Consider the following 922,746-nt stretch of genomic DNA (forward strand, 5'->3'; position numbering starts at 1 on the left):
GTTTTGGAAGTGGTTTAGCGCATCTTGGCTGTTGGCAGCGGGCACTCTACTTACGGCTGAACTCATATATTACTCCCGGTAATTTTGGTGATTCTTCAGGTTTCCAAGTGGCGATAGTGTCCCTTTTTGGTTGCTTCCGGGCGATCTACCTCTAAGCCAGATAGCATTAATTTTGCGCCAATTCTGCGTGCAAACTTGTGGGCCGGTTTTGGCTAGTGGGGTGCGGCTTTACTTATTTGAGGATGATGGTGATTTACCGATTAAATAATGCTTCAAAGGTTGAGGGTTTTATTCCCGGCATTGCTTTCAATAACTGCTCAACTGGGTATGCTGGGTTGGATTTATTCGTTAACCTAATTTAATTAACTGCTGAGGGTTAGGGGTACCTATGTCGACGTTGGCACAAAAGCCTAATAAGAGCCAGAAAGTGGCTGTTCTCGCCCACCGGCAGGTCTCACTCTTCGAACTCGGTTGCGCTACCGAACTCTTTTGCCTACCCCGCCCTGAACTTAGCGAGCTCTACACCGGTGAAATTGTGACTTTCGCTGAGGAAAACCCTCTGGCGACCGGCGGTCTGGCTCTGGCTTGTCGGCGGGTAGAGAGTTTGATGGATTATGATCTGCTGGTGATTCCCTGTTGGTCGACTAATGCACAACCACAAGATGCTTATTTGGAGCGCGTACATAGGGCGGTGGCTGAGTTTGCCGCTGACAGCCGCCAGATTCTTACTTTTTGCTCCGGTGCTTTTCTGCCTGCGGAGTTGGGACTATTTGATGGTCGGCAGGCGACCACCCATTGGTTGTTTGCAGAGCGTTTTCGTGAGCGCTTCCCTGCGGTGGAGTATGTGGGAGATGTTCTCTACGTGTGGGAGGACGCACTGGCTTGCGCTGCGGGCAGTAGTGCGGCCATCGATCTGGGGATTGAGTTTTTGCGGCGCAACCATGGTTATGAATTGGCCAATTCGGTGGCTCGTCGGTTGGTGATGGCACCCCATAGGCAGGGTGGCCAGGCCCAATATGTGGAGATGCCCGTTGCCAAACGGCCGGATCACTTTTCCGCCGCGCTGGATTGGGCGATAGGCAACTTGGATGGCGCTATCAAAATTGATGATATGGCGCAGCGCGCTCATTTATCCCGCCGTAGTTTTGACCGAAAGTTTCGCCAGTCGATGGGAATTGCTCCCAAGGAGTGGCTGATCCAGCAGCGCTTGCGGGCTGCGCAGAAGGCGCTGGAGTCCGGTAAGGAGTCTGTAGATCGGGCAGCCCAACTGGCTGGCTTTGAGAGTAGTGCGACCTTGCGTCACCATTTCCGTCGGGCGTTTGGGATTTCACCCAGTGAATATCAGCGCCAATTCCAGGGTTCCGCCAAAGTGGCGGTTGAGGCTTAACGTTGGCCGCGTGTTGGTACGGCTATGGGGAGTCGGTACCTTTGGTTGATACACCCCCGGGCACTAAAGGGGTATGATTCGGTCTCTATTGCCTGATGACAGTACAGACTACGAAGGAATTATGACGAAACAGCGCGTATTAACCGGTATTACAACAACCGGTACTCCACACCTGGGGAACTATGTGGGTGCAATCCGTCCGGCGATCGCCGCGAGTCAGGATGAAAACAACCAATCGTTCTACTTTCTGGCCGATTACCATGCACTGATTAAGTGCCAGGACCCGGCCCAGGTCCATCAGTCCACCCTGGAGATCGCTGCAACCTGGCTGGCCTTGGGCCTGAATACCGACAATGTGGTGTTCTACCGTCAGTCCGACGTCCATGAAATTCCTGAACTAACCTGGCTGCTCACCTGCATGACAGGCAAGGGCCTGATGAACCGTGCCCACGCTTATAAAGCGGCGGTAGATGCCAACCGCGCCGATGGCGAAGATTCCGATTTTGGCGTCACCATGGGGCTGTATAGCTACCCGATCCTGATGGCCGCCGACATTCTGATGTTCAACGCCAATAAGGTGCCGGTGGGTAAAGACCAGGTACAGCATATCGAAATGGCTCGGGATATTGCCCAGCGCTTCAACCACCACTACGGTGAGCACTTCGCTTTACCAGAAGCGGTAGTTGACGACCACGTAGCTGTGTTGCAAGGCCTGGATGGTCGCAAAATGAGTAAGAGTTACGGCAACACTATTCCGCTGTTCCTTCCTGAGAAGAAGCTGAAAAAGCACATTAATAAGATCAAAACCAACCTGCTGGAGCCGGGTGAGCCAAAAGATCCGGATACTTCCACTGTATTCCAGGTTTGGCAGGCATTTGCCAGCGAAGAACAGACAGCTGAAATGCGTAAAGCTTTTGAAGAGGGCATTGCCTGGGGTGAGGCCAAGAAGCAGTTGTTTGAGCTGGTGAACGGCCAGATCGGTGAGGCTCGCGAGCGCTACAATGAGCTGCTGGCTAACCCAGACCAAATTGAAACGGAGCTGGAGAAGGGGGCTATTAAGGCTCGCGCTTACTCTGCTCCGTTTATCGAGAAGTTGCGTCACGCGGTTGGTATCCGCAAGATAGGTTAGAGCTTTTCCTGAAAAAGCAGGAGGCCATGGAGTATCGGCCTCCTTTTTAATAAAAAATAATAAATGTACAGGGTACAAACATGGAAAACGTTCAGGCAAATCCTGATGCCGGCAATAGTGCCGATAATAAAAATGGCTGGATTAATCGAGCGCTCAATTTTATTGAGGTTGTCGGTAATAAATTACCCGATCCCGCTGTTCTGTTTTTGATCTTGATGGTGGGGATCTGGGTGCTCTCCTGGCTTCTCTCCGGTGTTAACTTCGAAGCCTTACACCCCGCTACCGGCGAGGCGATACAGGTAACCAACCTGCTTTCCAGTAGTGAAATGGCTCGCTTCCTATCTGGTATGGTAACTACGTTTACTAGTTTTGCGCCCCTGGGGGTGGTGTTGGTAGCCATGCTGGGGGTCGGTGTGGCTGAGCAGAGTGGCTTTATCAATGCGGTATTGAAAAAGCTGCTGGCGGTAACGCCGCAGATGCTGTTGACACCTATGTTGATTTTGGTAGCCATCGTCAGTCACACCGCTGTAGACGCGGGGTATGTGTTAGTAATTCCACTCGGAGGTGTGATTTTCTACGCGGCGGGGCGCCATCCTTTGGCAGGTATCGCGGCAGCATTTGCCGGTGTCTCTGGTGGCTTCTCTGCCAATTTTGTTCCCTCGGCTATCGATCCTCTATTGCAAGGCTTTACCCAGACGGCTGCTCAGATTGCCGATCCGGATATGCAGGTTAACCCCCTCAACAACTGGTTCTTTACTTCAGCTTCTTGCTTATTGGTGACACTGCTGGGCTGGTGGCTGACTGATAAAGTGATCGAGCCACGCTTGAAGAGCGTGAAGGTTGATGGCGATGAAGCGGATATGCCAGTAATGCAGGAGCTGGGCGCCCGCGAGAAAAAAGCCATGTACCTGGCGGTAACTGTGATGGTGGCGGGTATCGTGGGGCTTGTGGCCTGGATGCTGCCGGAAACCTCAGCTTTGCGCGATGCAGAAGGGCAATTAGCCTCCTTCACAGCGCCGATTATGAAGTCGATTGTGCCGCTGATCTTCCTGCTGTTTGTGATTCCCGGTGTGGTGTTTGGCTATGCGGCCGGTACCTTCCGTCAGAGTAAGGATGTTATTGATGCGATGTCCAAAACCATGGGCTCCATGGCTTATTACATCGTGATGGCTTTTTTCTGTGCGTTGTTTATCTCTGAGTTTGCCCGCTCCGGCTTGGGCACGCTGCTTTCGGTAGAGGGAGGGAGCTTGCTCGCGGCGATGGAGCTGCCGGGCCCGATTACCCTGATGGGCATTATTGTACTGGTAGCCTTTATCAACTTATTTGTGGGATCTGCCTCTGCCAAGTGGGCGCTGCTGTCCCCCATCTTTGTGCCTATGTTGATGCAGATCGGTTTCTCCCCTGATCTCACCCAGGCAGCTTACCGGGTAGGTGATTCCTCCACGAATATTATTACCCCGCTGATGCCTTACTTCCCCTTGGTGGTTGTGTACTGCCAGCGCTATGTGAAGGGAACGGGTATTGGGACACTTGTATCCATCATGTTGCCGTACTCCATTGTGTTCCTGATTTGCTGGTCGCTGTTCCTGGTGGCTTACTGGACACTGGGGATGCCTTTGGGAGTGCAGGCTAGTTATACCTACCCCTAGGAAGTAGGGGATCTTTGTCTGGAACTCCCTAAATCAAGTCCCGATATATACAATCTCAATCTGAGTGGTTGCTGCTGAGCAGCCACTTAGTCTTTTTCCTGCCTTAGAATCTGCTTTTACTCATTCCATCAAGTCATTCTGATGGTACGAAAGTGCAGCTTGGAGGCTGCAATGCTGTCCTTTAATGCCGTATTTCTTGTCCCTAATCATGTCATCGCTCTTTTTAGCAAAAAAATGTTCCAATAATGTTGTAGATGATAACGATTCCTATTAGGATTCGCGCCCAGTTACCTGGGTCACAGTTTGACTGTGACCCATCCAAATTCAGTTGGCGTTGAGGGATCTCCATGAGTACCGCTCGAATTAAAAGTATGCAAAAAGCTTCTCCTGTAATTTCTGGAATCAGCCGCTCTTTATTGGCGCTGGCTATTGCTGCGGGCGGTTCTTCTGTGGCGTTCGCTGCGGATAACACAGGTGAGCGTATTGAAGAGGTTAATGTCGTTGGTGAGTTGAACCTCTCCCGCCAGACCTCCATTGGTAAGCTGGATATCCCAGTTGATGAGACCCCATTCTCGATTTCCTTGCGCGACAAAGACTTTCTTGATTCGATTGGCGCCAAGTCTGTACAAGATGCTTTGCAGTATGTCGCTGGCGTTAATGGCGGGACTTATGGTGTGGATGCGCGCGGTGACTGGTCGACAGTACGTGGCGTAGATCCAGTAATGTTTATCGATGGCTTGCAGTCTATCTTTGGTAGCTACACCAGCTCACGCGCCAATGCATATGCTTTCGAACGCGTTGAAATCCTGAAAGGCCCATCTTCTGTTCTTTATGGGCAGGGTTCTACCGGTGGTATTGTCAACTTGGTCTCTAAGCGCCCTAAGAGTGAGTTTGGCGGCGAAGTTATGGTCCAGGCTGGCGACTATGATCGTATGGTTGTAGCTGGCGATGTGACCGGAGCAATAGATAGTTCCGACCAATGGTTATACCGAGTAGTTGGTTATGATAGAGATGCAGATGCTCAAGTTGATCACGTGGATGATAACAGCACTCTGTTTATGCCTTCAGTTTCCTGGCGTCCAAGTGCGAATACTGAAATTACCTTCCTGACCACGTATCAAAAGGATGAGTCTGGTACCACTACCGCGTTTCTACCTTGGGGCGGAACCCGGATTGATAATGTAAATGGTGATATCCCTACCGATACCTTCTTGAGTGAGCCGGGCTGGGATAAATATGATACCGAGCAAACTTCTTATAGTGTTTGGGTTGATCACCGCTTCAGTGATAGCTGGGCATTAAATGCCGGATTGCGCTACTCCGAAGGGGATGTTGATTACAACTCCATGTGGGCCACATTTGATGGCACACGCAGCAATCCAGATATCAGTGAAGTGGTACGCACGATCTATATGAGTGATGCCTCTAGTGATTTACTCATCTTTGATCTGCGTATGTCTGGTGAATTCACTACAGGTTTATTCGAGCACCAGGTTTCATTTGGTTTAGACAGTCAGGATGCGACAACCACAAAAGATAATCTGTATTTGTATGGTTTCGGTGGAACGATTGACATCTTTGATCCTGTTTACGGATATGTGCCTACCGGTCTGAGCAGTCTGAATGACTTGGAGAGCTTGACTGATTACTGGTATGGCTCTGAAACAGATACTGAGCAGTTAGGTTTCTACTTCCAGGATCAAATATCTTTCCAGAACTGGATTATAACCACTGGAATTCGTCGCGATAATGCAAAGTCTGAAGCTGGTGACACTTCATTTGATGATGATGCTACAACTATGCGTTTCGGTGTAATGTATGCCTTCGATAGCGGTGTTACACCCTACATCAGTTACTCTGAATCTTTCGAGCCAGTGAATGATTCCGATGAAAACGGAACTCCTTACAAGCCGGTTGAGGGTGAGCAGATTGAGGCTGGTATTAAATACCAGCCCGAAGGGACGAACCTACTGGTTACAGCCTCTGCTTTTGAAATCAAGCAGAAGAACTTGTTAGTAGACTCCGATACTGTGGGGTACCAGACTCAGGTTGGTGAGGCTAAGCTGGATGGCTTTGAACTGGAAGCCGCAGGTAAACTTGGTGATTTAAGCTTGGTTGCCAACTACAGCAGCCTCAATATCGATGAGGATATCGAAGCTGTCCCTGAAGAACAGTTTTCTGTTTGGGGTAATTATGACTTTAGCAGTCTACTACCCGGCTTGAATGCTGGTATTGGTGTTCGATATGTTGGTGAGAGTTCAACAGGTATCAATGATTCAACCGGAACCTTCCCATCCTATAACCCGTCATACACTTTATATGATGCAGCTATCGGATATACCCTGGAAAGCTGGAAGTTCCAGTTAAATGCAAAGAACCTAACTGACGAGGTTCACACTACTGCATGCCTGAGTCGTGGTGACTGCTTCTACGGTGAGCGTCGCTATGTAACTGCAGAAGCACGCTACATTTTTTAAGTTAGTGTAGACTGGGAGCCTGTCCGCAGGGGGAGTCTGTGGGCGGGCTCCCTTTTTTACGTTTAAGCAACCAGACGAGAGGCGAGTCTCTCGCAGTTATGGTTATGCCAATGTCTTTTTATATGATTGCAGGAGCTTCCAGCGCCTTTGCTTTGGCCGGGATTTTGCTCCTTTATTCCGCCTGGTCCCGCAGAGGGGCAGAGCCCGTGCGCCGCTGGAGTGGTTGGGGAGCCATGGTGTTGTCGGCTTTTGGGTGGAGCTCAATTGTTGGGGTGGAATATGGAATCAGTATTGCCACTTTAATAGTGATGCTCGGAGCCTTTGCTTTATTGGCTCTTAAGGGAGACTGGCCCAGTGGCCCCAGGCCCGTTGAAAAACAGCGCTCGGGAACACCCGAATCTCAAGCCCTGCTTCCATTGTGGTTGCGGGGCTTCTTGCGTTTTATGGCTGCCTTTCTTTTGCCCGCGGCCAGTGGTTTGATCGCCGGTCTGCTTTTCTTTGGTTTTACCGGATTTTCTGAAACTGTCCGCTTGGTCGGCGGAGCCTTCCTGTCGGTGATAATCTGGACCCTGGCGATGGTTTGGTGCTGTGCCGATAAAAAGCTTCTGCGCCCTTCGGCTGCCATGTTGGTTTTCTCGGTGGTCAGCGGCTTGTTGCTGACCTTTGCGCTTCCCGCTTCGGCAGCATAGATCAACGGACTTGAGTAGGAATTTAACGTGAAATTTTCCTTTAAACCGACCCCTGGCTTTGTCCGTGATATAACCGATGGACACTCAGTTCTCGGCCTGGCGGTATCCACTCTTTTATATATTGTTTGCGTCAGCGGAACACTGGCGGTTTTTTACAATGAGTTCGAACGCTGGGAGCAGGCCTCCGAGTTGGAGAACCTCAATGTTGAAGCCTCTGTGTATCGGACGGCTACAGAAAATGCTATTGCGTTAGCTAAGCAGGAAAAAGAGGATCTCGATTCAATTACCTTCACCATCCCTAATCAGGATAAGCCCAGATTGATGGTTGAAGTCGGCGATATGGAGCGATATGTCGCTGAAGATGGTTCCCTTTTGGGCAAGGTGGAGCATGAGTGGACCCACTTCCTGGCCTACCTGCACTACGCGCTCAACCTTCCTGTTGGTTATGGGGTCATCCTGGTTGGTTTGATCGGGATGGTGATGTCCGCTCTGATCGTCTCCGGTTTGCTGGCCCATCCCAAAATTATTAAAGACGCTTTCTCTTTCCGTCTTTCTGGCTCTAAGCGTCTTCAGCAAGTGGATTTGCACAATCGCCTGGGGGTTTGGGCCTCTCCCTTTCATCTTGCCATAGCCATTACCGGGGCTTTTATCGGGTTGTCCCAGGTAGCCGCTTTTGCAATTGCCGGCGTATTCTTTGAGGGTGATACGGAAAAGGTAGAGCACATGCTTTACGCGGATCATCCGGTGATGGAGGAAAACGCCCCTGAAGTTGATTATCCGGATTATGCTGCAATTCTGGCAACAATGGATCGTATCGCACCGGAAGAAGAGCGCACTCGTTTAGAAGTGGCATTCCCTGGACGTGAAGGCCAGGTTGTTGAGGTGTGGACCCGGGTTCCAGAGCGATTGGTCTGGGGTGAGCGTTACCACTTTAATCCCGATGGCAGCCTGATTGAAAAAGAAGGTTGGTCTGAGGGAGACGCGGCTAAGCAGGTTTACCTTTCTACGTACCGTTTACACTTTGGCCACTTTTCCGGTTTCCCTGTGAAAATTGCTTACTTCCTGCTGGGGGTGGGGATGTGTTTGCTGGTGGTATCCGGCATCAATATCTGGTTTGTTCGCAAGCGTCAGCGCGGCAATCCCGCCGTACGTTTGGAGCGAGTCTGGATGGCTCAGGTATGGGGTGTACCATTTGCGATTGCTCTGAGTGCGGTGACTTATCTGGCGTTTAAGCTAAATGCTGCGCAGGTGTTCTGGCTGGTGACCTTGGCGTTAAGCGTTGCGGCTGCCTTCATGGGGACAGTGGCCAAGTGGTCTATGTCTCTGCGTATTGCAACAATTATCGCCTGCGTCGGTGCAGTTGTAGTGCACGTTGCTCAGTTTGGTGAGGATTCCTTTGTGAGAGCATCACTGGTCGTTAATGTTGTGTGGTTGCTAATTGCTGCTGGAATCGCGGCCTCTTGCCTTTATAGCAGGGTGCGCCAGCCGGATAGTGAGCCTGTACCTGCCGGTGCCAATCCACTGGGTAGCAACTAGATTTTTTTGGGGGGCTCGCAGTGCCTCTGCAGGGCCCCCAAAACTTCCATCGGACCTATAAGATCCCTTTTAATTAATTGGCAGGGCGTAACATCTCGATATGCGGGATGCCGTCTTCCTGATATGGCTCAGACACCTGCTCAAAGCCAAACTCCCCGTAAAATCTATCCAAATGTTGTTGAGCTGAAATGCGAATACCAGTGTTGGGGTATTCTTCGCATGTGTGCATTACGGCTCGGCGAATCAGCTCCTTGCCCAGGCCTGTTCCGCGACTGGCTTCTGCGGTTAATACTCTTCCTATCGAAGGTTCCCGGTATTTAAGGCCAGGGAAAACAACTCGCAGGTAAGCCATTACCTGCGGATTGCTTTCGTCTCCCTCCCAGCAGATCAGGTGCCAGGAGTGTTGGTCTTTGCCATCGGCATCCTGATAGGGGCAGTCTTGTTCTACCGTAAAAACTTCCTGCCTTACTCGCAAAACTTCGTAAAGTTGACTGAGCGTAAGCTCTTTAAAGCTGCACCATTGCCACTGCATAAAGGTGAATTCCAAATTATTGTCACTAATTTTGTATTGTGATTGGAGTTAAAAGGTATAGATTATTTATAAGATCGATTAATTTTAATTGGATACCTGATTGCCGGCTCTATGAAAGAATCCATGCTTGAGGTAATGGATAACTTGCGAGATAACTTTTTTATCTTTCATCATAAACACATGGGTCACTGGCATTTGCAGATGATCATTCATGCCATCCAGTTTTGTGCTGGATACGGAGACTTTACCATCATCGGTTTCTGGGATAAGGCGGGATAGAATCAGGTTGATGCTGCGAGTACCGGCAATAATACCTACATCAAAATCTGCACTACCGAGCTTGTTGGGGACGCTCATCTCGCCGGTACCTAGCTGTAGCCCAGCATCCCCAAACATAAACTTGAAACCGGGGAATGTTCCCAGTTTATCAACTACTTCACTGCCTTTATTGGGTGGGCCCAACATGACAACGCGATTCAGGTTTTTGATTTCAGCTGAATGTAGATATTGCCTTACCAGAATACCGCCCATGGAGTGAGTGACAAAATTGATTTCTTGCGCGTTACCGCACTCCTCGACAGCAGGCGCTATGGCCATGCTGGCCAAGGTTTCAATGGAGTGCTTGGTCGAAGGGTAATCAATATTGACTGTTTGGAAACCTTCGGCATCTATGGCCTTTGCCAGTTTCTCCATTGAGCTATCTGATTTGGCTAATCCATGCAATAAAATCACACAGGCGGAGTGAGCACTTGCTGATAGCAGCGTAAATGCGGCGGCAATTATAAAAGCGAATTTTTTCATCGGTTTGAACTTCCTGTCGACTTCTTGTGCCTATTCGTGTGGCGTTGTTGTCGGAGCAATTAATTTGGATTGGGTTGAAGTTGGCAGTGTTGGCGGAGAATGTCCGCTGCCCGCTCCGGCTTATCGGGGGTGATCACGATAGTTTGTGTAGCCAGGCGCAGTACGACAGATTTTTGCTGGTCGGTAGCAAATGCACGATAGCGCCCCAACTTTTGGTTTTGAAACAGGCCTATATAGCCAAATAAGCCGGAATTGCCAAAGATGCGGACTGATCCTTGCATGGCGGTTGAGTCGGGGAATGCTTCAGATAGCCCCTCCAAGGAGATGGTGGTTTTCCAACCCGGGCGCAATATCAAGAGGTTGCCATTTTTGATGGCGTAACCACGGATGGCAAAGAAGGCGCTGAGAGCCAGTATTGCAGGCGGAAGTGCTATGGCAATGCTATAGAGGGTAGATGGAGCAGCTGGTGCTCTCGATGCCAGAAAGAGCGGCAGTCCCAGTAGGAGTAATGTGCATATGGCACTGATAATTTGGAGCTGGCGGCTCCACGGCGCTTTAAACGCGATTGTTGGCATACTTGGTTTAACTCAACGGATTACCTGAATGCCTCAATCATAGTGCTATTGGAATCTGCTTGGCAAAGGTAGAGATGGTTTGGTTTTAACGGTTGCTCGCTATGGAAGACTGTATTTTGATTAACGAGAATTCCCAGTCAGCCCTTGTGGTCGAAGGGGGCGCTATGCGGGGGATTTTCGCTGCAGGCGTATTGGATGCATTTTTGGAGGCGGGCTATCGGCCATTTGATTTTGCGATCGGTGTATCCGCAGGCTCCACCAACTTGATTGGTTATCTGGCGGGAAATCATGGGCGAAGTCGGCAAATACTAATGGACCATGCCCGGCGGGCAGACTTCATCGACTGGCGCCGCTATCTCCGAGGCGGTCATTTTTGTGATATTGGCTGGTTGTGGCATGCGTCATATCAGGATATTCCGCTCAGTGTTGATAGTTATGTTGAGAATGGAATACCGCTTTATGCCGTGACTACCAGTATCAACACGGGGGAGGCTAGATACCTGAAAGTAACTCCAGAAAATATGCACGAGGTTTTCCCGGCCTCTTGTGCCATTCCGGTTGCTTACCGGGGGTTTCCTGAAGTGGATGGGGAGCCTATGACCGATGGCGGTCTGGCTGATTCGATACCGATTATTCAGGCCTATCAGCAGGGGGCTAGGAATATAACCGTTATTCTTTCGCGCCCTCTGGGGTATCGGAAAATTAAGGGGCCTGCTCCAAAATTTATCAAACAGTTTTTCCGTGATCATGCCCGGCTATTTGAGGCCGTGCTGGAGAGGGGGGAGAAATATAATCGGGCTCTGGAGTTTATCGAGGTGCCTCCAGAGGGATGCCAGGTTTCGGTTATTGCGCCTCCAGACAATTTCCCGGTTAAGCGTTTTACTCAAGAAGCAGAGTTGCTTGAGGAAGGTTATGAGAGCGGCAGGACCCGGGGTTGGGAATTTCTTCGTGAGCTTCCCGGTCAGCGGGACTCTTTGCCGTCAATTGAATAGTGGTGCCGGTAAAGTGGGTTGATTGAGCTTAATCAGAATGTGAATGGTGAGGTAATCGACTGGTGGAAATACGTTTGCTCGGAGTGACAGATGCGCCCGCCATATCTGCTTTTTATCTATCTAATGAAGAGCACCTGAAGCGCTGGGAGCCCATTCGCGAGCCCGGTTTTCACAGTTCCGGGTCCTGGATTCGACGCATAAGCTCTGGAGGAATTTTAAAGTTTGCTGCATTAGAGTCCGGGTGTGATCAGTTACTGGGTGTTTGCTCCTTGACGAATATCATCCGAGGCCCATTTCAGGCCTGTAATATGGGATATGCAGTTGACCAGTCCCACGAGGGGCGGGGCTTAATGGGGAGCTTGTGTCGACATGTCGTTGATTATGCTTTTGACACCCTAAATTTGAATAGGGTGATGGCTAACTACATGCCTGGTAACGATAGGTCGGCAGCTCTGCTGGAGGCATTGGGCTTCGTTGTCGAGGGTAGGGCGGCAAAATACCTGAAGATCAATGGATGTTGGGAGGATCATATCCTCACGGCGAAGCTAAACCCCAGATCCTTGGATATTTAATGATGTTCGTTGAATGAGGCGCCAAATGGCATTTACTTCACTGTGTGTCTATAGGAGTCTTGGGTAGGACTGAGATATTGTTGCTAACCTATTGCGATTTCATGGACGACTTCGAATAACAGTTTTGCGGAAGGAGAAAGGGATGAATGGGAAGTGCCTATGCGGTGGGGTTGAGTTCCAACTGGAAGAGCCAATTCCAAACCTTTACCAATGCCATTGCTCGCTCTGCCGCAAATTGAGTGGTTCCGCCTCGGATACTGCCATGTTTATTAGCCGGGATCAGTTTCGCTGGGTGCGGGGCTTAGACAGAATCTCTTCATTCCGGACTCCTACGGGCTATCGATCTGACTTTTGCGGTGGATGCGGAAGTACAGTTCCTCACTTAATGAGTAATACAACGCACTTCTGGGTGCCTGCTGGATTGCTGGAGGGGGATATCGATGGGAAGGTCGTGGCCCATCTTTGCACTGAATCCAAAGCATCCTGGGATGAAATTTCTGGTGAGGCGGAGTGCTTTAACGAAATGCCGGAGCTGGAGCGATTGATGCATCTATTGCATGGCGGCGAAGAAGCAGTGGATGGGGAATGGGAGGAGAGCCAGGCGGCTTCAGCTGAAGTTTAAAAAACCAAACTCTTTTCTAATTAGCGCATACAAAAAAGCCCCGCTCTTGCGAGCAGGGCTTTTTTGTATATGGCGGACCGGACGGGACTCGAACCCGCGACCTCCGGCGTGACAGGCCGGCATTCTAACCAACTGAACTACCGGTCCGCATTCCTGCTTCTCTTGGTTGCTCTTGCCGGGCAAGAGTAAGAGAAGTGGTGGGTGGTACAGGGGTCGAACCTGTGACCTACGGCTTGTAAGGCCGTCGCTCTCCCAACTGAGCTAACCACCCCGTGTCAGGAGCTGCGTATCATAATGATTTTTTTACTTAGGTCAACAACTTAGGGAAGTTTTTCTAAAAAAGTTTGCGCCTGGCTTTAAGTCTGAGAAGCGGGGATGTATTTGAAAAAATTGCTGCTCGTCTATTGGCAATATTTGGTAATAAAACAGGGTGCTACTTTCATTGCCCCGGTTTTCTATTAATTTTGTTAGTCGGTCTGCATAGTTTGTGGCGGGGAGCGGGGAGCGGGGAGCGGGGAGCGGGGAGCGGGGAGCGGGGAGCGGGGAGCGGGGAGCGGGGAGGTGGTTGTGTATTGAAAAGTGGTTTTGAGTTTTTCATATACAAAAAAGCCCCGCTCTTGCGAGCAGGGCTTTTTTGTATATGGCGGACCGGACGGGACTCGAACCCGCGACCTCCGGCGTGACAGGCCGGCATTCTAACCAACTGAACTACCGGTCCGCATTCCTGCTTCTCTTTGGTTGCTCTTGCCGGGCAAGAGTAAGAGAAGTGGTGGGTGGTACAGGGGTCGAACCTGTGACCTACGGCTTGTAAGGCCGTCGCTCTCCCAACTGAGCTAACCACCCCGTGTCAGGAGTTGCGTATCTTAATGATATTTTTTTTGCGGTCAACAATTTTGTTGGGAGATTTTTAAAAATTTTTTTAAGAATAAAAAACATCCAAAAATTGTTTAAAAATTAATTAATTAGAGGATTTTTTGAGGGTTCTTTAAGCTGTTTTTATCGATCAAAATCAGCTGCGTAGAAATTCAGAAAATAAAAATTCAGGCTAGAGAAAATTGTTGCAGAAAAATTTTGCCAGCACGGGGCTCGCACTATTTTTTTACGCTGAGATTTGGTTATTTTTTTGTGGCTCTTTCAAATTTCCAGCGTAAGCAACTGAAAATAAAATATGAGAAAAATGAAAAGATATGAGGCACAAACAAAAAAGCCCCGCTCTTGCGAGCAGGGCTTTTTTGTATATGGCGGACCGGACGGGACTCGAACCCGCGACCTCCGGCGTGACAGGCCGGCATTCTAACCAACTGAACTACCGGTCCGCATTCCTGCTTCTCTTGGTTGCTCTTGCCGGGCAAGAGTAAGAGAAGTGGTGGGTGGTACAGGGGTCGAACCTGTGACCTACGGCTTGTAAGGCCGTCGCTCTCCCAACTGAGCTAACCACCCCGTGTCAGGAGCTGCGTATCTTAATGATATTCTTCGTGGCGTCAACGCCTTTTTTGATTTTTTTTTTGTCTTTCAATGAGTTAACGCGCTTTTGTGTGAATTCGTGGGCGTGTCCGCCGGGGGGTGACACTGTTATAATCGCCCCAATTCCCGTTAGTTAGAGCGTGAGAAAAGCTGTGACACAGAAGACCTGGCTGGCCCAACTTGTACTGGTATTCGGTATTTTTTGCCTGTCCATCGCTGCACATGCGGTAGTTGAGACACAAAAATTGTCCTCTCCCGAGCTGGATGCAAGGTATCGCGTGCTTATTGAAGAGATGCGATGCCCCAAATGTCAAAACCAGAACCTGGCAGACTCCGATGCGTCTATTTCCTCGGACTTGCGCCGTGAAATTCGCCGTTTGCTGGAGGAGGGATTTACGGACCAGGAAATCGTTGACTACATGGTGGCCCGCTATGGGGATTTTGTGCTCTACCGCCCACCTGTTCAGAAAAATACTTTGATCCTGTGGTTGGCTCCGGGAGTCTTTGCCGTTTTCGGGCTTCTGGCCTTGATTGTGATCGTGATGCGCTCAAAAAGTGGTACCGGGGCTCGCCAAGATGACGGCAGAGGGGAACTCACTGATGATGAGCGGCGTCGATTAAAGCAGTTGTTGGGAGAAGGAGCTGTAGATGAAGGTGATAGCGGGAAGGAAGGTAAATGATTGATATCTGGTTTGGTGTAGCCCTACTGCTACTGTTGGTAGCTTTTGTATTTCTGATTCCTGCTTTGAGAGCTGCAGGCAGACGTCGCAGCGGTAGTAGCAAGCGAGAGGCTATGGCAGCGCTCTATCGGGAGCGCAGTAAAGAACTTCGCGCTGCGGTGCAGAGCGGTGCGATGGATGAAAAGCAGTTTGCCCAGCTGGAGGCAGATCTCGCGCGGGAACTGCTGGCGGCTCAGCAGGAAAGTCAATCTGGTGAAGCCAGGCAGGGTGGCGGCCGATTGCTAATCGGGCTGGCGGTTTTGGTGCCTGCAATTGCAGCAGCTGCCTACGGGTTTTCCGACCGACCGTCCGAAGTAGCTTTGTATCGCGATATGGTGGCGAGCCAAGGTGGGCACACCTCTTCGGAGGAAGAGGCAAAAATCACCCGTCAGTTGCAGGAGCGGGCTAAAACTCATCCAGATGATCTTAGCAGTCGCTATATATTGGCACAGCGGCTACTGGTGAGTGGCGATTTGGCTGGGGCGGTAGATTCCTATCGCTATGTTGTGGCTCGCGAGCCCCAGGCGGCCAATGTTAAAGCTGAGCTGGCGCAAGCGCTGTTTTTTGCAGGCGGTTCCAAGATTACCGATGAAATCCGCTCCTTGATTGAGCAGGTGTTACAGGTGCAGCCATCCAATGGCACTGTGCTGGGCTTGGCGGGTATTGCCGCTTTTGAAGGTGGGGACTACCGCAAGGCTCGCCAACACTGGCAGCTAGCGCTTAGCCAGCTTCCCCCAGGATCTGCAGCAGCAGAGGCGCTTCAGGCTGGCGTTGCCAGGGCCGAAAGCGCTTTGGCAGACAGCGGTGAGGCTGTAGCGGTGCGGGCAAAGGTAGAAACGAAAGAGAAAGGCCCGCAGATTCGAGTTCAGGTCAGTTTGGGGGAGGGGGTTGAAGCCCCAGAATCTACCCCGGTATTTATCTATGCACGCAGTGCTGCGAGCCCGATGCCTCTGGCTATCGTGCGCCTCACGGCTGGACAGTTACCGGCAGAGGTTGTGCTGGATGAGTCCCGAGCAATGATGCCTGGAAGTTCCATCGCCACTGTCGACTCTGTGCAGTTGGTAGCGCGACTGGCCATTAAGGGAGATGCGCGTCCGGCCCCGGGGGATTGGCAGGGAATGATTAGTGAGTTGCCTAAATCCCGCTGGAGTGAAACTCAGTCAATAGCCATCGATAGTCAGCTGTAACTGGCTGTGACTGTCGAAAATGAGGTCACAGTGTAAGCTGTGGCCTCATTTTTATTTGCGGCAGGATGGCATTCTTGCGTCTAATTGGCCTCAAGCTCACATTGCCCAGATATTGATGAGTTCTATTGGGGCAAGTTGGCATTTGGTAGCGATCGTCATGTTTGACTTGACCGCTGCTTGGTCGGATTGATAATCCCGACTGAACATTACTGTGAAGAATAGCGCTGAATGCTCTGGCGACACCAAGTAAGATTGAAGGTTTGGTGTCCCGCCCGGCAGAGAAAATATCGAGTTTATAAATACATGCGTCTGAAGTGCATCAAGCTAGCGGGCTTCAAGTCTTTTGTTGACCCTACCACTGTCTATTTTCCGACGAACCTCAACTCGGTGGTGGGTCCCAATGGCTGTGGTAAATCCAACACCATCGATGCGGTGCGCTGGGTAATGGGGGAATCCTCCGCAAAGAACCTGCGCGGCGATTCGATGACGGACGTTATCTTTAACGGCTCCAGTGGCCGCAAGCCCGTGGGGCAGGCCTCGATTGAGTTGGTATTTGATAACTCTGAGGGCAAGCTTTCTGGAGCCTATGCCTCTTTCTCGGAGATTTCCGTAAAGCGCAAGGTAACCCGGGAAGCACAGAACACCTATTACCTGAATGGTGAGAAGTGCCGCCGCCGCGATGTAACCGATCTCTTCTTGGGTACTGGTCTGGGCCCGCGCAGCTACGCCATTATTGAGCAGGGCATGATCTCCAAGTTGATCGAGGCCAAGCCCGAAGAGCTGCGCGTCTATATCGAAGAGGCCGCCGGTATCTCCAAATACAAGGAGCGCCGCCGGGACACCGAAAACCGGATGAGGCGGACTTCGGAAAACCTTGAGCGCCTCACGGATATCCGCGATGAGCTGGATCGCCAGTTGTCCCGACTGGAGCGACAGTCCGCAGCAGCGGAAAAATACAGCCGATTTAAAGAGGAAGAGCGCAGCCACAAGGCTAACTTACAGGCGCTCAAATACCGCGAACTGGATGACCAATCCAAGGCCAAGCAGCAACAAATAGGTGAGCTTGAACTCACCGTTGAAGAGCTGGTTACCCGCCAGGTCACCTGTGACACAGGCATTGAGCAAAAGCGCGTGGGGTACCACGAGCTGTCTGACAGCTTTAACGAAGTCCAAGGGCGCTTCTACGCCGTCGGTGGAGATATCGCCCGCTTGGAGCAGAGCATTGCCCACGCTCGTGAGCGCTCTACTCGCCTGCATTCCGATTTGGCGCAAACCGAACAAGAATATCGCGAGGCGGAGACCAACCTCGAAGTGGATCGCGAAAAAGCGGCCCAGTTTGAGGAGGAGCTTGAGATTATTCTGCCGGACCTGGAGATGGTCTTGGCAGCAGAAGAGGAGTCTGCTGCGGCACTGCTCGAATCTGAAGAACAGATGCGCAATTGGCAGAGCGAGTGGGACCAGTTTAACCAGGGTGCCTCTGGCTCCCGTCAGAAAGCTGAGGTGCAGCAATCCCGCATTCAGCACTTGGAAACTTCTGGCCAGCGGCTGCTGGAGCGGGTCAACAAGCTATTGGCGGAGCAGTCCGGCCTCCAGGTCTCTGACGACGATGAAGAGACGCTGCAGTTGAACGAGCAGATGGCCGAGCTGGAAATGCAGGCTGAAGAGCGCCGCGAGGAAGCGGCAGAGCGTCGCGAGTCTCTGGACAGTCTCCGTGTGCAGGAGCGGGAGCTGGCTACCGAACTCGATCAGTTACGCTTGCAGCTGCAAACCGGGCGAGGCCGTCAGGCGTCTCTGGAAGCCTTGCAGCAAGCTGCTTTAGGGCAGGGCAAGGCAGTTGAGAATTGGCTGCAGCAGCAAGCCCTGGCTGACAAGCCCCGGCTCGCCGATCAGATTAAAGCCCAGCCCGGCTGGGAAACCGCAGTTGAAACTATCCTCGGCCCCCAGTTACAAGCGGTATGTGTTGAGCAGCTTGAGTCCGTGGCTGAAGGATTGGCGGCACTGGAAAGCGGTCAAGCGGTTCTGATCGATAACAGTGCTGTAAATTGCAGTGCGAAGGGAGTACTTCCTTCGCTGCAGGATATGGTTCAGGGGCCAGCCTCTCTCTCCGGCATCTTGGCGGGAATTTATACCTCAGAGGATTTGACTGAGGCGCTGTCCAGGCGAGCGAGTTTGCAAGCTCATGAGTCTATTGTGACTCGCGATGGGCTCTGGCTCGGCCCTAACTGGTTGCGAGTGAATCGCGCCAGTGATGCAGAGGCCGGGGTCCTGGCGCGCAAGCAGGATCTTGAAACCCTGGGGCATGAGTTGGCCCTGTGTGAGGAGCAGATAGAGAGTATTGCCGAGCGACGCGAGTCCCTGCGCACGCAAACGGTCGATCTCGAGCGCTCCATCGAACAAGCTCGCAATGAGTCCGACCAGCTCGGGCGTCGCGAGGCAGAGCTGCGCAGCCAGTTGTCCGCCCGACGGGCGCGTGCGGAGCAGATGAATGAGCGCCGTATCCGAATTGAGCAGGAAATCGATGAGGTGCGTGAGCAGCAGGAGTTGGAAGGGGAGTCCCTGTCGGAAGCTCGTCTAATGCTGCAGGAAGCTGTCGAGGCGATGAGTGATGATACCGATCGTCGCGAAACGCTAATGGCACGCCGGGAGGAATTGCGCGAAGCTTTGGATGCCGTGCGCCAGCGTGCGCGGGAGGACAAGGATCGCGCCCATGAACTGGCTATGCGCGAGCAGTCAGTGCGCACCCAGATGGTGTCTCTCGAGCGCACTTTGCAGGTGATGAGCGAGCAGCTGGAAAGGTTGCGCAGTCGTCGTCAGCAATTGCAGGAGCAAATGGAGGAGACCCAGGACCCCTCCCAGGATTTTCAGGCTGAGTTGGAAGAAAAACTCGGCGAGCGTATTGAGGTGGAAACGGAACTCGCCGATGCGCGCAAAAAGCTGGAAGAGGTTGAGACCGGCCTGCGTGAGCAGGAACAGGAGCGCCACAAAGTGGAGGCGGCTCTTCAGGGGGTGCGCGCCCAGCTTGAGCAGGAGCGTCTCGCTGCGCAGACACTAGAAGTGCAGCGAAACGGATTGGTAGAGCAGCTGCGCGAGAGCGAGCACGATATCGATCAGCTGCTCGAGCAGTTACCTGGCGATCTGACGATTAAACAGGTACAGGAAGATTTGGAATTGGTAGCTGCGCGTATCTCGCGTCTCGGGCCGATTAACCTCGCCGCTATCGATGAGTACAAGCAGGAGTCTGAGCGCAAGAACTACCTGGATCGCCAGCATGGGGATCTGATGGAAGCGCTTGAGACCCTGGAAAATGCAATTAAGAAAATCGACAAGGAAACGAGAACCCGCTTCAAGGAAACTTTTGATCAGGTAAATGCGGGCCTGCAGGAACTCTTCCCGAAAGTTTTCGGTGGTGGTAATGCCTATCTGGAACTTACCGGTGAAGATCTGCTCGATACTGGTATCGCGATCATGGCCCGCCCGCCGGGCAAGCGCAACAGCACAATCCATCTGCTCTCGGGTGGAGAAAAAGCGCTGACGGCGATCGCATTGGTATTCTCGATTTTCCGTCTGAATCCAGCACCTTTCTGTATGTTGGATGAGGTGGATGCTCCCCTTGACGATGCTAACGTTGGTCGTTACGCACGAATGGTTAAAGAAATGTCAGAACACGTTCAGTTCATCTATATTACCCACAACAAGATCGCAATGGAGATGGCGGATCAGTTGCTGGGGGTTACCATGCACGAGCCGGGTGTATCCCGACTGGTGTCGGTGAATGTGGAAGAAGCAGCCGAGCTGGCTTCTGCATAAGGGCGTAAAGGGAGAGGCGCTAAAAAATGGATAACTGGCTGGTTACAATCCTGGTTGTCGTTCTGCTGGTCGTTGTGGTCGATGGCATACGCCGGGCGATCTTGCGACAGCGCGCGGCAGTTAAGGTCTCCCGCAATCTGTCGCGGGCCATGCAATCTGAAGTAAAAAATGAAGCTGATCCGGTCTCAGAGAAGGCTGAAGAAGAGTCCCCGGTCCGCAAACCCCTGGAGACGCGAGAGTCCAAGCCCGCAAACAGCGAATTGCCTGGGCAGGCTCGCGTTGTTCAGCGCCGTCCGCTAGAGGATGCGCTACACGTGAATCGCCAGGTGCAGGAGAGCTTTATTTCCTCGCGCAAACCGCTCGCTGGCAGCAATCCCCAGAGGAGTCCGGAAGAGCAGGGTATCCTCGATTTGGAAGAGCAAGTCCCCACCCTGATGGAGTCGGTCGGTGAAGAGCAACGCTATGAGCCTGCATTAGATGAGGCTGAAAGCCTAAATGCGATGGATAGCGCTCACAGTCCTGAGCATGAAGCGGTGCATGAGGATTCTCAACCCGAACGATCTTCGCAGTCTCCAAGCTCTGGCAGTGTTGGTGAAGGTGCTCCCACCCGTGAGGTGCTGGTGATTAATGTAATGGCGCCAGAAGGGGATTACTTCGAGGGTAATGACTTACTTCGGGTAATGGTTGCCTGTGGCATGCGCTTTGGTGAAATGAATATTTTTCACTACCATGAGCACGGCGGTGCAGATGGGGCCATTATCTTTAGTCTCGCCAATATTGTTGTGCCCGGCGTTTTCGACCTGGCCCAGATGGAAGAATTTGCCACGCCGGGTGTTAGCCTGTTCCTGACACTACCTGTGGAAGGCGAGGCGATTAAAGCTTTCGATCAGCTGCTTTCCACCTCATACAAAATTGCCGAGCTGCTCGGTGGCGAATTGAAGGATGAGAATCGCAGTGTATTTACCGCGCAAACGGCGGAGCATTATCGTCAGCGGGTTGTGGAGTACCAGCGTCGCAGGACTTTAGCGATGGCGCAAAGCTAGCTCGCAATCTCTAAATAATTGTTGCCATTTTTAATGCGGCCCGGGATGCCGGCTGATTTTCATTTTGGAAATTAGCCGTAAGCTCGGGCCGTATTTGCATGTAAAATCGAAATAATTTTCTAACTATTATTTTTATTCACTCGAATTGCCGATGACTCATCAAACTATTTCCCCTCAAGTGCGCGAACGTGTTCAGGAATTACATGAAATCCTTCAGCGTGCGAATCACCAATACTATGTGCTTGATGATCCCGAGTTGCCGGATATTGAGTACGACCGGCGCCTGCGCGAGTTGCAGGACTTGGAAAGTGAATATCCTCAGCTGCTAACTCCGGATTCTCCCACCCAGCGGGTCGGCGCAGAGCCGCTTTCCTCTTTTCAGGAAGTTCGCCATGAGGTGGCGATGTTGTCTTTGGATAACGCCTTTAATGATGAAGAGTTGCTGGAGTTTGACCGCCGGGTGTGTGAGCGCCTCAACAGTAAAGGGCCGGTGGAATACGCCTGTGAACCCAAGTTAGACGGTATCGCTATCAGCCTTTTGTATCGCGACGGCGTACTTGAGCGAGCGGCAACGCGAGGGGATGGCACCACCGGTGAGGATATCACCCAGAATGTACGCACCGTGGGATCTGTACCTCTGCGTTTGCGTCAAGCAGATGGTATTGAAAAGTATCCGGGTGTATTGGAGGTGCGCGGTGAAATCTATATGCCGAAAGCGGGCTTTGCCGAATTGAATCGCAAAGCGGCTGCGGCGGGTGAGAAGCTTTTCGTAAATCCTCGAAATGCCGCTGCCGGTAGTTTGCGTCAATTGGACTCCCGCATAACAGCGCAGAGACCGCTGGAATTGTGTGTTTATGGCACTGGCCTTGTAGAGGGCGGTGAACTGCCGGACGAGCACGTTGAGACTTTGCAGCTGCTGGGGCATTGGGGCTTCCGTACAAACCGGGAGATGCGTGTCGCTAAGGATATTCAGGGCTGTATCGATTACTACCGGGAAATCGGCGAGAAGCGCGAGGACCTCGCTTACGATATTGACGGTATTGTTTTTAAGGTCAACAGTATTCCCCTGCAGCGCCGCCTCGGTTTTGTTGCCCGCGCACCCCGTTGGGCCATGGCCTACAAGTTTCCCGCTCAGGAGGAAATGACTGAATTATTGGATGTTGAATTCCAGGTAGGGCGCACCGGCGCGGTCACCCCGGTTGCTCGCCTGCAGCCGGTGTTTGTCGGCGGGGTTACCGTTTCCAATGCAACTCTGCACAATCGAGATGAGATCGAGCGCCTCGGCGTACAGGTGGGTGATACCGTCATTATTCGCCGTGCCGGAGATGTTATCCCGCAGGTGGTTTCTGTAGTGGAGAGCAAGCGCAAGCCGGGTGGCCACGCTATTGATTTCCCTACGCATTGCCCGGTATGCGGCTCGCCGGTGGAATCCACGCCCGGTGAGGCGGTGGTCCGCTGTAGCGGCGGCCTGATTTGTAGTGCCCAGCGCAAGCAGGCCATCAAGCATTTCGCTTCGCGCAAAGCGATGGACATTGATGGGCTGGGAGACAAGCTGGTAGAGCAGCTGGTAGATGAGGACTTGTTACATTCGGTGTCCGGGCTCTACCACCTCACCTTGGAGCAGGTGGCGGGACTTGAGCGAATGGGGCAAAAGTCTGCCCAGAACCTCCTCGATGCACTGGAGCGCAGTAAAGAGACCACGCTGCCTAAATTCCTCTATGCCCTGGGTATCCGGGAAGTGGGTGAGGCTACAGCGCGCAATTTGGCGCGGCACTTTAGCGAATTGAATCCGCTAATGTCGGCAGATGTCGAGGCTTTGCAGGAAGTTGAAGATGTGGGCCCAGTGGTCGCTCATTTTGTTGATGAGTTTTTTCAGCAGCCTCATGCCCAAGAAGAGGTGGAGGCACTGCAGCAGGCGGGTGTGCATTGGCAAGCGGAAGAGAGTGACGAGCAGGATCAGCCCCTGGCAGGGGAAACCTGGGTGCTTACCGGCAAACTGGAAACCCTGTCCCGCAGTGAAGCAAAAGATTACTTACAGAGGCTGGGTGCGAAAGTCGCAGGAAGTGTTTCCGCCAAGACCGGCACTCTGGTTGCCGGGCCAGGCGCTGGCTCAAAATTGACCAAAGCACAGGAACTGGGTATCACAGTTATGGATGAAGAGGCGCTTCTGGATATGTTGCGCGAAAGGGGCTTTGAGGTTTAGTCCTGGTATTTTAGGCGGGGCACCATTAGTAACTGAATAGCCGAACTTTTGAGCACTTTGCAGGTTCGTGTTTTGTTTTGTGGCTTTCTGGTCGCTTCGCCGTTAAAGTTGATGCCTTAGATCTGTTTTGCCCTGGGTACCTGATGTCCAGTGGCACTGTGGTAAGGAATGGAATTAATGCTTCAGGGCGATCAGGAATCCATCGTTTACGGATGTATCAAAGACAGCAATAGCCTCGCTGGCGGCAGCGATCGGCGCAGGGTGAACCGCAACGCTGTGCTCGCCCTGCCCAGTGCTGATGAATGGCCATTCCTGTGCCGGGATATGTTTGCTATTCCCACCATTAAAGTGAAGCAATCCCAGTATCAAACCGATGTTATCCACTTTGGCGCTTCCTATCGGGCGGTAGAGTACGAGTGGGATTTGTGGATACAGAAGTTTGAAGAGCTGCTGAAGAGTATGTATTGGGTTTCGGCAACTGTGCATTTGGAAACTGAGCTTTCCGGCGTTCACTCTTTCAGCTGGGAATCCGCTGGCCTCTATCACGAGCCGGGCAGCGGCGATATGCAGGTTCGCTGCGAGTGGACCCAAGAGGGTCGGGTGAGTATCTGATTTTTCTGGCCCGGTTGGCCCGGGCCTTCTCTTGCCTAATTGCCGCAAAGCAGATTTAAATAAGCAGCCCTGTCACAAATCCTATCTCTCTTTTTCTTTCCGCAACTATATTCCCTGATAGTCTCTGGAACTGAAACTTTGGTCTGTTAAAGTGTCTTTGCCGAACGGTACCAAGGTGCCGCGGCCGAGAAGCTGTAAAGCCAGATTATAAGAATTGGCGCGATCTGGGCGCCCTATCAGGAAGGAATACACATGATTAAATCCAGTTCTCTGCTGTTTGCCAGCGCACTGATGCTATCGCCGCTGTTACATGCGTCCGAGCACGAAAGCAAAATGGATATGAGCAGTAAGGCCCCAGCAGATGCCAAGGTCTATATTATCTCGCCGAAGGATGGAGAGAAGGTGCCCCAGACATTTACGGTGAAGTTTGGTTTGTCTGGTATGGGTGTGGCACCGGCGGGTACCAATCAAGAGAATACCGGCCACCATCATCTGCTGATTGATGTGGATGATATGCCGGATATGAGCAAGCCTTTGCCGGCGAGTAAGAACATCATTCACTTTGGCGGCGGGCAAACCGAGACTCAAGTTACCTTGCCGCCCGGCAAGCATACGCTACAACTGGTTCTGGGCAACTATATGCATGTGCCACATAAAGAGCCTGTGATGTCCAAGAAAATTACCGTCGTGGTCGAGTAGGGCTGCAGCGGCTAAATAACCTTCTGTCGATGCATTAAGCGCATCTGGGGAGAGTGAAATGGGTGGCGAATTCCGCACTGAAAAGGACAGCCTGGGTGAAGTTCAGGTGCCGACTGAGGCGATGTATGGCGCGCAAACCCAGCGCGCCGTGGAGAATTTTCCTGTCAGTGGTCACGGCTTGCCGGCAGAGTTTATCCGCGCCATTGTGCTGATAAAGAAATCTGCCGCGGAGGCCAACCGGGACTTGGGGTTGTTGGATAAAGCGCAGGCTGAGGCCATTATCAATGCCTGCGACAGTCTCGGTGATGAGGAGTATGCCACTCATTTTCCCGTCGATATTTACCAGACAGGTTCTGGTACCAGCTCAAATATGAATGTTAATGAGGTGCTCGCTCACCTCGCAGAAAAGCACAGTGATCAAACCATCAGTCCCAATGATCACGTGAATATGAGTCAGAGCAGTAATGACGTGGTTCCCACCGCAATCCATGTGTCAGCCCTGCTTGCAGTGCGAGACACCCTGCTGCCTGCGTTGCGCCATTTGCACACTGGCTTGTGCGACAAGTCCACGGAACTTGAAAGTATTGTAAAAACCGGCCGCACCCATCTGATGGATGCAGTGCCTATGACAATGGCGCAGGAAGTTGGAGGTTGGGCTGCACAAATAGAAGCGTGCCGGGAGAGAATTCGCGCGGTAATGCCTCGGCTTGCCCAGCTGGCTCAAGGCGGTACGGCGATTGGCACCGGGCTCAATGCTCACCCGGATTTTGCCGAGCTGTTCGCGCAAAAAATCAGCGCCCACACATCTCATCAGTTTCGCCCGGCAGAGAACTTTTTTACCGCAATTTCCAGTCAGGATACGTCGGTGGAGTTGTCCGGGCAGCTCAAGGTGTTGGCAGTTTCCCTGATGAAAATTGCCAACGACTTGCGTTGGATGAACAGCGGTCCCCTTGCTGGCCTCTCCGAAATCGCCCTGGAGGCCTTGCAGCCAGGGAGCAGTATTATGCCGGGCAAAGTGAACCCGGTTATTGCCGAATCAGTTACTATGGTTTGTGCCCGGGTGATGGGTAATGACACCACAGTGACCGTGGCGGGACAGAGTGGCAATTTTCAATTGAATGTTATGTTGCCTTTAGTAGGCAGTACGCTGCTGGAAAGTATTAACCTGCTCGCGAATGCATCGACCCTATTGGCTGATCGAGCCGTTGCCAGTTTCGCGGTGAATCGGGCGCATATTGAGGGAACCCTGGGCCGCAACCCCATTTTAGTGACCTCCCTTAACCCAGTGATTGGCTACCTGAAAGCGGCGGAGATTGCCAAGGCCGCCTATGCCAGCTGTAGGCCAGTGCTGGATGTTGCTGTTGAAATGACGGACCTGGATAGAGAAACGCTTGAGGAATTGTTAGACCCCGCCCATTTGGCTAAGGGTGGGTTGATTAGCTAGGGGCAAAAAAGGCGATTCCCAACAGTATTAAGGATATAATGGCGGTCAGGCACATAAGCCAGTGCAAAAGCCTTAAAAGCGTGGCTCGATCCTCTGGTTCCAGCATTCTTCTGCTCATTGGTGCCTCCTGCGGCGTTGACAGGAACCGGCCAATCCCTCACGATTCGACGCCGCGTCGGTACTGGGTGCCGACAATACAATGGTAGCGCCACAAAATGTGGCAGTCTCACCTGTTTTGAAAATCAATGTATCCAGATCGTCATGGCTAAAAGAAGTCGCCGCTCCTTTATTACCAGTGTCCTCGCCTGTGTCGCCTTTGTAGTGGCGGCAGTCTACAGCTGGGACCTGCCTGTTAAGGATGTTGTCACCTATTTCATTCTTCTGTTGGTGATATTGCTTGTCATCATTGCTCTGGCGTTTGGGTGCGGGGCTTTATTGAATTGGTTGCGCAGGCGTAAATAATAGATGGCGTCAACGGAAGAGGATATTCGCATCCCTATCGCCTACCTCGAGCGACTGCTCGAAGAGGCGACCAAGCATGGGTGTGATCGCAAGGAGCTTTTAGCTTCTGTCGATATCGATGAGTCTGAATTGCAGGGCGTATCCGCATTTTCAGCAGTAAAGTACGGCCGCTTATACCAGCGCGTGATGTGGCTGGCGCAAAATGAGTGGTTTGGCATGCTGAGTGGTGGAAGGGTCCGTTCCGGGTCTTTTCGCTTGTTGTGTCTGGCGGTGGTGAACTGTGCAACCCTCCGCCAGGCGATTACGCTCTGTGCCGAATTTATGGAAATCTGCCGAGGTTTTAAGGTGAAGCCGGTACTCGGAGAAGGTGGCCATGGGCGCGAGCGGGTTGAAATTTGCGGGATCAGTTCGCTGGGCAAGGGCGAATTTGAGCAGCTGCTGAATAACACGAGCCCCAGTGTGGTGCGTACAACTCTAGCGGTTTGGCACAGGTTTTATTGCTGGCTGGCAGGGCGGGAGATTCCGCTGGCCAGGTTGCACTTCTCATTTGCTTGCCCGGAAGAGTTTCGCAGTCTCGCGCAAAGCGAGGCCAATGAGTTGTTATTTGAGCAGCCGTTTAATGCGCTCGAATATGATACCCGCTACCTGGAATACCCTGTGGTGCAAAGCCCGCAGATGGTTGAGGACTTTATTCGCACCGCTCCTTATCACCTGGTGATCAGCGACGGCAGTGCCAATAGTATCAAAACCAAAGTAAAAACCATTTTGAACCGGGATGTGAGTGAGTCCATGCCTGCCGCAGAGGCGGTGGCGGAGAGGCTCAATATGTCGGTCACCACGTTGCGTCGTCGCCTGCAACAGGAGGGCACCTCCTACCAGAAGCTCAAAGACGAATGTCGGATGGAAGCGGCTTTCCACTACCTGAGCTGCCCGGATCTTTCCAATGGGCAGATCGCAGAGATGCTTGGGTTCGATGAATCCAGTGCTTTCTTCCGCGCCTTCAAAAAGTGGACGGGAATTACGCCAGGCGAGTATCGCCGGGGTGGTCGCGCTGCAGCTGGCCTGGATATTTGACTAGGCCAGTCACCTTTTTTCATCCTCTCGCCTCGATTTGTCACCGCTTTGGACGGGTTTGGCCATAGAGGGGGCTGCTCGCTTACTACTATGATGAACCAATCTTAGAAATTAGTCATAAATATGACTGGATGGTTTTGCCTCCGGTCCCAAACATAAGCGAATTGAGGTTATCAGGATGACCGATATCAAAATGCCACTGCGTGATTTGCGTTTCGTAATGCGCGAGATGCTGGACTCAGAAAAGCATTATGAGTCACTTGGATATGAGGAGGCTACTCCTGATGTCGTGGATGCCATCCTGGAAGAGGGTGCAAAGTTTTGTGAAAACGTTATTGCACCGCTGAACCAAATTGGCGACCAGCAAGGTTGCACCTGGAAAGACGGTGAAGTTACTACCCCGGAAGGCTTTAAAGAAGCCTACCAGCAGTTTGTAGAGGGTGGCTGGGCTGCGCTGCCTCACGATCCTGAGTACGGTGGCCAGGGCCTGCCGCCCTCGCTCGGCACTATCATGAGCGAGATGGTTGGCACCGCCAACTGGTCCTGGGGCATGTACCCCGGCTTGTCCCACGGTGCCATGAACACCCTGGAAGAGCACGGTACTGAAGAGCAGAAGCAGGTTTACCTGACCAAGCTGGTTGAAGGTAGCTGGACTGGCACTATGTGTCTGACCGAGCCTCACTGCGGTACCGATCTGGGTATTTTGCGCACTAAGGCCGAGCCGAATGACGATGGCTCCTACGCGATTTCCGGCACTAAGATCTTTATCTCCGCCGGTGAGCACGACATGACTGACAATATTGTTCATATCGTACTCGCCCGCCTGCCAGACGCACCTGCTGGCACCAAGGGTATCTCCCTGTTTATCGTACCCAAGTTCCTGCCGAACGCTGACGGCTCTGCCGGTGAGCGCAACGGTGTGGTATGTGGTTCCCTCGAGCACAAAATGGGTATTCACGGCAACGCCACTGCAGTGCTGAACTTTGATGGTGCTAAAGGCTTCCTGATCGGCGAGCAGAATAAAGGCCTGAGCTATATGTTCACCTTTATGAACACTGCGCGCCTGGGCACTGCTCTGCAAGGCCTGGCTCACTCCGAGATCGGTTTCCAGAAGTCCCTGGCTTACGCAAAAGATCGCCTGCAAATGCGTTCTCTGTCCGGCGTGAAAAACCCGGAAGGCCCGGCTGACCCGATTATTGTTCACCCTGACGTGCGCCGCATGCTGATGACCCAGAAAGCCTTCTCCGAAGGTGGTCGTATGCTGGTTGTTAAGTGTGCACAGCTGGTTGATATCACTCACAAAGGCGATGCTGATGCGAAGAAAGCCGCTGACGATATGCTGGCGTTCCTGACGCCGATTGCAAAAGCATTTTTAACGGAAGCTGGTTTCGAATCTGCCAACCTGGGTATGCAGTGTTTCGGTGGTCACGGCTATATTGCCGAGTGGGGCGTGGAGCAGAACGTACGTGATTCGCGTATCTCCACTATCTATGAAGGCACCACTGGTATTCAGGCTCTGGACTTGTTGGGCCGTAAGGTTCTGATGACCCAGGGCGAATTGCTGCGCGGTTTCACCAAGCAGGTTCACAAATTCTGCCAGGCGGAAATTGATAACGAAGCACTGGCGCCTTTCGTTGCTAAGTTGCAAGAGCTGAACAAGCAGTGGGGAGACCTGACCTTGCACGTTGGCGGCAAAGCTATGGAAAACCCAGATGAAGTAGGTGCTGCTTCTGTAGATTACCTGATGTTCTCCGGTTACACCGTGCTGGCCTTCCTGTGGGCGCAGGCGGCTAAAGTTGCCAATGAAAAACTGGCGGCGGGCACTGGAGAAGAAGATTTCTACAAGGCGAAAATTACTACCGCGCGTTTCTTCTTCGAGCGTATCCTTCCTCGCACTTCCAGCCACGCAACGTCCATGTTGAGTGGAGCAGGCAACTTGATGGAATTGGATGCCGAGCATTTTGCATTCTGATCCCGCTCTGAAATTAAAACCGCCGGCAAATGCCGGCGGTTTTTTTGTGAGTAACAAAGCGGCTTAAACGGAGAATTTCCGATGCAATTGCCGGATTCAGTTCAAGAGCGCCTGTATCACTTAGCTTGTTCGTACCCGCTGGCTCGGGTACAGTTCCGGCTGCCAGATGCCTGTGACTTCTATGTTTATGTCACCGAAGTATCTAAAAATTACAAAGTGATTTCCGAATTTGGTCAGACTGATAATCCAGAACTAACATTGGAAATGGAAAACAGCACTCTCAGTGCTATATTGGACGGTCAATTAAGTGGGCGTCATGCCTTCCTTTTGGGGGATGTTCAATATTCTGGAAATCGCGAATTGGCCGCAGCGTTGGCAGGTTTATTTCCTGCGAATAGTGAAGAGGGAGGTCGGTAAAGAGAGGTTTTAAACCCTTCTTTTTCACCGTCTCAAAGATACTACAAACAATAAATAAATTCTCGCTCGCCAAGAGATATGGCAGCTTTCGCCTATGGAGACGGAAGGTGTGGGCAAGCGACGACAACAATCAGGAATGGGAGAAGAGAGTTGGACATTGATCGCAGCATACTTGATGTCTTTAAAGGCGCTTGCGCCAAATTCGGTGACCGGCCGGCTTTCACATGCCTGGGGCGTACACTTTCAATCAATGATATTGACACGCTAAGTGGAAAATTCGCCTCTTATTTACAAAATCATACCGACTTGAAGCCCGGCGATCGCATCGCTGTCCAGCTGCCCAACGTGCTGCAGTACCCGGTAGTTGTTTTTGGTGCACTGCGCGCAGGTTTGGTTGTAGTAAATACCAATCCGCTGTACACGCAGCGCGAGCTTAAGCACCAGCTGAATGATTCAGGGGCCAAGGCTCTGGTAGTACTGGCGAATATTGCCGATACCGCTGCTGCGGTGGTTGCTGAAACTGATGTAAAACAAGTTATTGTTACCGAAATTGCGGATCTGCACAGCCCGCTGAAACGTACCTTGATCAACAGTGTGGCGAAGTACGTTAAGAAAATGGTGCCTGAATTTTCTTTTGCCAATGAAGTTCGTTTCCGCGATGCCATGGCAAAAGGTGCTGAGCGTCCACATAAGGATGTTGAGCGCACTAAAGAAGATATTGCGGTTTTACAATATACCGGCGGTACCACTGGAGTTGCCAAGGGTGCAATGCTGACTAATGGCAACCTAGTTGCCAACATGGAGCAGGTGCGTATTGCCTTTGCCAATGGCATGAAAGAGGGCGAGGAGTTCTATATTGCACCTTTGCCGCTTTATCATATCTACGCATTTACCATCCACTGTATGTGCCTTTTCTCCACGGGTAACCATTCGCTATTAGTACCCAACCCGCGCGATATCCCGGGTTTTGTGAAGATGTTGAAAGGCCTGCGTTTCACAGGATTTGTTGGGCTCAACACCCTATTTAATGGGTTGATGCGCAACAAGGATTTTGCTGAGCTGGACTTTAGTAAATTGCACTCGACAGCTTCTGGTGGTATGGCGTTAACTCGAGATACCGCTAAGCGTTGGGAAGAAATGACCGGCTGCATTGTTATGGAAGGTTACGGTATGACCGAGACTTCCCCGGTTGTTTCATTTAACCCGGCTGATGGTGTGCAACTGGGTACAGTGGGCGTTCCGGTTCCCGGTACCGAGGTTAAGGTTGTCGATGAAAATGGCAATGACCTGCCGAATAACTCCCCTGGTGAGTTGTGTGTACGTGGGCCGCAGGTGATGAAAGGTTATTGGCAGCGCCCGGAAGCGACTGCGGATACTATCGATAGTGAAGGTTGGTTGAATACCGGTGATATGGCCGTTATTCAGGATGACGGTTACATCAAAATTGTGGATCGCAAGAAGGACATGATTATTGTGTCCGGCTTCAATGTATATCCCAATGAAATTGAAGATGTGATCAGCGCGCATTCGAAGGTCACTGAAGCTGCCGCTATCGGTATCCCGGATGAGAAAAGTGGTGAGCAGGTGAAGCTCTTCCTGGTGAAGGCTGATCCATCTTTGACTGAAGATGAAGTTGTTGCCTACTGCCGTGAGCATATGACGGCTTATAAAGTGCCGAAGCATGTGGAGTTCCGTGAGGACTTACCCAAAACTAATGTGGGTAAAATCTTGCGCCGTGAACTTCGCGATGAAGAGTTGAAAAAGCTTGAGGCTACTAGCGCTGCTTAAGTCGCTATTTAGCTAAAGAGTTAATTCGCTTAAAAGGCCCTGCTGGAGACAGTGGGGCTTTTTTATTGGTTTCGATTCAGGGAGATGCACCTGCAGCTAATGCAGGGTTGATGTTTGGGGGGGAGGTTGGTGGCACCGAGGAGGTACCACCAAGGAAAAACGGGATATTTATCCTGCTTAGTTATTTGCGGCTTTCGGCACTGGCGTCGCGAATAGCGCGGAACTCATTGCCTTCATACCAGTTGGGCCAGTCGCGGCTGTTTGCCAGCTTCAGGCCCAATTGCAGGCCCAGCTGCAAATTCATAGCGGCGCCTTTCAGGTTCCAGTTGGGGTCGTACTCATCTCCCGGCTTGTGGTAGTGCTGGCTGAGATATTCCTTGTCCTTGGATTGTGCCCACTCCCGGCCGTGCTCATGGTTTTCGCTACCGGAATCAAAATACAGCATTGGCACGCCTTCTTTTGCCAGGCTGAAATGATCTGAGCGATAGAAGTAGCCGCGTTCCGGGTGCTCTTCAGCAGCCAGATAGCGGCCCTGCTTTTTGGCGGCTGCTTCTAAGAGATTTTCCAGCTCGCTGCTGCCGAAGCCTACGACGGTGATGTCTTTGGTGGGGCCCAAGACATTCATGGCGTCGAAGTTAAAGCCGGCAACCGTCTTTTCCAGAGGTTCAACTGGGTTGGCGGCATAGTATTTGGAGCCGAGTAAACCGGACTCTTCAGCAGTTACTGCAACGAATACCAGGGAGCGATCAGCTTGATCCTCTTTTACTGCTTGGGCTGCAAGAGCAAGTAGTCCAGCGGTGCCGGTGGCATTGTCCACTGCGCCATTGAAGATATGGTCTTCGCCAGAAGCGTTTCGGTTGACCCCTAAGTGGTCCCAGTGGGCAGTGTAAACAATGGTTTCATCTGCGTACTTTTTGCCGGGTAACTTAGCAATAACATTGCGAGAGTTGGACTTCTCAAGGCTGTTGCTGAGTTCGATGCTGGCTTTGAGTTCCAGTGACTTAGGCTTGAATCCCGACGCTTTTGCCGCTGCCATTTCTTCGGCCAAATCGAGACCCGCTGCCTGGAACAGATCCTTCGCTGCCTGGTTAGTGATCCAGGCCTCAATCGCCACGCGATCGATATTCTTGTTTTCTGCTTCAAGGCTTACCTGGGCGCCAGACCAGGAGCCGCTCACTACTTCCCAAGGGTAACCGGCAGCGCCATTCTCATGGATAATAATGGCCCCTGCGGCGCCCTGACGGGCAGCTTCTTCAAACTTGTAGCTCCAGCGACCGTAGTAGGTCATGGCATTGCCATTAAATAGAGCCTCATCTTGGGTAGCATAGCCAGGGTCATTCACCAGAATGACTGCGGTTTTGCCTTCCATATCCAGACCTGCGTAGTCATTCCAGTTGTTTTCTGGAGCTACGATGCCGTAACCGACAAAAACCAATTCGCTTTCATTAAGGCTGGATGCGCTGGTTTGCCGCTGGGTAAACGCGACCATGTCGTCAATAGGTTTTAGAACCTGGCCTACACCTTCGCCCTGAATAGTAAGGGGGGTGGATTGAATATCCATCTCTACAATGGGGACTTCCTGGAACCAGCTGGGGTTACCGTCGGAATCTACGGCGCCAGGGGTAAGTCCGAGCGCCTTAAATTGCTCTGCCAGATAGTTTACCGTCAGCTCCTCACCTTTACTGGCGGGAGCGCGGCCTTCGAATTCATCGGAGGCCAATACGGCGACATGCTTGTGCAGGTCGGCGGCGACAATATCAATTTGAGCCTTCTCAGCGGCTTCTTGATTGAGCTTTTCGGTGCTGTGTTCGGTATGTTCTTTATGGGAGTGCGCTTGTGAGCTGACTTCTTCGTTGCCCTTGCTACAACCGCTGATAACACCGCCGATGGCTATAGCCAAGCCAAGGCGGCGCCAGGTGGTAGGAATTCGCATAATTTTGTCCTGACAGTCTTGTTAGGAGGCAGATTATGCCTGATCTTGTCTTAACTAACGACATATCAGCGATCAGTTGAGAGTAGAGTGTGGCTGGGCCCAGAGCTATATTCCCGTTTTGGTAATTTAGTTGAATATGGTGACAGGGTTTGTGTTTGAGAGGTTTCAATAAAACTCGCCTTGGATAGGAGGCTCGGGCTTAGCCTCCTATCCAGCCTAAATCCTCAAGTCGAGATTTTTGAGGTTAATTGTGCTGCCACTGGCCCTCAGTTATCTGGTCCTGATAGTTAATCCATACCTTGTCATAGCCAGTGGTTTCCTTGGCGCTTTTAAGGGCTTGGTTGTCCTGGCTATTGGTGGGGGCGGAAAACAAGTAGTCATTGCCCAGTGCCTGGCACACCCCGGCACCATAAGAGAATGGGCCTGTTGAGGCGCTGACCAGCCAGCTACCTTCAGCCGTGTTCTTACATGCGAAGCTATATTGGTTGCTGCAGTTGGCATCATTCCAGCGCCCGTTGCCCCACTGCATAGCGCAATCCTCATTGTTCAAGTTATTTGGCTCATTCTGATCCCATGACCAAATAGCTGCAGCGATGCGACCATCGGTCGTATTCATATTATCGAGGTTGATTATGTTGTGGCCTATAGCAAAGCCATTGCGCACATCGTCGGCTGTGATTCGTTCAATACCACCGCTAAAAATTTCTCCTATAGTGCCAATAGTGGTGCTGTCTTCCCACACTCGACCGATTTCCCCTAATCCGGTGAAGGCCATGTTCTTCATGTCACCATTTCCAGAGCAGCCGCTATCTTTCCACACGACGACTTGTTTCCCTGCAGCAAGCACATCATTTTTTGTAAGGCTGCTGGGAATACTCTGGCAGCCGCCACTGTAGAAAATCTTATCCCCGAATCGATCGGTTATTTGGTTGTAGAGATCTTGATGGCGCCCATCAGAGTGGTCCTCGATATATAAAATGATGACTTCGTCCTGATTGGCGCTGTCATTTAGCCAGTCCTTTATTTCGTTAAATCCTTCAGTCGCATACTTATCATTGATACTGCAGAGCCCATGGCACAGAAGTAATCTTTTTGGGTAGGAAAAAAGGCTCTCCATTTTCGTTGTCCAATGGACATCCAGCTCTATAAAGCGAGCTCCCATGCGCAATTGATCTTTTATGGAATGCTCCTGTTGAGGGTCCAGGTAGCGGCATCCCACTGAGAAGTTACAGGCGCGATACACTTCTGAGTTGTAAGAATTGTGTGTCCCCAAAATATTGTTTTCACTCATGGGAGTGTGGTTGTCTATTTGACGCTGTAGATCCAAGGCTGTGCCTGTCCAGCTGTTTTGGAAATCAGAAATGCTATCGGCCCAAAGGGGGGGAGAGGCGAAGGAAAGTACAAATAGAATCGATAGGATCATTTGTCTGATAGTGTGTTTCATTATTTTTCTCCGGACTGAGTAGATACGCTACTTTTGCAGTAGACGCTAGTGAATATTTTTTAATTTTTATTGGTGTGTGGTGCCTTAAGGTACCGTTTTTATTATTTTTGCTTTTTACTACGAATTGGACTTTTTTGTCTATGTGAAGAGGGTTGGTTTCTTGTTGTTTTCTGGTGGCATCATAATTCTATTGATAATGGATGGGTTGTGTAGCTCTCTCAGCATTAAATGCCGATAAATTATTCAGGGTCTTTCCTTGCTTTAATTAACAAGCTGCATAAGGGGAATTATGCGACTAATGAATAAGTGGGTTGTTTTGCTTGGCTCCTTTCCAGCCACCTTTATTTTGGGGTTGGACTACACCATTGTCAGTATTGCGCTGCCGACAATCCAGCAGAGTTTAGGTGCATCCTTTATTCAAACCCAGTGGGTTATGAATATATTTATGTTGATGCTATGTATCCTGATGGCCAGTATGGGGAGATTGGGGGATATTGTGGGCTCCCTGAAGATGCTCAATATTGGATGGGTATTACTTGCAGTTAGCTCCCTTTTCGCGGGATTGGCTGAGGACCCACTTTGGTTAATTGTCTGGCGGGCCTTTCAAGGTGTCTCCATTGCTATAATCGTGCCGAATAATATTGCTTTGCTGTCCCACACTTTTGTAGAAAAAGAAGCCGGATTTGCAATGGGATGGTGGATGTCGGTATTGGCTGTCGGCTTTGCTCTTGGTCCGGTATTGGGTGGGGTCCTATGTGAGTATTTGTCTTGGAGGTCGATCTTTTTTATTAATATCCCCTTTGTGTTGGTTAGTATGGTGCTTGGTCTTTTTGTGATGCGGAGCCCGCAAAATTTAGATAAAGAAAAAAGTTATATTGACTGGTGTGGAATGATACTTCTTGCGCTTAGTGTGGGTTCGCTAGTGGTGTTAGTAGTTGAAGGGGCGCAAGTGGGTTGGTTGAGCTGGCCGATACTGTTGTTACTGGTTATTTCTATATTGAGTTTTATTGCCCTTTTTCGTGTTGAGCGAAAACTGGAGCAGCCGTTGATCCATTTTGCCTATTTTAAGAATTCGCTATTTTCCGCTTGTGTTTTAACCAATTTTAGTTTGTTGATATTTCTCATTTCTGCTTTCTTTTTATTACCATTTTATTTGCATATTGTGCGTCAGGATACAACGGTAATGTCCGGCTTGATTTTGCTCCCTATTACCTTGGTAATGGCTTTGGTATCTCCTGTGGCGGGCAGAATGGCGGCTAATTCCGCACCTGCGGCTCCAATCTTAATTGGTGTCATATGTATTTTGATTGCGGCAATCGTAATGACACAATTCTCAGTGGATACCAATTTTTCAACACTTTTGCTGGCTTTTATACCTTTCGGTGTAGCTTGGGGATTTGTATTTAGTGCGACAGCTCCAATCGCTATTGGCGCTTTGCCGCCGAATAGTGCAGGCATAGCAACCGGAATGTTGTGGGGCATACAAAATATAGGCGCAGCACTTGGTTTGGCTGTAGTGGGTACTGTATTCCGGATAATGGAAAAACAGAGTTTGCTAAATCAATTGCAGGAAAGTGGGGTGCAGATTACCAGTGCACTGGAAAAATATATCGATGCATTGCTGATTAATCCTGAAAGGATAGAGCGTGGCGCAATGGGGGTGTCTGCTGCTTTGCACGGTCGCATCGCTAACATGTTTAATGAGGCTTTTGCCCAGGCTTTTCAGTCGGTGATGTGGGGGTTGGTTGTATTTACTTTTCTTTTGTTGGTTACTGTAGCTGTATTATTGAAAAAATCACAGCGTAAGAAGGAAAGTTAGAAATGTTATTTTAATGGTCTCTGCAAGCTTTGAAATATAGAGGCTGTCCTGTGATTTTTGGCTCAAAAATATACGCCTACTCGGTTTTTATAAATCAATAATTACAATAAGAAAAGTCTCTCTAAAACTGGGCTGCCGTTTGAAACAGCCCAGCTCAAATTAATTTCTCTTGTTGGTAACGGTAATTTGGTTCACCGTATAGAGATTATTTGAGTGTTTTTAACACTTCGCGAATTGGGAAAAGAATATCGCGAGCGAGTTGTTGGCTTCGCGCCGGGGACCAACCTTCGATCAAGTCGGGCAGGTCATCATTGTCTTTAAACGGCATCTCCAATGTTAGAGCCAGGGTGCGGAATTGATGTCCAGCCCAGGCGGTACCAATTGTCAGATTTGCTTCGCCGGGTTTATCCAGCTCATATCCATGCTCCGTTTGGAAGTCGGGGCTGATGGCCTCATAAGCTTGCTTAAATGTCTCTTCCAACTTGGCGTGGCGCTCGTCATAGCCGGGAATACCTTCACAAGCCGCAACAAAGTTATAGGGCAGGGCTTCATCACCATGAATATCCAGGAAGATATCTCCGCCCAGCTCCAGCATCTTCTCCCTGACCAAAAAGACCTCCGGGCTTCGCTCCATTGTGGGGTTGAGCCACTCACGGTTCAGGTTGGCTCCCGCAGCGTTAGTGCGCAGATGCCCGCGAACGCTGCCGTCGGGGTTCATATTGGGTACTACATAAAATACGGTATCTGCCAGCAAGCTTTGCGCAGTAGGATTGGCATGGTCGAGCAAGGTTTCCAGGAAGCCCTCGACAAACCATTCTGCCATGGTCTCTCCTGGGTGTTGGCGGGCAATCATCCAAACACGATGTTTTGCGGTGTCGGCGTTGCCAACCGTGAGCATGGTCATATCGCGCTCATCAAGGGTTTTACCGAGAGTTTGCAGTTTGACCAGGTCGTGGCTCTGCGCCCAAGCGAGCAGGTCCAGGTGGCGTTCCCAGGAGTAGGGGGCGAAATAGGCGAGATAGATGCTGGGTTCATCCAGGGTTACAGTGAAGTCCAGAGTATTGCCGTCGTAGTTGGCGCCAATTCTGAACCAATTTTGACGATCGTAAGAGGCACAGATGCGGTAGTTTTCCCAGCCTTCCGGGTAGGCGGATTTGCCGGCATTAACGATGCGCAAGGGATAGCTGGTGCCAATATCGCCTTCCAGACGAAAGTGAAACCATTGGTAGAAGTCAGAATTGTTGTCCTGACGGATTGCTAGCTCAATTGGATTGCTGTCGGTATTGATAACTTCGATATTGCCGCTGTCAAAGGCGCTGCTGATATACATGTAGAGAGCTCCACTCTTGTTCTTGGGCGCAGGATACAGCGGTAGGGGGAATTTTCCAGGAAGAAAGGTAGGGGATCTCGCCAATTTTGGGTGCGATAGGACGAAATCTCCTTTATTTAGTGAAATAGAAAAGCACGGCATCGATAAGGATACCGTGCTTTAGCCAATCCCTGGCGGCACCTGCTACGACTACTGCTCCCTGAAATTTCCGGTGTCGGACCCCAGGCGACTGCTTACTGCCCGGTCAGATCACAAGTGCGTCACTCCACACTGTCAGAAATTAGTAAATCTCCTTAACATCCCGCAGCAAGTGCTGGTTAAAGTTTAGGCAATCGAGCCTGCTTGATGTTGTACGAACGTTTCGATCGGCGTAAATTTGATGATCTTTTTGTCTCAGGGCTATCTGGCGTGAATTTGTACAGATAGAGAATAGGTCCCATAGCATTAGTGGGAATAGAAAGAACAAGTAATAGCTCCGCATAGGGGGCTTTCGTGAGAGGTGACACCATGAATAGAGTGATTAAACGAAGTGTCGTGGCATCCGCTGCGCTTGTAACAGTGATGAATCTGAGCGCCTGTGGCTATTTCCTGTACCCGGAGCGCAAAGGGCAGGCGGGTGGGCGAGTTGATCCTGCGGTCGTAATCTTGGACGGCGCAGGCCTGCTATTTGGCCTGCTGCCGGGCATAGTGGCCTTCGCTGTCGATATTACCAATGGCACTATTTATTTGCCGCCAGGTCATAGCTCTGTGTTTGATCGCCATTTAAGCAGTACTGACCAGGGGGCACCTGCGGAGGTTACAGACGAAGAGGGGCAGGTCTGGATCCGACTTCCGGTGGAGGGCGTCGATGAGAATACCCGACTAGAAGTACTCAGTGATCAGTTATCAGGGATAACAGGGCAGCAAGTAGAGGCTGAAGATATTGTTTGGTTACAGGACTCAGCCGAGCTTCGTGCAGTAAGCCGTTTCCAGGCTGCGTCTCGCTAGTTTTTCCTAGCTCTGAGCGCCTCGGGAGCTAGGCTCCCGAGCTTAAGCTGTTGAAGAGACCTTTCAGGTGGCTGCGCCAAAGGGGGTAAGCCCCTCGAGGGCCAAGGGGATAACGCTTGCAGCAAGCAACAATCCCATAGCAATGTTAAAGCTTCGCAAGTAGCGTGGTTCAGTCAGGAACCGTTTTAGCCCAACGCCAAAGAATAGCCAGATGGCAACACAAGGCCCGCCAATGGTGATAAATGCCAGTGCAACCTTAACAACTCCCGACCATATTTCTGTGCCGGGACTGGTGAAAGCAGCCAGCGCTCCAGTGGCCATAATCCAGCCTTTAGGATTGATCCACTGAAAAGCCATCGCCTGGGTAAAGCTCAGGGGTTGGTTTGAATTTCCAGAACCCATTTCCCGGGTCGAACCAATTATCCATGCCAGGTAGAGTAAATAGGCAATGCCTGCCCAGCGAATAACTTCATGCAGAAAAGGGAAGTGATTGAAGGCGGTTCCCAGTCCCAAGCCAATGGCAACCACCATGGCGGGAAATCCCAGCCAAATTCCCAGTAGGTGAGGTGTTGAACTGTAGATGCCGTGATTGAGTCCTGAGGACATAATCATCAGGTTATTAGGGCCCGGTGTAATACTGGCTGAGAAAGCAAAAAGGGCGATCGGCAAAAGAGATTCAATCACAGGTGTACCAGAGGAAAAGGCGACTTCATGCTAATATGCGCGCGAATAATGGGTATCACAAGTGAAATTTATAGACAGTCATTGCCACTTTGATTTTGAGGTTTTTTCTCTGGACCGGGAGCAGGTGTGGCAAAGATGTCTCAATGCCGGAATAGATAGGGTCATTATCCCCGGCGTTTGCGAGGCTCAGTGGCAGTCGTTGGGCGCTCTGGTATCGGAACAGCCCGGTTGGATGATGGCTGCTGGTGTTCACCCTTGGTGGGTGAAGAAAATCCCGCAAGATTCCCGTTGGCGGGAAAACCTGATGGAGTTGGGAGTACGGCTTAGTGAGAGCCTTGAGAAATACTCATGTGTCGCTGTTGGAGAGTGTGGCTTGGATGCCTCTATCGGCACTGACTTGAATAAGCAGGAAGATATTCTCAAGCTTCATTTGGAGATTGCTAGTAACCATGAACTGCCGATTATTCTGCATGTTCACCGGGCCCACAATGAACTCCTGAGGCTGTTAAAGCAATTCAAGCTCCCGCGGGGAGGTGTGATCCACGCTTTCAGTGGCAGTGAGCAAATGGCGCAAGAGTACTGGAAGCGCGGCTTCTATCTGGGTATCGGTGGAACAATTACTTACCCACGGGCAGCGAAAACCCGACGGGCTGTGTCACGTGCGCCGCTGGAGAGTTTGCTGCTTGAGTCGGACGCCCCGGATATGCCTCTTTCAGGTCAGCAGGGTATGCGTAATAGCCCTGAAAACCTTTCTAAAATTGCACAAGCACTGGCTGATTTACGGGGAGTTTCCGTGCGGGAAATCGCCAATGCTACCTGTCGAAATACTGAGAAGTTATTTTCCCTATGAGTTTTTCCGCTGAATCATTCAGGCAGTCATTTCCCCTCTTTGCTCAAGAGGAGAATAAGGAGTTGGTATACCTGGATAATGCTGCAACGACGCAGAAACCAGAGACAGTGATTAATGCTGTACGCGATTACTATGTGCACAGCAATGCCAATACGCACCGCTCCAGTCACCGTCTAGCCCGTAAGGCTACAGAGATGGTGGAGCGAGTGCGTCGCCAAGCGGCACAATTTGTTAATGCTGCCAGCACAAGGGAAATTGTATTTTGTCGCGGTGCTACTGAGGCACTGAATTTGTTGGCGCACAGCCTGTGCAGTGAGTTGCAGGCTGGGGATGAAATTGTCATCTCAACAGCGGAGCATCATGCAAATATTATCCCTTGGCAGATGGCGGCCAAGCGATTCAATTTGAGTTTACGCTATGTACCCCATGTAGCGGGTGTCCCGGAATTTGATCGCCTGGGAGAAGTGCTGAATGAGCGCACAAGAATTGTATCCCTGACCGGCGGTTCCAACGCACTCGGATTGCGTCCGGACCTGGCTGCAGTGAGGCAATTGCTGCGCAGAAAGCACTTGATGTGGATTGTTGATGGCGCCCAGTTGGCAGCCCATGAAGTGATTGATGTGCAGAAAATTGGCTGTGATTTTTTTGTTTCCTCCGCACATAAGTTTTACGGCCCGTCAGGAATTGGTTTCTTATACGGTAGGGAAACACTTTTGGAATCTATGCCACCATGGCTGGGTGGTGGAGAAATGATCTCCGACGTTGAACTTGAAACGAGTCATTATGCAGGCTTGCCGCACAAATTTGAGGCAGGCACTTCTCCGCTGGCGGCAATAGCGGGTCTTGGAGCGGCACTGGAATTTCTTGAGCAGCAAGATAGGGTCGCTATAGCGGCGCATGAGCAGAAATTGGTGCGATGGATACATCGCGAACTGATAGCGTCCCCCAATTTTAGGGTTATCAGCCAAGTGCGCCACAATCTGGGTATTGTCTCTTTTGTGCCTATTCATGGTAGCGCTGCCGATTTGATGCACTGGCTGGACGAGCGCGATATTGCAGTGAGAGTAGGCCATCACTGTGCACAATTGTTAGGTAAAGAGAGCGGTGATTTGGTGACGGTCCGAGCATCAGTCGCAGCCTACAATACTGATAGTGATATTCAGGCTTTTTTGCAGGCCCTGAAAGAGTACTGTGAGATCCAGAAGTCAATTGAACAGGGGGATAGTATTCAGAGTGATGAATGGGCCAGGGATGATTTTTCCTCGTTATTGCTAGAGAGTTTGGTTTCCCAGCGCAACTGGCAGGGACGTTATAGAGAATTAATGCTGTGGAGTAAAACTATTGCCCGAAAGCCCGAGATACGTACCGAAGAAAACCTGGTGCGGGGTTGTGAGTCTGCAGCTTGGTTAGCGCACCGGACAGAGGGTGGTAGGCACTATTTTGGATTGGAAAGCGACAGCCGGGTTGTAAAAGGCCTGGGTGCGTTATTACTTTCACAAATTGATGGCCGCACGGCTACTGAGATTCGAGAGAGAGATCTTTCTCTGTTATTTGCTGAGCTAGGACTCGGTAAGCACTTAAGTGAATCGCGCAGCAATGGTTTTTACGCATTGCTGCAACGTGCTTTGAATCTGGTGGAGCAGACCTCCCATTAACTTAACTGGAGCGGGGTATGGGGGCCTCCACCGCAATAGGCCTTATATTGGAAATAGGCTTTAAACCAAACAGCGGCCGTAAAACTGGATTTCTTCGGATGATAAATTCATATGAAGCCCAGCAGCCGAAAATAGTGATTAATAATACTAGCAAGGGCTCCAGGATGGGCCCCAGAGCGAGTTGCCCCAATTGATACACAGCGATTACGGTAATGGTTTGATGGAGGATATACCAGGGATAAACCGCTTCAGTGGCATAGGGTAACCAACGGAATTGCTTATTGAGAAATCGATAAGCGCAGGCTAAAACAGCCAGGAGCCATACCCATCGATTTGTATAGATAACAATAAAAAGCAGTATTTTCTGCGCGGGAATACTGTTATCAGGTAGTACTCGATCAAATAATAGATATAGGGCGAAAGTGAGGGGCGCTGCAATAATCAAGCGATTGCGCAGCCTTGCCAGTATTTCCCAGGGAGCGTTACTGCTGACCAGCAAGTAGCCGCAGAAGAAATAAGTAAAAAATCTGGCATGGGTGTACCAGTCGTCGACGACGGCATAGTTTATTCCACCAAAGCGCGGAAATAGGACCAGGCCGTACACCATCATAGGCACAAGCGGTAGAATTAGCAGTTGCCAAGATTTAATATTCTCCATGAATCGGCCCAGCCACCGTTGGTGTTTAAACCACAGGGCTAGAGGAATAAGGGCCAGGGTGTAGCATGCCAGATAGGGTAGATACCACAGGTGGTTCCAGGTCAGGCCAAACTCACTTCCAGCAAAGGCATTTTCTGGCCAGGGGCTGAACGAGAAGTACTTCAGCAGGAAAGATAAGTATCCAGGCTCAATAATGCCGTTGCTTAGCGCTTCATAGTAGGCCTGGGGTGGAACCACCACCAGCATTCCAAATGCCAGCGGAATCAATAGCTGCTTCATTCTTCTCAGTAAGTAACCCCCAGTGCCCAGCTTGTGGAAGAGAAAATAGCTGGCTGCACCTGAAATCAGGAACAACAACGGCATCCGCCACTGGTTAACCGCTAGCATTACCAGTTGTAGTGGCTCGCTTTGGTAGCTGCTTTTTACATGCCACCCCCATTCCGCGACATAGGCCATTCCCAGGTGGTAGAGAATAAGTAGGCCAAAGGCTAGTACACGAAGGGCGTCAATATCGTGGCGTCTCTGTGTTATTGAATGCATAGGTTTCGTCGTTCGAGGCTGTTTTAGTCGCTTGCTATGCTCCCGTTAGTATTTGCCATTAGCTATCCCAAAGTGCCGATTTGTAGGGTATTAGGGGCCAGTGGTGGTTTTTGGGGGTGAATCGGGGGTAGACTGCCGATGAATTTTTATACTGGTTCAGGAGCAATGACGGTTCAGCAGTATTTGACGCACCGGCGACAGTTTGAGGTGGGGTTCTGGGTGTTGTTTTTTGTCGGCCAGTGGCTTGTTCAGTTCGCTTTGGCATACTTTGATCACCGCCGCTGGGGTTCTATTTTTCAGCCATGGGAATTTCTGGTGTGGGAGGGAACCAGTATCCTAATGATCGCAATCTTATTTCCGTTGATATTGCTTCTTGATCATTATTTTCCCCTGCGCAAGGGGATAGTTCGGCAGAACTTGGCCATACATTTATTTTTCACTTTGCCTTGGTCCTTGGTCCACGTTTCCGGCATGGTGTTTATGAGGACGGTCATTTACCACCTTAATGACGGTTCCTATAACTTTGGTAACTGGCCTGTAGAATTTTTCTATGAATATCTCAAAGATATTCAAACCTATGCCGCTCTTTTAAGCTCTGTTTATTTGTACCGCTTCTTATTGGTACGTTTACAGGGTGAGGCGCGCTTACTAGAAGAGCCAGATGAGGGAGATGCTGCTGAGCCAGTAGAAAGGCCGGAGCGTCTTCTGGTGAAAAAGCTGGGAAAAGAATTTCTGGTTAATGTGCAGGATATCGAATGGGTGGAAGCTGCTGGCAACTATGTCAATCTGCACCTGGGCGATAGAATTTACCCCCTGAGAGAGACTATGACCAAGTTACTGGAGCGTTTGGATCCAGGGTCATTCGCTCGCATCCACCGCTCCTATATTGTGCGCTTGGACTCTATTGCGGAGATTGAACCCCTGGAGAGCGGTGATGCGCGTATTCACTTGGTTGGCGGCCAGCTGATCCCGGTGAGCAGGCGCTACCGCGATCAGCTGAGGGCTCAATTAACCCCGGCTTAGTTTTTTGCCTGGAGAAGTCGCTCGATGGCCCGGTTGGCGGCCAAAAACCCAAAGGTGCCGGTAATCATAGTTGCCGCACCAAAGCCGCCACTGCAGTCTAATTTAACACCGTCCTGCATAGCGCTCTTCTGCTGGCATACTTGCCCATCTGGCTGCGGGTATACCATTGCTTCAGTGGAAAAGATCGCATCGATGCCAAACTGGCGCTTGCGACTCTTCTGGAAGTTGTGAAAGCGGTATAGATGTTGGCGGACTTTTGCCAGCATCGGATCATTAATTGTACGGCCGAGATCGGCGCACTCAATGCGATCGGGGGAGCGCTTACCTCCTGCGGAACCAACCGTTATCAAGCGTATTTTTCGGGCTTTACAGTAAGCGATCAGGGCGGCTTTTACCCGTGCGGAGTCTATTGCATCAATCACCACATCGATAGGGTGTATATCAGGATTGATCAGCTCTGAGAAATTGTCATTAGCGATAAAGTCCTCTTCCGTATGAACTGTAATCTCCGGGTTAATCTGCCGTAGGCGCTCTGCCATCACCTCGACCTTGATATGGCCTACAGTATCGGCGAGTGCGTGGCTCTGACGATTGGTATTGGTGATGCAGACGTCATCCAAGTCTATTAGCGTCAACTGGCCAATGCCGCTTCGCGCCAAGGCCTCTGCGGTCCAGCTCCCTACGCCACCAATACCGATCACCAATATGTGAGCAGAGGATAAAATTTCGAGGGCCTTATCGCCATACAGGCGAGCAATGCCGCCAAATCGCTGTAAATACTGGTCAGACAAGCTCATCTGGGGTCTCTTCAGGTACATCTTCCAAAAACCGCTGTTTGTCAGCGTCACACGGCAATAGGCAACTTTCCCGTTGACCAAACCAGCGATAGCGGTTTCGAGCAACCAAGTCGTAGAGCCAATCCCTTGCCGGGCGGGGAATGTAGCGCAAAATGGCCAATAAACGCCAGGGTTGTGGTAGGCGGCTGGCAATTCTCAGTGCCGCTTCACTTTTGTAAAAGGATTGGTAAGTGCCACCATGTCGTTCCAGCAAAATCATGGTCTGGTAAGTGTCCAGCGGCAGGTTCAGCTGTTTAAGGAAGTGCTGGCCTGCATTGGACTGCACTCGGCACAGGGTAAGGCGCTGCTCTCTGTCGCGCTTGAGTATTAGTTGACTCCAGCTATTGCACAGGTTGCAGATGCTATCAAACAGGATGATGTTGTTTGGCAATGACATTGGGGAAGGGGGAAACGCCGCGCGGCTGGCGGCGTTTCATATCATGGGATCAGTGCACGTGGCCGTGATCAACTTCTTCGGCAGTCGCTTCGCGTACAGAAACAACTTCAATTTCGAAGTGCAGCTCAACGCCGGCGAGGGGGTGGTTGCCATTGATAGTGACTTCGTCGCCGTCGATGTCGATAATTTCGACTTCAATCGGGTGACCTTCGGTGCTCTCTGCACGGAATGCCATTCCTACAGATAACTCTTCAACACCACCAAAGGCACTGCGCGGCATGGTTTGGATCAGCTCCGGGTTTTGCTCGCCGTAACCGTCTTCTGGTGCGATTACCGCAGTAAATTTATCACCGGGTGCCTTTTCCAGCATCTCGCGCTCAAGCCCAGGAATGATATTACCAACCCCTTGCAGATATTTGAGCGGCTCTCCATTGGCTGAGGAGTCAATGACTGTTCCGTCAGCATCTTTCAGGGTGTAGTGGATCTCCACAACTGTGTGGTTGGCAATCTTCATGAATAATCTCTGATATAAAAGAGTATGTGAATGAGCGCTTACCGCTGCGCAATAAAACGGGGGGTAAAGGCTGTGAAGCGCAATTGTATTGACAGGGCGGGCGCGCCGCAACTTGTGCGTGCGCGCCGCTGATAAAGATTAGCAAGCGATTGACAGGTCCTGCTCACAACCTCCATAGAGATTGGTTACGATCGCAACCAGTTGTGTGCTGAAGTCAGGGCGATAGCCCAACTCCAATAGGCGACCCTCGAAATACTCCAGCATTGAATCGAATAGCTCTGGGTTTAACCCCCTGGCTAAAAAACGGGCGCGACTACTCCGGTCTGGTTCCGGTGTAGATGACAACGCATGGCTCAAAAACTGAGCTTGACGACTTAATTGTTTGCGGAAATCACAAGTTTCGTAGGCTGAAAGGTGGTGGCTGAGAGCACCGTAAAATTCACTGACTGTACGGTTGACAAATTTAGCACCACCGACCTGATCCAACAGGCTTTCCATATCTCTCCCCCCGGTGAGCAGTTGGCACTGATTTAAAGTTTATCCGCAGAGCCGAAAAAGTATTTTGGTAACGAGAAGCACAATGTGCATTGGCTCAATGGCGGTACAACATTAATTGGTGACGAGCCTAAGACATATTCTTTCAGTATGCCAACTTGGTTTAAGAAAATTGTCATTCTGTTCGACAGGTTGTCACATATTGGGGGCTTATTTCGCCAAAGAAGAAAATCTATGTTTGCGCAAGTATTTTCTAAGCCTTTACACTTTATTTTTTCTTCTTGGTGTTAGACTGCACGTTTGCACCAAATAATAAATTTCAACCTTTTGAGATAATTTATGGCAAGTATTTTTACTCAGATAATTAATGGCGATTTACCTGGCAATTTTATTTGGAGAGATGAAAAGGTCGTAGCTATTTTGACCATTTCACCCATTAAGGCTGGTCATTGTTTGGTCATCCCTGTTGAGGAAATTAATCATTGGGATGATGTTCCGGAGGAGCTGGCGAGTCATCTAATGCTGGTTGCGCAAAAGGTGGCGAAAGGGCTGAAAGCAACTTACTCACCGAAGCGAGTGGGCGTGATGATCGCTGGGATTGAAGTGCCACATACCCATATCCACCTGATACCCGTAGATGAATTGTCAGACTTTGACTTCTCTAAGCAAAAGCCTGCTTCTTCAGAGCAGTTGGCACATGAGGCGGAAAAGATTCGACAATCCCTAAAGGAGCTGGGCTTTAGCGAGGCGGAGTGCGGCTAGGTCGTTAAGATTGATTTTTTAGACTGCATGGTCATATGGTGTCCCCAAAATATTTGTGGGACACTGCATCCAAGTCCCCCGCTTACTGAGTCACATAGGTATGAACTGGTAATAACGATGAGATTCCTCTAATGATGATTTTGAAGAAGACACTCTTTGCCCCGCTGGTAGTAGTCCTCGCCACAGTCGCTGCGTTTTGCACTAATGCCCAGGCAGAAGAAATGGAAACTAAGCGTTTCGATATGGAAGGGTTCACTCAGGTGTCTCTCAAGGGAAGTTCTCACTTGAAGTTGATTCAGGGGGACAGTTTTGAAGTTGTCGCTGTCGGCCCTATCAGCACAATGCCCTACGTCAAAGTTGAGGTGAAAGGGGAAAGGTTGGAGTTATCCGTTGAGGAAAACACCCAGAACCTTTTTGGATTTGTCACCATATCCCGAGGGCAGGGAGATGAAGTTAACTTCACCGTGACGATGCCTAAAATTGAGGCTCTTAAGGTGACTGGCTCTGGTGAGGCTAGATCTTCAAGTGTTGAGAGTGAAGGCCTAACTTTGGGGGTGACGGGCTCAGGAATGATCAATATCGACAAGGTCGCCGCAGAATCCTTGAAAGCGTATGTTACTGGTTCCGGTGATTTGTTCCTCAACATGGCATTGACTGTCAAAGGGGAAGTAGCGGTGACAGGCTCTGGCGACATGAAGATAAGTACTATTACCGGTGAGAGTTTACTAGCGGAGATACAAGGTTCCGGCGATATGTTGGTTGGCGGGCGAGTCGCCGATGTGAACGTTCGCCTCATGGGTTCAGGAGATTTTATTGGCCGCAGTCTGCGCGCCGATACTGCCAGCGGTTCAATAATGGGATCGGGTGATATTGTCTTGAAACGGCCGGGAACTGACTCCTTCTCAGTGATGGGGTCGGGAGACGTAGCGCTGGTCGACTAAGTGGCGGCTCCTGAGCCCCCTTGCATCTAAGGCGTTCGGCCAGAGGGCTGTGCGCCTATTTCTTTTTGGGGGTATTCTTGAGCCTCCATCATCCTCTCTATCCCCATTTCTGGAAGTCAGCTTTATATGGAGCCCAAAGTGACAGAGTGTGTGTCGCTGGACCGCGAAGATTCTATGTCTCGCGAGAGTCAATCTCGCCCACATTTAAAAGAAAAACTACGGCGCTGGAGCCGAGAGGCCCAGGATAAATCCCACTGGGCCGCCGAGCGCTTGTTGGACCGACGCATCTGTATCGGTATCACTGGGCTCAGTGGTGCTGGCAAGTCCACGTTTCTCACCAGTCTGATATACCAACTCTGCAATCCGGAGAAGTCTCAATTACCTGGTTTTGCCCCTGCGCTCAATGGCGATCTGTTGGGGGCAGAGTTGAAGCCAGCGCTGGACTCTGGTTTGGCGCCATTTGACTATCAGACCTGCCTGTCGGCACTGATGGCTGAGCCACCTAGTTGGCCACAGAGTACTAGAGATGCTTCGGCTATGGAGTTACACATCCATTTACGCAGCCGGCGCCGTTTTCGGGGTAATGGTAGAAAGACGTTGGTAGTGGAGTTGCGTGACTACCCCGGGGAATGGTTGATGGACTTGCCGCTATTGCGTATGGATTACGCAGAGTGGTGTCGTCATCAAGCACACCTATTTTCTACAGATGCGCGATCAATGCTGGCCCCCCGGTTGATAGCTCAGCTGGCAGCACTGTCCCCCCAGGCGAATGCCAGTGAAGTAAATTTGGACGAATTATGGGGGGAATACCGAGCTTATCTTCTGAGTTGCCGAACCAAGTTGAATCTCAGTTATTTACAGCCTGGTAGAGCGCTGCTAGACGAGGAGGCGTACGGGGTAGTCCCACTCCTGGATTTGCGTGGTTTAGATGCTGGGCAGTTAGCTGCTTTGTCTGAGAGTAGTGTTTTTAAGGTTTTGCAGGCGCGTTACGAACGCTATGTGCGGGCGCAGGTAAAACCCTTTGTAGATAGCCATTTTCGACATATCGATCGACAACTGGTACTGGTAGATATGATTGGCACTCTATTTGCTGGTGAACAGTCCCTGGAAGATATGCGTCTGGCATTTGCTCATATTGCCGATACATTCCGCTATGGCGAATCGGGGTTTTTAAGCAAGCTATGGCGCCCAAAGGTTAATCGACTCCTTTTTGCTGCGACTAAAGTCGATCAGGTACTTGCTGCCGACCACGATGCTTTGAGGCAGCTTCTAGGCCAGCAGTTACAACAGACTTTCTCCGATGCCCGTCACCGGGGTTTGCCGGTATTTAGTGAGGCGATTGCCGCGGTTCGCTGCTCTAGAGAGGGGCAGAAGAATGGACGGAGAATGCTGATGGGTTATGACCTCGAAGGGCAGTATTTGGGTTTTGAGAATGCGGAAATTTTTGCCCAGGCGCCCTATGAAGAGCAGGGGTGGAGCCACTATGCGGGAGCTGCACCACCACAGCTGCGGCCTCCAGTGGGAATGCAGGAAGGACATATTCCACATATACGGGTGGATGCTCTTTTGAACCTTCTGTTGGGAGATAAGGTTTGATTAACAGTGATAAAAATACTGAGTACCGTCGCGAAACACGTATCGAGTCGCTAGATGAGCCTGGACAGGAGGTCCCGCACAGAGATGCGACGCGGGTGGAACCGCTTGCGGATGAGTCAGTGGAGATTCCTAGGTCAATAACCACTGGAGAGTCTCTTCCTGATCGGATTGCTTTCTCCGAGTTGCGCCTACCCACTTTCCGGTTTAAGTGGCTAAAGTCAGCAGTGCTCTCTGCGCTTGCAGTAGTGGTGGTCGTGGTCGGATGGGAGTTTTATGGACTTTATCAATGGGCGGTCGATAAACACTGGGGATTGGGACTTTTTGTGGCTGTTTTGATGGCGGGCTTCAGTGCAATCATTGGTAGTTCCGTGTGGGAGTTTTTCCGAGCGGGGCGCCCACTGAACAAGCTTGAAAAAACTCAGGCAATGGCTGCCGAGGCCCGAGACTGCCGCAGTCACCAAGAGGCGCAAGTATTCAGGCGCAATTTGCAGGAGCATTTTGCCGGTAAGCCCCAAGGTGTACTGCTCAATCGAGTTCTAGATGAGGCAGCTGACTATTACGATAGCAGTGAGTTGTTAGAGCATTTAGAGGTTACCTTCTTAAATGCCCTTGACCAAGAGGCTCTAAGGAGAGTCGTGCGCCACTCAACGAGCACTGGTGCACTGGTTGGGCTGAGCCCTTTTGCCAGTATCGATATTCTGGTTGCCCTGAGGCAGTCACTGCGAATGATTGATGATGTGGCGCAGATTTATGGTGTGCAGCCGTCTCTTGTGGTGCGATGGCGCTTGTTCAAGAGGGTTTTGTCTTTGGTCGCCTACACTGGCGCGAGTGAGTATGCGATCAGTGAAATGTGGCCGGAACTTGTTGGCGATAGCATGCTGAGCACAGTATCTGTGCGTTTGGGGCAGGGGGTCGGAGCCAGTCTGTTTGTTGCGCGTATCGGCTTGGCGACAATGCAAAGCTGTCGGCCAATCCCTTTTACTGAAAAGCAGCGCCCTCGCCTGAGATCAGTTATGGCCCGTATTGGTGGTGGCCTTAAAGAGAGGATGCCCGAGTTGTTTTCTATGGTTGGGCTTAGCTCGCGAAAGGAAGCAAAGGTTCGGAAGGCGGGTACCGAGTAGCTACTGGGATCGTAAGTCAATCTCTTGGGCTGACTATTTGATGTAAGGGGGCGAAAATCTGCCCCCTTTGTCAGCAACTTATTGAAACTGTTTTTTCATCAACATGCGGGTGTGATGTCGATCAACCAGCTGGGCCAGGGCTTCATAGCGGCGCTGTATGAAGGGGGCGGGGTTGTTATTTCCCGATTCATCCCGATATTCAACTCCAGACCGGACGTGTTGGAGCTCCTTGGCTAACTCTCTGATGGCGGTGAAGATCTTTTGTGTGTCGTCTTTGCTGTGAAATACTGAGCTTTTTGTGGTGTCTGTCAGGTAATCATCGCACTCGCTCAGCCAGTCCAACCTCTGTTCAAGAAACTGTATTGTATTGCGAATTCCCCCGGTGTATTCGGGGTTGAAGTTATGGTTGATATACTTGTCGAGGCTACGCATGCCCGAGCCGACAAATTGTTCAACCACATCGCCACAGTATTTTTCTGACAGATAGGATGGATGAGACTTTGCGCTGCTTAAATTGCTGATGAGCAGTAGAGAGGTAAGCAATAGGGCGCGCTGCATCACTGCATTTGGGTATTTCATATTATTGCCCATAGGTTTTGCTCTTATTAATGACTGTTATTTTATCCGCCTCAGGTTTTTTTGTTGTGCAATTTCCTCTGGCGGGCTGATATCTGTGACAGCAGTCACATGAATATCCAAAGCGAAGTCAAGTGTCAACGGTTATTAAGTAAGAATTGTCAGCTTGAGATGGTTGTTCACAGAAAACTTATTGTCGGGCTGTTTAAAAATTATTCGAAGCATAGCTGAGTGGGAGTTTATTTTGGCTGAGTATGATTTTGATCTGTTTGTTATTGGTGCCGGCTCTGGTGGCGTGCGTGCAAGTAGGATGGCTGCTGCACAAGGAATGAAGGTCGCTGTGGCTGAAGACCGCTATATGGGGGGGACCTGTGTAAATGTAGGTTGTGTTCCCAAAAAATTATTTGTTTATGCGAGTGGCTATTCCGCAGGCTTTTCTGATGCTCGAGCCTATGGCTGGAATAGCGCGGGAGCTGAGTTTGACTGGCCAACACTGCGGGATAACAACGCAAAAGAAGTTGCTCGACTCAATGGGATTTATCGCAATTTGCTGGATAACTCTGGGGTGGAAACCCTAAATGGCAGAGCCAGCATCAAAGGTCCTCACTGTGTTGTTGTTAACGGCAAAGAAATTACTGCAGAGCGTATTTTGGTGGCGACAGGCGGATGGCCATTTATTCCGAATATTCCGGGACGGGAATTTGCGCTGACTTCCAATGAAGTTTTCTCAATGGAAAACTTTCCCAAGCGAGTTTTGGTTGTTGGTGGGGGTTATATTGCCGTTGAATTTGCAGGCATCTTTGCTGGACTCGGCGCAAACGTGCACCTCTCTTATCGAAGAGATTTATTTTTGCGAGGATTCGATCGAGATATTCGCACTTTTGTTCGCGATGAGATGCAGAAGAAAAATATCGATCTAAAGTTTAACCACAACGTTGTTTCTATTGAGAAGCTTCAGGATGGTAGCTTGCTCGCTCATGCCGATGATGGTTCCAGTATTAATGTGGATATGGTGCTTTACGCTACTGGGCGCGTAGCAAATGTTGAAGGGTTGGGGCTAGAGGAGCAGGGTGTTGTCTTGCACAAAGATGGCACAATCTCTGTGGACGATAATTTTAGAACTAGTGTGCAGTCAATATATGCACTGGGAGATGTAACGGGTGAGCCTCAGCTTACTCCTGTTGCCTTGGCGGAGGCTATGGCCTTGGTTAAGCATTGGCGCACGGGAGAGACGGCTGAAATTGACTATAACAACATTCCTACAGCAGTTTTCTGTCAACCGAATATCGGAACTGTGGGGTTGTCTGAAGAAGAGGCACGGGACTCTGGACTCAACGTCACTATTTATAAGTCGGAATTCAGGCCAATGCGTCACACTGTGAGTGGGAATACAGAGCGGACATTGATGAAGCTGGTTGTAGATGCGTCCAACGACAAGGTGATTGGCGTGCATATGGTTGGCGATGACGCAGGGGAGATTATTCAGGGGATGGCCGTAGCGCTTAAGGCAGGAGCTACCAAAAGCACCTTTGATTCAACGATTGGAATTCACCCCACTGCTGCTGAGGAGTTTGTAACTATGAGAACTCCAGTTGCAGGTTAGGTTCTGTTGTTACGCTGTAGATATATGTTGCAGTTGTGAATAATGAAAAAGGCGGCATTTTGCCGCCTTTTTTGTGACTCTCAGTTTTTAGCTGGGCTCTTCTACAACCTCTTGTAGGGCTTGGTGCCGCCGTGTTTTCTTGCGTTCGCTACGCTCTTTCAGACAGCGCTCGGCGGAGGCGAATGTGTCGTTTACCGCTCGGTGTATGGATTCGTTCTCACTACTAATAGTCACGGGATTGCCACTAATCGCAAGCTCTAGTGATGCCTTGAAGTGTCTGCCTTTAGTTTTGTGTTGATGAGGAGCTTCGAGGACTACGCGACTATGTATGATGTCGCCACAATAACGTTCCAGCTTGTTTAACTTCTTGGATACGGTAGTCGCCAGGGCGGCTGACTTGTCAATGTCGCGGAACACAATGTTATCGTTAGGCGCTGATTTCATGGGCACATACCTCCGGTTAAAAGAAACCATGCAGGCCGCTGTTGCGGTTTGCTGTAAAGAAGGTAGGGCGCCCTAGTGGGAGGGTTCGAGGCTGCAGTTGAAGCGCCGAGCTGCCGGAATCGCAACGATTGTTTGCTGACAAAGCAGCTTAGGGTGTTTTACGTCCGGGTCGGGTTTCCGCTGAGTCCAGCGATCTTCTCCCTGGTATCCATAATGCTTCCGCCAAAAAAAAAATCAAGCGCTATCGCAGAAAAATTTCATATAAATTTTGGAGTGGTGTCACTGTGGTGACTCAATATTGTGGATTTGAAGGTTTATTGATCAGCTGGTTGGCTCAGGTGAACGCAAGGTCATTGCTCATAGCTTGCTCCCTGCGTAAAATTGACCATATTGCGCAGTAGCTTCACTCTGTCGTAGATTCAGAGTCGCTGCGCTTCCAAAACACGAAACACATCAATTCGAGAAATGGGTTCACGACGATGGCGGTAAAGCGGTGTTGCTCGCTCCTTTTGGCGGGCTTAGTAGTTATGGGTGGGGCAGTGGCACAAGCGCAGACGCCCCTCACGGCGGAGAAGAACCGTCTTGCGCGATTGGAACAGTCTCTTGAAAATCGGAGTGTTGGGCTCGAGGATGTCGAAAATGAGCTGCTCTCCTATGAATATAAGCTTGAGCAGGCCCAGAAATCTCTCGATGACCTGCGCCTGGAATACGAGGCGAGTCGCCAGGAGCTCAATCAAGCGACCCGGGCTCATGAGTCAACCCCCAACTCAGATACTGAGCGTCGCCTGAAGAAGGCTAAGCATGCCTTCGCTATGGCGGAGAGAGGTGTCGATAGCCGTTCACGTCGTCTCGAGTTTATTAAAGAAAATCATCAGCAGCTTCAACAAAAACTGGCTGAAGAGAAGCAGGCAATTGCTGATGCCAAAGCTAAGATTTCTGCCCAGCAGGATAAAATTAGCAAGATGGTTGAGGATATGCTGGCAAAGGCTGAAGCATCCGAGAGAAGGGCAGCTATGGCGCGAGCTGCTGCTACTAATGAGAAACCAAAGCCCCCGCAAATTAAAGCTCAGGTCGAGCCGCCAAAGCGCGAGGAGCCCGCTAAAGTGGAAGCTGTTGCTAAGCGTGAGATCGATGCCGACTTATTGGATTATGTAAGGCGGGAAACAGCACGCCTAAGTGATCTCCTGGCTGACGAAGAAGGTAACGATAGAAAAACGTTCCGGGATCTTGAGTTGCGGCCAACTGGGGGGGAAAGAGTGCCCTTTGAGTTTTTGGGGGAAAATCAATATCGCTTGGTGACTACCGTTGAGTCAGGTCGCCAAACTTATAAAATTAACACTTGGAAATTCCGCCGTACAATTCCGGCTGAGGATGATGGGGCTCGCTATGTCTTTATTTTTGATGCGCGTCGCCTGTCTCGACCAAGATTGGTTATGTACCCAGAGTATGTGCTGTCAGAATTGAATTAATTGTTCAGTGAAAAAGCAAAAAAGCGAGCCTAAGGCTCGCTTTTTTGCTTTTGGGGTTCCAGAAAATAGATTTTACCAGTGGGGAGGAGTTTTACCGCGACTGTAGAATAGTTGTGAGTAGGGGGGTGTAAAGGCTTCCTGTCGGGCTTGGTTGACTTTGGTAGAGAGTAATATTGTTAATTGTTATTGGGTGTTCTAGGTCGACTGGAGAAAATCCGTGAAATTGTTTCCTGTTTCTGCATAGGGTGATGTGTGGGCGATAGCGCCGGTTTTCTGTCGGTATGGATAGGCTCTCTGCGAGGCATTTGACAGACATATGCAAGGTCGCCAATTGTTTGGTGGCTGTGATTTCTGCGGCGATCAGGTGAGCTTCATTGCCCGGGAAGGTATCAAGTTTAAATAGGCGGGTTTTCGTCTCAGTTGTGTTTCGAGCGATTGAGGTCAACCCGGTTTTTAGTGACGGTATTGTTTTAATTGGAACCTGGCCTAAAAAACAAAGGGTGATATGACGATTCTTATAGGCGATCCAACGGGTGCTGGCTAAGGATGAGGCGCTTTGTTTTTCCGTGATGAGGTTTGTTAAATAATTTAAAAATTCTTGTGTTGTTTTATCGAGCTGGATGCCGATAAAGATTCGACAAGCGGGCTCTAAAGGTTTTTTGTAATTTTTTGGCATAAAATTTATCTGTCACCCTTGAATTAGAAACCTCTGCCCATATCTTTGTTGTACAGGTGGTAGCTTCAATGAAAAGTGCCCCTGAATAGAGTCCGGTCATTTGACGGACGTAGTTTTAAATATTGCTCTGAATTGAGGATATGATAATGCGTAATTTTGATTTCTCTCCACTTTATCGCTCTGCAATTGGTTTTGACCGTATGGCCAGCCTGCTCGATGCAATGACCACAAGCGAGCAAAAACAGCCTTCCTACCCCCCTTACGATATAGAGTTGACCGGCGAGGATAGCTACCGAATTTCCATGGCTGTCGCTGGTTTTGAGCAGTCTGAACTCGATATTCAGGTGGAGCAAAATCGTTTAGTGGTTAGCGGCACTAAGCCAGAAAGTAATAGCCAGGGAAATTATTTACACAGGGGTATCGCCGCAAGAAATTTTGAGCGGCGTTTTCAGCTTGCCGATCACGTGAAAGTGACCGATGCAAAACTGGCTAATGGGTTGTTACATATAGAATTGGTACGCGAAATACCTGAAGCGATGAAGCCACGAAAAATTTCGATTACAGAAGGTAATGTGCTGCAGCACAAAGAAAGTGAGACTAAGTCCACTGCTGCAGTAGCGTAAGTTGTCGCTTCATTGCCCGCTGTGCCGCCAAAGTGCGGTACAGTTTTACCATCAGGATAAATTCCGCAGTTATCATCAGTGTGATAACTGCGCGCTCGTTTTTGTGCCGCCGCAATACCATCTGACACCTGAAAAAGAGAGAGCTTATTACGACCTCCATGAGAATTCGATGGAGGATGACGGTTACCATCAATTTCTCAGTCGTTGCGCGCAGCCGTTACTGAAAGAGTTGAGTGGAGCCTGCCATGGCCTGGACTTTGGTTGTGGCCCGGCGCCTTTATTGGCCAGAATTTTGGCGGAGAGTGGACATCGGGTGGACCTGTATGATCACTTTTACATGCCGGCCAGGAAGGCGCTGCATAGGAGCTACGACTTTATTGTTGCTACAGAAGTGATAGAACATCTTGTGAGGCCAGGAGAGGAACTTGAAAACCTTTGGCAAAGGCTTCGTACAGGGGGGGTTATGGCCCTGATGACGAAACTGGTTATTTCTGCAGAGCGCTTCGCCAATTGGCACTATATCAGAGACCCTACACATATTTGCTTCTTTAGCGTGAAGACATTTGAATGGTTGGCTCGGTCACTCGGTGCCGAGCTCCAGTTTGTCCACAGTGATGTTATTTTTCTAAGAAAATTAAGTGTTGACCCTGAATAGCTTGGCTCGCACCGTGGTGCGATATTCACTTGGAGTTGTTGCCAGAAATTTTTTAAATAGCGCTGTGAAATGCCCCATATCCTGGTAACCAACTTTTTCAGCAATTTCATTGACCGATAAATTGCTTGATTGTAAAAGCTCGCGCGCCATGTCAACCCTGACATTTTGCAAATACTGCAATGGTGTCTGTCCTGTAGCAAGTTTGAACCGGCGATTGAACGATCGCACACTCATATCGAAAAGTTGCGCCACTTCGCTAAGGCGTACCTCGGTATTGCAATGTTCTTTGAGCCAGGCCTGGGCTTGAACGATATCTTCATCTGGGTGTAAGTGAACAGATCCTTCTGAGTAGGCTATCTCTTCAAATGGGCGGCGAATTTCGTGAGAGAAATTGCGCTCCACATGACTGGCGATGGCCGGCCCATACAGTTGACGGATCATATGAACCGTTACGTCGGCGAGGGCATTGACGCTGGCCGCACAGAAAAGTTTGTCTGCCTGGGTAATAAAATACTGACGTTTTAACTTTACCTCTGGATAGTCTGAGCTAAATTGATCAAAATAATGCCAGTGGGTGGTTGCAGGTTTTCCGTTAAGGAGGCCCGCTTCGGCCAAAAAGCAAACTCCGGTACCCACAGCACTAATTGCAGCTCCTTGTTTTTCCTGTTGGCGCAGCCATTCCAATATTTTTCCGCCTCGCTTAAGGGCGGGGCGGGGGTTGCGCCACATGGTCGGGATGTAGATTAGGTCGCTATCTGGTGCATCGCTAAGAGCGACGTCCGGTTGAAGGGTAAACCCGCAGCGGGTATTTACTGGTGCCCCATCCAAACTGGCGGTCACCAGTTTTAGGCTGCCCTTGATGCCCTCAACCCTGGCGCGACTCTCCGCACCGCGGAGCATCTCAAGTGGGAGAACGGTACCGGTTGCCAGCATCTGGTCGATAAGTAGAAAAGTTACTGTTCGCATTACACATCTATGCGCACTTGCGCTATTGGCCAAAACACTCAATTTTGCTGGCCAGTATGCCCATAACTGGACAGAATCGCCACCCCCTACACTCGCATCTCTTATTTTTATAGTGTTTAGTGCTTGGCTGGAGGTCAGGATGCAGCGCCTTCCCGTAATCACCGCATTCGGTGGATTCAACCCTGCTGGACGTAGTTCTTTCCATAGGGGGTACTCTCGCCTCGTGCTGGATAAACTGGGTAAGGAAGAGAGGGATAGCACTCTTTCCGACCTGGCTGCCCTGATGGGCTTGCGTACCGGAGACAACGCTGAAGGCATTTTGGACCCTGCCCTTGAGCAGCAGGTGTTGGATGGTACTTTGGTACGCGAACTAGAGAGTCGCTATTACGACTACCGCAAGTGCCATTTCCATCAGTCTGCCCAGCTCGCAAACCCCCAGGGCCTGACATTTGAAATTTCCACCCGGCAGCTTCCGCAGCCTGTGCCAGCTCATTGGCACTTGGAGCATATCCAGGGCGGCAGGGTTCGGGTCACCACAGCTGAGCTGTCAGTTTTGTTGGATAGCCACCGTGAGATAAGTGTGGCTGCTGCCGGCCAGCTCCCAACTGGATTTGAACCGGGCACTAAATATAACTCTCGATTTCACCCGAGGGGATTGCAGTTGGCCCTCTTGGGCGCATCAGATGCTGTGCAGTCTTTGGGGGTTGATTGGGATACCGTTGTATCTGCGGCTGGGCCGGGAAATATTTCACTCTATGCCGCCTCGGCAATGAGTCAACTGGACCCATTTGGCAACGGTGGTCTATTGCAGTCCCGCCTGCGAGGTGGTCGCGTAAGCTCTAAACAGTTAGCGCTTGGTCTAAATAGTATGCCAGCGGATTTTGTTAACGCTTATGTGCTCGGAAATGTCGGTTCTACTGGCGCTGTTGCCGGTGCTTGCGCAACCTTCCTGTACAACCTTCGCGCTGGCGTTGAAGATATTCGCTCGGGTAGGGCGCGGGTCGCTGTAATTGGTGCGGCTGAGGCGCCCCTTGTGCCTGAAGTTGTCGATGGCTATTCAACGATGGGTGCTCTTGCCACTACCGAGAATTTACGCAAGCTTTTCCCTGGTGAAATTGATTATCGACGCACCAGTCGCCCGTTCGGTGAGAACTGTGGTTTTACCTTGGGTGAGGGTACCCAGTGGGTCATCTTAATGGATGATGCTCTGGCGCTTGAGTTGGGTGCTTCCGTATATGGTTCGGTTGCTGGTGTGTTTACCAATGCCGACGGTACAAAAAAATCGATTTCTGCGCCGGGTCCCGGGAATTACCTGACGATGGCCAGGGCAATGGCGGAGGCGCGGGCAATTGTGGGTGAGGATAGTTTGCGGCGTCGCAGCTTTGTGCAAGCCCATGGCTCCAGCACGCCGCAAAATCGGGTTACTGAGTCCGCCATTTTTGATCGTTTGGCCGGCGCATTTGGTATTGCCGAGTGGCCGATTTGTGCGGTCAAGGCCTTTTTGGGGCATACCGTTGCTTCAGCCAGTGGAGATCAGTTAGTTACAGCGTTAGGTGTATTTGATCGCGGCATACTCCCGGGAGTAACCACCGTTGATCACATCGCCGATGATGTTCATTGTAAGCATCTGGATATTTCCCTTGAGCATACCGATAGGGGTAGGGGTGCGCTTGATTTAGCGTTCTTAAACTCGAAAGGTTTTGGCGGAAATAATGCGACGGCAACAATTTTGTCCCCGCAGATCACAAAATCAATGATGGAAAAGCGTCATGGCAAATCGGCCATTGTGACGTCTCAAGCGTTGAACGAGAAGGTTGTAGAGCAGAGCGAAAAGTACAACACCAAGGCTTCTCGTGGTGAGCTTGATGTTATTTATCGATTTGGTGAGGGCATGATCAATGAAAGTGAGATCACTATCTCAGAAGAAGAAATTTGTTTACCCGGAATGCCGCCGGTGAAGTTGCCAAATGGAAATCCCTTTGAAGATATGGTGTGATTGGCTTTTACATAATACCTCAATTACGGTGATTTTTACCTGAGGGGAGATTGCACAAAAGGAGCTAATGGGGAGCATGGATGATCCTGAAGAGGATGTTGGCGCCCGCTTGAAAATGGTGCGCCACATTTACGGTATCTCACAGAGGGAGTTGGCGAGACGGGCTGGGGTAACCAACGCAACAATTTCTTTTATTGAATTGGGAAAGGTTAGCCCTTCCGTAAGCTCCTTAAAAAAAATATTGGGCGCCATTCCTATGTCGCTAACCGATTTTTTTTCCTTGGAAATATCGGGCGCAAAGCAAATTTTTTTTCGCGGAAATGAAGTGCCTGAGATCGGTCATGGCTCTGTGTCCTGCCGTTTGTTTGGAGGGGCAAAGGCAAACTGCGGCATGTCGCTATTGTGGAAAGTATTTCCGGCTGGGGATGATACCGGCTTTTCTCTCGAGTCTACTGAGGGGGAGATTGGTGGAGTGGTTGTCAGTGGTGACCTGGAGGTTACGGTTGGCTCCGATTTTGCCCTGCTGAGTACCGGTGATGGGTATTATTTTGATGCTCAGCGTCCGCACCGCTTTCGAAATATAGGTCGCTGTGACTGTGTAGTTGTCAGCGCAATGATGCCGGCTTATGGGCATCCCGACCTTCAAGAGCCCAATTCCTGAAAGGTGGTTTAGAAAAGAGGGAGTTCGTGCCAAGTGGCTGATAAGGCGGCACGATCCGAGATAGACTAGCCCTGCTTTAATTTCATTCCGTTCGCAAACTGGCGAATTTCTGTACTTTGGCACTCCTGGTGCCACTCCATTTGTAAGAAATAGTATTCAAACAATCGTTTGAATCTGGCTATACTACGGCTGACCAAATTGGGCCTAAGTGTCACCGCGCTGTGCGGGGCGGCCCTTGGTTGCACAAAAATTCCGACCCCGGGCCCAGGATCGCGGCCCAGAATAAAAGAGGTCAATCAATGTTATTTAGTGGCAAAGCGCTCACGGTACAGATGCTGGACAACGGCATCGCCGAGCTCAAATTCGACCTGCAAGGCGAATCCGTCAATAAATTTAACCGTCAGACGGTTTCTGAATTCTCCCAAGCGCTGGATGCTATCGAAGCAGCGGATGGTGTTAAAGGTGTACTGCTGACCAGCGGTAAAGGCGTCTTCATTGTTGGTGCTGATATCACTGAGTTTGGTGGTGCCTTCTCTGCAGGTGCAGAGGGCGTTGCTGATCTGATGAATCAGAACAACGAAAATATCAACCGCCTGGAAGACCTTCCGGTACCGACTGCGGTAGCAATTAATGGCTACGCGCTTGGCGGTGGTTTTGAGGTGTGTCTTGGCTGTGACTTCCGCCTGATGGGCGAAGAGGCCAAAGTTGGCCTTCCGGAAGTTAAGCTGGGTCTGATTCCGGGCTGGGGTGGCACTGTTCGCCTGCCGCGTGTAGTGGGTGTTGATGTTGCTGCTGAGTGGATTGCAGCGGGTAAAGAGCAGAAGCCTGCCGCCGCTCTGGAAGCTCACGCTGTCGATGCGGTGATCCCCACTGCCAAGCTCAAAGATGCAGCGGTCAAGCTGCTTGAGCGCGCTATTAATGGCGAGCTGGACTACAAAGCCATTCGCGAGCTGAAGAAATCTCCAATCCCCTTGAATGATACTGAAGCGCTAATGGCCTTCTTTACCACCAAGGCATTTGTGGGTCAGCAGGCGGGTAAAAACTACCCCTCTCCCGTAGCTGCGGTTGAGTCAATCGAGCAGGGTTACAAGTTGACCCGTGATGAAGCGCTGAAAATTGAACAGGAGAAGTTCATTTTCTGCGCGCAGACCGGCACTGCGAAGTCTCTGGTAGGGCTGTTCCTGGCTGACCAGGCAATTGGTAAAGTTGCCAAAGGTTGGGAGAAGAAAGCCGATAAGCCGATTGAGCGTGCGGCAGTATTGGGTGCTGGCATTATGGGTGGCGGTATCGCTTACCAGTCTGCCTACAAAGGCACTCCGATCAAGATGAAGGATATCGACCAGAAGGGTATCGATCTTGGTCTAAATGAGGCGAACAAGCTGCTGTCCAAGTTGGTTGATCGCAAGCGCCTGACCCCCGTTAAAATGGGTGAAGTGCTCAACCGTATCGAGCCTACCTTGAGCTACGACGGCTTCAACGATATCGATGTTGTTGTGGAAGCGGTGGTTGAAAATCCCAAGGTGAAGCATGCAGTATTGAAAGAAGTGGAAACCAAAGTAAGCGAAGACACTGTAATCGCTTCTAACACCTCCACTATTTCTATTAACCAGCTGGCTGAGCCGCTCTCTCGTCCGGAGAACTTCCTCGGTATGCACTTCTTCAACCCAGTGCACAAAATGCCGCTGGTTGAGGTGATTCGCGGAGAGAAAACTTCCGACACAGCTGTAGCTCGCGTTGTTGCCTACGCAAATAAGATGGGCAAGAAAGCTATTGTTGTACGCGACTGTCCTGGATTCCTGGTTAACCGCGTTCTCTTCCCTTACTTTGCCGGTTTCTCCATGCTGGTGCGCGATGGCGCTGACTTCCAGGCCGTTGATAAGGTGATGGAGCGTTGGGGTTGGCCGATGGGCCCCGCTTACCTGATGGACGTTGTCGGTATCGATACCGGTGTTCACGCAGAAAGCGTAATGGCTGAAGGCTTCCCCGATCGCATGGGTAAAACCTTTACCGCTGCTTCCGACGTTATGTATGAAGCGGGTCGTTACGGCCAGAAGAACAACAAAGGCTTCTACAACTACGAGCAGGACAAAAAAGGTCGCCCGAAGAAAGTGGCTACTGAAGAGTCCTACGAGCTGCTTAAGCCGCACGTTGCTGAACGTCGCGAGTTTGAAAAAGACGAAATTATCGAGCGCATGATGGTGCCTATGGCAACCGAACTGGCTCGCTGCCTGGAAGAGGGTATCGTGGATTCCCCAGCTGAAGCTGATATGGCGCTGATCTACGGCATTGGCTTCCCTCCGTTCCGCGGTGGAATCTTCGCGTGGCTGGACAGCATTGGTCTGGATGAATTCGTGAAGATTGCCGATAAGTACGCCGATCTGGGTGAGCTGTACAAGCCGACCGATCGCATGCGTGAAATGGCCGCAAGTGGCAAAACCTACTACGGCGACAAGTAAGGAGAATAGCGATGAGTTTAAATCCTAGAGATGCCGTAATCGTCGACTACGCGCGTACGGCCATGGGTCGCTCGAAGAATGGCGTATATCGCCATGTTCGCGCCGATGATATGTCCGCTGAGCTGCTGAAAAAGTTCATGCAGCGCAATGACAAGCTCGATCCCGCCGAGATCGATGACCTGATCTGGGGCTGTGTTATGCAGCGCGATGAGCAGGGCTTTAACGTAGCTCGCTTTATTCTGCTGCGCGCTGGTCTGCCACACACTATCCCGGCGCAAACCGTCAACCGCCTGTGCGGCTCCTCTATGTCCTCCCTGCATACTGCAGCTGCCAACATCCAGGCTGGCGTTGGCGATGTGTACGTTGTGGGTGGTGTTGAGCACATGGGTCACCTGAACATGATGGAGCATGTTAGCCCCAACCCAATGCTGGGTCGCTATATGGCTAAAGCTGCCGGCTCCATGGGTATGACTGCTGAATACCTGGCGATGATGCACGGTATCCAGCGTCAGCAGATGGATGAGTTCGGTGCACGCTCTCACCATCGCGCCGCTGAAGCTACCAAGGCTGGCAAATTCAATCGCGAAATTATCGCTATTGAAGGTCATGACGATGACGGCGTACCTTTCCTGGTTGAGGCGGACCAAACCATCCGTCCGGACACCACCGTGGAAGGTCTGGCTCAGCTGAAGCCAGCATTCGATCCGAAGCACGGTCAGGTAACAGCCGGCACCTCCTCTCAGATCACCGACGGTGCCTCTGTGATGCTGGTAATGTCCGCTGAGCGCGCTCAGGCTTTGGGTATGACTCCTATTGCTCGCGTGAAAGAAATGGCGCTGGCTGGTGTTGATCCGTCCATTATGGGTTATGGCCCGGTGCCCTCTACCAAGAAGGCGCTCAAGAGAGCGGGTCTAACTGTTGGCGATATCGACAAGTTTGAGCTGAATGAGGCATTTGCCGCGCAGGCGCTGCCGGTGCTGAAAGACCTGGATCTGCTCGAGCAGATGGATGAGAAGGTCAACCTGTACGGTGGCGCTATTGCCCTGGGTCACCCCTTCGGTTGCTCTGGCGTGCGCATTACTGGCACCCTGCTGAGCGTTATGCAGAATGAGGGCGGCAACCTGGGTGTGTCTACCATGTGTATCGGTCTGGGGCAGGGTATTACCACTGTTGTAGAGCGAGTCTAAGGAAATTAGACCCCGAAAAAAGGCGCCTTTGAGGCGCCTTTTTTTATTTTATGAGAAAAGTGTTCAGTAAAGTGTTGAAGACCCCAAAATGCTGTGGCACAATCTGCACCCCTTGTCGCGATGGGCTCTAAAAAAGTAGCGAAAGCGCTTAAATATCAAAGAGTTAGCGGCAGGTTCGATTTGGGGACGTGGTGAAATTGGTAGACACGCCAGATTTAGGTTCTGGTGCCGAAAGGTGTGGGAGTTCGAGTCTCCCCGTCCCCACCAAATTAAAAGCCTTGAAGTCCGTGTGACTTGCCCTGGAGGGGTAGGTGCGGGCTTCTTGTGTATTTGGCGGCAGCACAAAAGTATTGTTTTGGTGCTGGGCCTACGAGGTTACTGACTAAGTCTCGGTGACCCGGTATTCGTTGGCGCTGCGGCGCGATTACAGAGATAGTCTCACGAGGATAAACATGCAGGTTTCCATCGAAACTACTTCCGGTCTGGAGCGTCGTTTAACGGTCAACTTGCCGGCAGAAATTGTCGACAAAGAAGTGGATAAGCGCCTCCAGCAGGCTGCTAAGACTGTTCGCATCAATGGCTTCCGCAAAGGCAAGGTGCCGATGAAGGTTGTTCGTCAGCGCTTTGGTGCCGGCGTTCGTCAGGAAGTTCTGGGTGAGGTAATGAGCCGTTCTTTCTACGAAGCGGTACAGAAGGAAGAGGTTAAACCTGCCGGCCAGCCTAGCATCGAAGCTAAGCAGACTGCTGCTGGCGAAAACCTGGAGTACGTTGCTACTTTCGAGGTTTACCCTGAAGTTGAACTCGCTGATCTGGCTGAGATCGCTGTAGAGCGTCCTGTTGCAGAAGTTACTGATGCTGACGTGAAGAACATGATCGATGTTCTGCGTAAGCAACAGTCTTCCTGGAAAGATACCAAGCGCAAAGCTCAAAAGGGCGATCGTGTTGTTATCAACTTTGTTGGTCGCAAAGACGGCGAAGAGTTTGAAGGTGGCAAGGCCGAAGGTCACCAGTTGGTACTGGGTTCCGGCCAGATGATCCCTGGCTTCGAAGAAGGCATTCTGGGCATGAAGCCCGGTGAAGAGAAAGACATTGATCTGACCTTCCCGGAAGATTACCAGGCAGAAGAGCTTCGCGGTGCTGCTGTTACCTTTAATATCAAGGTGACTTCTTCCGAGAAGCCTGAACTTCCCGAGCTGAACGAAGAGTTCTTCAAAGCTTACGGTGTTCAGGAAGGTGGCGAAGAGAAGTTCCGTGAGGAAGTTCGCAACAACATGCAGCGTGAGCTGAAAAATGCCGCTCTGAACAAAGTTAAGACCCAGATCATGGATCAGCTGTTCGAGAAGCATCCAGTTGAGCTGCCGTCCGCTCTGGTTGCCAGTGAAGTAACCACCCTGCGTGGTCAAATGGTTCAGCAGTTTGGTGGTCAGATCAAGGCTGAAGATGCCGAGCGCATGTTGCCTGATACTATGTTCGAAGAGCAGGCAAAACGCCGTGTAGTTCTCGGTCTGGTAGTCGGTGAGATTGTTAAGCAGAATGAACTTTCTGTTGATGCCGATCGCGTAAAGGCGAAAGTTGAAGAGCTGGCTTCTACCTACCAGCAGCCGCAAGAAGTGGTTGACTATTACTACAGCAACCGTGAGCTGCTGTCTGGTGTTGAGTCTGTTGTACTGGAAGACCAGGTTGTTGATCACGTACTGGCTTCAGCTAAAGTATCTGAAGTTGACAGCAGCTACGACGAAGTGATTAAGCCGCAAAAACAAGGCTAATCTCTCACTTCATTCAGGTGTAAGGTGGCGTCCGCTCAAGCGTGACGCCCCTACATCTCCTTCCTTTTTACCGGCTGGCTTTCTCTCGCCTGACCGGTTAAGCTCTGAAAACCAAATTTTTCAGCATGGGCATACGATGCCTATTCGCTGGCCTGCCGAATACGCCACAAAAGGAAGCAATGGTACCTATGGCACGAATTGATTTTCCAAAAGCTTCGATAGAGCCCTCAGCATCAGGTTTAGTTCCCATGGTGGTAGAACAAACCGCCAGAGGGGAGCGCTCATTTGATATTTATTCTCGCCTGTTAAAAGAGCGTGTGATCTTCCTGGTCGGGCCTGTAGAAGACCACATGGCCAATCTGGTTGTTGCGCAGCTGCTTTTCCTCGAGGCAGAAAATCCGGATAAGGATATTCACCTCTACATTAATTCACCGGGCGGCTCGGTAACTGCCGGCATGTCTATCTATGACACCATGCAGTTCATTAAGCCTGATGTCAGCACTATGTGCATTGGGCAGGCCTGTAGTATGGGCGCCTTCTTGTTGACTGCCGGTGCTGAAGGCAAACGCTTCGTAACACCAAACTCCCGTGTGATGATTCACCAGCCCAGCGGTGGGGCCCAAGGGCAGGCGAGCGATATCCACATTCACGCCCAGGAAATTCTCAAGATTCGTCATCGTTTGAATGAGCTCATGGCGCATCACTCTGGACGTCCAGTCAGTGATATTGAGAGGGATACAGAGCGCGACAACTTTATGAGCGCCGATGAAGCCAAGGAATATGGCTTGGTCGATGATGTATTGTCTCGCCGACAGGCATTCGATAAGTAGATTTTTCTACATTAAAAGTTTGCCGGAGGCGGATTTCAGCGAAAGTTGGTTTTTTTGACAGGCTGGCTTTCGTTGGGACTTGAAAATCACGCCAAAAGGCAGCATCTTGCTGGGTAAGCTGAATTTAGGGCCCTGGCCGGCCAGTGACGACGGAGTATTTTGATGACCGACAAAAGCAGCGGAGAAGACAGCGGAAAATTGCTGTACTGCTCTTTCTGTGGCAAAAGCCAACAGGAAGTGCGGAAGTTAATCGCTGGGCCGTCAGTCTTTATCTGCGATGAATGTGTCGAGCTGTGTACCGACATTATTCGTGAAGAAGTACAAGAGACTGCGGAGGGGCCTGAAGGGCGCCTGCCGACACCCCGTGAGATTACTGAAATCCTCGATCAGTATGTGATTGGGCAGGAGAGAGCCAAGCGTGTGCTGGCTGTCGCCGTATACAATCACTACAAGCGTCTGCGCACCAAGTCTGGTGTTAAAAGTAAGGATGAAGTAGAGCTCAGCAAGTCTAATATTTTGCTGGTAGGCCCAACCGGTAGTGGTAAAACCCTTCTTGCCGAGACCCTGGCTCGCCTGCTCAATGTTCCTTTCACTATTGCCGATGCAACCACCCTGACCGAAGCTGGTTATGTGGGTGAGGATGTTGAGAATATCATCCAGAAGCTTTTGCAGAAGTGTGATTACGATGTAGAAAAAGCCCAGCAGGGTATCGTCTATATCGATGAGATCGACAAAATTTCGCGCAAGTCAGACAACCCTTCAATTACCCGTGATGTGTCCGGTGAAGGTGTGCAGCAAGCACTACTGAAGTTGATTGAAGGCACTGTGGCGTCTGTGCCGCCGCAGGGTGGACGCAAGCATCCGCAGCAGGAATTCTTGCAGGTCGACACCTCCAATATCCTGTTTATTTGTGGCGGCGCTTTTGCGGGGCTGGATAAGGTTATCCGCGATCGCTCGGAGAAGGGTGGAATTGGTTTCAGTGCAGAGGTTAAATCGAAGGATGGCACCAGTAATTTTGGTGAGATCCTGCGCGACCTGGAGCCTGAAGATCTGGTTCGTTACGGACTGATCCCGGAGTTTGTTGGACGCCTACCGGTGACCGCAACTTTGGAAGAGTTGGACCGTGAGGCTCTGGTGCAGATTCTCACCGAGCCACGCAACGCTTTGACCAAACAGTACGCAAAACTGTTTGAGATGGAAGATGTAGAACTGGATTTCCGCCCCGATGCGTTGGATGCAGTTGCCACCAAGGCAATGGAACGGAAAACAGGCGCCCGTGGCCTGCGCTCTATCATGGAGTCTGTATTGTTGGAGACCATGTATGACATCCCGTCCACAGATAATGTGGTGAAAGTTGTGATTGACGAGGCGGTCATTAAAGGCGAATCAGCCCCGCTGCTGGTTTATGAGAGTGAGTCCCAGCCGCAGAAGGCGGCGCCGGAAGAGTAGCTCAAATCCCACCTCAAAAAGCCCCAATATTGGGGCTTTTTTTATAATTTTTTCTGATTACCCGGGTATCTAACTACCTGTCTGGGTATTCCTGGCTCGAATAGCACTCTTAGCTCGGCACAAATTGGTCGCGAGATTAGACTTGTATTTCGGGCCCTTCCCCCCCATTACTAGCATCTGAAGGGCGGTGGCCCAGGTTAAGCTGTCAATTCCAACAGCAGCATGATGCCGCGCCAAATACCCAGTGATAGGGCCGAGAGGAGTTCTATGGATCAGTCATCCGACACCACACTTGAATATCCGTTGTTGCCATTGCGCGATGTTGTTGTTTACCCCCATATGGTGATCCCGCTTTTTGTCGGCAGGGAAAAGTCCATAGAGGCCCTGGAAGAGGCCATGCGCAGGGATAAGCAGGTATTGCTTGTGGCGCAGCGAAAGGCATCTGAGGATGACCCAGGTGCAGACGATATCTATCGCGTGGGCACTATTGCCAGTGTCTTGCAGTTACTCAAACTCCCCGATGGCACTGTGAAGGTGCTGGTAGAAGGGGGGGAGCGCGTAAATATCCACGAAGTGATGGAGAGGGAGAACCATTTCGAGGCGACCGTTTCGCCGATGGAAACGCAGGAGTTGCCGGAAGGCGAAGCAGATGCCCTTGTGCGCTCTGTGATGTCTCAGTTTGAACAGTACGTTTCTGTAAGTAAGAAAGTCCCCAATGAGGTTATTACCTCTCTGTCGGGAATTGATGAACCTGGCCGCTTGGCAGATACCATTTCTGCGCATATGTCCCTTGAGTTGGCTCAGAAGCAAGAGCTTCTGGAGACTCTCAGTGTTAAAGAGCGTTTGGAGCATTTGCTGGGTCTTATGGATGCTGAAATCGACCTGATCCAGGTGGAAAAACGCATTCGTGGGCGTGTGAAAAAGCAGATGGAGAAAAGCCAACGCGAGTACTATCTCAATGAGCAGATGAAGGCGATTCAAAAAGAATTGGGCGAGATCACCGAAGAGCCCAATGAAATTGAAGAGCTGGAAAACAAAATTGCCGAATCCGGCATGAGTGCGGAGGCAGAGAAGAAAACCCGCGCTGAGCTGGCTAAATTGAAAATGATGTCGCCTATGTCTGCGGAAGCTTCGGTTTTACGCAGTTATATCGACTGGATGTTGAGCCTGCCCTGGAAAAAAGCCAGCCGGGTGAGACACGATTTGGTTAAAGCCGAGGAAATTCTCGAGAAAGAACACTACGGCTTGGAAGAGGTTAAAGAGCGGATTCTGGAATACCTCGCGGTACAAAAGCGAGTGAAGAAAGTGAAAGGGCCGATCTTATGTTTGGTTGGTCCTCCCGGGGTGGGTAAAACCTCCCTCGGTCAATCTATTGCCCGAGCAACAAATCGTCAGTATGTGCGTATGGCCCTGGGCGGCGTTCGCGATGAAGCCGAGATTCGCGGGCATCGACGCACTTATATTGGCTCACTGCCGGGCAAGCTGATTCAGAAAATTTCGAAAGTTGGAGTGAAAAATCCCCTGTTCCTGCTCGATGAGGTTGACAAAATGGGGATGGATCAGCGCGGCGATCCCGCCTCAGCGCTTCTTGAGGTTTTGGATCCAGAGCAGAATAAAACCTTCAATGATCACTATTTGGAAGTGGATTACGACCTTTCCGATGTGATGTTTGTCTGCACCTCTAACTCAATGAATATTCCAGGCCCGTTGCTGGATCGTATGGAAGTTATTCGAATCCCCGGTTATACCGAGGACGAAAAACTGAATATTGCTCAGCGTTATCTTGTGCCGAAGCAGCGCAAGGCCAACGGCCTTAAAGATGATGAGCTGGATCTCTCTGATGACAGTATCCGAGATATTGTCCGCTACTACACCCGTGAAGCAGGTGTGCGTGGCCTGGACCGGGAGATTGCCAAGATCTGCCGCAAGGTAGTAACGGAGCACGTTCGCAATCCTTCAGAGAAGAAGGCTGTAATACAGCCAGAGCAACTTGAAGAGCTTCTCGGTGTTCGCAAGTTTGATTTTGGCCGCGCAGAAGAAGAGGACAAAATCGGAATTGTTACCGGTCTCGCCTGGACCGAGGTGGGTGGTGAGCTTCTTAACATTGAGGCTTCAGCTGTGCCGGGCAAAGGGCGCATGATCAAAACCGGCTCCCTTGGCGATGTTATGCAGGAGTCTATCCAGGCGGCCTTGACGGTTGTGCGTTCGCGCTCCCAGGCACTGGGAATAGGTCCGGACTTCCACGAGACTCGCGATATTCATATCCACGTGCCTGAAGGTGCCACCCCCAAAGATGGCCCTTCGGCGGGTATTGCCATGTGCACCGCTTTGGTGTCTGTACTGACGGATATTCCCGTTCGCTCAGATGTGGCGATGACTGGAGAAATTACTCTGCGTGGAGAAGTTTTAAGAATTGGTGGTCTTAAAGAAAAGTTATTGGCGGCGCATCGGGGCGGTATAAAAACTGTACTGATTCCTGCTGATAACGAGCGAGACCTGAAGGATATTCCCGATAATATTCTCCAGGACTTGGTAGTTAGGCCCGTTAAGTGGATCGATCAGGTACTTGAGCTGGCGCTCGAACACAAGCCTGAATCCCTGTCTGATGAAGAGTATTCCGCCTTACAGAAAAAGGCAGAGGAGCGCTCGCAGCGAGGAATCCAAACTCACTGACTCTTGTAAAGGGGTGACTTTTGTCGCCCCTTTACAACTTGCAAGGCCAAAACTTCGCCAATCAGGCTATCTACGCTGCTTGAAAAGTGTGCATCTGCCCGGAAACCCGCATGGTTCCTTGACCCGCTTCTGGGCAGTTGGTATAAAACGGGGCTTATTGCCCGGCGCGTAAATTGCCGAAGGCTAAAAAATTTAAAGTATGGGTGTCTTTTGTAGACCACCCGAAGCATATTTAAAAAGAACAGAGGGATTAAGCGTGAATAAGTCCGAACTGATTGAAGCAATTGCCGCATCTGCAGATATTCCAAAAGCAGCAGCTGGCCGTGCTTTGGACGCAATGGTTGATAGCATCACTGATGCCCTAAAAAAAGGTGATCAAGTTGCCCTCGTTGGCTTTGGTACCTTTGCTGTGAAAGAGCGTGCAGCTCGTACTGGTCGCAATCCTCGCACTGGCGATCCCATTGAAATCGCTGCGGCAAAAATTCCTAACTTCAAGGCCGGTAAAGCCCTGAAAGACGCTGTAAACTAAGTTTTCAGCAGGCTTTGAGACTTTGTAAAAGAGTCTGAATGTCAAAGAGGCGTGTCAGTTGGGATACGCCTTTTTTGTATCTGATAGTAGTTAAAAACAATTAATTTTCGGAGCTGAGCATGCTTCAGTCCATGCGTGACAACCTGAAAGGGACAGCCGCGATTATTGTCGCAGCCTTTTTCGGTTTTATTATGGTCATTGGGGGAATTGATTTCTTCACCGGTGCCAGTGGAGGTGCTGCCGATGCGGTAGCCGAGGTTAATGGCGAAAAAATTACAAACTTGGATTTGCAACGCGCAATTCAAAATCGCCGCAATATGATCATTAGTCAGTACGGCGAAGATGTGCCCGCTGATTTAATCAGCGATGAGCAGTTGCGTGAGCCAGTTTTACGCCAGTTGGTTTCCAGTGCTGTGATGCGCCAAGCTGCTCAGGACAGTGGTATGGTGATGAGCTCTGCGGCGGTCGACAGAGCGATCGTGGGAATTCCGGCTTTTCAGGTGAACGGCAGTTTTGATCCGCAAATGTACCGCGATGCTTTGCGTCGTATGGGGTATAGCCCTGCAGGCTTCCGCCAGATTATGGAAAATGATATGGCGCTGGAGCAGTACGCAAACAGTGTTGTTGAAAGTGCTTTTACTACCCAGGCGGATGCAGAGCAGATTGTTGCGGCCTCTATGGAAGAGCGTGATTTTGATTACGTGGTGATGCCAGTTGAAGGCCTGCTAGCAGAGACTCAGGTTTCGGATGCTGAAGTAGAACAGTACTACCAGGAGAATCAAGGGCAATACCAGCGTCCAGAGCAGGTGGCGGTTGAGTATATTGAGCTAACTCCTGAAGTATTTGCCGGTAACATTGATATTTCTGAAAGCGATGTTCGCGCTCAGTACGAGCAAGAGTTGAAAGGTTTCGCATCGGAACTTCGCCGTCGTGCTGCACATATTTTGCTTGAAGAAGCTGACGCAGAAAAAATTGCTGAGATTCAGAGCAAACTGGATGCCGGCGAAGATTTCGCCGAGTTGGCAAAGACTTACTCCCAAGACGTAGGCTCTGCGGAGGAAGGCGGTGAGTTGGGTTACACCACAGGTGATGTATTCCCAGAGGCATTCGAGCAGGCCTTGGCCGCGCTGGAAGTCGGTCAGGTTTCTGCTCCAGTGACCACCGATAGTGGAACTCACTTTATCAAGTTGTTGGAAGTAGAGCAGAGTGAACCGCCGAGCTTCGAAGAGCAAAAAGTGGCGATCGAAAAGCGACTGCGTGCGTCCGTTGCCGAGCGCGAGTTTGTTGATGCCTTGTCCCGTCTTGCCGATCTGGCATACAACGCGGACAACCTGGCTGAGCCCGCTGAAGAGTTGGGTGTTCCCCTGAAGACTGCCGATCTGTTTTCGCGTGAGAGCGCATCTGGCGTACTTTCTAACGGGCAGGTTATCGAGGCTGCCTTCTCTGTGGAAGTGAAGGAGGATGGCAATACTTCAGATGTGATCAACCTGAACAATGAGCACTCTGTTGTTTTGCGGGTCACCGACTCTAAGCCCGCGGGTACCTACCCTCTGGAAGAGGTTCGCCAGCAAATTGTTGACCGTTTGAAGCGTGATAAGGCCAGTGAGCAATTGGCTAAGCAAGCGGAAGAGCTAAAAGAGAAACTCGCTACTGGTACTAGTTTTGCGGAACTGGCGGAAGCGCAAGGTTTAACCCTGGAGACCAGTGATAAAACTCGTCGCGGTGGTTTTGCTCAGCGCGGTGAGATTAATGCCAAGGCATTTGCATTGCCTGCACCATCTGCTGGCAAAGATGAAGTGACCAGCTTCGCTACAAATAATGGTGATCTGGTAGTTCTCGATCTGCGCAGCGTGCGCCCGGGCGAACTGTCCAAGCAGAGCAAAGAGCAGCGTCAGGCACTGATGCAGCAATTGGCCTCTGTAAATGGTGGGGCCGAGTTAGCAGCTATCCAACGCTACTTGTCCGATCAGGCAAAAATCGATCTGGCCTCTTCTGCCGAGTAACGGTTGTTATTGAGTCATAAAAAAACCCGGCAATTGCCGGGTTTTTTTATGACTAACTCCCTGTAGGGTAGTGGGCGCTTTAAGTGTTGCTGGCACTATCCACAAATAAGGTTAAGCGCTGTCCGGGTTGTAAATACTTGGACTTGTTTATCTTATTCCAGCGGAGAATATCATCGATTTCGATACTGAATTTATTGGCTATCCGATATAGAGAGTCGCCGCTGCGTACCCGGTAAGAAACCTTGCGGGTAGTGCGGTTGTTCTCTGATACTGCGGGGGAGCCGTTGTAAGCCACCAGGGTGCGTCCAGGGCGCAGGGTGTCTCCCGGTGCCATGCTGTTCCAGCTGGCCAGTTGCTTTACGGTCACATCCAGCTTGCGTGAAATCCCCCAAAGGCTGTCGCCAGGGCGTACAGTGTAATTAACTTTCTGGCCCTTGCCAGAAGACTGCTTGCGTTTAACTCGCTGATCGAGTGCGTAGGCATACTGTCCCGCGGGGCCCGATGCGCTGGGGATTAACAGTGTTTTACCGGCGCGAATATTATTGCTGCGTAGTTTGTTTGTTTCGCGTATCGCTCCGACGGTGGTCTGGTAGCGTCGAGCGATAGTGGAAAGGGTGTCGCCTCGGGCAATGGTGTAGCGCTGCCAGCTTACCCTCTCTTCCTTGGGAAGTTGTGCCAGGGCGCTCTCAAACTTTTCCTGGGTCTCTATTGGAATCAGTAGTTGGTGGTTTCCGTTGGGGTCGGTTGCCCAGCGGTTATAGCCTGGGTTCAGTAGGTACAGCTCTTCTATCTCAATTTCTGCAAGTTCCGCAGCTTGGGCCAGATCGATCTGACTGCCTACATCGACACGGGCGTAGTAGGGCTCATTGGAGACATCATGCAGTGGGATTTTGTAATGGTCCGGGCGGGATATAACCTCCGCCAGAGCCAGCAGCTGGGGTACATAGCGCTTGGTTTCCCGCGGCAGTTTGAGATCCCAATAACTGGTGCCAAGCCCGTTGCGACGATTGCGCTCTACGGCTCTGCGAACCGTTCCCTCACCGGCGTTGTAAGCAGCGAGTGCCAGCTCCCAGTCCCCATCAAAGCGATCGTGTAGGTAGTTGAAGTACTTTGCCGCAGCCTGGGTGGATTCATGGACATCGCGGCGTCCGTCATACCACCAGTTTTGCTCGAGCCCGAAAGAGCGCCCGGTGGCCGGGATAAACTGCCACATACCGGAAGCCCGGGCGTGGGAGTAGGCGAAGGGGTCGTATGCACTCTCGACAATGGGGAGCAGCGCTAATTCAAGTGGGAGATTTGCCTGTTCCAGCTGTTCTGCAACATGGAAAATATAGCGACGAGAGCGCTCCGTTACCCGAGCCATATAGCCCTCGTTGCGGGCGAAGTAAGCAATATATTCCTTAACCTTGGGGTCGCTGGTGTGGTGATCCAGGGCGAACCCCTGACGAAGTCTTGCCCAGATGTCTACGGGGGGAGGGACCGCTTCAGAGGGTTCGTGTTTTTTAACAGCTCGGTCACTCGCGACAGAGGTTTCCTCTGCAGGGATATTTTCAGTTTCAGGCGCAGAGGCCTGTTCCGGTAATTGCGAGCAGGCCCCTACCGTAGCGGCTAGTAATGCTACGGCAAAATTCTTGTGAACCATGTGTGATATCCGCGAGTCTTTCTTGTAATTCATCCTGACGCATTTCAGAACAATTATTGGTAAAGCGCCAGGCATTTGGTCAATTACTTTCGATTCTAATTAGGCAAATTAGTTTCGGTCAATATTGATGGTTAAAAAGTATGCGAATTGCTAGTTTATCACCCAGCCTGAGAAGAGTTTAGGTGAAGTTGGGCGTTTAGAAGTTGTCCTTCCAGCCGCGCAAGCTCGCAAAAATATCTACGTTATCGCTTCCGTCATTTAACTCCGGTCTCGAATTGATAGCTGTCTGCCTAACTTCCGGATACTGACAGCGAAGAAATGGGTTGGTGTCTAGCTCAAGGGCGATAGTTGAAGGCAAAGTTGGCTTGTTTTCTACTCTCAAGGCTTTGCACTGAGCAACCCTTGCCTCAATGGCTTGATTGTTAGGCTCTACCGCTTGGGCAAACTTCAGGTTGGCGAGTGTGTACTCGTGTGCAGGATAAACAAAAGTTGCGGCGGGTAATTTACTGAGCTTTTGCAGAGAATGGTACATCTGCTCTGGAGTGCCTTCGAACAACCTGCCGCAGCCAGCGGAAAAAAGAGTGTCACCACAAAAAAGGTGTAATTGTTCACCGCCTGCTGCTGTGGTTTCATTCAAAACCAAAGCTAAGTGGTCTAGAGTGTGCCCCGGAACAGCGTGTACCTGGAAGGGCATGCCAAGGACCTGTAAGGAATCTCCACCGGCAATGGGGTGAGTGACACCAGGTATGTGCTCGGGGCCATAGACAGGGCACTGGTACTGGTGGCAAAGCGTTTCGATGCCACCGGTATGGTCATAGTGGTGATGAGTAATGAGAATACCGCTGAGCCTGGTCCCCTCTAGGGCCTTTTCTACTGGCACAGCATCACCAGGGTCGACTACCCAGTGCTGGCCATCTTTTTGCAGGTGCCAGATATAGTTGTCATTAAAGGCGGGGATTGGCGTGATGGATAGCATAATCGAATCGTCTTTTCGCTGAATAGCAGAACAATATCATGGAAGGCGTGAGACGGTGTGAATTGTTACCTGAGGACTGGTTTACTTAGAGTAAGGCCCTGGAAACATCGCCCGAGTGTAGAATTGAATAGCTGTTAGATTGATCAATGGAGATATGATGACCGGAAAGAGCAGGCCTGGTAATGATGAGGAGCAATCCCCTCTTGGCAAGGTCTGCCCAGCGCTATCCCATTGGTTTTCCAGTTCGCTGGGAGAGGAGATTCTCTCGCAACAGCTGGCGTTGGCCCAACCCTTAGTGGAGGGCTTTTTCGGTTACCACTTTCTACAGGCCAGTGTGACCCAGTCCGTTGACTTTGGCGCCTCCAGCCGTATCAATCATCGTTTTCGATTGGGGGCAACTTCTGAGCAGGGCGGGGCTGCGATAGTGGAGTTCGAGCAACTGCCCCTCCCCGCCGATTCAATCGATGTAGTACTGCTGCATCACCTTTTGGACTTTTCCAGTCATCCCCACCAAGTATTGAGAGAGGCGGCCAGGGTTTTGATACCCGGTGGTCATATGCTGCTAATCGGGTTTAACCCGTTTTCCTTGCTCGGCTTGTCCCGCCTGCTATTTTCCAGGGGGGCTTACCAGCGCGGAAATCAACTGCGTGCTGCTCGAATTGCCGACTGGATGAATCTGTTGGACTTGCAGGCTGAGAGGGTAGATCGCGGCTTCTTCCGCTTGCCATTACAGCAAAAGGAATTGCTTTCCAAGACGGCTTGGATGGAGCGCCTTGGCTCCCGCTTGCACTTGCCATGGGGGGGCTTTTACATCATAGTCGCCCGCAAAGAAGTGGCACGTGTTCGCACTATTAAAATCAATTGGCGGGCCGAGAGAAAGCCCGCTTTGGTTGCCACCCCGTCGAGCCCTCGCGTTGCAGCACGCGGGAAGCATCAAAAGCGCTGATTTCGCTGAAAATCGGCCCCATATCTAATTTTGGCGTAAGTTTTGAAACAAATTACTATCTATACAGATGGCGCTTGTCGTGGTAATCCTGGTCCCGGCGGTTGGGGTGCCCTGTTGGTGTACGGTGAGCGGGAGAAAGAGTTGTTTGGTGGGGAGGCGCATACCACCAATAATCGTATGGAATTGTTAGCTGCAATCAAAGCTCTGGAGGCTCTTAAACAGCCGTGCAAAGTTGATTTACATACTGACTCACAGTACCTGCGCCAGGGCATTACCGGCTGGATTAACAACTGGAAAAAGAACGGTTGGAAAACGGCGAGTAAGAAGCCTGTCAAAAATGCAGACCTATGGCGGCAGTTGGATGAGAGCGTCTCCCAGCATGATGTGGAGTGGCACTGGGTTAAAGGTCATGCCGGCCACCCAGGCAATGAGCGGGCCGATCAGTTGGCAAATCGCGGCGTCGATGAGCTGGAGTCCTGAGGGGAATATTGCATATGCGTCAAGTGGTTCTCGATACAGAGACAACAGGTCTCGATCCCAAAAGCGGCCATCGTATTATTGAAATTGGTTGCGTAGAGCTGGTTAACCGGAAGTTGACTGGCCGTCACTATCACCAGTACATCAACCCGCAGCGACAAGTGGAAGATGGGGCTATTGAGGTCCATGGAATTACTAATGAATTCCTGGCGGACAAACCCGTATTCGCTCAGGTCGCCGATGAATTTATGACCTTCTGTGAAGGTGCAGAGCTGGTTATTCACAACGCGCCCTTCGATGTCGGTTTTATTGATGCTGAGCTGAGGCTGCTGGGTAATCCGCGCTGGCGCAATGTCAATGCGCATTGTGGGGTTTTGGATACCCTGACAATGGCCCGGGAAAAGCACCCTGGGCAGAAAAACAATCTGGACGCCCTTTGTAAGCGCTACTTTGTCGATAACTCCCAGCGGGATTTGCACGGCGCATTACTGGATGCGGAGATTCTTGCCGACGTCTACCTGATGATGACCGGTGGCCAAACCGATTTGGTGTTGGCACAGGGTGATTCCTCGGAAGGGGAGGAAGGTAAGAAGGCGGAAAATGATGTGGCGGGTGAAGCCATTCGTCGCCTATCGGCAGATCGCGCGCCCCTGCTAGTAGCGCGTGCTACGCCACAGGAAGCTGAAGCGCATCAATCGATGCTAGGTTTGCTGGAGAAATCAGCGGGTAAACACTTCTGGTAGCACATCAATGAAGAGGTGTTCTCTTTAACCTTGATGTTTATTGTGCTTTTCTTTTTCTGAGTGGGTGGGAATTATCAATCCCCACCCATCCAGATAGTCTCTAATACAAGCTCTCTTTAGATCGCGTAGACCACGCAAATCAAAGCAACAATACTCAGTACGATGGTGTAGGGCAGAGCCATGATCACCATGCGGCCATAAGATAGGCGTATGAGAGGTGCCAGGGCCGATGTCAGCAGGAACAAAAATGCAGCTTGTCCATTGGGAGTGGCAACGCTGGGTAGGTTGGTTCCGGTATTGATGGCAATGGCCAGCTTGTCAAAATGTTCTCGGGTAATGTCGCCTGCAGTGAGGGCAGCTTTAACTTCGTTAATATAAACCGTTGCCACAAAAACATTGTCGCTAATCATCGACAAGATACCGTTTGCCATGAATAGCAATCCTGGTTGCTGTTCGGGCTTTTGTGCGAGAACGAAGTTGGTTACAGGCTCGAATAGGTGTTGCTGGTGAATCACTGCAACAATTGCAAAGAAAACCACGAGCAGTGCAGTAAATGGCAGTGCCTCTTCAAACGCGTGGCCGATTCTAGCTTCTTGAACAACGCCGTTAAACGAGGTCAGAAGTACAATAATCATCAGGCCAATGATACCGACTTCGGCAACATGAAATGCCAGGGCAAAAACCAGAACCACAGCGACAATGCCCTGAATCCACAGCTCGGCAACCTGAGCCGAGGTGCGCTTCTTTTCTTCCTCTTTGGAAAAATTAACCAGTACCTCACGTACGGCGCTAGGGAGCTGGGCTCCATAGCCAAACATTTTAATTTTCTCTAAAAAGAAACAAGTAACTAGGCCGGCAAAGAATGTTGGAATGGTTACTGGGGCCATCTGCAGGAAAAACTGTACAAATTCCCACCCGGCTTTCTCAGCGATCAGTAGGTTTTGCGGTTCTCCAACCAAGGTGCAAACACCACCGAGAGCAGTGCCTACGGCGCCATGCATGATCAGGCTGCGAAGGTAGGCTCGAAACTGGTCCAAGTCTTCGCGGTGATACTCCACGACATGCTCATCGTTGGAGTGGTCGTGGTCGTTGTGGTGGTGTGGCTGCTGGGAGGCGACCCGGTGATAGACTGAGTAAAAGCCTACGGCAACCGCAATCAGAACAGCAGTTACGGTCAAGGCATCTAAGAATGCTGACAGTACTGCAGATACAGCACAGAAAAGTAGTGACAGCAGAGATTTTGAATTCACATTAATCAAAATTTTAGTGAATACAAATAGAAGCAGGCTCTTCATGAAGTAAATGCCGGCCACCATAAACATTAGCAGCAGAATAACTTCGATATTCTCAACTACCTCGTGGTAGACGGCATCGGTGCTTGTCATACCCATCAATACGGCTTCAATTGCGAGTAGTCCGCCGGGTTGAAGTGGGTAACACTTCAGGGCCATCGCCAGGGTAAAAATGAATTCACCAATAAGGACCCAGCCTGTTACAAAAGGCCCCGATACATACAGTATTAATGGGTTGAGAAGCAAAAAGGCGGCTATGGTCAATTTGTACCAGTCAGGCGCTTCGCCGAGAAAATTTTCGGCAAAGGCGCGACCAAATCCGCCGCCGGATGCCGCAATGGTGTTGTTGTAAGTGTTCATCATTTACTTCCTTGGTTAACCCATTGGTGTGGGTCAAAATGGAATCTTTGGGAATCGGCGGTGTATGCGAAATAGATACCTGAGCTCAATTATCGCTGCGTGCTTCCCCGGGTTTATTGTGCACAGATTGATTGGTTTTTGTTCTTTAACACAAAAAAACGTACAGCTTTAAACTTGAAAGTAGCAAACGCTACTGGGTTTTCTGGAAAATTCAAGTAATTTAGGGGCTTCAGCCCCGCCGCTAGGTTATTTGTCGATTATTCGGTGGAAATTGTTTGGCGAAAGGTGGACTCTTTTATTTATTGGGGTAAATTGCCCTTAATGAGGCCAGAATCATCCTGATCTGGTTGTTTTTTGTTCGATTATAGGAAGAATGCAGCGGTGCAGCCAAAGACTGAATTGCGCAAGATCAATATCACTTCTGTCAATGTAGTGAAGGATGAGCTGGTAGCTACCATCGATAATGCCGCCTCACACTTGGATAAATTTGCCGCGGATACTTCCCAAAAGCAGGCTCTTGAACAGAGTTTGGCTGCACTCAGGCAGGTCAGTGGAGTATTGCAGATGGTGCAGCTCCAGGCAGCTGAGCTCCTCGCCCAAGAGAAAATCAAAGCGCTTACAGAGGTATTAGAGGAGAGACAGAGCGCCTCAGAAGAACTGATGGAAGCGCTGGGTACAGGTTTTTACGTAATGGGACGCTACTTGGAATTTGTTCAAAGTCGTGCCATTGCCCGTCCAGAATTGCTGATCCCCTATATCAATAATTTGCGCGCGGCCCGGTCCCAGCCCCCTGTGCCGGAAAGTCATTTTTTCCGTTGTAACTTGGAGGGAGCTGTGCCTGGTGCAGGGGCTTCTGCGGTTATGTCGGAAGACTTGAATAGTTTTGTTCGCCGATTCCGTCATATGTACCAGGTTGGTTTGTTGGCTCTGTTGCGAGGTAAACCTCGGGGCCCAGCGTACACGATGATGTCTCGTGCCCTTGAGAGAATCGCAAGCATCACCATGGGGCGCCCAAACGGGCGTTTATGGGTGGTAGCAGGGGCGGCACTTGCAGGCATGGCCTCCCAAGAAATGCGCATCAGTCGATCCCGGGTGATGGTTTTCAGTATGTTTGATCGCTGGCTGCGAGCATTACAAAAAGAGTGCGACACAGCTTTAGATCAGCCTGCGCCACCAATTTTGCTGAAAGAGTGCCTCTATTGGCTGACTCTTTCCAAGCCCGAGGGCTTTGGTGGCAAGTTGCTGGAGGCTTTCTCCGCAGAGCCTCTTGATTACAGTGAAGAGGAATTAGAGCGGGAGCGAGCCACCCTTGGAGGCCCCGGCGCCACGGCAATTACCGCAGTTGCTAACGCCTTAGAGGAGGAGTTGTCCGGTGTGCGCCGAATGTTGGATGACGCTGAGTTAATTGGTACTACTTCCTTGGATGCAGAAGATGGCCTCGCTTCTTCTCTACAGAGAGTGGCCGGTACCTTGCAGATGCTCAACTTTAAGCGGGTTGGAGAGAGTCTGCGCAGCGCGGTTGCGGAATACCAGAGTGCCTCCGGCGCGGGCGGATCCATAGCGGACAGCGCACTGCAGAAACTGACAGGCCAGGTGTTGATGGTCGATAGCACGGTAAGAGCGCTCAAGCAGAGTACTTCTATTGATCTGGATGAATACGGTCATGCGGATATTGCCTTTGAGCACAGCCAACTGGCGGAAGCGGAAGTGGCTGTACTTAAAGAGGCTGAAGCCGGTTTGGCGTTGATTAAGCGAGCGCTGGCGGCCTATGCAGAGTCCGACTTTGATCATGGCCATATTCGCAATGTTTCCACTACTTTGAACTCAGTGCGCGGAGGCTTGATTGTTCTCAACTTAAGTAGAGCGGCGGCCGTAGTTGAAGGCTTGCTGAACTTTGTTGAGACTGTTATCGACCGCCATGATGCCGGTCCTGAAGTAGAGCAATCTTTGCATATTTTTGCCGATGCGATTATCAGCCTTGAGTACTATCTGGGAGAGGTAAAGCTGCATAGGCAAGCAGATATTCAATCCCTCAGTCTCGCTATCGAAAGCTTGACTGCTCTGGGTTATCCCGTTGAGGCCGTATAATTAAGGAGGTCTCCTTGGTAGATAAGTTTGTCCCAGCGGGTAATGTGTGGGCAGTTCCGGAATTTTCCCAGCATATCCTGATTGCTGATGGACTGATTCTCTGCCGAGGAGATTTTTTCCTCCACGACGCCCAGGTGTTGGTAGCGGAGGCTGTTCAATCCAGCCACTACTTGGGAGAGTTAAGTGGGCGGGCGTGTGGTGTCCACGTTTTGTCTCGCCAGGTTGAAATTGCCGGCTATGAATGGCGAAACCTACGCAGCCTGCTGACTTTGGTTGAGGAGCCGATGTTTGCATTGGCTGGGCGGGCGCTACAGATTTCCCATTGGGATAGCCAACATCGATTTTGCGGTCGTTGTGGCACTCCCACCATCTATCACTCTAATGATCGCGCTCGCACCTGCCCGGCTTGTGATCTTACTGTCTACCCCAGAATCTCCCCCTGTGTAATTATGCTTGTTACCCGAGGAGATGAGTGTCTCTTAGCTCGTCACGCCGCGCGTCGAAATGCAACTTATACGGCCCTCGCTGGGTTTATAGAGCCCGGTGAGAGTGCTGAGCAAGCGCTGGTGCGTGAAGTCTATGAGGAAGTGGGGCTCAAAGTGGGTGCCCTGGAGTATGTGGGGAGCCAGTCCTGGCCTTTTCCCGGGCAGTTGATGATCGGGTATTTGGCGGAGTGGCAAGGTGGGGGATTGTGCTTGGACCCCAATGAGATAGAAGAGGCAGACTGGTTCCACTACAGCTCATTGCCAGCTATACCGCCCATACAAACCCTGTCCGGCCGCTTGATCCACACTTTTGTCGAAAAGGCTGCAGCGAAGAACCGCCCGTAAGGTTGGTTTAAAGATGTTGCGCAGTATCAGGGAGTAGAAATCATAATGTATATAGCGATTACCTTTATTATTGCCATCCTGGCGTTGTTGTTTGTGTTTTGGGGGGCGCGAGTCCTGCTATCGGGAAATTGGTTCCTGGGGTTTATACGTGGTTCCGCCGGTCTTTTTCTTTTTGCAACTGCTCTTTGGATTGTTCTGATTGCTGCAGATGTTTACAGCTATAGAAACCTGGCTGAAGAGCATAGTGTTGGCATTGTTTCGTTTCGAAAAATTGCCGAGCAGCAATTTGAAGTCAAGTTTTCTGATTCGGATGGTATAGCGCAAAAGTTTGAATTGCTTGGGGATCAGTGGCAGTTGGATGCCCGAATGCTCAAGTGGCAGGGTCCATTAGCCCGCTGGGGAATTAAGCCCGCTTATCGTCTAGATAGGTTGAGTGGTCGCTATCTCACGCTACAGGATGAGCGAGCTCGCGAGCGTTCTGTCCATGAAATAGAGGGGGCGAACTATGGCGTGGATGTTTGGCAGTTTGTACGCGGTGTTGATCGCAAGTTGCCCTTTGTTGATGCGGTATATGGCAGTGCCACATTTCTACCTATGGAGGACGGTGCGGTTTACGAGGTGCGTATTAGCCACAGCGGTTTGTTGGCTCGCCCCCTTAATCAGCGAGCAACTTCCGCCCTGGAAGGTTGGCAGTAAAATACTGAAGCTAAATAAAAATTAGTTAAGACGGAAAATGGAGTCTAAGTGGAATTTTTAATTGAATACGGCCTTTTTCTAGCCAAAATTGTTACGGTTGTCGTGGCCTTAATGGTGTTGATAGGTTTTATTTTTGCAAATCGAGAGCAGCTGAAAGAGCGTGTTCAGGGTCATATCACAGTTACACATTTGAATGATCGCTATGAGCAGTTTAAAGAAACACTGCTTGAAGCTGTGATGGATAAGCACGAATTCGCCCGTCGTAAAAAGCAAATGGCGAAAGAGAAGAAAACTCAGGAAAAAGCCCTAGCTAAAAAACATAAAGCTGAGAGCAAAAAGCAGCCGGAGAAAAGTGCTGCTACTTCTTCCGACGTTGCTAAAGAGGAAGGAGAGCATGAGTCCAAGAGTATAAAAGGGGAGTTGGTCTCCGAGCGCAAGCGTGTCTTTGTTATGCAATTTAATGGGGATATCAAAGCGAGTGCTCTTTCCCATTTGCGTGAAGAGGTGACGGCCATTCTTCAAGTGGCAGAGTCCGGAGATGAAGTTCTCCTTTGTCTTGAAAGCCCTGGGGGCATGGTGGCGAACTATGGTTTGGCCGCCAGCCAGTTAACCAGGATTCGCAGTGCAGGTATTCATTTGACTATTGCTGTCGATAAAGTGGCTGCCAGCGGAGGCTACATGATGGCCTGTGTTGCAGATCGTATCCTGGCTGCACCCTTTGCGATGTTGGGCTCTATTGGTGTTTTAGCTCAGATGCCGAATTTTAACCGCCTGCTGAAGCGCAATGATATCGATTACGAACTGTTTACTGCGGGCCAGTACAAGCGCACTGTAACCATGTTTGGTGAAAATACTGAGGAAGGTAAACAGAAGTTCCAAGAAGATTTAGATGAGATCCATATTCTGTTTCAGCACTTTGTCGGGGAGTACCGTCAAAAACTCGACGTCGACAAAGTTGCCACGGGCGAGGTTTGGTTCGGGCAAAAAGCCCTATCCTTGGGACTGGTCGATGAGCTGAAAACATCAGATGAGTACTTGACCAGTTGCGCTAAGGACTGCGACTTATATCAGGTGGAATTCAAAGAACGGAAAAATATAGCTAAGAAAATAGGGCTGGCGGCAGAAGCAGGTGTGGAATCGGCGGTCACTCGTCTCTTTTCAAGGCTGGCAGCTCTGCGTCATCAGGCTCAATAGTTGTAACGTTACAGGTTGATAGTGCTGCGGGATATACCCCATGGAAATAGAAAAGGATGAGAGATTTCGGGCAATTCAGGTTGCTGAAGTAGCTGCGGGAAAGTTTGACCAGTCTGTTGTTGAGCGTCAACTTTCTGAGCTTCCCGATAACCCCTTGCTGTTGGCCGTAAGTTATTCATCCTTGAATTTCAAAGATTCTTTATCTGCGTTTGGCAATCGTGGGATTACTAATACCTACCCCCATACTCCGGGCATTGATGCGGTGGGCAAAGTGCTGTTCGATCGGAGCAAGACGTTTCAACCGGGTGCTGAATTATTGGTCAATGGCTACGATTTGGGCATGAATACTTCTGGTGGACTTGCAGAGCGTATTGCCGTTCCTCCGCAATGGGCCTTGCCAGTCCCCGAAGGCCTAACAGCTTGGGAGTCTATGGCACTGGGTACGGCGGGTTTTACCGCCGCGCTTTGTGTTGAAAAGCTCCTGGAGTCCGGCGCATCTCCTGAGGATGGAGAGATTCTGGTAACAGGTTCAACGGGGGGCGTCGGCTCTGTTGCCGTCGCCTTGCTGGCGAAGCTAGGCTTTCGTGTCGCAGCAGTGACGGGAAAGTTGGAGTCTGCTGATTATTTGGCGAGATTGGGCGCATGGAAGGTTCTCGACCGGGATACACTGGCCCCTTTTGCCAATAAAGCGATGGCCAAGCCATTGTGGGCTTGGGCTGTAGATACTGTGGGCGGGGAAACGCTTTTTAATGTCATTAAATCCCTGCGCTACGGCGGCGGAGTGGCTGCTTGTGGTATGGCTTCAGGTGCTCAATTTCACGCCAATGTATTTCCATTTATCTTGCGCGGTATTAGTTTGTTGGGTGTGGATAGCGCTGTTTTACCAATAGAAAAGAAGGCAGAAGTATGGAAGCGGTTGGCCAGTGAGTGGTATATCGGCGATAAGCTCGACAGTATTGCGGAGAATATTAGCCTTGATCAGGCTCCAGAGTTTCTTGCGCGCTTAAATAGAGGGCATGGAATAGGTCGTTACGTTGTAGATATGGCTCTCTAATAGATCTATCGATTTAGAATAATAAGTACACTTAAAAGATTCTATTTATCTTACCAAATATCCCCGACAACTCTGAATCTGAGTTGTATATGGGCTTTTTTCTCAATAGCCTTTAAGCGGACTCTGTTGTTTGCGGGCTTGTTGTATTGGAAGAAAACTTTGTCGACAAGTAACAGTGAAAGTAACAAACCTGGCCAGCGTAACGCTCTGGTTCTTTCTGGGGGAGGTGCGCGTGCTGCCTATCAAGCGGGCGTTTTAAGGGCGCTTGCGGAACTGGTTCCAGAAGATAATCCTCGGCCCTTTCAAATAATCTGCGGCACCTCTGCAGGAGCTATGAACGCGATGCTTCTCGCCTCTCATACAGGTACCTTTAAAGAAGCTGTCGACAGAATGTGCTCTGTTTGGTTGCAGCTTAGTGTTGAGCAGGTTTATCGCACCAGTTGGCGTAGTTTACTTGGGAACCTGTTTTCTATCAGTCGTTCGCTCTTGAACCAAGGTGTGGGTAGACAAAAACCTTTGGCACTCCTGGATAACAGTCCGCTGCGCAGCTTGGTTGAGCGCGAGATAAACTTTGACAATATTCAAAAAAATATTTCGGCTGGGCATTTGCATGCCACAAGTGTTAATGCACTTTCTTATAGTGAAGGGCAGTCCGTCAGCTTTTTTCAGGGAGCGGAGAATGTTAAAGGATGGCAGCGGTTTCGTCGCTTTGGAGTACCCACTCAATTAACCTCGGACCATCTATTGGCGTCAGCAGCAATTCCTGCCATTTTCCCGGCGGTCAAATTGGATGGAGTTTATTTTTGCGATGGTGCTATTCGTCTGATGGCCCCGATTAGTCCGGCACTGCATCTTGGTGCCAAGCGTGTCTTTGTGGTGGGTGTGTCGGACAACCGTTCTCCAGCCCATTGGGGGAGTCGCAACAGTCCTGCGCAGATGGAGTCCCCTTCGATGGCACAAATAGCTGCTCAGTTATTCAATGCCGCATTTATCGATAGCTTGGAGGCAGACTTGGAGCATCTGGATCGAGTAAATATGTTACTTGACTATGTGGATCCAATAGATCACACGGATTTGAAATTGTTGCGTTCGGTAGAGTCGGTTGTTATTGAGCCCTCGCAGAGTTTAGGGCGTCTTAGTGGAAGAAAACTTGGTCACCTCCCCTCGGCGCTACGCTGGTTGTTCCGCTCAACGGGTGCGACCAATCCCGGTGGCGGTGTTTCCGCAGCCAGTTATCTATTATTTGAAAGGCCATATATCGAGGAACTTATCGATCTCGGCTATCAGGATGCCATGTGGGAAAAAGATAAATTGCGTAGTTTCCTACAGCCGGAGCCAGAAGGTAAAACTGAGCGCAAGGGGCTATTTGGGATTCGCAGTAAATCTCAAGAAGAGGCTTCTCACGGTAACCCTGAACACTAATTTTAGTTTCTACTTCCCTTATTGGCGTGACTACCGCCTTTCATCTCAGTGAATATTTTTGCATCAAGTTTCTAAAGGGCGTTAAACGCCCTTAAATCCAATATTGTTCCGCCAAGACGGCGGAATCCTTTAGCATTTATTTTCGCGCTTTCTTATGATTTTCTCGGGCTATGTGTGCCCTCACTTATCCGAACAAGTAGCTTCTATATTTAATAGTGATGTCAATGCTGTCGGGTATTATTCAAGATGTTATCCGTGTTTTTACTCGTGACTCTTTTTTCATTTAGTACAGGTAATCAGGATTTCGCCCAGATGATCGGTAGGGTTGATCGGGTTGAATATTTGGGGGGAGGCTTGGTTGTTTCTGGGTGGGCGTGTCAGAAAGGAGTATTCAAGTCAGTTTCTGTTGGTCTTTATCTAGGTGGAGACAGTAGAAGCGGGTTTCCATTAAAAGTTTCCAGAGCTGATCAGAAGTCGTCAAAGGGAATTGCCAATATATGTGATACCCAGGGCGTTCCCCATGGATTCAAGTTTTATTTGAATTATGAGGAAATGAAAAAGTTTGTAAGAAAGAAGATCTATGTACATGGGTTCTCATCAAATCAAGGCAGATTCAGAGCAATTTCAAATTCTGGTAGATATCGGGTTGGGATTCCCTATATGAAATATACCGATATTACCTTGTTGCGAAGAACTTTTGATTTACAACCACTGGCTACGTTTGATGATCAGCATTTAAATTTAATTCCAATGCCCGGTGATGGCTATGCTCTGGAAGCTCAGTATATTCCTTATGAAAAGGGTTCGGAGAGAATTAGTACATCAACCCAATTAGCCAAATCTGTTTCATCGGCAACTCTCGCTTACGATGTGAAGTTTCATCGGAACTTCGAATTTGTTAAGGGCGGTAAGCTACACGGCCTTGCTGGTGGGGGACAGGCTTCAGGATGCGTACCTATTGATCCGAAGAGTTGGAGTGTGCGGGTTAAGTTTGGTGCGGAGGGTAGGGTTGGGCTCTATACCTATCATCAGGATAGAGTCGCTCGGTGTGGAGATGGGTATCAAGGGAATGACAGTTTTAGATTTGAGCGGGATACCTGGTATCGGATTGAGTTGTTTGTGCAATTAAATAGCAGCGCAAATAATGCTGACGGATATATCGAGCTATTTATAAATGGCAAAAAAATTGTAGAGGAACAAGGGTTGCGGCTGACGGGTAGTGATAGGGTGGCTATTGATAAATTTCAGTTCAGTACTTTTCATGGCGGTAGTTCAGCTTTGTGGTCACCCTCCAAAAAAGTCTATGCCTACTTTGACAATATTTCAGTGAAACAAGGGAGAAAGATATATGGCCTTAAGGGGGCTGTATGCGAAAATGAGAAAGCTGGAATATACAATGGGTCGGGAGCTTGCTGTTCCAGCTCGTGTGGGGCCTGTGGCGGCTCCGGATGTGGCCAATTAAATGGCGGAAGCTCAGCCTGTTGCACATCGGAAATTATTAATTCAGCGCCATTGTGCTCTTATCCTGGGCAAACCGCCCCGTGCACTATGTAAGGCTTGGCTTGAGGGGTTCTGAGTAAATCAGGAGCTTTATAATTTAAAGTTGCCATTTAAATCGCTGAATTAATTGCAAGAAACTTCCCTGTATTTCGCATTGTATTTTCAGCTGAGAACCGCTCACCGGATGTTCTAGCTTGAGTTCAGATGCATGCAAAAGCAGTCGAGAGCACTCGAGCCTGCTGGCAAAGAAACGATTATGGGTTGACTTTCCATATTTCGGGCAGCCAATTAGAGGGTGGTGGAGATGCTTGAAATGCCTTCTTATTTGATGGCGTCGCCCTGTTTTTAATTGGATTTCTACTAGGGAATACCGGCTGGTTGGGTAGCGATCAACCTCATAAGGTAACTCAATAGTCTCCAAGCGTCGGTACAGTGTAACAGCCTGCTGACGTGGCAGATCCGTTTTAGGTCGCTTCCTCTGGTGTTTGAAGTCGGCAACGGGGGGGAGGGCATAGTCAACGACACCTTCTTCTGGGCTATATCCTCTACATACAGCAATATATTTTTTTGATGATAAATCACTTTCCAGCTGCTGCTGTACCTGCGCAGCAATCTCGCTGCTTTTGGCAAAAATAATAACACCGGAGGTAGGCTTATCCAGTCGATGTACTGGATAAAGAAAGCTGCCACATAGGTTCCTCAAATATTGCAAAAGTACACGCTTTTCATGGCGGTCTATTTCTGACCTGTGAACAAGCCACCCCTCTGGTTTATAAGCGGCAAGTAAGTAGTCGTCTTCAAAGAGAATGGTAGGTTCTTGAGTGGTCATTTTGGGGGTGTGGCGACTGGACTGTAATTTCGGTAACACGATTTTATGGCATAGCGAGCCCTCAAGCTATGTTGAAAAGTAAAAGTTGGTTAGTGAATTCAGGGTAGAATTTTTATCGATAGACAAAAAACAGGCTTGACATGGTACCAAATGAGAATAAACTGCACCTAAATTCCATTGCTGATCTAGTTTCAAGGTTGGCATTCTAATTGGCAGTATTTTTGAAGTGGATCGCACCACTAAGGAGCCGTGAAATGCGAAATGTAGATATTAAGAGTTTATTTGTTTAATCGCTTTTCATGCGCTTGAGCTTGGAAAGTGATATTGCTTTCCAAGCCAGACCTTCCAAAAGCCCTGGCAAATGCCGGGGCTTTTTTGTTTTAGCTTGGATTGCCGTTTCAGTTAAGTGGATTAATCCAGGGATAAAATATGCCTGTAAAAACAGTGTTAAATCGAAATGCAGCGCCTGGCACGGTACCGGTAAAAATCTATACCGATGATATTGAGCCCCAGGCAATGCAACAGTTAAAGAATATTGCCCAGCTTCCTATTGTGCACTCCCATGTTGCTGCTATGCCTGATGTGCATTTGGGAAAGGGGGCAACGGTAGGATCGGTGATCCCAACGGTAAGTGCGATAATTCCGGCTGCCGTTGGGGTGGATATTGGTTGTGGAATGAATGCGGTGCGAACTTCGCTACAAGCCCATCAGCTGCCAGACAATCTGAAAGCACTGCGGGACGCCATTGAGGTGAAAGTGCCGGTTGGTCAGGGACGACATAAACTGATCAGCGCCAGGGAATCTGCCTGCAAACTTTTAGCTCCCGGTGTGGATAGATTGTTTTCAAAGTATCCAGGGCTACTGAAGAAACTGCATCAGCCACAAAAAACCTGGGTGACCCAAATGGGTACATTAGGGGGTGGCAATCACTTTATCGAAGTTTGTATTGATGAGAGTGGTGCTGTCTGGGTGATGTTGCATTCAGGGAGTCGAGGGATTGGCAATGCTATTGGTCAGCATTTTATCCAGTTGGCCCGACGGGATATGGCTGGGCATATGCACAATCTTCCGGATAAGGATCTGGCCTATTTCTCAGAAGGCTGCCAGAATTTTGACGATTATATTGAGGCGGTTAATTGGGCGCAGGAATATGCGCGCTGGAACAGGCAGGAAATGATGAAGCTTGTGCTTGGATGCCTGAAGGTAAGCTTGCCAAAGTTTACTTTGACCACAGAGGCAATTAACTGTCACCACAATTATGTTGTTCGCGAGCGCCATTTTGATAGAGATGTATTCGTGACTCGCAAAGGGGCTATTAGTGCTCAGAGAGATCAGTTGGGAATTATTCCCGGCTCTATGGGGGCTAAGTCATTTATCGTGCGTGGGCTTGGCAATAAGGAATCTTTTTGTTCCTGTGCACACGGAGCTGGTCGAAAAATGAGTCGTACAGCGGCTCGCCAGCGTTTTACCAGAAAGGACTTGGAAGATCAGACCCGAGGTGTGCAATGCCGTAAAGATAAGGGTGTTCTGGATGAGATTCCTGCTGCTTATAAGGATATTGACCAGGTGATGGAGAACCAGTCCGATCTTGTGGAAGTGGTGCACACGCTACGCCAGGTAATTTGTATCAAGGGGTAAATAAGGAGGTATCAATACAAGTTTTGAGTGAGAAGATATTTGGAAGAGTGGATCTACTAAAAGTAAAAGGTGAAGTTTTATGAAAAAGAAAGAAAAAATTCGTAGTTACGTTGCGCGTAATCCGCTGATGAGAAAGGGCGGTGCCCACGTAAAGGCAAAATCTTCGGGTCGTTTCGCTAGCAAGCAGAAGCTGCGTAAAGAGGTGCGGGAGTGCGACTCCCGCCCCCAGGCTTTTGCTGCTATTTTTTCGTTGATATCGCCTCTTTAGTTAGCCGTGTTCTCTGCTAGCCTATTTCCCATCAGGCCAGTTGGGTAGAGCTTCCAAATATACCCAGCGCTTCTTAAATAACTTAAATAGTGAAATTTCGTGAATCAGGTGTTCTTGGTCATTTTCTGTATACCAAGCCTTAAATTCCACAATCGACTTTTTTAGTCCCGCCTTACTCTTAATAACTTCCAATCGTGTCCACTGGGTTTCAATATCCTCAGCTTGCAGTTCTGGGCAGGTGTCGGGATGCCAGGTTTTTTTCAGGTACCGAAAATTTCCGGTTGCAAAGGCCGTATAGCGACTGCGCATAACCGCTTCTGCATTATTGGGGTAAGCCTTTCCCGACAAATAGAGTCCGCAGCAGTTATCAAGGGGCTTGCCCGATCCACAGGGGCAGTACCGATCCGTCATAAATCATCTCTCCAGCGTGAACTTAACGCTCTCGTAACACTTTTTAACCATGTTTTCTGGTGAGGGAGCGTAGCATAGCTTGACCTTTGAAATGTTGCCGCTAAGATACCGACCAACCGGTTGGTTTTGATTGATGATGCCCAGGAGGTCATGTGTCGAGAGTCGACAAAGCTGCCATTGTCCGAGCAGCAGAAGAAGTAGTCCGGGATCGCGGGGCGCGCAAGTTGACCCTGGATGCGGTGGCTGCACAGTGCGGGCTCAGCAAGGGCGGTTTGATTCATCATTTTCGAACTAAGCAGTCACTCCTGAAGGCGATGCTGGAGGCGGCAATTTCTCGTGAAGATGACAGTGTTGCCACTTTTGTGTCCTCCGGGGACAGCTTGTTGGTGTCGCGCTTGAAGAGCATTTTTGAATTGATGGAGGACGACAAGGGGCTGCCTCGCTCACTGATCGCCGCCGTGGCCGAAGACCCCATGTTGCTGGGGCCGGTAAAAGACAAAGAGGAGCAGCAGCGTCGCGATATCTGCGATGCGTATCGTGACCCGGAAATGGCGGAACTGCTAATCCTGGCGGCCCAGGGCATGTTCCTGGGTCGCGTACTCGGTGTGGTTGAGTCTGAAGATCCGATTATTGAACGTTTACAGGGACGTCTGCTGGCGCTCTCTGCCGACCTGAACTAAAGGTCAGCCCCAGTTAATACAGTTTGTGGATGATGAATATGAATATATCGCCAAGATCGCGTTTCTCATTGGCCGTTTTGATCGCAGCAGTTGCAGTTCTGGCAGGATGCTCCGAATCGAAGACGGAGCAGGCGCAAGCAGAGCACGTCTGGCCCGTGAAAGTAGCTACCGTTGCCAGTAATAACCAGGTCAAAGATCGACAGTTTGCCGGTCGTGTTAAGGCAGTGCAGAGTGTCGACCTATCTTTCCAGGTCGGTGGGAAGCTGGACAAGCTCACAATTCGCGAAGGTGAAATTATTCCAAAGGGAACCCTGATCGCAGAACTTGATCAGCGGGATTACCTGCGCAGGGTAAAAGAAGCACGATTAAATGTAGAGTTACTGGAAAAAACCCTCAATCGTCAACGCTCTCTGGCAGGGTCAAAAGTTATTTCACAGCAGCAGCTGGATGAAACGAAAAGTAACTTTGACTTGGCTAAAGTTACCCTGGAACGTGCTGAGCAGGACCTGGCATATACCCAGCTAAGGGTTCCATTCGATGCTTTGGCGACCCGCCAGCTGGTAGAGAATTACACCAATGTCCAGGCCGGCCAGGCAATTGTCCGTTTGCAGAATATTTCTGAAGTTCGAATTCAAATCTCCGTGCCTGAAAAGCTGTTGGCCACGGTTAATGAAGAGCAAGTCAACTCCATGACCGCCGAATTTGAATTTTTGCCGGGCAAGGAGTTCCCACTTACTTACCGTGAGCACCAGGCTGAGGCAGACAGCGTTACCCAGACTTACGTTGTCGAGTTTGGAATGCCCCGCCCCGAAAATGTACAGATCCTTCCCGGCATGACCGCTCGCGTTAGTGTGAAGTTGAATAAAGCGAGTGGTGATCTGTGGGTTCCCCTTTCAGCAGTGCAGACTGGCCCGGAAGGTAAGCCCTATGTTTGGCAAATTAATGCAGACCAATCTGTTTCCAAGGCTTCCGTGACCCTGGGGCGTACTGATGGTGAGTCGGTGCAGATTAAAGATGGCATTAGCCCTTCTATGAAACTGGTTGCTACCGGCGGCCAGCACCTTTATGACGGTGCAAAAGTACGCAATTACGCACAGCACTAATTAGTGTGTTAGCTCTGGCCCTGTTAACAGTAGGGAAAATGTTGTGAAGATTTCTGACATATTTATAGAAAAGCCAGTTTATAGCTGGCTGTTGATGCTGATTTGCTTAATCGGTGGTCTTTGGGGGCTTTCAGATATTGGTCGCCTCGAAGATCCTGCGTTTACGATCAAGGAAGCCCGTGTTTACACCTTCTACCCAGGCGCCAGCGCCCAGCGTGTAGAGGAGGAGGTCACCGAAAAGCTTGAGGTAGCCATCCAGCAAATGGGACAGCTGGACAAGGTCTCTTCCACTTCAAGTCCGGGAATGTCTGAAATTCGGGTGGAAATCAAAGATCAGTATGCCTCGCAGGAACTTGCCCAGGTTTGGGATGAATTGCGGCGCAAGGTTAATGATGCTCAAAGTGACCTGCCCAGCGGTGCTTTACCCTCCATTGTGAATGATGACTTTGGTGAGGTTTACGGTATTTATTATGCGATTACCGGAGAAGGGTTTTCGCTGACTGAAATGCGTGAAATTACCAAAGCGATTCGCCGGGAGTTACTGGGAGTTGAGGGGGTTGCCAAGGTTTCCCGCTCAGGCATTATCGACGAAGTGGCTTACCTGGATATTGATGAATCCCGCCTGGCCCAGTTTGGTTTTTCCCTGGATGACTTAGCGCAGGTACTGCAATCTGAAAGTTCGACCCAGAAAGTCGGCGAGATTGGAGGTCAGGATTTACGTACCCGCATACTGGTTGATAATCCTGCAAGTGACCTGGAATCCATTCGTAATATTCTCGTCGGCGTGCCCGGTTCTACTGCGATGCTGGCCGTCCGTGATATCGCCGATATTTCTCTCGGTTACGATGAGAGCCCCAGCTTTATTGCCCGATTTGATGGTAAGCAGGCCATTCTGCTGGGTGTGGCCGGTGCGGAAAATACCAATATCGTGAACGTTGGCAAGGCGGTAGAGGCCAGGCTGGAGCTGATTAAACAGGCATTGCCCCTGGGTGTAGAAATCCATCCTATTTACGAACAGCACCAGGTAGTAGAGGAGAGTGTTGACGGTTTCCTCTTTAACCTGGTTTCCTCTGTCGTGATCGTTACTCTAGTACTTTGTGTATTTATGGGCTGGCGATCCGGTGTTGTGGTTGGCACTGTCCTCGGTTTGACCGTTTTGGGCACCGTGTTAATCATGAACCTGTTTGGCTTGAATTTGCAGCGGATCTCTCTCGGTGCCCTGATTATCGCCATGGGTATGTTGGTTGATAATGCCATTGTGGTTGCCGAAGGGATGCTGATGGGGGTTCAGAGAAAAGAAGAGCCTAAGAGTGCTGCCAGGCGCGTAGTCCGCCAGACTTTCTGGCCACTGCTGGGTGCGACCATTATCGGTATTATGGCGTTCTCCGGTATCGGTCTGTCCGATGATGCTACTGGCGAATTCCTTTTCTCCCTGTTTGCGGTAATTGGTATCTCCCTGCTACTCAGCTGGATACTGGCAATTACTATTACTCCTTACTTGGGCTATCACCTGTTTAAGCCGGGTAAGCAAGCCGACTCAGATGATCCGTACGATGGCCGCTTCTACAACATGTATTCCGGTGCTTTATCAGGAGCGTTGAAGCGCAGGGGCCTGACCATTGCAGTACTTATTGTGGTGACCCTGGCCAGCTACTTTGCTTTCGGGTTTGTGAAGCAGGGGTTCTTCCCCAATTCAAATGCTCCTCTTTTTTATGTTAACTACTTCATGCCTCAGGGCAGTGATATTAACCGTACAGACAGGGCGCTTCAGGAAGCGACTGCATTCTTCCAGGAACAGGATGAAGTTGTCTCCGTAACGGCGGTAGCTGGTCGCGGGGCTGATCGCTTTATGCTGACCTATGCTCCCGAGCCACCCAATGCGTCTTATGGCCAGTTGATTGTTCGCACTGAAAACCGGGAGCAAATCCCCCAGTTGATTGAGAGTGCCAAGGCGAAGTTGCGTGTAGCGCAGCCGGAAGCATTGATTACTTTCAAGCGCCTGGTGTTTGGTCCCGGTGGCGGATCGGATGTTGAAGTGCGTATTTCAGGTCCGGATTACCAGACACTGCGTACCTTGGCGGTCAGTGTAGAACAGCAGTTCCGTGAAAAAGGACTGGAAGATATTCGTCACAACTGGCGCAGCAGAGAGCCTACTCTGCACGCACATCTGGATGATGAGCGGGCGCGAGTTGCCGGGGTTACCAATGCTGATGTCAGCCGTATGATTCAGTTTGCCACTGCAGGTTACACCGTTGGCGACTTTGAAAGCGGTGACCGTATTATCCCTATTGTTGCCCGTATGCCAGAGGGAGATCGCAATCAAGTGGGTTCACTGGAAGACCGCTTGGTGTGGAGCCCCAATGAGCAGGGATATATTCCGGCAGGACAGTTGATTACTGATTTCGAGTTAACCGCTGATGAAGGATTGATCCAAAGACGCAACAGGGTGCCGACTATTACCATCAGTGCGGATGCGCCTGAAGGTGTTACGGCAATGGCAGCCTTTGGTCGCATACGTCCCTGGGTTGAAGAGATGAAGTTGCCACCAGGCTTCAAGGTTGAATTCGGTGGTGAGTACGAAAGTTCTACCGATGCGCAGAAGTCGTTAGGTAAAGGTTTACCCTTGGGCTTCCTGATTATGATCCTGGTGTCGATACTGCTGTTCGGTACTGTTCGGGAGCCAGTGATTATCTGGCTGGTTGTTCCTATGTGTCTCGTCGGTGTTGTTGTCGGGTTGTTGGCGACGGGATTACCATTTGGATTTATGTCTCTTCTCGGTGTCCTCAGCTTGTCTGGTATGTTGATTAAAAATGCCGTGGTATTGGTGGATGAGATTGAGGTTCAGACCCACGCGGGCCTACCGAGATTGACAGCTATCCAACGGGCCAGCGTTAGCCGTTTGCGTCCGGTATTCCTTGCCGCTGTCACTACTATTTTGGGAATGTCCCCGCTTCTGTTCGACGCTTTCTTTGCGGATATGGCGGTGACAATTATGGGTGGGCTTGGATTTGCTACGGTGTTGACACTGATTGCAATCCCTGTGTTCTATGCGGTATTCCACAAAGTGAGACCCAACGAAGTAATCGGCGGGGAAACTGAAACCAAGGAGCAACGCAAAGAGGCGGCTATTAGCGAACCTGTATCCGTTTAAAACATGTTTGCCCTAATTTGGGGCTGATCTAAGAGTCCCGTACCAAGTTACTATTCACTTGGTACGGGATTTTTTTTGTCTTCGTTTTTTATCCATAAATTATAGGGTTGTTTTCTGATAGGGAGATTTTCATTGAAATATATGAAGACCTTTGTGCAGAAAATTAAATTTATTGAACTAAATTATTCTTCGTCTGTAATCAAACCTTATTAAGTCTGTCATTTAGCACAACTACTCTATGCCGCCTTTATAACTGGAACCGCCTTCGGGTGGGGAATCAACGCATTGGAGTGGCAATGAAAAATCATAAATTTTTCAAAAGAGCAGCGTTAGCTATCACTATACCGGCAATTTTGGCTGGTTGTAGTGACGATAATGATGATCCGGTAGTGGTAACTCCAGATCCGGAAGTGCCAGAGGAAGTCAGTCTATTTGAATCAGTTGCTGGTTCTGAGGCTGCTGCGCATATTGGTCCTTCAACAATGCAGGTACCACATGTTGTCGCCACGGCTGAAAACGTCAAGGTAATTAATCTGCTCAGCAATGGTTATCTCCCCACCGATTACTCCAGTGAAAATGTTCCCCAACAGGATATGCTTCCTATATTCGAGGAGCACCCAAGTCTCGATGCTGCGGATACAGATGGCCTTTATGTATTGTCTGGAGAACCCGATGGTTTGGGGTATCTGGATAATGACGACGATACATTTACCCTGTTTATGAACCAGGAACACTACAACTTTGTTGGCGGTGATGGGGTGGTGCTGGAGAACTCAAATCGCAGTCTCCGATCGACAGGCACCTTCATTTCAAAGTGGGTAATCAATAAAACCACCGGGGAAATTGAGGGTGGTGAGGACCTGATTAAAGGTGTTTATGCCTGGCGGCGTACCCTGTATGACACGGATGGTGAGGTTGCTGAATATCCAGGATATACCTACGTAACACAAATGAAACCCTATTTTGATGCGGATGGGGACCTTGTGAATACGGGAGCATTCGAACGTTTCTGCTCCGCAACTCTGCCAGCTGAAACTGCTTTCTATAATGCGGAAAGCGGCAAAGGTACCCAGGTGCGGATGTTCTTGACCGGCGAAGAGAGTGACGGTGGCGAGAGCCTCAAAACTTATTATGATGGTTTGGTTGAGAAGCGTGGTTATGAAGGCCTTCGATTTGATGCTTTTGGTAGCATCAGTGGTGAGGCGAAAGCCAAGAGTGAGATCGAGTCTGTCTACGAGTACGACAAATCGGAAATTTATATCGGTCGCGGTATCGCTGTTTTGACAACCGGAGACAATGCTGGTGATGCTTATGAATTGCCACTACTCGGTAAATCTCGCTTTGAGAATATCGTACCCAACTATAAAGCACAGGATAAAACCATACTGCTGTCTGTCGATGATGAACGGCCTCGGGGTGATGAAGATGATGCTTATCGCAATGGAGGTTTTCTCACAGTCTATGTTGGTGAAAAAACCAATGAAGGCAGTGAAGTTGATAAGGCTGGCTTGACCAATGGTGAGCTGTATGCGGTTCGGGTTCTGGATAGCGATGGCGCGCCGGTGGTTGATTTTAGTGATAGTAACAATCGAGCGCTGTTTGACGATAACGAATTGATGTTTGAGTTGGTACAACTCTCCAGCCAGGATACCGACGGAGATGGGAAGCCAGAAGATATTCGCGATATGAGCCAGCAGGCCTTCCGCATTCATACCACTGGAATGGATGTCTCCCAGTGGCGTTCCCCGGAAGATGGTGATTGGGACCCATTAGATCCCAATAGCTTTTATTTTGGAGCCAAGTACGGTGTATACCAGCTTGAGTTTGCGGATATCACCAATCCAACAGATGGTGGAATCATCAAGAGAGTAGTGAGTAGCAAATCCGATGGCGATATAACTGACAACTATGAGAATTTCGACAATATGGCAGCGGTTGCTGGTGTCGATAATAAGACTCGCTTGGTGTTGCAATTTGATAAATCTAATTATTACTCACCAATCTACGTTCTCGACCCTGAAACCGGAGAGATGATTCGTGTTGCCGAATTTAACCCGGAAATTATCGGCGATAGTGAAGACGAGCTCGATCTGAAGATCGAGAAACAGCTGGCAAGTGGAGAATTGGAAGCTGAGCCTACTGACGAAGAATACCAAATGCTGTTGGAAGAGCATGTGGAGAGTAAGCCCTACCGTCAATACTACTCACAATCCTCCAAGGTTCGCAGTGGGCTGGATGATACCGGGATAGAGGCTGCGCTCTCTACCGATGCTGAAGCATCCGGGGTTATTTATGTGGGCGATATTCTGGGTGATGGTTGGTTCTTGAGTTCAACCCAGTTTCACTATGATTTTGAAGGTCGAGTGGATAGTTACCTGAATTCCTTTAATGTGCGTGACCAAAAAAATGGTCCCTCTACACAATTGATTCAGGAAATGATGGCCGGAGGACAGTTGCACGCAATCTATATCCCTCAAGCGGTAGGGCTGGACAAGTAGCAAAACTTATCGTTGATATATTATGCCCTGTCAAGCGTTAATCAGGCAGGGCATTTTTATCAGGTGTAAAAAAATTGATCGAAATATCCTGCTCTTCATTACCCTTGCTATAGCCCTATTTTTTCATTTGGGGTGTTTTGTATAACGTTTGAACCATTTCTTATTGATTTGAACCGCCGCATACAATTGGTACACACTTTCTTGTAACCTAGCGCTCTGGTTTGATTGGTAGTTGATGTATGAGCGTTCGGTCAGTTTCTAAGCTTTTTTCCATTGCTGTAGTTTTCTCTTTCAGTTTTTCCGCTTTTGCAGCGTCCTATGATCGGGCGGAGTGGCTGCCTAAGTGGTCTGATTCCGATCGGGATTGTCAGGATACCCGCCATGAGTTGTTAATTCGCTATTCACTATCCCCGGTAACCTATACCCGCACCAATCACTGCAAAGTAGACACCGGTTTGTGGCTGGATCCCTACACGGGAGGCTTCTTTGTAAAAGCTTCAGATCTTGATGTGGAACATATTGTGCCGCTGAAGTGGGCACACGATCACGGGGGAGCCGATTGGACGCGCAAGCGAAAGCAGCGGTTTGCTGAGGACATTGAGAATTTATGGCTGGTTGATGACGGTCGCAACCAAAGTAAAGGCCACAAAGGGCCGGACAAGTGGATGCCGCCCTATGGACCGGTCAAGCAAGTTTACCTTAAGCGGTTTTTGGCAATCGTAGATAAGTATGGCCTTCAGCTGAGTGCGGGCGAGCGCCGCAAATATCAATCGCTAATGACGGATGGCTGAGGACAAGCAATCTCTGGGGGGTATAACAAGGTTCCGGCATCCGTTAGAATTTTGTTGTCCCCCAGGAGTTATTTGAAATGCAGCACAACCCCAAGAAGTTAATCGAATACTTTCGACGCTGCTATCAAGCTGACAGTTACGACCTCTCCCTCAACAATATTCTAAATCTCAAATCGAATCGGCGTCTGTTCTTAGATGAGCGGGACTATTTGGGGGCTGATGAGTTACCACGTGTACCTGTCTCCGCTACGGCGGGAGCAAAACTGCTGGAACAAGTGGATGCTTACCGAAAGGAGCGGCGGCTGATTTATGGTTGCCTGTTTATTTGTGGTAACTACGCTCTCCAATCTGGACTAAGTGCAAAGCGCAAGCTCTGTGCACCACTACTTTATTTTCCCGCCAAGCTACATTTTGATGAGGATTGTTTTGTAGAGATCAACTCTGCAAACATTCACGTTAATCTCCCTGTTTTACGTCAACTGCTTAAACCTGATGTTGAGTCCTCCATAACAGATAGTTTCCCAGTGCTTGCCTCGCCGCTGTCCTCGACACAGCTGGCTGACGTCGGTCGCTGGCTAACCCATTACACCATTTTGGAAAATGTGGAGGAATTGGGGCGCTGGCCTAACCTGAGTGGTAAGGCAGCTGTTGAAAGTGTATCGAAGGGTGCTCAGTTGTCCCTGGTCTCGGCGGGTGCGGTAATTCTTGCGGATAGATCGAGGGGCTCTCGTGGAGTACTGCACGAATTACAACTTTTAGGCAGGGAAAAAAGATTATCTCCTCCGTTACAGGCATTGCTGGGAGAGTGCCACTGGGAAACGGCACAGAAAGTGTGTGAGCCGGATATGCTGCCAGGTCTGTTGAGTGGGGCTCAGGAGGGGGCACTGGAAAATGCGACTCGCTTTCCTCTTAGCCTTGTTTCAGGTCCGCCCGGTACGGGAAAGAGCTTTACAATCGCCGCTATGGTTCTCGATCGAGTGCTGCATGGTGAAAGTGTTTTGGTGGTGTCGAAGAACCAGCAAGCATTAGACGTGGTGCGGGATAAGTTGCGAGATGAGTACGGGCTGACTCAGGGGTATGTACATCGAGAGGAGCGGGGTTTTATCCCCAGCTTAAAAGCTCATCTGGATAGGCTGCTGAAAGAGGGGGTGGAACTTCCAGAGAGAAAGCCTGCCCAGGTGAAGAGGGAACTGAAGAGGGCTTATCGAGCCTTGAGGGGCCTGGAGAAGCGCCTCTCCAAAGAGCTGGGATTGGCGCGCTCTGTTAGTGTAGGTCGGTTTGCTCAGTGGGTAGCGCGACATGCCTGGAGCTTCTTTGCAAATCGATTGAGTGTTAAAAATCTGTGGCAATCACAAGGTGCGATTGATGATTGTCGGCGCAACTTTGAAAGCCTGGCAAGTCAGTATTTGAATACTTATCGCCGCGATACATTGCACAGACTGCTGGAAAAGAATCGAGGTACCCTGAGCCAATTCAATCAAGCCTTGCGATCTCGAACTTCAAAAGTACAGGCGGAGCGCTTTGCCCAAACTGATATGCGGGTGGTAATGCAGGCGTTCCCCATATGGCTGGTGGAGGCAGATGAACTCAATGAAGTGCTGCCGTTATCGCCCGCCATGTTCGATTTGGTGGTCTTTGATGAGGCAACCCAGTGTGATATTGCGAGTTCACTGCCGGCTCTGTTTCGAGCTGAGCGGGCAGTGATTGTCGGTGACAGCAAACAACTGCGTCATGTTTCATTTCTTTCCCGCAAACGGCAGCAAAGTATCTGGCAGGGAGTGATAAAAGATGCCGGGGTGCCGCCAAAACTGAGCTATAGGGATCAATCACTTTTGGATTTGGCGTCAGACGTGATCCCCACTCAACAAGCTATTGTGATGCTGGATGAGCACTTTCGCAGCCATCCAGAGCTGATCGCATTCAGTAACCATGCTTTTTACTCCGGCCGCTTGAAAGTTATGAGGGCCAGGCCCAAACCATTACCAGAGTCGGCGCTAGAATTTTATCAACTGCCAGGGCGCCGGAGAAAAAATGGGAGAAACACTGTAGAGCGCGACTGGGTTATTGCGCAATTGAAAGCGCATTTCGAGCGCTATGCCGATGCTGCAATTCGGCCGTCGGTCGGTGTTTTGTCTCCCTATCGGGATCAGGCTGATTATTTGGAAGGGGAGTTGATTAAGGTCTTCTCCTTGCAGAAGTTACAGAGTTTTTCTGTACGCGTTGCCACGCCCTATGGTTTTCAAGGAGAGGAGCGAGATTTAATGCTTATCTCCATGGCTATTGATAGTCAATCGTTGCGGGCAGCCAGCTACTTAAACCGGGCGGATGTGTTTAATGTTGCAATTACCAGGGCAAAAGAAAAGCAGTTGGTTGCGTTGTCGATTGAGCCCCAAACTCTCCCTTCGGATCATCTCTTGCGTCAATATGTTGAGTTTCCACACTCCGTTGGCAGTCATTTGCAGGGTGATGAAATCGTATGTCGTTTTGCGAGTGAAGTTAGCCATTTATTAACCCAGCACGAAATTCCCCATTGGGTAGGCTTTCCTGTGGCTGGGCAGATTGTAGATGTGGTTTGTGCTGTGAGCGGGCGTTTTATCGGTATTGACCTGATTGGGTATCCCGGCGACTACGAGTCTTACTTTAGTGTAAAGGTCTACAAGGCATTGTATCGGGCGGGCATTCCGGTTTTTCCCCTGCCGTATATTAACTGGCTAAAAGACCGGCAGGGCTGCATCGAGCAGTTATTGACGATTCTTAAGCAGGAAAAAGTGCCTATATCTGAAGCTGCTATTCCTGAAGGTTAGTGCTGCTGCTTAGGGTTCAGAGATGAAAGTTACGCCGCAGCTGCTAGTCTTCAAGGAGGTTTGAGCAAAATTCCAGAGTAGATCTATGAAATCCTGGTTGCTGATTCTCTCCCTCTCTGTGGTTGCAATTGCCGGAGTGCAAGTTTCTTTGGCTGATCCCCAGCAGGTTCAAGGGGTGCGAAGTCCCACTTTAAGTTTCTGCCAGGCGCGGTTCTATGAGGAAGAGGACGGACGCCTCTACTGTAACTGGGCAGTCAATTTCAGGTATGCCTGCTTTGTTTGGTGGCCAACGAATAAGATTATTCCTGCAGGGGCCAAGCTTTCAGAGCCTGAGGTTGTTGGAAAGTGCGGTAATGGTGAGCCAGTCGTCAAATTGCATCACTACTAACTCACCTGTAAAGGAGCTGTGCAGGTGAGTCGTGGATACCCCGGTTTTTCAGCGGGTAAGCTTGATTACTGACGACGGAGTCAAAGTGTGATCGCGTGTACTGGTGTCCAAGGAGATGGCGTGTTAGCTTTTCTCCTGCTCGGCATAGAGTCCTCGATCTTGCAGCTCACGGGCCTGTTTGAGGATTTCAAGCATGGCGCTGTCCTCCACCGACATGGCATCGATGATGGCTGCCAGCAGATCTGCTGAAAACATGCACTTGCTGACTTTGCTGCGCAGGTTTTCCGGTGTCATTGAAATTCCTCTCTCGGCCAGTGCTTGGGCGAGATCTCCGTAACGCATGCCCTTTAGCGCCATTGATGCGCGCACATAGCGAGCAATTGCCTGCTTGTAAGGGGTCAATGCTTGCTGGTTGCTCAAGCTTTGTTTGTGGTCCATGGGCTCTACTCCGTCCTATTCACTATCACCAATGTGGTAAATATTATCTTTGTGTGTATTATTTGCAACATTAGTTTGTAATAAGTTATTGACCGCAGATTTTTTGGTGCTATATTTGTGACCAATATTCCACAGCGAGGGAGTTGAGATGACCTGGAACAATGAGAACCTGCGCCAATTGGCGGAAAACCACTCCGGATGGGTGGTCGAATCTGAGGGGGATTGCCTCAGTATTTCCAACGATGAAGGCGTCGATGCGTTTGTCTATGTTGGCGAGAAACAGATAGTTGTAGAGAGCATTCTGTTTCCCGTGAGCCAGGTAGATGATGTGGCAGCGCTCAATGAAATGGTTCTGCAAACACATCAGCTGGTGCCCCTGACAGCCATTGCGATTAAGAATATTGGTGGTGAGAACTACTACGTCGCTTTCGGTGCTCTGTCGGTGTCCAGCAAGGACGAAGTTGTTATCGAGGAGGTTGAGACCCTGTTTTCCAATGTGGGTGACTTCCTGGATTTATTTGCCGATCATTTTGAAACGGAGGGTGTAGCATGAGCCTTAAGAGAATTTGGACTGCTTTGAAAGGCGCAGTTAACGAAGGAACAGAAGCAGTAGCGGATAGCCAATCGATTCGTATTCTTGATCAAGAATTACGCGAGGCGAAGGAAGAATTGAAAGCTTGCGATGAAAACCTGACCAAAATCATGGCGAAGCGCAAACTTACTGAGAGTAAGGTCCAAGCGCTGCAAGCCGACGTTGAAACCTATAGCACTCACGCAATCAACGCGAGTGAAAAGGGCGATAACGAACTCGCTCTTGAGTGTGCAGAGCGTGTTACTGAGCTGGAAAGCCAGCTGGAAACTGAGCGCAGCATCCTGGATGGATTCCTGAGTTCAGAGAGCACCCTGAAAGGTAATATTACCCAGGCAAAAACCAATGTGCGCCGTATGGAGCAGCAGATTGACCAGATCAAAGCGACTGAGTCTGTTCAAAAAGCACAGGTAGCGGTTTCTTCCCGCCACATGGGTGCGAACAGCAAGATCAAAACAGCGCTGGACAGCCTGGATCGCATCAAAAACAAGCAGGAGCAGCGTGCCGCTGAGCTTGAAGCTGCGGAAGAGCTGGCTTCAGAGGAAACCGGTTCCAGCCTGGATGCCAAGCTGAAAGCGGCAGGCATCAAGCCCGGCGGCCAGAAAAGTGGCAGCGATAAGTTGGCTCAACTGTTAGCGGGCCGCGAAAAGGCTTAACACAGTGCTGCTTTATCGAGTGCGACGCCTTCTGGCGTCGCTTTTCATTCGGGCCAATGTAACCACCATTCTCATAGCTGTAGGCAGCTATGTTTTCATCTCCTATTGGCTGCTCAAAATTGCCGGTGAAGCTGATATTGTCGCGGGCGAGAATTTCTTTTACTGGTTGGTCGTTACCGCATCGACAGTAGGTTACGGCGATTTCTCCCCGGTAACCCCTGAGGGTAAAGTCGTAGTTGCCGCTTGGGTGATCCCAGTGGGCCTCAGCCTGTTTGCCATGGTGGTCACAAGAATTGGCTTTGCGGTTTCAGAATTTGTGCATCGCGGCAAGAAGGGCTTGCGTATGACAAACCATATTGATCACACAGTAATTATCGGCTGGAACGGTACCAGAACGCTCCGCTTGATTGAGTTGCTACTCTCCAAAACAAACGGTAGCGCAGCAGAGATTGTCCTCTGTGTTGAAGCCGATATCGAAAATCCGATGCCGGGTAAGATTGATTTTGTCCGGGTGGAATCGTTTTCCCACGGGGAAGGTATGCAGAGGGCAGGGTTGGCCGATGCCGCTCGAATTATTATCGACAACCCCCTGGATGATGTAACCCTTACAACCGCCTTATTCTGCGACAAGCTCAGCCCGAACAGCCATAAAACGGCTTATTTCCAAGATGAAAATGTGGGTGAATTGCTCCGTGCCCACTGTCCCAATATCGAATGTATTCCCTCTGTCGCTGTAGAGATGTTGGCAAAATCCTCGCTTGACCCCGGTTCCGCAAGGTTGCACCGACAGTTGCTCGATAGCACATACGGCATGACCCAATACAGCGTTGAATATCGGGGTGAGAAGCCTCTTCCTGTCGGTGAATTATTTGACCATTTTAAGCGGGATCTCTCCGCGACCTTAATTGCGGTACGTAGAAAGGGCGTGGTTAAAATTGATGTGAACCCGGGGCTTACCGATCAGGTCACCGAGGGCGACATGCTGTATTATATCTCTGCAAAGCGGCTCGATGAAAAAAGCTGTTTCGATATAAAAAGTAATGAAGAAGGTGTTGGTACATGTTTACCAAACTGATAAATAAAATAAAGGGAAAGGATGCTCCAAAGGTCAAGACTCCAGAAATTATGGGCTTGCGAATGGGGGCGAGTTTTGAGTTGGACCCTTTGGCCATTCGTCTGATACTCGATGAACTGACCATTGAATCCTGTTCACCGACCCAGATCATTAAAGCGGCCGGTGTTGTCGAACTAGATGGTACCTGGATTTATCGCTTTTACACTGATGATGATGCCTGGCTACAAGTGATTGCTGAGGGCGGTCAGCGGGATGAGCATGTGGTCGATGTAAAGCTGTTCCATTTTTACGACACTCTGGATGTTGGTTCGGAGCAGGCTTGGAATAAATTGTTAAAGAGTGATATTGGCGCACCCAGTTATCACCTGCAGGACCGCTCTTATAGCCGTGTATGGACCGCAGCAGGGGACTACCACAACCCAGTGCATATGGCCGAGAAGACTTACGATGAAGATGGTGATTATTCAGTAACGGATCAATTCACCATGCTTTTTGAGCGCGAATTGTCTGATCAGCAAACCGAATCCCTTTTTCTCTCAGCTGAAGAGAAAGAAGAGGATGCAGGCTACTTGAGCCGCAGCTTGGTGATTAGCACCGGCATTACTCTGACCCCCTCACAAATAACAATACACGGATAATAAGGAGATATTTAATGGACCAGCCTTATGATTTACTGACTGGTATCTTGCATTTTGCGGCCTACTTTGGCCTGTCGCTGGTACTTTTGATCGCGTTTAAATTTTTATACGCACTGGTGACCCCTCACGATGAGTGGAAGTTGATCCGCGAAGATAAGAATACGGCTGCCGCCATAGGTTTTGGTGGCGCTGTTTTGGGTTTTGCAATTGCCGTAGGTGGTGCTGCCAGTAACTCTATTTCTATTGTCGATTTCGCCATCTGGGCCCTGGTTGCATTGATCGCCCAGTTAATTGCTTTTGCCATTATCCGCTTTGGATTTATGCCGCGTATTGTTGAGCGCATCGAAGATGGAGAGGTGAGTGCCGGTGTTATGTTGGCTGCAACTACAATCGCTGTTGGCGTATTGAATGCGGCTTGCATGAGCTACTAATTGGGGGTGGTAATGAAGCGTACCAAGAATATTAACCTGGCAAGGATGCGCAAGGGCAGTGGCTCCAATTTTTTACTGCGCCCACTTGCCTTAGGTGTAGCGGCTGCCCTGGTCGGTTGCTCCTCAGATGAGGAAGTTAAAGTCGTCTCTTCAGTAGATGACTGTGTGGCCAATACCCAGCTGGACGAAGCTCAATGTGAAGCAGCTTATCAGCGCGCGGTTGAGGAAGCGGAGCGCACCGGGCCCAAGTATTCCCGTCTCTCTCAGTGTGAGGCTGAGTTCGGTAGTTGCCAAGAGACCAGTAGCGGCGTCTGGATGCCTCTGATGGCGGGCTTTATGGTTGGCTCCATGCTCAATGACAGGGATCGCCACTACAACTATGGCTACTACAACCCGGTCTACCGCTATTCAGGCTCCCGTTACCGCGACAAGCTGATGACAGCTGACGGCGGTATTATTGGCGACTATGGCCGTTCATCTTATAAGGTGGATAAAAGCGCTACGGCGCCTAAGCCTAAAGTTACCAAAACGGTTTCCCGTGGAGGCTTTGGTGCAGTGGCATCGGCCAAATCCAACTGGGGAGGGGGTCGCTCCAGCAGTGGTGGTTCGCGCGGCTGGGGAGGTTGATTTGTGCTGAGGTTGCCGATTGGTGAGCGCCCGCGTTGGCAAGAGCGAGCGCAGGAGTTTGGGTTTCACTTCCATACCATGTATGGCGAACCCTACTGGGATGAAAGCGCCTACTATCAATTCTCTTTGGAGCAGATAGAAAAGCACATTGAAGATCCCACTGAAGAAATTCACCAGATGTGCCTGGATGTCGTTGCCCGTGTACTTGAGGATGAGGAGTTGCTGAGGCGGTTCTGTATACCCGAGCAGCACTGGGACTTTGTGCGAGCGTCCTGGCGTAACGGCGACCCCAGTCTCTATTCTCGCCTGGACTTTGCCTATTCCGGACAGGGGCCGGCAAAGCTCTATGAGAACAATGCTGATACTCCCACTTCTCTGTATGAAACCGGCTTCTGGCAGTGGTTGTGGCTACAGGACAATGTTGATCGCAGGTCTCTGCCGCTACAGTCTGATCAGTTCAATAGCCTGCAGGAAAAGCTGGTTAACCGCTTCCATGATTTACAGTTCCTGACCCCGGGGCGGGAGTTGCATTTCGCCTGCTGTAAAGATACGGAAGAGGACCGGGGCACGGTTCAATATTTACAGGATTGTGCCTCCGAAGCGGGGATCAATAATCATTTTGTCTTTATCGAAGATATTGGCCGGGATGAAGCGGGTCAGTTTACCGATTTGAATGATCAGGTAATTACCTGGATGTTTAAGCTGTACCCGTGGGAATTTATGCTCCGAGAGGAGTTCGGGACCCTGTTGGCAGGAAGCAATGTCCGTTGGTTGGAACCGCCCTGGAAGGCGATTATTTCCAATAAGGCGCTTCTGCCAATGTTGTGGAAGCTTTTTCCAGAGCACCCGAATCTGCTTCCCTCTTTTTTTGAGGATGAGCTGGATAAGGCTGCGGATTTCCCGGAATTAGTTAAGAAGCCAATCTTTTCACGAGAAGGGGCGAATATTTCGGTAGTAAAAGGGGCGGATACCACTTTGCTGTCCGATGGCCCCTATGGGCAAGAAGGATTTATCTATCAGGCTCTGCATCCTCTCCCCAAGTTTGGAAAGAACCATACTCTGGTGGGAAGCTGGCTCGTTGATGACCTGGCAGCGGGAATGTCCATCCGGGAAGATTCAAACCTGATTACCCAGGATATGAGCCGTTATCTGCCACATATCATCCTCTAGGGCCCGCCAACGACTGCAGGCGCTGACATCAAGCCGGCGCCTGCTCAATCCTCTTGTTTAAAAGTTATAGTGCAGCCGCAGCTCAAAAAAATTCACTCCGGAATTTTCAGAACAGGTTCCTGCATTTGAGTAGTGCAGTGCGTAAGTTGTGACTCCCCAGCGGCGCTCACTCCCAAAGTCAGAGCCCAATCCAATTCGATCCTCAAATTGGAAATGACATCCCAGAGTTGTGTGATTTGTGTTTTTACTCACAATATTGGACTCAGTAATGTAACTGGCCCCCACGGAAAACTCGAAGTAGGGAAAGATAGGCTTGTCCCACTGGGGTAGGTACTCAAGCCTCCATACCGGACTCACTGACATACCGTGAACTAAATCCTCTCCCCGTTTGGAGACGTCTGGATCGCCATCGTCCAGGCTGGATCGCCATTCAAAGTAACTGGTCTCCAGTCGCGTTTTGAGCGTCCATTTCTCAGCAAGGGACCACTGCCAGGGCAGGTCCTTGGATATGGCAAGGCGATATTGGGTGAGCTCATTGCGACGATTGGAAAATCCCGGGCCGGCTCCTACAATTGCAGCCCACCGTTTATCCGGGTTTGTTGCCGTTTCAGCCAAAGACCAGGCTGGAAGCAAAAGAGAAGAACATAACAGACACAGGCCGAGCCTGCGGATAATCAAGTACAACATCATCCCTGATCCTACCTTTCCTACTACGAATGGTGACTACAAGAAAATGATTGGTTAGGGAAACTCAAAATCATCCGGGTTCTTTTCCAGTGTAGACAGAGGTGAGCGAATATAGGTCTTTTATCCCAGTGGTAATTTACTAATGGGAATAATTTACTAGGCTGCAGTTGTATTTGTTGCCAGGAAAACACTTGCAGTGACAGTTTAAAAAAAGCGGTGACAGTGATAGTTCTCTGATTTGAAAAGAGGTTTTTTTCTCAGGATGAAATACGTGTTCGTAGGTTGGGGTAGCTGCCAATTTCCGCCCTGCTGGCAACTTTTGAGGGTAGGTAATATCGAGAGATTTATGGTTTTAAGGCAGTCAGGCTTATCTATTTTGAATTGTAATAGGGGGTTGTTCGTGAGAGAGGGGTGTCATCTATTGATAATTAATGAGTGTGGGAACTTGTATTAAGTTAAAAATCGTCTGGAAATTTCTCATCCTGTTAAAGGTTTGCCTGTTCTCTATTTTAGGGGTCGTTGTAGTTTTTTCGTCCTATTTTTTAATTGATTATTTTTCCTTGAAAAAAAATACCCTTTAATATTATTTTTAAGGGAAAATGGTGCGCTGGTGATCTTCTGAGGTTTGTAAATTTATATCAATAATTGTCAGGAACCGTGCTGTTAAGTAGCGGTCCATAATTCTGTCGCCAACATTACACATCGAATATGTGTATTCAGGATAAGGACCTGGTTCAGCTGGGGAAGGAGGTTGGACGAAATTGAATAACAGGCATAGATATGATTTTACGAAAAACCAAACTAGCATCTGCAATTAAACTACCCGTATTAAATAGCGCCCTGATGGCAATAGCACTGGCCGGTATGAGTTCAAATGCACTTAGCCACGGCTATGTAGAGGCCGCTGATGGTGGTGTTGCATCCGCTCGTGGAACCTTGTGTAAATATGCTCTCGATACGGGAGAGATGAATGTTGACTGCGGTGCTGTTCAATGGGAACCGCAAAGTATAGAAGGGAATGAAGGTTTCCCTGAAAGTGGTCCTGCTGATGGGCAGATAGCCAGTGCAGGAGATAGCTCCTGGTCAGAATTAAATGAGCAATCCTCAGATCGCTGGGTTAAGAATTATATTAGCTCCGGTTGGCAAACTTTTAAATGGCGCTTCACAGCCAATCATGTAACCCGGGACTGGAAATATTACATTACCAAAGAAGGTTGGAATCCAAATGCGGTTTTGACCCGCGATCAATTTGATTTAGATCCATTCTGTGAGGTTGATGGCAACTATGAGCAGCCTGCGGTAAATACGACACATGAGTGTCAGGTGCCAGAACGTGAAGGCTACCACGTAATTCTTGCAGTTTGGGATGTGGGTGATACGGTTAATGCCTTCTATAATGTTATCGATGTCGAGTTTGATGGTGATAATGTTGTCAATACTGACTGGAGTGTTGCAGGCACTATTAATCCAACTCAAGATTTGAATGTGGGCGATAAAGTTTATACTCGTGTATTTGATAGCTCCGGTGAAAACTCCTCATATTCTACTGTCCTGGAAATTGCTTCAGATGAGCAGGGTATCGCTGAAAACTGGTCTCACGATCTGGCTGAGCTGATTAACCAGGAACAGAGCAGCATCCGCGCCGGTGATTACGATGGAAGCAGTAGTTTTGAGCCTCTATATGGCATCAACAGTATCTACTTGTTAGAAGGTAGCAGTTTAGAGAGTGTTGAAATTGGATACGAGCTTATCCAAGATCAGGATGATGACTCTACCGATGACGACAATAATTCCGGTGACGATAATTCGGATAATAGTGGAGACAATGGCGACTCTGGAAATTCCGGAAACTCTAGCTGTGAAGCGTTTGTGCAGCAGTATGGTGGTGATCCAGGCTACTCGATTGGCGACGTAGTTGTTTATGACAATGTTGCTTATGAATCTACACATGAGCCAAACTGGTGGTCGCCGAGTGCTGCACCGCAATTCTGGAATGAAACTACCTGCGATGGCTCCGATAGTGGTTCAGACGATAGCTCTGATAACGGCTCCGATGATAGCTCTGATAGCAATGGTGGAGATGATAGCTCTGCGGTTTCCTGTCCTGAGTTCCAGCAGCCCTACGCCGGTGATAGTGCTTACCAAGTTGGAGATCGGGTAACTTTCAGTGGTCAGGTCTACATTTCAACCTACGGGCCAAACTGGTGGTCCCCATCGGCCGCACCTCAGTATTGGGAAGAGAGTTCCTGCCAATGATGAGTACACTCTGCCTCCTATCTTTTGGTAGTTGATTGAGCTCAGTCCGACCAAAGGGCGCAGCTCCCTTAGGTCGGACGCATTTGTTAAGCTATCAGGTGTGTTGCTCTTTGTGATACACCAATCTTACTTCCCGCCAGTATTTATTCCTTTAACTTTCCTGTTGATACATTCAAATGTGAAGGGCTTCTGAATACAGCGCAAAGCGTCACCTGACAATGACTTCCTGAATCTTACTGTCAACTCTGTAACTCTAGAAGGGAATTGCTTTCCCCTCTGGGTCAATACTGTCCAGAACAGTGATCAATTCCTAGCTGCCTCTTTGCGGTATCATTCGATCCAGATACGCAAAGTCCACCCTATTGAACAACTTCCTATAGTCAGATATCGCGCTGTTCGGCGCCTGTAATATTAACGGGGCTGTTATTTTTTATTTCAAATCGGGTCTCAGCGTGTGTGCAGATTTTATTAGTGAATTAATTTTTTGGCCTGATAAATTTATTTAATTATGAGGGGCGGAAATTGGCAGGTACAGTTTGAAGTAACTGTATCTTGTTTGCTGCTGAGGTAGGGCATAGTGCCTTTGTGTAAAGATATGATGCCATATAGCTCAGCGGGCTCTCGTGTAGTGTTGTGTTCGTTTTTTTGGTGGTAAAAATGAACCGTTGATTTTGAGGTTTGATTTATTTGAGGTTCCTTCGACATTATGGTTGATGTAATCAAAAAGGTGCTTATCCGGCAGGTCGCGAAGTTAACGAGGTAAATCGACGTTTCAGTTTGATTGCGGAGGCGCTGTTATTCTAATGGTGGCTCTGGGCGAGCCTCAGTAGGGTGGGGGAGTGTTTTTCCGATCAAAATTGCCTGGGCTGGTGTCAAATTATTTTCCCAAGTCTGAGCATCATTAAAAGGGTCTGTTTATATGTTGAGTCAATAAGGCAGAATCCCTTTTCCTGTGAAGCTCCGGAATTCCTTATTTCTTTAGTGCCTGTTGGTGATTTGATTGTTTTAAGTGTTTAGAAATTTACCTTGTTAGCTGTTTTTTGTTCTATACATTTTTGGTTGCAGATTTCAGCGATTTTATTTTTTGGGGTTTAAGCTTTGAAGGTAATTGTCAGGAACTGTGAAGCCAGGTGGTGGTCTACAACTTTACAATAAATATTATGTTTGAGGTTGATCTCGACAGGATAATAACCTGATTAGTCTGGGGGAGGGAGTTGGACAAACTCGAATAATAGGCATAGGTATGATTTCACAAAAAACCAACCTAGCATTTGTATTTAATCAAGTCGCATTAAATCACACGATTATTGCTATTGTCTCAACTAGAGCCAGATCTAGTGCAACTGACCATGTTTACCTAGAGGCTGGTGATGGAGTTATCACATCTGCAAATGAAGCTCTATGTAAATCTGCTCTCGATCCTGGAGGAATCGATGTTGACTGCGATACAGATCATAGAGAGCCAAAAAGTACTGAGGGCTTCCTCGGAATTGAACTTGGGGATGGGAAAATAGCCAGCGCCCGATAAAAGTCTGACTGCTGGAAAAGAAAACCGTTTTAGCATCTACTCATTTTTTGCTATCGACACGAAATGCATTTGGAATTAAGTCGTTGAGGGATTGAAGTGCTAGGGATCACAAGTGTAATAGATGAAGAGACATTCTACTGAAGTCCAGTTTAAGGTCTAGCTGAATCGGTGTATCGACAGGTTGGTACGGCCTCCACAACCCAGTGCGGTCAACAACAGCCAATTTGAAAACAAACTTACGGCCCACTGATAGATTTACTGATTCAGCGCGCCCTTCAATATCAAAGGACGTAATACAATGAACCACATTTTGTTAAAAACATCGGCCTGCTTCCTGGCAGCAGGCTTAATATTGACATCGGGTGCTGTGCAGGCCCAGAAGGCAAAAGGTAAGCAGCCCAAGGGTCAAACCAGTGCTTATCTAGGAGAAACCAGCAGATCAACGCTCTCCAAAGGTGTACTTGATCGGCTTGAGCGGACATCGGGGAAGTCTGGCGAGCTTAATAGACCTAGAGATCGTGTTGTATTTTGGTTTAACACAATGCTCGACTCATCGGCTATCGATCATACCCCTGACCCTGATACCGGTGAAGTGGATTTCTACCAGGGGGGGCCTACCCGGTCCAGTCGCGCATTCGCCATTGTACAAACTGCTGTGTTTGACGCTCTGAACGCCTTTGACGGTAAATACCAACCTTATAATGATCTCGGTGTGCTCGACACCAGAGATGCATCCAAAGATGCAGCTATCGCTTACGCCGCTTACGAAACCTTGCGCGCACTCTACCCCGATCAGGCAGAGCGATTGCAGGAATTACTGCAATCCGACCTCGACCAGTCAAGAGATAGTGCCGAAAGAATTGCCAAGGGCCAAGTGATCGGCGAAGCCGCCGCTGCGGCCATGCTCGCTGTGCGAAGCAACGATAAGGCCGACCACTTGGAGCCCGCTTATGGTGAGGGCGGCGCTGTCGCGGATGGGGATGACACCTATCACTCTACATCGGTCAACACGGGTGCTACGGTACCGGGAGAATGGCAGCCTGATCCCGTGGATCCTGTTGGCCACGATTCCGTGGCTCTCGGAGCCTATTGGGGCAGTGTGACACCTTTTTCACTAAGTTCAGGTGATCAATTCCGCAGTCCGATTCCGCCTACAATTACGTCTGAGGAATATGCCGAAGCCTATGAGGAAGTGGCGGCCCTCGGCGGGTCCCCAGCCAATACTATTACCCCATCGACATCCACAGCAGAGACACGATTTATCGGGAATTACTGGGGATATGACGGTGTACCGTTATTGGGCATTCCCCCGAGACTATATAACCTTATCGCCCTGCAGGCAGCACTGGATAACAAAGTCGAGAATGAGCTGGATCTGGCCCGGTATTTTGCTTTGATCAATGTGGGGCTGGCGGATTCTGGTATCGCTGCGTGGGACAGTAAATACTATTACAATTACTGGAGACCGGTTACCGGTATTCGCATCGATGACGACAACCCATCGACCTTGCAGGATGAGCAATGGTTGCCGGTAGGGGTGTCAGTCATCAATACCACCATTGCGATTAGGCCAACACCGCCGTTCCCCTCCTACCCATCGGGTCATGCTACCTTCGGTGCTTCCACCTTCGAGATTATGCGCAGTATGTTTGGAGATCAGCCCTTTACTTTTGTATCGGAAGAATACAATGGGGAAGGCTTCGACCCTTTCACGCCGGACACACCGAGGCCTTTGGTACCTGTCCGTTTTGAATCCTATACCGCCGCTCAACAGGAAAATGGCCTCAGCCGCATTTATAACGGAGTGCACTGGGACTTTGACAATATTGCAGGCCAAGTCATGGGCGAGCAGATCGCGCAGAATTTAATGAACAACGTCGAAGCATTTAGCCTGATTAGTAGATCAAGGACTCGCAGGTAAACTATTTTTACGCTATGAGCTAAATTCTCGCTCTCTATCAGGTGCCGCTCCGCAAGGGGCGGCCAAACCAAAGGTAACTCACCGTATGAATAGCAAACGATATATTGCAGTGGCAGTGTTCGGAATAATCGCTTTTGGGTTTATAGCTACGCACACACTCAAAGAGCCAGTCGAAAACGAGAAGGTCTGGGTAAGTAAACAGGAGTCGGTACCGGATGTTGAAAGCGTTATCCACCCTGCAAAAACACCCGCTTCAGTGGCACTGGCTAGCAACGACATTAAGGCTGCATTCGAGCGGGATACAGTTATCAAGTTGAACAGTATTGTTCGCCGTTCCCTGGCTACTATTCGTAAGTACGATGCTGAGATAAAGGCCGTTCGAGCAGAGAGTCTTGCGGCGACTCAAGACGGAGTGAATGAACAGCAAGTGGCATCTGCCAGGGCAAGTCTCGCCAAGCTGAAGGAGTGGGACCTAGAAGCATCCCGGGCTCTCAAGGATATGAACGCAGCCGTTGAGGAGCTAGAGGCAAGTGAAGAGCACTATAACGCAGCGATTTTAGCGGGCATGGTGCGTTTCGTGGAGACCGTGTCCACAGAAATAGGAGACGAGAACATCAAGCTGACAACATTGGTGGGGAAGGGGGCCGTAGCAGCAAAATTGTGATGTACGACTAAGATAGTATCGGCTTGAAAATTATCGAGATTATACTGAACAGGAAAATGATGACATATCGATTGACTTTGGTTTGGGGGAGTCTGCAAGCACTAAAATAATGGGGAATTCCGCTTGAGCTGCTTTTGTATAGCCTTATCCTGGTTACTTTATCACTTCACTTTTTACAGCCGGTTATCATAGAGGTCATTCCATAAGCCAACCTGTTTGTAGCTGAACTCTGTGACGTAGCTGTCAGCTAGGCCGGCTGCGGCGATTTAGGTAGAATTATTTTGTTACCTGGGTAAAGTTATTTTTCCGCTGGCAATCATCTCTTCGATCTTTTTACTGAGATGCTCAAATGTAAATGGTTTCTGGATGCAATCCAGTACCCCGTCAGAAATTACTTCCTGAACTTTACTATCCACGCTGTAACCGGTGGAGAGAATAGCCTTCACTTCGGGGTTAATCCGTTTTAGAAAAGCGAATAATTCTTGCCCATCCATGCCGGGCATAATCATGTCCAGCAGGACCAAATCTACTTCATCACTATATTTTCGGTAGTAAGTTATTGCCTGCTCTGCCGTCGCAAAGGTAACGACGCTATGGCCGTTCATTTCGAACAGGGCTTTAGAGTAGGTGCGGACAATTGCCTCATCGTCGACAACCATAATGCGCAATTTGCGCTCGCGAGCCAGTTTCTTGGCCTGGTAAGTTCTCTTTTTGATTGGGGGCTTGGAAATTGGCAGGTATAGCTTAAAGCTGCTGCCAATTCCCTCACGGCTCTGACATTGTATAGCGCCCTTATGTAAATGAATGGTGCCGTGCACTGCGGCAAGGCCCAGTCCAGCACCACGTCCACTTTCTTTGGTAGTGAAAAATGGTTCAAAAATACGGCGTCGCACTTCGTCAGACATGCCAGTGCCATTATCGGTAATCGTTATTAAAAGGTATTGGCCAGGCTGAATCTCAAAATCGGCGATAGAAGCCGATTTTTCTATGGTGATATTGGCTGTGACAAAGCTCAGGGAGCCACCAGAGGGCATAGCATCCTTGGCATTGATTCCGATATTTAGCAAAGCGCTCTTGAGTTGAGCAGGGTCGCCCACAATATGTGGACGATTTGCATCTAATTGCTGATCAATCTCGATTCTGCGATCAATAGTGCGGGTTAGCATTGCACAAACGTCGCGAATGATTTCGTGGGTATTGCAGCTCTTAAGTTGATAATTTCCCTTGCGGGCAAAAGTGAGTAGCTGTTTGGTCAGCTCTGCGGCATGGCGGGCAGTAGTCAGTATATGGTTGGTATACTCGTTGATTCTGGCATCGGTGGAAATTTGTCGAATAACTTCAGCATAGCCATTGATTCCATGAATCATATTGTTGAAGTCGTGGGCGATACCGCCGGCAAGCTCACCGATAGCTTGCATTTTTTGAGCTTGCCGAAGCTCTTCCTCCAGCAACCGCTGTTTAGTAATATCCGAGCCAATACTGAGAATTCCCGCAGGATTTCCGTTTTCATCTGAAATGATTTTATTGGTCCAGGCGATCCATACTCGTTTCCCGCACTTTGTAATGTTTTCATTAATATTGTAACGGTGTTCCTCTGGGGACTGGCAAATATGGTCTATCAATTGCCGCAGGTCTCGGCCGCTCGTTTCGCTGGCGGGAACAATCGTACCAATTAAATGCCTGCCAATTATCTCGGCTTCGGTATATCCAAATAATTGTTGAGCGTACTCATTAAAAGATGTGATACGGCCGTATTGATCGCATCGCATTATGATTGAGTTCGCATGCTCCACCAGTTCCCGATAGCGCTCTTCACTTTTGCGTAAGGCCTCATAGACCTGGGTCGAGTCTTGATTAGAGGTGGTAGCAGTAGACGGTGAGAGGGGAAAAATGGGCATATTGCTTTCCTTGATCACCTATTTCTCCTCCTGAGTGCGGCTGCCTGTTTTTCCGCCAGAAATTCCACCATGAAGACGTACAAAAGTATATAGCCGGGGCGGCGTATTTTGACCGTGTAGACATTCTTTGCTGACTGGCTGTTATTTTTAGTTCGTATTGTTATCAAGTGTGCTTTGAGGATACTGCGGTAACTCTCAGGCTCAATTATGACCTCTTGGATTGGGAGATGTATATCTCTAAACAGTCGTTTGTGACAATTTGGATAGTGGCGCTGTCAGCACAAACTGGTAGCATTCACCGCCATATTCAAAACGATTGGATGAATGACTATGCAGCTGCAACCCCGATTTCTCGGGCGCAGTATCGCGGCTCTGTTAAGTGCCTCGCTACTGCTGTCCGCATGCGGTGAGAAGCGTGTTGACAGTGAGCCGAGATCTCTCGACTTCGCTCGTGTGGACGCCTTCCCTTCCACTTATTCTGTAACCCAGTCCCGCCCTGTGTTGATTCAGGGAGCTACCCTGCTAACCGGTACAGGGGAGCAGCAAGAAAATGCGGACCTGTTGTTTGAAAATGGCAAGATCAAGGAGATCGGTAAGGGGTTACTGGCCCCTGAAGGGGCCTTGATTGTCGATGGCAAAGGTAAGTGGGTCACTCCTGGCATTATCGATGTGCATTCTCATCTGGGTGATTATCCAGCTCCGGGGATTGAATCTGCCCAGGATGGCAATGAGATGACCTCGCCAAACACTGCCCAGGTTTGGTCGGAGCACTCTGTCTGGACCCAAGACCCCCAGTTTCCCTTAGCTCTTGCCGGAGGTGTAACAACCCTGCAAATCCTGCCGGGTTCGGCCAACTTGTTTGGCGGCCGCAGTGTCACCCTGAAAAATGTACCCGGCCGCAGTGTTCAGGATATGAAATTCCCCGGTGCTCCCTACGGCTTGAAAATGGCCTGTGGTGAAAACCCCAAGCGGGTTTACGGTGGTAAAGGTAGCTCTCCCTCAACTCGAATGGGTAACGTCGCCGGTTATCGCGATGCTTGGATTAAGGCGAGTGCCTACAAGCAGGAGTGGGCGGATTACGTTGAGAACGGAGGGGATGAGCCCAAGCGCGACCTGCAGATGGAAACTCTGGCGGGCGTACTCAATGGAGATATTCTCGTTCATAATCATTGCTACCGCGGTGAGGAAATGGCGGTAATGATGGACGTTGCCAAGGAGTTTGATTTCAAAATTTCCACTTTCCACCACGCAGTGGAAGCTTACAAGGTTGCTGACCTGCTGGCTGAAAACAATGTTTGTGCGGCAATGTGGGCTGATTGGTGGGGCTTTAAGCATGAGGCCTACGATATGACCGAGGCCAATATCGCCATTGTGGATCAAGCCAAAGCCTGCGCAATGATTCACTCGGACTCCGGTGTTGGCGTACAGCATTTGCACGAGGAGACCGCGAAGGCAATGACTGCAGGACAGCGTGCGGGCTTCGATATTCAGCCAAAGGATGCAGTGGTTTGGATGACCTTGAACCCCGCCAAGGCTCTGGGTATTGCCGATCAAACTGGCAGCCTTGAGAGCGGCAAGATGGCGGATATCGTTGTTTGGTCCGGCAGCCCCTTCAGTGTTTACACCCATGTAGATCAAGTTTTCATCGATGGGGAATTGATGTTCGATCGCGCGGACAAGAAACGTCAGCCACGCACCGATTTCGAGTTGGGTATTCTCGATGCAGAGGGAGAGCGACTGTGAGAAAAGTAGCTGTTTATTGTGCGCTGGCCCTGGGGTTGATGTCAGCCGCTGGCCAGGCAGAGACCATCCTGATCAAGGGTGGCAAGGTACACACCTTGGCGGGGCAGGGCAGCCTGGAGTCCGCAGATATTCTGGTTGTGGATGGCAAGGTCCAGCAGGTAGCCCCCTCACTGGAGGTGAATGCAGATCAGGTAATTGATGCGCGCAACAAGGTGGTGACGCCCGGTGTGATAGCGCCCATTTCTGAACTGGGGTTGGTCGAGATCAGTGCGGCCAGCGCCACCAATGATCACCAGGTGACCGGTGACAGTATCGGTAGTGCCTTCAATCCGGTACCTGCTTACAACCCTAAGTCCACCCTGATCCCATTCAACCGGGCGGGTGGAGTCACCAGTGCCGTTGTTTCACCGGGAATCAGCACTTGGGACAGCGGTGCAATCGATGCTCAGCAGATATTTGCAGGGCAAAGTTTTGCCATCAAGTTGAATGGTGAATTTGATAGCGTCGAAGCAAAGAATGTTGCGCAAAAAGCTTATCTGGGAGAGTCCGGTGGCGAGCTGGCCGGTGGCAGCCGTGCCAACGCTTATGCCAAGGTGGAGAGTGCTCTGCGTGAAGCTCAGGAGTATCGTGATAATCGCGCAGCGATTCACCGTGGAGAGTGGCGAGAGCTGGATTACGATCTGGCAGATCTGCAAGCTCTGCAGCCTGTGATCGATGGCAAGGAGCCTTTGATGGTAACTGCCAAACGGGCCAGTGATATCCTCGCGGTATTAGAACTGGGTGAAGCCTTCAAGGTGAAGCTCATTATAATCGGTGCAGCTGAGGGCTGGATGGTTGCCGATAAACTGGCGCAAGCACAAGTGCCTGTTGTGATCGATGCAATCAACAACATTCCAGCATCATTCTCAAGTTTGGGCGCACGCCTGGATAATGCTGCACTTCTGGCCAAGGCTGGGGTGACGGTAGCTATCAGTGGCCCAGATATGGTGGCTAGCCACAACGTTTACCTCTCGCGCCAATCGGCGGGCAACGCTGTAGCCCATGGTATGCCTTATGAGGAAGCGCTAAAGGCAATCAGTAGCAATGTTGCTGAGATTTTTAACCTTGAGGGCGGTACGTTGGAGAAGGGCGCGGTTGCGGATATTGTGATCTGGAGCGGTGATCCCCTGGAAGTTACCAGCTACGCTGAGCAGATCCTGATTGAGGGTGAGAATCAATCCCTGGTGAATCGCTCAACGCGCCTCAGAGATCGACACCTCAAGCCCGCAAAGGGCCATGAATTTGGTTACAAGCACTAGTATGCAAAGAGCGGGCTTCTAGCCCGCTTTTCTTTTTCCGCCTATTGATCTGAAAGGTCCATTGGCTTGTACAGGATTTGTGTGGCGGAATACTTGCTTTCGGGGATATATTCCCTGGCCAGATTGATAAGAACAAGGAAAAAACATGGCGAATATCACAGCACTCTACACCGGCCTCTGTGCGCTTCTGATTATTTACTTGGCATTCAGGGTAGTCGAGTTTCGTCGCACAAAGAAAGTGGGAATTGGAACCGGAGATGATCGTTTCAATGAGATTAGGGTGCGAGTTCACGCTAATGCGATTGAGTACACTCCGATAGCGTTGCTTCTGTTGCTGGCTGCAGAGTTGGGCGGTTTGCCTGCACTGTGGTTACACCTCTTCGGGGCGCTCTTTTTTATCTCACGGGTATTTCATGCCTATGGACTGACCAAGGGCAAAGGCGGGCTGCACTTTGGGCGCTTCTGGGGAACTTTAATCAGCTGGGTCGTTATCGTTGTGTTAGCGGTCATTAACATTGCTAATGCCGTAATTAATCTTTGAAGTTTATTGGTGAGGCTCAGTATGAGCCCCACGCAAAAAAGCCCGGTAGAACCGGGCAGAGTACAGGGATGAATCTATAAGCGTTTACTGATTGGCGGCGAGCGGAGTTACGCGATCATCTTCGCTCTCCTGCACCATGTTTTCGTCTTCTTCGAGTAGTACTTCAGGCTTCCCTTTACAGGCTTTAGCCAGGGCATCGCGGCGTTTGGCCAACAGCAGGCCGATCTCTTCGCCCACTTGCTCATCAATGCTGTCGATGTGGCGCTCAATCAGCGACGTGATATTAGCTGCGAGCTCCAGCATCTTATCGTGTTCTTCAGCGTCTTTTTTGTTGTCGAACATTGCTCCGTCTCTATCGCATTTCCAAACAGCTACTACGGCCATCGTGTGCCTCCCAATCGTCTATTAGACTGTCCACTTAGTTTGTATGCCGCTACCCTAACTGTATAAATATTCAGTGTCAACGATGCGGTGAAGAAAGGGCTCTATGCGGTCAAAAGACCAGCAGGTGCGATGATTGGTCCGCCATTAAGCGTGAACACTGTCATAATGTGCATACAGCCAGACGCATTCCCCCCGGGGCGACTGGCTGTCTTCACATCATTTAACAGGCCCGCTTGCGGGCCTGTTTTTTATTTGGGTGTGGTGAAACTGAGGTAGTGAAGGTTTCTGCAGGCCTGTGGCTTTAGATGCTAAGGATCAGCCGGGCAGCCAGTCCTATCAGTAAGATCCCGAAAACCTGTTGGATGCGATGGCCAATATGCTTGCTGACCAGCTGGCGTTTACGGCTGGCGTGAACCGCCAGGGCAACGATGCAGTACCAAATTGCATCCACTCCTGAAACCAGCGCCGCCATGCCCAGCTTGGTGCTCAGGGCTTGCTGTTCTGACACAAACTGGCTGAATAGGGCGGTGAAAAATACAGCGATCTTGGGGTTGAAGAAGGCAACACCAAAACCTTGAGCGATAGAGCGCTTCAGGCTCTGGTGAGGAGGTTGTACGGTTGCAGTACTGGTACCCGGTGCGGGTGCACTGAGGGCTTTCCAGCCCAGGTAGACCAGCATTGCTGCACCGGCCCACTGCAGAATGTTAAATAGAAGAGGAGAGCTAGTAATCAGCACCGCCAGGCCAAATGCGGTAAGAATTGCGTATATAGCGACCCCGGCTCCGTGAGCAATAGCACTGGCCAGGCCTTGCTGTAGGCCTGAGGAGGCGCTGCGTAAGACGATAAGAAGACTCGGTCCCGGAGACATAGCGCCGAGGGCACAGATCCCCGCGAGAGATAACCAACTGAGTAAATCCATTATTTAAAGCCGCCCCCTTGAGCCAGCCATTCTTTTTCTGCTTGAGTGGAAGTGCGACCCAAAGCCGCATTGCGGTGAGGGAAGCGCCCAAATCGCTCGATGACCTCTTGATGGGCAAGGGCGTATCGATAATGAGTGTCGAGATAGGGCGAGGCAATTTTGTCTTCTGCGAAGGTTTGCTGCAACTGTCGAAAGTAGTCTACCGAGTGTTGCTGGGTCACGAGGTCTTCGCTGTGCTCTAGCGGCATGCCCAAGAATACCTGCTGGTAGAGTCCAAGATTCGGGGCTTCTTCGCGCTGAATCAGTGACATCGTAATTGCCAGTGCCAGGGAATCTGCAGCGAATGCCTGGCGGGTGCCCCGGTAAATGTTTCTGGATAATTGGTCACAAACCAGTAGCAAGGCGAGTTCGCCTTCCAAAGTTTGCCGCCAACGGTCCAGCTCTCCACGCTGCGCTGACTCGGTAATAGCTCCAAATCTTGCCTTGATGTCGGCGTCCACTTCCGGAGTAGCGGCAAACCATAAACTCTGCTTCTCCGCAGCAGTAGAGTTGCCACGAATATCAGTGCTGCCAAACCAAAAAACCAGGACATCATCAGGGGTTGTCATATCAAAGTTCTCATTCCGTGTTGTGTTCCGAGTTTATCCGATCGTTCCAGCCAAGTGACGACCAGTAGAAGGTGGTTCCAAGTGTTGGCGTAAAAAAAATTATACAGCTGCATCCAAGTGCCCCCCCCGAATCGTCATAGTGGCGTACAAGGGAAAATCGGGAGATCACAATGTTTACTGCGAGATCAACTAAAAAGGTACAATTTTGCGTCGCGCTAACTCTGGTAGTTGCGGCTTTGCAAGTGGGCCAGGTTAATGCCTCTGAGCTGACGCTTTCCCAGGATGGGATTCACCGAGAGCTCACCCAGAAAATTGATCAGCAAGTGCTTAAGAAGCTTGGCGAGTGCACTGATAAGAGTGAAAAGGTTAACCGGCTAGCTCCTGTGCGTATTGCTGAGGAAAAGGAGCCCCGAGGAGGAATGGCTTACCCCTACTCCAAGGCTCGAATGATGGTGATGTAGGTCACCCCCCCCCCCAATGACGGTTCACACCACTGATAACGAAAATGATTAGAGAGTAAGTAATGAGAGCGAGAAATAAACAATCATTCCAGGCAGTCATCTGCTGTTGGGTGGCCATTGCGGCATCCAGCATAAGCATGGGCAGCTGGGCCCAGGAGGAGGACTCATTTGTCCCAGAGCCCCCGCCGCCGCCAGGTGTGGAGGCCTCCGAATCTGAAACCCGCGTCCGTATATTGCGTGAAGATGGTGTTCTCACGATCAAATCCGAAGGCGAGAATGGTGAGAAAAGTGAGGTTCGGGTTGACTTGGGGCAGGACTTTGGTGGCCCCCTAAGCCAGGAAATTATTGAACGGCTGAAAAGCAAGGGCATTCTGGATGTAGACGGCAAGGTTACTGAAGATACCCTGAATAGCGTACCGGACAATGTCAGAATCAGGTTATCGGAGAGTCGTGACTACCGGGGCCGGGACAGGCACTGGGATCACCATGATTCACACCATTCAGGAAGTGACGACTCATCTGTAATCCCAGTTGTAGCGCTGCTCTGTATATTTGGTATGCCGGTATTTATTGTCTGGTTGGTTACGCGCAGCAGCTATCGCAAGAAACAACTGGTTATGAGCAATATCAACCAGATGGTTGCTGACGGTCGGGATGTGCCCCCGGAGCTAATTGATCTTTTAGATGAGAGAGAGCCAAATAGCTCCAGTGATCGCGGTATCACTCTGATTGCAATAGGCGCTGCAGTATTCCTCTCCCTCTCAGCTCTTGCAGGTATTGGAGTAGGCAGTCTTGGCTTGATCCCTCTGTTTATCGGTGTGGCTCGCTATGTGAACTGGAAGCTTGATAACAAGCAGGTGTAGGAAAGGCGAGTATGGACCTCAATGACGAGGAATTAATCAGACGGGCCGTCAAAGACGGGGACCAGCGGGCATACGCCCAGCTGGTTCGTCGCTATCAATCTCAGCTGCGATACTCGCTCCGACAGCTGTGTGATGGTGACCAGGGTCTGGCAGACGATATGGCGCAGGAGGCCTTTATTAAGGCCTATAAGGCGTTGCCGGCGTTCAGGGGGGATGCCCGCTTCAGCACTTGGCTGTACCGTATCGCCTATAATCTTGTCATGAGCCACAAGCGTAAGAATATGCCCGATGTGGATCAAGAGGCAGTGGATAGGGCTCAGGCCGATGAGACTATTGAAGAATCTCGGCAGTTAGGGATGGCTAGGGACCTCACTGCCGCGATGGATACCCTGAGTGGCCCGCAGCGGCAAGCAATCCATCTGTGTATGCACAGGGGCTTTTCTCACGAGGAGGCGGCAAGTATTATGAAATTGCCGCTTGGTACGGTAAAATCCCATGTCAACCGTGCTCGGGCCAAGCTGCGTAGCTTGCTACAGCCCTGGCGTGAGGAGGTGGTAAATGGTTAACTTTGAACAGCGCAACACGAAAGGTAACGCCTTGAGTGAAATGGCTTTAGAGGGCAACGACCGGGAGTTTGACGCCTGGCTAAGTGAACAGCTCCAGTTCAATGAGCCCCATTTGGATAACGATGGTTTTTGTGACCGCGTGATGGCCGCGCTCCCTGCGCAGCCTAAACGCTCAAAGCGTCGTTCCAGTTACTCTCAGTACATCGCGGTAGCAGCTGCCTTAGGGATTATTGCCTGGCAGTTCCCTTTCAGTGAGGTAGTTGCCGAGATGGCCAAGCAATCCATTAGCTTGTATAGCTTGGTAGGTGTTGGACTTTTATCTTCTTTAGCGGTAATGACCGGTGGCATTTTCGCCGCACGCCGCTAACGAGAGCCTGCCTTTATGGAAGCCCGTGCCTAAATCATGATAGGGCGGGCAGCTTCCTTTTTTACTTTACAAACTTTCCGATAAGTTTTAGTGGACTCGCTTCACATTAAGAGTGTGTCTGGCCTTCGAGTAGATTTTGTCAGCCTTTGCAGCGAGCGTGCTCTTCAGCCTGGTTGCACATCTCTTTCAATATGGTTTTCCCCGCCTCTTCATAGCCATTGTTCAGCAGATATTCTGCTGTCTCAACTGTGGCATGGATCCCGCTCGAAACTTCTTTGATGGTATATGCGATATGGAGTTTTAATTCGCTAGCTGCGTTTTCAGAGTCGGAAATGGCATGGTGGGCCATCAAGCGCTGCAGGGTATTGGTGGGAATAACTACTTTGAAGCCAAATTTATCTGATAAATTACGGTAGTGATTTGTCAGTCCATCAAACCCACTTACTTTAAGTTCGTAAGTTGGCTCCCATCCAGCAAAGGTGTGTTGTAGTGCAAATTGCATAGAGTGATGTTTAGTCGTTCTGTGGGATTGCTTTGGGAATTTCTGGAAAGTAAAGGATGCGCCCTGTACATTTGCGAGAGTTTGGCTCAACTCGTCAAATGGGACTTGCATATGCTCCCCCTCGTTAGCGATGGTCACGGTCAGCGGGGAAAGCTCTTTGAGTTGTTTGGGTGCTAAATTGGAAACTCGCCCGGTTATATATTTATCCTCTAATGATGGGCTAAAAGCAAAGTACTGTGAAAATGGTGCTTTGTCGTTTAGCCAGTAGTCGAGTACGAAGCGGCCAGAGTTGGAGTGCCCAGACAAAATACTAAAATCTGCGGTTCGATAGTTTTTATTGACATAAGGCACAACTTCGTTCGCTAAGAACCGAGAAAATGCTGTCGATTTACTTTGATCTGGGCGCAACTCCTTGCCCATTCCCTCTACACCAATCACGATAAAATTGGGCACTTGGCCTTCAAGTAAATCGACAGTAGACAAAGTAGAAAGCATGTCCCACTGAGCATGTAATACGTAGAGCACAGGATATTCTTTGTTATTATCCTTATATTGTTCGGGAAGTTTCACCAAGATGGTTCGGTTTTCACCAAGAAAATCTGATTTGATTTCCGTCTTTTGTGCGAGAATAAAATCTGAAGCATTTGCTATCAGCGAACAAACACTTATCAAGGCTAAAAATAGAACTCTCATTTTCCACTCTCCATGTAGGTATTATTTTAGGGTGTAATACTAAAGTTCGGGTTAAATTAACCAGCTAAAACTGGTTGAAGAAAGCTGCTTTTGCCTGCTTGTCAGGTATTTTCAGTAGAGGGTACTCGTGTCGACGTGCGCCGATGTTTGTGCCGGAAGAAGTTGCCAATTTATTGTTATATGACTTAAATCTATTTATTGACCCTTTAGATGTCAAGTGCCTTGACTAGGAGATATGCCTTGTTGAGCGGGGGTAAGTCGAAGAAGTAGGGCCTGCAGACTTAAAGCTTAGGACAGGCTGAAGTCGGTCTGCCCTAAGTTTAACAAAATAGTAAATGCTACTTAGTTTCTATATTCTCCAGAAATTGATCGACCACTGCATTGAATTCATCGGGTCTCTCCCAAAACATCATATGCTTTCCCATATAAGCGGTAGTGGCGGAAGGGGTATTAGCTTTGATCCATTTTTCAGCCACTTCCTTAACTTCATTTCGCACCACATATAGCATAGGGATCTTCCCTTCAAGGCCGATAAGGTCTTTGCTGTAGTCGAGGTAAAAACCAGTAGCGTTGGTAATTGCGGCGACGCTGCTAGAGGTTTGATGGGCGATATTAGATATCCAGGCAATATTTTCTGTAGTGGGATTCTCAAGCATCCATTTGGCGAACTCTGCAATCACATTTTCGCGGTCCTCAATAACCCCCTCAGTGAATGAGCGCGAGTATCCGTCTGAATCATCATTCAGATACCAGACCCACTCGTCCCGGCTGGCCCCAGAAATATCCGGGCCAGTGTCGATCATAATCATGGCTTTTATCTTGTCAGTGCCGAACTGGTTGAGATAGGCCAGTTGCTCGGTCACTCCGTAGGACCAACCCGCGAGAATCACGCTATTAAGCCCCAGCTTGTCAATCAGTGCAGCTAAGTCTCGAGCGTGTTGCTGATAAGTATGGCCCTCAACAGGCTTGGATGACATGCCCTGGCCGCGGGGATCATAAGCTAGTGCGCGATACTTGGTGGAGTCCTTGAAATGGGCAAGTTGATGCTCGAAAACCTTTGTAGACATCATCCAGCCGGGAATAAAGATGATTGTCGTATCGCCGTTACCCGCTTGTTCGTAGTGGATAGTGAGAGAGTTGTCGATCTTGATTCTCTCTGCTGCCACATAAGTAGAAAAAATAGACAGGATGCTAAATAAAAATACCAGATGAAGAGTCTTCATGACGCAAATTAACCCAATAAAATTTGTATAACGTTATCAGAGGAAGTTCGTAGGCGAAGTGGCTTCGGCTACCAATATTCGCTTAGGTCCACATTGTACCGTGGAATTACTGCTATTAGTTGCTGCTGCAATATTGCCGACCATATAAATTGCACAAACGTCCGTTTTATAGGATTGATTGCTTAAAGCCAAAGTAGGTGGGAGCTTAGGGTAGTTGGTTATGATTTTTCCCATTTGGATTGGTATAAAAATCTATATTGGGTGTGACTGCTCGGTATTTATCCAGAATTATCATAATGAAGAATAAAGGAATAAGTGACAGTACAGAGAAGTGTAGTGCAATGAATTTGGTCTCCTCTTGTGTGGGCGCGCTGGAAAATATAATTATTTCGATAATAAGTAAGAAAATAAATAAAAAACACTTATTGAAATCTGACACTGAGTCAAATATTTTGGGACCCAATATCCAATGCTTCCAGGATTTGTGCGCAATAGCATCTAGTAAGTAATAGAGACCGCAGGTAAAGCTAACCAATGTCGTAAGCAGTAGTTCAAATACCCAGGCGGGAGGTTTGCCTGGAGCCGGAGGCCAAGCATTCGTAACTCCAAATTCTGTAAAAGAGAGAATGGCAAAGAGACCGGTCGTCAGCAGTACAACTGGAAATCGAAATACTAAAATCACCATACAAATTGCAGCAAAGGTCTCGAATATTCTCTGGATTGGCATAAAGATCTCGGCGTGGTCCGCTACCCAGGACAAGGCTCCCCGATACCAATACGGTGTATTCCCGTATTCGACATAGGAGTTAATGAGACCTCGGTACCCTTCTACAGTAAACCAATTTAATAGCCCATCCTCAAAAACCTGAAAGACTAACATTACCCCGATGGTGAGGGTAAATAGATCAATCCAGCGCCCTACTATCGGAGTTGAATCCTGCTTGGGGGGAGTATTTCGATACTTGTCTAAATACTTTGAAGCTATTGATAAAACGGCAATGGTAATACTGGATAGGGCGCTTACAGTGAATACGTAATCGCCACCATTGCGTGACATAGCAAAGACCCCAAATAAGAGAGCTGATGCTACAACAATCGAACAACTCCAGGTTAATAGGCTTACTCTCGGTGCTATCACCGCGCCTAAAAGCCGAGAACGAAAATTGTATTGAGATTCTTTATGGAGCTTGTAAATGCTAACTGCCAAGATTAAGGCAAATAGCGCAGGTGACAAAAACTCGAAGTACCAGCTGTTTTCTCCCATGTAAGTCAATCCCCACAGCAAGATAAAACCAAAAAACATGAGTGTCGCGCCCAAAACAATAAAAACACGCAATATCAAGAGGGTTCCAGCAAGCAATAGTGCCAGGTGGAGTGTATAGGTTACAAAAACTGAGTAGGGGATAAGGTAGCTGACCAGTGATTTGACAAGTGAAGGTGTGCCCTTAGTCTGTACAAGCTGATGTAACAAGCTTGCGAAGACATCCGGTGCCATTTGCCCATTAAAAAAGCGCGTGATAACTAACTGAATACAGGCTGCGCCTAAGAAGAGGCTGATAATGGCTAGCCAAGTAGTTTGAGATGTGGCGCTTCTTGCTTGCTCAGTACTCAAGTGCAGGCTGGATATAAGCATGTATCTTATCCGAGGCCCTTTAAGATTGATTGCCTTATTGGTGATTATGGCAAATTAGGTAAATAACTTACAAATTTTCGCCGTGTTGATGCTGTTGTAACTACAAGGCTGGCTACAGCCAACCTTGTAATCGATGAGTTGATAAGAAAGTTCCAAAGCGACATTTGGCGACAGCTTTAATTATGGGTTTCTCCACTCTGCAGCCAGGTCAATTGCTTGCTGTAAGATTGGCCATTCCAAAAGACTTTGCTGGTATTTGGTAGCTTTCTCGCTTAATGAGATATTATAAACAAATAGTCTATAAGCGAGTATTGCGTAAAATGCGTCTACAGCCCCAGCAGAGCCGAACATGAAGGGCAGTTTTGCTTTCGAGAAAATATCTTCAATCCTTTTTAACTCAGCCTGAATTCCAGGGTTCATATCCGGGGAGGAGTTGCTTTTATCTAGAGTGAAAGGGCAGTTGCTTCTTAAGGCGATGAAACCGGAGTGAAGTTCAGCACATAGGCTTCTTGATTGTGCTCGCTCAATATTTGATGAAGGGTACAAGATGCCTTTGGAGAGCTCATTAAAATACTCAGCGATTGCCAGTGAATCATGAATATAAGTATCTTCAAGCAACAACACAGGTACAAGTCCAGCTTGGGAATATTTAAGTACTTCGTTTTTGTAGTTAGGGCTGGAGAGGTCTATGGCTTTGATCTCAATGTCAAGGCCTGCGATTTGGGCGCATATCCAGACTCTTAAGGACCAGGTGGAATCAGTGCCTGTGATTAATTTCAAAACATGTACTCCTTTTTGGTGTTGCTGAAGAAAGTGGCAGGGTATTCAAGAGTATCCGAGAAGCTATATGTTACCTCCCTTCGCGATATTTAGAATAGAGTATACAGAATCTAGTGTTTAAATATTATACCGAGACTTTCATGCTGACTGAAAATTTAAGGGTGAATTTAGAGGTAGCATTAATTAGTCAGATAGCTTTTTCAGTAGTTCAATAATATTAGGTTTTTCATCTGTTTTTCTCATAAAATACTGAAGGTATACCTTGTTTAAGTTTGGACCTCTCAGCAGAAAGATAAATTCTTCGCCTAATGATGACTCTTGAATATTGCCGAGTTGATAGTGCCACATTTCCCAAAGTTCTACGTAAAAATCCGGGGGGCATGATCAAGGTTGCTTTTAATTACACCATTTGGCATCAATTTAACATGGAGTCTAATCTTATTTCCTGCGAAAGGACTGGTTCTCTCATCTGGGTTGAAGGTGATTTCTCCGCTTGAGGTGGCCATGTCTACCTTTTGAACCAGAACCTGCAGAACGTGATCGGTGCTTTCTAGAAGCTGTTCTAGTGTTGCAGGCTCTATAGATGTTCCATTTGCATAGCTAGAAAATAGTAGAAAGAAAATCAGCTTTTTCATGAGTATTATCTATTTTTGTAGGTTATACCAGGCGCAATATTGATTGCCTAGGGTAGAGCTTTTTAATAGCTGTTTTCGTCAGTAATGTTAGTATTTTTGTCTGGTTTCGATGGTTTTTCTATTCTAGTCAGAATATAGAGAGTCAATTCACAGGCCGCTACTTACTTGTGCCTTATTACTCAGCGGTAGTTCAATAATGGCCAATCACACCATTGTTTACAAGGAGGTATCTCTATATTTTGGTGTTAAATCCTTTTTGAATCGAATTTCGGTGTTTGCTAAATTTAAGCTGGTCCACTAGTTGTTAATAGGATCTTACTATGTGTCCGTATGGGTTGATAATTATGCTGGCTTATTCTGTTTAAGGATCTGAGGTGTGGTTTTTAAAATTAATTTTCAGAATTGTTTATTTTAATATATTTAAAGGTGGGCGACTTTCTTTAATGCGGCTGCTATTTTTCACAAAATATGGACGTCTATAGGAGGAGAGAGTGAGAAACTGCTGCGGACCTGAATAATCAAGCCCGCTTGCTCCAATGGATCACTTAAATGGTTTCAAACGTTTTGTAAGGTGCTTGCGGATATCTTTCATCGACTTTTCCGCAGTCTTGTGCCCTGCATTTATAGCAATTAGAAAAATTATGTCATGCTTGGGCATGATGCGCACATCAGTAAACCAATATCCATTACTGCCAGTATGCGCAAGAAGTGATAACTCAGAGTCGTACACTGCGCCCCACCCGAGAGCGTAATTGCCTGTCACCGGTGAATGTAACTTACGATAGGTTTCAGTCTTTAGCAATTTACCGCGACCATGTACGCCATTGAGTTGATCTTCTAAAAAAAGAGTCCAATCCTGGAGTGATATATTGATAGTTCCTGCGGGACCCATTACTTGTGGGTTATCACTATTTTTGTCGGCAGGATCTAGCGGGGTGAGCTTGCCCAGCCAGGATTTTTTATGGCCACGTGGTTGATCTAATGTGGTCGAAGAGCCGGGAGCTGCAAAACCCGCATTCTTGATACCAAGTGGAGCAAAGATCTGCTCCTTGATGAGATCTTCCCAGGTCTTGTCTGTTCGAGCTTCGGCGATAGCCCCAGCAATGATAAAGCCGAGATTGGAATATTCAGCTGAGCCAGCCTCGGAGCTGGGAGGTACAGTGAGGTAATGGCGTGCGACTGCCATGCGTTGCGCTCGAATACTGTGTTCCGGCTCGATTACTTTCATTAATGTAGGAAGCTCATACCAGCTGGATAAAGGGGGTAGGCCGGCAGTGTGACTGAGCAATTGTGTGATCGTAATATTACGGTAAGCGGGGTCTATATCTTTTGCAAAAGAGGGAAATGAGTCAGCTAGTGTATCCTCAAATTGTAATATGCCCTGCTCGACTAAGCGCGCTACCATTGTTGCTGTAATCGCTTTGGTGTTAGAACCTATGTGCCAGCGGTCATTGATAGTTACTATTTCATTATGGCCCTGTGCGCGAACTCCGTCTACCGCCATGGCAGCGATGTCGCCATCGATTTGAACTAGTACACCGACTGCTGGAAGGTTGTTGCTATCTCGGGCATTAGTAAGTATTTGTTCGAGAAACTCTTGTAACGAATCGTCGGCATGTGCGATAAAGGGTGACGTTAGAAGCGTGACTGCCAGGAGAATCCTTGGTAAAGTTTTATTATATCCTATATGCATTTTAATAAGCCCGAATGAATTTTAAAGGCAAGTGCTGGATCTGTGTTTATACAGAGATTTTATGTCGATTGGTATACTCTGAGGCTTCGATGCAATGAAGGGTTTTGGTACATTGTTGCCAAATGATTGTTTTAAATATTGTTCGTAATTATTTTCAGGTAAGTGCTAGAGAAGGGTGTTTTTTGAGGTCTTTCTGCTCGAAGAATTATAGGTTATAACAGCTACCTGATAATCGTATTGATCTGAACATCCTTTGTTTAATTTCAAGTCGACTTTGATATCCCTTAGTAATGATCTTTCCTTACTTTAGGGTGTTGACTGGAATATATGCTAACAGTATTTTTTCGATAATCTTTCTTTTGGAAGTTGATTCTTTAATGTATGCGACCTAGGAAGGTTATACTTATAATCTATTAGAAATGGTGTCATTGTGAGAGAGGCCCGTCAGCAATTCGTGTAGGTGGTGATTGCTGACGGAAAATGAAAATTTGGATCATGGCTGAGTTTATCATCTGGGATCAGATGCTTGTTAAGCATTACAAAAGCAAGAGCTTTTGGGGGTTCTAGATGGCAAGATTTCGAGCTCGAAAGATTCTGTCGCGAGGAACAAACTGAATGTGGAGGTCTCGAGAAACATTCGGTGCACTGATATGGGAATAATCTCCGGTAGCTGTGAATTTATACATTTGTAAGTTCCGTCCGGCAATATACCTTCCCAATCCCCAGTAACCCTGATAGTTAATGGCTTGATCATCGGGGATTTGGTTTGAAAGAGTGCTTATAGTACGAGCAACACGTCGGCTTCCAATCATGTTTCTTCCCATTCTTAACCCTGTGACATGCGCAGAACCTATAGGGATTATTCCGCCTGGACGTCCGCCTATATTAAAGTGGTGAATAATTCTTCTTGCTATTCCCTTTTGACGTTTTTCTGAAGATTTCCACTCTCCATTTCCTCTCCATGAATCCACACAGGCTATATCCCAACTTTTCCGAGAAGCTATATTGATTAATAGCGCTGATGTTTCAGTATCAGTTACGCCACCCGCGAAATAGTCTTTTATCCTATTGGGGTAAGCGGAGAGAGTTCCTGCAGCTTTTATTTCATGCGGTGCTTCGACGAACAATGAGTGAGGCTGATCGCTATTATCAGCTATCGCTTCAGCTGCAAAGGAGAAACCGTGAGGTACATCATTGTGCGGCTCTTGGACAATCACTAGCCCTCCGGCTTGCAATGTGGCGCGAACACGAGCCTTTGCGTCTTGCAGGGTTATATTGTTTACTGGCATTTTATATCTCCATCTTGCTATAGAACGACTGGTTTAGCGTCGAATGTGCTCGGTGTATTTCTCGTCGAGTAGAACCTTTTTATTTGGCTTGGACACAACTGCAAAAGCAGGAGTTATCATATTTCAGTTTTTGTAATGCATGTATTGCTAATCAAGTTACTCTTCATGAAAGTTAGGTTCAAGAAATAAATGCAACACCTTTCCAAATTTTGTCTTAGTTTGTGAGTTATTTCTTTCGGGGGTGTTTATTGCCCAGGGGTTTGTGTCCTTTGTGAGGTAGGTTCCCTTTTAATGTCCTGTAGTGTAGTTTTTATTAATATTGGCAATCTTGGAGATGGTCGTATCGAGTATGATTTCTAGGATAGATTTTTTGGTCTTTTAAGTCGGTTCTCCTGTGATAGATATTTTGGGCTAATTGTATTTTTTCTGGTTTTCTATTGGTTATTTTCTATAGGGATAGCTTTTGTAAAAAAAGTAATCTACAGTAGAAAATCTTCTACATGTGTAAAGAATGAAGGGGTAGTGTGATCACATTATCTAATACTGCATCCCCTTACGGCATTCCGAGCTTAAAAGTTTAATTTTTTTGTGACTTATTTGTAACCACATTTTTGGTCAAAAGTCTTGAAGTTCTTGAAATGGCTTTGTTGGATCTATAAATTGAGGAGGTGCTAACTCTCGGTGGGGTAGAAGAGAATAGATTTTAATCTGGGTTGATCTAGTGATGTAGAGAGCTACAAGATGAAATAGAGTTGCCAGTTTGGCCGATAAGTAACAAAAATAAGCTGCCCGGAGGCAGCACATTAATATATCTAGTTGCAAAGTCCTAATTCCCGCTCAATCTGAGCCTTTCTCCAAACTGAGTAACTGGCTGGTATCTTTGCCTCTTTGGTGCCATCGGCAAGGATGGCGCGGCCGAGGTTTGGCCAGCATAGTACGGCCAATACCCTGGGCGCGATTACTTGGAAGACTTTGGGTGGCCCCATTAGGGATTTGAGTCTCTGTATTAATGGTAGCCAGGATGCGGGGACTACCTGTTCTGCGATCATCCATGAGGCCTGAGGATCACTACCCAGTTGCTTTGCCAGGGATTCGTAGCGCAATGTAGCGGCTCTTAGTGAGGCTTGGGGTGGTGCGAGTATAACGGCACGGGCCCTTCTCTCTGCACAGAGTAGGCAAATCTCTTTGGGGAGACCGCTACTTTCTGCAAGCTCTTGGTTGAGTGCCCATCCACCGGCTTTGATATCGCATTGGCAGATAGAGCAGTTATATTTCGGGTTTTCAGGGGTGAATACAGAACTAACTTTTTGGGGGCGTTCGCCATTTTTCCAGATGAGAGAGTGTCTTTTAAAAATATTGCTGGCAAAGTATCGGGTATAGGTCAGCCAGTCGATATTGGTTACATTGCCGAAACGGTCTTTGTGTACAACATCGGGAATATTGTGGCTGTAAAGGTGTCGTAAGCAGTGAGGGCATGGCTTTAGTTGATCCTGGGGAAATGCCTTTCGCGCTTCGCTATAGTCACTGCTTATCCAAACCGGACCCTTATAGTTATTCACTATTGGGCACTTGGGGTAAATATGAACTTGACCAAAAGAGTCCGGGTTTTGTTCCAGGCCAAATAAAAAAACCGGTATACCCCGGTAGCGCCAAGCCACAGGTACGCTGTCCAGATCACTTGAATCGAGTTGCATTCCAGTACGGATGGCTTTGGCTAAGCTGTTTCGATCAGGCATTTCAGACAAGCGCTGTGCTAACGGACGTTTGCCGGCTGAGAATGAATCACCATCGTTAATGACATAAGGTACTGATAGTGCTCGTGTGGCGCTTGGGAATGCTGTGATAGCCTGACGGTTTTGAATGGGTTGAAATTTTGTGAGGTTCACAGAGCTTCCTCAAGGATTTGCAGGATATGGCTCTCAGAGTCTCTAACTACCCTGAATGCTACCCGGCGAGAACGATCTGGATCTTCTACCCCATTTTTATCCAAGACTGGGCGAGCTGAGGAGTAACCGACAGCTGCTACCTTGGCCCGTACCAGGACGGCTTGCTGCGAAGGCAGTAATGAATGGGCATATTGCATTACGGCTCGGGAGCGCTGTTGGGAAAGTCGCAGGTTGTGGAAATAACCAGCTTCCGGTGCGGATTGATCTCCCCATTCAGAACTTGTGTGCCCTTCGATTTGGATTGCGGCAATGGAATCCATATAGGGCGTGAGCGCTTCGATGTAGCGAGGTACAAAGGAGGACATAATCTCGCGGGCATTGTCGCTCAGGGTAAAATCACCGGTTTTAAATAAGGCATCACTGTTATTAAAGGAGATGGCCAGGGTTTGCTTATCCAGAGACGCTCCCCAACGAGTTAAGTCGTGGGCAAATTCCTGTTGCAGAGTTTGATAGATGGCCAACTGGGTGTCCCGGTAAGACTCTGCGAGTTCGCGGATCTTGGCGCGTTCGTCGATAAGGGAACGCATTACAAAGACGGCAATACAGAGAAATACCATCATCAGGCCAGCCATCATGTCCGATAGGCTAATCCATTGACTATCGCTGGACTCACTACTGGCTTGCGTGCTTTCAAACATGCGCCTCTCCAGTGACTCTCTGAGCTTGCGCATCGATTCTCTTCATTTGCTGGATGAGCTGACGGAAGTCTCTGGAGAATTCACCGCTTAAAGTGCCAAGGGCATCGCCCATCGCTGCCATAACACTCTCTACTTCATCGCGCAGACGTTCATCCAGAAGTTCATATTGACGCTTGATACTGACATCGGCATTACTAAGATCGCGAGTAATCACTTGTGACAATTCGGTAATCATCTGGTTGTGAGTTTTGGCGATCAGCTGAGCTAGCTCGGCCATGGATTCCCGGTGACTGGTAGCCTGCTCGTGAATTGCTTTAGAGAAGTGGTTGGGGTCCATACTGGTAACCACATCGGCCAGGGCTACGACCTTACTGGTTCTTTGGTTGAATACTTCCGCCTGGGTCCTACTCAGGGAGATCAGGTTGGAAACCTGGGCCCCAAGTTGCTGTTGAGCTTGGTCAATTCCTCGGGTGAGCGCTTCAAACTTGGGCGCAATATCGGGGATCGATTGCTGTAGAACTTCAATAGAAGCTTGTTGCTCATTCAGCATGATTGATATCTGCTCTGCGTGATTGCGCTGCTGCTCTACCAGGGTGGGAATCACGTTGAAAATTTCTGGCAGCTCAGTAATACGCTGGTGTAACATTAGAAGGTTTTCCTGAGCACCATTAATTTCATTGAGAAGAGTTGCAGTTTGGTCGCGGTAAATAGTTGCGAGTTCTGCGTGCTGCTGATGCTGATCTATTAGGGCTTGCAGAGCAGGGGATACGGCCTCCAATTGCTGGGTAAACTGCTGTAGGTTCTCACCCATCTGGGCATTCAGGCCGCTATTAAACTTTTCTACAACCGCAGTGAGTGACTGTAGGACTTCATCACTAATCTGTCGCTGGAATTTTGCCAGATCTTCGCGCTGACCATTAATAGCCTGCAATATGTCATCTGCTGTCGCTTTAGGGGCTTGTTCTTTAGTGAATATTTGAAAAATAGTTCGCAATATCAGGGATAGGAAGAGTCCCAAGATACTGGTCATAAAGGCGGTTTCCAGACCTTGCATCAGTTCTGAAATTGAGGTGTCAATATCGTTTAGATCAAATCCATAGATACCGATAATGATACCGATAAAAGTACCTAAAATACCGAGGGCAGTCAGTAGTGACGGCGTTTCCTTTACAAAGCGGGGAAACTTGCCTAAAGGGTAGAGGATTATGGCTATAGCACCAATGGCAAGCATGACCATAAGAAAGGTGTCGGTAACCTGTTCCGCAGACAACTTGGTTAACCAGTGATAGAAAAACTGGGTCATTATTTATCCTTTACAACTTTTTGCATTGTTATTTCGTGATAAAAAGGTCCGTTGGGTATTCGCCCGGTTCCCTGGCTGAGTACTTTCATCTCTGGTAGAGATTTCACAACATCGGTGATAGTGCGGAGCTGGGGCTGCTTACTACCCGAAGCGTGAATATAGGTTCCAACCTGGCCCGACTTTTGAATTTCAAATACACCACAGTTGACGGGAAGCTTGTTTTGCTTGAACAGCAAAAAGTGCATCACGCCACCATCACTGAGATATTGATGCAGGGCTTTAGTGATCAATTGTATTTGCTCGGTGGAAAAGAAATTGAGAAGGTCCCAGAGGAGGATGCAATTGAGATCCTTTGGTAGGGTTGCCTGTCGCAACGCGGCCTGAACGGCTTCTTCAAATGGCACTTTTCTGCTGATTTGCCAAGCGAGCGATGAGTAAAAATCAGAAATAAACAGTTCGCCCACCTCCCTTTGGAGGTGTTCCATATTTCTCCCAGCCTTTTGCCCAATATCCAGAACTTTGCTGACCGGTGAGCGCTTGACGTGAGTCAGGGCGGTGTCGAGAGCGGTTAGCGAAATATTAGTAAGGCGGTTTTTTTGGAAAGCGGATACCGCTGCTGATGATCCACTGGCCATCACTGAAGTTGGCGATTTTACATTGCCATACTCAAACATTAATTCGATAAGGTCTTTACGCATCCCCTCTCTTTGTAGCAGGGAAGAGCGCAGGGAGAAGTTGCCCATAGTCTTCATTAAATTCAGGGATGAGTACCTATAGGTGGGCAGTGGTTCTTCCAGGTGGAGCGGTTCTGTATTGAAGGTAAAGCCAGAAAGGCGTTTAAAATCCGCGGGCCCCTTGGGCATAGTGCCGGTGTACAGCATTGTATGGAAAATGGTACGCGGCTTTAAGTGGGGTCGGATTTCCTCAATGAGCTTGGTAATAAGCTCAGGCTCCATAAAGTTGAATAGATCCCAGCAGAGCACCACATCAAGCTTGATTCGTTGGGGCTTTTTGGTGAGATATTCAGAAAGCTTAACGGCCCTGACTTCTTTATCGAGGGCAGAAGTATCCAATAGCAGACTGCGTAAATCTTCGATAAATGTCTGGCAGGAGCGCTCCAATAAAGGCTGTGTGGTGCCAAACGAAAGGCATCCCAAATCTAAAACTTTACTACCTGGTTGAATGACTTCATCCACCAAAGCAGCAATACCAAATGAATGATGCTGCAACATATTTCCCACACCAAAACTAAAGCCCCGGCATTAGCCGGGGCCCATATTGAGGATTAACTAAGAAGGTTTCCTAGCTTTCCTCAGCTTCTTCTTCGGTCTCTTTAGTGCCGAAGAGGTAGTCGCTGGTGTCGGACAGGCGAGAGGAATCGCTCGTGCTTGTGGTGCTGGAGGAGTAGGTAGAGCTGCCGCGAGTACGGGCTGCGGGCTTCTCTTCTGCTGCGGGCAGGTCTGGGTGTACCAGACGATCAGAGAACTCCTTGTGGCGCTCTTTCATTTCGGAATCGGTATCAACCATATCCATGGAGCCACGGAATTTACCGCCGTCGTCCAGCTTGATTCTCGGTGCAATCAGATTGCCATTAACTTGTGCGGTGTTGCGGATTTCGATCAACTCATCGGCAAGGGCATCGCCATCCAAGGTGCCTTCTACAACAATATTTTTTGCGTGGATATTGGCAGTAACTGCACCGCCAGTGCCAACAGAAAGATTGTGACCAACCATGATCACGGTACCATCAACAGTACCTTCCACGTGCAGATCTTCGGTGCCGATCAGCTCGCCACGAAAGTTAATACCTTCACCCAGCACTGACTTGGAGCCTGAGCCCGAAAGAGATGATTGCTGCTCAACAGCGCTCATGCCTGCTAAAAATGGTGTGGAGTCATTGCTTTTGTCAGTGCTCATAGAAATAAGTCTCTCTGTTTAGAAAAGTCAGCTGTTGCGTCGATTGCACCGATAACCGTGGTTACAGGGTTGTCGATACGTTGGGTTTTTGTCAAATCGGAAAATCAAAATTTTCAAAAGTGATAAGGCACTTTTTAATGGCGGGTACGGATTATTTTGATACTGAATAAAACCTATCAAAACAAACGGCCCTACATTTATGTCAAATTTTTTTCTTTGCTGTGAGTGTTTTACTAAAAAAGAAAATTAGACTATCAGTGCTTTTGGTCACCTAAAATATCCCTGTCTCTGCCTTTTCCCTATTGTGCACATACCTTAAGAACGACTTCCTTTGTCCTTTTACAGTTTTCGTCTCTCTCGTAAAGTTGCAATGCCCGTTTTCTCGTGCTTGCATCAAGGTGAAGAAGAGGCTCTTCTGACCTTAAGCTACGATCGATTTTTGCGATTGCTGTTGATATCGCTATATTCTCGCTATTTACTTCAGGCTCGACCTGTAAGTAAATATTTACTTCCTTTTGTGGAGGGCATACTTCTAATTGTCTGCTGATGGGTATCGAGCCTATTGGCACAAAACAATATATGATTGGAATACTACCTACAGCGAGCTTACCAGCGTTTTCGGTCTGGCAATCAATCAAGCTGACCTCGACTTGAATGCGCTGAATTTAGCACGGATTGCATGCTAAAAGTGTGACTTGTAGCACCTTTTGGTCGTGATGATCGTCGTTTCCTGTTTTTTAATCCGCTAATGATTTGTGGATTAAAATATTGTTGCAATATGCGATGTATTCCTATGTAAAGAATTGTTTATGTTGGCATTTGGATTAATGTCTGAGCCTCGCATTCTTGCGCTTTCAAAATTCTATCCTAAATGTAAGTGTGCACTTATTTGCAATGACTATTGGGTGTCTTCAGGAAGGCTGTTTTCACAGGGTGGAGCTGCAGGCAGTTTTTGCTAGGATATATATCACTCACTGCATACCTCTCAGTCCCACCCACAAAAAGGTAGGCCCAAGAGATATTTTTGGTGGCGTTGGCAGGGGTGCCAGCCTTGCTGGGCTGGCTAAATTTCAGGGGTAATTTGGATTTTAAACGGAGTTCCGTTTGAAGTTTTAAACTCTACCTCTGCAGCTTGGTTGAACCCTGTCACCAGAATGGGACGTGCTATCTGCTTATAACCACTAGAAGCCCCAAATTCATATATTTTTGTCTGCAATCGAATTTGGTTTTCAGAAACTTGTTCGGCAGATACCTCGAACCTAAGTGTGTTTTCGATTTGGATTTCGCTTTCATCTCCTTCGTTATTGAGGAGGCGGACGGAGGCCAGGTTCTCGTTTCTGGTGCTAGCATCTACCTTAAGCATTATTGGAGAAGCTGACGATAAGGAGGTATACAAGAGTAAAGTCGTACCCAGGGCCAATATTGCGGTGAGATATTTTCTGCCCTGCTTGGCCATTGATATTTTTGGGTTTTCCTGAAGGATTATATCTATGGGCTTCAGTGAAAATGCTGAAGATATTGCTTTTATTGAATCTTGAGAGGCATTTCCACTTTTTTCTATCCGTTGAATGGTTCTAAGGCTTAATGATGCAACATCGGCTAGTTGTTGTTGACTCCAAGCCCTAGTTGTTCTCAGTTTAATAATTTTCTTTGAGTTAACTTTCACTTCCATACTTCTGTCCTCTGAAACTTGAGCTCCATTTTCAGGGGGGCAGTCCTTATTGGTTACGATATTCTTGCGACACCTGTCTGACAGCTATATGACTTTGTCCAAATAATAGGCTATCTGTGCAAATTGCGGTCAATGGTGGGCGTGTTTGAAGGTTAGGTGATTCACTGATGTACTACAAGGGGCGCACAATCTTTAACTATTGCCCTGAATTCATATTCTGGGTCGGGAAGACATCTATAGGCTCTAAGTTCTCACTTTGAGATAAGTAAAAAGCTAGGGAGTTGAGTCAGGTTGTAACTGGAGGTTCGGATAGTAGCTTTTCTGTTTTCTTGGGGGGGAAGGTTACCACTAAGCAGAGCTGAAGAGCTTTCAATGAGAACACGTAGCAAGATGACTTATGGAGCTTCTGAACAATTCCGTAATATCTCTGTGAGCCAGAAGCATCACGGATTTATTTAGAGGCTCCTTATATAAATTTAACTCTCCAAGCCATTAAATCTTAATACTACCGTGAAGATAATCTATAGCGCCTCCCTTGAGAGAGACTCTGTTACTATGCAGTTCGCAGTGAATTAGTCCAGTCCGCTTGGAGAGTTGCTTAGCTAAAAGTACATCCTTTTTAAATTGTTGGCTCCAATATGGTGCCAGTTGACAGTGCGCTGACCCTGTCACAGGATCTTCGTTTACCCTTAATTTTGGATAGAAGCATCGGCTAACGAAATCAACATCGTTACTTGCCCCAGGAGCGGTAATGACAACTCCTCGTTTATCCAGCTGGGAGAGTTTTATAAAATTTGGATTTACAGATTTTAGATCGGTTTCGCTACCCAACACAGCTATATAATCATATGCGGACAGAACTTCTTGCGGAGTGATGCCGAGGCCATCAATAAGAGCATCAGGTGCTTCTGTGGATACCGGAATGCTAGCCGGAAAGTCCATGCTATAGACAACTCCCGATCTCTGGACTAACAGTGGGCCGCTTTTTGTATCAAACTGGATGGTTTGGCCTGAGTATCTTAAATGAGTAAATAGAACGTGGGCAGCTGCGAGTGTGGCGTGGCCACATAAATCTACTTCTGCCTCAGGAGTAAACCATCTCAGAGAAAAGGAATCTTCATTCTTAACAAAGAATGCGGTTTCAGAGAGATTGTTTTCCTCAGCTATCTTTTGCAGCGTATCATCCGCAAGCCAGTTATCAAGAGGGCATACAGCAGCGGGATTACCCTCAAATACCTCGGAGGCAAAGGCATCTACTTGATAAATTGCTAGTTCCATTAGTTTTTTCCTTGAGTAATAGATGCTATTTTGGGGCAGTATAAAATTATTGTGATAGTTGGCTTGTTTGTGCCAGTTTGTTTTTTGGTATACAAACTATCTAACGGCTGAGGGAAGCCAGGATGCTCATACCATCAGTGCTCCATGGGACGGGTCTTCAAAGTCTACAGAAATATAGCGAACTATTTACAGGCTCTCTAGTTGCGCAAAGCGACGTTCGAAATAAATCAAGCCGTTGGATATGCGCATAATCTCAAGAAGGTCTCCAGAAGAAAATCCAACAACAATCTTAATAGGTGCTTCTTCACTGTATTGGAGAAGCTGTTCGTTTTTGCAGAGTTCTCGCGCTAAGAGGGATGTATAGCATAAGCTGAAACCAATGTATCCGTCTCTATTTAGGTGTTTCGGCTTGTTAGCTCCTTTACACAAGGCTGCAATATTTCTCAAATATCTCGAGCCCAAATCAGATTTTGAATATACCCAATCCTCTCTGCTTTTAAATAGTTGAGGAAGTAGAGTTAAGCTGATATCCGGGAATTCCCGGCCGATACTATCTCTGAATTCACGCAGCTCGAAATATAGGACTGAAGGAGGAAGCGAGTCCCCAGCAGCTACCAGTTCTGTATCGAACCATGTTTGGGCTAGGTCAAGTTCATCCGTTCCTAGCATAGTGGGCAGCTTTAGCCATGCCAAATTGGGGGTTCGGCCATCAGCCCAAAAAGAAAGGTTTTCAAGGCCGTCTTGGATGGATTCGTTTTTTTCCAGCGTATCGAAAATCACTTCATAGTATTCAGCTATAGACAAACCCCGAACTCCTGTCATATCTCATTTTTGCTTAGTATATCGATCAAGCAAGCCAGTGGGGACGTTTTTGGCTTTTCCTTCTGATTCAGCAGTATGTGCGCGGGGGCGCAATCTAAAACAACCATCCCGTTCGAAATGAAATTCCAACAAAAGCAAAGAGAACGGACAGTACTGTAACTGGGATAATATGGTATGCCAGTGCAGTGAGATTTTTTTCAGAAAGATTTGGAATGATTCGCAGCCTTGCGTCAATTGCCAGTAAGAAAGTGCATGCCAAAAGAATCAGTTTGAAGGATATCAGGCGAGAAATTGGATTGGAGAAGTTGAACCACTGCGATAAGTCAGGCAGTAGGGTATATGAGAGATATAGCCCGGAGAGTATTTGAATGAGCAGGGCGGGGATGCCAATCTTTTCGTAGCTGCTTTCAAACTGGGAAAGAAAAGCTACATACTTATCCCGTAAAACTTTGGGTAGTATTGTGCAGGCAAGTATCAGATGCCCACCGGTCCAAATTGTCGCACCTAGAAGGTGAAAAAAAAGTACTACGTTGTACATCCTGTCCCCCAGACAAATCCTTGTTGGGGGACTATAGCGCTAAAATCTACGGGTGTCTGCTGCCAAATAGGGGTAGAAAGTAGCGTTGTCTACTCCCTGGGTTCCGGCCGGGACCAAATCCAGTAGGCGCCGCAGCTGATGCCGCCAATGGTAAAGCAAAGAAGGTAAATATTACTGATATGAAGGATGGCAAAAGCTAGGGATATAGCCATTGTCAGGCTGGCCAGTAACTTGGTTCTGCGGCTTACATAACCACTGCGCCAAGTCCGCAATAGATGCCCAAAGAGATGGTGTTCTTCGATCCATTGGTGCAGGCGCTGGGAGCTGCGTGATGCGGCCCAGGCACCGAGGACAATAAATACAGCCGACGGCAGGCCGGGAAGAATGGCTCCGATAATGCCAAGGGCGATAAAAAAGCAAGCAGCGGCGCCCCACAGCCAGCGCATCCAGCCCTTTGCCAACGGCGGGGTGTAGGACATTACGCTGTCTTCAGTGGATTCTTTCATTCGGTACCTCTACCCTCTAGCTTATTGCAGTAGTTGTGCATCAAAAGTAACAATATTTGTCCGCTTGGTCTGCTTGCTCATAAGCAGTTTGCCCAGCACCTAGTCAATAGAGTCAGCAGGCCGATAGGTCGCTAGTGCAGGGTAACGGATTATGTGGATGATTTCCTCTGTCCAGGGAGGTGACTTTCTGGTTTATGTGAAACCAGGCCTCCCAGTTCTGAGAAAGCAATTTATTTTGGTTAACGAATAAAAAATTCGACCGGAACGGCCATTGTCAGAGGATCACCGGGTACCTCTTCTGGTGGTCTAGGCAGTGGTTCTGCCCTGCGCACCAAGGCCACGACTTCTCGGTCGAGAGACGATATGCCACTGGCTCGGTGCAGCTCAACCTTTAGTACTTTGCCTTTTCTGTCCATCGTGAATTGTACCCAGGGAATACCTTGTTGACGCCGTATTTGGGCGCTTCGGGGGTAGCGTTTTCTTCGCTCAAGGTGAGCCTGTAATTGGTTCTGCCAGGTTAATCTGGCTTGTGATTCCCTCTGGTTCAAGGCGCCCACTTCCGGTGCCGCAGCTTGCTCTGCTTCTGCTACATCTGCCGCGAGAGGGGCTGATGTTTCTTCAACAACAGTTTCTCCAGTAGCCTCTCCACTGGAGTCTTGTTGCTGTGCGATTTCCTTCTCTTCCACTGGCTCAGGGGGCTCTTCCTTTTCCTCCGTGGGGGGCTCCTCTTCGGGCTTCTCAATGGCAATTTCCGAGGGGGCTTCTGGCAAAATAACAGGCTCTGACTGCGCAGAGGTTTTTTGTGGCTCGTTGCTCTGCTGGTTTGCGGGAGAGGATTCCTGTTGTTGAGGACCTACCGGTAGCGACGTGGGTGGTGCCACTGGAGCGGCTACCATACTGACTTCAAATACCTGTGGTGCTGCAGCAGGCGGCAGCGCCAGTTCGGATTTGGGCTGCCATAAAAAATAGACGGCAATAAGTCCGTGAAGGGCTAGGGCGCAGCAAAAGGCGCAGAGCGATAGAAAAAATCGCGGACGCCTTGCAGATTTTACCTTCGGTCCGGCCAAGAGGCTCATTGGTTTACGGTCGCCGGTTTATCCAGACCTACCAGAGCGATTTTCTGGTATCCGGCACTGGCAAGGCGGTTCATCAGGTCCATCAAATCCCCATATTCCACTTTGCTGTCGGCACGCAGCAGGATTTGCTGTTCTGTGCCAATTTCACTTGCCTGGAGTTCAGCAGCCAAGTTTTCCCGCACAATAACTTTGTCCTCACCGAGAGTCAGGGTGAGGTCCTTTTGCAGGGTGAGATATTTCGGATCTTCTGCCTGGGGTTGTTGTGGAGCTGTCGCCGAGGGTAGATTGACGGGCACGCTTACAGTGGCCAACGGAGCCGCAACCATAAAAATAATTAGCAATACCAGCATCACATCGATAAAAGGTGTGACATTGATATCGTGCTGTTCTGGCAGTTCTTCGCTATTGCTGCTGTTGAGATTGAATGCCATTAGTTGACGCCCTGAACCTGCGGTACTGCGCGCTTTTTGTTCGCGCTAACCAGTTCGGCGAGCGGGCGCGCATTTGGATGGTGGCGATCCAGGTCCCGACTAATCAGTACCATTAAGGCGGTGACATTATCGGCCAATACCGCGCGATAATTTCCGATAGCCCGGGAAAAGTAGTTGTAGATCACTACCGCCGGAATCGCAGCAACCAGGCCGATCGCAGTTGCCAGCAGGGCTTCCGCAATACCTGGAGCCACTACGGCCAGGTTTGTGGTTTGGGTTTTTGCGATACCGATGAAGCTGTTCATGATCCCCCATACCGTACCGAATAGACCGACAAAGGGGGCGACGGAACCGATGGTTGCCAGAATTCCGGTGCCACGGTTCATGTCGGTAGCGAGAGAGGCCTGGACTCTTTCCAGGCGAGCCAGAACACGTTCTTTTAAGCCGTCATCTGACACTGGGCCACCTGAAGATAAGTCGAGTTCGTGGCGACTCGCTTCTACCAATAACAGGGCACCGCCGGTTTGGCCTGAAAGCTTTGATTCGGCATTGGCGAACGTCTTGCTTTGGATCAGGGTTGCCAATAATTGTTTGGCCTTGCGACGTGTTATTACCAGCTGCACGGTTTTAAAAAGCCAAATCGCCCAGGTTAAAACAGAGGCCAAGAGTAGGCCGATCATTACGCTTTTAACGACGATATCCGCGGCGTGATACATTCCCATGGGAGATAAATCGTGTGCGCTGAAAGCGGTATCTCCAATGTTGGAGGTTGCGGTCGAGGTAGAGTTGTCTTGATTTTCTTGCAACCCCACGGAGGTTTCCACATCTCCCTCGAGAACTATTTCTGTATTGCTTTGTTCGCTTGAGTTGGAATTATTTTCCTGCGCTAAAGCCGGCAATGGGCCCAATGTGCTGCCTAGCAGGCACAATAAAATTACAGTCCAGATTTTCATTACCGACTCCTGGCTTCAGGTGAAAAATAAATTAGGGTGTAGCGGGCGCTAATAATTGTTCGACATTTTGTCGTGCAAAAGCAAAGGCTTGTTTGGCCCCATTGAGGGCTATTTCTTTTTGCTCTTGGTTGAGTGCAAGAGCATCTAACGCAGTTTTGAATTGGCGCCAGTGTAACCCGCGACCGTCTTCATGTCCTGCCAAGTGGCGTGCGCCGAACTCTTCTGATAAATCCAGATGTTTGCGCGCGTACTTGAGAAGGAATGCCGCTCCTAAGTTGGAGCCTTCAACTACGTAGAGCCAGCCCAGTGCAGAGTGGAAATCAGTAATTGTGACTTCTGCTGCGGCTTGTTGATCAGCTTTTAAATCGCTCTCGGGCATTTCGAAATCAGCACAGTCCTGGAGGACTGCTTCAGAGCGGTCTCTCTCTTTCAGGCCGGGCAAAAAATTATTTAATTCGTCACTTTGAAACCAATCAGACACCGCTTGATGCAGTCGCGACTGCGTGCGAACAAACAGTGCATATCGCTCGCGATTGGAAAATGGTGACAGGGACATAATGCGTTTATCTAGACTCTCGTGGGTCGTATTAGTGCCTTCTTTCAGCCAAGCGGAAAAGGTGGGCTCTGTCGGTTCAACGGATTGGCATTCTGCTGGATTGCTCACGGGATTTTTCCAAAACAAATTAAACAATAACCGCCCGGTTATTCCGGTGGCTTTGTAATGGGTGACGGACCAAATTCAAATTAACCCATCCCGTTGATCAATATTTTTTGAAAAATTCACCGGGTTATTCCAAATTGATATAACATTCTCAGCTCAGCTACTTTAAATGAGAATAGATATCATTTACAGTCCCCGCCCTCAAAAGATTACAGCGCAAGGTCTGAGTTTTGGCCCCGGAAACCCCTTCAACCCCAGGATTTGATGAGCTTTACCAAGAGCACCACGAGTGGCTTGTCCGTTGGATAGCGCGCCGAACTTCCGGTGTTGATAATGCCCAGGATTTAGCTCAGGACACTTTTATTCGTCTGCTGGATAGGCCGAGCCTGCCTGCGGGAATTCGAAGTCCGAGGGCCTGGTTAACCAAAGTGGCCGGGAACCTGCTGATCGACCAAGCCCGTCGCCAAGTGCTGGAGAAAAATTATTTAGCGCTGCTGGAAAATTTGCCGGAACCGGAATGTCCCTCCCCAGAAGATAAGTGGGAGCTATTGGGGCTTTTGGAGCAAATTGATCAATTGCTCAGTGGTCTGCGCCCGATAGAGAAAACGGTATTTCTAATGGCGAGGCTAGACGGCTTAACATACCGCCAGGTGGCTGAGCAGCAGGGGCTGAGCCTTTCCTCAGTAGAGAAATATATCGCAAAAGCCATGCTCAAGTGCTATGCCGCCGCGTACGATAACGAATAATTTTCTATGGACTTGGAACTTGCTTGCCGATGTCAAACGCCCCAGAAAAAAATAGAGAAAAAATTCCTGAAGCAGTACTGTTGCAAGCCGTTAGCTGGCGCGTTCGCCTGGGTTCCGGCGAGGCGCTTGACTCAGAGCGCGATGCTTGCAGTCAATGGCGTTCGGCGGACCCTCTGCATGAACTGGCGTGGCAGCGTTTTGAGCGGATGGAGTCGCCTCTAGATACGGTGGCTCGCCGAGCGCCGCGTTTGGCCCATTCCACCCTAAATCAAACCGATGCAGAAATTCGCCGTTTAAATCGCAGGGCTGCTCTTAAAAGCATGGGTGGTGGTGTCCTTGGGGCTTTTGCCGTTGGCCTGGTGGGATATGACACCGGTTTGCTGAAGTATATGTCCGCTGACTATTCCTCTGGTTCTAAGCCGGCCCAATATACTCTGGATGATAAGAGCCAAGTCTGGCTAAACACCGGTAGTGCCATTGAGTGGGAGTCGGGCACAGCAATCCGTTCCCTTGTGCTGACTAAAGGTGAAATGCACTTGACCAGTGCCGCTGACCCGAGGCCAATGCAGGTATCGGTGCCTCAGGGGCAGCTGATTTCCCGTGACTCGCGCTTTTTTGTGCGCAAGGGCGATGACCACACGATTTTGCAGGTTGTGGAAGGTGGGGTGCAGGTTCAACCGAGTGCGGATATAGAGCCCTTTGCAGTTAAGGCGGGTGAGGCTTATCGCCTTACTGGCGCCGATTCATTCGCTCTGAACAGCAAGATGTTTGATTACAGCGGATGGATTGACGGGGTACTTTCAGCTCGGAGTATGCCATTAGGAGCGCTGCTTGAAGAGTTGTCTCGCTATCGTGTTGGTTTTTTACGCTGTGATCCTGCATTAAGAGATCACCAGGTTTCCGGGGTTTTCCAGCTTCACGATATCGATACCATCCTAAAAATATTGGCGCGTTCGGCGGGAGCTGAACTGAGCTATACCACGCGTTGGTGGGCAACGATTCAATTGCCGGGCTGATAGTAAGTCGCATCGCTCCCTGCCTTCCCCTGTTCGTCCGGGCCGACGGTTTTTTCGGAACGGGCAACCTTTAATTCCTGCTCTTATTGCCAGATGACCACAAAAAAGTTATCCGAAGGTGTCATTTTTTATTTTTGATGACGCCTTTGATTGCTAGTTTTCCCTCCGAAGCAAAAAAAACAAAATAATTCTCATTTAGATTACGGGTTTTTGATTTTCGTTCGGCTTCCTAGTTATACACCTGAGAATAGGAAGCCGCTTAAATGCAGTCCCGCGCCCCAAAACATATTTTGCCCACCTTGTTGGCACTGTTGTTGGCCGTAGTTCCCGTATCGAGTTTTGCGCAAGCCCAGCAGGGCAACACAGCGTTGATCGAATTCAGTTTGCCTGCGGGCAATCTGGGAGATGTGCTCAACCTCTACTCGCGTCAGGCTGGGGTAACGCTCTCTTTCGACGAGAACCTGGTGGAAACTATTTCTGTTCCAGCACTATTTGGCAGCTATCGTGCAGAAGAAGCTCTGTTGAGCTTGTTGCGCGGTACCAACCTGCAAGCGGTTCCCGTTGGTAGTGGTGCCTGGCTGATCCAGTCCGCTGGCGAGCAGGATCTGATGGTGCTGGACAGCATTCAGGTTGAGACTCGTGATGGCGGTGAGAAAGACCAAGCATTTCGCGAATCCGCCTCTGTAAATATCCTCACCCAGGAAAATATTGAGCGCTTTCGCGGTACCAGTGTTGGCGATATTTTCCAGGGCACTCCCGGTGTACTTATCAGTGAAAACCGCAATTCCGGTGGTCTGGATGTCAATATTCGCGGTATGCAAGGGCAGGGCAGGGTTCCTGTCTTAATCGATGGCAGTCGTCAGGAAACAACGATTTATCGCGGTTATGCCGGGGTTTCCAGTCGCAGTTATATTGACCCAGATCTGATTGGGTCCGTGCGTATTGATAAAGGCCCCGTAATGGGTGCCGAGGGCACTGGCGCTACCGGTGGCATTGTCAGTGTAAATACCCTGCGAGCAGAAGATGTCGTAAAACCCGGCGAATTGTCGGGTTTCCGTGTTCGTGTCAGTGGTATCGGAAACAATAGCGAGGCTCCAGAGGCTGGTACTTACGCTGGTTACCACTTGCCTCGCCCTGTTTATCGCTCCGATTGCCGTTTTGCAAGTGATTGCACCGCTGACTATACAATGCCGGACAGCTTTGCGCCGGACCATGGAATGGATAGGCCCAGCCTGTTGGATTTTGAGGGTTACGCGGCGAGCTTTGCGGGCGCCCAGCGTTTTGAGTGGGGTGATCTGGTATTGGCTCACGCCCAGCGCGAACAGGGAAATTACTATGCGGGTACTGATGGCCCCGCGCCGGAAGTGGTTATTGGTGAGCCTCAAGAAATGGCTTGGTATACCGAGACTAAGGTTGAACTGGAGAGTGAACTGGGAGAAAGCATCCCTTACCGCGCCGGGGAGCGGATTCCGAATACTAGTTTTTCTAGCGATTCCTGGTTGTTAAAAAGCAGTCTCCATTTGCCAAAAGACCAAAGTCTTGAGCTGGGCTATATCCGCTATAACAGTATCTTTGGTGAGATGATGCCCTCGCAGGTTCTTTCAAATTTCGGTCAGGCGCGCGAGTGGCTCGATAGTGAAGTGCTTAACCAAACCTACACTGCACGCTATCGTTGGCAGCCGGTGGAATATGATTGGGCCGACTTGCGTGTCAATTTTTGGCACACCGATGCGGTCACTGATCTGAACACACCGAATATATTCTCTATCGAGCTGGAGGATAATATTGCGCGAAATGATGATTATCAGCGCTTTGGCCTTGATATCACCAATAGTATGCGCTTCTACCCCATGGGTGAATTGCGCTGGGATTATGGTGTTTCTGCACAGTGGGAAGACTTGGATAGCGATACCCAGACCGCTGAAGGTATTTATGCCGGTTCCCGCAGTGGTGGGCGCGATGAGTACAGCTTGTTCACCGGTATTGAATGGCAACCGTGGCCGGAGTGGACGCTGGAGTCTGGAGTTCGTTATACCCATTTCTCTTCAAAAGACAATAATCCCCTCCCGTTGAGCATTGATTCCGATTTTTGTGTAGATAATGGGGAAGGGGGCTGTGAGGACGTTTACTACAGCAATAGTCGCTCCGGCACTGCACCTATTGTGGTTTTGACATGGGAGCCGATCAAGGGTTTGCAATTCTATGCCCGCCATGCGCAGGCTTTGCGTATGCCGAGCCTGTTTGAAGGTACCACTGGTTTCTCATCGAGCCCCGCACTGGATATCACCCTTAAGCCTGAGCATGCAAAAAATAATGAGGTTGGGATTAATTATCTTAACGGCCAGTTATTTGAAACTCATCATCAACTCCGAGCGAAAGTTGCTTACTTCGAAAACCATGTTGACGACTATTTGACTCGCACCGGGGTCAACGCCGATGAAGAAAAGCAAGGTAGCGGTATCTCCGATTTATTCCGTATGCGAAATATCGATAGCCTCGACCTTGAAGGTTTTGAGTTCAACCTTGGATACGATGCCCTCTGGTGGTTAGTTGAGCTGAGTGCTACCAAATACAGCCACATTGAAGTCTGTGATGTTGCCAGCTATGTGCGTACTTACTGCACGGATTGGGGTATAGAAAACAGTTATTTCAATAATATGGTCCCACCTAACTGGCATGCCAGTGCGCATATTGGCTTGCGTTTATTCCAGGAAAAATTGGAATTCGGGCTGCGCGGTACTTTTATGGGGGAGCGAAACCCTGTTCCTTATTACGGCGATCAAGCTGGATTTACTGAGCCGGTGCTGTGGCAGAGCTACGAACTGTTAGATTTTTATACCAGCTTCCAATTTAACGATAGTTTTTCGGTGGATTTCACCGTCGACAACGTAACCGATCAATATTACATCGATGCTTTGAGTCTCGGCTTGGTGCCTGCACCGGGACGTACGGCAAGACTCAGTCTCACTTATCAATATTAAACATTTGGAGTTCCACAGATGAAAAGAGCAGCAGCCCTTATCGGCATGCTATGTTTGTCTCTCGTGCTGGCCGCCTGTGGTGGCGGTGGTTCGGGCGACGGCTCAAATAATAAACCTACCGCCAGTATCAGTTTGTTGTCCCCTGTAGACACAACTTTCTCCTTGGCTGGCGGTGATGTCACTGTTCAATTGAGCGGTACTGACAGTAGCAGCTCGCGAGATGCAAGCCTGACTTATCGTTGGGAGCTGATTGAGTGGCCTGAGCTTAGCCTGGTAGAGTTGGCCAGTACTGAGGATGCCTACACAGAGTTTACTGCTGATCTCCCGGGCGACTATGTTGTGAGCCTGATTGTGGATGACGGTACTGAAACCAGTGAAGCATCCCGTATAACGTTGACCGCAACCAGCCCGAATCCAGTGGCAATTACTGAGCCGGTGCACAGTGTTATCCTGGGTACTCAGACCCTGGGCCTTGATGGCAGCTTGAGTACTCCGCCAACGGGTGAGACTGGAGATCTGGAATATTTATGGACCCTGATTGAAAAGCCTCTCGACAGTGCTGCGTACCTGACTAACAGTGACTCTAGCCAAGCTACATTGCACTTGGATATCGAAGGTGACTACAAGCTTGAATTAGTTGTTACTTATAATGGAGTTGCCAGTGAGCCTGCGGAAGTTCTGGTAACTGTTTCCGCCGGTGATGCTCCACCTGTTGCAGTAACAGAAGACCAGACGATTACTCTTGGTGAAGAAGTTGTACTGGATGCGAGCGAGAGTTATGACCCTGAAGGTAACTCTCTGCAATACCGCTGGAAGTGGGCTTATAGTCCGGTGGAAACTGATGGTATTCCGGTTCCCGAGTTAGAGGGAGAGACAACCTCTACCGTTAAATTTACTCCTATTGCGGCAGATACTTACAATTTAATTTTGTTTGTTTTTGATGGCGCAAGAAAGAGTGAGGAGCGTGAAGTTACTATCGTAGTTGAAGCCGATTCCGAAGCGGAAGTCAATGAAGCTCCGATTGGTGAGATAGAAGCTACTGGTTACTACCCATCCTACAGTATTGGTGAGCAAGAGCTGGGGCTTCGCGCTGAATTTAATTTTGTTGGCTATGACCCTGAGGGTGATGCTCTGCAAATTATTGAAGCGGAGCTAATTGAAAAACCTGAAGGTAGTGTTGCCGAACTGGTTGATATTGGTTCTTGGAAACCGCTGGGTAAGAAAATCCAAGAGCTGGATGTGGTAGGTACCTATCGCGTAAGCATGACCGTATCTGACGGAACCAACCAGATAGACCTAGAAGCCACTATGGAAGCCAAGATTGGCAAGGTAAATGGTTATCCTTCTACCCGTAGTGTCGAAGCTCAGTCCAAGTCTGTGCTCGTTGGCGATGCTTTGGTGTTTGATGCCTCCAGTAGCGACCCTAATAATGATGAAATGACCTTCCACTGGGAGCTGGTTGACCGGCCCGATGGGAGTGATGCGGTAATTAAACCGGTTACCGAACCGGAGAGTGGAGAGCTTCGCCGTGCTCAGGTAGTTACCGATGTACCGGGTTCCTATACCGCTCGCCTGATCGTCAGTGATGATCGTGGTCTATATGCCAAAACCTACTCTGAAGACGATGGTCTTGCCAAAGTTTCCAACACGGCACCAGAAATCCGCTCTGTAGTTTGGGCGCGCAACTGGGGTAGCTTATCCACCGGTGAAGATTATTACCAAATCCTGCCCTGTATGTCCCTGCTGCATCGCCCTGTGGTGGTAGATGCTGACGGTGATGAAGTATTCACTTATGAAGAGCTGATCAGCGCGCCGGAAGGTGGTGAATTTACCAGCTATCCAGATAGTGAAGATTGTGAAAATACAACTGGTACCGTATTTTCGAAAGCGGGCACCTACGTATTCCGCTACTACGCCACAGATTTGATTGATGATGCGCCGGAATACGATTTTGTTGTAGAAGTTGAGCCCATGAGCGAAGCCAAAGGTGTGCGTCTGCGTAATATCAACTCCTGGGAAGAGAGCCTTTGGCTGCCCATGCCGTATGAAAATATTCCAAGCTACGGTACTCCGTCAGATTTACGGTGGGATACATCCCCTACCGAAGATGAATACCTACAATGGTCTCTGACTGCAGTTGATGCCGATTACACTATTGAGAATGTACAGGTGAAGCATATCAATGGCGATTTGGCTAGCCTTACACCATGGTTTGAGGGTGTTGCAGAGGGACAGGTTATTAACGAGGGAGAGTCTCTGGACTTCAAGACATGGGTACCCTCTGTTCCCTGTATGCGCACAGATGAAAAAATAGAAGGCTTCCATTTCTCATTTAATATTAAAGAAATCCCGGAGTTGACCTTCACCTACGAAACCTGGGTAGCCATCGATGATGGTATCTTTAGCGAGGGGTGGAGGCAGTGTGAAGCAGGGGAGTTAAATTAATCTTTCAAAGCTTACTTCTGCAATAATACATATTATTGCTGAGGTTCTATAACATTGTGACCTCTTTGAGAAAGGGCGCCTACTAAGGCGCCCTTTTTTAATCGTAATCAAACCTTAAAAGCTATTCTGCGCCCAATCATTGACTGCTTCTAAAACAAACTGCTGGCTCTTATCATTCTTATCACATTTGTAAATTTGAAGGCGCTCACCCTCTTCGGTTGAACTACCCGGTGCGTCTATACAGTAGGTCCAGTTCTTATCGCGATTCTGAATAATTCCACTTTTCTGGATTTGCCATTTTTCCGAATTGCCACCGTCACAATCCCACAGGTGCATTTTATCGCCGTTATCAGCAGATCCAGTGTTGAAGTCAACACAGTATTTATTATTACCCTTGGGACGGAGTTGGCCTTCAGCAGTATAAACAAACTGCTGTTCATTGCTGGAGCCACAGTTGTTGATATTTAGGTTTGAGCCATTGCTATAGCCCTGGGAGACGGTCATGCACAAGTCAGCATTTGACGCAGAACGGATTCTCAAATAGCCGGGAAGACTTCTCCTTACTCCGACAAAAGGAACTGCCATGCCGGTATAATTGGGGGTGGTTGCGACTGTATCAGGATCCATCCCGATTGCAGTGGCACCATGTGCGATTGCTGCAAATATATAGCCGTAGTCGGTATTGCTAAAATCGCCAGAACTATCCCATAGGTGCATCAGCTGTTTGGTTTCAGCGGCTGCGTTGGCTGTTATCTGGTAATGATCGCCAGCCTGGACATTGCCGCAAAATATTCTTTGCGAACTACTGCTGCCTATTGAATCAATGGAGCTGGTAAATTCTTCTGGATCTGCGGTATCTATATCAGGACATAAAAATGCGCTCATCGCGTAGGAGTCTAATGCGGATTCCATTCGATTATTGACGTTGCCTGACTGTCCTCCGGTAAAAATAACGATTACTTTTTTGCCGTTATTTAATAAGTTGCCAACGCTAGGCCATCCCGTACTTGTAAGCGTGGTACGGTAATTTTCTGAGGAAGAAATTTGTTGTAAATATGTAAGCATATCCTGGTAGCTGTACTGGAGGTCGCCCAGCTCTTGTTGGATATACTGGTCAAGTAAATAAATTTCATCTGCATACCAGGCGTTAAACCAATCTAAATTGGTTTTCATATCGATATACAGCATTATTGGCGCTTCAATAGTGTTAACGGAGAGCCAGGATTTGATATCGTCCAGACAGTGTTCCAGACGATCATCGTCTCCGTTGCTATTGCACATGTGATTACCGATGTCGTTTTGTCCATGAGCAACATAGGGCCCATGGCTGCTACCTTGCCAGGCACCGTGATCTACGACATCGATTTCCAGTGATCGAAAGCCTTTGTCGAGCCAGTCAGTCAGTGTTTCACCGTCTTCTAGCCGCTCATAGCTGTTATGGGGCTGTAAGTAATAAAGCTCATCAATACGATGCTCACTGGTGGCCGCTTCTGCTTGGTAATCGGGCCAGTGAAAAGTGTCAGCTTTACTGATGCTGGGTATAGATATCCAAAGTGATAGACATAGAGCGCCTGTAGAGAATTTGAGGAAGGACATTGGGGTTCCTGTTATCGTTTTAATAGTATATTTATTATTTGTTATATAAAAAGTGTGTTAATACTTTGTTACCAGAGCTCGATAATTTAAGCCTGTTAATTAACTGTTTTTTTCAAACGGCTTGGGATGCGTAGATTTTTATTTAGATTACAGGTAATTGTTCGTAAGTAGGCAAGTGTTTGGAATTTTTGCGTTGACAGTGAGAGGCTAGGAGAAGAGTACTTTAAGGAAAGTACTCTAACATCTAAAGCATATGCTTGTATTTGGCGATGCTCCATCGCGCACGATTTATTGCTATTTACGCCCCATTCTCTTATCTATCTGCTTTCTCTCCCAATCTTCACCAAAGAAATTAAATAAATTGAAGGTGCTAATTGCATGGGAGGCGAGCCCTATACCCCAGCCAAATGCCGCCCAGAGTGACCATAAGTATCCGGGGGCGAGTATTAAGTTGGCAATTACTAGTCCCGAGATAACTAATAAATAGGTGATTAGGTGTTGGTAAAAGCTCTTCAGCTTCTTGACATGCTTAATGACTTCTTTTTCTTTGGGGGAGATCTGGTCTTGGGAGTTCATACTGATGACCTCGGCTGATTAGCTACAGCAGTGGGGAATATTATTATTCGAGTTATTTTCAAGTTTGGACAGGGATATTAACCACAGCCAATGACATGTGGCAAGTAGTGAAATTTTCGAGTGTATGAAGGATGCCCGATGAGACCAGGCATCCATAAAAGAGTACTACACAATACAGTCGGGTTGTTCTGAGGGGTGGGCTTTAATAAAGGCCGGCAGTTCATTGCAAGCGTCTGTGATTTTCTGGATTTTGGGGTACTGGGTCATATCCAGGCCAAAGCGTTCCGCACTGTATACTTGCGGGAGTAAGCAACACTCGAACAACCCTGGATTGTCTCCAGCGGCGAAAGGCGAGGGTCTTAATTGCTTCTCCAGCGCCGAGAAGCCCAGGTGTATCCAGTGCTGAATCCATTGAGTTTTTTGCTCATCACTGACTTTGAGTTCAGCCTGAAGGTACTGCAGAACCCTGAGGTTCTGTATAGGTTGAATATCGCTGGCAATACTTTGCGCGAGCGCGCGGATATGTGCGCGGGCCTCAGGGGCTTTTGGAAGTAGCGCTGGTTCTGGATGGGTTTCATCCAGCCATTCCAAAATGGCGAGGGATTGGGTGAGACTGGTTTCGCCATTATTCAGGGTTGGCAGTAGCCCGTGTGGATTCAACGTGCGGTAGTCGTCTCCGTGCTGGTCTCCCTTGAGCAGGTTTACCGGGTGATACTCGTATTCCAGGCCTTTCAAGTTGAGCCCGATACGCACTCGGTAGCTGGCGGATGAGCGAAAGTATCCGTAAAGGTCCATTCTCTTTCCTTTTCTTTGTTTTGGCGTTTGGCTGTTTGAATGTCAGCCTTTTTGGTGTTGTCTGGATGCGCCGTATTCATTTTGGCTTCCAGGAGTTTACATAATCTGTTAGCTCCACGGCATGGGCATCCGGGAGAATATCCCAGGGGGTGCGGCTGTCGATCATTACAGCAACTTCATCGGTTTCCTTGCGTGCATGCCGGGCTCCGGTAGCAAATGCCTTGGGGTGGGGGCCGTGGGTAAATCCCATGGGGTGGAGGGTAAGCATCCCCGGATGAATATTGTCGCGGCTAAAGAAGTCACCACGGTGATAGAAGATGAGTTCATCAAAGTCATCATTGTTGTGAAAAAAGGGGACTTTGAGTGCGCCCGGGTCACTCTCAATCGGGCGAGGCACAAAAGTCGCTACAACAAAACCTTGTGCGACAAAGGTGGTATGAGCCGAAGGGGGTAGGTGGTAGCGGTGGCTCATCAGCGGGCGTATATCGCGCCAGTTGATGCGAACGGCCAGGTTGTCCCCAGTCCAACCACAGGCGTCCAGTGGGTTGAAGGGGTAGGTAATGGTCGACAGCTGTTGCCGGGCTTTAACCACAACCCGCCACTCATCATCGCCCTGTTGATCGAGAAAGGCTTGATCTATACGAGGCACATCCAGCATCGCCTGGTCAAAAATTGCATTGGGGCCAAGGATGCCTTTTTCGGGGAGCTGAAAATGGCTACCTATCGCCTCTACCATTAATAGTTCCAGCGGCTCATCCTCCGTCGGCGTCAGGCGCCATAAGGTGCCGCGGGGCAGCAGGATATAGTCGCCATCGCGAATAGATAGGTGGCCGAAATCACAGAACAAGTCGCCGCTCCCATTGTGTATAAACAGGAGTTGGTCGCCGTCAGCGTTGCGCACCAGATGATCCATAGGCTCCCGGCAGGTCCAGAGGGCGACCTGGCTATCCTGGTTTCGCAGGATCGGCTTTTGATCCCAGGGGCTTGTTCCCTTGTGCTTCATTTGCGTGGCATCAAAAGCGTGGGGACGCAGTGGACCTTCGAACTGACTCCAGCCGGTGGGGGGATGACGATGGTAGAAGTGGGTGCAGGGCCCAAAAAAACCCTCTTTGCCCATTTCCCTTTCAAAGCTGTTGGGAGGGAAATCTGCATGGGCTTGGCGGCTTGTATTTCCTTCCGTTCGCGGAAAGCTGATCCACTGTTTCATGGCGTGGCCTCGCTTCTGTGCGGATGGTTCGAAGGTGTGGCGAAAAATTGAGCATCTCAGCGCCACTTACACGCAAATTTCTTGCGCCATAGATCCAATTAGTTCGCAAATATGGCGCAAAAAAACCTATACTGTCCGGCCATTTTTTCGTATGGCCCGGTAACTTTTCCAGAAAGTATTTGTGCCGATAGTGGTTACAATTGAAACCAATGTTAGTTAAATTGAGTATCAGGTACAACCGGGACACCCGAGCAGGCAGGTTTGAGGGCAGCTATGACAATCGAACAAAACACGCGACCCACCGTTGTTGAGAACGACGAGCTGCGCCTCGAAAAGTTCTTACCCTACCGCCTCTCGGTACTTTCCAACCGAGTGAGTAATGCTATTGCGCAAGCTTATGGTGCGCGCTTCCACCTCACCATTCCCGCTTGGCGGGTTATGGCAATTCTGGGTCGTTTTCCCGATTTATCCGCCGCCGAGCTGGTTGAGCAGACGGCGATGGACAAGGTCGCAATCAGTCGGGCCGTCTCCTCCCTGTTAAAGAATGACTACATTACACGCAGTGAAGATCCCGGTGACCGGCGCCGGCAAGTGCTGAACCTGTCGGAGCTGGGGCGTGATATTTATGCTCGCATAGTGCCGCTGGCCCATCAGTACGAGAATGACTTGATGGCATCCCTATCCACTGAGGAGCGGGAACAACTGGATTGCATTATTGATAAGTTAATGGTGCGCGCGAAGGAATGGTCTGAGCGCGGCCTCGTTGATGAATAAATGAGATAACTAAGAGGAGTTTTCAGATGTTTGAGCATTTAAACAGCCTTCCGCCAGATCCGATTTTGGGCCTTTTGGCCAGCTACCGCGCGGATGAAAACCCCAGCAAAATTGATCTCGGTGTGGGCGTCTACAAAGATGAGGCAGGCCATACCGCTGTCTTGCAAGCCGTCAAGGAAGCCGAAACCCGCTTATTACAGGGTGAGGAAACCAAGGCCTATATCGGCCCGGCCGGAACTCCAGGTTTCAACACAGCCATGCAGGAGCTGGTACTGGGTGCCGGGCACCCCGCGTTGGCGGGCGGTCGCGTTCGCTCAGCTCAAACTCCCGGTGGATGTGGTGCTTTAAGAGTTCTGGCGGAATTGATTAATCGCGCCAAAGCTGGGGCAACCGTGTGGGTGAGTGACCCCACTTGGGCTAACCATGTGCCGCTTCTGGGTAATGCGGGCTTGCAAATCAAGAGCTACCCCTACTACGACCGTGCTACCAGTAGTTTGCAGTTCGACAAAATGGTCGAGACTCTGAAGGATGTGGGTGAGGGCGATGTTGTTCTTTTCCACGCCTGCTGTCATAACCCCTGTGGCGCGGACCTGTCCCGTGAGCAGTGGAAAGTGTTGGCAGAAATGGCGCAAAAGCAGGGCTTCACGCCGTTTATCGATATGGCCTATCAGGGCTTTGGCGAGAGCCTGGAAGATGATGCCTACGGCCTGCGCTTGATGGCTGAATCTGTTCCAGAAATGCTGGTCGCGGCTTCCTGCTCGAAAAATTTTGGCCTCTATCGCGAACGTGTCGGCCTGGCTATGGTGATTTATGCGAATGGTGAAGCCGCCGATAAAGGCCATAGCCAGTTGCTGAGCGCTATTCGTGGCAACTATTCCATGCCACCTTCCCACGGTGCTGCCATTGTAGAATCTATTCTTACTGATGCGGGACTGAAAGCGAACTGGGAAGCTGAGCTGACCGAAATGCGCGAGCGTATTAACGGTTTGCGTGCTGGATTGGTAGAAGGGCTTGCCGCAGCGGGTGCTGCCGGTGAGTTTGGTTTTATCCGCCAGCAGAAAGGGATGTTCTCATTCCTGGGTATCAATCCCGAACAGGTACAACAGCTGCAAAAGGACTATTCCATTTATATGGTGGACTCGAGTCGCATCAGTATTGCCGGCCTGAGTTCCAATAATATGGAATACTTCTGTAAGGCTGTTGCCAGCGTGCTGTAAATTCGGCACATTTGGGGGTGAGCAATATGCTCACCCTTAAGATTTATCCTTTAGAAGTAAGAGTGAAAGATGGAAGTTGAGCTAGGAGTCCCAGTGCCCGAATCCCCCACCCAAATTTGGACCCCCCAGAGCTGGCGAAACTTCACCGCACATCAACAGCCCCAATACACGTCTGCCGAAGATGTTGCCCAGGTGGCTAAACAGCTCTCTGGTCATCCGCCCCTGGTTTTTGCGGCAGAGGCTCGCGAGCTGCGCCGTCAGCTGGCTCAGGTTGCCGAGGGGAAAGCCTTCCTTTTGCAGGGCGGTGATTGTGCTGAATCTTTTGCCGATTTTAACGCAAACCGCATTCGCGATACTTTCAAGGTATTGTTGCAGATGGCTGTCGTGCTCACCTTTGCCGGTAACCTGCCGGTGGTGAAAGTTGCGAGAATGGCCGGCCAATATGCCAAACCCCGTTCAGCAAATACCGAGACGGTGAACGGAGTAGAACTGCCCAGCTACCGTGGCGATATTATCAACGGCATTGATTTTACCGCTGAAGCGCGCATACCTGATCCACAGCGGATGGTAACTGCTTATAATCAATCGGCTGCCACCCTGAACCTGCTGCGAGCTTTCGCCCAGGGGGGATTGGCCGATCTGCATCAGGTGCACAAATGGAATCTCAGCTTCCTGAAGAATAATCCTCAGCGGGAAAAATATGCCCAGCTGGCGGAACGCCTTCAGGAAGCTTTAGAGTTTATGGCGGTATGTGGTGTTACCTCAGAGAACTCTCCCGCAATTCGTGAGACTTCACTCTATACCTCTCATGAGGCGCTATTACTTGAATACGAGCAAGCGCTGACAAGAACCGATAGCCTTACTGGCAAATGGTATGACTGCTCCGCACATATGCTGTGGATTGGTGAACGCACTCGGCAACTGGATGGCGCTCATGTGGAGTTTCTCTCCGGTGTTTGTAACCCGATTGGGGTGAAAGTTGGTCCAAAGATGCAACCGGATGAGCTGCTGCGTTTGATCGATAAGCTCAACCCCGAGAACGATGCAGGTCGCCTTACACTGATTACCCGTATGGGCGCCGATACTTTGGGAGAAAAATTGCCTGCATTGGTGCGCGCCATTCAAGCGGAGGGGCGCTCGGTGGTATGGAGCACTGATCCCATGCATGGCAATACCGTTAAAGCGGGTAACGGCTATAAAACTCGCGATTTTGAAAAAATCCTGCGGGAAATTCGCGACTTTTTCTCGGTACACTGGGCCGAGGGAAGCCATCCCGGCGGTATCCATCTGGAAATGACCGGACAGCATGTCACTGAGTGCACCGGTGGAGCTTGGAAAATTTCTGAAGCAGACCTGGCCAGTTGCTACCGCACCCAATGCGATCCGCGACTAAATGCCGATCAGGTGTTAGAACTGGCGTTTTGTGTTTCTGAATGGTTGCGCGCTGGTCGAATCGCTTAATTGGCTGTTCTCTTTAATTAAGAAATTCTGAATGTAAAACCTCTTATCTTGAGCCTTTGGCTCGAATAAGAGGTTTTCATTTCTCTCAACTGAAACTCCCTCTAAATCAGTATTCTATATTTGTCAGCCTGTATGTGAGGAGCTGCTCCTGTTGCAGTTAAGACATTCAAGCTGAATATTCTCCAGGTTTTACTTCGACTGACAGTATTTAAGTATCAATTAAAGTCACCTTATTTATTAGATTAGGGGATGGATATCCCTTATCCGACATTATTGATAATATTTGATAGTTTGTTCTGTCAATTTTTGTAAAAGTAAATTGTAGGGTGGGGCAATGGTGCGAACTATAGAGTTTTTGTTGGGTTTATGTCTTGTTGGCCTTGGTATTTACCGGGGGATCACTGTTGAAATCGATGTTTACGCGATAATGCTAGTCGTATTTGGTATAGGTTTGATGGCACGATGGTTCGGTTCCTCCAGTAGCGATGAGGATAATGGTTGGTACGATAGTGATTCTGGCAGTAGTTCGAGTGGCAGTTCTTGCAGCAGCGATGACTAGTTTTTCTGTCTGACAAACTGTTATTGGAGATTGCTTACATTGGCTAGTTTACTGACTTTGATTCCTTATGCTGGATTAATTGTTGCTATTTACCTGGGAATTAAGGGGCGCGAACTCGCCTGGAAAAATAAGCAATGGGAAAGCCTTGAGCATTTTAATTCTGTTCAGAAAAAGTGGTCTGTTTGGGGTGTTTGTTTGTTGATAATTCCTATTTTGGGTATTCTTGCTGCAGTAGCGATACCTGCCTATGTAGACTACCAGAATGCGGTAGGAGCTCAGTAGATCGGGTTCTTTATCGACAAAGGGTTTGGCTTCCTGCCATTCCCTTTCTGATTAATTCCCTGACTTTTCATTCCTCTCTCTATAACTAGTATGACTGTATTTTCAATGTAATTAAGTCATGTTCAAATTCCAAGAAGGGCGCTACAAGCTTATTGAAGAGTGTGGTGTTTAAGTTTTGATCGATTATGCCAGGATAGGTTTAGAAATAAGGTGTAATCGATTTCGGTCTTTAAATCTGTATCATGTACCATTTTGCGCTGGCTTGAAGCTTAAGTGACTTGTCAGCAGTGCTAGCTAACCAGCTTGACGCTGGTTGTATAGGGATAAAGCAAAATGACAGATATGGTAAAGGGACATTACTCAGTTAGTCGCAGGAAGTTTTTTGCTGCAAAAATATTGGGCGTATTGTCGGCATTAGTAGCAGTGTTATGGGCACTTACCCAGTATCTATTTCCTGAGCCCATGATTTACCTATACGGCATATGGCGCCCTGAGTATTTTGTAGCCTTTATGGCCATTGTGATTGTGTGCACTTCGCTATCTCTATGTATTTGGAGCTACTTAAAAAATCGCTACCTATTTGGTGTGGTTGTGGTTTTGGCTTATTCGATCTCCTGTTTTTCATTTTTTATTCTGGGGAAGGAGTATCACAGTCCGGATTTTGTTGCAGGTCTTCCAAAAACGACTTCTGAAGGTGGTGCTGTTTACCTGCAAGGGGTCGAGATTCATCACAATAATTGTGTAAGGCAGGGCGGTACAGTGCAGTGCCGTATGACCGTGACTAATCGGAGAAGTCGGCAAAAAGTAAGGCTTTCCTCCTGGCGCCTGATTATGAAAGATGGCGCTGTCTTCAAGGAGTATGAGGTATTTAGGGGTGGGCAGGAAGTGAGGGGAATGGTATATCTGGAGCTTCCCCGCGGTTCTGAGGCCGAGCTGGAAATCGTGTTTTTTGAAGTCCCTGAGAACTATACTGAAATCTTGAATCTCGGCTTTAAGGCCGGGAGTAAAGAGTTTGGATTTAAAAACATAAATGTCAGATAATTTTTTCTAAAAATAGAAAGGTATTGGAATCGGTAGGCTTGAAGCCACAGAAATTTTCCACTTAGGTGTTGTTTGCAGTGTTATCAAGTGTGGATTTGAAACGATATATTCGTGAGTTCTGGTTGTTTGGCTTGAGGCAGGCTTATGCCTGTATTTTCGGTGGCTTCTTGCTGGGAATTATGATTGTCACCAACTATTGGTACCCACTGGAATCGATTCACCGGTATGACTTTATCTTTCTGGCTGCTATAGCCTTTCAGGTCTTTCTTCTAGCTACAAAACTGGAAACATTCAGGGAGTCAATAGTTATTGTCGTATTTCATGTCGTTGCGACCGTCATGGAGATATTTAAGACATCTGATGCTATTGGCTCTTGGAGTTACCCGGAAGAGTACTTCTTTGGGATTGGTAATGTGCCACTGTTTACAGGGTTCATGTATAGCGCGGTGGGCAGTTACATTGCTCGAGTGTGGCGAATTTTTGAATTTGAATATTCTCACTATCCATCGAAATTGCTGACAGTTGTTCTGGTTGTGTTTATCTATGCCAACTTCTTTACACATCACTATATCTGGGATTTCCGCTGGGCGTTACTAGCGGGAACAGTGTTATTATTTTATCGAACCAATATTTACTTTAAGGTCGTTGAAAAGCATCGCTCTATGCCGCTTCTTTTGGGGTGGTTGCTGGTAGCACTGTTTATTTGGTTTGCTGAAAATATTGCTACTTTTGCAAATATATGGATTTACCCTAATCAATCCCATGAATGGCAAATGGTATCTCTGGCGAAGCTCAGTTCATGGTATCTACTGATGCTGCTGAGTTTTGTACTGGTCTCACTGATTAATAACGTGAAGATCCGCTCCGAGACTGCTGGTGCTCCGAGTACGGAAAGCAGGTCGCCCGCTTAAGGCGACCTAGCTGCTTGCTCCTTAAAGGTTAGGGCATTGTGGGGTAATCGGTATATCCGTTTGCGCCACCGGTATAGAAGGTGTTTGGGTCTGCTTCATTTAAGCTCGCATTGGCTTTAAAACGCTTTAGCAGGTCCGGGTTCGCCAGGAATGGAACGCCGAAGGCAACCGCATCTACTTGCTGCTGCCCAATGGCTGTATTGGCCTCATCTCGCCCGTACCCCATATTGCCAATCAGATTGCCCTGATACAGTTCCCTTGCTGGAGTCAATACATCTCCGAGTTGCTCGCCGAGGAAGTCGGCTCGCATCAAGTGCCAGTAGGCCAAATTATATTCATTCAATTTTGATGCAAACCAGCGAGTGTGTCCCTCAGGATCGCTATCGCGCATGCTGTTGAATCCGTTTAGGGGAGAAGTTCGCAATCCAACTTTGCCGGAGCCCCAAACTTCGATAACGGCCTCCAGAACTTCAAACAGCAAGCGTGCACGATTCTCTAAAGACCCACCGTACTCGTCTGTTCTAAGGTTTGAGCCATCCCGCAAAAAACTGTCCAAGAGATAGCCGTTTGCACCATGAACCTCAACTCCATCGAAGCCAGCATCTCTAGCATTGATTGCTCCCTGTTTAAAAGCCGCGATAATTCCTGGGATCTCCACAGTTTCAAGGGATCTTGGGGTGGTGTAAGGTTTTTTTCCGTTCGGTGTGTGAACCGTATCGTCAATGGCGATTGGGCTGGCTGCAACCGGCGTTGTGCCATTATTCAAATCGGGGTGACTGGCTCGCCCACCGTGCCAAAGTTGCAGGAATATCTTGCCGCCTCTCTCGTGAATGGCGTCAGTCACTTGTCTCCAGCCTTCGATCTGTTCCTGGGAGTAGATACCTGGCTCAGAAATAAAGGCTGAAGTTCCCTCTGCCACCATAGTTGCCTCGGCAATAATCAGGCCGGCGCCAGCCCTCTGTGCATAGTACTCAGCCATCAAAGGGGTAGGTACGTGATTTTCAGCTCTTGCGCGGGTCAGGGGGGCCATCACCGCACGGTTGGCAAGCTTCACATCACCTAATTGAATACCTGTAAACAGATCCTGTGTCGCAGTCATCTTGTGTGCCTCAATGTTGTCACGAAAAGCAGTTGTCTATCGATGGCGCACAGACTAAGCTCACAGCTTATTGGAAACAATAAGGTGTTTGGAAATTGATTGTTCGCGATTTGGAAACTATAGACTTTCGAACTTTATCGATCTTTGTGACCACTTGCAGACTGCTGAGTCTCACCCAGTGTGCCGAGGAGCTGGGGCTGCCCAAATCTACAGTGAGCAAAGCCATTTCGAAGCTGGAAGAGCAACTGCAAGCCAAGCTGCTGGAGCGCTCTACACGGAAAATTGAGATTACTGATGCGGGTAGGGTTACCCTTCGCCGGGCCTCTTTACTGGTGGAGGAGTTTAAATCCTTGCGCGAGGATGTGCGGGAGATAGAGCAGCAAGTACAGGGGTTGCTGCGTGTATCGGCCCCCCCGGCCATGGGGAGCTACCTGGCCCAGTATATTTTCCCTCCATTTCTCCAGCAGTGGCCGAAAGCCCAAATCTCGCTGGAGCTATCCAACACTTTTGATGACCTGTTTATTCAGGGTATAGACCTGGCAATTCGTGTCGGGCAGATCGCCGATGACCGTTTGGTGGCGAAAGAAATCGGGTATACGACTCAGGTTCTGGTAGCCAGTCCGGACTATTTAAGGGAATACGGAATACCTGAGTCACCCCAGGAGCTCAGGCAGCACAATTGTATTACAGCCGGGACTGCCCCTGAGTCTGCTTTTTGGACTCTGGTATCCGAAAACAAAACGGAATCTATCGAAGTGCGAAGTAACTTCCATTGTGGCAATCCAGAAACGGCAAAAAGGGCTGCTGCTGGCGGGGTGGGAATAGCTCAAATTCCGGTTAACAGCATGATCTGCGAGTTGGAGAAGCAGGAGTTAATACGAATATTTCCCGAATGGCACGCGATATTTATGCCAATTTATGTAGTCTATCGGCCCGGAGTCAATAAGCCCAAGAGAGTCTCGGCACTGTTGGAGTATTTAAATGAAATTAAAGGCCGGTTTGAGTTCGGTCCTGATCACCAGTTGTGCCAATATGAGACTTGCCCGTTGACTACTGGGAATTTGTAGATTTTAGGTAGGGGCAATTATCTGTAGGTGTCGTTCTCACTAAATAGAGACCTGATCACAGATTGAAAACTTTGAAATACAGTAGTTGCTTTAGCAGGTAGACCATAAAATCTTAGATTTTACTTTCCCAATAGGGTGCTTTACGACATGATTTCTCATATAACATTAGGTACAAATAACTTGCCCAGGGCGGGGCTGTTTTATTGCAAGATTTTTGCCCCTATTGCTGCAGAGGAAGTTTATCACTCTGATACAGTTATTTTCTGGCAGTTTAAAGGCTCCTCCACAAAACTTGCTGTTACTGCTCCCTATGATGAAAAGCCGGCGAGTATTGGAAACGGTACAATGTTAGCCCTTAATGTTGGCAGTATTGATAAAGTCGATAAGATTTTTTCTATAGCGCTTGGACTTGGAGGGACATCTGAAGGTGGTCCAGGCTATAGGAATTCGGAATCTTTTTATAGGGCCTATTTTAGGGATTTGGATGGAAATAAAATAGCCGTATTTACTCGTTAGAAGGAGTTAAAGTGAGAAAATTGATAAGCTCCGGTTCATACCTTGAGAATCCCATAGGGTTTTCAAGAGCCTGTAGGATCGGGGGGCAAATCGCTATATCGGGGACCGCTCCTATATCGGAGGGCAAAACTGCCTTTATCGGTGATGTTTATGGCCAGACCAAACTCTGCTTGGATATTGCTGTCGCTGCTCTTAAGGAGGCTGGTGGACATCTGCCTGACGTTATAAGAACCCGGATTATGTTAGTTGATATAAAGCGCTGGGAAGATGCGGCCAGGGCACATGGGGAACTATTTTCAGATATTCGCCCTGCCTGTACTTTTGTGGAGGTTAAGGGGTTTATTGACTCTAATTGGTTAGTGGAGATTGAGATGGATGCCGTTGTCTCTGAAAGTTAATTTGAAAAGGGGGTAATGCCGACCTGAAATAGTAGCATTGGCAGTAAGGGGGGGCGGGGTTATTGCCTTAGTTTAAAGGCTAATAACCCCGGCAGACGTAACTTAGGGTTTATTCAAGGCAGCTCGGCTCAGCTGATGAGAAGGTGTTGCCTGACCAAAGGTTATTGTTAACGCTACAATCCTCACTCTCAAAAAGATCTTCAAGGTCGAATAAGCCGTTTCCTGTGGCAGTGTTAAAGACAATGTTATTGCCAATGGCGTTAACACCGGTAACTAATATACCGTAAGCTCCATTGTCACTACTGGTATTTTGACTGATGCCATTGTTGGATGCGGAAAATTCTAATGAAATTCCAGAAGATCCATTTTCTGTTGTTGTGTTATTTGAAACGGTGCATGAGCTTCCTTCAATTTCAATACCTGTATTGTCATTGTCTTGTACAATGTTTGAAACAAAGACAGAAAAATCTCCATCTAATTCGACCCCATCACTGTCGGACCCAGTAATAGTATTGCCGATTATTGTATTGGAAGTACCGTCAACTTCCATACCCTCGTCACCGGATAACTCAATAATGTTTTGGGAAATAAAATTAAGGTTACCATTGATATCGATTCCATCATCTGAGTCATTCCCGTCACCAAGTGCATAATTGCCTGTGACGATATTGCTATCACTGCTTACAACAATGGCATCGTCCAGTGGAAGCAATGCATTTATGCCATATACAGTGTGCCCACCCGCCTCTAAGAGTAAAACTGCATCATTGCAACCATTTACTGTTCCGGTGGATAATTCAGCTGATGTGCCTATAAGCACGATTCCATTGCCTGCATCTGATCCTAAGCAAGTCAAGGAATGTCCATTCATATACAGACTTCCAGTTGGCCCCTGAATTGTTAAGGCAGGAGCATCCGTAAACTCACAAACTAGATCCTCGGTTAGGGTGGCGGGTTCGGTAATTACATCTCCGCAATCTACGGCATTGACCGTTAATGATAGGGAGACTCCTAAAGTAAATAGAGTTGTGGAAAGGGTTTTAGGGTATTGGATAGGGTAGAACATGGGTAACTCCTTTTAACAGCTATAAGAAGTGTAGATATTAATACGGTGATGTACTTTAATGGGGTAGTATTAGCTGTCTATATCTTTTATAGCGCTACGGAGTTTTTGGTGGTTTTTGCGTGCATCTGGGGCCTGTGTGTAATTATCAGAAAATTATATAAAGCTCCTCATTTTTCTGGTTTACATAATCAAGACAGTAGGAGTTAGATATTGTGAATATATTGTTTTCCATGATTTGTTTGAAGTGAAAACTGGATTATCTACACTGAAATATAACCCGTTAATACTACCATTGGTTAGTTGAGCGCCCCTATTATCTCTATTTCTATACCGAGTTCGCTAGTGTTGTACATGGGGTTGTAGATATTAATATATAAATCTTATGCCAGAATAAGATCTGCGGGCTCACTATGCTAGATCCTGATCGAAAGTGGTAGGTAGGGTTATCCGTTGTTGTCTGAGTTAATTAACATGTAGAGGATTGCGGTATATTTTCCTAGTTGATATTGTCGTGTGTTTAATGGCGACCCTCTTTTTGAAATTAAAAGAGGGTCGTTTGTACATTTAAATTCTCATTTAATGATTTTTTTTGCTGGCCATATGCCTATATGGTCTTAAATTATCAATTCAATCTAGGCAGCCCGGGTCAGAAGTGGTGAATGTATTGTTTATCCAGGTATTGCTGCTTATGCAAGCAAAGTTTTCTGGATCATATAAGTCGTAGGTATGGCCCTCGGAGAAGTTACCAGAAATCGTATTGTCGGTAGGCATACTGTCCGCAATATATATTCCATAAGTGCCATTATCAACAACGTTATTGTTGGCAATATTATTGAATTCGCCCTGTAGTAGCTGGATTCCTGCAAAATCATTATCTGTAATCTTATTTTGCGCGATAGTGCCGTAGCTACCAGCAACTGAAATACCTTGGTAACCATTGAAGTTGGATATGTTGTGGGTTACACGTGAAAAAATACCGCCAGCTACAATTCCATCGGTTGCACAAAAATAGACCTCGTTAAAGTAAACATGATTGTAGGCTCCTGTAATTTCGATGCCAGGATTGTCAGTATTTCCAACAAAATTGTTGTTGACGAGATTGTTGTTACCCTGGATTAGGATACCTTCATCGACAACCCCACTACCTCCAGTGATTGTCATATTGCTGACTACATTGAAATTGCTTTTGACATAAACAGCATTATTACCAGAATCAGTGATAGTGACACCTGTAACATAATGGCCACCATCACCTACAACAGTCACAGCGTCGCCGCAACCGATTACGCTTCCCCCGCTAAGCCGGGCACCACTTTCCAGTAAAATAATACCTGTGCCAAATTTATTGGTGGAACAGGTCAAACTGTAATCTCCCATTGAAAGGCTGCCAGATGGCCCTTCAATTGCTATTGCGACAGAAAATTCATCATCAATAGTGCAGACTAAATCACTATCGAGGGTGGTCGGAGTGGTTATTACGTCACCACAGCTAACCGCCTGAGCTTGTGAGCCTGTGGCGACACCCATTGATAAAACCGCAACAGCTGCGCCAAGTGGTAAAATGGATTTCTTTTGCATGAGTCTATCCCTACCTTTAATCAGTTAAGTGAATGTATGAATAAAATAAAAAAGCCAGGTTTTCTGGGTTGATATTTGTGTCTAAAAAAGAGTGCTGCTTTTTGTTTAAATATTGCCCGATTTGTCTTGATTAGATAAATATTGTTTTGAAGTTTTAATAGTGTTTTTTAATGGAGATAATTATGAAAAGTCGTATAAGTTAAGCGCGGTTGCTTGGCGTCTATAGCTTTATTTCCGAAATGCATTGATACGCGTATGGTAACTATTCTGGTGTTTTTATCGGTTGTCGTTAATTACACTTTTCTGCTGGAAAATGTTTCCGGTAGTCAAGGGTTCTATATTGAGGCGGATATTTTCAATAGGGGAAAATTTCATCTGCGGCCGACAGCCATATCCATTGAGTGTCATGCACCGTATCCATTGCATGCAGCTATTTTACAATCTCAGTGATCCCGCTATGGAGGGTGCACTGTATGAAATTGAATCCATGCGTATATTGCTGGATTGGCTTTGAGTGGCCCAATTTTCGATGAAACAACGATTCTTAACTTTCGCCACTTACTGGAACTCAATCAGCTAGGTGCAGCTCTTTTTGATGAAATCAACAAACATCTTGCTGAGAAAGGCATGGTACTGCGTGAAGGCACGATTGTAGATGCCACTATTATCTCCGCGCCAACTTCAACTAAGAATAAAAAGAAAGTGATCCAGAAATGCATCAAACAAAGAAAGGCAATCAGTGGAATTTTGGAATGAAAATGCATATCGGGGTTGATGATGTGCTTGGAGTAATACATAACATAGATACAACAGCAGCGAATTCGCATGATGTCACAACCACAGAGCGAGTTCTCCACGGGGAGGAGAAAAGAATCTGAGGAGACTCTGGGTTCATTGGTGCGGAGAAATGTGAAGAGTTGAAAGAGTGGGAGGCGGATTGGTACATGGCAATGAAGCCGAGCAAGCTAAAACCTCTTCCAGGGCGTGATGCACTCCGTAAGGCGGAAAAGATTAAGGCGCAGATAAGAGCGAAGGTCGAGCACTCCTTTCGCTACATCAAACGGGTATTTGTTTATGACAAGGCCCGCTATCAGGGACTGGTAAAAATACTGAGAGGCTGTGCTTGCTGGCAGGCTTTACCAACTTATTAATAGGGAGAAAATACTTGGCTACCTAGGAGGGGCGCCTGAAACCCGCCTATTTAGGGTTTCAGATGAAAAATTAGGGGACTATTACGCGAAAATTATGCGTTTGGTCGTAATAAAGTGGATTTTTCAAACAGTTCATCTTAACTCTAGAAAAATGCTTCGTTGATCAGAGGGCCCTTAATAAGTGTAGATATCTTTTTATTGAGAATATTTAGCGGAGTGATTTAGGGTGTCTGTATCTTTTAATCTGTCGGATATGGTCTCTTATTGTTGAGGCGGGTTTAAGTGTCTGCTAATGTCGACAGTAAAACTATTTATTAATGGTTGTGGGTGCGCAACATTTTAATTGAATAGCGATTCTCTTTTTGGGAAAGAGAATCGCCTTAAGGTTTAAAGTGGGTTGACAAGGAGTTTGGCTATTTATAAGTTCTTGAATTGCTTGCTTGTAAATTCCCTCAAGTATTTAATCTAAACAAGAGGGATCAGATGTGGTAAATGTATTGTTTTGCCAGGTATTACTGCCTGTGCAATCAAAGTCAACTGCATCAAATAAGTCGTAGGTTTGGCCCTCAGAGAAATTACCAGAAATCGTATTGTTGGTAGGTTCATCGTCCGAAATAAATATTCCATAAGTGCCATTATCAACAACGTTGTTATTGACAATACTATTGCTATCGCCTTGATCTAGGTCGATTCCCCCTTCCTCGTTATCAGTAACATTATTTAGAGAGATAGTGCCGTTGTCACTATCAATTTCAATACCGCTGCTACCATTGAAGGCGGATATGTTATTGGTGATATTTGCAAAAATACCGTCAATTTCAATGCCATCGTTTCCTGAAAAATAGACCTCGTTAAAGGTAACCGTATTGTAGTCTCCTGCAACTTCAATACCTTCGTCACCAGCATTTTCAACTAGATTGTTGTTGACTAGATTGTTATTACCCTGGATATCGATACCTTCATCGGAATCCCACCCATCTCCAGTGATTGTCATGTTGCTGACCACATTGAAATCGCTTTCGACATATACAGCATCATCACCAAAATCAGTGATAGTGACACCTGTAACAAAATGGTTACCATCCCCTCCAACAGTCACAGCATCGCCGCAACCGATTACGCTACCCCCGCTAAGCCGGGCGCCACTTTCCAGTAAAATAATACCTGTGCCAAATTCATTGGTGGAACAGGTCAAACTGTAATCTCCCATTGAAAGGCTGCCAGATGGCCCCTCAATTGCTATTGCGACAGAAAATTCATCAGCAATAGTGCAGACTAAATCACTGTCGAGGGTGGTCGGAGAGGTTATTACGTCACCACAGCTAACCGCCTGAGCTTGTGAGCCTGAGGCAATACCCATTGATAAGACTGCTATAACTGCGCTAAGTGGTAAAATGGATTTCTTTTGCATGAGTCTATCCCTAACTTTTAATCAGTTGAGCGAATGTATAAATAAAATAAAAAGCCAGATTTCCGGATTTGTTATTTGTGCCTGAAAAAGAGCACCTGCTTTTCGTTTAAATATTGCCCGATCTGTCTTGATTAGATAAATATTGTTTTGAAGTTTTAATAGTATTTTTTAATGGAAATAATTATAAAAAATTGCATAAGGTGGTTGAGTTTATTGAGCGCCCTTAGCTTTATTTCCGAATTTCATTGATATATGTGGTAAATATTCTGATAATTTTACGGATTGTCGCTAATTGCATTTTCTTATGGGGAAATATTTCCAGTAATCGTGACTTTTATGTTGGAGAGGATTTTGTGAGTAGAAGAAAAGTTCCCACCTAATTATGAATGGGAATAGGTTTTTCTAAATATATTTAAATGTGTTTGTTTGTGTTGAGTTTAAGTGCGGCTTTATAGGTCGTTTACTGTTGTAAGTGAAATTTTGATTGCTGTTCCAAAACTCCTCTGATTTAAAGGCTCAGTTTTAGCTGCAAGACAGCGCACTTTTATTTTCAAAAGGTAAGCAAAGGTGTGGAGTTGTATTAGCTGGCTGCTGAAGGCTTTATTTATGTTGAGTTTTAAGTGAGATTCCAGCGGTGACGGAAATAAGCTGATTTTGACCGGGTAGGGGGTTCGGGTCGAATTTACTGATTTGGTTACTTCAGAGGGGATCGTTGAGTAGGAGAGGTGTGGGTGCTGGGACGCCTAGACCATATGGTCAAAGCTGAAGGAAGTCGTCGTGTATTTCCTTCACTCTGTCGCAGCCTTGGCTGAGAATGGCGGTAGTATTGGCGGGCATAGGCCAACTGGGGTTAAACTCCCGCTCTTAAAACTATTACAAAGCTCTATCCTAGAGGAGATACCGATGCGTCAAACAATGATCGCACTATCCGTGGCCGCAGCTCTTGCGGTAGTGGGCGGTTGTGGTGAAAAGACACAACAGGCTGAGGTGGTCAAAGATACCGTGAATGCCGAGAAGTCCATGGCTGTTAGTCCGGAGCACGCCAGCAACATGCTATTGGCGGAGTGGACAGGTCCTTTTGGTGGTGTTCCTGCGTTTGACAAGATGAATCTTGAAGATCTCAAGCCCGCAATTGAGAAGGGTATTGAGATGAATCTGGCGGAGCTGGACGCCATCGCCGCCGATCCTGCCAAGCCTACTTTCGCCAACACTTTCGTTCCGATGGAGCGCAGTGGTGCAGAGTTGGGGCGTGCATCTTCTTATTATGGGATCTGGGCCGGCAATATGTCCTCCCCGGAATTCCGTGAGGTTCAGCGCGAACTGGCACCTCTGTGGGCTGACTACGAGTCCAAGATTTACCAGAACAAGGCCCTCTTTAAGCGTATCAAGTCTATCTATGATCAGCGTGAATCGATGGACCTGGACGCTGAGCAGAAGCGTGTAGTCGAGCTGGTATATACCCAGTTCGCAACCAATGGCGCCACCCTTGAAGGGGAAAAGAAAGAGCGCTATGCAGAAATCAATAAGCGCTTGGCGGAACTCTATACAAAGTTCTCCAATAATGTACTGGCTGATGAGGAAGGCTACGACATCTTCCTGACTAAAGATCAGCTGGGTGGCCTGCCGGATTCCTTTGTCGCTGCTGCGGCGGCCCTGGCGGAAGAGAAGGGCGAAAAAGGTAAGTACGCTATTACCAATACCCGCTCCTCCATGGATCCCTTCCTGACTTACTCTGACAATCGCGAGCTGCGTAAGCAGATTTGGACCAATTACTACAGCCGTGGCGACAATGGTGATGAGCACGATAACAACGCTATCATCGCTGAAATCCTGAAGCTGCGCGACGAACGTGTTGGCCTGCAAGGTTTCGACAACTACGCTCAGTGGCGCCTGCGCGATCGTATGGCGAAATCGCCTGAGCGCGCCATGGAGTTGATGGAAGCGGTATGGCCGGCGGCAGTTGGTCGCGTGAAGGAAGAAGTGGCTGATATGCAGGCTGTGGCTGATGCCGAGAAAGCCAATATCACTATTGAGCCCTGGGACTACCGCTACTACGCAGAAAAAGTTCGCAAGGCCAAGTACGACCTGAACTCCGATGAAGTTAAACAGTACTTGCAGCTGGATAACCTGCGTGAAGCCATGTTCTATGTGGCTGGAGAGCTGTTCAATTTTGAGTTCACTCCAGTGAAGGAAGGCTCAGTACCGGTATTCCATGAAGATGTTAAGGTCTGGGAGGTTACCGATAAGACGAGTGGCGATCATATCGGCCTCTGGTACCTGGACCCATTTGCTCGTGCAGGTAAGCGTTCTGGAGCCTGGGCAACCATGTACCGCGATCACTCCACTTTCGATGGTAAGAAGAACGTTCTCTCTTCCAACAACTCTAACTTTATCAAGGGCGCTCCCGGTGAGCCTGTACTGGTAAGTTGGGATGATGCAGAGACTTTCTTCCACGAGTTTGGCCATGCGCTGCACTTCCTCGCGTCCAACGTTACTTATCCGACCTTAAATGGCGGTGTGCGTGACTACACCGAGTTCCAGTCTCAGCTGCTGGAGCGCTGGTTGTCTACCGATGCGGTTATCGACAATTATCTGGTGCACTACAAAACTGGTGAGCCGATTCCTGCGGATCTGGTGAAGAAGATCAAGAAGGCGGCTAAGTTCAATTCAGGTTTTGCCACTACTGAGTACCTGGCATCTGCACTGGTGGATATGAAATTCCACACTGCTGATCCTGAAGGTATCGATCCAGACAAGTTTGAACGTGAAACTTTGAAGAAGCTGGGTATGCCGGATGAACTGGTGATGCGCCACCGTTCTCCTCATTTTGGTCATATCTTCTCCGGTGAAGGCTATGCGGCCAGCTACTACGGCTACATGTGGGCCGATGTGCTGACCTCCGATGCCTCTGAGGCTTTCGCCGAGTCCAAAGGCGGCTTCTACGATAGGGAAGTAGCTGCGAGACTGGTGAAATACTTGTTCGCTCCTCGCAATGCGTTGGACCCGGCAGACGCATACCGCTCTTTCCGTGGTCGCGATGCCAATATCGAAGCATTAATGCGCGATCGTGGCTTCCCGATCCCTGAAAAGAAAGCGAGCACGGTAGCTGTTAAGGACTAATTTGCAATAGTCCCCGTGACAAAAAAGCCGCATCCTTCGATGCGGCTTTTTTTATTGATTTAACTTGGTCTGTGAGTATTTCAGCTGGTTTCTGATCTCACCCTCTGTGAAGTTCTTTTACTTGTTTAGCCGCAGGCGCTAATTAACTTAGCTGGAAACATAAACACCTTGAATATAATCCCGGTGTATAACTTAATAAATGGCTTTCAGAATTGGAGGGTTTCTTGATAAGAGTTAGTGTATAGCTGGTACTAAAATAGGGTTTGGGATACTGGGGGGATCTGATGATAAAAGTTGGCTGTGGGGGTCAAAATAAGCCATTATTTAGCTAACCCGAAACCTTAATACGGTTTTCAATTTTTCCGGTGCAACTTTTCTTGTGTCTGAAAGATAAATTTCCTTGTGTACCTTGGATAGGCGATTTAAGCCCTGATCTTTAGCAAAGGCTTCCATTTTCTCAAAGCTGATAGGCTCATCCTCAAATCTCCCTAAGTGGAGCATTTGTACACACTTCCCCTCTAAAATAGTCTCAAAGTTAACTTGATTCAGTAGTGGATTTGGTTTTTTGTTCTTAACGTAGTTAAGTATTTCCTTGAAAAAGGGTAGCTCGACAAAATCAGGCTGACGTATCATCAGCTTATAGATTAAATCTTCTTTTTTGATCTTCCCAGAATAACTCTCTTTGGCTTTTTCATTGATGTCCCAGACTCCCTCTAATGGATAGACTGTAAAATCAAAGTACCCCCTCGGCTTCTCATCCGTTTTTTTGGGAAGCATCTTGATAGCATAAGCCAAGGAATATAGAGCGCCGATACAGTTTGTGAATGCCTCCTCGGCAGGGCTGCCCTCTCCATGAATAGTAATGTAATTGAGTTTGGGGATATCGATAACTTCAGGTAGAGTTTTAGGGAGATAGAGAGATTTTTCTTTTTTTCGCCATTCATGTTTTACTGGCATAGTATTCCCTTGGTGCTTTCTAGGTCGCTTTAAGTATACTGTTTATAAATACAGTGTTCAAGATGGGTGGTTTAATGTTGATGTTTGGCAGGTCAAGTTAGATTAGGCGAAAGGAAATTTTCACTTATAACTGAATGGCTTTACGACGACTTTGATCCCGGCGCGTTGGGTGATGATTGAGCGATGATTAATAGGTATAAGCCTGCCATTTTGGGTAGGCACTATGCCGCAGACAGTTTTATTGTCGTCTAATTGTAAGATCTAGTGAAAGTCGCAACATATCTTTGTGTTGCACTCCGTCTTCAACAATGGGTTGATCATAGTTGTGTAAAAAATAATCTTTAACAACAGATTCAACCCTGAACCCATGGCGTTGATAAAAGGTTAGTTGGTAACCGAATGTGCCAGTGCCCAGCTCTATTCGGTGAATTCCTTTGGTGGTGAGCTCTGAAAGAGAGAACTTTAACAGCTTTGATCCAATCCCTTGCTGCCGCACCTCAGGAGAAACTGAGATATTGAAAATCTCAGCGATTGCGGTATCAATTTCTTTTACTACGCATATACCTTCCACAGCGCCAGCATCAATTGCTGCGAAGCACCAGGATTCAGGTAAATAGCTGTCTATTTTCCTCTTAGAGGGATCTGCTTCGAGTAGAAGATATAAAGGTGCATCGCTTACGGGTATTTGGATGTATTTCATAGCGCGGTCTACTTGGTATCTATTTGAGGCGTTAACCTATATGCGCTTTATCAATAAAGTTTTCTCGTATCCACAAAAAGTAGTATAGCAATAGCGCAATACAAGGCTCTTAGTGAATTATGGGGCAGTCGTTGTTTCTGCGAATACCGGCTTTCGCCGGTATTCGCAGATTTGAAGTGCGGGAAAAAATGAAGGTCAGTGATTGGCTACAGGGGTTTACGGTATACCTGTTCTCCTTCAACCCAGGTCTCCAGAACTTGTACTTTCCAGATCTCCTGGGGAGCCATCGTAAAAATATCCTTATCCAGCAAAATAAAATCGGCGAACTTCCCGGCTTCAAGGTTGCCGATGACTTTCTCTTGATGGCTGGCATAGGCTGCATCCAGGGTAAAGGCGCGCAGGGCTTGCTCCAGAGTCATAGCTTCTTCAGTGCGCCAGCCTTTACTGGGATCTCCCTGGCGGTCGCGGCGGGTAACTGCGGCGTGTAGACCGAAAAGCGGGTTTGCAGGTTCTACAGGGAAGTCGGAACCTGCGGCGATGGGAGTGCCTTGCTCCAGCAGTGTCTGCCATGCGTAGGCGCCGATCAGGCGCTCATTCCCCAGGCGGTCGCCGGCCATGTTCTTATCGCTGGTAGCGTGAGTGGGCTGCATAGAGGCAATCAAGTTGAGCCGGGCGAAGCGCGGAATATCTTCCATCTCAATAACCTGGGCGTGCTCCACGCGATGACGATAGCTAGCCTGGCTCTCTGCCTTGTTTAGGGTTTCCAAATGGTTCAATATGATATGGTTAGCCCTGTCGCCGATTGCATGTACGTTAACCTGGAAGTTATTGTCGGTAGCCAGCTTGAGCAAAGCCAACATTTTGTCTTCCGGGTAGAGCAGCAGCCCCTTTTCCTGAGGACGGTCGTGGTAGGGCTCCAGCAGGGCAGCGCCTCGGCTTCCCAAGGCGCCATCGGCGGAAAGTTTAATGCTGCGCATATACAGCCGGTCCGAAGGCTCTCCAATATGCCCCGCCTGAAGTAACTGGGCATAGTTGTGGCTATCTACTGAAAGCATGGGGTAAATACGCAACGGGATGGCTTTCTTATTTGCCAGGTCTCGGTAGGCGTTCAGGGTCTGTTCGCTGATACCCGCATCATGCACACTGGTTAATCCCAGTGAGAGAGCGGTGGTAAATGCATTTTGTAGACTCTTTTTCTCCTGGGCTAAAGTAGGTGCGGGTATCGCCTTGTACATCAGGCTCATGGCGTTATCGATCAGGATGCCTGTCGGGTTGCCGTTTTCATCCCGTAGAATCTCACCGCCATCTGGTGATTGGGTTTCCTTGTCGATCCCCGCTAATTGCAGGGCCCTGGAATTGGCCCAACCTGCGTGGCCATCGACCCGGCGCAACCAAATTGGCTGCTCTATTTCCAATTTATCCAGTTGTTTACGGGTTGGGAAAGCTTTGTTGGGCCAGGTAACCTGGTTCCAGCCACGGCCCGATAGCCATTCGTCGGGCCCCAGATCCCGGGCGTACTTCTTGATGGCTGAGAGTGCTTGTGCAAGGGAGTGATCGCGTAAGTCCAATTCCCCGGTAAGTTGGCCCAGGCCCAGCATATGGCCGTGGGCATCAATTAGGCCTGGAAGTAGGGTTTTACCCTGCGCATCAATTCTATCGGCTGTAGGAAATTGCTTTTCCAGCTGTTGATAGCTTCCAGTTGCCAGTACCTTGCCTTGATCAAAGGCTAAAGCATCGAACGTGAGTAGTTGATCATCAGTAGTTTGGTAGCCGGAAACATTGTGAATCAGAGTGGTGGACTGAACACACAGTGAGGTGGCCATAAGTAGAGTGGCGGTAAGGGGGCGGAAAAAACGCATAGATAGCTTGCCTTATAGGGCGACTTTTGAACCTCGCCCCAACTAGTCGAATATCTTGAAATTCGAGTTATTGTTTTGCTGGATCTATGCGCAGTAAACGGCCTTTGGGGCCATCGGTCAATATGTAAAGACTGCCATCCTGGCCAACTTCTGCGTCGCGTACGCGCTCCCCAATAGGTATCCTTAGCTCGCCAATGGCAGCGCCATCTTTTATCTGAATGATCCTTAAATCTTCGCTAACTAACCCGGCGGAAATAAGCCGTCCTTTCCATTCGGGGAAGGCATTGCCGGTGTAGAAGGCCAGTCCCCCAGGGGCATGGGTATCGAGCCAGGCCAGTGCGGGCGAGGTAAATTCTGGACCCTCGATTTTGAAGGCTATATTGGAGCCATCCCGGTAGTCCCGACCAAAAGTGACCCTTGGCCAGCCATAGTTACTGCCAGCTTTGAGGCGGTTCAATTCATCGCCTCCTGCGGGGCCGTGTTCGGAGGACCAGATCTCCCCACTTTGTTGATCGATCACCAATCCTTGGGGATTGCGGTGGCCAAAGCTCCAGATTTGCGGCAGGGCATCTGCTTGGTTTTTGAATGGGTTGTCGTCGGGAATTGAACCGTCCCCATTAATACGAATAATAGAGCCGAAGTGGGTTTGTAGGTTTTGGGCCTGTTCCCGGGCAAAAATATCGAGGAATTCTTGTGGGGGATTACCGCCATCGCCAATGGTAGCCAGCAACGTTTTATCGGGTAGGAAGGCGAGCCGGGAACCGAAGTGTGCGCCGTTATTTTTACCCTGCGCGGACTTGAATATCTCTTCAAAGTTTTCCAACTTGCCGTTATTCCATTTAGCCCGACCAATGGCAAGTCGGTTGTTGTCCATATTGCCAATGGCATAACTGAAGTAGAGCATCTGGTCTTGAGGGAAGGTGGGGCTCACAGCGATATCCAGTAGGCCCCCTTGGCCAAGAAACAAGATTTCTGCTGGAAACCCGATAGGGTCCGCCAATAATTTTCCATCTTTTACAATTCTGAGTTGTCCGCTGCGCTGGGTGATAAGAAAACTTCCATCGGGCAGGCTGGTTATACCCCAAGGGTATTCAAGTGGGCCGGCGACTGAAGTAAGGGTAACCTCTTCGGCGAGCGGGATAGTGCCTCGGGAAATCAAAGGATTATTCTGGCTATTGGCAGCAGTGCTAAAAAAGATGCAGATTGTGACAACTACACTAAGGAGGTATTTCACCACATGGCCTCTATCGATTTGTCTCGGGATTGAGCATAGATAGAGTAGTCACTGGGGAATGTCCAGGCAGTACGCCAGGGTAATTGTCAGGGCATTAAATCACTCTGTAGGGAGGTGAATAGATGTCCCGCTGGTTGATTATCGCAGGAATAATTTTAGTGTTGGCTGGGGTGCTATTGCACTTTTCCCCAGGGTTATTCAGCTGGTTCGGGCGCTTGCCGGGAGATATTCGTGTGGAGTCGGGGCGCACCCGTTTTTACTTTCCAATTGTATCGATGATTATCGTTAGTTTGGTATTGAGTTTACTGGTGAATTTATTTCGACGTTAATAAAAAACCGCCAGGGCAACTATCTCCTGGCGGTGAGAGGGAGTTTATGGAGTGTAGCGGAAGCGCATCAGCTTGTAGGGTGGCTTGGCATTACCAAGGCCAGAACTGAAAGCAGGATGCTGGTGAAGCTGATCCTGGGTGATATATACCCAGCCATTGCTAATAGCGAGGCTGTCAGGCCAAGAGAGCTGTTTGTCCTGTAACAGGATTTGGTAATTGCCCTGGGTGGTCAGTCCAATGGCGTTATTCTGCAGGTCGGTAACCAGCACGCCACCTTCCGGTGCCATTGCAATGCCATCACTGGGGTTTTTGGGGCCAAATTCTTCAACTTGTGCGGTTAGTTTACTCTCGGAAATATCGGCGTCCGCCAACTGTGCCGCAGGAAGGCGGAAGATTTTATCGCCGCTGAGGCTGCCAAAGTAGAGCCATTCAGACTTGTCGTCCAGGGCAATGGGATTGAGACCAAAGTGCAGGCTTTTATTCGTATCACCTTCAGTTTTAGCCGCTAGCAAAACTCCACCGATGATGAGATCCTGCTTTGGCGGCATAAATTCATTAGCGCTTTCCAGTACACGCCGAGAGCGTCCGGTTTTCAGGTCGACGACAATAATTGCCGGTTTGGTCGCGCCGTTAAAATTACCGAAGGACATATCGGCGATGTAGATTTTTTGGCGCTTTTCATCCAGGGCAAAATCCTGCGGAAATAGATTTTCTACTAATGCTGACTTGGAAATTTCAATCTGTTGGTGCAGTTTATTATTGACGCTGTCCCAGGCGACAAGTTGGACGGGTGTATTTTCACCGCCCATATCCAAGATCCAGACGATGCCTTTGCTGTCAGAGTGAATGCCAATTACTGATCCAAAGCCCACTTCACCCTGTTCAGGCCCATCCGCCCAATCTCGATTGGGAAAGGGTTGCTTGGAGCCGTTGGCCATTACCTCGAGTACTTTTAGTTTTGGCGCATCCAGTGGGTGCATGCTGACCAGTACCCGGCCATTGGGGGTGATAGTGACACCGGCAGCGCGGGATTCGCTGAATTCAGTGACTGTTTGCAGGGACTCCGCTTCAGCTGCGTGAGTGACACTGGTGGCTAAGCTGCCAACACCTGCAAGAGCCAGAGCGGCAAATAGTATTTTTGGGGACTTCATTGCGACTTCCTTAAATTTTACTGTGTCTCAGTTTTTGGCTTGTTTGCGCAGCGCATCTTCCAAGGCGCTGAGCTTTTTGTTGCCGATATAAAGCTGGGACAGGGCAGCCAGGGCGGCGCTGCCAATTTTCTGTTTGGCATCTTTGCGCACGATGAGCGTTGCTTTATCTTGAGTGCCGAGAAGCCCTTTGGGCTCTTTTAGTGCGCGGATGGTGTAGCGGTTGTGGAGAAATTGCGGGTGCCACAAGGGAATCACTACCCAGCGCTCCTGCGCTACGGCGTCTTCAAAACGGTTGAAGCAGTCTGCTTCTGTTCCCGGTCGGAATTCGTAACCTGCCTTATCAAGACCATAGGCATGAATCATTTCAGTGGAAAAGCGGCTAATACCGGCACCGGGATTAATTCCCTGGATCAGGCGATCCATACGGGTGAGAGCGGGTTCGCTGAGTAGGTCATCAACACTGGCAATTGCTTTTTCGGGCACATAATCCGGCACACCCCAGATACAGTAGGGCTCATACAGCACGGTCACTTTTTCGACCTGGTCCAGCAGGGGATTCAGGTAGACCTCGTGGCTGGAGGGCAGCCAGGCCGAAGTTAAAAGGTCGATTTCCCCGTTTTTTAACAGCTCGAAGGCCGCCTCATGGGGGGCGGACTTGAAGCTGGTTTGGTGGCCGTGAGCCTCAAGAACCTTGGCGACTTCCCGGGCGCTGGCCTCGTGGAAAGAGAGCGCAATGTGTCCGATGCGAATACTGTTATCCATACCGAAACTCCCTGGTGTAAGTTTGTGACTGTGCAGTAGTGGCTGCGATAGGGATATTGTGGTTGCTTTGATTTACCGGATAAACTGCAATTAATAGAAATTAATATTCGATATTTCCGATCAATGCTGATAGATAATCTCAAGTTGTTCCTGCAAATTGTTGATAAAGGTAGTCTGGTCGCCGCAGCGCGGGACTCGGGCCTATCTTCCAGCAGGGTTTCCGAGCGCCTTGCGGCATTGGAGTCGCACTTCGGTGTGGTGTTATTGAATCGAACAACCCGGGCAATTAGCCTGACAGAGGAAGGGCGTACCCTGATTGAGGGTGCTAAACAGATTCTGGGTGAAGTGGATGACCTTGAAAGCCGTATTCGATTAGGAGCACAGACCCTGTCCGGTGGCATTCGCGTAAGTGCCCCCTGCGACTTGGGGCGTGCGATTGTGGCCCCGGAAATTGACCGCTTCTTACTGGATCACCCGACTATTTCTATTGAATTGCTGTTATCGGATGGTTATGTGGACATTGTCGGTCAGGGTATTGATATTGCCTTGCGTTTCGGCGCAATCACCGACAGTTCACTTCGGGTCAGGACCTTGAGCCAAAAGCAGCGCATCCTCTGCGCTTCTCCCAGATATTTACAAGAGCGAGGTACTCCACAAAAGCCCGGGGACCTGAAGGGTCACAACTGTCTGGTAATGCGTTTCGGTGAAAATCTGGATAACCACTGGCGCTTTCTCGGCGGCTGCGATGGATCGGGAAGTGAGCAAACTGTGGTGGTGCGCGGTGACCGGGTGACCAATGACGGGGAACTGGCTCGTCAGTGGTGCCTGAAGGGAAGTGGCATTATTTTAAAATCGGAACTGGATGTAGGGCCGGATATTCAGGCGGGCAGGCTGGTTCGCCTGTTAGAAAAGTACACTCCACCGCCGGTACCACTTCAAATGTTGTTCCCTCCAAGCCGGGCCCAGCCGCGCCGGGTGACGGTATTTACAGACCGATTGGCCATGAAGTTTATGTCCACTTCTGCGAGGATTTAATCGCCCCTCTCAAGTTGATTGTTATCTTTATTTATTTTGAATTCAGGCCGTAAAGCTATGGCATTTTTTTATTCTTCTATAATTAGGCTTGTGACTTTCTAGTTCATTTATATCAGTGCCGGTATTAAGTTTTTTAGTGGTGGAGGCAGTTGATGATACTAGACATCATATATGCGGTAATTATTCTGTATGTGTTGATTTGCCTGGTGCTGTATTTTAAAGACAAGTCCTACTTCTACAAAAATGCGGCCATTATACAAGCCCCACCCGAAGCCTTGTTTGATTATGTGGTAGACCTACGAAATTGGGAAAGCAAATATCCGAACACTTTATTTGCGGAATACAATCTGGGGGGCGATAAGTCCACTGTAGGTAGCGTAGCGATCGAAAAATATTGGGGGATTACTGGCTACCACGTAATGAAGCATCAATTAATAAATTATGAGCGGCCCAATAAGATTTCCTGGGAGGGGAAGACGATTTACGGTGGTGCGCTGGTTCTATTATTTTTACCAATTACTAAACACATCACGGGCCATTTCAGTTACACCATTACCGAAATGAAGGGTGGGGCAAGTCACTGGGAGAGACAGTGTTATTTCAAAATGCACTCTGCGAACCCAATATATCAGCTAGTGTACTTGCTTTATATGCCGCTATTCAGGCTTGAGCTGTTAAAGGCATTGCGACTATACCAGGCGGAAGTGAAAGAAATGATGGAGAAGATTTACACGGATTAATTGTATTTTTTTGACGCCAAAAAAAAAGGCCGCATGGGAGTACGGCCATCAAGGGACTTATTTGCGAGATAGGAGAGTGTAAAACTCGTTAATTAAAAATCGTATCTGATTGACGCAGAGAAAGTACGTCCCGGCGCCGCATTGACAGAAAGATCGCTACCTTCATCCCAGCCTGCAACATTCAGGTAGGGAACGTAGTATTTATCCATCAGGTTGTTAACCGCCAAGTTCACAGACATGGAGTCCATTACCTGATAACCCAGGGTCCAGTCTACAGTGCCATAACCGGCAGTTTCAGTAGCGCCGTCGTTCACTTTTTCCATACGGTCTGCCCAGCGCACCAGTACCTGGCTGGAGAGTTTGGCTCCGCTGTAGCTTGCACCGACCACGCCAGAAAGTGGGCTGATGCTGGTAAGGTATTCACCGGTGGTGTCGTTTTCGCCGCGCTGGTAGCTGGCATTTGCAAACAACTCGATTGTTGGAGACAGGTACCAGCTGGCGCTCGCCTCTATACCTTTGATGGTGACAGATTCGATGTTCTGGTACTGGTACTGTTCAAATACATGGGAGAAACTGCCGTCATCACCATTTACAAATTCTTGGTGAATTAAAGTGGTTTCCAGGAAATCATCGTATTCGGTATAAAACGCTGCAGTACTGAAAGCTACCGGGCCCAGGTGCCCGCGCAGGCCGAGCTCGAAGGTGTCACTGGTTTCCGGTGACAGATCGTCGGCGGGAAGTACCTCATAGATGTAACTGGAGGTCGGCTGCAGGTAGTGCTCAATATAAGCTAAATCGTAGGCCGGTACTTTAAAGCCCTGCCCATATTGGGCAAAGGCAGATAACTTTGAATTGATTCGATACAGAGTGCCCAGGTTGAAGGAAACATTGCTTTCTTCAATGGTGGCAAATGGGGTGCCGTCAGTCTTCAATGCGCCGTTCGGGTCCATTTCGTACCAGTCGTAGCGCAGGCCCGGGGTAACGGTCAGCTGGCCATTGGCGAATAACATTTCGTCATTGATAAACAGGCCGGCGCGCGCCACTTCGTTTTCTGGGAATTTCTCGGTGGTGGAGTCCAGAGTGGAGCTACCCGCAACTTCACGGTATTGGTGAACGGTACGCTCGCTCTCGGTTTGCTCCAGGTCCAGGCCGTAACCCAGGGTGTGGGTCTCATTCAGGGTTTTGCTGGCGTTGGACAGCAGGCCGATAGTGTCCTGGCGGTAGAGGCCGGTTTCCCACATATCGCGGATTTCGATCACACCGAACATGGGGGCGTTGATGTCCAGTTGGCCGTACTGCTCGTCTTCCTGTTCAGACTTGTTGTTGTACAAGCTGATATTTACCTGATCGTAAATCGCAGTTGGAGTCTCGCTGTGGTAGCGGAGCTGGTATGCAGTGGTCTCTTTGTCGGAAACAGATTGTTCAGCGACGATGTTGTAGCCGTAGTCGGCCAGTCCGCGGAAGTAATACAACAGGCCATCGGCACTGTCGCCGACAGTTTCCTGGTTCCAGTGGTCAATGCTGAAACTGATAAAGTCTTCGCCACCCAAGTTGTACTTGCCTTTGTACAGGATGCTCTTCGATTCAATCTCGAAGGGGTCCTGGGTTTCGTCGTAGTTCTGTTGTTCTTCACCATCGCGGAAGGTGGTGTGCAGCAGTTGCTCAAAATTGCCGGTGCGCAGGGCGAGGGTAGGGGAAACATTGTGTTGGCTGGTGATGCCGTTGTAGCCGGTCTTGATAGATCCGCCAAACTGCTCGCCATCCTCCAGGTAGTCGGAAGCATCTTTGGTGGTGAATACTACGATACCGGCAAGGGCGTCTGAACCGTACAGGGAGGAGGCTGCGCCTTTGGCAACTTCAACCTGCTTTAGGGTGTCCACTTCAATAAAGCCGCGACCAATAATGTCGTTTTGGCCATTGGCGCCATAACCCTCGTTCACCCGCATACCGTCTTTGATAATCAGTACACGGTCACCGCCCATGCCGCGCACCAGAATATTCTGTGCGCCGCCAGCCTCACCAGTTACTTCAACGCCAGGTTCGTATTGGAACAGCTGGTTCATGTCATTGAGCTGAAGCTGCTCAATTTCTTCATTGGTCACCACGGAAACGCTGCCCGCAACGTCTTTCAGGGGTTTTTCTGCGCGCCCGCTGACGACGATCAGCTCGAGTTCATTGCTGGACGGAGAGGTCGGGGTCTCTGCGTACAGGTTTGAGGCGGAGGCTAAGCCCAAAATGGCTGCTGCTAGTGGGCGACGTTTCATGGTGAATTCCTTGATGTCGTTGATTCGGTCTGCTCGTTAAGGGTCTCTGGTTGCCCTTTCGCTTGGTCTTGTCGACCAGTTCGGAGCGAGATTATATGGATACTTATTAAAATGTAAAGGTAAATGCGAATCAATATCAATTAGATTAAATTTGACCTTAAAAGTTTCTTTGGGTACTTTCCGCTCAAATTTGTGAACGGCATCAATAGTGGGGCTTGGGAGGCTTGCAGTGAATATTCAATCAATTGAGACCTTAATGGCGGATGTGGCCGACCTGTTTATGGCCCCAGTATTACTGGCGATCCTGGTACTTTTTATCTACTCGCTTTATGCCGCTGGGCGCTTTATTTCACTGTGGATGCTTCGCCGCAAAAATGCCGGAGCCTATCGGTTGGCATTGAAGCAAGGTCGGGTTGAGCGCCTGCCGGGCTACCAAGTACACAACTTTTACGTGAATAATCCTTTGGCATGTGACGACGAATTGGAAGTTTTTGCGTTGAGAAAACTGGAACTTCTTCGCATGGCTACCCGGATCGCGCCCATGTTGGGTTTGATTGCCACCATGATTCCCATGGGGCCGGCACTTCGCGCGCTGGCCGATGGCAATATCCAGGGAATCAGTGAAAACCTGATTATTGCTTTCGCCGCTGTGATCTGGGGCTTGGTGATCTCCACGATTACCTTTTGGCCTGCCTCAGTGAAAAAACGCTGGTTTGCCTCTGAGCTTATTAATATCCGCAAGCTGAAGGAGGCCGACTGATGCGCTTCCTCGACGAAGATGAAGAACTGAATCCTATTCTGAGCGCGGTGAACCTGATCGATGTGTTTTTGGTCATTATTGCCGCGCTGCTGATTGCCATTGCGCAAAACCCCTTGAACGTTTTTTCCAATGAAAAGGTCACGGTGATTAAAAATGCCGGCGAACCCAATATGGAAGTGATCGTCAAGGACGGTAAGGAAATCAAACAATACAAATCCACCGGGGAAATTGGCTCAGGGGAGGGCACCCGTGCGGGAGTGGCTTACCAGATGGCCGATGGCAGCCTGGTTTATGTACCGGAAGGGGAAGGTAAAGAAGCTCCCGCCGGTGAAAAAGCTTCGGGGGGGAATTAGTGGTGCGTAATAAACTATGGGCACAGTTTGTGTGCCTATTGATGAGCTTGGCTTTTGCAACCTTTGCCCAGGCCAGTGATAAACCCAAAGTACTCTTGATGATGTCGAGCCACACGGCCAAGGCAAAAGGTACATTGCTGACTGATCTCTCTGCAGACCAACCCTTTGAGCTGGAGATCTTTAACAGCAAAGGTAAAAGCGATGAGGAAATCGACCTGGCCTGGTCTTCCGCTGAACTGATAATGCTGGATGGCATCAACCCGGCGCTTTCTGCTTTCATGTTTGGCAAGTTCCAGCCAATGCTGGCCAAGCATCCGCAAGTTCCGGTGATTTCCCTGGGGGATGCAGATAATAAGTCCATGAACCAGGGGTTGGCAGAGTCCGAGCATCGGGCGATTGCCGCTTATTTTAATAATGCGGGCCGTAAAAACTACCGGCATATGATGCAATTTTTGTCGGCAGAGGTATTTGACCTTTCCAGTGGCTCAGTACCGGCACCGATAATCGTACCCAAGGTGGGTTTTTATCATCCCCGCCTGGAGCAGCTTGTCACCGACAAAGAGGAATTTTTCTTTGACTGGTTAAAGCCTGCTGAGAAGCAGCCAGTGATTGCCGTGGCTATCCATCGCTCCGTGGTGGATTACGAGCAGCAGCAGGTCGTCGACACCCTGTTGAATGGTCTTGAGGCTAAAGGTGCCAAGGCTTTCGCCTTCTTCTTTGAAGGCGAAGACTTGCCGCTTTCCTATCCAGACTTATTGCAAACCGAAAGCGGCAATACCCGTGTTGACTTGATGATTAATTACCGCTCCCTGCACTATGTCAGCAAGCGCCGCGCTGAATTTGAGAAGTTGGGAGTGCCGGTTATTCATGCACTCAATTACACCGAGGGCAGCGAAGAAGAATATTTTGCTGATAACAGCGGTGTATCTCCATCCCTGACACCATTCTTCCTGGTAATGCCTGAAGATACTGGCAGTATCGATCCGGTGATTATCGCTGCTAGTAAAGACGGCAATAAAGTAGTGATGGATGTACAGATGCAGGCCTTGATAGAGCGCGCCTGGAATCACGCCTCCCTCGCTTATCAAAGCAACACCAATAAAAAGGTGGCAACGTTTATTTGGAACTACCCGCCCGGGGAAAAAAATATCGGTGCGGCTTTCCTGGATGTACCCAGCTCGATTGAGTCGATTGCCCAGGCAATGCGCGAAAGAGGCTATGAGGTACATATCAGGGATTCAAAAACCCTTATCGATTGGGCCGGGCAGTTGTTGCGCCCCTATTATCGTCGCGAAGACAGCGCAGCCTTGATCGATAAAGGGCTGGCTGATTGGATGCCACTGACCACCTATCAAGCCTGGTTTGACCAACTGCCTGCAACTGTACGGGATCCTATTGTAGAGCGTTGGGGCAAGCCGGAAGACAATACCATGTTGGCCGAACATAACGGCGAGCCTGCATTTGTTATTCCCCGGATGACCCTTGGCAATTTGATTGTGTTGCCGCAAGGCGTTCGCGCGGACAATGCCAAGGATCACTCTTCCCTCTACCACGATATGAAAACCCCGGTGAACCACGCCTACCTGGCGGTTTACCTCTATGCGCGGGAAACCTTTGGTGCCGATGCCTATATTCACCTGGGAACCCATGGCTCTCAGGAGTGGCTCAGTGGCAAAGAGCGGGGCCTGTCGGTTTACGATGCACCTAGTTTGGCCCTGGGAAATATCCCGGTGTTCTACCCCTACATTATCGATAATGTGGGAGAGGCTATGCAGGCCAAGCGCCGCGGCCGTGCCACCATGATCAGCCACTTGACCCCAGGCTTTGCGAAAGCAGGCCTATATGCGGAAGTGGCTGAGTTGTCCGAGTTAATTGGCAATTACCTGGTATTGTCTGAGGGGCAGACCCGGGCCAATACTCAAGAGCGTATTATCGGTCTGGCCGAAGAGCTCAATATGCTCAAGGATCTGGAAATCAGTGCTGAAGCCTTAAGTGCGGATTTTGATGGCCAACTGAGCCGCTTGCAGGATCATTTGGGTCAATTGGCAGAGATGAGCCAGCCGCTGGGCATCCATCGTTTTGGTCAGTTGCCAAAGACCGAACACCTCACCAGCACCATGCTTCAAATGTTGGGTGAAGGGTTTATCACCGCAGCGGATGAATATGAGGCGGAGCACGGGTTGCGTTTGCCGGAAGAGCAAACCCGGGACGAGCGCAATGTTGTGGCTTTGGAAGCGCAGGCGGGGTTCCAGTTGCTGGATACCTTCCTGGAGGGCGGTGAGCTGGAGCAGGTTCCTGAGCCCTTGCAGGCCCAGTTGGATCAGGCCCGGGAATACTCCGATAACTTTGCCAAAATTGCCGAGCTGGAAAACCTGATGTCGGCACTCGATGGTAACTATATTCCTGTAAGCCATGGGGGTGACCCGATTCGCAACCCGCAGGCGGTGCCCACCGGCCGCAACCTGATTGGCTTTAACCCGGCTAAGGTGCCGTCGAAGGAAGCCTATGAAGCTGGTGTACAGCTGATGGACCAGACCATTGCTGACTACCATGCAAAGCACGGCCGCTTCCCGGACAAGTTGGCATTCTCCCTGTGGTCCCTTGAAACCATGCGCCACCAGGGAGCCCTGGAAGCCCAGATCCTGCACGCCCTGGGCCTAAAACCAAAGTGGAACCAGCAGGGCAATGTTACCGGTACAGAAGTTATTCCCTATTCGGAATTAAAGCGCCCGCGTATTGATGTCGTAATCTCTGCGACAGGCCTTTATCGGGATGCTTTCCCCAACGTGATGCTGTGGTTGGCAGAAGCCATCGATAAAGTGGCGCAGATGAAAGAAGACAATAACTTTGTCTACCGCCACAGCCAGGCATTGCAACAGCAACTGTTGGAAGACGGCAACAGTGAAGAGGATGCTCGCTATTTGTCATCGGTGCGTATCTTCTCCAATGAAAGCGGCAACTATGGAACGGGCCTTGCCGCCGCCAGCCTGGCCTCTGACAGTTGGGAGGGGGATGACAAGCTCGCTGACCTCTATATGCGCCGTATGGGCTTTGCCTATGGCAAAGATGAATCCCGCTGGAGCGAGGATCAGCGCAGTGTTGAGCTGTACGGCAAGGTGCTGTCTGGCACTGATGGGGTAATTTTTTCCCGCTCCACCAACCTCTACGCCATGATGACCAATGACGATCCCTTCCAATACTTTGGCGGTATCGGTCTGGCGGTTCGCAATCTGGATGGCGCAACGCCGGAAATGTATGTGTCCAATTTGCGTCGCAAAGATAACGTAAAAGCGCAAACCCTTGCGGAGTTCGTTAACCAGGAAATGCGCAGCCGTTACTTCCACCCCCGCTGGATTGAGGCGATGCAGGACTCCGGCTACGCAGGTGCTACCGCTATCCTGGATCGCGTCAACAATATGTGGGGCTGGGAAGTAATGACCCCGGAAACTATTCGCGACGACCAATGGCAGGAAATGTTTGAAGTCTACGTGGATGACAAATATGAAATGGACATGCGCGAATTCTTCGAAGAGCACAATGCCGAGGCCCTGGCCCAGATGTTGGAGCGAATGCTGGAAGCGGTGCGCAAGGGGTATTGGGATGCGAAGCCTGAAACCCTGGAGAAAATGGTAGAGACCTACACCGAGCTGGCAAATCAGTTTGATGTGGCTACCGACAATGACAAGTTCAAGGAATTCGTCAATCAGCAGGCACTAGGGTTCGGCCTTGCGGCCCTGGCCAATGCCCAGGTATTGGATAACCCTCAGGTTAGCAGCGCCAATGCTGCGCAACAGGTCAGTGGCCAGAAGCTGGAGCAGGTTGCAGAGCCGACTCCCAGTGATAAGCCGGAAAAGCTGATATGGCTACTGTTGATGGCTATAGTGTTGGCTGGCTTTGTCAGCGGTTTCTTTGATCATAAGTGGGTGCGAACCAAGCCCGCTTAATGCCCTTCTTTAACGGCACCCGATCTGCTTAAGGCCGGGTGCCGTTAACCCCCCTCTGTTTTACCCCTTTCGTGTAAATAATCTTAAAGCTGCCTCGGCTACTGGGTTAAGAATTGTTGACCCCGGCAACTATTACTCTCTTACTGTGTTAGCTTTCTATATAGAAGGTGAAAAGTGCATTTTGATTACTTTGTAAATCATTAAGCTTGCAGCTTGTCAGATTAATAGGGCTACAGCTTGGTGAGCTTCTGACTAAAGCTGTCTCTTGAAAGGAGGTTGGAACGATGGGAAAACGATATCAGGCGGCCTTCCTGGGCCTTATATCGATTACGGCAAATGCCTGGTCTCTGGAAAACCCTTACTCGAGCAATGGGGCGGTGGCTGGGGGTTCTGCCAAAGTAGAAACGGAGAACCTGTTTTCCTGTGCTTCCGGTCGCTCCCGGTTGTCGCCAATGGGGGTGAAGCAGGTAGAGGGCAAAGCCTTTACCGTTCCGGCTGAAGTGAATTACAGCAAGCGGTACTTTGCTGCGGATCTCTATAACCAGTGCTCTGGGGTCACTCCATCCTCATTGGATGATATTGATCTTACAAAGGTACCGGTGGTCGATATCGACAAAGAAGGTGAGGTGGTTACCGGTTATATCTTTGCTGACAATTATTTTGAGCTATATATCAATGGCAAGTTAGTTGCTGTTGATCCGGTTCCATTTACGCCGTTTAACTCCAGTGTGGTTAAGTTCAGGGTGAAGAGACCCTACGATATCGCTGTAAAAGCGGTTGACTGGGAGGAGAACTTAGGGGAAGGCACAGAGAGTAACAGAGGTGTCCGCACCCATGCCGGTGACGGTGGCTTTATTGCAAGCTTTTCAGATGGTACCAAGACGAATTCAAAGTGGCATGCACAAACTTTTTATACAGCACCTATTTATGATTTGGGGTGCTTGAAAGAGCGGGGAGAAGAGCGAACCTCCTCGGACTGTGCTGAGAGGCCCCCAAAACCAGGTGCACAAGTCTATTCTCTGCACTGGGATATTCCGAAAAATTGGAAAGTCGACGATCGCTATCTTTCTTGGCCTTATGCGACAGAGTACTCGGAGCAGCAGATAGGTGTGGACAATAAAAACGCGTATATGAATTTTCGGGAACAGTTTTATGGCAGTGGAGCTAAATTTATCTGGTCAAAAAACATAGTCCTGGATAATTTGGTGTTGTTGCGCTATCGAGTTGAGTAACAGTGTCGTCATTGGCCAATTAATTGCTGTGCGTTGAAGTCACTGCGCACAGCTTTATCTCTACCCAGCCAAGAATAAATAGATTGTCTGAATTGCCTGCCTAGTTACGATTTTCCAGTTTGTCCTTATATTCACTTTTTCTCACAGAAAATTCCATTCCAAAATGGAATAGAAATTTGAGCTTCAACTTTTTTCTTCTATTGCCTTTCGTACACTGAAATTATTAATTCTGCTTAAAAATCTACCAAATTTGTTTCTTGTGAAACTTATTTTTTGGTTTTTTGTAGGTGACTCCTGATCGTATTTGGGGGAATCTCGCCACTGGTATTTGGCTTGAACTAATTTGGTGTAAAAAGGGTTTTCGTGAAATATGTCTGCTTTAATTCCGACGTTCCCCACAGTTTTGAAAAATAATTTAGATTCTGTTCAATTTTTATGAAAATTATGTGAAAAATTTCCCAAAAAAAAGCTGCGTGATAATTAGGATCGATCGTCTCAACTAAATATCGAATGTTAAGAATCGTAAAGATGCCAACATGAGGTAGGGCTGGTTAAGCTGTCGATAGGACGTGCTTTGCCGTTGCACGTAGCATTATTTTGAGAGAAAAGCTTGTGAGAAAAATAATTCCTCTCGTCGCCATTGCAGTGGCAGCAGGGTATTTCGTTTGGGCCAAAAGCCAATCTGAAGGTCAAAAACCAGTCGCTGAGCTAGAAAAGCCCAAGCCAGCTATCAGTAAATCTGCTCAAAAAGCAGAGCCGCTTAAACCTGAGGAGGTTCAGGTGGGTGAAGAGGAGCTCCTCGAAAGTGATGAAGAAAAAGCACTTTGGGTTGAGTCAGAGCTGGCCAGGGAAGCTCTTCATGAAAATGGTCGCCTACCCGTAGATCTCAATGGTGAAACCTATCTCGAGCTGGATATTGATATGCTCCGGAATCTCACTGTTGGTGATTACGTCGACATTGACTTGCCAGGTATTGAAGGTGATTACGATGCTCAGGTTGGCAGTATCGAAGAGCATGCCAGCGGCAACAAAAGCCTACAATTAAATTTTCCGGGGATGACTCGCCTGCATGGCGCAACTTTTACGCTCGGAGCAAATTCTGTTTATGCACAACTAAACTTACCTTCCGGATCATATACTATGGAAGCTCAGGGTAGTTATGCGTGGATAGCGCCTAATGGTGCATTAATTAAAAACCACGTAGAGAAACACGATAAGGATATGTCCTCGGAAGCACCTCGTGAAAAGACCTGGTCGGATGACGATGTTCCGCTAAACGACTTCAAATAAGAAGAAATTGATTCAAGGTAATTATGCTTTGAGTTAATAGTCAGGCAAAGGAAGGCCCAAGAAAATCCTGCAGATACCGGGGGCTCGTCTCCTCAGGCGGTTAAAAGGCTAGGGATAGCTTTTTGATCGAGTCAGGGTATTAAAAGCGTATTGTTACTCCTTTGGGCAGCAATTTTATTTAATTGCTGGGGGAGGAGTGTGCACTACTTATTATAATAAAAGGAGTCTTATAATGAACCTGAAGAAAAGCCTGGCTGCTGCTATTGCAGCACTGACCGTTTCTGGCGCTGCGAGTGCCGATACTGTCGATATCGCTATTATGTACACTGCACCAGCTGCGGAGTATACCGGTGATATCTCAGCCAAAATCGATAACTATATCAGCTATGCCAACAATTCCTTTTCAAGGAATGGTGTTGATATCCAGTTGAACCTGGTAGACACCTGGCAAGCTTCCAGTTCAGATTTTCGTGTAAACGAAGAGACCCTGGACCTGATTACCTTCCACAACACTGTGAATAACTGGCGATCCTCTGAAAAGGCGGATATGGTGGTTTTCCTGGGTAAAGCTGAAGAAACCGTAATCGACGGCAATACTTACATTACCTGTGGTATTGCCTGGGTTGGACAGGGTAGCAATGGCACCATGTACTCCAGCGCAAAAGAGCGTGCTTACAGCGTAACTGGCGTTGACTGTGGTTATAACACCTTCGTTCACGAGCTGGGCCACAATATGGGTCTGGTTCACTCAACCAAGCAGGGTGATACCTCTGGTGGCGTTTACTCTTACGGTATGGGTCACGGTGTAGACAACAAGTTCTCTACCATCATGGCTTACCCTTGGAGATACGGCGAAAACGTTACCCAGTACGATTGGTTCTCTGATCCTGACTGGTACGAGTGTGGTGGCTTGGCCTGTGGTGAGCGCTCAAACGGCGTAGACGTTTCAAACGCTTACCGTGCTCTCGGTCCTATCACTGATGATCTCTCTGGTTACTACTAATCGGCACTAATTTGCTGAAAGTAATTGTAGAGATTACTGGCTTATAGCCAAGGGAAATCGGGAGGTGCTCTCCCGATTTTCCATCTGAAAAGAACGGTTAATTAATTAACCAAAAAACCGAATACTGAGTGGGTAGCGCCAGAATAGGCCTTCATTGGCCCGGATTGCACCAATCACAATAAATATAACATTGATTATTGCTAATGCAATCAGCCCCAAAATACCGATAACAAAAAATATCATTATGACGGAAATTATAGAATAGATAAGCAGGCTTAACATCCAGTTAAATATCATCTTGCCGTGTTTATCGATTTCTTGAGAGCGGTCCCTTGTTGTTGCCCACATAATAATGGGTAAAACAAAACCAGCACCAGGAATTACGATCCAAGCCAATTGACTTAGATGAAGCAGCATTATGAAGGTATTTAGTTCCATATCCCAAGGGCGATAATCTTCCATTTAGCGACTTTCCTTTTGATCCAATGTCCTGTGTAAGCTGACTTACCTAGCTGGCTCTTCCGGTTGACAGATAAAAACCCCAGTCATCTCTCCCTTGCGCAATAGCAGCTCGGGCAGCTTTATCTGTGTCATAACTTACCTTAAAAAATTCTGCGCTCCAGGCTCCATTTTTGCTTCTCTCTATCAGGGCGTAACTCGCATGGGGGCTAAAGGTTTCCATAATATGGGGTTGCGGTTCACTGTCAGTATAAGCAGGTAGCCCAGCGCTGCCTGGATTTAAGACCAGCTGGCCACTACTGACAGAGATACAGCGTGGTTGATGTGTATGCCCACATAGAATGACTTTTGAGGAAATCTTTCCAAGGAGGTTGAGGATTTCATGGTTGGAACGTATCTGGGGGCGGCCGCTGCTGGTATCTTCCAGCAGATATATGAGGTCACTACTGGGTGTTCCATGGCAAAGAAAGACTTCATCGGTGATTTGTAAGCTGGGTGGTAACTGCTTCATCCATAATAGTGGTTTAACACCAAGGTCTTTCAGAATAAATTGCAGGGTTGGGTTGCTTTCTATTTCGGTAGATGTGGCTTCATATATTTGCCGGTCCTGATTACCGCGAATTGTCGTGTAACCTTGCTCCATTAAGCGTTCATAGGTGAGTCGTGGCGCAATAGGGCCATATAAAATATCACCCAGGTTCACCGTTAGATCGGCGCCTCTCTTTTTTAGATCAGCAACAATGGCATCGAGGGCATAAACATTGCTATGGATGTCAGACAGGACCGCTATTCGCATTGAGCTCTCCGCTGGACTGCTGAAAGTACTTTGACTGCCGCTATATTTTCACAGAAAGCTTCCTGTCGTCCATAAAACTATAAAAAATCAGCGGTCAAAAGCCAGGCGAGAGGCCAAGCCGAGGAAAATAACTCCAAGAAAACCATCCAGGTGCCGCTGAATATTGGCCTGTGTAGCAAGAGATTTTCCCAGCTTGCTAAACGATAGGGATACCAGGGTGTTAAAAGCCAGCGCTGTAATGCTTAAGAGTACGCCCAATACAAGGATTTGGGGCGTGATTGCTTGGGATGATACGGTAAATTGAGGCAGGAAAAGGCTAAAGAAAAGTAGGGCTTTGGGGTTCATTAGGTTGTTGAGTAAGCCCCGGGCGATCAGCTGTGTTGCCGGCAGAACCACGGTATCTGGTTGGTTATTTTGTGTCACTCTATTTGAGCGCCAGTTGCGAAGGAGTGACAATCCAAGCCAAATTAAATATACGGCGCCTACCAGTTTTACTACCAGTGCTACCAGAGGCATCGTCTGCATGATATGTCCGAGTCCGAGAGCAACTAGCGCCGTTTGCACCATCCCGGCAGTAAAAATGCCCAATGAGATCATTGCTCCTGCAGTAAATCCGCGAGCCGAAGAGTAAGCAGATATTAACAGTAGGTCAGGACCAGGGGAGGCCGCTAGAACAACCGCTACGATCAAGAAGGCGGGTAAAATACTGAGGTCGATCATATGAGGGGTGCCCTGAAATTGCGATTTTATCACAGCAGGTGAGTTTACTTCTATGATGGCCATGCCTTGCTTTTTCCCAGGCTTCTACAATAAAAGTGAGTTCTACGACAGGGTGCAATGGTACCAGTGAGCCATATAGACCGGGTGTTAGTGGTTGGTGCGGGTCCAACGGGGTTGGCGGCAGCTTGTGCTTTGTCATTCTATGGAATCAAATGCCGAATAGTTGAACGCCGTACCAAGCCCAGTGAACTCTCTCGGGCAGTCGGTATTTTTCCCTGCACCATCAGGCGCCTTCTTAAGGTGGGCGTTTCAGATAACTTGGTCTCTGAGGCGATGCGACTCTGCAAAGTTCAATATCTTCAAGCGGGTAGGCCGCTGTTGTTTTTGGATAACCGGGGCGATGCGTATAAAGAGTATGTGGGCTTTGGGCTGCCGCAATATCGCACTGAGGAGATCTTGAAGGACGCTCTGCTCACGCAGGGTGTTGTAGTTGAATACGGTATTGCCGCTACTGAGGTGGACTCTAGCGAGCGCAGAGTGGAAGTCACCCTGTCTGACGGTAGTGTCGAATGCTTTGACTGGTTAATTGCTGCTGACGGAGTTCATTCAACTATTCGTGAAAAGCTGGGCATTCCCTTTCCGGGTATAGATTTGCCACAACCTTGGGGGGTTGCTGATGTGGACACAGAGGGGGAGTGTGACCCTGACTTGATTAGTGTAGATATTCAGAAGCCCGGCAATCAATTTACTATTGTTTTGCCCATGGGGAAGCAGCGATTAAGAGTAGTTGCTACCCAGCCAGATGCATTAGCAGCCTTACATCAACCGTTAAACATCAGTAATATCCGCCGCTCCGGTAGTTTTCAAATTTCCATTCGCCAGGCGAAAAGTTATCGCTCCCAGCGCGTACTTTTAGTGGGAGATGCCGCTCACTGCCATTCTCCGGTAGGTGGTAAAGGTATGAACCTGGGTATTGCCGATGCGATAGCTGCGGTTGATGCCATTATAAACGGCACAGTAGATAGTTATTCTGATGAGAGGCATAAAATAGGCGCGGCGACTATCCGGAAGACAGAAATTATTAGACGAATTATTAGTTCAAATGCCTGGGTGAATATAGAGTTGGTTCGTATTCTGGCAAAGCTTATTGTAACTTTCCCTGTAGTGCGACATGCCTATATCCAAAACCTGACAAAGCTCTAAGAGGTTGGTTATTCCTTAAGGATTTTGTTGTAGCCATAGGTATCATTGCCGTAGACCTGGAAAGTGCTGACGTCGGGAATATCATATTCAATTAAACCCTCGTCAGTTGAATACATGTCCTTGCCATAAGGGGCTACTTTTACGTGGTTAGCAGTGCATCTTGCTACAAAGGAAAATCGCCCTTGAGTCTTACTGCTGTTTGGGTATGAGGCATGCATGTTTAATGATGAGAAAATCAAGCACTCTCCAGCCTTCATCTTAATATCCTTTACTTCGAACTGGTCAAAGAAATCTTCTCCAATCAACTTAAGAGCAGTAAATAGGACAAGAGCACTTTTGTTAAACGTCCTTCCATAAAAAGCGACCTTTACTGCGTGGTATAGATAAACTGGCGACAGGGGTAGTAAGGATAAGTAGAATATCTTGTTATTGGGCGTAAAATTATAAAGATAGTCGATCCTGGCGTCGGTAAAGGAGCCTGCCAGTATCCGCAAACATCCATTTTCGGGGGTGGAATCTGTGAGAGCAACCCAAGCATTTAGTTGGATTATTGCTGGAGAAGTTTCTTGAGTAGGTTGTAACTTCGCATATTTCCCGGCCTCTCTAAAAGTTGCATTTTGGTGCCAAGGGGTTTCGTCGGTTCCTGGTAATTTATGAAAGAACTGGCTGCGCCAACACAAAACTTCATGTCCGAGAAGGCTGGCGAGACGTTGGGATATTTGGGGCTTTCGGATCAACTCCCGAAATGGCTTAAGTCGCAGTGCTTGGTACAATCCCGCATAGTCTATTGACCAGCGTCCATGTTTCTTCTCTATTTGGGGAATATGCTGCCCCAAATAACAAGTACCCTGGAAATCACTGTCGTACTCCTCTAGGGCCAGTACCTTCAGTTGTTCGGCCCCCTTTTTGTCAATTGCTTGGAAAGGGGGGAGATATCCATTCTGCTCAAAAAACGAGAGGTCTCCATCGCTGAGAAAAAAGTTGTCATCTCCCCCTGCATTTGACCATTTTCTTGGTAGGTTTATCTTTAAGTCTTTTAGCTGATCAAGTGTTTCTAATAGCTTTTGTTTTTTAGTTTTCTGCCAGGGTAGGATGAATACTCGATAAAGTAGTATTGTTGTGACTCCAGCTAATATTTTGAGGTGCTGAATATTTGAGATTGGAAAATTAGCAGTGTCCGCCAGGTTGCTCATTCCTCTGAACATTTTTTTTAGTGTATCGCTCACCGATTTATTCCTGCGATTAAGAGGTTGTCAGGCAAAATTTGGGGTCAATATTGAATCTGTCATGAACCTGTTTTAGGTGTCATTATTCGTTCATTAATACTAGGCAATTACTGAACCGCCTGTTGGCGCAATAGTTTGGAGTGTATCCTAGGTCGAGGAAGACGACATGATCTATGGGAGAAAGGGGGGTATTATTGGCCCAGGTCTTGGTAATCAATTGCTAGGATTATTGATTGCCAAATTTAGGACCTGTTGGGGCATTCTGTGTTACTAGCAGCAGTTTGATGCTGCTGATTCTTTAGCGCAAACACGGTTTTCATTTTTCTGGCAGATACTGGTGTCATCCCCAAGAAAATTCAACTCCAGCCTGCGAGCAGCTTGATAATTTCCTGCCAGCTCATCTGCAATAGAGCGAACCTGCTCATATCCCGTCAGCATTAGGAAAGTAGGTGCCCGACCATAGGATTTAATACCAGCAATATAAAATCCCTTATTATGATGGGATAGTTCCTCAGCGCCATGTGCTTTCATCGAGCTACATGAGTGGTGGTTTGGTTCTATCATTAGAGCAAGGACCTTAGGCGCCTCTACAATATGATCTATATCATGTAACGAATAGCCATAATAGGTTTTGTTAATGTATTTTCATCCGCTTTGAAGTGTGATTTATGGTGCCAAGAGATCCTTTTACGGAATGCTTGTGATGTTGTCATGCGATATTGAATATCAGTGAATCTAAAACGCCCTTGCCACTATGCACGCCACCCTCCATTTCCTGAGAGGATTTACTTCGAACTAAGTAGCCGGCAAAACCTTGTTCTGAAGTAGCTGGTTGACCATTGAAATGAACCGTAAACATACCTATTTCACTGATTAAATCGCCTACTAAATATAATTCAGAGTCTCTGACTACCAGGGCGGGGTTGCTTCTAGGGGGCGGGCTCAAGCGTGGCATTAGTGCCCAGGCAGGGTATTCGTCTACTGAGAGCTGTTTGAGTTTCAGCTTGATATCCTGGCCAAAGACACAGTGCCCGCCGCCTTCTCCCTGATTTTTGAGCACCCACTTAGAGGCGTTCTGCTGACCGAACCATTCTATCGTTTCTGATGAAATTGGTTGCATGTCGCCAAGTAATGACTTGATTAAAACCGCTTCATCCTGGGATACATTGAACCCGGTTAGCATTTCTACTGACATGGACGAAAGGATCATTTGTACACGCTTGCTGGTAGCCAGTTGTTGGCTTACGGTTGCATTAATTGCGATCCGATGGCTCTCAAGCAAAATTCGCGATTGCATCAGTGTTTCACAGCAGCGCTCGCTATCCAGGTCTTTGGCGACATAATCACAGTAGTTGTAGCCGGCTCGTAAATACACGCAATCTACAGGGCCTACTCCTTGCAGCAAGAGCCTATTGTTGGGGCCTGTTACCAGGCCCGCTTTGAGTTCACGAAAGGTCTTTCGTACCGTACGAATGCCTTTTTCAGCTAAGGCATATTCAAGAAGGTGTTGGTCGAAGACATTGTCTTCATGCTCCTGTATCACCATTAGAAATGTTGGGCTGCCACCATCTCCAAACTCGCTTTTGATGGCTCTTGTCGCATCGGCAAGGCCTTGGGAGAGTCGCTCAATTGCTGGGTTCTCTATAGGTTGGCCGTTCGAAGTATTGGACCAATCGGAATAGGTCTCAGGACTTTGCGAGCGGATGAATTGGTGCAACTCGTAAATACGCTGCCCAAAGGGCCCCATTCCTGCTGCGATTCCATTGAACTCAATGAGCTTTGGTCCCTGGCTCTCATCGTCCATAAAGTCACTTCTCATAATCAGGAGGGGGAGGCGGGGCGCATTTTTTATTTGACCATGCATGGCGAGTAAGGCACCGAAAAACGGGTCTCCATGTGCAACAGGCCTGATAGCTTCGTGAAGAAATTGGTGATCTTCTGAGACTTGATGGATCAGCTTTCCCAATAGGGGTACTGCTTTCTTTAACGTCTCAAACCGTTCCAGGGCGATAGTACTTGGGGTAAGGCTAAAAGGAACATGGCTCGCTGAGCCACGACTAGATTTGAAAGCCAGGCCATGGGCAAGCCCCCACTCTACCGCTTCATTGGCTGCCTGAATGGCGTTTGGATGGCTCTTTTTCATGGTTTCCACTGGCCTTTGTATGCTGGGGGGCACAACTCAGATTATATGATATTTCTAGAATAATGGAAATATAAGTGTTAAGTAAAGGTGTGTGTTCGAGTTATTTCCGAGGTATCCAAGAAAGGTATCAAGGGAAGGGAGCCAACTAAAGCTGGCTATTTCTGTAAATGGTCATTCTAGCGGTGCTTGAAGCAGAATTTAGGGCCTAAATGTATCCATCGGGGTGAAGAGAAGAAAGTTCGGACGCTCCATCGATAGGGGGCGCCCGAAGCAAGAGCGACATTGTTCAGTGCTGATCCGGTACCGCACACTTGATATCAGGACACTTTATCGGTGTATTGAAATCATCGTGGCAGCATTCATCTTGTAAAAACTGAATAACCTCAGTCAAGTGCTGATATTCGGCTACGCAGTAGAGGGTGCGGCTCTCGCGTCGCTGGAAAATTAATCCTGCCGAAATCAGACTGGAAATATGGTGGGAGAGGGTTGATCCGGGGATATCTAATTGCTCCTGGATGTTGCCTACAGGAATACCCGGTAGTCCGGCTTTGACTACTTTTTTGTAGATCAACAAGCGGGTTGGGTGTCCCAGCTCTTTGAGCGATTTGGCTACTTCTTCGATTTCCATCATGATTTGGTCATAAGTTCTATATTTGTCGAAATATATACAGTTTAGTGCTAAAGATAAAGTGTCGTGTGGACGACTGCTCAAGCTAGTGCTGCTACTAGTTGTTTAGGGTATTGAGAGGAAGCTGCATTACTTATATTTCTTTAAACTATATTACCAAACTTACCGAAATAATGATTTCCTGCTAATTGCCCCATAGCAGAGGGGGAATAGCTATTCTGAAGTAGACTCATCATCTTCATCATCATCCAGGATTTCATTGTAGTCGTAAGAATCTTTGCCAAACACCTGAAAATTGCAATGTGAATTCCAGCAAGTCCTCCATAGTTGAAATGTTGTCTTTGCCATAAGGAGCAACTTTTACGTGATTAGCTGTATACCTCCTGGCAAACGAAAATCGAGATTTATCTTGTGATGTGTTTGCAAAGGATGTGTGCATATTTAGGGGTGAGAAAATAAGGCATTTGCCGGCTTTCACTTCCAGGTCTTTTACCTCCAGATCACCAAAGAGAACTTCCTCAATAATGCCCCTTGTGTTGATCAAAAGGATGGCCGCTTTTTGAAAGAACTCACCAAAAAGGAATTGCTTGGCAACTCCTTCTCGTCTTCAGCACTAGAAAACAGGTTGGCCAATGTACTTTTCTTTCTCTTCGTGGGGCTTTCATTTAGGTTGCCCAGAGATTTTTATTTCAAGAGTTTGTAATGCAAAAGTCTTTAGTGTTAATGAATTGATCTGAGGCTCAACTTCGAAGAAGTTTATTTAATGGCATAGGCATAGATAGCGGCTAAAACGTGATCTGCACATGAAAGGGCGCCGTCAGTAGAAATAAAATCTCAGCTTATGTGATCGGCGCCCAGATAACTTTGGATTGCTATAAAGCTTGGCCTCGCCAAGTTTTGGCTAGCAGGCTTACTGATGTTTAGCTAGCTCGACAGGCCCATGGTCATCACAGTGATCACCATGAACATGGTGAAGTCGCCCGTTAACCAGGTAGTCAACATGATCTCCGTGGGGAACCTGCTCATGGCCACAGTTTTTGCCATGGACATGGGAGCTGTCGTAGCCCCCTTTAACAGGGTGGCAGCCCTCCGGGTTTTGGGTGCTTATTTCCAAGGCGTGTTCGTCGTAGTGGTCTTTGTGGGGATGGTGTAGGTGGCCGTCATGGAGGTAGCAGATATGGTCCCTGTGGCGAATGGCTGTGTGGCCACAGTGGCTATTATGGGTATGTGAGTGATGCTTCGCCTGTTGGCACTTGCCTTTTTCCACGATAACTCTCCTGGCCGCTTGGCACTTACATGGAACCACTCGTCGTCGAATGCTTCTAGAATCAATAATTTGGCGCCACATTTGGACAGCCCTACATACTAAATCTAAGAGCATCCGGGTGTAGTTTCCAAATATGATCTTCTATCAATGGCAGAAAATCTGCCCCTACCCCTCAAATCTTGATCTGCGATGGCCTTACGGATGACTAGTCACTCAAATCTATCCATCAATTCAATTTGCAATCGATTGCATTTGCACATTATAGTTAAAGCACGGTGCATCAAGTAGCGTTTAGCAACTCTTTATGCAATCGATTGCATAAAGCTTTATAAAAATAGCACCGAAGTATCAGAACAGATAAGAATGACGACGAGAGGGAAGAGTTGATGAGCAAGAAACCATTGGCGCAGGCCGTATCCATGGCCGCGCTCTCCGTTGGTCTTTGCGGCTATGCCGCAGCCCAAGAAATTAGCCCTGAAAACGATATGGTGATGGAGGAAGTCATCACAACAGGCACCCCTGGCGGTGCAGGCATGCGTAAGCTGGATGCCAGCTTTTCTATCACAACTTTAAGTGATGATGAGATTAGCAAAGCCTCTCCTTCAAGTACTGCAGACCTGTTGAAGTCCGTTCCAGGCCTGTGGGTTGAGAGCTCTGGCGGTGTTTCTGGGGCAAATATCGATGTTCGCGGTTTCCCTGGCGGTAGTGATGCACCCTTTGTCACGGTATCCATGAACGGATTGCCTCTGTATCCAGCGCCAACACTCTCATTTTTAGAAAACTCTTCTCTATTTCGTGTCGATGAAACTATTCAGCGAGTGGAAGCTCTGCGCGGTGGACCCAATCCGGTTTTCTCCAATGGCCAGCCAGGTCTGACTACCAACTTTATCTTAAAAGAAGGTACTGAAGAGACTGAGGGGCGATTTAAGTACACTTTATCTGACTATGATCTGCAGCGGACCGATGCCGTGATGACCGGTAAGGTTTCGGATGATGTGTACTACATGGTTGGAGGCTACGTATCTTCCTCCCCTGGCATTCGTGATGCGGGTTTTGATGCGGAAGAAGGGCATCAATTTACCCTGCACATCACCAAAGAGATGGATAACGGCAAAGCGGGTTTTTACATCCGGGATACAAAAGATACTGGTACCTGGTATTTGCCCAATGCTGCATTTCTGGAAACAGATTACACCCAGGTAGGCCCCAGTAATCGCAAGGTTTCTGTACCTATCACTCAGGCTGACGGTAATGGCGGCTCAGAAACTACCTGGGAAACTTTCGATATGGGCGAAGGGCGCGGGTGGAATGGTAATGTAGCCGGTGCTTATCTGGAGCTAGACCTAGGCGATGGCTGGAGTCTCACCGAACGCTTTGGACTTACCGCAGGTAACGCTGATACTTTGGGTTTTGTTCCTAATGGTGCGCCCGTATCGCTAAATTCTCTTACTGACCAAGCAGTAGTAACCGCCTCTGGAAACGAACTTAGTGGCGATACTGTGGTACAGCAGTTTGGTGCCTGGGTAGTACGCAAAGATATCGAGGCTACGACAAATGACATTAGCCTGGCAAAAGAGTGGGATAACTTTAAGGTAACTGCCGGTTATTACACCTCTAGCTGGGAAGTTGATGAATGGTGGTCCCTGGGTAACCAGAAATACTATGTATTGGGTCAAGATGGGGAGCTGATCACAGGAGCTGCAGATGGCTCTGAGCTCACAGGAGACCTTGCCTGTAATACATCCGCCGATATCTCAACTTGTGACTGGAAATATGATGTGGATGCTGTGGGTGATGCCCGTGAAAACGCGCTTTACCTTGCCGGCGAGTTTTACTTAGGAGATTTCACTTTCGATCTGGGAGTGCGTTCCGCAAACCGGAAAACCAATTACTCCGTGGATCATGGCGAACGTGACGGTAATTTTACCACCTATAAAGCAGACGAAAATGGTACTGCCTACACTGCGGCAGTGGACTGGGCATTTGCCGAAAATATGGGCACATTCTTCCGTATAAACTCCGGTTATAAATTCGCAGACTTTGACAACTATCGAGAGTTTGGTGACAGCTTCATTGCTGGGTCTGATCTTGTGATCGACATTGAGCAATACGAACTGGGTTATAAATTACAGGAGCAAGATTACTCCCTCTTTGCGACGCTGTTCTACAACGAAACCCAGGGTATGCCTGACTGTATCATCGGCAGCAGTACCTGTACTCGTTTGGAGACAGAGGCGCTTGGTCTCGAATTGGACGGTAAAGTTCACTGGGGAGATTTCACCTTTGGGTTAAATACTACCCTGCAAAAGCCAGAAATCACGAGTGGTGAATATGAAGGCAACCAGGTTATGCGTCAGCCTGAATACCAGGTGCGCCTGAGCCAGAATTATGATTTCACACTGAATGACATTGATATGGCTGTGTATACCGATATCAGTCGGGTGGGTGATCGCTTTAATGGAAGCAACAATGAAGTAACTTTGCCAGCCTATACAAAAGTTGACCTGGGTGCGGTGGCTTATATCAATGATATTACTGTCCAGTTGGCTGTGGACAACTTAACTGATGAAGATGGTATCACCGAAGGTGATCCCCGCGATCCGCTAGCGTCTAATGTCCGCTACATCTTACCGCGCAATATCAAGCTTAGCTTCGCGTACGATTTTTAACCTCATGCCTCTCCCATAGGCTTCCAAGCTTTGCCGCACACTTCTCCAGCGTGCGGCTTTTTTATTGCCTGAAAAATTTAACTACAATCCATTTTCAAATCCATACAAATAATGAAGCTTCGATCTTTGTGGTCTAACCCAAATCCTTCCGGAGGCTCCCCAATAAAGTATGTGGTTAAACTGCTTTCATGAAGCGAAATTAGAGTCGAGGTGGAGAGCCCTAAGGTCATTGCAGGTGTGAAACCTTAACGTTCATATACAAATTTAAATTGGCAGTGGGAGATAGTTCTACTAGGTTGTGAGTAGTTACTCCAATTCCTATTGCTAGCTGTATGTTGACGTTCGGACTAAAAAGTGGCATTAAAGTGGCGTAAGGGTTTGTTAGCTGTACTCTTTTCCCCTACTTTTTATTAGTTTAGTAATGTTTCATAGGTATAGGTGATTTTGGGTTGGTACATTTTTGGTAATATGAAAAAATTTATTGGCTTTCTTGTTATTGTTTTGGCAATACCACTGCTCGTCTATTTTTCTACCTATAAGGGGGAGAGAAGTTTTACCAATCATCATGGCCTTCCAAATGTTAATTTGGTTGTCGATAATGCATATTCTCTTTGGTTTACGCCTTATGATCCACTGATGGGGATGTATAATAATATAGGAGGGAAACTTGGATTTATTGTCTGTAGTGATGTACCTAATATCGCTTACGGAATGGCTGGATATTCATTTCAGGTCTTATTGAGAGATAGTTTTGTAAAAAATCCAAATTTTTATGATGCTCGAAATGGTAATAACCCAGAGAACCCATTTTTCCATCGCCGTGCAAGAAATCTATATTCCTATTTCCAGTCTATTCAATCTTTGAAGCCAGCATCTTATAAGCCGAAGTTGGGGGATCTGGCTTTTTATAGAAAGACTGAAAAAGGATATATTGCCCATGTTGCTTTAGTCACTTATGTTGATGATGGGGGATATAAAATCATGGAGTCAGCACCCAAAACCCTGTTCGCGAGGGAGGTGGAAATGGATTCTCCAGTGAAAAGGGGCTGGATCTTGGCGGGCTTTGGTAAAGTGTATTGAGGTGTTGTCCATGATTCATAGTCATGAAAGATATTGTTCTTCTAGTGATATATGCCTCCCGGTGATTTTTGTAGCCTAATTTTTCCTAGGCTCCAATTCCAGTTCACTGATAATTGAGATGTATTGCTGGTAGACAGCTTACATCCAGATGGGTATCTCAATACATCTAATATGTTTTTAATGGTAAGAAGTTTGATTAATCGGCTTTGACAGGGTCGGTTGTACTTAGCTCAATGGTTTCAGACTTGCCAAATTGGCATTATGAGGTAATTTAAGTGATCTGGCGCCTAATAAGGTTTCTAAATGTAAAAATTAGAGATCATGCCATGTTTTAGGAGCATATTTATCCTTATTATCTAGTAGGATAATAGGTATTTTTCTACAGTTACCTTTTCAGATTTGAAGCACCGATAAAAGCGCCACAATGGATGATCTCTGGATTCCCACTGATCTAGCTTTTCAGAAGCAAGGCGCTAACTTAACTTTCAACTAAAAGAGGGTTGCCGATGTCTATTGAACGATTGAGAACTCCTGAGGAGCGCTTTTCTTTACTACCGGGTTTTCCGTATACTCCCCACTATATTGATAGCCTGGAAGGCTATGATTCTATGCGTATGGCGTATATCGATGAGGGGGAGCAGGATTCGGATACTACCTTTCTTTGTCTCCATGGGGAGCCCAGTTGGGGTTACTTATATAGAAAAATGATCCCAGTTTTTGCTGAGGCAGGACACCGGGTAATTGCTCCAGATTTGTTTGGGTTTGGCCGCTCAGATAAGCCCGTCAATGAAGATGTGTACACTTTTAACTTCCATCGTAACAGCCTGATGCGTTTGATTGAGCATTTGGATCTTAAGAATATTACGCTGGTTTGCCAGGATTGGGGTGGACTTCTGGGATTGACACTCCCAATGGATATGCCGGATAGATTTACCCGATTACTGGTAATGAATACAGCTATCGCAGCAGGGGATGGTGCATCAGAGGGGTTCTACCACTGGCGGAACTTCTCTGTCAATGTACCTGAAATCCCTGTGGGAGGGCTCATTGCCAATGATGCTCAATCTGAGGTCAATTTATTCGATATAGTAGCCTATGATGCGCCTTTTCCAGACAACCGCTATAAGGCTGGCGTTCGTCGATTCCCGTCAATTGTACCGGTTGATCCAGATATGGAGGGAGCAGAGCTAGGGGTAAGGGCTCGAAAATTCTGGTCTAGGAGCTGGGGTGGTGAGAGCTTTATGGCGATTGGAATGAGGGACTTTGTACTTGGTGAGAAAGTGATGGAGTTGCTGAGGGGAACCATCAAAAACTGCCCAGAGCCTCTCAAACTAGCGGAGGCGGGCCACTTTGTGCAGGAATATGGTAAAGAAATTGCTGAAAAGGCGCTCAGTCACTTCAAGCTTTCCTCTACAGTAACTGAAAATTAAGGGCGTACTAGTGCCGGGATAAGTTATATTCCGGCTTCTATTCTCAGGTAGCCCAAGGCATTCAGACTGCTCTTACATTTCATAACTAATTTATAATCGGTGGCTCTGTTTATAGAATCTGTAGTCTTTATTAGAGAGTTTAAAGTGAAGTTTAAAGACAGTCGTGGAATTATTCTGACTATTTTGGCAATGCTCTGTTTGGCTGGTATGGATGCAACAGGTAAGCTACTCGTTCAGAACTATTCTATCGTTCAAATAATGGCGATTCGTTTCGCGATATTTTTCTTCATCGTTATAAGCTTGGCAAGACTCAAAGGGAGCTTGGATATAGTGCGAAGTGAAATATTTGGCACTCAATTAGCTCGCTCTATTGTTCTCGCTCTTGAGGTGTCAGTATTTATTTTTGCTTTTAGTATGATGTCTTTGGCTGATGTGCATGCTATAGCTGCGACCGCTCCATTATTCGCAATATTAATGGCTGGATGGTTTTTAGGGGAGAGGATAGATACAAGGAGCTGGGTAAGTGTTACGGCTGGATTTATAGGTGCCCTTATTATCATTAGGCCTGGAATGGGAATGATGGGTTGGCAAACCTTGATCCCCATCTTGGGAGCTATCCTATGGGCCGCATATCAAGTGCTTTCACGCCGTGTTTCACACTTTGATAGTGCCGATACAACCGTTTTCTATACCGCGACCATGGGTCTTATTATTTTTGGAAGCTTAGCACCATTTTATTGGGTAGAGCCGACAGTATCAGGGTGGCAATTGTTGATTTTAAATGGGCTCTTAGGTGCAATGGGCCACTATTTACTGATTAAGGCACTGGCACTTACTCCAGCTTCTATTTTGCAGCCCTTTAGTTACGCTTTACTATTTTGGGCTATTGTTATTGGCTTTGTAATCTTCGGAGATCTGCCTGATGGAATTACATTATTTGGCGCCTTCGTAATATTGGCTGCGGGATTTTATGCTTCAGACCTAGGCCGCGCATTGATTGGTGATTCACAGATTAAGGCCAAAAAGGGGAAGGATGATGCTGAATCAGAGTCAAAGTTAATGAGTTAAAAAACCAATTTGATAAAGGGCGCTCTAATGATGGTAGTTGAGCCCCATTAATATATCGGTGGCGAAATTGTTTAACGCCACCTTGAATTCAGTTAGTGATTAGGTATCTGTTCTTAGAATATTTAAAAACTCATGCGTCACGATGCTCAAGGAAGCCGCCATCTACCCAATTGATTATCAAGTCAACATACTCTTGTCCAGCATCTTCCGATGAGAAGTGAGATGCGTTATCAAATATAACTAGCTTACTATTGGGGATATGCTTGGATAAGGCAGTCGCATTATCCACTAAAACAAATGGATCTCTCTTGCCCCAAGTGATCAATGTCGGAACATTAATACCATTTAGTTTTCTCTCAATCCATGGAAGCTCTTTCGAATAGCTTCCAAAGAAACTGATGGCGCACTTGTGACTATCACTATTAAAGGCTATGTCATAGTACTCTTGGATAGCTCGTTTGCTGGGTTTGTAGTTGTGATAGCCGTCTTTGACGGCAGTCAGGAAGTTGGTTTTCATTACTGACTTCTTGTTTAAGCCTTTTGCTATCCAGCGAACCATTCGAGATCTGACAACGGCCATAAGAATAGGAGAGAGTTTTGGAGGGAAGGTGCCTGGGCCGTCAAAGATATTGAGACTCAAGAATCGTTGAGGGTGGTTAATAACGGCCGCTAAAGCAATAGGCACACCCACATCCGGCCCTACCAGGTGGGCCTGCTTGATGCCAAAATGGTTCATTATTTGAACAAGGGCTTCGCTCAGGCTGCTTGGAGACATATCTCCTTCCTCTGCTTTTGATAAGCCAAATCCTGGGATATCAAAGGCTAGCACATCAAACTTTTCACTAAATGCTTCAATGGATGACTCCCACATGCGAATACTTTGGGGTAGACCATTCAGCAGTAGTAGGCTGGGAGCCTGAGGTTTTTCCTTGCGAAGAAAGCGAATGTTAAATTTCCCTACAGAGACAAACTGCGGTGTAAATATATCGTCAGCGGTTGAGGGTCTATTGGAGGCGTATTGGGTGAGGGCCTTGTTTAAGAGAGCTTGGGTCATAACAGGGTATATATCTATATGGGTCTATAGGTGATTTCGGGTTAAGTTACTTATTTATACTAGGTTACTCACTTGAGAGTTGGTTGCCAATAAGGCACTATTAAGTGGTTAAGTTACTTTTTGATAACCTATGGAGTGGAAGGGTGGGGAAGCAGAATAAAAATAGTGAGAGACGCGTGTTTGTGAATGATGATGAATGTCCCGTTCGCAATGTGGTAGCTCAAATTGGTGACAAGTGGTCCATCCTGATATTGTTTGCCCTTGTTGATGGTCCAGATCGATTCAACTCCCTGAAGTCGCGCATTGAAGGGATTTCACAGCGAATGTTGACGCAAACCCTGCGCGACTTAGAGCGCGATGGTTTTGTACTCCGTACTGTCTTTGCGCAGGTTCCAGTTAAAGTGGAGTATGAATTAACTGACCTGGGAAGGGGGTTATCTGCAGCTGTGTGGAAGTTAGTCTCTTGGGCAGATGAACATCATCCCGAGATTCGTAAAGCGCGCCTAAGATATGATGAGGATAATCAATCGTAGATTAAGGATTCTATCTTCTATTGTCCCCATTTAGAGCTTTTCTCAAAGATTCTTAGCCTGCTTTATAGTAAATCATGATTTGTACTTGCAATTTAGTTCAATAGAGCCTTTTGTAGCTGAAGCATTACTGTAAATATATAGTTAGAATGATTGGCAATCTTAGTTTTCTTGAACTTGAGGCATAACGGAATAGGACTTACAAGTAAATTTAAATTTCTTACCCTTGATAATTAAATAGAATCGATAAATATAAGTAATTAGAAGGTGAGTCATGGATTTTTTTGAAATTAACCGACACTCCTGGGATAGCCGCACCCGTATTCATGTGAAGTCTGAATTTTATAATATTGATGGGTTTCTAAGCGGAAAATCTACTTTAAATGAAGTCGAGCTTTCAGATATAGGTAGTGTGTCTGGAAAAAGTTTACTCCACTTACAGTGCCATTTTGGATTGGATACTTTATCTTGGGCTCGATTGGGGGCGAAGGTGACGGGAGTTGATATTTCTTCTGTAGCCATTACTGAAGCACAGGCTCTTTCTGACCGTTCAGGTTTACATGGAGAGTTTATCTGCAATGATATCTACAGTTTTGGAGAGTCAAATAATAAAGAATTTGATATCGTCTTTACTTCCTACGGTGCACTCTGTTGGTTGCCGGATATCGAGCGGTGGGCATCAGTTGTTGCTCAATGCTTAAAGCCGGGGGGGACTTTCTACATCGCAGAATTTCATCCATTTTATGATATTTTCTCTGGTTATACATATTTTCATCGAGCCGATCCAGATATTGAAGAGCAGGGTACCTATACAGAGAATGATCGGGGTGACAAGTCTACCCTAGCCACCTGGTCGCATCCGATTAGCGATGTTGTGAGTGCATTATTAAAATATGGTATTCAAATCACTCAACTAAAAGAATACCCGTATAGTCCTTACAACTGTTTTGATGGCATGGTGGAACGTGAGAAGGGGAAATACTACCTGTCTTTTAAAGGGCATGAGATTCCGCTGATTTATACTATTAAAGGTGTCAAAGCTGCTTGAGATAAAGTGCAATAATAGTAATGAGGCTGGCGGTAGATTTGTGCAGAGTCCTTTATGGGGAAGGATAAAGGCGGATAATTCGTGCCAATCCCTTAATTGCGCCATGTATAGGTTCGCTGGCTCCATATCTAACACTGCTTTCTAGCATTTTAGGTAAGTGGCACAGATAGCCACTATTTCTCATTAATAGATATGTATACGCCACACTTAGTGGCCATTTCTTTAAGAGAAATTTCTTATAGCCCTTTTAGCAAGCTGGATCACACTCTGTTCAGGAGAAGGTCATTATTAACTGATTTTATAGAGGGTAGTAAGATGGCTATATGGCAATTACAAGGTATGAAGTGTGCTTTATCTATATTTGCAGGTGCTTTTTGCTTGCTAATATCCGGGCTTGCATCGGCGGTTGATTGTGGTGATACCATTAACACCCGAGAAGTTTTGGATGATGATTTGGTATGTACAGATAATATCGCGATAACCATTGTTGGCCCAACTGGTGGCCTGGATATGAATGGTCATACCATTTCTTGTGACAATAATTCTGCAATAGGCATAGATGTTGTCGGTCTTGTGGGGTATTTGGAGGGCGCAGGTACTATATCATTCTGCCAGACGGGCGTTAGATTGGCTGGTGATGGATTTCATAATGTCACAAATATTTCTGCTAACAATAATGACTTTGTAGGGTTGGCGGTATCGAGCGACTTCAATCTAATTACTAATTCAAGTGCTAATGGTAATGGTAATACTGGCATATTAGTTACGGGGCTAAGAAATACCTTGATCTCAAATATTATCGAAAGTAACTTACTAGATGGGATTCAGTTGGATGGTGATGCTCCAAGTTTAGCCCAAAATTATATATATGATAATAATCGATATGGGATCTATATTGCTGATTCCAACTTTGGGAATTATAGCCAGAACACCTCTGAGATGAATGGTTCAGTGGGTATCTATATGGAAGCAGCTAATCAGTTTTTTAACTTTATTCTCAACAACACATCCAAGGGAAATACTGATTTTGACTTGGAGGATCTAAATGCAAATGCATGTAGTAATATTAATGTCTGGCGTGGAAACACTTTTACTACTGCTAATCCCAGTTGTTTAAATTAAGGCTTTTTGCAAGGCTCACCTTAAAGTAAACTGGGTGAGCCTGTGTTCAATTCGTATCCGCTCAACTATTTGCTTGTTGTCTATAAGGATTAAATTTCACTGATACATTATGTGGTAATGTAGTATCAGACATGTTTCTAATTCTGATTACAAGGTGCTGATTAATCCATGAAGCCTGATAACTTAATTGATCATCCTGAAGGCGGGAAATTTCTTCAGGTGTTTAAGTCGAGCTCAATAGTAACAAGGGAGGATGGGCAGAAGCGAAGCGCATTGACGCATATTTACTTTTCCTTACAGAAAGATGAAGTATCTAGGTTTCACCGGGTCGAATCTGATGAGGTTTGGAATTTATATAGGGGGGAAGGCTTATATCTCTATATTTGGACTGAGGGGGATAGCTGTTTGCAAAGGACTGAGATTTCCGCAAAGAATAATATATTTTGTCATGTTGTTCCTGCTGGTGCCTGGCAGGCTGCTGAGCCAATTGGGAGTTCTGTTTTGGTCGGATGTTCGGTAGGCCCGGGGTTTGAATTTTCGGATTTCAATTTAATCAAGGTTGATGATCCTGTAGCAAAACAACTGTGTGAGATAGATAGTTGTTTGAGTCGCTTCATTCGTTAAGCCTAAAGTTTAAGCTGTAGTTACGCTTTACTATTGATGGATATTTTGGCGTAAATTTTATGGAGTCTATTTTAAGCTTTTCACTTCACGTCTATGCACGAGTTTTGATTATTTTACTTGCCCAAGATTCTCTATGCCATTACCTTTTACTTGCCAGAGCTATTGAGAATATTTTCCTATGGATATTTCACTCTTTGGGCTCAAAATGTATCCCAATATTCTTTTTTCTTTTTTCTTTTTTCTTTTTTCTGATTTCAAGGATTTTTATTGCCTGGGCATAATGGTTATGACTAAAAATTGTTATTGGGTCTACTTCAGCTCTTTCGGATAATGTAAATGCCGATGATGTGTACGCTGATACCATTGCGAGTACAGAAGTAATAAGTAAGGATCTCAATTGTAATTTGATTGGGTTAACAGTTGCTGGGCTGACCGGTAGCTCGGGTTTAAGTGGCAATTAGCTGTGGTGGTGAGTAGTAATCAATAGCTAAACAGTTTTATTAGGGGGGTACAATATTATTTTAGGACTTCATTATGAATATTTGGCAGGAAGGAACGCAGTCTAAACTATATTCTTATCTATTTTTCGGTAGTGCGTTAGTAATCTCTGGAAGTGTAAATGCAGACATAGTGTGTGGCGGTACTATTACAACTCCAGAGGTGTTAACTGGGAACTTTTCTTGTGATGCCGGTGTAGAAATAACTGGCCCTACAGGAAGCCTGAATTTGAATGGATTTACGTTTGATTGTGTGGGGGGAACAGGTGTCATTCTTGAAGGTACAGGAGCTGTATTATCTGGCGGCGCCTCTGGAGGTACATTGGATGAATGTAGTACAGGAGTCATTGCAACAGGTTCCGGTGGCCACACAATTACGGGTATAACGTTAAGTGATGTTACAGGAGATGGGGTTTTCTTCGATTCGGACAACAATACGTTGTCTGGTTCGTTAATTAATGTACCATTTGGTGGTATTGGTGTGTTTATTAGAGGCAGTAACTCAACGGTGATAGATAACGAGATTGTTAGTTCAGATGGATTTGCGGATACTGGTATCTTTCTTGATCTTGGGGCAGATAATTCAACCATGATATCTAATAGGATAGCTGGATTTAATAGCTATGGTATGGAAATTTGTAGCGATGGTAATTTCATTGCTCAAAATACGGTTGAACTCACTGGTTTTATAAACCCTATTCCCGGCACTTCGGTAGGTATATCGTTGGCTAAGTTCGCCATTCCCATCTGCTTTTTTTTTGATACGGATAGCCAATTCGGAAATGTAATTGTTGGCAATATGGCAACTGATAACAATTCTACCGATCTTGAGGATACTAATCCCTTACCTTGCCTTAATACCTGGTTTGGCAATACGGCTGATAATATAGAAGGCGCCTGTATTGATCAATGAGCCGTAAAATTATTCCCTAGAAGGCTAGCGAAATCTTATTCTTTTGACTGATGTTTGGTGAAAGGGTGCGCGGATATTAATATAAGCCTTGGCCGATTACTAAAATATCACACCGGGATTATCCGGTGTGATATAGACGTGATTAGCTCATTTAGAGGTTCGTTATATATTGGAGTCTTGCTGCTTGCATGGTAGAGCCATAGGGTTCTAATCTATTTTTTCGTTGGGTCGTTTATAGATATTCATATTTTGACGAATGCCGGACTCTGCTAGTACAGATAAGAAAAAGTCATTTGGTGTAAATTCCAATAGGGTTGCCAGGGTGTAGTCAGCATCTTTAAGGACATCTGGGCTGCCTATGCCTACAGCCGTCATACCATCAGCGGACTTAATTGCACTGACTCCTGCGGGCGCATCCTCAAAAGCAATGCAAAACTCTGGATCAACTCCGAGGCCTTTGGCGGCGGCTAGGAATATATCTGGTGCAGGTTTAGGTGCAGATTTTTCTGGGTCTGCAATAACAGAAAAGCAACGGGATATTCCCAGGGCTTCCAGTACCGCCGGCGCGTTTTTACTCGCTGAGGCGAGGCCAACCGGAATATGCTGAGAATTTAACCATGCGAGCAGTTCACCGGCGCCCGGTAACAAGTCTGCGGGAGAGAGGCTGCGAATTAATTCCTGGTAGCGGCTGTTTTTTCTAGCAGCCAGTGCGATTTTTGCTTCTTCAGTGTAATTGCTGCTTTTTTCCCCGAGAATCACCTCAAGGGAAGCCATTCTTTCCAGGCCCTTTAAGCGCTCTTCAGTATCCGCTGTCCAGGGAAGGTTGAGCCCTTCAGCCAGCTGTTGCCATGCGATCAGGTGGAGACGTGCGGTGTCTGCAATAACGCCGTCGAGATCAAAGATTGCTGCACGATAGATCATCAGGATACCTCCTCCATCGGTGCTATTTGAATGGTTTCTGTTTGCCCTGGTGTCTCCAGGAATAGAATTTTCTTGCCGTGATGAAGACTGAGCGCTTCACCTTTCACTAAGGTGTACCTGGCGCTGTAAGAATCGACATCGACTGCGATCGTGCGGCCACGGAATTGCAACCGGAAACGATAGCCGTCCATTCCATTGGGCAGATATGGATTGAAGTTGAGCTCATTGCCGTGCAGGCGCATTCCTGCAAATCCCTGGACCATACACATCCAGGTGCCCCCCATGCAGGCAGTGTGTATGCCGTGCTGGGTATTGTTGTGGTGGTTATCCAGATCCATTCGCGCAACTTGCTGAAAATAGTTCAGCGCTTTTTCTGGATACCCAACTTCACTGGCAATAATGCTGTGAATACAAGCGGACAAAGTGGAGTCGTGTGTGGTGAGCGGTTCATAGAAGTCGAAATCCCGACGCTTTTGCTCAATTGAAAATTCTGAACTTTCCAGTAGCAGGCCAAGAACGACATCCGCCTGCTTACAAACTTGGTGTCGATAGATCACCAGAGGGTGATAGTGAAGTAACAGCGGGAATTGATCAGCAGGCGTTTCGGCAATATTCCAGCGGGGTTTGTTTAGAAAACTATCGTCTTGAGAATGTATACCCTGCTTTTCATCGTAGGGCAGATACATGCTTTCTGCGGCCTTGGCCCAGTTATCAATTTCCTGTATGTCGAGTTGAATACGCTGGGTTAACTCATCGCATGCTGCAGGATCGAATGATTTTAACCACTGTAATACTTCAACAGCATATTCAAGATGGGCCTTGGCCATCAGGTTTGTGTAGAAATTATTGTCAACCAGGGCAGTGTACTCGTCTGGTCCGGTAACCTCATTAATGCAGAACTGGTTGTCGCGAAGTGCGTTGAAGTGGCCAATCTCCAACCACATACGCGCGCCCTCTATCACGACTTCTGCGCCCTTGTTGCGCAGAAAATCGACATCACCGGTAACCCGGCAGTAATGTCGCACGGCGTAGGCAATATCCGCATTGATATGGTATTGCGCAGTGCCTGCCGGGTAATAGGCTGAGCACTCCTCACCGCCGATGGTGCGCCAGGGAAACAGTGCTCCCTTTTGAATCGACATTTCCCTCGCCCTTTTTCGTGCGGCATCGAGGATTGAGTAGCGGTATTCCAGTAGACCGCGCGCTAATTCGGGTTGGGTGTAGAGGAAAAACGGTAGTACATAGATTTCTGTATCCCAGAAATAGTGACCGTCATAGCCGTCACCGGAAAGTCCTTTGGCTGCAATATTGGTATTGCCATCCCGACCTAGGGATTGGAACAAGTGGTACTGGTTGAAACGTATTCCCTGCTGCAGGGCATCATTTCCACTGACCTGAATATCGGACTCAAGCCAGAAGTTGTCCATTTGGGCACGCTGGGTTTCGATATGGTCCGCAAAACTTTTAGCCGCACAGCGCTCCAGGTAATCATGCAATTCGCCAGCTGATATCGGCTCAGCATTTTGCTGTGCAAAGTAAGCGACGTACTTGGTTAGGCGAATAGGGGTGTTGCGGCGGGCAGCAAAGCGATAGTCAACCGAGACGCAGTCTTCACTGCGGAGGTTATTGGACGTGTAATCGCTGTCACTCTCACAAAGGTGCAGGGCTGCGCATCGTATAGAGAAGCCACTGCTCTTAACGGATAGAGGCAGGGCCAAATAACCATCTTCAGCTGTATTTTCCAGCCATTCGATATCTCCCCGATCAATAGGGGAGGCTAGGCGTGGGTCCTCACTGCGTTCTGCTTGGGCAAGGTCACCATCAAGGCAGGATTGCAGGTGTACCTCTCCGTCAAAATCGATGGGAGTGAGTTCCAGTTGCAGAGCTAATAGGTTTTTCTCACTGAGGGAAACCAGGCGCTGCACTTTGAGTTCAATGGTTTTTCCTTTTGGGGAGCGCCAAGTGAGTTTTCTCTCGCTGATCCCTGCGGCCATGTCCAGGCGACGCTCGTAGTTGAGCAGCTCGCCTTGGGCGAGATTAAAGCGTTCTCCATCCAAGCTGATATAAATGGTCTTACCGTCGGGAACCGTCAACATCCTCTGGTTGTTGCGCGCGTAGCCATAAGCAGACTCACCATAGGTGATAGGTTCGCTGGCGTAGACTCCATTCAGGTAACAACCATCTGTAAAGGGTTCTGGATCGAAACCCTCCTCAAAGGTACCGCGCAAGCCGATATAGCCATTACCGAGGGAGAATAGGGTGGCGTTGAGGCTGTAATCTTCAGGCTGGAAGGTGTCCTCCACCAAGTCCCAGGGGTGGATCTTGTGTTTGATTTGTTGTTTTTGCTTCATACCACTTTCACTGGATTGGAGATTGGGTTCTAGGGCCGGGTCGGCTGGGCCTCCGACTACTGTCATTCAGTCTATCCGTAGTTGATGTCTTTTTGCAATCGATTGCAAAATTGAGATTAAGCCTGGCTGTTACTAGAAGATAGACCTGATTTTCATCTCCGAAAAGTCTGTAAGCTATTGAAAAATATATGTTATTTTCTTTTCCTGGGTCAATTGCCAGTTGTTTTGTGACTGATCGGCATAAGGCATTCCCAAATTTTCATTGGTTTTTATGCAAACGATTGCAAATTTTTGTCTGACTGATACATACTGGGTTCCTTCAGGCATTGGGGCGAAGTCGCCTTTCTCCACAAAGTCTGGGTAAAAAATGTACAATAACAGGTTGGTACGGCTGACTGCCTAAACCACAGAGCCAGATAGAATCCACTATGAAGAATCAGCGCATACTCTTATCTCTATTCGCTATCTACTTTGTCTTTGCCATTTTGTTGAACAGCGTAGGCACGGTGATCCTGCAGGTAATCAATACCTATGGGGTAAGTAAATCTGCTGCGAGTGTGCTGGAGGGGTTCAAGGATATCCCCATCGGTATAGTGTCTTTCCTGATTGCTTCCCAGCTTCCCCGACTGGGGTTTAAGCGGGCGATGCTGACGGGATTGGCAATCGTCACCCTGGCTTGTACAGCTATGCCCCTGTTACCCGGGTTTTGGACGGCGAAGTTACTGTTCTTGTCCGTGGGTGTTGCGTTCGCATTGGTAAAGGTTGCCGCATACTCCACCGTGGGATTGTTAGCGCAGGGCCGCAGCGCACATGCGAGCCTTCTAAACACCCTGGAGGGGGTGTTTATGGTGGGAGTTCTCAGTGGCTATTGGCTGTTTAGCGCTTTTATTGATTCATCGAACCAAGGGTCTACTGCCTGGCTCAATGTGTATTGGGTGCTGGCGGTGGTCTGTGTGATTGCATTTGTATTGCTCTGGTGCACAGAGCTGGATGAATCCGGGGCGCGAATCGAAGAGGCTAGCCCGAAACAGGACTTTATCGCGATGATAAAGTTGATGGCCAAACCCCTGGTATACATCTACGTGATCTCCGTATTTTTCTATGTATTGATTGAGCAGGGGATAGGAAGTTGGTTGCCGACCTTTAATAATGAAATTCTTAAGCTGCCCGCTGCGATGAGTGTTCAGGCTGCAAGTATCTTTGCCGCAGGGCTGGCGTTGGGGCGACTTGGTGCCGGTGTGATGATGCGTAAAGTACACTGGTACCCGATGCTGAATGTGTGCTTAGTTGCGATGGGAGTACTGGTGGTCGTTAGCTTGCCCCTGGCGAGTAATATTGTGGCGAATCCCGATGTAAACTGGCTTAGTGCCCCAGTTGCGGCTTTTGTTTTACCGCTGATTGGCTTGTTTATGGCACCAGTGTATCCAGCTATCAACTCTGTGATGCTCAGTTCATTGCCCACCCACCAGCACTCTGCAATGACAGGTTTACTGGTGATTTTTTCTGCGCTGGGCGGTACAACGGGCTCCCTGATTACCGGGTCGGTTTTCGAGGCTTTTGATGGCCAGGTGGCTTTCTACTTATCCCTGGTACCCATCACAGTGATTCTGATTACTCTGTTCTTTTTCCGTCGCGCCGTAGAGCGGGGGGATGAGACGCTTGAGGCCTCAGCCCCCCTGGCTGGGTAGCGGGGTGGTTTTACAAACTTGGGCGACGGGCCTAAGATGGCATTTTTCCCGCGAACAAGGTGAAGTACGCCATGCCCAAGGGGTCCTCCTCTCCCGTTTCCATGTCCGATATTGCTCGGTTGGCGGGAGTTTCTGAATCTACTGTTTCGCGAGCGCTGAACGATAATCCATTGATTAACGAAAAGACTCGCGAGCGTATTCAAAAAATCGCGAGCTCCATGAATTACAAAATCAATGAGAGCGCGCGAAACTTACGCCTGCAACGCAGCCATACAATTTCGGTTGTGATTAATACGGGGCGCAGTGGCGGCCAGACATTTTCTGATCCATTTATGATCGATATGATTGGTTCAATTGCTGATCGCCTTGCGGTGCATAAATACGATTTACTGTTTTCCAGCAGTATCGCCAGCCGCTCGGATTGGCATTCTTATCTGATGAGCTCCAGGCGGGCTGATGGCGTTATTGTGATTGGCCAGGGGGTGGACGATACCCCACTTCGTGATCTGCAGCAGCAGGGGGACCCTCTTGTTGTCTGGGGAGGGACCTCAAGGCAGGGGGCCGAATATTGCATCGTCAGTAGTGACAATCAAATGGGTGGGCGTCAGGCCACAGAGCACTTAATGAATTTGGGGCGGCGGCGAATTCTCTTTCTCGGCGACACAGCTCACCCGGAGGTCAATGGGCGCTTTGAAGGTTACTGTGCCGCGCTCAATGAAGCTGATCTGTCTGGCACGACCAGGCAGTTGACCGCCGGTTTCTCTAGTGAAAGTGGTTATCAATCCATTATCGACCTGGTTGCGCAGGAAGGGCTTAGTTTTGATGGCATTTTCGCCGCCAGTGACAGTATCGCTATGGGGGCGATAAAAGCGCTACAGGCCCGTGGCTATAAGGTGCCAGAAGATGTCGGCATAGTGGGTTTTGACGATATCCCAATCGCGCCGTTTTTTACCCCTCCTCTGACAACCGTTCGCCAGAACATCCACCGAGGTGGTGAATTGATGGTGGAGAAAATGATGGAACTTCTCTCTGGAAAATCGGCGATGCCAGATGTACTACCTACCGAGCTGGTAGTGCGGGGTTCTTGTGGTGCCAATCCGGATTACCAGCCTGTAGAGGAGTTCTTTCAAGACACTTCAGGTGAGCGTTAGTCGCAGGCTCTCACCATTTTGTTTGCCAGCAGGGGCGTAGTTAGTGTCCCTGCCGTTTCCCGAGTTTGAGCCACACTTGTAAAACCGAACTCTGTGGCTGGACTCGAAACATGGCAGATGAGAAAACTAAACTGACCAGAATCCAGGTACTGGGACTGTTTGCCCTAAGCTTGGCAATTTTTCTGATCGGAAATGATCTCACTGCGTTTTCCGTAGCAATTCCAGCCATCGAAAAAGACTTCAACTCCAATATCACCACCACCCAATGGATTATCAACGGCTATACATTGGCTTTTGGGATACTGCTGATCTCGGGCGGGCGTTTGGCGGATATGTTTGGCCGGCGCAAAATCTTTTTCATCGGCATGGCCTCCTTTGCATTTTTCTCCCTCCTCGGTGGCATAGCTACCAATATTCCAATGCTACTGGCGGCGCGGGGATTGATGGGGATCGGCAGTGCCCTTATGTGGCCGGCAATCCTGGGGCTGATCTACGGGATGTTACCGGAGGACCGCTCGGGCTTTGCCGGGGGCTTGGTGATGGGCATGTGTGCCGCTGCGAATGCAATTGGTCCGGTATTGGGGGGCATTCTTACAGACTTATTGAGCTGGCGCTGGATTTTCTTTATCAACTTGCCGGTGGCTGCATTGGCATTTTGGGTCTGCTGGAAGGTTATCCCGGATGACACACCGGAAAATGTCACCGAGCGCATTGATTACGGTGGTGTAATCACCCTGACCACATCGCTGTTTTGCCTTCTGCTGGCGCTGGATTTAGTCGTGGATATCGGCTTTAAGAGCCCGGTGATTATTGTCTTGGCACTAGCCACCTTGCTGTTTATGGGGGCGTTTATACTGGTTGAGCGCCATGTGGGCAGAGATGCGTTAATTCCCGTAGATGTAGCAACGAATCACGGTTTCTTTGCCGCAGGTATAGCTACCTTGTTGCTGTCTGTGGTGTTCTTTGCTGCCCTTGTATACGTTCCCCAATACTTGAGTAAGGTCCATAATCACTCGGCGATGTATTCGGGAATGGGGCTACTTCCTATGATGATCTCATTTGGTTTGGTGTCTTTTATTGCCGGTGGGCTCTACGAAACGCTCGGTGCAAAAACGATTGTCTCAGCGGGCACCATTGCCATGTGTATCGGTATGTTTATGCTTTCTCATTTACATAAGGAAACAACTTTTTTGCAAATGGTACCAGGACTGGTGGTTCTTGGGGCGGGTATTGGCCTGTTTTATTCTGCTATTACTACTGCCGCAATTACGGTTGTAGCGCCGGAGCGAGCGAGCTTGGCGGGAGCAATTCTCTATATGTTCCAGATTGGTGGGGGAGCAATAGGCTTGGGTATGAATACCACAATTGTCGCAATGGCTCCCGATATCTCTACGGGGATTGATCGCGCTTTTACGGTTAATGCCTACTTGGCGATGGTGGGGCTGGTAGTGTGCCTTTTGTTTGTTTCAGGGAAGCCAGCAGATAAGGCTCCCCGGTCTGAGAAATGATTTATTGCTCGCTTAAATTTCTATTGCCTAATTCTGCAAAATTTACGTTCGTGATGATGCCATCAGTATTGTAACTGAGAATCAATACTTTTTGATAAGAGGCCGGTTGGAAAATAGCCTTATTGGTTTGGCTATACATATATACTTTGGCTTTCTCGGATTTATTGCTAATCAGTGGGTACTGATATTCGCCGGAGGGTTTGCCCAATAAATCCAGAGCTTCGAGAATACTGGTTTGGCCTTCGCTGATAAGTGGTACTTTTGACTCATCAAAATCGGTGGAATCTTCAGCGAGAGAGCTGACAAAATCCTGCCCAACCAATTTATCGTTATAAAAGTAGAAACCCTGGTTACGGGTACCGCTAATATTTTCGCTAACCGCCTTTTTGCCAGTAGTGGGGTAAGCATAAGCGAGTGTTAAAATTTGTTGGTTGTTTTTTACAAACATGCCTTTTTCATAAGGCTTACCGAGTTTCTCTTTAATGGATTGCTCAGTATCTACGCCTAACGCTACCTCTTTTTCTCCCAGGGGTTTTGTGCCAATGCCGGTACATCCGGATAGCACAAATAGGGAAAAAATAACCGTTACCAGTCCTTTCACTACAACCTCCTGCACTGTATCTTCCAGGTTCCCTGTGGCCTGAAATATTCGGCGCATCCTACAATTCGCATGTTTTAATTGCCAGTGATTTATAAAGATGATCGATGACCCGAGATTACACTGCTGTAGCATGAATTGAGTGGGTATAGAGAAGTGCACGAATTTAGGCATATCGTGCGCTTTTAGAAAATACAGCGTAGTGAATGACAGCAGAAGAAGAACTCAGTTCCTGATACTGCCCCCTCATTCCATTATTTTTTTAAATAAAATTGATAGGCATTTTTTACCAGGACATTTTCTGCTTGTGCTTCATCAAGGGTGTCGCGAATTAACAAAATATCTTCAGGTTTGAAGGGGCGCGGTGCCCTGGTAGAGGGAAGATCGGAGCCAAACATCAGGCAATGTGGGTTGGCCTGATAGAGGTCGACAATTGCCGCTGCGGGGTCGAAATCCAGGCGGCCAAAGCCGCTCGCTTTTACCTTTACCCCTTTTTCTGCCAGTTTGAGCAAGATGGGAAAACCCTGCTTAGTGATTCCCATGTGATCGATAGAGGCGGCTGGTAACGCGATCAATTTATTATAGAGAGGGGTCAATGCAGAGGCTTCAACGTATAGTTCGACATGCCAGCCTGCCAAGTCAAAAACTCGCCGGGCAAGAGTATCGATAAAATCGATCTGCTCCGAGCCGCCCCGTACCAAATTAAAGCGCAGGGCTCTGACTCCATGCTTGTGGAGTGACAAAATGGTGGTGTCGGGAGTATTGGCGGATAGCTGTGTAACCCCAACATAGCTTTTGCCCAGCTTTTCCAGGGCATCAATAAGGTAGGTTTGATCCAGCTTCTGGAATGAGCCGGAAACTACAGCGCCTCCCACTAGCTGGTAGTTTTGTAACTTGAGTTGATAGTCGTCCACGGTAAATGTTGGAGGCAAATAGCCGTGATTTGGGAATAGGGGGAACTTGGGATTTATGATGTGGAAGTGACTATCAAAAAGTCTCTGTTTTTGCTGTTCCATAGTCAGGTGCACCGTGCTCGCTTAGATTTCCTGGATGACTCTCACTCGATCTGCAAGAGCGCGCTGTGAGACGGGAATATCCGGGGCGAATAGCTCCCAGGAGTGAATTACGCCAGGTCGAACGTGGAGCTCCGTGCTAACACCGGCATCGGTGAGTAATTGGGCGTATTGCATATCCTCATCGCGAAAAATATCTAGTTCGCCAACATCGATAAATGCTGGCGGTAGACCCTTGGCATCTTGCAGGCGGGCAGGGGCAGCATGAGGACTGACCGCAGGGCTGCCCACTTGATTACCCAGGTAAGCGGTCCAGCCGGTGAGATTATCTTCATAGGTCCAGATAATAAATGGCAATAACTCGGGATCGGGAGTAACCGTCCTGTCGTCCAGCATTGGGTATAACAATATCTGCCTTGCCAGGGACGGGCCTTTTTTGTCGCGAGCGACAATTGTCAGGGCTGCAGCCAGACCCCCTCCGGCACTATCTCCCATGATGCCAATTCGCGTGGGGTCAATGGAGAGCTCCTGTGAGTGCTGTACCAGCCAAATGAATGCCCGATAGCAATCATCAATCGGTATAGGGTAGGGGAACTCCGGAGCCTTTCGGTAATTTACTGATAAAAATGGCACGCCGCTGGCAGCTACATATTTGGCGATGACCAAGTCGTACCGTGAGATATCGTGGCAGATGAGCCCACCGCCATGAATGTAGAGAATAGCGGAGCCTGGCTTGCTATTCTCCTTTTGGTACCAGCGTAACTGGATCTCCTCTTGGTCTGAACTCTTTAGGGTAAAGTCCCGAAAAGAAACATCTGATGGAAAACTGCGACCCTGAAATAGTGCTTGAGTGACCACGGCTCCATTCTTACGGCGAGTATCCACATCCCCAATAGGCGCTTCTGCCAAGGTATCCAGCAAGTCGCCAAACTTGCCAAGGGCACGTGAAAATTCCGGGTCCAGGGAAAAGCTCATTGACGAGATCCTTATCGGAGTTCCTATCAGCTAGTGGTCCATAGCTAGATATGGACCTTTGCTAAATGTGGACCTTCGGCAGCGAAATGCCAGTACTTTTAGCTGGGTTCTGCGACACCGCTTTCAGCCACCAAGGTCTGAATAGATGTTGTCGAAGCTGACTGCACCTCTGATTTGTTCTCGCTGTACCGCTCGGTCAGATAGTTACCCTGGCCACGCAACAAAATGGTGGTTTTTACCAGCTCTTCCAGAACGTCAATCACCCGGTCCCGGAATGGGGAATCCTTGAGGTGCCCTTGTTCATCGAATTCCTGCCAGGCCTTGGCAATAGAGGATTGGTTGGGAATCGTAAACATGCGCATCCAGCGGCCGAGAACCCTCAAATTGTTGACAGTATTGAATGACTGCGAGCCACCGGAAATCTGCATGACCGCTAGGGTTTTTCCCTGGGTTGCCCGGCTTGCAGATTGGTCCAGTGGTAGCCAGTCGATCTGATTCTTGAAAACGGCCGAGACATTTCCATGTATTTCCGGGCTAATCCACACTTGACCCTGGCTCCAGGCAGACCACTCGCGCAATTGCTGCACCTTGGGGTGATCCTGGCTGGTGCCGTCGTAAAGAGGGAGGTCGACAGGGTCAAACAAGCGAACCTCGGCACCAAAATGCTGCAATATTTCAACAACCTGGTTGGCCAATAGACGCGAAAAGGAGTTGGGTCTCAGGGATCCGTACAACACCAGAATCCTGGTAGGGTCGCCATTGGGAGGGGAGTCCACCAGGCGATTAAGAATATTGATGGGGGTGTGGTTTGGTAGCATCATGAGTTACCTCCAAATTTCTATATTTCCATAATAATCGAAATATGAGGCAAAGCAAAGGTGCATCAGTCTCAGTCGGGCCTTTCTGAATCTGCTTGGAACCGGCTAGTCGAATAACGGGTTCACAGGGAGTCAAAATACTGAGCCAGCATCGAGACTTAGGCTTCCTTTAGTTTCTCCAACACTGGAGGAGATAGGGCAAACGGAAAGAGAGTCCAGTAGAGGTTACTCCCAATTATTAGAGGGAGTGGGTACGTTTAAATGCCTCCCAGATGGACTACTTCAATATTGAATCCCTCTGATTGGCAAGGTTCTTCAAAGTACTTATTAACTTGTTTGAAGGTCTCAGGGGTATCAAAGGCGGCTCGTTCCGGATGTGATTTTTGCCTTTGGGCAATTTGCTGTAAACATAATTTATCATCGGCTTTAAGATAGATTAATTGATGGGGAAAGAGGTTATCCAGAAATATCTCTTTGAACCAAGATCTTTGTTTTCTTGTATTGCCGGGAAAATCCAGTACTACCGAGATGCCACTCCTTAAGATATCCTGAGTATGTGACTTGATCATTGGTTTTAATCTTGCAGAATACTCTATGTAAGTGGAGAGTGAGGAGATCTCATGGGGATATAAATTAGACAGCCACTCATCTTCGGAAATAAGAATAGCTCCTGTAGTTTGTGCTATCTCCGCAGCTTTTGTACTTTTTCCTACGCCCATCTTTCCACAAAATAAAAAGAGCATTCCGTTTTCTTTCACAGTTCTTCCCGTTAATCCGATTAGAGAAAATTTCGACTATGGGAAAATAATGCCTGAAACTTTATGCTTGGTAAATAGTGGCAAAGGGAGCTCATGAAGTGGCGATTTAGCTAAGCATCAGGGAAATACCAGACTTGCGGTGGCCGAATATGCTTGAGGGCATCTAGATGGCTAGTATTTAAGACGTGGGAATCTTTACTGCCTTAGGTACTTATATTCAGCCCAAAGGTGAGCCTGATATAGGTATTTCGTCTCTATGCAACAAGATACCGATTAACTGCGGCATTTGACAAAAACCATTGAGTTTAACCAGCTTTGATCGGCATCAAAATCTTTTATCAGGGGGGCTTCAGTAACGCCTGTAAATTTTCTTAACCCATGAGAAATCATATAGCTTGGTATATAGGATGGCGGCTTTGCGGCTGTCAAATAGTTACAAACTTCCAGCTTCCTTGCGCCGCCCTGATCAAGAGAGTTAATGCTGGCGAATAGTTTTTTTCGATCTCCCTCTGGCATCGAATTAAATTTTTTATTGAAAATCACTCTTAATACATTGTGCCCGGTTTTGTCGCTAACCCTCTGTGTGTCGAAATAAGCAAAGGCACTGGCAACCATTAACAACTCAGCTGCCTCATCAAATTTGGATTGTTCGGTACATGTTTTGGCGGCAGCAGTAATATCTGTCGGTGTATGGGTAGATAGTACTGATGTGGCACTGATACATCCGAGAGGCGAAGTGGCTTGACTATCCTTACTGACATAGTTGTTGGCTTGCGCGCCTAAAACAAATGCGGCGAGCAGAAGAGCAAGAATTGGAGGCAGGATTTTGCTCATGATTCGAATTTCCTTTCCTTAGTGCCTCCTTAATCATAGACGCCGAAGTGCCAGTATTATCTCAACCACCTGAGAAATTTATTCACCAGTTGGAGTGGGTTTTAGTGAGATTTGTTTAAAAATCTGAATTGGAGATGTCTAGGGCTAATCTCCTGCCAATGGGGGAAGAAGTGTGCTTTCATGCCGTTGAAGTACAGGAGACTTCAGTTAAAGCGTGCCGCTTGCAATTCTCTGGTGCTAAGCGGCACCTAGTAGCCATCAGCTCTTACAGAGTCGGATTTGTCGCAATTGCTATTAAGTTAGTTGAGAAATTACTCTGTGTTAGGTTGTGATTCTTGAGAAGCTTGGAATAGTGATTTTATCAGATTCTTGGTGATTTCTTTTTGGTGTTCAGCTCTCAGGTTCTTCATGTACGCAGACTCGTCGGGAACAACTATTTCAGGCAGTATTTCTTTCACTGCTGAGTCGCCATTCCATTCTACGGTCGCTCTGCTGTCGAAGCTGGTTCTGAACTTTATATATTTATCCTTATCGACAAATACATAGCTATTTGAGAAGTATTCAGCATCGTTTCTGTTGGTAAGTGTGAAAGATGACTTTTTTCCAGAATATAGCTTTTCACCGATTTTAAAACTGAAGTTTTCAATAGTCTCTGGTGATCTTGACTTGTAATGCCCTTGCTCTATAGCAAAGTCAACTTCATCTATAATATCGCCCATTTCAATGGAGATGATTTCATCTGTATTTTCCCATGTGATGCTATCGATAGGGTATACATAGACATTGATAATATCGGTAGGATACTGCTTATTATCGTACTTTAGGGCAATTCCCAGCATGGGTTCATCGAAGGTGCTGCTTTCGGTGAGTACAAAGTTATCTGTTTCTTCTGGGGTGATCAGGTCTTGCTGATAATTGCTTGCATTTTGCGGTCGCATAGATCCACATGAGGCGATAAGAATACTACTCAGTATGATGATAAGTGCCTTGCTTTTCATTCTCTCTCCTTGATAAGGCTGCTTTCCTGGGATGGAAATTATAAGTTTCTATTTGTTCTATGAATGTAATATTTCAATAAGCCTACCACTCCTTGGGTGCTCAATTCATTGTTTGGTAAGTATAAATATCTAAGTTGTACTCTTCTTATATCCTGAATCCGGCTTAGCTTTAAATCAACTCTACGCCTTAAGGAGAAGATGTCTTGTCGTCTATTTTTTTATCGATGTTAGCTGAAGAGTGTGATGCCGACTCTTTTAAGGTTTGTCCCAATTATATTTTGAAACTATCAATAATCTAAAAAGATGAATTAGATGCCCAAACTCTGCTCCTAAACCAGAAGATTTAACGTGCGTGATATCACTTCCAAGGTTGTGATTGAACCCTAAATACTGGAGGGACATTTGGTCTGTCATTTATGTTGGCCCTGTTACAAATGGCAGAAGTTTACATAACTACCTTAAGCTCGTAACTGATTGGTCATGCTCTGTAGCTACTATTTTGCGCCCCCCGCTAGCGGATAGTTTTATGAATGTTTAATTCGGAGATGGATGTTTGTCAGTACTGAAAAGTGCGCAAATTATGAAAATGTAAAGTAGGGTAAATGACTAAAATTGACCAGTCAGTACTGTTGTAATTTAGCGGTTCACGACAGGTGTGTACGCTTGTTCCAATTGGTCAATTCAACTGAGGGGAAATACTTACTGGGATTTTTATTTTAGCGGTAACTATCAGGATACTTATCAGGAAAAGAATAATGCATAAAACAATTGGTTTGGTATCAAGTTTGCTTTTGAGTTTTTCGATGTCTGTTGTCGGCGAAATTGATGCTAGCGATGATAAAGTGAAGCGCCTGGATTTACAGGGGCAGATTGATACAAAGGCTCCCTTATCAAAGACCTTGTGGGCGGGAGCGCATAATGCCTATGCATCCTATCAGTGGGATCAGGGTGTATATACCGATGTAAACCAGTGGTACGCGCCGGAGAAATTATTCAGTCGGGGAATACGTCTGGTCGAATATGATACTTACCCTGCTTCCAGTTTCAGCTCAACACCGCACCTGTGTCATATGGGCCTGGAAGAGGCCACTATGTGTATTTATATGTTTGGTACAGCTGCAACGCTGGGGGATGGGCTGGATGAGATTAAGGATTTTCTTGAAGATAATAACGATGAAGTCATATTCCTAAAGTTTGAGGCTTACGATTCTGATTACCACCAGAACTTCCGCAATAAGATTGGTGAGAAAATTGAAAGCAGGTTGGGGGATCTGGTATTTAAGCCTACCGACTGGGGCTATACAGAAGATGATTGCGCCTCCCTACCGGCGCAAACACTGACTAAACAGGATGTGTTGGATGCGGGACGCAACGTTATCCTATTTATTCAGGTGCCCAGAGAGTATCCGCACACTGGTGATAACAATCTGTGTGATTACCATGACGAGTCAAACACATCGAAATTCAGACGCAATGTCTGGATCGGTGTGGATGAGATGGATGCATCTGGAAACCTCACTTCCAATGAGCCACTTGCACAAAATTCCAGCCAGTTAACAGCAGATATCGACGGTAATGCCAGCGCAACCAGCCACTACAACAATGGGAATTTAAGTGTCGCCTTGGATGCAACAACCGAATATAGCAAGGATGACATCAAGTATTCCGGCAGTGAGATCCTGGAGAAAGCAGTATCTGGGTATAACATGCTTGAGTTGGCGCTGGTGGAGGCCAATGCGACCACTATAGGTGCTTCTAAAGCTCCCCAGATTGAAGATTTTACGTGGTCTTGGCGGAATGACTCTCCCAGTGGCAGCAATAGTTGCGCCTGGTTAAGTAATGACGGAGAAATTCGCGACTATAGCTGTAGTACGGAGCGAGTGTTTGCCTGTGTGGACGACGAGCGAAACTGGCACATTAGCAGTACATCGGGAACCTGGAGTGAAGGTTACTCCGTCTGTGAAGCCGATGGCTATCGCTATGGAATGCCTTATAACGCTTTGGAAAATGCCGCTCTCTATGCCAAGAGGAATTCGGAAGGTGTAACTACCTCGGTGTGGGTGAATTACTACGAACCATTTGATGGGTTCTGGATCGCCAACCAAGACAGCTACTCGGATTTTGGTTATATCAAAAAAGATGTTGTGGGTGGTACCGGAGGTGATGCGTTTGATTCAATCGACCTGGTAAAACGTAAGCTACTCGGCAGCGGTACTATGAATCTGAAATCTGTCCAGATTCGTTCCGGTGGTCGAATTGACGGTTTTAAAGCTTGCTATGAATTTAAGCAATCCCTAAGCCATGCCACAGCCAGTGATCATGAATACTGTATTGAATACGGTGATGGAGACGGTGGCTCGATGGGGAGTGTGCTGAGTTTTAACTCCGCCAGCAGCGAGTATCTGGATGACGTTAAAATTTGTGTCGACGATGAAAAGCATGAAACAGGTAGTGTTTACTACCTTAAATTGACTTCGAGCAATGGCTCATCTATTTCCGGGGGGACTCAGCAGGGGACTTGTACAACTTATTCTTCCACTTCATCCCAGCAAATTTTTGCTTTCCACGGGCGCCACGGTGATGAAATCAATGCTTTGGGCGTGCACAAGTTGTCCAACAGCTTGGTAAATCCAGGGTACTACGCAACCGAGTGGCTGGACCTGGATGATCCCTCCTCAGGTGGCATTGATTATGAGAGCTTTAACGAACACAAGTCAGCGGGAAATATAAGCAATAGCTGTGCTGTCAGTGATGTTGCTGGTATTGAGGCAAGGGTTGTTGATACGAAGTTGGATTATTCCTTAACCGGCGAAAGCATGCATATAGGCGATATCGGCACTAATTACCGCTTCTTTTGTGCAACAGAGGATTGTAGTGACTACGAAGTAAAGTATTTCTTCACTAACGCAGCCTGCCTACCTTAACGACTCACAATATCCCGGCGGTGAATATGCTGCCGGGATTCCTCTTACTACTCGCTCACTAAAGGAAGCTCTCTCGGCTGAATACGGGGATATCGCCTATAGTCGAACTCAAGCAATGTGCGGTATCAATCGGCAGAGCGAAGCCCATGAAATATGACGAGATACATGAGGATCATGCTGATCCCCTGATCAACCAATTACATCGAGCAATAAAATATGCCGTTAAATTTCTCGCCATTCTTATGGTGTTGGTCATATTCTGGACCATTGCGGATGTCGTCTATGTACTTTATGAAAGGCTAATGGAGACGCCATTCCTACTGCTGGATATGGAAGATATCCTCGAGACTTTTGGGGCCTTTCTCGCCGTTCTTATTGCCATTGAAATTTTCACTAATATCCGACTCTACCTGGGTACAAATGTGATACCGGTGCAATTGGTATTGGCTACAGCCTTAATGGCTGTAGCTCGGAAGGTTATTGTGCTCGACTTAAAATTTGTTAATGCGGAGCAAATAGTCGGTATTGCCCTGGTGACTATCGCCCTGGGAGTTTCCTACTGGCTGGTGAGGGAAAAAAGTAATAAACCTGGTTAGTACTTGTGATTTTTTGTCCTTGATAATGCTCACTTTATGATTTTATTTTTTGTATTTATACAGTTGACCAAAATAGAATCATATCGTTAACTGCATTAATAGCTACTTACAATAGTTAGCCCGAACTAAGAGAGCCGGGCATTTGGCTGAGTGCCAAATCCACGATAAACCTTATTAATGAATAGGTCTTTCTGCTTCAATCGCACGAGGTGGTTGCAGGTTGTTACTACGAAAGGTAGCTGCACTAATCCTTGCTTCTGGCCAATGGGAACTAGTGCCATTAGTGGGTTTCGTTTATAGCTTTTGGTACTTTTTCCTTTTCTATTTCTGGCGATGGCCTTTGCCAGGTATTCACCTTGCTGAGAGGCGAGGTAGCCCAGTTTGGCCTCACCAATATCTGCAATGTCTCCGAGTGCATACAAGCTCGGTTCGTCAATAACTTGAAGTCTGTTATCGACTTTCACAAATCCCCGCTCATTAAGGATATGCGCTAAGTGCGGTTTAAGGTAATCATTGTTGGGTAGCACACCAGTCGCTTCAAAAACCAGGTCTGCATCGCTGGCTTGGCCGCTGTTGAGATCGATATAGCAGCCATTCTGATATTGGTAGCGGCTGTTAAACTGAATTTCTACACCTAAATTCTCTAATTGTTTCTGGGCTTTGATCTGTGCTTTAGGCTTGAAGTTGTCCAATAAGACCTCTTTATTGTGTGCCAGAATTACTTGAGTTCTCGGCATAGCGTGTGCGATCTCTCCCGCCAATTCGACTCCAACGACCCCTCCACCTATCACCATGACTTTCCTTGCTTGTTTCAGTCGCTGATGCTCGTTCAACAGTTCTTGGTTTCTGGATTGAATATCCATTGCGCAAAGGGATTTGGCCATTGGCATACTCGGATATCGGGTGCCGGAGGCGAGTATGGCACTGTTGAAATGTAACTCTGTTCCATCTGCCAAACGCGCTGATTTCGCAGACATTTCCATTACATCTCCCTGAATGAAGCGGCCATAGAAAAAGTCCCTGTAGTACTTGCGCGCTTGATTCCCGGTACTGGATGGATCGGTTACATTGCGCAAGGTGGCAAAAGTGACTTCAAAATAATCTTTTTTGTCTACCAGAATGGTATGGAGCCCATGTCTTTCCAGTGCATGCGCGACAGACACACCGGCGAAACCACCGCCTACTATCAATACTTCCGCTTTAATTACCATATTTTTCAACCATTAGAGGGTGTACAGGTCATTTGAATCCATTTTATGGTGTAGCGAATATGCTGTGAATGTGTGATTATGAGACTCTGATGTGCATATTTGCACATGCTGAGCATTGGGGGCTTGAGGCAAATAATGGATAAATGGACTGAGTTAAGGACCGCTTATAAGCTGGCCAAGCTGGGCACTCTGAGTGCAACGGCCCAGGAGATTGGTATTCATAGGTCCACCGTGATGCGCCATATTAATGTACTGGAGGAGAGCCTTGGGGTTGTACTATTTCAGCGCAATGACAAAGGATATATTCCAACGGAGGCGGGGCTGGAGGTTATGCGACTGGGAGCGGTGACGGACAGCCATTTTTCTCAGTTGTCCTCGCGGTTACAAAGCAAAGAGCAGAATTTGCAAGGCAACCTCACCATCACCTCTGTCGGCGAAATGGTAGACCTGTTGATGCCGCTCATTAGACAGTACCAGACCCAGCACCCAGGTATGCTTGTCAATTTAATCGGGGATCTGCGCAATTTTAACCTGGAGTACGGTGAAGCTGATATTGCGATTCGTGTCGGTGAGAAACCAACGACACCTGATAATATCGTGTTGCCGTTTTTTACTACAGAATTCGTTTTCTATGCACACAAATCCTATATTGAAGACTATGGGCTTCCCGATAAAAGTAATCTTCAAGGGCACAGGTTTCTGGTTTTAGGTGATCGCCCGTTACACTTTGACTGGAATGAATGGATTTATAATCATATTCCCGATCAAAATATTGTGCTGACTGCTTCCAGTCAGCAAATTCTTAACCAGGCAATGCTTTCTGGCTGCGGTATTGGCGCCATGCCGAGAATCCTGGCTAAAAAATTTGAAGACATTATTGAGATTCCTACGCCTGAAAGCTGGCAAATCTCAACTTGGATACTTGTTCATCGCGATATGTTTAACATGCCAAAAATCCGTGAGTTTCTTAGCATCTTAAAGCTCTGGCGAAAATGAACAATACCAAGTGCCAGCCCAGAGAAAATCATAATAGCGGCCATTAATTTTTCTGAACCAATCGATTCGCCAGTTAATAACCAACTGAAAAAGAGTCCAAAAACGGGGCAGAGTAAACCTAAAGGCGCAACAGTAGACAGCGGGTACTTAACGATTAACCGGTTCCAGAACCAGTATCCCAGCAGAGTGGTTGGGTAGGCCTGAAACAATATGGAGAAAATCAACTTTCCACTAAGGTTGTTATGAATTTCATAAAATATATCCGCACCATTTTGAATATAGGTAGCAGCGAACAATGGTAACGGTGCAAAAAATAGCCCCCAGACAATAAAGCTAAATACTTCCTGTGTGCCGCTGGCTTTTACAATGAGCCCACTGATGCTCCAGCTGGTAGCCGCTATTAAGATAAGTGCAATACTGATAAGGGGCACAGTGCCATCTTCAACCATCAAACTTAGCAACAGCCCTCCCAAGGCAAGTAGAGCCCCAAGAGCTTTCTGCGGGATAATCTTTTCTTTCAGGAATGCCCAGCCGAATAGTAAGCTAATCGCAACATTTACTTGTAAAAGAAGTGAGGCCATTCCCGCAGAGAGTCCACTAGAGATTGCCCAGGTGGCCATCCCCCAAACCCCACAGCCAAAAGTCAGGCTGTAGGCCAGAACGTACTTCCAGCTGACTGTCGGTCTGGAAATGAAAAGCACTGCCGGAAAGGCGGCCAAAGAAAAGCGTAAAGCCACCAGAAGGAGTGGGTCCAGATCTTCCGTTCCCATCTGAATAACAATGAAGTTGAATCCCCACATTGCCATTAGTAGCACACCAAGTAATAAATCCGAGTACCGCATCAGCCCCTCCAATTTGTCTCGGGGCTAACTATCCAAGAAATGAAAAAAGGTATACAGATGCAATTTTTGTATAAAATAGGTATACAGTTTGGGCGGAGACGGAATCGGAGAGGGGATAGGTGCGGTATAAAGAGCTTGCCGAACGCTGTATTGAGGATATTCAGTCAGGGAGAATACCAAGCGGTCATAAACTACCGTCCCTCAGGCGGTTCGCTGCACAAAACGAAGTGAGCCTGACAACAGCCCAAAGCACCTACTACTTGCTGGAGGAACTCGGCTGGGCGAAGGTTCGACCGCAATCTGGATTCTTTGCCTCAGTTCCTCCCAGCAGTAACCCGCCTCCCATAATGCCTGCATTTACCTGCCGAACAACAGATCCAGTAAGTCACGAATACTATTTCCGTGGGTTGGGAACAGGGCCATTGGGTGTTGCGTCTTTATCTCCAGAGCTATTGCCGTTAGATTCCCTGGAGCGCAGTATGCGGCGGGCAACCCGAGAGGCTGGCGCCAGTATGCATGGCTATCCGGTTTCCTCAGGGGAGCCGCTTTTGCGCAGTGCGCTTAGTGCACACTTTGCCAGCTATGATTTGCATTTCTCTGCCAATGAATTAGTAGTGACGAATGGTTGTATGGATGCCGTCCGCACAGCGATTGCCATTACGACTAAGCCCGGTGATGCGGTTGCGATCAGTTCTCCTTGTTACAACGGTCTTCTTAATCTGTTGGCGTTGATGGGACGAAAAGTCGTTGAGATACCGACTGTTGAAAACGGCTTAGACCTCGCACAGCTAGAGCGCTATATGCAGCAGGGATTGGTCCAAGCGGGTCTTTTTAGTAGCAGTCATATGAATCCTACGGGCGTGTCCCTGAGTTCGGAGCAGAAAGAGAACCTGGCCGCACTGGCTGGTAAATATCGGGTTCCAATTGTCGAGGATGATGTGTATTTGGAACTCGGATTTCAAAGAAGTCTGCCCATGCCCGTGCGCTACTGGGACCGGAGCGGGTATGTGCTTTGGTGTGGCTCTATCTCCAAGACACTGAGCGCAGGCTATCGACTGGGGTGGTGCTTACCAGGAAGGTATCGAAAACAATATGAACGCTATCGATTTACCGAAAGTTTCGGTGTGAACTTGCCCGTCCAATTAGCGGTAGCTGATTTCATCGGTACCAACCAATACTCCCGTCATGTGCAGGGGCTCAGGCAAAAAATTTCCTTCCAGGTCGCATCCTATCGCAACTACTTAAGTTCATCCTTGCCCGATGAATCGCGTATCAGTGACCCCCATGGAGGAATGGTGATTTGGTTGCAGATCCCAGGGTTGGACAGCCGGAGTCTTTGCCGTATGGCTTCCGAAGAAAATATAGCCTTGTTGGGCGGTGCAGATTTCAGCACGCTTGATCTCTACGGTGATTGTGTGCGGGTGAATTGTGGTTGGCCGCTTGAAAGTAAAGATGGAGGGAAGACTGAGGCCGGATTTCAGCTGGAACGTTTTATCGAGTTAACTCACGGATGCCGATAATTAATATTATTCAGATATTCACAACCTTGGAAGAAGGTACCTGAACTTTCATATCGTTACACTGCTTTTGATAGTTATTTTTCCTCTGCTAGAATCCGCGTCCCTTTTAGGATGATTGTTCACGGAGGACATCTAATGAAAACTCTTGCCACTTTTACAGCAGCGATTGCTATTGCCGGTGCGGTTCCCGCTCAAGCAGAACAGACTTTTGAACTGCCTAAGTTTAGTCAGTGTTCTGTAGCAGCTTCTGCAAGCAATACTAATGATCGCGAGGTTTATCGCATCTTTTCAGATTTCTATTATGAAATAGAAGACTCTCGAGAGTATGCAGTTAAGGCTGTGCAATACTGGGCTGAAAGCTTTGCAGAAGACTGTGCTGGCGAGACAAGTCAAGTCAGCCTGGATATGGTTCAGTGTGATAATTTTATTGGCGGTGCGCCGGTTTGCAGAATAGAAAGTGATGAAGGTGACTACGTCATTGTGAAAGACTATGTTGATTCAACCAACGTAGTACTCTCTCAACATGACCAACAGAATTGGCCAGGAATACACTCTTCGAATGATCAGGAAACGCTGTGGATGGCCAGGCCTGAACTTTGCTATAGCGAGCTTCTGGAAGGCGGCGGTGACTCTCAAGCATATTACTTGGACACCTACAGCTATCGCTACTTTGGTGATTACCGCTATGTATTGGCAAGGGGCAGCCGAGACTTGGTGCAAACTCTTGAAAGCCAATACAGTCAGTGTGAATACGACACTTCGGGAATCGAAGCCTATAAAATGCAGTGTTCTGAGACTTCCCAGGGGACGAAGGTGTGCGCAACTGCACATACTGGCGCCGGCTATTTCGTATTCGTGAGTGACGATCATCACGGCATGCACGTTATTTTCAACCGCTGGGACTGATTACACTATTAGTCCACTTATACAGCGCCTCCCTGTAAGGGGAGGCTCCTGATTGCGAACCCTAATTAGCTTGCTCTATACAGTGCGCAGAGCTTATTGCCAGCAGGGTCTCGTAAGTAGGCGAGGTAGATTGGGCCTACGGCGCTATCCCGTACGCCTGGGGGCTCTTCGCAGCTGGTACCACCGTTGGCAATACCTGCAGCATGCCAGGCATCAACCTCTTCAGAACTGTTTACTGTAAAGCCAATAGTGCTGCCGTTGCCATGGCTTGCGGGCTCCCCATTGATGGGTTTGGTGATGGCAAAAATACCGTTGTCATTAAAATAGAAGCAGCGGCCACGATCATCAATAGTGCCGGGTTTGTAACCCAATATTCCGAAAGTGGAATCGTAAAATACCTTTGATTCCTCGATATCGTTGGCCCCGACCATAATATGACTAAACATTGATGTCACCTTAAATTAATTTTAGGGTAGTTGTGCGTGAAAGATTGTATACCAATACTATTAAACATCAATGAATAATCATTCACTCATTGCCTGATAGAATTGTTCGTATATCCGTTACCTCCAGGCTGTACCTCCAGGCTGTACCTCTCAGGGTGTGTGGACTGGTGCAGCTTTCTATCTATTGCGGTTTATATATGAGATGCCTCACAGATATATTAAATATTGTGCGATTCAATGATCATTAATATTTATTTTAAATTCTGTTGTTGATAATAATGTGGTGGCTAATTCGGGTGATATCGGATTTCTTATCGATATTTTTTTGCTTGACTGACTGGTGTTTGTTTTTTGTTCTGCTTGATAGATTGTATTTTCTGGTTTGGTTTATTTTTATTGTGGTATATAGGTTGATAGTGTGAATTTTAAGGGGTTAAAATTCTGGAGGTTTGATTTGATAAAAAATAATAAATGGTTTTCGCTTAAAGGTTTACTTTGGGTGTAAATTGCGCCAATTATTTCATTAAAAAATTTAATTTTATGGTCAGGTTAAGCTGTCGGCCGTATTTTTTAGGGATAAAAAATGAAGCGTCGAGATCTATTAAAGGCTGCAGGTGTAATGTCTGCATCACCGCTTATGGGAGTGGCATCAGCTAAGGCTGGAACAAGTAATGCTTTGGATGGCTCTAGTTTCCCAGAGTCAATAATGGTTGGTGATCTATCAGATTCCTCCGGAGTGCTCAGTGTAATACAGGGAATCTTACCCGATGATGTTATTGGCCATCTTCTTATGGCTGAGGGTATTCCACTGGCGTCCAACCATCTTACACCTAATGGAAAGGGAGCTTTGACCCGGCTCGACTTTACTGGGCGGAGCAATAACAGTGAAGTTCCCTATACCCGAAAAATGATACGTACCGCGTCTGCGATAATGCAGGAGCAGGATTTAACAGGCTTTGATAAATTCAATTTGTTAGGTGGGACAATATACTCAAGCCCGAATCTGGGATTTATGAACTACTGCAATACGGCCCCCAACTATATGGGAGATAACCGTTTTGCAATGAGTTATGAAGGGGGTATGCCCTATGAGTTTGATGCTACAACTCTAGAGATGGTAACCCCTATTGGAGAAGTGAATGAATGGAAGTCGAGCTTACCTCCGCTGCTTGAAAATCTAACCCCAGAAAAGTGGCTATTTCCCCAGGTTCGGACCACCGGTCACCCTTTCTTTGATCTGGAAACAGGTAACTGTATCACCATCAACTATGGTGGAAATATTGGTGATTCTGGTAGCTCAGGATTTATTCGATTAATTCGCTGGGATCGAGAGGGTGCATTTGAAAGTTGGAAAATTCGGGATCGCCAGGGTAACAACGCCTATATTGCTGCAAGCTCACACTCTCTTGGAGTAACGCGAAATCATATCATTGTCTTTGAAACTGCAGCGAGAGTTGAATCTACCCGAATTATTGGAACACGAATTGTTCTGCCTCAAGAACACCGGACCCGGTGTTGGGTTATTCGGAAGGCCGATATGGTGCCGGGTGCTGATACTATTATCGCAGATTACCTGGAGCTCGGCTTTGATACTTCGGACATTGTCTGCAACTACGATGACAATGCGGGTGAGATTACCCTGTATGGCCAATATATGGGGGCAATGGATAAATCTGAGCAGTTATTCCGCTTTGAAATCCTGCAGAAGGGAGGTTTGGTACCCAAGTGGTTGTCCGGATACCCTGCAGCACCGCTGGATGTTGGAGGTTTGGTACGTGCCCGGATTCGAGTTAACTCAAATTCAGCTATTGAGATAAAAGAAGATTACCGGGTTATTCGGGATGATGCGCTTTCCTGGGATATGAATGATCCGGCTTACCGTGGGCACTTCCAGTTCCCTGAAACCTTTGAGCACCTTTATTGGGCTGCTGTGGGTTACAGGCCTGACCATATATCTATGCGGGTTTCCTGGGCATATCGCGATTATCCTGAGCGCCACTACGGCTATTGGAATATGCCTGAAGAAAGTCGTCCCTCTGCCTTGATTCATATGGACTGCGTCAATATGAAAATTGCGGATGCCTTTCAGTTCCCAGAAGATTGCGTAATGCGTACACCGCAATTTATGGCCCGCCCGGGCTCCACGGCCCAGAACGACGGTTATGTGATTGCAGCAGTTGTACGCAAATATCCAACGACATCCGATTCCAATGGTAAAGAGTTTTGGATTTTTGATGCGGCACGTCTCAGCGGTGGGCCAATTTGTATCCTAGCTAACCGATCACTGGAATTTGCAACCACGAATCATGCACTGTGGGTGCCATCCATTGGTCGTCGCCCTTTATCGGCCTACCGGTCAAATTACGCTGATTTTCTTCGCAGTAAGGCGCCTGATCACAGCAGTAATGTTCGGGACATCATCGATGGGGAGCTACTTCCCCGTTTTGGTTGATTTATCCAGTCTAAGTTAATGCAATAAAGGGAATTTAGGTATGTGTGCAGAAATAATAACCAAATCCAAACATTTATTGAGGTGGTGTAAAAAAGCTCTTTGTGTAGCAGGCGTTTTCATGGCTGCTACAAGTGTTGCAGAACAGCTACCGCCGCCAATTGAAGTGCCTGAGGTATTAAAAAACTACCAGGATACTCAGGATTGTTTCCCTGGTGTTATCCATGATCCGACCAGTATTGATGAGGTTCAGCAGATAGTACGTGATGCAGCGGATCAAGGCCGTAAAGTGATGACAGGGAGTCGCCGATTCAATAGTCAGATTGATGCGGCCTGTGCAGGAAATGGAGAGGTGCAAATCACTCTGGAAAATATGGATCAGGTCGTTAGCCTGGACAAAGATAACCTGTTGGTTACTGTTCAGGCCGGTATGAGATTCCGGGATTTGACCGCCTATCTTCGAGAGCATGAACTAAGTGTGCCGATGGTGACAGAGCTGGCCATATTCACGATAGGCGGTATGCTGGGAAGCGGTACTCACGGTTCAACTTTTACACAAAAAAGCAGCATGATCTCTGATTATGTCACCGAATTGAAGTTGGTTGATGGCAATGGGGACTTACGAGTAATCAGTGGTGAGATGCTCAATGCCGCCAGGGTAAACCTAGGTGTTTTAGGCGTAGTTGTTGAGGTGACCATAGAGGTTGAACCTGGCTATAAGGTACAAGCAAAAGTAAAGGGGTATCACAGCGATGATGAGCTGGAGGAGGTTGTTCTTGATTTGGCTCGAAATAATCATTCAGCAAATGTTGCCTGGTTCCCGGGATTAGGGCGCTATACCGTAACAACTTACAACAAGGTACCTTTGTCGACTAAGGGTAATGCCTACAATGCCCAGGCAGATGTATCGGACTTCTCCGAATATTTATTTGGACTGATATTTGATAGCCTTCATGAAGCCGATAGTGCCGCATTGCAGTGTTTTGCAGCTTCTCTTCGCCATACTGCTCGCTCCAGTTCCTATTTCAGGGATGTTGATTCAGGCTTGAAGAAGTTTATTAAGCCCACTGGACACGCGGACTTGATGCAACATTTCGTATGTAAAGAGCCAGACAAATGTGTCTGGGATAACCTTCCAATTGCACTTCAGGAAGTCGCGATTCCATTTGAAGAATTGCCCAACTGGATTGCGGATGTCCGCCAGATTATTGCAAATAGTGAAAAAACCTGTTTTCCGCTGAATGGTATTTATTTCCGTTTTGGCAAGGCTTCCGATAGCTATTTAGGAATGACAGCAGGCCGTGACACAGCGTTTGTAGGGATTGAATATACCCTTCGTCAACGAGGTGAAGCTGTGCCAAAGAACTACTTTGTCAATTTGGAAATTGAGCAAATGTCTCTCCGGAAGTATGGAGCCAGACCTCATTGGGGTAAGAATTCAGTCGCTATTTTTGAGGACATGGCTGAGCGTTTCCCCAAGTGGTCCCAGTTTATGGATGTTAAAGAAGAGTTGGACCCAAACAATATATTTTCCAACCCCTTTTGGAATCGAGTAAGTGGGGCTGATCCTTTGGAAAACTATTTAACTCCTGGCTGCAATCCCGATGGTCAGTGCTATTGTCAAATAGATGAACACTGTGAGGAGGGTGCTAGCTGCCAAGCGGGAGTTTGGTATTCAGGCGCAAGGATTTGTAAAGCTGACTAGAGCACTTTGGGGGGTGATATTTCCACCCCCTGCGTTTAATTGGTAGTGAATAGCAATAAGAGGCTTCTAACTGCTAAGCGGGAAAGAATGCTCGAGAGACTAAGCCTACAATCGGTTTTCATGCCTTATAGGTATTCTTTCCCTGCTCTTTATTATTAAGTTACAGGTTGCTGGTCACAGCAATTAGCAATGCTTTCTCTCACAAGTTGGCAGAAGTGTGCAGGATCTTCCAGAGGCAGCATATGATTTGCTGAGCTTATCTCTTGTGGATGAGCATCTGGAATCAATGTACCCGCCGCAAGCGATACAGTTCTAAATAGCTGGCGAGTATTGCTGCCGTAGGCCACGGAAACTGGAATAGATATGCCTGAAAGACTAGTTGGGTTCAGTGCGGGTTGTTCAGTTTGATTAAGCTGCAGAGGTAGGGTGTAGGCATTATCCAGCTGCTGTACACGATATTTAAGGGGCTGCTGAGAGAAGTAGCCTGCTTGATTCCCAGAGCCGTCGATTAGTAGCTTAACCGCAGTATCTAGCTCACCTTCAGCCGTTGTTTTGAAAATTTCTGCAAACATAGTTTCAGCATCTCGGCGATACTCTTCCATGTCATTGTTTTCAATGTATCCCGGATATCCAGGCTCATAAAGGTACAGACTTTTGATTAGTTTAGGAGCCTTTATAGCAGCATTTAAGCTCACATCCGCACCATAGGACCATCCTACTAGGTGGACAGGGCCTATATCTAGGGCCTCAATCAGCCCTGCTAGGTCTGCTGCATGGGTATCAATTCCAAAGGGGCCTTCCAAAGGATTACCCGGATTACCGAAATGCCTTTGGGTGAATGAAATCGCTCTAAATTCATTTGATAGAATTTTGCAGTGTTCTTGCCACATACGAGCATCGGCCAGTGCACCATGTACAAAAACAATGGGTTCTCCCTGTCCCTCCTGGAAATAAGAGATAGAGTGGTTGTTTACAGAGATAGAGTCTTTTGGATTTTCGTCCATGGGGCTAGCTTCCTGGGAGCCATTTTTTAGCGCTTATCATAGTCTATTAGAGGTTTATGTTTAACATTTCCTAGTCCAGTTGTTAGGAGAGAGAGACAGCTGCCCAAATGTCTCTCTTATGAGAGTAAACCGATAGGTCTCCTAAGAGTAATCAACGAGCTTTTCGGGTATAGTTGATTTGTTTTGACGTAGCAGGTGGATGTATATGGAATCGCTGATAAAGGACCGTCTGAAATCACTGGAAGTAGAGCGAGATATTGAAATTATCTATGCCTGTGAGTCAGGAAGCCGCGCATGGGGATTTGAATCCCCTGATAGTGACTGGGATGTAAGGTTTATCTACAAACGTAATATTCAGCAATATCTCACTATAGGTACTCCCAGAGATGTTGTTGAGGTTCCATTTGATAAAAAACTTGGTGATGAACTGGACTTGGTCGGCTGGGATATCAAGAAGACTTTAACTTTAATGAGGGCAAGTAACCCCACTTTAATCGAGTGGCTATTTTCTCCAAAGGTCTATTTTAGAAATGAAGATATTTTGGAGTCATTGCAAGATTTGGCTTTAAAATGTTGGCAGCCGCGAGCTCTAGCTCATCACTATGTCAGTATGGGATTTAATACTTATTCCAGATTTATTCAGGAGGGTGATAGAGGCTTTAAAGAGATTAAGGTCAAGAAGTTACTTTATGTTCTGCGTTCACTGCTTAATGCCCTGTATATAAAAGAGTTTACAAAAATTCCTCCTGTGGACTTTAGTCATATGTATAACGAGTTGTTGCCTTCCTCAGGAAGTGAGTGGCTTCTGGATATTCTTTCCAGTTTGATTTTGAAAAAGAAGGAGCTTGAAGAGGGCGATTTGATAGCCGTTGATGGCAAACTGGATGGCTGGATACAGGAAAATCTGGATAGATCTGGTGCCAATTCTATAGAGGAAAGGCCAAAATTGGATCTTCCAGAGTTTGACAGGCTTTTTCGTAAAGTGGTTGGTGTATAGTCTTTTAAATCAGGCGGATAGGGCGTCACTTAACACGCGAGTAGACAGCCCAAAAAGCGCTGAGTGACTTGTAATACTTTCCAGTGAATAAACTCAAAGCTGTATAGACGCCTGCAAGAATGCAGGCGTCAAAAAAGGCTCAGCTTTGGTTTTCCAACAACTGATCCAGCGGCAACTCAGTGCGGTAACGCACCTGCTTCAAAGAGAAGCTGCTTTTAATATGATCGATGCCAGGGAGTTCAGTGAGTTTTTTATCCAGGAATTCCTGGTAAGCCTGCAAATTGGGTACAACAACGCGCAGCAGGTAGTCGAAATCACCGGTCATCAGGTAGCACTCCATCACTTCCGGCCATTGGCCGATAACCGATTCGAAGTCCTGCAACTCTTTTTTCACTTGGTGGTTAAGAGTAACCTGGATAAATACACTTACCGGCAACCCAACCTTTTCCGGTTCAAGCAGGGTAACTGCGCGTTTTATAAATCCTTGCTCGTTTAGATTTTTAACCCGCCGTGAACAGGGGGAGGGTGAGAGGCAGACTTTTTCTGCAAGCTCAATATTTGGAATGGTGGCATCCTGTTGAAGGATTTCCAGAATTTTCTTGTCGATGGCATCCAGTAAATAGGCCATGGTTATATTCCGTATCTCATCTCTCTGAACGTACGCCGGTACCGCCGGCTGCTAATCATCAACCTGCCAGTGAATCTTTGCTTCCCAGCGTTCTCCGGTAAATTGTGTGCATTGCGTACATGGTTTTTTTTGGTTTGTTATGGCAGTAGCTTCCTATACTGCGCATCTTTTGTGAGACCTTCTCGTTTTTTATTAATTTCCCGCTAATGGGTACGTTGCCCAACCGGTTGATACTGGTTAGCTGTAAACGGGCGGAAACTGATATCCCCTGATCAGTTCCAGGCTATGCCTCTCAAAAAGCTGAACCTTTGGCGCTTATTTAGTCACACAGAGTGTGAAGGCCAGAGGCGAGCACCATAAGAGGGCATCTCCTTTCCGTTGTATCCCCCAAAATACTTCATTTTGAGTGATTTGTTGCCAGTAGCTGGTCATCTTTAGCGAGTTATGGCGGCATTATGCCTGAGTTGGGCCAATTTTGGTATGACCTGCTCTGCCGGGCAGTGTTAATTTTAGCGCTATTAAACAGCTCTGGTCTGTTCTGCTGTAACTCGGGAGATGCCGCGAATATTTTCGCGACATGTTACTGGCGTCGAGAACCGGAGTGATGAAAGCAATAAAGATAAAATAGGTGGTACCCATGGCAATGGTCGAAGGCGATCAGGAATTGGGCTTTGATAGCGAGTATTCGCTGAAAGCGGCTTTTACCCGTGAATCCGGCCGTGTATTTCTGACCGGAATTGACGCCCTGGTTCGTTTGCCCTTAATGCAAAAGCGCATGGATGAGCTGGCGGGCCTCAATACAGCTGGCTTTGTTTCCGGCTATCGCGGCTCCCCATTGGGCGGTTACGACCAGGCCCTGTGGCGGCACAAGAAGTTGTTGGCCGAGCGGGAAATCCATTTTGAGCCGGGCATTAATGAAGACCTGGGGGCGACCAATATTTGGGGTACCCAGTTGCTGGATCACTATCGCCAGCAGGCAACGAAAGACGGCGTCTTTTCTATTTGGTATGGCAAGGGCCACGGTGTAGATCGCACCGCAGATGTTTTCCGCCAAGCCAATATCCAGGGTACCTCAAAACTGGGTGGTGTTTTGGCGCTGTGTGGGGATGACCACACTGCGGAATCCTCCATGTTTTCCCACAATACCGACCAGATTTTTGAGTCGGTAATGATGCCGTTGATATTTCCGTCCTCCATTGATGAGTACCTGACCCTGGGCCTCGCGGGCATTGCCTTATCCCGTTTTTCGGGCTTGTGGGTGGGTTTTAAGGCAATTACTGAAACTGTAGAGGCCGGTGCTTCCTTGATTGTGCCGGAGTTGCCCCAGTTTACAATTCCAGCTAACTTCCCAATCCCGCCACACGGCCTGAACTACGATCCCCACCTGAATTGGCCTGCGGAGCGCCTCGAATATGAGCGCCGTATGCTGGAGGAGCGTTTGCCTGCAGCCAAGGCATTCGCCTATGCCAACCGCCTGGATAAAACCACCCACAGTGCGGAGCAAAAACGCTTCGGCATTGTAACGGTGGGTAAGGCCCACGGTGATTTGCTTGAAGCCTTGAAACTGCTCAACTTATCAGAGGCAGATCTGAACTCAGCAGGCATCTCCATCTATAAAGTGGCGATGTCCTGGCCGCTGGAGCCTAGGGGCATCAGCGAGTTCGCCAAGGGCATGGAGCGCTTGCTGGTAGTCGAGGAGAAGCGTCCCCTGGTGGAGGATCAGCTGAAAAACCTGCTCTACGGTTGGGAAGATAGTTATCGTCCGAAGGTAGTCGGCAAGAAAGACCTGGATGGCAAGGACCTGTTGCCAGCAGTGTGGGGCTTTGGTCCTGATCAGGTGGCCAAAGCCATTGCCCGCTGGCTGGTGGATACTGAACTGGCGGCACAGCTGATTCCCCTGGCAGAAAAACTGGGGGGCAATGTCGCTGCAAAGGCTCAGGGCTTGTTGGCTCGTGAACCCATTTTCTGTGCAGGTTGTCCTCATAACACTTCTACCAAATTGCCAGAAGGCAGTTTGGGGAGTGCCGGTATTGGCTGTCATATTATGGCTTTGGGTAAAGGCCTGCGCACCGATACCTATTCCCATATGGGAGGCGAGGGCGCCCAATGGGTAGGGCTGCACCGTTTCTCCAGCGCCGAGCATATTTTCCAGAATATGGGCGATGGAACCTACAACCACTCCGGGCTATTGGCCATTCGCCAGGCTGTGGCGAGCCAGGTGAATATCACCTACAAAATTCTTCTGAACGATGCGGTGGCCATGACCGGTGGCCAACCCGCCGATGGCGAAGTTAATGCTCCGTCCCTGGCTGCACAGTTGCTGGCCGAGGGAGTTGGTACCGTTATTCTTTTGACGGAGAACCCTGACCACTGGCGTGAACACCGCGGCCAACTGCCCACTGCCGTAGAAGTTCTTCCCCGCTCTGAGCTGGACGCCGTGCAGCGTCGCCTGCGGGAAACTGCCGGTGTGACGGCGATTATTTATGAGCAGGTCTGTGCGGCCGAGAAACGCCGCCGCCGCAAGAAAAAACAGATGGTCGATCCATCCCAGCGATTGCTGATTAACCACCGGGTCTGCGAAGGCTGTGGCGATTGCAGTGTGCAGTCCAGCTGTATTGCCGTGGAGCCGCTGGAAACCCCGTTGGGGCGCAAGCGTCAGATCAATCAGTCCAGCTGCAACAAGGATATGCGCTGTGCCGATGGTTTCTGCCCGAGCTTTGTCACTGTGGAAGGGGGAGAACTGAAAAAGCCCCCGGTGCAATCCCTGGCGGATGCCTTGGACGTGGCTATTGCCGGATTACCTTCTGCGCCGGTCGCGACTCTGGCCCAGCCGCTCAGTATCTTGGTGGCCGGCATTGGTGGCAGTGGCGTACTTACCGTGGCGGCACTGCTGGGCATGGCGGCGCACCTGGAAGAGAAGGGCAGTACAACTTTGTACTTTACCGGTCTCTCACAAAAAAATGGTGCCGTGGTGGCTCATGTAAAAGTGGGAGAAAACCCGGAGGCGATTACCACCGCTCGTATTCGCGATGGCGCGGCCCAGTTATTACTGGGCTGCGATATGGTCACCGCCGCTGGCCAGCGGACCAAATTTGCCACCGGCGAAATGCGTGCCCTGGTAAATACTGCTGAAGTACCGGTAGCGGCCTTTGTTCGCGACAACGAGCTGGCATTCCCCGCCGATGCGACCCAACAGAGTATTGAGTCCCTGTGTGTGGAGTATTTTGCCTTTGATGCGAATAAATATGCCCAGGCACTGTTTGGAGATACCGTAGCCAGTAACTTGATGATTATGGGTTTTGCCTGCCAGAAAGGACTGCTGCCAATCGGTGAAGCGGCCCTGGAGCGGGCCATCGAACTCAATGGCGTGGCGGTAGAGAACAACCTGCGCGCTTTCCGCGCTGGCCGTTTGCTGGCGGAGAACCCTAAAGCGATCGAGCAATTGGCAGTGCCGGCCAAGCCGGTGAAATTGGTGGAGCCTGAGGAGTCGGTGGAGCAGTTGCTGGAGCGATTGGCAGCAGAGCTTCGCGACTATCAAAGCCCGGCCTATGCGGCAGAATTCCTTCGCCATATAGAGGCGCTGCGCAAAGCAGAATCCTCACTGCCAGCTGCTCGGGGCGATCTTACCCGTATGGGTGCGCGCAGCCTTTATAAAGCGATGGCTTATAAAGATGAGTACGAAGTGGCGCGCCTCTACACCGGTGAAGATTTCAAGCGACAGCTACGTGAGACATTCAGCGGCGACTACACCCTGAAATTCCATATGGCGCCGCCGCTTCTTGCTCGCCCCGATAGCAGTGGTCGCGTGCGCAAAATGCAGTTTGGCCCCTGGATGGGCAAGCTGATGCCGCTGTTGGCTAAGGGCAAAGTTCTTCGCGGTACTGCACTGGATGTCTTCGGTTACACCCAGGAGCGCCGTGCTGAACGGCGCTGGGCCCAACAGGTGGCCAAAGCAGTTGATAGCGTAGCCGCGCATCTGTCCGGCGAAAACCTGTCAGAGGCACAAGAGCTGCTCGAAATCCCCCTTCAAGTGCGTGGCTATGGCCATGTGCGCGAGGAAAAATTCGCGGCGGTCAGCGATCGTTGGGATGAGCTTTCTGCAGTATTTGTGGACGGGGAGCAAGAGCCGACTTCTCTGGCGGCGTCCTAGACGCCGCAGCTCTTTTAATCGGTGTCAGCCCGGACGAAACGGGATAAGGCGGTTTAGCAACCAGCCGCTGACACCGGTAATCGCCACCGGTGCCTGTACTGCAGAGAAGCACAGGCACTCTTGATCTTCTGTGACCGTCGGGCGGTGCACGTCGCCGGGTTCCCGCAACAGAAAGTCCCCTGGACTATAAACACCATCGCTATCAGAGAAGCTGCCGTACAGAACCAGGGTGAGTTCGTAGCCCCGGTGATCGTGCTCTGCAACTTTGCCGCCACAACTCAGGCGATGAAAGCTCACTTCATATTGATCCTGCCCGGTTTTTAGTCGACACATTTTTAAGGCGGGCGCGATAGTTTTCCATTTGATCGGGGGATTTTTTTCCAGCAGCTTGTGCACGACTGGCGGCGCATCCGCCAGCATGGGCTCTGTGGATTTGGATCTCTCGGGAGCCACTTGTTGCGCCGGTTTAGCTGCCTGATCAATACGTCCCATCAGGCGTTGGAAAGCCTCATCGTTTACGGCCTGTGGTGCACAGGACTCCAGAATGGAGCCACCCAGGGTGTTCATGGTTCGATATTGAGCGCGACACTCGGCACACATTTGTATATGGGCGGAAACGACCAGGCTGGCGCCTTTGGGCAGGCTGCCGGAAGCGTATTCAAGGAGTAAATTTTTATCGGGGTGGTGGCGAATCATACTAAACCTACTTGGCCAACCTCGCTTGTAACTTCTTTAGGGCCAGTCGCACGCGGGACTTTACCGTGCCCAATGGTAATTCCAGCTCCTTGGATATCTCACTGTGGGATTTTCCCTCCATATAAGCCTTTTCCAAGACGTGGCTCTGTTCTGCTGGCAGGCTGTGCAGGCCTTCCGCAACTTCCTTTTCGTTGCGTCTTCTCTGTAGAAATATCAACGGTTGGTGTTCGGGGGTTTCATCCCAAACATCCATGGCTTCAATAATCTCGGCGTTTTGATGACGCCCGTTGCGGCGCAACATGTCGATACGAGTGTTGCGCATAATGGTGAATATCCAGGTGCTGGCAGAAGCCTTACTGGCATCGAAGCTGGGGGCCTTGCGCCAGACTTTAAACAGGGTTTCCTGAACTAGCTCATCGGCGGCTTCAGCGCTAATTGCCTGGGTGGTGCGGCTGTGATGGAAACCCTTAATTAGTGGGGCAAAGTGGTGAAAAAGCTGCTCAAAGGACTGGCGATCACGCTCCGCACCGACTCGCGTCAGCAGGGCACTCCAGTCCTGGTCCTCTCTTTGTGGCAGTTTCACCGGGCGTATTTCACTTTTTGCTTGGGGGCTATGCGCCATGTTAACGGTCTTTCTGTCGTTGTCGATACTCACGCAATCAAGCATGTCTGGAAATTAGTGTTGAGACCTGTTGTGGTACATCCGTGTACCACATTCTGCAGCAGGCTCTCAGGGGGAGACTTCCAAGTTGTCCGCTAACTACTTACGCAAGCCGAGCATAACTGGATCTCTCTGTCCTACCTTTTATTAAGAGGTGATCCACCCGAAGGGTAGTGGCGTATTTATCCGCAGATAGAACAGTAAGGAATCCGATGATGAGCGTGTTGATTGAGGAGCTAGAGGAGTACTACAAAGATTTCCTGATGCAGGAAACTGGCAGCCTTGGATCACTTTATAGCGACGATGTCATCTTCTGTGACCCATTGCATCGGATAGAGGGGTTGCCTGCTTTAAAGAGTTACTTTGCGGGAATGAGCAGGGGGCTTACCCAGTGCCGCTTCCAATTTGATGATCTGCCGGTGGTGGGCGAGGGCAGCGCCTGCCTTTCGTGGATCATGCACTACCGACACCAATCACTCAAAGGTGGACGCCCATTACAACTTCGTGGCTGTAGCCTGTTGCGTTACACCGATAAGATTCACTACCACGAGGACTTTTACGATATGGGTGCCATGGTCTACGAGCAGGTGCCGGTATTGGGCTCCTGCATTGGTTTTATCAAGTCGCGAATGGAGCGCAACTAAGTGTCCCAGGGGATTCGCGATAAAACCATCTGGGTCACAGGTGCTAGCTCGGGTATAGGACGCGCGCTTACATTGCGCCTGGTGGAACAGAATAATTTTGTGATTGCCAGCAGTCGCAGGCTGGATGCGCTGACGGAGTTACAGAACATAGCCCCCAGTCGCCTCAGGGTTCTGGACTGTGACCTCAGTGATGATGCGGTGATGCCGGGTGTTGCTCGGCGATTAGCGGACTTCACAGATCATCTGGATATGGTGATTGCTTGCGCTGGTACCTGTGAATATGACGACGACCTTCAATTGGATGTCACCATGTACCGACGGGTATTTGATGGCAATTTCTTTGCCTTGGTGAATACCTTAAAGTGCGCGCAGCCACTGTTAGCCGCAAGCCGGTCTCCGGTATTTGCCGCGCTCGGCAGTCTCTCGTCAGTGGTACCTTTTCCCCGCGCCGAAGCGTATGGCAGTTCCAAAGCGGCGGTGGCTTATTTTCTGGAGTCGGTGCGCGCCGATACCAGCCTTACTCCACTTCGAGTGGTCCACATTCGCCCGGGGTTTGTCGACACCCGCCTTACCCAGCGCAATGACTTTGACATGCCTTTTTTAATGACTCCAGAGCAGGCTGCCGAGCGTATTGAACAGGGGCTCTGTGGCGTTGGGCACACAGTCGATTTTCCCAAACGGCTCAGTTGGTCTCTGCGGTTTCTGGGTTTTTTCAGCTCAATCTGGTTCCGTTTTTGCGTACCCAAAATGACAAGAATCCGCACACTAAGGAAGAATTGATGCGAATCGCTATTGTTGGCAGCGGCATTGCCGGTCTTACTGCCGCTTATCTATTGAATCGAAAGTACGATGTCACCCTGTTTGAAGCACAGGCGCGCCTGGGAGGGCATACCGCTACGGTTGATATTGACGAGGGGGGACGCCGGTTAGCAGTGGATACCGGCTTTATTGTATACAACGACTGGACCTATCCGAATTTTATTCGCTTGCTTAAAGAGCTGGGAGTTCAATCCCAACCCACCTCCATGGGCTTTAGTGTGCGCTGCGATCAGGAGGGGTTTGAATATGCGGGTAACAATCTCAACAGCCTGTTTGCACAGCGCTCGAACATCGTCAGCGCTGGGCACTGGCGTATGCTCTGGGACATAGTGCGCTTTAACCGCAATGCCCTCCGCGACTGGCAGGAGGGGAGGCTGAGCGAGACATTGACCCTGGGTGAGTATCTACCTGCGAACGGTTACTCCGCGGAATTCGCCAATCGTTATTTGGTACCTATGGGCTCTGCTATCTGGTCTGCCAGTGTGGCGCAAATGCTGGAGTTTTCTGTCAGTTTCTTTGTCCGCTTCTTTGTCAATCACGGCCTGCTCAACCTGGTGCGCCGCCCGCAGTGGCGAGTGATCAAGGGCGGGTCGCGTGAATATATTGATCCGTTAATACAATCTTTCGCAGATAAAATTCGCTTATCTACGCCCATTGAGGCGGTGCAGCGTTGCAGGGAAGGTGTGAATGTTCGCACCGCAGCAGGGGAAAATTTGGAGTTTGATGCCGTTGTTTTCGCTTGCCACTCCGATCAGGCCCTTCAATGTTTGACCGACCCCAGCGGCAGTGAGCAAAAAATCCTGGGGGCTATACCCTATGCAAAAAATGCCGTGGTCCTGCATACAGACAGCACCTTGCTACCCCGTCACCGTCGCAGTTGGTCGAGTTGGAATTACCAATTGCGCAGTGAACAGGATGCACTGCCTGTTTTGACATACAACATGAATATACTTCAGGGCTTGAATACCGAGAAAACCTATTGTGTCACCCTGAATGCCGAAGAGCTTATCGATCCCAAGTCTGTGCTCGGTCGTTTTGAATACTCCCATCCCCAGTTCTCTGTGGCCGGAACACGAGCGCAACAGCAGTGGGATAGTATTAATGGTGTTAACCGCACCTGGTTCTGCGGTGCTTATTGGGCAAATGGATTTCATGAAGACGGTGTAACGAGTGCGTTGCGAGTGGCTCGGGGGTTGGGTGTTGACTGGTAAGGAGGCCGGTATCATGGAAAGTGCGATTTATACCGGGTGGTTGGAGCACCGGCGCTTTGCGCCCAGAGCTCATCAGTTTCGCTACCAGGTTTTTATGATGTACGTCGATCTGGCAGAGGTGGAAGCCATTTGTCAGCTCTCACCTCTTTGGTCCTCCCAGCGGCGCGCACCTGCGAGATTTTGTCGCAGTGATTTTTTTGGCGATGAATCCCTCAGCCTTGATAAGGCGGTTCGACAGCGGGTGGAGGAGGAAGTGGGAGAGCAGCCTTCCGGACCTATTCGCTTGCTGGCCAATTGGCGCTACTTTGGCTACAACATGAATCCACTCAGTGTTTACTATTGTTTCGATGCTGAGGGACAGAATGTGGATTGGCTGCTCCTGGATGTGCACAACACTCCCTGGAAAGAGTGTCACAGCTATGTTTTGGATTGCCGTAATAATACCAAGTTGCAAAAAGCGACCTTCGCAAAAACATTTCATGTCTCGCCTTTTATGCCCATGGCCCAAGGGTATCGATGGAGGGGGACAAAACCTGGGGAAAAGCTGACAGCTTACCTGCAAAATTTTGATGCGAGTGCCGATGATACAGAAGATGGCACTCGCCCAATGTTTGATGCAACCCTGAGTTTACAGCGCTGCGAAATTAGCGGCCGATCGCTTAATTCAATATTGATCCAGTACCCCTTGATGACCGTAAAAGTTATAGCCGCCATTTATTGGCAGGCACTGAAATTATGGGTCAAGCGTATCCCGGTATTTTCGCACCCTCGCGACGACGCCGAGGTTCAGGCAGGAGATAAATAACTATGAGAGCAGTTCAGGAAGTTGATCAGGCTTCGTCGTCAAAATCAGAAGTATCGGCACAGTCCTGGCTCGTTCGCCTGGCGCGCAAGCTGGTGTTGGAAAAACTCAAGGGTATTGATCGTGGCCACTTGCTAATCGAAGAGGGGGAGCAATGTTACCACTTTGGCCAGAGACCAGAAGAGGCAGAGATCTCGGCACATATTTGCGTACATGATCCATCCAGCTATATACAGGTGCTATTAAACGGAACCATTGGTTCTGGAGAAGCCTTTATGCAGGGCGCCTGGACCTCAACCAATACCGTGGACCTGATTCGCCTGATGGTGGACAACATGGAACTGGTGGAAGGTATCGATAGTCGTTGGAGCTATTTACCCCGATTAGGCCTGCGCTGGTTACATCAGTTGAATGCGAATAACCGCAATGGCTCACGCAAGAATATTTCTGCACACTATGACCTGGGCAATGAATTTTTTCGGTTGTTTTTGGACAGGACCATGCTGTATTCATCTGCGGTCTACCCGTCTGAAAATGCAACCCTGTTTGAAGCCTCTAATCACAAACTGGAACTGATCTGCCGAAAGCTAAAGTTAAAACCCTCCGATCACCTCCTTGAGATTGGTACTGGGTGGGGGGGGATGGCCATTCATGCTGCCAAGTACTATGGCTGTAAAGTAACAACTACTACAATTTCCCAAGAGCAATATGACTATGCCCGTCAATGGGTGAAGCATGAGGGGTTAGAGGATCAGATAACTCTTTTATTACAAGACTATCGGGACCTGCGAGGTAAGTACGATAAAATTGTATCGATTGAAATGGTGGAGGCAGTAGGGCACGAATTTCACAAGACCTTCTTCGCTGGTTGTAGCGAATTACTCAAAGAAGATGGCTTGATGGTGATGCAGGCAATCACCATTCGCGACCAGCGCTACCACGAGTATCGTAAAGAGGTCGACTTTATCCAGCGATATATCTTCCCTGGTGGCTGCCTGCCGTCTAATCAGGTTATTGCGAACCATATTAGCAACTCAACAGATATGCAGATTGTGGGACTAGAAGATATCACGGCCCATTACGCCCGCACTTTAAATGACTGGCGCAAAGCATTTTTTGAACGAATATCCAAAGTTCGTGAGTTGGGTTTTGATGAGCGCTTTATCCGTATGTGGGAATTCTACTTATGCTACTGCGAAGGAGGATTTCTGCAGCGAGTGATTGGTACTGCCCAGTTTGTGTTTGCCAAACCGCGATATCTGGGAAACTTCTAGAGTCTCTCCGGTTAATCTTGTGATGTGTTTGATTTTCAGAATGGCTCAGGATCAAGGCGTGATTTCAGGGAATTGTTTAAACCTTTTAAGAGTTTGCAATCCAAGGATATTACGGAATCAACCAGAGGCTCTCCTGCATGTGGCGTTTTGTCGCTAATGCCTTACTTTTCGATATCGCCTGGCCACTGTGCGTCATAGTGGCCAAGGTGTGGTTGGTGGTTCCCTTTACTCTGGTGAACCTCTTTGTACATTTACGCTATATCGCCAATTTGCCCAGGGAACCGCTTTGGTTGGCGGGGGTGTTTATCTTTGGAGTGTCTATAGACTCGATCTTGTTTCATTTGGGGGTGATGCGAAATGACAGCGGCTCCTCCTGGCCTCCCTTATGGCTGATCTGCCTGTGGTTGAACTTTGCCATGACCTTACGATACAGTTTGGTCTTCTTACAGAAAAATCTATGGCTGGCGGTAATCCTGGGTGGTTTTTTTGGACCGTTTAGTTACTTTACCGGTGCATTCCTAAATGGCACTGTGGAATTGCACAGGCCCTTGTGGCAATCCCTGGGAACACTAAGTGTAATTTGGGCCTGCATCCTGCCGTTGTTTGCCTATTTGGCAAGAAAGATTTGTCAAAAAGAGGTGAGCAATGCTTGAATTTATTGCGATGTCGGCTATTGCCGGAAATAACTGTCACTATGAAGGGCCTTTCCTGGTCAAAGGTTTGGCCTATGATCCGGATAATCAACAGTTGCAGTACTGCGAATATTATACTTCGCAAGATAATGGCGAAATAACTGTTTTCTACTATGCACCCCAGGGTGATTTGATAGCAGAGAAAACTCTTCGAGAGCGAAGTGGCCCCGCAGCTGGTCGCAGTGCCTTACCTAGCGTCACTCAAATAGATCGGAGGCACGGCGAAGTCCGTGAAGTCCTTTGGGATGACGGCCAGTGGATGATGCGCTATAGAGCCAACGAGGACGAAGCCTGGAAAGTAAGTTTGCGAGAGGCACGAAGTGTTGATGTAGTTGATGCAGGCTTTGATACTTATGTGCGTGACCACTGGGACTTATTGTCTTCAGGAAAAACTCTTAAATTCAATTTTGCTTCGCCACTGCATGGTCGATCGATAATGCTGCGCGCTAGGGCAGTATCCTGTAATCAAGCGGCAGGTGAAAATACTTGTATACGAGTAGATGTTTCCCAGCCTCTTATCCGCCTTTTCGTAGAGGACTTAAATCTCACTTACGATACGGAGAGTCGGCGATTAAAGAGTTTTAAGGGCATAGTAAATATCCTCGATCCACAAGCGAAATCTCAAGAATTAGAAGTGTTTTACCAATATTCAATTCTGCCTACAGGAACCCAACCTGCAGATCCATAGATAAAAGGCGCCCTCCACTAATAGCTACAACACTATTTACGCCTGTTGGATTTGTTGCCCAGCGGGTCATTCATTTTTAGGCGCCAGACTGGCGTCAAGTTCTACCAGCAGCTAAACCTAAAGAAGAAAAGCGTGACAAGCTCACTATCCTGTGGCGAAAGCGATATGGGGTGTTTGATGAAGACTGCTATTTCTGTAACTGCTGGAATTATGATGTCGCTGCTTTACGGTTGTGCGAATCAGCCAGAGCAGGTTCCCGGTGCCGGTGGAATCGTTATCGATACCTGGGGCGTTAACATGAATCAGTATCAAGCGGACCTTGCAGAGTGTAAGGGAATCGCTTACTCCACGTACAGTGACCAAGGGCGCAGAACAGCTGCCGGTGCTGCGGGTGGTGCTGTAGTAGGTGGTGCGCTCGGTGCAATAGTCGGTGACAGCGGGCGTGCTGCGGTAGCCGGAGCCGGTGCCGGCGCGCTTGTTGGGGGCTTGTCAGGGGCGGGTAGTGCGAGCTCTGAGGCAACCTACATCATCAAGAATTGCCTGGTTGGTCGCGGATATCGAGTGTTGAATTGATCTTCTGCGTAAAACTGCGGTCCAATTTCTCATCAGTCCTCTGCTATTCAGCAACCTCACAGGACTTGGCACTGGCCGGGGGAAGTACCCCCGGCCTTTTTTCTGTTTTACAGCTTTAATTTCAATCTTTTACTTTCTCCCGGTTAACACTTTTAATTTCTGTGCTAGGGAGCCTCTGAATAATTCCGTAATGCCTCTGCGGGTCTTGAAGGCTGCAGATGTTAGGCGCAGCTCGCCGCGAATGGCCGTAGCCCTTCGGGGCATGCAGAGCGATTCACACTCCGCGTTGCAACTTCTTGAAAGGTCTAGACATTCCTGCGAAGTCGCGCCTTGATTGTGAACCGCTCTGCATGCCAGAGGCATCACGGAATTATTCAGAGGCTCCCTGGATAGTAGGGCCACTAGTTTCTAGAAAATAAAATTGTAAGGGTGCAATAAAGTCTACAGCTGAATGGCGTCTAAACTTTTAAGGTCATTTGTGATTTCCTTTTCTTCAAGGAGCCCGCCATGTCTACTGCATCAACTATTAATGCCTATGCAGTCTTAGAGGCCGGCGGTCCATTTAAGACCTACCAAATTGCAGCAGGAGATTTGGGCGCAACAGAAGTTGAACTGGAAATCATGTACTGTGGCATCTGTCATAGTGACTTGAGCATGATTGAAAATGAATGGGGTATTGGACAGTACCCTATGGTTGCCGGTCACGAAGTCATCGGCCGTGTAACCGCGATGGGGGAGCAAGTAGCTCATCTTAAAAAGGGTACGGTGGTTGGATTGGGGTGGAATTCAGGCTACTGTGAGACATGCCATACTTGCCGAATTGGTGACCTCAACTTATGTAGAGAGGCAAAGTTCACCATACTCACCAATGGAGGCTTTGCCGATAAAACCAGGGCGGATATGAGTAGCCTGGTTGTTATCCCTGATGGTGTGGATTATGCATCGGCCGGCCCCATTTTATGTGCGGGTATTACCGTATTCAATCCATTGGTCCAATTTGGTATCAAACCCACTGACAAAGTGGCTGTGATTGGTATTGGTGGGTTGGGCCATCTTGCCTTGAAGTTTTTCCATGCCTGGGGATGTGAAGTTACCGCGTTTACTTCCAGCGAGGAAAAACGCAAAGAAGCCTTAGCTCTCGGTGCTCATAAAACACTGAACTCCCGCGACCCCGCAGAGATTCAAGCGGCGGCAATGAGCTTTGATTTTATTCTGTCGACTGTGAATGTCAGTCTTGATTGGGATCTGTATATCCAGGCTCTGAAACCTAAAGGGCGTTTACACTTTGTTGGAGCTGTAACTAACCCAATACAATTTACTCTATTTCCCTTGTTATATGGGCAACGCTCAATTTCAGCATCTCCTGTCGGCAGCCCTGGTACCATCGAAACCATGCTTGAGTTTGTGGCGCATCATAAGATCAAACCTGAGATAGAGATTTTCCCAATGAGCCAGATAGAAGCGGCATTTGAGCATTTGAAATCTGGTAAGGCTAAGTATCGGATTGTGTTGTCGCAGGAAGGGTAGGGATATTTAACTGGATCAGCTTCTGGGTGAGGAGAGCGCAAAGTCACACTACAAAGGAGCTTAAGTTAAAAGTATGGGGTTGGGATTTAGGCAGAAGCAATTCAATAGAAAACGATAAAGTCAGTTAGTTTTTTTCATAGTGAAGAACATGCGGCCATCCATTCCTTTTCTCTCCATAAGTCCTAGAATATGATCCTCATCGACTTTTCGCATCATATCATGCATAGGTATCGTGTCATAAATCATGGTGGCACTTGATTTCCCTCTGTGTTCCAAGATGCGCAGGCGGGCTTGGGCTTTTGCGGTTATATGTAGTTGTTGGGTGCGGAAGAACAAAGGGGCATCGTAAGCGTTGATAGATTTGAAGTCTGAATCCCAGCATAGTAAAGGATAGACCGTTTCAGAATCAATAAACTCTTTGCCGTACCAGCGTTTTCCTGCATCCATTTCATGCTGTAAAGGATGTTGTGTGTTAAATCCTTGCGCTTCCCATCGGCCGATAAGAGAGTTTATTGATATAGGTGAGAGATTATCGTAAAACTCAAGCAGTTCTTGTGGATCTACCTGATCCAATTTTTTAAGTTTTTCTAATGTGGTTAAGAAGTGCATGAGCTTGATTTAGTAGGGTATGTTTCTGGAGCATGTAATTGGAGAATAGCTTTCCAACATAACTAATACTGAGTATAGAAGTAGGAATATTTTTAATCAATTATTCTTGCTGTGCTTGGCCGCTGATTTCAATGATGGTTACCCCTCCGGCAGAGAGCCTAGAAACACTGGTCTTCGGTACAATATTCTTTGAGGAATTGGGTAAAACTAATACCTTCCTGGAACTGCACCTAATTACGAGCCATGATCTTTACCACTGTGAATCAAGTAAATGGCCGTGTCTATGTAGAGTTCATTGTGACCTTGCAGGGTGGTAATTAGGGGGCTCATGTATATTTCAGAAGCCAAGAATAGAAAATATCAAAGAACTACTCAGGTGCTAGGGAAGTCAAATTCTTATACCCTTTCAGGAAGCAGTGAGGGTATCTGGTCATATAGCCTGTCTGGGAGGGGTGGATCAGGTGCCCACTGCTGCTGAATGTAATACAAGTTGACCATTTGTATTTTTGTACTGCTCAACTGGAATCATCCGGTGCTCGTGAAATTTCTGCTAGAGACTCTGATATCTTCCAAATTTTTACAGAGGTTGGGCATTTTTTATCTTTAGCGGGTGGGAGTAATTTTCTTGCACCAATAATATCCACCTGGGCATTATACAGAGCTATAGGAGCACCAGGCCCATAAAGCTGCTGTGTCCATTGTTGGTTTCTACACCTTATAGTTTCTGTTGCATGATCATTGAAGCTATGAGCTGCAGGCAGGTCCATACATAGGGTTGCACCCTTAGCCCCCTTGTGGAGGATTAATTTCAATATGTACATTTATCATCCAGTCGTTGTAGCTGGGCCGTTTAATCATCAACAAAAGATGACAAATGTCATATATATTTGATGACAGAAATGACTTACCCAATTTCCGCTGTTGCCTGATATTACATATAAATATTATTTCTGCACCGGTGTTACGGTGTTTGTGGAGGCTTACATTGATCAAGAAAGTTTCTTTAATCGTTGGCGCGATAGTATTCTTTTTGGTGATAGTCTGTACTATTTGGGTCCTTACAACGCCCCCGCTACCCAAGGATATCCAGAAACAGCTAAATCTGAGTCTTGAGAAACCACTACCCGAACTGATCTCAGGTCTGAGCGGATATGTTCGCTCAGGGAGCCTTAAAATTTGGTATCAGCTTAAAAGCCCAGAGGAGATACCTGTTCGTGGCACTGTGTTACTGATAAACGGTATGGGCTCTTCTTCTCTGTATTGGCCATCTGAAGTCTATGAGCCACTCTTAGCTGCTGGCTATCAAGTACTACTCACCGATCATCGTGGCTGCGGCGCCTCGAGTTGGGTTACCAACTGGACTAAGGAGACTGCTTACGACCTTTCCGACATGATGCGCGATAACCTTGCGGTTATGGACTCCCTGGGGATAAAGCAAGTTCATGTTATGGGCGCCTCAATGGGAGGGATGATTGCGCAAGAAATGGCCCTGCAATTCCCCAATCGCTTGAAAAGCCTTACTTCAATCATGTCCTCAGGTTTTCTCGACGACCCCGAGTTACCCCAGGGAAAAACCTTCAGATACAATATGCTTCGGCTATTTCTTCGCTATGGACTCAGTGGCTCCGATGAGGGTATGGCTAAGTTGATGGTAAGTACTTATCACAGTCTTCAGGGGCAGGGAGGCTTTGATGTTGAGCATATTGCACACACTACTCTCTACGAACTACGTCATAGGCAAGGATTTGATCATAATCTGCCAGTTCAGCAATTTACAGCAATCTCTCTTTCTGGCTCGCGATTAGAGCGATTGGAGGACTTAGAGGTCCCCACTATGGTTATCCACGGTGATAGAGATCCCCTGTTAAGTATTGCTCAAGCCAAAAAGTATGCAGCTCGCATTCCTGGTGCTAAAACATTGTGGGTAGAAGGTATGGGCCATGCCATGGCACCTGTATATGTGAAAGAATGGATGGAGCATGAAGTACAATTTTTGGAAGCTAATAACTAATGTCGGCATATCACTATCTACAAAGGTTCTATAGTTTCCCCGAGAATCTGAGAGGTGCTCTGAACTTAGTACCTTATTTTCAGATCCTTATATACTTGCCCTTTATTTTTCATACTTTTAGTGAAATTGCTTTTGGGGTGGTAGTGATTTGCCACTTGCTTCTCTTTCCCTTGTTCTTCCTCGTATTTTGGTGTAAAGGAACCAAAGTTACTGCTATTGTCCTGGTGTTAAACCTCTTAGGTGTTATCACTTCTTTCTATTCACTTGCCGGTATCGGTTTCTTTGCCTTTGCAGCTGCAGCTTGCTCAGCGTACAGGAAACTCTACGCATCCCTTGTTTTACTGTGTGTTGTTACTTTTTCCTATTTGAGTACTGCCTACTTAACTGGACAATCACTATATGTTGTTTTGACGGGACTATTTTTTACAGCTATCAACGGCCTGAACTTTCTATTTCAATTGAGAAAGTACTTATCTAATCTGGTTATTAAACAAAGCCAAAAGGAAATTTCCTCTATGGCAAAGACATCCGAGCGTGAACGTATTGCACAAGACTTGCACGATTCGCTCGGTCAGAGTCTCACGAGTATCACTTTAAAGGCGGAGCTTGCCGAACGGCTTCTAGAAGTTGATCCAGCAACGGCACTGCAGCATATTCTTGATATTAAAAAAATATCTAGAACAGCTATAACCGGGATTCGAGAAACGGTATCGAATTATAAAATCAGTACACTGGCGAATGAGCTGGCGAGTTCAAAGTTTGCGCTGGAATCAGTGAATATTACCTGTATACATCATATCGAGGCCACAGAAATACCCCCTCAGGTTGACAATACATTGGCAATGACTATTCGCGAAGCCACCACGAATATTCTACGTCACAGCCAAGCGAGCATGTGTGAAGTTTCGCTGTGGCTTGATAAGCAACTACTTTCTCTACATGTTTGTGATAATGGAAAGGTTGTGGGAAAGGTATCTATGGGCCATGGCCTCAGTGGTATGAGCGATCGCTGGAGCCAGCTTGGAGGAAGTTTGAAAATAGAATTCCAGGGTGGTTGTCATATCTACGCCACAATTCCCCTCAAATAAGTAGTTGTATTAAATGATGATTAAAGTGCTTTTAGTTGAAGATCAAGCGATGGTGCTCGGTGCATTGAGAGCACTACTTGACTTGGAGAAAGATATTCGGGTCGTCGCAACTGCGAGTAATGGGCGAGAGGCCCTTGAGATTTTCGATAATTGCAGCCCGGATTTGGTAGTTAGTGATATAGAAATGCCTGGGATGACAGGTCTTGAACTCGCAGAACAATTACAGGGCCTTATAAATCCTCCCAAGGTTGTGATGTTGACAACTTTCTCAAGGAGTGGCTATATTCGTCGAGCACTCAATGCAGGGGTAAGCGGCTATCTTCTTAAGGATGCTCCTCCGAGCCAGCTCGCTAACTGTATTCGTCAAGTTTCAGCAGGTAAAACTGTGGTTGCTCCTGAATTAGTGCAGCAAGCACTCAATTGTGGGGACAATCCGCTCTCCACTAAAGAGCAGAAGATTCTTCAGCTCGCTTATACTGGGAAAACCACTGAGGATATTGCACGAGAAGTTTCACTCTCCCCAGGTACCATTCGAAATTATATCCACAGTAGCTGCCAGAAATTGAATGTCAGTAATAGAGTTGAAGCGGCACGCTTGGCTCAAAACTATGGTTGGATAGAGCCACTGAATAACTAAAAATCGATTGTTCCAATAGTATAAAATGGGGGAGCTGGTAAGCGCGTGGGTTGGTTTTCTTGTATTTTTTTACGTTTTTTCTAGATCGTATATATGTTTAAGATACTCATATAAGCAGAGTTAGCTTTTAGCTATAAATTGATAAATGGCCGCACATATTCCCTGCGGGTTATACAGCCATTTGCCAAGCGATTTTTTTATCTAGATTTAAAAATCAGAATTCGATGATTGCCAGAATCAGTAACAAATAAGTTGTCTTTATAGCCAAAAATTCCTGTTGGCTCTTTTAAAGTCGAAGCTGTAGGTGATTCAGGTTCATCAGGGTAGCTAATACCATTTTGGTTGGCATCATTTGGCTTGAAGCTTACAAAGTCAGCCTGTCCTAGCACGGTGTCTGCTGGAGCGAAATTACTGGTTGGCCAATTATTCCAAACCAAAACTCTATTGTTCTTCGCATCGGCAACAAAAAGTTGAATGCCATTTGACCAGATGCCAGTTTCTGGGCGATTTAGAGTCTTACTATTTACAGGCCATTCAGTACCGTCTACATCGGGTAGCTCAATATTTCTTTCGCTGAATGAGGGTTGTCCGAGAACAATATCAGCAGGCGCAAAACTGCTGGTAGGAAAATTATTCCAAAGAAGAATTCGGTTATTCCCACTGTCAATAATGGCCAGCTTTTCTCCATCACTCCAAACATCTGTTGGGTCGTATAGGGTGCTTGCTGATAGTTGATATGATATGCCACTTTGGTCTGCATCGTTTGGATCACAGTTTTCTAACCCTGACTGACCAATAAGGAGATCCGGGGAGGCATAACTATTTTCAGGAATTTGGCTCCATATTAACACCCTGGAATTGGCTGCATCAGTAACCATTATTTTGCTATCAGCAACGGTGGCTCCCCAGTTTATCCAAAGTGCCAGGCTTTTACAGGGGGAGATGTCATAATCTCCAATATTTAAAGTCAGTGCAGGCGCTGCTCCTGCTCCGGATACCACACTATCGTAAATAGAAATATGCCTTTCCCGGTATTGAGAAATTAGCAGGTGCTCTCCATCAAAACTAATGTCCGAGGGACCGAATAATTCCTGTTCCGGGTTTGATAAGGCCAGAGTGTCCAGTCCGTCCTTGCCTATTACTGTATTTGCAGGTGAGCCATTTGTAATAGGAATTGAATTGAAAACTAAGACGCGATTGGACGAAGTATCTGATATAAATAGTTTCCCCTCATCATCGATACTGACATCACCGGATGGCTGAAAAGCAAAATTTTTAGCATTTATTCCCAAATCTGTGCTGGAGAAGCTATCTTGCCCTATAACGACCTGTGCGGGATCAAAATTCTCAAAGTAAAAGGGAACAGTAAAGCTATTCTCATAAGTGATCATTGGAATCCCTACAAGATCGTCTATATCAATCTGAATGCTACGATCTTGAGCTGATTTCCAGCCATCTACTGGACTAATCGTTAAGGTATCATTGGGTATATTTGTTTTTGACCAGTTGATTGTATAGTCATCTTCTACGAGAGTACCAGATAGGGCAAGACTCTCGATATCCATGGTCTCAGAGAAGAGGACATTGATCGTGTCATCTTTCTCCAGGCGAGTGATATCTGGCTCGAAGCTAGTAATGGAAGGGGAGAGCGTATCAATATAGTAGGTGGCAGTTAGCGCTTCGATATCATAGCCGGAATCATCTGTGGCGTTAACTGTTAGGGAGTAGTTTGAAGAGCTGGTCCAGTCTCCCCTGGGATGTAATATAAGCGTATCTTCATCGAGTTGAGAAAGCTCACCGGCCTCTCCCATGCTCCCAGATATGACAATGTTGTCGATCAGAATGGCTTCACTAAAATCTAAATAGATTTCCTTATCTTTACCAATAGTACTGCCGCTTAAAGGTGTAAAGCTAACTGTGAAGCGCGAGGTGCCAGTATCGGGGTCTTCTGTTGGAGGTGTAGTGGTTTCTCCATCTCCATCTCCAGATCCGTTCCCGGAACCATTTCCTGTCCCGTTTCCGGAGCCACTCCCGCCTCCACTTACTGGTCCGCTTCCAGAGTTGCTTTCAGGATTAGTGTTCGCTGACTTGTCACTTCCAGAACCACCTCCGCACCCAGAGAGCAGAGCAGTAACTGCAAGGCACATAATTAAATTTTGAGAATTCACTTTCATACATACTTCCCCATTAACAACAAAGGTTAACCTTCTAGCATTTAAATTAATGTTTTTGCTAAAAAAGTGATTTTAAATTTTCTATGTGAATATTGCCTGAATGAGAAGGTTATGGTTTTTCTAAAAAACACATAGAGATATTTAAAATATTTTACCGAGAGTTCTGGTTTGTGTGTAAGAAATAATAGGAATGGGTAGTCATTACCATTTTTCATCTTGCCTGGAAATAAGCAGAAAAGTGATTTGGCAGAAAACAAGACTTACTTGTCTCTGTTAGAGGTTGCTGAAAATTATACTTGTCACTTTTTCAACAGATAATGCTCTCGATCATTACTAAGTTAAGTCGCAGGGATTCTGGTAGGCCACCAGCAGCTTTAGGTCTAGCATATATTGCTATATCTAGGAAATCTGGAAAGGACGGCGGTAATCGCCTGAAGGCGTTCACAATGTTTATGAGCTGCTCTGTTTGATGATGACCGGAATTCATCGACAGAATTTATACTTCGAATAATGTTGAAGGTGATAATGTTAGGTACTTTTCGACGTCTAGCTTATGAAATCAGAAGCCGTGATAGCTTCATTGATTGTTAGTGTTATGTATTTCAGTAGACCTGAAAAGGCAAGTGATTTGCTAGAGGAGTACTATTAATTTATCACTCTGGTATATCGTTAGACTCCTGTCGCCAAAAAATAACGACTCCTAAAATTAGATGCGATGTATTGAAAGGCACTTTGGAAGAAAACGGTGATTGTGTTAGATGAGGGCCGCCAAAAGGGTCTAGGCGAGATCATTGATAACGATTTCAATTTGAAAAATTGAAGTTTAGTTGGTTGTAATAGTTAGCTACTCAATCCATAAAGGTTTTTTGCCTTATTTCCACACCCAAAGCCAAAGCTCTTCTCCAAAATGGGTTTCAGCTTCTTATCCGGGATATAACCCCTTAGCCAGCTGAGCGGCTCTCCGCTGGAGGTTATAAGGAAGCTAAATGGAGTGCCGGGAGTTTCGCCCAGTACTTTTTGAAGCTGTGTGCTTGCTTGAAGCATGGGGAATTCCGGGCGTAGCTTTCGATATTCAGTCAGTAGGGCTTTTCGGGAGCCATTGATACCCAGGGCGATGGGCTGAAACTGTTGGGAGCACTTGCTAGCAAGCCGGTTGAGTGTTCGAACCTGGCGAAAGCACCAGGGGCAGTTCGGTTCAACCAGTACTATCAAGCTGGGTTTCCCTTTGAATTGCTGCAGGTTGATACGCTCGGGGCCGGCGAGGCTGCGCAGTTCAAAATCGTAAAGGGAAATGGCAGCTTCTGTCGCGCCAGTAGGCGCGAACAGAAGTGTGATTAGTGCGAGCCAGGTTCGCATTACAGGTTCCAGTCGAAGCCCAGGTAATATTCACGCCCTCGTAGCGGGCCGTAGATATAGGCTACGTCGTAGGCACCACTGGCATCCCAGAATAGAGGACTCTCACCTTCCTCAACCTGGGTGTAATCTGTCAGGTTGTTTCCGCCCAGATACAGGCTCAGATTTTCAGTGACGTCAAAGGTTAATTTAAGATCTACTGTCCAATAGGCGTCTGCGCTTGTGCTTTTTAACGTGGAGTCGCCCAACTGATTGAAACCTTCGTAGCCAAATTCATCCAAGTCCCGGGAGCCTACCCAGGTAGCGCTGGCGTATAGCATCCAGTAATCCGCTTTGTAATCCAGATTGAATAGTGCACGTTGCTCTACTGGAGCAATGGCAAAAGATTCCCGGAAAACATCGTCGTAGTCATAGGTCTCCAGTGTGCCACCGATAGTCAAATTTTCGGTGAGCGCATAGCCGAGAGTGATATCGGCAGCACCTACGGAGGCGCTTTCCTGCATCTGGGTAAGCAGTGGTACTCCATCCTCGGTTTCGCTTAGTGCTGCGAGGTTATCTACCTCGGTAAATGCCAGTGACAGGGTGCTGTTGAGGCGTTCTCCCTCGAAGCTCAATGCATAAGTTGCGGATAGAGATTTTTCAAGGTTTTCGATCTCGATGGCAAAGCCATCACCGGCATCAAGAATGCCGTGATCTGTTTCGAAAAAGGATAGGGGGGCTCGGTATCCTCGTCCCAGCGCTACCCGGGAGGTCCACTGATCGTCGTGCAGATAGCGAAGGTCTATACGCGGGGCCACCACCGTTTCATCGATCTCGGTACCGGGTTTTTGCTCGGCGACAAAGTCGGCTTTGGCGTTGTCTACGCGTATGGCCAGTGCCACTTCAAGATCCGGTGAAACGGTCCAGGTGTCCTGTATGTAGAGGCCGGTAGTTTGGTAGTCGAAACTGTCTTCGATGTAATTATCGCTTTCTTCCCCTGCGACAGAGTCGGAACGCATGGATTCATCGCGAAGATCGACACCAAATGTGAGCATGTGCTGATCGTTAAGGATCAAATTGTTGCGCAGGTCGAAGTAGTTGAGTGTGTCTGTAGCGGTGTAATCGAAGCCTTCGTAGAAGGAGTCCTGCTTGTGCTCAGACCAGGCGACAGTAAACAGCGTGTTATAGGTTTCGCTGAATTCGTGGAGCCAACTTGAGGAAATTTCACTGCGAGTGGTGGAGATCCATTCGGTGGTTTCCCAGGGTTTGCCAATGTATTGCTGCCGTACATCGTCGTCGACAAACAAGTGGTCAGATTCCACACCATCGTAGCCTTGCAGGACGGAACCAATGCTGTATCCCTGGGGGCCGCCAAAAATACTGGAGTCGGTATAGGCTGTGCGCAGTACCACGTTGTCCCGCTCACCCAGGTCATGGGAGAGGCGAACTACATAACTGGTGTTCTCTTGCAGCGGTGCTTCGCTAACACCGTTGTCATCATTGTCCATCTGGTGGTGCTTATCATCCTGAATGACCAGCGATGTACGGGTGCGTTCATCATCGCTTACATAGCCGCCCATCATGCCTAGGAAATAGCTGTCGTTGTCCTCCATAGAGGCATTGATGTTGAGGCCGGTTTCCTCGACTTCCTTGGAGATGACATTGATGGTTCCTCCGATCGCTTCGGGTGCGAGCAGCGATGCTCCCGCACCTCGGGCCACTTCGATACGAGAGACACCCGTTGTGGCCAGTGCATCCACTGCGTAATAGCCAGCCATCATGGTGTGAAGAGGAACGCCGTCGGTGAGGATGGTGGAATGCTCACCGCGCATACCGTTCAGCATTATTCGTTTAACCCCGCACATGGAGCACTCATTGGAAACCCGAACACCGGGGGACTTTTCAATAGCGTCAGTGAGGTTAACTGCCTGTAGGGATTTGATCAGGCTTTCATCAACAACCTCAGTTTTCTGGATTGCATCCAGCAAGGCTCCGCGCTCATAGAGGCGCTGGCGCACACCGATTACTACGGTTTCCTCCATTACAGTGGGCTGATCTGAAGGAGTTTCATTGGCAAGGGAGGCGGGTACTGCGGCTGCGAGAGCGGTAGCTAGCAGGGTTTTGCGAAACATGAGAGGACTTCCAGCAAGTAAACTGCTGAGTATGATAATGATTCGCATTTGCGGGTCAAGTGGGCAAAGGTGGTAGTTTTAGTGGCTTTGGATTTAGCGGGCCAGGATGTAAGGGCGCTAACTTAGATGGGATACTCAAGGAGTCTATGGATTTCTTTTGGGCTGGCTTAGTGAGTTGCTCTTTGTGGAAGAGTTGGAAAGCCTTGGCCGATAGAGCGAGGTTGAGGCCCGCTGTGGGCCCTCATTTAAGGGGAAGTTGATTCTCAGCGTTTTTTGTTGCTGAGTTTCTGCTCCCTTTGAATACGAATATAAATTTCTTCGCGGTGAACTGCTAGGGATTTGGGGGCATGGATCCCGATCTTTACTTGGTTGCCCTTAACCTCCAGTACTTTGAGTGAGATGTCTGTTCCAATTCTTAGGTTTTCACCAGTCCGACGCTTCAAGATCAACATATTTTTTCCTACTGAATTTCAAGCTATTTTTTTGGCTCCGAAACCGGAAGGCTTAGAAAGTCGTGATTGCAGGAAGGGCAGGGGGAGCGCGAGAACGGTAAGCATGAAAGAAGAAAAGGCGGGCGCTACGCTCCCAGAGCTTGGGCAATCGCTCCAAGCTACTGGATCTTCTCGACTTTATTGAAGACGAGCGGGTTTCTAGCGTACTATGCATACAGCCATCTTGATAGGTGATTTATCAATTTGGTTAGCTGGCCCCTGGTGTTGGCGCACCTTGGGTCAGCGCCTTTTACTTACTTTTACGTCACGCTACTGTTCTCCTCTGAGAAATGAGTCTTGGATTTGTTTGAATCAACAATCCTTAAAAAACTGCTTAGTAAGGCTCTAATTCCGATAAATATTCATCAATTTTACGCAGCTTTGACACTAAAACAAACTTAATAAAATCCAATAAGATCATTTTAGTGCCTATATTTTTTGTGTTTGTTTGAAAAGTCTACAGCGAGTTGTTGTATTTCCAGGGGAAAGGGTAACGCTGTTTGTCATTCTCTATATTGGTTTTTAAACTAATACCATTAGTTCAATTGAGCCCCATTTGCTGACCAAAATTTTCATCGCACTTTTCGATTTTTGGATGTGTCACAAGGGTTTAACGCTGGTATTGGCCGTGCAGGTTTACATTTCCAATTTTTCTTTTAATGAAACACTTAAGGGATATTCAGCCTCTGAGGGAAGAAGATTCTCCGCTTGCTCAAATTCTCCCGCTTTGACTAGTTGGTGAATTCTGTGGGCGCTTTCAGTTACATCAGTAATTTTCTGAATCCATTCGTTAACGTAAAGCATTACAGCTTTATTCGATAGCCCAATCTGAATAGCTCTGTGAGGAAGGGGTTCCAGATCTAGATTTCGTTCAGGGTCCCATTGAATACGGACAGGTGTAGCTCTTTTAGCTCCCAACCATGCTTCTTTCGTTGGGTATTGATCGGTTTGGTGGCTAAGCAGGCTATTCTGTAAGGCCCATTCAAATCCTTCTCTAGTGATATCTATCGCCAGAATGCGGTTTTGTCCGCTGTCTTTTTCTCCCCAACCCGAACGATACATCATCCATAGGAAAGAGGGTTTAATCCAAGTCATACGTTCCATTTTGAATGGTGGGCATACAAAAGTTCCGTTTTCTAGGGCGGAATTTGCAATGGCTGTGTTGTATGCTTGGTAGACGCGAATGGTGTGATTATTAAAGCTAGCGCGGATCTGGCGCGTTGGGATAGTCATTTCTTAACCTCTAAATACATACTGTAATGTTACAAGTGGTTAAGTTTTTAGTAAAATTCTATGCAAATTTACTCCTCAAGAGGAGTAGTAGAGTCCGATGATATAACGAAGCTCTACTACCAAATTATTAGTTAATTATTCATGCTTCAATAATCAGCACTAATCCAAACATTTTCAAAGTCGGTATAACCATAGATGGTAATATACCAAGTGCCCGATTGAGGAGCGTTCAAATCTATGGATTCATAGTTGCCCCAGTTTTCAGAAGCGTAGTCGGCATTTGATTCAGTGGCGGGTTCACCGTGCTTGATGTAGAGATCTGCATCACCAACGGAGTTGAATAGAGCTGCGCCCGTAGCTACAGAAAGCTGGGTCGCTCCTTCAGGAACTTCAATCTTAAACTCTAATTGATCTCCTGCATGGCCATTCAGGTCAGAGATAACCTCGCCGGGGATTAAAAATTCATCAGTAGATGATTCAGTAAAAGAGCCGACCAGGGATACTTGATCGAAGTCTGTATAGCCGTGGAGCATGACATGCCAGATTCCGGGAGTTGGGTTTGCTATAGCAACGGACTCCTCATTGCCACCTAAATAGGGCCGATAATCATAGACCGATTCAGTTGGTCTGCTAGCAAAACGAATATAGAGATCCGCATCGCCACTACCACCGGTTATCTCAAATGAAAGGTCGCTGGCATTTTCCGGTACTGTGATGATGTAGAACAACGATTCTCCTGCACTGGCATTAAGACCGCTGACAGGTTTCTGATTAACCAGAATATTGTCGGACTGATCAGCCAGGGTTACCGTTGCCGTTAAATCTACACCCTCGAAGGAGCGTTCGATAGGAGACAGTAATATGTACCAGCGGCCGGTTTCCGGCGAAGTGATCTCAATATCTTCAATATTACCGCTATTTTCAGAACTGAAGTCAAAATCGGCTGGGGTAGGTTGGCGATTATAGGCCACGTACATATTCATTTCACCGCCCAGTTCATCGCCTGAATTGTCAGTAATAACTGTCAGGGTTTGAGCATTTTCGGGCACGTCAATATGGAATACTTTTTCGCCTTTGCTACTTAAGTTCTCTCGCGTTTTTGATGGGAGGAGAGTTAGCTCTGCCTCCTCATCACAAACTAATGAAATACCGCCTTTAGCGGGGCTGAAGCTAATGCTCCCTTCATTAAGATAAGAATCAATTAATTCAAGCGCTTCGCAGGAGTAGACATCGAGGAGATTGTCCGTAACATCAATATCAGTTAAGAAATGTCGATCCATTACCCACTCGAATTGCGCAGTATCCAAGTAGTTGCCGGCAATATTTAACGTTTCTAGACGTTTAGGTAATTCGGGTAACTCTGTGAGGTTTTCATTAACAGCGGTTAAGTGCTTTAAGTATCGGAATACGTGAATACCTTGCAGTGACTGGATTTCCCCGTTGCCAGGAGTGCGAATTTCTTCAATGCTTGCTGCTTCCAGGCTGTCAATTTCACCATCGTTGTTTGTGTCGAAATAGGACGTCAAATATGACTTGAATGCAGGGTCAGGAATATTAATATTGATCGTGCCATAGTGCGATGCTGCTGCAACCTGATCACCGCCGCCCAAGTCGATACGCTGGGCCATTATACGGCTGAAGTGCTCATAACCCGATTTAGGGATAATAGTCTCTTGCCCATTAACCGAAAATGCACGTGATGGATAGTGCATTACAGACAGGAAGTCATAGTTACTGTAGTTGTGGGTTTGCCGTATATCAAAATTGTGGACATACTCGGGTTTAATATTATCCTCAATGATTTCGACATATTCATCACGATCAGATCGCTGATGTTCATGCCTCATACCAATAACATGACCCAATTCATGGACAATAATGTACTTGGTATCCCAGTTGTTCATGCTGAAGAATTGCCCGCCGCCAGTCTTTCCAACCATGGAGCGGTTTTCAGTTCCGTTTCTTACGTGAACGTAGTCAGATTGATCAGTGCGTCTTAAAAATTGTAAGTCTGCAATTTCTTCCCAGACTTTGGTGGCGTCGATAAAACGCTGTTGATTTTCTTCAGTGACACTATCGTAAAAGTCGTAATATATGATTCCATCAGGCCACTTATTCGCTGATATTTCAACAGCGGACATAATGCTAACTTGACCGGAATCCTCTTGAACTGGCTCCAGCATATCTCCGGTCAGCTGGTATAGCTTGCCATCAATAATGACTTGGCTCGATTTGGGTTGCTCTTCCAATTGAGCAAACTCATTGCCGGTGTAGCTTGGTATCGTTATATCTACAGCCTGGCTGTATGCCATTGCAGACTGAAAAGTTAAAGTTAGGGTTGCTGAAATTCCCAGTGTGGTACTGGTAAATAGTTTCATTTTCATGTTCCTGCTTTGAAAATGTTTTTAAAGTTTTGCCAAACTTTTATCCATAAATAGTCGAGTAGTAGGCATGTCTGATTAACTCTGGCAACAAGTTAAATCAGGATGAATATGCCGCCGCGCGGGAGAATACCGATGTTTGGATTTGAGGTCGATAGGTGGTTTTAAGTTGATTCAGAATGCGAGATTTGATTCGTGGCATTTCTGGAAGGGCGAACTCACGAACGAGATAAAATGTAGAGGATGACTATCAATTTTCGAATGTATATCTTGGTGTTATTAGCAATACTTGTGTTCTGAATATTAGAGATCACCCAGGTGCTTTGTTAGCTGGGTAAATAGTGCCAGATCCAAATCCACTTGCTCTAAACTACGAATATCTTCGAGACAATTTCATATGAATGAGTGGGGTCGCATCCAGTTTGGGGATATAGGGCCACGTCAACCCGTCGTACAAACCCCTCAAATTGAACAACAAATAGCCTGGAAGGCAGTAGGGTACCCTGTTAGCCTCTCCTGCAAGCTAGATAGGAAGGAGCGGGCCTATGCAGGAGTCGGATGTTGCCAATCGGCTTATCGATGCGGCGCGAGAGTGCTTTTTGAACGATGAGTACCAACGGGTCACAACTCGCCAGATTGCTGCTAAGGCTGGAGTGGCGGTATCGATGATTCGATATTACTTCGGTAGCAAGGATGGCCTCTATGAAGATATGATCCGCCAAACCCTTCTGCCATTGATCGAGGCCGTAGAGCAACTCAGCCTTGATGGCGATTGGGATTTTGGAGATTTCTTTGCCCTTTACTACTCCACCATGCAAGAGAATCCCAAGTTTCCGGCTCTGATCCTGAAAGTCATGGCCCTTAATCAAGGGCCGGGGAAAAATGTGATCCGTCAGCTCCTGGAGCGGGGGCGTCAAAGGGGGTCTCGGCGGTTAGCTGAAATTAAGGGTGAAGAAGCTGAACCTGAAGACCCCAAGTATGATTTACTCAGGATTTCATTTGTCAGTTTGGCTATGTTGCCGATGTTGGCCAAACCCGTCCTGGAAGAGCAAATGGGGCACGTTATGGACCCCGATTTCTTAAAACAGCTTGCAGAGTTTAATGGCCGACTTCTGAAGTCAGGTTTGCAAAGCTTATAGCGATAAGGCCTCAGCAAGTTGAGGCCGGTCTCTTATATCTATTTTTAATCAGATGTTATTTCTGAGGAGTTCTTATGCCCCAGTCAATGCAAAGAAATAGAGCCGTAAATTGGGTCTTTCAGCGCGCTTCTAATATGATTAATAGTATTTGTAATATTCCTAATGCTCTGATGCCGCCGCCATTTCGGATAATGCAAATTGGATCATTATTTTGGCAGTCTAGATGTCTGTATACGGCTGTCCGATTAAATATAGCTGATCATATTAACAGTGAAGTCGTTCCAGTAGAAAAACTGGCAAATGATTGTAATGCAGATAAAGAGCATCTATATCGATTGATGAGGATGTTGTGTGCAATGGGGATTTTTAAGGAGGTAAAAGCAAGGCACTTTTCGCACAATCGAAACTCTGAAGTGTTGCGCAGTGATGCCAGTAACAGCGTAAGAAGTATGGTGCTCATGCATAACTCCCCAGAATTCAGCAAGCCCTGGTTTAATGGGTTTGAAGACCATATTAAAGATGGGAGTGTGCCTTTTGAAGGTGTTTATGATCAGGAAATGTTTGATTATATGAATGATCATCAATCTGTTAGCACGCTGTTTTCGGACGCTATGGATACCGTTGATAATCTTACCGGGCTACAGTATTTACAAGATTTTGATTGGAGCAGGTTTGATAGAATTATTGACTTGGGTGGGGCAAAAGGCAGCAAAAGTGCGAGTGTCCTCTCTTCATATAAAAACATAACGGCGATGGTGGTCGACAGGAATAATGTTGAGGGGACGGCAAGAGAGTACTGGAAAAACTCACTGAGTGATACAGTTGAAGAGCGATTGGACTTCTTCCCAGCAGATATTATTAACGATAGACTGCCGGTAGCTAATAGTGATAAGGATATCTACTTGTGTACGGCCGTTTTTCACTTGCTGAATGACAGTAAGGCAAAGCGACTCCTCAATAATATTTACTCTGCCATGCAAGGGCAAAATGCTACGCTCGCCATTGTTGACGCAGTATTACCTGAGAAGGGCGCAGACCTTAATTTGGCTGCCATGGACATGCAGATGTTGATGGGAACTCGTGGGCGGGAGCGAACTTTGAGTGAATGGAACCAACTCTTTAGTGATAGTCCTTTCTACTTGGTGGAGACAGTCTCCGTGCGTACCTTTGCAAAACTGATGGTGTTAAAAAAGAGAAAGGGTTAGGTGCTAAGCAGTAAGTGGGTGTCAACAAGCGCAATGTTACTAATCGTGAAAATGAAAGAACAATGCGCTTATTGTATTGGTGGCACGAATAGTCCGCTTATCAACTATAGATACGCCAGCAAGCCAATATCCGTAGTAGCTTAAAGTGCAGTATCACCTGTATTGGTTTTATATACGCCTATATTTACCTATAGCCTCTTTCTGCTAGTCGACTAAGGTTTCGGCCTTTGGTGTCTCAGTGGATATTACAGAATTACTTAGGGGGCTCTGAGACAATATATTTGAAATTACTGGATCTTAGCTATGTATCTAGTGTCCCGTCTAATAGGCAGCTTGCTAGTTTTATCGGTTATTTATGTGGGGTATGTTTGGGCTGATCTTGAGGATCGAGAGCTAGTTGCTGGGGTTACTTATGATATTCCAGGGTTGGCGTATAGAGAACCCTCTTCTGGCGCTATAGAAGGCTTTGAGCCTGACCTGGTCAGGGCAATTGGGGAGAAGTTATTTGGCGGCCCTGGCTATATAAGGCTAACCCGTGTGCTGGATGAGGATCGTATAAAGGCACTTGAAGACGGAAGAGTGGATATGGTGGTATCCCAGTTTACCATCACTCCAGAGCGCGAGGAAAAAGTGGACTTTTCGATTCCTTATTACGTCACTGGGGAGGGTTTACTGGTCCATAAAGATAGCGATATTGAAAGCTTTATCGATCTGGAAGGTAAGATAATTGCTGTTACTAAAGGCTCACTTTCCCTGAAAAGAATGCGTGCTGTCCTACCGTCATTGGAGGGGGCAAGATTGGTTGTAGCGCCCACAAGCTCAGCGACCTTAGAGGCTGTTCAAAGTGGAAATGCTGATGCTGCCTCCAATGACATTATCAACCTGGTACTTTTGCGTAAAGCATCAGCTTATCCGACTTTATATCGTCTGGTGAATATTAGTGGAGACTTCCCGCCAAAGCCCTTTGGTATCGGTGTTAAGAAAGGGAATAAGGAACTGCTCGAGCGACTAAATGCTGCTCTAGAAAGCCTAAAGGAGAGTGGGGAGATCAATAGAATGCTGGATAAGGCCGTTTCCAGTGTGGGTTCAGAGAATGACCCTGATGATACCTTCAGCGGCTCACAGTAGAGTAGTCGCAGAACTATCCGTACAGATAAAGTCTAATTAGGGGCGATATGACTACTAAATCCCCCAGTGTCTTCTTTTCTTTGCTTTTCAGCTCAGTCCTTTTCTTGGCTATTACTTACAGCAATTATCTACTGGGGAATTCCCCGATGCAGGCTACCCATTCGATCTTGGTGGAAACGGATGCACATGAGGGGCTTGTTTATGTACCCTCCCAGAAACGTCTCTACTTCACCAGTGTTCCAGATTTAGAGATTGAGAATCCACAGATAGCGATCCGTTACTACGACTTTATTACTGGCGAAGTTGTAACCTGGAAGCACCGAAGCAATATGGCAAACAGCATGTGGCTTAGCAATGACGGTGAATATTTATTGGTTGCAGAGCAGGGGAAAGGAGCAACCCCGGGCGCTATCAGCCGCATAAGCCTTTCAGACGGTCAACGAGAAGTGCTTGTAGATGCCTATAAAGGTAAGCCATTTAATTCACCCAATAAAGTTGTACAGTCACCCTCTGGCTGGATCTACTTCACCGATCCAGATTACGGCTACAACCAAGGCTTCAAGCCTGAGCCAATGTTAACGCCAGCTGTCTACGCTTTTGATCCTTCAACAAAAAAGTTAATTCGCTTGTCAGCGGAGTACATGATGCCTCATGGGTTGGCAATCTCCCCAATAGGCAACCAAATCTATATTGGTGATACTGCAGCTATCGATGGAAAGAATCCTTACAACCCCAAAAAAACAAAAGACATTTATGTAAGCGCTTTGCCATCCCCGGAAAAATTGGAGGAGAAGCAGTGGGTGTTGTCGGTACCAGTAGGGATTCCTGATGGTTTTATTGTTACTGGCCCCAAAAATAATCTGTGGGTGGCGGCAGGTGACGGACTGCGACACTATCGAGAGAACGGCTCTCTGGTTAATCTTTACCCTGTTCCCGGCGGCGTGTATAGCGTAGCAACTGACGGTAAAGCAATTTACTCATCAAGTAATACCGCTATATGGAAGACAATGCCCTGAGGGGAAGAGGGGGGATAGTTCCTCTTACTTTTGGAGTGTTATTGCCTGTTCGATCTGTCTAGCTACGGCAAGTAGTGCCAAATCCGCTCCGGGTAACCCATCTATCTCCAGGCCCACCGGTAATCCATTGGTACTTGGCCCGATGGGGATGCTGATGCTCGGGGCACCGGTAACTGGTGCGGAGACATTGTTGTATATCAGTGTGTCCAGGGTGGGGAGTGTCTGTCCATTTAGCTCCAGTTGATATGAGGATGTTTCCAGGGGTTGCGCTTCGATAGGAGCAGTTGGAAATACGATCGCGTCCAGTTGATGCTGCTGGATGATCTTCGAATAGCTCTCGTGCACAGCAGGCAATTTCTTTAAGGCCGCTTGATAAGCTGAGTCTGGCGGCGCCTTAGGGCCGAGCACTGATTCCTGATAGACCTCTTTCACATCCTCACTTTTGATCATTGCTACCAAACCCTCTAGTTGAGTTTGTGGTTGATAATTCGCCAGAAAATGCCCCATGGCAGTCCGCATCTGATGAAACCCGACGGGAAATCCGATTTCGAGAGCGGCGCTGACTATTGGTGAAAGGTCTACTTCTACCAGGTCTACTCCGGCATCAATAAGGGTACTGATTAGAGCCCTGAAAGACTGGCTTACTCCAGGTGAGAGGTTGTCAAATAGAGGATGGGCAAGCCCCAAGCGCAACTGATTGATTGGCTTGCATTGGGGTACGGAGACTCCTGTCATCACTTCAAACAGATAGATGGTATCTTCGACACTAACAGCCATAGGGCCGATCGTGTCAAATGCTGGCACAGAGGGTACGACTCCTTGGCAGCTAAGGCTGCCAGTTGAAGGGCGAAAGCCAACAATACCAGTTAACGCCGCCGGTAATCTGACGGAGCCGGCGGTATCGGTGCCGAGGCCAGCGGGCACAATCCCCGCGGCTACAGCAACAGCGGTGCCCCCCGATGAACCGCCGGGGAAGCAAGCGATGTCCCACGGATTCCTTACGGCACCAAATGCAGCGTTATTGGAGGTTACGCCAAAGGCGAGCTCATGTAGATTGGTCTTCCCAACCACTATGGCCCCACATCCCTCTAGCCGCTCAACCACTGGGGCAGAGGACTTCGGCAGAAAGTTCATGCCAAGGGTCCCAGCAGTGGTATGCATACCCTTTACATTGATATTGTCTTTAACAGCGATGGGGATACCGGCAAGGGGCCTACGGTGGCTACCGGAGGCCAATTCCCTGTCAATGCATTTGGCTTTTTGAAGGGCGCCATGCCGATCGAGGCAGATAAAAGCATTGAGTTCGGAATGAGCAACTGCATTGTCACAAGCTTCTTCAATCAGTGATACTGCGCTAATCTTTCTTGCGAGCACCATCTCCACAAGCTCATGAAGGGAAGTCGTCATAGTTTGCTTACTAGCTTCTGATTGTACTTGGGATCTTAGATCATAGTGAGAAAGAAAGTAGGACGATAAGAATGATATTGGCTAATTTGATAGCACTAGCCTTGATCTCTCCGAGGCGTATCTGATGGTGAAGAGTGAGCAGCGCGTTTCTGGCCATTGAAAATATGAGGGTTATGGGTTTTGAAAATTGATGTATTACTGTTTGATCTCGGCGGCGTACTAATAGAGCTAAAAGGCCGTCCATTACCAACCGGTAAAGCGCCTGTGACTGATGTCATTATCTCCGGTCCGGTAAGGCAGTTTGAGAGAGGAGAAATCACCACGGAAGAATTTGCAAACGCTTTAAAATCTCAATTGGAAATAGAGGAATCGATAGAGACTATTATCGATCATTTCACAAACTGGCCTGCTGGATTCTATCCAGGAGCAATTGAATTACTCAGTTCTCTAGAGAAAAACTACAAAGTGGCCGCATTGACAAATACCAATGAACTTCACTGGCCACGCATCACTCATGAATTTAATGCACATAACTATTTGGGCAGAATATTCGCTTCCCACCTTATAGGTATGGCAAAGCCCGATGAAGCATTTTTCAAGCATGCGCTTGAGCAGCTGGAAGTCGAAGCCAGTAGTGTTGTGTATATGGATGATATCTCTAGAAACGTAGAGGTGGCGAATAAGGTGGGTATGACTGCGTTTCATACCAAGGGTTTTGATTCGGTGTTGGAAGTGATAGAACGTTTAAATATTCAAAAATAGATTTTTGGCAGTAAGAAAGGTTAGAGGTATAACAGATTATTGTGTAGAGGTAGTTTCTTGGCCTTTAAAATCTACTTAAGCCATCCAGACATGCCTGCCCTCAACTTGCTCCCTCTTTCTGAATATTAATTTTCAGGAGCTTGCTCACGGTTAAGCTCATTTGAATGTTGGTCAGATTATAATTTACGCCAGTTGGTAAGTGCCAGCTTGGAGAAATATGATCATGATGAGTGTTATTTCTGGGTTCGGCTGAAAGTTTGTGGAAAACACTTAAAAATTATGGGGTTACGTGAGTAGGGTGAAATTGAGATAGTAGTCATGGTGATCGTTTTTGTAGTTTGTTTAATCGTGCCATTTTAGTGTAACTAGCTGATTTCTAATGAGAAACTGTAGTGGCGGCGGTAGATTGATTATGAGATAGTAGTCAATACAATAGTGGTCAGAGTGATTACTATATAAATGTTATAGAGCAGCAGGGTTCGAGTAATGGAAGTACCTATATCCCAAGAATTCATAAAAATCTGTAAGCAAATTAAAGCCAAGTCGTATTCAATCTCCCAGTGGTCCGAAATAGAATCCGATGATATGTTTCACTCAGGTTCTTTTCGTGGTGGCTTTGATGCAGATGAACAGGAGTTCTGCTTTAGCTTTTATGACCAAGCTGGAGATGAGTATTGGTTTCAAGTAAGTCTTTCTTCAATCATAGAAATAGCTAGTGGTATACAGCTTAAAATTGTAGGTAGGGCTGCAGAGTGAAGGCCTATAACAAGGTGCTCAAACACCGTTCCGGCCGAAAGCGGCCTCCACTGGACGCGCAAAAAGCGCGCGCCGTTTAGCACGGCGTTAGTGCGTCAAGCTAAGCTTGATGCTTCTTGCAGGGTGGAAGTCCCTGTCGGGTAAGGCCTAACCAGCCACCCGTATCGAGTGTTGCGCGTAGGGCGGAGCAGAAGGAAAAAAAAATATACTCATTTTTTTCTCACTGTGAACAAACTATGTGAAGCGTACACAGAGAATTCTATAGGCCATAGGGGTTATCGTGATCCTGAAGTGCTGGTATCGCTCCGATAATAAAGTGAGCTCCGATCGACGAGATGTGTAACGCCATCGAAGTCCAGGCAAAGCAACCGCATTGGTGAGGTTGTGGCGGATCGGCGGGGTTATCAAGCCATGGCATGTAGAAAGAGAGGTATTGAGAACTTGAGAGATCCGAGCAGGTTCCTGAAGGAGCAGGTAGGGAAGTTAAGCCTAATGGTGAAACCAACGAAGACCACTCGGAAGTCGGATCAGCTCATAGTAGTCCGAGAGCGGGAAAGCCGCTTACATGGCGAAGGGGCTGACAGTAATATCGGTGTGCAACAGAAACATAGTCCGGACAAAGTAGGGCTGGATACACTATGACAACCGCCTTGCACGCCATCGCATTTAAAGCACAGAGCCACCCCACGCACAGGTTTCAGAATTTATACGGACTGCTAAATTCCAACCTGCTGTATCAAAGCTGGGGCCAGCTCAACAAGCAGGCCCGCTGCGGTATTGATGGAGTAACAACCGAAGTTTACCGGCAAGGTCTGCCGCAAAATATCCAATGCCTACATCAACGGCTGTGTGACAAACGCTACCGTACCCAGGCGATTAAGCGGGTATTGATTCCCAAAGGCAACGGCAAGCAGCGCCCACTGGGGCTGCCTACGGTGGAAGACAAACTGGTGCAGCAGAGCGTAGCGCAGCTACTGCAAAGTATCTGGGAGCAGGATTTTCTGCCCTTTAGCTACGGCTACCGCCCCAGGAAAAGCGCCCACCAAGCCGTACATAGCCTTGGCTTAAACCTGCAATTCAAAGGCTACGGCTACATCGTTGAAGCCGATATTAAAGGCTTCTTTGATCAGCTGGATCACGACTGGTTACTGCGCATGCTAGCCCTTCGTATCGACGACAAAGCCCTGCTGACACTGATTAAACAGTGGCTTAAGGTGCGCGTGCAAACTCCAGATGGTAAGTTCAGTAAAGCGGCAGCAGGCACCCCGCAAGGTGGCGTGATCAGTCCGGTACTGGCGAACATCTATCTGCACTACGTCCTGGATTTGTGGTTCGAGAAGAAGGTTAAGCCGCGTATGCGTGGCAGAGCCATGCTAATCCGGTACGCCGATGATTATGTAGCGGCTTTCCAATTGAAAACGGATGCAGAGCGCTTTTACCGGGTACTACCGCAACGGCTGAACAAGTTTGGCCTGCAGTTAACCCCCGAGAAAACGCACCTGAAGCGCTTTAGCCGCTTCCATCCGGGCCGAAAACGGCAGTTCCAGTTTCTGGGTTTTGAGTTCTACTGGAGCTTGGACGTCAACAAACGTCCCAGGCTCAGGCGCCGGACTGCCGCAAAGAAACAGAAGGGCACAATGGAAGCGCTCTACCACTGGATCAAAGCCAAGCGCAGTGAGCGTCTGAGAGAATGGCTGCCCACACTGAAGCGCAAGCTACAAGGCTTCCAGAACTACTTCGGTCTGCCAGACAACAGTCGAAGCTTGTCCCGTTTGTACAGCTATGTTCTACACAGCATACACAAATGGCTCAATCGACGGAGTCAGCGCAAGAGTTATAACTGGAATAGTCTAAAGGAAATGCTGGGATATTTTGGGCTAAAGCCACCGCGAGTATACAAACGCAGTATACTTGTGGACTGGTATTAGGGTTCGTGCTTTACACGAGCGAATATATTACTGAAGAGCCGGATGCGGTAGTTCCGCACGTCCGGATCTGCGTGGGGGCAGTTAGGGTAACCGGCTGTCCTACCACTACTACGTAAGTCGAGACCGAGCGATGGAATTAAAGGAATTCCCCATGAGTGAAAATATGAAGCAGTGCCCGTGCTGTGATTATTATTCACTAGCGGAGCGAGGCAAATGCCTAGTATGCCCAGTCTGCTTCTGGGAAGACGACTGTCTTGATCCAGAAAACCCAGATTGGGATGCGGCATCTGATTTAAACGATGATATGAGTCTTCGTCAAGCGAGAAGCAATTTCGTAAAGTTCGGAGCCTGGAAGGCTGAGTTTAACAACGTGGTAATAAGCGCAAAAGAAAGACGTACATTACATGTTACAAAGCGCAACGTATAACAAGCGGCTGTAGTCGCCATGCTTCGCATGGCTGGGACGGCTTTTCCGCAGCTTCGCCGCTACAAATCCGCCCTTAAGCCGGGCGTTGTACAAACCCGCTGCGCGGGAGTGGTGCCGCTTTTAAATTATAAGAGGCATTTTAGAAAATGCATAACCGGGTATTGCAAAATATATTTTCTGCGTACAGTGGTTATTTATCTAAAACTGCGCAACCACTAAAAAATTTAAAGGCTATCTCCTCGATACAAGAATGCCGTACAAAATCGATGGGAAGCAGTTATTATCGTTGTAAGCACAACCATGTCACTGAGCAGCATCATTCTTGTAGGCATAGAAGTTGCCCCCTTTGCTCAGGCAGAAAACAGCTCCAGTGGGTTGATCAGCAGCGTCGTAAATTATTTGATACAGAACATTTTCATGTGGTCTTTACTATACCTCATGAGTATCTGCCGATATGGCAATACAACGAGGAGAAGCTTACAGATATACTCTTTTTGTCGAGTAAAGAAACGCTATTTGAATTGATGGCAAGTAAGGACTATCACGGCGTAACCCCCGGGATGCTTATGGCTCTGCATACTTGGGGAAGACAGTTAACTTTACATCCACATATACACTGCCTGATCACCGCTGGCGGTTTGACTTTAAGAGAAAACTGGAAAGAAACAGGTGAGTATTTATTACCTGTGCGAGTGGTTAAGAGTCTTTATAGGGGAAAGTTTCAAGCGCTGTTACTAGAGCAGTATCGTGCTGGGCTAATCAAGCTGCCTCCCAGTTGGCCCATTGGCCAGTTTGATATTCTCTTTAAAGCTTGCTATCGCAAAGAATGGTCAGTTCGTATTCAGGATCGATATGAGCATGGACAAGGAGTGCTTCTGTATTTTTCACGATATATCAAAGGTGGCCCGCTGAAGCCAAAGCAGATATTAAACGTGGATCATAAGGAGCTGGAATTTCGTTATTTTGATCACCGTGACCAGCGACGCAAGCGACTAAGATTAAAGCCTCAGGAGTTCTTAAGACGTGTCTTGCAGCACATACCTCCAATAGGAAAACACATGGTACGGAGTTATGGGTTATATGCTGGGTGCAATAAGAAAAAGCAAGATCTATGTAGTAATCAAGTGGGTTTAATGAAAGATCAACGACTCCCAGCTGGATTGCAAATCCAAGATCTGGTGGTAGAGTGTGGGCAGTGCCATGAATCTACAAAGTTGACTGGCAGAGTGTGGTCTAAGGCGAAAAAAGGAATTTCCTTTATAAAGAGGGCGGCTCGGCAAGATAGTGCCGGCGGGAATGTACAACATGGCGATGAACCAGACACTGCAGGAATGGGCCTCTTTAGTTCGGCCTAAATTCAATGCCAAGTCATTTTTTTACCGCCTGCAGTGCAGGTTATCTAAGCGTTAAGTTACGGATATGAAAAAGCAATTAATTACATTTCTGGTAATGCTCTGTTGTTCGTTGTCCGCAAGTGGAGTAGAGAAATTGGATTGGCCATTTGATCAAGCAAAGAATGTTGCCGCGATAACGACCAAGCAGGTCGTTAAGGATTCACTTCCAGTATTAATGGTAGTGCACTACGCGGATGATGATTCATGGGCGTTCACTTGCGGTACCACTAATAAATCAGAAGACCTAATGATTGTGGGTATGGGCGAGATCATATCGCTTGATCCTACTTTGTATTCAATCGCAGATTTACCTCCTGGCTGGAGCGCCACAAGAACGTCAATGAAGTCTCAGTGGGTTCGTACTAGAGAGGAGTGAACTTAACAAGTGACTATGGTTGTTCGTCAAGTTATTAAGCCATACTTTCATCCCAGTAGGTGTTATTTTTTACCATCGTATTCAGGATCGTAATCTGCTTTCTCATGCAGGCAATCAGAGCGACCTTTTTAGGTTTGCCAGCGTCGACTAATCGCTTATACATCGGCTTTAGTTTGGGATGATGTTGTATGGCCGACATGATGGAAACAAATAGAACCGTACGTACACGATGCCTTCCGCCTCGAATATATCTCTTTCCCTGGAAGCTGCCGCTATCACGGTTCATCGGGGCGACACCTACAAGTGCAGCGATCTCTTTACGGTTCAATTTTCCGAGCTCAGGAAGTTCACTCATCAGCGTATAAGCCAATACATTTCCGACTCCTTTAGCGCTCAACAATAGGTCGCGCCTTTGCCGCCACTCAGACACACTGTTAACCAGTTTATCCAGTTTTTTGTCGATACCTTGTAACTCTTTTTTAATGGTGCTTAAAATGGTCTGGATAGGTTTGTGTACTGATTTAGGCATCCGCTGAAGCCGATTTTTTTGCATTGTGCTCATCTCTAAGCACTGGCTTCTTACAGTAAGTAAGTCACTGACCTCCCTAAGTTTTTCTGGTTTTAGCGTCGACAGCCTTGGTTTCATGGCCTCACCAAAATGTGCAATATCCATTGCATCTAGCTTGTCAGTTTTGGCGAGGCGACCTGCGGATTTAGCGAAGCTTCTTATCTGCGAAGGATTGCAAACAACAATAGGTAATCCTGCTTTGCCGGCGGCGCAAACAAACTGTAACTCGAGTCTTCCCGTAGACTCTATTAATACTCTTTGAGGTTTAAGAGGTTGTAGTTGTTTAATGGCATCCTTAATGCCATTTTTATCATTGGCAACACTAAAAAACTGGCCAGTAGGTCTCACATAAATATCGAGTTGTTTACTGCTGGTATCGATACCGACATTGATCTCTTGAGGTTCCATAAGATAAGCTATCTCCGCCTTGCTATTCGGGCTCGAGGCCCACATGACTATTCGAGTTATGCCTAGTGAGTGTCTGTCACGTTCCTACTTGTTAACGGTCTTTATAAACCGGCGCAGCAACGAACTGTGACAAACAAGGCCTTCGGTGGCCGCCGAAGGTGGGTCTCAATTTACCCGTTAACGAAAAGGATTTTCAACATCAGAATCGATCAAGAACAACCATACAAGGGGCAGCAGTGGACTACCAAACCTGTCACTTTTTGTACCGGCACAGAAAAACCGTCAGATTTGTCAGCCGCTGTAGCCCGCGTTAGCTATGTCAAAAGACGATTAAATAATGGAAGAGCTGCTAAATAGTTTGGATAAGTTGGTGGTGGAGCATAATCTTGAGTCTCGAGCCTTTAAGGGAGCTAAAGAGTGGTCTTCATCCGCAGACTTTGATATTGACGCTTCAATAACTAGTAAATTTAAATACAATTTTCATGCTCATAAACTTTGTTTTAAGCATGAATTTAGGTCAAATCCATGCATAGAGACTTACCTTGATATCACTCTCGATGAAGAGGAAGTTGGTTATTACTGTTGGATTTCTGATTTAAATGGTGAAGTTCTAGATGATATGTTAGTTATAACTGATAATGAGTTAAAGTATAACTAACTAGATGCTTAAAGGTTGGACACTAAATCCTGGCTTGTGCTCGTGCCTGGCAAGTTATAGCCAATAAATTTGTGCACTTAAGAGAGCGGAAAAACCTAGAGTAAAGACGGCTGCTGTGGCATGAGAGCTAGGCGTCAGCGCACAGAAGATCTACAGCTGGCGCCGTCAATTTAATCGACTGTCTGATAAACAGTTCAATAGTTTAGACGGTGTCGACTATTCCAAACAGGGAAGCGCTGAAGTTCGCAAGCTCAAGAAGGAACTGCATGAAGCTCGTCAGGAGGTTGAGTTTCTAAAAAGGCAGTTGCGTACTTTGAGAACCACCAAGAGTAAAGTACGCATTGATACAAGAGCATGTAGGGTCATTCCCGGTTAGCTTGATGTGTCGGAGTTTAGAAGTCTCAAGATCGGGATATTATCGATGGCGGGTGAGGTTGCCAGCTCCACGCACGATTAGAAAGATACGAACAATCGAGAAAATCCGAGAGACGTTTACTGCGTTTAAAGGTTGTTATGGCGCGCCTAGAATCGCTTGCGAGCTTCAAGAGTTAGGTGAGCCATGCTCACGGAACTACGTCGCTAAGCTTATGCAACAGGAGCATATTAAAGCGAGAAACGTCAAAGGCTTTCGATATAGTCAGCCCGTAGAGGGGAGCATTAACGTCTCCGCCAACTTGCTTAAGCGTTGCTTTGATGTGGATCGACCAAATTGTCGCTGGACCAGTGACATTACGTATATCTGGGTTCTGGAGCGGTGCTTGTACCTCGCGGTAGCTATGGATCTGTACTCTCGACGTATTGTAGGTTGGGCATTTGACTCGCAGATGACCGATGAATTGACATGTCGAGCATTGAAAATGGCCCTAGAGCGAAGACCAATAAAGCCTGGACTGCTAGTTCACTCTGACAGGGATGTGCAATATCGATCGCAGAAATACCAGGATCTTTTGTCCGAAAGCAAGTGCAAGCCGAGTATGAGTCGTCAGGCTACCTGTTGGGATAATACGGCAATGGAATCATTCTTTAGCAGGCTAAAATTCGAGCTGGTCTATGCCAGAATATTCGAAGGCGAAGAGCAAGTATAATCTAAGGTGTTTGAATACATTGAGATTTTGTACAATAAGGTTGATGTGTATTCTGCATTGGGCTATGTAAGTCCGGCAGAGTATGAGCGTAAATATACATAGTTAGAGTGTCTACTTTTTGTAGGTAAGACCAACGTCGGTAATCATTTGAGGTTTAGCATGAAATCAGAACTAATAATAATTCACGCATATTTTTGGCCTAAACTGTGTGGATATTTATATTTAGCTTATTTTCACATTAGAAATATAGAGCATCGAACATGGTTTGATAGTTTAGAGTTTTTTGCGATGATTCCTCTTTATATTCTCTGTGCGCTTTTCATATTTGGGTTTAGCATTAAGCGTACTTTAATTCCCAAAATTTGGCTTATCTTAGTGGCCGCGAATGCTGCATTTCACCAGTTTCTATACTATGAAGACTTATATGATTTGCTAAGAAATTTGGCGTTATTCTGGCCTATTTATGTAATCACATTTGTATATTTGTTCATAAATAAAGGAAAGGGAGCAAACGTATAAAGAACCTTGAAGGTGGGCAGTCACAAGCTGTACTCAAAAGCATATCACAGCTTGCGACTGCCGCCTAACGGGGCGTTAATTTTATTATGAATGTTGATAGCTTTGCCGAATTCGGAATAAGAACACAGAACAACAGAATGGGTTTTTGTTCCTCGAAATAAAAAAGTGAGCGGACGAATTTATAAATGATGAAACTATGTACCCATGGTATAGCTTACTGTTGTCCCAAAAGGGGATGTTCGCGAGTGAGTGAATTCGATTGAATTATTCCGATATCTTTGAGCAGTATGGAACGCAATGGAAGGGCACGTGGTTAACAAGGAAAGAAGAGTTTTATGAATTTGATGTAATAACAGGTCGAGCCAATAAAGGTCATTGAAAATTGATGGTTGGTCTAGGTTTTACCCTGAAGTGTCAGGGGTATTGGGAAAACGCCTACTTTTATAGCTCTGTAGCTGCTATCGGAATATGGTCAAAGATAACAAGTAACTATGGTCGCTCGTCAATTTTTTAAGTCATACTATTCACCCCAATAGGTGTTATTTTTCACCATCGTATTTAGGATCATAATCTGCTTTCTCATGCAGTCAATCAGAGCGACCTTTTTAGGTTTACCAGCGTCGGCTAATTGCTTACACATCGACTTTAGTTTGGGATGATGCTGCATGGCTGGCATGGCTGGCATGGCTGCATGCTTGGCAACAAGCAGAACCGTGCGTACACGATGTCTTCGGGTCCGAATATATCTCTTTCACTGGAGGCTATTTCTTTGATGATTAAACTTTCCTGATTCAGGAGGTTTACACATCAGCGTATAAGCCAATACATTTCCGACGCCTTTGGTACTTAAGAATAGGTCGCATCTTTACCGCCATTCAGGCCCACCGTTAACTAGTTTATAAGGTTGTTTGCCTATACCTTGTAGCTCTCTCTTGATTGTGTTTAGAATGGTCTGGGTAGGTTTTACACTGATTTTGGCATCCTCTGAAGCCGATTATTTTGCATTTATTCATTTCTAAACACTGGCTTCATACGGCCAGCAAGCTACTGGTCTTCCTAATTTTTTCTGGCTTTATCACAGGTAGTCTAGGTTTCAAAGTTTCACCAAAACGTGCAATGTCAATAGCGCCTAGTTTGTCAGTCTCGACGAGTCGTCCGAGGGACTATGTAAAGTTTCATATCTACGAAGGGTTGCAGGCAGCAATAAGCAACTCCGCTCTGTCTGTGGCACAAATGAGCTCTATGTTAAGTCTCCCGGTAGACTCTGTAAATGCTCTTCGAGGCTTAATAGGTTGTAATTGCTTAATGGTATTTTTATCATTGTCAACACTAAAGTATTGGCCAGTAGGTCTCACGTAAATATTGAGTTCTCTACTGCTGGTATTGATGCCGACATTGATCTCTTGAGGTCCCATAAGATAAGCTATCTCCGACTTGCTATTCGGGCTCGAGGCCCACATGGCTTTTCGAGTTATGCCTAGTGGTTGCTTATCATATTCATACATGTTGTCGATCTTTTATGAGTAGGTTAGACAGCGAACTGTGATAAACAAGGCTTTCGGTGGCCGCTGAAGGTGGGACTCAATTTATCCGTCACTGAAAAGGACTTTCAACATCAGAATTGGGGAAGAACAACCATACAAGATAAATCTCATAAGGAAGTATAGACCTATCACTTTGCTTGCAAAAATACTCGAGTAAACTGCTAGCTTTACACTACTCGTATTTAGGACGTTAGCCTATCGACAGTTGTTTCGGAGTAAATGTTGGAATGAAGGATATGAAAAATATAAAACCATACTTTTTCTCGCTCATACTTACAGTATCTTTTGCGGCCAATGCCATAGTCATTCGTCATGATATTGAAGATAATAAATATCAAATTCCCGTATCTACCTTCCCAGCGCTTGTTGACTTTCCAGGTGAAGGGCACGGTGTATTAATTTACCCTCAATGGGTTGTTACAGCTGCACATGTAGCTTGTATGCAGCATTGTATTGAGGAGATAATGATTAGCGGCCTATCGCGTAAGGTAGAGACAGTAATTGTACATCCAGGATACAAGGAACCACCTTCAACTCTTGTTGAAAATGCATTAGCCTCGGGTGATGGATCAAATTTGAGAGAGTTTTTGGCATTGTCCGATGATATTGCGCTTATTAAGCTTAAAGAACCAATTGCCGATGTTGAACCGGTCTCTCTTTTTCTTGGTAGTGATGAGAAAGGCAAGACTGTCCAAATAATCGGCAAGGGGGCGACGGGCAATGGCTATGATGGAGTGGAGCCTCAAAGTCCCCATCGAACCACTTTACGCCGAGCTTATAATGTCATTTCTAATGTAGATGTACGTTGGATTTCCTACAAATTCGATTCGCCAAAATCTGCTATTCCACTCGAGGGTGTGTCGGGTAGTGGCGATAGTGGAAGCCCCGTCCTCATTAAGGAAAATGAGAAATGGTATCTTGCTGGTCTTGCTTCGTGGGCCTCTAGTGAAAAAGATCTTCGTACATATCGTGGCCCACTTTACGGTGATCTCGGAAATAGCGTTCGTATTTCTCATTATATAGTATGGATCGAAAGCACCATATCTGCCGAGGAATAAAAATAGTGATCCACGCTGACGGGAAGCTAGCGAAGCGTTGATCGGCATGAGAAATAAGACTTACCTACGTTCAGTAGGCGCTCTGTATGGTTAAGATTAGGCCTAACAAGGGGCGTATCATGGGTAAGAAAGAATTCAGGCGTATACGAAGGGGTTTGCAGAGAGGCAGTTTAGAGGGCGGCCAAGTCAGGGGCAACAATTGACCTGTAGCACGAAAACTCAGCGCCAGTTAACAGCAGATTTGTGGATTTAAACTGTTGCCTGATAAGCACCAAGAGTTAGGTGAGTCGTGCTCACGGATCTACATCGCTTAGCTTATACAACAGGAGCATAGACTAATAGTTCGCTCTGATAGGGCTGTGTAATATCGTTCGAAGAAATGCCAGGATCTCTTGTCCGAAAGCAAGTTCAAGCGGAGTATGAGTCGCCAAGCTGACTGTTAGGACAATGCCGCAATGGAATCATTCTTTAGCAGGCTAAAAGTCGAGTTAGTCTATGCCGGAACACCCGAAAGCGAAGAGCAAGCAAAATCTGAGGTGTTTGAATATATTGAGGTTTCCTACTATGGAGTTCGTAGGCACTCTGCATTAGGCTATATGGGTCCAGTTGAGTATGTGAGCAAATGCACATAGTTAGAGCGTCTACTTTTTGTGGGAAAGTCCAAAGCCAATGGAAGGTTCGGGTTAAATGAAAGAAAGAAGATATTCAGAATTAGACTGGCTAAGAGTTTTTCTAATCTTGGCCGTATTCTTACATCATGTGTTCATGCCGTTTAATGGGGATGGTTGGCATGTGATGAATGGAAAATCAAGTAAGTTACTTGATGATATCATGGTGTATTTTGAGCAGCTAAGATTGCATACTCTCTTTTTTATCGCTGGAGTGGGTAGCCTGCTTTTGCTAAAAAAGATTAATACGAGAACATTTATCGTCAATAAGTTCTATCGGCTCTTTGTCCCACTAATTGTTGGCATGGTACTCATAGTGCCACCTCAAAATTACTTCGAAAACATAAATGACTACAAAAGTATAATTGATGCGTATCAGCATCTATCTCTGACATTTGAATCTAATCATCTTTGGTTTATCGAGTTCCTTATTGTGTTTATGCTACTTGCCGTGCCTTTTAAGTCAGGGCTCGACAGCCAAGTGGGTAAAGCCTTTATTATCAGACTTGAGCGGCTAGCGCTATTTAAGCATGGATTGTTTTCACTTGTCCTTGTGGTTCTATTGTTGAGGTGCGGCCTTAAACTTCTAATGCCTGCTCAAGATAACAGTATTGATAACTTATCTGTATCGTTGTTTTTCTTGCTGTTCTTCATGGCTGGTATGTGTTTCATGAGTAGTCCTAAAATATGGCAGTCTGTGACTAACAACCGGTCAGTCAATTTAAAATGGTTCATATTCAGCACTGTTCTATTTTATGGTTACTACTTCAAACCTGATATTAGCGAATATGTACCACTAGCGGTACGTTGGCAGCTTTGGTGGTTAGTTTGTACACTTGTTTCTTGGTCTGGGCTGTTGGTATTAGTGGGGTATGCAAGTGCGTTCTTCAAGCAAACACCCAAATGGCTACATACCGCAAATGAATTGATTTATCCATTCTATATATTGCACCAAACAGTTATCGTTGCGCTTGCCTTTTATATAGTGCAATGGGATGCAAGTATTGCGGTAAAGTCAATGAGCTTATTACTTGGTGCGTCCCTTGTATGTATTTTGCTATGTTATTTTGTCGTAAAGCCTATAGGTATTTTTCGTTATCTGTTTGGTTTAAAGTCAAAGCGTGTAGTTTATAAGAGTTTAAGTCAGCAGGGCGCTGCAAGCGATGCCTCAGTTTGAGGTGGTCATTTTTTAGATGGTTTGTAGTTGCAAGCACCACTGAACACACATTTCAGAGAGTTTTTCTGGAAGCTAGCATAGCCGTTTCGTTCGAGTGCCTACATTTTGAGCTAACAAGCTCCACAAGTTATCAGCGTTATTTGTCATGGGCTGTCAGGTAGTTAACTGAGAAGCAAAGTATGTTATTTTCCCTGTAAATCTGTCTGACAGCGGTTAGCCAAAGGCGGTTGGCAGAGTATGTAGGTCGTTCAAAGGTCGTCAGCTGTAACCGAGCCAGGCAAGATTTCCCGGCCGGAGACTAGGTTGGGCAGCCTACGTTCCTCTTTGACTGCTCTTTATTGCAACGTTATGTTATATGCATGGGCAGTAAAATTGAAAAAGCGTTCTTAATCCCATTCATATTAAGCATTTCTTACTACATTTCCTGGAGTATATTCAGAGCTGCTAATTTGCACTGGGATAATGGCTACAATATCCCTGGATTTCTGATACTAATACTTTCATACCCTTGGACCTTAATTACCATTTATCAGCCACTAATATTTTTTATGGATAATTTGGTTGATTTTTACCTAAGAGTATTAATTTTAGGTATTATTGCCAGTTTGGGTTTTAGTTCAATTTTTTACCAGTAGTTTACCTAGGTAGATTATGTGTTCGTAAAGCATATAATATGCTAGCGCATTTGAAAGCGAAGAGTAAGTCAAATCTGAAGTGTTTGAATATATTTAAAATTATACAATAAGATTGATGGGCAATTTTGCATTGGGCTATGTAAGTCCATCAGGGCATGAGCGTAAATATACATAGTTAGAATGTCTACTTTTTGTGGGCATGACTAATGTCTTTCTAGTTAGGAGTAGATTTTGGAGATTAGAAAGCTTAATACATTGCGGGGATTAGCAGCTCTAATTGTTTTTGTTACCCATTTTAGCGACATTACGAATTGGCTTGATGGCGTATTGGGTGGCGGTTCTGGTGCATATGGTGTAATGCTGTTTTTCTTGCTCAGTGGCTTTTTGATGTCATATCTCTATTTAGAGAAAGACTTCACAAAAGCCAACGTCACATATTATTTTTTAGCGAGAATGGGAAGAGTTTTACCTTTATACTTGGTTGTGGTAGTTGGATCTTATTTACTGTCAATTTCAGGTAACAATACTCTTTACAGCATACCTGATCTTAATGCGCTATTAGGTCATTTGCTGTTCTTGTATGGAGAGAGTATTCTATGGTCAATTCCACCAGAAATACAGTTTTATCTCATTTTTATAATTTTCTGGGCATGTGCTAAGAATCGGTCTGGTTATATTTATCTATCTATTTTCACTTTAATGATTTTACTGTTTTTCTCCAATTTCCCGAGAGTATACGGTGAAGTTTATGGTATTCCATACAATGAGTTTAATGTGCTTAGGAGTTTGCCGTTTTTCTTTGTCGGTGTTATGTGCGGGATGAACTATAAATCTCTCAAAGTTCCGCGGTATCTTAGAAAGCACTGGTTTATGTTGGCGCTTTGTTTAATTCCTCTGATGTATCCTGATTTAACAATGATTACCTCTGATGCAAAACAGAAAATGTGGCTAAGTTACGAAGTGTTACTGGTAATGAGTTGTGTTTTCTTTTGTGTAGTGTTTTTAGTTCCGAATAATAATATTCTACTGGTAAATAGGTTTGGCGATTTTTTCGGGAAGATTTCATATTCTTTGTACATGCTGCATATGCCAATTATTGTGCAGGTAAATAAATTAGATTTATCCGTTGAGTTAAAGTTGATACTATCTTTCTCTTTAAGTGTGCTGGCTGCATATATTTCTTTTCATTTTTTTGAGAAGCCTATTGCTAAGAAAATACGAAGCATGTCATCTAACAAGTCAAACCAAAGGGCGAAACAAGGCTGCGCCTCTGCTAAAGGAAGTTGAAATCTCTCCTTTTCGAGTAGATGCTTGCCTTTTGAATAGGGTAGAAGAGTGCGCCTAAAATAGTAAGTGAAAAACGCGTTATTGGGTACGCATCAGAGCTCAAAGTTGGAGTTGTAGCTCCAGCTGAAGATCTTCAAGTCGATATGGTTACTATTGCCAAATTAATGAGAGTGTATCCAGTGGTGATATTTACGAGACGACAAATAACTTAAGTTATCGATACTGCCCAAATCCTAAACATGGATAGGCAAATAAGGTTTGGCTTTCAGTTGGTAAATATTTAATCAGATGACTTGCTGAATGTTAGCTAACAGTTCTTGCAAAAGCTCTCAGTGCAGTTAGGTGGATTTATTTATAGCTTGTGTTGCAAATAGAATCATAGAAATATAGATGGAAACTGACAAGGGCGCTCAGTGCTTTATCTCTGCCGCCCTTGCCACTAGCAATAACTCATGCAATTAAGTTGTACTCTAATTTTTAACTGCATACCACAATGAACTCGATGTATTGTTGGAGTTGTTAATTTTGTTAGTCCTCAGGGGGTGGCGGTGGTGGTGGAGGGGGCGGCGGTGGTTCGCTAGGGCTGTGCGGTGCGAGGGCAATTAGTAGAGTAACAACGCAGATTGCCTTCATTGTGAGGCCGCCAAGCAAACAAAAAATTAAAGCAAGAGAGTCGTCGTGAAGGTAGGTTAAGACGGGAAACAGCTGTGGTCTTTCCGGTGGTCGACCTTCCTGAATAGCCTCAACTAGGCGCTTTCCTTCTTCGCTAATTTCTATTCTGCTTAAAAGTGCTTGTCGAAGAGTTAAGAGCCATTTCTCCGTAGTGCCATACTTTTTTAAACCTTCTTTAAGCGCTGTCGCCAATGTTTCATCGACCTCTGTATTGGCGCGTATCTGTATTAAAAGTGAATCCGCATCAAGCCTTAGAATTTCTGAAAGACTATCCTTGAGTTGATCAAGAGATTCAAGTGCAACCTGAGACGCTTCAATCATGCATTCAAGTGATTGAAGCATATACAACGACCAGACATTTAATGCCCCGGAGGAAGTTAGCAACTCATCGTAGTATTTTGAATCTACCGCAAGACCATCTTCAATCCTTGTTGCTGCAAGGATTTTGGTGCGAAATGATCGATAAGACTTAAAGTCCCTGGCTGTCGTATCTGTTGCAGCAATCTTTGTTGCTACCGAAAGTTCCATTATATCTTCCATTGTCCATTTCCATTGTCCAATACGATTTAATAATGCGGTGTGGACAGTAAATATTTTATGTGAGCCAATCAAGCCGTTGTAAGGTTTTGTAATTTTCGATGTTGACGGCTAGAAGAACTATTACGTATTTGTTGTTTGGTGCGTAATATCAATAAATAGTAATAGGTTTGATTTGTGCGTGTTGTCTATTTCTATTGTGAGTAAATTGAGGGTTTTTAAGTTGGATTTAATATATGGTTGGCTTAGGTTGTGATTCTGCGGTTATAGGTTTTATGCGTGGTTTATAGCAGGTTGGCTTTTAGGGCGGAGTGAGGTGGGGTGGTGAGTAATCTTATTATGTGCCGAGATTATCTTAATCACTGCAGAGGCTGTTTTAGAGGCTCTTGTAAATTAATCTATCTAAGAAGTTTCCTGCAGAACTTTGCATTCTGTGTGTCATGATTTTCAATTTGGTTGAACAGTTATTGAATGCTGATGCAGGTTTGAAATAGACGAATGGGTAGTTAGTTTGGCAGATGGGTTCACGTGCTATGCGGGGCACATTCTATCAATGGGTAGTATGACTTTCTTGGGTAGGGAGAATTTAGCCTTGTAAACATACAGAGCCCAAAAGGCTCTGTATTGTTTGGGTTGGTATGGGTCAGATATCTGCTGTTATCAGGCGTATTACAGTTTGTGGTTAGTTAGAATTTTACACGCTGGGCGCTTAACTTCTTCAAGGTGTTACAAGGCTAAAATTACGATCAAATTTATCAAATAACCGCCCAAATTTTATTAGTGCCAAAGGATTTCCGCTCACCTTGAGTCTACCATCTTTGATTAGAGTAGGGGCGCCTACTAACCCGCTAAACATCATACGTAAGTCGGTACTGTTCAGAGCGAGGCTGGCAGAGGGCTCGCTACTGTGTCGGCCTGGGTAGCCGTGCAGCACCCCATTTTGTACTACGACTAAGTACTTTTCTCCAGTGTCAGTCATATCGATATTTAAGCGGATATCTGCATCTGCCGCTTTCTCACCATTAAGGCGCACCGCCATCGCGTCGAAAAGCAGCTGGAGAGGGACTCGCGCTACTATTTCTTCATCGGGCAGTATTTCTTCACGGTATTCAATACCATGGCGTAATTCCTTGGCTCCGGAGAGATAAAAGTTGCGCCAGATACCAGATTCTGCCTGGTAGCCGAGTTGCTCCAAGCTATCAGCCAATAGGTAACGAGCTTGCTCGTTCTCAGGTTCAGCGAAAACCAAGTGCTTTAGCACCATGGCTACCCAGCGATAATTGCCCTGGGCAAAATCCTGTCGGGCCCGAGCCATAATGGCTTCTCCCCCGCCCATGTAGTCGATGTAGTGCTCTGCAGCTTCTTCCTGAGGAATAGGGTGGAGGTTTGCTGGGTTGCCATCGAAATAACCCAGATAGCGATTGTAAACTGCCTTGGCTCCAACATTGACAGTGCCGTAGTATCCTCGATTGGCCCAAGCCTGAGAGAGGTTCTCGGGCAGCTCAAGGCGCTCTGCGACTTCGACCATATCGTAACCGTGGTTAGCTAGGCGCAGGGTTTGGTCGTGGATGTACTTATAAAGATCCCTCTGCTTAGCCAGGTAATCCATTGCTTCATCTTTGCCCCAGGTGGGCCAGTGGTGGCTGCTGAAAACCACCTCGGTCTTATCGCCAAATTTCTCCATGGCGTACTCAATATAGCGACTCCAGGCCTTGGCATCGCGGGTTTTCGCACCACGCAGAGTGTAAATATTATGCAGTGTATGGTTGGCGATCTCACTCATGCAGAGTGCGTTAAATTGAGGGAAGAAAAACACAATCTCTGCGGGTGCTTCGGCCCCGGGCGTGTTAATGAAGACGATGTCCACTCCATCAACTGTCATCTCTGCACCGGTTTCAGTAATCTCTATTGTTGGCGTAGCTATTCCGTGCTCACCATCTGATACTCGGTTGCCTAAGCCGGAAGAGACAAAACCCTCCGGACTGGAGGGCAGTAAATTTCCAAATTGGTATAACGCACGGCGTTGCATCACGTTTCCGGTGCGCACATTCTCGCTAATCGCCTCCTCAGCAAAACCCTCTGGTGCAATAATGTCGATAGAACCGCTCGCGAGCTGTTCTTTAGTTAGAACTCCAGTTATTCCGGCGAAATGGTCTGCGTGGCTATGGGTAAAGATAACTGCACTTACCGGTTGCTCTCCTAGTGCCTTGTTGGCCAGTGCAAGTGCTGCGGCTGCAGTCTCCACAGAAGTGAGAGGGTCGATAACAATCCAGCCGTTTTCTCCCTGCACCAGAGTCATATTGGCCAGATCCAGCGAGCGCACCTGATAGATACCATCTACCACTTTGAACAGGCCGTTATTCAGGACGTTGAGCTGGGCCTGACGCCAAAGGCTGGGGTTGACGGTATCAGGAGGGGTACCTTGTAAAAATTGCATCTGGGATAGCCCATAGACTTCCCGACCTTCGGTATTTTTCACTTGGGCGCCGGGAATAGATTCAATAAAGCCTCGTTTAGCCAGCAGAAAATCAGTTTCATCGCCGAAGGGGAGTTGTTTTGCCAGGGATCTATTGTGGGAAATAGTTGCCTTGGAGGCGGGTTTGATCTCGGTATTTAAATTTTCTGTGTGAGTTTTCGGTTCACTACCACAGGCAATCAAAAAGAAGGACAGCAACCACATCAGTATCAGCGAGCGCATTGAGACTCCCCAAAATCGGTGTACATGAAACTTCATTTTTATACTGGGACAGGGTTTTTATTGCCCAGAGTGGCCTTAGCTTCTCCCACCTGCGGTGGCGCGTCAAGACAAGAATTGTCCCTTTGGCGGCGTAAAAGTCTTTCTGCAAGGGAAGCAGTTTCATGTTACCCACTGGTTAACCAGTTTTGTCATTGGGCTTTGTATTTTCTACCAATACAGTCACGATTGTCGGCATTGTGATGTGTGAAGAGTTTGTGGTTCCTGAATCGAAGACGCTGGATTGTCGTAGCTGATAGTTTAATCTGGTCTGTTTTTATATGCCCTTAGGGATTTTATATTTAACAGGTTTAGGAAGGTTTCTATGATAGTAGATGGTCGTAAAGGTAAGTTTATTTTTAGCTTTTTTCTGTTGGTGCTAGTACCAAGCTAGCCATTCAAAACAGGGTGTCTTATTTATCAAATTCTATTTTAAAAATAAGACACCATCTGGCTGGAATTTGAACAGGTCGCCGATCAAAAATTCTTTAACTTCTATTAATCTTAACTCGAGAGGTAATTAAGCGGCAGGTGATATATTTGCGCTCTTCTTAGAGAGCGTTGCGCTTAAGAATGCGCAAAATGCCAGAGCTACGATATGAGGCAGGTAAAGTGTGTATTCACTGGTGTGGAAAAAATACAGAGTGGCTTCGCAGGCAATAATGGCAATTGCTGCAGTTGCCCATGGATGCAGTTTTATCAGCCTAGATGCTAAGAAAATGAGTGTGAAAACAATTAGTCCATATCCTAGTAAATGGACAACAAAAATTTCCCAAAGGACAGCCCCTCCATCTGAAAGGAGTGCTCTGAAAGCTTCGGGTATAGCGATGGCCGCAGAATATTCTGTAATTAATGGGCCTAAGTATCCGGCGACTAAGCCTATTATTATTCCAGCTATTGTATTTTTCATTGAATCCATTCTATTTTTATAGAGTTGGCCAACTATACCTTATGTGGGGCTGTTAAAGAAAATACATGGCTTGTTGCTGCAAAAGGCTGCGGTTGAAATTGAAGTAATTGCTTTGATTCATCCGATTAATTTACAGGGGCTGAAAAATTTACGGGAAAGGGAAGTTTGGAGTTGGTACTTTGTGGGTGGTTAGCGAAATAATTCTCCACAAAAAAGCGGGCTAAAAGCCCGCTCTCTCATTGTTTTATCGAAGCTTATTGCCCCAATGTAAACAGTGTAGTGTTACCGCCAGTGGCAACAGTGTTAATAGTTTTGGTTTTTTCGCTGGCGAAACGGAATAGGTAATGCGGGCCACCGGCTTTGGGGCCGGTGCCGGATAGGCCGTGGCCGCCGAAGGGGTTAACACCTACTACTGCGCCAACCATATCGCGGTTTACATAGCAGTTGCCGACGTTGATACGCTTGAATACCGCGTGGGCGCGGCCTTCGATGCGGGAGTGCAGTCCGAAGGTGAGGCCGTAGCCGGTGGCATTAATGCGGCGGATTACGTCTTCCAGCTCGTCTGCCTTGAAGCGAACTACATGTAGGAAGGGTCCGAAAGTCTCGCGCCTGAGCACGGAGAAGTCTTCAATCTCTACTACCTGCGGGCCGAAGAAGGTGCCTTCGCTGGGCTTCTTCGCTTCCTCAAATGCAAATAGCGGCTTGGCTTCTTTCGCCATGCGCTCGCGGTGGGATTCCAGCATGCCGAGGGCTTTTTCGTCGATAACCGGACCGATATCGGTATCCAGTTTACCGGGATCGCCGAGGGTCAGTTCTTCACACGCGCCTTTCAGCATATTCAGCAGGTTATCGGCGATGACATCCTGTACACACAGGATACGCAGAGCGGAACAGCGCTGACCGGCACTGAGGAAGGCAGACTGAATTACATCGTCTACCACCTGCTCGGGCAGGGCAGTGGAGTCTACGACCATGACATTCTGGCCGCCGGTTTCGGCGATCAGCGGTACAATCGGACCTTCTTTCGCTGCCAGCTGCTGGTTGATCAGGCGTGCGGTTTCGGTTGAGCCGGTGAAGGCTACACCGCCAAGGCGGGGATCTTCGATCAGCAGTTTGCCCACTGCGGCACCGGTACCTGTGATCAAGTGCAGTACTTTTGGCGGCACGCCGGCATCGAGCATCAAGCGCACGGCGTGTGCAGCGATGATGGGGGTTTGCTCTGCGGGCTTGGCCAGTACGGCATTACCGGCGGCGAGTGCAGCAACTACCTGACCAGTAAAGATTGCCAGGGGGAAGTTCCAAGGGCTGATGCACACGAAGGTGCCACGGCCACTCAAATACAGCTGATTTTGTTCACCGGTAGGGCCTGGTAGTTCGGTGGGCTCACTGAAATGCTGGCGTGCGCCGTTGGCGTAGTAGCGGCAGAAGTCGATAGCTTCGCGCACTTCACTAATGCCATCATTTAGGGTGCGGCCCGCTTCAATGCAAATAATTGCAGCCAGTTCATTGGCTTTATCTTCGTAGAGATCAGCAATTCTGTCGAGAATATCCGCGCGGTGTTTTCCACCCTGGCGATCCCAGTCGATCTGCGCTTCAGTGGCAGAGGCATAGGCCTGCTCAATCAGGTGCTTATCAGTATTCGCGGTGTGTCCAATTTTTTCGCCGGTTGCCGGGTTGTAAACCGGTTCTTCCGCTTCGCCCATGGTGCCGTTGACGATAGGGCCACCGAGGAAGTGCTTTTCGCGTTGCTGCTCAAGTTCTTTCAGCAGGGGATCAACGGAGAGAGGGTCAGTCAGTTCGATGCCGTGTGAGTTTTTCCGTGGCAAGGCTTCTGCGCCCATATAAATATTCTCCGGGACAGGAATTTGCGGGTGACGGTAGGGGTTGCAGGCTTCGCTTTGTTCCAGGGTGTCCTGGACCAGGGCTTCAACCGGCGTTGCCTCGTCCATAAAGCGGTTAACAAAGGAGCTATTAGCTCCGTTTTCCAGCAGGCGACGAACCAGGTAGGGCAGTAAGTCACGATGTGCCCCCACGGGTGCGTAGACGCGCACGGGCACACGCTTGCCGTGTACCGCTTCAATTTGTGCGTACAGCAAGTGGCCCATGCCGTGCAGGCGCTGGAATTCAAAGTCGGTGCGGCCATTGGCCAGCTCAAGAATCAGCCCGACGGTGTAGGCGTTGTGGGTGGCAAATTGCGGATAGATTGCATCGCCAGCTTCCAACAGTTTTTTCGCACAGACCTGGTATGACAGATCGGTGTGGCATTTACGCGTGTATACCGGGTAGTCCGGCAGGCCCATTTGCTGGGAGTGTTTGATTTCACTATCCCAGTAAGCGCCTTTAACCAGGCGCACCATCAGCTTGCGGCCGGTATCGCGGCCTAGGGCAATCAGCCAGTCGGCGACATGGGGGGCGCGCTTTTGGTAGGCCTGGAGTACAAAGCCCAATCCTTGCCAGTCTTTAATGTCGGGGTCGCGGGCGAGCGCCTCGAAGATATCCAGAGAGATATCCAGGCGGTCTGCCTCTTCTGCGTCGATATTAAGGCCCATATCGTATTGGGCTGCGGCGACACAAAGTCGCTTCACCTGGGGCAGCAATTCGTCCATTACGCGATCCCGCTGCAGCACACTGTAGCGGGGGTGCAGGGCGGAAAGCTTGATGGAAATACCGTTGGCCTCAACCACATCCCGCTGAGTGTTGTCTTTGCCGATCTCTTCGATAGCCATCATATAGGCATCGAAGTAGCGGTGGGCGTCGGCCATAGTGCGGGCGCCTTCGCCCAGCATGTCGAAGGAAAAGCGGGTGCCTGGGAGGTTTTCTTTGGGGCCGCGTTTCAGGGCTTCCTTGATGGTGCGGCCGAGTACGTACTGGCCACCCATAATTTTCATGGCCTGCATCATGGAGGTGCGCACCATGGGCTCGCCGATACGGCTAACCAGGCGTTTCATCCAGTGGGAGGGACGCTCGGTGATATCCGGGTCCAGCTCCACCACGCTGCCGGTGAGCATCAGGCCCCAGGTTGAGGCGTTCACAAACAGGGAGTCGGACTGGCCACGATGGCTGGACCAGTTGCCGGAATGCACTTTCTCGGCGATTAGTTTGTCGGCAGTATCGGCGTCTGGTACCCGGAGCAGGGACTCTGCCAGGCACATCAATGCAACCCCTTCCTTATTGGAAAGGCCGAATTGCTGAAGGAAAGCGTCCAGCGTTCCGCGCTTGCTGCGCTGCTGTCGCGAATGGTGAACCAGTGCGCGCGAGGTGTTCAGAATTTTCTTGCGCATCTCGTCGCTGGGGCGTGGCGCAGCCAGCAGCTCGCTCACGCAGAGGTTTTCGTCGGCGTGCAAATACTCGCGTGCCCGGTCTCGGGCATTCTGGAGGTCTCCGGCGAAGTTTGTCGACATATCGTCTCCCAAGCTCTATATCTAGGGTCAGAATAAAAAACCGGATTATGTGCGAAAATCGTTAGAATTAATCGCCATAATGTTGCGAGTTGTGGTTAAATATCACGCCTAATTGCGTGATTACCAGTAGGGTATTTTGTAATGTCTCGACAGTTGGAAGATCTTGATCGTATTGATCGCCAAATACTGCGAATTCTGCAACGTCACGGCCGCTTGCCGAACGTGGAATTGGCGCGCCGGGTTAACCTTAGTCCCACCCCATGCCTGGAGCGAGTCAAGCGGCTCGAAAGGGAAGGATTTATTCGCGACTATGTAGCGCTACTCGACCCGCTCAAAGTTCATGCGGGCCTGGTGGTCTACATCCAAGTGACCCTGAACAATACAGCGACTGAGGCATTGGAAGCCTTTAATGAGCATGTGGCTGGACTGGAGGAGGTCCAGGAGTGCCATATGGTTGCCGGTGGTTTTGACTACCTGGTGAAAATTCGTATTAAGGATATGCTGGGTTATCGTCGCTTCCTCGGTGAAAAGCTGGCATCCGTACCGGGAGTACGGGAAACCCACACTTATGTGGTGATGGAGGAAGTGAAGACTGATACCGCTGTAGCGGTACCGGACCCAGAACCCAGTGTGAAAGGTTCGCGGCGCTAATTGAGCGCAGTCAAATATCCTGTGCGGAGTGAGAGAACTGTAGCGATTTTGCTGGTTGGCTTTTTTATGAACCTGGGTAGGAATCTGAATTCTCTCCTCAGGCCTCAATCATAGGGATTGATTGCTGATTTCATGGATGAACAGATGGAATTGGCAACCATTGTCGGCGCGGTTTTTATTATGCTCGGCATAGCGATGCGGTACCAAGGTGGGTGCCGTGTGATTTGTCCGTAATAACTATAAGTAGGTACTGTATGGATTTTTCACTGAGCGAAGAACAGCAGATGATTCAGGATGCGGCAAAGCAATTTGCTGACAGTGAACTGAAACCCATTGCTGCCGAACTCGACAAGACCGGTAATCGAGAGCTCTTGTTGGAAAAGCTCAAGCAATTGGCAGAGCTGGGCTTTATGGGAATCAATATTGATCCCAATTACGGCGGTACTGGTGCTGGTACTGTCGCATTCTCCCTGGCGATCGCCGAGCTGGCGCGGGGCTGTGCCTCTGTTGCAACGACCACCTCCGTAACCAACATGGTGGCAGAGGTTATTCAGGCGGTAGGTTCGGAAGAGCAGCGCCAAAAATACCTCCCCAAAATCTGTAGTGGAGAATACCCCGCAGGTTCTTTCTGTCTCACCGAGCCCGGTTCCGGTTCGGATGCGGCCTCTATGCGCACCCGTGCAGAGAAGCAGGGTGATGAGTACGTTCTTAACGGCAGCAAGCTCTTTATTAGTAGCGCCGAATTTGCTGGTATTTTTGTTGTTTGGGCGGTGACAGATTCTTCCGCGCCTAAAGGCAAAGGTATTTCCTGCTTCCTGGTTGAAGCCGGCACACCGGGCCTGGTGATTGGCAAGGCCGAAGAGAAAATGGGACAGAAAGCCTCTGTTACCAATGAGGTTTCTTTCGACAATTGCCGTATTCCTGCCTCCCATCTTTTGGGTGAAGAAAATCGCGGCTTTCGCATTGCTGCAGGCGAGCTCGCTGGAGGCCGAATCGGTATTGGCTCCCTGGCGCTGGGTATCGGCTTTGAAGCTTTGGATTGTGCCCGGGCTTATCTGCATGAGCGGGAGCAGTTTGGTAAAAAACTGGCGGAGTTCCAGGGGCTGCAATGGCAGCTTGCCGATAAATATACTGAGATGGAAGGTGCGCGACTCCTATTGCTGCAAGCCGCTTGGCAGAAAGATGCCGGAATGCCGTTTGGCCCTGCCGCTTCAATGGGCAAACTGTTCGCCAGTGAGAAGGCTAACGAGGCATGTTATTTAGCTCTGCAAATGCACGGTGGTGTGGGCTATACCCGTGAATATCCACTCGAACGTATGAGTCGGGATGTGAGAATCACTACAATCTACGAAGGTACCAGTGAGATCCAGCGCCTGATTATTGCCAGGCATTTACTGGATGTCAGATAATATTTAATGACAAAAAAGCCGGCGCTCTTCGCCGGCTTTTTTGTTTCTTTCCCCCTAAATTTGTCAGTTATTCTCCTGATGCCGGCATAAATACCCGTCCGCTTAATAGTTTCCTACCTATCCTCTACAAGGGACTCTGCCGCATCACTTTGCGAATCATGGAAAGGAAACAACTGATGAACGTTAACAAGCTGCCGCTGTTTTCGCTATTTCTAGTATTCCTTGCCTGTTCGCTAACGACCGTAAGTATCATGGCGCAAGAACCCAATCCCGCCAGTGTCGTCACAATGAAATCAAACCAGGCTGTACTGAAAGAGCTCCCCTTTGCAAATCGGAAGGACTTTGAGGATGTAAAGCGGGGGTTTATTGCTCCTCTACCAAATAATGGTGTTATTAAAAACAGCAAAGGCGATACGGTATGGAACTTGGAGCAATTTCAATTTGCTCGCGATAAAGAGGCTCCTGACAGTGCCAACCCCAGTCTGTGGCGGCAACTGCAATTAATTTCGGAGGGCGGTCTCTATGAGGTGATACCGCGAATCTACCAGGTTCGCAGTGCGGACCTCTCCAATATAACTTTTATTGAGGGCGATACCGGGGTCATTGTTATGGACCCGCTGATTTCTGCCGAGACGGCTGAAGCAGCGTTAAACCTCTATCGGCAGCATCGCGGAAACAAGCCTGTCGTTGCTGTGATCTACACCCACAGTCACGTTGACCACTATGGGGGGGTTCGCGGTGTTATCGATGAAGAAGATGTAAAATCAGGCAAGGTTAAGGTAATAGCCCCGCAAGATTTCCTGATTGAAGCTGTTAGTGAAAATGTCTTTGCAGGAAATCATATGGCGCGTCGTGCCAGTTTTATGTACGGGAACCTGATCCCTAAAGATCCCAAAGGTACCTTAGGGGCTGGCCTCGGTCTTGAAACCTCCACTGGCACCATCACACTGATAGAACCGACAGACTCCATTGTTGAGACCGGGCAAACTTTGGAGCTGGATGGGCTTATCTTTGAATTTTTGTTGGCTCCGGGCTCTGAAGCGCCGGCAGAAATGCACTTCTATATTCCTCAACTGAAAGCCGTAACCGCTGCTGAGAACTCAACCCACACGCTGCATAATCTCTACACTCTGCGGGGAGCAAAGGTCCGAAATGCTCGTGACTGGTCTCGCTACCTCAATGAAACCGTGCAGCGCTGGGGTGGAAAAGCCGAAGTCCTGTTTGCACCCCATCACTGGCCAACCTGGGGACCAGAGAATGTGGTGAATCACCTGAAAAAGCAGCGAGACCTATACAAGTACCTCAACGATCAAACCCTGCGATTAGCCAATCACGGGTACAACATGGTTCAAACGGCTGAGCTGATGGAGTTGCCCCCAGAGCTCTCACAATATTGGGCCAATCGCGGCTATTACGGCAGTGTAAATCACGATACCCGTGCGGTATGGAATTATTATTTAGGGTTTTTTGATGGCAATCCCGCTCGCCTGTATCCAATGCCACCGACGGCCGCGGGAATAAAGTACGTCGAGTATATGGGCGGGGCCGCCAATATTATCAAGCAAGCAAAGAAAGACTATGAGGCAGGAGAGTACCGCTGGGTTGCGGAGGTGCTCGATAAATTGGTTTCCGCAGAGCCTAATAATCGTGCAGCAAGAGACCTATTGGCAGATGCGTTAGAGCAATTGGGTTATCAGCAGGAGAATGGCACCTGGAGAAATTTTTTCTTAAGTGGTGCCAGGGAGTTGCGGGATGGTATCCAGAGATACCCTGTCCCTCTGACTGCGAGCCCGGACACTATTCGCAGTATGCCGGCTGGTTTGATTTTTGATTATCTGGGAATTCGACTCAACGGCCCAAAAGCGACTGGCAAAAAGCTCTCCATCAATATCAATATGCCGGACGTAAAAGAAAAGTATGCGCTTGTGCTTGAGAATGCGGTACTGAACTACGGGCCTCCTGTTAAGAATCCCGGCAGTAGCGTGCAGATAAACCGCTCAGACCTCAATGACATCATCTTGGGGAGTGCATCTATTCAGGAGAAGATTGAGGACGGGAAAATCAAAATTGAGGGCGATGCGGGAGAGTTGAAGACATTACTTTCTTTAATGGACCGGTTTGATTTCTGGTGGAACCTGGTTACGCCTGAGCCTATGGATAAGATGGTACCGAAAGATTTTTGAACTTGGGCTAACTTTGCGATAAATGGATACCTTCAAATGTATTGCGAGGTTGAATCAAGGAGGCAGGAATGGCAGAGAAAGGAAAAACGTTTTCTGAGATGTTAAAAGGAATCGGTACACTGGAACAAAGTGCCGATTTTTATGTTTCCTGGTTTCGAGTATTACATATTTGTTCTGCTATTGCTGTATTTATTGCTTATCGGTTTTTGATTGCGCCATGGAAAGGTCGGAAAAAGAAAGCATTCTATGCAGAATTGGAGTCACTGAAGAACTTGCCGCTTCGGTTACCTGATCCAATATCAGGGGATAACTCCGAAACCCAGTATTTCCTAAATGAGAATGAGTTAAGCTTTTTCAAAAAGAACGGTTATCTGTCCCCGTTTTCCGTGATTTCAAAACAGGAGGCTGCTGAGTTACAAGACCTGGCTTTGGAGGAGTATGATAAAGATTTCCATGGAATCAGTTTTCTTGGGGATAAAGTTCGTGATATTGAACTTAAATATGGCAATTGGCCGATAGAGGATGCTGGAACTTATCAGGCTTTACGACTGGCTCCATTCAGAGAGCTTTTAAGGAAACCGAAAATAGCACATCGCCTGGCTAGTTTACTGGGAGATGAAGTGATTTGCTGGAGGACACAGTTTTTTCATAAACTGCCAGATACTGGACCGACAGTTTGGCATCAAAATGCCACGTTTAGGGAGTCTGGGAAGTTTGCCAAACTTCAGCCGACCCTGGACACAGATCCAGCGATGATTCAGTTGAATGCATGGATAGCGCTTTCTGATTCTACTCATGAGAATGGCTGCTTGCGATTGCTTCCTGGATCGTGTTCTGATGCCCGAATTAGTTTTTTATATGAATATATACAGAGTAACAGATATTTCTATCTGTCATTGCTCCCATTTTCAATTTCTAATTTATATGCCATAGCAAAAATTGGCTTTTACGGCTCTATCTTTGCAAAGAGTGCATTGGTGTTTTTTACTGCGGTGAAGATTTTGGGGGAGGATTTCTTTGATAAATTTGAGGTTCTTGACGTTGAGATGAAAGCGGGGGAGTGCCTAATTTTTTCTGCCTTAAATATGCATGCCTCTTATCCGAATATAACAAAAAATGACTGCCGATTCTCTTTTCTTGGGCGATGCACCACAACTCATGTAAGGGTTTCGCCTTCTGGTAAAGATAGATTCCCTAGTGCTGAGGGATTGGTTGAGTATGAATTGCCTGAGGTTAGTTCGTTTCAAATATATGGCGATGATTCTTATGGGTATAACAAAATAATGCGAGACTAATAGGTGGTAGTGTCAAGTGTTTAAAAGAGGTGAAAGCAGATGGCGAATGGAGATAGTACCTTTTCAGAAATGTTGAAGGGATTTGGTTCTATGGGAGATGCCGCAGATTTTGCCATCTCTAAAATACAGGTCGTACAAATTTTTTTAATGATTATGGTTGTTGTACTGTATAAGCTGTTAATTCTCCCATGGCGCGGTGCAAAAAAGAAACAGTTGTTTGATGAATTGGTTAGGCTCAGAGATCTTACAGTGACAATCCCAAGGGATAATGTCTCCAAAGATGCTGGTGAAGATGGTTTTTTAACAGAAAAAGAGATATGTTTTTTCGAAAAAAATGGTTATCTACCTCCATTCCAATTGGTCTCAGAGGAGCAAGCTAAGAGTTTACGTAGAGAGGCAGAGGAAGCGTTTGCCGATGACTTTGAGGGGGTAAGTTATATTGGCAGCAAAATAAGGGAGATAGAAAAGCGGCACGGACAATGGCAGATTGAAAGTGCGGGGCTTTACCAGGCCCTTAGAATGAGGCCTTTTAGGGAGTTGCTAAGGAATCCAAAACTGTCACATAAGCTTGCCAGTTTGTTGGGGGAAGAAGTGATGTGCTGGAGGTCGCAGTTTTTTGATAAGTTCCCGGGTGCTGAGGGTACTATATGGCATCAAAATGCAACTTTTAGAGAAACTGGAAAATATGCAAAACTGCAACCTACAAAGGATACTGACCCTGCGGTTATCCAGCTTACTGCCTGGGTTGCCTTATCAGAATCTACTGTTGAAAATGGCTGCTTAAGATTTTTGCCTGGATCTTTTGGCGATGCAAGAATGGACTTTCTGTACAGTTTTGCTCAAGACAACAAATTGTTCTATATTGCACAACTTCCCTTTTCGTTCACATATTTTTTTAATGTTTTTAAAATAATTCTCTTTGGGCAAATTTTCACCAAAGTTATGTTAATTTTTCTCACTGCGGCAAAAATTTTGGGAGAGGATTTCTTTGATAAGTTTAAAGTCAAAGATTTGGAAATGAAACCTGGAGAGTGTGTTGTATTTTCGTCGCTAAATATGCATGCATCATATCCAAATACATGTAAAAGTAATTCTCGGTTTTCCTTTGTGGGAAGGTGCACAGCCAATCATGTGCGGGTTGCACCTGGGGGGAAGGATATATACTCGACAGCAGAGGGAATGGTGGAGTATGAGCTTCCAGAGGTAGGTAACTTCCAAGTATATGGTAAGGATTCTTTTGGTTATAACAAGATATTGGAGGACTAGCCTTACTGTGCTCTATGTAGGTTACTATTATTAAAATGGTAATTATACTTGGGAGTAAATTTTAATATCCTGTCCATTAGGAGCAAACCCTCGATTACCACTTTTGTCATCTAATGAGTATTCAATTTGTACTGTTCTGTCGAATCGATTTTTCTTCAACGAAAGTGCTTCAAGACTGTTTGATGTGTTGGCTCCACGAAAGTCAGGTGGGTGGCTGATGCTGCACGGTGTTTTCAGCTGCATCTTTCTTTAGGTCTGGTTTTTTTGTCTTATTTTGTGGGTTTGTTAGTTTAAAATTCTGTGGGCACAGATGTGCAAGGGGCTTCCTTTTGAATAATGTCTATCTAGCTTTCCCCAACCAGCCCGCTATATCGTATTAAGGCTATAGTCAGTGTTGGACTTCTCATTTTTTGATCTTCCCTATTTTGTTCACATTTTATTAAGTTACGCACAGAATAAAATTCTGTCCCCGCTAAAATTCCGCCCACTTTTGCATTTCATGACTGTCCGGAACTTATATTTTGGACAGTACCTAACTCCAAAATAAAAAACACGGCACTTAAGGCGATTATGGAAAAGTTATTCGGGCAGAAATTATTGGTACTTGCACTAACTGCGGCACTCGCAGCTTGTGGTGGGGGGGAGGTTCGTCAGATTCTGACTCCGATTCACCACCTGTGAGCGACGGTGGAGATGATAGTAGTGGGGGTAATCAAGATGGAGGAAGTGGTTCAGGTGGAAGCGGGTCAGGTAGTAGTGGGGATGGCTCCTCATTGCCTGATAATGATCCATCGACTGTAACCGTTGGAGATGTGTCAACAGCTGAACTCGGGTTTGCGACAATTACCGCTACAGATATCACCTTGCCTAATGCAATGGTAAATGCTCAGGAGGTTTACCAGCTGGCCCACTATATTGGCCGTACGGATAGTGAACAGGATGAGGAAAATATTGATATTCCTATCCGTAGCTATACGGCCTCCTGTGCAACGGATACTGACCAGCCAAAAATGTATGTATCTACTACTTTGTCAGAGGGGAATAGTGCCTCTGATACAACCTATGGGTCAGTTTACGAGCTTCAATATAACCCTGATACCATGAGCTTTGAGCAGACTGGTAACGCCACCATTCTGAATCAGTGCTATGAGTCACATGGTATTACGGCCAGTTCGGATTGCTCCAGAGTCGCTGTTTTATGTAATACCGAGTATAAGGCCAGTGAGCGATATGATATCGAGAAAGATCTGGTAGAAGAGTACGGTACAACCTGGATGAAGATTGAAGATAATCTTGACAGTGTTGCAGGTACCGATAATGAGGAGAAGTATAATGACCAGATCTGGCTAATGGAATGGGATAACAAGCCTATCACTGAAACTCCAGATGCTTATGTTGTCAATAAAATGCATGGCGGCACTCATTTGGGGACTCAGGAGTTATTGTATGTAGAGGATGATAGCCAGGGGCGTACAAGTTATGCATTTTCCGTAACTGCTCGTGTTCTTGTTAGCGGTTCGCATTATTCGGCAGGGTTGACGATTATCAATCGAGATGACTGGTCAATGTCCTTCTCCGGGGATGATCACCGGGGTTGGTACTGGGCGTGTGGCCATGGCCATGTTCTGAATATTCGAGCTTTTTATAATCCAGGGAATGAGATGTACGGGGCTCTGTGTACCAGCGACGGAAATAAATATTATCCATCCCCGGGCCTGAATGCGATCGCTATTAAAATGGAGGACAGTGGATCTTCTGTTTATGAAGGCACCTATAATCATTTAGTTCCCTCGACAAGTGCAATGATATCCAACGGCGGTGGCCATACGGTTGTTCCTGTTGATGCCGATACAAACCTCTCAGTTATTGTATCCCCGAAGTATATTGAAGATGCGAACATGGATATGTTCTTACAGGATGAGCTGGGCATCGATATTAGTGGTGATGGGCCCTTCGATGAGCAATGTGCTGATAACGGCATTCGTAATTGCTTCTTCTCATATATCGACAGTGGTGAATATCCCGTAATTTCCAGACAGGGCCTCTATTCAGGAGATGCCTTGGATACTACTTCCCTGACACGTGTAGGTATTGCAAAAGTTGATGGGGAAGGCAGTATTGAAGGCAATGGTATTGAATGGCTGGCAACGGATTCCGACTGCCAAATTAGTGATCCCCAGCTGGTTGATCTGAAAAATGGCCGTTATCTATTTGGTTACGCGCAGTTCCAGTGTATCTCCGACAACCTCTCGTACAATCGCAGTTACAATAAGGGTGGTGATGCCATGCGTATGCTGGTGCCAAAAGCCTACTATGTAATGGAGATTGATGCAGACTTAAATGTCCTTGAAGGGCCGGTAAAATTGACTGACTACGGTTGGGGAGGTTTGGATGAGCCTATGTACTTGGGCAATGGTAAAGTTGCCTGGAGCTATATTAAGAGTCCTACCCTGGATAATTATTTAGGTGGTCAACAAAATGTTTGGCAGGCAATTGTTTATCATTCTGACAGTGTAAATTAATTGTGCTGATTTGGGGTAAGCTTAGGCTTGCCCTAAATTAAATTATACCTGTATATCTTTAGTAATTTATCCCCCTCTCTTCAAGTTGTTTCCGTAACTCATGTATACGTGCCATTACAATAGGGTGCATCATTTTTATTGTGCGCCTGTGTAACCCATTTCCTGATTTCCCCTCAGTATAATCGCGCGGCTTTCCTGTTCTGGAAAATAAGTTTTGTCGGCAGTGGTAGCGGAAGTTGCGACTCCTTGGGTGGCGGAGACTGCGTTTGGAAATGACAGAGTATTTCTAGTGAATTTTATTTTACTTTGAGCTGGCAGCAAAGGAATGTTGCATGGCTGGTTTGTAATCAATAAAGAGTGAGCTATGCAGCTATATTGCCTTAGCCCATAAGAATCAAATTGAGCAACCGATCCGCTTCCAGGGGCAGTACTTTGATGGAGAGGCAGAGCTGCACTATAACCGGTTTAGATACTATGATCCGCAGATAGGGAAGTTTACCCAGCAGGACCCGATTGGTTTGCTGGGAGGAGCGAATAATTATCGGTATGTACCTAACTCATTGAGTTGGATAGATCCATTAGGGTTGCATGCTGATAGCTATGACAGTGTAAACATAAGTGGAAATGATTCTTGAGTAAGGCCAAATCCTTCAAGTCATGTTCATCCAAACTTACCTTCTATGAAAAATGTAGACCCTACAAGAGGAATCTTGGACATTAATGGTGCAGAATACCAACTAAAAAGTGGCAGACCATTTCCAACTGGAGTATATGATTATGGCGAAGTTGATTTGTCAGAAGACGTACAAATTGCTTTGAAACATGTTGAAGGACATGCCGCCTCAATCATGCAAGAAAACAATATTAGTGTGGCTCATGTATATATCAATTATATTGGAGGTCCTTGTCAATTTTGTAGGGGGCAGGGAATGGATACGAGTGAGCAAGAGTTGTTAGGGGAGGGGTAGATGCTTTTCGTAACTTACCCATTACCCATGGGAAATATTGGACATAGAGGTTTTGTCACTTTATTGCCTGAGTTTTGAATGGAGGTAAAGTTAGTGAAAATTAAATGTATATCTTATTTTAATAAAGAGAATGTGTCTGTTAAAAATCTTTTCAGTTCGATGAGTGATATTGAGTCTGGAAAAGTTGAGCATTCTGAGATTGAAGTGCAGTTAAAAGGAGCTGTGTTAGGTGGTGAGTTCCTTGTTCAAGCATTATTTCAGAGTGGGGAGAGTAAAGTTAAAGGTTGGTTTGTAACTGCCTATGATAAAGTAAATAAGGAGAATATGGTTTTATGTTTAGGTGATGATGGTATCTATGAGGAGGTGTTGATCTCTGGATGCCCATCACTTATATCTTTGCAGGCAATCTTGACGGAATATGAAGTGATAGAGTTGATGAAAAGGCTTTGTGAGGGCGTAGATATTTCCCCTTTCCCCTTTCGTATTGAGGGGGATGTTGGATATTGTTGAATATTAAAGGTCTACTAAATCTGGATGATAATACATATTGTGAAATTTCCATCTGATATAGAGGTGTTCAATAAATAATTTATCCTAATTACCACCTATGCTAAGCTAATTTTCAGTAACCTTTCTGGCATCGGTGGTGTCCGAAGTGAGACAAAGGCAAGTCGGGGAATAAGTGCTGACAAATCAAATCTCCGATTAAATCGATATTGGAACTCAGCCAAATACCGCTGTGCATACTTCGGCCTAATTGCATGGTAGGTGCTACGTAGAGCACTCTTTAAATTACCGAGAACCGTATTCACCCAATAAAATTCAGGCTCCTCAACGGAACTCCGACCGCCACCACAAACGATCTTGTCATGTGCACATCCGGCAGCTGTAACGGCATTGAAGCACGCAAGACCATCAGAGATCACTGTACTGCCGTTGCAGAGGTGGTTTTTGCTCCAGGCAGAAATTTCACTGCTCCTGAATCCCTTGACAATAGAGAGCTTGATACGTGTTGGCCGTCCTTCCTTGGTGGTTTCGACCGCAGCCACAAAAGGCGTTTTGCCCTTAGCCCCACGCCCGGGTTTGCATCCTGTACGCTCTCCCCCGAGATAGGCATCATCCAGCTCAATGAAACCAGATAGCTTGTATTGGAGGTCTCGCTCCATCATCACCTGCATTAGTTTGTGCTTCATTCGCCAAGTTGCGTTGTATGAGATACCCAAATGACGTGATAACTCCATACAAGAGATGCCTTTCTTATCCTGGGTGATGAGAAAAATCCCAAGGAACCAAGTAGTTAGGGGCAACTTGGTGGAATCGAAGATCGTACGGGAAGTGATCGATGTCTGGCGCCGACATCGATTACATTGTTTGAGCTTTCGGTGAGATAGATGACAATACTTGTCATAACCACAGTGAGGACAAGAAAATCCGTTTGGCCAACGCCATTGGCAGAGAGCCTCGAAACACTGCTCTTCGGTACCATATTCTTTGAGGAACTGGGTCAAACTAATACCTTTCTGGAACTGCACCTTATTACGAGCCATGATCTATTCCCTTATGAATCAGCCGATTAACTGTATTTAAATACAGTTAACCGTGACTTAGCAAGGGTGGTAATTAGGTAATTTATTGAGACGGTCGTCGCCATGTAAATGGCAGAAGGTTTGGATTGCCGGCCTCAGATTACTTGGCGAATACGTTGTTAGATCTAGATGTAATCTGATTCTTGTGATGATTTTTTTATGGCTGCATGGGGGTGAGGCCGGCATAGGGTGCTTGAGAGGAAAGGATTTTTTTACCTGGTAAGACTTGAAGCGGCTTTCTCAAAATCGCCTGGTTTGGTTTTTTATTGACACTCTAGCTTGTAGATTTAGTTAGGCGTTTCTTTAACCCAGTGTTGACTTTGGATATCGCGGCCTTGCTGAGAAGAAATCTAATGCAATAGAAAGTATACAAAAATAGCCAGTATCTAATTTGAATATCATCACTAACAAAGTATTTGTTACATCTAACCGCCGATGTCTGAATTTGTCGACTTTATGTCATTTGTGACCAAATTCACTAGCTTACAATTCTAACTGTACTCCCTAGAAATACCTTATTTATATGTTTGGGCTTTGCGTGAGGTATCCGATAAGCGCTTAAGCATATATCTGTACTCACCAAAGATAAAAAGGAAATAGCCATGCGATCTTTAATCTGGGCTACCCTATACTCGCTACTTTTAAGCAATATGGTTTGGGCTCACTCCACGTCTAAAGATGCCTTTCATATTGGAATATTGTTGTACGATGGTGCACAAACCATTGATTATGCTGGACCTTATGAGGTTTTTGGGCAAGCTAATTATCGTTTGACAACGGTTTCGGAAGATGGTGGAACCATTACTTCAGCCATGGGGCTTAAGGTGGCTCCAGATACCAGCTTTGATCAGGATAATCAATTTGATGCAGTAATTATCCCAGGGGGCAGTATTAATGAAGCAATGGAGAGCCCGGAAGTTTTGCAGTGGATTAAAGAGCAGTCCAAACAGGCTCAGTATGTTCTATCGGTATGTAACGGTGCTTTTATTTTGGCGAGTACCGGACTCCTGGATGGTAAGAAAGCAACCACCATTCGCGGAGCATTTGATTCTTTCGAGAAGAACTTCTCAGATGTTGAATTGGTAAAGAATAAAAAGTTTGTTGATAACGGCAAGTTTATTACTACAGCTGGCCTTTCATCTGGTATAGACGGCGCTTTATATCTGGTAAGCAAGGTTGATACGATTGAAAAAGCCAAAAGTGTCGCAGCGAAGATTGAGTACCTGTGGATACCAGAGGGGGGCTATATCCGGGGGATGATGGCGGATAAAATCATGCCAAACCTTGGTGACTTGCCTGAGTCAATTCAGTTTGTTTCTAAGGAGTATAGCTATGGTAGCCGGGAAGAATGGTACACCTCGTTTCAGCTTTCTGGTGATGTGAAAACTGTAAAAGCCTGGTTAAGTGAGCAAATGAAAGAAAATCCCGAGTGGAGGAAGGGTAAGTCTATTGACAATAAATGGGTGTATCAGTTTTCTGATAATCGTACTGTATTGCAAGTTGACTTTGTTGCTCCCTCTGATATTAATCCTTGGGTGATTAAGTTCAGTATATTAGATCAAGCGTCATAATTTGGTAGCTTTGATTAAAGGTGTGCGAATTTTTTAACCAATTCCCACTTTAAGGTTTGTTTTGTGCAGTTGTAGCGCGGGCGATATCTGGTTGTCGTGTGGCTAGGCGAAACTTTTAAAGGTAAAGGTGGAGACGATAAAACCTAGAATATAGGAAAAGTATTTGCTTTCTGGTCTTCAGATTGAACATACCGTTTGCACCGCCACATCGTCATTTTTGAATGACATCGGGAAGGTTCTTCATTCCGGCGATAGCATATTTGATAGGGCTTGGAAATTGACCAGCCTCTTTTAATGTTATTAAAAGTTTGGAAATTTGTGAACGACGGGTTTTTTCCGCCGGTAACTTGAATTTGACAAATTCTGTCCCAGTTTTCTAGTTGTATACTTACAGAAGACGCCATTGAAGCTATTGATAGCGAGGACAAAATTAAAAAAATACTCACAGCTCTCACAATAAGCCATCCTGTCTGGTGACCTAATATTCGGATTTGCTACCCCAAGATTATATGGTTTCGTGAAGCCCGTAACGAATTCCTAGAAGGCATCGGTGACGGATTAATTAGAAGTGTTTGTTACTTTTTTGTGAGGCGCGACTGTTAGGTCAAATAATGTTGATCGCGGTTGTTCACTTTGGGGTTTTAGTCTGGGCTTGGAGCTAGGAATTTTTGCAGTATCTATATCCGTCATACCTAATGAAAGGTAAAATAGAAGCGAGCCGAGGCTCGCATTCTTAATGCTGCCTGAAATTTAAATACTGCTTACTTCGATAGAGGATGTGTTGTTTTTATCTTGTGTCTTTTGAGTTTTCTCTGTGTCAAATTGATAGGGCAAAAAAGTTAAAAATTCATCCTCAATCGCTGAATCAAGGAGTATCTTACAGTCCTCCTCATAGTTATTTAACAGGCGCCATGGATAGCGCTTACCTTGTCTGGGAAGTTCTCCATTTGCCCGTTTTACATAGCCAGAGTCCAGGCTGCTCATCACCGAACCTTGCTCAGCACTGCCTTCGCTATCTATCGCTGTACACACCTGAAAGTTATGTGCGTCCATGTATTTTAATAGGCGGCAAATATAGCGAGCAGTAATGTCGGCTTTAAGAGTCCAGGGGGCGTTGGTATAGCCGAATACCCATGAGATGTTAGGAACCCCCTCCATTAGTACTGCTTTGTAAGTCAGCTTTTGATTGACTGCTACCGGTGCACCATCAATACAGAGCTTGATACCTCCTAGAACTTGTAACTTTAATCCGGTCGCACTGATAACAATGTCTGCGTCTAATTGTTGCCCTGACTTAAGCAGGATACCTTTATCTGAGAAGGTTTCTATTTCACCGGTGGAAACAGAAGCTTTTCCTGAGCAGATTGAGGAGAACAGATCCCCATCGGGTACAACGCAGAGACGTTGATCCCAGGGGTTGTAACTGGGATCGAAGTGACTGAGATCGTAATTAGCTGGAAGGCTTTTTCTTACATCTTTTAATAGTAACTTTCTAATAAAGTTAGGCCAGCGCTTAGCAGCTTTAAAAATCCAGCGCTGCAATTTGATATTGCGCCAGCGTCCTAGTCTGTGGACCCAGGGTGCTGGCAGAAATTTTGATAGTACACGAGAGATTTTATCGATAGATGGAACTGAAATGATATAGCTTGGGGAGCGTTGCAACATGGTGACATGTTGGGCGGTGGTTGCGAGCGAGGGGACCAGGGTAACAGCGGTAGCGCCGCTGCCGATCACGATAATACGCTTGCCGCGGTAGTTCAGATTTTCTGGCCACTGTTGGGGATGAATCAGTTTTCCTTGATAGTTTTCTATACCTGGATATTGCGGCAAGTAGCCCTCTTTATGGTCGTAATACCCAGTACAGGCAATCAGAAAACTACAGGTATATCTCACTGGGCTGCCAGATTCGGTGTTGTGACCTTCCAGAGTCCAAGCTCGGTCTGTACTGGACCAGTTTGCCGTAGTTAAATTTATTCCAAAGTGAATTCTCTTTTTAACGTCATATTGCTCTGCGGTGGTTTCAATATATTTTTGGATAGATGGGCCATCCGCGAGTATTTTCTCGCCGGACCAGGGTTGGAAGTCATAGCCGAAGCTGTACATATCGGAATCAGATCGAATGCCCGGGTATTTAAAGAGGTCCCAGGTACCGCCGACTTGTGCCCGCCGCTCGATAATGGCGAAGCTGCGCCTGGGACATTCGCGACTCAAATGACAAGCCATTCCTACGCCTGAGAGTCCCGCGCCGATAATTAATACATCGAAATGAGTCGATTTCACAATCCCTATCCCTGCAAATTTCTATGCCTTATAGACTGGGTAGATGTGCCCATGATTTATTGTTAGATTGCGACAAATAATTGTCTTTCCGCGCCACAAAGATGGGGAGCAAGTTATGGGTAGCCTTGTACGAGTCAGTGTTCTTTCCGGTTTCAGTGAATTCGTGGAGCAGCTTGGGGGCGGGGGGGAAGCCTTCTTGGCCGAGTTCGGTATGCCTTGTGATATCAGCCCGGCGGATTCCCGCTTGGTATCATTTGTTGAGGTCGCGCGCCTGCTGGAAACTGCAGCACGCCGGTTAGATCGCCCCGATTTGGGGCTGTGCCTCGCATCGCGACAAGGGGTGGACCGCTTGGGTGGGATAGGTGTAGTTGCATGCAACGCGGCCACTCCACGGCAAGCCTTGCTATCCGTTAGGCGCTTTCTTTCTCTTCATAGTTCATCCCTCAGTATGCAACTGGAACCATTAAGTGAGGGAGAAGTACTACGTATTGTTTTTGATTGGCAGGACCCAGCTCTCAATAGCTATCGCCAGATCCGGGAGCAGGTGCTGGGAAATACGCTGACGATGATACGGATGTTGGTAGAGACTGAGTGTTGCCCGCAAAACGTACTGCTGCCTCATGGCCCTCAAATGGCAGAGGGTGACTACTGCAATTTCTTTGGGTGTGAGGTTCTGTTTAGCTCGGGCTATTGTGCGATGGACTTCCCAGCTGCATTTCTGGATACACCACTGAAGTCTGCCGATCCAGTGGTTGAGCGATTGGCCATTCACCATTTGGAGCAGCAGAGTGCGACGCTGCCCGTTCCTCTAACTGTAGAAATTCGACAGTTACTCAGTGAAATACTGCCCAGCGGCAGATCTCAGCTTGGTAATGTGGCAGGGGCGCTCAAGCTCCACCCCAGAACTTTACAGCGCCGCCTGGCTGCGGAAGGGCTTAGGTTCGAAGAGCTATTGGATAACGTGCGGCGGGATCTGGCGACTCGATACTTATCCGATCCGAATCTGGCCTTGGGGCAGATTACGGGTTTGTTGGGGTACTCCGAGCAGAGTACATTTCAGCGAGCTTGTCGACGTTGGTTTGCGGAGACTCCCCGGAATCACCGCTTACGCCTTGCTGGCAGCGCAATTGTGGGGCGGCCAGAATCTCCGTAAAAGCCTGTAGGGGGCGGTTCTTTCAATATTCAGTAGGCTCCACTTCCCCAGGGCGCCAGGTTTTCTCCAGCCATGGCCCCAAGGGCCCATACAGTCTCAAGATTACGAAGAAACCTTTGTTGGGTAGGGTCTCCAGCCAGTTTTTCTCAAACCCTTTTGGCGCCTTGGGTCCAAAATAAACGTCATAAGAACCATCGGAATTTTGTCTTATCCCTTTCGACTGGCTGCTTACTGCGGGAAAGGGCTGGCTGGTTTTTAACATCGAGCGCGTTTGGCTGTCGTAGATATTCACTGCCCAAAAGGCATTGACCGGTACATCGGGGGGCAAGTGCAATTTGTATTTTCTAGAGCCGTCAAAGGGTTCTTTATTTTCATCGACAAAGGCAATGGCGTAATCAGAACCTTTGCCAGGTTCAATTGCAGTCATTGCTGGGCTGACACCGGTATAGGGGTAGAAGTAGCTGACTCGAGCGTCACTATTAATGGTTTTGCCATCGGGGCCATTGAAGAAGATGTTCTTGCCGGGAAACGCCATTACCCAGGCGCTATCTGTGCCTGGGTAGATTTTGATATCGGAGAGGGATTTGTCTGTCCGTGGGTACCAAACAATTGAGCGGGCTATACCATTACCAATTGCAACTGCGTCCGTAAGAATTTTGGTCATTCTTTTATCTGGACTGAAGGCTTTTCCTTTTTCAATGCCTATTGAGGCAAAGAGGCCGCGAGTTTCTGGGTTAAGCATCCCAACCCACTCGTATTGAACTACTTCATTAAGGTGCTTATAGAATTGATAGTCATTGGGGTGGATGGTGTTGAAAGCCTTTCCAGACGCACTGATAAAGACCATCCTTGGCGGGTTACCTTTTTGAGCCAGGGGGTAGATTCTCAAGTTGTCTTTGATGTTTTGCACGGCCTCCGGCAAAGGCTGGTTACTTGGCGAGCGCATAAACACCCACAGTCGGAAGGAGCGAGGGTAGATGGGAATGTAGCCGAAGGGAATATTGCCTTTATAATCTGGTGGCAGTAACAGAAACTTTCCCCCGCGCCCCTTATCCGGGCCAGAGGAGCCGATATCTTCAACAAAGCGGAACCAGGCATCATTAAACGCGCCCATAACGTCGGGCGGCGAGTGAAACACAGTTGGTCCGTCTCGTTTTAGATCTAAAAAAGCCAGCGTATAGATAGTCGAAGTATTGCCTGTGAGAAAAAGAGACTCAGAGTTCATTAATCGATCGAAAATTAAGACTTCATTGGCAGACTTAGCGCCAAGCTCTTTTCCCCCTTTCATCAGAGCATGTACTGATGCTCCCTGAATTCCCTTGAGGAAACTATCCACAGCACGCATATGATCCAAATAGTCGTAGAGCTTTTCTGCGGTCTGGGGGTAGGGAGCGCCATCGCGGAATTCGAGAGTGCCAATACTACTGTCCACCTTATCTGGCGTACTGATTGATTTCAGAGTCTCTGGATGTAAATCGGCGCAAAGCGGCAGAGAGCTGGTTAACAGAAGAAAAATTCCGACAGACCCAAATGCGTACTGAAGTAATCGAATCAAAATAGCTACCTCTATATGCAAGGCGTGCGTGATACGTAAGTGTGTGGTATTGCTTCCTCTATTGGGGTTATTTCGTGCCAATTTTTTGTGTTAACTGCCGGATTATAAAGATGGCTATCTCCAGGCGTAACTTGGGTATCTTTAGCGATAAGTTTGGCTTAATTTTGATCTGGTGAGGCCGGTGATTTAAAAGGTCAATCTTATTGTAATTATTGGTCTGTCACATTTAGGCTGGCGCCCGTGTTTTGTCTGGCAGACCTGGATTTAAAGGTTTACTTGAAGTCAGTAATTTCACGCCGCTACTGATTTGGCCCCTGTAATCGAAATTATTGCATTAACTTGCATTCAAATATTTATCTGGCTTTCAGCGCCGGTAGCCGATCACTTGTAAAAGGAACCTCTCAAGGTTTCATGGTTCTCAAAAACCACCTTCAGAAAATAAGTTTGATTAATTTTTAATATTTGCCCGTCCTATTTTGTGACCATTCGGTTCAAATCTTTGGGGCTTTATAGGGTTTTACTACCAAAAAAATTATTTTCTTTTTTTTGGTAATTTAGTGGAATTAAATCCTGAATAAATTGGTTTTTCATTGCCTATTTTTTTACTTGGTAGTGGTGCGAGATCGGAAAAAGGGTTTATTAACTTCTTGATTTATTTGTCTTTTGGAATGTTTGTAATGTTTAGTCAGATCGAATAATTTCTAACAGGATGAAACTTTTCATGGATTGATAAAGAGGTTGTCATAAGCTTTACAGAAAATGCTTGTCATTATTGGGTCATCCGATTTATAAAATGATCGTCCCATGTAGCCGGTTTGAATAGTTTTTTTTAGGCTTATTCGGACTAGATCAAAAATCTTAGAATAATAAATGGACTAAAAATGTTTTCTCTTGCCAGCCTGTTCGAGAAAGTTGTGGGAAAATGTTGGCAAGGTCGTCTGGAAAATCTGGATGGCGAGGTTTTGACCGCGGCTCACTGTGAGGATGCGTGGCTCTCACTTACAAATCAAGAAGTTTGTTTCAGTGCTGGCGACCGCATTTTAGTGTGTACTCAGTCTGAAATAGAGGCGGTCGCCATTATGTTGGTGGCGTGGAAGATGGGGTTGGTGGTTGTACCTGCAAAGGGGGATCTGAGCCATTCTTCAATTAAAATGATCGCTTCAGACTGTAATGCCAAGGCGATATGGCGTGCTGGAAAAATTGAGGACTTGCCCGATTATCAGCAGGAATGCTCAGAGTTTGAAGTGTCTTCTATTCCAGTGGTCACAGGCGTAGATCTGGCTCTGGTGATCTATACCTCAGGAAGTACTGGTAAGCCAAAAGGCATTATGCTTACCCATCAAAATATTCTGACCTCCTTGGCCTCAATATCCCAATATTTGGGCCTGACAGCACAGGACAGAATTTTGTGCTTATCCCCTTTATCATTTGACTACGGTCTTTATCAGGTACTATTTGCGCTATATAGCAACTGTACAACTATCCTCTACGACAAACCATTTAACCCCATACAAGCCCTTAAAACGATTTCAGAGCGGGATATATCTGTTCTTCCGATAGTGCCAGCAATGGGGGCTGCCCTGGTCAAGCTGGTGGGTTTGGTTAAACCTGATCTCAGCAATCTGCGCAGTATCACCAATACTGGGGGCCATTTATCTGAGTACATGATTCGCGCCTGGAAAGAGTACTGCCCAAGTCTAAATGTTTTCTCTATGTATGGTTTGACTGAGTGCAAGCGAGCCTTGTACTTGGAGCCAGAGCTTTGGGAAGAAAAGATGGGTTCAGTTGGCAAGCCGATCCCTGGCCTGGATGCACGTATATTTATACCTCACTCAGAGGTCAGTAAATTTAGAGAAGCAAAAGCTGATGAGGTAGGTGAGCTTTATGTTCGTGGGACGGCAGTGATGCAAGGCTACTATAACCCGGCGGCTCAAGGTGGTGCAGAAATCTTTTCGGGCAGATATAGGGACGACAATTGGTTGGCGACGGGAGACCTTTTTACCCGTGATCAGGATGGCTTTTTCTATTTTAAAGGGCGTTCAAAAGACTTAATAAAACAAGGTGGATTTTGCCTGTTTCCAAAGGACTTGGAAAATCATATTGATATGTGCCCATTGGTGCACATCAATGCAGTCATTGGCACTAAAGATAAGCTCGAGAATGAAGTGGCTACTTGTATTGTGGAGCTTCATGAGAATACCGCTGACAATCAGAAGCAGTTTCGCACTTGGCTGAAAGCGAACATAGATACTGACTACATGCCTAGAGATATCAGGTTTGTTGATGGAATTCAATTAACCGCTAATAGCAAGGTCGATAGGAAGCGCTTAGAACAGGATTTACAAGTCCATGCCTAATGATCTGAGTATATTTAGGCGGGATCCCGCCTAAAACATAAAACGCTAACTTAATAAAAATATAAACGATACGTTTAACCCTTGGGGGAGTTATGGGTGCACTGTCAGATGCGTTGGTTCAACAGTTGGGCCAAAACAAGAAACAGCTATCTACACCTTGTTATATTTATTCCGTTAAAACTGCTCACGATAACTACAAGCAGCTGAAGGAAGCGCTGGGCACGGGATTGATATACTCTCTAAAAGCCAATAGTTGCCTTGATTTAATACTTCGTTGTGGGCACATCTTTGAAGACGGTATTGAGATTGCATCTATAGGCGAACTAAATCTACTTCCCAAAGGGAATAGTCCCCGATTTGTCAATAACCCATCGGCAGATAAGGCCTTTATACGCGCTGCCATTGCGAGTAAGTGCCATTTAATTATCGACAATCTGAATCAATTAGCTTTGGTTGAGGAGTTGAAGGCAAGGCGGCCAGTAAACCCTGTCGTTTTAAGGCTTAATCCCTCAATCTTGAGCCACTTTGATAGGAATCAAAAGGGATTAAGAAAAGATCATTTTGGTTTCGACTGGAATGGCTGCCTTGAGGCTTTGGATTTTTGCAAGAAACATGAGATTCCAGTTTTAGGTTTTCATTTGTTCAGGGGCTCATACTCCTTTAATAAAGGTGCTTTCGATACTGCCAAAGTGGCCTTACAAGTTGTTTATGAGTTTGAGGAAATACTGGGATACCCTCTGTCATTAGCCAATCTAGGTGGTGGGTTTGACCCCAATTGGCGAGAGCAGGAGTTTGATTTTGAGCAATATAGAAATTTGATTGCTGAATTTCCAGATCATATCAAGGTAGTTCACGAGAGTGGTCGAGCAATTATGGGCTCAGCCGGTTATTTCGTCACGGAAGTTCGCTATAAAAAGTCCATTAACGGTGACAAGTACGCCGTTTGTGATGGGGGAATGGCCCAAAATTTTCTGTTGGCGAAAACGGAAAGTACCTTTAAACGATTCCAGCAACCTCATGTTTTGCGTAATGGGACTCCTCTAAAAGGGAATGATGAGGGGCAGAAAGTCCTTTTAGTGGGCACTTCTTGCAATAAGGAAGATGTGATTGGGGAAGTCAACAATATTGACCTTCGAGAAGGGGACTTAGTCATATTTGATGGATGTGGTGCCTATAACGCAAGTTATACCGTAGCACCTTTCCTCAAGTTGCCGGCTCCGAACTCTTATCTGGTGGAGTAGATCATGGAAATGCAATCGGTTGTAGGTGGTTTTGTTCTCAATCAATTATCCAGTATTTCACCAGTGCCCAGCACATTGAAATCGCTGTTAGAAAATTCTTGTGCTCGGCTATTCGATGCATCAATGATTATCGAAGATCCTTTGACAGAGCTTGTACCACTTAGGGATGCTTCGGTTCAGCAGCCATTAGAGCAGTTTGAGCAGACCTTTGTTATTGATCAAATTATTGACACTGTCCGGGATGAAGGACTGGATAATCACTTTCACAATATGATCGGGCTATTTGGCTCGATTATGTTGAGCCTGACTGCTACAGATGATCAGCTTGCCCAGGTCAATAAATGGGTGGAGCATGGGATTTTCGGCCACTTCCTTATGACAGATCCCGGCGGCCCGAGCCTTATGGGTTGGAAGACAGAGCTGATTGAAGCTGATAGCGACATGCTGCTGAATGTCGACAAGGTCCACGGCATTGAAGCACATAAGCTTGGCTTTGCCATGGTAGTTACCAAGCAACCGGGAAGGCCTTTTCCCCTGACAGTGATGTTGCCGCCAGAACTCTGTAACCAACTACGGCAGAGTACTGTAGGAGAGCCGTTTTTAAATGGCACCTTACAGCTGGGAAATTGCAAGGGTAAAGTATCAATTACCAAAGATATGTTATTGAGCAAAGGTGGGTTGGGTAGCGTCAATCGATTTTTAACACTGGTTCGCCCGCGCTTTGTCAAATCACTAATGCACTTTGTGCTTTGGCTACATGACTGTAAAGAAGCTCATTTAACCAGCGAAGATCAGGCTCATATAGAGTATCTAATTCATTTGTGTAATGAGCAGGTAGCTGCAACCACTTTCTCTATGCACAGTGTAAACCGTGTACTGGCAACGAAATTTACCAGCAATGAGATTTTGCTGAACCTGGTCTTGTCAGGAAAGATCAAATCCGTGAATCGACAGCGCGATCTGTTGGCTTTCACAAAAATGGAAGGCAGTTCATATCGGTGCTTCTTTGAGATATATAGCAAATTTAAGGGGCTGCGGGTATGAGCCTGTATTTACGATCTGCAGCTTTTATCCCTATAGAAGGTATCACTGTCTCATCCAGTAGTGATGTATCAACTGCCTTTGGTGATATTGCCAGGATTATCCGAAGACAGACAGATAGTATATTAGATGCTGCTCCAGAGATAAAAGGTTCGAAAATAGATCGCCATTTTTTATGCTCTACCATGATTGAACTTCCTTTGAGTTCATCGGCGATTAGTGAGCAGGACTTCAATTACGGTGATAATGCAAGAGCGCCAGTTACCAGTTTTGTTAATACCTATGAATGTGCATCTTGGGGTTATAGCCTTCGACATTACCTGACACAAAATCCGGAATCGCGCTACTTACTGGTTAGTATTCTTGACGCCAATGTTTTAGATCTAACGTTTTGGCGAGAAAATGAAAATTGGGGCGATAGTGGTTTTGGTCTCTGTACACTGTTGTTTGAAGTGCGGGATCTTGACAGTGTAAACCTTAATGCATCCTGCACGATTACTTATAATACAACTCCGGAATTTGCAACTGTCATTCGAAAAATGGCTGTTGGACGAGATGACCTGACTTTATCTTTGCCGTTCTTTCCAGAAAATATTCGCCAAATTTTCTCCAAATTGTTGTCGGCCAATCAAAAGTTACCAGACTTGCATGATCGATGGGGGCATTGTTTTGGTAGTGATCCCTGGCTGAATATTATTTGCCAAGGCGCTGAAAAAGGCTTTGACAAGCAAGAAAATTTTCTGGCCTGTTCGATTGCATTGAATGGCTATTATTGCACTGTAGAAGTTACCGTTGATGAACAAAGTCACTTCTATCTAATGGAGGCCGCGTGATGAAGACTGTTGAGCTATCAACGTGTCTCGAACGTAACCCCTATCCGGACACATTGAAATCCTGCTTAGCACAAATGCTGCCGTTGAGTACTGAGCAGGACTATCTTGCATTATCCAGCCTGCCAGTTAATTCCAGTCCGGTGCTATTGAATCATTCAGAGCACTATCAATTACTGCTGGATATTCTGCGATACTTTGAAGATTCTGAACTGGATATAGACTTAATCTTGATAAAAATGCAGATGCCCGCTGGTGGGCGTATGCCAAGTGCTCTATTACAAAACACCGTTTTAATGCTTCATGATCTGGCTGGTGAAGAAGCAATATTGGTTAGAGAAGGAAAACGATATATAGCTATTGAAGATAGCTTGGTTCGCCACCCATTTGAAGCGGGAACAAACCAGCTGAAAATCAGGTTGGCAGTGGATGTTGATCGCCATGATCTCTTAATTGAGGGGCTTTCTAAATTACTTATCGAGTGCGGTTTCGGTGATATAACAATAAACACCATGGACGGGACAGCATAAAGATGTTTATTAAAAACCTATGGGTAGACAGTGGCGGGCAGGTTGATCGATTACTTGATGCCTTGAGAGGACACCTGGATCAATATGATTTGTTACCAGAACTTATCTATGTGGTTTCTGCGGGAGAGGCTAATGTTCTACAGGATAGTCGGATTGTAGAGTTTATAGCAGACCTTGAAGATGCTGGGCATAATATTCGATTTGTGGGTAGCGCCTGCACCAGCTTCCATGCTGCAGTATTGAGTTTTTCAAAGTGTAGTGAAGCCGAAGCTTTGATCTTAAATCTCGAACTGGGCAAAGAGCGGCAACAAGAGTGCCTGGATTCATTGGGAATTGGAGTTGGACCTGATCAAGATGGCTTAGATGTTCTTGTAGGTGTGGCGGCTACCTGGGTTTGTCGAGAGTATTGTGAAACACATCTCTGTCAAATATCCAGCTGCGATATTCTCTCTCAAGCGCCATCTTTATCTGGCGCACCAGATTTAGTAAAGAGTATTAAGCAGGTAATCTCAACCAACTCTAGTGATGATACTCGAGTAGTTTCCTTTGATATCCGCTCGAAATGGGCCAAGGGGCTTCTGAAAGGGTTTTCGCACAGCGATAAGGCCTCATGGTTACCCAGTATCGAAGAGGACGGCTGGCACTATTTGAGTATTAAACCTCTATCTGAATTGATCAGCTATTACATTGAGGAAACGGTGACTGATTTATGGCTGTTAACTCTAGGGGGTGGCGGCAGGGTAGGTTGCCTGAAAATAGACATTCCTTCGCCCAATTTTCAGGGCTTTCTTTCAAGATTGGTAAATGTTGAGAAATTGGTGTTGGAAGACGCCTATATAGATTTTAGTTCCGCCCAGCATCTGGGTGACACTTTAGGCCAGGATTACCTTTCGCATATTCGTGAGGCATTAAGGTATCCCAAGAGGATTTACCGGGGAAGACACAACCAGATATTTGACTGGGTATTAGGTGCAGGTAGTTGGCGTACGCTGTTGGAATATCAAGGAGCAAGACATGGATAATAATATTTATAAAACTGATATAAGAGAATTTAAATTCCTTATTGAAGAACAGTTCCATGAAGCTAAAACTCTATTCGGCGACCAGATGTTTAAAGGGTGCTCACCAGAGATTCTCCATGAAATTTTAGTTCGGGCTAAAAAATTCTCTTATGAGGTTCTCGGGCCGGGATACCAGGATTCAGATCGAGAGGGATGCCAGTTAGAGAATGGGAGAGTGAAGCTCCCGAGCGCATTCCCTGAGATGTGGCAGAGGTTTAAGGATGACTGGGGGAATATCTCCTCATTTGAGGGCGAACAAAATACAACTATTCCGCCCTTTGTAATGCAAATGCTCCTGGAAATGTTTATGGGGGCAAATCCAAGTTTTATGACTTATGGTGGTTTTTGCCTGCCGTCCTCCACCTTGGTGGAAAAATATGGAACCGATCTGCAAAAAGACCTGTTTAGGGACAAATTAGCCACCTCAGAGTGGACATCTTGTCTCTGCCTCACTGAACCCCAGGCGGGAAGTGATGTATCCCTTGTAGAGACTCGCGCTGCGAAACAGGAAGACGGCACTTATTTGTTAACGGGCGAAAAATACCTGATCAGTGCCGGTATGCACGACCTGACAGAAAACACCATTTATTTCGTTATGGGTCGTGGCGAAAAAAGCGGCTCGGGCACCTACGGTTTGTCCTGCTTTATTGTGCCTAAGTACTGGGTTGAAGAGGATGGGAGTCTCGGCGAGTTTAATAATATCGAATGCATTTCTCTAGCTGAGAAAATGGGCTTTAAAGGGTGTGCAAACACTCACCTTCGGTTTGGTGACAATGGCCCCTGTAGAGCTTACCTGCTGGGGAATCGTGAGAATGTAGGCTTGTTGCAGTTTCTTACTTTGATGAATCAGGCACGAATCAGCACAGGTGTTTACGCCTTGGGTATGGCTTCCTCAGCCTACTACAATGCACTTTCCTATTCGACAAAGCGCTTACAGGGCAAGAGATTTCACGAGAGCTTTAGCTCTACCGCAAGCCGGGTCAATATCGTTGAGCATACCGATGTCCAGCGTATGTTGTTGGAAATGAAATCCAAGGTAGAGGGCTGTAGAGCACTGATTGCTAAACTGACTTTGTCAGAGAGCTTAGTCAAAATCTACCAGGGGCAGGAAGACAAAAAGGATCGAATTGCTCACTACCAAGGTTTAATGAACCTGCTAACTCCAGTTGTTAAAGCCTATATCAGTGACCAGGCTTGGCGTATCTGTGAATTGGCGATCCAAACCTGTGGTGGTCAGGGTTATCTTAAGGATTTGGGTATAGAGCAATATGCCCGGGATATTAAAGTGCTGGCAATCTGGGAGGGAACGAATTATATCCAGAGCCAGGACTTGATCCGGGATAAGTTAGGATTGGGTAACTCCAGTAAGCTATTCCAATTCTACCAGGCAGAAATTGACAATTTCCTCGATCGGGCCACGGACTACCCTCAGTTTGAGATTGAATTTGAGCGCTTAAAGACCTCGTTTGGACATTTCGAGGCAGCACTGAAAGCTGTGCAGGTATGGGTAAAAACAAAAGAAATGTTCAAAATCCCTGCCTATAGCACACGTATTCTACATATGCTTGGTGATATAACCTTGGCCTGGCTTTTATTGGAGGCTGCATGTGCGTCATCAGATAAGTTGAGTCAGGACCTGAATGATACTGATGAGGAATTCTATCGCTCGAAAATAGTCAGTGCTAAATTCTATATTCGCAATGAGTTACCCCGCACCAAGCTGGTGCTGGATATCCTTCAGGATCAGGATTCTTTTTGTGAAATGGACGCTTCCTCCTGGAATTCATTATTGTCAAATGTGGAGGCTGTCTCATGAACAAGCTTGATCAGCTGGAATCCAATTACGATGTAGTGATTATCGGTGGTGGATGGGCTGGCTTAACCCTGGCCCGTCAACTTAAGCTCAATGATGGTGCTTTAACCATATTGGTTGTTGAGGCAAATACTGAGTTTAAGGCCAAAGTTGGTGAAGCGACAGTGGAGATGACCGGCCACTACTTTATGAAGCAGTTGGGTTTGGTGAATTATCTCTATAGGAATCACTTGCCTAAAAATGGTCTGCGTTTTTTCTACGATAACCCTGAGCATACACTGTCATTAACAGAGATGAGTGAGCACGGAACCACCAGCATTCCGCCTCATCCAGCTTTTCAAATTGACCGGGCCAGATTGGAATCCGACCTTGTCGATATGAATAGGGCGAATGGCATAGAGGTTATTCAGGGCGTAAAAGCAAAAAATCTCAACATACAGCCAGGTGATGAACTCCATTCTATAGAGCTTATGGAAGATGGCGCTAGCGGAGTGGTTAACGCCCGCTGGTTAGTAGATTGCAGTGGTCGAAATCGGGTTGCTAAGAAGCATAAGAAGCTTACCCGTGTTGAGAATGTCCCTAAACACTTCTCTGCCTGGGGTCGGTTTAAGAACATACAGGATATCGACTCCATGGGAGATATGAATTGGAGAAAGAAGGCCTTTGGACGCTTTCTTTCAACGAATCATTTTTCTGGAGATGGTTACTGGGTTTGGTTTATACCCTTAAGTGGTGGCTATACCAGTGTAGGTATCGTTGGCGAGAATAGTAAATTCGACAAGCCGCCCACAAAGAAGCAGGATTTCCTAGATTTTCTGTTGGCTTATAGAGCTATTTCGGAGCTTCTGGAAGGCGCCGAGCTTATTGATTTTGAGGCTTGGGGACAGCTTGCCTATAGAGCGGATGAGTTTATCTTTGAGGACCGCTGGGCTACCTCCGGATTTTCCTCGATGTTCCTTGATCCTCTGTTTAGTGGTGGGGGCGATATGATAGCCCTGTTTAATGACCATATTTGTAAGTATATTGTTGCCGATATCTCAGACAATAATCGTGATGAAGCTCAGCAGCGGCTTGCAAAAGAATTGCCGATCGCGAATCAGGTGGTCACAGAATTTTACCAGGGCCTCTATGCCCATGTAGCAAATGTATACCCGGTTATTGATTCTGCTGAATTGTGTTCCCCACTGCTGGCCTACAATACCGCTGCTTATTTCCTGGAGAGTGCCTGGGATTATATGTCAGGTAATTATCTGGATCAGGAGTACTGGCTACGCAAGAGTTACCTGCGCCGTGGATATATGGCCCTTGAGTTAATCCTGCAACGCCTGTTAGTTGAAACGGCAAAAGAACTTAAAGCTCAGAATCGATATTTTCGCAGAAATAGTGAAGGTTTCTTTGAGTCCGGTGCCGATCACTATAAGTACTTTGTATATTTAATGGGAACCCAGGGCCGGGACGGTTGGCGAATCGATCTGCGAGTCAAACTTTGGGTTGAAGTTTTCCTGAGTGTTGTCCAGGCGCGACTCGACCTCCCTAAACTGGCAAACCGGATGGTTGTTCAGCAGGCTATTACCCTGCCTGATCTTTTACAAAAGCCAAATATGAATGGGGCTGACCTCAACTGGTTGCTTGAGAAGTTATCTATCAAGCTTACAGATCTAGTCAATGAGGATATGGCAGATCCAGTGAGTGTTATTGTATCGGAAGAGTCTTTCCACACAGATACGATTGAAGTTATGGATCTTGCGGGTAGCTACTCCAATAAAGAACTTGCTGAGGTTAACAAGAAAGCAAAATCTATCTGGGTGCAGACTCAGGAGTATATTGCGATTCCCAGTATGGTTCCTGTATTTCTTGCTTTTGCACGCAGTCAGCCGGATAGCATAATGGATTCGGTTATTGACCAGCGTGAAGCTATGCGCACAACTGAATTAGACTCTGCCCATGCGGATTCGGAGGTCGTGTGATTCAGGAGTTCTTTCAGGCGCGGGATGGAAAAAACCTTTCCTTTCGCTGGTTGCCGTGCGATGAATCTGACTTGGTGCTTGTCTGCATGCACGGGAGCACGTTCAGTAGCCAGTGGTATCTGATGTTTGGACGGATGGTACATCGTAACGGTATTAGTGTGTGTCTGCCGGACTGGCGAGGCCATGGCAAGAGCGAAGGTGTTCCGGGGGATCTCGATTATTCCGACCAACTGCAAGACGATCTTGCCGACCTATTAAAACACCTCAAAAAAAGAGGGGCTAAAGCCTTTGTACTTGGGGGGCACAGCGCGGGATCATTGGTTGCACTTAAATATTTGCACCTATATGGCAGTAAAGATATTGCAGGTTTTTTTGCGATAGCACCGCCTCTGACTCAGTCAGAGGAAACAAGAAAGTACGATATTCCCGCATCTGGCTTTGAGTATTACATTCGTTACGGAAGGAAGCGTCACTATACGCGGCCTAGGGCATCGGCTGGTGATCAGAATCTGCCAAAAATAAAAATGCTGAAATATTGGCTGGCACTTTTGTTCCCCCCATTGAGGAAGTTATCAGTGCTGAGCTTTCCCCCGGTGGGATCAGCAGCGGGGAATCAGGGGAGAGTTCTGGACTGCACGTTTAACTTACTCAGCGCCTATAACGTAAAGAGATACGCAGATCTCTTTGCAAGTTTAAATGTACCCTGCCACTTTTTTGTTGGAGAGAAGGACGAAGTGCTTGATACCCACGTGCTCCACACCGTATTGAGCTGGTATCTCTCTCCCAATATTAGGGCTGGACTCACCGAGTTGCCCAGAGCTACTCATATGTCAGCTATTTCTGCTTCGGCGAAACCTATCTCCAGCTGGTTGACAACTTTGATGCGGCAACCTGAGGGGGCTGTTGCATGAGACATAGCAAAGGCAAAACTCCCCTGATGCGAGAAAAAGTGTTGCCCGTCGGTGCAGAAGTTTCACTGAGTTCATTTTTAAGTGATACCGATTGGGGAGCAGGCCATGGCGAAGATTGGACATCTTTAGGAACTATAAAGAGAAGTGATAAAAACACTTTTCACTTGCAAGTTGGCAAGGCGTTTCGATTTCCCCTTTATTATTACCTGAAGGACGATCGTCTATTTGTTGGCCAGGATTTATCACTATTTCCTGCTGTTGGTGCCGATACGGTAGATTGCCACTACTTAATTGAAATAGAGTATTTTGGTTTCTCCATAGAAAGAAAGAGCCTTTTGCAGAATGTTAAAATGCTCTTTCCTGAAGATGATGTTGTTATATCAGCCAGAGAGCTTATTTGGCTCTCTGCTGAACATCATCAACCTGGGTCATTTGATGCAGCCCTGGTGACTCCTGAAGAAGCTACCGATAAACTCTTCAACAGTTTACCTGAGGTAACCTCTAAGCTTTTCTCGCCTGTTGATACCACTTTTTATGCTCATGTTGCCAATCGTTTGGCGGAGTCAAGCGGCACCAAATTAAAAGTGGGTAGACATAGCCTGCCTTTAACGGTTGGCTATCAGGAGAAGCGGGCAAAGATCTTTAATACGGCTCATAAAAATAGAGTCGTAGAAGGGATCGATCTACAAAGTTACACCGATATGGTACAGGAAGAGTTGGATCGAGCCTGGCAGTACTCAGAATCAAGTATCGATAGGGAACATTATATCTTCCAGACATTCTATCTGCCTTTTGCCCAGTTTTTACTCAATATACTGGCAATGAATACCAGCAAGATGGTGGAGATTGTTGGTGGTTCGGGAGATGAGGGTGTAATACCCCCGGCACTTTCAATAAGTGATAAACCTATCTGTAATGTTTACGAATCTTTTCAGCGGGTGTTTTTTTATGGACACCATTGGCTTGCAAAAGTCTGGTTCTATATACCGCCCATGATCAGTTCTGCTGCCATAAAACAGCAGCAAAAATACTCAGAACGAGAGCAGCATGTTTGTGTTTTTACTTTAACGTTGGACTACTTGCTGCGATTTAATAACTTAAAAATAGGAAATGTTACCGGAGAGTAAATATGTCTACAGCAGTTGTAGAAAGCAATGTACAAGAGCTATGTGAGCAAATAGCTCTTATGCTGAATGTTGATGCTGTCGATGCAGATACACCCATTGCAGAACTCGGGGTGGATTCCCTGAATATTGTCGAGGTGATTCTAATTTGCGAGCAGTTATACCCGGGGGTGATGAGCCCTGAAAATCTTGTTTTCGACGAACATACCACCCTAAGGGAAATGGATGGTCAACTACTTGAAAACTCGGAAGAAGTCTAGCGTACTTCGGGAGCAGTCAATGTTTAAAAAAGTACTTACCATTCTTATCAGTAGTTTTTTTATTGGAAATGTTGTTGCCTGGTTTTCAGGTGCTGCTCCCATCGAGTTTGGCAAGATTGCCTATTCAGAAGGCGAGATGGAGCAGGTGGAGTTTCTCCAGCAGGAGATTGGTGAAAATAGTACAGACCCCGACTTGATGTTGGAGCTTGGGCAGTTATTTAGTCACCATAACGAGCTTGAAAAGGCTGCACACTTGCTGGAAGCCGCGTATCAACAGCGTCCAGACGACATGTTGATACGTGCAGCGTATTACTCTAATGAGGGCAAGCGCGCAGGTGCAATGTTTGATCCTGCGATGGGTCTTTACAAGCTCTACCGTCTACGCCATGCGATGGATGAGGTGGATCAGGCGGGTCTCAGTGCCGATTCAGACTTTAATGTGCGCTTGATACGGCTGATTACTTTTTCTTATGTAGGAGAAGTAAGCGGCCACTTTGAGCGGGTGTTCGAAGATGAAGCCTGGTTTAAGAATCTGATGGATTCAGAGCCCGATCTATTGCCGGCTGCTATGCAGCAGGTGGTGTATTTGTCTTTGGCTAATGCCTACTGGGTGAAAGCTGGAGAGGGCACTGAGGATTTGGCAGTGGCCAGGGATTACTACCAAAAAGCAATAGCAATGGCTCCTTGTCCTGCCACGATGCAAACCTCTTGTGAGCAACTGGGGCAAATGGCAGTCACCCTGGGTAAAAGTTAATGTTGGTTGAGCTTAAGCGTGTTTCAAAGCGCTATCGATTGGGCGATCTCTGGGTCGACGCCTTGCGGGATATAGATCTTGCTATCGATCGAGGTGAGTTTCTGGCTGTAAAAGGGCCCAGCGGTAGTGGTAAGAGCACATTATTGAATCTTCTATCCGCATTGGATCAGTGTGATTCCGGATCAGTTCATATTGATGGCGTTAATCTTGGGAGTTTGGGAGAGCATCAGCGCTCCCTGTTCCGAGGTCGTCATATTGGGATTGTTTTCCAGTCTTTTAACCTGATTCCCGTGCTTACAGCACTTGAGAATGTGATGTACCCGCTGACACTGCGGGGGGCTAACAATGCCAGGCAACTAGCGTTAGACGCTCTGGAAGCAGTAGGGCTTGCCAAGTTGGTTAATCAGCGTCCTACCCAGCTTTCGGGGGGGCAGATGCAGCGAGTGGCGATTGCCAGGGCAATTGTCAGTAAGCCGGATCTGGTGCTTGCGGACGAACCCACAGCCAATCTGGATTCGCGCACGTCGGAGAGCATTATGAGCCTTATGAAGCAGCTCAACCGGGAGCAGGGTGTCACTTTTATCGTAGCCACCCATGATGATTATGTAACCAGCTTGGCATCCCGTGTTATCACGGTGCGAGATGGTCATTTGGTAGAGGATACAGCTTCGCCTCAAGGTATTGTTCAGGAGGCTTTTGCATGACAGCAATCATAAAAATGTTGCTGGCTAGGGGCCCGCTAACTAGAGCGGCTTTGGCTATTTCAGTTGCATTCTTAATTTCTGCACCGGCTTTGGCTGAAGACTTCGTCTTTCCAACTCCGATTCCATTCACCAATAGTGAAAGGGAAGCGCTGTTTGCTGCTGTTAATGGAGAAACGACCAGTGAGCAGAGAAAGCAGGCCTACCTGGCTCAGCTTGCGCGCCTTACGTCGATGGAAGATGCAGAGTTGCAGGATGTTGAGAAGTTAGAGGCTCTGATGCAGTCACTGTTGGAGAGTCTCCCGGATGACCCGGAACTCAATGCTGCATTGGGATCGACAACTTCCTTTAAATCCAGCTTCTACCTTGATCGATTGGCAAAACTATCGCTGTTCTCCAGACGAGGCAATCGCATGATGGATCGGGCTGTTAAACAATCTCCATTCAATCTGGGCGCCCGCCTTCAGCGGGGAATCAGCTGTGCCAATATGCCGGCCTTTCTAAAAAGAGCGCGCTACGCTGTTGAAGACCTGGAGCTGGTTAGGGAACAGGTGGGCAATCGGTTCGGTAAAGAATTTCTCGGCTTTGTAGAGTTCTACCTTGCCCAGGCTTACGAGCGCAACAAACAGCCCGATGATGCCCGGGTTCTTTGGGGAAAGGTGGCCGAGTCGGATACCGACTGGTCCGCTAAAGCCAAGCTGGCGCTTCGGAGTATTTAGTCATGGGCTTGGGTTGGAAAGTTGCACTGCTGAATATTATGCGTAACGGGCGCCGCAGCCTGATTACCTTGGCCGCGATCGTTTTCGGTTGTACCAGCCTGATTATTTTTGGCGGTTTTGTACAGTCGATGTATGAGGGGATGCGGGAGAGTATGATCCGCTCGCAGCTTGGTCATATACAAATCTATGCCAAAGGCTACAACCAGTTTGGCAAAGCGGAACCCGAAAAATACCTGATTGCTGATGGGGACCTTCAAAAGATTTCCGAGCTGGTAGAAAATGAAACCGATACGTTGGTGGTAACGCCTCGCCTTAATTTCAATGGCCTGCTTAGTGATGGCAAGCAATCGATAGCCATCACTGGAATTGGTATTGATGCGGAGAAAGAAGTGATGCTTTCCTCTGCAATTCAGATTGTTCAAGGGGACGATCTATTTCCAGAGGATATTTCTGCTGCTCACCTTGGAGAAGGATTGTTCAATGCTCTGGATGTTCAGATTGGGGACTACTTGACCCTGTTGGCAAGCACCCAGGATGGAGCAATCAATGCTGTCGATGTACAGGTGATGGGGGTAATCACAACCGGTGTTAAGGAACTGGATGATCGTTTGCTCAGGGTGAATTTGCCTCTGGCTCAGGAACTGCTCTATACGTCAGATATTACACGGCTAGTGGTTTTATTGGAGGAGACCGAACTTACATCTACCTCAATTGCGACTCTGGCCAGTGTATTTGAGCAGAACAATCTGAACCTAGAAATAAAAAGTTGGGAAGAACTGGCGGGTTATTATCATCAGGTTGTTGGCCTGTTTAACGGGGTTTTTGGTTTTATTACCGTCATTGTGTTGGTAATCGTCGCGTTGAGTATTTCCAATACCATGTTGATGGCAGTAATGGAGCGTACCCGTGAGCTGGGTACTATCCGGGCAATGGGCGGCACTCCTCGCCAGGTTGTAAACCTGATTTTACTGGAGTCGGTATTTCTCGGTTTAATCGGAAGTTTGCTGGGGCTACTGATTGGTGCACTGGCAGCCAAGGGAATTACCTATGCAGAATGGATGATGCCTCGGCCACCGGGCAGTACCCAGGACTATCCTATCCGTGTGTTTGTCGTGCCGGATATCTTATTGAAAACATTCCTGTTGGGTTTTTGTATTTCACTTGTTTCCAGCCTTTATCCAGCGATAAAAGCATCCCGGCTGCCGGTAGTAAAAGCACTTAGGTTTACTTGATTTGGGTCTTCTATGTGTAAGTTGAATTTTTTTTATGGGTGGGTGTTGGCGATAGCCTGCATGCTGTTTAGCTACTCAAGTTATGCATCGGTTTCGGCTGAGTCACTGGTTAATAAGCTGGATGACTTTCGGGGATTCAGGGATCAGGGCTTTAGCTTTGATATCACCAATATCAGCTATAAAAAGGACAAGGAGCCCCGCACCAATAAGCTCAGTGTCAAAGTATTTAATGAGCAATCACTGATCCAGTTTTTGGCACCCGCCCGGGAAAAGGGCAGGGCAATGCTAAAAGAGAGCGCCAATATGTGGCTCTATATTCCCGGCACGCGCAGGGTTATCCGGATTGCACCCTCACAGCGATTAATTGGTGAGACCAGTAACGGTGATGTAGTGGGGGCAAATTTCTCCCGGGATTACACCGCAGAGCTGCAAGGGCAGGAAACTGTTGATGGGGAAGATTACTGGGTGCTGTATTTATCGGCAAAATCCTCTGGTGTTGCCTATGATAAAGTAAAAATATGGATGGCACAGGCTGAGGGAAACCTGCCTTTAAAGGGGGAGTTTTATACCCGCTCCGGGCGCCTCCTTAAAACAGCGCACTATAAAGAGTTCAAGCAGTTTGAAGGCGAGCTGAAACTGCATAAATTACTCTTGGTGGATGCACTCATTGACGAGAGTTATACCTGGATGAAGTTCGATGACTATCGTCTTGAGAGCCTGGACCCGGCAATTTTCCAAAAAGGCTCCCTTGGCAGGCTGAATTGAGGTGAGTCGGTAATGGTTATCAGAATCAGGAAAATTCTCCCATTTATACTCCTTCCTCTCGCTTTTGCTGAAAAAGTTGCCAGTGCCGAAGACTATCAAGATCCTTTCGAGACCAACTCGGAACTCTTCGATGAAGTGAGCACTGAGGGAGGGGTTTCTCGAGTTGTTTGGGATATTGATGCTTCGCTACTCGGGTATCACCAGCAGAATGAAGTTCGGGATGATCCCTATTTCGATCCGGGTCTGTTTGTCTTTGATGAACAAGAGTCTTTGCTTGCTCTGGATTTCAGTGGCCAGTTTTCCCTGGGAGCACACTTCTCAGTTTACTCGCGGTTTGCGGCGATAGAGCACTATCGGTCTAATGAGGCTGGAACATCTGAAAAAGAGACAGAATCCCATCTGCTAGAGGGGTATTTCTCTTCTTACACTGACAACCGAAGGTTTGGTATTAACGTCGGTCGGATAAAACCTCAGTGGAGCAACGGTTACAACTGGTCTCCGGCAAATCTTTTAAAAGCCACTTTTGATCGCCCCAATCTGGATGCCGATGAACTTACCCAGCAACTGGGCTGGGATATGGCCCATTTCGATTTCCGCTATGGTCGCTGGAACACTGGCATTTATATGGCTCAGGTTGAGGACGATCTGGATGGTCACTTTGGCACTAGCGTAAATGACCATGAGTTTCAGTACGCACTCGTGGTGAATCGTGAAGGTGACTTGGATACCCGCTTGGTATTGCATCAGATAGAGGGGGAGGCAACCAATGTCGCTCTCGGGTTGAGTACTTTGGCTGGAGACAGTGCCACACTCAGGTTGGAGGGGGCTTGGGAACATCAGCGGGAGTTACCGCAGCCGGGCGAACTCTCCTATTTTCCAGCAGAGGACGATGGTTATTTGAAGCTGGTGCTTGGTACTCAGCTCAGCTTCAACCAGGGATGGGATGTTACTGCGGAGTATCTGTATAACCAGCATGGATTCGATGATGACGAGTGGGGTTTGGTTCAAACGCAGGTAGATAGTGCAAAGAAAGGATTGAACAGCGCGCAGGTTTATGAGGCGATTGCTTTTCTGTCCGATAGTTTTAACCTTTTATCTACCGGACAACTACGGCAAGAGTATTTGTTCTTGATGTGGGGTAACACCCGGCTGGATAAGAAGTTTCAATATCGTCAGAGTGTGCAATACAACCTGGATGACAAGAGCCAGTACCACAACCTGGAATTGATTCAGAACTGGACTGAGCATTTTAGTACTCGACTGCAAGCCCAGTTTTTCCGGGGCTGTGAGTCCTGTGAATTTGGTCTGCTGCCTACTGAAAGGCTTCTTAGGTTAAGTCTCTATTATGATTTTTAGCGCTTGCTGGCTAAAAGTGCTTCATATTTTTGTGTAATTTTCCGCTTGCCGGATTCCCTACTAATAGAAATTAATGCGCGCAAAATATCCAGGTCCTGCGGAAACTGGTGATAGCCGTCTTCTAGAATATCCAGGGCGAGTTCGCTGTTGCCTTCCGAGTGAACGGCTATGGCATATACGTAGAGATAGCGACTCTGGGTTTGCTCATGCTCAGCCGCCGCCTTTAGAAAACCCATTGCCTCCTGGTGACGGTTCTGACGAACCAGGGAAAGGCCTAAGGCATGCTGGATTACGGTGTTTTCCTCACTCTTCGAAAGTGCCCCTCTAAGTAATAATTCCGCGTCGGTTTCACGTCCACTTGCCCGGTAAAGGTCGGCCAAGTTGATATAGGCGGGTGTGTAGTAGGAGGCCTTGGTTATTGCCCGGCGATAGAAGGCTTCCGCTTGTTGCGTGTTTCCTCTCCGGAAATGGAGGTTGCCCAGGTTTACCAGGGATTCCGGCCGGTCGCTGTTGAATAATTCTGAGGTGGTATAGGTTTTAAGGGCCTTTGAGTATTGCTGCTGTACTTGCGCGGGCATAGTCCCGTTCTGAGCATCGGTAACGCCATTGGCAGCCAGCGACCTGGTCACGGCCATTTTACTGAAAAGCAGCGGTACACCGATCATCAGTCGCAATTGCTCCGGTAGTTTATCCAGAGACTGCGCAAGGGCCAGGTTTAATAATGGTTCTTCGCTCTGGGCAATTTGTTGGAGTAACTGAGCGGAATTTATCGTCAGGTAGCGCGATAACAAACGGATTGCGCTGGCCCGAACAATCTCCGGTTGACTGTCGTCCTGAATAAGGTTCATTAACATCTTATCGGCCTCGCTATCCCCGCGCATAGCTGCGTGCAATGTCTGCCCGTAGTGAGGGGGAGGTGAGCCGTATTTGTCTTCCAATATCTTCGCCGCCCACTGGCTCGATTTATCTTGATGGCAGCTGTTGCAAGTATTGGGGGTGCCCAGCGCCTCGGAAAGGTCAGGCCGGGGAATGCGGAAACTGTGATCCCGGCGTCCATCCACCTGCATGAAATTTTTCTTCGGCATATGGCAGTTTGTGCAGCGGGCACCGGGGCTTTGAGTTGGGTGCAGATGGTGATCAGTACGGGCAAATCGCTCCGGCATATGGCACTGGGCACAAACTGCATCACCAGCTGCTCTCAGTTGTAGGCTGTGGGGGTTATGACAGTGGCTACAGGTAACACCTGCTGCGTACATTTTGCTTTGCAGAAATGATCCGTACACAAATACCTCGCCATCGGCCTGGCCATCTGCGTGGTAGAGAGGCTCTTGCAGAAGTGTGAGGTTGAAATGATCCAGTAATTCGCTGTTAGCCTTCGCTCCCGGTAAATGGGTACTCCGCCGAGAATGGCACTGGGCGCAAGTTGTTATTTCACGCTGGATGGCTGCCGATGGCGCAAGCTTGGCAATCCCCGTTTGCAGATCCATTCCCCGGAGCTGTTGGGTTGGGTCAATAAGATGGGGATCAAGCCCTTTATTCTGCAATGTCTCATTTTGTGTTTTTGCCCACTGAATGTGCCTTGATCCCGGGCCATGACAGGATTCGCAACCGACACTGATCTCTGACCAGGATGTCTGGTAGCTATCGGTTTGTAGGTTATAGGCCTTTTGCAGATTGGTGGAATGGCAGTCGGAACACATAAAGTTCCAATTCTGGTTTATGCCGGTCCAGTGCAGGGGATGTTGATGGTCTAACGCTTGATCGGGATAGAGATGGAACCAGCGCTGGCCACCAGCAGATTTGTCCCGGCTGTCCCAAGCAATACTCAGTGCCTGAAAATGTCCGCCTCCCAAATCAATCAAGTATTGCTGTAAAGGGTGGACACCAAATGTATAGGCAAGGGGATAGTCCTGGAGGTCTCCATTGGGCCCATCAGTGCGTACGTAATAGCGCCCTTCCTTTTGATAGAAGTGAGATTTCTGCCCCAGATATTCAAATGCCACCCCGGAGAAATCACCTAGAACGCTGTCGCTATTGGCGGCCTGCATTGCTAGCTGGTGGTGGGAACCTTGCCAGGTACCGGCCTCATCTTTGTGGCATAGGGCGCATTGCGCGGAGCCCACGAAAGTGGCTTCTGAGCTGATTGCTTCATCCTGGCGCTTGAGAGGTTGGGTATCAACCGGCTCTTCGTCACTACAGGCCACCAGTACGAAACAGATAAGGCTGATTTTGAGGAGGCTAGTGCCAGCTATATTTATCACGGTTTTTTTATTGTGATGAGTTCTTATCTTAGGGAGTTATTCAGAGGCCCCCTAGGCCAAAAGATTAGTTCATGTGCCGTAAATGTCATTTTGTGAGAGGGCCAGAATGCTGGATTGGAAATTTAGGGTTGCCCTGAGCCGAGGGTGTCTGCTGCTGGTTTTGGCAATCAGCTTACCGGCACTCAGTTCTCCCTTGCCATCCTGGCAAGATGGCGTTAAAGCCCAAATTATGGCCTTTGTTGACAAGGTTACCCGTAAGGACAGCGTCGACTTTATACCTGTCGGTGAACGTATCGCGGTATTTGATAATGATGGCACCCTCTGGTCTGAGAAGCCCGTGTACTTCCAGCTTCTCTATGCCGCTGATGAGGTTAATAGGCTAGCGCCCCAACACCCAGAGTGGAAAACGCAAGAGCCCTTCGCTTCGATTCTAAAGGGCAATTTATCAAACCTGTTGGGGCAAGGCAGGGAAGGTTTGGAAGTAATGCTTACTGCGACTCATGCGGGATTGAGTACGGATGCCTTCCAGCACTCTGTTGCCCAATGGCTCAAGAGCGCTAAGAACCCGGAAACTGGCAAGCACTACAGTGCGATGGTGTTCCAGCCCATGCTGGAGTTGCTGGACTACTTAAGAGCAAATGGTTTTAAAACCTACATCGTTTCGGGGGGCGGCACTGACTTTATTCGAGTGTTTTCCCAGGAGTTATATGGAATCCCCCCAGAGCAGGTTATCGGCAGTCGCCTAAAGTCGCGCTATGAAAATGGGGGTGGGCATCCCTATATCGTGAAATTAGATGAACTGGCCTTCCTCACCGATAAACAGGGGAAGCCTATCGCAATCAATGACGTGATTGGCCGGAGGCCAGTTTTTGCCGCAGGCAATTCCGATGGTGATTTACAAATGCTGGAATGGACCACCGCCGCTAAGGGGCCGCGTTTTGCCATGCTGATTCATCATACCGATGCCAAAAGAGAATGGGCATACGATAAGAACTCCTCAGTGGGGCGCCTGGACAAAGCGCTACAAGCCGCTAAGGCAAATGGCTGGTTGGTGGTAGATATGGCGAAGGACTGGCGGACGGTGTTTCCGCCAGAAGCGAAGGATCAGTCAAGCCTGGGGCCGGTGATTCCTCAAGTTCCTGCCTACCGGGACTAGTCTTAAAGCGGTGTATTGAGCCTGCCAATATCGAGGTGTGTAATGCTCCTGATCTCCCGATCCCGTCTCCGACAGTTCCTTTTGGTTGTACTGGCTGCTGTATTCCTTTCCCCTGGTAGCCTATTCGCGCAGACCAAACCCAATATTTTGGTGATTTGGGGAGATGATATTGGCATCTGGAATATCAGCTTCAACAGTCGCGGTATGATGGGCTACACCACGCCCAATATTGACCGGCTGGCGGTAGAAGGCCTTTCTTTTACCGACTACTACGGCCAGCAATCGTGCACAGCAGGCCGCGCGGCGTTTTTAGCGGGTAATGTCCCAGTGCGCACCGGCATGACTAAGGTGGGGCTTCCAGGTGCCAAAGAGGGGTGGCAGAAGAGTGATGCCACTATCGCCACGGTAATGAAAAGCCTGGGTTATGCCACCGGCCAGTTTGGTAAAAACCACCAAGGGGATAGGGACGAACACCTGCCCATCAACCATGGCTTTGACGAATTCTTTGGCAACCTCTATCACCTGAATGCGGAGGAAGAGCCGGAGAACAGGGACTATCCCAAAGACCCTGAATTCCGCAAGAAGTTTGGCCCCAGAGGAGTGATTAAGGCCAAGGCCGGCGGACCAATCGAAGATACCGGCCCCCTCACCAAGAAACGGATGGAAACGATCGATGATGAAACCCTAGCGGCAGCTATCGACTTTATCGAACGCGCACACGCGGCTAAGACCCCATTCTTTGTCTGGTGGAACGCCACCCGGATGCACTTTCGCACCCATGTCAGAGAGGAGCACACAAACCTTGCGGGCCCCAACAGCAATGAGTATATGGATGGCATGGTTGAGCATGACATTCTGGTAGGAAAGCTGCTAAGTGTGCTCGATCGCCTGGATATCACTGACAATACCATTGTGTTTTACTCCACGGATAACGGTCCCCACTTCAACACCTGGCCTGATGCTGCAACTACGCCATTTCGGAGTGAGAAAAATTCCAATTGGGAAGGAGCTTATAGGGTGCCAGCCTTTGTACGCTGGCCGGGCAAATTTCCAGCGGGTACTACACTGACAGGTATTGTCTCCCATGAGGACTGGCTGCCGACCCTCGCTGCGGCCGGGGGGAATCCGAATATCAAGGAACAGCTCAAGGACGGGGTCGAGCTCAATGGGCGCGAGTACAGAAATTATGTTGATGGCTACAACATGATGGATTACTTCACCGGCAAAGCAAAACTTTCACCAAGAAAAGAATTTATCTACGTAAATGATGACGGCCAAATTGTAGCTATGCGCTACGAACCCTGGAAAGCTATTTTCCTGGAAAATCGCGGGCGGGGTTTTGAAGTCTGGCGAGAGCCCTTTACTGAATTACGAGTGCCACTATTGTTCAATTTGAGGCAAGATCCTTTCGAAAAAGCCCAACACAACTCGAATACCTATAACGACTGGTTTATAGACAGGGCTTTTGTCCTGGTTCCCATGCAGCAACTCGCATCAAAATTTTTGCAAACTATGAAAGAATATCCACCCAGCCAGGTACCCGGATCTTTTAATTTGGATAAGGTTCAGAAGCAGCTGGAAGCTGGGGCGAGTGGTAGTAATTAAAAAATATAGATATCAACACAAGTATCAATAAAGGTAGGGCCCATGGATAAAATTCATATCGCACTGTCGACTAATCAGATAGAAGAGTCAGTTGCCGACTACAGTAGAAGATTAAATACTGCTCCCTGCGTGCATGTGCCCAATGAATATGCTTTATGGCGAACTGCCACTGTTAACTTATCGATTCGCCATGATCCAAATTGTGAAAGCGGCACGCTAAGGCATCTAGGGTGGGAATCGGATGGTGCCGATACATTTACCGCAGAAACTGACATTAATGGCATTACCTGGGAACACTTTAATGCTGAGCTTCAGGCAGATGAAATCAACAAGGCTTGGCCCAAAGCCAGCTACCACCCAAAGGCATAGCTGCCGGGGACCGAAATCAGTCAAGAGGGCTGGTAACACCGCGCTCATGTACGCCTATAACATGGGTGTAAATCATGGTTGTACTGATATCGCTGTGGCCAAGCAGCTCCTGAATATTTCGTATATCAGTACCAGCACGTAAGAGGTTGGTAGCAAAAGAGTGGCGAAATGTATGGCAACTCGCCTTCTTACGAATATTAAGGGTCGAAACGGCCTTGGAAACCGCCCGTCTTACTTGTTGCTCACCAATATGGTGCCGTCGCATCATATCGCTGCGAGGGTCTTGCGATAGAAATCGAGCAGGGAACACATATTGCCAAGCGGCACTTGCAGCCGCGTGTGGGTACTTTTTTGACAGTGCGAAAGGTAAATAGACATACCCATAGCCTTCTGCCAAATCCTGCTGATGTAGAGAGAGTGCATGTGCAATCTGCACCTTGAGGGGCTTAATCAGAGACCGAGGCAGCAGTGTTCTTCGCCACTTCTCCCCCTTGGATTCCCGTACTATCAAGCATTGATCACTAAAATCAATGTCCTGCACCCTGAGCCGCACAGCTTCCATAACTCTAAGGCCTGAGCCATACATTAATGAAGCGGCAAGCTTATATGGGCCACTAAGGTACTCTAATACTGAAGTTGCCTCTTCATGGCTAAAGGTAACAGGCAACCGCTTAGGCCGATGGCTTTGTTCGAACTGTAGTTGCCCTAACTCAATATCCAGAAACTGTTTATAGAGAAAGACAACCGCATTCAAAGCTGTTCTCTGAGTGTTTGTTGATACATTGCGATTAGCGGCAAGGTGACTTAACCACTGATCTATTTCAGACTTTCCAAGGTCCTGCGGATGTTGCATCCCATGAAAGCGTATAAAGTCCTTCACCCAGAAACAGTATGTCTTCTCTGTTTTGTATGCCAAATAGCGAGATCGTATAAAAGCCCTAAAACGGTCCATAAAGCGGGATGGTCGCTGGGGTAGCGGAATAGGGATGTCGTCCATTTTTACAGTCCGGATACTGTATGGATTAACAGTTTACTGAACATTTGGCTGGGAGTCAGCAGGATTTTCGATCAGTTTGACTGTTATTTTTGGCTAGAGGTAAAAATGATTGAAAACCTGATGTATCACAATAGGTTAGAGAGATCGTATAAAATGGGGATAGTAGGTAAAGTGATCGTTTTTACATTTGGTACAGCGGTTCTGAAAGATGTGTAACATATTGATTTTGCTTGGGTTTTGTGTGTTTTTTCGTTAGATTGATTCCAGGATAGTAATCAGGATAATAGTGATCAGAATGATTACTATATAACTGTTATGTGTCAATGAGTAGGAAATATGATTGATGTCATTGATGGATTTAAAGCAGGTGGTTGCGGTAAAATTTTTATCAGACACTTACTGAAGCTTATTTTTACACTGTGTGTCTCGATAGTTCTTGTAGGGTTGATTCGCTTCTTACTTGGGAAAGATGAGATAATACCTCTTGGTGCTGAATCCATAGGCGTTTTAATAGCTTTGGTATTAATGCACCTAGTTGATTTCATGCGTGCGGTAATTAAAAATGGCGAGCATTCTGATATACCCCCAGCCACATAACCAGGCCAAGCAGGCTCGCCCAGCCCCTGTGGGGCTAGGCTGGACAGCCTACGCAGCGCGCTTCGCACGCAAACGCTCCGGTTGCCCCTGTTGGCAACGTTATGATTAAGAAAGTTTCTAGATTCACGCTCTTAACTTACTTGGATTTCGGGGGGCTAATTGATTACATTTTTATACGTTATACTAATTATCATCCTGACTGTCGGTCTTGAGATGGTCTATGAAAAAATGAGTAGAGTTGATCGAATATATAAAGCCGATGATACAATGGAGGCTATGGCTAATAGCGGTGTTAAAACTTCTCTCAGGCTAATTGGCTTTGGTTTGTTATCCATTATGATTGTTGCTGGCCTTACCCAAAGGTTTAACTAAGTGCAAAACATAACAAATACAAGCAGGTTGCTGCGGGCCTTTGGCCCTTCGCGGGACGGCCTACGCTACGCTCCAGCCGCCCCTGTTGTAGTCGTTATATTTCAGAGAAATCATGATAGATAGCAAGGAAAATCCAGTTGAATGGAGTCAATTAATGAGTGAGCTAGAAGATGCACAGGAGCATCTAGGTGATCTCATTAAAGAAATGGGATCTAAGGGGAGCGTCGATATTGAGGGCTATTCGATAGATATAGCCCATATATATGCGCACTTAAATCGAGCATGGAATTCCCGTGATTTCAAAGGTGAAATGAGTGAATCTCAATGGGAGGAGTTTCGTTCTTTTCCCTCTGATTTGGAGCCAATCGCGTAATGAAATATAACCAGCGGCGGCACAATCGGCCTTCGGCCTGGACTCAGCACTGCGTGCTTCGCCTGTGCGCCGGACGTTATGTGAGCAGGAAATAGAGCATATGGACATCGCGATACAAATGATTGATCAAGCTTGGCAATTACTTGTGCGTATTCCATTTTGGTTGTTGTTGTCCACACCATTGATAATCGCTCTCTACTTTTATGCAAAGAAAATCAGAAGCGTGCAGTGGAATATGGCAATAAAACTGTTGCTTTTTGTTCCACTTTCGGCCGTCTTACTTGCTCCAATGCCGGTTGGCATGTTCATAGCACTCGTGCCTAATGGTTTTTTGCTCTTTAGTGGCCTTGAGTACTACAGTAGGGTTTTTGCCTGGTGTGTTTCATCCATACTCATATCAATGATAGTTTGTTACTTCGTAGGCAAGAAATACCTGAGACCCACATAACAAGGTGCGGCAGCTGACATCTTACTTTGTGCACGGCGTTAGAAATATATGAAATTTATACCAATAACACTAATTCTAGTTCTCCTAAGTGATGCGGTATTTTCTGTAGATCTATCAGCTCTTGTAACACCTATATCTGTCAAGTCTTCGAACTATTCTGAAGGTGAGACATGCGCCCCGGAAGATGAGTGTATGCAAATGGGTTGGTGGAGAGAGTATGAGGTTACAAACATTAAGCCAATCTATGGCTCTATAGATGAAAAGACCATTTCGGTATTACTATTTAGCCACTCAAATTGGTATTACGAAGAAAAAGATCAAATGCAGTGGTATGTAGAGCTGGAACGTATGCCGGAAGCAAAAAACAAATTTATAGTGATAAATTGGTCTATCGAGCAGTCTATCATCTGCGTGGGTCATAAGATCGACAATTACGATGTTGTTGCGCTTTCTAGTTCGGAAGGTACGCAGTTTTGCTACGATACTTACGATTTTGGTGGAGAATAGAATTTCTAACAAAGCCATCAAAAATCGCGCTTTCAGCGCTGGACTCGCAACAAGTTGCTCGCCTTTTATGGCGACGTTAGGCTTCCCAGTCCGCACCATGAGAAGGAAATTTTGACTATGTTATTAAAACCTAAATTTTGTAAATCCATTATTGTTATTGCTGCTGCTTCTGTGCTATCTGCTTGCGATAATTCTTCATCATCTTTAAATGGCGTGTCGAAAACGGATGTTTGCAAAGCTGCCATCCAATACCTTTCCTCAATGAATGGTGATCGTAATGAGGCCATAGAGCAAGGCGGCATGGTAAGAATTAACCAAACAAGAGCAAGTGACGGAATGCGTTTCTATTACGACTGCAAAATAAGCGGTAATAGAATTTCTTGGCGAATGAATCAAGCCGATGGAAGCATGGGGAGATGGAGAGACGGTGAATATGACCCCAAAGTTACACTTTCTGTGTCTAGTGGCCGTATTTCCATTCGTGAAAATTAAAAAAGCCTAACAAGTGACTATGGTTACTCGTCAAGTTTTTAAGCCATACTTTCATCCCAGTAGGTGTTGTTTTTCACCATCGTATTCAGAATCGTAATCTGCTTTCTCATGCAGGTAATCAGAGCGACCTTTTTAGGTTTGCCAGCGTCGACTAATCGCTTATACATCGGCTTTAATTTGGGATGATGTTGTATGGCAGACATAATGGAAACAAATAGAACCGACGTACACGATGCCTTCCACCCCGAATATATCTCTTTCCCTGGAAGCTGCCGCTATCACGGTTCATCGGGGCGATACCGACAATTGCAGCGATTTCTTTACGGTTCAATTTTCCTAGCTCGGGAAGTTCACTCATTAACGTATAAGCCAATACATTTCCAACCCCTTTAGCACTCAACAATAAGTCGTGCCTTTGCCGCCACTCAGACACACTGTTAACCAGTTTATCCAGTTGCTTGTCGATACCTTGTAGCTCTTTCTTGATGGTATTTAGAATGGTCCGTATAGGTTTGTGTACTGATTTCGGCATTCTCTGAAGCCGATTCTTTTGCATTGTACTCATCTCTAAACACTGACTCCTTACCGCCAGTAAGTCACTGATATCCCTGAGTTTTTCTGGCTTTAGCTCCGATAGTCTTGGCTTCATAGCCTCACCAAAATGTGTAATATCCATTGCATCTAGCTTGTCAGTTTTGGCGAGGCGCCCTGCGGATTTAGCGAAGCTTCTTATCTGTGAAGGGTTGCAAACAACAACAGGTAATCCTGCTTTGTCGGCGGCGCAAACAAACTCTAATTCGAGTCTTCCTGTAGACTCTATTAGTACTCTTTGAGGTTTAAGAGGTTGTAATTGTTTAATGGCATCCTTAATGCCATTTTTATCATTGGCAACACTAAAGAATTGGCCTGTAGGTCTCACATAAATATCGAGTTGTTTACTGCTGGTATCGATACCGACATTGATCTCTTGAGGTTCCATAAGATAAGCTATCTCCGCCTTGCTATTCGGGCTCGAGGCCCACATGACTATCCGAGTTATGCCTAGTGAGTGCTTATCACGTTCATACTTGTTATCGGTCTTTTACGAACCGGCCAGGCAGCGAACTGTGATAAACAAGGCCTTCGGTGGCCGCCGAAGGTGGGTCTCAATTTACCCGTTAACGAAAAGGATTTTCAGAATCAGACAAGAGCAATCATAGAAGGCCAGGCAGCATGGGCTCCGGGCCTGCGGCCCTCTGCGGGACAGCTTACCTTGTGAACGTTTTGCGCTGGTCGCTGCGCTTGCATTTTTGCGCAAAACGCGCACAAGGTAAGCTGCCCCTGCTGGCGGCGTTCAGGCTGTAGAAAAACTAATTTATGTCTTTGCTTTCTTAGATGTGATCAAATATTAACCATAAATGGTGATTCTACGTGAATTCTGATCTAGCTTTCACTGATGAGTAGGCTATTTTTCACGTAGAAGCACAATACGAAAAGAGGGCTGAGTTTTTCTACACCCTCGTTAAGTATCACTATATGAAAAAACAATTTCTTTATATCTGGTGTGGAATAGCTACATGGTATGTTGCACAAGGTTTGCTTTCTTTTATTGCTTTCGAACTCCAGATCGATAAATACCCCGGATTAACTTATGGAGTATTGGCGCTAATTAATGGCTTTATTGGGGGTAGCGTTGTGTTGGCTTTATCTAAGGAAAATAATGTTCTGATCCAGTCAATACCCCTAATAGTTTTATCTCTCGCTTGGATTGTCTTGTCTCCAGCACCACATTGGCGTAATTTCTTCACCTGGAATTGGCCTATTTGGGGAGTGGTATCAATGTTATTAACAATTTATTTTGGGCAAAAATACTTAACAAAAAGCTCAAGCAAGGACGCCGCAAGCGGCGCCGCTTAGCTTGGCGTGTGTGCCAGGCATGGCATTTAACTAGAGAGGTGGAAGTCCTCTTACCAGGTATTCGTGGAGCCGAAGGTTAGCGAAAGGGCAAGGTCAATATCGCGAGGTATTGGCTGGAGGAAGCCCAACGCAAATTCACGGGGTGATGAACAAGAACTGGATATGAGGTGTGACGCAGGTGGAGCCAGTGGGCACGTGACCATAAAGCTCTCCATCCACAACTGGCCTGCGTTTTATAAATCCAGCATCTACGTGAAGAAAGTTAAATGTCTTACCCTGGGAGGTCTATGGGTTGTTAATGGAATAACTGAAAACTGAGAGATTGGTTTTGACCGGCCTATAGAAGTCAGCAGAAGGCATAGTAGGTAGATTTCGTGTTACTGAAGGCCTGAACAATTCTGGACAGTATTATTAACGCAGAGCTTGATGACTGCATCTGACAAGTAACTTAGTTACCAGCGAAAAAAAATTTTTTTTCTGGGTGAACATCAAACTGGAAACTTAATCATACATTGTCCAATTTCTCATCTCTTTTAATACAGCGAATTCTAGATAGGAATAATCTGTTTCGAGCATTACAACAAGTTTCTCGTAACCAGGGTGCACCAGGTCTCGATGGTATGACGGTAAAACAGTTGCCGGAACATCTTAAGCAGACCTGGATTGCTACCCGACAAAAGGTGCTAAGTGGTAGCTATCGCCCTCAACCGGTGAAACGCGTCTTTATACCAAAAGGCAATGGAGGCCTGCGTCCATTGGGTATACCAACGGTGCAAGATAGATTGATCCAGCAAGCTATCGCACAGATACTCAGTGAGCAATGGGAGCTGAAGTTTCATGCTCTTAGTTTTGGTTTTAGACCAAATCGATCGGCACACCAGGCGATTAGACAGGTCCAAAACTTTGTTCGGCAAGGAAAGCGCTGGACGATCGATATGGACTTGAAATCCTTCTTTGATGAAGTGAATCATGACAAGCTCATGCTAACACTGAAGCAAAGCGGAATACCGGCTGATGTGCTGGGGTTGATAAACCGATACCTAAAAGCGCCAACGGTAGTCGATGGCAAGGTAATAACTACAACAAAAGGCGTCCCGCAAGGTGGGCCGTTATCTCCGCTTCTAGCGAACATTGTGCTTAATGAACTGGACTGGGAGCTGCACAAGCGGCAACTCAGTTTTGTACGATATGCCGATGATTTTCAAATTCTGGTGGGAAGTCGTCGGTCTGCAGAGCGGATAAAAGTAAGCCTTACGCACTTCATCAAATGTAAGCTGAAGCTCACAGTAAATACTGAGAAGAGTGCAGAGGATCACTTCTGGAAGCGGAGCTTTCTAGGATTTAGATTGCTGAAGAAGGATGCCCGGATAAAGGTATCAGAATCATCGATTAATAAATTGAAGGCAAAGATCAGAATGGTCACCCGCCGAACACGAGGCCGCAAGTTTACTCAGATCATAGAAGAGTTAAAGAAGTCCCTGCTTGGTTGGAAAGCGTACTTTGACATCAGTGAAGTACTGAGCCCTCTGAAAGATCTGGACAAGTGGATAAGGCGGAAGTTGCGATGTTATTTATGGAAGCAATGGGGACGTAGTGGTTACCGCAGATTAAGAAGGCTGGGTGTTGATCGCTTTTTAGCGTGGAACACGGCCAAATCAGCGCATGGACCATGGAGGCTAAGCAAAAGTCCTGCCCTTTACAGAGCATTGCCAAATAGATACTTTAGGAACTTGGGGCTGCCCGAATTGGCAGATAGGAAGGGGAATAGAATTGAACCGCCATGGTACGTGATCCGTATGCCTGGTGGTGTGGGAGGAGAGGCATCGTGAGGTGCCTCCCTATCCCGATTAGTGCGACAAGCGAAGCTTGTTGCATCTTGCTGGGTGAAAGTCCCAGCCTGGTATGAGTTAGCCACTCACCAGTATCGAGTCTTGCGCGTTGTGCGGAGCTTTAAATTAGGGGTATTTGAGAGGCAGGATGCACGAGCGAACAATCAACGTGAAGCGTAGACAGAGAAATATGTAGGCCATAGGGAGTGCGCGCTCCTGAAGTGCTGGTATCGCTTCGAAATGCAAATTCTAGGTGACGAGGCTTGTAACGTGGTCGAAGTCCATACAAAGCAATCAACTCAGGAGTGAATTTGTTTTCGCTACCTGAATGGCAAGATTGTGGAGACCTAGCGGAGTTCTTAAGTCGTGGCATGCGTACAGAGATGGAATGAGAACTTGTGAGACCCAAGGTAACTCCCAAAGGAATGGGTAGGGCGGTGTAGCTGAATAAGCGAGCCGAACGATGGTGTCTTGGGAGTCGGACCAGCTCATAGTAGTCGGAGGGCGGGAAAGCCGTCTACAGGGCGAAGGGGCTGGCAGTTATATTGAGCTTGCAGTCGATACATACACCGGACATGTAGGACTGGATATTGTATGAAAACAAAAGTGCAAGCATTACATTCAGTTGAATCTAAGTTTATGCACTTCAGTCATTGGGTGAAAAGGCGAAGATGGGTAGAGTGAATAGCTTTGATAGGATTTAGCTGCGCGGTAAATAATATAACGGAGGATCCGGATACGGTAATTCCGCACGTCCGGATCTGCGTGGGGGCTGTCGGGTAACCGGCTGTCCTACCACTACGGCATTTATAAGGAACTTAGGCATTGAAACTATTTTCAGCATTTTTTGTATTTTTAGTTTGTACCGGTTGTTCAACCCTTAGTAAGACTAAAAACTTTGAAATTGAGCCTTCTCCAAAGTACCAGAGAACCTATGTTTACGATTGGTGTGAAGAAAACCAAGCTGTATTAGGTATTTTGGGCGAGCACTGTTCTGGGATTTACAAGCCGCCTCTTTACTCGGTGCCTATCGATGATGGTTTTCTTGTTATCTACCCATTACTTTTGAGTCATGAAGAGCTTTCAGTGGGCCCTATGGGCTTGCCTATTATCCCTTTGAGTGGTAATAAAGTTTCCATGAGTGAGGAGCAAAATATATATTTTCGGTTTAGAACCTACTCTAAGACAGGGAACTTTAATATTGCTCCAGTAAGAGTTTCGATTTTAAATGCTAATAGAGGTTCTTGCGACGTAATCGAACGCTCAGAGGATGAAATTGGAAAAGTTTATAACTGTGTGGTTGGTCTTAAAGTTAATAAACTTCAAAAACTAATTATTAACCTGGAGCTAGATGACAATTCCGCTTTAGATATTTCCTATATTTTGTCAGAGTTTACTAGTTACCGTCCTATTGTTGCACCAAATGGACCTGCTAGGGATATTAAGCCGTTCATTACAATAGCTGATCCCGATGTCTAACAAGGTAATCATGTAAGGTGCCCATAATATCGGCGGTACTGGAGAAGCCTTAGGGCTTGCAGGTATTGGCAATGAAAAGTCAATTTTAGGGTAAGGGCATCAATTGACTTCAAATTTCGGAGGGTCAATTTGGAAAATGATGTCTGAAAAGCTCAATATTGATAAGAATAGAAAGTCGGCATCACAGATCATAGTTGTCGGACAAAATTTACGCAGAGCACGGCGCTATCAAAAATATAAAGTCTCCTTATTAGTACTCTGACCAGTTAGTAACTTATTTCTACTGATTTCACCTTCATTTCACCTTTCCTTCTTTAAAGTGCTACTCAACCAGTTATTTAAAGAAACTAACTATGTCGAGTAGCATTCACTTAAAGCAAATTGACCATTATTTTACTTTGGATAAACAACAGGTCAGCCTGTTTGAGGGTTTAAATATTGAACTGCACAGTGGCCATTCTTACGCCATTGTGGGGCCCTCTGGAGTAGGTAAATCAAGTTTATTGCTGTTAATGGCGGGCCTTGAACGTCCGGTTTCTGGCGAGGTGCAATTTCAGAAAAACGGTGAGCCACAATTATTAAAGAACCTACGTCAAAACTCAGGTTTTATTTTTCAGCAGTTTCATTTGTTACCCGAACTTGATGCCTTAAATAACGTCGCTCTGCCTTTAAAACTAAAAGGTGACAAACACGCATTATCCACAGCTGAATTATGGCTCGACAAGGTAGGGTTATCTGAGCGAATGTATCATAAACCACAGCAACTCAGTGGTGGTGAGCAACAACGGGTGGCCATTGCCCGTGCTTTTGTAATGCAGCCGCAATTTATTTTTGCTGATGAGCCTACGGGCAACCTAGATGAGAATACCGCGCAGCATGTCGCGCAATTGATGTTTGATTGCTGTCAGCAAAACGGCGTAGGGCTGGTACTGGTCACTCACTCGATGGAATTAGCGCAGCAGGCCGATACTTTACTGCAATTGAGCCAAGGCAAATTATCGGTCAAGGCGTGCAACAAAGCTGCAGCTATGGCGGGCCCAGTATGCTGATTTTATTAGTGTGGCAATTATTCCGCCAGCAATATTACCAAGCGGATGTGCGCTTAATTCGCTGGACCCAAGCAACTTTGATGTTTTTCATTTTAACGCTCAGCTTAACCAGCAGTTCCATTCAAACTTATTTAGCCAATAATTTGCAGCAAATGCTCGGTAGCGATTTGGTGATTTCTCAGAATCAAGCGCTAACCGATGCACAACTAAGCAAGTTGCACCAGTATGCGCAGCAGTTGAGCGTGAGCCAGCTGGTGAATGTAACCTTGACCAATGATCACCATTGGCAAGCGGTTCAATTAAAAGCAGTGGATGATCTTTATCCAGTGCAAGGCACAGTGCAAGTGGCATTTGAGACGGATGGACAAGGGCAATCCCTGAGCCATGGGCCTAAATCCGGTGAAATCTGGGTCGATAGCCGATTGTTTGCTTCGCTGCAGCTCACCCTTGGCCAATCCTTAGATATCGGACACGGACAATTGAAGCTCACAGGTTTGGTACAACACGAACCCGACCGTCTACTCGAAGGCCATTCCGTAGCGATGCGTGCATTGGTGCACCTGGATGATCTTTCACTGATACAAGCAGACAATGCCCGCTTTCGCTATTTACTTACGGGGGATGAAAGCGAACTGAATACCCTCAAACAGTGGGCCACTACTGAGCTAGTGACAGCACAGTTTTATGATAAACACAGTGGCCATCCGCTGGCGATGTTTTGGCAACGGGTTGAGAATTTTGTGGGTTTAGCATTGGTACTGTTGTTTTTGATGGCTGCCATTGCTATCGACCAAGCTGGTCGACGTCAGTTGTTATCCCAGCAGCGCTTTGCTGCGGTGTGTTTAGCCATGGGCAGCAATAAACCCCAAGTGTTTGCTTTATCATTTGGTCAATGGCTACTAACAGTCATTGCAGGGCTAATTCCGGCAACCGCCTTGGCATGGGGGGCGGAATACCTAATTTTGCAGCAAATGCAGATACAGTTTACGGACCTATCCGCCACCCGGATATGGACGGATTTATTCAACAGTTACATGCTGTTATTAGCCCTATTGGCGATTTTCCAAATTCCCAATTGGCTAGTGATGGCCAAAGTAACCCCGGCGCAGTTGATTCGCCAAATGGCGAGTCCGAATCACCTATTGCCACGATATGGATTTGCGTTAATCGGTGTGGCTGTGGTGGCCTTTGTTTACTCCGATAACGGTCTGCTCACGGCCATGACTCTATCCGCTATGGCGGCCACCTTGATGTTGATGGTGGTATTGACTTGGTTGGTATTGAGGTTGGGCTATACGGTGACGAGCCGTACAACGGGCATCATGGCTTTTGGTTTTTATATGATGAAACAGCGTTTGCTCAGCAAATCCATTCAAATTCTGGGCGTTGGCATGTGTGCCACTTTGTTGCTGTTCACCTTAAGTTTGATGAAAGACATTGGTCAAACCATGGAAGGCTATACCCGCGAGCACGATGGTAATCTGATGATCACCCAGGCCAATGAACAACAGGTGCAAGACATTCGCCAATGGAGTGCGCAAACTGGCAGTGAGATTCGCCAATTAAAGCCATTTTGGTACGGGCAGTTAAGCCATATCAATGGTCAGTCCTTGGTGGAATTCACCACCGGCCCCAGCGAAAGTTTGGCTAGCTTACAAAAGCCTATCCGCTTGCATTTCAGTATTAAGCAAGCAAACAACAACCAAACCGTGATTGGCCAACGCTGGCAAGATCGGGATGCTGACTGGCAACAAATATCAGTGGAGCAAGAAGTTATGACCGATATGGGGTTGAAGCTCGGCGATCAATTGCGGTTTGAAGTTGCGGGGCAATCTTTGAACTTTGAAATCAAAGCCAGTCATAAATATGTACCAGGCAAAGGTTCCATCACCTATTGGTTTAATGTGCCACAAAGCACCATGGACCAGCTTCAAATACCGCCTCTTTATATGGGTAGCCTTGAGCTTGCCGACACTGCTTGGGGGCAGTTGGCAGAGCTTTGGCTGCGTCATCCAACTTTGCGGTTAATCTCGGTTCGCGAATTAACGCAACGCTTTGATGATACTTTGTCGATGGTCATTAAGCTGGTATCTGGATTTAGTTTGATGATTATTTTGCTGGCACTGTTGGTGATCAGTGCATCGGTCAAAGGCTATGAAGCTGATGAGCGTAAAAAGAACGCTTTACTGATCAGCTTTGGTCAATCACGCCTTGCATGCTGTAAACTAAGCCTGTTTGAGTGGTTGTTGACTTCTTTAATTGCTAGCGTGGGGGCCATTTTAGGTACTCACCTTACGGCTCAATTGATCTATCAGTCTCAATTTGGCATCAATTACAAGCCTGATTGGTTATGGATCATTGCTACTTTACTCGTCAGTGCATTGGTGGTGTGCAGCGCTGGTATGATTGCCAATCGCAGCAGTTTAAAGTTTTCCGTTGGGACCTTGTTAAGGAGCGCAGGGTGAATAACATTTCAATTTGGTGGTGGAAGACCAACAGGATTTGGCCATTAATATCACAGAATATTTTGAGCCAAAAGGTCCGTCGGTAGATCGCGCTAACTGTCTCAGGGGAAGACATGAACTTTGATCATCCGGGGGGCAGCATGGTCTTCTGAACAATACAGGCGAAGATATAGAGTTGCTTAACGATGGAGGTTGCATATTAATGGTGTGTAAATTGTAAAAATGTGTGTTGCGATACCTATAAAGAGTGTTCCATGCCTCTGGGCGCACTGTGTTCGGCATAGTGTGCATCGCCGTTTACGGTGATATTAGCGAGCAAAAAGTGTGAAGATAATTATCGGTATAGTTAAATCTGCACATGATTTTAGTATTTACTAAGAGAAATATCCATGAAAAAAAGCCTTGATCAGCTAATAGATAATAGAGAAGACTGGCGAACAATAGCATTTGCTTTTTACTCCCTGGTTCACAATGACCCAAGTGATTGGGATAAGCTTTCAGACGAATTGAAAAATAGTGAAATAGGCAATATTTGTCAGAAATATATAGATACTAAAGATGCTCAGTACCTAATGGAGGCAGGTAAGATGCTTGCAGGTAAAAATTGGTACACAGCTCTTGGAAGAGCATTTTAAATGTTTGTTATTTTAAGTTGGTATAAAAGTTGTGGTGTGTCGAAAAGATGTTAAGTATTGTAAATTAGAGTGAAATTATTTTTCCTAGATTTAACGCTGCTCGCACTCGAAAGATAATATTTCTTGATAAAGCTGAATCCAATCCACTGTTGGTTGGCTTATTTCTGGAAATTGCTATAAGCGATTATTCCAGAGCCTTTCAGATGTGTATGCAGTTTATGGCTTCGTTTAACAGTACATTGTGCTGCCAGGGATGGCACTAAAGTATGAGGCTGTCGTTCATAAAGCTCTTCTCGCTAATTATCTTTACTCCCTTTGAGGGGATGGTTTGTTGTTCAGATCGACTTAGTGTACTTGTTCAAGAAATGTCAGGTAAGTGCCTGTAATTTCCTAGTGAATACAATTCTAGTAGAATAAAATCAAATAGCTGGTGCTGTTATATATGGCAATGATGGCAGTTCCACGCTATCCGTATTTGGGTTAAGTGGGCTTTAATTATTTGGGTGCTCATAAAACAAGACAAATAAATCCGATATTAGCAGAAGGTGTAATTTAGGTAATTGAATGGAAATGTGTTGGATTTATAGTATTAAGTACTGCCGCATTAGTACTTTTATCACTATCTGTGTTGGGCTAGCTCGTGTTTATAGAAAATATATGCTGGGATGACGCCCCTTTTAATCCAAAAAATATTCGCTAAAGTGTAACTTTTTTGACTTTGCAGTTTGTTAAAAGAAAAAATGGATTGTTGTCTTTTTAAAAGTGCTCGCCAATAATTTGAATCTCAAAAAATTACTGTTTCTGTGAGCTGGTATCTTTACAAGTAATTACTTTGCAAGTAATTTCATTGGCTTGCCTTAATTGTTGGTTTTGAATTTTAGGTTCTGATAATACAAGTGCTGTCGGCACTAAAAGAATGTCAGGAATTATGGTTATTTACAATTGAAATGGGGGGGCGAGTAGTCTGTTTTAAAGTGTTTTTAGGTGTTTATCATTAAAAAGTGATCGGTAGTTAGGATGCTACATTGGTCACATGGATATAGCAAAAAGGAAAATCCAATGCTAAAAGATGTAACTTATAAAAAAGCTTTAAAAAGTATTATAGGATTAGTGTTTGTGTCAGCAAGTTGGCAAGTGCAGGCCATCAGTTGTCCTCAGTTAGAGGACGTTTCATTGCCTCCAAAATGTAGCTCTGAAGAGCTAGGGACTTGTAATGTTGCGGTACAAAATATAATCCCAGCTGCAGCCTGTGCAATCTTTGAAGTGTCTCCGGCTGCAAATGATGCGACGTTGGTACTCCGTTTTACAACGCTTATCACTAACTCCTGGTTTGATGCAACAGCACCTTATCATCCGACAGCAAAGGGCGTTTACTCAGATATTAGTCGAATGACAGAGCCGACAGATAATACTGAGTTAAATATTGCATTGACCTATGCTTCCCACAAAGTACTAAGTGGTTTATTTCCCCATTTGGTATCTGAATGGGATGACATGCTAATTGAGCTAGGGCTAGATCCTGAAAATATTTCAGAAGATACGACGACACCAATTGGTATAGGAAATTATGCTGGTAGAAAAGTTCTGGAAGGACGTGTCAATGATGGGATGAATCAGTTAGGTAATGAAGGTAACCAGCTTTATCATCGCTTGCCTTATGCCGACTATACTGACTTTAAACCTGCTAATTCTGCCTACAAGCTGCGTTTTCCATCAAAATGGCAGCCGGCAGTTTTAATGGAGCGACCAGGCGTATTTCGGGTTCAGCAGTTCGTAACTCCTCAAATTGCCTTGACTACGCCCTACAGCTACGAATCTCCTGATGAGTTCACTTCACCGATACCAATTAAATCCAAAATTTGGAACTACCCCAGTTACGTAGCGCAAGTAAATGATGTATTGGCTACATCAGCGAATTTAACTGATGAGCAGAAGATGAAAGCTGAGCTATTTGACATGAAGATATTCAGCTTAGGCTTCGCTGCCGTTTTTGCATCTGAATCTCAAGGTTTATCCCTGATGGATTTCATACACTATGACTTCCTGACTAATATGGCAGCTTTTGATACTGCAATTGCCATCTGGAAGGAAAAGCGTCGCCATAACTCAGTAAGACCTTTTTCTGCTGTTCGGTATATCTACAAGGATGAACCTGTAACGGCTTGGGGGGGCGCTGGAAAGGGAACTGTAAATGATTTGCCCGCCAGTCAGTGGACTAGCTATCTGCCTGTAGCTGATCATCCTGAGTATCCCTCCGCATCAGCTAGCTTTTGTGCTGCGCATGCCGAGACAAGCCGCTTGTTTTTACCTCAAGGCGATACTTTGGGATATTCTGTAACTGCGCTGTCTGGCAGCTCTCAGATTGAACCTGGTGTAACACCACAAACTGACTTGAATCTATATTTCCCTACCTGGACTTCATTTGAAGAGGACTGTGGTAACAGTCGTGTATGGGGAGGTGTACACTTTGAGCCTTCAGTACCTGCAGGGCAGGCGATAGGTCATCAAGTGGCACATCGTGCTTTTCAGTTTTACCTCTCAAAATTAGAAGGTAACTAAGAGAGATGACGTGGGGCAGAAGAATCACTAATTGATAAGCTCGGATCCAATTAGTATCTTCTGCCTCATTTATAAGTTAGATGTTTCTATTCTGGGACCTCTGTTCATCAATGTTTAAAATTTGAGCTAAGTTGTCATTAGATAATTTTTAATCTCGTTACTTGGAAAGTCCAGAGTGGCTTCCGGTCACAAGAAATGTGAACCTAAGAACCTGATAATAAGTTCACTCAAGTGACTGAAAAAGCCATATAGATAATGCAGCCTATTGTACCATAAGTTAAGAAGTGAAATACTTGACAATCATTTTTGACAGAGGAGCCTGAATCTCAGTAGGGAACAATATCCCGTTGATGTATTTCTGCAGTTTTTAGATGTTTTACAGGGCTTAACTTTAATTAAAATATAATTCGGTCCTGTTTCTCTTATGCTAATTACTTTACTTATAATAATTGGATTGTTATTGCCTGCAGTATGGCAGGTATTGTTAGGATAATTGTGATGAAGCGAATCCCTGAACCCTTCCGTATAAAAATGGTTGAGCCGATCAAGATGACAACCTATAAAGATAGGGAGGTTGCACTCAATAAGGCTGGATTAAATCCGTTTTTACTGCGCAGTGATGATGTCTATATTGACCTATTGACAGATTCAGGTACTGGTGCAATGAGTGATAATCAATGGGCGGGTTTGATGCTTGGTGATGAGTCCTATGCCGGTAGCCGAAACTACTACAATTTGTGCAATGCAGTAGAGCATTTTTTCGGGTATAAATTGGTTGTTCCTACACATCAGGGGCGTGGAGCAGAACAAATTTTGTTTCCTGCTCTGATTGAGCGTATGCGTCAAGTGCGTGGAGGGACGGAGCCTGTATTTATTTCAAATTATCATTTTGATACTACTGCAGGGCATATAGAGTTAAATGGCGGAAAAGCAATTAATGTGGTGGATAAACGTGCTTTTGATACCACGACAGCATACGACTGGAAAGGTAACTTTGATTTACAACGCCTTGTTGCCACTATTGAGGAGCACGGAAGCCACAATGTCTGTGCGATTATAACTACTGTGACCTGTAACAGTTCTGGTGGTCAGCCTGTGTCCATGAAAAATATGCAGGCAGTTTATGAAATTGCTACTAAGTATGATATCCCAGTGGTAATTGATTCGGCTCGATATTGCGAGAATGCTTACTTTATAAAGCAAAGGGAAGAGGGGTATCAAGAGAAATCGATTTTAGAAATTATTCGCGAGATGTATCAATATGGGGACATGTTGACAATGTCCGCAAAAAAAGACCCTATGGTAAATATTGGTGGCCTTTGCTGTATTCGAAACAATGAGGAACTGTTTCAAGCCGTACAAACCCGCTGCGTCCCTATGGAGGGTTTTGTGACCTACGGAGGGATGGCTGGTCGCGATATGGAAGCGCTGGCCCGGGGGCTCTATGAGGCTGCCGATGAGAGCTATTTGAACTACCGAATTGGCCAAGTGGCCTATCTGGGAGAGCGATTGAGATCTGCTGGAGTACCCATTCAATATCCCACAGGTGGGCATGCGGTTTTTGTAGATGCATCGAAGATTCTTCCCCATATTCCATCAGAGCAGTTTCCGGCACAGGTGTTAACCAATGCGCTGTATCTAGAAGCGGGAATCAGGGCTGTGGAAATTGGCTCTTTACTTCTTGGGCGGGACCCGAATACCGGTGAACAAAAGAAAGCAGATCTAGAATTAATGCGGCTTACTATTCCACGTAGAGTCTATACAAATGATCATATGGATTATGTAGCAGATGCGATTATCGAACTTAGCTCGCGGGCCAATGAATTGCGGGGGTTAGCTTTCGAGTATGAGCCACAAGTTCTACGACATTTTACTGCTAGATTTACAGAGATTTGAGCTATAAATAACTATTTTTTCTATTATAGCAAAACCATTCTTTAGTATATTTTACAACTAAAATAAGGTGGATACATTGGATGTTTGTATCCACCTTATTTTTTCTAGAAATTATCTTGTTGTCTTACCTGGTTCCAGCTGGCCCCTAAGTCGGTCGATTCGTAGAAATCACCATTGGCACCATCGCAGGAAACTAATAAACGATCGGCAACAAGAGGAACTATAGAGGTACAATAGTCTGTAGGTGGTTTATTGTCTGTAGATATCCAACTTTTTCCGCCATCCGTTGTTGTTAAGATTCTGGTTTCTGTTTCACGATTCCTACCGGAAAAGTTACTTTGTGAAAAACCAACAATCGCAACGGCTTCATTGTCAGTTGAGAACCAGGGAACGGATCGAAATGTGAAATTTCTATTTATACAGCGATTTCTGGAAGATTTACTCTCTTTACATTCTTTAATATACGTAGTTATTTTATCCTGGTTGCCATTTTTATCAATTTTGTAATAGGTTGGCTTTCCTGTCCAGGACCAGAAGCCAGCTTCCTCGACACCTAACTGAACTGCGCCTGCGTCAATAATTGCATTTAGGTCAAAATCATCTACTGTTTTTTCGATCATCCAACTTTCAGGATCATAGATGAAGATTTCGCTATTGATTGGCGAAAATATAATACTTCCATACGTTGATTGCTCACGGACAGTTATGTAATTCTGGCCGTTGAATTCAAAAATAGTTGTATTGTATATATGTTGGTCACTCTTGGTGTGGGCTTTCATTTCCCCTATTTTTACTTCCGCAATATGCTTCCATCCTTGACCTGATCTTGAGGAGTATTGATTCAAAAGTTTCCACTTTACTTGTGAATTTGCTACTACTCCCCTATAAATATTCACTTCAAAGTCGCGAGTAACTAGAAGTTCTATCTCTCCTGTATCTAGAAGTCTCAGGTTTTCAATGTGAGTATTATGCTCCAATGATATGTCTAGCCAATTCCCTTTAGCAGAGCGCCAGAATAGGGCGCCTTCACTCCCCCCGACTACTAGATCACCATGATTGTTTTGTGCGATAGCCGTTAATTCATGATTGGTGTCAACAGCATCAAGCTCCCAGTCCCCGTCGGGAGTACGTTTCATAAATACGCCGACCTTTCCAAGAAAGTAGATGGAATTATCAGGAGAAATATACTCTTCGCTGTATGTCAGAGGATTCTGTGCAATGGATATATAAGCTGACTCTCGCTCTTCATCATTTTCATCGATATGCCACCCGTTGATTGATTGAGGATCGTATTTTATGAATGGAAAGTGCTTTGCAATTACCTCTCCTTCTTTTGATTCAGGCGCGCGAATCAAAAGGTCAAGGTATCTGTCACCTTGTGGCTTTGGATAATAGATCAAAGTACCAAGATCAGTGACCTCACCCTGCGTAACTGAAAAGGTCCCCAGCTTCTCATCTGCACTTACGAAACGGCTGTACCATCCATTACCGTTTGAATAGAACGCCCGAATGCTACTAATAGAGTAATTCCCTGGTTTGACAGAAGAGGCAAATACCGTTGTACCATTTAGCTTTGGTCGATCCGCAAGGAGACGTTCGGGTTTTATAGATTTAGACTCGTTCAAGTTTTCAGGGTTAATTGTGAGTTGATTAAACGGCAGGGCAACTCCAGAGGCGTTAATGATTCGAGCGACAACAATTCCATCTTGTTCGCTAATAGGGACGTCTTCTTTCAATGTTGGTAGCATATTAACTTGCCCCGCACAACCTTGTAGAAATAATAAACAGACCGCTAAAAGAAGTGGGCAAGACTTAACGTACCTGAGAGGGTTCATCCCTGACATATTATTCTCCATAATTTGGATCAAAGCTTGCCAATTGTATTGCATTTGGCTCTGAGATAGTATTCAAAACGTTGTCACTCATTTATAAATAAACATATGGAAGTGTTATTTTGACACTAAATTTTAGAAGCGTGATGCCGGTAGGCTATCAGGTAAGTGGAGTAGATACTCTTCTTAAAGGCATAATATTTGCGGCAATCCTTGTGTCTGAATCAGTAATTGCTCGGACACTGTCATTGGTACCCTATGATAGTCCACCTGAGTTAGAGGGCGGGCGTGGGTATGTTTTGGTTAAGCTAGATGTAGGGGGTACTGCGCCCTCAATTGAGTTTGCTAAGATGTATGCTAATGGAAATAAATACCTGCTGAGTGGGCAAAAATATAAACTGCGAAAGAAAGGTCGTTATAAAGTCAGCCTCAAGGATAAGTCCGAAGGTTTTTACCTGATGACAGTCCCAGCTGGCCTGTACCAAATTACCCAAATAAATGCACCTTACTTCAATCTCCCCTACAAACTAGATACTGCTAAGCAGCGTACTTGGCGTTTTCATGTGGAAGCTAAAAAAACAAATTATATTGGTAGCTTGTTTATAGGTAAGGAAAGAAAGTCAGATACGGTAGAAGTCTATTTCAAAAATCGAATAGCAACAGATTTAGATGGAATTCAAGAAGCTATAAATTCATTAACTGAGTTGTATCCTCTGGTATCTGGTGCGGGAGTGCAAGATGAATTCTTGCAAAGTTGGTTAAGTCCTTTGGAGATAAACCAATGATTGTTTTTTTTCGAGGGACTTTATTGGTTTTGTTGTGCATTCTGGTGAAAATTGGTCCAGCAGTAGCAATGCCAGCAGAAAGCTACTTTAAATCGATTGATACTATAACAGCACAAGTCAGTCCAGATGGGAGATTGGTAGCGTCCATTAAGCAGAGTGATGCTAGTCAAAAGTTAGATATTTGGAGTCGTGAAGATGGGTCTAGTCATACCCTGATTGATCTCGAAACATTGACATCCAGGGACGCATCAATTCAATTTATCCGTTGGGTTGGCCCAAAATATCTTGTTGCCCAGTTTAAGGAAGTCAAGAAGGGTGTTAAAAATTTACTAGATACCAAGCCAGCATATCGACTGCTAGTGCTTGATGTCTCAGGCTCCGAAGGCCAGCCTCCAGAAATATTTGAGGTAAAAACGCCGGGTTGGTTGGTCCATGCGCTGCCAAACAGGCCGGGCCATTTTCTGTATGCAAAAAGTGGGATTTACTCCAAGGTATACAGTATTGACGTATCTAAGCTTAACCGATTTAAACAGAAGGCAAGTAAACTTTTACGAAAAGATGGAGGCCAGTTTACAGTTCAGAATGAAGTGGCTTCAGTTGAAGGGTATGCGATACGCTGGTTTTTTGATCCATCAGGGCAGCCAAAGTCAGTTTTGTTTTTCAATGACAGCAAGCTTCATTTGAGTAAAGTTGTTGATGGACACTCTACCGCCCCAATAAAGAGTTGGACTGAAGAAGAGTTGGAAGAGGAGCCCGCCCCCGGAGCAGAGCATGGAATCCTTATACCGGTGTCTATAAGTCCAGAGTCTGGAACTTACTTTTGCTTAGATGCTAATTCGGAGAAAGATCGGATAGTTTACCGCTGCAATTTCACTAGTGGAGAACAGAGCATAGCTTATCGATCTGATAGCTACGATATTATCGATCTGGTAATAGAGCAATCGACAGGGGAGTTAATTGGTGTAAAGGTCGTTCATAATGGGCGGTTAGAATATCAATATATTGATGAGGGTAGACAAGAAAAAAATGGCATGGCGAGTCTACTAAAAACGACAGTAGGAAGAAACCTCGATAGTACTATAGAGCTTTACTATAGCGAGAGCCACGGCCAACCAGGACGTTATTTCATTAGCAGGAAAAACCAGAAAATTGACCAGCTAGTGGCCTCAAAATTCCCACATCTAGATGGCCAGCTTGAGAGTCGCCAATACCACGAGCAGGTTAAAGTGGAGGGATTGAATATTCCTTATATATTGACCATGCCAAAAGGTAACGGGCCATTCCCTCTTATAGTTATGCCGCATGGTGGTCCTCTTGGCGTTTTTGACCATCAGTATTTTGACTACTATACACAGTTCTTTGTGGCGAATAACTATGCCGTTTTAAGGGTGAATTATCGAGGATCGAGCGGTTATTCAACTGAGCTGGAGGAAGCGGGTGTTCAGCAGTGGGGTAACTTAATGCTTGAAGATATATATCAAGCAACAAGAGTAGTAAGTGACCGAAGCGATATTTTGTCTTCGGAAATTTGTTCTGTTGGAATGAGTTATGGTGGATATGCTGCACTAATGATGGCTATCAAACACCAGCAATTGTTCCGCTGTGCAGTCAGTGTGGCCGGTGTCACAGATGTTAACCTCTACCTGAACTCACCCTATGCAACTGAGGCTCAAAGTAAGTGGTTGCTGGAGAATGTTGGAGATACTGTTAAAGACTATGGCAAACTGAAGGACATTTCACCGGTATATCTGGCACAAAACCTTCAAAGGCCTGTATTTATTATTCATGGTGAGAAGGATGAAACTGTTGATGTTGAACATATGTACCGCATGAATATGATGTTAAGTAAGTTTGATAAGGACTATGAGTGGAAACTATATCCAGAAATGGCTCATGGTCCTACTGATAGTGAGCACCATAGAGCTATTTTTGGGTCGATCATCAGCTTCCTTGAAAAGAACATGTAGGTTTCTGGGATTATGGAGGCTCGAAGTAATTTCATAGCTGTATTTGTGGGATTACTTAGAGTCATCTATTACCCAATTAGAGAGCTAGCTGAGACTTTAATACTCTCCTTTAAGATGGATAGAAAACTGCGAGATACTGGGATAAGTGTATCTGTTCCGGAAAGCCGGACAAAATGGCGTCGTGACTGTAACTTTAATTCAAGGATTCTATGACTGTTAATGATGTAGCTTCGATGTAATCGGTAAAAAGTTTCCTTAGGTAGCTGCTCACTGAAACTGTCAAGTGTCATATCTGAAATAATGGTATTTGTATTGTGGGATTTAACTCCTGTCTCGGTAAGGTGGATGCGACGATAACGACCGATACTGTCGATATAGTTAATTTGGTCATATTCAAATATCTTCATTTGATTGTAATCACTCAAAACCAATCGGTTTCCGCTTGTCGAAGACGTCTGTTGCCCTAAGGCATACATCTCTTGCCGTAATATCTTGCGAATGCTTTTCTTTATTAATTCTGGATGAGCAGGCTTTGTCAAATAGTCGATTGCATTTGTGTCGAACGCACGCAGGGCATAGTGCTGATAGGCTGTTAGAAAGACAAGTTGATAGTTTATATGTTGAGTTGCATTGGCCACATCAAAGCCATTCACCTCTGGCATTTCAATATCAAGGAAAACGATATCAGGGCTTTTGGTTACGATCTGCATTATTGCTGACTTTCCATCAGTTACTTGCGCCACAACTTTCAATTCATCGAAGGTGTTAATTACTTCTATTAGATTGGATCTTGCTGCAGGTTCATCATCGACAATAATTACTTTTTTAGTATTCATTTTCGCCATTTTCAATCTACGGGGTTATGGATGAATTTACTTGTGGGAAGCGAATTTTCAAACTTGCTCCTTCACCGCTTGAATTTAACTTGAGGGCGTGGTTGTCACTGAAGTTGACTCTTAATGTTTGAGTTAGAATACGTAATCCTTCACCATAGGTAATGTTCTTGTCATCAAAGCATGCCCCTGTATCCTGAACTTCCACTTCTATGTAGCTATTATTTAGTTCGACATTTACACTCACATGACCACTTTTAGCGTAGGGTGCAATACCGTACTTTATGGCATTTTCCACAGCTGGCATTAGTAGTAATGACGGTATATTCATTCCATTCAAATTTTGTGGGCAGTCAATATCAAAGGTGAATCGATCCTCAAAGCGCTTTTGCTGCAGCAAGAGGTATAACTCGATTAATCTTAGTTCTTCCTCAATAGTTATCCATTGGGTTTTGGTTAAGTTGATTGTGTCGCGCAATAAATCGGAAAGGCTGTAAATGAGCTCTTTAGCTTTTGATGGGTGCTGAATGACTTCTGATGCAATCAAATTTAGGGTGTTAAATAGAAAGTGAGGATTAGATTGCATTTTAAGTATTTGTAGCTCTGCCTGTTGTGCATGAAGCTGCGAGCGATAGAAGAAACTTTGCTGTTGAAATATATATATGGCAAAAATATAAACTGTGGATTCAAGTAGTATTATCGCCAACGGTAATATTTTAATGTCAGGTACTTTAAAAGTTAATGGGGGTTCTACGATCGGTGCAATGCTTATAAATAGAAAAATGACTACAATTGGTCTAAGTAAGTAGGTATGTTTTTCTTTTAATAATCGTAGAGGGCTGTTGGGAAGATTTTCAATAAAAATGAAAAGAAGGTGACAAAAAATAAATGTTCCCCATATTTTAGCTGTAGCCAACAGGAAGAGGTGGGGGGTTAGTGACTCAAGTGAATAAAGTGTAGCAGAGACGATAAAGATATTCACCCATGGCCAAATTAGAAGAAATATCCATGCTTGGATCTTATTTATTTTGCGAAATTCAAACAAGGTTCCTTGCCTATATTGCATTCAATATCGATTTTATATATCAGAATATCAACAGTGAATGATATAGGTAATCTTATATGAAAGAAACTTGCCATTTGCTCCATTGAGCTTGAAATATGCACCGTTCATACAAAACATTCTCGATTGCAAGCAAATTTTTAAGTATCTAAGCATAAGTTTATGTATCTCAGGTTCTTAAATTGGCGGAGGTTAGTCATGTGCTTTTTTATTGAGTTTTCCCTGTTTAATTAATGATAAAACTTCCAACAGTTCTGGTCGTGCGGAGATTTTCACCATCCGCACAATTCTGTTATAGGTGGATGATCTGATGGTGATATGAATATCCTCTCCAGTTAAAGGAATTTATATTTAATGTAAAAGGAAGGTTTATATTATGAATTATTCTTTTGTCTCTATATCTATAACTCCCCAATATATCTCTCTATTCCGGTGCCTGTTCGGTATCTGCTTTTTGGGTTCCCTATTGGTTGCTTGTGACTCGGATGACTCTGAAGATGTCTCAGGGACAGAGATTCCCTTAGTTACAGGTCCAAATAGCGATGCTTGTAAATTGTCTGAAAGTGAAATATATGCAACCGCTACGGGTTTGGAATATATTGTTACTCCCGATGCCTGTTTTGACTCCCTTTCAGGATATGAATTTGAGCCAAGTTATGTAGAAATTGACGGCTTAAATATGCATTACGTGGATGTTGGGCCTGATAATGGCGAAGTTATATTGTTACTACATGGCCAACCCAGCTGGTCCTATTTATACCGAAAAATGATCCCGATCCTTGCTGATGCCGGTTACCGAGTGATTGCACCAGATAATATTGGAATGGGAAGGTCAGACAAGCCGATCGACGTCACAGTTCATCAATATGAACAACATGTTGCTTGGACTAAGGCGTTTATTGATAAGTTAAATTTAACTGATATTAATCTATTTGTACAAGATTGGGGAAGTGTTATTGGTCTTCGTATTGCAGGTGATATGCCACAAGTTATCGGAAGGCTAGTTGTCGCGAATGGTGACCTTCCGGTGATTCCATTGGGGGGAAATCCTTATATATACCCGACTTTTGAGATTGATGAATCACTGGGTGATGCAGAAACATTCTTTACTTCAAAATCGACTGATAGGGTGGAGGGATTCCAACAATGGATTAACTATGCCTCTAGTGTACCGGAATTAATTGCTGGAGATGTGGTACAAACATTGACTATTAACCTGCTAAGTGATGAGGAAGTACTTGCGTATAACGCCCCCTACCCAAATATTGAGTATAAAGCGGCAATACGAGCATTTCCTGCGATGATGGTAGGCATTGAAATGCAGAATTTTTCTGCCTGGAAAACACTTGGAGCTTTTCACAACCCATTTATGTTTAATGCCGGTGAGTATGATATCAACTTGGGGAGTATTGAAACGCAACAGAAGTGGGTGGAGCATGTACCAGGTTCGGATGATGGTGATCATAGGCGCTTTGCTGCAGGCCACTTTATTCAAGACGATGTAGGCGAGGAATTGGCCATACACTTTTTAGATTTCTTGCGAAATACTACGGTTGAGGAACCATTGCAAGCTGGCGGTCCACTCTTTAATTTTCGCTATTGTGAGATATTACTGTCTTATCTAGACGGAGCTGAGGAGTCAACAGAGATTTGGGGTACCCCGGGTGTTAATTTTTGTCCCCAAAGTCAGTGGGATGCTATCAACTTCAACGATATAGAAATTGAGTATGGTGCGCTTTTTGCAATCCCTAATGGGCCGCGTTTTTTTGTGGTGGATGAAATTTTAGGTGGCGATATTGTCTCACCCAGTCCGGATGATGAATACCGTTTTTTTGGTGACTTAGAAATGCGCTTATTGACTACCATGAATTATAGTTCTGATCTCGGAGAGAGTGTTTCCTATATTCCTGGACAAGTACTAAGGAATAATACTTGGTTGTTTTATGAAGGTCGCCGTGTTTATGAGCTAACTGATATCAATGGGCAGGTGTATATTATGCAATCATTTAGTCGTATTGAGGTCTCTGATCTTCAGTTTGACGATTTAAAAGACCTGGGAAGTCGCCTCAATCTGCCAGAAGGCTGGACATTTAGAAGTCGCATTCTAAGTGAGCCATTAGAAGTCTCCGCCATCAATGGTATTGCTGAGGTTGTACAAGACGACTTAGGTAATAGCTACCAGTTAGTGCCGTAATATAAATGAAGTAACATTCATCGGTGTTATAAGGAATTACTGTTCTTTAAGAAGCCCATTTTTATTAAAGTGGGCTTCTTATGCATCGCCATACCCTTCAAGTGCATAGGTTAATGTAGGCTTAGGTGGTCTCTATGTCAAGTTGCTAGCGCTTGTTACTTGTGACTCTGCCAATTAAACGAGTTTCACGCTCTATCCCTGGGATTTATCTATAAATATCCTCGCTTCGCCGATATTCCGCATTTGAGGTGTTGAAACTCATTTTGTTACAGTGCCTACTATAAAATAGGAAATTGAAGTTTTCTTTATAGAAACCTTTTTAATGAGTTTTATGTTGCGGTCTTATAAGAATGATTAATGTAAAAAGAGCGGGTTTAGGTGTATTGGTAGTTTCATCGGTCCTAATGTGGTGCTCAGTTACTGATAACCAAACTGATGTGGCCGGTAGGGAAGCTATTGACAACTCGGCGCTACTCCATGATCTAGCGGATCAATATGCTGAAGCTTATTTAGAAAACTTCCAGCCGTACGCTTACTTCTCAGATATGGAGCTGGACAGGCACAACCTTTTTTTAAGTAACTCCCCCAGTAACGCTGCCTCTCTAGCGGCATCTGAGGACAGAATACTCAATAAATTGGCAGAGATAGATCTTAATGGTCTAAAAAGTGATCAAGAGAAGGTATTCTACTTCAAACTAAAAGAGCGATTAGAGTCCAATGTTGGCCTAAGGGTGTGTAAGACTGAACTCTGGTCTGTTGATCATATGTTTGGGCCTCATATCATTCTTGGCTTTTTGACCGAGGTTCAGCCGGTTGAAACAGCCCAAGAAAAGGCAGATGCGATTGAACGTTGGCTTGACGCGGCTCGTTACTATGAGCAAGAAATAGCCAATCTCCGCCGGGGGTTAGAGCAAGGTTACTCCGCACCTCAGAGTGTGGTTAAGCGAGTCATTCAGCAAGTTGATGGCTTGACCCAAGTACCTATCGATGAGCACCCGTTCTTGGGGTTAGCGAAGAAAGCTGGGGACCCTGAGTTTGAAGCTGCATTCAAGCAAGTGCTTTCAGATCACGTTATCCCCTCAATGGAGAATTACAAGAATTTTCTAGAGTCTGCCTATTTACCTGAAGCCAGAGCGGAGCTTGGTATCCATGCGATTCCTAATGGCCGTGAATGTTATATGGCTCAGTATCGTTCTTATACGACTTTGCAGAGAACACCTGAAGAAGTTTTTGAGTTGGGTTTAAGGGCTGTTAACTCAAACAAGAGCGAAGTGGTTCGCTTAGGCAAGGAGTTCTATCAAGTAGATTCCTATTCTGAGGCAGTGGCAAGGGCCAGTGAGGATAAAACTCAGAAATTTAATAGCGCTGATGAAATGCATCAGTTTTATGAGAGCCTGGTAGATAAGTCTAGAGATTTAACCGTTGACTTCTTCCATGAAATGCCTTTGATTGAAATGGAAGTAAAAGCTATCCCTGAGCATGAACAGGGCTCAGGTCGCAGCGCACACTATATTCCGGGCACTAAGGAGCGCAAGGCGAGATTTGGATATGATCCGACAACTTACAAGGATGAGTCTTACGCCTCTGCAGAGAAGGTTACTATCCACGAAGGGTACCCGGGCCATCATATGCAAATTGCTCTCGTACAAGAGCAAGAAAAGTTTCACAAAATAGAAGATGCTTTGTCTAACTCTGCTTTTGCTGAAGGTTGGGGTAGGTACTCTGAACATCTAGCGGAAGAAGCGGGAATGTATCAGTATGGGTCAACCAAGATCCTAAGGAGAGCATGGCCTGCGCGAGGTATGGTAGCGGACACCGCAATGCATGTACTCGGTTGGAGTGATGAAAAGGTTGCGGAGTTTTTGCAGGATTCTGGCGCTTCATTTGCAAAAGGCCCGAGGACTCTGATGGACCGAATGGCGGTTATGCCTGCGCAGCTTACCTCTTATGATTCTGGTGCCCTCGAGATTTTCGCCTTGCGAGAACTGATGCAAAATGAACTTGGTGAAGACTTCGATATTAAGGACTTCCATGAAATCATTCTGAGAAATGGCAATGTTCCTATGGCCGTACTAAGTGAGCAGGTAAGGGATTTCATTCAGGATAAGAAGCAAGGGTAGCTGCGTTTAAGTCTGATCTCGGGCTCGTGTTATTGCGAGCCTGAGCTACACAGTTGGGTGCCAATTAATTTTTGACTAAGTGTCAGCGCTATATAAGTTGGGTTCCCGAATTGGGCTATGTTTAATTTTTTTACTATAGTGGTTTTTTCCTTCCCAGTTACGATTTTAATCAGTCACCTAAAGTTATCTGATCTGATTAAGTACCAATTTGAGAGGTACCATGAAAAATGGCTTAGGGATGGAAGTCCGATGGCTTTGTTTTTCAAACCGAGGGGTTCTTCCTCGTATGCCTTTCATGCTGTATGTAACAGGTTGGCTCGAGGGGAGAGGCCGGATTGGATCTTTGGTGATCCTTATGCAGAAATACTCTTTGGGAAAGTGAATTTTTGGGATGAATTTTCTAAATATCACACAATTCTCTTCGCTATCTCTATATTTTTATTCCTCTGGTAGTTATTAAGGTGGTTATAAAGTGGGTAGTTAATTGTTCTCTTAAGAAGTTGCTGCTGCCTGAGTCAAAGTAACTACCCCAAATAAAGCTTCGTAATTATTAATATGAATGTTTTCAGGGGGCCTTACACTTACTAAATCCCCATTTGCCTGGAAGCCAGATCCCGCATAATTTCTTCAGATCCGCCACCAATCGCATTCACCCGCACTTCACGATAGATACGCTCAATACGGCTGCCGCGCATATAGCCTGCGCCGCCCAACACCTGCATAGCCTCCCGAGCGCAGAACTCAAGGGTTTCTGTGGCTTGGACTTTGAGTAGTGCGATATCCGCTACTTTGAGCTGATGTTGTTGCTCTGCCCAGGCACAGAGGTCCAGATAGGCTTGGGTGGCATTGATGCGTTGAAGCATCTGGGCAAATTTGTGTCGAATCACCTGGTGATTGGCGAGACGCTTTCCGAAAGTTTGGCGCTCCTGGGCCCACTCAATGGCATCCTGCAAGCAGACCCGGCTGAATTCTACACAGGAAGCGGCAATGCCCAGGCGCTCGCGATTGAAGTTGTGCACTATGGGTAAGAAACCTTGGTTCTCACCGCCAATTAGATTGCTCGCAGGGACGCGCACCTGCTCAAAAAAGATACTGGCCGTATCGGAGCACCACCAGCCCTGCTTTTTATCGAGCAGCTGCCGGCTAACGCCTTCGGCATCCGCAGGGATTAAGAGCAGGGAGATACCGCCGAAGCCTTCCTCGCCAGTGCGCACGGCAGTAGTAAACCAGTTAGCGCGCATACCGCCGGTGATATAGGTCTTTTCGCCGGTAACGATATAGTCACCCCCATCACGCTCTGCGCGGCACTGAAGATTGGCTACATCGGAGCCTGCGCCTGGCTCGGTAACAGCCAGGGAAATATGCTTTTCGCCACGTAATACCGAGGGAATAACCTGATCTTTTAGGGCCTCACTGCCATAGTGCAATAATGGGGGAAGGGCAATGCCGTGGACCATTAGGCTGGCGTAGAGGCCACCAGCGCCGGGGCGGGCTAACTCCTCTGCGGCAACAATCATATGGAAGACATCGGTTTCGATGCCGCCGTAGTTTTCCGGATAACTCATCTGCAGAAGGCCAACTTCTGCGGCTTTTTTCCAAAGCTCGGCGGGAAGCTGGCCGTCTTCGTCCCATTCAGTAATGTAGGGAGTAATCTCGCGGTCGACAAAGCGACGCAACTGGGTGCGCCATTCCTGATGGCCTTCGTCATAGAAGGGGCTTGCCATACGGGAGGCATCAATATCGTACATGCTGATCTCCTTTAGGAAGTAGCGTCGCTGGGGATTTTGGCGGTTTCCGTGGGAGCGGCTTCGATCTGAACTAACAGCTGGCCACCGCGTACCTGGTCTCCTTCACAGGCGCCCAGTTTAATTACGGTACCGTCGCGGTCTGCGCGCAGGGCGTGCTCCATTTTCATGGCTTCCATTAAGGCGATAGTGTCTCCCCGCTGAACTCTTTGATTGGGCTCAACCAATACCTGCACCAGGCAACCGTCCATAGGAGCCGTGATGCGGCCACTGCCTTCGTTAAGGCTCGATTTGGCGGGGGCGTGGGTGATATCGACAAAATGAAATTGCCTGCCGTCTAACAGGAGGTGCAGATTGCTTTGGTTGGCTAGAAACAGTCTCTTTTGGCTAACGCCATCCAGCAGAAGTTCAGCGCTATAAACTCCAGTTTCTTTTTGTGATTTCTCAAAATGGACCCACTGAATCAGGAACTGCTGGTCGCCTACTGAGATTTGATAAGAATTATCTACTAACGCCAGCAGCTCACAGTTTAGGGTTTGTCCTGCAATTTCCAGTCGGTAGTTGATCGGCACGCTGTTGTCGCCACTGCGCCAGTCACTGCGGCCGCTACGCTGATCCTGAGGGTTGGCTTGGTGCAAGTGATTAAGTAATGTGGCTTGGGCTGCAATTACTGCTGGAACTGGTTCTGCAGATGTCAGCGTGCTGTTTTGGTCGAGAAAACTGGTATCGGCATCGCCAGCGATAAACTGTGATTCGGCCAGGATCTTCTGCAGGAAATGGATATTGTTTTTGGGGCCGATAAATTCCAGCCGGGTCAGGGCCTGAGTTAGCTTGCGCCGAGCTTCTTCTCGATCCTGCCCCCAAGCAATTAATTTGCCGAGCATGGGGTCGTAAAATGGCGTAATTTCGCAACCACTTTTCAAGGCGTGGTCGATACGGATTCCTTGCCCCTTTGGCGCCTTCCAGTGGAGTACTTTTCCGGCCTGGGGTAGGAATTGTTGTTCCGGGTCTTCGGCATACAGGCGGACTTCCATGGCGTGGCCATGCTGGGTGACTTGCTGCTGGGAAACGCATAGAGCTTCGCCGCGTGCTACTGCCAGTTGCCAGGCTACCAGGTCAAAACCGGTTACCATTTCTGTTACCGGGTGCTCGACTTGCAAGCGGGTGTTCATTTCCAGGAAATAGAATTCGCCGTTGGGGCAGAGTAAAAACTCTACGGTGCCCGCGCCTAGATAACCGCAGGCTCGCGCGGCGTCGACTGCGGCTTGCCCCATTCTTTCCCGCAGCTGGGTGTCGACCGCTGGGGAAGGGCACTCTTCGACCACTTTTTGATGGCGTCGTTGTACGGAGCAATCCCGCTCCCCCAGGTGAATACAGTTGCCATGACGATCCGCAAATACCTGGATTTCGATATGGCGAGCGTTGACCAGTGCCTTTTCCAGAATCAACTCGTCGCTACCGAATGCACTCATGGATTCACTGCGGGCGGCGCGCAACTGGGAGGCCAGCTCGTTGTTTTCGTGAGCCAGGCGCATGCCGCGTCCACCACCGCCTGCGGCGGCTTTGATCATTAACGGGAATCCAATGCGCCTCGCCTCGGTGATCAGGGTGTCGTCGTCCTGGGCACCCTGGAAGCCGGGAATACAGGGTACGCCGGCAGCGGCAACAAACTCCTTGGCTTTGCGTTTGTTGCCCATCAATTCTATGACTTCGGCACTCGGGCCAACAAAACTCAGTCCATTCTCTTCGCAAGCGCTGGCAAATTCCGCATTCTCAGCGAGAAAGCCGTAGCCAGGGTGGACGGCAGTGGCTCCGGATTTTTTAGCTGCGGCGAGAATTTTTTGGATATCCAGATAGGACTCCGCCGAAGTCTGCCCGCCAATGGCTACGGCGATATCGGCAGTCTGTGCGTGAAGTGCATCGCAGTCCGCATCGCTGTAGACGGCGACTGTGCGATAGCCTTCCGCCCGGGCAGTTCGCATAATTCGCAGTGCGATCTCGCCTCGATTGGCGATTAACAGGGTCTCTGTTGTCGACATCAGTGCTGCCACTCCGGTGATCGTTTTTCCAGAAATGCACGGGCGCCTTCGCGCCCTTCATGGCCTTGAATTGCACGGGAAAACTGCTGCGCAGCGCCGTCGAGCAGTTGGCCGAGGGCAGTCTCATCGCTTACCCGTGCAGCATCCAGCAAGATCTGCTTGGTCGTTGCCAGGGCGCCGGGAGCGCAGGCATTGATAGCGCCCAGGTGTTCCTGCAGCGCGCCTTCGAGGGCTTCGGAATTATCGAGCAGCTGGTGGATTAACCCAATTTCCAAAGCCTGCTGAGCATTGACTTTTGCTCCGCTCAGGGCCAGGCGCCGGGCCTGGGAGAGGCCGACCCGTGCCACGACAAAGGGAGCAATTTGTGCAGGCGGTAAACCCAGGCGGGTTTCCGGAAGGGCGAAGCGGCAACTGCGATCGGCAATGGCAATATCGGCACTGCAAGCGAGCCCGAAACCACCGCCCATTACGGCACCTTCCAGTACGGCAATGACTATTAAAGGGGTGCGATTAAATCGCTCCATCAATTCACCGAAACGACGGTTTAGGTGAAAAAACATATCACTATTTCCATCGCTCGCGCCCTGCTGAGCATTGAGCATATCGGCAATATCGCCACCGGCGCAGAAGTTGTGTTCTGCACCCCGCAGTACCAACGCTCGCACCTGCGGATCTTCTTCCGCTTCTGCGAGTTTTTGCAGAAGCTCATCTACCATTTGCAAACTGATGGCGTTGCGCTGTTGCGGGCGATTTAGCGTGAGATGGCGGGCGATGCCGATGGTTTCATCAATAATTGTCTCCATGGCCTGACCTCACGCGGTGGGTTTGCGTTTGCTGGGCAGTATGCCCATCAGCTTACAGATAATGCCGAGCATTACTTCATCTGCACCGCCGCCGATAGCGGTGAGACGGCTATCCCGGTAAGCGCGGTTGATGACAGTCTCCTCGATATAGCCCATGCCACCCCAGAACTGCAGGCACTGATCGGGAATAGAGCGGGACAGGCGACCAGCCTTGAGCTTGGCCATTGAAGCAAGGGTAGTGACATCTTCACCGGCTACATAAGCTTCCACCGCGCGCCAGGTTAGAGAGCGCAGGCATTCCACTTCGGTCTGCATTTCTGCGAGGGCAAAGTGGATAGTTTGATTGTCGATCAATGGCGCTTTAAAGGCATGGCGTTCGCGCACATAGTCGATGGTGCTGGTTACACAGTGCTCCAGGCCTTTTAAGTTCAGCGCGGCGCCGGCGAGGCGTTCTTCCTGGAACTGAAGCATCTGCAATAGGAATCCGGCACCTTCATCGCCGATACGGAAATGTTTGGGCACCCGTACATTGTCAAAAAAGATGGGAGCGGTTTCCGATGAGCGCATGCCTAATTTGTCGAGTTTTTCGCCGATGCGTACACCAGGCGTTTTCGCCGGAATAATGACCAGGGATTTGTTGCTATGGGCTTTGCCCTCACTGGTATTGACCAGGGTGCAGAAAAAATCGGCGCAGGGGGCGTTGGTGATCCACATCTTGCTGCCGTTAATCACATAGTCGTCGCCATCGCTCTTGGCGGTGGTCTTAATCGAAGCAACATCGGAACCGGCGCCGGGTTCGGAAACGGCAATTGCACCGATCATCTCGCCACTCACAGCGGGAATCAGGAACTGCTCTTTCAAATCCTGGCTGCCAAAATTAGCCAGAGCCGGGGTGCACATGGAGGTTTGCACTGAAATTGACAGGGGTACACCGCCACAGTGAGCGCTGCCCAGCTCTTCCAGGAAAACGGTTTCGTAACTGAAGTCGAGGCCCAGACCACCGAAGTCCGTGGACTTGCTGATGCCCAGCAGGCCCAGGTTGGCCAGTTGTTGGAAAATTTCGTGGATAGGAAAGCGGCCGGCCTTTTCCCATTCCGCCACATTGGGATTGATTTCCTGCTGTACAAAGTTTTGTACAGTGCGCTGCAGTTCCCGGTGTTGATCGCTAAATATCATTATTGTTTTCCCTGCCTTGAAGTGTGAACCCGGTGATTGTGTTAATGGGCAACCGCACTTCCTTGTTGCCCCGGTTTTTCGTTAGAACCTAGCTACGCCAAAGGTATTTTTATTGAGTTTTCTCTGCTCGGCCTCATTGCAAATTTCTAGCAACATGCCTAAAAGATTGCGTGTATCGCGGGGATCGATAATGCCGTCATCCCAGAGGCGTGCACTGCAGGCGAGAGCATCGGAATTGCCATGCATAAATGCGCTGGTGTCATTTTCCAATTTGTCCAATACAGTCTCATCCACATTGCCACTGCGTTGCATTTTTTGTTGTGTGACGATGCGCATTACCTTGCCGGCCTGGGCTGCGCCCATAACTGCGGTGCGGGAATTGGGCCAGGCAAAAATAAAGCGGGGATCGAATCCGCGACCGCACATGGCGTAGTTGCCGGCCCCATAGGAACCGCCCACGACAATACTGAGTTTTGGTACGCTAGCATTGGCCACGGCCTGAATCATTTTGGCCCCGTGCTTGATAATGCCGTTGCGCTCCACCTCGGTACCCACCATAAAGCCGGTGGTGTTATGTAAAAACAGCAGTGGCGTGCCACTCTGCTCGCACAACTGAATAAACTGCGCGGCCTTGTTAGCCCCCTTGGGGGTGATCGGGCCATTATTCCCAATAATTCCCACAGGGAAGCCTTCGATACGAATATGACCACATACGGTTTGTCGATCGAATTCCGGCTTGAAATCCAACATGGCAGAGCCGTCGGCTAGACGAGCGAGAATTTCGCGCACGTCGTAGGGCTTTTTACTATCTGCTGGAATCAGACCGAGCAGGTCGTCGATAGGGTGCAATGGGTCTCGGTAGTCTTTTTGTACTGAGCTTTTAATGGGGGAGGGTAGGGCGGCAATAATTTCCCTTGCTATGCGGATACCATCGGCGTCGTTCTCAGCTAAGTAATCGCCACTGCCGGATTCGGTACAGTGCATTTCCGCTCCGCCGAGGCTTTCCGCATCGGCAATTTCACCGGTGGCTGCTTTCAGTAGCGGCGGCCCAGCCAGATACATACCGGTTTGCCCGCGTACCATGACCACATAATCTGACAGGCCTGGTTGGTAAGCACCGCCAGCAGTAGCGCCGCCATGTACCACGGTTACTTGCGGAATACCGGCAGCGGACATTCGAGCCTGGTTAGCAAATCCGCGTCCACCGGGAGCGAAAGTGTCGCTGGCATACATCAGGTTGGCACCACCACTTTGTGCCAGGGCGACAATCGGCAAATGATTCTCCAGAGCGATCCTCTGCATTCGCAGGGCTTTATCCATCCCGGCTGGTGAGATGGTGCCACCTTTTACGGCATAGTTATCCACCCGAACCATGCAACGTTGTCCGCTGACCTGGCCAATGCCACAAATGGCTCCGCCACCCGCACCGGTACCATCCTGGTCGTCAAAAAGTTTATAGCCGGCAAGGGAGCACAACTCTACAAAAGGCGCGCCGGGGTCGAGCAATAAATTAAGGCGCTCCCTTGGCAGCAGCCAGCCCCTGTCACGATAGCGCGCAGCCTTACTTTTCTCTGCCTGTACCGGACGTTGCTCAGCTTCACGAAAATGGCTGATCTGCTCCAGCATGGCAGCTTGGTTGTCATTGAACTCTGCCGAGCGGTTGTCGAGCTGGGAATCAATCGGCTGCATTAGAGCTTGCCCTCCGCTTCCAATTCTTCCACTACCTGCGGCCGGCGTTTGCGATGGAATCCGTTGAAGCGCTTAGAGTTACAGGCCGCCTGTGGCTGCCAAAGGGGAGAGTGATGTTTGAGACTCGAGCCACCATCGATACGCAGCGTTTGTCCGGTGATATAGCTGGCGGCATCGGAAAGCAGGAAGCACACGGCCCCACTAATTTCCGCTTCCTCTCCCAATCGATAGAGGGGAATACTGTCTCGGAAGCCCGGTAATAGCTCGCGCAGGAATTTGGGGTCGTAAGTATCAAAGCCGCTGGAGAGAATATAGCCTGGCGCTACAGCATTAACTCGAACCCCAAAAGGTGCCCACTCTAAGGCGGAGGTTTCGGTAATATTTTCCATGCCTGCTCGAGCGGCACCGGAATGGCCCATCATTGGCATACCGCCGGCGTTATCTGCGGTGATATTTACGATACTGCCGCCGTGCTGTTTCATAGATTGAACAAAAACTTCTCGGGACATTAAAAAGCCACCGAGCAGGTTACTGCGTACAACAGCATCGAACCCTTTTGTGTTGATCTGCTCAAGGGGTGAGGGGAACTGGCCACCGGCATTGTTCACTAATCCGTGAACTTGGCCCCGGGCCTGGACTATTTGCCCCACTGTCTCCTGCACTCCTTCTTCATCGCGGATGTCCAGGCTGAATAAGCTGCACTCGCCAGCATCGTTGTGGATCTCGCCGGCAACCCTTTCCAGCTTGTCCAGTTTGCGCCCGATCAATACTACATGGGCGCCGAGGCTGGCCAATTCGTGGGCAATGCAGCGTCCAATACCGCTGCCGCCACCGGTGACGATATAGGTTTGCTCGCTAAAGCTGCCGGAGCGCAGCTGGCTTTGATAGCGCATGAAAGTTTCCTTTTTTACGGCCTTACGGCTTATTCAGTTTTTATTGTTCTTGTCGGCGCTTGCGCCTGCGTGTGGGAAAACGCAGAATGGCTTAACGCTACCAAGCAAGCGCTTGGTATTCAATGCTTGGCGCCTATTTGATTAAAAATTCTCAGGGCCGTTAAGATGTTTGACTCAAATTGACCAATATGGGGAGTGGTTCGTGATTGAAAGTGGGCAGGATTTTGTGAGAGTTCCCGAAGAGTTATCGCCGCAGCAGCTGGTAGGTGCTTTGGTGGCAGAGGGAGTGCTAACAGATCCTGAATCTGCCCGTGGACGTTTGCTGAATGCTGCAGCGCGGTTGTTTGAGCAAAAAGGGTTCGCCCGGACAACAGTGCGGGATCTCGCTGCTGAAGTGGGTATTTTGTCTGGCAGTATTTTTCATCATTTCTCCAGTAAGGAGCAGATTCTCTGTGAAGTAATGCGGGAGGTGACGATATTTGCTGGTGCGCGAATGCGAACCGCGGCGGAACAGAGTCGAACACCGCAAGAGAGGCTTCAGGCCTGTATTCAGTGTGAATTAGAGGCTATTCATGGGTTGGCAGTACCGGGCTTTTCTATCCTGGTGGTGGAATGGAGAAGCCTATCCGAAGAGAGTCAGCAGGAGGTTTTACGCCTAAGGGAGGAGTATGAGCAGATATGGCTGGATGCTATTGAGGCCGCCGACTGCCCTGGTGGTGATCCCGCTCTGGTAAGGCGTTTGCTGGTTGGTGCCTTGAGTCACACATACAGTTGGTATAAGCCGAGAGATAAGGGGTTGTCTATTCCAGATCTGGCGGCGCGTGTTCTAGCAATATTCACTCCCTGATTTCTTCCTAAATTGGCAAAGCGTGCCAGAAAAACTGTGAACTTTGCCTTCTTTCCTGCCATTTTTGTTTTTGAACTGGCTTGGTGAGAACTGGTGCGCAACTGATTTTCTCTGAATCTTTTACTCTCCGCGCAAGATGTAATAAATGTGACAATTTGCGTCACTTGGTGACAGGAGAGGGAGATGGCGGGCCAGGATTTGTACCAGGTGGTTTCCACGGGAAGGACGCTTCACGCCAAAGAACCGGGTCCGGTTATCCGGGATGTGGCGAAGTTGTTCTCTATCTCGGAGCCCCAGGCGCGCAGGCTGCTACTAAAAGGCTGGGTAATTAAAGATCGGTTGGTTTCTGACCAGGCGCTGGAGTTTTGCACCAGTCTGCAGAAAATTGGCCTGCGAGTGGAGGTTTGTCCGGCGGGACGATTTGATAACCGCGAGCTGATTGCAAAGATAAAAGTCGCCCAGCGGCGCAAGGCCCAGGTCAATGCTGCATCGGTGGATGCGCCGGATAAGTCGCGCGCTGGTACTGACCCTTTTGTTCCTGTTAGCCAGAAAACTCTCGAAGCAGACGAGCCCCAGAAAGTCGTTTCATCCACTCCTGCCGCAGGCAATCCAGTAATAAAGCCGGAAGGCTCCCGGGATTCGGTTGAGAGGTATTTATCTGATGCAGGCCGATTACAGGCTGACAGTGTCACGAGTCAGGGAAAGGCAGTTTGGGGAGTGGTCAAAGCAGTAATCGTGCCTTCAATATTCTGGTTGGTACTGTTCGCTTGTGTTTTCTCCAGTGGATATGCTCTATGGCAAATCCCTATGGCTGTTTGGCAGGGAGAACTTACTTGGGTGGGGGTGTCGCTGAGTATTTTAACCGTACTTCTCGCCCTGCTTGTTGGTCTGCTGTTTGTCTGGCCATTTTTCTGCTTATCCTCCCGTTTGCGAGATTCATCGGAGCCCCGTCAGCTGTTGCCCTCTGAAGGTAAGGAGGCCTTGAAGTTAATTAATTCATTGGTCGATAAGCTAGGGCTGCCAAAGATCAGCCAGGTCTTTGTAAGTGCAGACTCCCATATTCTGTCCCAGCCGGGATTTTTCCAGGTTTTTAGGCAGAATTTACCACTTACGGTAGGGCTTGCCAGCGTCGCCTCATTGAACGGAAAGGAGGTCCTGGCACTCGTGGGCCGGGGGCTCGCCTTTTATCGCGGCCGTTTGCTCGGCGCACTTGGTTGGTTGACTTACGGCACCGTGCAGCGATTGGAACTGATGCAGTGGGCTTTTGAAAATGAGCGCAGTGTTGTTAGCCCGGATAATGCTCCGGGAGCATTGGCCGCGCCATTTCACCGTATGCTAGTGACAGGTGGATATATTTTGCTCCCTATCTTGCAGCGCCTGGAGGCACTGCATTGCCGCTTAACCGCAGGCAGTGCCGTAATGCTACAGGAGAGGGCTGACGGTATTGCGGCACAGATAATAGGTAGTGATGCGTTGGCAGACTTCGCCAGAAAGTGGCACCGGTTAGTGCACGCAGATCTCTTGGTGACAGAAATTAATCGTGAAGCCCAGGCGCTGGGACGCAGTTGTGCAAATATTCCCGATGCCGTTCGCTGGATGCAGGAGAACCTGGATGTTGATACCTGCGATGTGGTTGAGGCTGCTATGACGCAGGCCAGGGACCCCTGGGATATTCAGCAGGCGATCGACAGTGAATGTGTAGCGGTGTTGATTGAGCGGGAATTTGTGGGGCAGGTTAGATCTGCGATACCCCTGCAATCCATGTTTGTGGACTTTGCCGGGCTGGCAACCGCTGTGACCTCTGAAGTTGCTGGCAAAGACTGTGAGATGATCGAAAACCGACTTTTACTGAGTTCAAGTAAGGAGTCAGAGGAGTCTGCTGAGGTACTGGACGAGTATTTCAATCGCCTGGCACCCTTGGCCCTGATGCCTCTGCGCAGGCCATCCTCTGCGGAAATGCAGGCGCTGGATCTGCAGGGCACTATCGATTGGCTGCGCAGTAAACTGGTGGAGTTGCGTGATTTGCGTGGACGCCGGGAGGACTTGCAGATCAGGGTTTTTACAATGCAGCTGGGAGCGGCGCTGATACGCGGCAAAATCCCTTTTACCGCTGAAGACTTTTGCTTGAAGGGGGCCAGCCTTGCAGGAGCTCAAGAGCAGATCGCTGTTAAGCGCGCTGAACTGGAGGAGTCACACAAGCAATTACAGCAGATTTATGGTGTTTTCTATCAGCGCCTGTGTCTATCCCTGGTAACTATGCCCACGGATCAGCGTCAGACAGCCAGGAATCAGCTGCGCCATTTGGCCGCCTACGATAGCTTGGCACCGCATCTGGATCGGCTCGCCGGTTATAGCCACTCGCTGGCAATATTTGCCCAGCACCTATCACCAGAATTGAATGAAAGGGAGCTGCTGCAAAAATATACAGCGCTGTCTTTGCGAGAGATAGATGCCATAGTAGCGGCAGTGGAAAGTTCGGCTCTATTAAAAGAGCAAGGGGTGGCTGCGGCAATAAATTTGAAAGCTCAGGAGGAGCCTTTCAGGCAGCTGCCACAAGGGAGACAGGAAGTGCTGGATTCTCTGCAGGTTATGGAATCGCGTTGCAAACACATTCGCGCTGCGATTCTGGAGCACTATCATATCCAGCTAGCCGCCTTGCTGAGTCAGTGTTTGGAGCGGGAAAAGCAGTTGCAGTTAAAGCCACTGCGACTGCTTAAAGCCGGCTAACCGCCGGCCAGCTTTACCGTGTGGTTGCGAGATTCAAGGAATGTTTTGATCTCAGTACGCTTGTCACCCTGAATCTCAATCACCCCATCTTTGAGGGCGCCACCGCAGCCACAGCGCTTCTTGAGCTCTGCCAGGAGCAGCTTGAGTTCGCTGTCAGTGCCTGGCAGCCCGCGCACGCAAGTCACCCCTTTTCCTTTGCGGCCCTTGGTTTCCCTTTGGATTCGAACTATGCCATCTCCATCATGGCGCTTCTCTGTCCTGGATTCCTCTTTAATTCGACCGAGGTCAGTTGAATAGACGAGACGATTCTCCTTAGCCATGGCTGGGAATACTCCGTTGGTATTTGCTGAAAATGCCGGGAATTGTGCCCGAGGTGCGCAGGATGTCAAAGCCGCTGTAAACGATGTTGAAAATGGGGCGACCCCTGAAGCCTGAGAGGTTAGAATTTTGCCGCAATATGAAACAGCAGCGTAGTTGAGGTGATAGATGGCGTTGACGGGACGTCGCAAACTGCTCAATGAGGTAATTTTCGGAACCGAGACCCGGGCAGGGCGGAATTTTGATGTTTTTTTGATCTGGGCGATCCTGATCAGCGTGGGTTTGGTGCTCCTGACCTCCATAGGTACGGTGCGCGACCGCTATGAGCACTTACTCATCGGCCTGGAATGGGTATTTACTGGCCTCTTCACCATTGAGTATATCGCCCGGATATATTGCACGGTGAATCGCCGCAAATATATTTTCAGTTTCTATGGGATTGTGGATCTGCTCGCAATTCTCCCCAGTTACTTGGCGCTTCTCTATACTGGCGCCACCTATCTTTTGGTGATTCGCCTGTTGCGGGTGCTGCGGATCTTCCGAATCCTGAAGCTGGTTCGCTACTTACGTGATGCCAACGTCTTGTTGCGAGCCCTCGGGCTGGCCCGGCGCAAAATCCTGGTGTTTTACTCCAGTGTTTTGGTTATGTGCATTATTTTTGGTTCCCTGATGTTTGTGGTGGAGGGGCCAGGCCACGGATTTACCAGTATTCCCACGAGTGTTTATTGGGCCATTGTGACCATCACAACCGTTGGTTATGGCGATATCTCTCCGCAAACGCCTTTGGGGCAGGGCATTGCTGCAATGACCATGCTGATTGGTTACTCAATTATTGCAGTGCCTACCGGCATTCTAACGGCGGAATTGGCTGGAGAAATGCATCGGGAGCGAGTGCAACAGCGCTGTGATAACTGCAGCCGTAGTGCCCATGACCCAGATGCGGAATACTGCAAATTCTGTGGCCATCGCCTGGAGGATATGGAAGAGAGCGAAGCGCTGTAAGTTATTCGCACTTTGTCACTGCCGGCCAACACAGGGCCGGCAGCCATTTATCAGCTTATGGTTTTACCATTCATCAGGGACGCGGACTGCTATGACTTCTGCCTTGGCGCAAAGGCGTCCATTGCTGGTGAGATTGCAGTGCAGAACAGTTTTCTTGGAGGAGCGCTGAACAATAGTGGCTTCGAGAATGACCGGTTTATCGATGGCAGCCGGTGCCAGATAGCTAATATCCAGTTTGCCGGTGGCATACCAGATCTTGTCACCAGTGCCGACAGCTCGTCCGGCTTGCAGGTAACCATCGGCGATGGCTGTGCATACGGTATGGCAGTCGATAACCGTAGCGATAATTCCACCGTTTAAATATTGAGCAGGTCCAGCATTGTGATGGGAGCTGGGAAGGAACTCGCAGCGGGTTTGATCCTTCTCTGTCCAGTAGCTTTTAATACGCAGGCCCTGGTCATTGTCTGGGCCACAGCCGAAGCAATGATTGCCCTGGATCTGATCTTGAATTGCGCTTTCCTGAGTCATATTTATCCCTCGCTATGAGCGCGCAATACTACCGATTTGCGCCGCAGAGTGGAAGAAACTACCCTTGCGGGCTTGCAACAGAGTTATCCGAATTATCTGGACGTAAATACATGGACATATACGGCTTTTGTGCCCCTGGTTTAGAGGCTCTTTACGATGCTTTTGCCAGAAATTTTCGCGAGTGCGGTGATACAGGAGCGGCCTTTGCCGTGCGCCAGCATGGAGAATTAATCTGTTCCTTATGGGCGGGAAGTGCGGATCGGGGTGCAGAGAGGCCATTTACTGAAGACACATTGGCCAATGTCTTCTCATCTTCCAAAGGCGTTCTTGCAGTTTTGGCGATGCAGCAAGTTGCCGCAGGCAAACTGGATTTGGATCGCCCGGTAGCGGATTACTGGCCTGAATTTGCCCCAGGCAAAGAAACTGTCACCGCACGCCAATTGCTGTGCCACCGCAGCGGACTTGTCGCTTTCCGTGAGCGGGTAAAAGACAGTTTGATTTACGATTGGCAGGCGGCTTGCGACCAGGTGGCTGGCAGCGAGCCTTGGTGGAAGCCCGGAAGTGCACAGGGTTACGCCCCATTTTTATACGGCTGGAGCTTGGGTGGATTAATTGAAAGGGTTGCCGAAAAACCCTTGTTGGAACTTTATCGGGAATTGCTAGCCAAACCCCTCAATCTTGATGGGGGCTTTGGGGCAAATGGACATCGTTCGCAGAGAATTGCCGATGTCAGCCCGCTGAAACAACCCTTACCAGAGCTTCGGGAAAATGCCATTGGCCGCGCCATAAAAGAAGACCGCAAAGGGCCTGTTGCGATGGCATTTAGCAACCCGGTGAGCTTGATGATGGGTACCAATAGCTCCGAGTGGCGCGGTGCTTTAATTCCTGCAGCCAATGGCCACTTCAGTGCGAGAGACCTGGCAGCGGTTTACGGTGAACTCACCTGTGACGAGCCGACTATTTTGCCCAAGCGGTTGATAGATGAAGCGGCAAAGGAGCAGAGTCATGGCCACGATAAAGTATTGCAGGCTGAGGTGAGTTTTGGTTGTGGCTTTATTCGCAGCAGTTCCGCGGCGGACTTGCGCTTTGGGGGTAGCCAGGGCTTTGGCCATCCGGGAGCGGGTGGTAGTGTCGGCTTTGCTGATCCGGAAAGAGGGCTGGGCTTCGGATACGTGACAACTCGTTTGGGGCAGAGCTTATTTATGGATCGTCGAGCGGTCGGTCTGGTAGATGTTCTTTACGGGTTGTTGTGATGACTGAAGAAATAAAGGCTCTGGTAGAGCGGGTCGATGAACTGGAGAGCCGTTTGGCTTTCCAGGAAGACACTATAAGCCAATTAAATGATGTGATTACTCGTCAGGATACGGATATTCGCACTCTACTCGCACATATGCGCGAGTTGGGCGAAAAGTATCGGACGATTGCTTTTGAGATGCAGGGGGCCGGCAAGCCGCTGGATGAAAAACCTCCGCATTACTAATTCAGTGGTTACAAAAGGGTTTTTATAGAAGTCCACAGGGGCTGGCACGAATTTTTTTTTGTTACTAAGTGACAGACATAGAGGTATTCGCTGCCTCTTGGGGGTGACTTTAAAAACAAAAGCGTCTAAAAGAATTGCCTCAGTGGAGCGTGAGGCTATTGACAAACTTTTCCACATACGCAGTTGGTAAAATTTGCCCTCAAACAAGAAGATATCCACCGCTATTTGACGTCAAGGCAGATTTCTAACTTGTTGTTTTTAAAAGGAAAACTGAAGAGTTTAAAAAATGTGCAAAACGCTGTAGGCGAGAGTTTACGCCGGCTGGCGCCATGGATAGCTTATTAGTGCACAGTTTTATCCACAGATTTTGTGGAAGACCGGAAAGCTGATCACTTCTTGCTCGCTACTTTGTCCGTCATTGGTACGTAGTTATGAATAGTTAGTACGTAATGGGGACTAGTCAGTAGAACTGACAATAAATTCGCTTTAGTCTATGGAAAATTTCATTGGGTTGGTTCAGCCGCCAGTCAGATAGTGTGTTGAACAATACAGAGATTGCACAAGACATGTGTAGCTCAATACCCGTTACTTAAAAATGCGTTAGGAGAGCCAATAATGAAATATTGGGTAGCAGCCCTGGCACTGGGTTCGATGGTTGGTTGTTCCACATTGGACCCTTACACAGGTGAAAGTAAGACCAGTAATGCCGCCAAGGGGGCTGGAATTGGAGCTGTAACTGGAGCGATCGTTGGTGTCGCTACTGCCAGTAAGAAAGACCGTGGTAAGGGAGCCTTGACTGGTGCCCTGGGTGGCGCGGCGATCGGTGGTGGCATTGGTTACTATATGGATCGTCAGGAAATGTTGTTGCGTCAGCGCCTGGAAGGTACCGGCGTACGTGTTGAGCGTGAAGGTGATAATATTCGCCTGATCATGCCTGGTAACATTACCTTCGGTACTAACCGCGCAGATATTCGTACAGACTTCTATGACACTCTGGAATCGGTCACTGTTGTATTGCAGGAGTTTGATAAAACTGCAATTCGAGTCAGCGGCCATACCGATAGCACTGGTTCAGATGTGTACAACCAGAGCTTGAGCGAACAGCGTGCTAATTCCGTTGCTGGCTTCTTCAGCGGTCAGGGCGTTTCTGCAGGTCGTGTACAGGCTGTAGGTTACGGTGAGCGTTATCCTATTGCCAGTAATGACTCTGAAGCTGGGCGTCAGGCCAATCGCCGAGTTGAGTTGGAACTACTGCCTTTATAACGATCAGGTCAGATAATTTCTACCTTTAGTCGTTCTTTTGTTGATAGTGCCCAGATTGTTCGGTTTGGGCACTACACCCCTTCATAAATTCCCTTTATTATTCTGCTCAATTTCTTAACTATTCCCTTAATCCGCAATTTGTTTGTCCCTGCAAAGAGTTTCCGGCTTTGATCCCTGGTTACTCAGAGGATGACGTATTGAGAGAAAGCTTTCTCACTTATCCTCTTGCCATCTTCAGAATCTTTTCCGAACTGTTTTTGTAGTTGCCGCTCAAACCATTCTATTTAGATCAAGGCTCATCTTTGGATTTCCGTGTTGTCTTGTTTTCAGACTTATATAAATCTAGCGACCCTAAGATTTAGCATTAGTTTGATTTCAGTAAATTTTTAGAGAATGTTTTGTGAGCCAAACGAGAGTGGTTATCAGTTCTTTGATGTCTCAGTTTGTTCGACTGCTAAAAATTAGACGTGCCAACATTTTTATAGAGATCATTTGCCAATCATATTTTCTACCTATGAATAATTGATTTTGTGGCCATGTATGCAGAGATAGATTTGCTTGCTTTTTGATTTTTAGAGCATTGGCCGTCAAGTAAGCAGGAAAGTCCGAAAATTAAGTTGTCTAGGGTTGGGTTGGCGCTAATAATAATTTCTTAGTTTTATTATTTTCTGGATTTGTACTTTATGTGATTTATATTTTTGACCAGCTTTTTATGTTGGTACACCTGTGCAAGTTGAGGTGGTGTGAGTCGTAAGTTTTTATTGTTTTTTCTGTCGCGGATATTTTTAGGTGTTTAGTTGGTGGAATCAGTTTTGATTAGTACCCCCAGGCAAAGGATCGCATAAATACTTCTAATTCGAAGGGTGTAGCGCCAGATTTTAGGGTTGTGTTAATAGTGGAGGTTGTTCCTTCCCTCTTTCGCCACTTCGATTGGTAATTTAGTTGTTGGATGGATGGATGGATGGATGGATGGATGGATGTTTGTGTCTGTCTCGTCGGAGAATTAATTCGACACATTGAGGTGGGTAAAGAATTCCATAAGTATTGTTTTTCATGGTTTCACTGCTGTAAATGGCTGATCTATACGCTGCAGAAATATAATAATGGTGATTGTGAACCTGGCTGGTTTTAAGAGACGATAAAGTAAAATTTTGCAGGAAGCTTGTCCTTTTGGTTGGAAATGATGAGTCTTAAGATGTGGGCCTGTGATGATCGTCAAGCTTCATTACTTAAATGTTTTGTGAGATTCATATTGGGGCTGAGGGCTTCAAGCTCTTTTCATGAAGGTCTATGTCATTTACAGTTCTTCACTAAAAGATTTTATCCATAAGATGGAAAGGCTATCTCGATAACTTTTGGTTGGTAATTAATAAGGGGTAGCGGTGATCTTGGCAGAAGGTGTTGGCTAAAAGTAGGTTCTGAGAAGAGTACACAATGAGTTCTTAACTTAAAGCCTTGACTCTCCTCTTAAGGGAAGAGTTTAGAATTTTAGTGGCTCAGGTAAAGATAGGGGTCTCACTTAACATGCGGTAGATGTAGTAGCTGCGCCTAATTGCTGAATCGATCGTAAAGCTATTGATTGAGTGGTTGGATGTTAGAGTTGGTAAATAGTTCTTGGCTTTAGTGTTTTATTGCAATTTTATTACATTTAAATTTTTATAGTAGGTTTTTGTTCTTTTTTTGTTTGTGATTTGGGGTTTTTTTAATTTTGGGTGATTGTTTTACACCCAGGCCCGGTCTGTGGGGCGGGGTGGAAAAATTGAGGCAGTGTTGTGGGTCCTTAATTGGCATTTTATTTAGATGTGTCAAAAAAACAGTCTTCAATCATTTGCTGGTGTGCGTGCAAAAGGCGCCAAAATTTTTAGGGTGGAAAATACTATTTATCGTTGTATAAGCGAAATAATTATTGGTTCATCTGTACCAATTGAGGTTGTTAGTTTTACTGGTACAGCTTGTAAGTACAAGTGGGATGAAATTTGATCAGTTAAAAGGCCCCAAAATTTGGGTGACTGGTTATTCTTTAAGGTAATATCAATATTACTTTACAGAATATGCAAGGTTAGTACATCCTAACGCAAAGTCACTTAATTCCATCGAGTTATTTTGCCTTTTTACGCCAAGTTAGATTTGCGAGAAAACATAAAGAACCCTTCTGGGTTGATAAGTTAGTTGTAGGTGTTTGCCGTGAAAAGTAGTCTTCTATCGCCATACCAGGGCCTTAAAGAAAGTAAAAAGAGAACGATATCGATCATTATTTGTTCCGGTGCCCAGTGCCTGGATATCACAGGTCCAGCTGAGGTGTTTACGTTTGCTAATAAACAAATGGCCGATTTTGGGTATGGCGAAGATCAACTGTATAAAATTGAATTTTTGGCTGCAAGCAAGGAGCCGAGGCAAGTAACTACTGGCCTGAAAGTACATCCAGATAAATGTTTCTACGAGGCTGATTCCATCCATACTCTTTTAGTTGGTGGTGGTACTGCGAAAAGTTGCCTTGACTTAACGGATGACAGTCAGTTTCTTGAATGGTTGAAAATTAAGGCAAAGGAAGTTGAGAGGATAGGGGTTAGCGGAAGTGGTACATTGGTACTTGCCAAGGCTGGAGTTTTATCAGGGCATCGGGCTACAACCCATGAAAAATACATCGGTGATCTAAAAAAATATAAAGATATTGAAGTAGATGACAAAGCGATTTTTGTGAGAGATAAGAAAATCTACAGTTCTGTAGGGCGAAGTGCAGGGATAGACTTGGCCTTAGCTATGGTTGAGGAGGACTTCGGTCGAAAACTGGCCCTTTTAGTTGCTCGGGAAATGATTTTGTACCTGAAGCGTGATGGTGATCAGAGTCAGTACAGTAGTTATTTACAGGCACAATTAAAAAATAATAGATTCTCCCCGTTGTTGGAATGGATAAACCTAAACTTAGAGCAGTCTCTCAGTGTTGATTTTTTGGCCAAAAAACAAGCAATGAGCCCCCGAAATTTTTCTCGCTGCTTCACAAGCGAGATAGGTGTAACTCCGGCTCGGTATTTGGAGCAGGTTAGAGTTGAGAAGGCCTGTCAGTTAATCTTGGAGGCAGGGATTAGTCAGGATGTAGTGGCAACCCAGTGTGGCTTTTCGTCGCAGGAACAAATGAGAAGGGCGTTTCTCCGGCAGAAAGGTATTCTTCCCAGTAAATACCGCAAACAGTTCGCTTGAAAATGCTGGATTTCGTTGATTTTCGGCTTATCTTCGATATGGGAGGCGGCTTTTCAGTGTTTAAGCATGAATGCTCATGTATGCCTGAACCTCTGAGTTGATCAACATCTTCACTTTTAGTTAATATTTATATTTTGCAAGAATATAAATATGAAATACTTACTTTTGGCCAGTTTGTTATTTGCAGCTTCTGCAAGTGCTGAGATAGACCTTGATTACCTCAAGGTACCCGAGGGCTTTAAGCTCAGCTACTTTGCAGAAGATGTTGAGACGGCTCGTCAATTGGCACGTTCTGAGTCGGGTACAGTATTTTCTGGTTCTTTCAGCGCGAAAAAAGTTTATGCTTTCAAGGACACAGATAATGATGGTGTAGCTGATCGGCGTTGGCTATTGATGGATGATTTAAAAGCGCCGACAGGTATTGCCTATAAAAATGGCGATTTATATGTGGCTGATGTCAATAAGATTATTCGCTTCCCCCAGATTGATAAAAATCTTGACAAACCGAAGTCTGAGGTTATTTACGATCAGTTTCCAGCGGACAGGCATCATGGTTGGAAATTTTTGCGTTTTGATAGTGAAGGGCAGCTAATAGTGCCTGTCGGCGCACCTTGTAATATCTGTGATGCCAACGAAAATTACTCAAAAATATTTTCGCTGGACTTGCAATCTAAGAAAACAAAAGTGATTGCAAATGGGGTGAGAAACTCCGTTGGCTTTGATTTTCATCCGCAAACCAATGAATTGTGGTTTTCAGACAATGGTCGGGACATGATGGGTGATGATATCCCACCCTGTGAAATTAATAAGGTAAGCTTTGCAGGAGAGCATTTTGGCTATCCTTATTTCCATGGTGACGATATTGCTGATCCGGAATTTGGTCAGGGTAAGAAGGCCGCTGATTATTCCAAGCCGGTATTAAATTTAGATGCCCATGTGGCGCCTCTCGGAATTCACTTTTATCGAGGTGGGCAGTTTCCCAAGGAATACCAACAGAACTTGTTGGTTGCTGAGCACGGGTCCTGGAATCGAAGCAAAAAATCAGGTTACCGAGTAATGATGGCGACAGTTAAAGATGGTGAGGTCACGGATTACAAGCCGCTGGTCACTGGTTTTATGCGGGATGAAACCACCTATGGGCGCCCTGTTGCATTTTTAGAAATGCCTGATGGTAGCGTGCTAATTTCTGACGATTTTGCCCATAAAATCTATCGCTTAACCTATACCGGTATTTAAATGGCAGATTTTATAGCTATCAGGGCTGCTCACTGAGCAGCCCGCTTGGTTATCCACTGTATTGATTTTCACGCTAGAGGAATTTCTGCCAAATTACCTCACCTCTTGGCTATCCTTCAGACTCTGTAAAAAAGAGTAAGCCGATCCTAATTACTTGTGCTATGTCTACTGCGATAAGAGCATAAGTAAGGAGAGGGTTGTGACGCAAAAAATATCTTGTGAGACATTTTCCAAAATCGTGAGTGTTATTTTATATCTCCTAGTGAGTAGCACAACGCATGCGGCAGAGGACATAGCTTCGGCATCTACTGCTCATTTGGAATTACGTTTTGCCCAAGCTGAGGTTGTGGCGCAAGTAGAAATTATTGATGTTCACAGGGATGTGGATAGCGCACTGTCTGAGGAGGGAATTACAGCCATATCAGGCTATATCTACTCTGCCGTTCCCAGCCAGGTTTGGAAAGGGCCAATGGGTGGAGAGATCACCTTCCGCCTGGGATTTGAATCCTGCGATTTAAAGCTGGAGCAAGGTGAAAACTATCTGATTTTTGCGAATTTGGATAGCTACGGAAGGTTACACCTGAGGAGTTGTGAGGCGGTTATTGCTGAGTCAGACGCCACCGCGATACTTGCCCAACTTAATAAGTTTATTAAACAGGGCTAATAAGTTGCTTTCTTGCAGACCTGTTAGAACTATCAGTTGTAACTGGTTCTTTCTTTACAGCAATCCAACCTGCTACGAAGTGGCTCTCCCCCTTGAAGAACCCCAAAGGAGGGTTATTCTTATCAGTATTGGCGCGACCTTCTTTTACAGGCGCTGCATCTCATTAAGTTGCGCACCGTTGTAAACAGGCTGGAGTGTCAGGGTTTGGGATTGTTATCGAGAAAGTACACCGACCAGCACTGTGTAACCGGCTCGATTTTAATGATTAATGTCTTCTTTTGAGTTTGCCTGGGGTCGAGAGGTCCAGATATGAAGAAGTTACTGATTCCCCTGATCATTTTATTACTGATCATCGGTTATTTTATGTCGCGCAGCGGCGAGCATAAGGCTAAAGAAGCCTATAACTCGATGGAGCAGGAGCAGAAGAGTGAACAGATGAGGGGATCCTCTACCCCCTCTAGTGGAGGAAGTAGCGGTGGCTCAATGGCCCCAGCAGATACCTCGGATTCCCCTGATGGTATGGGCAATCCCGATTCCCAAATGCCCCAGGACTCTGACTCAACCGATCCCGCTCCTCCGGGGTCTTCAGATAACGGGAGCTCACCTGACGCTACTATGTCTGGGTCAGACAATATGGGTGCAGATGGCAACATGAGCCCGGATGCTAATGATTCTAGCGCCATGCCAGACGCGAGCAATAACTCGGGTGGCGACCTAAATCAGCAAGCGGATAAGGTCGTAGATGATGCTACGAAGGAAGCCAATGATGCTGTAGAGGGCGCGACTAACGATATGGATGCCTCTGCCGATGGCACTGAAACAGATACAGAGGCAGATACCGGTCAGGATGAGGGAATGGAAAGTAATGATAACTGACCAATAGTAATGACTCAGCTACATCGAGCTAAGCGAAAAGCAGGGCTGCACAGAAGTGTGGCCCTGCCGCATTCTCAAAATATGATTGAGCATATCTGGCATCAGGGTGATCGAATACTCGAAGTTAGACCAGTTGGGAAGTTAACCGTTGAGGACTTCCAGTTGCTAGCCGCGCAAGTTGATCCGATCATCAGCAAGCGGGGACGTATAGAAGGGTTGCTAGTCAATGCGGGGGATTTCGCTGGCTGGGAGAGCTTCGTCGCAATGATCTCTCATTTCCGCTTTATTCGAGAGCATCAACGGCATATCCGCCGGATAGCCGTGGTTACCGATAATCCTATCCTCCGCTTTATGCCCAACCTTGCCTGTCACTTCATCAGTGCTGAGGTGCGTCCCTTTCCCGAAGAGGAGTCCGCTCAAGCTCTGGAATGGTTACAAAAACCGGGTTAGCATCGCCTCCCTTTTTCAATGTTACCTGGAGGGCAGGTGAGTCCATCGTTGGCTATTGTCGCTGCGGCGCCAGAATATGTTTCCGCAGCGGAAGAACTATCCGCTCAGTTAGATTACCCCCTCCTTGGAGCTATTTCTCCTGCTGATGTGGTCGACTTTCCCCAAGTGTTGTGTCTCGGAGAGCAACTGCAGTTATGTGCGACAGGGCGTAAAGCAGCCGGGCCAGTATGGGTGGATTTTGTTGCTGGAACACTTGCTCATCGCCGCAAGTATGGCGGCGGTAAAGCCCAACCAGTAGCAAAAGCTATTGGTCTGCGTTCTGGCTTCCATCCCAAAGTCCTCGATGCCACCGCTGGTTTGGGTAGAGATGCCTTTGTTCTGGCGGCGTTGGGATGTGAGGTGCAGATGCTGGAGCGCAACCCGGTTGTTTTCCAATTACTGAAAGATGGAATACGCCGGCTGCGACAGGCGTCTATCGGGGATGCTGAGTTGGCTGCAATTTCTGAGCGAATGAGTTTGGTGGATTGCTGTACGGCGGCGTCAGAGTGGCTCGCGCTGCAATCAGAGGAATCCATCCCTGTTATTTATCTGGACCCGATGTTCCCTGCGCGGGGGAAAGCTGCCAAGGTCAAAAAGGAAATGGCTGCCTTCCATCATTTGGTTGGGACTGATGAGGATGCGGATAGCTTATTGAGCCCTGCCTTGGCGGCCTGCTACTACCGCACAGTAGTTAAGCGCCCTAAGCTTGCCCCCTATTTGGCTGATATGAAGCCCAACCTTTCCTTGGAGGGGAAATCCGGCCGCTTCGATATCTACACCAAACATGGGGTTCCAGGCTAACTGCCACATACCGCTGCCCTAGCCGATTTCTCCTTGGGTGAAAGATGGTGTGGGCACCGACTTGCTATGAATTCTATGTTTCCATAAGTCCGTTGCTAAAAGGGCGGCTTATGCCTTGGTAGCGGCACCTCTGTTATCCCATCTATCCCGCAGTCCCCCACGATAGGCTTTGCTTCTTTGTACTGCCGCAAAAATATTGCACTCCAGGGAGGTCCCATCAGTGCGACCAAAAGGGAGCAGTGCATCGAGCACCCCGGATATTGCCAACAGAAAGATGTTTTCTGTGGCTGCTCTCGGGCTCCTAACTGCCGCAACGGTCGTTACCAGCTTGCGTACCCTGCCGATGATGGCGCAAGAAGAACTGACGATGTTTTTCTATATCGGCTTTGCGGCATTGCTGTTCTTGATTCCTGCAGGGCTCGTGTCGGCAGAACTTGGCAGTGCCTTTTCAGAGCGCACTGGGGGTGTCTATACCTGGGTTGGTGAAGCTTTTACCCCGAAGGTGGGTTTTGTCGCTATATGGTTGCAATGGATCGAGTGCATTGTTTGGTATCCCACGGAGTTGGGTTTTGCCGCTGCGGCGGTGGCTTATGCGGTGGGCGATAATACCATCGCCCAGAATACCTACTATATCGGTGGGTTTTGTATTCTTGCCTATTTGCTAGCGACATTGATTGCCCTTACCGGAACCCGCTTTCTGGTAAAAGTGGCACAGTTTGGATTTCTGGTGGGTATCGTATTTCCCTGTTTGATTTTGATTGTCCTGGCTGTTTGGTGGGTGGTGAGTGGTAATCCTATTGGCTGGGAGACCTTGACCGACCCGGAAGTAGCAGTGCGTCGGGATGGTTATGATCACCCGCGCTGGTTTCCCCATATTAACGGTTTGGGGGCTATTGCTTTTCTCGGGGGTATATTACTTGCCTTTGCTGGTGTGGAAGCACAGGCCACGCATGTGTCGGAACTACGTGATACCCGTCGAGGATATCCAGCTGTAATTGCCATCGCCGCCGTTATTTCCATCCTGGTGTTCACCCTCGGCGCTCTCTCTATTGCTGCAATTTTGCCCTATAAAGAGATATCTGTAGAAACTGGCTTATTTACAGCTTACGAAAGAGCTTTTGGGCAGCTACTTGGGATTCAATGGCCCGTGCAAGCACTTTCCTGGCTAATTGGCTATGGTGCACTAAGTGGTGCCTTGGCATGGTTGGCTGGCCCCAGTCGAGGGCTACTGGCTACGGCCCAGGATGGGATGTTGCCGCCCTGGTTTCAGCGAGAAAACCGGGTGGGTGTACAAAAAAATATTCTCCTTGCACAGTTTGTAGTGGTAGCGGCAATCTCGTCCATTTATATCTTAATGGATAATGTATCTACAGCTTTTGTTTTGATTTCAGTGATGGCTATTAGCTTATATATCATTATGTACATAATGATGTTTGCTGCGGTTATTCGGTTACGGATCACGCAACCAGACTTACCCAGAAGTTTTCGTATCCCGGGAGGGCTGCCAGGGGTTTGTATTGTTGCCGGAATAGGCTTAATTTCCGTTGTTTTTGCCTTGGTAGTTTCATTTTTCCCGCCAGAACAGCTCACGATAAAAAATCCTGTAACTTATGTTGCTCTCAATCTGGGTGGAATTGCTATAGCGATCACCGTTCCCTTGTTAATTTTCTATTTTCACAATCCCTCCTGGCGGGGGGAGGGTGGCCATCAACAGCAGTCATTTTCTGATATTGATGAGTGAGCCGGAGGTAGGTAGTGAAAGAGCAATCTCCATTTGATAGGTTCTTTGACGAATACAATGAAGATATCCCAGAAAAGCACTTTCCCCGGTGTAGTATTTCAGCAGAGGCTGCCGAGGCTATCGTAACCAGTGAAACCTGGGCTGACGCAAAGCCTGCGATGAACTTATCTTCGTTTGTCACAACTTTTACTGAGTCAGAAGCATTTGAGGTCGCTAAGAAACATTATCTGAAGAACTATATTGATCACGACATGTATCCACAGCTGTTTGCGATGGAAGCGCGAATGGTTCGCTGGTTACACAACCTCTGGAATGGACCTAAGGGAGTAGAGCCATACGGCGCAGCGACCATAGGCTCGTCAGAGGCCTGCATGTTGGCTGGTTTGGCGCATAAGTGGAATTGGCGTAAGAAGAGGCAGCAAGCCGGCAAAGACGGCTCAAAACCTAACCTGGTTACCGGAGCCAATGTGCAGATCGTTTGGGACAAATTTATGCGCTACTTTGATGTGGAGCCGCGCATAGCACCGTTAAAGCCTGGTCATTACCGCTTTACCAGTGAACATCTGGATGAATTGGTCGATGAGAATACCATCGCTGTTGTCGCTATCGCCGGGCAAACCTTTACCGGTGAGGATGATGCATTTAGGGCGATTCAAAACTGGTTGGATAAGTATGAAGAGAGAACAGGAAACGATATCCCTATGCATATTGATGGGGCGTCGGGAGGATTTGTTAATCCATTTCTCTACCCGAATTATAAATGGGATTTTCGTTTGCCAAGAGTGAAATCTATCAATGCCTCCGGGCACAAGTTTGGCTTGGTGCCGCCGGGATTGGGGTGGATAATTTTTCGTGAAAAAGCAGTTTTTGATGAAGACTTGATGTTCTATGTGAATTACCTGGGTGGGGAGATGCCTACAGCCACATTGAACTTCAGCCGAAATGCATCGCCGGTTGCCTACCAGTATTACAACTTTATACGTCTAGGCTATGAGGGGTACAGGCAGATTATGCAGCACACCTTGGAAAATGCGCAGACTCTTCGTCAACTTCTGGTGGCCAGTGGGTACTTTGAAATAATGAATAAAACCCAGAGAATCCCAGTTGTTGCCATGACCCTGAATAAAAAATATAAGAATTTTAATGAATATGATATATCCAATAAAGTACGTGAGCGGGGATGGGTTCTTTCTGCCTATTCGATGCCGCCAAACGCTCAGTCTGTAAACTCTCTGAGAATTGTTGTTCGCCCTCATCTCAATCAGAATGCCATCAGTGGCCTTGCAAAGGATATTATCCATGCTTGCGATTGGTTGAGTAAGCATTGCGGTAATGCAACTCCGCCCAAGTTACATGACCCGCAAAAAGTGGCCCCCAGTAAGTGTTAATTCTTAAGGGACTTTAACGATCCTTGCATTCAATGACTGGATAGATAAGTGGGCTATTTTGGAATCTCAGAGGCATCTTTGACAACTCTAACATGCTGCATCATGCCCCCATCCTCATGATAAAGTAAGTGGCAATGCAGAGGATACTTTCCGGTAAAATCCTTGAAACGAGTACGGAATTTGACATGTCCATGGGGCGGTACTTGAAAGGTGTCGCACCAAAACGGTAGTTTGAGTGTGTGGTGCATGGGGTCTTCCCCAACCACCTCGATAACATAATACGGATTAACATGAATATGGATTGGGTGGGGGAATTCACTCTCATTAACCAAGGTCCACTCCTCTACTGCATCAAGCTCTACGTAATGATTAACCACTTCACATCCTTCGAATGGTGAATGATCAATACTGACATTCAGCCCGCGATAATATTTTTTAGGGTCATCAAGCGTGTTGGCCTGGAAAGTGAGTCGACGTGTATTGGTGATCTCATCATCTGTAATAGGTTTCAGTAAGTCCACTTTAAAACTGCTGGGGAAGGGTGGGGGTGCACATCGGGCGGGTGGTTTGCTGGGAGCATAGATTGCCGTTCCGATTTCCTCTCCCTGGGCAATAGCGATAACAAAAAGAGGACTGTTGTTATGGTACTTATAATGCGGCATTTGTTGGAACTCAATCGCATTATTGTAAATGTAAAAATGAGCTCCCGGAGTGGCGGCTTCACTGATTTTTAAGAAAAGGGAAGCTCGATTAGCGGGGCCCAGGCTTACTCCGTCTTGTAGGCGGTAGTCATCAGTAGGGTTTCCATCAAACCCGTAGATGTACATTTGCGCGAACCAAGGGCAATCGATATCTATCGATGTCCTGGTGGTAGCATTGAGAAGTCTCAGATTGAGAAGCTCACCCACCGTTGCATGAATGATAGGGCAGTATTGTCCGTTAACGGTAATACAGTATTCACTATCTGGGAACTTAGCGACCTGGTGTTGATCCTCTACTTTTCCGTGCTCATCTACGGCAATATTCTGGAAGACAAGAATATGTTCCTTAACTCCCATTGCCTCAAGTTCATCGTCAAATTCATCCCTTACGATTAGGGCACCTGCCATCCCGCTGCCGACTTGTATAGCGACAGAGCCGTGCTTATGGGGGTGGTACCAGTAGAGCCCTGGGGGTTGGTCCTTTGGGATGTCGTATTCGTAGGTATAACTTTCCCCTGGTTTGATCTTCATGCAGACATTGTCGGCCGGAGATTCCGGGGAGACGTGGAGCCCGTGAGTATGTAAGTTGTAGGTATTGAACTCATGGGGGAAGTTTATTGTAGCGGGTGTATTGAGGGGGTCTTCCTCTGGCAGCAGGTTGTTTGTCTGGATAGTAAGGTGGCTATCAGCGCGAATTTCAATGGTAGGGCCTGTCAGTGTGAAACCTGCTTCTTGAGTGATTGATGATGAAAATACACGGGTCCAGGTTGGTGTGTCATGGGTTTTGTAAAAACTGAAAATGTTATTCTTTTCGTACTGTACATCAAGTTTAAGTTCTAATTTTCTATTTTCTTTATCCATTGAGTAAGCGGGCGGATTTTTTATGGGTTCTAGAAAGGAAATATGCTCTCTATTGCTCACTGTTAACTCCGAGAATTTTGTGGGAAGCAAGATTGGTAAGGGGTATTTTATGAACGAATATCAGTTTAGATTCTAAGGCTGGATTATTTGTGGAGTTGCTCGCCATATGACCTTTCATTGAGAGACAAGTTAGGGTAGTAGCAATCCTTCTGAAAAATTCATAATAATTCTCGCGACTTTGTTGGGGTATGTCTGAGCAATAAAGTGCCCACCAGGAATATCAATGACATTGAGGTTGATGTATATCGCAGATATATCGGTGACAGCTTTTTTACTTACAAGTCGATCTCTATCCGGGCGGATATAGACGGCAGGGATTTCCAATTTTTGGGATGGTTTGGAGATAGAGGCGATATTACGAAGCCTTTGCTTTAGTTTGCCTCTGTTGGTATTTAGTAGGGCGTTGTAGGTGCTGTCAATGAGTATGTCACTGCCTTTGCCATTGAAACCAAAGAAATTTAGTGTGATTTTGGTTAAAGATGGGCAGTCTATAAGCGAGATTGGAGCTAGTTGTGCCGCCTTGGATAGCAGCGAAGGAGAGGTTATAAAGCTAGCTATAAAGGTAATGCCTAAAATTTTTTCGGGAGCTAAAAGGGATAGCTCATATGCAACTCTTCCTGAATAGGATTCAGCAATAATGTAAGTCTTCTCATTGAGATAGCTCTTGGCGATTGATTGAGCTTGAGCCGGGTAAGTATCTCCTGGAAGTTCAGAAAGGCAGATGGTTTCACTTGTCCACTGTTTTGGTAGTGCCTTAATTAAATCTGAAAATAGTGCTCCTGTTCCATCGAGTCCTGGTAGTAGTAAAACCCTCAAATCTAAAATTCCTATTTTAGTAGTCTTGCACATTACATATTAACATGAGCTTCTAAAAATTCCTTTTTGTTCAGGCTTCTATAAGCGAACATCTTATGAAGTGTTCATGCCGGCTACGTATAGTATGGCAATACTTAAAAGTTTGTTTTGCGATGCTCTGGTAAGAAGCAAGTCTCAAGGCTCCACAGGCGAACCGGGAATGAAAGGGGCCCCTTGGGCTACAAACTGGTGTGTTCCATTAAAATTTTAGTACCTATGGCTAAAGTTAAGGTCGTTTATGCCTACAAAGACCGTGAAGTAGGTCGGAGTTTATGATATGAAGGTTAGCGATAACGAGTGAATCAGGTTTTCGACTATGTCTGTGTTTCAAAAATTGAAAGTATCAATAGGTATCGGCGCTGCAAAAGTAGATACTATTTTACAGAACCCTGAGCAAGTTCAGGGTGGGGTAATTGAAGGGGCTATCCATATCATTGGGGGGGATGTCGACCAGCAGGTGGATGCTATAAGTTTGAAACTCTGCACTGAGATCAAGGTGGAGACCGATGAAGGGGTAAGTTATGAGCGTTTTGTATTGAGCGAGATGCACGTACAAGACCCATTTGTTATCGGCGCTGGCGACAGCCAGGAAGTTCCATTCGAGATGGAACTGCATGAAGAGACGCCAGTTACTGTTTTAAACACCCATAGAAATAAAAGCTATGTGTGGCTGGAAACTTCCCTGGATATTGATTTTGCGCTGGATCCGAAAGACAGGGATCCCTTGCGGATAAGACCTTTACCCGTTGTAGAGAAGGTACTTTCCATGATCGAGGAAAGTGGCTTTAAAATGGTAAAAGCGGATGTTGAAAAGGGGCATTTGCGTGGAAGCAATTTTGTTTCCCGGTCTGGTTGCTACCAGGAGATAGAGTTTAAGAGTGGTGGCTTATTGACTTCAAAAGAGATTGAACTCTCCTTTATCGTTGATGGTGAACAGGTGCACTGTTTGGCTGAAATTGATCGCAGATTTGGTCTGCGGGGCGATGAATATCATTCGTTTTCATTAGCGCATGATGCGAGTGATAATGAGATTGTCGCAGCGGTTCAATCTATTTTGTCTCTATAGTTGAGCTGATCCATAGAGTCTGGCGGCATTGAGCTGCCGGGCCCTTAGGGGCAAAAGTGTTCCAGTAAAACAGTATACTCTTAGTATCAACTGCCGCCAGGTTCGTTAGTGATTCAGGAGGGTTTCTTAATGAGATTGGGGGGGAGCATAACAGGCAGAGTCAATATCATAAGCTTCTGGCCATTTATGGAGAGCAATTTCGGAGTAAAAATGCATAAAAGTTGCTGTTATTGCTAAGTTTTCAGCTTAGCTTGGTCCTGCGGAATTGTTGCGCTTCTGGCTCCGAATCAAAGGGTTAGGTTTCCATAAACCACTTCGGGGGAATCCATGAGCCTTCAAAATATGTATTTCCCCATTTGGCGATTGCCTGAAGAATCGGTAAGACATCCTTGCCTTTCTGTGTTAGCAGGTACTTATATCGCTTAGGCTTTGATTGATATTGTTCCCTCACCAACATTCCCTCTGCTTCTAGCATTTTTAATCTTTCTGCGAGTCTGTTGGTTGGTATTTTCTCTGGTGAGTCAGCTAGCTCGCTATAGGTCTCCTTACCACACAGTAAGTCTCTTAGAATAACTAATGTCCATTTATCGCCGAATACGTCCAGTCCGTTCACGATAGGGCATCCCGAACGCATAAATTGATTATCAGGACTCATGCTCACACTCTTACTGCCAGAAAATGAAATACTAGCCTAGTTACTTGCGAAGTTGAAGTTATTGATTTAGGCTAAGGTTACTTCAATTTCGTAAGTAATAGGAGAAATTTATGTCCAAAATATCTGGAGAATACCTGTGCGGTTATATTAGTTATTCTTGCTCTGAAGAGCCGGTAATGGCGGGTCATTGCCAATGTACAGATTGTCAGAAAATTAGTGGGGCTGGACACATCGCTAACATTGCTATTCCTCGCGGAAGCTTAACTATTAATGGCGATCTTGCATTTCATGAGAAGCAGACAGATAGCGGCAATACAGTAAGGAGAGGTTTTTGCCCTCGCTGCGGTTCGCATATTTATGCGGAAAATAGCGGTATGCCGCAGTTTGAATTTATCCGCGCTGGAAGTCTTCATGACCTGGAGCAATTCAACCCGACAATGGTGGTATATGCTGGTAGTGGTGCATCTTGGGACTATATGGACCCGGAATTACAAAAATTTGAAAAAATGCCAGAAATGTGACCTTAACAATCAAAAGTAGGGGATGCAGCGCATAGCTGTTTTTGGGTTAAGGAAACTTCTGAAAATCACATTTCTCTCAATTTATCTCCCTGCAATCCCCATGACTCGCTACTTACGGGCACAAAAAGGTAACTCATAAGGGTGCCCTTAAGAGCAGTGGTTTGGTGACTTCTAAAGAGATTGCCCCCTCCTTTACCCTTGATGGTTAGCAGGTGCATTGTTTGGCAGAATTATTCGTAGATTTGATTTGCGCGGCGATTAATATTATTCGTTTTCGCTAGCGCATGATGCGAGTGATAATGAGACTGCCCCATCGGTTCAGTCCATTTTGTCGCGATAGTTGGCCTGCCTCTAAGAACCCAGCGGCATCTAGGCTGCAAAGCTCTTGGGTTTTGGCTTTTACAGAGTGTCTATTAGGCCTTGAGGGATTCCTCCCAGTTATTAGCCCATTCCCTCAGCGGATCAAGGGTTTCCATTAACGAAACTCCCAGATCTGTCAGTTGATATCCATTCGTACACTTATTAATCAATTTAGCTTCGCTCAACTGTTTGATTCTTGTATTTAGTACCGAAGGGGACATGGCATCACACTGGGCTTGGAGCTCCCTGAAGCTCCGGGGTGTGTTCCTCAGTTCCCACAGTATTCTCATATTCCATTTTCGCCCGAGCAGATCGAATACAGCCATAATGGCTATGCCGCTAGTCGAGCCTCTGACAGTTTTTTTCGGTAGAGGAGTTGTCATGGTTCTTGCGCTTCTAAATTAGTAGCGTTACAGTTGCTACGAAATCAGTAGCAATCTTATAGTGTTTTTAGAGAAGAGGGAATGGGTATGTTTTTAGTGGATATGCATTTTAAGGATATGAAAAAGCTAACCCCAGAGCTGACTGCGAAGCATAGGCTTTATCTGGAAGGGGAGTACAAGTCTGGAAGTTTACTCTTTGGAGGAAGGAAAAATCCCAGGACTGGAGGGGTTATTGTTTCTCGCCACAACAGTGAAGAAGCATTGCGGAGAGTGCTTGATGAGGACCCTTTTATAAAAAGTGGAGTGGCAGTTTATTCGCTAACTGAATTTGAGCCTGTTATGGCCTCTGAACAGTTTTTACACCTTCTAAAAATGAGTTCGCATTAACAGTCTTAAGAGTGAGCTCAAAGAGGGAGTGCCATCGCATTAATCCCCAAATGTTTTGAGGGGAGTTTGGTATGTGGCTTTGAGGGGGACACCATAGCCTGGAAGGCAGATGAAGCTCTTCAGGCCACATGTAACTTGATTAATCTGAAGTATCGTCTAATTAGGGAGCCTCTGAATAACTCCGTGATACCTCTGGCATGCAGAGCGGTTCACAATCAAGGCGCGGCTTCGCAGGAATGTCTAGACCTTTCAAGAAGTCGCAACGCGGAGTGTGAATCGCTCTGCAAGCCCCGAAGGGCGGGCCTTGAAGGCCACAGCTGCTGCGTTGCAGCTCTTGCAAAGGACTGAGCCATTCGCGGCGAGCTGCGCCTAACATCTGCAGCCTTCAAGGCCCGCAGAGGTATTACGGAGTTATTCAGAGGCTCCTTAGCACTATTGCCTAAAGAAAGGTACTTGATGGCACCATTAAATTAAATGATGCCCGATCATCAATCTCCGATGGTTTCCATTTAAACTACTGCTTGGGGATTATCCTCTATCGCCAAGGTGGAAAGATTTGCTATCTATTAGATTGGTGGAGGCTATTTCTGCAAGCTTAAAGTGGTTTAAAGAGTTGATATATAGCCCCTAAGGAGGGGGGAGACGTTATGTTCTTAGTGAACTTGAATTTCCCGGATATTAAAAAACTAACCCCAGAGTTAATGGCGGAGCATGTGAGCTACCTGGAGGGACACTATAAATCGGGAGACCTGCTTTTTGGCGGGGCGAAAGAGCCTAGAACTGGCGCGATAATTATTTCACGTCATCCCTCTGAGGAAGTGCTGCGAAAGGTTCTGGAAGAAGACCCTTTCACAAAACATGGGGCGTCGACTTTTACGATCACTGAGTTTGTACCCGTTATGGCTTCAGAGGAATTTTCCAGCCTCTTGAAAGAACCCTAGATCGGGTTCCTTCGAGGCTTGTGTTACTTCTTACTCAGACAATCTTCGGCCGTGTTATTCGCTAAGGTCTGCGGTGATCACCGAATCAGAGAAGCTCTGATAAGCGGCTTCAAAAGTCTGCGACATGGCATCCGGGAAGAGGTGAAAATCCCCATGTTTTAGCGCGCCAACAATTTCCTCAGCCACTGCACTGGGGGATTCTCCGTCCTCCAGCCCAGCCTGTTTGGCCATATCTGTTTTGATGGGGCCGGGGTGAACACTCAATACTTGTACGCCTCGCTCCTGAAGCGTTTCTCGAAGTGCCTGGGTAATTGCGTAGCTGGCGGCTTTGGATGCGGAATAGGTGCTAACGTGTGGGAAGGTACGCAAGGATACTACCGAATTCATTTGTACCAGAGCGCCTTTGCTCTTTTCCAAATGGGGGGTGAATGCCTTGGCTACACGGACAAGCCCAAAGGTATTCACTTCCAGTTCCTGCTTAAGTGAGTCTTCCGCATGGTCGCTAAGCGGGTCTGCGGGCGCAAGTACCCCGGCATTGTTCACCAGAATATCCAATTCCTGAATCGCCTTTGCCGCCGCCCCTACACTTTGGGCTTTTGCCACATCGAGTTCCAATGTGATTACTTTGTCGCCATATTTTTCTGTCAGCTCTGTCGTTGTCTCTGGGTTGCGCACGGCCAGATAGACTTTTTTTGCGCCACTGTCGAGAAAGCGCTCGACAATTGCCTTGCCAATTCCGCGGTTTGCTCCAGTGACAAGGGCAGTTTTTCCTTCGATTGAAATGCTCAATTCTGTTCTCCTGTGAAGGGTTGACCAATATTGTACCGATCGGTAAGGTTTGAGCTAAGTCTTACCGATCGGTACAATTTTGTCAAAACAATTTTTGGGAGATTGCCAATGGCGGGACGCAAGCCGGAGTTTGATAAGGCGCATGCGTTGGAATCAGCAACGAAAGTCTTTTGGAAAAAGGGCTATGTGGGTGCCTCAATGGCCGACCTGACCAAGGCTATGGGGATTAACAAGTCAAGTCTGTATTCTTCCTTTGGCAATAAAGAGAAACTGTTTGTTCTTTCATTGGGGCAATACCTAGATAGATATGCCAAAGATCGTATGCAGTTCCTGATGGAAGAGGGAGTGCCGTTACGGCAGCGATTGCATAGTTATTTGCTGGCTACCGTTAAAGGGCAGGCCGGGGAGGGAACCCCGAGGGGTTGTTATCTGGCGTTTGGATTATCGGAAACTGCCGGTGATGCTTTGCCCTCTGATGCCATTGGCGCTTTAAAAGCTGCTGACGCAGAAGCGGTAAAGCAACTGGTTGACTTGTTTCGCTTTGATAAAGAGTCCCAGGCTATAGGGCTGGATCGGCGTGCCGAGGAGTGCGCTATGTACCTGATTACCCTGTTGCATGGCACAGCATCGGTATTGCGATCCGGGCGAGAACTCAAGGAGGTGGAACCCTTTTTGGAGTTTGCGCTCAATGGATTGGGGTTGGAGGTGTGATGGAAGTGGAAATTTAGACCTCTGAGTATTCAGAGGTCTAAATTGAGCTTTAGAAGCGGCGACGGAACATGGGCAGCGGTTGGTCTACCCCTGTTTGGTAGCTATCGCCAAAATCGCTCATCGAGTCTTTAAGGCTAGCCAGAGGCTGCTCGCCTTCAAATGCGTAGGCATTGAAGCCGCAGCGTTGTAAATAGGTCAGCTGGTCTCGCATAAACCCGCCTACTGCGCGTAACTCTCCGGTAAAGCTGTAGCGCTCGCGCAGCATACGGCCTGCGGTAAAGCCCCGACCATCGGCAAATGCCGGGAAATGCACGGCAATTACCGGCAATTTGGGAGCTTCTTCCGCAATTTGCTCGGCACCTTCTTCACTGTCCAGCCAAACACCGACTTCGTCACTGCGGGATGACAGCGCATCGCGATGCGCCAGCCACTGTCGCAGTGGCAGGATAATTTTGCCGGAGGGCAGGGTGCTTGGGTCCAACTCCTCTCCCGCTTCCAGTTGGGGTACCAGCTGCCATTCGTTGGTCTTTACTTCACCATCGATGATCAGTTCTGCGGGGTTGCCCGGCTGTGGGCCCAGTTTAGCTGGCTTTGGCATAAACTCTCTCCTTGAAGGGCTGAAGGCCGATGCGGTTGTAGGTGTCGATAAAGGGCTCTTCCGTTTGGCGCTGCTCGACATAGAGGTCGAGGATTTTGCTGATCACGTCTGGCACTTCAGCGCGGGAGAAACTGGGGCCCAATACTTTGGCCAGGCTGGCCTCGTTGGATGCACTGCCGCCCAGCTGAATCTGGTAGAACTCTTCGCCTTTTTTGTCGACGCCGAGGATGCCGATATGTCCCACGTGGTGGTGGCCACAGGCATTCATACAGCCAGAGATATTGAGGTTGAGGTCACCCAGGTCGTACAGGTAGTCCATGTCGTCAAAGCGACGCTGGATGGCTTCGGCTACTGGGATGGACTTGGCGTTAGCAAGTGAGCAGTAGTCACCGCCGGGGCAGCAAATCATATCGGTCAGGGTGCCGATATTCGGTGTGGCGAAACCGTGCTTGCGGGCCTGTTGCCAGAGTTCAAACAGTTTGTCCTGTTCGACGTCTGCGAGTACCACATTCTGGTCGTGAGTTACCCGAGCTTCACCAAAGCTAAAAGTATCGGCTAGATCGGCAATAGCCTCCAGTTGGGCATCGGTTACATCACCCGGGGGTACACCAGTGGGTTTGGTGGACAACTTAATCGCGCGATAACCGGGTACCCGGTGAGGGTAGGTGTTGCGTTCAAGCCAGCGGGCAAAGGCTTTGTCGCTGTCAGCTTGTTGTTGCAGTGCAGCTTCAGCAACTGATCCGTCAAACTCGCGATATTCCGGGGCTGTGAAGAAGGATTTAGCCCAATCCAATGCTTCCTGGGTTAACTTTTCAGCGCCGTCTTTAATGTGTTGCCACTCTTCTTCCACGCGGCGGCCGAACTCTTCCGGGCCGAGGGCCTTGACCAGAATTTTAATGCGCGCTTTGTACTTGTTGTCGCGACGACCCAGCTGGTTGTAAACGCGGACAATCGCTTCAAGGTAAGAGAGCAGGTCTTCCTCCGGCAGGAAGTCGCGGATGGTCTCGGCAATAACCGGTGTGCGGCCCTGACCGCCACCTACCAAAACCTGGAAGCCAATTTCTTCATCGCGCTTGACGATCTGTACACCGATATCGTGTACACGGATGGCCGCGCGGTCCTGTTCTGAACCACTGACGGCGATCTTGAACTTGCGCGGCAAGAAAGCGAATTCCGGGTGGAATGTAGACCATTGGCGAATCAGCTCGCAGTAGGGGCGCGGGTCCGCAATCTCGTCGAGCGCAATGCCGGCGTAGGGGTCCGAGGTGGTATTTCGGATACAGTTGCCGCTGGTTTGTACCGCGTGCATTTCCACTTCCGCCAGCTCATCGAGAATAGCGGGTACATCTTCCAGCTGCGGCCAGTTGTACTGGAGGTTCTGGCGCGTAGTGAAGTGGGCGTAGCCTTTATCGTAGTCGCGGCTTACGCGGGCGAGACGGCGTAACTGGGCACTGTTGAGCAGGCCGTAGGGAACGGCAATACGCAACATGGGGGCCAGTCGCTGAATATAGAGGCCATTTTGCAGGCGCAGCGGCAGGAATTGCTCCTCGCTCAACTCGCCGGCAAGGTAACGTTCCGTTTGGCCGCGGAACTGGGCTACGCGATCGTTGATGATGGCGCGGTCCCGGTCGTCGTATCGATACATAACAGCTTGATTCCATTGCCTTTGTGCGCTGATGGTGGAGAAAGGGGCAGGCCCCGGACGATTCTCCGCTGGCGCATAACATACCAGCGCTCTTATGCAATAAATAACAATATTTTCCGCTATATCTGTAACCAATAGTTATAAGGGGTACTTTCTGTGGCGCGGGTTTGTGGTGTCGGGTGTTTAGAGGTGGCCACCTTTTGCTCAATTTAATTTTGATCACAGGTCTGTATGTTGACTATAGCGGCTTTGTTTTTCGGTGCTGTGAGTTGTGATCCCTTAGTTTGTCTTGGCAACTGTTGAGATGTACTCGTAGCGATGAGTTGACTAAGGTTCTCATCTGAGAGCTTACTGATGGTGTTTATATACTAACAACTGGGGTCTCTGGCGTAGGCAAAAGTGATTTCTCTGAGCTGGGCATCACTTACATCGCAATTTTAGTTGCTTAGTCTTCATGCTCTTCGTGACTTGGCCCAAAACTTGTGGGCTTTGTGTCTTTCTTTGATAAGTCACATGAGTGACTATGAAGCCTACTTAACTCTTGATGGAAATAGGACCTGGCTAGAACCAGATGCCCGTTTCAATATTATGGAGAAGCGCCGTAATTAGGGGCTGAATTAACTGCTACCTCCGATGATGAGCCTCAATTAAAAAAGAATAGTTTTATTCAGATGATTAAGAACCACGCTGCTTTCGACAACGTAAGGTTGACTCTTTGCTAATTGCTGATGCTATGGTGCTTTACAAGCCTGTTGGGTCCTACATCGCTAAGCTAGATTTTTATTTGAGCAAATGGAAGCTTGTCAAAATATTTGCTGTTATTTTTGCTCTTTGTTGCCACTGTCCTCTTGCGAGAGAAAACGCCACTTGCCCATAGAAATTTATTGCCTATTGAAATCCCTATTTCAATTATATGTCGCACTTTAACATTTCCTTTGGTCGTTTTAAGTGATTATGCCTGCCAGCACAAAAGTTTGTAATGCTCTACTCTCGCTACGAGTTATCATTGAAATTTAGATGAATCTTCTAGTTTTTAATTGATTCCCTCTCTTTAAGCGTAAAACTTCGCTGTCAAACCTGTGGGCAATTGATTTCCTGTGTATTAGGTGCTGTAATTTGATCTTTGTGTGAATATAAATGATAGTCATCTGAGGGTGTCAACTTTAAGTATATTTACCCATGGCTAGGGCTAATAGGTGCATATCCCATGTGCGCTTGAAAATATGAGCAGTATTTTTGCAAGGATTAAACTGTGGAAGAAGTGCTTACAATGGAGGCTGGTTTGCAGTGATTGGTTTCTTACTTCGGTCAAAATTAGGCGCTTAAGTGGTGCTGATGTGCTAGTTGCTTTCCGTGTTAGTTGTTTGCAAAGCTTGGTCTTGGAACGTTATATTAAAAAAGAGTTCTTAGGTGATCTCAATGTGTTTTTGGGTTTCAAAATTGAGAAAGGCGGTTGTCTCAAAAAATCGTCGTATAGATATTGTTATTGTGGTTGTTTGAATGATATATAAGAAAAAATTATTAATTTTGCTGTGTTTTCTTGTGCCGTCTATGGGGTTGGCTAGTGGAGATGGCGAGAAATTTAATAATGGATACGTGGTTAATAACCTGGCGGATGATTTTTACGATTTATACAATTCATCAGAAGGGATGGATGGTGAAGCTAGAGCATTTTTAATTGCTAAAGAACTGAGCGATCGATTTCCTGAGTACTATAAAGATGGTGGTGAGATAGAGGAGGGGGGTAAATACTCTCTTAAAAATAGAGTTTTTAGTGCAGTTTCAAATTTTCCAGACATCGAAAGGAAGTATCTTTCAAAGGAGAGATCCCTAAATATAAGTCTGGAGGATAACTTGAAATCTTTCTCCAATACCTTTTCAGATATGGCTATGGATGTTCCTATCTATATGCTTCATTCTTTTGGGGAATTTAATGGTACTTATCGCAAGCTGGATGGGCAGGGATATTTAATGTTCGGGCTGGATATGATGGCTGAGTATCATTCGTGGGAGGTGGATTCCTCCTTTTTTCATCATGAGTTGTTCCATGTTTACCATGAAAAATATTTTTCGGGTTGTGAGCAGTTATGGTGCGATATTTGGGCTGAAGGATTGGCTACTTATATTTCTCACGAGCTTAATCCAAGTGCTGATTATAATGAGCTAATGCTTAACATACCTGCAGGCATGGTGCCTGATATAAATGCCCGATTGCTGTTTGCATTGAATGATCTAAAAGTAAAGTTTCACTCTGAAGACCCTGCAATAAAATCTTCATTTAATAACTTCGCAGCTGATGATACAGGTTTGCCTGTTCGGAGGGGTTATTATTTGGGTTATATTTTGTCCAAAAGTCTGGCGAAAAAATACTCATATGTTGAGCTGGCTAGGATGAGTAATGGTCAGGTTGAGAGACTTTTACTGTCTGAGCTAAATAAGTTGATACAGGCCTACAGCTCTTAAATATTAGAAAATTACTATTGATCTGATGGTGCCGCTCCTCCACTGGCTGTTCTATCAGATCAACTTCAGTTTCATTATCTCTTAGTATTGCATAGTTACAGTACTTCTCACTATGTCGGACGTGAGTGCATTGCGATAAGATGTTGGCCAAGTGTAAAAGTCACTTTCTGTTATCGCGGTTTATGACGCAGGATAGGATGTAACCCTAGTTGAATTTATTCGTATGCTCGGGATCTGTGACAGCGGAGCAGTGGTGTATTGCAAAAAAGACTTGGTCGCTAACTCTACCGCCGTTTTAGAGCCAGTCTTGCAACTGCGGGCTCAATTTGCTCTACTTGAGTGGCCGTTTATGACGGCCCAACTACTTTAAATAACAATAAAGAACAATCGGAGAGATTCGATGAATGATGAAGTAGCTGTAGTTTCTGAAGACGATAATGTAGTGGATGCAATTGCTGCTGTAGCACTGGTCGCAATTTTCGTAGCCACCTGTATTTTTTGGGTGGCCACGCGCTAGCCCGCCGCTGGCCCGGAGTTGTGTAGTCCCGGGCATTAGCGATAGACATTTCGCTCGGCTTATTTGTGTAGCTGCTAGTTGATGAAAAGCACTTTGCGATCTTAGCCCATATTGCCGAGTACTATTTTCACAATAAGAGCCAATCCGATTACAAATACGGCGGTAAAAACAACGCCGGCAATAACGTACGTCATAATACTGCCGCCTTGAAAATCCCTTTCGCGGTTTTTATCACTCTGCACGCCAATTGCGGCGGCCAGGGTACTGACTACCACCTGGCCGAAATTGGGCTTTTTCGCTTTCTTATTATTATCTTCCACAGGCTCACTCCTCGAGGTTGGGACGTAGCCAGCGCTCCAATTCCGGTTCGCTGACCCCTTTTCGTTTAGCCAGGCTTTGCAGCTGATCCCTGCCGATCTTGCCCACATTGAAGTACTTTGCCTGGGGGTGGGCGAAGTACCAACCGCTCACCGCAGCTGCGGGCATCATGGCAAAGTGCTCGGTAAGGCTGACGCCTGCATTTTGCTCCGCTTGTAGCAATTTGAACAGGGTAGCTTTTTCCGAATGATCGGGGCAGGCGGGATAGCCCGGGGCTGGGCGGATGCCCTGGTAGGCTTCCTTGATCAGCTCCTCATTGCTCAGAGTTTCGTCTTCGGCATAGCCCCAATATTCTTTTCGCACCAAACGGTGCAGTGTTTCAGCAAAGGACTCTGCCATACGGTCTGCCAGGGCCTTTACCATAATGGCGTTGTAATCGTCGTGCTTGGCTTCGTAGGTGTCTGCTAACTCGTCTGCGCCGATGCCAGTGGTAACCGCGAAGCCGCCCACATAGTCTATTTGGCCGGACTCAAGCGGCGCGACGAAATCTGCCAGGGAGCGGCAAAGGCCATCACCACCGCGTTTCTGTACCTGCTGGCGCATATGGTGAAGGCGAGCCAGCTCCTCACTGCGGCTTTCATCCTTGTAGACGATGATATCGTCGCCGACGCTATTGGCTGGCCATAGGCCGAATACGGCCCGTGCGCGCAATAGCTTTTTATCGATAATCTCTTTCAACATGCGCTGGGCGTTGTCGTAGAGATCGGTTGCGGCTTCTCCCACAATTTCGTCTTCAAGGATTGCCGGGAATTTACCCGCCAAATCCCAGGAAATAAAGAAAGGCGTCCAGTCCATAGTGTCGAGCAGTTTCTCCAGAGGGAAATCGTCGATCACGGTGAGGCCCAGCTTGTTGGGTCGTGCTGGCTGGTAGTTTTTCCAATCAAATTCCGGAGCGGTATCCCGCGCTTCCTCGTAGGTTAAGCGGGTGTCATTGCGCTTGCGGTTGGCGGTGCGGGTGCGCACCTTTTCATACTCGGCCTGGATTTTTTCCACAAAGGCTGGGCGCAGCTCATTGGAAATCAGGCTGCTGGCCACGCCTACGGCGCGGGATGCATCGGCTACATACACCACCTGGTTGCGATGGAATTGGGGATCAATTTTTACGGCGGTATGGGCTTTGGAGGTGGTGGCTCCGCCGATCAATAATGGGATATCAAACCCCTGGCGCTCCATCTCGGCGGCTACGTGAACCATTTCATCCAGGGATGGGGTGATCAGGCCGGACAGGCCGATAATGTCACACTCCTTTTCCTTTGCTGTTTGCAGAATAGTTTCCGCTGGCACCATCACGCCGAGGTCGATCACTTCATAGTTGTTGCAGGCCAGCACCACGCCCACGATATTTTTGCCAATATCGTGCACATCCCCTTTAACAGTGGCCATCAGGATACGGCCGTTGGAGCGGCTGTCTTCGGTTTTTTCCGCTTCAATATAGGGTTGCAGGTAGGCTACCGCCTGTTTCATAACCCGGGCGGATTTCACTACCTGGGGCAAGAACATTTTCCCTTCGCCAAACAGGTCGCCAACGATATTCATACCGTCCATCAGTGGACCTTCGATCACATCCAGTGGGCGTGAGGAACTTGCGCGGGCCTCTTCAGTATCTTCCTCGATATAGTTGTTAATGCCTTTCACAAGGGAGTGTGCCAAGCGTTCCTTCACGGGCAATTTGCGCCAGCTCAGGTCCTCTTTGCGCGCGGCCCCACCGCCATCCCCTTGGTATTTGGGGGCAATGTCCAATAGGGCTTCAGTGGCATCCGGGCTGCGGTTGAGGATCACATCCTCAACTTTTTCCCGCAGCTCCTCTGGGAGTTCGTCGTAGACCGCCAGCTGCCCGGCGTTCACGATACCCATATTCAGGCCGGCTTTAATAGCGTGAAACAGGAATACTGAATGAATGGCTTCACGTACTGGATTGTTGCCCCGGAAAGAGAAGGAAACATTGGAGACGCCGCCACTGATCTGGGCACCGGGCAGGTTTGCGCGAATCCAGCGGCACGCCTCGATAAAGTCCACCGCGTAATTATTGTGTTCCTCAATACCGGTGGCGACAGCAAAAATATTCGGGTCGAAAATAATATCGGTGGGATCGAAGCCGACTTCATCGACCAGCACATCGTAGCTGCGCTTGCAGATCTCAATTTTGCGCTCGAAAGTATCCGCCTGGCCATCTTCATCAAAAGCCATTACCACTACAGCCGCACCGTAGCGCAGGCACAGTTGGGCCTTTTCGATAAACTCCTCTTTGCCTTCCTTGAGGCTGATGGAGTTCACAATGGGCTTGCCCTGGATGCATTGCAGGCCGGCCTCGATCACCTCCCACTTGGAGGAGTCCACCATAAATGGCACCTTGGCGATATCCGGTTCGGTAGCGGCAAGGTTGAGGAAGCGGCGCATAGCGGCGAGTGCATCCAGCATCGCCTCATCCATATTGAAGTCGATTACCTGCGCCCCATCCTCTACCTGGGCGGCAGCCACTTGCAGGGCGGTGTCGTAGTCCTCTTCAAGGATCAGGCGCTTAAATCGGGCGGAGCCAGTGACGTTGCAACGCTCGCCCACATTGACGAATAAGGCGTTTTCATCGGCGACAAATGGCTCCAGTCCGGACAGGCGCAGAGCAGGTTTTATTTCCGGCTGCTGTCGTGGGGGTATATCGGCCACTGCGTCGGCAATTGCACGAATATGATCGGGGGTGGTGCCACAACAGCCACCGAGGATATTAATAAATCCGCTGCGGGCAAATTCCGCTACGATTGCGGCGGTCTGCTCAGGGGTTTCGTCGTATTCGCCAAACTCATTGGGCAACCCCGCATTGGGGTGGGCGGAGACATTAGAGGTACAGGCGCCCGATAAGGCTTCCACATAAGGGCGCAATTCGGTGGCGCCCAGGGCACAGTTGAGCCCCACAGAAATTGGCTTTGCGTGGGCAACGGAATAGTAAAAAGCTTCGGTCGTTTGGCCGGAAAGGGTGCGGCCGGAGGCATCGGTAATGGTGCCGGAAATCATAATTGGCAGTTCGAAACCCTGCTCCTCAAAGAGCTGCTGCATGGCATAGATAGCGGCCTTGGCATTGAGGGTGTCAAAAATGGTCTCGATTAAGATCAGGTCGCTGCCGCCTTCGACCAAAGCGCGGCCCGCTTCTACATAGTTTTCTACCAGTTCATCGAAAGTGACATTGCGTGCCCCTGGGTCATTGACGTCTGGTGAAATACTGGCGGTGCGGGAAGTGGGGCCGATGACCCCGGCTACCCAGCGCGGGCGCTCTGGGGTAGAGAGTGCATCTGCTGCACGGCGCGCGATCTCTGCGGAGGCCCGGTTGATCTCTACCACCAGGTGTTCCATATCGTAATCAGATTGGGACAGCTGGGTCGCGTTAAAAGTATTGGTTTCGATAATGTCCGCGCCCGCCTCAAGGTACTCCCGGTGAATCTTTTCGATTAGCTCCGGGCGGGTCAGGCTGAGCAGGTCGTTATTGCCTTTCAAATCGCGTGGGAAGTCGGCGAAGCGCTCACCCCGGTAATCGGCCTCTTCCAGCTTCTCCCTCTGGATCATCGTCCCCATAGCGCCATCCAGGATCAGGATACGCTGCGCAAGCGCGGCATTAATTTGCTCGAGACGTTGGTCGCGGGACTGCTGGGACATTTACCAATCCTTATGTTGTCGATCTTTTGCCGATGGTGGGAATGGCGCCAATCTTAGCACAGTCACGCCCACTCACTGGCTGCGACTTACGCCTTTTTGGTTGATCCACCACAATAACAGAGCAGTTTTGATTAAAGTTGAGCAATTTATAGATACTTCACAGCGCCTAATCACTATAAATCCCTAGACGACCGGTCTAGTTTTGCGTAGAGTGCTAGGCATGAAAAGCAGCTATGAAGATACTCGCCAACATTTGTTGGATACCGGTTATACCGTGATGGCCGTAAAAGGTTTCTCCGGTGTGGGTTTGAGTGAAATTCTCAAAACCGCCGGTGTGCCAAAGGGATCCTTTTATCACTACTTTAAGTCCAAGGAGCAATTTGGCGAGGCTCTGCTGGAAGATTATTTTCGCAGCTACCTGGAACAGATGGACGTTGGCTTTTCCTCCCGGGATCAATCTGCCGCCGATAATTTATTGGCCTATTTTGATGCTTGGCAGAAGAGTAGTGGGGAGCGTTACGATGCACACCGCTGCCTGGTGGTTAAGCTTAGCGCTGAGGTGGCAGACCTGTCTGAATCGATGCGGATTATCCTCAGAGATGGGACTGAGCATATTATTCAGAAGCTCCAGAATTGTATCGAGTTGGCAGGGGAAGACGGTTCTCTGCCTAGCACCCTCAATGCCCGTGCCACCGCAGCTTCCTTGTACCAGCTGTGGCTGGGAGCTAGCCTGTTGGCCAAGTTAAACCGCAACGATACGCCAATGGCAGAGGCGATGCTGGCGACCCAGGAGATACTGGGAAAACACTGAGTTTTTTACTGAGCCCGCGAGGGGAAAACCGTTGCGGGTATTTTTATGGCGCCTTTCTAGACGACCGGTCTAATTTGGCGACTTTGACTTCCGTTTTATGAAGTTATGGAGAATAGAGAATGCAATCGAGCGATATAAACCGCCGCCTGGTATTGGCATCCCGCCCTGAAGGTGCCCCGACAAAAGATAACTTCCGCCTGGAGCATGCCCCTGTGGTCAAGCCGGAGGTCGGCGAGGTGCTGTTGCGCACAGTATTCCTATCGCTCGATCCCTATATGAGAGGGCGAATGAGTGATGCGAAGTCCTACGCAGAGCCTGTTTCACTGGGAGAGACCATGGTTGGAGGGACGGTGAGCCGTGTGGTTGAGTCCCGATTGAATGGCTTCGAGGAGGGGGATTGGATACTCGGTTATAGCGGCTGGCAGGACTACGCCATTTCTGATGGTACCGGGTTGATTAATTTGGGTAAAAATCCGGATTACCCCTCCTTCTCCCTGGGAGTGCTGGGTATGCCGGGAATCACCGCCTACTTTGGTTTGCTAGAAATTGGGGAGCCAAAAGAAGGGGAGACTCTGGTAGTTGCAGCTGCTACCGGTCCTGTGGGGGCAACAGTTGGACAAATCGGCAAGTTGCAAGGGTGCCGGGTAATCGGTGTTGCTGGAGGTGAGGAAAAGTGTCGCTATGCGGTAGAGGAGTTGGGCTTCGACCTGTGCCTGGATCACCGCGCCGAAGATTTTGTCGATCAATTGGCTGCGGCTTGCCCTGACGGTATCGATATCTATTTTGAAAGTGTTGGTGGCAAGGTCTTTGATGCGGTGCAACCGCTATTAAATGATTTTGCGCGGATTCCTGTATGTGGGCTTATCTCTCAGTACAACGCAACCTCATTGCCGCAAGGCCCGGATCGGACCAGTTTGTTAATGCGGGATGTGCTGACCAAACGCTTGAAAATCCAAGGCTTTATTATTTTCGATTACTACGAACGTTTTCATGAAGCGGTACGTACATTAAGTCAGTGGGTTGCGGAAGGCAGTATTAAATATCTTGAGGATATGGTCGAAGGGTTGGAAGAAACACCCAATGCATTTATCGGGCTTCTGGAAGGAAAGAACTTCGGCAAGTTAGTTGTGCGCATAGGAAATGATGATTGAAGCAAAGCTGACAAAGTTTATAAGGACAGAAATATGAAAATACTGATGGTTTTGACTTCCCACGATGAACTGGGGAATACCGGCAAGAAAACGGGGTTTTGGCTGGAGGAGTTTGCCGCACCTTACTACATCTTCAAGGACGCCGGTGCTGAAGTGACCCTGGCCTCTCCAAAAGGCGGGCAGCCGCCTCTCGATCCCAAGAGTGATGAGCCAGATTTTCAGACGGAGGCGACTCATCGCTTTCAGGCTGACGCCGATGCTCAGCAGGTTCTGGCCAATACCCACAAATTGGCTGATATGAATGAGTCTGATTTTGATGCAGTCTTTTATCCCGGTGGCCATGGTCCCTTGTGGGATCTTGCGGAAGATCCGGTCTCAATTGCACTGATTGAGAACTTTTTTGCCGCAGACAAGCCGATCGGTGCTGTGTGCCATGCTCCGGGCATTTTCCGTCATACACGCCGCCAGGATGGCGCTTACCTGGTGTCGGGAAAAGGTGTGACCGGGTTTGCCAACTCGGAAGAGGCTGCGGTTGAACTGGTGGATGTCGTGCCTTTCCTGGTTGAGGATATGCTCAAGGGAAATGGTGGAAACTACTCCAAAAGTGGTGATTGGGCACCCTACGTAGTGGTAGACGGCAAACTGGTAACTGGTCAAAATCCGGCCTCTTCAGAGGAAACCGCCCAGACTCTTATGGGATTTATCCCCACCTAGGAGAGTGGTGAGGCTGGTCGGTCGAAAGGGTTCCAACTGACCGGTTTCCCTTGAGTCTTTCTGAGAGTAGAATACCCGACAAAGAAGCTTGGTTATTTGAGAGCCTATATGTCTGATTTGAATGTCACTATTACTGAACCCGCTCAGGAATACCTGAAAGAGCTGTTGGCCAAACAGGACTGTGAGGGAATTGCCATTCGCATGTTTGTTTCCAGTCCCGGCACGCCTAACGCCGAGACTTGTATCGCCTACTGCCGCCCGGGAGAGGAGGAAGAAGGTGATGTGATGTTGGAAATGAACGGTCTCAAAGCTTACTTCGAAGGGCGCAGCGTTCCCTATCTGGATGATGCTCGGGTCGATTACTCTTCGGACAAGATGGGCGGGCAGTTGACGATTCGCGCGCCCAACTCCCGTATGCCGAAAATTACTGACGACAGCCCTATCCAGGATCGTATTAACTATGTTTTGTACAACGAGGTTAATCCGGGCCTGGCAGCTCACGGTGGCCAGGTAAGCCTGGTAGAAGTGACCGAGGATATGTTTGCTGTGTTGAAGTTTGGTGGCGGCTGTCAGGGTTGTGGCATGGTTGATATGACCTTAAAGGAAGGCGTGGAAAAGACTCTCAAAGAGAAAATCCCCGAATTAGCAGGCGTGAAAGATATTACTGACCACACCGACAAGTCCCAGGCTTACTACTGAGTTCCTGAGACCATTCTGAGTCGGCCAAGTGGCTCAAAAGAAAAAGGCGAACCTTGTGTTCGCCTTTTTTATTGCAGTGAACCTCTCAGGTTAGATCCCGCGTAAGCCTCCCTACGAACTACTCCCACACTGTATATATTTGAAATATTCCTCGGTGCTTTTGAGGCGCTGGGGCAATGTAAAGTGCCGGTGCAGCGATCCAGTGATTGGTCATGCTTGTGATTGCTTGTGCGCCAACTCCAGGGAAGAACAATCTATGTTTGACCAAGTGGTGTTTGCCGGTGGCGGCGTGCGCTGTACCTGGCAGATCGGCTTTTGGGAGTCGGTTGCAAAGGAAATTGATCTGGCACCTCGGGTGGTCAGTGCAGTATCCGCTGGCTCCCTGGTTGCCAGCCTGGTTCTGATGGACAGGTCACTCGACGGGGTGGATTACTTCGTTTCGGCATTTAAGTCCAATGGGAAAAATATCCATTGGGGCAATATGTTTCGCAAGGACCCAGTATTCCCGCACTATACAATTTATCGGCGAGCATTAAGCGACTTATTTTCTGGAGGCTTTGATCAACTTAGGGAAGCCGCAGACCTACGTATAGGAGTCAGTACTTCGCCGAAATGGCTGCCTGGTCCAATCGCATTAATGATTGGAGCTGCGATTGATTACTCTGATACTTATATTTTCCCGAACCTTCACCCCACTACTGCACTTAAATTGGGCTTCCGCCAATCTTTTTATAAAGTTCGTCACTGTTCAGATCCGTCCCAGTTAGAGAAGCTGGTTATTACTTCATCCTGCACGCCACCTCTGACACCGCGTCTGAAGCAGGGCGGTGCAGAGGTATTGGATGGAGGGGTTGTAGATAGTGTGCCTATTGGTGGGCTGGATACTGGTGAAGGACGGGTGCTTATTTTGCTAACCCGACGTTTCCCGCAGCTGCCGGACCGTTTTACGGTACAAAAATTTAACCAGGAATGGACATATGTTCAGCCCTCTGGACATGTTCCACTTAACGTTTGGGATTTTGCCAGTCCGGAAGAGGTGAAAGATACTTTCCGTATGGGGATTGCAGATGGCCGTGCATTTTTAGCGGCACTGAGCGGCGAAGGGCGGTTAATTGAGAGTCCTCCCTGATGTGACTGGGGATATCTTGAATTACTGATTGGAAGGTTACGATCTTAAAGTTACTCATAGGTTTGCACTGAGTGTTGAGATAAAGACACCTTTAGTCTCAATGCCTAGTTGGTTTGAAAAGTGAAGCCTTTTTTATATCTATTTGTATCAAGGTGGTTGGCAGGTTTGCTGATTGTGATGCGTAATAGTTGGGAGAGAGCCATTAACTGTGATCTCGCTTTAACGCTTGGTGGCGATAGAGACAAAAACTCCTGCCTAAAATTAAAATCAAAAATACCCGTATCTATTTCGATAGCCTTTTTTAGAGGGTGTCGTCATGTTTGATCAAATGGTTTTTGGTGGCGGTGGAAGCCGTTGCACTTGGCAGCTTGGTTTTTTGTTATCCCTAAGTCGCGAATTACCGATCCGGCCGAAAGTTGTTTGTGCTGCATCCGGAGGCAGCATGGTAGCGGCACTCATGCTTACGGATCGCTGCCGTGAGGGTGTTAATTACTTTCACTCTGTTTGCAAAAAAAATGAAAGGAATTTCTACTGGAATAATTCATTCCGCAAAGAACCAATTTTTCCGCACTTTGAGATCTATCGCAAAGGGGTACATGAATTTTTTCACGATAGTCTTGAGTCTCTGCGTCAATCTGCCGACCTCAGAATTGCAGTGACTTATCCCCCGGAATGGTTGCCTGTGCCTCTCGCTCTAACGCTGGGGCTGGCAATTTTCTACTCTAACAAACACATCTTTCACGACTTGCATCCAAATACAGCGTTACATCTTGGGTTCCGCCAAATGTTTCACCCCGTGAGTAAATGCAAAGATGGGACAGATCTTGAGCAGCTTATTTTGAGTTCCTGCTGTGCCCCCCCCATATCCCCAAGGTTGTTGCTTGATGGTGCAGAGGTGCTGGATGGAGCTCTGGTAGGTAATGCTCCGGTCGCCGGCTTGGATGCTAGCAAAGGGCGGGTTCTGATTTTGGATACAGGGAGCTTTCCACACCTACCGAACAGTTTCAGTGTGCAAAGGGGGGATCAGGTGTGGACTTATGTTCAGCCTTCCAGTCCGTTGCCCATCGGGATGTGGAATTTTGCTGACCCCAGTGCGATGAGGCACACCTTGAAAATTGGGGTTGCAGACGGTTATGCCTTTCTTGATGCGCTTGTGTCCGGTAAGGAACGCCTGGTGGAAATTTGAGTATTCAGTGAGTTCAGGATCAAGACGATCAGTTGCACAATGCTTGTGATTCGATTAGCTTATGCAATTAGTTGCATATTGTTGTCGTCATCAATATGTCATCATGAAGGCTGAAACTAATTGGTCAAAAGTGTTGGCGGTAACGCAAAGAGCGGCCTGAAACTGCACTTGAGAGGATGTAAAACACAGAATGGACTCAGGAAGTTCCAGTCGGAAGGCTGCTGCAGGGAAGCGCGATCATGTTTGACCAAGTTGTTTTTGCCGGTGGTGGTGGGCGGTGTACCTGGCAGATTGGCTTTTGGGAGTCCATAGCCAACGAAATTAGTCTTTCTCCGAAGGTGGTTACTGCGGTTTCGGCAGGGGGCCTAATGTCGAGCCTGGTGCTGATGGGTAAGACGGAGGAGGCTCGAGAGCATTTCTGGACTGCGTTCGAGACTAATGAAAAAAATGCTTATTGGGGAAACCTTTTTGGTAAAGAACCTGTGTTCCCCCAATATGGAATCTACCGCAATGCGATGTTAGAGCTGTTTCGCGATGGACTGGAGACCCTTCAGCAGGGCGCAGAGTTGCGAATTGCGGTTGTTCACCCACCAAAAGGCCTATCTGGGGGGTTGGCTTTTGGAGTGGGGGCCATGGCCTACTATGCCGATAAGCATTTTTTACGCAGCCTTCACCCCAAGATCGCCCAGCGCTTAGGTTTTAAGCAGCAATTTTATCGAGCCCGGGATTGTTCCAGTATTGAGGAGTTGGTGGACCTGATTTTGTGCTCCTCCTGTACGCCGCCATTCACCCCAAGACTTAAGTTGCGGGGGCGAACAGCACTCGATGGTGGGGTGGTAGATAACATCCCTGTGGCAGGGCTGGATAATGGAAAGGGAAGGGTGCTGGTGTTGTTGACCCGTCGTTACGATCAGTTCCCGGACATATTTACACAGCGCAAAGGCGATCAGGATTGGACTTATGTCCAGCCCTCGAAACCGCCATTCATCAGTGTTTGGGATTACACAAATCCTGAGCTAGCCCAAAAAACTTACGAGTTGGGGTGTGCTGATGGGAGAGAATTTTTACAAAAACAAGTGAGTGAAGAGGAAGTCTCCAATGAACAATTCCAATAATAAAATAGCGGAATCTATTGCCCTATGGCACGAGATGGTCGCTGCGCGAGATCTGAGTCGCTTACCAGCGATCGTTGCAGAAGATGCTGTTTTTCGTTCACCGGCATTTTTTAAGCCCTACCACAGCTCCGCTGCTGTGTGCCTGATTCTCAATACGGTGATGCAGGTTTTTGAGAGTTTTGAATACGACCGTGAATTTACTACCGAATCGGGACACGATCTGGCTCTTGAATTCGCAGCCTCCATCGGTGATAAGAGCCTGAAGGGATTGGATATTATCCGCTTTAATGATGAAGGTAAGATTATTGAGTTTGAGGTGATGATACGCCCGCTCAATGCCCTGCAAAAACTGGCAGAGGAAATGTCCGGGCGACTTTCCCAGTATGTGACTCAATATAAGGAAACTCAGCAGGCCTGATGCCTGCTGAGTGAAAGCGTTGGGGCCTAATGATTACTCATCGTCGGAATCGAAGTATTCAAATGCATCGATCCCATCCATATAGGCCCCATCGAATCCTGCATCAACGATCATATAAATATAAGAATCATCGTTGCCGAAGATAATTTTCTGCCAGCCCTCCTGCCAGTACTTCACATAGTAATTGCCTGACTCACCGGGTACTTCTCCCAATAGCCATTCGGGAGGAGTGTTGTACCAATAGGATTTCCAGTAATAACGATCGTCTTGTGCTTCGCCGACATTGACATAGGCCAGCACTAAGCGGCGCCCACCATTTTCTTTTACCCTGAGCTGCTCAATTTGTTCTTCTGTGTAAGGTTCACCGTCAAAGAAAAAGTCGATTATCAATATGTCGTAATCGGTTTCACTCAGTTTATCGATGAAATCTTGAGGCGTAGAGTAGTTGCTGGTATTGGCGATATTGATAAAGTTTTTGGCTTCCTCAAGGTCATCAATGTCCAGAGAGTTAACATTGAAGGGCTCATCGGGATATAGCGGTACATCGTTCAGGAGTTCGCTATCTGCGGCAAAAGAAATATACCCAGCTTCTTCGTTATTCTCATATGACTCTTGAATATCCCGCTCAATATTGGTGAAGTCCGTGATTAGAATTGTATCCCCTTCATCTTTCGCCAAGTCCAGGTAAGTTTGGAGGCGCTTGGTTTCTGACTCGCTGGTGGGCTCGTTGACAACACCATTTGCGCCAAAGAAGAGGGCCTCCTGTGCAATGCCGTCTGTGGCATCCAGGTAGGCTTCATCGACTGGACCAGTGGTAGTGGTTGTCGTAGTAATCAACTCAACCCCATTCTGGGGTACGATGAGAAAGTGACGGTTGATGCCCTTGGCGTAGGCGCTGATATCCTCTACCAGGTAACGCATTTCCTTATCGTACTTGATAGTTGACTGATTCAAATCATCGGGAAGATCATCGAGGCTACAGCCAAATATCAGTAATGGGCTGAGAGCTGCTAAGAGTATTCGGCGCAAAATACATCTCCATTGCTACGAGTTAGAGTTTGTTCTGGTTTTGGGGCGTCGCTGCGGGCCAAAATAATTCAGACTATCTCTATTGGCGCGAGTTCCTATCCCTTGCGGCAGCTTATGCTATCCGGTTGTTGCTGAATGTTAACTTAACCGCCGCCCAGAAAGTAATTTTGCTGCCTCAGAGGCAGTGAATCTAAAAAAAGAACTACCGTCCCATATCCATTCTCTTCTTCGTTTTAGTAGTAGCCTCAGCCGTCAGGGGATCATCGGGCCAATAGTGTTTCTGGTATTTGATACGCAGCTCCTTCTTTACCTCTTGGTAAGTATTGGCCCAGAAATTCACCAGGTCACGGGTAATTTGAACGGGGCGCCGTGCCGGAGAGAGCAAATGAATCATCAATGGATAGCGGTTTTTTAGAATTGTTGGAGTTTGTGCCAATCCAAATAGCTCCTGCAGGCGCACAGCCAAAACAGGTGGGGTTTCTCCGTAGTCGATTCTTATCCGGGAGCCACTGGGAACCAGGTAGTGACTGGGGGCCAAGTCATCGAGTTTTTGTTGCAGGTCCCACTCAAGCTGTCCGCGCAAGATGCTTTGCAAGTCAAGCTGCCCTAGCTGCTCAAGTTTGCTGAACCCCTGCAAATGAGGTAACAGCCAATCCTCCATGGTCTCCAATAGAGCCTCATCACTCCAGTTTGGTACTCGAGTGTCGCCGAGAAAATCCCCGGACACTTCACTTTGGCGCAAAAATTCCACTCGAAAACGTAACTGGTTAGCTTCTGTGTTCCAGGGGAGGGAGGAGAGACCTTTCTTTCGTACGGCTTCTAATAATGCGCGACTGAGGGTCTCCTGTGGAATATCTGCTGCAGGCCGCTGGTGTAAAACCAGCGCCCCCAATTGCGTTTGCTGTAGGGCGACAGCGCGGCCGGTAGTCTCGTCCCAGCGAACTGAAATCTCTTCTTTGATCTGGGCGGCGAAATGCGACTTCAAAGCGGGCAGGGAAATCTCTGCTGCCAGCTGGATACTTGCATCTCGGCCCTGGCCATCCAGTTCGGCAATGACCAGGTATTCGCTTAAAGCTAGGGCGTCATCATGGGAGAAATGTGCGCCTCGGCCACTGGAGAGTAGAAACCGGCGGCCGGTATCACTGCGCGATTTCGCAATACGGTCTGGGTAGGCGAGTCCAAGCAGGGCACCAGTTTCATCGGAGTGATCGATACTCTGTGGTGCAGGACTTGAACTTGACTCAAATTTCTTTAATTGAGAGAGCCAGGTTTTAGACTGCTGGCGTACTCTGTGAGCAGTACCGCGATCTACCCGCCGATCGTTGCCTTGGGACTGCAGAGCCTGAATCCGTTTGCTAATGTCCCTATCCCATCGGGCTTCGCGACGAAAAATATCCCGTTCAGATAGTAGCGCTGCTAGCAGGCAGGCCTGTTCCTGCAATCCCCAGCTGACACTGGCAACTAACATATGTGCGAGGCGAGGGTGGGCGCCAAAAGCCAGCATGGTATTCCCGTGAGGGGTAATACGCAGTTTGTCATCCAGTGCCCCCAGTTGCTGCAAGAGCTGTTGGGCCTGGGCCATAGGTCCTGGGGGTGGTGTGTCGAGCCAGTTGAGCTCGCTGACATCGGTAACCCCCCATTTGGCTAATTCAAGTGCCAGGGGAGCCAGGTCACTGCGGGTGATTTCCGCTGTATTTTTGGCGCTCAATGACCCCTGCCGGCCCTCACTCCAGAGTCGCAGACAGTAGCCGGCGCTGAGGCGCCCGGCGCGCCCTGTACGCTGGGTAGCGGAGGCCTGGGAAATCGAGCTTGTCACCAAACGATTCATGCCGCAGTTGGGATTAAATCGCGATTCGCGCATTAATCCTGAATCGATAACTATTCGGATGCCCTCAATCGTCAGGCTCGTCTCGGCCACATTTGTAGCCAGTACGATTTTTCTCGTGCCTGGTGCCGCTGGTGCTATCGCCTGATCCTGCTGCTCACGGCTCAGATCCCCAAAAAGCGGTGCAATAATAATGCGGCCCTTTTCGGTTTCCTCAGATAGTCGCTCCTCCAATAAGCTCTCAACCTGTTTGATTTCGGCGACACCAGGAAGGAAGGCGAGAACACTACCTTCTTGTTTACCTAAGGATGCGACAACTTTATTTGCCATCAAAGCCGGGATTTGTCGTTTGTCCTCGGGCTCTTCTCGTTGGTTCAAGTACTCAATATCGACGGGATAGCTGCGTCCTTCACTGGATATGATGGGTGCGTTATTTAGTAGTGAGGAGATGCCGCTGGTATCCAGGGTGGCAGACATCACCAGAATCTTGAGGTCCTCGCGAAGATATTCCTGGGACTGAAGACATAAGGCGAGGGAGAGGTCGGCTTGCAGACTGCGCTCATGAAATTCATCGAATATGACCAGAGCGCAGGATGCCAATTCAGGGTCAGCCTGTAAGAGGCGCGTGAGAATTCCCTCGGTTACAACCAGGATGCGGGTCTTCTTGCTTGACTTCCGTTCGCCCCGGACCTGAAATCCAACGGTATCACCAACTTTCTCACCCAGCTGGTTGGCCATGCGCGCCGCTGCCGTTCTAGCGGCCAAACGTCGCGGCTCCAGCATAATAATATTCTTTCCGCTCAACCAAGGCTCATCTATTAATGCCAGTGGTACGGAGGTTGTTTTACCCGCTCCGGGGGGCGCCTGGAGCACGACATTACTATGCCCTCTCAAGGCCTGGAGCAGTTCGGGGAGGATGCTGTTAATAGGTAACTCAGACATGGGCGCGATTATAGTGATTTCGCAACATCGGTGATACCAGCACTGTCCGGTAAGCTGGCTAGCTGCTGGCTGAACTATATTCTCCCGTAACTAGATGGTTGCTTCCCAGGAGAAAGGAGAGTGCGATGAGTGTGAATGTCCGGCGAGTTGTTACAGGGCACGACCCAGAGGGAAAGCCAGTAGTGCTCATAGATGATCAGGGTTTGCATACCAGTAGTTGGCGGCCTCATATGGTTCAGCAGCAGTTATGGACTACTCAGGACTTGCCCGTAGAGCTTTGTGAAGATGGTAGAGACAACGGCGGGAGAAAATTTGATGGAACTACGATTCCGGGAGGCTCGGTTTTTAAGGTCGTAGAATTTGGGCCAGGAGTTACGCCACGATCTCACCAAACTGACAGCATTGATTATGCGGTGGTGATGTCTGGGAATATTGAGATGGAAATGGGAGATGAGGTTGTTGTGAAGCTGTCTGCGGGAGATGCACTCGTCCAGCGGGGGACAGTTCATAACTGGGTCAACCGAGGTGAAGAACCTTGCGTGATAGCTTTTGTGCTAATTAGCTCTACGGGCAATACGGCATTTGGTTAGTTGTCTTTAATAATGGTCACTTCGCAAGTACTTTCGACTTCAACCCTATCCAAAACTCAGGACTAATGAAGGTTATTAACTTCTTTTTTACGTGCAGTTTTCCGGGTAGAGGCTGGGGGGGCGTTAAAGTGAAAACCAGTTGCGTAGCTAATATTCCAGTCCGGCATTCGATAGGTTGTGTAGTGGCAGCGGAGCATGATTGATGCGTATCGGTATAGTCTACGACCTTCGTGATGATTATCTCGGGATGGGGTTTAGTGAAGAGGACGTCGCTGAACTTGATCACCTGGAGACGATAGATGCGATTCACGATGCGCTTACCAGCGCTGGCCACCATATCGAACGGGTCGGCAATATTCACAGGTTGGCGCAGCAACTGGTTGAAGGTAACACCTGGGATCTGGTGTTCAATATTGCTGAGGGCATATACGGAACCGGGCGCGAAGCACAGGTTCCCGCTTTGTTGGACGCCTGGAAGATACCGTACACATTTTCTGATCCATTTGCCAACACAGTGACCCTTAATAAGGAGATGACCAAACGCATATTGCGGGATATGGGTATTCCAACGGCACAGTTTGCAGTTGTTCGAAGTGTTACAGATGTCAATCGAGTAGAGCTTGAATACCCTTTGATGACAAAGCCACTTAGGGAGGGAACCAGTAAGGGGGTATCGCCTGAATCCAAAGTTATCGACAAGGCAGCTTTGAAAAACCGCTGTGAATACCTTTTGAGTCGGTTTAATCAGCCAGTACTGGTTGAAACATTCTTACCTGGCCGAGAGTTTACTGTGGGCTTTTTGGGGACGGGTGCAACTGCCGAGTGCATTGGCGTGATGGAAAAGTTATTGGGCGATGAACCTGTGTATTACAAGTATGATGGAGCTTTCCCCGGCCGGCTTGTTGACGATGATCAGGCGCTAAAGGTCCGAGCAATTGCGCAGAAGACTTGGGGAGTACTTGAGTGTCGTGATGGTGGTCGAGTTGATATTCGCTATGATGCACAGGGGGCCCCCATGGTTATGGAGGTCAATGTCCTACCCGGTTTGCGGCCTGAAGTTTCTGAACTGCCCGTGATGTGTGAATTGGCGGGTATTCAGTATGGAGCCATGATCAACCGTATTGTGGAATCAGCTATAAGCAGTCATCTATAGATATCCTGGGTTCTGAAAAATTCTGCGATATATTGCGGTGCATACTACCGTTGCCAAACACTTGGTATTTTGGATATCTCAGGAACATCCAAAAAGGCATCAGCGCAATAAATTTTTGACTTATGATTACCTTCTCTGGTAGTTAGCACTTTGTTACTCCAGATATATACCCGTTTGCCCTCTGAAATTTCGAATGTGCCATTCGCCTTCGATATCGCCTTGTTTTACATATTCGTAGGGCATGACCGGGTTTTTGCCCAGCTCAGTAGTAAGTACATATTGAGGGACCGCAAAACCCGTGATGTGCCCCTGCAATGACTCATAAATCGCCTGTCCTTCCTTCAGGCTTGTCATAAAGTGAGAGACACCGACCACATTATCGCAGTGATAGAGGTAGTAGGGTCTGACTCGTATTTTTACCAGAGCGAGCATCAATTGTCGCATAACATCCGGTGAATTATTTACGCCTTTTAAAAGCACTGTTTGATTTCCTACCGGAACGCCCGCTCTCAGCAAGCGGTCGCATGCAGCGGCGGCTTCTTCTGTGACTTCTTTGGGGTGATTAAAGTGCGTGTTCAGCCACACCGGATGAAATGATGCGAGCATTTCGCACAATTCGTCGGTGATACGTTGGGGGGCCAGTACGGGAAAGCGTGAGCCAATACGAATAATTTCCACATGATTTATTGCTCTCAGCTTCTCCAATAGTTTGGCCAAGCGGTCGTTGGAATACATCAGTGGGTCGCCGCCGGTGAGTAATACATCGCGAATCTGTGGATGTGATTCTATGTAAGCAATATCCTCATCCCAGCTGGTTGCTTCGCCTTGTTCGAAATAACTTTCCGGGCCCACCGTTGTGGTATGAAATTTCCTTGTGCAATGACGGCAATAAACAGGGCAAACAGACGTTACCAGAAAGATGACGCGATCCGGGTACTTATGTACGACGCGGTTGGTTTTACGAAAGTACTGATCACCTACAGGGTCAACGTCTGCACTGTCGGGTACGATGGTTTCCTCTAGTGAGGGAACTGCCTGCAATCTAATTGGACAATTAGGGTCGTCAGGGTCCATTAAAGAGGCGTAGTAGGGTGTAATACTCCACCGATAGATTCCTTTTAGCTTTTGGATAGCGTCAGATTCAGAAGTAGAAACATTGATCCATCGCTTTAGGCCATCCAATGTGCTGATGCGATTGCGCATTTGCCAGCGCCAATCAGACCAGGCCTCGTCAGAGTTTCCCGTTACGGAACGGACTATAATGTTGCGCATAAGTATCGCCGCTTTGCTGTGCATTCATTTGTTGCTGATGGTCTGCCTCGATATCCGAGATTGCCTGTAAGGGGCTTGAACATGGATTGCCTGGATCCAGTAACTTGAAGCAATCATTATGTGTAATGAAATCTGTGGAAGGATTTGATGTTCGTAATGCTTCAAATCTCTGTAGGACTTTCTGCGATATTTTGGGCAGCCAACTTCTGAGCAACCAATTCCAGTGCATTTTGAGACCATACTACTTAGTTTCTTCAATACCCTTGTGAAGTAGGGGGGCTGTGTTTTATCTGCCGCCTTTCTAATAAAAAAAGAAGATGCGATTTTCAGCTGGTAGGTACGAAGAATACTGTTCTGTCGATAGCTTGGGAGAGAAGTGTTTTGCGCTCTAAACGCTAAATCGAGAAATTTGTAATCATCGCGATTGTATGCCTGTAGTAACACAGGTCTAAAAAGGGGTACGTCATTGGCGATATAGGGTGTAACCACACAAATTATACCAAGTATCGGTTTCACGATATTTCAATCCTATATCCCAAATATCGTTTAGTTGTTGCTCTATGCAACTTGCCTGCTACGTGAGGTAGATGTTATTTGGTCCGCACTCCTCTGTTTAATAAATATTTGCACACATTGAGTATTTTTCAACAAGTCAGTAATCGCTGGTATGGGGCCAATATGAGTGTAAAATTAGTCACGATTGTTTCTGGAGGAGTATAAAAAACAGCTGTAATACTACAATTAGATCTATTGGTATCGATAGGCTAGGTAGTTGTCGGGGCTGAAATCTAGCTCTTCTTTTATTGCTGATTTGTCAATGGGAAGACATTAGTTATCTTGGGTAGCCAGAGGGCTGACTGCTGACTGTAAAGTCCAGCATTGTATTTCGTACAGCCGCATAGTAAATAGCAGAATCCCCGCTATTTTCCAATAGCGCTATTCGTCATAAATTTGATAGTATCTAGCTGATCAAGTGATTTGACTACAATAAATTCTAATGGAGTAGAACTTGACCTATTTGTTTTTATTTTTTGCAATCATTACCGAAGTTACAGCTACCCTACTACTTAAGGCTTCCAACGGTTGGGAAAAGTGGTGGCTGGGAATGGCCTCTATCTTTTTTTATTCTCTGGCGAGTCTATTTCTTGCGTTTGTACTAAAAAATATGAATGTGGGAATGACTTATGCCATCTGGTCAGGCGTCGGTATTGCTCTTGTTTGTGCAGCTTCTGTGGTTATTTGGCAGCAAAAGTTTGACGTATACGCTGTGAGTGGTATTACTTTGATATTTATGGGTACGGCTCTAATTACTATAAAATCCACTGTGTTTGAGCAGTAGCTTTTTCCTACAGCTTTTATAGGGCGGCTTTACTCAGAGAAAGGCCGGTGAGATTGGATTTACGGTGTAAATGCATCAATGAATTGCTGGCCTCCTCCGAAGAATAGGTTTGGGGCATTCTTTGAAGTGCCTCTTTTGTCATTTAGGTAAACCTGGTTTACCGCAATAATATATATGGTGTTGCGAATTAGGCAATTTTTGCGGTTCAACGGGGTGGGCTTGGCCTATTATTATAGATGACTGTAAACCCTTTTATGATATCTCTTAAAAAGGAAGGTATGGCTGTGGTTGAGTTGTGTGTTAAGGAAGTGTTATATGAAGCAGAGCACGCACGAAAGCTATGAGACTGCAGCTGATTTACAGTTGGCCTTGATTCGAATTTATATCGGGCTCAATTTTACCCATCATTTTGCTGAGAAGTTTGGTCTGCTGGGCGCAGACGCTTACAATTTTGTTGTTCATTATTTTGAGGGGATTGGATATTCATCCTCTATGGTGATTATCTCTGGTATTTGTGCGTTCTCTGCATTTGTTGGATTTACTTTCGGTTTGTTTACGCGGTTTGCCGCTGTTGGGACTGCTCTTTATTTGATGATTGCATTATTTGAAGGGCGGCATTATCTCGCAGGTTTTTCATGGGCAAGTCATGTCAGTGGTATAGATATTAGTGGAAATATACAAACCGTTTATGGTGGGTGGGAATACCCTCTTTTTTGGGCTTTTATTTGCTTATCTTTCGTGTTAACTGGTGGCAGAAAGTGGTCTGTAGATCAATATTTGAGGAAGACAAATTCTTCGGTGTTACAGTTTCTAAGTAGGTGATCTGGATTGTCTGAAACTAGGGTAACCTATGGATAATTAGTGATTTATCGATGAGGCAATTTTTAGCTTTTGCTGATGAGGTGAGATACTCGTAGTGCAAGAAGAAATCGTTCGCCAAGATTTTTATCATCTTTGGTATGATAAAAGAGGAAGGTCAAGAACCACTGTAGGACATTTTTCAGATTTTGAATTGATTCAATACTCCAATCCTGTGCCCGAATATCACTATCGTGATTTGCCTAAAGTTATTCGAAGTGAGTTTGCAATTTTGCCTCCTTGGTGGAAAAGCGATTTTCACTCTACTCCGAACCCTCAATGGGTTATTACATTATCTGGCTGTTGGCGTACGACAACTCGGGACGGTGTTGAGGTGACATATAGGCCTGGAGATGTTCATTTTGGGGGAGATACGCCTGTTAATGGTATAGCTATTGACCAGCAGGGGCATTGTACGATTAATCCCTCCAAAACAGATCCCGCGAAATTACTTATATTAACTGTCGACTCTTTGCTTCCTGCTCCTGAAGAGTGAGTATCTGATAGTTTGCCTAATAGACTCCGGATCATATTTCCTGTAGCTATTGAAAGCTATTTTTGATTAAAAAAATCGCATATTTTAAACATTTACTTTGGCTGTTGGGTGGAATACGATTTTTCTCGAGATAATTCTATTTGTTAACTTAGGCTTTGAAAGCTGGGGAGGGTTTATGCCTGCAAAGGAGTTTTTCAGTAATGTCAAAAGTGCTTTAAAGGATTATTTTGGTAATAAGGCAACAGCGCTTTGGCATACCTTTGATGATTCTGAAGTGGCGGTGGCAGGGAACTATCAGTGTATAGATCTTGATGGTCGTGCTTGGTTGTGGACTCCTCGTGGAATGACAACGAACCGGTTAATTGTAACTGCTCACGGGTATCGCAGAACTACATCCAGTTTCAAAATAGAGCACAATGTTAACCTGCATTTTTACTCGCGTGATAAATTCAGTGTGAATGATCCTGGACTTGGGAGGTTTTATGATCGGGGGGCCAATTCTGTTGAAGATTTAGGTTTAAATGATACTTGTTTTAACTACATCCTGACGAAGTATACCAGTAGCGATACTAATAGACACAATACTAACAATGAAACTTATACTTCGATTAATGCGATTATGTCTCACAATGATAGTGATAGTCGAAGACGCAGAATTCAGAATGCTAATAATATCGGAATGGTTGCCAAGGCAAATAGCATTCAGTCCTTTCAGCCGCCCAGTATTCTAACCATAAGAAATAGACAGTTTATGGCAGCTGTAAACCTGAAGTGGGTTTTGGATACCTTGGCGAAAAGGGGCATCACTTTAATGACATTGATTGTCTCTTCTGTAGAAATACTCTTTGGACGGGCACAGTAGCTGTGATGTCGGGTCTGTCCGGAGGAGATAAATATAGTGATGATGTTGCTATAAATTAGTAGTAGAAGGGGTTGTTTTATATTGTCTATATGGCCTTTTTTTGTGCGGTAAGAGCATTTATTGATCTACTTGGTACTTTGAGATATCTCGTTGATATTTCCTTCTTTTCTGGATCTGCAGGTTGATTGCATAAAAATTACTAGTAGGGTTAATATGACCTTACTTTCTTCGTCGAAAGTAAGGTTTATATTTATAGAATAAAATTAGGACGATTTAATGAAGAAGTTGTTGTTGGGCGTTGTTTTAAGCATTTTTTCATCTGGGGTGCTGGCAGAAAATAGTAAACGAGAAAGTGTTGAAGAGCTGCTGGAAGCCTCAAATGCTGAGGCTATGGTCGATACGATTTATGCGCAAATGGATCAGATGTTTGTAGGTATGTCTGGTCAGTTGGGAGTAAAGCCTTCAGAGCGGGAGCTTTTTGATCAGCATATGAAAAAAGTTGTAGCTTTAATGAAGGATGAAATGAATTGGGAGAAAATTAAGGAGCCAATGATTGATGTTTATCTGAAGCATTACTCCGAAGAAGAGGTTCAAGATATGCTGGCATTCTTCCGTACTGAAACTGGCCAGTCGATGCTGGTTAAAATGCCTGCGGTGATGAATGACTCAATGGCTATTTCGCAGCAGATGGTGCAAAGTTTTATGCCAAAGCTGAGGGAGCTCTCTCTAGCCTTTAAGGCGGATTTAGAAGAACAAAGAGGCGCTGTGAGTGAGACAGTACAAAATTGATACTTCAACGTTCTCTAGTGGCTTATAAAAGTGGGGCCCTAGAGAACCAGTGAGGGGAACCCCCTCACTTTATACCCCTAAACTGTTCAATTTGATTAGATTTGTAAGTGAGAAGGGATCGGATCGTCAGTGTCCCGCGGGTTAGCTAGTGCGGCTTCAATGGCAGCCTGTATCCCAAGGGCGGCAGTTTCTTTTGACATGCTGGGATTGCCGATATTTTCGGGTAGTGCGGCAATCTGGGGTAGCTGAGGAAGGTGTATCCAGCCGGCGGGGATATTTAGTTGATTAGTCGCGATATAGTGAAGCGCGCCATACATCATATGGTTGCAACAAAAAGTACCCGCAGTATCAGAAATGTCGGCAGGAATACCAATATTGCGCATTGCCATAACCATTGCGCGGATAGGGAGTGTGCTGTGATAAGCGACAGGACCATTTTGTACAGTCGGCTCACCCTGCATTTCAACTCCCCGGTTATCTTTCAGGTTATATCTGGTGGAGTCATTATAATTTTGTGCAATTCTCTCAGCCGTAATGATTGCACGGCCACTGTACTCTCCTAACATCACCACTAATTGCGGTTCTATTTCTTCAATAGCATCTGTGACAACTTCAATGCTTTCAAAGAAATTGTTGGGTATCAAAAGACCATGAATATCACCATTGGCTATTCGTGTTCCGTCCAGCATACGCATAACTGACTCAGCTGGATTTATCGGTGTGTTACCAAAGGGCTCAAAGCCAGTCAATAAAACTTTTGCCATAGAGATATTATCGTAAATAGATACAGAAAGATTGATATATTGTTAGTTGTCAAAGGTAGCGTTGTGCAGGCTACCTTTGACTGGTTCGTGGTCGGCTATTCAACTAAACCTAATTGCTCCAGGAAAGTGTATTTATCCCAGTCCACCCAGCTTTCCACCATTTTTCCATCTTTATATCTATCGGTATGCACGCCAGTCCAACTGCTGGTTTTTCCTGTTGCGTCATACTGTAGGAATTTTCCCGTATGGGTGGCGGTTATCCTCCAGCGGGTGCAGACGTAATCTCCCTCAGAAATTTGCAGCAGAATTTCTAACTTTGTATTGGAGAATCCCTGGTGAAAATCTGCGACAAGTTGCTGCCATCCTTGTACTGTTAGCGCTGAAGTGTCGCCTCCAGCATAAGGCATTTGGTGGTTTTTATAATCCGGTGATAAATAATCTGTCGCTTTGTCGGGGAAGTTGTCCCCCCACAATTCCAGTATCGCTTTTGATGTCTCTTTGTGATTGTTCGCCATTTTTGTCCCACTGTCAGTTAGGTCGGAATTTGGTAGCCCAAGCATAGTTCAGTGAATTTAAGGGGGGAGTGAATCGAAGTGGGATTGAATTCAATATTGATAGTCGATTGATATGAGTTGGCGCAGATTACATGATAAATAAATATATTGAGTAACTACTTTAAGCTTTATAGGGAGTTGTGCGTTCTGCGAACTTTAATAGAGTATTCAACTGCTGGGTTTTAGTGGCACTAGGCTTTTTAAGGTCTGGTTCGGCCAGTTCTTTATGGGTAAAACTATGACAAGTAGCGCAATCAAAGCCTTACTAAAGCGTCGTCGAATGCTACCCGTTTTGATACTTGGTGGAATTTTAATGGCTGTGTCGCTGGTGGCCAGTCGACAGAAACCACAAAGATACGAAGGGCAAGTTCCGGAGCTGCTGGTGGAAGCTATCGAAGTGAAGCGAATGCCTATTCGAGCTGAAACTGTTGCTTTTGGAGAGGTGATGCCGAGCCTTACCCTTGAGGCAAACTCTGAAGTTGGTGGTCGTGTGGTTTCAGTGTCGGCTGATTTGGAACCTGGCGCAATAATATCTGCCGGGGCACCAATCCTAAATATTGACGAAACCAGCTATCAATTGGCCGTTGCTCAAGCGGAGAGTGACCTGGCTGTTTATCGCGCAAAATTGCAAGAACTGGAGGTTGAAAAGGCTAATAGACAGCTTTCGTTGGAAATAGCTCAGAGGACACTGGAATTAGGGGAACAGGAATTACAGCGAAAAGAGCAGTTGGCGGTTAAGGGGATTGTTTCTCGCTCAGCGGCTGATGCGGAGGAGCAACGGGTATTGAAGTTGCGACAAGAAGTTGAACTTCAAAAGGGTAATCTCTCCCTCTTTCCCACTCGTAGGCAGGTGATAAAGGCCCAGGTAAGTCGTGCTGAAGCGCTGCTCGATGAAAGTCGCTACCAGTTATCGCGAACCCGGATAAGCCTGCCCTATAACGTGCGGATCGGTGATGTCTATGTGGAGGCTGGCCAGTCTGTTGCCCATGGGACTCCGCTTTTTGTCGCTTATGGCATGGATCAGGTGGAGGTTTCAGCCGAACTGACAATGACTCAAATAGTGCCTCTTTTTCGGAGTATTGAATCTCCCAGTGATCAAACTCTCTCGCCTGACGACTTCTCAGATGCCTTATTGGGATTGGAGGCCAGGGTTGGATTGGTAGGTGGTATTAAACCGGTGGAATGGCGGGGCAGGGTAGTGAGAGTTGGAGGTACCATGGATACCACAAGCAGAACTCTATCCGTAGTGGTTGCAGTGGATAACCCTTATCGAAATATAGTAGCCGAGGGTCGGCCGCCCCTATTTCGTGGTATGTATGCCCGGATTAAGCTTATTGCACCTCCTTCGCCAGCTTTGGTTATCCCTCGCAGAGCCATGCATGAAGGGCGGGTCTACTTGGCTGAAAATAATCAATTGAAGATTCGCACCATAACGGTGGACTACTACCAGGGTGATCTAGCTGTTGTTCGCTCTGGCTTGGTGCCTGGAGATCAGGTGATAACTACTGATGTTATCCCAGCAATCAGCGGGACGGCAGTATCTGTCATCGATGTCAAAAAGGGAGTTTCAGACCTGGCCGTGGCAGCAGAGGAAGTTGGCGAGTGATTTGCTTTTTTGCGATCCACCCAACTGCTGCCAATTTGCTTATGGTGGGTTTAATGCTGGCTGGCTTTTTCGTATTGCCGACGATGAAGCGAGAGACTATGCCGGAAATCGACAAGTTCGAAGTACAAGTCTCAGTATTTTATCCTGGTGCAGCTACCGCTGAGGTCGAAGACAGTATCTGCCTCCCCCTCGAAGAGGCAACGGATGGCATCCCATTTATTGATGAGCGCCGTTGTGAAGCTGCAGACAATCTTGGCGTGATGAAACTGAAAATGCAGGAAGCAGGTGATATGGGGCAGTTTCTTGCCGACATTGAATCTGCAGTAGATGCGATAGACTCCCTTCCTGCTGAGAGCGAAAGGCCAGTCATAGAAGAGCTGGGACGTACCCAGCCGGTGGTGAGTGTTGCCCTAAGCGCAGATTTGCCTTTGATCCAGCTCAACCAATTGGCCGAGCACTATCGCCGAGAGTTGCTTCGTCATCCGTTGGTGCCCATTGTCAAAATTTCCGGTTTTTCAGACCATCAATTGCAAGTGGAAATTTCAGATTACAATTTGCGACAGTATGGACTGAGTGTTGCCGATCTTGCCGCAATTATTGATAAGCAGGCAATTGATATGCCCGCCGGTAAGGTAACTGCACCTGATCGGGAGTATCAGGTTCGTTTTACCGAAAAGCGGCGCACCGCAGCAGAGCTTGAAGAACTTATTGTTGTCAAAGGAATGGATGGCGCAGAGGTGCGATTGGGCGATATTGCCACTATCCACGACAGTTTTGAAAAGGAGGAGGACAAAATCACTTTTGATGGGCAGCGAGCCGCATTGCTTGTTGTTCAGAAAAACAGCGTGGATGACAGTTTGAGAGTATTGGAAGCGGTTCGCGAATTTGTACAAGCGGAAAATGCCCGTTTGCCGGAAGAAATGCGGTTGATTCTTACTCAGGATAGCGCCTCAATTGTTGCTGATCGTTTAAGGATGATTATTATCAACGCCTGGCAAGGGCTTATTCTTGTTGCGCTGACCCTCTATTTGTTTTTTAGCGGGCGATATGTGTTTTGGGTGGTGATGGGCTTGCCCGTTTCATTTCTCGGCGCCTTTGCTGTGATTACTGCTTTGGGTATATCCATCAATATGATCAGCTTGGTGGGGCTGCTGATTGCAATTGGCATCTTGATGGATGATGCCATTGTGCTTTCGGAAAGTATCGCCACCGAATACCGGGATGGCCGTACACCTCTTCAGGCGGTGGTTATCGGAACCAAGCGTGTTGCAAGGGGGGTTATCTCCTCATTTGTTACTACGGTGATCGTTTTTTCTGGATTAGCTTTTATCAAAGGGGACATGGGGCAGGTCCTCAAAGTTTTGCCAGTTGTTTTGATCTCTGTACTAGTGGTTAGCCTGATTGAAGCCTTTCTTATTCTCCCCGCCCATTTGCGTCATGCCCTTTCGTACAAGGAAAACCCACCAGCCTGGAAAATCGCTTTTGCTCAGCGGTTTGAGTTGTGGAGAGAGTATGTCGGGCGTGTCGCTGATAAAGCGGTGGAATACCGATATGCTTTTGTCGGCGGCGTAGTGGGACTATTTTTTGTTACGGTGAGTTTACTTCCTGCGGGGTTAGTTAAATTCCAAGGGTTTCCTACATTGGAGGGAGATTTACTACAGGCCCGAATTCTAATGCCCCAAGGAACCTCCCTCGTAGAAATGGAAAAGTTGGTGGCGTATCAAAAAAAGGCCCTGCATCTAGTTGCTGAAAACCTCTCAGGGAAAGAGGTGGCGCCACTTATCGAGCACATTAGTGTTACTTATGGGGTGAATGGCGATGCTTTTGAGAGTGGGGCTCATGTAGCCACAATAAATGTCGATCTACTGGCTGCAGAGGTTCGCCATACAAGTATCAGTGAGTTACGTCAGGCCTGGAGTAAGGTTGCTGGCGATATCCCTGGTGCGATCGCGATTTTGTATAAGGAGCCATCGCCTGGTCCAGCTGGACGAGCTATTTACCTTCGCTTGGCCGGGCTGGATATTGATCAGCTAAAAGGAATATCTATACGCCTACAAAACTGGCTGCGCAGTTACGAAGGAGTGGTGAATGTACTAGATGACCTGCGTCCTGGTAAGCCACAGCTGACGGTCCGAATGCGGGAGGGGGTTTATGCTTCTGGTATTGATGCCAGTGTTGTGGCCTCTCAACTGAGGGCTGCCTATCAGGGCACAGAGATTGATGAAGTGCAGTATCAGGGAGAGACATACGAAATTCGTGTTCGAATGGATGAGCCATCTCGCAGTGCGCTGTCACGATTTGACGAGCTTGTCATTATCCATCCTGAAACAAGGCAGCGTGTACCCTTGATGGCAATTGCCGATATTGAAATGCACCGGGACTATGCGCGTATCCAGAGAATAAATGGTGAGCGTGTTGTTACGGTCTTTGCAGATGTTTTTACAGAGAGGGCCAATGCCAGTGAAATTCTGCTGGATACCCAGCAGAACTTTTTTGCACCATTGGAGCAGGAATTTCCGGGCCTAAGGGTAACCATGAAGGGAGAGATTGAAAATAGTCTCATTACAGGTCTATCGATGGGTAAGGCCTTGTTGATCGGGGCAATAGGCATCTATTTACTACTGTCGCTTCAATTTCGTAGTTATACCGAACCTGTAATTGTGATGATAGCGATTCCCCTGGCTTTAATAGGTGTAGTCTGGGGACATATTATTATGGGGCAGAATATGACGATGCCCAGCATGATGGGATTTGTCTCTCTCACTGGAATTGTGGTGAATGATTCAATCCTGTTAGTAGAGTTTGTGAAGCTTCGCGTCCGAAAGGGAATGGACGTTCACACGGCGGCGAGTCAAGCCAGTCGCGACCGGTTCAGGGCTATTTTCCTTACCTCACTGACAACAGTGGCCGGATTGTTGCCACTGATGTTCGAAACCAGCCTTCAAGCCCAGATACTGATTCCACTGGTAACCAGTATTGTATTTGGGATTAGTAGTTCAACCGTTTTGATTCTGTTAGTCCTGCCAGCCCTTTATGGCATTCTTAAGGACTTTGGCTTAACTGAGCGAATTCAGGAGCCGCTAGACCGATTACCTGAAGATATCGCCGCTTCTACGACTTAAATAATCTTAATTGTTGAAGTGAAAAAGTAGCTGGAATGAGTGGTAGAAGAAGGAAGATAAAGAGAAAGCAGTGGTAATACTTTGAGCTCCGGGAAGAATTATTCATCAATTCTTAATTAGCGCACTTGTACGAGTATCCAACATAGGGTTTCGGAGTTGTTTTAAGTAGTCGAATGTTTCATGTACGTCACGGAATAAGTAGCGAATAGTCCTTGTTGTCCCCTTTACTTCAATTGATAATCAGGAAGATAAATTTGAACTTGCCTTCTTTTGTACAGATTCACTCTCAAAATGATTAGAAAATACAATAAAAATGACTATCCACGTGTGCTGGATATATATGCCCGTTCAAAACTCGATGAGCTACGGTTTGAAAGCCGGAGTTTCAATCTGCTGCCGCTGGATAAAGATCAAAAACGTTTGGCCCAGCTGATGGAGTCGGATATTTATGTGTACGAAAAAGGTGATGTTCTTGGCTATGGTGCGCGATATAAAAATGAGATTCGTGCACTGTTTGTGCATCCTTCGTTTAGAGGTCAGGGGGTAGGGCGGGAGTTGCTGGAGTACCTGTTAGGGGAAATCAGTGGCGCTGTACACCTGCAGGTTGCCAAGACCAATGACCCGGTGAAAAACCTGTATCGCAAATATGGTTTTGTGGTGACCAGGGAGCTGCAAACTACCTACAGCGGGGTCCCAGTACTTGCCAATGAGATGGTTCGCCCCCCCAGCGCCAACTAAATACACAAACACCTATGCTACAGGAGTGTCAGCAGGCGTTGTTCTGAAAACATTCCTCCAGGAACCTCCAAAAGGCATCCAGCTTGGCGGAGGCGGCTCTTCTCTGCTGATACACCGCAAAAAGTGGCCTGCTTGATTGCTGCCAATCCGGCAGAACCTGAACCAAGTTACCCGCCGTCATATCCCGCTCTACCAAATAATCGTAAAGGCAAGCTATACCGGCGCCAGACAGGGCTGCTTGGTAGAGGGAATAGTAGTTATTACTTGAAAAGTAGGGCTTGGGGGCAATCGTGATCGATTCCTGCCCCTTTTGAAATGTCCAGGAAAGTGGATCGCGGCTGTACTTGTAACACAGTAGTTGGAATTTATTGAGTTGGTCCGGGGAGGAAAAAGACTTAATCCTTGCCAGGTATTCGGGAGATGCTACCAGGAGCCGATCGTGCCGGCCGATTTGATGAGAGTAGAGTGTTGACTGGGGCTGCGCAGGTTGGGAGCGCAATGCCAGGTCAAACCCTTCACCGGTAAGATCCCGAAGCTGATCATCCAGAATCAGATCCAAACGGATATCTGGGTGCTCAGTTGTAAACTTCGGGAGCCTAGGTGCCAGCCAGAACTGCCCCAGAGCCGTTGGGGCGGTAATCCGCAACAGTCCAGAGGGCTGCCCTTTGGAGCTGGTTAGGCGCTCTTCCACTTCCCTAAGATCATTAAGGACACGCTCTGTGGTTTCCAGGTAGTCCCGCCCCGCATCCGTAAGGCTTTGGGATCGGGTAGTACGGTGAATTAGCCGAGTACCCAGTCGCTGCTCAAGCTGTTGGATGGCCTTGCTCACAGCGGACACCGTGGACCCCAATTCCCGGGCGGCACGGGTAAATGACCCCAATCGCGCCACCGTAGTGAACACCTGAATTAAGTGGAACCGGTCCAAAGGAACCTCCAATAATTTCCTGGCAGGAAAAAGTGAATATCAAAATTATGCTATTAACGCATTTATAGGAAAAAGTCACAATATCTTGGCAGATCGACAAGTTAAGAAGGGTTTCTGATGAGAGTGATTGTATTGCTATGCCTGATTTTGGTTCCCAGCGCCTTTACGCTGGCCGAGGCACTGCCAAACAGCCAGCCATTTCACGTCAAGGGGGGTGATTTTAAGTTGCCAGTGGGTTGGCACTTTGGGGAGGTTGCGGGGGTGGTCCGCAGGGAGAATGGCCACTTTGTTGTGTTTCACCGAGGGTCTCATTCGCTGTTGGAGTTCGATGGAAAGCGGCGCTTTGTTCGCGAAATCGGTGCGGGACTGTTTGAAAATCCGCATGGTCTTCGTATAGACCATAAGGGCAATATTTGGACTACCGATACTGCCACGCACCTGGTATTGAAATTTGCACCTGATGGCGAAGTAGCCATGGTATTGGGGAAGCGAGGTGCAGCCAGTGAAGGCTGGTTTGATCGCGACTACAACTTGGTGCTGTTCGATCAGCCCCAAGATGTGGCAGTGGATAGAAATGGATTTATCTATGTGGTGGATAAAGGCAACAGTCGCATTGTAAAGCTGGATAAGAATGGCCTTTTGGTAACCACCTGGGGTGGTCAGGGGGAGGCCCCTGGAGAGTTTAATTTCCCTCACTCCATTGTGATTGATTCTGAGGGGCAGTTATATATTGCCGATCGTGAAAACCGCAGGCTACAGATCTTTGATTCACAGGGTAAATATTTAACTCAATGGCGTGGAATAGGTTACCCCTATGTCCTCTTTCTCAAAGGTGATGCTTTGTGGATGACAGATGCGCGGGCCGAGGAAGTGCGACAGTACGACCTGTCTGGTGATCTCAAAATGCGCTATCAGGGCCAGCCTGGGCGGGGACAAAAGCAATTTGGCTTTGTACATGGGATCTATGTGGATGACGACGGACTTTGGGTGTCCCATATCTTGAATTGGAGCATTAATCGCTTACTGCCAGCGGATACACTACCCGCTCCGGTCATGTAGCTTTTCTTTCAAAATTCACCTGGGAGTATTTATGCCTCACTGTGTTATCCAGTGTCCTTCTAACCTACTTGAGTCGGTAGATGTTGATAGCTTACTAACTTCTATCCATGCCGCTGCAGATCAGTCTGCACTCTTTGAGTCGGGGGATATTAAAGTTCGTTTGTTACCTGTCGAGCACTATTTGGTTGGACCTGAACCAGCACCGTTTGTACACCTGGAATGCAGTCTGCTTTCTGGTAGAAGTATTGAGCAGCGACAAAACTTGGCTCATTTACTAGCCAAGGCACTGTGTGCAGCCGTACCCGATGTGGAGATGGTTTCTGTAGAGGTCCGCGAGATTGTGCGGGCTACATATTGTAATCGCGCTGCATTGGAGCTTGCAGTGTAGCTTATTTCCCGTGTTTAAGAGTGCCGGGGTGAACTACAAGAAAGCTTCGGCAAAAGGTACTCATTCGCACAAGTGGAGGGCTTGGCCCCCACTTGTGCACTTTCAAGCCGGTTAGAGGCAGTAGCCCCCATCAACCTTCAGGTGTGCATTTCGCATACCGACTGAGTGATCTGTGGCCAGGTAGTGGATTGCTGGCACTATGTCATCTACCTCAAGCGCCCGGCCCAGTGGCGTTACCACCATACTCTCTGAGAGACTTTGAATGTCTGATTGGCTCATGCCGGCTTTTTCCTGGATTTCGGTCAGGGTGATTCCGGGGCGTACGCTATTTATACGAATTCCCCTCACCGCTAACTCCGCATTCAGGACCTGGGCATAACCTTCAATGGCAGACTTACTCGCACTATAAGCGGAAGTTCCCGAAAAAGTTTTCTCTACGGCAATACTCGAAAGCAAAACCACGCTGGAGGGGTTATTCATCACCGGTAGTAATTTTTGCAGCGTGAAAAAAGGCCCCTTCACATTGATATCAAAAGTGTGATCGAAGAGGGCTTCATCGGTTTCCTCAAATATCCCAGGTTTGAAAATACCGGCATTCAAGATAAGGGCATCCAGTTTAACCTCATCGTTTTGCAGTTTGTTTCCCAGTTGATCAATTTGGTCGAGTTTTCCGCTATCACATAGGTGGCAGGTCAGCTGGCCGCTACTCCCAAAGAGGCCCGCGATATCCTCGGCTGTTTGTTCCAGTTTTTCAGCGTTTCGGCCCGTGATGATGACTTGCCAGCCCTCGGTTAAAAAGTGCTTAGCTGTTGCGAGTCCAATACCGGCAGTGCCACCAGTGATTGCGATGGTTTTTGTTCTCTGCTGGTGTCCCATAGATCCTCTCTTGCGATTGTAATGGTGCAATGAATGGCAGTTGCCAAGATTAGGCTTAGGAGGATATGTTGTTATACTGGTATCAATAAGGCACCATTAGGGCAACACTTTGATTCTAATTTGGAAGCAGTGAGGCAGAATGCAGCATCTACATCAATACTTGGGACATTTGTACGTCTTCCGGTTGGTCATTGAGCAAGGCAGTTTTCAGGGGGCTGCTAATCAGCTGGGCTTACCTCGCTCATCAGTCAGCAAGAAGCTGGCACAGCTGGAGGGGTTTGTTGATCAGCGTCTATTGCACAGAAGTACGCGGCAATTGCGCCTTACGGATGCCGGTGCTGCTTTGTTGGAAGCAACGGAGACAATGGCTCAGCTAATGAGCAATACCGAACACCTGATCCTCTCCCACCAGGATGAAGCTGTTGGTAGAGTTAAGATAAGTTGCTCTACCTTAATGGGGCAGCGGTACTTATTGCCATCCATACCATTACTAAAGCAACGCTACCCAAAAATTACTTTTCAAGTGAACTTAAGCGATAGGGTTGTGAACTTACTGGATGAAGGCGTTGATATTGCCATTCGCACTGGGCACTTGCCGGACTCTTCATTGGTAGCGCGCCGAATAGGTGAAAAGCGTTGGGGGTGGTTTGCCAGCCCGGATTATTTGGCGAGTAGGGGGGAACCTAATTCTCCAGATGATTTAAGCCAGCATCAATGCTTAGTGTTTAGTAACCAAACAACAACCATTGATCACTGGCACTTTTCTAACGATGGTAGTGAAATAAAGACCATTCCCATTGATCCGGCGATGGTAGTCGATGATGGCCGTACATTGGTTGAATTAGCTACAATGGGTCAAGGTATAGTTATGATTGATCCTCTTCTGGTGCGCCGGGAATTAGCGGAGGGCAAGTTGATGCCTATCTTTCAGCAATGGAGAAGCCCTGAGCTGCAACCGATCCATCTAGTGTGCTTGGGAAGGTCTATAAGAAGTAAAGCGGTAGAGGTAGTTTGGCAGGCATTGGTTGAGGGCTTGCAGAGGGATTTAATTCAGCCTTAAAAGCAAATATGGCAGGGTTTTACGTATCATCTCTTTTGTTCTTTTGAATTTCCTGAAGCTTCTTTCTTTTTAATTCTCTTTTCTCTTGGTAGTAGCGCTTGTCGACATATCTAAGCAGTAGCCATAAGACAAGCGCAGCAACAATGCCAATCAGGTATCCTTTCCCGTACATACTATGTGCGACCCGCTGCTGGCCAGATTGATACTCTGTTCAACCAATCTGGTCTTTTTCAAAGCTGGATATTTAGTAGGTAAAATAGGGTCGGAGAGAACTCCAGGCGGTCCATACGAGCCGCTGGACAGTTCTATTCACACCGTTGGTTTGCATATAAAAGTTCCATTGGCCGGCTATAGCAAGGCAGTTGCTCGATTTAGCCGTGCATTTAGTATGGTTAAAGAAGAACTGGTATTGTTTGGAGTAACAGCTCTGATCTTGCTTTATTTGTCATCTGTAGGTATCTATTATTTTGAGAGCGCTGCTCAGCCGGAACAATTTAAATCTATCTTTCACAGTTTGTGGTGGGCAGTTACAACCTTAACCACTGTGGGTTATGGTGACATGTATCCAGTTACTCTCGGTGGGAGAATATTTACTTTCTTTGTGCCTTTGATTGGTTTGGGGGTGGTTGCAATTCCGACAGGTCTTGTCGCTTCTGCCTTATCTAAAGCCCGGATTGAGGATGTAGAAAACGATTAGTAACAAGCGCTATTAGGCTATGGCCTCTTCGTCTGTGAGGCCATCCCAGGATATTTAATTGAACTCAACCGCTTTACTATTGATAAAGAGCTGGGTATCAACGGGTGTTGCACTGGAAACGGTTTGAAGTGACATACAGGCCTGCCGGCAACAATGCATAAATTTTACAAGTTCTTCTTCTGGCTCATCACTTTCAACAATCAAATGTATTTCCACTCTGTCCCCCTTGCCAAAGACTTCTTTCGGTTTGATACCCCCAAAATTCAAAGTGGTTGAGAACTCAGTTTTTTGCTCTAGCCTTACACTTTTTAATTTGATCCCGCCAAGTTTAGCCAGCATTTCGATGTGAGACATCATGCAAAGGGCTAGTCCTGCAGAGAAGTACATAATTGGAGATGGGGCGCTGCCTCTACCGCCGACGGCTGTGCCTTCATCACAGATAAGCTCCCATGTTCCACCATTAGGAACGTTGGAAAATATGGTGGCTTTTTTTAGGTGATGCCCCTCAGGCATTTGTTCGACATTAATATGAGCGTGAAACTTCAGCAGCTCGCCTTGTTTCACCTTATCGAGGTGAGGGGGAGGGAAGGTTACTTGGTGTGCATCCTCGTCCAACTTGCGAACGATGGTAGAACTCGACATTTCCCATTGAATTGGGTCCATTTTGAGGCTCCTCTGTTTTTGTGTCTCGACTGGAGGGTCGAGTAGAGTTGATTTGTGCACCCCTACGGAGTTGGGTGGCAACAGCTTTAACAAAGGAGGTTAGGGTGAGAAGGGCTATATCCCCACTTGTGCCTTAAGAGTACTGGCTCTTTAGTCCAGTAGGGGGAGCGCTGTAAAGAGCGCGAGTTCATGCGCGTAGGCCAGCGCATCATTCTTGGAGTGGAAGGCCTGCGCCTGGATACTATTGCTACCGTTATTTTGGCGGGGGACCAACATTACCTGCCAGCTGGAGTGGCTACTTTTACGGTCTGTGGTATGGGATGAGTAGGAGACAACCTTAACCCCCTTGAACGCCGCTAGCGATTGCCTCTCGGTCCAGCTATGCCAGAGGGCTTGTCTCTTGGAAACATAGCTTTTTGATTCTCCATCGATGTAATGTGTTGCCCGAAAGGAGAATGTGATTACCGCGAGAAGAGTGCAGAGAGCGGTGGCCAGCCAGGAGATGGTGGAGCCTCCATCGAGAGCAAAACTTAGGCTGACAAGTAGCCAGGTCAGAGTAAACCCACCAAAGATATAGATTGGTACTTTGTTGGACTGCAGTTCCATATGTGCTGCTTTCCTATTTCCCATAAATGTAAAATTAGGTGCCAGATTTCGACCTCAGTTAGTAAGCCGCTTATTTTTATTTAGCTGATTGAAGGAAGCATACGACAGCTATCTGTTACGGCAGGGCAAAAGTACTCTTTTTGTAGGGTCTTTATCAAGTGGATAGCGTAATTTGTAGGGAGATCAAGCTGTGGCGGTTATCTTTTCGGTAGGAAAGAGGCCCGCTATGGGCCTCTCCAGGGGGAGGTCTAAGGGGAGCGTACTTTAAGGGGCTCGCGTAGCTGTTCGGCCATGCCTAACAGCAGGGACTCGGTAGTTTCCCAATCAATACATTTATCGGTTACCGAAACGCCATACTCCATATCGCTCAGGTTTGGCAGAATTTTCTGGTTGCCGGCTTTCAGGTTACTTTCCACCATAATGCCAATAATCGACTGATTGCCATCGAGGATTTGGTGAGTCACATTGTCGACCACCAGGGGCTGTAATTCGTGGTTTTTATTGGAGTTGGCATGACTGCAGTCGACCATAATGTTTGGCACGATATTGGACTTACGCAGCTCCTGCTCGCACATTGCAACACTCACTGAATCGTAATTTGGCTTGTCATTGCCCCCGCGAAGTACAACGTGACCGTATGGGTTGCCTGCGGTGTGGATAATCGCAACTTGACCGTGCTTATTGATGCCGAGGAAACGATGGGGGTTGGCGACCGATTGCAGGGCATTGATAGCCACCTCCAGGCCACCATCGGTACCATTCTTGAAGCCCACGGCAGAGGAGAGGCCGCTGGCCATTTCCCGGTGAGTCTGTGACTCTGTGGTTCGCGCGCCAATGGCAGACCATGAAATTAGGTCCTGCAGGTACTGAGGGGAGATTGGGTCTAGTGCTTCTGTTGCAGTAGGCAGTCCTAGCTCGGCAACATCCAATAGCAGCTTGCGGCCAATATGCAGCCCCTCCTCAATCTTGAAGGAGTCGTTCAAGTGAGGGTCGTTGATCAAGCCCTTCCAGCCAACAGTGGTGCGGGGCTTCTCAAAATAGACGCGCATTACAATTAGCAGGGTATCGGAAACCTTGTCCGCAATCGCCTTCAAGCGCTTAGCATAATCCATTGCGGCGTTCACATCGTGAACGGAGCATGGCCCGATTACCACCATCAGACGGTGGTCTTTGCGATCTAGAATGTCGCGCACGGCGGCGCGTCCTCCAGCGACAGTCGCCTCGGCGGCATCGCTAATGGGGAGTTCTGCTTTCAGCGTCTCCGGGCTGATCAGAACTTCCTGGGAGACAACATTTAAGTCGTCGAACTGCTGTGTGGTCATGGCGTCTTCTGGTTTCTCTATTCCTTAGTGCCGCGCTGCACCTGCAGGCGGAGTACCTATCCTACTTTGCCATCAAGAATAGGGCGAGGGTTTCATTTGCAACCAAATAATTGGACTTGGTTTGGGATGTTCATTTGTATTCACCCTTTAACAGTTTGGCACTTTCAAAGCGGTTGAGGTGGCTCTGCTGGGGCGGGCTGAGTGATGCGGGGTGCTACTTATCCATCGGTGAGTAGGTCTTCTGGCGTGTTTAGAGAGGCTTGATGTTACGAAAGAAATACGGATAACTGACACTGCAATGGCCTGCTGCCATGATATAGAGATCCCTTTAGACAGGGAATCCTTTCCAGGCGCTATTGGAACAATATATGAGTACGCTCAAAGTTCCGCAAAAGAAATTGTTGGAACAAGATTCCTGATCAATAATTTTTGTCAGTCACCAGCGGGGGTGGTAAACGGGGGGTCTCTATCCAATGAAGGAGTTTGGTTTAACTGATGCGGGGCTTTTATTTCAACATAGCGAAGGCTATCTCCTAACACTAGGGATCATGGTATTCAATTAATTGTGACATGTGCAAGGGGAGATGTCAGTTTAGACTAAATAATTGTATTTGATGAAGGCTTGTTTAATACGGATATTTCATTGTGAGGTGACTATTTAGAGCAGATGAAGTTATGGCGAGCTACATAGCTGTGTTTTTTGAGTAAAAAGTAAGAGCTCATGTGCAGTGCTTTCTTATGGATTGTTTATGATAAAGGCTTGTACTAAAAAAGGTCGTTTTACGTAACGATTTCTGAGTTACCACAACGGTAAGATATACGGTGGATTGAATTTTTGTGTGGACTGGCCTTTTGGATTTACCTGTTAAAAATTAGTGCGGATTTTTTTGCGTATCTATACAGAATATAATAAGCAGGGTATTCGAGGCTATGGTGTTCTGAGGAAGCATGCTTCCGTCTAGGCTTAAGCACAACCGATAGTAGTTTAGATGAGCATTCCCATACTGAATTACACGTAGATCCTAGCCCTTTGTTTGATATCTTAAAGTGAGCTTTCATATTCATTAATATCAAGAATCGGTCGCGGGAGGAGGGTCGTGTCGTTGAGTCGATACAGCTGTGAACAGTGTCATGACTACGGGTAATGCAAGAGAGAGGAACCCCCAAATTTTATATCCAATAGTGCCAAGAATTACACCAGTTATAAACCCCATAATTACCCCCAAATAGTACTTAGCTCTACGAGAAGCCTTAGGGTAGGGCGGAGCGTTCGTGCTTTTGTCAACACGATAGTTATCCAGCATTTCGAAAGCAGCAGCGAAAAGATTAGTAGAGTTTCCTGTCATAAAGTGTGTAGGCGCCTTCTTATTAAGTACCCTGAAGAATATTGTACTGTGAAGAGACATGGTTGCAATTGCAAAAAAAGAGATGATGAAGGTATTTGCAGCATAGGGAGATGAAAGTTTTCCTATATAGCTGCCACTGACAAAAAATAGTAGCATTAGTCCACTCTCTAAAAATAGCATGATAGTTGCTGGGTTTCTCTTTTGTAAATGTAATCTTCTGATGAAATAAATCCAAAATATTTGAAGAAGGATAAAGGCGAAGAGGATAAAAGTTTTTGTGATGTAGTTTGGATTGTTGCTTGCAAAATCGGTGATGGCGAGAACAATTGTGCCGGTAATAAAAGTTGTAAAGCTTCCGAATAAACCCAAAATGCATACAGCTTCAGAAAAGCCGGCAACTAATGCCAGGGTGTACTCTATATTTGTCTCTTTATTGGACCTTTGATTCATGGCGTATAATCTACCCTATACTGTGATAGCTTATCTAATTGACTATTTGGTATTTAGATGATTATGAATGATAGTTTATCTTGATTTTGGATAATAAACGTTACTGGAAAGAGAGCCTCAGTTATCAGAGATATAATCCAAAGTATTACCATTCGGTAGTGGTCTTGAATTCGCTTGCCATGAAACGATTGCGGAAGGTTTGAAAGCTGACGTTTAATTTATCCGCTCACTCATTTAGACAGGGTGGCTAATGCAAATGCTAGCGGCCTCATTCAACCATATTTCCCATAGAGTACTGGCTTTAACGATGTAACAGGCGAGCAGGTTAGATTTGTGACGGGTTGCTTGGATAGTAGACCAAGAATGAGTCGAGCTGGGCAGTCACCGAAAGGGTTCTTTGTGGGGCTGCAAGTGATTTGCTTGTAATATTAAGAATTGCAGCTATTACTTGAGGTCAATTTATAGCCCCTAAATCACTAGATTAGCGCTGGTAACTTTGTCTATTCGCTTGTTTATTGATGAGTTTTCTCAAATTTCAACAGATTAAAGTTATCTACTTAATCGAGCAATTGCCGAGCAGTTGCTCATGAGCGATGTTAATTTTATAGATTTCTGTGATATAGCAAGCGAATATTGAAGGGCAGTCGCATAGTTTGGTTATGTTTGCTGAATTGGAGCACATGGTCTCATATTCACATCCAGGCCAGATCCTTTGCTTGAAAAATCACTTTAAGATCAAAGAATAAATCAAAGAACTGGTTCACGGCATTTGTTTTTATATCTCTCTAAAATTTCTGGTTAATTTCAGCTCTTTAAATGACTACTAATGTTTATAAATGCTAATGAAAATCTTCAATCAAAAAAAATATTGAAGGCTCCGCTTTTACTACTATTGAGTGCACTACTTTTTGGCTGTGGGGGAGGTAGTAGTAACGATGAGACGACACCGCAAGAGAACACTGGCGGTGATAACTCGGGCGGTGGAAATTCGGGTGGGGGAGTGGTAGATACCCCGGATGAAGGTGATGATTCTAACACTTTACCCATTGCCAATGATCAGTTGGTACAGATGGCCGCACACGGCCGACTTGCAAAATCTATATTTCTTGCTGCGTATGATGAAGATCTGGATTCTCTAGAATATTCTATTCAGTCGGAGCCGGCGCATGGCACTTTAACAGGAAGTGGGCGTCGCTGGGAGTACCTCCCTGCAACAGACTTTACGGGTACTGATAGCTTCTCATATCTAGCGTCAGATAGTAGTGGTGCTAGTAATATTGCGACAGTTACTATTGAAGTTGCGGCAAATGATTGTGCCAGCGATTTCCTGGATGGACCAGCTGACAGCCTTCTGGTGCATGTTCCGTCTCACTTGGAATTCCGTGATGTAGCGGGTGGAAATTCTGTGATTGTTGAGGGCACTGCGCTAACAGAAAGTGCATCTTCGGATCCAGATGTAGAAGGGCGCACAATGTTTGTCAGTCGCAACGACTTTAATAATGCAGACATGACGGTGGCTCTTCCTGAGAAAGATGGCCTCGCGCATTTTAGCTTGTCTTTTAAGTTCATCCCGGATAGTACTGAAGGCGATGAAGTGATGGTGAGATCAATTGCTGATCCTAATGGTGATAATAACTCCGGCAGCTTTTATATAGGCATCAGTGATGATGTTGTTGTAGGGCAATTGGGTGGCCAAGACAGCCAGCAGTTTTCTAACGCAGAAAGTACTTTAAAAACCCGTAGCTGTAATCATGTCGCAGTTACGGTGGACAATGGCACGTTAACCGTGTACGTAAACGGTGAAGCTTCTTCTTCGATATCTGTTGATGGTGATAGCTATCCTTACTTGGGCGACATGCTGCAATTTGGGCCCTTTGCGGGAAAAATCTGGGATGCGCGACTCTATGAGCGTGTGCTGACATACGATGAAGTCATGGACCTGGGTGGCAGTAAGTGCAATGAATCCATGATTGCTACCAGCCCCTATGATGGTTACAACAACTATCTTTGTTCAACGTACCAGTGCCAATGGTGGTCGGATGATACCGACAAAACCATGGCTAATTTTGAGCATTATATTGTGGCTCAAGAGCGGGTATGGGAAAGGAATATCTTTGAAGCCGGCATGTATGGAAAAGGCGAGCTTTGCACTTACTTCAGTGATGAAGGTTCCACCCGTGATTTAGAACTCAATGACTCAATCAGTAATACGTTCGTTAAGAATTACACCCTGGAGGATAACCCGCTTACCCAATCTAACGCTCAGCACTGGATGCATGAGAACTTCCACTCCTATCAGGGTAAGCTAAACAGGGTTACAGGTGAGTCCAGTGGTAAGTACACCCTGGAATCCTCCGCAAGCTGGGGCGCGGATCACAATATCCCGGGCGTTAAAGATAGCTTGCTGGGTTACTACACCCTCCACCCACATATTACCCTTTGGGCCATTCAAGACTCTCCCGTCGATCACCAATATGGTTATGACTTTAAAGGTGGGCATCAATACGGCGCTTATATTTTCTGGTCTTGGCTGACTAATTATGCTGTGAGTAAGGACCTGATGGGGGGGGTATTCCGTGACTCCAGGGATGGACTTAACGACCTGGAAGCAGCCGATGCTTATCTAACAGCCCAAGGGCACGACATGAAGGCCCTGTTTGCAGATTTTGCCGCACAAATCACGACCTGGGATATGGTTGAGAGTGAGGCCTACCAGGTGTCGGAGGCGGCCTCTTTGAGTCGAATGTTGAGTGAGCACCCTGATGCCAGCACCCACGATAATAAGTACACTCAAACATTTGACCAGGAAGGGACGGGTAACAGCTGGACTGATATGGATACCGGTTTTGTACCAGGCTCTTGGGCTTTTAATGCCTTTAAGGTAGAAGGTATTACTGAAGACAGTAACTACACCATTGCGGTTAGGGTTGATGCTGAAAATAACCCAGCTCATGCGGACTTCCGTGGTCGTGCAGTGGTTTACAACCCATCTACCGGCTCTCGTAGTTATTATCCATTTGATATTGATAGCTCCGGGGAAGATTCAAGTACCGTAGTACCGGTACCTGCCAATCATGAACTCTATGCTCTCGTAGTCACAACTCCTGACACCTTCAGGGATTTTGAGTTTTATGATTATGATTTTGCTATCTATCCATCTGGTGGCGACGTAAATACCGATCCAGTGGGTGATACTTCAGATGAGGATGTTGTAAAAGTTGTGGTTATGGCAGGCCAGTCCAATATGGAAGGCAACAACACCCGGTTAGATCGCTTGCAAGAGCTGATTTGCCATGCCAATGCAGATTACACCTACGGCGATGTCGACTGTGGTTCTACGGCGATTAGTGATGACCAGATAACAGAGCAGTTTATCAATAATAGTGATTCGCTAGCCGATTATAACCAGAGACTTAGCGATGATAACGAAGATCCTGTGGTGCAGAAGCTCGGGCAATTCCTCTGCCGTGCAGGCAGTCTCGACTCTCATACAGGTGAAACCTGTGATAGCCGTAACTTTGATCTGACTGACCGACTCTTTGCCACCATTAGTAGATATTACTTCTCCTCTAGCGAAGGCTCCTATGGGTACAACTACGATGCCTGGATGCAAATGAGTACTGCTATGGAGGTAGCTGAGATTTATGCTGATGGCCACCTGGACGCAGCTCTTGAAGGTACACGAGACGATATTACTGTACTGCAGTATCAGGGTTCATTGAATGATACCGGTTCTCTCTCCTTCTCTGAGCGCCATGGTGAATTGTTCCCCAATTATGGCGTGTCTACTAACCGCTATGGACCAGAGCTCACTTTAGGGCACTACCTCGGTGAAGAGACTGAGAACGATCTGTTACTTTTAAAAGTGGTTCAGGGTGGTACTGACCTGAGAGTTGACTGGAAGGTCCCTGGCTGCCATGACTCCGCCGCTAATGAGTGGACCCAAGATGAGGAAAATCAGGAGTCTCTTTACACTGCGATGTTGGAGAAGATTGAGGCCTTGCGCGACCCTGAAGTCTTGGCTGGTTACTTTCCGCAGTATGAAAATAAGTCGATTGAAATCGATAGTTTTATCTGGTTCCAGGGTTGGAATGATGGAGGGCAAAGTGTAAATGAAAGCAACTATGAGGCGAATTTGACCTGTCTGGTGAGTGGCCTACGGGAAGCGCTAAATGATTATGACTTGCCCATTGTTATTGCTAAAAGCCACTATGGTGATGCCAGTGGAGCTATCCAGTCTGCCCAACAGTCTGTTGCAGACAACCTCTATAATGTTGAGGCTCATGAAACAGATGATCTCTCAGGTTATTACCATTTTGATCCAGCGGCGCATTTAGCGATAGGTAAGCGCATGAAGGAAGAGAGAGATAACTTGCGCTGATTAAAAATCATACTCGATAGCAAGTGCGTAGATAAGGCCTCCCCGCTGAAAGTCTTATCTACGCTCACCTAGCCCACAAAGCCAAAAAACCAGTATTATCCCTTCCGTTTATCTTGTCAGATTTTTCAAACCATACTGTATCTCGCTCTAATAGCATGATATCAATAGCGCTATACTCAAGTAGTTAATTTGCCCCATCAAAAGGTGCGTACTTCAGCGTTTGAGATAGGCGTTATATTGATTACCTGTGTCTTCAAAATTACTTTTGCTGAAAAAAATATGTGAAGGGAATATTGATATCGGAAGAGGTGTAGCCTTTGGGTTTTAAGTTTAGTTACTCTAAGGTGAGTATCGATAGTAGTGCGTATCATAAGGGACCGCCACGATTATAAGTAGCAGATTAATTCTAATAGATAGAAGTTTAGTAATATGAAAACCTTGCCTAAACATATAGGTATAGTTGGATGCTCCGCAGAAGGGGCCGCCCTTTGCTACAGAACAATATGTACTGAAAGCCCCAAAATTTTGGGGGAGTATGCGCACCCGGAAATCTCCATGCATACTCACTCTTTGGCAGACTATGTAAATCGATTGAATAATAGCGATTTATTGGGTGTTGGTGACCTAATGCTTTCTTCAGCTAAAAAGCTCAAAGCGCAGGGTGCTGATTTCTTAATTTGTCCAGATAATACCATTCATCAGGCGTTTGAGTATGTAAAAGAATTATCACCGCTACCTTGGCTCCATATTGCTGAAGTTGTAGCAGAGAGTGCGAAATCTCGCGGTTATCAAAAGCTTGGTATTTTAGGCACCAAATGGCTGGTGGAAAGTGATGTTTACCCAAAGAAAATTGAAGGGCAGAACCTTGGTTGGCTGCGACCTACAAATGAGCAGGTACACAATATAGACAGCTTAATTATGGAAGAATTGGTCTGTGGTGTCTCAGCGCCAGATTCAGTAACTTACTTTCAAGAGGTAATTCAAAGTTTGAAGGCTAATGGTTGTGATGCCGTTATACTTGGGTGTACAGAAATACCACTAATAATTAGTGACTCCAACTCCCCTCTGCCTACCTTGAACTCCAATCATTTATTGGCGGAGGCAGCAATTAGGTTGGCTGTTGGATGTGCAGAATATTCCTAGTAAGCGCAATAGTGGGTGCTCGATCGGCATTTATCATATATAAAGCGAAGCTCTAATGTATGGATTTGGATGGCAGCAAAGCAAAAAACCATTTCACGGATAGGTTAGTATGGCTTTTGCTGCTGCCTGTATGGAAAATACAGCGGAAGTATCATACTTATCTTAAGCTGTTTTGCCGCAAAGTATTCAGTTTCAGTTGCTATCTTAACACCTGCCTTAACACACCAAGGTAGTTATCGGCCAGCTCTACATCATCATAGTACCCGCGAGCCTTAAGAAACTTATGGAGTGCCCTTAAGTTATAGGTGGGCACACCCATAAAAGCGTGATGCTCACAATGGTAGCTTAATCCATCGGTGGGGCTGACAAAGAGTAATCCTAAAATTCCCCTTGGAACCGATCGTGTATTATATTTTGGTTCCAGATGATAGAGATCTTTAACCCCGGCATGCTCAGCGATTTGACGCATTCGAATGATGGCCATATAGACTGTAAAGTAGGCTATTACCCATAGGATATACAACTGCGGAAAGCCAGAGGCCCACAACGCCGCAAACATGATACCGTTAACAAACAGGCCCCGTGTCAACTGATAATTAACTCTCTTATTTCTGCTCAACAAATCTCGACCGCTTAAAAAAAGATATAGGTTTGCCTTTAAACCAGTGATTCCCAAAAAATCTCTAATGAATTTTCTCGCTAGACTCCTTTTACTTACAGGATAGTCTTTGTAGTTCTTCAGATCCGGATCTTTATCTGTGCCAGCATTTCGATGATGTTTTAGATGGCTCTTAATATAGGTATCACCATCCATCAATAAAAATGGTGAAGATAACCACTTGGCAACGAATTTATTATAGGCCCGGGTTGCGAAAAGCGTTTTATGACTGGCTTCATGCATGATTGCAGCTAAGGCCTGTTGACGCCCAGCAAGCAAGAATACTGCTGCAATATATACGTACCAATACGGTAATAGTGCTGCAATAACAAAAATACTAACGATGCCAATCCAAGCGCTTGCTACTATCCACCAAGCTCTGGCATCACTACGTTGCAGAAAAGGCTTTAGTTCTTCTTTGCTAATTGGGATATTCATTGAGGAGTACCTTGTTGTGATTATTAGTCAACACCTAACTTCTTCAACTGTTCCAGCCAAATGTTACGGCCAACACGATCGTACTTACGCACGATATTCTTCAATTCTTGGTACTTCTCTTGCGGTCTTATTATCTTTGGGAGTAGAGGATCAATCGCTAGGCGATGAATGGCCTCACCACCCAACCGGCATGTTTCTGATAATGTTGTATAAATAGGTTTATTTGACAGAGTCTTAAGGCTGTTCTCAAGGGACCGTACGAGATCGTTATATTCGCTATCAAGCCTTCCGATATCCCATAGCTGGTGAGCCCATTGAGAGACTAATGAATCGGGAACCTCATGCAATACAAAACAGTTCGCTCCTACCTCAAGTCCAAGAGTATCTAATGAAGCGATTATTTCAGAATGGGCGAGTTTTAGATTGTTGGGTCGTACCCACAGGTGGTCGAGGCCTACGGAAAAACCATACCATTGGAGAACCGATAATGACTTTCTACGAACCGTACGTGATATTCCTTTAGGTAAGTGACAAGTAAGCCAACTACCATCCCAAGTTTCATAATGAAAAGTATCATGTTGCCAGCGGTTGATAAAAGCACGTTTGGCGATCGCTTTTTCTGTTAAACGGTACACCCCCCGCCCATCATGGCTGACCAATTCGGTACTTACCAATCTATTTAATGTTACTCGTAGACTATTGATAGAAATGTCAAATGCATCAGATATAAAGCTGAGCTGACTGGTTCCAAGCTCGTGTCGCTTGTTAACGCCCATCAGGTCCAGTAGGACATTTTTAGGGGTAGGCTCATACGTAAACTGATACATAATGATTTTACTGACAATAATCCTGGTATTTGTTCTAAGTGATATTACAGAGTAGAGCACAACTTGCAAGACATTGTAATCTTTGGGTTAAACAAATAGACGCTTAAATCCACGGTAATGCCATCTTCTGCTATCCGATATCCTTATCATCGTGATAGAAATCTATGGGGGAGGATTATATTGAAGTGCTTGATAAGCTCTCTGTGCGAGGATGAGATGATAATTTCAAGCTTTGTTGCTAAGGCAGTTAAAGTTGTAGATGTTAATAGCTAACACAGGTGTAACTTGTACAAATTATGTGTTCTAGAAATTCTAACAGAAGCAATTTTGTGTATTACTTTAACAATATCCTTAAAGCAAATGCCTAAGAATAGGTGCTTTTTAGCACTATCTAGCAGTTTAATAGTTGCTGTTGATATAATGATCGATAGAGGAATCCCATAGTAATAAGGGAATGCTATGTATACCTCTAGATTGTCTTTTCGTTAGATTGATAACTGTTCTTTTTTGTGGGTCGGGAAGGGACTGGATATGTCAGTTGCTATATGCCACTAAAAGGTATTTCTATAGTTCGGCATCCTTTAATCTAGGGGGAAATATATGGTTGCTTGACTTGTTAACAATTTTCTGTATTTGGGTAACATTTGTTTGTCCAGTTTAGGTTAAAATGCTTGGAAGTCTTATAAAAAGTGGTGGTAGAACATGAGTGAAATATCAAAGTTCGGAGTCGTAATATATGCAAGAGATATACAGGGTCTCTCCGAGTTCTATCTAAAAATGTTTGATTTTCATGTGCTATATAAAACAGATAAGTTAATTAGTATAGGTAAAGATGGATTTAATATTGTTGTACATGACCCGCCCATAGAGCTCCCTGAGCGAAATTTCAACACAATTAAACTATTTGTCATGGTGGAATGTCTTGAAGATGCAAAGAATAAGGCTGAGGCACTTGGGGGCAGGGCTATGGAAGGTGAGTGGTCAAATCCAATTTTCAAGGTTTGTAACGTAGCTGACCCTGAGGGGAATCACATTCAGCTTAGGGAAGCTAAATCTTAGTAATAAAGTCAGTTATTATCTATATTGGTGAAGCATGACCTTCATTGATGTTGCTTGGTGGCGAGTATATGTTTCTTTACAGTTTTATATTTTAAAGTTTGATTTCCAAAGTAACTCTTCAATGTGGTGCGTAATAGTGAGTTGGAGGATAGGTGGATTTAATATTAAAAGATATAATTTCTTTATCATGTAAGGCTCTGCAGGAGGAGGATCAGTATCTTCAGGAGTCACTTTCCAATAATTCTTGCTACTCGTGTGACCAAGCTGGGATTCTAAAAATAAATAATGAGAGATATTATCAGTTCATCATTGCCAGGTACCTTTTTAGATGCTTCGCTAGAAGGGTTCAGGTCGAATATGACTTAATTGATCTTGTTGTTTTCCGGGAAGATGTGCCATCAGAAATAGAAGTGGTGGTGGAAATGAAGAGGTGGATGAGCTCAACAGGTAGTTCTGAAATACCTAAAATTAGAAGTGACTTTGATAAATTAAGAAAATGTAGTCCGGCAAAAGGACTGGCTCTAATAATGTCCTCTAATCCAAAGGGCGTATCAATTAAAGATAATATACAGTATCTTTCTGATGAGCTAGATAGAAATTTAGATTCAGACCTATGGGTATATGAGTCGTTCGATACAATAGGTATAAATGGTGAAGAAAATGTATTTTGGGTGGCCGGTTATAACCCTGCTTATTGATAAGAGTCAGTTGTAAAAAGACATGATTGTTTTCTATAATTTATTATTTGAGTAATTCTTCTAGCTTAAAATCGTTTATTGTATATAGACTTTTTTATTTTAGATAGTGTTTATTTTGTGGTCGTCAATCATTCGTGTAGTTAAGTTGAATTTAGATGGTTCGTAACCAGTTGGATGGAGATTAATATGATCTATCCTGCTTGTTGGTTGTAAACTAGTCATAACTCTCAATAGAGGCAGTCTTCAATCAGGTAGGCGAGAAAAAAATTTTCAAACTTGCTGGCAGAGTATAGGTTGGCTCTACTGACCTTTAGTGGTTGAAGCACATTTAATGCAATAAGCTACTATGATTGGATGCTAATTACTTGAGCGAGAAAAGGAGAAGTTGGTATGGACGCTGCTTCAGTTAAATTCCCAACGCATTCTGAGCTTCAGAAAGTGCTTAAAGATATTGTAAGCGAAAAAAATGGTGGATTTAACTTTAATATGTGGGCAACTATCGTTGACAGGGATGGTGTCGTTAAATTAGTTGCATTTTCAGGCAAGGACCGAGGTGATCAATGGCCTGGGAGCAGAGTTATTTCAGCGCAAAAGGCAAACACGGCGAATGCTTTCAGTCTTCCCGACCTATCACTATCAACGGCCAACCTTTTTTCGGCTGTACAGCCTGGTGGTAGTTTATATGGCTTACAGCATAGCAATCCAGTTGATACAAATGTCGCTTATGGTGGTTCATCAAATCAAATTGGCACAGAAGATGACCCGATGGTGGGTAAAAAGATCGGAGGAATTAATGTATTTGGTGGTGGCTTAGCTCTGTATAATAAGGATGGAAAGCTTATCGGTGCTCTAGGGGTTAGCGGTGATAGTTCATGTGCAGATCATAATATCGCATGGAAATTGCGCCACAACCTCCAGCTAGATTATGTGCCTTCAGGAGTTAGCCCCAATAAGGATGACAATATTGTCTATGATATTGTTGATGGCGTTAGCGCCAGTGGTTGGGGGCATCCCGCATGTTCTCCCGAATCAGTTGATATAGCGACAAGCTTCTCTAAAATTTATTCGGTTAGAACAAAAAAGTAATTTAGTTTCCAGTAAGAGTAGTATTCTACACTACCCCAATAATGATAATGGCAAGCCGAACGAGGTTTTTATAGATCTGTCCTTATTTGATAATGCCCAACAAGGTAAAGGCTATGGCCCAAAAACTATGAGACTTCAGTGTGAGGAAGTCGAAAAAGTGAAAATTTCTAACCCTGTATCCCGTTGCTACGTAGCAATCCATGCTTTTATTAAGAAACTTTTGAGCGATTTAATTTTTAAGTTGTAGATCGAGACGAGTTTGATGAGTCAATAATGGAATTGCATTATGTTCAGCCAGTTCTGTGGGTCTTTGTCTACGCTGTTTTCTTTTATATATCCCCCTTCACGAAGAACGAGTAGGGGGATATAAAGCTCTACCTTTGCAATTGTGATCATAACTTAAACATTAAGTTTTTTATTTACTGGCAGATTGCGAATTCTGGTTCCTGTTGCTGTAAATATCGCGTTGGTCAATGCAGGGGCTACGGGTGGCACACCAGGCTCACCAACGCCTGCTGGAGCAGAATTGGCACTCACTACCGTTACCGAAATATCAGGGCACTGCCCCATACGAAGTACAGGGTAATCATGGAAGTTGGACTGCTTAACCTTTCCATCTTCAAAGGCTATCTCTCCCATCATCGCCAAGCTTAAGCCAAAAATCACCGCGCCTTCGGTTTGTGAGACAACTCTATCAGGGTTAACAACAAGTCCAGCATCAATGGCTGCAATTGCTTGCAGTACCTTAAGGTTTGTGTTTTCTACCTCCACCAGAATCGCTATAGCCACATAGCTATTGAAGCTTCGATGAACGGCAAAGCCCCAGCCTTGATTTGACTGGTTAGGTGCAAATTCAGCCATATTCCTTTCAACAATATCAATTACCTGATGGTAGCGACCAACATCGACTGGGTGACGTGATAGATCCTCTCCGTAGTTTCCGTATTTGAACTGTTGACCGGAAAAGTCGATATGCCTAGGTTGGCCCAACATTTCTTTCCACATCTTTGGGCATGATACTTTGGCATTGTGTGCCAGTTCATCCACGAAACTACTAATACCAAAGGCGTGCTGAATATTACTCACTGAGCGCATCCAGCCGATACGGGTATGCGCCAATGCTTTAACCGCTTCACAACGATGACTTGGCACAATAAATGGAATGTCGACAAAGCCAAGGTCCAGTTCTCCAGCTGAGGGGTACTCCACGTTCTCGGCAAAGGTAGTGCTAATAGATGGAAAAGCGGTACGTTGTAGTATTGCCGTTGGCATTTGATCGCTATCAAGTTTTGCTTGATAAAATTGGGCACTAATTGCGTGCATGTAGCCGTTTTGGATATCGTCCTCGCGGCTCCAGCTAACTTTAACCGGCCGTCCAAGCTTTTTAGACAATAGTGCCGCTTCCACACTAAAGTCAGGCTTTGACTTCCTTCCAAAGCCGCCCCCTAATAGCGTGACGTTAACTTTCACTTGTTCGTCATTGAGCCCGAGGTTTGCTGCTACATTTTGCTGTGTACTTTGCGGTGTTTGTGTTGATGCCCAGATTTCACAGCCATTTGGTGTAACTGAAGCTACAGCAGCAGGAGCTTCCATCGGTGCGTGGGCCAAATAGGGCACTGTGTATATGGCTTGCTGGGTAGAGTCCTCCGGCCAATCGGTGTTTTCAACTCCTTGTTGGCGAACTAATTTACCAGGCTCCTTGACCCCCTGAATTAACGACTCCATGAAACTTGTGCTGCTGTGGCTATCATTCTTACTGGCAGTCCAAGTTATTTCTAATGCTTTACGCCCTTGCAAGGCACTCCAGGTGTTAGTAGCAATAACTGCTACACCACCTAAAACTTGAAACTTAGGTGGTCCTTCGGGCACAGGTAATTGAATCACATCCAAAACCCCGGGAACCTTGCGAGCCAGGGTATCATCTAAACTTTCTACATCACTACCGAGAACCGGGGGCCTGCTTATACTGGCATACAGCATGCCATCTATTTGAATGTCGTAGCCATATCTAGCTCTTCCGGATAGCATATTATCCATGTCGACAATCTTGTGAGATTTGCCGATATGTTTAAAGTCCTTGTTTTCCTTCAGTTTCACGCGGTTCAATTCTGGTATGGGAAGTTTCGCAGCAGCAACTGCTAGCTCTCCATAACTAAAGCTTCTGCCCGACTTTACATGCACAACTTTATGATTCCTGGCTTCCACTTCTCCGACAGGCACTTGCCATGAGTCTGCTGCAGCTTGTTCCAGCATGGTCCGAGCTATTGCCCCCATTTGTCGCATTTTGTCATAATGCTTACGAATACTGCGTGACCCATCGGTATTCTGGCTTCCATAGCGCTTATCGGCTAACCCTTGAACCACAACGACATGTTGCCAATCAGCCTCAAGCTCATCAGCGAGTATCTGAGGTATCCCGGTTCTAATACCTTGGCCCATCTCTGAACGATGACAGGTAAGATAGACTTTATTGTCTTCGCCAACAGCAACAAACAGGTTTAACCTCGGCTCCTTTCCTTGTGCTATAGCCATCGGACTCCAGCTTATCCCACTTGCACCTAAAGCTAAGCCCCCGCCAGTTGCTCCAAATAGTTTAAGTACATCCCGGCGGCTGAAATTTTTTACAGCTGTAAAGCTACTCATTATTAAGTTCTCTTTTTAGCGGTGTCTTGAATAGCAGCTCGAATTCGTGTGTAGGTACCACAACGGCAAATATTTCCAGCAATGGCAGAGTTAATCTCTTCATCACTTGGTGATGGGTTTTGGGTCAATAGCGCGGCAGCAGTCATAAGCTGGCCAGACTGACAATAGCCACATTGTGGAACGTTATTGTCGCTCCATGCTTGCTTCAATTCAGCAAATTGCAGCCCCTCGATGGTAGTTACTTTCTTGCCTTTGGCTTGCGAAACCGTCGTTAAACATGCTCGCGTCGGCGTTCCGTCCAAGTGGATTGTGCAAGCTCCACACAATCCAGCACCGCAACCATATTTAGTGCCTGTTAATCCAAGCAAATCTCTGATTGCCCACAAAAGTGGCATCTCTGGTGCAACATCTAGTGCGTAACTTTCGTCGTTGATGGTTAAGGTTAACTTCTTATCTGACATTACCCGCTCCTTGATAATCCCGCTAGTAATTGCGTATCGATGGCGAAATCGCTTCTTTTCGTTAACTGGTTATGACTTGGAAATCTGACTATCGCAGAGCTAGTTTTACGGAAGTACTTATGTAAATTGATACTCTCACTAAAAACTGAAAATAAGCCCTAACTGATATTTTCCACAATCATTTGTTGCCATTTTTCTATATCAGCTCTACGATCTATATCTACGGCGACACCCTCGATCTCAACAATTGATAAAGCATCAAGATTAGATTTCTTTTTCAATAAGTGCTTTGCGCCCGTATCGCCTGTGAGAGATGCGAGATCAGTAAAATCTGAGGAGTTAAATACTGCAGGTACGCCAAAACTATTTTGATATTGGGCGCAGCAAGTTTGCCCATATGACTGCCACACAGTAATTAATTTTTGATAATCATCCAAAGTTACGCCTATGTGATCAGCCAAGGCAATTAGCAAACCATCTACCTTAAGGGCCTCGGCTTCGATAACTGCTTCTTTAATAGAGCTTGCAATACCACTTTGCCAGTTAGTGTTAAATCGTCGGTTCACATCGGAAGACAACAAATTAGCCAGCTTCTCTTGATGCGCTCCCAGAACTACCAATAACTCTACTTTTAGCCCGGTTGATGTTTTTGTGTTTAGGCTGGTTAGTTTATCAAGCGTTTGCAACAGCAGAGGCTGACTCTTAATCTTCCCATTTGAGTCAATCACATCTACTGTTGCTTGTAATTTTATACCATTAAATCTACGACTTTCTCCGGCAGCAAGCAATGCTACCAGTATCCGTTTTGAAGGTCGTCTAGCTGTCTCCCGGATAAATTTATTCACGTTGCGACCTTGTCTAGGGGTAACAATCTAGCTTGATGCAATACTCCGTGACATTGAGCCAGGATGCTCAAAGCAATGGACTCAGGTAGCTCACCACCTAATGCTAAACCTGCCGGTGCGGAAAAGACACCATAGAAATCACTTACTTTTATCCCCGCTCTATCAAGAACTTTATCACGTCTATGTGGAGGGCCGAGCAGCGCAACATAGTGTAGCTTCGTCAGGCTTACGGCTTGTAACGCCTTCGCATCCAAGTCCAAGTTGTGGTGCATCACAATCGCCGCATCAAACTGATTCAGCAGCGATGTAGTCAGCTGTGAATAGGGTTTCTTTAGAATACTTGCACCAGGGAAATCGTAATGACGGGCAAAACTTGCGCGTTCATCAATCACCGTAATGTGCCAGCCTAGTTCTTGAGCAATTTTGACTACTGGCTGAGCATCTAACCCGCCACCAAAAACAGCAATATGGAAGCGGGGTAGGCAGGGAATAATTAATCTCGGATGCAGAGCATCTGCTTTTCCATTTTGTAGTGATAGGGTAGCTTTGGTAGTGCTATCAATCTGGTAGCCCATTGCTTCTGGGGCAATAACTCTCGCAACAAGATCTCTTGAATTGGTATTTTGAATAGGTAACTCCAGTTCGTAGAAAGCGGAGTTTCCCGAGTTCAAATATTCTAAAAGGCAATGAAACTGAAGATATTGGTTTCTATGCGTTAGGGGAAATAAAAATAGCTCTACAATGCCGCCACAGCCTAATTGATAGCTAGCATCCGACTCATCACTGGCATCGTAAATCACTTTAATCGAAGTATCATACTGAATAGCGCGTTGAGCGTATCGTTTTAAATCAGCCTCTAAGCAACCACCACTGACTAGGCCAATACTCTTACCTAGTGGGTGAAACAACATCATCGCTCCCGCCTTACGATAAGCTGAGCCCTGAACTTTGGTGATTACGGCTAGTACCCAATCATCCTCAGGCGATGCTTGCCATTCACTTAATAGGGCTTCAATATGGTGCGACATAACTCTGTGCTCGAATACATGAAAAATGACCTACAAACCTACTTGGAACCCAGTAAACTGTAAAACACCACAATTTAGCGATACTCCAAGAATGTGAATAAAATGCAAGGTCGTTCCCAGAAAAAGCGGCAGCTGTGCTGTTAAGTGCGATAGTCGGAAATTGATGCGTGCTTTCGTCTAATAATGGGCTGCTTCTATAAGGGTAGATTCTGAGGCGAGGCAGTGGAGTTTTGTCCTAAATGGCTCTTATTGGATTATTTTCTATTTTGGCTGCTTCTGAAACAGTGGTACCAGCTCACTAGATTGTTCTGAGTCGAATCAGTAACCTATTTCCTAGTGATATTTTGGGTAAGGAAAGGCTTAGTGCGTAGAGGTTCTTGTAATTGATCTTTGGTAGAAGAGTAAAGCAAGGCAAAAGGGTAATAGATGTAGAATGGAAAATTAGATATTAAGCTGCTAGTGCTGGGAAGCCATTGGTTACATCAATATTTATAAGGTTCACTAAACGTTCGTATTGTAATGCCAGGAAAATTTCGAGATCCGTATGAAATTCTATCGATAGCCGGTCTTGTTTAAGCGATAAGTAGTGTTTGATTCAAAGATTGTAACAGATAAGGTTAGTGTACGGTGAATTTTAAGTCCGTTTAGTTGTGTTTTGTGGTGTGCCATATAAAGATAAATTGATAAGGATGATTATGAATGCCAAGTCGATTCTCAATTTTCTCATCGCAGGTATCATATTATTTGGTGTTTCAATTTTTGCTGAGAATAGCGGTATTCTAAAGCATGGAGTATTAAAGGTGTGGAATTATCTATTTCGCCGTATCGTGAAGTTCTTGGTTTGAGTTATGTAGTTAATGGGGAGTAATTGTGAAATTTACACAGAGTTTATTAGTTAAGTATTGCCTTGTTTTATTGTTCCTTTTCTACAGTGCGGTAGCTCTGGCACAGAACAATAAAATAGATTATTTGGACATTTTGATTCTTGATGGAAAAATTATCGATGGTTCAGGTAATCCATGGATAAAGCAAGATATTGGAGTGGTCGATGACAAGATAGTCTTTGTAGGGAATGCTGATAGTCTTAGGAGCAAGGCTAAATTAACCATTAATGCTGAGGGGTTATATGTTACTCCTGGGTTTATTGACATGCATAGCCATGCAGATCTCAATGATCCGCAGGGTAAAAAAATGTTACCGCAGATCTTTCAGGGTGTTACCTCGGTAATTGTTGGTGTAGATGGATTTGGGAAAAATGATGTTCTAAAGCAATATAAAATCGATAAGGGGGGAAGAGAAAGGCTCAGTGATACCGGCGTCAATATAGGAACTTACGTTGGTTTCAATCAGGCTCGCTTGAACGTTATGGGGATGAATGATAGACCTGCCAGCAATGAAGAGCGTTCAAAAATTACGCACTATCTTGAAAGTGGTATGCAGCAAGGTGCTTTTGGGGTCTCAACGGGTCTTTTTTACCGACCGGCTTCTTATGCCTCAACAAAAGAAGTGATTGAATCCCTGTCATTCTTAAATAAGTATAAAGCTATTTATGATACCCATGATAGGGATTTGGGGGCAGTTCTAAACGGTATAGGATACGATGCTTCTGTTGCTGAAGCTATCAAAATTGGTTCAGCAATAGATGCAAGAATTATCTTTAGCCATTTTACTCCACAGGGTAAGCATAACGACGGACGAGCTGACGTAGGGATAGATTTGATCAATAATGCCAGGGCGGATGGTGCTCAGGTATTTGCTGCACAACATCCATATACTGCAACGCAGAGTTCTGTAGTGGTCTAATCCTTCCGGACACTTCGCTAAGATGGTAAAACTACCAGGCGAGGTGAAGTATGACAACAAAAGGTACACGTCGGCATTTCAAGCCGGAATTTAAGAAAGACGCCGTAGCGCTAGTCTCTGAGCAAGGGTATTCAATTCCTAAAGCAGCAGAGGCTGTAGGAACAACAGCCAATAACCTGCGACGCTGGATAAAGGAACTGAAGCAGGAAGAAGACGGTGTGAGGTTGGATGTAGGCGAGCGCGCAGAATTAGAGCGATTACGACGTGAAAATAAGCAGTTGCGGATGGAGAAAGAAATCCTAAAAAAGGCCAGCGCCTTCTTTGCGAAAGAAATGAAATAAAGTACAGCTTTATTGAAAAACAGCAAGGCAGCTTTCCTGTTAGGGTGCTCTGCCGGGTAATGCAGGTAAGTAATACTAGTTATTACGATTGGTGTTGCCGTGGTAATAGCTCAATAGATGCTCAAACATGGCAACTATGCCATCGTTTGAAGGCCCTATTTGCAGAATCTAGACAGAGTCTCGGAAGTCGTCGGTTAATGAAGCTGTTACGTAAAGAAGGCTTTGAAGTCGGGCGCTATCGAGTCCGCAAGCTCATGAAAAAGCTAGGCTTGGCAGTAAAGCGCAAGAAGCGATTTACACTGACGACAGACAGTAAACATCACCTGCCTGTCGCAGAGAACCTTCTGAATAGGGAGTTCTCACCGAGTGCTAAAAATCAAGTTTGGACGACTGATATTACATATATTTGGACTTCGCAGGGCTGGCTGTACTTGGCGGTAGTGATTGATCTCTATTCGCGCCGGATTGTTGGTTGGCATCTAGATCGCAAGATGGAAACGGCCCTGATAACTCGTGCGTTGATGATGGCTGTCAATTTGCGTACGCCCCCAAAAGGTCTCCTGCATCACTCTGATCGTGGCAGTCAGTATGCCAGCCATACCTACCAAATGTTATTGAGTCAGCAGGGGATGGTGTGTTCAATGAGCCGTAAGGGAAATTGTTGGGACAACGCACCGACTGAACGTTTCTTCAGCAGCCTGAAGCGGGAGTGGTTAACGGGAAACCTCTATCCGACAAGGGAGGATGCGGTAGCAGATGTAAGAGCCTATATTGCTTATTACAACTCACGCAGAATACATACAACACTGGGAGATCTAGCCCCTATCGAATTTGAGGAATGTGCTTAAAGAAGTGTCCGGCTGGAGTTGACCACAACAGTTCATTGCTGGCTTATACTATTCCAGACTGGGCTTTAGCTGGAGGAATGACATCTTTACTTGAACGCTTACAAAGTAAAAATCTCTTAAATCGTTTGCATTCAGAACATAGGCAGATGCTTGACATTCGTGGTGGCCCGGAAAAATTATTATTTACTGATAATAATAAAGACCTCAATGGAAAAACGTTAGCACAAGTATCCAAGGAATTAAATCTAACATCTTTAGATACTGTACTTCATATTGCTAAGGAGCAAAGAGATGCTTCTGTGATGAATCTTGAATTATATGATATGGACAATATTCGCTTATTAGCAACACAGGAATGGATGATGACGAGCTCGGATGGAGGCTCACACGCTGTGCCAGGCCAGCGTGCACATCCTAGAACATTTGGAGCGTTTGCTAAGAAGATAAGGCAGTTTGTTGTTGATGAATCTCTGATTTCTTTATCATTCTTGATTAGGGGGATGACAGCATTGCCCGCGAGTTTCTTAGGCATTCAGGATCGGGGGCGATTGGCTCCTGGATATTATGCCGATATTGCTATCTTTGATTTGGATCAGGTCAATGATCGAGCAACTTACGAAGATCCGCAGCAGTTCGCAGAAGGCTTTATTCATGTATTAGTTAATGGCGAGTTGGCCTTGTACCACGGTGAGATAAAGAGTACAGATTTAGGACAGGTTTTACTTAGGCACCAGCCGCTAGTGAATGAAATGCCAACCGCACTACAAGTTAAAGAAAGTCTCTTAGGTGCTTTTGGAGGGAAGGATTCATTACATAAGATTGAATCTTTAACATCTACAATAGAGTTATCATCAGAAAGCAAGCCGTTGCGTACAAAAATTCAATATTTAAATTTCTTGAATGAATCCATCGCCGAATATTCAGATCGTGAAAATGTAATTCACTTTGGAGTAGAAGGTCAATACGAACTATTTCAAGGTGGCAATTCAATTGACCCTGAGTCAGCTGCCTATATTAGCTTAAATAAGAAGGATAATTTGCTTCAGGGATTATGGCTTAATTTCCTTTATTTTCTACGTGACCCATCGATGGAAGTGCAGGGTCCATTTGATGTGCCTGAGCACAGAAATGAAAGCTGGTGGAAGCTCGTCTCAGGGGGAAGGATTACCCCTTTACTTGGTATAGACCCTGATACTGGGTATATTAGAAAGGTACTTTATAAAAATGGTGTTTATGTTGAGGAGTTTGATTATAGAAGGGTTGAGTCAGGCGTCGTTTGGCCACATCAATTTAAAGTAATAAATAATGGTAAAGTTAGCCTGAGCGGTCGATACAGCACTCTAAAGATTAACTCAGGTTCAGGGCTTGTGGTATTACCATCTTGGTTTCCTGAGAATTAGTTTACTAGGGAAACACATTGCTACTCGCCTATTAATAGATAGTTGGCTACGGTTGGCCCGAGGGTGAGCCTTGCTTGTATTAATTCGGATTTTGATTGGCAGTGTGTTTTCTACAATAGTGGTAATTGGAAGGTCAGATTTGAATTGGTACTTGTAAGTATTTACCGGCTTAAATTATAGCTCGGGCTTTTTGCCGTTTAGTCAGGAGTGGCTAATTCAGAAATCCAACCTCAGGTAAGTTAGCTTCCGAGTAAGAAAAATTTTTCACCAATGTCTTTTAGCTATACCTCCATGCGAACAGAGATTTCTCTCAATATAGGCGATAGTTTTGAGCTTTGAATTTTCGCAAAGTCCTCTACCTAGCCTTGCAAAGCCTATATCGTCACCTAAGTCTCCACTATAGTATCTGTTTCATCTACTAAGCTCTATACCCCTTTAAAAGAGCATGGTTTTTCATACTTCATTTCGATGGCTTTTTGCTCGCGATATTGGCCGAGTAATGAGATACCTATTCCGGACATAATAATGATACCCCCAATGATTTGAGCGAAGTTGGGAACCTCTTGCAGGATAAGAAAGGCGAAGAAAGTACCGGCTACGGGAGTAATGGCTGTGGCGATAGAGATATCAGCAGAGCTCGCCCCTCCTTGGAGTCCTTTAAACCAGGTGATCTGCCCAAAGACAATAATGATTGCCCCGTATACAAGCATCCACACCCAGAGGAAAGGAGAGAAAAGGTCGTCAAAGTGGTGGGGGCCAAATACAGAGAGGACAATGACCGAAAAGAGTATCGCTCCCGCAAGCATGCGGAAAGTTGAAAAGACGCCAATAGGGACGCGATCAAGCAGTTTCCGGCTCGCCTGAACGGCAATGACTCCTAAGAGTGTTGCTACAGCGGTTAAAATTTCTCCAGCTTTGGGAAGGTCTTGAAGAAATTGGTTCATGGCTGGATTTCCAAGGTTCAGCATTTTCATGCTCATTGGATCTTCCATCGGGGATTGGTGTAGGACAAAAATTGCAATAACACCAACCGTTACCACAAGGGCTCCCACTATTGCGAACCCAGTAGGCCTTTCCCTGAACATCAGATAAGCGAACAAAAGCCCCAAGGGAGCATCTAGAGTTGCAATTAAAACGACATTGGTCACTTCTGTGAGCATCAGAGCAATAAAGAAGAAGGCGGGGGCAAGAACTCCAGACATCAAAATAAGCACGAACATGTAAAACCAGTCTTTGAATGGATATTGCTTTAAGATGCTGAGACGCCAATCTTTCCTATAGATTATTAAAAGAGTGATACCCGCCAAGAGATTTCCAGCGAACAAAAGGTTGCAAAAAGAGATTGGGTTGTTTCCATTAATGGGGTGGCTGGCACCTAACTCCCCGATTTTTGCAACGACTGAGTTGGAGGCAGCAAAAATAAGAATCGAAATCCACAGCCAAAATCTGGTACTTTTTACGGCGTGTTGATTTTCCATCTAGTATCCCTTGAGCGCCATGGTGGGCTGTAATGAGTTTACCTCACCCAAAGCAAAGTACGCCTTTACTATCTGGCCGTTGAGGAGAGGTGATTCTGATCTGGTTTAGTTTAGACCAAATCCAATAGTTGTCTGGAAAAGAGAATTTTATTGTATATAAGGATATTGGGGTTTTTATCTAGAATGGGGATGTTGTTAGGTATTATCTTTGTTTAGCAACTTACTGGATAGGGTGTGTCTATGCAGTTCATCCAGAGTATATGGAAGTAAGATCTTTACCTACTTTACTAACATTGAAGTTCTATAAGTTCACCATATGGTGAACTAGATTTCGCATTTTCTGCTTTATTGGCATGTTACTATTAGGTATAAATATAGTGATGATACCTCAGCGCAATGTATCTTTTCGTAGGCAGCCATTCCATTTTTACTTGATCCTGTGAATGCCTAGTTTACTTGCGATTAGATTGTCTAAACTGAATTTTCCAGGACCTGTAATTATTAGCCATATGAATAAAATAATATATAAAACTTGAGGTAAATAGAGAAACCAGCTCATCCAATCTAATGGTCCAATATCTTTAGGGATGACACTTTCTATTTCAACGGTAATAATGGCAACAATCATCACAATAGACAGGACGACGGCGACAAGTGTTGACAGTAGGCCTACCATTAAAAGTAACCCTCCGAAGAACTCCACAGAAGCTAAAAAAAATGCCATAAATTCATGAAATGGAACTCCTATTTCATTCATTAAGTTAATAAGATCTGCATGCCTCTCAGGGATAAATAGCTTGTTGTATCCTGATACCGAAAAAAACAATCCCAGTGATACTCGCGTAATTAAAATAGGCAACCACTCCCATCCGGGATTGCCGACAAGTATTTTTTTAATTAGAGGAGAGGATTTTGTAAGCATCTTTACGCTCCAGTAGGTTGTTTTTTGCGCCTGACCTTGGATGGCCTCTATTTTTCATATAGTTACATATTGTTTATGTTTCTGTGTTGTTTATGAGCAAGATCTAATTGAATAGCTGAATCAGTCATTGTTACTGTACTTTTGTAAATTCTGGAGGGGTTGAGGTTTCACCGATAACAGTCGGTATAGTAGACATCCCTTTATTAACAAGCAAAGATAATGAAAGCGATGCTTTGCATGACAGTAATTCATTCCTCATCCCAAATGAACCATTTGGGTTCGTGCTCGTGCTGAATTACCACGAGCTAGCGAGATATTTAAAACAAAAGATACGATATCCAGATAACTAAAACATATTAGTTTACTTACACACCAGGGCAAGCGAATTGATACTTGACCATAGTAATTACGCCAATTAGATAGTCCTCGGCCATTTGGTTAGCTTACTAACCATACTTGGTAGGAGCGTAAGATTACTTTATATATCTGGCCAATATCTACTGATCATTGTCAGTTAAGGGAGCTTATAAGGACTCAAAATTGTTTTATAGAATGTTGGATATTAATGGAGGAACTGAATAGTATTCATTATTAATTGATTTACTTGTTGAGTATTGAAAAAATCCTGGGCTTGAAAGTGGGGTCTATTGGTGACAAGCCGGCTACCGTTACATGCTTTTGAGTTTCTTTCTAGATATCTTATAGCGACATATGACGATAATATCACCCAAAATTTGTATTTATACCAAATCATTAAGTGCTTTTTCATTCTATCCGTAGTGGCATCTATATCATAAGAGCTTAAGTCCAAAGTAATGAGATATGTGTATCTTTTGATAGGGTATACCTAGAAGATTTTCTTGTTCGGAACAGAAGCTATCAACCTGTAAAAAGTTATAATCTGCAAGCCCGGCTGTAGAGCCTGGTATTCATTTGTTATCAAGCTTTTCTGAAGTAGGGTATTATCATGTTGTTAAAGGTGAGTGGGGCGGAAAGGAATCTGTACATGAGGAAAGCTAGCGGTTTTTCTGGAGGTTCTTGACAGGAAGGCAGTTCAACTTGCTGGATTTTTCATGTGTTAGATGTACATGACTTCGCTATCGTCTCACAGTTGTGATGACAGAATAGCCATAGTTATCACAGCGTTGGCAAACAAGGATTGAGGTAATATTTAAGTTGGAAGATAGAATTATTGGATCTCTCGTAGGGTTAGCTTGCGGAGATGCTGTAGGTACTACGCTGGAGTTTGAGGTACGAGGTACGTTCGAGCCAATTAAAGATATGGTTGGAGGCGGCCCTTTTAGGCTACAACGTGGAGAATGGACAGATGACACATCTATGGCTCTTTGCCTTGCTCATAGCCTCTTAAGCAAACTCGACTTTGATCCAGAAGACCAAATGAATCGCTACTGTAATTGGTATCAATACGGGTATATGAGTAGTAACGGACGATGTTTTGATATCGGAATTACCGTATCCAAGTCCTTAGAGCAATACCTTCAAACTAGAGACCCATTTTCTGGAAGTATAGATATACGGTCATCTGGAAATGGATCGCTAATGAGGTTGGCACCAATACCTATTTTCTTCAGTAAAAGCGAAGAGCTTTGTATCAAATATGCTGGAGAAAGCTCAAGGACAACACATGGGTCTTATCTTTGCATAAGCTCTTGCCGGATGCTTTCACTATTGATTTATCGAGCTTTTAGAGCGGGAAGTAAAGATGAAGTTTTTGATGGGTTAGATCCAGCTGATTATTGCGAGGAACTTCGATCACTAACCAACAAGGATTTCTCTACACTTGGCTATAAAGAGATAAATGGCAGTGGATATGTGATAGAGAGTTTGATTGCGGCTGCTTGGTGCTTTTATCATGGAAATAGTTTTCGCGAGTGTATCCTTTTGGCTGCAAATCTTGGTAATGATGCGGATACAACTGCGGCTATTTGCGGGCAGATGGCGGGTGCTTTTTATGGGTACTCCAACATTCCAGTTAATTGGCGAGAGGAGATTGTAATGTCAGCTGAGATAAGACAGCTGGCGATCGACTTATATCGTGCAGGTAGGACCATCTAACCAGGATATAAATCTCGTTTTAGCCACTTGTGTGGCTTTCAGCGGGTCTGCGAGTTACTGTACGTTATGCTGATGATGGTGGAGTGAGTACAGTAAATACAGTTATATGCTGATAGCTAAAAGTGCAGTGGCGCTCCCTTAGAGTTTGGCCCTCTATTCGGCTTGATGCTTTGGATAATCGACTACCCGCTTTTCATTCCGTGTAGCTCCTTCCTTTGCGGGAGGAGTGAGAATTGAGGGCATGAATGCCTATCTTGACTTGATTGCCATTCGCTTTTAGGAAGAGAAACCTAGTTGTTTATCACTGAAACTCTGCATATGAGCATTCATTCTTTGAAGAATGCCTTGGGAGCTGGTTCTTGTGGACTGAATAAACTGGAGGTGCGGAGGTGGACAGTTTGGTGGCCTTTAGAATTATAGGGAACCGTGATATATAGTCGCTACTTGAGAGTGAACTGTTATATTTTAGAAGTAGATTAAGGAGTATTAATGTGGATGGAAATATCTATGAACAGCCCACATCTGAGCTTGAACGAAACCTAGTATTTTGTAGGGACTGCGGTTCCCAGATTTCAAGAACGGCACCCTCTTGCCCAAGTTGTGGTGCGGCTCAGCAGGTAGGCGGCAAAGGAAAAGTGGCTGCAGGGTTGCTGGCTATATTCTTAGGTGGCTTTGGTATTCATCGATTCTATCTAGGGCAGTGGTGGGGATTGTTCTATCTTCTATTCTGCTGGACGGGAATTCCAGGACTAATCTCCTTTATCGAAGGAATTGTGTTCTTATGCACTTCTGACGAGAAGTGGTTAGATAAATATGGGCATAAAAATGGAGGCTCTGCATTAGTTTTAGTGCTTATACTCTTCTTTGTAGTAATACCTGTAATTGGAATCTTAGCTGCGGTTTCAATTCCTGCATATCAAGACTATGTTGAGCGCGCTCAGCAACAACAATTAGAATCTCGTTAGCTTTATAATAACTTAATGACGATCTCTCTTAGTGGAGTCGTCATTAAGGCTCAGTGGAGTTACATAAATAGACTTAGATCTTGGAATTCAAATGTTTTCACGACCTTAAATTCCTATAGGGTTCAACACTTTGGCTTACTCTGTGAGCGGCTCAGTAAAATACAGTTAAGAATAGTATTACATTAAGCATATGGCAGTAAATGTGAAGATCACAACTAGAGATGAACTTGTTGATTTTGTAAATCAAGGCAATAGGGTGAAGTATATCTTTTTCTGGGGGCACCAGGAAAAAGGAAGTCAAGTATCAAAGAGCTGTTTTAGTCAGTGGTATGAGTCAAAGTTCGTAGAAGATGCAAATAGATTTATCACTGCAGAGCATTACATGATGTACCATAAGGCGAAGTTATTTGGTGACGACAGCGCGTGCAAGAAAGTTCTCCTTGCTGGCACTCCTGGAGAGGCTAAGGCAATTGGTCGCGGGGTACTTGGATTCCAGCAAGAAATATGGAATGAGAAACGATTTGAGATTGTGGTAAATGCTAATCTTGCCAAGTTTTCTCAAAATTCTGAGCTAAAGCAATTTTGCTTAATACTGAAAACAGAGTATTAGTCGAGGCTAGTCCAGTAGATAGAATATGGGGGATTGGTCTGGCCCAAGAGAATTCTGCGTCAGAAAATCCTAAAGATTTGAAAGGCCTTAATCTTTTAGGGTTCGCACTTATGGAAGTGAGAGCCAGGCTAACAGGCATCTAAAATAGCTTGTAGGTGTAGAATAGGGGAAGGTGGGTGCCGAGCTGTCAGTACGAGGTAACTCCTCGGATCACACAAATGCATAGTGCCAAAATTAATTTAGTACTCTAGTTTCTAATTCTTCGCTCAGAGCGGGATATCCAAGTCGTGAACCTCTAAAGCCAAATCACCATAAGAAGTTCACGATAACCAACCCAAGTAGCTTTAGATCCGTGGCAGCCACATTCCCATCGTAGCAGCAAAAATACCAATGGCCATAAACACGGTCAGCGGTACTAATGTACTGACAAACGCAATCTGGGTACCCTGTGCGGCTCCACGCTTTTGACAGTGAAAATACCATTCCAGCATGGCCAGTGGGAGCAGGTATTGGCCGAAGCCCAGTGCATATAGGAAAGGCCCGGTAAAGGATTCCCAGTCAATCCCCCAGCCGCCGGTTAGCATTGCCCAGCCCATCAAGGCTACACGGAAAAACCACACTGCACTTGCTGCCATAAAAAGGCGCAAAGCCCAGCGGCGGTGCTCAGTAATGCGTCTGGCCATCGCAGTCTGCACTGCCAGAAAGGCAAATAACAGAATCAGTATGCCGTCCATTGTAATGCTGATCTGCGACACCAGGTTGCCAAAGGTGTGCCGCGTCCAGGTCATGTAGAGCCCCGCAATACTGGCTATGACAGCGGTCAGCAGATAGCTGCGTCCCAGCCAGCGGTGGAAGTTAGGGGCATGGCGCCGCACCGAGGGGATTAGCTGAAGTGGACCACCGCCGATGACAATCGCGGCCAATAGCACGTGGCTCACCGAAGCCAGGTTGCCTAAGATATCTCCCTCGCGGAAGCCTGCCGGCAGGTGTAGCCCTTTCAAGCCGTGCACTCCTGATTCGGCAATGGGAGGGTAGAAGACGGCCAGGATATAGGCAAAGAAGATCGCATGGCCGATAGCCGCGATGCAGAACCAGGTTTTTACCGACAGGTTAACTGCCCGCCGGGTATCGAATGGTCGCGGTAGTGTTTGGCTGAGTACAGCGTCGTTCATGGGGTTCTCCAGGCGATTATGGTCCGTATTGGGTCTGAATGTGCTTGCCGGACATGTTCTGCTTTTTCAGACCTACGCACATCGGCCGCAGGCAGGAATCGAACTCCCCCAAAAGGTGGAGAGTTTGCCGCATCCGTCTCCCCCGAAAGTCCCATGACAGCTGGCTGTCCCTGGTTTAGCATGCGGAAATGAAATCTTCGTCCCTAAGTACGCCTGCGCCGAATCCGCCCAATGCCAGCACGGAACTGCCCAAGCTCCCTATGTGGCGGCCCTTACATGGGCCGTTTGAGCGATGGCCGCACCTGACCGACTTGTTTATTGCGTTGCTTATGTTCTTGCTGACGCTTTTGATGTGGTCGCGCAACGGCTCCCCCGAAGTGCTATCCATGCAGAGCCTGTGGGATGTTGTTGCTTTCCAGTGTGCATTCGTTGGCTCCTTCGCTCTGTTGTGGCGTCGTACCCACCCTTGGCAGGTACAGGCCGTTATTCTTTGCGCAACAATATTGCTGGAGCTGGGTTTGCCGGCAGATGGCATCGTGGCTATGGCGATTTCGCTGTATAGCCTCGGTCGTTACGAGGCCAATACCCGGGCCAGCTTTTTTTGGGTTATCGCGACGCTGGTTTTTGTGGCGCTTGACCAGGGAATTCCGGTTCAGCCAACTGCAGCAGGCACAGTAACGGTGATGCTGGTATGGGCGCTGTGGTATATCGGCCGCCGGTTGCGCTTTCGCGGCGAATATCTGCGCTTGTTGGAAGAGAGGGCCAAATATTTGGAGCGCGAGCGCAATGCCGAATCCGAGCGCGCGGTTGTGGCCGAGCGCACTCGAATCGCCCGTGAAATGCATGATGTGGTGGCGCACCAAGTGAGTCTTATGACTGTGCAGGCCGGTGCCGCCAGGGCTATCAGCCGCAATAACCCGCAAGCTGCCAATGAGGCTATGGCTTCTGTAGAGGCGGCTGGCCGTCAGGCCATGGCAGAAATGCGTCATTTACTCGGTGTACTGCGACCGACTAATAACGACACTGCGCTCACTCCGCAACCAGAACTCGGCGATTTGCCAGATCTGATTGAAAAGGTCCGACAGGTGATAACCCAGGTTGACTATGAGGCCAACGGTGCACTGGAGAAAGTGCCAACCAGCGTCGCGCTCGCCGCCTATCGCATCGTTCAGGAATCCCTCACCAATGTCATCAAGCACGTCGGTGCCGCAGCGCGAGTGCAAGTGAGTGTGCGCGCAGATCACGGCACTCTCACAATTCGAGTGCGCGATGATGGAAATACTCACGGCGAGCGGCCCATGAGGGAAATAGCTATTGATGGGCAGCCAGGCGGTGGGCACGGCATCGCGGGAATGCGCGAGCGCGCGGAACTGCTCGGTGGCTATCTGTATGCGGGTGTAGTCGATGGTGGCGGTTTTGAGGTATATGCACAACTACCTACAGGAATGGTGAAAACATAATGTTGCGAGTGATGGTAGTGGACGACCAGGCTTTGGTGCGACGCGGTTTTGCCCTGATTCTGGATAACCAGCCCGATATCGAGGTGGTCGCCGAGGCCGGTACCGGTGTCGAGGCAATTGAAGCCGCGCGAGTGTACCAGCCGGATATCATCCTAATGGATATCCGTATGCCGGAGATGGACGGGCTGGAATCCACAGCGCGCATCCTGGAAGCTAGTGATGCAACTTGCCGTGTCATTATTTTGACCACGTTCGATCCTGATGAATATGTGTTTCGTGCGCTGCGGGCTGGCGCCAGTGGCTTTGTGCTCAAGGATATTCCCCCAGAGGCGCTGGTACAGGCAGTGCGTACCGTAGCAGAGGGCGGTGCCATGCTTGCACCGGGCATCACCCAACGCTTGATCAGCCAGTTCGCACAGAAACTGGGAACTGGGCGCAACCTGGCAAAACGTCTGGAGCGCCTGACCACCCGGGAGCGTGAAGTACTGGAGGCCATAGCCGCAGGCAAGAGTAATGCAGAGATTGCCGAGACCCTATTTATTGGTCCTGCTACCGTGAAAACCCACGTTTCCAGTTTGCTGTCAAAATTGGAGGTGCGCGATCGTGCGCAGGCAGTCGTATTCGCCTACGAATGTGGCCTAGCCACAGTGGGGGAGCGTGATGTCGGCTTCTAGATCAAAGCCCGCTTTGCAACGCAATGCACTTTATCGCCTTGCCGCCTGTGGCACTGTGGTTCTGGGGCTGTTTCTCTTCCTTGGAGCCCAGGGCCACTTTGTTGCCATCTGGCCGTTGGTAACCAGCGATGGTATCGGTTTATTCCGTCGTTTGTTGTTGATGTTACCCGGTGTGATGCTCGCCGGCACGGCGGTGTTGAACCTCCTGCTTTGTAAGCCACTCTGGCAAGAACGTCGCTATGCCCTCAACGTTACTCTCGCGGTAAATTTGCTTACTACGAGCTATTTGTTCTACCTAATGATACGTGGGGTTCCCAATCACCCTATTGGTATATTTCTCGCATTGGAGATGTCTTTTGTATTATTGCTCCTAGTAACAAGAACTGGACTGGTATGGCCTATGTCAGCAGAACCGCCGGTTGAGATGGACATTTAGTAGCACAAACGCCCGGCGAGTTTTGCTAACATTCAACACCATAAACCTCAAGGTGTCTTATTCAAAAACAACTCCATCGGTTAAAGTGGTTTTGGTGGAGCATCGCTTTGTTAGATCCATTCCAAATAGACTTGAAGCGAACCCTTCCGATAACTTCATGGCTTTTTTCACCGCAGCTCATTAGATAGCTTTCCGAGTAAATTCTCCAGAAACAACGTATGGCTTCTTTTCAGTTCCAGCTCTGCGACTGAGAGATTTGTTACAATTTGTAGGTAAACTAGCTCTTTGGGGCGGAGTAGGTGGGCGCGGAAATAGATGATATGAAAGGGGCAGCGGATAAAGTGCTTAATCACCCGAGGGAGGAGAGTGGAAGCAGTATTGGTGGCTATACTTTATTATGTATAGCAGCTATTTCAATAGCTCGTTAACCTAAACTAGAATCTCTAAAAAATATAGAAAAAGGAAAGGGTAGAATTATAGCGGGTCTTGTCCAATGTTTGACTTGAACATCCGTATCAGTTACAGCGGGCTTTTAATTCTCAGAACTTTTTGTGTAATTCGACTAATGAGCTATGAAACTAGATAAAAGCGTGATATATAAGTTTCTGATGGATTAACTGTTATACATCGGAGTGTATTTGAGTATCAAGCGAATAAATCTACTTTCTTGTGCTGCTTTTATTTTAGCTGGTTGTAGTACCGGGCCATACTTAAAACCGAGTGCTCCAATAGGATGGCACAGCACCGAAAACCCGGCATGTTATGGGGCTGAAAAAGTACTAGAGTTCAGTCTTCCTGATTACGATTGGCTGATATTTAGAGTCTTGGCCAAACAACCTACAAAGCGCCACCCAGAAGGTACAAAGTTAATTGCCTATGTAAGGCCTGTCTTGTATAGACATCCTGAGCCAAATGGCACTTGGTCATTATTTCCCTCAGAGCAAGAAAAGAAGACTAAAGAGAGCTTAATCGCCGAACGCAAATCCCAACATATCGAGATCTCATTCTCAAGTGCTGTAGCTACTATCATTTTTCTTGATGGTAGTGAATCCCAAGTTGAGCTGCCATTTTTTCAACAGCCATACCAAATACCATCTGATGAGTCTTATGGGTTCTGGGGACCTGAGGTAGTAATATCTCCTGAAAATCTGGAGTATTTTACGGTAAAACTGCCGCCTCTATTTGTAAATGGTGAAGAAGTTACAATCCCGCCAATCGAATTTAAAGTCAGCGAAAGTACATATGTTCCAGTGCTAAATTGTTAAAGAATAGCGCTTGATAAGTAAAAGTAGAAAATTCTCTACACTGCTACCTTGAGGGTAAATAGATATGAGTAATGAGCTTCCAATTTAAAATATTAGTGTTAATTATATTCTTCCTGTTTGGGGGAATTATGGTGTATGTCGAATCCTGAACTATGATAAGGGATGGATTGAATCTATTGAGCAACTAGAGCACTACAAAGACTAAAGTCTGTTACAGTACTATGTCTTCCAAGTATAAAAGCAGCTGGCTACATACACTAATGAATTCCAGCCCAAAAACTACCGTTTGTACCATGCTGGGTACACATTGTTTCGCCTGGATAAAGGCTTGATATTAAGATTTTGAAGGAGTTCAGAGGTTGTTAAATGGAAAAATTCAACGAAACAACTTTTGTTCTTATTAATCAATTTGCAGGAAAAAGTGCAATTTTAGATGCTGTTTTAATAGCTGCAGCAGAGGTCATGCCTTATATTTTTATGCTCGTGATGCTCTATCTATGGTTTGATCCAAGTATAGAAAGAAAAAGGTCCAGCCTGAATTGCGGGTTGTCTGTGTTACTCGGTATGTTAATGAGCTATATTATTTCTATTTTTTATTATCATTCTCGTCCATTTGTGAATAATCTCGGTACGCAATTAGTAGAACATGCGCCGGACTCTTCATTTCCTTCAGACCATACTACGTTTATTTTTTCGATAGCTATAGTGCTTCTATTTAACAAATCAACCAGGTTAATCGGTGCTGTTTTGTGCCTGTTAAGCGTTGTTAGTGGCTTATCCAGAGTTTTTGTTGGTGTTCACTATCCTTTAGATATACTAGGTGCCATTTTGGTAGCAATTTTCTCATCAGTTGTCGTATTTAAAATACAATATAAAACTCAATTCCTTTTAAGTTTTTTGATTAAAAAGTTACCTGGGAAGAGAGTCGGTTAGAACTAAAAGTAGTTGATGCTTCTCTTGCATTTATAATATTTACTTTCTATTTTATATACCATACATTGGGTTAGGGGGCTGTCATTTATAGTGAAGAAATAGAAGTGGAGTTTTCATTGTTCCTCTCGATTAATGGTATGCTGAACTGGATTGATGGAAGCGATGAGATCGTGCGAACCTCAGGTAGGAAATCATAAGGGTTTGTGTTTCTGAAGCTTGGTTAACAGTCGGTTGATATGGATTCCTCCATTTTTTTGGTTTTTAATCCCAGCCGCTTTCCAAGTTAGTACGGCTGAGTGGTACACATAACTTGTTCTTACTTAATTTTAACATCCATAGGGGAGGTCTGCTTTAGCTCCTTAAGAAAGATATGTATCTTACTTGTTTACTCTCAAAGTAAAGAGTGGGCATGTGTAAAAATTGGAGAGGAATAGTTTTTTTGTTGGTAAACATAGGTGCCAACTTAATACGATTCCTTTATCTATCGCTCTTTTTTCTGTAGGGACGAGAAGCTTTAGAATTATAGGTAGGCATGGTATATAGATACTGCTTTTTAGTTAATAGTTGTAAGAGGATCGCATGAATAAGGAATTTCTAGACCACATAATTTCGTATATATATTTCCCGTCTTTAGGGGCGTTGCTGTTAGCTACGCTTTTTGCTCCGATAGGACTGAATGGATTGTCAAAATTCTCTAAATTCGCCCGTTTTTCGGTTGGTGTTTATTTAAGTATCACAATTGCCGCTTGTTCTGCTTTGCTCGCATTTTCATATGGAGGTTGCTTCGAGAACTGTTCTGAGGGCGTAGACGATGAGATTGGTATTTTTATTGCTAGTATAATCAATTTTATAGGTGCAGTATTTGTATTTCGCTTCCTTTCAAAGAACTGGCCTAATAAGCAAAAGCAAGGTGCTGCATAAATGTACTCTGGCTTAAGACATTAGCTGTATAAGGTAAGCTATCGCTGCGTTACTACTTGTGTTTGTGATTCATGTCGCTATTGAACTCATGTATGGTAAATGCTTGCCGTGTTTCTTTTTCAAGTTGTAAGTGGTTTTATAATCCAGCGCTATACTCGCTTCCGGCATATTCGTGCCTATATAGCTGAGATTGGCGTTATTCGGCACAAATTATTCATCTCTTTCGCGAGAATCAACCAATGAGAAACTTAGCCATATTAGTATTTCAAACACTTGACGGAGTAATGCAAGCACCGAGTTTGCCTGAGGAAGATTTTTCAGGTGGCTTTAGTCATGGAGGCTGGGCCAAGGATTATTGGGGTGAAGTTATGGAGCAAGTCGGAAGGGAGGCCATGGCGGAACCTTATGATCTGCTATTAGGACGTAATACGTACAATTTATTTGCTACAAGTTTTTCAAATGCCAAACCTGGAAATCCAACTGCAGACAAACTTAATCAAGCAAAAAAGTATGTCGTAACATCAGGTAATGATGATCTTACATGGAATAATTCATTCAAGCTAAAGGGGGCAGATGCGGTCGTCGAGATAACCAAAATTAAGAAAATGAATGGGCCTTTACTACAAGTTCATGGAAGTTGGCAGTTGGTGCAGTCACTTCTAAAGCATAACTTGGTAGATGAGCTTAGGCTTTGGACGTTTCCAGTAGTTGTTGGAGAAGGGAAGCGACTGTTCGAAAGCGGTGAAATTTCATCAAAATACAAACTCATCAATTTTACGAAGTGCCCCTCAGGGGCTTTTATGCATTTTTACAAATCACTGGATGGCAGGGCTATTTAAAGAGCGTTGTTAAATAGAAAGCTCACTCATGCGACTATCCTTGCTGAGATTGTTGTTGAAATAAAAGCAATATTTTCGAATTTACTGCGAATTTATCAAAATGATTAGGTTATATAACCGTAACGATCTGCCTACTATATTGGACATTTGGTTGCAAGCTTCTATTCAAGCTCATGATTTCATGCCTTCAGATTTCTGGGAGTCACAGTTAAGTGATATGAGAGATGTTTACATTCCTTCATCAGAGACATATGTCTATGAGGTGGAAAGTAAAGCAGTAGGCTTTTACTCACTTAGTGGGGATACGCTTGCAGCTATATTTGTTTCTCCCTCTCTACAGGGAAGAGGAATAGGCAAACAGCTCCTTAACCATGCAAAATCGAAAAGAGATAGGCTGATACTTTCTGTTTACAAAGAGAACGCTTCTAGCTATCAGTTTTACTTGTCTCAAGAATTTAAAGTAGTAAAAGAACAAAGAGATGAGCATACTGGTCACCCAGAATACTTAATGAGTACTAAAATATAAAAAGGAGTTCAAGTCGGCTTAACTTCTGTCGTTTAGCGCGACGTTATGCATAAAGCGAGAATAAAATATCCCAAATATGAAACCTGAAGAGAAGAATTGTATAGAGAAAAGAGTTAGGAATAGGATCATCGAGGTTCTAGAACTTTTCTCAGATGAATTTAGATTTGATGTTGCAATTGCCAACCTTGAATTCTGGGGTGATTGGTTTGATGCTAATTCAATAACTCAATTTGATAAAGAGGGATTTGTGAGAGAAGAAATTGAATCTTGATTAGTTGTAAATAAATTCTGGGAGAGAGTTCAGCCAGATTCTAAACCGTCCTCTCAAGAGTGGTGTGATCTGCTATTTGAGTCAAAGTATGCTTTAAATATATTTCTCAAGCGTGGTAAATTTTATGAGTAATCTTTTTAGTTTATTGTTGCTAACGTCAGTCATACAGCTTACTTAAGGTTAAAGTAATAATACATAAAATATATACTAGCTTTATTCGCTTTGGCAATTTCACTTGATGCCTATTCTACGAGTTGTTGGACATCATTCCATGACAAGGCGGTTTCACGTGAAAGAGGTACTTCTGAAATAGAGTTTGTTGTTGATAGAAGCAGAATAATTTTTATAGGTAGCGCTGAGAGTATTGGAAAAGAAGTAGTCGCTGAGGGTAGTGGTAAGGGCGGACATGTTTCAGAAGTAGTCACTTTGTTCGATGTTGAAGAGTCAATAAAGGGAAAAATCACAGGTAAGAAGCTAGTTACTTCTGGTAATATTTGCTCTTGCAAATATGATTTTGAGGCTGGAGTGAGCTATTTAATCTTTTCTACTGATAGAAAGGGGATCCTGTACCTGGACAGTTGTGTCTAGCAATACTTAGTCTCTAGCCTGGTCTCGACTACATCCTTATATATGACATCTGTTCACAGATGCCTCGTGTTAGCTATTATTTGGTCTCATTTGGTACATTCGCAGATATCTTCACTTTGGACCAGCAGGGAATTGTGCGGCGTGGTTGTATACTATTACTTGATTTCTATTCACTTTCTGCTCTATGACAGATACATTTGTGCCGACTCTTCAGCTTTTACTAGTTCGCTGCTTTGTACCAAAGTATTCGATACCGGATGCTGCTCCAGCATACAATTGATCTTGCTTTGACAGGCAAGCTTGGTACGTATGCAATAGGTGTACCTGGAAGATAGTAAGCGGAGAATAGGGAGGTCCCATTTCGAAATCGCTACTAAGGCGTTTTTGATGGTCGTGATCCGGGCGATTTTATTGTGTGCGATTGGGCAGGCATATTTTGTAATTGTTGATAATCGTGCTATATAAACTCTGCTTTTGAATTTACTATTAGGCGCTCAATCAATTTATGCATGAACTTAAGCAATTAGCAAAGCAGATACTAAAGGAGAGTAAGAACTTACCTTTTTCAGTATATTCCTCATATAGAGAACAAAATATTTTCAGTGTTCCTATTGTTAATCCGACCTTGATATGTGTGCTTGATGGATGCAAAGAGCTGGGTGGTGACAGGCAAAAGAGTTGCTCAACAGGGGAGTTTATATTTTTAGCTAATAGCCCTAAAATTGATATGCGAAATATCCCGGGTGATTCAGAATACTTCGCATTGCTTATTGAGTTTGAATACAATGATTTCGATAGATTAACGCCTGCAAGAAACAAAGAAGAAAAATATTTTACGGGAGATATAGATTCTACTTTAGAGTTAGCCCTTCATCAGTTTATGGAATGGAGTTCTTCCGTTCCTTTTGATCTATGGCATATTCGAAGACAGGAAATATTACAAACATTATTCTATTTGGGGTACCAGGAAGTAGCTTCTGTTTTTGAATCGACAAGTGTAAGCCAAAAATTATATAAAATTATCAGTGAAAATCCAGCTGCGGACTTAAGAGTGGATATGTTGGCTTCAAAATTGTCAATGAGTGAGTCAACATTAAGAAGGAAGTTAAATAGCGAAGGCACGAGCATTAAAGTCATTATAGATGACATCAGGCTTGGCTTGGGGTTGCACTTACTTCAAACGACTTTTGAGCCAGTAGGCCGTATATCAGAAAGATGTGGCTATAAATCCCAGTCTAGATTTTCAGATAAGTTTAAAAGATCTTTTGGTATAACACCTATAGAGCTGAGAAAAACACGAGTGAACGTTTGAGGCGAAAGTTTGCCTGTTTTTGATATATTACTCTGAACATAATGCTCCTATGATAAGTAATCATTTTTAATATATTTGGAGTAAATATGTTTGGCCTAATTAGTAAAATTAAATGTGCCGTCTTTACAGTGCTTATATCCGGCGTAGCCTCTGCAGAATCATTTTTGCTCTCGAGTAATGATATAGATACTGGAAAGTATATGAGTAAAGAACAAGAATTCCAGGGGTTCGGTTGCACTGGTAATAATACTTCACCACAATTATCTTGGGCAAATGCTCCGAAGGGGACAGAAGCTTTTGCTGTTTTTGTATATGATCCTGATGCACCAACAGGCAGTGGTTGGTGGCATTGGCAAATTGTAAATATTCCCAAAAATATTAGTTCACTGGAAGCTGGCGCAGGAAATTCAGAGCAAAATCGCACTCCTCAGGGTAGTGTACAAATAGTAAATGATTATGGAGTAAGAGGTTTTGGTGGTGCTTGCCCACCAAAAGGGCATGGTGCGCATCGGTATCAGTTTACGGTTTTTGCGCTATCAAAGAAACTAGATTTACCAAGCGATGCATCAGGGGCACTAACTGGCTATATGGTTAAGGCTAACTCAATGGGGGAAAGTACTATTGAAGCTTTATACATACGGGAGTGACTCTCCAGCAAGCAAATTCAGATGAGGATTTGGCGGATCTGATCTGTGCGAGAGCGAAATAATCGAAGCTCGTTGTTACTTGTTATCGCATAAAGTTAAACCTCTTTAGAAAAAGCTGTACTAGGCCTCCTTTGGTGAGGCTGTTCCCTCAATACTTCTTTTATACATGCAGTAAGATTCTATCCGTTTGATGACGGTGGTGAAGCGTGGATGCCTATCTTTAATTGGCATCCATCCACCAATAGTACTTTGATTGACAGATTGATTCCAAATCTTAGATTCCGTAAGTTCGGGTCTCTTAGCTCAGCATATTTTTTTACTGATATGCGATCTATGGGTACAGAATCTTTGAAAGACAAGCTTGGAAAGCGGCTTTTGGAAACGGAGTAGCTGGGTTTACTGGTGTGGATTAGAGGGGGGACTAAAACGCCTCAAAAATATGGGTAAAAGCTGTTTCGTTGATTACGCTACGATATGAATTGTATTAGTTCAGACCAAATCTGACACATCCTCTTGAAAAAGAGGGGTTTACCGGTTTTGATGAAGGTGCCTAAACCTAAAAGCAAAACCAAGGATAAACCCCATGATCCATACTAATGATCGCATCATCAAACACAAGACCGGATTGCTAAATCTGGCAGAAGAACTCGGCAATATCTCCAAAGCTTGCAAGATGCTGGGTGTGTCGAGAGACACTTTCTATCGCTATAAGGAAGCCGTTTCAAGTGGCGGTGTGGACGCCCTTCTTGAGAAGAACCGGCGTGTGCCCAACCACAAGAACCGTGTTGACACAGTCATTGAAGAGGCAGTGTTAACTTATGCCCTCCAAGAGCCTGCCCATGGGCAGGTTCGAGTTTCCAATGAACTGCGTAAACGCGGTGTATTTGTGTCCCCTAGTGGCGTTCGGAGTATCTGGTTACGGCATGACCTGGCTAACTTCAAAATGCGATTAAAGGCACTTGAGGCCAAGGTCGCTGAGGAGGGACTGATCCTCACAGAGTCACAGGTTCAGGCTTTGGAGAGAAAACGGCATGATGATGAAGCCTGCGGTGAAATTGATACTCAACACCCAGGTTATCTGGGCTCGCAGGATACCTTCTATGTAGGAACCTTTAAGGGCGTCGGACGTGTTTACCAACAAACCTATGTCGATACCTATGCAAAGGTGGCTCATTGCAAGCTGTACACCACCAAAACGCCAATCACTGCGGCGGACCTCCTGAATGACCGTGTACTACCGTTTTATGCCTTACATGATCTACCAGTGCTGCGTATCCTAACTGATCGCGGTACGGAGTATTGTGGCAAATTGGAACAGCACGACTACCAGTTATATCTAAGTGTGAACGAAATAGAACACACTAAGACAAAAGCCAGACATCCACAAACTAATGGAATCTGTGAGCGCTTCCATAAGACCATTTTACAAGAGTTCTACCAACCCTCATTACGCCGCAAGATCTATGGATCAATAGAAGAGTTACAAACGGATCTGGACGAGTGGCTCACATATTACAATAATGAGAGAACTCATCAGGGTAAGAAGTGTTGCGGTCGAACACCGTTAGCAACTCTTGAAGATGGAAAAAGCATCTGGAAGGAAAAGCTCGTAAACTGAATTTGACCTGACAGAGCATCTCCTGAGAAACCGGTAACTGTCAGATCAAGTCTGAACTACTACATATGAATATCAAAATTCAATAGACGCTGCTCTACATCTTACTTTGATTGTTAGTGCCACCTAACGGTAGCTTCTTTATCATTTGTCTCTTTTTTTCCGATCAGGCTGATGGGCACCTCTATAAATTCAGAGATAAATTTACGAATTATTGGACTGCTATTTTATGGTTGATTTTTAGTTGTAAAACTGAGTTTATTGAATAAATATTGATGGTTAGTGTGTTTTATAGTAATTCTAAGTAAAATTCATACCCATTTTATCCCACTCTTCATGTTGCGGGCGCAACTCGACTGTATAAACTGACAAATCGACGCATGTTGTAAACCAAATTCATCATGCCAACCTTAACATTGGCGCGCGCAAGTCCAATAGTTCGAACGAACATTCCTCCCTGTTCATTTTCCATAGAACCAAATACATGCTCAACTCTGGCACGAACTTTGGATTTACGATGGTTAACTTCTTTTTCACACTCGCTAAGAGGTTTGCCTCGACAGCCTTTTTTATGCACATGACTACGGTAGCCTATTACATCCAATGCGACCTCACATTCCTCACTGTAATAGGCGCTGTCCGCCCAAACGTCTTTTGAGCTATTGTCACCTAGCAATTCAATAAAAACCTGTGAATCATGTACTTCGGCAGAAGTTACCTCGTATTCACGTATCAGTTTGTGCTTGTTATCTATGCAGACGTGATCCTTATATCCGTAGTATCTCTCGTTGTTTTTCCTGGTCCAACGGGCATCAAGATCTTTCTGCCGCTTGACGTTTGGATCTTGCGCAATTCGCTTTGGAACCTTGCCTGCCCTGATTTCCTTGTTCTCTTCTCGGTTATTCCGTTGCTTCGGAGCATTGATAAAACTGGCATCAATTATTTGCCCTTTCTGAGCTTTATATCCCTGCGCCTCAAGCTGACAATTGAAATCCATAAAGAGGGATTTCATGAGTCCTGCCTTTACCAGCCGTTCGCGAAAAAGCCAGATTGTCTTGGCATCTGGAGTTCGGTCCTCCGGGTTTAGGCTGAGAAATCGACAAAATGAAAATCGATCGCGTATCTGATATTCCAACTCATCATCCGATAGGTTATATAAATGCTGTAATACAAGCGCCTTGAACATCAGTACCTTATCAAAGGGTCTTCTTCCAGCATTACTCTTTCTTGGAAGTGTGAGGATTTTATTCAAAGTACTCCGGAAGTCCTCCCAGTCAATCAACTTACGCAGAGCAACCAGTGGATCACGTTCATTTAGTTTGCGATGGCGGTCATCAAGACCGAAAAAACTCGGCTGCATTTGACAATAACCTTTACTAGTGAGCGTTTAGACTATTTTACCGGAAATAGTGAATTTTTAGAGGTGCCCTGATAAGCTTAGGAAATATAGAGAAGTGTGATATATAGGTGTTACTTGTCGATTGATTATTAGATCTTTAAGGTTAGACCATGGAAGTATCACTTCGTCAGATTACCAAACAGAATTATGAAGCAGTATGTGATCTTGATGTTGCACCGGATCAAGAAGATTACGTTGCCTGCAATATGTGGTCACTAGTTGAATCGATGTTTAACGAAGGCTATGAAACTCGTGCTATTTACTTGGACAATGAAGCCGTTGGATTTCTAATGTGGGTACAAGAAAGCTTAGAAAAAATCTCAATCTGGCGGTTTATGATTGATCAAAATTACCAACAAAAAGGTATTGGTCGCATAGCTCTGAATCTTGCTTTAGGAGAAATTCGGGACGTCCCGGGACTTCAAGAGATTGAAATTTGTTATAACCCTAATAATCCCGTTGCAAAAGCTTTTTATTCTAGTTTCGGTTTTGTTGAGGTCGGAATGGATGATGATGGAGAAGATATGCTCGCCGTAATTGACTTAACCAAATCTAACGGCAGTCACGAGATGAGAAAAAGAGCAGATTTTCTGTAAGTGTTTAATAAAATTATAAAACGATAAATTGTAGTTCTATTATTTTTTTCTGATATCGGGTTTACTGAATAGCAGCCTCCAAATCTGGCATATGAGATAATCTTAATGGGGTGGTTTAGTAGGTGATTCTTGGTTACGGAATAGGAAAGGAATTCATATTTGAAGTGCTAAAAGACGTCTTTTAGGTGGTTTTATCATCAGAATATAAGCGCAGCTACCGTTGTTTCTTGGATAGGACGAGTCTTTCCATAACTCGTAGAGCGTCATCATAAGATATAAAGTTGGGTGGTCTCAGGATTATGGATGTCTCAATCTGTATTTTGTATTGAACATTTGTACCAGTTAAAGGCTATTCTTTGCTCCTCTTGATTTTATCTCACTGGACTAGCTTTGGAATTCTAGAGAAGCGTGATATATAGATGCTGTACTTGAATTAACTATTAAGAGTTAATAATTGCCACCTAAGGATTACAAATGACAAAGTACTTGATAGTTATAATTGCGATACTTGTTACAGGTTGCGCTACTGTAGCTACATCTCATCGACCAAGCGATTACTATAAGGCTGGGGGTAATGAAGCGAATAATGAGCCTCTATTTGGCTCCACTGGTGAATCGTTAGGGGATATAGACATAGACCGCATCCTCAACTATGAGTTAAAGCTTCCTGCACAAAATAGAATTGCAATACTCAAGTTGTCCAATGATAGCTACTGGCGCCATTACTCTAATGATTTTACGCAACTAAATGAAACTATTGCTAGGGACTTTGTAGGGCAGTTGAGAGAGTCTGAAAGGGTTTACGATGCTTCATTCTTACCAAGCATGCTCGTTCCAGAGCAACGTACAGTGCCTTATCTTCGAGAAGCTGCTGCACGCTACCAAGCTGATTTACTATTAGCCTACCGTTCAAGTTGCCGTACTTTTGAGAAGTATAAGTTTATTGATCCGAATGAAACAAAGGCATACTGTTCAGTGGAAGTAGTCTTACTTGATGTTCGGTCGGGTATAGTGCCATTTACGGTTGTGTCAAGTAACGAATTCTCTGCCCGCAAAGAACTCGGTGATACTAATTTCAATGAAACCATAAAGAAGGCAGAGATCGCTGCCGTAGCCGAGTCATTAAAGGATTCCGCAACTCAGCTAACGTCATTTTTAAGCAGTATTGGCACACTGTAGCAAGAACTCTAACTACTATATTCAGGTGGCGCCAGCTTCGCACCTGAAATAAAGATTAGGACTTTCGTCGTATGCGAGAGCCAAAGGATAATTACTGATGGATAATACACAATCATCACTTAGCCTATATGCGAAGCATCTAGGTGCTACATACTTAATTTATATCGTTTTAGGGATGCTCAATTCATTACTTGTCAAGAAAGGAATATATGATTTTGGGGCTTTTGCTGAGACAGAGGTGAGATTCAGGTTCGCTCAGATTATAGATATAATTATGTTTATCGCTGTTATTTGGGCATCTTGGGCGCAGTACTTGGTTACAAAAACAATCAACAAAAATGTTGCTTTTTTGGCATTGCTTTTCAGGTTTGGAGAAGGGCTTCTTGGCTTTGTAGCAACAATTATTACATTGACGGTTATAGTAGTTTTAAAAAACCAGGAATATTCGAATACATTTCAAGAAGAGCAGCTACATGCGTTAGCGAGTATATTTGTGAATATGAGTGGTTCGATGTGGGATGTTCTTTTAATCATAATGGGCATAGGCGCGACTATTTTCATGTACTTATTTTACGTTTCAAATTACGTGCCTAGGTGGTTAGTACTTTGGGGGGCTTTCACGTATATGTCGATGGTGGTTTATGGGTTTTCAAATATTTTGTTACTCGAGCCGCCCCAAATATTGAAACACTTCATGCTTCCAGGCGCGTTTTTTGAAATCACATTTGGCCTATGGCTGCTAATCAAAGGAATTAACATCAAACTTAGTTCAGTCGATGCTCCAGGTTTATACAAAAGTAATGTCTGAGTAAGCATTAATGCATGACCGACAAGGCTGTGCAGTTTTTGTACAGTAATCGTATCTTGTTACCAAGCAAAGTTTAATTTCACTAGAGAGGGTTTGGCTAGGGCCTCCTCTCTTGGGGAACTTGCCTTTAACGTCCAATTGTCAAATATTTGGTCGATTCTGATATGGATATAGATCTCTTTTCTTTGGACGCGGAGGGGTTTGGGGATGCCAATGCCCAACGTGACTTCTTTTCATCTCTATTGTCTTGACTGAGGCATTCTCTTAAACTGTTAGACGTGCGCCGGTAGTGCTCTTTGGGATCAAGCTATTTGTTTCCTATTGAAATTTGTGCGTAGGTGAGTATTCCTGAATGGGAAAGACTGATAAGTTAAGTTTGATGGGGGAATGGGGTACGGGGTCTCAGAATAGGAAAAAGCAAATGCCAAGCTGCAAGAGACTTGGGAATCCCTCTATTTGCTAACTTCTGTGAGTCATCGGGCTGACTAACTTTTAAGTTATGGGAAAGTGTGATATTCAGATTGTGCTATTGAACAAACTGCTATCACTTATAGTGTTTAAATACTGGGATTCAGCTTATGTTTCATTTACTGGATCAAGTCCAATGGCTGTATGAAAAACGGACTGCGAATTGCCCTCACTGTGGAGCTGCACACGAGGAGCGTAGATTTGATTGCCATATTTGCGGTACTGATTTCAGCAGCGAAGAAATTGAAACAATGGATGAGCAAAGGATAGCAAATTTCAGGCGTTCGGCAATTTTTGGTTTGCTATTCTTCCCTATATTTATTGCTTTCTTGATTTTATTTTTATTGAATTACCAGTAGCTTGTGATATTAAGTTCACTTAGACTCGTTCCTGGAAAAAATTGAGATTCCTATCGGGCAGTCTATTTGTGTTCCGGCTGCCGTTTATTAAAGCTTTGGGTGTTTATAGCAATGGCACAGGTAAGTCGGTCTAAAGCTACGTTGAGATTGATTGGAGATAAATTGCAACCACAAGAGATTTCAGTGCTATTGGGGTGTGAGGGTACAACTATGTACTCCAAAGGTGAATTAAAGGTTGTAAAAAGAAGTGGTAGATAATATGTGTGTAAAAGTGGGCACTGGTCTTTGGCAGCAAAGGAATGCAAACCTGAAGACTTAGATGGACAAGTGAAGGAAATTCTTGATCGTTTGACAGATAATATTGCCATTTGGGAGGACCTTTCACAAAAATATAGTATTGACCTTTTCTGTGGCATATTTATGGATAAGGGCAATGAGGGTATGAATGTTTCTCCTAAAACACTGTTGGAACTTGGTAGTCGTGGGATAGTGCTTTCACTTGATATTTACGATGGTGCTGATTAGCTCATGCCTAACAAGTGTTTCAAAAATTATGTTTGGCGAGGCATCTTAAGTAGGTCCTATAATTGTAGGGAAAAAGATGGTAATTTCTGAAGAGGTTGTTAAGAGTATCATCAAAGAAACAATGGGATATGCAAATTATCCATACGATAAAAGTATCAGGCGTGATTTTTGAATATTGAAAACGTAGTAAATAATAGAAGAAAATAGTTTCAGGAAAGCCGTTGATTTTGTCATGGAGTTTTATAAAAAGTATGACCAGGAAGCCCCATTATTGAAGAATAAGGGCTCTCTTTTACACCTTTAGAAAGGGCATTTTTACACTTGAAGAGGAATCGACAGCTATCGGTATGTTTACATAATAACCATAGACATAGTGCTAGGTACCTCGAGCTATCATGGGGAGCTATACTTCGTCATAATTGATTGTCAAGGATAATGTCTATGTGCAAGTTAATGTTTTTTACCTATCTAGTTCAATCATCGGCGTTAGCTAGCACATTCACAGTTTGTCTATGTGAGGGATATCTTGTTGTAACTAATGGGGTTTTATAGGTTGAAGAATTTCGGTGGGAGTCCAGTGTAAGGGTAGTTTCGACACCATGAACGTTGGTGCAATCCATCGTGTTTACTTTCAGGCTGAATCAGCCAAAGATGACTCTATCAAGGCATATATGTTGAAATCTAGTTCTTACCTCAAGAACCAGCCGGTAGGTTACAGGTTTGGGTTTATATATTCTATTTTAGAGAGTGAGGGTGCGGGCAAGGGCACATGGCTAATCCAACCAGAAGACTAGCACCTTGTTAGCAACTATAGGTGGATCTGGTTTTTGCCCGTTCGCCACTCTTAATCGATCGCTGTACAGGGCCCTATTGGGGTAATTAAAGTCTAACATCTAATTAAGTTAAGCCCGCACCGAGCGTATGCGCCGCCTTCCGTCGTTATAGCACCAATTAGCATCACCTTGAACTGGTTACTTTTCTTCTCTCCTGATGCGCACGTTGGTCACTTCGTAGTGGAGGTGGAGGGACCTGGGGACGCAGATGCCTCTCTTTGGTTGATTGCAGTTCACTTTCAGCGCTGTGATTGAGATATTCGCCCAGATTCTTAGCCTTTTGCCGGTTCAGAGCTCGATACTCAGTCTACTTGCTGATAATTAAGCTGTGCTTACTACTCTATTTTGTGAGCTTGCAGAATTTTTATGGGGGCGGTGTTCTAGGATCAACCTATCCGTTTCCTAATGACACTCAAGCCGCAGGTAGGTATTCCTTGACAGGGAAGTTCGATGGCGAGCGGGGTTGGGTCCAGAGTAAGGAAAGGCGGGTGCTGGCCTCCTAGAATTTAGGGCATCACTCCAAGCTGTTGAATGCACCTTTAATTTGTGACGTTCATTTAATTAGTAAAATTGGCTCCCTTTATTCATTTAACGCTTCGATTCAACCACTTATTTTGGGCAGGTTATACTTATTTGGTGTGTGTCCAGTATTGCTGACAGAATTTACGGAAAAGGTACAGTTGAACAATGTGGTTGTCTTGTGTTATTGATTTGGTACAAATCCCTCGTTTGTGGCTAAGGGACTTCTCGCAGTGGGAAGTGCTTCTCAGAAATAGCAGGAAACCGATTACATATGATTACACTTCGGCAGTAGACAGCTGTTGGTTTTTTGACCAAAAAGCAGTTTAAGTAAAATTCCACTCTGGCACCAATTTTACAGCCCGCAAAATCTTGCCGCTCTGACCAGACGGTCTACTTAATGGCAAAATATAATCGATTTTTAGTGATCTCTCTCAAAATGTACTTAGAATGGTCTCACTGGTAAATTGAGGCGCAAATTACCATGCAGAATATCTTTATGTGACTGACTTCACAGGAGAAACTGCGCCTACTGAATAAGGATGATCAATGAACTCTTTACCTTCATCAGCTACGAGCTTGGGACTTAAAACCTTTGGTCAATCTGGATCTGGTCGTTCGATAGTGGCTAATGACCAGCTCCATCATATGCTGGAAGGGTTTCAGGAACTCAGTCGTATTCCTAGTAGTGAGGGGTATCACGCATTAGCGTTGACTAATGCTGTGAACGGGTTGAGAGGCGGGGCTGCACCGGTTAACTCATATTTGAAGAATGGCAGTGCAACTCGCCGCTGTATTGTTGGAGATGGTTTTGAGATTGAATATGAGTTAATCAATTACTATGGTGGGCCGCAGACTGATGTTGTGATTCTTGATATTCGGTTATTAGGACGGGAAGCGCAAAAGGAACAACGAGCTGCCCTTTGGGAAGTTGAGTGGGAATCTGAGCGTAGTGAAAGTAAATGGTCGCCAAAAGAACGACCAGCTATGTTTTTACGTACAAATGGGGCTATGACGGGCAAGGAAGATTCACGGTTAAAAATCGGTATAAATGGATATTGTGAAAACTTGGCTCATGCGGCAAATATGATGCCTTCGCATATAACCCGAGGGGATGAAGGGGCGCTTGAAAAATTGAAAGGGAATGGATATACCCTCTTTTACGTTCCTCAGCATGGAGCTCTTAAATCAGGCTGGCGATGTGTGAGAAATTTAGGAAGAAGTTCCACTAGAGAGGATATGGAGGCTGCAAGGATTCTTGCTGGATACATGAAAGAAGCCCATGATAAAGGGTTATATGTAGAGTGGACTAGCCATCGGGGTGGTTCAAAAGTTCTAACAAAGGCAATGGAACAACTTGCGCTACGACAAATAAATCTTGACGGCAAGCAAACAATATTTTTGAGTGATGCTACATCCAGTCACTATTTGGCAGATGACGCACGACGTAAAATTGGAATGAATACTAATGATTCGACATGGTACAAGGCCACTCCGGGTATTGCACAATTGGCTGGTGGATCGGTTATTGGTACAGCAAAACCTGTGATGTCAGTGAATACATTTATAAAGTATACATCGAAGGAAGATCGTATCAATAAACTAATTGATACTGGATATCACACTTTGAAGTTTATCAAAGGGGCTAAAAAAGTGGCAATGGGAGGATTTTCTATTTACGGAATGGCAACGGCTGCTACAGCTATGGGTATTTCATTCAGTACAGCTAAATTACTTCTTGGGGTAATGACTGTAAAGGGTGTACAGGTTGCAGCTGAAACAAGTTTAGCAAGTATTCCTAGTTTAAACGAGGGTTACCATAGTAGTCCAACAGATCCATTCAAGCAGTTGGTTCAGCGAACTCGTCTAAGAAAATAGGTAATATTATGAAATTGCTAAAGGACGCTTTTCCGCGAGCTCCCAGTTTTCGTCGAGCAAGAAGAATTGAGAAAAACTTATCCGGCTCTAAACTTTCCTTTATGGTGCCTCCTTCAGCGGACCCATTTCCCTCTGCTCAAAAATGGGAGGCAGAACCAGAGGAGTTTGATATTTTTGAGGCTAATAATTTTTGCCCAATTTCTTACCGTTCGAGTGATAATTTGGACGATAAAATCAAGTTTCCAGATATTACGTATCTAAGAGTGTTCTCAAGTTGTTGGGGGTTTAAGGGGATGCCCATTATAGGGGGGTATGGTGGTGACATTAGGCTGATTGCCGCAGTTACTTCTATAGAAGATCTCCCTGTTAATGAAAGTTTATTTGATACAAGGGTGTTAGCAAAAGAAGTTTATCGCAGTTATGAGTTAGAAGATCTTCATGATTTTCACTCAGGATTGAAAGACGATCCATTTGATTTAACCCAGTATCGCTGGCCTAACTATTTGGGACCTATTAATTGCCAATGGGTAAAACAGGCTGATAAGAGTTGGCTCTACTTTGAAAGTCAACCTCTTCGTAATAAGCCTGATAAGATTAGCTGGCATACGGCATTGGCAGATAGACTTTTTTTAAGCTTTAGCTTTACTATTACACGTGCACCTTCGCATACAGCTAATGCTTACCGAGCAAGCCAACGTACTTCGTGGGAAAACTACATTAGTTTTGCACAACGCATTGTGAACTCTTTAGATTTACGTCTCACTTCTGATTTATCTGAACGCCTTTTTCAAGTTCAGAAGCAGCCAGGAGCTAAAGATAAGCAGATTTTATCCTTTACTTCCAAGCAAGTTAAAGACGCAAAGTATGTGATGAGAATGTGGAGTGATTCTGGATATACAGCTCCAGGTAAAGGGGTGGATGAGGATCATAGAGCTTCTATTGGTGAGGTTTCTAGTTTTATCGACAAGCGTATTCAGCATAGACCTTTACATAATAGCTATCCTTTGGGGGATAAAATAGAGGTTGTGTCCAGAATTCCCACGGAGCATCTCAGCCAACCCTTAATTTATCAAGGATGATGAATTAAATAGCTTTTATAGGCCATTAAAACACTACTTTAGGCTCCAGGTTGTTTTCTGCGGGGTAACACTCCGCAGATGAGCTTCTCTATTCTTGCGATATCTTGCCTAGATCAGATTACTTTTAAGATTATTTCCATATGGATTTTTCGAAAGATGTTTTTCCTCGTGGGCCAAACTTTCGTAGTGCGAGAAGGATAGAGAAAACTCTATCCGGCTCTAAGCTTTCTTTTATGGTGCCTCCTCCAGCAGATCCATTTTCCTCTATTCAAAAGTGGGAGGTAGAGCCTGACGAATTTGATATTTTAGAGGCTGAGAATTTTCGCCCAATTTCATATTGTTCGGGGAAGGATTTGGATGAAAAAATTGAATTCCCAGCTATTAGGTATCTAAGACTATTCTCAAGCTGTTGGGGTTTTAAGGGGGTGCCCATTATAGGGGGGTATGCGGGCAAAGTTGGGCTGGTAGTTACTGTTACTTCAATAGAGGATCTTCCAGTCAATGAAAGTTTATTTGATACAAGAGTACTGACAAAAGAAGTGTATCGCCGATATGAATTGGGAGACCTTCATAACTTTGATCCAGGTTTAAAAAGCGACCCATTTGATTTAACCGAGTATCGCTGGCCTAGTTATTTGGGGCCCATTAATTGCCAGTGGGTAGAGCAGGCGAACAAGAGTTGGTTGTACTTTGAAAGTCAGCCTCTGCGAAATAAGCTTGATAAAGTTAGCTGGCATACTGCACTTACAGATAAGCATTTTTTAAGTTTTAGGTTTAATATTACTCGCTCTGCTTCGAATGCCGGTAATGCATATCGAGTAAGTGAGCGTGTTTCGTGGGAAAATTACATTGGGTTTGTGCAGCGTATTGTAGATTCTTTAGATTTACATCTCACCTCTGATTTGTCTGGTCGTCTTGTTAAAATTCTGGAGCATCCTGAGGCTAATAGTAAGCCGATTTTGTCTTTTACTTCCAAGCAAGTAAACGATGCAAAGTATGTGATGAGAATGTGGAGTAGTTCTGGATATATAGCTCCTGGCAAAGGAAGGGATGATGATAATAGAGCTTCTACTGACGAAGTTTCTAGTTTTATCAATAAACGTATTCAGCCAAGGCCCTTACACAATAGCTACCCTTTGGGGGATAAAATAGAAATTGTGTCAAGAATTTCCACGGAGTATCTTAGTCAACCTTTAATTTATCAAGGATGATAAATTAAATAGCTTTTGTAGGCCATTATAATACTTCTTTAGGTTCCAAGTTGTATTCTGCGGGGTAATACTCCGCAGATGAGCTACTCTATTATTGCAATATCTTGCCTTGATCGTATTTCCTTGAAGATTAGTTTCATATGAATTTTTTGAAAGATGTTTTTCCTCGTGGGCCGAGCTTCCGTAATGCGAGAAGGGTTGAGAAAAGGCTTTCCGGGTCTAAGCTTTCTTTTATGGTGCCCCCTGCTTTTGATCCATTCTCCTCAATTCAGCAGTGGGAAACTGAGCCGGATAGCTTTGATATAGAGGATGTGCAGTCCTACCATCCTCTTGAATACCAATCTGGGGTTAGTATTAAAAATAAAGCACAGTTTAATGCTATCAAAGTTTTAAACTTGTTTTCTACTCGCTGGGGTTTTAAAGGGGTGCCTTTGCTTCAAAGTTATGGGGGGCATATAAATTTCTTTATAAACCTTAATTATATTGATGATCTTCCTGTTAATGAAAGCCTCTTTAATGATGAGGTTTTAGTTCGTGAGGTTTATCGTAGATGTTACCTTACGGATCTGCAAAAAATGCATGAAGGGATTAAAAGTGATCGTTTTGATTTAACACAATATAAATGGCCGGATTATCTATCCCCCCTTAACTGTCAGTGGGTGAATCAAAAGGGCAAAATCTGGTTCTATTTTGAGAGTCAGCCACTCGCAGATGGTGTAGATAAGGTGAGTTGGAATTTGGCTGTCAGTGATAAAGTTTTTCTTTGTTGCCGATTTATTATAAGTCGTGCGGGCTCGAATGCTGGAAATGCATATCGCCTAAATCAAAGAACACCTTGGGATAATTATATTGGGTTTATACAGCGTATAATGGATTCCATGATGTTTGAGTTTTCTCCTGGTCTATCTTGTCGTTATGAAGAGGTTCAAAGTGAGTTGTCGAGATATAGAAAACCAATTGTGCAGTGTACAGCGCAGCAGCTTGAAGAGGCTAAACATGTAATGCAAATGTGGAGTGACGTTGAATACCTAGAGCCTGGTAAAAGCAGGGATGAGAGTCATCGTGCTACAAGGGAGGAGGTTTCAAGTTTTCTTGATAAACGTATTCAGCCAAGACGCTTGCATAATAGCTATCCTCTTGGGGAGAAGATAGATGTTGCTTCAAGGATATCTTTCGATCAAATTGAAAAACCTTTTGTGGCTTCGGGAAAGTTGGGATGAATATTTAGCTTTCATTGGTACTTTTAAGAAGTGCTTTCTGTCAAAGTGATTTTTCAGAGGTTATAGGTTGAGGGGGAGTGTAGGTAGCTATTCTGCTTTTATTTCACTAAAGGCTGAGCTTGTTAATTGGGATGTGTTTCATAGGAATCATAGGGGCCCAATTACATATAATTACACTTGAACAGGAAATAGTTGATTGTTATTTGATCAAAAATCGGTTTTATAAAAATTCCACTCTGGCACCAACTTTACAGACCATAAAATCTTGTTGCTTTGACCGGGTGGCCTCAATAAAAGCAGAATATAATCGACTTAAGAAAATCTCTTCAAATGTACTTAGAATGGCCTGTAAGCCATCAAGCACCCCCCTAAAATGCCAGTCAACTTTTTTCTACTCTCCTGATTTTTAACGATCAGTGTAGTGGTCAACTATTGCCGGACAGTAAGTTAAGTTTTTCTTCCGCTTTTGCAGGCGGTAATATGTCATTGTATTGATGGGGACTCTCTCAGTTGTAGTAAATCATCAAGTAATGGCTGATGTCTCGGCTCGCTTCTGTGATAGAGTTGTAACCGAGAGAGAGTATCCATTCACTTTTCAGACTCCGAAACAGTCTTTCCATTGGTGCATTATCCCAACAATTTCCACGTCGACTCGTGCCCTGGGTCATTCGGTAGCGCTACAGCAGTAGGCGGAACTGATGACTGGTATACTGACAGTCTTGATCCGAGTGGAACATAACTCCATGGGGCTTTCCTCGCTGCTCCCAGGCCATTTCCAGTGATGCCGTATCTGGGTGACCTGAGAGAGCCCACCCAACGATACGGCGAGCATGTATAACGGTAGTTAGGTAACACCAGCTTGAGCCAGCCCAGATATAGGTAATATCGCCACACCAAACTTGATTGGGTTTCTCTACATTAAACTGGCGGTTACAATATTATCTATAGACTTTTCAAGTCAGCTGATTTTGCAAAGGAATAGTTAGTTACTCAAGAAGCGCCAATAAATAAAGTAAAAGCTAAAACCTATCATTAAGCACAAGCAGGCATAAGTGTAAACTAAGTACCATCCCTTTAAGTGATGTTCTCTTGGTACCCATTTCCCGTTCATAACAAGAATGTTGAGTAAAGCAAAGATTGGAGCACAAACGAAAGATAGAGTAGTTACAAAGTCGATTAAGTTCTTTAGCTGGTTGGTAAATAGGGAAATAATAAACCAGCTTATGAGGCTTAGTATAATAAGAGTGGATACGTAGACTCTATTTTCGGGAATCTTAATACTACTCGATGACCTCAAGGCACTTCGCCAAACTTGAGGAAACCCATCGGAGACTGCAAAGGTAGTTGAGAAAAGCGCGATAAAGCAGATAATACTGATTGTTAGATGGCTCCAATCACCTAGAGATTCGGTATAAATATTGATTAGCTGACCAGCAAATATGCCTGCAGATTGAGATAGTTCAATATCTTTCCCAAACATTACTAATGCGCCTAGCCATACAAATACAATAGCTAATATCAAGCTGGTGAAATAACCAACCTTAAAGTCAAATACGAGGGATTTCTTGGCAAACCCTCTATCCGGTCTCTCCTTTATCCTGCGCTCCGACCAAATAGAGTGCCAAACAGAAACTTCAATTGAAGTTGGCATCCAGCCGACTAAGGCGACAACAAATGCGATACTCACAGCTGGTGCCATATCGGCTGTTAAATAGGATTTAGAGGGAAGAAGCCCATATTGACTTATTGCGGCAATGAGAGTGATCAAGCTGGCAATTGCCAGAATGAGGACCATCCACTTTAAGCTTTCATTCAGCCATTTAAATTGGCCAGCAATCAATATTGCACATGTAATGACCAAAATGATGGCAGACCACTCTGAAACATTTAAGATATCGCCAAATAAATTGAGGGCTAAAGCAGCTGTGACGATCGTAACCGCAGCTTGAACAAAGAACATTGTTAGAAATGTGAGAGCCATATAACTATAAAAACCAAGTCGACTGTGTTTTTTATAGCCTTCCAATAAACTCTCACCGGTGACAGCAGCGTACTCTGGTCCGATTTTGAAAAAAGGGTATTTGACTAAATGAGCCAGGAAAATAAAACCAATCAAAGCGAAAGCGTAATCTGCACCAGCGCGAGTAGATTGCACGATATGAGATACGCCAATACTGCTTGCAGCCCAAATAATACCAGGGCCTAGATTTGAGAAAGTACGTTTGAATACATCCATTGAATCAGAACTGCTCGGAATGATTTTGCTCAAAATAGCTCTTAGCCACATCGATAAAGGTTTTAACCTTCAGGGAAAGTTCGCAGCGATGAGGGTAGAGCGCAAAAATAGTTAGTGGCTTTATTGTGAATCTAGGTAGAATCTCAGTGAGCTGGCCAGAGTCGACATAAGATTTGACAGAGTAAAAAGGGGCTTGGATTATTCCTTGTCCCTCAGCAGCCGCCTCATTTAATAGCCTCCCATTGTTAGATTGCCAGGCCCAGGGAAGTTTGATCTTTCTTGTTTCTTCTTTGTCTTGAAATAGCCAATGATCCCCTCGAATACTGTGGTTAAAGAAGAGTAATTGATGCTTCTTTAATGATTCTATGTTTTCAGGGAGTCCATTCTTCTCTATGTAAGAGTCACTTGCCCAGAGCGCTAGCTTAGTTTTTGCGATAGATTGGACGATATAGCTAGAGTCGGGTAATTCTGGTGCGATTCTAAAAACGAGATCGATTTTATTGTCGAGTAAATCGAGTGGGTCATTGCTGAGATGAAAATCCAAGAATACCTGAGGGTATAGATTACGGTAATTGGCAATCAACCCTGAAAAATATTGACTGCCTAGCTCTATGCTGGTCGATATCGACAGTCTGCCTCTAGGCTCCTGATTGTATTCTGACATCGCCTGGTCGACGGAGTGGAGTTTTTTTAATATTGGTGAAACCTGTTTATAGTAATTTTCGCCCGCTTCGGTTATGGATACTTTGCGTGTATTGCGCATTACCAATAGGCAGCCCAGCTCCTCTTCTAACTGCTTAATGTACTTACCGACCATTGCTGCTGAAATGCCGAGCTCGCGAGCAGTAGCTGCAAAGTTTTGCTTTTCGCACACTAAACAGTATGCCTCAAGGGCGTGTAACTTGTTCATTGACTCCCCTGATGGCTAATCCGCTTCTCTTCTTACGGTGGGCATTAGCTGGAGTATACAGACAAACATAATAAACAAATAGTTTATACACTATAAACCAAAGCCACATTTAAAGTGCATCCTAAATGACGCAAAATTTTGCTAGTAGATTAAAAGTCCCACGGTCTCATATTAGATAAGTACATGAAAATAAAACAAATTTTTATTCTGGTGGTTCTATACATTGCTACCAGCGGCGTTGTATCAGCAGAGGATGGAAAGCTAGAGCAAATTTTGCTCATTAACGCCAATATAGTGGATGTTAATTCGCTTAAAGTTGATGAAAACCAGTCGATTCTTATCGAAGGAGATAAGATCAAGAGAATTTCTGCAACGAAAAATCTCTCCAAGGTAAGGGGGGCCAGTGTTGTCGATTTAAAAGGGAAGTTTGTAATCCCTGGCCTGATAGATGCGCATGTCCACCATGCGACAGATCCGGATAGCTGGGATAATTTGTCTATCACTACTGAGCGACTTCGATACCTGCTTCGTGGTGGTGTCACATCTGTGAGAGATATGGGCGGTGATGCACGAGCGTTGGCCTACTTAAAACGTCAAGCATAGATCGACTCCATCGCTTCGCCAGACATCTACTTTTCAGTCATTATTGGTGGAGAATCCTTCTTCTCGGACCCGAGAACCATTGCCTCAGCTAAAGGGCGTACTCCAGGCCACACAACATGGATGAGAGCGGTAGATCAAAATTCAGATATGGATTCAATAATGCTCCAGGCAATAGGCGCTGGTGCAACAGGCATCAAGGTATATGCTGATGTTGAGGCCGAGACGGTGCCATTACTCGCGAGTGCAGCCAAGAAACATGGTTTAAAAGTCTGGTCGCATGCTTATATAGGCCCCTCCAAACCATTGGATGTTGTCAATGCTGGTGTTGAGACTATTTCACATGCCTCAGATATGTCTGCTCAGCTAGTTGATAACTTCAAGGCGTGGCGTAGAAAAACTGCTGAATTCGATGATTCAACCTGGGAAAAAATGCTGCAAAAGGATAGCTATTTAGACCTTTTCGATGCAATGAAAAAGAACGGTACAATTTTAGATGCGACGCTTACAGTATTTGAAAGAAGGAATACCTTAAACGAAAAGTACAGGCAACTTGATCAGCTCAGTACACAAATGACACAATTTGCCTATCAAAACGGTATCACTATTGCTGCTGGCACGGATGCATTTAGTGACCTTGAAAATGACACTACACCGATGATTCATCATGAGCTTAAGCTGCTCGTAGATGAAATTGGTATGACACCTCTTGAGGCAATTCAAGCTGCAACTATAAATGCTGCGAAAGTGATAGGGATAGAAGGTTCTGTCGGTAGTATTGAAGAGGGAAAGAAAGCAAATATTGTTGTACTTTCAGAAAGTCCCGAAAAGAATATCGAAGATAGCCAGTCGATAGCTCATGTGGTTAAGAACGGTCGCTTTATTTTTATTGGCGACGATCCACAGTTGCCTTTCTCCTCTTCACGTGAAGTGAATGGAACCATTTGGTTATCTGGGCAGATCGGTAATCACCCTTCAACTTTAACCTTGGCAGGTGAAAGTCTGGAAGCTCAGATGCATCAAACAATGAAGAATATTGGCCAAGTTCTCGAAAGCAAAAACCTGGATTTTGACGATGTGGTTAAGTGTACTTTGATGCTCGCTGATATTGATGATTGGCCAGCGGCGAACGAAGTCTACCTCCAGTACTTCAACGGAAAGAAACCTGTGAGGAGTGCTTTTGCAGCGAGCGGCCTGGCACTTGATGCCAGAGCTGAGGTGGAGTGTATAGCTTCACGAAGCGCTGATTAATTCTGGAGTGGGGGACTTATGAACGATATAAATAGAAGAGCACTGATTAAATCTCTAGTATCAGGTGGTGTTGGTTCATACTTGGCTATTAACTCGGGTATATTAAATGCCTTTTCCGGGGTTAACGCAGGTAAAGCAACGTGGAATCCATACAGTTCATCGATTGTAATTGATGGCCTCAGCGGAGCATTCTCACTCAGGGAGCCAGTCTCTGAAGAAGTCCTGGGAATATTCAAGAACTCGGGGATTAGTGCCTTGAATATGACAGTCCCCTATCCAGGTGATGACTACACAGAGACTTTAAAGAAGGTTGAAAAAACTAAATCTATCATCGAACAGAATTCAAACTACTTGAGCTTAATTCATTCTGCATCAGATATCCTGAAAGCGAAGCAAGAGAGTAAGCTCGGTATCATAATGGGATTCCAATCAACTGAAATGTTTGATGAGTCACTTTCAGGCATTTCAGAATTCGCCAAAATGGGCGTCAAGATAATGCAGGTATCCTACAATGGGCCCTCTATCCTTGGCAGCGGCGGTCTCGTTAAGGAAGATTCAGGGATAACTTCCCTTGGCAAGAAAGCCATAGAGATCATGGAGGCGGAGAAGATTTTGATTGACCTCTCGCATTCTGGAAAGAAGACAGTGTCCAGTGCAATCAGTCAATCAAAAAGACCGATTGTGATCTCTCATACTGGCTGCAACGCAATTTATGATCACCCTAGAAATAATGACGATACCGAATTAAAAGCTGCAGCAGACACCGGTGGCTTGGTTGGAATCTATTTAATGCCATTTTTGGAGGGTGGGGAGCATGAAATAAAGGCCGATGTGGTGATAGAACATATACTGCATGCCTATAAAGTATGTGGTGAAGATCATATTGCCATAGGTAGTGACCAAGGCGTAGTACCGGTCAATGATGGCCCTGAGTATCGAGAAAGTATCCGTAAGGAAGTTGAGCGTCGTATTGCGGCTGGAATCTCCGCGCCCGGAGAAACACCAAATCGTCCACCGTTTATTCCTGAACTGAACTCCGAGATGCGGATGGAGCTTATTGCCTACAGGTTAAGCCAAAAAGGAATTCCTGATCGAGTGGTAGAAAAAATAATTGGTAAAAACTGGTTGCGTGTTTTTGCTTCGGTATGGAATTAAAGGAAAGTAAGATTAAATGGATAATTATCTAAGGCTTGATGGTGTTCTGATTCGATTGGTTGCTTGTGTTACGCTCCTCTTATCCCCTTTGCTTTTTGCTGAAGGGCTTAGTACATATTCCGAATTCCCAAAGAATTTAAAGACTGAAGTGATTCCTTTTCCGATCGAATTTGCTTCAGATATCACCTTGAATGGTGTTGAAGAGCTTGTGTTTCTGCCTGGTATGTATAAACAAGAAAAAGAGGATTTCTTTAGTTATGCTTTTTCATGGACTCACAAGCCAGAGAAGAACCAAGTTCTTGGGAAGGTCGAAATCCAGGATTTTATAGCCTCCTACTATAGGGGGTTGTACAAGGCCGTCACTCAAGGCAAAGAATATGAGCCGGCTATTACAATTGAATGGGATGATGGCAAGTATACTGGTCAGATAAAGTGGATTGAGCCATTTGTAACCAATAAAGAGCAGCCCCTTTACTTTAAAGGCAATCAAGTTAACTGTGAAAAAACTGATGAGCTTCGTTGGTACTTTATTGTTTCTCCACAAAATTCCTCTCACCCTGTATGGGCGGAACTCCAGTCGATAAAACCCAAAAACTGTTAGTGATAGAATCCAGTTGCTATCAACTCGGAAGCCTTACCATTCAACTTAAAATTATCACAAGTCCTAAATTGAACAGATTGCAGCAATGCTAGCTATGTCTTGAACTCAGTTGATCTCCCCAGTTAGTGTCGATTTTCACTTATAGAGTGTGTGCAGCTGTTTTCTAATACATTTGGAAGTAACTGTATGGCTGTGACATTTCTCATCATAGAAATAGTGTGCGCTCAAAGGTGCCACTATGATGATGAAAGAGGGGAGGAGATTTGGGTGGGATTCCCTCCATTGTGAATCTGCTCCCACCGCACTTTCAGTGCCTACTTTTTGTTCTCTTTTGATGCGCACATAGATCTTTCCACTATGGGCTGATAGAGATTACTTTTCACTCCCAGTATGTTACTTGATACATTTGTTCTATCTCTTGGGCTCTCGCCGTTTCGATGCTTTAGGCTCAATATATTTGTTTCCTGATGATATTCAAGTGGTGGGTGGGTATTCCTTGGCGCATTGTTTTTCCTCATGAGGAAGTTGGTACAAAGGCTATTTTCAAATCAGCTTTTAATATTTTTACCTGTGCTTTTTGTACAGATATCCTTAAAAAGTCTATTCAATAAAATCATCTTACTGGTGTGCGGTTTGAACATCGCTTAGCCTAACTCTTGAGGGGGCTCATTTTATTAATTACGGGCCCCCGCGATTCTCAAGATTAATAGGCTCTATGGTGGCAGGGCCCCAGTCATCTTTTCCTATCAAAATACACGAAGATCTTCTCCCGATGAATGGGGTGAGATTTGGGTATTGTAGATATCACGCTTTACATGGTTGCCGGTTACGTCCAGTAATGTAACCGAGACATTTGTACCGATTTTAATGCTCTCACCTTTAGGAAGCTCTAAGATCAGAATTTTTTAGTGCCAATACTTAAGGTTGTGGCTGGGCATTCCCTGCTTCAGAAGTTACAGGTAGAACGGAGTAAAGTGTGAATGGCATAGGCGCTAAGTTCCTATAGTTTGAGGAATCACTACAAGTGGTTGAATTCACAAAGCTTTTACAGTTTTGTGTTATTTTGCTTACTAGGCCACAACAATATTGCACGGTGCTTTAGTTTAAGATTTTCCAAAATTGGTTTTTAAATGATGATTTACTGGCGGACGCACCGGGTATTATGCTCCATAATAACGACCTAAAGAACCATCAATATCTATATTCAGGGAGGATCGTAGAAATTGAACATGATATCAGAAAGGATTTGGTCACTAAGAACGTTAGACTGGAACAGGGTTCGTCGAAAACGACTGATCAATGTTAAACGCAACAGTGTCTCTTCTAAAGGAAAGTTTAATTTAGGTACTAGCGTTAGAAAGGGACCAACCCCACAGCCATTTTTTCTTGGTTTCTATACAGAGAGCGAGATAATCCAATACTAAACAGATCCTTCCAAGACTTCCGTGTACAAAGTATCTCCTTGCTCGATGTTAATACAGGGAGTCGGTATACTCGGTTGCTAGCTTGGAATCTCATAGTAACTTTTAAATAAACACTCTCATTAGGGGAGCATTCATGAAGCTACCAACACTTATTTTCTCTTTGGCCCTGGTTTCTATCGTGAGCGGATGTGCGTCTAATCAGCATATCTACTCATCAGACGGTAAATGTCTTACCTGCTGGAATAATCCGGTTACTGGCGACCCCATCAATCACGATGGAAATACTCGCCAGCAACAAGCTGCACAGGAATCCCAGATGGAGCAGACAAGCACTACCGACAAAACTGCGGTGAATACATCTGCCAATAAGCCTACTAATCATAAAATCGCATTTACCGTGCCTGTGAATGTGGATGTGGTGTTCATGAAAATTAAAAGAGAATTTGAATACCAATCAACCAGTGAAATCCAGCAAGAATTTGGTAGCTTGGCAAGTACAAAGATGCAGAATTTTGAGTATCACTACGATATTATGCCATCTATGTATTACCACATGAGGGATACTCGTATGCATAACGGTGTGATTACAGTAATTGATTTTAGGGTCGAAAAGGTCGCTGATAAGGAAAGCTCTATAGAAATTACTTACTGGCCACAAGCCAAGTCAGTTAATGCCATTCATTTCGGGGAATCTCTGAAAGATCGTACACGAAAGGCATTAAATATCTAATGGAAGGAAAGGGACGCCAATCTGTTTTTATATTGTCTGAATGGCCTTTTTCCAGAGCGCTGCCGGAGAGTCTAATAGGCAAGATGAGAAGCAGGGTGAGAGTAGTGAGTACACCCCTGAGTAAATTATGAATCCTCTGATGGTCTATTTTCGTTCATTGGGTTATGGCGATTAAAGGGGGGAGGTAACTGATAGACGTTAGTCTAAGCAGATTGCATTAACGCTAGCAATGTATAAACTCAGCTGACCGTCCCAGTTAGAGTCGATTCTTGATTTATAGAAGAGCGGGGGACACATGTAAAGATAGCTTTAAAATAGCGACGTATCTATCTTGGAGTTGTTGTGTCCTTATGGGCGCGATTACTATGAGCAAAAGTTGGATGCTAGGATGGGAGATTCTCCTTCTATTAGGAATCTATTTTCAAAGCCCTCTATTTTTTAATTTTTTCTATTTTGAGATCCACGTAGATTTTTTCATTGTAGTGGCAAGGGAGTCCGGGCATGGAGACCTATCTTTACTTGAATTCCTTTCACTTCCAGTACTGTGATCGAGACACTCGCTCCAATTCTTAGGTGCTCGCTTGTTCGGCGCTTTAGGATCAACATGTATATATCAAGTCTTGGCTGGGTATTCCTTAGTGGGGAAGCTTGGTAAGTAATGTTTGGAGGCGGCATGGAGTGCGGCACAGAGGCGGTGGTCACGGAATAGAAAAGGGCGGGCGCTACAACCTGTAAAATTAACTCCGTTTTTTAAATGCGATTTTAACTAAGCTAGCCGAGGCCTATAGCTCTAGCTCTCTACACTATTTGTTGGATGCCCAACAAATTTTCTAAAAGATAATCTTAGATGCTGCTTGCTTTAATACATTTGCATTGAGGAATATAAATTTTTTTGGGTGCCTAGCATTTTTCCTATCTATCCCCTTTAGTCAATGGTCGAGGCGATTTATACTTCTATTTGGCATGTCCCCATTACTGTAAAAACAAGGAAGAAACATGAAAATAGGGAAAATTATAATTTTAATATTATTTACAGGGGGCAATGCTGCCTGCTCAATTACATCCAACCCTCCAATCACTATCGAGCGTGCAGAGCAATTTTCTAATTTAGTGGAGTTTGTTGAAAAGGAAATTGGCTCATATCAACTATTTGATGAGTGGAAATCTCAAGTAGAGTCGCCAGGTGTAATTAATTATCGGGCTTACTTTACATTCGTTAATACTAAATCAATTAGAAAACCAATTGATGATGTAGGTGGCTATTGTAGAGTAAAAGGTGGAAAGTTTTATTCCATTGGTTCCAATGAAATCCAAGTTTTGCGAGATAATGGAGTTAGGGCAGCAGTTACATCGGCCTCTTTCGCCAAGTCTTTAGGCGCCTCTGATGAAGTTGCTATGCGATCAGCAAGTATTGCTACTGAAAGACTTCATAAGTTTTATCGAAACTCAGGCTTAGCTGAAGATCAGCAAATAATCTCTGATTTGTCAAAGAGGGGTTATTTAGGTACTGCGGTATGTAAGCTAGAGGATAGAACGTGGTCAATATCGGTTGTACCTACCGCATACCACCCGAGAGATCCAACAAATCAGCTGACTTCAAGTCACCTGGATCTGAACATTTCAGTAACGGAAATCTGAGTTCAGTACCTGAGGAACCTATGAGCGGATTGTTTTGGGCGTAGCATCAATGTTGCTCCCGCAGGAGGTGCCAGCTCAGAGACCGGCAGCTGCATCTGAATGCTATCGGGCAAGGTCAAATCAACAGAAGCCTGAAAAGCCGCTATAGTCACCGGGATCAACTTGGGTCGTCGCTTGCTCTGCTTGTTGTGCCAATAAGTATAGGTTCTGGGTTTCAGATCGTGTTGTTGACAATATACTGTCTGGGAAAATCGCTGTTGTTCCTGGCACTGATATGCTCCTCCAAAATTCGGATTTTCTCTGGGGGTTCATTGAGAACTCCTGATTATTGAAAATCAGGAGAGTAGAGAAAAGTTGGCTGATTTTTAGATGAGGTTTCTTGATCGCTTACAAGATTTGGGGGCATGGATGCCTATCTTTTCTTGATTGCTTTCCATTTCCAGTACAGCAGCTAGGATATTTGTTCCAATTTATGAGCTTTCGTCGGTTCGGTGCTTTATGGCCAACCTATTTACTTCCCTTTGGAATTCAAGCCGTGGGTAGGTACGGCCCCTATTTTTTGCCTAATTTGGAGAGGGCAGGATTTTGACTGGACAAATACACCAGCCACAAGCATTTAATTAATCTATCTAGGTACTTTGATTGAGTTGCTTTTAAAGTTATAGTGAGGAGTGGTGTAAATAAGTTTTAGGTTAATCAATATATTTAAGGGAGGCGAACTATTAAGTTTCTAGATAGTGCAGTTATTTTAGCTTGTATTACAGCATTTCTTTACTCGGCTAGCACGGCGTTTACACACGGATTCTTTCAATTTTTAGATTTGGATGGAGAGATCCTGGACAGAAACTTTCATCAAATTCTATATCATGGAATGATTCTCAATATATGGACCATACTATATGTTCCGTTAGTGGCGGCAGGCTTGGTGACTTTTTATTCATTGTACAAAATTTGCCTTAGTGAATATGTAAATAAAGACACTGCAAGCGCAAGGAATATAGTTAATTTTAAAAAAAAGATCAAATTGCCGACCAAAAAGAATAGGCCTCTTGTTTTAAAATATGAAAGAAAATATAAAAATTCATGGTCCATCCTCATTGGGGTAGTTATTTTTATCATGGGGATGGCTCATTTTGAAAAGAAGGGTGTGCAAGAGGCAAGAAAAATTTTGCAAAATATCAAGACTGATAAAAACAGTAGAGTGATAGTGCAAATTAACGGCGCGAAAAAGGAGCTATTGTACCTTTATTGCGGTTCAAGAAACTGTGCCGCTTTTAATAAAAAAACAAATGAGATTGTCTACTTTCCACAAAGTGGGCATAGTTATGTCCGGCAAAAAGAAATTTAATAGATGAGCATGAACTGTCAATTGAGGCTGTGCTGCTTCAGTTGGCCCTTGGGTTTAGCAATCTGAAAATGGGATGGCTAGCCAATACAGGAGCAATAATTACAGGCATGAGCTAGCGGAATCGGTTCAAAATACCACTTAAGAATCAGTTTAAACTTCTATTGAGCAAGTACGAGCGCCTCCTTCCTTGGAGAATCTGCCCTTAATGTCTTCCATTGCTTGTTTTTTGTTAGTTATTGAGTTGTACATAGATCTCTTCACGGCGGATAGGGGGGGATACCTGTCTTTACTTAATTTCCCTTCACTTTTAGTGTTGTGATCGAAACACCCATTCCAATTATTAGGTTCTCGCCTGTTCGGCGCTTTAGGATCAACATGTTTTCTCCTACCGATACTCAAGATGTGGGTGGGTATTCTTTGGTGGGGAAGCTTGGTAAGTGATGCTTGGTGAAAGAGTAGAGTAGAGTGGAGCGCGGGGGCGGTGGGTGCAGAATAGGAAAAGGCGGGCGCTAGGCTCAAATGGTCATTCGCGTTATCATTACCCATCCATATCAGGCTTTCACTTATTAATGTCCATGATTGGTCGGACCGCAATGAACCGGGAAAATACTGCCTTCAGTGACGGCTAAAGGCGGATCTCAACAAGCAGATTTAAGGAGAAGAAATGCAACCGTCACATAAGGAAACGTTAGAACGGTATGATGTATTTCGAGCGCAAGCAAGAGATATAGCAAAAGAAAGCCTGCCCGGAAACTTGAAGGGCGTTCTAAATGTTGAAGGTATAGATCACAAAACCTTAAATGCTTTCCAGGCTTGGAAGGATACCGCTGAACGAAAGGTTTCATGGGATTGGGAGTTTTCCCGGAGCTATAAGATTTTCTATCCGAAGTCATTCGATATGTCAGTTTGGTTAGGGAATACTCTATGTTCAATGTCCCTTGGTCGCCCTACATTCAAGGGCACTGAAATGCGTTTAGATTTTATAGAGAGAGCCCCTAAGAATTGTCCATATGCCGGTGAAATGTTCAGTATTTCTCTATTGGCGTATGAAATTTATGGGGATCTAATTGGTGCAAAGAAAATTCGCATCATGGAGCCTATGAATGACAAGCTCATAAAGTACTATATGTCTCATGGTGGGTTTAAATTGGTTGGTTCAAAGAAAGGCAATCCACATTATCTGGTAAGAGACTTATGAACGATAAAGAAAGATACGAACAGGCAAAAAAGAAAGCCGAAGAGAGGGCAAAAGAGTTGTTCAAGCCACTTCCTGAAGATATTAAGGAAGAGCTTGAAAAAGATAGCACTTTGGGCTCACCGGATAACTTAATAGATCGTAGTGATGAAGAAGAATAGGTTAAAAAACGACCACAGTCTTCTGCGAACTAGTTATACTGCTTGTTCGATCGAATTTGTGTTGACTTTTACCTTTCTGTGGAGAGGTGAATTTTTGTAGTTGTAAAGAGGGCTATGTAAGTTCACTGCCCTATACCTCGAAGATAACTAGCTATTAATAGCGACTTTATTGAGGTGGAGCCTCCTTCCTTGGAGAACCTTTCCTCAACGCCTTCCGTTGCTTATTTTTCGTTCTCTCTCGATACGCACATAGATCTCTTCCCGATGGACGGGGAGCGATTTGGGGGCGCGGATGCCTATCTTTACTTGATTTCCCTTCACTTCCAATACTGTGATCGAGACATTCGTTCCAATTCTTAGGTTTTCGCCTGTTCGGCGCTTTAGGATCAACATGTTTGTTTCCTAGCGATACTCAAGCTGTGGGTGGGCATTCCCTGGAGGGAAGCTTGGTAAGTGATACTTGGTGGAAGAGTGGGGTGGGGCGCGGGGACGGTGGGCGCAGAATAGGAAAAGGCGGGCGCTAGGCTCCCAGAGCTTGGGGAGTCGCTCCAAGCTGCTGATTGTGCTCCACTTTATTGAAGACGAGCGGGTTTCTAGCGTAGTATGCATACAGCCATCTTGATAGTGTGTTTATCAATTTGGTTAGCTGGCCCCTGGTGTTGCAGCACCTTGGGTCAGCGCCTTTTCTCTATTGTTACTTCGCGGTACCGTTCTCCTGTTGAAGAGGTGGCTCTTTTTAGAAAATTCCTGGATCTATCTTTAGGGCAGGCCTTACAGAATTTGCCTACCCGCAGCTCAAAATTCTGATAGTTATCAGTCAATTCTACGCAGAATTGATGCTTAGAAAAACCTAATAAATTTCAATAAGATAATTTGGGCGCCTATATTTTTCTATGTGTTCGTATAAGAACTATCAAATTTCTATTGTGTCGCTAGTGTTTTGTGACTTTTTTCTTTAGTCAAAACTCTCGAAGATTTATACTTCACTTTGCTGAAAGTGCAGGATCGTCTTTGCACTTTTCCCGCCCGCATTGCACTTTACTACTAGCGCAAAGCGGAGAGGGCTAAGTAAAGCGAGAGCTTAAGAACACAAGGAGAGTTTTAATCAATGAAAGAAGATGAGAAGGAAGATCAATTTTTTGTTGATAAACGAGAGCTAGGGGAGCTATTTGACTCTAGCTTTGATCTGAATGTAAATCTGTTTAGAGGAAGAAATCCTAACAATAGTGATCCAATTCTGTATCCAATTTTGAAATCATTTCTTCTATCTAATGGCCGTGTTCGAAATGAAGACATCAAGACCTATAGAAAGGATGGAGAGTTATGGGTTGACTGTAAATCTGGTGGGATATCACTGTTTGATGCTAAGGGGCGTCCAGTTAAGTCCTGGGAATACTTCTTGCTTTCATTTGATAATACCAAAATCCCTAAGGGGTTGGTGATTACAAAGGATGATTGGCATAAGAGATTTAAGTGTTTTCATTACACGATTCGACCAAATTGGGATATGCCTGTAACCAAATTTTGTATGTTACTAGACAACCTAGCAGAATGTTTACAGAAGGTATGAATATGCTTGATATAGCCGATATTTTAAACTTGGTACGATTGAACGAGCTCGAGTTACAAAAAATATATAAAGAATTAGAGTCTGAGGACGAAGAAACACGAAATAATGCTGGTGAAATTGTAATTCAGACTGAAAATTTGGCAAAAAAACTTAAACAAATGTATGAGGGCAAGAATCCCGACTACTCTGTGTATCCAAAATATGAAGACTATATTGAAATAATTGGTAAAAGTTAACAAATTTAGATTTGTGTTAAAAAGAAGCCAAATTTTTATATTTCTTGTTTTGACATGTTCACGAAATAATTGAACGTGCGCTGCCTGATAAGAGCTTGCAACTGACTAGATGGGTGGGGGCGAGTGGAGCCTCCATCCATAGGTTTCGATCATTTGGGGTCAATATAGTTATTTCGTGATAACCTAAATAGCTAATTTGAAAGCAGCTTGTGAAAAATTGATGTTATTTGGCACTACACAAAGCCCTAAAGGGCCTAATTTAAGAAAGTCAGTACCGGTAAGATGTAATCTTTCTGGTACCAAGCTTACTTTTTTAAAGCCCTTAAGCAACGCCTCAAAAATTAGTGGTGAAGAGCCAAGTGCTGATTTGCCATTGGCTTTCAATGAGAATATCTACTCCTTAGATAGTTTTAATGAAATTCGCAACAATGCATGGGGCATACTGCTTGCAGAGGAGCGGTATAAATATCATGGCCCGCCGTTCATTAATCCTGATGTTGGAGGGATGGAATTTACTGCCTCACTTAGGAAGATAGGCAATGACTTAAATCTACTTAAAGCCAGTGACTATGAGCATTGGGTTGATAGTGATATTAAAGCCTATTACTCCCCAGGTACTGGGTCTGTTTTCCAGGAATGGCTCTATCTTTTCCCGCTGTTCTGGCAAACCTTCAAGCTACCTAATACGAATGGTGTTCAATGGGTTGCCTACGCTGTTCAAGATTTAAGCTGCCAGGAAGGTGATCTAATCAAATATTATGTTCGTGCTGCAATTTCATCTGAGCATGAATTGGTTTTCTCATTTAGAGCCACAACTGATGATTATGATTCTGGTGCTTTCGGATTATTCAAAGAAATTTCAAACTTTATATTGAATAGTGTTGAGATTGTATTAACTGATTCGATTGCAGAAGAAATTAAAGCATTGTCGAAATCTGGTCTTCGGAACTTCAGTGAAAAAATGCCCGTATTGCGATTTGATGATGCGCCAAAAAACAAGTTCAGTAATTATGAATTGTTAAATGATCCGTGTTTTTATTTTACTAAAATCAATAAGGTGGTTGACCGTAGACTCTGGTCGAAGTAGGAATTAGTCTCTCTGTCTAAGATGCTTTGTACTGCCAGCTATATTGGGTCAAGTTGTATTTGTTGTGGGCTTACCCAGTGAACCCCAAAACCTCTTTTGGGATAATGCTTGGATGAGGTTCCTTTCAGTTTTTGACTGCATTACCGGTCTACTTAGCCCCTAGAGCTGGCTCGATGTGATGTAACTATATTTTTGTTTACTTAATCGCATCACATTGAGCTACTTTAAGATATGGAGATTGGATTTCTCTTGTCCTTTACATACCCAGTACTGCTCTCTTAAATAATTGATATGAATCTCGGAGCTATACCCATCGTTCCCTAACCTAACTCCACCAATCTCTGCATCAACGGAAAATACAGCGCACACCGAATATTCCGCTCCCCCCGTGCATAAAAGAGCTTGCGGTAATTCTCCAACTGATTCCGATACTGCTCTAGCTGAGCCGCAGTAAACTCTTCCTGGCTTTCCTCACCACTGGGCTCAGCCGTTTTGTAATCGACAATCCAACGGGTGCCTTCGTTATCGATAAAGGTACGGTCCACAATAGAGCGCCGTAACTGTCGGCCGCCGCTGTGGAGTTCCAGTTCGCAGGCGGATTCCCTTAATGAGCCATCCAATAGCCAGCGGCCGGTGAGGCAGTTGAGGCTGTTGCGTACGGCGATCTCCACTTTCTCGGCGGCACGGTCCAGGCTGGTGGCGGATAGCCCCAATTGTTTCAGGCGCAGTTGCCATAGGGGGCGCTGGGCTTCCAGTTTGGTGGGTGTCCAGTCGTTAATATTGGTCTCGGCAATGGTGGCGAGGGTTTCGTGGGCTACGGTGCCGGCGTGTTTGAGCCAGCGCAGGGCTACCTGGCCCAGTTCGGGAATATTGTCTTCTTCCTCAGTTTTGGGTTGGTAGTCTGGCATGCGGTATTGGGCCAGCCATTCCTGCCGGGGCATAGCTTGGGGTTGCCATTGGTGGGGCAGGCGCAGCAGGTAGTCGTGATCTCTACGGGCTTCATCCTGGTTGAGCAGGGGTTCTTCCGCTTCCAGCCAGTGGCACCAGTCGCTTTCCTGGTGATGTAAAACACTGGGCCAGATGCCGGAGAGTAGAGCGGCGCTGCCGGGGGCTTTTAGGTGACCCTTTTTTTCATCCCGGTTGATGCAGGCCAAAAGATGCAGTGAGCGGATGGCGCGGGTGCAGCCTACATACAAAAGGCGGGTGCCTTCCAGACGTTCGCGTTCGCTGTTGTCGTGCTTCAGGTATTCAAAAACCGGGTCGCGGCCGCCGCGCGCATTTTTGGGAGCGAGCAGGAAGCGGCTTTCGCCTTCGCGGCTGAGCCATTCGCTCCAGCGCAGCAGTTGGTCGCTGCCGGGTTTGCCGCCTTGGTCCAGTCCTGGGATCAGTACGTGTTCGAACTCCAGCCCTTTGGATTTGTGAATGGTCATCACCTGCACTTTGGCATCCTGGGCGGGGCGGGCGTAGAGCTGTTCCAGGGCCAGGGTGAACTGTTGCCAGTCGGTAATGGCGCCGCCGGTATCGAAGGCTTCTAATAATTGCAGAAAATCCTGCACATTATTTAAGTCAGATTTTTGGGCTACGGTGGCGGGGCCGCCCAGTTCCAGCCAGAGGCCTTCAATCCAGGTGCGCAGGGGTTTGCGGCCGCGCTGTTGCCAGGCGTGCAGCAGTTTGGGGGCCGCTTGGGCCAGGCGTGTGCGCCCTTCATCGCTGAGCAGGGCGATATCGTCTACTTCCTGCAAGGCCATTAATAATGGGCGCGCGCTGGTATCGGTTACGGTGATATCCCCATTGCCCCAGTTGGCCAGGGTGTAAAGGTCTGGCAGTTGCAGTCCGCACCAGGGGGCGCGGAGTACGGCCAGCCAGCTGATTCGGTCGCTGGGGTCGAGCAGGGCGCGGGTGAGGCTGAGTAAATCCAACACCACCATTTTACTGGCGAGTGGCGCCAGCTCTGGAGCCTGGAAGGCAATATTGGCAGTACTTAGGGCCGGCAAAATCTTTTGTAGATGTTTTTTCTTGCGCACCAAAATGGCGATGCGGCTTTCCGGATCTTGCGCTTGTAATTGCTGCACCAGTTCAACCGCTTGGGTGGCTTCGCGGTTGCGGTCTTCGTCATCGATGCAGCCGTAAAAATTGACCGAGGGCTCGGCCCATTTGCTGCCTTTAAAAGCTTCGGATTGCAGATAGCGCACGGCGCCGCGCCCGATATTGTCTGCTTGCGGAAAGGCTCTCTGGAAAGTCTCGTTGACCCAGTTCACCACCGCACTTTCGGAGCGGAAATTTACTTGTAGGTCGAGGGCTTCCAGGGGTACTTCACCGATACCGCGTTCGCGCGCATCCAGGAAAATACCCACGTTGGCATTGCGGAAGCCGTAACAGGATTGCATGCCGTCGCCGACAATAAATAGGGTGCGGCCGTCTCCCTGCTGCCAGCCGGCAGTGAGTTTTTCCAGCAGTTGTAGCTGGGTGTGGGAGGTGTCCTGGAACTCGTCCACTAGAATATGCTGGGTTTGCAGGTCCAGTTTCAGGGCCAGGTCTGTGGGGTTATCGCTATCGCCCAGGGCGATCAGTGCGGCCTGGGCCACTTCGGTATAGTCGGTGGCGCCCAGCTGTTGGAAGACCAGCTTTAATTCTGCGACTAACTTGGGCAGTACCTGGGCGAGCCCTTGCAGCAGTTGCCATTGGCTCTGTTGCAGTCCGCTGGGGAGCTTGCCCACTTCCCGCAGGGCCGAGAGCAGCGGTTCGTTGCCGGACAGTTCTGCCAGCAGGTCTTTCATGCGCTGTTTGTATTCTTCGGCGATGGGGCGCTCGGGATCTTTTTTATCCGGCAGGCCAAAGCCGAGTTTTTTATTGATGCCGCCGCCTTTGCGCAGATCACCAGTGGTGGTGAGGAGCAGGCTGCCGAGGGCGAGCCAGGCGGGTAGGCCGCTGCTGTCTGTGCTGGGAAAATCGTCCAGTTCGGCGAAGAGGCACAGGCCGTGGCTGGGGTTTTCCTTTTGTAAGTTGCTGCCTGCATAACTGGCCAGCTCCAGCAGTTCCCCGGCGTAGCTGCCGAGGGCTGTGGTAAGGTCTTGCAGCTTTTCTGCTACCAGTTCGTCGATAACAAAATGAAAATAATCCTGGGCGCCGTCAAAGTTGACGCTCAATAGTGGGCCGAGCCATTGTTCGCGCTTGTCCAACAAAATACGCAGCAGTTTATTGAGCTGGCCCAGGTCGTTGTCCAGGTGGAGCAGCAGTTGCTGTAGGTCTGCGTCTGGGGTTTCGCCATCGAGGTGTTTGAGCAGGTTCACTACGGCCAGTTCGAAGGCAATTTGGGTGCGCTCCAGGGGTTCACCCGGTGCGCCCAGGCCGCTTTCGATCGGCAGTTGGCTGGCGAGGCTGCGGCAAAGACCGTCGATGGTTTGAATACGCAGGCGCTGGGGCGTTTGCAGCAGTTCCCATTCCAGTTCGCGATCCCGTTCCAGCAGGGCGTGGGCTAAATCCCAGGTGATGGCATCGTGGGGGTTGTCTGGCCGGGCTTGGTCGCGGGCGCTGTGCAGGGCGTCGATCAGGCGCTCGCGCATTTCACCGGCGGCTTTGCGAGTGAAGGTAATGGCCAGCACTTCTTCCGGTTGCTGGCAGGCGGCGAGCAACTTTAATACGCGCTGGGTGAGCAGGCCGGTTTTACCGGAGCCCGCCGGGGCGGACACGGCAAAACTACGACTGATATCCAGGGCTTGGCTACGGGCGTCGGCATCGATGGGGCGGCGCAGGGCGGGAGTGGTCACGACTTCGTTCATTCGGTTATTTGCTCCCTTTCCGGCCAGCGGTTTAGGGGCCAGAGTTCACTGTTGTTATCGGTGGGGCGATCAAAGGCGAGGGTGGCTACACCACTGCGATATTCGGTGGCGAGGGATTCCAGGCTGTAGCGCCAGTGCTCCACCAGATTGCTCCAGGTGCCGTAGGGGGATTCTTTTTCGGTATCGCCCACGGCTTTAATGCCGGTGATGGGGTGCTCCAGATCTCCACAGCCATTCCATTTGCAGTCGCCGTTGCGCACCTGGCCGAAGGCGATGGCGTGGGCGTCCGGTTGGAATAGGGCGTAGAGTGGCAGCTGGGGTTCGCGGATGCGCTGGGTAAGCCAGTCGCGAATACTGGGGACGCCGGTTTTGTAATCGATCACCAGTTGTTCGCCGCTGGCGAGTTGGTCCAATCGGTCCAGGCGCAGGTTAAAGTGCAGCCCGCCGATTTCCACGGCTTGTTCCCATTCGACTTTTTCTACGGAGAAGTTGGGCCTGTCCAGTTCCACGGACAGCCATTGTTGCAGCAGGCGCTCCAGGCGCTGCTTTTCCATGGCCCAAAATCCGATCGGCAGGTGATTGTATTTTTTGCGCACACTGCCGAGGGAGCGCTCCACTGCGCGTTCGATTTGCGCTTGGCGTTGCTCGTCGTCCATAGCTTGCAGTTGTGCGAGGGTGCCGCACTGTTGCCAGAATTCCGCCAGCACCTGATGCACCACATTACCGCGCTCGGCGGGGCCGAGGCCGATATCCGGTTGGGTAAAACTGCTGGCGCCGAGGCGGAAACGCAATTGCGCATTTAACGGGGACAGGGCCTGGGCCTTGAGCACCGAGGCGCCGCCGCGCACCCGTTCGCATTCGGCGGGGGTGAGCGGCGGTAGCTTTTTGTCTTCGATTTTTTCTAGCTGACACGCTTGCGCCAGTTGGCTGTAGTGATTGTGCAGGGCGCCTTCGGCAAAGTGTTGGGCTTGTTGCGGGCTTTCAAACAAGCTGCTCAGGCCTTGCTGCACACCGTCTTCTTCACAGGTGTAACTTACGACGATATCGCCGCTGGCATTCTGCAGGTCGGCAGTGAGTTCGCGGGCCAGTTCCAATTCTCTTTCGGCGCTGGCACGGGGCATCTTCCAGTGTTTTTGCCATTGAATTGGCAGCAGCGGATTGGGTGCCGGTGCCGGCGGCCATTGCTGCTGGCCAAAGCCGACCAGGCGCAGGTGATCGAAGGCGAGGCCGCCAGCTTCCAGTACCCCGAGAATTTGCAGGGGGCCATCGCGGGTTTCCGCTTGGAAGGGGGTGCGGCTGGCAATCTGACGCAGCAATTGCAGGGCCTGGGTGAGGGTAAGGTTGCCACCGCAGGCGCTGAGTGCGGCGAACTCTTCCAGGATGGATTCCCACTGCATCAGCTGCTGGTATTCCTGGCTGTCCGGGTTGCGGTTGCCGGGCCAATTTAATGCGATAAGTGTTTCGGAAAAACGCGCGGCCCAAATTTCTGCGGGGGCTCGCTGCCAGCGGCGGGCGCGCTCGGCCATTTGTTCCAACTGGCGGGGCAGTTGTGGCGATTCCAAGTGGAGCACTTCTGCGGTGCGCTCGGCCCAATAGCGCAGGGTTGCGCCGTCGATGCGGCGCAGTTCCAGTTTTTGTAGGCGGCGGAATAGGGCACTGCGCAGCCAGGTTTCACTGTCGTCGCCCCAGAAAGGGCTGAACAGGATATTTTGCAATTGGGGATAGTCCCATTCGTCTTGCAGTAGCGATAGCAATTGCAGGGCGGCGCTGCCGACCGGTGTCTGCGCCAGGGGCGTACCGGCAGAGAAGTTAAACGGCAGTGTGTAGCGCGGTTGCTGCGGGTCCAGGTATTGGGGTTCGAGCACGCGGGAAAATACCGCTTCCACCTGGGCGCGACATTGGCCGAGATTGTTCACGACTATGCCGACGCTGTGGCCGGGATTTTCGGCGAGCTTTTGTCCGGCCCAAAGAGCTGCTTGGTAGAGTTCTTCATCCAAATCGGCGCAGGCGGCTACGGATAGTTCGCTCTGCTGGGTGAGTCCCGGCCTTTCATTTACAGCTGCGGCACCTGCGTGAATCAGGGCATTGGCGAGGGGCGAAATCTGGGCAAAACCGGCGGTATCAATTTGCGGCAGGGGTTCCAGAATGCCTTCCTGGAATGCGCGCAGGATCAATTGGTCGCGTTGGTCTGGCGTGATGGCGCTGTGGGCCTGAAGCTCAGTGGCAAAGGCTTTGATCATGGCGCACAGCGGCAGCTCGTCGCTGCGCATAGAGAGTGCGAACTGCTCCAGTAGAGGAGTTAGCGCTTCATTTATTTGCAAGAGATCGGAGATCAGCTGCCATTGGAGCAGCTGCGCCAGGGCGCTATCGGCATCCCGGCACAACTGCTGGCTGTTGAGCAGTTGCCGGTCCAGGGATTCATCCAGGGCGCGCTGCCAGAGTAACTGCCGCTGTTCGCGATTCAATACCTGCTGCAAGGCGGGCTGCCAGTTGCGCTGTTGCAGCTGGAACCAGAGTTTGTCTAGCCAGCTGCGCAGGGATTCCACCGGCGGCGGCATCCAGCAGGCACCGGGCGACTGCTGCGCGGCAAACACCTGTTGGCAGCGGTTGCGCAAACGGTTGTTGGGGGTGAGCAGCAGTCCGCCGGGGGGCAGCTGCGCAAATATTTCGAGAGCGGGAAATGCCGGCTTCAGCATGAATTCGGGTACCGGTTAGGGCTTGTTATTCGGGGAACGGTCGCGGTTTGTGACGGAGCTGTCAACCTTGACGAGCAGTTGTCACTATTTTGATGATCCTAGGGGTTGGATTCGAGGGGTTCGGCAACTGGGGCGAACTCGCGGAAGGCCCGTTCTATATTGCCGGTTAAGTCCACAGTGCTGGTGATCAGGCGGCCAGTGTTTGGGGCATCCGGCAGCATCAGTTCAAGTTCTTCCAGCCACCAGCGCACGCGCCGGGCGATGGCTTCACCGGAATCCAGCCATTGGATTGAGCGAGGGGCGAACTGGTCCAGTTCTTCCCGCAGCAGGGGAAAGTGGGTGCAGGCCAATACGGCAATATCCACTTGGTCGCCGCCGGCGGTGTGGAATACGCGGTGTAATACCGGCTCCAAATCCTCTGCGGTGATAGCTTCGCCGCGCAGTTTGCTTTCCGCCAGATGCACCAACTCCGGTGCGGGCACATTAATTACCCGGTTGCCGTTGGCAAATTGCTCGATAAGCTCTCGGGTGTAGCGGCGGTTGACGGTGCCTTCAGTGGCAATCAGTGCAATAGTGCGGGAACGGCTGGCGGCAGCGGCGGGTTTCACAGCGGGTACAACGCCCACTACGGGTTTCTTCAGGGATTCGCGCAGCTGGGGCAAGGCCAGGGTGCTGGCGGTGTTACAGCCCACCACTAAAATATCGGCCCCGCAGTGTTCCATCATTGCTTGGGCCTGCTGGACGATCCGCGGGCGCAGTTCCTTTTCGCTTTTGTTGCCGTAGGGGTAAAAGCCGTTGTCCACACCCAGGTGCAAGGTCAGGCCCGGCATCAGGCGGCGGATCTCCCGCGCAATGCTGATGGCGCCCACGCCGGAATCAAAGATCAGGGCGCTGGGGGCAGGGCTATCTGGGTGGGCGCTGTGTTTGTGCATGCGTTCTCGAGTACCAACATCGAAACCAATCCTCCAAGAATACCTAAAACCCCGTAAAAATTCCCGCTGGGTCTTCTCGGGCGCAAACCTATCCCTTGATACTGAGGTTATCGGCCGGGCTGGCGCGGGGTACTTTCCAGAGGCAAGCTGGTAGAATGGCGCCTTCGCCTGGGCTATTTCCCGGGCAGGCCAGCGGGCAAGGCCCCTGGCAAAATTCTGATTTATCCATCTCTTTCCAGGTCTGGGAGTACCACTCTATGCCAGCGTTCCCGCTGCAATTGAATGCCGATCATGCGGTGATGGCGGCTGTTGCCATCTTGTTTCTGTTGGGCTTGGTGTTTTGGTTGGCGCGAGCCAGTAGCCGCCGCGCTTTATTGCAAAGCGAAGCCGCTTTGCAGGTGGCTCAGGCGCGTATCGATAGCAGCCGCGAGCGGGAATCCCAGCTTGGGGTTGAGGTGGAATCCCTGCGTACCGAGCTGGCGGACAAGCTGCAACAGCTCACGAGAAGCCAGGTGCTGGTAGAAAAAGGGGAGGCGGCCCTGGCGGAGCAGCGCAAGCTGATGGAGCAAATGCGTGTTGCCATGGGTGAGCAGTTCGAGAATCTGGCCAACCGGATTTTTGAAGAGAAGCAGCAGAGCTTCGTGCGCCGCAGTGAGGACAGTTTGCGCAAAAGTCTCGATCCGTTGGAGCGTCAGCTGGGGGATTTCCGTAAACGAGTGGAGCATGTCTACGATCGCGAAAATGCCGAGCGCAACAGTCTGCTTGGGCAGATTAAAGCGTTGCGCGAGCAAACCCAGCGCATCAGTGATGAGGCCCTGAACCTGACTTCGGCCCTGAAAGGAGATCGCAAGATCCAGGGTAACTGGGGTGAAGTAGTGCTGGAGCGTCTGCTGGAGGAGTCCGGCTTGCAGAAGGGTCGCGAGTACGAAACCCAGGTAACCCTGACGAGTGATGGCCGCAGGCGCCAGCCAGATGTGATTGTGCGCCTGCCGGAAAATAAAGACCTGATTATCGATTCCAAGGTCTCCCTGGTGGATTACGAGCGCTACAGCTCGGCGGAAACCGATGAGGAGCGCACCCAAGCCCTGAAACAGCATGTGAATTCCCTGCGCGCCCATATCACCGGCCTTAATAAGAAAGCCTACGAACAACTGGAGGGTGTGCGCACCCTGGATTTCGTCTTTATTTTCGTGCCCATTGAGGCTGCGTATATGTTGGCTATGCAAGCGGACCCGGACCTGTTCCGTTTCGCGTATGAGAAGCAAATTGTCCTGGTGAGCCCCACCAGCCTGATGGCGACCCTCCGCACCGTCGAGAATATCTGGCGCTATGAGAAACAAAACAAGAACGCGGAAAAAATCGCCGACGAAGCCGGCAAGCTGCATGATCAGTTTGCTATGGTGCTGGAGTCACTGGATGTTCTTGGTGACCGCCTGCGCCAAGCGGATGACGCCTACCAGCAGACCTACAAGCGACTGGCGACAGGGCGTGGTAATGCGGTGAAGCGTATTGATAGTCTGCGTAAGCTTGGTGCTAAAACCCGTAAACAAATATCCGCCCAGCTCCGTGACAGGGCTGACGATTCAGGACAAATGGCGCTTCCTCAGGAAGAGGGAGTTGCTGCGGAAGACTAATTCCCTATGGAAAATATTTCCTTTGCTCTGCTAGTTACAGGCCCGATCTTTTTGATGATTATCGGTGGATACTTGCTTACCAGGCAGGGCATGTTGCATAAATCCTTTATCGACGACGCAACGGTGCTGGTTTTCAACGTGATGCTGCCTGCACTGTTGTTCGATAGTATTTATTCATCGAATGCAAAACCCTCAGAAGAGATTCCCCTTTTAACAGCGGGAATTTTGGGTACCTTCGCGATAATCCCCATATCTTGGCTGATGGCTCGGCCCATTACTGTGAAGGATCGCAGTGCGTTTATCCAGGGGGCATTTCGTGGAAACGTTGCCATTGTGGGGCTCGCCTGGGTTGAGAAGGCGTTTGGTGAGTCGGGCGTTTCTCACTCGGCAGTGCTGGTTGCAGCGTTGACGATTCAGTTCAATGTTTTCGCCGTAATACTTTTTGTTTTTTACAACGAAGAGAAGAAATTCAGCCTGGGCTTGTTGCTGAAGGAGTTGGCAAAGAACCCATTAATCATCGGGGTATTCCTGGCAATTTTGTGCCGGGTGCTGGATATCAAAGTGCCACAAATGGTGCTTGATACCGTTAAAATACTGGGCTCTGCAAGTTTACCAATGGGGCTGATTTGCATTGGTGCGAGTATGAAGCTAGGCCAGCTACTGCGTAGCTCGCCAACAGCGCTGACCTCCTCAGTGCTCAAGTTATTAGGAGTACCAATACTCTCAGTGCTGATTGGTTGGGCCCTGGGTATGAGTCCGACCTATTTGGGCTATTTAATGCTGATCACTGGCTCGCCTTGCGCTATATCGGCCTTTGTGATGGCTCATACCATGGGTGGTAATAGCCAATTGGCGGCCAATATTGTTGGTCTTAGTACAGTGCTCTCTGTTATTTCGGCCAGCATCGGGCTGGCGTTACTTAAGGTGTATATTTAATGACTGTGTTTCCTACTTGGCTGCTGATTGTTGCGGCTTTAGTTATCTTCTCCCTGGCGATTGTAGCTGGCTACTATCTGCGCAAATTATCGATTGCACAGAAGAAGCAGGCCGCGCAGCTAGCTGAGTTAGAGCAGGCTGCAGAGGATCAGCGACAAAGAGTAAATGACAGTATTCAGATTATTGCTCGCACGCTATTGGATGATGGAGTCGGGCTTACCGAAGCTTCGATTCGTATTCGCGTTCTTTTGGATGCACTTCAGGTGGAAGATAAAGTGCGTGAAGAGTTTGTGGCCTTTTACACCATCGCAGAGAAAACCAGTCATATCCCAATTCTCAAAGACTGGAAAGAACTGCCGCGTAAAGAACAGTTCAAGTATGAATTGGAGATGGCGCAAGTAGAGGCGGACTATAAGGATTTTGCGATGGATGCCGCCAAGCGGATTTTGGGGCGTTCTTTTTGAATCTGGAAACTGGAAAATGAATCATTAAACTTGAGTATTTATGTATGTTTCAACGAGCAGAAATCTGCTCGTTGAAATCAGGTGAAGTATTCCCTCCTAAACAATCTGCTGCTGGAACCAGATTGCTTTTTTATAAAATATCTAATTCATAAAAATATATTCCAATTAATTCACCAGCCATCAGCTGTAAACGCCAGCATCGACTACATCTCCATATTTTTATAGGTTGACATCAAGCTAGGTTTTTAGCCTAATCCGCTCAAGATACCTAAAGCCAAAACCAACTTCATTGGTTTGCACTATTTTGAAATTGGCTAACTCATTGATTTTCAATGAAGTTTGCAGGTTTTCTAAGGTGGGGGAAGTGGGTAGGTGTCGAGCCGATGTTATCTATCTACCCTGTGACTCTATCGTCAATATCTTCTATTTATTAAAGCCTCTATTTTCTGAGGCTTAACCAGATATGAAATGTAGGGCGTGATGATATCTGGATGCCCATATAATTCTATCGGTGGGTGCGGTTATTGAAAAGTACGTGGTCGAAGTTTTAAGTGAAATGTCAAATGAATAAAGTTATTAAGAATATATTTCTATTCTGCCTGTGTATACCGGGGGTAGGTTTTTCTCAATCAAGTGAAGATTTGGCTCGAGAAATATTTATCGATGATGTCGCCAAAAAAGAATCTGCAGACCTCAAAGAACTCTTCGATGAACAAAGAGAGGACTTTATAAAGTTATATGAGCCTCTCTATGGGGTTAGTGAAGTGTCGCCGGAAATTGTTGCCATGGAAGAACAGTTGTACATGGATGTGGTGTCTTCCAATGTATTTAAGTTCGACCCCAAGGAGCTTGAGGAATTACTGGTTAATAATATTGTTTCAATGCTCACTTTTGAAGAGTTGCTGGAGTTAAGGGAGATTAATCAAAGGCCAGTTTTTAAAAAGCTAGATCGTATAAATGAAGTGACGATGAAAGCAACACAGCTGCATATGGATGCGTGGCAAAAAGATAATTTAAGGTTAATAGAGTACTTCGTGGAAAGGAATGAAAGGAAGTTGATGAGATTGGAGGAGTTAATAGAACTTCGCAAGAAGGATAGAGACAAGTCCGGATTATAACAGGGTAGAGCATTTTGAGTGCTCAGGCTAATGGTGCAGCGTGAGTTTGATCGCTGGTGGTTGATTATCTTCCGCAAAAGTCAACAATTTCTCAAATGTAATTCGGCATCCCAATTTGGGAGGGCCGTGATTGATAATGTATCGGTTGTGAGCCTTGTTGTAGGATGTCAAATATATGTTTTGCATTGTAGATTCAATGCAATTGGCACGCATAAAGTTTCCAGAATAGACCGCCGCTGCTCACGATATTAGGAGCATAAATTAATGATCTTTAAAGCTATACAATTACTTATTCCTGCGGTTATGATTTTATTTGGGTTTTTCCAGACGATTGTATATCTGAGGATGCGCAAAACATTCGGCAATTGGCCTGTGGTAGTTGGAGAGATCACTCACTCCCGATTGCTGAATCAATTGGATTCCAATGGAAAAAAGGTAACTGAAGCAATAATTGCCTTCAATTATAAATTTAGAGGAAGAGAGTATAAATCCGAAATGCCTGTTTTGCGAGGTTATGACCTGTTTCCGAGTTTGGAATATGAATCTTACCTTACCAAAAAATACCGGCCAGGAGATATTGTTGACGTTCGGGTTAACCCAAAAGTCAGTGGTCTTGCATATTTAGAGGTGGCACCGTTCAGTCGACTAAGTGCCATTTTGGTGCCTTTGTTGCCAGTTTTGGGTGTTGCTCTAATTGTTTTATTTAAGAGTAGCTATTTCGTAGATTTGTACGGATATTTATTGTTGCAGTATGATTTAGCGATGTACTAGTTGCGAATTCGCTAAGAAAAGTTACATCTTGAGTGCCTGATCTTTAAATCAATTTGGGATGCTGCGTTGAGATAGTCGGGGCGGTTGGTTTTTTGTAAGCGCCTGAGGTCGGTTTTATGTGTAGTTCGTGTGAGCATCCTGTTTTTCCTAAAGCTAGATTTATGCTTCCAGTTTTTTTCAAGGAATGTATGTGTTGTTAAGTAGGGGGCTGGAAATGCTGTAAAGAGCTATTTGGAGAGTCGATGTGCAATGTTTATGATTTAGAGGGTATCTTCCGGGTCGATTGTAATATATCCAAAACCCCGGCCACCCTCATATAGAGTGTTATGGTTGCTACCGTATTTAGTATGAGAAAAATTGAAAATTACACTATTCAAGAGTTACAAGAAGCCATTGATGGAATGGACCAGGGAAAATATCCAGAAAGACATGGTAATCTGAAAGCTGAACTTTCTAAGAAAAAGATGGAAGTCCAAGAGCTGAATAATAGGATTGCAGGGCTGTCAGGATCAATTCCCCGGCAAGGAGCGATTGATGAAAGCCGAAATCAATTTACGTTTAAACGTTGCTTTTTAGCATGCTGTTGCAGTATCGGGTTATTATGGTTGGTTCTCGGAGTTCTTGGTTTTTTTGGCTTTGGAACTGTCACTGCAAACGGTGAGCAGGTGCAGGGTGTTAGCGCATTAGTTACCTCAGTGCTGGGTGGCGGCATGAGCTGCTTAATGGTAGGTACCGTAGTTTGGCTGGGTGAGAAGGCCCTACGAGTTTTTGAAGATGCATAAAAGTTAGGCAGCTGAAGTGGTAATTCGTTAAGCTATAACAGAAAAAACTGACATTGAAGTGAAAGTATTGGGTATGTTAGCGAGTTAGGTAAAAAATAGTGAAGATAGAAGTAAGGCAAATGTTTCGGTCAAATGGATTGATTGATGATCTTGTCTTAAGTGCGAAGTCAGAAGATTACTTGCTGTTCGCTGATGCTGTTGGAAAAGCCATTGGGGAAAATGAGTCAGTGCTAGTGATATCTGAGTCAGAAATATCAATCGAGATTATTTGTGATGAGACAAAAGAGGAGCTTTTCACGGCTCTTCAGAACAAAGCTAACGATTACTTTTCAATGGATGATTGGAATAGCCGGAATATTTTAAGGGTGTACGGAAGTGCTGGCATCCTTGCTAGCTTTCAGCGGTTTCTGGTCAAGCTAGCTGGGCGTGGCCCAGGTTACAGCTATATTAGTGAATACTCAGAGGATTATAGTTACTCAATTTTTTCACCTGAGTGGAGGCTTCACATAGAACCCTCTTGAAGATCAATACACTTTACATTTGTAGCCTGATAGTTTATGCCGTATTGTGCTACTTCTCTGTAAAGGGTGGTTGAGGTGTTGTGAGTGAATTAAGTGATGACTGCTATTTTTTTTGGGATGGTTTTATTTGTTCTTCTTATCTTGGGGCTGCTTGGAGTCATTTTCTTGATTCCATTGTGGGTAAAGATGTCAACCGAGTCAGAAGGAGATCCGAATCATATTTATAGTATTTTTTGGGATGAGGCTGGCTTTCAAGGAGACAAAATTATATCAGCTTCAGGGTGCCTTTTTCCGTTCCTGATTTTGGCTAGCCCCAATCTCGATGTTGAGGGGTTGGTTTTTTGTATTGCCGTTTCTGTAATTTTTGGGCTATATCATTCATCTGTTTATAGAGGTTATGCAGTAATTACTAGGAAAATGAAATGGGCTGCGTTAGTAGCTCTATGTATGCTTGCTGCAGTCGGCTTTCTTGTAAGATTTCAAATCTTATCTGATTTTTATATGGTTTTCTGTATTGCTTCAACAGGTGCTGCTTGGGGTGGTTATGCGGTCTATAGGCGGGCTTATCTAATACGTACTGAAAGATTGGCTAGCAGATAAATTACATAAAGTTAAATGGTTTTATATGCTAAATGGCAATACTTGCTATTGATTATGCCATTAGTAATGGATTGGGAAGTTTAGAGTTGGCGCTTAGAGATCATGAGGAGGCAAATTTCATTCGTTACATATAGGCCCTAGACTACTTTATGTTTCTGAGGGGCAGGCTGTTATCGTGCTAGGTTGGTCGCACAAGTTAGCCTTTGGATGTTAAAGCATCCGATTGATATGTCTTACTCATAAAGCAAGCCTGCGGCTGAATACCTTTCCTGCAAAACTATGTCTGCACACGAAAATTTCAATGATTTTGGGATGGGCCAGAGTTATGAGTATACCACCAAAGCCCCTCTATTTACTGTGTTCGTAGTAGCATGATCGAAGCATTTTGATCCTCCCCGTCAACTACGGACACTCCACTATGCGACTAGTTGTTTCTCAAGCGCCTTAGGGTTGAGATAGCCATTGGCGCTGTGTAGGCGATTTCGATTGTAGTTTATCTCCATATACTCAAATACGGTTTCTCTCATGGGGCACCTTGTGGGAAAGCGGTTACCATGAATTGCTTCTACTTTAAGTGAGCTGAAGACAAGTGGCGGCGGGTCACCTTGAGCCAGGTACAGCTAGCCAGCTATTTTGCCAATTACTCAGATATTCTCTCTCTGTGTGAGGAAATCAAACGAAAAATTGGAAAAAATATGATCTCAAGGCCTTCCGTGAGGAGTTCCTAAGTTTTGGTAATGCGCCAGTGCCAATTATCCGAGAGTTAATGCTGGCAAGATTGCAGGAAGAAGATCAAGGTTAAAGGCAGAACCGAGTGCGTAATAAAGTACAAGTAATCTACAAACTATCAGTCGCGAAAGTCGTCAAAGGAATCCTGCGGCTCCCAATAGAAAGTGCCTAATAAAAGGTCGAATAGCGGAAAAGTTAAATTGAAATTATAAACTTTCATTAGTTTACGGTGATGATGAATTCTGTGTAAATGGGCTAACTCACGAAACACAGGCACTTTATGAAACCAGTGACTCTTGGGTTGGTGATAGCCGATATGCATTAGCTCATAAGCCAGGTGATTTAATATCATGGTTGCCGCTGTGATATATCCCATATTACCTGAAGCCACCCAGGATAGAAAAAAACCACAAAGTGGTGCCAGAAAAAAAGTGATAACAGCTGTTAGATAGATTGGAAACAGTACTATACGCCAATCACGAGTTGATTCAAAAGACAGCAAAGGTGCAGAAAAGAAACTGTGGTGATCGCCAGTATGTCTCTTGTAAAACAGTTTGGTAAATCTCAACTTATTATGCCCAGACCACCGATGGGCGGTATACTCTACAGCGTTGTAAGCAAGAATTCCCAGTGGAATTATTAGCAGTTCATGCGACCTCAGCTCACTTATCTGAAAAATACAGTAAATAGCACCGATTAGGCTGATCAGTAGAATACTCCCTAAATGGAACCAGCCGCTATAGCGGCTATGGGCATAGGCTCTATATCGCTCTCTGAAAGCCGCCGTATCATGCATGTTCGACATATTTCACCTGACTTTTTATAGTATTTACGGTTTTTCATGCTATTGACGATAAATATAATTAGGGACATCATGTATCGTCTAATAAATAATTATTAAATGCATTATTCATCAGGTTGATAATGTCTACGCATCTTAGATCACTGGATTTAAATCTGCTTCCCGTTTTTGAAGCACTTATGATTGAGCGAAACCTGACCAGAGCTGCAGTAAAACTGCATATGAGCCAACCGGCCGTCAGTGCTGCCCTCAAGCGGTTGAGAGCTACTTATGAAGATGAGCTTTTTATACGGACCGCTAGGGGATTACGCCCCACTGAACGCGCACTGGTACTGCACCCCTCTATTCACCAGGCACTCAACACCGTCCGTTCAGGCTTCCAGCAAACGTCTTTTGATTACCGGAAAGCAGAGCAGGAATTCTCCATCGTTATGCCCGATGTGGTGGAAACTCTGATGATCCCCGGCTTCTGCAAATGGCTTCGAGAATTTGCACCCGGCATAAGGCTTACTGTACTCCCCGATGAGTCAGAAATGACAGCCAGAATGGTGAGTAATGGGGAAGTAGACCTAATCATTGATTACCTACCAGTCAATTCCCCCAGCTATGTTAACCAGCCTATCGCAGAAGAAGAGCTTGTGATTATTGTCAGCAAACATAATAATAATGTGGGTGAGACAATCAGTGAAAAAAAATTCCAATCGCTGCCACAAGTATCCCTATTAAGAGGAAACCCTATGGGCTCTCCAATGGAAAGGCTAGCCAGGCCCAGAAAGTTACAGCGTAATATTTGTTTACGAGTCCCACACCTCTCGTCTTTCCCCTATGTGGTTTGCACAACCGATTTAATTGGCGTTGTACCAGCAAGAATGATGATTTCAAGCTATTATAAAGAGCTTCCCATACGTATGCTCAAACTGCCAATGGCATTTCCAAAGGTAGTACTTTAGCTCACCTGGCATAAGTCGCAGACAACAAACCCAGCTCATCGATGGCTAAGGGAAATAATTTTGGAGCTTTACCCGAGTTTATAAACGCTGTGTAATACGAGTGCCCTTTGATATTTATGGCTCCCTTTTTTAGTACGGATGTGCTGCAAATAGGGTAATCCTTTTCGAACGTTCTGATAAGGATAATGTCCCACCTAATGAAAGCTAAAGGCTGATTTTTTAGTTTTCAGAGGTTCTGTTATTTCTGAGTGATCAGTTTTAAGTGGTGCGTTGCCCTGGGAAAGGAGTTTAGGGAATGAGCAGGTTTAGTTTTAAGGGTGCGGTAAGAAACAACCGCGGTGCAATATTGTTTCTATTTCTTATGTACTTTTTCAAGTCAGCGTATGCCGATTGGTCTCCAGTACCAAGTGGGTCTATGGAGCCTACTATTCATCCTGGTGACTTTTTGTGGGTAGATAAGACGAGCTATGGGCCAACTTTATTTTTCTTCAATAAGCAGGTTGCTCAATGGGGGAATCCTTCCAGAGGAGATGTTATTACCTTTTTGCCACCTCACACTGATCAACTATATGTGAAGCGTGTAATAGGCGTCCCTGGTGATAGCTTACGTATTGAAGGGGCGAATGTGTTTGTTAATGGAGCTCAGCTTGAGTATCACCTGGAAAGTGGGGTGGGTTCGGACATCCTGGGTAGGGAAGTCATTGATGGCAGGGAGCATCAGTTCAAGCTTAGTGGTAATAAGAAATTGCCATACATTGGGAAGACTATTGAGATCCCTGAAGGTAAGTACTTTGTCATGGGAGATCATCGCAACGATAGCTTGGATTCGAGATATTGGGGCTTGGTTGACCGTGATAGGGTTATGGGCAAAGTTACATCTTTAGCGTTTTCCTTTTCTAAGGAAAGAGATTTCTTTAGTAGTGTGGCGATGCCTCTCAAGTAGGTAGTCAATGATATTTCTTTAAATGGGTGCAGCTGTTCACTGGCAATACTTGTGCTACCAGAAAATAGAGGGAGGGATAAGTGCTCCTCCTTCCCGGTTAAGGATTGCAATAGCAGGGAGTTGCTAACATGAAAGTGATTGATGTTTGGGCCCAGCATCCTACAGAGCGTTTTCTTGCTGAACCTTTCTTTGATACTTTGAGGCGTTGGATGGGGCAGGACTTTAAAGAAGTGCCCCTTGAGTGGACCCTGTCAGCTATGGATATGGCAGATGTGTCCAAGGCATTGATTTCTGCTTGGCATGGGCCGAGCGGGGCCTTGATTAGCAATGATGAAGTACTGGATCTTACTTTAACTCATCCTGACAGGTTTTGCGGTCTGGCATCAGTGGACTTGCGAAAGCCAGTAGAGGCTGTGCAAACCCTGCGCAATTACGTTTTGGAACATGACTTTAAAGGGCTGCGTATTGTGCAGTGGCTCTGGGAGTTGCCTTGTACTCACCCTTTGTATTATCCGCTATATGCGGCTTGTGTTGAGCTGGATGTGCCAGTTTGTTTGCAAGTGGGTCTTACCGGGCCGTTGCGCAGCTCTGATTCTGGCCGTCCTGCTCATATTGAGCGGATTGCTCTCGATTTTCCGGATCTAAAGATTGTCTGCGGCCATATTGGGTACCCTTGGCACAATGAAATGATCGCTTTTGCGACCAAGTTTCCCAATGTCTACATAGATACTTCTGCTTATAAGCCAAAAAGATACCCCCGCGAGTTGGTTTCATTTATCAAGTCTCACGGTAAGAATAAGGTGATGTTCGGGACTAATTATCCCATGCTGACACCGGAGATGTGTTTAAAGGAAATGCACCTTCTGGAGTTGGGGAATGAGGTTGCCGAGCTCTTCTTATATAAGAATGCTGAAAGGGTGTTTAAGCTTTAATAAGCTGTCACCATTGTTAGTCGATTGCAGTGGTCTGCTAAATCCTGCTACAGGAAGAGACTAAGAGGTTTAGTCTCTTCGCAACTCATCCTTGATTGCAATGGGATTGGGAAAGTTCATCACCACAATGTAAGACGACACCAGGAATGTAAGGATCGCGGTTGCCTGGATTAAATGTGATGCTGCGCTGCCAATCAGGTTTTGCGTATAAGCGAGCAGGGCGATTAATAGGGAAAATTCACTAATTTGCCCAAGTCGAAATCCAATATCCCACGAGAGCACTTTGTGCTCACTGCGATTTCCAAGCAGGAAGTGAAATACAACGGGTTTTATTACCAGAACTGCGGCGGCTGTGACCAGGGCAGGAAGTAGAATTTCGGGCAGCATGGCCAGCTTGAATTGCGCTCCGAGGCTGAAAAAGAACAGGATCAGGAAGAAGTCTCGCAGAGGTTTAAGGCTGAGGGCGATGTACTGTGAAATCCGGCTGGCAGCCAGCGTGATACCACCAATAAATGCGCCGATCTCTCTTGAAAGGCCAACAACTTCCGCCAGCTCTGCCATTCCCATGCACCATCCAAGTGCCATTAAGAATACGTATTCGTGAAAGCGGTCAAAGCGGGTAAAAAGTGGCAATAAAATATATTTTACTATTAGCCAAGCAAAAAGTATCAGCAGTGGTAGCGATCCAAAGGAGAGAGCCAATTGCCAGATCTGTTCGTCGCCGGTGTTATCACTCAGCAGTACCATTAGGCAGACTATTGCCACAAAGTCCTGAAAAAGAAGAAGTCCCACCATAAGTTCACCCAAGTGCTTGTGGTGAAGTACGGTCGTGGGAAGCAGTTTGATACCGATAATGGTGCTAGAGAACATCAGCGCCATGCCGATTACCCAGGATTCAACGGTAGTAAATCCAAACAGCAAGCCTATGCCAAAGCCAAGGCCGAGGAAGATTGCACAGCTTACAACCCCCACAAATGTAGCTTTGCGCAATACAGCTACCAGCGCTTGAGGTTGCATGTCCAGCCCCAACAGGAAGAGCAGGAAGATAATCCCAACGCTGGACATATCAGATAGAAGTCGCAGGTTGTCGATTACTGCAAAGCCGGATGGGCCGAGTAAAACACCGAGAGCGATGTAAGCGACCAGAAGCGGTTGTCGTCCAAAAAGAGCCAGTGAGGCAACAATTGCTGCGCCACTAAAGATCAAGAAGAATGATTGGAAAAGGGAGCTGTCCGCCACAGGCCATCCTTGTGTGTGAGCGAGATTTAACCATTATCCATAGATGTGCGAACAGCTGAAAGGTCTATGTGCCTACCAAGTGGTTGCGCTGAGACTTTACTCACCGGATGGAATCGGTAACTCGGTAGTGCTTTTGATCTGTTCCAAGGCAAAGTTGGAGACAATATCGCTAATGCCGACATGCCGGATTAACTCCTTGTAAAAGCGGTCATAGGCCGTGATATCGCTAACTACCACTCGCAACAGGTAATCGTAGTCGCCTGCCATACGGTAGCAAGCCACTACCTCTGGCAACTGTGCCATATGTTCGGCAAAGTTGTCGGCCCACTCCGGTGTGTGCTGGTCAGTTTTAACCTGGGCAAACACTGAGACCGGAAGTCCTAAAATCTCGGCATTAAGCAAGGCGACTTTGCGTCGAATGATGCCGCTCTTTTCCAGTTTCTGCACCCTGCGCCAGCATGGGGTTTTTGTCAGGCCCACACGCTCCGCCAGCTCCTCGATCGAAAGGCTGACGTCAGATTGCAGAATCGCAAGAAGTTTTCTATCAATCGCGTCAAGTGAGGACATAGTGCTATGCGCTCCCTATAAGGTAGGGGTTTTGTGTCCTTGCGCTGATTGCATTGCCTCCCTGGCTACCCCTAACGGTATTTGGGCGAGTGGGTGTGGGGGCTATTGGATGAAAGTCATCGAACTACCATCACACCTACTGCAGATACGATAGGCTCAGGGGGAGAGTGCTGGTAGTGGAATTTCCCTAGATGTGCAACGCTTCTGGGGGAGCTTTTTAGCAGAGGTGAGATTGGGCGGAAGTTGGCCGCCCAATCTTGAATGCAGATCAGGCTGCGTCTTTGGGCGGGAAGCGGGGTTCGAATAGTCCCAGCTCAATGGCCTCGCGGACCTTGGCCATCAGGTCAATTTCTGTCAGTTCCTGCAGCTGTTGCAAGCTGTTGAGAACATAGTAAATGGGTTGAACAATATCGATGCGATATGGGGTGCGCAGTGCGGTAACCGCATCTAAATCGTAGCGCTCTGGTTGGTGACTCAGTGCGTAGAGTGTCTCTTTCGGGGAAGACAGAATGCCGCCACCGTAAATGCGCAAACCATCGTCGGTGTTCAGCAGGCCGAACTCCACTGTAAACCAATAGAGGCGGGCTAAATAGGCGCGCTCTTTAGGCGAGGCTTTAAGGCCCAGTTGTCCGTATTTTTGTGTGAAGTTTGCAAATGCTGGGTTGGTGAGCATGGCGCAGTGGCCAAAAATTTCGTGGAATATGTCCGGTTCCTGCAGATAATCAAACTCTTCGGGAGTGCGTATAAAGGTAGCAACTGGGAATTTGCGATCCGCTAGAAGACCGAAAAAGGTTTCGAAGCCGATAAGGGCGGGAACCCGGGCGACTTCCCAGCCAGTTTCCCTGCGCAGCACGCTGGAGATTTCCTCGAGCTGGGGGATACGGTCTTTCGGTAGGTCCAACAGCTCCAGGCCGTGCATATATTCATCGCAGGCGCGGCCAGGTAAGACATCCAGTTGGCGTTCAATCAGACGCTGCCAAGTTTGGTGTTCAAGGTCGGTATACTCGATAAAGCCGTCTTCATTGGGCTCACGGGCAACGTACTTGCTTGCCTTCTTTGCTTCTTTCTTCATGAATGTCTCTCCTGCGGCTCGGTAGCTCTCGCTGATTCCCAGTGCCCAGCACCTGCCGCTGAACCTGTTGTTGTTATGTTTCGACCTCTATTTTTAGCCAGGCGTGCCCTTGGTGGGGAGAGGTAGCGGCGAGCTATTGCGCCTTCTGGGGAGTTCAAATTACACTTTCTGTAAACATTTCTTTACAGGTGACGCTGTGCGGGTAGAGATTACTTGTGCGAATCGTGTCGGCATTTTGCACGAAATAATGCAAATTTTCGGTAAATATCGGATAAATGTGACCTCTGGTGAGCTCGGGGGTGACAGTGGAGATAAGGTCTATCTGATAGCGCCCGGGATGCTTGCCACTCAATACCAGACTATCGAGAAGTCCCTGCACCAGGTTCCTGGAGTTAAACGGGTGCGGAGGATCTCCCTATTGCCCCTGGAGCGACGTCATTTTGAGTTGGACACTTTGCTGAGTCATGTGACTGATCCGGTTCTTAGTGTGGATCGCGAGGGCAGGGTGGTCGCTGCGAATCTGGCAGCGGCAAGGGCTTTCGGTGTGAGCCTGGACAAGGTGCCTGGTCTACAGCTGCAGAGATTCCTGCCGCTTATGCAGGTCGCAGAATTGCTGCGGGATTTTGCAGTGCCTCGCTACGGACTGCCTCTGGTGGTAAGGGGGCAGAGTTTTCGTGTGGACTGGTCCCCGATCACTCTGGAGGGAAATCCCGGAGCGGTTGACTCACTGGCTGGGGCGGTACTGCGTTTACAGCCTTGGGATAGCAGCGAGTTTGTCACTGAGCTGCCAAGACCGATGGTGTTGTGGGATTTTGATTTGCGTCGAAGGAGTTGCCTCCAGTTACAGGACTTATCTGAACTCAGTGCACCTCTGTTGATACTGGGTGAGCGGGGCACAGGAAAGACAACGTTTGCCTGTGCGGTGCATTACCTCTCCCCATCGGCCTCAAGGGCTGATTGCTATCGAATTATCCCCCGTGACGGCACTATGCAGCTGCCTTCACATCTTCGTCGAACGGGTACTTTGATTCTTGAGGATATACATACTCTCAAAACAGAAGCTCAAGTTGATTTATTGAGAAAACTCCGCAATTTGCCGGCATCGCTGAGATTGGTGGCCACCGCTATTGATAGGGAATCTATTGCGCCGTCACTTGCGCAGCTCTTTTCGTCGTTAGCGATGTCCTTGCCCCCGTTGCGAAATATGCGACCGGCTCTGCCGCGCTATGCCAGTACTTTAATGCGCCAGGAGTCTCCAGAGGCAAGTGAGCTCAATTTTGATCGCGAGGTGATGGAGTTGATCAAACTCCACGACTGGCCGGATAACTTCAACGGCCTCAGGGACTATTTAATGGCCGCATCCAGTCAATGCTTGATTAGAGGGGCTGCGTCGATCAGTTGTGCGGATGTGCCGGATTTAATGGTTAAGGCGGAACTTCCCTGGCGGGACTGGAGCCGTGGACTTACCTATAAGGAAATGATGAAGCAGCTGGAGAGGGCGTTGTTGGCGGACATTATCAAAGGTCACTCCTCAACCAGGGAGCTGGCTAAGGAGCTGGGTATTTCTCATACCGCTGTGGCCAACAAATTGCGGAAATACGGCTTGTCGGCCACTAAAAAATAGTTTGTTTAGCGTTCGATTCGCCCGATCAGCATATCTTTAAACATAACAAAGTCTCCGATAAAACTGTAGAACGGATACTTAAAGGTTGCCGGGCGGTTGTTTTCAAAGAAAAAGTGCCCGATCCATGCAAACCCATAGCCCGCGACAGGAGTAACTGCTAGCCACAACATATTGGAAGTTACTACAGCCGCAATTATTGTCGCGAACACCAGACTGGTGCCGAAGAAGTGCAGCCGACGACAGGTGAGGTTGCTATGTTCCTGTAAGTAGAATGGATAAAACTCGCGAAAAGATTCAAATTTTTGCGCTTCTATTGCGGCCATGCTGTGCCTCCTTATTTTTATTGCACAGTAAAGTATATGACGAATACCTAACCCGGCCAATCAAAGCACGGGCGCAAATTATCTGTTAGGCTGCCGCAAAAATATGCGGTTAACCCGCAAGTAAGCGATATGAGGAAGTTATGGCAGGTCCACTCGCACACTTAAAGGTACTCGATTTAAGTCGTATTCTCGCCGGACCCTGGGCTGGGCAGGTGTTTGCTGATTTTGGGGCTGAGGTTATTAAAGTAGAGCGCCCGGAGCGAGGGGATGACACTCGCCACTGGGGCCCTCCCTACCTAAAGGATGAGAAGGGAAATGACACGGCTGATGCTGCTTACTACCTAAGTGCCAATCGCGGAAAAAAATCAGTTACTGTTGATATCACTACCAAAGATGGCCAGGCCCTGATCAAGGAGATGGCAGCCCGTTGCGATATCCTTCTGGAAAACTACAAAGTAGATGGCCTGAAAAAGTACGGCCTGGATTATGAATCCATCAAGGCAATCAACCCTGGTGTTATCTACTGCTCGATCACAGGTTTTGGGCAAACGGGCCCGTACAAAAATCGAGCAGGCTATGATGCCATGATCCAAGGGATGGGTGGTCTGATGAGTATTACCGGTGTGCCAGAAGGGCAACCGGGTGCGGGCCCGCAAAAGGTGGGGGTGGCCGTAGCCGACCTGATGACAGGGATGTACGCGGTATCTTCTGTATTGGCAGCTGTTGTTCACCGACAGCATACGGGTGTTGGCCAGCATATTGACCTCGCCTTATTGGATACCCAGGTATCCTGGTTGGCTAACCAAGCCCAAAATTACCTTACTTCTGGTAAAAGCCCTGAGCGACAAGGTACCGGCCATCCTAATATTGTCCCCTACCAGGCAGTCCCTTCAAAAGATGGCTATTTTATGTTGGCAGTGGGTAATGATGACCAGTTTAAACGCTTCTGCGGAATCGCGGGCGTAGAAGAACTGGCAGAAAATCCTGCCTACGGGACTAACTCAGCGCGGGTAATGGCCCGTGAAGAATTGGTGCCTCAGATTGAAGCTGCGACTCGTAAGCACGAATCCGCTTGGTGGCTCCAGCATCTTAGTGATGCTCATGTTCCCTGCGGGCCTATCAATACATTGGAGGAGGTTTTTACTGATCCTCAAGTACAGGCCCGAGGTATGGTGGTTGAGCAGGATCATCCGGAAGCTGGAAAGGTGAAGACCGTGCGCAACCCTGTAATCTTCTCCGAGTCAGCACTCGACTACACTCAGGCGCCGCCAGTATTGGGTGAGCACACTGAGGAAGTATTGCGAGATTTGCTTGGTAAAAGTGACGAGCAAGTAGAAGAGTTGCGGAACAAGAGTATTGTGTAAGTTATAGACAGATAACTTGCTGATAATCAGGCACAAGGATGTGCCTTGTAAATTAGGGAAAACAGATGGAACTCGACCACGTCAATATTACTGCTCCTATGGAAAGCCTAAAGCGGGTACGGGACTTCTATGCCCATGTACTCGGTCTGACAGAAGGCGAGAGACCCAACTTCAAGCGTAATGGTTTTTGGCTCTATGGCAATGGTAGGGCTATTTTGCATTTAATAGATGGTGAGGTGAGTGGTGACCAGCCTGAGAAACCCTACTTGGATCACATAGCTTTCCGTACAGATGCGCTTGAGCCGGTTAAGCAGCGTCTGGATGCGTTGGGAGTCGCCAATCACCTAATGGATGTGCCCGGACGCAATGTACGGCAATTAGTATTTTTTGATCCAGTTGGGAATAAGGTAGAAGTTAACGCGGTGGTGTAACAACTTCTTGAGAGGTCTAGACATTCCTGCGAAGCAGCGCCTTGACTGTACCGCTCTGCATGCCAGAGGTATCACGAAGTTGTTCGGTGGCTCCTTAAGTTGTTTTATTCCTTTCTGAGGCTTTTGAGTCTCTTAGGTTTAGAAGATTCTTTGTAGAGCATGTTCTTTATAGTCCCTGGATTTAACTTGGTCCCCTGTCAGAGAAGCTATGGCAATCACTTCTGATTGGTCGTTTTCTCTGATTGAAAAGTTGATATGCTTCATGTTTTATTGCAAATGACTAGGTCCCTGATAAAGATAATAATTTATGCCAGATAGTGAAGAATCAGTTGTATTTAAAATACAAGGGAAAATGGTAATTGGTCAGCGTAAATTCAGGGCACCGTTAAGTTATCAAGACCGTTTGGTTGATGAGGCAAGGTTGGTTTACGTTATCAGTGGCTGTTCAACCCTGGTTTGCGGTGATGAAACCCTTACCTTGAGCCCAGGTGCCACTGTGCTAATGAAGACAGATAATTTTATTAATCAGTGGCATGAAGATGGACTAAACAATGAAATTAATTTCATCGGTTTTCGGCTAACGTCAGAGCTATTACAGCGACTCTACCCAAGTGGTATGCCTGATGCCTTTGGTAATAATGGCGAAAGTAGGACTGCTGTTAAGGAGGATAATAAGTCCATTAATCAGCCCCCCTCGGCTGAGCGCCTGCAGGAATCCGTACTGCTCTCCAATTATATGCGTAGCATAATTGACTATATCCAGCAGCCAGAAGTATTCAGTGAGCCACTGGTGGTATTAAAAGTTCGAGAATTAGTAGAGCTTATCCCCAGGATTGATAGTAGTGGAAGAGTCGCGAAGATGTTGGGGCAGTTGTTCATCAGGCAACAACCTAAGCTACAGGAAGTGGTGCAAGCTCACTTATACACCCCTCTTAAACTGGCGGATCTAGCTTTTCTATGCCATATGAGCGAGTCAACATTTACTCGTAAATTTAAGCAAGTCTATGGCAGTAGTGCCACGAAATATATTACCTCGAAACGGATGGAGAAAGCACAGCAGCTGATTCTCAATAGCGATCTTAGCCTGACTGAAGTTGCTTTGGAGTGTGGTTTTGATGAGCTTAGTTACTTCTCCCGGGTGTTCAAGCAGCACTATCAAGTAGCCCCTTCCCAAATGCGTAAAAAGGCGATTTGACGGATTTGTACAAATCCTTGACTGGATGTTCCAAGTAAAGTGTTGGCTTGCTAGTTAATCTAGTCCTTGTCTTAACAGCGTACTTTTCTAACGATATGTCGTTATATTTAAACCCTCTTGTTATTGAGGGGCTAAAGAATGAATACATGCTCATTGCTGGTGCTAATGGTGATGTTGGTTTTACGTTTAGTCCGACGAGCATTAGTTATCGTCCTGGTGGTTTGATTAGAACCCTCCTGGGGCAAACTATAGCTGATACCGCTGAAGACTATAAACCAGTCACTTTTATTACTTGCTCATGTTTGCTGGAAGCCTGAATGCTAATCACTCTGCCCCCTGCGCAATCAAAAATAGTGAGACTTGATACAGTCAATTAGTAGCACTGCTTTGGTCTGTTATCCGGGCTAAGTGCCTCTTGAGGTCTCGCAGAAATGATAAGGAATTTTTCAGGGGATCTTTGAGTTCTCATTCTGTTCATTTAATCAACCAGATGGAATATTTAATATGATTCGTTTCGCACAATTTCTTTCCGGTATATTTGTACTTATATTGGGTTCGGCTGGCTTAGTGACCATGCTTTTCCCGGAAGTTGTTAATGGTCCAGCAGGGTTTGATGCCACAACTAATTACGGTTTCACTAACCTACGTACTCTCGGTGCCCCCACACTTAGCTTAGCGATTATTACGGCAATTGGTGCCTTTCGCAAAGAGTGGTTATTAATACTTCCTGCCTCGATGTACTTTCTATTTAATGGCTCTTCGCGGCTTATTTCTGTATTGGTTGAGGGCTATGAGCCCGTAATGCTGACTGGCTTGGTAGTGACATTTACACTATTTATTCTGTCTCAGGTGGCTGTGTACAACTTCCGTCGTGCAGCTTTGACGTAGGTTTAGAAAATGTAGGGTGTTGGCGGTGTTTACTGTAAATGTCACACCGCCTCTCTTTCAGAACGTCGCTGAAATGAGGTTGACGCTATGGTAATTGTGTACTTGATTGATGGTGAGGTAAGTGGTGTGTTGCTCCCGCAGGTTTTGTATTCTATTTCCTGAAACGAAAGCAACCAGTTTTAAATTGAAAAATGTTTCTAGTTTTTAGGGGCTTTGTCTGAAAACAGCTTTCCAAACGCATCGTAAACAGCAAGATGCAGAGTGTCACCATGGTCTAGTTGTTCAAAGTAGCCGAAGTGTATTTTTGTGTTGCTCTTCTTATTATCTAGCTTGTTGTATAGTGTTCGCGCTAGGCGCTCCATCACTTCCCCCTCTTTTCCAACTCCAATATAGATCTGTTTGTCCTCACAGCAGTCTTCAGGGATGCTTGTCAGAAGAGATTCTCCACTCCACCATAAGCTTGGGCTGATAATAATATAGTTGTCGAAAAGGTCCGTATGCTTTATCAGGATTTCTGTAGCTACAAGTCCTCCCAGAGACTGACCTATCAGTGTGGAATTTTCTTTTGTACGGAAATTGCTCGCAATAATGGGTTGAACCTCTTTGTCCAAAAAATCAATAAATTCCTTTGATCCGCCTGATGATGGAAATTCTTTTTGATCTAAAGCTATTTTGGATGGAAATGTATAGTCGCGTTTTCTATCAATATTTTCTATGCCTACAAGAATGGATTCTGGAAGCATATTAATCCATGAGAATGAGCCGAATTGGAGCACTCCCGCTATATGGATAAAGTCTTCGGATAAGGAGCCATCTAAAAGATAGATTACGGGGTAGTTTCTTTCAGGTTCACGATGGTAGCTCTCGGGTAAGTAGACATTTAAGGTGCGCTTTTCCTTTAATATCTTTGACTGAAAACTAATTGAGTCGCCAATTACCAGGGGAGAACTCTTAAGGTCTGTAGCCTTTGCGAAAGTAGCCATAAGAAAAAATGAGATGAGAGCCAAATACTTGACCATAAGTTATATGCCCTTTGAAGGTTAAATTATTCTTGAAATAGATAGGGTCTGTAGAATATTCATATTGAAACGGCCTAATACTAACATTGAGGAGGGTGTTGGTTGTAGTAATGCTTTATTTAAAGCTTAAAATTATTCATCACTCATCATTTATACAGAAAGTCTTGTTGGGATTGGTGTTCGGATATGGAAGAGGATGAGATTGCGACGTTTTTCTTCTGCTCTAGCTGAATGGCTTTCCTGGTTTCGCATTCAGGCCGCTTTAAGTAGAAATTTGGATATTTGGCCTGAAAATGTACCAATCTAAGTGGTTGGAATTTTCCCGGTAAGTACTGCTGAATTTAGTAAAGGTGGCCACTTGCAGGAGGTCAATTTTACAACCTATTTTGCTAGCCCCGTCAAACCCTTGATCATTGGCACGTATTGCGTCCCGAGATGCTTAGCTTGTGAATCAGAAATTAACCCGGCACAACCTGACTGACTGGTCGGATTTTGGGGTTGTTGCATGGGTGTAATTCCTATTTAATTAATCAGCTGATTAATTAAGGATAAATGCCTGTGACTGACAATCCATCCACTCGAGGCCGCGGGCGCCCAAAAGATCCTGAGCGTGAATCCCAGGTGCGTGAGGCACTTATGCACTCAGCCTACTCTCTACTTCGGAATAAGGCCTTCCGTGATATTTCGATTCGGGAGATTGCTCAGGGAGCAGGGGTGAATTCTGCGATGATCAGTTACCACTTTGGCGGTAAGGAGGGGCTAATTATCGAGGTGGTTCGGAGCCAAATCATGCAGTATGGCCCCGCGTTTGTTAGTGCAGGGCTGGATGGAGGGGAGCCCTCTTTAGAGTTGCTGAAAGAAGCAATGAGTCGAATGATACGCCTATACATCAAGGAGCCCTGGATTCCGCGCCTGATTGCTGATGAAGTGGCTTCCAAATCTGGTCGAATGCGCGAACTCTTTGTTGACAGGTTAGCCTCACAACTGGTGCCAAAGCTGCGCGGGTTGCTGGGAATTCTCCAATCCAGCGGCCAGTTGCGAGAGGACCTGGATATTGACCTGATGCCAGTCTCTTTTATCAGTCTGATTGCCTTTCCCTTCATCGCTGGCGACCCCTTGAAGGAGGGGTTTGGCTTTGCTCTGGGGGAGGAAAACCGGGAGAGATGGATTAACCATACCGTTCAACTCTTACTCCGTGGCGTTTCCAATAAATCTGTGACCAAAGGCGAGGAAGTCGGCAATGGAAATTAAGACTCATATGAAAGCACTGATGAATCGCCGGCTGGCATTACCAGCTTTGATAGCGGCGGGGGTGTTTATATCTATGGCATTGGTCGTCACTAAAGGTGAGCCTAAACACGATGCTATTGAGGCTCCTATAACGGTGGTAGACGCAATTAAAGTGCAGGAGTTACCGCTGCGAGCTCAAGCTATTGCATATGGTGAGGTGAAACCCAGTACTTTCCTGGAAGCCAATGCAGAAGTCAGTGGTAGGGTGGTGTATACAGCTCCGGAATTGGAGCGGGGAAATATTATCTCTGCCGGTACACTGGTGTTGAAGATCGATGATACCAGCTACCAGCTTGCCCTGGCGCAGGCTGAAAGTGACTTGGCTGCAAATCGCGCTAACTTGCAAGAGCTGGACGTGGAAGAGGCCAATAGTAAACGCTCTTTGGACATCGCCGAGCGCACCCTCAAATTGGGTGAGAAAGAACTCGCTCGCAAGCAAAAGTTAGTTGCCAAGGGAACCGTCTCCCGCTCGACCGTAGATACTGAAGAGCAAAATATGCTGCGCTTGCGCCAGGAAGTGCAGAACCAGAGCAGCCAGCTCTCCCTTTTCCCGACCCGCCGTAAAGTGATTGAAGCCCAGATAGCTCGCTCAGAAGCTCAGGTACGGGACAGTAAATACAATCTGGAGCGCACCCAGGTGATCCTGCCATTTAATGCTCGTATTGGCGAAGTTCATGTTGAAGAAAACCAATATGTTGCTGGCAATGCCCGTTTATTTGATGCAAGCGGCCTTGCCCAAGTAGAAATTGCAGCAGAGCTTCCTATGGTTCATGTGGCTCCACTTTTGCGCAATTTAAGGCCTGGCATCGATTCCAATCCGACTCCTGATGATCTACCCAAAATGTTGTTAGGGCTGGAAGCTCGGATCACCCTGGTGGGTGGCCCGGGGAATAGTGAGTGGCAGGGGAGGGTAGTGCGCTTGGGTGGAACCCTGGATAGCACCAGTCGAACACTCTCCGTTGTTGTAGCTGTGGATGACCCCTATGGCAAAGCGGTGACCGGTGAAAAACCACCGCTATTTCGCGGTATGTATGCCCGTGTAGAGTTATTGGCTCCCGCCGCACCAGCACTCGCTATACCCCGCCGCGCCCTCCATGAAGGCAAGGTCTATCTGGTACAAAATGGTCAACTAAGAGTGCGCCCTGTACAGATTGACTACCACCAAGGCGACACCACTGTGATCCGCGAGGGATTGAATCCCGGTGAGCAGGTTATTGTGACTGATGTAATTCCTGCGATTAATGGAATGGCAGTTTCCGTCGTCAGTGATGAGCAATCCGTTGCGGCGAGTGCTAGAGGTACCCAGCAGTGATACGTTATTTTGCCGGTCACCCAACGGCGGCCAATTTATTGATGGTTGCGCTGATGCTAAGCGGGCTTTTTGTTCTGCCCAGCATGAAGCGTGAAACGATGCCGGAAATCGATAAGTTTGAGGTTCAGGTTTCGGTACCTTATGCCGGCGCTGCGGCAGCCGAAGTGGAAGATAGTATTTGTCTTCCCTTGGAAGAGGCCACCGATGGAATCAGCTTTATTGATGAGCGATTGTGTGAGGCAAAAGATAATCTGGGCCTGATGACCCTCAAGATGCAAGAAGCGGGTGATATGGACCAGTTTGTTGCTGATGTGGAGTCCGCAGTAGACAGTATCGATTCGCTTCCTGCAGAAAGCGAGCGCCCGGTGATCGAAGAACTGGGCCGCACTCAGGGGGTGGTTAGTATTGCTATCAGTGCTGACCTTCCTTTGCCCCAATTAAACCAGCTGGCGGAGCACTACCGCCGCGAATTACTCCGCGATCCCGCTATTCCTATTGTGCGCATTTCCGGTTTTTCTGACCACCAGCTTCAGATTGAAGTTTCAGATTATAACTTGCGCCAGTACGGACTCAGCGTGATGGACCTGGCTAATATTATTGACCAGCAAGCGATCGACATGCCCGCCGGCAAGGTATCCACGCCGGATCGAGAATACCAGGTGCGTTTTACCGAAGAGCGCCGCACGGTTGCAGAATTGGAAAACCTGGTGGTGATTAAAGGTGGTGATGTAGCGGAAGTTCGACTTGGGGATATTGCAAAAATTTACGATGACTTTGAGCTGGCTGAAGACAAAATTATTTTTGACGGTCATCGTGCAGCGCTTCTCAATGTCGAGAAGAATAGTGTGGATGATAGCTTGCGTGTGCTTGAAGCCGTACGCGACTTTGTCGACCGTGAAAATGAAAATCTGCCTGAGGGTATGAAACTCACTCTAACCCAAGACAGCGCCTCTATCGTTGCGGATCGTTTGCAGATGATTATGGCTAACGCCTGGCAGGGCCTGATTTTGGTAGCGCTGGCTCTCTATCTGTTTTTCAGTGGCCGCTATGTCTTTTGGGTGGTCATGGGCTTGCCGGTTTCATTCCTGGGTTCGTTTGCACTGATCACGGCCATGGGCGTGTCCATTAATATGATCAGCCTGGTGGGACTGTTGATTGCCATTGGTATCCTGATGGATGACGCCATTGTGTTATCGGAGAGTATTGCCAGTGAACACCGTGAGGGAAGGTCGCCGTTGGAAGCGGTTATCAATGGCACCAAACGAGTAGCTCGTGGAGTACTGTCTTCATTCGCAACGACGGTAATGGTGTTTGGGGGGTTGATCTTTATTAAGGGGGATATGGGGCAGGTCCTCAAGGTGCTCCCCATTGTATTGATTTCTGTATTGCTCATTAGCCTGATCGAGGCTTTCCTGATTTTGCCGGCACACTTGCGCCATGCCCTTGAGCATAAAAGTCGCCCCCCCGCCTGGAAGCAGGCTTTTGCCAAACGTTTTGATGGTTGGCGAGAAAAAATGGGGCGCGCAGCAGATTGGGCTGTTAAATACCGCTATGCCTTTGTCGGGGGTGTATTTGGCTTGTTCCTGGTCACTATTAGTTTGATGACATCGGGGATCGTCAAATTTCAGGGTTTCCCTACCTTGGAGGGCGATTTATTGCAAGCTCGGATCTTAATGCCTCAAGGCACTTCTTTGGTCGATATGGAGAAATTAGTCGATAAGCAGTTGAAGACGTTGGATCAAGTTGCCTCAGAGTTTTCTGAAAATGAAAGAGCACCTTTGGTAAACCATACGAGTGTCACTTTTGGTGTTAACGGAGATGCCTTTGAATCGGGGCCCCATGTGGCCACAATTAATGTCGATCTGCTTGCCGCTGAAGGCCGCAATACCAGCATGGATGAATTGCGCCATGCTTGGCGTGAGGCCGCCGGCGACACACCAGGGGCAATCGCTATTCTTTATAAAGAACCGGCCTTGGGCCCTGCCGGCCGAGCTATCCACTTGCGACTTGCCGGTTTGGAGTTGGATCAGCTAAAGGCAGCGTCCATTCGCTTGCAGAATTGGTTGCGTGGATACGACGGCGTAGTGAATGTGGTGGATGACTTGCGTCCCGGCAAGCCACAACTCACCGTCAAAATGCGTGAAGGCGCCTATGCCTCTGGCCTGGATGCCAGCAATGTCGCCAATCAGTTGCGAGCTGCTTACCAGGGCATGGAGATAGATGAAATTCAATATCGGGGGGAGACCTACGAGATACAGGTTCGTATGGATGCAGATTCCCGCGGAGCGCTGAGCCGTTTCGATGAATTAGTCATTATCCATCCAGCTACCAAGCAAAGGGTTCCGCTGATTGCCGTTGCCGATATAGAAATGAATCGGGAGTATGCGCGTATTCAACGTATTGACGGTGAGCGGGTAGTGAGTGTATTTGCTGATGTTTTCACTGAAAAAGCGAATGCTGGCCAGGTACTTGGTGACACCCAGGAGAAATTCCTGTCTGAGCTTACCAATGAGTTCCCAGGGTTGCGTGTGGATATGCAAGGGGAAATGAAAAACAGTGAAGTTACAGGTAAGTCCATTGGTCGCGCCCTGTTAATAGGCGCCATTGGTATCTACCTCCTTCTTTCCCTGCAATTCCGCAGCTATGTGGAGCCGCTGATTGTATTGGTGGCTATTCCTTTGGCGCTGATCGGTGTGATTTGGGGGCACCTGATCATGGGGCAGAATATGTCTATGCCCAGCATGATGGGGTTTGTCTCTCTCGCCGGAATCGTGGTCAATGACTCAATTCTGCTAGTGGAGTTTGTGAAGCGGCGAGTGCGTGAAGGAATGGATGTGCATAGCGCGGCGAGCCAAGCCAGCCGCGATCGTTTCCGAGCCATCTTCCTTACCTCGCTGACCACAGTTGCAGGCCTGTTGCCACTGTTATTTGAAACCAGTCTGCAGGCACAGGTGTTGGTGCCGCTTGTTACCAGTATTGTATTTGGTATCAGCAGTTCTACTATTCTGATCCTTCTGGTGCTACCGGCGCTCTACGGAATACTGGAGGACTTTGGGTTTACTGAACCTCAAGAAGAGAGTGATGGCGAAGACGTATTAGTACCGGCGCCTATGGCAACTGCGCCAAGTAGTTGATCGTTTTATGTGAAGGGAAGCTGGTTTCCTGGAATATGCCTAGCTTATTACACCTAATAATGGTGCTAATAAGTTAGGCAGTCAGTGTTTTGGGCTAATCAATCCACAGATCTACGATCTATCGTTTTGCCAATACTAGTGTAGAAAAAATAATAACTCATAGTCTCCAAAATAGTTTTGGGGGCATCGTCATTTCGGCTTTGCTTCACTGAACTCTTGTAATCCCGTTTTACCGATTTCTTTAATTTCTCTCTGTGTAGAATCGACAAGCGTATTTCCACCTGGTCCCAAATAATAATGAACTATATTCTCGACGAGATTGGAAGTGCTAAAAGCCCATACTGCTTCGGTGGGTTCCAATATTTCTCGCTTATGTCTCTTAACCGCTTAATGGACATTAGTACTTTTGAGTGTTAATTGCGCACCTTCATAAACATCTCAACCCATAGTCACTTACTATGCTATCTTGGGTGTATAAATATACAGTTTTGTATATTAAAATGGAAAACCGATAAGTAGCACTTTAGACTCCCTTAGAGCCTAAGTTGTTACTGGTAAAGCCAGACACGTACTACTTCAATCTAAATTCGCAAAGGAGCAAATATGAAAATTTCAGGAAAGTTCGAGGTTACTGTAAAGCCGATGGATCCGTATGCGAAAGGTAGTGAAGGAAACAGCTTGGGGCGTATGTCAATTAATAAAGTCTTTTACGGTGATCTTTCAGGAGAAAGTCGAGGAGAAATGCTAAGTGCAATGACACCCGTAAAAGGATCTGCGGGGTATGTAGCCATAGAGCAAGTTGCCGGTACTCTAGGTGGTAAGCGAGGCACGTTTGTTTTACAGCACTTTGGGATCATGAAGAAGGGAGAGGACTTCCTTATTTTAGAAGTTGTGCCTGATTCTGGCACTGGAGAACTAGTGGGAATCTCTGGGAAAATGTCTATTCAGATGGATGGTGGAGTTCATTACTACGACCTTGAATACCAACTTGATTAATCGTAGTTTTTGCCTGTATAGCGTCAGGGAAAGATTGTTCGATCGAAATTTATATGGCCTGTGCTCGTCTTGATTGAAGGTGCTACCTCGGATTGAATATTTGCTAATAGAAATTCAATCTGGGGGATCAGTGTCATTTTCATAATATCTAAGTTTAGAAGAAGGGCTGAATAGGTGGGTAAGTCTGCGGGAATATATTGATGAGTGTATCGCCAAAGAACTTCCTTTCTGTATAGAACAAGATGGTATCGCCAGTGGAAATCCGCTGACGATAAATTGCTGGGTCGCTAAAAGTCATAGGATAGCTGGGCGATTAGCTCTCGTGGTTGGCCGGGAAAATGTCCTTGCCGCTCATTAAAACCGCTCACTGCATACGTTTTATTCAAAAGGTTTTTTACGTTGATACTCAGCTGAATATCATCCCAGCGAGTTGCCCAGCTGGCATCGAGTACAGTGTAGGCCTTTACTTTTTGATCATCGAAGCTTATTTGATCGCTCACATAGTCGGCACCAATAGCAAATGCTGAATCCCATATACTGAGGTCATAGCGGGCCCACAAGCCTGCTTGGTGCTTGGGTGCATTTACGAACTGACCTGAGTCTGACACATTGCGTGAGTCACCCTCAGCGATATACGTATCGTTGTACGCATAATTAGCTGTTATGCTGAGTCTCTGAGTTATGTCACCGACTAAGGTGAACTCGCTTCCACCACTTTGAACCTGCCCGAGGTTGATAATTTCGGCTTCATTCGGGGTCTCATCGGCACTGATATAGGCGGGGTTACTTTGGGCCATATTTGCTTTTTTTATCTGATAGAAGGCTAGAGTGGTCAGGAAACGCCCATCCAGCCATTCCTTCTTCACACCAATCTCCACTTGACTGCCAGTACTGGGTTCAAGCTCCTCGGCGCCGCCCTCAAAGTCGTCTGCGCTCACCGGATTAAAGCTCTGGGAGTAATTTGCATAGAGGGATAGTGTATCTACGGGCTTATAAGTGATGCCTGTACGGTAGCTTGCATCATTATCTTTGTAGCTATTGCCGCTTTCTTTTTCAGTTTCGTCGAACTGATCAAGGCGCGCACCTATCATCCAGAACCACTGATTGGTCAATTCCACAGTATCCTGGATATAAATGCTGGTACGGATGCTGGCCGTACCATCCTTATTCATATTGATAAGGTTGTAAGTTGACGGGTCAGTTATCCCGTAGTTGAGTTCGTAGATGTTGAGGTTTGTAACACCGTCTGCTCCAGGGCGCGCTCGCCAATAGTCATATTTTGTATCAACATCATGATAGTCACCACCAAGCAAAATCTGATGATTCATGCCTGAAATGTCTGTGTCATACACAAAGTCCAAAGTAAGGCTCAGCTCTTCATTTGCCCGGTACTGATCGCGGTACTCACGGCGGATGGTTCCATCTTCAGCATTGGCCATTCCATCACCATTGATGTCTACCCAACCGCGTGATTCGTGATAAGCCTGCTCCCTTTCATTTTCCATGTAACGCAATGTTGCGTTAAAGTTCAGGCTATCTGTCACCTTATGCTTGACTTTAGTTCGAAGAACCAAGGCTTTTAGGTTTTGATAATCAGATTTTTCGTTGGTGTTGTATGAAGGATCTACCAGGAATTTGCCGTCATCATTAACGGGTACGCCGCGCAAGCGGTTACCGCCTAGGTTTTGTTCTATGTGCTCGAAGGTGGTCGTCAAGTGAGTGTCTGCTGAGAGGTCAAGTAGTAGTCCCCCGGCAAGTTCAATGTTCTCGCTGTTCGCATTATTGCGAAAGCTGTCTTGAGATTCATAGAATCCTCCTAAACGATAGGCGATATTTTCAATTACACCGCCTGTTAGCTCGATAGAAGCTCCTTTTAGCGATTCGCTTCCGGAGGTGACTGTTAATTCACGACGCTCATCGAAGGTTGGCCTCTTGGAAGTGTAGTTAATCATCCCTCCGGGCTCACCGCCGCCATAGAGGGCGGAGGATGGCCCTTTTAGTACCTCGATGCGCGCTACATTTGATACTTGAGGAACACTAAACCCTGAATAGGGATCGCCGCGGACTCCATCGTAAAATATATTTTTATTGTCTCGAAATCCCCGAAATGTGACTCCGGAATAGCTGAATTCACTAACTCCTGCGATGGAGCGGTACAAGTCAGTGATATCGCGGGCAGCCTGGTCTTCAATAAGCTGTTCACTTAGTACCTGAGCAGACATCGCAATATTTAATAAGTCTGCGTCTGTTTTAGTTCCAACTTGTGTATGAGAGTCCAGATAAAATTGTTGGGCTCTACCAATAACTTCAACTTCTTCTACCGTTTGAGTTACTTCCTGGGCAGACACCAACGCAGCAGGGGCTAGTGAGGCCCATACTGCCAAGTTGAGTTGTTGAGGGTACATATTGATAGAATTCCGTACAAATAGGGTCGATTATAATTGATAATGGCTGTCATTTTTGAGATGTAGTAATAAATGTGAAACAGTCGCAGGAAGCTAAAAAGCTATTGTGACGATTGGAGAGTAGGCAGGAATAGTTGATAGCTGAGAACCCTAGCTTTCAACAAAGCATTGATTTTCATTGAAAGGGTGTCAGTAATAGGTTAAGGAATTGATGGTTTGTCCGAATGATTGAATTAAGAAACATTGAAAAGAATGATGAAGCACTACTGGTTGAGTACTTAAATGATGAGTCAGTGCTTAAGTATTTGTCATCGAGAATTCCTCACCCTTATACATTGGAAGATGCTGCTTGGTGGGTTGATAAAGGTTGTGGGAAGGAAGGGGTTGTAAAGGCAGTAGAGTACAGAGGGGCCTTTTGCGGGATTATAAGTATGCGCGAGCAGCTGTTTGAGCATTCTCACTCCGGTGAGGTTGGATATTGGGTTGCGCGAGAATTTTGGGGGAGAGGAATTGCTACTATTGCTTTGACTCAGTTTACTCGTGAGATTTTTTCTTCACAAAATATTGTCAGGCTTTATGCCTCTGTCTTTTCTGGAAATGTCGGATCAATGAAGGTTTTACAGAAGGCGGGGTATAAGCATGAAGGGACTTTAAGCTGCTCAGTAAAAAAAGGGGGTATTTATTTTGATGAGTACATTTTCGCCAAGGTGAATGTCCCATCATAAAATTTCGAGTTAAATTCTTAGTTGTGGAATATTAGAATTGAATAGAGATACTGAGTTCAGTAGAGAGCTGAGTAGGATATCAAAATACTTCAGCTACCTGCTCAGGCATAAGCCTGAAGCCATCGGCTTGTTTATGGATGAGAATGGATGGGTGGCAGTTGATGAGTTGATTCAGAAAACTGTAGACTTTGAGCTAAACAGGGATTTGGTTTCTGTCGTTGTGGAAACCAATGATAAGCAGCGGTTTTCTATAAGTGATGATGGTCTTTCTATCAGAGCCAATCAGGGACATTCTGTAGATATTAATTTACATTTAAGCCCCCTTGAACCACCAGGTGCGCTTCTCCATGGCACTGCAGAGCGTTTTGTTGAAGATATCCTCGCGCAAGGGCTGAAGAAAATGCAAAGGCATCATGTTCACTTGTCAGAATCTGAGGCTGTTGCTCGATCTGTTGGTGCCAGGTATGGCAAGCACGTACTGTTAAGGGTGGAGGCTAAATCCATGCATCGAGATGGTTTTGATTTTTATCGCTCGGCTAATAATGTGTGGCTGGTTGATCATGTGCCAGTCAAGTATATGAAGTTACTTTAAAGGCAGGGGTTATCAGTATTGTTATATGGGTACTGTTAGTGGAGGGATACTCTAGAGTCAGCTTATTTATAAAGGAAGAGCCATTGATCAAGATACACCCCTTGAATGGATAGGCCTATTGGGGGTGAAGATAGCTTTATAAATTTCTATGCCAAAATAAGGAATAATTATAATTTTTCTGTATACCAAATTTTTGGAGTCACAAGCACGCCAGCCTTTTTCTTGGCTTCTTCAAGTTCACTACTATTGACAAATTTAATTGCATGCTCCTTCGAAGGAAATTCATGGATCACGGTCACATTATGGTGATTATCAATTTCCCGGTATACGGATGTGGCAGTAGCACCCATTTGCTCAACTATAGGCATAAACTCCTTTAGCGCTCTGTGCCATTCGTTGAAGTCCTTAACATTTGCGTGTACAAATAGATGTATCATATGGATACCAGTTGGTCAGTAGATGCTGCGTGTTATACAACCTTGTGAATAGTTATAGTAGTTAGCTATTCAGGGTCAAGTTTTAAAAAGGACCCCAATAGTAGCCTTTGGGTCGCAAAGGAGATGTTCGGCAGGTAGTTGGAGGTCGGTTGTTATAATAGTCCTTTAAATTTATTAATTGTATGGAGTCAGGGGATTTGACTTAAATAGTGTGGTTAGTAAAACGCTATCTTGTGAGTCAACCTTTGCCGCTTATTGCTTTGCCTATTTTCTAATTAAATCCACGGGAAAAGTGCAAGCTTCGTATATTGCTATTTAATTGTGTGCGATGAGGTGAACCCAAATGGGTACGATTGTTTTGTTTTGGGTTTCTTATAAGGCTCCAGTCTAAAAATAGTAATTTTAACTTATTGATTAGCTTTTCTGAGTAAGTGTATCTTTCTATTTGTTCCTGCCCATTAATGAAAATAGATAGCCTGGCGGTGATTTTCGCAATGTGGCGTGTATCTACTGGGTTGAAATTTTCTGGTACCGATAGATAGTGATACCAAGATTTGATTTTTAGTGCATATTGAAATTTGAGCTTTTTCTGGGGGAGCTTATGGATCTGACTATTTCTATTTTAGGGCATGCACTTACAGCTATCGCGGCTCTTTTGGCAATTCATGGGAAAACATGGGATGAAACCCAAATTGGCCTGAAAAGGGTAACCAGGATAGGCGGTGTTGCAGCCGGGGTGGCAGTTGTTGGTCTGGCGCTTTCAATCTTTCAGACTATCGATAAGTATCAGGAAAAAGCTGCTTATAAGGAATATGCAATTTCAAAAATTGAAAAGGGGTGGAGCAATCTTTTTGTTCCCTTTGAGGCGCTCCACTACCAGGTGACAGGCTTGAAACCCAAAAAGGGGGAGCATCTGGAGTTTGCCGAGTTGGTATTGAAGGAAAATCTATTGGCCAGCTTTGATAAGGTGGACTTTAAAGAAGTTCATCGATTCCCCAAGTTTGGGACAGTTGGGAATATGGTTTGTGCGCAAACACTTTCAGGTATGGGGATGGTTTCCAGATATATTGAAGAGTACTCAGATCATTTGGATTTAGAAATCAAGGCTTCGGTAGAGGAGTTGCAGTTAATGCCTGCTTTTTCCACGCTAATACGATTTGGTGGCTGTCCCGGTATTAAGGGGCGCTCAGTCAACGATCCTGATCGTTATCAGGGGAAATTTGATACTCCGGAAATGCGAGCTTACATCAGGAAGTTAATCGCATTTCAGAAATTAATAGGCTAGGGGGTAAGTACTTAGTGGAGAGATAGCAAAACGGCAGCTCAATAGCATACCGTTTTGCAGTCGGCTGTGATCATGGTCATATATCAGACGGCTCGACCTTGCTTCTTGAATATTGTGATGGCGCTGATAGTGAGTTCCTTGACTAAAGCCTCAAATTTTTGCAACGGCATATTTCTAGCCGGAGCAATATTCAATAGGTGCTCGCTGACTTGAACGAGTTTCAACCCTTTGGGGGGGTGAATGTGGGCGGGAAATCTACAAACCCATCCTGTTAGTGGTAGTTTGTTAATAGCTTCTCTATCGAGAGCTTGAATTCCTTTGCCGTTAGCAATGATTACTTCGATATCATCAAGGTGGGTGGTATCAATGTTTTGGGGTTTTCTTGGTGTTGAGTTAGGTTTTCTAAAACTCTCGAGTTTTAAAAGTTCTTCGTAGGTGATATAGAGCTCTTTTCCAGACATTCTGATCTCCTTCTCACGGTCATCAACTAAAACTTGTGTCCGATGCTCCTGAGGATTTTGGGTTGAATCGGATCGCTTTTATTTTTTAGTGTTTATTAATCTAGTTGTTATTCCAAGAATCGCAATCAAATTCGATGATTGCATCATATAGACAGATTGATACTTTGGGCAATGTTTTAAGCTCTCAATAGGGGGCTCAGAATATTCCAGCGACTGATTGTGTAGAAAATTCACGAAAACCGCCGTTGTGATCTGAGTTTGTTACTTGCCGGACTGGGGGATTTATTATTTTAAGCGTTGGCGTAATGCTTAAAATAATAAACTGCCTTGCAGTTATTCAAATTTATTTATGTTTCCTTTTTGAGGTGGTGTTTGAAGGTTTATCTGGCTGATTGAATTTTGAGGCGTGACCTTTGATTTTGGCTAGCTTAAAAACTCGTTTTCCTTTTATTTGATGCCTCACAGGTGCTTCTCTTCTAGGGGCTCCAGGTGGAATGGGAGAGGTTTATTTAATTTCATTTAAGAAGTCTTGCGTCGATATATCTTTTAGGCATGTGATACATCCTCGCGCTGGTAAGTAGGTCGAGTTTTAGATTAAAGCAATCCCTGTAAGACAGAATTGCAAAAGCTGGCGTGCATAATGCTTATCTCGGATACAACGTATAAAAATGGATAAGCACTATGGAAGAGAAGGATTCGATTGACAAGAAAGTGTCGAGCAAAAAAATTAGCCGTAGAAATTTTACTAAAGGAGCGGTGCAACTGGGTATTGCTGCCAGCGCGGCTTCGACAGGATTGGTTTCCGCTCTCTCAATGTTGGATCGGAATTTCTATGATCAATATGACTACGTGATTGTTGGGTCGGGTGCGGGTGGGGGGCCATTAGCGGTAAATTTAGCAAAGGCGGGATTTTCTGTTTTGGTGTTGGAAGCTGGTGCTGACGACCCCAGTGATGACACCCATAATATTCCAGCATGGCACCCCTTCGCGTCTGAAGACCCCAAATTGAGCTGGGACTTTTTTGTCAAGCATTATGCGGATATCAATCAACAGCAACTGGACGAAAAATATGTTTCCGGGAAGGGAATCCTCTACCCACGGGCGAGTACTATCGGTGGTTGTACCACGCACCATGCACTGATTACGGTTTATCCACATAATAATGACTTTGACCGCATAGCTCGGGATACAGGGGATATCTCCTGGGATAGCGCAAATATGCGGCGATATTTTGAGCGATTAGAGCGTTGTGAATATGTGCCCCGCCCAATTTTCTCCAACCCATCCCGCCACGGTTTTGATGGTTGGCTGCCTACGAATCGCGGCAACCCCGCGTTGTTGCTGGAAGACCCGGCGATCTTGAAAGTTGCCCAGGCTGCGTTGGCCAAGTATGGGCTCGAAGGGGCCCTGGAAAAAATTATCAGCGGCAATCTTCGCTTGGATATCAATCATTGGGACGTGGCCGGTGGCCAGGAAGGGCCTTTTATCGCCCCTATGGCAGCAGATAGTCGAAACCGCCGTACCAGTGTGCGCGAATACCTCTTAGATACCCAGTCAGTTTACCCAAACTTGCTTCATATTCGTACAAATTCACTGGCAACTCGTGTGTTGTTTGAGGGAAATACTGCTGTTGGAGTGGAGTTTTTAGAAGGGGCGAGCCTGTATAAGGCAGATCCTTACCATGACGAAAGCGGTACTGCCGGAGTCTTAAGGCAAGTGCGGGCAAATCGCGAGGTTATCTTGTCTGGAGGGGCCTTCAATAGCCCGCAACTTCTCAAGTTGTCGGGAATTGGTCCCGCCCATGAGCTCCGAGATCACGGCATAGAGCCCCTGGTAGATCTGCCTGGGGTAGGAGAGAACCTCCAGGATCGCTACGAGGTCGGAATCGTTAGTGAGATGAGTGAGGATCTTGCCCTTCTTAAAGATTGCACTTGGGGGGAGGGGAATGATCCCTGCTTAAATCGCTATCGCTATGGCTGGTTCAATCAGGGGCCCTACAGTGGAAATGGTCCAGTATTGTCTCTGGTCAAACGTTCCAAACCGGAGCTGGAAGATCCCGACTTGTTTATTTTCGGAGTGCCCACCGATTTCTACGGATACTTTCCCGGGTACTCCCAGGCGTTGCGGGACTACAAAGACCGTTTCTCCTGGATTGTACTGAAAGGCCATACGAACAATACCGCCGGGCGTGTGACCCTGCAATCTGCTGATCCCAGGGACACGCCGGAGATCAACTTCCACTATTTTGGTGAGGGTAATGATGCTCTGGGAGAAGACCTTCAGGCAGTTGTTGAGGGGGTAAAAATTTCCAGGGATATTATGTCGGGCCCTATTGTGAGCAAGCAGGTCTCCAGGGAATTATTGCCCGGTAAAGAGGTTCAGTCAGATCAGCAAATTGGCGATTTTGTTAAGAACCAAGCTTGGGGACATCACGCTTCCTGTTCCAATAAAATGGGGCCTGCCAGTGATCCTATGGCAGTTGTCGACAGTAAATTCCGGGTTCACGGCACCAATAATTTAAGGGTGGTGGATGCTTCGGTGTTCCCCCGAATCCCCGGTTTTTTCATTGTGGTGCCAGTCTATATGATCAGTGAAAAGGCGAGCGATGACATCATTGCTACAGCAACTGGGCTGAGCGCTTGAAGATTGGTATGTGAAATAAAAAGCCCCGCAACGCGGGGCTTTTTATTTAGAACGAGATGTTCTTCGGTGTGCGCGGGAAGGGGATTACATCGCGGATGTTGCCCATGCCGGTCACGTAGGACACGATGCGATCAAAGCCCAGGCCAAAGCCCGCATGAGGCACTGTACCGTAGCGGCGCAGGTCGCGGTACCAGTCCAGGTGTTCCTTGGGTACATTCATTTCATCCATACGCTCATTGAGCTTCTCCAAACGCTCTTCACGTTGGGCGCCGCCGATAATTTCGCCGATTCCCGGTGCCAGAACGTCCATTGCGGCAACGGTTTTGCCATCGTCGTTCATGCGCATGTAGAAGGCTTTAATGTCCTTCGGATAGTTCATCACGATAACTGGCTTTTTGAAGTGCTTCTCTGCCAGGTAACGCTCATGCTCAGAGGCCAGATCAATACCCCAGGATACGGGGAACTCGAACTTCTCTTTGCAGCTTTCCAGGATTTCAATCGCTTCGGAGTAGTTGATGCGGGCGAAATCGTTGTCGATGATATTCTCCAGGCGGCTGATGGCCTCCTTGTCGATGCGCTGAGCAAAGAAGGCCATATCATCGGCGCGCTCTTCCAGTACCGCCTTGGATACATACTTCAGCATTTGCTCAGAGAGATCGGCTACATCTGCCAGGTCTGCAAAGGCAACTTCCGGCTCAACCATCCAGAACTCTGCCAGGTGGCGAGTGGTATTGGAGTTTTCTGCACGGAAGGTGGGGCCGAAGGTGTACACCTTGGACATGGCCAGGCAGTAGCTCTCAACATTCAGTTGGCCGGATACAGTGAGGAAGCTTTCTTCGCCGAAGAAGTCCTTGCTGTAGTCCACTGCACCTTTATCTGTGCGCGGTAAGTTCTCCATATCCAGGGTACTGACCCGGAACATCTCGCCAGCACCTTCACAGTCAGAAGCGGTGAGAATTGGGGTGTGCACGTAGAGGAAGCCGTTCTCGTGATAAAAACGGTGAATCGCTTGGGCGATACAGTTACGTACGCGGGCTACGGCACCACTGACATTGGTGCGCGGGCGCAGGTGAGCGTGTTCGCGCAAGTGCTCCATAGTGTGGCGCTTGGGGGACATGGGATAGGTATCCGGGTCTTCCACCCAGCCGACAACCTGGACTTCGGTGGCGAGCAGTTCGATAGACTGTCCCTTGCCTTCGGATGGTTTGATGGTACCGAGGATATCTACCGCGCAGCCGGTAGTCAGGCGCTGCACTTCTGACTGGTAATTGTGCAGGTGATTCTCAGCAACGACCTGGATCGGATCAAAGCAGCTGCCGTCGTGTACGGCCAGGAAAGAGAGGCCGGCTTTGGAGTCGCGGCGGGTTCTGATCCAGCCTTGAACGCGGACTTCTTCGCCCTCGCGACCGCTGGATTTCAATAGGCTATCTACGGATTCGACTTTTACTGTCATTTTCTATCGGTTTCTCATTAGTCCGGAAGGTGGTGTTCTGTCAGCTTGCCTAAAAGTTGACCACCCCACCAAGGTGAAGTTACGGCGGGCATATTGACTGGTTGTAGAGGGGAAATCCAGTCCCTTGGCTATCGGGCAGCTCTTCAAAATCTCCCTAAGGACTTTGAAGAGCTGTGATGGCCTCTATATTGGTGATGTCTCACCAGCGGATTGCAATGGGGGTGCCGATTTTTACGAGAGCCATAAACTCATCCATCTCGTCATTGGTAAGGGCAATACAACCATCGGTCCAGTTAAAACGTTGGGTGATTGGAGCGAGCCAGCCCAGTCGATTGCGCTGGCCATGGACCATAATGAAGCCACCTGGCGAGACTCCCCGAGCCTCAGCTTGAGCGCGGTCTTCGGCATTGGGGTAGGAGATATGCATTGCCCGATAATAAGAGGAGTCTTCTTTTTTGTAATCCAGCGTGTAGTGTCCCTCAGGGGTTTTTTCATCGCCTTCCTGCTGCTTGTGTCCTTGGGGTTGCCCGCCGAAGGCTACATGGTAGCTCTTTATAACCTTGTCGCCATCGAGCAAGTGCATTTTGTTTTCGGACTTAATCACTTCCACCAGGGTGACTTCAGCCTGGGCAATAGTGGTTAATGCAAAAAACAGAATGGCGATATAGCGCACGGCTTGTAACTCCGGTTGGAGGTGGTTGCTTCAGGTTGCTGTGATCTTAAATTTCCGAATCAGCAAAAGGGTGGGGCTGAATTATCTTGCAGCTGCAGCTAGAGTGGGGTGCTTCACTTTGGGTGAGGCAGGCAGCTTCAGTTGAGCGCCTGCCAGGATGTGCTAGATCAGCCGCTGGGTTTTTTCACTGTGTGTAGGACGGTGTCCTGTTCAAAGAAAACGTAGAACTCGCCGTATTCCCAGCGCGTGATAGCGGGTTCGCCAATTGGCCCTTCAATACCAAGGGGTTCTCCCAGGCGTGAGGTCACATCATGTTTTTTAAGCCCACGGACTTCTTCAATGGTGAGCTCCCCACCCTGGGTGCCTACGGGTACTTCAATGGTTGTCGCCTGGGCGCCAAAAGTAAGAAGTAGTGCCATTGAGCCAGCGAGACAATTCAATCCGCTGCGGAGTCTGCTGAACATTTTTTGTTCTCCGATGTAGATGTTCCATTAGCCGTCCCATTAAAACAGAATTTCCGCCAATGCTCCTGTTCTTCTTCACGTTTTCGCGCCAAGAATAGAAATAAATGCGCCTCTTTGGGATGTTTGGTGTCATGGATTGACGCCTACATTCTTGCAGCGTTGCTACTTCGAGTTTTGAATTGACGGAGCAGAAGAGGGCATGGCTGGTTGGCCAGGGGCCTATGCTAGGCTATTAGTTATGCTTGGCTTGTCGAGCGGACAAGAATGAGGCTGGTTAAAACCTTTTCAATTCTCGGCCTTCTGATCGGCTCCATCTGCTTTGCGCTTTCCCTTACCCCCTCCCTTGTTCCTCGCAGTGACTTTATGCAAGGAATATTGGCCGGCGTTGCGTTCTTTGTTGGCTATGCTTTCGGCGTCTTTCTTAGTTGGCTCTGGAAATACCTGGGTATTCCAAATCTGGCGGTTTCTCCATGGCAGAGGCGCTTATTTGATCGGAGCGTATTGGCTGTATGTCTCTTGGTTATCCTTTTATCTCTTTGGCAGGGAGTGAGGTGGCAGAACTCGATCCGTGCTCTTATGAGCATGGAGCAGGTGGGGTCCGTAGGACCGATTACTGTAGCTATGACCGCACTACTCATGTTCCTGGTTTTGTGGTGCCTGGGAAAAGGGTTTCAGCGAATAGTCCTCCTGGTGGCCTGCTATGTAGAGCAGCATGTGCCCGAGCGAGTGGCGATGCTTGTGGGTGTATTAGCGGCTGTGCTTCTTTACTGGGCTGTTTTTAATGGTGTGCTGTTAAAAGCAGGATTGCATGTAATTTCATCGACCTATCAGCGGTTAGATAATTCTTATGCAAAAAGTATTTCTCCACCGGCCGACCCCAACCTTCCTGGCGGCGCCAATTCGCTGATCAAGTGGGATGACATTGGCAATCAGGGGCGCCGGTTCTTAACGCTGGGGCCGACAGTGGAGGAGATAAGAGAGGTAGCTGGTTCTGCAGTACAGCCTATTAGGGTTTTCGTTGGGCTTGATAGTGCTTCGACGCCTATGAAGCGCGCTCAGTTGGCGCTGGAGGAATTAAAGAGGGTTGGTGCATTCAGGCGTGAGATCTTATTGGTGGCAACTCCAACCGGCGCCGGCTGGGTTGATCCCGGTGCTGTAAATTCTTTAGAGTTTTTGTATCGAGGTAATACCGCCACTGTTGCGGCGCAGTATTCCTATTTATCCAGCCCGATAGCGCTGATGGCGGATGATTCTGAGGGGCTCGAGTCGGCGCGAGCACTGTTTAAGGTCATTTATGATTATTGGGCTGAGTTGCCAGAAGATGAGCGGCCCCGAGTTTACTTGTTTGGCCTCAGTCTTGGCGCTCAACTTTCCGAAGACTCCTTCGACTTCTATGACATTATCGATGACCCGATTGATGGAGCCCTTTGGGCTGGGCCGCCCCTCGGTGTAGGCATGTGGAGCCGGATTGTCAGAAATCGAGATCCGGGCACTCCCGCCTGGCTGCCAGAGTTCAAAGGGGGGGAGGTGGTGCGCTTTGGTAATCAGTACGGAGGCTATATTGGTCGTGAGCCATGGGGTGAGTTCAGGATTGCATTTTTGCAGCACGCCAGTGACCCGATTGTCTTCTTTAGTGTGCGCTGGGCACTGGAAAGGCCTGACTGGTTGAACCATCCCAGAGGGCCTGATGTATCGCCGGATCTCCAGTGGTATCCACTGGTCACTGGCTTGCAGCTGCTGGCAGACTTAAATGTAGGGCTCGCTCCGTTATCTTTTGGTCATCGGTATACCCCGTGGGGATACACCTTAGCGTGGCTCGCCCTTACAGAACCAGAGGAGTGGGATGAGGAGGCGTTGAAGCGCCTGAAGGCCCAGCTCAAGACTTACAACGTTCGGTAAACTTGCCTAAATCTTTGGATTTCCTGACGTTTTTCCGTTTAAATCGACCCTATGTTAAAACCTGTTCCCCTATTTATTGGTCTGCGCTACGTGGCTGCCCGCCGCAGGCAGCAGTTTATTTCCTTTATCAATGGCTTTTCTCTACTGGGAATGGCCCTTGGTGTTTTTGCGTTGATTGTTGTCGCTTCTGTTATGAACGGCTTCGATCGTGAGCTTAAAACCCGAATACTAAGTGTTGTACCTCACGGCTTTATCGAGCGGGAAGGCGGTCTTGTGGACTGGGAGACACCTGCACGGCAGTTGGAAACTCAGCCACATGTCGAAGCGACCAGCCCTTTTGTGAATGGCTACGCCCTTTTGAGTGCTCATGGCAGCAGTCACGGTGCCCAGTTCCAAGGTGTGGAACCGCAAGCGCTGCGCAAGGTGTCTACCGTCGGTGAGCATATGGTGATGGGTAACCTGGATTTGCTCGAGCCCCGCAGCTACGGGGTGGTTCTGGGGCGAATCCTTGCCCATCAGCTCAATGTGATTCCCGGAGATTCGGTAATACTGACCCTGCCAGAAGTCAGCGTGACCCCCGCTGGTATATTCCCCAGAACAAAGCGTTTCACGGTTGCCGGTGTTTTCTCTGTGGGTGCGCAGGTGGATCAGAATCTCGCGCTGATCAATATTGAAGATGCTGCGCGCCTGACCCGGATGACGGGTAAGGTCCAGGGATTGCAGTTGCGCTTTGATGATATGGACAACGCACTGGGGCTTGTTTCTGTCTATGCAAATGAGCTGGGCGAGGGTTTTCAGGGGGAAGACTGGGGGGATTCCCAGGGAAGTCTTTTCCAGGCAGTTAAAATGGAGAAGACCGTTGTTACGTTGATGCTAATGATCATTGTCGCCGTGGCCGCATTCAATATTGTCTCAGCACTAGTATTGATGGTTGCGGATAAGCGCTCCGATATAGCGGTGCTGCGAACATTGGGGCTCACCTCCCGCCAGATTATGGCGGTGTTTGTGATTCAGGGGAGTGCCATTGGCATTATCGGCGCTTTTGCCGGTGCTGTTTTAGGTATCGTGATAGCGATGAACCTGACTGAAATGGTGACCTGGATTGAGTCGGTGGTAGGCGCCAAGATATTTGACCCCCGTGTTTTCTTTGTTAGTTACCTGCCTTCTGAATTCCGTGTCGGCGATGCAGTGGTGGTGTTAACGGCGGCAATTTGTATGAGCCTGCTGGCAACGATATTTCCTGCCTGGCGAGCGGCACAGATTGAGCCAGCGGAAGCTTTGCGTTACGAATAATTTATATAAGTCGACCTGTTTTGGTGTGATTTATAGATGTTGAGAGACAGCGAATAATTTGATGAACAGTCGAGTGGAAATAGATACGGAAAAAGCGCAGCCAGCTCCGGCCCCGGATGGTGCTGTTTTGGCTTGTCGGCAATTGCGCAAACATTATCGCCAGGGAGGCCGGGACCTGGAGGTTCTGAGTGGTGTTGAGCTTGAGGTAAAGCGGGGCGAGAAATTGGCCATCGTTGGCGCTTCCGGCTCTGGTAAATCGACACTGCTCAACTTGCTTGGTGGCCTCGATACCCCAAGCTCCGGTGAGGTCTGGGTTGCGGGTAAGAATCTCGCTGAACTCAATGCCAATGAGCGGGGCTGGTTGAGAAATAGCAGTCTCGGTTTTGTATACCAGTTTCACCATTTGCTTAACGAGTTTTCCGCCCTGGAAAATGTCGCCATGCCATTACTGATAGGCAAGCGTTCCGTTGCCGAAGCCCGCAAAGAGGCCGAGGCGATGCTCACAGCGGTAGGCCTGGGTGAACGCATGGGGCACAAGCCATCACAGCTTTCTGGCGGTGAACGGCAACGGGTGGCCATTGCCCGGGCACTGGTGACAAGACCCGCCTGTGTTTTGATGGATGAACCCACCGGCAATCTGGATCGGGCTACGGGGGCAGAGATACATAAATTGATGGATCGCTTGAATCAGGAGATGGGAATTAGCTTTGTGATTGTTACCCATGACCCGGATCTAGCGGCGGCCTTGGATCGCTGCCTGCATCTGATCGATGGGCGGCTGACTGCTGACTGGCACCAGGGTGATCATGTTTAAGCCACTTCCCGCTTATATTGGGCTTCGCTATGCCGGTGCCCAGCGCAGAAATGACGATTCGGCCGGTTTGGTCTCATTCATTTCCGGTTTGTCGATGATCGGCCTGATCCTCGGTGTTGCCTTGATGATTGTGGTGATGTCGGTGATGAATGGTTTTGACCGGGAATTGCGCGAGCGAATCCTGGGAATCATGCCCCATGTCACTATTTACAACGGGAGCCCTGATGTGGATTGGGCCCAGTTGCGCCAACAATTGGTTTCCGACCCTGCGGTTCTCTCCGCGGCAGAAGTGTGGCAGGTCAATGCACTTGCCAGGCGTGGGGCTGAGGTGACGCCGCTGTTGGTGCAGGGGGTCAATCCGGAGACAATTACCGAAGTCTCCAATATCGGGAACTTCCTTGAATCCTCATCCTTCGATGCCTTGCTTGACCCGTCTGAACCGGGTGTGGTTCTGGGTAAAGGGCTTGCTGAAAAGTTGGGGGTTCAGGCGGGTGATTACCTTTCCCTGATTGTGCCAAATAACGATAGTGCCACCGGTGCACGCAAGGCAGCCAGGGTTGCTGGATTTAAAGTGGCGCAGGTTTTTCATTCTGGCACTGTATTGGACCAATCTCTCGCCCTGGTTGCCTGGCAGCAGGCCAGGGCTCTGGCTGGAGGTAGCGGTGGGGCAGGGGTCCAGTTACGGGTCAATGAAATGCTCGAGGCCAACTGGATTATGCGGCGCCTTCTGCAGGACCTGCCTCGGGGCAATTTCTACGGCACTGATTGGAGCCGAACCCACGGCAACCTCTACCAGGCTATTCAGATGTCCCGCAACCTGGTGGGGTTACTGGTTTTCCTGATTATTGCGATTGCCGCTTTTAATGTGGTTTCCACTTTGGTGATGGTGGTTATCGATAAGCATACTGATATCGCCATCCTCCGTACTATGGGTGCCAGTACCCGACAGATTTTGCTGACTTTTGTGAGTCAGGGGGCGTTGGTCGGGCTTGTGGGGGCTGTAGTTGGTGGTGCGTTGGGGGTGTTAGGCTCGCTTACGGTGACCAAATTGGTAGCGGGGCTGGAGTCAATGCTCGGCATCCAGTTCCTAAAGTCTGATGTCTATCCCGTGGATTATTTGCCGTCCCAGTTGGTATGGGCAGACGTGGCACTGGTTGTGGCGGCGGGCTTTCTGCTTAGCTTGCTGGCAACTTTGTATCCGGCCTTTAAGGCCAGTCGGGTTCAGCCGGCAGCGGCCTTGCGCAATGAGTAAGTCGGGCCGGGCTTTTGGGTAGGGTATCAATTTTTAGAAGATATCTGCCGGTGCCCGCCGCAATTTTGGCTTGGGTGCTGGCTGCTTGTTTTACCTTGATGCTGGATGGGTGGTACCTAAGGGTTTTTTGTCCGCCTGATATGCGTAGTGGTTCTGTTTGCTACGCAGAGGGGTGGGAGATCTGGCCCATTTGGATTGTTTCACTGGGGGCGGTACTTTCAGCGTTTATGGTGGTGTGGGCGGCCGCGTTGGCTGCGGCTACTGCCAAAATTAAGGTGGCCCGCAAGGCTTTATTTGTTGGAGCTATTGCAGCTCTGGTGCTAGGTGCTCTTACCGAGTATTACCTGCAGGCATTGCTGGCAATTGCTTCAGGGGCTTTTGCCTGTTGGTGCCTGCAGAGGGTTTACAGTGGGAAAAATTAACTGACCGCTGATCGCCTTTGGATTCGCAATTTCCATCTTTTCACAACGTGCCAGCGCCAGAGGGCACGCATGGCAAAATAGGCCACTGTCGCAAAGAATGCCCCGGCAATCAGAGAGCCGGTAAATAGTGGCAGCCAGATCTTCCCGACTTCACTGGTCAACCATTCCCACGACAGTTCGATGCTGAAATCCACCGGTGGCGCCCCTAGAACCCAGGCGCCGAGCTTGTAAGTGCTAAAGAAAATAGCCGGCATGGTGATCGGGTTACTGATCCATACAAGGATCATCGACAAAGGTAGATTGCAGCGCAGCCAAAGTGCGAGCAGGGCGGCAATAACCATTTGCCCTGGCAAAGGGAGGAAGCTGGTAAATACGCCAACCGCAAATGCGACCGAGACTGAGTGTCGGTTCAAATGAAAAAGGTTGGGGTCGTGGAGAAGAGTCCCCAGAAATTTGAGGCCATTGTTGGCTCTAACTTCTTCGGGGCTTGGCAGCCATCGCCTGATAATACTCTTCGGCATAACTCTGTCTGTAACCTGGGTGGTGGCAGCCTAAAACAAGCGCTGTTCCGAGGCCTGGATATTCTATCTGTGGGATTTTCCCTAAGCCCCAAATAAAGCATAGAGCGCTCGCGTTAGTCGAACAGGCTCATCTGGCGCGGGCGCTATTATGCCCACTTAAACATGGCAAGACTACTGCTCTGTTGAAAGTCACCTATTTTGCCCTATTGTCAACAATCCTTAATGTTTAATCGGGGATACCTGCAGTTGACGAGAGAATGCTGGTGATTTAATGTCATGCCCCATTAATATTGTCGACAATCCAGGTCTTGCATGACTGTAGTTGGTACTGCCGGTTCAGCTTCAGAGGAGCGCCAAAGCCTTGCTGAACGCTTATTTCTGACTTTGCGCGCTGAAATTGTGGAAGGGCAAATCGCCTCTGGCAGCAAAATTAGCGAGCCGGAACTGGCGCGCCGCTTTAATGCCAGTCGCGGGAGTTTGCGCGAAGCAGTGATGCGCCTGGAGTCTTTGGGACTGCTGGAACGCAAGGTCAATGTCGGAGCCCGGGTTGTAGAGTTAAGTGAGCGCGGCTTACTGGAACTCTATGAAGTTCGCGAAGCCCTCGAGGGTATGGCTTGCCGTCTGGCAGCGGAACAGCGCACTGAGGAAGACCTGGTCGAGCTGCGCCAAATGCTCTATCACCATGAGCAGCAGGAAGAGCTGCAGGCCGGTAAGGCGTACTTCCAGCCGGAAGGGGATTTTGATTTTCATTTCCGTATCGTGCAGGCATCAAAGAATGATCTTCTGATCGATACCCTGTGCAATCGACTTTATTACCGTGTTCGTATGTATCGCTACCAGTTGGGGATGGCCAGTCCCCGGGCCCAGCGGGCTTTCCGCGAGCACAATCATATTATTGAGGCCATTGAGGCCGGGGATGGTGAGCTGGCGGAGCTGTTAATGCGCCGGCATATCCGCGCCTCGAGAATAAACATTGAAAAGAAACTGAGGTAGAGCATGAGCCAAAAGCCTTCTGCTGGCGCGCGTTTCCGCGCTGCACTCGCCGAGAATCAACCGCTGCAAGTGGTTGGTACCATCAACGCCTATTCCGCCATTATGGCCGAACGTATTGGTCACAAGGCGATTTACCTGTCTGGCGCCGGTGTTGCCAACGCCTCCTACGGTCTGCCGGACTTGGGTATGACCAGTCTCGATAATGTACTGGAGGATGTGCGCCGTATAACTGCTGCCAGTGAGTTGCCGCTTTTAGTGGATATCGATACTGGTTGGGGCGGCGCTTTCAACATTTCCCGCACCATTAAAGAGATGATCCGCGCTGGTGCCGCTGCGGTACACATCGAAGATCAGGTAGCACAGAAGCGCTGTGGCCATCGCCCGAATAAAGAGATTGTTTCCAAGCAGGAGATGGTCGACCGTATCAAAGCGGCAGTAGATGCCCGTACTGATGACGATTTCTTTGTAATGGCTCGCACCGATGCCTTTGCACAGGAAGGACTCGATGCGGCTATTGAGCGTGCCCAGGCTTGTATTGAGGCTGGTGCCGACGGCATTTTTGCAGAAGCGGTTACTGAGTTGGAGCACTATCGTGCCTTTAAAGACGCGCTAAATGTGCCGATTTTGGCGAATATTACCGAGTTTGGTAAAACCAAACTGTATAACGCCAAAGATTTGGGCGAAGCGGGCGCAGATATCGTACTGTATCCACTGTCGGCGTTCCGTGCGATGAACCGCGCGGCGGAAAATGTCTACACCAGCATCCTGCAAAATGGCGATCAGCAAGCGGTTGTCGACACCATGCAGACCCGTGAGGAGCTGTACGATTACCTGAATTACCACGAGTTTGAGCAGAAGCTGGACGACCTTTTCACAAAGTAGGGACAAGCTGCCCGGTGCGAAAGCCGGGCGCTGCGCTTTCAATTGGATGAACACAGCAAATGTGTATACAACAGGGGAAATAAGAAGATGGTAGAGAAAGCATTGGGCGGTGCTGGTCTGCGCGGCCAGGTAGCAGGTAAAACTGCACTTTCTACAGTGGGCAAATCCGGTTCCGGCCTGACTTACCGCGGTTACGATATTAAAGATCTGGCCCAGCACTGTGAGTTTGAAGAAGTTGCCTACCTGGTTTTCTATGGGGAGTTACCCACTGAGGGAGAGCTGGCGGAGTACAAGGCGCTGCTGAAAGCCAAGCGTGGCCTGCCGCAGGCATTAAAAGAAGTGCTTGAGCGCATTCCGGCTGATGCCCATCCAATGGATGTAATGCGCACCGGTTGTTCCATGTTGGGTAACCTGGAAGGTGAAGAATCCTTCGCCCAGCAGTTGGATAAAGCCAATCGCCTGCTGGCTGCGTTCCCCTCAATAATCTGCTATTGGTACCGTTTCACCCACGACAATGTGCGCATCGAAACTGAAACCGATGACGACAGCATTGGCGGCCACTTCCTGCATATGCTGCGCGATGAGAAACCCAATGAACTGCACGAGCAGGTCATGAACGTTTCCCTGATTCTGTATGCAGAGCACGAATTTAACGCGTCTACTTTTACCGCTCGCGTTTGTGCTTCCACTTTGTCCGATCTGTTCAGCTGCATCACCGGTGCTATCGGCACCCTGCGTGGTCCTCTGCATGGTGGTGCCAACGAAGCGGCAATGGAACTGATCGAGCGTTTCGCCAATCCCGACGAAGCAGAGAAAGAACTGCTGGGTATGCTGGAGCGCAAAGAGAAGATTATGGGTTTCGGCCACGCCATTTACCGCGAGTCCGACCCGCGCAATGAGATTATCAAAGGCTGGTCTGAAAAGTTGGCTGAAGATGTTGGTGATACCGTGCTGTACCCGGTATCTGTTCGCTGTGAAGAAGTGATGTGGCGCGAGAAAAAATTGTTCTGTAATGCAGACTTCTTCCACGCTTCCGCGTATCACTTTATGGGTATTCCCACAAAATTGTTTACCCCGATTTTTGTAATGTCCCGGGTTACCGGCTGGGCTGCACATGTATTCGAGCAGCGCGCTGATAACCGCATTATTCGCCCGAGTGCAGAGTACGTAGGTGTTGAGCCCCGTACAGTAACTCCAATCGCTGAGCGCGGTTAATTTTCATTTCACTTTTGAAATGAGGCACACCCGGTGTGCCGGCTCCAGGTTGCCTTTGGTGAGTGGCCTGGAGCCACCCTCAGAAGAGACACGATTTTAAAAAAAGATTCGACTGATTTACCTGCTATGAATACTGATTACCGCAAATCACTGCCCGGTACAGACCTCGATTATTTCGATACCCGAGCCGCTGTTGACGCGATCCAGCCCGGAGCCTATGCCAAACTGCCGTATACCTCACGTATTCTGGCGGAAAACCTGGTGCGTCGCTGCGAGCCGGCAAAACTGACCGACTCCCTGAAACAGATTATTGAGCGCAAGCGCGAGTTGGACTTCCCTTGGTTTCCAGCCCGAGTGGTGTGCCACGACATCCTCGGCCAAACCGCGCTGGTAGACCTGGCTGGTCTGCGCGATGCCATTGCCGATAAAGGCGGTGATCCCGCCAAGGTAAATCCAGTTGTTCCCACCCAGTTGATTGTGGATCACTCCCTCGCGGTAGAGCACCCCGGATTTGAGAAGGATGCTTTTGAAAAAAATCGTGCGGTAGAGGAGCGTCGTAACGAAGATCGCTTCCACTTTATCAATTGGACCAAAACCGCATTTGAAAACGTCGATGTGATTCCCCCCGGTAACGGCATCATGCACCAGATCAATCTGGAGAAAATGTCTCCGGTGGTGCAGGTGCGCGAGGGCGTGGCCTTCCCGGATACCTGTGTCGGTACCGATAGCCACACGCCGATGGTAGACGCTCTGGGTGTGATTTCTGTGGGTGTTGGCGGCCTGGAAGCTGAGAGCGTGATGCTTGGCCGCGCCTCTTATATGCGTCTGCCGCATATTGTTGGAGTGGAACTCACCGGAAAGTTGCAGCCGGGTATTACTGGTACCGACTTGGTATTGGCTCTCACTGAATTCCTGCGCCGCGAGCGCGTGGTCGGCGCCTACCTGGAGTTTTACGGTGAGGGGGCTTCCAACCTGACCCTGGGCGATCGCGCCACTATTTCCAATATGACTCCAGAGTATGGTGCTACTGCGGCCATGTTCTCTATCGATGAGCAAACCATCGACTACCTCAAACTCACCGGCCGCGATGATGAGCAGGTAGCTTTGGTAGAGAAGTTTGCCAAAGAGACGGGCCTCTGGTCTGACACCTTGAAGGATGCCGAATACGAGCGCGTACTGAAGTTTGACCTGGATACAGTAGGTCGCAACCTTGCTGGCCCCTCCAACCCCCACGCGCTGCTGCCGGCCTCAGAACTGGCTAATCGTGGAATCGCTAAAGCCTGGGAAGAGAAAGCCGGTGAGATGCCCGATGGTGCTGTGATTATTGCTGCGATTACCAGCTGCACCAATACCAGCAACCCGCGCAATATGATTGCCGCAGGCCTGATTGCCCGCAATGCGAACAAGCTCGGCCTGACCCGTAAGCCCTGGGTCAAGTCATCCCTGGCACCGGGTTCCAAAACGGTAAAAATGTATCTGGAAGAGGCCGACCTGCTACCGGATCTGGAGCAGATGGGTTTCGGCGTAGTGGCTTTCGCCTGCACCACCTGTAACGGCATGAGCGGTGCCCTGGACCCGAAAATCCAGCAGGAAGTGATCGACCGCGATCTGTATGCCACTGCAGTCCTGTCCGGAAACCGCAACTTCGACGGTCGTATCCACCCCTATGCCAAGCAGGCTTTCCTGGCTTCACCGCCGCTAGTCGTTGCCTACGCTATTGCCGGCACCATCCGGTTCGATATCGAAAAAGATGCGCTGGGATACGATGGGGAAGGCAACCCGATTACCCTGAAAGATATTTGGCCCAGCGATGAAGAGATCGATGCGATCGTACGTCAGAGCGTGAAGCCACAGCAGTTCCGCGATGTGTATATTCCCATGTTTGAAGAGCGGGATGCCGCAGAAGAGCAGGGCCACGCACTCTACGACTGGCGCCCGATGAGCACCTATATCCGCCGCCCACCTTATTGGGAAGGTGCCCTGGCAGGCGAGCGCAGTTTGAAGGGCATGCGCCCTCTGGCGGTGCTGGGTGACAATATCACTACCGACCACTTGTCTCCGTCCAATGCCATTCTGGCCAGCAGTGCTGCCGGTGAATACCTGGCGAAAATGGGATTGCCGGAGGAGGACTTTAACTCCTACGCGACCCACCGCGGCGACCACCTCACTGCCCAGCGTGCAACTTTCGCCAATCCGAAGCTACTCAACGAAATGGTGCGCGATGATAACGGCGAGGTCCGTCAGGGCTCCCTGGCTCGTGTCGAGCCGGAAGGACAGGTTACCCGTATGTGGGAAGCCATCGAGACCTATATGGATCGCAAGCAGCCGCTGATTATCATTGCGGGTGCCGATTATGGGCAGGGCTCCTCCCGTGACTGGGCTGCGAAAGGTGTGCGCCTTGCGGGTGTGGAAGCGATTGTGGCCGAAGGCTTCGAGCGAATTCACCGCACCAACCTGATCGGTATGGGTGTACTGCCGCTGGAGTTTAAGCCGGGCACTACCAGTGAAACCCTGGGTATCGACGGTACCGAGAGTTTCGACGTAATCGGTGAGCGCACTCCCCATGCCACGCTGACCTTGCTTATCCACCGTGCCAATGGTGAGACGATTGAGGCTCCTGTTACCTGTCGTTTGGATACCGCAGAAGAAGTTTCCATTTATGAGGCTGGGGGTGTTTTGCAGCGCTTTGCCAAAGACTTCCTCGAAGCAGAAGCGACGGTCTGAGTTATGAAGTTTGCTCCTCAAGTAAAAATCCCCGCGACTTATATGCGCGGGGGAACCAGCAAGGGCGTTTTCTTCCGCTTGCAAGATCTGCCCGAAGTTGCACAAGTGCCGGGGCAGGCCCGTGACAACTTGCTGCTGCGCGTGATTGGCAGCCCGGATCCCTACGGTAAGCAGACCGATGGTATGGGTGGCGCTACTTCAAGCACCAGCAAAACGGTAATTTTATCGCCCAGCGATAAAGCCGATCACGATGTGAACTACCTGTTTGGTCAGGTTTCCATCGATAAGCCGTTTGTTGATTGGAGTGGTAACTGCGGCAATCTCACCGCCGCCGTGGGTGCCTTTGCCATCAATAGCGGTTTTGTAGAGCCCGACAGAGTGCCAGAAAATGGCATCTGCACCGTGCGCATCTGGCAGGCCAATATTGGTAAGACCATTGTTGCCCATGTACCTATGACCAATGGTGAAGTTCAGGAAACCGGGGACTTTGAGCTGGACGGAGTGACGTTTCCGGCGGCTGAAGTGGAGGTGGAATTTATGGACCCTGCCGACGGTGAGGGTGCCATGTTTCCTACCGGTAACCTGATCGATGATCTGGAAGTGCCCGATGTAGGTGTGCTCAAGGCCACCATGATCAATGCTGGCATTCCGACAATTTTCGTCAATGCAGAAGATATTGGCTACACCGGCACTGAATTGCAGGATGCCATTAATGGTGACAGCAAAGCACTGGCGATGTTTGAGAGCATTCGCGTTCACGGTGCGGTAAAGATGGGATTAGTTTCTACCATTGAAGAAGCAGCCAATCGCCATCATACCCCCAAGGTTGCTTTTGTCACTAAACCGCAGGATTACACTGCATCCAGTGGCAAGGCAGTGGCATCTTCCGAGGTTGATCTCCTCGTGCGCGCCTTATCTATGGGCAAGTTGCACCACGCCATGATGGGCACGGCAGCAGTAGCTATTGGCACCGCTGCGGCGATCCCGGGCACTTTGGTTAACCTTGCAGCTGGCGGGGGGGAACGCAACTCTGTTTGCTTCGGTCACCCATCGGGTACCTTACGTGTGGGTGCTCAAGCCAAAGAGGTCGATGGTCAGTGGACTGCTACCAAGGCCATTATGAGTCGCAGCGCCCGAATCCTAATGGAAGGTTGGGTGCGAATACCTGGCAATAGCTTTTAGGACTTTGGTGATTTCTTTACAGGGGGCCTTTTGGCCCCTTTTTATTTCCTACTGTAAAAATGATTAGGAATCGGTTTTACATTTTTACTCCAATCAAATTTAATATTCCGTATCTATTTAAATTAATAGGCGAATATTAATCTCAGTAATCCTGACAATAACTTTTTTTCCGGTTTTCCTGTGTTTTCCGGTAGGTTTTTATCTGAGAAAAAAGGCTGTGTTTTTATCATTGTGAGACAGGGCTTGCCTTAATAGTCACATCTAGGTCTGTTTAGATATAGCCTTTATTGCTCAGCGTACGTATATTTAAGGCCTGCTGTTGGGATGCGAGGCTTTGGGTGAGCAAGCAGATAGACTCTAAAAAATCCCCAATATTCGTAGAAAGCTGGTGTATGAATCCTACGGTTTCAGTACTTACTTGACTTGCTGGTCTCAGCTAGTGGCAACAAATTGTGAACTAGTCCTCTTTGTCCTAGTCGCGATCCGCTCTATCGTATCTGAGTTTCTTACGTCCCTTCTTTTTGAGATTTTAGCCTAGCCGCCGTACTGCCGACGGCCCTATGGGATGGCCATTCATTAAAAAATAAATGTGGCTTTCCTTTTGCAGCAGATTGGAGAGACATCAATGAGAATTAAAAAACCACTTACCTTTGCAATTGCAATGGCAAATGTCGCGGTAGTGTCGGCTTGGGCTCAGGAAGATAGCCAACAGGATGACGATTGGGCGCTGGAAGAAGTAACGGTTACCGCAACCAAGCGCGAAACCAATTTGATGGACACCCCCGTAGCGATCAGTGCATTTACGCAAGAGGAGCTCGATCGCCAGGGTATTAAGAATGTAAAGGACCTGGGCAACACTATCCCCAATGTGGATATTGGCTACGATGCCTCCCAGTCCTCCCCAGTAATTTCTATGCGCGGCGTGCGCTCTACTAATACCACTGAGTTTGGTGACCCAGCTGTTGGCTTACACTTCGACGGTATTTATTCTTCGCGTCCCCAGTCTGCTATGGCAATGATGTTTGACTCTGAAAGGGTTGAAGCCATGCGTGGGCCCCAGGGTACCCTTTATGGCCGTAACTCTACCGTTGGTGCCATTAATGTTATCTCCAAGAGACCGGTAATTGACGAGTTTGAAGGTTCAGTCGGAGTTGAGCTTGGTCGCTGGAATCAAGAGCTGGTAAAAGGTGTTATTAATATTCCGGTTTCAGATACCTTTGCTCTACGTGCGTCCTTTATGGACGAGACTAGGGATTCCTACCTTACCGGATATTATGACGTTAACCAGTGGGACAATCGCTATATTGATGCTGACTCTGTAGGTGCGAGCGTTTTATCTGATGACGCTTCAAAAACCTTTATTCAAGCGAATAATGCTGAAGGAGCTACGGACTATCAGCTAGTTAGAGCTGATGCTGATGATTTTTATGGGAATGTTGATCAGCAGGCGGTACGTATAGGTGCGTTATGGGAACCAACTGACGATATTTCTTGGTATGCCGTAGCGGAACACTATCAGGATAGTAGTGCAGGCGGCATCAACACTATTGACTGTGAAAAGGCTGAGCAGCGAGAAGATGGTGTAAATTGCGAAACCTACTACGGATCCGGAGCTGACGAGTACACAGTTGCTGTGAATGTACCGGGTGAGCTTGATCTCACCATGACTTCATTCCGCTCTAACTTCCGCTGGGATTTCAGCGATACCATGGCGTTTGTGTATAACACTGGTTATGCCGTTCAGGAACGAAGCAACCTGATTGATATTGATGCTGGCCGCAATACTTGGGATATGAGTATGAGTATTACGGACTCAGAAAATGTCTCTTACTCCCATGAGTTGCAGTTGCAATCTACAGGTGATGGCCCCTTACAGTGGATTACCGGCCTGTTCTACTTCCATGAAACCACTGATTTAAATGGCTACTTCTTGGCTTCGCTTAGCGATGCTACTTTTTGGAGGCAGCCGGATAGGACTATTGAGGCGGGAGCGATCTTCGCTCAAGGAACCTATGATCTAACGGATACTCTTCATTTGACTGTTGGCGGTCGATATACCGAAGATCAGAAGAGTGACGAAGGCGGCAACAATCTGAGCTGTGTTCGTGATTGGTCCTATCCTTGGGGTGGTGACGAATATGGTTGCTTCCCTGCATATGATCAGGACACCTTCAATACATTTTCTGCCAATCATTTCGCCGATAGCTCAATTTATACAGTTGATACTTACAACGATGCTAGCCAGAGTTGGGACTCATCAGATTTCCGGATTGGTCTTGATTATGACCTGACAGATGAAGTTATGCTGTATGCATATGTTGCAAGTGGATTTAAATCTGGTGGTTTGGGGGATGTTGTAATCCAATATGAGCAAGACCCGGATACAGCAGAGTATATCTACGATGATGAAGGAAATCGGGTTGTTCAACAAGTAATTGACACCAGCTATGATGAAGAGAAGGTTATTACTTGGGAGCTTGGAGCAAAAGGTACCTTCTTGGATGGACGCCTTAATTTGGCTAGTACCTTCTTTTTCTCCGACTATAAGGATATGCAGCTAGCTGCACCTGATACTGCGTATTCGTTTTACGCAATTGAGCGAGAAGGCGAGAATGCCGGTGATATTACGACCGAACCTTACGTTGTTTACCTGACCAAGAATGCTGCCAGCGCAGAAATTATGGGTTTGGAGCTAGAGTTTGATTGGGCTCCATATCCGAATGGTCGAATCAGTGGTTTCGCTACCTGGATGCAAACGGAAATTACCTCTGATTTTTGGAATCGCTGGAATTTCAACAACCAATCGCTGTTTGAGATTTCAGATTACGGCTTAGCCCATGATAATAGTAATGAGGAACTCTTCCGCAACCTGAAAGGTAATGAGTTGCCGGTATCGCCGGAATTTAGCTTTACTATTAACTACGATCACACCTTTGAGTTAGCTCATGGTGGTGCGATAATTCCATTTGTCGGTATTCACTGGGAAGATGACTCTTACTTGACTTATTGGAATGTTGATAAGCATGACTTCCCTGTTGGAGATACGTCTGCTTATGATGACAGTCGTGATTCTTTCTGGATGGTAAATGCTTCTGTGAAGTATGTAAGCCCGGACGATCAGTGGAATGTTGAAGCCTATGGTAACAACCTGACTGACGAAGTTGTTCCGTACTACGCAGATGGAAGTGATGGCCTGGTATCTGGTCCATTCTCTACCCCAATGAGCTACGGTGTGCGCTTTAACTACAACTTCTAAGTAGTTACTAAGCGAGTATGATAAAAGCCGGACTGTATTATGCAGTCCGGCTTTTTTATTGCCTAATGAACCTCTCACTGATCAATATACTATCGGCATGATGTCGCAGATCTAATGATGTAATTAATTCAGCTGTTCTGGAAAAATATTATTGTGAGCTATCTAGAGCAATAAATAATCTGTTGCTGTAATTACCCCAAAACATGTGTTGTAAGCTATTTGGAAGCAACTGCGAGTGTAAATACTTGCAGGGGAATTTTAGCTTTCCATTGGAATAGGATCTCACGTTTTTAAAGGGCGTTTAGCCTTAACCTGTTTGTCATCATCGTTTGCTTCACTTGCGCGTCAACATTCATACCGTGGCAAGGGCAAGGCTGCTTACAATGAACAGATTTGATCGACGGACGCTTTTAAAATGGGGTGGGCTGTTAACCGTTAGCGCTATGGCGCCATCGCTGAGGGCCAGTAGTGATGTGCTCGATTATGAGTATGATGGGCTCGCTAGTACCTCGAGCCACTTTATGCATGGTGTAGCCTCCGGAGACCCAACAGCCAATTCGGTTATTATTTGGACAAGGGTAACCACTGAGGAGGTTTCTCCCCTTGTCTATTGGGAAGTTGCTCTCGACGATACATTTGGCCAGGTTGTTTCATCCGGGTATCTGCAAACGGATGAATCAAAAGACTTTACGGTTAAGCTGGATGTTACAGAGCTAAACTACGGTCGGGATTATACCTACCGATTTAAGTACCGGGATCAGACTTCTTCTGTCGGTCGCATAAAACTGGCTCCAGCGACTAGCGAGGATGCTTCTTTTCTTAAGTTTGTTGTCACTTCCTGCTCACATTTTGAGCATGGGGAGTTTGTAGGCTACCGGGATATGGTGGAGCGGGAGCAAAATATTGATGCTGTTATCCACCTGGGGGACTACTCGTATGCATCCTCAAATTCTGGTGACTACCGTAAGTTTGAGTACTCTGACTTCAAATTTGATCGGGAGAGTTACCGAGCTAGATACTCTGAAATTAGAAGGGATGAATTTCTACAGCAAGCACATCAAATGCACACCTGGATGGTGATTTGGGATGATGGCGACCTGAGAAATGGTGTCTGGCGAGAGGGGCCGGAAATCAACGGAGCTGACTTCGAAGAAGTGATGGAAGCTGCAATGGAAACCTTCTTCCTTTGGATGCCAATCCGTTTTATTGCGCCGAGGCGAGTATGGCGCTCTGTTCCTTATGGTGAAATGGCTGATATCTTCTTCCTGGATATGTGCTTCTATGATCGGGATGAGCCAATCAATGATATGCCGGATAACTTCAAGAAACGGCAACCTATATTTTCTGAATTTGATTACCCTGGCCGCAGTATTATTGGTCAGGAACAGGCGACATGGTTTGAGCAGGCCATTAAGCAATCCAGTGCGCGCTGGCGAATAGTTTGCTCTGGGGCACCGGTTTTTGAATGGTGGAACAATTACTCCCCGAGTGCCTGGCGAGGATACCCCCAATCCCATAACTGGTTATTGAATTTATTTGGTGAGCTTGAAGACAATATCGTGGTCTTGTCCGGGGGGTTACATAAAGCAATGGCCTCAGGGCTCGCCTTAGATCCCTTTGCGGATGATTACAATGCGGGTAGAGATAATGTCGCGATTGAAATAACGGCTCCATCCCTGACCCGCGGGGATGGTGGTGCTATTTGGTACGAAATCGCAGATAACCGTAGCACCGAGACTACGTTAAAGAAAAATCCTCATATGAAGTTCCGCAAAGGGAATAGAGCAGGTTACTTGATTAGTAAATTTGAAAGTGATCAGTTTACAGGTCGATGGCGGCTCTATGAAACAGTAAGATCTATAAATGGTCCGAGTGCTGATACTTACGGAGATATTGTCAGTGAGTATGGGACATCAAAAATTAAAGTAGTGGATTAGGTATTATCGCAACAAATAATCGATAGAGATTTGAATTTGGATACCTCTCCCCTGAGATATATTGTAGAAGATTCTATAATTGCTTGGGGGCGCCACGATTAATATATTTGTGTCATACTTGCATGCTTTCTTTAATGCAAGGTAGAAGTATGTCCGAAATACAATTGGAAGAGAGACGGAAATTAGAGCTAATCGAGAAGGTCAGGGGCTATCTGTCTAAAGAATTTGAGCTGGAAATTGGCGGTTTTGAAGCGGAGTTCTTTATTGATTTCCTTGCAAAGGAGATGGGGGCCGAATTTTATAATCAGGGCTTACATGATGCTCAGGTAATAGTGTCCTCTAAGTTGGAGGATATTTCTGATGCAATTTATGAGATAGAAAAGCCTGTAGACTAGAAATATTGCACTTATTGATAGCAGCACCATTCTATCTCTTATAAGCTGTTCAGAGATATTATTCCTTAGGTTTTTCCGCCTGGATAAATAGCATGGCTGCAAAGACCAACACTATTCCAGGTATGAAGCTGATATTAAAGTTTGCCATTTCCAATACTATGGCCACTATTAGTACAAATATCGGATTCAAGAAACTATATGCTGCTACTTTAGTTGCCCCGATCCTTAATGTACTGAATTGCAGCAGAAAAAAACTAATTAAAGTTGAGAATAAGGCTAAATAGAATAGCCCGCCGTAAGTCTCGGTGGGTATATTTCGCCATTCTATCTGGTTTAAGTTTGGAAAAGAGAGCAATAGTAACCAGAGCGCACCAAATAGAATAACCCAGAATGTCATGACCTCTGTAGGCTCCCCTGAGTGAACCTTCTTGATAAGCGGGTTATATAAACTGAGTGATATAGCACCTAGGGTGAATATCCAATCCCCTTTGTTTAGGTCTAGCGTTATCGCTGTTGTGATACTCCCCTTGAATACAATCCAGGCTGCACCCAGAGTCCCAAGGGTTAGGCCGATAACTTTACGGGTGCTGCTCCGCTCGCCATTGATGATCAAAGTAAAGATGGCTGTCATCGCCGGAACGGTTGTAAAAAGAGCGCCGGTATTTACTGCGGTGGTGTATTTGAGTGCTTCAAACATACACCAGAAAAAGACAACCAATGGGATACTGAGTAGTGCATACCCCAGTAGTTTTTTTGGCTCTGGAAGCTGAATCCCGTGCTTTAAAAATATGAAGGGTGCAAATAGTCCCGCCGCAATTAAGAATCGAATCAACATCATGGAATCCGCCGGGAGTGAATCGGCGATTAACTCCCCAATAGGAAATGATCCTGCAACCAGTAGTGTACAAAGTATCATCAGGCAGTGAACCCACCAGAGCGAGGTGTTGGGGCTTGTAGTTGATGGGCTTAACCCCCTGGTAACTTCACTCATGCTTCTTCCCTCTATTAGCGAGAGATAAGTGTATGTCGTTTCTGGTAAACTGATAATCCAGCATTATAGACACTCACTGTTGAGGAGAAGGAAACAGTCGCTTATGGAGACAATTGCATCGATTCCAATATTTGTGACTGTGGCTGAAACCGGTGGCTTTTCCCCGGCGGCAAAGTTACTCGGCATCTCAAAATCAGCGGTAAGTAAGCGGGTTACCCAGTTGGAGCTGCAACTTGGGGTGAAGCTTTTGCACAGAACTACGCGAAAATTGAGCCTGACGGAGGCCGGGGAGCATTTTTATGAGCACGCACGCATTGCTTATAAATCGGCCAAAGATGCTCAAGACGCAGTTCTGCAGCTACAGGGGGAGCCTCGGGGGCGCTTGCGGATCAATGCTCCTATGTCCTTTGGTAGATTGCATTTGGCTCCGTTAATTCCCGTATTTATGAAGCGTTACCCCGAGATTAGTATCGACATGGTACTGGACGATAAAGTTGTCGATTTAGTGGGGGAGGGCTTTGATATAGCCATTCGCGGAGGGGACCTTCCCGATACCAGCCTGATTGCCCGCAAACTTGCACCTCTGAAAAGTGTACTCTGTGCGTCACCTTCCTACTTGAAGGCATTCGGAGAGCCCACAGAACTGGAGCAGTTGAGCGCCCATAATTGCCTGATTTTTACTTATTCCAGGGATGTGAAAGAGTGGGGTTTTATCAAAGACAATCACTTAAATACCATCGAGGTGAAGGGTAACTACCAGGTAAATAATAGTGAGGCACTGAGGGAAGCTCTTCTTCAGGGTGTAGGGATAGGCCGCTTACCCACCTTCGTGGCAGGACCAGACATTGAGGCTGGAAAGCTAACTCCTCTATTCGAGGAGTACCAGATGCCTGCCAAGTCTATCTACGCGGTTTTCCCTGAGCGGCAGTTTATGCCAGCCAAAGTCCGCGCCTTTATAGACTTTGCAATAGAGTACTTTGGCGGCGATACACCTTATTGGGATCAGTAAACTGTTAACCTTTCGTCAACAGTAAGTCTCCGCCGAACCCCATTATCAACGATAAGGAAACCCAATAAGCTTCTTCTCATCGACATTCAATCAACGAACGATAGTCAGAGAGAAACTTATGGAATTGTTTAAAGCTGTTGAATCCCGCCGCTCGGTTAAGCATTTCGATGTCACAGCAGAGATGCCTGCCGAGGACTTCACCCGTCTGGTCCAGGCGACCATGTTGTCGCCGACTTCTTACAATATCCAGCACTGGCGCTTCCTGCGCATCACTGACATTTCCCTCCGTAGCCAGCTTAAAGATGCAGCCTGGGGGCAACAGCAAGTAGAAGATGCTTCTGAGTTGATCATACTTTGTGCAGATATTAATGCCTGGAGCGACCGGCCGGAGCGGTACTGGGCCGAAGCGCCGAAAGAGGCTAGGGATGTGTTAGTGCCAATGCTAACTGAGTTCTACAAGGGTAAGCAGCAACTACAGCGGGACGAGGCTATTCGAAGCTGTGGATTGGCAGCACAAACCATGATGTTAGCGGCAAAGTCTATGGGATATGACACAGGTGCAATGGTTGGGTTTGACCCAGAGAGAGTCGCTGAGCTGATCAATTTGCCCGAAGGTTATTTGATCGGGATGATGATAGTGATTGGAAAAGCGGCAAAAGTTGCGAATGGGCGTGGTGGACAGCTGTCGATAAATGACGTCCTGTTCGAGAATAGCTTTTGAGGTGATGAGAAATAGGGGTGAAACGCTATTGAGGCTCTTTTTTTTAGTAGGTCTCAAGGATTAATTATGTAAATTATAAAGGCAATTACAGTGTCTATTTGCTGACGTTATCAAAGTTTCGTTATGCTTGCCTACCTCAAATAATAGATGTGAGATAGAGCAACATAATAAAAGCTCCCTTAGGCTCAGAATGAATTCTTTTCATTGATATTGGAAACGTGAAGTGTGGCTTATGCCTACAATTTTCTTATATCAATGAGAGGGACCTGCTATGAACACCTATTACTACAAGTTAGTCACAGCTTTCGTCACAAGTGCTACTTTATTCTCATCACCACTTGTTATGGCTGTTGATTGTGGCGATGTAATAACAACAGCTGAAACCCTGTCGGAAATGCTGAATTGTGAACTGAGCCTGGCGAATCCCTATGCGGTAACAGTAACTGGACCCGGTGGAAGCCTTACGATGGCAGAGGGCGGGGAAATTATTTGTGATAACCCAAATCTAGAAGGTATCGCTGGAATTTTGGTTAATGGATTATCTGGTGCCGTTTATGGTGGGACGATAACCGACTGTCCAGATGGTTTAAACCTGGAGGGAGATGGATTTCATACCATAGATGGAATTATGATCTTAAACTCTCCACGAGAGGGAATTGTTATTGATAGTGACTCCAATAATATTGTTGGGAATCAAATTATTGATACTGGCAATGATGATGGTATAGATGTTAGAGGCGATCGAAACCAAATTATCAATAATTATATTGAATCAGCCGGTGATCAGGGAATTACGGTAAATGGTGTGTTTACACTGGTTCAGCTAAATACTGTTGTCGGCAGTACTGATGGTGATAACGGAATTGATATTAATGAAAGTAACACAACAGTTATTCAGAACTTTGTTACCGGCAGTGCGAGTAATGGGATTGAACTCAATGTGGATGTATCAAGTACTTCTATAATACAAAACATAGTCATGGAAAATGGGACAAATGGCTCGCCTGATACAGCCGGTATTAATATTGCTGGATTCAATAATGAGAATAATGTGGTGATAGGGAATACATCGCTTGATAATTCTGCATTTGATTTACGTGATCCTACCGATCCAACCTGTAGTGGAAGTAATACTTGGATTGGCAATACTCATGTAACAGCAGAACCTGCCTGTTTGGATTAAAATCGGGGAGACTTTTAATCTGGGAAAAGTAGAAGCGTGTAAGTGATAGTGCTGGAGAAGGCGGAAAGATATACTGCTTTTAAGGTGTGCTGTGCATTCGTGTGTTTCCTATTTTGGGTAAGTTGCGGAGTTACCAAAATTGAGCCCGAACTACGATGTTCCACGCCAATGCTGACATTCGATTGCCGATAGGGTGACACTAAGGGATATATTCTGTGAGAGAAACGACATAGCAGTCTTCTGCTTTATGAAAATCAGTTGTCGTTTCCTACAAAAATCTCAATCCGATCGACATTCCCGCTAGCATCCAGTACAGCAATTTGGTGCTTACCACTTCCCGGAAGTAGTGCCAGGTTTTCATTTCCGAGGGTTTCGCCCTTGGGTTCACCGTTTAGGAACCAATAGCGCTTTCCCTGTCCGCCAATCGCGCCCAGAGTTAAACGCGGAAGTGGGGCATTTTTGCCGGTAGGTCGATACTGGTTACCATCTCCAGCTCCGATAATCTTTAGTGGAGTCCCTGTTGCTGCAGTCGGGGTGTAACACTCGGGAGCCGTCGGAGGAATTTGTTGGGCCCGGGTCTGGTTTTCAGGTAGCCAGGATTCCAGTTCTTTTGGCCAAAGGGCTAAGCTATGCCTTTGAGTAGAAGAATCCATACAACTGGGCTTTACCCGCATACCTTGCCGGTTTGCAAAGAAACTAAAGGTTTGTGCTGCCCGCAGAGGCTCACCTTGCGGCGATAGTGTTCTGGGTGTGCGCCCTTGGATTAACCAGGCGTTGTGTTGCAGATGGCAGTGGCTGGTTTGTGTGAGCGTCTTCTGGCCCCCAAGCGGCCAACAAATAGTCTCTTGAGTTACTAAGTCGGGCTTTTTCAGGTGCTGTTGTTTGTTGTCTGGTAATGCGGCGATAACTGCGTTCAACAGAGGTGTGGCGCTAATGGAGCCATAGTAACCGGGTAGGGGAGTGCCATCCGGTCGGCCTACCCAAATGCCGACGGTGTAGCCGGGAGTTACGCCAATCGCCCAGGCATCCCGGTAGCCGTAGCTGGTGCCTGTCTTCCAGGCGATATCTGCCTTGTTTTGCCGCACCAGATTGCGCCAACGGCGGGAACCTCCGCGATTGGAAGCGAGCATTTCAAATGTAATCCAAGCTGCCTCAGGAGACATCAGATGCCTTTCACGTACGGGCTCCTTGGGTAAATAGCGGGGAGCTGCAGTCTGGCCTCCCCGTGCCAGTGCGGCATAAATGCCTGCCAGCTGGTCAAGACGAGCACCTACGCCCCCCAAAATCATGGCCAAGTTGGGTCTACCACCACTGGGAAACTCTAGTGCTAGTCCGGCATTCTCCAGGGCTGCGGCCAATCGACCGGGGCCGTAATGTTCCAGTAGCTGAACTGCAGGAACATTGAGAGATTTCTGAAGGGCGGCGGTGGCGGTGACAGGGCCGGCGAAGCCTCGATGGAAATTCTCAGGGCGGTAATCGCCGTATATACGGGGCGCATCGCTGAGCAGGGAGGCGCTGTGGATCAGGTCCTCATCAATGGCAAGTCCGTACAAAAAGGGCTTGAGCGTAGAGCCCGGTGAGCGCACAGCCCTGGCCATATCCACATAGCCATAGCGGCGTCTGTTACCAAAATGAGAAGCTCCTACGTAGGCGCGCACGGATAAATCGGAATTCTCCAAAACTACAACAGCTGCAGATGTCTTGGCTGGATAGCTATCCATATGATCGCGCAGGAAATCTTCCAGTCCGCGCTGGATGTTGCCGTCGATTGTGGTGCGGATAACTTCCTGATCGCTGATGGTATTCACCAGTCTGCGGGCTAGGTGCGGGGCGTTTTGCGGGAATTCCAAGCGTTCCGCATAGACCTGCTCAAGTTGAGCGCGCTCAACATCCTCTGCGCTCCAGACGGAAAATGACTGCAGCCTATCCAGAACTTTGTCCCGGGCTTTTTGTGCCTTTAGAGGATGCCGATCTGGTCGCAGGCGGCTCGGAGCCTGAGGCAGTACAGCTAGCAGTGCAGCTTCCGCATGGGTAAGGTCAGAGGCTGATTTACGCAGGTATAGACGGCTGGCTGCTTCCACGCCTTCAATATTGCCGCCGTAAGGTGCGAGGTTCAGGTACAGATCGAGAATTTCATTCTTGCTGAAGTGCCACTCCAATTGCAATGCACGCAATATCTGCTTGGTTTTGCCCGGCAGAGTTTTGCGGTGTGGGTCCAGTAGTCGCGCTACCTGCATGGTGAGAGTGGAGCCGCCGGAAACGACTCGTCCATTGCGAAGGTATTGGACTGAAGCTCGCAATAGAGCTAGCGGATTTACTCCGGGGTGCCGATAAAAGTGTCGGTCTTCGTAGGTGAGAAGAGCTTCGATAAAGCGCGGTGATACATTTTCCCGAGATATTGGATATCTCCAAACTCCGCGACTGTCGGCAAAGAAGCGTAGTGGTTTGCCGTAACGATCTGCAACGACCCGTGCAAAATCTTGAGTTTCGGGAAGAGGTGGAGGGAAAGCAAAGTCGAGCAGTAGCAGTACCGCTGTGAGGGCGGCGGGCGCAAGCAGCAGTGCGCGAACTCTGCGACTGCTGCTTTGCCAGGCTCTCCGGATAGTGGCCAACAGCTTCACTGTTTACCGATTACCCGCAATTGCGTTAGGGGATTTTCACCGATAGCGAAGCGTTCCGGTTTGTACATATCCTCTACGTAGGGTGGGGGCACCTGATAGTTGCCGGGGGTTACTGCGCGGGCGATATAGAAGAGATTGGTGGTTTTGTATCTCAGCTGATCCAGTGCCGCCACAAAGCGGTCGTCGCGATATTCAGTGTGTTGGATATTGTCCTGGGTGTCCTGCCACTGGGCGATATTTTTGCCATCGAACTGGAGTTCATCCACTTTGACACTGTCGGCCAGGTTTTGATTCTCCAGCTCAAAACCTGCGGGCAATAGGTCCACTGCAAGTAGGTCGGGCAGGCGCTGGTCCGCATCAATTTGCAAACGCACCAGGTAAAGCTCGCCCTCACGAACCTGATTGGGAATGACTTCCGTGCCATCCAAATTGTGGTAGCTGCGTTTAATTCTGACACCTTTATCCATCTCCGCCTCAGGTGACTTCTTGCTGTAACCATTGATAGTGATTGCTGCATAGAGTTTTTCTATCTGTGCAGTTACCTCAAGTGCGCTGGCGGCTTCGCGGCCGCGGAATAATGTGCTGTGCGGGTTATCGCTATTGAGCTCGCGCAAGCCATCAATACTGGCCAAAGTCGCAGACCAGTTTGCACTGCTATTAAGTTGCAACTGTGCTCCAGCCATAAACACACTATTGCGCTCCTGGGTGCTGAGATATTGGCGACCGTGGAGAAGATCGGCCAGCTCGAACACCAGAGATTCCGTTTTATCACCTGCGAAATTGTGCTCTAAGAGCAGGGAGATCATTTGGGCCGTATCCCGTAGGTCTGATCCATAATCGCCATAGTAACTGCGGCGTTTGCGCTCGATTTTAAGCGCTTTTTGCAGGACCTCCTGGGCCAGGGTGGCATCGCCCATGGTGTGCAAAGCGATTGCCATATGGAGGTTTGGTAAGGGAGATTGGGACAGGCTCGAGCCGCTTTCATAAAGGGTACGCAGTTGCCCGAGAGACACTTTTTGTACTCGTGAGAGCACATAGGCTGCGTAAGCTCTTGAGGCATAAGCATAGAAATCGGGACTATAGCTATAGCGTTGCTGATAGAAAGTACCGCGCTCATGGGTGTAGTCCTGCAGGCGCTTGAGTGCGGATTCCAGGCGGTTATTGTCAAATACGATTCCCTGGTCCCGGGCCCGCAATAGAAGATCGACTACATAGGCGGTTAGCCACTGGCTTTCGGAAGACTCGGAACTCCATAGGCCAAAGCTGCCGTTCCCTTTTTGCATGCTGAAAATGCGTTCAATACCTGCGTCGATACGCTCGGCCCGATCATTCTCATCCAGAGGTTCAAGGCCCAGTTTTTGCTGTCGCTGCGGCGTTGCCATGACTAGCGGGAAGGTCCGGCTGGAAGTTTGTTCCAGGCAGCCGTAGGGGTATTGCAGCAGGTTGGATAGGTGATCCTGTAACTGCAGTTGCGGTCGGCTGTCCAGGGATACCAGGGTTTGAACAGTTCCAGGCATTAGAGAATCCAGGAAGCTGCTATCGGCACTGAAGCTCTCGCCCTGGGACAGGAGTCTGCGCTGGTTGCGTGTGGTTGCCGGCCAAGCGGGGCGCACGCCCAGGCGCCACTGCTGTTCGATATCGATATCATTTCCATCTTTATCGACGGCACCCTGCACGACCAGTTTGAACTCTGCATCTCCGGTGGCATCTTTGGCGGTGATTGGGAAGCGCAAAGTTTTACGTTCACCATCCGCCAGTTCCAGCAACCGCTCACCCATTTCCAAATCTACCGCGCCCACTGATTGCATATTTACAGTGAGTTTCTGGGAGCGGCCACTTAAGTTATTGAGGTCAAGGGCCAGTGTGCTGCTATCACCAGGGGCCATAAAGCGAGGCAAGGCGGCTTGGGTGACAACCGGTGAGGCGACTGTTACTTCTCCGTCGGTGCTACCGAATCGGTCTTGGCTGAAAGACACCGCCATCAAGCGCAGCTGTCCGTTAAACTCCGGTAATTGTAGCGCGACCTTTGCTTGGCCCTGAGTATCAAATTCAACGGGTCCTGAGAATAAAGATACTATTTGAACGTCGGAGTTGGGCTCGTCGCCGCCTCGGGCCAGTTCCGCATCGCCGCCAAAACGTTGCTCCACCAGTTTGCCACTGTTGGATTCAATAATGCGATGATAAATATCCCTTACATCCACACCGTAACGGCGCTGGCCAAAAAAGGCCTCGAAGGGATCCGGGGTTTCGAAGCGGGTGATATTGAGTACACCGACATCGACGGCGGCCAGGGTGGCCCAGGCTTTGCTTCCGTTTTGTTCGATAGAATTTTCGTCAGCAGAAATGGTAACTTCAATTTCCGAGCCGGGCAGGGCACTCGTGGGCGCTTCGAGTGAAATGGGCAGACGCCGAGGATCGCGATCCAGGGGCAGGTGGGCGAGACCAAAAGCGCGATTGGGGGCGATACGCTCACTCTTGTCCGCAGGGCGCAGAGCAGTAACAGAAATATAGGTGTCGTGGCGATCCCACTCAGGAGAGATGGGGATTTCGATATTGGTGCCCGACTTTTCTACAGGTAGTCGTTTGGACCACAATAGTTGGTCGCTCTCCACCAACACCAACGCCTCTCCGTCAGCGGGCGGTACTATGGTGAGTTGCGCCAGATCTCCAGAAGAGTACCTTGGTTTATCCAGTGACAGGGCCACGGTATCTGGACGCGCAGCCTGGCCTTTGGCTACTTGGTCCTTACGCCACCAGTAATACCAGTCCCGGCCGGCGTGGAAGCGTAAGCTGCTGGTTGCCCCCGTATTGGTATCAGTGACTTCTAAGCGGTAGTGGCCATGTTCCACTGGGACTGTGAGCTTCAGTGGTTGCTCTTCGGTGAATTGGAGCTGGCGACTGAAAGTTTCAAATTCAGCACTTGAGTATTCATAGTGCCAGCCCCGATTTGAAGAGTACTCCCAAAAGTACTGGCGGTCTTCGGAAATTAACACCGCTTTGAGATCCCGTCCGATAACAGGCTCGCCCTGTGCGTCGGCAACCACTATTTCAAATTCAGGCCTGCTGTTGGCCGATGGGTTTTCCTCTCCAAAATTTGGGCGAATACCTACCACCGGGTGTGTGGGCCATACCAGGACTGGATGTTGGCGAGTTACCGGGCGGCCGCCGGATTCGAACAGGCTGGAAACCAAGTTGATTTTCAGCGGGCTCTTTGCTCGTTTCCAACGGGAGCGCAAGGTCAGATTGCTCAACCCTTCCTCATTGAGCTCAATCGTTGGGGCATGAAACTGTCGCGTGGGCAAAGATTCATTAGTGTTCCCAAATACGAACCCTTTCCACTGGGGGAAGGGCTCGCGATAGTGGCTAATTTGCACCAGAGTTTCCAGGCGGTTCTTTGCCGCTGGCGCACCATAGAGATAACTACCTTCTACTTGAAGTTCGAAAGATTCTTTATGGCCCTCTACCAGACTGCGCTCTTCACCGTCTTGCAAAACCAGCTTCATTCGCTCTGGCAAGAATTCTTCTACCTTAAATGGATATTTCACTTTGCGCCCATCGGCTAGCTCAACATCCAGGCGCCAGTCACCGGTAGGTGCATTTTGTGGAAGTGGAATAAGCTTTTCGTAGTATCCGGGCGCGCTGGCGTGCCATGTGAATGCGCGCGCGCTGGTATTGTCCGGCTTTATGAGTTCTGCCTTGATCGGCAGGTCTTTGATATAGCGACCATCATAATTGCGCAGCAGCCCGCTCACCTGGATCGATTCATTGGGGCGATACAGATCTCGCGGGCCATACATGAAAAACTCCATCGGTCTCGAAGGGCGCTGGCCCAACTGAAAATCCGAAAGGTCCAATGCAGGTTCACGCAGGTCGAGTATGGAGAAGTGACCGGTATCAGGATCTCTTGCGATGAAGAAGCGCTGTGAGTCTTCCTGTTCCTGCGTCAGAGCAAAGCGCACCTGGCCGTCTTGGTCGGTTGTGTATTGCTGGATTAGCTCCCCTTTGTTGTTGAGCAGCTCAACCTCAATGCCCTTAAGAGCCTGCCCTTCATCCAGAGATGAAACATAGAGGTCAACACTGTTTGGATAGTACCTCGCATGAAGGCCTAAGTTGGAGATGGAGAAGTGGGTGACATCATAGAGGTTAGTGTCATACACGCCTGCCGGCTGCATAACTGCGACATAGATTCCTGGTTGTTGCAGGGGCTTTATATGCCCGATAGAGAGGTCGAAATCTCGCTGGACGTATTTCTCCTTGGTGAGATCGAACTGGGCACTATAGACAAAATCGGCCACTTGATTGAGGGACTTTAAGCGATAGTAGTATTTTAGTGACTGGCTTTTGATCAGCCTGAAGAACTCGGAATAATGCTCAGGTTTCACTCTATGGAAGTGAATCTGTGCAGCCTCAACACTGACTGCAGTAACAGGTAGGCCGGGAGTTACCGTCGTGGGAAAAATACTTCCATTGCTGGCAAAGCTGATACTGGGCTCAATCCGTCGGGTGCGAATCCTCTCCTGTTTCTCTTCCTGTAACTCCAAGCCGTTTTCGCCGGGCAGACCCGGGAGCACGGTGAGTTTATAGCGAGTATCTGGTTCAATATGAGGAAAATAGAGAATTTTCTGGTTATCGGAGAGAACCCAACCACCATCTACACGCTCGCCATCGTCACGGGATAGATTCAAGTAGGAGCCAAAATGGGCATTGCCCAGCAAAGGTTCAGAAAAGATAACTGCGATGGCCCTTGCATCTTTAAATGTCCGCTCCCCAACATGGAGGACCTTTAGAAAGTGATCCCCGGAGATTTGAGTACTGGCACTGGCTGTGACTTGTGCAGGGGTAGCATCATTCTCTGTCAGCTCAGTAGAATTAGTTTTAGAAGTGCGCTGAACTTCATCAGCTTTCGGGCTTATTTTACTAGAAGAGGCCGCTTCTTTTTTATGCACTTTCTCAGTGGGGCTGAGAGCTTGTGCCTGGTTGTTACCCTCTTCAACGCTCCCGCCTTCCGCAAGCTTGGGGGTGTCAGCGAGTTTCTTCTCTGACTTTTCTTGTGAGCAAGCCATAGCAATAAGACAAAGAAGAATGACCGCAATCCAGCGTGGTGAGCGGTGAAGGGACATGGGTATTTCCTTATAGAATCCATTTAACGGCGCACAATTTAGTCCGTCTTTAAATATGTCTCAAGTTTCCTCCATAGTTTCCGTGCTCGGTATCTATTCCTGATGCAAGTGTGTACCAATAGTGAGGTGGGGATTACTGATGGCTGGAAAATAAATTTATAGAATGATGGGATGGCAATTAGGTGGCTTAGGGAGTAAGCGACCTTCCTGTTCTATGGTGCCAGGTTGAGGCGTGTAGTTTATTCGATAATCACTAGTTCAATTGAATCTAGCCGAAGTAACGTTGTATTACTACACCTATGTTGGCTTCTTTTTACGTTTAAATAGCTTAATCCAGAAGATTCCTTCAAAGATAATGCCAAGAGCAAGGAAGATTACTCCTCCCACAGGGACTCCGAAAGCGTAGCAGGCAATCGCCGCAAATAAAAATAGCAGTGCGGTGGCAATTCTTTTCACTTTGATATTCCTTTGTTATGCCTCAGTACTAGCCTAAGCTTGTCCTACTTCAAAGACTATACTGAATACCGGACTTAAACCCAACATAAATAATGCCCAAGCATAGAACTGTAGAACAGAAAGCTAAAGGCAGATAGAGTTTGTGATGGCCGTGCCTGACCCTGTAAATCGTCACCACTATCAGCGAACTTAAGGCCAAAAGTGCCGATAAGCCTAGAGCCATTAAGATGACTTGAACTTCAGTAATGCCATCATTTCCGGCAGCTAGCGTCGGTTCTATATACTTGGGGCCGTTTTTCCCGGCAGTTGTTACAGCGGAGACACTTCTGGCTAAAAGAAGTTCGTTACCATTAAGCCCTCGCCAGTACTCCATAATGGAAATAAGAGTTGCTATTGAACTTGCTATAAGGCAAAGGCTGATTTTTGAAGCGGTAGCCATGATGCTTGAAGTTGGGGGCATACAGAATGTCTTATTTTGTCTTTCTATTGATCTTGCTTAGCCAGAGTGTGATTAGTAAGCAGGCAGTGAATGTAGGTATGAAAACGACTAAAGCCTGAAACATCAATATGGAGGCCTGGATCTTCAGAATTTCACCTTCACCAAAAGAGTTATCGTAAATGTAATGTGCAGCCAGAGTGTAACTTAGGCTGACTAATATAGAAGTAATCAGTGATCTTAGAATCATTGTTTTAGTTAACTATGATAACTCAGCTTGGATGGTCTTTAAGGGTAAACTAAACCTGTATAAGATTTCTAAGGAAATTGTTAATGGATTCTTGTAGTTCATAATCCTCTGTACTGACAGAATAGATACGTGCTTTATGGGCAAATTTCAAGGCTTTATCTTGATTGTTTAGTCTCAAAAAACATTCAGCCATATCCAGGGCAATTGAAGCTGAATACAAAGGGAGATCTAATTTTATGGAGCAGTTAAGTCCCTGGGTGTATGCCTGTATTGCATCCTCACAGCTTTCTGAAAAATCACCCAGAGCCTCCCACTGTAGGGGATGGTCTAGCTCGCCTCCGGCATATTTTGCGCATAGTCTCTCTAGCGAGTTGAGGGAGTCTTGGCACCCAGCTTTATCCCCAGAGGCGGATTTATTGACTATCTCAAGTGCGAGTCCATGTACATCATCGTAAAGTGGTGTAATCACTTAGAAATTATACCCAAGAGCTGAAACATAAAAAATATCGATATAACAGTGGGTACTTATTGGCAAGACGAGTCTTCTGTAGATCGTTGCCAGATATTAGAGGTTTCGACTTCGCAAGTTTAAGCACGTACTCACCAAGCGGTGACTGGTATTGCTGTGAAGAGATCACAGATAGCGGCCGAGGTTTTTTATGAAGAGCCTCAGACCAGCTAGTCACCCTTACTCTTTCATATGTACTATCTTACTGTTAGGTGGGGTTATATGAGGTAGCCTGTGAAAGTACTGATTGTTGGGGCTGGGCCCACGGGCCTTACAACAGCGGTCGAGCTTGCTCGGCGAGGGCTACTGCCAAGAATTGTGGACCTCCGGGATAGCGCGTCAACCCTTAGTCGAGCAGTGGGAGTTACTTCTCGCAGCCTTGAGTTGCTTTCTCACTCTGGCGTTTCTGAAAAGTTGATTGCTGAGGGGATCGCTGTTCAGAGCGCATGCATTTACCTAAATACGCATTTAGCACTAGAGTTCCCCCTTCATTCCGATCGGACTTATTTCCCCGCCATTCTTGGACTTCCTCAAGACAGAACTGAAGCTCTCATGGCTCAGGTTTTATTTGGTATGGGAGTCGAAGTTGAATATAGGAAAGAACTCAAAACCCTTACCGAGGAAAAGAGTGGGGTAGTGGCTTTTTTTGATAATGGTGAAGAGGAGCAATTTGACCTGGTCGTAGGAGCGGATGGTATTCGCAGTACTGTTCGTGAAGCTGCAGGTATCAGTTATCCTGGATTTGACTTGGAAGAAGTGTGGTCAATCGCGGATGTTGATACAGGGGATTGGCCTCCTAAAAGAAAGTTTACCTTGGTCAAAATGGAATCTGGCGTGGTCGCTGTTGCCGTGCCATTGGGAGAAGGCCGACACCGTCTGGTAGCTAGCTGTGATAATGCAATTAAAGCATTTCCGATGGCGGTGGATGTTAAGAGGGTTCGGCGGGAGGGAACCTTTAAAATCTCAATTCGGCAAGCGGAAACTTACTCAAAGGGCAGGATACATCTAGCTGGGGATGCTGCCCATTGCCACTCTCCGGTTGGAGGTCGTGGTATGAACCTTGGGATAGCTGATGCAGCCGAATTGGCAAAACGGATCACTGAGGGGCAGCTCCTAGGCTACTCTGATTTGCGCCACCAAGAAGATAAAAAGGTTATTGAGGTTACTGAGCGTGGCCGGAAAATGATCACTGGACAATCCCTGAAAGCAAGATTTGAATTTCGAGCGTTAATCGCTGCCGCCAGTTCTATTCCTGCGGTGCGGAGAAAACTGGGGCAGTTTGCGGTAGAACTTTAGGGGCATTCCAACCTATTTTTTTAGTTTTACAGCTGTACCAAAAACAAGAATTTCTGAGGAGCCATCCATAATTGCACTTGTAGTAAAACGAATTCCTACCACGGCATCAGCGCCTTTTTGCCGGGCACTGTCACTTAATCTTTGAAAAGCTTTGTTTCTCGCTTCGGTCAGCATTTCCGTATAGCCTCGTATCTCTCCACCGACAATACTCTTTATACCTGCCATTAAGTCACGGCCGATATGTTTTGATTGAACAACGTTGCCCGTAACGATATCCAGCACCTCCGATATTTCTCTTCCTGGTACTGTTTCTGTAGTTGAAAATATCATATCACTCCCTTAATTATAATTACCTATATTTTTGGCTCTATTGGTGATCTTACCCTAACCTGGATCCGTTATGCGAATATATTTAATTAACAGTTAGGTAAACCACCGCCTCTGGCGGTGAGACTTGACAGGGCTCTGCCGTTCCGGCGTGCAGAGTAAAAATATGGCCTCCATGAACCGGCAAGTTCTATAAGGGGGCCATATGCGAGATTGGCAGTGCCAAGCTTACGTGAAACATTATTGCAGGTACCACGTGGTGTTTGTGCCCAAGTATCGAAAGAAAGCGTTATTTGGGACATTAAGGCGGGAGATTGGAGCAATATGTCGAGACTTATGTCGTCAAAAGGGCATTGAGTTGGTCGAGGAGTACGCAATGAAGGATCACATCCATATGTTGTTAATGATTCTTCCGAAGTTCAGTGTTTCCAATACGATTGGGTTTCTGAAAGGGAAATCTGCGATCCAGATATTTCGGAAGTACAAGCATGTACAGAGAAATTTCACAGGAAGACACTTTTGGGCTCGGGGCTACTGTGTGAGTACATCAAAAATCAAGAGGTTGAAGAGCGCCGCCAAGAGCAGATGCGACTGGCAGGGTTGTAACTAGCCCCCTCTGGGGGCTTTCACCATACCACCCGCTATGCGGGTGGTTGCTGATTGTTTGATGGTGGTCGAATGTTTGTTTTTAGCTATTGTGTCTTTTCTGGATTTTAGCTTTAATCTTACATTAAATGAGGTAGGGTTCCGGGGTGAAAAGTGTAATGATCATACAATCCAGTAATTGCTACAGTTTTCTCGATCGTAAGTTGTCCACTTTTATTTTGGGTATAAATTGGGAGGGAGATCAGTGCCCTCAATAAAATCTCGGCTACTCAATGTAATAGCCCTTGCTGCGCAAAAGCGCGCAGTTATGACCTCAGATTAGAGAGGATTTGGTAAAATTTAGGTTAAAATTCCCTAGTGGGGTTAATGTGGGTACATAAAAGTTGCTTAAAATGTACTCCTTCATGAAGTACTTATTTCATGCATTCTCCTTTCTTAAGGGGAGTAAGCACTGCCAATAACCAACATCTATCCACTGGTTAAATTTTCGGCCGACCTCTTTGAAATGAGCAACTTTTTCCATTCCAAACTTCTCATGAAGTGCTACGCTGCCTGCATTTGGTAGAGCTATACCGCAGATTACCGCGTGGACATTGAGTTCACTTAACTGTTTAAACAGTTCATTATAGAGCTTCGAGCCCCAGCCTTTAGAGGAATAGTTCGTGTCCAAGTACACGGTAGCCTCCACCGAATACTGGTAAGCACAGCGTCCTTTCCATTTACTGGCATAACAATAGCCAATTAAACGGCCCTCATTCTCAGCAACTAACCAGGGAAGATTGTTTTTTGAGCATTCTTTGACTCGGTCGGCGATAATTTCTGCAGAAACTGGCTCTACCTCAAAAGTGATACAGGTATTCTCCACATAGTAATTGTAGATTTTAGCAATCCCAGCAGAGTCAGAAGCTTTAACTGCTCGTATCATACTGTTGTCTCTCCCTATGTTTGATAGCATTGGCCAGAGATTGGTGGTGAACTGACTAGCCAGATACCCGCTGGCTGGCTCTGTAAAGCTGTATTAATGCTTACTTTTCTTTTTACTATTTAGCGACTTTTCCACGGCCTTTGATTCTTCTAGTGTACGAACGGACCAATCTATTCGCTGCTGATCAGAAACTATATCAGAATCAATGTTATAAAGGCTCCAGTTTCCAGAGTCATCTTTAACAAACTGAGTGCCGTACCACTGTGGCCGACCAAGATTCATCATTAGGCGATCCCAAGTGGCCGCTTTTAGCCAATTAGCTTTATTCTTATCTTCTGCCAGGGTTGCTGCAATAGTGGCAAGAGCATGGGCCAGTCTTATATCTTCTGATTTATTACCATACTGGAAGATAAGTGCCGCATTATAGTAATCCTTTGAGGTTCTGATTCGGCCTTCTGCTAGCATTTTATGACTTTTTTTGTCGATCCTTGACTTCTTGATCAAGTAAGAATCAGTCAATTTCACTTTGAGATTCTTTGTGTATGGCTTGATCTTGCTTAAAAATTTCTGTTAGTTGATCGCTTTTATAAGCAGATTGAGCTCTTGATGTCCTACAATTAATTGCTTTCTGATTGGCAGCGAGTAATGAACTGTCGAGCAATGTAGGTAAACGAAGACCCTTACTAGGCAGTGTCTTACATTTATGAATCTTTACCTAAAATCCACTTGGCATTTTTTAAATGAGTATTCACTAGGTAAACTTTCGCGTTTTTATTGCATTTATATATGTAAAATTAGGGTGGCCAGTATTAAATTGTTGCCTAGATATAGGCTCTATTCTCCTTGCTTAATGAAGTTGTTTCTTCTGTAAAAGTGTGATTTACAGAGTCAATAAGTTTCAATAGTTCTGATTCAACTTCATGAAAATCATTTTGAGGAAGATAGGGGACCTCTATACCTATAGGGTTCATAGCCTCGATAATCCTGTCCTGATGTTTTCTGTACCCATATTTGCCTTTTGGTGAACTGATTGATTCATTAGTAGTTTTGATAGCCTTTATTATCTTATTTATATGGCCCTTGTATTCTTTTGATACTGCAATATCGCCATTTGTCGAATTTGGGAAGGCACTTCGATACCATTTGAAGACATCAAAAGATTTCTTCTTTAAAAGGTCATATTTTTCAATCTCTTCTTCTACAAAATTTTTAAACATTGTTAGATTGTTGATGTGGCCGGATAAGGCTGTTGCTTTGACGCTAGTAAGGTAGTTATTTAATGCTATATATACCCCCATGATAAAAACAAAAATCCATATAGAGGAAGTGCCAAACTTAAGTAGTTGAATTGTGCCTGAGAACATCTTTTCAAAGTAAATTATGCAATCTGACTTAAGGCAAAAATCGCTAGGTGATAAGCCCTTTGAATTTGCGGTATAGGCAAGAGACATTAATACCAAAATAGACGTTAGGATAGATGTTGCCCAAACAATACGGAGAAATGATTTCATTTTTCGTATTCTCCTAGATTACTTCTGAGCTGATTTAATCGGTTTCGAAATGCTTTTGCTTCTGACTTATATGTTCTAGAGATAATTAGAATGCGGTATTGCACTAAGAAAAACTTACGCATGTAATTTCTTTTTTTAAGTTTTGTAGGGTCAGTTCTTTCAAGTCGAGATATTGACCTTTCTGCTTTTTTGATGTCGGACTTTGAAGGTAGAGGGAGGGCTTGTATGAGCTGGTTTTTAAGCATGGAATGCTTGTTGTGGCCAATTCGGGCTAATTTATTCACTCTTCCCATACATCTATCATGAGCTTTTCTATAAGCGACAGTTGTTCTATAGTTGTTGACCTTGGACATCTTTATTACATTATGGACAGCAGCTTTTATTCTCTTAACCTCGTGGCTTGGTAGCCGAGGTTTACTATAGTTAACACGAAGTCCATGTACTTGTAATGGCTCAATACCAGATCTAACAACTTTGGTTTTACTGTCGTTAATAGGTAAGTCAAGTTCAAGCAGCATCAGCTTGATATGTTTTTCTGCATAGTCAAAGTTAAAATTGTGTACCTTGGATGAGACAGTAATATCGTCCACTAAGCGGGTATAAGTAAGCCCCTTCCTTTCTAGGCGTTTCACAAGAAGGCCTTCGTACTCCCAAAAAACAAGTGTTGCAATATAGCTTGATGTCAATCCCCCTTGAACGATAAAGTCATTTAGACAGCAAATATCAGTAAGATAGCTAGAAACTTGTTCTGGAAATTTTAGAAAGTTAGAGAATATTTCGTATACATAGTCTCGATGAATGTTGTCAAAAAAGTTAGATATATCAACTTTTAGGAGACTTTTTGACAGGCAGTGTTGTTTTGCACATTCAATATAATCACGACTAATAAGTCTATTGTTGATTTGCTCATTTGGCAGTGAGCCATACAAATATTTAGGCCACGATACAAGTGGGATGAATATACGTTTATTTATACGCCCTTGAAGTGTTCGGATTAATGGGTGAGGGTCGTATACCTTGCGGACGCCACCTCCGCTCTTGGGCAGCTCTTGGGACCTATACCTTTCGCTACCCAGAGACTTCGCATTTTCTAGAACGGAATACTCTACGCCAAGTGCATCTGCTAAGTTATCAAGGTTAGAAATCGATTTTTTTGTTTTTTTCTGAGGAAAAAGAGAAGTTGGTATTTCAGCCATGAAAATTCCAGTTATTGATATTACACTAGGCCGCTCCATACCAAAGGAGATAAAATACAGGTTTACATTCACTAGATTTGCTAAAGTAACTGCACCTGTATTTCGGGCCTAGTGTAATCACCGACATCTACTGCGTGCAGTCGAGGGCGACTGAGTGGCGTGCCGGAAGTGCTTTTTCAAGCGCCCCATTTAAATGAAGCTTTATCTTTAGCAAACTTTTTCTAATTGCAGTAATCGCGCGAATCGCGCGAGCGGACACAATGATAATCTCTGATTTAGCTATGTCAACAGTATGAATACTTTGCGTTATTGCGGAGTTAAAAAATAAACAGTTTCATTGACGAATAGTCGTAATTCGGCTTTCTTGTATTTAGTGTCTATTTTGTTGTTTTTTTGAATGTAATCCCCGTAAGGAACTGGATGTCTTATGTCGGATATCTAATGTTTACTTAGCCCAGTTACATTTGCCAGAAACCTGTATCAAAGGGTAGGTGAATTACCCCATTAGCTCGCCTCGGTAATTGTCGGCCCAAAGGAACATGTTACGTTGATATCAAGAAAGCGAAGGAGTGTTAATTTGTAGCATTTCACTAAACCGATGGTACGATCGCACCAAACTGTTAGGGGCTTCCCACTGCGGATAATGCCCAATCGTTCCCAGCTCAACAATATCCGCTGGCCGATCTATCAGTTGCCGAAATCGATCCACCATATGCTTCCCTGAAACTGGGTCTAATGAGCCATTGATTAGTAATAGGGGGCCGGGGTATTGCTTTAGGGCGTCGACCCAGCGCTGACGATGTTGGCGCCTGTCGCGCATATAGCTGATTAATTTATAAAGGAGCCGGTTGCCATTCTTATATTGGAGAATTTGCCACAAGTCTCGCAACTCTCTGTCAGAGGGTTGTGTCTCTGGTCCGAAAATGGCACTGAAGCTGCGGCAAAACTGCCTGTAATTCATCAGTTTATTGATCAGGAAGCCTGCGGGAAAGAGCAGCAGTTTTTGTACGAAACGCGCTTGATGAGTTTCTGGAAATAGACCTCCGTTTAGCAGGCATGCTGAGGCATACCTCGTGGTACCACCGCTATTGGCTCTGGCGAGTAACTCCTGGGCAACGGTATCCCCATAGTCATGGGCCAGCAGGTGGACCTTGTTGATGTTTAAATGTTGCAGAAGAGCTTCATGTAAATCAGCTTGCCCGTGGATACTGTAGTTATGCTGCTTGGGTTTGTCTGAGTAACCGAATCCCAGCATATCCATAGCAATACAGCGATAGTGCGCTGTCAGTTGGGCCCATACCTTTTGCCAGTCGTAACTACTGGTTGGAAAACCGTGAATCAAAAGCAGTACTGGTTTCTGTCGGCAGCTTGGGTTGCTATCGACATAGAAGAGTTGATGGTTTTGATAATCAAAAATCTTTCCGTTTGATAACCACTGCTGAGGCTGCATTGGCTGTTCCATTTCTTATTGTTGTATTTGCTGTAAAGATTGCACGATGAGCGCGCAACCTCAAGCAGCGGCTATCAGGTGGAAAGTAATTATCCTGCTCCTTGCAATGCGTATATCGCGGGCTTGTTGATTATCCTCCATACAGAAAGCAGGGAAACCGAGGCGGTTAGGCAGATAATAAGCAATGGTGGTAGCAGCCAGCCCCATAGGCTGGTTTCAATACTGAACTCGCTTTGCTCAAGCCAAAGCGCCAGAGGGACTAGGACCAAAGTCGCTACAGCGATACCGATAACGACGGGAATCAGGCTATCGATCAGGGTGTGATAGAAAATCGTCGCTGGGCGGGCGCCGATTGCCATGCGCACGCCAAGCTCAGTACGCCGCAGTTGTACACTGTAACTGAGCACTCCAAAGATACCGATGGCAGCGAGGCTAAGTGCCAGTAATGTCAGGGCGGTGGTTACCCAAACTGAGACCCGGTCATTGCTTAGGAGTAGGTCTCGCGCCTGCTCCAGGGTGAATAGCTCAGAAACTTTGTACTGCTTGTTTACTTCGGCAAACTCCCGATTAATCTCTGTGGTGCTGAACGGTTGGTGAGGCTTATGTCTAAGTACCAGTAGGGGATAGCTCACGTTGATACCGCGCACAAATAAGCGGGCGGGTTCCTTTTTGCCGGGCAGGCTTGCGTTGCGTACTACACCGACCACTTGGTAGGGCAAGTCACCTCGCCAGTAGTAGCGATTGCCTAATACTTCTCCATCGGGTTCCAGTTGCTGGGCCAGGGTTTCGTTGACGAGCATCATGCGATTGTTATCGGAAAATTCAGCCGCATTGATATGGCGGCCAGCTATCAAAGGCATACGCAAAATGGAAAGGTAGTTTTCGTCGACCACTGTGGTCTTGGCCATCACCGGGTTTTGTCGGCTGGCATAATGACTCAGGGATGTGGTCCAGAGTGGCCGGCTGATGGAGATAGGAGTGTTTAGGCTCAGGCTGGCATTTTGTACTTTAGGGTGCTCCAGCAATCTTTGCCTGATGGCCTTCAGATAACTCTCCCGTTCGGCAGTGGGGGCACTCCTAAGATTGCCGATATTCAGAGTCATCACTTGAACGTTGTCCAGGGGGAAGCCAAAGGGCTGGTTAATCAGTCGGTTAGCTTGAAGGAAAATCTGCAAGCTGGCGACGATAAGCAAACTGGTCATCGCCACTTGGCTGCTGATGAGGATTTTGCGGATTAGAGGCGAGATCTGTACGCCAGAACCTTTGCCGCTGCTCTGCAGCATTTGATTCAGTGCGCGGTAATTAACCTGGCGACTGACTATGGCTGAGAAGAACAGGGCGAGCAGTAAGGCACACAACAGTGCAAAAACCAGTGTCTGCCAGTTTAAGGTGAGCTCTTGAATGCGAGGAATTTGTTCCGTAGCCATCACCTTTAATACTTCCGTCGATCCCAGGGCTAAAAGTAGAGAAAGTAATGCAGCCCCTAACATAAGTAGGCCGATTTCACATAGCAGGGCCAAAAAGATATGTTTTTTATGTGCGCCCAACGCGACCTGTATCGCCATATTGCGTTGTTGTTTGGCTGCGCGAGAAAGAATCAGGTTGGTAACATTGGCGCAGGCAATTAACAGAAGCACCAGTGTACCGCCCATTACCATTAAGGTTCGCGTGGCGCTGTCGCCAAGTATTTTATTGGCGAAGGGGGTGAGTCGGTATTCAACGGACCTTTCTACCGAAGAGGACCTTCCCGCTAGGGCCGCTTGATACTGGGCATCCATTAATGTGCTCAATTCATGCCCCGCACTGGCGGGGTCAATGCCCGGCTTCAGCTTTCCTGTGAGCATGCGGAAAGGCAGGAAGCCTCTCCAATTATTTCTGCGCTCTACTTGTGTATCGTTAAAGTCCCAGGGCAGCCAGACCGCCGTTTGCCGGCCCTGCTTATAGATTTGGGGTTCAATGAAGTCTTTGGCGGTGACGCCGACAATGCGAAAGTCCACCTCCCCAAATTGCAGGCTTTGCTCCAAGACATTTGGGTTGCGCCGGAACATCTGCTCCCAGGTTTGATAGCTGATAACCGCCACAGGGACTCGGCTGTCGAGCCCTTCATCGGCATTGAATTGTCTGCCTAAGGCCAGGGGTGCTCCAGCCAGCTGGAGATATTCCGGAGAGACATAGGAAACATTAACCCGTGGTGATCCGGATAAATTGCGAGCCACATCTTCCCAGAAGTACACCAGGGCGCTGGACTCGAAGAAACTATCGTTCTTATAGATTTCAACCAGGGCAGGGTATTGGCTGTTGTTTTCCAGCCGCAGCTGCTTGTTCTGGTAGAGATTACCATTCACGACATACAGCCGATCTTCGTCCGGGTAGGGTAGGGGTGCGGCTAACAGTTGGTAGTTGAGATTAAATAGTGTTACCAGGGCGCCGAGAGTGATACCCAGGGTCAGAATAATAGTGGTGGCGTAGCTCCGCGCCCGATTGAGGGACTGGAGGGCAATGGACAGGTCCTTTGTGGTGATCATAGGGCCATCTCATGGGGCTCTAGTATGGGCTGCGGCGTTGAGATTTTTCCATCCAGCAGATGCAGTTGGCGGCTGGCCATGTCTGCATAACGAGGGTCATGGGTCACCATGCACAGGGTGGTCCCTTCATTGTTGAGCTGCCGCAGCATTTCCATTACTGCATCGCCATTGTGGGAATCCAGGTTGCCGGTGGGCTCGTCCACCAGTAGTAGGGACGGATTGCCAACTAGCGCCCGGGCTATGGCGATTCGCTGCTGTTGGCCACCGGATAACTGGTTAGGTTTGTGAGCGGCCCGGTGACTCATCCCCACCTTCTCCAGACAGTGTTTCACTTTTTTGTCGGCTTCAGACTTGGGAATGGGATTGCGGCGGTATCGCAGGGGCAGGGCGATATTGTCGTAGACAGAGAGTTCGTCAATCAGATTAAAGGACTGGAAGATAAAGCCTACTTTCTCGTTGCGAATAGTCGCCGCCTCACTCAGCGACAATTGAGCGACTTCTATGCCTTCAATCTGATAGCTGCCGCTGGTGGGGAGGTCCAGCAGGCCGAGAATCGAGAGAAGTGTGGATTTACCGCAACCCGAGGGGCCGCAGATAGATACAAATTCCCCCTGGTAAATACTCAGGTCAACGCCTCGCAGGGCGTGAGTTTCCATATCTGCGGTGCTGAACACCTTGGTGATCCCGGCCATATGGAGGATTGGCTTGGACATAGCGAACTCCCTTTCTCGCTTTAGGTTTCAGGCTTTAGTCAATAATCTGGATATGCTCAGCTGCATTAAAATTGGCCATATCCGAGAGGATGATACGGTCCGCTTCATTGAGGCCTTGGGTGATCTGGATATATCGACCCGACTCCTCGCCGAAGCTGATGGGCTGGAGTGCCGCTTCCTCCCCGTTTTCATTAATCAGGAAGAGATTGGCCTCACTGTGCCTCTGCACATTGATAGGCCTCTCGACGAACAGCGTATCTTCCATCGTGGCAGTGAAGATCCGGGCATCGACGTTGAGCTGTGGCCTGGCAGATTCTGGCGCGCCCGCGCTAAAAGCAATTTCCACTTCAATATTGCCGTCCCGAACTTCAGGAGTAATACGGGTTACCATACCTTCGACTTTTTCTCTGCGGGTATCAATTTCAGCGGGCTGACCAACCTCCAGTTGCTCTGCTTTGGATTGTGGTACTTGAACCAGGGCGAGTAGATCTGTCTCGCTGCCGATCAATGCCAGCTCCTGGCCGGGATTGACACCTTGCCCCAGCTCTACCGGTAGTCGTTGCAGTATGCCGTCCAGACCGGCACGTACTGTCAGTCGGTCTGTTCGTTGCTGGATACTTTGCAGTTGGGTCTGGGCTTGGTTGATTTGCTCGCGCTGGATTAACTCTGATTCGACGGCGACTTTGCGCAAGTGATTGATACGCTGTTTTTGCAGGTCCACACGTTTTTTCATCTGTTCCTGGCGTAAGACGGTGGTTTGGTAGGTGAGCTGGGAAACCACTCCACTTTTTACCAGCTCGTCCTCAGCTTCGCGACGCAACTTGATTACTTGGTAATTGGAGTTCAGTTCCGCGAGTATGGCTTCCTCCGCGAGAACATCGCGCTGATTGTTCAGAACAAGCCGCCGCAGATTAGCTTCCTCTTGTTCCAGGGAGGTTTCGGCTGCATCCAGGTCGCGCATTAATTCTGGGTTGCTCAGCTGCATAATGATGCTATCACTTTGTACTTCTGCACCGGGACGCAACATGATTTTTTCAACATTCGCTGCGGTTAGAGCGGTAATTAACGTCTGCTTGTCTGAACGCAGCCTACCATAACCATCTACCACAACTTGTAGGTCTCCCCGTTGGACGGTGCCTAGCATTAGCTGTTCCCGCTCAACCTTGTAGGCGCTGTCAGGAAGTAACAAGAGGGTGCTGGTAAATGCCACAAAAGCAAGAGCAGCACCACCTAGCATTAAAGGGTGCTTAATCAGGGGGCGTTTCTTAGGTTTAATAATATCCATATTGCGGCATTTCCTTGGTTAAGCAATCGTTGCACGCTTTTCTACTGTGAAACCTTGATGCGGGGGCGAGTTAGAGGTGGAAAATCATAACTATTTAAAACGGGTGTATTCCTGTTGGAACTCCGAGGGAGGGCGGGTTTTTATCTTGTAATTAGTACTGTCGAGCATATTTTTGTGATCAAAACTCAGGGCTTTAAAAGGGTTGTAGGTGAGGGTGAAAATGCAGGAAAATTGGTACAAGAACCAGTTGCTTGCGGTGAATGGTGGGGAAATACAGGACGGTTTGAATATTGTGAGGTGGGCAGTAACTTGAGAGGTTTAACGATTACCCAATGCATCTTGAGGATAGGTTCACAAGTAAAATTGTGGATATGTAGTGGGAATAAAGGTGTCGTGGCTTAGTGAGTCCGGTAGATTGTCTAAACCACTACACCTTTAACAAAATATATTTGTAAAACGAAGGGCTTGATAAGCCATAGTGCAAATTACAGACCGAGGGTTATCCCAGAGCTTTGACCAATAGCGCCTGTTGAAGTTGATCGTCATCAACCCCCTCTGGTCGGGGTATTTGCACGATATGCCCGGATCCCGGAGCTACATCGATCGCTTTGCCTTCCGTATTCTCCATTTGCTCCAAGGGGAAGAACAAGCTACCGCTGGGAGTCATTAACTCCAATTGATCACCGCGTTCAAAGCGATTTTTTACATCAATCGTCAAATACTCAGGACTGCCGTCAATAAGCTCGCCTACGAACTGTTGGCCCGGAGTTGATATCAATCCCTTTTCATATTGCTGGTATTCTGCTGGTGGATGGCGACGGTAGAAACCTTCCGTGTAGCCCCTGTTCGAGAGGGTTTCCAATTCGTCCATCATCTTCATGTCAAAGTCTTTTCCTGCTGCAGCATCGTCTATCGCGCGACGATAGATCTGAGCAGTACGAGCCACATAGTAGTGGGATTTGGTGCGACCTTCGATTTTTAAAGAGTGAACGCCCATTTCCGATAGGCGCTTGACGTGCTGTACGGCCCGCAAATCCTTGGAATTCATGATGTAGGTACCGTGCTCATCTTCGTAGGCAGGCATATACTCTCCAGGGCGACCCTCTTCCTGTAGTAAAAAGGCCTGGGAAGTACTGTCACTGGCGGAGGTGGGTTGCTGGGCGGGTTGCTGGATAGGTTCCTGGGTTTGCACATGAATCAACTCGCCAACTTCATTCTCTTTGGCTTCATGAGCTTGGTATTGCCAGCGGCAGGAGTTGGTGCAGGCGCCCTGGTTGGCATCTCTATGGGTCATATAACCGGATAGCAAGCAGCGCCCAGAATAGGCGATACAGAGCGCACCGTGGACAAAGACTTCCAGCTCCATTTCAGGCACTCTCTGGCGAATTTCTTCAATCTCATCCAGGGATAATTCCCGGGAAAGTATCACCCGAGATAACCCCTGGCGATGCCAGAACTTTACGGTCGCGTAGTTTACCGCATTGGCCTGTACGGATAGGTGAACTGGCAGATCAGGCCAACGCTCCCTTACCATCATTATCAGGCCTGGGTCGGACATAATCAGGGCGTCAGGCCCCATTTCGACAATTTCTTCCAGGTCCCGCAGGTAACTGCGAACTTTGTCGTTGTGAGCGGCGATATTAGAGGCGATATAGAACTGTTTTCCCTGCTGGTGTGCTTCTTCTATGCCTAGGCGCAGGGTTTCAATATTTTTAAATTCATTATTGCGCACACGCAAGCTGTAGCGGGGTTGGCCGGCATAAACGGCATCGGCTCCATAGGCAAACGCATATCGCATATTTTTTAAAGTCCCTGCGGGGGACAGTAACTCGGGTTTAAACACGGAAAAACTCATAGTGGAATAGTCGGACGCGGCCGCATGTTAACGGTATTCAAGATCGCGCTAATTGATATAAATCAATTAGCGCTGGGGTGGGGGTGATAAGCTGTTATGGAGGGAATCTATGCTGTTACTCTAGCCGAATAATAGACCTCTAACCTCTGATTTTTGCTGTTTACTTTTTAGTTCTGCAGGACCTGCTGATAACCCTGTGTGTATACCCAGTCATTATTCTTGGCAGGCAAATGACATCCAAAACAGTTGTTAAGCCCGGTGCCTTTCCAGGTTTCAGTTTCACTTTTGGCTATTCCTGGCTTAAATAAAGCCCATCCCCAGCCTTCGGCCCAAGCCGGGTTTTCTGGGAAGCGGTTGTTATCGTCTTTTACCATCATAAAAGTGAATTTAAGGTCTGAAGAGTAATAAGCCAACCCTGTGGTTAAGGGCTCCGATTGGGTGCTATTAACATCCTTTACCAAAACTGTCCCATCGGGAAACTTCCCCTTTTTGCGATACCCTTCTACTGCCTGGGGTTGGGTATAAACATTATGAGTATCCCATCCATCGCCACTCGAGGACTTTACCTGATAGGAGCCCAGGAAGACCCATTCCCGGCGGTAATAATCCGGCAAAGTAATATTCCCCTGGCTATCAACCATGCTTTTATAGGTTGAATTGAGGTTTTCATCGGCCTTTGCAGAAATACCCAATACGAGTGTCAGAACTAAAGAGGTAAATAAGTAGGCGCTGCGCATAATCCTTTTCCATTGCTGTTGATGTGGGAGAGCTATACCCGGGTTTCAGCTGCTGGAAAGTATATGAAGGCGGGAAGGGTAAAACTGTCAGCTGGCTGACACTGGCGCATATATTTGGTTCTCTGCCAGGCCTTTTAACGCGGTTTGATCGAGAAGGCAGATATATTGGCGCGTATAGTCGATAACTCCATCAGACTTCCACTGTTTAAGCTGTTGGCTGACTGTTTGCCTGCTGCCACCGGCCATGGCGGCCAGTTCGGACTGGGTCAACTTGATGTCTAGTTGATGTCCATGGCCACAGGGTTGTCCCCGGTAATTAAATAGTTGTGCTAACAGGTTGGCCAACCGGACCGGTAAGGGGGCGGTGATGTGGAGGAAAAGACGTTGCTGAAGCTGAGACTCCCTTGCGGCTAGTTGTTGCAACAGTTCATCGAAGGTCTGTGATTGGCGCGCCATCATGGCGTTTACATGTTGAATGGAAGCAGCTTCCAGTTCACTGCCAGATTTGGCGGTTGCTTGAATATCCAGGTTTTTCCCAGTTAGACCTGGTCCAAACCATGATCCGGGCCCATAGAGATCGACAATGGCTAGGTTGCCGCAGTAGTCCACTTTTTGGATAAGGACGTAGCCGGCATGAATAAAATAAATCTGGGGACCAGAATTCCCTTGTCGGAATAATACCGTTTCTTTGAGGAATCGAAGTTTTTTTATTGGGTCGCTAGTTCGTTGCAAGTGGGTTGATTCCTGTTTTTAGAGATTCCTAACAATATAGAATTCTTCGGTCGTTTGTTTAGCTATCTGAAGTTTAGGAAGCAGCTAATCTTACTCCATCTGTTTTGCCCTCCGACAATTTCACGGGCTATTCAATCATGATTGCTGACCCCGCTCCGAATATCCGCCCCGATTACGATCAGGTGATACAGGATATCGCAGATTATGTGCTTCATTTCAAAGTGGGTTCCAGTGATGCTTGGGAAACAGCACGGTTAAGCCTGATGGACTCCTTGGGGTGTGCCTTTCTGGCGTTGAGTTTCCCTGAATGTACAAAGTTGTTAGGACCCTGGGTGGAGGGAACCTGGGTGCCGAATGGGGCCCGGGTACCTGGCACCCGGTTTCGCTTGGACCCGATAAAAGCGTCATGGGACATCGGCTGTACAATTCGATGGCTCGATTACAACGACACTTGGTTGGCGGCTGAATGGGGGCATCCCTCTGACAATCTTGGGGCAATATTGGCCGTTTGTGACCACCTGTCGCAAGGGCGATTAGTTAAAGGGGGAAGCCCAATAAAAATGGGCGCGGTACTCGAAGCAATGGTCAAAGCCTACGAGATTCAAGGTGTCTTGGCATTGTCTAATAGCTTTAATCGGGTTGGGCTCGATCATGTACTACTGGTGCGGGTTGCTTCTGCCGCTGTGACTGCCTGGCTTAAAGGTGCTGGGCGGGAGGAAGTAATGGCGGCGGTGTCTCAGGCGTGGGCGGATGGTGGAGCATTGCGGACCTATAGGCATTCCCCGAATACTGGATCACGCAAGTCCTGGGCTGCAGGTGATGCCAGTTCCCGCGGGGTTCGCTTGGCTGATTTGGCGATAAGTGGAGAAATGGGAGTGCCCGGAGTACTTACGGCAAAGCAATGGGGTTTTTATGATGTCCTGTTTAGCAAGACAAATGCTGAGCAGCAACTGAAACCACCATCAGAGCGCAATTTTCAGTTCCCCAGAAGTTTTGGCTCCTATGTCATGGAGAATATCTTATTCAAAATTTCTTATCCGGCTGAGTTTCACGGTCAAACAGCTTGTGAGGCGGCAATTATTTTACATCCACAGGTTGCAGAGCGTATCGATAATATTACTAAAGTAGTGGTGACCACACATGAATCAGCCCTTCGGATCATCACTAAATCAGGTCCATTAAATAATCCGGCAGATCGGGATCATTGTTTGCAATATATTGTTGCAGTGGCGCTTATTTTTGGTGACTTACAGCCAGGTTTTTATGAAGATGATTTTCATCGCGATCACAAAGAGATCGATATCTTGCGGGACAAGATTGAAGTGATAGAAGATAAAGGTTACTCAAAAGATTATTTAGACCCAGATAAGCGTTCTATAGCCAGTGCGGTACAAGTATTTTTTAAAAGTGGTGACGCATCAGAAAAGATTGAAGTTGAATATCCGATGGGACACCGCCGTCGCCGACGGGAGGGGATTCCGTTATTGGAAGATAAGTTCCGTAGTAATTTAGCTACGCGATTCCCTCAAGGGCGGGCTAACAAAATTTTTGCAGCTATTAATGATCTTCAAGGGTTAAAGCAGTTGTCAGTTAATCGCTTTATGGATCTATTGGTTATTTAGAAGGCTCCTTAGGAAATTCCAGAGTGAAAAAGACGGCCAAAGGCCGCCTTTTTCATTGCTCAATCTTCCCCAAGCGGCAGAGTCGCACTTTCCAATTTGGACCGCCACATTTAAGGAATGATTAGAACTTGTATTCAACACCAATACCGGCGTAGCTGCGATCGTAGTCTTCGTCAGCAGTTTCGTCGGTGTAGAAGCCGAAAATTTTGGCTGCGCTGTTGAATTTATAGTCTGCGCCCAGGCTGAAAGTCTCGCCGCCTTCTTCTTTGATATCAGACTGGCCGTACTGGGCTTTCAGAGTCCACTGGTCCAGTTTGTAAGCTACAGAGCTCATCCAGCCGTCGACAGTTTCGCCGCCGTCAGCATCTTGCTCTTCGAACAGGGCGCCTACTTGTACAGGGCCGATGTTGTACTGAGCTACAAAACGATGAACGTCAACGTCCTGACCTTCAACGTCCTGGTCCATAGCGTAGGCCAGGTAAACACCGTTGTTGTCATAGGCGACAGACATGGAAACGCCGTTGTTGCGTTCTTCGCCGGTAGTTTCGTCAATAACTTCTTCTTTGTTGCTGATGAAAGCCGCAGAAGCTTTGAAGCCACCGAAAGAAGGAGTAGTGTACTGAAGTGCGTCTTCTTCGCGGTTATCGCTGCTGGTGATCAGGCTCTTGATATCGCCTTCGAGGTCGTTGAACAGGTCAACTTTCTTCTGGGCAACTTTCAGGGGAGTATCGAACTTACCAGCGATGACCTGGCCAAAGCCGCCTTCCAGACCTGCGTAGATGTTGCGCTGGGAGAAAGTATCGTCAGCGTCACCGTCCATATCTACTTCGTATTCCATACGGTAGATACCTTTAACGCCTTCAGTCAGGGCTATTTCACCCTTAACGCCCAGGCGGGAAGCGTTGCTCTGAACGTCAGTGACGGAATCGTCACCTTCGTCAGCAGCCTGGAAGGTGACGTTGGCTTTGCCGTAAAAGTCGAGTACATCGCCTTCATCTTGGGCGTTGGCCAGAGCAGGTACCATGGCAACGATGGCCAGAGAGAGAGCGGTCTTATTCATAATCGTCTCGCACAGTTTATGGTTTTGGGTTGAAAGGTGCCTTCCGTGTCGTCCTAGTTGGCTGCCTTTCGATTTGGTGCGGATTCTGCGTTTTGAATATTACAAACATGTTAAAAATGGCATTTTTCTTAAAAATATGTGACTGGCCAGTGCTATGAATGGCAGGTTAGCTAGCCATATTAAGGTTTTAGGCGCCTGAAGCGGCGGTTCGCAATCATCGTTGATTTGAGTGAAGGTGGTCAATAGTTGAACAAAAAGATGGTGTAAGGGATGGCGCTGGGGTTGGAATTATGGAGTTTTCGTGAGCGAATTCAGCGGCTTTCTCGCCTGCTGGCTAAGGCGAGAGGCATTGTCGTCTACATGGGGCCCAGCATATATCTTTGGGTCTATTCGCTATCTATTATCGCAGTGGGATGTCTTGCCCGATTACCCGCTGAAAGCACTCTGTGGGCACTGTATCTCTCTCTAGCCTTGTTTGCCTGGGTGGTAATACGCCGCTGGCGCCCCCTTGCTCTGATCTTTCTCTCCTTTATTGGTGCGACCTGGGCACTCCACTCTCATGAAGCATCGCTGGATCGCCGGCTCCCCCTCGGTGCACATGGTGCGGACTTCGTACTTCAGTTGAACCTGGTCTCGCTGCCTGAATTAACTGAGGGGGGAGGGTTTGGCGCTAGTTCAGAATCACAAACGGTGCGTTTTCGCGCTCGAGTTGTGGATATTGTTTCCAGTTCTTTAGGTGAAGAGGGTGGCCAGTTAGCACCGCCAGAGCTACCTATCGGAAGCCTTCTCAACCTAACCTGGTATCGAGTTGACGATGAGGCTCTGGCTCGCCTGCGGGGTGGCTCTCAATGGATATTGCCTGTGCGATTGAGAACTCCCAGGGGGAGCGTTAATCCACATACATTCGACTATGAAGGCTGGCTTTTGCGAGAGGGAATTACGGCAACAGGGTATGTTCGCCCCCGCGATTATCCTCCTCAGTGGCTGGGGCAGGGGAATGGCATTATCGGGTTAAGGGATGAATTGCGCTCCCTAATTAGTCAGTTACCGATCCAGCGACCGGACCTGATAGCTGCGCTATTGCTTGGGGATCGCAGTCAGTTGAGCGAAGGTGATACCGACCTGCTTAAAAGGACAGGTACGGGCCACCTTATTGCCATATCCGGCTTACATGTGGGCATGGTAGCCGGTTGTATTTTGTTGATGAGCACCGTACTGGCAAAAGGGATTGGGCTTTTTACGGGCACCAGCCGTTTTGGTATTGCGATAGGACTCGCCTTGGTGGCGAGCCTTGTATATACCTTGATCGCCGGCGTTCCTCTATCCGCGCAACGTGCGCTTGTAATGACCTGGGTGCTGTTGCTGGGGTGGCACTGGCGGCGCAGACTGGGAGCGGGTTTTGCTTTCTCATTGGCACTGGCAATAGTGCTTACCCTGCAGCCACTGGCTTTTTACAGTGCTGGTTTTTGGTTGTCCTTCGTGGCCGTCGGGAGTCTGCTTTTGGGGTTTAGTGGGCGAATTAGCTTAAGTCGAGAGCCGCAATGGAGGCCGAAGGCTGAGGCCTCTGGTGCTGTAACCTCATGGCAGCACCGGTTTTCCCAATTATCGTTATGGCAGTTGTTGCGAAGCCAGTGGCTGATTGCAATTGGCCTGTTTATCCCATCGATAATATATTTTTCAGGCTTTAGCCTTTCAGGTGTATTGGTCAATCTTGTAGCGATTCCCTGGATGGGCCTGTCTATTTTGCCATCACTTATGTTAGGTGCTGTATTTATTGATACTCAGCTGGGTGTTTGGCTGCTGCAGTTCGCAGGTTGGCAATTGGATCTGCTGATGACTGCACTCAATATTGTCGATCATTCGATACCGGGGTTTCGTGGTTTTGCGATTGCCTCCACTGCATTGGCGATAGTCATTGCCGGGCTTGGCGCGGTGCTACTTTTGCTGCCTAAAGGGTTGCCAGGGCGTAAGTTGGGCTGGTTATTTTTTCTTCCAGTTGCTCAGCCCTGGCTTTCTACATTGGCACCGGCAGATGAGCGTTTGAAATTATCAGTGCTGGATGTTGGTCAGGGGTTGTCAGTAGTTATCAGCACCGGAAAAAGCCGTATTGTTTACGATGCAGGGCCTTCAATCCCCTCGGGCTGGAGCGCGGGAGGTTCGATAGTGGCTCCCTACTTGATGAGTAGCGGAGGTAGTGAACTCGATGTACTAATCGTCAGTCATGGAGATAGGGATCATGCCGGCGGCGTGGAGGGTTTACTTAGAAACATTGAGGCAAAAAAGCTGTATGCTCCGGGGACTTTAGCTAGCAATTTACCATTATCGCCAGCCACGATTACTGAGCAATGTCGGGCAGGAACGGAAGAGCAACTGGGAGATATATCATTTCGATGGTTGTGGCCTTCCTCAACAGCACAGGGAGAGGAATTACTGGATGGTGAGGAAAACGATCACAGCTGTGTAATTTTGGCTGAGTGGCAGGGGGTGCGTTTACTGCTTACTGGGGATATCAGTCGTAAGGTTGAATATCAACTGTCTAAAATGTATCCACAATTTTCTGCTGTTGACGTACTGATTGCGCCCCATCATGGTTCCCGCTCTTCCTCATCGGTCGCTTTTCTCGAATGGGCCAGACCTAAACGGGTTGTATTTAGTGCCGGTTTCCGCCACCACTTTGGCCACCCACACACCGATGTTGTGAAGCGCTACCAAAACTTCGGTGCCAGCATTTTCAGTACTGCGGAGAGCGGGGCGGTAGAATTTTTCTGGCGAGCCGGAGAACAAGAGCCGCAAATTTTACAGGCTCGTTTGGCACCACGGTTTTGGTATGCGAGTCACAACAGGGAATAAGGATGCGTGGGAGGACTTAGCCGCCGGCACCAGCTGTGATAAAGTGCTGCTCCACGCATATTTAGATGCGCTAATAAATTTTCCGATGAAGCCTTTCGCTGTTTGGGACTAAAAAAGTGGTAGAAGAAACAAAACTATACGATTTATTAATGCTCGGCGGCTGGTTGATGGTACCAATCATCCTTTGCTCTGTAGCAGTTTTAGCTATCTGCGGAGAGCGTTTATGGACTTTGCACTCACAGCGCATTGCACCGAATACCCTTCTAGGGGAAGTTTGGGGTTGGCTCAAAAACAACCAGATCAATGCTGAAAAATTAAAGGAGCTGCGTGACTCCAGTCTATTAGGGAAAATCTTTGCTGCGGGTCTTTCCAATTCTCGCCACGGTCGCGAAGTAATGAAAGACAGTATTGAGGAGACTGCTAGTCAAGTAGTTCATGAGCTTGAGCGGTTCTTAGGTGTTCTCGGTACTATTGCTGCAGTGGCGCCGCTAATTGGCCTGCTGGGGACTGTGATTGGCATGATTGATGTATTTGCGCAAATTGTAACTCAGGGTACAGGTAATCCTGCTGCCTTAGCTGGTGGAATCAGTAAGGCCCTGATTACCACTGCTGCTGGCTTGACCGTAGCGATTCCGGCATTGATGGCGCATAGATACTTCCAGCGTCGCGTTGACACCATTGTTGTGGCAATGGAGCAGGAAGCGGTCAAGCTTGTTGATGCCTTGCATAGCGATCGTAAAATCGAAGTCGCAGCCTGAGCGGGGTAGCAAACGATGCAATTCCGCCGCCAAACCACAGAGCAGGAAGGGGTTAACCTGACACCACTTATCGATGTGGTATTCCTGCTGTTGATTTTCTTTATGGTGTCTACAACCTTCACCAAGGAAAGCCATCTTAAGCTGAACCTACCTGAAGCAGCAGGTCCTCAGTCTGTTGACCAACCAAAATATGTAGAGATTTTGATCAGTGCTGATGGTTCTTATTCAGTAGATGGACAAGCTTTGATCAATAAGAAGATCAACACCCTCAAATCTGCGCTGTCGGAAGTTTCCGCAGGCGAGTACAATCGCCCGCTTGTGATAACCGCCGACGCCACCGCTCATCACCAAGCCGTGGTTCGGGCAATGGATGCCGCTGGACAGCTAGGCTTTGTCAACCTAAGCATTACTACACGGCAGCCGGAAGAAAACTAGCGCGGAACCCTGTAGGGAGCTGACTTACCTTCGGTTTCTGTGCCCACTCGCCCCAGTTGGGGCGAGTCCATTCATTGGTCTGTATGAAGAAAGTAAAAGCGCCCCCCAGCAAACCGCAAAATGGGGCGGAAACTTACCGTCGATTGCTCACTTATGCCCGCCCGCACATGGCGATTTTCGGGGTTGCGGTACTGGGCTTCTTCCTGTTTTCGATCATGGGCGTCAGCCTGATTGCTGTGACCGAGCTGTTGCTCGATGCAGTGGGGGCTGGTATCCAAGAGAGTCGCGGGTTTCTCTCAAAGTTTGTAGCATCCTATTACCCCGATGGAGTAATGCCCCAGGAGACTGCTCGTTGGCTTGTACCGCTTGCAATGTTGCTGATTATTGTCCTTAGGGCTATTGGCAATTTTGTCGGCAGCTATGGTTTAGCCTATGTGGGCCGCGCAGTGATCCACGAGTTGCGAACACAGCTATTTGAGAGAATTGGCCAGCTTCCCAGCTCCTATTTTGACCGCTATACCGGCGCTTACCTGATCTCAAAGGTTTCATACAATGTTGAGCAGGTAACCAACTCCATCACCAAGGCGGTGAAGGTACTCTTCCGGGAGTCGTTTACGGTAATCGGTCTCTTGACCTACCTGTTACTGGTGAACTGGAAGCTGACTTTAACCTTCTTCCTTTTTGCCCCCTTGATCGCCGTTATTGTGCGCATCGTGGGTAAGCGTTTCCGCAAATTAAGCCATCGCATCCAGAATTCTATGGGCGACGTTACCCATGTTACCCAGGAGGCGATCAATGGCTATCAAGTGGTGCGGATGTATGGGGGGCAGGATTACGAGAAATCCCGCTTCCTCTCTGCCAGTGACAATAACCGTCGGCAGTTTATGAAGCTCGTAGTAGCAAACAATGCCAGTGTTTCTGTAATTCAGATACTGGTTGGTTTGTCTACCGCAACTATTGTCTGGCTGGCTCTGGCACCGGGTATGGTTGAGTCCATGACTGCTGGGGTTTTTGCCGCCTACATTGGTGCGGCTGCATCCCTGGCCAAGCCGGTGCGCAGCCTTTCCGAAATTTTTGCTGATATCCAGAAGGGTATTGCGGCAGCGGAGAGTATCTTCGAGGTAATGGATGCTCCCAGAGAGCCCCAGGATGGTGAAGCTCAGCTACCTAAGCCAGTGAATGGCACAGTAGCTTTTGAAGGGCTTGAGTTTAGCTATGACCCGGCAGCACCCAAAGTACTCTCCGACATCAGTTTCGCGGTAAATCCGGGAGAAACGGTGGCCCTGGTGGGTGCATCTGGCTCCGGCAAGAGCACGCTGGTAAGTCTGCTGGCTAGGTTTTACGAGCCGACAGGTGGACGTATCCTGGTCGATGGGGCTGATATTTCCAAGGTGCCTCTTAAAGAGTTGCGCCGCCATATCAGTATGGTTTCCCAAAATATCGTGCTGTTTAACGACACTGTATATCGCAATATTGCCTACGGTGAATTAGAACATGCACCCAAGGAAAATGTTCTGCGTGCTATGGAGCAGGCACATGCAGCTCAATTTATTGAAGAGCTGCCTGAGGGGGCGAATACGGTTCTGGGGGATAATGCGCAGATGCTCTCCGGCGGCCAGCGCCAGCGCTTGTCTATTGCCCGCGCCCTGCTTAAGGATGCGCCCATACTGATCTTGGATGAGGCCACCTCAGCACTGGATAATGAATCGGAGCGCCATATTCAGGCGGCTCTGGCTGAAGTCATGAAAAACCGCACTACGTTTGTTATCGCCCATCGCCTGAGTACGATCGAGAATGCCGATCGCATTCTGGTGATGGAGAAAGGTCGAATTGTAGAGAGCGGGAATCACGCAGAGCTGCTCGCCCAGGGTGGTCGATACGCATCTCTGTTACAGCAGCAAACGATGGGGTAGGGCACCTGGATGTCACTGGAAGACTGGTTTAACAAGCGCTGGTACCCCGAAAAGGGTGAAGGTCGCTCGCTCTCCCTGCTCACCCCGCTGGAATTACTCTATGGGGGGGTGAGCAAGCGGCGCCGGGTAATGAGTTCTCGCACGCCACCGGAGCCCTTATCAGTTCCTGTCATCGTCATCGGTAACATCACCGTTGGCGGTGCGGGTAAAACGCCATTGGTGGCGGAGCTGGCTCGCTGGCTAAAGGAGCGGGGTCGCAATCCGGGGATTATCAGCCGTGGCTATGGTGGTCGTGCAGAAAAATATCCTTATCAGGTGACTGCCCAATCCCACCCCCTGGAGTCCGGGGATGAGCCGCTGATGCTGCACTTGATCACTGGTGTGCCGGTGATGGTTTCTCCCAATCGCACCGAGGCGGCGCAGGCCCTGATCGACTATCACCAGTGCGATGTTATTTTGTCTGACGATGGGCTGCAGCACTATAGTTTGTGGCGCAGCTATGAAATTTGTGTGGTTGATGGTCATCGCGGTTTGGGCAATGGCCATATGCTGCCCAGAGGACCTCTGAGGGAACCGGTGACGCGCCTGCAAAGCGTCGACATGCTGGTTAGTAATGGAGAGCCAGAAGCCAAAGTCAGGGATCAGTGTGGTGGGCTTTTAGAGTTTGAAATGACACTCGAGCCTTCCTGTTGGCACCAGTTTAACCTCGATCAAACCTCCACATTGCGCCTGCCATCAGGGCCTGAGGTGGGGCCTTGCCACGGGGTGGCAGCGATCGGTAATCCCAAGCGGTTTTTCCGGTCACTGCAAGCGCTAGGGTTCGAGGTGACAGAGCAACCTTTTGACGATCATCATCAATTCAGCCCCCAGGAACTGCATTTCGATGGAGAAACCCCAGTGATTATGACCATGAAAGATGCGGTGAAATGTCGCGATTTCTGGGAGAGTCATTGGTGGGCGCTTGAGGTGCGGGCCAAGTTGCCAGACCTTTTTTATCAAAAAGTACACAAGCACTTGCAACAATTTAGTGAAAATGAAAAGTAACTCTTCTTTCGACGTCATTATTCCCGCACGCTATGGCTCCAGCCGCCTGCCAGGCAAGCCCTTGGCTGATATCGGCGGCAAGCCGATGGTGGAGCATGTTTATTTGCGTGCCCGTGAGAGCGATGCTCAGAGGGTGGTTATCGCCACCGATGATATGCGTGTAGCGGAGGTGGCTCACGGCTTCGGCGCCGAGGTGTGTATGACATCTGCCGAGCATGCCTCGGGAACTGACCGACTGCAGGAGGTGGCTCAGAACCTGGGCCTTGCCGAGGACCGCATTTTGGTCAATGTGCAGGGCGATGAACCCTTGATACCCGCCGAGGTGATAAATCAAGTAGCTGAAAACCTGGCGGCTAGCAAGCGAGCCGGCGTTGCAACCCTGGCGGAACCCATCACCTCAGTGGAGGATTTTCGCAACCCGAATATCGTCAAGGTAGTGACAACAGAGTCCGGGTTGGCCAGGTATTTTTCACGAGCGCCAATCCCATGGCCCAGAGATGCCTTTGCGATGGATAGCAGTGAACTGCCAAGGGGCTTGGAACCTCGTCGCCATATTGGTATCTATGCTTACCGTGTTGCGCTATTGCGCCAGTTTGTCTCCTGGCCTATGGCCCCGCTAGAAAAGTTCGAGGCTCTGGAGCAGCTGCGTTTTCTTTACCACGACCAAGAGATTCACGTAGCGGATGCCTGTGCAGAAGTGCCCGGTGGCGTAGATACAGAACAGGATCTTCAGCGTATGCGAGAAGCCTTGGCCTGATGTAGAACCTAATGATTGAAGCCAATATCGATTTACAGCCCCACAATACTCTCGCGATTTCAGCAAACACCGCTTATTTTGCGCGTGTGGAAACCCTGGATGAATTGCGTGAGGCTTTGAGCTTTGCGCAGCAGAAGCGTTTGCCGATTCTGCCGTTGGGTGGGGGCAGTAATATCGTATTAACGGGAGACTTTCCCGGGCTTGCCATTCAGGTCGGGCTGCGAGGGCTAACAATTACTCCCAATGGTCGTGGCGGTACGATTGAGGCGGCGGCCGGGGAGGGGTGGCACCAGCTGGTTATGTCTACTGTCGAGCAGGGGATGGGAGGCTTGGAAAACCTCGCGCTGATTCCAGGTAAAGTGGGTGCAGCCCCAATCCAAAATATCGGCGCCTATGGGGTAGAGTTGCGAGACTGTTTTTGCAGCTTGCAGGCCATGGAAATTTCTACAGGTGCACTACATAACTTTTCTGCGCCGGACTGTGAGTTTGATTATCGGGACAGTGTGTTTAAAGGGCAGTTGCGCGATCAATTTATTATTACCCAGGTTAACCTTCGCCTTGCGCAAGATTGGCAGCCCAAGGTAGCTTACCCGGCTCTACAGCAATTTATTGACCAGCAAGGTTGGGATTGTAACTCCTTAACACCCGCGCAAATTTCCGCTGCGGTTATCGATATTCGCAACAGTAAATTGCCGCTCCCCGATCAAATTCCCAACGCTGGCAGCTTCTTTAAAAACCCTGTGGTGAATGCGGACATTTACCAAAACCTAAAATCGGAACATCCCGATTTAGTAGCTTATGCCAGCGGTGAAGGTTGGAAGCTGGCGGCAGGTTGGCTAATTGATCGCGCTGGTTGGCGGGGCAGGCGGCAAGAAGCGGTTGGAGTTCACCACCAGCAGGCATTGGTTTTGGTTAATCCCGGCCGGGGCCGGGGTGATGAAGTGACAAGATTGGCTCGCGCTATCGCTTCTGATGTGCAGGCTAAGTTTGGTGTTACCCTGGAGCCTGAGCCGCGCTATTACCCTTAATCTATTCAAGATTGTTTGCATGAGGGTGCGGACAATCCCTTCTTTTATTCTTCACTGAATTGCAGTTAGCAAGTACCCAATAGAAAAGTGCAAATTATTGGGTGGGGTTGGCAGTTTTCAGCCTGAATATCAGTAGAGAATTGTTCTAGTTGTTGACGATTATTTTGTTATAACGAATTCAACCTCTTACATTTTCTCATATTCCGATTTCTTTCATAAATATTTTCTGCGATAAAATGAATCTTCTATCGCAAATTTTGCGGAAGTGCTCATCTTGATCGCAGAAAAATTAATTGGTACGTTTTTACGCTATAATTAAATGTTATAAAGGCAGCAAGATCCTGTGGCCAAATGTCTGTTCAGCAGCATTTGAAACGGTGCTTCTGCTTTGCAGTAGCGTTTTTGTCTGGTATGTTGCGGTTGGGTTCCGGGGGGACCTACACGGGGTAGTTTCACCGTGAGCTAAAAAGAAGAACGCAGTTTATAGAGCTCGTGCGTTGGGGATGTATACGCGGCGTAGCCACTGCACTTATCCGTAGTTGGGGATAGCTTGATCAAAGTCTTAGTGGTGGATGATCACGATCTTGTGCGAATGGGCATTTCGCGCATGCTGGGTGATGTTGAGGATATAGAAGTCGCCGGAGAGGCAAACTGTGGCGAGGAGGCCCTGGAATTCGTTCGCCGGTCTAATGTTGATGTCATTCTGATGGATGTAAAAATGCCAGGAATGGGCGGCCTTGAAGCGACTAGAAAGCTGCTGCAGCGGTGCCCGGAGGCAAAGGTTGTTGCCGTTAGTGCACTCGATGATGATTTATTCCCGGGCCGCTTGATGCAAGCTGGGGCAATGGGTTACGTGACTAAGGGCGCGGACCTTGAAGAAATGGTTCGAGCGATACGGACGGTTATTTCAGGTGGTGTGTTTATCAGTAATTCCATGGCAACCAAAATGGCGATGCGCAGTGTCAGTGGCCAGGATGATCAGCAATCTCCGTTTGAAAAATTATCCAAAAGGGAATTGCAGACTGCAGACATGATCGTCAATGGCGCCAAGGTTGCGGATATTGCAAAATCTCTCTCGGTAAGCCCCAAAACGGTGAATAGCTACCGCTACAGGATTTTTGAGAAGTTGGATATTAATAGTGATGTAGAATTGACGATCCTCGCTGTTAAACACCAAATTCTCGACCCAGATGCTGCACTTTAATTGAAAAGTGGCTGATTTCTTAAAATATTGAGGCCGGTTGCCAGATGTTCGACAGCAAGCGTTTCCTCGCGACAGTAACTCGCAAACCCGGCGTCTACCAGATGTTCGACGCCGAAAATAAAATCCTCTACGTAGGGAAAGCCAAGAACCTTCGCAATCGGTTGTCGAGCTACTTTCGCAGCTCCGGACTAACGACAAAAACCATGGCGCTGGTGCAGCGTATTGGAAACATCGAAGTCACCGTTACGCGCAGTGAAACCGAAGCCCTGGTGCTTGAACAAAGCCTGATCAAGTCCCAGCGGCCCCCATACAATGTGATGCTGAAGGATGATAAAGGGTACCCTTATATCTTTCTTTCCAGCAATGACACTTTCCCCCGTATTGCATTCCACCGTGGTGCCAAGCGCAAGAAAGGCCGATACTTCGGACCTTTTCCAAATGCATCGTCGGTTCGCGACAGCCTGAACTTTCTGCAAAAAACTTTTCGAATCCGCTCTTGTGAAGACAGTGTTTTTCGCAACCGTTCAAGGCCCTGCCTTCAATATCAGATAGAGCGCTGCACCGCTCCCTGTGTCGATTTTATTTCTCCCGAGGACTATCGCCAGGATGTTCGCCACGCAGAGATGTTTCTCACGGGTAAAAGTGACAGCATTATCCAGGAGTTGGCCGATCAAATGGATGAGGCATCCCGGGCGCTGGAATTTGAAAAAGCCGCGAGACTGCGGGACCAAATTTCCGCGCTGCGTCGTCTACAAGCGGATCAGGTAGCTGAGGGGGCAAGTGGCGATGTGGATGTGCTGGGGATAGCCAGTGAGGGCGGTAGCTGTTGCGTACACGTTCTGTTTGTCAGGCAGGGGCGAATTCTGGGGAGTCGCAGTTATTTTCCCAGTGAGCGCCTGGGACTCACACCGCCAGAGCTACTTTCCGCATTTGTCCCGCAATTTTACCTGGGCAGTCCCCGAGAGATCCCCCGTGAGATTTTAGTGTCAGAGGCCTTACAGGATCTCGAACCACTTCAACAGGCTCTTAGCGAGCAGTGTGGTCGCGATGTTGGTATCACCCATAAGTTGCGTGGCAAGCGGGCCACTTGGGTTGAGATGGCGCAACAGGCAGCACAACAGAATTTGACTAGTCGAACTGCAGCCCAGCAAAAACTCTACAACCGTTTCGAGAAGCTACAGGAAGTATTAGAACTGGAGCAGCTCCCGGAGAGGCTTGAGTGCTTTGACATCAGCCATTCTTCCGGTGAGGCCACGGTTGCGTCCTGTGTTGTATTTGATACCGGAGGCCCGGTGAAGTCGGATTATCGCCGATTCAATATTGAGGGTATCCAGGCGGGCGATGATTATGCGGCAATGGGGCAGGCGCTAAAGCGGCGCTATACGCGCCTTTCCGGTGGCGAGGGCAAATTCCCCAATATCCTGTTGATCGACGGGGGGAAGGGTCAGGTTACACAAGCGGTTGAAGCTCTGAATGAGCTGGGCATTGTCGGAGTGCAAATTATTGGTGTTGCCAAAGGAACTACACGAAAAGCGGGCTTTGAAACATTACATGTGGTTTCCAGTAACAAAGAGCTTGTACTCTCCGCCGACTCATCAGCGCTGCACTTAATTCAACAAGTGCGAGATGAAGCGCACCGCTTTGCTATCGCTGGCCACCGGGCAAAACGGGATAAAAAACGCAGGGAGTCTCCACTGGAAGGTATCGCTGGAGTAGGGCCTACTCGCCGCAGGGCGCTGCTGCGACATTTCGGAGGTCTGCAAGAGCTAAAGCGCGCAACAGTGACGGAGATTGCCAGCGTGGATGGTATCAGCCGGAAATTGGCTCAGGATATATACTCGGCACTACACCACGAGTAGAACAGGATCGAGCTGGCGATTAAATGGCCAGTTTTTTCCAAAGCGTTTCATTTTGCGCGATGGCTTGATAACGTACGCCCTCCGCAAGAATAGAGAAAAGTATGACAATCGCCAATCAACTGACACTGTTACGTGTTGCTTTGATCCCATTTTTTGTTTTGGTTTTCTATTTGCCGTACAAGTGGAGTTACATTGCTTCTGCTGCAATTTTTGCAGTTGCCGCAATTACCGATTGGCTTGATGGCTATCTCGCCAGAAAATTAAATCAGAGTACTGCCCTCGGTGCCTTTCTGGACCCGGTTGCCGATAAGCTAATGGTGGCTACTGCATTGGTCTTGCTGGTGGGACTGCATGACAATCCGCTGTTTGCGATTGCTGCGGCGGTGATCATTTGTCGAGAGATCGCGGTCTCTGGGTTGCGGGAGTGGATGGCTGAGCTGGGGCAGCGCAGCAGTGTTGCCGTTTCCTATGTAGGCAAAGTCAAAACCACCGCACAGATGGCAGCAATTCTTGTTCTGCTTGCCTTCGATGTTAGAGAGTTTCCGGTGATGGAAACTATTGGATATCTGCTGCTCTATATCGCTGCCGGCCTCACCTTGTGGACGATGGTGATGTACTTGCGCGCCGCATGGCCGGCCCTTATGGCCGACAGCCGAGATAAGTAGATAGAGGGGAGTTACTTCTCTCACGAAATTGGCGCCTCGATTCTGGCATTTGCTGGAAAATGAGGCGCTCTCTACCCCGCTTAAACTCGCTCTTTCTCTTCCAAGCCCCTGCGCTCCTCTAAATTGTTAGATACTTTTCTGCGATCTATAGGAAGCTCATGTCCGTCAAAAGCCACCTGATTATGATCTGGCTGCTTTGCATCACTCTCAATGTCGAGGGGCAAGTTGTACACGATGCCGAGTTTTATATTCTCAAGATGCAAAACGGCGAACGTTGGGATCAAGAGGATGCGGAGCTTGAACAGCGCTTACAGCAGTTGCGGCAGAAATATGGACAGCCACCGAATATAGTATTCCTGCTATGGGATGACACTGCATTTGGAGCTGTTGGCTTTCCTGCGTTACAAAAGAACTTTGGCTACTCAACGCCAAATCTAAACCAGATGGCTTCAGAGGGTATCAACTTTACCCGCATGTACTCTGAGCCCTCATGCACACCAACCCGCGCTGCTGCGCTCACCGGACGGCTACCGGTGCGCTATGGCATGGGTGAAGTGGGTATGCCCCATGAGTTTTCCGGTCTACGCGCAGAAGAAGTCACTATTGCGGAGGTACTTTCGCAGGCGGGTTATACGACAGGCTTTTTCGGCAAGGGGCACCTTGGAGATATCGAGGAGAGTTATTTACACAATCAGGGGTTCGATGAGGCGTTGTTCACTCCGATGAACCAGATTACCTCCCTGTTTAACCCCCAGGCAAATGTAGCAAATGCGGTGCTGGGCATGTTCCCCGAAATCTATCCACCTGATCCCTATCGGTTGGACAGCCCTGGTCTGATTCCCGCTGGCTGGGTAATGAATATTGAAGGGAAAAAGGGACAACCCGGGCGGGAATGGTGCGGAACATCCAACGAGTGCTTCGCTAAGTTTGATCCAGAAGCAGAACAGAGAACGCTGGCGTTTATTCGTCGCAGTGCAGAGCAGAAGAAACCGTTTTTCGTTGCTTACTGGCCCAATCTCCTTAATTTCATGGCGATGTATAACCCCAAGCGCTCGGTAGCCGGGCTGATGGTTGCCGATGCTTTCCCGGCGATGGATAACTTTGTCGGGGTGCTGATGCAAGAATTGAAAAGCTTAGGGCTCGCTGAAAATACCTTGTTCGTTGCAATGGCGGATAACGGCCCTATGGTTCACAGTCCGCCGGCGGGGTGGGGAATGCTGCCCATGTTGTATCGGGGTGGCAAAGGGGATTTTACTGAGGGCGGCGTTCGCGTACCTGCTTTTGCCTGGTGGCCAGGAACTATCGAAGCGGGACAAACGGCAGGAGATATTATTCATATCACTGACCTGTATACGACTTTCGCTCGCTTGGGTGGAGCAACTGATGCTATTCCCACGGATCGCGTCGTTGACGGCCTCGACCAGACCGCTCTGTTCCTAAACGGCGATACTCATGGCCGCCGGGATTATGTATTCATTTATACGGGTAAGGAATTGGGGGCAACAGTAAAGGGGCGATATAAGAGGCATTGGCTGGGAGCGGGGGAGGTGGCAGGGTCGGGGATGCCGGAGGCTTATTACGATTTATATATGGACCCCCGGGAGGAGTCCCCGCAGTTGGTGCCGTTAATTTACACCCAGGGCCAGTTCAATCATATGGTGGCTCGCCACCGTTTATTCAAACGTAAATATCCAGACGTAGCCAGCGGCAAAGGCATACCCTATACCGGGCTGGCCAATGCGCGCCCTGAGACACAGGCTATTGGTGAGCGCGTGCGCGCAGTCATCAGTGAGATGCCATTCACTGTTGAAGACTATCTCGAGTATCAAATCCCCGGTGCCGACAAGGTCGGCGACTGGGGAGATTAAAACGCTATATCCAAAGTGAGTAGGCTTGGACTAGTGGTAGAGGCCCAGATTCTGATTTAGTCGAACTTCGCCACTTCGCTGCACTGTAATGGAAGGCACAATGGACCTGCTCAGGCCAATCTTTGCCTGAAGTTCATAGGGTACCGATTGCTGCCCACTATTCGCTAATTCAGCGGCGGCGAATAGAGACCCCATCCAGCTCGCAGTTGCGTCTACCGCGATGTCATCCTGGCCATAGGGGGCAATGGGCAATAAGTTGTTTGAGGTTCCTGTCATCACTTTGTGGCCGGCAAGACTGAGCTTGTAGTAGATCCCGGAGAGGGGTAGCTCTTGGTTGTTGGGGTTGAAAATGCGCAAATGGATTCTGAAGCGCAGATCGCTGCCGACGGCAGGAGGAAGCGGCTCCAGCCCAATAATCTCAACCTCTGGCTGCTGAAAACTGGGCGATAAAGCGGCGCAACCACCCATGAATAGAGCGAATAATACGAGTAAGTTCAGTTGTAAAAGTTTAATCACTGCTTGTCCTTCATTTTTCTCTCTTCTGATAAGTGCGAGGTTGGTGTCCCAGCGCTTATTCCACGACCACCACAGTTTTATTTCTCTTGCTTGCTTATTGAGCAACCGCTCGAATTGCTTCATTCTGCGATCCTGATGGATCGAAGAAGGTTGTTGCCTCTGTGCAAACTTCCCCATGGATTTCTACTAACGGAGACAATAGATGAGCAAGTGGTTCATTCTTCTGACAACAATGGTGGTGATATTGTTCGCCAGCTGGAAATGGCTTTTGCTTCCGGCTATTGAAAAGTCGATGAACAAAGTAGAGCCGGGCAAAATTGCAGCGCTGTCATCTGAGGCTAAAGCGCTACACCAAAGTCTATTGGTAGGTGATCTCCACGCAGATAGTTTCCTGTGGGCCAGGGATTTGAGGAAGCGAGCCGACTATGGTCATCTGGATCTCCCCCGGGCGCGAGAAGGTAACCTGGGTATCCAGGTCTTCACATCAGTTACCAAGTCTCCCCGGGGGCAGAACTATCAGAAGAACTCCAGCAAAGCTGGCGATAACATAACCTTATTGGCCATTGCTCAGGCGTGGCCAGTAAAGGCGTGGGGCAGCCTGTATGAGCGGGCGCTCTATCATGCAGAGCGTGTTAATGCGCTACAGCAATCTGCGCCTGACCAAATACGTATCGTCAAAAGTGCGGCAGATTTACAAGAGGTGCTTGTAGCAAGGAAGCAGGGTGGAGAGGTTTTGGCCGCACTCCTTGGCACTGAAGGTGCCCATCCTTTGGAAGGGAAGATCGAAAACATCGGTCGCCTATACGATGCTGGCTTCCGAGTGATGGGGTTGCAACACTTTTTCGACAATGAGCTGGGTGGCTCCCTGCATGGAGAAAGCGGGCAGGGTTTGAGCGCATTTGGCCGGAAAGCAGTGCAGGAGATGGAAAGGCGCTCTATTGTGATTGACGTCGCCCACTCCTCCGAGCAGGTCGTCCGCGAAGTTTTGGATATTGCCGAGCGCCCAGTGATTGTTTCCCATACCGGGCTTCAAGGGGCGTGTAACTCACGCCGGAATATCAGCGACGAGCTAATGAAGGAGATAGCGGGTAAAGGAGGCTTGATTGGAATTGGTTTCTGGCCTGGTGCTGTCTGCGATACAAGCCCCACGAGCATTGTTAAATCTATTCGTTATGCCATTGATACACTGGGTGTGGATCATGTCGCATTGGGGTCGGACTATGACGGTAGTGTAAAGGTTGCATTTGACGTAAGTGAACTGGGCGTGCTTACCGCAGAAATGCTTCGGCAAGGGTTTACTGAAGAAGAGATCCGTAAAGTAATGGGTGAGAACCTGAGAGATTTCTTCCTTACTCAACTTCCCAGTTAATATCATATAGGAAGGTTGAATTTAGATTCCGCAGCTCTCTCAAGAGATATATTAGCGCTGGCATTTGATAGCTCACTGTTCTGATGAGTTTGTTATTACCAGCGCAATACTTGCACTCGTATATGGTTAAAAATAAATATACGTTCTGCACTTATCCAAACGCAATTTCAACTGGAAATTCGTATCATATTTTGACTTTAATGCCCTGAATGGCCAATTGAAATTAAGTGTAATCAAATTCCGGTTTACTTTTTAAAATGGCTTAAAGCTAAAAAAGCTGCAAACAAATTGATAGAGATAAAACTGTAGGTGAGAAAAATAGAACATGGACCGCGATACTGCGGATAGGCAAAAGTCCACTATCTTTAAAGAATAGGGAGACCTCCATGTTCAATCCGAAACTAACAGAAACAGAATTTCTATTGGATCAAGCAAATTACATTCAACCCGGTGTCCACAATGATGTAAGGCGCGGAGTTTGTTACGCATTATCCTACATGTGGGTGAGACTCGGCTTGCAACCCGGCGGCCATATAAATATGCACCTCCAGGCAGGATTGCAACAGCGTTACCACAATACAGGAATTGGAAACGCTCTTAACAGAGCAACTCCAGGTATGTTTTTAAGGGCTGTTGGCGGGTCGACCACCACCTTTGGGCAGCCTATCTATACAATGCAAAGGGCAATTTCCGCGCAACAGCAGATCCAGGGAAATGTGATGGGTATATCGTCAGGGTTAAGGACGATTTGTCGGACAGATGGGTATACCGAGCACTGTATCGCCCGTGGGCATCAGTTGAATCCATTTGAGCCTTTTTCCACATTTTTGCGATGGATACGGCAGGGGATGGCCCGCCTTAATCAAGGCTTTGCATTGATAGGATTCCTGGGCCCCAACAGCGGCCATGCAATTGCAATTCAAGTACAGAATGGTAATACCTGGAGGCTTTTTGACCCCAATTTTGGTTCCTTTGTATTTAACGGATACAACCGCTTTAAGGCCGAATTACATCAGCTGGCTTTGATATACCTGGCGATGGGCACTGCTGGTGGAAGCTGGATGATTTCAACTTTTAGATAAGTTAGTAGGCTTGTTTTATTGTCTAGGTATCACAGGGTCGCTTAGGCGACCCTGTGCGTTGAGTTTAAGTGCAAGCGTATACTAGAGAATTTAGACCGCAGTAAAAGTCCTGATGAGTCAATTAGGGGGATTAGTCTGGCACTCCCAGTGTTAATATTGACTACTTGGCAGCGATGCACTCAATTTCAATTTGGGCGTCCAGCGCTAGGGACTCCACTGCAAAGGTAGTCCTTGCAGGGTAGGGGGAGGCAAAAGCTTTCTGGTAGATGTTGTTGAATTCAGGGAAATTCTTGATATCTGTTAAAATGACCGTGCATTTAACAACATCTTTCATTTCGTAGTCGTAGCGCTCCAGAGTTTGCTTTATGTTGTCTAGAGTCTGTTTGGTCTCCGCAGCGAATCCCCCTTGGGCTAACCGCTTAGTCTCCGGTGAAAGCCCTATTTGGCCAGAAAGAAATAGCTGGTTGCCAACTTTTACAGCCTCTGAAAATGGTAGCTTTGAGACTGATCCTGTTGGGTTCAGGAATTTAACCTGCTCAGCGTCCTTTGCATAGCTGAAACTGGAAAGCGTAATAGTGAAAAATGTAGAAATTAATGCATTTATAGATGATGTCTTTATCTTCATTGGAATCTTTTTTTGTAAGTTTTTCATAAAAGCTGGGGCCGGTATATCTTGCGGTCGATTATTTTTTGTTCTTGGTGATTACCTCAAAAACTTAGATGGGTTTCTGGAGCAAGTGTGTATTGGAGCTTTTGAGTAACCACCTTCGCTTTAGTTGAGTATAACCAGCTGGAGCGAGCTAATTGAATTAAGGTACTAAAGGGTATATTGGGTGGTGATTATACCTGCAATTTGTATCTAATTTGTACGCATTGGCGACAGCGATGAATGCGAGAGTTTTCTTGTATTATGAGCAGCTTAATCCCATTGCTTACCTGAGTGCCACTTTTAACATTGCTGGATTATTGAATAATAGTACTCTGGAATGACTGACTCGGTAGCGCTGCTATTCGGGTGCGCTATTCTCTCCCTAAGCCAATCGAGCTTAAGCGTTGTGTTGAGTGGACCGATCTCTTTTAATTAACAGTTAGGTAAACCACCGCCTCTGGCGGTGAGACTTGACAGGGCTCTGCCGTTCCGGCGTGCAGAGTAAAAATATGGCCTCCATGAACCGGCAAGTTCTATAAGGGGGCCATATGCGAGATTGGCAGTGCCAAGCTTACGTGAAACATTATTGCAGGTACCACGTGGTGTTTGTGCCCAAGTATCGAAAGAAAGCGTTATTTGGGACATTAAGGCGGGAGATTGGAGCAATATGTCGAGACTTATGTCGTCAAAAGGGCATTGAGTTGGTCGAGGAGTACGCAATGAAGGATCACATCCATATGTTGTTAATGATTCTTCCGAAGTTCAGTGTTTCCAATACGATTGGGTTTCTGAAAGGGAAATCTGCGATCCAGATATTTCGGAAGTACAAGCATGTACAGAGAAATTTCACAGGAAGACACTTTTGGGCTCGGGGCTACTGTGTGAGTACATCAAAAATCAAGAGGTTGAAGAGCGCCGCCAAGAGCAGATGCGACTGGCAGGGTTGTAACTAGCCCCCTCTGGGGGCTTTCACCATACCACCCGCTATGCGGGTGGTTGCTGATTTCCCAGTCTATCTTTTGAATGGAAGCTCCTTCGGGCTGAGCTGGTCTAGAATACTTTAAATTTCCTTTGGAAGTAATTAAGAGTATAGAGTTTTGGGTGGCTTGTAGATGATTCTGATTAGTGTGATAGGTCGTTCCAACCACCTAGATTAGATAGTGTTAATGAGTTAACGATACTTTTCTATTTCTTGATTTTAGAGCCTTTAGATTTTGATAGGTAACAGACCCTTTTAAGGGGTGCGTTGGTGATGTCTCTCTAATATAATGATGGAATTGCTGATTAATGCCAGCTAGCCGGAAAATAATATGCGTGAAGAAAAAATAAAAAATTGGAGTGAATTTGATTCTTTACTTGAGAGTAAGAGTTTTCGAAAGTGGATTTTTAGGGGACAGTCGTCTTCAGGCTGGAAGCTGGAAAGTTCTTTGTATCGAGCATTTGATGAAGCTCAGATACTGTTTCACCTGAAGAATGGTAAGAGAAAGCCTATAGACAGAATTGAGCACGAAAAGGTAATGATAGACCGGTTTAAGTGCGCTGCTCATTTATATCTGGATCACCTTCCTCAAGCAGAAGATCAACTAAGTTGGCTTTCTTTAATGCAGCACCATGGAGCCCCAACTAGGCTCTTGGATTTTTCATTCTCCCCCTATATTGCTCTTTTTTTTGCTTTAGAGACAGGCGAGGATGACGCTGCTGTTTACTGTGTCAACCATAGGGCCATCGAATCTGTTGATGACGAATATTTTGGAGAGCGTCGAGGGAAAGTGTATTCCAATATCCTTCTTGAAGAGAGACCTTCGAATACTTGCCTTTTTGCATTTGAGCCCAAGTTTTCTAATCAGAGGTTGCTCTCTCAACAAGGGCTATTTGTAGCTACAAATTTTATAGATGATAGTCATGAAACTATCTTGAGAGAATATTTAATTGAAGGTCAAGATGCAGTTAAGATAATTATCCCTGCTGAGTTAAGGTATGAAGGGATTCGTAAATTGCATAAGCTAAATATCAGTTCCACTATTGTATATCCTGGTTTAGATGGGTTCTGTAAAAGTATGAGACGACAGCCTATTTTTGGTCTTGAGTGGCAAAAGAGGGTCGGGGCTCTGGAGTGAAACATAGCTATTTAATCGTAAGCGGTGGGAGTGGTTTTTTGCAATAGCCTGTATTTGTTCCTCCTGTTCACATCCTGTACGACCCCTTAAAACAATAGAGGGGGCGTCATGCGCCTTATTCTACCTTTTATGCTATCCGCAGCCCTATCTGGTTGTTTCGAGGCAGAAGCCAATGTCAACGAATATGACCGCCACGAATGGCTGCCACGCTGGTCTGATGCTGACCGAGACTGCCAGAGTACTCGCCATGAGCTGCTAGTTCAGTTCTCCATGGCTCCAGTAACCTTCACCAATGACAAGGAGTGCACGGTAGACATCGGCCTCTGGCTGGACCAATATACCGGCCAATTTTTCAATCTGGCCTCTGACCTGGATGTTCAGGCTGTAGAAAAACTAATTTATGTCTTTGCTTTCTTAGATGTGATCAAATATTAACCATAAATGGTGATTCTACGTGAATTCTGATCTAGCTTTCACTGATGAGTAGGCTATTTTTCACGTAGAAGCACAATAAGAAAAGAGGGCTGAGTTTTTCTACACCCTCGTTGAACACATCGTGCCGCTGTCCTGGGCACATGGGAGCGGTGGTGTCAACTGTACTGTAGAGCTAAAGCGTCAGTTTGCAGAAGACCCTGAGAACCTGTGGCTGGTCAATGATGGCCGGAACCAAAGCAAGGGAGACAAGGGCCCGGACGAGTGGATGCCACCCTATGAGCCCGTCCAGGCTATCTATGTGCAGCGCTTCATGGCGATAGTGGAGAAGTATGGGCTGGAGTTCTCGCAGGAAGAGTCAGCCCAGATTCTGGCACTTCTGGAAGTGTGAGGCCTTACAGCTCTAAGAGGTCGTAGTCAGCCTTGGTTCTTAGAGCTGTAGCTTTACCATCATTGATGAGTTTAATCGGGCCTTGGCAGTTAAGGCCCAATGAATTTTCAGGATTGTGAGGAGCTACAGCAAATAGGCGGTGTCGTTCTTGCAGGCAAAAGTCAGCGTGCTTCATCGTTCCGCTTGATGTGGCTGACTCGACAATGGCTGAAGGTTGAGAAAGCCCCACCTGAATTCTGTTTCTAGCTACAAAGAAATGCCTTTGAGGTGCTACACCTTCAGGGTGTTCTGATACCCAGACGCCGCCAGCCTCAAGTATCCTCATCGCCAGCTTATAGTTTGCTCGGGGATTTGCAGTATGTAGGCCATGGGCAAGTACAGCGATAGCGTCACCCCTGGCCGCCAAAGCGCCCTCATGGGCGGCAGCATCTATCCCAAGGGAAAGCCCACTTATGACAATATTACCTTTCGATACAACATAGCCGGCGATTCTTCTCGCGATCTCTAGGCCGTTTGGTGATGTATCCCGGGATCCTACTATCGCAACGCCAGGTCGACTAAGGAGGCTGACATTACCGCGAGCGTACAGCTTTGCTGGCGGATTGGGGGCATTTTCCAGGCCGATTGGGTACGCTGGGTTGTCACGTTGGATCTCAACTATTTCCAATATGAAACCGTTTTGAAGAGAGATAATATTAAAACTACATTCGCAAAGAGTGTGCAAGTCAATACGGTTTGAATAAAGATAGCTATCAAGGGCTAGTTTTTTTGTTAGTCACTGTAAGTCAGTCTATTGTTTCAATACTGGATCAGGTCTCCTCTTAAGGCTATATAAAAATCCCATCTTTCTTGACTTTTGATAATTTTTATTTGAAAACTTAAGCTGCAAGTGATGTGGAAATCTCAAGATTTTTTGGGTTATAAGGGTGAATTTTTAAGTTCTACCACTCCGGAAATTAAAATATTGTGCAGAACTTATCTGCTGGTCTAATCTTTTTTAGGTCTTTGTGTGGATCGAATCTTGCTTTCTTTTTATCCAGTATTTGATGGTGTGTCGTCGAGGAGGCTAACTTTTATTTTAAGTAAATTGGAGGCTGGAGATATGTGCTTTTGGGAAAGAATGAAAGCTCATGCTGATGGTGATAATACACTTGGAAATTTAACAATGCTTTATAAGTTATCCCATACTCAGCTTGACAGTAAAGTGGATGGCTACCGACCGAAATTGATTTATGCGAGGGAGGCAACTGGTTGTTACACGTTTACGAAAGTAGATTCGCCCCCTGACGATGCAGTTGAGGGCAGCGTACAGAGCGTTATTTGGTTGCCTTGGCTAGATGGACATGTGACTGCTGCTCATCGTTATAGGTATGAGAGATTAAATACAGTTGATTATTTTATGACAACACAGCTGTCTGGTTGTCGTTTTACTGTAACTGATGACGTTGTTTTACATATTGCAAACAAACCAGCAAGGAGAGAAGGACGTACTCCTGGTGATAGAACAAACGCGGAAGCAAATGCGCTGAAAAAAATGGGCTCTACTGGTCGATCACGTAGACTATCTATGTCACCAATTAGTGGTGATACTGATACTGATACTGATACTGATGCTGATGGTTATTCATTTAGCTACGCCGGTACCAGCAGAGCTTATGTGTTTGGGTACCGTCAAGGTGTGAGGTGGACCTATCGTGCTTTGGTCCAGGGAGGGGCAGGTGCCAAGGACGGGAAGTGGATAACGTTGTGTTAGTAGTTTTCCTAGCTGTAATTCTAGGTTAAAGCTAAAGTCGGGAGTGGTGTTTATTCTCCGGAGGGCTAGCTGATGCCAGTCTATGAGCTTGCCCATGCCATCTACGTGCAGCGCTTCATGGCAATAGTGGAGAAGTGTGGGCTGAAGTTCTCACCGGAGGCGTCGACCCAGCTGCTAGCCCTCTTGGAATAGTAGACAAGCTAAAGGTTTAGTTCTCTTGCATTCTTTATTCATGCTCATGCCTAGCCGTCTGATTCTTGAATTTTTGGCTGGCTAGACTTGAGAATACCGAATTTATATTTGGAAATGTAAAAGTTCTAGGGCTTTCAATATGGCCAAAATCACGTAGCGCCTCCAAAACTGAACCGACTATATACAGGTGCTTGAAGGGGTTATTCTCTTCGTAAGCAAGTTGAATTTTCAAAGGTTCAGGATTTCCCACGAAATCAAGTTCACAGCCTCTACCTTTACCATCTACTACCGTGAAATGTAGTTCGTTTGAAAGATTGTATGTGTTTAAATAGAAGGCATTTACTTTCTCGTTAGTAACTTTGCTATGCTTGGTGATTTCTTTTGCGCGCAAAAATTTCCTGGCAAGCTCAAATAGTAATGATTCCTCTTGATTTTTTCCAGTTGAAACGGTCTCTAAAGATTGGTTGTTATTGTTGGGAAAAATTTTTGCATACAGGCCTGCTCGACCAGAAAAGCTGATGCCATGGTCAACCTCGAGCTGTTTAAGTAGCTCAAGAAACTCTTTTCTATGTGTATAGTAATTCGCAAAAGTATTCTGAATCTCCGCCCTCTTCAAGGTTTCAGAAAGTTGTGCGGACCGATGGATCGTGGCCACGAGAGCTACAATTGGAAGTGCCAAGGCTAAAATAGCTAGCGGTATGCGAAATATCTGATGAAAGTCATTGAATCCTTTATGGCTGAAGTCCCACTGTAAATCCGAGTTAAATATTATTACTATTGAGGCGATGAGGCAGCTGGCTATAGGTGCACCTAATGCATACCAAAAGCGTTTTAGGTCTGTTAATTTTCTTTCTGCGGCCATAACTCCTGGTGCCTTTTATCCCTTGGTATTTTGGTTGGGATAGTGATCGATTCGCAGGCTGATGTCTAGATTGTATTGCTTCTAAAGGAATCGTATGCACTTGGTAGTTATGTGCTGATGTTTCCGGGCCAATAATGTCCATGTTTATTGGACTGCTATCTTTAATTCCGGCTTACGAGCGCCCCCTTCAATTTGTACTAGTGTGTACCCACCCAAAAAACATATACATCAAAGATTGCAGAGCTTCATAGTTGAAATTTCGGTCAATGGTGCTGTGAGTTTCCCTAATCTCTAGATGATTGTTTCAAATGCTTCATATTTACAATATATCGCCAATATTCTGTTAATTAGGAATAAATCCTTATAAATGCAGGTGTATTGCTCGTTCAGAAATGGCTTTTCCTGCTAGTCTCGATATTATTATCTGCCAGGCTAATTTGAGCAGATAAGCTAGGTGGATCACAATTTGATGACTGGAAGGGCAATTCCTAGAAAGGGGTAAAGCAGGAGTGTTGTATGTATATACAGAAATTTGATGGGTTGACTATGTGTTACGGGATGAGTCCAAGGCGGAGATGGGGCCAAGTTTGTTATTGCATGGCAATTTACTGGATTTGCTCAATAACAGGGTATAAAGGGGCCCTTAGGACACACTTGCATTATGGGCAAACGCTGTACGATGGCCTGTACCCAACGGAAAGAAGGAGTTGATTGCAATGGCATTTATAGAGACTCAAGCTGAGATTAAAGCCTACCTGGACACGATACATATGACTGCTGATACCGCTGATCCAAAAATTAGGGACATTCTTTAAGTGCAAGCCAGCAATCTGGATGGGGTAGTTAGCTCTTTGGTGGATGAGCTGAATGCTCTTGCTGAGAGGCAGGAGCAGCTTCGCGAGCTGTTGAGGTGGTGTTTTGTAAAGGCGCAGGGGGCCGCTCGCAACGCGCTCCGTATACTGCATAAAAATACAGTATACCCTTAACCATGAAACTACTCTCTCTATACAGCAGTGGAATTAGCTGCGGCTTTCCCTCGCCGGCAGATGACCATAAAGGGCAACCGCTAAGTCTTGATGAGCATTTAATAACTAATGCTCCCGCGACATTTATGGCTAGGGCTAATGGTGACTCTATGCAGGCGGTGGGCATCTTTGACCTGTCGATCGCTCACTGACACCTATGAATAGTGACGTTGTGGTGGTCGCTTTGGATGGTCAGCTAATATGTAAAATCTTAGATCTTTAGCGAGGCCGGCTGTTGTCCACCAATAACAAATACAAGCCGATACCGGTATGGGAAGGGCAGGAGCTGCTAGTTGAAGGGGTGGTTAAAGCGTCGGTGCGGTATCATCGCCCAGTTCAGGTGCTGTCAGTGCCAGGGGTAGGGAAGCTCTATTTTCTTCGCTCAGGAAAAAAATTTAACTAGATTTTTATCGTTTGAGGGAGGTAAAAATCAGTGCATCAAATTTGCACCAAAAGGTATGTAGCTTATTGATTTCAAGGATCTGATTGGTGCCCGGGGCCGGACTTGAACCGGCACGGCCGTGAAGCCGGGAGATTTTAAGTCTCCTGTGTCTACCAATTCCACCACCCGGGCAGATCCTTTGCGAGAGAGGGCGATGTTTAATGCTTGCCCTTCATTCTCACTTTCATTGCATTCAACAGGATATTGCAATGAAGAGGAAAATGGAGGCTAGGGTCGGAATCGAACCGGCGTACACGGAGTTGCAGTCCGCTGCATGACCACTCTGCCACCTAGCCTTTTTTATCCGCCTTTGGCGGAAAAGAACGCTGCGAATTCTATCTGATAAATCTGAAAAATCCTAGCGTTTTCTTATACTTACGTGCGTTTCGCTGTGTAAGTGGGCGCCATTTTAGGGACTCTAGAGGATTAGTCAAGCATTGTTTTCATCAATGTTGCAAACAAGTGAAAAAAAGTAGGAAAAGTTACCTTCTGATGGTGGGGGAGGGCTGTAATAACTTTTAGCGCTGGTGCTCAAGAACCTATTTCCATTTGTTCTAAATTAATCTTCAGGTGTGCTGGCAATCTGTGACCTGTGTTCGATACTGTCTTTATCTGGCTAACACATCTCCCCCAACGTGTTTAGTAATGCTGGTAGGGTGGCTCACATGGCTGCCACCCGGAAGCAAGGATGAAATCCTCCAAGTTTCACTCCTAATGGTCTTGGCCCTGACGCTCTCCCCCCCCGTCGTCAGGGCTTTTTTTTGTCTGCTATTTATTGGAGCCTTTCGTCCGGGTCTGTCAGGTTTTCTGTGGCTAATGCATCCACGGGTCTACCGGCTGCTTTCTCAGACAGGGATCTAAACCTTTCCAGAGTCACTTCACCGCGTGTTCGAGCCAGTTCTCGTGCGACGTCATCAATACTTGCCTTGCCATTGCTGGCCTCGCGAATCTCTTTATCCAGTTGCTGCATTACCCCGGCCGCACGGGCGGTAATGGGGCCGGACGAGCGTTCGACTAATAGTGAAGGAGCCTTCTTACCCCATTTGATCAGTTTATTCATTGCCTCCTGATAGCGGGTTTCACTGATGCCACCAGTTCGCCTTAAAATCTCCAGGGAGTAAAACTCAGCCAGTCCCTCTACAATCCAATCGCTCTCATCGTCGCCGTGAATTCCCGTGCCCACATGAACTAACTCGTGGATCATGCTGCTGGTGCGGTTGCCGCTGATCAATGGTCGATCAGCATGCATATATAGAGAGCGTGTCCCCGACAGTCCGCCGCGCCACATGGGGTCGTCAGCGGTTACGATCAATAGATGATCAGGGAAGAGGGGGAAGATCTTCTTGAGCTCTGGCAGGTTCCAATTTAGGAAGGCCAGGATGTCTTGCCGCCGAATATTCTCATTTTTAGGGCCTGCAACACGGGTTTCAGTGCCGGCAATCATATCCTGTCGACTGCCAATTTTCCCTACAATCATCCAGCCCTTGGGTCTTACAAACTTACGCTTGGGGTCAGATAACTCGTATAGGTTATCTTCGATCTCAGGGTAGGGTAGGGCCGCATACCATTGGTCAGGAAGTTCCAGCTTAAGGCGGGCGGTAGAGCGGCCACGGCTGGTTGCCGATACCGGTGCAATCAATTTATCGCTGCGGAGAATTGCCCAGTCTTTGGTGATCCGTGAGTCGTAGCCACCGTTGCTACGCTGGTTATCTATGACAAAGCGGTACTTGAGGACGGGGTTCTTCCCTTCGGGTTGCCAGGTTGCTTTGTCGCCCTCGATCTTTAGAGGGGTGTCACTTTCCAGGTCCTGATAGCGGCCAGAGCGCAAGTTGAGAACGAGCTTACTTGGCATATCATCACCGCTGAGTGCCATTTCCACCTCAGCCAGTTTGGAGTTGGGCGAGATCTCTGCACTGTAAAGAATCTCATAAGCCTGAACAGCAGGGGATAGAGTGGCGAGTAATAGCGGCAGTGTTAGTAATCGTTTAAGCATCATTTCTTCAGCGGGAAATCCAACAATTAGTCGTTTCGACAGTATCTAAGCCTACAGGTGCCCTTGTGTCACCTTCAAGCAAACTGGTCACAAGCTAGCCAGTATGAGGTGACAGTTTTGTGCCGTCAGGTTTCATTGGATTGGTTTTCAGATATGTGCCATTTAAAAAGAATACACTTACAAAGTCGTTATCATATGGCAGTACATACTAATAAGCATCTCCCGTATGAGTAAACAAGAAGATAGATGTGGGTGGGCCGTCACAAGCACCTTTTGAGAGGGCTGGGTTAGCGGGCAGGCATGCTGTCTAAGTGGGAATTGAATGCTACGAAGGACAAGACCGCAGCATAGCTGCGGTCTAGAAAGGTCTTTTGCAGTCTAACTAACGATGGCGACAGAGCTACCAATATCTGATTGCACGGGGATCAACGAACTGCATACCGTAGGCGCTCAGGGCAAATCCATCTGGAAAACTGCTTACCATTGGTTGCTGGGGGTTAACCGCGGCTATTTCGGAAGGGTAATAACCTCCCGGCACAAACTGCCCCTGCCAACTGGGTGTAGCTTGAGGGGGGTAGCCCTGTAACGGACTCATGGTAAATCCAGAGTATGGAGTGGCTGGGGAGGGGCCTTGCGCGGTTGCGGCATGAGTACCCGCGGCCCTTGCTTGCTCTTTAGCGGACTCAAAAGCGGAGTTGATACCGAAAAGCTTGGGAACACCTGCGCCAACTCTCTCTGCCCCGAGGGGCATTGGTGCGGCCAAGGATTGGATCAGTTGGAATAAGGCGGTCACTCTGGATACATCTTTCTGCCGGAGCGCACCTTTAAATAATGGATGGTGGGCAAGTAGTAGAGCTGCCAAACCGGTAATATGCGGCGCGGCCATTGATGTACCTGACTGAACATCGAAGCCTTTGTCAGGCACAGACGAAACGATACCCACACCAGGTGCGGCAACAGAAATTTCCTGGCCGAAAGCGCTAAACCTAGGAACAAATAGACCGTCGGCTGATGCTGTTGAGGGTATTACTGTTTGCGCTTCCCAGGAATCTTTGGGGAACTCATTGAGCATTCCAAGAGCGCCTACAGCCATAGCATTTGGGGATCTGGCTGGATACTGGACTGCCCCGCCATTGTTGCCTGCGGCAACTATACAGGCGATACCATGTTGGACCGCTTCCTCGATTTGCTGCTCAACAGCCTCTGATGAATCAGAGCTGCCCAGGCTCATATTCACCACATCAACGCCGAGCTCTATGCAATGTGAGAGCGCATCAATCAAGCTACTAAATTGCCCGCCGGGGAAAACTTTGAATACATAGACTTCGGCTTCAGGAGCAAATCCGCGTATTGCTTCGGAGCCAGAGGGTTGGCCTGTAATAATTCCCGCACAGTGAGTTCCATGGCCGACGATATCTTCTACCCAGCTATCGGTATCGTAATTATTGGTGACATCGATACCATTCTTTAAATGGCTCAGTATTGGGTGCTTATTGTCCGCACCGGAATCGATGATTGCGATTTTGATACCTTTGCCTGTGTATTCATCGGGTAGCTGGTCCAGGCCCATGTACTTTTGCCCCCAGCCATAGGAGGCATCATTGGGGAAGTTGGGTATGGCCTCGCTCAGAGGTTGGAGTTTCACCAGGTTCACACCGGTGAGCGATAGGGAGGGGCTGCGAATATATTTGTTCCAGAAATCTTTGGCGGGACGGATCAGAAGTGATTTCACTTGAGCGCCGCCGCTTTGCGCAAAAATACTGAGCGCAACCTCCCCTTTATTGTTAGTGACCCCCTCCTGGGGAAAGCCCGCGCTTTCAACAATTATTTGAGCGTCGCGTATGGGCTCACCTTTTGCGCCGATAACGCGGAAGTGCACCTGCTGCGCCTGGACATGGTATTCACGCAATAGTCCGGGTTGCTGTGCAAAAACTGCGGAAAAGGTCGGCGAATAACTCGCTTGCCCGTAAGAGAGAAGTGAGTCCAGTTCAACGGCGACGTTTGGTGGAGTGGTCTGGTAAAGTGCCGCAGCAGCATCCACATCCATACGGACTTTGTAAATGTTGGTGGCCTCATCGGCGGAAGACAGCGTTTTTAGTTTTCTGCCGGGGCGTATTTCACGAAGCACCTCACAACCTGCCTGCCTGGCAATAGTGGAAATCACATGGTGCATTGAGCCCGAGCTCAATGGCTGCACGCCCATGGATTTAGCCATCAGGCTGCGGCGGGGTGAAATAAGTAGCTCGACTTTCTCTGCAACCTCGACCGAAGGTTCTCCTGCGGCCTTTTCTTGTCGGGATTCAGTCATGTTCATGTTCCTTCGCTTTCAGTGCGGTACTGATTTAGTACGCGTGTGAAACGTCTGAAAGTGGTGAATCGAGTGGGTTTCAGTCTCAATTGAGAGGGTGGACAGGTTGATCCGGATCAATAATTACTTTGCCTCTCAATTTCTTTCTTAGGTCGTCGACGGCATCGGGTGTAGCCACAAGGGTGACGTTGCTTTTGCGCAAAGTAACGTCCTTAACATCGGGGCAATTTGAAGCTTCCTTCACCAGCTCCTCTAGCTCCAGAGTGCTAGCTGATACCTTACGATTTGGTACGGCTACATATTGCTCAAACTTCTTCATTTTCTTCTCATTGTGACTGCGCCATCCAAAATAGGGCAGGGTCGAACCCACCCCCAGGAAAAGGGGCGTGAAGCCCCTTTTTTTGCATTTTTAGTGCAGATAAGCCTGTTGCTGAAAGGCTGAGTTGGATTGCGGCATTGCCTGATAGGGCAGTGGCTGCCCGATGCCACTCAAATTCTGGAGGGGTTGCTGAGGTGGTTGCGGGAAAGCCTGGAATGGCACCGGTTGGCTCAGTGGTGCAAAAGCCTGCGGGGGAACCGATCCATACTGCTCCGGAGCCACAGGTGCCAGTTGATTTACCGGTTGGCCGATGTAGGTCTGAGGAACGAGGTGTGGCGTGAATTGCGGTGCGGCCTGGTAGGGCAGCAGGTGGTTGAGGCGCGCCAAGTTGTTAAGGAGTTGACCTTGTTGAGGTACGCCAATGTAGTTGCCAAGAGCAGGTGCGGCACGACTAATCAACTCACCGAGGAGACCTTGCGGTGGCAGTTGCGGAGCGGCTTGATAGGGTAAGAGCTGCCCTAGTTGGGCGGCTGCATTGATTAGCTGTGCCTGAGGGTTATTGATGTAATTGGCCAAAACTGGGGCCGCGCGGTTTATCAATTCGCTGAGATAGTTTTGGGGGGCAAACTGATGAGCGAACTGAGGTGGAATTTGTGGAGCAAGCTGCTGAGGAATGTGGGGTGCTAACTGTTGTGGAAGCTGCGGTGCGGCCTGGAAGGGCAGTACTTGGCCCAATCCGCCGAGTGCATTGATCAATTGACCTTGTGGTCCACCGACAATGCCACCAACTACCGGGGCTGCACGGCTAATAAACTCTCCCAGCAATCCTTGTGGTGCTAACTGTTGAAGCGGTAGGTATGGCTGGGGGGGAGTGAGTCCGACGACCGGATTAATCGGAGGTACGGCATAGTTTTGTGGTTGTCCAAAGATCCCTTGAGCATATGCATATGGTTGGTACATGAACGTACTCCTCGAGTAGACCAATGACGATAGGGGGCTATCGCCCAGGTTATTTCATGGTTTACGGGTGAGAATTTTGGAGCTTGATAGAGCCCCGTTTTTAGGATCAGCCTGCTGATAATAAATCGGTAATGAGCTTTCGAGTTGTTGCATCTTGCGACGGACACTCAGCCGGCTGATCTGAGTATAGAGAAGCTTTTCAGAAGCACAGGGAAAGTTTGAAAAAAAATGGAGCGGGAAACAAAAAGGTAATGGGGGCGCAATTGTAGTCACCATTTTTCTTAAAATTCTGTAATTTTCCCAAAAGGAATATTTTTTAAAAAATAAAGTCTTACTCGGGATTTTCTACTTAAATGAGTGGTTAATATTCTTGTGGCGTGCAGGGTGCTGCTCCCTTGTATTGGTGTTAGGGCTCGGGGAAAATCCCCTCGGGTGCCCGGTGAAAAATAGCGGCACTTGTAGAAATATCCGTAAATAGCGAACTGGAATTTAAAGGTAACTGTTTATATCGATGTCTTGGAAAAGCAGCTTAACGAGCTTGTCAGTTCGCTTTTATGTAAAGATCTACTTACTCAAAATATCAAAAAACGATATCTAGCAGCTTTTCAATGTAATTTGCTATTGCCTCGCACTGTATGCCCTTCTTGGTTTTTTCTGCTCCAAACTCTTGCATCCTCTGTGGAGAGCTTTGCATTTTTTATACGTGTGCACTCAAAACTAAAAGTACTTGATAGTCGTTGAAGATACGTAAATACAAGAAAGTGGATAGAAATAATATCGGTATTTCTTTGGCGACCACAGTTTGCCGTATACGTGAAGAGGGTTTCAGAGAGTGGCTAAATCGGTGGAAAGTGTTCGACCCCAGGACGAGTAAGGGATTGGTTGTTAGTTGGCAGACTAAATGGATATGTCGGAGATTGGGGCAATTACTAGCAACCGTAAAGCTTGAATCTCCAGTGTAGAAAGAGGCGCTTGGAGCCGAGGAGGTCCAGCTATAATGCGGATTAGACTGCCTTTGAGGACAACTCAAAGATCGGTTGTGTCGTCAAAATGACTCATGATGACATTCGCGCCAAAAATTACTTGATCTTTGAAAAATGGATGAGTAGTATTCGCGGCCTCGGTGAGTAGCGCAGCCTGGTAGCGCACTTCGTTCGGGACGAAGGGGTCGGAGGTTCGAATCCTCTCTCACCGACCATACAAAAAGAAAAAGCCCGCTTTAGCGGGCTTTTTTGTGTTTATGATTTCATTCCTGGTAGAGCTTTTACTCTAAAGGTTTACATGGGTAATTACACAGCTGCCTTGAGGGTGCAATCTCTTAGTTGTTTATCGGCGTAAATAGTTAAGCCAGCCATACTCAAAGCCTCGTCGGTATTTCTGAAACCAATTCTTTATTTGCCCCCATCGCATCTGACTTTTGTAGTTTGCTTCCGCATTAGCCCCTAATTTGACGAAGTTGAATAGCAAGTGGCTCTAAGGTGGGGCCCCAACAAGGTGCAAGTAGGAGTTGCTTGCACTTTTTCCAGGTGCGATGTGCTGAGGGAAAGTAAGGGGCAATCTGAACGGCTTATCGTCAGCTCAAGCTAAAGAGTTCAGGCACAAAAAAGCCCGCTAAAAGCGGGCTTTGAAAATCTGGTCGGTGAGAGAGGATTCGAACCTCCGACCCCTTCGTCCCGAACGAAGTGCGCTACCAGGCTGCGCTACTCACCGTTTTTTGTTTCGCATCATTTGCGAAGGGGCGGCACTATAGCAGCAATTTTTCTGCTGTAAACCACTGATTTAATTTTTTATTTGTCGAATCAGTCCCTCTTGGCAGGTAGACGCTACCAGCGTTCCGTCGCGGGTGAAAATCTGGCCGCGGGTAAAGCCTCTGGCACCGGTTGCCGAAGGGCTATCCGTTACATAGAGAAGCCATTGATCCAGGCGGAAATCGCGGTGGAACCACATCGCGTGGTCAACGCTCGCGGGCATCAATTGGGGGTCGAATAAGGATATGTCGTGCGGTTGTAGGGAGGTACCCAGGAGTCCCATATCGGATGCATAGCAAAGTGCTGCTCGGTGCTCCATCGGGTCGTCCGACATCTCGCCCTCTGCCCGCAGCCAGAACATGCACTTGGCTTCGCGAGTTTCAGCGCCAAAGTAGCTTTGTGGGTCTACCGGACGAAAATCGATCATATAGCGCCGCTGATCGTACTGCGGGCTAACCAATCCGGCTTCCAGGGCCAGCTCCTGGGTGTTTTTCAGGCTCTCAGGGGAGGGAATCTCGACACAAGGCAGGTCGGCCTGATGGTCAAATCCGGGTTCCCGAATTTGGAAGGAGGCGGACATATTGAAGATCGCGCGCCCGCGCTGTTTGGCGACTACGCGACGAGTGGTAAAGCTACCGCCATCGCGGATTGGGTCTACTTCGTAGATCACCGGCAGCTCGCTAGAGCCAGGGCGGAGGAAGTAGGCGTGCAGGGAGTGGGGTAGGCGATGCTCAACGGTACGAGTTGCTGCCATCAGTGCCTGGCCCAGAACTTGCCCGCCAAAAAGCACTTTACGATAATTTTCAACGTGATGACGACTGCGGAAGAGATTTCGATCCAGCTCTTCAACATCCAATAACTTACCTAATTTTTCCAACATAAGGGATTTTGCCCGTTACCTATTCCACTTAACAGAGTTTGTAGATGGGGAGCTTTGCGCTCTTAATCAAAAGGATAATAACAGCAAATCCCTTTAACCCCATTCATATTTTGAACGCTAGGCTCATTTTGGTCACAGGTGCCACTTCGTATAGCTATCCAGCTCTTTTCCATACACTAGCTACTGATTTTCTCAGTCAAGTTGAAACTCTGTGCTATTGACTATTGCGACTTGTCGAATTCTTACTTATTTTTGTGGTATAAAGCGCCAATAGTTGTTGGGACAGTTGGACTAATTCGTTTGCAGCTATCCAACAGAGATTGAATAAGAGAAGTAGGAGATACCACTGGTGCCACACAACAATATTGATATACGTCCACCACTGAATTTCGGCAAGGTTGTCAGTCGGCACCGTACCGCAAAGGCTGTGGCTGGAGGGGTTGGCTCCGCTGCTTATTATGGGGTGTGGGGTGCACAGACGGCTACAGGTGCCACTCTAACCGGCCTGGCTACCGGTGCAGCGGCTGCGACTTCTGCGACGGGTATTGGTTTGGTTGTTGCTGGAACAGCATTGTCCATTGGTTACGCTGGTTTGGCGGCCCGATCCGCATACAAGACCAATAATCACCTCAATGCTCTAAAAAAAATCTACGAAAACAGGAAGTCGTATAGCTGTCCCTGTAAAGGATCGGTCGCCCACGACTATGTTTCTGGCCAAGTGCTTCCTTATATCATCGAACAGAAAAGCAAAAAGTTGCATCGCAAAATGGTTGAAGCGACTCCGGGAATCGCCTCAGTGGAATATGCGCGCAAGGCAGTAAAAAACCTGTACAAGCGTTCACAGGGTACGCTCGGTAAAAAACGTACCTTTGCTGCAGAGTGGTTGGCGCAGCATTTGATTTCTCATGATTGTGAATTAGCTAATGCGATTGTTGCAGAGCTCTACTCAGAGGAGGAAATGCTCTGGATTCGCACGCAGGACAACGATGTAGTCGCGCCTCTGTTGGAGCTAAAGCTGAAGTCCGTTTAATAGTGGCTTCTTGTGTTCTGGTGTAGTTCTTGATTTCATTCGGAAGTATTGGGGTAATGGACTACCCCGCAATCACTCAATCGTCGAATTTTATGTGTTATGTGCAATGCTTGGGCTCGCCAAGCGTCACCACATGCTAAAATAAAAGGTCTGCTCTCAGCTTAAAATTGGCTCATTTTGAGTAAATTTTGAGCAGAATGGCCTAATATTTTTAATATTAGGCAGTCTAATTCCCCGATTTACTTTTCCAACCGACTTGAATTGCCTATCATTCATGAATGAATAGTCAATTTCAGTCCCCATTTTTACGGGCAAAGAAGGTCGGAAGTATGGATAAGGCAAAAGAGAAGGTTCAGCGGTTCCGCGCGCGGGAGCAGCGTATCCTGGATGCGGCTCTGGAGCTTCTGTTGGAGCACGGTGAAGAGAAAGTCACAGTCGAACAGATTGCCGAGCGTGTGGATATCGGTAAGGGCACGATTTACAAGCACTTCATTTCCAAGACAGAAATCTACATGCGTTTGCTGATGGATTATGAAAAATCCCTCGCTGAACGTCTCAAGACTGCTGTAGCCTTGGCCGAGCAAGGTGATATCACCGCTCCAGCCCGCGCCTATTTTGAATCTCGTATGGCCGATCCTGGCAAAGATAGACTCTTCCAGCGCCTGGAGGAGAAGATTATCGCGTTGAACCTGGCTCCAGAAATGATTGCGGAGCTCCACAATATTCGTAATTCCAATGCCACCTCTCTCAATCGGGTCTTTGAGCGCCGTATGGAGCAGGGCATGCTGAAGAACGTTCCTGCATACTTCTATTACTCAACATACTGGGCGCTTGTGCAAGGGGCGGTAGAGCTTTATCACTCCAAGTCTTTTGCCAATGTAATAGAGGACAGGGAAGGTTTGATGGAGTTTATTATGGATGTGGGTGTGCATATCGGTGATATGTCCTCTCGCAAAACGCCAGAGGGAAGCCAGACAAGCCATCACAGCGATTCTGCGGGGTCCGCCCTTGGCTGAGCCCCTGTTCCAGCAGCTGCAAAAATTACAGGCTGAATTTCATGGGCATCCACCTGTAGAAAGGTGGAACCCAGAGCTTTGTGGGGACATGGATATGGTCATCAAACCTGATGGCCGTTGGATCCACGAGGGAACAGAGATTCGTCGTCACCCTCTTGTGAAACTGTTTGCCAGCATTTTGAAGCGTGAGGGGGATGAATACTTCCTTGTCACCCCTGTCGAAAAGCTGCGAATCACAGTGGAGGATGTTCCATTTGTGATCACTCAGGTGGCCCGCAACCCCGGGAGTACTCATCAACAGCTACTTTTCACCACAAATGTGGGCGACGTTGTTGAGCTGTCGGAAGAGGGGCAGTGGCAACTGAGAGACTTTGGTGCTCCGCCGCAGCCAGTCCCCTACCTGGAGATTCGAGGGGGGTTACAGGCTCGCGTTTCCCGTGATGTTTTTTACCAGTTGGCAGACTGGGCGCTTGAAGGGGGTCGCGATACCGATAAGCTTTTTGTGCAAAGTGACGGAAAAGATTTCCTGCTGGGTTCTTGCAATTAGATAGCTCCCGGTTCCTGCTGGCGGATTCCTCGCGCCTCAGCGCTGATTTGTAGCTGGGGCTTTAATTCATAGCCTTGCTCTTCACTGTTCGAGTTTAGAAAGTATTTGCTTGACTCTATAGCATCTAACTTTACTCTCTCGACGAACTTTCCTTATTAAAATCTTTAGTATCAAACTATTTAGTGGATGCCACTATCGCTCCTGTATTTTGATTACCACTATGGAATTTATACTTGATTGTGCCGGTGCTTGCTTGAGTCTGGAAAATAGCCCGGGAATATACATGTCCGTACTATTTATTTGTGGTGTTGGTGTATTTCATTTCTATTAAAAAAATAGTGTTTGAAATCTTATGGAAATATAAGTGTATTTGTTCTGAAAGAAATAAAATATTAATTCGATAATTTACGGAAATATCTAAATAAGTAACAAATCCGCAACAGTGCATTTCTAAACTTCCCTCCGTCCAAATCGCTACGGCGAAACAAAAAATATAGTTTTTATTTGCTTGGTTGTTGTCATTTATTTTTTTTAAAAATGGCGGAGTTGAAGCAATTGAAGTTTTGGATTGAAATTCCTATAGGGGGAAACATGAAGCGAGTACAGAATAAGCTCTTACTGGCAGCTGCGATTGCTGCGCTATTAGCGGGTTGTGACGGTGGCGGTGTGAGTATCGAGCCGGAAACAGTAGATAACTCGGTGGACAACTCGGTAGATAATTCAGTGACAAATCCTGGCGGAGGTTCCACTGATGAAAATCCATGTGCCACTATAGAAAGTTCAAGTGTACAAGGTGAATTTAGCGGTGGTAACTGCTATTACACAACTGATTTTGTTTCTGCTGCAAACCCATTAACTGAAGATTTATATCTCACTGCGCTGGATAGCAATGGAGCTCATGTCTTTAGCGGCAGTTTGTTTGTTGGAGAAAGTTACTCCAGCGATTCTGACCTAGCAGCAGCCGGTATTTCTGAGGGTGGTGACGGCGTAAAACTGGAAATTGAGGCGGGCGCCACTATCGCTTTTAAAGATAATTCAGCATTTATGGTTGTAAACCGTGGATCGCAAGTCTTTGCTCGCGGTACAGAAACAGCTCCCATCACTTTTACGTCAGAAACTGATGTTCTTGGCACTGTAGGTCCGGAGGATGTTTCACAGTGGGGTGGAATGGTTATTAATGGCTTTGGTGTAACGAACAAATGCCAATATACAGGTTCTATTGGTGGTGGTGATCTGACTCTTGATGGCGAGTGTCACGTAGCTGCTGAAGGATCCACTGATGACAATACCTCCTACTACGGCGGTGACAACAATGCCGATAACTCGGGAGAGCTTTTGTACGTTGTTGTCAAACACACAGGCGCAGAAGTTGCTAGTGGTGATGAGTTGAACGGAATTGCTTTTGATGCTGTAGGTAATGGCACAACGATCCGTAACCTTCAAACATACTCAACTTACGATGACGGTATCGAGTTCTTCGGTGGCGCTGTAGATGTCGAAAATTATGTTGCACTCTACGTTCGCGATGACTCCATTGATATTGATGAAGGTTATCGTGGAAGTATTACCAATGCTTTGGTGATTCAAAGTGAGACTGACGGCAATCACTGTATAGAGGCCGATGGCATCGGTTCATATAGTGATGGAGCTGATTATTCCACCTTGATCAGCCAGGGTCTCAACAGTCGACCAGTAATTGACGGGCTGACCTGTATTGTTTCCGCTCAAGAAGAGGGTACTCATGACCCCGGTGCAGGCTGGCGCCTGCGTGAGGGTATTTATCCAATGATCACTAATTCTATAGTTGTGGCCTCCTTCTTTGCTGATGAGACTGGCGTGGCCGGCGATAACTACTGCCTGCGTATTGAGAGCTCTCAAACTCGCGGCGAAGCATCTGCTGGGACTGAGGTGGCTCTGACTTCCAACATTTTCGCCTGTGAAGATCGCACTAAAACCGATGAAGACAGCTTCAATGTTGAGACTTGGGCTGTGGATAGCGGTAACCAATTTGCCACTATCTCCGGTGAAGTTAATCCAACCTCTAATGCCGATACTGACTTTGTTTTGCTCGGCGGTTCCCCTGCAATGTTCACTGTTGATGCATCTGCTCAAGTGATCGATGGCGTTGCACCTACGGTTTCTGCCGAACTGGGTCGTGCCTATTTGGGTGCGCTTGAGCAGGATGGTACCGATTGGACTCAGGGTTGGACTTACGGTCTTCACCAGGGTGATCGCGCTCAACCTCTCTGGTTTGAGTAATAGATCGAGGTAGCGGTTGGGGATGCTAATCCCAATCAATTAAGGCGCCGCCTTCGCTGATGGAGTCGGCGCCTTATTTGATTTAAGACCGTGATTCTTAGGAATGAAAAGAGGCCTGAGAGATGGTTAAGTGCGAAAGATTTCAAAGGGCGCCGCTTGTTTTGGCGGTAGCTGCGGGCTCCACATTTGCAGTTGGAGTGTATGCACAGGATGCTGAACTGGTTGATAGTGCCACTCCTGGGATTGAAGAGGTTGTAGTCCAGGGGCGGCTGAAGGACTCTGCTGAAGTCCTAATCAGCGAGCGCCTGGAGGAGGAGGTAGTTACGGATATCCTCGGGGCTGAGATGATCAGCAGGGTGGGGGACTCTACCGTAGCCGCAGCGCTGCGACGAGTATCCGGATTATCCCTGGTAAGTGACAAGTTCGTTTACGTAAGGGGCTTGGGTGAGCGGTATTCAAGTACAACTCTCAATGGTTCGACGGTGCCATCCCCGGATCTGACCAGAAATGTCATCCCACTAGATCTATTCCCGACCTCTATCGTGGAATCGCTAGCGGTACAGAAGAGCTACTCAGTTGATAAGTCTGCCTCGTTTGGAGGTGGTAATGTCGATATCCGCACCAAAGGGATACCTGATGATCTGACTTACGCTATTGAAGTTGGTACGGGCACCAATAGTGAAGTCAATGGTGATGTGCTCAGCTACAGCGGTGGAGATGATGATATTTGGGGTGCTGATGATGGTACCAGGGCGATGCCGGGTGAGATATCTGCGGCACTGCAACGCTTCAAGGGTAATATTTCAGTTGCGGATATCCGTGATACCTTGATTGCTGAGGGGAATGAGTATTCAAGTAACCAGGAAGCGGAAAAGGCGGCTCAAGCGCTAAATAGGGAACTCGCCCTAAGCTTGAATCGTGATATTTCTATTAAAGAGGAATCTAGCGATCCTGACCAAGACTACAAGGCTAGTGTAGGGAATCGCTTCTACTACGGGGACGATTGGGAGTTCGGTTTCCTGGCTGGAGCCTCCTACAAGAGTAAGTGGAGGGAGAGTGAGCGCACTATTCGTGACTACGGTAACCCACAGGAGCAGGTTGACCGTCGAACCGAGTCTACTTACTCCGTAGATATCAGTGGAAATTTAAACCTAGGTATACGTTTTGCGGACGAGCATTCGGTTGAGAGTGTCAGTTTGTATTTGAGGAATACGGACGATGAGACTTCAATCAGGGATTACTTTGACTCAAATCGTCTATTGTCTGATGGCGCTGGATCGAGAAATTATGACCTGAAGTATGAAGAGCGGGGGCTGGTGCTTCATCAAATAAAGGGAAGTCACTCTCTTGGTCCAGAAACAAAAGGCCTGCTGTCCGTCAGCTCCCTAAGTTGGGTGCCTGAGGATTTGGTGGTTGACTGGTTCTACTCCGATTCAACGGCGATGACAGATATCCCCAATCAGGTTGAGGTGATTGCTAACACCGAAACTGACCCTGAAACCGGAGAGGTTATTAACTCAACGGTGGATATTGCTTCGCGGAGTGCGAGTTTTCGATTTACCGAGCTGGAGGATGAGGTCCGAAACTACGGTTGGTCCGCAACATTGCCCGTTGAGTTTTCCTCGTCTTCGTTGGAGTTGAGTGGTGGGTTTGCTCGAATTGAGAAGGGACGCTCCTATAAGCAAACTGAATTTGGATTGGATATCTTCAGTGTGGCTGACCCCTCAATACTTGATGACCCTTTGAGTGATGTGTTTAGCGATACCAATATCACTAACGATGAAAATAACTTTGTTTTTGCCAAGTCTGGCAGTAACAAGCAAAGTTATTTGGCCGCTACTTCGACAGATGCGATCTACGGTAAATTCGATTGGACTCTTGAGGAAACCTGGCGTATTTCAGCTGGGGCCCGATGGGAGGACTATAGTCAAGCTGCTTTAGAGTGGAACCCCTATAGTTTCTCGCAAAGTGAGCCGCAGATTACGAATGACCCTGAAGAGTTGGCTGAAGCGGTATATACGGATGACGATATTTATCCCTCGCTATCCTTGACCTATATGGGGTCATTCTGGGCGGAAACCTTCCAGTTGAGATTTGGTGCATCCAAGACCGCTGTTCGGCCCGACTTGCGTGAAATTACCGACGCTATTTATATAGATCCGCACACGGATGATCAGATCAGGGGGAATTCGAGTGTTCGGCCGTCGGAGATCGACAACTACGATATTCGCGCAGAGTGGTTTTTTGATAGCGGCGATAGCCTGACTATTTCGGCTTTCTATAAGGATATTGTTAATCCTATTGAGTTTTTTGAAGCTGCCTCAAGTGATGACAATGTTGCGCGAGAGATTATAAATGCTGAGTCTGGTGAGATTACCGGTATAGAAATAGAGGGTATGAAAAGCCTTGGCTTTATCTCTGACCCAATGGATAGCTTCTTCCTGCAGGGCAATATTACGCTTCAAGACTCGGAAATTGTTGCCGGTGATGAGGCTGATGCACCGACTAATGCAGTCCGCGAAATGACAGGGGCATCTGATTATGTGGTTAATATGCTGCTCGGCTTTGATAGCCCGGACGGGAACCATTCTGCCAGCTTGGTTTACAACGTATTTGGTGAGCGCCTTTACAAAGCAGGGCGAGACCCTCATCCCGATTCATTTGAGCAGCCATTCCACTCTCTCGATTTGACTTACTTCTGGTATCCAACTGATGAGGTGACGGTGAAGGCTAAAGTACAGAACCTTTTGGGTGAGGCCATTGAAATTGAGAGGCAGGGTGTCACCGTTTTTGAGGAGGAGATTGGGCAGACTTTCGCATTGAGCGCGCAGTACAAGTTCTAGGGAGGCTAGCTGGCTGTGCCTTGGATTAAGTGCACGAAAATATGCGTTCTCAAGCAATAAAAAATGGCGCCATCGGCGCCATTTTTTATGTGTAGACCCAATTACATATTTGGATAATTGGGGCCGCCGGCACCTTCAGGGGTTACCCAGACAATATTTTGGGTTGGGTCCTTAATGTCACAGGTCTTACAGTGTACGCAGTTTTGAGCGTTGATCTGGAAGCGCTTACCGTTGGTGTCTTCAATAACCTCATAAACACCGGCAGGGCAGTAGCGCTGCGCGGGTTCATCGTAAATCGGCAGGTTGTGACTCAGCGGAACTTCTGGGTCCTTCAGGGTCAGGTGGCAAGGCTGGTCTTCTTCGTGGTTAGTATTGGAAATAAACACGGAAGATAGCTTGTCAAAACTGAGTACGCCGTCGGGCTTCGGATAGTCAATCTTTGCGCAGTCAGCAGCAGGCTTGAGCTGGGCGTGATCAGCCTTGGTGTCGCGCAGGGTCCAGGGAAGCTTGCCTTTAAAGATATTGATATCCACAAATGCATAGGCAGATCCCAGAATGTTGCCCCATTTGTGCTGGGCAGGGCCGAAGTTGCGCTGCATGTGCAGCTCTTTCCAGGCCCAGCTATCGCGATACTTGGTGGTGTAGTCGGTCAGCTCTTCGCTATTGCGCTCAGCGGCGAGGGCTTCAACTACAGACTCAGCCGCGATCATGCCGGATTTCATCGCGGTGTGATTGCCCTTGATCTTGGCAAAGTTCAGGGTGCCGGCGTTATCACCGATCAGCAGGCCGCCAGGGAAAGTCATTTTCGGCTGGGATTGAAGGCCACCTTTTACTATGGCGCGGGCACCGTAGGCGACGCGCTCGCCACCTTCCAGGTACTGCTTGATTACCGGATGGTGTTTATAGCGCTGGAACTCGTCAAATGGACTCACATGGGGGTTGCTATAGGCGAGGTCAGTAATCAAGCCGACAACAACCTGGTTGTCTTCGAGGTGGTAAAGGAAGCCGCCACCGTGGGTGGAGCTTTGTTCCAGCGGCCAGCCAGCAGTGTGAACAACCAGGCCTTGCTGGTGTTTGTCCGCAGGGACTTTCCAAATCTCTTTAATACCGATGCCGTAGTGTTGTGGGTCGGCATCTTCGTCTAGCTTAAAGCGTTCGATCAGCTGCTTGCCCAGGTGACCGCGACAACCTTCAGCGAAGAGAGTGTATTTGGCATGCAGCTCCATGCCCGGCATGTAAGAGTCTTTCTGCTCTCCGTTCATGCCGATGCCCATATCGCCGGTAGCGATACCTTTTACAGAGCCATCTTCGTTGTACAAAATTTCGGCAGCGGCGAAGCCAGGGAAGATTTCCACTCCCAGGCTTTCGGCTTGTTCTGCCAGCCAACGGCACAGGTTGCCGAGACTGATAATGTAGTTGCCCTCGTTGTGCATGGTGCTGGGCACAAACATGTTGGGGACTTTTATAGAGTTCTCTTCGCTGCGCAGGACGTAGATGTCGTCGCCTTTTACCTCAGTATTGAGGGGGGCTCCACGTTCTTTCCAGTCGGGGAAGAGTTCATTCAGGGCTGTGGGCTCAAATACAGCACCGGATAGGATGTGAGCTCCTACTTCTGAGCCTTTCTCCACGACACACACAGAGACGTCTTCATTGAGCTGACGAATACGACAGGCCGCGGCCAATCCAGCGGGGCCGGCACCCACGATCACTACATCGTATTCCATTGATTCGCGTTCCACGGCACTCTCCTCAGCAGTTGTATTCAACTTTTTTGCGGCCAATCCGGCCTTATCATTTATATTGCTGGCGGATTATATAGGCGTTTAATCAACCCTACCAATTGCATGACTATTCATTTGCTATGGCAAATGCGCTGTATTTCAACGGCTTACTGGGGGTGGATAGGCGGTTCTTATTCCCGGAAATAGATTTTGTGAATGGCAGGAGGGACTTCCATTTGACTATTGATTTTGCGCTATAGAACCGCCACCATACACGCCGTTCAAACACTTGTTTGACCAGAACACCGTATCCGTTCGCGACGTGAATTATTAGTCGCGGCTGTTAAAAAGCATATTTGAGACGGGATTTCCATGAAAGTTCTTGTAGCTGTGAAACGCGTTGTTGACTACAACGTCAAGGTTCGCCCCAAGGCGGACGGCTCTGACGTTGATACAGCCAACGTCAAAATGTCTATCAACCCCTTCTGCGAAATCGCAGTAGAAGAGGCGGTGCGCTTGAAGGAAAAAGGCGTTGTCAGCGAGATAGTCGCCGTTTCCATGGGCTCCAAGCAATGCCAAGAGCAAATCCGCACTGCACTGGCCCTGGGTGCCGACCGCGGTATCCTGGTTGAGACCGATGCTGAGCTGCAGCCTCTGGCAGTAGCCAAATGCCTGAAAGCGATTGTTGAGAAAGAAGAGCCTCAAATGGTAATTCTGGGCAAGCAGTCCATCGATGGCGATAACAACCAGACCGGCCAGATGCTGGGTGCTTTGACTGGCATGGGGCAGGGTACCTTCGCCTCTGAAGTTGCCGTAGAAGGCGACGCTGTTAAGGTAACTCGTGAAATTGACGGCGGCCTGCAGACTGTTGAACTGAAACTGCCTGCCATTGTTACTACTGACCTGCGCCTGAATGAGCCGCGTTACGCCTCCCTGCCTAATATCATGAAGGCAAAGCGTAAGCCTCTCGATACCACGACCCCGGATGAGCTGGGCGTTGATATTACTCCCCGCACCAAAACCCTGAAAGTTGAGCCGCCGGCTGAGCGTCAAGCAGGCATTAAGGTTGCTGACGTTGCTGAACTGGTAGAGAAACTGAAAAACGAGGCGAAGGTAATCTGATGAGCATTCTGGTTATTGCTGAACACGACAACGCCGAACTGAAGGGCGCTACGCTCAACACCATCGCTGCTGCCAAGGCTATTGGTGGTGATGTTGCTGTATTGGTTGCTGGATCTGGCTGCGGCCCTGTAGCGGAGGCTGCTGCTAAAGCTGAAGGCGTTTCCAAGGTACTGCTGGCAGATAATGCCGCTTACGAGCACCAGTTGGCTGAGAACGTTGCCAAGCTGGTAGCGGACTTGGGTAAAGACTACGGTCATATCCTGGCTCCAGCCACTACTACCGGCAAGAACATGCTGCCACGCGCTGCTGCGCTGCTGGATGTACAGCCGATTTCCGACATCGTTGCTGTTGAAAGTGCAGATACTTTCAAACGCCCGATTTATGCGGGTAACGTCATTGCCACTGTACAGAGCTCCGATGCCATCAAGGTAATCTCTGTACGTACCACTGCCTTTGACGCCGTGGCGGCTGAAGGTGGAAGTGCAGCGGTTGAGTCTGTAGATATCGCGGATGACGCTGGTGTTTCCTCTTTTGTCGGCGAAGAGTTGGCTGTATCCGATCGTCCTGAACTGACCGCTGCGAGCGTAGTTATTTCTGGTGGCCGCGGTATGCAGAACGGCGAAAACTTCGAAATGCTGTACAAGCTGGCTGACAAGCTGGGCGCTGCTGTAGGTGCCTCCCGTGCAGCCGTGGACGCAGGTTTCGTACCCAACGATATGCAGGTTGGTCAAACTGGTAAGATTGTTGCTCCAGACCTGTACATTGCTGTTGGTATCTCCGGCGCAATCCAGCACTTGGCAGGCATGAAAGACTCCAAGGTTATCGTAGCCATCAATAAAGACGAAGAAGCTCCGATCTTCTCCGTTGCAGACTACGGCCTGGTAGCTGACCTGTTTGAAGCTGTACCAGAGCTTGAAACAAAGCTGTAATGCCCGATTGCTATACTAGCGGGCATTGAAGAAGGCGGCGTCATGCCGCCTTTTTTCGTTTTTTGGTGACAACCTGCGGAACTAGTGTGCAATTTAAGGGACGAAATGAGGGTTTGCGGCGTTTAACTTGAAAGAGCGTTGCCTTTCCCGGGCTGAGGCAAGAAAATAGGCGTCAAAAACCAATAACCTCAGAAAGTTGAACTTGTATGTGGGTATGTTCATGTCCCCTCTAGCGCGAGCCGTTGGCTCAATTGGCAATAAGTTTGCCCAGGGCGAGTCGAGCAAAGGTCTCTCCCGTGGCACTATGGCGGCGTCAGCTATTGGCCTGTTGTGGTTGTCTGGCAATTTGTTTGCCTATGGCTCCCTATTGGTCCCAAGCGATCCTCAGGAATCCCTGCTCGCGGAGCGTAAAAGCCCGAGAGGTGCTCCTCCCCCCAGCGCTGCCAGTCTTCCCAGCACACCGTTCTTTGGACGTGCTGAACCTAAAAAGGCTACAGAAGTCCCTGAAGTCGACCTCGAAAATATTCCTCTGACCCAGCTGAATATTGTTTTATCCGGTGTTTTTGACAGCTCCAATAAAACCAAAGCCAGTGCTCTGGTGTCGGAGAAAGGTAAACCCTCCAAGCGTTTGTATGTCGGTGATCGGCTTCCAGGTGGCGCCGAACTTTATTCTGTTGAGGTTGACCATGTGGTTCTTCGTCGTAATGGCAGGATGGAAAAACTGACATACCCAGAAGTGGACGGAAGGCCAAACGTACCATTGAGAGGCGTCAGTAGTTCCAGACAGAGAACGTCAAGTTCCAGCTCCTCCAGAAGAACTGCTCAAAGAGACGAGAACCAGCAGAACATTCGGGAGAGAATGGAGCAGCTGCGTGAATTGGCCCGCGAGCGTCGTGCTCAGCGTGAGCCTAAATAAAAACTATCTACCTAGATTGTTTTGATTTTTTGAACATTTACTAGAGCCAGATAAATAATGATGAAGATGTTTTATCGACGGCTGCTTGCGGTCGGATTGAGTTTTTTTGTTTGTACTGCAACGCTGGCTCAGGGCCCGGAGCGGGTTACCCTTTCTCTCGACAATGCAGACATTCGTGATCTGATCAATTGGGCTGCTGATTTCACTGGCAAAAATATTATTGTCCATCCGAATGTTAAGGGTAAGGTTACCGTAGTTGCCGGTGACCCAATGACTCACAATGAAGCCTTTGATGTGTTTATGTCGGTGCTTCAAGTCAATGGCTTTAGTTTGGTGGAACAGGGCGGAACCTGGAAAGTGGTTCCCGATGCGCTGGCCAAGCAGCAGGCGATACCTGTCGCAGATGAGGCCACTCGAGCTCCCGCGGAATCCCTGGTTGTTCGCACTATAAGGGTTGAGAATATTTCCGCTTCACAGCTGATTGCGATGTTGCGCCCGCTGATTCCGCAAACTGGGCACTTGGCTGCCTATGCTGATACCAACACTCTGATTATTGCTGACCGCGCTGCGAATATTGACCAGATTATTCGCCTGGTGAAGCAACTTGACCGCGCCGGCGCTATTGATATTGAAGTGGTGCCGTTGATGTTTGCTTCTGCGAAGGAAGTAAAGCAAGTTCTTACCGATCTACTTCAATCGAGTGGAGGCAAAGCGGGTAAGGAAGTGCAACCGCTGCGTATTTCTGTTGATGAACGCTCCAATAGTATTCTCCTGACCGGAGACCCTGTTACCCGCCAGCAGATTAAGACGGTAATAGGTCGTCTCGATGCACCGCTGGATGGCGAAGGTAACACCGCAGTTGTTTATATCCAGTATGCCAATGCAGCAGATCTGAAGCCTATCCTCGAGGGTATGAGCGGTAGTATCCAGAACACAGAGAAAGACCAGCAAGCGGCGAATATCGAAGTCAGCATTCAAGTTAACGAATCGCTCAACGCACTGGTGTTAACTGCTCCTCCAGCTCTCCTTGAAACTATGAAAGGTGTTATTGCCAGGTTGGACGTGCGCAGAGCGCAGGTTTTGATTGAGGCAATTATTGTAGAGGTAGTTGAAGGTACAGGTAGCGAACTGGGTATTAGTTGGATTGCTGGTTCCGGCAGTAATGCTGTTGCCGGTTGGAATAACCAGTTAGGTACGGATTCCGATGGGGAACCCAACCCATTTTCACTTCCTGTGACTGATTTGGTGGGAGCTGGGGCATTGCACCTGGGCTACCTCAGTGGCGGTGATATCCGTGCTGCGATTAATGCCGTAGCGTCAGAGAGCAATACCAATATCCTTTCTACACCAACAATTATGGCTTTGGATAATGAAGAAGCTGAGATTTTGGTGGGCCAGAACGTACCTTTTATTACCGGTGAACAGTTGCTGTCTGGTAGTAACGATGATCCGTTTACCACCATCCAGCGTGAGGATGTGGGTACCACTCTTAAAGTGATTCCCCGTGTGAATAACAACAATTCGGTAACTCTTGAGATCGAGCAAAAGGTTGAAAACGTTTTGTCTTCTGCTACGGCTGCAGCGGAAGGTGCGTCCGATATCGTTACCAGCAAGCGTGAGATCCGCACAAAAGTATTGATCGATGATGGCGCGATCCTGGTACTGGGTGGTTTGATGGAAGATCAGGTTAATGAAACCGTGTCCAAAGTGCCTCTCCTCGGTGATATTCCCGGCATTGGTCGCTTGTTCAGAAACACTGAGAAGAGTGTTAGCAAAACTAATCTGATGGTGTTCTTGCGTCCCAGAATCCTCAGCAGTCAGGTTGCTGGCTATGAGGAGACGCGCAAGCGCTACATGGATATGCAGCAGAAGCAAATATTCCTGAAAGACCGCACCAGCCTGATCTGGGATTGGCACCGCGGTGATGTACTACCTGACTTGATGCCGCCAACAGGCACCTACAACGAGAGCCCTGCGCCAGTAGATGGTTCTATAGATGGTGCTGCCATTGAATCAGTCGAAGAAGACGTGGATGTTGAGGTTGAGGTGTTGGAGGTAGAAGAAGCTAAATGACGGCTGAAACAGGAACAGGGACTCCAACAATTCGCCGCCTTCCTTACGCTTTCGCAAAGCGTCACAAGGTTCTGTTAACCGAGCAGGAAGGCAAACCCCTCTGCCAATATGTGGCGCCGCTGAGTCCATCAGCGGTTGCCGAAGTACAGCGCATCAGTGGTGCGGCTGTATCTTTGGAGGCTGTAGAGGAAGATGTTTTCCAGGGTGCTTTGCAGCGCCTGTATGAAAACAGGGAGGGTGGCAACCTCTCCGAAGTCGAAGGCCTGGGTGAAGACCTGGATCTTGCAGCGGTCGCCGATTCGCTGCCTGAGACTGAGGACTTGTTGGAACAGGAAGACGATGCACCTATCGTCAAATTGATCAACGCAATTTTTGCCGAGTCGCTGAAGCAGGGCGCCTCGGATATTCATATTGAAACTTTTGAGAAGCGCCTTGTCGTGCGCTTCCGGGTTGATGGTGTACTTCGTGAAGTACTGCAACCCCGGCGCGCTCTGGCTCCATTGCTGGTATCCCGTATTAAAGTAATGGCAAAACTGGATATCGCCGAGAAACGCGTGCCTCAAGATGGCCGGATCTCCCTTTTGATGGCTGGCCGAGAGGTAGATGTACGTGTCTCTACCATGCCGTCATCGGCGGGTGAGCGGGTGGTAATGCGTTTGCTGGATAAGCAAGCGGGCAAAATGGACCTGAGTAAGCTGGGGATGGCAGATCGCGACTTGCGCGTGATGACAGACCTGTTGGGACACCCCCACGGCATTATCCTGGTGACCGGGCCAACGGGCTCTGGTAAAACCACCACCTTGTACGCTGGCCTCGGTAGTATCAATAACCGTGAGAAGAACATTCTGACGGTCGAGGACCCGGTGGAATACAACCTGGAAGGGGTTGGACAGACTCAGGTAAATACCAAAGCCGATATGACTTTCGCCCGGGGGCTTCGCGCGATCCTGCGTCAGGACCCGGATGTAGTGATGGTCGGTGAGATTCGAGACCTGGAGACTATGCAGATTGCAATCCAGGCGAGTTTGACCGGACACTTGGTACTTTCAACCCTGCACACCAACACCGCTTTGGGTTCGGTAACCCGTCTGGTGGACATGGGAATTGAACCCTTTCTGCTGTCGTCCAGCGTGATTGGTGTTCTTGCCCAGCGCCTGGTGCGAGTTCTGTGTCCTGAATGCAAGCAACCTCATGTGGCTGACAGTAGCGAGCGTGAGGTTTTGGGCGTCGGGCCTGAAGAGGAAGCCATCATCTATCGACCTAATGGCTGTGAAGAGTGTAATCACAGTGGCTATGTCGGTCGTATCGGTATCTATGAATTGGTGCCGCTCAACGAAGTGATGCGCCAATTGATCCACGATCGCGCTTCAGAGAGCAAGTTGGTTGCGGAAGCACGCAAGCTCGGCCCCAGCATCCGTGATGATGGCGTAGAGAAAGTACTAGCGGGTAGGACCTCCCTTGAGGAAGTACTACGAGTTACGCAGGAGTCCTGATTGTGGCAGCTTTTGAGTATACAGCGCTGGCAGCATCCGGCCGCAAGAGTCGCGGTACGCTCGAGGCGGATAGCGCGCGCGCTGCGCGGCAGCAACTGCGCGCGAAAGGCATGGTGCCCCTGGAAGTCAGTGCAGCTACCGAGAAAGAAGAGAAGGGCGGCGCCAGCTTTCTATCTGGTAGCCCTGGGCTGAGTGTTAAAAACCTGGCCCTGCTAACTCGTCAGATGTCCACCTTGCTTCGAGCGGGAATTCCCCTGGAAGAAACCCTAGGGGCCATTGCCAACCAGACACGCAACCAAAAAATCAAACGCGTGGTATTGGCTGTTCGGGGCAAAATTCTTGAAGGGCACAGTTTCGCCTTGGCCCTGAGCAGTTTTCCACGGGCATTCCCCAAACTCTATCGCGCTACGGTTGAAGCAGGGGAGCACTCTGGTCATTTGGATGCGGTGCTGGATCGCCTCGGTGACTACACGGAAGGGCAGCAGCAATTTCGGCAGAAGGTGCAGCTGGCTCTGATCTACCCAGTTGTTTTGGTATTTATCTGTGTATTGGTTGTAACCGGTTTGATGGTGTACGTGGTACCTGATGTTATCGAGGTATTTACCGGCACCGGGCAGGTTTTGCCGCTGGCTACCCGCATTCTGGTCTCCATGAGCGATTTTATTTCTGCCTGGGGCTGGCTGGTGCCGCCGGCACTTGGGGCGCTCATTTTTGGCGCTGTGATGATGCTGCGGCGCCCGGCAATTCGGTATCGTTTCCACCACCGTTTGCTGGAGCTGCCAATTATTGGCTGGATGATGCGAGGGACACAGAGTGCTCGCTATGTAGGGACCCTGGCGATTCTTACGGGCAGCAGTGTGCCGCTGGTTCAAGCCATGGGTATCGCCGGTGGAGTAATGACCAATACCTTCCTTAAAGACCGACTCGATGCGGCTCAAAAGAGCGTGCGCGAGGGCGGGAGCCTTCGTAAAGCCCTGGAAGATGTAGGCTATTTCCCACCGATGATGATCTATATGATCGCAAGTGGTGAATCTTCAGGCACTCTTGATGAAATGCTGCAGCGTGCGGCGGATTCGCAAGAGCAGGATTTGCAGGGTGCGGTAACTGCCTTTGTGAGCATCTTTGAACCTCTGATGCTGCTGATAATGGCTGCCATCGTGTTGTTCATCGTTATGGCTATTATGATGCCAATTCTGAGCATGAACGAATTGGTTGTTTAATGCTCAAATTAGGTGTAGGTCAAAGAGAAATTGCGTAGCTGCTTCAGGAGGTTGGTATGAAATCCTTGCGCAACAGCGCCGGCTTTACACTGCTAGAGGCGTCGAAGATTCTTGTTGGGCTGGGAGCGGCAGTTTTGCTGGGCATGTTGCTGCTTTAGGCTGGGGAATCGTGTAATTTACTGATTTGGTGACTTTTAAATAATTGGGGTCACGAAGGGTATCGTGACCCTTGGGGTTCCCAGAGTTAGAGTGAACTAGGAGAGAAAAATGAAAACCCTACGTAAAAGTGGTGGCTTTACCCTGATTGAAATTATGGTGGTGATCGTAATTCTCGGGGTGCTTGGTGCACTGGTTGTACCTAATGTTCTTGGCAAGACCGGCGAAGCTCGAATGAAAGCGGCCAGGGTTGACCTTAAAGCTATCGAGACTGCACTAGACCTTTACCGCATGGATAACTTTGTCTACCCCAGCTCTGATCAGGGCCTGATGGCACTGGTATCCCGCCCATCCGGCTTCCCCGAAGCGAAGAACTGGACTGAGCCCTACCTGAAGAAAGCGCCAAAAGATCCCTGGGGCTATGAATATCAGTACATCAGCCCAGGCAGTGCCGGTGCCTACGACCTATTCACCCTCGGTGCCGATGGCAAAGCGGGCGGTGAGGGCGAAGCTGCTGATATCTACGTTACTGACCTGTAACACCTGAAATTTGCACTTGATGTATAGCATCGGTCGAAGCCGTGGCTTTACGCTGATCGAACTGTTGGTAGTGATTGTCATCATCGCCTCTCTGGCGGGCATGGCGACTCTATCGATGGGGAATTCCGGCGGGCGCGTGTGGCAAAAAGAAGCCCAGCGCTTGTCGGCCCTTTTGCAGTTGGTTGCGGATCGAGCCCTGATTGACAAAATGCATTACGGCGTTGTTTTTGAGCAGGGCACTTATAGCGTGGTGCATTTTGAGCAAGAAACAATGACCTGGTTGCCGATAGATTCGGTTGCGTCGGGGAGGCGTGCTGCGCGTTTTGCCACCCATGAATTGCCGGAAATTGTTCGCCTTGAAGTGATAACTGAGGCGGAGCTGCCGTCGACAGAATCCACGGAATTTGCAGAAGAGACCAATGAAGATCGAGTCGTTCCGCAATTTGTTGCTCTCTCCAGTGGAGAGGTACTTCCCGTGGAAGTTGCCATGTACCTTGTTGAGAATGGCGACGACGTTCGAGGTGCGACTATTTCTTACACCAGCCTGAACGGATTGCAGCTAGAGTGGCAGGCCGATGAATTTTAAGAGAGCCCAGCGCGGTTTTACATTGGTAGAAGTCTTGATAGCCCTGGTTATTTTTGGGGTTATTGCCGCCAGTGTTTTGAAGGCAATGCAGCGCAGTGTTGGCCAGCAGCGGGTGATGGAGGATCGCCTCTCGGCAAACTGGGTTGCACAACAAGTGCTCTCCCAAGTCCGTGTGCAAACTCCTTGGCCTCCTTTAGGGGAACAAACAGATCAGGTGGTCTTGGGGCAAAGGGAGTGGGAGGTTAGTGCCCGAGTGGAGGCCACCAGTAATGAGCGCTTGCGCCATATCATTATTGAAGTAGGCCACCTGGATGCTGAGTACCCAACTCTGACTCTGGATGCTTGGGCTGCTGAGGAGTAACTGATATGTCTTTGCGCCTTTCCAGCCAGTCGGGCTTTACCCTCATTGAAGTCCTCATAGTTTTAGTTCTTGTCGCCATTATCAGTGTCGGTTCCTTTTCGCTGTTGGGACTCTTTTTTGACACGGAAGAGATGGTGGACCAGAGGGCCGAGCAGCTACGTCGCTTTTCTATGGCGATGTACCGTATAGACAATGATTTTCGCCAGGTAACTGCCCGCGCTGTTAAGAATGCCTACAGCGGTTATGAGCATGCGTTACGTGGTGATGAAGATGAGTTGGAATTTACGCGCCTTGGTGCGGCAAATCTCACCGGGGAACCTCGGGGCGAGCTATTGCGTTTGAGTTATAGCATCGGATACGCCGAGGATCTTGAGATCGACTCCCTGACCACCGGCACTGGCCGGGAGGGCGAGGACGATATAGGTGGGTTATTACTGCGCAGTCGCTGGCAGGTCTTGGATCGGTCTCCCGATTCTGCGCCCATCGCCGAGCCTCTGCTAATGGGAGTCGAAAGTTTAAGCCTTCAATACCTGGACCCAGACACTGATGCCTGGGTTGCCCAGTGGCCACCGATCAGTTCGGACGGTTCCCAAACAGAAGCGGATATACGGCTTCCGCAAGCGATTGAGTTTGTCATCGTTACCCGACAGTACGGGGAGATCCGGCGTGTCTTCCAGATACTGGCAGGGGAAGACAGAACCTCTGGCGAAGAAGAGCCTTAGGCTATGAAGAGTAGAAATATGCCGAGGTCGCTGGCTCGTCAAAAAGGGGTGGCTCTGATTGTTGTATTGCTGGTGATGGTGATTGCCATCGCGGCGGTATCCCACGCTATCTTGCGCGATCAGATTGCGATTTCCCGCAGCGGTGCACTGTTGGCCAACACACAGTTGGCAGAGTTTGTTGAAGCGGCTGAGGCCTGGACACGGGTAGCGCTGTTGGAGGATTTCGAGGAAGACCAGGAAGAGGAGGAAACCGCAGACCATGCCTTGGAGGCCTGGGCATTCCCCGTTCTGCAGTTCAATCCTGATAATGGCAAAATTCGCATGAATATCAAAGACTTACATTCATGCTTTAACGTGAATAATTTGTCTGATAGCAGCGATAGTGATCAATTCGAGATCTTCCAGCGCCTGGTGAATAATGTTACCGGCAAGTCTGACCTGGCCAAGTCAATTGCAGATTGGGTGGACGATGGCGATACCCCGCGAACCTCGGGGACAGAGGATGACGGCTACCTGGGAAGGGAACTAGCCCACAGAACACCGGACATGATGATCACTGATATTACTGAGTTGTCATCGGTAGTAGATATGGAATTAGAGGACTGGGAGAAACTTGTGCCTTTCCTTTGTGCCCTCCCGGAGACAGGAACCCTGGTGAATATCAACACGGCTTCTGAGGAGTTAATCGAGGCGATTGAGCCTTCCGCAAGTGTTTCCAAATTGGTGCAACTTCGCGAGTCGGGCGGTTATATCAGTGACTCGAGTGAATATGCAGATTATGAAATCGCTAACTCGGGGCCTTTTACTTTTCAAAGCCAGCACTTTCTGGCGCGAATTGCTGTCCAACTCGGAAGCGATGGCGAATACAGGCAGTATTGGGAGTCCGCCCTGGTTCGGAATAGTACAGATGGCAAGGTTCGGGTGCGCCAGCGCCAGCGCCGGACCTTTTCTGGTCAAATGATGCAGGAGTTGCTCGAGTACGAAAGCACTGAAGAGAGCGAATAGTTAGAAATTGTATGTTTAAAAAGAAAAGCATTAACGAGATTGAAGCCCCTACAGCGCCTCCTCAGTCGTCTCTTGTTCTGCTGCGGCTGAGCGAAACTGCTGACCTGACTCTGCGCCTGCATCAGTGGCAAGAGGGTAATTGGCAACAAGTAGCCTTGGATTCAGAATTTGCTCAGGCATTTAATCCCGAATTTGAAGTTGTCGAAGAGCAGCCTGAATTCCCTCAGCTCAACCTCCCTGAGGGAGCCAAAGCGCTACTGATGGTGCCTGGTAACTGGGTATGGAGCGGCCTCGAAACTATACCTAAGGCAGCTCGTCGCCAGGCAAGTGCCATTGGTTACATGGTTGAGGAGCATTTGGCCCAGGATGTCGAGGACTTACACTTTGCCTGCAGACCCCGCACCGGTGATCTCTGCAGCGTATACGCCATTGATGTTGAAAAAATAGAAGCGCTTCACTCCCAGTTGGAGCGGCTCCAGTGGCCGCTGGCTGCTGTAGTGCCGGAGTATGAATTACTTAGCTTGATCGAAGGTGACATTCGCCTGTGGCTGGATGGCGGCCAAGCGCATATCTGGAAAGATGCCGGGCAGGGTCTAACTGTTAATCGCGATTTTTTACAGCCTCTTCTTGGTTCGCTATTAGTTGATGAAGGTGATGAATCCGAAGGCGAAGATGATTCTGAAAGCGGCGAGCCGATCGATAACAAACAGGTAGTACTGCTGGGGGCTGGCGAGCAGGATGGGCTGCTGATTGCTGAGTTGGAATCCCAGTTTGGCGATGGCTTGCAGCTGAACCAGCGCTCAGCGGAAGAAGTCTTTATTGAACGGTTCAAGCTGGGGCTGCTAACAAACTTGCTAACTGGAGATTATCAGTTATCGAGTAATAAGAGCGCTGCGGCTTGGTGGATACGCCCGGCTAAAGCTGCTGCCGCTTGTTTTGTTATCCAGCTACTGTTTTTCGTTGGTGCCGGTGCTTTTTATCAGTGGAAGGGCAACCAGTCTGAAGAGCAGGCCCGGGCGATGTTTACGGAATTGTTCCCGAATACTCGACCGTCTGCCCAGATGCGCCGACAGCTTGAAGGTTTCCTGAAAGGCGCGGGTAATCAGGGTGGTGCTTTCTCTACCCAGATGCAACAGTTGAGCAAAGTCTGGATTGCTCACAAAGGGGGAGCATTAAAATTACAGTCCCTTCGTTTTGATGGCCAGCGTGGAGAAATGGTGTTGCAGCTTCAGGCAGAAAACCTGTCTGATCTCGATGCATTTGTCAGCAAGCTATCTGGCGGCGGGATCAAGGCGGACCTGTTAGGTGCGAACGAGTTGAAAAAAGGCGTTTCAGGCCGTATTCGCTTACGTTAGAGCCAGCGGTTTATATAAAGCAGCCAAGCGTAAGAAGAGATTGGTGGTAGCAATATAATGAAAGAACAGATCGAACAGTGGCGCCAGAAATGGCAGGCACTTCCGCCCAATGACCAGAGAGCCTTGGGTTTGCTGAGTATATTCGGAGCCGTAATTTTTATAGTTTATGGCCTGTATTCCCCGGCAAAGGGCTTCTTTGATGAGTCCCGCTTGCGAGCGGAAGAAAATCGTGAGCTGGTTAACTGGATGGAGGGCCAGCGCCCGACGCTGGAGCGAATAAAGCCCGCAGGCGGTGGTGCTGGTAGTGCTTCAGGAACTCTTCTGCAGCGCGTTACTGGTGCGGCAAAACAAAACCAGATTGTGATTAAGCGCTTTGAGCCTGAGGGTGAAAACCGTATCCGATTGTGGATTGAAGAAGTCCGTTATCAGGATTTGCAACCCTGGTTGAATCGCCTAATGCAGGAGAAAATGGCTGTTCGCACGATTAATCTGGATGCCCTTGCGGATGAAGGTATGGTCTCCGCTCGATTGACGATCGAAGGCTAGTAACCTCCCTACTGACAGGCTCGAATATAGAACTCGGGCCTGCTTCTCCCCGGTAACCACCTCTTAAGTACACTCGAATATCGACGCTCCCATTCGTGCGGCCCCCTACAGAAGTCGGGCGGTTTTAGGCGGAAATGTCATCTTTAGCCCTATACTGGATTAGTAACGAGGAAAAAGGTGCCACTATGCTTTTTAAAGACATATCCACCAAGCATTTGGTAGAAGTGGCTGATATCGTCACACTTTCGAATCCCTACGAGCTGACTGTGGTAGGCCGTTATTTGTGGGGTGAAGAGATTCAGGACCCAGAAGTCTTCGATAAAACTGACTTATGCTTCCTCTCTGGTGAGCCACTTCCTAGATGCTGGCATGACAGCCGCTACCGGGATAAAGAGGTTCGCAGGCTTCGTTGCGGCACTCACGCTTCAGAGGATGGCGACTACTATCAAGGTGCTTGAATTTATAGTTTGACTAAATGGTACGATGGTCGACTAGATTTTGCCAATGACTTACCAGTTGCCCTCAAGCACTGTACAATGCGCGCCAATTTTTTAAGCGAATGCACGCATGACATTTGAGCAGTTTGAAGAGTATTCCCTGTGGTTGGGAATCGGTGCACTAATTCTATTTATGGTGTTTATTGTTTGGAACCTGGCAAAAGACTCCAAGGCTGGTAGATTTGGAACATTTATTCTGTTCCTCGCTCTGGGGCTTGGATTGCTGGGATTTCTAATAAAGACCGTTTTGGTTGAAGTACTCGGGATAGGCTAGGGAGCTTCAATGGCACCGGATACCCAGTCTCTCAGGGAAGGTCGCAATGTCTATATTTGATCGCCCTGAACTCAAGGTTCAAAAAGACAGACGTATTTGCCGCGCAACTGATATGCGTATCGCCAAATATACCCGGCGCGGCATGGTGCTCTCCCTTTTTGCATTTCTGATCGCAGCCTCTATTGGCGACATGCGCCTAGAAGCTCCGCGCCTGTTATTAACAATGGGAATCGGCCTGGTAGTACTAACCCTGATCAGGGGATACTACGTTTTTCGCTTCGACCACCTGTATGGCTCGGGACCAAATCGTTGGCGCAATCGTTACTTCCTGTTCTCGATTATCGGCTCAGCCTGGTGGGGCATTACCTTATTTTACTTTGTCTATTTAATGGGGTTTGCGCCTGAGACCCACTTCCTGTGGATCTATTCGGTAATCTTTTGCTCCAGTGTCACCACCGTATTTTCTCCCTACCATCGTTTCCTGACTTGGTTCACCGCAACCTCACTACTGCCAGCAGCGCTAATGGCACTGTTCTCGGGCATGATCCTTGGGACCATCTACGGGACTCTCACCCTCGCTTTTATTTGGCTGACCGCCCACCAGGGCCGTCGCGAATCGGAGAACTATTGGGAGCGTCTGTCTGCGATGCAGGAGCTGCAACAGAGAGCGAGTAGCTTGGCTGCAGCCCGCAAACACTCTGAAGCTGCAGTTGAACTGACCAATGAGTTCATAGTTAATATCGGACAGGAATTCCGCAGTCAGCTGTCTGATTCCCTTGGTGCCTTAGCGCTGCTCGAAGCTGAGCCATTGAGTGACCGTCAGCGCGAATGGGTAGAGCTGGCCAAGGTTGCCAGTAGCCAGCAACTCAAACTGGTTGATAATGTAGGGTTGTTTACCCGTGTGGCTAGGAAGGATATCCGATTGCGCCAGGGGCCCTTTAACCTGGTCAAGACAGTAGAAAAGTCATTCAAGTTTGCAGCGAGGGCGGCCCATAGTCAGGAATTGGAGTTCAACTTCCAGATTGATGACAACCTCCCTGTGATGGTGACAGGGGATAATCGTAAAACGGCCCAGCTGATTCGCAATCTGGTGGACTCCGCTACAGGCATTGCCCAGAGAGGCGAACTGTGGGGTGAGGTATCTTATAACCCGATTACCACAGTAGAGGGGCAACTCTCGATCACCTTAATGGATGATGGGCGTGGAGAAATTTTACCGGATGAGAGCGAGCTTTTCGGTGCCTTCTCCCGTATGGATACCACCCAGGTTACAACTGGCCTTGGGCTGTCGATAGCTAAAGGTTTAGCTGAAGCGATGGGCGGTTATCTACAGCTGCATTCAACGCCGGATGGCAACCGCTATCAGGTGGTGATCAAGTATTCTACAGAGCCAAATCAGCGAACCTATCTCACACCGGATAGGAAATTACAGGATATTGAAGTCCTGTTAATTCATCAGAAGGGCCTATTTATTTCAGGTTTGGTGCAGGTGCTGCGTTCTTTTGGGATGGATGTAAAGTCGATCCGCTGGTGTGAAGGTTGTGAGTGCGAAGTCCAGCAGCTGCTTCGCCAAGCGGTAGAACGCAACCAATTGGTAATGATGGCACCGGCAATGGGGGATTCGACTCTTTTCGACTCCATTACGCCTTTCTTTGAAGAGTCCCAAGGGGCAAATGATAAAGAGAGTCGCCTGGTATGCCTGGGCGGCTTTGGCCAGAAAAGTGAGTTCACTCATTTGCAGCAACTCTTACCATCGGCACAGTATCTGAGTCGACCGGTGACCCGTAAAGAACTGCACGATGCGTTAGTGGGATTACTGTTTGGCGGTGCGAAAAGAAGCTGTCGAAGAGTGGTTACCGGTGGGGCGGATCAGCCACGCCACTACTCTTTGTTGTTGGTGGAGGAGTCCAGGCCTCATCAGTGGGTGACTGAGGAGATGCTTCAGGCCCTGGGTTACCAGGTAGATATAGCAGTAGATGCGGATGATGCGTTAGTTCGCTTGTCTGAAGGCCATTATGATTTGGTGTTAGTGGATTGCCAGCAAAATACGGATCACAGTGCGCAGATTATCGAGATACTGCGTCGCTGGGAGTCCGAGCACCGCCCGGATGATCGCCTGCCTATTGTTGCTGTAACCAGTACTACTGAAGAGCAGTTTGAGGGCCGTTGCCTGGCAGCAGGTATGGATGATTTTCTGACCAAGCCTCTGAGTAAAGATCTTCTTCGGGAAACCTTGGCGCGTTGGCTGGGTAGCGCTTAGCTTACAGAGCTTGCCTTAATGCTGAGTAAAAAGCTGTAAGTAAATGCGGCTTTTTTTTTCCAATCGCTCAACCTTTACGCCTTACTGCTTTTGAGGTGAAGAAGTTTAGCTCCAGAAAAGTAATTATCTCGGCAGCTATTGAAGGTAGAGAACTGGTTTCTGGAAAGACGAAACAAAAAAGGCCGCAGTAAACACTGCGGCCTTGCGGGGAAAGGTGGGATTAGAACTCGTAACGGATACCCATACGGGCGCTCCAAAGTGATGCTTCATTAACTCGGGTTTGCCCCGAAGTCTCATGAAAATCTTCAAAAACGTAGCGACCCTGATCATCAACACTGGCTGTTACTGCGGCTTGATAGCGTGGGAAGTCGGTCTGATACATTACGCCCCACTCATCATTTAGCAGGTTGCCCAGGTTCTCGATAACAAAGTATGCATTTACGCGATCTTCAGCGCGCCAACCTGGCAGCTCCTGATCAATACGCAAGTCGAACTTGGTCCACCAGTCGCTATTCAGAGAGTTGCGTTCCATGGTGCCGCTGTCCAGATCTTCTGATTCAACCCATGCAAAGAACTCTTCGGCACTAAAGCCATCCGCAAATACTACATTGGCGTCATCTGTTCCAGTAGGTACGTATAGAAGCGCGTTGTCTCGACCAACAACACCTGACAGGTTGTTCCCCTTAAATGTATAGCTATAGGGCAAGCCTTCGTTAGCGCTACCGAACAGGGTGAAGCGCGTTTCGTAACCTGCAAAAAACTCTTGGGCGTAATCGAGCTTGAGAGTAAAGCGGTGCGGTACTACATAGTTGGAAGTGGCCGTACCTGGGTTCTCGGCGTCAGTAGTCGCGATAGTGGTGTAGTTGGAGTAGGCCACAGAGCTGGTCATCGGATTGACGTCTTCAGCTTCGGTGAAAGCATAACCAACTGCCACATTCAGTCCAAAGTCGAAAGATTTGCTCAGGCCAAGGGAGAGCACGCTGGAGAAACCAGAGTCCCCATCCACGTTGGTAAGCATAAAGTCTCCGCTACGGTCATTGGAGCTGTCATAAATTGCGCGACCATCTACGGTGGTGCCAGCCTGTTCAAGCGAGATATCTTGAACAATGGCGGCATCCTGGTAGTCACTGTACAGGTAATCGGCAGACAGTAAGTAGCCAGATTCAAATTCATAGCTAGCACCAATTGCATACTTCCAGACAGATGGGATTTCGAAATCCGGGTCCATCAGGTTTACGCCGCCCGGGTAACCATCACCGCTGGCAACCTGATCGTAGAGGGACTGGGGGATATCGTAGATAGGATTGCCGCTGCCAGTCCAATCCATATCAAACAGGGAGGTGCCAGATCTATCCTGAGCCTCGACCTGTAATACGCCATTATTGGAATAATTGTTGGAAATCCAAACGTTGGGGTTGCCACCGGAGTAGAGTCCGACACCACCGTGAACCTCTAGGCTGTCATCGACGTTCCAGCTTAGACCCAAGCGCGGTTGCAACAGGTCCAGGCCGTCCATGGTGTGCTGGTTAGAGAAGCCGTAGGCTGCAGTAATATCAGAATTTTCCACCGGCTTATCATCACTGCTATAGCGGTCATAGCGCAAGCCAGCTACAACGGTCAGGTCCACGTCTGCAAAAGTGTATTCGTCTTGAATATATAAAGTATCAATGTCGTAGGCGAACTCTGCAGCAGCATCCAGAATATTATTGGTGCCGGTCGCATTTTCGTAGGTGATACGGCTAGGGGTGCCGGCTTCGAAGTCTTCTACACTGCTGAAGCGATACTCACCGGCGGCTTCCTGAATAAACAGGTTGTATACATCGAAGTTTTCATGCTCGTAGCCGGCAGTCAGGTTGTGCTCACCCAGAAGAAGCTTGCCTGCAAGTTTAAAGGTTAGGTTATCGTAGCTGAGCTTGTTCGCATGACGGGAGTCGTCAGCACCCAGATAAACGGTTGCTTCAGAGGGAATGCCATCCCCGTTGTGATCGTTAGAAGTATAAATTTGCACTTCACCGAAGTCGGTGCCGCCGAGTGACAGCTGGCGATTATCTAGTTCAGAGTAACCAACCTTTATTTCAGTAGAAAAAATGTCACTCCAGTCAGAGAACATTTGTGCAACGTAAGAATTCAGCTCCGCACCGCGCTCGTAGTAGTGGTTGGAAAGCTCCAATTCGACGTCATCGCTATCAGATTCGGCGATAGAGAATCCATCGTTATAGTTGTAGGTGAACGATGCTCGGTGATAGTCAGATATATTCCAATCGAACTTAACCAGGAGTTTCTCGTCTTCCTCTGGCAAGCTGGACGGAAGGCTACCGGGGTTGTAGTCGTATACTTCGTTGGAGATACGGATAATCTCATCCAGTTGCTCTTGGGATACACCCAGAACCTCAGTAGCCGCGCCGCTGCCGGCAGGGCCGCGGTAGAAGTTGGCTACACCTTCCAGTTTTTCGTAGGCAGCAAAGAAAAACAGCTTGTCTTCAACAATGGCACCGCCCAGGGTGGCGTTGTAACGTTTCTCATCAAAGCTGGGATTGGGAATATCATCCCCTTCGAGAGAGTCACCACGGAAGCCGTCATCAGTGTAATCATAGAAGAAAGAGCCGTGCCACTCGTTGGTACCGGACTTGGTAACAGCGTTGATATTACATGCGCTAAAGCCACCGTACTGTACATCAAAAGGTGCAAGCTCTACGGCTACCTGGTCTATGGCGTCGTATGAGAAAGGCATACGCTCAGTGGGATAGCCATTGCTGTTCAAGCCGAAGTTGTCGTTCATGCGAACGCCATCAACAGTCAGGCTGTTGAAGCGCGGGTTTGATCCGCCGCATTGAATGGAGTCTACGTTCGCTTCATCAATGTAAACGCGGGGGTCGAGGCGTAGGAGGTCTTTAATATCGCGGTTTACAGAAGGTGCGCTCGCCAGATCATCACTATTAAAGTGAGAAGATGGGCCGACAGCCAAGCGAGAATTGGTTATGGCTTGGCCAATTACGCTCACTTCTTCCAGGTTGGAGTTGTCTAAAGTTAAGGTTAGCGGCAGGGTATCGCCTACAGACAGGTAGATATTTTCTAATACCCGATTACCTTCGTCGGACTCTATAGTTACAGTGTAAGGTCCACCTACACGTAAGCCACTTAGGTTGAACTGGCCGGAATCGCTCACCTCTACAACCCGACGACTGTTTGAGGGGGTGTGAACTACCGTTACCTTGGCATCGCTAATTGTTTGCCCATTGCTACCGGTAATAGATCCGCGGATACCCGCTGCGGTTTCTTGTGCATAAGATACCTGCGCCATACTAGCTGCAGAGATAATCGCCGCGGATAACAATACGCGCGGGAACAGAGAAGGTTTCATAGCGTTTTCCTGGTCTAAAGAATTGCCAACTCAAGTGGCCCAAGTAATTATCGAGTTTTGCTCTTGCAACTTAGGTTCCAAGTTCCAATGGAGACTGTTATGTGATTTTTATTGGGTACTGTCTAAGAGCTGAAGCGATTATGTAGTGCACATATAAATAAATTATTACAGCCGTGAACTTGTCACATACTGGCGTTAAAGTACGCAGCAAATTCACTCTGGCGGACATGCCCAATGAGCATACGATTGATAATTGCCCGTATAGCAGTTGCATTATTTGGACTCACAGCTATGACACAAGCACACGCTTGGGGAGATGATGGTCACAGGGTCGTTGGAGAAATTGCATGGCATTACCTGGACCCGGAGGTAGCCGCCGAAATAGAGTTGCTCCTTGATGAAGTCGGTGAGCCGCACCTAGCTGAATCCACAACTTGGGCTGATCGAATTAGGTCTGATGAGACTTATAACTGGGCTGCGCCGCTTCACTATATAAACTTGTCTCGAGACTGGTCTGCTTATGTTGAGGAGCGGGATTGCCCAGCTGCAGGATGCATATTGAAGGCGATTCAAAGATATCAGGAAGTATTGGCCGATCGCTCGCGCACCAAGACGGAGCGTGCAGAAGCACTGATGTTTATCGCCCACTTTGTTGGCGACCTTCATCAGCCATTACATACCGGATTATTTTCAGATAAAGGGGGTAATGATGTGGAAGTCCAATTCTATGGGGTCGAAACGAATTTACACGCGCTCTGGGACATCCATATGGTCGCCCGTTTGTTTTTAGACTGGCAAGATTATGCTCAGGAGCAAACGGATAAAATTAGTGCGGCTGAGAGGCAGATCTGGCAGTCTACCTCGGCCGAAGTTTGGGCCCGGGAGTCTCATCACTTAGCCCATGGTCTCGCCTATACCAGCGAAACACAACTTGGGGAAAAGTACTTTCTGCGCTGTCAGGGTTCCCTTGAAAAGCGTTTGCAGCAGGGGGGAGTTCGCCTGGCCTCTGTTCTAAACAGTGCACTTGGTAACCCTGCGATCGATGTGGCCAATAAGTAAATTCTTTCTTGGGGCTCGCTTCACTCTACGCCATTGATGTGGTGAGCCAAAAGTGAAGTTTCAAAATCAGTCGAATTGTCCTCTTTTATCTTTGTTCTCTTGATGTCTATTGGTTAATTAATTGGAATGTCATCAATTTGTCCGATAAGCAGTCGGTAATTGCCTAGAACTGTAGATATGTAAAGTTATCTATTTCGAAAGATGGCTGAAATTTGCAATCATTATCCCCATTTAAATGTTTGCTCAAGTAAGTAGGAGGGAGTGAAATCTTTAGCTCAAGTAGCTCGTGAGTAATGCGATTGAGCAGGTTTGAGAGGGAAAGTTAAACGCGATTTTGGGTGAGAGAAAGGACCTTTAGAGTAGCTTCCTCTCAGCCTTTTGAGTCTTCCTTGTATAGGTATGCCTATAAAAGGAATCCTTTATGCGGGAGTTTTTAGTATGTGAGTTTTCTTATGGTTGTTGTTTTGTAATTTCCTAATAATTTTCATGATTCAACTATACTTGGCGATAAGCAAATAATATCTAATAACTGCTTTATATCCTTTCATATCTTGAGTTTTATTATGGGCCCATTGGGTTGTTTGCGATTCTCTGATAAATTTTAGAGGATACATAACTCCTATTTTACTTTGCCTCTCAGTTATCCCTTCTCTTCAGCTTGAAATATTTCCCGTGTTGACACGGTGGTACCAAATTTGGTATCAAATAATCTCAAGTTGTATAGAAAATCTGTCAATTTTCATTAGGTCCTGAGTAATAAATATAATAATTCAGTGGCTTTAGCGATGAATTGAAAGAGTTCTTGATTTGTCAAAATATTAAATAACAATTTTGGCAAAAAAATTCATAGTCGTTATGGAGGATGTGGGCGATGAGCGGAAGAGGTTTTAATCCTAGGGCGTGTGGAGGATACTTTGCAGGTATTTGTTTTGTATCCAGTTTGAGGTCATACGGTTCTCTTTTTTCCAGGTTTTACGCGCAGTGGTGGAATAATGGTGGAGTGGAAAGTTCTCTGGGTAGAACATGGAATGGGCACACGGCATTAATATCAGGTCACAATGGTGTTATCGATACTATTGTAGGTTGGGACCCCAACAGTTCTTGGGATGCATTTAAAGGCTCAGTGGGCGGGCGTCACAATAGTATGAGGCCTATTGCTGGTCGTTGGCGTGATGACACAGGGATGAATGCAGACCCAACAGCTCAGTATTATGGCCTGCAAGTTAGCCAGACACAGCATGGTAATTTCAGAGATTTTTTGCAGCAAGATCTTTTGGGTACCCAGGGTTTCGGGCCCCACCTCAATAATATCGGAGTCTCATACCATTATGCATTTGCCCCAGGAAAGTGGATGGAGCGTTTGAGTTCCCTGGAAGGGAATAATAATGGTCAGCTGCAAGTCATTTCCAACTGTTCAGATGCTGCCTTCCATGTGCTTGCAAGCTTTCTTTATGAGTGGCGAAAGGCAAATCTGGTAACCGAACTGGCATCTTTTATGAATAATGGGGATGAGAAAAATAAAAATATGTCCCAGGGACGCTTGATGCAGTGGTCAAGCCAGATGGGGCCGTAGAACAAATATACTTATCTGGTTGATGGGTGGTGTAATCGAATTAAAGTTACACCACCCAATTGTTAAGCAAGAGGTTAGTCTTAATAAATTATTTTTTGCGTAAGCCAAGTAATCAATAATTTGTTAGGCTGAAAGCTGGATCTAGGGAACTTCAATTCCCTTAGAGGCGGTCCATATTCTATACCACTGCTCTCTACTCAAGTTGAGTTTCAGGCTTTCTATCGCCGACTGAACGCGCTCAATTTTTCCCGACCCCATAATTGCTAGGGGCTTGGAGGGAAAGCGTCGTACCCACGCATAGATTACCTGGTCAATACTGGCTGCCCCGATTTCCTCCTTGATATCTTCCAGGGTGATTCGTAACCGTGTTGCTTGGGTGCTTGATCCACTAAAAATTTCCCCTCCAGCTAAGCAGGACCAAGCCATAGGATGAATTCTATATTGCTGCAGTTGATCCAGAGTTCCATCCTCCGCAGCGCTAAAATTGATAGGATTAATCTCGACCTGATTTGTCACCAGTGGTGAGCTCAGGCGGGACTGCAACAAATCAAATTGCTGGGAGGTAAAGTTGGAAACGCCGAAATGTAATACCTTACCGGACTTCTGCAGTTCGGCGAATGTGGTGGCAATTTCATCTGCATCCATCAAAACATCAGGTCGGTGAAGAAGCAGGATGTCGATGTGCTCTACACCGAGGTGGGCTAAGGAGTTATTAACCGAGTGCTGAATATGTTCAGCACTGGAGTCATAGTACTTAACTTTCCTGTTTGGATATTTTTCAGAAAGCAATTTGATATTGCATTTGGTGACAATCTCGATGTGATTGCGAATAGATCTATCCAGCTTAAGGGCCTCGCCGAATAACTGTTCGCAGGAGTAATCCCCGTAAATATCAGCATGATCTACGGTGGTAACCCCTTTATCTATATGTTGCTTTAGGAATGTCAGGCGCTCCTGAGGGCTTAAATTCCAATCACTCACACGCCAGTAGCCTTGGACCAACTCTGACAGTTCTGGTCCTTTTGGAGAAGCTAGCACTCTATTAACCACTGAATACCTACCTGATCGAAAAGCATTAGGGTATTCCTGTTCCTGTTGATACTCAACGCCTAAAGTAGAAGGGTAGGCAGCCCAATGTCGCCATCGGTGTCATAAATGTCATTGAGTCATGTTGATCGTTGAGCTAGCTGACAACTGAAACCGGAGCAACTTTAGAGTCATTCTCAATGCCCTGATGTTCTGAGGATCACTAAAGAGGCTTGGGCTTTTATCTTCACAGGAGCACCGCATGGTCAGTACCGAGGAAAAAGTTTCCGGCTGGTTGATAATTACTTACTCAATTTTGATGTTGTTGATATCCAGCGCAATATTGTTATTCCTATACGCAGTTTTTGGAAGTTCAATTTTGAGTATGCCATTCAATATATTCAGTCTAATGGGCTTGATGATAATACTGTTTGCGTCTTTGAATATTTTGGGGGTCTTTGCTGGCATTGCTGTCCTTTTGGATAAAAGGTATGCCCCAGAGTTAGCTTTAATATTTTCAACAGTGAGTGTGCTAAATGTTCCGCTGGGCACTTTGGTCGGCGGTTTTTATTTATGGCTATATATTCGTAAATATAAATAGCTCTTTTTGATGTTTGCAAAGCCTGTCTACTGTTAACAAGAGTCATTTTATCTCTGTAATAAATGCTGATCTTAACTTCGAGATGTACATAGGCTTTAGTTCTCTAAGTGGTACGCAAATAAATTACGATAGAAATAATTGAGAACAGGCAACTCAAGTAGTTGTTTTAGCAGTCATCATGATTAACAATAGTGCCAGCGATATGTACACGATAGCTTTGGCAATAGCCAAAAAGAAATAAACAACAATAATGTAGTAGGTGTACGCATATGGAACTGGAAGTCTTGCGCCGGAGCTTTAAGCTCTTGTCTCTTTTTTTGGTACTAAATGTCATTCAAGGATGTTCTGAGCCTCCACAGGATAGTGAAAAAAGCCGGGCAATGTTGACCCAAAGAGCGCTGTCTCTTGCGCCCGCTGATCCGGAAATCGCTGAAATATATACTCGCACTTGCCGCAGCTGTCACAGCACTGGCGCCAGCGCCGCACCCCTTACCGGAGATTTAGCCAACTGGAAGCCCCGTATGGAGAAGGGGATGGATGTGTTGGTGGAAAATGCGATCAATGGGTTCCAGGGTATGCCGCCACTAGGCCTTTGTTTTGAGTGCTCCCCCGAGCAGTTTGAACAGTTGATTGTCTTTATGGCTACAGCGGAGTAAAGGATATGGGGTTCAATCGTCGCCAGTTTATTAATTCTATCGCGATCGGCTCCGCATCATTAGCGGCCGCGCCCATCTCATCAGTTGCACGTACCTTATTGCAAGCTGCAGCCCCACCGACAAAAAAAGCGGGTGTTCGATGGCGGAACTGGTCTGGTTCACAAGAGTGTCTGCCGGCCCATCGTCTGGCACCCAAAGATATTCCTGCACTGCAAACGATAATTGCGGAAGCGCAAGGTACGGTCAGGGCGGTAGGTGCGGGTCACTCCTTCACTGCACTGGTACCCACTGACGATACAATTATTTCATTGGGCCGTATTACTGGCGTCGCCGACCACGATTCCGACAAGGTCCAGGCGACAATCTACGCTGGCACCCGTGTAGCAGACATTGGCCAACCCTTAGAGGATATCGGTCAAGCGCTGATTAACCAACCAGATATCGATGAGCAGACTTTAGGTGGTTGCCTGGCAACCGCGACCCATGGAACAGGTGCAGGCTTGGGTTGTATGTCCAGCTATGCAACGGGTATGGAACTGGTGACCGCAGGAGGGGATACGCTCTGGTGTGATGGTGAGCAAAACCCCGAGGTGTTCGCGGCAGCGCAAGTATCCCTTGGCAGCCTGGGTATGGTGACCAAGGTGCGTATGCAGAACCAGCCCAGCTACCGTTTGCGTCGTGAATCTTGGGTAGCGCCCCTGGAAGAGGTGTTGGATCAGGCTCCAGCACTGGCAGAGGCCAATCGGAACTTTGAATTTTACTATATCCCGTTTTCTGGGATGTGCATGGCTGATTCCCACCAGCCGACCACAGAGGAAATCTTCTCTACGGAGCGGGAAGATACTAATGAAGCAGTAATGACCCTGAAATCTGTGCGGGACTGGCTGGGCTGGTCACCGAAGTTGCGTCAGTTTGCGCTGCAAAATGCGATGGAAGATATCGAGAGGGAAGTCGTTGTCGAGTCCTCCTGGCGGAATTACGCCAGTGAGCGAAACGTACGTTTCAATGAAATGGAGTATCACTTGCCCCGCGAGGACGGTTTGAAAGCCTTCGCGGAAATACGTCGAACGATTGAGGAAAATAACCTGGATGTTTTCTTCCCTATCGAGGTGCGTTTCGTTAAAGCTGACGATATCTGGCTGAGTCCGTTTTATAAGCAAGATTCCGTGTCCATCGCCATACACCGCTACTTTGAAGAGGACCACCTACCGCTATTTCAGGCCATTGAGCCCATTATGCGCAAATATGGGGGCCGCCCGCACTGGGGCAAGTTAAACAAGCTACAAGGCTCGGACTTTGCCGAGCTCTACCCTCAGTGGCAGGATTTTCTTGAGGTTCGCCGAGAGCTGGACCCCAGTGGTAAGTTCTTAAACCCCTATCTGAAAACGCTTTTTACCTGAGCAACGCTGCTCAGCAGTGAACCCTCAAAGAGGAAAGCACAATGGATATCAAGCGACGAAAGCTAATACTAGGTGGGGTCGCGTTAGGAGCGGTGGCAGGTGTCGCCGTTCTTCGCCCTAAAGCGCAAGGGCAGGGAGGGCACAGCGAATACTTCTCCAGTGTTTCTAAAGCTCTGGATCATGCCGGCTTTTCTGGTCCCACCTTAGTCGTAGACCTGGAAAATCTGCAAAAGAACGCCGATATATTAGCCGGCCACCTCAGAGGTCACTATGACTACCGGGTAGTGGCTAAATCCTTGCCCTCGCTAAACCTGCTGGATGCTATTACTCAGCGAACAAATACCAATCGCATCATGGTATTCCAGCTGCCATTTCTACAGCAGCTGGTTAAATCTCATCCAGCGAGTGATATTTTACTGGGTAAACCTCTCCCGATTACTGCGGCAAAGGCCTTTTATTTTAGCACTAGGGCGGATCATTTTGATCCTACGCGGCAGTTACAGTGGCTGGTTGACAGCCCCCGCAGACTTAATCAATACGCCGATCTGGCGCGATCGCTCAAACAATCCTTGCGAATTAATATCGAGATTGATGTAGGCCTACACCGGGGTGGCATTGCCAGTGCGGAAGATCTCTCCGCGATGCTCGGTATCATTCAGCGGGAACCCTATTTGGAATTTTCCGGTTTTATGGGTTACGACGCCCACGCCGCAAAAATGCCAGGTGTTCTCGGTGGACCTGAAAAGGCAATCACTCGGGGGTTGGATATTTACCAAAGCAGGGTGGAGCAAGCTAAGATCCAGCTGGGAAGTGCATTCCCGAAGGTGGCCACTTTGAACGCTGCCGGTAGCCCAACCTACCAACTGTACAAATCCCGAGCAGACCGGGCTCCCTGTAACGAGATTGCCGCTGGCTCGTGCCTGGTTAAACCGGTGGGCTTTGATATTCCCACTCTGTCTGATCATTTACCAGCGGCGTATATCGCAAGTCCGGTATTGAAGAAATTGTCACAGACACAGATACCCGGCATAGAAGGGCTCACCGGACCCTTTAGTTGGTTGAACCCAAATCGGGAGCAAAGCTTCTTTATATCTGGCGGCTATTGGAAGGCGGAGCCAGAATCACCAAAAGGTCTATCGATCAACCCCATCTATGGCCGCTCCAGCAACCAAGAAATGCTGAATGGCTCAAAAAAGGTACTGCTGAATGAAGACGATTGGGTCTTTCTCCGGCCCACACAGAGTGAGTCCGTGTTCCTGCAGTTTGGTGATATTGCGGTCTATAGCAAAGGCGAGATAGTGGATCTCTGGCCGGTAATGAGTAATTCCTGAGGATTCAGCTCCTGCAATGGAGTAAGTACAAACTTGTTTAATAAACGTACTGACCTTAGTGACGGGTATACAACAAGTCTTGGAGATATTGATGATCTATGAAGTTGTTTTGGTGTTAAACACGATTTGGTTTCTGATGGGATTTAACGTTTTCTCTTTGAGGAACCATATATTTGCGAAGTTACTGGTACCCAGGGAACAAAGGGATACCCCCGTATTTAATATCTTGGCAGAATCGGGAAAATTTCTGGGTGGTTTTAACCTGTCGTTGGCGCTACTCAATATACTACTGCTAATCAGCCCCTCAGTATTTGCTACGGAGGTGCAACGCGCTACGTTGCTGCTGGTGTTTGCTGTCACTCACGGAACACAGTTTATTTACAATGTTCCGGTAGCCCTACAAAACCGAAAAGGTGAAGGGCCGTGGCAAGTTAAAGGTGTGATGCGTTTTATCTTTATCACTGACTTTATAATGATGTCACTGAATCTAATAGCCGCACTTTGGATACTCCTCTAAATTTTAAACCCTATGAAATTCGGTCACGATGCTTGTTGTGGCCGATAATGATCAGCATGCCAAATCAGTAGTGAGAATGTCATTGCTAAAGTCGGTGGGCGAACTTTAATTTCTACAAAAAGCGTCGGCGTATAATGTCTCTATTGCAGTTATTGGGTCAAACTAAATAGGTACCCAATAATGTGTCGGCGGTGTTTATATTGGTTTTCGCCGGACAAAATTTGAGTCATTTCTTACGGCGCAGTACACAGGTGGTTGTGTCCTCAGGATTGCTGATATTATATTCAGGGCATGGGAGGGATTGTTAGTTTTCCCCCAGTTTAACTATTTGCTTATCTGATTTCAGGCAGATAGTTTCCCTCGCTTTCCAAGTTTATAAGTTGACAACTAGTTGCTAACGGAATTTCCTCAATTATAGGGACGACATAATGTACTTTAGAGTTAGTTCTGCGGGGTATGATATTTCAGGCGATATTGATTGGTTTGCGAGCTCTAAGCCTTTCAATCCTCCACAAGGGATTGTGCATAGATCACTGCATAACCAAGCAGGAGTTATAGGTCCATTGCCAGGAGATATGGCTCGCTCCGCAATGGGGCTAATTAGCGGTGATTTGGGAGCAATAATTGGGGATCGAGATTCTGGATTGGGGCGCAGCTGGGAGAGACTTCACCTAATTGGAGTAAGCGCGGGTATTTTACATGAACGCCGTTACTCTAATTACAATACGATCATTGGCAGTCATGGTCTCAATACTGCGATGATCCCCTTTGAGGGTATTGCGAACTGGGTCTTAAACCAAAATCGTAAATTTTTCTATATTGTCAATGTGGACAAACAAAAAGTACTTAACTTTACGGATCGAAATGGAAGCGTCAGAGTAGAATCTGTACCCACGAAGCTCCGTCAGGCCATCACATATACATCGGAGCTGGACCCTAATATTTGGATTACTATACGGCAAGAACACCATGACTCTCGGACAGCAAGTTTAGCTGATAATCAAGCTATTGATTACAGTGCAAGTATTACTGATGAGCTGAAAATGAAGAAAAGTAATTGGGAGCGTATTCGGGGTCGAATAGCCGCCATTGATCAACAGATTATAGATTGCCAAAATAATGCTCGCTGGAATCTGATAGACCTTTGACTTCTTGCTGATAATCATGTTGAAAACAATAAGCTGATTATATAGTTTGTGATTAATTATGGTAACTTTGCGAATTAAGGTGGCCCGATTCTCTAGAGTTTAACTAGATTAATGAATTAGTATAAAAGGAGCTCATATATTACTTCTCCGCGCTTAACCAAGTAACCGATAAATAGCAGGCTAAATCGCCGATATTTCAATGGTCACTCTTAGAGTCACCTTCTTTGACTTAAGTGTTGAGTAACATGCGATTCAGTGGGCGTGATAGGATAGCTAATAAGGGCCGTTCACTAAACTTAGTAGGTATCTAAAATTAACCACCCAAGTAGTACTTAAACTGGTATGCAAATACATTATATATGTTAGACAGAATAATATGACCAAATATCAACAATATGTTAATATTTTAATGAATTCCTAGAATGCTTATAGGTAGCCTACGAGCATCTGGTAGTAATTGAGATGGATAAGGGCTGGCGATGTCGTACGATCCTGTGACCTGGTTCAGGAGATCGAAAAGCTCATCCATGAAGTATCATTTGGGTTTATTGAGTATGAGAATTCTAAAGATTTTGGTCATATCGGGCTCGGTTCTGTTCACTGGTTGTACAGTTTTTCTTGGAGAGCCGGATACTAGAGTTAAGCGATTTGGTGATTGGGAGCTTTGCACAAAGCTGGCCGATAAAACTTTTAAATATCATTCTCAATGGCACTGGGCTATAGCTAATGAGATTAAGGCTAGGGATCTGGGGATTTCACAGAGATGTAAGTCAACGTATACCGCAAGGATGAATCGTTTTACAGCTAGGAGCGTGATTAAGTCTGTTTCATTTGAGGATGCCTTGAACCATAATTTTGAGTAATTCCAATACATGCCAGCTATCAAGCGTCCTTTATTTGTAGTTGACGATGGCTGGCAATACCTGCCACATGGACTTGTGTACCTCTTTCAAATCAAGTTACTTAAAAGCTTGATTGGATAGTATTATCAAGCCTTATACTGGAGAGTTGGGCTGTATTGTTGTTTCAATAGCACCGAATAATAGCTTCTTAGGCAGTAGGAAAAACATGACCCGGATGGCATAGCTGTGCCGGGCCTTCAAGTTATCAATTGATGACGGGTCAGCTTTATTCTTTAACTTATTCAGGCCTATAGCTTGATTACATGGTGCTGTGCAGGTAGAAGCCATCTATCTAGTGATTGACATGCTTGCTTTGGTATTCTGCTTTACGCTAGTTTGATTAGCAATGGATAGAATGGTTGATCTATATATCCACTAGGAATGTCTTTTTTCGCTTTTACTTATTCCAGTAATGGGTTAGTTATGTGCATTTAATCAATTATCGTTGGATGCTAATCTATTTTATGAGTAGGGCTTCAGAGGTGTTCTAGTAAGGTTGCCCTTTGATGTTATGAGGCTTGAAGTTACTATTTATCTTTGGAGTAGTTCAACTCGACTCTTTTTCCTATATCTTTGACATATAACTGTGAGACTCTTCACAAAAGGTAGTGTGCCATCGAATGGCACTTCAGGTCATTTGCTTAAGGATATAGTTGATATGGTGATTACATCGATGTTTAAGCATGCTCGGTTAGTTCCTCTATTTGTTGCCTTGCTTTCCAATATGGCGGTTGGAGAGCAAGTAAATGATATCCTGAGTATTAAAAGTAATGATACAAATTTGTATGTGGAAGTTGCAGGGCAAGATGAAGGCAAGCCTTTATTGCTATTTTTACATGGGGGGCCTGGGGATGTGGAGTTGGGGTTGGTTCCATTTCAGGTAAAAATTGGCAAAACTCTGGAAGATGATTATTTAGTTGCTTATATGCATCAAAGGGGGGCAGGGAAATCCCCTGAAGTTAAGGAAGATACCTTAACGATTGATAATAATATTGAGGATGTGCGCAATGTAGTTAATTTTCTCCGGACCCATTATAAAAAAGACAAGTTTACTCTGATTGGCCATTCATGGGGTGGCGCTTTAGCTGCTCTCTATGCAGGGAAATATCCAGAAGAATTAGATGGCATAGTATTTATCTCCTCATTCCAAAATGGAAAGGTTCAGTCTAAAACGAGCCTTGATGCAACCCTAAAATGGGCAATGCAGGAAAATAATGAACATGCAATGCACGAATTGAAGCAATATCAAGAGAACCCAGAAGAGAACCATCTTTTACTCGCAAAGTGGGCAAGTAGGGCGAATGATGGTATCGCAAACGGGGTAGATATTCATGGCTTTATAGCAAATCAAAAGATAAATGAGCAGTTTCCTGGGTGGCAACAGCAGCGGGGAAACTTGGCGGATAAAATGGAGAGGGAGCTTCAGACGTTAAATGTTAATGCTGAAGTCGATAGCTTGGAGATTCCAGCATTATTCATGGTAGGTGAAAAGGATACAATAACCACTCCTTCTCAAGTTAAAGATGATTTTGCGCGATATCGTGGGCCAAAGTGCCTCACTATACTTAAAGATAGCCATCATCTTCCATTTTTTGATGCCGATGAAGAACTTGGTGAAACCTTACTGCAGTTCTTAGAGAGTGGTCGTTGCTCGAAAACAGTTATTTAGCTAACTAGATATTTATAGTGCATTTTTTATCAGAGTTAGATACCTGATATAAGAGTTATGTTTATTCTGCATTCTCTTTCAATGTATTGATCGACACCCTCATTATACTGATGAGGGTGCTCACAAGCCTGAAGGGGGAATAGGCATTATTTGATATCTAGGTCACCCATCTCAGTGTTGATGGCATTTAGGGGAATTTATTCAATAGTATAGAAATTGATAGGGGATCTACTGCCAAGAGGGAGTTTCGCTAACTCATTCTAATGCTGGTAATGCAGTTTCCATTATGCGGGGGATTTGGGCAGCCGCGACGATTTTTTTCGTGCGGCTCTATTCGAGTAGATTTTGGGGCTGAGCTTAGATTGTTTGTTGCAAGAATTATGTGATTTCGAAAAAGCCCAGCAGCTCATCCTTACGACCGATATTTTGCGTATAAAATGCCCACTGGTCGTTTCCATCTCTCACCCCGAATACCCGTGCACAAGTATCGTAGTATGAGGTACCAAGTTTTGCTTGCTTTTTCTTGAAGCTTGCTCCTTTTCTACCCCCTTTGGGGCCACCTATTGAGAGTCTCCTCTCCTTGGTTGCATCGGGAGTTTTCACCATCTTCTCCAACTCATCTCTTTGTTCGCTCCCCTTGATGGTCCCCCCCTAGGAAACATCACCTGCAACATGGATAACCGTTACACTTTTGCTTTGGTCGTCATGGTACTTGAAGGTCATTCGACAATTACTGAGATGAGAGGTGAAGAAGTAAGGGGGGCTTTTACTATCTAGAGTTACAGGCACAGCTTTTTGTCGAGCCCAGGTGAGGTATGTTGCTTTCTTGCCAGAATCTCCGCTTTTTACCATCATGATTTTATTGGGTTTTACAAATTCAAAATCAAACTCAGTTTCGTAGGCTCCTGCTTTGTTGTCGAAGGCCTCCGTATTAAAATCAAGTTCATAGGTTTTGAAGGCTGATTCAATGTCTTTTTCTAATAGGCTGATGAAGTCTTCATAACTTGGCATGGCTCAATCCTTATGTCGCCGGCTGTTCTGATATAAGCGGTTTGACCTGGTTTTATCAGTGCTAACTCCTCCATTTAGTTATTCATAGTTAAAGGTGCTTTTGGCATGATTTCTACTTTTCAAACTAGCATACCTATCAATATGCCTCCAAATAAATCTAAGGGCAGCTTGAAGTAGGTCAATTTTTAGTTTTATGAGGTTTTTATATGTCCACAGGGTGCGGGATATAAGCCTGTAGTCGAATATAAATTTTTTCGAACAATAAAGAGGGTGGAGTGATTTTTTTAAAGGCAGATTTGTTCAAGCTAGTATTATTGGCCCATATAATTTAAGTAGCAATGCGAAAAATTTTGGTATTCTTCTATCGTTCATTCAAATTTTCATAGATAAAATCTACGCAAAGCTTTATTTTGGGAATTTGGTATTTAGTGCGCTCATAAAGAAGAAATACTCCCAGATCGCCACTGGGGCTGACTGAGACTTTACCCTCGCAAGGTACCTGTACAAGTTCCCCTGTATCTAGATAGTTACAAATACTCCAGGAAGGTACGCAGAACATACCGCGGTGATTGAGGGCGGCTGCTGTTAATGCTTTGCCGTTATTGCTGATAACTTTTGGAGTCAACTTCAGGGGCTCCCAGTGCTCGTCATTAAGTATGTACCACTCAATGACGCCACGAGGCCCCCGGTATTGCAAGGTAGCAATTGACTCAATCGCCGACTTGTTTAAGGGGAAGCTATACTCCAACTTGTCGATAAACTGCGGTGTGGCCACGAGGGTGAACTCATTATCCGATAGGCGTTTGGCAATAACATGCTCATCCGGGGCAAACCCTCCGCGAATCGCAATATCAACGGGATCTTTCCCTAACTGGGACAGGTCATCGTTATAGGTTAAGTCGAATACGATATTGGGGTAACGTTGGGCAAACTTCTCAAGAAGGGGGGTTAAATGCTGCTCTCCATAAGTTGGGAGACAGCTGATGCGTATCAGACCGTTGGGCGCTTCAAAAGTCTGGCTAACCAGTTCATCAGCCTGTTCAAGCTGGCGAATTGCTTTACTTATCATCGAATAGTAGAGCTTGCCGAGCTCAGTAACCTTGACTTGGCGGGTACTGCGTTGCAGTAACTCCACTCCTAAGGACTGCTCCAGATCTTTTACGCGGCGGGAGATTGATGAGGCGGGAACCTCAAATTCTTCAGCAACTGCAGTAAAGCTATTCAGTTCTACCACCCGCTTGAAGTAACGCAATGCTCTGATTTTGTCCATAATCAACTTCTAACTGTCTGTCATCGTCTCAAAATATTCCCCATTATTGCCAAAATGACAAAAGACTTATACCTATTACCACCTGTTTTTATGGTGGCAGTATGGGCACTATCGCTTTCAATGTTTGTGTTGAACCGATTGTTAGGATGACCAATGAAAGCTTTGAAAATGACTCGCTATGGGGATATTGATAGCAGCCTGGAGTTTCAGTCAGCTGAGGTTCCCACCCCCAAGGCTGGTGAAGTTTTGCTTCGGGTGCATGCGGCTAGCGTAAATCCAGTTGATAATATGATGTTGCGGGGGGAGCTTAAATCGGTACGAAAGGAAGTATTTCCGGTTGGTATTGGCCGGGATGTCAGTGGTGAAGTTGTAGCAGTGGGGGATAATGTTGCTGGATACAGTGTAGGGGACCTGGTGTTTTCCAGGGTGGGGGAGGATCATGTGGGCACTATTGCAGAATATCTCACCGTTAGTGTTTCCCACCTGGCTGCAAAGCCCGAAAACTTGTCACACAGTGAAGCGGCGGGTATTCCGCTTGTTGGGCTGACCTCCTATCAGTCTTTGATCAAAGTTGCGGGCTTGAAGTCCGGAGAGAAAGTGCTGATACATGCAGGCTCAGGTGGTGTTGGCTCTATGGCGATCCAATTGGCGAAGTCTGTAGGCGCCTATGTGGTGACTACAACAAGTAGCGCGAATGTGGAGTGGGTGAAAGCACTCGGTGCCGACCTTGTTATTGATTATAAAAAAGATGACTACCGGCGATTACTATCTGATATGGATGTCGTATTCGATACTTTGGGTGGTCAGTATGCTTTGGATGCATTTCAGGTCCTGAAAATCGGTGGGCGTGTTGTCTCAGTTAAAGGGGCTTTAGATCCGCAGACAGCTGAAGAGCTTGGGCTAGGTTGGTTGCTCCGCAAGCTATTGGCGCTTAAGTCGCGAAAGCTGATGAAGGCCGCGAAGGAAAAGTCCGCGCTCTATAGAATGGTTATTATGGAAGCTAGTGGAGAGCATCTGAGTGAGCTAGGAAATTTGTACCAACAGAAGATACTATCCCCGGTGATAGACAAGATCTATTCTTTAGAGCAAGGCAAAGAAGCTTTCTCATATCTCGCTTTGGGACGCGCAAAAGGCAAAGTGATTATATCTGTTAGAGCCAGTTAATTAAGAGTTGAAACGATCAATAGTGCCAGTGTTGCCTTGAAATATAGTGGCGTGCTGGCTGTTGTTTTACACTTTGCGTCTGCCTCATCTTTGAGGTTGCACTTGAGAAATTGGCATGACAAAGCTCGTGGAGATGACACACATAAGTTCAGTTGACTTTCAGAAGGATTGATGTATTGCTCTAAAGAATTACGATTTGACTTAGATAGAGAATATATATGATAGTGTGTTGATGATATACGAAATAGAATGAATCTAGTACATGGCGAAATAGACCTACTAACTGCAATTACTAACGTCGGGCTGGCTCTAGTCGCATTTATTGGCGCCCTTTATTTGTCAGTGTTTGTAAGGAGGAAGCAGTGGAAAAGAAATATTTGGCTTTTCTTTTTTACTGTTATGTTTATCGCCTCATTAGTGGCAGCTGTCTATCACGGGTTTGAAATTCCACCATATTTTCGAGTTTGTTTATGGTATGCAGTACTTGTTTTACTTGGCTTGCTGATTTCTTCTTTTGTTCTTGCGGTTAGTGCAGATTTGGTGAATGAAAATTTTTCCAAACGGGCTGTTTTGCCAGTATTGTTTATTTTCCTGATAGTTTTTGTTTACTCTTTTTCACTTAAAGATAAAATTTTTGCCTTTGCTGTTTATCAGTTTTTAATCAGTGCAGTGGCTTTTATAGGGTATTCTATATTAGCCTTAAGGGGACAGAATTCACTGCCTGGTAGTTGTTTTATGGCACTGGGCTCGATAGTTAGTATTGTTGCAATGGCTATCCAGTTAGATGGAAGTTTATCAATTAGTATTATTTGGGAACTTAATCACAATATTATCTACCATTTTGTCCAGGCGTTTGGTGTTGTGCTCTTTATTCTGGGTTTACACAGATTTTACTCAGCGAGGTAGTTGGCGAATTGCAGGCAGAATATAGCTTTTGGACGTGGGAAAGAGAAAAAGATGAGCTTGAGAAATCAACCTGATGGTTACGGCGCAATAGCCAAGTGGCTACATTGGTTAACGGCCTTATTCTTTTTGGGGTCCTATATTTCAGTCTACTACCGCCAGTGGTTTACTCAAGAGGAAACACCGGCGAATTGGACTGCCTTGCAGTTACATCTATCTATTGGTGTCACCATTGGGGTGATCGTCATCCTAAGAATCGTATGGCGTCTCACTAATCCGCCACCGCCATTAGAACCAGGTAGCTCCCTGGAACATTTTGCCGCTCATACCGGTCATGTTCTTCTCTACTTGATTATGATCGTCGCTCCGCTAACAGGGTATATCGGAACAGGCGTGGATACGGATTACTTTTTCCTGTTTGAAATTCCTAAGTTTGAGAGCACCCAAGCCTTTGTGGCGATAGTTCAGGATCGGATGGGGATGACATTCGAACAGTTTGAGAAGCCAGTCGATTTTATCCATAAAGAGATCCTGGGAGAGTGGGTGGTCTGGATCTTAATCTTGGGGCATGTAATGGCCGCTCTATATCACCACTACATCAAAAAGGATCGGACTTTGCTAAGAATGACCGCGACTAAGAAGTCATAGTTCCTGCGATGGTTTTGGCAGAAAGTAGTGGCAAATAGGCATTGAGCGCCAAATCCAGACATTTTAACCTCGAGTTTTTGCAGCTGCTGTGGAGCTGTGCACTTGGACTTGAGGTGGGTGTTATATGAGGTATTTGGTCCTTGCTTTGATTCTATTTCAAATGGGGTGCATACCTGAGTCCAAACTATATCGAATCGCGCAATTCGAAATGGTCCCTCAGCCTACTTGCCAGCCTTCGCTGGCAAGTAGCACTCATGCTGCTATCGGATCAGCTCCTACTTAAGCTGCCAACCTCCTGAGCCCCGGTTTTGTGTCTGGGCAAACCCAGTGAAACCAGTGCGGTTAGCAGAAGAAAAGCGCTGGAAATAAGTAGGCAAGCCACCAACCCCTGAGTTTGGAATACCCACCCCGAGAGCAGTGTCCCTAGCAATCGCCCAGCTGCATTTGCCATATAGTAGAAGCCCACATCCATAGAGACGCCATCTTCCCGAGCATAAGCAACTATCAAGTAGCTGTGTAAAGATGAATTTACGGCGAAGAGTACAGCAAACATCAAAAGTCCACCCATTACGGCGGGCTGTGGATCCACCCCTTTGTGTAATGCGATTGCGATTAATGCGGGCACTGCAGTGAGCGCTATTGCCCAGAAGAGCGCGGTTCGCCCATCCGGAGCCTGGGCTGAACGTGCCGTCGTGACCTTTGGGGCCAGGGTTTGCACTATGCCGTATCCTATCACCCAGGATGCCAGGAAGGCACCTACCTGCCAGTGGCTCCAACCGAACTGGCTGGCCAGGAAAATCGGTAGGGCAATAACAAACCAAACATCCCGGGAAGCAAACAAGAGTAAGCGCGCGGCTGACAATATATTGACTGCGGGACTCTTGGAAAAGATATCTCTGAATCGGCTTTTTGCTTTGGCTTTCCCTAAGTCCCGATTAAGAAATTTGAGACTCAATATCCAAACTATTCCAAGAGCTAGGGCCATCGATGCAATCGCGCCCTGAAAGCCAAGTGCGGCGAGTAGGGCACCGCCGAGAAAGAAGCCCAAGCCTTTTAGCGCGTTTTTCGAGCCGGTTAAGAGGGCGATCCATCGATACAAGGTGCCACTGGCCTGATCGGGCACCAGTAACTTGATTGAGCTCTTCGCACTCATTTTATTCAGGTCTTTGGCGATACCGGAAAGGGCTTGGGCGGCCATAACCAAGGGGACCGAGAGATACTGACTGGGTACCAGCAGCATGGAAAGAGCAACAACCTGTAAGGCCAGCCCCAAATTCATGGTCCGGTTGAGTCCAATCCGGGCACCGAGCCAGCCGCCGACAAGATTAGTGACTACGCCAAAGAATTCGTAGAAAAGGAAAAGCAAGGCTATTTGCAAAGGGCTGTAGCCGAGCTCGTGAAAGTGCAGCAGCACCAGCATGCGCAGAGCGCCGTCAGTCAAAGTAAACGCCCAGTAATTGCCTGTAACCAGCAGATATTGGCGCACTGGCGACGATAAATTGAGAAGAGACTGCATGATCTTGTTCTGTGTACTGCTACTTACTAAAAGCGGGAGGAAAAAATACGAGCTCATGGAGAGGAGTACCCCTCAGGTGCAGTGTGTTCTTTCCTTCCGGCCCCGTTGTACTTTGGCTGCTTAGCCCGTGGTGCCAATCATTCGAGCCAATTCCGCCGTGCGGTTGGCGTAACCCCATTCATTGTCATACCAAGCGTAAACTTTTACCTGGGTGCCGTTAACGACCATGGTCGATAGAGCATCGATAATGCTCGATCTGGGGTCGGTTTTGTAATCCACGGAGACGAGGGGCCTTTCCTCATAGCCGAGGATATCTTTTAGTTCACCCTCTGCAGCGTCCTTAAATAACTGGTTTACTGCCTCTGGGGTAGTGGGGGTTTCCACTTCGAAAACACAATCGGTAATGGATGCGTTGGCGAGGGGAACACGAACTGCGTGGCCGTTTAGGCGGCCGGACAACTCTGGAAAGATGGTGGCAATAGCTGTAGCTGAACCTGTTGTTGTGGGAATCAGGCTGGCACCACAGGCGCGGGCTCTGCGCAGATCTCCATGGGGTGCGTCGAGGATAGTCTGGGTATTGGTGATATCGTGAATAGTGGTGATTGAACCGTGACGAATACCCAGGTTTTCGTGAATAACTTTTACTACTGGAGCAAGGCAGTTAGTCGTACAGGAAGCGGCGGTAATAATCTGGTGTTTGTCCGGCTGGTATATATGTTGATTTACTCCAAGGACAATGTTTGGTACTCCAGCTTCTTTAACTGGTGCAGAGACCAACACCTTCTTTACCCCTTGATCCAGGTAGGGTTGAAGAAGTTCGGTAGCTCTCATTTTACCGGAGGCCTCTACCACCAGGTCACAGTTTTTCCAATTGGTATCTGCAATAGCGGAATTGCGGCTACAGGTTATTGTTTTGCCATCAACCTGAATTGTGTCATCAACGGCTTTCGCCTCTCTGTACCAGCGCCCGTGTACAGAGTCAAAGTTGAGCAGGTGGGCGAGAGTGGCTGCATCACCGGCAGGGTCATTAATCTGGACAAACTCAACTTCAGGCCAATCCCAGGCAGCGCGCAGTACCAGTCGGCCAATTCGGCCAAATCCATTGATCCCAATTTTGATGGTCATTGTTAATTTCGCTCCATTTCTGCCAGGCACATATGAAAAATCATATATATCTGGATAGTTTAAATCTTAGGTCGGAAGGCGGTATCAGCAGCACAGACTTGTGCGCTCTGGCCGGTCTCCCATTTGAATCAGGTTGTTGAGGTCTTCGGTAATAAAGTGCTGGTTCGCCTGCAAGGTATCGAACAGTACAGACTTTGCCCAGGCATTTAAGTCCGGGTTGATTCGGTAAAACACCCACTGCCCCTGGCGGCGGTCTTGGAGCAGGTCTGAACTTCTCAGCAAGGCGAGGTGCCTGGAAATTTTTGGCTGGCTCAATTCGAGGGCTGCCGTTAGCTCGCATACGCAAAGCTCTTCCTCGTGAGCAATAAGGAGCAATGTGCGGAGCCGCGTATCATCGGCCAGGCATTTGTAAAACTGTACTGGGTTCATGCCGCTCTTTTTCGTAAATCCGCCTCGGCTTGGGCCAAGACCAGTAGTTTGATGCGAGTGCTCAATTCACGTGCCGTGGTGTAAAAAGGGCAGAAGCAGTGTCGCTTTGTCGGTTCCTTAAAATTCCAGGCAATCATCTTGTCAACTTTTGGGGAGGGTACGTATTCTTCCCGGCTTTTGTCGCAAAGTGTGATGACCAGGTCAAAAGGTTGGTCGGCTACATCTTCTACAACTTTGGGAATGAGTCCCTCTGTTGAAACCCCCAATCGCTCCAGCGCTTGCAGAGCGCGTGGGTCCACTGTGTGGACATTGGTGCCGGCGCCAACGGCTTCGTATGAATTGCCTCCAAAATGCCGCAACAGTGCCTCAGCCATCAGTGAGCGGGCAGAGTCCCCGGCGCAAACAAACAGAACACGCCTTTTCATTGGAGGGCTCCATTTGGCTTTTTAACAATTATATATGGAAAACCATATATTCATAGTCTTAAAAATAGCCCACTGAACCAGCGGGCTGTAACCTGTGCTTATAGCTTAAACTCGGCCCATACAGGCGCGTGGTCTGATGGGCGTTCCATAGCCCGAATATCGTAGTCCACGCCAGTCCCGACACATTTTTCCAGAAGAGGGTTGGTGGCTAGGATCAAGTCGATACGCAGGCCGCGTCTGGGCTCGCGATCGAACCCACGACTGCGGTAGTCGAACCAGCTGAATACATCGTCTGTTTCTGGGTTTTGTGCGCGGAAAGTGTCGGTGAGCCCCCAGCCTTCAATTTTTTGAAGCCACTCGCGCTCTTCTGGAAGGAAGCTGCATTTGCCATCGCGCAGCCAGCGCTTACGATTGGGTTCACCAATACCAATATCCTGGTCGCTGGGTGAAATATTCATATCGCCGATAACCAATACAGGCGCTTCCGGCTTACACGTGGTTTGCAGGTAGGTATCCAGGTCGGCGTAATACTTTTGCTTTGCCGGAAATTTAACCGGGTGCTCGCGATTTTCACCTTGCGGGAAATAGCCATTAATAACCGTGAGGGGCTCAGGACCGCCGATATCAAACTTGCCGGCAACCATACGGCGCTGGGCGTCGCTGGCATCAGTTGGGAAACCGTATTCGCGATCAATAAAAGGTAGGCGTGAGAGCAGGGCAACGCCGTAGTGTGTTTTTTGGCCAAAATAAATCAGCTCATAGCCCAGGTCTTTTATCGCATCTACTGGAAAGTCTTCGTCGGTGACTTTGGTTTCCTGTAGGCCGATGATATCGGGCTGATGGTTGTCTACCAAGGCCTGCATCTGGTGCAGGCGAGTGCGAATACTATTGACGTTAAAGGAAACAACCTTCATCTCTTCCCCCAAAATAAAAAAGGTCGGGCTAGCCCGACCTAAGAGTTAGTTCGCGGACCGGGCGCACGCCGCGCCCAGTGCCTATCAGTATTTAGAAGTTGGCAACTTGGGGCGGGGCCTTGCTGGCCTTATCGGCCAGGCCGATAAAGTCCGCCATTATATAGCCCGCTTCATTCAAAATTGGATCTTTTTCCAACTTGATCTCTACAGGACCACCAATGTTAGCCACCTCTTCAGATTCGCTTTCTTCGTATGCCTCAAAGTTCTCGTAGGGTTCAAGGCCTTTAGCTTTGCGGCGACGGTTTTCCATATCCAGCAATCGCTGATTAACGGACTTGCGCTCATTCTCTCTGGTTGATTCGTTGAGAGAGACATACTTCTTGTCAGCCCGCTCGGCGTCGAACTTGAACTGATCGCGCAGGAAAACAAAATCTGGATCTGTTTCCGTGCGCTTGTTGTGCTTGGTAATCAAGTTCGGGATCAGCATCTTCAAGTTGAAATACTTCGCATGAGGCACAGCGTGGATACGGTCCCAGGGCAGGGCAGTATCGTAAGCACTCTCCCCCACATTTTCGGCATCAATCAACTGTGGCATATCGATGTCCGGCTTCACACCCGCATGCTGTGTGCTGTCTCCGGAAACCCGGTAGAACTTGGACTGGGTAATTTTCAACTGGCCTTCCTTCAGGGGAGCCATAGTTTGCACAGTACCCTTACCAAATGATTGGTTGCCTACTACCAGGCCGCGGTTGTAATCCTGGATTGCACCGGCAAAAATCTCGGACGCAGAGGCCGACAAGCGATTAATCAATACCATCAGCGGCCCGCGGTACATGGCGCGGGAGCGCGAGCGGTTATGGCGGGAAATCTGCTCATTGGCGTGGCGGATCTGCACGACAGGGCCCTGATCAATAAACAGGTCTGTGAGCATGGTGGCTTCTTGCAGTGAACCACCGCCATTGTTGCGAAGATCCAGGATAATACCGTCAACCTTCTCCTCTTTAAGTTCACTCAGAAGACGGGCAACGTCTCGTGTGGTGCTCTTATAGTTGGGGTCGCGGCGGCGATAGGCATCGAAGTCGATATAGAAGGTCGGCAGGTTAATCACACCGATCTTGTAACTCTTGCTGCCATCAGAGAATTCAAACACTGCCTTCTTGGCCGCCTGATCTTCAAGCTTAACTTTGCTGCGCTTGATCAAGATAGTCTTGTGAGTACCGTCGCCACCAGTGGGGATGGTCTCCAGGCGAACATAGGTACCGGCCTTGCCGCGAATCAAGTCGACAACATCATCCAGGCGCCAGCCCACTACATCGACCATTTCGCCTTCTTTATCCTGGCCAACACCCACGATTTTATCGTTGGGCTTGATCTTGCCAGTGCGATCGGCTGGACCACCGTGTACCAGGCGAGCAACTTTGGTGTATTCCTCGTCTGCCTGCAGCACAGCACCGATACCCTCCAAGGAGAGGGACATGCTCATATTAAAGTTTTCCAATGAGCGCGGTGACAGGTAGTTGCTGTGTGGATCGTAGAGACGAGTCAGTGAGTTCATATAGAGCTCAAATACGTCGTCGCTCTTCTGTTGTTCGAGGCGCTTCTTTTGACCTTTGTAACGGCGTACGAGAAGGTCTTGGATTTCCTCATCGGTTTTACCGGTAAGGCGCAGATTCAGGATGCTGCTCTTTAAGCGCTTGCGCCAAAGCTCATCTGCAGCGCTGATCGAGTTGGGCCATTGGCTTTCCTCCCGATCCAGCTCAAGGGTCTCTTCCCGAGAAAAGTCATAGGCGGGCAGGCCTTTCTCTAGTTGGGACAGGATGTTATCTAGCCGGTCGCCCATACGCAGGCGGAAACGGTTATAGATACTGAACCCAGCGGTGACATCACCAGCGCGAAGCTGGTCATCCATCTCCGCTTCCCACGCGCGGAATTCGTCGATATCAGAGGCGAGGAAGTAACTTTTAGTGGGGTCGAGTGCATCGATATACTCGTTCCACAAGTTCTCGGACATTTCGTCGCCGATTTTGATTTTGTTGTAGTGCAGCATTTCAAGCTTGCTGACTATCTCTTGTGCAGTACCACCTTGACCCTCTTCGGGGGCTATTCGCTCTGGCTCTGCCAGAACGCTTGTGGAAAGAAGGCCAATGACCAAGAAGCCGGAAAAGTAAGCGGCGATCCGATTGGTAAGCATAGGGAGTCTCTTTATACGTCCTACTTCATAGGCGTCCGGCCCTTATGGCTCGGCGACCTATAGCTTAGGACAAGTATAAAGGCTGAAAGCTCCAAAGGGCATGAAATACCTCTAATCAGAGATGGATCTTTTTCTTTAACACTGTATTTAGCAAAATAGCTTTCCTATTGAGTGTGAAATTGAGGCATTTTTTCTCGTTTTGAAGGCTTGAGTATGTATGGTCATCATAACTATTGTGTAACTGCAACTGTAAAAAAGCGTTAAAAACAAGCACTTTGACTAATAGGTCAGCACCACTTTGATGACTTTGAAGGCTTTTAGGGTCATGAAGTTGCACCAGTTACCACTTTATTAATTCGAGTGAGCGCTCCTCGGCTAGAAGTGTTGCTCCAATAATCACTGTGACCGCAAAAATGGTGTTTTGATTTCGGAGCAATAGGCGAATATCGGGCGAGTGCCAGTATCTGTATCTGCGAATCGTGTTTTTACCACTTGGTCCAAACAGTGGTAACATGGCCAGTAGATTTGTTTGAGGTGAGGTGCTTATGCCTTGGGAGAAAAGTTTCGATGTCGATAGAGCAGTCGATAAAGCGACGGAAGCCTTTTGGAAAAAAGGCTTTGAAGCGACTTCTCTGGCCGACCTGCTCAAAGCTACCGGGCTGACTAAAGGGAGCTTTTATAATGCCTTTGGCAGTAAGAAGCAGCTTTTTACCCTGAGTTTACTCAAGTATGAGAGAGAGCAGCGGCGCGACGTAATGGCCCGGCTTGAGTCGTTGGAAGATCCTATTGGCGCTATCAGTCAGCTTTTCGACTCCCTAATTGAACAAAGCCTTGCAGATCAGGAAAAGAAGGGCTGCTTTTTGGTTAATACCGCACTCGATATGCCTAACCTGGATAGCGATATTGGGGATGCTGTAAAAAAGGGCTTGCGGGATACTGAGTCATTTTTTGCAAGGCAGGTTCGCCTGGGGATAGAGAAAGGTGTGATATCTGATCGAGTAGACCCGGAAGTCTGCGCCAATAGTTTACTGACTCTGTTAGTCGGCTTGCGAGTGTTGGCACGTGGAGTTTTTAATAAGGAAAGCCTCTCCAGAATTAAGGTACAGGCATTAGACTTGCTGCGTTGACCTGATCTTTCTTCTGGTGTTGAAAGCTTTTCGTAGGGCCTTGGCGCCGTCCTTTGGGTTGCCAGGGCTGCACTGTGATTTCCCTCTCCTGACCTCCATTGATCCTCCTGTCAATTTTGTATTGGATAGGGCTTCATATTTTCCTGTTCATTCTCAGTAGGCATTAATGCATAGCAAATAGTTATATAAATCATATTTACCGATCGGTACAAACTCATTAGTATTGTTTGTAGCAATCGGTACATACAGTTTACAGGGGTGTCTCCCCTTATTTTTTAACCAGGTTTGGACCGATCGCTACAAACAAGTGAAACTGTCTAGTTAGGAAATATGATGGCTACTTTCAAGACTCACACGATTGAATCCGCTCCTGTTGCTGCTCAGCCTCTTCTTGCAGGCGCTAAGAAATCGATGGGCTTTGTGCCCAATCTATTCGCAACTATGTCAGAAGCCCCCGCATTACTTGAGGGTTATACGACCTTGGCGGGAATTTTCGATAAAACCAATCTTTCCGAGACAGAGCGCCAAATCATCTTAATGACAAACAACCGCCTGAACGGGTGTCGTTACTGTATGGCTGCTCACACATCCATTTCCCAAATGGCCGGTGTTGAAGCGGAAATTATTGAAGCATTGCGTAGTAACACACCGATTGCAGATGAAAAGCTTGAGGCATTACGTACATTTGCTGCGGTAGTGAATGAAAGCCGTGGCTGGCCGTCGGAGGAACAAGTTAGCGCTTTCCTTGCTGCTGGCTACACGCAGCAGAGCGTACTGGAAGTGGTTCTAGGTACCGCTTTAAAAGTTATGTCGAATTATACAAATCACATTGCCGAGACCGTCCTGGATAGTGCCTTTGCAGTTAATGAGTGGACTCCCGAAGGAGAGGCAGTGGCCTGATTTCTGGCCTGGGCTTGATTGGCCATCCAGCCCTCACTGAGGAGACATGGGGTGGCCATCAACAATTCGTAGCGGAGCCCGCAACTGTGTTGCGAATCGAAATTTGAATTTATTCGGCTTAAGTAACTGAGGTATACGAAATGACTCTTCAAGCTAGCAATATCACTGCATTAATCACAGGGGCAAATCGAGGTATCGGCAAGGCCATTACAAAGGGGCTATTGGATGCGGGCGCGGTTAAAGTGTATACCGCTGTTCGCGACCTAGCCTCGGTGAGGCAGCTCGCTCAAAAGTATGGTGAAAGGGTCGTCCCCATTGAATTTGATCTTTCACGTGAAGAAACCATTCAAAACGCTGTAAAGGTTGCCGGTGATGTCAATCTGGTTGTCTCTAATGCGGGCGTAGTGAAGCTATCGACACCCTTGGACGATGATGCTGTGGAGAGCTTCAAGTATCAAATGGAGGGCAATGTTTACCCACTGATAAACCTGGCCAAAGCGTTTGGCCCTGTTTTGAAATCTAATGGTGGGGGTGTCTTTGTCCAAATGAACTCACTGGCATCCATCAAAAATTTTCTCCCATTTACTGGTTACTCCGGCTCAAAGGCGGCTGCCTATGCAGTAACTCAGAGTTTGAGGGAGGCCTGGGTCGAGCAGGGGACTCAAGTTATCAGTGTTATTGCTGGTCCAATCAAGACGGATATGGCCGACTCCGCAGGCATGGGAGAGGGAGCCCCTCCAGCGAGCATCGTATTCGATGGCATTATGAAGGCACTAACAACGGGTGATTTTTTTGTTTATCCAGATGAGATGGCTCAAGAGGTCGCAAAAATTTACGCTCCCTTTGCCAAGAGCGTACTTGAGATCGAAAGCTAACTTAGAACCCAGGAGAGGATCGGGCAATGTTACTAGATACACCAGTATGTGATTTCGGATGGAAAGCCCCAGACTTTACCTTGAAAGACCCTGACGGCAAGAGCTTTCGAATGTCGGACCATCTGGGAAGCAAGGGGCTGTTGATTGCATTTATCTGCAATCACTGCCCCTATGTTCAGGCGATTGCAAATCGTTTAGCTGAGGATGTGCGAGAACTACAAGGGCTGGGCATTAATGTTCTGGCCGTTATGTCAAACGATTATCGCGATTACCAGATTGACAGTCCTCCTTATATGGCGAAGTTTGCCCGAGACCATGGGTTTACTTTCCCCTATTTGGTTGATGAAGATCAGTCCGTAGGGAGAGCTTACCAGGCGGTATGTACACCAGACTTCTTCGGGCTGAATAAGGATGGAGAGCTCCAATATCGAGGCCGAATCGATGATGCGGGAATGGGAAACCCGGCAGGCCGAACCAGGGAGCTGGTCAATGCAATGAAGTTGATCGCAGAGACTGGGGCAGGGCCGGAAAAGCAGCAGCCAAGTATGGGGTGCTCTATTAAATGGAGTGGTAACTATATCTGACATAGGTTGCTAGCTGACAGGGATGCTTTGGCGAACATAAAGCACACAAAAATATAAGAAAATACTTTAATGTGGTTAGTTAACCTATTGATTATAAAGAATTAATAAAAAGTTAATGTGGTTTGTTAAGTGGCGGGTGCCAGAAGTGTGACACCCGCTTTCTTGTTTACTCAGTAAGCTGGCGGGTCATGATGATGTGGTCAATGTTGTAACCATGCTTTGTAACTGCCAGGTCTAGTAGATAGTCTGTAATAGCTTCATCCAGCTGGGGAGTGCGGCTTAACAAGTAGAGGCTGGAGCGGTCTGGATCACCAACGAGTGACCACTGATAGCCGGGATCTAGCTCTAGTATCCAGTAGTCGCCGGCAGCTTTACCCTCAAAGAAGGTGATAGCGAGTTTACTGTTCGTCTCATCAATGGGGACTCCAGTGCCCTGAACACTGATCGGGAACCCATATTTTGGGTGTAAGATTCGACAAAAATTGAAAACGCTGATAGATCCATCATCATTGAGGCCGTAGTCCGCTGTTACCGCAGTACAAGCCGGCTGGAAAATTTGCGGTAGCCGGGCAATCTCATACCACTTGCCGAGATACTGATTCACATCGACATAGGGAACCGTTTCCAGTTCATCATCTGCCATAACGGCCTGGGTACTGAGTACAAACAGTACAATTCCTATACCTCTCAATAAGCTCTTCATTTCCTTGCTCCTTGTGTTCGCAGTTTTTTAGGCCGCCAGCTTCATAGCTGAGCGACAATCTCTTTACGGGGATGTAACTGGAACGGATTAACCAAGTTCTGTGTTTAATCTGAATTTCAAAAAAGTGTCACCTAGGTAAATGAGCTGAGGTCTTAGAGGTTGACAGAAGGCCAGCCTTTGCTAAGTGGTGATAGATAGGATTTGTTTGAGGCTGACCATGGCTAAAACGGTAGACGTAGACGTCCTGGTATTAGGGGGCGGAATTCAAGCGATTTCATTGTTGCGAGAGCTATCAACAGATTTTTCTGTGCTGGCAATAGACCAGGGGTTAGACGATGCCGAGTCGTTACACTTTCATGGCTATTTCTCCTCAGGTTGGAATGCGGCACACCCAAGTGCGGCAAAGGCTTACTTAAAGGCCGCACAGTTTTGGCGCACACAACTGGAGAGCGATGGTGTTGATAGCCACATAACAGATTTCTATGCCGCGCTTCCCCGAGAATTTTTAGATACTGTCGAGCCCAACTGGATTGCGGCGGGTATTCCAGTGGAAGAGGTGCCGATTCCAGCTCCACTGGTAACAACTAGCTTGCCGTCGCATCAGTGCTTTCGATTTGCTGATGACCTTATGTTTGACGGCGCTGAAGCCTATCGACGTTTTAGTGCTCCTGTTAGCGAGAAGCTGGTGAAAGGGAGTATCCGAAGGTTCGACAAAGATAGTGGTGGCGTGACTGAGGTCTCTGCCGATATCAATGGTAGCTCCCACCAAATACAACCCCAGTTGGTTCTCTCAGCATGCGGGGCGGGCAATGCAGCAATACTCGAAAGTCTTGGAGTGCCAGCTCAAGGAGTGCGGGATAGCCAAGTTGTTCGGCCCCTACATATGTTGCTGGCTAAGGGTGCTAATACCCCTCCAATCTCAGCCTTCCTGATGGACATGGTAGTGGCATATCACCCGCTGGAAAGTGGAGAGGGACTTTGGATACTCACCCTCAATCCAGAGCACCCCAGGTTTCGCTCTGGTGTGGTTGATATGAGGGTGGCCCCGCCCATAGAGAGGGCGTTAATCCGGGATACCCTGGATAGATTGGCAAATTGTATGACCGGGTTTGAGGATTGGGCAGCCGGCTGTCATTGGGGTGTTTACGCAGGTTGGAAAACTGACGCTCCAGGGCCGGATGGGGATGCTCTTGTGCAGTTAAACTATCCGCGTCCATACCACATCCACAGCTTTGATATAGCCAATTTCTTGGCGGTTTGGCCGAATCACTGGGGTCTCGCCGTGGAAGCTGCAAAGGAGGCCGGGAAATGGGTTCGCTCAAAAGCTAAGCCTCGGCATCCTCAATCTGAAGCGATAGGTAGCTTGCTGTCGCAGTCAGTTGATCATCAAACTATTTGTAATAAATGGCAAAGCGATGAATTGAAGTGGCACTCTTGGGCTGAGTTTGTCCAGAAAATGGGCCTGCCAATCAGGTGATTTGCTTAGTATTTCAGCGTTGAGCCATCAGTCTATGAGTCCAATAAGGCGATATTAACAACGTATTTCGCTTGCAAAGACATTTTTTTTCTGTATCTTAAATTGAAATGTAACCGGTTACATTCTGTTTCAGGCAGTGGAGTGCTACGAAAACCGCAGTCTGGAAACAGCGCGTCCGCTTACAAAACACGGAAAAAAAATAAGTAGGCTGTTTATTCAGCTGGTTCATTGAGTGGCCCGAGGGGATGGGGTTTGGTTAAAAAAATAAGAATGGGCATGGTTGGTGGTGGAGAGGGTGCTTTTATTGGTGCAATCCATCGAATGGCTGCAGCTCTCGACGGTGAGATAGAGCTAGTCGCCGGCTGCTTTAGTAGCGATTCCGAACGCAGTCGTAAAGCTGGTGAAAAGCTGGGGCTACACCCGGACAGGATTTACCAAAGCTATCAACAGATGTTCCAAGAGGAATCCCGTCGCAGCGCTGATGATCGAGTTGAATTTGTATCTGTAGTAACTCCCAACCATCTCCATTTACCCGTTTCTATTGCTGCGTTGCGGGCGGGATTCCATGTCCTCTCCGACAAGCCAGCCGCCTCCACTTTGGAAGAAACACTTGAGCTTAAAAAGGCAGTGGAGCAAAGCGGGCATCTTTATGGTTTGACCCACACTTATGCTGCTTACCCTCTGGTTATGCAAGCGAGAGCAATCCTGGGCAGGAGAGAGTTGGGGTCTATTCGACGAGTTACCGTTGCCTATCCGCAGGGGTGGCTGGCACTAGCCGGTGATTCCACGGGAAGTAAGCAGGCGAGTTGGCGAACAGATCCTGCACGTTCGGGAGAAAGTGGCTGCTTTGCGGATATAGGCACCCATGCTCATCATCTGGTGGAGTTTTTTACTGGCCAGCATATCTCTGAAGTCTGCGCAGACGTGCAAGCGGTAGTTGATGAAAGAGCGTTGGATGATGACGGTGCAGCGCTATTTAAATTAGATCAGGGCGCCCGAGGAACACTTACAGCCAGTCAAGTCTGTGGAGGAGAAGGGAACAACCTGAATATCAGCGTTTACTGTGAAGACGGTTCGCTGTTTTGGGAGCAGGAAGCCCCAAACCAATTGCAAGTAAAGCGCAGGGGGCAGCCTGTGGCGATTTGGAAAGCCGGTGCGGATTGTGAGTATCTGGATGGAGACGTCAGGTCTTTCTGCCGGACACCTCAAGGACACCCGGAGGGCTATATAGAGGCCTTCGCCAATATCTATCGCGATTTTGCTGGTCAAGTCCGAGGCCGCCGCGAGGGGGTAATTTCAAAGAACAGTCCTGCCGTTGGCAACATTGATGCAGGTGTTCGCGCGATGGCATTTGTGCGCGGTGTGCTGGAGAGCAGTCGCGCAAAATCCTCATGGGTTTCCCTGGCGCCTTATTGGAAGTGAGCGGCTAGGTCCAACCTCACAGAATTTAGGTATCTCTGGCAGGGTGGGCGTCCGGCAGCTAGTACGGCACAGGGAGGTGCCGGTGTCGGCCTGCGGCCAGTTACCTTTTGAAGAGTTTTCTCAAAAGGTGCAAACCAATCGCTTGGAAAGGGTTGGTTGCAGAATTAATAAGTACAGCAGTAAAAAGGATAACAATAAATGAAGGCACCCAGAATTCAGGGGCCCGGAATTTTTCTCGCCCAGTTTCTCCCATCGAGCGAACAGCCAGCTTCGCTTGAATCTATGGCTCGTTGGGCATCAGACCTGGGGTACAAAGGCATCCAGGTTCCCACTTGGGACAAGCGGATTTTCGACCTTGAGCTGGCCAGTAAAAGCCAAGCTTACTGTGATGATGTACTGGGAATCTGTGAGGAGGTTGGGGTACAGATTTCTGAATTGTCTACGCATTTGCAGGGGCAGTTGGTCGCAGCTCACCCAGCTTATAAGGAAATGCTGGATATTTTTTCTCCAGAGGCAGTACGCGGAAACTTGCAAGCCCGTGCAGAGTGGGCGAGCAATCAGTTAGTTCTTGCAGCTCGGGCTAGTGCCAACCTGAAGCTCAAATCCCATGCAACTTTCTCCGGCGCTTTACTCTGGCACACTTTTTATCCATGGCCCCAGCGCCCAGCGATGTTGGTTGAAGAAGGTTTTCGTGAACTGGCCCGTTTGTGGCGTCCGATATTGGATGCGTTTGACAGCGCGGGGGTCGATGTCTGCTATGAGCTGCACCCCGGTGAAGACCTGCATGATGGCTTGACCTTCGAGCGGTTTCTTTACGAGGTGGAAGATCACCCTAGAGCCAACATCTTGTATGACCCGAGCCATTTGCTCTTACAGCAAATGGATTACCTGGCCTTTATCGATATCTATCACGAGCGAATCAAGGCTTTCCATGTGAAAGATGCGGAGTTTCATCCGAGTGGAAGGGCTGGAGTATACGGCGGTTACGCCCCCTGGATTGACCGCCCCGGTCGCTTTCGCTCTCTGGGGGATGGTCAGGTAGATTTTCGTGGGATTTTTAGCCGACTGACCCAGTACGGTTACGATCGCTGGGCGGTATTGGAATGGGAGTGTTGCATTAAGGATCAACAGCAGGGGGCCAGCGAGGGTGCGCCATTTATTCGAGAGCACCTGATAACCGTGGCTGACAAAGCTTTTGATGATTTTGCCGGTGCTGAAACAGATCGCGCTAGAAATCGTCGGATTTTAGGGCTGGACTAATTTTTGCCAATCCCAGTGAACAACGAATAACAATAAATCATGCGGAGACTGGATAGATGAGTACACAGACAAAGGCTTTGCACAGGAACGTCTTCCTGGTAGGAAATCTGTCAATCTTTATGATTGGCCTTGGGTTTGCTGTGAGGGCTTCGATCGCCGGCAACTTACAGTCGGATATTTATGATCATATTGATCTTGCCAACTCCACCGCAATGGTTGGAGAAGCGCTTGGATTTACCTTTACAGGGTTTGCCCTAACCCTGCTATTTGGCAGCGCATTGGTAGACTTGGTCGGTATCAAGCGGATGTTAATGCTCTCATCAATAGGCTACGTGTTGGGCAGCCTGCTTATTATTGCAGCATCCTTGGTAACCCCCGGGGAGGGCGTTGAGAATCTGGTTCTTGCGGGGCTGTTACTTACCGGTTTGGGCTGGGGGGCAGTGGAGGCCGCCAGTAACCCAATGGTTGCAGCGGTTGATCCTGAAAATAAAACTCACCGCCTAAATGTACTACATGCCTGGTGGCCTGCCGGGATTGTGGTGGGCGGATTACTTGGGTTAGCCATTTCTGCGCTTGAACTTCCCTGGCAGTTGAACCTGATTGTTTTGGCCCTACCGGCTGTGGTCATGGCGTGGCTTGTGTCCAGAACAGAATTCCCGGTAACTGAACGGGTTTCTTATGGCATCAGTTATGGCGAGATGTTTAAAGAAATTTTCAGGCAGCCAATGTTTATCGTGCTATGGGTCTGTATGTGGCTAACCGCTGCAACAGAGCTGGCTCCAGGGCAGTGGGTTGACCTGACGCTCTCTCGAGTAGTCGGTATGAAGGGCATTCTCATTCTGGTTTATGTCAGCATGTTGATGTTTGTAATGCGCCACTTTGCCGGACGGCTGGCCAAAAAACTCTCTCCCATTGGGCTCTTGTGGCTCAGTAGTTTACTTGCAGCTGTTGGCCTCTATTGCTTAGGAATGGCGAGAACCCCGGTAACTGCATTCTTAGCGGCAACAGTTTGGGGCATCGGTGTCTGCTATATGTGGCCTACCATGCTCGCTACGGTATCCGAGCGTTTTGTACGCGGCGGCGCACTGTTTTTGGGGCTGCTGGGGTTTGCTGGGGGAATGTCTATTCAGTTCGTACTGCCGAAACTTGGAGAAATTTTCGACAACGCCAAGATTGAGGCTGCCGGTGGTTTGGAAGCCTTTGAAAAGTTAACGGGCGATGAGCTGGATGCTGTGTTGGCAACTGCCTCTATCGAATCATTCCAGTCACTAGCCGTGGTTCCCCTTATCTTGCTGCCGATTTTTGCGTTTATCTGGTTTTGGGATCGCAGGCAAGCAGCGAGCAAAGTGCAAGGTGTCACTGTAGTAGGCAACCAGTAGGCGTTTTCCATTTGTGCGAAAATAGTCGACTACTAACAACAAAGTAACGGAAAAGTATGTCAAACATTCGCGAAGTTGCACGTCGCTCCGGTGTTTCCGTCGCGACCGTGTCCAGAGCCCTGAAAGACCCGCAAATGGTTTCTCCGCGGACCAGGGAGCGGGTGCTGAAAGCGGTGGAAGAGGCCGGCTATCGGCCCAATATGTTGGCGAGAAACTTTAGTTCCGGCAAGTCATTTGCGGTGATGGTTCTGGTCCCAAATATCGCCAACCCATTTTTTTCCAAAGTTATCCGAGGGATAGAAAAGGCAGCTCAAGACCAGGGTTACTCCGTTTTACTGGGAGATACCAAGGGCGAACCAGCTCATGAACAGTTCTATGCGGGAATGGCACTGACGAATCAGGCAGATGGCCTTATTCAACTGGATAGCCGCTATCCATTTGCAGAGAAAGATGCAGCTTTAGCAGCGTCGATTCCAATGGTAAATGCGTGTGAGCGCATTGCTGAAGACGACCGCTATCCGGTTGTTGAACTGGATAATTCCGGCGCGGCGCAAGCCATGGCTCGCCATTTGATCGAGCTGGGTCACCGCCGGATCGGCATAGTGACCGGCCCGCTTAACAGTCCGATTGTGCGTGATCGCCTGGCCGGTTTTGAGGAGGAGATGCAACGGCACGGTCTTGAATTGAATTCTGACCTGGTTGTAAACGGAGAATTCACTATGCCGTCTGGTGCGGAGGGTGCAAAAAAACTGCTCTCTTTAGCCAGTGCGCCTACCGCCATTTTTTGTATGAATGATGAAATGGCTATTGGTGCTGTTCATCAAGCGAAGGAAATGGGTTTGCAGGTGCCTGCGGATGTGTCGGTGGCGGGCTTCGATAATATTGAGTTTTCGCAATTTACGGACCCTCCCTTGACAACAATTGACCAGCCCGCAGAGAAGCTGGGCAGATATGCGATGGAAACCTTGCGCCGCATTATTGATGGAAAACCGTTAAAAGCGAGCCGAACTATTTTGCCCTTTGATTTAGTGGCAAGGGGAAGTACTGCCCGCTATCAGGATTAATAAAGTACGGATGTAAAACCATCGCGGCGAACTGATTAGATAAACACCAATTCATGTGGAGATAACAACGATGAAAAAATTCACTGGGACAAAATTTTGCACGTCTTTACTGGCCTCTGCAGCACTACTAGTCACACTAGAGGGTTGTGAACGGATGCCGGAAAAGTCCGGTATACAAGCGGATAAGGACTGGAGGCATTTATTCGACGGTAAAACGTTGCAGGGTTGGACCGGTGCCAATGGCTCCCATGTAGGAGAGGCCTGGCAGGTCGTTGATGGCAACCTGGTACTCACTGCTGGTGGAGCGGGGGATATCGTCACTGCAGATAAGTTTTCTGATTTTGAGCTGGAACTGGAATGGAAGATATCTGAAGGCGGCAACAGCGGCATTATTTACCGGGTAGCTGGTGGCAATGCACCAGTCTGGATGTCAGGTATGGAATACCAAGTACTTGATAACAGTGCTTTTCCCGAACTGGAAAAACTGAGCCACAGCGCGGGATCAGTCTTCGACTTGTATGCACCCAGCGAAGATGAGGTAAAGCCGGCGGGAGAATTCAATAAAACGCGTATTCGAGTGGAGAATGGCCGGGTTGAACATTGGCTGAATGGAAGCATGATTGTCAGTTATGAACTTTGGTCTGAAGATTGGGATACACGTCTTGCCAACAGTAAGTTTTCCTCTTACCCCGATTTTGCCCGTAGTGAGAGTGGCTTTATTGCTTTACAAGACCACGGCGACAAAGTGTGGTACCGCAATATCAGAATTCGGGAGCTGTAAATCATGGGTATTTCAGGCGTGGGTATTTGGCAGGTACTTATTGTTCTTGTGTTAGCGGTTCTACTATTTGGTAGTGGCAAGATCCGCCGTCTGGGAGAAGACCTTGGAGGAGCGATTAGTGGTTTCCGCCGCTCATTGCATCAAAGCGATAAGGATGGCACTAGAGAAGATTCCCCAGGTAACTTGTCTGGCAATCTACTCCAAGCTGGGGAGCGGGAATGAAGCGTAGAGCTTTGCTACAGGTTGGTGCCGGCTTGGCTGCAGCTGCTTTTACCGCCCCCTTGTTTGGCAATAGTGGGCGAATCATTACCAATACCCCGGGTGGCCCTGTGAAAATTTCCCTGGCTCAATGGTCCCTGCATCGGCAATTGCGAAGTGGCGCTCTCAAGGTATTGGATTTCCCTATTAAGGCAAGAAAGGCATTTGCAATTGACGCGGTAGAGTATGTCAATCAGTTTTTTGCCGATAAGGCCAAGGATCAGAGTTTTCTTTCAGCGTTGAAATCGCGTGCAATAGATCACGGGGTTAAAAGCCTTTTGATTATGGTTGATGCAGAAGGTGATCTTGGCAACCCAAATGCTAGCGAAAGACAACAAGCGGTAGAAAATCATTTCCAGTGGGTTGAAGCGGCTAAATATTTGGGTTGCCACTCTATCAGGGTAAATGCTGGCGGACAGGGCAGTAGCAGGGAGGTCAGCTCTGCTTGTAGAGATGGGCTGCGAGCTCTCTCAGAGTTTGCCTTGGATTTCGACATCAATATTGTGGTGGAGAACCACGGTGGCTATTCCTCAAGCGGACTTTGGTTATCCCAGTTATTACAGTCAGTGGATATGCCGAACTGTGGAAGCTTGCCAGACTTTGGAAACTTTGGTGACTACGACCGCTACTTGGGAGTAGAGCAGTTGATGCCCTTTGCCCGCGGAATCAGTGCAAAGAGCTTTTCATTTGATAAGCAGGGAAATGAGACCAATACGGATTTTGCCCGGATGCTGCGGATAATTCAAAAGGCGGGTTACAAGGGGCATATTGGGATTGAGTATGAAGGCGCCGGCGGTGAAGACTGGGGAATCAATGCAACGAAAGAGCTTTTGCTGCGCTTGTCGCGACAGGGTGAACTCTTTAGCGAGTAAGCAATAATTATTTGGTTAAAAATGTAACCGGTTACTTGTGTTTTTTGATCAGAGTATTTAGTAATTTCTAGATTTGTTAAAAAAGTTTATAAAAATTAATATCTTTGGTTAAAAAAACATAAGTTAAACATTAGATGTAACGGATAAGTAAAAATTTTTTGACAAAAGATGTAACCGGTTACAGATTTATCTTGTAAGTTATTTAAAATTAAACGAGTAAAACAAAAATAATTGATGAAGTAGGAGAGAGGCGATGCCGAATGATGACTTCGAGAAGAAAGAGTATGACGCACTGATTGTTGGATCTGGTGCTGGCGGCGGTATGGCTGCCTATGTACTAGCCACTGCAGGGCTAAAGGTTCTACTGCTGGAGGCGGGGAGATCCTATGACCCGGTTAAGGAAACCCCAATGTTTAACCTCCCAAAAGATGCGCCTTTGCGTGGGGGGAGCACACCGGAAAAGCCATTCGGTTTCTATGATGCAACGGTTGACGGAGGTTGGCAGGTACCCGGCGAACCCTACACTCAGGGCTCCAGAGAAAGAGGCCGTCGTTTTGACTGGTGGCGTGCCCGTATGCTGGGTGGCCGTACGAACCATTGGGGACGTATTTCCCTGCGAATGGGTGAGTATGATTTTAAACCCTACTCAAGGGATGGACTCGGTTTTGATTGGCCGATCAGTTACAACGATCTCGCTCCCTACTACGATAAAACCGAGATGCTCATTGGTGTCTATGGCACCAACGAGGGGTTAGAGAATACTCCCGACTCTTCTGCGGGTGTGTTGCTGCCGCCCCCGAAGCCCCGTGCCTATGAACTCCTGGCCAAAAAAGCGTGCGATAGACTGGGGATCCCTGTAATTCCCTCTCACCTGGCTATTCTCAGTGAGCGCCTAGATCACGAAAATATTCCGCAGAAATTATTCCCGGACAATAAATTGGCTCAGGGCGTAACCCGGGAATCAATGAAATCTCGCGCAGCCTGTTTCTGGGCCACGCCCTGTGGGCGCGGTTGCTCAATTAAGGCGAATTTCCAGTCCACGACTGTACTACTGCCACCGGCATTAGCGACGGGCAACCTGGATATCATTACTGATGCCATGGTGCGTGAAGTTACCGTTGATAAAAAAGGTAAGGCAAACGGGGTTATTTATATTGATAAAGATACCCGCCAGGAAAGATTTGCCAGTGCCCGCGCTGTGATTGTTGCAGCCAGTGCGGCTGAAACTTCGCGCATTCTCCTTAATTCCAAAAGCACTTTATTCCCCGATGGTATCGCCAATGGCAGCGGTGCGGTAGGGAAATACCTGATGGATACAGTGGGAGCTGGTATCGGCGGGCAGATTCCCGCTTTGGAAAGTCTGCCTGCCCACAACGAGGACGGCGCATCGGCGATGCACATGTATATGCCCTGGTGGTTGTACAAGGAACAATTGCGTGGTGACCTGGATTTCGCCCGTGGTTACCACATTGAATTCGGCGGTGGTCGCAGTATGCCGGGTGCAGGTGCTTTCGGCGGTATGGGTGATTTTACCAGTGGTGCTTATGGCAAAGACTTGAAAGAAGCCTGCCGGCGTTACTACGGCTCCTTTGTGTGGTTTGACGGTCGCGGGGAAATGATTCCCAACGAGGACAGCTACTGTGAAATTGATAAGGACCAGGTAGATCAGTGGGGCATCCCTGTACTGAAGTTCCATTGGAAGTGGAGTGACCAGGAATTGAACCAGGCCGCTCACATGCACAAAACCTTTGCTGAAATCATTGAAGGTATGGGCGGTAAGGTCACCTCTACCGTGCAAACCGACGGTGCCAAGGCAATTATCAACGGCGGTGCGATTATTCACGAAGTCGGCACGGCGCGCATGGGCTCAAATCCGAAAGATTCCGTGCTCAATCCATACTGCCAGTCCTGGGAAGTACCGAATCTCTTCCTTACTGACGGCGCACCCTTTGTCTCCAATGCCGATAAGAATCCAACCCTGACCATTATGGCGCTGGCCTGGCGCACCTGCGACTACATCGTGGACCAGTTCAAGAAGAGGAATATCTGATATGAGCGAGGAAAAAACCAACCTGGGTCGGCGCAACGCCCTGCGTTTGATTGCTACCACCGCTGCTGCAGTTCCAGTCATTGGCTGTTCTGAGAAAGTAGCGCAAAAAGTTGTAGTGAAAGAGGAGGTGCCAGCGGCTGAACCGGCAGTAAAGAACCTGGACGCCCCGAAGCAGACTCTTGCCAGGGGCACGCCGACAGATCCGGATCTCCTTAATCCCGTTGTGCCTTGGGAGATGCAGCTTGAAACGAGTGAGTTGGCGGTATTGGCAGCACTTTGCGATGTAATTATTCCAGCAGATGAAACTTCTCCGAGTGCCTCTTCAGTAGGTGCCCATCACTACATCAACGAATATGTCAGCGCCCCATATTCCAATAATAAAGCGGATCTTGTCACGATTCGGGGAGGAGTTGTTTGGCTGGAGGGTGAGTCCAAGCGCAGATTTGGAGGTTCCTTTGTCGATCTGAATGAGCCTCAAAAAGTAGCCATCTGTGAGGATATCAAGTGGACTCGCACGGCAAAGCCAGAGTTCCAGGCTGGTGCTCGTTTCTTTGCCAAAGTTCGAGTTCTCGTGTCCACCGCTTTCTATACCACCGAGGAAGGTATGGCGGATATTGGTTATGTGGGTAACCGACCAATGGCGAGTTTCCCTGGAGCGCCCCCTGAAGTTCTCAAGCGACTTGGCTTGGATAGCTAAAAACGCTTTTTGCTTTAGCGCTATACGCACATATAAAAATATCGAGGCAGAATTGGATCGATAAGAGTAGGGCATATTCCGGTGGCCCGGCAAATGATATGTCGGGCTTTTAGGGTGAACGGAAAGCTAGAAAAAAATAATAAAAGAGAAATTTGAGCAATGAGAGAGATACCCTTAAATACAAATCGCCAGCTAGATCTATTGAGGACGTCTGTAAGTGTTCTAGTGTTGTGCAGTGTTGTTGGTATGGCAAATGCCCAGAGCACCAGTGAATCTGATACAGAGAGTCTGGTGCTAGAGGAAGTAGAGGTATTGGGTATTCGCCGGAGCATGGAGAAAAATCTCGATGTAAAGCGTTTTTCCAATGCGGTGGTAGACTCAATCACCGCTGAAGATATGGGTAAATTCCCCGATAAGAATGTTGCAGACTCTTTGCAGAGGGTTCCGGGAGTATCCATCGTTCGAAGCGGCGGCGAGGGTGCCGAGGTAAGTATCCGAGGAACTGCACCTGAGCTCACTTTTACCCAGCTAAATGGAAACTATATAGCCACTCCCGGCGATGATCCATCCCGATCATTTTCCTACGCATTGCTACCTTCAGCGATGATCTCCCGAGCGGATGTGTACAAAAGTCCAGAAGCAAAACTGGATGAAGGTGGGATAGGTGGTACTGTAATTTTACACACGCGCAAGCCACTGGACCTGGATTCCGGGGAGGGCATGTTATCCATTGAGAGTACTTATGCTGATGTTACTGAGGAGTACGAACCTCAGTACACCGGTTTTTACTCATGGAAAAATGATCAGGAAACCTTTGGCGTATTGTTTGGATACTCAAAGCAGGATCGTCAGAACCGGGTAATTAGCACCTCGGTAGAAAACTGGGGTTGGCAGGGAGATGAGTCCCCCCAGGCTGGCGTAGAGGCCAGGGGGCCGATGATAGATATCGACGGTAATGAATACCGGGATTTCTATGCGCCGCGAGCCGTTGTCGGTAGTGTATTGGAAGAGGAACGGACCCGGGATGGCATGCAGCTAAGTGCCCAATGGCGTCCGGTAGAACAGCTGGAATTTGGTGTCAATTATTTCCGCTTTGAGCTGGGCGGCAACTCAGAGAATTATCGTATCGTATTTCCTGAGTGGAACTACGGGGATGCAATAGCGCCGGGCAGTCTCAAGTTTGATGAAGATGGTGATACTCTTCTTGGCATTGGTATGCTCGATCGGGGCCAGGCAGAGTTACAGTCTCCACAGGTAGCTGGTGACTACACTCGAGCGGAATATGTTTCGGATACGCTGGATTTCAATATCAGTTACGAGGGAGATGGATATAGTGCTCGGTTGGTAGTCGGTAATACCAGTGCAGAGGGCGGCCCCTCTGAGAAATTGTTTGCATCAGTCAATTCCCGTTATGGCACTGCAACCGATTGGAGCTGGGATCTCAGCAGTGGTACTGCTGAAATTGATACCAGTGCAGATCTGGGAGATCCCAACACTTATCCTTTATATGACTGGTTCTCATCCCATTGGACCAGCAGCGAGGACGAGGAGAGTTACTACCAGCTGGACGTTTCCATCGATATGGATTATGCCTGGCTTACCTCCCTGGATGTTGGGGTTAAGTACCGGGACCATGAGATAAACCGCCGCATCACCAAACAATCCTGGGATGATGATAATCCTCCCTGTCCAACGATTAACTGGGGTGATGTTGATGGAGCTTGTTACCCCTGGTGGCCAAGTGATTCATTCCACACTGACCCCGATGGTGTGCCCGACACAATCGATATCCTTTCAAACGGCCCTCTCGATAATATTATCGGCGGTGTGAATGTGCCAAATTTCGCTTATCTGGAGTTTGATAAGTTAAAAGAGTTTCTATACGCAACCTATGGTGACCCTACGGTAATCGTCGAGAAAAATCAGGTTTACCGGGTTGGTGAGGAAATTACGGCTGCTTATGTACAGCAGAATTTTGCCTCGGCAGTCCTGCGCGGAAACTTTGGTATTCGAGCAGTCCAGACCAAGCAGTATGCGAGCACCTACGACAATATTGATGGGGTGTTACAGGACGAACCCAATATTCGTGACAGCAGCAATACTGATATTTTACCTAGTGCTAATATCGCTTGGGATATCTCCGATGAACTGGTTATGCGCGCAGCTCTCGCTAGAGTCGTAGCGAGAGTGGAATACGATAATCTCGGTGGTTCTGAAGTGATCCACGCTCCTTTGCCCGGCTCAACAGTCAGTCAAGGGTATGCAGGCAACTCTGAATTGGAGCCTTATAAAGCTGATCAGTTTGATTTGGGGCTGGAGTGGTATTTCGATGATGCCTCTGCTGCAGGACTGACCTTGTTCAGAAAAGATATTGCTTCGTTTGTAATCAACGGCAGTTCTATGGTGACAAGGGATATCGATGGTGTTACCCGGGCAGTGTCTATGTCTATGCCGGTCAATGGCACTGATGCTACCGCACAAGGTGTAGAACTGTTTGTTCAGTATGCCTTTGATAATGGCTTTGGAGTCTATGCAAACTATACCTTCACAGATACGGAGCTAGCTGAGATTGACTCTGAAGGTATCAAAACCAAAACAGAAATTGCCGGCACTTCAAAGGACCAGTACAACCTATCCCTTTACTATGAAAATATCGACTTTAGCATTCGCGCTTCTTACAATTATCGCAGTGACTATGCAGACGGATTCCACAATGGCATGAACACTTTCACTGATGAATACGATCAGTTGGATGTTAATGCATCTTATCGCTTGATGGATAACCTGACGTTGACCGCCTCCATAATCAATCTTACCGAAGAGAAGGTGGATAGATATTGGGGCGAGGAAAATAGGGTTTGGGGCTCCTCATATTCAGGCCGACGAGCTTATATGGGGCTGACTTATAGCTTCTAACTTGATTGCTACCCAGTCACGCGGACACAGGGACGTGTCCGCACCTTTCTGTAAATTTTCATACTTATTCTGCGCATAAGCATAGGGAGTATCGAGTATTTGAACAATGCGAATATAACAGTTCGTTCTAGCTTTATTGGCCAGTTTTCACTCGTACCTAGCTGAGTGAACAAACTTAAAGCGAGATTTTTTGGAATAGATTCTCGATCACTACGTGAAATTTCATATCTTTTCGCTTGTTAAAAACTATATAAAGCCATTTAGAAAAATAAATTATTTTGGATGTTTTCGCGGCAGCATGATTGGTGGCGCACTATAGGCTACTGACATATCTATCGAATAGCCCATCTCGAAAAGGGCTATCTATCTGAGAAAATATTTTTCTACGCCCCCATAAGCAAAATATATTTATATAGGGAACATTTTGTGATGAAGAGTTTGAGTACCTGTTGATGCTTGATAAAGGTAGCGCCGTGCTCTACTTTTTGGCTGTTGTGGAAACTGAATATGTGTGTTTCGTTATTAAGCGCCTGCCGCCTAGCCAAAAAAACTAGCCTTAATTAGCTTAATTTACTTATTTTTGCTAGTTGAGAAAACTGGTAATCAATAATCTCAGGGCTAAGCTAACGTGTGTGAGCGATTCTAGTGAGGGGTGAGAAGGTATTGGTGAAGCAAAGATATTTATGTCGGGGCATGCTACAAAGCAATAAGCCCCGTCTGTGTAGATAAAGAAAAGGTGTGTCAGTGCAGGGTGTGGACCAGTCGTGAACTTAAGCGCATGGTGGGGGAGAAGCGGATCATATCGATCAGAGAGTCGATATAGCGTTCACCGAGTTCGCCGATATCTTCAATTCTTGAGGATAAGAGCCAAGTTTCAATCACACCGAACAGGCCACCGTGTAACATCTGCATCGCGAGGTCTGTATCAAGATCTTCGGGCAGTTGGCGTTCGGATACTGCGAGGGCAATAAGTTGTGCCATTCGCTCAAGCCCGCGGGTGCGCCCTTGCTTCATACGCAAGTGGGCTTCATTGTTCTCGGTAACCTTTTCTTCACAGGGATGGAAGATAATCTCAAGTACCTGCTGCCACTCTGGGTTACAAGCAATTTCCTGAAACAGCCACACCCAGCGGGTTCGCAGTGTACCGAGGGGATTGGCGTTGAGTTGCTCGCCGGCGTTATGACAAAGTTGTTCGCCGGGTAGTACCATGCGTTCTGTCAGAGCGAGAAGCAAACCGGTTTTGCTGTGAAAGTGGTCGGTAACAGCACCGCAACTAACTCCAGCCAGCTTTGCAACCTCGGAAAGGGAAGGGCGACACACTCCATATTCATGAAACACATTGAGCGCGGCGTTTAATATACGCTCACGGGTGGTTAAAATTTGCTCATTTCTGCGTTTGGTCATAGGGAACAGCGGCTTCTTTAATCAATTATTAGTTTCACTCTGACTCATTTTTGCAGCGTTTAACCGCAAGTGTGCAAAGGGGTTCTATGCGCAAACCCTTGAATATACTGGGTGAAAGTGCATGTTAGATGAAAATTGCACGATTATGAACAGTTGATCCTGTTTCCTACGTACTCATAAAATGCCACGCTACTTTACTCAGATTTCCTTGTCACTTAAAAATTCCGCTAACTGCCAATATTTTGTCCGCGCAGTCACTTTTCGAGGTAACCATGTTAAAAGCCCGAGCTCTCACCAGCCTTTTGGTCGCTTCCGCATTGTTGGCGGGATGTAACGAGGAAGCTTCGGCTCCACCGGGAATGGCCCCCCAAGTGACTGTAGTCACACTTCAGCCGGAATCCGTCACTCTTACCAGGGAGCTGCCGGGAAGGACTTCACCCTTTAAAGTGGCCGAGGTTCGCCCGCAGGTTAATGGCATCATAAAACGCCAATTGTTCCGTGAAGGAGGCCAAGTTAGTGCAAATCAGCCGCTTTACCAGCTAGATGACGCTCTTTATCGTGCTGACGTCGATAGTGCCAGAGCAAGTTTGCAAGGCGCAAAGGCGGCTATGAACATTGCTCGCCTCAAAGCCGAGCGTACTGCGAACCTGGTAGGGAATGGTGCTGTTAGCACGCAGGAAAATGATGCTGCGGAAGCCGATCTTCAGGAGGCTCGAGCCGATGTAGCCGCAGCTCAGGCGGAGCTGCACAGGGCGGAAATCCAGTTGGAATATGCGCGGGTCACCTCTCCGATTACAGGCCGAATTGGCAAATCTACAGTTACTCAAGGCGCTCTGGTAACGGCCAATCAGGCCGGAACTTTGGCTACTGTGCAGCAACTAGATCCGATCTATGTTGAGGTTACTCAGTCGGCAGCTGAACTTGTTAGCCTCCGCCGAGCGCTTCAAGCGGGCACATTGGCCGACGCCACTCATCTACCTGTGACAATCCTATTAGAAGATGGCAGCAAATTTGAACACCAGGGCAAGCTGGAGTTTGCCGAAGCCAGTGTTGACCCCTCAACGGGCAGTGTGTTGTTGCGAGTAGTTGTTCCAAACCCGGATACCATGCTGTTGCCGGGTATGTATGTGCGCGCAATTGTCGGTAGTGGTGTCCGTGAAGACGCAATTCTGGTACCTCAACAGGGAATCGCGCGGGACCCAAAGGGCAACACCTCAGCCATGGTTGTTAATGAGGAAAATGTGGTTGCCCAGCGATCTGTGCGGGTTAGTCGTACGATTGGCAATCGCTGGCTAGTGGAAGATGGGCTCGAGGCCGGGGACCGGGTCGTAGTTGCCGGTCTGCAGAAAATTCGCCCGGGAGCCCCGGTACAGGCCAGCGAGCGCGAAAATGAGCAGCTGCCGGCGGCTGAAGGCGATCAACAGGCTGGCAAAGCGCCTGCACAGCAGGGGTCTTAAGGATAGGGGTTATGGCAAGTTTTTTTATCAATCGGCCCATCTTTGCCTGGGTGCTGGCAATTATCACGATACTGGCAGGTGTGTTGTCTATCGGCGAGCTGGCAGTTGAGCGCTATCCAAATATCGCGCCACCGTCGATCAATATTGAGGCAAATTATCCGGGCGCTTCCGCCAAGGTGGTTGAGGATTCGGTTACTCAAATCCTCGAACGCAACATGAAGGGCCTCGATGGTCTCCTTTACATGTCCGCCACCAGTCAATCCAACGGTGGTGTTTCAATTTCTTTAACTTTCGAGAATGGAACTGACCCGGATACAGCCCAGGTCCAGGTGCAAAACAAAGTGCAACTGGCGATGCCGCTGCTGCCACAGGAGGTCCAGGTACAAGGAGTAAATGTTAGTAAGTCTCGAGGTGGCTTCCTAATGGTTGCCGGCTTTGTGTCTGAAGACGGCAGTATGAACCGCAATGATATTGCTGACTATATCAATTCGGCCATTGTTGACCCGATCAGCCGGGTGCCAGGCGTGGGCAATGTGCAGGTATTTGGTTCCAAGTACGCGATGCGGATCTGGCTCGATCCCAATAAGCTCACCACCTATGAACTTACCCCTGGTGATGTTACCGACGCAGTGCGGGCCCAAAATGCACAAGTTACGGTCGGAAGCCTCGGTGCTGCCCCCTCTATTCCAGGGCAACAGCTAAATGCGGCAATTACTTCCCAGGAACGTTTGCAAACCCCTGAGGAGTTCCGGGATATTATCGTCAGAGCCAATGACGACGGCTCGCTCTTGCGCCTGGGAGATATTGCTCGAGTCGAGCTAGGTGCGGAGAATTATGAGTTTATTTCCCGTTACAATCGCCAGCCTGCAACCGGCATCGCTATTAACTTGGCGACTGGGGCCAATGCCCTGGAAACTGCTGATGGGATGAAAGCCAAGTTGAAGGAGCTGGAGGCTTACTTTCCCCGAGGCCTGACTTCGGTAGTACCATTCGATACGACACCGTTTGTTGAGGCATCTATTAAGGGTGTTATCTCTACCTTGATTGAAGCGATCGTCCTGGTGTTTCTGGTGATGTATCTGTTTCTTCAGAACTTCCGTGCCACGTTGATTCCGACGATTGCGGTACCAGTGGTGCTAATGGGTACTTTTGCCGTGCTCGCTTCGCTGGGATTCTCAGTCAATATGCTCACGATGTTTGCCATGGTGCTTGCAATTGGCCTGCTTGTGGATGATGCCATTGTGGTGGTGGAGAATGTCGAGCGGGTTATGCGGGAGGAAGGGCTCTCCCCTAAAGAAGCCACGAAGAAGTCGATGCACCAGATTACTGCGGCACTGATTGGCATTGGCGTAGTTTTGTCGGCAGTGTTTGTACCTATGGCATTTATGGATGGCGCCACCGGCGTGATCTACCGTCAGTTCTCCGCCACGATTGTTGCAGCTATGGCGTTGTCAGTGTTGGTGGCGATTATCCTGACACCGGCGCTTTGTGCGACCTTGCTGAAACCCCTATCCAAAGGGGAGGGGCATGGGGAGAAAGGCTTTTTTGGTTGGTTCAATCGCAACTTTGATCGAGGTAGCAAGCGCTATCAAGGTGGAGTGCAAGGTATTTTGAAGCGCAGCGGTCGCTTTATGCTGTTGTTTGTTGCGCTTTCCGCAGTCATGGCCTTCCTATTCCTGCGATTGCCCAGTTCGTTCCTGCCGGATGAGGATCAGGGTGTGCTGTTCTCCATGGTGCAGGCGCCGGTGGGGGCAACCCAGGAGCGCACTATGAACTCTATCCGAAAAGTAGAGGACCAGTTCCTGAACAATGAGCAGGGTATCGTGAAATCAGTATTCTCGGTACAGGGGTTCAGCTTTGCCGGTAGCGGGCAAAATACCGGTATTGCTTTTGTAAATTTGGAAGATTGGTCCCAGCGTGAGGAAGAGTCTCAGAGCGCTGGGTCTGTCGCCATGCGCGCGATGGGTGCCTTAATGCAAATTAAAGATGCGATGGCTTTCGCTTTCGCACCTCCGCCGCTCCCCGAGTTGGGTTCTTCTGGTGGTTTCAACTTCTATCTTCAGGATAATGGCAGTTTGGGCCATGAGGCTTTAACTGCAGCCAGGAACCAGTTTCTGGGAATGGCCGGGCAGAGTGAACTTTTGGCTAATGTTCGCCCCAATGGCCAAGAGGATACCCCGCAATTTCGTGTAAAAATTGATAATGCAAAAGCAGCTGCGCTTGGCTTGTCTATCGACGATATTAACAGCGCTTTGAGTACAGCATGGGGCGGTTCATATATTGATGACTTTATCGATCGCGGGCGGGTAAAACGCGTGTATATGCAGGCTGATGCTCCCTTTAGGATGGTCCCGGAAGACTTCCAATTGTGGTCAGTGCGCAACGATAAAGGCGATATGGTACCGCTATCATCCTTTGCCAGTTTTGGCTGGGAATACGGTTCCCCCCGCTTGGAGCGCTATAACGGCGTTCCCTCAATGCAGGTTAATGGGCAGGCTGCAGCCGGAGTCAGCTCTGGTGAAGCAATGGAAGAGGTTGAGCGCCTAGTGGCGCAGCTACCCGCTGGTTTTGGTATGGAGTGGAGTGGTCTCTCATATCAAGAGCGCTCTGCTGGAGCACAAACCCCATTGCTGTATACCTTGTCCCTTTTGATCGTGTTCTTGTGTTTGGCTGCTCTCTATGAAAGCTGGACAGTACCGACGGCAGTACTATTGATGGCTCCGCTGGGAATCCTGGGTGCGGTACTTGCAAATAGCCTAAGGGGTATGGAACGCGACATTTACTTCCAAGTCGCGATGCTGACAACAGTGGGGTTAACCAGTAAAAATGCCATCCTGATTGTGGAGTTTGCTAAACAGAACCTGGAAGGCGGTATGGAGTTGGTAGATGCCACGATGCGAGCTGTACGGGACAGGTTGCGCCCGATCTTAATGACATCTCTCGCTTTTGGTTTGGGGGTGTTGCCCTTAGCCATAGCAACTGGAGCTGGCTCAGGTGCCCAAAGGGCAATCGGTACCGGTGTGTTCGGAGGCATGATTGTTGGAACTCTACTGGGAATCTTCTTTATCCCACTGTTCTTTGTTGTGGTGCAGCGGTTGTTTGGCAGAAGGGTACATAAGCAGAAAGTGGAGATTGCTAAACAAGGTGTCTCGTCGGAAAAGAACGAGAGAGCAGAAGCAGCTGAAGTGCTTTAACAGAGCTTCAACTATAGAGTTAATAAAGCCAGGCCAGGTTAAAAAAGGGCCTGGCTTTTTGCTTTATAGCCCCCCGTTGACCACAAAATCCCTGAATAGGCTGCTGCTGCGAGTCTCAAGATACAAAGTGAACCTCTTTAGTTCCAGCACCGCCAACATGTCATCGTTTTAAATTATTCGTTGAAGTAATGAAACGTTAGCAATGATTTAAATCAAGAAGCCGAATAGTGTTTGGAGTCAAAATGCTCCGTACATGATTGAGCCTCACTTCTAAGCAAGATGGAGCGCAGAATAGAAGCTTGATTTAGATGTTCATAGACTATTATTTCTATGGGGCATGCGAGGAAGCATCGACATTACATAAAAGTTATTAATAGCTAATTTAAAGAGAGGAGTCAGGATGGATTTAAAAGTTAAAGAAGGCCAAGTGTGGAAGTATGATAATCGAGAAGGCGAGGAGAATTCCCGGGCTATCATATTAAAAATTGAAGAGTCTAAAGACGACTCAATGGTAGTGCATGTTCAGATTTCAGGTATAAAAATTAATAACCCTAATAGTGGAGAGGTCATTGAGGAAATTACTCATATGCCATTTTCAATTGAGGCGCTAGGGGCAAGCATATCTGAACTAATGGGGGAGTGTGAGATACCTGATTATGAGGAAGGCTATAATTCATGGAAACGTGAATATACTAATGGCAATGCCGGCGTATTCACTATTTCTATTGGTGAGTCAGTGAAGTATATGGATGATGCGGTGAATAGCTAATTTTTACTACATTTCAAAAACAAATATCCTTTTATGTGATAACCGTCTCAAACTTATAGCCCTTAAATAGAGTTGCAGGGGCTCAACGCATTGAATTATATCGAGAAGGCAACTCTATTCGTTTAGTAAAAGCTCACTATTTCTGATAGTTCAGTTGGCAAAATGCAGTGCCTTGGTGGATTGCTTATACTTATCTATCAACCATATATTGTGGAATCAAGTTGCAGCTAAACAGGATTGGGGTCTCTGTAAGAAATACTTAACCTGAATAGAGCTGACTTGCCAAGGCCGTCAATATGCTTTGAGTTCCCTGAGGATGAAGTGGTACACCGGTACCCTATAAATATTCGTTTTGGAAAGACATTTCTTGATACAATCGTCTCGTATTCGTGGTGAAATGGAATTGCTTATTTCAAATGGCCTTAGATTTGGAGTGAGTGAGGTAGTAGCGGGAGAATGTCGATGTTTATTGCTGACTCTGACAAAGAGTGGGAAAAGTTTGGCAAAGAAGATGCTTATTACGGTGTTCTAACCGAAGAAAAGTTTAGGAAGGAAAACTTAACAGATAGCGCAAAGCAAGATTTCTTTAAAACGGGACAAAGCCATGTTCACAATATACTGACAAAAGTGAAACAACATGTAGATGATGGCTTTGTCGTCAAGAGGGCGCTTGATTTTGGCTGTGGAGTTGGAAGAGTAGCGATCCCTTTAGCGTATATTACTGAAGATGTTACAGGTGTTGACATATCTGATTCGATGCTTATGGAGGCTAAAAAAAATAGTCATGAGCAAGGCTTAAAGAATATTGAATTTGTGAAAGCTGATGAGAAGCTCTCTCTAGTTCAAGGGAAATTCAACTTCATCCACTCCTTTATAGTGTTTCAACATATCCCTGTTAAAAAAGGGCAAAGACTATTTAGTCTTCTGCTTGATAAGTTAGAATCGGGCGGGGTTTGCGTTGCCCATTTTTCATATGCCAAAACTTCAAAACTAAAAAGGTTGACTTCATTTTTGAGTAGTACTGTGCCTTTTTCAGGGAATATCCTTAACCTTCTTAAAGGCGAGCCTTTTATGGCTCCAAGAATGCAGATGAATAACTATGATTTAAATAAGTTGCTTTCCCAAATTCAAAGGGAGGCTATGTCACATTGCTATTTGGATTTTACAGATCATGGCGGTGCGCTTGGGGTAACATTCTATTTTAAGAAGCTCTAAATAAGATTTGATATATGTAAGATAGGTTAAGCAATAATCTGCCGGTTTTTTTAAATAGAGGGGGAGGATTAGTTTCCCCCTACAGGTACTCAAATAAGAGCTTGTTTATCTCCGTATCTCACACAAGTTCAGTAATACGCTTCTTCGCAGCTGCCAACGCCTTTTCTTTTGCTTCATCTCCCATTGCCAAGCCTTCAGCATAGACAAACTCCACATCAGTAATACCAATAAACCCCAAGAACTGTCGAAGGTAATTACTTTGGGGATGATCATCACCATAAACACCACCCCGTGAAATAAAAATGACGGCTTTTTTGTTCCTTAATAAGCCCTCAGGGCCGTTTTCGGTATATCGGAATGTTACCCCGGCACGTGCAATAAAGTCGAAGTAGGTGTGCAAATTAGACGGGACGTTGAAGTTATACATCGGGATACCTAGCACCAGCAGATCTGCCGATGATATCTCCTCTATCAACTTGTCCGAAAGTTCTGCAATTTCACTTTGCTTGTTTGAACGGCTATCAGCTGGCGTATTGTGGGCTTGAAAGTGCTCCAGGCTCAGATGAGGTACAGGCTCGGATACCAAGTCACGATGGATGATTTCATCTTGCGGGTTCTTATCCTTCCAGCCCGCTATGAAATTGTCCGTAAGTTGAGATGACTGGCCGTTCTCTTGAAAGAGGCTGGACTTGATGTTGAGTACCTTTGCCATGACTGCTTCCTCGTAACTAACTTTGTATGACGCTATTGAAACATTCATTAAGTTGATTAAAAATTAGAATTATTTGCTTATTTCTATCTAAATATTCGATCATGAGCCAACAATTGACACAATTATCAAACCCAAAGATCACTCTTGAGCAGTGGCGTTGCTTGATAGCGGTAGTTGAAGGGGGAGGGTATGCAAAGGCTGCCGAGCTTCTGCACAAGAGTCAGTCGTCGGTAAGCTATTCGGTGCAGAAGTTGGAATCACTACTGGCTGTAGCGGTTTTCACTATTAGTGGGCGCAAGGCGATTCTGACTCCCGCAGGTGAGATGCTCTACCGTCACGCAAAGCAATTACTGGAGGATGCTTCTGCATTGGAGCAGGCCGCCAGCCGAGCCTCGGCTGGATGGGAGTCCCAGATTGCGATTTCCGTGGAGGTGCTATTCCCAATTTGGTTGTTGTTGGACTGCCTAGCGCTTTTTGGCGAAGAGAGCCCTCAGACTCGTATTGAAGTGCATGAGATGGTGATTAGTGGAACTTTAGAAGCCTTGAATCAGGGGAGAGTTGATTTTGCAATCAGCCCCAGAATACCGCTGGGCTACAACGGTGAATTACTGCCATCTCCTGCACGTCTAATCCCGGTAGCCCATCCCAAGCACCCACTGCATGAGCTGGACCGCCCGCTAACTATGAATGACCTACGCAATCATCGTCACCTGGTGGTTCGGGATACGAACCCCCAGAGTGGTAGTAAAACGCTCACGGTTGAAGTGGCTAAGCGGTGGACTCTAAGTAGTATGTCTTCTTTGATTGGCGCCGCTTGCAAAGGCTACGGTTTTTCATGGCTGCCAGAAGACAAAATTCTGAATGAGCTCGCTGAAGGAAGCTTAAAGCCCTTACCCCTTCAGGGGGGGAGCAAAAGGGAGGTTCCTATGTACCTGATCTTTCCTAACCGGGACGATATTGGTCCCGGTGCACGGAGATTGGCGGCTATTATCAAGAGCCGTTTGCAGGATCTGCCCCCCCCGGAGGCTTCTTAGCCAGGCCATGAACTAGTTAGCAGGGACAATTTGAACTTAATTCGCATACTCATTATTCAACAAGCCAATTTCGTGAGCGGTCTCGACGATTGGCTGGTACATTGAGTTGTCGGCTTTGATAAACCCTTTGCGGGGAAATGCGGCAAGTAGTTTAGGGTCCCGCATATTCAAAATCGCTTGCTGGACCTTGTCTAAGAAGCCGTTGCCCCAGGTTTCATCGACATCCCCACGAATTGTCCAGTTGTAATCTGGATATCCTGGGGTTTTCCAGATCACTTGCACTTTACTTTCATCCACTTTGCCGGCTTTCTTTTCATTTTCCCACACCTTGTGATTTAGGGCGCCAACCTGATACTTCCCAGATTGCACAAGATCCAGGGTATTGGAGTGGTCACCTCCAAAGCCCACACGGCTGAACACCTCGGCAGGGGGCTTACCAAACGCTTTTCGAATAAAGTATTCCGGCATTAGACGTCCAGAAGTGGAGTGCTCTGAGCCAAAAGTAAATGTCATACCTTCAATACCACGGGGGAAGTCTTTTGAGGGAGTGAGTTCTGTACTTTTATTCGCAATAAAATAGGAGGTGAAATTTTGATCTCCTTCTCCCTGGGCAATGGCCTTGGCGCCAGGCTCCGCAATACGGGCTTGTACTCCAGTAAATCCGCCGAACCAAGCCAATTGAACTTTGTTATTTTTAAAGGCTTCAACCGTATCGCTATAGGATTTGACCGGTAAGTATTTAACTTCAACCCCAAGCGCGTCGGACAAATACTTTGCAACTTTGCCAAAGCGTTTTTGTAAGCGCTCCGGGTCCTGGTCTGGAATGGCAGTGAAAACAAAAGGTTTTGGGTTTTCTTGAGATGATACGAAGGGTACGCCGCACAATATAACGAGGCTTAGAATAAGCACGGTTAAACGCTTTAACATTCTTTTGGTCCTCTGCGGATCTGTAGTTCAAAATTTGTAGGATAAAACTAAAAATGTAACTATTGGCGTTATATATAAGACTTACCCACGTTTAGTAGACACCCTGTATAGTTAGGTTTAGGCCTAACACGGAGGTGTATTATGGGTAAGAAAAGAACTCAGGCGTATACGGAGGAGTTCCGCAGAGAAGCAGTTAAGAGAGCGGAAAAGCCTGGAGCAACAACGGCTTCTGTGGCGCGAGAGCTAGGCGTCAGCGCACAGCAGATCTACAACTGGCGTCGTCAATTTAATCGACTGTCTGATAAGCAGTTCAATAGTTTAGACGGTGTCGACTATTCCAAACAGGAAAGCGCTGAAGTTCGCAAACTCAAGAAGGAGCTGCATGAAGCTCGTCAGGAGGTTGAGTTTCTAAAAAAGGCAGCTGCGTACTTTGCGAACCACCAAGAGTAAAGTACGCATTGATACAAGAGCATGTAGGGTCATTCCCGGTTAGCTTGATGTGTCGGTGTTTAGAAGTCTCAAGATCGGGTTATTATCGATGGCGGGGGCGACTGCCATCTGCTCGCACGATTAGAGAGATACGAACAATCGAGAAAATCCGAGAGACGTTTGTTGAGTTTAAAGGTCGTTATGGCGCGCCTAGAATTGCTTGCGAGCTTCAAGAGTTAGGTGAGCCATGCTCGCGGAACTACGTCGCTAAGCTTATGCAGCAGGAACATATTAAAGCGAGAAACGGCAAAGGCTTTCGATATAGTCAGCCCGTAGAGGGGAGCATTAACGTCTCCGCCAACTTACTTAAGCGTTGCTTTGATGTGGATCGACCAAATTGCCGCTGGACCAGTGACATTACGTATATCTGGGTTCTGGATAGGTGGCTATACCTCGCGGTAGTTATGGATCTGTACTCTCGACGTATTGTAGGTTGGGCATTCGACTCGCAGATGACCGATGAATTGACACGTCGAGCATTGAAAATGGCCCTAGAGCGACGACCAATAAAGCCTGGACTGCTAGTTCACTCTGACAGGGGTGTGCAATATCGATCGCAGAAATACCAGGATCTCTTGTCCGAAAGCAAGTGCAAACCGAGTATGAGTCGCCAGGCTAACTGTTGGGATAATGCGGCAATGGAATCATTCTTTAGCAGGCTAAAAGTCGAGCTGGTCTATGCCGGAACATTCGAAAGCGAAGAGCAAGCAAAATCTGAGGTGTTTGAATACATTGAGATTTTCTACAATAGGGTTCGTAGGCACTCTGCATTGGGCTATGTAAGTCCAGCAGAGTATGAACGAAAATACGCATAGTTAGAGTGTCTACTTTTTGTGGGCAAGACCAATATAGATCAGAAAGCCTGACTAAATTATATTTTCTTTCTTTGGGTTAACAAAAGCGAGATGGCTTTCCAACTTTTGTACGCTATATCTGATTTGTTAATGTAGTTGGCAGGTATTTACTTGTTAAATACTCTTCAGATCTTGATTGTTACAGGGATTCCTTCTTTGTTGAATAGATTTTGTACGAAATATACTTATTCTTTGAACTGCAAATAGTAGATATACGCATTCATTAAGCTGGCCTAGCTCATGTGGGGTATCAGCTAGAAAGGGCTTTCAATGCTCATTCTTAGTGTATTTAGGAGTGCGCCATAAACTTGCGACTTCCTGAGAGATAAGTCCCGCCTCAGCATGAATTGCTCCATAAGCCAGGGGAGTCACGAATTTGTTTAGCGGTTCCTCAGACGCTAGGGAGCCCCATTGGTGTAAAATAGGCAGTTTAAGCCAGTAATTGCGGAGCCGACACAGGAAATGAGTGAATATGACGATCAGTTTAATCTACGTAAGCGGCACCCATTTGGTAGACTCCATCTGTTAATTAATGAGCTACAAAGCTATCTTGCCACGCAATCCCTAAGAAGCTCACTGGATATCAGCTATGGAGATAGTTCCGGTGAGAAATTAGATATATTTCCTGCTAAATCTCCTAATGCACCGGTTTTTGTGTTCATCCACGGTGGGTATTTCCGGGCGCTAGATAAAAAGCAATACCGGTACATTGCCAAGCCCTTTGTAGAGGCCGGGTGTACAGTTGCTTTGGTCAACTATGATTTGGCGCCCGCCGTCAGTGTTAAAGAAATTATTGAGCAAAATATAAAGGCATTCTTATGGATATATAAGAATATTGATCGCTGGAATGGCAAACCCAGTAATATAGTGATCTGTGGTCACTCTGTTGGGGCCTTTCTTGTTGCTAAAATTTTAGAATTTGAGTGGACACCTGAAGTCCGTAGCTCAATTAGCGGCGCTATTATGTTAAGCGGGCTCTATGACTTAACAAAGATGAGGCAATCTTATCTCAATGAATCTCTGCGTTTATCAGAAGATGACGTTACTAATTTGAGCCCCATTTTTGGCGATATTAGATGTTTCACCAAAGCGATTGTTGCAGTAGGTGATGATGAGACTGCGGAATTTATTGATCAGTCAAAAAGATACTGTGGGAAGCTACAGCAAACGAAAAGCCCGTGCGAATATATACTTTTGAAAAATAAAAACCACTATACCGTATCGCGTATGTTAAGTAGTAGAAATAATGATCTAATGAATAGGATACTAGATATTTGCGGTGTGAATTGAGAGAGGGGGGATGCGATTTAGCGATCAATTTATATGGTTTTGAATATAAGTTGGGATTACCAGCTTAAAATCAGGGAGCCTCTTAAGTCCTGTAGGATATTACTGAATTATGCCGAGACTCCCTAACTATCAATTAGCTTTACTTTCTCCAGTAAGAGATTGTAGGTAGGAGCAGCAATAGCCAGCGAGGATGCCTAGAGCGGTCACTATTGTCAGCCCAATCACTCCAGATAGAACGTTGGCTGGATGGGCTGCAAAGAAAGTGATTAACCCTAAAAGCCAGGCAATGATATTACCTACAAGTGGCAGTCCTCTTAGTGATACCACCACAAATGCAACGGAAAACACTATAACTGCGAAGGCAATATTGCCCATTATTGATAGCAATAGGGCATTAATTATAGCTGCTGTCATCCCCATCAATATTCCCAGAGCAACACAAATCCCACTGGAGATTGCGCTGAAGGCAGTGCCTGGCTGCGAAAAGAAAGCAACCCAGCCAACAAACATAGCCCAGGGTGGTAGTTCTAACATAGAGCAAGTGAATGCTGCTGCACCGGCAATAGTTGCAGCGATAAGGGTGTCCCTGATGTATTTAGCCGACGGTACTTGGGCTTGATCGACCATTGGTTTTTAGTCCTCTTTCCAGCTGGTATAACGATCAGTTGGAGATTGTTAAGTTGAAGCGGGCATTGGCTGTGAAGCTAGATAATTCCACCGTTGGCTCGTATAACTTGGCCGTTGATCCAGCCACCTTGCTCACTGACTAAAAAGGCAACGGTATTCGCAATATCTTCAGGCCTTCCCAATCGCTCAAGTGGCGACATTTTGGCAAGAGTTCCCACCATTTCATCAGTCTTTCCGGATAGGAAGAGCTCGGTAGCCGTAGGTCCTGGGGCGACGGCATTCACAGTGATATCTCTCCCCCGCATTTCCTTGGCGACTACCTGGGTCAGAGCTTCAACAGCTGCCTTGGTCGCCGCATATACGCTGTAATTCGGCATACACAAGTCGACGACACTCGAGGATAAGTTGATGATTCGGCCACCTTCTTGAAGCCTTGCGGTGGCTTCACGCATGACATTGAAGGTGCCCTTAAGGTTTACAGCTACCTGACGATCGAAATCATCTTCTTCACATTCTGCCAGAGGGGCTAGCTTCATAATGCCCGCATTATTGATGACACTATTGATTCCGCCAAAAGTGACTTCTGCCGAGTTGAATAGGCGCGAAACCGCCTGTTGATCACTGATATCGGCTTGGGCAGTAACCGCCTTGCCACCCTCGGTTTCAATGCGGTTTACCAACTTTTCGGCAGCTGAAATATTACTTTCAAAGTTCACCAGAATGGTAAAGCCATCCTTTGCTAGGCGAGAGGCGATCGCCGCGCCTATGCCACGGGAAGCTCCTGTTACCAGTGCCACTTTCTCCATAATGATCTCCGTAGTGATTACTGGAGCCGCCCTTGCAGCTCCCTGATTTGGCTGTATTTCCATACTATTCGTGTTATTCATGTAGATAATCCGGCTAAAATGGAATCTATTGTTCCAAATAAAGAAACAATAGGGCGATATGGATAAGCTGGATGCGATGCGCTTGTACGTGCGGATTGTGGAGCGGGGCAGTTTTACAGCCGCTTCTACTGATCTTGGGATTCCGAGGTCGACATCGACTCAGGTCATCAACCGGCTGGAGAAGCGGCTGGGAGTCAGGTTGTTGCAGCGATCGACTCGCAAGGTCAGGGCAACACTGGATGGGGAACTGTATTATCAGCGCTGTATTTCAATACTTGCGGACGTAGAGGAAGCAGAAGGGGCATTTACAGGTTTATTGCCAGGCGGTGAGGTGCGGGTAGATGTACAAGGGACTATTGCCCGTCATTTTGTTATGCCGCAACTCCCCCAATTTTTTGCCCAGTTTCCTGACATTTCTTTGGTAATGAGTGAGGGGGATCGATGGGTGGACTTAGTCCAAGAAGGGGTCGACTGTGCTATTCGCTATGGACACTTGGCAGATAGTGAGCTGATTGCCAGGCGTTTAACCATGCTGGAACGGCTTACATGCGCATCGCCGCAATACCTGGAACACTACGGCCACCCAAGCTCTTTGGAACAACTGAATGGTCACCGTGTTGTAGCGCTTCGCTCTATAACGACTGGGAAGTCTACGCCGCTCTCTTTTTGTCTTGGCGATAGGGTAGAGACGTTGCAAGTTCCGGCGCAATTGACGGTAACTGGGACAGAGAGTTACTTAGATGGCGTTAAGCGGGGGCTCGGATTAGCTCAGTTTCCAAAGTTTCATGTAGAAAAAGAGTTGGATGCAGGAAATTTAGTTGAAATATTGCCCAATTTTCGCCCGCCCAGCGAGCCGGTATCGGTTGTGTTCACCCAGAATCGCTTTTTATCTCCCAGGGTTAGAGCATTTATTGAGTGGCTAAGTAAAATATTTTCAGTTTCCATTTAAAGGATTGTGATTAAGCTTTCATTTGAATTTAATTTTCCAAAAAGTTATCTGCTCTTCAGATAGTAACTTGTCAAAAATTTGCGAAATTAAATTATCGGTAGGCGTAAGAATATTTTTTTAGTTAAGAATCATATAGAGTAGCCGCGCACTGTGGATTTCAATAAGTATTTCTATTCAGTCTTTTAAAGGCTGCATTAATAGATTTATTTTTATCTTTAGTGCGGATCTTTCTAAATTGATTTTCCGAGAAGCAGATACAGGGAGTATGTCTGTGAAAAGTTTTAAAATTCTTGCGCCTTTCGTGTTGCTATTTTCTACATTTGGCGCTCATTCAGAAGAAAATGTGCATGTTGTTTTTGAAGCTTCCATGAGTAAAAGTAGATCAAATATAATCTCACATAAAACTAAAAAAAGTTTAAATAATAAGATTTTTAGCTTGAAGCCCGGTAGTACCCTTGAGGTTCCCAGTGAGTTCGGCAAGCAACGGTTTACCTTGCAAAATATTCGCTCAACAAAAAATAGGGCTTCACTATCTGCATTTTCTGAGGATGGAAAAGGGTTTATCACCTTAGCCGAGAACAACGGTAGAATTGTTGGCTCAATACAATCTGAAGGTAGGCTCTACAAAGTGAGACCTGCCGGAAACGGTGCGGTTACAATCGCTGAGGTTCCAGACAATTCACTTGTCGACCATGATAGTAACTACTTTGAAGAAATGGATTTTACTTCCAAGGTTGGTGCGCTAAACACAACCTCAGGAATTGCGACTACTGACTCTGGTGGAAAAATAACCGTTATAGTTGCTTATACCGATGCCTTTGAGGCAGACGCCGGTGATGTACTCGCCTACATGGACTTATTGGAAGAGGAAACCAATGTTTCATTTGCCAATAGTGAAGTCAATACCTCGGTAGAGATTGTTCACGCTTATAGAACCAGTTATGCAGAAAGCGGTAGCTTCTATGTGGACCGCGAGTACTTTTCGAATGACGCATATCCAGAAACTAAAGAACTATACGAACTTAGAGACTTGTATAGTGCAGATGTAATGATTGTTTTAACCGGCAATGATTTGTACAGCGGATCATGTGGACTGGCTAAGACGATCTACGCGTCGGAATCAACAGCCTTTGCTTTCGCAAGGGAAGGGTGCGCAACGGGGTACTTCAGCTTTGCCCATGAAATTGGCCACCTGCTGGGAGCCCGACATATTATCTACAGTGATTCGAATATGGAGCCGTTTGAATATGGCCACGGATACTGCAATACCACCCCTTCAACTTGGAGGAGTGTGATGGCCTACAATTGCCCGTCGGATCGAGGCGGCCCCAGAATTCAGCAGTGGTCCAACCCGGATATCACAATAGATGGAGACCCTACAGGCACCTCTAACCTTGAAGATAATGCCCGGGTTATCCGTGAGCGCGCCTGGGAAGTTGCCAACTTCCGGGTTGATGGGGAAAGTTAACGGCAAATTCATACAATAGCCGCTAGTTATGCAGAACTGCTAGCGGCTTCAATCGCCGATACCCTTTAATACGACTGCGTTAAGCTTTAGACTCCATTTCCTTGGTCTTCTTGAACCAAAAATTATAGAAGTCTTCAGTCACCAGCTGTTCGATATTGGTGGCTTCCTCTCGGGGGCAAAATACGGTTACCGTGGTTACATCGTGGCCGAGTTCATTCGTTGTGATACAGACTTTTGCATCAGGCCCTGACAGCTCAACGCCCATGCGATTCTCGATCAGGTTGCAGTAGCGTTCGGCAACTTCACGGAAGGACTCGCAGTGTTCTTTAAGTCGCTCAGAGATAAACTTCTTGGCTTCAAATGGATTCATTCCTTTGCTTTCCCGGGTAATCGAAAAGGTGTGCTCGATATACCGGCGCATAAAGTTCAGGTTCTTTACCGGTTGGGTAAAGAAGGCATTGTTTGGGATGTACAGAGTTGTTCCTGTATAGCCATTGCCCAAACCGTGCGGATCGATTTCTAAAAGGGTGGTGCTTAGCCAGTCACTATCGGTGACTTCACCAAATTGATTGCCGACTTTAATCCAGTCTCCCACAGTAAACGAGCGCATGTTTGCCTGGTACAAGCCACCAACGAGGCACTGCACACCCTCTCTTAGTGCCAATACAATTGCCACAGAGAAAGCGGCAATGGATAGGGCAAAGTCCCGGAGTTCGCTTACCCAAATTGCTATCAGGCCAACTACCAATAACAAGTTGCCAAGGTTATGTACGGTATTGATACGGCGACGCTTATCTGCTTTTTGCCAACTACTTCGTGCTATTACTAGCGTGAGCAGGCCACGTAATAACATCACTACTGAGATCAGGCATATGGTGATAAATAATTTGCTATCCAGGATATGCGCTAAGAACTCTGGTTTCATTCGGGACAGGGACCTCACAGGAATTACAGGACCACCAATTCATATAGCAACGCCTAGCCCCTTTATGGAGAAAGGAGTGCTATGCCGGGCAGGTGGGTGTTAATGGGAGCAAAGAAGGCGGGAATTTATCCCTGGTGCTACATCTTGTAAATAGGATTTTGTAAATACGGATAGACTTGGCCAAACAGCAACAACTTTAGGCTGCTTAGCTCTATAAAGTTAAAAATGCAGGATGTTTCTATCGATAATCAGGGTTAGGAAAGTCGGGCTTACAGCCGGCATCCCAAGCAGAGCGTTGGTTGCCGTGGGCGGGAATGCCCCCAGCATCTTTTATCATTCGCGCCATATGCATCAGGTTCCAGGTCATAAAGGTGGTGTTGCGATTGGTAAAGTCGTTTTGTGGACCACCGGAACCGGGGTCAAGATACGAGGGGCCGGGGCCAGCTTCTCCCACCCACGCCGCATCTGCCTGGGGAGGGATAACATAGCCAAGGTGTTGCAGAGAGTAGAGAATATTCATGGCGCAGTGCTTTGCGCCATCTTCGTTGCCGGTGATAAGGCAACCTCCCACCCGGCCGTAGTATGCGTACTGGCCTTTAGAGTTCAGGTCAGCTGAGTTCGCATAGAGCCTTTCTATAGTTTGGGTACAGATAGAGGATTTCTCTCCCAACCAGATCGGCGTGGTTATAACCAGGATATCTGCGTCTTCAACCCGGCGATAGAGCAGTGGCCACTCATCAGTGTCCCAGCCATGCTCCGTCATATCCGGGTAAACACCAAAAGCGATGTCGTGATCAACAGGGCGTAAAACCTCAACTGAGACTTTGTTGCGCTCCATGATTTCCCTGGATATGCGAATTAGACCGTCTGTATGGGAGAGTTCAGGCGTAGGCTTTAGAGTGCAGTTGAGGAATAGCGCCTTGAGGTCGGAGAAGTCCGACGCGCTAGACTTGCAGTCTTCAATTTGCTTCTGATTTAACGTCGTCATTTTGGGCCTCCTTGCCACCACTTAGATAATAGCCTGAGTTCTAATCCCGTGATTTCAAAGAGGGGCGGGTTGAACTCCATCAAAATATATCTGCGACACATTGTTAGTCTGCACAACTTGTGGGTATCAGACTTCGACTTATTCATCCAGGATCCGCTGGGGATCATTACTATTGGCGTGATTCGGCTTGCCCCGGGATTATCTAACCGTAAAGCTGCGCCTATATTTGACTGACTACCACCTTGGAAGTCACCATGAAAATAATCAATCAGCTATTACTCCTGTTGCCCTCAGTGCTTCTGACTCTTGTTGCTACTCACGCCAATGCCCAATCGGAAGCTAAAGATTCCTTGGAAGGAGTCTGGTGTGCAATTGAAGGTGAGTCGTTTATTTTCTATGAGCACAGCCCGGACGCCTTTACTTTAGAGAAGGGGCAAATTTGCCGGACCTTTAAGGTTCTCAAGCAAACAGGTGTAGGCGGTGGTGGCCGTTATCTTGAGGTAACGAAGAAACCGAATGTTAAACATCAGCTAACTGCGGTTGAAGAGACGGTGAATGAGGCCACTATTGCCAAGGATATCGGTATCTTTGCCTACATGAAGAGTGGCAATAGAATCCAAGTGGTAGCTGTTGATGTGTCCGATGAGAGCGTTACAAATTTGACCCTCGATGGTAGTGGCACTATGCGAGGTTTTATCGAGGAGGTTACTGCTGATAGCACCGCTAAGAAGGGTCATGAAGCTCATGTTGGGGTGTTGTTCTTTCGGAGGACTTCCTCATCAATACCCGAGACCTTTGATCAGGACTGGGAATCAATCTTCAATGAGACCCATATCAAGCAGTAGAAGTACTGATATTAAAATTTGAGCAGGTGTGTTTGTTATCAAATCTCAGGATACTTTATATGGTTAATCAATGCTTCTAAACACGATTTCAAAATGAAGCTGTGTACGCACCCTTGTTGTAAGATATCTTAGGTCATGTTGGCTATTTGCAGGCTGAGGCATTGCTCTAGCCAAGCTGAATATTTCCGCACATATACTGCCCGCCTGAAAGGCGGGACTTGCCAATAGGTCAATAACAGCTTCTTAAGATAGTAGTTCCGACATCTTCTTCATCAAGATAGCTGAGGCGTTGTCGGTAAACTGTTGTCCCTCCTCAATATACTCCCAGACAGTGGCATCACTCTTCCAGCCACCTTGCTTCCTGATCAGCTCAAAGCCAACTTTTTCTCGCGCAGCGGAAGTAGACAGGCCTCGGCGAAAGCTGTGGCTACTGAGTTCAGCAACAAAGTCAAAACCGCAGGCTTCCCCGAGATTTTTCAGTAGATCGTTGATAGCTGTGGGGTTTAACTGTCGACTTTGCACCGTATCCCAGCGATTGACTGACCGAAATACTGGCCCAGTTCTAATGCCACTTACGTCCAGCCAGGACTTAAGTGCTCGTGCGGGGCAGATTTCAGGGGGGCCGTAGGGAAGGGCGCGCATCATTCCCTGGCCGCTTTGATCCGTCTTTGATCTTGGTAGGCGAATGATCAAGCCTTCCTCCTCCCATATCAGGTCTTCAACCTGGATCGCCACTAACTCACTGCGCCGGAAGGCACCGAAGAAACCTACCAGCACCAATGCCAAGTCACGGGCCTTCTTCTTGGAATCAGGCTGAGAGCGTAACTGTCGGGTGAGGGTGGCAATGTGTTCGAGGCTCAGCGCCTTGGCTTTTTGCTTGGGCTTTCCGTGGGTGCGGCGAATACCGCGCATGGTTTTCTGTACTAGCGGCTCAGCGACTGGGTTGGCAATGCCTTGATAAAGGTGCCACTGGCCTATAGCGGTTAAGTGCAAATCCAGGGTGCGTGGGTTCAATTGCTCGGCCCGACTCAATAAATAGCTAACCAGTGAATGGCTATCGGTGGGGAGTCGGCCTCCCCATTTCTCGAACTGGCGAATGGCAGACCGATAGGCTTTGCGAGTGCTGTCTGAAGTCGCTGCTCGCAGGTACTTCTGAATGTCACCCTCAGTCAGAAGTGCTCCAGCCCCGCTAGATGTACTACCGAGCGGGGATTGAGCTTGGATTTTGGTTGAAGCCATAGGCTGTTTTCTCATGAATTCTGCGTCACCCGGAAACCACTATTTGTACTGAGGGTACGTTAAATGGGGGCTTCCTTACTTTTATAACCCTCGATAAGAATCATTATCGAAGGTTAGTTAGGTTAATTCAAGAATTGGTTTATTTTTATATGTTATGTATTATTACGTAACACGTAATTTGGTACAAAATAATCTGAGGGAAGGTTAATGGCGCGCACAGGGGTCACCTATCTGGACATTTTTGAAGCAGCAAAGGCGATTAAGGCCCGGGGCGAGGAGCCGACAGTTGATAGAGTGCGCGCTCATCTGGGGACTGGGAGTAAAAGTACAATTGCGCCGCTTCTAAAGCGGTGGAAAAGTGAGAGTTCCAGTAGCACTGATATCAGCGGCCTACCCAAAGATTTGGTGGAGGCGCTGAAAGGGCTTCATCAGCGTATCCAGGGGGATGCGGACCAGAGAGTGGAGCAGGTTCAGCAGGAATTTGAAGCGAAAGAGCTGGAGATAACAGAGAGACTAAACGAAGCTCAAGAGGCCAGTAGCAAACAAACCGCTTTGATTCGCGAGTTGGAGCAGAAGCTTTCAGCTTCTGAAAGTGAGAAGCGCCGCCTCAAAGTTACCCTGGGTGAAGCTCAGTCAGAACTGGAAAAAAGTGAGTTTCAATTGGGGCAGGCCTCGGTTCGAATTGAGGAGCAGAAGGCCTCAATTGAAGAGATGAAGCAGGAGAGTCGCGATGTGCGCGAGCACTTTGAGCACTTCCAGCAACGAACGGCTACAGACCGGCAGCACGAGCGAGATCAGTTTCGATCTTCCAGTGAGCAACTTAAGGGGCAGGTGGCTTCATTGGCGGAGCAGCTCGGGCTGGCGGAACAGAAGCTTTCTGAGCAGGGCCTTCTGTATAAGCAGGGGCAGGCATTAATCACTGAACTCAACCGGGAGAAGCAAGAGTTACGCGAAAATATAGGTTCTGCCCAGACCGAAGCGGAGAACTATAGGCAGCAAGTTGAGGAGCAGGCAGCAAGCGCTGAACTCCAGTCCTCTGAGATTGGTCGACTTCAGGGTGAAGTCACTCGTCTCAAGAGCAATAGTGCCGCGCAGTCAAAGGAGATTCAGCTTCAACAGGTATCTCTGGAAAGGCTGGGGTCGGAACTGAGTTCCGCGAGAGATCGGGTAGACAGTTTGTCAGATGAAAATCGCACCCTTCTACAGGAGAAGGCAATACTACAAGGGCAGTTTGCCCAGCTGGAAAAGTCATTGAGTGAGCAGTAGCTCAAAGCCTGCAGGTTGGGGCCGTCTTCAGTTGATAGCCCCGTAACAATTTGCGTGAAACGCAATCGATGTGACGGCAGTAAAATTGAAATACGTTGACTAGCTGGTACTATTGGAGATAAGTAAAAGCAAATTTAGCTGTAGTTGACCTACCTATCCTTATATAAGCTCTATTCACTAACACCGCATAATAAAGTTCCTTATATAAAGTCCCCCTTGCTTTTATTTGCCGCGGTTCATAAGGCATTTGGGAGGCAAGTGTTGTCCAATCATTTCAGAGAAATCATCGATAAACCCACGTTTTTTGGTTCGCTGGCGCTGTTGTTGGCAGTGACAATTCCACTGGTGCTGTTCCCCGAAGTTGGTGCTGCCTGGGTTTTAGCCGCTAAAGGTTTCGTCACTGACAAGCTGGGGGTTTTCTATCTGGCACTGGGTGTCGGGGCAATTCTCTTTATGGTCTATATCGTGTTTAGTGATATCGGCCAGATCAAGCTGGGAACACCTGAAGAAAACCCTGAGTTCTCCACCATATCCTGGGCGTCAATGCTGTTTTGTGCCGGCATCGGCGCATCGATTCTCTATTGGTCTATGGTCGAGTGGATCTACTATTACCAAACCCCACCTTTCCAGGTTGAAGGAGGCACCCCCGAAGCTGCGCGCTGGGCAGTTGCCTACGGTATTTTTCACTGGGGCCCGCTGGCGTGGTCCATCTACCTGATTCCCGCTTTGCCGATCGCTTACTTCTACTACGTTCGAAACCATAGCGTGCTGAAAATTAGTGAGGCGCTGATGCCCGTTTTGGGGGAGCAGCGCGCCCAGGGCGGACTCGGCAAGCTGATCGACGTGCTGTTTATCTTTGGTATGTTGGGCGGCGGTGCTACGACCTTGGGAATTGCTGCGCCGCTGATCACTCAGGGGGCTCATGAACTCTTGGGCGTGCCCACCGGGCTGGGAACCCAGGTTGTAGTGCTGATGATATGCACGGCAATCTTCGGCTATAGCGCTTTTGTTGGGCTTAAGAAGGGTATCCGCGCACTTTCCAACCTGAATATGTGGCTGTCTATTGTACTGCTTCTGTTTGTTTTCCTGGTTGGCCCCACCTTATTTATGTTGAACACCGGCTTGGATGCCCTGGGTCGTGTCTTGGATAACATCTTCCATATGGCCGCCTGGACTGAGCCATTTGCAGAGTTTGAGCAGTTCCCGGATACCCATTTTCCCCAAGACTGGACCATCTTCTATTGGGCGTGGTGGTTGGTTTTCGCTCCCAGTGTCGGCTTGTTTATTGCGCGTATCTCACGGGGGAGGACCATTAAGACCATGGTGGTTGGCTCCATTTTTTATGGCACCTTAGGCTGTTTCCTGTTTTTTATGGTGCTGGGGAATTACGGCGTCTACTTACAGTTTTCCGGTGAGCTGGATGTGGTGGGGATGCTAAATGAGCAGGGCGCAACCGCTGCAATTTTTGCCACACTCAAGACACTTCCCGGCAGTAAACTGGTGATTCTGGTATATACGGTGCTCGCCCTCATCTTTACTGCAACTACATTCGATTCCATCTCATACATTCTTGCCGCTGTTGTGCAGAAAGAGGTCGATGAAGAGCCAGCTAGATGGAACCGCCTGTTCTGGGCATTTGCGCTTTCACTGATGCCGATAACGCTGCTGTTTTTGGGCGGCCTGGATACGCTGCAAACTGCCAGCGTGATCGGTGGCGTGCCGCTTTTAGTTGTTGCTTTGCTGCTGTGCATATCGATTGTGAAAGCCGCTCACTATGACCTGCGCTACCAGCCGAGCTACGAAGAGAAGGAAATCTATATTGAAGAGTTTCCAGAGGATGATCCCTGGACAGAAGAGGGCAACTGGGAGGTTCCAGCCCAGGCAGAGCACGGCGTATCCCACGATGACAAACCCCATATAGAGGGCGATCCTGGAAGCCATCCATCTCGACTTTAATAGTTGGGCAGCAGGAGGAGGCCGAAGCCTTCACTCCTGCTCTCCATCAAATTCTGATACCACTTTATCGACACAATATTTTCTGAGGAGAGTAGCGTTTTTTATCGAGTTGCTCTCCTCAAAACAGCAATTCAATTGCTGGGTATATCGGTTAAATAGTTGTTTTGCACTCTCCTTTGGCAAAGTTACAAGGCGATTAATGAACTGACGGGAGCCAACCTGGAAGTGCATATAATCAATCGGGACATTCCAGTCTCCACCCCAGACAGCGAAGCCATGCCTGGCAAAGATTGTGGTTACATCTTCAGACATCCCATACGCGTTGGCTTTCCCGGGCGAAACTTTGCCCGGTTTAAATATCCCTCTGTTGCATCCTTGGGAATTACTTTGGCCCGGGTGTGTTTATCAATATACAGGTAGGGGTTTTGTAGGGGGTTAATATCAATAGCGACACCATAAGCGTGCTCAGACCATCTGCTCCCGCCAGTAATAGGCCGGGAATCAAAGGCCAGCGTGTTGTTTCGATCATCTGCTATTCGCTGTTGCAGAGTAAAATATTCGACAGGAATGGCTGACTGTATTGGAAAGCGAGATCGATAGACCTCACCAAATAAAGACAAGACGCTCTCGGCAACGATATCAAGTACAACAACAGCGCCTCTGCGGTATAGAACAGCTTCGATGCCAACATTATCCTGAGCAGGGGTATCCAAGAGAGGCGCATAGTTTAAGACGACTCTTTTCAGCCTTTCACAGCCAATAGGGGAGCTGTTCCGAAGAACCTGCCGGAGCTTCATCAGCTCACAGTCTTCTTGGGAAATGTCGTAAATCCCTACCTTTGCTTCAGGTTCAAAATCATTAACATTGATATTCCTATCTTGGTCCTTGGTGCATGCAAATAGCACCAGGCCCGCAATGGCGGCGATAGCCTTCTTATACATATCGCTTCTCGGTATTCCTTTGGGAAAGCCCCGTTTCAAATAGTATTTGAGTATGCACATCCCGTTCACTCTTGAATTGCATTTGGCCTGTTAAATCAGCACTCAAAAGGATGCTAATCACGTCATGCTAGCGGTTGGTAAATGGCAGTGCAGTGCTCGCCTTAAAGATTGGCGTCTTTAGTTTCAGCAACTTTGTTCCGACTGGTCAAAAAATAGCCAGACTGTAATTGATTTAGCTCCCAACTCCTTCCCGTTTTGTAAGAACATCTTTTCAGAAGGAACCCTTGTTGAATAAGGGAACAAAGGATCTCATAGACAAGCCCACCTTTTGGGGCTCTTTTGCATTGCTACTAGTGGCGACAGTGCCCTTGATCCTCTTTCCCGAGGCGGGTTCTTTATGGTTATTGGCAGCTAAAGATCTGGTAACAGAGAAGTTGGGGGTCTTTTATCTCCTGCTTGGCCTAGGTGCGATGTTATTTGTGCTGTATATCGCCTTCAGTGATATCGGCAGGATAAAGTTGGGAGGGGGGAAAGAGGGCCCCGAATTCTCAACTCTATCCTGGGCTGCCATGTTGTTTTCTTCCGGTATTGGCGCGTCGATTTTATACTGGTCGATGGTTGAATGGATCTATTACTACCAGCAGCCACCGTTTCAGGTTAAAGCGAGCTCAGCGGAAGCCGCACGCTGGGCAGTCTCCTACGGTATCTTTCACTGGGGACCGCTGGCTTGGTCTATCTATCTGATCCCCGCACTGCCAATTGCCTATTACTACTATGTGCGTAAACGCAAGGTTCTAAAGTTAAGCCAAGCGCTCGCGCCAGTATTGGGTGATCGTAGCGTGGGCGGGCCCATTGGTAAGCTTATCGATACTTCCCTGGTATTTGGCATGTTAGGGGGCGCGGCTACACGGCTTGGTATTGCGGCGCCGCTGATTACTTTGGGATTGCATAAGCTATTTGGGGCTCCTACTGGGGTGGGATTTCAGGTTGGGGCACTGATATTTTGTGCGCTATTGTTTGGTTACTGTGCTCTTGTCGGCGTAAAGCGCGGCCTTAGTGTCCTATCAAACTTTACAATTTTTCTCTCACTCGTCTTGCTGCTCTTCGTGTTTATCGCGGGACCAACACTATTTATGCTCAATAGTGGGTTGGATTCCCTGGGTAGAGCGCTGCATAACTTCTTGCAAATGGCCACTTGGACTGAGTCCTTCTCTCATTTTAAACAGTTCCCCAATACTCGCTTCCCCCAGGACTGGACCGTCTTCTATTGGGCTTGGTGGTTGGTTTTTGCTCCGAGTATTGGCTTATTTATTGCGCGTATCTCCGGAGGGCGGACTATCAAGGCGATGATTCTTGGGGCACTATTTTTTGGAACTTTTGGCTGCTTCTTGTTTTTTATGGTGCTAGGCAACTACGGTGTTTACTTGCATTTTTCGGGCGAGCTGGACTTGGTGCAAATACTGAATCAGCAGGGGGCCAATACCGTGATCTTTGCCGTTTTGGATATGTTGCCCGCGAGCCAGTTAGTTGTGTTGCTGTATACGCTGATTGCACTGGTTTTCACGGTCATTACTTTTGACTCCATATCTCATATTCTTGCCGCAGTTGTGCAGAAAGAGATCCATGGTGAGCCGCTTCGGTGGAATCGAATTTTCTGGGCCTTCGCGCTGGCAGTAATGCCTATTGCTTTGTTGCTTATTGGAGGGTTGGAAGCATTGCAGGCGGCAAGCATTATCGCTGGTGTCCCTTTGCTGCTAATTGCCCTCTTGCTTTGTATCTCAATGGTTAAAGTTGCCCGACATGATTTGAGTTTGCACCCAGTAATCCTTGAAAGGGAAATTGTTTTGGAGGGGGTGGTTGAGAAAGGTGCCTGGAGTGGGAATACTGAATCAGGACAAGTTGTGTTGAGATCTGCAGAGAAGACTGGCCAGGACGGAAAAGAAGAAACACCCTAAGAGCAGACCAGTAAGATATGCCGGGGCTATCTAAAGCCCCGGCTGCACTCATAGTTTAAAGGCTAAAAGTGCGGGCAACAGAGAAGACAATTCGCTCGTCAGCAGTGCCCGAGTCGAGATTGGTATTCTCAGCGGCAACATTGAAATCAAAACCTTCCAGGGAAGTCATATACTCCACTCGGTAGTGGTTGTAAGATTTTTTGCCTTCCCAGGTCCATTTGTCTTTATTGACGCTGGTAGAGCGGTCAACACTGAAGCGAACATTATGCCCCTCGGCAAACTCAAAGGTATGCGCCAGCATCATAATGTAATGACCACCGCCCGTGCCAAAGTAATCCCAGCTATACCAGCCATTGACTTCTGATTCGCCTAGAGTAGAGCTGTAGCCAAGCTTGGCATAAGCTTCCGGATAGGCGTAGTCATCAGAGAGATCATCATCGCCGTGATAGGTGTAATAGGCGATGCCGGTATCCAGGCTCACTTTTTCATTGAGCTGCATAAATTTACCGGCATAGAAGTCCCACTCCAGGTTGGTGTCGTCATCGCCACCGAAGTCTACGTTGGAAGCCCAGGTGCCGATATACCAGCCGCTATCAAAACCGTAGTCCAGACTGGCTTGCAGTGCTGGGTCGTTTTGAGTCTGGCTGACACCGTTAAAGGTGTAGTCAGTAGTCAGGTTTACAGTAGAGGACAGCTCCGCTTGGGATTGTTGGGCAAGCACCAGCAGGGAAGCGCAGGTCAGTGCAGAAAGTTTCAAAGTTGATTTCATTGTTCAATTACCACTTATTTATATTTTGTAGCCCCCGCCAAACCAGGCGGGGGATTTCAACAGTTAGCTCGCCAGTTCGATCTTGCTAAAGTCGATCTTGTTTTCTTTAGGCGAGGAGTCGATAGCTGCTACTGCCCTGAAGCGTTTCACCAGGATGTAACCCAGGCAGCAGAAGAAAATGCCAATTACCAGAGCGCCGATCCACTGGATTTGCAGGAAGTTGAGCTTGAACAGCAGGGTGAGCAGGCTCATCGCAACCAGGTTCAGGACGAAGTATTTCCACTTGCCCAGACGCGCAACGGTCATGCCCAGGTTGTCGGTGTAGAGGCGAATCAGGGAATCCAGCGAGTTGATCACGAAGGTAACACCCACAATCACCATAGCTAGGTTGTAGAAGCCACTGGTATCCAGGCCTTGGCTGGAGTAGTAGTAGAGCACGGTGAACCAGAGCGCGATGGGGATGGATGGGAATATCAGCATCGCCGCCAGTACTTGGTAAGTGCGCAGGCCGCCCACAAAGCGGGAGGTAAACTGGCCAATCATAATGCTCCAGGCAAACCACCAGAACAGGTAGAACTCGTGGTAGTCATTCAGCGGCAGCACGAACTGGTGGATATTACCGAAGTAACCGCCGAGCAGCGCAAAGGTGGAAGCGAAGTCGCCAACGCTACCGTTCTCACCGGTAAAGGCGCCTACCCACATTACCGCGATCAGGCCAATAAACATCCAGGTAGTCGCCAAGCTGAGGAAGCGCACATAGCGCAGGCTGGTGGATGAGTAGACCGCAGCGGCGATCACGGCAAATACGATCAGGTAGAAGGTGCCAACAATGGTTTCACCATCGCCAACCTGTGGCAGATACCAGGGCAAGTTGCTAAGCAGCAGGTAGGCGGTAAACGCGCAGGTACCGATAATCACCACGTTGTTGATCAGCTTTACCAGGCCGATCTCAAAGAATTTAACTTTGGGCTCGATAATGCAGAAGTAAAAACAGGTGAGGAAGTAGAAACCCCAGATCAGGAAGGCCCAAAAACCAAACTCAATCGCGAGTGCGTTGGTGAAGCCGTATTCTGGGTTTGCGGTTAGGTCTGCGTAGCCACCGAACTCGGTGAGGGGGAACATGATAAGGCCTACATCGAGGCCGGAGGTGAAAAGGATCGCTATAAAAGTGAAGGTTTTAACCGGGGTCACCCCGACCATCTTCACATTTCCCCATTTAATCAGCGAGAAAATTATTGCCGTGAAGGTAAATAATAATCCCGCAGAAAGCCAAGCTGTCATGCTGAGTCTCCAGCTAGTTATTGGTATGCCGGCGCCCCTCAAGGGCGTTGCTGTGCGAGATTTGAGTATCCCCGTCGCATTTGAAGGGGGCAGTCAAATCTCTGCCAGAGCGCCGACGTAAATTCAGCTCACTGAGCGCGCAGGGCGGCCAGGTCGCTGAGTGCTGGTAGCCTTGGTCGCTACCGGTGCCTCGGAGGGCGCCAATACTGGGCGCCCTAAAATCAGGTCAGCAGCCCGCTCCGCCACCATAATGGTGGGCGCATTCAGGTTGCCGTTGGGAATGGTCGGAAAGATGGAGGAATCTACAACTCTCAAGCCCTGCAATCCGTGTACACGGGTTTCCGGGTCTACCACTGCCATTGCATCAGTGCCCATCTTGCAGGAGCAGGATGGGTGGTAAGCACTCTCGACGGATTCACGTACGAAAGCGTCAATTTGTTCATCAGTCTGGATATCGGTGCCGGGCTGGATTTCATCGCCCCGGTACTCGTCGAAAGCCGGCTGATTGATAATCTCGCGAGTTAGTCGCACACAAGCACGGAAACCCTCAATATCCTCTTTCTCCTGTAAATAATTAAACAGGATGGAAGGGGATTGCTTGGGATCACTGCTCACCACTTTGACTCTGCCGCGACTCTTGGGCTTGTTGTGCCCGATATGCACCTGGAAGCCGTGGCCGTCGAAAGCTTCGCGGCCGTCATAGCGCATGGCTGCTGGCAGGAAGTGATATTGCAGGTCCGGCCACTCCACATTTTCTTTGGAGCGAATAAAACCGCATGACTCGAAATGGTTGGTGGCTCCGAGACCATCCTTCTTCAGTATCCAACGAGCGCCGATCAGGAATTTATTCCACGGATCGAGCTTGCCATTCAGGGAAATCGGTTGGTTGCAGCGGAACTGGAAATAGAACTCCAGGTGGTCCTGCAAGTTTTGGCCGACGCCGGGGAGTTCGTGTTGGAGTTCGATACCGGCTTCTGCCAGTGTGTCGGGATCTCCGATTCCGGAGAGCTGAAGAAGGTGAGGGGAGCCGATGGGACCTGCGCTGAGGATGACTTCCTGCCGCGCCTTGAATTCCAGGATCTTTCCCTTGCGTTCAAGTTTGATTCCGACTGCCCGTTTACCTTCCAGAATCACCTTATGCACAGTGGCGTGGGTCAATACCGTCAAATTGGGGCGCTGCATTGCCGGCTTCAGGTAAGCGTTGGCGGTAGACCAGCGCTTACCATCTTTTACCGTCATATGCATGGGGCCAAAGCCCTCTTGCTGCTCACCATTGTAATCTGCGGTGTAGTCGTAGCCAGCTTCTTTGCCAGCTTCGATAAAGGCTCCATAAAGGGGGTTGGCCATTTCATTGCCGTTATTGACACCCAGTGGACCTTCGTCACCACGATAATCGTCACCGCCGAAAGCCCAGGTCTCAGAGCGTTTAAAGTAGGGCAGGCAGTGGGCGTAATCCCAGCCTTCGGCGCCGTGCTGTGCCCACTCATCAAAGTCTTTAGCGTGCCCGCGCACGTAAACCATCCCGTTAATCGAGGAGGAACCACCGAGTACCTTGCCCCTGGGGCAGTGCATACTGCGGTTATCCAAGTGGGGCTCCGGTTCAGTCGTAAACTGCCAGGCGTACTTCTCAGTATTCATGGGGATGGACAGCGCGGTGGGCATCTGGATAAAGATGCTGCGATCGCTACCTCCTGTCTCTACCAGGAGGACTTTTTTATCTTCCTGGGCAGACAGGCGGTTGGCCAGAACGCAACCGGCAGAGCCGGCGCCGACAATGATGTAGTCAAACTCACTCATACAGGGTACCGCTTAAAATGGACTTTCCAGTGGTGCCAGGCCCACATACACCGCTTTTAGCTGGGTATAGTGGTTCAGGGTCGCAAGTCCATTTTCGCGTCCGATTCCGGATAACTTGTATCCGCCCACCGGCATTTCTGCCGGGGAAGCGCCGTAGGCATTGATCCAGCAGATACCCGCTTGCATCTGGTGGATCACACGGTGGGCGCGAGTGATATCACGGGTAAATACGCCGGCGGCCAAGCCCAATCGGGTATCGTTAGCGCGGCGGATCACTTCGTCTTCATCATCAAAGACCAGTACCGACATTACCGGGCCGAAGATCTCTTCGCGGCAGATGGTCATATCGTCATGACAGTCGGTGAATACAGTGGGAGCAACGAAGTAACCGTTAGGTGAATTTTCTGGTGAAAGGGTGTGACCGCCGCAGAACAGGGTCGCGCCTTCCTCTTTACCCTTGCTGATGTAGTCCATTACCAGTTGCTGATGCTTGGCAGAAATCAGGGCGCCGAAGTTGGTGTCCGGATTCATCGGATCACCGGCAATAATATTTTGCTCAACACGCTCTTTCAGACGAGCGAGGAACTGATCGTGGATGCTACGGTGTACAAATACCCGGGTACCGTTGGTGCAGATTTCGCCCTGGGTGTAGAAGTTGCCCAGCATGGCAGCAGAAACGGCTTGCTCCAGGTCGGCATCATCAAAGATAACCAGCGGAGATTTGCCACCCAACTCCATGGTGACTTCTTTCAGATTGGAAGCCGCTGCGGCCATCACTTTCTTGCCGGTACCCACTTCGCCGGTAAAGGAAACCTTGGCGATATCCGGGTGGTTAGTCAGCCAGGCACCCACGGCGCCATCGCCCTGGATTACGTTGAAAACACCCGGGGGCATGCCCGCTTCAATAAAGATTTCAGCCAACTTCAAAGCACCTTTGGGGGTCTCTTCGGAAGGCTTGAAAATCATGGCGTTACCGCAGGCCAGGGCCGGGGCGGCTTTCCAGCAAGCGATTTGTAAGGGGTAGTTCCAGGCACCGATTCCGGCGCAGATGCCCAGGGGCTCGCGGCGGGTGTAGTAGAAGTCCTCACCAACTTGCTGCTGATTGCCTTCAATGCCTGCAGCCAGGCCGGCAAAGAATTCTATGGAGTCAGCCCCAGTCACCACGTCGACAACACTGGCTTCCTGCCAGGGCTTGCCGGTATCAGCCACTTCGATAGCTGCCAGTTCGTCGTTGCGCTCGCGCAACAGTGCTACTGCTTTCAGCAGGATGCGACTGCGTTCTACCGGCATCATCGCTGACCACTGGGAAAAACCGCGCTTGGCGCTCTCGATGGTTTCTGCCAGTACCTTTTCGTCGGCAACCTCAACCTGGTAGCTGACCTCGTTGGTCGCCGGGTTATATACATCAAAGCACTCGCCGCTCTCATTCGACAGGTAGCGGCCGTCTACAAAATTCCGTTGTTTGTCCAGTGACATCTGTCTCTCCATACTGCTTTAACAGAGGGTCAGTCGGTTATTCGTTGGCGATGGACTTGAAGGGCGCAATGGGCCGATCGTGAAGGTCCAGTCATCATAAAAAAGGGCCGGTCTGACGAAGACATTTGTCCCTAATCGTCAGATTCCAGCCCGGGCTCGATAGTCGTTTATCGAACGATATGACACAAAATGTAACATATTTTTAATTTGAACTCTAATTGTTAGCACTCAATGCAACAAAGCTGGCAGATTCGTAGGAGGATTTATTTTTCAGCGACTACAGAGTTAATCCATATTTTCAAGGGTTAAAAGTGGGCTGGGTTGGGCCAAAAATCTCATTTGAACTCTATAAAAAGCACTGTATGAATTTTGCTCAATCTGGCTATCTCTGGGTCAAGTCAGGTGCCCGAAAGGCGGGGGCTTCGGGCGGCAGGAGATAGAATTTGTCGCTTTTTGGGGAGGAGGCTCTAGCTGGTGAAGGTCTGGTAGGTGGGGAGGCTCTACCTCCCCAGAATTACTTTGAGTGAATTTAACTGTTTGCCTCGCGTAAAGTGGAGGTTTGGCGGTTTAGGCTGGCCAGATAGAGCACTGCTAACCCAGCTGCAATACCCGGCAATCCCTCATAGATCACGCCGTGATACCCCAGTAGCCGCCAGGTAATCGCAGCTGTAAAGCCGATAATCACTGCTGCGATAGCGGTTGCCTGGGATGGCTTACCCCCAAAACACAATACCAGGAGTAGGGGCCCAAATGCGCTGGCAAGTCCCGACCAAGCGAAAATAACCAGGCTGAACACACTTTGGCTATTGGCGAGCGCCAGTAGCAATGCGCCGCCGGTTATGGCAACTGTGACAAGCTTGAGGAACCAGGTTTTTTCAATCTTGTGTGGAAGAATATCGTGGGTAATGGCTGCGGAGCAGCTGAGAAGCAGGGAGTCTGCGGTGGACATGGTTGCGGCAAAGATACCAGCCAGGATCAGCCCAACAAAAACAGGGGGCAACAAATCCATAGCCATGGTGGGAAGAGCAAGCTCCGCATCAAAGCTCCCTGTGTCAGCAATAAACACTCTGGAGAGCAGGCCGACCCCGGTGGCCATACAATAGAAAAGGATAAACCACAGATAGTACCAGGCCCTTGCCCAGTTCATCTTGCTGGAATCCTTCAGGGTCATAAATCGAACCATAACGTGGGGTTGTCCAATCACAGACAATCCGGCAAACCCCCAACTGAGCACAAAGAGTATCACCCCGCCCCAGCCCGCAAAGGCGAGCCCCTCGGGAAACCAATGGGTAAAACCTTCAATAGCCTGCATTTTTATCGCCGCACTGGTGATGCCACCCAAGTTGGCAAGGGCGACGGCTAGAAGTGCTGCCATAGCCCCCATCATAACGATGGATTGGGCCGCATCAGTCCAAATGGACGCGCGGATGCCGCCAGCTAAACAGTAGAGGCATACAAGCACAGCCCCAACTACAGCACCGGACCAGAGAGGCCAATCCAGCAGTACGTGCAGGGCTTTGCTTCCGGCAACCATTTGGGCGGAGGCATAAGTTAGTAAAAACAACAGGGAAATGATGCCGATCAGGCGCTGCAGGGCTGAGTACTTCTGTCCGTGCCAGTTACTGAGAACACCTGCGTAGCTGACTTCACCACTTGAACTGGTAGCGGTCCTTAATCGTTTGTGTACATAGAGGGAAGCCAGAAAATCACCGGCAATCCACCCCACCATCAGCCAGATGGAGGCCAACCCAGTGGTGTAGGTATAGCCGATAACCCCGATAAACATATAACCGCTATTGTTCGTTGCCACGGCAGACAACCCCACCAGCCAGGGGGAGACACCACTGCTGGCAAGGTAATAGTCGGCTTTGGTTTGACGGCTGAACATCGCAGAAGAGAGACCGACCAGAGTGAACAAAAGTAAAAAACCAAGAAATGAATAGATCATCGGCAATCCTATTATTTTTATCCCGTATTATTTTATGGGTTGGTCTTCAGAGGTTATCCGAATACTTCTAGCTTCCCTTGCCACCACTCTGCGGCGAAGGAGTATTGGCAATAACCTGGTCGAGCTCCTCAAATACTTCACTTTCCGCTAAAGGCTGTAAGGCGCTGTCAACCAGGATCTCATCGCGGTAACTTTCCCGCCTTTTGATAGCTTCAGCCAGAAAACGCAGCGCCTCATCAAATTGGCCCATGGCAGTATGGGCGCAAGCCAGTTGGTAAAAGGCATGGCTGTTGTCCGGGTCAATTCCCAGGGCCTGGTGGCAAAGATTGGCGGCCCACTGGGGCTCGTTAAGCTCCAGCACCGCATCAGCTTTATAGGTAAGGGCTTCTACATCCTCGTGACGGAGGCGCAGAATCTCGTCGTAAATGGCAATTTTATTTGCCACTGAGGATTCTTGTTGGGCGCGCAGCCACAGGGACTGTACTTCCTGAGTTAGCTCGATTTCCTCGCGGTTTTCTTCAATATGCTGTGTTTTCTGTTGAAGCTGCTTCTCTATAACTTCCAAGCGCTTTTCGTATTCCTGGACCAGCTTTGAGATTTCCTCATCGGCCAGGGAGTGCACCCGCTCTTTAATATCCTGGAATGACCGCCAACCAACTAAAACCAAAATTGAAGTGGCGGCGGCTATCAAGTAGAAAAAGTAGGTAACCGTATCGGTTGCGTAGGCTACGGCTCGATCGACAGAGTTGTGTTCACGATCGACAATTTGCTGAATCAATTCCTGCTTGGCATTAGCCTGATCGATTCGCAGCTGCTTAATTTCGTCGAGCATATAGCGCTCGATGAAGGGTGTGTACAAGGGCTTCTCAAGGGTGTCGACCTCGCTTTGCGCACTGTCTTTTTTCTTTTCTTCCGCTTCCTGGGAAATAGAGGTGGCGGAAGTTAATAAAAAGAGCAGGGCACAAAGGCTCAGGATGCGAGGCATATCGCCGTCCCGTGATTGTAAATCTCTACCAGTGCCTCGTGTAGAGTCCGAACGGCTGCATCATAGTCTGGCTCGTTAACGATGAACTGCATATCTACATGACGCAGGGACTGGTGCATGGCGAGCACGCGGATATTGCTTTTGGACATCGACTGCACTGCTTTGGCCAGCACGCCGGGGATTTGCATATCGCTACCGATGGCTGAAACTATGGCGACTTTGCGCTGGTTCAGTTCGGCTTCGGGAAAATGTTCTTCCAATGCAGCCTGAATCCGCTTGATTGTTTTCAGATTGGTGGAGAGGAAATGGGTAAGGGTATTGGCATTAGTGTCTTTGGAAATAATGTGGGCTTTGAAGCGCTTGATCACCAGTAGCACTTCGCGATCGTAATCGTGGATGCTGCCCGCCATATCCTGGTCAAACAACTCCAGGGCGTAAACCCCTTTACAGCCGGCAATAATTTCTACTCGTGGAGAGTCGCTGATGTAGTCACCAGTAATCAGGGTGCCGGCGTGCTCGGGCTCGAAGGTGTTTTTCACCCTGAGAGGGATATTTTGTTGGCGCAGCCCCTTGGCGGCTTTGGGGTGAATCGCTTCCATTCCCAGGTTGGCCAACTGGTCGGCCACATCGTAGTTGGTGCGGCCAATGGGTACTGCATTTCCCTCTCCCACCAGGCGAGGGTCTGCACTGCTCAGGTGGAACTCTTTGTGAATCACCGCCTCCTTTGCCCCGGTGAGTACGGCGAGACGACTGAAAGTCATCTCGCTATAGCCCCGATCAAACGAGATCAGCAGGCCCTTATCGCTATGGGCATAGCCGGTAACAATAGGCAGCTGCCTGCTTAAGTCGATAGTGGCAAAGGCATCCCGGATACGCTCATCCAGGGGAATGTGCTTGTTGGTGCGCCAGCCAGTCAGATCGACAAAGCAGGCATTTACACCATCCCGCTGCAACAGTTTCGAAGTGTTCCATGCACTGTGGGCCTCACCGAGGCTGGCTAACATCTCCCTTACCGTGCCCAAGTGAGCGTCGAGGGAGAAGTGGCCGTGCTGACACAGGCTTTGCAGGTCTCTCAGACATTTTTTGGCGCTCTCCAGCCTTTCATCCAAAAACAGGTTCGCTTCCGCGAGAAGATCACCATACCCAAAAAGGCGCTCATTGATTTGCCGCAGTACTGCTCGAAGCTCATCAAACTTAACCAGCCAGCTATCATCCTCAATGCTGCTGGAGAAGAGGGCATAGATACCTGGTTGACCGCTTTTCTTGTGCTCTAGAAGCAGGTCAGTGATACCGCCGTAGGCAGAGACTACAAAAACACGATTGTAGATCCCCTTGGAGTCACCTTTGATAATATTATCCCGGACCGCTTCGTAGTCCGTCATAGAGGTGCCGCCAATCTTTTCTATCGTATGCATCGTCTCTTAATGGTCCTTCTTTCTTTTAAAAACTGGGTGAGTGGTTTGAATTGAGATTTGCTTCAGATAATAGAAATTGATTTCCTCGCACAGATGTATTCCGGCCTGGGAGGCAAGTCGCAAAACGGAGCCTCCACCTTGTTGCTCAAGGCATTAAAAACAAAAAACAAATTAGATCTCGGGTCGGGGCTGATATTGCTGCTGGAGCCGTGCATTAAATTGCAGTCAAACACAACGACGCTGCCGGGCTTGCCTGTAACGGCAGATATGCCGCCATTGGATACCAGAGCCCTCAATTGGCTATCTGAGGGAATACCAAGCTCTTGCTTTTTCAGTGAGCTGAGGTAGTTCTTTTTTGGTGTTTCCCCATCGCAAGCAATGTAATGGCGGTGGGACTTGGGAATCAGCATCAACGGGCCATTAAAATGATGATTCTCTGTTAAGGTAATGGAGATGCTGAGTGCCCGCATACGGGGCATGCCGTCCTCGACATGCCATGTCTCAAAATCGGAGTGCCAATAAAAATCTTTCCCGCGAAAACCAGGTTTGTAGTTTGCGCGAGACTGATGGATATAAACCTCATCACCCAAAATACATTTCGCAATACTTGATAGCCGCTGATCCCTGGAAAGCCGGTTAAAAATTTGGCTGCTTTTGTGGATACGAAAGACTGAGCGCACTTCGTTACTTTCAGGCTCGGTGATAATTTCTTCCGACTTGTCAGTGTGGCCGCGTTGTTTAATCTCCGCCAACTCTTGCGTAAAAAAGTTAATCTCCGCCTGGGAAAACAAATTCTCCAGTACAACAAAGCCCTGTTCTGCGTAGCGCTTGAGTTTCGATGGTGTCAGTGGGGAGAGGGGCTGGCAGTCCCCATACACAATTGGATCTTTGCGCACCATGGCACCACCCAGAAGGCCCGGTTTTCGGGAGGGGTAGCAATCTTCCCTGGTAACACTTGAGCTATCTGGAAGGTACTTCATGGATACTGCCCTATGACTGACTAGTTATTCATCAATCTTGTCAGCTTCCAGTTCGTAGGCTCCCTCAGCATTGTGTACTTCCTTGCCATTCAAAGGGGGGTTAAATACACAGGCCATAGTCATTTCTTCGAAGGCTCTTAAAATGTGCCGGTCATGCTTATCGAGAATATAGATAGTTCCAGGTTCGATAAGGTGCTTCTTGCCATTCTCAAGAGTTTCTACCTCACCTCTGCCGGAAATGCAGTAAACCGCTTCCAAATGGTTTTGATAGTGCATTTGGAAGTCAGCATCGGCATAAATAGTGGTGATATGGAAAGAAAAGCCCATTTCATCATCTTTAAGCAGGAGTCGGGTGCTCTCCCAGTTGCTATCCGGTGAAACAACCCGGCGGCCGGATTTTTTAGCTTCCTGTAAACTTCTGACAATCATTGGTATTTCGCTGTTTCGTGTGTATTCGAGTCTGGCTGGTCAGCAATATTCTTAGTTTGCAGCCTGCACAGTTGGGTCTTTTACGTGAACCTTTTCAGAGGCCCTTAAAGTCTAGCAGGCTTCAAAAAAGACTCTTTCCTCAGGCATATCCCGCTCTCCGGCACAGACTTCCCGGATAGCGGATTCAATAATGTCGATCCCTTTTTTAAGGTGTTGATCGGTGATTATCAGTGGGCAAAGGAGCTTAACGATCTGGTCATCGGCTCCGCTGGTTTCAATAATCAGCCCCTGCTTGAATGCGAGTTTGGTGATCTTTCCTGCAAGTTCGCCGCTGATGCAGTCGATACCCTGAAACATACCCCGGCCTTTGGTGGTGAAGTTGCCCTCACCATATCGGCTGACAATTTCATTCAAACGCTCGGAAATGTATTTGCCCTTGCGTTTAATCTCCCGTGAGAAGTTTTCGTCAGACCAGTAATGATCGATAGCGGCTTTCGCAGTTACAAAAGCCAGATTGTTGCCACGGAAAGTGCCGTTGTGCTCACCGGGCTTCCACTGATCCAGCTCTGGTTTCATTAGCACCAGCGCAAATGGCAGCCCATAGCCACTAAGGGATTTGGATAGCGTAATGATATCGGGTTCGATACCGGCCTCTTCAAAGCTGAAAAAGTTGCCCGTGCGGCCGCAGCCAGCCTGGATATCATCGACAATAAAAAGTAAGCCGTGTTTTTTGCAGACGGATTGAAGGTTTCTTAGCCACTCGATACTGGCCGCATTGATACCACCTTCCCCTTGAACTGTCTCAACAATCACTGCTGCGGGAGAATTAATACCGCTGCTGGAATCTGAGAGGACTTTATCGAGGTATTCTGTGGTATCGATATTTTTGCCCAGGTAGTCGTCAAAGGGCATGCGGTGCGTACCATTGAGGCTGACACCGGCAGCATCCCTGTGATGCGAGTTGCCGGTGGCGGCCAGCGAGCCAAGGCTTACGCCATGGAAACCGTTGGTAAAGGTGACGATGTTCTGCTGCCCGGTTACATTGCGGGCAATTTTCATCGCCGCCTCTACCGCATTCGTCCCAGTCGGACCGGTAAACTGCACCACGTACTCCATATTCCGCGGCTTGAGAATTTTCTCATTCAGTGCCTGTAGAAATTCACCCTTGGCCCTGGTGTGCATATCGAGGCCGTGAGTAATTCCATCGGCCTCAATGTAATCTTGCAGTGCTTGCTTGAACAGCGGGTTGTTGTGCCCGTAGTTGAGTGTGCCGGCACCCGCCAAGAAATCCAGATACTGATTTCCCTCCTCATCCCACATCAGCTCGCCTTTTGCGCGATTGAAAACTCGCGGAAAGGAGCGGGCATAGCTTTGCACTTCTGATTCAATCTCATCAAAGATCTTCATGATTTTCTCTTTTATGGTGTTTCTTCGAGGGCGAAAGGCCCGATACGGACAAGGGTTTCGGAGTCGTGCAGCCCGTCAAAGTGGGCTTGAGAGTCCATCCAGGGTGAGGAGTGAAGATCGACCGATAATTTATCGGCGACACTGTGGAAGAGCGCCCAAGACGGCAGGTTGTGTTCTGTAATCGTGGTCTCAATAAATCTGACCGAACCACAGTGAGGACGCTCGAGGATGTGACTTATCATCCGGGAGGCCAGTCCAAGCCCCCGGGCCTTCTCGTCTACGGCCACCTGCCAGACAAAGAGGGTATCTGTACGGTCGGGGATGATATACCCGGAAATAAAGCCCAGCAGCTCTCCATCAACCTCTGCGGCGACTGAGGTGTTGGCGAAATGGCTGCAGTGGAGGAGGTTGCAGTAGCTGGAGTTTGTATCCAGGGGGGGGCAACGTTTGATCAATCGGTAAGTGGCCATCCCATCTTCAATCAATGGGCTGCGCAACAAAATATTTTCTGAGCTAGACAAAAAACCTTCCCAACCGACTAAATATTTTTTCACCTCTAAATATTTACTTGCACAAGTGTTGAGCAAATGGCGTAAATATAGCTTCTTAGAGGCATTTTTATGCCGGATTACTAGTAAAAATGCTTTGAACGCTAAATATCGTACACAAATTAAATTCAAAGTCCAGGATACTTGAGGCGAATCAAGTCACAATATTTGGCCTAGAAATGCCTGGATATGTGGGATATACAGCCTATAGGCAGGTAAAAATAATATTTTGAGGTCGATAAAATTTTCTATTGGACATGCCGGCTGAGAGATCGCCTGGCCATAAAATGGACAGTTTTGTGATGGAGCCTGAGGCTCTTGTGGGGGTGATGTTTCGCAGTCGAGTTATAAGCGCTTAGTGATTGAGGGGTACGGCGATATAATTCCGGCAATCACCCTGACTCCATGATTGAGAGGTAACTTTGAACAGTATCGAACAAGTGCTAGTGGCCCTGCGGCGGGTAATAAGAGCCACGGACCTGCACTCCAAGCACCTGGCTAAAACCACCGGCTTAACCGCCCCGCAGGTGTTGTTGCTACAAGCTATTCGCAATAAGGGTGAAGTGACGATCGGCGAACTGGCCAACGAGGTCAGCCTGAGCCAGGCAACCGTGACCAATATTCTTGACCGCCTGGAGAAGAGGGGCTTGGTGTATCGCCAGCGCTCCCAGGCTGATAAGCGCAAAGTGCATGCTTACCTTACTGAGGAGGCCGCGGAGACTTTGCGCGATGCCCCCATCCCGCTTCAGGACCAGTTTGCTCGTCAGTTTGGCGATCTAAAAGACTGGGAGCAAAGCATGATAATTGCTTCACTACAGCGCGTTGCCCAAATGATGGATGCTCAACATATCGATGCTTCCCCAGTGCTGGATATCGGTGTTCTGGATCGCCAGGGTGCCTCAATGGATAAGCCCGCAACGGCACTGGGCTACAGTGACATCCCCGACTCCTCCGACAGAGATAAAAGTACTTAAGTAGCGACACCGGAGAAGAGGGGCTGTGCACGCATTTAGTGGCCATTACGCCCCTCTACAGCTGTAGAAGTTTGTCTAAGCTTGCAGCAGCAAGCTCCCTGTAGCGATCGAGGCATTCTGTGTCGACCGGTTGAGCTTTCAGGCTACAAGTTGTATCGATGGACATCCTGGTAATTGGTGCCGGTCCGACCGGATTGACTGCTGCAGTCGCCCTCACTTCCTTGGGGCTGAAGTGCCGTATTGTTGAGCGCAAAGACAGCCCCTCTGAACTCTCCCGCGCTGTTGGCATTATGCCAGCCACCATTGATGCCCTTCGAGAGCTGGGCGCCGCAGAACCCTTTCTTGCAGAGGCAATGCCCCTGAGGAAAATGCATATATTGCGCGATGAGAGAACCCTGGTTTATATCGACAACAGCGGAAATGAGTTTCGCGATAGGGTGCCTCTCGGGTTGCCGCAAAACCGGACTGAGGGAATCCTCAGGGACACTCTTGCCGAGAGGGGCGTCGAAGTTGAGTACGGGGTCTCAGTCACTAACATCACAACCACCCCAGACAAGGCGGCCGTCAATTTCTCAGACAATACCAGCGCCTCTTTTGACTGGGTGATTGCCGCAGACGGTATACAGTCCGCCGTGCGACAACAGCTGAAAATACAGTACCCGGGTATTGATCTGCCCAATAAGTGGTCAATTGCGGATGTGGATTTGAGAGGAAACTTCGATCCGGAAGAGATTGCCCTGGACCTGTACGGCGGGGAAGGTGAGTTCACCTTGGTGCTCCCTATCGAACGGCGCCGCGCCCGCATCGCATCATCAACCGAAGATGCCCTGGCAACCCTCAGGTTGCCGATAGAAATCGCCAACATCCGAAGGACAGCGGCCTTTAAAATCTCCATCCGACAGGCAGAAACTTACCGAAAGCACCGGGTGTTATTGGCTGGTGACGCAGCCCATTGCCACTCTCCAGTGGGAGGGAAGGGGATGAATCTGGGTATGGCCGACGCCATAGCCGCAGCATCTGCTATCGCTAACGGTGCGGTCGATAGCTACTCCACCTCCCGGCATGAGGCCGGAGAGTCTGTGGTTAAGAAGACAGAGCTGGCGAGAAAGCTGATCTCCTCGAGCAATCCTCTGGCAAAATCGGCATTGTGGCTATCGGCCCACTGTATCGCCTCAGTGCCTCCGGTTCATCGCGCCTTTATGCGGCAGTGGACGGCGGTCTGAGTACCAATGTCGGGAGTAGGTTTAGGCAAAAGTGGACATAGGTGACAGGCTAGTGCTACTATTCGTCCGCCGGTTTAAAAGCCATTTTTTATTGCAGTTTACCTCGTAGTTTTAGTCATAATCCTTCGTTCGGTCTCGTTTAAAATAATACTTTTTGCCCGCACAACTCCATTCAATTGGAGCGCAATTGTTCAATCAAGGATATCTATTATGTCTAATACAGTTACTGGTACCGTTAAGTGGTTTGACGAAGGGAAAGGTTTTGGCTTCATCGCCCAGGAATCCGGTCCCGACGTTTTTGCTCACTTCAGCGCAATTTCCGGTGGCGGTTTTAAAACCTTGGCCGAAGGCCAGAAGGTAGAGTTTACCGTGACTCAGGGCGCTAAAGGCCCACAAGCAGAAAACATTGTCTGTCTGTAAACTTTAGGCTTCGCCCCCAATAAGGGGCGAGACCGTCCACTTCCCCAGCCAGGCAAGTGCTGGGGAGGTATCCCCCTTGGTACAACCTCTCTTTCTTTGTAGTGACAGCCGAGCTTTTTAGGTCTATCACGCATTTTCGAATCCCTCCCAGCTTTCTTAACTCGACGACAGATCTACCTGGATCAACTCAATCCAAATGAAGGGTGTAGTACCAATAAGGGTCGCCAGAGGGCAACTTTTTGCAAGAGCCTCTGAAGATTTGATAGGGTCATTTCTTGTCAAGCGCGATGGCCCCGACATTTTTAGATATGGCAGTAGCTGTCACAGGCAAGCTTCCCATAGGTGATTAGTAAGTGGGCAATCTTACACTTATTTACTTTCCGTTTACCCAGTGGCTTTTATTATTCCAGGTCTATCAAGAACTTTTGAGTGACTAGATCAATGGGGCCTGACTGCAAAACGCCATTGTTGGTACTCTTAGCTGAAGACAATCACGCACTGGCGGCCAATATTATCGAGAGCCTCGAAGAGTACAATATTCGATGTGACTACGCCGATAATGGGATAATGGCCACTGAGCTGACCTTAAAGCATGACTTCGATGTGATCGTACTTGATGTCATGATGCCGGGTAGAAGTGGTTTCGAAGTGAGCTCTAAGTTGCGCAATGCAGGAAGCTCGACACCAATATTGATGCTGACCGCGCTGGACCAATTGGACGATAAACTTGCCGGTTTCCAATCTGGAGGGGATGACTACCTGGTTAAACCCTTCGAAATGCTTGAGCTGGTCGCACGGATTCGGTCTCTATCAATAAAACGACGCGTTACCCAAACCCGGTATAAAGTTGAGGACCTGGAAGTTAATTTAGAGACCCATGAAGTCACCAGGCAGGGGAAATCTATAAATCTGCCCCCAATCTGTTGGGAATTGCTCGTGTTTTTGATGCAACAGAGTCCAAAGCTGGTTACTAAAGAAAAAATTGAACAGCATTTATGGCAGTTTCTTTCCCCCGAATCCGACGTAATCAAAGTACATCTGTATCGGTTGCGGCAGGGAATTGATAAGGGGTTCAGTTTTCCACTACTGCACACGATCAGAGGGAAGGGCGTTATCCTGGGGAAGCGTGATGAAAGCCTTTGATCGCTCCATTCGCAGAAAATTTTTCTTTCACTATATTTGGATTCTTGCCGCAATTGTGGCGTGCAGTGCAGTTGTCGTCGAGAGATCCAAAGTGAAAATGGTTAAGCACGCTTTAGGTGCGACACTGATATCTGTAGCTGAAAAACGTATCATTGAGGCCGGAGGGGTTATTGATGACCCTTTTTTTGCCCAGTTACAAACATATGATGAGTACAGTTCACTGCCAAATACGGCAAAGCGCGTGTTAGAGGAAGCTGACGGCGAAGAAAAAAGGGTGCACTTTAGCAAAGACTTAATTGATGATCGCTACTATTTAGCAATTATGCCTTATGCTGAAAGCGCACTTAAGACAACTTACTACGTGCTAGAAATAGAAGAAGCTGCAATACCCAGCAAGTACAAAAAGGTAGAAATTGAAGTTCTTATCGGTATCTTACTAGCCCTTACTTTAGCATTAAGTGTGCCTCTTATTCTTGCAAGACAAGTGATATCGCCATTAAAAGACCTGGAGAAATTTGCGCAAAAGAGCCGGCATAAGTTGACTCCGATCCCGGAATCTTTAAAGCAAAGGAAGGATGAATTTGGTCGTGTAGGACGAGTACTGCAAGAGTCGCTACAGCAGGTATGGAATCATCAAGAGCAGGAAAGGCAATTTCTACAGAATGCGAGCCATGAATTGAGAACCCCCTTGGCAACCATTGGCAGTGCCTTGCATGTGGTGAAGGTAAGGCAAAAAAAAGGTAAGCCAATCGATACTCAACTGGAGCAGATTGAGCGCTCCTATGAGCAGATGACCCAGCTAACACAGGCACTTCTACTGCTATCTCAAAGCAAGATAAATCTGGAATCAACAGAATTTGATTTCAGTAATATGATACAAACTCGAGTTGAGCAGCTCAAATATCTCTTGGGACAGCGAGATGTACAAGTTCATCTCAATTCGGATAGTTCGGTCAACTTGAAGCAAGTGCAAGTGCTATTGGATATCGCTATAACCAATCTGCTCAGAAATGCCTTTGAGCATACCCTTGAGGGAAGTATCGATATTGATTTTGATGCAAATGGAATCCGGGTTCAGAACCCCATACTGCCGGAACAGCAGGTGCATTTTGACAGGGGGGAAGGGCAGGGTTTTGGTTTAGGCCTTCATATCCTGAAGCAAGTGGCCGATCAGCAGCAATGGGTCTTTTCTTACAACAAAAATGAACAATATTTAACCGTTAACCTGGCCTGGGCATGAGTTTATTTACCTAGCGTTTACCTTTACCGGCATAGAATCCACTCCAGAAATAACGGAACTTCAACCAGTTCAAATTGGGATTCAATATGTCTAGTTTGCGAGATCAAAACCATAAGAGTTCTCTGCCATTAACTTTGAGTATGTGCACCGCGCTGGTGGGTTCGGCATTATCCAGCCTGGCTTTTGCAGATGAAGTTACCCAGAAGCCGCTAAAGCAGGATGAGACGGCACTTTCTGTAGGTATTGGGACTTTTAGCGTTGAGTCAATCTACGTTGATGGAGAGGACCAAAACAACATATTTCCATTGATCTCAGCCCGCTACAAGCGTTTTTACTTTCAGGGTTTTGAGTTGGGAGCTGATCTGTACCACGACGATAAACTTCGAGTGAAGCTTGGTATTGGCGGCGACTTCGCCGGTGATAGAGACAGAGGGGACAGTGATAAGCTCAGCGATATGGAAGAGCTGGATCTGGCGATTCTTGCCAACTTATCTATGAACTATAAAAGCCCGATAGGCCTTTGGAAGATTGGCATCTCACAAGATATCAGTGATACCCACGATGGATACAGTCTATCGGCTGGATATAGTCTGCCTTACAAGCACCAAAAGTGGATCATCAAACCCGACTTCACTATTAGCTGGCAAAGTGATAGTGCGTTGGATTACTACTATGGTGTAGACCCAAATGAAGTAACTCAAGATAGGGCAGCGTATGAAGCTGATGCAGATATCATTACCCGGTTAGGCGTACAAGTGGGTTACAACATTAGCCCAAACCTTATTCTTATGGGGGGCGTATATCAAACCTGGTATGGCGATGAGATTAGTAATAGCCCAATCGTGGACACTGATAGCTCTAGACGTACGTCACTAATGGTGAGTTATAAATTTTAACTCTTCTTATGATATTTGATGAGTGTAGATTATTTAGACTAGCCGGCTTATCAATACCAAGCAGAAATTACAGGCCGAGGCAGGAGCCGCTGCCTGTAACCAAAACCTGTTTGCAGTACAATGTACACGATACCCACCGAGTCATAGCAAGAAAGCTTCTCTATTTTGCATCCCAATAGCAGGGACTACCGTATTTCTCCTTAAGGAAATCAATAACAACACGTACTTTGGGAGCCAGGTTATCCGTAGGTAAGTAGAGTGCATTGATAGTTTGGTTTTCTGCCGATGAAGATGCGCGGTAGTCAGTCAAAATAGGAACCAGCTTGCCCCAAGGGCCACGAAATATACCCAGGTCTCTCCTTCAGTTGGCCCTTCAGTCATTACCGTAGGAGCGCCGAGTACCTCTATATTCTGTTTCTTGAGGTATTCAACCGCAGCATCAATATCTTCAACATAGAATGCTAAATGATGCCCCCCAACATCAGCATTGTTTGGTGCCACCTTATTTCGATCTATGTTGTCGGCATACTCGAATATTTCCAGATTGATGCTGTTAGCATTCATAACAGCAATTTTCTTGATCTCTGCACGAGGATTTACATTAAGGTGATCCGTCATCCAAGTATCGTCTGAGGCAAATGGCCCAAACGTATAAGCCAACTTAAAACCAAAGTGTGTACTAAAGAACTCAACGGCCAAATCAACATCGGGGACGGTGAATCCTATATGATCTGCTTTTTTAATTCCGGGGATAGCCATTAGATGTCTCCTCGATCATGGCGAAGCTTATTCAGTGCGCCCATGGTGGTAGCCCCTTTATTGAAGCCCGTATACATTGAGGCAAAAACAATCAATTCCTCAATCTCTTCATACGTTGCCCCTTGTTTGAGCGCCATATCGACATGGGCTCCAAACGGGTTACCTTCACCATTTACATTGAGCGCCATTTGGTCAATAGCGATAGTGATTAGTGCTTTGGTTTTTTGATCTAGAAGTGGCTTTCCCCATACTTCACCCGCGACTCGTACAGCTAGATCTCCCCATACCGGGTTGATAGACTTAAGTCCCTCGATCAATGCTTGATCATCCAAAACGGCATTTTCGTATTTGGTAGTCATAGTTAATAGTCCTGGTTATCTAGATGATATTTCGCTGTAGAAACTGGAAGTTATTATAGAGAGTCGTATCCTTCTTAAAACTTATAAGCAGGAACATCACTTTTGCAAATTATGCACAGATGATCGCTGTTTATGGGGTGGCACAGTCTGTTGTTGGGACCTATTTTAGTGCCCTAGCAGGGGCGAAAGAGGTATATGGTAGCGTTGCTAAAATGGTATTAGCCTGAAGGGAAGAGCGTTTTGATATGGCGATTACAACATGGTAGCTAATGCCTCTAAATATATTCCAGGTGTCCTAACTAGATAAAAGCTACTAGCAACACCGATGCTGCTTATAATCTACCCTAAACTATGAATATCCATTGAAGGCTCGATATTCATATGTCCATGACTCCTATTGATATCGAACGCTGGAATAGAAAGGCCCACTTTGAATTTTTTATGAGCAGTGCAGGGTCAACTCGGATAGGCTTAACCCAGCCGGTCGATGTGACAAATCTGGTATCTTTCTGTAAAAAGAATACACTCCCTTTTTATTACAGCCTTATTTTTCTTGTCACGCAGGTGGGAAATGAAATAGCGGGTTTCAGGCATCGTATCGTCAATGGCCAGCCCATTGAGCATGACATGCTGCACCCGTTATTTTCTGATTTAGGGGATAATGAGTTATTCAAACTCGTTATGGCAAGAATGGAAACGAATCTGACAGAGTTCGTCCACAAGGCAAGGGAACTTTCACAGGCACAATCTGAGTACCTCCCCGTAGAAAATTTCATCAGCCGCCATGATATCTTGAATATCAGCTGCTACCCCTGGGGTGACTTCTCTGGTCTACAGGTAAAGCCTGTACAGAAAGAAGGTTGTGATCCAGGAATACCTTTTATTTTCTGGGGTAAATACCATCGCCAGGAGGGCCGCCTTGTCACTTCGATGTATATTGAAGTTAATCACTGCTTTCTGGATGGCATCCATCTTTATCAATTTAAACAGCAGTTGGAGGATAAGATTTGTCAACTGGCTTAAAGTTTTAAGCTGGAGCTAGGGGCTCTGGGTAATTTCGTGAACCCGCTCTTAAAGTCGCATAATGTGTACCTTGAAGAGCTATAGAGATGCATATAGCTGCTCAGAGGCTCCCTAGCTAGAACTCCCTCAAATGGTGAAACTTCAGCCCCCAATAAAAAAGGCAATTACCAGTGCAATAAGCCCGAGAGAAGTAAATTGTATAGAAGTCTTCCTGAATTTTGGCACCGCAAAAGCAACCACTAATCCACTAATCAAGCTAAATAGCAGGCTCGCACCAAGCATAATGGATGAGAACCAGAAGAGGGGGCCAGCATGACCTTTATGAATCAGCAGAAATTGATGCCATAGATCATGTTCTTTTACATGAAGTATCGCTGATTGCTTATCCTGGCTAGGCTCCAAATAGACTTGGCGTTTGTAGCCATACCAGCCAATCCACTCATCCTCCAAATAGAAATCTGCCGGCAATGATACTTCTGTGGGCTGAACAAACGGAGATATAGTATCTAGGGTCTCTTGCTCATTGCTGGGTAAGCCCTTGGGTAGAGAAACTGTGTACTCAAATTGTTCGTCGACGCCCCCCTCTATATCGAATAGGTAGAGCACGCCCGTGGCGATATACAAAATGGCAATGGGTAGAAAAAAGCAGGAAAAATAGGTGTGGAGCTTGATCCACAGTAAACGGTATCTGGATTTCATAGGCAACAAAGGGCGCAATGCAAGTGCATTGCGCCCTGATAGTAAATAAACAAATAAAGGAGATTAGAAGCGGTAGTCTACTGATAACCTGATATCGCGGCCTGCCTCATAAATTCCGGCTACGCTACCAAACCCGGTAATATCTGTATAATCTGCTACGCTGGAGTGATCCCGATAGTGCTCATTAAACAGGTTTTGAACCGCTAAATTCACATTCAGACTGTCATCTGCCAGTGGTTCCCAGTGCAAGTAAAGATCGTGTACTTGGTAACCGGGCTTGTCAACCTCTTGGATACTGTCGACATCGTCGTCGACCTCTACTGAGCGGTGTAAAACCTCAATATCATTTAAGTCTTGTACCAGTGTAAAATTCCAGCCCAACTCTAATTTCGGTGTAATAGCATAGCTGGTGGTCAGGTTCCATGTATCGCCGCGAGCATTTGCTAAACCGTTGTGCTCATACCCCTCTACAGTCTCTCCATTCAATTCCGAATCATTGTGGCTGAATGCGGCACTGATGGTTAACTGATCCCAAACATATGAGGCGCTGAGTTCAAACCCTTCAGTTTCCAGCTCACCAATATTTTCATAATAAACGGGACGCCCGACCTGATCAAAAATAACGTCATCGATAGTGCTGCGATAGATAGCGGCTTTTAATTGAAGGCCGTCCAGGCTGTATTCTAGCCCCAACTCGGTATTGTCGACCGTCTCAGCATCCAGGTCAGGATCAAGAGTTGCCGACCACAGAGTAAACCCATCTCCAACCTCCTTGCCGCGCATCGCTGTTGCATGACCCGCAGTAAAGGTGAGTGCATCGGTAAGCGAATAACTCATTCCAATATTGGGACTGAAACCCTGGCTATCCGTCTCGTCATCATGAGTCACTTGTTCCAGCTCGTATTCGTCGTAACGAAGTCCAAAACTTAGCAATAGCGCGTCCGTAGCCTGCCAATGATCCTGGATATAAGCTCCACGAACATGTCCTTCTTCAAGCCAGGAGTTGAGGCCTCCCTCCACCCCTTCCACTTCATCCTCACGGGCTTCAATGCCATAGGTGATGGTATGTTGACCAACACTGCTGGTATTACGTAAATCAAAACCGATGGATTCCACGGAAGCAACGTAGTCCCATAGCTCCCGCCATGCTTCTGATTTTGTATGATAAACCGTTGTTTCCAGATTGATCAGATCGCTGGGAGAAAACTGATGGTTGACAACAAAGGTCTGGCGCTCAGCTTCCATCGGGTAGAGAGTATCGCCTTGAAGGGCGGGCCAGTTGGGATGTCTACTGAACTCGCCTGATTCTTCCCGCTGTTCAAAACTGACACTCAGTTTTTGATCTTCAGACAAATCGCCACTTAATTTTATAAAGGCGAGATCCTGTTCGGAAGCTGTACCATAGATAGTGTCACCGTCGCCATCTTCCATATCGTCGCGATCAACGGTTACAAATGACCCAAGTAGTCCCCAGTTGTCAGTTATCTTTCCATAAACTGAAGCACTGGCTTTCTCACCATCATTACTAAAGAAAGCGCCTTTCACTATTGCGCCAAACTGCTCACCGTCATCAAGTAGGTCATCCGCATCTTTGGTCTCAAAGCGGATAGCACCGCCAATGGCGCCAGCCCCACTGGTAGCTTCACCGGCTCCAGCCTGCACTTCAACCTTTTGCAACAGCTCAGGTTCTATCGATACCCGACCAATATGATGGAAGAGGGTGCTTGTTTGTGGAGCACCATCAACAGTCACATTAAGTAGTGTGTCTTCCATACCGCGGACATAGACTTTTTGCGCAATACCCAGTGACCCACCAACAGATACGGAAGGTATCTGGCGGAATATATCGCTGAGATCATTTGCCTGCTGCTTATCGAGTTCTTCAGGGGTGATCTCGGTATCAGTTGCCACACCGACAACAACGACAGTTTCCATTGGGTTTTGAGCAGTATCCTCTTGTTTCTGCACTTCCTGTGCCTGGCTGATGCCAGAGGCCAGGGCGCTGGATACCATCAAGGGGAGTAACGCATACTTATTACGGGAAATGTTGCGGGCCATTGGCTGTCCTTCACAGAGTTACCTATTTGCTAATGCGAATTATTCCTATTGGCAACTGTGAAGTACAGCAGTGTTGCATTTGTTACATTTAGTTGCATCAGTGTGTTGGAGAGTTACCTTATGCAGGCTCCAAAGATTGAGTGGGGAGAGTGACTCTCATACACAATCCTCCTACAGAGCGGTTGGAGGCTTCTATGGTTCCGCCCACGCTATGTAGCTGGCGTCGCGCCAACGCCAAGCCCAGCCCAAAATTTTTCGATTTTGATGTGCGAGACTGATCTGCTCGGAAGAAAGGCTTAAAGATACTGTCCAGTAGTGCTTCAGGTACTCCGGGGCCAGAGTCTTCAATATCAATAACAAATCTGCTTTTCGTATTTCCCTCCAGAAGGACATGAACGGCTTGTCCCTTCGGGGTATAGCGCATGGCGTTGCGCAAGATATTTTCCAAGGCTTGTCCTACCGCCTTGTGATTAGACTGTCTTAATTCAGCCGAGTCTGGCAAATGAGTGCAGATAGTGCGATCGGGAAATTCGAAACGGGCATCCTCGACAATCACATCGATAAGGTCAACCAGGTCCAAGTCTTCGATACCTATAGAAGGCTGTTCGTTATCCAGCCAGGCTAGGGTGAGTGTATCGTCTACCAAACGCCTGATATGAGCAGACTCCCGCTGAATCCTCTGGATATTTTTATCATCAGCGTGACTTGCACCAGCTCCCTCTATCGCAATATCCAGTCGGGTGAGTGGAGTTCTCAGTTCGTGAGATAGATCCGCGATTAGCTGGCGCTGGTTGACGATTTGCACGCCTATTCGAGTCGCCATTTGATCAAAAGTTTTGGCTAATTCAGAAATCTCATCGTCACGATTTCCCAATTGGCGGTGTACTCGAACATCAAAGTTTCCCCGACTAAACTCCCGTGTTGCCTGCTCAAGTTTGCGCAGCGGGTGCATAATATGGCGATAGAGCATCACGGAAACTAAAGCTAGGATTCCCATTGGCAGGAGTATTTGCAGCAGGAGTCGCGTTGTTTTCCAGTAGCTGCCGGGACGCATTCTATCGGGAAGAAGTATCAAGAGACTGGTTTGCTGGGTTGCAAAAGGAATTTCCATCACCGGGTTTTCTTTAAAATACAGGTGGACCTTCCAGTCCACATCCCGACCGAGGTTATAGCCGATGTAACGATGTTCATTACCCCTCTCACCAGCTACATGGGTTAACTCATATTGGGTAACTGTGGCCCAGGTGTTTTCCTTTTCCTGCAACTCTTTTAACCATTGCTCCAATTCACCTTCGTTGCCGGAGAGAAACCGCGCTTCCGCCTCCTTGCCCCACTGTTTCAATTCCTCACGATGAGATGCCTCCAGCATACTCATCTGCTCCTCGGTGCGAATAGTTAGGGAATTGATCAGGTAAAAGAGAGAGACAATGCCCGCAGTAATCAGAAGGCATAGTTTCCATAAAAGCTTGCGGTTCATTTCAAACAGTACCCTCTGCCGTGTACTGTTTGTAGCCGGTCTCCACGCCATCCTGCTCCGGTCAGCTTGCGCCTGATTCGACTCAAGTGCATGTCCAAACTGCGGTCGTAAGCACCCAGAGTACGGTTGAGGACCTGCTGTGAGAGATAGGCTTTGCTCAATACCTCTCCCCGGTGAACCGCTAACTCCCACAACAATTTAAACTGGGTTGCGGTAAAATCAATTGCCAGACCGCCGGTGAATGCTTGCTGAGCATTCAAATCGAGTTGCAGGTTGTCGATCTCTGTATGGTGGACGGCTTCCATCATCACTGGTTGACTACGGCGCAATAGCGCCTCAACTCTCAGTAACAGTTCGGTCTTGTTAAATGGCTTGGCCACATAATCATCTGCTCCATGGCGAAAGCCTGCGATCCTCTCCTCTTCAGCGCCCTTGGCAGTTAGGATGATGACTGGAACCTGACTGGTTTTGCGTAAAATTTTGAGTAGAGAAATACCGTCCATTTCCGGCAGCATCAAATCGAGCAAAATTAATTGAGGTTGTTGCTTGGCAGCTTCCAGCAATGCGGTATTGCCATCAAAGCAGGCGTTGACTTGGTATCCTGCGCTTTGGATCATTTCGCAGAGCTGGTCGTTGAGACCGCGATCATCTTCAACGATCAGGATGTTGGATTGAGTGGGAGGTTTTTGGCTCATGAAGACATTAGCTGTATGCAAACTGGTTGTGGAGCAAATTACCACAATGAGCAACGCCTAATATAGTTAGTTGAAGAGATGTGTATTCGTTCAGTCATAGCGCTGGGCTGAACTGCTGATGAGTTCCAAAAACTTGGCATTGTATGCTTGAGCGTAAAATTTATTGTGTTCGTGCTGCCCGCTATCCAGAGCGTAATCTTCAATATGGATGCCGGTTCCACATAGGAAAAATGTTTCCTGAGGTCTGAACTCAGCATACTTACCTTGCAAGTCTTCTTCTAGTATCCCGGGCGTTACATGGCCAACCCCTGGAGAATAAACATCCACGAACTTAGCCCGGTTATGAATGAAATCATTTTCCGCATCAATGAATCCACGCTCCGCTGACAGCACGGGATCGCTGGCTATTGCAATCAATTCATAGCTTTTTGAAAGTTCAGCCCACACCCAAGCGACTACACCAGCGAGAAGGGCCGTGCCCAGAAGAAAGGTATTTCTAAGGGTTGACGTCATTGTCTCCACCCGTGGAAGTCTGAAGGCTTCGTCCTAAATAGGAAAAATATGCTGTGAAAGCCTGGTTAATTCTTTTGCGTTGCTGCCCCTGTGGATACAGTCCCAACTTTGCCTCTTGGCTAGCCTTTGAGCCAGCAACCAAAAAATTATTGTTGATACTGGCATCCTGAATAAATGCTTCGAAAGCCCGAGCACTCAGCTCTACAGGCTCACTGTAGTAGAGTGAACCATTTGTTTTATCGGCACTGATGGAAGCAGTCAACAAGTCACTGGGGTTATTACCACTCTCATCCAGCATCACAGATTTAAAGCACGCAAAAAGTAAGTCATTGAGCGGGTGGGGCACTGGAGTTGCATTCCGTAACCAGGCCTCTGAGGCATACATGGTACTGGACGTATCACTGAACGCTTTTTGGGCTAAGTAATGATCAAATGCATGAAACCATTCATGGGCAATAGAGCCAGGCCCCGCGTTCTTGGCAAGAGAAAAGCTCCGGGCAGTAGGGTCATAAAAGGCAGCCATCCCCGGGCGCCCGCCGATTCCATATTGGAAAGACAATGTACCTCGGAGGGATATCAATACTTCCGGTCCTTGAAGAATGGTCATTAGATCAACAAGTGCATCGTAAAAAAGCCCAGCGGCCCGATCGCGCTCCTCACGAGTGACCCAGCGGCCAACAGCAATAGAGCGAAAGCCAAATCGCTTCCTGACATCCACAAACGAAACGGGTTGTCGTTGCTGGGTTGCAGTGTGACCACTGCGATAAAATGCCCTGGTCAGGACCATAATCAATGCCAGTCGATTGGAGGAGGGTGGATATTAATCCTCCGGATTGAAGGCTTGCAAGAAATGGGGAGTGCTTCTATTCCTGCCAACGAACCCAATTGATTTCTATTCAACCCAGTCAGAAAAGTAATCAACCAAATAGTCAATCGCCATTCGCGCTCGCATCGGTAAAAAGCGACGGTTCTGATACACGATCCAGCTACTGGCTCCGCGCCCACAAAAAGATTCCAAGATAGGCTCCAGTAAGCCCTGTTGAATTGAACCACTGAAACTGCTTTTGGGCATATAAGCTATACCCAGGCCTTGCTCGCAAGCTTTCACGATCGCATGGGCATTATTTGTTCTCCAGCGCCCACTAACCTTTACGCTTACAGGTTCTCCATTCAGGTCAAAAACCCATTCATCATTGTTAGCCACCAAGCAACTCTGCGTTTTTAGTTGATCGGGGTGATTGGGAATACCATTCTCTTTCAGGTAACTCGGGCTTGCGACGGCCATCATTTGGCGGTCGGCCAGTTTACGAGCAACTAAGCCGGAATCCTCAAGGCGACCATAGCGTATGGCAAAATCAATCCCATCCTCGACGAAATTGACCATCCTGCTATTGAAGTCCATGTCGATTTTCAACCCCGGGTGTTTCAAGCCAAACTCCATCAGGGCAGGGGCAACATATTGCTCAGCAAAGATACCAGCACCGCTAACTCTTAGTGTTCCATTGAGCTGAAACTGTTGCTGGCTAACCTGCTCATTCGCCTGTTGAAGGCCAATCACTAACTCTTTACAGCGCTGGTAATAGGCGGTCCCGGCCGGGGTCAGACTTACCTGACGTGTTGAGCGGGCCAAAAGGGATGAGCCCAAGCGCTCCTCCAGGCGGGAGACCTGCCTACTCACATGGCTAGTACTGCAGCCAAGTTGCTTGGCAGCCGCTGAGAAACCTTGGCTTTCTGCCACCGCTACAAACTCGACTATGCCGTCAAAATTTTCCATGTTTCTCAATCTCGATTATTGCCATTCTGCAAAGGTATTTAACAGATTTTACGCATTATCAGCAGAAGGGGGACAATCTACAATCCCTCCCCACTGAATGCTGACCAACAGAGGAAAGAAACATGAAGAAAGTACTTATTCCAGTGACCAACCACGCCACTCTTGGTGAAACTGACCAGGCAAATGGCACCTACTCACCTGAGTTGACTCACGCGATTCACGTATTTATGGAGAGTGGACTCGACTATGACATCGCCTCAATTAAAGGGGGAAAAGCACCACTCTATGGCACAGACATCGAGGGTGACGACATCAACCAGAAAGTGCTCAATGATTCAGATTTCCAAAACCGTATCAATAACACCATCCCTATGAGTCAACTGAATACTGCAGACTATGATGCAGTATTCTACCCCGGCGGATTTGGTCTGCTTTCTGACTTGGCAACTAACGAAGACTTCGCAAAGCTAAGTGCCGAGATCTACGAAGAGGGTGGCACATTGGCCGCAGTGTGCCACGGCCCCGCTGGTTTCCTGCCTATCACCCTGAGCAATGGCGAAAAGCTTTTGGCTAGCAAGTCTGTCACCGGCTTCACTCGTGAGGAGGAGATTGACTTCGGCACCATTAATGACATCCCATTTTTGCTGGAAGAATCTTTGGCGAGGGGCGCTGCCCGCTACAACAAAGTACAACCTTGGCAGGAGTTTGTGATTGAAGATGGGCGAGTGATTAGCGGCCAGAACCCAGCAAGTGCACACGGTGTTGGTGTTGCTATCGCCAAACAGCTTGCCAGCTAGTACATGGCCTGGCCGGCCCCTTTGGGGTCGGCTCGTGATTCTAAGTAGAGGTGTCCCGTAGTGCAAAATGCAGTTATCTACCCGTCTCTAATGCTTATTGCAGGCATTGGTATACCGGTAATGGCCACGCTGAATAGTGGTCTCGGTATTAAGCTTGGTAGTTCAGCCCTGGCAACTACACTGCTATTTCTCGTTGGACTTGTAATCTCCGCGGCCTATCTCTTGAAAACGGAGGGGTTACCCAGTGCTGTTTTTAGCAAAGATATTGCCTGGTACTTTTACTTGGGTGGGATTCTAGTAGCTTTCTATATATTGAGTGTGACTTGGGTGTCGCCAAGGTATGGTGTGGGTAATGCGGTATCTTTCGTTCTTCTAGGGCAACTGCTCGCCATCAGCGCTATCGACCATTTTGGGCTACTAGGTGCGCAGCAAACCAGCTTGGATACCAAGCGCCTTATTGGTCTCGCCATGATGGTTGTCGGCGTACTGTTGGTAGTGAAACGCACTTCTTAATTTCAGAAAAAATGGTTATGTAAAGAGAGCATATGGCTAATTTAATCGTTATGGCAAAAGTCACAATCCGCCCACAATATACTTCTCAGGCATCAGCGTTGTTAATCGAGCTGGCATGTAAGTCAGAACAAGAGTCTGGCTGTTTATCCTATAAAATTTTACCCTCACAGGATGAAGGCAATGTTTTCACTACGCTAGAAGTTTGGGAGTCTTCTGAAGCTGAAATGCAGCATTGGAATACAGACCACTTAAAAACCATCATTGCAAAGTTGAATCCACTTCTTGCTGCGGAGGCAAGAATCGAAAAATATACGGAGGTAAAAACTATCTAGCACAACCGTTATTTTATATTGCAACTTTTTGTAATCTTACTTTTATAACATCAATACCTTCATTTTCATTGAAGTGAGTCTAATCGGACATCGACTTAAAGAAGTGCATATATACCAATGAGATAGCCTTTCTGTTAGGTTATTTTTTGATCTCATAATTAGGAGCGTGGCCTTTCTTATAAACCAGAACTGTTCGCTGAAAGCTCATAAAAGTATCTCCTCGCTGATTAATACCACGGGTTTCTACGCTAACAATACCCTGTGTTGGCCTAGACTTGGATTCACGCTTAGAAATGACCTCACTTTCTGCATAAACCGTGTCACCTTCAAAAACAGGTTTAAGCAGTTTAACTTTGTCCCACTCAAGATTGGCAACAACTTTCTTGCTAATAGTATTTACAGTCATACCCGTGACAATAGCCAATGTCAGAGTACTATCTACTAATGGAAGGTTCCATTCAGTGCTCTCTGCGTAATGGGCATCAAAATGGAGTTGCGCCGTATTCATAGTTAACAAAGTCATCCAAGTATTGTCTGTTCGAGTCAGTGTCCTACCTGGGCGGTGCTCGATTATGATACCTTCTATAAAGTCCTCGAAGTAGAAGCCAAAATCTTCGCGATATCGATTGTTGTCAATTTGTTTATAGGGGTTAAATTCCATCAATATTGCCTCCTTGATTGAGTGGCTCTAAGTTTGCCTGGATATACCCAGAGCACTTGTAGATTTGCGCTGGAGTAGCCTTTAGCTAAGATTATTAAAGTTTGAGATTATTTGCTGGGCCTTAGAGTAGATCGGGATATCTATCATTCGGCCTTCATATTGGCAGGCTTTACCTGAGGATTCATTGTAGATACGAACGATTTCCTTTGCTTCCTTATACTGGTCTAGTGTAGGCCTAAAAGATAACTTGATAGTTTTTACCTGTTTAGGGTGAATAGCTGCCTTGCCACTAAAGCCAAGCGATTGAGCCTCATTAAGTTCATTAACTAGTCCACCTTCATCCTTAAAGTTAAAACAGGGGGAGTCATAGCAAGCTATCTGTTTGAGTGCGGCAGCTTCGACCATTTTCATACGCGCCCATATGAGTGCTTGTGGGGTGCATTCACAATTCAGATCGGCTGCATAATCAGCGGCCCCAAACATCAAACCTTGCAATTTTTCGGAGCTACAGTTAACGATATCATATAAATTTGATGTTCCTTGAGCGGTTTCAATTAAAGCTATAATCAAAATATCCATATAGGCTTCGCTCAAGAGCTCACTGATAAGGTTGATGTCATGCTGAGATTCTGTTTTCGGATAAAGCACCACATCTATAAATGGCTTTTTATCAATAATTTCGGCCAAATCTTTTATTCCATTGATCGTTGACAAACTATTTATCCGAATTGCACTTATAACACCATTCGAGCTTGGCCTTGAATAAAAATCGATCGCGATATCCCTGGCACTATCTTTGTCCTCCACTGGTACGCTATCTTCGAGATCAATGATTATTCCATTCGCCCCAACTTCAGACGCCTTAGCAAAGCGTTTCGGTTGGTTTCCAGGGGTAAATAACAATGCGGGGAAAAGCTTTAAATTAATCATTGTATCGCTCAAATAAAGTTTTGCTCTTTGGCCTGCTCCAATAAGCTTTTACGGAATTTAGGGTGTGCGATTTCAATCAAGGCAAGGGTCCGCTCTGTGGTTGATTTCCCCATAAGTCTGCAAGATCCGTACTCGGTTACCACGTAATCGATATCTAACCGAGAGTCTGTGGTGATAGATTTCAAACGTGGAACTATCCTGGAGGTTTTACCACGCTGTGCCGTTGAGCTACTGGCCAGAATAGTCTTCCCATTTTTTGAGTAGTAAACTCCCCTCACGAAATCCAGTTGCCCGCCAACACCCGAGAATTGATGTCCAATGAATTCCGCATTGACCTGTCCACTGAAATCAATCTCAATAAATGAGTTAACTGAAATCATATTATCGATCTGGGCTATTATTTGGGGTTCATTCACATATGACACTGGCAGGCAGAACATAGATGGATTGCCATCTATAAAGTCAAATAGTTCTTTGTCCCCAGCTGCAAAAGTGAATACGCTCACATGAGGGTTAATTGTCTTTCGGGCATTAGTTACTGCTCCAGACTTAATAAGCTTAATCATACCCGGTGTTATCACCTCGGTATGAATGCCCAGATCTTTCTTTTTAGTTAGTTGTTCACAAACTGCATTCGGAATAGCACCAATACCCATTTGGATAGTTGCGCCATCAGGTATTAACGGAACAATGTAGTCACCAATTTTCCTATCTAAATCGGTAATCTCTTTTGGAGATTCCTCCGCTAATTCCATATGGTTTTCAACAATGGCATCCACTTCACTAATGTGCAACAAGGTGGCCCCCGCTGTATGTGGCATATTTTCATTCACTTCCACAATTAATCGATTTGCGTGGCGCGACAACTCAATAGCATAATCACCATTAGTACCAAAATTGAAATAACCATGCTTATCCATCGGCGCAACAGTTACCAGGAAAGCATCTATTTTAACTTGCTCTCTGATTATTTGAGGGTATCGACTAAAAGATATAGGGACATAGTTAATATATTTTTCCCCTTTTGAAAATCCAGCATTTGCTAATTTAACTTCGTCTTTAGTTAGCATTGAAGAGTAGGGCCTAACCCGGTCCATTAGATCTTCTTGAAAAATAGTTTCCGTCGCGACCTTCCCACAGCGCATATAATAGACTTTTAAATGTGTGATAAGTCCATTTCGAATATGCTTCTCTAGTGCTGAAAGTAGGGCTGGTGGGCTAGCGGTGCGCATGCCGATAGAAATAACGCTATCGTCTGGGATTAAATTAACTGCTTCTTCAGGAGTTAGCTGTTTCTTTTTATACAGGGCGTTGTTATCCATAGTAGATTAACCGATTATTTGGCCACACTGTGATCCTCGAAGCGGCTGCTGTCGCTCTTACGGTCCTGTTACAAAGGCGCTAATAAGTAGAAAACGTTCATAGACCTGCAATCAAGCACTAATAAGGAGGTAAGAGCTACTAAGCCCTGCGATTATAGTTTGTGAATTAAAGCTTGTTTCAAAAGGGCTAGTGACTTAACGATGAATATCATGTAGCTTGTTTGAGCAGATTCGATTCTATGCAGTCGGTATGTTTTAAAAGCTCCGCAGTTGATCTTTATGCCACGGTGGTATTCGTAAAGTACCTAAATCTCTTAATGGTGTTCCATTAGCTTTAAGTGCTATTCACCAAAGATTACAGCCTGTCAGCTGTCTTTAAGAAAGAATGATGTGACTTTAGCTGATCCATCAAGCAGTGGTATGCCAAACCTCAGCAACTACACTTTTGCAAACACTCGTAGATGCCGCACTGGTACTATTCCAAATAGTTCTTTAGCGGTTCCTAAAGCAACCGTTGGAAGTCTATTCATGACAAAGTCAAAACGTCCACTGATTTCCGTCAATCCCTTGAACGGTAAAACTCTGAAGACTTATCACGAAATGTCACAAGAGGATCTCGACAAGGCGATCGGTCGCGCAGACAAAGCCTTTGTAAGCTGGAGAAACCGAAGTTTTAGTGATCGAGCAGTGATACTAAAGCGTGCAAGCAACCTATTTGAGGAGCGATCCGAAGAACTTGCCCGCCTGATGGCGTTAGAGATGGGTAAGAAGCTCAGTGATGGTCAAGGTGAATTGGCACTTTGTGCTGAAATTTTTGACTACTACGCCGAAGAGGGGGAAAAAATCCTAGCTCCACAGCAGCTTTCCACCCGCGAAGGGGAGGGCACTTTACTCTTCCAGCCCTTAGGAGTGGTCTACGGCATTCAGCCATGGAACTTTCCCTTCTACCAACCGGCTCGCTTTACCGCCGCCAACTTGATCGCCGGCAATGTTGTACTTACTAAACATGCCTCTAATGTTCCCCAGTGTGCCGAAGCCTTCGCACAGCTGTTGTTTGACGCAGGGGTACCGGAAGGGGTCTATACCAATCTACCGATCACATCCGGTGGGGCTGCCTCCATTATTGATGACGATAGGGTCAAAGGAATCTCATTTACTGGCAGCAATGCCGCCGGTGCAATGGTTGCAGAGCAAGCTGGCCGCAATGTAAAGAAAACTGTTATGGAGCTGGGTGGCGTTGATCCATTTATCGTGCTCGAAGATGCGGATATGGATTTAACGATACAGCGATTTGCGGAGGGAAAGCTGGGCAATTGCGGGCAGATATGTTTGGCTGCGAAGAGAATCATTCTAACGGAGCCCATTGCTGAAGAATTCCTAGACCGCGCTACCAAGCTGTTCCAAGCGCTGAAACCCGGTGACCCTCTTGTAGAAAGCACAGATTACGGTCCGCTATGTACTGAAAAGGCTGCTGAGCAACTGGAGGATCAAGTCAGCAAGTCCGTTAAGGCTGGCGCTCAATTGCTAGTGGGAGGTAAGCGCAATGGCGCATTTATTGAGCCGGGTATATTAACTGAAATACCTGCTGGTTCCCCGGCAGCAGTAGAGGAGTTATTCGGCCCCATCGCTTGTGTTTGGGTGGTTCCCGATGAGGAGGCAGCAGTTAAGCTGGCTAATGACAGCTCCTTTGGCCTGGGTGGTTCTGTCTATACCCAGGACCATGAAAGGGGGCGCCGTGTCGCGGAACAGTTGGAAAGTGGTACTGCCTTCGTGAACCATGCCGCTTCAAGCTACGCCAGTATGCCTATGGGAGGAGTGAAGAAATCCGGCTATGGCCGGGAGCTGGGAGAGCTAGGTATTAAAGAGTTTGTCAATCAAAAACTGATACGGTACTTCTAAGTAGCGCAATATAGACGTGGGCACAGCAATGAAAGTACTTGTGGCGGGTGCTAACGGTGCAATCGGTCAAATCCTTGTGGGTAAACTTGTCGACAAAGGGCACGAGGTAACCGCTATGGTCCGCAAAGAGTCCCAACAAGATAATTTGCCTAGTACAGGTGCGCGCCCCATTCTTGGAGATCTGACAAAGAAGGAGTCCCTGAACAATGCGGTAAAGGGGCAAGATGCAGTCATTTTTGTTGCGGGCTCCAAGGGTAAAGCATTGGAGTCTGTGGATCGGGATGGTGCTATCCATCTTTGTGATGCAACGAAAAGCGCGGGTATATCGCGCTTTATTCTATTGAGTTCCATTTTTGCCGGGCGACCAGAGCAGGGGCCTGAAAAGCTCCAACCCTATCTAAAAGCCAAACATATAGCGGATGAATATGTAAAAAAAAGTGGCCTCGATTACACGATATTGAGACCTGGTGCCCTAACTGACACCTTGGGAACGGGGTTAATCAGCATAAGCGATTTATTTGCTGGGCCAGACATAGAGATCAGCCGAGCCGATGTTGCAGAGGTAATTACCACTGCGCTGGATGAACCCAAAACGGTCGGTGCGGTTTTTGAATTCATTGGGGGCGAAACCCCGATTCCTGACGCATTAGCACAGCTAAACTAGGTTTTATCATTCACGTTAAGAACCTCAACGTCTGATCTATCGCTTGCTCACTATTGCACCGCTGGATCTCCAACTTTTCAATACCAATACCGTTAAGTTTCTCCCGTATTTGGTTCAGTTCAGCATCAGTTGTGAGGCTCGGATGCCTGGTAAGGCGCACTTGCAGTGGTACATTGGATTGAGCGAGAAGCTCCGCACACTGCCAAGGGGCCACGCCACTGCCATCAACACCCGTAATGGAAGGGTAGTTTTCCGGCATTGCTTTGATATCCAACCCCACCCAATCAAGACATTGGATCAGGCGCTCCAGCCTGCGGGGGTAAATTCCCGCAGTATGAAGCCCAACCTTGAATCCCAGCTCCCTGACTTGGGCAATCGCCGGTTCCAGGGCACTCTGGGCGGTGGGCTCTCCACCAGAAAACACAACGGCGTCCAGCAAGCCCCGACGACTGTCTAAAAATGTGAGGATCTGATCCCAGTCATAGGCACTGGGTGCTCGCGCAGGTAGTAGATCACCGTTATGGCAGTAGCGGCAGCGCCAGGGGCATCCCTGGCAAAAAACCACCGCTGCCAACTCGCCGGGGAAGTCGATTGCCGTAAACGACGTGAATCCACCGACACGTAACTTATTACTCATAAGTTTTTAGTGCATTCCTGCTGTTGTCCGCCACAAAGAATTGGCGCTCCCGGTGCTCTGATTGTTTTCCCGGATTCCAAAATGAAACTGGGCGGTGGTACCCCATTACCCGGCTCCATACCTCGCAGCGGGTCCGATCTTCTTCTCTCAATAAAGTATCTTGTTGGCTCATGGTCTTTCTCCTTGCAAGTATGGTTTAGTCGCTACAACAGGATTACTCACGGGCCAGGAGAGCTTCGTCGCAGCGTGGGCAGAATTCGTGTTCGCCACTCAGATATCCATGGACCGGGCAAATTGAAAAGCTCGGCGTCACGGTGATATAGGGCAGGCGGTAGTTTTCCAGAGCACGCCGCAGCAAGCGGCGGCAACTATCGGCATCAGGCAACTGCTCGCCCAAATAAAGATGAAGCACAGTGCCACCGGTGTAACGGGATTGGAGGGATTCCTGTCGGGCCAGGGCCTCGAAGGGATCATCGGTAAAGCCCACTGGTAGCTGGGATGAATTGGTGTAGTACGGCGCTTCACTACTACCTGCCTGCATAATATTCGGGTAACGTTTGCGGTCTTCGCGGGCAAACCGATAAGTAGTGCCCTCTGCCGGAGTTGCCTCCAGATTGTAGAGATGCCCGGTTTGTTCCTGGAATTCAGTCATGCGCATACGGATATGATCGAGTAATTGCTCGGCCAGTTCTTTCCCATCTTCCGTAACCACACTTTCGTTATCCCCACTAAAGTTTCTCAGCATCTCATTGATGCCGTTCACCCCGATCGTGGAGAAGTGGTTGCGCAGAGTCCCCAGGTAGCGGCGAGTGTAGGGAAATAGACCTGCATCCATATGCCGTTGGATGACTTTCCGTTTCACTTCAAGGGAATCACGGGCAAGTATCAGCAGTTTGTCCAGTTGGGTGAGCAGAAGCTGCCAGTTTCCTTTATAGAGATATCCAAGGCGGGCACAGTTGATAGTCACTACGCCGAGCGAACCTGTCTGTTCGGCAGAGCCAAAGAGGCCATTGCCGCGCTTTAACAGTTCGCGTAGATCAAGCTGTAAGCGGCAGCACATGGAGCGAACCATGTTTGGGCTCAGGTCTGAATTTATAAAGTTTTGGAAATAGGGCAGACCGTAGCGAGCGGTCATGGCAAACAGCCGCTCAGCATTTTCGCTCTCCCAAGGGAAATCCTCACTGATGTTGTATGTGGGAATAGGGAAGGTGAATACCCTACCGCGCGCATCCCCCTCGCTCATGACTTCGATATAGGCGCGGTTGATTAGATCCATTTCCTCTTGCAGATCGCCATAGGTGAAAGGCATTTCCTGACCGGCAATCACAGGCACCTGCTCGCGCAAATCCTGGGGGCAAACCCAATCGAAAGTGAGATTAGTAAAGGGAGTCTGGGTACCCCAGCGGGATGGCACATTCAGGTTAAAGATCAGCTCTTGAATGCACTGGCGTACGGTCGCGTAGTCAAGCTGGTCCTTGCGCACAAAAGGTGCAAGATAGGTATCGAAAGAGCTAAATGCTTGCGCGCCCGCCCATTCGTTTTGCAGTGTTCCAAGAAAGTTAACAATCTGTCCGACCGCGCTGGTCAAGTGGGCCGGCGGTGCCGATTCGACTTTTCCCGGAACACCATTCAACCCTTCATGTAATAGGGTACGCAGCGACCAACCTGCACAATATCCAGCCAACATATCCAGGTCGTGGATGTGTAAATCGCCATCCCGATGTGCTGCGCCGATCTCAGGGGAATAAACATGATTTAACCAATAGTTGGCAATCATTTTACCTGCGCTGTTCAGGATCAATCCCCCTAGGGAATATCCCTGGTTCGCATTGGCTGCAACTCGCCAATCCGCTTGCTCTAAATACTCTTCAATAGAAGCACCGACATCCACCAGTGTTTGCCGATCAGTGCGCATTTGCGCATGCCGCCCCCGATAAGCGATATAGGCACGCGCAGTATCAATGTAATCGTTATTGATCAATACCTGTTCAGCAATATTCTGAATCTCTTCAATATCAATGGGCTCACCACTATCAAAGCGGTGCATGATCACTTTAAGGACAGATTCGGTAAGTTGTTCCGCTTCCTGTTGATCAAAGGATTCCGTTGCCTGGCCAGCACTGAGAAGAGCCAAAGTGATCCTGCGAGCATCAAAAGCCAGAGTCCTGCCATCTCGCTTACGCACCAACAGTTGATCTGAATTTACCTGCGAAATCTGTTCTGAAGCTGGTGCGGCTTCGCTGTCGGGTATAGCGGTACTGGTCATCGGCCTTCCTCACAATTTGTGGGGAGAGCATATCGAAGAGGCAGGAACACCAATTGATCCAAATCACTATATATGGCGCACTGATTAATAGATGAACACAATATATTGTGTTCTTGGTGTGGGCTTAGGTTAGGAACATACCTACTCTCGGCAAGCCCGAAGGTGAGTTCAGGCCAGTCGGATGTACCTAACTATAGGGAGCATTGCGTAGTGCTTCCTTCAGCCAGGTTACAAAAGCCAACACATTTCCATTTCTTGAATGGCGGCCAGGTATTAATGCGGAATAGGTAAATCCCTCGATTCCTGAAAGCTTGGAGTCTCCTCTATAGGGGACCAGCCATTGGTTGCGTAAAGCATTTTGAACAAGAAACGAGCTAACTAACGCAATACCCTGGCCAGCTAAGGCGGCCTGGATTACATGATGCTCCTGGTCAAACTGCCGCACGCGAATGCCATCAAGATTTCTTTTGAGGAGAGTTTGCCAGTTCAGCGGTGGAAGTGATGAGTTGACCCATTTTGTTTCCAGAAGTTGAGCTTCAGAAATATCCCTAATCTGAGTCAGGTAGCTTGGTGCAGCGTAGACACCGATTGTTTCGGTGGCCAAGTGGACGGCATTTTTTGTACTTTCATCATATTTCCCGTACCGAATAGCGATGTCGATGCGTCTATCTCGCTCGATATCACTCACTTCTTCCCCGGTCACTACTGAAACAATGATATCAGGAAATTTCTGATAAAAATTCTCCAGATGGGGCACAAGCCACATAGCAGCAAAGCTTGAAGTCGTGCTAACGGTCAGTGTTTTCTTTGAACACGTTATTTCACTCACCGTTTCAGTGAGCTGCTGAAAAATTTGAGAGGTAGTTTGAGCGAGCATCTGCCCTTCACTGGTCAACTGCACAGCACGAGTTTTGCGCTCGAATAATGTTGTACCCAGGGATTCCTCCAAACCCTTTATCTGATGTGATACGGCTGTCGGCGTTATAAAGAGTTCTTCCGCAGCTCTCTTGAAACTGCCCAGTCTGGCGGCGGCATCGAATACTTTGAGGGCGTTGAGGGAGGGTAGGTTTGGGTACACCGATCAGAATCTCTTATAGATGATTTTTCCTCATCTATAAGAAAAAATAACTCGTTTGTCAAGGATACTCCCCAGCATCACCATAGATGAACCCTCAGATGGTTTAGTAAAGGTTCCAGACTATGAAAACACTATTACATATTGACGCTAGTGCCCAGAAGTGGAGCGGCTTAGCAGCACCACAAGACAGTGCGAGTATCCCCAGGCATACCTCAATCTCCAAAGCAGTTGCCGCGAGTTTTATAAGCAGTTGGCTAGAAAAGAGGCCTAAAGATAAAGTTATCCATAGAGATGTCGGTTTAAACCCACCAGGCTTTATTAATCAAGATTGGATTGCCTCGGTTTTTACGCCTGAAGCGGATCGCACCAAGGAGCAGCAGTCCTTGGTCGCGCTTTCTGACACCTTGATTGATGAGCTATCCCAGGCGGATATCATTGTTATGTCCACTTCGATGTATAACTACGGCATGCCTGCCGCACTCAAGGCCTGGTTCGATCAAGTTGTTCGTATCAACAAGACGTTCACCTTTGATTTAGACCGCGGTGACTTCCCCTTAGAGCCTGTTATGTCTGGCAAAAAGCTGGTGCTAATCACCTCTGCCGGGGAGTTTGGCTTTGGACAAGGAGGAATTCGTGAGCAAATGAATCACCTGGGGCCACATATCCGAACCTTAAGCCACTATTTGGGGATTGAGGAGTTTCATGAAATCAATGCGGAGTACCAGGAATTTGCTGATGAAAGGCATCGGGATTCGATTAAACGAGCTTTCCTCAAAACTCAGGAGTTAACCGCAACGTTGGCTAACTGCCTTTAAAGTTTGCATGCCAAAGCTAGCTTGTCTCCCCAATGAAGTGGCCAGCGGCTTGTCAGAGTGGCCTCCCGATACTTACTATGCGGAATAGGCGCAAATAGCGTCTTTGCCAGCTCTCAATTTGTACTCTGGTACAAAAAAGTAAATAAGTATCTGAGGATTTATGAAGCAGCGGGTATTTGGCAATTCATCGGACAACAACGGGAATATTACTTTAGCCTCTGGGAACAATTGCCGGTTGATTAGGGTTCGCAGAGACTTAATACCGAATTACCACCTCTTGGTTTTTCCAAAATCCCAGGGAGAACCAAGTAAGGAGGAGGTTAGTGAGATGGTTTCACTTGGCATTGAGCATGCAAGAAGCATTGCCGAATCAATAGTCGGTGACCCAGAAGCCTATACTCTCCTTTACAGTGGTTATAGTGCTCGACGGGAAAAAGGCTGGCATATTCATATCGTCTTATTGGGGAATCGATGGAGAAAGGCATGGCTTTATTTGGTATTAGCAGGGAAAAACATTTTACAAGCTACGGGTTTTCGGAAAGATGACGCTCCGAGGGTTAGCCAATGAACCAAAATAGATGGCTCAACCTAATGGGGGCACTCAATCTTCCTGAATCCCTTCAGTGCTTCGAAAAGCTAGTTTCTTCGTATGCAGAGAATCACAGGTATTATCATACGGGGCATCACATTGATGCGATGCTGAGGCACTTTGATAAAGTTGCAGAGCTTGCCGAGCACCCCCATGAGGTCGAGCTCGCTATCTGGTTTCACGATGCGATTTACAAGCCATTTTCCTCTAAGAATGAAGAAAACAGTGCTCTATGGGCAAAAAAGTTCCTGATCGATTCCGGGTATTGTCCCGCAGGAGTGGATAGGGTGTACCAATTGATTATGGCAACCTGCCACAATTACACGCCAGTTAGTATTGATGAAAAGCTAATTATCGACATTGACCTAACGATCCTGGGTGCCAATACAAGCGTTTTCGAAGCTTATGAAAAACAAGTCCGTAAAGAGTATCGGCTGGTACCGATTATGATTTACAAAAAGAAACGCAGGGAACTATTAAGGGAATTTTTGTCTCAGAAAAGGCTTTATCACACCGATTACTTTCACAGTCACTTTGATGCTCAAGCTCGAAGTAATATTAAAAGAAGTTTACAGGCCTTTTGACCTACTCTTGCGTGGTTTAAATGATAATTCAACTTCCCTTAAGGCTCGTCTACAACTACTGGATTCTGCTAACAGTGGTGTTTTTGTGCATTATTACGAGCCTATCCCTGTTTCCGCTTCCCGAAGTACCTAATATACCTGGCACCGACAAAACCAATCACTTAATTGCCTATAGTGCACTGATGTTCCCCGTCGCCCTACGCAGGCCTAGTTACTGGTGGCTAATAGGATTATTTTTTGTGCTGTGGAGCGGTGGCATAGAGTTACTTCAACCTTACGTGAATCGAACGGGTGAGTGGTTGGATTTCGCGGCCAATACGGCAGGGATATTGAGCGGCACCCTTATCGCTTGGGTATTGGGAAAGTTCGGGTTGAGGGAGAGAAATTCCTAAACCTGATTTAGCTTAAACTCCAGAACTGCTCTAAGTTACCGGTTAATTGATCGGTGTTGCGACAAATCACCGGCTGCCAGTGCTCGGGGAAAAGCTGCCAATAAAAAGGTTCTGAAAAGCGGCTATCTACCAGAATGATCACACCTTTATCAGATTCGGAACGTATAACCCGACCGGCAGTTTGCAGTACGCGAGTCATCCCTGGATAGCGGTAGGCGATGTCAAATCCATGGATGCCAGTGGTTTCCGCAGCATCGCGCTGTAGCTCCCGCTCAACATTAACTTGCGGGAGCCCAGTACCGACGATAATAGTGCCAACCAGCTTCTCCCCAACATAGTCAATGCCTTCACCAAAGATGCCCCCCATAATGGCAAACCCAAGGCTCTTACTACCTTCGTTGAATCCAGACAAAAACTCAGCGCGCTCCGTCTCTCCCTGTCCCGGCAGCTGTTGTAACAAGGACACTTCCGGGAATCTCGCCTTAAAACTCTCAGCAACTTGCTCCAGGTAACGATAAGAGGGAAAAAATACCAGGTAATTTCCTGCTCGGCTGTAAAAGGTACGGGAAATAATGTCGACTAGGTTCTCTATTGAGCGGTCGCGGGCTTGGTAGCGCGTATCTATATATGGACACAGGAAGACACCCTGTTGCTGCGGCTGAAAAGGCGAGGGCAGTCTTAAGTAGGGCGACTCATGCTCTACACCCAGTTGACTAAATATATAGCTGGCTGGGCGCAAAGTCGCAGAGAAGAGTAAAGCGGCTTGGTTTTGCTGATAGGATCGCTGTAAAAACTGTGCAGCATTTAAACAAAGTAGCTTAATTTCCTGCTCCTGCCAGGGAGCATCCCGGTCAATCACCCGAGTGACGACTTTATGCTGATCGGAAAGCTCCTGCTCAATAACGGCGTAACGATAGACAGACCTTAACCACTCTGCTGTTTCTTCCGGGGGCGACTGAGAGCTTTCTATAAGTTGGCTGACCGTGGAGAGCACTTTTTGCACCGCTCGGGAAACCGATTCTGGATGCTCTTCTTCACCTGTTGCTGCAGTGACCCAAACTTCACCCCCTTCAAAAGCACTGTGGCTTTGAGCTACACCAACTTCTCGCAATCGCTTGATCCAATTTTCAATTGCCCGAACCAGAGACTGGATACTTCTCTGCAATGTCGGAGAGTGCCCTTTGCAAGCATTAGCTGCGCGGCGACTATCACGGCGGGATAACTTTGCACTGTACATTTCCTGGGCGCGGTCGATTAAATTGTGAGCTTCATCGATTAACAGTGCGCGGCGATTGCGCTGGTCCTGAAAACTGGTCAGGCGTACCAAAGGGTCAAATACATAATTGAAATCACATACCACCAAGTCTACCCAAGGCAATATTTGAAGGGAGAGTTCAAAGGGACAGATTTGCTGCTGATCCGCCACATCAGCAATCTCTTTGGGAGTTAACAGGGGCCGGCCGAGCAGGGCATCCATTGCAACTGGAAGTCGATCATAAAATCCTTTTGTTCTCGGACAGATGCCGTCATCATCACGGGTACAAAGCCCCAGGTTACAGGCACAGGTTTTTCCCCTTGCTTGAATTTCAAGTAAAGATAACTGCAAACCACTCGCCTGAAGTGCCTCAATGGTTTCCCGCACCATTTGCCGACCGGAATTCTTTGCTGTCAGGTAAACCAAGTGATCCAGCTTTTCCTCGCCAATTGCCTTTATGGCTGGGAATAGGGTGCTGATTGTCTTGCCGGTTCCCGTGGGTGCTTCAGCCACCAGCTCACCACCGTCCCGGAAACACCGGTAGGCTTCCACTGCCAGTTGGCGCTGGCCGGGGCGGTATTGTGGGAAAGGAAAAGCGAGCTGTTTCGCCGTTTCAATAAGCTGCTGCCGATGTTCCTGCCAAGCCCTGTGCCAACACAAATATTTTGTGAGAACCTCAAGAGTGAAGGTCTCCAGCTCACTAAAACGGTACTCTATGCATTCTGGATAGGCCTTGCGCTCCTTGAGGTTATACCAGACAACTTGCAAGGCGACTGTATCTGTACCACCTGTAGCGCCTTCATTTACCAAGTGGCAATAGCCGTAAATTTTTAGCTGGGCCCAATGCAATTTCTTGGCGGCTTCGGGCAACTTCGATGGGGGTAAATAAGTGGTCTTAATTTCATCCAGCTGAGCCGGTTTATGCAAATCACTTTTCGGGTGAAAAATGTCAACCCGGCCGCTCAAAGTAACCTGCTGTTCCATCCAATCTATTTGGGTCTTGAGCTTGTATTCTGCCTCAGCGTCTTTGGGCCGCTGCTTTTGTAGCTTCTGATGGGCTCGAATCCCTTCCTGGGCAGAGGGCCCTGAAGTTGGCTCCCGAATCAAATCTCCGCTGCGGCAGGAAAAAGCGACCAGCTCTCCTACAGAAAGATTCAAAGTCTCAGCCGGCTCTAAGCTATCCAAAGCTAGTGCCACTCCACATGAATTACCCGATGAGGGATCGCCTCTTCAGCAAAAAACGCCAGCCAGCGTTCTTGGTTTTTTTGTAAGCGATCCCCAGGACCTTTAACCTCCACGAGTTCATAGTGACCGGAGGGAGTAAAGCAAATGAGGTCTGGCAGCCCATTTCTATTCTGTGTGATATCACTGAGCATGCGAGTAAAAATTGAACGCCAATGACTTGGGGGGATTCTATCCAGCGCCTTCTCAAGTAGTTCTGTAGACAAAGCCTCCCAAGCAACCAAAGGGTTGGCAATACCTTGTTTCTCTGCAAAGTTAGCGAGGACACGGGACTTCAAGGACTCATGCTCTATTTCAGCCAATCGCTGGGTGAATAGCGCTTGGCGGGAATAGTAAAAATCCGCAGTGCGAAAATCAGCTGGGGCTACCTGGAAGGGATTGAAAAAAGCACCAGGCACGGGTGCAAATAGTATGTCCCAAATATAGAGGCCCAACACACCGGTGAATAGGGTATTCTCTACATAAAAACACTCACCACCGCTAGAACCTTCAAGGTGCTCTGCCACCAGTAGCTCAACACAGCTTTCCCCCTGCGCCAAACTTATCACTTCAGTGGGGGCTTGGATTTTATGAGGTGCCCGCCAGTTGTTGAGGCCTCCACTTCGTTTGGCTGTGCGGTAACCAAAGCTAAGAGCAAACTCTCTTTCTGCTTGGTCCATAGGGGAGGCTATTATTTCCTCGCATATTTCCAATGCTAGAGTGTCGTACCCTTGCTTTACGGCAATTCGTGCGCGGCGCTCACGGGCGGGAGGGGTTTTACAAAGTTGATATAGTGCATCTGCCTGCTCAAGAGCATTGAGCCGCTCAAGCTGCCGTGCCAACTTAAGACGTATCCTGTCCAGCCGACGAGCCAGGGTTGAGTCACCATCAATACCTTCTGGCAGTTGAGCAGATAAGGCTATTATGGCTTCTGCATCTTCCAGTAATGGCTCTTCTAACAGCTCCAGGCATTGATAGTAAAGCAGATACTGATCAATTTGTGCCCGGCTTTGAAAGGGGAGATTTTGCTTATCCAGCGGATAGGATTCATACCGATAAAGCCCAAGATCCCGCAATACATAGTCGGTAAGATTCTGATTCAAGTTGCCAAAGTAACACAGTTTGAAAGTCTGGAAATGCTCTGCACCCTGGACGGCTAGCACCCGATGCCGAGACAGCAACTCCTCAAACCAGTCACTCAAACTGGGTTCTTCGAGCAATAGTTGCTCAAGGGAAGGACGACTTAGAGACTTGGGTATACCCGAGGGTCCTGCCGCAAGCAATTCAACTTTGGTAAATAGTGGTAGATATTCTTGTGCCGTTAACACCGGATTAAAACAAAGCAGTCCAGCGCGATGCAAAACAGCTGCAGCACTTTCAATACTTTCTATCTCTCCATAGCTAAGCTTCTCCAGGCGGAAAAGCGATCCTCTAGAGGAAGGTACTCCTTTACGGGACAGCAAACGCACATAGAGCCGCTGGCTATAAATATCCAACTCTTGGAAGGTTTTAAAAAAATTTTGCTCAGATGTGGTGATAAGCCAGGAATAACGTTGGCTAACAAATTCAATTAACGCTTTAAAGTTGTCCAGGTAGTAGCCAGTTGGCAATTCTATCGGTTGGGTCATGGCACAAGCGCTAGTTTTCGATCTATCTATCGTCGATACCGCATACCAGATCCTTATGACGTGATATGCAAACAATGAGGCAGAGGTTACTCTGGAGCTGTATGGTTATACAGCAAGTTAGCCCGGTGAACAAACAACAATCCCAAGCTTTCTTCTTAGTTATTCAGCCATTTTTTCCTATGGCAACTCCCTTGATGCTCATCCAGGCTTGCAGTCGAGGCTTATAAGCAGTCGCCCCATAAGATTTAACCAATAAGGGATTACCTCTATGAAAGTGACAAATTCTGTGACTGCTGTCGCGCTATTTGCCGCCAGCGTATCTGCTCTAGCTGATAATAATGTCACCCTGGTATTCCAGGAAGGTACTGGCAATAGTGCAACTTCTGATCAGTCCGATGGTACTGTGCATAACAACTTGATTGTTCAGACCCAAATCGGCGATTTCAATGACTCGGATGCAACCCAAACTACGGGCACTTCTGAAAGCACTATTGAATTGGTGCAGACGGGAAATTTGAATCAGGCCTCAGCAGTGCAACAGAATGCAACGCAGCTTACTACGTCCTCCCTGTCCCAGAATGGCAGTGATAATACAGCGACCTTGTTGCAGGACGATGCTCAATTCAGCGCCTTCACGGGCACTCAGGCTGGAGACTTAAACGACATCCAAGTCCGGCAACAGGAAGATGTTACTTCCACCACACTTGTTGCATCTCAACAAGGAATGTCTAACACATTGGTTTTAGATCAGCGTATAAGGGTGGATAGCACTAGCGCCGTGTTCACCCAAGTTGGTGACTCCAACTTCGCCAATATAGATCAGGATAGAGATGTAACCTTTACCTTTGCCATGGCCAGCCAGACTGGCTCTTCCAACTTTTTAGATATCGAGCAGGATGAAGTCACGACGACGAGCACTGCAATAATAACGCAGATAGGTGATTCGAATACTGGAAGAATAGAACAAGAAACTGATGTTTCAGCTGCTACTGGGATAGTCACCCAGATTGGTGACAATAATATTGCAAATGTGGATCAGGAGAATATTACCTCAAGCAGCGGTGAGGTAATGCAAACCGGCTCTTCTAATACGGTAAATCTTGATCAAGGGAACGAAAATATTGCCGCTATTGAACTTATTTCCTGCACCACTCTAGTAATCCAAGATGGTTCAAACAATACAGCACAAATAGATCAGGGGCAGGACGGGTCTTTGCTCACCAGTTCATTGATACTAAATCAGTTTGGCGATTCTAATTCTTCCCAGATTAATCAACATAGCGGTATTAGCAGCAGCATTCTTGCGACACAAAACGGCACTTCCAATACTCAAACAATCTCTCAGGTTGGCAGTGGTGAAATCGCATTAACCACGCAAACTGGCACAGGTAATGTAGGCAATACCTTCCAATAAACCACTAACTGAAAGTGGTTAAGGCTAGCTTAGATATTATTTAAAATATCGCATCACCTTTTGATATCGGTACACAACGTACCAAGTAAAAAATATCACTGAAATCCAAATCATAGTAATGATTTGGATTTCCAGTACCGACATATTGAACTCATGGATGACGGAGAAAAATTCAAATACGTCAGTGCAGATTAAAATAGGCAAATAGATACGCCAAGCATTTGAGAAGGCAATCCTTTTCGAGAAGGCCAATCCAAACAAAGCAACAAAAAATACAATATAAACTACCAGACTAAAAATCATCCACCAAATAGGGAGGTCCCACTCATCGGCGGCGAAACCAAGATATTGGGAATAGACTTCCAGCGGAGCGAGAATAAAAAGGAGCACCTTCCAACCCGCACTGGGTTTGTAGTGTGGAATAGAGTCTGTAAGGGGGCTATCTGGTGTCTGATACATATCCTGCATCTCGAAACGTCCTTATTATTTACCACTATTCCAGATAGGCACCAATTACCAATCCGAAAGTTACTTCTCGCCATTCCCTGAGCTAAATAGAGGTGATCATTACTTACCAGTTAGGCTCTTTGACTATCAAAATTTGAACAGCGAGGATATTGTCTGCAGTTTCAAAGTCAATAGTTGCTACATATAGTTTATCGATAGTGTGAGGCAGCTCATCGCATAAATGTGACAACATAGCCTGCTTTTTCGTAGTGTTAGCAAGGTAAAGCCATGATGTCAATCTTTAAGCTCTGAATGCAAAAGACTAAACGATAATCGGCAAACTACTTCTACATTTGGTCTGCAGTAATTAATAGCCGGCAAAAATTGCTTATAAATGCACTTACCCATAGGATTGAAGTCGCCGACAGTTTTTAATTTCAAAGGCCAATAAAAGGGCAGAGCGTGCAAAATCCTTATCAAGCACCTGAGAGCGAACTCGATAATCGCCCCGCCGTCTATAGCCCTAGTGTAGGCTGGAAAATTGTCTTTTTTATCCTTCTACCACTGGAGCTGTATTCCCAATATACGGTCTTGACCGATGGCTCCACAGGCATCCCCTTTTGGTGGTTGGTAATCAGCTTGGTTGTTTCCTCCCTTTTCTACGTCGTACTGTTTGGATTAGCGTTTGCCAAGAGAATAGGATTCGAACAACTTTGGATCTTTTTTATTCCAGTTATAGTGCTTATCGATATTTTTGAATTTTCTTTACTCGCCATCAACTTAAACAAGCTCGGGGCAGGTGTAGCCCTTGTGATGGCAAGCACAGCGCCAATCATCTTGCTTAGATGGTATGTCGTATATAAGTATCAGAAGGTTATGAAATATTTTGCCTAAAGGATGCACCCCACCTCAATAAGGACTCAGAGCTATAGCTTTTCTCTAAACTTTATTCTTAGCATTTTGGCACTTTTGTCTTAGTGCAATTCACCGGTACAGACCTAAAAATCAGTAGATCACCAACTACTGCTCTTTTGGAGCCGGCTCTCGGCTATTCGTGGAAATACTTAAACTGGCAGCGAATGACCTGGATTCTTTGATTCAGGTCATTCGCAGTGAAGGTTACCAGCTCTTTGGCCCGATACTGCATAACGGGGCTATTACCTATGGTGAGATTGAAACTCCCACAGATCTGCCCCAAGGATGGACGGATCAGCAAGAGGCGGGGCAATACCGGGTAGAGCGCCGCAACGACAACGCCTATTTTGGCTACGCCGTTGGCCCCCACTCCTGGAAGCAGTTCCTCCAGTTGCCCCAGCGCCAGATCTGGAGCGCTAGTCGCTCTGGAGAAGATATTCAGATTCTGGAAATTGAGGAGCCTCCGGTCAAGTTAGCGTTTCTCGGCGTTCGCAGTTGCGAGCTACACGCCATTGCTATCCAGGACCGTGTCCTCGCCCAGGGGGACTATGCCAACAGCAGCTATAAGGCACGTCGAGCGCAGCTGTTCACTATTGCTGTGGAGTGCACAACAGCAGCAAATACCTGTTTCTGTACCGCAATGAACACAGGCCCGCAGGTGCGACTGCCCAGTGATCTGGTAATCACCGAAGTTCTGACCTCCGATGCCCACTTCTTCCTCATACGCAGCGGCAGCCCTCAAGGCAACAGTGTATTAAAGCAACTACCCACTGTTGGCGCCTCAGAAGCGGAGAAACAAGAGGGGCAAGCTGCCGTTCAGCAAGCCGAAAATCAAGTGAGTAACGGTCGCCGCAGCTTCGACAGCTCTGACCTAAAGACGCTGCTTTATCGCAATTATGACAACCCCAACTGGGATAAAGTCGCGGAACGCTGCCTCTCCTGCGCCAATTGCACTATGGCTTGCCCCACGTGCTTCTGCTCAACCGTTGAGGACACAACAGATTTAACAGGAAATGAAGCGCAGCGCTGGGAGCGTTGGGATTCCTGCTTTACGGCTGAGTTGAGCTATTTGTCTGGCGGCCCAGTTAGGGCGGATACCCGCAGCCGCTATCGGCAGTGGATGACTCACAAACTGGCCACTTGGTATGACCAATTTGACAGCTCTGGCTGTGTCGGCTGTGGACGTTGTATTACCTGGTGTCCCGTAGGCATCGATATCACGGAAGAGATACAGAATATTCGCGTCCAGGAACAAAAATGAAAGTTGTCACCACCTTACTCAAGGAGCACCCTTTCTTTGCCGGGTTGGCAGACAACGACCTGGCATTCCTATCCGGGTGTACAAGTAATAGTCACTATAAAGAAGGCGAATACCTTGCCAGGGAAAACACTCCAGCTAACCATTTCTTCTTAATTCGATCTGGGCGTGTCGCGGTAGAAACCTTTGTCCCCAACTATGGGCCTCTTTGCCTGATGACACTGCACGGTGGAGATATATTCGGCTGGTCCTGGCTGTATCCTCCCTACTTGAGTGCTTTCGATGCCCGGGCCCTGACCTCAGTTCGCAGCCTTAAACTTGGCGGGCAGTGCCTCCGAGATAAGTGCGAAAAAGAACCGAGACTCGGTTTCGAATTGATGAAACGGTTTACCAAAGTTGCTACAGAACGACTGCAGGCAGCACGAATACAATTGTTGGACCTTTACGGGCCACATCCGTCACAGGGAATCCCTCGCTGTGATCCCTGAATTATGGCGTGTTACCCATCGACGCGAAGAATTTCCTGGCACTGTCACTATATCCCTGACACGAGAGGCTAGGGGCCCATCACCCATTCAGCCCGGGCAATTCAACATGCTTTATGCCTTTGGTGCCGGGGAGGCTGCTATCTCCTTAAGTGGCCCGAGTACGTCATCGGCTGAGCCACTTACCCATACGATTAAAGGTCAGGGACTTGCTACCCAAGCGCTTTGCAAACTGGAAGTTGGAGCGCAACTGGGCATCCGGGGACCATTCGGGCAGGGGTGGCCAACTCACTTGGCGGAAAATCGCCCCTTAGTGATCATCGCCGGCGGACTCGGGCTAGCGCCTTTACGACCCCTGATCTACAGCTTTCTTAAGGGGCACTTGCCGGCCAGGAGTCTACAAGTTTTCTATGGGGCTCGTCGCCCCGAAGAAATGCTTTACCAGCCAGAGCTTGGTCACTGGCGCAGCTCATTTGAACTGGTGACATCTGTGGACCACGCCAGCACAGACTGGAACGGGCATATTGGTGTGATTACCGACCCTCTGCGTGTCACTCATTTGGAGTGCAATGATGCTTTAGTGTTTGTGTGTGGACCCGAGATCATGATGCGCTTTTGCATACAGGTTCTTCTCCATAAAGGTGTGACTGAATCCAATATCTATCTATCCATGGAGCGCAACATGAAGTGTGCCATTGGAATCTGCGGCCACTGCCAGTGGGGACCTAACTTTGTTTGTAAAGATGGCCCTGTCTTTTGCTACCGGGATATTCGCTCATGGTTTCAAATCAACAGCCTATAGCTAGTAGTAATCCTACCCCCAAGCTTGCCGTCTGGAAGTTCACCTCCTGTGATGGTTGCCAATTGAGCCTATTGGATTGCGAGGATGAGCTTCTCTCTTTGGCAGCCCAGGTAGATATCGCCTATTTCCTGGAGGCTTCCAGTGAGGTGAAAGAGGGTCCTTTTGATATCTCTCTCGTTGAAGGCTCCATTACCACGCCAGCAGATGAAGAGAGAATCCTAGAGGTCAGACGTCAGTCCCGCTTTCTAATCAGTATTGGCGCCTGTGCAACAGCTGGAGGGATTCAGGCACTTCGCAACTTTGCCGATGTGCAGGAGTTCACCGATGTGGTCTATGCCCACCCGGAATATATCGCCACTCTCAAGGAATCCACACCAATATCAGGGAGGGTAGCAGTGGACTTTGAGTTGCAGGGGTGTCCGATCAACAAGCATCAACTGCTCGAAGTAATCAGTGCATTCCTGCACCGGCGAGCCCCCCAGGTTGCCAATCACTCGGTGTGTATTGACTGTAAATTGCGCGGCAATGTTTGCATCTGGGTTGCCCATGGCACCCCCTGTATGGGGCCTGTTACACACGCGGGATGTGGCGCTATTTGCCCCAGTTACAACCGCGGTTGCTACGCTTGCTACGGTCCCAAGGAAAATCCCAACACCGAATCACTTTGCCACTGGTGGGATGAAAAACTAAATGTAGAAAATGCTTTAATTGTTGAAAACCTTAGGAATTTCAATCCACTAGCGTCTTCTTTTAAAGTACAAAGTGAAGATAGGCAAGAAGATGGGGAGCGTTAATCCCCCCAAACATTGGTGATAAATCTGCCCCCAGGTGAGCTTTATGGCGGATCGCAGCAAAACGATTAAGGTAGATTATCTCGCTCGGGTCGAAGGGGAGGGAGCCCTCCATATCGACTACGACGATAGCGGCGTACAAAATGTACAGCTCAAGATTTTTGAGCCCCCCAGGTTCTTCGAAGCCCTTCTCAGAGGGCGCGATTACTTGGAAGCCCCAGATATCACCGCACGCATATGTGGGATCTGCCCGGTGGCCTACCAGATGAGTGCTGTGCATGCCATGGAGAATGCCCTGAACCTAAAGCCCGACGGCGCTTTGCGTATGCTTCGTCGATTGCTTTACTGCGGTGAATGGATCGAGAGCCATATGCTGCATATCAGCATGCTCCATGCACCAGATTTCCTCGGCTACCCCAATGCAGTCGCAATGGCTAAGGATCATCCAGAGATTGTTAAGAACGCGCTGGAGATTAAAAAGGCGGGCAATGCCCTCGTTCGCCTTATTGGTGGCAGGGAAGTACACCCGATTAATGTGAGGGTAGGGGGTTTCTACAAGGTTCCGGAAGCTCGTGAACTCACAGCCTTGGTAGCGCAGCTGGAAATGGCCCGGGATCTCACCGAGCGACTGGTGCGCTGGTCCGCAGCTTTGCCTTTCCCCAGCTACGAATGGCGAAGGGATAATCACTACGAATTTGTCGCTCTAACCCACCCGTCAGAATACCCAATGAACGAGGGCAGGATCACCTCCAGTGCGGGACTCAATATTAGCGCCCAAGACTATGAGAACCACTTTGAAGAAGAGCACGTCGCTCATAGCACCGCGCTGCACTGTACTTTACGGGAGCGGGGTGCCTATCTGGTGGGCCCCATCGCACGCTACAACCTTAATCGCGACAAGCTGTCGCCTCGAGCATTGCAATTAGCGGAGGAGATCAACTTTACCGCCCCCTGTTTAAATCCCTTCCAAAGCATCCTCGTTAGGAGCCTGGAGGTACTACATGCCTTTGAAGAAGCCCTGCATATTATTGATAGATACCAATCCCCAGCCGAGCCTCATTTAAAGACCGAGCCGAGAACCGCAAGCGGCTGTGCAGCCACCGAAGCACCCCGTGGGCTTCTATATCATCGCTACGATATTGATGAGAAAGGCAAGATTACGACAGCAAAAATTGTCGCTCCCACCTCCCAAAACCAGAAGACCATCGAAGATGACCTCCGCTTAATGTTGCCGAGCTTTATGCACTTTCCTGAGGATAAATTACAGGGGCTATGTGAACGGGCGATAAGGAATTACGACCCCTGCATTTCCTGCTCCACTCACTTCCTACAGCTACATTTGAATTATGGGCAAGCGCAAAGTAAGCAATCCATGGTTAATGGTAAGCCTGGGGAACCCCCTGCGCGGTGATGATGGAGTAGGGCCACATATCATCGCTCGACTTCGCCAAAAACTTGGAGGGGCGGTGGAATACCTCGAAAGCGGTGGCGATATTTTACATTTGCTCACGCAATGGAAAGGTCGATGGGTTTGCCTCGTAGACGCCATGGTAAGCGATCAGCACCCTATCGGGGAGGTCGTCGCCATTGATGGGCTTGAGAGTGCTCTTGCTCCATCGATGTGCAATACATCAAGCCATGGATTTGGGCTAACCGAAGCGCTGGCCATGGGAAAGCATATTGATTCGCTGCCGGCACATCTGGATGTTTTTGCGATCAACTCAGAAAGTCTGGCAAAAGGACAGGGGTTATCGCCCAAAGTGGCCAGTGCAGCCCATCGAGCAGAGCAAATGATTATCGCGCACCTAACGCTATACAGCGGAGACCACTATGCACGAACAGAATCTCATCAAAAACCTGATCGATAAAATCCAGGAACTGGCCTCTGATGAACCCGGCAGGCCGATCGGCGTTCGCTTGCGCTTGGGTGCCCTGGCGCATATGTCTGCAGCGCATCTGAGGGAGCATTTTGACAGGGAGATACTCGGGACTTCTCTCGAGGGGATTAAGCTGGAAATTGATGAGCTTAAGGATATTAATCACAAGGAAGCCCAGGATGTAATCCTGGAGAGCTTAAAGTTTGAGGAGACCGATGGCCACTGAACGCCGCCGGATTGAAATCGCCGGATTGGTGCAGGGAGTAGGATTCCGGCCCTTTGTCTATCGCTTGGCCGATAGCTTTCAATTAAAAGGTTGGGTGGCCAACTATAGCGGCGGCTTGAGAATTGAAGTCCAAGGCAAAAGCCGGGAAATCGAGAAGTTTATCGATAAGTTATCTTCAGAGAAGCCTCCCTACAGTCGCATCACTCACATTGAATCCTATCCGGTGGCTCTTCAAGCAGAATACGGTTTTCGAATCTTACCCAGTGTCCGTGATGCCAGCAGCTCAACCATCGTCTTACCAGACTTGGCTCCCTGTGATGATTGCCTCAGGGAATTGTCAGACCCTAACAATCGCCGCTACGACTACCCGTTTATTAGCTGCACTCTTTGTGGCCCCCGCTTTAGCATCATTTACAAACTGCCCTACGATCGTGTCAACACCTCCATGCACCACTTCCCCCTGTGCGGAAAATGCTCGGGGGAGTACCGGGACCCCCTCAATCGGCGCTTTCACGCGGAGCCCAATGCCTGCCCCCAGTGCGGCCCTCAATTGCTTTTCTGTAATACTGCCGGCGTTACTATTGCGAAGAAGAGTCGGGCACTATCCAAAGCCCTTGATGCCCTTGCCCAGGGGAAAATTATTGCCCTTAAAGGGGTGGGCGGCTTTCAACTGTTAGCCGACGCCTCCAATGGTAAGGCGCTCGCCAACTTGCGCCAGCGCAAACAACGTCCGCACAAGCCGTTCGCGCTTTTATATGACGAGCTGAAAAGTGTCTGCCAGGATTGCTGCGTCTCAGAGCAAGAGGCGCAGCTATTATCGACCCGAGAAAGGCCGATTGTTCTACTGGAAGCGAAGGATGACAATCACTCCAGGATACATCCGCTGGTCGCTCCAAACCTTGCCGACTTGGGGGTGATGTTGCCTGCATCACCTTTACATTACTTGCTCGCGCAAAAGTATCGAGCCCCTCTTGTCGCTACTAGCGGTAATCTCGCAGAAGAGCCTATTTGTACAGAAAATGATGAGGCGTTTGAGCGCTTGGGTAAAATCGCTGACTACTTTCTGGTTCACAATCGCCGAATTTTGCGCCCGCTGGATGACTCTGTACTCAGGGTGGTCAATAACCGTCCGCTGATGTTGCGTCGAGCCCGGGGCTACGCGCCACTTCCCATCACCTTGCCTGTTCCAGGCACAAAGGGCGAAGGTGAACGAGAGAGCTTCCTGGCCCTGGGCGCGGACCTGAAAAACACAGTTGCACTGTCTCACGCCGGGTGGGCTTATCCGAGCCAACATATTGGCGACTTAGGTAGTGCCAATACCCTGAAGCACTTCAACCAAACTATTGGCGATCTCACCAAACTACAGCAGTGCCGCCCGAAAAAATTAATCCACGACCTCCATCCAGGCTATACCTCTCACCGCTGGGCTATGAAGCAAAGAGCTGTGCGTATTGGCGTTCAACACCATATTGCCCATCTATTCTCCTGCATGGCAGAACACGCTCACTCAGGACCTGCACTGGGAATCTGCTGGGATGGAACTGGTTACGACCGCAGTGGCATTGTTCGCGGTGGAGAATTCTTTCACTGGAATGGACAGTCTCCTGTCAAACACATCGCCAGCTTTCGCACATTCCCGCTGCCAGGCGGTGAAAAGGCCGTACGAGAGCCCAGACGCTCTGCGGCCGGGCTTCTGTATGAAATCTCAGGGTTTGTCGCCCTGGAAAATCGACAATTGAAGCGCTGCTTCACCCGCTGCGAGCGTCAAAACCTGGTCACCATGTTAAAAGGTGAGATTAACAGTCCACCATGTAGCTCTGTCGGCCGCCTTTTCGATGCGGTATCCGCACTCCTGGGACTGACTACGCATACCAGCTTTGAAGGGCAGGCCGCCATGGCTCTTGAGCAGTGCTCCCGTGGCGTCAGCTCTAAAGACTGCTACCCCTTTACTCTTATTCAAAAAGGGGATCTGCTGGAACTGGATTGGACACCCTGTATTAGTGCTTTGATCTACGATGAAAACCGATCACTGCCACAAAGGGCCGCTGCATTTCACAACACCCTCGCGCAGATGGCGCTGGCAGTAGCAACGCAACAAGGTGAAAAGAATATCTTTCTGTCCGGCGGTGTATTCCAGAACAAGCGGCTTACCGAAACCGTCACTGCGCTCCTGGAAAGCCAGGGCTTTTCCGTTCACAGCCACAGCGAGGTCCCCCCAAATGATGGCGGAATATCGCTGGGCCAGATCCACTACGCACAATGTATGGATGCTGCTGGGCAATCATTGGGAGAGGAGAGTTCCTAGTGTGCCTGGGAGTTCCCGGAAGAATCGAATTAATAGAGCAAGAATCAGCCATGGAGCGCACTGGAAAAGTTTCATTCGGCGGTATCAGTAAAGCTGTAAATTTATCACTGGTACCCGAGGCTGAAGTAGGAGACTACGTGATCGTTCATGCTGGAGTCGCGATCAGCAAGTTGAGAGCAAAAGAAGCAAATAAGGTTTTCGAGTACCTCAAAACATTGGGTTGAGTCAGCCTGTAATGAAATACCTCAAGGAATACCGCAACGGCGAGAACATCAAGCTAATTGCGGCAGAGATTCAGAAAGTCACTACTCGCCCATGGACTCTAATGGAGATCTGTGGAGGGCAAACCCATGCCATCGCAAAATACAACTTGCAGCAATTACTGCCCGAGGAGATTCAATTAGTACACGGACCCGGTTGCCCGGTTTGTGTCACACCTCAGGAAATCATCGATAGAGCTATTGCGATTGCTGCAATACCGAATGTTATCTTCTGCTCCTTTGGCGACATGTTGCGAGTCCCCGGTTCAGATCGAGATTTACTAGAGGTCAAAGCTGCCGGAGGCGATGTCCGTATTGTTTACTCGCCGCTGCAAGCGCTCAATGTGGCAGAGCAGAACCCCACCAAGCAGGTCGTATTCTTTGCAGTGGGTTTTGAAACGACTGCTACCGCCAATGCCCTGGCGCTGTCCCTCGCCAAGCAAAAGCAAATCGACAACTTTTACGCATTGATATCCCAGTTTTTGGTTACACCGGCGATTCAATCGATATGTGCCCGTGAAGACTGCCGGATTCAAGGTTTCCTAGCTGCCGGTCACGTCTGTGCAATAACCGGATATCGTCAGTACCGCAGCTTGGTGAAAAAACACCAGATTCCAATAGTGATCACGGGCTTTGAACCTCTGGATATTCTTGAAGGCGTACTCCGGTGTGTCCGTCAATTAGAAAGTGGTCGCAGTGAAGTAGAAAACCAATATCAGCGCGCGGTTACTAAAACAGGTAATACCGTTGCCCAGGACTTGATTAAACAGGTTTTTAAAGTAGCAACACAACAGTGGCGCGGCATAGGTGAAATTCCCGCTAGCGGTCTGGTATTGAGCGATGATTACTCAGGATTTAATGCAGAACAAACATTCAATCTGCCAACATTGAGCATTTCTGAAAACAGGGGCTGTATCAGTGGGGATATTATGCTGGGGCTAAAGAAGCCTGGGGATTGCCCTCACTTCGCTAAGACCTGCCAACCCCAGCAACCGCTGGGGGCGCCAATGGTTTCCACTGAAGGCGCTTGCGCGGCCTACTATCGCTACCAGAATCAGGTGGAATCGAATGAATCTGCAGTGTCCAATTCCACCAACCGCTGACGAGGTCGTACGCCTTGGCCATGGCAGCGGTGGGGAGATGACCCAACGCTTGATCGATCAATATATTCAACCTGTATTCTCTAACCCCTGGCTATCCCAGGCCCATGACAGTGCAACACTTCCATGGAAACCGGATCAGCTCGTATTTACCACCGACTCCTTTGTCATCTCACCACTTTTCTTTCCCGGAGGAAATATCGGTGAGCTCGCCGTTTATGGCACCGTCAACGATTTGGCCATGGCAGGCGCGGAACCCAAGTTTCTAAGCTGCGGCTTGATTCTCGAAGAGGGGTTACCCCTGAAAACTCTCCAACGGGTTCTGATCTCGATGGCTGAGGCTGCCCGGAACTCAGGAATTACCTTAGTCACCGGCGATACCAAAGTGGTAGAGAAAGGGAAGGGGGATGGGCTCTATATCAATACCAGTGGCATCGGTACCCTGATAAGAGAACAACCCATTGATCCCAACCGCATTTGCCAGGGTGATTCTATTATTCTATCCGGCGATATTGGCCGCCACGGAATGGCGGTAATGGCCTGCCGCGAAGGACTCGAGTTTGAAAGTGATCTCCTCAGCGACTGTGCACCACTGAATGGTGTAGTTGCACAAATGATCAATGCCGGAATTGAAGTTCATTGTCTGCGAGATCTCACACGTGGTGGGCTTGCCACTGCACTGGTGGAGCTAGCAGAGAGCTGCGGAAAAACCTTCATTTTGGAAGAAAGCAAAATTCAAGTATCCGATGCCGTACAGGGCGCTTGTGAAATTTTGGGCCTCGACCCACTATATGTTGCAAACGAGGGACGTTTTGTCGCTATTGTCCCTGAAGGCGCCTCCAAGCAGGCAATTTCCATCCTTCAAGAAGCAGCAGCGGAAAGCGCCTGTGGTTTTATCGGTACAATTGAAGAAAGAAATTGCGCCCAAGTCATTCTGAAGAACAGCTTGGGATGCGATCGGTTATTACAAAGGTTACCAGGGGAACAACTACCGAGAATTTGCTAAGGATTTTATTGGCAGAATATTCATAGAATTAATCAGTTCCTCTCACTTTCAAGATCCTAATCTCTATTTAGTCTTGGATATTGCTGACCCATTTGGTCTGCGATTAATAAGACCTACAAGCCTTTTAACCGTTGAATGTTCCGCAGTAGCGGTAAGTAGTAGGGCAGGGCATATTCATGAGAGTCACCGCGTACTTTGCAATTTCGTTACTTTTAACTTCCACAATTCCAATTTCTGCAAACGCTCAATGGGCTGCACCGGAAGTTGGGTCCTACGGTCATCCAGACAAAAGGTGCAAGCGGGTTAAGCCGCGTTTTGACAAACTATTTAAAGCACCGATCGACGAGTGCTTTAACGGTATTGGCCAACCCTACCCGGAATTGGTCGATGGGGTATGTTCTGCGGGGGAGCCTAAACGCAATAGTGCACAGATCTGGGGAATGGCTGAATCTCCCAAGTTTTTGTATTGGGGAACAGGTGCCAACGTTCCTTGTACCGCACAAGCGGCCCCGGATGCAGTTTTGACTCCAATATTTGCGCCAAACCAGGGATGGGTATGCGAATTCAATCAAGGGATACTGGCCCAGGAAAACCCCAACCTTAAAAACCTTGGCGATTGGCGGGCACCGACAGCTTACCGCATGGACACTTGTACCCTGGAAGTAACAGAAATAACCCCCACTTATGACCCACTTCTTCAAGACACATTGGGGTTCCGCTCGGGTGGCTATGCTGACGATGTTATTTTTCTTGCGGGACCCGGCGGTGTCCAAGAAGGTATAGCCGGCGAGGGCGGCGGTAACAGCATCATTATGATGGCTTGGCAGGCAAGTACCGGGCAGTACTTGGGATCGAAAAGATTCCCTGAGTATTCAAACATCCGTAAGTTTTTAAATTACAAAGGTGTGTTGTACACAGGCGTTCGATTACAAGAAGACCTGGGTGGATCAGGCCAAGTCCTTCGCTGGATGGGCGATCTGCATGATCCATTCAAGTTTGAAGCAGTGGGAACCATGGAAAGCACCCCTGCAAACCTGACTGTACATAGAGGGCGTATATTCTCCTCCACCTGGCCCAATGTTAATACTCAAACAGGAGAAGTTCTGGCCTATTCGGGAATTGTAATGAGCCCCAGGATACCTCCCGGAGGCTTTAAGCCCAGTGATGTTGAAGAGTGGGAAGAGGTCTGGAACATCACTGAGTACGAACCAGACCTCATCAGTGCTCGGGCCTATGCGGGCGGAGACATTACATCATGGCAAGGAAAGCTCTACTGGGGCACGATTAACTTTCCATTAGGTGGTTTCAGAAGCCATGTTCAAGCCTATGGCGAAACTTGGGATACGCCTATTGGTGAATTGGGAACCATAATCGCAACTCATCGTGCAACCACTGTGTTCAGTGGTGACCGATTCACCAGAAAAAGTAAGAGAGATAAAGGGAAGAAGAAACCGAGGGTTAATGTCCTATATGGGTATCAAAGTGTCCAGGTTTGGGACCCAGATAGTAATGAGTTTGTGGATACTCAGACACTGGCTGGGGCCCCAAAGCTAGGCAGAGCCGGATTGGGTTGGCCATTTAATGTATACACATGGCGCCTGGGTGTAACTGGAGACAATATGTATCTGGGTACCCTAGATGTCAGTAAGCAATTTGCAGCTCTAATAGAGAGTGGAACTGACCCCGCAGGTGAACTTCCAGCAGAACTACTTATGCTACTGGAAAACGCACTATCCAACCCGGTAACATCTGGCGCAAAGCTCTATCGATTTCTCTCGCCAAATCAGCGCGCTATTCCTGCAACTATAAACGGTGTGGGCAATTCAGCTAACTTCGGTTTTAGAACGATGATTAATCACCCAACCTTCATGTGGCTTGGAACAGCGAACCCATTTAATCTCAACCCTGATGGCGGTTGGGAGCTATATCGATTCGCTCCTATCGCCCCCAAGAAACCGAAATGGGTTGATGGTATGCAACAGGATTAATTCATCGCCATATCTATCTGACTAGCTGGGTCTGCTCCCCATTTTGGGGTACAGACCCAATTAGGTTGCGTTCAATATTTGAACATATAGAATCAATAGTTAAAAATCACTGAGTACCCCATGACAATCTCTACATCCTTAGCTCTGTTCATTTCAATGCTAGTTCTAGCACTGATACCTGGGCCGGGAGTATTAGCTGTTGTTTCCCGGTCAGTGACACTCGGCTTGCGCCAGGGATTAATTACAGTAATGGGAATTGTTGTAGGTGATTATTTCTTTATTTTGTTAGCTCTGCTTGGCTTAGCAACGCTAGCCGAAACCTTGGGGAGCTTATTCATCGTTATTAAATATGCTGGAGCAGCCTATCTTATCTGGCTGGGAATGAATATCTTTCTCTCAGCAAAGAAAAGACAAGTCGACCAAAACCAAATAGCTACAAGCCACTCCCATAACAGCTTTTCAAGTTTTCTACTGGGCTTAGTCACCACGCTGGGTAATCCGAAAGCTATTCTTTTCTACGTAAGCTTCTTTCCAGCCTTCCTCGATCTAACTCGCGTTGCTTCTTTGGACATTGCAATTATATTTGCAATTGCAACGCTAGCCGTAGGCAGTGTGATGGCAGGTTATGCGTACCTTGCCTGCAAAGCACGGTCAACAATCAGTCAATCAGGAAAGACCCCGGCTCTAAAATACGGCTCTGGGACTTTACTTATAGGAAGTGGTGTTTTTATTGCGGCAAAGAGTTAGTGCCTCCACTAGGTGCAGTAAGGAGCCTCTGAGTAACTCCGTAATGCCTCTGCGGGTCTTGAAGGCTGCAGATGTTAGGCGCAGCTCGCCGCGAATGGCCGTAGCCCTTTGCAAGAGCTGCAACGCAGCAGCTGTGGCCTTCAAGGCCCGCCCTTCGGGGCTTGCAGAGCGATTCACACTCCGCGTTGCGACTTCTTGAAAGGTCTAGACATTCCTGCGAAGCCGCGCCTTGATTGTGAACCGCTCTGCATGCCAGAGGTATCACGGAGTTACTCAGAGGCTCCCTAATTACTGCTCTCTGTTAGTTAGTCTAAGGAGGACGACCGTTTTACTTAGCTCTAAAGCTACTCACTCATGTCGGCCTGCTAATGCTACTTCTAGTGCCTTCCTGATTATTTTTGCATCATCCAGTGCTCGATGAACTGTGAATTTGTCAGAGTCCTCCAGCTTTTCGCGCTCATTAATGAATGCTCTTAGGTGATTTTCAGAGCCACCAATTAGCTCCTGAATATCCCTGAGTTCAAACTCCTGATGAATGCCAGTATCAGAAAAAAGGGCATTGCACCAAAAACTGTCCCAGTGCAGGGCATCACAATAGACAACTTGGCCTGAAAGAATCCTGTTTAGGCTATAAGCCACTGTAGTTGGATAAATACCCTTGGATTCCAGCTTTGATTGGGAAATGTTATGTATCGATTCAGCATCATCGGACCAATAAGACCAGTGTGGCATTGGTTTTATTAGCGCCTGGTATTCCACTGTTTCAGAGCAGAGGCCAACTTCTATAGGGTAACTCTGCTTGGATAAGCCACTGGCTTCGAAGTCAATAATCCACATGATATGAACGATAAGATATGGAAGAAAGGTAAAAGAACTTAGCACCTCTTCCTTACTAGCTTCCAGTCTGTCTGCATTTTCAAGCCAATTGAACAAACATGTATCTTAAGATAGACTACAACTGATAATGATTATTATTTGTGACTTAAATTTAAACCCGGTAGATCGCTAAATACAAAGCTTCCCAGTATTGAAGGCAATATTTGCAACTACGAAACTCCATTTCTGTAAAGAATAAGCGCAATGTTCAAAAAATCCGCGACCTCTAAGCAAAGAAGGCTGGAAAACTTCAATGTCTAACCTGGTGGCTTTCCTACTTACTTATTTGGCTGTACTACTTATTTTTGTAACCAGACATAAAGATCTACAGCTCAGTAGTTTTAAGCGCTTACAAAGAATTGCCTGGTGGGTGCTTCCGGTGAGTTCAATTCCTTATGGATTCCTATATGGTTGGGAGGTAGGGATACCCATTTGGCTTTGTGTCGCGATGTTCTGCGCTTTATTACAAGCACTGCTCGCCCCAATCAAACCTAATTGGCTGCTTCGCCATTTTCCACTGTCAGTAGTGGGCTTGTTGGTATTAGAGCAGGCTCTTCTGACTATCGGATAACTCTATGGCTGCTTATATAAAAATCAGTTGGCAACAGGTCGCCCTGACCATTGTGCTGAGCATTATCTTGATGTTTTCCAGCACGGTGATGTTGTCGATTTACTGGCCGTCCGCCGAGCCAACAGAACGGATGGCAGCTGGATCTATGTTATCGACACTTTTATGGGTCGGGTATATGAGTATGGGGTTACTCGCCGCCTCCACTTGGCGCGCAGCGGCATACCTATTATCCCTGTTGCTGGTCATGCTCGGACTAAGCGCTCTTTCTTTTTTATAATTTTCGGTCTAGCCAACTTAAATGCAACAGCGTAGCAATATCCTTTTTTACGAAATTCACTCCTGGATTGGGGTGTTATTTTCTATTCTGCTATTCGTAATTTCCTTTTCCGGCGTGGTCGCACTATTTGGCCACGAGCTGACCCAATGGGAACGCCCCGAGCATCGTATTGCCTTCGATGCTGAAGCGCCTGTGGATGTAGATCAACTGGTCGCTCCGGTGCTCGCTGAGGCAAATATCGGTGAGGACAGCTTTTTTATGATCTCAATGCCAGACTACTACCATCCTATGCTGGAAGTGCTCTGGACTGATGCTGAAAGCGAGGAAACCGAGGTACGCCATATAAACCCCAATACCGGTGAAGTGCTGCCGCCCAGCGGCTCTGATTTCGCTGAGCTATTGACGTATATGCACACTGATCTACTGTTTCCCAGGCCTTTTGGACGCTACCTAGTTGGACTGATGGGCTTGGTGATGCTGCTCTCCATATTAAGTGGCATCATCATTCACAAGAAAATCTTTAAAGAGATGTTTAAATTCCGTGTGGATCGCAGCAGGCGGCTCAAATGGACAGACCTGCACAAAGTATTAGGGGTCTGGCCGCTACCGTTCCATATAGTGATTGCTTTTACCGGCGCAATACTTGGCCTGAATGGCATTATGATCCAGGTTGCTGCATTTTCTGCTTTTGAAGGTAATGTGGAAGCAGCAGTCGCCTCGGTAGTGGGGGAACATCCTGAGATAACTGGCGAGCCTTTGCTGTCCAATAGCTATAACCAAATGCTGCTGCGCTACCAGGACCAAGTGCCTAATGCGAAACCCAAAGCCATTTATGTGGAGGCCTACGGGGATCGCAATCAGGTTGTCCAAGTCTCGGGCCAAACAAACGAGGCGCTGGTGCGCTTTGTAGATGTCAAATACCGCAGTGAAGATGGCGAAGTAGTTAATATCAATAACCCAGTGCAGGACTCAGGTCCGTTTATGCGGGTGTATTTTTCACTGACTCCACTTCACTACGCACTCTACGGTGGCTTCCTGATAAAAGCCCTGTACTTTGTGTTGGGATTGGCATTGTGTTTGATGATGGTAACGGGCACCGTTATCTGGCAGGTTCGCAAGGCACAGAGGCAAAAGCTCCCCTCTGGTGATATTAATACCCGAGGTTCCGGCTGGTTCCTCAGTTTGCTCACGGTAGGGGTTTGTGCCGGTTTGGTTGTCGCCACCGCGGCCACTTTCTATGCCAATAAGCTGTTACCTCCCGGTGGTGGTGGCGATCAGCGCTTTCACTGGATTGAAATGGTGTATCTCTCTGTATGGGGAGTGGCCATAGCCTGGGCGATGTTGCGCCGCCAGATAAAACCCGCATTAGCAGATCTCTCACTTTGTGCAGGCTTGCTGCTGTGCGGCATCCCGCTGCTGAATGCGCTGGTAACTGGAAATGGTCTGCTGATCCCCTGGAAGTCCGTCACTTTGCCAGTGGTCTTCACTGACTTGGGCGCCCTGGTAATGGGGGTCATTTGCCTCTATTCGAGCAGATATATCTACAGGCAGGTATCCCAGTCAAAGCAGTCTGCAGATATCCCCCAAGCTGTTGCCGCCCAATAACGGGCTATTTCCTGCGAGATGGCGAATGCCATCTCGTAAACTCTATAGAATCTGTACGGCACTGGAATAGGGCGCTGCAACCTATCCCAACTACACACTTTACCTTCCTCTCAATTACTCTCGAAGAGAGTGGTATTTGCTTTCAAGCATTGAGAGGACGCTACTTTTCACAACTTACATATAGGATGAGTGTGGAGTTGGGCTGGAAAAACCAAAACATTCTTTCCCCCTCCCGAACCGAGATTTTCCTTAACTCCCGTCGCCAGGTATGGAAATATCAAAACCATTTAAAATGGCAGAGACCTGATGATAGCCAGCCACGAGAAAGACCAGTTCGGCGGCGCCCTCGTTACCGAAAGCACTCACGGCCATCTCCCAAGTAGCCTTTGGCAGGCGGCCTCCAGCTGCAAGTGATGCGGCGACATCATAAGCAGCGGCTTCCTCAAAAGTTAGGTCTATCGGACGCTGGCCCGCTGCAATAGTGGCAATTTTGCTCCTTGCTAACTCACTCTTCTCACCAATAACCGTATGGGAATACAGCTCATAACCCGCTTTAAAATGAGCTGCGGTGATTAGAATCGCAACCTCCCGAGCGGTCTTAGGAAGCGTGGGTTTGCCTGCAATAGCCTTGATATTGTCCCACCAGGGCTTTCCAAACCTGGGATATTGCAGTGCCGGTGCCCAGGGCCCCAGTAAAGCGCCATCCTTGCGCTTCTTGATGAAACCTGTGAAATACCCCTTCATCTCATTACTCATATCTTCGTAAAGGGGTTTCTGTTCCTCGCTGAGTTCTTCAGGTGGGATGGCAGGGATACGCAACTGACACCTCTCTTGTCCAATTGGCGATTCAGATTTATCACACACCAAGATTCTAGCCCGACAGAACGCAAGATTCGGGATGCCTGTTTGAAGAGTTGCATTCAACCGCAGATTAACTGCCGAACTTTGGCTCAGGAAGCCCCTGAATTCCAAGCCCGTGAACGGCTAAGATACAGCCCGGTTGAGGATGTCGAGCCAGTTCCTCTTTAGTGAGGAATGACTGCTGAGATGTGACAAACAGTGTCTCATAATTATTACCGCCAAAAGCGATGCAGGTAGGGCCTCGAATCGGCAGGTCGATCTCTCTATCAAGCCTTCCTTTGGGATCTACTCGCAAGATTTTGCCCCCAAGATTCAACGCAAACCAGTAAAACCCTTCCGTATCTACCGTTGCACCGTCGACAATTCCTGGTTGTCGGTCCTCTATGGAAAAGAAAGGGCGCCGGTTGCTAATCCGGCCGTCACTGATATCCAGATCGAATACGTAAACCATATGTCCAAAGGTATCCCCGAAGTACATTCGCGTATCTTCAGGGTCAAAAGCAATGCCGTTGGCTACAACAAAGCGAAAATCCTTATCGGCCTTTCGGTAGGTTAGATCGGGCTCCAAACAATAGAGATAGGAAGATTTGTCTTTAAAACGAACATCCATACTGCCGCACCAGAAACGCCCATAACGGTCCACTTTGCCATCATTCAAACGACTGTGAGGCCTACCGGGTTCAGGATTAACGATTGTATCGACACGTCTGTTTTCCAAGTCGATCGCAAAGAAACCGGAGCATCCACCTCCGATCATTCCGCCTCCACGGCGGAAGCCAAAGGAGCCTATTTGTTCAGGCATCTCCCAGGTCTTGCGTTCGCCTGTTTCGATATTGAAACTTCTTATGGATGGAGGCCGGGCATCAGTGGGATCAGGTTCGGGGTTAACGTGATCAGCCCAATAAATAGACTTGTCTTCCGCTGACCAAATCGGTGTCTCACCCAATCCATCATTGCACTCCCATAGGCACTCGATTTCTACCACCGTAAATCCTCCAATATGAAAAGTGCGCATTCACGCTGATGAAGGGGGCGAGTACCTATTGAGTCGTAAGGCTAATTTTGTGATTCCAAGTTAAGAAGGCCGAATAAGAATACCCGGCCCATAAAAACCAATATGGCTTGGCTTGCCACTAAAAGACCATCAAAAACTGAAAGTCCACTCGGGAATCCAATTCAAAGCCCAGGCTTCCATTACCTTATCAAGCCCACTCAAGACCAGTACCCCGAGTAGTAATAGTATAAGACCTAGTACTGTTTTGCCTCCAATCGCGAAAGCCCCAACTGATGGTGACAGTCGAGTATAAATCTGCCTCGATAACCCCCCAGCCACTAAAAGCGCTGCACCAGTACCTAGTCCGAAAGCAAACATCACCATAAATGACTGCCCCAATTGCTGGCCCATGGAAGCCAGTGCTATAGCGGCACCCAGGGTAGGGCCAACACATGGCAGCCAGATGATTCCGGTAAGGAAGCCAATACCAAACTGCCCAGCCCAAGCTCCATCACCGGTAATGCTCGCCCCTGCGGTGATTTTTGATAAGCGCAAGGTCAGCCAATCGGAAAGTGGTTTGATCAACAAGACTAGTGCAACCGCCACTAACATTATCGCGGCAATATAGCGGAAGAGTTCTGGGTCTAATCCTAAGGAGACCAATAGAAAGCTCAGCACAGTACCTGCCAATGCAAATGACAAACTCAGCCCAGTCGCCAACGCGTACGGCCCCCAGCGCCCGGCACTATTAGAAGCGCCGACAACCATTGGCACCAACGGCCAAACGCAGGGGGAGAGAATACTGAGGGTACCCGCGACCAAAGCCAGGGGGATGGCGCTAAGCTCAAGCATTGTCAGTGCAAGCCTTAACTGAATCGAAGATATTCTGCTGAATTACATCGGCACGAGTTTCGGCAACACTGAACCACACCTGTTGCTCTCCATTAAACAGTAGTAGCGTTGATTGCCGAGGAGCGCGGAAGTGCTTAACCCATTTTTTCTGGGAGTCGAAATCCACATTCAGGATCGTAATGCCACACTGGGCATTGTCCCTCTGAAACTGCGCCAGAATCTCGCCCTGCTTTTTACAGGTTGGGCACCAATCTGCTCTCACATCGATCAAAATGGGTCGTTTGGCGGCTTGTAACTCCTTGAATCGTTCTTCGGAAAATGGCTCTGATGCTAGAGCGAATGGCATAGAAAAAACTAATGTAGCGGCGATCAAGGTGCGAAGAGCTAAGCGGATAAATTTCATACAATCCATATCCTTAGTGGCAGGGTATAAGCCCTAATTTGAAGACAATCTGTTTAGATACCCATCTTGGTCGTACTGGAGTGCAAATTCTTACAGTAAGGCAAAGAGGATTTGTTTGATTAGGAACCCTAGGGCTGTTCTCTGTGTATTCAGTAGCGAAGATGGCTAACAGGAGGAGGGCGATGGCCTCATTGCCATAAAGTAACAACCAGGTGAAGTTGGAGGCTCCAAAGAACTTATAAGATCTGTGGGAGTCCTACCTGTTATCGCACTAATCACAGAGTTTTTCGGAAAAGGGTTTTGGCCAGGTCTATTGAGATATGGTCTACGAAGTAGATGGATTTTAATACGACGACACCTTCACTCTCCAACATCAAAACCACCCAAAATTGGCGCTTTGCAGTCTCAGTACTGATTGCTATTGGAACCCATATAGCACTGATAGTTGTTCCAGTATCAATAGCTCCAGGTCCAACTCCTAGGACCAAAACGTCGCTAGAAGTCAAATTACTGGCCTCATTTACTCCTCTGCCTTCTACGTCTCCGCCAACAGATGAAGAACCGAGCGCAGTATCAAAGCAAGAAATTAACGCTCAGACAGATGCAGTACCCATTACTAGCCCGCCAATACCTGATCGTTTGAATAAGGTGAAGCCAGCCAAAATAGAAGAGCCACCCCCCAAATTGGAAGGAGCATTGGAGGCAAGGCCCCATTCCGGGGATTTCCCAACTGCGCCAAGGTCAGGGCGACAACCGTCTGTATTCAATCCCGCTCTTGAGAGAAAAATAGCCAGGGAACGCAACAAAGTCCGTCGATATCAGCCTACAGAAAACAGATACCAGACCTCGACAGGAACCTTTGTTCAAGTTGGAGACCGCTGTTTTGATGTTAAAGAGCTACCTGCTACAAATACAGACAGTGATCTAAACCCATGGTTTGGTGCGAAGTGTCCAGATAATTCCAGATCACAAGCAGAAATCGATCGATTGGCTGAGAAATATGGGATTCCATGAAGCTGCTGGAGTAACTTTTTATAAATGAAAGGGTACCCAACCTTCACCAGTTGTCTTGAAACATGTAGTTATCAACTCAACTGGTGAAAGTCTTACACCTTTACTTTTTTCCCTAAACGGTTAGTGAGCCTTACCGCCTGAACGTTCAAATCCAGCGTAAGGGTGGTATAGAGTTGATTGCAGGCCTGAGTGACGCTCCCGAAGATCTTGTGGCATATCTCCCAGGTGGACTAAGCGAGTCGGTTCAGCAGCCGCTATCCAACGATCGGCAAAGTTGTCCCACGAGTCAATATGCTTATGAGCGGATTTGGAATCCTTGAAATGCTCATAGATAAGCACGTTTCCATCATCGGTTACGTAATACTGGTAGTTCAGGGTTCCACCTTCTTTCTTAGTTGCTGCGACCATCTCATTCACAACAGCTTTGAACTCCGCTTCATGTCCCTTTCTTATCTTTCCCTCGATAATCCAACCTACGTTGTTAAACATGCTTGCTACCTCACTACCGAAAGTATCGTTTAACCATATACACCGGAATAGCTTAAAGTACTACCCACGGCGCTTAAGTGGTGTGTTGAATTGTAGATGGTTTTTGGGGAAGCACATTTAATCACAGGTATGAAGAAAATTTAATAAGTTAAAGCAGACTACAGGCTTCTGATCAGAACGTGACAGTCAACTAAGTAGCACTACAATATATCGAGCTTACCTGGTAAATGTGTATTGCCCATGGCTTATTCTGGATAACCTAAAGTTAATAGTATATTTATGACCGTGAACAAGTGAGTGGGCAGGGACTATTACAACTTATTCAGATTAAGAAAGATAATGGATAACCCCTTTGCTAATCTCATACACAATATATTCTAATTTCACTTGGCTAAAAATCTGGCAGCCACACTAACTAATTCGAATTAAGGCTGTAATAGAGATACAATGAAAAAGCCAATAACTACAAAACTCAGAAATTGTCTTGTCAGTCTATTCAGAGGAATTAGCCAGGTCATCCTGCAAAGAAACGCCTTGAGTGGTTTTCTATTCATACTCGGAGTAACAGTTAACTCTATTACCATGGCTATAGGGGTCGCAATTGGGGTTATCACCGCAACTGCCTGTGCAACTATTCTTAATTACCCCGTAAAACAAATTGAAGATGGACTATTTGGGTACAATGGAGCTTTGATCGGTGTAGTCATATTCTTATTATATGCTCCATCCCTAATGACTTTTTTATTGATTATCGGTGGAAGCGCTTTAACAGTCTTAATCATGCGCTTTATGCTGCTTCATTTTGTCCTTCCGCCTTATACTGCACCCTACATTCTGGTGATATGGGCTATATGGATATTGGCTCCAGCACTAGATCTAGCGCCAACTGCAGCATTCGTTAACGAAAACACCTCAACCTGGGGGATATTCGAAGGTATTGGTCAAATCATCTTTCAGAACAATGCCATTACAGGTATTTGTTTTTTAATTGGGATTTTTATCTCGAATAAATCTCATGCGTTTTGGAGTATTATTGGTGGAATGCTGGCCACATCACTGGCCATGTTCCTGGCCTTATCACCCACATTAATTCTTGCCGGGCTCTTCGGTTACAATGCATCTTTGAGCGCTATTGCATTATCAAATGGTCGTAAGCGATGGCTAGCCCCAATTGCAGGGAGCATATTAACCGTTCCAATCGCAATGGCTTTTATGAGCGCTGATATTATTGTATTAACCGCACCATTTGTTATCGCTAGCTGGATTATATTGTTGATCCAAAGAAAACTTACATTAACTCATTAATCCAGTCCATTAGAGAAAACACTAACTCGTGAAAGATTCGGTAAGTACAGCTTCCATTTGACGAATTGATTGAGTCCAACTGACTTTTGCCAGTTTTGCATAGTCAGTGTTGAGAAGCGTATGTGTCAGAGTAACGATGGTACCAAGCTCACTGCCCCTGAAAACAACTTCGACCAAAGATGCATTCTCTTGCGGCTCGGTGCTGTTTGGCAGATTAAGATTGCAATGCTCGTGGACTTCAAAAACCAATCGCTTTGGCCTGTCAACGCTGCGATACACACCAGACATAATGCAGGAACTGCCGTTTGGAGCAGTCATCTCAAAAGCAAAGCACCCACCAACCTTGGCGGTGAGGTTGAGTACACGTGTCGTGAAATCGTCAGGCCCCCACCATTTTTCAACCATGTTGGGTATGATCCAGGCATCAAAGACCTTCTCTGGCACTGCCCGGACTGTATAAGAGATAGGTTCGATTTGAACATCCTTTTGATAAGTAAAATCGATCACTGTTGCACCTTATTCTTTTAAGTAATGGGGTTCCAGTAGCCTGTTAACACTGAAACATTTTATCTTTGCCCTATAACACCATTTAATCGACTCCACCTGATTCTATGATCATAGTAGGGAGCCAAACCAGCGCTTGCAGACGCTCTAGAGCATATCCATTATCGTTGAGGTGGCGAGGCTAATCGAATGACTGAATAAGCAGTTTCCAAGTAACCTTAAGCTGCTTTTAATACGTAGCTACACCCAGTAGCCATTGCCTAACAATTTTTCAGCGATATACTTATTCAGATGGAAGAAAATCACGACAACCTGAATACTGTTTTCCAAGCTCTGGCTGATCCAACACGACGCGCTGTCATTCAGCATTTGATAAGCGGACCAGCGTCGGTCACCGAGCTCGCAGAACCATTTGAGATGGCACTCCCTTCATTCATGAAGCATATTGGTGTGCTGGAGGATGCGGGCTTGATTCGCTCCAAGAAAACCGGTCGCGTGCGAACCTGTGAGATAAAACCCAAGCAACTGACTGCCGCACAAAAATGGATCAATACACAAACGGCTATATGGGAAGGCCGGATGGCTCGGATGGCGAGCTATGTCGAAACGCTCGATGCAGAAGAGCAGGATGACTTAGTACAAAAGGGGTAAATGCCCGAACAGTACGGATCCCATAGGCGTAAACCAATTTCTCTCCCTCCACCCCACCTAGCACTGAAGCTTTAACCGCGCGGAGCCTTTCGCGGGTTATCCATTGACCTAACAATTGCTGTTAACTATAGTTATCCAAAAAGCTAACTATCGTTATTTTTTGCACTCGGCTGTTCACGCTTTGCAAACATCGCAGAGGGATTCGCATGAGCCAAGATTTATCCCACGACACCATATCGATCAGTAGAACGATCAAAGCACCGAGAGAGCGGGTATTTTCCGCATGGGAAGACCCGCAAGCCCGCTCGATATGGGGGCCTCCTTCTGAAGATGAAACAATTGAATTTCTCGAAAATGACTTTCGCGAAGGAGGCATTGACATACATCGATGCGGTCAAAGTAACGATCTGCGATTCAGGGTTGAAACACACTATTACGAAATCAGAAGGCCACATCGGCTTCTGTTCACCGAACGTGTAACTACGGATGGCTCTCCACTGAGTATCTCTTTGATTAGCGTGGAGATCGGCAATAGTGAAAGCGTGACAGAACTCAAGGTAACGATACAAGTCGCCTCCCTGGTCGGCTCGGGAATAATCGAGGGAACTCGCAATGGGTGGCAGCGCGCTCTTTCCAATCTGACTGCATACTTGGAAGCAAGAAAAGTAGAAGCCGAATAGGAAGGGCAATATTGCTTCTCTTCAGGCTTCAATAGCCATTGAGTAACAGTCCAAGTACAACCCGCAGCATCATTTGGACCAATAGAACCAACAGGGAAGAACTTGTGCGAAAAATAACTGTAAACACGTTTATTAGCCTGGATGGTGTGATGCAGGCCCCTGGCGGCCCGGAAGAGGACTCTTCAGGGGGCTTTGAGCTTGGTGGATGGGTAGCTTCCTATTTTGATGAAGGTGTTGGTGAATTCATGGGCAATGTGTTCGCAGCACCATTTGAGTTACTACTTGGCCATCGGACTCACAATATTTTCGCTGCACATTGGCCAAAAGTTGCTGCTGACCCTCCGCCTGAGGGTGTTGATGAAAGTGAAATCCAGCTGGCCAAAAAAATCGACGGTACAACACGATACGTGGCTTCCCGCACGAAACCTGAGTTTACCTGGGAAGGCAGTGAGTGGCTGGGGGATGACCCAATCTCGAGGCTTCGTGTAATTAAGGCTAGCAATGGCCCTGATTTGTTGGTTCCAGGCAGTGCTGACTTTATTCAAACTCTACTCAAAGCGGACCTAATTGATCAGTTCAAATTACTGATTTTTCCTTTGGTCCTGGGTAACGGGAAACGTCTTTTCGGTTCAGGTGTGATCCCTACAGCGTTCCATGTACAGCAAGCCATGACGACAGATAGCGGTGTAATTTGTGTGACCTATGTTCGAGGCGGAAGTATCACGACTGGAGATTTCTCCCTGCAACGAGAGTAGGGCCGGCAGTCTAAGCGCAATTTGGGATAGATAAGCAGAGATAGGAACTCGAAAGTTATGGAGCCCATCACTTACTTGGTATTCAAGGGGAGCTGCGCACATTATGCCGATACGCTCGGCAGTAAGATCAGATCTGGAACGCCCACCAGATGTCCCGATATAACTATCAATGCCAGAGCCTTTCAGCAGAGTAAGTATTCGACCCGTTTAAATCCCAAGGAGATATCAAAATGACAGAACTCGTTACCTGTCTTTGGTTCGACTACGGCGAAGCAAAGAAAGCGGCGGAATTCTATGCAGCAACTTTTCCTAACAGCCATGTCGACCGCGTTAATGCGGCCGCCGCCGACTACCCCGGTGGCCATGAGGGCAGTGAGCTAACCGTTGAATTGACTGTCCTCGGGCGCAAGTTTATAGGTCTGAATGGTGGCCCAAATCTAACTCCGAATGAATCGGTCAGTTTCATGGTTATCACCGAAAACCAGGAGGAAACTGACCGTTACTGGAATGCGATTGTGGATAACGGTGGGCAAGAGAGCGCCTGCGGTTGGTGTAAGGATCGCTGGGGTCACTCGTGGCAAATTACGCCAAAACTGCTACTCGATCTTACAACGAATCCCGACCGTAACAAGGCAAAGCGCGCCTTCACCGCGATGATGACCATGAGAAAGATCGATATTGCGACAATTCAAGCTGCTACAAATTCGGTTTGAAGTAACAGAGAGATATCGCGAAAGAGTATTTAAACTACGCATGGCCAAACCGCCTCGGAAGCCCAGAGCTACTAGCGCAAGGCCCTAACAAGCTGAGTGACACTACCCTCATCAAGCTCAGTCCCAACAGACAATGCAAGAGACAAATATATGAGGATCAGATTGTGAGACGGTTAGTGGTTTGGAATGTGATGTCATTGGACGGCTGCTTTGAAGGCACCGCCCCATGGTCATTGGACCATCACGCAACAGTGTGGGGCGACGAATTAGAAGCCTTCTCTCTTCGACAGGGTGATGAAATCGGCACCTTGCTATTCGGATGTCGCACCTATAAAGGAATGGCCGATTATTGGCAAAACGAAACTGGGGCTATTGCGGACATGATGAACTCGCTTGAAAAAGCCGTCATCTCTCGCACGCTAGAAACCGCCAATTGGTCAAATACTCGTCTACTGAAAGGCGAGGCGGCCGAACATGTTCGCGCGCTGAAAAAAGAGACCGGGAAGAGGGAAATCTTCGTATTTGGTAGTTCGAATCTTGTAGCTACTCTGCTCAGAGAAGGTCTAGTAGACGAGTACCGGATATGCCTAGCACCTATCGTACTAGGAGCTGGCTCACCTCTCTTCAAACCTGACGGTATCCAGAAAAATTTTAAGTTGATGCGGGCAGATACCCTTGAAACGGGCGGAGTAGTCCTTCGCTACAAGTGCCTATAAAAGGGCGGAGCGTTATTGCAGCCAGCTTCTAGGCATGGTTTGTATCATTAACCTAAAAGAGTCTATGGGAAGAGGGTCATGATGAAGTTCCAACCTCTTCGATTGCCACTTGATCTGGATAGAAGGCAATACGCCCGTTGATCACCCCGGCAAAGTCAAAAGCAGCTTCATAGGCCCATGCAATAGCTTCTCCGCTATCATCGATTGAGAAGTAGCTGGCATCGCCTTTCAGTGGGCAATAGCTTGTCTTTCCCTCTATAAGGGAGAGGGGAGCAAGAACATCTTCTCTAGGGAAGTAGAATACGGGGTCGAACATATCTTTTGCGAGTTCTGTGACTCTCAAAGCATTACTACTCTCGGCAATCACCTTGCCACCACGACGCACACGCACTGTCCTAGGCACAATCTTGGCGCGCATAAGGTGTCGGGGTTCTTTCGGGTTGTGGATTGTGTCACTAGACATCGTAACTTCTGGATAGGGCATTGATCTTTCCTTTCAAGGTATTAGCCTGAAGCGCGAACAGCGAGCCTCATGTCACCTCACTTGGACTCAATAGTTAGCGCTGATACGATCTTCGATGCATAAATTGTGGACGATTGCCGCCGAATTACGAACTCTCCAGATCCCGTTGAAACAATAGGGTTTGCATGGTCACGACTGATTTCGATGGTATCACCTGCTTCGCACGCGTTAGCCAACTCCCTAAAGTACCTCTCCAATTCCAGCGACAAAATCTGAGGTAGTAACAGTGTAAATTGTTACCGTGTACTCGGCGTACGGGAAGTGGCGACCAATATCAACCAATCCTTCACCACTCACGCATACAACAGAGTATCTACACCCCAAATATAGAAACCCTTGGGTTTACAGGGACAGTTCTCTGATTTCGGGATAGGACCCCAAATTGCAGGAAACGTAATCGTCTCAATTAATTAGACTGCCCCCTGGGTTTTCCTTTAGTGATTAAGTAGGCTTGGGTGTACTTTTCGTTTACCTACCATCCCGGTAACAATTCTCCCAACTTCCTGCTCAGAGGGAAGCTGAGCTACGTCATACGCGAACCATGCCACTGAGTCTGCATTTTCCACCGCTTTGACTTCAGTGAGCTCTGCCATAAGTGTTGCCGCTGCATCTTGTCCGCGTAACTGATTGAATGCCTGCTGTACAACAAGCTTGAACGCTTGATCATGGGTTTTACCATTGTCCTGATGGAACTTCATCCAAATAGCGCCACCTTCACTGATAGCTTTATCCAATTTACCCGCAATGCCTTCATCATTAAAATATTTATGATCCACGGTTTGCGCATATTTATGTGTTCCTTCATGGATCAGAGTAACAATGCAGAAAACCTCACCTTTTTCCCAAATTTTACTAAAACTTAAACAGATAGGATTTTGATTGGGCTTCATAAAGCTCCCCCCCTTAAGTTGCCCTCCACCGGCCCATGACAACTTACAGAAGTTTGAAATTGATCTGCCCCAACTTTCCGTAAAGGGCACAAACACAAACCCGGCCGCATTTTTTGAAGGGTCCTCAATACCAAATGGATACCCTATCGTCGATATGGTAGAGCATTGAACTTTACATAAGGTGGGCATCATTTTTACATCCGCACACTCTACATCACCACTCAAGCCTATCTGGGTTTTACTGAGTTTTTGGAGTATCGCATTTACGCAATTTGAATATCTTTGTGGCGGGCAATCCATAGGAAGGCCGAAGTAGTAGGAGACTAAATTTTTAAACTTATCAGGAACCTTATCAGGGTATGTAATCGCTACAGTACACATATCTATCGCTCGCTTTAAGATAGCCTGTGCTTCATCCAGCCAGTTTTCGAGTGATTTTTTGACCTTCGTTTGAAAAAGTATCGACGAATTATCCTCTACCAACACGGTAAAACTCACTTCCCGGTTGATACTGCGGCTCACTATTTTTGTCATAATTATTCTCCTGCCTTTTCCTGCTACTTTCAGCGATGGAATTCACTGTTTTTGCTCTGATGCCAAATCCGAGCAAAATAGAATATATAATATTACTTAGCACGCCTGTACATTAATATTCTTGAAATCATTCAGGAATAGCACTTCTTAACAATCCACCTCGAATTCAAGTATCTTGCAATAATTCTTCTGGAGATTACTCATAGATTAATATTGTGGAGGGATTGAGGTAGTTCGCAGTACTTTGAGTCACTTTAACTGATTTTTGCTGATTTTTAACTCGGCTAGTAATTACTTAGCGTCGGCCACTACGAAACCCGGCCAAATCCAGCCCAATTAAGATGTGGTATTGATAAATCAATTTGCAGCAATGACCTGACTGACATAAAAAATCTCAATTAATCAATAAGTTAAAACTGTTTCTTCCAATATTTCCCTAGGCTGCACTTACTAAAAAGGGAGAAGGGAAAAATACATCGCGCATGGGACCCTATGAGGCATCGATGCCGATTAGGAGCTTACAGGGATGTATTCTCAGCGGGTCTCGCGTGCGGTGTATTCTTTCCTTCCACCCCAGTAGTAACTAGCCGACCATTCAAGCTAGGGCAGTCGTTTATAGGAATAAGCTTTTCCACCTTGACGAAGAATAAACGAGCGGGCAGGGCTCATATCGCCCTCCTCAAACTCAATAGTCAACCCTGGGACCATCTTCGATGCATAGATTGTGGACGATTGCGGTCGAATTACGAACTCTCCATATTCCGCTGAAACTATAAGACCTGTATAGCCACGGCTGATTTCGACAATATCATCTGTTCCGTGCCCATAGCGCCCGACACCTCTCAAAAGCACCTCCTCTGGTAAAGTGATGAAGTCTGGGACAGGGACAATCTTGGTAGATACCGTCTGCTCGGGGTTCAAGAAGTGATGGCCAATATCATCCAGCCCTTCACCGCTGGCAGTATCTGCCAAGGCAACAACACCTGCTCCCCGCGCTGGGTTAAAGCCCATAAATGTACGCGATCCATCACTGCTGCCATTGGACCAATAATAAGTCTCTCCATTGGTGGTTGTCCTGCGCCAACCCAGGGCCATACGAGTGATATCACTGCCTCCCGGCCTATCAATTGACAGCATTAACCGCGATGCGGCAACCAAATCCTTAGGACCTCGACCGTTGATAAACAAGTCGAGAAGTGTGAGGAGGTCGCTGGCTGTAGATCGTAAACCGCCAGCCGGTGAGAGCACTCCATCGCTTGTTGGGCCGATCGGACTGAGATAAAAGTCATGGCCTTGAGCTCGCCGAGCAGACTTCTTGGGATCATCCTCTAAAGTGGTATCACTTAGCCCTAAAGGTCCCGTCACACGCTCTCGCAGTATCGTTGCAAAAGAGCGGCCTTCTTTCAAAGCAAGTCCTTGACCTAAGAGCCCAAAAGCCAGGTTTGAATAGCTGAATTGAGTACCCGGGGTAGCTTTCAGATGATAACTTGGCAAGCCACCATAGAGCTGCTCAAAGGAATAACCAGCGTACTTATTGGGCGCATCGGGCGCCAATGCAGCAAGATTATTTGGTCTTAGAGGAAGAGAAGCAGCATGAGTAGCCAGGTCGGCGAGAGTGATTTGTTGCCCTTCAAAAGTTGGAGCTTTTACACCGGCTGGTACGTAATCCTGGAGAGGATCATCGAGTTTCACTCTCTTATGTACAACTTCAACAGCCAATAGCAAGGCCGTAAATATCTTAGTTAACGACGCAATTTCAAAAATCGTATCGCCCCCTAGTTGATAAGTATCCTTGGCTTCAGGCTCTCGAACAGTAATGATTCGACGACCAGAAGAATTTAGGGTACCTGCAACTGCTGCATGTGCTGCGTGTTGCTTAAGAATACGATGGCGAATCAGACGTTGAAACTCATCATCATTCACTGGGTGACTTGATAAAGCATCTAAAGCGATGAGTGGTTGAGGGACAGCAAATACAGAGGTAGCTCCAAGAAATAATTTTGTGAAATCACGTCGTTCCATGGCAATCAACACCTATTCAAAAACTTTCCAGAATTTAGTTGGTAAACTTTGACTATCAGAAAGGCATAAAAGTTCTTGTGATAGATACGCTGATCACTAACAGAGATAAACGCATTTTGGGCAAACGGAGCCTAATGGAGGATAAGCAGAACTATGGAGCTGGTGGAGCAACCAGTAAAGTTAGAACAGTTAGATCCTCAAAAAGAACTACTGCCAATAACCTGTGATGCTGAATAAAGAGGCTCAGGGGATAACCGAGCTTTTTATACTAGTAAAGCACGTTTATAAAAATTCTGAAATGAGTTTGATAGAAAATATTAGGTTATTGGTAGAGTCAAGGCACTGACGGAAAGCAAGTTTACACTCCTGAAAACCTCGTCCTTATGAGGCTATTCTCCAGCTGGTAACTGCCATAAATGGAAGATTAGAATGACCCGAAAATTTAAGGGCCCGTCTTCTGCGTTATCTAGAAATATAAAAAATAGTTTGGAGTGTATTGGGCCACATCAAACATCTATAGCCCTTCCTAACGGCATTATTAAATTTATACGATTATGCCAAGGATATGGAGGTTAAAACGCTGACTAAAAACATTTCCCTTTTTTATTAATAAATTCTCTATGGTTACTAACGACCGTAGAACTGCTATAGCGATTGATTTAAGAATTTATATCTCTGTATTCAGAGCTGCTTCAGTCTCGAAGTCCTTTGAAAGTGGTATTGAAAAAATGGCCCTTAAATCAGGAAAGGGAAGTACGCGGTTTTACTGCTGGTTACGTAATAACTCGTAATCTTATTTTTCACTCCATTTTATATATTACTGTCCATCAAATTGGTACATTGGACTCACTACTCTCACTGTCAAGCACAACGAAAAAGGAAATTTTGATGTTGAATCTTAAAACTTTACCGAGTCAGAACGGTAATTCTTGCGCCGCTCACTGTACCGAGATCGCAGTGTCAGGATTTGATCTCCGTGCGCCAAGGCCACAGAGTTTTGTGGAAGACACTCTGTGGCGCGCTATCAAATGGCAGAATGGGGACCTACCTCCGATGCCAAACGGTGCCGACCATCCCTTAGTGGCGGCCAACAATAGTTCACCGATGCGTGTGCGAAACTATGTGAATACCCAGTGCCCTGGGCGTACCGGTCGGATTTTATATGACGCGACCCAGAAAGACATGTGCCTTCAATTCGCGCAGCCGGGCAATAGAGTTGATTATAATGCGTTGTTTACAAATCTCATACAGCCAGCTAGTAATGGGGGAATGCCGAGGAACTTGCTTACCGACACCTATTACAATTGCGCTTTTATGATGTTTCGAGGCCCTTCCCCTGGGTCTGCTCATGAAATGGGTTTCCATAATATCCTGGTTGCCAAGGATGGGACCACAGTCAAATATTATAACCCGAATGAAGATCAACCAGTTTGGAGGGCTGATATTGGATGGCGAACGTTGCGTCATCAAAACGCTGGAAGGCATAGTTACGTTTGGAGTGGTATTGCAATCGAAATCACCTAGCAGTTAATGTTTGATGATGCGATCATTAGTATGGATCATGGGGTTTATCCTTGGTTTTGCTTTTAGGTTTAGGCACTTTCATCAAAACCGGTAAACCCTTCTTATTCAAGACGATCTGTCAGATCGTGGTCTGATCTTGTCTACATCTTTACACCTTCTTCCAGCTTACTCGCTCCTTTATTTGTTAAGAAATACTAAAATCCTGCTAGAACTGAGTGTAAGTTACTCATGCCAGCCACTACTAATAGATCGATAAAATAAATCCGATTGTATCCGTTTTCGCAACATTGTTTCTCTATTTGAACTAATTATTGAGTCAATGTGATGTACTAGGATAGATCGCAAGTTTTGGACATTAACCCAACGCTTCAGGAGCTTGAAATGAAAGCAAAACTTATTTTACCAATGATTCTATTAAACATGCTTGGCGGAGTAGGGTCCGGCATCATGATCTATATGTCTGGCGGCGATCCGGTTTGGGTCGGCGCACTTTTAGCGACCCTACCTTTACCATTTTTCTTGATGGTCTTAACAAACGTGTTCAGCATTTCAAGAACATCAGAAAGGCTGCCAGTTATTCAAGCCGTTAACTTTTTAGGAGTTGCACTGGTTGCTTATTCAACTTATTCGAACCAGGCTCCAATGTCCTTGTCTCAGTACGTTCCTATTGCAGCTGCTGCCCTGGGCTTCGTATCCCTTCATTGGTATGTCTGGTCATTCTCCGTTTACAACCGCAGAAAGAGCAAGGCCATATCAAAAGGCCAAAAACTGCCTGAAATGAACTTTAATCGATTAGATAAATCGGCTGTGTCTTCCACTTCTTTTGACGAATCTAAAACACTATTAGTGTTCTTTAGAGCCAACTGGTGCCCATTTTGTATGAACCAGTTAAAAGAAGTAAAGAAGTATGCTGAGACACTTAAGCAATATGATGTGAAGGTAAAGTTTATCTCTAACCAAGGCTACGACAACTCAAGGAAGTTAGCCGACAAGCTTGACCTACCTGGTCATTTTGAAATTCTTCAAGATGACAACTTAATGGGTGCTAAAGCTCTAGGCATTGAAGATATTGGCGGTTCCCCTGCAGGAATGCCTGGGTACCCTAAGGATACCGTTATGGCCACAGTGATAGCACTGGATGAAGATGGTACGGTTATATTCGGTGATGAGACCGACAATTATCGGAGACGCCCAGACCCGACAACGTTTCTGCATGTTTTTGAAGGCTCAAAGCCGCAGACTTTAGATGCTAACCCAACTCTCAAAGGTACCGCCTAGTGAGGTAAGATATCAATCTCTCATAGAGCTTATCGATAGGCCCATGAAGAGTGAAAGATAACTGTCTAGCTAGCAATATTGTCGCAGGCCTGAACCTGGATTAAGTAAATGCCTTAGAACAACCAATATGGATTATATAAAGCCTGAAGATTCTATCGATGCCTAAGCAAATACAGGTCTACCTTATATCAGTTGACATATAAAAGACTATCACATATTCACATACCCCTTTCTATGATAGACAGGGGTTTTTCCTTGTTGAGATTAGAGTATTCTATAAGTAATTGAAATTGGAGAACGTCATGGAGTTTAACTTCCCAAATCGTGATGGCGTAGAATTAAAGGGCAAGTTAGAGGAATCTGTTGGAACCCCAAAGGCTTATGCAATTTTTGCACATTGCTTTACTTGCTCAAAAGATATTATTGCAGCAAGCAATATTTGTAAGTCATTAACCAGTAAAGGAATATCAGTATTAAGGTTTGACTTCACTGGATTGGGTAATAGTGATGGAGATTTTTCCAATACTAATTTTTCATCCAATGTTGAAGATTTACTTAGTGCTTACAGTGAAATCAAAAACCGCTTCGAGGCACCAAAATTGTTAATTGGGCATAGTTTTGGAGGTGCTGCCGTTTTGAAAGCCGCTGGTATGATAAAGACAGCTAAAGCTGTTGTTACTATAGCTGCCCCAAGTGATGTTAAACACATCCAGCATATGTTTAAAGATGAACTCGATAGCATCAATAAAACAGGTCAGGCAAGAGTGGTTCTGGCTGGGCGAGAGTTTACGCTAAAGAAGCAGTTCATTGATGATATAAATGAAGCAGACGTCTTGGTTAACCTTAAGGAATTAAGGAAAGCGCTGCTAGTAATGCATTCACCACTAGACAGTACTGTTTCAATTGAGCATGCGGCGAAAATATTCGCTGCTGCGAACCATCCTAAAAGTTTTATTTCTTTAGACAAAGCCGATCATTTGCTTATGAAAAAATCAGATGCTGAATATGTCGGTAATGTTATTGGAGCCTGGGTTCAAAGATACATTAATTAATATCGAATGTTACAGAGAGTAATATCGAACTTTAAAGTCTTACAACAGTAAAGAACCGTCAACTATCGAGAGCTGGGCTGTAAAGAACAATAGAAACAGCACTAGATGGAATTTAGGTTGCTCCTAGTCCACCTAGTAATCCGGGGCTTAACTGTAGTAGTTCAGACTTGATCTGACAGTTACCGGTTTTTCAGAAGGTACTCTGTCAGGTCAAATTCAGTTTACGAGTTTCTCCTTCCAGATACTTTTACCCTCTTCAAGGGTTACCATCGGTGTGCGACCACAACACTTTTTACCCTGATGAGTTCGATCATTATTGTAATATACGAGCCATTCGTCCAGATCCTTTTGTAGCTCTTCTATTGATCCATAGATCTTTCGTCGTAACGATGGCTGGTAGAACTCTTGTAATATAGTTTTATGGAAGCGCTCACAGATACCATTTGTTTGTGGGTGCCTGGCTTTTGTCTTGGTATGTTCTATCTCGTTGATATTCAAGTACAACTGATAATCATGCTGCTCCAGCTTGCCGCAATATTCAGTACCGCGGTCAGTCAAAATACGCAACACCGGCAGATCATGCATGGCGTAAAACGGTAATACACGATCATTCAGAAGATCTGCTGCTGTGATTGGCGTCTTAGTGGTGTACAACTTGCAATGGGCTACCTTTGCATAGGTGTCGACATAGGTTTGTTGGTAAACACGCCCAACCCCCTTAAATGTTCCTACATAGAAGGTGTCCTGAGAACCTAGATAGCCGGGGTGTTGAGTATCAATTTCCCCGCAGGCTTCATCATCATGTCGCTTTCTTTCCAAGGCCTGAACCTGCGACTCCGTGAGGATTAGCCCCTCCTTAGCCACCTTGGCTTCAAGTGCTTTTAATCGTAACTTGAAGTTAGCCAGGTCGTTCCGTAACCAGATACTCCGAACACCACTAGGGGACACGAATACGCCACGTTTACGTAGCTCATTGGAGACTCGAACCTGTCCATGGGCAGGCTCTTGGAGGGCATAAGTCAACACGGCCTCTTCAATTGCTGTGTCAACACGGTTCTTGTGGTTAGGCACCCGTCGACTCTTTTCAAGAAGGGCGTCCACACCGCCACTTGAAGCAGCTTCCTTGTACCGATAGAAAGTGTCTCTCGAAACACCAAGCATCTTGCAAGCTTTTGAGATGTTGCCAAGCTCTTCTGCAAGATTGAGCAATCCGGTCTTGTGTTTGATGATACGATCATTAGTATGGATCATGGGGTTTATCCTTGGTTTTGTTTTTAGGTTTAGGCACCTTCATCAAAACCGGTAAACCCCTCTTTTTCAAGAGGATGTGTCAGATTTGGTCTGAACTAATACAGCTTAACTCAGTTCCTTTTTTAGAAACTCGATAAAGACTCTGGTCTTTGCCGGCATCGCTCGGCCACTGGGAATCAGTGCGCTAACAGGCGGTCCTGGAACTGCTTTCTCTCGGAATAACTCAACAACTTCACTATTTTGAACAGAAAAGCCAAGCGCTTTATCATATACCTGAGCTATTCCCATACCGGCTACCACTGCGTCAATCAGAGTTCGTCCATCTCTGAATATTGCTAGCGGTGAGGGGGAAAATTCAGTAATTGGGCCTCCATCTTCTTGGAACAACCAGCCTCTCAATTTTCCTGTAGGTGCACGGAAAACAAGAGAATCATGCTCCTTTAAATCTTCCAAAGTCTTTGGCATACCCTTTTGTGAAAGATATTCAGGTGAAGCGCACAGGATACGTCTGGTTTCACATATTTTTTTTGCGATAAAAGAACTATCTTCCAGTTCACCAATCCTCACGACGACATCCCATTCACCTCTAATAGCGTCCTCTAGACTGTCTGAAAGAGAGACCTCGACCGTAACCTTGGGATGCAACTGCGTGAACCCCTTTAAAGCACTGACAATATTTCGGCCTATGCCTATTGGCAAATTGATACGCAATCGTCCGGCAGGCTCATCCTTTCTGGCATGCAGCAAAAGCCTGGCCTCATTGATTGTTTCTAACGCATGTTTTGCGGCATCTAGAAATATTTTGCCTTCTTCTGTCAGCCTGATACTTCGTGTGGTTCTGTTGAATAGCTTAAGACCCAATTCCTCCTCAAGCTTCTTAACTGCCTTACCAGCGCCTGATTTGGTTGAGTTCAATGATGCCGCCGCCTTTGTAAAGCTTCCGTGTTCGGCTACGGCAATAAATACGACTATTTCGTTCAAATGGGCTTGTTGAAACACAGATTGTGTCCCTAATGGATACAATGAGTTTCAAAATAGCATGTTTATAGCACAAATCAAAGTAACTAACCTTCCCAATAGTGGTTTGGCGTAAGTACCTGCATAGAGGCCAATTGGAGAGTTAAGTACATCGCCTCTTGGTCCATCGAAGGCTTACCCAAAGCTCGCGCTTCCAAACTTTAAACCATTAGAGGAATAGGTTATGTCTCTTCAAGACAAACTAGATGCTTTCAAAGAAGTATTTAAGCAACAGGCCCCGGAAGGAGCATTTGAAGCCTTTGCTAGATCATCCAAGGAATTGGCTGCTAGTGGCCAAGTTGAACGTTCGATTAAAGTAGGGGAGAAAGTCCCATACTTTACATTGCCAGATTCAGACGGTAACGACGTTGCCCTGGAAGAACTCCTTGCCAAAGGGCCCGTTATTCTAACGTTCTATCGAGGCGTGTGGTGCCCTTACTGCAATATTGAGCTGCAAGCGTTAGAAGAAGTTGCTGCAGAGATCAAAGCGCGTGGCGCAACCCTGGTTGCTATTTCCATGCAAGGGCCCGCTGAAAGCCGCAAATCTCAGAGAGATAACAAGCTAAGCTTCCCAATTCTGACTGATCAAAGTGGAAAGCTTGCAGAAGAGTTTGGTATCCGCTGGACATTACAACCTTATGTAATTGAGTTCCACAAGATGTTCAAAGTCGAACTCCCGACCATCCATCGTGACGGCGCGTGGAACTTACCTATGCCTGCAAGATATGTCATAGATACCGATGGAACAATCGCATATGCGGAAGTGAATCCTGACTATACGCGTCGCCCCGAACCCAGCGACTTATTTCCCGTACTTGAAAAACTGAGCCAGTCTACAACTGCATAGTATGTAAACACCTCCACCTCTTTAGCGCTGACTAGCGCCAAAGAGGTGGAAGCACTCAATGTAAATCGATATCGAGCACCGTAAAACCCAACTTATATGGTAAGACTCATGGTCAATTTTACACGTTACACAATTGAAACAGCACCAGAAGCCTCTAAGCCCACTCTAGAAGCCGCTAAAAAGAAAATGGGATTTGTACCCAATCTAATGGCAACCATGGCCGAATCACCTGTAATGGTAGAGAGCTACCTAACACTTATGGGATTATTCGATAAATCTCGTTTGAGCGAAACGGAGCGAGAGATAATCCTGATGACAAACAGCCGCCTAAACGGTTGCACCTACTGCATGGCTGCGCATACCGCAGTTTGCAAAATGGCCGGTGTAGATGAAAATGTCATCAAGGCGCTGCGTAGTGGCAAAAAACTCGATGATCCTAAACTCGAAGCGCTCCGAGCATTCAGTGTCATTATCAATGAGAAACGTGGATGGGCTACAGAAGAGGAGGTTGAGGCGTTTCTTGCAGCAGGTTATACGAAAGAGACAGTTCTAGAGGTGATAGTTGGAACCAGTCTAAAAGTACTCTCGAATTACTCTACCCACAATCTGAATGTCAGTCTCGATGATGCGTTTTTGCCAATGGCCTGGAGTAAGGATATGGATTCGAATGGTTGAGCGTAACAGCAAATAAACAACATGTATCCGATTCATGCGTCTAATAAAGACTGGGCCTTGGGAAGAGGGCGTCTGTCCAGATCATAAAAGTGACGATAAGAACGCCACTGATTCACCAAAGTAATGAGGCCCATATAACCACTATGGGCCTCTACTACATTGTCCGAGATATATTCGAGGTATCTAAGCCCCTAAACAATACATCCTCTTGAATACAGCCTTCTTTTGGCTTATCACAATTATTCCATTTCGCTACGAATAATGCCGGGCGTTTTGGCTTGTCCTCGCACTCGGTCAGGATGATCGCGCTCGTTAAAGCGTCTCAAGCCTTCAGACAGCTCTTCTTTGGATTCAGAGTCGCTGAATAATCGGTTAAAGCACTCAGCCTCAATTCGTAGACCTTCATCAAGATCCTTTCCATAACCACGAATGGCGGCTTCTTTATCAGAGTGAATCGCTGGCTGGGGAAGGGTGGAGATATACTGTGCTAACTCTACGGCACGATCTAATGCGGCTCCCTTTGGCACCACTTCGTTGGCCAACCCAATGCGATAAGCTTCTTCAGCATCAATAACTTTTCCCGTGATGATTAACTCCAGCGCTCGCCCCATACCAACAATACGCGGCAAACGCTGAGTACCACCATCGGCTAAGCCGATATTCCAACGACGACAAGTCATACCAAAGGATGCGTGTTCTTCTACAATCCGCATATCGGCAAAACATGCCCACTCAAAGCCACCCGCATAAGCAATTCCGTTCACAGCCGCAATGATAGGCTTATAAATATCGGTCCAGCGGGATGGACCTATAATCCCTGGAGCTTCACCTCGATTATGTCGGGCAATATCAGCGGGTTCTACAGGACATAAAACAGCCACGTCAGGATCGGGGCGATTAGTGGGTTCGGTTGCAGCAAGATTGCTTTTCAAATCACCCCCTGCACAAAATGCAGAATCGCCAGCACCGGTGATTACCGCAACTTTTGCTCCGTCATCGGTACGAAAGCGATCGAATGCATCCACCAGCTCACGGTGAGCGCGAGTACCAATACAGTTCTTAACCTCTGGACGGTTAAAAGTAACGATGGCTACAGGGCCAATTTGCTCGTATTTAATATGATGATATTCCATGTCATAAGACCTTTATCATGTGGCGTCGAAGTAATATTTAAAACCTACCATTGATACATCAAATAAGAATTTAATCCAGGCTAAATTTAGATTTAATCAATATTTAACGCAACCTAGTACGGAAGAACCTTCTGCACATAATAAACTTTTATTTGCTAGCACAACGAAATCTTGCACATTGGCTCCAGTAGTGATTATATAGTGACATACTGATTCTTAATATTTATCCCTTAAGGCTTCTGCATTTATTTAACTTTACTTGGGTATTCGATGGGGAAAGCGGCAATCATGCACCTTAGAATACTATTAAACACAGTCCTTTTGATTTTTTTATTTCCACCATGTCTTTTTTTAGAATCCGTGACCGAAACAGAAATCTTACAAATTTCTGAAAAAAGGAAATTTCGAGTCCACAATACTACTTATAATTTGATTGCAATCTGGCAGATAATTTTAGCGCACTTCGTTAGACCAGCAACACCTTATGATATGGTTCAAAAACTAGATGCGCTTGCTCTCATTCATCTTAAACAACCGACTGCGATGGCTTCGATTGATTGGGCTAACTTTCGGTCAATTTTGACAGGTGAATGATTGATAAAATCTCATAGAGTATTATTCAAAATTTGGATTGTTGAGTCACTTTGATATGGAATTCACTCACAAGTTAACGTCATATTTTAAGCAATCATTAGTTGACGGCGAGCGACTTTGTCCGGCAGATAAGGATCTACTTCCAGCCCTAGGGCACAGTAAACCCACAAAGGCGTCAGTCGCATATATTGCTCAACCAGCGAGCATCTGGAGTCAGGGGTGCATTCCACGAGACCTGGCAGAAAAAATAATCAATAGACGGCAAAAGCCTAAATCCCCACCGCTAAATGAAGTGGAACTTGTCCTTCTACCCAGAATTGATATCTACAATTATCAGAGAGGCAGCAGCACCGCATTAAAACGTAAGGTTCTTACACCCTTGTGCGTGTTTGTACGGCTGCAACGAAATGGAACTTTATTACCTGGTAGTCGCGCAGCCTGGATACCCAGGGAATGGCTGTCACCAAATACCAGTGCGACCCAACCTTTTGCGGAATTCTCAAATGTAGATGAGTTTTTGACTTTGAATCCGTATGAAGGAATTGAGTCTTGGGCAGATTTAGTGTCCCACTGTGAAGCCATGTTGGCTACCGCGGTTGATTACGAAGAAACTGAGAGTATTTCAGCAGATGCGCTTCTTTTTAAAGTTCCTTTGCATTCTGAGTACACAGTTTCGGGGCAATGTCTTTTCCAAATAGAGCCTCCAGTCGTAGGAGCGAAGGCCAAAATTATTGGTGTGCTCGAAACATTGTTAGCGAGAGAAAATTATCCATTGCTGTACCGCCGTTTTGTAGGCGCAAATGACCTGAAACTAATCCCCCATGAAATGCTTGTTCATAACGAAGTAGGGGAAGCTTATCATATAGCTCAAATGACGGGAGAGTTTGCATTATCAAACCACCAACGAAATGGATTACATTACTCTTCTAAGCAAAAGAATGGAGAAATTCTCGCCATTAATGGTCCTCCCGGTACGGGAAAAACAACTCTACTTCGTAGTATTGTAGCTAACCTTTGGACTACTGCTGCACTGAATGAATCTGCCCCCCCTTTGATTGTTGCAGCTTCGAATAACAATCAAGCTGTAACGAATATCTTGGAAAGCTTCGCAAAGGTGGACGAAGACGGGCTTGATGAGTCGCTTAAGGGACGGTGGTTACCTGACTTGGACAGCTATGGTCTTTACTGTTGTGCGGCGGATAAAAAGAAAAGTACTCCTTACTTGCATATGGACTCTAGTGGTGATGGTACTATCAGGAAGTACCAAAATAAAGAATATATTGATGTAGCTAAAAAGACATATCTCCAGCGAGCATCTACATGGCATGGAAGGACTATAGAAAAAGTAGGGGATGCAAAATCAATTCTTCATCACAACCTAAAGGGCCTTGTTAGCAAAATCTCTAATGCAGCAAGCATCAAGAAAAGATTTATCAAGTCAGAGTCAAGATTTCTCTCTATCGCAAAATCGATTGAAGATATGAAATCAGTAATAAAAGACCATCAATCGAAGATTGAGAATGTTAATCGAAAACTGCACGAAGCACAAAAACAACACGAAATGGTTTGCGAGCTATGGGAAGGCCGATCTATTTTCATACATTTTTTAATGTTTATTTCCACAATTCGAAAAATCGAATATCGGAAAACTGAAAGGCTGCTTAGCAGATGGTTTGATAGCATTCATGTGGAAGATTTCTCTGATGACGAGGTAGATGCTTGGTTTAAAAGAAAATGTAGTGACTTAAAAGAGGATCTAGCAATCCTTAAAAATCGCTTAACGCAATACAAGAAAGTGTTGACTAACTATCTTTCAGCCAGAAAAGATATTGAAAACCTGATTGCACAATATCGACCGAAAGAGCTATTTACAAAAGGGCTTGCGGATCAATGTGCAGAAATTGTTGATCGTACATTGCGGTTTACAAGTTTTAAGGTGGCAACTCACTACTGGGAAGCAAGGTGGATTGAAGAAACTGACAGTTTTCTACTAAACCCTGATGAGTATGAGAGGTCACCCACAACAATGCCTAGGCGATATCGTAGGCATGCAAAACTGACTCCCTGTTTCGTTTCCACGTTCTATATGTTACCAGCTATTTTTACGGCTTATCGCGGAGAAGATAAACCACTTTTTGAAGAAATAGATTTGTTGATCGTCGATGAGGCTGGTCAGGCGTTGACTGAAGTTTCAGCAGCCAGCTTTTCATTATCGCGAAGAGCACTGATTGTCGGCGATACAGATCAAATTGAGCCTGTATGGAGTGTTCCAGAAACAATTGATTTGGCGAACCTCAATCAGCTTGGCCTTCTTAACGATATGCAGCAATATGAAGAGTTTTGGAAGAAAAGTGGGCTGCTTGCAAGCAGTGGCAATGTGATGAGAGTCGCTCAGCGTCAATCGAAATATCATCAGTATGAGAAATTATCTAGAGGCTTATATCTTACTGAACATCGTCGCTGCTATGACGACATAATTAAATATTGTAACAAGTTGGTCTACAAGGGTGAGCTTGACGCGCTTAGAGGAAATCCAAAGTTAGATGTACCATGGGGCACGATGAGTTTTCATGAGGTTTTTTCTTCATCACATTCCATAGGTGGAAGTCGAGCAAATTCAGAAGAGGCCACAGCCATTGTGCGCTGGTTATACAATGAACGCACAACTATTCTTGATTACGCGAGAAAGCAGGATGAAAAGATGATTCAGCTGAGCGATACTGAAGTATTAAAAAAGTCTGTGGGAATAGTTACGCCGTTCAGTAAACAAGCAGTAGTCATTGAGAAACTTCTTCAGCAGTACGGTATTCATGGGCTTACAGTTGGTACAGTTCACAAGCTTCAGGGGGATGAGCGGTTATTAGTGTTATTTTCCAGTGTTTATGGCGAAAACAACAAAGCTACTGCGAAATTCTACGATAGAGGAAGCAACATGCTAAATGTGGCGGTTTCCCGTGCTAAGGATTCGTTTATTGTTTTCGGGCACCCTGAGGTCTTTGGCGTGGGAGCAAGTGGATCACCTTCAGGAATGTTGAGACGTGAGTTGAAAACGATTAATACAACCTTACCTGCATAAATAATCTATCTTATGCCTGAATACCGCTGGGGCTGGGCTCTAGAGACAATAGGGCAGACACATTACCTCAGCCCAACAGTTGTTAGTGCTCGCGTAACAAGAACAGGCAAATCAGGGAGCATCTCCCAAAAAGTGTTATGGACGTATTACGTGAAATGATAGGAGAGATGGACCAGATACAGGTCCGGCCACATCGCACTCAGCGTACCGAGGACAGAAAGAGACATGGAAATTGAGAAAAATCAGCTAAGAAAAACCGAGACATAGGTCAAACTAGGGTCCTATTATTTCCGATATTTGTGAATATCGGATATTTTATAAATGCCCGTTTTTCCGTATAATTTGCCGCATTCCAACAACAACTCCATATTTCTATGTCTGCTACCAACCGGCCACCAGCACCAATCATTGACAACCTGAGCAACCTTGAGAATCCATTCCGCTGTACCAGCTTTTCAGCTAGCAGTTATCTTAGCAAGCAGCTTCCTGGTGCTGATACCGATCTGGAGTTCACGCTTAAGTTTCTTTACAGCTATAACGGCAGCCAGGCAACGTTTAACAGCTACCGCCGTGAACTTGAGCGCTTGCTGCAATGGGCGTGGCGCATTGAAGAAGTTTCAATAATGACTCTGAAGCGCGAACACATTGAGGAGTTTGTGCAGTTTTGCATTGAGCCGCCAATTGCCTGGATCGGAACTAAGAATGTTGCCAGATTCAAAACACAGAATGGCGAGCGTGTTGTGAATGCCGATTGGCGGCCATTCGTAGTCAGTGTGTCCAAAGTTGAGTTTCGTGCTGGCAAGACGGCTTCTCCCAAGGAGTTCCGGCCATCCCAGGCAGCGATCAAATGCATCTTTACTGCATTGTCATCCTTCTTCGATTTTCTCTATCAAGAAGGCTTGGTTCCAGCCAACCCTGTGGCACTGATTCGCCAGAAAAGTAAGTTTGTTCGACGTGAGCAACAAAGCCAGGTTGTGCGCCGAATCAGCAACTTGCAGTGGGACTATGTCCTGGAGACTGCTGAGATCATGGCCGAGACATCACCAACAGATCACGAGCGAACTTTATTCATTATGAACGCCCTATTCGCTATGTATTTGCGAATCTCTGAATTGGTTGCGGATGAAAGATCGGCACCAGTTATGGGTGATTTCAAGAAAGATCGCGACGGAAACTGGTGGTTTCACGTTACGGGTAAAGGTAACAAAGGCCGGGCGATCACTGTTTGCGACCAAATGTTGAAGGCCTTGAAGCGCTACAGAAATTATTTGCAGCTCCCTGCTCTGCCCAGCATTAATGAGCAGACACCTCTGGTGCACAAGTCCCGTGGCAAGGGACCGGTTACCAGTACCCGACAGGTTCGCCTGATTGTTCAAAACTGCTTTGATGCTGCCCACCAACGGATGGTTGAAGAAGGCTTAGGGGAAGATGCTGAAGATCTTAAGGCTGCCACTGTGCACTGGCTCCGCCATACGGGTATTTCTGAAGATGTGAAGTACCGCCCCCGCGAGCATGTCCGTGATGATGCGGGCCATGCAAGTATGGCTACGACCGATCGCTACATTGATTCCGATATGCGAGAGCGACATGAGAGCGGGCGGAGTAAGCGGGTAAAGGAAGAGCGGTAATACTGCCGCCCTACCCTTATTTATTTAGCAGCGAAAAGCACTTTATAAGGTGCTTGACCGCTTCGGGGTTAATCGGTATTTTTTACCTGTACGGTTTTATTGGTCCGATATTCAAGAGAATATTTCAGGTTTTACATAAACTATTCAAAATCATTTGACATTGATAAGCTTCGCCAAAATACCCTTTGCCACATCGACCTGGCACACTCGAGCTGCCTCTAGAACACCTTCAATCGCCTGCTCGAAGGTGTCATTTTTCATTATGGGGCTCAATACCTCTTTCAAGAGTTTTACCGTCAAAGATTTTTGCCAAATTTCCTCATAGTCTTCATGCTGTTTAATTGGATTGTTAATCCTAATAGCTGCCAATCGATTATTTGGAATACCGATATCCGGTAGATATTTATCGTCATCGAGAATATCACTAAACTCTAAGCATAGCTGATCAAAAACTCTATCTAAAACACCCCTAGGTGAAGCCGATATTATCTTTGGTAACATGTTTGACTCAGTTATCGAGCTAAATAAGTCCTGATGGGCCAAACCATAGTCACTCTGAATAAGTCTTGCCTCTTTATCTGCGACTACTTCTTCAGCAGCGTTTTCCAGAACCTCACCTTTCGAAGAACGAGATACCTCTCCCGAATTAGAAGTACTCTGCGAGCCCCGTACAAAATTTTGAGTCTGTGACTTCTCTGGCACCCTTGCTTTTAACTTCTGCTTGATCTTTCTGCCTTTACCCACAAAATTATTGATAACAGCGGACACTCTTCTATTGTCCACAAATTGAATGGAAGAATTTAATCCTGTTATACCCAAAGCAGCCGCTGCGCCAGTTGCCGCAAACACAAGACCAACAGGTGAAGCAACAGCTACAACACCAACGGCTCCACCGGCCCCTAAAACCATTGCGAGAGAGGCAGAGCCTGCAACCGCACCTGACATATATCCAGCAGTAGTCATTACTTTCGAATAGGGCTTTAAAAGATTACTGGTAAAACCAGGCTGTTTTCTAAGAATTGCCTGCAGCAGTTCAATCTGTTCCTGCTTGCGCCCCATTGCTGTGAAAAAACACATCAAATCATTAAATAGATTTTTCACGGTATCGAAATCCGGGTCACTTAATAAATTATCAATCACCTGACTAGAGGATTCTGTAACAATACGGCCACTCAATAGCTGATAAATGGCCTTTTCAGTACTCGAGTCATCCTTCGAAAGCCGCTTCACAGCAGCCTCCAGTGCCTTCTTTTTAACAGAAATAGCTTGGCGTTCTTCCTTCAATCCATTATTAAGGTTACGTATCTTACTGGTTAAACTTGAATTCAGACGCTCAGAACGCATGGAAGATTTAAAAGCAGATTTCAAAGAAATTGCATCTAGAACACCCGCTAGTGTCTGTGCCCCTCCGGATACCCCAAACGCAGAAGCAGCAACCATAACAGCACTACCCTCAGGCGTGAGTTTTGCAGCAACAGATAGGGCGGCGCCGATAATACTGCAGCAATACCTAAATATTTTTACCCGAGCAATAGTCTCTTCTGTACTTCCTCCAAGTTCCACATCGGAGTTATCGATACTATTTTTAAGTGATATTATCCTTAGAGAAATATCCTTTATCTTTTCATCCAAGCCGTGCAATTGTTTTTTAATTAACTGATATTGCTGGGGCACCTGCTCATACGCATCCAGCTCTTTAAGCAATTCCAGCTTTCGATTTAATAAGGCATTTGCTCGCTTAACCGATCTATCAAGAACCAGAACTGATTTGGACTTTCTTTCCTTCTCAGAGGCATTATTCATTAGCAGTTTAATACAACTTCCTATGCCGGCAAGATATTCAACAACCCCCACACTTGTAGTCGCGCTATCAAAGCCTGAGGGCACTACCTTTTCATTAAGAGTAGTATCAATCTGATCTTCAACTTTACCTTCAACCTCATTCTTTGACCCTGAAACTTTACTCGCGCGCATCATATTCTGACCAGTTTTAGCAGCGTTCTTTACAGTATCTGGCTTAAATACAGTAAAGCATTTTAAAACACGATTGCGAAGCTTCGAAAGCTTAGTGCGGCGCGGGGTATTTGCCCGAACCTCTTGAGAGTTTATTTTTCCATCGTTAGCTATACTACTAATTGTATAATCCCTTAAATCAATACCACGCCCAGGTAATAGCGGTAATATTTCCGCCAATCTCTTGGAATTAACTCTGCCGCGCTCAGCCCAAAAAGAACCGTTAGTATCAACAGGCCTAAGCTGTCTAACCAGTGATCCATGGTGCTCTTTCAGAGTCTTGACCACTTTTTCAGATCGATATAAAGTCGACTTTGTTTTACTTGTATTGTTGCCTAGGTTTCTTAAATTAGCCGGAACAGGCTTTTCTGACACCTTATTAGGTCGAGAACTCTCATTGGTATTTTTATTGGATACAGACCCGGGACCGCACATAAAATGACACCTTAATTTTTAAGCCTTTAGCAAAAGTCCACTATCGATTAAGGCATAGTCATCTTGCTGCAAAGATGAATTACACATCGAATCAGTCAATAAGAGTTCACTACGACAATTTTCTGCAAGGTCAATATATCGACTTAACTCAGCCTCAAAGTTATTGTAATCTGCCCTAGAAAAATCAAACATTCCCACTAAATTTACAATCTCGGTAATTCCATTCACCAGTAGAACCGGATGACCCGGGGAAAAGTTTAGATAGTTCCACATACATATTTTAAGCAAATGATTTTCACGTGCTGTTCCAGGGGAATCCAAATTCATAATATCGACTTCAAAAATAACGATATCACTATCTTGATCAACTGTAACGGTGATAAGCATGCCGTGAGGTGTAGCAAGTCCACACTGCAAGTTCTCATCTAACACAAGATCGTTAATACCTATCCTACGTCCCAGCTCAGATATATAATCAACGAAATTACTATGCATCATGCCACTCTTAAGATACAAAAATTAACATCGACTCCGCTCAATAGAGAGAAATCTCGACACTAAATATAGTATCTAATACTTATGTGAACATAATATTTCTGCCCAAGAGGAAATAGAATTTTTCCTTAATTTGGGCCGAAAACGGAGTATTAACTCTCAACTTTAAACTAATGAACTACAACTTAAGATAGTAGTGGCATCAGAAAATTGACACCAACTCATCAAACCGGCATTGCAAACAGACATTAAAAAAAGAATCTACGAATACAGCCTACATAAAGGCTACATGCCCTCCAAGTGAGCGCTGAATTACAGATAGCTGAGATTCCAATGACAAGTTAAGTATTCCTATTGGCGTTTCAAGGATACAACTACCGAGAGCAATTTTTTCATCTGAAACTACTTCGAAGTTAGTCAGGGTTGGATAATCTTTTAAAAGTTCAATAATTTTCCGGTTTGCTTGCTCAAACTGGGCAGGTGCAACAAGCAACTTAGCGCTATCAACATTATAATAAACTGCTACAGAGCTTTCGATAAGCTTAATTAGCTGCGTATCATTATCCAGATCTCCAAGAACTTTCTGAAGTACAAGTTTAACAAGCTGCAGTATCTCATCTTGTTGAGAATCCAAAAACTTCCTACAAAGCTGAAGCGTTAATAACATTGCTTCGCTTTGCTCAGAAAGCGCCGCCTCAAATCCATCTCTATAACCTTGATCATACCCCGCTTTTGTTGACGCCTCTGAATTGGCGATTATCTCAGAAGCAGATGCTTCAGCATGGGCAAGAATATCCTGAGACTTTTGATATACCGCATAATCCTCTTTTTTGATAATCCTATGATCCGCTTGAATACAGATAGAACCGGGGATTATTTTAACAAAGCTGTGCATTCAGGCTCCAAATGTCTCACTAACTTGCTTGTTAAAAGACATGTTTGACTATCGATTAACGGATTCAACTGACACTCATCCACTAATTCGTGTGATTCTTGTTCTGGAAATCTCAATCTATAAAGAGTCTTCCATTTTTCCAAAAAATTGGTATCCGGCAGTCTATAAAAGTGAGATATCATGTATAGCAAGGTATTGAAAAAAATTACTTCACCCACCTCAATACAAATTTCAGATTTCGATCTGGAAATACTGGGCATGTCAACTTTTGATTTGATTTGATCAAAAACCGATGGACGACTGCGCAAGAGAAAAGGTGATAAATCTTCTAGATTCCGTAAAGTATTTTGAGATAATCGGGCGAATAAGTCATGCCTTGTTGCCCGATCAATAATATGATCCAACTTCATATCAAGACACAAATAACCCATCATCATCATGATGCGCTTCAGAGCCTCTGGCGAAGCAAACAAAAGCTTTGTTAGTGGGACATCAAAAAATGACCAATCAAGGTTACTTATACCTAAATGACGCCTAATCAGTATCTGCGCGCATGGTCTATTTAGAAGCTCAGCAGGAGTTTCTTTAAACAAGCTTTCCAAGCGACTCGCATGCACCCACTTGACTGGGCAATAAGTCATTCTGAGCCACATCAAAAATATTGGATCTTGTAGTTCCTTCTTGTATTCTTTCTTACTTATAGTTTCCATCAAATATCAATATTAAATGTCGGAATAGTTGGAAATACCAGGAAATATAACAACTGCTACATTTTCATAATCAAGCTGATCTACAGAATTTGCAACCATTGCCTTTATCTGTGGAATGTAAGATTTCATTGCTACTCTACTATCATATTTGATGAATACAGAAGCTTTAACCAGAGTGTTTTTATTGCTAGCTTTTGAGTTTTTATTCCCTTCCTCAGTTGGAAGCACCAAATGAACCTTGGCAGTAAGGACACCGTCAATATTCGATAAAGTCGAAGCAATATCCTGGGACATGGCAAATGTATAACGAGCACTATCCGCCATTGGCGACTGTATCAACCCCCCCTGAGGAAAAACTTCATTAATTGTTGCGTACTTCTTTCGAGGGTATGAGTGCCTGGACAACAACTCTACTGCTCGAGTAAGCTGAGACTCCTCAACTAGTAAAGTGATGCTCCCTCCCTTGCCCGCGGCCTTACTGGCTGACACTCCCTCAGACAATAACAAAGCAAGCATTTCATTACCCTCTTGCTCTTCCAGGCCAGTATATAAGTCTACTTTACATGCAGAGACTAAGACGCATACAACAATCAATAAAATTCGCAGATTAAACATTATTGTGCCTTGAGCAAGGTATCAACATTTTGCGTGCTTTTTGAGATACCTTTACTAATTAGCTCTTGCTGGATAGTAATTTCTGCAATCTCAAACTGTAACCTAAGTAAATCGACAGGCTTGATTTCATCAACTCTTAGAGCAGACTCAATTTCATTCGTCTTAGCTCCAATTTCCTGCTTAGTATCTGAAATGATCTGAAAAAACTTATCGCCAAGGGTGGCCTCAGAGGTTAAAACGTCATCATGATTTTGAGAAAATCCACCCGGATCTGAAAGGGGCGAGTCAAATGCGACGGGCTGAACACCAGAAATTGCATCCATATTAATACCTTATTATTCTCCTATCTGTGTACAAATTTCTCTTGCTAATTTTTTGCTTGCGCAATCAGCAGAGGATTCTATCAATCGACGACAAAGCTTTTCAGCCTCCTCAACCCTGCCGGATCGCCACAAAGCTAGAGCAAGATAACTATGGGGTGTATCTAACTGATCGCTATGCTCTTCACACCAAGGCTCAAGTAGATCTATCGCTAACTTAATATTATCACTGTAAATAAACAATAATGAACGCAAGCTCAGCTTGGAAATATCACTGACGGACTCCGCCTCCAACATGCTAATAATGCTTTCAGCTTCATCAATCATGCCTTCCAAGAGACCACTAATTGCGATCTCAGCCAGCACTTTATTCAGTTCCATTTCTTTTTTCACATTTTTTGAACTATCGACATAGATGCATCTTTGACGACTTTATTGATAGTGGACACAACGTTCATAACGACTGACCACTTTGCCACAGATGCATTGAAATTCGCCAATGCCGCCGGATCATCGGGATTTGCGGCTAAAGTTGCCGATTGCGTATTCATTTCTGTGCTTACCTGACTGGCGGCTGGAGACAACACAGCTGAAGCAGATTCGATAGAGAAACTGGTATCGATTGGTGTATAAGCCATTATAACTTCCTCATTTAATTACGATTTACTATAAATTATAGCGTTACTATTAATTTTCTACTGCGCCAAATACTCGATACCCAGCCTTTTCACAATAATCTGGGCACTTTCTATTGCAGTTAGTCGACTTCGTACAGATTGAAAATCAGCTGGTGCTTGAGGTAATCTCAATTGGTTCTCCCAGTAGCGATGCTGATCATTCAAATAATCCAAAATACAAATACTGGTTGTATTTCTATGTCTATATGTATCTGAATCTATCATTATTAAAACCAGATCAATTGGTTAAAAAGCTGTATTCGGTACTTGGATTTTTTGGCCTATAATCTTCATAACTTAACGTATAGGATCTTTGACCGCGGGTCAATGTAACCTCACCTTCGGAAAAAGCTTGCAGGTTAACCCCATTAGGCAGTCTGGCTCCTACCAAATACCTCTTACCATTTTTATACACTACATAAGGTGTAGAACCCGAGCGAACAGCAGAAATTCCAAAATCTGATAGTGTTCGTGGTTGTTTCTGAAGCCCAGGACTAACGTAAGCCAGTCTAGGGCGTTCCCCCACTCTTGTGCGAAAGTCAGACATAACAGATTCAAGTAGTCGCCTTTCCTCTGAGTTAAGCCGACCAACAATTATTATCTCATCACCCTTGTCTTCATAGATTAATGAAGCAGAAAAGGGGTAATTAGAAAGCATTGCCTTAATACGTTCGAGAGGCTGAGATTCCCGAGTTGGAATAGCATCCCAACCTTTTAAGCCTGGGATGTCTGAAAGCAGTACTTTCTTGGCCTGCTTCCAAGATTTTGCGAAATCTCCATCCGTCATTGCTACGAAGTACCCAGGTTTGCTCCCTTGTTCAATATTTTCAGCAACCAATCCCAAATTCGAAAGTATCAAACGTGCCGAATGTTGCATCTTTTCGATACTAAAAACATCTGTGGATATTGATGAAGAAATCTTTTCAAGCTGAGAATGTAATCTTGCCAAGAGGACATCATCTTTTACATATCCAGAAACCAATAAGTTTCCAGACTTAATATTTCCTTTAATCGAAAGATCCTTGTACTCACCCAATGAGAGGAGCTCAGAAAGCCTCCTGCTTTCCTCAGATATAGGTTCATAGTTTGGGTTCGCCGCAGATATATCCTTACCTTCATCCGCTTTTTTCACAGAATAATCTACAGACACCAAATTAGAGTCGACGCTTTCCTTACCAACAAAATGGTATATCCCATAGGATATTAGGCCCACACCCATAGTCACCAGAGCCAACCGCTTCCTTCCAGACTTTTTAGATGTCTCTTTGACTAAATTTTCATTTTCCGATACGGAGCTTTGAGTCTCAGAATTATCAATCTTAAAATTTAAGATTCCCTCATCCCACTCATCTGACTCAGCTCTCACGGCAAAGCACAAATCACCAACAAAGATAACCTTCTGTTCTGGTAGATAATCACCGAGAGAAAATATATTTTTCTCAATTAAAACCGATATAGTAGCTTCACAAATTTCTAATTTTACACCGGTATCATCGGGCTTAAGAATAACAAACTGATCGGTAGCCAGATTAGGTTTAACAACCAAATCTGAGAGTTCTTCATCACAACCCACCACCATATTTTCATGAAGCGGTACTTCAGCACCATAATGCTCGCTATTTAAAAATCTTAGCTTCCACCGATTCATTATACTGCGCCATATTCCAGTTTAAGATTAATTTATCGTTACCACACGATAAGATTCCCCATCGGTATCCTCACATGGAACGATACGTGTGGATAACTTTACGGATCTAAAGCTGTTACGTCTTTGCCTTGCTTCTAAAGCTGATTCACAAAGCCCGGTCAAACCTAATTGGTGTATGTCCGGGTTATAGTTAGATACGTTAGCAAATTTATTAAGCCTGTGATCGTCCTCAAGACTCTCCTTTTTCTGCGAAAATGAGGAATCAAACAGCGCATTTGGCAAAATTCTTGGACTCAACATAAAAAGCCTTACTAGTTGAGACTGAGTATCATCGTTCCGCTTAAATAGCCCCCCAAGTAAAGGTAGCTCTGCCAAAAAAGGCACACCTTCAGTATTACTTGTTGTCGCTTCACGGTAGTAACCACCAATGAGTAGAGATCCACCATTTGGAACTGACGATCTTGTGTTAATTAACGTATTTCTAATAGATGGTATCGAATCAACTCCACCATCCGCTAATCGATTAGCATCTTCAATTTGCACGTCAAGGCTAATCAGGGCCCTATCTCCCATTACGGACGCTCCTTCAACCACACGAGGTACGACTTTTAATAGTGTACCAAAGGTAATTTGCTCAAGAGTCGCAACACGCTCACCTTGAATTCGAACAAAAAATGTCTCACTATTATCAAGTAGTGCTTCCGTACCATTTTCAGTTACCACTGCGGGCCGAGAAGTAACACGAGCTTTACCCTCAGATTCTAAAGCTCTTACCGTTGCCAAAAAGTCGGCATTTGTCTCAGTGAAAAAGCTATCACCAGTTAGTGAATCTCCGGGCAAAATCAAATCTAAGAGGCCGCTCCCTTTGCTAACGGCATCAACATTCCAGTGAACCCCCAGCTCTCGTAATGAATTGGTTGTAAGATCAATGATAACCAGGCTGATTTCCAGCTGTTCCCGAGGCCTGTCTAATTGAGTAATGAGATTTTCATATAAAAGAAGCCTTGACGCGTAATCCTGAACAATAACCGAATTGGTACTGGGGTCCGGGTAGACCGTTGCATGTGGGTGGGAAGCACCGCTAGAATAGCCTGATCGGCTTTCTGGTAAGATATCGCCCGCACGGAGACTTAAAGGCTTACCAGCGGTTAATTCACTGTCGGTTAGTGTTTCTTCACGTCGATGTGCAGAAGTGCTTCTACCAGTTGTAGCCTCTAGTGCCGAGTCGGAACCAATCAAACCTCTTAGAAGAGTTGCAACCCCAGGCAGCACAACTTCTTGATCTCTAGCGGTAACTTTTCGATCTATAGCGGATGCGTATTTTAATCCATAAATTTGAATGACTAATTCATCATTTATCTCAGCGGAAACTCGTTCATTCAGCATTTCCACTGTCTTATCGACCAATTCGAGATACCTAGGGGGACCGGATACCATAACAATCCCATTTGCGCCTAAAGAGCGCCATTCAAAGCGTTCATCCCAAATCGACAATTCCTGCATTGTCTTCTTTAAGAGGGATGAATCAACCTTCGATAGCAAGAAAAGCTTGCTTTCCATTTCATTAATTGGATCGATATACAACGTCGCACCATCAAAGTACCATACCAGATCAAATGCGCCGGCAAGGAAGTTTAACGCTTCCTTGCTGTTGGCCTTCATTAGGTACCCACTAAAATCACTATCGATCCCTTCATTTATCTCTACCCCCAGGCGCGAATGTGTAGCAATCGCCGTCAGAACATCTCTAAGTGGCTGCTCTTCACCATAGAATTCAAATGACTCCCCCATAAGGGTTTGGGCATTCGCACCACTAAACAGATGAGAAAAAAATATTGCCATCAGTAAAATAAAATTATGGCGTAATAAATTCACGATATTCAAACTTAGTTATTTGGTGAATAGGTATCAGTTTAATTAGCAGATCACAAAATCCGCAGTGATAGTTTGTAATGTCAAAAAAAACGTTAAATGAAACGCTATTTGGCATTATGCTTTGAATACCGAAGTCGCCATCTTCTCCAGAAATCAAAGATAGATTTAGCCCACTCCAAGCATAACTTTTTCTCATTGCCTCCATCAGAAACTGCTTACGTAAATGTTCTTCAACAACCAACCCAAATCCGTAGCTTAGCAACACATATCCACCTCGATGCTCAATAAATTGAATCGAAAACTTTGAATCAAAATTCAAAGTATAAGATTCATTATCGTCTATAGCGGGCATAGGCATATGAATCTCCGAGCACAATGTAGATATCTTATCCCGTAGTGACATGTCGCTTCCCATATATAGCAAGATCGCCATGGGTAATAACCATACCGATGATAAGACGAAGATTCTTTCAAAATTAGCCGATTATTTTTATAAAATAGACATTTGAAAATGTCCATTTACCAAAGGCGACATAAATACTTAGATTTATAAAATACTAATAATGCCGCCCACCCTCGCCTGTTCCACCTTTGCTTTCATCTCAATTTAAGATCAAGAATCTAAGGTACCGGAAATTACCCGAAAGCTGATACTTCTATACTTTTATGCCAAAGTTGTTTTCCATTCCAATAGCCCCAAGTGACTGATCAGTTTGTTCAACGTTGGGGCTACTAGAAAGGACCCCCTGCCAGTATATAGCAGCTTGATATAGCGACTTTACTCTCCTAGTGAATGATTCGATTTCTATAGACTCTGCTCTCTCTTTGTCGCATAGTACCACTTTTTGTGTTTCGGGATTCAGGGATAGGGTTGCGTATTCACTAGCAATCCATAGGTAATTCGCCTGCAACATTAATGTTGCAAAATGCTCATCTTGGCCATTGGGAATTTCACCAATGTCTATTGTTATAATAACAAGCTCACCCTGATCCTCCTCATGATAATATATATGCATATCGATATTATCCCATGATATTCGGCATGCATCTTCAATCTGGTCCATAAGCGGCTGCTGTAAATTTACCGCTAACTCTTGTATCAACTGCGAGAAATCTAATTTCATAATTCACACTCTTGTATTTATAAGTAGCAATCTAGGTCTGCCTTTCCTGAGATTGCAGCCAACGAATAATATCAGCTATAGGCTCTACAAACTCATTTGTTATTTTTTGATCTATGTCTATTTTTGCATAGAGAGATCTTGCTAAAGGCACATTTTCAACAATAGGGATTCCTTTCTTAATCGCGATATTTCGTAGCTTCTTAGCAAGAATCATTTCACCTTTTATTGTAACAAACGGCAATGGTGACAGCTGTTGGTCATAGCGTATACCTACAGCAAAATGCACTGGATTTGTAATCAAAACATCTGCTTGAGAAACCCTTTTATTAACAACTTCTTCACTCATCAATTCTCTATGTATCTCTTTCCTTCTACCCTTTATTTCAGGATTACCTTCCGTGTCTTTATATTCTCTTCTAACCTCATCGATAGACATTCGAAGCTTTCTAAAATATAGAAACCTTTCCAAGCCAAAATCAGCCGCCGCCAAGAACACAAATGCTGCCAAACAATACAATATCAACTTCATCATTAGTGAACCTGTGATATATATGGCACATTCCGCACCGCAGACGGGTATCTGCATCAATAGCTGGATATTACCCTTTAATACATACCATGCTACGTAAGTGAGAACTATAATTTTAATAAGGGACTTTAAAAACTCCATTGCATTCTGTGCGCTGAATATTTTCTTTGCACCATTGATCAGGCCTATCTTCTCAAACTTTGGCGCTATGGTCTCACCACTAAATATCCAACCAGTCTGCATAACATTCGATATGATGGCAAAAATAAATACGACAACTAATATCGGAGCCAGTACACTGAATGCGATGTAGAATGCCTCTATTGAAGCATTTAAAAATAGTTGCCTAAGAGGAAGATCAATATATTTTGAAGGGTCCTGAAACAGACTTTTAATTCTCAGGAAAATATCTTCCCCAAAAAGCCAAAAATAGCCAGTAACAGAAACTAAAAGAACGAGCGAAACAACCTCTTTACTTTTTGCAACCTGCCCTTTCTCACGAGCATCTCTTATCTTCTTCGGCGTTGGCGGCTCTGACTTTGAAGATGTCATTAGACCTCTCCCAACACATGCTGCATAAAATACTGCATGTCTTCAAACGTGTCCGCAACCACATTATCTATATTACCTAAAAGCAAATGAATATATATAACCAAAACGAAGATCCCAACTGCACTCTTAATGGGCATAGCCATAAAGAAAACATTTAGCTGTGGTGAGAATCGATTTATTAGAGCCAAAGTGAATTCTGCTAAAAACATAGATATTACTATCGGAGCAGAAAAAACAACTATCGACTTCGTTAAAAAATCTAACTGAGAAAATATGTATACATCAGTACCAGTCAAATCCTCGGGAAACATTTTACCAATAGGCCAATATACGTAGCTCTGATAAATCACACCCATCATCAGCAAAAATGCACCACTCATAATAAAAAATGTATTTAACAAATGGCTAAGATAAACCCCTAAAGGCGAAGTTTCATCACCTAATAATGGATTTACCATATTTGACATGGTAGACCCCCTCTGATTATCTATAAGAAAACCTACTCCTTCTGCTATCCAAAATGGAATTGCTACCACTACACCAATAACCAGACCAATAGCCGATTCTTTCAGGAGTATTGAAATATAACCCACTTTTCCCAAGTCTTCGGACAAACTTCCTTCAGTTAGAGGAAAGATAAAGAGCGCCAGACTGAGCAATATACCATTACGAATCATTGAACTTCCCAGAAACCCTTTGCTCATCATAGGAAGAACAGTAAATACTAGGTATATACGTGGTAACGACAAAATATACGCCTGAATCATTCTCTCCAGGCTATTCAAGTCAAGATCCATATCAATTATGGTTTTTCACTTTGTCAAATACTCTTAAACGCGGTTGCCCCTAGATTAATTAACTCAGCACCCATCCAACTTCCTGTTGCCAGAAGCGCAAAAATCACAGCAACAAGCTTTAACACAAACCCAAGTGTTTGCTCCTGAATTTGTGTTAACGCCTGGATAAGACTAACTAAAGTTCCCACTAATGAAGCAGCTACGATCGTAGGAAGGGATAATATCAATACAAGCATCATCGCCTCCTGAGCCAGCATCATAAGATCGCTAATATCCATTATCAATTATCCACCGCTACGATGTTAATCATATCTAACTTTGGTAAGTTACTAATAGGCCATCACTAGACTATGAGTTAGAGTTGTCCAACCATCAAGAACCACAAACAACAATAATTTGAATGGGAGCGAGATCGTCATTGGAGACACCATCATCATCCCCATCGCCAGAAGAATATTCGATACAATTAAGTCTATCACCAGAAATGGAAGATAGATTAAGAATCCAATTTTGAATGCCTCTGTCACCTGGCTAACGGTAAATGCAGGCATTAGCACCAGTAAGCTATCTTCAGTAACCTTTTCGGCATGGCGCTCTGGCCAAATCTCCCTGGCTGTATCTAGGAAATAGGTTTTCTCAATTTCGGTGGTGTTTTTTTGTAAAAATGCAGCATACGGCTTTACCGCACCTGAAAATAATTCCTTATAGTTCTCTGATGACTCAGTTAGATGGGTATTTGCATCCAGATAATCCTGTATATCGTACCCTATGGGCGCCATAATATACAAAGTCAGAATAAGTGCCACACCATATAGTGCCATATTAGGGGGTGTTTGTTGAACACCTAAAGCATTGCGAAGTAGCGAAAAGACAATTACAATTTTTACAAAAGACGTTCCCATTACTGCAAGAAAAGGCACTAAAGCTAAAGCACCAAGGGCTAAAATTATTGATATGTGGTCTAATTGTCCACCTAAAAAACTAACCCCCATTTTTGCCCCACCCAATAATCTGCACGCCCAACCGCCCCTCTATATTAACCAACTTCCCCTTTCCTAATACTGAGTGGTTAAGGGATATTAGAATTTCGCTAGAGGCCGAATCATTTAATGTGAATGTATATCCTTCCGTGAGAGATTGAATCTCTTCAATGGTCATTTCCTTACCGGGCAATTCAAATTTTAGAGATAAAGATACATTATTTAATTGCGTTAAGTACGCTTCTGGACTTTCCGGATTATCTGCCTTGCTAATTGGTTTGGTAGAATCCTTCAGTTGACTTTCCATCTGCACACTCCAGCGATCTATTAATTTAATACTTTTCTCATTTATTTGAGCCGACCAAGTTGCTTGTCGGCTCACCAGCAGGAGACATTCTTCCTTAAAGGAACTAGAGCTATCTACAAGCACTACATCACCCGACCTAAGAGTTCTTAGTTCTTCAATATCCAGGTGCACCTGACCCACCAAGAAGGAGGTTGGCACAGGAATTTGCATGCGCCCCTTCCTTTTTTTACCATATATTTCAAACAGAGTTGCCAAACTATCAATATTTGCCTTGCAAAAGGCACTAATTGATTTTCCTTCTTTATCTACTTCAAACAAATAGGTGTATTGATAGTCTTTATTACCTCCGTCAACATCTGCTATTTTAACGCTGGTTATCTGCCAACTTTTAAACTCCTCAAAATCATTTATAAGCTGCTCAAAAAAAAGCTCAGATGCGGCAAAAACCAATTCGATGGGCAGCTGTGATATCTGGCTTATATGGAGATAACTTGAGAGTAATAAGCTTGCATCTCCCAGACTAAAATAGAATTCCCAGTATGTGGAGGTGTTTTGCTGACACACCTCAAGGATTAAAGCTCTCTTAGGTAAACTATATGTAAAACAATTTGATCGCACATTAAGATTCAGTCGATTTGCGTTACTAGATAAATCTAGCTGAAAACCAATTTCACTACTAACAATGATGTTCTGCGCATCAATCACCTGGCTGGTAAATTTAGGCAAAGTAAGCTCGTCGATACTCATGTATTCAAACCATCATCCAATAGAACTTCTATGTCTAACCCATCATCAGACTGATGCCGAGATTCACTGTTTTCACCCTGAGAATTATTTTCATCATTTTGTCTTGAACTACCATTTATATCCTCCTCAAGGTCAGAACTGACATTCCAAGAAGTTGTTACCGACACTTGAAGCTGTGAATACTTCTGCTCCAGCATACTTCGGAGCTCTGATAATATTGACGAATCCGATAAATCAAATCCCTTATCGACACTATCAAAATTTACTGTCAGAACACCCTCATGCAAGCTAATGCTAACTCTGGTATCATGCAGCGATCTAATCAGAATCTCTGCGCGCACCATTTCTTTATCAACCACAACAGTGTCAATTTCAGTATTTAGCGAATAGAGCAACGATGGAGTAGAGTTCGATTTCTGATCGCTTAGCTTATTTAACTGAGAAGCGAATATCCTATCGGTAGTCGGTAGTATGACTTGTTGGACTACGTCTATATCTGCATCTTCAATGCGATCTGAACTCCCCAAGTCTGACTGTAAACTATGTACGTGTTTAAATGGCTTAAAGTTTAAAGAAGCTGTTGTTAATTCAGTTCGCTGTAAACTGTCTCCATCTTGCAACACCTCATTGATTGGATTATCCAATACTTCGGCAAGTAGTGTATCAGGTCTAACTGTTTGCCCACTCATCCAATGTATCTGAGAATTTGATAATCCATTAGCCGGCGGTTTGTTTATTGACTGCAAATAGTGCTGCAAGTAACTCTGATTTAGTTTACTGTCCAATGATAGATTATTTGAAATAACAACCAATAAGTCAGTTATAACAATAAAATTGTTTGCGTCCTCCAAATTGATATTTAAATCATTTGCATTATTATCAATATGGTTAGCTAACTTACTACTCCAATTAGTTGGATCGGTATTACTTTGTAAATCACCTTTATTTATATCGATATATTTCTGAAAATCCAACCCACTACTATGTAATTGAGTTTCTGACGTTTCAATAGTTCTTTTATAACTTAAATGGGAGCATAGAGAGGATAACTCCATAAATGTCGAAATAGTATTTTTTTTAGAGGTAATTTCAGATGACATCGGTAATACTAGCTCTTCAAAGTACTTGAAAATTCATCCATCGTCTCTTCAGCAGCCCTCTCAACTGCAATATTTTTAGACGCGGAAATTTCGGCAGTGATATGTTCATATTTTTCAACATTTTTTAGACATTGCCGAACATGCTCATGGCAGCTATCCCTTCTTTTTTGTGCTTTTTCAAGCTGCTTTTGCGCTTCAAGGACTTTCATACTCAGGCTAGCTTCTTCTTCATACATTGAAGCTATTGATGAACGAATTTCATCTAACTGCTTAGATTGGACAACCTGGTCAATAATCGATTTGTACCTTTTCGCTTCCTCTGTAATACGCCACTCTCTGTGGCTCATATATTGCTTCTTAGCAGATGAGCACTCTCGCTCTCTAAGCTGTACCTCTTCAACAGCTAGCCTATATTCTCTTTTGGCTACGTCGAGCTTCCTCTTCTTAATCTCCATAACACGGGTTAGACTAGCCATGTGTGATTATTCACCATCTTGACGGATTGACATTGTATTGGCCGCTCAAAAACTTTCTTTATATTTTGGGTAATTTTTTTTAGAAGAAAGTCCTTTTTTATAGATTTTTGCAGCTAACTTCAGGTTATAGACTTTCTCGGTTCCTTATAAATTACGGAAACATCTTTAGGAGCTGGTTTACACTCGCATCAAATGGAATAGATTCATGGGTACCTTGCTTAAGAAAAGCATTTATCTCTTCAATCCTATCTACGGCTTCATCAGTCATCCGATCATTGCCGCGTTGGTATTCACCAATACGTACTAGGAGTTCAACGTCTTTATATTTACCTAGTAGATTTCTTAATTTCATTGCTGCTAATTTGTGCTCAGGTGTTACAAAATTGTTCATTACTCGACTTGCACTTAGCAATATATCCACAGCAGGGAAGTGAGCAGCGGCTGCTAACGACCGCGACAATATAATGTGCCCATCTAAAATTGATCTCGTTTCATCAGCAACCGGCTCTGTCATATCGTCACCCTCAACGAGGACGGTATAGCAAGCAGTAATTGATCCCCTGGCAGAATTTCCCGCGCGCTCCATCAATTGAGGTAAAGCAGCGAAAACTGATGGTGGATACCCCCTTCGGGTAGGCGGCTCTCCTGCAGCTAGTCCAATTTCGCGCAAAGATCGAGCATATCGTGTTACAGAGTCCATAAGTAATAGTACTTTCTTCCCCTGCTCCCGGAAATACTCTGAAATAGCAGTCGCTACTAATGCAGCTTTTGCACGCTCCATTGCCGGTCTATCGGATGTGGCGACTACCAGTACAGCTTTTGTAAGACCTCCTGGGCCTAAATCGTGATCAATAAACTCCCGAACTTCCCGCCCACGCTCGCCAATTAATGCAATAACAATTACATCAACATCTGCATTGCGGATAATCATTGAAAGTAGCGTACTTTTTCCACCACCTGCAGCGGCGAAAATTCCAACTCTCTGACCTTCTCCACAAGTCAGAATACTATCAATAGCCTTTATGCCCATGGAAACTGGTCGACTGATTAGCTGTCGAGTCATTGCATCCGGAGCATCAGCAGTGACCGTCACCCGTGAACGTTCAGAGGGGTCTATGTCGTACCGTTCTCCTTTCCTTATGGGATTTCCCAAACCATCAAGGACACTTCCCAACAAAAAATCGCCGACTTCTATCTCATGGCTACGGCCGGTGGGAATAACTTCAGTTTTACTGGAAATCCCTTTCACATCTCCCAAAGGTGATAGTAATGCAATAGATTTGTCTAGCCCAACCACTTCAGCCAACAAGGTTTTATTAGTATCCGGTGAGACCAGTCGACATAGTTCTCCAATTTTGACATCAACAACTTGGGCTTTAATTATGGTTCCGGATACATTATTTACCCAACCTCGCATCCTCATGTTTTTACATTCAGCGATGAGCCCCCGGAGCTTATGTGTTTTATCTCTCCATTTTCTTTCAGTGTCTCTCAAGTTAGATTTCAGCGTTTCCTGAATATCATGCTTGGTTTTATATTTTGAATCTAAATCGTTCACAGCTGTATCTTCAACTTATAGATATACGCGCAATTGGTTGAACATTTATATCTTTTGTTAACTCCTGGAAAGATATAACAGGAAGCTCATAGAACTCTGTTTCTATTAGCTTTCTTACATAACGACGTATATCCATGGCAATAAGCAAAACAGGTTTTCTCTCCATCTGTAAACTATCTCTGGTGTATACAGCGAGCTTCTCGGTAAATCGTTTTGTTACCGAAGGATCTAGAGCTAAATAATAGCCTGCCGAAGTTTGTCTAATGGCACTACGAACACTATCTTCCAACTCCTGATCCAGTAGGTAGCAAGGAAGCGTGCTATTTCCCCCAGAATACTTAAAGCAAATCTGACGCTTTAAACTACTACGCACGTATTCAGTTAACTGCACAACATCCTTTTCTTTCTGTCCCCACTCAACTAGCGCTTCTAAAATAACCCTCAAATTTCGAATGGATATATCTTCTGACACCAGTCTCTGGAATACCTCACTAAGTCGCTGAATAGGCATTACTCGCTCAACTTCTTTGACTAACTCGCCAAAATGCGGCTCTACTCGCTCCAACAAGTAACGAGTTTCCTGTATCCCAATAAACTCCTCTGCATATCGGCGAAGGATGTAGGCCAAATGGTAAGTAATGATACGATTGAACGAAAAATAGGACAGATGATTAGTATCCAGTATTTCAATCTGCTGATTGCTTACCCACAAACTTTCGATGTCAGGCAAAAACTTTTCCTCTTCACTAAATTCAATACCCGACATCGATAGTTGATCTTTAGGTTCAGTTATCAAAACACAGTCCGGCATCAATCTTCCACGCCCAACAGGTACCTCCTGATTCAGGATGTAGTATTCATGCTCGCTAAGATTTTCATTAAATCGTAAGTGGACACCGGGAAATGGTACCCCTAAATCCAAGTAGAGTGCTTTTCGTACGCGACTTAGTTCTGCATTCAATTCTGTAGCATCTAAAACACCCTCAAGATCAACAGAGACATCAACTAAAAGAGGCACTGTAATAGAGAATTCATCTCTGCTGCTAGCAGCTGTTCGAGATGATATTCGTTTTGCTTCTGCCGTTGCAGCCGCTGCAGAGGCGCCATCTTTTGCCAAAATTTCTGGTAGATTCTCTTCCTGGATTCTATTTTTAGTGGCCAATCGTGCTAAGAGGAACCCTCCTCCTCCAATCAATATTGCCAATACAATAAAGATTTTAGTAGGAAACCCTGGTATCAAAGCCAATCCGAATAGAAGTGCGGATGACATATAGAGAGCACGAGGGTGTGCTGTGATTTGAGAACCTATAACCGTGCCCAGGTTTATATCTTTACTCTCTAGCTCATCTTCTGTTGACGTCACGCGTGTGACAATCATGCCAGCGGTCATCGAAATAAAGAGCGCAGGAATTTGTGCTATTAACCCGTCACCTACGGTGAGAATAGAGTACATTTCCAGGGCTTCACCAGTAGACATTCCGTGCTGGGTAGTTCCGATTAAAATCCCACCTATGATATTGACACAGATGATAATAAGACCTGCTATTGCGTCTCCTTTAACAAATTTCATCGCGCCATCCATTGACCCAAATAGCTGGCTCTCACGATTTAATGATTCCCGCCGATCCCTTGCCTCTTCAATATCAAGCATCCCAGCTCGCATATCACCATCGATACTCATTTGCTTGCCGGGCAAGGCATCCAGGGAGAATCTAGCACTCACTTCAGCAACTCGTTCAGCACCTTTCGTAATCACTAAAAACTGTACAATAGTGATGATAAGGAAAATAACCAACCCAACCACCAAGTTGCCGCCAACTACGAAATTCCCGAATGTAGTAATAATATCTCCAGCATCTCCATTCATAAGAATTAATCGTGTCGTCGTGACCGATAACGCTAAACGAAATAGTGTACTAATAAGCAGTACTGCAGGGAATGCACTAAACTCCAATGCTGTTTTGATATAAACAGATAGCATCATTAGGAGTACCGCGATAGCAAAATTTATTGCTATTAACGTATCTACCACTCCTGTTGGCATTGGCAATATCATCATAAATATGATGGCGACCAACAATATAGCCAGGGCAAGGTCAGCTCGCCGACTAAACGCAACCAATACATTTTTCATTTACTAGAAGGGCCTTCATTAATAAAATTCAAATAGCTTCTACGTGCTAATTTTGAGGCATCAGAGTTTTCGGATTTCCAATGTGCTTCACTCAAACAATAATATATTGCGGCTGACTGTTCCCGACTTAGATTGCACGTCTTCAGAAGCTCTCTGGATTTTAACTCCAGATTTTTAAGGTCATTTAAAGACATCCATGCTTTGCACAACATAAGCCCGGTTGGTAAACTTTTTCCGTACAAAGTTTCAATAAGTAACAGTAGAGCGACTGCCTTATTTACATCAGCATAGTCTAGTTGCAATTGCGCTTGCGTGAGTATCCAATCTCTCATAACGCTAACTTAGTCTAATTAAACTTGTAAACACTTTAAGGCTCAAACTTTTTTAAGTAGATTTCTTTGAACTTGATTTTTCAATTCCAGCTCCGCTAGCTCAATGAATATCTGTTCACACTTCTCCCTTAGTTCTGTGTCTAGTTTGTCCTCTAAATTTCTTATCCATTCCACAGCCTCCATGGCCTGTCGTTCCCCCTGACAAACGTCAAATGATTTCAATTCAGACCTTTCAGGGCTACATACTTTATCCAATAGCCGTTTACCGTTTGAACGCTTGAACAGTTCAGACAGATGCGACGGAGCCGCGTGGTTGTTAAAGAATATGATACGTGTGGCTGATGGTGTTTTAAGATTTTCGGGCTCGTGCTCTAGGTATGAGACCTTAGAGATTCCACCTTGGAAATTTAGCGTGTGCTTAGTCTTGTCAGACAACATGACTTAATCCCCTAAGATGCTTTGATTTACTTGGCGGAAGTTATTTAGCGCCGCTTCAAAATTGATAAAATCCAGGTTTTCTCTAAGAATTACCAGCCTGAGAACAATTTTATCTTCATAAATATGCCCAGTAGGGGACAATGAATTCTGATTGCTATATTTGTTAGCTTCTAGAACATGCTCTATAGTATCATCATCTACTCGATGCTTTACCCCCAACGATATGAGCAATGACTCATCATGAGGAAAATAGTTTAACTCAAGATTCCCAATATTATTAAATTCCAGCTGGAGATAATTCTGAGAAAGCTGTCGCTTGTCGATCTCTATACTATAAGCGGAGAATACACGTATCAGTATTGCTTCAATCCAGCCGGGCATATGCTGATTCCCTCCGAGCGAACAAATCTGTACATTTAAATATTGCTTCAATACATTGAGTTTTTTGTTCAGCATTACCATAAATGTGATTAGGCACAAGACTTACTATATGTTTAATTTGCACTCCTAAGATATTAAGTTTCGCTAGATTTTTTATCTTTAAATTACTCGCAATTTTACTAACATCGGAACTTTCCACCCAGCTTTTCTTTTGTAACGATAGGACCTCATTTAGAAGCTTACTTGTTAAACTTCTCTGGGTATTTGCTCCAGTCATGGGTTGCTCGAGTAGTCTCGCAGTCTCTCGGCAGGCATCAAGTAATGCTAACAAAGTCTTCAACTCGCTCATATTTCTCATTACAGAGATGAGCTCTGAGTTCTCAATATTCCGGCCGCCTCCATGATATTGTGAAGAAAGCTGCCTATATAGCTCTCCAGCTCCAAGATCAAGGTAGTGATCTCCGAATTTTTCTCTAAGATCACAAAGTACATTGAAAATATTACCAAAGCTAATTGAGTGCTCCGGTTTGGTCAGATCACTTAATTGGTTTTCATCCAGTCCTCGTTGCTTCGCGGCATCCAAAGTACCATTGGCCAATACACCGGCTCTGAATTCCAAAGACGTTGATATCGGGGCTAGCTGCCTATCAAGCTCAATATATATTTCAGATATACTGGGAACAGTTCTATTAGAATTTTCAAGCTGCTCCCTGAGAGAAAGCAATGCAATCCCTTTCTCCGTTATATCTGATGAAATAAATTTAGAAAACGTTCTAATCTCTTCAATCACTTCCGACTTGTTATGACGATTTTGTTTAATTGCTGCTGCAATTTCACTAACTTTGTCGACTTGATGTTGGCTGAGCGCTGATTTCGATAGCTTTTTTACATCCAAGCCATCAAAGTCTCGACGGGACTCTCTAGCTCTGCTACGGTTTAAATTTTTATATTTATGTAAAAATGAAGAAAACTCCTCCAAACTATTACTTATAGTTTGAAACATCGTTTTACCTTTTTGAGCAGGCTGTATTTCTCTACTTACACTGTCAATAGCTGTGGGTTTTTCGACAATGCGATTTACTCCAATTGACTGACCGCCCTGAGAATTCATCAGAATACCTTATTTATCAAACAAGTAGGTGGTAGTTAGGCATTTGTATTATTTCCTGCATTGATTAGACTAGTAGAAACTCTATCACTAAATAGTTTCTTCAATGCTCTCTCTAGAAATCCTCTCTCTTTCAAAGTAAGACTTCGAGAATTCAAGCCAATAGAAAATTCCCCCAGCTCAAAAAAATTCACTTCAGATACATCTAAACTATAAGTCGTCAGGAAATAACTTGAGGCATGATCGATTTGTATACCAGAGATACATAGCGCATCAATTTTTCTACTACTAAGCATATCAAGGCATTGATTAATTGACTTGCAATTAATGAATGATTTCGAATAAGCATGTGAGCTTAACAAATTTGAATTGACAGCTAGCAGAGGATCTGGCCGTATATATCCAACCGATTTTACTTTAGAGAAAAATACATCCTTATTATATGTATCTATGAGACCTTTCCGCTCAGTTAGTGCCAGGTAATGAAGAGATAACTCTTCTATTGAAAATGATTTCCAGTTGGTGACTTGCGAATCGTACTCAATGGTGTTTGAAGCGCTAATCACTATATCGTAATTGCCCAAAACCAACTCTTTTTTGAGTTCACGAACAGAAAGGAAATCGATAGAAAAAGGTGCTTCGTCTTGTAAAAATGTGTCACTTGGAAATAGAATTTCTGCAGCCTTTTGTGTCACGGCATTGTTGGCTTGCACACCTATACTTAGGGTTTGAAACAAGTCTTTCTCATTTACTGGTTCACTTACGCAACCACATAACATAGAGATACTAAGCAAATGAACAAGGAAACCTCTTAAATACACTTCTGCCTTGCCTCTGAAGGTGATACGCCATACTTTGACTTATATAATTGCGTGAAATAGGACTGACTGGAAAATCCACTTTCCAGGGCAATATCTACTAACCGTTTACTTGTCGTACGTAATTGAATATTAGCGTGCCTGAGTCGTCTCTCATTAATCCATGATTTTGGGGAAGATTCACTAAATACCTGACTAAACATATTCTTAAACGAAGTCAAACTCATACCGATATTCTTCGCATAAGTAGCTATGCACCAGTTTTTTGTAACGTTAGCCTCCATGAATCGTCTAAATTTTTCCTGAACCGGGTTTACCCGATTCAGCAGTTCGTCAGCGAGTATTTGCCCCTGATCACTCTTTAATTTCAGCAATAATAACTCTTCTAACTTGAGGGCATTCAACCCCTCATCATCTAACCGGCTGAACAACCTAAAAGAATCTAATGTCAGCCGTGTCAACTCACAACTCGGAAAGACAATCGGATCTTTGCCTTTCGGTAAAACAGATTTAACCATTTTAAGCGCCTGCTCCTTACGAAGCAGCGCGTTATCATACCTTTCATAGAACCTGGTCAGCATTGCTGCACGAATACCTACACATATTACAACAATATCCTGGTCTTTTAGGTTGTTGCTTAATTCAAAATCTTCATCAGATCCTGCAAGCCAAACCTGCCCTATTGTCAACTCAAAATTCGATTGATGATATCTAATTCCAGCAGAACCGGTCACCATCATGACCAAATTCACAAAAGGTGAAAATGTGAGCACGATAGATTCTCCACGTGGAATTGAGAATGTTTTTAATTCAAAAAGATCGCCACAATGTTGGCAATCAATAGCCACTCTACTGTTTCTGAATCCATCTTGTCCCTTATAGGAGGGAGTATTCATGTCTTTCACTTCTCTTTATGAAATCTCTACCTATTTATGCTCACATTTGATTTTAATTACACCTCGGAAATCATCTAAACTATCGACTTTGATAGTGCGTTTATCGTTGAGCTGTGATGAGAATGAAGCTCATTAATCATCGATGAGAATGTACTTGTCAGATTGTCAACTAAAGCAATATGCGCATTAGCTAACTCTCCATCTTGTTTATCGATATTCATTTCGGCATCCAACTCTACCTGCCTCGCCTGCAATAGTGCTTGAAGTTCCTCCGCTTCAGCATTGAGCCTATCTATTTTTGCTTCTAAATTTTTCTGTACGGCCGCTGCAAAATGTTGACCGCTACCCGCCCCTCCTGAACCACCACCAGCTAGGCTAGCGACCCCCATAACTCCGCTCATGATACCCATCCCCATTTTGAGGTTCGCTGCTTGAAATCGTAGATTTTTGACTTCCTCCGCTGCTTCGATAATTTCATCACGCTTCGCCAATGCAGTGTCAAATTGATCAATATATTTCTTGATACGAACCGAAGTCTCACTTTCCCTCATCTCTCGAAAGACAGACTTAAGATTATTATTAAGCGTATTTATCAGGCCGTAGATATGGTTGTTGTGAGAGAAAGCATTAAGAAACTTTTGTACATCATCTGATTCATCGAGCACCGGCTGGTAGATATCAATAGCATCTTCAGCTTTGGTTATTGACGCCTTTGCCTCTTGAGGGGGTCCCTCAACCTCTCCATTGGAGTCGATCTTTGTTGAGCGAAAAGTAATACCGGGACCGAAACTAACATTACCATCTACTGAACTCATAATTTTCCTCCTTAAACAACTGAAATATTTAAACCTATCAAATTTGCCGCTATTAGAAAGTTGACTTCCTGCTCTTTAGTATCTTCTTTAGTCCGATCATCCACTACCACTGCGGAACTTTTTATGGTAGCTTCAGTTATCACTATATATATTGTTTAACCTATTCCTTTTCCGCTAGTCCTGCGGAAACCACACCAAATTTGAAGAAGAAAAATTTTTTGCTTTGTCTAGGAGTTACCCTTGAGAAGCACTGCACATTCTTCCATTTTGCCTGATCAAAATCTTGAATAAACAGATATCTGTAATTCTCCGCTCACCAAAAAATTACTCGGCCTGATTTCCTTTGGCGAGGTCAATTCGGCTGTTGAAATATCAACTCTGACGCCGACTTTGAATCCAAACATATTGCCAGCCATATTTTTCTCTTTACTTAAACCCTTGTGATGTAATTCAACACAACTAACTTTCATTGTACTCATAGCTCTGAGAGGCTTTAGTAACTACAAAGACATTAGTCTCAATTATCAGATTAGTGTTTTATTACTCATCTAAGCGCAATTATTTGGATTGCTCATTGTTCACCTATGGTACGTAGTCGTGAACTTGATGCTTTAGATTTCTTGCACATTTTTTAGATTTTAGGCATTTTTTTCGTCGGAAATATATTTCCCGGATGTGGTATCAGATTAGCCACAGAACTCGCTTACTACTTCATTATTGAACTTATTAGGCAACTCTTTTGATCAGCGCTAAAAGCCAAAAATGTGAACGCCATCTAAGAGTAAATTCAAACTCATCCACAGCTAGAACCAGTTCGCAAACGTGATGGTATCCATACCTTTTTACCTTTGACTACTGGCACTCTAAGAATATAATTCTGCCAATATCTTACTTCTTGCATTTTAGTTTCGTAATTTTCAGGTTTAAAGTTAAATATAGTGCTACCCGTTAAATCGATTTATCATTGGTCTTCAGTCGTTAACTATCCTCGGCCAGTCCAGCTTTTCGCTAGTAAAACTGATTACCGTTTGGGCCACCGTTTGAACTACCGTTGGAATTACCGTTTTCTCACCACCAAGTAGTGAAGTGAGGCCGGTAACGTTCCAGTCGACAGAATAGGATTGTCACAGTTCGAGACCTGCACTGATTACATGCCTATGAACTCTCAACCGTCAGCCATGACTCATACAGCCCCACGTCCAGCGTACTCATTCTTTCGCCCCGAGTTGCTAATGGCCCTCTGAATTATTCAGTAGTGAGGTAAGGTCTACTTATGTACTCTGCTCAGGTGTTCTCATCATCTTGTAAAGTCTGGCTCCGGAGTGATCACAGGTCGTTCAGATATTACCCAGTGCATGTTTGGAACCAGGTTGATTCCTGTCTCTACCTACATTGGTAGGCAGATAGTCAAAGGAGCGAGGAGCTGTTTGACCTTAACCTGAGGTGACTGGCAACAAAGCTATTTGATTCGGAACTGTTACTCGATACCTAGAAAGCCATTCATTTCCGAGCCCTCCCCAGGATCGACACTTAGTCGACTGTGTAGCTCTGGCTGCAAGGGAATTAGATAGGCATACAATGGGTGATATCCTGGCTTGATCTATGTCACTGTCCGAGACCCGGGTTCAAATTGAGGTGCTTCCCTTCCCTGTCTCAGGAGGAGCGCGTCTCATAGGGGGTGGCATAGCTTGCGAGTGATGCCGCGGTAAGCTTACGCTCAGCGTGCAAAACAGCCTTCAGCAAAACTGCTAATCCCATTTTCCATCAAGTGTCAACACCAAGGATGAACAGGGCTCTTTTGTGGAGCTCATGGCCAATTTCAGTGCACCATAAAAGGTGAGAAGCTAGCCAAAGATATCTACCTAGAGTCGAACTCGTAGATTAGAGGGAAGGAACATTTGAAAAGGCATAAGGGTCTTCCAGCTACCTGATGGTCAATAGAGGCGATTACCCACGACCTACCCTCCCAATAGCAGACAAAAATGTCGGATGAACATAGCGGTACTCCCCTCCAGTGGGGAGTCGCCCTTCCGGTCAACTTGCTGTAGCCCTGGAATTTACGGTGGATAAACAGATAGCTGTGAGGTATTTTACGATATGGAAGTCGACTATTTGCTAACTCAGAACTTTTAGAGTAAAGGCTGTTTTACCCTTAAGCACTCCAGGTTACCGATTACTCCTCCACGATTATTTTCTATATTTTTGCATTTAGTAGGCATTTCTAAAGCCACCATAAGTAGATTAATTTTCATACTGACATACAGTTTGGCTCAATTACAAATTGGCTCAAAATTATCGCTAAACTGAGCATTTAATCAGTTAAAGTGTTTACTGTGCTTGGTTTTGCAGTTACTACCAGACACTATCTTTCCATATGTTATTGCTGGACAGTGAAGATTCTGCGGAAATTTCAGCGAATTTCACTTTATAATTTTAATTTACAATTACACTTCCTCAGATTTATCACAATAAGAAGTAAAGTGGTGCAATTATCATATCTTGCTGCCCTGTAAAGATATGCTTGAGTCCCAGAAAACCCCGATTGATATTAGCCATACAGAAACAATTGGGGTCTCAATTTAAAAGAAATAAGGCCTGAATTTATACCCTAAAGATAAAAATGACCAATACTTATAAAATTTCTTAAAAATCTAAAATTTAACACTTCCATATCAGCTAGCCTTATATAATACTACTAAGCCTACTCAATGAAGCAGTAAAAACCTACATGACAATTAAGTAGCAGTATAGTATCTAAAAAATTAGAGCTAGAGAGGATTGGTCTTTAAGAATGCGTTGATTCTGAGTTACATCCTATTAGATAGGAGAGCCTTGACCCGCATGACCAAATTAACAAATGGAAACAAAAGTTCGGTGATACCGCCGAAAAATACTATCAAGGGCTAATTCACATATGCCTAAAATTACTATGTTGAACGGTGCAAATACAACAGTAACGCCAAGTACCGATAATAAAGGGGCTTTACATTCAGACAAGAGTCCTCAAAAGACTACAAGCGAATTTGCTCAAATTCGAGAATCAGCGCGCTCTAATGTTGATGATGCCTTCAGAAAAAATTTTTTCCCTGCTCCTAAATCTATTGGCAATGTAGATTCTCGTTTAAATTTTGGCGACCCAAAGCAAACTTTTATTCATTTCCTACAGCAACTCAGTGTAACAGTAGCGGAAAATAATTCATCCTCTGCATCAGAAAAAATCGAGCAGATAAGCATGATGATTCAAATGGCCGAACGAAAGATAGGCGGCAGTGGGTGATCCCTCAGGTTTAGCATTCCTATTTAATGTATGCCAAATGCGTCAGACTAGCTTAACTGCCTATATCCCTTATAGACTTCACATAGCTATTAGGTGGCTATTATAGCGCCCCTGATATACACAAGCTATAATATCCTAGGTACACCCTTGAGGAGTCATTTTCCAGCTTGATTTCAGTTGACCTTTCTCTATCTAATTTCATATTTAAAATTAAACAACTGAAAATGCTGACTTTGATCCTTTAGGGTTTCAACAGGACAAAAGCCGATTGCTAGCTAAAAGAACTACCAGCCAACTAACAAAAGATATTAAGAAAGATAAATTTTGGGATAGGGATTTGAGTGACGCACGTTCAACTCAGCTAACCCTTCAGTTGAAATACCAATACAAAGATAATTCTCTCATTGACTTTAATTCAAAATTTGAGTCGAAACCATTAGGGTAAGAATCCCAACAACCTCCATTCAGCAAGAGAACACCATATAGAAATTAATGATATTCAAATCTCAGATACAATATTTGACGCCAAATAGTATAATATTTGCAAACATTTAACCCTGCTAAAATAGTTATTATATAAAATATACTGGTATAAAGAACTTATAAAAGGTCGACTTCTCGCTAACCGGAGCCTTGAATTGCTTCTATGGTTTTAGACTATACATTGCTATTCTTAAATGGCATATCACTGCCAACGATCATACTCAATAGCTAAACTAGCTTGCTGAATTAATTCGAAAAGTAAGGCTGGTTTATTTTTCAAAGAAAAGAACGCCTCCAGTCACCTCCCTCGGAAGTATTCCAGTGAAGTATTTTTGACCAAATGGGGCGGGCTCTACATCAGAAGAGTTGCCATATATCAAATAGACGAATATCAAATATACAGAAGCCAGAAAGACATCCTGATGAAGCATCCGCGCGATAGTAGCGCTAGATGTTACACGAAGGCAGCTATTCGCTACCTTCAAGCTCGGGAATTAGGTTCATACCTTTTATAGATGGGCGCATTAATCCTCGAGCTACCTTTCTTTAATTAAAACTCTAGCCATGAGAAAGATAGCCTTCTTGGTTTTAGCACCAAATATTTGACATACTAGGGGCCAACAGTCTTTCTGGCCTCAGGTTTTTGATAGGAAAATGCCCTTTATTTATTATTCGAGATAAATTTACGCACTTCCTCAACAAACACGCTTGAGGCTGATTCACGTCCCAGCAACAAATGCCCATCACTCTCTAGACCAACAAAGCTGGCGTTAGGTATGCTGGATGCAATATCGCATGCTGACTTTACCGAAATCCTCTGATCTCCTAGAGAGTGAATAACCAATGTAGGAACTGTAACTCTCCTTAGCTGATCGCGAACATCAATGCTACCAAACACTGAAAGAAAGCGAACTGCATTTTCTGGAGAGGTTGTTAGGCGTTGAAACTCGTTGAACCAGGCCAGCTCGTTTGCATTAGCACTTGGCATAAATGTTGAGGAGAAAATTTGCCTGTATGCAGGGTTATCTTGTCCCCAGCCAACTTTCGTAAGAGTCATTACCGCTTCTCGCTCTTTAACAACAGACTCTGTAGCTCCAATACGCCAGCCGGCTGCGTAGCCACCAAACAGAATAAGTTGCTTTACCTTTTCAGGATACCTTACGGCATACTCGATAGATACAGCAGCCCCTTGAGAAATACCAAGCAACGTAAACTTATCAACGCCACAGGCATCAACAACCGTCTCAAGATCTGTTACGAATGACTCAAAAGTAATATTGTCAACATCCCAATCTGAAAGACCATTCCCACGCTCATCATAGCGTATAAATCTATGGTCTAAAGACAGCTCTCGAAACAAGGGGCTCCAAATGGGAGAGTCCCAATCATACTCCAAGTGGCTCAACCAATTAGCAGCCTTTACTATCGGGGCGCCCTTTCCTATCGTTGCATACGCGATTCGGGCACCATCTGCAGCGGTACAAAACTCAATTTTCTGACTAGTGAGAAGTTTGCGCTCGAGAAGCTGTTCATTGACAGGGGGCAGGCCGGACTCTTCCTCTGCTGGCGCACAAGGTGACCAGGCAATTCCGGCCTTTCTAAACCTTTCCGCCAACTGTGATCTTATTCTGGCCAGTTCCTGTGTTAGCCCCATTCTCTCCAGCTTTGTCAATAGCTGAGTGGCAGCAAGAGAGTTGTATGGCTCAAGACTTTCCCAGTATCGCGCCCACCTCAATTGCTCGGGAGGTGGTATCTCAGGGTGAGACGACAAGCGGGATAGTATTTTACCGCGCAAACGTCCCACTTCCTCCCGCTCAGCGAGCAGCCACTGCTGGAATAACTCTTGGTCAGGCAGATCTATCCCCTCAAGAAATGGCTCCTTTAGTTCAGAATTGATGGCCTTTAGGTCATCTACTGATAGGTCTGGGGTCTCAAGCTGACAAGCTATGGATCTAATATCAATTAGAATGTCATCAGTATCCAAACTCACCCTCTCACGATCCGCAATCAGCCGGTTTATGTCGGGGGTGTTGACAATAGGACGTATTTTACTTAGTGACCACCTAAGAGATGCTCTTGGATCATCAGGCAACTCCCAGAAGATTTCACATAATCGATCACGACGATGCGGTCGTGCCGCCAACGCTAAGAACGCGAGAAGTGCGCGTGTCCTTTTAGATCGGGGAAGACTAACCCGATCTCCATCACGATAAACGGTCAGTTCTCCAAGTAATTGGATTGTTATACCCATAACCTAAATACTTACTTATTAATACAATAGTGCTCTAAACCAAATGAGTGAAGTTTCAAGATCAATGTGAGTACACTCACTATAACTCCGAACACAGCAACCAAAACCCCTGGCGCAATTAACTATTTAAGTTCATTAAGCTAAAGGTATATGCATATTATATTCTCAATCACATTGGTTAGCCGCCGATAGGCAGGAGTATAGGTGAGAAGTAATAACGACATAAATATGGAGCACTGATCCGGGTGCCAACCTACTAAAGATGAACCCATCTGGCACCTAATTCTAGCACTTGCCACACAAATATGATACACGCCAATTAGATTGATATTTAGTCAATACTTCCGGCCAAGTGTTGCCAAACCCGTACTATCATGACTGTGAATATACGTCTCTCTATTATGGTGTGAATCCGTTCGGTCGCTGAATTTTGCCTAACGTTATTACCAGGCCAGAATGTCATCAAATATCAACTAAAACTTGGGTGTCCCGAAGACCTTCAACTAAAACTTGGGTGTCCCGAAGACCTAGAATTGGCAGATATAGACAACCGCCTTATATCTCTTCGTTGCTTTTCCGTTTATTAATTAGCCACCACTGAAGAAATACATCAACCAGTACTGATTGCACCTTTAAGTTACCTATATTGCTTTAGCTCTGCCCGAAGCCGAGATAACTTCATAAAGCGGGCTCCTCTTAACGAGATTTCCTCACATCCACCCACCGGCCGAATCAGTGTCTGGTATACGAGTTGACGTGGGGCACAAATTATTTGTAATTTTGCACTATTATAAAGTTGACAATGAGCATAAATAACCAAAAAAATTGATTACTAATAGGAAAATAAATTCAGTTCAATATCGTCCCCATTGTATGGCCCATCGGGTAAGAGTTCTAAGGAACCTCTGAATGACTCCATAATATCCTTGGCTTCCACAACGACACTCATTGCCAAGGAATGTAGGCCTTTCAAGAGGCCCCATTGCAGAACATTAATACTTTGCTAACTCACGGGGTAGCCCTTGAAGGCTACAACTTCTTCATTTTAGTCTTGCTCGCGTTACGGCCGTTCGCGGTGAGCTGCACTTAGTATCTATAGACTTAGTGTTCACCATAGATGTTGTGAAATTATCAGAGACTCCCTAGGTATCTAGGATTTTACGATAATACTGTCTTCCATTTCTGCCTTCTTTTTTGCCTTATCACGAATTAAGTTCTCTAAATCGTCAACAAGATTTTCATTCTTGAATTTCCTACTTGGCAGTCCATCAATATAAATTGCATGGCTCGGAGTTCCACCAGCCAAGCCAATGTCTGCCTCCTTAGCCTCACCGGGCCCATTAACAATGCAGCCAATTACTGCAACATCCAATGGTGTCGTAATATCCTCCAATCGAGCTTCAAGCTCATTCATAGTTTTAACAACATCAAAATTTTGGCGTGAACAACTTGGACACGCAATAAAATTGATGCCTTTAGAGCGTAACCTTAGACTTTTTAACAAATCCCACCCAACTTTTACCTCTTCAACAGGATCTGCTGCCAACGACACTCTTAAGGTATCACCAATTCCATCTAATAATAGCGCTCCTAACCCGATCGCTGACTTGACCGTACCCGACCGTAATCCACCTGCTTCCGTAATACCAAGGTGAAGAGGTTGATCAATCAGTTGGGCCAGTTTTCTATAGGCAGCAGTGGCCATAAAAATATCAGATGCTTTGACGCTCACTTTAAAATTCTGAAAGTTAAGCCGATCGAGGATTTCAACATGACGAAGGGCTGACTCGACCATTGCATCCGGCGTTGGTTCCCCATACTTTTTCTGAAGATCTTTTTCCAATGACCCCGCGTTAACGCCTATACGAATCGGAATATTTAGGTCGCTCGCCTTATCAACTACCTCGCGGATACGTTTCTCTCGACCAATATTACCCGGATTAATGCGCAAGCAGTCGACACCTAAATCTGCCACTCGCAATGCAATTCGATAGTCAAAGTGAATATCTGCCACCAGTGGAATGGATACTTTCTTCCTGATTTCACCGAAAGCTTCAGCAGCTTCAAGACTTGGTACAGACACTCTTACGATATCTGCCCCGGCTTGTTGTAATCGAAGAATTTGTGCGGCAGTAGCTTCCACATCACAAGTTTCTGTGTTTGTCATACTTTGCACAGAAATCGGGGCTCCGCCACCAACAGGTACATTTCCCACCATAATTTGGCGTGATACACGTGGAACAATAGGTGATTCAAACTTCATCTTTCTAACCTGTATAAAAACATATAGATTAATATTAGCAATTAACCAATTTATAAACGAAGGTACTTTGGTACAGTAACATCAGCAAACATAATTGCTTCATATAAGAATAAATAGTCATCTATTACTCTAAACAATAAAAGTCAAATTAACTTTATATTTTAGGCATTTTTTTTTAGAAAAAAATAAAACATTGATACCGCTGCATGCAAACAGGTATTCATGTAACACCTAAACAACAGCATGGAAATCCTTCTAGCTATCAGGTTATTCAGTCAGCCATAAGCTTATTTTTAGCAAGAGCATCCTATATTCCAATCAAATTAACTTTGAATATAGTCGTAGTTTGCCAAGTAATAAGTTTTCTGCGAGTTATACCGCACCAACTCTAGCCTTAAGAAAAATTACAATCAGGGCGCAGTTTTTCAGGAATGTCTAGGTCCTCAAGAAGCCGAAATACGGAGCATTAATCGCTTTGAAAGCCCTGCAGAGCGGGCCTTGGAAGTTACACCTTTCCCTTTGTAGTTCTTACAAAAAGCTAAGACCAATGAATACGAACTGTGACTAATGTTTGCAGCTTTCATGGACGCTTTGACATCGCGGAATCATTCGAGAACCCCAGATAAAGATATCCGCCATAATGAGCAACCGCGCTATAGGCTTCAACATTGATACCCAACAATCACCACAGAAATAAATTTATAAGAATATGACCAATAGTGATATATTCAACTCTCTCGATCATAAAAAATCTCTATGCTAAAGGAGATTAATTATACCAAATTCAGTCACAGACAAATCAGGGTCGTTACCTTTCCCTTCCTCACAGGACGCTCACAACACTCAAGCAACACAGCTGGTAGATTCAATTCATGCAGGCCTTTTTCTACGGCATGTGGAACATGCAAGATGCTTTTTTAAAATTATCCAACCCCTTCTCAACCTAAAATATAAATTCTAGACCCAATAATATCCAATCAATTTCCAGCAACTCCAAAGCTGCAAGTTTAAACAAAGACACCCACAAAAAACTGAGTTTTACGCCTTCTCGACCTACCCCCACATAGGGAGCGGCATCAAATGGGCACAAAAAAATATAACTTAAGCAGATGTGATACAAACTCTTATTTCACCAATAGATGTGTATGAACAGGAAAAAATTGATCACCTTACAAGCTTCTATTTTCCCAATAGTTCTGAAGAAGTGTCATCAGACAAACAAGATTCAACCAATCGCGAGGATCAGGCTCCACCAAACAAAAATTCAATTCGCTATTTTATGACAAAACGTAGAAAACTTAAAAAAGAAACAAAAATAACTTTAACCGATTTACCTGCGAATATGTCACTTTCTACACAAAAAGCTATTCAAGAAATTGTGAATTACAGAAAATCTAAGGGGAACGTGCCCAGTATTCCTCTTAATGAGTACAAGGCAATATTTATCAGAAATGAATCACCATTATCTTTTGAAATCTATCCACACAAAAACGATGGCATAGACATAGTGATGCGCCCTATTCTTGAACCCAATCAGTTAAAACAGAAAAAATATACCAAAGTATTGTGCTGGATGGATATGACTAAAATATAGATCAATCTGGCAGTGGGCCTGAACAAGTAAATAGCAGCAGCAATGAAGTGAAGCATAGAAGAAAGGCATTTAATATGCTTTTTGATCAACGAGGAATTCCTGAGAGGTATCATTACATGTATTAGTTCAGACCAAATCTGACACATCCTCTTGAAAAAGAGGGGTTTACCGGTTTTGATGAAGGTGCCTAAACCTAAAAACAAAACCAAGGATAAACCCCATGATCCATACTAATGATCGTATCATCAAACACAAGACCGGATTGCTCAATCTTGCAGAAGAGCTTGGCAACATCTCAAAAGCTTGCAAGATGCTTGGTGTTTCGAGAGACACTTTCTATCGGTACAAGGAAGCTGCTTCAAGTGGCGGTGTGGACGCCCTTCTTGAAAAGAGTCGACGGGTGCCTAACCACAAGAACCGTGTTGACACAGCAATTGAAGAGGCCGTGTTGACTTATGCCCTCCAAGAGCCTGCCCATGGACAGGTTCGAGTCTCCAATGAGCTACGTAAACGTGGCGTATTCGTGTCCCCTAGTGGTGTTCGGAGTATCTGGTTACGGAACGACCTGGCTAACTTCAAGTTACGATTAAAAGCACTTGAAGCCAAGGTGGCTAAGGAGGGGCTAATCCTCACGGAGTCGCAGGTTCAGGCCTTGGAAAGAAAGCGACATGATGATGAAGCCTGCGGGGAAATTGATACTCAACACCCCGGCTATCTAGGTTCTCAGGACACCTTCTATGTAGGAACATTTAAGGGGGTTGGGCGTGTTTACCAACAAACCTATGTCGACACCTATGCAAAGGTAGCCCATTGCAAATTGTACACCACTAAGACGCCAATCACAGCAGCAGATCTTCTGAATGATCGTGTATTACCGTTTTACGCCATGCATGATCTGCCGGTGTTGCGTATTTTGACTGACCGCGGTACTGAATATTGCGGCAAGCTGGAGCAGCATGATTATCAGTTGTACTTGAATATCAACGAGATAGAACATACCAAGACAAAAGCCAGGCACCCACAAACAAATGGTATCTGTGAGCGCTTCCATAAAACTATATTACAAGAGTTCTACCAGCCATCGTTACGACGAAAGATCTATGGATCAATAGAAGAGCTACAAAAGGATCTGGACGAATGGCTCGTATATTACAATAATGATCGAACTCATCAGGGTAAAAAGTGTTGTGGTCGCACACCGATGGTAACCCTTGAAGAGGGTAAAAGTATCTGGAAGGAGAAACTCGTAAACTGAATTTGACCTGACAGAGTACCTTCTGAAAAACCGGTAACTGTCAGATCAAGTCTGAACTACTACACATTACACACCTCAAAAAGATACCTTTGAATTCTAAACTGAACTATAGTATAAAAAACTCATCATTTATAATGAAATATATTAACACTTGCGTCACGAATTAGCTTTTCCCCTAATTTCTCATCACATTCTATTAACTTCCCCACCTCATATATCAAAGGCTCTATTACTTTTTCATAAAAGTCGAAAACAAAACATTCGGATAGGCCCTTATGCCATCATTAACCAGAAGATTCTCTGTGCATTCAAAATGTTCTTCGCACTTACTCACAAAGTTATCGGGCGCCTTGACCTTCCCCTCTGCCACATCTGTATATTTACCAAAAAAATGAATATTTGCCACTAATTTTTCTTCCATTCCCTCAGGTGAATGGGTAATACTATCTTGCTTAGGAGGATGACTTCTAGGGGATGATAATTTACTAAAAATGTTCGTTATTCTTGCACAAATTTTTCCTATGTATTTTTCGGCTTATTAACTTTGTCGATCTGCAGTTCTTCAATGGCCTTTCACTCACAAGTCTTGATTGCTTGATAGGTAGTCTTCATATTTAAATACTCCTAGACAAGTTTTAAGTAATTCGTTTTGCACTGTATCGCAGTTCACATGAATATAAATGGATATTTTGTACTCGACTGTAAATTTATCATAATTGATTACCTCCACTTTCACCCCTATAAATCTGTAGTTAGCAATCTTAAGGTGCACTGCCCCTATATCGGAATATACCTTTTCCCAACCTCACCTATAATCTATCGATCTCTCGTAATTCAATAAGGCTTTGGTGATTTTTCAAGCAAGTTCGGCTCTTTGCAGCGTGCAAATTCACATCTTTAATTTCAAACTCTTCCCACATTTTTTTACCATATAGAAACTTGCCTATTGAAGTATGGTCATGAAAATAAGCATCTATTGTATCAATATTCTGGCTGAACCCAACGGTATCATTCATGCCGATATTAGTTTTAACATCCAAATACCACCGATTACTTTTATGGTTTTATGCATTTAGAGTCACACTGTTTATGTTTATTATTAATTAATATTGGAGCAGAAATAGTATAGGCATCTACAGTGGCAGCCATATACAGCGCGATGAAACTCTCTTTGGGATGCCCATTGATTCCTTCGAGCAGTACTAAACTCAGTTTAGCTGAATGACTCCCAATGAGCCTTGATAGCCAAGAATTGATGTCGTAGCTAGGATTGAACCGCCCAAAGTCTATCCGACGAAACTCCGCATAGTTTCAATATCTTATAGTACATTAATTTGCACTCTGCTAAGACAAAAGTGAATTGGTGCATTATTTTTCGTAATGTTAATCACTATTTAAATACCACTAGTAAATGAGTTCGGCCTACCATCAATTTGCGTCTAGTTATCACTCTCGATAGAATTTAAAGAATTTTTGATGGTAGAGCGGATACACACCTTAATGGGTCTCTCAACAATTCCGCAGGTCAAAGTTGTAGGCTAAAGGTACAGTTAGTAGCGATTGACTTGGACTGCTCCATACATGAACTGGGGGCTTTAAGCCCCCGTAGTTAGGTTTTCAGAGTAATTTACCCTCGACCTTACAGTCCTTTGCAAAATCTAAATGCTCCCACGAACTGGTATACTGATTCTGGATCACCTCGAGTGTCGGAAGCACCTTGAAACTTTCAAGAAATCATCTAAATTCTCTTTTGCCTCGCTTCCGAAGGGGCAATTCCATATTTCGACTTATAAAGCTGTGTGAAATATGACTGGCTCGAAAAGCCGCTTTCTACAGCAATATCTATAAGTCGCCTACTTGATGTGCGTAACTGTATATCTGCATGGCGAAGTCGCCGTTCATTAATCCACATTTTTGGGGATGATTCTTTAAATACCTGCCCAAACATATCTTTAAAAGAAGTCAGACTCATACCCATATGTTCTGCATATGTAGCAATAGTCCAATTCTTAGTAACATTTGCCTCCATAAAACGTCTGAATTTTTCCTGAGCAGGATTAACCCGATTTAGGAGTTCGTTAGCAAGTATTTGTCCTTGATCACCTTTTAATTTCAGGAGAAGTATCTCTTCCAACTTCAAGGCATTTAACCGATCGTCTCCCAGTTGCCTAAATAATTGGAATGAATCTAAAGTTAGCTTAGTTAGTTCGCAACTAGGAAAGACGATTGGTGATTTTCCTCTTGGAAGCATGGATTTCACAACATTCAACGCTTGCGTCTTTCGAAGTAGTGCATTGTCGTGCCGTTCGTAAAATCGGGTTAGCATTGCCTCCCGAATTCCAACGCATATTAACACCGCTTCCTGATCGTCTCCATTATTACTCAACTTATATTCTTCTTCTGAACCAGCCAACCATACCTGGCCCATCGTCAATTCAAAACTCGATTGATACGATATAATGTTTACAGAACCCGTTACCATCATGACCAGATTAACAAACGGTGAAAATGTGAAGGAAATAGAGTGAGCAGATGGTATTAGCAGAGTCCTCAATTCAAATAAATCACCACAATGTTGGCACTCTACAACTGCTTCATTATATGTCAAGTTATTCTGCCTCCCATAAGAGGAAGTATTGTTGTTTTTCACTGTTTATTGCTAAACCACTATCAATTTATGCTCACACTTGCTTCCATTAATCCAGCGATCGTCTATCGCGCAAAAAACGCTTATAAACTAAGAATATGCAAGCCTGAAAAGAAACATATATTTAAACTGTAATCACTGGGTTAACAAACCCACAATTTATCATTTAACCACTGGTCTATTACTTTCTCCAAGAGGGGAGTAAAGCATGAGCAGTGGATCTTACTTAGGGTTACAGGAACACTTGGCTAATCTGTTTGTTACCTAATTTCACATTTTACTGAGTCTATGAATCAACTTAAAAATCCCACATGGTACGCACTTTTAATTTCTCAAACACCATGACTGGCAGAAATCCGCATGTTAACACCAGCGCGATCTTGAATTGCATTATTTAGAACTTTTACCGCATCCTGAACCGGGCTAATAATTGCCCTTGTCCATTGCTCCTGTAATAGTTGAACAAGCTTATTAATAAATTCTTGCTTCGCCTCAACAGCCTCCAAACGAGCTTGCAAAGCTTTTATTTCATTATCCAGTTCCGCCTCTCGCTTATCATAATCATTCTGTTTTATGGAGGTATAAATTTCTTTCGCTCCATTTCCAGCGACGGCAACAGAACCCGATGTAGCTGCTGTTTTTAGCCCTCTATCCACAAATTTCTTTGCTATTTTTTGGGAGGCCTCCTTGGTGGTGTCTTTCGCAACATCTTCCGCAACTTCTTCCGCGCCTTTTTCAGCACCTTCTTTACTTGCTTTTTCTGTTATCTCTTTCGCGCCTTTTTCAGCCCCTTCTTTCACGCCCTTTTCAACTACTGATTCAACACCTTCCTCAACACCCTTTTTTACACCCTTTTTGGCACCAACCATAGCACCAGCTGCCGGTGCAGCTGCGCCAAATGTTACAAAAGCAACACCTGCAACCAGTAGCCCTGTAGAAGCGTTTGAGAGGCGAGAAATCATCTCTTCGCTACCATTAGCTAGTCTTACCGCCCCTTCAGCGACTTCAACTGCCCCCGCAGCTGCTAAACAAACACCTCCAGCTATCATGGCTGGGTTTAGGCTGACTGCTCCTGCCACAACCATACAGGCACCAGCAACCATTTCTGCAGCACCCATGAAGAAATTGCAAACAGCCCCGCATATTTTTTGTATTTTCTTTTGCTTTGCCAGTTCTTCTTCGTTTTTCTTTCGCTCCTGTTCAAGCTCGGCATTTTCTTGGATATCTCTCAGCTTATCCTCAAGAATTTTCTTTATTTCCTGCCGCTTAAACTGGAGTTCGAACTGGACGGTATCCGCCATATCTCCCATCAGCCCCGCTAATCTTGATAGCGCATCGGTTAATGTTGAATAAAAACTGCCCATGTTCTCATCTGTTTCTGGCATATCCAGTTCAACACGTTGGGCATTGCCTGCTACAGCACTTCTTGCAACAGGTGCTAAACTGCCCATTTCCATCTTAAACTTTTCACGCTGAGCAATCTCTAAGCTCTGCTGTGACAAATCCTGAACACCAGCGCTGTGACTGTCATTTGTGAGAACTTTTTGTTGTATGCTATTTACTATCACTATTTTTCTCCTCAATGCTATCTTCTATCCCTAACTTCTCCTTCACAGAAGAAAATTTGCTCATAGCCTTTTTATTCAAGGTTTCAAACTCAGGCTTACCTTCACACCTCAACATTGTCATTTCAAAACCGCTGCCTGCCTGCATCCAATTCTCTAGTGCCAAATGACATTCAGCCGCATGGAATGACGGTCTTGGATCGAATGGATTCACAATTGCAGCTAAACTATATGCCTCACCAGCTAGCTCAAACTGAGATAAAGCCTGTCTAGTGGCTCCAAGTCCTAGCAAATACTTAGACTCCATATGATTGCATTGGCACAGAAGCTGAAAGAGAGGCAGTGCCTCTTGGTAGTTACAGTTTTGATATTTTTGATAAGCCAGGGCATACATTGTTTTAAGCTCTTCAGGCTTCATATCAAGCAAATCTGCCAGAGTTCCACCCTGCTCCAAAAAATTATTCCAATCTTTCTCGGATATTTCGCCTAACACGGATGGAACTTCACTCCTTCGTAACATCTTCCTTCCCCACTTATACTGGATTAGTTACAAAAAAGTTTCTCTTCTTTGATGTTGTTGATCCAGACTTTTCCTTATAGATATACTCTTCCACTAACTTTCTTGCTCTAAACTTCTCGTCAAGACCTGGCTCGCCATAAGTATCCCGTATTCTCTGAACCCATTGATGGCGGGAGCAGCCCAGCGAACGTGTTAATCCTGCCTCCAGGAGGTCACTATAATTTAGCGCGCTCTTTGCCTCATTTAATACGTGCTGGCAGCGTTGTAGTGCCACTTCTGTATCAAATTTTATTGCTTTTTTTGGGTCATCTTTAAAAGACACTTTATTTCACTCTAAAAATACTATTACCAATAAGTGTTAAATTACAGAAAATCTCTTCAAGGAATCCAGTACGGATTTATTGTAGTTGTTCATTGCCTCTATCAGGTTGTTGAATCTGGTGTTATCAACAGTCATGTTTGTGCCGAGCTGTTCAGTTAAAGTTGACAGAGTTGACACTCGCGAATTGATATTTTCTTTAGCTACCGAAAATGAGGTGGAATTTAGTGTTCGTCTATCAAAGGTCATGGTCTGCACCCAGCATCGATACTTATATCCACCAGCTAGGCCGTCATCCCTCGTCTCCCAGTAAAGGTTTTTATTGGCAATATTTGCCTCGGCTAATAAATCCTCACCTCTTATCATATCACTAGAAAAAAATTCTGCGCCTTCTCCTTCAGTCCACCAGGCTGGTAGATTTAAATCTGAATCGGACATCAACTGCTCATAGTCGTACCATAGTCCATCCATCAAGGCTTCACCGGGTCTATCGGTGTGTAAGTTATCGAATATTTCTGGAAAGTTGTCGAGAGCAAATTCATCAAAATCAGTTCTGCCATCTGCTACTTTGTAGAAACACATCGACTCCGATGCCATTTTTATTTCTGATTGCTTCCAATCACCAGCCCCCGGAACCTGTGTTCCATTCGCCCATGTCCGTTTTTCTTCAACATATATCCTTTGCATGAACTCATAGGTGGCTGTTATTTCATCTTCTCCACTTTCAGCAAGTGCCTCCTGAAGCCACCCGTCGACAGATACAATCTGACTTTTTAGTGCAGTGAGTTCTGAGACTTTGTTAGTAAGTGACTCTATCAGTAGTGCATTGAGTTCAAAGCCAACACTTTCCGGCGGAATCTCTACTCCTTTGTGGAACACCTGACCAGAATCATTAACGGTAAATACACCGTATTTAATGTCTTCCCTCATCTTATTGCGCAAAGCTACCGTGGCATGCTGAACATCATTCGCAATTTCTTCGGGGGTTTTGTCCGATTGGGCATGCAATGCTGCAATTGCATCAACATCTTCCTGGTAATAGCCATTCGCATCAAAGCGCAACAAGTCCGCTCCAGTTGAGAGTATTTCGACCATCGCTGATGGAGAGTTTCTCGTCTCATCTAGAATCTCTGCTGTTGTGGCAGCCCTCACCTTTCCATTTGTATCTAAACGTAATTTGGAGGACCCAAACATCCATTGATCAGACTCAGCCAAATCCGCAGCCGATTTGACGTTGTTTTTCGTCAAAGGATTGTTCGGCAAATCACTGTTGGGGATGCTTGATTTTATAGTTACTAGACTATCAGCCATACCATTGTCCTTTTTTATTTAACCAATGCGATTATTCAGCATGATCTGTAAACGTAGATATCCGTTAAGCTTTATAGCTCTGAACCCTGTCAGAGGAGCGCTTTATCAGCTATCAATTGCCAGCTTAGCTAGCGCCTATATTACGTACCTCTGAACTTATCGCTTTAGATTTCTCACTGGTTTTTTTTGATTTCAGGCTTTTTTAAGCAGATTGTTAACTACGTAATCTTGATCTACAGCATTTCAATTGGCACCATGTTACAAATGTATTACAAGGCTTTTGTCATCGAGCGCAAAACTTTGTGTTTCATTGCACAATAAGTAATAGAGTAAAAAGGGTTTAATCTGCTTACAGTAGATGAATATATGCCCATTATATGAACTTTACGACTTCCCATAAGCAAAGGAGAAGCCTAAAATCCCCTGAGAAACTGAAAGGATAGAATATTGCTCTGCAGAATTTATCACTACCGACTCCGACCTTATCGAGTATTCGACGCCCCCTAAATGGACAGAGTGCTATTAAATACGATTACCGTTTAAACCACCGTTTGAATTTTTTTCAATCAAGATTTTTTGGTGAAATTTGATATATATCAAGCAAGCATGAAATTGGCATGGGCTAAAGGCACCTACATCAATATAGTTACATGTGAAACTAGATATATGCTGAATTCCATATATGTACAGATATCGATCAAAAGACTTCTGGAAATGAATTCAGCATTCACTGCTCTTACCCTACACTTAACAAGGGTCGGTCACTCTACTCACACAATCTGCATGGTCGACAGTCAATAAATTATCGCCACTTCGAATCTGGCTTTTTGAGCGGCCTACAACCCTCTTGCACCCCTAGAGCAACTGGATTTTCCTCCAAACAGTTATTAGCAAGCAAGCTATGAAAGCACTGAAAAATTGAGCATATTTTAACCTAAAGCTAAACTTTCATAGGCATACCTTTCACATTTTTACGGTCAATATCCGATCAATACGGATTTCGGGCATACTCCCCTAAGTAAAGAGATATTTTTTTCCTATCATTAAGCTTGTAAAACCAGCAAGCAAGTATAAACGCTGAATGTTTTTGGCTAGCTCCTCGTAACGCACTTTGCCGCACCCAAACACTGCTTGGTATAGGGAAATGGGTGTTTCACTTTGGCGCGAAGAGTACTAAGTTGCCCCCAATCATTTATACATTTTCCTAAAAACAAAAACCTATATTTTTAAGACTTAGATACAAGAGAAGAATATTCTAAAAAATACTTCTTATTAACTGATATGGTTTCACCTATGTGTAAAAGAATAGGATCAAATTCTAGCGCGGCGGCTAGCGACGCCACAAAAAATAATGAGAGCCGGCATCGCCCCAATACATCTAAAAAATCTACCCTCAGTAATGCGCAAATAGACGCAATCGATAAAAACCCCACTATAAATAGGCTTGTGCGTGACTCTAAAAATTTACTTAAGAAGATGAACGATGCTCCTGTAGAGATAAGTAGCCGTATGAATAGTTCTCGCGCAAATACCGAAACAGAATATCTTCATACAACACGTAATGAACTTAGGGCCGACGAAGTCCCTACACCCATAGCGACTACTATTTCTGAATCTACTTTCAATAAGGATCATACTCCTACAGCAGAAATAGAAGAAAATCCACTGCTATATCTACCATTAGCTGAAAAAGTAGAACTGCAAAAGCCTAGTAGACCTAGCCCTTTAACTTTAAGAGAGATAGAACTGAGCCCTACTAATTTTATAAAGAGCAAAACAGATTTAGTGTACTTTTTAAAATCTTATTATGATGAAGACAGCCTTTTGGGCAAGGCCTGGCAGTTAATTCACAGATCTGAACGCATAGATACTCAGTGGAAGATTAAAGACTCTTTAAAATTCTTAAAAGATTTCGTGAGGGTGCTGGGTGTAACGAGAGCTGAAGAAAATATTAAACTTGATGATTTGATAGATGAATACTGCAACAGAAAAACCGAAGCCTTTACGCGTAATGATAGTGCAGGTTTAGACACCCTTAGTAAGAGCCTTGAAGCTTGGAAACATCATATTGTTAGAAAACACTCAAAATATCATCATATGTCTGAATCTTATCTCAGTGATTCAAAGAGGGACAAGATAAACACTTTGACTTCAGAAGTGTGCGGTTATATTAAAGAGAGAAAAGATGGAGCACCACTAACAACTCAACGTGAAACAGAATTCAAACAGGCAGTAACTTCCCTTTTCAAGGAATATGCCGCCTTTGTTAAAGATATTCATAAGGGAGTTACAAATCATGAAGATAAAGTTATCCATAGTTTTGCTATTAAAATTTTTAATGGTTCAGTCAAGCAGGGAGACGCGTAAAAACAATAAGAGGTCTTTTTAGAACCACCCAAAGGAACCTCCGAATAATTCCGCGATGCCTCTGTGGGTCTTAACTGAAGGCTGCAGAGGTTAGGTGCAGCTCACCGAGAATGGCTTTAGCCCTTTGCAAGAGCTGCAAGGATACTACGGAATTATCCAAGGGTTCCTAGTACTCTGAATCAGTACTTATACCTGGAAGATATTAAATCACCCCGCTTGCTGGATTTACCGGTAAGCAGATATACTTCGCTCCTATTTATCCTTTCTTGAAGGCTGCGGGGCTTTTATTCGCAACCTTCCAGTCATTAAGTGGTACGCAGGCCAACCAAAAGACAATACTTTAAAAATTACTAGCCATGTTTACTCATACCCTGCATTTTCTAAAAAGTTTAAGCCAAAATTAAAAGATTTTATTATTTGAAAGAATTAAGATTTAAATGAATGAATTTGAAATGATTTTTATATTTAAATAAATAGTGTGGCAATTGAGTTACCAAGTATTTTGTTAACGGTTCAATAGGAGAGCACAGGATGGGATCGGTAAGTGGGGCAAGCAGTCAAGAGCCGAAGTTTATCGCCAAGCGTGAAGATATTTCGAGAGCTCAGGAAAACAATTCAGAAGGGCAAGTCTCAAAAAAAAGGAGCGGTTTAAGAGCCATCTTTTTTTCAAAATTTGGGTTACCAAGTAGTGTGAAGTCCCTTATTAGACGCCCGAATGAAGTAAAACCTACTAATAGCGAAGGTAATCGCACGGTTTGGAGTGGGAGTAACAACGTAGGTAGCCCCGCTTTTCTAGCAGAGCTTTCGGGGAAGGATAATGACGGACACGTCTCCGGAGAGAGACGTATGAGTGAAGATCTATTTGATCAGCCATTTGCTGAAGCCTGCCCTGATGATGATGATCCAAATAATATCCAAATTTATAAGGATCTTGATTTCGATGAGATTCTTAACATTAATGGGTACGTTTCGCCCAAAGTTCCTGAGAAAGTTTCATATCGCAATATCCCCCCCCTAAAGCCCCATATGTTTGGTGATCAGCGAAATGCTGGGAATGATTTAGGTTTGCCGCCCTTACCTCCAAGGCCAGGGAACAAGGAGAGTACACCTTCAAATTTGGATGCTACTACTGGTAGGTTGGGCATAGATACAGATATTGAGGGCTATAAGGTGGGAGGGGATGACGATTTACCATCGGTTTTAAATGACGATCTACCATCGGTTTTAAATGACGATCTACCATCGGTTTTAAATGACGATTTACCATCGGGTTTAAAATAACCCAGCGAGAAGAATAGATGGGCCGATCCCCTTTACCCTGAAATCTCCTTGTTAAGGAGATACCTTTCGCATTTACATGCCCAGTTTCGGTTAATATGATTTCTGGGCATACTCTTAATCAATGAAAGTAACTTCCCTGTCGATAGGTTTTCAAATTTTCCGACAAGAAAACACTGGAATCGCTTTGGGGCTTGTGGTGCCTCAAGCACAGATCGTTACGCTGATTCATTGATGTACAAGTTGGGGTAATAGTTGAGGCTTGATGGGGATGGCTTTGAACCCTACATATATACTCCAGCCTATAATGCCCCCTGCTCAGCTGTTTGGTATTTATCAATGGCGTCGATATTACAAGGGTAATTTGGCGCCCGGAAGAATTGACCAAAATATAAAAACAAAGGACCGAATTTGCAAGGCTGCAAGATTGCATTAAGGAACCCATTCTAGATGGGCTAAACTTCCACAAGTATTCAGTGCCCCCTTGATTTGATCAGAATTGCTCTTCGACTCCCTAACCTGACAAACATAAAACTCCTTGCTTTATGATAATAAATTTACAGATATATAAATTCACAATAAAAATGACCAATAACCATAAAAACAAGTGAAAACCTAAAGCAATTATCTTTTAAATCCGCTATTCTTAGATAAAAATATGGCTATTTAATTAAGAGTGTAAGGATGTTTATTGGCAAAAGGGAGCCTCTGGATACTTCCGCAATACCTCTGCAGTTATTGAAGGCTGCAGAGGTTAAGCACAGTTCGACGCTAATTGCCCTAGCCCTTTGCAAGAGCTGCAACGCGGCAGATGTAGCCTTTAAGGCCCGCCCTACGGGGGTTGCAGAGCAATTCACACTCTATGTTGCGACCTCTTCAAAGGTCTAGACATTCCTGCGATGCCGCGTCTTGATTGTGAATCTCTCTACAGGCCAGAAGCATCACGGAATTACTCAGAGACTCCTTAGTTACAAATTGCGACTTGTAATTTTGAAAGTGTTTTTTGTTGCAACCCACTGAAACCAAGGTGCCATATCTTTAACAACCAGTTTTCATCAATATCCAATTTATGTAGCAGGTTAAGAATTTTTAATATGTCTAAAGTTACTACCAAAAATTGTAATTTTATTAAGGGAGTCAAAAATGTTCACAGCACGCAAGCTTCGACGGAGCTACCTCAGCCCAACATAAAAACACATACTAGACTACAAGAATACTCTCATGCTTCCAATAACAATGGTATGAAAAATATTCCTGTAGGCACCTCGAAAGCTATCAAAAGTCTAGGCTCCACCATACAAATAGAACCCCTTAAACAGGCCTTAATTAACCTCATGGAGAACCTTACCCAAACCATGAGCGAGGATAGCTTTCCAAGTGCTGATCAAAAGATCGATGCTGTCAGGGCTAGCATACAAGAGATGGAAGAAGCAGTGTCTAAAGTATAAATACGCTGATTAAGCACCTCGATACTTTCACCCACGATTCCCAACTAAATATTTTTGATGGGACGAACTAAAGATAGCCTAACGAAACGAATAATCCTTTATTTCGAACAATCAATTTTCTGGAGTTTTTTACCGTGGCTATATTCGATTTTAAACTACCTAAGATGCCACCGGTCAAGCCGATCAAGAAAGTTCAAGGACCGAACCTGAGCAAAACGAACCTGAGCGAAACAAGCATAAAGCCCACCTTTTTCGCAAAAATGAAAGCGAAAGGCTACAATGCTTTCATGTATACCTACAAGGCTTTAAATCATATTGCACTAGGAGATGGTCACAGAACTTCCGCCGCCCCCCAACCAGAGTCAATCAGTAAAAGTGCACCGCTTAACAGAGCAAAAGGTCTCGGTGAACCTAAAAAAGTTCAGCCACCATTATCTGACACGAAGTGGTTTGGTAATTCTGGATTAACTGACAAAGAGTGGACTGAAAATCTAGTGGGTTATATTAAAACGGACGGCGCTTGGGCAGGGCAAAGTGCTGACTGTTTTCCCGAACTTCTCTCCCACTACCTAAAGCGCCCAATCAATGTAGTCTCAGCCTCCGAGGGAGAGAAAGCTTATGCCAACCAGCTCGGTACAAAGTATGAAAATGATGATTCACAAGCGATTAACCTACTGCTGAAGGATGACCACTTCCAACTGATAACAAATAACACTTCCAATCCCAAAGAGCTTACTAAATCTTTTAATAACGACTCTTTAGTATTGGCTGATGTGGAGGGGGACGGAAACTGTTTATTTTCTGCTATATGTAAAGCGACAAACCAATCAACAGACAAGGCTTTGGAATTACGTACTAAGCTAGGAGACTGGATTCTTAAGAACCAGGATCACGAGGATGTGAAAAATACCATCAACTTTATGAGAGCCCTTTAGGAAGACTGGGGGCTACTGTAATGATTTTGCCAATGAGGATGTGCAGCGAGTCAATATACAGAGTTCATTTGTAAGCTCCATTTCAAAAAAGCCAGCTGGCTACACAAGTAGCCCTGAAAATCCCCCATTCCAATAAATATGATGGGGGATTTTTGCGGATGCCAGGCTTCAATCAGTACATGTAAACCGCACCAGAAATCTCAGCTTGATTGTTGTCCGGATCACTATTAATACCAGTAGAGCTACTGCTTTCATTGGGAGCCCCAATAACCAGGGCATCGCCATCGGCACTGAGGCTAGCGGAATAGCCAAAATTATCATTTGCATCAGTATTACTTGCTTTCAGATATGCTTTTTGTAACCAAGCCTCATCAACCAGAGTAAACACATAAGCTGCACCAGCATTTTCGACACTGTTATTATTTTGGTCTCCCCCTATACCCTTTGCGCTACTGCCCTCTTTAGGTGCCCCCACTACCAGCGTTCGACCATCGGCAGTCAAGCTAACAGACTCACCAAAAGCGTCAGAGGCATCTGAATTACTGGCCTTGAGATAGGCCTGCTGCGCCCACTTATTATCTGTGCGAGTAAAGACATAAGCAGCACCAGAGTCTTTGGCTTCATCATTGCTTTGGTCGCCATCAGTGCCTATTGCATTACTGTCTTCACTGCTGGCACCAACGGCCAAAATATCACCACTATCGCTTAGGGTAACCGATTGACCGAAAGAATCCTCTGAATCAGTATTGCTGGCTTTGATATATGCCTGCTGTGCCCAATCACCATCTGTACGGGAGAAAACATAGCAAGCGCCAGCCTGTTGGGCATCATTATTACTTTGCTCACCATCAATACCGACAGCGCTACTGCCCTCTCCAATCGCGCCAACGGCCATCGTAGAACCATCGCCGCTCAGGCTGACGGAAATTCCGAATTCATCATTGGCGCCAGTATTGCTCGCCTTAACATACGCTTCCTGTATCCAGGTGCCATCTATATGGGAGAAAACATAGACCGCTCCTGAGTCCGAAGTATCACTGGTGCCCTGATCCTCATTATTACCATCACCATTAGCATCTACCAGCAAAGTACCACCTTCGCCAGGGAGTGTCAGAATAACAGTGGGATCAGTTTGGTCACCATTGATACCAGTAGCATCACTATCTTCATAAGGTGCACCTACCGCAAGAAGGCGGCCGTCATCACTGAGACTTAAAGAGCGACCAAAACTATCAAAGGAGCCTGTATTACTCGCTTTGATATATGCATCTTGTGTCCAGCTACCATCTATACGTGTAAAGACATAAACCGCACCGGAACTTGTGGCATCAGTATTACCTTGATCGCCATTGATACCTGTTGTGTTACTGCTCTCAGAGGGTGCACCAACGGCTAAAGTATTTCCGTCTCCACTTAGAGCGACAACACCGAAAAAATTTCCTCTGTTGTTATTGCTGGCCTTGATATAGGCCTCTTGTACCCATCTATTATCTACCCGTACAAACACATAGACCGCACCGGCTGGGCCGATGCCGTCATCGTTGTCCTGGTCGCCATTGATACCGACCGCATCGCTTTGCTCTCTGATAGCGCCTACTGCCAGGGTGTGACCATCAGCACTGATAGCGACCGAGACTCCGAAGATATCGCCAGCGCCGGTATTACTGGCCTTAAAGTAACCAATGCTCTCCACCAAGGTGTCGTTCACAGAAAGGGGGTCTGAATCAGTGCAAAGATCTTGCTCCCCCGCTTTGTTACAAGCTTGCAGAATATATTGCGCATTTGTTCGGGCGTGCAGCGGCACTTGCACCGCAAGGGTCTCACTACCCTGGGGAATATCCTCGACTAAACGTGTGAAACCGGAAACCCCGTCAGGATTTTCCAGCAAATGGTAATGGGTGGCCCCATCCGCATCGGTCCAATCAAAGCGGAAAATCTTGGTCGCCTCGAAGCTTAGAGTGAAATCCTGAACTGCTCCAGGGGCAGCGGGCGGCTCTTCTGCGGGTGGGTCTTCTGCGGGTGGGTCTTCTGCAGGTGGGTCTTCTGCAGGTGGGTCTTCTGCAGGTGGGTCTTCTGCAGGTGGGTCTTCTGCAGGTGAATCTTCCGCAGGCGACTCTGCTACAGCGGTATCTTCACCGTCAGTATCGCCATTATTAGCCCCACCGCCACTACAGCCTGCAAGGGTAAATAGAAGCATTGCCATAGTCATGGCCTTAAAGCACGAAACAGTCACTTTCATTAACTCTTATAGATTTCACGAGGTGCCAGCATTATCAGATTTCACCTATATCTCATCTTTAGTTTTTGGGCATAATTTTATTAATTTCTAAAGATTTCGGGGATGGAGGACCCGAAAGAGTCATCGGGAACATCTACTGCCGCATAAAGGTAAAAAAAGGCGCAGGAATGAGCCATAAAAGAGGAATGAAACACTCAGTCACCAAGAGCCTATGAAACTTCCGGGTGGTGAATTTAGTATGCCAGGAGCAGGATCAATAACCAGCAGATCAATGCAAAAAGCACAATACATCGAAAGAACAAAATCAAGGGAGCCTCTAAATAACTCCGTAATGCCTCTGCGGGTCTTGAAGGCTGCAGATGTTAGACGCAGCTCGCCGTGAATGGCCGTAGCCCTTTGCAAGAGCTGCAACGCAGCAGTTGTGGCCTTCAAGGCCCGCCCTTCGGGGCTTGCAGAGCGATGCACACTCCGCGTTGCGACTTCTTGAAAGGTCTAGACATTCCTGCGAAGCCGCGCCTTGATTGTGAACCGCTCTTGCATGCCAGAGGTATCACGGAGTTATTCAGAGGCTCCCAAGCTCTTAATTCAGGGAGGCGAGATTATTCTATTCGCCATGAACAGTACAAACTTGCCCAAAATACTTAAAGCCCCTAGTCGACAAAAAATACAGCCCAATCTTCCCGGTCGACGCAATTCTGACCCCGGTGGCCATTTTTGACAAATCGTACCTGATCACAATCGGTGGACTAATTACTGCCAGTGAACGAAATCAAGAAGTTCTGATTAACCTACCCTCAAAAATAAAACCTCCCAATACTTTTGGTAATGGGAGGTGAAGCATTTGACTACCGCTATCTATTTATCGACTTATAAGGCCTCTTCAATATACACAGTCGCGTCTATTGCTTCATAATTTCTTAAGAGATCCTTTGCGCGGCCAATGCTTTGTTTAAATCTCTCTAATGCTGGTTCGCCAGAATCATTAGAACCTGAGAAAAATTTAATATCCTCTTCAAGTTCCGATATGTTGGATTGTGCTTGCCCAATTAGTGGCCCATCTAATCCTTCAGCACGATCTATTAGCTCACCCACCTCAACTATCAGAGGCTCAATTACATTTGTTCTAAAATTCGTAAAGGTTGACACTAAAGCCTGCGGATAACCTATGCCATCTACATCAAAGCCACGATTTGGATATACAAGATCTTCCGTGCACTTTAAATGTTCTTTACATCTACCCACAAAAGTGTCATCAAGTTTGTCTTCTCTGTTCACAGAAGATTCAGTGCCCGTGACTGCTATATCTTTCGTGTATTTACCATTAAAATGAATATTTGCGCTCATCACCTGTTCTTTTAAGCCTTTGGATGCAGGTGTAATACTGTTTGGCTTGGGAGGATAAGCCTTAAAAGATGGTAATTTACTGAAAACTGTCGTTATTCTTGCGCAAATTTTGCCTATTCTACTTTTTGGTTCACTCGTTTTGTCAATTTGCTGTGTTTCTATTCTGCCCCTGTTCCCACCAGCCTTAACAGCTTGATAGATAGTTGTTGTCATATTAAGTTAATCCTAAACAATAGTACTTCATTCAAATTATATTTAAATTAGCCAGTTAATCTTTCAATTTTTGACTTGCAACTATAAGGTATGGACAATTTCGCTAATATATTTTCGGAAATGGCGACATACACCTATCTTCTTGCGACATAAAGGGATTGCAGTTATTACTTGAAATCAAGTCTAAGTAAAGTTGCCATAACCACGATTATGGCATTTAGTGACCGATATCTACCAGGCTAGGAAGGAGCCTATCTTACCCACCCTATCCTTAAATTTTAAAAACAAAATAATCGCAAATTTATAGGCTGCCTGGCTCCGAAACACCGTCCAACAGGAAGGCTTAAAAAGGACATTTCCACAAGGCTGCAAACCTATTACCGCAATAGCCTGATTCCACCCACCTCATCACGCAGCTTTATCAATTAGGCTCCTCTCGCGATAGCAGCACGAACCACTCGCTAATAATGCCTAAAACCTAAAAATAGAAGCCCGAAAATTAAAGAAAATAAATCTGCTATTAGGATAATCATCTCTTTTTATCTATACCCAACAGCCAACAAAAAATGACCATTCAATATTACAAAGTTCTACTAATGCTGCTGCTTCTCTCGATCCTTTCTGGATGTAGCGGAGGCTCCAGTGATAAAGAGACTGTCGACGAAGAACCAGCAGCAACAGAGTCGCCTGCAGAAGATCCACCTGCGGAAGATCCACCCTCAGAAGATCCACCCGCAGAAGAGCCACCCGCAGAAGAGCCACCTGCTACCCCTGGAGCAGCTCAGGATTTCACCCTTATCTTCGAGGCGACCAAGATTTTCCGCTTTGATTGGACCGACGCGGAAGGGGCTACCCATTACCATCTGCTGGAAAACCCCGATGGGAACTCAGGCTTTAGCCCAGTCGCTGAGAATATCCCCCAGGGCAGCGGCACCCTGGCTTTGGAAGTTCCCCTCTTCGCCCGCACCAATGCACAATATCTACTGAGGGCTTGTAACAGCGACGGAGAGAAAGAACAGTGTAGTGACTCAGACCTGCTCTCTGTTAGTGACAGCCTAGCGGCGAGCATTGGCTACTTTAAAGCTAGCAATACCGATCCACGTGACGCTTTTGGATTCTCTATCAGCCTAAGCGCCGATGGCCTTATCCTGGCCGTAGGGGCTGATCGCGAAGACAGTGACGCTACCGGTACCAATGGCAACCAATCCGATAATAGCGCCAAGGATTCGGGCGCAGTCTATGTGTTTACTCGAGTAAATGGCGCCTGGGAGCAACAGGCTTACCTCAAGTCTAGTAATACTAATGCTGGTGAACAGTTCGGTAGCTCCGTCAGCCTCAGTGCCGACGGTCGCACCTTGGCTGTGGGGGCTAATGCCGGAGACTTTGCAGCTTTCGGTTTTGCTAGCGATCAATCGGAGAATGGCGCCGATTATGCAGGCACAGTTTATATATTCACCCAAGAGGACGGAGTCTGGACACAGCAGGCTTACCTCAAGGCCAGCAACGCCGATACTTTTGACCGTTTCGGTACCTCTGTAAGCCTCAGTGCCGATGGTGACACCCTGGCTGTAGGGGCTGATTCCGAAGACAGCGGCGCAACCGGTACTAACGGCGAACAGGATGATAATAGCGCCGAAAACTCTGGTGCCGTCTATGTCTTTTCCCGTGAGGATGAAGCCTGGCTACAGCAGGCCTATATCAAAGCCAGTAATACCGATCTTGGTGACTTCTTCGGCGCCACTGTAAGCCTCAGTGCCGATGGTCAAACCCTAGCTGTGGGGGCAAATCACGAGAGTAGCAGCTCTAGCGACATTAATGGCGATCAATCCGATAATAGCGCCAGCGCAGCAGGTGCCGTCTATGTTTTTAGCCAAAGTGAGGGATCCTGGGTACAGCAGGCCTACGTTAAAGCGAGCAATACCGATGCTCGTGATTTCTTCGGTACATCTGTAAGCCTCAGTGCCGATGGCCACACCCTGGCTGTGGGAGCTTTTTTCGAAGATAGCAACGCTATCGGTATTGATGGTGATCAGGCCGATAATAGTGCCATCGATAGCGGCGCGGTCTATGTGTTTGCCCGAGTGAATGACGCCTGGGAACAGCAAGCCTATCTTAAAGCCAGCAATACTGAGGAAACTAATTTAGGCTCTGGTGACTCCTTCGGTGGTTCCATCAGCATTAGCGCCGATGGCAATACCCTGGCTGTAGGAGCTGACCGTGAAGAGAGCAGCGCTACTGGAGCTAATGGCGATCAGCTCAATAATGAAGCCACCTTCGCAGGTGCTGCCTACGTGTTTATCCGTGTGAATGAAGCTTGGGTACAACAGGCCTACCTAAAAGCGAGCAATACCGAAGCTCTTGATTTCTTTGGTAGCTTTGTCAGCCTCAGTGCCGATGGCAATACCCTGGCTGTAGTAGCTGACTCTGAGGACAGCAGTGCTACCGGCATTAATGGTGATCAAGCCGATAATAGCGCGGAATGGTCCGGTGCAATTTATGTTTACTGAATCTCGTACATAAATTATTAAGGAAGGGGCTCAGATGCACCAAAGCTCAACGGATATAGGTTTCCAACCTTAGCGTTTAAAAGCGAACCAACAGGCCTGCCGCAGCAATTAGATGTCGGTCCCCTGAGCGCTGAGTTACCCACCTATACGCCTACATAACTGGGCGCGCCAGTGCCAAGTATTTTCAAAATACAGCGATAAGAGAGGAAGCTGCATGAGCATCCCCCCAACAGGAAGAACCAACACTACACAGTCCACTCGCCCCACTAACGGGCATAGAGATACCCGCGGTAGTCAGGGTGGACGTTCCTCCACTTACGCCGCCGAGAGGGAAAGGCTCCAAGAAAATTGTAAACATGCTTTTTCTCGAGGGCTTAACAGATTTAAAGGTCCCAGTGAGAAGTCTTTTGACGAACTACGTGAAACATTGGGGGAAAGCTTAAGTACTCTTACTTTAAAATCCAGAAAATCTGAGGCCGAGACCGCCAAAGAAGTGGAGCGGATCCAGAGAATGGCCAGCGAAACAAAACCTGAAGCAATGAACAAACATGTCGAACTAAAATTGGCTGAAAAAGCAAAGCATACCAAGGAAGCGGGAAAGTATGATCACAGGGACTCCGAGAGGCGGAGGATTTTTAAAGACAAATTCCAGAATCTAATAGATAAAAAGTATAAGTTTGCTAGCAAAATACTCAACAGGCGACCTCGCCAGCAAGATCCAGACATTAAAGTTAAAACTGAACAACGTAGCAAGCCTCTCAAGGATAAAATCGACATACTGTTGGCATCAACTTACAAAGACTCCATCGATGATATTAGAGTGCAATTAGATGATGAGAAGCCAATAAATTTTTCAGACCTGCGAAGCCATATTGTCAAACTCCAGCATACAATCATTGCTCACAGTGTAGCCCTTGAGCAAATCGGCGAGATAGACAGCGACCTAGAGCATGAATCTGAAGAGGCACTCGCCACTCATGAAAACCTCGCAAGAGACATTACCGCTAAGACAGAGAAGTTAATCGACATTCTAGAAAATGAAGACGCCCGATCCAAAATGACGATTATCCAAGGGGGAAGGGCTTACGCCTATGAAGGCGAAGACAAGAATGCAGTGCAAGACGAACTCAAAACTTTACTCGCTGATGCGGAGTACTTCCTAGAGACTGCCCATGCAATGCTCCAAAGCAATGAGGAAACCATTAAAAGCTACGTTGCCCCCGAAATTGAGGATGGTGATAGCGTAGTCTATATAAACGATCAACCGTAGTCGTTCAGGCTTGATCTGATAGTGACCGATTTTTCCAGCAGGTGTTCTGTCAGGTCAAATTCAGTTGGTATATTTTTTCTTCCAGAAGCCTTTTCAGGCTTCAAGGGTTGCCATCGGAGTGCTGCCGCAACACATATTACCCTCGTGTTACCCTCGTGGTTGCGAGCATTATTATAATAACTGAGCCATGCAGGGTCCCCTGCGTATGGATCATGGGATTTATCCTTGGTGTTATTTTAGATTTAGGACCTCTGTGAAAACCGCCCCCTTTTCAACAGGCTATATCACATTTGGCCCGAACCAAGGAGCCTCTGAATAATTCGATAATAGCTATACGGTTCTTGATGGCTGCAGAGGTTAGACACAGTTCACCGCGAATGCCCCTAGCCCTTTGCAAGATCTACAACGCAGCGGATAAAGCCCGCCCTTCTGTACCTTCAGAGCGATTCACGGAACTATTCAGAGACTCCCTCTCCAATTAATCTCCGCTGCAATTTTGTCCCCATGGAGGCTTCTATCGTCAATCTGCCACCATACTTTTTAATACTCATAGAAGCACCAAATAAACCTACCGTTTCAGTGGTGTTCAATTTAACAAAGATATGCTGTATTCTGCGGTTAATTTTATCGAAAAACACATGAACCTCCCCAAAATGTATTCGACCCATTCCCAGGTCAAGCATTGAAATTATATAATGCCGCCTACAGTTTCTATCTGACTAGTCCCTTATAAAAAATCAGAATTTTGGAATACTCACTAAGAATGATAGTGAGCAGGGAAGAAATATTTCAACGCTACTGAAATTTAAGCAGCTCGAAACTCATTAATTTTACCAGCAAAGTCTAGCTCACACTTTAAGAATCAGCAACCATCCGCATAGCGGGTGGTATGGTGAAAGCCCCCAGAGGGGGCTAGTTACAACCCTGCCAGTCGCATCTGCTCTTGGCGGCGCTCTTCAACCTCTTGATTTTTGATGTACTCACACAGTAGCCCCGAGCCCAAAAGTGTCTTCCTGTGAAATTTCTCTGTACATGCTTGTACTTCCGAAATATCTGGATCGCAGATTTCCCTTTCAGAAACCCAATCGTATTGGAAACACTGAACTTCGGAAGAATCATTAACAACATATGGATGTGATCCTTCATTGCGTACTCCTCGACCAACTCAATGCCCTTTTGACGACATAAGTCTCGACATATTGCTCCAATCTCCCGCCTTAATGTCCCAAATAACGCTTTCTTTCGATACTTGGGCACAAACACCACGTGGTACCTGCAATAATGTTTCACGTAAGCTTGGCACTGCCAATCTCGCATATGGCCCCCTTATAGAACTTGCCGGTTCATGGAGGCCATATTTTTACTCTGCACGCCGGAACGGCAGAGCCCTGTCAAGTCTCACCGCCAGAGGCGGTGGTTTACCTAACTGTTAATTAAATGTCGGCCCCCTGAGCGCTGAGCTACCCACCTGTACGTCTACATAACTGGGCGCGCTAGTGCCAAGTATTTTCAAAATACAGCGATAAGAGAGGAAGCTGCATGGGCATCCCCAAAACGGGCAAAACCAACAAACCATAGTCCACCGGCCCCAACCACTCCTCTCATCCTAAAAAAATCCCTATTAGCTCGCTAAAGGGATTTATACTTGATTGACAGATACCGGTTAGACGATGATCTGCCAGGTCAAGTTCAAGCAAAGTGTTTTATCTACCCATCCGATAGAAATTTAACACTTTTATGATCTAAGGAGATAAGCTGGACCACTACTGTTTTTTCGGCCATTCACTAATGACTTCATGAGTGTTCACATCAAGTTCTTGCAAGCCAAATCCAGGCTTGCTAACTATATCAAATTCTTTTTCTTCTTCTCCTTCTTTTCTATGCCACTTGAGCTTTTCATTCATCGCATATTTTTCCAGTTCATCATCCGTCATATTACGGATACTTTTCACTTCTTCTTCAGTTTCGTTCTGTGATTCCGTGGCTGCGGCATCGAGAGATGTTCCGTCTCTGACTTTTTCAGGTCCAGATGCACGGATCTGATCAAGCGTAGGCGGATCTTCATTTAAACTCTCTAATCTATTTCCTAATTCCAGGCCCAATTCACCCAAATATCCCGACCACTCTTGTAGTTTATCTACTTGTCTTTTCTGAAATTCGGTGAGAGGTTCTTGATGCTCTAATTTAAAGCCAATTATACGTGTCTCCCTTTCGTAAGAACTATTTTCTTTCAACAACGACCTTAAAGTTTCTATATCAGAACAGCTCTCCAACTTGGAAGTGACAGTATCACTATGTTTGTCGATCTTATCGATAAGCTCATTTATCTCCCCGCGACTTCCTTGGTGATCACCCTGAATTTTTGTTGGGACTGCAACCTCTCTGGACCGACTATTCCGAAGACCGGAAATTAATGCCTGAAAAGCTCCAGGGACACATCCACATAGACGCTTAATGTTCTGACTGAAACTTGACTTATCTTTCTGCTCAGCCCGAGACTCAGATAATGCTTCATTTGAATTTGTACTGCTGATTGAAGAAACCCTTGAAATACCAGTCATTTCATCCCCCAAACTAAATATCTTTCGTTTAAATTATTCATCTATATTAAAAACCAGTTTCCAGCCGTAAAATCTATGAAAAAGGAATTACATCAGCAAAAATGCACTGCCAACCTGTAAATCGACTACGGATACAGTTCCGTTTTTTTGAATGCGGAACTGCACAACAATTTAAAATAGTCTAATTACCGGGAGTAAACCCCTCTTTATTAAGGCTTTCCTTAACCATATCCCTAGCATCACCGTCGATATTTCTTCTAAGGGTTCCGTGAATCACATAAATCACCTTTTCATAACCCTTAAATAGTCTGTCAATTACCTCGGAGAAAACTATATCAGTTGCCTCTATTGGTTTATCGGAGAAGCTTTCCGCAGCAAAGGTTATAGATCTAAGATCGTCAATGGCGTCAAGCCCTTTGTCTATTTTTTTGGCTTAGCGGATTACTCACTATTCATAGTGAGCATGCGAATTATTCTCGCCTGCTGTATCAAATATATTTTGTATCGTTCTAAAATTATCAACAACGCGATTCCTATCTTCAGCTCCCAAATTTAGCGAATTTTCGCCGTTCCCCTTATATACTTCTTATCAAGAGATTCTAAATCTCCCAATTTATTATTAAGCCCGATATAGTCTTTATTTTTCCAGTCTCCTAGTATGTCTAGCTTTAAATTTTACCATGTAATCTTCAAGGGTAAGATCTTTTTGTCGTTCGAGATCGGTAACAACACCGACATTTATCACACACCCGAACTCCTGTAGAAAATTAGCACTGTCATAATTATAGCTTTCCGCTGCGAAATCCGTCCAAACCCTGTTTAAACGGCTACTGTCCGTAGATAAAACCTGCATAAAGTAGAGTGCGTCATCCTTACTCCGACCAAGATTGCCTTGGGTCAAATCCCCAACGCTAACAGCTTCAGAAAATCCATCGCTACCTTCTGAAAAATGGCCACTACATTCTATTACATTCGGCTTTTCGAATGACCAAACCCGAGGAATCAAACAACTGATCACACTATAGAATAGCGGCCTTGTTTTCGCCATCGTGAGAGCGACGCAATGTTTTGCCATCAACAGCCACAATCTCTTTGCACATCACGGAGCGAATTGAATTAACCCATTTCAGAAACTGCTCAGGATCAATCCTGGAAAAAACGCGGTTAAATGTGTCATGAGAGGGAATGCCGTTTGGCAAGGCTAAAAACTGAGTAAACCAGTCTTCTTTTGCTCTGCCGTATTGAGCAATAGACACCCAATCGTCCGCTGCGCTGAGCATGCCACAGAGAGCAATGACCAATATGTCAATCAATTCATGCCGCTTGTTGGCATTGTCCCGTCTGGGATCTTCAATTTCACCTAAAAATTCGACAATGTTGTGCGGCTCTTTATCCATGTTGTCACTTCGTGTATGAATTTGCAGCTATTATGCTATATCTTCACACATTTATAGTGCGATTGCCCAGGCACCCCCTATTACCCCCAATTCAGCCCGAATTTTTGTTGAGACTTCAATCTCTCTACATCCACTATGCCTTAAACCAGAAATTAACGCCTTAAGACTTCCAGCGACACAGCTAATTAGACGACTAATATTGCGACTAAAATTTGAACTAATTTTCTTGTTAGTGTGAGCACCATATAATGCTTCTGTTGAGCTTGATCTTCGAATTGTAATAACCGTTGAAAAATTATTCATTTTGCACCCAAGCAAGACACCTTGCGCCTAAATATCCATCTATACTGAATAAATAATTCATTTAGCCTTAGAAATCCTAACAAAGGAACCGCACTCATTACAACTCACCCTCAACGTATAAACTCACTACAAATACAGCTCCGCATTTTTAAATGCGAAGCTGAACTCAAAATCTAAAAAGGCTTATACAGTCAAATCTCCCCTATTTTGCTCTTGGAGGCTTTCCTGAAGCTTACCATTAGTATTCATGTTTCGTACAAAAGTAACATAAATCTCTTTAACTATATCATCACAACCTTCAAGTACATTATCAATTGCCTTGAAGACACTATCATCTATAGAATCGGAGGACTTAACAGTTGCCACCGATGACTCATCAGAAAAATCTATCTCAGATAAATCAACGGAGACCAAAGAGTCAAGATCTTTATTACTTTGTTCTTTTGAATTACGCTGTGAACTACCGGAAGCAGAATCTTGATTATTTAAACCTTTCTCTTGGTATAAGCTTCTTAATAGTTTAAGGCCATCAATAACACGCTTCTTCTCACCCCCTGATACGTTTATCTCATCCTTACTTCCAGCCTTAAGAACCTTATCTGCAAAATTTTCTAAATTCACAAGGTTACTATCGTCTCCTGAATACAAGCCCTCTATCAAAGCATCATATAACTGATCGAGGTATCCTTTAAGGGTAAGATATTCTTGCGGCTCAGTAGTAACACCTACATTTATTACACGCGCAAATTCCCGTAGAAAAATAGCAGTATCATAGGTATAAGCTTTCTGTGCAGCATTTGTCCAAACTTTATTTAACTGGCTACCTTCCGTAGATAAAATCCGCATAAAGTAGACTTCATCTGATCTGGATCGATCAAGAGTATGCTGGATCAAATCCTTCTCTGGAACTAAGTAAGCCTCACACTTCCTTGACAAATCTTTTAACGATTTCCCCCCCGTTTCAATCTCACCCTTGACATACTTGTTACCCTCACCATCTGATTCAAAATTAATTGCTATTGACTGAAGATATTCAATCTCTTTATCGATTTTAGATTTAAAGTTTTTTAATTGCGCTAAGTCGTTTCCGCCTAGGATATCCTCAGCTTCTTTGTGAAGTTCAGGCAGCCGCACTAACCGACCGAAATCAACTGACTGCCGACCTACTTTACCAGCTGAATCTACTTCATTGGGAATTGATACCCGATTATTTTTATTACTTTTCAGGCCAGACACTACGAGCGCCAATCCCCCACGTAGCCTTTGCCCCACAACCTGCAACTTACGTTTAAAGCCGGATTGCTTCGGGCGGTTAGCTTGATTTAAGGTTTGATCACCGCTCACTTCAACAAACGATTGAAAACTGCTAGAAGAAGAACTAGCACCAACAGATTGAGAAGAATTAATTTTCATGTTTTTTTACATACAAACTTAAATAAGGGAGCCCCTAAATAACCCTATGGTGTCTCTGGCTAGCTGAGCGGTTCACAATCAAAGCGCGGCTTCGCAGAATATCTAGACCTTTCAAAAAGTCGTAGCGCAAAGTGTGAACCGCTTTGCAAGCCCCGAAGGGCGGGCCTTAAAGGCCTTATCTGCTACGTTGAAGCTCTTGCAAAAGACTAAGGCTATTCGCGTCGAGCAGCGCCTGACCTCTGCGGCCTTTAAGGCCCGCAGAGATATTTCTGAGTTGTTCAGAGGCTCACATCATCTTTTAGGACTTGCCAACGACTATATGTTTGGGATGGTTGGAGTTCATATTATCGACAAAAGTGTTATAGATAGTACGAACTATATTTATGTAACCATCAAATATCTTATTAATTGCCTCTTCCTTAGAGATTATAGATGAACCTTTCTCTAAATCCCTAAAACCATCAAGAACAAGCGACCTATCCCCCCCAGATATGTTTAACGTTGGCTTTGCGTTAACATTACTAAAATCAAACCCACAATCATCGTCAACCTCAATATACTTCTTCGCAATCGCTTCAAAAGTTTCAAGGCGACTATTTTCTCTTTTTCCTGATTCCAACTCCTCCAACACGACAGCTTTTGCCCTATTTATATATAGGTCAATGGTAGGATATTCTTGCGCCCCAGTAGTATCACCTACATTTATCGCACGCCCAAATTCCTGCAAAAATTCAGTACTATCTTGCGTAAGGGTTTTCTTTCCGACATTCATCCAATGTTCTTTTAACTGGCTACCTTCCGTAGATAAAAGCCGCATAAAGTAGACTTCATCATTCATAGACCGATCAAGATTCTGCTGGGTCAAATCCTTCTCTGGTGCACTAGGTAACCCCCAGCTGAAGACGATCGGATTATCATCACGATCAAAGATTGGCTTGGAAGGATCAACAGCTGGATCTGACACCTTGTATCCATGCGCTGCCTCAAGCATATGGGGCTTTAAGGGCGGCAGACCCAAATTTGGCCTTACTATAGGTTCGCCTAGAGATTCTGTAGGTACTACCTCATTTGGATTAGGAGAACCCCTTTTTATAGGGTTTAAGCAACCTAAAAGTGAATAAATCTTAGCTCCAAGGCCAGCCCTTTTCTTTGAGACCACCCCTTCTGGATTGCTTGCCTGATTTTGCCCCCCATTTTCAGGGCTAGAGACAGGTATCCGCCCTTGGTTATTTACCCCACTTACTGATCCCATTATATCTTCCTCTATTAAAGAGTTAACAAAATACCAAGCAAATCTATTGCTACATTTCTTATTTAAACGTAGAGATTACTGCAAGGTTAACAATTTGAACCTTACTCCCTTCAAATAGACAAATCTTTTGATTTTAGCTTTATCTTTTTAGAATTTAGAAGTTCCTAAATAATAACCCGATACTTCTGACTCTGGATTAACTCTAAATCGATACACCGCTTCACAGAAGTATCAATCCAGCTCAAGCGGTGGCAACACAAAGTGAGAATGACGCTACCAGTCCCATGCCCCCCAAACAGAAAACTAGGGCTCCTACAAATGGTCAGGGCACACTACGGTGATTTACACTCAATATTGACAGCCTTTAGGCCCTGAAGCGCTTATAGGTAAATATTACGTGACACTATGGACGTAATTTCGCATTAAAAATATACCCCCTCAGAAGCACTGCAAGTAATGTGTAATCTATGCCTACAAGACGACTGGTATAGACTTCACGCCACCATATTTATCGATTGGCGACACACCTTTTTAGGCTTTTCTGTCTGGCTAATCAACGACTCAACTTGACTGTCCTGAATGGAGTAATTAGCTGTAATCGCTTACAGTGATAAGCAGTTTGCTATGCAGGATGTCAGTTAATAGCTCTGGTGCCATTCGTCAGTAAGTCCTCGCGGATCAAATAGCCCATTTCCTAAAGAAGCAGCTACCTTTGCATAAGTAAAAAGGGTATGCAGGTTTGGTTGCTGGAGTGGTTAAATATCAGGGAGGTGCGAAATGTGCCCCCCTTACGAGCCTTTCCTTTGTAAACTTCTTGTAGAAAATCATGACATCTTCAACTATTTCAACAACAAACCCAATAAAAAGCCAAAACTCCTGAAACTCCCAAAAAAATTAATCAGTATATCTATTAAATGAATAGAAATGCTGACTCCTATAACTTAAGAGATCTCTTCGACAATGACACTGCGCCATAAATCTCCTAAACAACAATATTGAAGAAATTTTTTGTTACATAGATTTAGGTAATCGACAATAACTATCAAATATAAATATGGATGCGCATATCATGATGGAGCCAAGTACACAAAACTCTCTGCCGATAAAAAATGTGGCCAGAATATTGGAAATATCGGAGTACCGATCCGCGTAAAGATGGGCAGGATCAAGACTCCAGTAGTAAAAACTAGTGGTCAAAGACAGTCAATTAACGCGATATCAGCTTTATCGAACAGAGGTGGTTTCTGGTATCACATTTGCAATGGGAAGTTCACGGCAGAGAAGTGCGTGGAATGCTTTAGAAATTTTCAGAGGAGTCAAAATCGGCCTGTAATCCTTATAGTTGATGGACATCCAGTACACAAATCGAAGAAGGTATTGGAGTATGTCAGTTCACAGGATGGAAATCTTGAAATGGTCATCTTGCCACCATATGCACCAGACTTAAACCCGGATGAATTGGTCTGAAATCGCATCAGAAATATAGGGATCTCAAAGAAACCGCTGAAAAAAGGTGAAACGTTGATGAGCCGTGCAAATGCAGATTTAAAGAGCATTAAGAAAAATAGGAAACTTGTGAAATCATTTTTTCAAGAACCGACAGTATCCTTTGCTGCCGCTTAGGTAGTAAGTCTGCGAGTAAGACTTTCAAAACTCAGTAGCAGGCAATTCAGGCGCTTAACCTAGCTAGACTTTTCTATAATTTTAAACCACTTCGGAATCCACAAAAATAAATAGGTTCGGCACTCTGCGAATGACACCCATGTTTTACCCCCCCTCCTGCCACCACACAAAAATTAATTGCAACAAAGTGATGGATTACCCTATAACCGTATAGAGCCTTGTAAGATAATCGCTGCAGAGCTGGCTCTATGCCCTAATAGGTCGACATATAGACCCTACCGAAGTACCGCATAAAGAATAAATGATTTAGTGTCTTAATCTATCAAAAGATGCACTTCGTGCATTTAATTATCCTGTCATCATACAACCGAATAATGGCAGGCTGACATGAAATCACTTAAGATTCACCTAAGTAACATTAACACTTAATCCTAAAAATATTTGTCCAAAATAACAAGTCTATTGAGATACAAACCGGTATGCTACTCAGATTTTCACACGCATCAATAGAGGTGGCATTTATGCCGGGACCAGAAATAATATCAAATCGTTCGTCATCAAATTCAGTGACTGGAGCCAATGAGTCTCAGGGAAATACAGCCCGCAATCCCGAAGGGGACCAACGAGACTCATCATTTTCACAAGTACAAGCTAACGCACTTTCTCAGGCAAATCTTGCACCAATACATAGTGAGGACAATAGAAACGAACCTCCAAATGGAATTTTTCACGTGCCGGCAATGCCTTACGCCAAGGCAATATCTAATAAATCTATAACTAACCAACAAAAAAAAGTAGATGGTATCAAGAAGGTTATAAATGAGCGAAAGGAAGAAGCAAACACAAAACAATCAAATATCGATCAGATAACAAAAACCATTAATAAGTTGGAGAGTAAAATTAAGATATCTGAAGCTGTTGTTGATAAACTGTCAGGATCGAGAAAGAAAAATGATAAAATTATTACTGTAAGATATAAGGAAATAATTGAGGACAAAAAACATGAATTAGAAAAGAAAAAAAATGAACTAGAAGACAATAAGAGGTTTAAGCTAGAACATGAACGATTCATAAAAGCTGCGGAGAAACGCCTTCTCTCTGCAGAAAATAAGCTTGCACGCATGAGATCTAAAACGGAATCCCTACCTATTGCATCTGAAGTAAAATATTCTTCTGGGCCTTTTGCACAAGCGATTTCACGAGACTCTGACAGTGTGTCGCAGCAAGAGGTCAATAGATCTGCATTAGAAAACGGTGGGTTGGATGTATCTACAGGGAATGAAGAGCTAGTTACATCGGGCACAACATTAGAGGATCATGCCAGTACTTTACACCAAGTTCCAATAGCTCCAGTTCTAGATTTCACTGCGTCCACTCTCAACGAGAATCCTGAGGAACAAACGATATTACCTCAAGGCGAACCCAGCAGTAGTGGTGAAGTACCGATTGAAACTGGCACATCAGTAACTCAAAGTCAGGCAGACAGAGAGCATGCGGATCTCATTGAGCAAATTCAAAACTTAAATGTACCAGCTCCTACTCCGAACCTCAGAGAGGAATCAGTTGATGAAAGGGTGCCTTTGAGCAGTTAAACTTTAGTTGTTCGGGCACACAAATAATCAGCAACCCCCCGCAGAGCGGGCGGCGCTGCTTGCCCCTTAAAAAGCATGGCGTAAAGGGGCTGCCCCATAAGTGCGCTAAGCGCACTTATGTAGTCGTCTAATGCTTCCGTATACTTCGCTAAGATACTAAGATCCCCAAAAAAATGAGAACCGCAAGCTATTAAAGCTCGCGGCACGTTCTTTTAGCGCTCTATGTAACTAGATTGGGATCAATGATACACCTAAGATGTATTAGTTCAGACCAAATCTGACACATCCTCTTGAAAAAGAGGGGTTTACCGGTTTTGATGAAGGTGCCTAAACCTAAAAACAAAACCAAGGATAAACCCCATGATCCATACTAATGATCGTATCATCAAACACAAGACCGGATTGCTCAATCTTGCAGAAGAGCTTGGCAACATCTCAAAAGCTTGCAAGATGCTTGGTGTTTCGAGAGACACTTTCTATCGGTACAAGGAAGCTGCTTCAAGTGGCGGTGTGGACGCCCTTCTTGAAAAGAGTCGACGGGTGCCTAACCACAAGAACCGTGTTGACACAGCAATTGAAGAGGCCGTGTTGACTTATGCCCTCCAAGAGCCTGCCCATGGACAGGTTCGAGTCTCCAATGAGCTACGTAAACGTGGCGTATTCGTGTCCCCTAGTGGTGTTCGGAGTATCTGGTTACGGAACGACCTGGCTAACTTCAAGTTACGATTAAAAGCACTTGAAGCCAAGGTGGCTAAGGAGGGGCTAATCCTCACGGAGTCGCAGGTTCAGGCCTTGGAAAGAAAGCGACATGATGATGAAGCCTGCGGGGAAATTGATACTCAACACCCCGGCTATCTAGGTTCTCAGGACACCTTCTATGTAGGAACATTTAAGGGGGTTGGGCGTGTTTACCAACAAACCTATGTCGACACCTATGCAAAGGTAGCCCATTGCAAATTGTACACCACTAAGACGCCAATCACAGCAGCAGATCTTCTGAATGATCGTGTATTACCGTTTTACGCCATGCATGATCTGCCGGTGTTGCGTATTTTGACTGACCGCGGTACTGAATATTGCGGCAAGCTGGAGCAGCATGATTATCAGTTGTACTTGAATATCAACGAGATAGAACATACCAAGACAAAAGCCAGGCACCCACAAACAAATGGTATCTGTGAGCGCTTCCATAAAACTATATTACAAGAGTTCTACCAGCCATCGTTACGACGAAAGATCTATGGATCAATAGAAGAGCTACAAAAGGATCTGGACGAATGGCTCGTATATTACAATAATGATCGAACTCATCAGGGTAAAAAGTGTTGTGGTCGCACACCGATGGTAACCCTTGAAGAGGGTAAAAGTATCTGGAAGGAGAAACTCGTAAACTGAATTTGACCTGACAGAGTACCTTCTGAAAAACCGGTAACTGTCAGATCAAGTCTGAACTACTACACCTAAGAATTGGTCGACGGTGTAAGTAAAGTAATAACACGCTGAACTATTTTTGTACTTTTGTTTACTTCGACCCACAATGCAAGTTGCTGTCGAATAGACTTATAGTCATCCTCCTTGTTATATGGCCTATTTCCGGATTGATCAGCGAATGCTTGAGCAAAGGCTCTATACAAGCAATTGCCATCACCTTTAATTTCCTGAGTTTCCAGTTGATCGTATTTCACCTTATTCTCAACATTGCCTGAACTTCTGTATCTTGCGAGGGACTCTGGATTATCTAGGACCTCGTAGTGATTTGTACGATCACCATCACCATGAATATGGACCAAGGTGATTCCGGGATTATCTGTACAGTCCTTATTATGGACCTCCACGTTTGTAACCACCTGCACACCTTGTTTGTCCTGGCTCACCATTGCGACAGAAACGGGCACCTGGAACGCATGGGCCAGTAAATATGGGATAAAATCACCAGTATCTGAAAACCATTTCCCGTCTGTTTTAATGTCTTCTAATAATTGTGGACAAATGTCGCCTCGATTCGTTCGCACAAGGGCTCTAGTTCTCATATCTATAGAGTTAACCTTTTTTTGAGCGCCCTCTTCCTTACTTTCTGACTTAGTGAAGTATTCGTATGCACCTGAAGCTATATAACTTAGCACATCTCTGATTGTTGTTCTATTTACAAATTCGCTCCAGTACTTCCTAAAGGAATCTTCCCAGCCGACCTTTTTCGATGTAGTCGAAGAAGAACGTCCTTTATCAACAAATTCCGGAAATTTTGCAAGTGCCAGATCCAGTTTGTTAAGATTTTCTATTCGCTGCTTTACAGCTTCACGCGCATTATTAACTTGATTTTCTGTCGGGCTATTTTCACCTGAAACATCTTTTAACAACATTATTGCTTGCTCACCCACATCTTCCAGACGATCGGATGCTTGCGGCAATCCTCCAATTTTATCAACAAAGTTCGCAATCTGCGCGACATCGCTTATCTCCTTGGATTTTTTATCATCGTCCTTCATGCCAGCGCTCGCATTTTTTGAGCCAAAGTTGATCAAACTGCAAACTTCAGCAACAGACTTATCTTTGATGCCTCCATTAAAATTAACCAAGCTTTTATTGTTAGCAACAATTTCCTGGATTCCTTTCATATTACGGTAAAGAGTGTCATGCTTACGGTCAAGGTTCTTAACCTTGGCTTGATTCCTTAAGACGCCAAGGTAAGCACTCAGTGCAAGATCAATCTCCCTAGCTCTATTTGCTACCCCCCCAGGGTTTGTTGACGCCGGGAAATCTTTAATAATTTCTACTAGCATCTCATTGAACGATAATTCAGGCTCTCTTCCCTCAGATAGCCCCATCAAAAACTTCACTTGCTTTTCATGAAGCTCTTTTATTGCTTTAACCTCTGCTCTTTCTGGATGTTTTGCTTTCGTCACACTATTAGGAGATAAGCTTCTAACACTCGGCATGCTAGGCATGCTAGGCATGAGACTTAGAAGCCTCCCCGACCTTTGTCTTTGTAAAGTGCCAGCTGTCGCATTTTCACGCCTATTAGCGTTAGCGGCACCAGCAGTGTCACCCCCTCTTGTGGTATTATTTGCATTTTCCGCGCCAGCCTTATTTTTAGTGGCCGAGAGTCCACCTGACATATTATTTCTCCCGAGATTTTCTCTTATAATTAACTTAGAAAAACAAATTTTTCGCCATACACATTAGGAAAAGATATATGGCTTAGTGCTATCAATTACTCACCAATACCAATCTATTATTATACCTCCAAGACTTGCCATTCAGTTGGAAAAAAATATTTCAATATTGCGAATAATCAATCTTGAATATAAACGCATTACCCACCATAGTTTCAGCCCATCATTCCAGATACAAGCCAGATGAAAACCCTTCACGGGATTAAGCAGATCAAACCTTGCTGCAACCACCAACCCCATGGGGAAGCAACTTGGCTGATAAACTTTTTCATTTTCCCTCAGCCTTGATCTACTATTTAATTAATATATTTTAACTTTAAGTGCTTTATAATCAGCAACCACCCGCATAGCGGGTGGTATGGTGAAAGCCCCCAGAGGGGGCTTGTTACAATCCCGCCAATTGCATCTGCTCTTGCCGGCGTTCTTCAACCTCTTGATTCTTGATGTACTCTCGAATCATCTGCTCATCAAGCCCTACTGTACTCACGCAGTAGCCCCGAGCCCAAAAATGTCTTCCTGTGAAATCTCTCTGTACATGCTTGTACTTCCGAAATATCCGGATCGCAGATTTCCCTTTCAGAAACCCAACCGTATTGGAAACACTTAACCTTGGAGGAATCATTAACAACATATGAATGTGATCCCTCATTGCGTACCCCTCGACCAACTCAATGCCTTTTTGACGACACAAGTCTCGGAATATTGCTCCAATCTCACGTCTCAATGCCCCAAATAACGCTTTCTTTCGATACTTGGGCACAAATACCACATGGTACCTGCAATAATGTTTCACGTGAGCTTGGCACTGCCAATCTCGCATATGGCCTCCTTAAAGAACTTGCCGGTTCATGGAGGCCATATTTTTACTCTGCACGCCGGAACGGCAGAGCCTTGTCAAGTCTCACCCCCAGAGGCGGTGGTTTACCCATGTATTAATTAAAAGTTCAGCATTCATAGAAAATAATACAGATGTAGATCTCTGGACACTTTTGCTACAAGTAACACATCAAAAAAGGACAGGCTGCCACCAAATATGGCGGAGATGAAATACTGAGGCGCTTAGGGTTCGGCTGTCAAAAAGAGTTGACCACAATTCTTGCACTAGCTTGTATTTCTATTTGGGCCCAGAAGCCACTATTAAGCAGATTCATGATCGAATTTAGTGATTATCTCACCGACTCCCAGGACCCAAGTTTCACGCGGTCATGTATACCCTCTTAAGGTACGTCTCACGCTCAGCAATATGTTTATAGCAGATTAATCTCACTAATTTTACTAATCAGAGAGCCTTCACATTCAGCTTTAATGCTGACACGATCTCCATGCTTTACATCAAGGCCTTTTGTTTCTTTCTTGCCAATGAAAAAATAATTTCCTGAAGCCTCATCCTTAACTGAAAAAACATACTCCATTTGACTAAACCCCTCACCCTCTAAAACAATTTCCTCTACCGTCCCGACTATAACGCTCTCAGCCAAGACAGTCGCCGACATAACAAACAAAATTATCAACAATAGCACTCTCAACACAATCTCCACCATACAAACACATTTATTTAAATATAATCAGTCACTATATTTTACGGAAATTTTTGCGTAACCACTTACAGCATCTATCGATTCAAACCTGATAACCAACCCATTCATAGGATCTACAAAAGACTCGCCTAACGACTTAAGTCTCGCCACATCATTATATGCACCATCATCGACATAACTAACAATCACCGAAGGAGCATTTTGGGTTGGATACATTATAGAATGGCGAGCATGGTAATTAATGTAGTAGTAATTTTTCCCATGGCTACTACCCTCACTTTGTATTTTTATTTGCTGGGGAATATCCTTTGAAAGTTCCCCGGGGCCGAGGTAAATTGATTGCAATTCTGCCTCTTGAAAAACGCCCGCAGTCGGTGTAACTACTCCTGTATATTCCGGGAATAGCTCATACCAACCTAAGAATTCTCGCTGGCCACTACCAAATATTTTGGAATAGCCAAGTCCCATTATTCCTAGCCCCCCATACCTACCATCAGAAGCATCCCCATCATTATTGCCATCAAAATTTGCATGAGCTAATCCAAAATTATGACCCACTTCATGCTGTATAAAATCTAGGCCACGTGCTGGACCAAAATCCAACCCTACTAAGGACCAGCCCCCCCATGTTGCAGCTATAGCACTTGCTCCAAAAATAGCTTTCGGATAAAGATAGACTCTATGGTCCCATTTCCCTAGGTCTAAAGGTTCGTTATTCTCATCCACTAAGTTTTCTTTGGCCCACTTTGTAGCTTCGTCACGAAAACTCATCCCTCTGTCTGTGTATCGTCCACCAAGATGTACCCTATCAATTATCTCTTGGTAGCTAAGCATATCTCCATTTATTTCATCAGGGACATTGAAAATCACACAATCAATTGAGGAGGCATACTGTCCAGGCGAGCCATAGCAATAATTCCCTAGTGAACTATCTTCAACACGATGCCGTACAAAATTATGTTGTCCAAGCGAATTATTATAATACACGTTATTCATAGAGTCTGGGTTATTGAAAACTCTATTTGCAAGATCAGATACACCGAGAATATCTAACGACGAGTCACCATCGAATTCCATATATATGAATACAATACTACTCTCCTTAACCTTTATCGTATTAATAGAAAACGTTAATAGTTGAGAGCTATTATCGCTAAGTGACAGACTGATCGTCTCTGTAACTGAGCTTCCTGAGGGAATATCTTCAGCTTTCTCGTTAAGGTAGTACTCCCAATCACCATTTTTATTTATACTAAAATCGCCATACTCGCCTTCAATAGCTTCATCATTAAAGGTTGGTGCATTTCCATCGACATCACTGATAGTTAGCGCTCCGGTTAAGTACTCCGTGTCACCAACCACTAATGTGCCAATTGGTGTTTCTACATTAAATTCGTATGGATCATCAAACCCTACAATAGCAATCGCAATGGGAGTTGTTTCATTACTTGCCTGAATACCTATATCGAAATCATCGCTGACAACTTCTCCCCCTTTAATTGGATCTGAGAGAAGGTCATCAAGCACATACACCCAACTTCCATCTACACTGATTTCAAGCTCGCCATAAACCCCTTGAAAGCTACCTGGAGTAAATTGGATTTCACTATTTGTGTCACTGGAAAGTTTCCCTGAAACTCTTTCTTCGAGATTTTCTGAAATCCTACCAGAACCACCTGTTATTTGGTTCGAACTGCTGCCGCCAGAGTCATCACCATTTCCTGAGTCATCACCATTTCCTGAGTCATCACCATTTCCTGAGTCATCACCTCCTCCTGAGTCATTACCGCCTCCTGAGTTGCCGCCTCCTGAGCTACTGTTCCCAACAGAACTTTCATCCGTGTTTTGGTCAGAGTTTGAGTCTGCTCCGCCACCTCCGCATGAAGCTGCAAGAACAGATAACAAAATGGCGGCTGAGATCATACCTATATTATTCACACACTCTCCAAAGCACTATTTCTAAGATTATTTTTCCGTGTTTAACTTTTTGGCTACACAGACAATCTATTTATTAAATTGATTGCTCAGCAACCATCAAAAAAACATTTTTTTAACAAAGCAATAAATCAACCAAATCATATGCATATATTGCCCTGCCCAAAACATAATCATTCACTAAACAAACGTGGATTAATTAGCCACAACTAAACCTAAACATTGGAGGCCTAATTATTGTATAAAACTCGTTAGCGTCATTAGATTTATGGCGCTAAATTTTAGAATTTAGTCTTTCTTGGTGTTTTTTCTCATTTTTGTGAACTTTATATAGATGCAGGCACAGCCCCATAAGCTCACCACTTTCAATCTCTATGTATTATTTCGATATTATTCGACTATATTTTTTGCATCCCTGGCCCATAGGTAACCGCTGAATATTTCTGTGATTTCTCTGACCTTCAGAGCACCTTATAATCAGAGCGCGCCTTCCCAGGAGATTCTTGTGTCGAGGCCTACTAAACCCGGAAAACAATTTAGGTGGGGAAGTTGCTAACGAAGACAAAGTCATTCAATGAGTAGACAACATCAACTTTTGTTTCCTGATGAATATTTCTGAAGATACGAATTACCGTCCCCGCGAGCATGTGCGCGATGAAGCGGGACATGCAAGTATGGCTACGACCGATCGCTACATTGATTACGACATGCGGGAGCGGCATGAAAGTGGGCGGAGTAAGCGGGTAAAGGAGGAGCGGTAATACTACTGCCCTACCCTCATATAGATGAAATAGCTTGACTCAAAAAAGATACGATATATCATTGCGCACCATCTGATTAATCTAGTACACATGGATGAACACTCAGAGTGCGGAGAGGCTAATGGCACATACAAACAAACTCCCAGTCACCGTCCTTTCAGGTTTTCTAGGTGCCGGTAAAACTACCGTACTTAGCCACATACTGAACAATCGTGAAGGCAAAAAAGTTGCTGTAATCGTCAATGATATGAGTGAAATCAATATTGATTCGACGAAAGTACAGAGCGAGGTTTCTCTTAACCGTAGTGAGGAGAAGCTTGTTGAAATGAGTAATGGCTGTATTTGCTGCACTCTGCGGGAAGACCTTCTGGAGGAAGTCACTAAGCTTGCGCAGGAAGGACGGTTTGATTATCTCGTTATTGAATCAACAGGGATTTCTGAACCCTTACCCGTTGCAGAAACCTTCACTTTTGCCGACGAAAATGGTGTTTCTCTCTCTGATGTTGCCAGTTTGGACACAATGGTGACGGTGGTCGATGCAGTCAATTTTTTAAAGGACTATGACGAGGCCGTATTTTTACAGGATGCTGGTGAATCATTAGGCGAAGACGACGAACGCAGTGTAACTGACTTGCTGATCGACCAGGTCGAGTTCGCAGATGTCATTCTGATCAGTAAAACAGATTTAGCTGGCCCTTCTGATGTTGAGCGCCTAGAGGCCATTCTGCGAACTCTAAATACGCAGGCAAAAATAGTTCCGGTCTCTCAGGGGCAAGTCGATATTGACGAGGTTCTAAGTACCGGCTTATTTAACTTCGAGCGCGCGCAGCAAGCACCTGGTTGGCTCAAAGAGATGCGAGGTGAACATATTCCTGAAACGGAAGAGTATGGCATTAGCAGTTTCAGCTACGAAGCACGTAGACCCTTCCATCCAGAAAAATTTCATCAATTTCTGCACAATACTGAGAGGCACGGCAAGTTAATTCGCTCCAAAGGGTATTTTTGGCTGGCGTCCCGCCCTGAGTTTGCAGGCGAGTGGAGTCAAGCGGGAGGTATTGCCCACTATGGGTTCGCTGGGATGTTCTGGAAAGCTGTCCCCAAAGAAAACTGGCCCACAGACGAAAGTTATCGCAGCTCCATTGAAAAACAATGGGTAGAACCCTTTGGTGATATGCGGCAAGAACTAGTATTTATTGGCCAGAGTTTGAATCAAACCAGCATGACAAAAGCGCTTGATGACTGCCTGCTAAGCGAGGACGAAGTGCTACGAGGCAAAGAATACTGGGCGACATTGAATGATCCATTTCCCGCATGGGAACAAGGATGAATATTAACCTCACCCCTGTACTTGGCTAGATCCTTTAGTGGAAAAGTGTAAAAGACCGGCAAAGTGCCGGTCTTTTATCAAACTTACTCCTTTCTACAATTCAATCCTCTATAGCAGCCTCAACGGCTGCCGCCGCATCAACAATGCCTGATCCACAACGCCGACATGAGCCTGTAAAACTTCGGGCTGTACTGGTGAGAATGGATTCAACCTCATCTGGTGTAACATCGGGCTTGACTGAATATATAAGTGCGGCTGTACCGGCAACATGTGGAGCGGCCATGCTGGTGCCGGCGTAGTAAGCGAAGCTATCACTACCGGGAGTTCGCGCGCCGCTGTTTAATGTAGAGAGAACGCCATCGGATTCCACCGAGTTAGTTTCACCTCCAGGGGCGGCTACATCGACCACATTGCCGTAGTTGGAGTAGTAAGCAAGCCCTCCGGAGCGGTTGGTTGCGGATACTGTAATGACTCCTGAACAGTTAGCCGGCGAAAACCAGAAGGCATTCCGCCCAGAGTTACCCGCCGCAACAACAACGGTTGCGCCCAGGTTACGGGCCGTATTAATGGCGCTTTGAGTTGTGCTTCCACAGAGGCCAAGACCACCCAGGCTCAAGTTCAACACTTGGGCCGGAGTTTCATTGGCTGGTGCACCACTAACCGAGCCGCCAGCGCTCCAGACAATGCCGTCGGCAATATCAGAAGTGTAACCGCCGCAGCGACCGAGTACTCGAACGGGGAGTACTTTTGCTTTATGGGCTATCCCAGCGATACCCATATTGTTGTTGGTGACGGCAGCAATGGTGCCGGCCACATGAGTGCCATGCCAGCTGCTATCAAACTCCGGATACAGTGGGTTTCCGCAGTAACTATCGGTATACCAATCCCCGGGATCACTGGCATCACTATCACGGCCATCCCCATCTACAGCGATATCGGAATCCGAAATCATGTCGTAACCAGGCAGCAAGTTGTCCATGAGGTCTGAGTGAGCGAGATAACCGGTATCAATAACTGCTACTACCACGCCCTCCCCTTGAGTTATATCCCAGGCTGCGGGCAAATTCAGTCCACCATCAACTTCAAAGTAGTGCCACTGGTCGTAGTAGCTGGGGTCATTTGGGATCGCCATAGGGTGCATCATCAAGTCGGGCTCAGCGTACTCAATATTGGGGTCTTGTTTTAGGCGGTTGATTATCTGGTTGATCTCGGCTTGGCTTTTTCGGCTCCCCAGGTGCATGACTTGTGCACCCGTCGCCATGCGCCGCAAGTGGCGCAAGTTGTGGCCCGCACGGCGAGAGGCTTTCTCCACAGTTTCCTGAGTCATGCTCGCTGACCGTCCGATCGTGGAATCCTGCTTGTATTTCACAATGATCCGGTCAGTTGTTGGGGAACTACTTAGGTTATCCACTTGGGTGGCGAAGGAGCCTGTACATAGAAGTGAAAACACACCTGCTAGAGTGGATTTTTTCAACAGTGACTTCATTATTGTTATCTCTCCATGATGATTTAGCCGACGGGGTGTAACATCCTAACCATTAGTACCACTGTCCCTGTTGTGACAGGGCACGTTAGGCTTTACGCAAGATATATGCCTGAGCAAGTCATGGCTGGATATCGAGACAAAATTAGTACCAGTGTTTCAATTTTGCCCGCAGGGATAGTAGTGGCAACCGATGTATCCTTCTTAGGTGATTGCCGGCCTCTTTCTATTCTTGTGACAGCCTCCACCTAAACAAACTTATTTATCTGTCTTTGCACCGATATAGAGATAACTAAGGGCTTCCCAATCACTGTGCACAGAAAGGCTGCAAAATACTTTTCGAAATTTATCAGCTTTAAAGAAAAGGCTGGAGCTTGAAGTTAATTCACTCTGATAAAACGAGCTTTAATCGAGCAGTGGAAATGATCATCACAGAATTAGTGATATTGCCGGCAATATAACTGGAAAAAGATTCTACGGAGATCAATGTGTTAAATGAAAATGCCAATCAGCTTAACTGACTGGCATTATTTGAGTAGAACAGCTATCTACCCACCCCACAGGAACCTGTGGAGTGGGAGTTGGCCCATTTACTCAGTACTAGCACTCAAAGAAACTCCAGAATAGTCAGAGTAACCGCGGATACTGATATACCAGGTACCTGCGTCTGGATTGCTGATGCTGCAGCTTTCATCATTACCCCATTCGTAAGGACGACAGTCATACGCTGTGCGGGTCGGTTCTTGGCCGAAACGGACGTAGAGATCTGCATCCCCACTGCCACCAGACATTGCGGCGCTCAGCGTTGAAGCTCCGCTATCAACCTCAATAGTGAAATGCTGCCAGCCGTTGCGGGAACCACTGAGATTTGTCTCTTCCCAGCTGTCGCTACCGCCACCGCCGCCACCACCTGCGGTGTAGCTGCCCACGAGGCTTACGTTAGAGAAGGAGCTATATCCACGTACCATGATGTGATAGGTCCCTCCCTGTACGTTATCGATATCACAAGTTTCATTATTGCCTGAAGTATAGGGGCGGCAGTCATAGGTACTGGTTGTGGGGGCGCTGCCATGGCGAACGTAGAGGTCAGCATCGCCGCTTCCACCGGACATTACAAAAGACAAGTCTGTAGCGTTGTTAGGCACTTCTAGGGTGAAGTTAATTTCATCACCACTGTTACCCTCGATACCAGTCTCAGCAACACCATTTTCAAGTTCACCGCCGTCGTTACCGCCACCACCGCCGCCTCCACCATTGGCTAAGGCTACGGCCGCTGCTGCATCGACAATACCTGAACCACAGCTGCTGCAAGAAGCCGGGAAGCTCCGTGCGGTACTGGTGAGAATTGATTCAACTTCATCTGGGGTCAAGGTAGGGTCTACAGAGTAGAGCAATGCTGCGGCACCGGCCACATGAGGTGCCGCCATACTGGTGCCCTGGATGTAATAGTAACTATCACTGCCGGGGTCAGTAGCACCATTGTTATAGGTAGAGAGAACGCCGTCGGAGTCATTGGCGAAGCTCTGTGCTCCACCCGGCGCTGCAACATCTACTACATTGCCGTAGTTGGAGTAGTAAGCACGACCGCCACTGCGATTAGTCGCAGCCACTGAGATCACCCCATCACAACTGGCAGGAGTAAATTGGCTTGCATTAGCATTGCTATTACCAGCAGCTACAACAACCGTCGCACCGAGACTGCGAGCAGTATCGATGGCATTTTGTGTGGTAGTACCACAGCTTCCGCTGCCGCCAAGACTGAGATTGAGTACGTCGGCGGGATTCGCATTGGCTGGCAGGCCACTGACAGAACCACCAGCACCCCAAATGATGCCGTCAGCAATATCTGACGTATAGCCACCACAACGGCCGAGCACACGGACAGGAACAATCTTGGCCTCATAGGCAACACCTGCGATACCAAGATTATTGTTGGTAACGCCAGCGATAGTGCCGGCAACATGGGTACCGTGCCAGCTACTGTTGCTTGAGGAGCTATCTCCACAAGTACCAGAGCTATACCAATCACCCGGATCGGTGGCATCGCTATCGCGACCATCGCCATCTACGGAAACGAAGGTATCGTCGATCATGTCGTAGCCCGGCAAAATGTTGGCTGCCAGGTCTGCATGGGGTCGATAACCAGTATCGAGTACCGCGACCACAGCCCCGTTACCCGCAGTGGTATCCCAGGCTGATGGAAGGTTCAAGCCACCTGTAGATTCATAGTAGTGCCACTGATTGAGGTAACTTGGGTCATTAGGTACAGCCACTGCTTTCAAGATCAGATCTGGTTCTGCGTACTCCACATCCGGGTCTTGCCTCAGGCGATCGATAATTGCATTTACTTCAGCTCTATTTTTTCGACCTTCCAGGCGCATTACCTGAGCGCCAGTAGCTATGCGGCGCAGATGGTGCATTTTATGGCCAGCGCGACGGGAAGCTTTTTCCACAGTTTCCTGAGCCATAGTAGCGGCCCGTCCAACTTTAGCGCTTTCTTTGTACTTAACGATGATGCGATCAGTTAGCAGCTTGTTATCCGCTTCTTCCGCATAGGCACCAAAAGGCGCAGTGCATAGCAATGAGAATGCACTTGCTAAAGCCGTCTTTTGTAAAAGAAATTTTAAAGATAATTTCATTATTGTGGTTTCTCCGAAGTTATATTTATTCCAATACCAAAAAATCATTCGATATTGGTTACTCCTAAACCGCCCCGCTTTGGCTAAATAAATTCTATAAAGGGAAAGCCCAAAAACTGCTGAATTTAGGATCATTTAGTTAGCTTGAGCGAAATTGGTACCATTGTTTCATCTTGGTACAAATGTATAACGACTCGGAAATTGTTGTCCTCAATGGAGATCTCGAAACTCATGTGGACTGCGATGACAAGTTTTAAATCTCTACAAAAAACTTTAGTAATAAATATTTTTCCGCAAAAAAGTGTGGAATGGTTCACGAGAGACACAGCCAAAGAGGATTAACAGATCACTTATGACAAAAAATACGGCCTTATTCCTTAAGCATAAGGCAATGTTATATCACATCAAAAATATTTTATTTAACTATGACTTTGATGATTGGTAAGTTGATTCAATGAGGGATGGGCGCTCTTGCGAGCATGAAAGAAAAGAAAAAATCTACTACTTTAATCGACACTAGTTATCAGCCACTTACTTGAGCTAACCATTCACCGCCTGACAAATCAGCAGAAAATCTAATCACTCCGAATTGTATAGCTGCTATATCTTGGTCTTTATAGGTGTTCTTTCACTAGTGAAATTAAACGATCGCACCTGGCTATAGCTTTATAGGCATAGGCTTCTTTGCTTCCCCGAGAACTATCAAGTTCAGAGAGGACACTCTTTGTGAAGACCTTAAATATCTTCCCCTTTGTGAATGGCTAGTCTCCATATAGGTGTCTAATCTAGTGCCATGGAGACACCGACTGCCACACCTGTACCTTTGTCATAACTTATGAGGTTTGATATGAGAAAAGCAACTGGAGAAGCGGTAGGCACACAATCCAGGCTAGCCGCCCCATCTGATTTAAGTGAGAGTGCGAGGGCCAGCATTACTATCGCCGTTAATACCCTGCTGGCAGATACTTTCAGCCTATATGTGAAGACCAAGAACTTTCACTGGCATGTCAGTGGCCCCCACTTCAGGGACTATCATTTGCTTTTCGATGATCAAGCCGATGAAGTATTTGAGATGACCGATGCACTGGCGGAGCGCGTACGCAAACTAGGAGGCACTACGCTTCGCTCCATTGGCCATATCGCTAAGCTACAGCGTTCTTCAGATAATGATGCCGAGTATGTAGATCCGCAAGATATGCTGTTAGAGCTCGGCGAAGACAATCGGGAAATGATTGCAAGTATGCGTAAAGTCCACGAACTTTGTGATGAGCATAGAGATATTGCTACCGCAAGCTTGCTGGAAGAGTATATTGATCAGGCAGAAAAGCGGTCATGGTTTTTGTTTGAGGCTAGTCGCAGCTCTGGTTTGACACACCACTGAGCCCTTTGGCTCAAGCTTGATCTGGCAGACAGCGCTACTTTTTGAATTACCCTGTCAGATCAAACTCAACCAATACGACTTTCATTTTCCAAAGCGGCCTGTTCCTTTTCAGGTTAAGAGCTACAATTCCAGCTTCAACCTCTCCCCGACCGAATTTTCGAGGAAACCTTCTCGGAGGTAAAAATCAATTGTTCGTTGCCAGTTTTCTCTTTCCGGAGTACTAACTTCCAACCGTGTCCAGCCCTCTTCCTTCGCAAATCTGATCACCTCATCCAAAAGAGCCTTACCAATAAACTGTGAACGGAACTCTGGCTCAACATACAATTCCTCAATTACCCCATAGTTGCCACCGGCATAAATAGCAGCAGACCTTGATAGGGTAATAACGCCCACTGGAGCTCCATCGGCATAATATAGGAAAGCATGGAACCCATTATCTTGTGAAAGTAACTTCTTAGCCGTTACTGCCATGACCTCTGGATCGAGGTTGCGCCTATGACCGACAAGAGCTTGCAGCAATTTTGTTACCAGTCCTGCGACCTCACTACTCTGCTTCGCCCCGGCCCTTACAATCGGACTCACCATAAACTATCCCTTCCCTTTAACTTATTTACATTTTTGCCCAGCTGAAATGTGATCACATTTAGAATCTATCAGCAATTTTTACTGGCAGCAAGCTGGGTGCGTAGGAAAGAAAGCGAACAACTCTCTATTGAATAATGGTCACAAAGAGCCAATGGGTAGAAATCATTAGAGCCGAAGGGATTGATGAAGCCTCAACGCTCGCATAGCACCATAAGTTTGAAGAAATGGAACCTGAACAACATCAGAGGCTTTTTCAGTCTTTAGGTATGAAACCTGAAGACTGAAAAAGTACAAGAGGTATTTATGAATTTTACCTTATCCCAAGTCTAAAAAATTCAAGGTAGGACAGCTGGAGCTATTTTATAAATTTAAGCTCCAGCAGACCCCAACCATACCTATAGAACAGCTTTCAACCGCTCTTTCAGAGAGGATATAAACACCTTATCCTTCCCCCCAAGATTGGAAACATAAAGTATAAAATCACTACCATCTTTTCTGACAACAGTTACTGTGGTGGTATCGCCTAATGAACTGGACCAGTCTACTTGTAGGTCCTCAATATCTTCGTAAGATGCCATTTCCTTTTCCAAAATATCACCATCTTTCCAATAGGAAAAT

790 protein-coding genes, 11 tRNA genes and 10 pseudogenes (2 of these 811 only partly in view) are annotated in these 922,746 nt (G+C 46.9%); 483 read left to right on the forward strand and 328 right to left on the reverse strand.

Going from position 1 to position 922,746, the window contains the following annotated elements; translation table 11 throughout:
- On the reverse strand, positions 1-66 hold the beginning of the coding sequence (locus tag ACJJIZ_RS10265; protein ID WP_444916068.1) for a rhodanese-like domain-containing protein. It extends 345 nt beyond the left edge of the window; 66 of the gene's 411 nt are visible here — the first part of the coding sequence; it begins with the start codon at positions 64-66; its stop codon lies beyond the left edge, outside the window.
- A gap of 322 nt (positions 67-388) precedes the next feature.
- On the opposite strand from ACJJIZ_RS10265, the gene ACJJIZ_RS10270 reads away from it, so the two are divergent.
- The 6 genes from ACJJIZ_RS10270 (at position 389) to ACJJIZ_RS10295 (ending at position 8,867) form a co-directional block, all read left to right on the forward strand.
- Entirely contained in the window at positions 389-1,387 is a 999-nt protein-coding gene (locus ACJJIZ_RS10270; protein WP_444916069.1) for a helix-turn-helix domain-containing protein, read from the forward strand.
- 121 nt (positions 1,388-1,508) lie between these two features.
- Entirely contained in the window at positions 1,509-2,516 is a 1,008-nt protein-coding gene (locus ACJJIZ_RS10275) for a tryptophan--tRNA ligase (protein WP_282933487.1), read from the forward strand.
- Between the two features lie 80 nt (positions 2,517-2,596).
- A complete protein-coding gene (locus ACJJIZ_RS10280; RefSeq protein WP_413665127.1) occupies positions 2,597-4,165 on the forward strand; it encodes an AbgT family transporter in 1,569 nt (522 codons plus the stop codon).
- Positions 4,166-4,512: 347 nt separating this feature from the next.
- Entirely contained in the window at positions 4,513-6,642 is a 2,130-nt protein-coding gene (locus tag ACJJIZ_RS10285; RefSeq protein WP_444916070.1) for a TonB-dependent siderophore receptor, read from the forward strand.
- 110 nt (positions 6,643-6,752) lie between these two features.
- Positions 6,753-7,331, forward strand: a complete 579-nt coding sequence (locus ACJJIZ_RS10290; RefSeq protein ID WP_444916071.1) for a hypothetical protein — start codon at positions 6,753-6,755, stop codon at positions 7,329-7,331.
- Between the two features lie 27 nt (positions 7,332-7,358).
- Positions 7,359-8,867 (forward strand): PepSY-associated TM helix domain-containing protein, encoded by a 1,509-nt coding sequence (locus tag ACJJIZ_RS10295; RefSeq protein ID WP_444916072.1) that lies wholly within the window; start codon positions 7,359-7,361, stop codon positions 8,865-8,867.
- Between the two features lie 73 nt (positions 8,868-8,940).
- Here ACJJIZ_RS10295 and ACJJIZ_RS10300 read toward each other — a convergent pair whose 3' ends face one another.
- From ACJJIZ_RS10300 to ACJJIZ_RS10310, 3 genes are all read right to left on the reverse strand, one after another.
- On the reverse strand, positions 8,941-9,399 hold the full coding sequence (locus tag ACJJIZ_RS10300) for a GNAT family N-acetyltransferase (RefSeq protein WP_444912627.1): 459 nt from the start codon (positions 9,397-9,399) through the stop codon (positions 8,941-8,943).
- Between the two features lie 84 nt (positions 9,400-9,483).
- A complete protein-coding gene (locus ACJJIZ_RS10305; RefSeq protein WP_444912628.1) occupies positions 9,484-10,200 on the reverse strand; it encodes an esterase/lipase family protein in 717 nt (238 codons plus the stop codon).
- A 59-nt stretch (positions 10,201-10,259) separates the two neighbouring features.
- Complete coding sequence (locus ACJJIZ_RS10310; protein WP_282933480.1) at positions 10,260-10,775, reverse strand: PH domain-containing protein; 516 nt, start codon at positions 10,773-10,775, stop codon at positions 10,260-10,262.
- A 101-nt stretch (positions 10,776-10,876) separates the two neighbouring features.
- On the opposite strand from ACJJIZ_RS10310, the gene ACJJIZ_RS10315 reads away from it, so the two are divergent.
- From ACJJIZ_RS10315 to ACJJIZ_RS10325, 3 genes are all read left to right on the forward strand, one after another.
- Positions 10,877-11,767: a patatin-like phospholipase family protein gene (locus tag ACJJIZ_RS10315; protein ID WP_413665134.1), complete on the forward strand. Its 891-nt coding sequence runs from the start codon at positions 10,877-10,879 to the stop codon at positions 11,765-11,767.
- Positions 11,768-11,829: 62 nt separating this feature from the next.
- Positions 11,830-12,339: a GNAT family N-acetyltransferase gene (locus tag ACJJIZ_RS10320; RefSeq protein WP_444894356.1), complete on the forward strand. Its 510-nt coding sequence runs from the start codon at positions 11,830-11,832 to the stop codon at positions 12,337-12,339.
- Between the two features lie 142 nt (positions 12,340-12,481).
- Positions 12,482-12,961: a GFA family protein gene (locus ACJJIZ_RS10325; protein ID WP_282933477.1), complete on the forward strand. Its 480-nt coding sequence runs from the start codon at positions 12,482-12,484 to the stop codon at positions 12,959-12,961.
- 70 nt (positions 12,962-13,031) lie between these two features.
- Here the strand turns inward: ACJJIZ_RS10325 and ACJJIZ_RS10330 are convergent.
- The 6 genes from ACJJIZ_RS10330 to ACJJIZ_RS10355 form a co-directional block, all read right to left on the reverse strand.
- Positions 13,032-13,108, reverse strand: a tRNA-Asp gene (locus tag ACJJIZ_RS10330).
- A 48-nt stretch (positions 13,109-13,156) separates the two neighbouring features.
- Positions 13,157-13,232: transfer RNA gene (locus ACJJIZ_RS10335), tRNA-Val, on the reverse strand.
- A 370-nt stretch (positions 13,233-13,602) separates the two neighbouring features.
- Positions 13,603-13,679: transfer RNA gene (locus tag ACJJIZ_RS10340), tRNA-Asp, on the reverse strand.
- A 49-nt stretch (positions 13,680-13,728) separates the two neighbouring features.
- Positions 13,729-13,804 (reverse strand) — tRNA-Val (locus tag ACJJIZ_RS10345).
- A gap of 396 nt (positions 13,805-14,200) precedes the next feature.
- Positions 14,201-14,277, reverse strand: a tRNA-Asp gene (locus ACJJIZ_RS10350).
- 48 nt (positions 14,278-14,325) lie between these two features.
- Positions 14,326-14,401 (reverse strand) — tRNA-Val (locus tag ACJJIZ_RS10355).
- Positions 14,402-14,577: 176 nt separating this feature from the next.
- On the opposite strand from ACJJIZ_RS10355, the gene ACJJIZ_RS10360 reads away from it, so the two are divergent.
- The 13 genes from ACJJIZ_RS10360 to ACJJIZ_RS10420 all read left to right on the forward strand — a co-directional run bounded on the left by ACJJIZ_RS10360 (position 14,578) and on the right by ACJJIZ_RS10420 (position 31,852).
- On the forward strand, positions 14,578-15,105 hold the full coding sequence (locus ACJJIZ_RS10360) for a cytochrome c-type biogenesis protein (protein ID WP_444916073.1): 528 nt from the start codon (positions 14,578-14,580) through the stop codon (positions 15,103-15,105).
- The gene (gene ccmI, locus ACJJIZ_RS10365) at positions 15,102-16,331 is read left to right on the forward strand and encodes a c-type cytochrome biogenesis protein CcmI (protein WP_444916074.1); all 1,230 of its coding nucleotides are present in this window, start codon (positions 15,102-15,104) and stop codon (positions 16,329-16,331) included. Before ACJJIZ_RS10360 ends, ccmI begins: the two co-directional genes overlap by 4 nt.
- 303 nt (positions 16,332-16,634) lie before the next feature.
- On the forward strand, positions 16,635-20,138 hold the full coding sequence (gene smc, locus ACJJIZ_RS10370; protein ID WP_444916075.1) for a chromosome segregation protein SMC: 3,504 nt from the start codon (positions 16,635-16,637) through the stop codon (positions 20,136-20,138).
- 26 nt (positions 20,139-20,164) lie between these two features.
- Positions 20,165-21,181 carry a cell division protein ZipA gene (gene zipA, locus ACJJIZ_RS10375; RefSeq protein ID WP_444916076.1) on the forward strand — a complete coding sequence of 339 codons (1,017 nt, stop codon included), beginning with the start codon at positions 20,165-20,167 and terminating at the stop codon, positions 21,179-21,181.
- Between the two features lie 151 nt (positions 21,182-21,332).
- Positions 21,333-23,384, forward strand: coding sequence for an NAD-dependent DNA ligase LigA (gene ligA, locus ACJJIZ_RS10380; protein WP_444916077.1), 2,052 nt, complete (start codon positions 21,333-21,335; stop codon positions 23,382-23,384).
- A 177-nt stretch (positions 23,385-23,561) separates the two neighbouring features.
- Complete coding sequence (locus ACJJIZ_RS10385) at positions 23,562-23,996, forward strand: hypothetical protein (RefSeq protein WP_282933471.1); 435 nt, start codon at positions 23,562-23,564, stop codon at positions 23,994-23,996.
- A gap of 252 nt (positions 23,997-24,248) precedes the next feature.
- Entirely contained in the window at positions 24,249-24,695 is a 447-nt protein-coding gene (locus ACJJIZ_RS10390) for a DUF4399 domain-containing protein (RefSeq protein WP_282933470.1), read from the forward strand.
- A gap of 58 nt (positions 24,696-24,753) precedes the next feature.
- Positions 24,754-26,139 (forward strand): class II fumarate hydratase, encoded by a 1,386-nt coding sequence (locus ACJJIZ_RS10395; protein ID WP_413665142.1) that lies wholly within the window; start codon positions 24,754-24,756, stop codon positions 26,137-26,139.
- Positions 26,140-26,400: 261 nt separating this feature from the next.
- Complete coding sequence (locus ACJJIZ_RS10400; protein WP_282933468.1) at positions 26,401-26,601, forward strand: hypothetical protein; 201 nt, start codon at positions 26,401-26,403, stop codon at positions 26,599-26,601.
- 3 nt (positions 26,602-26,604) lie between these two features.
- The gene (locus ACJJIZ_RS10405; protein WP_282933467.1) at positions 26,605-27,675 is read left to right on the forward strand and encodes an AraC family transcriptional regulator; all 1,071 of its coding nucleotides are present in this window, start codon (positions 26,605-26,607) and stop codon (positions 27,673-27,675) included.
- A 178-nt stretch (positions 27,676-27,853) separates the two neighbouring features.
- On the forward strand, positions 27,854-29,647 hold the full coding sequence (locus ACJJIZ_RS10410) for an acyl-CoA dehydrogenase C-terminal domain-containing protein (RefSeq protein ID WP_444916078.1): 1,794 nt from the start codon (positions 27,854-27,856) through the stop codon (positions 29,645-29,647).
- Between the two features lie 81 nt (positions 29,648-29,728).
- Entirely contained in the window at positions 29,729-30,064 is a 336-nt protein-coding gene (locus tag ACJJIZ_RS10415; protein WP_444916079.1) for an SCP2 sterol-binding domain-containing protein, read from the forward strand.
- Positions 30,065-30,214: 150 nt separating this feature from the next.
- Positions 30,215-31,852 (forward strand): AMP-binding protein, encoded by a 1,638-nt coding sequence (locus ACJJIZ_RS10420; RefSeq protein ID WP_444916080.1) that lies wholly within the window; start codon positions 30,215-30,217, stop codon positions 31,850-31,852.
- 181 nt (positions 31,853-32,033) lie between these two features.
- Here ACJJIZ_RS10420 and ACJJIZ_RS10425 read toward each other — a convergent pair whose 3' ends face one another.
- Together ACJJIZ_RS10425 and ACJJIZ_RS10430 are read right to left on the reverse strand one after the other, a co-directional pair.
- The gene (locus tag ACJJIZ_RS10425; protein WP_444916081.1) at positions 32,034-33,785 is read right to left on the reverse strand and encodes a M28 family metallopeptidase; all 1,752 of its coding nucleotides are present in this window, start codon (positions 33,783-33,785) and stop codon (positions 32,034-32,036) included.
- Positions 33,786-34,029: 244 nt separating this feature from the next.
- The gene (locus tag ACJJIZ_RS10430) at positions 34,030-35,229 is read right to left on the reverse strand and encodes a phosphatidylinositol-specific phospholipase C domain-containing protein (protein ID WP_444916082.1); all 1,200 of its coding nucleotides are present in this window, start codon (positions 35,227-35,229) and stop codon (positions 34,030-34,032) included.
- A 298-nt stretch (positions 35,230-35,527) separates the two neighbouring features.
- Here ACJJIZ_RS10430 and ACJJIZ_RS10435 point away from each other — a divergent pair, with 298 nt between their 5' ends.
- The gene (locus ACJJIZ_RS10435) at positions 35,528-37,048 is read left to right on the forward strand and encodes an MFS transporter (protein WP_444916083.1); all 1,521 of its coding nucleotides are present in this window, start codon (positions 35,528-35,530) and stop codon (positions 37,046-37,048) included.
- Positions 37,049-37,253: 205 nt separating this feature from the next.
- On the opposite strand, the gene ACJJIZ_RS10440 is transcribed toward ACJJIZ_RS10435, so the two are convergent.
- Positions 37,254-38,378: a M14 family metallopeptidase gene (locus ACJJIZ_RS10440; protein ID WP_444894347.1), complete on the reverse strand. Its 1,125-nt coding sequence runs from the start codon at positions 38,376-38,378 to the stop codon at positions 37,254-37,256.
- A gap of 507 nt (positions 38,379-38,885) precedes the next feature.
- On the opposite strand from ACJJIZ_RS10440, the gene ACJJIZ_RS10445 reads away from it, so the two are divergent.
- On the forward strand, positions 38,886-39,365 hold the full coding sequence (locus tag ACJJIZ_RS10445; protein WP_444894346.1) for a hypothetical protein: 480 nt from the start codon (positions 38,886-38,888) through the stop codon (positions 39,363-39,365).
- 63 nt (positions 39,366-39,428) lie between these two features.
- Here the strand turns inward: ACJJIZ_RS10445 and ACJJIZ_RS10450 are convergent, their stop codons facing one another.
- Entirely contained in the window at positions 39,429-40,049 is a 621-nt protein-coding gene (locus ACJJIZ_RS10450) for a LysE family translocator (RefSeq protein ID WP_444916084.1), read from the reverse strand.
- 61 nt (positions 40,050-40,110) lie between these two features.
- On the opposite strand from ACJJIZ_RS10450, the gene ACJJIZ_RS10455 reads away from it, so the two are divergent.
- Together ACJJIZ_RS10455 and ACJJIZ_RS10460 are read left to right on the forward strand one after the other, a co-directional pair.
- Positions 40,111-40,899 carry a TatD family hydrolase gene (locus ACJJIZ_RS10455; protein ID WP_444916085.1) on the forward strand — a complete coding sequence of 263 codons (789 nt, stop codon included), beginning with the start codon at positions 40,111-40,113 and terminating at the stop codon, positions 40,897-40,899.
- Entirely contained in the window at positions 40,896-42,554 is a 1,659-nt protein-coding gene (locus ACJJIZ_RS10460) for an aminotransferase class V-fold PLP-dependent enzyme (protein WP_444916086.1), read from the forward strand. Before ACJJIZ_RS10455 ends, ACJJIZ_RS10460 begins: the two co-directional genes overlap by 4 nt.
- 1 nt (position 42,555) lies before the next feature.
- On the opposite strand, the gene ACJJIZ_RS10465 is transcribed toward ACJJIZ_RS10460, so the two are convergent.
- Positions 42,556-43,752, reverse strand: a complete 1,197-nt coding sequence (locus ACJJIZ_RS10465) for an acyltransferase family protein (protein WP_444905782.1) — start codon at positions 43,750-43,752, stop codon at positions 42,556-42,558.
- 138 nt (positions 43,753-43,890) lie between these two features.
- Here ACJJIZ_RS10465 and ACJJIZ_RS10470 point away from each other — a divergent pair, with 138 nt between their 5' ends.
- Positions 43,891-44,775, forward strand: a complete 885-nt coding sequence (locus ACJJIZ_RS10470; RefSeq protein WP_444912644.1) for a LytR/AlgR family response regulator transcription factor — start codon at positions 43,891-43,893, stop codon at positions 44,773-44,775.
- Here ACJJIZ_RS10470 and tcdA read toward each other — a convergent pair.
- The 4 genes from tcdA to ACJJIZ_RS10490 form a co-directional block, all read right to left on the reverse strand.
- Entirely contained in the window at positions 44,772-45,572 is an 801-nt protein-coding gene (gene tcdA, locus ACJJIZ_RS10475; protein ID WP_282933452.1) for a tRNA cyclic N6-threonylcarbamoyladenosine(37) synthase TcdA, read from the reverse strand. The two genes, ACJJIZ_RS10470 and tcdA, sit on opposite strands and share 4 nt — an antisense overlap.
- Positions 45,559-46,008 carry a thiol-disulfide oxidoreductase DCC family protein gene (locus tag ACJJIZ_RS10480; protein ID WP_444905780.1) on the reverse strand — a complete coding sequence of 150 codons (450 nt, stop codon included), beginning with the start codon at positions 46,006-46,008 and terminating at the stop codon, positions 45,559-45,561. The genes tcdA and ACJJIZ_RS10480 overlap by 14 nt, the downstream gene beginning before the upstream one ends.
- A gap of 49 nt (positions 46,009-46,057) precedes the next feature.
- Positions 46,058-46,522, reverse strand: coding sequence for an FKBP-type peptidyl-prolyl cis-trans isomerase (locus ACJJIZ_RS10485; RefSeq protein ID WP_413665157.1), 465 nt, complete (start codon positions 46,520-46,522; stop codon positions 46,058-46,060).
- Between the two features lie 138 nt (positions 46,523-46,660).
- Positions 46,661-47,020 carry a hypothetical protein gene (locus ACJJIZ_RS10490; RefSeq protein WP_444896694.1) on the reverse strand — a complete coding sequence of 120 codons (360 nt, stop codon included), beginning with the start codon at positions 47,018-47,020 and terminating at the stop codon, positions 46,661-46,663.
- 336 nt (positions 47,021-47,356) lie between these two features.
- Between ACJJIZ_RS10490 and ACJJIZ_RS10495 the strand changes: the two genes are divergently transcribed.
- From ACJJIZ_RS10495 to ACJJIZ_RS10510, 4 genes are all read left to right on the forward strand, one after another.
- A complete protein-coding gene (locus tag ACJJIZ_RS10495) occupies positions 47,357-47,779 on the forward strand; it encodes an HIT family protein (protein WP_413665159.1) in 423 nt (140 codons plus the stop codon).
- Between the two features lie 131 nt (positions 47,780-47,910).
- Positions 47,911-48,720, forward strand: a complete 810-nt coding sequence (locus ACJJIZ_RS10500) for a GIN domain-containing protein (protein ID WP_444916087.1) — start codon at positions 47,911-47,913, stop codon at positions 48,718-48,720.
- A gap of 138 nt (positions 48,721-48,858) precedes the next feature.
- Positions 48,859-50,316: a YcjX family protein gene (locus ACJJIZ_RS10505; RefSeq protein WP_444916088.1), complete on the forward strand. Its 1,458-nt coding sequence runs from the start codon at positions 48,859-48,861 to the stop codon at positions 50,314-50,316.
- Complete coding sequence (locus tag ACJJIZ_RS10510) at positions 50,313-51,437, forward strand: TIGR01620 family protein (protein WP_444916089.1); 1,125 nt, start codon at positions 50,313-50,315, stop codon at positions 51,435-51,437. Before ACJJIZ_RS10505 ends, ACJJIZ_RS10510 begins: the two co-directional genes overlap by 4 nt.
- A gap of 78 nt (positions 51,438-51,515) precedes the next feature.
- Here ACJJIZ_RS10510 and ACJJIZ_RS10515 read toward each other — a convergent pair whose 3' ends face one another.
- Entirely contained in the window at positions 51,516-52,016 is a 501-nt protein-coding gene (locus ACJJIZ_RS10515; RefSeq protein WP_413665163.1) for a hypothetical protein, read from the reverse strand.
- A gap of 241 nt (positions 52,017-52,257) precedes the next feature.
- On the opposite strand from ACJJIZ_RS10515, the gene gorA reads away from it, so the two are divergent.
- Positions 52,258-53,616, forward strand: coding sequence for a glutathione-disulfide reductase (gene gorA, locus ACJJIZ_RS10520; RefSeq protein WP_444916090.1), 1,359 nt, complete (start codon positions 52,258-52,260; stop codon positions 53,614-53,616).
- An 87-nt stretch (positions 53,617-53,703) separates the two neighbouring features.
- Here gorA and ACJJIZ_RS10525 read toward each other — a convergent pair whose 3' ends face one another.
- A complete protein-coding gene (locus tag ACJJIZ_RS10525) occupies positions 53,704-54,060 on the reverse strand; it encodes an HPF/RaiA family ribosome-associated protein (RefSeq protein WP_413665165.1) in 357 nt (118 codons plus the stop codon).
- 539 nt (positions 54,061-54,599) lie between these two features.
- Between ACJJIZ_RS10525 and ACJJIZ_RS10530 the strand changes: the two genes are divergently transcribed.
- Positions 54,600-55,529, forward strand: coding sequence for a hypothetical protein (locus ACJJIZ_RS10530; protein ID WP_444916091.1), 930 nt, complete (start codon positions 54,600-54,602; stop codon positions 55,527-55,529).
- A gap of 91 nt (positions 55,530-55,620) precedes the next feature.
- On the opposite strand, the gene thpR is transcribed toward ACJJIZ_RS10530, so the two are convergent.
- On the reverse strand, positions 55,621-56,205 hold the full coding sequence (thpR, locus tag ACJJIZ_RS10535; protein ID WP_444916092.1) for an RNA 2',3'-cyclic phosphodiesterase: 585 nt from the start codon (positions 56,203-56,205) through the stop codon (positions 55,621-55,623).
- Between the two features lie 146 nt (positions 56,206-56,351).
- On the opposite strand from thpR, the gene ACJJIZ_RS10540 reads away from it, so the two are divergent.
- Both ACJJIZ_RS10540 and ACJJIZ_RS10545 read left to right on the forward strand, forming a co-directional pair.
- Positions 56,352-56,828: an Hsp20 family protein gene (locus ACJJIZ_RS10540; RefSeq protein WP_444912651.1), complete on the forward strand. Its 477-nt coding sequence runs from the start codon at positions 56,352-56,354 to the stop codon at positions 56,826-56,828.
- 1 nt (position 56,829) lies between these two features.
- Positions 56,830-57,483: a class I SAM-dependent methyltransferase gene (locus ACJJIZ_RS10545; RefSeq protein WP_444916093.1), complete on the forward strand. Its 654-nt coding sequence runs from the start codon at positions 56,830-56,832 to the stop codon at positions 57,481-57,483.
- Here ACJJIZ_RS10545 and ACJJIZ_RS10550 read toward each other — a convergent pair.
- Positions 57,463-58,449, reverse strand: a complete 987-nt coding sequence (locus ACJJIZ_RS10550; protein WP_413665170.1) for a GlxA family transcriptional regulator — start codon at positions 58,447-58,449, stop codon at positions 57,463-57,465. The two genes, ACJJIZ_RS10545 and ACJJIZ_RS10550, sit on opposite strands and share 21 nt — an antisense overlap.
- A gap of 139 nt (positions 58,450-58,588) precedes the next feature.
- Here ACJJIZ_RS10550 and ACJJIZ_RS10555 point away from each other — a divergent pair, with 139 nt between their 5' ends.
- From ACJJIZ_RS10555 to ACJJIZ_RS10605, 11 genes are all read left to right on the forward strand, one after another.
- Positions 58,589-60,445: a beta-ketoacyl synthase gene (locus ACJJIZ_RS10555; protein ID WP_444916094.1), complete on the forward strand. Its 1,857-nt coding sequence runs from the start codon at positions 58,589-58,591 to the stop codon at positions 60,443-60,445.
- Between the two features lie 76 nt (positions 60,446-60,521).
- Entirely contained in the window at positions 60,522-61,106 is a 585-nt protein-coding gene (locus ACJJIZ_RS10560) for a type II toxin-antitoxin system RelB family anti-toxin (protein WP_444916095.1), read from the forward strand.
- 299 nt (positions 61,107-61,405) lie between these two features.
- On the forward strand, positions 61,406-63,562 hold the full coding sequence (fadB, locus tag ACJJIZ_RS10565) for a fatty acid oxidation complex subunit alpha FadB (protein ID WP_444894326.1): 2,157 nt from the start codon (positions 61,406-61,408) through the stop codon (positions 63,560-63,562).
- 11 nt (positions 63,563-63,573) lie between these two features.
- The gene (fadA, locus tag ACJJIZ_RS10570) at positions 63,574-64,749 is read left to right on the forward strand and encodes an acetyl-CoA C-acyltransferase FadA (protein WP_444916096.1); all 1,176 of its coding nucleotides are present in this window, start codon (positions 63,574-63,576) and stop codon (positions 64,747-64,749) included.
- 182 nt (positions 64,750-64,931) lie between these two features.
- Positions 64,932-65,016, forward strand: a tRNA-Leu gene (locus ACJJIZ_RS10575).
- 185 nt (positions 65,017-65,201) lie between these two features.
- Positions 65,202-66,515 (forward strand): trigger factor, encoded by a 1,314-nt coding sequence (gene tig / locus ACJJIZ_RS10580; protein ID WP_444905767.1) that lies wholly within the window; start codon positions 65,202-65,204, stop codon positions 66,513-66,515.
- A gap of 188 nt (positions 66,516-66,703) precedes the next feature.
- A complete protein-coding gene (clpP, locus tag ACJJIZ_RS10585) occupies positions 66,704-67,345 on the forward strand; it encodes an ATP-dependent Clp endopeptidase proteolytic subunit ClpP (protein WP_282933430.1) in 642 nt (213 codons plus the stop codon).
- 162 nt (positions 67,346-67,507) lie between these two features.
- Entirely contained in the window at positions 67,508-68,794 is a 1,287-nt protein-coding gene (gene clpX / locus ACJJIZ_RS10590; RefSeq protein ID WP_282933429.1) for an ATP-dependent Clp protease ATP-binding subunit ClpX, read from the forward strand.
- 267 nt (positions 68,795-69,061) lie between these two features.
- Entirely contained in the window at positions 69,062-71,467 is a 2,406-nt protein-coding gene (gene lon, locus ACJJIZ_RS10595; RefSeq protein ID WP_413665176.1) for an endopeptidase La, read from the forward strand.
- A 199-nt stretch (positions 71,468-71,666) separates the two neighbouring features.
- Complete coding sequence (gene hbs, locus ACJJIZ_RS10600) at positions 71,667-71,996, forward strand: non-specific DNA-binding protein Hbs (RefSeq protein WP_255422880.1); 330 nt, start codon at positions 71,667-71,669, stop codon at positions 71,994-71,996.
- A gap of 119 nt (positions 71,997-72,115) precedes the next feature.
- Positions 72,116-73,999: a SurA N-terminal domain-containing protein gene (locus ACJJIZ_RS10605; RefSeq protein WP_444916097.1), complete on the forward strand. Its 1,884-nt coding sequence runs from the start codon at positions 72,116-72,118 to the stop codon at positions 73,997-73,999.
- Positions 74,000-74,078: 79 nt separating this feature from the next.
- Here the strand turns inward: ACJJIZ_RS10605 and ACJJIZ_RS10610 are convergent, their stop codons facing one another.
- Both ACJJIZ_RS10610 and gloB read right to left on the reverse strand, forming a co-directional pair.
- Entirely contained in the window at positions 74,079-75,641 is a 1,563-nt protein-coding gene (locus ACJJIZ_RS10610) for a LysM peptidoglycan-binding domain-containing protein (protein WP_444905765.1), read from the reverse strand.
- A gap of 196 nt (positions 75,642-75,837) precedes the next feature.
- The gene (gene gloB, locus ACJJIZ_RS10615; RefSeq protein WP_444916098.1) at positions 75,838-76,617 is read right to left on the reverse strand and encodes a hydroxyacylglutathione hydrolase; all 780 of its coding nucleotides are present in this window, start codon (positions 76,615-76,617) and stop codon (positions 75,838-75,840) included.
- 157 nt (positions 76,618-76,774) lie between these two features.
- Here gloB and ACJJIZ_RS10620 point away from each other — a divergent pair, with 157 nt between their 5' ends.
- From ACJJIZ_RS10620 to dnaQ, 3 genes are read left to right on the forward strand one after another with little or no spacing between them, the layout of a single operon-like run.
- Positions 76,775-77,563, forward strand: a complete 789-nt coding sequence (locus ACJJIZ_RS10620) for a class I SAM-dependent methyltransferase (RefSeq protein ID WP_413665180.1) — start codon at positions 76,775-76,777, stop codon at positions 77,561-77,563.
- Between the two features lie 42 nt (positions 77,564-77,605).
- Positions 77,606-78,043, forward strand: coding sequence for a ribonuclease HI (rnhA, locus tag ACJJIZ_RS10625; protein ID WP_413665181.1), 438 nt, complete (start codon positions 77,606-77,608; stop codon positions 78,041-78,043).
- Between the two features lie 14 nt (positions 78,044-78,057).
- Positions 78,058-78,783 (forward strand): DNA polymerase III subunit epsilon, encoded by a 726-nt coding sequence (gene dnaQ, locus ACJJIZ_RS10630; RefSeq protein WP_444916099.1) that lies wholly within the window; start codon positions 78,058-78,060, stop codon positions 78,781-78,783.
- Positions 78,784-78,899: 116 nt separating this feature from the next.
- Here dnaQ and nhaB read toward each other — a convergent pair whose 3' ends face one another.
- The gene (nhaB, locus tag ACJJIZ_RS10635) at positions 78,900-80,435 is read right to left on the reverse strand and encodes a sodium/proton antiporter NhaB (protein WP_444913384.1); all 1,536 of its coding nucleotides are present in this window, start codon (positions 80,433-80,435) and stop codon (positions 78,900-78,902) included.
- Positions 80,436-80,816: 381 nt separating this feature from the next.
- Between nhaB and ACJJIZ_RS10640 the strand changes: the two genes are divergently transcribed.
- The 7 genes from ACJJIZ_RS10640 to ACJJIZ_RS10670 all read left to right on the forward strand — a co-directional run bounded on the left by ACJJIZ_RS10640 (position 80,817) and on the right by ACJJIZ_RS10670 (position 89,273).
- Positions 80,817-82,523 (forward strand): FimL-related protein, encoded by a 1,707-nt coding sequence (locus tag ACJJIZ_RS10640; RefSeq protein WP_444916100.1) that lies wholly within the window; start codon positions 80,817-80,819, stop codon positions 82,521-82,523.
- A 14-nt stretch (positions 82,524-82,537) separates the two neighbouring features.
- Positions 82,538-83,353 carry an NAD(+) diphosphatase gene (gene nudC, locus ACJJIZ_RS10645; protein WP_444916101.1) on the forward strand — a complete coding sequence of 272 codons (816 nt, stop codon included), beginning with the start codon at positions 82,538-82,540 and terminating at the stop codon, positions 83,351-83,353.
- Between the two features lie 45 nt (positions 83,354-83,398).
- Positions 83,399-84,049 (forward strand): cation/multidrug efflux pump, encoded by a 651-nt coding sequence (locus ACJJIZ_RS10650; protein ID WP_444916102.1) that lies wholly within the window; start codon positions 83,399-83,401, stop codon positions 84,047-84,049.
- Between the two features lie 48 nt (positions 84,050-84,097).
- Positions 84,098-85,243 carry a protease SohB gene (gene sohB, locus ACJJIZ_RS10655; protein WP_282933417.1) on the forward strand — a complete coding sequence of 382 codons (1,146 nt, stop codon included), beginning with the start codon at positions 84,098-84,100 and terminating at the stop codon, positions 85,241-85,243.
- A 40-nt stretch (positions 85,244-85,283) separates the two neighbouring features.
- The gene (locus tag ACJJIZ_RS10660; protein WP_444916103.1) at positions 85,284-86,297 is read left to right on the forward strand and encodes a YhdH/YhfP family quinone oxidoreductase; all 1,014 of its coding nucleotides are present in this window, start codon (positions 85,284-85,286) and stop codon (positions 86,295-86,297) included.
- A gap of 159 nt (positions 86,298-86,456) precedes the next feature.
- On the forward strand, positions 86,457-87,719 hold the full coding sequence (locus ACJJIZ_RS10665; protein ID WP_444916104.1) for a patatin-like phospholipase family protein: 1,263 nt from the start codon (positions 86,457-86,459) through the stop codon (positions 87,717-87,719).
- A gap of 660 nt (positions 87,720-88,379) precedes the next feature.
- Positions 88,380-89,273: a polysaccharide lyase gene (locus tag ACJJIZ_RS10670; protein WP_444916105.1), complete on the forward strand. Its 894-nt coding sequence runs from the start codon at positions 88,380-88,382 to the stop codon at positions 89,271-89,273.
- Between the two features lie 43 nt (positions 89,274-89,316).
- Here the strand turns inward: ACJJIZ_RS10670 and ACJJIZ_RS10675 are convergent, their stop codons facing one another.
- Positions 89,317-90,048, reverse strand: coding sequence for a pseudouridine synthase (locus tag ACJJIZ_RS10675; RefSeq protein ID WP_444916106.1), 732 nt, complete (start codon positions 90,046-90,048; stop codon positions 89,317-89,319).
- 429 nt (positions 90,049-90,477) lie between these two features.
- On the opposite strand from ACJJIZ_RS10675, the gene ACJJIZ_RS10680 reads away from it, so the two are divergent.
- The gene (locus ACJJIZ_RS10680) at positions 90,478-91,686 is read left to right on the forward strand and encodes an RtcB family protein (RefSeq protein ID WP_444916107.1); all 1,209 of its coding nucleotides are present in this window, start codon (positions 90,478-90,480) and stop codon (positions 91,684-91,686) included.
- 79 nt (positions 91,687-91,765) lie between these two features.
- On the forward strand, positions 91,766-91,954 hold the full coding sequence (locus ACJJIZ_RS10685; RefSeq protein WP_413665191.1) for a hypothetical protein: 189 nt from the start codon (positions 91,766-91,768) through the stop codon (positions 91,952-91,954).
- A 21-nt stretch (positions 91,955-91,975) separates the two neighbouring features.
- On the opposite strand, the gene ACJJIZ_RS10690 is transcribed toward ACJJIZ_RS10685, so the two are convergent.
- Positions 91,976-92,365: a YchJ family protein gene (locus ACJJIZ_RS10690; RefSeq protein WP_444916108.1), complete on the reverse strand. Its 390-nt coding sequence runs from the start codon at positions 92,363-92,365 to the stop codon at positions 91,976-91,978.
- Positions 92,366-92,517: 152 nt separating this feature from the next.
- Between ACJJIZ_RS10690 and ACJJIZ_RS10695 the strand changes: the two genes are divergently transcribed.
- The 7 genes from ACJJIZ_RS10695 (at position 92,518) to ACJJIZ_RS10725 (ending at position 103,780) form a co-directional block, all read left to right on the forward strand.
- Positions 92,518-93,045, forward strand: a complete 528-nt coding sequence (locus ACJJIZ_RS10695; protein ID WP_444916109.1) for a TetR/AcrR family transcriptional regulator — start codon at positions 92,518-92,520, stop codon at positions 93,043-93,045.
- A 38-nt stretch (positions 93,046-93,083) separates the two neighbouring features.
- Positions 93,084-94,148, forward strand: coding sequence for an efflux RND transporter periplasmic adaptor subunit (locus tag ACJJIZ_RS10700; RefSeq protein WP_444894309.1), 1,065 nt, complete (start codon positions 93,084-93,086; stop codon positions 94,146-94,148).
- Positions 94,149-94,191: 43 nt separating this feature from the next.
- A complete protein-coding gene (locus ACJJIZ_RS10705) occupies positions 94,192-97,299 on the forward strand; it encodes an efflux RND transporter permease subunit (RefSeq protein ID WP_444916110.1) in 3,108 nt (1,035 codons plus the stop codon).
- Positions 97,300-97,595: 296 nt separating this feature from the next.
- Complete coding sequence (locus ACJJIZ_RS10710) at positions 97,596-99,797, forward strand: hypothetical protein (protein ID WP_444916111.1); 2,202 nt, start codon at positions 97,596-97,598, stop codon at positions 99,795-99,797.
- A gap of 239 nt (positions 99,798-100,036) precedes the next feature.
- Positions 100,037-100,588 carry a GmrSD restriction endonuclease domain-containing protein gene (locus ACJJIZ_RS10715; protein WP_444916112.1) on the forward strand — a complete coding sequence of 184 codons (552 nt, stop codon included), beginning with the start codon at positions 100,037-100,039 and terminating at the stop codon, positions 100,586-100,588.
- Positions 100,589-100,665: 77 nt separating this feature from the next.
- Positions 100,666-103,392, forward strand: coding sequence for a DEAD/DEAH box helicase (locus ACJJIZ_RS10720; protein ID WP_444916113.1), 2,727 nt, complete (start codon positions 100,666-100,668; stop codon positions 103,390-103,392).
- An 85-nt stretch (positions 103,393-103,477) separates the two neighbouring features.
- Complete coding sequence (locus ACJJIZ_RS10725) at positions 103,478-103,780, forward strand: hypothetical protein (protein ID WP_282933402.1); 303 nt, start codon at positions 103,478-103,480, stop codon at positions 103,778-103,780.
- A gap of 123 nt (positions 103,781-103,903) precedes the next feature.
- Here the strand turns inward: ACJJIZ_RS10725 and ACJJIZ_RS10730 are convergent, their stop codons facing one another.
- Complete coding sequence (locus ACJJIZ_RS10730; protein ID WP_108732688.1) at positions 103,904-104,218, reverse strand: DUF6471 domain-containing protein; 315 nt, start codon at positions 104,216-104,218, stop codon at positions 103,904-103,906.
- A gap of 148 nt (positions 104,219-104,366) precedes the next feature.
- On the opposite strand from ACJJIZ_RS10730, the gene ACJJIZ_RS10735 reads away from it, so the two are divergent.
- From ACJJIZ_RS10735 to ACJJIZ_RS10765, 7 genes are read left to right on the forward strand one after another with little or no spacing between them, the layout of a single operon-like run.
- Entirely contained in the window at positions 104,367-104,771 is a 405-nt protein-coding gene (locus tag ACJJIZ_RS10735; protein ID WP_108732689.1) for a DUF2170 family protein, read from the forward strand.
- Positions 104,768-105,463 carry a PspA/IM30 family protein gene (locus ACJJIZ_RS10740; RefSeq protein ID WP_282933401.1) on the forward strand — a complete coding sequence of 232 codons (696 nt, stop codon included), beginning with the start codon at positions 104,768-104,770 and terminating at the stop codon, positions 105,461-105,463. The genes ACJJIZ_RS10735 and ACJJIZ_RS10740 overlap by 4 nt, the downstream gene beginning before the upstream one ends.
- Before the next feature lie 4 nt (positions 105,464-105,467).
- Positions 105,468-106,538 carry a potassium channel family protein gene (locus tag ACJJIZ_RS10745; RefSeq protein WP_413665197.1) on the forward strand — a complete coding sequence of 357 codons (1,071 nt, stop codon included), beginning with the start codon at positions 105,468-105,470 and terminating at the stop codon, positions 106,536-106,538.
- Positions 106,523-107,176, forward strand: coding sequence for a YjfK family protein (locus tag ACJJIZ_RS10750; RefSeq protein WP_413665198.1), 654 nt, complete (start codon positions 106,523-106,525; stop codon positions 107,174-107,176). The genes ACJJIZ_RS10745 and ACJJIZ_RS10750 overlap by 16 nt, the downstream gene beginning before the upstream one ends.
- A gap of 14 nt (positions 107,177-107,190) precedes the next feature.
- Positions 107,191-107,607 (forward strand): DUF350 domain-containing protein, encoded by a 417-nt coding sequence (locus ACJJIZ_RS10755; protein WP_282933398.1) that lies wholly within the window; start codon positions 107,191-107,193, stop codon positions 107,605-107,607.
- Positions 107,608-107,619: 12 nt separating this feature from the next.
- A complete protein-coding gene (locus tag ACJJIZ_RS10760; RefSeq protein ID WP_444916114.1) occupies positions 107,620-108,234 on the forward strand; it encodes a DUF1190 domain-containing protein in 615 nt (204 codons plus the stop codon).
- Positions 108,235-108,237: 3 nt separating this feature from the next.
- Positions 108,238-109,404 carry a glutathionylspermidine synthase family protein gene (locus ACJJIZ_RS10765; protein WP_444916115.1) on the forward strand — a complete coding sequence of 389 codons (1,167 nt, stop codon included), beginning with the start codon at positions 108,238-108,240 and terminating at the stop codon, positions 109,402-109,404.
- 57 nt (positions 109,405-109,461) lie between these two features.
- Here the strand turns inward: ACJJIZ_RS10765 and ACJJIZ_RS10770 are convergent, their stop codons facing one another.
- The gene (locus tag ACJJIZ_RS10770; protein ID WP_444916116.1) at positions 109,462-110,094 is read right to left on the reverse strand and encodes an acyloxyacyl hydrolase; all 633 of its coding nucleotides are present in this window, start codon (positions 110,092-110,094) and stop codon (positions 109,462-109,464) included.
- 777 nt (positions 110,095-110,871) lie between these two features.
- On the opposite strand from ACJJIZ_RS10770, the gene ACJJIZ_RS10775 reads away from it, so the two are divergent.
- The 4 genes from ACJJIZ_RS10775 (at position 110,872) to ACJJIZ_RS10790 (ending at position 116,460) form a co-directional block, all read left to right on the forward strand.
- The gene (locus ACJJIZ_RS10775; RefSeq protein WP_444916117.1) at positions 110,872-112,347 is read left to right on the forward strand and encodes a lytic polysaccharide monooxygenase; all 1,476 of its coding nucleotides are present in this window, start codon (positions 110,872-110,874) and stop codon (positions 112,345-112,347) included.
- Between the two features lie 1,243 nt (positions 112,348-113,590).
- Positions 113,591-113,875 carry a hypothetical protein gene (locus ACJJIZ_RS10780; protein WP_444905739.1) on the forward strand — a complete coding sequence of 95 codons (285 nt, stop codon included), beginning with the start codon at positions 113,591-113,593 and terminating at the stop codon, positions 113,873-113,875.
- Between the two features lie 298 nt (positions 113,876-114,173).
- Positions 114,174-115,796, forward strand: a complete 1,623-nt coding sequence (locus ACJJIZ_RS10785; protein WP_444916118.1) for a vanadium-dependent haloperoxidase — start codon at positions 114,174-114,176, stop codon at positions 115,794-115,796.
- Positions 115,797-115,881: 85 nt separating this feature from the next.
- Complete coding sequence (locus ACJJIZ_RS10790; RefSeq protein WP_444905737.1) at positions 115,882-116,460, forward strand: hypothetical protein; 579 nt, start codon at positions 115,882-115,884, stop codon at positions 116,458-116,460.
- Positions 116,461-116,744: 284 nt separating this feature from the next.
- Here ACJJIZ_RS10790 and ACJJIZ_RS10795 read toward each other — a convergent pair whose 3' ends face one another.
- Complete coding sequence (locus tag ACJJIZ_RS10795) at positions 116,745-118,376, reverse strand: hybrid sensor histidine kinase/response regulator (RefSeq protein WP_444916119.1); 1,632 nt, start codon at positions 118,374-118,376, stop codon at positions 116,745-116,747.
- A 312-nt stretch (positions 118,377-118,688) separates the two neighbouring features.
- On the opposite strand from ACJJIZ_RS10795, the gene ACJJIZ_RS10800 reads away from it, so the two are divergent.
- From ACJJIZ_RS10800 to ACJJIZ_RS10810, 3 genes are all read left to right on the forward strand, one after another.
- Positions 118,689-120,101 (forward strand): amidohydrolase, encoded by a 1,413-nt coding sequence (locus ACJJIZ_RS10800; protein ID WP_444916120.1) that lies wholly within the window; start codon positions 118,689-118,691, stop codon positions 120,099-120,101.
- Positions 120,098-121,399: an amidohydrolase family protein gene (locus tag ACJJIZ_RS10805; RefSeq protein ID WP_444916121.1), complete on the forward strand. Its 1,302-nt coding sequence runs from the start codon at positions 120,098-120,100 to the stop codon at positions 121,397-121,399. The genes ACJJIZ_RS10800 and ACJJIZ_RS10805 overlap by 4 nt, the downstream gene beginning before the upstream one ends.
- A gap of 145 nt (positions 121,400-121,544) precedes the next feature.
- Positions 121,545-121,940 carry an MAPEG family protein gene (locus tag ACJJIZ_RS10810; RefSeq protein WP_413665207.1) on the forward strand — a complete coding sequence of 132 codons (396 nt, stop codon included), beginning with the start codon at positions 121,545-121,547 and terminating at the stop codon, positions 121,938-121,940.
- An 84-nt stretch (positions 121,941-122,024) separates the two neighbouring features.
- Here ACJJIZ_RS10810 and ACJJIZ_RS10815 read toward each other — a convergent pair whose 3' ends face one another.
- The 3 genes from ACJJIZ_RS10815 to ACJJIZ_RS10825 form a co-directional block, all read right to left on the reverse strand.
- On the reverse strand, positions 122,025-122,324 hold the full coding sequence (locus tag ACJJIZ_RS10815; RefSeq protein ID WP_108732704.1) for a YebG family protein: 300 nt from the start codon (positions 122,322-122,324) through the stop codon (positions 122,025-122,027).
- Between the two features lie 301 nt (positions 122,325-122,625).
- Entirely contained in the window at positions 122,626-123,243 is a 618-nt protein-coding gene (locus ACJJIZ_RS10820) for a LysE family translocator (protein WP_282933387.1), read from the reverse strand.
- On the reverse strand, positions 123,243-123,851 hold the full coding sequence (locus ACJJIZ_RS10825) for a DUF924 family protein (RefSeq protein WP_444916122.1): 609 nt from the start codon (positions 123,849-123,851) through the stop codon (positions 123,243-123,245). Before ACJJIZ_RS10825 ends, ACJJIZ_RS10820 begins: the two co-directional genes overlap by 1 nt.
- Before the next feature lie 170 nt (positions 123,852-124,021).
- Between ACJJIZ_RS10825 and ACJJIZ_RS10830 the strand changes: the two genes are divergently transcribed.
- The 4 genes from ACJJIZ_RS10830 (at position 124,022) to ACJJIZ_RS10845 (ending at position 126,108) form a co-directional block, all read left to right on the forward strand.
- Positions 124,022-124,312, forward strand: a complete 291-nt coding sequence (locus tag ACJJIZ_RS10830) for a hypothetical protein (RefSeq protein ID WP_444916123.1) — start codon at positions 124,022-124,024, stop codon at positions 124,310-124,312.
- 62 nt (positions 124,313-124,374) lie between these two features.
- Entirely contained in the window at positions 124,375-125,175 is an 801-nt protein-coding gene (locus ACJJIZ_RS10835) for a DUF6249 domain-containing protein (protein WP_444916124.1), read from the forward strand.
- Between the two features lie 11 nt (positions 125,176-125,186).
- Positions 125,187-125,741 carry an RNA polymerase sigma factor gene (locus ACJJIZ_RS10840; protein ID WP_413665211.1) on the forward strand — a complete coding sequence of 185 codons (555 nt, stop codon included), beginning with the start codon at positions 125,187-125,189 and terminating at the stop codon, positions 125,739-125,741.
- Complete coding sequence (locus ACJJIZ_RS10845) at positions 125,734-126,108, forward strand: hypothetical protein (RefSeq protein WP_282933382.1); 375 nt, start codon at positions 125,734-125,736, stop codon at positions 126,106-126,108. Before ACJJIZ_RS10840 ends, ACJJIZ_RS10845 begins: the two co-directional genes overlap by 8 nt.
- Before the next feature lie 139 nt (positions 126,109-126,247).
- Here ACJJIZ_RS10845 and ACJJIZ_RS10850 read toward each other — a convergent pair whose 3' ends face one another.
- The 20 genes from ACJJIZ_RS10850 to ACJJIZ_RS10945 form a co-directional block, all read right to left on the reverse strand.
- Entirely contained in the window at positions 126,248-127,303 is a 1,056-nt protein-coding gene (locus ACJJIZ_RS10850) for an alpha/beta hydrolase (RefSeq protein ID WP_444916125.1), read from the reverse strand.
- A 338-nt stretch (positions 127,304-127,641) separates the two neighbouring features.
- On the reverse strand, positions 127,642-128,526 hold the full coding sequence (locus ACJJIZ_RS10855) for an alpha/beta fold hydrolase (RefSeq protein WP_444916126.1): 885 nt from the start codon (positions 128,524-128,526) through the stop codon (positions 127,642-127,644).
- 205 nt (positions 128,527-128,731) lie between these two features.
- Complete coding sequence (locus ACJJIZ_RS10860; protein ID WP_444916127.1) at positions 128,732-130,159, reverse strand: alpha-amylase family protein; 1,428 nt, start codon at positions 130,157-130,159, stop codon at positions 128,732-128,734.
- Positions 130,160-130,339: 180 nt separating this feature from the next.
- Entirely contained in the window at positions 130,340-130,939 is a 600-nt protein-coding gene (locus tag ACJJIZ_RS10865) for a glutathione S-transferase N-terminal domain-containing protein (protein WP_444916128.1), read from the reverse strand.
- A 359-nt stretch (positions 130,940-131,298) separates the two neighbouring features.
- Positions 131,299-131,574, reverse strand: a complete 276-nt coding sequence (locus tag ACJJIZ_RS10870) for a hypothetical protein (protein WP_444916129.1) — start codon at positions 131,572-131,574, stop codon at positions 131,299-131,301.
- Positions 131,575-132,115: 541 nt separating this feature from the next.
- Complete coding sequence (locus ACJJIZ_RS10875; RefSeq protein WP_444916130.1) at positions 132,116-133,267, reverse strand: serine hydrolase domain-containing protein; 1,152 nt, start codon at positions 133,265-133,267, stop codon at positions 132,116-132,118.
- Between the two features lie 563 nt (positions 133,268-133,830).
- A complete protein-coding gene (locus tag ACJJIZ_RS10880; protein WP_444916131.1) occupies positions 133,831-134,556 on the reverse strand; it encodes a hypothetical protein in 726 nt (241 codons plus the stop codon).
- 812 nt (positions 134,557-135,368) lie between these two features.
- Positions 135,369-136,442: a hypothetical protein gene (locus ACJJIZ_RS10885; protein WP_444905722.1), complete on the reverse strand. Its 1,074-nt coding sequence runs from the start codon at positions 136,440-136,442 to the stop codon at positions 135,369-135,371.
- Positions 136,439-137,140 carry an OmpA/MotB family protein gene (locus tag ACJJIZ_RS10890; RefSeq protein WP_413665220.1) on the reverse strand — a complete coding sequence of 234 codons (702 nt, stop codon included), beginning with the start codon at positions 137,138-137,140 and terminating at the stop codon, positions 136,439-136,441. The genes ACJJIZ_RS10885 and ACJJIZ_RS10890 overlap by 4 nt, the downstream gene beginning before the upstream one ends.
- On the reverse strand, positions 137,133-138,443 hold the full coding sequence (locus ACJJIZ_RS10895) for a MotA/TolQ/ExbB proton channel family protein (RefSeq protein ID WP_444916132.1): 1,311 nt from the start codon (positions 138,441-138,443) through the stop codon (positions 137,133-137,135). The genes ACJJIZ_RS10890 and ACJJIZ_RS10895 overlap by 8 nt, the downstream gene beginning before the upstream one ends.
- On the reverse strand, positions 138,443-139,675 hold the full coding sequence (locus tag ACJJIZ_RS10900; RefSeq protein WP_444916133.1) for a class I SAM-dependent methyltransferase: 1,233 nt from the start codon (positions 139,673-139,675) through the stop codon (positions 138,443-138,445). The genes ACJJIZ_RS10895 and ACJJIZ_RS10900 overlap by 1 nt, the downstream gene beginning before the upstream one ends.
- 70 nt (positions 139,676-139,745) lie before the next feature.
- Positions 139,746-140,360 (reverse strand): bactofilin family protein, encoded by a 615-nt coding sequence (locus tag ACJJIZ_RS10905; RefSeq protein WP_413665223.1) that lies wholly within the window; start codon positions 140,358-140,360, stop codon positions 139,746-139,748.
- 1,063 nt (positions 140,361-141,423) lie between these two features.
- Positions 141,424-142,032 (reverse strand): helix-turn-helix transcriptional regulator, encoded by a 609-nt coding sequence (locus tag ACJJIZ_RS10910; RefSeq protein ID WP_444916134.1) that lies wholly within the window; start codon positions 142,030-142,032, stop codon positions 141,424-141,426.
- Positions 142,033-142,524: 492 nt separating this feature from the next.
- Entirely contained in the window at positions 142,525-143,310 is a 786-nt protein-coding gene (locus tag ACJJIZ_RS10915) for a PhzF family protein (protein ID WP_444916135.1), read from the reverse strand.
- 186 nt (positions 143,311-143,496) lie between these two features.
- On the reverse strand, positions 143,497-144,114 hold the full coding sequence (locus ACJJIZ_RS10920) for a hypothetical protein (protein ID WP_413665227.1): 618 nt from the start codon (positions 144,112-144,114) through the stop codon (positions 143,497-143,499).
- A 645-nt stretch (positions 144,115-144,759) separates the two neighbouring features.
- Entirely contained in the window at positions 144,760-145,176 is a 417-nt protein-coding gene (locus ACJJIZ_RS10925; protein WP_108732723.1) for a YbaN family protein, read from the reverse strand.
- A 239-nt stretch (positions 145,177-145,415) separates the two neighbouring features.
- Positions 145,416-146,252, reverse strand: coding sequence for an energy transducer TonB (locus ACJJIZ_RS10930; RefSeq protein ID WP_444916136.1), 837 nt, complete (start codon positions 146,250-146,252; stop codon positions 145,416-145,418).
- Complete coding sequence (exbD, locus tag ACJJIZ_RS10935; RefSeq protein WP_444916137.1) at positions 146,249-146,683, reverse strand: TonB system transport protein ExbD; 435 nt, start codon at positions 146,681-146,683, stop codon at positions 146,249-146,251. Before exbD ends, ACJJIZ_RS10930 begins: the two co-directional genes overlap by 4 nt.
- Positions 146,683-147,636: a tonB-system energizer ExbB gene (exbB, locus tag ACJJIZ_RS10940; protein WP_444912683.1), complete on the reverse strand. Its 954-nt coding sequence runs from the start codon at positions 147,634-147,636 to the stop codon at positions 146,683-146,685. Before exbB ends, exbD begins: the two co-directional genes overlap by 1 nt.
- 31 nt (positions 147,637-147,667) lie before the next feature.
- Entirely contained in the window at positions 147,668-148,300 is a 633-nt protein-coding gene (locus tag ACJJIZ_RS10945) for a biliverdin-producing heme oxygenase (RefSeq protein WP_444896752.1), read from the reverse strand.
- A gap of 227 nt (positions 148,301-148,527) precedes the next feature.
- Between ACJJIZ_RS10945 and ACJJIZ_RS10950 the strand changes: the two genes are divergently transcribed.
- The 4 genes from ACJJIZ_RS10950 to ACJJIZ_RS10965 all read left to right on the forward strand — a co-directional run bounded on the left by ACJJIZ_RS10950 (position 148,528) and on the right by ACJJIZ_RS10965 (position 155,485).
- Positions 148,528-149,043 (forward strand): sigma-70 family RNA polymerase sigma factor, encoded by a 516-nt coding sequence (locus tag ACJJIZ_RS10950; protein WP_282933363.1) that lies wholly within the window; start codon positions 148,528-148,530, stop codon positions 149,041-149,043.
- 29 nt (positions 149,044-149,072) lie between these two features.
- On the forward strand, positions 149,073-150,059 hold the full coding sequence (locus ACJJIZ_RS10955) for a FecR domain-containing protein (protein WP_444916138.1): 987 nt from the start codon (positions 149,073-149,075) through the stop codon (positions 150,057-150,059).
- A 263-nt stretch (positions 150,060-150,322) separates the two neighbouring features.
- Positions 150,323-153,040 carry a TonB-dependent receptor gene (locus tag ACJJIZ_RS10960; protein WP_444916139.1) on the forward strand — a complete coding sequence of 906 codons (2,718 nt, stop codon included), beginning with the start codon at positions 150,323-150,325 and terminating at the stop codon, positions 153,038-153,040.
- An 18-nt stretch (positions 153,041-153,058) separates the two neighbouring features.
- On the forward strand, positions 153,059-155,485 hold the full coding sequence (locus tag ACJJIZ_RS10965) for a PKD domain-containing protein (RefSeq protein ID WP_444916140.1): 2,427 nt from the start codon (positions 153,059-153,061) through the stop codon (positions 155,483-155,485).
- Between the two features lie 114 nt (positions 155,486-155,599).
- On the opposite strand, the gene ACJJIZ_RS10970 is transcribed toward ACJJIZ_RS10965, so the two are convergent.
- The 4 genes from ACJJIZ_RS10970 to ACJJIZ_RS10985 form a co-directional block, all read right to left on the reverse strand.
- On the reverse strand, positions 155,600-157,081 hold the full coding sequence (locus ACJJIZ_RS10970) for a ricin-type beta-trefoil lectin domain protein (protein ID WP_444916141.1): 1,482 nt from the start codon (positions 157,079-157,081) through the stop codon (positions 155,600-155,602).
- 294 nt (positions 157,082-157,375) lie between these two features.
- Positions 157,376-157,657, reverse strand: coding sequence for a 2TM domain-containing protein (locus ACJJIZ_RS10975; RefSeq protein ID WP_282933358.1), 282 nt, complete (start codon positions 157,655-157,657; stop codon positions 157,376-157,378).
- Between the two features lie 165 nt (positions 157,658-157,822).
- A complete protein-coding gene (maiA, locus tag ACJJIZ_RS10980) occupies positions 157,823-158,452 on the reverse strand; it encodes a maleylacetoacetate isomerase (protein WP_444905707.1) in 630 nt (209 codons plus the stop codon).
- Between the two features lie 76 nt (positions 158,453-158,528).
- On the reverse strand, positions 158,529-159,659 hold the full coding sequence (locus ACJJIZ_RS10985) for a homogentisate 1,2-dioxygenase (protein ID WP_444916142.1): 1,131 nt from the start codon (positions 159,657-159,659) through the stop codon (positions 158,529-158,531).
- Between the two features lie 273 nt (positions 159,660-159,932).
- On the opposite strand from ACJJIZ_RS10985, the gene ACJJIZ_RS10990 reads away from it, so the two are divergent.
- From ACJJIZ_RS10990 to ACJJIZ_RS11020, 7 genes are all read left to right on the forward strand, one after another.
- Positions 159,933-160,433, forward strand: a complete 501-nt coding sequence (locus tag ACJJIZ_RS10990; protein ID WP_444894279.1) for a MarR family winged helix-turn-helix transcriptional regulator — start codon at positions 159,933-159,935, stop codon at positions 160,431-160,433.
- Positions 160,434-160,459: 26 nt separating this feature from the next.
- On the forward strand, positions 160,460-161,650 hold the full coding sequence (locus ACJJIZ_RS10995; protein ID WP_444916143.1) for an amino acid aminotransferase: 1,191 nt from the start codon (positions 160,460-160,462) through the stop codon (positions 161,648-161,650).
- A 69-nt stretch (positions 161,651-161,719) separates the two neighbouring features.
- Positions 161,720-163,111: a class II 3-deoxy-7-phosphoheptulonate synthase gene (locus ACJJIZ_RS11000; RefSeq protein ID WP_444896762.1), complete on the forward strand. Its 1,392-nt coding sequence runs from the start codon at positions 161,720-161,722 to the stop codon at positions 163,109-163,111.
- A 334-nt stretch (positions 163,112-163,445) separates the two neighbouring features.
- Positions 163,446-163,670 (forward strand): hypothetical protein, encoded by a 225-nt coding sequence (locus ACJJIZ_RS11005; RefSeq protein WP_444916144.1) that lies wholly within the window; start codon positions 163,446-163,448, stop codon positions 163,668-163,670.
- A 39-nt stretch (positions 163,671-163,709) separates the two neighbouring features.
- Positions 163,710-163,952 carry a hypothetical protein gene (locus ACJJIZ_RS11010; RefSeq protein ID WP_444916145.1) on the forward strand — a complete coding sequence of 81 codons (243 nt, stop codon included), beginning with the start codon at positions 163,710-163,712 and terminating at the stop codon, positions 163,950-163,952.
- Between the two features lie 333 nt (positions 163,953-164,285).
- Positions 164,286-164,993 carry a hypothetical protein gene (locus ACJJIZ_RS11015; protein WP_444916146.1) on the forward strand — a complete coding sequence of 236 codons (708 nt, stop codon included), beginning with the start codon at positions 164,286-164,288 and terminating at the stop codon, positions 164,991-164,993.
- Positions 164,994-165,088: 95 nt separating this feature from the next.
- Entirely contained in the window at positions 165,089-165,904 is an 816-nt protein-coding gene (locus ACJJIZ_RS11020) for a DUF817 domain-containing protein (RefSeq protein WP_444916147.1), read from the forward strand.
- A gap of 28 nt (positions 165,905-165,932) precedes the next feature.
- Here ACJJIZ_RS11020 and ACJJIZ_RS11025 read toward each other — a convergent pair whose 3' ends face one another.
- Entirely contained in the window at positions 165,933-167,003 is a 1,071-nt protein-coding gene (locus ACJJIZ_RS11025) for an alkene reductase (protein ID WP_444916148.1), read from the reverse strand.
- A 95-nt stretch (positions 167,004-167,098) separates the two neighbouring features.
- On the opposite strand from ACJJIZ_RS11025, the gene ACJJIZ_RS11030 reads away from it, so the two are divergent.
- From ACJJIZ_RS11030 to ACJJIZ_RS11040, 3 genes are all read left to right on the forward strand, one after another.
- Positions 167,099-168,070 carry a LysR family transcriptional regulator gene (locus ACJJIZ_RS11030; RefSeq protein WP_413665247.1) on the forward strand — a complete coding sequence of 324 codons (972 nt, stop codon included), beginning with the start codon at positions 167,099-167,101 and terminating at the stop codon, positions 168,068-168,070.
- Positions 168,071-168,217: 147 nt separating this feature from the next.
- Entirely contained in the window at positions 168,218-168,586 is a 369-nt protein-coding gene (locus ACJJIZ_RS11035; protein ID WP_444916149.1) for a VOC family protein, read from the forward strand.
- 11 nt (positions 168,587-168,597) lie between these two features.
- The gene (locus tag ACJJIZ_RS11040) at positions 168,598-168,984 is read left to right on the forward strand and encodes a RidA family protein (RefSeq protein WP_444916150.1); all 387 of its coding nucleotides are present in this window, start codon (positions 168,598-168,600) and stop codon (positions 168,982-168,984) included.
- Positions 168,985-169,093: 109 nt separating this feature from the next.
- Here the strand turns inward: ACJJIZ_RS11040 and ACJJIZ_RS11045 are convergent, their stop codons facing one another.
- Positions 169,094-170,050: a right-handed parallel beta-helix repeat-containing protein gene (locus ACJJIZ_RS11045; protein ID WP_444916151.1), complete on the reverse strand. Its 957-nt coding sequence runs from the start codon at positions 170,048-170,050 to the stop codon at positions 169,094-169,096.
- A gap of 627 nt (positions 170,051-170,677) precedes the next feature.
- Positions 170,678-171,628, reverse strand: a complete 951-nt coding sequence (locus tag ACJJIZ_RS11050; protein ID WP_444916152.1) for a right-handed parallel beta-helix repeat-containing protein — start codon at positions 171,626-171,628, stop codon at positions 170,678-170,680.
- A gap of 313 nt (positions 171,629-171,941) precedes the next feature.
- Between ACJJIZ_RS11050 and ACJJIZ_RS11055 the strand changes: the two genes are divergently transcribed.
- The 3 genes and pseudogenes from ACJJIZ_RS11055 (at position 171,942) to ACJJIZ_RS11065 (ending at position 172,779) form a co-directional block, all read left to right on the forward strand.
- Positions 171,942-172,142 (forward strand): transposase, encoded by a 201-nt coding sequence (locus ACJJIZ_RS11055; protein ID WP_444916203.1) that lies wholly within the window; start codon positions 171,942-171,944, stop codon positions 172,140-172,142.
- Positions 172,139-172,384 (forward strand): hypothetical protein, encoded by a 246-nt coding sequence (locus ACJJIZ_RS11060; RefSeq protein WP_444916153.1) that lies wholly within the window; start codon positions 172,139-172,141, stop codon positions 172,382-172,384. The genes ACJJIZ_RS11055 and ACJJIZ_RS11060 overlap by 4 nt, the downstream gene beginning before the upstream one ends.
- Before the next feature lie 2 nt (positions 172,385-172,386).
- Positions 172,387-172,779, forward strand: a pseudogene (locus tag ACJJIZ_RS11065) (transposase).
- Between the two features lie 460 nt (positions 172,780-173,239).
- Here ACJJIZ_RS11065 and ACJJIZ_RS11070 read toward each other — a convergent pair.
- The gene (locus tag ACJJIZ_RS11070) at positions 173,240-174,190 is read right to left on the reverse strand and encodes a right-handed parallel beta-helix repeat-containing protein (RefSeq protein ID WP_444916154.1); all 951 of its coding nucleotides are present in this window, start codon (positions 174,188-174,190) and stop codon (positions 173,240-173,242) included.
- Between the two features lie 903 nt (positions 174,191-175,093).
- On the opposite strand from ACJJIZ_RS11070, the gene ACJJIZ_RS11075 reads away from it, so the two are divergent.
- A complete protein-coding gene (locus ACJJIZ_RS11075; protein ID WP_444916155.1) occupies positions 175,094-177,310 on the forward strand; it encodes a M3 family metallopeptidase in 2,217 nt (738 codons plus the stop codon).
- Positions 177,311-177,634: 324 nt separating this feature from the next.
- Here ACJJIZ_RS11075 and ACJJIZ_RS11080 read toward each other — a convergent pair whose 3' ends face one another.
- From ACJJIZ_RS11080 to ACJJIZ_RS11095, 4 genes are all read right to left on the reverse strand, one after another.
- Positions 177,635-178,267: a GyrI-like domain-containing protein gene (locus ACJJIZ_RS11080; protein WP_444916156.1), complete on the reverse strand. Its 633-nt coding sequence runs from the start codon at positions 178,265-178,267 to the stop codon at positions 177,635-177,637.
- Between the two features lie 238 nt (positions 178,268-178,505).
- Positions 178,506-178,967, reverse strand: coding sequence for a GNAT family N-acetyltransferase (locus ACJJIZ_RS11085; RefSeq protein ID WP_444916157.1), 462 nt, complete (start codon positions 178,965-178,967; stop codon positions 178,506-178,508).
- Between the two features lie 206 nt (positions 178,968-179,173).
- Entirely contained in the window at positions 179,174-180,826 is a 1,653-nt protein-coding gene (locus ACJJIZ_RS11090) for an amidohydrolase (protein ID WP_444916158.1), read from the reverse strand.
- A 67-nt stretch (positions 180,827-180,893) separates the two neighbouring features.
- Positions 180,894-182,060 (reverse strand): PQQ-dependent sugar dehydrogenase, encoded by a 1,167-nt coding sequence (locus tag ACJJIZ_RS11095; RefSeq protein ID WP_444905691.1) that lies wholly within the window; start codon positions 182,058-182,060, stop codon positions 180,894-180,896.
- A 122-nt stretch (positions 182,061-182,182) separates the two neighbouring features.
- Here ACJJIZ_RS11095 and ACJJIZ_RS11100 point away from each other — a divergent pair, with 122 nt between their 5' ends.
- Positions 182,183-182,389, forward strand: a complete 207-nt coding sequence (locus tag ACJJIZ_RS11100; protein ID WP_444916159.1) for a DUF2905 domain-containing protein — start codon at positions 182,183-182,185, stop codon at positions 182,387-182,389.
- A gap of 44 nt (positions 182,390-182,433) precedes the next feature.
- Here the strand turns inward: ACJJIZ_RS11100 and ACJJIZ_RS11105 are convergent, their stop codons facing one another.
- Both ACJJIZ_RS11105 and ACJJIZ_RS11110 read right to left on the reverse strand, forming a co-directional pair.
- On the reverse strand, positions 182,434-183,540 hold the full coding sequence (locus tag ACJJIZ_RS11105; RefSeq protein ID WP_444916160.1) for an L-dopachrome tautomerase-related protein: 1,107 nt from the start codon (positions 183,538-183,540) through the stop codon (positions 182,434-182,436).
- A gap of 27 nt (positions 183,541-183,567) precedes the next feature.
- Positions 183,568-184,302 carry a glycine betaine ABC transporter substrate-binding protein gene (locus ACJJIZ_RS11110; protein WP_444916161.1) on the reverse strand — a complete coding sequence of 245 codons (735 nt, stop codon included), beginning with the start codon at positions 184,300-184,302 and terminating at the stop codon, positions 183,568-183,570.
- A gap of 123 nt (positions 184,303-184,425) precedes the next feature.
- On the opposite strand from ACJJIZ_RS11110, the gene ACJJIZ_RS11115 reads away from it, so the two are divergent.
- Positions 184,426-185,337 carry a LysR family transcriptional regulator gene (locus ACJJIZ_RS11115; RefSeq protein ID WP_444916162.1) on the forward strand — a complete coding sequence of 304 codons (912 nt, stop codon included), beginning with the start codon at positions 184,426-184,428 and terminating at the stop codon, positions 185,335-185,337.
- Between the two features lie 152 nt (positions 185,338-185,489).
- The gene (locus tag ACJJIZ_RS11120) at positions 185,490-186,077 is read left to right on the forward strand and encodes an SRPBCC family protein (RefSeq protein ID WP_444896778.1); all 588 of its coding nucleotides are present in this window, start codon (positions 185,490-185,492) and stop codon (positions 186,075-186,077) included.
- A 92-nt stretch (positions 186,078-186,169) separates the two neighbouring features.
- Here ACJJIZ_RS11120 and ACJJIZ_RS11125 read toward each other — a convergent pair whose 3' ends face one another.
- Positions 186,170-188,341, reverse strand: a complete 2,172-nt coding sequence (locus tag ACJJIZ_RS11125; RefSeq protein ID WP_444916163.1) for a TonB-dependent hemoglobin/transferrin/lactoferrin family receptor — start codon at positions 188,339-188,341, stop codon at positions 186,170-186,172.
- A gap of 229 nt (positions 188,342-188,570) precedes the next feature.
- On the opposite strand from ACJJIZ_RS11125, the gene ACJJIZ_RS11130 reads away from it, so the two are divergent.
- The 6 genes from ACJJIZ_RS11130 to ACJJIZ_RS11155 all read left to right on the forward strand — a co-directional run bounded on the left by ACJJIZ_RS11130 (position 188,571) and on the right by ACJJIZ_RS11155 (position 196,923).
- Positions 188,571-189,101 carry a MotA/TolQ/ExbB proton channel family protein gene (locus ACJJIZ_RS11130; protein ID WP_413665263.1) on the forward strand — a complete coding sequence of 177 codons (531 nt, stop codon included), beginning with the start codon at positions 188,571-188,573 and terminating at the stop codon, positions 189,099-189,101.
- On the forward strand, positions 189,101-189,454 hold the full coding sequence (locus tag ACJJIZ_RS11135) for a DUF2149 domain-containing protein (RefSeq protein ID WP_444905685.1): 354 nt from the start codon (positions 189,101-189,103) through the stop codon (positions 189,452-189,454). The genes ACJJIZ_RS11130 and ACJJIZ_RS11135 overlap by 1 nt, the downstream gene beginning before the upstream one ends.
- A gap of 2 nt (positions 189,455-189,456) precedes the next feature.
- Positions 189,457-193,398: a cobaltochelatase subunit CobN gene (gene cobN / locus ACJJIZ_RS11140; protein WP_444916164.1), complete on the forward strand. Its 3,942-nt coding sequence runs from the start codon at positions 189,457-189,459 to the stop codon at positions 193,396-193,398.
- Between the two features lie 284 nt (positions 193,399-193,682).
- Complete coding sequence (locus ACJJIZ_RS11145; protein WP_444916165.1) at positions 193,683-194,630, forward strand: hypothetical protein; 948 nt, start codon at positions 193,683-193,685, stop codon at positions 194,628-194,630.
- Positions 194,631-195,242: 612 nt separating this feature from the next.
- On the forward strand, positions 195,243-195,920 hold the full coding sequence (locus ACJJIZ_RS11150) for a protease inhibitor BamI-like protein (protein ID WP_444905682.1): 678 nt from the start codon (positions 195,243-195,245) through the stop codon (positions 195,918-195,920).
- A 232-nt stretch (positions 195,921-196,152) separates the two neighbouring features.
- Positions 196,153-196,923, forward strand: a complete 771-nt coding sequence (locus ACJJIZ_RS11155; RefSeq protein WP_444905681.1) for a zinc-dependent metalloprotease family protein — start codon at positions 196,153-196,155, stop codon at positions 196,921-196,923.
- A gap of 105 nt (positions 196,924-197,028) precedes the next feature.
- Here ACJJIZ_RS11155 and ACJJIZ_RS11160 read toward each other — a convergent pair whose 3' ends face one another.
- The 3 genes from ACJJIZ_RS11160 to ACJJIZ_RS11170 form a co-directional block, all read right to left on the reverse strand.
- Positions 197,029-197,385 carry a DUF4870 domain-containing protein gene (locus ACJJIZ_RS11160; protein WP_444905680.1) on the reverse strand — a complete coding sequence of 119 codons (357 nt, stop codon included), beginning with the start codon at positions 197,383-197,385 and terminating at the stop codon, positions 197,029-197,031.
- Positions 197,386-197,431: 46 nt separating this feature from the next.
- Complete coding sequence (locus tag ACJJIZ_RS11165) at positions 197,432-198,178, reverse strand: metallophosphoesterase family protein (RefSeq protein ID WP_444916166.1); 747 nt, start codon at positions 198,176-198,178, stop codon at positions 197,432-197,434.
- Positions 198,179-198,265: 87 nt separating this feature from the next.
- Positions 198,266-198,961: a LysE family translocator gene (locus tag ACJJIZ_RS11170; protein ID WP_444916167.1), complete on the reverse strand. Its 696-nt coding sequence runs from the start codon at positions 198,959-198,961 to the stop codon at positions 198,266-198,268.
- Positions 198,962-199,024: 63 nt separating this feature from the next.
- On the opposite strand from ACJJIZ_RS11170, the gene ACJJIZ_RS11175 reads away from it, so the two are divergent.
- Positions 199,025-200,101: an FAD-dependent oxidoreductase gene (locus ACJJIZ_RS11175; protein WP_444916168.1), complete on the forward strand. Its 1,077-nt coding sequence runs from the start codon at positions 199,025-199,027 to the stop codon at positions 200,099-200,101.
- An 8-nt stretch (positions 200,102-200,109) separates the two neighbouring features.
- Here the strand turns inward: ACJJIZ_RS11175 and ACJJIZ_RS11180 are convergent, their stop codons facing one another.
- The 6 genes from ACJJIZ_RS11180 to ACJJIZ_RS11205 all read right to left on the reverse strand — a co-directional run bounded on the left by ACJJIZ_RS11180 (position 200,110) and on the right by ACJJIZ_RS11205 (position 205,365).
- Positions 200,110-201,327 (reverse strand): phytanoyl-CoA dioxygenase family protein, encoded by a 1,218-nt coding sequence (locus tag ACJJIZ_RS11180; RefSeq protein ID WP_444905676.1) that lies wholly within the window; start codon positions 201,325-201,327, stop codon positions 200,110-200,112.
- Positions 201,328-201,597: 270 nt separating this feature from the next.
- Entirely contained in the window at positions 201,598-201,858 is a 261-nt protein-coding gene (locus tag ACJJIZ_RS11185) for a hypothetical protein (RefSeq protein WP_444905675.1), read from the reverse strand.
- A 178-nt stretch (positions 201,859-202,036) separates the two neighbouring features.
- Positions 202,037-203,470, reverse strand: coding sequence for a hypothetical protein (locus tag ACJJIZ_RS11190; protein WP_444916169.1), 1,434 nt, complete (start codon positions 203,468-203,470; stop codon positions 202,037-202,039).
- A gap of 286 nt (positions 203,471-203,756) precedes the next feature.
- Positions 203,757-204,101 carry an ArsR/SmtB family transcription factor gene (locus tag ACJJIZ_RS11195; protein WP_444905674.1) on the reverse strand — a complete coding sequence of 115 codons (345 nt, stop codon included), beginning with the start codon at positions 204,099-204,101 and terminating at the stop codon, positions 203,757-203,759.
- Between the two features lie 253 nt (positions 204,102-204,354).
- Positions 204,355-204,642, reverse strand: coding sequence for a phytanoyl-CoA dioxygenase family protein (locus ACJJIZ_RS11200; RefSeq protein ID WP_444916170.1), 288 nt, complete (start codon positions 204,640-204,642; stop codon positions 204,355-204,357).
- 366 nt (positions 204,643-205,008) lie between these two features.
- Positions 205,009-205,365: a hypothetical protein gene (locus ACJJIZ_RS11205; RefSeq protein WP_444913419.1), complete on the reverse strand. Its 357-nt coding sequence runs from the start codon at positions 205,363-205,365 to the stop codon at positions 205,009-205,011.
- Positions 205,366-205,751: 386 nt separating this feature from the next.
- On the opposite strand from ACJJIZ_RS11205, the gene ACJJIZ_RS11210 reads away from it, so the two are divergent.
- From ACJJIZ_RS11210 to ACJJIZ_RS11225, 4 genes are all read left to right on the forward strand, one after another.
- Complete coding sequence (locus ACJJIZ_RS11210; RefSeq protein WP_444913420.1) at positions 205,752-208,034, forward strand: TonB-dependent receptor; 2,283 nt, start codon at positions 205,752-205,754, stop codon at positions 208,032-208,034.
- Between the two features lie 468 nt (positions 208,035-208,502).
- Positions 208,503-209,114, forward strand: coding sequence for a CHAP domain-containing protein (locus ACJJIZ_RS11215; RefSeq protein ID WP_413665282.1), 612 nt, complete (start codon positions 208,503-208,505; stop codon positions 209,112-209,114).
- A 506-nt stretch (positions 209,115-209,620) separates the two neighbouring features.
- Positions 209,621-210,544 (forward strand): haloalkane dehalogenase, encoded by a 924-nt coding sequence (locus ACJJIZ_RS11220; RefSeq protein ID WP_444913421.1) that lies wholly within the window; start codon positions 209,621-209,623, stop codon positions 210,542-210,544.
- 144 nt (positions 210,545-210,688) lie between these two features.
- Positions 210,689-211,612 carry a DMT family transporter gene (locus ACJJIZ_RS11225; RefSeq protein ID WP_444913422.1) on the forward strand — a complete coding sequence of 308 codons (924 nt, stop codon included), beginning with the start codon at positions 210,689-210,691 and terminating at the stop codon, positions 211,610-211,612.
- A 130-nt stretch (positions 211,613-211,742) separates the two neighbouring features.
- Here ACJJIZ_RS11225 and ACJJIZ_RS11230 read toward each other — a convergent pair whose 3' ends face one another.
- Positions 211,743-212,666, reverse strand: coding sequence for an alpha/beta fold hydrolase (locus ACJJIZ_RS11230; RefSeq protein ID WP_444913423.1), 924 nt, complete (start codon positions 212,664-212,666; stop codon positions 211,743-211,745).
- Positions 212,667-212,809: 143 nt separating this feature from the next.
- Between ACJJIZ_RS11230 and ACJJIZ_RS11235 the strand changes: the two genes are divergently transcribed.
- The 5 genes from ACJJIZ_RS11235 (at position 212,810) to ACJJIZ_RS11255 (ending at position 217,400) form a co-directional block, all read left to right on the forward strand.
- Entirely contained in the window at positions 212,810-213,199 is a 390-nt protein-coding gene (locus tag ACJJIZ_RS11235; protein ID WP_444913424.1) for a winged helix-turn-helix transcriptional regulator, read from the forward strand.
- A 271-nt stretch (positions 213,200-213,470) separates the two neighbouring features.
- Positions 213,471-214,244 (forward strand): class I SAM-dependent methyltransferase, encoded by a 774-nt coding sequence (locus ACJJIZ_RS11240; protein WP_444913425.1) that lies wholly within the window; start codon positions 213,471-213,473, stop codon positions 214,242-214,244.
- A gap of 315 nt (positions 214,245-214,559) precedes the next feature.
- Positions 214,560-215,366, forward strand: a complete 807-nt coding sequence (locus ACJJIZ_RS11245) for a right-handed parallel beta-helix repeat-containing protein (RefSeq protein WP_444913426.1) — start codon at positions 214,560-214,562, stop codon at positions 215,364-215,366.
- Positions 215,367-215,534: 168 nt separating this feature from the next.
- Positions 215,535-215,990, forward strand: a complete 456-nt coding sequence (locus ACJJIZ_RS11250; protein ID WP_444905663.1) for a cupin domain-containing protein — start codon at positions 215,535-215,537, stop codon at positions 215,988-215,990.
- A gap of 534 nt (positions 215,991-216,524) precedes the next feature.
- A complete protein-coding gene (locus tag ACJJIZ_RS11255; protein WP_444913427.1) occupies positions 216,525-217,400 on the forward strand; it encodes a right-handed parallel beta-helix repeat-containing protein in 876 nt (291 codons plus the stop codon).
- Between the two features lie 207 nt (positions 217,401-217,607).
- Here ACJJIZ_RS11255 and pgmB read toward each other — a convergent pair whose 3' ends face one another.
- The 3 genes from pgmB to ACJJIZ_RS11270 all read right to left on the reverse strand — a co-directional run bounded on the left by pgmB (position 217,608) and on the right by ACJJIZ_RS11270 (position 220,999).
- Complete coding sequence (pgmB, locus tag ACJJIZ_RS11260; RefSeq protein ID WP_444913428.1) at positions 217,608-218,321, reverse strand: beta-phosphoglucomutase; 714 nt, start codon at positions 218,319-218,321, stop codon at positions 217,608-217,610.
- The gene (locus tag ACJJIZ_RS11265; protein ID WP_444913429.1) at positions 218,321-220,738 is read right to left on the reverse strand and encodes a glycoside hydrolase family 65 protein; all 2,418 of its coding nucleotides are present in this window, start codon (positions 220,736-220,738) and stop codon (positions 218,321-218,323) included. The genes pgmB and ACJJIZ_RS11265 overlap by 1 nt, the downstream gene beginning before the upstream one ends.
- A gap of 108 nt (positions 220,739-220,846) precedes the next feature.
- Positions 220,847-220,999 (reverse strand): hypothetical protein, encoded by a 153-nt coding sequence (locus tag ACJJIZ_RS11270; RefSeq protein ID WP_444913430.1) that lies wholly within the window; start codon positions 220,997-220,999, stop codon positions 220,847-220,849.
- 101 nt (positions 221,000-221,100) lie between these two features.
- On the opposite strand from ACJJIZ_RS11270, the gene ACJJIZ_RS11275 reads away from it, so the two are divergent.
- The 3 genes from ACJJIZ_RS11275 (at position 221,101) to ACJJIZ_RS11285 (ending at position 225,019) form a co-directional block, all read left to right on the forward strand.
- A complete protein-coding gene (locus ACJJIZ_RS11275) occupies positions 221,101-222,360 on the forward strand; it encodes an MFS transporter (protein WP_444913431.1) in 1,260 nt (419 codons plus the stop codon).
- A gap of 71 nt (positions 222,361-222,431) precedes the next feature.
- Positions 222,432-223,511: a LacI family DNA-binding transcriptional regulator gene (locus ACJJIZ_RS11280; protein WP_444905658.1), complete on the forward strand. Its 1,080-nt coding sequence runs from the start codon at positions 222,432-222,434 to the stop codon at positions 223,509-223,511.
- 110 nt (positions 223,512-223,621) lie between these two features.
- The gene (locus ACJJIZ_RS11285; RefSeq protein WP_444913432.1) at positions 223,622-225,019 is read left to right on the forward strand and encodes an MFS transporter; all 1,398 of its coding nucleotides are present in this window, start codon (positions 223,622-223,624) and stop codon (positions 225,017-225,019) included.
- 1 nt (position 225,020) lies between these two features.
- Here the strand turns inward: ACJJIZ_RS11285 and ACJJIZ_RS11290 are convergent, their stop codons facing one another.
- The 7 genes from ACJJIZ_RS11290 to ACJJIZ_RS11320 form a co-directional block, all read right to left on the reverse strand.
- On the reverse strand, positions 225,021-225,677 hold the full coding sequence (locus tag ACJJIZ_RS11290; protein ID WP_444913433.1) for a hypothetical protein: 657 nt from the start codon (positions 225,675-225,677) through the stop codon (positions 225,021-225,023).
- Between the two features lie 194 nt (positions 225,678-225,871).
- Positions 225,872-226,633, reverse strand: coding sequence for an amidohydrolase family protein (locus ACJJIZ_RS11295; RefSeq protein ID WP_444905655.1), 762 nt, complete (start codon positions 226,631-226,633; stop codon positions 225,872-225,874).
- A 21-nt stretch (positions 226,634-226,654) separates the two neighbouring features.
- Positions 226,655-227,605, reverse strand: a complete 951-nt coding sequence (locus ACJJIZ_RS11300; protein WP_444913434.1) for an alpha/beta hydrolase — start codon at positions 227,603-227,605, stop codon at positions 226,655-226,657.
- A gap of 98 nt (positions 227,606-227,703) precedes the next feature.
- Positions 227,704-228,426: an arsenical resistance protein ArsH gene (gene arsH / locus ACJJIZ_RS11305; RefSeq protein WP_413665299.1), complete on the reverse strand. Its 723-nt coding sequence runs from the start codon at positions 228,424-228,426 to the stop codon at positions 227,704-227,706.
- A 254-nt stretch (positions 228,427-228,680) separates the two neighbouring features.
- Entirely contained in the window at positions 228,681-229,181 is a 501-nt protein-coding gene (locus tag ACJJIZ_RS11310) for a P-loop nucleotide/nucleoside kinase family protein (RefSeq protein WP_444913435.1), read from the reverse strand.
- Positions 229,182-229,454: 273 nt separating this feature from the next.
- Entirely contained in the window at positions 229,455-230,015 is a 561-nt protein-coding gene (locus ACJJIZ_RS11315) for a hypothetical protein (protein ID WP_444905652.1), read from the reverse strand.
- A 311-nt stretch (positions 230,016-230,326) separates the two neighbouring features.
- Positions 230,327-231,013 (reverse strand): hypothetical protein, encoded by a 687-nt coding sequence (locus tag ACJJIZ_RS11320; RefSeq protein WP_444913436.1) that lies wholly within the window; start codon positions 231,011-231,013, stop codon positions 230,327-230,329.
- Positions 231,014-231,768: 755 nt separating this feature from the next.
- On the opposite strand from ACJJIZ_RS11320, the gene ACJJIZ_RS11325 reads away from it, so the two are divergent.
- Both ACJJIZ_RS11325 and ACJJIZ_RS11330 read left to right on the forward strand, forming a co-directional pair.
- Complete coding sequence (locus tag ACJJIZ_RS11325) at positions 231,769-233,937, forward strand: jacalin-like lectin (protein WP_444913437.1); 2,169 nt, start codon at positions 231,769-231,771, stop codon at positions 233,935-233,937.
- Between the two features lie 146 nt (positions 233,938-234,083).
- Complete coding sequence (locus tag ACJJIZ_RS11330; protein WP_413665304.1) at positions 234,084-234,533, forward strand: phosphate-starvation-inducible PsiE family protein; 450 nt, start codon at positions 234,084-234,086, stop codon at positions 234,531-234,533.
- 125 nt (positions 234,534-234,658) lie between these two features.
- Here ACJJIZ_RS11330 and ACJJIZ_RS11335 read toward each other — a convergent pair whose 3' ends face one another.
- Positions 234,659-235,744: an NAD(P)/FAD-dependent oxidoreductase gene (locus ACJJIZ_RS11335; RefSeq protein WP_444913438.1), complete on the reverse strand. Its 1,086-nt coding sequence runs from the start codon at positions 235,742-235,744 to the stop codon at positions 234,659-234,661.
- A gap of 135 nt (positions 235,745-235,879) precedes the next feature.
- Here ACJJIZ_RS11335 and ACJJIZ_RS11340 point away from each other — a divergent pair, with 135 nt between their 5' ends.
- Positions 235,880-236,740, forward strand: coding sequence for a LysR family transcriptional regulator (locus ACJJIZ_RS11340; RefSeq protein ID WP_444913439.1), 861 nt, complete (start codon positions 235,880-235,882; stop codon positions 236,738-236,740).
- On the opposite strand, the gene ACJJIZ_RS11345 is transcribed toward ACJJIZ_RS11340, so the two are convergent.
- Positions 236,671-237,582 carry an EamA family transporter gene (locus tag ACJJIZ_RS11345; RefSeq protein ID WP_444913440.1) on the reverse strand — a complete coding sequence of 304 codons (912 nt, stop codon included), beginning with the start codon at positions 237,580-237,582 and terminating at the stop codon, positions 236,671-236,673. The genes ACJJIZ_RS11340 and ACJJIZ_RS11345 overlap by 70 nt on opposite strands.
- 119 nt (positions 237,583-237,701) lie before the next feature.
- Between ACJJIZ_RS11345 and ACJJIZ_RS11350 the strand changes: the two genes are divergently transcribed.
- Both ACJJIZ_RS11350 and ACJJIZ_RS11355 read left to right on the forward strand, forming a co-directional pair.
- Positions 237,702-239,102 carry an aminotransferase-like domain-containing protein gene (locus ACJJIZ_RS11350; RefSeq protein WP_444913441.1) on the forward strand — a complete coding sequence of 467 codons (1,401 nt, stop codon included), beginning with the start codon at positions 237,702-237,704 and terminating at the stop codon, positions 239,100-239,102.
- 135 nt (positions 239,103-239,237) lie between these two features.
- Positions 239,238-240,008, forward strand: coding sequence for a hypothetical protein (locus tag ACJJIZ_RS11355; RefSeq protein WP_444913442.1), 771 nt, complete (start codon positions 239,238-239,240; stop codon positions 240,006-240,008).
- Positions 240,009-240,073: 65 nt separating this feature from the next.
- On the opposite strand, the gene ACJJIZ_RS11360 is transcribed toward ACJJIZ_RS11355, so the two are convergent.
- Positions 240,074-240,454, reverse strand: a complete 381-nt coding sequence (locus tag ACJJIZ_RS11360; RefSeq protein WP_413665310.1) for a VOC family protein — start codon at positions 240,452-240,454, stop codon at positions 240,074-240,076.
- Positions 240,455-241,037: 583 nt separating this feature from the next.
- On the opposite strand from ACJJIZ_RS11360, the gene ACJJIZ_RS11365 reads away from it, so the two are divergent.
- Both ACJJIZ_RS11365 and ACJJIZ_RS11370 read left to right on the forward strand, forming a co-directional pair.
- Entirely contained in the window at positions 241,038-242,906 is a 1,869-nt protein-coding gene (locus tag ACJJIZ_RS11365; RefSeq protein ID WP_444913443.1) for a carotenoid oxygenase family protein, read from the forward strand.
- A gap of 118 nt (positions 242,907-243,024) precedes the next feature.
- Positions 243,025-244,608 carry a D-arabinono-1,4-lactone oxidase gene (locus tag ACJJIZ_RS11370; RefSeq protein ID WP_444913444.1) on the forward strand — a complete coding sequence of 528 codons (1,584 nt, stop codon included), beginning with the start codon at positions 243,025-243,027 and terminating at the stop codon, positions 244,606-244,608.
- 155 nt (positions 244,609-244,763) lie between these two features.
- Here the strand turns inward: ACJJIZ_RS11370 and ACJJIZ_RS11375 are convergent, their stop codons facing one another.
- On the reverse strand, positions 244,764-245,612 hold the full coding sequence (locus tag ACJJIZ_RS11375; RefSeq protein ID WP_444913445.1) for an alpha/beta fold hydrolase: 849 nt from the start codon (positions 245,610-245,612) through the stop codon (positions 244,764-244,766).
- Positions 245,613-245,817: 205 nt separating this feature from the next.
- Between ACJJIZ_RS11375 and ACJJIZ_RS11380 the strand changes: the two genes are divergently transcribed.
- Complete coding sequence (locus tag ACJJIZ_RS11380) at positions 245,818-246,609, forward strand: nucleotidyltransferase domain-containing protein (RefSeq protein ID WP_444913446.1); 792 nt, start codon at positions 245,818-245,820, stop codon at positions 246,607-246,609.
- 139 nt (positions 246,610-246,748) lie between these two features.
- Here ACJJIZ_RS11380 and ACJJIZ_RS11385 read toward each other — a convergent pair whose 3' ends face one another.
- Positions 246,749-247,237, reverse strand: a complete 489-nt coding sequence (locus ACJJIZ_RS11385; protein WP_413665315.1) for an Lrp/AsnC family transcriptional regulator — start codon at positions 247,235-247,237, stop codon at positions 246,749-246,751.
- Between the two features lie 637 nt (positions 247,238-247,874).
- On the opposite strand from ACJJIZ_RS11385, the gene ACJJIZ_RS11390 reads away from it, so the two are divergent.
- The gene (locus ACJJIZ_RS11390; protein ID WP_444913447.1) at positions 247,875-251,387 is read left to right on the forward strand and encodes an indolepyruvate ferredoxin oxidoreductase family protein; all 3,513 of its coding nucleotides are present in this window, start codon (positions 247,875-247,877) and stop codon (positions 251,385-251,387) included.
- A gap of 24 nt (positions 251,388-251,411) precedes the next feature.
- Here ACJJIZ_RS11390 and ACJJIZ_RS11395 read toward each other — a convergent pair whose 3' ends face one another.
- Complete coding sequence (locus ACJJIZ_RS11395) at positions 251,412-252,083, reverse strand: ChrR family anti-sigma-E factor (protein WP_444896826.1); 672 nt, start codon at positions 252,081-252,083, stop codon at positions 251,412-251,414.
- Positions 252,084-252,090: 7 nt separating this feature from the next.
- Positions 252,091-252,705, reverse strand: a complete 615-nt coding sequence (locus ACJJIZ_RS11400) for a sigma-70 family RNA polymerase sigma factor (RefSeq protein WP_413665318.1) — start codon at positions 252,703-252,705, stop codon at positions 252,091-252,093.
- Positions 252,706-252,959: 254 nt separating this feature from the next.
- Here ACJJIZ_RS11400 and ACJJIZ_RS11405 point away from each other — a divergent pair, with 254 nt between their 5' ends.
- The 9 genes from ACJJIZ_RS11405 (at position 252,960) to ahr (ending at position 260,974) form a co-directional block, all read left to right on the forward strand.
- Positions 252,960-253,388 (forward strand): nuclear transport factor 2 family protein, encoded by a 429-nt coding sequence (locus ACJJIZ_RS11405; protein WP_444913448.1) that lies wholly within the window; start codon positions 252,960-252,962, stop codon positions 253,386-253,388.
- Positions 253,389-254,168: an SDR family NAD(P)-dependent oxidoreductase gene (locus tag ACJJIZ_RS11410; protein WP_444896828.1), complete on the forward strand. Its 780-nt coding sequence runs from the start codon at positions 253,389-253,391 to the stop codon at positions 254,166-254,168.
- On the forward strand, positions 254,168-255,418 hold the full coding sequence (locus tag ACJJIZ_RS11415; protein WP_444913449.1) for an NAD(P)/FAD-dependent oxidoreductase: 1,251 nt from the start codon (positions 254,168-254,170) through the stop codon (positions 255,416-255,418). The genes ACJJIZ_RS11410 and ACJJIZ_RS11415 overlap by 1 nt, the downstream gene beginning before the upstream one ends.
- A 13-nt stretch (positions 255,419-255,431) precedes the next feature.
- Positions 255,432-256,223, forward strand: a complete 792-nt coding sequence (locus ACJJIZ_RS11420) for a DUF1365 domain-containing protein (RefSeq protein ID WP_444913450.1) — start codon at positions 255,432-255,434, stop codon at positions 256,221-256,223.
- Between the two features lie 2 nt (positions 256,224-256,225).
- Positions 256,226-257,494, forward strand: a complete 1,269-nt coding sequence (locus ACJJIZ_RS11425; RefSeq protein ID WP_413665323.1) for a class I SAM-dependent methyltransferase — start codon at positions 256,226-256,228, stop codon at positions 257,492-257,494.
- 137 nt (positions 257,495-257,631) lie between these two features.
- Entirely contained in the window at positions 257,632-258,147 is a 516-nt protein-coding gene (locus tag ACJJIZ_RS11430; protein ID WP_413665324.1) for a DUF2878 domain-containing protein, read from the forward strand.
- The gene (locus ACJJIZ_RS11435) at positions 258,140-258,874 is read left to right on the forward strand and encodes a hypothetical protein (RefSeq protein ID WP_444913451.1); all 735 of its coding nucleotides are present in this window, start codon (positions 258,140-258,142) and stop codon (positions 258,872-258,874) included. The genes ACJJIZ_RS11430 and ACJJIZ_RS11435 overlap by 8 nt, the downstream gene beginning before the upstream one ends.
- 177 nt (positions 258,875-259,051) lie before the next feature.
- Positions 259,052-259,447, forward strand: coding sequence for a YMGG-like glycine zipper-containing protein (locus ACJJIZ_RS11440; protein WP_413665326.1), 396 nt, complete (start codon positions 259,052-259,054; stop codon positions 259,445-259,447).
- Between the two features lie 507 nt (positions 259,448-259,954).
- Positions 259,955-260,974: an NADPH-dependent aldehyde reductase Ahr gene (ahr, locus tag ACJJIZ_RS11445; protein ID WP_444913452.1), complete on the forward strand. Its 1,020-nt coding sequence runs from the start codon at positions 259,955-259,957 to the stop codon at positions 260,972-260,974.
- Between the two features lie 120 nt (positions 260,975-261,094).
- Here the strand turns inward: ahr and ACJJIZ_RS11450 are convergent, their stop codons facing one another.
- A complete protein-coding gene (locus ACJJIZ_RS11450) occupies positions 261,095-261,583 on the reverse strand; it encodes a DUF4334 domain-containing protein (protein ID WP_444913453.1) in 489 nt (162 codons plus the stop codon).
- Between the two features lie 985 nt (positions 261,584-262,568).
- Between ACJJIZ_RS11450 and ACJJIZ_RS11455 the strand changes: the two genes are divergently transcribed.
- From ACJJIZ_RS11455 to ACJJIZ_RS11465, 3 genes are read left to right on the forward strand one after another with little or no spacing between them, the layout of a single operon-like run.
- A complete protein-coding gene (locus tag ACJJIZ_RS11455; protein ID WP_444913454.1) occupies positions 262,569-263,594 on the forward strand; it encodes an alpha/beta fold hydrolase in 1,026 nt (341 codons plus the stop codon).
- Positions 263,594-264,682, forward strand: coding sequence for a sensor histidine kinase (locus ACJJIZ_RS11460; protein WP_444913455.1), 1,089 nt, complete (start codon positions 263,594-263,596; stop codon positions 264,680-264,682). The genes ACJJIZ_RS11455 and ACJJIZ_RS11460 overlap by 1 nt, the downstream gene beginning before the upstream one ends.
- 13 nt (positions 264,683-264,695) lie before the next feature.
- Positions 264,696-265,319, forward strand: coding sequence for a response regulator (locus ACJJIZ_RS11465; protein WP_444913456.1), 624 nt, complete (start codon positions 264,696-264,698; stop codon positions 265,317-265,319).
- A 197-nt stretch (positions 265,320-265,516) separates the two neighbouring features.
- Here ACJJIZ_RS11465 and ACJJIZ_RS11470 read toward each other — a convergent pair whose 3' ends face one another.
- The 6 genes from ACJJIZ_RS11470 to ACJJIZ_RS11495 form a co-directional block, all read right to left on the reverse strand.
- Positions 265,517-267,493: an NHL repeat-containing protein gene (locus ACJJIZ_RS11470; RefSeq protein WP_444913457.1), complete on the reverse strand. Its 1,977-nt coding sequence runs from the start codon at positions 267,491-267,493 to the stop codon at positions 265,517-265,519.
- Positions 267,494-268,333: 840 nt separating this feature from the next.
- A complete protein-coding gene (locus tag ACJJIZ_RS11475) occupies positions 268,334-268,849 on the reverse strand; it encodes a TlpA family protein disulfide reductase (RefSeq protein ID WP_444913458.1) in 516 nt (171 codons plus the stop codon).
- Positions 268,849-270,957 carry a TonB-dependent receptor plug domain-containing protein gene (locus tag ACJJIZ_RS11480; RefSeq protein ID WP_444913459.1) on the reverse strand — a complete coding sequence of 703 codons (2,109 nt, stop codon included), beginning with the start codon at positions 270,955-270,957 and terminating at the stop codon, positions 268,849-268,851. Before ACJJIZ_RS11480 ends, ACJJIZ_RS11475 begins: the two co-directional genes overlap by 1 nt.
- 263 nt (positions 270,958-271,220) lie before the next feature.
- Positions 271,221-271,409, reverse strand: coding sequence for a carbon storage regulator CsrA (csrA, locus tag ACJJIZ_RS11485; protein ID WP_444896853.1), 189 nt, complete (start codon positions 271,407-271,409; stop codon positions 271,221-271,223).
- A 675-nt stretch (positions 271,410-272,084) separates the two neighbouring features.
- Positions 272,085-272,681, reverse strand: a complete 597-nt coding sequence (locus ACJJIZ_RS11490) for a DUF4291 domain-containing protein (RefSeq protein ID WP_444913460.1) — start codon at positions 272,679-272,681, stop codon at positions 272,085-272,087.
- Between the two features lie 146 nt (positions 272,682-272,827).
- Positions 272,828-275,059: a M12 family metallopeptidase gene (locus tag ACJJIZ_RS11495; protein WP_444913461.1), complete on the reverse strand. Its 2,232-nt coding sequence runs from the start codon at positions 275,057-275,059 to the stop codon at positions 272,828-272,830.
- A 548-nt stretch (positions 275,060-275,607) separates the two neighbouring features.
- Here ACJJIZ_RS11495 and ACJJIZ_RS11500 point away from each other — a divergent pair.
- From ACJJIZ_RS11500 to ACJJIZ_RS11515, 4 genes are all read left to right on the forward strand, one after another.
- Positions 275,608-276,201, forward strand: a complete 594-nt coding sequence (locus ACJJIZ_RS11500) for a TetR/AcrR family transcriptional regulator (protein WP_282933244.1) — start codon at positions 275,608-275,610, stop codon at positions 276,199-276,201.
- A gap of 74 nt (positions 276,202-276,275) precedes the next feature.
- On the forward strand, positions 276,276-277,406 hold the full coding sequence (locus tag ACJJIZ_RS11505) for a methyltransferase (RefSeq protein ID WP_444913462.1): 1,131 nt from the start codon (positions 276,276-276,278) through the stop codon (positions 277,404-277,406).
- A 303-nt stretch (positions 277,407-277,709) separates the two neighbouring features.
- Complete coding sequence (locus tag ACJJIZ_RS11510; protein ID WP_282933242.1) at positions 277,710-278,534, forward strand: transporter substrate-binding domain-containing protein; 825 nt, start codon at positions 277,710-277,712, stop codon at positions 278,532-278,534.
- A gap of 146 nt (positions 278,535-278,680) precedes the next feature.
- Positions 278,681-279,550, forward strand: coding sequence for an SMP-30/gluconolactonase/LRE family protein (locus ACJJIZ_RS11515; protein WP_444913463.1), 870 nt, complete (start codon positions 278,681-278,683; stop codon positions 279,548-279,550).
- 24 nt (positions 279,551-279,574) lie between these two features.
- Here the strand turns inward: ACJJIZ_RS11515 and ACJJIZ_RS11520 are convergent, their stop codons facing one another.
- Entirely contained in the window at positions 279,575-280,957 is a 1,383-nt protein-coding gene (locus ACJJIZ_RS11520) for an amidase family protein (RefSeq protein WP_444913464.1), read from the reverse strand.
- Positions 280,958-281,137: 180 nt separating this feature from the next.
- Here ACJJIZ_RS11520 and ACJJIZ_RS11525 point away from each other — a divergent pair, with 180 nt between their 5' ends.
- The 6 genes from ACJJIZ_RS11525 to ACJJIZ_RS11550 all read left to right on the forward strand — a co-directional run bounded on the left by ACJJIZ_RS11525 (position 281,138) and on the right by ACJJIZ_RS11550 (position 286,600).
- Complete coding sequence (locus ACJJIZ_RS11525) at positions 281,138-281,719, forward strand: HAD family hydrolase (protein WP_282933239.1); 582 nt, start codon at positions 281,138-281,140, stop codon at positions 281,717-281,719.
- 486 nt (positions 281,720-282,205) lie between these two features.
- Positions 282,206-282,475, forward strand: coding sequence for a hypothetical protein (locus ACJJIZ_RS11530; RefSeq protein ID WP_444913465.1), 270 nt, complete (start codon positions 282,206-282,208; stop codon positions 282,473-282,475).
- Between the two features lie 638 nt (positions 282,476-283,113).
- The gene (ltrA, locus tag ACJJIZ_RS11535; RefSeq protein WP_444913466.1) at positions 283,114-284,403 is read left to right on the forward strand and encodes a group II intron reverse transcriptase/maturase; all 1,290 of its coding nucleotides are present in this window, start codon (positions 283,114-283,116) and stop codon (positions 284,401-284,403) included.
- Between the two features lie 163 nt (positions 284,404-284,566).
- Positions 284,567-284,830, forward strand: coding sequence for a CPCC family cysteine-rich protein (locus ACJJIZ_RS11540; RefSeq protein WP_444908403.1), 264 nt, complete (start codon positions 284,567-284,569; stop codon positions 284,828-284,830).
- 161 nt (positions 284,831-284,991) lie between these two features.
- Positions 284,992-286,185, forward strand: a complete 1,194-nt coding sequence (locus ACJJIZ_RS11545) for an IS91 family transposase (RefSeq protein WP_444913467.1) — start codon at positions 284,992-284,994, stop codon at positions 286,183-286,185.
- A 64-nt stretch (positions 286,186-286,249) separates the two neighbouring features.
- Complete coding sequence (locus ACJJIZ_RS11550) at positions 286,250-286,600, forward strand: hypothetical protein (protein ID WP_444913468.1); 351 nt, start codon at positions 286,250-286,252, stop codon at positions 286,598-286,600.
- A gap of 34 nt (positions 286,601-286,634) precedes the next feature.
- Here ACJJIZ_RS11550 and ACJJIZ_RS11555 read toward each other — a convergent pair whose 3' ends face one another.
- Positions 286,635-287,576: an IS110 family RNA-guided transposase gene (locus ACJJIZ_RS11555; protein ID WP_444913469.1), complete on the reverse strand. Its 942-nt coding sequence runs from the start codon at positions 287,574-287,576 to the stop codon at positions 286,635-286,637.
- A 337-nt stretch (positions 287,577-287,913) separates the two neighbouring features.
- On the opposite strand from ACJJIZ_RS11555, the gene ACJJIZ_RS11560 reads away from it, so the two are divergent.
- The 6 genes and pseudogenes from ACJJIZ_RS11560 (at position 287,914) to ACJJIZ_RS11585 (ending at position 296,207) form a co-directional block, all read left to right on the forward strand.
- Positions 287,914-288,234 (forward strand): hypothetical protein, encoded by a 321-nt coding sequence (locus ACJJIZ_RS11560; RefSeq protein ID WP_444913470.1) that lies wholly within the window; start codon positions 287,914-287,916, stop codon positions 288,232-288,234.
- Positions 288,235-288,569: 335 nt separating this feature from the next.
- Positions 288,570-289,319, forward strand: a pseudogene (locus ACJJIZ_RS11565) (IS3 family transposase); the annotation flags it as partial.
- Between the two features lie 2,290 nt (positions 289,320-291,609).
- Positions 291,610-292,440, forward strand: coding sequence for a trypsin-like serine protease (locus ACJJIZ_RS11570; protein WP_444913471.1), 831 nt, complete (start codon positions 291,610-291,612; stop codon positions 292,438-292,440).
- A gap of 455 nt (positions 292,441-292,895) precedes the next feature.
- Positions 292,896-293,072 carry an IS3 family transposase gene (locus tag ACJJIZ_RS11575; protein ID WP_444913472.1) on the forward strand — a complete coding sequence of 59 codons (177 nt, stop codon included), beginning with the start codon at positions 292,896-292,898 and terminating at the stop codon, positions 293,070-293,072.
- Positions 293,073-293,127: 55 nt separating this feature from the next.
- The gene (locus ACJJIZ_RS11580) at positions 293,128-294,285 is read left to right on the forward strand and encodes an acyltransferase family protein (protein ID WP_444913473.1); all 1,158 of its coding nucleotides are present in this window, start codon (positions 293,128-293,130) and stop codon (positions 294,283-294,285) included.
- 866 nt (positions 294,286-295,151) lie between these two features.
- A complete protein-coding gene (locus ACJJIZ_RS11585) occupies positions 295,152-296,207 on the forward strand; it encodes an acyltransferase family protein (protein ID WP_444913474.1) in 1,056 nt (351 codons plus the stop codon).
- A 528-nt stretch (positions 296,208-296,735) separates the two neighbouring features.
- On the opposite strand, the gene ACJJIZ_RS11590 is transcribed toward ACJJIZ_RS11585, so the two are convergent.
- The 4 genes from ACJJIZ_RS11590 to putA all read right to left on the reverse strand — a co-directional run bounded on the left by ACJJIZ_RS11590 (position 296,736) and on the right by putA (position 304,461).
- Positions 296,736-297,419: a hypothetical protein gene (locus ACJJIZ_RS11590; RefSeq protein ID WP_444913475.1), complete on the reverse strand. Its 684-nt coding sequence runs from the start codon at positions 297,417-297,419 to the stop codon at positions 296,736-296,738.
- 715 nt (positions 297,420-298,134) lie between these two features.
- A complete protein-coding gene (locus tag ACJJIZ_RS11595) occupies positions 298,135-300,114 on the reverse strand; it encodes an alkyl/aryl-sulfatase (RefSeq protein ID WP_444913476.1) in 1,980 nt (659 codons plus the stop codon).
- A gap of 556 nt (positions 300,115-300,670) precedes the next feature.
- Positions 300,671-301,060, reverse strand: a complete 390-nt coding sequence (locus tag ACJJIZ_RS11600; protein ID WP_444913477.1) for a hypothetical protein — start codon at positions 301,058-301,060, stop codon at positions 300,671-300,673.
- A gap of 254 nt (positions 301,061-301,314) precedes the next feature.
- A complete protein-coding gene (gene putA / locus ACJJIZ_RS11605; RefSeq protein WP_444913478.1) occupies positions 301,315-304,461 on the reverse strand; it encodes a bifunctional proline dehydrogenase/L-glutamate gamma-semialdehyde dehydrogenase PutA in 3,147 nt (1,048 codons plus the stop codon).
- Positions 304,462-304,602: 141 nt separating this feature from the next.
- Here putA and ACJJIZ_RS11610 point away from each other — a divergent pair, with 141 nt between their 5' ends.
- The 9 genes from ACJJIZ_RS11610 to ACJJIZ_RS11650 all read left to right on the forward strand — a co-directional run bounded on the left by ACJJIZ_RS11610 (position 304,603) and on the right by ACJJIZ_RS11650 (position 315,265).
- On the forward strand, positions 304,603-305,112 hold the full coding sequence (locus tag ACJJIZ_RS11610; RefSeq protein WP_108732847.1) for an Lrp/AsnC ligand binding domain-containing protein: 510 nt from the start codon (positions 304,603-304,605) through the stop codon (positions 305,110-305,112).
- A 254-nt stretch (positions 305,113-305,366) separates the two neighbouring features.
- The gene (locus ACJJIZ_RS11615) at positions 305,367-306,521 is read left to right on the forward strand and encodes an acyl-CoA dehydrogenase family protein (protein ID WP_413665396.1); all 1,155 of its coding nucleotides are present in this window, start codon (positions 305,367-305,369) and stop codon (positions 306,519-306,521) included.
- A 176-nt stretch (positions 306,522-306,697) separates the two neighbouring features.
- The gene (locus ACJJIZ_RS11620; RefSeq protein ID WP_444913479.1) at positions 306,698-308,704 is read left to right on the forward strand and encodes an alkyl/aryl-sulfatase; all 2,007 of its coding nucleotides are present in this window, start codon (positions 306,698-306,700) and stop codon (positions 308,702-308,704) included.
- 68 nt (positions 308,705-308,772) lie between these two features.
- A complete protein-coding gene (locus ACJJIZ_RS11625; RefSeq protein ID WP_444913480.1) occupies positions 308,773-309,999 on the forward strand; it encodes a phytanoyl-CoA dioxygenase family protein in 1,227 nt (408 codons plus the stop codon).
- A 39-nt stretch (positions 310,000-310,038) separates the two neighbouring features.
- Complete coding sequence (locus ACJJIZ_RS11630; RefSeq protein WP_444913481.1) at positions 310,039-311,265, forward strand: phytanoyl-CoA dioxygenase family protein; 1,227 nt, start codon at positions 310,039-310,041, stop codon at positions 311,263-311,265.
- A 677-nt stretch (positions 311,266-311,942) separates the two neighbouring features.
- The gene (locus tag ACJJIZ_RS11635) at positions 311,943-313,787 is read left to right on the forward strand and encodes a hypothetical protein (RefSeq protein WP_444913482.1); all 1,845 of its coding nucleotides are present in this window, start codon (positions 311,943-311,945) and stop codon (positions 313,785-313,787) included.
- A gap of 374 nt (positions 313,788-314,161) precedes the next feature.
- On the forward strand, positions 314,162-314,422 hold the full coding sequence (locus ACJJIZ_RS11640; protein WP_444916204.1) for an RHS repeat-associated core domain-containing protein: 261 nt from the start codon (positions 314,162-314,164) through the stop codon (positions 314,420-314,422).
- Between the two features lie 75 nt (positions 314,423-314,497).
- Positions 314,498-314,755 (forward strand): DddA-like double-stranded DNA deaminase toxin, encoded by a 258-nt coding sequence (locus ACJJIZ_RS11645; protein ID WP_444913483.1) that lies wholly within the window; start codon positions 314,498-314,500, stop codon positions 314,753-314,755.
- Positions 314,756-314,848: 93 nt separating this feature from the next.
- Positions 314,849-315,265: a hypothetical protein gene (locus tag ACJJIZ_RS11650; protein ID WP_444913484.1), complete on the forward strand. Its 417-nt coding sequence runs from the start codon at positions 314,849-314,851 to the stop codon at positions 315,263-315,265.
- Between the two features lie 95 nt (positions 315,266-315,360).
- On the opposite strand, the gene ACJJIZ_RS11655 is transcribed toward ACJJIZ_RS11650, so the two are convergent.
- Positions 315,361-316,302 carry an IS1595 family transposase gene (locus ACJJIZ_RS11655; protein WP_444913485.1) on the reverse strand — a complete coding sequence of 314 codons (942 nt, stop codon included), beginning with the start codon at positions 316,300-316,302 and terminating at the stop codon, positions 315,361-315,363.
- Positions 316,303-316,943: 641 nt separating this feature from the next.
- Here ACJJIZ_RS11655 and ACJJIZ_RS11660 point away from each other — a divergent pair.
- Positions 316,944-317,912, forward strand: a complete 969-nt coding sequence (locus tag ACJJIZ_RS11660; protein WP_444913486.1) for a DJ-1/PfpI family protein — start codon at positions 316,944-316,946, stop codon at positions 317,910-317,912.
- Positions 317,913-318,662: 750 nt separating this feature from the next.
- Here the strand turns inward: ACJJIZ_RS11660 and ACJJIZ_RS11665 are convergent.
- Positions 318,663-320,192, reverse strand: a complete 1,530-nt coding sequence (locus ACJJIZ_RS11665) for a flavin-containing monooxygenase (RefSeq protein WP_444913487.1) — start codon at positions 320,190-320,192, stop codon at positions 318,663-318,665.
- Positions 320,193-320,307: 115 nt separating this feature from the next.
- Here ACJJIZ_RS11665 and ACJJIZ_RS11670 point away from each other — a divergent pair, with 115 nt between their 5' ends.
- Complete coding sequence (locus ACJJIZ_RS11670; RefSeq protein WP_444913488.1) at positions 320,308-321,345, forward strand: AraC family transcriptional regulator; 1,038 nt, start codon at positions 320,308-320,310, stop codon at positions 321,343-321,345.
- 22 nt (positions 321,346-321,367) lie between these two features.
- Here the strand turns inward: ACJJIZ_RS11670 and ACJJIZ_RS11675 are convergent, their stop codons facing one another.
- Entirely contained in the window at positions 321,368-322,900 is a 1,533-nt protein-coding gene (locus ACJJIZ_RS11675) for a DUF1254 domain-containing protein (protein ID WP_413665405.1), read from the reverse strand.
- Positions 322,901-323,781: 881 nt separating this feature from the next.
- On the opposite strand from ACJJIZ_RS11675, the gene ACJJIZ_RS11680 reads away from it, so the two are divergent.
- The 17 genes from ACJJIZ_RS11680 to ACJJIZ_RS11760 all read left to right on the forward strand — a co-directional run bounded on the left by ACJJIZ_RS11680 (position 323,782) and on the right by ACJJIZ_RS11760 (position 341,562).
- Positions 323,782-325,257 (forward strand): class I adenylate-forming enzyme family protein, encoded by a 1,476-nt coding sequence (locus tag ACJJIZ_RS11680; protein ID WP_444913489.1) that lies wholly within the window; start codon positions 323,782-323,784, stop codon positions 325,255-325,257.
- A gap of 92 nt (positions 325,258-325,349) precedes the next feature.
- Positions 325,350-326,498, forward strand: a complete 1,149-nt coding sequence (locus ACJJIZ_RS11685; protein ID WP_444913490.1) for a type III PLP-dependent enzyme domain-containing protein — start codon at positions 325,350-325,352, stop codon at positions 326,496-326,498.
- Positions 326,499-326,501: 3 nt separating this feature from the next.
- On the forward strand, positions 326,502-327,542 hold the full coding sequence (locus ACJJIZ_RS11690) for a hypothetical protein (RefSeq protein ID WP_444913491.1): 1,041 nt from the start codon (positions 326,502-326,504) through the stop codon (positions 327,540-327,542).
- Complete coding sequence (locus ACJJIZ_RS11695) at positions 327,539-328,372, forward strand: hypothetical protein (protein ID WP_444913492.1); 834 nt, start codon at positions 327,539-327,541, stop codon at positions 328,370-328,372. Before ACJJIZ_RS11690 ends, ACJJIZ_RS11695 begins: the two co-directional genes overlap by 4 nt.
- On the forward strand, positions 328,372-328,899 hold the full coding sequence (locus ACJJIZ_RS11700) for a hypothetical protein (protein ID WP_444913493.1): 528 nt from the start codon (positions 328,372-328,374) through the stop codon (positions 328,897-328,899). The genes ACJJIZ_RS11695 and ACJJIZ_RS11700 overlap by 1 nt, the downstream gene beginning before the upstream one ends.
- Positions 328,900-328,901: 2 nt before the next feature.
- The gene (locus ACJJIZ_RS11705; RefSeq protein WP_444913494.1) at positions 328,902-329,921 is read left to right on the forward strand and encodes a hypothetical protein; all 1,020 of its coding nucleotides are present in this window, start codon (positions 328,902-328,904) and stop codon (positions 329,919-329,921) included.
- The gene (locus tag ACJJIZ_RS11710; RefSeq protein ID WP_444913495.1) at positions 329,914-331,776 is read left to right on the forward strand and encodes an acyl-CoA dehydrogenase family protein; all 1,863 of its coding nucleotides are present in this window, start codon (positions 329,914-329,916) and stop codon (positions 331,774-331,776) included. The genes ACJJIZ_RS11705 and ACJJIZ_RS11710 overlap by 8 nt, the downstream gene beginning before the upstream one ends.
- Positions 331,773-333,740: an NAD(P)/FAD-dependent oxidoreductase gene (locus ACJJIZ_RS11715; RefSeq protein ID WP_444913496.1), complete on the forward strand. Its 1,968-nt coding sequence runs from the start codon at positions 331,773-331,775 to the stop codon at positions 333,738-333,740. Before ACJJIZ_RS11710 ends, ACJJIZ_RS11715 begins: the two co-directional genes overlap by 4 nt.
- Positions 333,737-334,651, forward strand: a complete 915-nt coding sequence (locus ACJJIZ_RS11720; protein WP_444913497.1) for an alpha/beta fold hydrolase — start codon at positions 333,737-333,739, stop codon at positions 334,649-334,651. The genes ACJJIZ_RS11715 and ACJJIZ_RS11720 overlap by 4 nt, the downstream gene beginning before the upstream one ends.
- Entirely contained in the window at positions 334,648-335,778 is a 1,131-nt protein-coding gene (locus ACJJIZ_RS11725; RefSeq protein ID WP_444913498.1) for a hypothetical protein, read from the forward strand. The genes ACJJIZ_RS11720 and ACJJIZ_RS11725 overlap by 4 nt, the downstream gene beginning before the upstream one ends.
- A 2-nt stretch (positions 335,779-335,780) precedes the next feature.
- Positions 335,781-336,035: an acyl carrier protein gene (locus tag ACJJIZ_RS11730; RefSeq protein WP_413665416.1), complete on the forward strand. Its 255-nt coding sequence runs from the start codon at positions 335,781-335,783 to the stop codon at positions 336,033-336,035.
- A gap of 19 nt (positions 336,036-336,054) precedes the next feature.
- Positions 336,055-336,789, forward strand: coding sequence for a tetratricopeptide repeat protein (locus ACJJIZ_RS11735; protein ID WP_444896900.1), 735 nt, complete (start codon positions 336,055-336,057; stop codon positions 336,787-336,789).
- Positions 336,789-337,493, forward strand: a complete 705-nt coding sequence (locus tag ACJJIZ_RS11740) for an ABC transporter ATP-binding protein (protein ID WP_108732869.1) — start codon at positions 336,789-336,791, stop codon at positions 337,491-337,493. The genes ACJJIZ_RS11735 and ACJJIZ_RS11740 overlap by 1 nt, the downstream gene beginning before the upstream one ends.
- Positions 337,490-338,209, forward strand: a complete 720-nt coding sequence (locus ACJJIZ_RS11745) for a hypothetical protein (protein WP_444913499.1) — start codon at positions 337,490-337,492, stop codon at positions 338,207-338,209. The genes ACJJIZ_RS11740 and ACJJIZ_RS11745 overlap by 4 nt, the downstream gene beginning before the upstream one ends.
- A gap of 2 nt (positions 338,210-338,211) precedes the next feature.
- Complete coding sequence (locus tag ACJJIZ_RS11750) at positions 338,212-339,441, forward strand: ABC transporter permease (RefSeq protein WP_444913500.1); 1,230 nt, start codon at positions 338,212-338,214, stop codon at positions 339,439-339,441.
- Positions 339,442-339,453: 12 nt separating this feature from the next.
- Entirely contained in the window at positions 339,454-340,206 is a 753-nt protein-coding gene (locus tag ACJJIZ_RS11755) for an outer membrane lipoprotein-sorting protein (protein WP_444913501.1), read from the forward strand.
- Positions 340,207-340,218: 12 nt separating this feature from the next.
- Positions 340,219-341,562: a hypothetical protein gene (locus ACJJIZ_RS11760; protein WP_444913502.1), complete on the forward strand. Its 1,344-nt coding sequence runs from the start codon at positions 340,219-340,221 to the stop codon at positions 341,560-341,562.
- Here the strand turns inward: ACJJIZ_RS11760 and ACJJIZ_RS11765 are convergent.
- A complete protein-coding gene (locus ACJJIZ_RS11765) occupies positions 341,559-343,823 on the reverse strand; it encodes a tetratricopeptide repeat protein (protein ID WP_444913503.1) in 2,265 nt (754 codons plus the stop codon). The two genes, ACJJIZ_RS11760 and ACJJIZ_RS11765, sit on opposite strands and share 4 nt — an antisense overlap.
- A gap of 106 nt (positions 343,824-343,929) precedes the next feature.
- Between ACJJIZ_RS11765 and ACJJIZ_RS11770 the strand changes: the two genes are divergently transcribed.
- The 3 genes from ACJJIZ_RS11770 to ACJJIZ_RS11780 are packed head-to-tail and all read left to right on the forward strand — an operon-like array spanning position 343,930 to position 346,953.
- Positions 343,930-344,979: an HAD family hydrolase gene (locus tag ACJJIZ_RS11770; RefSeq protein ID WP_444913504.1), complete on the forward strand. Its 1,050-nt coding sequence runs from the start codon at positions 343,930-343,932 to the stop codon at positions 344,977-344,979.
- Between the two features lie 42 nt (positions 344,980-345,021).
- On the forward strand, positions 345,022-346,584 hold the full coding sequence (locus ACJJIZ_RS11775; protein WP_444913505.1) for an arylsulfatase: 1,563 nt from the start codon (positions 345,022-345,024) through the stop codon (positions 346,582-346,584).
- 42 nt (positions 346,585-346,626) lie between these two features.
- Positions 346,627-346,953, forward strand: coding sequence for a VOC family protein (locus tag ACJJIZ_RS11780; protein WP_444913506.1), 327 nt, complete (start codon positions 346,627-346,629; stop codon positions 346,951-346,953).
- Between the two features lie 16 nt (positions 346,954-346,969).
- Here the strand turns inward: ACJJIZ_RS11780 and ACJJIZ_RS11785 are convergent, their stop codons facing one another.
- A complete protein-coding gene (locus ACJJIZ_RS11785; protein WP_444913507.1) occupies positions 346,970-347,950 on the reverse strand; it encodes an integron integrase in 981 nt (326 codons plus the stop codon).
- Between the two features lie 336 nt (positions 347,951-348,286).
- Between ACJJIZ_RS11785 and ACJJIZ_RS11790 the strand changes: the two genes are divergently transcribed.
- The 5 genes from ACJJIZ_RS11790 to ACJJIZ_RS11810 all read left to right on the forward strand — a co-directional run bounded on the left by ACJJIZ_RS11790 (position 348,287) and on the right by ACJJIZ_RS11810 (position 350,739).
- Entirely contained in the window at positions 348,287-348,547 is a 261-nt protein-coding gene (locus tag ACJJIZ_RS11790; RefSeq protein ID WP_152452936.1) for a hypothetical protein, read from the forward strand.
- 484 nt (positions 348,548-349,031) lie between these two features.
- On the forward strand, positions 349,032-349,292 hold the full coding sequence (locus ACJJIZ_RS11795; protein ID WP_444913508.1) for a hypothetical protein: 261 nt from the start codon (positions 349,032-349,034) through the stop codon (positions 349,290-349,292).
- Between the two features lie 100 nt (positions 349,293-349,392).
- Positions 349,393-349,740 carry a hypothetical protein gene (locus ACJJIZ_RS11800; protein WP_444913509.1) on the forward strand — a complete coding sequence of 116 codons (348 nt, stop codon included), beginning with the start codon at positions 349,393-349,395 and terminating at the stop codon, positions 349,738-349,740.
- 48 nt (positions 349,741-349,788) lie between these two features.
- Positions 349,789-350,247 carry a hypothetical protein gene (locus ACJJIZ_RS11805; RefSeq protein WP_444911051.1) on the forward strand — a complete coding sequence of 153 codons (459 nt, stop codon included), beginning with the start codon at positions 349,789-349,791 and terminating at the stop codon, positions 350,245-350,247.
- Between the two features lie 117 nt (positions 350,248-350,364).
- Positions 350,365-350,739, forward strand: coding sequence for a hypothetical protein (locus ACJJIZ_RS11810; protein ID WP_444913510.1), 375 nt, complete (start codon positions 350,365-350,367; stop codon positions 350,737-350,739).
- A 38-nt stretch (positions 350,740-350,777) separates the two neighbouring features.
- On the opposite strand, the pseudogene ACJJIZ_RS11815 reads toward ACJJIZ_RS11810, so the two are convergent.
- Positions 350,778-351,718, reverse strand: a pseudogene (locus ACJJIZ_RS11815) (IS110 family RNA-guided transposase).
- A gap of 536 nt (positions 351,719-352,254) precedes the next feature.
- On the opposite strand from ACJJIZ_RS11815, the gene ACJJIZ_RS11820 reads away from it, so the two are divergent.
- From ACJJIZ_RS11820 to ACJJIZ_RS11855, 8 genes are all read left to right on the forward strand, one after another.
- Positions 352,255-352,635, forward strand: coding sequence for a hypothetical protein (locus ACJJIZ_RS11820; RefSeq protein ID WP_444905565.1), 381 nt, complete (start codon positions 352,255-352,257; stop codon positions 352,633-352,635).
- Positions 352,636-353,147: 512 nt separating this feature from the next.
- Positions 353,148-354,464 carry a group II intron reverse transcriptase/maturase gene (gene ltrA / locus ACJJIZ_RS11825; RefSeq protein ID WP_444913511.1) on the forward strand — a complete coding sequence of 439 codons (1,317 nt, stop codon included), beginning with the start codon at positions 353,148-353,150 and terminating at the stop codon, positions 354,462-354,464.
- A gap of 825 nt (positions 354,465-355,289) precedes the next feature.
- Positions 355,290-355,943 (forward strand): hypothetical protein, encoded by a 654-nt coding sequence (locus ACJJIZ_RS11830; RefSeq protein WP_444913512.1) that lies wholly within the window; start codon positions 355,290-355,292, stop codon positions 355,941-355,943.
- 353 nt (positions 355,944-356,296) lie between these two features.
- Positions 356,297-356,992, forward strand: coding sequence for an ABC transporter ATP-binding protein (locus ACJJIZ_RS11835; protein ID WP_444913513.1), 696 nt, complete (start codon positions 356,297-356,299; stop codon positions 356,990-356,992).
- Positions 356,986-359,457, forward strand: coding sequence for an ABC transporter permease (locus ACJJIZ_RS11840; RefSeq protein WP_444913514.1), 2,472 nt, complete (start codon positions 356,986-356,988; stop codon positions 359,455-359,457). Before ACJJIZ_RS11835 ends, ACJJIZ_RS11840 begins: the two co-directional genes overlap by 7 nt.
- 389 nt (positions 359,458-359,846) lie before the next feature.
- Entirely contained in the window at positions 359,847-360,092 is a 246-nt protein-coding gene (locus tag ACJJIZ_RS11845; protein WP_444913515.1) for a hypothetical protein, read from the forward strand.
- Between the two features lie 1,059 nt (positions 360,093-361,151).
- Positions 361,152-362,651, forward strand: coding sequence for a vanadium-dependent haloperoxidase (locus ACJJIZ_RS11850; RefSeq protein ID WP_444913516.1), 1,500 nt, complete (start codon positions 361,152-361,154; stop codon positions 362,649-362,651).
- Between the two features lie 498 nt (positions 362,652-363,149).
- Positions 363,150-364,547, forward strand: coding sequence for a tryptophanase (locus ACJJIZ_RS11855; protein ID WP_444913517.1), 1,398 nt, complete (start codon positions 363,150-363,152; stop codon positions 364,545-364,547).
- 104 nt (positions 364,548-364,651) lie between these two features.
- On the opposite strand, the gene ACJJIZ_RS11860 is transcribed toward ACJJIZ_RS11855, so the two are convergent.
- Complete coding sequence (locus ACJJIZ_RS11860; RefSeq protein ID WP_444913518.1) at positions 364,652-366,391, reverse strand: WD40/YVTN/BNR-like repeat-containing protein; 1,740 nt, start codon at positions 366,389-366,391, stop codon at positions 364,652-364,654.
- Positions 366,392-366,501: 110 nt separating this feature from the next.
- On the opposite strand from ACJJIZ_RS11860, the gene ACJJIZ_RS11865 reads away from it, so the two are divergent.
- Together ACJJIZ_RS11865 and ACJJIZ_RS11870 are read left to right on the forward strand one after the other, a co-directional pair.
- Positions 366,502-367,164, forward strand: coding sequence for a hypothetical protein (locus ACJJIZ_RS11865; RefSeq protein ID WP_444913519.1), 663 nt, complete (start codon positions 366,502-366,504; stop codon positions 367,162-367,164).
- Complete coding sequence (locus tag ACJJIZ_RS11870) at positions 367,161-369,131, forward strand: alpha/beta hydrolase family protein (protein ID WP_444913520.1); 1,971 nt, start codon at positions 367,161-367,163, stop codon at positions 369,129-369,131. The genes ACJJIZ_RS11865 and ACJJIZ_RS11870 overlap by 4 nt, the downstream gene beginning before the upstream one ends.
- Positions 369,132-369,199: 68 nt before the next feature.
- Here the strand turns inward: ACJJIZ_RS11870 and ACJJIZ_RS11875 are convergent, their stop codons facing one another.
- Both ACJJIZ_RS11875 and ACJJIZ_RS11880 read right to left on the reverse strand, forming a co-directional pair.
- Positions 369,200-369,976 carry a LytR/AlgR family response regulator transcription factor gene (locus ACJJIZ_RS11875; protein ID WP_444913521.1) on the reverse strand — a complete coding sequence of 259 codons (777 nt, stop codon included), beginning with the start codon at positions 369,974-369,976 and terminating at the stop codon, positions 369,200-369,202.
- A 7-nt stretch (positions 369,977-369,983) separates the two neighbouring features.
- Entirely contained in the window at positions 369,984-371,009 is a 1,026-nt protein-coding gene (locus tag ACJJIZ_RS11880; protein ID WP_444913522.1) for a sensor histidine kinase, read from the reverse strand.
- A 394-nt stretch (positions 371,010-371,403) separates the two neighbouring features.
- Here ACJJIZ_RS11880 and ACJJIZ_RS11885 point away from each other — a divergent pair, with 394 nt between their 5' ends.
- Both ACJJIZ_RS11885 and ACJJIZ_RS11890 read left to right on the forward strand, forming a co-directional pair.
- Positions 371,404-373,221, forward strand: coding sequence for a haloalkane dehalogenase (locus ACJJIZ_RS11885; RefSeq protein WP_444913523.1), 1,818 nt, complete (start codon positions 371,404-371,406; stop codon positions 373,219-373,221).
- 350 nt (positions 373,222-373,571) lie between these two features.
- Entirely contained in the window at positions 373,572-375,341 is a 1,770-nt protein-coding gene (locus ACJJIZ_RS11890; protein ID WP_444913524.1) for a DUF885 domain-containing protein, read from the forward strand.
- 584 nt (positions 375,342-375,925) lie between these two features.
- On the opposite strand, the gene ACJJIZ_RS11895 is transcribed toward ACJJIZ_RS11890, so the two are convergent.
- The 6 genes from ACJJIZ_RS11895 to ACJJIZ_RS11920 form a co-directional block, all read right to left on the reverse strand.
- Positions 375,926-377,089, reverse strand: coding sequence for an acyl-CoA dehydrogenase family protein (locus tag ACJJIZ_RS11895; RefSeq protein WP_444913525.1), 1,164 nt, complete (start codon positions 377,087-377,089; stop codon positions 375,926-375,928).
- Positions 377,090-377,100: 11 nt separating this feature from the next.
- On the reverse strand, positions 377,101-379,125 hold the full coding sequence (locus ACJJIZ_RS11900) for an acetyl/propionyl/methylcrotonyl-CoA carboxylase subunit alpha (protein WP_444913526.1): 2,025 nt from the start codon (positions 379,123-379,125) through the stop codon (positions 377,101-377,103).
- On the reverse strand, positions 379,125-379,928 hold the full coding sequence (locus ACJJIZ_RS11905) for an enoyl-CoA hydratase/isomerase family protein (RefSeq protein WP_444913527.1): 804 nt from the start codon (positions 379,926-379,928) through the stop codon (positions 379,125-379,127). The genes ACJJIZ_RS11900 and ACJJIZ_RS11905 overlap by 1 nt, the downstream gene beginning before the upstream one ends.
- Before the next feature lie 9 nt (positions 379,929-379,937).
- Entirely contained in the window at positions 379,938-381,104 is a 1,167-nt protein-coding gene (locus tag ACJJIZ_RS11910; protein WP_413665474.1) for an acyl-CoA dehydrogenase family protein, read from the reverse strand.
- 81 nt (positions 381,105-381,185) lie between these two features.
- A complete protein-coding gene (locus tag ACJJIZ_RS11915; RefSeq protein WP_444913528.1) occupies positions 381,186-382,793 on the reverse strand; it encodes an acyl-CoA carboxylase subunit beta in 1,608 nt (535 codons plus the stop codon).
- The gene (locus tag ACJJIZ_RS11920) at positions 382,793-383,686 is read right to left on the reverse strand and encodes an SDR family oxidoreductase (RefSeq protein ID WP_444913529.1); all 894 of its coding nucleotides are present in this window, start codon (positions 383,684-383,686) and stop codon (positions 382,793-382,795) included. The genes ACJJIZ_RS11915 and ACJJIZ_RS11920 overlap by 1 nt, the downstream gene beginning before the upstream one ends.
- A gap of 202 nt (positions 383,687-383,888) precedes the next feature.
- Here ACJJIZ_RS11920 and ACJJIZ_RS11925 point away from each other — a divergent pair, with 202 nt between their 5' ends.
- Positions 383,889-384,533: a TetR/AcrR family transcriptional regulator gene (locus ACJJIZ_RS11925; protein WP_444913530.1), complete on the forward strand. Its 645-nt coding sequence runs from the start codon at positions 383,889-383,891 to the stop codon at positions 384,531-384,533.
- Between the two features lie 183 nt (positions 384,534-384,716).
- Complete coding sequence (locus ACJJIZ_RS11930; protein ID WP_444913531.1) at positions 384,717-387,260, forward strand: hypothetical protein; 2,544 nt, start codon at positions 384,717-384,719, stop codon at positions 387,258-387,260.
- Here ACJJIZ_RS11930 and yciH read toward each other — a convergent pair.
- Entirely contained in the window at positions 387,257-387,580 is a 324-nt protein-coding gene (yciH, locus tag ACJJIZ_RS11935) for a stress response translation initiation inhibitor YciH (protein WP_444912837.1), read from the reverse strand. The genes ACJJIZ_RS11930 and yciH overlap by 4 nt on opposite strands.
- A gap of 166 nt (positions 387,581-387,746) precedes the next feature.
- Here yciH and ACJJIZ_RS11940 point away from each other — a divergent pair, with 166 nt between their 5' ends.
- On the forward strand, positions 387,747-388,580 hold the full coding sequence (locus ACJJIZ_RS11940; RefSeq protein WP_413665480.1) for an ion transporter: 834 nt from the start codon (positions 387,747-387,749) through the stop codon (positions 388,578-388,580).
- Positions 388,581-388,643: 63 nt separating this feature from the next.
- Here the strand turns inward: ACJJIZ_RS11940 and ACJJIZ_RS11945 are convergent, their stop codons facing one another.
- Positions 388,644-389,108, reverse strand: a complete 465-nt coding sequence (locus ACJJIZ_RS11945) for a PaaI family thioesterase (RefSeq protein ID WP_282933171.1) — start codon at positions 389,106-389,108, stop codon at positions 388,644-388,646.
- A gap of 110 nt (positions 389,109-389,218) precedes the next feature.
- On the opposite strand from ACJJIZ_RS11945, the gene ACJJIZ_RS11950 reads away from it, so the two are divergent.
- The 11 genes from ACJJIZ_RS11950 (at position 389,219) to gad (ending at position 402,244) form a co-directional block, all read left to right on the forward strand.
- A complete protein-coding gene (locus tag ACJJIZ_RS11950) occupies positions 389,219-390,361 on the forward strand; it encodes a serine hydrolase domain-containing protein (protein ID WP_413665481.1) in 1,143 nt (380 codons plus the stop codon).
- The gene (locus tag ACJJIZ_RS11955; RefSeq protein WP_282933169.1) at positions 390,361-390,588 is read left to right on the forward strand and encodes a SlyX family protein; all 228 of its coding nucleotides are present in this window, start codon (positions 390,361-390,363) and stop codon (positions 390,586-390,588) included. Before ACJJIZ_RS11950 ends, ACJJIZ_RS11955 begins: the two co-directional genes overlap by 1 nt.
- Positions 390,589-391,203: 615 nt before the next feature.
- Entirely contained in the window at positions 391,204-391,851 is a 648-nt protein-coding gene (locus ACJJIZ_RS11960) for a YiaD family glycine zipper/OmpA-like lipoprotein (RefSeq protein ID WP_413665482.1), read from the forward strand.
- Positions 391,852-394,035: 2,184 nt separating this feature from the next.
- Positions 394,036-395,049 (forward strand): GlxA family transcriptional regulator, encoded by a 1,014-nt coding sequence (locus ACJJIZ_RS11965; RefSeq protein WP_444913532.1) that lies wholly within the window; start codon positions 394,036-394,038, stop codon positions 395,047-395,049.
- A 174-nt stretch (positions 395,050-395,223) separates the two neighbouring features.
- Complete coding sequence (locus ACJJIZ_RS11970; protein WP_444913533.1) at positions 395,224-396,285, forward strand: PQQ-dependent sugar dehydrogenase; 1,062 nt, start codon at positions 395,224-395,226, stop codon at positions 396,283-396,285.
- Positions 396,286-396,484: 199 nt separating this feature from the next.
- Positions 396,485-396,949: a netrin-like domain-containing protein gene (locus tag ACJJIZ_RS11975; RefSeq protein ID WP_444913534.1), complete on the forward strand. Its 465-nt coding sequence runs from the start codon at positions 396,485-396,487 to the stop codon at positions 396,947-396,949.
- 309 nt (positions 396,950-397,258) lie between these two features.
- Positions 397,259-397,825 carry a hypothetical protein gene (locus tag ACJJIZ_RS11980; RefSeq protein ID WP_444897586.1) on the forward strand — a complete coding sequence of 189 codons (567 nt, stop codon included), beginning with the start codon at positions 397,259-397,261 and terminating at the stop codon, positions 397,823-397,825.
- An 81-nt stretch (positions 397,826-397,906) separates the two neighbouring features.
- Entirely contained in the window at positions 397,907-398,275 is a 369-nt protein-coding gene (locus ACJJIZ_RS11985; protein ID WP_413665487.1) for a SpoIIAA family protein, read from the forward strand.
- A 36-nt stretch (positions 398,276-398,311) separates the two neighbouring features.
- Positions 398,312-399,115, forward strand: coding sequence for a class I SAM-dependent methyltransferase (locus ACJJIZ_RS11990; protein WP_444913535.1), 804 nt, complete (start codon positions 398,312-398,314; stop codon positions 399,113-399,115).
- Between the two features lie 220 nt (positions 399,116-399,335).
- Positions 399,336-400,856: an amino acid permease gene (locus ACJJIZ_RS11995; protein WP_413665489.1), complete on the forward strand. Its 1,521-nt coding sequence runs from the start codon at positions 399,336-399,338 to the stop codon at positions 400,854-400,856.
- Between the two features lie 14 nt (positions 400,857-400,870).
- Positions 400,871-402,244: a glutamate decarboxylase gene (gene gad, locus ACJJIZ_RS12000; protein WP_444912842.1), complete on the forward strand. Its 1,374-nt coding sequence runs from the start codon at positions 400,871-400,873 to the stop codon at positions 402,242-402,244.
- Between the two features lie 53 nt (positions 402,245-402,297).
- Here the strand turns inward: gad and ACJJIZ_RS12005 are convergent, their stop codons facing one another.
- On the reverse strand, positions 402,298-403,866 hold the full coding sequence (locus tag ACJJIZ_RS12005; RefSeq protein WP_444913536.1) for a multicopper oxidase family protein: 1,569 nt from the start codon (positions 403,864-403,866) through the stop codon (positions 402,298-402,300).
- Positions 403,867-403,995: 129 nt separating this feature from the next.
- Positions 403,996-404,682 (reverse strand): alpha/beta fold hydrolase, encoded by a 687-nt coding sequence (locus ACJJIZ_RS12010; RefSeq protein ID WP_444913537.1) that lies wholly within the window; start codon positions 404,680-404,682, stop codon positions 403,996-403,998.
- Between the two features lie 355 nt (positions 404,683-405,037).
- Between ACJJIZ_RS12010 and ACJJIZ_RS12015 the strand changes: the two genes are divergently transcribed.
- Positions 405,038-405,787, forward strand: coding sequence for a sporulation protein (locus ACJJIZ_RS12015; RefSeq protein WP_444913538.1), 750 nt, complete (start codon positions 405,038-405,040; stop codon positions 405,785-405,787).
- A gap of 295 nt (positions 405,788-406,082) precedes the next feature.
- Here the strand turns inward: ACJJIZ_RS12015 and ACJJIZ_RS12020 are convergent, their stop codons facing one another.
- On the reverse strand, positions 406,083-406,442 hold the full coding sequence (locus ACJJIZ_RS12020) for a winged helix-turn-helix transcriptional regulator (RefSeq protein ID WP_444913539.1): 360 nt from the start codon (positions 406,440-406,442) through the stop codon (positions 406,083-406,085).
- Positions 406,443-406,552: 110 nt separating this feature from the next.
- Between ACJJIZ_RS12020 and ACJJIZ_RS12025 the strand changes: the two genes are divergently transcribed.
- Positions 406,553-406,963, forward strand: a complete 411-nt coding sequence (locus tag ACJJIZ_RS12025) for a GFA family protein (protein WP_444913540.1) — start codon at positions 406,553-406,555, stop codon at positions 406,961-406,963.
- 413 nt (positions 406,964-407,376) lie between these two features.
- Here the strand turns inward: ACJJIZ_RS12025 and ACJJIZ_RS12030 are convergent, their stop codons facing one another.
- Positions 407,377-407,706, reverse strand: a complete 330-nt coding sequence (locus ACJJIZ_RS12030) for a winged helix-turn-helix transcriptional regulator (protein WP_444913541.1) — start codon at positions 407,704-407,706, stop codon at positions 407,377-407,379.
- An 87-nt stretch (positions 407,707-407,793) separates the two neighbouring features.
- On the opposite strand from ACJJIZ_RS12030, the gene ACJJIZ_RS12035 reads away from it, so the two are divergent.
- Positions 407,794-408,093: a YciI family protein gene (locus tag ACJJIZ_RS12035; RefSeq protein ID WP_444913542.1), complete on the forward strand. Its 300-nt coding sequence runs from the start codon at positions 407,794-407,796 to the stop codon at positions 408,091-408,093.
- Between the two features lie 647 nt (positions 408,094-408,740).
- Positions 408,741-409,034, forward strand: a complete 294-nt coding sequence (locus ACJJIZ_RS12040) for a YciI family protein (protein ID WP_444897576.1) — start codon at positions 408,741-408,743, stop codon at positions 409,032-409,034.
- Positions 409,035-409,088: 54 nt separating this feature from the next.
- Here the strand turns inward: ACJJIZ_RS12040 and ACJJIZ_RS12045 are convergent, their stop codons facing one another.
- Positions 409,089-409,823, reverse strand: coding sequence for an SDR family oxidoreductase (locus tag ACJJIZ_RS12045; RefSeq protein WP_444913543.1), 735 nt, complete (start codon positions 409,821-409,823; stop codon positions 409,089-409,091).
- Positions 409,824-409,931: 108 nt separating this feature from the next.
- On the opposite strand from ACJJIZ_RS12045, the gene ACJJIZ_RS12050 reads away from it, so the two are divergent.
- Positions 409,932-410,534 carry a TetR/AcrR family transcriptional regulator gene (locus ACJJIZ_RS12050; RefSeq protein ID WP_444913544.1) on the forward strand — a complete coding sequence of 201 codons (603 nt, stop codon included), beginning with the start codon at positions 409,932-409,934 and terminating at the stop codon, positions 410,532-410,534.
- 49 nt (positions 410,535-410,583) lie between these two features.
- Here the strand turns inward: ACJJIZ_RS12050 and ACJJIZ_RS12055 are convergent, their stop codons facing one another.
- Positions 410,584-411,132 carry a DUF934 domain-containing protein gene (locus ACJJIZ_RS12055; RefSeq protein ID WP_444897573.1) on the reverse strand — a complete coding sequence of 183 codons (549 nt, stop codon included), beginning with the start codon at positions 411,130-411,132 and terminating at the stop codon, positions 410,584-410,586.
- Complete coding sequence (locus tag ACJJIZ_RS12060; RefSeq protein ID WP_444913545.1) at positions 411,116-412,777, reverse strand: nitrite/sulfite reductase; 1,662 nt, start codon at positions 412,775-412,777, stop codon at positions 411,116-411,118. Before ACJJIZ_RS12060 ends, ACJJIZ_RS12055 begins: the two co-directional genes overlap by 17 nt.
- A gap of 1,500 nt (positions 412,778-414,277) precedes the next feature.
- Between ACJJIZ_RS12060 and ACJJIZ_RS12065 the strand changes: the two genes are divergently transcribed.
- Positions 414,278-415,240: a hypothetical protein gene (locus tag ACJJIZ_RS12065; protein WP_444913546.1), complete on the forward strand. Its 963-nt coding sequence runs from the start codon at positions 414,278-414,280 to the stop codon at positions 415,238-415,240.
- Between the two features lie 618 nt (positions 415,241-415,858).
- On the opposite strand, the gene ACJJIZ_RS12070 is transcribed toward ACJJIZ_RS12065, so the two are convergent.
- Positions 415,859-416,077, reverse strand: coding sequence for a DUF2970 domain-containing protein (locus tag ACJJIZ_RS12070; protein WP_444913547.1), 219 nt, complete (start codon positions 416,075-416,077; stop codon positions 415,859-415,861).
- Positions 416,078-416,081: 4 nt separating this feature from the next.
- Complete coding sequence (metH, locus tag ACJJIZ_RS12075) at positions 416,082-419,777, reverse strand: methionine synthase (protein WP_444913548.1); 3,696 nt, start codon at positions 419,775-419,777, stop codon at positions 416,082-416,084.
- A gap of 220 nt (positions 419,778-419,997) precedes the next feature.
- Here metH and ACJJIZ_RS12080 point away from each other — a divergent pair, with 220 nt between their 5' ends.
- The 8 genes from ACJJIZ_RS12080 (at position 419,998) to ACJJIZ_RS12115 (ending at position 427,000) form a co-directional block, all read left to right on the forward strand.
- Positions 419,998-420,588, forward strand: coding sequence for a TetR/AcrR family transcriptional regulator (locus ACJJIZ_RS12080; RefSeq protein ID WP_444912856.1), 591 nt, complete (start codon positions 419,998-420,000; stop codon positions 420,586-420,588).
- Between the two features lie 119 nt (positions 420,589-420,707).
- Positions 420,708-421,739 (forward strand): NADPH-dependent curcumin/dihydrocurcumin reductase, encoded by a 1,032-nt coding sequence (gene curA, locus ACJJIZ_RS12085; RefSeq protein ID WP_444913549.1) that lies wholly within the window; start codon positions 420,708-420,710, stop codon positions 421,737-421,739.
- A gap of 33 nt (positions 421,740-421,772) precedes the next feature.
- Complete coding sequence (locus ACJJIZ_RS12090) at positions 421,773-422,453, forward strand: type 1 glutamine amidotransferase domain-containing protein (RefSeq protein WP_444913550.1); 681 nt, start codon at positions 421,773-421,775, stop codon at positions 422,451-422,453.
- Positions 422,454-422,561: 108 nt separating this feature from the next.
- On the forward strand, positions 422,562-423,152 hold the full coding sequence (nfuA, locus tag ACJJIZ_RS12095) for a Fe-S biogenesis protein NfuA (protein WP_282933143.1): 591 nt from the start codon (positions 422,562-422,564) through the stop codon (positions 423,150-423,152).
- A gap of 256 nt (positions 423,153-423,408) precedes the next feature.
- On the forward strand, positions 423,409-424,281 hold the full coding sequence (locus tag ACJJIZ_RS12100; RefSeq protein ID WP_444897566.1) for a patatin-like phospholipase family protein: 873 nt from the start codon (positions 423,409-423,411) through the stop codon (positions 424,279-424,281).
- Between the two features lie 316 nt (positions 424,282-424,597).
- The gene (locus tag ACJJIZ_RS12105) at positions 424,598-425,467 is read left to right on the forward strand and encodes a patatin-like phospholipase family protein (RefSeq protein WP_444913551.1); all 870 of its coding nucleotides are present in this window, start codon (positions 424,598-424,600) and stop codon (positions 425,465-425,467) included.
- Between the two features lie 239 nt (positions 425,468-425,706).
- Complete coding sequence (locus tag ACJJIZ_RS12110) at positions 425,707-426,582, forward strand: patatin-like phospholipase family protein (protein WP_444897564.1); 876 nt, start codon at positions 425,707-425,709, stop codon at positions 426,580-426,582.
- Positions 426,566-427,000, forward strand: a complete 435-nt coding sequence (locus ACJJIZ_RS12115) for a nuclear transport factor 2 family protein (RefSeq protein WP_413665513.1) — start codon at positions 426,566-426,568, stop codon at positions 426,998-427,000. The genes ACJJIZ_RS12110 and ACJJIZ_RS12115 overlap by 17 nt, the downstream gene beginning before the upstream one ends.
- Positions 427,001-427,033: 33 nt before the next feature.
- On the opposite strand, the gene ACJJIZ_RS12120 is transcribed toward ACJJIZ_RS12115, so the two are convergent.
- Both ACJJIZ_RS12120 and hrpB read right to left on the reverse strand, forming a co-directional pair.
- Positions 427,034-428,029, reverse strand: a complete 996-nt coding sequence (locus ACJJIZ_RS12120; protein ID WP_444913552.1) for an endo alpha-1,4 polygalactosaminidase — start codon at positions 428,027-428,029, stop codon at positions 427,034-427,036.
- Between the two features lie 202 nt (positions 428,030-428,231).
- Complete coding sequence (hrpB, locus tag ACJJIZ_RS12125; protein WP_444913553.1) at positions 428,232-430,796, reverse strand: ATP-dependent helicase HrpB; 2,565 nt, start codon at positions 430,794-430,796, stop codon at positions 428,232-428,234.
- 125 nt (positions 430,797-430,921) lie between these two features.
- Here hrpB and ACJJIZ_RS12130 point away from each other — a divergent pair, with 125 nt between their 5' ends.
- Entirely contained in the window at positions 430,922-431,386 is a 465-nt protein-coding gene (locus tag ACJJIZ_RS12130; RefSeq protein ID WP_444897561.1) for a cupin domain-containing protein, read from the forward strand.
- 202 nt (positions 431,387-431,588) lie between these two features.
- Complete coding sequence (locus tag ACJJIZ_RS12135) at positions 431,589-432,539, forward strand: D-alanine--D-alanine ligase family protein (protein WP_444905515.1); 951 nt, start codon at positions 431,589-431,591, stop codon at positions 432,537-432,539.
- A gap of 153 nt (positions 432,540-432,692) precedes the next feature.
- Here the strand turns inward: ACJJIZ_RS12135 and ACJJIZ_RS12140 are convergent, their stop codons facing one another.
- Positions 432,693-433,811 carry a KamA family radical SAM protein gene (locus ACJJIZ_RS12140; RefSeq protein ID WP_444913554.1) on the reverse strand — a complete coding sequence of 373 codons (1,119 nt, stop codon included), beginning with the start codon at positions 433,809-433,811 and terminating at the stop codon, positions 432,693-432,695.
- Positions 433,812-434,820: 1,009 nt separating this feature from the next.
- Between ACJJIZ_RS12140 and ACJJIZ_RS12145 the strand changes: the two genes are divergently transcribed.
- The 5 genes from ACJJIZ_RS12145 (at position 434,821) to ACJJIZ_RS12165 (ending at position 438,155) form a co-directional block, all read left to right on the forward strand.
- Positions 434,821-435,150, forward strand: a complete 330-nt coding sequence (locus tag ACJJIZ_RS12145; RefSeq protein WP_444913555.1) for a DMT family transporter — start codon at positions 434,821-434,823, stop codon at positions 435,148-435,150.
- 315 nt (positions 435,151-435,465) lie between these two features.
- Positions 435,466-435,972: a DoxX family protein gene (locus ACJJIZ_RS12150; protein WP_444905513.1), complete on the forward strand. Its 507-nt coding sequence runs from the start codon at positions 435,466-435,468 to the stop codon at positions 435,970-435,972.
- Between the two features lie 94 nt (positions 435,973-436,066).
- A complete protein-coding gene (locus ACJJIZ_RS12155) occupies positions 436,067-436,504 on the forward strand; it encodes a cupin domain-containing protein (RefSeq protein WP_444913556.1) in 438 nt (145 codons plus the stop codon).
- Positions 436,505-436,679: 175 nt separating this feature from the next.
- A complete protein-coding gene (locus ACJJIZ_RS12160) occupies positions 436,680-437,366 on the forward strand; it encodes a putative adhesin (protein WP_444913557.1) in 687 nt (228 codons plus the stop codon).
- A 276-nt stretch (positions 437,367-437,642) separates the two neighbouring features.
- A complete protein-coding gene (locus ACJJIZ_RS12165) occupies positions 437,643-438,155 on the forward strand; it encodes a DUF2059 domain-containing protein (RefSeq protein WP_444913558.1) in 513 nt (170 codons plus the stop codon).
- Between the two features lie 95 nt (positions 438,156-438,250).
- On the opposite strand, the gene pcp is transcribed toward ACJJIZ_RS12165, so the two are convergent.
- Positions 438,251-438,919, reverse strand: a complete 669-nt coding sequence (pcp, locus tag ACJJIZ_RS12170) for a pyroglutamyl-peptidase I (protein WP_444913559.1) — start codon at positions 438,917-438,919, stop codon at positions 438,251-438,253.
- A gap of 95 nt (positions 438,920-439,014) precedes the next feature.
- The gene (locus ACJJIZ_RS12175) at positions 439,015-439,434 is read right to left on the reverse strand and encodes an ester cyclase (protein WP_444913560.1); all 420 of its coding nucleotides are present in this window, start codon (positions 439,432-439,434) and stop codon (positions 439,015-439,017) included.
- Between the two features lie 277 nt (positions 439,435-439,711).
- Between ACJJIZ_RS12175 and ACJJIZ_RS12180 the strand changes: the two genes are divergently transcribed.
- From ACJJIZ_RS12180 to ACJJIZ_RS12190, 3 genes are all read left to right on the forward strand, one after another.
- On the forward strand, positions 439,712-441,079 hold the full coding sequence (locus ACJJIZ_RS12180; RefSeq protein ID WP_444913561.1) for an efflux RND transporter periplasmic adaptor subunit: 1,368 nt from the start codon (positions 439,712-439,714) through the stop codon (positions 441,077-441,079).
- Positions 441,076-444,201 (forward strand): efflux RND transporter permease subunit, encoded by a 3,126-nt coding sequence (locus ACJJIZ_RS12185; RefSeq protein ID WP_444913562.1) that lies wholly within the window; start codon positions 441,076-441,078, stop codon positions 444,199-444,201. The genes ACJJIZ_RS12180 and ACJJIZ_RS12185 overlap by 4 nt, the downstream gene beginning before the upstream one ends.
- 291 nt (positions 444,202-444,492) lie before the next feature.
- The gene (locus tag ACJJIZ_RS12190) at positions 444,493-444,939 is read left to right on the forward strand and encodes a GNAT family N-acetyltransferase (RefSeq protein WP_444913563.1); all 447 of its coding nucleotides are present in this window, start codon (positions 444,493-444,495) and stop codon (positions 444,937-444,939) included.
- Positions 444,940-444,967: 28 nt separating this feature from the next.
- On the opposite strand, the gene ACJJIZ_RS12195 is transcribed toward ACJJIZ_RS12190, so the two are convergent.
- Positions 444,968-445,864 carry a LysR family transcriptional regulator gene (locus ACJJIZ_RS12195; protein ID WP_444913564.1) on the reverse strand — a complete coding sequence of 299 codons (897 nt, stop codon included), beginning with the start codon at positions 445,862-445,864 and terminating at the stop codon, positions 444,968-444,970.
- A gap of 117 nt (positions 445,865-445,981) precedes the next feature.
- Between ACJJIZ_RS12195 and ACJJIZ_RS12200 the strand changes: the two genes are divergently transcribed.
- Positions 445,982-446,923 carry a peptidyl-alpha-hydroxyglycine alpha-amidating lyase family protein gene (locus tag ACJJIZ_RS12200; RefSeq protein WP_444913565.1) on the forward strand — a complete coding sequence of 314 codons (942 nt, stop codon included), beginning with the start codon at positions 445,982-445,984 and terminating at the stop codon, positions 446,921-446,923.
- A gap of 31 nt (positions 446,924-446,954) precedes the next feature.
- Positions 446,955-447,311 carry a 5-carboxymethyl-2-hydroxymuconate Delta-isomerase gene (locus tag ACJJIZ_RS12205; RefSeq protein WP_444913566.1) on the forward strand — a complete coding sequence of 119 codons (357 nt, stop codon included), beginning with the start codon at positions 446,955-446,957 and terminating at the stop codon, positions 447,309-447,311.
- A gap of 111 nt (positions 447,312-447,422) precedes the next feature.
- On the opposite strand, the gene ACJJIZ_RS12210 is transcribed toward ACJJIZ_RS12205, so the two are convergent.
- Complete coding sequence (locus tag ACJJIZ_RS12210) at positions 447,423-448,187, reverse strand: SDR family NAD(P)-dependent oxidoreductase (protein ID WP_444913567.1); 765 nt, start codon at positions 448,185-448,187, stop codon at positions 447,423-447,425.
- A gap of 139 nt (positions 448,188-448,326) precedes the next feature.
- On the opposite strand from ACJJIZ_RS12210, the gene ACJJIZ_RS12215 reads away from it, so the two are divergent.
- Positions 448,327-449,247, forward strand: coding sequence for a LysR family transcriptional regulator (locus ACJJIZ_RS12215; RefSeq protein WP_444905499.1), 921 nt, complete (start codon positions 448,327-448,329; stop codon positions 449,245-449,247).
- 175 nt (positions 449,248-449,422) lie between these two features.
- On the forward strand, positions 449,423-449,944 hold the full coding sequence (locus tag ACJJIZ_RS12220) for a potassium channel family protein (RefSeq protein ID WP_444913568.1): 522 nt from the start codon (positions 449,423-449,425) through the stop codon (positions 449,942-449,944).
- A 54-nt stretch (positions 449,945-449,998) separates the two neighbouring features.
- On the opposite strand, the gene ACJJIZ_RS12225 is transcribed toward ACJJIZ_RS12220, so the two are convergent.
- From ACJJIZ_RS12225 to ACJJIZ_RS12240, 4 genes are all read right to left on the reverse strand, one after another.
- The gene (locus tag ACJJIZ_RS12225; RefSeq protein ID WP_444913569.1) at positions 449,999-450,607 is read right to left on the reverse strand and encodes an OsmC-related (seleno)protein; all 609 of its coding nucleotides are present in this window, start codon (positions 450,605-450,607) and stop codon (positions 449,999-450,001) included.
- A 150-nt stretch (positions 450,608-450,757) separates the two neighbouring features.
- Entirely contained in the window at positions 450,758-451,213 is a 456-nt protein-coding gene (locus ACJJIZ_RS12230; RefSeq protein ID WP_444913570.1) for a hypothetical protein, read from the reverse strand.
- A gap of 248 nt (positions 451,214-451,461) precedes the next feature.
- Positions 451,462-452,535 (reverse strand): 3-deoxy-7-phosphoheptulonate synthase, encoded by a 1,074-nt coding sequence (locus ACJJIZ_RS12235; RefSeq protein WP_444913571.1) that lies wholly within the window; start codon positions 452,533-452,535, stop codon positions 451,462-451,464.
- A 1,070-nt stretch (positions 452,536-453,605) separates the two neighbouring features.
- Positions 453,606-454,331, reverse strand: a complete 726-nt coding sequence (locus ACJJIZ_RS12240) for a YoaK family protein (protein ID WP_444905493.1) — start codon at positions 454,329-454,331, stop codon at positions 453,606-453,608.
- Positions 454,332-455,223: 892 nt separating this feature from the next.
- On the opposite strand from ACJJIZ_RS12240, the gene ACJJIZ_RS12245 reads away from it, so the two are divergent.
- Together ACJJIZ_RS12245 and ACJJIZ_RS12250 are read left to right on the forward strand one after the other, a co-directional pair.
- Positions 455,224-458,712: a sialate O-acetylesterase gene (locus ACJJIZ_RS12245; protein WP_444913572.1), complete on the forward strand. Its 3,489-nt coding sequence runs from the start codon at positions 455,224-455,226 to the stop codon at positions 458,710-458,712.
- Positions 458,713-459,141: 429 nt separating this feature from the next.
- On the forward strand, positions 459,142-459,855 hold the full coding sequence (locus tag ACJJIZ_RS12250) for an aspartate/glutamate racemase family protein (protein WP_444913573.1): 714 nt from the start codon (positions 459,142-459,144) through the stop codon (positions 459,853-459,855).
- A gap of 199 nt (positions 459,856-460,054) precedes the next feature.
- Here the strand turns inward: ACJJIZ_RS12250 and ACJJIZ_RS12255 are convergent, their stop codons facing one another.
- The gene (locus ACJJIZ_RS12255; protein ID WP_444912877.1) at positions 460,055-460,951 is read right to left on the reverse strand and encodes a fatty acid desaturase family protein; all 897 of its coding nucleotides are present in this window, start codon (positions 460,949-460,951) and stop codon (positions 460,055-460,057) included.
- A 23-nt stretch (positions 460,952-460,974) separates the two neighbouring features.
- Entirely contained in the window at positions 460,975-461,778 is an 804-nt protein-coding gene (locus ACJJIZ_RS12260; RefSeq protein WP_444913574.1) for a hypothetical protein, read from the reverse strand.
- A gap of 702 nt (positions 461,779-462,480) precedes the next feature.
- Here ACJJIZ_RS12260 and ACJJIZ_RS12265 point away from each other — a divergent pair.
- The 3 genes from ACJJIZ_RS12265 to ACJJIZ_RS12275 all read left to right on the forward strand — a co-directional run bounded on the left by ACJJIZ_RS12265 (position 462,481) and on the right by ACJJIZ_RS12275 (position 464,621).
- A complete protein-coding gene (locus ACJJIZ_RS12265) occupies positions 462,481-462,837 on the forward strand; it encodes a VOC family protein (protein WP_444913575.1) in 357 nt (118 codons plus the stop codon).
- A gap of 152 nt (positions 462,838-462,989) precedes the next feature.
- Positions 462,990-463,535 carry a hypothetical protein gene (locus ACJJIZ_RS12270; RefSeq protein WP_444913576.1) on the forward strand — a complete coding sequence of 182 codons (546 nt, stop codon included), beginning with the start codon at positions 462,990-462,992 and terminating at the stop codon, positions 463,533-463,535.
- 390 nt (positions 463,536-463,925) lie between these two features.
- Positions 463,926-464,621 (forward strand): GlcG/HbpS family heme-binding protein, encoded by a 696-nt coding sequence (locus ACJJIZ_RS12275; RefSeq protein WP_413665544.1) that lies wholly within the window; start codon positions 463,926-463,928, stop codon positions 464,619-464,621.
- 399 nt (positions 464,622-465,020) lie between these two features.
- Here ACJJIZ_RS12275 and ACJJIZ_RS12280 read toward each other — a convergent pair whose 3' ends face one another.
- The 4 genes from ACJJIZ_RS12280 to ACJJIZ_RS12295 all read right to left on the reverse strand — a co-directional run bounded on the left by ACJJIZ_RS12280 (position 465,021) and on the right by ACJJIZ_RS12295 (position 469,598).
- Positions 465,021-467,264 carry a xanthine dehydrogenase family protein molybdopterin-binding subunit gene (locus tag ACJJIZ_RS12280; RefSeq protein WP_444913577.1) on the reverse strand — a complete coding sequence of 748 codons (2,244 nt, stop codon included), beginning with the start codon at positions 467,262-467,264 and terminating at the stop codon, positions 465,021-465,023.
- A gap of 2 nt (positions 467,265-467,266) precedes the next feature.
- Positions 467,267-467,725, reverse strand: a complete 459-nt coding sequence (locus tag ACJJIZ_RS12285; RefSeq protein WP_444913578.1) for a (2Fe-2S)-binding protein — start codon at positions 467,723-467,725, stop codon at positions 467,267-467,269.
- A gap of 158 nt (positions 467,726-467,883) precedes the next feature.
- Entirely contained in the window at positions 467,884-468,570 is a 687-nt protein-coding gene (locus ACJJIZ_RS12290) for a nucleotidyltransferase family protein (protein WP_444913579.1), read from the reverse strand.
- On the reverse strand, positions 468,567-469,598 hold the full coding sequence (locus ACJJIZ_RS12295; protein ID WP_444913580.1) for an XdhC family protein: 1,032 nt from the start codon (positions 469,596-469,598) through the stop codon (positions 468,567-468,569). The genes ACJJIZ_RS12290 and ACJJIZ_RS12295 overlap by 4 nt, the downstream gene beginning before the upstream one ends.
- A gap of 870 nt (positions 469,599-470,468) precedes the next feature.
- Here ACJJIZ_RS12295 and ACJJIZ_RS12300 point away from each other — a divergent pair.
- The 3 genes from ACJJIZ_RS12300 to ACJJIZ_RS12310 all read left to right on the forward strand — a co-directional run bounded on the left by ACJJIZ_RS12300 (position 470,469) and on the right by ACJJIZ_RS12310 (position 473,990).
- Positions 470,469-471,401 carry an amidohydrolase family protein gene (locus ACJJIZ_RS12300; protein WP_444913581.1) on the forward strand — a complete coding sequence of 311 codons (933 nt, stop codon included), beginning with the start codon at positions 470,469-470,471 and terminating at the stop codon, positions 471,399-471,401.
- 50 nt (positions 471,402-471,451) lie between these two features.
- A protein-coding gene (locus ACJJIZ_RS12305; protein WP_444913582.1) for an IS3 family transposase occupies positions 471,452-472,590 on the forward strand; the annotation gives its coding sequence in 2 pieces (ribosomal slippage) (positions 471,452-471,701 and positions 471,701-472,590; 1,140 coding nt in all).
- The gene (locus tag ACJJIZ_RS12310) at positions 472,581-473,990 is read left to right on the forward strand and encodes an amidohydrolase family protein (RefSeq protein ID WP_444913583.1); all 1,410 of its coding nucleotides are present in this window, start codon (positions 472,581-472,583) and stop codon (positions 473,988-473,990) included. The genes ACJJIZ_RS12305 and ACJJIZ_RS12310 overlap by 10 nt, the downstream gene beginning before the upstream one ends.
- A 425-nt stretch (positions 473,991-474,415) precedes the next feature.
- On the opposite strand, the gene ACJJIZ_RS12315 is transcribed toward ACJJIZ_RS12310, so the two are convergent.
- Together ACJJIZ_RS12315 and ACJJIZ_RS12320 are read right to left on the reverse strand one after the other, a co-directional pair.
- Positions 474,416-475,468, reverse strand: a complete 1,053-nt coding sequence (locus ACJJIZ_RS12315) for a DMT family transporter (RefSeq protein ID WP_444905479.1) — start codon at positions 475,466-475,468, stop codon at positions 474,416-474,418.
- A 427-nt stretch (positions 475,469-475,895) separates the two neighbouring features.
- Complete coding sequence (locus ACJJIZ_RS12320; protein WP_444913584.1) at positions 475,896-476,390, reverse strand: DoxX family protein; 495 nt, start codon at positions 476,388-476,390, stop codon at positions 475,896-475,898.
- 1,176 nt (positions 476,391-477,566) lie between these two features.
- Here ACJJIZ_RS12320 and ACJJIZ_RS12325 point away from each other — a divergent pair.
- The 3 genes from ACJJIZ_RS12325 to ybiA all read left to right on the forward strand — a co-directional run bounded on the left by ACJJIZ_RS12325 (position 477,567) and on the right by ybiA (position 480,041).
- Positions 477,567-478,466 (forward strand): ADP-ribosylglycohydrolase family protein, encoded by a 900-nt coding sequence (locus ACJJIZ_RS12325; protein ID WP_444913585.1) that lies wholly within the window; start codon positions 477,567-477,569, stop codon positions 478,464-478,466.
- 491 nt (positions 478,467-478,957) lie between these two features.
- Positions 478,958-479,431, forward strand: coding sequence for an NINE protein (locus ACJJIZ_RS12330; RefSeq protein ID WP_444897059.1), 474 nt, complete (start codon positions 478,958-478,960; stop codon positions 479,429-479,431).
- A 202-nt stretch (positions 479,432-479,633) separates the two neighbouring features.
- Positions 479,634-480,041, forward strand: coding sequence for a riboflavin biosynthesis intermediates N-glycosidase (ybiA, locus tag ACJJIZ_RS12335; RefSeq protein ID WP_444913586.1), 408 nt, complete (start codon positions 479,634-479,636; stop codon positions 480,039-480,041).
- 344 nt (positions 480,042-480,385) lie between these two features.
- On the opposite strand, the gene ACJJIZ_RS12340 is transcribed toward ybiA, so the two are convergent.
- Positions 480,386-481,213: a DUF2306 domain-containing protein gene (locus tag ACJJIZ_RS12340; RefSeq protein ID WP_444913587.1), complete on the reverse strand. Its 828-nt coding sequence runs from the start codon at positions 481,211-481,213 to the stop codon at positions 480,386-480,388.
- Between the two features lie 188 nt (positions 481,214-481,401).
- On the opposite strand from ACJJIZ_RS12340, the gene ACJJIZ_RS12345 reads away from it, so the two are divergent.
- The 13 genes from ACJJIZ_RS12345 (at position 481,402) to ACJJIZ_RS12405 (ending at position 492,703) form a co-directional block, all read left to right on the forward strand.
- Positions 481,402-482,673 (forward strand): sensor histidine kinase, encoded by a 1,272-nt coding sequence (locus tag ACJJIZ_RS12345; RefSeq protein ID WP_444913588.1) that lies wholly within the window; start codon positions 481,402-481,404, stop codon positions 482,671-482,673.
- Positions 482,673-483,347 (forward strand): response regulator, encoded by a 675-nt coding sequence (locus ACJJIZ_RS12350; RefSeq protein WP_444897063.1) that lies wholly within the window; start codon positions 482,673-482,675, stop codon positions 483,345-483,347. The genes ACJJIZ_RS12345 and ACJJIZ_RS12350 overlap by 1 nt, the downstream gene beginning before the upstream one ends.
- Positions 483,334-483,783, forward strand: a complete 450-nt coding sequence (locus ACJJIZ_RS12355; RefSeq protein ID WP_444913589.1) for a hypothetical protein — start codon at positions 483,334-483,336, stop codon at positions 483,781-483,783. The genes ACJJIZ_RS12350 and ACJJIZ_RS12355 overlap by 14 nt, the downstream gene beginning before the upstream one ends.
- 638 nt (positions 483,784-484,421) lie before the next feature.
- The gene (locus tag ACJJIZ_RS12360) at positions 484,422-485,048 is read left to right on the forward strand and encodes a hypothetical protein (protein ID WP_444913590.1); all 627 of its coding nucleotides are present in this window, start codon (positions 484,422-484,424) and stop codon (positions 485,046-485,048) included.
- Between the two features lie 366 nt (positions 485,049-485,414).
- Positions 485,415-485,981, forward strand: coding sequence for an undecaprenyl-diphosphatase (locus ACJJIZ_RS12365; protein WP_444913591.1), 567 nt, complete (start codon positions 485,415-485,417; stop codon positions 485,979-485,981).
- Positions 485,982-486,560: 579 nt separating this feature from the next.
- Complete coding sequence (locus tag ACJJIZ_RS12370; RefSeq protein ID WP_444913592.1) at positions 486,561-486,902, forward strand: hypothetical protein; 342 nt, start codon at positions 486,561-486,563, stop codon at positions 486,900-486,902.
- A gap of 239 nt (positions 486,903-487,141) precedes the next feature.
- Positions 487,142-487,741, forward strand: coding sequence for a dihydrofolate reductase family protein (locus tag ACJJIZ_RS12375; protein WP_444913593.1), 600 nt, complete (start codon positions 487,142-487,144; stop codon positions 487,739-487,741).
- A 100-nt stretch (positions 487,742-487,841) separates the two neighbouring features.
- Positions 487,842-488,267: an N-acetyltransferase gene (locus tag ACJJIZ_RS12380; protein WP_444912896.1), complete on the forward strand. Its 426-nt coding sequence runs from the start codon at positions 487,842-487,844 to the stop codon at positions 488,265-488,267.
- Between the two features lie 76 nt (positions 488,268-488,343).
- The gene (locus ACJJIZ_RS12385) at positions 488,344-488,538 is read left to right on the forward strand and encodes a hypothetical protein (protein ID WP_444913594.1); all 195 of its coding nucleotides are present in this window, start codon (positions 488,344-488,346) and stop codon (positions 488,536-488,538) included.
- 222 nt (positions 488,539-488,760) lie between these two features.
- The gene (locus ACJJIZ_RS12390) at positions 488,761-489,126 is read left to right on the forward strand and encodes a hypothetical protein (RefSeq protein WP_444913595.1); all 366 of its coding nucleotides are present in this window, start codon (positions 488,761-488,763) and stop codon (positions 489,124-489,126) included.
- Positions 489,127-489,631: 505 nt separating this feature from the next.
- Complete coding sequence (locus ACJJIZ_RS12395; RefSeq protein WP_444913596.1) at positions 489,632-490,438, forward strand: helix-turn-helix transcriptional regulator; 807 nt, start codon at positions 489,632-489,634, stop codon at positions 490,436-490,438.
- An 86-nt stretch (positions 490,439-490,524) separates the two neighbouring features.
- Positions 490,525-491,085, forward strand: a complete 561-nt coding sequence (locus ACJJIZ_RS12400; protein WP_444913597.1) for a YbhB/YbcL family Raf kinase inhibitor-like protein — start codon at positions 490,525-490,527, stop codon at positions 491,083-491,085.
- Between the two features lie 583 nt (positions 491,086-491,668).
- Positions 491,669-492,703, forward strand: coding sequence for an IS481 family transposase (locus ACJJIZ_RS12405; RefSeq protein WP_444913598.1), 1,035 nt, complete (start codon positions 491,669-491,671; stop codon positions 492,701-492,703).
- Positions 492,704-493,034: 331 nt separating this feature from the next.
- On the opposite strand, the gene ACJJIZ_RS12410 is transcribed toward ACJJIZ_RS12405, so the two are convergent.
- Positions 493,035-494,060, reverse strand: coding sequence for an IS5 family transposase (locus tag ACJJIZ_RS12410; protein ID WP_444913599.1), 1,026 nt, complete (start codon positions 494,058-494,060; stop codon positions 493,035-493,037).
- A 149-nt stretch (positions 494,061-494,209) separates the two neighbouring features.
- On the opposite strand from ACJJIZ_RS12410, the gene ACJJIZ_RS12415 reads away from it, so the two are divergent.
- The 9 genes and pseudogenes from ACJJIZ_RS12415 (at position 494,210) to ACJJIZ_RS12455 (ending at position 504,774) form a co-directional block, all read left to right on the forward strand.
- Positions 494,210-494,695, forward strand: coding sequence for a GNAT family N-acetyltransferase (locus ACJJIZ_RS12415; RefSeq protein ID WP_444913600.1), 486 nt, complete (start codon positions 494,210-494,212; stop codon positions 494,693-494,695).
- Positions 494,696-495,169: 474 nt separating this feature from the next.
- A complete protein-coding gene (locus tag ACJJIZ_RS12420; RefSeq protein WP_444913601.1) occupies positions 495,170-495,874 on the forward strand; it encodes a hypothetical protein in 705 nt (234 codons plus the stop codon).
- A gap of 97 nt (positions 495,875-495,971) precedes the next feature.
- A complete protein-coding gene (locus ACJJIZ_RS12425) occupies positions 495,972-496,682 on the forward strand; it encodes a DUF4386 domain-containing protein (RefSeq protein WP_444913602.1) in 711 nt (236 codons plus the stop codon).
- Positions 496,683-497,260: 578 nt separating this feature from the next.
- Positions 497,261-497,509 carry a hypothetical protein gene (locus tag ACJJIZ_RS12430; RefSeq protein ID WP_444913603.1) on the forward strand — a complete coding sequence of 83 codons (249 nt, stop codon included), beginning with the start codon at positions 497,261-497,263 and terminating at the stop codon, positions 497,507-497,509.
- 111 nt (positions 497,510-497,620) lie between these two features.
- Positions 497,621-498,034, forward strand: a pseudogene (locus tag ACJJIZ_RS21975) (DUF4279 domain-containing protein).
- Positions 498,035-499,935: 1,901 nt separating this feature from the next.
- Positions 499,936-501,264 carry a hypothetical protein gene (locus ACJJIZ_RS12440; protein WP_444913605.1) on the forward strand — a complete coding sequence of 443 codons (1,329 nt, stop codon included), beginning with the start codon at positions 499,936-499,938 and terminating at the stop codon, positions 501,262-501,264.
- Positions 501,265-501,272: 8 nt separating this feature from the next.
- Positions 501,273-502,343 (forward strand): hypothetical protein, encoded by a 1,071-nt coding sequence (locus ACJJIZ_RS12445; RefSeq protein WP_444913606.1) that lies wholly within the window; start codon positions 501,273-501,275, stop codon positions 502,341-502,343.
- Positions 502,344-502,483: 140 nt separating this feature from the next.
- The gene (locus ACJJIZ_RS12450) at positions 502,484-503,554 is read left to right on the forward strand and encodes a hypothetical protein (protein WP_444913607.1); all 1,071 of its coding nucleotides are present in this window, start codon (positions 502,484-502,486) and stop codon (positions 503,552-503,554) included.
- 140 nt (positions 503,555-503,694) lie between these two features.
- Positions 503,695-504,774, forward strand: coding sequence for a hypothetical protein (locus tag ACJJIZ_RS12455; RefSeq protein WP_444913608.1), 1,080 nt, complete (start codon positions 503,695-503,697; stop codon positions 504,772-504,774).
- Between the two features lie 425 nt (positions 504,775-505,199).
- On the opposite strand, the pseudogene ACJJIZ_RS12460 reads toward ACJJIZ_RS12455, so the two are convergent.
- The 3 genes and pseudogenes from ACJJIZ_RS12460 to ACJJIZ_RS12470 all read right to left on the reverse strand — a co-directional run.
- Positions 505,200-505,703, reverse strand: a pseudogene (locus ACJJIZ_RS12460) (IS3 family transposase); the annotation flags it as partial.
- 53 nt (positions 505,704-505,756) lie between these two features.
- Complete coding sequence (locus ACJJIZ_RS12465; RefSeq protein WP_444913609.1) at positions 505,757-507,043, reverse strand: NRAMP family divalent metal transporter; 1,287 nt, start codon at positions 507,041-507,043, stop codon at positions 505,757-505,759.
- A complete protein-coding gene (locus ACJJIZ_RS12470) occupies positions 507,015-507,920 on the reverse strand; it encodes a LysR family transcriptional regulator (RefSeq protein ID WP_444913610.1) in 906 nt (301 codons plus the stop codon). The genes ACJJIZ_RS12465 and ACJJIZ_RS12470 overlap by 29 nt, the downstream gene beginning before the upstream one ends.
- Positions 507,921-508,103: 183 nt before the next feature.
- On the opposite strand from ACJJIZ_RS12470, the gene ACJJIZ_RS12475 reads away from it, so the two are divergent.
- The 5 genes from ACJJIZ_RS12475 to ACJJIZ_RS12500 all read left to right on the forward strand — a co-directional run bounded on the left by ACJJIZ_RS12475 (position 508,104) and on the right by ACJJIZ_RS12500 (position 513,681).
- Complete coding sequence (locus ACJJIZ_RS12475; RefSeq protein ID WP_444913611.1) at positions 508,104-508,523, forward strand: amidohydrolase family protein; 420 nt, start codon at positions 508,104-508,106, stop codon at positions 508,521-508,523.
- 159 nt (positions 508,524-508,682) lie between these two features.
- Entirely contained in the window at positions 508,683-509,771 is a 1,089-nt protein-coding gene (locus ACJJIZ_RS12480; RefSeq protein ID WP_444913612.1) for a Rid family hydrolase, read from the forward strand.
- Between the two features lie 18 nt (positions 509,772-509,789).
- On the forward strand, positions 509,790-510,926 hold the full coding sequence (locus ACJJIZ_RS12485) for a dipeptidase (protein ID WP_444913613.1): 1,137 nt from the start codon (positions 509,790-509,792) through the stop codon (positions 510,924-510,926).
- 16 nt (positions 510,927-510,942) lie between these two features.
- On the forward strand, positions 510,943-511,527 hold the full coding sequence (locus ACJJIZ_RS12490) for a hypothetical protein (RefSeq protein WP_444913614.1): 585 nt from the start codon (positions 510,943-510,945) through the stop codon (positions 511,525-511,527).
- Positions 511,528-513,084: 1,557 nt separating this feature from the next.
- The gene (locus ACJJIZ_RS12500) at positions 513,085-513,681 is read left to right on the forward strand and encodes a hypothetical protein (protein WP_444913615.1); all 597 of its coding nucleotides are present in this window, start codon (positions 513,085-513,087) and stop codon (positions 513,679-513,681) included.
- Between the two features lie 474 nt (positions 513,682-514,155).
- Here the strand turns inward: ACJJIZ_RS12500 and ACJJIZ_RS12505 are convergent, their stop codons facing one another.
- Positions 514,156-514,356, reverse strand: a complete 201-nt coding sequence (locus tag ACJJIZ_RS12505) for a carbon storage regulator (RefSeq protein ID WP_444913616.1) — start codon at positions 514,354-514,356, stop codon at positions 514,156-514,158.
- Between the two features lie 321 nt (positions 514,357-514,677).
- Here ACJJIZ_RS12505 and ACJJIZ_RS12510 point away from each other — a divergent pair, with 321 nt between their 5' ends.
- On the forward strand, positions 514,678-515,319 hold the full coding sequence (locus ACJJIZ_RS12510; RefSeq protein WP_444897098.1) for a hypothetical protein: 642 nt from the start codon (positions 514,678-514,680) through the stop codon (positions 515,317-515,319).
- 2 nt (positions 515,320-515,321) lie between these two features.
- Here ACJJIZ_RS12510 and tnpA (ACJJIZ_RS12515) read toward each other — a convergent pair.
- Positions 515,322-515,573: pseudogene (tnpA, locus tag ACJJIZ_RS12515) on the reverse strand (IS66 family insertion sequence element accessory protein TnpA); the annotation flags it as partial.
- Between the two features lie 656 nt (positions 515,574-516,229).
- Between tnpA (ACJJIZ_RS12515) and ACJJIZ_RS12520 the strand changes: the two are divergent.
- The gene (locus tag ACJJIZ_RS12520) at positions 516,230-516,667 is read left to right on the forward strand and encodes a hypothetical protein (RefSeq protein WP_444913617.1); all 438 of its coding nucleotides are present in this window, start codon (positions 516,230-516,232) and stop codon (positions 516,665-516,667) included.
- Positions 516,668-516,960: 293 nt separating this feature from the next.
- Here the strand turns inward: ACJJIZ_RS12520 and ACJJIZ_RS12525 are convergent.
- Positions 516,961-517,044 (reverse strand): annotated as a pseudogene (locus tag ACJJIZ_RS12525) (carbon storage regulator); the annotation flags it as partial.
- A gap of 287 nt (positions 517,045-517,331) precedes the next feature.
- On the opposite strand from ACJJIZ_RS12525, the gene ACJJIZ_RS12530 reads away from it, so the two are divergent.
- Positions 517,332-517,865 (forward strand): hypothetical protein, encoded by a 534-nt coding sequence (locus ACJJIZ_RS12530; RefSeq protein WP_108733461.1) that lies wholly within the window; start codon positions 517,332-517,334, stop codon positions 517,863-517,865.
- The gene (locus ACJJIZ_RS12535) at positions 517,862-518,023 is read left to right on the forward strand and encodes a hypothetical protein (protein ID WP_444913618.1); all 162 of its coding nucleotides are present in this window, start codon (positions 517,862-517,864) and stop codon (positions 518,021-518,023) included. The genes ACJJIZ_RS12530 and ACJJIZ_RS12535 overlap by 4 nt, the downstream gene beginning before the upstream one ends.
- A 204-nt stretch (positions 518,024-518,227) precedes the next feature.
- Here ACJJIZ_RS12535 and csrA (ACJJIZ_RS12540) read toward each other — a convergent pair whose 3' ends face one another.
- A complete protein-coding gene (gene csrA / locus ACJJIZ_RS12540; RefSeq protein WP_282932586.1) occupies positions 518,228-518,416 on the reverse strand; it encodes a carbon storage regulator CsrA in 189 nt (62 codons plus the stop codon).
- Positions 518,417-519,131: 715 nt separating this feature from the next.
- Between csrA (ACJJIZ_RS12540) and ACJJIZ_RS12545 the strand changes: the two genes are divergently transcribed.
- The 3 genes from ACJJIZ_RS12545 to ACJJIZ_RS12555 all read left to right on the forward strand — a co-directional run bounded on the left by ACJJIZ_RS12545 (position 519,132) and on the right by ACJJIZ_RS12555 (position 520,916).
- Positions 519,132-519,593: a Tse2 family ADP-ribosyltransferase toxin gene (locus ACJJIZ_RS12545; protein WP_444913619.1), complete on the forward strand. Its 462-nt coding sequence runs from the start codon at positions 519,132-519,134 to the stop codon at positions 519,591-519,593.
- 2 nt (positions 519,594-519,595) lie between these two features.
- Complete coding sequence (locus ACJJIZ_RS12550) at positions 519,596-519,829, forward strand: hypothetical protein (RefSeq protein WP_444913620.1); 234 nt, start codon at positions 519,596-519,598, stop codon at positions 519,827-519,829.
- 196 nt (positions 519,830-520,025) lie between these two features.
- A complete protein-coding gene (locus ACJJIZ_RS12555; protein WP_413665594.1) occupies positions 520,026-520,916 on the forward strand; it encodes a hypothetical protein in 891 nt (296 codons plus the stop codon).
- Between the two features lie 320 nt (positions 520,917-521,236).
- Here the strand turns inward: ACJJIZ_RS12555 and ACJJIZ_RS12560 are convergent, their stop codons facing one another.
- The 3 genes from ACJJIZ_RS12560 to murI form a co-directional block, all read right to left on the reverse strand.
- Positions 521,237-524,695 (reverse strand): UvrD-helicase domain-containing protein, encoded by a 3,459-nt coding sequence (locus ACJJIZ_RS12560; RefSeq protein ID WP_444913621.1) that lies wholly within the window; start codon positions 524,693-524,695, stop codon positions 521,237-521,239.
- Positions 524,692-527,391, reverse strand: coding sequence for a PD-(D/E)XK nuclease family protein (locus tag ACJJIZ_RS12565; protein ID WP_444913622.1), 2,700 nt, complete (start codon positions 527,389-527,391; stop codon positions 524,692-524,694). The genes ACJJIZ_RS12560 and ACJJIZ_RS12565 overlap by 4 nt, the downstream gene beginning before the upstream one ends.
- 98 nt (positions 527,392-527,489) lie before the next feature.
- Complete coding sequence (gene murI, locus ACJJIZ_RS12570) at positions 527,490-528,323, reverse strand: glutamate racemase (protein ID WP_444913623.1); 834 nt, start codon at positions 528,321-528,323, stop codon at positions 527,490-527,492.
- Between the two features lie 155 nt (positions 528,324-528,478).
- On the opposite strand from murI, the gene ACJJIZ_RS12575 reads away from it, so the two are divergent.
- From ACJJIZ_RS12575 to ACJJIZ_RS12610, 8 genes are all read left to right on the forward strand, one after another.
- Entirely contained in the window at positions 528,479-529,957 is a 1,479-nt protein-coding gene (locus ACJJIZ_RS12575) for a DNA recombination protein RmuC (protein WP_444913624.1), read from the forward strand.
- Positions 529,958-529,963: 6 nt separating this feature from the next.
- On the forward strand, positions 529,964-530,893 hold the full coding sequence (locus tag ACJJIZ_RS12580; protein ID WP_413665599.1) for an AEC family transporter: 930 nt from the start codon (positions 529,964-529,966) through the stop codon (positions 530,891-530,893).
- A complete protein-coding gene (locus tag ACJJIZ_RS12585; RefSeq protein ID WP_413665600.1) occupies positions 530,893-531,357 on the forward strand; it encodes a DUF2489 domain-containing protein in 465 nt (154 codons plus the stop codon). The genes ACJJIZ_RS12580 and ACJJIZ_RS12585 overlap by 1 nt, the downstream gene beginning before the upstream one ends.
- A gap of 563 nt (positions 531,358-531,920) precedes the next feature.
- Positions 531,921-532,475 (forward strand): hypothetical protein, encoded by a 555-nt coding sequence (locus tag ACJJIZ_RS12590; protein ID WP_444913625.1) that lies wholly within the window; start codon positions 531,921-531,923, stop codon positions 532,473-532,475.
- 264 nt (positions 532,476-532,739) lie between these two features.
- Positions 532,740-533,246: a DUF3592 domain-containing protein gene (locus tag ACJJIZ_RS12595; RefSeq protein WP_444913626.1), complete on the forward strand. Its 507-nt coding sequence runs from the start codon at positions 532,740-532,742 to the stop codon at positions 533,244-533,246.
- A 326-nt stretch (positions 533,247-533,572) separates the two neighbouring features.
- On the forward strand, positions 533,573-534,028 hold the full coding sequence (locus ACJJIZ_RS12600; RefSeq protein WP_444913627.1) for a hypothetical protein: 456 nt from the start codon (positions 533,573-533,575) through the stop codon (positions 534,026-534,028).
- 98 nt (positions 534,029-534,126) lie between these two features.
- A complete protein-coding gene (locus ACJJIZ_RS12605) occupies positions 534,127-534,549 on the forward strand; it encodes a hypothetical protein (protein WP_444897113.1) in 423 nt (140 codons plus the stop codon).
- A gap of 93 nt (positions 534,550-534,642) precedes the next feature.
- Positions 534,643-535,149, forward strand: coding sequence for a hypothetical protein (locus ACJJIZ_RS12610; protein ID WP_444897114.1), 507 nt, complete (start codon positions 534,643-534,645; stop codon positions 535,147-535,149).
- 416 nt (positions 535,150-535,565) lie between these two features.
- Here the strand turns inward: ACJJIZ_RS12610 and ACJJIZ_RS12615 are convergent, their stop codons facing one another.
- Both ACJJIZ_RS12615 and ACJJIZ_RS12620 read right to left on the reverse strand, forming a co-directional pair.
- Positions 535,566-535,676: a hypothetical protein gene (locus ACJJIZ_RS12615; protein WP_444913628.1), complete on the reverse strand. Its 111-nt coding sequence runs from the start codon at positions 535,674-535,676 to the stop codon at positions 535,566-535,568.
- A 320-nt stretch (positions 535,677-535,996) separates the two neighbouring features.
- Positions 535,997-536,683, reverse strand: a complete 687-nt coding sequence (locus ACJJIZ_RS12620; RefSeq protein WP_444913629.1) for a sterol desaturase family protein — start codon at positions 536,681-536,683, stop codon at positions 535,997-535,999.
- A 119-nt stretch (positions 536,684-536,802) separates the two neighbouring features.
- On the opposite strand from ACJJIZ_RS12620, the gene ACJJIZ_RS12625 reads away from it, so the two are divergent.
- From ACJJIZ_RS12625 to ACJJIZ_RS12635, 3 genes are all read left to right on the forward strand, one after another.
- On the forward strand, positions 536,803-537,630 hold the full coding sequence (locus ACJJIZ_RS12625) for a LysR substrate-binding domain-containing protein (RefSeq protein ID WP_444913630.1): 828 nt from the start codon (positions 536,803-536,805) through the stop codon (positions 537,628-537,630).
- A gap of 295 nt (positions 537,631-537,925) precedes the next feature.
- Complete coding sequence (lepB, locus tag ACJJIZ_RS12630; RefSeq protein ID WP_444913631.1) at positions 537,926-538,573, forward strand: signal peptidase I; 648 nt, start codon at positions 537,926-537,928, stop codon at positions 538,571-538,573.
- 128 nt (positions 538,574-538,701) lie between these two features.
- Positions 538,702-539,505: an amidohydrolase family protein gene (locus ACJJIZ_RS12635; protein ID WP_444913632.1), complete on the forward strand. Its 804-nt coding sequence runs from the start codon at positions 538,702-538,704 to the stop codon at positions 539,503-539,505.
- 69 nt (positions 539,506-539,574) lie between these two features.
- Here the strand turns inward: ACJJIZ_RS12635 and ACJJIZ_RS12640 are convergent, their stop codons facing one another.
- The 3 genes from ACJJIZ_RS12640 to phhA all read right to left on the reverse strand — a co-directional run bounded on the left by ACJJIZ_RS12640 (position 539,575) and on the right by phhA (position 542,383).
- The gene (locus ACJJIZ_RS12640) at positions 539,575-540,744 is read right to left on the reverse strand and encodes a cation:proton antiporter domain-containing protein (RefSeq protein WP_444897120.1); all 1,170 of its coding nucleotides are present in this window, start codon (positions 540,742-540,744) and stop codon (positions 539,575-539,577) included.
- A gap of 96 nt (positions 540,745-540,840) precedes the next feature.
- Positions 540,841-541,311 (reverse strand): Lrp/AsnC family transcriptional regulator, encoded by a 471-nt coding sequence (locus ACJJIZ_RS12645; RefSeq protein ID WP_108733441.1) that lies wholly within the window; start codon positions 541,309-541,311, stop codon positions 540,841-540,843.
- A 268-nt stretch (positions 541,312-541,579) separates the two neighbouring features.
- Positions 541,580-542,383 carry a phenylalanine 4-monooxygenase gene (gene phhA, locus ACJJIZ_RS12650; RefSeq protein ID WP_108733440.1) on the reverse strand — a complete coding sequence of 268 codons (804 nt, stop codon included), beginning with the start codon at positions 542,381-542,383 and terminating at the stop codon, positions 541,580-541,582.
- 196 nt (positions 542,384-542,579) lie between these two features.
- Between phhA and ACJJIZ_RS12655 the strand changes: the two genes are divergently transcribed.
- Positions 542,580-544,007 (forward strand): TyrR/PhhR family helix-turn-helix DNA-binding protein, encoded by a 1,428-nt coding sequence (locus ACJJIZ_RS12655; protein ID WP_444913633.1) that lies wholly within the window; start codon positions 542,580-542,582, stop codon positions 544,005-544,007.
- A 5-nt stretch (positions 544,008-544,012) separates the two neighbouring features.
- On the opposite strand, the gene ACJJIZ_RS12660 is transcribed toward ACJJIZ_RS12655, so the two are convergent.
- On the reverse strand, positions 544,013-544,330 hold the full coding sequence (locus ACJJIZ_RS12660; RefSeq protein WP_444897123.1) for an Mpo1-like protein: 318 nt from the start codon (positions 544,328-544,330) through the stop codon (positions 544,013-544,015).
- A gap of 140 nt (positions 544,331-544,470) precedes the next feature.
- On the opposite strand from ACJJIZ_RS12660, the gene ACJJIZ_RS12665 reads away from it, so the two are divergent.
- The 4 genes from ACJJIZ_RS12665 to ACJJIZ_RS12680 all read left to right on the forward strand — a co-directional run bounded on the left by ACJJIZ_RS12665 (position 544,471) and on the right by ACJJIZ_RS12680 (position 548,208).
- A complete protein-coding gene (locus ACJJIZ_RS12665) occupies positions 544,471-545,694 on the forward strand; it encodes a CaiB/BaiF CoA transferase family protein (RefSeq protein ID WP_444913634.1) in 1,224 nt (407 codons plus the stop codon).
- Between the two features lie 65 nt (positions 545,695-545,759).
- Positions 545,760-546,125 carry a VOC family protein gene (locus tag ACJJIZ_RS12670; RefSeq protein ID WP_444913635.1) on the forward strand — a complete coding sequence of 122 codons (366 nt, stop codon included), beginning with the start codon at positions 545,760-545,762 and terminating at the stop codon, positions 546,123-546,125.
- Between the two features lie 307 nt (positions 546,126-546,432).
- On the forward strand, positions 546,433-547,320 hold the full coding sequence (locus ACJJIZ_RS12675) for an AraC family transcriptional regulator (protein WP_444913636.1): 888 nt from the start codon (positions 546,433-546,435) through the stop codon (positions 547,318-547,320).
- Between the two features lie 504 nt (positions 547,321-547,824).
- On the forward strand, positions 547,825-548,208 hold the full coding sequence (locus ACJJIZ_RS12680; RefSeq protein ID WP_413665620.1) for a hypothetical protein: 384 nt from the start codon (positions 547,825-547,827) through the stop codon (positions 548,206-548,208).
- Positions 548,209-548,405: 197 nt separating this feature from the next.
- Here ACJJIZ_RS12680 and ACJJIZ_RS12685 read toward each other — a convergent pair whose 3' ends face one another.
- Positions 548,406-549,227: an alpha/beta hydrolase gene (locus ACJJIZ_RS12685; protein ID WP_444913637.1), complete on the reverse strand. Its 822-nt coding sequence runs from the start codon at positions 549,225-549,227 to the stop codon at positions 548,406-548,408.
- 558 nt (positions 549,228-549,785) lie between these two features.
- Here ACJJIZ_RS12685 and ACJJIZ_RS12690 point away from each other — a divergent pair.
- The 4 genes from ACJJIZ_RS12690 to ACJJIZ_RS12705 all read left to right on the forward strand — a co-directional run bounded on the left by ACJJIZ_RS12690 (position 549,786) and on the right by ACJJIZ_RS12705 (position 555,959).
- Complete coding sequence (locus ACJJIZ_RS12690; RefSeq protein WP_444905407.1) at positions 549,786-550,478, forward strand: TetR/AcrR family transcriptional regulator; 693 nt, start codon at positions 549,786-549,788, stop codon at positions 550,476-550,478.
- Positions 550,468-551,829 carry an efflux RND transporter periplasmic adaptor subunit gene (locus tag ACJJIZ_RS12695; protein WP_444905406.1) on the forward strand — a complete coding sequence of 454 codons (1,362 nt, stop codon included), beginning with the start codon at positions 550,468-550,470 and terminating at the stop codon, positions 551,827-551,829. The genes ACJJIZ_RS12690 and ACJJIZ_RS12695 overlap by 11 nt, the downstream gene beginning before the upstream one ends.
- A complete protein-coding gene (locus tag ACJJIZ_RS12700; protein ID WP_444913638.1) occupies positions 551,826-554,963 on the forward strand; it encodes an efflux RND transporter permease subunit in 3,138 nt (1,045 codons plus the stop codon). The genes ACJJIZ_RS12695 and ACJJIZ_RS12700 overlap by 4 nt, the downstream gene beginning before the upstream one ends.
- Before the next feature lie 603 nt (positions 554,964-555,566).
- A complete protein-coding gene (locus tag ACJJIZ_RS12705; RefSeq protein ID WP_444913639.1) occupies positions 555,567-555,959 on the forward strand; it encodes a DUF3224 domain-containing protein in 393 nt (130 codons plus the stop codon).
- Between the two features lie 287 nt (positions 555,960-556,246).
- Here ACJJIZ_RS12705 and ACJJIZ_RS12710 read toward each other — a convergent pair whose 3' ends face one another.
- Positions 556,247-558,364 carry a TonB-dependent siderophore receptor gene (locus ACJJIZ_RS12710; RefSeq protein WP_444913640.1) on the reverse strand — a complete coding sequence of 706 codons (2,118 nt, stop codon included), beginning with the start codon at positions 558,362-558,364 and terminating at the stop codon, positions 556,247-556,249.
- Between the two features lie 224 nt (positions 558,365-558,588).
- On the opposite strand from ACJJIZ_RS12710, the gene ACJJIZ_RS12715 reads away from it, so the two are divergent.
- Both ACJJIZ_RS12715 and ACJJIZ_RS12720 read left to right on the forward strand, forming a co-directional pair.
- Complete coding sequence (locus ACJJIZ_RS12715; protein ID WP_444913641.1) at positions 558,589-559,089, forward strand: GNAT family N-acetyltransferase; 501 nt, start codon at positions 558,589-558,591, stop codon at positions 559,087-559,089.
- Between the two features lie 37 nt (positions 559,090-559,126).
- The gene (locus tag ACJJIZ_RS12720; protein WP_444913642.1) at positions 559,127-559,681 is read left to right on the forward strand and encodes an RNA 2'-phosphotransferase; all 555 of its coding nucleotides are present in this window, start codon (positions 559,127-559,129) and stop codon (positions 559,679-559,681) included.
- 167 nt (positions 559,682-559,848) lie between these two features.
- Here ACJJIZ_RS12720 and ACJJIZ_RS12725 read toward each other — a convergent pair whose 3' ends face one another.
- Positions 559,849-560,118: a DUF1330 domain-containing protein gene (locus tag ACJJIZ_RS12725; RefSeq protein ID WP_444897134.1), complete on the reverse strand. Its 270-nt coding sequence runs from the start codon at positions 560,116-560,118 to the stop codon at positions 559,849-559,851.
- A 571-nt stretch (positions 560,119-560,689) separates the two neighbouring features.
- On the opposite strand from ACJJIZ_RS12725, the gene ACJJIZ_RS12730 reads away from it, so the two are divergent.
- Positions 560,690-561,403, forward strand: coding sequence for a hypothetical protein (locus ACJJIZ_RS12730; RefSeq protein ID WP_444913643.1), 714 nt, complete (start codon positions 560,690-560,692; stop codon positions 561,401-561,403).
- A gap of 83 nt (positions 561,404-561,486) precedes the next feature.
- On the opposite strand, the gene ACJJIZ_RS12735 is transcribed toward ACJJIZ_RS12730, so the two are convergent.
- On the reverse strand, positions 561,487-561,864 hold the full coding sequence (locus ACJJIZ_RS12735; RefSeq protein WP_413665631.1) for a hypothetical protein: 378 nt from the start codon (positions 561,862-561,864) through the stop codon (positions 561,487-561,489).
- Positions 561,865-562,545: 681 nt separating this feature from the next.
- On the opposite strand from ACJJIZ_RS12735, the gene ACJJIZ_RS12740 reads away from it, so the two are divergent.
- Positions 562,546-564,507: a GMC family oxidoreductase gene (locus ACJJIZ_RS12740; RefSeq protein WP_444913644.1), complete on the forward strand. Its 1,962-nt coding sequence runs from the start codon at positions 562,546-562,548 to the stop codon at positions 564,505-564,507.
- Between the two features lie 46 nt (positions 564,508-564,553).
- Here the strand turns inward: ACJJIZ_RS12740 and asnS are convergent, their stop codons facing one another.
- The 3 genes from asnS to ACJJIZ_RS12755 all read right to left on the reverse strand — a co-directional run bounded on the left by asnS (position 564,554) and on the right by ACJJIZ_RS12755 (position 567,097).
- Entirely contained in the window at positions 564,554-565,960 is a 1,407-nt protein-coding gene (asnS, locus tag ACJJIZ_RS12745) for an asparagine--tRNA ligase (RefSeq protein WP_444913645.1), read from the reverse strand.
- Positions 565,961-566,159: 199 nt separating this feature from the next.
- Positions 566,160-566,633: a L,D-transpeptidase family protein gene (locus tag ACJJIZ_RS12750; protein WP_444913646.1), complete on the reverse strand. Its 474-nt coding sequence runs from the start codon at positions 566,631-566,633 to the stop codon at positions 566,160-566,162.
- Positions 566,634-566,800: 167 nt separating this feature from the next.
- Positions 566,801-567,097: a hypothetical protein gene (locus tag ACJJIZ_RS12755; RefSeq protein ID WP_282932628.1), complete on the reverse strand. Its 297-nt coding sequence runs from the start codon at positions 567,095-567,097 to the stop codon at positions 566,801-566,803.
- A 264-nt stretch (positions 567,098-567,361) separates the two neighbouring features.
- On the opposite strand from ACJJIZ_RS12755, the gene ACJJIZ_RS12760 reads away from it, so the two are divergent.
- The 5 genes from ACJJIZ_RS12760 to ACJJIZ_RS12780 all read left to right on the forward strand — a co-directional run bounded on the left by ACJJIZ_RS12760 (position 567,362) and on the right by ACJJIZ_RS12780 (position 572,777).
- The gene (locus tag ACJJIZ_RS12760) at positions 567,362-568,996 is read left to right on the forward strand and encodes an alpha/beta hydrolase (protein ID WP_444913647.1); all 1,635 of its coding nucleotides are present in this window, start codon (positions 567,362-567,364) and stop codon (positions 568,994-568,996) included.
- 51 nt (positions 568,997-569,047) lie between these two features.
- The gene (locus ACJJIZ_RS12765; RefSeq protein ID WP_444913648.1) at positions 569,048-570,289 is read left to right on the forward strand and encodes a lipoprotein-releasing ABC transporter permease subunit; all 1,242 of its coding nucleotides are present in this window, start codon (positions 569,048-569,050) and stop codon (positions 570,287-570,289) included.
- Between the two features lie 61 nt (positions 570,290-570,350).
- The gene (gene lolD, locus ACJJIZ_RS12770) at positions 570,351-571,103 is read left to right on the forward strand and encodes a lipoprotein-releasing ABC transporter ATP-binding protein LolD (RefSeq protein ID WP_413665861.1); all 753 of its coding nucleotides are present in this window, start codon (positions 570,351-570,353) and stop codon (positions 571,101-571,103) included.
- Positions 571,096-572,355: a lipoprotein-releasing ABC transporter permease subunit gene (locus ACJJIZ_RS12775; protein ID WP_444913649.1), complete on the forward strand. Its 1,260-nt coding sequence runs from the start codon at positions 571,096-571,098 to the stop codon at positions 572,353-572,355. Before lolD ends, ACJJIZ_RS12775 begins: the two co-directional genes overlap by 8 nt.
- Positions 572,356-572,405: 50 nt before the next feature.
- Entirely contained in the window at positions 572,406-572,777 is a 372-nt protein-coding gene (locus ACJJIZ_RS12780; RefSeq protein WP_444912945.1) for a hypothetical protein, read from the forward strand.
- Here ACJJIZ_RS12780 and ACJJIZ_RS12785 read toward each other — a convergent pair.
- Positions 572,774-573,298, reverse strand: coding sequence for a DUF2062 domain-containing protein (locus ACJJIZ_RS12785; RefSeq protein ID WP_413665638.1), 525 nt, complete (start codon positions 573,296-573,298; stop codon positions 572,774-572,776). The genes ACJJIZ_RS12780 and ACJJIZ_RS12785 overlap by 4 nt on opposite strands.
- A gap of 312 nt (positions 573,299-573,610) precedes the next feature.
- Here ACJJIZ_RS12785 and ACJJIZ_RS12790 point away from each other — a divergent pair, with 312 nt between their 5' ends.
- From ACJJIZ_RS12790 to ACJJIZ_RS12825, 8 genes are all read left to right on the forward strand, one after another.
- Positions 573,611-574,291: a GntR family transcriptional regulator gene (locus ACJJIZ_RS12790; RefSeq protein WP_282932633.1), complete on the forward strand. Its 681-nt coding sequence runs from the start codon at positions 573,611-573,613 to the stop codon at positions 574,289-574,291.
- A 3-nt stretch (positions 574,292-574,294) separates the two neighbouring features.
- Entirely contained in the window at positions 574,295-575,173 is an 879-nt protein-coding gene (gene prpB / locus ACJJIZ_RS12795; RefSeq protein ID WP_444913650.1) for a methylisocitrate lyase, read from the forward strand.
- An 87-nt stretch (positions 575,174-575,260) separates the two neighbouring features.
- A complete protein-coding gene (gene prpC, locus ACJJIZ_RS12800; protein ID WP_444913651.1) occupies positions 575,261-576,388 on the forward strand; it encodes a bifunctional 2-methylcitrate synthase/citrate synthase in 1,128 nt (375 codons plus the stop codon).
- A 126-nt stretch (positions 576,389-576,514) separates the two neighbouring features.
- On the forward strand, positions 576,515-579,112 hold the full coding sequence (gene acnD, locus ACJJIZ_RS12805; protein WP_444913652.1) for a Fe/S-dependent 2-methylisocitrate dehydratase AcnD: 2,598 nt from the start codon (positions 576,515-576,517) through the stop codon (positions 579,110-579,112).
- Positions 579,113-579,115: 3 nt separating this feature from the next.
- Positions 579,116-580,294: a 2-methylaconitate cis-trans isomerase PrpF gene (gene prpF, locus ACJJIZ_RS12810; RefSeq protein WP_444897151.1), complete on the forward strand. Its 1,179-nt coding sequence runs from the start codon at positions 579,116-579,118 to the stop codon at positions 580,292-580,294.
- 625 nt (positions 580,295-580,919) lie between these two features.
- Positions 580,920-583,550 carry a TonB-dependent receptor gene (locus tag ACJJIZ_RS12815; protein ID WP_444913653.1) on the forward strand — a complete coding sequence of 877 codons (2,631 nt, stop codon included), beginning with the start codon at positions 580,920-580,922 and terminating at the stop codon, positions 583,548-583,550.
- Between the two features lie 383 nt (positions 583,551-583,933).
- The gene (locus ACJJIZ_RS12820; RefSeq protein WP_444913654.1) at positions 583,934-585,487 is read left to right on the forward strand and encodes an alkaline phosphatase D family protein; all 1,554 of its coding nucleotides are present in this window, start codon (positions 583,934-583,936) and stop codon (positions 585,485-585,487) included.
- 149 nt (positions 585,488-585,636) lie between these two features.
- The gene (locus tag ACJJIZ_RS12825; protein WP_444913655.1) at positions 585,637-585,882 is read left to right on the forward strand and encodes a DUF2164 domain-containing protein; all 246 of its coding nucleotides are present in this window, start codon (positions 585,637-585,639) and stop codon (positions 585,880-585,882) included.
- Between the two features lie 58 nt (positions 585,883-585,940).
- Here the strand turns inward: ACJJIZ_RS12825 and ACJJIZ_RS12830 are convergent, their stop codons facing one another.
- Positions 585,941-586,873 carry a DMT family transporter gene (locus tag ACJJIZ_RS12830; protein WP_444913656.1) on the reverse strand — a complete coding sequence of 311 codons (933 nt, stop codon included), beginning with the start codon at positions 586,871-586,873 and terminating at the stop codon, positions 585,941-585,943.
- Between the two features lie 103 nt (positions 586,874-586,976).
- Here ACJJIZ_RS12830 and ACJJIZ_RS12835 point away from each other — a divergent pair, with 103 nt between their 5' ends.
- The 3 genes from ACJJIZ_RS12835 (at position 586,977) to ACJJIZ_RS12845 (ending at position 589,786) form a co-directional block, all read left to right on the forward strand.
- Positions 586,977-587,882: a LysR family transcriptional regulator gene (locus ACJJIZ_RS12835; protein WP_444913657.1), complete on the forward strand. Its 906-nt coding sequence runs from the start codon at positions 586,977-586,979 to the stop codon at positions 587,880-587,882.
- Between the two features lie 118 nt (positions 587,883-588,000).
- A complete protein-coding gene (locus tag ACJJIZ_RS12840; protein ID WP_444913658.1) occupies positions 588,001-588,603 on the forward strand; it encodes a nitroreductase family protein in 603 nt (200 codons plus the stop codon).
- 271 nt (positions 588,604-588,874) lie between these two features.
- Complete coding sequence (locus tag ACJJIZ_RS12845; RefSeq protein WP_444913659.1) at positions 588,875-589,786, forward strand: right-handed parallel beta-helix repeat-containing protein; 912 nt, start codon at positions 588,875-588,877, stop codon at positions 589,784-589,786.
- Between the two features lie 254 nt (positions 589,787-590,040).
- Here the strand turns inward: ACJJIZ_RS12845 and pbpC are convergent, their stop codons facing one another.
- The 5 genes from pbpC to ACJJIZ_RS12870 form a co-directional block, all read right to left on the reverse strand.
- Positions 590,041-592,407 (reverse strand): penicillin-binding protein 1C, encoded by a 2,367-nt coding sequence (pbpC, locus tag ACJJIZ_RS12850; protein WP_444913660.1) that lies wholly within the window; start codon positions 592,405-592,407, stop codon positions 590,041-590,043.
- The gene (locus ACJJIZ_RS12855) at positions 592,404-597,527 is read right to left on the reverse strand and encodes an alpha-2-macroglobulin family protein (protein ID WP_444913661.1); all 5,124 of its coding nucleotides are present in this window, start codon (positions 597,525-597,527) and stop codon (positions 592,404-592,406) included. Before ACJJIZ_RS12855 ends, pbpC begins: the two co-directional genes overlap by 4 nt.
- A 297-nt stretch (positions 597,528-597,824) precedes the next feature.
- Positions 597,825-597,983 (reverse strand): hypothetical protein, encoded by a 159-nt coding sequence (locus tag ACJJIZ_RS12860; protein ID WP_282932647.1) that lies wholly within the window; start codon positions 597,981-597,983, stop codon positions 597,825-597,827.
- 49 nt (positions 597,984-598,032) lie between these two features.
- Complete coding sequence (locus ACJJIZ_RS12865; protein ID WP_413665651.1) at positions 598,033-598,443, reverse strand: hypothetical protein; 411 nt, start codon at positions 598,441-598,443, stop codon at positions 598,033-598,035.
- 275 nt (positions 598,444-598,718) lie between these two features.
- Positions 598,719-599,138 (reverse strand): hypothetical protein, encoded by a 420-nt coding sequence (locus ACJJIZ_RS12870; RefSeq protein ID WP_444913662.1) that lies wholly within the window; start codon positions 599,136-599,138, stop codon positions 598,719-598,721.
- A 273-nt stretch (positions 599,139-599,411) separates the two neighbouring features.
- On the opposite strand from ACJJIZ_RS12870, the gene ACJJIZ_RS12875 reads away from it, so the two are divergent.
- Positions 599,412-600,473 (forward strand): FAD-dependent oxidoreductase, encoded by a 1,062-nt coding sequence (locus ACJJIZ_RS12875; protein WP_444913663.1) that lies wholly within the window; start codon positions 599,412-599,414, stop codon positions 600,471-600,473.
- 12 nt (positions 600,474-600,485) lie between these two features.
- On the opposite strand, the gene ACJJIZ_RS12880 is transcribed toward ACJJIZ_RS12875, so the two are convergent.
- Entirely contained in the window at positions 600,486-600,803 is a 318-nt protein-coding gene (locus tag ACJJIZ_RS12880; protein WP_413665654.1) for a heavy metal-binding domain-containing protein, read from the reverse strand.
- 202 nt (positions 600,804-601,005) lie between these two features.
- Here ACJJIZ_RS12880 and tnpA (ACJJIZ_RS12885) point away from each other — a divergent pair, with 202 nt between their 5' ends.
- A complete protein-coding gene (tnpA, locus tag ACJJIZ_RS12885; protein ID WP_444913664.1) occupies positions 601,006-601,410 on the forward strand; it encodes an IS200/IS605 family transposase in 405 nt (134 codons plus the stop codon).
- A gap of 414 nt (positions 601,411-601,824) precedes the next feature.
- On the opposite strand, the gene ACJJIZ_RS12890 is transcribed toward tnpA (ACJJIZ_RS12885), so the two are convergent.
- The 11 genes from ACJJIZ_RS12890 to ACJJIZ_RS12940 form a co-directional block, all read right to left on the reverse strand.
- On the reverse strand, positions 601,825-602,331 hold the full coding sequence (locus ACJJIZ_RS12890) for an arsinothricin resistance N-acetyltransferase ArsN1 family B (protein WP_444913665.1): 507 nt from the start codon (positions 602,329-602,331) through the stop codon (positions 601,825-601,827).
- Positions 602,332-602,424: 93 nt separating this feature from the next.
- Positions 602,425-602,856 carry a hypothetical protein gene (locus ACJJIZ_RS12895; protein ID WP_444913666.1) on the reverse strand — a complete coding sequence of 144 codons (432 nt, stop codon included), beginning with the start codon at positions 602,854-602,856 and terminating at the stop codon, positions 602,425-602,427.
- 296 nt (positions 602,857-603,152) lie between these two features.
- On the reverse strand, positions 603,153-603,842 hold the full coding sequence (locus ACJJIZ_RS12900) for a retron Ec48 family effector membrane protein (RefSeq protein ID WP_444913667.1): 690 nt from the start codon (positions 603,840-603,842) through the stop codon (positions 603,153-603,155).
- Positions 603,839-605,038: a reverse transcriptase family protein gene (locus ACJJIZ_RS12905; RefSeq protein WP_444913668.1), complete on the reverse strand. Its 1,200-nt coding sequence runs from the start codon at positions 605,036-605,038 to the stop codon at positions 603,839-603,841. Before ACJJIZ_RS12905 ends, ACJJIZ_RS12900 begins: the two co-directional genes overlap by 4 nt.
- 553 nt (positions 605,039-605,591) lie before the next feature.
- Positions 605,592-606,488: an alpha/beta fold hydrolase gene (locus tag ACJJIZ_RS12910; RefSeq protein WP_444913669.1), complete on the reverse strand. Its 897-nt coding sequence runs from the start codon at positions 606,486-606,488 to the stop codon at positions 605,592-605,594.
- Positions 606,489-606,577: 89 nt separating this feature from the next.
- Positions 606,578-609,013, reverse strand: coding sequence for an ABC transporter permease (locus ACJJIZ_RS12915; protein ID WP_444913670.1), 2,436 nt, complete (start codon positions 609,011-609,013; stop codon positions 606,578-606,580).
- Entirely contained in the window at positions 609,010-609,726 is a 717-nt protein-coding gene (locus ACJJIZ_RS12920; RefSeq protein WP_444913671.1) for an ABC transporter ATP-binding protein, read from the reverse strand. Before ACJJIZ_RS12920 ends, ACJJIZ_RS12915 begins: the two co-directional genes overlap by 4 nt.
- A 34-nt stretch (positions 609,727-609,760) precedes the next feature.
- Complete coding sequence (locus ACJJIZ_RS12925) at positions 609,761-611,011, reverse strand: efflux RND transporter periplasmic adaptor subunit (RefSeq protein ID WP_444905372.1); 1,251 nt, start codon at positions 611,009-611,011, stop codon at positions 609,761-609,763.
- Positions 611,012-611,510: 499 nt separating this feature from the next.
- Positions 611,511-612,809 carry a prephenate-dependent tRNA uridine(34) hydroxylase TrhP gene (trhP, locus tag ACJJIZ_RS12930; RefSeq protein WP_444916205.1) on the reverse strand — a complete coding sequence of 433 codons (1,299 nt, stop codon included), beginning with the start codon at positions 612,807-612,809 and terminating at the stop codon, positions 611,511-611,513.
- Positions 612,810-613,033: 224 nt separating this feature from the next.
- Entirely contained in the window at positions 613,034-613,603 is a 570-nt protein-coding gene (locus tag ACJJIZ_RS12935; RefSeq protein WP_444913672.1) for a cytochrome P460 family protein, read from the reverse strand.
- A gap of 87 nt (positions 613,604-613,690) precedes the next feature.
- On the reverse strand, positions 613,691-614,335 hold the full coding sequence (locus ACJJIZ_RS12940) for a Crp/Fnr family transcriptional regulator (RefSeq protein WP_444913673.1): 645 nt from the start codon (positions 614,333-614,335) through the stop codon (positions 613,691-613,693).
- 137 nt (positions 614,336-614,472) lie between these two features.
- Here ACJJIZ_RS12940 and ACJJIZ_RS12945 point away from each other — a divergent pair, with 137 nt between their 5' ends.
- The gene (locus ACJJIZ_RS12945; protein ID WP_444913674.1) at positions 614,473-615,957 is read left to right on the forward strand and encodes a bifunctional 2-methylcitrate dehydratase/aconitate hydratase; all 1,485 of its coding nucleotides are present in this window, start codon (positions 614,473-614,475) and stop codon (positions 615,955-615,957) included.
- A gap of 121 nt (positions 615,958-616,078) precedes the next feature.
- Here ACJJIZ_RS12945 and ACJJIZ_RS12950 read toward each other — a convergent pair whose 3' ends face one another.
- On the reverse strand, positions 616,079-617,017 hold the full coding sequence (locus tag ACJJIZ_RS12950; RefSeq protein ID WP_282932674.1) for a porin: 939 nt from the start codon (positions 617,015-617,017) through the stop codon (positions 616,079-616,081).
- A 270-nt stretch (positions 617,018-617,287) separates the two neighbouring features.
- Here ACJJIZ_RS12950 and ACJJIZ_RS12955 point away from each other — a divergent pair, with 270 nt between their 5' ends.
- The 11 genes from ACJJIZ_RS12955 to ACJJIZ_RS13005 all read left to right on the forward strand — a co-directional run bounded on the left by ACJJIZ_RS12955 (position 617,288) and on the right by ACJJIZ_RS13005 (position 631,398).
- Complete coding sequence (locus tag ACJJIZ_RS12955; RefSeq protein ID WP_444913675.1) at positions 617,288-619,867, forward strand: DNA internalization-related competence protein ComEC/Rec2; 2,580 nt, start codon at positions 617,288-617,290, stop codon at positions 619,865-619,867.
- A gap of 149 nt (positions 619,868-620,016) precedes the next feature.
- On the forward strand, positions 620,017-620,625 hold the full coding sequence (locus tag ACJJIZ_RS12960) for a MotA/TolQ/ExbB proton channel family protein (protein ID WP_444916206.1): 609 nt from the start codon (positions 620,017-620,019) through the stop codon (positions 620,623-620,625).
- Positions 620,626-620,640: 15 nt separating this feature from the next.
- Entirely contained in the window at positions 620,641-621,060 is a 420-nt protein-coding gene (locus tag ACJJIZ_RS12965) for an ExbD/TolR family protein (protein ID WP_444913676.1), read from the forward strand.
- 83 nt (positions 621,061-621,143) lie between these two features.
- Positions 621,144-622,973, forward strand: coding sequence for a lipid A export permease/ATP-binding protein MsbA (gene msbA / locus ACJJIZ_RS12970; RefSeq protein ID WP_444913677.1), 1,830 nt, complete (start codon positions 621,144-621,146; stop codon positions 622,971-622,973).
- Between the two features lie 9 nt (positions 622,974-622,982).
- A complete protein-coding gene (gene lpxK / locus ACJJIZ_RS12975) occupies positions 622,983-624,017 on the forward strand; it encodes a tetraacyldisaccharide 4'-kinase (RefSeq protein ID WP_444912975.1) in 1,035 nt (344 codons plus the stop codon).
- Positions 624,007-624,774, forward strand: a complete 768-nt coding sequence (gene kdsB, locus ACJJIZ_RS12980) for a 3-deoxy-manno-octulosonate cytidylyltransferase (RefSeq protein WP_444913678.1) — start codon at positions 624,007-624,009, stop codon at positions 624,772-624,774. The genes lpxK and kdsB overlap by 11 nt, the downstream gene beginning before the upstream one ends.
- An 11-nt stretch (positions 624,775-624,785) precedes the next feature.
- Positions 624,786-625,802 (forward strand): UDP-N-acetylmuramate dehydrogenase, encoded by a 1,017-nt coding sequence (gene murB / locus ACJJIZ_RS12985; RefSeq protein ID WP_444913679.1) that lies wholly within the window; start codon positions 624,786-624,788, stop codon positions 625,800-625,802.
- Between the two features lie 550 nt (positions 625,803-626,352).
- Positions 626,353-627,006, forward strand: coding sequence for a response regulator (locus ACJJIZ_RS12990; protein ID WP_413665673.1), 654 nt, complete (start codon positions 626,353-626,355; stop codon positions 627,004-627,006).
- A gap of 44 nt (positions 627,007-627,050) precedes the next feature.
- The gene (gene uvrC / locus ACJJIZ_RS12995) at positions 627,051-628,865 is read left to right on the forward strand and encodes an excinuclease ABC subunit UvrC (RefSeq protein ID WP_444905361.1); all 1,815 of its coding nucleotides are present in this window, start codon (positions 627,051-627,053) and stop codon (positions 628,863-628,865) included.
- 101 nt (positions 628,866-628,966) lie between these two features.
- Positions 628,967-629,530, forward strand: a complete 564-nt coding sequence (gene pgsA, locus ACJJIZ_RS13000) for a CDP-diacylglycerol--glycerol-3-phosphate 3-phosphatidyltransferase (protein ID WP_413665675.1) — start codon at positions 628,967-628,969, stop codon at positions 629,528-629,530.
- A gap of 158 nt (positions 629,531-629,688) precedes the next feature.
- Positions 629,689-631,398 carry a sulfatase-like hydrolase/transferase gene (locus ACJJIZ_RS13005; protein WP_444913680.1) on the forward strand — a complete coding sequence of 570 codons (1,710 nt, stop codon included), beginning with the start codon at positions 629,689-629,691 and terminating at the stop codon, positions 631,396-631,398.
- 30 nt (positions 631,399-631,428) lie between these two features.
- On the opposite strand, the gene ACJJIZ_RS13010 is transcribed toward ACJJIZ_RS13005, so the two are convergent.
- On the reverse strand, positions 631,429-632,037 hold the full coding sequence (locus tag ACJJIZ_RS13010) for an LEA/WHy family protein (RefSeq protein ID WP_444913681.1): 609 nt from the start codon (positions 632,035-632,037) through the stop codon (positions 631,429-631,431).
- Positions 632,038-632,116: 79 nt separating this feature from the next.
- On the opposite strand from ACJJIZ_RS13010, the gene ACJJIZ_RS13015 reads away from it, so the two are divergent.
- Together ACJJIZ_RS13015 and ACJJIZ_RS13020 are read left to right on the forward strand one after the other, a co-directional pair.
- A complete protein-coding gene (locus ACJJIZ_RS13015; protein WP_444913682.1) occupies positions 632,117-633,283 on the forward strand; it encodes a dipeptidase in 1,167 nt (388 codons plus the stop codon).
- 386 nt (positions 633,284-633,669) lie between these two features.
- Positions 633,670-634,365 carry a YopT-type cysteine protease domain-containing protein gene (locus tag ACJJIZ_RS13020; protein ID WP_444905356.1) on the forward strand — a complete coding sequence of 232 codons (696 nt, stop codon included), beginning with the start codon at positions 633,670-633,672 and terminating at the stop codon, positions 634,363-634,365.
- Between the two features lie 160 nt (positions 634,366-634,525).
- On the opposite strand, the gene ACJJIZ_RS13025 is transcribed toward ACJJIZ_RS13020, so the two are convergent.
- Positions 634,526-634,990: a RidA family protein gene (locus tag ACJJIZ_RS13025; RefSeq protein ID WP_444913683.1), complete on the reverse strand. Its 465-nt coding sequence runs from the start codon at positions 634,988-634,990 to the stop codon at positions 634,526-634,528.
- 572 nt (positions 634,991-635,562) lie between these two features.
- Between ACJJIZ_RS13025 and tnpA (ACJJIZ_RS13030) the strand changes: the two are divergent.
- The 4 genes and pseudogenes from tnpA (ACJJIZ_RS13030) to ACJJIZ_RS13045 form a co-directional block, all read left to right on the forward strand.
- A pseudogene (gene tnpA, locus ACJJIZ_RS13030) lies at positions 635,563-635,904 on the forward strand (IS200/IS605 family transposase); the annotation flags it as partial.
- A gap of 420 nt (positions 635,905-636,324) precedes the next feature.
- The gene (locus tag ACJJIZ_RS13035) at positions 636,325-637,131 is read left to right on the forward strand and encodes an FRG domain-containing protein (protein ID WP_444913684.1); all 807 of its coding nucleotides are present in this window, start codon (positions 636,325-636,327) and stop codon (positions 637,129-637,131) included.
- Between the two features lie 108 nt (positions 637,132-637,239).
- Positions 637,240-637,566, forward strand: coding sequence for a hypothetical protein (locus ACJJIZ_RS13040; protein WP_444913685.1), 327 nt, complete (start codon positions 637,240-637,242; stop codon positions 637,564-637,566).
- A 112-nt stretch (positions 637,567-637,678) separates the two neighbouring features.
- Positions 637,679-637,954, forward strand: a pseudogene (locus tag ACJJIZ_RS13045) (GmrSD restriction endonuclease domain-containing protein); the annotation flags it as partial.
- 4 nt (positions 637,955-637,958) lie between these two features.
- Here the strand turns inward: ACJJIZ_RS13045 and ACJJIZ_RS13050 are convergent.
- The gene (locus tag ACJJIZ_RS13050; protein WP_444913686.1) at positions 637,959-638,621 is read right to left on the reverse strand and encodes a DNA-processing protein DprA; all 663 of its coding nucleotides are present in this window, start codon (positions 638,619-638,621) and stop codon (positions 637,959-637,961) included.
- 342 nt (positions 638,622-638,963) lie between these two features.
- Here ACJJIZ_RS13050 and ACJJIZ_RS13055 point away from each other — a divergent pair, with 342 nt between their 5' ends.
- Positions 638,964-639,707, forward strand: a complete 744-nt coding sequence (locus ACJJIZ_RS13055) for a hypothetical protein (protein WP_444913687.1) — start codon at positions 638,964-638,966, stop codon at positions 639,705-639,707.
- 226 nt (positions 639,708-639,933) lie between these two features.
- Here ACJJIZ_RS13055 and ACJJIZ_RS13060 read toward each other — a convergent pair whose 3' ends face one another.
- Entirely contained in the window at positions 639,934-640,761 is an 828-nt protein-coding gene (locus ACJJIZ_RS13060) for a hypothetical protein (RefSeq protein ID WP_444913688.1), read from the reverse strand.
- A 988-nt stretch (positions 640,762-641,749) separates the two neighbouring features.
- Here ACJJIZ_RS13060 and ACJJIZ_RS13065 point away from each other — a divergent pair.
- The gene (locus ACJJIZ_RS13065; protein WP_444913689.1) at positions 641,750-641,938 is read left to right on the forward strand and encodes a LexA family protein; all 189 of its coding nucleotides are present in this window, start codon (positions 641,750-641,752) and stop codon (positions 641,936-641,938) included.
- Between the two features lie 335 nt (positions 641,939-642,273).
- Here the strand turns inward: ACJJIZ_RS13065 and ACJJIZ_RS13070 are convergent.
- The 6 genes from ACJJIZ_RS13070 to ACJJIZ_RS13095 form a co-directional block, all read right to left on the reverse strand.
- Positions 642,274-642,360, reverse strand: a tRNA-Leu gene (locus ACJJIZ_RS13070).
- Between the two features lie 90 nt (positions 642,361-642,450).
- Positions 642,451-642,524 (reverse strand) — tRNA-Cys (locus ACJJIZ_RS13075).
- 476 nt (positions 642,525-643,000) lie between these two features.
- On the reverse strand, positions 643,001-644,224 hold the full coding sequence (locus tag ACJJIZ_RS13080; protein ID WP_444913690.1) for a hypothetical protein: 1,224 nt from the start codon (positions 644,222-644,224) through the stop codon (positions 643,001-643,003).
- Between the two features lie 397 nt (positions 644,225-644,621).
- Complete coding sequence (locus ACJJIZ_RS13085; RefSeq protein WP_444913691.1) at positions 644,622-646,529, reverse strand: S8 family peptidase; 1,908 nt, start codon at positions 646,527-646,529, stop codon at positions 644,622-644,624.
- Between the two features lie 85 nt (positions 646,530-646,614).
- Positions 646,615-646,848, reverse strand: coding sequence for a hypothetical protein (locus tag ACJJIZ_RS13090; RefSeq protein ID WP_282932693.1), 234 nt, complete (start codon positions 646,846-646,848; stop codon positions 646,615-646,617).
- A 90-nt stretch (positions 646,849-646,938) separates the two neighbouring features.
- Positions 646,939-647,808: a polyadenylate binding domain-containing protein gene (locus tag ACJJIZ_RS13095; RefSeq protein ID WP_444913692.1), complete on the reverse strand. Its 870-nt coding sequence runs from the start codon at positions 647,806-647,808 to the stop codon at positions 646,939-646,941.
- Between the two features lie 1,121 nt (positions 647,809-648,929).
- Here ACJJIZ_RS13095 and ACJJIZ_RS13100 point away from each other — a divergent pair.
- A tRNA-Pro gene (locus ACJJIZ_RS13100) sits at positions 648,930-649,006 on the forward strand.
- A gap of 435 nt (positions 649,007-649,441) precedes the next feature.
- Here ACJJIZ_RS13100 and ACJJIZ_RS13105 read toward each other — a convergent pair.
- Both ACJJIZ_RS13105 and ACJJIZ_RS13110 read right to left on the reverse strand, forming a co-directional pair.
- A tRNA-Pro gene (locus ACJJIZ_RS13105) sits at positions 649,442-649,518 on the reverse strand.
- Between the two features lie 69 nt (positions 649,519-649,587).
- Complete coding sequence (locus ACJJIZ_RS13110) at positions 649,588-650,436, reverse strand: acyl-CoA thioesterase (RefSeq protein WP_282932695.1); 849 nt, start codon at positions 650,434-650,436, stop codon at positions 649,588-649,590.
- Between the two features lie 349 nt (positions 650,437-650,785).
- On the opposite strand from ACJJIZ_RS13110, the gene ACJJIZ_RS13115 reads away from it, so the two are divergent.
- From ACJJIZ_RS13115 to ACJJIZ_RS13135, 5 genes are all read left to right on the forward strand, one after another.
- Positions 650,786-651,466, forward strand: coding sequence for a hypothetical protein (locus tag ACJJIZ_RS13115; RefSeq protein WP_413665686.1), 681 nt, complete (start codon positions 650,786-650,788; stop codon positions 651,464-651,466).
- A 329-nt stretch (positions 651,467-651,795) separates the two neighbouring features.
- On the forward strand, positions 651,796-652,482 hold the full coding sequence (locus ACJJIZ_RS13120; RefSeq protein WP_282932697.1) for a TetR/AcrR family transcriptional regulator: 687 nt from the start codon (positions 651,796-651,798) through the stop codon (positions 652,480-652,482).
- A complete protein-coding gene (locus tag ACJJIZ_RS13125) occupies positions 652,475-653,029 on the forward strand; it encodes a DUF1285 domain-containing protein (protein ID WP_444913693.1) in 555 nt (184 codons plus the stop codon). The genes ACJJIZ_RS13120 and ACJJIZ_RS13125 overlap by 8 nt, the downstream gene beginning before the upstream one ends.
- A 591-nt stretch (positions 653,030-653,620) precedes the next feature.
- On the forward strand, positions 653,621-655,288 hold the full coding sequence (locus tag ACJJIZ_RS13130; RefSeq protein ID WP_444913694.1) for a beta-helix domain-containing protein: 1,668 nt from the start codon (positions 653,621-653,623) through the stop codon (positions 655,286-655,288).
- Between the two features lie 122 nt (positions 655,289-655,410).
- Complete coding sequence (locus tag ACJJIZ_RS13135) at positions 655,411-658,131, forward strand: TonB-dependent receptor domain-containing protein (protein WP_444913695.1); 2,721 nt, start codon at positions 655,411-655,413, stop codon at positions 658,129-658,131.
- Positions 658,132-658,232: 101 nt separating this feature from the next.
- Here ACJJIZ_RS13135 and ACJJIZ_RS13140 read toward each other — a convergent pair whose 3' ends face one another.
- Positions 658,233-659,870, reverse strand: coding sequence for an electron transfer flavoprotein-ubiquinone oxidoreductase (locus tag ACJJIZ_RS13140; protein WP_413665690.1), 1,638 nt, complete (start codon positions 659,868-659,870; stop codon positions 658,233-658,235).
- 354 nt (positions 659,871-660,224) lie between these two features.
- On the opposite strand from ACJJIZ_RS13140, the gene ACJJIZ_RS13145 reads away from it, so the two are divergent.
- The 16 genes from ACJJIZ_RS13145 to ACJJIZ_RS13220 all read left to right on the forward strand — a co-directional run bounded on the left by ACJJIZ_RS13145 (position 660,225) and on the right by ACJJIZ_RS13220 (position 675,907).
- Positions 660,225-660,974, forward strand: coding sequence for an electron transfer flavoprotein subunit beta/FixA family protein (locus tag ACJJIZ_RS13145; protein ID WP_282932702.1), 750 nt, complete (start codon positions 660,225-660,227; stop codon positions 660,972-660,974).
- Positions 660,974-661,903 (forward strand): electron transfer flavoprotein subunit alpha/FixB family protein, encoded by a 930-nt coding sequence (locus ACJJIZ_RS13150; RefSeq protein ID WP_413665691.1) that lies wholly within the window; start codon positions 660,974-660,976, stop codon positions 661,901-661,903. Before ACJJIZ_RS13145 ends, ACJJIZ_RS13150 begins: the two co-directional genes overlap by 1 nt.
- Before the next feature lie 220 nt (positions 661,904-662,123).
- Positions 662,124-662,819, forward strand: a complete 696-nt coding sequence (locus tag ACJJIZ_RS13155; protein ID WP_413665692.1) for a type II secretion system protein N — start codon at positions 662,124-662,126, stop codon at positions 662,817-662,819.
- Positions 662,820-662,876: 57 nt separating this feature from the next.
- A complete protein-coding gene (gene gspD, locus ACJJIZ_RS13160; protein ID WP_444897203.1) occupies positions 662,877-664,892 on the forward strand; it encodes a type II secretion system secretin GspD in 2,016 nt (671 codons plus the stop codon).
- Positions 664,889-666,385, forward strand: coding sequence for a type II secretion system ATPase GspE (gene gspE / locus ACJJIZ_RS13165; RefSeq protein WP_444913696.1), 1,497 nt, complete (start codon positions 664,889-664,891; stop codon positions 666,383-666,385). The genes gspD and gspE overlap by 4 nt, the downstream gene beginning before the upstream one ends.
- Positions 666,386-666,387: 2 nt before the next feature.
- The gene (gspF, locus tag ACJJIZ_RS13170; protein ID WP_413665695.1) at positions 666,388-667,605 is read left to right on the forward strand and encodes a type II secretion system inner membrane protein GspF; all 1,218 of its coding nucleotides are present in this window, start codon (positions 666,388-666,390) and stop codon (positions 667,603-667,605) included.
- A 267-nt stretch (positions 667,606-667,872) separates the two neighbouring features.
- Entirely contained in the window at positions 667,873-668,301 is a 429-nt protein-coding gene (gene gspG, locus ACJJIZ_RS13175; protein ID WP_282932708.1) for a type II secretion system major pseudopilin GspG, read from the forward strand.
- A gap of 19 nt (positions 668,302-668,320) precedes the next feature.
- On the forward strand, positions 668,321-668,887 hold the full coding sequence (gspH, locus tag ACJJIZ_RS13180) for a type II secretion system minor pseudopilin GspH (protein WP_413665863.1): 567 nt from the start codon (positions 668,321-668,323) through the stop codon (positions 668,885-668,887).
- Positions 668,877-669,248 carry a type II secretion system minor pseudopilin GspI gene (gene gspI, locus ACJJIZ_RS13185; protein WP_444897205.1) on the forward strand — a complete coding sequence of 124 codons (372 nt, stop codon included), beginning with the start codon at positions 668,877-668,879 and terminating at the stop codon, positions 669,246-669,248. Before gspH ends, gspI begins: the two co-directional genes overlap by 11 nt.
- A 5-nt stretch (positions 669,249-669,253) precedes the next feature.
- On the forward strand, positions 669,254-669,970 hold the full coding sequence (locus tag ACJJIZ_RS13190) for a type II secretion system protein GspJ (RefSeq protein ID WP_444913697.1): 717 nt from the start codon (positions 669,254-669,256) through the stop codon (positions 669,968-669,970).
- A 3-nt stretch (positions 669,971-669,973) separates the two neighbouring features.
- On the forward strand, positions 669,974-670,975 hold the full coding sequence (gene gspK / locus ACJJIZ_RS13195) for a type II secretion system minor pseudopilin GspK (RefSeq protein WP_444913698.1): 1,002 nt from the start codon (positions 669,974-669,976) through the stop codon (positions 670,973-670,975).
- 11 nt (positions 670,976-670,986) lie between these two features.
- Entirely contained in the window at positions 670,987-672,330 is a 1,344-nt protein-coding gene (gene gspL, locus ACJJIZ_RS13200; protein WP_444913699.1) for a type II secretion system protein GspL, read from the forward strand.
- Positions 672,331-672,387: 57 nt separating this feature from the next.
- Positions 672,388-672,876 (forward strand): type II secretion system protein M, encoded by a 489-nt coding sequence (locus ACJJIZ_RS13205; RefSeq protein ID WP_444897209.1) that lies wholly within the window; start codon positions 672,388-672,390, stop codon positions 672,874-672,876.
- Between the two features lie 185 nt (positions 672,877-673,061).
- Positions 673,062-673,334 carry an acetyltransferase gene (locus ACJJIZ_RS13210; protein ID WP_282932716.1) on the forward strand — a complete coding sequence of 91 codons (273 nt, stop codon included), beginning with the start codon at positions 673,062-673,064 and terminating at the stop codon, positions 673,332-673,334.
- Positions 673,335-673,443: 109 nt separating this feature from the next.
- Complete coding sequence (locus tag ACJJIZ_RS13215; protein WP_282932717.1) at positions 673,444-673,647, forward strand: DUF2788 domain-containing protein; 204 nt, start codon at positions 673,444-673,446, stop codon at positions 673,645-673,647.
- Positions 673,648-673,693: 46 nt separating this feature from the next.
- Positions 673,694-675,907, forward strand: a complete 2,214-nt coding sequence (locus ACJJIZ_RS13220; RefSeq protein ID WP_444913700.1) for a hybrid sensor histidine kinase/response regulator — start codon at positions 673,694-673,696, stop codon at positions 675,905-675,907.
- A 220-nt stretch (positions 675,908-676,127) separates the two neighbouring features.
- Here the strand turns inward: ACJJIZ_RS13220 and ACJJIZ_RS13225 are convergent, their stop codons facing one another.
- Positions 676,128-679,268, reverse strand: a complete 3,141-nt coding sequence (locus ACJJIZ_RS13225) for a TonB-dependent receptor (protein ID WP_444913701.1) — start codon at positions 679,266-679,268, stop codon at positions 676,128-676,130.
- 234 nt (positions 679,269-679,502) lie between these two features.
- On the opposite strand from ACJJIZ_RS13225, the gene ACJJIZ_RS13230 reads away from it, so the two are divergent.
- Both ACJJIZ_RS13230 and ACJJIZ_RS13235 read left to right on the forward strand, forming a co-directional pair.
- The gene (locus ACJJIZ_RS13230; protein WP_444913702.1) at positions 679,503-680,327 is read left to right on the forward strand and encodes a S1/P1 nuclease; all 825 of its coding nucleotides are present in this window, start codon (positions 679,503-679,505) and stop codon (positions 680,325-680,327) included.
- Positions 680,328-681,327: 1,000 nt separating this feature from the next.
- Complete coding sequence (locus ACJJIZ_RS13235) at positions 681,328-681,900, forward strand: hypothetical protein (protein ID WP_413665704.1); 573 nt, start codon at positions 681,328-681,330, stop codon at positions 681,898-681,900.
- 141 nt (positions 681,901-682,041) lie between these two features.
- On the opposite strand, the gene ACJJIZ_RS13240 is transcribed toward ACJJIZ_RS13235, so the two are convergent.
- Positions 682,042-682,950 (reverse strand): aldo/keto reductase, encoded by a 909-nt coding sequence (locus ACJJIZ_RS13240; protein ID WP_444913703.1) that lies wholly within the window; start codon positions 682,948-682,950, stop codon positions 682,042-682,044.
- A gap of 238 nt (positions 682,951-683,188) precedes the next feature.
- On the opposite strand from ACJJIZ_RS13240, the gene ACJJIZ_RS13245 reads away from it, so the two are divergent.
- The 7 genes from ACJJIZ_RS13245 to ACJJIZ_RS13275 all read left to right on the forward strand — a co-directional run bounded on the left by ACJJIZ_RS13245 (position 683,189) and on the right by ACJJIZ_RS13275 (position 691,150).
- Entirely contained in the window at positions 683,189-683,527 is a 339-nt protein-coding gene (locus tag ACJJIZ_RS13245) for a hypothetical protein (RefSeq protein WP_444913704.1), read from the forward strand.
- A 269-nt stretch (positions 683,528-683,796) separates the two neighbouring features.
- A complete protein-coding gene (locus ACJJIZ_RS13250) occupies positions 683,797-684,183 on the forward strand; it encodes a c-type cytochrome (RefSeq protein ID WP_444913705.1) in 387 nt (128 codons plus the stop codon).
- A gap of 5 nt (positions 684,184-684,188) precedes the next feature.
- Positions 684,189-685,583 carry an FAD-linked oxidoreductase, L-gulonolactone oxidase family gene (locus ACJJIZ_RS13255; protein ID WP_444913706.1) on the forward strand — a complete coding sequence of 465 codons (1,395 nt, stop codon included), beginning with the start codon at positions 684,189-684,191 and terminating at the stop codon, positions 685,581-685,583.
- Between the two features lie 41 nt (positions 685,584-685,624).
- Positions 685,625-686,914 carry a DSD1 family PLP-dependent enzyme gene (locus tag ACJJIZ_RS13260; RefSeq protein ID WP_444913707.1) on the forward strand — a complete coding sequence of 430 codons (1,290 nt, stop codon included), beginning with the start codon at positions 685,625-685,627 and terminating at the stop codon, positions 686,912-686,914.
- A 91-nt stretch (positions 686,915-687,005) separates the two neighbouring features.
- Positions 687,006-687,431, forward strand: coding sequence for a hypothetical protein (locus ACJJIZ_RS13265; protein WP_413665710.1), 426 nt, complete (start codon positions 687,006-687,008; stop codon positions 687,429-687,431).
- Between the two features lie 428 nt (positions 687,432-687,859).
- The gene (locus ACJJIZ_RS13270) at positions 687,860-688,579 is read left to right on the forward strand and encodes a hypothetical protein (protein ID WP_444913708.1); all 720 of its coding nucleotides are present in this window, start codon (positions 687,860-687,862) and stop codon (positions 688,577-688,579) included.
- Positions 688,580-690,154: 1,575 nt separating this feature from the next.
- Positions 690,155-691,150 (forward strand): alpha/beta hydrolase, encoded by a 996-nt coding sequence (locus ACJJIZ_RS13275; RefSeq protein WP_444908382.1) that lies wholly within the window; start codon positions 690,155-690,157, stop codon positions 691,148-691,150.
- Positions 691,151-691,528: 378 nt separating this feature from the next.
- On the opposite strand, the gene ACJJIZ_RS13280 is transcribed toward ACJJIZ_RS13275, so the two are convergent.
- The 3 genes from ACJJIZ_RS13280 to ACJJIZ_RS13290 form a co-directional block, all read right to left on the reverse strand.
- Positions 691,529-691,765: a hypothetical protein gene (locus ACJJIZ_RS13280; protein ID WP_444913709.1), complete on the reverse strand. Its 237-nt coding sequence runs from the start codon at positions 691,763-691,765 to the stop codon at positions 691,529-691,531.
- 36 nt (positions 691,766-691,801) lie between these two features.
- Positions 691,802-692,161 (reverse strand): hypothetical protein, encoded by a 360-nt coding sequence (locus tag ACJJIZ_RS13285; RefSeq protein WP_444913710.1) that lies wholly within the window; start codon positions 692,159-692,161, stop codon positions 691,802-691,804.
- A 361-nt stretch (positions 692,162-692,522) separates the two neighbouring features.
- Positions 692,523-693,431: a LysR family transcriptional regulator gene (locus ACJJIZ_RS13290; protein WP_444908380.1), complete on the reverse strand. Its 909-nt coding sequence runs from the start codon at positions 693,429-693,431 to the stop codon at positions 692,523-692,525.
- Between the two features lie 153 nt (positions 693,432-693,584).
- Between ACJJIZ_RS13290 and ACJJIZ_RS13295 the strand changes: the two genes are divergently transcribed.
- The 3 genes from ACJJIZ_RS13295 to ACJJIZ_RS13305 all read left to right on the forward strand — a co-directional run bounded on the left by ACJJIZ_RS13295 (position 693,585) and on the right by ACJJIZ_RS13305 (position 696,146).
- Positions 693,585-694,595, forward strand: a complete 1,011-nt coding sequence (locus ACJJIZ_RS13295) for an NADP-dependent oxidoreductase (RefSeq protein WP_444913711.1) — start codon at positions 693,585-693,587, stop codon at positions 694,593-694,595.
- A gap of 249 nt (positions 694,596-694,844) precedes the next feature.
- Positions 694,845-695,501 (forward strand): DUF6962 family protein, encoded by a 657-nt coding sequence (locus ACJJIZ_RS13300; protein ID WP_444913712.1) that lies wholly within the window; start codon positions 694,845-694,847, stop codon positions 695,499-695,501.
- Between the two features lie 51 nt (positions 695,502-695,552).
- Complete coding sequence (locus tag ACJJIZ_RS13305; RefSeq protein ID WP_444913713.1) at positions 695,553-696,146, forward strand: cytochrome b; 594 nt, start codon at positions 695,553-695,555, stop codon at positions 696,144-696,146.
- Between the two features lie 268 nt (positions 696,147-696,414).
- On the opposite strand, the gene arsJ is transcribed toward ACJJIZ_RS13305, so the two are convergent.
- From arsJ to ACJJIZ_RS13335, 6 genes are all read right to left on the reverse strand, one after another.
- Positions 696,415-697,662 (reverse strand): organoarsenical effux MFS transporter ArsJ, encoded by a 1,248-nt coding sequence (gene arsJ, locus ACJJIZ_RS13310; RefSeq protein ID WP_444913714.1) that lies wholly within the window; start codon positions 697,660-697,662, stop codon positions 696,415-696,417.
- A gap of 120 nt (positions 697,663-697,782) precedes the next feature.
- Positions 697,783-698,787, reverse strand: coding sequence for an ArsJ-associated glyceraldehyde-3-phosphate dehydrogenase (locus tag ACJJIZ_RS13315; RefSeq protein ID WP_444913715.1), 1,005 nt, complete (start codon positions 698,785-698,787; stop codon positions 697,783-697,785).
- An 84-nt stretch (positions 698,788-698,871) separates the two neighbouring features.
- The gene (locus tag ACJJIZ_RS13320; protein WP_282932732.1) at positions 698,872-699,216 is read right to left on the reverse strand and encodes a metalloregulator ArsR/SmtB family transcription factor; all 345 of its coding nucleotides are present in this window, start codon (positions 699,214-699,216) and stop codon (positions 698,872-698,874) included.
- On the reverse strand, positions 699,213-699,641 hold the full coding sequence (locus tag ACJJIZ_RS13325) for an arsenate reductase ArsC (RefSeq protein WP_444908373.1): 429 nt from the start codon (positions 699,639-699,641) through the stop codon (positions 699,213-699,215). The genes ACJJIZ_RS13320 and ACJJIZ_RS13325 overlap by 4 nt, the downstream gene beginning before the upstream one ends.
- Before the next feature lie 98 nt (positions 699,642-699,739).
- The gene (gene xthA / locus ACJJIZ_RS13330; protein ID WP_413665722.1) at positions 699,740-700,555 is read right to left on the reverse strand and encodes an exodeoxyribonuclease III; all 816 of its coding nucleotides are present in this window, start codon (positions 700,553-700,555) and stop codon (positions 699,740-699,742) included.
- Positions 700,556-700,646: 91 nt separating this feature from the next.
- Complete coding sequence (locus tag ACJJIZ_RS13335; RefSeq protein WP_282932735.1) at positions 700,647-702,746, reverse strand: carboxy terminal-processing peptidase; 2,100 nt, start codon at positions 702,744-702,746, stop codon at positions 700,647-700,649.
- A 545-nt stretch (positions 702,747-703,291) separates the two neighbouring features.
- On the opposite strand from ACJJIZ_RS13335, the gene ACJJIZ_RS13340 reads away from it, so the two are divergent.
- The 4 genes from ACJJIZ_RS13340 (at position 703,292) to ACJJIZ_RS13355 (ending at position 706,232) form a co-directional block, all read left to right on the forward strand.
- On the forward strand, positions 703,292-703,873 hold the full coding sequence (locus tag ACJJIZ_RS13340) for a TetR/AcrR family transcriptional regulator (protein ID WP_444913716.1): 582 nt from the start codon (positions 703,292-703,294) through the stop codon (positions 703,871-703,873).
- A 333-nt stretch (positions 703,874-704,206) separates the two neighbouring features.
- Positions 704,207-704,773 carry a carboxymuconolactone decarboxylase family protein gene (locus tag ACJJIZ_RS13345; protein ID WP_444913717.1) on the forward strand — a complete coding sequence of 189 codons (567 nt, stop codon included), beginning with the start codon at positions 704,207-704,209 and terminating at the stop codon, positions 704,771-704,773.
- A gap of 140 nt (positions 704,774-704,913) precedes the next feature.
- Positions 704,914-705,648, forward strand: a complete 735-nt coding sequence (locus ACJJIZ_RS13350; RefSeq protein WP_444913718.1) for an SDR family oxidoreductase — start codon at positions 704,914-704,916, stop codon at positions 705,646-705,648.
- Between the two features lie 26 nt (positions 705,649-705,674).
- A complete protein-coding gene (locus tag ACJJIZ_RS13355; RefSeq protein ID WP_444913009.1) occupies positions 705,675-706,232 on the forward strand; it encodes a thioredoxin family protein in 558 nt (185 codons plus the stop codon).
- A 166-nt stretch (positions 706,233-706,398) separates the two neighbouring features.
- On the opposite strand, the gene ACJJIZ_RS13360 is transcribed toward ACJJIZ_RS13355, so the two are convergent.
- Positions 706,399-706,935 carry a lipocalin family protein gene (locus tag ACJJIZ_RS13360; protein ID WP_444913010.1) on the reverse strand — a complete coding sequence of 179 codons (537 nt, stop codon included), beginning with the start codon at positions 706,933-706,935 and terminating at the stop codon, positions 706,399-706,401.
- A gap of 217 nt (positions 706,936-707,152) precedes the next feature.
- Between ACJJIZ_RS13360 and ACJJIZ_RS13365 the strand changes: the two genes are divergently transcribed.
- The 11 genes from ACJJIZ_RS13365 to ACJJIZ_RS13415 all read left to right on the forward strand — a co-directional run bounded on the left by ACJJIZ_RS13365 (position 707,153) and on the right by ACJJIZ_RS13415 (position 721,111).
- A complete protein-coding gene (locus ACJJIZ_RS13365) occupies positions 707,153-708,412 on the forward strand; it encodes an FAD-dependent oxidoreductase (protein ID WP_444913719.1) in 1,260 nt (419 codons plus the stop codon).
- A gap of 252 nt (positions 708,413-708,664) precedes the next feature.
- The gene (locus tag ACJJIZ_RS13370) at positions 708,665-709,834 is read left to right on the forward strand and encodes a Gfo/Idh/MocA family protein (protein ID WP_444913720.1); all 1,170 of its coding nucleotides are present in this window, start codon (positions 708,665-708,667) and stop codon (positions 709,832-709,834) included.
- A 198-nt stretch (positions 709,835-710,032) separates the two neighbouring features.
- Complete coding sequence (locus ACJJIZ_RS13375) at positions 710,033-711,094, forward strand: sugar phosphate isomerase/epimerase family protein (protein WP_444913721.1); 1,062 nt, start codon at positions 710,033-710,035, stop codon at positions 711,092-711,094.
- A 56-nt stretch (positions 711,095-711,150) separates the two neighbouring features.
- Positions 711,151-712,473 carry an MFS transporter gene (locus ACJJIZ_RS13380; protein ID WP_444913722.1) on the forward strand — a complete coding sequence of 441 codons (1,323 nt, stop codon included), beginning with the start codon at positions 711,151-711,153 and terminating at the stop codon, positions 712,471-712,473.
- A gap of 56 nt (positions 712,474-712,529) precedes the next feature.
- The gene (locus ACJJIZ_RS13385) at positions 712,530-713,537 is read left to right on the forward strand and encodes a LacI family DNA-binding transcriptional regulator (protein WP_444897240.1); all 1,008 of its coding nucleotides are present in this window, start codon (positions 712,530-712,532) and stop codon (positions 713,535-713,537) included.
- Between the two features lie 70 nt (positions 713,538-713,607).
- Positions 713,608-714,318 carry a 3-keto-disaccharide hydrolase gene (locus ACJJIZ_RS13390; protein ID WP_444913723.1) on the forward strand — a complete coding sequence of 237 codons (711 nt, stop codon included), beginning with the start codon at positions 713,608-713,610 and terminating at the stop codon, positions 714,316-714,318.
- A gap of 3 nt (positions 714,319-714,321) precedes the next feature.
- On the forward strand, positions 714,322-714,540 hold the full coding sequence (locus ACJJIZ_RS13395) for a twin-arginine translocase TatA/TatE family subunit (protein WP_108733294.1): 219 nt from the start codon (positions 714,322-714,324) through the stop codon (positions 714,538-714,540).
- Positions 714,537-715,448 (forward strand): sugar phosphate isomerase/epimerase family protein, encoded by a 912-nt coding sequence (locus ACJJIZ_RS13400; protein WP_444913724.1) that lies wholly within the window; start codon positions 714,537-714,539, stop codon positions 715,446-715,448. Before ACJJIZ_RS13395 ends, ACJJIZ_RS13400 begins: the two co-directional genes overlap by 4 nt.
- A 253-nt stretch (positions 715,449-715,701) precedes the next feature.
- Positions 715,702-717,498: a GMC family oxidoreductase gene (locus tag ACJJIZ_RS13405; protein WP_444913725.1), complete on the forward strand. Its 1,797-nt coding sequence runs from the start codon at positions 715,702-715,704 to the stop codon at positions 717,496-717,498.
- A 1-nt stretch (position 717,499) separates the two neighbouring features.
- Complete coding sequence (locus ACJJIZ_RS13410) at positions 717,500-718,195, forward strand: gluconate 2-dehydrogenase subunit 3 family protein (RefSeq protein ID WP_444913726.1); 696 nt, start codon at positions 717,500-717,502, stop codon at positions 718,193-718,195.
- A gap of 246 nt (positions 718,196-718,441) precedes the next feature.
- Positions 718,442-721,111, forward strand: a complete 2,670-nt coding sequence (locus ACJJIZ_RS13415; RefSeq protein WP_444913727.1) for a TonB-dependent receptor — start codon at positions 718,442-718,444, stop codon at positions 721,109-721,111.
- A 741-nt stretch (positions 721,112-721,852) separates the two neighbouring features.
- Here ACJJIZ_RS13415 and ACJJIZ_RS13420 read toward each other — a convergent pair.
- Complete coding sequence (locus ACJJIZ_RS13420; RefSeq protein ID WP_413665740.1) at positions 721,853-722,515, reverse strand: TetR family transcriptional regulator; 663 nt, start codon at positions 722,513-722,515, stop codon at positions 721,853-721,855.
- Between the two features lie 272 nt (positions 722,516-722,787).
- Between ACJJIZ_RS13420 and ACJJIZ_RS13425 the strand changes: the two genes are divergently transcribed.
- From ACJJIZ_RS13425 to ACJJIZ_RS13440, 4 genes are all read left to right on the forward strand, one after another.
- On the forward strand, positions 722,788-723,972 hold the full coding sequence (locus tag ACJJIZ_RS13425; protein WP_444913728.1) for an efflux RND transporter periplasmic adaptor subunit: 1,185 nt from the start codon (positions 722,788-722,790) through the stop codon (positions 723,970-723,972).
- Positions 723,973-723,983: 11 nt separating this feature from the next.
- Positions 723,984-727,166, forward strand: a complete 3,183-nt coding sequence (locus ACJJIZ_RS13430) for an efflux RND transporter permease subunit (RefSeq protein ID WP_444913729.1) — start codon at positions 723,984-723,986, stop codon at positions 727,164-727,166.
- Positions 727,167-727,566: 400 nt separating this feature from the next.
- Entirely contained in the window at positions 727,567-727,935 is a 369-nt protein-coding gene (locus ACJJIZ_RS13435; RefSeq protein ID WP_444913730.1) for a hypothetical protein, read from the forward strand.
- Between the two features lie 462 nt (positions 727,936-728,397).
- Entirely contained in the window at positions 728,398-729,150 is a 753-nt protein-coding gene (locus ACJJIZ_RS13440) for a class I SAM-dependent methyltransferase (RefSeq protein ID WP_444913731.1), read from the forward strand.
- A gap of 118 nt (positions 729,151-729,268) precedes the next feature.
- On the opposite strand, the gene ACJJIZ_RS13445 is transcribed toward ACJJIZ_RS13440, so the two are convergent.
- A complete protein-coding gene (locus tag ACJJIZ_RS13445; protein ID WP_444913732.1) occupies positions 729,269-729,862 on the reverse strand; it encodes an FMN-dependent NADH-azoreductase in 594 nt (197 codons plus the stop codon).
- A gap of 113 nt (positions 729,863-729,975) precedes the next feature.
- Here ACJJIZ_RS13445 and ACJJIZ_RS13450 point away from each other — a divergent pair, with 113 nt between their 5' ends.
- The gene (locus ACJJIZ_RS13450; RefSeq protein ID WP_444913733.1) at positions 729,976-730,896 is read left to right on the forward strand and encodes a LysR family transcriptional regulator; all 921 of its coding nucleotides are present in this window, start codon (positions 729,976-729,978) and stop codon (positions 730,894-730,896) included.
- A 36-nt stretch (positions 730,897-730,932) separates the two neighbouring features.
- Here ACJJIZ_RS13450 and ACJJIZ_RS13455 read toward each other — a convergent pair whose 3' ends face one another.
- The gene (locus tag ACJJIZ_RS13455) at positions 730,933-731,823 is read right to left on the reverse strand and encodes a putative selenate ABC transporter substrate-binding protein (protein WP_444913734.1); all 891 of its coding nucleotides are present in this window, start codon (positions 731,821-731,823) and stop codon (positions 730,933-730,935) included.
- Between the two features lie 141 nt (positions 731,824-731,964).
- On the opposite strand from ACJJIZ_RS13455, the gene ACJJIZ_RS13460 reads away from it, so the two are divergent.
- The 3 genes from ACJJIZ_RS13460 (at position 731,965) to ACJJIZ_RS13470 (ending at position 734,456) form a co-directional block, all read left to right on the forward strand.
- Complete coding sequence (locus ACJJIZ_RS13460) at positions 731,965-732,273, forward strand: transposase (protein WP_444895975.1); 309 nt, start codon at positions 731,965-731,967, stop codon at positions 732,271-732,273.
- A gap of 8 nt (positions 732,274-732,281) precedes the next feature.
- The gene (locus tag ACJJIZ_RS13465) at positions 732,282-733,127 is read left to right on the forward strand and encodes an IS3 family transposase (RefSeq protein WP_282933833.1); all 846 of its coding nucleotides are present in this window, start codon (positions 732,282-732,284) and stop codon (positions 733,125-733,127) included.
- Between the two features lie 501 nt (positions 733,128-733,628).
- A complete protein-coding gene (locus ACJJIZ_RS13470; RefSeq protein ID WP_444913735.1) occupies positions 733,629-734,456 on the forward strand; it encodes an alpha/beta hydrolase in 828 nt (275 codons plus the stop codon).
- A 129-nt stretch (positions 734,457-734,585) separates the two neighbouring features.
- Here ACJJIZ_RS13470 and ACJJIZ_RS13475 read toward each other — a convergent pair whose 3' ends face one another.
- Together ACJJIZ_RS13475 and ACJJIZ_RS13480 are read right to left on the reverse strand one after the other, a co-directional pair.
- On the reverse strand, positions 734,586-735,083 hold the full coding sequence (locus tag ACJJIZ_RS13475) for a DUF1097 domain-containing protein (protein WP_444913736.1): 498 nt from the start codon (positions 735,081-735,083) through the stop codon (positions 734,586-734,588).
- Positions 735,084-735,160: 77 nt separating this feature from the next.
- On the reverse strand, positions 735,161-735,970 hold the full coding sequence (locus ACJJIZ_RS13480; RefSeq protein WP_444913737.1) for an SDR family oxidoreductase: 810 nt from the start codon (positions 735,968-735,970) through the stop codon (positions 735,161-735,163).
- 58 nt (positions 735,971-736,028) lie between these two features.
- On the opposite strand from ACJJIZ_RS13480, the gene ACJJIZ_RS13485 reads away from it, so the two are divergent.
- Positions 736,029-736,919, forward strand: coding sequence for a LysR family transcriptional regulator (locus tag ACJJIZ_RS13485; protein ID WP_444913738.1), 891 nt, complete (start codon positions 736,029-736,031; stop codon positions 736,917-736,919).
- 436 nt (positions 736,920-737,355) lie between these two features.
- On the forward strand, positions 737,356-738,387 hold the full coding sequence (locus ACJJIZ_RS13490; protein ID WP_444913739.1) for a M12 family metallo-peptidase: 1,032 nt from the start codon (positions 737,356-737,358) through the stop codon (positions 738,385-738,387).
- Between the two features lie 79 nt (positions 738,388-738,466).
- On the opposite strand, the gene ACJJIZ_RS13495 is transcribed toward ACJJIZ_RS13490, so the two are convergent.
- The gene (locus ACJJIZ_RS13495; protein ID WP_444913740.1) at positions 738,467-739,312 is read right to left on the reverse strand and encodes a mechanosensitive ion channel family protein; all 846 of its coding nucleotides are present in this window, start codon (positions 739,310-739,312) and stop codon (positions 738,467-738,469) included.
- A gap of 238 nt (positions 739,313-739,550) precedes the next feature.
- A complete protein-coding gene (locus ACJJIZ_RS13500; protein ID WP_444913741.1) occupies positions 739,551-740,300 on the reverse strand; it encodes a flavodoxin family protein in 750 nt (249 codons plus the stop codon).
- A 254-nt stretch (positions 740,301-740,554) separates the two neighbouring features.
- On the opposite strand from ACJJIZ_RS13500, the gene ACJJIZ_RS13505 reads away from it, so the two are divergent.
- Positions 740,555-741,145: a hypothetical protein gene (locus tag ACJJIZ_RS13505; protein WP_444913742.1), complete on the forward strand. Its 591-nt coding sequence runs from the start codon at positions 740,555-740,557 to the stop codon at positions 741,143-741,145.
- Between the two features lie 243 nt (positions 741,146-741,388).
- Here ACJJIZ_RS13505 and ACJJIZ_RS13510 read toward each other — a convergent pair whose 3' ends face one another.
- Positions 741,389-742,384 carry a tyrosine-type recombinase/integrase gene (locus tag ACJJIZ_RS13510; RefSeq protein WP_444913743.1) on the reverse strand — a complete coding sequence of 332 codons (996 nt, stop codon included), beginning with the start codon at positions 742,382-742,384 and terminating at the stop codon, positions 741,389-741,391.
- 207 nt (positions 742,385-742,591) lie between these two features.
- Between ACJJIZ_RS13510 and ACJJIZ_RS13515 the strand changes: the two genes are divergently transcribed.
- Both ACJJIZ_RS13515 and ACJJIZ_RS13520 read left to right on the forward strand, forming a co-directional pair.
- Complete coding sequence (locus ACJJIZ_RS13515; RefSeq protein WP_444913744.1) at positions 742,592-743,650, forward strand: DNA-binding protein; 1,059 nt, start codon at positions 742,592-742,594, stop codon at positions 743,648-743,650.
- A gap of 258 nt (positions 743,651-743,908) precedes the next feature.
- The gene (locus ACJJIZ_RS13520) at positions 743,909-745,606 is read left to right on the forward strand and encodes a BCCT family transporter (RefSeq protein ID WP_444913745.1); all 1,698 of its coding nucleotides are present in this window, start codon (positions 743,909-743,911) and stop codon (positions 745,604-745,606) included.
- Positions 745,607-745,636: 30 nt separating this feature from the next.
- Here the strand turns inward: ACJJIZ_RS13520 and ACJJIZ_RS13525 are convergent, their stop codons facing one another.
- Together ACJJIZ_RS13525 and ACJJIZ_RS13530 are read right to left on the reverse strand one after the other, a co-directional pair.
- The gene (locus ACJJIZ_RS13525; protein ID WP_444913746.1) at positions 745,637-745,918 is read right to left on the reverse strand and encodes a M15 family metallopeptidase; all 282 of its coding nucleotides are present in this window, start codon (positions 745,916-745,918) and stop codon (positions 745,637-745,639) included.
- Positions 745,903-746,547, reverse strand: a complete 645-nt coding sequence (locus ACJJIZ_RS13530; protein WP_444913747.1) for a M15 family metallopeptidase — start codon at positions 746,545-746,547, stop codon at positions 745,903-745,905. The genes ACJJIZ_RS13525 and ACJJIZ_RS13530 overlap by 16 nt, the downstream gene beginning before the upstream one ends.
- Positions 746,548-746,834: 287 nt before the next feature.
- Between ACJJIZ_RS13530 and ACJJIZ_RS13535 the strand changes: the two genes are divergently transcribed.
- Positions 746,835-748,502, forward strand: a complete 1,668-nt coding sequence (locus ACJJIZ_RS13535) for a BCCT family transporter (protein WP_444913748.1) — start codon at positions 746,835-746,837, stop codon at positions 748,500-748,502.
- A 55-nt stretch (positions 748,503-748,557) separates the two neighbouring features.
- On the opposite strand, the gene ACJJIZ_RS13540 is transcribed toward ACJJIZ_RS13535, so the two are convergent.
- From ACJJIZ_RS13540 to ectA, 11 genes are all read right to left on the reverse strand, one after another.
- Entirely contained in the window at positions 748,558-749,271 is a 714-nt protein-coding gene (locus ACJJIZ_RS13540) for a TorF family putative porin (RefSeq protein ID WP_444913749.1), read from the reverse strand.
- Between the two features lie 63 nt (positions 749,272-749,334).
- Entirely contained in the window at positions 749,335-750,552 is a 1,218-nt protein-coding gene (locus tag ACJJIZ_RS13545; protein WP_444897274.1) for a BCCT family transporter, read from the reverse strand.
- Between the two features lie 123 nt (positions 750,553-750,675).
- Positions 750,676-752,349 carry a choline dehydrogenase gene (gene betA / locus ACJJIZ_RS13550; protein ID WP_444913750.1) on the reverse strand — a complete coding sequence of 558 codons (1,674 nt, stop codon included), beginning with the start codon at positions 752,347-752,349 and terminating at the stop codon, positions 750,676-750,678.
- Between the two features lie 12 nt (positions 752,350-752,361).
- Positions 752,362-753,825: a betaine-aldehyde dehydrogenase gene (gene betB, locus ACJJIZ_RS13555; protein ID WP_444913751.1), complete on the reverse strand. Its 1,464-nt coding sequence runs from the start codon at positions 753,823-753,825 to the stop codon at positions 752,362-752,364.
- Between the two features lie 529 nt (positions 753,826-754,354).
- Positions 754,355-755,773 carry a sodium/proline symporter gene (locus tag ACJJIZ_RS13560; RefSeq protein ID WP_413665771.1) on the reverse strand — a complete coding sequence of 473 codons (1,419 nt, stop codon included), beginning with the start codon at positions 755,771-755,773 and terminating at the stop codon, positions 754,355-754,357.
- Between the two features lie 67 nt (positions 755,774-755,840).
- A complete protein-coding gene (locus ACJJIZ_RS13565; protein ID WP_444913752.1) occupies positions 755,841-756,758 on the reverse strand; it encodes a TPR end-of-group domain-containing protein in 918 nt (305 codons plus the stop codon).
- Entirely contained in the window at positions 756,743-758,173 is a 1,431-nt protein-coding gene (locus ACJJIZ_RS13570; protein WP_444913753.1) for an aspartate kinase, read from the reverse strand. The genes ACJJIZ_RS13565 and ACJJIZ_RS13570 overlap by 16 nt, the downstream gene beginning before the upstream one ends.
- A gap of 62 nt (positions 758,174-758,235) precedes the next feature.
- A complete protein-coding gene (gene thpD, locus ACJJIZ_RS13575) occupies positions 758,236-759,153 on the reverse strand; it encodes an ectoine hydroxylase (RefSeq protein ID WP_444913754.1) in 918 nt (305 codons plus the stop codon).
- Between the two features lie 24 nt (positions 759,154-759,177).
- Entirely contained in the window at positions 759,178-759,582 is a 405-nt protein-coding gene (locus ACJJIZ_RS13580) for an ectoine synthase (protein ID WP_444897281.1), read from the reverse strand.
- Positions 759,583-759,693: 111 nt separating this feature from the next.
- Positions 759,694-760,989, reverse strand: a complete 1,296-nt coding sequence (ectB, locus tag ACJJIZ_RS13585; RefSeq protein ID WP_444913755.1) for a diaminobutyrate--2-oxoglutarate transaminase — start codon at positions 760,987-760,989, stop codon at positions 759,694-759,696.
- A gap of 11 nt (positions 760,990-761,000) precedes the next feature.
- Positions 761,001-761,510 carry a diaminobutyrate acetyltransferase gene (ectA, locus tag ACJJIZ_RS13590; protein WP_444893869.1) on the reverse strand — a complete coding sequence of 170 codons (510 nt, stop codon included), beginning with the start codon at positions 761,508-761,510 and terminating at the stop codon, positions 761,001-761,003.
- Between the two features lie 449 nt (positions 761,511-761,959).
- Here ectA and ACJJIZ_RS13595 point away from each other — a divergent pair, with 449 nt between their 5' ends.
- The 6 genes from ACJJIZ_RS13595 (at position 761,960) to ACJJIZ_RS13620 (ending at position 767,433) form a co-directional block, all read left to right on the forward strand.
- Complete coding sequence (locus ACJJIZ_RS13595) at positions 761,960-762,511, forward strand: MarR family winged helix-turn-helix transcriptional regulator (protein WP_282932789.1); 552 nt, start codon at positions 761,960-761,962, stop codon at positions 762,509-762,511.
- 158 nt (positions 762,512-762,669) lie between these two features.
- Positions 762,670-763,734, forward strand: coding sequence for an FAD-dependent oxidoreductase (locus ACJJIZ_RS13600; RefSeq protein WP_444913756.1), 1,065 nt, complete (start codon positions 762,670-762,672; stop codon positions 763,732-763,734).
- A 210-nt stretch (positions 763,735-763,944) separates the two neighbouring features.
- Positions 763,945-764,154 (forward strand): cold-shock protein, encoded by a 210-nt coding sequence (locus tag ACJJIZ_RS13605; protein ID WP_108733254.1) that lies wholly within the window; start codon positions 763,945-763,947, stop codon positions 764,152-764,154.
- Positions 764,155-764,583: 429 nt separating this feature from the next.
- A complete protein-coding gene (locus ACJJIZ_RS13610; RefSeq protein WP_444913757.1) occupies positions 764,584-765,297 on the forward strand; it encodes a response regulator transcription factor in 714 nt (237 codons plus the stop codon).
- The gene (locus ACJJIZ_RS13615) at positions 765,284-766,537 is read left to right on the forward strand and encodes a sensor histidine kinase (RefSeq protein ID WP_444913758.1); all 1,254 of its coding nucleotides are present in this window, start codon (positions 765,284-765,286) and stop codon (positions 766,535-766,537) included. The genes ACJJIZ_RS13610 and ACJJIZ_RS13615 overlap by 14 nt, the downstream gene beginning before the upstream one ends.
- Positions 766,538-766,623: 86 nt before the next feature.
- The gene (locus ACJJIZ_RS13620; protein WP_444913759.1) at positions 766,624-767,433 is read left to right on the forward strand and encodes a MipA/OmpV family protein; all 810 of its coding nucleotides are present in this window, start codon (positions 766,624-766,626) and stop codon (positions 767,431-767,433) included.
- A 160-nt stretch (positions 767,434-767,593) separates the two neighbouring features.
- Here the strand turns inward: ACJJIZ_RS13620 and ACJJIZ_RS13625 are convergent, their stop codons facing one another.
- From ACJJIZ_RS13625 to ACJJIZ_RS13635, 3 genes are read right to left on the reverse strand one after another with little or no spacing between them, the layout of a single operon-like run.
- Positions 767,594-767,743: a hypothetical protein gene (locus tag ACJJIZ_RS13625; protein WP_444913760.1), complete on the reverse strand. Its 150-nt coding sequence runs from the start codon at positions 767,741-767,743 to the stop codon at positions 767,594-767,596.
- On the reverse strand, positions 767,740-768,192 hold the full coding sequence (locus tag ACJJIZ_RS13630) for a VOC family protein (protein WP_444913761.1): 453 nt from the start codon (positions 768,190-768,192) through the stop codon (positions 767,740-767,742). The genes ACJJIZ_RS13625 and ACJJIZ_RS13630 overlap by 4 nt, the downstream gene beginning before the upstream one ends.
- Entirely contained in the window at positions 768,192-768,551 is a 360-nt protein-coding gene (locus ACJJIZ_RS13635) for a carboxymuconolactone decarboxylase family protein (RefSeq protein WP_413665785.1), read from the reverse strand. The genes ACJJIZ_RS13630 and ACJJIZ_RS13635 overlap by 1 nt, the downstream gene beginning before the upstream one ends.
- 381 nt (positions 768,552-768,932) lie before the next feature.
- On the opposite strand from ACJJIZ_RS13635, the gene ACJJIZ_RS13640 reads away from it, so the two are divergent.
- Complete coding sequence (locus ACJJIZ_RS13640) at positions 768,933-769,574, forward strand: CatA-like O-acetyltransferase (RefSeq protein WP_444913056.1); 642 nt, start codon at positions 768,933-768,935, stop codon at positions 769,572-769,574.
- Between the two features lie 141 nt (positions 769,575-769,715).
- On the opposite strand, the gene ACJJIZ_RS13645 is transcribed toward ACJJIZ_RS13640, so the two are convergent.
- From ACJJIZ_RS13645 to ACJJIZ_RS13675, 7 genes are all read right to left on the reverse strand, one after another.
- Positions 769,716-770,273: a PepSY-associated transmembrane domain-containing protein gene (locus tag ACJJIZ_RS13645; protein WP_413665787.1), complete on the reverse strand. Its 558-nt coding sequence runs from the start codon at positions 770,271-770,273 to the stop codon at positions 769,716-769,718.
- Positions 770,274-770,336: 63 nt separating this feature from the next.
- Complete coding sequence (locus ACJJIZ_RS13650) at positions 770,337-772,331, reverse strand: TonB-dependent receptor (RefSeq protein ID WP_444913762.1); 1,995 nt, start codon at positions 772,329-772,331, stop codon at positions 770,337-770,339.
- Positions 772,332-772,449: 118 nt separating this feature from the next.
- Positions 772,450-773,808, reverse strand: a complete 1,359-nt coding sequence (locus ACJJIZ_RS13655; protein ID WP_444913763.1) for a sensor histidine kinase — start codon at positions 773,806-773,808, stop codon at positions 772,450-772,452.
- On the reverse strand, positions 773,805-774,503 hold the full coding sequence (locus ACJJIZ_RS13660; protein ID WP_444908307.1) for a response regulator transcription factor: 699 nt from the start codon (positions 774,501-774,503) through the stop codon (positions 773,805-773,807). The genes ACJJIZ_RS13655 and ACJJIZ_RS13660 overlap by 4 nt, the downstream gene beginning before the upstream one ends.
- Positions 774,504-774,593: 90 nt before the next feature.
- Complete coding sequence (locus ACJJIZ_RS13665) at positions 774,594-775,016, reverse strand: hypothetical protein (RefSeq protein WP_444913764.1); 423 nt, start codon at positions 775,014-775,016, stop codon at positions 774,594-774,596.
- Complete coding sequence (locus ACJJIZ_RS13670; protein ID WP_444913765.1) at positions 775,000-775,803, reverse strand: CLCA_X family protein; 804 nt, start codon at positions 775,801-775,803, stop codon at positions 775,000-775,002. The genes ACJJIZ_RS13665 and ACJJIZ_RS13670 overlap by 17 nt, the downstream gene beginning before the upstream one ends.
- A 105-nt stretch (positions 775,804-775,908) precedes the next feature.
- The gene (locus tag ACJJIZ_RS13675; RefSeq protein ID WP_444913766.1) at positions 775,909-776,790 is read right to left on the reverse strand and encodes a LysR family transcriptional regulator; all 882 of its coding nucleotides are present in this window, start codon (positions 776,788-776,790) and stop codon (positions 775,909-775,911) included.
- Positions 776,791-776,912: 122 nt separating this feature from the next.
- On the opposite strand from ACJJIZ_RS13675, the gene ACJJIZ_RS13680 reads away from it, so the two are divergent.
- The 3 genes from ACJJIZ_RS13680 to ACJJIZ_RS13690 are packed head-to-tail and all read left to right on the forward strand — an operon-like array spanning position 776,913 to position 778,432.
- The gene (locus ACJJIZ_RS13680; RefSeq protein WP_413665793.1) at positions 776,913-777,587 is read left to right on the forward strand and encodes a type 1 glutamine amidotransferase domain-containing protein; all 675 of its coding nucleotides are present in this window, start codon (positions 776,913-776,915) and stop codon (positions 777,585-777,587) included.
- A gap of 60 nt (positions 777,588-777,647) precedes the next feature.
- Positions 777,648-778,100: a DMT family transporter gene (locus tag ACJJIZ_RS13685; protein WP_444913767.1), complete on the forward strand. Its 453-nt coding sequence runs from the start codon at positions 777,648-777,650 to the stop codon at positions 778,098-778,100.
- A gap of 32 nt (positions 778,101-778,132) precedes the next feature.
- Positions 778,133-778,432: a putative quinol monooxygenase gene (locus ACJJIZ_RS13690; RefSeq protein ID WP_413665795.1), complete on the forward strand. Its 300-nt coding sequence runs from the start codon at positions 778,133-778,135 to the stop codon at positions 778,430-778,432.
- A gap of 139 nt (positions 778,433-778,571) precedes the next feature.
- On the opposite strand, the gene ACJJIZ_RS13695 is transcribed toward ACJJIZ_RS13690, so the two are convergent.
- The 3 genes from ACJJIZ_RS13695 to ACJJIZ_RS13705 form a co-directional block, all read right to left on the reverse strand.
- Entirely contained in the window at positions 778,572-779,093 is a 522-nt protein-coding gene (locus ACJJIZ_RS13695; protein WP_444913768.1) for a MaoC/PaaZ C-terminal domain-containing protein, read from the reverse strand.
- A gap of 81 nt (positions 779,094-779,174) precedes the next feature.
- Positions 779,175-780,023, reverse strand: coding sequence for an HpcH/HpaI aldolase/citrate lyase family protein (locus ACJJIZ_RS13700; RefSeq protein WP_444913769.1), 849 nt, complete (start codon positions 780,021-780,023; stop codon positions 779,175-779,177).
- Between the two features lie 8 nt (positions 780,024-780,031).
- Positions 780,032-781,345 carry an acetyl-CoA hydrolase/transferase family protein gene (locus ACJJIZ_RS13705; RefSeq protein ID WP_444913770.1) on the reverse strand — a complete coding sequence of 438 codons (1,314 nt, stop codon included), beginning with the start codon at positions 781,343-781,345 and terminating at the stop codon, positions 780,032-780,034.
- 528 nt (positions 781,346-781,873) lie between these two features.
- Between ACJJIZ_RS13705 and ACJJIZ_RS13710 the strand changes: the two genes are divergently transcribed.
- Both ACJJIZ_RS13710 and ACJJIZ_RS13715 read left to right on the forward strand, forming a co-directional pair.
- Complete coding sequence (locus tag ACJJIZ_RS13710) at positions 781,874-783,244, forward strand: NAD-dependent succinate-semialdehyde dehydrogenase (RefSeq protein ID WP_444913771.1); 1,371 nt, start codon at positions 781,874-781,876, stop codon at positions 783,242-783,244.
- A 28-nt stretch (positions 783,245-783,272) separates the two neighbouring features.
- The gene (locus tag ACJJIZ_RS13715; RefSeq protein ID WP_444913772.1) at positions 783,273-783,908 is read left to right on the forward strand and encodes an SDR family oxidoreductase; all 636 of its coding nucleotides are present in this window, start codon (positions 783,273-783,275) and stop codon (positions 783,906-783,908) included.
- A gap of 10 nt (positions 783,909-783,918) precedes the next feature.
- Here ACJJIZ_RS13715 and ACJJIZ_RS13720 read toward each other — a convergent pair whose 3' ends face one another.
- The 3 genes and pseudogenes from ACJJIZ_RS13720 to ACJJIZ_RS13730 all read right to left on the reverse strand — a co-directional run bounded on the left by ACJJIZ_RS13720 (position 783,919) and on the right by ACJJIZ_RS13730 (position 787,889).
- Positions 783,919-784,545 carry an anaerobic ribonucleoside-triphosphate reductase activating protein gene (locus ACJJIZ_RS13720; protein ID WP_444913773.1) on the reverse strand — a complete coding sequence of 209 codons (627 nt, stop codon included), beginning with the start codon at positions 784,543-784,545 and terminating at the stop codon, positions 783,919-783,921.
- Positions 784,538-786,811: pseudogene (locus ACJJIZ_RS13725) on the reverse strand (ribonucleoside triphosphate reductase). The gene ACJJIZ_RS13720 and the pseudogene ACJJIZ_RS13725 overlap by 8 nt, the downstream one beginning before the upstream one ends.
- A gap of 187 nt (positions 786,812-786,998) precedes the next feature.
- Complete coding sequence (locus tag ACJJIZ_RS13730; protein ID WP_444913774.1) at positions 786,999-787,889, reverse strand: LysR substrate-binding domain-containing protein; 891 nt, start codon at positions 787,887-787,889, stop codon at positions 786,999-787,001.
- A gap of 122 nt (positions 787,890-788,011) precedes the next feature.
- Here ACJJIZ_RS13730 and ACJJIZ_RS13735 point away from each other — a divergent pair, with 122 nt between their 5' ends.
- The 3 genes from ACJJIZ_RS13735 (at position 788,012) to ACJJIZ_RS13745 (ending at position 790,269) form a co-directional block, all read left to right on the forward strand.
- The gene (locus tag ACJJIZ_RS13735) at positions 788,012-788,704 is read left to right on the forward strand and encodes an FMN-dependent NADH-azoreductase (RefSeq protein ID WP_444913775.1); all 693 of its coding nucleotides are present in this window, start codon (positions 788,012-788,014) and stop codon (positions 788,702-788,704) included.
- Between the two features lie 564 nt (positions 788,705-789,268).
- Positions 789,269-789,877, forward strand: coding sequence for an HD domain-containing protein (locus ACJJIZ_RS13740; RefSeq protein ID WP_444913776.1), 609 nt, complete (start codon positions 789,269-789,271; stop codon positions 789,875-789,877).
- Positions 789,878-789,897: 20 nt separating this feature from the next.
- On the forward strand, positions 789,898-790,269 hold the full coding sequence (locus tag ACJJIZ_RS13745; protein ID WP_413665805.1) for a VanZ family protein: 372 nt from the start codon (positions 789,898-789,900) through the stop codon (positions 790,267-790,269).
- 7 nt (positions 790,270-790,276) lie between these two features.
- Here ACJJIZ_RS13745 and ACJJIZ_RS13750 read toward each other — a convergent pair whose 3' ends face one another.
- On the reverse strand, positions 790,277-792,709 hold the full coding sequence (locus ACJJIZ_RS13750) for an ATP-dependent DNA helicase (RefSeq protein ID WP_444913777.1): 2,433 nt from the start codon (positions 792,707-792,709) through the stop codon (positions 790,277-790,279).
- Positions 792,710-792,711: 2 nt separating this feature from the next.
- Positions 792,712-794,373: a VRR-NUC domain-containing protein gene (locus ACJJIZ_RS13755; protein WP_444913778.1), complete on the reverse strand. Its 1,662-nt coding sequence runs from the start codon at positions 794,371-794,373 to the stop codon at positions 792,712-792,714.
- A gap of 268 nt (positions 794,374-794,641) precedes the next feature.
- Here ACJJIZ_RS13755 and ACJJIZ_RS13760 point away from each other — a divergent pair, with 268 nt between their 5' ends.
- Entirely contained in the window at positions 794,642-795,787 is a 1,146-nt protein-coding gene (locus ACJJIZ_RS13760) for a hypothetical protein (protein WP_444913779.1), read from the forward strand.
- Positions 795,788-795,823: 36 nt separating this feature from the next.
- Here the strand turns inward: ACJJIZ_RS13760 and ACJJIZ_RS13765 are convergent, their stop codons facing one another.
- On the reverse strand, positions 795,824-796,255 hold the full coding sequence (locus ACJJIZ_RS13765) for a hypothetical protein (protein WP_444913070.1): 432 nt from the start codon (positions 796,253-796,255) through the stop codon (positions 795,824-795,826).
- Between the two features lie 441 nt (positions 796,256-796,696).
- Here ACJJIZ_RS13765 and ACJJIZ_RS13770 point away from each other — a divergent pair, with 441 nt between their 5' ends.
- The 14 genes from ACJJIZ_RS13770 to ACJJIZ_RS13835 all read left to right on the forward strand — a co-directional run bounded on the left by ACJJIZ_RS13770 (position 796,697) and on the right by ACJJIZ_RS13835 (position 809,994).
- Entirely contained in the window at positions 796,697-797,128 is a 432-nt protein-coding gene (locus ACJJIZ_RS13770) for a hypothetical protein (RefSeq protein ID WP_444913780.1), read from the forward strand.
- Positions 797,129-797,288: 160 nt separating this feature from the next.
- Positions 797,289-798,410, forward strand: a complete 1,122-nt coding sequence (locus ACJJIZ_RS13775; RefSeq protein ID WP_444913781.1) for a 4Fe-4S dicluster domain-containing protein — start codon at positions 797,289-797,291, stop codon at positions 798,408-798,410.
- The gene (locus ACJJIZ_RS13780) at positions 798,407-798,895 is read left to right on the forward strand and encodes a cyclic nucleotide-binding domain-containing protein (RefSeq protein WP_444913782.1); all 489 of its coding nucleotides are present in this window, start codon (positions 798,407-798,409) and stop codon (positions 798,893-798,895) included. Before ACJJIZ_RS13775 ends, ACJJIZ_RS13780 begins: the two co-directional genes overlap by 4 nt.
- Complete coding sequence (locus ACJJIZ_RS13785; RefSeq protein WP_444913783.1) at positions 798,885-799,694, forward strand: FAD/NAD(P)-binding protein; 810 nt, start codon at positions 798,885-798,887, stop codon at positions 799,692-799,694. Before ACJJIZ_RS13780 ends, ACJJIZ_RS13785 begins: the two co-directional genes overlap by 11 nt.
- A complete protein-coding gene (locus ACJJIZ_RS13790; protein WP_444913784.1) occupies positions 799,670-800,488 on the forward strand; it encodes an NADH-quinone oxidoreductase subunit B family protein in 819 nt (272 codons plus the stop codon). The genes ACJJIZ_RS13785 and ACJJIZ_RS13790 overlap by 25 nt, the downstream gene beginning before the upstream one ends.
- Positions 800,489-800,531: 43 nt before the next feature.
- Complete coding sequence (locus ACJJIZ_RS13795; RefSeq protein ID WP_444913785.1) at positions 800,532-801,896, forward strand: Ni/Fe hydrogenase subunit alpha; 1,365 nt, start codon at positions 800,532-800,534, stop codon at positions 801,894-801,896.
- Positions 801,865-802,353, forward strand: coding sequence for a hydrogenase maturation protease (locus tag ACJJIZ_RS13800; RefSeq protein WP_444913786.1), 489 nt, complete (start codon positions 801,865-801,867; stop codon positions 802,351-802,353). The genes ACJJIZ_RS13795 and ACJJIZ_RS13800 overlap by 32 nt, the downstream gene beginning before the upstream one ends.
- A complete protein-coding gene (locus ACJJIZ_RS13805; protein ID WP_282932830.1) occupies positions 802,316-802,588 on the forward strand; it encodes a hydrogenase/urease maturation nickel metallochaperone HypA in 273 nt (90 codons plus the stop codon). The genes ACJJIZ_RS13800 and ACJJIZ_RS13805 overlap by 38 nt, the downstream gene beginning before the upstream one ends.
- A complete protein-coding gene (gene hypF, locus ACJJIZ_RS13810; RefSeq protein WP_444913787.1) occupies positions 802,578-804,893 on the forward strand; it encodes a carbamoyltransferase HypF in 2,316 nt (771 codons plus the stop codon). The genes ACJJIZ_RS13805 and hypF overlap by 11 nt, the downstream gene beginning before the upstream one ends.
- On the forward strand, positions 804,893-805,117 hold the full coding sequence (locus ACJJIZ_RS13815) for a HypC/HybG/HupF family hydrogenase formation chaperone (RefSeq protein ID WP_444893906.1): 225 nt from the start codon (positions 804,893-804,895) through the stop codon (positions 805,115-805,117). The genes hypF and ACJJIZ_RS13815 overlap by 1 nt, the downstream gene beginning before the upstream one ends.
- A gap of 11 nt (positions 805,118-805,128) precedes the next feature.
- A complete protein-coding gene (hypD, locus tag ACJJIZ_RS13820) occupies positions 805,129-806,256 on the forward strand; it encodes a hydrogenase formation protein HypD (protein WP_444913788.1) in 1,128 nt (375 codons plus the stop codon).
- Entirely contained in the window at positions 806,222-807,259 is a 1,038-nt protein-coding gene (hypE, locus tag ACJJIZ_RS13825; protein ID WP_444913789.1) for a hydrogenase expression/formation protein HypE, read from the forward strand. Before hypD ends, hypE begins: the two co-directional genes overlap by 35 nt.
- A 176-nt stretch (positions 807,260-807,435) precedes the next feature.
- Positions 807,436-809,247 carry a hypothetical protein gene (locus ACJJIZ_RS13830; RefSeq protein WP_444913790.1) on the forward strand — a complete coding sequence of 604 codons (1,812 nt, stop codon included), beginning with the start codon at positions 807,436-807,438 and terminating at the stop codon, positions 809,245-809,247.
- A gap of 120 nt (positions 809,248-809,367) precedes the next feature.
- A complete protein-coding gene (locus ACJJIZ_RS13835) occupies positions 809,368-809,994 on the forward strand; it encodes a LysE family translocator (RefSeq protein WP_444913791.1) in 627 nt (208 codons plus the stop codon).
- Between the two features lie 348 nt (positions 809,995-810,342).
- Here the strand turns inward: ACJJIZ_RS13835 and ACJJIZ_RS13840 are convergent, their stop codons facing one another.
- Positions 810,343-810,927 carry a hypothetical protein gene (locus ACJJIZ_RS13840; RefSeq protein WP_444913792.1) on the reverse strand — a complete coding sequence of 195 codons (585 nt, stop codon included), beginning with the start codon at positions 810,925-810,927 and terminating at the stop codon, positions 810,343-810,345.
- 196 nt (positions 810,928-811,123) lie between these two features.
- Here ACJJIZ_RS13840 and ACJJIZ_RS13845 point away from each other — a divergent pair, with 196 nt between their 5' ends.
- From ACJJIZ_RS13845 to ACJJIZ_RS13855, 3 genes are read left to right on the forward strand one after another with little or no spacing between them, the layout of a single operon-like run.
- Positions 811,124-811,441 carry a hypothetical protein gene (locus tag ACJJIZ_RS13845; protein ID WP_413661967.1) on the forward strand — a complete coding sequence of 106 codons (318 nt, stop codon included), beginning with the start codon at positions 811,124-811,126 and terminating at the stop codon, positions 811,439-811,441.
- 4 nt (positions 811,442-811,445) lie between these two features.
- Entirely contained in the window at positions 811,446-811,718 is a 273-nt protein-coding gene (locus ACJJIZ_RS13850) for a hypothetical protein (protein WP_444913793.1), read from the forward strand.
- Between the two features lie 21 nt (positions 811,719-811,739).
- Positions 811,740-813,323, forward strand: coding sequence for a PepSY-associated TM helix domain-containing protein (locus ACJJIZ_RS13855; RefSeq protein ID WP_444913794.1), 1,584 nt, complete (start codon positions 811,740-811,742; stop codon positions 813,321-813,323).
- 249 nt (positions 813,324-813,572) lie between these two features.
- Here the strand turns inward: ACJJIZ_RS13855 and ACJJIZ_RS13860 are convergent, their stop codons facing one another.
- The 4 genes from ACJJIZ_RS13860 to ACJJIZ_RS13875 all read right to left on the reverse strand — a co-directional run bounded on the left by ACJJIZ_RS13860 (position 813,573) and on the right by ACJJIZ_RS13875 (position 816,433).
- Positions 813,573-814,142: a carboxymuconolactone decarboxylase family protein gene (locus ACJJIZ_RS13860; protein WP_444913795.1), complete on the reverse strand. Its 570-nt coding sequence runs from the start codon at positions 814,140-814,142 to the stop codon at positions 813,573-813,575.
- Between the two features lie 112 nt (positions 814,143-814,254).
- Positions 814,255-815,169 (reverse strand): SMP-30/gluconolactonase/LRE family protein, encoded by a 915-nt coding sequence (locus tag ACJJIZ_RS13865; RefSeq protein ID WP_444913796.1) that lies wholly within the window; start codon positions 815,167-815,169, stop codon positions 814,255-814,257.
- A gap of 159 nt (positions 815,170-815,328) precedes the next feature.
- A complete protein-coding gene (locus ACJJIZ_RS13870) occupies positions 815,329-816,030 on the reverse strand; it encodes a cytochrome c biogenesis CcdA family protein (protein ID WP_444913797.1) in 702 nt (233 codons plus the stop codon).
- On the reverse strand, positions 816,023-816,433 hold the full coding sequence (locus ACJJIZ_RS13875) for a thioredoxin family protein (RefSeq protein ID WP_444913798.1): 411 nt from the start codon (positions 816,431-816,433) through the stop codon (positions 816,023-816,025). Before ACJJIZ_RS13875 ends, ACJJIZ_RS13870 begins: the two co-directional genes overlap by 8 nt.
- A 336-nt stretch (positions 816,434-816,769) precedes the next feature.
- On the opposite strand from ACJJIZ_RS13875, the gene ACJJIZ_RS13880 reads away from it, so the two are divergent.
- On the forward strand, positions 816,770-817,447 hold the full coding sequence (locus ACJJIZ_RS13880) for a hypothetical protein (protein WP_444913799.1): 678 nt from the start codon (positions 816,770-816,772) through the stop codon (positions 817,445-817,447).
- Positions 817,448-817,567: 120 nt separating this feature from the next.
- Here the strand turns inward: ACJJIZ_RS13880 and ACJJIZ_RS13885 are convergent, their stop codons facing one another.
- Positions 817,568-817,936, reverse strand: coding sequence for a putative quinol monooxygenase (locus ACJJIZ_RS13885; RefSeq protein ID WP_108733199.1), 369 nt, complete (start codon positions 817,934-817,936; stop codon positions 817,568-817,570).
- A 447-nt stretch (positions 817,937-818,383) separates the two neighbouring features.
- On the opposite strand from ACJJIZ_RS13885, the gene ACJJIZ_RS13890 reads away from it, so the two are divergent.
- The gene (locus ACJJIZ_RS13890) at positions 818,384-819,241 is read left to right on the forward strand and encodes an urea transporter (RefSeq protein ID WP_444913800.1); all 858 of its coding nucleotides are present in this window, start codon (positions 818,384-818,386) and stop codon (positions 819,239-819,241) included.
- Between the two features lie 21 nt (positions 819,242-819,262).
- On the opposite strand, the gene ACJJIZ_RS13895 is transcribed toward ACJJIZ_RS13890, so the two are convergent.
- A complete protein-coding gene (locus tag ACJJIZ_RS13895; protein WP_444913801.1) occupies positions 819,263-819,748 on the reverse strand; it encodes an SRPBCC family protein in 486 nt (161 codons plus the stop codon).
- A gap of 288 nt (positions 819,749-820,036) precedes the next feature.
- Between ACJJIZ_RS13895 and ACJJIZ_RS13900 the strand changes: the two genes are divergently transcribed.
- From ACJJIZ_RS13900 to ACJJIZ_RS13920, 5 genes are all read left to right on the forward strand, one after another.
- Positions 820,037-820,396 (forward strand): ArsR/SmtB family transcription factor, encoded by a 360-nt coding sequence (locus ACJJIZ_RS13900; RefSeq protein WP_413661976.1) that lies wholly within the window; start codon positions 820,037-820,039, stop codon positions 820,394-820,396.
- Positions 820,397-820,602: 206 nt separating this feature from the next.
- On the forward strand, positions 820,603-821,076 hold the full coding sequence (locus ACJJIZ_RS13905; RefSeq protein ID WP_444913802.1) for an SRPBCC family protein: 474 nt from the start codon (positions 820,603-820,605) through the stop codon (positions 821,074-821,076).
- A 104-nt stretch (positions 821,077-821,180) separates the two neighbouring features.
- Positions 821,181-821,831: a dihydrofolate reductase family protein gene (locus ACJJIZ_RS13910; protein ID WP_444913803.1), complete on the forward strand. Its 651-nt coding sequence runs from the start codon at positions 821,181-821,183 to the stop codon at positions 821,829-821,831.
- A 230-nt stretch (positions 821,832-822,061) separates the two neighbouring features.
- Complete coding sequence (locus ACJJIZ_RS13915) at positions 822,062-822,544, forward strand: VOC family protein (protein ID WP_444913804.1); 483 nt, start codon at positions 822,062-822,064, stop codon at positions 822,542-822,544.
- Positions 822,545-822,708: 164 nt separating this feature from the next.
- Positions 822,709-823,260, forward strand: a complete 552-nt coding sequence (locus ACJJIZ_RS13920; RefSeq protein WP_444908263.1) for a dihydrofolate reductase family protein — start codon at positions 822,709-822,711, stop codon at positions 823,258-823,260.
- Positions 823,261-823,336: 76 nt separating this feature from the next.
- Here ACJJIZ_RS13920 and ACJJIZ_RS13925 read toward each other — a convergent pair whose 3' ends face one another.
- From ACJJIZ_RS13925 to ACJJIZ_RS13935, 3 genes are all read right to left on the reverse strand, one after another.
- Positions 823,337-823,744, reverse strand: a complete 408-nt coding sequence (locus ACJJIZ_RS13925; RefSeq protein WP_444913096.1) for a DUF427 domain-containing protein — start codon at positions 823,742-823,744, stop codon at positions 823,337-823,339.
- 473 nt (positions 823,745-824,217) lie between these two features.
- A complete protein-coding gene (locus ACJJIZ_RS13930; protein ID WP_444913805.1) occupies positions 824,218-825,207 on the reverse strand; it encodes a hypothetical protein in 990 nt (329 codons plus the stop codon).
- 600 nt (positions 825,208-825,807) lie between these two features.
- Positions 825,808-827,229 (reverse strand): serine hydrolase, encoded by a 1,422-nt coding sequence (locus tag ACJJIZ_RS13935; RefSeq protein WP_444913806.1) that lies wholly within the window; start codon positions 827,227-827,229, stop codon positions 825,808-825,810.
- 1,905 nt (positions 827,230-829,134) lie between these two features.
- On the opposite strand from ACJJIZ_RS13935, the gene ACJJIZ_RS13940 reads away from it, so the two are divergent.
- Both ACJJIZ_RS13940 and ACJJIZ_RS13945 read left to right on the forward strand, forming a co-directional pair.
- Complete coding sequence (locus tag ACJJIZ_RS13940) at positions 829,135-830,031, forward strand: peroxiredoxin family protein (protein ID WP_444913807.1); 897 nt, start codon at positions 829,135-829,137, stop codon at positions 830,029-830,031.
- Positions 830,032-830,333: 302 nt separating this feature from the next.
- Positions 830,334-831,083, forward strand: coding sequence for an alpha/beta hydrolase family protein (locus ACJJIZ_RS13945; protein ID WP_444913808.1), 750 nt, complete (start codon positions 830,334-830,336; stop codon positions 831,081-831,083).
- Between the two features lie 216 nt (positions 831,084-831,299).
- On the opposite strand, the gene ACJJIZ_RS13950 is transcribed toward ACJJIZ_RS13945, so the two are convergent.
- Positions 831,300-832,334 carry an IS481 family transposase gene (locus tag ACJJIZ_RS13950; RefSeq protein WP_444913809.1) on the reverse strand — a complete coding sequence of 345 codons (1,035 nt, stop codon included), beginning with the start codon at positions 832,332-832,334 and terminating at the stop codon, positions 831,300-831,302.
- A 105-nt stretch (positions 832,335-832,439) separates the two neighbouring features.
- Entirely contained in the window at positions 832,440-833,333 is an 894-nt protein-coding gene (locus ACJJIZ_RS13955) for a LysR family transcriptional regulator (protein WP_444913810.1), read from the reverse strand.
- Between the two features lie 202 nt (positions 833,334-833,535).
- On the opposite strand from ACJJIZ_RS13955, the gene ACJJIZ_RS13960 reads away from it, so the two are divergent.
- Both ACJJIZ_RS13960 and ACJJIZ_RS13965 read left to right on the forward strand, forming a co-directional pair.
- Positions 833,536-834,198: a peroxiredoxin-like family protein gene (locus tag ACJJIZ_RS13960; RefSeq protein ID WP_444913811.1), complete on the forward strand. Its 663-nt coding sequence runs from the start codon at positions 833,536-833,538 to the stop codon at positions 834,196-834,198.
- A 108-nt stretch (positions 834,199-834,306) separates the two neighbouring features.
- Entirely contained in the window at positions 834,307-834,873 is a 567-nt protein-coding gene (locus ACJJIZ_RS13965; RefSeq protein WP_444913812.1) for a carboxymuconolactone decarboxylase family protein, read from the forward strand.
- Between the two features lie 239 nt (positions 834,874-835,112).
- Here ACJJIZ_RS13965 and ACJJIZ_RS13970 read toward each other — a convergent pair whose 3' ends face one another.
- A complete protein-coding gene (locus tag ACJJIZ_RS13970; RefSeq protein WP_444913813.1) occupies positions 835,113-836,006 on the reverse strand; it encodes an enoyl-CoA hydratase/isomerase family protein in 894 nt (297 codons plus the stop codon).
- Positions 836,007-836,276: 270 nt separating this feature from the next.
- Here ACJJIZ_RS13970 and ACJJIZ_RS13975 point away from each other — a divergent pair, with 270 nt between their 5' ends.
- The 3 genes from ACJJIZ_RS13975 to ACJJIZ_RS13985 all read left to right on the forward strand — a co-directional run bounded on the left by ACJJIZ_RS13975 (position 836,277) and on the right by ACJJIZ_RS13985 (position 841,304).
- On the forward strand, positions 836,277-836,600 hold the full coding sequence (locus ACJJIZ_RS13975; protein ID WP_444913814.1) for a hypothetical protein: 324 nt from the start codon (positions 836,277-836,279) through the stop codon (positions 836,598-836,600).
- Positions 836,601-836,655: 55 nt separating this feature from the next.
- On the forward strand, positions 836,656-839,676 hold the full coding sequence (locus ACJJIZ_RS13980) for an AAA domain-containing protein (protein WP_444913815.1): 3,021 nt from the start codon (positions 836,656-836,658) through the stop codon (positions 839,674-839,676).
- A gap of 374 nt (positions 839,677-840,050) precedes the next feature.
- Positions 840,051-841,304: a tyrosine-type recombinase/integrase gene (locus ACJJIZ_RS13985; RefSeq protein ID WP_444913816.1), complete on the forward strand. Its 1,254-nt coding sequence runs from the start codon at positions 840,051-840,053 to the stop codon at positions 841,302-841,304.
- A 150-nt stretch (positions 841,305-841,454) separates the two neighbouring features.
- On the opposite strand, the gene ACJJIZ_RS13990 is transcribed toward ACJJIZ_RS13985, so the two are convergent.
- From ACJJIZ_RS13990 to ACJJIZ_RS14120, 27 genes are all read right to left on the reverse strand, one after another.
- A complete protein-coding gene (locus ACJJIZ_RS13990; protein ID WP_444913817.1) occupies positions 841,455-843,692 on the reverse strand; it encodes a hypothetical protein in 2,238 nt (745 codons plus the stop codon).
- A 78-nt stretch (positions 843,693-843,770) separates the two neighbouring features.
- The gene (locus ACJJIZ_RS13995; RefSeq protein WP_444913818.1) at positions 843,771-844,250 is read right to left on the reverse strand and encodes a CesT family type III secretion system chaperone; all 480 of its coding nucleotides are present in this window, start codon (positions 844,248-844,250) and stop codon (positions 843,771-843,773) included.
- Positions 844,251-844,521: 271 nt separating this feature from the next.
- Positions 844,522-845,142, reverse strand: a complete 621-nt coding sequence (gene sctL, locus ACJJIZ_RS14000; protein ID WP_444913819.1) for a type III secretion system stator protein SctL — start codon at positions 845,140-845,142, stop codon at positions 844,522-844,524.
- On the reverse strand, positions 845,121-845,852 hold the full coding sequence (locus ACJJIZ_RS14005; RefSeq protein ID WP_444913820.1) for a SctK family type III secretion system sorting platform protein: 732 nt from the start codon (positions 845,850-845,852) through the stop codon (positions 845,121-845,123). Before ACJJIZ_RS14005 ends, sctL begins: the two co-directional genes overlap by 22 nt.
- Positions 845,853-845,864: 12 nt before the next feature.
- Positions 845,865-846,467 carry a type III secretion system inner membrane ring lipoprotein SctJ gene (sctJ, locus tag ACJJIZ_RS14010; RefSeq protein ID WP_444913821.1) on the reverse strand — a complete coding sequence of 201 codons (603 nt, stop codon included), beginning with the start codon at positions 846,465-846,467 and terminating at the stop codon, positions 845,865-845,867.
- The gene (gene sctI / locus ACJJIZ_RS14015; protein WP_444913822.1) at positions 846,467-846,790 is read right to left on the reverse strand and encodes a type III secretion system inner rod subunit SctI; all 324 of its coding nucleotides are present in this window, start codon (positions 846,788-846,790) and stop codon (positions 846,467-846,469) included. The genes sctJ and sctI overlap by 1 nt, the downstream gene beginning before the upstream one ends.
- Before the next feature lie 12 nt (positions 846,791-846,802).
- On the reverse strand, positions 846,803-847,180 hold the full coding sequence (locus tag ACJJIZ_RS14020) for a tetratricopeptide repeat protein (protein ID WP_444913823.1): 378 nt from the start codon (positions 847,178-847,180) through the stop codon (positions 846,803-846,805).
- Complete coding sequence (locus tag ACJJIZ_RS14025; RefSeq protein WP_226648311.1) at positions 847,177-847,425, reverse strand: EscF/YscF/HrpA family type III secretion system needle major subunit; 249 nt, start codon at positions 847,423-847,425, stop codon at positions 847,177-847,179. Before ACJJIZ_RS14025 ends, ACJJIZ_RS14020 begins: the two co-directional genes overlap by 4 nt.
- A 277-nt stretch (positions 847,426-847,702) precedes the next feature.
- Complete coding sequence (gene sctD, locus ACJJIZ_RS14030) at positions 847,703-849,112, reverse strand: type III secretion system inner membrane ring subunit SctD (RefSeq protein ID WP_444913824.1); 1,410 nt, start codon at positions 849,110-849,112, stop codon at positions 847,703-847,705.
- A gap of 27 nt (positions 849,113-849,139) precedes the next feature.
- Positions 849,140-850,987, reverse strand: coding sequence for a type III secretion system outer membrane ring subunit SctC (gene sctC, locus ACJJIZ_RS14035; protein ID WP_444913825.1), 1,848 nt, complete (start codon positions 850,985-850,987; stop codon positions 849,140-849,142).
- A complete protein-coding gene (locus ACJJIZ_RS14040; RefSeq protein ID WP_444913826.1) occupies positions 850,968-851,345 on the reverse strand; it encodes a hypothetical protein in 378 nt (125 codons plus the stop codon). Before ACJJIZ_RS14040 ends, sctC begins: the two co-directional genes overlap by 20 nt.
- 298 nt (positions 851,346-851,643) lie before the next feature.
- Positions 851,644-852,111, reverse strand: coding sequence for a type III secretion system chaperone (locus tag ACJJIZ_RS14045; RefSeq protein WP_444913827.1), 468 nt, complete (start codon positions 852,109-852,111; stop codon positions 851,644-851,646).
- 31 nt (positions 852,112-852,142) lie between these two features.
- Positions 852,143-853,192, reverse strand: a complete 1,050-nt coding sequence (gene sctU / locus ACJJIZ_RS14050; RefSeq protein WP_413662008.1) for a type III secretion system export apparatus subunit SctU — start codon at positions 853,190-853,192, stop codon at positions 852,143-852,145.
- Positions 853,192-853,989, reverse strand: a complete 798-nt coding sequence (gene sctT, locus ACJJIZ_RS14055) for a type III secretion system export apparatus subunit SctT (protein ID WP_444913828.1) — start codon at positions 853,987-853,989, stop codon at positions 853,192-853,194. Before sctT ends, sctU begins: the two co-directional genes overlap by 1 nt.
- A gap of 23 nt (positions 853,990-854,012) precedes the next feature.
- Positions 854,013-854,267 (reverse strand): type III secretion system export apparatus subunit SctS, encoded by a 255-nt coding sequence (sctS, locus tag ACJJIZ_RS14060; RefSeq protein WP_226648317.1) that lies wholly within the window; start codon positions 854,265-854,267, stop codon positions 854,013-854,015.
- Positions 854,268-854,318: 51 nt separating this feature from the next.
- Positions 854,319-854,981, reverse strand: a complete 663-nt coding sequence (gene sctR / locus ACJJIZ_RS14065) for a type III secretion system export apparatus subunit SctR (RefSeq protein WP_413662010.1) — start codon at positions 854,979-854,981, stop codon at positions 854,319-854,321.
- A complete protein-coding gene (gene sctQ, locus ACJJIZ_RS14070) occupies positions 854,971-856,023 on the reverse strand; it encodes a type III secretion system cytoplasmic ring protein SctQ (RefSeq protein ID WP_444913829.1) in 1,053 nt (350 codons plus the stop codon). Before sctQ ends, sctR begins: the two co-directional genes overlap by 11 nt.
- Positions 856,020-857,123 (reverse strand): hypothetical protein, encoded by a 1,104-nt coding sequence (locus tag ACJJIZ_RS14075; RefSeq protein ID WP_444913830.1) that lies wholly within the window; start codon positions 857,121-857,123, stop codon positions 856,020-856,022. The genes sctQ and ACJJIZ_RS14075 overlap by 4 nt, the downstream gene beginning before the upstream one ends.
- A gap of 8 nt (positions 857,124-857,131) precedes the next feature.
- Positions 857,132-857,599, reverse strand: a complete 468-nt coding sequence (gene sctO / locus ACJJIZ_RS14080; protein ID WP_444913831.1) for a type III secretion system stalk subunit SctO — start codon at positions 857,597-857,599, stop codon at positions 857,132-857,134.
- Positions 857,600-857,750: 151 nt separating this feature from the next.
- Positions 857,751-859,157 carry a type III secretion system ATPase SctN gene (gene sctN / locus ACJJIZ_RS14085; protein ID WP_444913832.1) on the reverse strand — a complete coding sequence of 469 codons (1,407 nt, stop codon included), beginning with the start codon at positions 859,155-859,157 and terminating at the stop codon, positions 857,751-857,753.
- 10 nt (positions 859,158-859,167) lie between these two features.
- Positions 859,168-861,291, reverse strand: coding sequence for a type III secretion system export apparatus subunit SctV (gene sctV / locus ACJJIZ_RS14090; RefSeq protein ID WP_444913833.1), 2,124 nt, complete (start codon positions 861,289-861,291; stop codon positions 859,168-859,170).
- A 374-nt stretch (positions 861,292-861,665) separates the two neighbouring features.
- Positions 861,666-862,061, reverse strand: a complete 396-nt coding sequence (locus tag ACJJIZ_RS14095) for a hypothetical protein (protein ID WP_413662016.1) — start codon at positions 862,059-862,061, stop codon at positions 861,666-861,668.
- Between the two features lie 3 nt (positions 862,062-862,064).
- Entirely contained in the window at positions 862,065-862,442 is a 378-nt protein-coding gene (locus ACJJIZ_RS14100) for a hypothetical protein (RefSeq protein WP_444913834.1), read from the reverse strand.
- Complete coding sequence (locus ACJJIZ_RS14105; RefSeq protein ID WP_444913835.1) at positions 862,426-863,553, reverse strand: TyeA family type III secretion system gatekeeper subunit; 1,128 nt, start codon at positions 863,551-863,553, stop codon at positions 862,426-862,428. Before ACJJIZ_RS14105 ends, ACJJIZ_RS14100 begins: the two co-directional genes overlap by 17 nt.
- Positions 863,554-863,588: 35 nt before the next feature.
- Entirely contained in the window at positions 863,589-864,371 is a 783-nt protein-coding gene (locus ACJJIZ_RS14110; protein WP_444913836.1) for a hypothetical protein, read from the reverse strand.
- Positions 864,362-865,264 carry a helix-turn-helix transcriptional regulator gene (locus ACJJIZ_RS14115; RefSeq protein ID WP_444913837.1) on the reverse strand — a complete coding sequence of 301 codons (903 nt, stop codon included), beginning with the start codon at positions 865,262-865,264 and terminating at the stop codon, positions 864,362-864,364. The genes ACJJIZ_RS14110 and ACJJIZ_RS14115 overlap by 10 nt, the downstream gene beginning before the upstream one ends.
- A 74-nt stretch (positions 865,265-865,338) precedes the next feature.
- Entirely contained in the window at positions 865,339-866,079 is a 741-nt protein-coding gene (locus tag ACJJIZ_RS14120) for a hypothetical protein (protein ID WP_444913838.1), read from the reverse strand.
- A gap of 2,914 nt (positions 866,080-868,993) precedes the next feature.
- On the opposite strand from ACJJIZ_RS14120, the gene ACJJIZ_RS14125 reads away from it, so the two are divergent.
- The gene (locus ACJJIZ_RS14125; protein WP_444913839.1) at positions 868,994-869,356 is read left to right on the forward strand and encodes a hypothetical protein; all 363 of its coding nucleotides are present in this window, start codon (positions 868,994-868,996) and stop codon (positions 869,354-869,356) included.
- Positions 869,357-870,500: 1,144 nt separating this feature from the next.
- Here the strand turns inward: ACJJIZ_RS14125 and ACJJIZ_RS14130 are convergent.
- Together ACJJIZ_RS14130 and ispG are read right to left on the reverse strand one after the other, a co-directional pair.
- Positions 870,501-872,090, reverse strand: coding sequence for a bifunctional AfsR/SARP family transcriptional regulator/alpha/beta hydrolase (locus tag ACJJIZ_RS14130; protein ID WP_444913840.1), 1,590 nt, complete (start codon positions 872,088-872,090; stop codon positions 870,501-870,503).
- A gap of 1,150 nt (positions 872,091-873,240) precedes the next feature.
- Positions 873,241-874,353 carry a flavodoxin-dependent (E)-4-hydroxy-3-methylbut-2-enyl-diphosphate synthase gene (gene ispG / locus ACJJIZ_RS14135; RefSeq protein ID WP_444913841.1) on the reverse strand — a complete coding sequence of 371 codons (1,113 nt, stop codon included), beginning with the start codon at positions 874,351-874,353 and terminating at the stop codon, positions 873,241-873,243.
- Between the two features lie 1,111 nt (positions 874,354-875,464).
- On the opposite strand from ispG, the gene ACJJIZ_RS14140 reads away from it, so the two are divergent.
- The gene (locus ACJJIZ_RS14140) at positions 875,465-875,947 is read left to right on the forward strand and encodes a hypothetical protein (protein ID WP_444913842.1); all 483 of its coding nucleotides are present in this window, start codon (positions 875,465-875,467) and stop codon (positions 875,945-875,947) included.
- Positions 875,948-876,167: 220 nt separating this feature from the next.
- On the forward strand, positions 876,168-877,202 hold the full coding sequence (locus tag ACJJIZ_RS14145; RefSeq protein WP_444913809.1) for an IS481 family transposase: 1,035 nt from the start codon (positions 876,168-876,170) through the stop codon (positions 877,200-877,202).
- 809 nt (positions 877,203-878,011) lie between these two features.
- Here ACJJIZ_RS14145 and ACJJIZ_RS14150 read toward each other — a convergent pair.
- The 6 genes from ACJJIZ_RS14150 to ACJJIZ_RS14175 all read right to left on the reverse strand — a co-directional run bounded on the left by ACJJIZ_RS14150 (position 878,012) and on the right by ACJJIZ_RS14175 (position 883,564).
- Positions 878,012-878,242 (reverse strand): hypothetical protein, encoded by a 231-nt coding sequence (locus ACJJIZ_RS14150; protein WP_444913843.1) that lies wholly within the window; start codon positions 878,240-878,242, stop codon positions 878,012-878,014.
- Positions 878,243-878,940: 698 nt separating this feature from the next.
- The gene (locus ACJJIZ_RS14155; protein WP_444913844.1) at positions 878,941-879,810 is read right to left on the reverse strand and encodes a helix-turn-helix transcriptional regulator; all 870 of its coding nucleotides are present in this window, start codon (positions 879,808-879,810) and stop codon (positions 878,941-878,943) included.
- A gap of 371 nt (positions 879,811-880,181) precedes the next feature.
- A complete protein-coding gene (sctE, locus tag ACJJIZ_RS14160) occupies positions 880,182-881,417 on the reverse strand; it encodes a type III secretion system translocon subunit SseC family protein (protein ID WP_444913845.1) in 1,236 nt (411 codons plus the stop codon).
- Entirely contained in the window at positions 881,404-881,907 is a 504-nt protein-coding gene (locus tag ACJJIZ_RS14165; protein ID WP_444913846.1) for a SycD/LcrH family type III secretion system chaperone, read from the reverse strand. The genes sctE and ACJJIZ_RS14165 overlap by 14 nt, the downstream gene beginning before the upstream one ends.
- Before the next feature lie 40 nt (positions 881,908-881,947).
- Positions 881,948-882,256, reverse strand: a complete 309-nt coding sequence (locus ACJJIZ_RS14170; RefSeq protein ID WP_444913847.1) for a hypothetical protein — start codon at positions 882,254-882,256, stop codon at positions 881,948-881,950.
- Positions 882,257-882,292: 36 nt separating this feature from the next.
- Positions 882,293-883,564, reverse strand: coding sequence for a hypothetical protein (locus ACJJIZ_RS14175; RefSeq protein WP_444913848.1), 1,272 nt, complete (start codon positions 883,562-883,564; stop codon positions 882,293-882,295).
- A 1,293-nt stretch (positions 883,565-884,857) separates the two neighbouring features.
- Here ACJJIZ_RS14175 and ACJJIZ_RS14180 point away from each other — a divergent pair.
- The 5 genes from ACJJIZ_RS14180 (at position 884,858) to ACJJIZ_RS14200 (ending at position 889,592) form a co-directional block, all read left to right on the forward strand.
- A complete protein-coding gene (locus tag ACJJIZ_RS14180; protein ID WP_444913849.1) occupies positions 884,858-885,931 on the forward strand; it encodes a hypothetical protein in 1,074 nt (357 codons plus the stop codon).
- Positions 885,932-886,462: 531 nt separating this feature from the next.
- Positions 886,463-887,212 (forward strand): hypothetical protein, encoded by a 750-nt coding sequence (locus tag ACJJIZ_RS14185; RefSeq protein WP_444913850.1) that lies wholly within the window; start codon positions 886,463-886,465, stop codon positions 887,210-887,212.
- A 681-nt stretch (positions 887,213-887,893) separates the two neighbouring features.
- Complete coding sequence (locus ACJJIZ_RS14190; protein WP_444913851.1) at positions 887,894-888,097, forward strand: hypothetical protein; 204 nt, start codon at positions 887,894-887,896, stop codon at positions 888,095-888,097.
- Positions 888,098-888,303: 206 nt separating this feature from the next.
- On the forward strand, positions 888,304-888,657 hold the full coding sequence (locus ACJJIZ_RS14195; protein WP_444913852.1) for a hypothetical protein: 354 nt from the start codon (positions 888,304-888,306) through the stop codon (positions 888,655-888,657).
- A gap of 134 nt (positions 888,658-888,791) precedes the next feature.
- Complete coding sequence (locus ACJJIZ_RS14200) at positions 888,792-889,592, forward strand: OTU domain-containing protein (protein ID WP_444913853.1); 801 nt, start codon at positions 888,792-888,794, stop codon at positions 889,590-889,592.
- Between the two features lie 172 nt (positions 889,593-889,764).
- On the opposite strand, the gene ACJJIZ_RS14205 is transcribed toward ACJJIZ_RS14200, so the two are convergent.
- Both ACJJIZ_RS14205 and ACJJIZ_RS14210 read right to left on the reverse strand, forming a co-directional pair.
- Complete coding sequence (locus tag ACJJIZ_RS14205; RefSeq protein WP_444913854.1) at positions 889,765-891,831, reverse strand: histidine kinase; 2,067 nt, start codon at positions 891,829-891,831, stop codon at positions 889,765-889,767.
- Between the two features lie 867 nt (positions 891,832-892,698).
- Positions 892,699-893,388 carry a hypothetical protein gene (locus ACJJIZ_RS14210; RefSeq protein ID WP_444913855.1) on the reverse strand — a complete coding sequence of 230 codons (690 nt, stop codon included), beginning with the start codon at positions 893,386-893,388 and terminating at the stop codon, positions 892,699-892,701.
- Positions 893,389-893,954: 566 nt separating this feature from the next.
- On the opposite strand from ACJJIZ_RS14210, the gene ACJJIZ_RS14215 reads away from it, so the two are divergent.
- The gene (locus ACJJIZ_RS14215; RefSeq protein WP_444913856.1) at positions 893,955-895,895 is read left to right on the forward strand and encodes a histidine kinase; all 1,941 of its coding nucleotides are present in this window, start codon (positions 893,955-893,957) and stop codon (positions 895,893-895,895) included.
- Between the two features lie 214 nt (positions 895,896-896,109).
- Positions 896,110-897,165, forward strand: a complete 1,056-nt coding sequence (locus ACJJIZ_RS14220; protein ID WP_444913857.1) for a hypothetical protein — start codon at positions 896,110-896,112, stop codon at positions 897,163-897,165.
- A 455-nt stretch (positions 897,166-897,620) separates the two neighbouring features.
- On the opposite strand, the gene ACJJIZ_RS14225 is transcribed toward ACJJIZ_RS14220, so the two are convergent.
- From ACJJIZ_RS14225 to ACJJIZ_RS14250, 6 genes are all read right to left on the reverse strand, one after another.
- The gene (locus ACJJIZ_RS14225) at positions 897,621-897,803 is read right to left on the reverse strand and encodes a hypothetical protein (RefSeq protein ID WP_444913858.1); all 183 of its coding nucleotides are present in this window, start codon (positions 897,801-897,803) and stop codon (positions 897,621-897,623) included.
- Between the two features lie 274 nt (positions 897,804-898,077).
- Complete coding sequence (gene tnpA, locus ACJJIZ_RS14230; RefSeq protein WP_444913664.1) at positions 898,078-898,482, reverse strand: IS200/IS605 family transposase; 405 nt, start codon at positions 898,480-898,482, stop codon at positions 898,078-898,080.
- A gap of 446 nt (positions 898,483-898,928) precedes the next feature.
- A complete protein-coding gene (locus tag ACJJIZ_RS14235) occupies positions 898,929-899,726 on the reverse strand; it encodes a hypothetical protein (protein ID WP_444913859.1) in 798 nt (265 codons plus the stop codon).
- A 1,019-nt stretch (positions 899,727-900,745) separates the two neighbouring features.
- Complete coding sequence (locus tag ACJJIZ_RS14240) at positions 900,746-901,123, reverse strand: ISAs1 family transposase (RefSeq protein ID WP_444913860.1); 378 nt, start codon at positions 901,121-901,123, stop codon at positions 900,746-900,748.
- A gap of 486 nt (positions 901,124-901,609) precedes the next feature.
- Positions 901,610-902,839 carry a hypothetical protein gene (locus ACJJIZ_RS14245; RefSeq protein ID WP_444913861.1) on the reverse strand — a complete coding sequence of 410 codons (1,230 nt, stop codon included), beginning with the start codon at positions 902,837-902,839 and terminating at the stop codon, positions 901,610-901,612.
- Between the two features lie 298 nt (positions 902,840-903,137).
- A complete protein-coding gene (locus ACJJIZ_RS14250) occupies positions 903,138-904,091 on the reverse strand; it encodes a hypothetical protein (protein WP_444913862.1) in 954 nt (317 codons plus the stop codon).
- Between the two features lie 1,155 nt (positions 904,092-905,246).
- On the opposite strand from ACJJIZ_RS14250, the gene ACJJIZ_RS14255 reads away from it, so the two are divergent.
- The 3 genes from ACJJIZ_RS14255 (at position 905,247) to ACJJIZ_RS14265 (ending at position 908,701) form a co-directional block, all read left to right on the forward strand.
- Positions 905,247-905,558: a transposase gene (locus ACJJIZ_RS14255; protein ID WP_444913863.1), complete on the forward strand. Its 312-nt coding sequence runs from the start codon at positions 905,247-905,249 to the stop codon at positions 905,556-905,558.
- Between the two features lie 677 nt (positions 905,559-906,235).
- Positions 906,236-907,306, forward strand: a complete 1,071-nt coding sequence (locus ACJJIZ_RS14260; RefSeq protein WP_444913864.1) for a hypothetical protein — start codon at positions 906,236-906,238, stop codon at positions 907,304-907,306.
- Positions 907,307-907,666: 360 nt separating this feature from the next.
- Complete coding sequence (locus ACJJIZ_RS14265) at positions 907,667-908,701, forward strand: IS481 family transposase (protein ID WP_444913809.1); 1,035 nt, start codon at positions 907,667-907,669, stop codon at positions 908,699-908,701.
- 65 nt (positions 908,702-908,766) lie between these two features.
- Here the strand turns inward: ACJJIZ_RS14265 and ACJJIZ_RS14270 are convergent, their stop codons facing one another.
- The 4 genes from ACJJIZ_RS14270 to ACJJIZ_RS14285 all read right to left on the reverse strand — a co-directional run bounded on the left by ACJJIZ_RS14270 (position 908,767) and on the right by ACJJIZ_RS14285 (position 913,955).
- Positions 908,767-910,422, reverse strand: coding sequence for an OTU domain-containing protein (locus tag ACJJIZ_RS14270; RefSeq protein WP_444913865.1), 1,656 nt, complete (start codon positions 910,420-910,422; stop codon positions 908,767-908,769).
- Between the two features lie 442 nt (positions 910,423-910,864).
- Positions 910,865-911,299 carry an IS200/IS605 family transposase gene (gene tnpA / locus ACJJIZ_RS14275; protein WP_444913866.1) on the reverse strand — a complete coding sequence of 145 codons (435 nt, stop codon included), beginning with the start codon at positions 911,297-911,299 and terminating at the stop codon, positions 910,865-910,867.
- Between the two features lie 427 nt (positions 911,300-911,726).
- Entirely contained in the window at positions 911,727-911,957 is a 231-nt protein-coding gene (locus ACJJIZ_RS14280) for a hypothetical protein (RefSeq protein WP_444913867.1), read from the reverse strand.
- A gap of 87 nt (positions 911,958-912,044) precedes the next feature.
- Positions 912,045-913,955, reverse strand: a complete 1,911-nt coding sequence (locus ACJJIZ_RS14285) for a VCBS domain-containing protein (RefSeq protein ID WP_444913868.1) — start codon at positions 913,953-913,955, stop codon at positions 912,045-912,047.
- Positions 913,956-914,557: 602 nt separating this feature from the next.
- On the opposite strand from ACJJIZ_RS14285, the gene ACJJIZ_RS14290 reads away from it, so the two are divergent.
- Both ACJJIZ_RS14290 and zigA read left to right on the forward strand, forming a co-directional pair.
- Complete coding sequence (locus ACJJIZ_RS14290; RefSeq protein ID WP_444913869.1) at positions 914,558-914,713, forward strand: hypothetical protein; 156 nt, start codon at positions 914,558-914,560, stop codon at positions 914,711-914,713.
- Positions 914,714-914,834: 121 nt separating this feature from the next.
- Entirely contained in the window at positions 914,835-916,040 is a 1,206-nt protein-coding gene (zigA, locus tag ACJJIZ_RS14295; RefSeq protein WP_444913870.1) for a zinc metallochaperone GTPase ZigA, read from the forward strand.
- 100 nt (positions 916,041-916,140) lie between these two features.
- Here zigA and ACJJIZ_RS14300 read toward each other — a convergent pair whose 3' ends face one another.
- Both ACJJIZ_RS14300 and ACJJIZ_RS14305 read right to left on the reverse strand, forming a co-directional pair.
- Positions 916,141-917,526 carry a S8 family peptidase gene (locus tag ACJJIZ_RS14300; protein WP_444913871.1) on the reverse strand — a complete coding sequence of 462 codons (1,386 nt, stop codon included), beginning with the start codon at positions 917,524-917,526 and terminating at the stop codon, positions 916,141-916,143.
- A 587-nt stretch (positions 917,527-918,113) separates the two neighbouring features.
- On the reverse strand, positions 918,114-920,162 hold the full coding sequence (locus ACJJIZ_RS14305; protein WP_444913872.1) for a S8 family peptidase: 2,049 nt from the start codon (positions 920,160-920,162) through the stop codon (positions 918,114-918,116).
- A gap of 847 nt (positions 920,163-921,009) precedes the next feature.
- On the opposite strand from ACJJIZ_RS14305, the gene ACJJIZ_RS14310 reads away from it, so the two are divergent.
- On the forward strand, positions 921,010-921,543 hold the full coding sequence (locus ACJJIZ_RS14310; RefSeq protein WP_413662045.1) for a Dps family protein: 534 nt from the start codon (positions 921,010-921,012) through the stop codon (positions 921,541-921,543).
- A gap of 120 nt (positions 921,544-921,663) precedes the next feature.
- On the opposite strand, the gene ACJJIZ_RS14315 is transcribed toward ACJJIZ_RS14310, so the two are convergent.
- Both ACJJIZ_RS14315 and ACJJIZ_RS14320 read right to left on the reverse strand, forming a co-directional pair.
- Positions 921,664-922,128 (reverse strand): GNAT family N-acetyltransferase, encoded by a 465-nt coding sequence (locus ACJJIZ_RS14315; protein ID WP_444913873.1) that lies wholly within the window; start codon positions 922,126-922,128, stop codon positions 921,664-921,666.
- 395 nt (positions 922,129-922,523) lie between these two features.
- Positions 922,524-922,746, reverse strand: the end of a protein-coding gene (locus tag ACJJIZ_RS14320) for a DUF3857 domain-containing transglutaminase family protein (protein WP_444913874.1). It continues 2,747 nt past the right edge of the window; only the last 223 of its 2,970 coding nucleotides appear in the window; its start codon lies off the right edge, out of view — the gene reads right to left on this strand; it ends in the stop codon at positions 922,524-922,526.

It is taken from the genome of Microbulbifer maximicatervae (SeqCode) (genome assembly GCF_052467225.1).

Coding starts and splice junctions, on each gene's coding strand:
- ACJJIZ_RS12020 (WP_444913539.1), bottom strand. CDS start 406,442: ATGAGTCCTGATAATCAATTTATGCGTTCGGGATGCCCTATCGTGAAC.
- ACJJIZ_RS11270 (WP_444913430.1), bottom strand. CDS start 220,999: ATGCCTGAAGGAACCCAGTATGTATCAGTCAGACAAAAATTTGCAATC.
- ACJJIZ_RS14220 (WP_444913857.1), top strand. CDS start 896,110: ATGAGCATCCCCCCAACAGGAAGAACCAACACTACACAGTCCACTCGC.
- ACJJIZ_RS14175 (WP_444913848.1), bottom strand. CDS start 883,564: ATGGCTGATAGTCTAGTAACTATAAAATCAAGCATCCCCAACAGTGAT.
- ACJJIZ_RS14125 (WP_444913839.1), top strand. CDS start 868,994: ATGCCTAAAATTACTATGTTGAACGGTGCAAATACAACAGTAACGCCA.
- ACJJIZ_RS13760 (WP_444913779.1), top strand. CDS start 794,642: ATGAAAGTGACAAATTCTGTGACTGCTGTCGCGCTATTTGCCGCCAGC.
- putA (WP_444913478.1), bottom strand. CDS start 304,461: ATGTCGACAAACTTCGCCGGAGACCTCCAGAATGCCCGAGACCGGGCA.
- ACJJIZ_RS13225 (WP_444913701.1), bottom strand. CDS start 679,268: ATGAAACCTTCTCTGTTCCCGCGCGTATTGTTATCCGCGGCGATTATC.
- ACJJIZ_RS11240 (WP_444913425.1), top strand. CDS start 213,471: ATGGATTTTTTTGAAATTAACCGACACTCCTGGGATAGCCGCACCCGT.
- ACJJIZ_RS10750 (WP_413665198.1), top strand. CDS start 106,523: ATGTTTACCAAACTGATAAATAAAATAAAGGGAAAGGATGCTCCAAAG.
- ACJJIZ_RS10315 (WP_413665134.1), top strand. CDS start 10,877: ATGGAAGACTGTATTTTGATTAACGAGAATTCCCAGTCAGCCCTTGTG.
- ACJJIZ_RS12135 (WP_444905515.1), top strand. CDS start 431,589: ATGCGTATCGGTATAGTCTACGACCTTCGTGATGATTATCTCGGGATG.
- ACJJIZ_RS12055 (WP_444897573.1), bottom strand. CDS start 411,132: ATGCCAAAGCCAGCTAAACTGGGCCCACAGCCGGGCAACCCCGCAGAA.
- ACJJIZ_RS11620 (WP_444913479.1), top strand. CDS start 306,698: ATGAACGTTAACAAGCTGCCGCTGTTTTCGCTATTTCTAGTATTCCTT.
- sctT (WP_444913828.1), bottom strand. CDS start 853,989: ATGGATCTTGACTTGAATAGCCTGGAGAGAATGATTCAGGCGTATATT.
- ACJJIZ_RS11710 (WP_444913495.1), top strand. CDS start 329,914: ATGGATAATAATATTTATAAAACTGATATAAGAGAATTTAAATTCCTT.
- ACJJIZ_RS12775 (WP_444913649.1), top strand. CDS start 571,096: ATGTTTAAGCCACTTCCCGCTTATATTGGGCTTCGCTATGCCGGTGCC.
- gspL (WP_444913699.1), top strand. CDS start 670,987: ATGTTTAAAAAGAAAAGCATTAACGAGATTGAAGCCCCTACAGCGCCT.
- ACJJIZ_RS11440 (WP_413665326.1), top strand. CDS start 259,052: ATGAAGACTGCTATTTCTGTAACTGCTGGAATTATGATGTCGCTGCTT.
- ACJJIZ_RS12785 (WP_413665638.1), bottom strand. CDS start 573,298: ATGCCGAAGAGTATTATCAGGCGATGGCTGCCAAGCCCCGAAGAAGTT.
- ACJJIZ_RS11155 (WP_444905681.1), top strand. CDS start 196,153: ATGAACCTGAAGAAAAGCCTGGCTGCTGCTATTGCAGCACTGACCGTT.
- ACJJIZ_RS10700 (WP_444894309.1), top strand. CDS start 93,084: ATGAATATATCGCCAAGATCGCGTTTCTCATTGGCCGTTTTGATCGCA.
- ACJJIZ_RS11170 (WP_444916167.1), bottom strand. CDS start 198,961: ATGGCCATCATAGAAGTAAACTCACCTGCTGTGATAAAATCGCAATTT.
- ACJJIZ_RS12255 (WP_444912877.1), bottom strand. CDS start 460,951: ATGAATATCCCAATTAGCAAAGAAGAACTAAAGCCTTTTCTGCAACGT.
- ACJJIZ_RS12550 (WP_444913620.1), top strand. CDS start 519,596: ATGCTTGATATAGCCGATATTTTAAACTTGGTACGATTGAACGAGCTC.
- ACJJIZ_RS12545 (WP_444913619.1), top strand. CDS start 519,132: ATGAAAGAAGATGAGAAGGAAGATCAATTTTTTGTTGATAAACGAGAG.
- ACJJIZ_RS12600 (WP_444913627.1), top strand. CDS start 533,573: ATGGTTGCTACCGTATTTAGTATGAGAAAAATTGAAAATTACACTATT.
- ACJJIZ_RS10710 (WP_444916111.1), top strand. CDS start 97,596: ATGAAAAATCATAAATTTTTCAAAAGAGCAGCGTTAGCTATCACTATA.
- dnaQ (WP_444916099.1), top strand. CDS start 78,058: ATGCGTCAAGTGGTTCTCGATACAGAGACAACAGGTCTCGATCCCAAA.
- ACJJIZ_RS11500 (WP_282933244.1), top strand. CDS start 275,608: ATGCAGGAGTCGGATGTTGCCAATCGGCTTATCGATGCGGCGCGAGAG.
- ACJJIZ_RS11265 (WP_444913429.1), bottom strand. CDS start 220,738: ATGACAGTAGTCGGAGGCCCAGCCGACCCGGCCCTAGAACCCAATCTC.
- ACJJIZ_RS13025 (WP_444913683.1), bottom strand. CDS start 634,990: ATGAAGATAAAGACATCATCTATAAATGCATTAATTTCTACATTTTTC.
- ACJJIZ_RS11570 (WP_444913471.1), top strand. CDS start 291,610: ATGAAGGATATGAAAAATATAAAACCATACTTTTTCTCGCTCATACTT.
- ACJJIZ_RS11770 (WP_444913504.1), top strand. CDS start 343,930: ATGCTGGATTGGAAATTTAGGGTTGCCCTGAGCCGAGGGTGTCTGCTG.
- ACJJIZ_RS12450 (WP_444913607.1), top strand. CDS start 502,484: ATGGATTTTTCGAAAGATGTTTTTCCTCGTGGGCCAAACTTTCGTAGT.
- xthA (WP_413665722.1), bottom strand. CDS start 700,555: ATGAAGGTTGTTTCCTTTAACGTCAATAGTATTCGCACTCGCCTGCAC.
- ACJJIZ_RS12180 (WP_444913561.1), top strand. CDS start 439,712: ATGACAAGTAGCGCAATCAAAGCCTTACTAAAGCGTCGTCGAATGCTA.
- ACJJIZ_RS12635 (WP_444913632.1), top strand. CDS start 538,702: ATGAAAGTGATTGATGTTTGGGCCCAGCATCCTACAGAGCGTTTTCTT.
- ACJJIZ_RS12260 (WP_444913574.1), bottom strand. CDS start 461,778: ATGTATCAGTTTACGTATGAGCCTACCCCTAAAAATGTCCTACTGGAC.
- ACJJIZ_RS13085 (WP_444913691.1), bottom strand. CDS start 646,529: ATGACTGAATCCCGACAAGAAAAGGCCGCAGGAGAACCTTCGGTCGAG.
- ACJJIZ_RS12375 (WP_444913593.1), top strand. CDS start 487,142: ATGAGAAACTTAGCCATATTAGTATTTCAAACACTTGACGGAGTAATG.
- ACJJIZ_RS12695 (WP_444905406.1), top strand. CDS start 550,468: ATGGAAATTAAGACTCATATGAAAGCACTGATGAATCGCCGGCTGGCA.
- ACJJIZ_RS11600 (WP_444913477.1), bottom strand. CDS start 301,060: ATGAAAAATACAATAGCTGGAATAATAATAGGCTTAGTCGCCGGATAC.
- ACJJIZ_RS13040 (WP_444913685.1), top strand. CDS start 637,240: ATGCGCCTTATTCTACCTTTTATGCTATCCGCAGCCCTATCTGGTTGT.
- ACJJIZ_RS10275 (WP_282933487.1), top strand. CDS start 1,509: ATGACGAAACAGCGCGTATTAACCGGTATTACAACAACCGGTACTCCA.
- ACJJIZ_RS11115 (WP_444916162.1), top strand. CDS start 184,426: ATGCTGATAGATAATCTCAAGTTGTTCCTGCAAATTGTTGATAAAGGT.
- ACJJIZ_RS10610 (WP_444905765.1), bottom strand. CDS start 75,641: ATGGTTCACAAGAATTTTGCCGTAGCATTACTAGCCGCTACGGTAGGG.
- ACJJIZ_RS11510 (WP_282933242.1), top strand. CDS start 277,710: ATGTATCTAGTGTCCCGTCTAATAGGCAGCTTGCTAGTTTTATCGGTT.
- ACJJIZ_RS10480 (WP_444905780.1), bottom strand. CDS start 46,008: ATGTCATTGCCAAACAACATCATCCTGTTTGATAGCATCTGCAACCTG.
- ACJJIZ_RS11055 (WP_444916203.1), top strand. CDS start 171,942: ATGTTTCCGGTAGTCAAGGGTTCTATATTGAGGCGGATATTTTCAATA.
- lon (WP_413665176.1), top strand. CDS start 69,062: ATGGATCAGTCATCCGACACCACACTTGAATATCCGTTGTTGCCATTG.
- ACJJIZ_RS12090 (WP_444913550.1), top strand. CDS start 421,773: ATGAAAATACTGATGGTTTTGACTTCCCACGATGAACTGGGGAATACC.
- ACJJIZ_RS12175 (WP_444913560.1), bottom strand. CDS start 439,434: ATGGCGAACAATCACAAAGAGACATCAAAAGCGATACTGGAATTGTGG.
- ACJJIZ_RS12865 (WP_413665651.1), bottom strand. CDS start 598,443: ATGCCCCCAACTTCAAGCATCATGGCTACCGCTTCAAAAATCAGCCTT.
- ACJJIZ_RS11800 (WP_444913509.1), top strand. CDS start 349,393: ATGGACATCGCGATACAAATGATTGATCAAGCTTGGCAATTACTTGTG.
- ACJJIZ_RS11560 (WP_444913470.1), top strand. CDS start 287,914: ATGGAAGAGCTGCTAAATAGTTTGGATAAGTTGGTGGTGGAGCATAAT.
- ACJJIZ_RS11575 (WP_444913472.1), top strand. CDS start 292,896: ATGGAATCATTCTTTAGCAGGCTAAAAGTCGAGTTAGTCTATGCCGGA.
- ACJJIZ_RS13405 (WP_444913725.1), top strand. CDS start 715,702: ATGCCGAATGATGACTTCGAGAAGAAAGAGTATGACGCACTGATTGTT.
- ACJJIZ_RS10880 (WP_444916131.1), bottom strand. CDS start 134,556: ATGCCAGTAAACAATATAACCCTGCAAGACGCAAAGGCTCGTGTTCGC.
- ACJJIZ_RS13740 (WP_444913776.1), top strand. CDS start 789,269: ATGAACCAAAATAGATGGCTCAACCTAATGGGGGCACTCAATCTTCCT.
- ACJJIZ_RS13620 (WP_444913759.1), top strand. CDS start 766,624: ATGTCTAGTTTGCGAGATCAAAACCATAAGAGTTCTCTGCCATTAACT.
- ACJJIZ_RS10540 (WP_444912651.1), top strand. CDS start 56,352: ATGCGTAATTTTGATTTCTCTCCACTTTATCGCTCTGCAATTGGTTTT.
- ACJJIZ_RS13630 (WP_444913761.1), bottom strand. CDS start 768,192: ATGGCTATCCCCGGAATTAAAAAAGCAGATCATATAGGATTCACCGTC.
- zigA (WP_444913870.1), top strand. CDS start 914,835: ATGGCACATACAAACAAACTCCCAGTCACCGTCCTTTCAGGTTTTCTA.
- ACJJIZ_RS10560 (WP_444916095.1), top strand. CDS start 60,522: ATGGATGATCCTGAAGAGGATGTTGGCGCCCGCTTGAAAATGGTGCGC.
- ACJJIZ_RS13065 (WP_444913689.1), top strand. CDS start 641,750: ATGAAACTACTCTCTCTATACAGCAGTGGAATTAGCTGCGGCTTTCCC.
- ACJJIZ_RS12220 (WP_444913568.1), top strand. CDS start 449,423: ATGTGCGACCCGCTGCTGGCCAGATTGATACTCTGTTCAACCAATCTG.
- ACJJIZ_RS13020 (WP_444905356.1), top strand. CDS start 633,670: ATGTTCAATCCGAAACTAACAGAAACAGAATTTCTATTGGATCAAGCA.
- ACJJIZ_RS10715 (WP_444916112.1), top strand. CDS start 100,037: ATGAGCGTTCGGTCAGTTTCTAAGCTTTTTTCCATTGCTGTAGTTTTC.
- ACJJIZ_RS12890 (WP_444913665.1), bottom strand. CDS start 602,331: ATGATACGAGCAGTTAAAGCTTCTGACTCTGCTGGGATTGCTAAAATC.
- ACJJIZ_RS11470 (WP_444913457.1), bottom strand. CDS start 267,493: ATGAAAGTGAATTCTCAAAATTTAATTATGTGCCTTGCAGTTACTGCT.
- ACJJIZ_RS11555 (WP_444913469.1), bottom strand. CDS start 287,576: ATGGAACCTCAAGAGATCAATGTCGGTATCGATACCAGCAGTAAACAA.
- ACJJIZ_RS13430 (WP_444913729.1), top strand. CDS start 723,984: ATGGCAAGTTTTTTTATCAATCGGCCCATCTTTGCCTGGGTGCTGGCA.
- fadA (WP_444916096.1), top strand. CDS start 63,574: ATGAGTTTAAATCCTAGAGATGCCGTAATCGTCGACTACGCGCGTACG.
- ACJJIZ_RS12960 (WP_444916206.1), top strand. CDS start 620,017: ATGCTCGGCGGCTGGTTGATGGTACCAATCATCCTTTGCTCTGTAGCA.
- lepB (WP_444913631.1), top strand. CDS start 537,926: ATGAGCAGGTTTAGTTTTAAGGGTGCGGTAAGAAACAACCGCGGTGCA.
- ACJJIZ_RS11805 (WP_444911051.1), top strand. CDS start 349,789: ATGAAATTTATACCAATAACACTAATTCTAGTTCTCCTAAGTGATGCG.
- ACJJIZ_RS11775 (WP_444913505.1), top strand. CDS start 345,022: ATGCTCCTGATCTCCCGATCCCGTCTCCGACAGTTCCTTTTGGTTGTA.
- ACJJIZ_RS13005 (WP_444913680.1), top strand. CDS start 629,689: ATGTCCGTCAAAAGCCACCTGATTATGATCTGGCTGCTTTGCATCACT.
- ACJJIZ_RS14130 (WP_444913840.1), bottom strand. CDS start 872,090: ATGGGTATAACAATCCAATTACTTGGAGAACTGACCGTTTATCGTGAT.
- ACJJIZ_RS11245 (WP_444913426.1), top strand. CDS start 214,560: ATGGCTATATGGCAATTACAAGGTATGAAGTGTGCTTTATCTATATTT.
- ACJJIZ_RS13460 (WP_444895975.1), top strand. CDS start 731,965: ATGGGTAAGAAAAGAACTCAGGCGTATACGGAGGAGTTCCGCAGAGAA.
- ACJJIZ_RS10660 (WP_444916103.1), top strand. CDS start 85,284: ATGGAAATAGAAAAGGATGAGAGATTTCGGGCAATTCAGGTTGCTGAA.
- ACJJIZ_RS11490 (WP_444913460.1), bottom strand. CDS start 272,681: ATGACTATCCCAACGCGCCAGATCCGCGCTAGCTTTAATAATCACACC.
- ACJJIZ_RS10850 (WP_444916125.1), bottom strand. CDS start 127,303: ATGAGAGTTCTATTTTTAGCCTTGATAAGTGTTTGTTCGCTGATAGCA.
- ACJJIZ_RS11945 (WP_282933171.1), bottom strand. CDS start 389,108: ATGACTCAGGAAAGCGCAATTCAAGATCAGATCCAGGGCAATCATTGC.
- ACJJIZ_RS10790 (WP_444905737.1), top strand. CDS start 115,882: ATGAATAGCAAACGATATATTGCAGTGGCAGTGTTCGGAATAATCGCT.
- ACJJIZ_RS14250 (WP_444913862.1), bottom strand. CDS start 904,091: ATGGGATCAGTAAGTGGGGTAAATAACCAAGGGCGGATACCTGTCTCT.
- ACJJIZ_RS11390 (WP_444913447.1), top strand. CDS start 247,875: ATGGCAATGGTCGAAGGCGATCAGGAATTGGGCTTTGATAGCGAGTAT.
- ACJJIZ_RS13715 (WP_444913772.1), top strand. CDS start 783,273: ATGAAAGTACTTGTGGCGGGTGCTAACGGTGCAATCGGTCAAATCCTT.
- ACJJIZ_RS13930 (WP_444913805.1), bottom strand. CDS start 825,207: ATGACAAAAATAGTGAGCCGCAGTATCAACCGGGAAGTGAGTTTTACC.
- kdsB (WP_444913678.1), top strand. CDS start 624,007: ATGAAAAGTAACTCTTCTTTCGACGTCATTATTCCCGCACGCTATGGC.
- ACJJIZ_RS11015 (WP_444916146.1), top strand. CDS start 164,286: ATGACAGATATGGTAAAGGGACATTACTCAGTTAGTCGCAGGAAGTTT.
- ACJJIZ_RS11740 (WP_108732869.1), top strand. CDS start 336,789: ATGTTGGTTGAGCTTAAGCGTGTTTCAAAGCGCTATCGATTGGGCGAT.
- ACJJIZ_RS11105 (WP_444916160.1), bottom strand. CDS start 183,540: ATGAAGTCCCCAAAAATACTATTTGCCGCTCTGGCTCTTGCAGGTGTT.
- ACJJIZ_RS11615 (WP_413665396.1), top strand. CDS start 305,367: ATGGATTTTTCACTGAGCGAAGAACAGCAGATGATTCAGGATGCGGCA.
- ACJJIZ_RS12275 (WP_413665544.1), top strand. CDS start 463,926: ATGGACGCTGCTTCAGTTAAATTCCCAACGCATTCTGAGCTTCAGAAA.
- ACJJIZ_RS10385 (WP_282933471.1), top strand. CDS start 23,562: ATGCTTCAGGGCGATCAGGAATCCATCGTTTACGGATGTATCAAAGAC.
- ACJJIZ_RS13335 (WP_282932735.1), bottom strand. CDS start 702,746: ATGCTTACCAATCGGATCGCCGCTTACTTTTCCGGCTTCTTGGTCATT.
- ACJJIZ_RS13720 (WP_444913773.1), bottom strand. CDS start 784,545: ATGAGTAATAAGTTACGTGTCGGTGGATTCACGTCGTTTACGGCAATC.
- ACJJIZ_RS11125 (WP_444916163.1), bottom strand. CDS start 188,341: ATGAAACGTCGCCCACTAGCAGCAGCCATTTTGGGCTTAGCCTCCGCC.
- ACJJIZ_RS14040 (WP_444913826.1), bottom strand. CDS start 851,345: ATGCCTATGCCCGCTATAGACGATAATGAATCTTATACTTTGAATTTT.
- ACJJIZ_RS11540 (WP_444908403.1), top strand. CDS start 284,567: ATGAAGCAGTGCCCGTGCTGTGATTATTATTCACTAGCGGAGCGAGGC.
- ACJJIZ_RS12100 (WP_444897566.1), top strand. CDS start 423,409: ATGTTTGACCAAGTGGTGTTTGCCGGTGGCGGCGTGCGCTGTACCTGG.
- ACJJIZ_RS12660 (WP_444897123.1), bottom strand. CDS start 544,330: ATGGCCGCAATAGAAGCGCAAAAATTTGAATCTTTTCGCGAGTTTTAT.
- ACJJIZ_RS13985 (WP_444913816.1), top strand. CDS start 840,051: ATGTCTGCTACCAACCGGCCACCAGCACCAATCATTGACAACCTGAGC.
- ACJJIZ_RS13400 (WP_444913724.1), top strand. CDS start 714,537: ATGAAGCGTAGAGCTTTGCTACAGGTTGGTGCCGGCTTGGCTGCAGCT.
- ACJJIZ_RS10685 (WP_413665191.1), top strand. CDS start 91,766: ATGAAAAAGAAAGAAAAAATTCGTAGTTACGTTGCGCGTAATCCGCTG.
- ACJJIZ_RS11480 (WP_444913459.1), bottom strand. CDS start 270,957: ATGTTTCGCAAAACCCTGCTAGCTACCGCTCTCGCAGCCGCAGTACCC.
- ACJJIZ_RS14145 (WP_444913809.1), top strand. CDS start 876,168: ATGATCCATACTAATGATCGTATCATCAAACACAAGACCGGATTGCTC.
- ACJJIZ_RS13210 (WP_282932716.1), top strand. CDS start 673,062: ATGCTTTTTAAAGACATATCCACCAAGCATTTGGTAGAAGTGGCTGAT.
- ACJJIZ_RS12440 (WP_444913605.1), top strand. CDS start 499,936: ATGAACTCTTTACCTTCATCAGCTACGAGCTTGGGACTTAAAACCTTT.
- ACJJIZ_RS13250 (WP_444913705.1), top strand. CDS start 683,797: ATGGAACTGGAAGTCTTGCGCCGGAGCTTTAAGCTCTTGTCTCTTTTT.
- ACJJIZ_RS14245 (WP_444913861.1), bottom strand. CDS start 902,839: ATGAAAATTAATTCTTCTCAATCTGTTGGTGCTAGTTCTTCTTCTAGC.
- arsJ (WP_444913714.1), bottom strand. CDS start 697,662: ATGCAGTCTCTTCTCAATTTATCGTCGCCAGTGCGCCAATATCTGCTG.
- ACJJIZ_RS12190 (WP_444913563.1), top strand. CDS start 444,493: ATGATTAGAAAATACAATAAAAATGACTATCCACGTGTGCTGGATATA.
- ACJJIZ_RS10990 (WP_444894279.1), top strand. CDS start 159,933: ATGACAATCGAACAAAACACGCGACCCACCGTTGTTGAGAACGACGAG.
- ligA (WP_444916077.1), top strand. CDS start 21,333: ATGACTCATCAAACTATTTCCCCTCAAGTGCGCGAACGTGTTCAGGAA.
- ACJJIZ_RS13525 (WP_444913746.1), bottom strand. CDS start 745,918: ATGTCTGAAGATGTAACCACAATCTTTGCCAGGCATGGCTTCGCTGTC.
- ACJJIZ_RS11595 (WP_444913476.1), bottom strand. CDS start 300,114: ATGCGCTCGCTGATACTGATGTGGTTGCTGTCCTTCTTTTTGATTGCC.
- ACJJIZ_RS14205 (WP_444913854.1), bottom strand. CDS start 891,831: ATGAAAGTGACTGTTTCGTGCTTTAAGGCCATGACTATGGCAATGCTT.
- ACJJIZ_RS12130 (WP_444897561.1), top strand. CDS start 430,922: ATGAGTGTGAATGTCCGGCGAGTTGTTACAGGGCACGACCCAGAGGGA.
- ACJJIZ_RS11845 (WP_444913515.1), top strand. CDS start 359,847: ATGAAAAAAAGCCTTGATCAGCTAATAGATAATAGAGAAGACTGGCGA.
- ACJJIZ_RS11330 (WP_413665304.1), top strand. CDS start 234,084: ATGAAATATGACGAGATACATGAGGATCATGCTGATCCCCTGATCAAC.
- ACJJIZ_RS12355 (WP_444913589.1), top strand. CDS start 483,334: ATGTCGGCTTCTAGATCAAAGCCCGCTTTGCAACGCAATGCACTTTAT.
- arsH (WP_413665299.1), bottom strand. CDS start 228,426: ATGATGCTACCAAACCACACCCCCATCAATATTCTTAATCGCCTGGTG.
- ACJJIZ_RS12710 (WP_444913640.1), bottom strand. CDS start 558,364: ATGTACCCTCAACAACTCAACTTGGCAGTATGGGCCTCACTAGCCCCT.
- ACJJIZ_RS10525 (WP_413665165.1), bottom strand. CDS start 54,060: ATGAAATCAGCGCCTAACGATAACATTGTGTTCCGCGACATTGACAAG.
- ACJJIZ_RS13565 (WP_444913752.1), bottom strand. CDS start 756,758: ATGCCTCGCATCCTGAGCCTTTGTGCCCTGCTCTTTTTATTAACTTCC.
- ACJJIZ_RS13260 (WP_444913707.1), top strand. CDS start 685,625: ATGGATATCAAGCGACGAAAGCTAATACTAGGTGGGGTCGCGTTAGGA.
- ACJJIZ_RS14215 (WP_444913856.1), top strand. CDS start 893,955: ATGACCATTCAATATTACAAAGTTCTACTAATGCTGCTGCTTCTCTCG.
- ACJJIZ_RS10825 (WP_444916122.1), bottom strand. CDS start 123,851: ATGACAACCCCTGATGATGTCCTGGTTTTTTGGTTTGGCAGCACTGAT.
- ACJJIZ_RS10620 (WP_413665180.1), top strand. CDS start 76,775: ATGACCGGAAAGAGCAGGCCTGGTAATGATGAGGAGCAATCCCCTCTT.
- ACJJIZ_RS14315 (WP_444913873.1), bottom strand. CDS start 922,128: ATGGTGAGTCCGATTGTAAGGGCCGGGGCGAAGCAGAGTAGTGAGGTC.
- ACJJIZ_RS13710 (WP_444913771.1), top strand. CDS start 781,874: ATGACAAAGTCAAAACGTCCACTGATTTCCGTCAATCCCTTGAACGGT.
- ACJJIZ_RS11335 (WP_444913438.1), bottom strand. CDS start 235,744: ATGGTAATTAAAGCGGAAGTATTGATAGTAGGCGGTGGTTTCGCCGGT.
- ACJJIZ_RS13925 (WP_444913096.1), bottom strand. CDS start 823,744: ATGCCCTATCCAGAAGTTACGATGTCTAGTGACACAATCCACAACCCG.
- ACJJIZ_RS10775 (WP_444916117.1), top strand. CDS start 110,872: ATGATTTTACGAAAAACCAAACTAGCATCTGCAATTAAACTACCCGTA.
- betB (WP_444913751.1), bottom strand. CDS start 753,825: ATGTCACTGGACAAACAACGGAATTTTGTAGACGGCCGCTACCTGTCG.
- ACJJIZ_RS11280 (WP_444905658.1), top strand. CDS start 222,432: ATGCCCAAGGGGTCCTCCTCTCCCGTTTCCATGTCCGATATTGCTCGG.
- ACJJIZ_RS12855 (WP_444913661.1), bottom strand. CDS start 597,527: ATGTCCCTTCACCGCTCACCACGCTGGATTGCGGTCATTCTTCTTTGT.
- ACJJIZ_RS10515 (WP_413665163.1), bottom strand. CDS start 52,016: ATGAAATACCCAAATGCAGTGATGCAGCGCGCCCTATTGCTTACCTCT.
- ACJJIZ_RS11255 (WP_444913427.1), top strand. CDS start 216,525: ATGAATATTTGGCAGGAAGGAACGCAGTCTAAACTATATTCTTATCTA.
- ACJJIZ_RS12615 (WP_444913628.1), bottom strand. CDS start 535,676: ATGAGAGAAACCGTATTTGAGTATATGGAGATAAACTACAATCGAAAT.
- ACJJIZ_RS13150 (WP_413665691.1), top strand. CDS start 660,974: ATGAGCATTCTGGTTATTGCTGAACACGACAACGCCGAACTGAAGGGC.
- ACJJIZ_RS11300 (WP_444913434.1), bottom strand. CDS start 227,605: ATGAGCTTTTCCCTGGACCCGGAATTTTCACGTGCCCTTGGCAAGTTT.
- gspK (WP_444913698.1), top strand. CDS start 669,974: ATGAAGAGTAGAAATATGCCGAGGTCGCTGGCTCGTCAAAAAGGGGTG.
- ACJJIZ_RS13855 (WP_444913794.1), top strand. CDS start 811,740: ATGCAACAGCGTAGCAATATCCTTTTTTACGAAATTCACTCCTGGATT.
- ACJJIZ_RS12065 (WP_444913546.1), top strand. CDS start 414,278: ATGATATATAAGAAAAAATTATTAATTTTGCTGTGTTTTCTTGTGCCG.
- ACJJIZ_RS11425 (WP_413665323.1), top strand. CDS start 256,226: ATGAGAGCAGTTCAGGAAGTTGATCAGGCTTCGTCGTCAAAATCAGAA.
- ACJJIZ_RS11855 (WP_444913517.1), top strand. CDS start 363,150: ATGAAGCGAATCCCTGAACCCTTCCGTATAAAAATGGTTGAGCCGATC.
- ACJJIZ_RS11290 (WP_444913433.1), bottom strand. CDS start 225,677: ATGCGCCGAATATTTCAGGCCACAGGGAACCTGGAAGATACAGTGCAG.
- ACJJIZ_RS11520 (WP_444913464.1), bottom strand. CDS start 280,957: ATGACGACTTCCCTTCATGAGCTTGTGGAGATGGTGCTCGCAAGAAAG.
- ACJJIZ_RS11580 (WP_444913473.1), top strand. CDS start 293,128: ATGAAAGAAAGAAGATATTCAGAATTAGACTGGCTAAGAGTTTTTCTA.
- ACJJIZ_RS11890 (WP_444913524.1), top strand. CDS start 373,572: ATGATTAATGTAAAAAGAGCGGGTTTAGGTGTATTGGTAGTTTCATCG.
- ACJJIZ_RS12015 (WP_444913538.1), top strand. CDS start 405,038: ATGTCTGTGTTTCAAAAATTGAAAGTATCAATAGGTATCGGCGCTGCA.
- ACJJIZ_RS11550 (WP_444913468.1), top strand. CDS start 286,250: ATGAAAAAGCAATTAATTACATTTCTGGTAATGCTCTGTTGTTCGTTG.
- ACJJIZ_RS11905 (WP_444913527.1), bottom strand. CDS start 379,928: ATGGAGACAATTATTGATGAAACCATCGGCATCGCCCGCCATCTCACG.
- smc (WP_444916075.1), top strand. CDS start 16,635: ATGCGTCTGAAGTGCATCAAGCTAGCGGGCTTCAAGTCTTTTGTTGAC.
- ACJJIZ_RS14235 (WP_444913859.1), bottom strand. CDS start 899,726: ATGACTGGTATTTCAAGGGTTTCTTCAATCAGCAGTACAAATTCAAAT.
- ACJJIZ_RS13485 (WP_444913738.1), top strand. CDS start 736,029: ATGGATAAGCTGGATGCGATGCGCTTGTACGTGCGGATTGTGGAGCGG.
- ACJJIZ_RS14115 (WP_444913837.1), bottom strand. CDS start 865,264: ATGAATACTCCCTCCTATAAGGGACAAGATGGATTCAGAAACAGTAGA.
- ACJJIZ_RS12505 (WP_444913616.1), bottom strand. CDS start 514,356: ATGCCGCCTCCAAACATTACTTACCAAGCTTCCCCACTAAGGAATACC.
- ACJJIZ_RS11950 (WP_413665481.1), top strand. CDS start 389,219: ATGGACATATACGGCTTTTGTGCCCCTGGTTTAGAGGCTCTTTACGAT.
- ACJJIZ_RS11475 (WP_444913458.1), bottom strand. CDS start 268,849: ATGCGAACCTGGCTCGCACTAATCACACTTCTGTTCGCGCCTACTGGC.
- ACJJIZ_RS13960 (WP_444913811.1), top strand. CDS start 833,536: ATGTCTCTTCAAGACAAACTAGATGCTTTCAAAGAAGTATTTAAGCAA.
- ACJJIZ_RS13975 (WP_444913814.1), top strand. CDS start 836,277: ATGGGGAAAGCGGCAATCATGCACCTTAGAATACTATTAAACACAGTC.
- ACJJIZ_RS12905 (WP_444913668.1), bottom strand. CDS start 605,038: ATGGCTGAAATACCAACTTCTCTTTTTCCTCAGAAAAAAACAAAAAAA.
- ACJJIZ_RS11370 (WP_444913444.1), top strand. CDS start 243,025: ATGGCTGCTACAAGTGTTGCAGAACAGCTACCGCCGCCAATTGAAGTG.
- ACJJIZ_RS10770 (WP_444916116.1), bottom strand. CDS start 110,094: ATGATGTTGTACTTGATTATCCGCAGGCTCGGCCTGTGTCTGTTATGT.
- ACJJIZ_RS13845 (WP_413661967.1), top strand. CDS start 811,124: ATGTCTAACCTGGTGGCTTTCCTACTTACTTATTTGGCTGTACTACTT.
- ACJJIZ_RS14100 (WP_444913834.1), bottom strand. CDS start 862,442: ATGCCCGGCTGGATTGAAGCAATACTGATACGTGTATTCTCCGCTTAT.
- ACJJIZ_RS10820 (WP_282933387.1), bottom strand. CDS start 123,243: ATGGATTTACTCAGTTGGTTATCTCTCGCGGGGATCTGTGCCCTCGGC.
- ACJJIZ_RS12140 (WP_444913554.1), bottom strand. CDS start 433,811: ATGCGCAACATTATAGTCCGTTCCGTAACGGGAAACTCTGACGAGGCC.
- ACJJIZ_RS11160 (WP_444905680.1), bottom strand. CDS start 197,385: ATGGAAGATTATCGCCCTTGGGATATGGAACTAAATACCTTCATAATG.
- ACJJIZ_RS13605 (WP_108733254.1), top strand. CDS start 763,945: ATGTCTAATACAGTTACTGGTACCGTTAAGTGGTTTGACGAAGGGAAA.
- ectB (WP_444913755.1), bottom strand. CDS start 760,989: ATGAAGATCTTTGATGAGATTGAATCAGAAGTGCAAAGCTATGCCCGC.
- ACJJIZ_RS13660 (WP_444908307.1), bottom strand. CDS start 774,503: ATGAGCCAAAAACCTCCCACTCAATCCAACATCCTGATCGTTGAAGAT.
- ACJJIZ_RS12740 (WP_444913644.1), top strand. CDS start 562,546: ATGGAAGAGAAGGATTCGATTGACAAGAAAGTGTCGAGCAAAAAAATT.
- ACJJIZ_RS14310 (WP_413662045.1), top strand. CDS start 921,010: ATGAGAAAAGCAACTGGAGAAGCGGTAGGCACACAATCCAGGCTAGCC.
- ACJJIZ_RS11715 (WP_444913496.1), top strand. CDS start 331,773: ATGAACAAGCTTGATCAGCTGGAATCCAATTACGATGTAGTGATTATC.
- ACJJIZ_RS13805 (WP_282932830.1), top strand. CDS start 802,316: ATGCACGAACAGAATCTCATCAAAAACCTGATCGATAAAATCCAGGAA.
- ACJJIZ_RS10435 (WP_444916083.1), top strand. CDS start 35,528: ATGAATAAGTGGGTTGTTTTGCTTGGCTCCTTTCCAGCCACCTTTATT.
- ACJJIZ_RS10815 (WP_108732704.1), bottom strand. CDS start 122,324: ATGGCCGTAGTAGCTGTTTGGAAATGCGATAGAGACGGAGCAATGTTC.
- ACJJIZ_RS12575 (WP_444913624.1), top strand. CDS start 528,479: ATGGCGCCTTCGCCTGGGCTATTTCCCGGGCAGGCCAGCGGGCAAGGC.
- ACJJIZ_RS10440 (WP_444894347.1), bottom strand. CDS start 38,378: ATGTATATCAGCAGCGCCTTTGACAGCGGCAATATCGAAGTTATCAAT.
- ACJJIZ_RS13255 (WP_444913706.1), top strand. CDS start 684,189: ATGGGGTTCAATCGTCGCCAGTTTATTAATTCTATCGCGATCGGCTCC.
- ACJJIZ_RS11250 (WP_444905663.1), top strand. CDS start 215,535: ATGAAGCCTGATAACTTAATTGATCATCCTGAAGGCGGGAAATTTCTT.
- ACJJIZ_RS13470 (WP_444913735.1), top strand. CDS start 733,629: ATGAGTGAATATGACGATCAGTTTAATCTACGTAAGCGGCACCCATTT.
- ACJJIZ_RS13790 (WP_444913784.1), top strand. CDS start 799,670: ATGGTTTCAAATCAACAGCCTATAGCTAGTAGTAATCCTACCCCCAAG.
- gspH (WP_413665863.1), top strand. CDS start 668,321: ATGTATAGCATCGGTCGAAGCCGTGGCTTTACGCTGATCGAACTGTTG.
- ACJJIZ_RS10835 (WP_444916124.1), top strand. CDS start 124,375: ATGAGAGCGAGAAATAAACAATCATTCCAGGCAGTCATCTGCTGTTGG.
- ACJJIZ_RS10900 (WP_444916133.1), bottom strand. CDS start 139,675: ATGTTGCAGCATCATTCATTTGGTATTGCTGCTTTGGTGGATGAAGTC.
- ACJJIZ_RS13700 (WP_444913769.1), bottom strand. CDS start 780,023: ATGATTAATTTAAAGCTTTTCCCCGCATTGTTATTTACCCCTGGAAAC.
- asnS (WP_444913645.1), bottom strand. CDS start 565,960: ATGACAGTAAAAGTCGAATCCGTAGATAGCCTATTGAAATCCAGCGGT.
- ACJJIZ_RS13355 (WP_444913009.1), top strand. CDS start 705,675: ATGTTACTAGATACACCAGTATGTGATTTCGGATGGAAAGCCCCAGAC.
- ACJJIZ_RS10890 (WP_413665220.1), bottom strand. CDS start 137,140: ATGTTTGAAAGCACGCAAGCCAGTAGTGAGTCCAGCGATAGTCAATGG.
- ACJJIZ_RS13765 (WP_444913070.1), bottom strand. CDS start 796,255: ATGCAGGATATGTATCAGACACCAGATAGCCCCCTTACAGACTCTATT.
- sctJ (WP_444913821.1), bottom strand. CDS start 846,467: ATGTTTAATCTGCGAATTTTATTGATTGTTGTATGCGTCTTAGTCTCT.
- ACJJIZ_RS14120 (WP_444913838.1), bottom strand. CDS start 866,079: ATGAGTTCAGTAGATGGTAATGTTAGTTTCGGTCCCGGTATTACTTTT.
- ACJJIZ_RS10470 (WP_444912644.1), top strand. CDS start 43,891: ATGAATTTTTATACTGGTTCAGGAGCAATGACGGTTCAGCAGTATTTG.
- ACJJIZ_RS12900 (WP_444913667.1), bottom strand. CDS start 603,842: ATGAAATCATTTCTCCGTATTGTTTGGGCAACATCTATCCTAACGTCT.
- ACJJIZ_RS13870 (WP_444913797.1), bottom strand. CDS start 816,030: ATGCTTGAGCTTAGCGCCATCCCCCTGGCTTTGGTCGCGGGTACCCTC.
- ACJJIZ_RS10410 (WP_444916078.1), top strand. CDS start 27,854: ATGACCGATATCAAAATGCCACTGCGTGATTTGCGTTTCGTAATGCGC.
- ACJJIZ_RS14105 (WP_444913835.1), bottom strand. CDS start 863,553: ATGAATTCTCAGGGCGGTCAGTCAATTGGAGTAAATCGCATTGTCGAA.
- ACJJIZ_RS10670 (WP_444916105.1), top strand. CDS start 88,380: ATGAAATATACCGATATTACCTTGTTGCGAAGAACTTTTGATTTACAA.
- ACJJIZ_RS10870 (WP_444916129.1), bottom strand. CDS start 131,574: ATGAAAAAGCTGATTTTCTTTCTACTATTTTCTAGCTATGCAAATGGA.
- ACJJIZ_RS13275 (WP_444908382.1), top strand. CDS start 690,155: ATGTTTAAGCATGCTCGGTTAGTTCCTCTATTTGTTGCCTTGCTTTCC.
- ACJJIZ_RS13755 (WP_444913778.1), bottom strand. CDS start 794,373: ATGACCCAACCGATAGAATTGCCAACTGGCTACTACCTGGACAACTTT.
- ACJJIZ_RS13475 (WP_444913736.1), bottom strand. CDS start 735,083: ATGGTCGATCAAGCCCAAGTACCGTCGGCTAAATACATCAGGGACACC.
- ACJJIZ_RS11750 (WP_444913500.1), top strand. CDS start 338,212: ATGGGCTTGGGTTGGAAAGTTGCACTGCTGAATATTATGCGTAACGGG.
- ACJJIZ_RS13905 (WP_444913802.1), top strand. CDS start 820,603: ATGAGCCAAGATTTATCCCACGACACCATATCGATCAGTAGAACGATC.
- ACJJIZ_RS10915 (WP_444916135.1), bottom strand. CDS start 143,310: ATGGAACTAGCAATTTATCAAGTAGATGCCTTTGCCTCCGAGGTATTT.
- tnpA (WP_444913664.1), bottom strand. CDS start 898,482: ATGCGAGATTGGCAGTGCCAAGCTTACGTGAAACATTATTGCAGGTAC.
- ACJJIZ_RS10995 (WP_444916143.1), top strand. CDS start 160,460: ATGTTTGAGCATTTAAACAGCCTTCCGCCAGATCCGATTTTGGGCCTT.
- ACJJIZ_RS13410 (WP_444913726.1), top strand. CDS start 717,500: ATGAGCGAGGAAAAAACCAACCTGGGTCGGCGCAACGCCCTGCGTTTG.
- ACJJIZ_RS11685 (WP_444913490.1), top strand. CDS start 325,350: ATGGGTGCACTGTCAGATGCGTTGGTTCAACAGTTGGGCCAAAACAAG.
- ACJJIZ_RS12340 (WP_444913587.1), bottom strand. CDS start 481,213: ATGAACGACGCTGTACTCAGCCAAACACTACCGCGACCATTCGATACC.
- ACJJIZ_RS13850 (WP_444913793.1), top strand. CDS start 811,446: ATGGCTGCTTATATAAAAATCAGTTGGCAACAGGTCGCCCTGACCATT.
- ACJJIZ_RS12040 (WP_444897576.1), top strand. CDS start 408,741: ATGTTCTTAGTGAACTTGAATTTCCCGGATATTAAAAAACTAACCCCA.
- sctO (WP_444913831.1), bottom strand. CDS start 857,599: ATGGCTAGTCTAACCCGTGTTATGGAGATTAAGAAGAGGAAGCTCGAC.
- ACJJIZ_RS13665 (WP_444913764.1), bottom strand. CDS start 775,016: ATGACGTCAACCCTTAGAAATACCTTTCTTCTGGGCACGGCCCTTCTC.
- ACJJIZ_RS10680 (WP_444916107.1), top strand. CDS start 90,478: ATGCCTGTAAAAACAGTGTTAAATCGAAATGCAGCGCCTGGCACGGTA.
- ACJJIZ_RS13060 (WP_444913688.1), bottom strand. CDS start 640,761: ATGGCCGCAGAAAGAAAATTAACAGACCTAAAACGCTTTTGGTATGCA.
- ACJJIZ_RS12560 (WP_444913621.1), bottom strand. CDS start 524,695: ATGAACGAAGTCGTGACCACTCCCGCCCTGCGCCGCCCCATCGATGCC.
- ACJJIZ_RS11505 (WP_444913462.1), top strand. CDS start 276,276: ATGCCCCAGTCAATGCAAAGAAATAGAGCCGTAAATTGGGTCTTTCAG.
- ACJJIZ_RS10910 (WP_444916134.1), bottom strand. CDS start 142,032: ATGGAAGTGAAAGTTAACTCAAAGAAAATTATTAAACTGAGAACAACT.
- pgmB (WP_444913428.1), bottom strand. CDS start 218,321: ATGATCTATCGTGCAGCAATCTTTGATCTCGACGGCGTTATTGCAGAC.
- ACJJIZ_RS12935 (WP_444913672.1), bottom strand. CDS start 613,603: ATGCGCAGCGCCTACTTATTTACCTCTTTAGTTCTGACACTCGTATTG.
- ACJJIZ_RS11870 (WP_444913520.1), top strand. CDS start 367,161: ATGATTGTTTTTTTTCGAGGGACTTTATTGGTTTTGTTGTGCATTCTG.
- ACJJIZ_RS13635 (WP_413665785.1), bottom strand. CDS start 768,551: ATGACTACCAAATACGAAAATGCCGTTTTGGATGATCAAGCATTGATC.
- ACJJIZ_RS11915 (WP_444913528.1), bottom strand. CDS start 382,793: ATGCAGCCGATTGATTCCCAGCTCGACAACCGCTCGGCAGAGTTCAAT.
- ACJJIZ_RS14260 (WP_444913864.1), top strand. CDS start 906,236: ATGCCGGGACCAGAAATAATATCAAATCGTTCGTCATCAAATTCAGTG.
- ACJJIZ_RS12830 (WP_444913656.1), bottom strand. CDS start 586,873: ATGAGTGAAGTTACCAGGGGGTTAAGCCCATCAACTACAAGCCCCAAC.
- ACJJIZ_RS13745 (WP_413665805.1), top strand. CDS start 789,898: ATGATAATTCAACTTCCCTTAAGGCTCGTCTACAACTACTGGATTCTG.
- ACJJIZ_RS12150 (WP_444905513.1), top strand. CDS start 435,466: ATGAAGCAGAGCACGCACGAAAGCTATGAGACTGCAGCTGATTTACAG.
- ACJJIZ_RS12595 (WP_444913626.1), top strand. CDS start 532,740: ATGATCTTTAAAGCTATACAATTACTTATTCCTGCGGTTATGATTTTA.
- ACJJIZ_RS12060 (WP_444913545.1), bottom strand. CDS start 412,777: ATGTATCGATACGACGACCGGGACCGCGCCATCATCAACGATCGCGTA.
- hbs (WP_255422880.1), top strand. CDS start 71,667: ATGGGTGTCTTTTGTAGACCACCCGAAGCATATTTAAAAAGAACAGAG.
- ACJJIZ_RS10875 (WP_444916130.1), bottom strand. CDS start 133,267: ATGCATATAGGATATAATAAAACTTTACCAAGGATTCTCCTGGCAGTC.
- prpB (WP_444913650.1), top strand. CDS start 574,295: ATGAGCCAAAAGCCTTCTGCTGGCGCGCGTTTCCGCGCTGCACTCGCC.
- ACJJIZ_RS12280 (WP_444913577.1), bottom strand. CDS start 467,264: ATGAGTAGCTTTACAGCTGTAAAAAATTTCAGCCGCCGGGATGTACTT.
- ACJJIZ_RS11220 (WP_444913421.1), top strand. CDS start 209,621: ATGTCTATTGAACGATTGAGAACTCCTGAGGAGCGCTTTTCTTTACTA.
- ACJJIZ_RS12420 (WP_444913601.1), top strand. CDS start 495,170: ATGACAAAGTACTTGATAGTTATAATTGCGATACTTGTTACAGGTTGC.
- ACJJIZ_RS12310 (WP_444913583.1), top strand. CDS start 472,581: ATGTGCTTAAAGAAGTGTCCGGCTGGAGTTGACCACAACAGTTCATTG.
- ACJJIZ_RS11660 (WP_444913486.1), top strand. CDS start 316,944: ATGCGATCTTTAATCTGGGCTACCCTATACTCGCTACTTTTAAGCAAT.
- ACJJIZ_RS10755 (WP_282933398.1), top strand. CDS start 107,191: ATGGACCAGCCTTATGATTTACTGACTGGTATCTTGCATTTTGCGGCC.
- ACJJIZ_RS13285 (WP_444913710.1), bottom strand. CDS start 692,161: ATGCCAAGTTATGAAGACTTCATCAGCCTATTAGAAAAAGACATTGAA.
- ACJJIZ_RS11695 (WP_444913492.1), top strand. CDS start 327,539: ATGAGCCTGTATTTACGATCTGCAGCTTTTATCCCTATAGAAGGTATC.
- ACJJIZ_RS10285 (WP_444916070.1), top strand. CDS start 4,513: ATGAGTACCGCTCGAATTAAAAGTATGCAAAAAGCTTCTCCTGTAATT.
- ACJJIZ_RS11050 (WP_444916152.1), bottom strand. CDS start 171,628: ATGCAAAAGAAATCCATTTTACCACTTGGCGCAGCTGTTGCGGTTTTA.
- ACJJIZ_RS13155 (WP_413665692.1), top strand. CDS start 662,124: ATGTCCCCTCTAGCGCGAGCCGTTGGCTCAATTGGCAATAAGTTTGCC.
- ACJJIZ_RS11910 (WP_413665474.1), bottom strand. CDS start 381,104: ATGATATTTAGCGATCAACACCGGGAACTGCAGCGCACTGTACAAAAC.
- csrA (WP_282932586.1), bottom strand. CDS start 518,416: ATGTTGATCCTAAAGCGCCGAACAGGCGAAAACCTAAGAATTGGAACG.
- ACJJIZ_RS11420 (WP_444913450.1), top strand. CDS start 255,432: ATGGAAAGTGCGATTTATACCGGGTGGTTGGAGCACCGGCGCTTTGCG.
- ACJJIZ_RS14180 (WP_444913849.1), top strand. CDS start 884,858: ATGTGTAAAAGAATAGGATCAAATTCTAGCGCGGCGGCTAGCGACGCC.
- ACJJIZ_RS10550 (WP_413665170.1), bottom strand. CDS start 58,449: ATGCGAACAGTAACTTTTCTACTTATCGACCAGATGCTGGCAACCGGT.
- ACJJIZ_RS11960 (WP_413665482.1), top strand. CDS start 391,204: ATGAAATATTGGGTAGCAGCCCTGGCACTGGGTTCGATGGTTGGTTGT.
- ACJJIZ_RS11120 (WP_444896778.1), top strand. CDS start 185,490: ATGATACTAGACATCATATATGCGGTAATTATTCTGTATGTGTTGATT.
- ACJJIZ_RS14240 (WP_444913860.1), bottom strand. CDS start 901,123: ATGGATAAAGAGCCGCACAACATTGTCGAATTTTTAGGTGAAATTGAA.
- ACJJIZ_RS13360 (WP_444913010.1), bottom strand. CDS start 706,935: ATGAAGAGCTTATTGAGAGGTATAGGAATTGTACTGTTTGTACTCAGT.
- ACJJIZ_RS11395 (WP_444896826.1), bottom strand. CDS start 252,083: ATGATTCGCCACCACCCCGATAAAAATTTACTCCTTGAATACGCTTCC.
- ACJJIZ_RS12590 (WP_444913625.1), top strand. CDS start 531,921: ATGAATAAAGTTATTAAGAATATATTTCTATTCTGCCTGTGTATACCG.
- ACJJIZ_RS10760 (WP_444916114.1), top strand. CDS start 107,620: ATGAAGCGTACCAAGAATATTAACCTGGCAAGGATGCGCAAGGGCAGT.
- ACJJIZ_RS13265 (WP_413665710.1), top strand. CDS start 687,006: ATGATCTATGAAGTTGTTTTGGTGTTAAACACGATTTGGTTTCTGATG.
- ACJJIZ_RS12035 (WP_444913542.1), top strand. CDS start 407,794: ATGTTTTTAGTGGATATGCATTTTAAGGATATGAAAAAGCTAACCCCA.
- gspG (WP_282932708.1), top strand. CDS start 667,873: ATGAAAACCCTACGTAAAAGTGGTGGCTTTACCCTGATTGAAATTATG.
- sctV (WP_444913833.1), bottom strand. CDS start 861,291: ATGAAAAATGTATTGGTTGCGTTTAGTCGGCGAGCTGACCTTGCCCTG.
- ACJJIZ_RS10955 (WP_444916138.1), top strand. CDS start 149,073: ATGTCAAACGCCCCAGAAAAAAATAGAGAAAAAATTCCTGAAGCAGTA.
- ACJJIZ_RS11725 (WP_444913498.1), top strand. CDS start 334,648: ATGAGACATAGCAAAGGCAAAACTCCCCTGATGCGAGAAAAAGTGTTG.
- ACJJIZ_RS11035 (WP_444916149.1), top strand. CDS start 168,218: ATGATTTCTCATATAACATTAGGTACAAATAACTTGCCCAGGGCGGGG.
- ACJJIZ_RS13880 (WP_444913799.1), top strand. CDS start 816,770: ATGGATTTTAATACGACGACACCTTCACTCTCCAACATCAAAACCACC.
- ACJJIZ_RS11895 (WP_444913525.1), bottom strand. CDS start 377,089: ATGTACGATATTGATGCCTCCCGTATGGCAAGCCCCTTCTATGACGAA.
- ACJJIZ_RS11195 (WP_444905674.1), bottom strand. CDS start 204,101: ATGATGGAAATCGAAGAAGTAGCCAAATCGCTCAAAGAGCTGGGACAC.
- ACJJIZ_RS12370 (WP_444913592.1), top strand. CDS start 486,561: ATGAATAAGGAATTTCTAGACCACATAATTTCGTATATATATTTCCCG.
- ACJJIZ_RS11980 (WP_444897586.1), top strand. CDS start 397,259: ATGAAGAAGTTACTGATTCCCCTGATCATTTTATTACTGATCATCGGT.
- ACJJIZ_RS10930 (WP_444916136.1), bottom strand. CDS start 146,252: ATGAGCCTCTTGGCCGGACCGAAGGTAAAATCTGCAAGGCGTCCGCGA.
- ACJJIZ_RS12645 (WP_108733441.1), bottom strand. CDS start 541,311: ATGTCCTCACTTGACGCGATTGATAGAAAACTTCTTGCGATTCTGCAA.
- ACJJIZ_RS12665 (WP_444913634.1), top strand. CDS start 544,471: ATGGCAGGTCCACTCGCACACTTAAAGGTACTCGATTTAAGTCGTATT.
- ACJJIZ_RS13500 (WP_444913741.1), bottom strand. CDS start 740,300: ATGACGACGTTAAATCAGAAGCAAATTGAAGACTGCAAGTCTAGCGCG.
- ACJJIZ_RS12415 (WP_444913600.1), top strand. CDS start 494,210: ATGGAAGTATCACTTCGTCAGATTACCAAACAGAATTATGAAGCAGTA.
- ACJJIZ_RS13680 (WP_413665793.1), top strand. CDS start 776,913: ATGAAGAAAGTACTTATTCCAGTGACCAACCACGCCACTCTTGGTGAA.
- ACJJIZ_RS13615 (WP_444913758.1), top strand. CDS start 765,284: ATGAAAGCCTTTGATCGCTCCATTCGCAGAAAATTTTTCTTTCACTAT.
- ACJJIZ_RS13835 (WP_444913791.1), top strand. CDS start 809,368: ATGACAATCTCTACATCCTTAGCTCTGTTCATTTCAATGCTAGTTCTA.
- hypF (WP_444913787.1), top strand. CDS start 802,578: ATGGCCACTGAACGCCGCCGGATTGAAATCGCCGGATTGGTGCAGGGA.
- ACJJIZ_RS13375 (WP_444913721.1), top strand. CDS start 710,033: ATGAAGGCACCCAGAATTCAGGGGCCCGGAATTTTTCTCGCCCAGTTT.
- ACJJIZ_RS12490 (WP_444913614.1), top strand. CDS start 510,943: ATGGATAATTATCTAAGGCTTGATGGTGTTCTGATTCGATTGGTTGCT.
- ACJJIZ_RS13035 (WP_444913684.1), top strand. CDS start 636,325: ATGCGTGAAGAAAAAATAAAAAATTGGAGTGAATTTGATTCTTTACTT.
- ACJJIZ_RS11755 (WP_444913501.1), top strand. CDS start 339,454: ATGTGTAAGTTGAATTTTTTTTATGGGTGGGTGTTGGCGATAGCCTGC.
- ACJJIZ_RS10325 (WP_282933477.1), top strand. CDS start 12,482: ATGAATGGGAAGTGCCTATGCGGTGGGGTTGAGTTCCAACTGGAAGAG.
- ACJJIZ_RS10675 (WP_444916106.1), bottom strand. CDS start 90,048: ATGACCACTCAAGAACCTACCATTCTCTTTGAAGACGACTACTTACTT.
- ACJJIZ_RS11795 (WP_444913508.1), top strand. CDS start 349,032: ATGATAGATAGCAAGGAAAATCCAGTTGAATGGAGTCAATTAATGAGT.
- ACJJIZ_RS11690 (WP_444913491.1), top strand. CDS start 326,502: ATGGAAATGCAATCGGTTGTAGGTGGTTTTGTTCTCAATCAATTATCC.
- ACJJIZ_RS12765 (WP_444913648.1), top strand. CDS start 569,048: ATGTTAAAACCTGTTCCCCTATTTATTGGTCTGCGCTACGTGGCTGCC.
- ACJJIZ_RS13940 (WP_444913807.1), top strand. CDS start 829,135: ATGAAAGCAAAACTTATTTTACCAATGATTCTATTAAACATGCTTGGC.
- ACJJIZ_RS13875 (WP_444913798.1), bottom strand. CDS start 816,433: ATGAAATTTATCCGCTTAGCTCTTCGCACCTTGATCGCCGCTACATTA.
- ACJJIZ_RS14305 (WP_444913872.1), bottom strand. CDS start 920,162: ATGAAATTATCTTTAAAATTTCTTTTACAAAAGACGGCTTTAGCAAGT.
- ACJJIZ_RS14300 (WP_444913871.1), bottom strand. CDS start 917,526: ATGAAGTCACTGTTGAAAAAATCCACTCTAGCAGGTGTGTTTTCACTT.
- ACJJIZ_RS12510 (WP_444897098.1), top strand. CDS start 514,678: ATGAAAATAGGGAAAATTATAATTTTAATATTATTTACAGGGGGCAAT.
- acnD (WP_444913652.1), top strand. CDS start 576,515: ATGAATACTGATTACCGCAAATCACTGCCCGGTACAGACCTCGATTAT.
- ACJJIZ_RS12205 (WP_444913566.1), top strand. CDS start 446,955: ATGCCTCACTGTGTTATCCAGTGTCCTTCTAACCTACTTGAGTCGGTA.
- ACJJIZ_RS12915 (WP_444913670.1), bottom strand. CDS start 609,013: ATGATCACCACAAAGGACCTGTCCATTGCCCTCCAGTCCCTCAATCGG.
- ACJJIZ_RS10780 (WP_444905739.1), top strand. CDS start 113,591: ATGATTTCACAAAAAACCAACCTAGCATTTGTATTTAATCAAGTCGCA.
- clpX (WP_282933429.1), top strand. CDS start 67,508: ATGACCGACAAAAGCAGCGGAGAAGACAGCGGAAAATTGCTGTACTGC.
- gloB (WP_444916098.1), bottom strand. CDS start 76,617: ATGCTATCCATCACGCCAATCCCCGCCTTTAATGACAACTATATCTGG.
- ACJJIZ_RS11885 (WP_444913523.1), top strand. CDS start 371,404: ATGAATTATTCTTTTGTCTCTATATCTATAACTCCCCAATATATCTCT.
- ACJJIZ_RS13390 (WP_444913723.1), top strand. CDS start 713,608: ATGAAAAAATTCACTGGGACAAAATTTTGCACGTCTTTACTGGCCTCT.
- ACJJIZ_RS10925 (WP_108732723.1), bottom strand. CDS start 145,176: ATGAAAGAATCCACTGAAGACAGCGTAATGTCCTACACCCCGCCGTTG.
- ACJJIZ_RS10970 (WP_444916141.1), bottom strand. CDS start 157,081: ATGTCCTTCCTCAAATTCTCTACAGGCGCTCTATGTCTATCACTTTGG.
- ACJJIZ_RS12455 (WP_444913608.1), top strand. CDS start 503,695: ATGAATTTTTTGAAAGATGTTTTTCCTCGTGGGCCGAGCTTCCGTAAT.
- ACJJIZ_RS10500 (WP_444916087.1), top strand. CDS start 47,911: ATGATGATTTTGAAGAAGACACTCTTTGCCCCGCTGGTAGTAGTCCTC.
- ACJJIZ_RS11165 (WP_444916166.1), bottom strand. CDS start 198,178: ATGCGAATAGCGGTCCTGTCTGACATCCATAGCAATGTTTATGCCCTC.
- ACJJIZ_RS14290 (WP_444913869.1), top strand. CDS start 914,558: ATGAATATTTCTGAAGATACGAATTACCGTCCCCGCGAGCATGTGCGC.
- msbA (WP_444913677.1), top strand. CDS start 621,144: ATGAAGAAAGTAAAAGCGCCCCCCAGCAAACCGCAAAATGGGGCGGAA.
- ACJJIZ_RS10465 (WP_444905782.1), bottom strand. CDS start 43,752: ATGCATTCAATAACACAGAGACGCCACGATATTGACGCCCTTCGTGTA.
- ACJJIZ_RS13425 (WP_444913728.1), top strand. CDS start 722,788: ATGTTAAAAGCCCGAGCTCTCACCAGCCTTTTGGTCGCTTCCGCATTG.
- ACJJIZ_RS13090 (WP_282932693.1), bottom strand. CDS start 646,848: ATGAAGAAGTTTGAGCAATATGTAGCCGTACCAAATCGTAAGGTATCA.
- ACJJIZ_RS12165 (WP_444913558.1), top strand. CDS start 437,643: ATGAAGAAGTTGTTGTTGGGCGTTGTTTTAAGCATTTTTTCATCTGGG.
- ACJJIZ_RS10730 (WP_108732688.1), bottom strand. CDS start 104,218: ATGGACCACAAACAAAGCTTGAGCAACCAGCAAGCATTGACCCCTTAC.
- ACJJIZ_RS13385 (WP_444897240.1), top strand. CDS start 712,530: ATGTCAAACATTCGCGAAGTTGCACGTCGCTCCGGTGTTTCCGTCGCG.
- sctU (WP_413662008.1), bottom strand. CDS start 853,192: ATGACATCTTCAAAGTCAGAGCCGCCAACGCCGAAGAAGATAAGAGAT.
- ACJJIZ_RS11835 (WP_444913513.1), top strand. CDS start 356,297: ATGTCGAGTAGCATTCACTTAAAGCAAATTGACCATTATTTTACTTTG.
- prpF (WP_444897151.1), top strand. CDS start 579,116: ATGAAGTTTGCTCCTCAAGTAAAAATCCCCGCGACTTATATGCGCGGG.
- lolD (WP_413665861.1), top strand. CDS start 570,351: ATGAACAGTCGAGTGGAAATAGATACGGAAAAAGCGCAGCCAGCTCCG.
- ACJJIZ_RS11850 (WP_444913516.1), top strand. CDS start 361,152: ATGCTAAAAGATGTAACTTATAAAAAAGCTTTAAAAAGTATTATAGGA.
- ACJJIZ_RS13945 (WP_444913808.1), top strand. CDS start 830,334: ATGGAGTTTAACTTCCCAAATCGTGATGGCGTAGAATTAAAGGGCAAG.
- ACJJIZ_RS12215 (WP_444905499.1), top strand. CDS start 448,327: ATGCAGCATCTACATCAATACTTGGGACATTTGTACGTCTTCCGGTTG.
- ACJJIZ_RS11005 (WP_444916144.1), top strand. CDS start 163,446: ATGGTGCGAACTATAGAGTTTTTGTTGGGTTTATGTCTTGTTGGCCTT.
- ACJJIZ_RS11355 (WP_444913442.1), top strand. CDS start 239,238: ATGAAAACTCTTGCCACTTTTACAGCAGCGATTGCTATTGCCGGTGCG.
- ACJJIZ_RS12105 (WP_444913551.1), top strand. CDS start 424,598: ATGTTTGATCAAATGGTTTTTGGTGGCGGTGGAAGCCGTTGCACTTGG.
- ACJJIZ_RS10390 (WP_282933470.1), top strand. CDS start 24,249: ATGATTAAATCCAGTTCTCTGCTGTTTGCCAGCGCACTGATGCTATCG.
- ACJJIZ_RS11735 (WP_444896900.1), top strand. CDS start 336,055: ATGTTTAAAAAAGTACTTACCATTCTTATCAGTAGTTTTTTTATTGGA.
- ACJJIZ_RS12285 (WP_444913578.1), bottom strand. CDS start 467,725: ATGTCAGATAAGAAGTTAACCTTAACCATCAACGACGAAAGTTACGCA.
- ACJJIZ_RS11430 (WP_413665324.1), top strand. CDS start 257,632: ATGTGGCGTTTTGTCGCTAATGCCTTACTTTTCGATATCGCCTGGCCA.
- ACJJIZ_RS11325 (WP_444913437.1), top strand. CDS start 231,769: ATGCATAAAACAATTGGTTTGGTATCAAGTTTGCTTTTGAGTTTTTCG.
- csrA (WP_444896853.1), bottom strand. CDS start 271,409: ATGTTGATCTTGAAGCGTCGGACTGGTGAAAACCTAAGAATTGGAACA.
- ACJJIZ_RS13305 (WP_444913713.1), top strand. CDS start 695,553: ATGAGCTTGAGAAATCAACCTGATGGTTACGGCGCAATAGCCAAGTGG.
- ACJJIZ_RS12755 (WP_282932628.1), bottom strand. CDS start 567,097: ATGTTCAGCAGACTCCGCAGCGGATTGAATTGTCTCGCTGGCTCAATG.
- ACJJIZ_RS10690 (WP_444916108.1), bottom strand. CDS start 92,365: ATGACGGATCGGTACTGCCCCTGTGGATCGGGCAAGCCCCTTGATAAC.
- ACJJIZ_RS13245 (WP_444913704.1), top strand. CDS start 683,189: ATGGTCAGTACCGAGGAAAAAGTTTCCGGCTGGTTGATAATTACTTAC.
- ACJJIZ_RS11295 (WP_444905655.1), bottom strand. CDS start 226,633: ATGGAACAGCAAAAACAGAGACTTTTTGATAGTCACTTCCACATCATA.
- tcdA (WP_282933452.1), bottom strand. CDS start 45,572: ATGAGCTTGTCTGACCAGTATTTACAGCGATTTGGCGGCATTGCTCGC.
- fadB (WP_444894326.1), top strand. CDS start 61,406: ATGTTATTTAGTGGCAAAGCGCTCACGGTACAGATGCTGGACAACGGC.
- ACJJIZ_RS12445 (WP_444913606.1), top strand. CDS start 501,273: ATGAAATTGCTAAAGGACGCTTTTCCGCGAGCTCCCAGTTTTCGTCGA.
- ACJJIZ_RS12500 (WP_444913615.1), top strand. CDS start 513,085: ATGAAGCTACCAACACTTATTTTCTCTTTGGCCCTGGTTTCTATCGTG.
- ACJJIZ_RS12790 (WP_282932633.1), top strand. CDS start 573,611: ATGACTGTAGTTGGTACTGCCGGTTCAGCTTCAGAGGAGCGCCAAAGC.
- ACJJIZ_RS10965 (WP_444916140.1), top strand. CDS start 153,059: ATGAAAAGAGCAGCAGCCCTTATCGGCATGCTATGTTTGTCTCTCGTG.
- ACJJIZ_RS13340 (WP_444913716.1), top strand. CDS start 703,292: ATGCCTTGGGAGAAAAGTTTCGATGTCGATAGAGCAGTCGATAAAGCG.
- ACJJIZ_RS12350 (WP_444897063.1), top strand. CDS start 482,673: ATGTTGCGAGTGATGGTAGTGGACGACCAGGCTTTGGTGCGACGCGGT.
- ACJJIZ_RS10310 (WP_282933480.1), bottom strand. CDS start 10,775: ATGCCAACAATCGCGTTTAAAGCGCCGTGGAGCCGCCAGCTCCAAATT.
- ACJJIZ_RS12760 (WP_444913647.1), top strand. CDS start 567,362: ATGAGGCTGGTTAAAACCTTTTCAATTCTCGGCCTTCTGATCGGCTCC.
- ACJJIZ_RS12715 (WP_444913641.1), top strand. CDS start 558,589: ATGATTGAATTAAGAAACATTGAAAAGAATGATGAAGCACTACTGGTT.
- ACJJIZ_RS10460 (WP_444916086.1), top strand. CDS start 40,896: ATGAGTTTTTCCGCTGAATCATTCAGGCAGTCATTTCCCCTCTTTGCT.
- maiA (WP_444905707.1), bottom strand. CDS start 158,452: ATGGACCTTTACGGATACTTTCGCTCATCCGCCAGCTACCGAGTGCGT.
- ACJJIZ_RS10830 (WP_444916123.1), top strand. CDS start 124,022: ATGTTTACTGCGAGATCAACTAAAAAGGTACAATTTTGCGTCGCGCTA.
- ACJJIZ_RS10270 (WP_444916069.1), top strand. CDS start 389: ATGTCGACGTTGGCACAAAAGCCTAATAAGAGCCAGAAAGTGGCTGTT.
- ACJJIZ_RS12945 (WP_444913674.1), top strand. CDS start 614,473: ATGATTGCTGACCCCGCTCCGAATATCCGCCCCGATTACGATCAGGTG.
- ACJJIZ_RS12225 (WP_444913569.1), bottom strand. CDS start 450,607: ATGGACCCAATTCAATGGGAAATGTCGAGTTCTACCATCGTTCGCAAG.
- ccmI (WP_444916074.1), top strand. CDS start 15,102: ATGATTGATATCTGGTTTGGTGTAGCCCTACTGCTACTGTTGGTAGCT.
- ACJJIZ_RS13695 (WP_444913768.1), bottom strand. CDS start 779,093: ATGGAATTTAACCCCTATAAACAAATTGACAACAATCGATATCGCGAA.
- ACJJIZ_RS11435 (WP_444913451.1), top strand. CDS start 258,140: ATGCTTGAATTTATTGCGATGTCGGCTATTGCCGGAAATAACTGTCAC.
- ACJJIZ_RS11000 (WP_444896762.1), top strand. CDS start 161,720: ATGGAAGTTGAGCTAGGAGTCCCAGTGCCCGAATCCCCCACCCAAATT.
- ACJJIZ_RS11840 (WP_444913514.1), top strand. CDS start 356,986: ATGCTGATTTTATTAGTGTGGCAATTATTCCGCCAGCAATATTACCAA.
- ACJJIZ_RS11590 (WP_444913475.1), bottom strand. CDS start 297,419: ATGGAAGATATAATGGAACTTTCGGTAGCAACAAAGATTGCTGCAACA.
- ACJJIZ_RS11705 (WP_444913494.1), top strand. CDS start 328,902: ATGTTTATTAAAAACCTATGGGTAGACAGTGGCGGGCAGGTTGATCGA.
- gspI (WP_444897205.1), top strand. CDS start 668,877: ATGAATTTTAAGAGAGCCCAGCGCGGTTTTACATTGGTAGAAGTCTTG.
- ACJJIZ_RS13215 (WP_282932717.1), top strand. CDS start 673,444: ATGACATTTGAGCAGTTTGAAGAGTATTCCCTGTGGTTGGGAATCGGT.
- ACJJIZ_RS11955 (WP_282933169.1), top strand. CDS start 390,361: ATGACTGAAGAAATAAAGGCTCTGGTAGAGCGGGTCGATGAACTGGAG.
- ACJJIZ_RS13655 (WP_444913763.1), bottom strand. CDS start 773,808: ATGAACCGCAAGCTTTTATGGAAACTATGCCTTCTGATTACTGCGGGC.
- ACJJIZ_RS13890 (WP_444913800.1), top strand. CDS start 818,384: ATGAAAAAGCCAATAACTACAAAACTCAGAAATTGTCTTGTCAGTCTA.
- ACJJIZ_RS10845 (WP_282933382.1), top strand. CDS start 125,734: ATGGTTAACTTTGAACAGCGCAACACGAAAGGTAACGCCTTGAGTGAA.
- ACJJIZ_RS13300 (WP_444913712.1), top strand. CDS start 694,845: ATGAATCTAGTACATGGCGAAATAGACCTACTAACTGCAATTACTAAC.
- ACJJIZ_RS10735 (WP_108732689.1), top strand. CDS start 104,367: ATGACCTGGAACAATGAGAACCTGCGCCAATTGGCGGAAAACCACTCC.
- ACJJIZ_RS12320 (WP_444913584.1), bottom strand. CDS start 476,390: ATGCTTACAAAATCCTCTCCTCTAATTAAAAAAATACTTGTCGGCAAT.
- ACJJIZ_RS12365 (WP_444913591.1), top strand. CDS start 485,415: ATGGAAAAATTCAACGAAACAACTTTTGTTCTTATTAATCAATTTGCA.
- ACJJIZ_RS11730 (WP_413665416.1), top strand. CDS start 335,781: ATGTCTACAGCAGTTGTAGAAAGCAATGTACAAGAGCTATGTGAGCAA.
- lpxK (WP_444912975.1), top strand. CDS start 622,983: ATGTCACTGGAAGACTGGTTTAACAAGCGCTGGTACCCCGAAAAGGGT.
- gspD (WP_444897203.1), top strand. CDS start 662,877: ATGATGAAGATGTTTTATCGACGGCTGCTTGCGGTCGGATTGAGTTTT.
- ACJJIZ_RS11780 (WP_444913506.1), top strand. CDS start 346,627: ATGGATAAAATTCATATCGCACTGTCGACTAATCAGATAGAAGAGTCA.
- ACJJIZ_RS12920 (WP_444913671.1), bottom strand. CDS start 609,726: ATGTCCAAGCCAATCCTCCATATGGCCGGGATCACCAAGGTGTTCAGC.
- ACJJIZ_RS12685 (WP_444913637.1), bottom strand. CDS start 549,227: ATGGTCAAGTATTTGGCTCTCATCTCATTTTTTCTTATGGCTACTTTC.
- pcp (WP_444913559.1), bottom strand. CDS start 438,919: ATGGCAAAAGTTTTATTGACTGGCTTTGAGCCCTTTGGTAACACACCG.
- ACJJIZ_RS12815 (WP_444913653.1), top strand. CDS start 580,920: ATGAGAATTAAAAAACCACTTACCTTTGCAATTGCAATGGCAAATGTC.
- ACJJIZ_RS12835 (WP_444913657.1), top strand. CDS start 586,977: ATGGAGACAATTGCATCGATTCCAATATTTGTGACTGTGGCTGAAACC.
- ACJJIZ_RS14270 (WP_444913865.1), bottom strand. CDS start 910,422: ATGTCAGGTGGACTCTCGGCCACTAAAAATAAGGCTGGCGCGGAAAAT.
- ACJJIZ_RS11365 (WP_444913443.1), top strand. CDS start 241,038: ATGAAGCGTCGAGATCTATTAAAGGCTGCAGGTGTAATGTCTGCATCA.
- zipA (WP_444916076.1), top strand. CDS start 20,165: ATGGATAACTGGCTGGTTACAATCCTGGTTGTCGTTCTGCTGGTCGTT.
- ACJJIZ_RS13345 (WP_444913717.1), top strand. CDS start 704,207: ATGGCTACTTTCAAGACTCACACGATTGAATCCGCTCCTGTTGCTGCT.
- ACJJIZ_RS12395 (WP_444913596.1), top strand. CDS start 489,632: ATGCATGAACTTAAGCAATTAGCAAAGCAGATACTAAAGGAGAGTAAG.
- ACJJIZ_RS11085 (WP_444916157.1), bottom strand. CDS start 178,967: ATGAAATACATCCAAATACCCGTAAGCGATGCACCTTTATATCTTCTA.
- ACJJIZ_RS10975 (WP_282933358.1), bottom strand. CDS start 157,657: ATGAACTCCCAAGACCAGATCTCCCCCAAAGAAAAAGAAGTCATTAAG.
- ACJJIZ_RS12825 (WP_444913655.1), top strand. CDS start 585,637: ATGTCCGAAATACAATTGGAAGAGAGACGGAAATTAGAGCTAATCGAG.
- yciH (WP_444912837.1), bottom strand. CDS start 387,580: ATGGCTAAGGAGAATCGTCTCGTCTATTCAACTGACCTCGGTCGAATT.
- murB (WP_444913679.1), top strand. CDS start 624,786: ATGATTGAAGCCAATATCGATTTACAGCCCCACAATACTCTCGCGATT.
- ACJJIZ_RS12705 (WP_444913639.1), top strand. CDS start 555,567: ATGAAAATTTCAGGAAAGTTCGAGGTTACTGTAAAGCCGATGGATCCG.
- ACJJIZ_RS13320 (WP_282932732.1), bottom strand. CDS start 699,216: ATGAACCCAGTACAGTTTTACAAATGCCTGGCCGATGATACGCGGCTC.
- ACJJIZ_RS13935 (WP_444913806.1), bottom strand. CDS start 827,229: ATGGAACGACGTGATTTCACAAAATTATTTCTTGGAGCTACCTCTGTA.
- ACJJIZ_RS13675 (WP_444913766.1), bottom strand. CDS start 776,790: ATGGAAAATTTTGACGGCATAGTCGAGTTTGTAGCGGTGGCAGAAAGC.
- ACJJIZ_RS12115 (WP_413665513.1), top strand. CDS start 426,566: ATGAACAATTCCAATAATAAAATAGCGGAATCTATTGCCCTATGGCAC.
- metH (WP_444913548.1), bottom strand. CDS start 419,777: ATGTCCCAGCAGTCCCGCGACCAACGTCTCGAGCAAATTAATGCCGCG.
- ACJJIZ_RS13560 (WP_413665771.1), bottom strand. CDS start 755,773: ATGATCTATTCATTTCTTGGTTTTTTACTTTTGTTCACTCTGGTCGGT.
- ACJJIZ_RS13795 (WP_444913785.1), top strand. CDS start 800,532: ATGGCGGATCGCAGCAAAACGATTAAGGTAGATTATCTCGCTCGGGTC.
- ACJJIZ_RS14265 (WP_444913809.1), top strand. CDS start 907,667: ATGATCCATACTAATGATCGTATCATCAAACACAAGACCGGATTGCTC.
- ACJJIZ_RS11315 (WP_444905652.1), bottom strand. CDS start 230,015: ATGAGCAAAATCCTGCCTCCAATTCTTGCTCTTCTGCTCGCCGCATTT.
- ACJJIZ_RS10490 (WP_444896694.1), bottom strand. CDS start 47,020: ATGGAAAGCCTGTTGGATCAGGTCGGTGGTGCTAAATTTGTCAACCGT.
- ACJJIZ_RS13455 (WP_444913734.1), bottom strand. CDS start 731,823: ATGTTAAAGCGTTTAACCGTGCTTATTCTAAGCCTCGTTATATTGTGC.
- ACJJIZ_RS12250 (WP_444913573.1), top strand. CDS start 459,142: ATGAAAACCTTGCCTAAACATATAGGTATAGTTGGATGCTCCGCAGAA.
- hypE (WP_444913789.1), top strand. CDS start 806,222: ATGAATCTGCAGTGTCCAATTCCACCAACCGCTGACGAGGTCGTACGC.
- ACJJIZ_RS10895 (WP_444916132.1), bottom strand. CDS start 138,443: ATGACCCAGTTTTTCTATCACTGGTTAACCAAGTTGTCTGCGGAACAG.
- ACJJIZ_RS12080 (WP_444912856.1), top strand. CDS start 419,998: ATGAAAAGCAGCTATGAAGATACTCGCCAACATTTGTTGGATACCGGT.
- ACJJIZ_RS13540 (WP_444913749.1), bottom strand. CDS start 749,271: ATGAAATCAACTTTGAAACTTTCTGCACTGACCTGCGCTTCCCTGCTG.
- ACJJIZ_RS11215 (WP_413665282.1), top strand. CDS start 208,503: ATGAAAAAATTTATTGGCTTTCTTGTTATTGTTTTGGCAATACCACTG.
- ACJJIZ_RS13270 (WP_444913708.1), top strand. CDS start 687,860: ATGTACTTTAGAGTTAGTTCTGCGGGGTATGATATTTCAGGCGATATT.
- ACJJIZ_RS12210 (WP_444913567.1), bottom strand. CDS start 448,187: ATGGGACACCAGCAGAGAACAAAAACCATCGCAATCACTGGTGGCACT.
- ACJJIZ_RS13130 (WP_444913694.1), top strand. CDS start 653,621: ATGAAGCGAGTACAGAATAAGCTCTTACTGGCAGCTGCGATTGCTGCG.
- ACJJIZ_RS11875 (WP_444913521.1), bottom strand. CDS start 369,976: ATGGCGAAAATGAATACTAAAAAAGTAATTATTGTCGATGATGAACCT.
- ACJJIZ_RS13190 (WP_444913697.1), top strand. CDS start 669,254: ATGTCTTTGCGCCTTTCCAGCCAGTCGGGCTTTACCCTCATTGAAGTC.
- ACJJIZ_RS11680 (WP_444913489.1), top strand. CDS start 323,782: ATGTTTTCTCTTGCCAGCCTGTTCGAGAAAGTTGTGGGAAAATGTTGG.
- tnpA (WP_444913866.1), bottom strand. CDS start 911,299: ATGCGAGATTGGCAGTGCCAAGCTCACGTGAAACATTATTGCAGGTAC.
- ACJJIZ_RS12230 (WP_444913570.1), bottom strand. CDS start 451,213: ATGGAACTGCAGTCCAACAAAGTACCAATCTATATCTTTGGTGGGTTT.
- ACJJIZ_RS11045 (WP_444916151.1), bottom strand. CDS start 170,050: ATGTTCTACCCTATCCAATACCCTAAAACCCTTTCCACAACTCTATTT.
- pgsA (WP_413665675.1), top strand. CDS start 628,967: ATGACAATCGCCAATCAACTGACACTGTTACGTGTTGCTTTGATCCCA.
- hypD (WP_444913788.1), top strand. CDS start 805,129: ATGAAATACCTCAAGGAATACCGCAACGGCGAGAACATCAAGCTAATT.
- ACJJIZ_RS11465 (WP_444913456.1), top strand. CDS start 264,696: ATGATGATTAAAGTGCTTTTAGTTGAAGATCAAGCGATGGTGCTCGGT.
- ACJJIZ_RS12345 (WP_444913588.1), top strand. CDS start 481,402: ATGAAATCTTCGTCCCTAAGTACGCCTGCGCCGAATCCGCCCAATGCC.
- ACJJIZ_RS12580 (WP_413665599.1), top strand. CDS start 529,964: ATGGAAAATATTTCCTTTGCTCTGCTAGTTACAGGCCCGATCTTTTTG.
- ACJJIZ_RS10495 (WP_413665159.1), top strand. CDS start 47,357: ATGGCAAGTATTTTTACTCAGATAATTAATGGCGATTTACCTGGCAAT.
- ACJJIZ_RS10300 (WP_444912627.1), bottom strand. CDS start 9,399: ATGCAGTGGCAATGGTGCAGCTTTAAAGAGCTTACGCTCAGTCAACTT.
- ACJJIZ_RS10650 (WP_444916102.1), top strand. CDS start 83,399: ATGTATATAGCGATTACCTTTATTATTGCCATCCTGGCGTTGTTGTTT.
- ACJJIZ_RS10985 (WP_444916142.1), bottom strand. CDS start 159,659: ATGAAACAGTGGATCAGCTTTCCGCGAACGGAAGGAAATACAAGCCGC.
- ACJJIZ_RS13600 (WP_444913756.1), top strand. CDS start 762,670: ATGGACATCCTGGTAATTGGTGCCGGTCCGACCGGATTGACTGCTGCA.
- ACJJIZ_RS11275 (WP_444913431.1), top strand. CDS start 221,101: ATGAAGAATCAGCGCATACTCTTATCTCTATTCGCTATCTACTTTGTC.
- ACJJIZ_RS11345 (WP_444913440.1), bottom strand. CDS start 237,582: ATGCGGTACTCGGATTTATTACTTGGTGTGCTACTAATGGCAATGTGG.
- ACJJIZ_RS13900 (WP_413661976.1), top strand. CDS start 820,037: ATGGAAGAAAATCACGACAACCTGAATACTGTTTTCCAAGCTCTGGCT.
- ACJJIZ_RS13395 (WP_108733294.1), top strand. CDS start 714,322: ATGGGTATTTCAGGCGTGGGTATTTGGCAGGTACTTATTGTTCTTGTG.
- ACJJIZ_RS10720 (WP_444916113.1), top strand. CDS start 100,666: ATGCAGCACAACCCCAAGAAGTTAATCGAATACTTTCGACGCTGCTAT.
- ACJJIZ_RS12735 (WP_413665631.1), bottom strand. CDS start 561,864: ATGTCTGGAAAAGAGCTCTATATCACCTACGAAGAACTTTTAAAACTC.
- ACJJIZ_RS10740 (WP_282933401.1), top strand. CDS start 104,768: ATGAGCCTTAAGAGAATTTGGACTGCTTTGAAAGGCGCAGTTAACGAA.
- ACJJIZ_RS11190 (WP_444916169.1), bottom strand. CDS start 203,470: ATGAAAAAGAGCCATCCAAACGCCATTCAGGCAGCCAATGAAGCGGTA.
- ACJJIZ_RS11820 (WP_444905565.1), top strand. CDS start 352,255: ATGAAAAAACAATTTCTTTATATCTGGTGTGGAATAGCTACATGGTAT.
- ACJJIZ_RS13505 (WP_444913742.1), top strand. CDS start 740,555: ATGAAAATAATCAATCAGCTATTACTCCTGTTGCCCTCAGTGCTTCTG.
- ACJJIZ_RS10860 (WP_444916127.1), bottom strand. CDS start 130,159: ATGCTTATATCCAGCCTGCACTTGAGTACTGAGCAAGCAAGAAGCGCC.
- ACJJIZ_RS13080 (WP_444913690.1), bottom strand. CDS start 644,224: ATGATGCTTAAACGATTACTAACACTGCCGCTATTACTCGCCACTCTA.
- ACJJIZ_RS10405 (WP_282933467.1), top strand. CDS start 26,605: ATGGCGTCAACGGAAGAGGATATTCGCATCCCTATCGCCTACCTCGAG.
- clpP (WP_282933430.1), top strand. CDS start 66,704: ATGGCACGAATTGATTTTCCAAAAGCTTCGATAGAGCCCTCAGCATCA.
- ACJJIZ_RS12880 (WP_413665654.1), bottom strand. CDS start 600,803: ATGATATTTTCAACTACAGAAACAGTACCAGGAAGAGAAATATCGGAG.
- ACJJIZ_RS13515 (WP_444913744.1), top strand. CDS start 742,592: ATGGCGCGCACAGGGGTCACCTATCTGGACATTTTTGAAGCAGCAAAG.
- ACJJIZ_RS11900 (WP_444913526.1), bottom strand. CDS start 379,125: ATGTCGACAACAGAGACCCTGTTAATCGCCAATCGAGGCGAGATCGCA.
- ACJJIZ_RS13495 (WP_444913740.1), bottom strand. CDS start 739,312: ATGAAACCAGAGTTCTTAGCGCATATCCTGGATAGCAAATTATTTATC.
- ACJJIZ_RS12675 (WP_444913636.1), top strand. CDS start 546,433: ATGCCAGATAGTGAAGAATCAGTTGTATTTAAAATACAAGGGAAAATG.
- ACJJIZ_RS12725 (WP_444897134.1), bottom strand. CDS start 560,118: ATGATACATCTATTTGTACACGCAAATGTTAAGGACTTCAACGAATGG.
- ACJJIZ_RS12950 (WP_282932674.1), bottom strand. CDS start 617,017: ATGAATAAGACCGCTCTCTCTCTGGCCATCGTTGCCATGGTACCTGCT.
- ACJJIZ_RS10810 (WP_413665207.1), top strand. CDS start 121,545: ATGGCGAATATCACAGCACTCTACACCGGCCTCTGTGCGCTTCTGATT.
- ACJJIZ_RS12840 (WP_444913658.1), top strand. CDS start 588,001: ATGGAATTGTTTAAAGCTGTTGAATCCCGCCGCTCGGTTAAGCATTTC.
- exbD (WP_444916137.1), bottom strand. CDS start 146,683: ATGGCATTCAATCTCAACAGCAGCAATAGCGAAGAACTGCCAGAACAG.
- ACJJIZ_RS10800 (WP_444916120.1), top strand. CDS start 118,689: ATGCAGCTGCAACCCCGATTTCTCGGGCGCAGTATCGCGGCTCTGTTA.
- ACJJIZ_RS11810 (WP_444913510.1), top strand. CDS start 350,365: ATGTTATTAAAACCTAAATTTTGTAAATCCATTATTGTTATTGCTGCT.
- ACJJIZ_RS13705 (WP_444913770.1), bottom strand. CDS start 781,345: ATGGATAACAACGCCCTGTATAAAAAGAAACAGCTAACTCCTGAAGAA.
- ACJJIZ_RS11230 (WP_444913423.1), bottom strand. CDS start 212,666: ATGACCCAAGCTCTCTTAAACAAGGCCCTCACCCAATACGCCTCCAAT.
- uvrC (WP_444905361.1), top strand. CDS start 627,051: ATGTTCGACAGCAAGCGTTTCCTCGCGACAGTAACTCGCAAACCCGGC.
- ACJJIZ_RS14195 (WP_444913852.1), top strand. CDS start 888,304: ATGTCTAAAGTTACTACCAAAAATTGTAATTTTATTAAGGGAGTCAAA.
- ACJJIZ_RS14025 (WP_226648311.1), bottom strand. CDS start 847,425: ATGGCTTATACACCAATCGATACCAGTTTCTCTATCGAATCTGCTTCA.
- ACJJIZ_RS12485 (WP_444913613.1), top strand. CDS start 509,790: ATGAACGATATAAATAGAAGAGCACTGATTAAATCTCTAGTATCAGGT.
- ACJJIZ_RS13380 (WP_444913722.1), top strand. CDS start 711,151: ATGAGTACACAGACAAAGGCTTTGCACAGGAACGTCTTCCTGGTAGGA.
- ACJJIZ_RS12425 (WP_444913602.1), top strand. CDS start 495,972: ATGGATAATACACAATCATCACTTAGCCTATATGCGAAGCATCTAGGT.
- ACJJIZ_RS11930 (WP_444913531.1), top strand. CDS start 384,717: ATGGCGGGCCAGGATTTGTACCAGGTGGTTTCCACGGGAAGGACGCTT.
- ACJJIZ_RS12240 (WP_444905493.1), bottom strand. CDS start 454,331: ATGAATCAAAGGTCCAATAAAGAGACAAATATAGAGTACACCCTGGCA.
- ACJJIZ_RS12265 (WP_444913575.1), top strand. CDS start 462,481: ATGAGTGAAATATCAAAGTTCGGAGTCGTAATATATGCAAGAGATATA.
- ACJJIZ_RS13365 (WP_444913719.1), top strand. CDS start 707,153: ATGGCTAAAACGGTAGACGTAGACGTCCTGGTATTAGGGGGCGGAATT.
- ACJJIZ_RS11385 (WP_413665315.1), bottom strand. CDS start 247,237: ATGGCCTATTTACTGGATGCCATCGACAAGAAAATTCTGGAAATCCTT.
- ACJJIZ_RS11400 (WP_413665318.1), bottom strand. CDS start 252,705: ATGGCGCATAGCCCCCAAGCAAAAAGTGAAATACGCCCGGTGAAACTG.
- ACJJIZ_RS13885 (WP_108733199.1), bottom strand. CDS start 817,936: ATGTTTAACAACGTAGGTTGGATTATCGAGGGAAAGATAAGAAAGGGA.
- ACJJIZ_RS13440 (WP_444913731.1), top strand. CDS start 728,398: ATGTTTATTGCTGACTCTGACAAAGAGTGGGAAAAGTTTGGCAAAGAA.
- ACJJIZ_RS11380 (WP_444913446.1), top strand. CDS start 245,818: ATGGAATCGCTGATAAAGGACCGTCTGAAATCACTGGAAGTAGAGCGA.
- ACJJIZ_RS11460 (WP_444913455.1), top strand. CDS start 263,594: ATGTCGGCATATCACTATCTACAAAGGTTCTATAGTTTCCCCGAGAAT.
- ACJJIZ_RS10485 (WP_413665157.1), bottom strand. CDS start 46,522: ATGAAGATTGCCAACCACACAGTTGTGGAGATCCACTACACCCTGAAA.
- ACJJIZ_RS13830 (WP_444913790.1), top strand. CDS start 807,436: ATGAGAGTCACCGCGTACTTTGCAATTTCGTTACTTTTAACTTCCACA.
- ACJJIZ_RS10280 (WP_413665127.1), top strand. CDS start 2,597: ATGGAAAACGTTCAGGCAAATCCTGATGCCGGCAATAGTGCCGATAAT.
- ACJJIZ_RS14185 (WP_444913850.1), top strand. CDS start 886,463: ATGGGATCGGTAAGTGGGGCAAGCAGTCAAGAGCCGAAGTTTATCGCC.
- sctD (WP_444913824.1), bottom strand. CDS start 849,112: ATGAATCGGTGGAAGCTAAGATTTTTAAATAGCGAGCATTATGGTGCT.
- ACJJIZ_RS11785 (WP_444913507.1), bottom strand. CDS start 347,950: ATGGACGACATCCCTATTCCGCTACCCCAGCGACCATCCCGCTTTATG.
- ACJJIZ_RS13800 (WP_444913786.1), top strand. CDS start 801,865: ATGGTAAGCCTGGGGAACCCCCTGCGCGGTGATGATGGAGTAGGGCCA.
- ACJJIZ_RS13915 (WP_444913804.1), top strand. CDS start 822,062: ATGACAGAACTCGTTACCTGTCTTTGGTTCGACTACGGCGAAGCAAAG.
- ACJJIZ_RS11700 (WP_444913493.1), top strand. CDS start 328,372: ATGAAGACTGTTGAGCTATCAACGTGTCTCGAACGTAACCCCTATCCG.
- ACJJIZ_RS12625 (WP_444913630.1), top strand. CDS start 536,803: ATGTCTACGCATCTTAGATCACTGGATTTAAATCTGCTTCCCGTTTTT.
- ACJJIZ_RS10395 (WP_413665142.1), top strand. CDS start 24,754: ATGGGTGGCGAATTCCGCACTGAAAAGGACAGCCTGGGTGAAGTTCAG.
- ACJJIZ_RS12820 (WP_444913654.1), top strand. CDS start 583,934: ATGAACAGATTTGATCGACGGACGCTTTTAAAATGGGGTGGGCTGTTA.
- ACJJIZ_RS13015 (WP_444913682.1), top strand. CDS start 632,117: ATGAGCAAGTGGTTCATTCTTCTGACAACAATGGTGGTGATATTGTTC.
- ACJJIZ_RS13095 (WP_444913692.1), bottom strand. CDS start 647,808: ATGTACCAACCATATGCATATGCTCAAGGGATCTTTGGACAACCACAA.
- ACJJIZ_RS12380 (WP_444912896.1), top strand. CDS start 487,842: ATGATTAGGTTATATAACCGTAACGATCTGCCTACTATATTGGACATT.
- curA (WP_444913549.1), top strand. CDS start 420,708: ATGCAATCGAGCGATATAAACCGCCGCCTGGTATTGGCATCCCGCCCT.
- ACJJIZ_RS10605 (WP_444916097.1), top strand. CDS start 72,116: ATGCTTCAGTCCATGCGTGACAACCTGAAAGGGACAGCCGCGATTATT.
- ACJJIZ_RS12620 (WP_444913629.1), bottom strand. CDS start 536,683: ATGTCGAACATGCATGATACGGCGGCTTTCAGAGAGCGATATAGAGCC.
- ACJJIZ_RS13980 (WP_444913815.1), top strand. CDS start 836,656: ATGGAATTCACTCACAAGTTAACGTCATATTTTAAGCAATCATTAGTT.
- ACJJIZ_RS14075 (WP_444913830.1), bottom strand. CDS start 857,123: ATGTCATCTGAAATTACCTCTAAAAAAAATACTATTTCGACATTTATG.
- ACJJIZ_RS12160 (WP_444913557.1), top strand. CDS start 436,680: ATGCCTGCAAAGGAGTTTTTCAGTAATGTCAAAAGTGCTTTAAAGGAT.
- ACJJIZ_RS14210 (WP_444913855.1), bottom strand. CDS start 893,388: ATGACAACAACTATCTATCAAGCTGTTAAGGCTGGTGGGAACAGGGGC.
- ispG (WP_444913841.1), bottom strand. CDS start 874,353: ATGAAGTTTGAATCACCTATTGTTCCACGTGTATCACGCCAAATTATG.
- ACJJIZ_RS10555 (WP_444916094.1), top strand. CDS start 58,589: ATGCAGCGCCTTCCCGTAATCACCGCATTCGGTGGATTCAACCCTGCT.
- ACJJIZ_RS10430 (WP_444916082.1), bottom strand. CDS start 35,229: ATGAAACACACTATCAGACAAATGATCCTATCGATTCTATTTGTACTT.
- ACJJIZ_RS14005 (WP_444913820.1), bottom strand. CDS start 845,852: ATGGAAACTATAAGTAAGAAAGAATACAAGAAGGAACTACAAGATCCA.
- ACJJIZ_RS13690 (WP_413665795.1), top strand. CDS start 778,133: ATGGCTAATTTAATCGTTATGGCAAAAGTCACAATCCGCCCACAATAT.
- ACJJIZ_RS10725 (WP_282933402.1), top strand. CDS start 103,478: ATGAAATCCTGGTTGCTGATTCTCTCCCTCTCTGTGGTTGCAATTGCC.
- gspE (WP_444913696.1), top strand. CDS start 664,889: ATGACGGCTGAAACAGGAACAGGGACTCCAACAATTCGCCGCCTTCCT.
- ACJJIZ_RS12670 (WP_444913635.1), top strand. CDS start 545,760: ATGGAACTCGACCACGTCAATATTACTGCTCCTATGGAAAGCCTAAAG.
- hrpB (WP_444913553.1), bottom strand. CDS start 430,796: ATGTCTGAGTTACCTATTAACAGCATCCTCCCCGAACTGCTCCAGGCC.
- ACJJIZ_RS10840 (WP_413665211.1), top strand. CDS start 125,187: ATGGACCTCAATGACGAGGAATTAATCAGACGGGCCGTCAAAGACGGG.
- ACJJIZ_RS13010 (WP_444913681.1), bottom strand. CDS start 632,037: ATGAAGCAATTCGAGCGGTTGCTCAATAAGCAAGCAAGAGAAATAAAA.
- ACJJIZ_RS12030 (WP_444913541.1), bottom strand. CDS start 407,706: ATGACAACTCCTCTACCGAAAAAAACTGTCAGAGGCTCGACTAGCGGC.
- ACJJIZ_RS11790 (WP_152452936.1), top strand. CDS start 348,287: ATGATTGATGTCATTGATGGATTTAAAGCAGGTGGTTGCGGTAAAATT.
- ACJJIZ_RS12480 (WP_444913612.1), top strand. CDS start 508,683: ATGCTCCAGGCAATAGGCGCTGGTGCAACAGGCATCAAGGTATATGCT.
- ACJJIZ_RS11495 (WP_444913461.1), bottom strand. CDS start 275,059: ATGAAACTATTTACCAGTACCACACTGGGAATTTCAGCAACCCTAACT.
- ACJJIZ_RS11450 (WP_444913453.1), bottom strand. CDS start 261,583: ATGCACTTCTTAACCACATTAGAAAAACTTAAAAAATTGGATCAGGTA.
- ACJJIZ_RS12050 (WP_444913544.1), top strand. CDS start 409,932: ATGGCGGGACGCAAGCCGGAGTTTGATAAGGCGCATGCGTTGGAATCA.
- ACJJIZ_RS13220 (WP_444913700.1), top strand. CDS start 673,694: ATGTCTATATTTGATCGCCCTGAACTCAAGGTTCAAAAAGACAGACGT.
- ACJJIZ_RS11515 (WP_444913463.1), top strand. CDS start 278,681: ATGCAGGCTACCCATTCGATCTTGGTGGAAACGGATGCACATGAGGGG.
- ACJJIZ_RS11405 (WP_444913448.1), top strand. CDS start 252,960: ATGAGCGTGTTGATTGAGGAGCTAGAGGAGTACTACAAAGATTTCCTG.
- ACJJIZ_RS11075 (WP_444916155.1), top strand. CDS start 175,094: ATGCGTCAAACAATGATCGCACTATCCGTGGCCGCAGCTCTTGCGGTA.
- ACJJIZ_RS12430 (WP_444913603.1), top strand. CDS start 497,261: ATGTTTCATTTACTGGATCAAGTCCAATGGCTGTATGAAAAACGGACT.
- ACJJIZ_RS13415 (WP_444913727.1), top strand. CDS start 718,442: ATGGCAAATGCCCAGAGCACCAGTGAATCTGATACAGAGAGTCTGGTG.
- ACJJIZ_RS14095 (WP_413662016.1), bottom strand. CDS start 862,061: ATGTTGTCTGACAAGACTAAGCACACGCTAAATTTCCAAGGTGGAATC.
- ACJJIZ_RS12315 (WP_444905479.1), bottom strand. CDS start 475,468: ATGGAAAATCAACACGCCGTAAAAAGTACCAGATTTTGGCTGTGGATT.
- ACJJIZ_RS11320 (WP_444913436.1), bottom strand. CDS start 231,013: ATGAAAAGCAAGGCACTTATCATCATACTGAGTAGTATTCTTATCGCC.
- ACJJIZ_RS12295 (WP_444913580.1), bottom strand. CDS start 469,598: ATGTCGCACCATATTGAAGCCCTATTAAGTGAATGGCAAGCATCGCCT.
- ACJJIZ_RS14190 (WP_444913851.1), top strand. CDS start 887,894: ATGTTTATTGGCAAAAGGGAGCCTCTGGATACTTCCGCAATACCTCTG.
- ACJJIZ_RS13350 (WP_444913718.1), top strand. CDS start 704,914: ATGACTCTTCAAGCTAGCAATATCACTGCATTAATCACAGGGGCAAAT.
- ACJJIZ_RS12585 (WP_413665600.1), top strand. CDS start 530,893: ATGACTGTGTTTCCTACTTGGCTGCTGATTGTTGCGGCTTTAGTTATC.
- ACJJIZ_RS13480 (WP_444913737.1), bottom strand. CDS start 735,970: ATGAATAACACGAATAGTATGGAAATACAGCCAAATCAGGGAGCTGCA.
- ACJJIZ_RS11940 (WP_413665480.1), top strand. CDS start 387,747: ATGGCGTTGACGGGACGTCGCAAACTGCTCAATGAGGTAATTTTCGGA.
- ACJJIZ_RS11415 (WP_444913449.1), top strand. CDS start 254,168: ATGCGAATCGCTATTGTTGGCAGCGGCATTGCCGGTCTTACTGCCGCT.
- ACJJIZ_RS10855 (WP_444916126.1), bottom strand. CDS start 128,526: ATGAAGACTCTTCATCTGGTATTTTTATTTAGCATCCTGTCTATTTTT.
- tnpA (WP_444913664.1), top strand. CDS start 601,006: ATGCGAGATTGGCAGTGCCAAGCTTACGTGAAACATTATTGCAGGTAC.
- ACJJIZ_RS12565 (WP_444913622.1), bottom strand. CDS start 527,391: ATGCTGAAGCCGGCATTTCCCGCTCTCGAAATATTTGCGCAGCTGCCC.
- ACJJIZ_RS11360 (WP_413665310.1), bottom strand. CDS start 240,454: ATGTTTAGTCATATTATGGTCGGGGCCAACGATATCGAGGAATCAAAG.
- nfuA (WP_282933143.1), top strand. CDS start 422,562: ATGTCTGATTTGAATGTCACTATTACTGAACCCGCTCAGGAATACCTG.
- ACJJIZ_RS11920 (WP_444913529.1), bottom strand. CDS start 383,686: ATGCGCTATCAAAGCCAGCTGCGCTCCGGCAGCTTTAGCGAGCAAACC.
- nhaB (WP_444913384.1), bottom strand. CDS start 80,435: ATGAACACTTACAACAACACCATTGCGGCATCCGGCGGCGGATTTGGT.
- ACJJIZ_RS11100 (WP_444916159.1), top strand. CDS start 182,183: ATGTCCCGCTGGTTGATTATCGCAGGAATAATTTTAGTGTTGGCTGGG.
- tig (WP_444905767.1), top strand. CDS start 65,202: ATGCAGGTTTCCATCGAAACTACTTCCGGTCTGGAGCGTCGTTTAACG.
- ACJJIZ_RS10905 (WP_413665223.1), bottom strand. CDS start 140,360: ATGAGCACTGACAAAAGCAATGACTCCACACCATTTTTAGCAGGCATG.
- ACJJIZ_RS13435 (WP_444913730.1), top strand. CDS start 727,567: ATGGATTTAAAAGTTAAAGAAGGCCAAGTGTGGAAGTATGATAATCGA.
- sctQ (WP_444913829.1), bottom strand. CDS start 856,023: ATGAGTATCGACGAGCTTACTTTGCCTAAATTTACCAGCCAGGTGATT.
- ACJJIZ_RS11285 (WP_444913432.1), top strand. CDS start 223,622: ATGGCAGATGAGAAAACTAAACTGACCAGAATCCAGGTACTGGGACTG.
- ACJJIZ_RS13135 (WP_444913695.1), top strand. CDS start 655,411: ATGGTTAAGTGCGAAAGATTTCAAAGGGCGCCGCTTGTTTTGGCGGTA.
- ACJJIZ_RS13950 (WP_444913809.1), bottom strand. CDS start 832,334: ATGATCCATACTAATGATCGTATCATCAAACACAAGACCGGATTGCTC.
- phhA (WP_108733440.1), bottom strand. CDS start 542,383: ATGAAGAAAGAAGCAAAGAAGGCAAGCAAGTACGTTGCCCGTGAGCCC.
- prpC (WP_444913651.1), top strand. CDS start 575,261: ATGGTAGAGAAAGCATTGGGCGGTGCTGGTCTGCGCGGCCAGGTAGCA.
- ACJJIZ_RS12845 (WP_444913659.1), top strand. CDS start 588,875: ATGAACACCTATTACTACAAGTTAGTCACAGCTTTCGTCACAAGTGCT.
- ACJJIZ_RS11070 (WP_444916154.1), bottom strand. CDS start 174,190: ATGCAAAAGAAATCCATTTTACCACTTAGCGCAGTTATAGCAGTCTTA.
- ACJJIZ_RS13735 (WP_444913775.1), top strand. CDS start 788,012: ATGAAAACACTATTACATATTGACGCTAGTGCCCAGAAGTGGAGCGGC.
- ACJJIZ_RS13110 (WP_282932695.1), bottom strand. CDS start 650,436: ATGTTGGAAAAATTAGGTAAGTTATTGGATGTTGAAGAGCTGGATCGA.
- ACJJIZ_RS11375 (WP_444913445.1), bottom strand. CDS start 245,612: ATGGACGAAAATCCAAAAGACTCTATCTCTGTAAACAACCACTCTATC.
- ACJJIZ_RS12955 (WP_444913675.1), top strand. CDS start 617,288: ATGGCGCTGGGGTTGGAATTATGGAGTTTTCGTGAGCGAATTCAGCGG.
- ACJJIZ_RS10290 (WP_444916071.1), top strand. CDS start 6,753: ATGTCTTTTTATATGATTGCAGGAGCTTCCAGCGCCTTTGCTTTGGCC.
- ACJJIZ_RS13650 (WP_444913762.1), bottom strand. CDS start 772,331: ATGGCCCGCAACATTTCCCGTAATAAGTATGCGTTACTCCCCTTGATG.
- ACJJIZ_RS11670 (WP_444913488.1), top strand. CDS start 320,308: ATGGGTAGCCTTGTACGAGTCAGTGTTCTTTCCGGTTTCAGTGAATTC.
- ACJJIZ_RS13295 (WP_444913711.1), top strand. CDS start 693,585: ATGAAAGCTTTGAAAATGACTCGCTATGGGGATATTGATAGCAGCCTG.
- ACJJIZ_RS12475 (WP_444913611.1), top strand. CDS start 508,104: ATGAAAATAAAACAAATTTTTATTCTGGTGGTTCTATACATTGCTACC.
- trhP (WP_444916205.1), bottom strand. CDS start 612,809: ATGCGATATGCGTTTGCCTATGGAGCCGATGCCGTTTATGCCGGCCAA.
- ACJJIZ_RS13315 (WP_444913715.1), bottom strand. CDS start 698,787: ATGACCATCAAAATTGGGATCAATGGATTTGGCCGAATTGGCCGACTG.
- ACJJIZ_RS10785 (WP_444916118.1), top strand. CDS start 114,174: ATGAACCACATTTTGTTAAAAACATCGGCCTGCTTCCTGGCAGCAGGC.
- ACJJIZ_RS14255 (WP_444913863.1), top strand. CDS start 905,247: ATGGGCAGGATCAAGACTCCAGTAGTAAAAACTAGTGGTCAAAGACAG.
- ACJJIZ_RS12470 (WP_444913610.1), bottom strand. CDS start 507,920: ATGAACAAGTTACACGCCCTTGAGGCATACTGTTTAGTGTGCGAAAAG.
- ACJJIZ_RS13580 (WP_444897281.1), bottom strand. CDS start 759,582: ATGATTGTCAGAAGTTTACAGGAAGCTAAAAAATCCGGCCGCCGGGTT.
- ACJJIZ_RS10960 (WP_444916139.1), top strand. CDS start 150,323: ATGCAGTCCCGCGCCCCAAAACATATTTTGCCCACCTTGTTGGCACTG.
- ACJJIZ_RS12925 (WP_444905372.1), bottom strand. CDS start 611,011: ATGGATATTATTAAACCTAAGAAACGCCCCCTGATTAAGCACCCTTTA.
- ACJJIZ_RS10445 (WP_444894346.1), top strand. CDS start 38,886: ATGAATAGAGTGATTAAACGAAGTGTCGTGGCATCCGCTGCGCTTGTA.
- ACJJIZ_RS11145 (WP_444916165.1), top strand. CDS start 193,683: ATGGGAAAACGATATCAGGCGGCCTTCCTGGGCCTTATATCGATTACG.
- ACJJIZ_RS12110 (WP_444897564.1), top strand. CDS start 425,707: ATGTTTGACCAAGTTGTTTTTGCCGGTGGTGGTGGGCGGTGTACCTGG.
- ACJJIZ_RS11630 (WP_444913481.1), top strand. CDS start 310,039: ATGGCGAATGGAGATAGTACCTTTTCAGAAATGTTGAAGGGATTTGGT.
- ACJJIZ_RS12410 (WP_444913599.1), bottom strand. CDS start 494,060: ATGCAGCCGAGTTTTTTCGGTCTTGATGACCGCCATCGCAAACTAAAT.
- thpD (WP_444913754.1), bottom strand. CDS start 759,153: ATGAAGTACCTTCCAGATAGCTCAAGTGTTACCAGGGAAGATTGCTAC.
- ACJJIZ_RS13645 (WP_413665787.1), bottom strand. CDS start 770,273: ATGAAATCCAGATACCGTTTACTGTGGATCAAGCTCCACACCTATTTT.
- ACJJIZ_RS13530 (WP_444913747.1), bottom strand. CDS start 746,547: ATGTATAAGAAGGCTATCGCCGCCATTGCGGGCCTGGTGCTATTTGCA.
- ACJJIZ_RS12200 (WP_444913565.1), top strand. CDS start 445,982: ATGAGAGTGATTGTATTGCTATGCCTGATTTTGGTTCCCAGCGCCTTT.
- ACJJIZ_RS11340 (WP_444913439.1), top strand. CDS start 235,880: ATGGATAAATGGACTGAGTTAAGGACCGCTTATAAGCTGGCCAAGCTG.
- ltrA (WP_444913466.1), top strand. CDS start 283,114: ATGACAACCGCCTTGCACGCCATCGCATTTAAAGCACAGAGCCACCCC.
- ACJJIZ_RS13510 (WP_444913743.1), bottom strand. CDS start 742,384: ATGGCTTCAACCAAAATCCAAGCTCAATCCCCGCTCGGTAGTACATCT.
- ACJJIZ_RS12025 (WP_444913540.1), top strand. CDS start 406,553: ATGTCCAAAATATCTGGAGAATACCTGTGCGGTTATATTAGTTATTCT.
- ACJJIZ_RS13545 (WP_444897274.1), bottom strand. CDS start 750,552: ATGACAGCTTGGCTTTCTGCGGGATTATTATTTACCTTCACGGCAATA.
- sctI (WP_444913822.1), bottom strand. CDS start 846,790: ATGGATGCAATTTCTGGTGTTCAGCCCGTCGCATTTGACTCGCCCCTT.
- ACJJIZ_RS11090 (WP_444916158.1), bottom strand. CDS start 180,826: ATGCGTTTTTTCCGCCCCCTTACCGCCACTCTACTTATGGCCACCTCA.
- ACJJIZ_RS14045 (WP_444913827.1), bottom strand. CDS start 852,111: ATGAAATTAGATTTCTCGCAGTTGATACAAGAGTTAGCGGTAAATTTA.
- ACJJIZ_RS13420 (WP_413665740.1), bottom strand. CDS start 722,515: ATGACCAAACGCAGAAATGAGCAAATTTTAACCACCCGTGAGCGTATA.
- ACJJIZ_RS13290 (WP_444908380.1), bottom strand. CDS start 693,431: ATGGACAAAATCAGAGCATTGCGTTACTTCAAGCGGGTGGTAGAACTG.
- ACJJIZ_RS10415 (WP_444916079.1), top strand. CDS start 29,729: ATGCAATTGCCGGATTCAGTTCAAGAGCGCCTGTATCACTTAGCTTGT.
- ACJJIZ_RS11610 (WP_108732847.1), top strand. CDS start 304,603: ATGTCTCGACAGTTGGAAGATCTTGATCGTATTGATCGCCAAATACTG.
- ACJJIZ_RS12910 (WP_444913669.1), bottom strand. CDS start 606,488: ATGCAGCCTCAGCAGTGGTTATCAAACGGAAAGATTTTTGATTATCAA.
- ACJJIZ_RS12965 (WP_444913676.1), top strand. CDS start 620,641: ATGCAATTCCGCCGCCAAACCACAGAGCAGGAAGGGGTTAACCTGACA.
- ACJJIZ_RS11210 (WP_444913420.1), top strand. CDS start 205,752: ATGAGCAAGAAACCATTGGCGCAGGCCGTATCCATGGCCGCGCTCTCC.
- ACJJIZ_RS11985 (WP_413665487.1), top strand. CDS start 397,907: ATGATTGAGCATATCTGGCATCAGGGTGATCGAATACTCGAAGTTAGA.
- ACJJIZ_RS10400 (WP_282933468.1), top strand. CDS start 26,401: ATGGCTAAAAGAAGTCGCCGCTCCTTTATTACCAGTGTCCTCGCCTGT.
- ACJJIZ_RS13570 (WP_444913753.1), bottom strand. CDS start 758,173: ATGCATACGATAGAAAAGATTGGCGGCACCTCTATGACGGACTACGAA.
- ACJJIZ_RS12405 (WP_444913598.1), top strand. CDS start 491,669: ATGATCCATACTAATGATCGCATCATCAAACACAAGACCGGATTGCTA.
- ACJJIZ_RS11185 (WP_444905675.1), bottom strand. CDS start 201,858: ATGAAAGCACATGGCGCTGAGGAACTATCCCATCATAATAAGGGATTT.
- ACJJIZ_RS12400 (WP_444913597.1), top strand. CDS start 490,525: ATGTTTGGCCTAATTAGTAAAATTAAATGTGCCGTCTTTACAGTGCTT.
- ACJJIZ_RS11135 (WP_444905685.1), top strand. CDS start 189,101: ATGCGCTTCCTCGACGAAGATGAAGAACTGAATCCTATTCTGAGCGCG.
- ACJJIZ_RS11110 (WP_444916161.1), bottom strand. CDS start 184,302: ATGGATAACAGTATTCGCATCGGACACATTGCGCTCTCTTTCCACGAG.
- ACJJIZ_RS13970 (WP_444913813.1), bottom strand. CDS start 836,006: ATGGAATATCATCATATTAAATACGAGCAAATTGGCCCTGTAGCCATC.
- ACJJIZ_RS13445 (WP_444913732.1), bottom strand. CDS start 729,862: ATGGCAAAGGTACTCAACATCAAGTCCAGCCTCTTTCAAGAGAACGGC.
- sctL (WP_444913819.1), bottom strand. CDS start 845,142: ATGCACAGCTTTGTTAAAATAATCCCCGGTTCTATCTGTATTCAAGCG.
- ACJJIZ_RS13145 (WP_282932702.1), top strand. CDS start 660,225: ATGAAAGTTCTTGTAGCTGTGAAACGCGTTGTTGACTACAACGTCAAG.
- ACJJIZ_RS12680 (WP_413665620.1), top strand. CDS start 547,825: ATGATTCGTTTCGCACAATTTCTTTCCGGTATATTTGTACTTATATTG.
- ACJJIZ_RS12235 (WP_444913571.1), bottom strand. CDS start 452,535: ATGACCACACAGCAGTTCGACGACTTAAATGTTGTCTCCCAGGAAGTT.
- murI (WP_444913623.1), bottom strand. CDS start 528,323: ATGCACAAACACAGCGCCCACCCAGATAGCCCTGCCCCCAGCGCCCTG.
- ACJJIZ_RS11745 (WP_444913499.1), top strand. CDS start 337,490: ATGACAGCAATCATAAAAATGTTGCTGGCTAGGGGCCCGCTAACTAGA.
- ACJJIZ_RS11625 (WP_444913480.1), top strand. CDS start 308,773: ATGGCAGAGAAAGGAAAAACGTTTTCTGAGATGTTAAAAGGAATCGGT.
- ACJJIZ_RS11025 (WP_444916148.1), bottom strand. CDS start 167,003: ATGACTGCGACACAGGATCTGTTTACAGGTATTCAATTAGGTGATGTG.
- betA (WP_444913750.1), bottom strand. CDS start 752,349: ATGAGTGAGTTTGACTACATCATTGTCGGCGCCGGCTCTGCCGGTTGC.
- ACJJIZ_RS13670 (WP_444913765.1), bottom strand. CDS start 775,803: ATGGTCCTGACCAGGGCATTTTATCGCAGTGGTCACACTGCAACCCAG.
- ACJJIZ_RS11860 (WP_444913518.1), bottom strand. CDS start 366,391: ATGTCAGGGATGAACCCTCTCAGGTACGTTAAGTCTTGCCCACTTCTT.
- ACJJIZ_RS13640 (WP_444913056.1), top strand. CDS start 768,933: ATGTCCATGACTCCTATTGATATCGAACGCTGGAATAGAAAGGCCCAC.
- ACJJIZ_RS12385 (WP_444913594.1), top strand. CDS start 488,344: ATGAAACCTGAAGAGAAGAATTGTATAGAGAAAAGAGTTAGGAATAGG.
- ACJJIZ_RS13995 (WP_444913818.1), bottom strand. CDS start 844,250: ATGATGCATAGTAATTTCGTTGATTATATATCTGAGCTGGGACGTAGG.
- ACJJIZ_RS12535 (WP_444913618.1), top strand. CDS start 517,862: ATGAACGATAAAGAAAGATACGAACAGGCAAAAAAGAAAGCCGAAGAG.
- sctR (WP_413662010.1), bottom strand. CDS start 854,981: ATGGGGGTTAGTTTTTTAGGTGGACAATTAGACCACATATCAATAATT.
- ACJJIZ_RS10425 (WP_444916081.1), bottom strand. CDS start 33,785: ATGCGAATTCCTACCACCTGGCGCCGCCTTGGCTTGGCTATAGCCATC.
- ACJJIZ_RS11760 (WP_444913502.1), top strand. CDS start 340,219: ATGGTTATCAGAATCAGGAAAATTCTCCCATTTATACTCCTTCCTCTC.
- exbB (WP_444912683.1), bottom strand. CDS start 147,636: ATGAAAATCTGGACTGTAATTTTATTGTGCCTGCTAGGCAGCACATTG.
- ACJJIZ_RS11530 (WP_444913465.1), top strand. CDS start 282,206: ATGGAAGTACCTATATCCCAAGAATTCATAAAAATCTGTAAGCAAATT.
- ACJJIZ_RS13780 (WP_444913782.1), top strand. CDS start 798,407: ATGAAAGTTGTCACCACCTTACTCAAGGAGCACCCTTTCTTTGCCGGG.
- ACJJIZ_RS11655 (WP_444913485.1), bottom strand. CDS start 316,302: ATGGCTCGTAATAAGGTGCAGTTCCAGAAAGGTATTAGTTTGACCCAG.
- thpR (WP_444916092.1), bottom strand. CDS start 56,205: ATGCCAAAAAATTACAAAAAACCTTTAGAGCCCGCTTGTCGAATCTTT.
- ACJJIZ_RS10305 (WP_444912628.1), bottom strand. CDS start 10,200: ATGAAAAAATTCGCTTTTATAATTGCCGCCGCATTTACGCTGCTATCA.
- ACJJIZ_RS12530 (WP_108733461.1), top strand. CDS start 517,332: ATGCAACCGTCACATAAGGAAACGTTAGAACGGTATGATGTATTTCGA.
- ACJJIZ_RS11080 (WP_444916156.1), bottom strand. CDS start 178,267: ATGCCAGTAAAACATGAATGGCGAAAAAAAGAAAAATCTCTCTATCTC.
- ACJJIZ_RS13230 (WP_444913702.1), top strand. CDS start 679,503: ATGAGCATACGATTGATAATTGCCCGTATAGCAGTTGCATTATTTGGA.
- ACJJIZ_RS13965 (WP_444913812.1), top strand. CDS start 834,307: ATGGTCAATTTTACACGTTACACAATTGAAACAGCACCAGAAGCCTCT.
- sctS (WP_226648317.1), bottom strand. CDS start 854,267: ATGGATATTAGCGATCTTATGATGCTGGCTCAGGAGGCGATGATGCTT.
- ACJJIZ_RS13325 (WP_444908373.1), bottom strand. CDS start 699,641: ATGAAAAGGCGTGTTCTGTTTGTTTGCGCCGGGGACTCTGCCCGCTCA.
- ahr (WP_444913452.1), top strand. CDS start 259,955: ATGTCTACTGCATCAACTATTAATGCCTATGCAGTCTTAGAGGCCGGC.
- ACJJIZ_RS13205 (WP_444897209.1), top strand. CDS start 672,388: ATGAAAGAACAGATCGAACAGTGGCGCCAGAAATGGCAGGCACTTCCG.
- ACJJIZ_RS13120 (WP_282932697.1), top strand. CDS start 651,796: ATGGATAAGGCAAAAGAGAAGGTTCAGCGGTTCCGCGCGCGGGAGCAG.